Annotated in this window: 743 protein-coding genes, 11 pseudogenes and 1 riboswitch (1 of these 755 running past the window's edge); of the genes and pseudogenes, 398 read left to right on the top strand and 356 right to left on the bottom strand. The window is 53.6% G+C overall.

All coding sequences use genetic code 11. The features are described from left to right. Positions 1-481: 481 nt before the first annotated feature. The 4 genes from VIJ98_RS24470 to VIJ98_RS24455 all read left to right on the top strand — a co-directional run bounded on the left by VIJ98_RS24470 (position 482) and on the right by VIJ98_RS24455 (position 5322). The gene (locus VIJ98_RS24470; protein WP_154156639.1) at positions 482-1858 is read left to right on the top strand and encodes an aldehyde dehydrogenase family protein; all 1377 of its coding nucleotides are present in this window, start codon (positions 482-484) and stop codon (positions 1856-1858) included. A gap of 182 nt (positions 1859-2040) precedes the next feature. Beyond that, positions 2041-3315, top strand: coding sequence for a nucleoside permease (locus VIJ98_RS24465; protein ID WP_154156638.1), 1275 nt, complete (start codon positions 2041-2043; stop codon positions 3313-3315). A gap of 17 nt (positions 3316-3332) precedes the next feature. Continuing rightward, complete coding sequence (locus tag VIJ98_RS24460; protein ID WP_323271816.1) at positions 3333-4355, top strand: ADP-ribosylglycohydrolase family protein; 1023 nt, start codon at positions 3333-3335, stop codon at positions 4353-4355. Beyond that, positions 4342-5322 (top strand): PfkB family carbohydrate kinase, encoded by a 981-nt coding sequence (locus VIJ98_RS24455; protein ID WP_154156636.1) that lies wholly within the window; start codon positions 4342-4344, stop codon positions 5320-5322. The genes VIJ98_RS24460 and VIJ98_RS24455 overlap by 14 nt, the downstream gene beginning before the upstream one ends. Here VIJ98_RS24455 and VIJ98_RS24450 read toward each other — a convergent pair. Beyond that, positions 5309-6049 carry a GntR family transcriptional regulator gene (locus VIJ98_RS24450; protein ID WP_323271791.1) on the bottom strand — a complete coding sequence of 247 codons (741 nt, stop codon included), beginning with the start codon at positions 6047-6049 and terminating at the stop codon, positions 5309-5311. The genes VIJ98_RS24455 and VIJ98_RS24450 overlap by 14 nt on opposite strands. A gap of 141 nt (positions 6050-6190) precedes the next feature. On the opposite strand from VIJ98_RS24450, the gene VIJ98_RS24445 reads away from it, so the two are divergent. Continuing rightward, positions 6191-7297: a glycosyltransferase family 9 protein gene (locus VIJ98_RS24445; protein ID WP_154156634.1), complete on the top strand. Its 1107-nt coding sequence runs from the start codon at positions 6191-6193 to the stop codon at positions 7295-7297. Between the two features lie 108 nt (positions 7298-7405). On the opposite strand, the gene VIJ98_RS24440 is transcribed toward VIJ98_RS24445, so the two are convergent. Then, positions 7406-7591 (bottom strand): tautomerase family protein, encoded by a 186-nt coding sequence (locus VIJ98_RS24440; protein WP_008109189.1) that lies wholly within the window; start codon positions 7589-7591, stop codon positions 7406-7408. 167 nt (positions 7592-7758) lie between these two features. Here VIJ98_RS24440 and VIJ98_RS24435 point away from each other — a divergent pair, with 167 nt between their 5' ends. The 4 genes from VIJ98_RS24435 to VIJ98_RS24420 are packed head-to-tail and all read left to right on the top strand — an operon-like array spanning position 7759 to position 12402. After that, positions 7759-9285: an ABC transporter substrate-binding protein gene (locus VIJ98_RS24435; protein WP_154156633.1), complete on the top strand. Its 1527-nt coding sequence runs from the start codon at positions 7759-7761 to the stop codon at positions 9283-9285. Then, the gene (locus tag VIJ98_RS24430; RefSeq protein ID WP_154156632.1) at positions 9285-10220 is read left to right on the top strand and encodes an ABC transporter permease; all 936 of its coding nucleotides are present in this window, start codon (positions 9285-9287) and stop codon (positions 10218-10220) included. Before VIJ98_RS24435 ends, VIJ98_RS24430 begins: the two co-directional genes overlap by 1 nt. Next, positions 10217-11002, top strand: coding sequence for an ABC transporter permease (locus tag VIJ98_RS24425; protein ID WP_154156631.1), 786 nt, complete (start codon positions 10217-10219; stop codon positions 11000-11002). The genes VIJ98_RS24430 and VIJ98_RS24425 overlap by 4 nt, the downstream gene beginning before the upstream one ends. Next, positions 10999-12402 carry an ATP-binding cassette domain-containing protein gene (locus VIJ98_RS24420; RefSeq protein ID WP_323271789.1) on the top strand — a complete coding sequence of 468 codons (1404 nt, stop codon included), beginning with the start codon at positions 10999-11001 and terminating at the stop codon, positions 12400-12402. The genes VIJ98_RS24425 and VIJ98_RS24420 overlap by 4 nt, the downstream gene beginning before the upstream one ends. On the opposite strand, the gene VIJ98_RS24415 is transcribed toward VIJ98_RS24420, so the two are convergent. Together VIJ98_RS24415 and VIJ98_RS24410 are read right to left on the bottom strand one after the other, a co-directional pair. Continuing rightward, on the bottom strand, positions 12399-12920 hold the full coding sequence (locus tag VIJ98_RS24415; RefSeq protein ID WP_323271788.1) for a GNAT family N-acetyltransferase: 522 nt from the start codon (positions 12918-12920) through the stop codon (positions 12399-12401). The two genes, VIJ98_RS24420 and VIJ98_RS24415, sit on opposite strands and share 4 nt — an antisense overlap. Positions 12921-13061: 141 nt before the next feature. Beyond that, positions 13062-13610 (bottom strand): XRE family transcriptional regulator, encoded by a 549-nt coding sequence (locus VIJ98_RS24410; RefSeq protein ID WP_323271787.1) that lies wholly within the window; start codon positions 13608-13610, stop codon positions 13062-13064. A 102-nt stretch (positions 13611-13712) separates the two neighbouring features. Here VIJ98_RS24410 and VIJ98_RS24405 point away from each other — a divergent pair, with 102 nt between their 5' ends. Together VIJ98_RS24405 and VIJ98_RS24400 are read left to right on the top strand one after the other, a co-directional pair. Further along, positions 13713-14387 (top strand): AzlC family ABC transporter permease, encoded by a 675-nt coding sequence (locus tag VIJ98_RS24405; RefSeq protein ID WP_008109202.1) that lies wholly within the window; start codon positions 13713-13715, stop codon positions 14385-14387. Then, positions 14377-14697, top strand: coding sequence for an AzlD domain-containing protein (locus tag VIJ98_RS24400; RefSeq protein ID WP_008109204.1), 321 nt, complete (start codon positions 14377-14379; stop codon positions 14695-14697). The genes VIJ98_RS24405 and VIJ98_RS24400 overlap by 11 nt, the downstream gene beginning before the upstream one ends. On the opposite strand, the gene VIJ98_RS24395 is transcribed toward VIJ98_RS24400, so the two are convergent. Further along, entirely contained in the window at positions 14679-15221 is a 543-nt protein-coding gene (locus VIJ98_RS24395; protein ID WP_323271786.1) for a GNAT family N-acetyltransferase, read from the bottom strand. The two genes, VIJ98_RS24400 and VIJ98_RS24395, sit on opposite strands and share 19 nt — an antisense overlap. A gap of 93 nt (positions 15222-15314) precedes the next feature. Between VIJ98_RS24395 and VIJ98_RS24390 the strand changes: the two genes are divergently transcribed. Genes VIJ98_RS24390 through VIJ98_RS24380 form a run of 3 tightly spaced genes read left to right on the top strand, consistent with a single transcriptional unit; the run spans position 15315 to position 17535 of the window. After that, positions 15315-15785: a GNAT family N-acetyltransferase gene (locus VIJ98_RS24390; RefSeq protein ID WP_008109208.1), complete on the top strand. Its 471-nt coding sequence runs from the start codon at positions 15315-15317 to the stop codon at positions 15783-15785. Positions 15786-15828: 43 nt separating this feature from the next. Continuing rightward, a complete protein-coding gene (corA, locus tag VIJ98_RS24385) occupies positions 15829-16797 on the top strand; it encodes a magnesium/cobalt transporter CorA (protein ID WP_081113251.1) in 969 nt (322 codons plus the stop codon). Positions 16798-16848: 51 nt separating this feature from the next. Then, positions 16849-17535, top strand: a complete 687-nt coding sequence (locus VIJ98_RS24380; RefSeq protein ID WP_323271785.1) for a DJ-1/PfpI family protein — start codon at positions 16849-16851, stop codon at positions 17533-17535. 44 nt (positions 17536-17579) lie between these two features. Here VIJ98_RS24380 and VIJ98_RS24375 read toward each other — a convergent pair whose 3' ends face one another. After that, entirely contained in the window at positions 17580-18311 is a 732-nt protein-coding gene (locus VIJ98_RS24375) for an SDR family oxidoreductase (protein ID WP_323271784.1), read from the bottom strand. A gap of 158 nt (positions 18312-18469) precedes the next feature. Here VIJ98_RS24375 and VIJ98_RS24370 point away from each other — a divergent pair, with 158 nt between their 5' ends. Beyond that, entirely contained in the window at positions 18470-19402 is a 933-nt protein-coding gene (locus VIJ98_RS24370; protein ID WP_323271783.1) for an AraC family transcriptional regulator, read from the top strand. A 340-nt stretch (positions 19403-19742) separates the two neighbouring features. Here VIJ98_RS24370 and VIJ98_RS24365 read toward each other — a convergent pair whose 3' ends face one another. After that, entirely contained in the window at positions 19743-20447 is a 705-nt protein-coding gene (locus tag VIJ98_RS24365; RefSeq protein ID WP_323271782.1) for an SDR family oxidoreductase, read from the bottom strand. Positions 20448-20552: 105 nt separating this feature from the next. On the opposite strand from VIJ98_RS24365, the gene VIJ98_RS24360 reads away from it, so the two are divergent. The 9 genes from VIJ98_RS24360 to VIJ98_RS24320 all read left to right on the top strand — a co-directional run bounded on the left by VIJ98_RS24360 (position 20553) and on the right by VIJ98_RS24320 (position 28728). Next, positions 20553-21443 carry a LysR substrate-binding domain-containing protein gene (locus VIJ98_RS24360; protein ID WP_323271781.1) on the top strand — a complete coding sequence of 297 codons (891 nt, stop codon included), beginning with the start codon at positions 20553-20555 and terminating at the stop codon, positions 21441-21443. 250 nt (positions 21444-21693) lie between these two features. Next, on the top strand, positions 21694-22881 hold the full coding sequence (locus VIJ98_RS24355) for a M20 family metallopeptidase (RefSeq protein WP_323271780.1): 1188 nt from the start codon (positions 21694-21696) through the stop codon (positions 22879-22881). A gap of 21 nt (positions 22882-22902) precedes the next feature. After that, on the top strand, positions 22903-23751 hold the full coding sequence (locus VIJ98_RS24350) for a transporter substrate-binding domain-containing protein (protein ID WP_175501730.1): 849 nt from the start codon (positions 22903-22905) through the stop codon (positions 23749-23751). 12 nt (positions 23752-23763) lie between these two features. Then, a complete protein-coding gene (locus tag VIJ98_RS24345) occupies positions 23764-24483 on the top strand; it encodes an ABC transporter permease (RefSeq protein ID WP_008109228.1) in 720 nt (239 codons plus the stop codon). Positions 24484-24492: 9 nt separating this feature from the next. Next, complete coding sequence (locus VIJ98_RS24340; protein ID WP_008109229.1) at positions 24493-25179, top strand: ABC transporter permease; 687 nt, start codon at positions 24493-24495, stop codon at positions 25177-25179. Next, complete coding sequence (locus VIJ98_RS24335; RefSeq protein ID WP_061719023.1) at positions 25176-25952, top strand: ABC transporter ATP-binding protein; 777 nt, start codon at positions 25176-25178, stop codon at positions 25950-25952. The genes VIJ98_RS24340 and VIJ98_RS24335 overlap by 4 nt, the downstream gene beginning before the upstream one ends. 295 nt (positions 25953-26247) lie before the next feature. Continuing rightward, positions 26248-27555, top strand: a complete 1308-nt coding sequence (locus tag VIJ98_RS24330; protein WP_323271779.1) for an ATP-binding protein — start codon at positions 26248-26250, stop codon at positions 27553-27555. Positions 27556-27559: 4 nt separating this feature from the next. Next, the gene (locus tag VIJ98_RS24325) at positions 27560-28171 is read left to right on the top strand and encodes a response regulator transcription factor (RefSeq protein WP_258145514.1); all 612 of its coding nucleotides are present in this window, start codon (positions 27560-27562) and stop codon (positions 28169-28171) included. Positions 28172-28257: 86 nt separating this feature from the next. Then, a complete protein-coding gene (locus VIJ98_RS24320; RefSeq protein ID WP_323271778.1) occupies positions 28258-28728 on the top strand; it encodes a heme-binding protein in 471 nt (156 codons plus the stop codon). Between the two features lie 33 nt (positions 28729-28761). Here VIJ98_RS24320 and VIJ98_RS24315 read toward each other — a convergent pair whose 3' ends face one another. The 3 genes from VIJ98_RS24315 to VIJ98_RS24305 all read right to left on the bottom strand — a co-directional run bounded on the left by VIJ98_RS24315 (position 28762) and on the right by VIJ98_RS24305 (position 31116). Then, the gene (locus tag VIJ98_RS24315) at positions 28762-29517 is read right to left on the bottom strand and encodes an ABC transporter permease (RefSeq protein WP_323271777.1); all 756 of its coding nucleotides are present in this window, start codon (positions 29515-29517) and stop codon (positions 28762-28764) included. After that, on the bottom strand, positions 29517-30440 hold the full coding sequence (locus VIJ98_RS24310; RefSeq protein ID WP_323271776.1) for an extracellular solute-binding protein: 924 nt from the start codon (positions 30438-30440) through the stop codon (positions 29517-29519). Before VIJ98_RS24310 ends, VIJ98_RS24315 begins: the two co-directional genes overlap by 1 nt. A gap of 115 nt (positions 30441-30555) precedes the next feature. Then, complete coding sequence (locus VIJ98_RS24305) at positions 30556-31116, bottom strand: thioredoxin (protein ID WP_323271775.1); 561 nt, start codon at positions 31114-31116, stop codon at positions 30556-30558. 280 nt (positions 31117-31396) lie between these two features. On the opposite strand from VIJ98_RS24305, the gene VIJ98_RS24300 reads away from it, so the two are divergent. The 3 genes from VIJ98_RS24300 to VIJ98_RS24290 all read left to right on the top strand — a co-directional run bounded on the left by VIJ98_RS24300 (position 31397) and on the right by VIJ98_RS24290 (position 33973). After that, entirely contained in the window at positions 31397-31666 is a 270-nt protein-coding gene (locus VIJ98_RS24300; RefSeq protein WP_008107999.1) for a hypothetical protein, read from the top strand. Between the two features lie 122 nt (positions 31667-31788). Continuing rightward, a complete protein-coding gene (locus tag VIJ98_RS24295; protein ID WP_323271774.1) occupies positions 31789-32805 on the top strand; it encodes an NAD(P)-dependent alcohol dehydrogenase in 1017 nt (338 codons plus the stop codon). 151 nt (positions 32806-32956) lie between these two features. Then, a complete protein-coding gene (locus tag VIJ98_RS24290; RefSeq protein ID WP_154190823.1) occupies positions 32957-33973 on the top strand; it encodes an NAD(P)-dependent alcohol dehydrogenase in 1017 nt (338 codons plus the stop codon). A gap of 48 nt (positions 33974-34021) precedes the next feature. On the opposite strand, the gene VIJ98_RS24285 is transcribed toward VIJ98_RS24290, so the two are convergent. From VIJ98_RS24285 to glsB, 3 genes are all read right to left on the bottom strand, one after another. Next, entirely contained in the window at positions 34022-35752 is a 1731-nt protein-coding gene (locus VIJ98_RS24285; protein WP_323271773.1) for a DUF2534 family protein, read from the bottom strand. A gap of 72 nt (positions 35753-35824) precedes the next feature. Next, entirely contained in the window at positions 35825-36241 is a 417-nt protein-coding gene (locus tag VIJ98_RS24280) for a DUF2946 domain-containing protein (protein ID WP_323271772.1), read from the bottom strand. Positions 36242-36587: 346 nt separating this feature from the next. After that, a complete protein-coding gene (gene glsB / locus VIJ98_RS24275; protein WP_323271771.1) occupies positions 36588-37511 on the bottom strand; it encodes a glutaminase B in 924 nt (307 codons plus the stop codon). Positions 37512-37656: 145 nt separating this feature from the next. Between glsB and VIJ98_RS24270 the strand changes: the two genes are divergently transcribed. Further along, the gene (locus VIJ98_RS24270) at positions 37657-38007 is read left to right on the top strand and encodes a cupin domain-containing protein (protein ID WP_323271770.1); all 351 of its coding nucleotides are present in this window, start codon (positions 37657-37659) and stop codon (positions 38005-38007) included. A gap of 82 nt (positions 38008-38089) precedes the next feature. Continuing rightward, entirely contained in the window at positions 38090-38554 is a 465-nt protein-coding gene (locus tag VIJ98_RS24265; RefSeq protein ID WP_323271769.1) for a heme-degrading domain-containing protein, read from the top strand. A gap of 56 nt (positions 38555-38610) precedes the next feature. On the opposite strand, the gene VIJ98_RS24260 is transcribed toward VIJ98_RS24265, so the two are convergent. The 7 genes from VIJ98_RS24260 to VIJ98_RS24230 form a co-directional block, all read right to left on the bottom strand. After that, positions 38611-38889 carry a helix-turn-helix transcriptional regulator gene (locus VIJ98_RS24260; RefSeq protein WP_154156607.1) on the bottom strand — a complete coding sequence of 93 codons (279 nt, stop codon included), beginning with the start codon at positions 38887-38889 and terminating at the stop codon, positions 38611-38613. Continuing rightward, the gene (locus tag VIJ98_RS24255) at positions 38879-39199 is read right to left on the bottom strand and encodes a type II toxin-antitoxin system RelE/ParE family toxin (protein WP_323271768.1); all 321 of its coding nucleotides are present in this window, start codon (positions 39197-39199) and stop codon (positions 38879-38881) included. Before VIJ98_RS24255 ends, VIJ98_RS24260 begins: the two co-directional genes overlap by 11 nt. Positions 39200-39370: 171 nt before the next feature. After that, positions 39371-40684, bottom strand: a complete 1314-nt coding sequence (locus tag VIJ98_RS24250) for a cytochrome c (RefSeq protein ID WP_323271767.1) — start codon at positions 40682-40684, stop codon at positions 39371-39373. Between the two features lie 2 nt (positions 40685-40686). Then, positions 40687-42456, bottom strand: a complete 1770-nt coding sequence (locus VIJ98_RS24245; protein ID WP_323271766.1) for a GMC family oxidoreductase — start codon at positions 42454-42456, stop codon at positions 40687-40689. An 18-nt stretch (positions 42457-42474) separates the two neighbouring features. Further along, positions 42475-43203, bottom strand: coding sequence for a gluconate 2-dehydrogenase subunit 3 family protein (locus VIJ98_RS24240; protein ID WP_323271765.1), 729 nt, complete (start codon positions 43201-43203; stop codon positions 42475-42477). Between the two features lie 244 nt (positions 43204-43447). Next, positions 43448-44272: a sugar phosphate isomerase/epimerase family protein gene (locus tag VIJ98_RS24235; protein ID WP_323271764.1), complete on the bottom strand. Its 825-nt coding sequence runs from the start codon at positions 44270-44272 to the stop codon at positions 43448-43450. Between the two features lie 17 nt (positions 44273-44289). Then, positions 44290-45303, bottom strand: coding sequence for a LacI family DNA-binding transcriptional regulator (locus tag VIJ98_RS24230; RefSeq protein WP_323271763.1), 1014 nt, complete (start codon positions 45301-45303; stop codon positions 44290-44292). 405 nt (positions 45304-45708) lie between these two features. Between VIJ98_RS24230 and VIJ98_RS24225 the strand changes: the two genes are divergently transcribed. The 3 genes from VIJ98_RS24225 to VIJ98_RS24215 all read left to right on the top strand — a co-directional run bounded on the left by VIJ98_RS24225 (position 45709) and on the right by VIJ98_RS24215 (position 48279). Then, positions 45709-46887, top strand: a complete 1179-nt coding sequence (locus VIJ98_RS24225) for a Gfo/Idh/MocA family oxidoreductase (RefSeq protein ID WP_323271762.1) — start codon at positions 45709-45711, stop codon at positions 46885-46887. Positions 46888-46895: 8 nt separating this feature from the next. Next, positions 46896-47837 carry a sugar phosphate isomerase/epimerase gene (locus VIJ98_RS24220; protein ID WP_323271761.1) on the top strand — a complete coding sequence of 314 codons (942 nt, stop codon included), beginning with the start codon at positions 46896-46898 and terminating at the stop codon, positions 47835-47837. A 97-nt stretch (positions 47838-47934) separates the two neighbouring features. Further along, entirely contained in the window at positions 47935-48279 is a 345-nt protein-coding gene (locus tag VIJ98_RS24215; RefSeq protein WP_110867017.1) for a helix-turn-helix transcriptional regulator, read from the top strand. Here VIJ98_RS24215 and VIJ98_RS24210 read toward each other — a convergent pair. Together VIJ98_RS24210 and VIJ98_RS24205 are read right to left on the bottom strand one after the other, a co-directional pair. Continuing rightward, a complete protein-coding gene (locus VIJ98_RS24210; RefSeq protein ID WP_323271760.1) occupies positions 48272-49462 on the bottom strand; it encodes an MFS transporter in 1191 nt (396 codons plus the stop codon). The two genes, VIJ98_RS24215 and VIJ98_RS24210, sit on opposite strands and share 8 nt — an antisense overlap. A gap of 133 nt (positions 49463-49595) precedes the next feature. Then, entirely contained in the window at positions 49596-49799 is a 204-nt protein-coding gene (locus tag VIJ98_RS24205) for a hypothetical protein (RefSeq protein WP_323271759.1), read from the bottom strand. A 159-nt stretch (positions 49800-49958) separates the two neighbouring features. On the opposite strand from VIJ98_RS24205, the gene VIJ98_RS24200 reads away from it, so the two are divergent. Further along, entirely contained in the window at positions 49959-50198 is a 240-nt protein-coding gene (locus VIJ98_RS24200; protein ID WP_036649391.1) for a type II toxin-antitoxin system RelB/DinJ family antitoxin, read from the top strand. A gap of 74 nt (positions 50199-50272) precedes the next feature. After that, a complete protein-coding gene (locus VIJ98_RS24195) occupies positions 50273-50806 on the top strand; it encodes a sterol desaturase family protein (RefSeq protein ID WP_154156598.1) in 534 nt (177 codons plus the stop codon). Here the strand turns inward: VIJ98_RS24195 and crtB are convergent. The 5 genes from crtB to VIJ98_RS24170 are packed head-to-tail and all read right to left on the bottom strand — an operon-like array spanning position 50745 to position 56512. Continuing rightward, positions 50745-51674: a 15-cis-phytoene synthase CrtB gene (gene crtB / locus VIJ98_RS24190; RefSeq protein WP_154156597.1), complete on the bottom strand. Its 930-nt coding sequence runs from the start codon at positions 51672-51674 to the stop codon at positions 50745-50747. The genes VIJ98_RS24195 and crtB overlap by 62 nt on opposite strands. Then, entirely contained in the window at positions 51671-53152 is a 1482-nt protein-coding gene (locus VIJ98_RS24185) for a phytoene desaturase (protein ID WP_323271758.1), read from the bottom strand. Before VIJ98_RS24185 ends, crtB begins: the two co-directional genes overlap by 4 nt. Next, complete coding sequence (gene crtY, locus VIJ98_RS24180) at positions 53149-54315, bottom strand: lycopene beta-cyclase CrtY (RefSeq protein WP_323271757.1); 1167 nt, start codon at positions 54313-54315, stop codon at positions 53149-53151. Before crtY ends, VIJ98_RS24185 begins: the two co-directional genes overlap by 4 nt. Then, complete coding sequence (locus VIJ98_RS24175; protein ID WP_323271756.1) at positions 54315-55592, bottom strand: glycosyltransferase; 1278 nt, start codon at positions 55590-55592, stop codon at positions 54315-54317. The genes crtY and VIJ98_RS24175 overlap by 1 nt, the downstream gene beginning before the upstream one ends. A 14-nt stretch (positions 55593-55606) precedes the next feature. Beyond that, on the bottom strand, positions 55607-56512 hold the full coding sequence (locus VIJ98_RS24170) for a polyprenyl synthetase family protein (protein ID WP_323271755.1): 906 nt from the start codon (positions 56510-56512) through the stop codon (positions 55607-55609). Between the two features lie 189 nt (positions 56513-56701). Here VIJ98_RS24170 and VIJ98_RS24165 point away from each other — a divergent pair, with 189 nt between their 5' ends. The 4 genes from VIJ98_RS24165 (at position 56702) to VIJ98_RS24150 (ending at position 60116) form a co-directional block, all read left to right on the top strand. Then, positions 56702-57163: a helix-turn-helix domain-containing protein gene (locus tag VIJ98_RS24165; RefSeq protein ID WP_061719050.1), complete on the top strand. Its 462-nt coding sequence runs from the start codon at positions 56702-56704 to the stop codon at positions 57161-57163. Next, complete coding sequence (locus VIJ98_RS24160) at positions 57163-57738, top strand: PIN domain-containing protein (RefSeq protein WP_312665431.1); 576 nt, start codon at positions 57163-57165, stop codon at positions 57736-57738. Before VIJ98_RS24165 ends, VIJ98_RS24160 begins: the two co-directional genes overlap by 1 nt. A gap of 136 nt (positions 57739-57874) precedes the next feature. Continuing rightward, entirely contained in the window at positions 57875-58816 is a 942-nt protein-coding gene (locus tag VIJ98_RS24155; RefSeq protein ID WP_323271754.1) for a 2-hydroxyacid dehydrogenase, read from the top strand. Positions 58817-58934: 118 nt separating this feature from the next. Next, the gene (locus tag VIJ98_RS24150; protein ID WP_323271753.1) at positions 58935-60116 is read left to right on the top strand and encodes an FAD-binding oxidoreductase; all 1182 of its coding nucleotides are present in this window, start codon (positions 58935-58937) and stop codon (positions 60114-60116) included. 45 nt (positions 60117-60161) lie between these two features. Here the strand turns inward: VIJ98_RS24150 and VIJ98_RS24145 are convergent, their stop codons facing one another. Beyond that, entirely contained in the window at positions 60162-61589 is a 1428-nt protein-coding gene (locus VIJ98_RS24145; protein WP_323271752.1) for a trehalose-6-phosphate synthase, read from the bottom strand. 280 nt (positions 61590-61869) lie between these two features. Between VIJ98_RS24145 and VIJ98_RS24140 the strand changes: the two genes are divergently transcribed. After that, positions 61870-62895 (top strand): Gfo/Idh/MocA family oxidoreductase, encoded by a 1026-nt coding sequence (locus VIJ98_RS24140; protein ID WP_323271751.1) that lies wholly within the window; start codon positions 61870-61872, stop codon positions 62893-62895. 460 nt (positions 62896-63355) lie between these two features. Next, the gene (locus tag VIJ98_RS24135; protein ID WP_323271750.1) at positions 63356-63847 is read left to right on the top strand and encodes a GNAT family N-acetyltransferase; all 492 of its coding nucleotides are present in this window, start codon (positions 63356-63358) and stop codon (positions 63845-63847) included. Positions 63848-64033: 186 nt separating this feature from the next. Here the strand turns inward: VIJ98_RS24135 and VIJ98_RS24130 are convergent, their stop codons facing one another. After that, positions 64034-64741, bottom strand: a complete 708-nt coding sequence (locus VIJ98_RS24130; protein ID WP_323271815.1) for a phage antirepressor KilAC domain-containing protein — start codon at positions 64739-64741, stop codon at positions 64034-64036. Between the two features lie 337 nt (positions 64742-65078). Between VIJ98_RS24130 and VIJ98_RS24125 the strand changes: the two genes are divergently transcribed. Then, positions 65079-66062 carry a capsular polysaccharide synthesis protein gene (locus VIJ98_RS24125; RefSeq protein ID WP_323271749.1) on the top strand — a complete coding sequence of 328 codons (984 nt, stop codon included), beginning with the start codon at positions 65079-65081 and terminating at the stop codon, positions 66060-66062. Positions 66063-66066: 4 nt separating this feature from the next. Here VIJ98_RS24125 and VIJ98_RS24120 read toward each other — a convergent pair whose 3' ends face one another. After that, a complete protein-coding gene (locus VIJ98_RS24120) occupies positions 66067-66921 on the bottom strand; it encodes a helix-turn-helix transcriptional regulator (RefSeq protein ID WP_323271748.1) in 855 nt (284 codons plus the stop codon). A 115-nt stretch (positions 66922-67036) separates the two neighbouring features. Between VIJ98_RS24120 and VIJ98_RS24115 the strand changes: the two genes are divergently transcribed. Both VIJ98_RS24115 and bamA read left to right on the top strand, forming a co-directional pair. Further along, on the top strand, positions 67037-68446 hold the full coding sequence (locus VIJ98_RS24115; protein WP_008108065.1) for an MFS transporter: 1410 nt from the start codon (positions 67037-67039) through the stop codon (positions 68444-68446). A 195-nt stretch (positions 68447-68641) separates the two neighbouring features. Beyond that, positions 68642-71074 carry an outer membrane protein assembly factor BamA gene (bamA, locus tag VIJ98_RS24110; RefSeq protein ID WP_323271747.1) on the top strand — a complete coding sequence of 811 codons (2433 nt, stop codon included), beginning with the start codon at positions 68642-68644 and terminating at the stop codon, positions 71072-71074. A gap of 269 nt (positions 71075-71343) precedes the next feature. Here bamA and VIJ98_RS24105 read toward each other — a convergent pair whose 3' ends face one another. The 7 genes from VIJ98_RS24105 to VIJ98_RS24075 all read right to left on the bottom strand — a co-directional run bounded on the left by VIJ98_RS24105 (position 71344) and on the right by VIJ98_RS24075 (position 78360). Then, positions 71344-72426: a sn-glycerol-3-phosphate ABC transporter ATP-binding protein UgpC gene (locus VIJ98_RS24105; RefSeq protein ID WP_323271746.1), complete on the bottom strand. Its 1083-nt coding sequence runs from the start codon at positions 72424-72426 to the stop codon at positions 71344-71346. 3 nt (positions 72427-72429) lie between these two features. Further along, positions 72430-73374, bottom strand: coding sequence for a carbohydrate kinase family protein (locus VIJ98_RS24100; protein ID WP_323271814.1), 945 nt, complete (start codon positions 73372-73374; stop codon positions 72430-72432). Continuing rightward, on the bottom strand, positions 73374-74213 hold the full coding sequence (locus VIJ98_RS24095; RefSeq protein WP_323271745.1) for a carbohydrate ABC transporter permease: 840 nt from the start codon (positions 74211-74213) through the stop codon (positions 73374-73376). Before VIJ98_RS24095 ends, VIJ98_RS24100 begins: the two co-directional genes overlap by 1 nt. Continuing rightward, on the bottom strand, positions 74203-75111 hold the full coding sequence (locus tag VIJ98_RS24090; protein ID WP_323271744.1) for a sugar ABC transporter permease: 909 nt from the start codon (positions 75109-75111) through the stop codon (positions 74203-74205). The genes VIJ98_RS24095 and VIJ98_RS24090 overlap by 11 nt, the downstream gene beginning before the upstream one ends. 9 nt (positions 75112-75120) lie before the next feature. Next, entirely contained in the window at positions 75121-76368 is a 1248-nt protein-coding gene (locus VIJ98_RS24085; protein ID WP_323271743.1) for an extracellular solute-binding protein, read from the bottom strand. Between the two features lie 583 nt (positions 76369-76951). Next, positions 76952-77569 (bottom strand): LysE/ArgO family amino acid transporter, encoded by a 618-nt coding sequence (locus tag VIJ98_RS24080; protein WP_323271742.1) that lies wholly within the window; start codon positions 77567-77569, stop codon positions 76952-76954. 101 nt (positions 77570-77670) lie between these two features. Continuing rightward, positions 77671-78360, bottom strand: a complete 690-nt coding sequence (locus VIJ98_RS24075; RefSeq protein ID WP_008108838.1) for a B3/4 domain-containing protein — start codon at positions 78358-78360, stop codon at positions 77671-77673. A 43-nt stretch (positions 78361-78403) separates the two neighbouring features. On the opposite strand from VIJ98_RS24075, the gene VIJ98_RS24070 reads away from it, so the two are divergent. Next, the gene (locus VIJ98_RS24070; protein WP_323271741.1) at positions 78404-79006 is read left to right on the top strand and encodes an XRE family transcriptional regulator; all 603 of its coding nucleotides are present in this window, start codon (positions 78404-78406) and stop codon (positions 79004-79006) included. Positions 79007-79044: 38 nt separating this feature from the next. On the opposite strand, the gene VIJ98_RS24065 is transcribed toward VIJ98_RS24070, so the two are convergent. From VIJ98_RS24065 to VIJ98_RS24055, 3 genes are all read right to left on the bottom strand, one after another. After that, positions 79045-79359 (bottom strand): multidrug efflux SMR transporter, encoded by a 315-nt coding sequence (locus VIJ98_RS24065; RefSeq protein ID WP_008108836.1) that lies wholly within the window; start codon positions 79357-79359, stop codon positions 79045-79047. Between the two features lie 95 nt (positions 79360-79454). Then, positions 79455-80093 carry a leucine efflux protein LeuE gene (leuE, locus tag VIJ98_RS24060; RefSeq protein WP_008108835.1) on the bottom strand — a complete coding sequence of 213 codons (639 nt, stop codon included), beginning with the start codon at positions 80091-80093 and terminating at the stop codon, positions 79455-79457. Between the two features lie 52 nt (positions 80094-80145). Then, positions 80146-81453, bottom strand: coding sequence for an aminotransferase class I/II-fold pyridoxal phosphate-dependent enzyme (locus VIJ98_RS24055; RefSeq protein WP_323271740.1), 1308 nt, complete (start codon positions 81451-81453; stop codon positions 80146-80148). A gap of 217 nt (positions 81454-81670) precedes the next feature. Here VIJ98_RS24055 and VIJ98_RS24050 point away from each other — a divergent pair, with 217 nt between their 5' ends. The 4 genes from VIJ98_RS24050 (at position 81671) to VIJ98_RS24035 (ending at position 85624) form a co-directional block, all read left to right on the top strand. Continuing rightward, positions 81671-82564 (top strand): dihydrodipicolinate synthase family protein, encoded by an 894-nt coding sequence (locus VIJ98_RS24050; protein WP_323271739.1) that lies wholly within the window; start codon positions 81671-81673, stop codon positions 82562-82564. 5 nt (positions 82565-82569) lie between these two features. Then, positions 82570-83820 (top strand): MFS transporter, encoded by a 1251-nt coding sequence (locus VIJ98_RS24045; protein WP_323271738.1) that lies wholly within the window; start codon positions 82570-82572, stop codon positions 83818-83820. Positions 83821-83997: 177 nt separating this feature from the next. Further along, complete coding sequence (locus tag VIJ98_RS24040) at positions 83998-84264, top strand: hypothetical protein (RefSeq protein ID WP_323271737.1); 267 nt, start codon at positions 83998-84000, stop codon at positions 84262-84264. A 190-nt stretch (positions 84265-84454) separates the two neighbouring features. Continuing rightward, positions 84455-85624, top strand: a complete 1170-nt coding sequence (locus VIJ98_RS24035; RefSeq protein ID WP_323271736.1) for an ROK family transcriptional regulator — start codon at positions 84455-84457, stop codon at positions 85622-85624. 8 nt (positions 85625-85632) lie between these two features. Here VIJ98_RS24035 and VIJ98_RS24030 read toward each other — a convergent pair whose 3' ends face one another. Continuing rightward, entirely contained in the window at positions 85633-87060 is a 1428-nt protein-coding gene (locus tag VIJ98_RS24030; RefSeq protein ID WP_258145482.1) for an amino acid permease, read from the bottom strand. Positions 87061-87553: 493 nt separating this feature from the next. On the opposite strand from VIJ98_RS24030, the gene VIJ98_RS24025 reads away from it, so the two are divergent. Continuing rightward, positions 87554-88828, top strand: a complete 1275-nt coding sequence (locus VIJ98_RS24025; protein WP_008108085.1) for a Glu/Leu/Phe/Val dehydrogenase — start codon at positions 87554-87556, stop codon at positions 88826-88828. A 75-nt stretch (positions 88829-88903) separates the two neighbouring features. Here the strand turns inward: VIJ98_RS24025 and VIJ98_RS24020 are convergent, their stop codons facing one another. Together VIJ98_RS24020 and VIJ98_RS24015 are read right to left on the bottom strand one after the other, a co-directional pair. Then, positions 88904-89194: a hypothetical protein gene (locus VIJ98_RS24020; RefSeq protein ID WP_008108088.1), complete on the bottom strand. Its 291-nt coding sequence runs from the start codon at positions 89192-89194 to the stop codon at positions 88904-88906. A gap of 689 nt (positions 89195-89883) precedes the next feature. After that, on the bottom strand, positions 89884-90783 hold the full coding sequence (locus tag VIJ98_RS24015; protein WP_323271735.1) for a LysR substrate-binding domain-containing protein: 900 nt from the start codon (positions 90781-90783) through the stop codon (positions 89884-89886). A 99-nt stretch (positions 90784-90882) separates the two neighbouring features. On the opposite strand from VIJ98_RS24015, the gene VIJ98_RS24010 reads away from it, so the two are divergent. Continuing rightward, positions 90883-91191, top strand: a complete 309-nt coding sequence (locus tag VIJ98_RS24010) for a carboxymuconolactone decarboxylase family protein (RefSeq protein WP_061719399.1) — start codon at positions 90883-90885, stop codon at positions 91189-91191. Next, a complete protein-coding gene (locus VIJ98_RS24005; protein WP_154156579.1) occupies positions 91191-91571 on the top strand; it encodes a tautomerase family protein in 381 nt (126 codons plus the stop codon). The genes VIJ98_RS24010 and VIJ98_RS24005 overlap by 1 nt, the downstream gene beginning before the upstream one ends. A 48-nt stretch (positions 91572-91619) precedes the next feature. On the opposite strand, the gene VIJ98_RS24000 is transcribed toward VIJ98_RS24005, so the two are convergent. From VIJ98_RS24000 to VIJ98_RS23990, 3 genes are read right to left on the bottom strand one after another with little or no spacing between them, the layout of a single operon-like run. After that, positions 91620-93425 (bottom strand): ABC transporter ATP-binding protein, encoded by a 1806-nt coding sequence (locus VIJ98_RS24000; RefSeq protein ID WP_323271734.1) that lies wholly within the window; start codon positions 93423-93425, stop codon positions 91620-91622. Beyond that, entirely contained in the window at positions 93422-94864 is a 1443-nt protein-coding gene (locus VIJ98_RS23995; RefSeq protein WP_154156577.1) for a M81 family metallopeptidase, read from the bottom strand. The genes VIJ98_RS24000 and VIJ98_RS23995 overlap by 4 nt, the downstream gene beginning before the upstream one ends. Positions 94865-94875: 11 nt before the next feature. Then, the gene (locus VIJ98_RS23990; protein ID WP_323271733.1) at positions 94876-96009 is read right to left on the bottom strand and encodes an ROK family transcriptional regulator; all 1134 of its coding nucleotides are present in this window, start codon (positions 96007-96009) and stop codon (positions 94876-94878) included. A 272-nt stretch (positions 96010-96281) separates the two neighbouring features. Between VIJ98_RS23990 and VIJ98_RS23985 the strand changes: the two genes are divergently transcribed. The 5 genes from VIJ98_RS23985 to VIJ98_RS23965 all read left to right on the top strand — a co-directional run bounded on the left by VIJ98_RS23985 (position 96282) and on the right by VIJ98_RS23965 (position 101975). Continuing rightward, positions 96282-97817 (top strand): ABC transporter substrate-binding protein, encoded by a 1536-nt coding sequence (locus VIJ98_RS23985; protein WP_323271732.1) that lies wholly within the window; start codon positions 96282-96284, stop codon positions 97815-97817. Between the two features lie 18 nt (positions 97818-97835). After that, positions 97836-98756 carry an ABC transporter permease gene (locus tag VIJ98_RS23980; protein ID WP_008108101.1) on the top strand — a complete coding sequence of 307 codons (921 nt, stop codon included), beginning with the start codon at positions 97836-97838 and terminating at the stop codon, positions 98754-98756. Next, positions 98756-99622: an ABC transporter permease gene (locus VIJ98_RS23975; RefSeq protein ID WP_323271731.1), complete on the top strand. Its 867-nt coding sequence runs from the start codon at positions 98756-98758 to the stop codon at positions 99620-99622. Before VIJ98_RS23980 ends, VIJ98_RS23975 begins: the two co-directional genes overlap by 1 nt. Next, positions 99619-100563: an ROK family protein gene (locus VIJ98_RS23970; protein WP_323271730.1), complete on the top strand. Its 945-nt coding sequence runs from the start codon at positions 99619-99621 to the stop codon at positions 100561-100563. The genes VIJ98_RS23975 and VIJ98_RS23970 overlap by 4 nt, the downstream gene beginning before the upstream one ends. A 179-nt stretch (positions 100564-100742) precedes the next feature. Further along, a complete protein-coding gene (locus tag VIJ98_RS23965; RefSeq protein WP_008110705.1) occupies positions 100743-101975 on the top strand; it encodes an MFS transporter in 1233 nt (410 codons plus the stop codon). Here the strand turns inward: VIJ98_RS23965 and VIJ98_RS23960 are convergent. After that, the gene (locus tag VIJ98_RS23960; RefSeq protein WP_323271729.1) at positions 101972-102094 is read right to left on the bottom strand and encodes a hypothetical protein; all 123 of its coding nucleotides are present in this window, start codon (positions 102092-102094) and stop codon (positions 101972-101974) included. The genes VIJ98_RS23965 and VIJ98_RS23960 overlap by 4 nt on opposite strands. Before the next feature lie 257 nt (positions 102095-102351). Beyond that, a complete protein-coding gene (locus tag VIJ98_RS23955) occupies positions 102352-103227 on the bottom strand; it encodes a LysR substrate-binding domain-containing protein (protein ID WP_323271728.1) in 876 nt (291 codons plus the stop codon). A 123-nt stretch (positions 103228-103350) separates the two neighbouring features. Between VIJ98_RS23955 and VIJ98_RS23950 the strand changes: the two genes are divergently transcribed. Further along, a complete protein-coding gene (locus VIJ98_RS23950; RefSeq protein WP_008110708.1) occupies positions 103351-104076 on the top strand; it encodes a pirin family protein in 726 nt (241 codons plus the stop codon). Between the two features lie 187 nt (positions 104077-104263). Beyond that, on the top strand, positions 104264-105577 hold the full coding sequence (locus VIJ98_RS23945; RefSeq protein WP_323271727.1) for an MFS transporter: 1314 nt from the start codon (positions 104264-104266) through the stop codon (positions 105575-105577). Between the two features lie 94 nt (positions 105578-105671). Here the strand turns inward: VIJ98_RS23945 and VIJ98_RS23940 are convergent, their stop codons facing one another. Next, positions 105672-106109 carry a 6,7-dimethyl-8-ribityllumazine synthase gene (locus VIJ98_RS23940; RefSeq protein ID WP_061719087.1) on the bottom strand — a complete coding sequence of 146 codons (438 nt, stop codon included), beginning with the start codon at positions 106107-106109 and terminating at the stop codon, positions 105672-105674. 175 nt (positions 106110-106284) lie between these two features. Beyond that, positions 106285-106404: riboswitch (TPP riboswitch) on the top strand. A gap of 129 nt (positions 106405-106533) precedes the next feature. On the opposite strand from VIJ98_RS23940, the gene VIJ98_RS23935 reads away from it, so the two are divergent. From VIJ98_RS23935 to fepB, 8 genes are all read left to right on the top strand, one after another. Then, positions 106534-107478, top strand: a complete 945-nt coding sequence (locus VIJ98_RS23935; protein WP_323271726.1) for an FAD-dependent oxidoreductase — start codon at positions 106534-106536, stop codon at positions 107476-107478. Next, positions 107462-107659, top strand: coding sequence for a sulfur carrier protein ThiS (gene thiS, locus VIJ98_RS23930; protein ID WP_154190911.1), 198 nt, complete (start codon positions 107462-107464; stop codon positions 107657-107659). Before VIJ98_RS23935 ends, thiS begins: the two co-directional genes overlap by 17 nt. A gap of 3 nt (positions 107660-107662) precedes the next feature. Further along, positions 107663-108421 carry a thiazole synthase gene (locus VIJ98_RS23925; protein WP_061719090.1) on the top strand — a complete coding sequence of 253 codons (759 nt, stop codon included), beginning with the start codon at positions 107663-107665 and terminating at the stop codon, positions 108419-108421. Positions 108422-108432: 11 nt separating this feature from the next. Next, positions 108433-109398, top strand: a complete 966-nt coding sequence (locus VIJ98_RS23920; RefSeq protein WP_154156569.1) for a ThiF family adenylyltransferase — start codon at positions 108433-108435, stop codon at positions 109396-109398. Then, positions 109395-110111, top strand: a complete 717-nt coding sequence (locus VIJ98_RS23915) for an ABC transporter ATP-binding protein (RefSeq protein WP_323271725.1) — start codon at positions 109395-109397, stop codon at positions 110109-110111. The genes VIJ98_RS23920 and VIJ98_RS23915 overlap by 4 nt, the downstream gene beginning before the upstream one ends. Beyond that, the gene (locus VIJ98_RS23910; RefSeq protein WP_061719093.1) at positions 110095-110829 is read left to right on the top strand and encodes an ABC transporter permease; all 735 of its coding nucleotides are present in this window, start codon (positions 110095-110097) and stop codon (positions 110827-110829) included. The genes VIJ98_RS23915 and VIJ98_RS23910 overlap by 17 nt, the downstream gene beginning before the upstream one ends. Before the next feature lie 9 nt (positions 110830-110838). Then, positions 110839-111771: an ABC transporter substrate-binding protein gene (locus VIJ98_RS23905; RefSeq protein WP_323271724.1), complete on the top strand. Its 933-nt coding sequence runs from the start codon at positions 110839-110841 to the stop codon at positions 111769-111771. Between the two features lie 94 nt (positions 111772-111865). After that, positions 111866-112855: a Fe2+-enterobactin ABC transporter substrate-binding protein gene (gene fepB, locus VIJ98_RS23900; protein ID WP_407330350.1), complete on the top strand. Its 990-nt coding sequence runs from the start codon at positions 111866-111868 to the stop codon at positions 112853-112855. Here fepB and entS read toward each other — a convergent pair. The 4 genes from entS to fes form a co-directional block, all read right to left on the bottom strand. After that, the gene (gene entS, locus VIJ98_RS23895; RefSeq protein WP_154156566.1) at positions 112852-114114 is read right to left on the bottom strand and encodes an enterobactin transporter EntS; all 1263 of its coding nucleotides are present in this window, start codon (positions 114112-114114) and stop codon (positions 112852-112854) included. The two genes, fepB and entS, sit on opposite strands and share 4 nt — an antisense overlap. Before the next feature lie 104 nt (positions 114115-114218). After that, positions 114219-122609 (bottom strand): non-ribosomal peptide synthetase, encoded by an 8391-nt coding sequence (locus tag VIJ98_RS23890; protein WP_323271723.1) that lies wholly within the window; start codon positions 122607-122609, stop codon positions 114219-114221. A gap of 51 nt (positions 122610-122660) precedes the next feature. Further along, the gene (locus VIJ98_RS23885) at positions 122661-122882 is read right to left on the bottom strand and encodes an MbtH family protein (protein ID WP_323271722.1); all 222 of its coding nucleotides are present in this window, start codon (positions 122880-122882) and stop codon (positions 122661-122663) included. Next, entirely contained in the window at positions 122875-124233 is a 1359-nt protein-coding gene (fes, locus tag VIJ98_RS23880) for an enterochelin esterase (protein ID WP_323271721.1), read from the bottom strand. The genes VIJ98_RS23885 and fes overlap by 8 nt, the downstream gene beginning before the upstream one ends. Before the next feature lie 278 nt (positions 124234-124511). Between fes and VIJ98_RS23875 the strand changes: the two genes are divergently transcribed. Both VIJ98_RS23875 and VIJ98_RS23870 read left to right on the top strand, forming a co-directional pair. Next, the gene (locus VIJ98_RS23875) at positions 124512-126698 is read left to right on the top strand and encodes a TonB-dependent siderophore receptor (protein WP_323271720.1); all 2187 of its coding nucleotides are present in this window, start codon (positions 124512-124514) and stop codon (positions 126696-126698) included. A 173-nt stretch (positions 126699-126871) separates the two neighbouring features. Continuing rightward, entirely contained in the window at positions 126872-127357 is a 486-nt protein-coding gene (locus VIJ98_RS23870) for a hypothetical protein (protein ID WP_154156561.1), read from the top strand. Between the two features lie 616 nt (positions 127358-127973). On the opposite strand, the gene VIJ98_RS23865 is transcribed toward VIJ98_RS23870, so the two are convergent. The 4 genes from VIJ98_RS23865 to VIJ98_RS23850 form a co-directional block, all read right to left on the bottom strand. Next, the gene (locus tag VIJ98_RS23865) at positions 127974-128603 is read right to left on the bottom strand and encodes a LysE family translocator (RefSeq protein WP_008110142.1); all 630 of its coding nucleotides are present in this window, start codon (positions 128601-128603) and stop codon (positions 127974-127976) included. A gap of 25 nt (positions 128604-128628) precedes the next feature. Then, complete coding sequence (locus tag VIJ98_RS23860) at positions 128629-129165, bottom strand: GNAT family N-acetyltransferase (protein ID WP_323271719.1); 537 nt, start codon at positions 129163-129165, stop codon at positions 128629-128631. Next, entirely contained in the window at positions 129146-129457 is a 312-nt protein-coding gene (locus VIJ98_RS23855; RefSeq protein ID WP_008110139.1) for a DUF1778 domain-containing protein, read from the bottom strand. The genes VIJ98_RS23860 and VIJ98_RS23855 overlap by 20 nt, the downstream gene beginning before the upstream one ends. A 198-nt stretch (positions 129458-129655) precedes the next feature. Next, positions 129656-129967: a PTS lactose/cellobiose transporter subunit IIA gene (locus tag VIJ98_RS23850; RefSeq protein WP_154156559.1), complete on the bottom strand. Its 312-nt coding sequence runs from the start codon at positions 129965-129967 to the stop codon at positions 129656-129658. 168 nt (positions 129968-130135) lie between these two features. Here VIJ98_RS23850 and VIJ98_RS23845 point away from each other — a divergent pair, with 168 nt between their 5' ends. From VIJ98_RS23845 to VIJ98_RS23795, 11 genes are all read left to right on the top strand, one after another. Next, positions 130136-131470: a PTS sugar transporter subunit IIC gene (locus VIJ98_RS23845; protein ID WP_061719102.1), complete on the top strand. Its 1335-nt coding sequence runs from the start codon at positions 130136-130138 to the stop codon at positions 131468-131470. 9 nt (positions 131471-131479) lie between these two features. After that, positions 131480-132907: a glycoside hydrolase family 1 protein gene (locus VIJ98_RS23840; RefSeq protein WP_323271718.1), complete on the top strand. Its 1428-nt coding sequence runs from the start codon at positions 131480-131482 to the stop codon at positions 132905-132907. A 9-nt stretch (positions 132908-132916) separates the two neighbouring features. Then, positions 132917-133234 (top strand): PTS sugar transporter subunit IIB, encoded by a 318-nt coding sequence (locus VIJ98_RS23835; protein WP_008110135.1) that lies wholly within the window; start codon positions 132917-132919, stop codon positions 133232-133234. A gap of 78 nt (positions 133235-133312) precedes the next feature. Further along, complete coding sequence (locus VIJ98_RS23830) at positions 133313-134086, top strand: FCD domain-containing protein (protein WP_036650080.1); 774 nt, start codon at positions 133313-133315, stop codon at positions 134084-134086. Positions 134087-134592: 506 nt separating this feature from the next. Continuing rightward, complete coding sequence (locus tag VIJ98_RS23825) at positions 134593-135225, top strand: RraA family protein (RefSeq protein WP_323271717.1); 633 nt, start codon at positions 134593-134595, stop codon at positions 135223-135225. A gap of 55 nt (positions 135226-135280) precedes the next feature. Further along, positions 135281-136621, top strand: a complete 1341-nt coding sequence (locus VIJ98_RS23820; protein WP_323271716.1) for an MFS transporter — start codon at positions 135281-135283, stop codon at positions 136619-136621. A 42-nt stretch (positions 136622-136663) separates the two neighbouring features. Further along, complete coding sequence (locus VIJ98_RS23815) at positions 136664-138751, top strand: hydantoinase/oxoprolinase family protein (protein WP_323271715.1); 2088 nt, start codon at positions 136664-136666, stop codon at positions 138749-138751. Beyond that, positions 138751-140433, top strand: a complete 1683-nt coding sequence (locus VIJ98_RS23810) for a hydantoinase B/oxoprolinase family protein (RefSeq protein WP_323271714.1) — start codon at positions 138751-138753, stop codon at positions 140431-140433. Before VIJ98_RS23815 ends, VIJ98_RS23810 begins: the two co-directional genes overlap by 1 nt. A 3-nt stretch (positions 140434-140436) precedes the next feature. After that, positions 140437-141246, top strand: a complete 810-nt coding sequence (locus VIJ98_RS23805; RefSeq protein ID WP_323271713.1) for an SDR family oxidoreductase — start codon at positions 140437-140439, stop codon at positions 141244-141246. A gap of 8 nt (positions 141247-141254) precedes the next feature. After that, on the top strand, positions 141255-142406 hold the full coding sequence (locus VIJ98_RS23800) for an aminotransferase class I/II-fold pyridoxal phosphate-dependent enzyme (protein WP_323271712.1): 1152 nt from the start codon (positions 141255-141257) through the stop codon (positions 142404-142406). A 30-nt stretch (positions 142407-142436) separates the two neighbouring features. Continuing rightward, on the top strand, positions 142437-143057 hold the full coding sequence (locus VIJ98_RS23795) for a TetR/AcrR family transcriptional regulator (protein WP_008110124.1): 621 nt from the start codon (positions 142437-142439) through the stop codon (positions 143055-143057). Between the two features lie 451 nt (positions 143058-143508). Here VIJ98_RS23795 and VIJ98_RS23790 read toward each other — a convergent pair whose 3' ends face one another. Both VIJ98_RS23790 and VIJ98_RS23785 read right to left on the bottom strand, forming a co-directional pair. Next, positions 143509-143808, bottom strand: coding sequence for a helix-turn-helix domain-containing protein (locus VIJ98_RS23790; RefSeq protein ID WP_154156548.1), 300 nt, complete (start codon positions 143806-143808; stop codon positions 143509-143511). 236 nt (positions 143809-144044) lie between these two features. Next, complete coding sequence (locus VIJ98_RS23785) at positions 144045-144965, bottom strand: LysR substrate-binding domain-containing protein (RefSeq protein WP_323271711.1); 921 nt, start codon at positions 144963-144965, stop codon at positions 144045-144047. A gap of 142 nt (positions 144966-145107) precedes the next feature. Between VIJ98_RS23785 and VIJ98_RS23780 the strand changes: the two genes are divergently transcribed. Further along, positions 145108-146109, top strand: a complete 1002-nt coding sequence (locus VIJ98_RS23780; protein WP_323271710.1) for a zinc-binding alcohol dehydrogenase family protein — start codon at positions 145108-145110, stop codon at positions 146107-146109. 112 nt (positions 146110-146221) lie between these two features. Continuing rightward, a complete protein-coding gene (gene nfsB / locus VIJ98_RS23775) occupies positions 146222-146875 on the top strand; it encodes an oxygen-insensitive NAD(P)H nitroreductase (RefSeq protein ID WP_323271709.1) in 654 nt (217 codons plus the stop codon). Between the two features lie 46 nt (positions 146876-146921). Here the strand turns inward: nfsB and VIJ98_RS23770 are convergent, their stop codons facing one another. From VIJ98_RS23770 to VIJ98_RS23760, 3 genes are read right to left on the bottom strand one after another with little or no spacing between them, the layout of a single operon-like run. After that, positions 146922-148301 (bottom strand): heavy metal sensor histidine kinase, encoded by a 1380-nt coding sequence (locus VIJ98_RS23770; protein ID WP_323271708.1) that lies wholly within the window; start codon positions 148299-148301, stop codon positions 146922-146924. Continuing rightward, entirely contained in the window at positions 148298-148972 is a 675-nt protein-coding gene (locus VIJ98_RS23765; protein ID WP_323271707.1) for a heavy metal response regulator transcription factor, read from the bottom strand. Before VIJ98_RS23765 ends, VIJ98_RS23770 begins: the two co-directional genes overlap by 4 nt. Positions 148973-148995: 23 nt before the next feature. Beyond that, complete coding sequence (locus VIJ98_RS23760) at positions 148996-149757, bottom strand: alpha/beta hydrolase (RefSeq protein WP_154190957.1); 762 nt, start codon at positions 149755-149757, stop codon at positions 148996-148998. Positions 149758-150016: 259 nt separating this feature from the next. On the opposite strand from VIJ98_RS23760, the gene VIJ98_RS23755 reads away from it, so the two are divergent. Both VIJ98_RS23755 and VIJ98_RS23750 read left to right on the top strand, forming a co-directional pair. Further along, positions 150017-150787, top strand: a complete 771-nt coding sequence (locus VIJ98_RS23755; RefSeq protein WP_323271706.1) for a transporter substrate-binding domain-containing protein — start codon at positions 150017-150019, stop codon at positions 150785-150787. Positions 150788-150861: 74 nt separating this feature from the next. After that, positions 150862-151935 (top strand): DUF2817 domain-containing protein, encoded by a 1074-nt coding sequence (locus tag VIJ98_RS23750; protein ID WP_323271705.1) that lies wholly within the window; start codon positions 150862-150864, stop codon positions 151933-151935. On the opposite strand, the gene VIJ98_RS23745 is transcribed toward VIJ98_RS23750, so the two are convergent. Continuing rightward, positions 151930-152700, bottom strand: coding sequence for a 2OG-Fe(II) oxygenase (locus VIJ98_RS23745; protein ID WP_008110103.1), 771 nt, complete (start codon positions 152698-152700; stop codon positions 151930-151932). The genes VIJ98_RS23750 and VIJ98_RS23745 overlap by 6 nt on opposite strands. A 99-nt stretch (positions 152701-152799) precedes the next feature. On the opposite strand from VIJ98_RS23745, the gene VIJ98_RS23740 reads away from it, so the two are divergent. From VIJ98_RS23740 to VIJ98_RS23725, 4 genes are all read left to right on the top strand, one after another. Beyond that, positions 152800-153702 (top strand): LysR substrate-binding domain-containing protein, encoded by a 903-nt coding sequence (locus tag VIJ98_RS23740; protein WP_323271704.1) that lies wholly within the window; start codon positions 152800-152802, stop codon positions 153700-153702. A 416-nt stretch (positions 153703-154118) separates the two neighbouring features. Beyond that, a complete protein-coding gene (locus VIJ98_RS23735; protein WP_323271703.1) occupies positions 154119-155417 on the top strand; it encodes an SLC13 family permease in 1299 nt (432 codons plus the stop codon). Positions 155418-155438: 21 nt separating this feature from the next. Next, on the top strand, positions 155439-156296 hold the full coding sequence (locus VIJ98_RS23730) for an AraC family transcriptional regulator (protein WP_323271702.1): 858 nt from the start codon (positions 155439-155441) through the stop codon (positions 156294-156296). A gap of 34 nt (positions 156297-156330) precedes the next feature. After that, positions 156331-156738, top strand: a complete 408-nt coding sequence (locus VIJ98_RS23725) for a DUF2000 family protein (RefSeq protein WP_061719118.1) — start codon at positions 156331-156333, stop codon at positions 156736-156738. 13 nt (positions 156739-156751) lie between these two features. On the opposite strand, the gene VIJ98_RS23720 is transcribed toward VIJ98_RS23725, so the two are convergent. Both VIJ98_RS23720 and VIJ98_RS23715 read right to left on the bottom strand, forming a co-directional pair. After that, positions 156752-158080: an amidase gene (locus VIJ98_RS23720; RefSeq protein ID WP_323271701.1), complete on the bottom strand. Its 1329-nt coding sequence runs from the start codon at positions 158078-158080 to the stop codon at positions 156752-156754. A 4-nt stretch (positions 158081-158084) separates the two neighbouring features. Next, the gene (locus VIJ98_RS23715) at positions 158085-158906 is read right to left on the bottom strand and encodes an MBL fold metallo-hydrolase (RefSeq protein WP_323271700.1); all 822 of its coding nucleotides are present in this window, start codon (positions 158904-158906) and stop codon (positions 158085-158087) included. A gap of 81 nt (positions 158907-158987) precedes the next feature. On the opposite strand from VIJ98_RS23715, the gene VIJ98_RS23710 reads away from it, so the two are divergent. Continuing rightward, positions 158988-159911, top strand: coding sequence for a LysR family transcriptional regulator (locus tag VIJ98_RS23710; RefSeq protein WP_323271699.1), 924 nt, complete (start codon positions 158988-158990; stop codon positions 159909-159911). Between the two features lie 76 nt (positions 159912-159987). On the opposite strand, the gene VIJ98_RS23705 is transcribed toward VIJ98_RS23710, so the two are convergent. After that, positions 159988-160668, bottom strand: coding sequence for an SDR family NAD(P)-dependent oxidoreductase (locus VIJ98_RS23705; RefSeq protein WP_323271698.1), 681 nt, complete (start codon positions 160666-160668; stop codon positions 159988-159990). A 132-nt stretch (positions 160669-160800) separates the two neighbouring features. Here VIJ98_RS23705 and VIJ98_RS23700 point away from each other — a divergent pair, with 132 nt between their 5' ends. Then, positions 160801-161736 (top strand): LysR family transcriptional regulator, encoded by a 936-nt coding sequence (locus tag VIJ98_RS23700; RefSeq protein WP_323271697.1) that lies wholly within the window; start codon positions 160801-160803, stop codon positions 161734-161736. Here VIJ98_RS23700 and VIJ98_RS23695 read toward each other — a convergent pair. Continuing rightward, a complete protein-coding gene (locus VIJ98_RS23695; RefSeq protein ID WP_008109401.1) occupies positions 161694-162728 on the bottom strand; it encodes a LacI family DNA-binding transcriptional regulator in 1035 nt (344 codons plus the stop codon). The genes VIJ98_RS23700 and VIJ98_RS23695 overlap by 43 nt on opposite strands. A 217-nt stretch (positions 162729-162945) precedes the next feature. On the opposite strand from VIJ98_RS23695, the gene VIJ98_RS23690 reads away from it, so the two are divergent. From VIJ98_RS23690 to VIJ98_RS23675, 4 genes are all read left to right on the top strand, one after another. Beyond that, complete coding sequence (locus tag VIJ98_RS23690; protein ID WP_323271696.1) at positions 162946-163974, top strand: ABC transporter substrate-binding protein; 1029 nt, start codon at positions 162946-162948, stop codon at positions 163972-163974. A 127-nt stretch (positions 163975-164101) separates the two neighbouring features. Beyond that, positions 164102-166324 (top strand): iron ABC transporter permease, encoded by a 2223-nt coding sequence (locus VIJ98_RS23685; RefSeq protein ID WP_154157529.1) that lies wholly within the window; start codon positions 164102-164104, stop codon positions 166322-166324. Next, on the top strand, positions 166321-167382 hold the full coding sequence (locus VIJ98_RS23680) for an ABC transporter ATP-binding protein (protein ID WP_008109395.1): 1062 nt from the start codon (positions 166321-166323) through the stop codon (positions 167380-167382). Before VIJ98_RS23685 ends, VIJ98_RS23680 begins: the two co-directional genes overlap by 4 nt. Positions 167383-167396: 14 nt before the next feature. Continuing rightward, positions 167397-168197, top strand: coding sequence for an inositol monophosphatase family protein (locus tag VIJ98_RS23675; RefSeq protein WP_154157528.1), 801 nt, complete (start codon positions 167397-167399; stop codon positions 168195-168197). Positions 168198-168232: 35 nt separating this feature from the next. Here the strand turns inward: VIJ98_RS23675 and VIJ98_RS23670 are convergent, their stop codons facing one another. Then, positions 168233-168871 (bottom strand): LysE family transporter, encoded by a 639-nt coding sequence (locus VIJ98_RS23670; RefSeq protein ID WP_323271695.1) that lies wholly within the window; start codon positions 168869-168871, stop codon positions 168233-168235. Between the two features lie 389 nt (positions 168872-169260). Here VIJ98_RS23670 and VIJ98_RS23665 point away from each other — a divergent pair, with 389 nt between their 5' ends. The 7 genes from VIJ98_RS23665 to VIJ98_RS23635 all read left to right on the top strand — a co-directional run bounded on the left by VIJ98_RS23665 (position 169261) and on the right by VIJ98_RS23635 (position 175996). Then, on the top strand, positions 169261-170373 hold the full coding sequence (locus VIJ98_RS23665; protein ID WP_323271694.1) for a lactonase family protein: 1113 nt from the start codon (positions 169261-169263) through the stop codon (positions 170371-170373). A gap of 312 nt (positions 170374-170685) precedes the next feature. Further along, entirely contained in the window at positions 170686-171927 is a 1242-nt protein-coding gene (locus tag VIJ98_RS23660) for an ABC transporter substrate-binding protein (RefSeq protein ID WP_008109387.1), read from the top strand. Between the two features lie 11 nt (positions 171928-171938). Then, a complete protein-coding gene (locus VIJ98_RS23655; protein ID WP_061719130.1) occupies positions 171939-172808 on the top strand; it encodes a branched-chain amino acid ABC transporter permease in 870 nt (289 codons plus the stop codon). After that, a complete protein-coding gene (locus tag VIJ98_RS23650; RefSeq protein WP_154157525.1) occupies positions 172808-173839 on the top strand; it encodes a branched-chain amino acid ABC transporter permease in 1032 nt (343 codons plus the stop codon). The genes VIJ98_RS23655 and VIJ98_RS23650 overlap by 1 nt, the downstream gene beginning before the upstream one ends. After that, positions 173836-174567: an ATP-binding cassette domain-containing protein gene (locus VIJ98_RS23645; protein ID WP_154190994.1), complete on the top strand. Its 732-nt coding sequence runs from the start codon at positions 173836-173838 to the stop codon at positions 174565-174567. The genes VIJ98_RS23650 and VIJ98_RS23645 overlap by 4 nt, the downstream gene beginning before the upstream one ends. Next, entirely contained in the window at positions 174560-175264 is a 705-nt protein-coding gene (locus tag VIJ98_RS23640; protein ID WP_323271693.1) for an ABC transporter ATP-binding protein, read from the top strand. The genes VIJ98_RS23645 and VIJ98_RS23640 overlap by 8 nt, the downstream gene beginning before the upstream one ends. A gap of 153 nt (positions 175265-175417) precedes the next feature. Beyond that, positions 175418-175996: an ANTAR domain-containing response regulator gene (locus VIJ98_RS23635; RefSeq protein ID WP_154190995.1), complete on the top strand. Its 579-nt coding sequence runs from the start codon at positions 175418-175420 to the stop codon at positions 175994-175996. Here the strand turns inward: VIJ98_RS23635 and VIJ98_RS23630 are convergent. Beyond that, positions 175985-176932, bottom strand: coding sequence for a helix-turn-helix domain-containing protein (locus VIJ98_RS23630; protein WP_323271692.1), 948 nt, complete (start codon positions 176930-176932; stop codon positions 175985-175987). The genes VIJ98_RS23635 and VIJ98_RS23630 overlap by 12 nt on opposite strands. A 118-nt stretch (positions 176933-177050) precedes the next feature. Beyond that, positions 177051-178445: an amidase gene (locus VIJ98_RS23625; RefSeq protein ID WP_323271691.1), complete on the bottom strand. Its 1395-nt coding sequence runs from the start codon at positions 178443-178445 to the stop codon at positions 177051-177053. 224 nt (positions 178446-178669) lie between these two features. Between VIJ98_RS23625 and VIJ98_RS23620 the strand changes: the two genes are divergently transcribed. The 7 genes from VIJ98_RS23620 (at position 178670) to VIJ98_RS23590 (ending at position 186845) form a co-directional block, all read left to right on the top strand. Then, positions 178670-180094: a hypothetical protein gene (locus VIJ98_RS23620; RefSeq protein WP_323271690.1), complete on the top strand. Its 1425-nt coding sequence runs from the start codon at positions 178670-178672 to the stop codon at positions 180092-180094. A 411-nt stretch (positions 180095-180505) separates the two neighbouring features. Continuing rightward, positions 180506-181711: an SfnB family sulfur acquisition oxidoreductase gene (locus tag VIJ98_RS23615; protein ID WP_323271689.1), complete on the top strand. Its 1206-nt coding sequence runs from the start codon at positions 180506-180508 to the stop codon at positions 181709-181711. 9 nt (positions 181712-181720) lie between these two features. Beyond that, complete coding sequence (locus VIJ98_RS23610) at positions 181721-182923, top strand: SfnB family sulfur acquisition oxidoreductase (RefSeq protein WP_323271688.1); 1203 nt, start codon at positions 181721-181723, stop codon at positions 182921-182923. Then, positions 182920-184281 (top strand): LLM class flavin-dependent oxidoreductase, encoded by a 1362-nt coding sequence (locus VIJ98_RS23605; protein WP_323271687.1) that lies wholly within the window; start codon positions 182920-182922, stop codon positions 184279-184281. The genes VIJ98_RS23610 and VIJ98_RS23605 overlap by 4 nt, the downstream gene beginning before the upstream one ends. 20 nt (positions 184282-184301) lie before the next feature. Then, positions 184302-185108 (top strand): MetQ/NlpA family ABC transporter substrate-binding protein, encoded by an 807-nt coding sequence (locus VIJ98_RS23600; RefSeq protein WP_323271686.1) that lies wholly within the window; start codon positions 184302-184304, stop codon positions 185106-185108. 2 nt (positions 185109-185110) lie between these two features. Further along, the gene (locus VIJ98_RS23595; RefSeq protein ID WP_323271685.1) at positions 185111-186211 is read left to right on the top strand and encodes an ATP-binding cassette domain-containing protein; all 1101 of its coding nucleotides are present in this window, start codon (positions 185111-185113) and stop codon (positions 186209-186211) included. Further along, entirely contained in the window at positions 186195-186845 is a 651-nt protein-coding gene (locus tag VIJ98_RS23590; RefSeq protein WP_323271684.1) for a methionine ABC transporter permease, read from the top strand. The genes VIJ98_RS23595 and VIJ98_RS23590 overlap by 17 nt, the downstream gene beginning before the upstream one ends. A gap of 117 nt (positions 186846-186962) precedes the next feature. Here the strand turns inward: VIJ98_RS23590 and VIJ98_RS23585 are convergent, their stop codons facing one another. Next, positions 186963-187865, bottom strand: a complete 903-nt coding sequence (locus VIJ98_RS23585; protein WP_154157513.1) for a LysR family transcriptional regulator — start codon at positions 187863-187865, stop codon at positions 186963-186965. A 100-nt stretch (positions 187866-187965) separates the two neighbouring features. On the opposite strand from VIJ98_RS23585, the gene VIJ98_RS23580 reads away from it, so the two are divergent. The 3 genes from VIJ98_RS23580 (at position 187966) to VIJ98_RS23570 (ending at position 190943) form a co-directional block, all read left to right on the top strand. Next, the gene (locus VIJ98_RS23580; protein ID WP_323271683.1) at positions 187966-189033 is read left to right on the top strand and encodes an SDR family oxidoreductase; all 1068 of its coding nucleotides are present in this window, start codon (positions 187966-187968) and stop codon (positions 189031-189033) included. A 455-nt stretch (positions 189034-189488) separates the two neighbouring features. Next, positions 189489-189803, top strand: a complete 315-nt coding sequence (locus VIJ98_RS23575; protein WP_323271682.1) for a DUF3302 domain-containing protein — start codon at positions 189489-189491, stop codon at positions 189801-189803. 3 nt (positions 189804-189806) lie between these two features. Continuing rightward, entirely contained in the window at positions 189807-190943 is a 1137-nt protein-coding gene (locus VIJ98_RS23570; RefSeq protein ID WP_323271681.1) for an HlyD family secretion protein, read from the top strand. A 135-nt stretch (positions 190944-191078) separates the two neighbouring features. Here the strand turns inward: VIJ98_RS23570 and yahO are convergent, their stop codons facing one another. After that, on the bottom strand, positions 191079-191348 hold the full coding sequence (gene yahO / locus VIJ98_RS23565) for a DUF1471 family periplasmic protein YahO (RefSeq protein ID WP_061719146.1): 270 nt from the start codon (positions 191346-191348) through the stop codon (positions 191079-191081). A gap of 291 nt (positions 191349-191639) precedes the next feature. Here yahO and VIJ98_RS23560 point away from each other — a divergent pair, with 291 nt between their 5' ends. Further along, positions 191640-193205 (top strand): MFS transporter, encoded by a 1566-nt coding sequence (locus VIJ98_RS23560; protein ID WP_312665162.1) that lies wholly within the window; start codon positions 191640-191642, stop codon positions 193203-193205. Beyond that, entirely contained in the window at positions 193186-194205 is a 1020-nt protein-coding gene (gene yiaK, locus VIJ98_RS23555; protein ID WP_323271680.1) for a 3-dehydro-L-gulonate 2-dehydrogenase, read from the top strand. The genes VIJ98_RS23560 and yiaK overlap by 20 nt, the downstream gene beginning before the upstream one ends. A 146-nt stretch (positions 194206-194351) precedes the next feature. On the opposite strand, the gene VIJ98_RS23550 is transcribed toward yiaK, so the two are convergent. From VIJ98_RS23550 to VIJ98_RS23530, 5 genes are all read right to left on the bottom strand, one after another. Next, the gene (locus VIJ98_RS23550; protein WP_323271679.1) at positions 194352-194981 is read right to left on the bottom strand and encodes an NrsF family protein; all 630 of its coding nucleotides are present in this window, start codon (positions 194979-194981) and stop codon (positions 194352-194354) included. Then, positions 194968-195525 (bottom strand): sigma-70 family RNA polymerase sigma factor, encoded by a 558-nt coding sequence (locus tag VIJ98_RS23545; protein WP_323271678.1) that lies wholly within the window; start codon positions 195523-195525, stop codon positions 194968-194970. The genes VIJ98_RS23550 and VIJ98_RS23545 overlap by 14 nt, the downstream gene beginning before the upstream one ends. A 17-nt stretch (positions 195526-195542) precedes the next feature. Continuing rightward, on the bottom strand, positions 195543-196772 hold the full coding sequence (locus VIJ98_RS23540; RefSeq protein WP_323271677.1) for a thioredoxin family protein: 1230 nt from the start codon (positions 196770-196772) through the stop codon (positions 195543-195545). 15 nt (positions 196773-196787) lie between these two features. Next, positions 196788-197354, bottom strand: a complete 567-nt coding sequence (locus VIJ98_RS23535; protein ID WP_323271676.1) for a peroxiredoxin — start codon at positions 197352-197354, stop codon at positions 196788-196790. Between the two features lie 327 nt (positions 197355-197681). After that, positions 197682-198347 (bottom strand): TetR/AcrR family transcriptional regulator, encoded by a 666-nt coding sequence (locus tag VIJ98_RS23530; RefSeq protein ID WP_323271675.1) that lies wholly within the window; start codon positions 198345-198347, stop codon positions 197682-197684. Positions 198348-198426: 79 nt separating this feature from the next. On the opposite strand from VIJ98_RS23530, the gene VIJ98_RS23525 reads away from it, so the two are divergent. Further along, positions 198427-199947 (top strand): MDR family MFS transporter, encoded by a 1521-nt coding sequence (locus VIJ98_RS23525; RefSeq protein ID WP_323271674.1) that lies wholly within the window; start codon positions 198427-198429, stop codon positions 199945-199947. Positions 199948-199952: 5 nt separating this feature from the next. On the opposite strand, the gene VIJ98_RS23520 is transcribed toward VIJ98_RS23525, so the two are convergent. Together VIJ98_RS23520 and VIJ98_RS23515 are read right to left on the bottom strand one after the other, a co-directional pair. Beyond that, positions 199953-201368: an amidohydrolase family protein gene (locus tag VIJ98_RS23520; protein WP_323271673.1), complete on the bottom strand. Its 1416-nt coding sequence runs from the start codon at positions 201366-201368 to the stop codon at positions 199953-199955. A 7-nt stretch (positions 201369-201375) separates the two neighbouring features. Further along, on the bottom strand, positions 201376-202344 hold the full coding sequence (locus VIJ98_RS23515) for an ABC transporter substrate-binding protein (protein WP_323271672.1): 969 nt from the start codon (positions 202342-202344) through the stop codon (positions 201376-201378). A gap of 507 nt (positions 202345-202851) precedes the next feature. On the opposite strand from VIJ98_RS23515, the gene VIJ98_RS23510 reads away from it, so the two are divergent. Both VIJ98_RS23510 and VIJ98_RS23505 read left to right on the top strand, forming a co-directional pair. Next, on the top strand, positions 202852-203829 hold the full coding sequence (locus VIJ98_RS23510; RefSeq protein ID WP_312182167.1) for a 2OG-Fe(II) oxygenase family protein: 978 nt from the start codon (positions 202852-202854) through the stop codon (positions 203827-203829). A 239-nt stretch (positions 203830-204068) separates the two neighbouring features. Next, complete coding sequence (locus tag VIJ98_RS23505; RefSeq protein WP_008101910.1) at positions 204069-204620, top strand: C40 family peptidase; 552 nt, start codon at positions 204069-204071, stop codon at positions 204618-204620. A 62-nt stretch (positions 204621-204682) separates the two neighbouring features. Here the strand turns inward: VIJ98_RS23505 and fhuE (VIJ98_RS23500) are convergent, their stop codons facing one another. Next, on the bottom strand, positions 204683-206836 hold the full coding sequence (gene fhuE / locus VIJ98_RS23500; RefSeq protein ID WP_323271671.1) for a ferric-rhodotorulic acid/ferric-coprogen receptor FhuE: 2154 nt from the start codon (positions 206834-206836) through the stop codon (positions 204683-204685). Positions 206837-207288: 452 nt separating this feature from the next. Between fhuE (VIJ98_RS23500) and VIJ98_RS23495 the strand changes: the two genes are divergently transcribed. The 5 genes from VIJ98_RS23495 (at position 207289) to VIJ98_RS23475 (ending at position 210592) form a co-directional block, all read left to right on the top strand. After that, complete coding sequence (locus VIJ98_RS23495) at positions 207289-208377, top strand: YncE family protein (RefSeq protein ID WP_008101906.1); 1089 nt, start codon at positions 207289-207291, stop codon at positions 208375-208377. A 118-nt stretch (positions 208378-208495) separates the two neighbouring features. Further along, positions 208496-209389 carry a dihydrodipicolinate synthase family protein gene (locus VIJ98_RS23490; RefSeq protein WP_323271670.1) on the top strand — a complete coding sequence of 298 codons (894 nt, stop codon included), beginning with the start codon at positions 208496-208498 and terminating at the stop codon, positions 209387-209389. Positions 209390-209510: 121 nt separating this feature from the next. After that, the gene (locus VIJ98_RS23485; protein WP_007890154.1) at positions 209511-209726 is read left to right on the top strand and encodes a YdgH/BhsA/McbA-like domain containing protein; all 216 of its coding nucleotides are present in this window, start codon (positions 209511-209513) and stop codon (positions 209724-209726) included. 196 nt (positions 209727-209922) lie between these two features. After that, positions 209923-210138, top strand: coding sequence for a YdgH/BhsA/McbA-like domain containing protein (locus tag VIJ98_RS23480; protein WP_154157496.1), 216 nt, complete (start codon positions 209923-209925; stop codon positions 210136-210138). Between the two features lie 142 nt (positions 210139-210280). Then, on the top strand, positions 210281-210592 hold the full coding sequence (locus VIJ98_RS23475) for a cupin domain-containing protein (protein ID WP_323271669.1): 312 nt from the start codon (positions 210281-210283) through the stop codon (positions 210590-210592). On the opposite strand, the gene VIJ98_RS23470 is transcribed toward VIJ98_RS23475, so the two are convergent. Next, positions 210589-211338, bottom strand: a complete 750-nt coding sequence (locus VIJ98_RS23470) for an IclR family transcriptional regulator (protein ID WP_323271668.1) — start codon at positions 211336-211338, stop codon at positions 210589-210591. The two genes, VIJ98_RS23475 and VIJ98_RS23470, sit on opposite strands and share 4 nt — an antisense overlap. Before the next feature lie 137 nt (positions 211339-211475). Here VIJ98_RS23470 and VIJ98_RS23465 point away from each other — a divergent pair, with 137 nt between their 5' ends. Next, positions 211476-212609 (top strand): MFS transporter, encoded by a 1134-nt coding sequence (locus VIJ98_RS23465; RefSeq protein ID WP_323271667.1) that lies wholly within the window; start codon positions 211476-211478, stop codon positions 212607-212609. Positions 212610-212805: 196 nt separating this feature from the next. On the opposite strand, the gene betA (VIJ98_RS23460) is transcribed toward VIJ98_RS23465, so the two are convergent. From betA (VIJ98_RS23460) to betI (VIJ98_RS23450), 3 genes are read right to left on the bottom strand one after another with little or no spacing between them, the layout of a single operon-like run. Then, positions 212806-214485, bottom strand: coding sequence for a choline dehydrogenase (gene betA / locus VIJ98_RS23460; protein WP_258145368.1), 1680 nt, complete (start codon positions 214483-214485; stop codon positions 212806-212808). A 15-nt stretch (positions 214486-214500) separates the two neighbouring features. Next, positions 214501-215973, bottom strand: coding sequence for a betaine-aldehyde dehydrogenase (betB, locus tag VIJ98_RS23455; RefSeq protein WP_323271666.1), 1473 nt, complete (start codon positions 215971-215973; stop codon positions 214501-214503). Between the two features lie 33 nt (positions 215974-216006). Continuing rightward, positions 216007-216600, bottom strand: a complete 594-nt coding sequence (gene betI, locus VIJ98_RS23450; RefSeq protein ID WP_258145366.1) for a transcriptional regulator BetI — start codon at positions 216598-216600, stop codon at positions 216007-216009. 158 nt (positions 216601-216758) lie between these two features. On the opposite strand from betI (VIJ98_RS23450), the gene VIJ98_RS23445 reads away from it, so the two are divergent. Continuing rightward, entirely contained in the window at positions 216759-218339 is a 1581-nt protein-coding gene (locus tag VIJ98_RS23445; RefSeq protein WP_154183690.1) for a BCCT family transporter, read from the top strand. A gap of 38 nt (positions 218340-218377) precedes the next feature. Here VIJ98_RS23445 and VIJ98_RS23440 read toward each other — a convergent pair whose 3' ends face one another. Next, entirely contained in the window at positions 218378-219067 is a 690-nt protein-coding gene (locus VIJ98_RS23440; RefSeq protein ID WP_323271665.1) for an N-acetylmannosamine-6-phosphate 2-epimerase, read from the bottom strand. Then, positions 219064-220623: a PTS transporter subunit EIIC gene (locus tag VIJ98_RS23435; RefSeq protein WP_323271664.1), complete on the bottom strand. Its 1560-nt coding sequence runs from the start codon at positions 220621-220623 to the stop codon at positions 219064-219066. The genes VIJ98_RS23440 and VIJ98_RS23435 overlap by 4 nt, the downstream gene beginning before the upstream one ends. Before the next feature lie 154 nt (positions 220624-220777). Here VIJ98_RS23435 and VIJ98_RS23430 point away from each other — a divergent pair, with 154 nt between their 5' ends. Then, positions 220778-221605 carry a MurR/RpiR family transcriptional regulator gene (locus VIJ98_RS23430; protein ID WP_323271663.1) on the top strand — a complete coding sequence of 276 codons (828 nt, stop codon included), beginning with the start codon at positions 220778-220780 and terminating at the stop codon, positions 221603-221605. Between the two features lie 52 nt (positions 221606-221657). Here VIJ98_RS23430 and VIJ98_RS23425 read toward each other — a convergent pair whose 3' ends face one another. Together VIJ98_RS23425 and VIJ98_RS23420 are read right to left on the bottom strand one after the other, a co-directional pair. Beyond that, positions 221658-223595 (bottom strand): MacB family efflux pump subunit, encoded by a 1938-nt coding sequence (locus tag VIJ98_RS23425; protein WP_323271662.1) that lies wholly within the window; start codon positions 223593-223595, stop codon positions 221658-221660. Continuing rightward, a complete protein-coding gene (locus VIJ98_RS23420) occupies positions 223592-224767 on the bottom strand; it encodes an efflux RND transporter periplasmic adaptor subunit (RefSeq protein ID WP_323271661.1) in 1176 nt (391 codons plus the stop codon). Before VIJ98_RS23420 ends, VIJ98_RS23425 begins: the two co-directional genes overlap by 4 nt. Positions 224768-224951: 184 nt before the next feature. Here VIJ98_RS23420 and VIJ98_RS23415 point away from each other — a divergent pair, with 184 nt between their 5' ends. The 3 genes from VIJ98_RS23415 to VIJ98_RS23405 are packed head-to-tail and all read left to right on the top strand — an operon-like array spanning position 224952 to position 226819. Beyond that, positions 224952-225488, top strand: coding sequence for a tetratricopeptide repeat protein (locus tag VIJ98_RS23415; RefSeq protein ID WP_323271660.1), 537 nt, complete (start codon positions 224952-224954; stop codon positions 225486-225488). A gap of 27 nt (positions 225489-225515) precedes the next feature. Then, entirely contained in the window at positions 225516-226031 is a 516-nt protein-coding gene (locus VIJ98_RS23410; protein WP_323271812.1) for a sigma-70 family RNA polymerase sigma factor, read from the top strand. Then, positions 226028-226819, top strand: a complete 792-nt coding sequence (locus VIJ98_RS23405) for a hypothetical protein (protein WP_323271659.1) — start codon at positions 226028-226030, stop codon at positions 226817-226819. The genes VIJ98_RS23410 and VIJ98_RS23405 overlap by 4 nt, the downstream gene beginning before the upstream one ends. Positions 226820-226845: 26 nt before the next feature. Here VIJ98_RS23405 and VIJ98_RS23400 read toward each other — a convergent pair whose 3' ends face one another. Continuing rightward, positions 226846-228546, bottom strand: coding sequence for an ATP-binding cassette domain-containing protein (locus VIJ98_RS23400; protein ID WP_323271658.1), 1701 nt, complete (start codon positions 228544-228546; stop codon positions 226846-226848). A 555-nt stretch (positions 228547-229101) separates the two neighbouring features. Between VIJ98_RS23400 and VIJ98_RS23395 the strand changes: the two genes are divergently transcribed. Beyond that, positions 229102-229356, top strand: a complete 255-nt coding sequence (locus VIJ98_RS23395; protein ID WP_277976452.1) for a MafI family immunity protein — start codon at positions 229102-229104, stop codon at positions 229354-229356. Between the two features lie 262 nt (positions 229357-229618). Here the strand turns inward: VIJ98_RS23395 and VIJ98_RS23390 are convergent, their stop codons facing one another. Next, on the bottom strand, positions 229619-229909 hold the full coding sequence (locus tag VIJ98_RS23390) for a Bor family protein (RefSeq protein ID WP_176973647.1): 291 nt from the start codon (positions 229907-229909) through the stop codon (positions 229619-229621). 202 nt (positions 229910-230111) lie between these two features. Continuing rightward, positions 230112-230246 (bottom strand): annotated as a pseudogene (locus VIJ98_RS23385) (molecular chaperone DnaJ); the annotation flags it as partial. A gap of 219 nt (positions 230247-230465) precedes the next feature. Here VIJ98_RS23385 and VIJ98_RS23380 point away from each other — a divergent pair. From VIJ98_RS23380 to VIJ98_RS23360, 5 genes are all read left to right on the top strand, one after another. Further along, positions 230466-230900, top strand: a complete 435-nt coding sequence (locus tag VIJ98_RS23380) for a MarR family winged helix-turn-helix transcriptional regulator (RefSeq protein WP_265135657.1) — start codon at positions 230466-230468, stop codon at positions 230898-230900. 30 nt (positions 230901-230930) lie between these two features. Then, a complete protein-coding gene (locus VIJ98_RS23375; RefSeq protein ID WP_407330319.1) occupies positions 230931-231665 on the top strand; it encodes an NADPH-dependent F420 reductase in 735 nt (244 codons plus the stop codon). A 17-nt stretch (positions 231666-231682) separates the two neighbouring features. Next, positions 231683-232447: an NAD(P)-binding domain-containing protein gene (locus tag VIJ98_RS23370; protein WP_323271657.1), complete on the top strand. Its 765-nt coding sequence runs from the start codon at positions 231683-231685 to the stop codon at positions 232445-232447. A gap of 643 nt (positions 232448-233090) precedes the next feature. Beyond that, positions 233091-234635: a methyl-accepting chemotaxis protein gene (locus VIJ98_RS23365; protein ID WP_323271656.1), complete on the top strand. Its 1545-nt coding sequence runs from the start codon at positions 233091-233093 to the stop codon at positions 234633-234635. A 243-nt stretch (positions 234636-234878) separates the two neighbouring features. Next, on the top strand, positions 234879-235199 hold the full coding sequence (locus tag VIJ98_RS23360; protein WP_323271655.1) for a hypothetical protein: 321 nt from the start codon (positions 234879-234881) through the stop codon (positions 235197-235199). Positions 235200-235474: 275 nt separating this feature from the next. Here the strand turns inward: VIJ98_RS23360 and VIJ98_RS23355 are convergent, their stop codons facing one another. The 22 genes and pseudogenes from VIJ98_RS23355 to VIJ98_RS23250 all read right to left on the bottom strand — a co-directional run bounded on the left by VIJ98_RS23355 (position 235475) and on the right by VIJ98_RS23250 (position 249942). Next, on the bottom strand, positions 235475-235873 hold the full coding sequence (locus VIJ98_RS23355) for a hypothetical protein (protein ID WP_323271654.1): 399 nt from the start codon (positions 235871-235873) through the stop codon (positions 235475-235477). A 268-nt stretch (positions 235874-236141) separates the two neighbouring features. Beyond that, positions 236142-237263 (bottom strand): annotated as a pseudogene (locus VIJ98_RS23350) (phage integrase Arm DNA-binding domain-containing protein). Further along, complete coding sequence (locus VIJ98_RS23345) at positions 237247-237489, bottom strand: excisionase (RefSeq protein ID WP_323271653.1); 243 nt, start codon at positions 237487-237489, stop codon at positions 237247-237249. Before VIJ98_RS23345 ends, VIJ98_RS23350 begins: the two are co-directional and overlap by 17 nt. Positions 237490-237652: 163 nt before the next feature. Continuing rightward, on the bottom strand, positions 237653-237931 hold the full coding sequence (locus tag VIJ98_RS23340; RefSeq protein WP_323271652.1) for a hypothetical protein: 279 nt from the start codon (positions 237929-237931) through the stop codon (positions 237653-237655). Continuing rightward, complete coding sequence (locus VIJ98_RS23335; RefSeq protein WP_323271651.1) at positions 237921-238139, bottom strand: hypothetical protein; 219 nt, start codon at positions 238137-238139, stop codon at positions 237921-237923. The genes VIJ98_RS23340 and VIJ98_RS23335 overlap by 11 nt, the downstream gene beginning before the upstream one ends. A gap of 32 nt (positions 238140-238171) precedes the next feature. Beyond that, positions 238172-238480, bottom strand: coding sequence for a hypothetical protein (locus VIJ98_RS23330; RefSeq protein ID WP_323271650.1), 309 nt, complete (start codon positions 238478-238480; stop codon positions 238172-238174). A gap of 74 nt (positions 238481-238554) precedes the next feature. Next, on the bottom strand, positions 238555-238779 hold the full coding sequence (locus tag VIJ98_RS23325; protein ID WP_323271649.1) for a hypothetical protein: 225 nt from the start codon (positions 238777-238779) through the stop codon (positions 238555-238557). Beyond that, positions 238776-239033: a DNA polymerase III subunit theta gene (locus VIJ98_RS23320; protein ID WP_323271811.1), complete on the bottom strand. Its 258-nt coding sequence runs from the start codon at positions 239031-239033 to the stop codon at positions 238776-238778. Before VIJ98_RS23320 ends, VIJ98_RS23325 begins: the two co-directional genes overlap by 4 nt. Positions 239034-239892: 859 nt before the next feature. Then, positions 239893-240387, bottom strand: a complete 495-nt coding sequence (locus tag VIJ98_RS23315) for a hypothetical protein (RefSeq protein WP_277976442.1) — start codon at positions 240385-240387, stop codon at positions 239893-239895. 83 nt (positions 240388-240470) lie between these two features. Continuing rightward, positions 240471-240851 (bottom strand): AfaD family invasin, encoded by a 381-nt coding sequence (gene afaD, locus VIJ98_RS23310; RefSeq protein ID WP_277976441.1) that lies wholly within the window; start codon positions 240849-240851, stop codon positions 240471-240473. Between the two features lie 100 nt (positions 240852-240951). Next, a complete protein-coding gene (locus tag VIJ98_RS23305) occupies positions 240952-243438 on the bottom strand; it encodes a fimbria/pilus outer membrane usher protein (protein WP_323271648.1) in 2487 nt (828 codons plus the stop codon). A 42-nt stretch (positions 243439-243480) separates the two neighbouring features. Further along, entirely contained in the window at positions 243481-244275 is a 795-nt protein-coding gene (locus tag VIJ98_RS23300; protein ID WP_323271647.1) for a fimbria/pilus periplasmic chaperone, read from the bottom strand. A 63-nt stretch (positions 244276-244338) separates the two neighbouring features. Then, positions 244339-244647 carry a hypothetical protein gene (locus tag VIJ98_RS23295; protein ID WP_323271646.1) on the bottom strand — a complete coding sequence of 103 codons (309 nt, stop codon included), beginning with the start codon at positions 244645-244647 and terminating at the stop codon, positions 244339-244341. A 199-nt stretch (positions 244648-244846) separates the two neighbouring features. Continuing rightward, positions 244847-245050: an ANR family transcriptional regulator gene (locus VIJ98_RS23290; protein ID WP_323271645.1), complete on the bottom strand. Its 204-nt coding sequence runs from the start codon at positions 245048-245050 to the stop codon at positions 244847-244849. Positions 245051-245086: 36 nt separating this feature from the next. After that, positions 245087-246190, bottom strand: coding sequence for a RecT family recombinase (locus tag VIJ98_RS23285; protein WP_323271644.1), 1104 nt, complete (start codon positions 246188-246190; stop codon positions 245087-245089). Then, positions 246190-247014 (bottom strand): PD-(D/E)XK nuclease-like domain-containing protein, encoded by an 825-nt coding sequence (locus VIJ98_RS23280; protein WP_323271643.1) that lies wholly within the window; start codon positions 247012-247014, stop codon positions 246190-246192. Before VIJ98_RS23280 ends, VIJ98_RS23285 begins: the two co-directional genes overlap by 1 nt. After that, entirely contained in the window at positions 247005-247298 is a 294-nt protein-coding gene (gene gamL / locus VIJ98_RS23275) for a host nuclease inhibitor GamL (protein ID WP_323271642.1), read from the bottom strand. The genes VIJ98_RS23280 and gamL overlap by 10 nt, the downstream gene beginning before the upstream one ends. Further along, positions 247295-247480 carry a hypothetical protein gene (locus VIJ98_RS23270; protein ID WP_277976433.1) on the bottom strand — a complete coding sequence of 62 codons (186 nt, stop codon included), beginning with the start codon at positions 247478-247480 and terminating at the stop codon, positions 247295-247297. Before VIJ98_RS23270 ends, gamL begins: the two co-directional genes overlap by 4 nt. A gap of 87 nt (positions 247481-247567) precedes the next feature. After that, entirely contained in the window at positions 247568-247990 is a 423-nt protein-coding gene (locus tag VIJ98_RS23265) for a pentapeptide repeat-containing protein (RefSeq protein WP_323271641.1), read from the bottom strand. Positions 247991-248208: 218 nt separating this feature from the next. After that, complete coding sequence (locus tag VIJ98_RS23260; protein WP_323271640.1) at positions 248209-248433, bottom strand: hypothetical protein; 225 nt, start codon at positions 248431-248433, stop codon at positions 248209-248211. 42 nt (positions 248434-248475) lie between these two features. Further along, entirely contained in the window at positions 248476-249072 is a 597-nt protein-coding gene (locus VIJ98_RS23255; protein WP_277976430.1) for a pentapeptide repeat-containing protein, read from the bottom strand. Positions 249073-249684: 612 nt separating this feature from the next. Further along, a complete protein-coding gene (locus tag VIJ98_RS23250) occupies positions 249685-249942 on the bottom strand; it encodes a hypothetical protein (protein ID WP_323271639.1) in 258 nt (85 codons plus the stop codon). A 208-nt stretch (positions 249943-250150) separates the two neighbouring features. On the opposite strand from VIJ98_RS23250, the gene iraP reads away from it, so the two are divergent. Continuing rightward, positions 250151-250516, top strand: a complete 366-nt coding sequence (iraP, locus tag VIJ98_RS23245) for an anti-adapter protein IraP (RefSeq protein WP_154183910.1) — start codon at positions 250151-250153, stop codon at positions 250514-250516. Between the two features lie 1183 nt (positions 250517-251699). Here the strand turns inward: iraP and VIJ98_RS23240 are convergent. Next, a complete protein-coding gene (locus tag VIJ98_RS23240; RefSeq protein ID WP_101761650.1) occupies positions 251700-252341 on the bottom strand; it encodes a LexA family transcriptional regulator in 642 nt (213 codons plus the stop codon). Between the two features lie 112 nt (positions 252342-252453). Between VIJ98_RS23240 and VIJ98_RS23235 the strand changes: the two genes are divergently transcribed. The 5 genes from VIJ98_RS23235 (at position 252454) to arsH (ending at position 256129) form a co-directional block, all read left to right on the top strand. Then, entirely contained in the window at positions 252454-252654 is a 201-nt protein-coding gene (locus tag VIJ98_RS23235) for a helix-turn-helix transcriptional regulator (RefSeq protein ID WP_091003926.1), read from the top strand. Between the two features lie 36 nt (positions 252655-252690). Next, a complete protein-coding gene (locus VIJ98_RS23230) occupies positions 252691-253107 on the top strand; it encodes a hypothetical protein (protein WP_323271638.1) in 417 nt (138 codons plus the stop codon). Positions 253108-253195: 88 nt separating this feature from the next. Continuing rightward, positions 253196-254908, top strand: coding sequence for a DnaT-like ssDNA-binding domain-containing protein (locus VIJ98_RS23225; RefSeq protein ID WP_323271637.1), 1713 nt, complete (start codon positions 253196-253198; stop codon positions 254906-254908). A gap of 166 nt (positions 254909-255074) precedes the next feature. Next, entirely contained in the window at positions 255075-255410 is a 336-nt protein-coding gene (locus VIJ98_RS23220) for a helix-turn-helix transcriptional regulator (protein WP_008109300.1), read from the top strand. Next, on the top strand, positions 255407-256129 hold the full coding sequence (gene arsH / locus VIJ98_RS23215; RefSeq protein WP_008109299.1) for an arsenical resistance protein ArsH: 723 nt from the start codon (positions 255407-255409) through the stop codon (positions 256127-256129). Before VIJ98_RS23220 ends, arsH begins: the two co-directional genes overlap by 4 nt. Before the next feature lie 42 nt (positions 256130-256171). Here arsH and arsC read toward each other — a convergent pair whose 3' ends face one another. The 6 genes and pseudogenes from arsC to VIJ98_RS23185 all read right to left on the bottom strand — a co-directional run bounded on the left by arsC (position 256172) and on the right by VIJ98_RS23185 (position 260382). Beyond that, complete coding sequence (gene arsC, locus VIJ98_RS23210; protein WP_323271636.1) at positions 256172-256600, bottom strand: arsenate reductase (glutaredoxin); 429 nt, start codon at positions 256598-256600, stop codon at positions 256172-256174. Positions 256601-256647: 47 nt separating this feature from the next. Further along, entirely contained in the window at positions 256648-257931 is a 1284-nt protein-coding gene (locus tag VIJ98_RS23205; protein WP_008109295.1) for an arsenic transporter, read from the bottom strand. A gap of 70 nt (positions 257932-258001) precedes the next feature. Next, positions 258002-258355 carry a metalloregulator ArsR/SmtB family transcription factor gene (locus VIJ98_RS23200; protein WP_008109293.1) on the bottom strand — a complete coding sequence of 118 codons (354 nt, stop codon included), beginning with the start codon at positions 258353-258355 and terminating at the stop codon, positions 258002-258004. 172 nt (positions 258356-258527) lie between these two features. Beyond that, positions 258528-258787: pseudogene (locus VIJ98_RS23195) on the bottom strand (DUF6434 domain-containing protein). A 626-nt stretch (positions 258788-259413) separates the two neighbouring features. Continuing rightward, a complete protein-coding gene (locus VIJ98_RS23190; protein ID WP_323271635.1) occupies positions 259414-259935 on the bottom strand; it encodes a type 1 glutamine amidotransferase domain-containing protein in 522 nt (173 codons plus the stop codon). 207 nt (positions 259936-260142) lie between these two features. After that, the gene (locus tag VIJ98_RS23185; RefSeq protein ID WP_323271634.1) at positions 260143-260382 is read right to left on the bottom strand and encodes a hypothetical protein; all 240 of its coding nucleotides are present in this window, start codon (positions 260380-260382) and stop codon (positions 260143-260145) included. Between the two features lie 716 nt (positions 260383-261098). On the opposite strand from VIJ98_RS23185, the gene VIJ98_RS23180 reads away from it, so the two are divergent. From VIJ98_RS23180 to VIJ98_RS23160, 5 genes are all read left to right on the top strand, one after another. Further along, positions 261099-261269, top strand: a complete 171-nt coding sequence (locus VIJ98_RS23180) for a general stress protein (RefSeq protein WP_091003902.1) — start codon at positions 261099-261101, stop codon at positions 261267-261269. A 428-nt stretch (positions 261270-261697) separates the two neighbouring features. Next, positions 261698-261931, top strand: coding sequence for a putative cation transport regulator ChaB (chaB, locus tag VIJ98_RS23175; protein ID WP_323271633.1), 234 nt, complete (start codon positions 261698-261700; stop codon positions 261929-261931). Between the two features lie 1513 nt (positions 261932-263444). After that, positions 263445-263789 (top strand): hypothetical protein, encoded by a 345-nt coding sequence (locus tag VIJ98_RS23170; protein WP_323271632.1) that lies wholly within the window; start codon positions 263445-263447, stop codon positions 263787-263789. 244 nt (positions 263790-264033) lie between these two features. Next, complete coding sequence (gene nhaA, locus VIJ98_RS23165; protein WP_323271631.1) at positions 264034-265182, top strand: Na+/H+ antiporter NhaA; 1149 nt, start codon at positions 264034-264036, stop codon at positions 265180-265182. A 130-nt stretch (positions 265183-265312) separates the two neighbouring features. Continuing rightward, entirely contained in the window at positions 265313-266719 is a 1407-nt protein-coding gene (locus VIJ98_RS23160; protein WP_323271810.1) for a TrkH family potassium uptake protein, read from the top strand. A gap of 80 nt (positions 266720-266799) precedes the next feature. On the opposite strand, the gene VIJ98_RS23155 is transcribed toward VIJ98_RS23160, so the two are convergent. From VIJ98_RS23155 to VIJ98_RS23145, 3 genes are all read right to left on the bottom strand, one after another. Next, complete coding sequence (locus VIJ98_RS23155; protein ID WP_323271630.1) at positions 266800-268794, bottom strand: choline BCCT transporter BetT; 1995 nt, start codon at positions 268792-268794, stop codon at positions 266800-266802. 142 nt (positions 268795-268936) lie between these two features. Continuing rightward, on the bottom strand, positions 268937-270202 hold the full coding sequence (locus VIJ98_RS23150) for a DUF2254 domain-containing protein (RefSeq protein WP_323271629.1): 1266 nt from the start codon (positions 270200-270202) through the stop codon (positions 268937-268939). Positions 270203-270612: 410 nt separating this feature from the next. Then, a complete protein-coding gene (locus VIJ98_RS23145; protein ID WP_323271628.1) occupies positions 270613-271011 on the bottom strand; it encodes an H-NS family nucleoid-associated regulatory protein in 399 nt (132 codons plus the stop codon). Positions 271012-271878: 867 nt separating this feature from the next. Here VIJ98_RS23145 and proX point away from each other — a divergent pair. Further along, positions 271879-272889: a glycine betaine/L-proline ABC transporter substrate-binding protein ProX gene (gene proX / locus VIJ98_RS23140; protein ID WP_091003889.1), complete on the top strand. Its 1011-nt coding sequence runs from the start codon at positions 271879-271881 to the stop codon at positions 272887-272889. A 706-nt stretch (positions 272890-273595) separates the two neighbouring features. Here proX and VIJ98_RS23135 read toward each other — a convergent pair. Then, a complete protein-coding gene (locus VIJ98_RS23135) occupies positions 273596-274522 on the bottom strand; it encodes a hypothetical protein (protein WP_323271627.1) in 927 nt (308 codons plus the stop codon). Positions 274523-274766: 244 nt separating this feature from the next. On the opposite strand from VIJ98_RS23135, the gene VIJ98_RS23130 reads away from it, so the two are divergent. The 3 genes from VIJ98_RS23130 (at position 274767) to umuC (ending at position 276750) form a co-directional block, all read left to right on the top strand. Beyond that, complete coding sequence (locus VIJ98_RS23130; protein ID WP_008101736.1) at positions 274767-275000, top strand: hypothetical protein; 234 nt, start codon at positions 274767-274769, stop codon at positions 274998-275000. Positions 275001-275065: 65 nt separating this feature from the next. Further along, a complete protein-coding gene (gene umuD / locus VIJ98_RS23125) occupies positions 275066-275488 on the top strand; it encodes a translesion error-prone DNA polymerase V autoproteolytic subunit (protein ID WP_323271626.1) in 423 nt (140 codons plus the stop codon). Then, positions 275488-276750 (top strand): translesion error-prone DNA polymerase V subunit UmuC, encoded by a 1263-nt coding sequence (gene umuC, locus VIJ98_RS23120; RefSeq protein ID WP_101761633.1) that lies wholly within the window; start codon positions 275488-275490, stop codon positions 276748-276750. The genes umuD and umuC overlap by 1 nt, the downstream gene beginning before the upstream one ends. Before the next feature lie 119 nt (positions 276751-276869). On the opposite strand, the gene VIJ98_RS23115 is transcribed toward umuC, so the two are convergent. Both VIJ98_RS23115 and VIJ98_RS23110 read right to left on the bottom strand, forming a co-directional pair. After that, complete coding sequence (locus VIJ98_RS23115; protein WP_323271625.1) at positions 276870-278228, bottom strand: MFS transporter; 1359 nt, start codon at positions 278226-278228, stop codon at positions 276870-276872. 1101 nt (positions 278229-279329) lie between these two features. Then, positions 279330-279608, bottom strand: a complete 279-nt coding sequence (locus tag VIJ98_RS23110) for a hypothetical protein (protein WP_323271624.1) — start codon at positions 279606-279608, stop codon at positions 279330-279332. A 322-nt stretch (positions 279609-279930) separates the two neighbouring features. On the opposite strand from VIJ98_RS23110, the gene VIJ98_RS23105 reads away from it, so the two are divergent. The 6 genes from VIJ98_RS23105 (at position 279931) to VIJ98_RS23080 (ending at position 283181) form a co-directional block, all read left to right on the top strand. Beyond that, the gene (locus tag VIJ98_RS23105) at positions 279931-280527 is read left to right on the top strand and encodes a hypothetical protein (protein WP_277976409.1); all 597 of its coding nucleotides are present in this window, start codon (positions 279931-279933) and stop codon (positions 280525-280527) included. 74 nt (positions 280528-280601) lie between these two features. Continuing rightward, positions 280602-280886 (top strand): hypothetical protein, encoded by a 285-nt coding sequence (locus tag VIJ98_RS23100; RefSeq protein WP_277976408.1) that lies wholly within the window; start codon positions 280602-280604, stop codon positions 280884-280886. A 66-nt stretch (positions 280887-280952) separates the two neighbouring features. Then, positions 280953-281654, top strand: a complete 702-nt coding sequence (locus VIJ98_RS23095) for an antitermination protein (RefSeq protein WP_323271623.1) — start codon at positions 280953-280955, stop codon at positions 281652-281654. A gap of 323 nt (positions 281655-281977) precedes the next feature. After that, complete coding sequence (locus VIJ98_RS23090) at positions 281978-282220, top strand: phage holin (protein WP_323271622.1); 243 nt, start codon at positions 281978-281980, stop codon at positions 282218-282220. 3 nt (positions 282221-282223) lie between these two features. Next, on the top strand, positions 282224-282727 hold the full coding sequence (locus tag VIJ98_RS23085; RefSeq protein ID WP_323271621.1) for a lysozyme: 504 nt from the start codon (positions 282224-282226) through the stop codon (positions 282725-282727). Continuing rightward, a complete protein-coding gene (locus VIJ98_RS23080) occupies positions 282717-283181 on the top strand; it encodes a lysis protein (RefSeq protein ID WP_277976405.1) in 465 nt (154 codons plus the stop codon). The genes VIJ98_RS23085 and VIJ98_RS23080 overlap by 11 nt, the downstream gene beginning before the upstream one ends. On the opposite strand, the gene VIJ98_RS23075 is transcribed toward VIJ98_RS23080, so the two are convergent. Continuing rightward, positions 283174-283764 (bottom strand): hypothetical protein, encoded by a 591-nt coding sequence (locus VIJ98_RS23075; RefSeq protein ID WP_323271620.1) that lies wholly within the window; start codon positions 283762-283764, stop codon positions 283174-283176. The genes VIJ98_RS23080 and VIJ98_RS23075 overlap by 8 nt on opposite strands. Positions 283765-283789: 25 nt before the next feature. Between VIJ98_RS23075 and VIJ98_RS23070 the strand changes: the two genes are divergently transcribed. The 14 genes from VIJ98_RS23070 to VIJ98_RS23005 all read left to right on the top strand — a co-directional run bounded on the left by VIJ98_RS23070 (position 283790) and on the right by VIJ98_RS23005 (position 295268). After that, on the top strand, positions 283790-284359 hold the full coding sequence (locus VIJ98_RS23070; RefSeq protein WP_277976403.1) for a terminase small subunit: 570 nt from the start codon (positions 283790-283792) through the stop codon (positions 284357-284359). Then, complete coding sequence (locus VIJ98_RS23065; protein WP_323271619.1) at positions 284346-285818, top strand: DNA-packaging protein; 1473 nt, start codon at positions 284346-284348, stop codon at positions 285816-285818. The genes VIJ98_RS23070 and VIJ98_RS23065 overlap by 14 nt, the downstream gene beginning before the upstream one ends. A gap of 72 nt (positions 285819-285890) precedes the next feature. After that, positions 285891-287231, top strand: coding sequence for a DUF4055 domain-containing protein (locus tag VIJ98_RS23060; RefSeq protein WP_323271618.1), 1341 nt, complete (start codon positions 285891-285893; stop codon positions 287229-287231). A gap of 104 nt (positions 287232-287335) precedes the next feature. After that, positions 287336-288088: a DUF6651 domain-containing protein gene (locus VIJ98_RS23055; protein WP_277976400.1), complete on the top strand. Its 753-nt coding sequence runs from the start codon at positions 287336-287338 to the stop codon at positions 288086-288088. Between the two features lie 13 nt (positions 288089-288101). Beyond that, positions 288102-289241, top strand: a complete 1140-nt coding sequence (locus VIJ98_RS23050; RefSeq protein ID WP_277976399.1) for a P22 phage major capsid protein family protein — start codon at positions 288102-288104, stop codon at positions 289239-289241. 46 nt (positions 289242-289287) lie between these two features. Continuing rightward, a complete protein-coding gene (locus VIJ98_RS23045; RefSeq protein ID WP_277976398.1) occupies positions 289288-289680 on the top strand; it encodes a hypothetical protein in 393 nt (130 codons plus the stop codon). A gap of 1 nt (position 289681) precedes the next feature. Further along, positions 289682-290341, top strand: coding sequence for a hypothetical protein (locus tag VIJ98_RS23040; RefSeq protein WP_323271617.1), 660 nt, complete (start codon positions 289682-289684; stop codon positions 290339-290341). After that, positions 290328-290903: a hypothetical protein gene (locus VIJ98_RS23035; RefSeq protein WP_323271616.1), complete on the top strand. Its 576-nt coding sequence runs from the start codon at positions 290328-290330 to the stop codon at positions 290901-290903. Before VIJ98_RS23040 ends, VIJ98_RS23035 begins: the two co-directional genes overlap by 14 nt. Before the next feature lie 67 nt (positions 290904-290970). Continuing rightward, the gene (locus VIJ98_RS23030) at positions 290971-292524 is read left to right on the top strand and encodes a phage tail protein (protein ID WP_277976395.1); all 1554 of its coding nucleotides are present in this window, start codon (positions 290971-290973) and stop codon (positions 292522-292524) included. 31 nt (positions 292525-292555) lie between these two features. After that, positions 292556-292987 (top strand): hypothetical protein, encoded by a 432-nt coding sequence (locus VIJ98_RS23025; RefSeq protein ID WP_091003855.1) that lies wholly within the window; start codon positions 292556-292558, stop codon positions 292985-292987. Positions 292988-292996: 9 nt separating this feature from the next. Next, positions 292997-293374: a hypothetical protein gene (locus VIJ98_RS23020; protein WP_091003852.1), complete on the top strand. Its 378-nt coding sequence runs from the start codon at positions 292997-292999 to the stop codon at positions 293372-293374. 169 nt (positions 293375-293543) lie between these two features. Then, positions 293544-294032, top strand: a complete 489-nt coding sequence (locus VIJ98_RS23015; RefSeq protein ID WP_139221419.1) for a hypothetical protein — start codon at positions 293544-293546, stop codon at positions 294030-294032. 114 nt (positions 294033-294146) lie between these two features. Then, positions 294147-294806 (top strand): thioredoxin domain-containing protein, encoded by a 660-nt coding sequence (locus tag VIJ98_RS23010; RefSeq protein WP_323271615.1) that lies wholly within the window; start codon positions 294147-294149, stop codon positions 294804-294806. Positions 294807-294896: 90 nt separating this feature from the next. Then, positions 294897-295268, top strand: coding sequence for a hypothetical protein (locus tag VIJ98_RS23005; protein ID WP_323271614.1), 372 nt, complete (start codon positions 294897-294899; stop codon positions 295266-295268). A 294-nt stretch (positions 295269-295562) separates the two neighbouring features. Here the strand turns inward: VIJ98_RS23005 and VIJ98_RS23000 are convergent, their stop codons facing one another. Then, positions 295563-295754 carry a hypothetical protein gene (locus VIJ98_RS23000; RefSeq protein WP_323271613.1) on the bottom strand — a complete coding sequence of 64 codons (192 nt, stop codon included), beginning with the start codon at positions 295752-295754 and terminating at the stop codon, positions 295563-295565. 612 nt (positions 295755-296366) lie between these two features. Here VIJ98_RS23000 and VIJ98_RS22995 point away from each other — a divergent pair. Continuing rightward, complete coding sequence (locus VIJ98_RS22995; RefSeq protein ID WP_254773270.1) at positions 296367-296636, top strand: hypothetical protein; 270 nt, start codon at positions 296367-296369, stop codon at positions 296634-296636. 47 nt (positions 296637-296683) lie between these two features. After that, positions 296684-298834, top strand: a complete 2151-nt coding sequence (locus VIJ98_RS22990) for a hypothetical protein (RefSeq protein ID WP_323271612.1) — start codon at positions 296684-296686, stop codon at positions 298832-298834. Positions 298835-299090: 256 nt separating this feature from the next. Here the strand turns inward: VIJ98_RS22990 and VIJ98_RS22985 are convergent, their stop codons facing one another. After that, positions 299091-299276: a general stress protein gene (locus VIJ98_RS22985; RefSeq protein WP_071531635.1), complete on the bottom strand. Its 186-nt coding sequence runs from the start codon at positions 299274-299276 to the stop codon at positions 299091-299093. 725 nt (positions 299277-300001) lie between these two features. Between VIJ98_RS22985 and VIJ98_RS22980 the strand changes: the two genes are divergently transcribed. After that, entirely contained in the window at positions 300002-300217 is a 216-nt protein-coding gene (locus VIJ98_RS22980; RefSeq protein WP_277976387.1) for a DUF2767 family protein, read from the top strand. A 160-nt stretch (positions 300218-300377) separates the two neighbouring features. Here the strand turns inward: VIJ98_RS22980 and VIJ98_RS22975 are convergent, their stop codons facing one another. Next, positions 300378-300920 carry an ATP-dependent Clp protease proteolytic subunit gene (locus VIJ98_RS22975; RefSeq protein WP_323271610.1) on the bottom strand — a complete coding sequence of 181 codons (543 nt, stop codon included), beginning with the start codon at positions 300918-300920 and terminating at the stop codon, positions 300378-300380. 66 nt (positions 300921-300986) lie between these two features. Here VIJ98_RS22975 and VIJ98_RS22970 point away from each other — a divergent pair, with 66 nt between their 5' ends. Genes VIJ98_RS22970 through VIJ98_RS22935 form a run of 8 tightly spaced genes read left to right on the top strand, consistent with a single transcriptional unit; the run spans position 300987 to position 307800 of the window. Then, entirely contained in the window at positions 300987-301994 is a 1008-nt protein-coding gene (locus VIJ98_RS22970; protein WP_323271608.1) for a hypothetical protein, read from the top strand. A 2-nt stretch (positions 301995-301996) separates the two neighbouring features. Further along, positions 301997-303112: a type IV secretion protein Rhs gene (locus tag VIJ98_RS22965; protein WP_323271606.1), complete on the top strand. Its 1116-nt coding sequence runs from the start codon at positions 301997-301999 to the stop codon at positions 303110-303112. Beyond that, complete coding sequence (locus VIJ98_RS22960; RefSeq protein ID WP_323271604.1) at positions 303109-303720, top strand: phage baseplate assembly protein V; 612 nt, start codon at positions 303109-303111, stop codon at positions 303718-303720. The genes VIJ98_RS22965 and VIJ98_RS22960 overlap by 4 nt, the downstream gene beginning before the upstream one ends. A gap of 3 nt (positions 303721-303723) precedes the next feature. Then, complete coding sequence (locus VIJ98_RS22955) at positions 303724-304089, top strand: phage tail protein (protein WP_323271603.1); 366 nt, start codon at positions 303724-303726, stop codon at positions 304087-304089. A 2-nt stretch (positions 304090-304091) separates the two neighbouring features. Then, a complete protein-coding gene (locus VIJ98_RS22950) occupies positions 304092-305219 on the top strand; it encodes a baseplate J/gp47 family protein (RefSeq protein ID WP_323271601.1) in 1128 nt (375 codons plus the stop codon). Beyond that, positions 305220-305882 carry a hypothetical protein gene (locus VIJ98_RS22945; protein WP_323271600.1) on the top strand — a complete coding sequence of 221 codons (663 nt, stop codon included), beginning with the start codon at positions 305220-305222 and terminating at the stop codon, positions 305880-305882. It begins immediately after the preceding gene. Beyond that, complete coding sequence (locus tag VIJ98_RS22940) at positions 305864-307360, top strand: hypothetical protein (RefSeq protein WP_323271599.1); 1497 nt, start codon at positions 305864-305866, stop codon at positions 307358-307360. Before VIJ98_RS22945 ends, VIJ98_RS22940 begins: the two co-directional genes overlap by 19 nt. A gap of 17 nt (positions 307361-307377) precedes the next feature. Beyond that, positions 307378-307800 (top strand): tail fiber assembly protein, encoded by a 423-nt coding sequence (locus VIJ98_RS22935; RefSeq protein ID WP_323271598.1) that lies wholly within the window; start codon positions 307378-307380, stop codon positions 307798-307800. Positions 307801-307874: 74 nt separating this feature from the next. Here VIJ98_RS22935 and VIJ98_RS22930 read toward each other — a convergent pair whose 3' ends face one another. After that, a complete protein-coding gene (locus VIJ98_RS22930; RefSeq protein ID WP_277976377.1) occupies positions 307875-308483 on the bottom strand; it encodes an Ail/Lom family outer membrane beta-barrel protein in 609 nt (202 codons plus the stop codon). Between the two features lie 74 nt (positions 308484-308557). Further along, positions 308558-309157, bottom strand: coding sequence for an Ail/Lom family outer membrane beta-barrel protein (locus tag VIJ98_RS22925; RefSeq protein WP_277976376.1), 600 nt, complete (start codon positions 309155-309157; stop codon positions 308558-308560). 380 nt (positions 309158-309537) lie between these two features. Here VIJ98_RS22925 and VIJ98_RS22920 point away from each other — a divergent pair, with 380 nt between their 5' ends. Then, positions 309538-311058, top strand: coding sequence for a recombinase family protein (locus VIJ98_RS22920; protein WP_323271597.1), 1521 nt, complete (start codon positions 309538-309540; stop codon positions 311056-311058). A 699-nt stretch (positions 311059-311757) separates the two neighbouring features. Continuing rightward, positions 311758-312009: a hypothetical protein gene (locus VIJ98_RS22915; RefSeq protein ID WP_154157484.1), complete on the top strand. Its 252-nt coding sequence runs from the start codon at positions 311758-311760 to the stop codon at positions 312007-312009. Positions 312010-312246: 237 nt separating this feature from the next. Here VIJ98_RS22915 and VIJ98_RS22910 read toward each other — a convergent pair whose 3' ends face one another. Next, the gene (locus VIJ98_RS22910) at positions 312247-312645 is read right to left on the bottom strand and encodes a hypothetical protein (protein ID WP_154157483.1); all 399 of its coding nucleotides are present in this window, start codon (positions 312643-312645) and stop codon (positions 312247-312249) included. Between the two features lie 268 nt (positions 312646-312913). Further along, positions 312914-313024 (bottom strand): annotated as a pseudogene (locus VIJ98_RS22905) (hypothetical protein); the annotation flags it as partial. A gap of 72 nt (positions 313025-313096) precedes the next feature. Here VIJ98_RS22905 and VIJ98_RS22900 point away from each other — a divergent pair. Further along, positions 313097-314265, top strand: a pseudogene (locus tag VIJ98_RS22900) (IS3 family transposase). Between the two features lie 191 nt (positions 314266-314456). Beyond that, positions 314457-314855 carry a hypothetical protein gene (locus VIJ98_RS22895; protein ID WP_323271596.1) on the top strand — a complete coding sequence of 133 codons (399 nt, stop codon included), beginning with the start codon at positions 314457-314459 and terminating at the stop codon, positions 314853-314855. A gap of 367 nt (positions 314856-315222) precedes the next feature. On the opposite strand, the gene VIJ98_RS22890 is transcribed toward VIJ98_RS22895, so the two are convergent. The 3 genes from VIJ98_RS22890 to VIJ98_RS22880 all read right to left on the bottom strand — a co-directional run bounded on the left by VIJ98_RS22890 (position 315223) and on the right by VIJ98_RS22880 (position 318097). After that, entirely contained in the window at positions 315223-316152 is a 930-nt protein-coding gene (locus VIJ98_RS22890) for an MFS transporter (protein ID WP_407330317.1), read from the bottom strand. Between the two features lie 335 nt (positions 316153-316487). Continuing rightward, positions 316488-317381 (bottom strand): dihydrodipicolinate synthase family protein, encoded by an 894-nt coding sequence (locus VIJ98_RS22885; RefSeq protein ID WP_323271594.1) that lies wholly within the window; start codon positions 317379-317381, stop codon positions 316488-316490. 20 nt (positions 317382-317401) lie between these two features. Continuing rightward, a complete protein-coding gene (locus tag VIJ98_RS22880; RefSeq protein ID WP_323271592.1) occupies positions 317402-318097 on the bottom strand; it encodes a B3/4 domain-containing protein in 696 nt (231 codons plus the stop codon). Positions 318098-318140: 43 nt separating this feature from the next. On the opposite strand from VIJ98_RS22880, the gene VIJ98_RS22875 reads away from it, so the two are divergent. The 3 genes and pseudogenes from VIJ98_RS22875 to VIJ98_RS22865 all read left to right on the top strand — a co-directional run bounded on the left by VIJ98_RS22875 (position 318141) and on the right by VIJ98_RS22865 (position 319869). Beyond that, entirely contained in the window at positions 318141-318743 is a 603-nt protein-coding gene (locus VIJ98_RS22875) for a cupin domain-containing protein (RefSeq protein ID WP_323271591.1), read from the top strand. 517 nt (positions 318744-319260) lie between these two features. Next, a pseudogene (locus VIJ98_RS22870) lies at positions 319261-319442 on the top strand (IS110 family transposase); the annotation flags it as partial. 49 nt (positions 319443-319491) lie between these two features. Then, positions 319492-319869 (top strand): hypothetical protein, encoded by a 378-nt coding sequence (locus tag VIJ98_RS22865; RefSeq protein ID WP_323271590.1) that lies wholly within the window; start codon positions 319492-319494, stop codon positions 319867-319869. A gap of 153 nt (positions 319870-320022) precedes the next feature. Here VIJ98_RS22865 and VIJ98_RS22860 read toward each other — a convergent pair whose 3' ends face one another. Further along, positions 320023-320415 (bottom strand): VOC family protein, encoded by a 393-nt coding sequence (locus tag VIJ98_RS22860; RefSeq protein ID WP_154157596.1) that lies wholly within the window; start codon positions 320413-320415, stop codon positions 320023-320025. A gap of 230 nt (positions 320416-320645) precedes the next feature. Then, a pseudogene (locus tag VIJ98_RS22855) lies at positions 320646-320735 on the bottom strand (DUF6434 domain-containing protein); the annotation flags it as partial. A gap of 618 nt (positions 320736-321353) precedes the next feature. Between VIJ98_RS22855 and VIJ98_RS22850 the strand changes: the two are divergent. Next, positions 321354-322427 (top strand): membrane-associated sensor domain-containing protein, encoded by a 1074-nt coding sequence (locus VIJ98_RS22850; RefSeq protein ID WP_323271809.1) that lies wholly within the window; start codon positions 321354-321356, stop codon positions 322425-322427. Here VIJ98_RS22850 and VIJ98_RS22845 read toward each other — a convergent pair. The 13 genes from VIJ98_RS22845 to VIJ98_RS22785 all read right to left on the bottom strand — a co-directional run bounded on the left by VIJ98_RS22845 (position 322424) and on the right by VIJ98_RS22785 (position 336359). After that, positions 322424-324037: a mechanosensitive ion channel domain-containing protein gene (locus VIJ98_RS22845; protein WP_154157598.1), complete on the bottom strand. Its 1614-nt coding sequence runs from the start codon at positions 324035-324037 to the stop codon at positions 322424-322426. The genes VIJ98_RS22850 and VIJ98_RS22845 overlap by 4 nt on opposite strands. A 66-nt stretch (positions 324038-324103) precedes the next feature. Continuing rightward, positions 324104-324907 (bottom strand): hypothetical protein, encoded by an 804-nt coding sequence (locus VIJ98_RS22840; protein ID WP_323271589.1) that lies wholly within the window; start codon positions 324905-324907, stop codon positions 324104-324106. 39 nt (positions 324908-324946) lie between these two features. Next, positions 324947-325321: a YicS family protein gene (locus VIJ98_RS22835; protein WP_154157601.1), complete on the bottom strand. Its 375-nt coding sequence runs from the start codon at positions 325319-325321 to the stop codon at positions 324947-324949. Next, positions 325281-326294 carry an HAD family hydrolase gene (locus VIJ98_RS22830; protein WP_323271588.1) on the bottom strand — a complete coding sequence of 338 codons (1014 nt, stop codon included), beginning with the start codon at positions 326292-326294 and terminating at the stop codon, positions 325281-325283. Before VIJ98_RS22830 ends, VIJ98_RS22835 begins: the two co-directional genes overlap by 41 nt. Then, positions 326294-327310, bottom strand: a complete 1017-nt coding sequence (locus VIJ98_RS22825) for an oxygen tolerance domain protein (RefSeq protein ID WP_323271587.1) — start codon at positions 327308-327310, stop codon at positions 326294-326296. Before VIJ98_RS22825 ends, VIJ98_RS22830 begins: the two co-directional genes overlap by 1 nt. Further along, positions 327307-328833, bottom strand: a complete 1527-nt coding sequence (locus VIJ98_RS22820; protein ID WP_323271586.1) for a VWA domain-containing protein — start codon at positions 328831-328833, stop codon at positions 327307-327309. The genes VIJ98_RS22825 and VIJ98_RS22820 overlap by 4 nt, the downstream gene beginning before the upstream one ends. After that, positions 328830-329807 carry a VWA domain-containing protein gene (locus VIJ98_RS22815; RefSeq protein ID WP_154157609.1) on the bottom strand — a complete coding sequence of 326 codons (978 nt, stop codon included), beginning with the start codon at positions 329805-329807 and terminating at the stop codon, positions 328830-328832. Before VIJ98_RS22815 ends, VIJ98_RS22820 begins: the two co-directional genes overlap by 4 nt. Beyond that, on the bottom strand, positions 329800-330237 hold the full coding sequence (locus VIJ98_RS22810; protein ID WP_154157611.1) for a DUF4381 family protein: 438 nt from the start codon (positions 330235-330237) through the stop codon (positions 329800-329802). The genes VIJ98_RS22815 and VIJ98_RS22810 overlap by 8 nt, the downstream gene beginning before the upstream one ends. Continuing rightward, positions 330218-331144: a DUF58 domain-containing protein gene (locus tag VIJ98_RS22805; protein WP_323271808.1), complete on the bottom strand. Its 927-nt coding sequence runs from the start codon at positions 331142-331144 to the stop codon at positions 330218-330220. Before VIJ98_RS22805 ends, VIJ98_RS22810 begins: the two co-directional genes overlap by 20 nt. After that, on the bottom strand, positions 331144-332139 hold the full coding sequence (locus VIJ98_RS22800) for a MoxR family ATPase (RefSeq protein WP_154157613.1): 996 nt from the start codon (positions 332137-332139) through the stop codon (positions 331144-331146). Before VIJ98_RS22800 ends, VIJ98_RS22805 begins: the two co-directional genes overlap by 1 nt. Next, a complete protein-coding gene (locus VIJ98_RS22795; RefSeq protein WP_154157615.1) occupies positions 332139-333431 on the bottom strand; it encodes an anaerobic sulfatase maturase in 1293 nt (430 codons plus the stop codon). The genes VIJ98_RS22800 and VIJ98_RS22795 overlap by 1 nt, the downstream gene beginning before the upstream one ends. Positions 333432-333486: 55 nt before the next feature. Further along, positions 333487-335070: an arylsulfatase gene (locus tag VIJ98_RS22790; RefSeq protein WP_154157617.1), complete on the bottom strand. Its 1584-nt coding sequence runs from the start codon at positions 335068-335070 to the stop codon at positions 333487-333489. A 107-nt stretch (positions 335071-335177) separates the two neighbouring features. Then, complete coding sequence (locus VIJ98_RS22785) at positions 335178-336359, bottom strand: OmpP1/FadL family transporter (protein ID WP_154157618.1); 1182 nt, start codon at positions 336357-336359, stop codon at positions 335178-335180. A 1020-nt stretch (positions 336360-337379) separates the two neighbouring features. Between VIJ98_RS22785 and VIJ98_RS22780 the strand changes: the two genes are divergently transcribed. After that, positions 337380-338201, top strand: coding sequence for a DUF481 domain-containing protein (locus VIJ98_RS22780; protein ID WP_323271585.1), 822 nt, complete (start codon positions 337380-337382; stop codon positions 338199-338201). A gap of 63 nt (positions 338202-338264) precedes the next feature. Here the strand turns inward: VIJ98_RS22780 and VIJ98_RS22775 are convergent, their stop codons facing one another. Continuing rightward, a complete protein-coding gene (locus VIJ98_RS22775) occupies positions 338265-338531 on the bottom strand; it encodes a YdgH/BhsA/McbA-like domain containing protein (protein ID WP_407330316.1) in 267 nt (88 codons plus the stop codon). A 476-nt stretch (positions 338532-339007) separates the two neighbouring features. Between VIJ98_RS22775 and VIJ98_RS22770 the strand changes: the two genes are divergently transcribed. After that, the gene (locus tag VIJ98_RS22770) at positions 339008-348583 is read left to right on the top strand and encodes an autotransporter-associated beta strand repeat-containing protein (RefSeq protein ID WP_154157648.1); all 9576 of its coding nucleotides are present in this window, start codon (positions 339008-339010) and stop codon (positions 348581-348583) included. A 51-nt stretch (positions 348584-348634) separates the two neighbouring features. Next, on the top strand, positions 348635-349504 hold the full coding sequence (locus VIJ98_RS22765; protein WP_323271584.1) for a hypothetical protein: 870 nt from the start codon (positions 348635-348637) through the stop codon (positions 349502-349504). Between the two features lie 1070 nt (positions 349505-350574). On the opposite strand, the gene VIJ98_RS22760 is transcribed toward VIJ98_RS22765, so the two are convergent. The 3 genes from VIJ98_RS22760 to VIJ98_RS22750 form a co-directional block, all read right to left on the bottom strand. After that, positions 350575-351933, bottom strand: a complete 1359-nt coding sequence (locus VIJ98_RS22760; RefSeq protein WP_323271583.1) for an MFS transporter — start codon at positions 351931-351933, stop codon at positions 350575-350577. 192 nt (positions 351934-352125) lie between these two features. Beyond that, positions 352126-352305, bottom strand: coding sequence for a hypothetical protein (locus VIJ98_RS22755; RefSeq protein ID WP_154157626.1), 180 nt, complete (start codon positions 352303-352305; stop codon positions 352126-352128). A gap of 621 nt (positions 352306-352926) precedes the next feature. After that, complete coding sequence (locus VIJ98_RS22750; RefSeq protein ID WP_154157628.1) at positions 352927-353205, bottom strand: hypothetical protein; 279 nt, start codon at positions 353203-353205, stop codon at positions 352927-352929. Between the two features lie 321 nt (positions 353206-353526). On the opposite strand from VIJ98_RS22750, the gene VIJ98_RS22745 reads away from it, so the two are divergent. From VIJ98_RS22745 to VIJ98_RS22730, 4 genes are all read left to right on the top strand, one after another. Next, positions 353527-354135: a LuxR C-terminal-related transcriptional regulator gene (locus tag VIJ98_RS22745; protein WP_323271582.1), complete on the top strand. Its 609-nt coding sequence runs from the start codon at positions 353527-353529 to the stop codon at positions 354133-354135. Positions 354136-354197: 62 nt separating this feature from the next. After that, the gene (gene istA / locus VIJ98_RS22740; protein ID WP_323271581.1) at positions 354198-355220 is read left to right on the top strand and encodes an IS21 family transposase; all 1023 of its coding nucleotides are present in this window, start codon (positions 354198-354200) and stop codon (positions 355218-355220) included. Beyond that, positions 355217-355999: an IS21-like element helper ATPase IstB gene (istB, locus tag VIJ98_RS22735; RefSeq protein ID WP_323271807.1), complete on the top strand. Its 783-nt coding sequence runs from the start codon at positions 355217-355219 to the stop codon at positions 355997-355999. The genes istA and istB overlap by 4 nt, the downstream gene beginning before the upstream one ends. Before the next feature lie 390 nt (positions 356000-356389). Then, positions 356390-356764, top strand: a complete 375-nt coding sequence (locus VIJ98_RS22730) for a VOC family protein (protein ID WP_323271580.1) — start codon at positions 356390-356392, stop codon at positions 356762-356764. Between the two features lie 133 nt (positions 356765-356897). Here VIJ98_RS22730 and VIJ98_RS22725 read toward each other — a convergent pair whose 3' ends face one another. After that, positions 356898-357338 (bottom strand): GNAT family N-acetyltransferase, encoded by a 441-nt coding sequence (locus tag VIJ98_RS22725; protein ID WP_323271579.1) that lies wholly within the window; start codon positions 357336-357338, stop codon positions 356898-356900. Between the two features lie 242 nt (positions 357339-357580). Further along, positions 357581-358603 carry an AraC family transcriptional regulator gene (locus VIJ98_RS22720; RefSeq protein ID WP_323271578.1) on the bottom strand — a complete coding sequence of 341 codons (1023 nt, stop codon included), beginning with the start codon at positions 358601-358603 and terminating at the stop codon, positions 357581-357583. Positions 358604-358667: 64 nt separating this feature from the next. Here VIJ98_RS22720 and VIJ98_RS22715 point away from each other — a divergent pair, with 64 nt between their 5' ends. Further along, on the top strand, positions 358668-359870 hold the full coding sequence (locus VIJ98_RS22715) for an MFS transporter (RefSeq protein WP_323271576.1): 1203 nt from the start codon (positions 358668-358670) through the stop codon (positions 359868-359870). A 45-nt stretch (positions 359871-359915) separates the two neighbouring features. On the opposite strand, the gene VIJ98_RS22710 is transcribed toward VIJ98_RS22715, so the two are convergent. Continuing rightward, a complete protein-coding gene (locus tag VIJ98_RS22710; RefSeq protein ID WP_323271575.1) occupies positions 359916-360821 on the bottom strand; it encodes an alpha/beta hydrolase in 906 nt (301 codons plus the stop codon). A gap of 209 nt (positions 360822-361030) precedes the next feature. Beyond that, positions 361031-362206, bottom strand: a complete 1176-nt coding sequence (locus tag VIJ98_RS22705) for a glycosyltransferase (RefSeq protein ID WP_154156987.1) — start codon at positions 362204-362206, stop codon at positions 361031-361033. Between the two features lie 300 nt (positions 362207-362506). On the opposite strand from VIJ98_RS22705, the pseudogene VIJ98_RS22700 reads away from it, so the two are divergent. Next, positions 362507-362608, top strand: a pseudogene (locus tag VIJ98_RS22700) (ATP-binding protein); the annotation flags it as partial. Between the two features lie 90 nt (positions 362609-362698). Here VIJ98_RS22700 and VIJ98_RS22695 read toward each other — a convergent pair. Then, a pseudogene (locus VIJ98_RS22695) lies at positions 362699-363223 on the bottom strand (LysR substrate-binding domain-containing protein); the annotation flags it as partial. Between VIJ98_RS22695 and VIJ98_RS22690 the strand changes: the two are divergent. Further along, positions 363221-363418, top strand: a pseudogene (locus VIJ98_RS22690) (MFS transporter); the annotation flags it as partial. The pseudogenes VIJ98_RS22695 and VIJ98_RS22690 overlap by 3 nt on opposite strands. Before the next feature lie 86 nt (positions 363419-363504). On the opposite strand, the gene VIJ98_RS22685 reads toward VIJ98_RS22690, so the two are convergent. Then, positions 363505-364440: a LysR substrate-binding domain-containing protein gene (locus VIJ98_RS22685; protein ID WP_323271574.1), complete on the bottom strand. Its 936-nt coding sequence runs from the start codon at positions 364438-364440 to the stop codon at positions 363505-363507. Positions 364441-364539: 99 nt separating this feature from the next. Between VIJ98_RS22685 and VIJ98_RS22680 the strand changes: the two genes are divergently transcribed. Further along, the gene (locus VIJ98_RS22680) at positions 364540-364974 is read left to right on the top strand and encodes a DMT family transporter (RefSeq protein WP_154156990.1); all 435 of its coding nucleotides are present in this window, start codon (positions 364540-364542) and stop codon (positions 364972-364974) included. A gap of 9 nt (positions 364975-364983) precedes the next feature. Then, complete coding sequence (locus tag VIJ98_RS22675) at positions 364984-365475, top strand: DMT family transporter (protein ID WP_323271573.1); 492 nt, start codon at positions 364984-364986, stop codon at positions 365473-365475. A gap of 159 nt (positions 365476-365634) precedes the next feature. Here the strand turns inward: VIJ98_RS22675 and VIJ98_RS22670 are convergent, their stop codons facing one another. Then, the gene (locus VIJ98_RS22670) at positions 365635-366777 is read right to left on the bottom strand and encodes a phytanoyl-CoA dioxygenase family protein (protein ID WP_154156992.1); all 1143 of its coding nucleotides are present in this window, start codon (positions 366775-366777) and stop codon (positions 365635-365637) included. 9 nt (positions 366778-366786) lie between these two features. Beyond that, on the bottom strand, positions 366787-367617 hold the full coding sequence (locus VIJ98_RS22665) for an SDR family oxidoreductase (RefSeq protein WP_154156993.1): 831 nt from the start codon (positions 367615-367617) through the stop codon (positions 366787-366789). Positions 367618-367731: 114 nt separating this feature from the next. Between VIJ98_RS22665 and VIJ98_RS22660 the strand changes: the two genes are divergently transcribed. From VIJ98_RS22660 to VIJ98_RS22640, 5 genes are all read left to right on the top strand, one after another. Then, on the top strand, positions 367732-368745 hold the full coding sequence (locus VIJ98_RS22660; RefSeq protein WP_323271571.1) for a LacI family DNA-binding transcriptional regulator: 1014 nt from the start codon (positions 367732-367734) through the stop codon (positions 368743-368745). 63 nt (positions 368746-368808) lie between these two features. Then, entirely contained in the window at positions 368809-369291 is a 483-nt protein-coding gene (locus VIJ98_RS22655; protein ID WP_323271570.1) for a glutathione peroxidase, read from the top strand. Between the two features lie 158 nt (positions 369292-369449). Beyond that, a complete protein-coding gene (locus VIJ98_RS22650; RefSeq protein WP_323271569.1) occupies positions 369450-370208 on the top strand; it encodes a MurR/RpiR family transcriptional regulator in 759 nt (252 codons plus the stop codon). Between the two features lie 117 nt (positions 370209-370325). Then, positions 370326-371834 (top strand): PTS transporter subunit EIIC, encoded by a 1509-nt coding sequence (locus VIJ98_RS22645; protein ID WP_154156996.1) that lies wholly within the window; start codon positions 370326-370328, stop codon positions 371832-371834. A gap of 16 nt (positions 371835-371850) precedes the next feature. Continuing rightward, complete coding sequence (locus VIJ98_RS22640; protein ID WP_407330315.1) at positions 371851-373284, top strand: 6-phospho-beta-glucosidase; 1434 nt, start codon at positions 371851-371853, stop codon at positions 373282-373284. A 40-nt stretch (positions 373285-373324) separates the two neighbouring features. Here VIJ98_RS22640 and VIJ98_RS22635 read toward each other — a convergent pair whose 3' ends face one another. After that, positions 373325-374011, bottom strand: a complete 687-nt coding sequence (locus VIJ98_RS22635; RefSeq protein WP_323271805.1) for a hypothetical protein — start codon at positions 374009-374011, stop codon at positions 373325-373327. 178 nt (positions 374012-374189) lie between these two features. Here VIJ98_RS22635 and VIJ98_RS22630 point away from each other — a divergent pair, with 178 nt between their 5' ends. From VIJ98_RS22630 to VIJ98_RS22620, 3 genes are all read left to right on the top strand, one after another. Continuing rightward, on the top strand, positions 374190-374543 hold the full coding sequence (locus VIJ98_RS22630) for a DUF1428 domain-containing protein (RefSeq protein WP_008102079.1): 354 nt from the start codon (positions 374190-374192) through the stop codon (positions 374541-374543). A gap of 205 nt (positions 374544-374748) precedes the next feature. After that, entirely contained in the window at positions 374749-375612 is an 864-nt protein-coding gene (locus tag VIJ98_RS22625; protein ID WP_323271567.1) for a substrate-binding domain-containing protein, read from the top strand. Positions 375613-375642: 30 nt separating this feature from the next. Next, positions 375643-375993 carry a DUF3147 family protein gene (locus VIJ98_RS22620; protein WP_008102074.1) on the top strand — a complete coding sequence of 117 codons (351 nt, stop codon included), beginning with the start codon at positions 375643-375645 and terminating at the stop codon, positions 375991-375993. A gap of 44 nt (positions 375994-376037) precedes the next feature. Here the strand turns inward: VIJ98_RS22620 and VIJ98_RS22615 are convergent, their stop codons facing one another. The 4 genes from VIJ98_RS22615 to VIJ98_RS22600 all read right to left on the bottom strand — a co-directional run bounded on the left by VIJ98_RS22615 (position 376038) and on the right by VIJ98_RS22600 (position 378642). Next, positions 376038-376574, bottom strand: a complete 537-nt coding sequence (locus VIJ98_RS22615) for a cysteine hydrolase family protein (protein ID WP_323271566.1) — start codon at positions 376572-376574, stop codon at positions 376038-376040. 288 nt (positions 376575-376862) lie between these two features. After that, entirely contained in the window at positions 376863-377153 is a 291-nt protein-coding gene (locus VIJ98_RS22610) for a hypothetical protein (RefSeq protein WP_008102070.1), read from the bottom strand. 116 nt (positions 377154-377269) lie between these two features. Next, entirely contained in the window at positions 377270-377521 is a 252-nt protein-coding gene (gene ycgZ, locus VIJ98_RS22605) for a regulatory protein YcgZ (protein WP_154157001.1), read from the bottom strand. Between the two features lie 287 nt (positions 377522-377808). After that, positions 377809-378642, bottom strand: coding sequence for an oxidoreductase (locus VIJ98_RS22600; RefSeq protein ID WP_323271565.1), 834 nt, complete (start codon positions 378640-378642; stop codon positions 377809-377811). A gap of 111 nt (positions 378643-378753) precedes the next feature. Between VIJ98_RS22600 and VIJ98_RS22595 the strand changes: the two genes are divergently transcribed. After that, the gene (locus VIJ98_RS22595; protein ID WP_323271564.1) at positions 378754-379689 is read left to right on the top strand and encodes an AraC family transcriptional regulator; all 936 of its coding nucleotides are present in this window, start codon (positions 378754-378756) and stop codon (positions 379687-379689) included. Positions 379690-379743: 54 nt separating this feature from the next. Beyond that, on the top strand, positions 379744-380946 hold the full coding sequence (locus VIJ98_RS22590; RefSeq protein ID WP_323271563.1) for an FAD-dependent oxidoreductase: 1203 nt from the start codon (positions 379744-379746) through the stop codon (positions 380944-380946). 158 nt (positions 380947-381104) lie between these two features. Here VIJ98_RS22590 and yddG read toward each other — a convergent pair whose 3' ends face one another. After that, a complete protein-coding gene (gene yddG, locus VIJ98_RS22585) occupies positions 381105-381992 on the bottom strand; it encodes an aromatic amino acid DMT transporter YddG (RefSeq protein WP_323271562.1) in 888 nt (295 codons plus the stop codon). A gap of 178 nt (positions 381993-382170) precedes the next feature. Then, positions 382171-383022: a Vmh family MBL fold metallo-hydrolase gene (locus VIJ98_RS22580; protein WP_323271561.1), complete on the bottom strand. Its 852-nt coding sequence runs from the start codon at positions 383020-383022 to the stop codon at positions 382171-382173. Positions 383023-383143: 121 nt separating this feature from the next. On the opposite strand from VIJ98_RS22580, the gene VIJ98_RS22575 reads away from it, so the two are divergent. Beyond that, entirely contained in the window at positions 383144-384022 is an 879-nt protein-coding gene (locus VIJ98_RS22575; protein ID WP_323271560.1) for a LysR family transcriptional regulator, read from the top strand. A gap of 121 nt (positions 384023-384143) precedes the next feature. On the opposite strand, the gene VIJ98_RS22570 is transcribed toward VIJ98_RS22575, so the two are convergent. Beyond that, positions 384144-384908 (bottom strand): helix-turn-helix transcriptional regulator, encoded by a 765-nt coding sequence (locus VIJ98_RS22570; protein ID WP_323271559.1) that lies wholly within the window; start codon positions 384906-384908, stop codon positions 384144-384146. 117 nt (positions 384909-385025) lie between these two features. On the opposite strand from VIJ98_RS22570, the gene VIJ98_RS22565 reads away from it, so the two are divergent. Next, the gene (locus tag VIJ98_RS22565; RefSeq protein ID WP_323271557.1) at positions 385026-385814 is read left to right on the top strand and encodes a sulfite exporter TauE/SafE family protein; all 789 of its coding nucleotides are present in this window, start codon (positions 385026-385028) and stop codon (positions 385812-385814) included. A gap of 168 nt (positions 385815-385982) precedes the next feature. After that, positions 385983-387308 carry a hypothetical protein gene (locus tag VIJ98_RS22560; RefSeq protein ID WP_323271556.1) on the top strand — a complete coding sequence of 442 codons (1326 nt, stop codon included), beginning with the start codon at positions 385983-385985 and terminating at the stop codon, positions 387306-387308. Here VIJ98_RS22560 and VIJ98_RS22555 read toward each other — a convergent pair. From VIJ98_RS22555 to VIJ98_RS22545, 3 genes are all read right to left on the bottom strand, one after another. Further along, on the bottom strand, positions 387295-388023 hold the full coding sequence (locus VIJ98_RS22555) for a substrate-binding domain-containing protein (protein ID WP_323271555.1): 729 nt from the start codon (positions 388021-388023) through the stop codon (positions 387295-387297). The two genes, VIJ98_RS22560 and VIJ98_RS22555, sit on opposite strands and share 14 nt — an antisense overlap. Continuing rightward, complete coding sequence (locus tag VIJ98_RS22550) at positions 387992-389062, bottom strand: ABC transporter substrate-binding protein (protein ID WP_323271554.1); 1071 nt, start codon at positions 389060-389062, stop codon at positions 387992-387994. Before VIJ98_RS22550 ends, VIJ98_RS22555 begins: the two co-directional genes overlap by 32 nt. Positions 389063-389149: 87 nt before the next feature. Further along, positions 389150-389758, bottom strand: a complete 609-nt coding sequence (locus VIJ98_RS22545) for a TetR/AcrR family transcriptional regulator (protein WP_323271553.1) — start codon at positions 389756-389758, stop codon at positions 389150-389152. Between the two features lie 133 nt (positions 389759-389891). On the opposite strand from VIJ98_RS22545, the gene VIJ98_RS22540 reads away from it, so the two are divergent. From VIJ98_RS22540 to VIJ98_RS22530, 3 genes are all read left to right on the top strand, one after another. Next, a complete protein-coding gene (locus VIJ98_RS22540; RefSeq protein ID WP_154157014.1) occupies positions 389892-390149 on the top strand; it encodes a YdgH/BhsA/McbA-like domain containing protein in 258 nt (85 codons plus the stop codon). Between the two features lie 76 nt (positions 390150-390225). Then, complete coding sequence (locus tag VIJ98_RS22535; protein WP_008106910.1) at positions 390226-390669, top strand: DUF417 family protein; 444 nt, start codon at positions 390226-390228, stop codon at positions 390667-390669. 48 nt (positions 390670-390717) lie between these two features. Then, entirely contained in the window at positions 390718-391053 is a 336-nt protein-coding gene (locus tag VIJ98_RS22530) for a multidrug efflux SMR transporter (protein ID WP_008106908.1), read from the top strand. A gap of 38 nt (positions 391054-391091) precedes the next feature. Here VIJ98_RS22530 and VIJ98_RS22525 read toward each other — a convergent pair whose 3' ends face one another. Further along, complete coding sequence (locus tag VIJ98_RS22525; protein WP_323271552.1) at positions 391092-392144, bottom strand: SDR family oxidoreductase; 1053 nt, start codon at positions 392142-392144, stop codon at positions 391092-391094. Positions 392145-392241: 97 nt separating this feature from the next. Between VIJ98_RS22525 and VIJ98_RS22520 the strand changes: the two genes are divergently transcribed. The 4 genes from VIJ98_RS22520 (at position 392242) to VIJ98_RS22505 (ending at position 396792) form a co-directional block, all read left to right on the top strand. Further along, on the top strand, positions 392242-393141 hold the full coding sequence (locus VIJ98_RS22520; RefSeq protein ID WP_323271551.1) for a LysR family transcriptional regulator: 900 nt from the start codon (positions 392242-392244) through the stop codon (positions 393139-393141). A 199-nt stretch (positions 393142-393340) separates the two neighbouring features. Continuing rightward, the gene (locus VIJ98_RS22515) at positions 393341-394789 is read left to right on the top strand and encodes an amidase family protein (protein ID WP_323271550.1); all 1449 of its coding nucleotides are present in this window, start codon (positions 393341-393343) and stop codon (positions 394787-394789) included. Then, entirely contained in the window at positions 394782-396092 is a 1311-nt protein-coding gene (locus VIJ98_RS22510; RefSeq protein WP_323271549.1) for a cytosine permease, read from the top strand. Before VIJ98_RS22515 ends, VIJ98_RS22510 begins: the two co-directional genes overlap by 8 nt. Continuing rightward, positions 396085-396792 carry a cysteine hydrolase family protein gene (locus VIJ98_RS22505; protein ID WP_008106898.1) on the top strand — a complete coding sequence of 236 codons (708 nt, stop codon included), beginning with the start codon at positions 396085-396087 and terminating at the stop codon, positions 396790-396792. Before VIJ98_RS22510 ends, VIJ98_RS22505 begins: the two co-directional genes overlap by 8 nt. Here the strand turns inward: VIJ98_RS22505 and VIJ98_RS22500 are convergent. The 4 genes from VIJ98_RS22500 to betI (VIJ98_RS22485) all read right to left on the bottom strand — a co-directional run bounded on the left by VIJ98_RS22500 (position 396789) and on the right by betI (VIJ98_RS22485) (position 401733). Next, on the bottom strand, positions 396789-397691 hold the full coding sequence (locus VIJ98_RS22500) for an alpha/beta hydrolase (RefSeq protein WP_323271548.1): 903 nt from the start codon (positions 397689-397691) through the stop codon (positions 396789-396791). The genes VIJ98_RS22505 and VIJ98_RS22500 overlap by 4 nt on opposite strands. A 254-nt stretch (positions 397692-397945) precedes the next feature. Beyond that, positions 397946-399625 (bottom strand): choline dehydrogenase, encoded by a 1680-nt coding sequence (betA, locus tag VIJ98_RS22495; protein ID WP_323271547.1) that lies wholly within the window; start codon positions 399623-399625, stop codon positions 397946-397948. A gap of 28 nt (positions 399626-399653) precedes the next feature. Further along, complete coding sequence (gene betB, locus VIJ98_RS22490; RefSeq protein ID WP_323271546.1) at positions 399654-401126, bottom strand: betaine-aldehyde dehydrogenase; 1473 nt, start codon at positions 401124-401126, stop codon at positions 399654-399656. A gap of 13 nt (positions 401127-401139) precedes the next feature. Beyond that, a complete protein-coding gene (betI, locus tag VIJ98_RS22485; RefSeq protein ID WP_323271545.1) occupies positions 401140-401733 on the bottom strand; it encodes a transcriptional regulator BetI in 594 nt (197 codons plus the stop codon). Between the two features lie 256 nt (positions 401734-401989). On the opposite strand from betI (VIJ98_RS22485), the gene VIJ98_RS22480 reads away from it, so the two are divergent. After that, positions 401990-404020, top strand: coding sequence for a choline transporter (locus VIJ98_RS22480; protein ID WP_008106887.1), 2031 nt, complete (start codon positions 401990-401992; stop codon positions 404018-404020). Between the two features lie 127 nt (positions 404021-404147). On the opposite strand, the gene VIJ98_RS22475 is transcribed toward VIJ98_RS22480, so the two are convergent. Continuing rightward, the gene (locus VIJ98_RS22475; RefSeq protein WP_323271415.1) at positions 404148-405335 is read right to left on the bottom strand and encodes an IS4 family transposase; all 1188 of its coding nucleotides are present in this window, start codon (positions 405333-405335) and stop codon (positions 404148-404150) included. Positions 405336-405541: 206 nt separating this feature from the next. Here VIJ98_RS22475 and uvsE point away from each other — a divergent pair, with 206 nt between their 5' ends. Beyond that, positions 405542-406516, top strand: coding sequence for a UV DNA damage repair endonuclease UvsE (uvsE, locus tag VIJ98_RS22470; RefSeq protein ID WP_323271544.1), 975 nt, complete (start codon positions 405542-405544; stop codon positions 406514-406516). Here uvsE and VIJ98_RS22465 read toward each other — a convergent pair. From VIJ98_RS22465 to VIJ98_RS22455, 3 genes are read right to left on the bottom strand one after another with little or no spacing between them, the layout of a single operon-like run. Then, positions 406503-406976 (bottom strand): OmpA family protein, encoded by a 474-nt coding sequence (locus VIJ98_RS22465; RefSeq protein ID WP_154182826.1) that lies wholly within the window; start codon positions 406974-406976, stop codon positions 406503-406505. The two genes, uvsE and VIJ98_RS22465, sit on opposite strands and share 14 nt — an antisense overlap. Beyond that, on the bottom strand, positions 406973-408187 hold the full coding sequence (locus VIJ98_RS22460) for a diguanylate cyclase domain-containing protein (RefSeq protein WP_061719219.1): 1215 nt from the start codon (positions 408185-408187) through the stop codon (positions 406973-406975). Before VIJ98_RS22460 ends, VIJ98_RS22465 begins: the two co-directional genes overlap by 4 nt. A gap of 1 nt (position 408188) precedes the next feature. Next, on the bottom strand, positions 408189-408749 hold the full coding sequence (locus VIJ98_RS22455) for a YfiR family protein (protein ID WP_154191141.1): 561 nt from the start codon (positions 408747-408749) through the stop codon (positions 408189-408191). 472 nt (positions 408750-409221) lie between these two features. Between VIJ98_RS22455 and VIJ98_RS22450 the strand changes: the two genes are divergently transcribed. Beyond that, positions 409222-411282: an FUSC family protein gene (locus tag VIJ98_RS22450; RefSeq protein WP_323271543.1), complete on the top strand. Its 2061-nt coding sequence runs from the start codon at positions 409222-409224 to the stop codon at positions 411280-411282. 29 nt (positions 411283-411311) lie between these two features. Here VIJ98_RS22450 and VIJ98_RS22445 read toward each other — a convergent pair whose 3' ends face one another. After that, positions 411312-412748 (bottom strand): 6-phospho-beta-glucosidase, encoded by a 1437-nt coding sequence (locus VIJ98_RS22445; RefSeq protein ID WP_323271542.1) that lies wholly within the window; start codon positions 412746-412748, stop codon positions 411312-411314. A gap of 11 nt (positions 412749-412759) precedes the next feature. Continuing rightward, positions 412760-414211 carry a PTS cellobiose/arbutin/salicin transporter subunit IIBC gene (ascF, locus tag VIJ98_RS22440; protein ID WP_323271541.1) on the bottom strand — a complete coding sequence of 484 codons (1452 nt, stop codon included), beginning with the start codon at positions 414209-414211 and terminating at the stop codon, positions 412760-412762. A 250-nt stretch (positions 414212-414461) separates the two neighbouring features. Between ascF and VIJ98_RS22435 the strand changes: the two genes are divergently transcribed. From VIJ98_RS22435 to VIJ98_RS22425, 3 genes are all read left to right on the top strand, one after another. After that, positions 414462-415481: a LacI family DNA-binding transcriptional regulator gene (locus VIJ98_RS22435; RefSeq protein WP_323271540.1), complete on the top strand. Its 1020-nt coding sequence runs from the start codon at positions 414462-414464 to the stop codon at positions 415479-415481. A 203-nt stretch (positions 415482-415684) separates the two neighbouring features. Further along, positions 415685-416755 carry an acyltransferase gene (locus VIJ98_RS22430; protein ID WP_323271539.1) on the top strand — a complete coding sequence of 357 codons (1071 nt, stop codon included), beginning with the start codon at positions 415685-415687 and terminating at the stop codon, positions 416753-416755. Positions 416756-417269: 514 nt separating this feature from the next. Then, on the top strand, positions 417270-418631 hold the full coding sequence (locus tag VIJ98_RS22425) for a GntP family transporter (RefSeq protein WP_323271538.1): 1362 nt from the start codon (positions 417270-417272) through the stop codon (positions 418629-418631). 114 nt (positions 418632-418745) lie between these two features. Here the strand turns inward: VIJ98_RS22425 and VIJ98_RS22420 are convergent, their stop codons facing one another. Together VIJ98_RS22420 and VIJ98_RS22415 are read right to left on the bottom strand one after the other, a co-directional pair. Then, entirely contained in the window at positions 418746-419027 is a 282-nt protein-coding gene (locus VIJ98_RS22420) for a double zinc ribbon domain-containing protein (RefSeq protein ID WP_407330314.1), read from the bottom strand. A 12-nt stretch (positions 419028-419039) separates the two neighbouring features. Beyond that, entirely contained in the window at positions 419040-419357 is a 318-nt protein-coding gene (locus tag VIJ98_RS22415) for a DUF1471 domain-containing protein (protein WP_154157034.1), read from the bottom strand. 297 nt (positions 419358-419654) lie between these two features. Here VIJ98_RS22415 and VIJ98_RS22410 point away from each other — a divergent pair, with 297 nt between their 5' ends. Genes VIJ98_RS22410 through VIJ98_RS22400 form a run of 3 tightly spaced genes read left to right on the top strand, consistent with a single transcriptional unit; the run spans position 419655 to position 423681 of the window. Further along, the gene (locus tag VIJ98_RS22410; protein WP_323271537.1) at positions 419655-421562 is read left to right on the top strand and encodes a heavy metal translocating P-type ATPase; all 1908 of its coding nucleotides are present in this window, start codon (positions 419655-419657) and stop codon (positions 421560-421562) included. Further along, positions 421562-422197 carry a carbonic anhydrase gene (locus VIJ98_RS22405; RefSeq protein ID WP_154157036.1) on the top strand — a complete coding sequence of 212 codons (636 nt, stop codon included), beginning with the start codon at positions 421562-421564 and terminating at the stop codon, positions 422195-422197. The genes VIJ98_RS22410 and VIJ98_RS22405 overlap by 1 nt, the downstream gene beginning before the upstream one ends. Then, a complete protein-coding gene (locus tag VIJ98_RS22400; RefSeq protein ID WP_258145308.1) occupies positions 422194-423681 on the top strand; it encodes a SulP family inorganic anion transporter in 1488 nt (495 codons plus the stop codon). The genes VIJ98_RS22405 and VIJ98_RS22400 overlap by 4 nt, the downstream gene beginning before the upstream one ends. Positions 423682-423720: 39 nt before the next feature. Here the strand turns inward: VIJ98_RS22400 and VIJ98_RS22395 are convergent, their stop codons facing one another. Together VIJ98_RS22395 and VIJ98_RS22390 are read right to left on the bottom strand one after the other, a co-directional pair. Beyond that, the gene (locus VIJ98_RS22395; RefSeq protein WP_008106853.1) at positions 423721-424440 is read right to left on the bottom strand and encodes a dienelactone hydrolase family protein; all 720 of its coding nucleotides are present in this window, start codon (positions 424438-424440) and stop codon (positions 423721-423723) included. Between the two features lie 155 nt (positions 424441-424595). Next, the gene (locus VIJ98_RS22390) at positions 424596-424985 is read right to left on the bottom strand and encodes a thioesterase family protein (RefSeq protein WP_154191163.1); all 390 of its coding nucleotides are present in this window, start codon (positions 424983-424985) and stop codon (positions 424596-424598) included. 230 nt (positions 424986-425215) lie between these two features. On the opposite strand from VIJ98_RS22390, the gene VIJ98_RS22385 reads away from it, so the two are divergent. The 8 genes from VIJ98_RS22385 to VIJ98_RS22350 all read left to right on the top strand — a co-directional run bounded on the left by VIJ98_RS22385 (position 425216) and on the right by VIJ98_RS22350 (position 431830). Beyond that, positions 425216-425641, top strand: coding sequence for a RidA family protein (locus VIJ98_RS22385; protein WP_323271536.1), 426 nt, complete (start codon positions 425216-425218; stop codon positions 425639-425641). A 13-nt stretch (positions 425642-425654) separates the two neighbouring features. Then, positions 425655-426329 carry a DUF1028 domain-containing protein gene (locus VIJ98_RS22380; protein ID WP_323271535.1) on the top strand — a complete coding sequence of 225 codons (675 nt, stop codon included), beginning with the start codon at positions 425655-425657 and terminating at the stop codon, positions 426327-426329. Between the two features lie 8 nt (positions 426330-426337). Next, entirely contained in the window at positions 426338-427483 is a 1146-nt protein-coding gene (gene argE, locus VIJ98_RS22375) for an acetylornithine deacetylase (RefSeq protein ID WP_323271534.1), read from the top strand. Positions 427484-427523: 40 nt separating this feature from the next. After that, a complete protein-coding gene (locus VIJ98_RS22370) occupies positions 427524-428672 on the top strand; it encodes an ABC transporter ATP-binding protein (RefSeq protein WP_323271533.1) in 1149 nt (382 codons plus the stop codon). 6 nt (positions 428673-428678) lie between these two features. Beyond that, positions 428679-429689, top strand: coding sequence for an NAD(P)H-quinone oxidoreductase (locus VIJ98_RS22365; RefSeq protein WP_323271532.1), 1011 nt, complete (start codon positions 428679-428681; stop codon positions 429687-429689). Next, a complete protein-coding gene (locus tag VIJ98_RS22360) occupies positions 429686-430297 on the top strand; it encodes a glutathione S-transferase N-terminal domain-containing protein (RefSeq protein WP_323271531.1) in 612 nt (203 codons plus the stop codon). Before VIJ98_RS22365 ends, VIJ98_RS22360 begins: the two co-directional genes overlap by 4 nt. Positions 430298-430454: 157 nt before the next feature. Then, positions 430455-430904, top strand: a complete 450-nt coding sequence (locus VIJ98_RS22355) for a type II 3-dehydroquinate dehydratase (protein ID WP_154157044.1) — start codon at positions 430455-430457, stop codon at positions 430902-430904. Continuing rightward, a complete protein-coding gene (locus VIJ98_RS22350; protein ID WP_323271530.1) occupies positions 430901-431830 on the top strand; it encodes a glyoxylate/hydroxypyruvate reductase A in 930 nt (309 codons plus the stop codon). The genes VIJ98_RS22355 and VIJ98_RS22350 overlap by 4 nt, the downstream gene beginning before the upstream one ends. Positions 431831-431861: 31 nt before the next feature. Here the strand turns inward: VIJ98_RS22350 and VIJ98_RS22345 are convergent, their stop codons facing one another. Beyond that, positions 431862-432824, bottom strand: a complete 963-nt coding sequence (locus VIJ98_RS22345; RefSeq protein WP_008106834.1) for a LysR family transcriptional regulator — start codon at positions 432822-432824, stop codon at positions 431862-431864. A gap of 79 nt (positions 432825-432903) precedes the next feature. Between VIJ98_RS22345 and VIJ98_RS22340 the strand changes: the two genes are divergently transcribed. The 6 genes from VIJ98_RS22340 (at position 432904) to VIJ98_RS22315 (ending at position 437623) form a co-directional block, all read left to right on the top strand. Then, positions 432904-433203 carry a hypothetical protein gene (locus VIJ98_RS22340; protein ID WP_258145296.1) on the top strand — a complete coding sequence of 100 codons (300 nt, stop codon included), beginning with the start codon at positions 432904-432906 and terminating at the stop codon, positions 433201-433203. Then, entirely contained in the window at positions 433193-434224 is a 1032-nt protein-coding gene (locus VIJ98_RS22335) for a polyamine ABC transporter substrate-binding protein (RefSeq protein WP_323271529.1), read from the top strand. The genes VIJ98_RS22340 and VIJ98_RS22335 overlap by 11 nt, the downstream gene beginning before the upstream one ends. 63 nt (positions 434225-434287) lie before the next feature. Continuing rightward, positions 434288-435142 (top strand): ABC transporter permease, encoded by an 855-nt coding sequence (locus tag VIJ98_RS22330; RefSeq protein WP_061719243.1) that lies wholly within the window; start codon positions 434288-434290, stop codon positions 435140-435142. Between the two features lies 1 nt (position 435143). Further along, positions 435144-435962, top strand: a complete 819-nt coding sequence (locus VIJ98_RS22325) for an ABC transporter permease (protein WP_154157049.1) — start codon at positions 435144-435146, stop codon at positions 435960-435962. A 125-nt stretch (positions 435963-436087) separates the two neighbouring features. Further along, a complete protein-coding gene (locus VIJ98_RS22320) occupies positions 436088-437338 on the top strand; it encodes an NAD(P)/FAD-dependent oxidoreductase (RefSeq protein WP_323271528.1) in 1251 nt (416 codons plus the stop codon). A gap of 60 nt (positions 437339-437398) precedes the next feature. Beyond that, entirely contained in the window at positions 437399-437623 is a 225-nt protein-coding gene (locus VIJ98_RS22315) for a hypothetical protein (RefSeq protein WP_323271527.1), read from the top strand. A 117-nt stretch (positions 437624-437740) separates the two neighbouring features. On the opposite strand, the gene mqo is transcribed toward VIJ98_RS22315, so the two are convergent. Beyond that, positions 437741-439387 carry a malate dehydrogenase (quinone) gene (mqo, locus tag VIJ98_RS22310; RefSeq protein WP_323271526.1) on the bottom strand — a complete coding sequence of 549 codons (1647 nt, stop codon included), beginning with the start codon at positions 439385-439387 and terminating at the stop codon, positions 437741-437743. A gap of 361 nt (positions 439388-439748) precedes the next feature. Between mqo and leuC the strand changes: the two genes are divergently transcribed. Genes leuC through VIJ98_RS22290 form a run of 4 tightly spaced genes read left to right on the top strand, consistent with a single transcriptional unit; the run spans position 439749 to position 443712 of the window. Further along, positions 439749-441170, top strand: a complete 1422-nt coding sequence (gene leuC / locus VIJ98_RS22305; RefSeq protein ID WP_154157052.1) for a 3-isopropylmalate dehydratase large subunit — start codon at positions 439749-439751, stop codon at positions 441168-441170. Between the two features lies 1 nt (position 441171). Continuing rightward, on the top strand, positions 441172-441807 hold the full coding sequence (leuD, locus tag VIJ98_RS22300; protein WP_154157053.1) for a 3-isopropylmalate dehydratase small subunit: 636 nt from the start codon (positions 441172-441174) through the stop codon (positions 441805-441807). After that, positions 441804-442718, top strand: a complete 915-nt coding sequence (locus VIJ98_RS22295) for an alpha/beta hydrolase (RefSeq protein WP_323271524.1) — start codon at positions 441804-441806, stop codon at positions 442716-442718. Before leuD ends, VIJ98_RS22295 begins: the two co-directional genes overlap by 4 nt. Positions 442719-442749: 31 nt before the next feature. Further along, a complete protein-coding gene (locus tag VIJ98_RS22290) occupies positions 442750-443712 on the top strand; it encodes a LysR substrate-binding domain-containing protein (RefSeq protein WP_323271523.1) in 963 nt (320 codons plus the stop codon). An 18-nt stretch (positions 443713-443730) separates the two neighbouring features. Here VIJ98_RS22290 and VIJ98_RS22285 read toward each other — a convergent pair whose 3' ends face one another. The 5 genes from VIJ98_RS22285 to VIJ98_RS22265 form a co-directional block, all read right to left on the bottom strand. Continuing rightward, a complete protein-coding gene (locus VIJ98_RS22285; RefSeq protein ID WP_008106813.1) occupies positions 443731-444036 on the bottom strand; it encodes a DUF1471 domain-containing protein in 306 nt (101 codons plus the stop codon). 316 nt (positions 444037-444352) lie between these two features. Continuing rightward, the gene (gene kup, locus VIJ98_RS22280) at positions 444353-446221 is read right to left on the bottom strand and encodes a low affinity potassium transporter Kup (protein ID WP_256699420.1); all 1869 of its coding nucleotides are present in this window, start codon (positions 446219-446221) and stop codon (positions 444353-444355) included. A 303-nt stretch (positions 446222-446524) separates the two neighbouring features. After that, positions 446525-447325 (bottom strand): MetQ/NlpA family ABC transporter substrate-binding protein, encoded by an 801-nt coding sequence (locus VIJ98_RS22275; RefSeq protein WP_154157058.1) that lies wholly within the window; start codon positions 447323-447325, stop codon positions 446525-446527. A 91-nt stretch (positions 447326-447416) separates the two neighbouring features. Next, on the bottom strand, positions 447417-448211 hold the full coding sequence (locus VIJ98_RS22270) for an MBL fold metallo-hydrolase (protein WP_323271522.1): 795 nt from the start codon (positions 448209-448211) through the stop codon (positions 447417-447419). Between the two features lie 190 nt (positions 448212-448401). Continuing rightward, positions 448402-448731 (bottom strand): gamma-glutamylcyclotransferase family protein, encoded by a 330-nt coding sequence (locus VIJ98_RS22265; RefSeq protein WP_154157060.1) that lies wholly within the window; start codon positions 448729-448731, stop codon positions 448402-448404. Positions 448732-448973: 242 nt separating this feature from the next. Between VIJ98_RS22265 and VIJ98_RS22260 the strand changes: the two genes are divergently transcribed. Next, positions 448974-449885: an MBL fold metallo-hydrolase gene (locus VIJ98_RS22260; protein WP_323271520.1), complete on the top strand. Its 912-nt coding sequence runs from the start codon at positions 448974-448976 to the stop codon at positions 449883-449885. 28 nt (positions 449886-449913) lie between these two features. Here the strand turns inward: VIJ98_RS22260 and VIJ98_RS22255 are convergent, their stop codons facing one another. From VIJ98_RS22255 to VIJ98_RS22185, 15 genes are all read right to left on the bottom strand, one after another. Further along, positions 449914-450459, bottom strand: a complete 546-nt coding sequence (locus tag VIJ98_RS22255; protein WP_323271519.1) for an RNA polymerase sigma factor — start codon at positions 450457-450459, stop codon at positions 449914-449916. Between the two features lie 5 nt (positions 450460-450464). Further along, positions 450465-450908, bottom strand: a complete 444-nt coding sequence (locus tag VIJ98_RS22250) for a hypothetical protein (protein WP_256698684.1) — start codon at positions 450906-450908, stop codon at positions 450465-450467. 140 nt (positions 450909-451048) lie between these two features. Then, positions 451049-451759, bottom strand: a complete 711-nt coding sequence (locus VIJ98_RS22245; protein WP_323271518.1) for an SDR family oxidoreductase — start codon at positions 451757-451759, stop codon at positions 451049-451051. An 89-nt stretch (positions 451760-451848) separates the two neighbouring features. Continuing rightward, on the bottom strand, positions 451849-452463 hold the full coding sequence (locus tag VIJ98_RS22240) for an RES family NAD+ phosphorylase (RefSeq protein WP_323271516.1): 615 nt from the start codon (positions 452461-452463) through the stop codon (positions 451849-451851). Next, on the bottom strand, positions 452456-453151 hold the full coding sequence (locus VIJ98_RS22235; RefSeq protein ID WP_154191213.1) for an antitoxin Xre/MbcA/ParS toxin-binding domain-containing protein: 696 nt from the start codon (positions 453149-453151) through the stop codon (positions 452456-452458). The genes VIJ98_RS22240 and VIJ98_RS22235 overlap by 8 nt, the downstream gene beginning before the upstream one ends. Positions 453152-453269: 118 nt before the next feature. Continuing rightward, positions 453270-454556 (bottom strand): MmgE/PrpD family protein, encoded by a 1287-nt coding sequence (locus tag VIJ98_RS22230; protein ID WP_154157067.1) that lies wholly within the window; start codon positions 454554-454556, stop codon positions 453270-453272. A 16-nt stretch (positions 454557-454572) separates the two neighbouring features. Continuing rightward, positions 454573-455337: an ABC transporter ATP-binding protein gene (locus VIJ98_RS22225; RefSeq protein WP_008106788.1), complete on the bottom strand. Its 765-nt coding sequence runs from the start codon at positions 455335-455337 to the stop codon at positions 454573-454575. Beyond that, a complete protein-coding gene (locus VIJ98_RS22220; RefSeq protein ID WP_154157068.1) occupies positions 455334-456200 on the bottom strand; it encodes an ABC transporter ATP-binding protein in 867 nt (288 codons plus the stop codon). Before VIJ98_RS22220 ends, VIJ98_RS22225 begins: the two co-directional genes overlap by 4 nt. Next, positions 456193-457128, bottom strand: coding sequence for an ABC transporter permease (locus tag VIJ98_RS22215; RefSeq protein ID WP_323271514.1), 936 nt, complete (start codon positions 457126-457128; stop codon positions 456193-456195). Before VIJ98_RS22215 ends, VIJ98_RS22220 begins: the two co-directional genes overlap by 8 nt. After that, the gene (locus tag VIJ98_RS22210; RefSeq protein ID WP_323271513.1) at positions 457125-458195 is read right to left on the bottom strand and encodes an ABC transporter permease; all 1071 of its coding nucleotides are present in this window, start codon (positions 458193-458195) and stop codon (positions 457125-457127) included. The genes VIJ98_RS22215 and VIJ98_RS22210 overlap by 4 nt, the downstream gene beginning before the upstream one ends. Before the next feature lie 12 nt (positions 458196-458207). Beyond that, a complete protein-coding gene (locus tag VIJ98_RS22205; RefSeq protein WP_323271512.1) occupies positions 458208-459800 on the bottom strand; it encodes an ABC transporter substrate-binding protein in 1593 nt (530 codons plus the stop codon). A 17-nt stretch (positions 459801-459817) separates the two neighbouring features. After that, on the bottom strand, positions 459818-461245 hold the full coding sequence (locus VIJ98_RS22200; protein ID WP_323271804.1) for a M20 family metallopeptidase: 1428 nt from the start codon (positions 461243-461245) through the stop codon (positions 459818-459820). A 133-nt stretch (positions 461246-461378) separates the two neighbouring features. Beyond that, positions 461379-462293, bottom strand: a complete 915-nt coding sequence (locus VIJ98_RS22195) for a LysR family transcriptional regulator (protein WP_258145275.1) — start codon at positions 462291-462293, stop codon at positions 461379-461381. Positions 462294-462498: 205 nt separating this feature from the next. After that, positions 462499-463869, bottom strand: coding sequence for an amidohydrolase (locus VIJ98_RS22190; RefSeq protein ID WP_323271510.1), 1371 nt, complete (start codon positions 463867-463869; stop codon positions 462499-462501). A gap of 106 nt (positions 463870-463975) precedes the next feature. Further along, entirely contained in the window at positions 463976-472573 is an 8598-nt protein-coding gene (locus tag VIJ98_RS22185) for a GH36-type glycosyl hydrolase domain-containing protein (protein ID WP_323271509.1), read from the bottom strand. 270 nt (positions 472574-472843) lie between these two features. Between VIJ98_RS22185 and VIJ98_RS22180 the strand changes: the two genes are divergently transcribed. Both VIJ98_RS22180 and VIJ98_RS22175 read left to right on the top strand, forming a co-directional pair. After that, on the top strand, positions 472844-473005 hold the full coding sequence (locus VIJ98_RS22180) for a YnfU family zinc-binding protein (RefSeq protein WP_008102026.1): 162 nt from the start codon (positions 472844-472846) through the stop codon (positions 473003-473005). A 4-nt stretch (positions 473006-473009) separates the two neighbouring features. Next, positions 473010-473255: a hypothetical protein gene (locus VIJ98_RS22175; RefSeq protein WP_008102024.1), complete on the top strand. Its 246-nt coding sequence runs from the start codon at positions 473010-473012 to the stop codon at positions 473253-473255. Between the two features lie 16 nt (positions 473256-473271). Here the strand turns inward: VIJ98_RS22175 and VIJ98_RS22170 are convergent, their stop codons facing one another. Continuing rightward, the gene (locus VIJ98_RS22170) at positions 473272-473544 is read right to left on the bottom strand and encodes a hypothetical protein (protein ID WP_323271508.1); all 273 of its coding nucleotides are present in this window, start codon (positions 473542-473544) and stop codon (positions 473272-473274) included. A 195-nt stretch (positions 473545-473739) separates the two neighbouring features. Here VIJ98_RS22170 and VIJ98_RS22165 point away from each other — a divergent pair, with 195 nt between their 5' ends. Further along, on the top strand, positions 473740-474216 hold the full coding sequence (locus VIJ98_RS22165) for a ferritin-like domain-containing protein (protein WP_061719259.1): 477 nt from the start codon (positions 473740-473742) through the stop codon (positions 474214-474216). 152 nt (positions 474217-474368) lie between these two features. After that, entirely contained in the window at positions 474369-475754 is a 1386-nt protein-coding gene (clcA, locus tag VIJ98_RS22160; protein ID WP_323271507.1) for a H(+)/Cl(-) exchange transporter ClcA, read from the top strand. 30 nt (positions 475755-475784) lie between these two features. Here clcA and ampR read toward each other — a convergent pair whose 3' ends face one another. Continuing rightward, the gene (gene ampR / locus VIJ98_RS22155; RefSeq protein WP_323271506.1) at positions 475785-476663 is read right to left on the bottom strand and encodes a LysR family transcriptional regulator AmpR; all 879 of its coding nucleotides are present in this window, start codon (positions 476661-476663) and stop codon (positions 475785-475787) included. Positions 476664-476779: 116 nt separating this feature from the next. On the opposite strand from ampR, the gene blaPSZ reads away from it, so the two are divergent. Together blaPSZ and VIJ98_RS22145 are read left to right on the top strand one after the other, a co-directional pair. After that, complete coding sequence (gene blaPSZ / locus VIJ98_RS22150; RefSeq protein ID WP_323271803.1) at positions 476780-477913, top strand: PSZ family class C beta-lactamase; 1134 nt, start codon at positions 476780-476782, stop codon at positions 477911-477913. 71 nt (positions 477914-477984) lie between these two features. Further along, positions 477985-478125 (top strand): hypothetical protein, encoded by a 141-nt coding sequence (locus VIJ98_RS22145; RefSeq protein WP_008106109.1) that lies wholly within the window; start codon positions 477985-477987, stop codon positions 478123-478125. On the opposite strand, the gene VIJ98_RS22140 is transcribed toward VIJ98_RS22145, so the two are convergent. Further along, on the bottom strand, positions 478112-479224 hold the full coding sequence (locus VIJ98_RS22140) for an MFS transporter (RefSeq protein ID WP_323271505.1): 1113 nt from the start codon (positions 479222-479224) through the stop codon (positions 478112-478114). The genes VIJ98_RS22145 and VIJ98_RS22140 overlap by 14 nt on opposite strands. Beyond that, positions 479221-479763 (bottom strand): TetR/AcrR family transcriptional regulator, encoded by a 543-nt coding sequence (locus VIJ98_RS22135; RefSeq protein WP_323271504.1) that lies wholly within the window; start codon positions 479761-479763, stop codon positions 479221-479223. The genes VIJ98_RS22140 and VIJ98_RS22135 overlap by 4 nt, the downstream gene beginning before the upstream one ends. Positions 479764-479938: 175 nt before the next feature. Here VIJ98_RS22135 and VIJ98_RS22130 point away from each other — a divergent pair, with 175 nt between their 5' ends. The 6 genes from VIJ98_RS22130 (at position 479939) to VIJ98_RS22105 (ending at position 485546) form a co-directional block, all read left to right on the top strand. Next, positions 479939-480565, top strand: a complete 627-nt coding sequence (locus VIJ98_RS22130) for a response regulator (RefSeq protein ID WP_110866872.1) — start codon at positions 479939-479941, stop codon at positions 480563-480565. A gap of 29 nt (positions 480566-480594) precedes the next feature. Then, a complete protein-coding gene (locus tag VIJ98_RS22125; protein WP_323271503.1) occupies positions 480595-480975 on the top strand; it encodes an Hpt domain-containing protein in 381 nt (126 codons plus the stop codon). A 247-nt stretch (positions 480976-481222) separates the two neighbouring features. After that, on the top strand, positions 481223-481780 hold the full coding sequence (locus tag VIJ98_RS22120; RefSeq protein ID WP_407330313.1) for a fimbrial protein: 558 nt from the start codon (positions 481223-481225) through the stop codon (positions 481778-481780). Between the two features lie 48 nt (positions 481781-481828). Further along, the gene (locus tag VIJ98_RS22115) at positions 481829-482533 is read left to right on the top strand and encodes a fimbria/pilus periplasmic chaperone (RefSeq protein WP_323271502.1); all 705 of its coding nucleotides are present in this window, start codon (positions 481829-481831) and stop codon (positions 482531-482533) included. Between the two features lie 62 nt (positions 482534-482595). Beyond that, positions 482596-485139, top strand: coding sequence for a fimbria/pilus outer membrane usher protein (locus VIJ98_RS22110; RefSeq protein WP_323271501.1), 2544 nt, complete (start codon positions 482596-482598; stop codon positions 485137-485139). A 113-nt stretch (positions 485140-485252) separates the two neighbouring features. Further along, positions 485253-485546 (top strand): hypothetical protein, encoded by a 294-nt coding sequence (locus VIJ98_RS22105; RefSeq protein WP_323271500.1) that lies wholly within the window; start codon positions 485253-485255, stop codon positions 485544-485546. A gap of 164 nt (positions 485547-485710) precedes the next feature. On the opposite strand, the gene VIJ98_RS22100 is transcribed toward VIJ98_RS22105, so the two are convergent. Continuing rightward, positions 485711-486844 carry a fimbrial protein gene (locus tag VIJ98_RS22100; protein ID WP_323271499.1) on the bottom strand — a complete coding sequence of 378 codons (1134 nt, stop codon included), beginning with the start codon at positions 486842-486844 and terminating at the stop codon, positions 485711-485713. 502 nt (positions 486845-487346) lie between these two features. On the opposite strand from VIJ98_RS22100, the gene VIJ98_RS22095 reads away from it, so the two are divergent. Together VIJ98_RS22095 and VIJ98_RS22090 are read left to right on the top strand one after the other, a co-directional pair. Beyond that, a complete protein-coding gene (locus VIJ98_RS22095; RefSeq protein ID WP_323271498.1) occupies positions 487347-487976 on the top strand; it encodes a response regulator transcription factor in 630 nt (209 codons plus the stop codon). Positions 487977-487984: 8 nt separating this feature from the next. Next, positions 487985-491602, top strand: coding sequence for a transporter substrate-binding domain-containing protein (locus VIJ98_RS22090; protein WP_323271497.1), 3618 nt, complete (start codon positions 487985-487987; stop codon positions 491600-491602). 4 nt (positions 491603-491606) lie between these two features. On the opposite strand, the gene VIJ98_RS22085 is transcribed toward VIJ98_RS22090, so the two are convergent. Together VIJ98_RS22085 and VIJ98_RS22080 are read right to left on the bottom strand one after the other, a co-directional pair. Beyond that, positions 491607-492221 carry a response regulator transcription factor gene (locus VIJ98_RS22085; protein ID WP_323271496.1) on the bottom strand — a complete coding sequence of 205 codons (615 nt, stop codon included), beginning with the start codon at positions 492219-492221 and terminating at the stop codon, positions 491607-491609. Continuing rightward, on the bottom strand, positions 492215-495034 hold the full coding sequence (locus VIJ98_RS22080) for a response regulator (protein WP_323271495.1): 2820 nt from the start codon (positions 495032-495034) through the stop codon (positions 492215-492217). Before VIJ98_RS22080 ends, VIJ98_RS22085 begins: the two co-directional genes overlap by 7 nt. A gap of 321 nt (positions 495035-495355) precedes the next feature. On the opposite strand from VIJ98_RS22080, the gene VIJ98_RS22075 reads away from it, so the two are divergent. Continuing rightward, on the top strand, positions 495356-496051 hold the full coding sequence (locus VIJ98_RS22075) for a response regulator transcription factor (protein ID WP_323271494.1): 696 nt from the start codon (positions 495356-495358) through the stop codon (positions 496049-496051). A gap of 8 nt (positions 496052-496059) precedes the next feature. Here the strand turns inward: VIJ98_RS22075 and VIJ98_RS22070 are convergent, their stop codons facing one another. Then, positions 496060-496998 carry a MurR/RpiR family transcriptional regulator gene (locus tag VIJ98_RS22070; RefSeq protein WP_323271493.1) on the bottom strand — a complete coding sequence of 313 codons (939 nt, stop codon included), beginning with the start codon at positions 496996-496998 and terminating at the stop codon, positions 496060-496062. Between the two features lie 289 nt (positions 496999-497287). Here VIJ98_RS22070 and VIJ98_RS22065 point away from each other — a divergent pair, with 289 nt between their 5' ends. The 9 genes from VIJ98_RS22065 to VIJ98_RS22025 all read left to right on the top strand — a co-directional run bounded on the left by VIJ98_RS22065 (position 497288) and on the right by VIJ98_RS22025 (position 505271). Beyond that, positions 497288-497596, top strand: coding sequence for a PTS sugar transporter subunit IIB (locus VIJ98_RS22065; RefSeq protein ID WP_179453067.1), 309 nt, complete (start codon positions 497288-497290; stop codon positions 497594-497596). A 59-nt stretch (positions 497597-497655) separates the two neighbouring features. Then, positions 497656-497997 (top strand): PTS lactose/cellobiose transporter subunit IIA, encoded by a 342-nt coding sequence (locus tag VIJ98_RS22060; protein ID WP_008106141.1) that lies wholly within the window; start codon positions 497656-497658, stop codon positions 497995-497997. Next, entirely contained in the window at positions 497990-499303 is a 1314-nt protein-coding gene (locus VIJ98_RS22055) for a 6-phospho-beta-glucosidase (protein WP_323271492.1), read from the top strand. Before VIJ98_RS22060 ends, VIJ98_RS22055 begins: the two co-directional genes overlap by 8 nt. A gap of 31 nt (positions 499304-499334) precedes the next feature. Beyond that, positions 499335-500687 (top strand): PTS cellobiose transporter subunit IIC, encoded by a 1353-nt coding sequence (gene celB / locus VIJ98_RS22050; protein ID WP_008106145.1) that lies wholly within the window; start codon positions 499335-499337, stop codon positions 500685-500687. Between the two features lie 444 nt (positions 500688-501131). After that, positions 501132-501392, top strand: coding sequence for a biofilm/acid-resistance regulator YmgB/AriR (locus tag VIJ98_RS22045; RefSeq protein WP_323271491.1), 261 nt, complete (start codon positions 501132-501134; stop codon positions 501390-501392). Between the two features lie 160 nt (positions 501393-501552). After that, complete coding sequence (locus VIJ98_RS22040; RefSeq protein ID WP_323271490.1) at positions 501553-501885, top strand: hypothetical protein; 333 nt, start codon at positions 501553-501555, stop codon at positions 501883-501885. Positions 501886-502011: 126 nt separating this feature from the next. After that, the gene (locus VIJ98_RS22035) at positions 502012-503439 is read left to right on the top strand and encodes an L-fucose/L-arabinose isomerase family protein (protein ID WP_323271489.1); all 1428 of its coding nucleotides are present in this window, start codon (positions 502012-502014) and stop codon (positions 503437-503439) included. A gap of 242 nt (positions 503440-503681) precedes the next feature. Continuing rightward, positions 503682-504146, top strand: coding sequence for a nucleoside deaminase (locus VIJ98_RS22030; protein WP_323271488.1), 465 nt, complete (start codon positions 503682-503684; stop codon positions 504144-504146). A gap of 144 nt (positions 504147-504290) precedes the next feature. Then, positions 504291-505271: an aldo/keto reductase gene (locus VIJ98_RS22025; RefSeq protein ID WP_323271487.1), complete on the top strand. Its 981-nt coding sequence runs from the start codon at positions 504291-504293 to the stop codon at positions 505269-505271. A gap of 60 nt (positions 505272-505331) precedes the next feature. Here the strand turns inward: VIJ98_RS22025 and VIJ98_RS22020 are convergent, their stop codons facing one another. After that, a complete protein-coding gene (locus VIJ98_RS22020; RefSeq protein WP_008106155.1) occupies positions 505332-505553 on the bottom strand; it encodes a hypothetical protein in 222 nt (73 codons plus the stop codon). A gap of 112 nt (positions 505554-505665) precedes the next feature. Between VIJ98_RS22020 and VIJ98_RS22015 the strand changes: the two genes are divergently transcribed. Continuing rightward, positions 505666-506241 carry a nucleotidyltransferase family protein gene (locus tag VIJ98_RS22015; protein WP_323271486.1) on the top strand — a complete coding sequence of 192 codons (576 nt, stop codon included), beginning with the start codon at positions 505666-505668 and terminating at the stop codon, positions 506239-506241. On the opposite strand, the gene VIJ98_RS22010 is transcribed toward VIJ98_RS22015, so the two are convergent. The 7 genes from VIJ98_RS22010 to VIJ98_RS21980 form a co-directional block, all read right to left on the bottom strand. Next, entirely contained in the window at positions 506228-507151 is a 924-nt protein-coding gene (locus tag VIJ98_RS22010; RefSeq protein WP_323271485.1) for an XdhC family protein, read from the bottom strand. The two genes, VIJ98_RS22015 and VIJ98_RS22010, sit on opposite strands and share 14 nt — an antisense overlap. Positions 507152-507168: 17 nt before the next feature. Then, positions 507169-509367: an aldehyde oxidoreductase molybdenum-binding subunit PaoC gene (gene paoC, locus VIJ98_RS22005; protein ID WP_323271484.1), complete on the bottom strand. Its 2199-nt coding sequence runs from the start codon at positions 509365-509367 to the stop codon at positions 507169-507171. 3 nt (positions 509368-509370) lie between these two features. Next, a complete protein-coding gene (locus VIJ98_RS22000) occupies positions 509371-510321 on the bottom strand; it encodes a xanthine dehydrogenase family protein subunit M (protein ID WP_323271483.1) in 951 nt (316 codons plus the stop codon). Continuing rightward, positions 510318-510866 carry an aldehyde dehydrogenase iron-sulfur subunit PaoA gene (gene paoA, locus VIJ98_RS21995; RefSeq protein ID WP_154157101.1) on the bottom strand — a complete coding sequence of 183 codons (549 nt, stop codon included), beginning with the start codon at positions 510864-510866 and terminating at the stop codon, positions 510318-510320. Before paoA ends, VIJ98_RS22000 begins: the two co-directional genes overlap by 4 nt. A 184-nt stretch (positions 510867-511050) precedes the next feature. Continuing rightward, on the bottom strand, positions 511051-512316 hold the full coding sequence (locus VIJ98_RS21990) for a type II toxin-antitoxin system HipA family toxin (RefSeq protein WP_323271482.1): 1266 nt from the start codon (positions 512314-512316) through the stop codon (positions 511051-511053). Beyond that, entirely contained in the window at positions 512306-512623 is a 318-nt protein-coding gene (locus VIJ98_RS21985) for a helix-turn-helix domain-containing protein (RefSeq protein WP_061719413.1), read from the bottom strand. Before VIJ98_RS21985 ends, VIJ98_RS21990 begins: the two co-directional genes overlap by 11 nt. A gap of 60 nt (positions 512624-512683) precedes the next feature. Next, positions 512684-513592 (bottom strand): LysR family transcriptional regulator, encoded by a 909-nt coding sequence (locus VIJ98_RS21980; protein ID WP_323271481.1) that lies wholly within the window; start codon positions 513590-513592, stop codon positions 512684-512686. Positions 513593-513720: 128 nt separating this feature from the next. Between VIJ98_RS21980 and VIJ98_RS21975 the strand changes: the two genes are divergently transcribed. Further along, on the top strand, positions 513721-513984 hold the full coding sequence (locus VIJ98_RS21975; RefSeq protein ID WP_154191306.1) for a DUF2798 domain-containing protein: 264 nt from the start codon (positions 513721-513723) through the stop codon (positions 513982-513984). Positions 513985-514012: 28 nt separating this feature from the next. Here VIJ98_RS21975 and VIJ98_RS21970 read toward each other — a convergent pair whose 3' ends face one another. Beyond that, positions 514013-514918, bottom strand: a complete 906-nt coding sequence (locus VIJ98_RS21970; protein ID WP_323271480.1) for a LysR family transcriptional regulator — start codon at positions 514916-514918, stop codon at positions 514013-514015. A 125-nt stretch (positions 514919-515043) separates the two neighbouring features. Here VIJ98_RS21970 and VIJ98_RS21965 point away from each other — a divergent pair, with 125 nt between their 5' ends. The 4 genes from VIJ98_RS21965 to VIJ98_RS21950 all read left to right on the top strand — a co-directional run bounded on the left by VIJ98_RS21965 (position 515044) and on the right by VIJ98_RS21950 (position 517881). Then, positions 515044-516423, top strand: a complete 1380-nt coding sequence (locus tag VIJ98_RS21965; protein WP_323271479.1) for an MFS transporter — start codon at positions 515044-515046, stop codon at positions 516421-516423. Then, positions 516420-516836, top strand: coding sequence for a DUF4440 domain-containing protein (locus VIJ98_RS21960; RefSeq protein ID WP_323271478.1), 417 nt, complete (start codon positions 516420-516422; stop codon positions 516834-516836). The genes VIJ98_RS21965 and VIJ98_RS21960 overlap by 4 nt, the downstream gene beginning before the upstream one ends. 165 nt (positions 516837-517001) lie before the next feature. Further along, positions 517002-517406, top strand: a complete 405-nt coding sequence (locus VIJ98_RS21955) for a VOC family protein (RefSeq protein ID WP_323271477.1) — start codon at positions 517002-517004, stop codon at positions 517404-517406. Positions 517407-517437: 31 nt separating this feature from the next. After that, positions 517438-517881 (top strand): NUDIX domain-containing protein, encoded by a 444-nt coding sequence (locus VIJ98_RS21950; RefSeq protein WP_323271476.1) that lies wholly within the window; start codon positions 517438-517440, stop codon positions 517879-517881. A 182-nt stretch (positions 517882-518063) separates the two neighbouring features. On the opposite strand, the gene VIJ98_RS21945 is transcribed toward VIJ98_RS21950, so the two are convergent. From VIJ98_RS21945 to VIJ98_RS21865, 17 genes and pseudogenes are all read right to left on the bottom strand, one after another. Then, entirely contained in the window at positions 518064-518606 is a 543-nt protein-coding gene (locus VIJ98_RS21945) for a GNAT family N-acetyltransferase (RefSeq protein ID WP_323271474.1), read from the bottom strand. Positions 518607-518656: 50 nt separating this feature from the next. Next, a pseudogene (locus VIJ98_RS21940) lies at positions 518657-519616 on the bottom strand (ISNCY family transposase); the annotation flags it as partial. A 388-nt stretch (positions 519617-520004) separates the two neighbouring features. Then, positions 520005-520361 carry a type II toxin-antitoxin system HigA family antitoxin gene (locus VIJ98_RS21935; protein ID WP_061719434.1) on the bottom strand — a complete coding sequence of 119 codons (357 nt, stop codon included), beginning with the start codon at positions 520359-520361 and terminating at the stop codon, positions 520005-520007. Between the two features lies 1 nt (position 520362). Continuing rightward, positions 520363-520668 carry a type II toxin-antitoxin system HigB family toxin gene (locus VIJ98_RS21930; RefSeq protein ID WP_323271473.1) on the bottom strand — a complete coding sequence of 102 codons (306 nt, stop codon included), beginning with the start codon at positions 520666-520668 and terminating at the stop codon, positions 520363-520365. Positions 520669-520755: 87 nt separating this feature from the next. After that, positions 520756-521199: a VOC family protein gene (locus VIJ98_RS21925; protein ID WP_323271472.1), complete on the bottom strand. Its 444-nt coding sequence runs from the start codon at positions 521197-521199 to the stop codon at positions 520756-520758. A 70-nt stretch (positions 521200-521269) separates the two neighbouring features. Further along, positions 521270-521773, bottom strand: coding sequence for a GNAT family N-acetyltransferase (locus VIJ98_RS21920; protein WP_323271471.1), 504 nt, complete (start codon positions 521771-521773; stop codon positions 521270-521272). Continuing rightward, on the bottom strand, positions 521773-522471 hold the full coding sequence (locus VIJ98_RS21915; RefSeq protein ID WP_323271802.1) for a GntR family transcriptional regulator: 699 nt from the start codon (positions 522469-522471) through the stop codon (positions 521773-521775). The genes VIJ98_RS21920 and VIJ98_RS21915 overlap by 1 nt, the downstream gene beginning before the upstream one ends. Before the next feature lie 46 nt (positions 522472-522517). Further along, positions 522518-523741, bottom strand: a complete 1224-nt coding sequence (locus VIJ98_RS21910; RefSeq protein WP_323271470.1) for an amidohydrolase — start codon at positions 523739-523741, stop codon at positions 522518-522520. Next, positions 523734-525224 carry a chlorohydrolase family protein gene (locus tag VIJ98_RS21905; RefSeq protein WP_323271469.1) on the bottom strand — a complete coding sequence of 497 codons (1491 nt, stop codon included), beginning with the start codon at positions 525222-525224 and terminating at the stop codon, positions 523734-523736. Before VIJ98_RS21905 ends, VIJ98_RS21910 begins: the two co-directional genes overlap by 8 nt. Continuing rightward, complete coding sequence (locus VIJ98_RS21900; RefSeq protein ID WP_323271468.1) at positions 525224-526414, bottom strand: amidohydrolase family protein; 1191 nt, start codon at positions 526412-526414, stop codon at positions 525224-525226. Before VIJ98_RS21900 ends, VIJ98_RS21905 begins: the two co-directional genes overlap by 1 nt. 20 nt (positions 526415-526434) lie before the next feature. After that, positions 526435-527439 carry an ABC transporter ATP-binding protein gene (locus VIJ98_RS21895; protein ID WP_154191319.1) on the bottom strand — a complete coding sequence of 335 codons (1005 nt, stop codon included), beginning with the start codon at positions 527437-527439 and terminating at the stop codon, positions 526435-526437. After that, the gene (locus VIJ98_RS21890) at positions 527436-528419 is read right to left on the bottom strand and encodes an ABC transporter ATP-binding protein (protein ID WP_179452604.1); all 984 of its coding nucleotides are present in this window, start codon (positions 528417-528419) and stop codon (positions 527436-527438) included. The genes VIJ98_RS21895 and VIJ98_RS21890 overlap by 4 nt, the downstream gene beginning before the upstream one ends. A gap of 10 nt (positions 528420-528429) precedes the next feature. Continuing rightward, complete coding sequence (locus tag VIJ98_RS21885) at positions 528430-529383, bottom strand: ABC transporter permease (RefSeq protein WP_154191324.1); 954 nt, start codon at positions 529381-529383, stop codon at positions 528430-528432. A gap of 9 nt (positions 529384-529392) precedes the next feature. Then, entirely contained in the window at positions 529393-530355 is a 963-nt protein-coding gene (locus VIJ98_RS21880; protein WP_008106202.1) for an ABC transporter permease, read from the bottom strand. A 71-nt stretch (positions 530356-530426) separates the two neighbouring features. After that, positions 530427-532013 carry an ABC transporter substrate-binding protein gene (locus tag VIJ98_RS21875; RefSeq protein WP_323271801.1) on the bottom strand — a complete coding sequence of 529 codons (1587 nt, stop codon included), beginning with the start codon at positions 532011-532013 and terminating at the stop codon, positions 530427-530429. A 76-nt stretch (positions 532014-532089) separates the two neighbouring features. Further along, complete coding sequence (locus VIJ98_RS21870) at positions 532090-532497, bottom strand: nuclear transport factor 2 family protein (protein WP_154183526.1); 408 nt, start codon at positions 532495-532497, stop codon at positions 532090-532092. Between the two features lie 17 nt (positions 532498-532514). Further along, on the bottom strand, positions 532515-533423 hold the full coding sequence (locus VIJ98_RS21865) for a polysaccharide deacetylase (RefSeq protein WP_323271467.1): 909 nt from the start codon (positions 533421-533423) through the stop codon (positions 532515-532517). 317 nt (positions 533424-533740) lie between these two features. On the opposite strand from VIJ98_RS21865, the gene VIJ98_RS21860 reads away from it, so the two are divergent. Next, positions 533741-534343, top strand: a complete 603-nt coding sequence (locus VIJ98_RS21860; RefSeq protein ID WP_258145233.1) for a response regulator transcription factor — start codon at positions 533741-533743, stop codon at positions 534341-534343. Positions 534344-534360: 17 nt separating this feature from the next. Here VIJ98_RS21860 and VIJ98_RS21855 read toward each other — a convergent pair whose 3' ends face one another. The 3 genes from VIJ98_RS21855 to VIJ98_RS21845 form a co-directional block, all read right to left on the bottom strand. After that, complete coding sequence (locus VIJ98_RS21855; protein ID WP_323271466.1) at positions 534361-537966, bottom strand: transporter substrate-binding domain-containing protein; 3606 nt, start codon at positions 537964-537966, stop codon at positions 534361-534363. Positions 537967-537975: 9 nt separating this feature from the next. Beyond that, complete coding sequence (locus VIJ98_RS21850) at positions 537976-538626, bottom strand: response regulator (protein WP_407330477.1); 651 nt, start codon at positions 538624-538626, stop codon at positions 537976-537978. 154 nt (positions 538627-538780) lie between these two features. Then, complete coding sequence (locus VIJ98_RS21845) at positions 538781-541969, bottom strand: autotransporter outer membrane beta-barrel domain-containing protein (protein ID WP_323271464.1); 3189 nt, start codon at positions 541967-541969, stop codon at positions 538781-538783. A 177-nt stretch (positions 541970-542146) separates the two neighbouring features. On the opposite strand from VIJ98_RS21845, the gene VIJ98_RS21840 reads away from it, so the two are divergent. Both VIJ98_RS21840 and VIJ98_RS21835 read left to right on the top strand, forming a co-directional pair. Then, the gene (locus tag VIJ98_RS21840) at positions 542147-542647 is read left to right on the top strand and encodes a GNAT family N-acetyltransferase (RefSeq protein WP_323271463.1); all 501 of its coding nucleotides are present in this window, start codon (positions 542147-542149) and stop codon (positions 542645-542647) included. Positions 542648-542862: 215 nt separating this feature from the next. Next, on the top strand, positions 542863-543855 hold the full coding sequence (locus VIJ98_RS21835) for a sugar phosphate isomerase/epimerase family protein (protein ID WP_323271462.1): 993 nt from the start codon (positions 542863-542865) through the stop codon (positions 543853-543855). Between the two features lie 45 nt (positions 543856-543900). Here VIJ98_RS21835 and VIJ98_RS21830 read toward each other — a convergent pair whose 3' ends face one another. Together VIJ98_RS21830 and VIJ98_RS21825 are read right to left on the bottom strand one after the other, a co-directional pair. After that, the gene (locus VIJ98_RS21830) at positions 543901-544284 is read right to left on the bottom strand and encodes a VOC family protein (protein WP_008106220.1); all 384 of its coding nucleotides are present in this window, start codon (positions 544282-544284) and stop codon (positions 543901-543903) included. After that, positions 544281-545444: an MFS transporter gene (locus VIJ98_RS21825; protein WP_323271461.1), complete on the bottom strand. Its 1164-nt coding sequence runs from the start codon at positions 545442-545444 to the stop codon at positions 544281-544283. The genes VIJ98_RS21830 and VIJ98_RS21825 overlap by 4 nt, the downstream gene beginning before the upstream one ends. Before the next feature lie 124 nt (positions 545445-545568). Here VIJ98_RS21825 and VIJ98_RS21820 point away from each other — a divergent pair, with 124 nt between their 5' ends. Next, positions 545569-546339, top strand: coding sequence for a DeoR/GlpR family DNA-binding transcription regulator (locus VIJ98_RS21820; protein WP_323271460.1), 771 nt, complete (start codon positions 545569-545571; stop codon positions 546337-546339). A gap of 9 nt (positions 546340-546348) precedes the next feature. Here VIJ98_RS21820 and VIJ98_RS21815 read toward each other — a convergent pair whose 3' ends face one another. After that, positions 546349-547350 carry a LacI family DNA-binding transcriptional regulator gene (locus tag VIJ98_RS21815; protein WP_258145845.1) on the bottom strand — a complete coding sequence of 334 codons (1002 nt, stop codon included), beginning with the start codon at positions 547348-547350 and terminating at the stop codon, positions 546349-546351. A gap of 310 nt (positions 547351-547660) precedes the next feature. On the opposite strand from VIJ98_RS21815, the gene VIJ98_RS21810 reads away from it, so the two are divergent. Then, complete coding sequence (locus VIJ98_RS21810; protein WP_258145844.1) at positions 547661-548584, top strand: substrate-binding domain-containing protein; 924 nt, start codon at positions 547661-547663, stop codon at positions 548582-548584. A 132-nt stretch (positions 548585-548716) separates the two neighbouring features. Continuing rightward, positions 548717-549532, top strand: a complete 816-nt coding sequence (locus VIJ98_RS21805; protein ID WP_323271459.1) for a creatininase family protein — start codon at positions 548717-548719, stop codon at positions 549530-549532. Positions 549533-549704: 172 nt separating this feature from the next. Here the strand turns inward: VIJ98_RS21805 and VIJ98_RS21800 are convergent, their stop codons facing one another. Then, entirely contained in the window at positions 549705-550604 is a 900-nt protein-coding gene (locus VIJ98_RS21800; RefSeq protein ID WP_008106231.1) for a LysR family transcriptional regulator, read from the bottom strand. 105 nt (positions 550605-550709) lie between these two features. On the opposite strand from VIJ98_RS21800, the gene VIJ98_RS21795 reads away from it, so the two are divergent. The 10 genes from VIJ98_RS21795 to VIJ98_RS21750 all read left to right on the top strand — a co-directional run bounded on the left by VIJ98_RS21795 (position 550710) and on the right by VIJ98_RS21750 (position 560990). Further along, on the top strand, positions 550710-551720 hold the full coding sequence (locus tag VIJ98_RS21795; protein ID WP_154157127.1) for a BMP family protein: 1011 nt from the start codon (positions 550710-550712) through the stop codon (positions 551718-551720). Between the two features lie 5 nt (positions 551721-551725). Further along, positions 551726-553279 carry an ABC transporter ATP-binding protein gene (locus VIJ98_RS21790; RefSeq protein WP_323271458.1) on the top strand — a complete coding sequence of 518 codons (1554 nt, stop codon included), beginning with the start codon at positions 551726-551728 and terminating at the stop codon, positions 553277-553279. Further along, entirely contained in the window at positions 553263-554378 is a 1116-nt protein-coding gene (locus tag VIJ98_RS21785) for an ABC transporter permease (protein WP_323271457.1), read from the top strand. Before VIJ98_RS21790 ends, VIJ98_RS21785 begins: the two co-directional genes overlap by 17 nt. Next, positions 554375-555313 carry an ABC transporter permease gene (locus VIJ98_RS21780; RefSeq protein ID WP_323271456.1) on the top strand — a complete coding sequence of 313 codons (939 nt, stop codon included), beginning with the start codon at positions 554375-554377 and terminating at the stop codon, positions 555311-555313. The genes VIJ98_RS21785 and VIJ98_RS21780 overlap by 4 nt, the downstream gene beginning before the upstream one ends. 3 nt (positions 555314-555316) lie before the next feature. Continuing rightward, positions 555317-555739, top strand: a complete 423-nt coding sequence (locus VIJ98_RS21775; RefSeq protein ID WP_154157131.1) for a cupin domain-containing protein — start codon at positions 555317-555319, stop codon at positions 555737-555739. A 1-nt stretch (position 555740) separates the two neighbouring features. Further along, positions 555741-556514, top strand: a complete 774-nt coding sequence (locus tag VIJ98_RS21770; RefSeq protein ID WP_154157132.1) for a cysteine hydrolase family protein — start codon at positions 555741-555743, stop codon at positions 556512-556514. Beyond that, positions 556511-557896: an amidohydrolase gene (locus VIJ98_RS21765; protein ID WP_323271455.1), complete on the top strand. Its 1386-nt coding sequence runs from the start codon at positions 556511-556513 to the stop codon at positions 557894-557896. The genes VIJ98_RS21770 and VIJ98_RS21765 overlap by 4 nt, the downstream gene beginning before the upstream one ends. 153 nt (positions 557897-558049) lie before the next feature. Then, the gene (locus tag VIJ98_RS21760; RefSeq protein WP_036648844.1) at positions 558050-558499 is read left to right on the top strand and encodes a helix-turn-helix domain-containing protein; all 450 of its coding nucleotides are present in this window, start codon (positions 558050-558052) and stop codon (positions 558497-558499) included. 9 nt (positions 558500-558508) lie between these two features. Continuing rightward, positions 558509-559789, top strand: a complete 1281-nt coding sequence (locus VIJ98_RS21755) for a HipA domain-containing protein (RefSeq protein ID WP_323271454.1) — start codon at positions 558509-558511, stop codon at positions 559787-559789. 97 nt (positions 559790-559886) lie between these two features. After that, positions 559887-560990 carry an NADH:flavin oxidoreductase/NADH oxidase gene (locus VIJ98_RS21750; protein WP_323271453.1) on the top strand — a complete coding sequence of 368 codons (1104 nt, stop codon included), beginning with the start codon at positions 559887-559889 and terminating at the stop codon, positions 560988-560990. 68 nt (positions 560991-561058) lie between these two features. On the opposite strand, the gene VIJ98_RS21745 is transcribed toward VIJ98_RS21750, so the two are convergent. Next, entirely contained in the window at positions 561059-562276 is a 1218-nt protein-coding gene (locus VIJ98_RS21745; protein WP_323271452.1) for an aromatic amino acid transporter, read from the bottom strand. 232 nt (positions 562277-562508) lie between these two features. Between VIJ98_RS21745 and VIJ98_RS21740 the strand changes: the two genes are divergently transcribed. After that, a complete protein-coding gene (locus VIJ98_RS21740; RefSeq protein WP_323271451.1) occupies positions 562509-567794 on the top strand; it encodes an Ig-like domain-containing protein in 5286 nt (1761 codons plus the stop codon). A 115-nt stretch (positions 567795-567909) separates the two neighbouring features. Here the strand turns inward: VIJ98_RS21740 and VIJ98_RS21735 are convergent, their stop codons facing one another. The 3 genes from VIJ98_RS21735 to VIJ98_RS21725 form a co-directional block, all read right to left on the bottom strand. Further along, the gene (locus tag VIJ98_RS21735; protein ID WP_323271450.1) at positions 567910-568920 is read right to left on the bottom strand and encodes a Gfo/Idh/MocA family oxidoreductase; all 1011 of its coding nucleotides are present in this window, start codon (positions 568918-568920) and stop codon (positions 567910-567912) included. A gap of 10 nt (positions 568921-568930) precedes the next feature. Further along, entirely contained in the window at positions 568931-569752 is an 822-nt protein-coding gene (locus VIJ98_RS21730) for a TIM barrel protein (RefSeq protein WP_323271449.1), read from the bottom strand. Positions 569753-569883: 131 nt separating this feature from the next. Beyond that, positions 569884-571320, bottom strand: coding sequence for a sugar porter family MFS transporter (locus VIJ98_RS21725; protein WP_323271448.1), 1437 nt, complete (start codon positions 571318-571320; stop codon positions 569884-569886). A 341-nt stretch (positions 571321-571661) separates the two neighbouring features. On the opposite strand from VIJ98_RS21725, the gene VIJ98_RS21720 reads away from it, so the two are divergent. Next, the gene (locus tag VIJ98_RS21720) at positions 571662-572870 is read left to right on the top strand and encodes an alpha-hydroxy acid oxidase (RefSeq protein ID WP_323271447.1); all 1209 of its coding nucleotides are present in this window, start codon (positions 571662-571664) and stop codon (positions 572868-572870) included. 31 nt (positions 572871-572901) lie between these two features. On the opposite strand, the gene arnF is transcribed toward VIJ98_RS21720, so the two are convergent. The 7 genes from arnF to arnB are packed head-to-tail and all read right to left on the bottom strand — an operon-like array spanning position 572902 to position 580242. After that, positions 572902-573267 carry a 4-amino-4-deoxy-L-arabinose-phosphoundecaprenol flippase subunit ArnF gene (arnF, locus tag VIJ98_RS21715; RefSeq protein WP_154191366.1) on the bottom strand — a complete coding sequence of 122 codons (366 nt, stop codon included), beginning with the start codon at positions 573265-573267 and terminating at the stop codon, positions 572902-572904. Next, positions 573264-573584 (bottom strand): 4-amino-4-deoxy-L-arabinose-phosphoundecaprenol flippase subunit ArnE, encoded by a 321-nt coding sequence (gene arnE, locus VIJ98_RS21710; protein WP_154191368.1) that lies wholly within the window; start codon positions 573582-573584, stop codon positions 573264-573266. Before arnE ends, arnF begins: the two co-directional genes overlap by 4 nt. After that, positions 573581-575242 (bottom strand): lipid IV(A) 4-amino-4-deoxy-L-arabinosyltransferase, encoded by a 1662-nt coding sequence (gene arnT / locus VIJ98_RS21705; RefSeq protein ID WP_323271446.1) that lies wholly within the window; start codon positions 575240-575242, stop codon positions 573581-573583. Before arnT ends, arnE begins: the two co-directional genes overlap by 4 nt. Positions 575243-575260: 18 nt before the next feature. Continuing rightward, positions 575261-576145 carry a 4-deoxy-4-formamido-L-arabinose-phosphoundecaprenol deformylase gene (gene arnD / locus VIJ98_RS21700; protein WP_323271445.1) on the bottom strand — a complete coding sequence of 295 codons (885 nt, stop codon included), beginning with the start codon at positions 576143-576145 and terminating at the stop codon, positions 575261-575263. After that, positions 576142-578121, bottom strand: coding sequence for a bifunctional UDP-4-amino-4-deoxy-L-arabinose formyltransferase/UDP-glucuronic acid oxidase ArnA (gene arnA / locus VIJ98_RS21695; protein WP_323271444.1), 1980 nt, complete (start codon positions 578119-578121; stop codon positions 576142-576144). The genes arnD and arnA overlap by 4 nt, the downstream gene beginning before the upstream one ends. Then, complete coding sequence (gene arnC / locus VIJ98_RS21690; protein WP_008107434.1) at positions 578118-579104, bottom strand: undecaprenyl-phosphate 4-deoxy-4-formamido-L-arabinose transferase; 987 nt, start codon at positions 579102-579104, stop codon at positions 578118-578120. Before arnC ends, arnA begins: the two co-directional genes overlap by 4 nt. A 1-nt stretch (position 579105) precedes the next feature. Further along, the gene (gene arnB, locus VIJ98_RS21685; RefSeq protein WP_323271443.1) at positions 579106-580242 is read right to left on the bottom strand and encodes a UDP-4-amino-4-deoxy-L-arabinose aminotransferase; all 1137 of its coding nucleotides are present in this window, start codon (positions 580240-580242) and stop codon (positions 579106-579108) included. 402 nt (positions 580243-580644) lie between these two features. Here arnB and VIJ98_RS21680 point away from each other — a divergent pair, with 402 nt between their 5' ends. The 4 genes from VIJ98_RS21680 to VIJ98_RS21665 all read left to right on the top strand — a co-directional run bounded on the left by VIJ98_RS21680 (position 580645) and on the right by VIJ98_RS21665 (position 584831). Further along, a complete protein-coding gene (locus VIJ98_RS21680; protein ID WP_008107438.1) occupies positions 580645-580854 on the top strand; it encodes a hypothetical protein in 210 nt (69 codons plus the stop codon). Between the two features lie 138 nt (positions 580855-580992). Continuing rightward, the gene (locus VIJ98_RS21675; RefSeq protein ID WP_154157147.1) at positions 580993-581760 is read left to right on the top strand and encodes an A24 family peptidase; all 768 of its coding nucleotides are present in this window, start codon (positions 580993-580995) and stop codon (positions 581758-581760) included. 206 nt (positions 581761-581966) lie between these two features. Further along, positions 581967-583352 carry a diaminobutyrate--2-oxoglutarate transaminase gene (locus tag VIJ98_RS21670; RefSeq protein WP_036649212.1) on the top strand — a complete coding sequence of 462 codons (1386 nt, stop codon included), beginning with the start codon at positions 581967-581969 and terminating at the stop codon, positions 583350-583352. A 12-nt stretch (positions 583353-583364) separates the two neighbouring features. Beyond that, positions 583365-584831: an aspartate aminotransferase family protein gene (locus VIJ98_RS21665; protein WP_323271442.1), complete on the top strand. Its 1467-nt coding sequence runs from the start codon at positions 583365-583367 to the stop codon at positions 584829-584831. A gap of 67 nt (positions 584832-584898) precedes the next feature. On the opposite strand, the gene VIJ98_RS21660 is transcribed toward VIJ98_RS21665, so the two are convergent. From VIJ98_RS21660 to VIJ98_RS21640, 5 genes are all read right to left on the bottom strand, one after another. Then, a complete protein-coding gene (locus VIJ98_RS21660; RefSeq protein WP_323271800.1) occupies positions 584899-585909 on the bottom strand; it encodes an HAD family hydrolase in 1011 nt (336 codons plus the stop codon). After that, positions 585909-587201 carry an anaerobic sulfatase maturase gene (locus tag VIJ98_RS21655; RefSeq protein WP_323271441.1) on the bottom strand — a complete coding sequence of 431 codons (1293 nt, stop codon included), beginning with the start codon at positions 587199-587201 and terminating at the stop codon, positions 585909-585911. Before VIJ98_RS21655 ends, VIJ98_RS21660 begins: the two co-directional genes overlap by 1 nt. A 54-nt stretch (positions 587202-587255) precedes the next feature. Beyond that, positions 587256-588842, bottom strand: a complete 1587-nt coding sequence (locus tag VIJ98_RS21650) for an arylsulfatase (RefSeq protein WP_323271440.1) — start codon at positions 588840-588842, stop codon at positions 587256-587258. A 104-nt stretch (positions 588843-588946) separates the two neighbouring features. Beyond that, a complete protein-coding gene (locus tag VIJ98_RS21645; protein WP_008107472.1) occupies positions 588947-590140 on the bottom strand; it encodes an OmpP1/FadL family transporter in 1194 nt (397 codons plus the stop codon). 14 nt (positions 590141-590154) lie between these two features. Beyond that, positions 590155-590451: a YicS family protein gene (locus VIJ98_RS21640; RefSeq protein ID WP_008107474.1), complete on the bottom strand. Its 297-nt coding sequence runs from the start codon at positions 590449-590451 to the stop codon at positions 590155-590157. A 511-nt stretch (positions 590452-590962) separates the two neighbouring features. Between VIJ98_RS21640 and VIJ98_RS21635 the strand changes: the two genes are divergently transcribed. The 5 genes from VIJ98_RS21635 (at position 590963) to VIJ98_RS21615 (ending at position 597379) form a co-directional block, all read left to right on the top strand. Beyond that, complete coding sequence (locus VIJ98_RS21635; RefSeq protein ID WP_008107477.1) at positions 590963-592066, top strand: GGDEF domain-containing protein; 1104 nt, start codon at positions 590963-590965, stop codon at positions 592064-592066. 256 nt (positions 592067-592322) lie between these two features. Then, positions 592323-593816, top strand: a complete 1494-nt coding sequence (locus tag VIJ98_RS21630; RefSeq protein WP_323271439.1) for a cytosine permease — start codon at positions 592323-592325, stop codon at positions 593814-593816. Continuing rightward, the gene (locus tag VIJ98_RS21625) at positions 593816-595519 is read left to right on the top strand and encodes a nitrilase-related carbon-nitrogen hydrolase (RefSeq protein ID WP_323271438.1); all 1704 of its coding nucleotides are present in this window, start codon (positions 593816-593818) and stop codon (positions 595517-595519) included. The genes VIJ98_RS21630 and VIJ98_RS21625 overlap by 1 nt, the downstream gene beginning before the upstream one ends. 88 nt (positions 595520-595607) lie before the next feature. Continuing rightward, entirely contained in the window at positions 595608-596759 is a 1152-nt protein-coding gene (locus VIJ98_RS21620; protein WP_323271437.1) for a transporter substrate-binding domain-containing protein, read from the top strand. Continuing rightward, complete coding sequence (locus tag VIJ98_RS21615) at positions 596756-597379, top strand: ANTAR domain-containing protein (RefSeq protein WP_323271436.1); 624 nt, start codon at positions 596756-596758, stop codon at positions 597377-597379. Before VIJ98_RS21620 ends, VIJ98_RS21615 begins: the two co-directional genes overlap by 4 nt. Positions 597380-597403: 24 nt before the next feature. On the opposite strand, the gene VIJ98_RS21610 is transcribed toward VIJ98_RS21615, so the two are convergent. Beyond that, on the bottom strand, positions 597404-598318 hold the full coding sequence (locus tag VIJ98_RS21610) for a LysR family transcriptional regulator (RefSeq protein ID WP_061719494.1): 915 nt from the start codon (positions 598316-598318) through the stop codon (positions 597404-597406). A gap of 97 nt (positions 598319-598415) precedes the next feature. On the opposite strand from VIJ98_RS21610, the gene VIJ98_RS21605 reads away from it, so the two are divergent. Then, positions 598416-599279 (top strand): aldo/keto reductase family oxidoreductase, encoded by an 864-nt coding sequence (locus VIJ98_RS21605; protein ID WP_323271435.1) that lies wholly within the window; start codon positions 598416-598418, stop codon positions 599277-599279. A gap of 79 nt (positions 599280-599358) precedes the next feature. Here the strand turns inward: VIJ98_RS21605 and VIJ98_RS21600 are convergent, their stop codons facing one another. Continuing rightward, entirely contained in the window at positions 599359-600843 is a 1485-nt protein-coding gene (locus VIJ98_RS21600) for a PLP-dependent aminotransferase family protein (RefSeq protein ID WP_323271434.1), read from the bottom strand. A 109-nt stretch (positions 600844-600952) separates the two neighbouring features. Here VIJ98_RS21600 and gabT point away from each other — a divergent pair, with 109 nt between their 5' ends. Then, a complete protein-coding gene (gabT, locus tag VIJ98_RS21595; protein ID WP_323271433.1) occupies positions 600953-602215 on the top strand; it encodes a 4-aminobutyrate--2-oxoglutarate transaminase in 1263 nt (420 codons plus the stop codon). A gap of 94 nt (positions 602216-602309) precedes the next feature. Then, entirely contained in the window at positions 602310-603704 is a 1395-nt protein-coding gene (gene gabP / locus VIJ98_RS21590; RefSeq protein WP_154157158.1) for a GABA permease, read from the top strand. Positions 603705-603736: 32 nt separating this feature from the next. Here gabP and VIJ98_RS21585 read toward each other — a convergent pair whose 3' ends face one another. After that, positions 603737-604063, bottom strand: a complete 327-nt coding sequence (locus VIJ98_RS21585) for a hypothetical protein (RefSeq protein WP_323271432.1) — start codon at positions 604061-604063, stop codon at positions 603737-603739. A gap of 165 nt (positions 604064-604228) precedes the next feature. Between VIJ98_RS21585 and VIJ98_RS21580 the strand changes: the two genes are divergently transcribed. After that, entirely contained in the window at positions 604229-605563 is a 1335-nt protein-coding gene (locus VIJ98_RS21580) for a glycoside hydrolase family 10 protein (protein ID WP_323271799.1), read from the top strand. Positions 605564-606227: 664 nt separating this feature from the next. Here VIJ98_RS21580 and VIJ98_RS21575 read toward each other — a convergent pair. Further along, entirely contained in the window at positions 606228-607148 is a 921-nt protein-coding gene (locus tag VIJ98_RS21575) for a LysR family transcriptional regulator (protein WP_008109635.1), read from the bottom strand. A gap of 143 nt (positions 607149-607291) precedes the next feature. Here VIJ98_RS21575 and VIJ98_RS21570 point away from each other — a divergent pair, with 143 nt between their 5' ends. The 8 genes from VIJ98_RS21570 to VIJ98_RS21535 all read left to right on the top strand — a co-directional run bounded on the left by VIJ98_RS21570 (position 607292) and on the right by VIJ98_RS21535 (position 614860). Next, positions 607292-608239 (top strand): PDR/VanB family oxidoreductase, encoded by a 948-nt coding sequence (locus VIJ98_RS21570; RefSeq protein WP_323271431.1) that lies wholly within the window; start codon positions 607292-607294, stop codon positions 608237-608239. Continuing rightward, complete coding sequence (locus tag VIJ98_RS21565; protein WP_323271430.1) at positions 608236-609435, top strand: amidohydrolase family protein; 1200 nt, start codon at positions 608236-608238, stop codon at positions 609433-609435. Before VIJ98_RS21570 ends, VIJ98_RS21565 begins: the two co-directional genes overlap by 4 nt. Continuing rightward, complete coding sequence (locus tag VIJ98_RS21560; RefSeq protein WP_061719502.1) at positions 609425-609880, top strand: RidA family protein; 456 nt, start codon at positions 609425-609427, stop codon at positions 609878-609880. The genes VIJ98_RS21565 and VIJ98_RS21560 overlap by 11 nt, the downstream gene beginning before the upstream one ends. Positions 609881-609894: 14 nt before the next feature. Then, positions 609895-610773 (top strand): creatininase family protein, encoded by an 879-nt coding sequence (locus tag VIJ98_RS21555; RefSeq protein ID WP_323271429.1) that lies wholly within the window; start codon positions 609895-609897, stop codon positions 610771-610773. A gap of 9 nt (positions 610774-610782) precedes the next feature. After that, positions 610783-611754, top strand: coding sequence for an ABC transporter substrate-binding protein (locus VIJ98_RS21550; protein ID WP_323271428.1), 972 nt, complete (start codon positions 610783-610785; stop codon positions 611752-611754). Continuing rightward, entirely contained in the window at positions 611751-612584 is an 834-nt protein-coding gene (locus VIJ98_RS21545) for an ABC transporter ATP-binding protein (RefSeq protein ID WP_179452658.1), read from the top strand. Before VIJ98_RS21550 ends, VIJ98_RS21545 begins: the two co-directional genes overlap by 4 nt. Beyond that, positions 612581-613381, top strand: coding sequence for an ABC transporter permease (locus VIJ98_RS21540; RefSeq protein WP_008110749.1), 801 nt, complete (start codon positions 612581-612583; stop codon positions 613379-613381). The genes VIJ98_RS21545 and VIJ98_RS21540 overlap by 4 nt, the downstream gene beginning before the upstream one ends. A gap of 90 nt (positions 613382-613471) precedes the next feature. After that, positions 613472-614860 carry an FAD-binding oxidoreductase gene (locus VIJ98_RS21535; RefSeq protein ID WP_323271427.1) on the top strand — a complete coding sequence of 463 codons (1389 nt, stop codon included), beginning with the start codon at positions 613472-613474 and terminating at the stop codon, positions 614858-614860. A 40-nt stretch (positions 614861-614900) separates the two neighbouring features. Here the strand turns inward: VIJ98_RS21535 and VIJ98_RS21530 are convergent, their stop codons facing one another. Together VIJ98_RS21530 and VIJ98_RS21525 are read right to left on the bottom strand one after the other, a co-directional pair. Further along, entirely contained in the window at positions 614901-616760 is a 1860-nt protein-coding gene (locus VIJ98_RS21530; RefSeq protein WP_323271426.1) for a hypothetical protein, read from the bottom strand. Between the two features lie 320 nt (positions 616761-617080). Then, entirely contained in the window at positions 617081-619060 is a 1980-nt protein-coding gene (locus VIJ98_RS21525) for an autotransporter domain-containing protein (protein ID WP_323271425.1), read from the bottom strand. A 450-nt stretch (positions 619061-619510) separates the two neighbouring features. Here VIJ98_RS21525 and VIJ98_RS21520 point away from each other — a divergent pair, with 450 nt between their 5' ends. After that, positions 619511-620797, top strand: coding sequence for a PAS domain-containing methyl-accepting chemotaxis protein (locus VIJ98_RS21520; protein WP_323271424.1), 1287 nt, complete (start codon positions 619511-619513; stop codon positions 620795-620797). 172 nt (positions 620798-620969) lie between these two features. Here the strand turns inward: VIJ98_RS21520 and VIJ98_RS21515 are convergent, their stop codons facing one another. The 3 genes from VIJ98_RS21515 to VIJ98_RS21505 form a co-directional block, all read right to left on the bottom strand. After that, complete coding sequence (locus VIJ98_RS21515; RefSeq protein WP_323271423.1) at positions 620970-622298, bottom strand: FAD-binding oxidoreductase; 1329 nt, start codon at positions 622296-622298, stop codon at positions 620970-620972. Between the two features lie 35 nt (positions 622299-622333). Beyond that, positions 622334-622939: a cupin domain-containing protein gene (locus tag VIJ98_RS21510; RefSeq protein WP_179452665.1), complete on the bottom strand. Its 606-nt coding sequence runs from the start codon at positions 622937-622939 to the stop codon at positions 622334-622336. A gap of 128 nt (positions 622940-623067) precedes the next feature. After that, complete coding sequence (locus VIJ98_RS21505) at positions 623068-623817, bottom strand: transporter substrate-binding domain-containing protein (RefSeq protein ID WP_323271422.1); 750 nt, start codon at positions 623815-623817, stop codon at positions 623068-623070. Positions 623818-624081: 264 nt separating this feature from the next. Here VIJ98_RS21505 and VIJ98_RS21500 point away from each other — a divergent pair, with 264 nt between their 5' ends. The 9 genes from VIJ98_RS21500 to VIJ98_RS21460 all read left to right on the top strand — a co-directional run bounded on the left by VIJ98_RS21500 (position 624082) and on the right by VIJ98_RS21460 (position 631392). After that, the gene (locus tag VIJ98_RS21500) at positions 624082-624732 is read left to right on the top strand and encodes an amino acid ABC transporter permease (protein ID WP_008108724.1); all 651 of its coding nucleotides are present in this window, start codon (positions 624082-624084) and stop codon (positions 624730-624732) included. A gap of 1 nt (position 624733) precedes the next feature. Continuing rightward, positions 624734-625537, top strand: a complete 804-nt coding sequence (locus tag VIJ98_RS21495; RefSeq protein ID WP_323271421.1) for an amino acid ABC transporter ATP-binding protein — start codon at positions 624734-624736, stop codon at positions 625535-625537. A gap of 14 nt (positions 625538-625551) precedes the next feature. Beyond that, entirely contained in the window at positions 625552-625908 is a 357-nt protein-coding gene (locus tag VIJ98_RS21490) for a cupin domain-containing protein (protein ID WP_323271420.1), read from the top strand. A 193-nt stretch (positions 625909-626101) separates the two neighbouring features. Further along, positions 626102-627004: a metal ABC transporter substrate-binding protein gene (locus VIJ98_RS21485; protein WP_323271419.1), complete on the top strand. Its 903-nt coding sequence runs from the start codon at positions 626102-626104 to the stop codon at positions 627002-627004. Then, complete coding sequence (locus tag VIJ98_RS21480; protein ID WP_323271418.1) at positions 627001-627807, top strand: manganese/iron ABC transporter ATP-binding protein; 807 nt, start codon at positions 627001-627003, stop codon at positions 627805-627807. The genes VIJ98_RS21485 and VIJ98_RS21480 overlap by 4 nt, the downstream gene beginning before the upstream one ends. Beyond that, the gene (gene sitC / locus VIJ98_RS21475; protein WP_323271417.1) at positions 627791-628654 is read left to right on the top strand and encodes an iron/manganese ABC transporter permease subunit SitC; all 864 of its coding nucleotides are present in this window, start codon (positions 627791-627793) and stop codon (positions 628652-628654) included. The genes VIJ98_RS21480 and sitC overlap by 17 nt, the downstream gene beginning before the upstream one ends. Beyond that, positions 628647-629483, top strand: a complete 837-nt coding sequence (locus tag VIJ98_RS21470) for a metal ABC transporter permease (protein WP_323271416.1) — start codon at positions 628647-628649, stop codon at positions 629481-629483. The genes sitC and VIJ98_RS21470 overlap by 8 nt, the downstream gene beginning before the upstream one ends. Positions 629484-629599: 116 nt before the next feature. After that, a complete protein-coding gene (locus VIJ98_RS21465) occupies positions 629600-630787 on the top strand; it encodes an IS4 family transposase (protein WP_323271415.1) in 1188 nt (395 codons plus the stop codon). Between the two features lie 215 nt (positions 630788-631002). Next, complete coding sequence (locus VIJ98_RS21460; protein ID WP_258145756.1) at positions 631003-631392, top strand: RidA family protein; 390 nt, start codon at positions 631003-631005, stop codon at positions 631390-631392. 23 nt (positions 631393-631415) lie between these two features. On the opposite strand, the gene VIJ98_RS21455 is transcribed toward VIJ98_RS21460, so the two are convergent. From VIJ98_RS21455 to VIJ98_RS21390, 14 genes are all read right to left on the bottom strand, one after another. Continuing rightward, positions 631416-631910 (bottom strand): flavin reductase family protein, encoded by a 495-nt coding sequence (locus VIJ98_RS21455; protein WP_323271414.1) that lies wholly within the window; start codon positions 631908-631910, stop codon positions 631416-631418. Further along, positions 631907-632923, bottom strand: coding sequence for an aldo/keto reductase (locus VIJ98_RS21450; protein WP_323271413.1), 1017 nt, complete (start codon positions 632921-632923; stop codon positions 631907-631909). Before VIJ98_RS21450 ends, VIJ98_RS21455 begins: the two co-directional genes overlap by 4 nt. Positions 632924-633048: 125 nt before the next feature. After that, entirely contained in the window at positions 633049-633450 is a 402-nt protein-coding gene (locus VIJ98_RS21445) for a Rid family hydrolase (protein WP_008108743.1), read from the bottom strand. 25 nt (positions 633451-633475) lie between these two features. Then, positions 633476-634417 (bottom strand): ABC transporter permease, encoded by a 942-nt coding sequence (locus tag VIJ98_RS21440; protein WP_323271412.1) that lies wholly within the window; start codon positions 634415-634417, stop codon positions 633476-633478. Further along, positions 634399-635496 carry an ABC transporter permease gene (locus VIJ98_RS21435; protein WP_323271411.1) on the bottom strand — a complete coding sequence of 366 codons (1098 nt, stop codon included), beginning with the start codon at positions 635494-635496 and terminating at the stop codon, positions 634399-634401. The genes VIJ98_RS21440 and VIJ98_RS21435 overlap by 19 nt, the downstream gene beginning before the upstream one ends. Beyond that, positions 635489-636991 carry an ATP-binding cassette domain-containing protein gene (locus tag VIJ98_RS21430; RefSeq protein WP_323271410.1) on the bottom strand — a complete coding sequence of 501 codons (1503 nt, stop codon included), beginning with the start codon at positions 636989-636991 and terminating at the stop codon, positions 635489-635491. The genes VIJ98_RS21435 and VIJ98_RS21430 overlap by 8 nt, the downstream gene beginning before the upstream one ends. Positions 636992-636995: 4 nt before the next feature. Continuing rightward, positions 636996-637961 carry a BMP family protein gene (locus tag VIJ98_RS21425; protein ID WP_008108750.1) on the bottom strand — a complete coding sequence of 322 codons (966 nt, stop codon included), beginning with the start codon at positions 637959-637961 and terminating at the stop codon, positions 636996-636998. A 112-nt stretch (positions 637962-638073) separates the two neighbouring features. Further along, entirely contained in the window at positions 638074-639180 is a 1107-nt protein-coding gene (locus VIJ98_RS21420) for an LLM class flavin-dependent oxidoreductase (RefSeq protein ID WP_323271409.1), read from the bottom strand. Between the two features lie 15 nt (positions 639181-639195). Further along, positions 639196-640002, bottom strand: a complete 807-nt coding sequence (locus VIJ98_RS21415) for an alpha/beta fold hydrolase (protein ID WP_323271408.1) — start codon at positions 640000-640002, stop codon at positions 639196-639198. 318 nt (positions 640003-640320) lie between these two features. Beyond that, positions 640321-641208, bottom strand: a complete 888-nt coding sequence (locus VIJ98_RS21410; RefSeq protein WP_323271407.1) for a LysR family transcriptional regulator — start codon at positions 641206-641208, stop codon at positions 640321-640323. A 75-nt stretch (positions 641209-641283) separates the two neighbouring features. After that, positions 641284-642486: an XRE family transcriptional regulator gene (locus VIJ98_RS21405; protein WP_323271406.1), complete on the bottom strand. Its 1203-nt coding sequence runs from the start codon at positions 642484-642486 to the stop codon at positions 641284-641286. Positions 642487-642498: 12 nt separating this feature from the next. Then, the gene (locus tag VIJ98_RS21400; RefSeq protein ID WP_323271405.1) at positions 642499-643170 is read right to left on the bottom strand and encodes a hypothetical protein; all 672 of its coding nucleotides are present in this window, start codon (positions 643168-643170) and stop codon (positions 642499-642501) included. 119 nt (positions 643171-643289) lie between these two features. After that, positions 643290-649268 (bottom strand): autotransporter outer membrane beta-barrel domain-containing protein, encoded by a 5979-nt coding sequence (locus VIJ98_RS21395; protein ID WP_323271404.1) that lies wholly within the window; start codon positions 649266-649268, stop codon positions 643290-643292. 324 nt (positions 649269-649592) lie between these two features. Beyond that, on the bottom strand, positions 649593-650057 hold the full coding sequence (locus VIJ98_RS21390; protein WP_061719524.1) for an Lrp/AsnC family transcriptional regulator: 465 nt from the start codon (positions 650055-650057) through the stop codon (positions 649593-649595). Positions 650058-650291: 234 nt separating this feature from the next. Here VIJ98_RS21390 and VIJ98_RS21385 point away from each other — a divergent pair, with 234 nt between their 5' ends. After that, on the top strand, positions 650292-650714 hold the full coding sequence (locus VIJ98_RS21385) for a DUF2000 domain-containing protein (protein WP_323271403.1): 423 nt from the start codon (positions 650292-650294) through the stop codon (positions 650712-650714). On the opposite strand, the gene VIJ98_RS21380 is transcribed toward VIJ98_RS21385, so the two are convergent. Further along, complete coding sequence (locus VIJ98_RS21380; RefSeq protein WP_323271402.1) at positions 650711-651613, bottom strand: AraC family transcriptional regulator; 903 nt, start codon at positions 651611-651613, stop codon at positions 650711-650713. The two genes, VIJ98_RS21385 and VIJ98_RS21380, sit on opposite strands and share 4 nt — an antisense overlap. 99 nt (positions 651614-651712) lie before the next feature. On the opposite strand from VIJ98_RS21380, the gene VIJ98_RS21375 reads away from it, so the two are divergent. The 3 genes from VIJ98_RS21375 (at position 651713) to VIJ98_RS21365 (ending at position 653394) form a co-directional block, all read left to right on the top strand. Then, positions 651713-652459 (top strand): SDR family oxidoreductase, encoded by a 747-nt coding sequence (locus VIJ98_RS21375; protein ID WP_323271401.1) that lies wholly within the window; start codon positions 651713-651715, stop codon positions 652457-652459. An 85-nt stretch (positions 652460-652544) separates the two neighbouring features. Continuing rightward, on the top strand, positions 652545-653012 hold the full coding sequence (locus VIJ98_RS21370; protein ID WP_323271400.1) for a GNAT family N-acetyltransferase: 468 nt from the start codon (positions 652545-652547) through the stop codon (positions 653010-653012). Between the two features lie 10 nt (positions 653013-653022). Further along, entirely contained in the window at positions 653023-653394 is a 372-nt protein-coding gene (locus VIJ98_RS21365; RefSeq protein WP_154157547.1) for a RidA family protein, read from the top strand. Here the strand turns inward: VIJ98_RS21365 and VIJ98_RS21360 are convergent. From VIJ98_RS21360 to VIJ98_RS21350, 3 genes are all read right to left on the bottom strand, one after another. Then, complete coding sequence (locus tag VIJ98_RS21360; protein WP_323271399.1) at positions 653381-653803, bottom strand: NUDIX hydrolase; 423 nt, start codon at positions 653801-653803, stop codon at positions 653381-653383. The genes VIJ98_RS21365 and VIJ98_RS21360 overlap by 14 nt on opposite strands. Before the next feature lie 40 nt (positions 653804-653843). After that, the gene (locus VIJ98_RS21355) at positions 653844-654347 is read right to left on the bottom strand and encodes a DUF1543 domain-containing protein (RefSeq protein ID WP_323271398.1); all 504 of its coding nucleotides are present in this window, start codon (positions 654345-654347) and stop codon (positions 653844-653846) included. 96 nt (positions 654348-654443) lie between these two features. Beyond that, positions 654444-655592 (bottom strand): MFS transporter, encoded by a 1149-nt coding sequence (locus VIJ98_RS21350; RefSeq protein ID WP_323271397.1) that lies wholly within the window; start codon positions 655590-655592, stop codon positions 654444-654446. A gap of 264 nt (positions 655593-655856) precedes the next feature. Here VIJ98_RS21350 and VIJ98_RS21345 point away from each other — a divergent pair, with 264 nt between their 5' ends. Both VIJ98_RS21345 and cybB read left to right on the top strand, forming a co-directional pair. Continuing rightward, entirely contained in the window at positions 655857-656351 is a 495-nt protein-coding gene (locus VIJ98_RS21345; RefSeq protein WP_323271395.1) for a MarR family transcriptional regulator, read from the top strand. A 91-nt stretch (positions 656352-656442) separates the two neighbouring features. Beyond that, positions 656443-656982: a cytochrome b561 gene (gene cybB / locus VIJ98_RS21340; protein ID WP_258145730.1), complete on the top strand. Its 540-nt coding sequence runs from the start codon at positions 656443-656445 to the stop codon at positions 656980-656982. On the opposite strand, the gene VIJ98_RS21335 is transcribed toward cybB, so the two are convergent. Further along, positions 656979-657857, bottom strand: coding sequence for an AraC family transcriptional regulator (locus tag VIJ98_RS21335; protein ID WP_323271394.1), 879 nt, complete (start codon positions 657855-657857; stop codon positions 656979-656981). The genes cybB and VIJ98_RS21335 overlap by 4 nt on opposite strands. A gap of 111 nt (positions 657858-657968) precedes the next feature. Between VIJ98_RS21335 and VIJ98_RS21330 the strand changes: the two genes are divergently transcribed. Further along, positions 657969-658967 (top strand): class I SAM-dependent methyltransferase, encoded by a 999-nt coding sequence (locus VIJ98_RS21330; RefSeq protein ID WP_323271393.1) that lies wholly within the window; start codon positions 657969-657971, stop codon positions 658965-658967. Here the strand turns inward: VIJ98_RS21330 and VIJ98_RS21325 are convergent. Next, positions 658951-659304 carry an MmcQ/YjbR family DNA-binding protein gene (locus VIJ98_RS21325; RefSeq protein WP_154191524.1) on the bottom strand — a complete coding sequence of 118 codons (354 nt, stop codon included), beginning with the start codon at positions 659302-659304 and terminating at the stop codon, positions 658951-658953. The two genes, VIJ98_RS21330 and VIJ98_RS21325, sit on opposite strands and share 17 nt — an antisense overlap. A 125-nt stretch (positions 659305-659429) precedes the next feature. Between VIJ98_RS21325 and VIJ98_RS21320 the strand changes: the two genes are divergently transcribed. Continuing rightward, positions 659430-660545: a metallophosphoesterase gene (locus VIJ98_RS21320; RefSeq protein WP_323271392.1), complete on the top strand. Its 1116-nt coding sequence runs from the start codon at positions 659430-659432 to the stop codon at positions 660543-660545. An 8-nt stretch (positions 660546-660553) separates the two neighbouring features. Here the strand turns inward: VIJ98_RS21320 and VIJ98_RS21315 are convergent, their stop codons facing one another. Beyond that, the gene (locus VIJ98_RS21315) at positions 660554-661177 is read right to left on the bottom strand and encodes a TetR/AcrR family transcriptional regulator (protein ID WP_323271391.1); all 624 of its coding nucleotides are present in this window, start codon (positions 661175-661177) and stop codon (positions 660554-660556) included. Between the two features lie 137 nt (positions 661178-661314). On the opposite strand from VIJ98_RS21315, the gene VIJ98_RS21310 reads away from it, so the two are divergent. Further along, on the top strand, positions 661315-662538 hold the full coding sequence (locus tag VIJ98_RS21310) for an MFS transporter (RefSeq protein WP_323271390.1): 1224 nt from the start codon (positions 661315-661317) through the stop codon (positions 662536-662538). Here VIJ98_RS21310 and VIJ98_RS21305 read toward each other — a convergent pair. Next, the gene (locus tag VIJ98_RS21305) at positions 662510-663151 is read right to left on the bottom strand and encodes an HD domain-containing protein (protein WP_323271389.1); all 642 of its coding nucleotides are present in this window, start codon (positions 663149-663151) and stop codon (positions 662510-662512) included. The two genes, VIJ98_RS21310 and VIJ98_RS21305, sit on opposite strands and share 29 nt — an antisense overlap. A gap of 113 nt (positions 663152-663264) precedes the next feature. Here VIJ98_RS21305 and VIJ98_RS21300 point away from each other — a divergent pair, with 113 nt between their 5' ends. Continuing rightward, entirely contained in the window at positions 663265-664227 is a 963-nt protein-coding gene (locus VIJ98_RS21300) for a helix-turn-helix domain-containing protein (RefSeq protein ID WP_323271388.1), read from the top strand. 30 nt (positions 664228-664257) lie between these two features. Here VIJ98_RS21300 and VIJ98_RS21295 read toward each other — a convergent pair whose 3' ends face one another. Next, positions 664258-665094, bottom strand: coding sequence for an alpha/beta hydrolase (locus VIJ98_RS21295; protein ID WP_323271387.1), 837 nt, complete (start codon positions 665092-665094; stop codon positions 664258-664260). Positions 665095-665205: 111 nt separating this feature from the next. Here VIJ98_RS21295 and VIJ98_RS21290 point away from each other — a divergent pair, with 111 nt between their 5' ends. Beyond that, a complete protein-coding gene (locus VIJ98_RS21290; protein WP_323271386.1) occupies positions 665206-666201 on the top strand; it encodes a GlxA family transcriptional regulator in 996 nt (331 codons plus the stop codon). A gap of 71 nt (positions 666202-666272) precedes the next feature. Beyond that, entirely contained in the window at positions 666273-667478 is a 1206-nt protein-coding gene (locus VIJ98_RS21285; RefSeq protein ID WP_323271385.1) for an MFS transporter, read from the top strand. On the opposite strand, the gene VIJ98_RS21280 is transcribed toward VIJ98_RS21285, so the two are convergent. Continuing rightward, on the bottom strand, positions 667475-669415 hold the full coding sequence (locus tag VIJ98_RS21280) for a methyl-accepting chemotaxis protein (RefSeq protein WP_323271384.1): 1941 nt from the start codon (positions 669413-669415) through the stop codon (positions 667475-667477). The genes VIJ98_RS21285 and VIJ98_RS21280 overlap by 4 nt on opposite strands. A 337-nt stretch (positions 669416-669752) precedes the next feature. On the opposite strand from VIJ98_RS21280, the gene VIJ98_RS21275 reads away from it, so the two are divergent. Further along, the gene (locus VIJ98_RS21275; RefSeq protein WP_407330492.1) at positions 669753-670859 is read left to right on the top strand and encodes a Fic family protein; all 1107 of its coding nucleotides are present in this window, start codon (positions 669753-669755) and stop codon (positions 670857-670859) included. 42 nt (positions 670860-670901) lie between these two features. Here VIJ98_RS21275 and VIJ98_RS21270 read toward each other — a convergent pair whose 3' ends face one another. From VIJ98_RS21270 to VIJ98_RS21260, 3 genes are all read right to left on the bottom strand, one after another. After that, on the bottom strand, positions 670902-671249 hold the full coding sequence (locus VIJ98_RS21270; RefSeq protein ID WP_323271382.1) for a YebG family protein: 348 nt from the start codon (positions 671247-671249) through the stop codon (positions 670902-670904). Between the two features lie 73 nt (positions 671250-671322). After that, entirely contained in the window at positions 671323-672117 is a 795-nt protein-coding gene (locus VIJ98_RS21265) for an SIR2 family protein (RefSeq protein WP_008108794.1), read from the bottom strand. Then, positions 672114-672674, bottom strand: coding sequence for a non-canonical purine NTP pyrophosphatase (locus VIJ98_RS21260; protein ID WP_008108796.1), 561 nt, complete (start codon positions 672672-672674; stop codon positions 672114-672116). Before VIJ98_RS21260 ends, VIJ98_RS21265 begins: the two co-directional genes overlap by 4 nt. Positions 672675-672871: 197 nt before the next feature. Here VIJ98_RS21260 and VIJ98_RS21255 point away from each other — a divergent pair, with 197 nt between their 5' ends. Then, the gene (locus tag VIJ98_RS21255) at positions 672872-674233 is read left to right on the top strand and encodes an EAL domain-containing protein (RefSeq protein WP_323271381.1); all 1362 of its coding nucleotides are present in this window, start codon (positions 672872-672874) and stop codon (positions 674231-674233) included. 190 nt (positions 674234-674423) lie between these two features. Here VIJ98_RS21255 and VIJ98_RS21250 read toward each other — a convergent pair whose 3' ends face one another. The 9 genes from VIJ98_RS21250 to VIJ98_RS21210 all read right to left on the bottom strand — a co-directional run bounded on the left by VIJ98_RS21250 (position 674424) and on the right by VIJ98_RS21210 (position 682781). Next, positions 674424-674789 (bottom strand): hypothetical protein, encoded by a 366-nt coding sequence (locus VIJ98_RS21250; protein WP_323271380.1) that lies wholly within the window; start codon positions 674787-674789, stop codon positions 674424-674426. Positions 674790-675117: 328 nt separating this feature from the next. After that, positions 675118-676023, bottom strand: coding sequence for an ABC transporter substrate-binding protein (locus VIJ98_RS21245; RefSeq protein ID WP_154157568.1), 906 nt, complete (start codon positions 676021-676023; stop codon positions 675118-675120). Further along, positions 676023-676817, bottom strand: a complete 795-nt coding sequence (locus VIJ98_RS21240) for an amino acid ABC transporter ATP-binding protein (protein WP_008108807.1) — start codon at positions 676815-676817, stop codon at positions 676023-676025. The genes VIJ98_RS21245 and VIJ98_RS21240 overlap by 1 nt, the downstream gene beginning before the upstream one ends. Continuing rightward, positions 676801-677727, bottom strand: a complete 927-nt coding sequence (locus VIJ98_RS21235; protein WP_008108808.1) for an amino acid ABC transporter permease — start codon at positions 677725-677727, stop codon at positions 676801-676803. The genes VIJ98_RS21240 and VIJ98_RS21235 overlap by 17 nt, the downstream gene beginning before the upstream one ends. A 9-nt stretch (positions 677728-677736) precedes the next feature. Next, entirely contained in the window at positions 677737-678249 is a 513-nt protein-coding gene (locus VIJ98_RS21230; protein ID WP_064740132.1) for a GNAT family N-acetyltransferase, read from the bottom strand. A 9-nt stretch (positions 678250-678258) separates the two neighbouring features. Beyond that, a complete protein-coding gene (locus VIJ98_RS21225) occupies positions 678259-679191 on the bottom strand; it encodes an ABC transporter substrate-binding protein (RefSeq protein WP_008108813.1) in 933 nt (310 codons plus the stop codon). An 18-nt stretch (positions 679192-679209) separates the two neighbouring features. Then, positions 679210-680523, bottom strand: a complete 1314-nt coding sequence (locus VIJ98_RS21220) for an LLM class flavin-dependent oxidoreductase (protein WP_323271379.1) — start codon at positions 680521-680523, stop codon at positions 679210-679212. Positions 680524-680605: 82 nt separating this feature from the next. Next, positions 680606-681763: an amidohydrolase gene (locus VIJ98_RS21215; protein ID WP_323271378.1), complete on the bottom strand. Its 1158-nt coding sequence runs from the start codon at positions 681761-681763 to the stop codon at positions 680606-680608. 22 nt (positions 681764-681785) lie between these two features. Then, on the bottom strand, positions 681786-682781 hold the full coding sequence (locus VIJ98_RS21210; RefSeq protein ID WP_008108818.1) for an MsnO8 family LLM class oxidoreductase: 996 nt from the start codon (positions 682779-682781) through the stop codon (positions 681786-681788). 370 nt (positions 682782-683151) lie between these two features. Here VIJ98_RS21210 and VIJ98_RS21205 point away from each other — a divergent pair, with 370 nt between their 5' ends. The 15 genes from VIJ98_RS21205 (at position 683152) to VIJ98_RS21135 (ending at position 700457) form a co-directional block, all read left to right on the top strand. Beyond that, entirely contained in the window at positions 683152-684129 is a 978-nt protein-coding gene (locus tag VIJ98_RS21205) for a TRAP transporter substrate-binding protein (protein WP_154191580.1), read from the top strand. Positions 684130-684177: 48 nt separating this feature from the next. After that, positions 684178-684684, top strand: a complete 507-nt coding sequence (locus tag VIJ98_RS21200; protein WP_323271377.1) for a TRAP transporter small permease — start codon at positions 684178-684180, stop codon at positions 684682-684684. A 12-nt stretch (positions 684685-684696) separates the two neighbouring features. Then, complete coding sequence (locus VIJ98_RS21195; RefSeq protein ID WP_008108821.1) at positions 684697-685983, top strand: TRAP transporter large permease; 1287 nt, start codon at positions 684697-684699, stop codon at positions 685981-685983. A gap of 224 nt (positions 685984-686207) precedes the next feature. Next, on the top strand, positions 686208-687830 hold the full coding sequence (locus VIJ98_RS21190; protein WP_323271376.1) for a TIGR04028 family ABC transporter substrate-binding protein: 1623 nt from the start codon (positions 686208-686210) through the stop codon (positions 687828-687830). A gap of 12 nt (positions 687831-687842) precedes the next feature. Then, entirely contained in the window at positions 687843-688787 is a 945-nt protein-coding gene (locus VIJ98_RS21185) for an ABC transporter permease (protein WP_323271798.1), read from the top strand. Further along, complete coding sequence (locus VIJ98_RS21180) at positions 688784-689632, top strand: ABC transporter permease (RefSeq protein ID WP_323271375.1); 849 nt, start codon at positions 688784-688786, stop codon at positions 689630-689632. The genes VIJ98_RS21185 and VIJ98_RS21180 overlap by 4 nt, the downstream gene beginning before the upstream one ends. Further along, positions 689629-691239 carry an ABC transporter ATP-binding protein gene (locus VIJ98_RS21175; protein WP_323271374.1) on the top strand — a complete coding sequence of 537 codons (1611 nt, stop codon included), beginning with the start codon at positions 689629-689631 and terminating at the stop codon, positions 691237-691239. The genes VIJ98_RS21180 and VIJ98_RS21175 overlap by 4 nt, the downstream gene beginning before the upstream one ends. After that, on the top strand, positions 691236-692225 hold the full coding sequence (locus VIJ98_RS21170; RefSeq protein ID WP_323271373.1) for a putative FMN-dependent luciferase-like monooxygenase: 990 nt from the start codon (positions 691236-691238) through the stop codon (positions 692223-692225). Before VIJ98_RS21175 ends, VIJ98_RS21170 begins: the two co-directional genes overlap by 4 nt. Before the next feature lie 91 nt (positions 692226-692316). Next, positions 692317-693414: an alkylhydroperoxidase domain protein gene (locus tag VIJ98_RS21165; RefSeq protein ID WP_323271372.1), complete on the top strand. Its 1098-nt coding sequence runs from the start codon at positions 692317-692319 to the stop codon at positions 693412-693414. A gap of 2 nt (positions 693415-693416) precedes the next feature. Then, positions 693417-694568, top strand: coding sequence for an amidohydrolase (locus VIJ98_RS21160; RefSeq protein WP_323271371.1), 1152 nt, complete (start codon positions 693417-693419; stop codon positions 694566-694568). 23 nt (positions 694569-694591) lie between these two features. Then, entirely contained in the window at positions 694592-695440 is an 849-nt protein-coding gene (locus tag VIJ98_RS21155; protein ID WP_323271370.1) for a VOC family protein, read from the top strand. A 73-nt stretch (positions 695441-695513) separates the two neighbouring features. Further along, complete coding sequence (locus VIJ98_RS21150; RefSeq protein ID WP_323271368.1) at positions 695514-696053, top strand: GNAT family protein; 540 nt, start codon at positions 695514-695516, stop codon at positions 696051-696053. 388 nt (positions 696054-696441) lie between these two features. Then, positions 696442-696768 carry a hypothetical protein gene (locus VIJ98_RS21145; RefSeq protein WP_323271367.1) on the top strand — a complete coding sequence of 109 codons (327 nt, stop codon included), beginning with the start codon at positions 696442-696444 and terminating at the stop codon, positions 696766-696768. Between the two features lie 303 nt (positions 696769-697071). Further along, entirely contained in the window at positions 697072-698349 is a 1278-nt protein-coding gene (locus tag VIJ98_RS21140; protein WP_323271366.1) for an HlyD family efflux transporter periplasmic adaptor subunit, read from the top strand. Beyond that, positions 698346-700457: a peptidase domain-containing ABC transporter gene (locus VIJ98_RS21135; RefSeq protein ID WP_323271365.1), complete on the top strand. Its 2112-nt coding sequence runs from the start codon at positions 698346-698348 to the stop codon at positions 700455-700457. Before VIJ98_RS21140 ends, VIJ98_RS21135 begins: the two co-directional genes overlap by 4 nt. A gap of 709 nt (positions 700458-701166) precedes the next feature. Here the strand turns inward: VIJ98_RS21135 and VIJ98_RS21130 are convergent. The 4 genes from VIJ98_RS21130 to VIJ98_RS21115 form a co-directional block, all read right to left on the bottom strand. After that, positions 701167-702003: a hypothetical protein gene (locus VIJ98_RS21130; protein WP_323271364.1), complete on the bottom strand. Its 837-nt coding sequence runs from the start codon at positions 702001-702003 to the stop codon at positions 701167-701169. Between the two features lie 4 nt (positions 702004-702007). Beyond that, positions 702008-703582 carry a hypothetical protein gene (locus VIJ98_RS21125; protein WP_323271363.1) on the bottom strand — a complete coding sequence of 525 codons (1575 nt, stop codon included), beginning with the start codon at positions 703580-703582 and terminating at the stop codon, positions 702008-702010. Positions 703583-703597: 15 nt separating this feature from the next. After that, positions 703598-704998 (bottom strand): OmpA family protein, encoded by a 1401-nt coding sequence (locus tag VIJ98_RS21120; protein WP_323271362.1) that lies wholly within the window; start codon positions 704996-704998, stop codon positions 703598-703600. Between the two features lie 316 nt (positions 704999-705314). Then, the gene (locus tag VIJ98_RS21115) at positions 705315-706223 is read right to left on the bottom strand and encodes an AraC family transcriptional regulator (RefSeq protein WP_323271361.1); all 909 of its coding nucleotides are present in this window, start codon (positions 706221-706223) and stop codon (positions 705315-705317) included. 180 nt (positions 706224-706403) lie between these two features. Here VIJ98_RS21115 and VIJ98_RS21110 point away from each other — a divergent pair, with 180 nt between their 5' ends. The 3 genes from VIJ98_RS21110 to VIJ98_RS21100 all read left to right on the top strand — a co-directional run bounded on the left by VIJ98_RS21110 (position 706404) and on the right by VIJ98_RS21100 (position 709133). Beyond that, positions 706404-707498, top strand: coding sequence for an NADH:flavin oxidoreductase/NADH oxidase (locus tag VIJ98_RS21110; RefSeq protein ID WP_323271360.1), 1095 nt, complete (start codon positions 706404-706406; stop codon positions 707496-707498). 269 nt (positions 707499-707767) lie between these two features. Next, positions 707768-708751: an aldo/keto reductase gene (locus tag VIJ98_RS21105; RefSeq protein ID WP_323271797.1), complete on the top strand. Its 984-nt coding sequence runs from the start codon at positions 707768-707770 to the stop codon at positions 708749-708751. 106 nt (positions 708752-708857) lie between these two features. After that, on the top strand, positions 708858-709133 hold the full coding sequence (locus VIJ98_RS21100) for a hypothetical protein (RefSeq protein WP_323271359.1): 276 nt from the start codon (positions 708858-708860) through the stop codon (positions 709131-709133). A gap of 88 nt (positions 709134-709221) precedes the next feature. On the opposite strand, the gene VIJ98_RS21095 is transcribed toward VIJ98_RS21100, so the two are convergent. Next, positions 709222-710325: an NADH:flavin oxidoreductase/NADH oxidase gene (locus VIJ98_RS21095; RefSeq protein ID WP_323271358.1), complete on the bottom strand. Its 1104-nt coding sequence runs from the start codon at positions 710323-710325 to the stop codon at positions 709222-709224. A gap of 230 nt (positions 710326-710555) precedes the next feature. Next, positions 710556-711062: an SRPBCC domain-containing protein gene (locus tag VIJ98_RS21090; protein WP_323271796.1), complete on the bottom strand. Its 507-nt coding sequence runs from the start codon at positions 711060-711062 to the stop codon at positions 710556-710558. A gap of 164 nt (positions 711063-711226) precedes the next feature. Between VIJ98_RS21090 and VIJ98_RS21085 the strand changes: the two genes are divergently transcribed. Beyond that, on the top strand, positions 711227-712126 hold the full coding sequence (locus VIJ98_RS21085; RefSeq protein ID WP_323271357.1) for a LysR family transcriptional regulator: 900 nt from the start codon (positions 711227-711229) through the stop codon (positions 712124-712126). Between the two features lies 1 nt (position 712127). Here the strand turns inward: VIJ98_RS21085 and fetB are convergent, their stop codons facing one another. Together fetB and fetA are read right to left on the bottom strand one after the other, a co-directional pair. Then, positions 712128-712889, bottom strand: a complete 762-nt coding sequence (gene fetB, locus VIJ98_RS21080) for an iron efflux ABC transporter permease subunit FetB (protein ID WP_323271356.1) — start codon at positions 712887-712889, stop codon at positions 712128-712130. Further along, on the bottom strand, positions 712876-713544 hold the full coding sequence (fetA, locus tag VIJ98_RS21075) for an iron efflux ABC transporter ATP-binding subunit FetA (protein WP_323271355.1): 669 nt from the start codon (positions 713542-713544) through the stop codon (positions 712876-712878). Before fetA ends, fetB begins: the two co-directional genes overlap by 14 nt. A gap of 328 nt (positions 713545-713872) precedes the next feature. Between fetA and eptA the strand changes: the two genes are divergently transcribed. The 3 genes from eptA (at position 713873) to VIJ98_RS21060 (ending at position 716326) form a co-directional block, all read left to right on the top strand. Then, positions 713873-715513 (top strand): phosphoethanolamine transferase EptA, encoded by a 1641-nt coding sequence (eptA, locus tag VIJ98_RS21070; RefSeq protein WP_323271354.1) that lies wholly within the window; start codon positions 713873-713875, stop codon positions 715511-715513. Next, positions 715513-715998 carry a winged helix-turn-helix domain-containing protein gene (locus tag VIJ98_RS21065; protein WP_323271353.1) on the top strand — a complete coding sequence of 162 codons (486 nt, stop codon included), beginning with the start codon at positions 715513-715515 and terminating at the stop codon, positions 715996-715998. Before eptA ends, VIJ98_RS21065 begins: the two co-directional genes overlap by 1 nt. 172 nt (positions 715999-716170) lie before the next feature. Further along, positions 716171-716326 carry a hypothetical protein gene (locus VIJ98_RS21060; RefSeq protein WP_154156799.1) on the top strand — a complete coding sequence of 52 codons (156 nt, stop codon included), beginning with the start codon at positions 716171-716173 and terminating at the stop codon, positions 716324-716326. Positions 716327-716339: 13 nt separating this feature from the next. Here VIJ98_RS21060 and VIJ98_RS21055 read toward each other — a convergent pair whose 3' ends face one another. Then, positions 716340-717116 (bottom strand): ABC transporter ATP-binding protein, encoded by a 777-nt coding sequence (locus VIJ98_RS21055; RefSeq protein WP_323271352.1) that lies wholly within the window; start codon positions 717114-717116, stop codon positions 716340-716342. A 194-nt stretch (positions 717117-717310) separates the two neighbouring features. Here VIJ98_RS21055 and VIJ98_RS21050 point away from each other — a divergent pair, with 194 nt between their 5' ends. The 3 genes from VIJ98_RS21050 to VIJ98_RS21040 are packed head-to-tail and all read left to right on the top strand — an operon-like array spanning position 717311 to position 720501. Next, complete coding sequence (locus VIJ98_RS21050; protein ID WP_323271351.1) at positions 717311-718384, top strand: ABC transporter substrate-binding protein; 1074 nt, start codon at positions 717311-717313, stop codon at positions 718382-718384. 10 nt (positions 718385-718394) lie between these two features. After that, positions 718395-719402, top strand: coding sequence for an ABC transporter permease subunit (locus tag VIJ98_RS21045; RefSeq protein WP_323271350.1), 1008 nt, complete (start codon positions 718395-718397; stop codon positions 719400-719402). A 49-nt stretch (positions 719403-719451) separates the two neighbouring features. Continuing rightward, a complete protein-coding gene (locus VIJ98_RS21040) occupies positions 719452-720501 on the top strand; it encodes a PLP-dependent cysteine synthase family protein (RefSeq protein ID WP_179452737.1) in 1050 nt (349 codons plus the stop codon). A gap of 114 nt (positions 720502-720615) precedes the next feature. On the opposite strand, the gene VIJ98_RS21035 is transcribed toward VIJ98_RS21040, so the two are convergent. Then, the gene (locus tag VIJ98_RS21035; RefSeq protein WP_323271349.1) at positions 720616-721674 is read right to left on the bottom strand and encodes an ABC transporter substrate-binding protein; all 1059 of its coding nucleotides are present in this window, start codon (positions 721672-721674) and stop codon (positions 720616-720618) included. A gap of 200 nt (positions 721675-721874) precedes the next feature. On the opposite strand from VIJ98_RS21035, the gene VIJ98_RS21030 reads away from it, so the two are divergent. Then, a complete protein-coding gene (locus tag VIJ98_RS21030) occupies positions 721875-723023 on the top strand; it encodes an acyl-CoA dehydrogenase family protein (protein ID WP_323271348.1) in 1149 nt (382 codons plus the stop codon). Positions 723024-723156: 133 nt separating this feature from the next. Here the strand turns inward: VIJ98_RS21030 and fhuE (VIJ98_RS21025) are convergent, their stop codons facing one another. Beyond that, positions 723157-725352 (bottom strand): ferric-rhodotorulic acid/ferric-coprogen receptor FhuE, encoded by a 2196-nt coding sequence (gene fhuE / locus VIJ98_RS21025; protein WP_323271347.1) that lies wholly within the window; start codon positions 725350-725352, stop codon positions 723157-723159. Positions 725353-725890: 538 nt separating this feature from the next. Here fhuE (VIJ98_RS21025) and VIJ98_RS21020 point away from each other — a divergent pair. Next, the gene (locus VIJ98_RS21020) at positions 725891-726292 is read left to right on the top strand and encodes an H-NS family nucleoid-associated regulatory protein (protein WP_258145673.1); all 402 of its coding nucleotides are present in this window, start codon (positions 725891-725893) and stop codon (positions 726290-726292) included. Positions 726293-726356: 64 nt separating this feature from the next. Here VIJ98_RS21020 and VIJ98_RS21015 read toward each other — a convergent pair whose 3' ends face one another. From VIJ98_RS21015 to VIJ98_RS21000, 4 genes are all read right to left on the bottom strand, one after another. Then, positions 726357-727217: a 5'-methylthioadenosine/S-adenosylhomocysteine nucleosidase gene (locus tag VIJ98_RS21015; RefSeq protein ID WP_323271346.1), complete on the bottom strand. Its 861-nt coding sequence runs from the start codon at positions 727215-727217 to the stop codon at positions 726357-726359. Positions 727218-727355: 138 nt separating this feature from the next. Next, the gene (locus tag VIJ98_RS21010) at positions 727356-728555 is read right to left on the bottom strand and encodes an aminotransferase class I/II-fold pyridoxal phosphate-dependent enzyme (RefSeq protein ID WP_323271345.1); all 1200 of its coding nucleotides are present in this window, start codon (positions 728553-728555) and stop codon (positions 727356-727358) included. An 18-nt stretch (positions 728556-728573) separates the two neighbouring features. Beyond that, positions 728574-729875, bottom strand: a complete 1302-nt coding sequence (locus VIJ98_RS21005; protein ID WP_008109483.1) for an LLM class flavin-dependent oxidoreductase — start codon at positions 729873-729875, stop codon at positions 728574-728576. A 33-nt stretch (positions 729876-729908) separates the two neighbouring features. Beyond that, positions 729909-730979, bottom strand: coding sequence for an iron-containing alcohol dehydrogenase family protein (locus VIJ98_RS21000; protein ID WP_323271344.1), 1071 nt, complete (start codon positions 730977-730979; stop codon positions 729909-729911). Positions 730980-731265: 286 nt separating this feature from the next. Here VIJ98_RS21000 and VIJ98_RS20995 point away from each other — a divergent pair, with 286 nt between their 5' ends. The 3 genes from VIJ98_RS20995 to VIJ98_RS20985 are packed head-to-tail and all read left to right on the top strand — an operon-like array spanning position 731266 to position 734263. After that, positions 731266-731811, top strand: coding sequence for a GNAT family N-acetyltransferase (locus tag VIJ98_RS20995; RefSeq protein ID WP_323271343.1), 546 nt, complete (start codon positions 731266-731268; stop codon positions 731809-731811). Then, a complete protein-coding gene (locus tag VIJ98_RS20990; RefSeq protein WP_323271342.1) occupies positions 731808-732950 on the top strand; it encodes an amidohydrolase in 1143 nt (380 codons plus the stop codon). Before VIJ98_RS20995 ends, VIJ98_RS20990 begins: the two co-directional genes overlap by 4 nt. Further along, positions 732950-734263, top strand: coding sequence for an MmgE/PrpD family protein (locus VIJ98_RS20985; protein ID WP_323271341.1), 1314 nt, complete (start codon positions 732950-732952; stop codon positions 734261-734263). Before VIJ98_RS20990 ends, VIJ98_RS20985 begins: the two co-directional genes overlap by 1 nt. On the opposite strand, the gene VIJ98_RS20980 is transcribed toward VIJ98_RS20985, so the two are convergent. Then, on the bottom strand, positions 734260-734484 hold the full coding sequence (locus tag VIJ98_RS20980) for a hypothetical protein (protein ID WP_008103158.1): 225 nt from the start codon (positions 734482-734484) through the stop codon (positions 734260-734262). The two genes, VIJ98_RS20985 and VIJ98_RS20980, sit on opposite strands and share 4 nt — an antisense overlap. Before the next feature lie 114 nt (positions 734485-734598). After that, positions 734599-734724: a hypothetical protein gene (locus VIJ98_RS20975; protein ID WP_008103156.1), complete on the bottom strand. Its 126-nt coding sequence runs from the start codon at positions 734722-734724 to the stop codon at positions 734599-734601. 377 nt (positions 734725-735101) lie between these two features. Here VIJ98_RS20975 and VIJ98_RS20970 point away from each other — a divergent pair, with 377 nt between their 5' ends. Continuing rightward, complete coding sequence (locus VIJ98_RS20970) at positions 735102-738812, top strand: FAD-dependent oxidoreductase (protein ID WP_323271340.1); 3711 nt, start codon at positions 735102-735104, stop codon at positions 738810-738812. 80 nt (positions 738813-738892) lie between these two features. Here the strand turns inward: VIJ98_RS20970 and VIJ98_RS20965 are convergent, their stop codons facing one another. From VIJ98_RS20965 to VIJ98_RS20950, 4 genes are all read right to left on the bottom strand, one after another. Continuing rightward, on the bottom strand, positions 738893-741181 hold the full coding sequence (locus VIJ98_RS20965; RefSeq protein WP_323271339.1) for a molybdopterin-dependent oxidoreductase: 2289 nt from the start codon (positions 741179-741181) through the stop codon (positions 738893-738895). Between the two features lie 124 nt (positions 741182-741305). Next, positions 741306-742067, bottom strand: a complete 762-nt coding sequence (locus VIJ98_RS20960) for an amino acid ABC transporter ATP-binding protein (RefSeq protein ID WP_061719602.1) — start codon at positions 742065-742067, stop codon at positions 741306-741308. Next, entirely contained in the window at positions 742060-742983 is a 924-nt protein-coding gene (locus VIJ98_RS20955; protein ID WP_008110207.1) for an amino acid ABC transporter permease, read from the bottom strand. Before VIJ98_RS20955 ends, VIJ98_RS20960 begins: the two co-directional genes overlap by 8 nt. Further along, positions 742980-743876, bottom strand: coding sequence for an ABC transporter substrate-binding protein (locus tag VIJ98_RS20950; protein ID WP_008110205.1), 897 nt, complete (start codon positions 743874-743876; stop codon positions 742980-742982). The genes VIJ98_RS20955 and VIJ98_RS20950 overlap by 4 nt, the downstream gene beginning before the upstream one ends. A gap of 534 nt (positions 743877-744410) precedes the next feature. On the opposite strand from VIJ98_RS20950, the gene VIJ98_RS20945 reads away from it, so the two are divergent. Beyond that, the gene (locus VIJ98_RS20945) at positions 744411-746582 is read left to right on the top strand and encodes a TonB-dependent siderophore receptor (protein ID WP_323271795.1); all 2172 of its coding nucleotides are present in this window, start codon (positions 744411-744413) and stop codon (positions 746580-746582) included. Positions 746583-746726: 144 nt separating this feature from the next. On the opposite strand, the gene VIJ98_RS20940 is transcribed toward VIJ98_RS20945, so the two are convergent. After that, positions 746727-747641 carry an alpha/beta hydrolase gene (locus VIJ98_RS20940; RefSeq protein WP_323271338.1) on the bottom strand — a complete coding sequence of 305 codons (915 nt, stop codon included), beginning with the start codon at positions 747639-747641 and terminating at the stop codon, positions 746727-746729. Positions 747642-747810: 169 nt separating this feature from the next. On the opposite strand from VIJ98_RS20940, the gene VIJ98_RS20935 reads away from it, so the two are divergent. Further along, positions 747811-748728: a DMT family transporter gene (locus VIJ98_RS20935; protein WP_323271337.1), complete on the top strand. Its 918-nt coding sequence runs from the start codon at positions 747811-747813 to the stop codon at positions 748726-748728. 2 nt (positions 748729-748730) lie between these two features. Here the strand turns inward: VIJ98_RS20935 and VIJ98_RS20930 are convergent, their stop codons facing one another. Then, the gene (locus VIJ98_RS20930; RefSeq protein WP_154156767.1) at positions 748731-749618 is read right to left on the bottom strand and encodes a MurR/RpiR family transcriptional regulator; all 888 of its coding nucleotides are present in this window, start codon (positions 749616-749618) and stop codon (positions 748731-748733) included. Positions 749619-749815: 197 nt separating this feature from the next. Between VIJ98_RS20930 and VIJ98_RS20925 the strand changes: the two genes are divergently transcribed. The 4 genes from VIJ98_RS20925 (at position 749816) to VIJ98_RS20910 (ending at position 754512) form a co-directional block, all read left to right on the top strand. After that, positions 749816-751945, top strand: a complete 2130-nt coding sequence (locus tag VIJ98_RS20925; protein ID WP_154156766.1) for a TonB-dependent siderophore receptor — start codon at positions 749816-749818, stop codon at positions 751943-751945. Then, positions 751935-753095: an ABC transporter substrate-binding protein gene (locus tag VIJ98_RS20920; protein ID WP_407330429.1), complete on the top strand. Its 1161-nt coding sequence runs from the start codon at positions 751935-751937 to the stop codon at positions 753093-753095. Before VIJ98_RS20925 ends, VIJ98_RS20920 begins: the two co-directional genes overlap by 11 nt. Positions 753096-753212: 117 nt before the next feature. Next, a complete protein-coding gene (locus VIJ98_RS20915; RefSeq protein WP_008110189.1) occupies positions 753213-753365 on the top strand; it encodes a KGG domain-containing protein in 153 nt (50 codons plus the stop codon). Positions 753366-753615: 250 nt separating this feature from the next. Then, a complete protein-coding gene (locus VIJ98_RS20910; protein ID WP_061719609.1) occupies positions 753616-754512 on the top strand; it encodes an SDR family oxidoreductase in 897 nt (298 codons plus the stop codon). Positions 754513-754542: 30 nt separating this feature from the next. On the opposite strand, the gene VIJ98_RS20905 is transcribed toward VIJ98_RS20910, so the two are convergent. Then, a complete protein-coding gene (locus VIJ98_RS20905; RefSeq protein ID WP_154156764.1) occupies positions 754543-755454 on the bottom strand; it encodes a LysR family transcriptional regulator in 912 nt (303 codons plus the stop codon). A gap of 147 nt (positions 755455-755601) precedes the next feature. On the opposite strand from VIJ98_RS20905, the gene VIJ98_RS20900 reads away from it, so the two are divergent. Next, the gene (locus VIJ98_RS20900) at positions 755602-756348 is read left to right on the top strand and encodes an SDR family NAD(P)-dependent oxidoreductase (protein ID WP_008110186.1); all 747 of its coding nucleotides are present in this window, start codon (positions 755602-755604) and stop codon (positions 756346-756348) included. Between the two features lie 83 nt (positions 756349-756431). On the opposite strand, the gene VIJ98_RS20895 is transcribed toward VIJ98_RS20900, so the two are convergent. After that, positions 756432-756791 (bottom strand): hypothetical protein, encoded by a 360-nt coding sequence (locus tag VIJ98_RS20895; protein ID WP_008110185.1) that lies wholly within the window; start codon positions 756789-756791, stop codon positions 756432-756434. A 128-nt stretch (positions 756792-756919) separates the two neighbouring features. On the opposite strand from VIJ98_RS20895, the gene VIJ98_RS20890 reads away from it, so the two are divergent. Together VIJ98_RS20890 and VIJ98_RS20885 are read left to right on the top strand one after the other, a co-directional pair. Continuing rightward, positions 756920-757669, top strand: a complete 750-nt coding sequence (locus VIJ98_RS20890; protein ID WP_154156763.1) for a DeoR/GlpR family DNA-binding transcription regulator — start codon at positions 756920-756922, stop codon at positions 757667-757669. Positions 757670-757729: 60 nt separating this feature from the next. Then, positions 757730-758620, top strand: coding sequence for an oxidoreductase (locus VIJ98_RS20885; protein ID WP_154156762.1), 891 nt, complete (start codon positions 757730-757732; stop codon positions 758618-758620). 1 nt (position 758621) lies between these two features. Here VIJ98_RS20885 and VIJ98_RS20880 read toward each other — a convergent pair whose 3' ends face one another. From VIJ98_RS20880 to VIJ98_RS20870, 3 genes are all read right to left on the bottom strand, one after another. Beyond that, on the bottom strand, positions 758622-759401 hold the full coding sequence (locus VIJ98_RS20880; RefSeq protein WP_154156761.1) for a MipA/OmpV family protein: 780 nt from the start codon (positions 759399-759401) through the stop codon (positions 758622-758624). 80 nt (positions 759402-759481) lie between these two features. Further along, the gene (locus tag VIJ98_RS20875; protein WP_323271336.1) at positions 759482-760750 is read right to left on the bottom strand and encodes a HAMP domain-containing sensor histidine kinase; all 1269 of its coding nucleotides are present in this window, start codon (positions 760748-760750) and stop codon (positions 759482-759484) included. Beyond that, a complete protein-coding gene (locus tag VIJ98_RS20870; protein WP_323271335.1) occupies positions 760747-761448 on the bottom strand; it encodes a response regulator transcription factor in 702 nt (233 codons plus the stop codon). The genes VIJ98_RS20875 and VIJ98_RS20870 overlap by 4 nt, the downstream gene beginning before the upstream one ends. 306 nt (positions 761449-761754) lie before the next feature. On the opposite strand from VIJ98_RS20870, the gene proP reads away from it, so the two are divergent. The 4 genes from proP (at position 761755) to glgX (ending at position 769905) form a co-directional block, all read left to right on the top strand. Then, positions 761755-763194 carry a glycine betaine/L-proline transporter ProP gene (proP, locus tag VIJ98_RS20865; protein ID WP_008106356.1) on the top strand — a complete coding sequence of 480 codons (1440 nt, stop codon included), beginning with the start codon at positions 761755-761757 and terminating at the stop codon, positions 763192-763194. A gap of 335 nt (positions 763195-763529) precedes the next feature. After that, positions 763530-765314 carry a malto-oligosyltrehalose trehalohydrolase gene (treZ, locus tag VIJ98_RS20860; RefSeq protein WP_323271334.1) on the top strand — a complete coding sequence of 595 codons (1785 nt, stop codon included), beginning with the start codon at positions 763530-763532 and terminating at the stop codon, positions 765312-765314. Beyond that, complete coding sequence (treY, locus tag VIJ98_RS20855; RefSeq protein ID WP_154156757.1) at positions 765311-767797, top strand: malto-oligosyltrehalose synthase; 2487 nt, start codon at positions 765311-765313, stop codon at positions 767795-767797. The genes treZ and treY overlap by 4 nt, the downstream gene beginning before the upstream one ends. 35 nt (positions 767798-767832) lie before the next feature. Next, on the top strand, positions 767833-769905 hold the full coding sequence (gene glgX, locus VIJ98_RS20850) for a glycogen debranching protein GlgX (RefSeq protein ID WP_323271333.1): 2073 nt from the start codon (positions 767833-767835) through the stop codon (positions 769903-769905). Positions 769906-769983: 78 nt separating this feature from the next. On the opposite strand, the gene VIJ98_RS20845 is transcribed toward glgX, so the two are convergent. Next, positions 769984-773427 carry an autotransporter outer membrane beta-barrel domain-containing protein gene (locus tag VIJ98_RS20845; RefSeq protein ID WP_323271332.1) on the bottom strand — a complete coding sequence of 1148 codons (3444 nt, stop codon included), beginning with the start codon at positions 773425-773427 and terminating at the stop codon, positions 769984-769986. 289 nt (positions 773428-773716) lie between these two features. Between VIJ98_RS20845 and VIJ98_RS20840 the strand changes: the two genes are divergently transcribed. The 4 genes from VIJ98_RS20840 to VIJ98_RS20825 all read left to right on the top strand — a co-directional run bounded on the left by VIJ98_RS20840 (position 773717) and on the right by VIJ98_RS20825 (position 776824). Further along, entirely contained in the window at positions 773717-775360 is a 1644-nt protein-coding gene (locus VIJ98_RS20840; RefSeq protein WP_323271331.1) for a methyl-accepting chemotaxis protein, read from the top strand. 194 nt (positions 775361-775554) lie between these two features. Continuing rightward, a complete protein-coding gene (locus VIJ98_RS20835) occupies positions 775555-776004 on the top strand; it encodes an STM2901 family protein (RefSeq protein WP_154194353.1) in 450 nt (149 codons plus the stop codon). Next, on the top strand, positions 775998-776324 hold the full coding sequence (locus tag VIJ98_RS20830; protein ID WP_323271330.1) for a DUF1493 family protein: 327 nt from the start codon (positions 775998-776000) through the stop codon (positions 776322-776324). Before VIJ98_RS20835 ends, VIJ98_RS20830 begins: the two co-directional genes overlap by 7 nt. A 14-nt stretch (positions 776325-776338) precedes the next feature. After that, positions 776339-776824 (top strand): type VI secretion system tube protein TssD, encoded by a 486-nt coding sequence (locus tag VIJ98_RS20825; RefSeq protein WP_154194349.1) that lies wholly within the window; start codon positions 776339-776341, stop codon positions 776822-776824. 102 nt (positions 776825-776926) lie between these two features. Here VIJ98_RS20825 and VIJ98_RS20820 read toward each other — a convergent pair whose 3' ends face one another. Continuing rightward, positions 776927-777409, bottom strand: a complete 483-nt coding sequence (locus VIJ98_RS20820) for a cold-shock protein (RefSeq protein WP_154156754.1) — start codon at positions 777407-777409, stop codon at positions 776927-776929. 189 nt (positions 777410-777598) lie between these two features. On the opposite strand from VIJ98_RS20820, the gene VIJ98_RS20815 reads away from it, so the two are divergent. Further along, complete coding sequence (locus tag VIJ98_RS20815) at positions 777599-778282, top strand: RluA family pseudouridine synthase (protein WP_323271329.1); 684 nt, start codon at positions 777599-777601, stop codon at positions 778280-778282. A gap of 20 nt (positions 778283-778302) precedes the next feature. Here VIJ98_RS20815 and VIJ98_RS20810 read toward each other — a convergent pair whose 3' ends face one another. Continuing rightward, positions 778303-778842, bottom strand: coding sequence for a DUF2058 domain-containing protein (locus tag VIJ98_RS20810; RefSeq protein WP_154156752.1), 540 nt, complete (start codon positions 778840-778842; stop codon positions 778303-778305). Between the two features lie 306 nt (positions 778843-779148). Between VIJ98_RS20810 and VIJ98_RS20805 the strand changes: the two genes are divergently transcribed. Both VIJ98_RS20805 and VIJ98_RS20800 read left to right on the top strand, forming a co-directional pair. Beyond that, complete coding sequence (locus VIJ98_RS20805) at positions 779149-780132, top strand: DUF1852 domain-containing protein (RefSeq protein ID WP_008106329.1); 984 nt, start codon at positions 779149-779151, stop codon at positions 780130-780132. A gap of 29 nt (positions 780133-780161) precedes the next feature. Continuing rightward, positions 780162-781193 (top strand): methionine synthase, encoded by a 1032-nt coding sequence (locus tag VIJ98_RS20800; protein WP_154156751.1) that lies wholly within the window; start codon positions 780162-780164, stop codon positions 781191-781193. A gap of 74 nt (positions 781194-781267) precedes the next feature. Here the strand turns inward: VIJ98_RS20800 and VIJ98_RS20795 are convergent, their stop codons facing one another. Next, complete coding sequence (locus VIJ98_RS20795) at positions 781268-782734, bottom strand: glucosyltransferase domain-containing protein (RefSeq protein ID WP_323271328.1); 1467 nt, start codon at positions 782732-782734, stop codon at positions 781268-781270. Positions 782735-782943: 209 nt separating this feature from the next. Here VIJ98_RS20795 and yajD point away from each other — a divergent pair, with 209 nt between their 5' ends. After that, positions 782944-783291, top strand: a complete 348-nt coding sequence (yajD, locus tag VIJ98_RS20790; RefSeq protein ID WP_034460453.1) for an HNH nuclease YajD — start codon at positions 782944-782946, stop codon at positions 783289-783291. 108 nt (positions 783292-783399) lie between these two features. Here the strand turns inward: yajD and fliD are convergent, their stop codons facing one another. Further along, entirely contained in the window at positions 783400-784812 is a 1413-nt protein-coding gene (gene fliD, locus VIJ98_RS20785) for a flagellar filament capping protein FliD (RefSeq protein ID WP_323271327.1), read from the bottom strand. A gap of 303 nt (positions 784813-785115) precedes the next feature. On the opposite strand from fliD, the gene licT reads away from it, so the two are divergent. Continuing rightward, positions 785116-785979, top strand: coding sequence for a BglG family transcription antiterminator LicT (gene licT / locus VIJ98_RS20780; protein ID WP_323271326.1), 864 nt, complete (start codon positions 785116-785118; stop codon positions 785977-785979). An 82-nt stretch (positions 785980-786061) separates the two neighbouring features. Here the strand turns inward: licT and VIJ98_RS20775 are convergent, their stop codons facing one another. The 4 genes from VIJ98_RS20775 to VIJ98_RS20760 form a co-directional block, all read right to left on the bottom strand. Further along, entirely contained in the window at positions 786062-787456 is a 1395-nt protein-coding gene (locus tag VIJ98_RS20775) for a 6-phospho-beta-glucosidase (RefSeq protein WP_323271325.1), read from the bottom strand. A gap of 14 nt (positions 787457-787470) precedes the next feature. After that, a complete protein-coding gene (gene bglF, locus VIJ98_RS20770) occupies positions 787471-789339 on the bottom strand; it encodes a PTS beta-glucoside transporter subunit IIABC (protein WP_323271324.1) in 1869 nt (622 codons plus the stop codon). A gap of 276 nt (positions 789340-789615) precedes the next feature. Continuing rightward, on the bottom strand, positions 789616-790320 hold the full coding sequence (locus VIJ98_RS20765; RefSeq protein WP_154156746.1) for a YoaK family protein: 705 nt from the start codon (positions 790318-790320) through the stop codon (positions 789616-789618). A gap of 64 nt (positions 790321-790384) precedes the next feature. Beyond that, positions 790385-791833, bottom strand: a complete 1449-nt coding sequence (locus tag VIJ98_RS20760; RefSeq protein ID WP_008106310.1) for a sugar porter family MFS transporter — start codon at positions 791831-791833, stop codon at positions 790385-790387. 247 nt (positions 791834-792080) lie between these two features. Between VIJ98_RS20760 and VIJ98_RS20755 the strand changes: the two genes are divergently transcribed. The 3 genes from VIJ98_RS20755 (at position 792081) to map (ending at position 793841) form a co-directional block, all read left to right on the top strand. Continuing rightward, positions 792081-792266: a general stress protein gene (locus VIJ98_RS20755; protein WP_008106309.1), complete on the top strand. Its 186-nt coding sequence runs from the start codon at positions 792081-792083 to the stop codon at positions 792264-792266. A gap of 550 nt (positions 792267-792816) precedes the next feature. Then, a complete protein-coding gene (locus VIJ98_RS20750; protein WP_008106304.1) occupies positions 792817-793059 on the top strand; it encodes a ParD-like family protein in 243 nt (80 codons plus the stop codon). Continuing rightward, positions 793059-793841 carry a type I methionyl aminopeptidase gene (map, locus tag VIJ98_RS20745; RefSeq protein ID WP_323271323.1) on the top strand — a complete coding sequence of 261 codons (783 nt, stop codon included), beginning with the start codon at positions 793059-793061 and terminating at the stop codon, positions 793839-793841. The genes VIJ98_RS20750 and map overlap by 1 nt, the downstream gene beginning before the upstream one ends. A 44-nt stretch (positions 793842-793885) precedes the next feature. Here map and VIJ98_RS20740 read toward each other — a convergent pair whose 3' ends face one another. Next, positions 793886-795451 (bottom strand): methyl-accepting chemotaxis protein, encoded by a 1566-nt coding sequence (locus VIJ98_RS20740; protein WP_154156744.1) that lies wholly within the window; start codon positions 795449-795451, stop codon positions 793886-793888. Between the two features lie 911 nt (positions 795452-796362). On the opposite strand from VIJ98_RS20740, the gene VIJ98_RS20735 reads away from it, so the two are divergent. Next, the gene (locus VIJ98_RS20735; RefSeq protein WP_008106297.1) at positions 796363-796566 is read left to right on the top strand and encodes a general stress protein; all 204 of its coding nucleotides are present in this window, start codon (positions 796363-796365) and stop codon (positions 796564-796566) included. A 374-nt stretch (positions 796567-796940) separates the two neighbouring features. Here the strand turns inward: VIJ98_RS20735 and VIJ98_RS20730 are convergent, their stop codons facing one another. Genes VIJ98_RS20730 through VIJ98_RS20720 form a run of 3 tightly spaced genes read right to left on the bottom strand, consistent with a single transcriptional unit; the run spans position 796941 to position 800773 of the window. Further along, on the bottom strand, positions 796941-798251 hold the full coding sequence (locus VIJ98_RS20730) for a cytochrome c (RefSeq protein ID WP_323271322.1): 1311 nt from the start codon (positions 798249-798251) through the stop codon (positions 796941-796943). A 1-nt stretch (position 798252) separates the two neighbouring features. Beyond that, a complete protein-coding gene (locus VIJ98_RS20725) occupies positions 798253-800025 on the bottom strand; it encodes a GMC family oxidoreductase (protein ID WP_258145631.1) in 1773 nt (590 codons plus the stop codon). A 28-nt stretch (positions 800026-800053) separates the two neighbouring features. Then, positions 800054-800773, bottom strand: a complete 720-nt coding sequence (locus VIJ98_RS20720; RefSeq protein WP_323271321.1) for a gluconate 2-dehydrogenase subunit 3 family protein — start codon at positions 800771-800773, stop codon at positions 800054-800056. A 389-nt stretch (positions 800774-801162) separates the two neighbouring features. Between VIJ98_RS20720 and VIJ98_RS20715 the strand changes: the two genes are divergently transcribed. After that, positions 801163-802179, top strand: coding sequence for a LacI family DNA-binding transcriptional regulator (locus VIJ98_RS20715; protein ID WP_154156740.1), 1017 nt, complete (start codon positions 801163-801165; stop codon positions 802177-802179). Positions 802180-802328: 149 nt separating this feature from the next. After that, positions 802329-802751: a hydroxyisourate hydrolase gene (gene uraH, locus VIJ98_RS20710; RefSeq protein WP_323271320.1), complete on the top strand. Its 423-nt coding sequence runs from the start codon at positions 802329-802331 to the stop codon at positions 802749-802751. 117 nt (positions 802752-802868) lie between these two features. Here uraH and ftrA read toward each other — a convergent pair whose 3' ends face one another. Next, a protein-coding gene (gene ftrA / locus VIJ98_RS20705) for a transcriptional regulator FtrA (protein ID WP_323271319.1) crosses the window boundary here: on the bottom strand, positions 802869-803292 show its end. 581 nt of this gene lie beyond the right edge of the window; the window shows 424 of its 1005 coding nt (coding positions 582-1005); the start codon falls outside the window, past its right edge; its stop codon occupies positions 802869-802871.

Here is an 803292-nt window from a genome sequence, read left to right as displayed (position 1 = left end):
AGCCTGAGATCTTCATTCTGTGGATGAAAAGGGTCGTTTTCTGATTACAGTGAACATTAACACTGTTTATAGTGAACATTCTACTCTCTATAGTGAATAAACTACTGACTCCAGTGAACACTTTACTCATTATAGTGAACGCGATCACCTTCTGAGCCCTTGTGGGGTGCGGCCTGCGACGATCGGGGATCTCTTAGGATCTCTTTAAGATCTCTATATGATCTTTCTTTAAGATCTATTCACTGTATAACTTAATAACGCCAGGACTGAAGCGGCTTTGGACACGCAAAACGTTTAAAACAACCGCATCGCGATGACATCCTATTCGATCCCACCAAATCATCAGTTCTGTGCGACCAAAATCCTTCCAATTCTCCATAAATGAACAACTTCCTCATTATTATTCATTTTTAAGAAACCTCTACCCGGCGTAAGGTGAGCACCATTGAACATCACATCACTTATGACGAGGACATCTTGCATGACTGACAACGTTATTTCCCGCAACCCTACTACTGGCGAAATTCTCGCGACCTATCCGCTGCAGAGCGCAGCCGAGCTGGAAGCCGCATTGCAGCAAAGTGCTGATGCCTTCGCAGAGTGGCGCTATACGGCAATGCCGCAACGAGTCAAAGTGCTGCGTCAATTGGCTGAACAGATTCGCCAACGTCAGGATGAGCTGGCAACTATGGCTACGCTGGAAATGGGCAAGCCTATCGCTCAGGCACGTGCTGAAGTACTGAAATGCGCCAATCTCTGCGACTGGTATGCAGAACACGGCCCAGCGATCCTTGCCGACAAACCCACGCTGGTGGAAAACCAGCAAGCGTGGCAATCGTTTCGCCCGCTCGGCGTGATCCTTGCAGTGATGCCATGGAACTTCCCTTACTGGCAGGTTCTGCGCGGCGCAGTCAGCATGTTGCTGGCGGGTAATACCTATGTACTGAAACATGCACCAAGCGTAATGGGATCCGCCAACCTGATGTCGTCACTGTTTGACGCCACCGATCTGCCTAAAGGCGGCTTTACCGTGATCAACGTCGATAACGATGGCGTTTCGACAGCAATCAAAGATCCGCGTATTGCGGCTGTAGCGGTAACCGGCAGCGTGCGTGCAGGCGGAGCTATTGCAGCGCAAGCCGGTGCAGTATTGAAAAAAACCGTGCTGGAACTGGGCGGCGCGGATCCTTTCATTGTGCTGGCGGATGCAGACCTTGATGCTGCAGTGGCATCAGCGGTCACAGGACGCTACCAGAACACCGGACAGGTCTGCATGGCAGCCAAGCGCTTCATCATTGAAGAAAGCGTCGCAGAAGCGTTTGAGGCGCGTTTCAGCGCAGCGGTGCAGGCATTGAAGATCGGCGATCCTTTGGCAGAAGAAACCTACATCGGCCCAATGGCGCGTTACGATCTGCGTGATGAGCTGGATAATCAGGTGCAGCAGACCATCAAGGAAGGCGCCCGTCTGGTATTAGGCGGCCATAAGATCGACGGCCCAGGCAACTATTACGCCCCAACGATCCTCGCTGATGTCACACCAGCCATGACCGCTTTCCAGCAGGAAATCTTTGGTCCAGTTGCTGCAATCACCGTCGCTCGTGATGCACAACACGCCCTTGAGCTGGCTAACGACAGCGAATTCGGCCTCAGTGCAACAGTGTGGAGCGGCAATGAAGCACTGGCCAACGAACTGGCGGAAAAACTTGAAACCGGCGCGGTGTTTATCAACGGCAATGGCGCGTCCGATCCGCGTGTCGCGATTGGTGGCGTGAAGAAGAGCGGCTATGGTCGTGAACTGTCGAGCTTTGGTGTCCACGAATTCTGCAACATTCAGACGGTATGGAAAAATCGCCGCTAACTATTACCGGGCGCGTTATTCGCGCCCTCATCCACATCTCCCGCATCTAGTTACCTCCCGCCTCAAACCGTTGCACATCGGTTAAAATGTTGTGGACGAGTTCAAAAAATCCACCAATGGTATTATAAAGGTATTATTACTGGTGTTAGATTGGCCCCACCTACACCGGGGAGTCCTTTTAAATGAAAACAACAATCCCAAAACTGTCGTTCATGATGTTTCTTGAGTGGTTTATCTGGGGCGCATGGTTTGTACCGCTCTGGGCATTTCTCAGCAAAAACGGCTTCTCGCCGGTTGAGATCGCCTGGTGCTACGCCTGTACTTCAATAGCCGCCATCCTGTCGCCGATCCTTGTCGGATCGCTGGCCGATCGCTTCTTCCAGGCGCAAAAAGTGTTGTCGCTACTCACCATCGTCGGATCCATTCTGATGTTCTTCGCAGCCCAGCAAACCCACTTCGGCGGCTTCTTCCCGCTGTTGTTGCTGTATGCGCTCACTTACATGCCAACCATCGCCTTAACCAATAGCATCGCGTTTTCACACGTCGCGGATGTGGAGCGTGATTACCCGCGCATTCGCGTCATGGGCACACTTGGCTGGATCGCGTCCGGCATCGTTTGTGGTTTCCTGCCGCCGCTGCTGGGCTATGGCGATATTTCTGCCAGCAACGTACCGTTATTGATCACAGCGGCAAGCTCGCTGTTGCTCGGCATTTTTGCCCTGACGTTACCCGCGACCGAGCCGAAAAGCACCGGCAAATTCAGCCTGCGCGTAGCGCTTGGCCTGGATGCGCTGCATCTGCTAAAGGATCGCAGCTTCCTCGTATTCTTCGTCTGCTCCTTCCTGTTCAGCATGCCGCTGGCGTTTTATTACATCTTTGCCGAAGGCTACCTGACGGAAGTCGGCTTGCCGCATGCCACCGGCTGGATGACACTTGGCCAGGTTTCGGAAATCTTCTTCCTGCTGGCGCTGCCGTTCTTCATTAAACGCTTTGGCATCGGCAAAGTGCTGCTGCTGGGATTAACCACTGCCGCGTTGCGCTACGTGTTCTTCGTGTTCGGCGGCGATCAAAACATGCTGACGTATGGCTTGCTGTTCATGGGCATTCTGCTGCATGGCGTCAGCTACGATTTCTACTTCATCACCGCTTACATCTACGTTGATAAGAAAGCGCCAGTGGCGATGCGTAATGCCGCGCAAGGGCTGATCACGCTGGCCTGTCAGGGCATCGGCAGCCTGCTCGGTTACCGCCTTGGTGGCTACCTGATGCAGGAAATGTTTGCCTACGACCAACCCCGCAACGGGCAGACTTTCAACTGGGCCGGCATGTGGATGTTTGGCTGCGTGATGATCGTAATGATCACCATCGCCTTTATCGTCCTGTTCCGTGACGGCAAAAAACGTAGCGATGAACTTACCGCTTTCGATAATTCAGCAACTGCTGACAGCCATAAATAAGGGATTTCACCATGACGATGACAACGCAAGAAAAACGGATTTTAGGCGCGTTTTACGGCCAGGCGCTGGGCGATGCGATGGGCATGCCATCGGAATTGTGGCCACGCTCACGCGTGAAGCAGCACTTCGGCTGGATTGATCGCTTCCTGCCCGGTCCGGCCGAAAACAACGCCGCATGCTACTTTGGCCGGGCGGCGTTTACCGATGACACGTCCATGGCGCTGGCATTGGCTGATGCGATCGTCTCTCATGATGGCGAGATCAACGCGGAAACCATTGGCGCGAATATCTTGCACTGGGCTGAGTCGTTTGATGCCTTCAACAAGAATGTGCTCGGACCGACTTCAAAAATCGCGCTCAACGCGATGAAAGCCGGCACGCCGGTGTCGCAGCTGGAAAATAACGGCATGACCAACGGCGCCGCGATGCGGGTGTCACCACTCGGCTGTTTGCTGCCAGCACGCGATTTATCCGCTTTCATTGATGCCGTCGCGCTGGCGTCGAGCCCAACGCATAAATCGGATGTCGCGGTTTCCGGCGCAACAGTGATTGCGTGGGCGGTTTCGCGCGCTATTGATGGAGCCAGCTGGGCAACGATCCGCGATGAACTGCCTGCGATTGCACGCGCGGCGCAGGAAAAGCGTGTCACCACCTTTAGTGCATCAATGGCAGCACGCCTCGAACTGGCGTTGAGCGTTGTCGCGCAGGGCAGGGGCGTGGAATCCACCATGCAGCAGATTTACGATTTGGTCGGCACCGGCACCAGCACCATTGAATCGGTACCGGCGGCGATTGCGATGGTGGAATTAGCAGAGACCGATCCGAATTGCTGCGCGATCCTTTGCGCTAACCTCGGCGGCGATACCGATACCATCGGCGCGATGGCGGTGGCGATTTGCGGCGCGCTGCATGGCATCGACAGCATCGATGTTGCCTTGAAAGCTGAGCTGGATGCCGCTAACGCGCTGGATTTCACCCGCTACAGCGCCGCATTCACGCGCTTCCGCCAGCAGCGCGAGGCCGCCTATGTTGACGCCTGATGATCTGCAGAGACTCGAAGGCTGTCTGCCGGTGTGTGTGATTGGCGCGGCGGTTGTGGATGTGATTGCCGATGCTTACTCGCTGCCACATCGTGGCAGCGATATTGAGCTCCACCAGCAAGGTGTCAATGTCGGCGGCTGCGCGCTGAATGTGGCGATAGCGCTGCACCGGCTTGGCATCCCGTCCATCAATGCGTTGCCGCTCGGCAACGGCACATGGGCGAGCATTGTGCGGCAAAAGCTGACGGAATATGGCATTCATAGCGTACTGGAAACGGCGAAAGGCGATAACGGCTGGTGTTTAGCCTTAGTGGAACCCGATGGCGAGCGCACATTTTTGTCAGTAAGCGGCGTGGAAAATCAGTGGGATGCGGCGCTGCTCGACACGCTGCCGCAACTGGCTAATCGCTGGATTTACCTTTCCGGCTATCAGCTCACCAGTAAAAGCGGTGATGTGCTGATCGACTGGCTGGAACAGCAAAGCCAGCCGTATCAGTTGCTGGTGGATTTCGGTCCGCGTCTGGCGGATATCGGCGACGTGCAGTTCGAACGCATTATGGCGTGCCATCCACTGATTACAGTGAACAGACAGGAAGCCGAACTGTTGTGGCATGAGCGTTTGAATCAAAAAGAACCCTTTAATGCGCAACTGTTAATGACGCGCTGGCAGCAGCGTTTTGGTGGCGCGATGGTGGTGCGACTCGATAGCGAAGGTGCCGGTTTCGTTAACGCAGAGACACAAAGCTGGATACCGGCGCTGCCGACAACAGTGGTCGATACCATCGGCGCAGGCGACAGCCACGCGGGTGGATTATTGGCGGGATTGGCATCGGGTTGGTCGCTGGCAGAAAGCGTCGCGCTGGGCAATGCGGTGGCGTCTTATGTGGTGTCACAACGGGGCGGCGATTGCGCGCCCGATCGCGTCACGTTAACGGCTTATTGGCAGCAGCGCCTTACTCCGCAATAAACACATACATATCGCTACGACAGTAGCTAATGCTGTACTCCAGCGGATTGCCCTGCGCATCTAACGCCAGCTGCTTGATCACCAAAACAGGCACGTTGTCGGGTAGGGCGATCTGCTGCTGGAGCGCCTCATCAGGCATGCGAGCACTCACTCTGCTTTGTGACGTCACCGGCAGAATTTGCTGCTGGTGGAAATAGTCGTACAGTGAAATCCCAATCTCATCCGCATCGGCGATATAGCGCGCCGGCACCCAGGATTCTTCCACCGACACCGCTTGCTGATCGACATAGCGAATACGCTTCAGCAAATACACCTCGCTGCCTGTAATCAATCCCAGCTTTTCGGCGATTTCTGCGTCGCAATGGATTTTACTTTTGTTAATCCACACGGTGTCGGGCTTTTTGCCGCGTAATACCGCTTGTTGCGACAAGCCTTTCGGCTCTTTAAGCGAATACTCGAACTGGCTGCAGATCTGCGTGCCGTAGCCACGAGAACGCAACACCACACCCTCTTTTTCCAGCGCATCCATGGCTTTACGCACGGTGATGCGCGAAATGCTCAGCGACTGGCTGAAGTCACGCTCACTTGGCAGGATCTCTTCATGCACTAACACGCCATCGCGCACCGCATCTTTAATTGCAGTAGCAAAGCGTTTGTACAGCGGCGTGCGGCTGTCATCGGCAAGGGTAGAAGTCAGCCGCGAAAAAAGTACAGTTTGATCGGTCATAATGGTCGGGTTCACCTAATCCGGTAAGCGGATGAAAGCGTTATGATACTGACTTTTTAGCGGTAGCGAACCATTTTTGGGCTCTTTATCTTAAAGTTAACAAATAGTACAATACTTAAAATTCCCGGACCAATTATTGACATGAAATTTATAAAAAAAATTAGAGAATTAAATAGAAAAAGAAATCATTTAAAGAAAAAGCTGAAGTATAAAATCGCTTTATATAAAGCGACAAAAAAATGGCGTCGAATGCCAACAGAAAAGATCGCACCATCTAAAGTTCGCACAGCGCTGATGATCAGGAACGAAGGTAAGATTGGTGATGCTATAGTATCAACATGCATATTACGCGCGATGCATGAAGCAGGCATAAACATTGATGTTTTAGCGATAAAAGCAAATGAAATGATCTTCTCAGGTAATCCTTTTATCAGAAACCTTTATCTAACTGATGAAATGGATCCTCGGGATATGTATAACCATGCGATTCCCGATGATCTAATAATCACATTGAAAAATAATAATTATGATTTGATGATTGATACGGGTATCTGGGATACAGGCTTATACATGCCGAAGATGATACAAGCTATCTCACCTAAAATTTCATTAGGTTTCAATAAACAAAAGTGGCTATCGCATTACGACGTCAACATTGCATTTAATCACTATCAATCTCATGTTAAAGAGATTTATGCTGCGATTATGAATTACCTTGGCTTCCCTGATGCTTCGAATCAAAGGTATGAGGTATATTATAAGCAATCCATTTCAGACGAAGTTAAAGCAATCGATTTTTTTATAGGAGATAATAAAAAAGTCATCATCAATATGTATGCAAGTCACGATGATAGAAATTTAACACCACAACAAACTAAAGAAATAATTAGTGGTATTCTATTAAAGAATAAAAATGTAGACATTGTCGTTCTGGATTATAAAAAATCTTTCGTGAAAGACTTCTTCATTGGAGCAAAGGTATATCATGTACCATCGCTATATCATGCTATGGCAGCGATAAACTTATCCGACCTGGTTATATCACCTGATACGGCTGTCGTCCATGTTGCAGCTTTGTATGACAAACCGCTAATTGGTATTTATCGTGATATCCCTGATAACAATAAATTATGGTCGCCAGGTTACAAAAATGGTCATCAAATTTTCACGTCGACTTTTGTTGTTGGGGAAGATGCATCACTGGTCGATAACGTATTAAACGCTATTGATAAGTTCAATCTAAATTAGAGGGATCAGGCATAGAGTGAACATTATAAATTAGCAAATTTATTTAGTAATGTTTTCCGCTCTATGCCTGTTATTCCTTTTCAACGTAACGCCTAACTTAGCGTTATTCTAACGCTCATCAAACGGCACGCCGCCTTTTGACTTGTGATGTTTTGGCGTTTCGATGATGGAAACCGTTACTGAATTAGCGTCGATCTCAAACGAATCGGCCACCGCTGCGGTTACGGCTCTCAACAACTTCTTCTTCTGCTCAATCGTGCGACCTTCCGCCGCATACACAACAATCTCTGGCATCTCTGCTGCTCCTTAAAGTAAACGTTCGTTTTCAGCATACCGCAGCCAAAGCTCTGCGTGCAGCGTCAATCACCCATCTTCACCGGCAATCTGTGTTGAAATGTGTATTGTTATGTTATAACGTAATTAACTCTTTTAATATGTAGCGGTTTCAGTCGGAAATCATAATGAAATCAATGAAAAATTTGCTTATCGCTTCGGCGTTAGGCCTGGCTTCTTACGCCTCAATGGCGGCAGAACATCAGGATAAACCAGTGCGCATTGCGGCGCCGTTTGAAATCAAAGGTACCGACCCGGCGCTCTCCGGCGACATTCTGTTGCGTATGGATGTAGTGGAAACGCTGGTAGAAGTGAACGAACGCGCCGAGCCCATTCCGGCGCTGGCGCAGAGCTGGCAGGTTTCTAATGATGGTTTGCAATGGCAATTGCAGCTACGTCCCAACGTGCGTTTCCATGATGGATCGCCACTGGATGCGGCCGCAGTGGTGAAATCACTTAATACCGCGCGTAGCAAAGCGGGTTTGCTGGATAAAACGCCAATCACCGCTATCAGTGGGGAAGGGCAGCGCGTCACTATCACCATGCGCGAACCTTTTACGCCGCTGCTTTCGGTGTTAGCAGAGAGCCGTTCCCAGATTCTGGCATTAGCCAGTTGGGATGCGCAGGGCAACATTACCCGCATCATCGGTAGCGGGCCATTTATGCTGACGTCGTTCCAGCCGCCGCAATCTTTGGCGGTAAAACGGTTTGACGATTACTGGGGCGAAAAGCCGGCAATTGCGGCCGCCAGCTATCTCTCTTCCGGACGCGCCGAAACCCGCGCCTTGCTGGCGGAAAGCGGCGACGCGGATTACGTATTCAATCTGGATGCCGCCAGCCGTCAGCGTTTAGCGCGCAAGCCGTCGCTGCAACTGCCCGCTATTCCGGTGCCGCGCACGCTAATGTTAAAACTCAATGCGGGCGATCCGCTGTTAGCTGAACAGCCGGTGCGTGCTGCCATCAGCATGGCGATTGATCGTAACGCGCTGGCGATGGCGGTGCTACGTTATCCGGGTGCGGCCAGCCAGTTATTCCCGCCTAATATGGGTGAATGGCACAACAGCGCACTGCAACCGCTACAGTTCAATCCGCAACTGGCGGCAAAACAGCTGCAAGCGGCGGGCTGGAAATCAGGCGCGGACGGCGTGTTAACGCGCAACGGCCAGCGATTCAGTGTGACGCTGCTGACGTTCCCCGATCGTCCCGAACTGCCGCTGATGGCGATGGTTATCCAGCAGCAGCTGCGTAAAGTCGGTATTGAAGTGAAGATCAACTCAACCAACGCCAGCGAAATTCCAGCGCAGCATCACAGCAATCGACTGCAACTGGCGCTGTTTTCTCGTAATTTTGCGCTCACGCCTGACCCAACCGGCACGTTACTGCAGGATTATGCGGAAAAGGGCGGCGACTGGGGCGCGATGAACTGGCATCCAGCCGGTTTCAGCGCAGCGTTGCACACCTTAACGCAATCCAACGATGCGGCCGAACGTGCGCAGGCGCGTAACCTGATAACCGCCTCCTTACAGCAGGATTTACCGGTGATCCCGATTGCCTGGTATCAGCAATCTGCTGCGATCAACAGCAAGTTGAAAAACGTCACGCTCGATCCGTTCGAGCGTCACTTTGGTCTGCGCCAGATGCAGTGGGAGCAATGATGATCAAGCTTTTAGGCTGGCGCTTAGCGCAGGCGGCTTTCGTGGTGCTGGCGGTCGGTTTACTCACCTGGTTTCTGGTGCAGGCCTTGCCCGGCGACATGGCGTGGCGCATAGCCAGCGGGCGTTATGGCTACGATCGTGTGGATGCCAACGCGGTGGCACTGGTGCAGCAGGAACTGAGCGGCTCGCTGCAGCAGGGCAGCGCGTTGCTGCACTGGCTATTCGATCTGCTGCAGTTCAACTTTGGTCGTTCGCTGGTGTCCGGCGAACCGGTGATGGATGAACTTCGCTGGCAGCTGAGTCAAACGCTGGCGCTGGCAGGAACATCACTGTTACTGACGATTCTCTTCACCTTGCCGCTTGGCATTTGGGCGGGATGTCACGCCAATGGCAAGCTCGATCGCGCGTTGTTCTGGCTGAGCGCGCTGCTGAAATCGGTGCCGCATTTTGCGCTTGGCATGCTGCTGATTGTCCTGCTGGCGCTGCAACTCGATTGGCTGCCCAGCGCCGGGCACGGCGAGCTGCGTCATTTTCTGTTGCCATCGTTGACGCTGGCATTGTCCTTGGCCGCAGTGGGCGTGCGCGTGGTGCGTGAAGCGACTTATCAAGTTGTCACGTCAGGCTATTACCGCTGGGGCGCGCAGAAGGGGTTAGCATCCGCAACGCTAATGCGTCGTCACGGCTTACGAAATCTGGCATCGCCGGTGTTGACCTGGTTTGGCATGCAGTTTGTCTGGCTGGTGGAAGGTGTGGTGGTGGTGGAAACGCTGTTTGCCTGGCCCGGCATTGGTCACGCGCTGGTGCATGCCATCTTTGCCCGCGATGTGCCGGTGATCCAGGCCAGCGCCATGACGCTCGGACTGCTGTTCGTGCTGCTAAATATACTGGTGGATGCGGGTTGTCATCTACTTGATCCCCGAGGAGCACGCGCATGACAATTTCATTCTCGCGTCTGATCGGCCTGCTGTTGTTGTGCTTGCTGCTTGGCTTCGCCTTCCTTCTGCCTCTGATTCATCACGGCGATCCGCTGGAACAGGATCTGCTGCAGATGCTGCACGCGCCGAGCGGCGGCAATCTTCTCGGTTTTGATCATCTGGGCCGCGACATGCTGCCGCGCCTCAGTGCAGCGTTAAGCCTTTCGCTTGGCCTTGCTGCGCTGTGCGTGATGAGCGCGCTGCTTGCGGGCGTGCTGGCTGGCGTATTCAGCGCGCTGTATGGAGGCTGGTTGGATCGCCTGCTCAGCATGCTCGGCGACATGTGTCTGGCGCTGCCGGGATTGCTGCTGGTGCTGCTGCTAGCGGCGATTGCGCCGGATTCTCCCGGCATGTTGTGGCTGGGGATTTCGCTGGTGCTGTGGGTGGAATTCTTTCGCGTCACGCGTGCAACGCTGCGCCCGATTGTACATGCGCCCGGCATGCAGGCCTCAAAGCTACTCGGTTTCTCGGCGTTCTACCGTTTCCGCCGTCACCTGTGGCCCGCGTTAGCGCCGGTATTAACCACGTTGACACTGTTCTCGTTCAGCAGCGCCATCATGGCGGTATCGGCTCTCGGGTTTATCAGCGTCGGCGTTCGTCCGCCCACACCAGAACTGGGGTTGATGATGACCGAACTGTTGCCGTTCGCCTGGGAAGCGCCATGGTTGTTAATGCAGCCGGTAATCGCACTGTTTCTGCTGTTGATCAGCCTGAATCTGTTGATGAAAAAGGAGAGTAAATGAAAGGATTACAGGTTATCGGCATTAGCGTCACAACAGCCAGCGACACGCTGGTGGAACCGGTTGATTTCACCTTGCAGCCTGGCCAACCGCTGACTTTGCTGGGTGAAACCGGTTCAGGTAAAAGCCTGCTGGCGCAAGCGATCATGGGTATTTTGCCCGGCGATTTGCAGGCCAGCGGTACGCTGATCACCAACGAACAACGTTATATCCTGCCGCAGGATGCAGGATTGTTGCGCGAATTATGGGGCCGTACGTTAGCGTCGCTGCCGCAGGAACCGTGGCTGTCGCTGGATCCCACCATGTCAGTGCAGCAGCAGGTTGCAGAAGGCTACCGTTATGTTCGCGGACAGGCGAAAGCCGCCAGCACAATCGCCGCGCGTCGCGATTTACAGCAGCTTGGTTTACAGGACGCGGCGCCGCGTTTTCCGTGGCAACTCTCCGGCGGGATGGCGCAACGTGCCGCGTTTGCCGCCGCACGTGCAGGCGGCGCGGAGATACTGATTGCCGATGAGCCAACCAAAGGGCTGGATGTGGCACGTCGCGATGAGGTTGCGGCTTTGCTGCGCCGCGAAGTGGCCGACGGCGGCACACTGCTCACCATCACCCACGACATCGCGCTGGCCCGTCAGTTGGGCGGTGAGGTTATCGTGATGCATAAAGGCAAGGTGATCGAGCAGGGCAGGGCGCAACAGGTACTATATGCGCCGCAGCAGCGTTACACGCGTGAATTACTTGCCGCCGATCCCGCCGCATGGGCTGCACGGCAACAAACCATTGTTGGCAGCAAAGCGGTGGTGAGTGCTGAGGGCATCCGCTTGCAGCGCGGCGGTAAACCGCTCGGCGTTCCGCAAAACTTCACGCTGCACGCCGGCGAAATCGTTGGATTACACGGTGCCAGCGGCAGCGGCAAAAGTAGCTTTGGAGATGTGTTGCTCGGTCTGTTAACGCCGCAGCAAGGCAAGGTTACGCGCCATGCGGCGGTCGATGCGCTGAAATACCAGAAGATTTATCAGGATCCGTCAGCGCTGTTTCCGCCGACCCGCACACTGGCGCAAAGCCTCGACGATGTGTTGCGCCGACATCGCATTGCCTCCACGCGGCGGGATGCGCTGATGGAGCAATTGGCGCTGGCGCCGGAACTGCTGACGCGTCGGCCCGATTCGCTGTCGGGCGGCGAGCTGCAGCGCTTCTCGCTGTTACGCGTGATGCTGCTGGATCCGGTATTTCTGTTTGCCGATGAACCCACATCGCGTCTTGATCCGCTGGTGCAGCAGCAAACCATCCAGCTCATCACCTCGCTGGCGCGCGAGCAAAAGTGCGCGGTGTTGCTGGTGAGCCACGATCGCGATCTGCTGGAAAAGGGCACGCATCGGGTGATCGCAATGGAAGACGTCGCTTAACGCTCTGGCGGCTGGCTATCGCCGTGACCAAGTGAACGCTGCATCACCACGGTGTCCAGCCAGCGGCCATGTTTGAATCCCACCGATTTCATGACGCCGGTGTGCTCAAAACCGAGCGCCCGGTGTAATCCCAGCGATCCTGCATTCTCGCTATCGCCAATAATCGCGATGATTTGGCGAAATCCTGCCGCTTCCGCTAGCGCAATGGCTTTTTGCAACAGCGCGCGACCAATGCCTCTGCCGGTTTGCTGCTGATCGAGGTAAATCGAATCCTCCAGCGTAAAGCGATAGGCATAACGCGGACGATATGGCGCCAGATAGCAATAACCCAGCACCTGATCATCTTCCTGCGCCACCAGCCAAAAACCGCCGCGCTGCTGCACATCCTGCACGCGATTCTGCATTTCGCTGGTAGAAGGCGGTTCGGTTTCAAAAGTCGCGGTGCCGTGCAGCACATGCCAGGCGTAGATTTTCTGAATGGAAGCGGCGTGATGAGGTCGGGCGGGAATAATGTCCATATGTTCCTGATTCTGAGCGAAGAAAACCACAGCATGCCACCGCACCGCACGCGAATCATCGGATTTAACAATAGGAAATTCTGATGGCTAACCTTCTGTGCCGTAGGGTCGCCATTCATGGCGACCTGGCCTAACTCACGCTCAATTCTGCTCCGATAATTGCACCGCCATAGTATCCGCCTCTAAAGCCTCGAAAACATGCGGTTCGTCGGCGGGATAGCAAATATAGTCGCCTGGATGCAGCTCGACCGGCGCATCGCGCGGTCCCACCAGCGCACGTCCACAGGCGATGATCACATGTTCGACCGAGCCCGGCGGATGCGGTTTTGAGTCGCGCGGTGCGCCAGGTTGGCTGGTGACCAGATAGAGATCGCGGCGTCCGCCGGGCGGGCAACTTGCTAGCAAGGCCGCCTGATAATCCGCCATCTCCGCTGAGACGATCATGCCTTCTCCACGACGAATTACCTGCAAACGCTTCACTTCCGGCTCCATCAAACGCGCGAAAGGAATATTCAACGCCACACACAGCGCCCACAACGTTTCAAGACTGGGATTACCGTTACCCGCTTCGAGCTGCGACAGCGTGGATTTGGCGATCCCGGCGCGACGCGCCACTTCTGTCAGTGAAAGCCCCGCGCGCTGGCGTTCGCGCAGTAATCCGATAGCAATAATATCAATTGGCGTGGTCAAACCCTCTCCTGTTCTTTATATCGAACGATTTGTTCGTCTTGTAAAACGATTCTGGCGCGTTCATTATAACGGCTTTCCTGTTCGATATGAGATCAAATTGTGATGCGTCTGGGTGCAGTGCCGCTTGATCGCGGAGTAATAAAAGCCATATTCCTGGTTTGTCTGGCCGACGGTATTGTCGGGCTTTCTTACGGTTCGCTGGCGGCGGCCGAAGGGTTTCCGCTGTGGGTGCCAATTGCGCTCTCAACGCTAGTGCTGGCAGGCGCGTCGGAATTCCTGTTTATCGGCATTGTGGCGGGCGGCGGTAGTCCGCTGACCGCAGCTGCGGCCGGTTTGCTGGTCAACGCGCGTCATCTGCCGTTTGGCATTGCGGTGAAAGATCTGGTGGGCAAAGGTAGCCGCAGCCTGTTGGGATGCCACATCATGAATGATGAAAGCGTGGTGTTTGGCATTTCCCAGCCGAAGCTGGCGCAGCGTCGTGCCGCGTACTGGATTTGCGGTTTGGGTATTTTTACCATCTGGCCGTTATCGGTGATTGGCGGGGCGGTGATCGGACGCTTTATTCCCGATGTCTCGGCTATCGGGCTTGATGCAGTATTCCCGGCGATACTGATTGCGCTGATATTCCCGGCGCTGCGTCAGCGTCGCACGCTGATCCCCGCTACGCTCGGCACCGCACTGTCTGTGCTGGCGACGCCGTTTGTGCCAGCGGGCATGCCGGTTCTGTTTTCATTGCTGGGATTACTGAGCTGGCGGGAGCGTAAAAATGCAAAATAACCTGATCATTGGCGGTATCGCGCTGCTGGCGGTGGGCACATATGCGATCCGTTTCGCCGGTTATCGTCTGGGCAGCCGTATGCAGATGTCGGATCGCGCACGCAACATGCTGTCTGATGCCGCCACGGTTTTGCTGCTGGCGGTAGCCGTAACCACCGCGCTGTTTGAAGGCACACATTTTGCCGGAGTCGCGCGCATCGCCGGTGTACTGTTTGCGGTGTTTTTGGCCTGGCGGCGCACACCGTTGATTCTGGTAATCATCGGTGCCGCGCTAATGACCGCGTTGCTACGCTACTTCGGCGTGCCCTGATCGCGCCAGGTTTGCGCGCGTAATTCATATAATAAACTGGCGGGTGCGCCTGGAACATCGTGAAACTGGTCGTAACAGCGCAGTCCCGCTTTCTCTAACACCCGCTGTGACGCGAAATGATCCGGGCGCACCGCAGCATCAATCACCGGAAGCTGGCATTCATCGAAGCCATAAGCGATCACCGTGCGGGCGAACTCGGTGGCGTAACCTTTTCCCCATGCCTCTTCCGCCAGACGATAGCCAAGATTATTGACTGGCTTGCCAGCAAACTCGCGTACCGTTAAGCCGCCAAATCCCAAAACCTGATCCGGTTGCTCGCGCAGGAAAATTGCCCAGTTACCAAAGGGGAAGGATTGCCAGTGCGCCAGCCAGCGAGTTAATACCTCTTCTGCAAAGGCTAAATCGGGAAACGGGCCTGCCGGATTGAACATATTGGTATCCGGATCGCCATAGATGGCAAACAGGCGCTGAACATCGGTGGGGTCCACCGGACGAAGAAACAAACGTGATGAAGTGAGCTGCATTGTCGTAACCTTTTGTAGCCGGAATCGGCGTTATCTTCCTGATGAGTTTTGTTACTGTGATACTCCACGGATTACTAGCATAGAGGAAAACGTATGAAACCGCGTTTAGCCCGCTGTGATGAAACGGCCACGTTGTGGCGTATTCGCAACCTTGCGATTCGCCACGGTTGCCAGGCTGTTTATCCAGCAGATGTTATTAGCGCATGGACGCCCGATGCGTTACCGCACGGCTATTTTGAGGCGGTCAAAAGCAACCCGTTTTATGTGGTCGACGATGCTGAATATGGCGTCGCCGCGACCGGGTTTCTCGATCTGCACAGCGGCAGTGTAGAAGCAATTTTTACGCTGCCCGTTTGCAATGGCAAAGGTTATGCCAGCGCGATAATGCAGGCAATTATCGATGAAGCGCGTCAGCGTGGTTTTACTCAACTGACGCTTGCCGCCACGCCTAACGCCAGTGGCTTCTATCAGCGCCACGGTTTTCGTGTGGTGCGTGAAGCGCTTTATCCCTCGGCGCTGGCGCAAGCCGACCTTCCCTGCGTCGAAATGATCCGCGAGCTCTAAGGCTAAAATGACAAACAGTGCAAACAACATGGACCGCGCGAATATGGTAATTAACTGCGTAGCGTATCGCCACGGCAAGCGCGAAGAGCATGTCGATATCGCCGATATCAGTGAAGTATTAAAAGAAGAGAAATCCTTCGTCTGGATGGGTTTGTACCAACCTGAACCGGCTTTTATGCAGACGCTGCAGCAGGAGTTCAGTCTGCACGAACTGGCGATTGAAGATGCGCTGGTGGCGCATCAGCGACCGAAGATCGAGCAGTATGGCGATTCGGTGTTTATCGTGGTGAAAACCGCCCACATGGATGAGCAACAGCGCATCACTTTCGGCGAAACCCACTTCTTTCTCGGCAAAAACTTCCTGATCACCGTGCGTCACGGTTCTTCGGAAGGCTATGCAGACATCCGCACCAAAGCCGAAAAGAATCACGCGCTACTGTGTGAAGGGCCGGGTTACGCGCTCTACTGCATCCTCGATTTTATCGTTGATAACTACAGCAAAATCACCGAATCCCTTAACGATCGCATTAGCGGTTTGGAACAGGGCATGTTCACCACACGTTTCGACAGCGATGCGCTGCAGAACGTTTATCATCTGCGTCGTGAACTGCTGGCGCTGCGTAATGCGGCGCTGCCGGTGACCGAAATCTGTCAGCAGCTGGTGCGCTTCCACGAGGATATCATTCCGAAAAATCTGCGCGCCTATCTGCGTGACGTGCAGGATCACGCGCATCACGTGATGATCGATGCGGAAGATATGCGTGAAATGCTCACCAGCGCGATGCAGGTCAATCTGGCGCTGGTGTCAGTTCAGCAAAGCGAAGTGAATAAAAAGCTCGCTGGTTGGGGTGCGATCCTGATTGTGCCGACCATCATTTTCAGCATGTACGGCATGAACTTCCCCGATATGCCGGAGCTGCATACCCACTTTGGTTATCCCGCAGTGGTGGGCGTAACCGTCGTTATCTGCTGCGTAATGTGGTGGCGGCTGAAAAAGGCCGGTTGGCTATAAACGTTAAATGCCTGCATTTTTTGCACAACTTCCTGCAACCCGGAGTGAAATATGTCCTTTAATATTGGTCTTCTGCTGTTCCCCAACCTCACGCAACTCGATCTCACCGGTCCGTGGGAAGTGTTTGCCCGCATGCCCAACGTTAACAACTATCTGATTTGGAAAGATCGTCAGCCGGTGATGTCAGATCGCGGCCTGGCAATCGTGCCAACCGTGACCTTTAACGATTGTCCTCAACTCGATCTGATCTGCATTCCCGGCGGTCCCGGACAAATTGCGTTGATGGAGGATGACGAAACGCTGGATTTCGTGCGCCGCATGGCGGAAAACGCCAAGTGGGTGACTTCGGTATGTACCGGTTCGCTGGTATTAGGTGCAGCGGGTTTATTGCAGGGATATCGCGCTACGTCACATTGGGGTTCGCTTGATCAACTCAGCTTGCTCGGTGCCACGCCGGTAGCGGAACGTGTGGTGCGCGATCGCAACCGCATCACTGGCGCGGGCGTCACCTCGGGCATTGATTTCGCTTTAACCGTGGCGGAAGAGCTGCTTGGACGTGAAACAGCGGAAAATATCCAGTTGCAGATGGAGTACGATCCGGCGCCGCCATTCCATTCCGGTTCACCACGCAGCGCATCGCCGGAACGGTTGGCCGAGGCAAAAATCCAGATGCAGGATTTTATTGCTCGTCGACGTGCAGCGACCGAAAGTGCTGCGGCGCGGCTCAAGCGTGACTGAGAAAACTGGCGATTTCAGCCTGAAATCGCCACAGGTTTTACCGCTTAATGTGCGCTGGCAGTAGGGCGCACGGTGATTTCACTGGTATCCACCTCGCCAGGCTGATCGATGGCCCAACTCACCGCTTTGGCAATCGCTTCCGGCTTGAGGGCAATCTGGCGATAGCTCTTCATCGCCTCACGCGCGGTGCTATCGCTGATGATATCCGCAAGTTCAGATTCCACCACGCCAGGATTGATCACCGTAACCCGCAGATGCTGCGATTCCTGGCGCAGGCCATCGGAAATCGCGCGGACGGCGAACTTGGTGGCGCAATACACGGCGGCGGTTGGCGAAACGGTCAGTGCGCCAATGGAGGCGATATTAATAATGTGACCAAACTGCTGCGCTTGCATAGTCGGCAGCACCGCAGCAATGCCATACAGCACACCGCGAATATTGACGTCGAGCATCAAGTTCCATTCATCGACTTTCATTGAGCTCATCGGTGACAGTGGCATCACGCCCGCATTGTTGATCATCACATCAATACGGCCATATTTCTCCAGCGCAAAATCGGCCAGCTGCTGTGTATCGGCGCGCTGGGTGACGTCGGTGGCGAGATAATCCACGCTTGTGCCGCCAAAACGCAATTCATCACATAATGCCTGCAGACGATCGGTACGGCGCGCGCCGAGCACCAACTGATGACCTTGTTGCGCCAAATGACGTGCAATGCCTTCGCCAATGCCACTGCTGGCACCCGTCAAAATAATCACTTTCTTCACTGTGTTCATGATGCACTCCTCGTTGAGTTGACGAGGCTATTGTTGATAAATCATGCAGTGCGCAAAAGACCGGATTGTGGCGCATCATTGCCTGATTCTCTCGTGTGCATTATGCAACCACGATTTACACAGCTATGCTTTGCCTGAATCTCTCTGAGGAAATTTTCATGCCGCACACCGTGCAACAGCGCACCTGCGCTTTACTCAGTCAGTTGGCGCGCCAGGAAGGCTATACCGAATCGCTGCTCGATAGTGTGCGCTTTATGCGCGCCGATCGGCAGTGGACGCGCACGCCGGTATTGTATGAGCCGAGCATCATTATTATTTGTCAGGGATCGAAACGCGCTTTCCTCGCCGACAAAATGTATCGCTACGACGCACAACATTATCTGGTGTTGTCGGTGCCACTGCCGTTTTCTGCTGAGACGGAAGCCACATCAGAAGAGCCGTTGTTAGGCATCGCAATTCGTCTGGATGTTGCCATGGTGGCGCGGCTGGTGGCGCAACTGGCCAACAGTGAAACGGCGGTAACCGCTACGCCGGCGGGCATCATCTCAACACCGATCAATGAAACGCTGGCGGAGAGCACGCTGCGTTTGCTGGAAGCGTTGAGCGATCCGCTTGAAGCCAAAGTGTTGGGACCGGCGCGCGTCGAAGAGATCTGTTTTCGCGTATTGATGGGCGAGCAGGGCGGCGCAGTGCGTGCGGCGTTAACCTATCAAGGCCATTTTGGTCGTATCGCGCGTGCTTTGCAGCGCATCCATGCCGACTGGCGTCAGCCGCTGGATGTGCCACATCTGGCGAATGAAGCCGGGATGAGCGTGCCGCGTTTCCATCTGCATTTTAAAACGGTGACGCAAACCTCGCCGATTCAATATCTAAAATCGCTGCGGTTGCATCAGGCGCGTTTAATGATGATCCGCGACAATCTCACCGCCGCGGGCGCAGCAGCGCGCGTCGGCTATGAAAGTGATTCGCAGTTTAATCGTGAGTTCAAACGGATGTTTGGTCGCAGTCCGGCAGAAGAGGCGCGAGAAATGAAGCGGGCGTTTGAGTTGTTACCGCCGGAGCAGCTGTCCGGCCGATTACAGGCGCATTAACTTAGCGAATGCTCATGATGGCAACCACTAATAAAATCCAGAAGGCAGCACAGCCGGTAAACATCAGTTGCCAAACCTGATGGCGTTGTGCGGTGAAAAGAGTAGACATACGAGCACGTAAAATCGATTGCATAGCGACCTCAAATCAAAATGTTCATAAAAGTAAGTAAGCGAGCTGAAGCAGGAAAATTCTGTCAGCGAATAAGAACATTCTGACTTTTTTTGAGGGGTAAAATCGACAAGACCAGTCTTGTTTTTTGCTTGATAAATAAACGGTAGTAAAACAGAAGGCCGTGAAAGTCAGGAGGCTATTCACGGCTACATTGAGAGATTTTTCTTACTACACGCTACGCGTTACGCCGCCATCAACACGAATATTCTGAGCGGTAATATATGCCGCGCCGGGCGACGCCAGGAAGGCGATAGTTGCTGCCACTTCTGCAGAAGTGCCGTAGCGCTGTAATGGCACGCTGTCGCGACGTTCATTGGTTTTCGGCAAGCTATCGATCCAGCCAGGCAGCACATTGTTGATGCGAATGTTATCGGCCGCGTAAGTATCGGCGAAGATTTTGGTGAAGGATGCCAGCCCGGCCCGGAACACCGCTGAGGTCGGGAACATATCGGTTGGCTCAAACGTCCATGCCGAGGAGATATTGATAATGCTGCCGCCGCCCTGTTTCTGCATAACTGGCGTGACCAGACGCGTGGCGCGCACCACATTCAAAAAGTAGGTTTCCATGCCGAGCTGCCACTGCTCGTCGGTTAATTCCAGAATCGGCGCGCGCGGACCATGACCGGCGCTGTTCACCAGCACATCAATGCGTCCCCAGCGCGCCAGCGTTTGATCCACCAGCTTCTGCAGATCTTCAACGGATTGATTGGAACCCGTTACGCCCAAGCCACCCAGCCGCTCCGCCAGCGCTTCACCTTTGCCGGATGAAGAGAGGATCGCCACTTTAAAGCCGTCGCTCGCCAGTTTCTCCGCTGCTGCTGCACCCATGCCGCTGCCACCGGCGACGATTAATGCCACTTTTTCTACAGTCATTATTGATCTTCCTATTAATTAAAAATCGATTAAATCCAGTATAAAAGGTAATTTCGGCAGCAGAGAGTCAGTCTGTTTGCCAATTGACGATAGGAAAACTACAGGATGAGCCAGGGATTCAGCGAGCTGCCGCCGCTTAATGCGTTGAAAGTGTTTGAAGCGGTGACGCGCCATTTGAATTTTCGTCTGGCGGCGGAAGAGTTAGGCGTGACGCAGGGAGCGGTGGCGCAACAAATTCGCGGTCTGGAATCCAGCCTTGGGCTGAAATTGTTTGATCGATTGCCGCGCACGCTGGCGCTGACCGGCGCGGGTGCAGGTTATGCGGTCAGCATCCGTCAGGCGTTTGAATTGATCGATGAAGCCACGCGCACGCTGCGTCCGGAACCGAATCGCTTAACGTTGAGCGTAACGCCCACTTTTGCTAGCCGCTGGATGCTGCCGCGCTTACCGGGTTTTACCGCCGCGTGGCCGGATATCGATCTGCGCGTATTAGCTTCTGAGCGGCTGGTGCAGTTTCATCATGAAGGCGTCGATTTAGCGGTGCGCTACGGCAGGCCGCCGTTTGGCGCGGGTCTGGATGCCACTTCACTGTTTAGCCAAACGGTATTAGCTGTGGTGAGTCCGGCGCTGCTTGAAGAGCTGGGCGATCCGGCCGAAAGCGATAACTGCCTGCGCTACGCGTTGCTGCACGATGGTCATCATCTTTGGCCCGCATTTCTGGCGTTTATCTTCCCGCATGTATCGCTGCATCATCATCATAATCTACGTTTCAATCAAACCGCGCTGGCATTGGAAGCGGCGATCAGCGGGCAGGGCATTGCGCTCACCAGTCCGCATTTCGTGCAGAACGATCTGGCCAGCGGACGTTTGGTGCCGGCGTTTACGCAGCAAATGATGATGGATGCCGGTTGGTATCTGGTGTGGCCGCGCCGCCCGCGCGAGCAGGCGCCGGTGATAGCGGTGCGCGATTGGCTTTTAGCGCAGGTTAGCGGCTGATTATTGTTCAATAACGAAATCAATAAAACTGATGATCCGCATGGGATCATGAATGTTATAACTGCTTAATGATGCAGATGCGGGGTTTTATCCTGCAAAGGCAGTGGATTAGCAAAATATCGCGAAAATTCAGCAAGTAAAGCAACGGATTGCGCGTTGCATTCTGTCGGATGCTGTGAATAAATACGGAGTCAATTTTAATAAAAATGCCATAAAGGCCAGGCTCGCGCCTGAAAAAAGATCTTTGCATATGACCGATCATAAAGATGTTTTAGCCAGGGACATCAGCGCCAAAAGCGAAAGCATGCAGGCGCATCTCATCGCCATTCGCCGTGACATTCACGCGCATCCGGAGCTGGGTTTCGACACCGTCCGCACTGCGCACATCGTTGAGCAGGAACTGCTGCGCCTGGGTCTGACGCCGAAAACCGGCGTCGGCAGAACCGGCGTGATGGTGGATATTGTCGGCGCGCATCCTGGTAAAACCGTGCTGTTACGCGCGGATATGGATGCATTGCCAATCCATGAACAAACCGGTTTACCTTTCAGCAGCCAATATCCCGGCAAAATGCACGCCTGCGGCCACGATATTCACACCGCGACGATGCTCGGCGTGGCGGCGATTGTGCCGCACTATCGCGCGCAGTTGCATGGCACTTTGCGATTGATTTTCCAGCCAGCAGAAGAGACGCCCGATAGCGGTGCCGAAGCGATGATCGCCGATGGCGCGGCAGATGGTGTCGATCTTGCCATCACGCTACACAACAAACCCGAACTGGCCGCCGGTGAAATCGGTTTAACGCGCGGTGCTAGCACCGCCTCCAGCGACGAGTTTGATGTAGTGGTGCACGGTAAATCAACGCACGCCGCCCGCCCGCACATGGGAACCGATCCGATCATTGCCGCCGTGAATCTGGTGAGCCAGCTGCAAACCATTATTTCGCGCGAGCTCGATCCCGCCAACTCGGCGGTGCTGACCATCGGCCACATTCATGGCGGCAGCACGCACAATATCATTTCCGATAGCTGCCTGATTCAGGGCACGGTACGCGCCAAATCACCGGCGGCGCGTGCGCATATCGAAGAGGCGTTCAAACGTATTTGCGCGGGCGTCGCGCTGTCGCTGAATGTGCGCGTTGAGGTCAATTATCAGCGCGGCGTACCGCCGTTAATGAACGACGATGCGCTGATTGATGCGCTGGAACCGATTTTGTCGCATCAGTTTGGTAAAGCGATTGTCGCCAAACCGAGCGCCAGCTTTGGTGCTGAAGATTTCTCGCTGTTTACCGAGCGCGCGCCAGGCTGCCAGATCCACATTGGATCCGGCGCGCCGGGACGCGACGACCATCTGCACAATTCGGATTACCAACCCGACGAAAGCAGTATCCATGCCGGCACGCAGGCATTAGCCCGTTTAGCCATTGATTTACTCTCTTAAAATAACGAACTTCGAGGTTTTCTGATGATGCGTAAAGGACTGTTTACCGCTTCTGTGGGCATGCTGCTGCTTGCCTCTTCCGCTCTGGTGCAGGCAAAAGATTTTGGCACGCTGAAATTCGCCACTGAAGCTGCTTATCCTCCGTTTAACCAATCCACGCCGAACGGCAAAATCGTTGGTTATGAGCCGGATATGGTGGCTGAAATCGCTAAACGTGCCGGTTTCAAATACGAAATCGTGGCGCAGAAATGGTCCGGCATGATTCCGGGTTTAGTTGATGGCAAATATGATGCGGTGATCGATGCCGTGACCGTCACGCCGAAGCGTGAAGAAGTGGTGGATTTCTCACGCCAGTACACCGTGAGTGTTTCAGGTTTCGTCACTCTGAAGGGCAGCGCGGTTGATACCTTGCCAGGCAATGGCGAAGTGGTGCTTGCGGATGACGAAGCTGGCATGACCAAATCTATCGATGCTTTGAAAGCCAAATTCAAAGGCAAAACCATCGCGGTGCAGGTTGCCACCATTCAGGCTGACTTCCTCAACAAATATCTGGCGGATGTGGCAACGATTCGTACTTATCAGGCCGGACCGGAAACCTTCGCCGATCTGCTAAATGGCCGTGTTGATGCGGTAATGGCATCACGTACTAACCTGAATGCCTACGTGAAAAAGCATGCGGATACCGTGAACAGCACCGGTTACGGTTTCTCGGGCGGCGTGTTGGGCCAGGGTTCAGCCATCGCGATTCAGAAAAACAATCCTGAGCTGAAGGCGGCGCTGGATAACGCGTTAAATTCAATGATCAAAGATGGCACGCTGAAGCAGCTGTCTGAAAAATGGTTCGGCGAAAACGTCGCACCTAAAGAGTAATTCCAGGCGCTTATGGCTATTGATTGGCAAATCTTAGGTTTTGGTGACGAAGGTTGGGGCGGCGTGTTGCTTAACGCCGCCACGGTGACCGTCACCGTTTCATTATGTGCATGGCTGCTGGGCGCAATTCTCGGTAGCCTGTTGTGCTGGATGCAGATTGGTGGCGGGCGCTGGCAGCAGCGCCTCGCCAACGGTTACATCACGCTGTTTCGTGGTGTGCCGGAGCTGCTGGTGATCTACCTGTTCTATTTTGGTGGACGTCAGGTGGTGTCGTTTGTCGGGGAAAGTCTTGGCCTGCAAGGACCGTTTGATGTGAACGGCTTTGTAGCGGGTGCGATTGCCATCGGCCTGATCTCCGGCGCCTATCAAAGTAGTGTGTTCCGCGGCGCGTTCTACGCGATCCCGAAAGGCACGCTGGAAGCCGCAACGGTCACCGGCATGGGCCGTTTGATGCTGTTCCGCCGCATGATTGTGCCGCAGGCGCTGAAAACCGCGCTGCCGGGCATGGGAAATCAGTGGCAATCGGTAATCAAAGAGTCGGCGCTGGTTTCGGTCACCGGCTTAGTGGAAACCATGAACCAGATCTCCACCGCCTCGAACTCGACGCAAATGCCGTTCTTCTTCTACAGCGTTGGCGCGGTGATCTACCTGATCATCACCACCTGTTCCGATTTTGTTTTCCGCTATGTGGAAAAAGTGGCCATGCGCGGGCAACAACGCGCGCGGTTGTAAGGAGCCACGATGGATGTCACTTTCCTGCAGCACACCTTAGCTGCGTTGCTGCGCGGCCTGCCGCTCACGCTCAATCTGGCGCTGTTATCGTTGTTGGGTGGCGGCGTGCTGGCACTGCTGCTCAATCTGCTGCGGCAGAATCGCTTCGGAAGCTACGTTACCCGTTTCTACGTCTGGGTGTTTCGCGGCACGCCACTACTGATTCAGATCTTCATGATCTATTACGGCCTCGGCAGCTTGCCAGCGGTGCGCGAAAGCGTGCTGTGGCCGCTGCTGCGCGATCCTTACTGGTGCGGTTTGATTGCGCTGGTGCTTAATGATGCGGCGTACACCTCGGAGATTCTGCGCGGTGGGCTTAACGCGGTGAGCGTGCAGTCGCTGGAAGCGGCCAAAGTAAGCGGCATGTCGCGCTTCACCACGCTACGTCGCATCACGCTGCCGCTGGCGGTGCGTCAGGCTTTGCCGGCATACAGCAATGAAATTATCTCGATGATTAAATCGACCTCGCTGGTCAGCACCATCAGCTTGATGGAGATGACCGGCATCGCTGATTCAATTGTCTCTGAGACTTTCCGCGCGCTGGAGGTGTTTATCAGCGCGGCGATTATCTATCTGCTACTGACCGTGCTGGTGAGTAAAGCGGTGGCGCTGCTGGAGCGCCGTTTGTCCCCTTATCACGTTGGAGCACGTCCATGAGTAAACCCACTATCGCCCTGAGTCATCTCAGAAAAAGTTATAGCGGACACGAAGTGCTGCACGATATCAGCCTGACGGCGCAGGATGGCGACGTAATTTCGCTAATCGGTGCCAGCGGCTCAGGCAAAAGTACCTTGTTGCGCTGCATTCCGTTCTTAGAAGTGCCGCAGGGCGGGGAGATTGCGGTGGGTGATGAAGTAGTCACTATCGATAATCCCGACGAGAAGCTCAGCCGCGAGCAGCAGCGCCGCATCAAGCTGATGCGCATGCAACTCGGTTTTGTCTTCCAGAGCTTCAATCTGTGGCCGCATAAAACTGTACTGCAGAACATCATCGAAGCGCCGATTCATGTGCAGAAGCGCAGCAGTAAAGAGGCGATTGAAGAGGCGGAAGCGCTGCTGCAAAAAGTGGGACTGTACGAGAAGCGTAACGCGTGGCCATCGCAGCTTTCGGGTGGTCAGCAACAGCGCGTGGCGATTGCCCGTGCGCTGGCGCAGCAGCCGAAGGCGATTCTGTTTGATGAGCCGACTTCAGCGCTTGATCCCGAGCTGGTGGGCGAAGTGCTGCGCGTGATTCGCAGCCTGGCAGAAGAGGGGCGCACCATGATCATCGTCACGCATGAAATGGGCTTCGCGCGTGATGTCTCGAACAAGGCGGTGTTTCTGCATCAGGGCAAAATCGAAGAAGCCGGTTCGCCACAGCAAGTGTTCAGCGATCCCATCTCCGCGCGCTGTCGCGCATTTGTGAGTAGTCACTTACAGCGCAATAGTTAACAACAATTCCCTTTCCCTGGGCACCAGTTATGTGAGTGAGCTGGTGCATTTCTCCTGCGCCTTATGTTTTCCCTTTATTTCCTCGTAATCAAAACCATTGCTGTTGCAGCGGGTGGTCCGAATAGCAGCGACCGCGCGCCAGGCAGACTTCTGAAAACACGCGCCGACCGGGAAAAGTCGTTGAATCCCAATACGGCGCGGGTTACAACGTTTGACTTTAGTCAGGCCTCCTTTGCTGGAGTACTTCTTTACTGCATAACCACGGAATTCTATGCCGCACACTTACCGACCATGGATGAAAAGGTATTGGCTGGTCTGGCTACTGTTAACGCTGATCACCTTGATAGCGTTATTTGCCGATCAAATTTTGCAGCAGCAGCGTGTTGGCGAGGCGCAATTTAATCAGCAATTTAACCGCCTCGCTACCTTTCAGACGCAGAATGAAACGCTATTGCCGCTGCTGAATGGCGATGAGGACCTCGCTGCTTTGCAGAGCAAATTCCCGCAGCTTGTCCTGCTGGAACACACCGTAAATCGTCCGTTAACCGCGCCACGTTTTGAAGAAGTGAGCGGTGGACGCTATTGGCTCTACAACCCTTACCGCCAGATTCGCATGCTGATCGATTTGCACTTTGCCCTGCAAACCTCGGATGTGGCGCTGGCGCTGGCTTTTCATATCCACGCGCCGGCCGCCATTCAAACGGTGAACTATTCGGACTCGGCACGTTGGCAATGGCAGCGACCGTTCATCAATCACTATCAGCCGTTCTTGCTGAAAGGCAGCGCCAATCCCGACTGGCGAGCGCTGCATATGCTGCCATTTACGCTGGCGCTGCTGTTGTGGCTGGTGATTGGCGGCTTGGGCTGGTGGCTGCTGCGTCACTGGCGTCAGCATGTGGAGATGCGCCTGCGCGCGGACTATTTCCAGCGTACGCGGCGTGAAGCGCTTGGCGAGTTCACCGCCGGCATCATTCATGAAATCAATCAGCCGCTGACCGCCATTAACACTTGGTTGCATAGCAGTCAGTTACTGTTGAAGCAGGGTAAACACGAAAATCTGCCACAGGCGCTTAATGCGATGAGCTTGCAAACCGAGCGCCTTGCCGCGTTGCTGCAACGTTTTCGCGACATTGTGAGCGAACGTCCGGTGGCGATGACCGCCGTGAATCCGGAAGCCGTCTGGCGGCGCGTGACGGTTCTGCTGCAACAGGAACTGGATGATGGTGAGGTCGCGCTGCGTCAGCAGTTCCAGCACGGTCAGGCAAAAGTGCTGAGCGATCCACAGTGGCTGGAACAGGTGTTCCATAACCTGTTGCAAAACGCCATTCACATGCAGCAAGGACGCCCTGATGCGTGGGTGAAGATTGCATCGGAGCATATTCCACACGGCATCAAAATCATCATCAGCGATAACGGTCCCGGTTTCTCTGCGGAAGGATTAGCGCAGGCTTGCATGCCGTTTTACAGCTCGCGCGCCAACAGCATGGGGTTAGGCATGACGCTGGTCGAGAGCTTGATGTTACGCATGAACGGCCAGCTGCGGCTGGCAAATCGCGCTGAAGGCGGCGCGGAGATTACCTTAATTTTCCAACTGGCGGAGTAACGGAATGGTCGCAAAGGTTTGGTTAGTGGATGATGATTTATCCGTGCGTGAATCGCTCGGTTTTCTGCTTAAAACGCTGGAATATGACGTGGCCGATTTTGCCGATTTGGCCGCATTTGAAGCGGCCACGCAAGCACAGGAACCGCTGCGCGGCTGTTTGCTACTGGATGTGCGCATGCCAGGTATTAGCGGCCTAAGCTGGCTGGCGGAGCAGGGCGATCGCCATCCGCTGCTGCCGGTGATCATCATGACTGGTCACGGCACTATTGATGCCTGTCGTCGCGCATTTCGTCAGGGCGCGTTTGAGTTCTATACCAAGCCGCTGGATATAGAACCGCTGCTGGAAACCATTCATCTGGCATTCAATGAAAGTGAACAACGTGCCGAGCGCTGGCAGTCGCAGCAGGGTTTGCAGGCACGGTTTGCACTGTTATCGGCGCGTGAAACTGAAGTGATGCAGCTGATGATTGCCGGGCAAACCAGCAAAGAGATAGCGCGTGATTTATCGCTGTCACCACGCACCGTAGAAGCGCATCGTGCGGCAGTGTTTGCCAAACTGGAACTCAATAATCTCGCACAATTGATTCACGCCTGGCAGCAATTGAACCAGGTATAACTACCTGGATGAACGGGTAATCGCCCGAATATTTCTTTTCTCTGCCGCGCTTTAAAGTGTCACTCACTATTAAACAGGAGTGACACATGAACATCCGCCTTTCTCTGATTGCCGCTGCGGCGGCCTTTGTTTCCTTCGGCAGCCACGCGGCATTAACCGAATCCAACCTTTCACTGGCTGACGCACAGAAGCTGGCAAGCGCCGCGATTCAGTCGTGCGCGGCGAAAAACTACAACGTGGCGGTAACCGTGGTTGATCGTGCCGGTGTGGTAAAAGCGGTGCAGCGCATGGATAACGCCGGTCCGCACACCGTGGAAGCCAGCCAGATGAAAGCGTACACCGCGCTCAGCACCAAAAACCCAAGCGGTAAAGTGATGGAAGCGGCGCAGAATAATGCTGGTGCGCAGAATATGCGTGATATTCCTGGCTTCCTACTGTTGGCGGGTGGTATGCCGGTGAAAAGCGGCGATCAGGTAATTGGCGCAATCGGCATCGGCGGCGCGCCAGGCGGCAATCTGGATGAAGCCTGCGCGATGGATGCGCTGAAAGCGTTATAACAAAGTGTAGGGTCGCCATTCATGGCGACCTGGTTACATGCGGCGCGACAGCGCAAAACAGATCAGCGGCATCGGCAAGGTAAACAGCAGCAGCAACCACAGCAGCACATACACCGCGTCGATGCCGTTATTTTGCAGGTTGTTATACAGCTGAACCGGCATGCCCTGCGGGAAATAGGCGAAGATCATCACGATGCCAAATTCCCCCATAGCACGCGCCCACGCCAGTGCGCTGGCGGTTGCCAGTCCAGGCGCAGCTAGCGGGATCGATAAACGCCAGAAACGTTGCCACGGTGACGCACCCAACGTACGGCCCGCTTCCAGAATCGTCTTTGGCACACCGGCAAACGCCGAACGTGCGGTGGTGACGAAGTAGGGCATCGCGCCGTACCATTGCGCCAGAATAAACGCGGCCGGATTATTCACCAGCGTCCAGCCAAACTTCCCCAACAGTTCGCCCGGCAAGCTATACGGCCCGTAAGCGCTCACCAACAAAATCCCCATCGCCAGCGGCGGCGTCAGCAGCGGAATCATCACCAGCAGTTCGACGATTAACCGCATCCGACCGCGCGCCTGCGACAGCCACCATGCCAGCGGCAATCCACTGACAAAAATCAGCAACAGCGCGATCACACCCAAACCGAGCGACGTAGCGATAGCATTGCCATCGCCCCACGCCAGTTGCAGATGCTGCCAGTTGGTGACGCCAATCAGCGTGAGAAAAGGCACCGCCAGCAACAGCAGTGCTGGCAGTGACAGCCACAGCGCGGTGGCGTGACGGGTTTTCATTATGGGTAGATCGAACCGCCTTTCGGCGCGGCATAGCCATTCTGTTTAAACAGCGCCTGACCCGGCTGACTCAGCATGAAATCGACAAAGGCTTTGCCGGCTGCAGCGCCGTGCGGCGCATTTTTCAACACGGCGGCGTAGTAAACCAGCGGCTGCGTGTGCAGCACTTTGTCTTTGCCCGCGCTGTCTTTCACACTGAAACTCACCTTGTCGTACCACTGCTTCGCCATCGCCGGATTGCTCAGATTAATCTCGTCGGGCAGTGCCACATACGGCAGATGCGCGGAGATCACTTCGCTCTCGTAACCGGCGGCGGCATCAACCTGGCCGCTTTCCAGCCGCGTCAGCAGGCCGCCTTCCAGATGGGTTTGTGCCGGATTTTGATAGCCGCCCATAATTTTATCGGCGATGCCCGGCTGCTGGTAATACTTCTCGGCCAGCAGCAGGGTAAAGATGATGTTCTGACCTTTTGGATCGTTGATCGGATCGGTACGACCAAACTTAATGCCCGGCGTTGCCAGCACCTTCAGCCAGCTGGCGTCGCTGCCTTTGGCCTGCGCGAACTGCTGCGCGTATTTTCCTTTCGGGCTATACGCCACCACCATGCTGGTGCTCGCCACCGGGATCGCATCATCAATCAATCCAGCATCTTTCAGGATCTGCATCGGCCCCGGCGTGATGGAAACAAACACATCGGCGGTGATTTTTTTGCTCGCCAGCAAACGTGCCATGCCATAGGCGCCCTGGCCCTGACCTTCGTACTTGCCGTTATTTTGCTTAGCAAAGGCTGGACCTAATGATTGGTCCATCACTTTGCCCATGGAACCGGCGTAGGTCACGCGGATATCGGTATCAGCTTGTGCATGCAGAGTAAAGCCCGCGCCGGCAGTGAGCAGCAGCGCGGTGAGGTGAGTAAATCGCATTCCCTTTCTCGCTATATAATTAGGTAGATAGCGATTATCGGATTTGAGGCAAGCAGTGCAAGCGAAAATCTATTGCGAAATCATACCAAAGGCCCGCCACAACGGGCCGACGCGCTTAGGCAAGAATGCGTTTGGCCCAGGATTCAATCTCGTCGCCGCTGCCGATATCCAGCTGCACCAAACCGTTGGTAATAAAGGTTGGTGAAACGTGGATGCCATTTTGCCGTGAATATTTGCTGTGCCATTTAATCTCATTCTGCAGTTCGGCACGCAGGAACGGTTCGCGCGCGTTAACGCCGCTGTACTGCTCCAGTCGATCGAGAATCTGATTCGGCGTGGCATCCATATTCGGGCCGTGGCTGTGATCGGTAAACTCAAACTCTTCACGATGATCGGCCACCGCTTGCAGCACCTTTTTAGCTGCTGTTTTGCCTTCAGGCAAGGTAGAGGCGGCAAGGATGTAGCGCACAATCACGCCGGAATACATATGCCATGGCTGTGATTGCAAACGGATTTTTAACGTCATCTTCTCTTCACCCACTAATTGCAGCAGCGCGTCGAGCTTGTTGAATGCGCGAACGGAGAACGGGCAGGTCGGTTCCAGAAATACTTCAAACACTTTCGGGCCGTGGCCCCAAACCAGCGGATCGGCGTGTAATGCGGTGGATTGGCTCATGGTAATTCCCTGTTGCAGCGATAAAAGTTGCCTTACTTTGGCAAAGCGCTGCGTGGACAGCCAGTGCGGGCTTGTGCTTTTTTGTTACAAAGCCATTCGATTGCTGCAAATGTGGCGAAAGAAAAATCGTTTTATAGATCCGCGAGCTACAAGAAACTCGGCTCGCAGCAGCTTTGCACAGAAAATAAGCGGCTATAGTTAATCCTGTTTCAATCTTCTTACTTGTAGCATTTTTAGTTCATTTGCCTGGAGCCAAACGTTAAGAGCATCGAGGTTCAATGTGTTTGCCAATCTCTCCTGGAAAATCATTCATCAGGTTCTCAACGAAACCATTGCTGAGTTAATGGACGAACATCAAACGCTGGACGTTCCCACTCTGCGCGAGCGGCTGTTGGAGATGGCGGAGAGCGAATCCGATGAATTAATGGTGTTGTGTTACTGGCAAGCGAGCAGAGTGCTAACGCGCTTGCCGCCGACGGTAACTGCCAGCCAACTGATTGAAGAGGCGCGCGTCGCCTATCGCACGCCGATTAATCACGATCCGCTTTAACCCTTGATGCTTTTCAGCGGTTTAAACGCGTTAAAGCGGCTAAGTGACGGATTTATGGTCAAGAGCGGGAAACACGCTCTGCTAGACTTGCCCTGTCAAAAACCTGGATACAGAGGACAGTAATGAAAATCAAAAGTTATGCCGCCTTGAACGCGGGTGAAGCGCTGGTGCCTCACGAGTACGAAGCTGGTGAACTGGCTGCTGAAGAGGTGCAGGTTGAGGTCGATTACTGCGGTGTTTGTCACTCAGATTTGTCGATGATTGATAACGAGTGGGGCATCTCCTCGTTCCCGGTGATTGCCGGCCACGAAGTGATTGGTCGCATCAGCGCCTTAGGCGACGCGGCGCAAAATAAAGGCTTGAAAGTGGGCCAGCGCGTGGGCATCGGCTGGACAGCGAAAAGCTGCCAGCACTGTAACGCCTGTATCAATGGCGAGCACGTCAACTGTGAAAACGGTTCAGTGCCAACCATCATGAACAAAGGCGGTTTTGCCAGCCATCTGCGCGCCGACTGGCAATGGGTGATCCCGCTGCCGGAAGCGATGGATTACACTTCGGCGGGTCCGCTGCTGTGTGGCGGCATCACCGTGTTTAAACCGCTGTTGATGCATCATGTCACCGCAACCAGCCGCGTTGGCGTGATCGGCATTGGCGGCCTGGGCCACATGGCGATTAAATTGCTGCGAGCGATGGGTGCGGAAGTGACGGCATTCAGCTCCAACGCCAGCAAAACCGAGTCGATCAAAGCGATGGGCGCGGACCGCGTGGTTAACAGCCGCGACCCGCAGGCGCTGAACGCGCTGGCTGGGCAGTTTGATTTGATCATCAGCACGGTGGCGGTGGATCTCGACTGGGCACCGTACTTCCAGGCGCTTGCGCCGCACGGTAAATTCCACACCGTCGGCGCAGTGATGAAGCCGTTTGAAGTGCCAGCATTCAGCCTGATTATGGGCGATCGCGCGGTGACCGGTTCCTCTACCGGTTCGCCAAGCCAGCTGCGTTCACTGATGAAACTGGCATCGCGTGCGGATATCGCGCCGCAGGTGGAAGAGTTCCCAATGTCCAAAATCAACGAAGCGCTGGACCATGTGCGCGCCGGTAAAGCCAATTACCGCGTGGTATTGAAAGCAGATTTTTAATACGTTGTTCGGTGCGCAATAATGCGCACCGATTTACCTATCGCACCTCCCTCCCAAACAGCATTCACTATCTTAATCCCCTGATTGTTCGGCATATAATGACGCATCGCTTTGATAAACTGCTGTCAGCCAATCCAAATCGAGGACAGCAATGAAAATTTCCAGCTATGCCGCTCTGCAAGCGGGTGAGGCGCTGGTGCCTTACGAATATGATGCCGGTCCGCTGGCCGCCGAAGATGTGCAGGTCGCGGTGGATTATTGCGGCGTCTGCCATTCCGATTTGTCGATGATCGATAACGAATGGGGCGGCTCGCGCTATCCGCTGATTGCGGGTCACGAAGTGATTGGCCGCGTGGTGGCTTTGGGTGATGCGGCGCAAAACAAAGGGCTGCACATCGGCCAGCGCGTGGGCATTGGCTGGACGGCGAAAAGCTGCCAGCACTGCGATGCCTGTATCGAAGGCGATCAGGTGAATTGTGAAAACGGTAAAACTTCCACCATCAATAATCACGGCGGCTTTGCCAGCCACCTGCGCGCTAACTGGCAATGGGTGATTCCACTGCCGGACGCGCTGGATATCGCCACCGCCGGGCCGTTGCTGTGCGGCGGCATTACCGTGTTCAAACCGCTGCTGATGCACAACATCTCCGCCACCAGCCGCGTCGGCGTGATCGGCATTGGTGGTTTAGGCCATATGGCGATCAAACTGCTGCGGGCGATGGGCGCGCACGTTACGGCGTTCAGTTCTTCAGCCGCGAAAACCGATTCGATTAAAGCGATGGGTGCCGATCGGGTGGTAAACAGCCGCGATCCGCAGGCGCTGAGCGCGCTGGCCGGGCAGTTTGATTTGATCATCAGCACCGTGGCGGTGGATCTGGACTGGAAGCCTTACTATCAGGCGCTGGCGCGCCGTGGCGCGTTCCACACGGTTGGCGCGGTGATGAAGCCGTTTGAAGTGCCGGCGTTTAGTTTGATTGTTGGTGACCGCGCGTTAACCGGATCGTCAACCGGTTCACCGGGCCAATTGCGGGCGTTGCTGAAGCTGGCGTCGCGTACTGATATTGCGCCGCAAGTGGAAGCGTTCCCGATGTCGCAGGTGAATGAAGCGTTGGAACATCTGCGCGCCGGGAAAGCGAACTATCGCGTGGTGTTGAAGGCGGATTTTTAACAGGGTGCGGTTGGTAATAAGGTCGCCATGAATGGCGACCCTACGAAATCAGCCTCGGTCATCCTTTTCGCCGAGGAAGAAATACCACAGCGGAATTGACGTCAACGCGGTAAACACCGTGGTGTACAACGCAATCATAAAGCCTTGCGTGATGTACATGGTCAGCGACCAGTGGCTGAACGGAATGCCATATTGATCGATGACGCCGCCGATAATTGCATTGCTCATCACCGTGCCGACAATCAGCGCCAGAATAAACAAACCGCGCAGGAAGTAGCGCATCTCTTTACGCTTCACGGCAAATCGCGCGCGAATGATGCCCAGCGGAGATTGCTGTGAGGCCAGCAGCGCGGCTTCATCGAGCGGGGCGCGTTGCTGTTTACGCCAGCGCAGGATGTCCAGCAGCAGGAACGCCAGCAAACTCGCGCCCATCACCGGCAGCGCATAACCCAGCGCCAGCGCCAACATTAACCAGGCGCCTTTGGCGTAATGCGGCAACGCCATCCAGGTTTCGGTCAGGGTTTGCGCCGGATTCGCTTCCACATCTTTTGGCCGGCGAATCCACCACATGCGATAACCGAGCACAATCATGCTGCACAAACCGAGGCCAAAGAACGCCAGCAGCAGTTGATTGGGCAACCCAAACAGCACGCCCATATGCGCATCCACACCCCAGCGCGTCAGCTTCGCTACCAGCGGGAAACTGGCGAAATAGACATGATCGACCACGCTAAAGTCCTGCGGATTTACCGACACCGCATCCACGTGCGTTGGCCAGCTGCGATCGATTTCCGTCACCGCCCACGCTTTTTCGGCGCTTTTTGGCTGACGCAATTCGAGCTTCGCCGCGCTCAGTCCATCTTGACGCGCCGCATGTAGCACGCGATCCCAGTCGGCATCGGCGGCGTTATTACGCACCGGTTTGGCGGGTGCCGCCGCTGGTTTGGTCATGGATGACATCGGCATACTCATGCCCGACATATCCGCCCTATGCTCGGCGTGTGGATCGGCCGGTGCAGCAGGTGCATCGCTGTTGAGCGAGGTATTCACCTGTGGCGTCAGCCAGTTCAGTTCAGTGCGCATGCGATCGATATTGCCGCCCGCCCACTGCGACCACGTCAGGCCGGTCACCGAGAAGAACACCAAACCGATTGCCAGCGTCAGTCCCAGCGTGACGTGCCAGTGGCGGCTGAAGGCGAAGCCACTGCGCGGCTGTTTCAGCTTACGTTTCGGACGGGTTCCCAGCCACAGCACCACGCCGCCCAGCGCCGCCACCCACAGCCAGGACGCCGCCAGTTCGCTGTAGTTGCGACCGAAATCGCCGAGCAGCAGGCTGCTGTGCAGCAAGTCGATGGTGGTGCGTAACGGCAGCACGCCGCTGGTGCCGTAGACCGGCATATCGCCTTTCACTTTCAGGCTATAAGGATCGATAAATACCGCGCGCGAAAGCGATGCACCGAGCGTGGAATCGCTGAACTGCACGCGCGTGGTATCCGTTGCGCCCGGCGCAGGGCGCACCGCGTAGATGTGCTGATTCTCTCCCGCATAGGCGCGGGCCGCGCTGATTTGTGCGGACAGCGGCTGCGCGTTGCCGAGTGGTTCAGCAGTTAGCGCATCGGCATAAATCAGGTTTTCCAGCTGGGGCGTTAACACATAAAGGGTGCCGCTGAGTGCCGCAACGAAGATGAACGGGGCGACAAACAGACCAATATAAAAATGTAAGCGACGTAGCAAATTAAGCACCGCGCCGCGCGGTGCTGCAGAGTGAGCAGCAGACAAAGCCGTCTTCCTTCCAAAAAGAAATTGTCTTAGCACATCGCTCAAGCTGAGCGTGCGCTGCAATAAATGAGGTCAGCAGGAAAGCGGTGCAGGCGGGGCGCGCGGACGATGAATGCTGCTAAAGCGACGCACAATCGGCGCAACCACGCGGGGCAGCGGCGGGGCGCGCGAGATCACCATGATCAACCAGATGAACGGAATAAACACCCACATCAAAAGCGGGACATGCACCAGCAGATCACAATAGCCGCAGGCAAACTCGCCGTCGTCCATCATGTGATGGCTCATGCCGGGCATCGGCATATCCGCCATCATCATTTCATGATGGCTCATTGAGCTATCCATCATGCTGTGCTGCGGCATCGCCCGCAGCTGGCTTTGACGCTCCATCAACGTTTTCGACACAATCGGCGCGACGAACAGCAGCAGCACCGCCACAATGGCGACGCAGGCAGTCAAACGCTGGCGGAAGTGATGTGTAAACGTCATGGTTGCTAGTGGATGATTCCGTAAATGAGGCGGAAGTGTAACGCGAATGCCGATGGTGGGTTAAAAAAACTAAGATTATTTAAGGAAAAATTCGCACCTTTTGAAAATAATCACTTAAAGAGATGCGGCTGTTAACGTTAATGCAACCTGTTAAAAACAGAGTCGAAACATTGGGGCCAGATGTGGGAGTGAATGGGCGCGCTTATTATGTGATGCACGTTAACGTGGGTCGGTCGCCATGAATGGCAACCCTACAAAAAACCGTAGGGTGCGCATTCATGCGCACCTGGATACTAAGTGCGCGTTCAATCCCGCCGCTACGGCTTGTGCGGTAATTGAAGACGCCTCAAAAAATCGATCTTCCCAGCCGCTCCGTCAGTTTCTCCAGCAGCGCGGTACCTGCTAAGGAGTTACCTGAATGATCCAGCGCGGGCGACCAGACTGCGATACTCATGTCGCCGGGGATTACCGCGACAATGCCACCGCCGACGCCCGACTTCGCTGGCATACCCACGCGCCAGGCGAATTCTCCGGCACCATCGTACATGCCGCTGGTCATCATTAACGCGTTCACCTGACGTGCCTGGCGCGGCGAGATCACCGCTGATTCATCATCCTGTGTGTGGCCCTGATTGGCGAGATAGAGGAAGGTGCGCGCCAGTTCTTCACAGCTCATCGCTAACGAGCAGTAGTGAAAATAGGTTTCCATCACTTTGCTGACATCGTTATGAAAGTTGCCAAAGGATTTCATCAGCCAGGCAATGGCGGCATTGCGTGCCGAATGTTCGTATTCAGAGCGCGCGACGACGCGGTCGTAGTTGATGTCATTTTGCTGCGCCAGACGACGCACAATTTCCAGCATGCGCTGACGCGGTGCTGTCAGGCGGCTTTCCAGCAGATCGCACATCACCAGCGCACCGGCATTGATAAACGGATTGCGCGGTTTTCCTTGTTCCAGCTCCAACTGCACCAGCGAATTAAACGCCTGGCCGGACGGCTCTTTGCCGACGCGTTGCCAGATTTCGCCATCCTCATACAAGGTCAGCGCCACGCTGAGCGACAGCACTTTGGAGATCGACTGAATAGAGAAGCGTGTCGCGGCATCGCCCGCCTGAAAACAGCGTCCGTCAGGCGTGCAAATGGCGATGCCGAGCTGGTCGGCATCCACGTCGGCCAGCGCCGGAATATAATCCGCCACTTTTCCCTGTTGGGTGAGCGGGCGAACTTCGCTGACAATCTCTTCTAGCAATGCATTACTGAGTTCCGACACCTTCACGCTCCATGTAGCCATTCGTGGCCAGGATGATGGTGATTTGCGTGCAGCGCGTCAATCGGCGGCGCGAAATTCTGTGAGCCTTCTGGGTGAAGCCTGCGTTACAGTGCGCTCTGATTTCATCAAATGTCGAGCCCGCGCGATGATAACCAACCTGTTTCGCGATTTTCCCGCAGCCGCACAGAACGGCAGCGCAGAGACGTTCGAAGCGCTGCTAACGCAGCCCAATCTGCTTATCGAACGCATCGTTTCCACCGGGCAAGCCAGTACGCCGGATTTCTGGTACTGCCAGACGCAAGGTGAATGGGTGATGGTTTTACAAGGATCCGCAGGATTGCAGCTGGAAGGGGAAGCGCAGGAGCGTCACTTGCAGGTTGGCGATTTTGTGAACATTCCCGCAGGCTGCCGCCATCGCGTCAACTGGACGGACAGCAGCGGCCCAACGGTGTGGCTCGCGGTGCATTATGGCGCGATTCCGGTTAGCGAAATCTGAACTGAGAAGCTCATCACATGCGAAAAATATCTTCCATGTTATAAAATATGGAAAATTTATTTCAAATTGAGAGGATTCTATCATGTCATCGCTGCCGTCCCTTGAAATCCTGTTGCAGCAGGAAGCTGAGCATCGTTTACCGCAGTTTGATTTCGATTTAGCGTGGCAAATTGGCCAAAGCATTCAGCAGCGTGCCCGTGAAGACAATGCGCCTGTGGCTATCGAAGTCTATGCGTTTGGACAGGTGCTGTTTCTGGCTGCGTTGCCAGGATCCGCCCCAGAAAACCTGGAATGGATGCGTCGCAAGCGCAATACCGTACTGTTGACCGGTCATTCATCTATGTATGTGGGACTTTTTAACGAGCAGAAGGGCGAGCGGATGGCGCAGCAGGGTTACACTCGCCAGGAAGATTACACCGATCACGGTGGCTCCTTCCCGCTGCTTACTGCTCAGGGCGCGATTATCGGCGCAGTCACCATCAGCGGTTTACCTTCCGAAGACGATCATGCGTTAGCGCTGTGGGGGATTGCCCAACTGCTGCGCTAAGTTTGGTCGAATAAAGAACGCCGGAAATTGAAAAATGGCTTCCGGCGTATTAACTCTCAAAATAACAGCGTTGCTGAGCCAATGCCGCACGCTCTGGCGTACCGCGCGATGGTATCCAGACTGGCAGAGGTAATGTTTTTTTCCATGCGCGAAACGGTTGGCGGTTTTACTCCCATTCGCTCAGCTACCTGAGCGCTGGTTAAACCCGCATTTTGACGCCACTCTTTGAGTAGCGATTGCATCCGCGATTTACGCTCCTCAGCTTCCCATGCTGCACGATATTCGGGATCTTGCAGCATCTCTTCATGAATTTGATTGTGAGTTTTATATTTCATTCTGCATCTCCTCCAGCCTTCGCAGGGCTTTTTCTATTTCAGATGGTGGCATTTTTTGACTCTTCTTAATGAAAATACGCAGCATGTAAATTTTCTGTCCTCGCTGATACACCCAAAGTCCGCGTGAGATATCGCTACCAGACGTTCTAATCTCATACAGCCCATTTCCCAATGGTTTTGTATGAGGTTCACGGAGACTACAAGGATCGGTTTGCAGTCGATTGACGAGTTTTACAAACTTCACGCGAATGATTGGCGGTAATGACCTAAGTTCATCCTCAGCTGCTTCATGGTAGATAACCTCGAACACTGGCAGGGCCTCCGTGCGATAATTCTAACGATGATTCGTTATTAGCTCAACAGCTAACATTAGCCTTTGAGCTAATGGTTCATGCTTAATCGAACGGAAGTTTAAAAGTATTCAAAAAACAAAAACGCCCGATGCGATCAACACATCAGGCGTTTTAATGCACAACAAACGCTATTTCATTGCCGGGACTTTAAGCTTATCGCCTGCGCCGGTGGCTTTACGCAGATCGGCGACCTGGCTGGCCTTAACTTCTGCAGCCTGATTTCCCCACGAATTCCTCACGTAGTTCAGCACATCCGCCATCTCCTGATCGTTAAGCTTCCAGGAGAATGCCGGCATGCCTGCGGATGTGGGGCGACCTTCGGTGTGCGGTGCGCGGGCACCGTCCAGCAGTGCGTGAATCATGTTGGTGGGATCGTTCTGCATTGCGCCATTGCTGGCAAAGGCGGGTACCATGCCGGTGATACCTTCACCCGACAACCCGTGACACGCCGAACAATCCACCTCATAGCGCAGTGCCGCCTGATCGTGACGCGTTTTATCCATCACAAACCCGGCGGATTTCGGCGTGGAAGAGGCCGGTAAGCTGCGCAGATAAGTGGCGATAGAGTGCAAATCGCCATCGTTGAAGTACTGCGTGGAGTGCTCAACCGCCTCCGCCATTGGGCCCGCCGCCACGCTTTCGCCGTTAGAGCCGGTTTTCAGGTAGTTAGCGATTTGTGCATCGCTCCACTTGCCAATGCCAGCGTGAGGATTTGGCGTGATATCCGGCGCGTACCAGCTGCCCAGATTGCCGCCTTGCAGGTACTGGCTGCTGATTTCGCCGCCCAATGCGTTGCGCGCGGTGTGACAAACGCTACAGTGCGCCGGACCATCAACGATGTATTTGCCGCGATTCCACTCGTCATTCTGCGCAGTTTGTGGCTTGAACGCGTTGTTATCGAAGAACAACAGGTTCCAGCCCGCCATCGCCAGACGAATGTTATACGGGAAATTCATGCCCGCATTCTCATCGATGGCATTGTGCACCGGTTTTTGCGCCGAGAAGTAGGCCCAAAGATCGTGCATATCGTCATCGCTCATTTGGGTGTAAGCGGTGTACGGCATCGCTGGATAAAGGAAGCCGTGTTCACCGCGTCCCTGACGCACCGCGTTGAAGAAATCGCGCTCGGTCATATTACCGATCCCAGTTTCACGATCCGGTGAAATGTTCGAGGTCTGCAGCGCGCCAAAGGGCGTATCGATTTTGTAGCCGCCGGAGAAGTCCGCATTGTGGCAGGCGGCGCAGTCGGCAAGGCGCATCACGTACTCACCGCGTTTGATGGCGGCATCGTCGTTGCTGTGGAAATCGGCCAGCTGCACCTTGTTGTCGGCAACGTTGGAGCGCGCGCTGTCTAACACCACCCACAAACGGCCCGATGCCGCGATGCCCGCAATTACCGCCAGCGCGGCGAGCGTGTAAGTAATTTTCTTTGCTTTCGCCATGATTACGCCCCCACCAGCGGTGCCGGATTATTGATGTACTTCTGGTGGATCGCCTGCGCGGCGCGCACCGCCAGTGCACCAATGGTGATGGTGGGGTTATAACCGCCGTTGTTCGGGAAGGCGGATGCGCCGACCACAAACAGGTTGTGCGCATCCCAGCTTTGCAGGTACGGATTAAGCGCCGAAGTGCTGGGATCGGCACCCATCACCGCGCCACCAATGGTGTGCGAGCTATGCTGCTGGTAGGGATTCCAGCTCTTCTCCGCCTGGTTATCCACCACGATATGCTGGCCGCCGGTCTCTTTCATGATGTTGATGGCGCGATCGGTGACGTACTTCGCCATGCGCACATCGTTCTGGTTCCAGTCGAACGTGGTGCGGATCAGCGGCTGGCCGTGACGGTCTTTGTAGTTGGGATCGAGATCGAGATAGGCTTCGCGCATCGGCATCGACGTGCCCTGGCAAAAGATGGTGCCGGCGGTTTGGTAATCGCGCTTGTAGCCCGCTTTCCACTCGCTGCCCCAGCGTTTGGTGCCCGGACGCAGGCCGTTCATGTTCTGAATCGGACGGCCGTTGGTGGAGAAGCCCATAATGCCCGCGCCGCCGATGAAATCGAGATCGCTGTGGTCGAAGTTATCGCCGTTGAAGTCATCAATCTGCACCGCCAATGCGCCGCCGCCGATGAACGGGTTCATGTATTCGTTATCGAAAAAGCCGGTGACGCTGGAGCAGGTTTGGTAGTTGTAGTTACGGCCAATGGTGCCGCGACCGGTCAGCGGATTGTATTGCTCGCCCACGCCGGAGAGCAGCATCAGGCGCACGTTATCCATCTGATAAGCGGTGATGCAGACGATATCCGCCGGTTGGAAGCCTTCCACGCCATCCTGGGTGATGAATTTCACGCCTTTCACCGTTTTACCATCGTCATGCTTCACGGCGTGCAGCACTTCGGTTTCGGTCAGCAGCGTGAAGTTTGGACGGCGCATCAGCACCGGCAGAATGCAGGCTTGCGGCGATGATTTGGAGAAGTTGCCGCAGCCGTGGAAGTCGCAGAAGCCGCAATACGTACACGGACCCATGCTGACGCCGAGTGGATTCACATAGGCTTGCGACAGGTTACCGGCAGGCACCGTGAACGGGTGATAACCCATATTCTCGGTGGTTTTGCGGTACTTGCTCATCCAATGCGTATCTTTCAGCGGCGGAGTAGGATAGTCGCGCGAACGCGGGCCTTCAAAGATATTGCCGCCTGCTTGCGGCTGGCCGTTGAGATTGCCCGCGATGCCGGAAGTGCCCGCAATACGCTCGAAGCGATCGTAGAACGGTGCCATTTCGTCGTAGGTCACGCCCCAATCCTGCAGTTGCAAACCCTGCATCTTCTTCGCGCCGTAGCGTTCACGGGTTTGCTTCGCCACCTCAAAATCCCACGGCGTAAAGCGCCATGACATGCCCGCCCAGTGCGTGCCGGCACCGCCCACGTTCCAGCCAAACTGAAACGCCGACCAGTTACGCACCGGTGCCGCCAGCTGATCGCTGTGGTTGCGAAAAGTGGTGGTTTCCACGCTCATCGGTTGCAGGATTTTGCGACGTGTATGGAAACGCAGTTCATCGGCATCAATGGCGACCGGAAAATCGGTCGAGGTATCGCGCCAGGCACCGCGTTCGATGGCGACCACGTTAAGTCCCGCGCGGGTTAACTCTTCCGCCATCACCGAACCGGCCCAACCTAAGCCGACGATGACCACGTCAGCTTTATTTCTAACTAATGACATTGACTCAGCTCCGGCTATTTAATCGTTAGGAATCAGACTGACGGGAATAAGCGCCAGATTTTCGTTGCGGCGTTCGATATAAGGGCGATAGTCATAACGTGCGCCAGGAAAACCGATCATTTTCCAGCCCACCATATTTTTATTTCCGCCATAAATCGGATCCGCTAAATAGCTTTCGCGCGCGTTTTGTAGCATTAATTCAAACAGCGCCTGGCTATTCACGTCTTTTCCTAAATCGATCTTGCCGTCTTCCATTGCCGTCAGGAATATATCGATCTGTTCAGCTGATAAGGTATGCAATGAAGCCTGATGCTGTTGCTGCGCCCACTTTTCCAGCGCGCTTAAGCCGGTTAAATAGCGCGCTTTCGGTGGCGTGAGAAATTGCGGGCTGCCCATCAACGCCGCTTCATTTTCCGGATGCAGCGGCGCCTGCAAATAGAGCGCCGCGCCGGAGCCATAATCTCCGGCTAACTGGTTATCGAGGAACTCGATTGCGCCTGCTTCACTGGCGGATGGGCCAAGATCATCGGCGGGAATTAGACGATCAAAAATGGCGGCCAGATTCTGGCGATCCAGCGGATTAGTGAGCACCTGATAACCGTCTTGCCATGCCGGTTGCGGCAGGTGATCGGGGCTGAGTTTAGTTTCCAGCGGGACATTGTGCAGCTCTTTCGCCCGCAGTTGCGGCGCGACGGCGAGGGATGCCACAATTCCACTGATCGAAAAGAGCGCTTCTCTTCGGTTCATACTTCTTATCCCTTAATCTTCAAGAAATGAATATTGACAGAGCACGACGTTTTAAATTTCAGACGCAATGACATCGCGCTAAATAGCGCGCAGGCGCTAGCGACGAATCTGCGTTCGTTATTATTTTTTCAGAGGTAGGTTATTATACGGTCGCCATAAATGGCGACCCTACGGAATATGTTGTAGGGTCGCCATTTATGGTGACCGTATTCGCGGGAAACCCGTTTATCGGGCGCCCTTTATGTTAATAAATATATTTATTCATATCTTCATAGCAGTGACGGGAAATATCCCACAGATCGTCTTCCCAGTTTTGCGGACTTAACAGCTCCGGCGACCAAACGCCGTCGTAGCCGGTGGCTTTCACCGCAGCCACCCAGGCGGCAATATCGACATCGCCTTCGCCCGGCGCATAGTCGCGTTGTACCCACTCATCCCAGGCTTCGCCCGGTTTAGCTGCGCGACCATCGCAGAAATGCACGCCGTAAATCAGATCTTTATCCATGCGCGCCACTTCGGCAGGCGTGGTGCCGCCGCCAGCATGCAGGTGCCAGAAATCCACCACCACGCCGAGGTTGTCTTTGCCGCTCTGTTTAATCAGGTCAAGCGCGTGTTGCAGCGAATTGAACGCGGTGAAGGCGACGACTTCAATCTGGAATTTGATGCCGTGCGGTGCGCCGATATCGGCGATGGCGGAGATATTCTCCAGCAGGATGGCATCACGCTCGGCAGCGGAAAGGTGATCGAGTTCGGTCAGCGCCATGATTTGCACTACCGGGCAACGCAATTCTACCGCGGCCTGGCAGATTTTTTCCGCTTCGCGCAGCAGTTCAGCTCGCGCTTGCGGTTCATGGCGACCAATGCGTTTCAGCGCATTGATGCAGGTAATATCGACGCTGTATTTCGCCATCAGATCGCGGTAGGCAGCATAGCTGCCACCGTTTTCCAGATAGCGATACAGATGTTCTGGCAGGATTTCCAGCCCACTAAAGCCTGTCTCATGGGCGATGCGTAACTGAGTGACGGCATTGCTGTACCAAACAGACACGCCATGCAACGACAACTTCATCTCTCCTCCTTGTTACCTCACGGCTTCAGGTGAGAGCGTCGAATACGCAATTCTCCCTGAGACCAAACGCCACCCGGAGTGGCACGTTCATCAATCAGCCGGTTCAGGGCTTCAGTGACGATCAAATCAATACGCTGGCTGAAGGTGGTGAGCTGCCAGCCGGGCAAGCTGGCTTCGTCGATGTCATCGAAACCCACCACCGCCATAAATTTGTTGCCTGCACCTTCGCGTAGTGCCGCCAGCGCGCCGAGCGCCAGCACATCGTTTTCGCAAAACAGCGCTTCAACCCGCTGATCGGGCGCTTGTGCGTTGAGATAATCGGTCAACACGTCGTAACTGCGTTCGCGGGCGTATTCACCGGCGGTGAGCAGGACTTCAAGCGCTAAGCCAGCTTCGTTGAGCGCAAGTTGCAAACCCTCTAAACGCAGCGTGTGATGGCTGCTGGTGGCCGGTCCCATCATGTAACCGATGCGCGTATATCCTTGCGCCAGCAGCAGTTCACCCAGCTGTTTACCCGCCTGCAATCCGTCGACATTGACCACTTCAATGCCGGGTTCGTCGTTGTTACGACAAACCTGCACCAGCGGAATGTGGTGCATTTCACGCGCCACGGCGATCAGTTCATCACTCAGCACCGTACCGAGAAACAGCATGCCATCGACCTGCAGCTGATCGGCCAGCGACAGCACCGCACGGTAGTTTTCACCGCTACCAATATTCAGCAGCAGCGCCATGTAGCCGCGCTGCTGCAGCTGGCGGGTGACAGTGTCGAGCATCAGCATCGAGTGCGGATTTTTTAGCTCGTCGATCACCACGCCAATAATCTGAGTCTTTTTCTGCGACAGGCTGCGCGCCAGCAGATTAGGGCGATAACATAACTCGGTGGCAATGGCGATGACGCGTTCGCGCGCTTTCTCGGAAATGGACGCGCCGGGCGTAAAGGCACGCGACACCGTCCATTTCGAGACGCCAGCCAGTCTTGCCACATCGCTGGCGGTGGCCTTGTGGGATTTTGCGGTTGGTTTACTCATAGCACCTGCATAGGGGAAAAAGCGGAGACCCCCAGCATTGAACGTGAAACCCAACGGAAAATAAACACCTAAGCGCACGCATTTGGCGTAAAGCGCGACAATTAACCCTGTTTTTATGATGTTGCGATTATGTTTGATCTTTGCACCCGATTGCAACGTTTTTTGCAATCGGGTGCATTTCATTAACTTTTTGTGATCGCTTTCGCTGATTTGCACTTTGCCAGATTGACTAAAAAGTCGTCTTCGCCGACATTTTGCTCACCACAAAGCAAGAAACATCATTAAAGGCTCACCTGGGTGGCTCATTTTGCACCCGGTAGCAAAGAGTAAAATATCAGAAAAACAATACCCAACATCTTACCTCAACCCATTTTGCACTCGGGTGCAAAATAAACAGGAGTTGTTATGCTCATCGGTGAAAAGAGTATTCCACGCCCACTGCGCTGGGCGATGATCGGCGGCGGTCGCCTCAGCCAGGTTGGTTATAAACATCGTTGCGGTGCGCTGCGTGATAACACGGCGTATCAGATGGTTGCCAGCGCCTTTGATATCGATGCCGAACGCGGCCGCGATTTTGGCGTCAACTTAGGACTCGATGCGGATCGCTGCTACGCCACTTATCAGCAGCTGCTGGCCGAAGAGGCGAAGCGTGAGGATGGCGTTGAAGTGGTATCTATCGCCACACCAAACGGCACCCATTTCGAGATCACTAAAGCGGCGCTGAATGCCGGTATTCACGTGATTTGTGAAAAGCCGCTGTTCTTCACCACCGCCGAAGCGCTGGAAATCAAAGACCTCGCGGCGGCAAAAGGGCTGATTGTCGGGGTAACTTACGGTTTCTCTGGCCATCCGCTGCTGATGCAGATGCGGGCGATGATCGCCAATGGCGAAATTGGTGATGTGCGCATGGTGGAGCTGCAATACACCCACGGCTTCAGCGCCAATGACAGCGCCGACAAATTCAGCGAAGCGCAAAAATGGCGCGTCGATCCTAAGATTGCCGGTCCGTCGTTTGTACTCGGCGATATCTCTACGCACACCTTCTACATCTCACAGCTGGTGCTGCCAGAGCTGAAAGTGAAATCACTGCTGTGCGATCGCCAGAGCTTTATTCCGTCGCGTGCGCCTCTGGAAGATAACGCCATGGTGCTGATGCATTACGACAACGGCGCGGTAGGGCGCATGTGGGCCTCATCGATCAATGCCGGTTCGATGGACAGCCAAAGCATTCGCGTGATTGGTTCACGCGCTAGTCTGGAGTGGAGCGACTACAACCCTGGCGAGCTGAAATATGAAGTGCAGGGACAGCCGAATCAGATCATGCATCACGGCATGCCGTACCTGCATGAAAGCGCTCTGGCGGATGAACGTTTGGGCGCGCTGCATACTGAAGGTCTGGCGGAATCCTGGGCCAACATCTATCTGAAATTTGCCATTGCCATTCACGCCACTCAACAGGGCGACCAAAAAACCCTCGATAACCTGATTTATCCCGATATTAACGCTGGGATTGAAGGTGTGCGCTGGATCGAAAACTGCGTGCGTTCTGCGGACAACGGCGCGAGCTGGGTTAATTACGAATAAGGAATGCCATGAAACTTTCGTTTTGTACTGATAGCCTGGGTCATCTGCCGTTTGAACAGATGCTGGATAAATTGCTGGAACTGGGTGTTTACGGCGTTGAGATGACGACCGGTGGCTGGTCACCGGCACCGCATCTGCGTACCGAAGAGTTGCTGGCGAGTGCCACACAGCGTCAACAGCTGCTGCAGGCGCTGGAGAGTCGCGGCATGTCGATTGCGGCGCTGAACGTGTCGGGTAATCCGCTCGATCCGGGCGAATTGGGCAGCAAGCACAAGCGTGATACCGAAAACGCGCTAGCGCTGGCCGGTGAATTGGGCGTGAAGAAAATCGTGATGATGAGCGGCCTGCCGCCCGCCAGCCCGCACGACACCATTCCAAACTGGATCACTTATACCGTGAGCTGGCCGCCGACGCTGAAAAACTGCCTCGATTATCAGTGGAATGAGGTAGCGATTCCTTACTGGCAGGGGCTGGTGCAGCGCGCCAAAAACAGCGGCGTGGAGAAGTTTGCGCTGGAGAATTTCAGTTCGATGCTGGTGTGGAATCCGGAAACCTTGTTCCGTCTGCGCGACGCGGTCGGTGATATGGTCGGCCTGAACCTCGATCCCAGCCACCTGCTGTGGATGGGCGCGGACCCGATTGCCGCAGCGCGCGCGCTTGGCCCGGCAATTCATCACTGCCACGGCAAAGATGTGCGTCTGGAGCGCGGGCTGGTGGACATCAACGGTCTGCTGGAAACCAAGCCGGTGGAAGATGTCGCCAATCGCGCGTGGAACTATGTTGCCGTTGGTTGCGGCCAGGATCTGCAGTGGTGGAAAGAGTTCTTCTCGGTGGTACGCATGATGGGCTACAACGATTGGGTATCGCTGGAGATGGAAGATCTCACCATGTCGGTGGAAGCGGGCGTGACCTCCTCGATTGCGGCGCTCAAGCAAACCATTAGCCAGTAATGTCAAACCCACGGCGGGCAACCGCTCGCCGTGTTCTGTACATCAAGCCTTGCCTGCCTGATAATTCGTGGTTCTATCCACTATTCAGAGGCACGCCATGCTGGAAAACCACCCACAGCGCGACGAAATCAGGCTAGAGAATGTGCTGGCGGCGTTGGGCAATCCGATGCGCATGACGGTGATCAGCATTCTGGCGGACGGCGGTGAACACACCTGCGGCTCGTTGCTGAAAGGCGTCTCCAAATCCACCTTAACTCATCACTGGCGCGTGCTGCGTGAGGGCGGCATTATCTGGCAGAAACCCTCAGGACGTGAAAACCTGCTGTCGCTGCGACGCGACGATCTCGATGCCCGTTTTCCGGGTTTGCTCGATTCGCTTTTAAGCGCCACCCAGCAGGATCCCTTGACCCGCACCACGCTGGATGATTTCCAGGTTAAATAACCCGCGCACGCCCAGCCAGCGTAGCCACAATCATCTGCAACCCCGCAATCACTAACAGCAGCATCAGCGGCCACTGCCAGTTGCCGCTGACATCATGCAGCAGGCCAAAACAGAGCGGGCCCAGCGCCGCTAATCCGTAACCGACGCACTGCGCCATGCCTGACAATCTCGACGCCTGCAAATGATCATGGGTGCGCAAATTAAACAGCGACAGGCAAATCACCATTGATGCGCCAGCGCCTAATCCCGCCAGAATCAGCCACAGCAGCGCATAATTCGGTGCCAATAACAGTCCGGCGACAGCGACAAAAATCGACAGTGAGGCGAGAAAACCAATCGCCCGCTGATCGCGCATTTTCTTCAGTGCACTCATGCAGGCCAGATTCGAAACGATGGCCACAATTTGATAGACGAACAGCATGCCGCCCGCTTCCAGCTGGCTAATGTCGCTGTCTTGCGCAAAAGGCGTAAACCAGCCAATCAGGGTGTAAAACACCAGCGACTGGCAGGCCATAAACAGCGAAACCTGCCAGCCTAAGGCCGCGCGCCACGGTGAGCGCGTTGACGTGCTGTTGGCGCTGTTTTTTGCCTGAGAGGCGGGTTTTTTCAGGTACGGCAGCCAGGCTAACAGCGCGACAATCGCCGGAACCAGCCACACTGCTAATGAGAGTCGCCAGCCCGCGCTGCTCAGCTCTGCCAGCGGCACCACCACGCCCGACGCAATGCTGGCGGTGATTGCCATGGTCATCGCGTACAAGCCAACATATCGCGCGGTGTGTTCGGTGAAATCACGCTTAATCAGCGGCGGCAGGAGCACGTTGGCCGCCGCAATCCCCGAGCTCAGGATGATGGTTCCCGCCCACAATGCAGATTCACTGCCGCTGATACGCAGAATCGATCCCAACGTGATGAGCAGCAATGCGCCCCATAAACTGCGCTCGAGACCAAAACGGTTGCCGAACCACGCGGCGGGTGGCGCTAAGGTAGCGAACATCAACAGCGGCAAGAAGTTGATCACGCCCGCCGCGCTGGCGCTCAAGCCAAACGTCAGCCGGATGTTTTCCAGCACCGGGCCGACCGCGGTAATTGGCGTGCGCAAGTTGGCCGCTGTGAGCAGCAGTAAGAACAGGAAAAAACCAGAACGACGCAGAGCAGGATTCGCAGATAACGCGGTATGGGTCATATTTTCGCACCATAGCAATGAGGCAGACCGAGTCTGCTTATGGTGCGTTGGTTGACGTTAACGCTTACGCAGCGGCGATTGACCGCTGAAAGGAGGGCAATACTAACGAGTGAGTGGGGAGATGTAAAGTCGGCTAGAAGGTCCTGTACTCATCTGACAAAAGCCCACACAGATCTGAAATTCGGTTAAGTTCCTGCAAGCCGCTGAGTTCTTCTGCGGACAATCTTCCAGTTTTAATCACATCACCAGAATCAGGCAGGTTTTTATCTTGTGGACGTTGTAAAACATTATCCTGAACAGGTTGTTCATCAATGGATTTAGAGACGATTTTTAACATTTAAGCGCTTTTCCTCTTCAATTTACTGATCAGGTGAAAGAAGCAGATTGGGACTTTTTGAAAATCACGTCCATGATCATCAACAGGAATTGCGGCTTGCATAAGGATGAATTAAAGATGAAAATTGTGCGCACAAACGTGATTACAGCGAGTGAGTTTATGGCCAATATTAATCTCAGAATCGATGATGATTTAAAAGCGCGTGCTTTCGCCGCGCTTGAAAAAATGGGCATTACTCCCTCAGAGGCATTGCGCCAGACCCTGGAATACATTGCTGATAATGAAAGACTGCCTTTTAAGAAAACCTTATTAAGTGATGAAGACGCCGAATTAGTGGAGATAGTGCGTGAGCGCTTACGAAATCCGCAGCCTGTAAACGTAACGCTGGATGATCTGTAATTATTTTCTCAGCTTGCGCCATCGCTCATCCGCGTCCACCTTTAGTATTTCCCTTTTCCACAAATGGACGAACAATGCTCTGGTTATGGAACGTGCTTATCTTGTTGGCAACCGTGGTGGTGATGGAAATCGTCGCGGCGCTGTCGCATAAATACATCATGCACGGTTGGGGATGGGGCTGGCATTTGTCGCACCATGAACCGCACAGCGGTAAGTTTGAGCTCAACGATCTTTATGCGGTGGTGTTTGCGGTACTGGCGATTGTGCTGATTTATGTCGGTGTGCAAGGCATGTGGCCGCTGCAGTGGATTGGTGCCGGAATGACGACTTACGGTGCGCTCTACTTCATGGTGCACGATGGCCTGGTGCATCAACGCTGGCCGTTCCGCTACATCCCGCGCAAAGGCTATCTTAAGCGCTTATACATGGCGCACCGCATGCATCATGCGGTGCGCGGGCGTGAAGGCTGCGTGTCATTTGGTTTCCTCTACGCGCCACCGCTGAATAAGCTGCAAGCCACGCTGCGCCAGCGTCACGGACGTAAAATCAACGAGGACGCTGCCACAGACCAGCCGGACGCGGTTCAGGACGAGACACGCGCGAAGTGATCGCCAAACCTGCCCCTTTCACCAGCAGCGCCAGTTTTTCACCTTTACTGGTGCGCTGACGTGAATCCCAGGCGTGCACACCGGCATGCTGAACTTTCACCCCAATTTCGCGATAAACGCCGCGAGCCGTAGCGATGGCCCACGCCGAGCGCAGCGGCAAGCCCGGTAAGCCGGATCGCGCCGAGTGATAATAGGGTTCCGCTTCCGTCACTAAACGCGCTGCCAGCGTGGCCAGCGCCGCGCGATGTTGCGGCGCTGTCAGCGTATCGGCGCGTAATCCCGCCTGATCGAGCCAGGTTTGTGGCAGATAGCAGCGGCCATTTTCGGCATCTTCAACGATATCGCGCGCAATGTTAGTGAGCTGGAACGCCAGTCCTAAATCGCAGGCGTGATCGAGCACCGCTTCGTCGCGCACGCCCATCACGCGCGCCATCATCAAACCGACCACGCCCGCGACGTGATAGCAGTAGCGCAGCGTATCGTCGAAGCTGGCATAGTGTTCGTCGCGTGCATCCATGGCGAAGCCTTCCAGATGATCAAACGCCAGTTGCTGAGGCAGCTGGTGAATGATCGCCACTTCCTGAAACGCCCTAAACGCCGGTTCATCCATGTGCGCACCGCTGTAGGCGCGACGCGTTTCAATCTGCAGATGCTGCATACGTGCCTGCGCGTCTTCGACAGCATGCTGCGTGCCGCCTTCACCCAGCGTTTGCCCATCAATCACATCGTCGCAGTGACGACACCAGGCGTAGAGCATCAGCGTGCTACGGCGCGTCGGTGCATCAAATAGCTTGGCGGCGGTGGCGAAACTCTTCGAGCCGACCGCCATGGTTTGTGTCACTTGCTCAAGTAAAGGCTGTCGATTCATTCGGCGCGATCCTCTAGCATCAGCCTGGCGGTGGCCTTGGCCGAACCGATTACACCGGGCACGCCCGCGCCCGGATGCGTACCGGCACCCACCAGATAAAGATTGCTGATATCGGCATCGCGGTTATGCGGGCGGAACCAGGCGCTTTGCGTCAAAATCGGCTCCAGCGAGAACGCCGAGCCGTGATGGGCATGCAGCGTGTCGCGAAAATCAAACGGGGTAAACATTCTGTGTGTCACTAATTGCTGACGTAATCCCGGCATGTAGTGCTGCTCCAGATAAGCAAAAATTCGATCGCGCAAGCGCGGTCCTTCCTGTTGCCAGTCGATGTCAGCGGTGCCGAGATGCGGCACCGGCGCTAACACATAAAAGCTGCCGCAGCCGGGCGGTGCCAGCGACGGATCGCTGCTGCAGGGCGCGTGCAGGTAAAGTGAAAAATCTTCTGCCAGCTGGCTGCTGTTAAAAATCTCATCGATCAACTCACGATAGCGCGGACCGAAACAGACGGTGTGATGCGCGAGCTGTTCATGCGGCTGATTAAGGCCAAAATAGAGCACAAACAGCGAGTTGCTCATGCGCTTACGCTTCAGCGATGTCGCACGTTTGATTGCCAGCGGATGATGGCGCAGCAGTTTGTCGTAGGTATGCACCACGTCGGCATTGGAGGCCACAGCAGCGGCATCGAAGCGTCGTCCGTCCTCTAACTGAACGCCGCTAATGCGGTTGCCGCTGGTTTCCAGCTGGCTCACTTCGGCATTCAGTAACAGCTCGCCGCCCAGGTCCTCAAACAGTTGCGCCATGCCCTGCACCAGCGCGCCGGTACCGCCACGCGGAAACCACACGCCCCATTCACGCTCCAGCGCATGAATTAAGGTATAGATCGATGACGTTGCAAAAGGATTACCGCCCACCAGCAATGAGTGAAAGGAAAATGCCTGACGCAGATGATCGTCCTGAATAAATTTCGCCACCATGCTGTAGACGCTGCGCCAGGCTTGCAAACGCCCCAGCTGCGGCGCGACGCGCAGCATGTCACGCACCTGCAGAAACGGCACCGTACCGAGTTTCAGATAACCCTCTTTAAACACTTCGCGCGAATAGGCGAGAAACTGACGATAGCCTGCAACATCTTGCGGATTGAACGTGGCGATCTGCTGCTCCAGCAGCGGCTGATTGTTGTCATAATCGAGCTGTTTGCCATCTTCCCAGCACAGGCGATAGAAAGGCGTTACCGGCATCAGCTCGACGTAATCACTTAGCGATTTTCCCGCCAGCGTGAACAACTCTTCAATCGCGCTGGGATCGGTGATCACCGTTGGTCCGGCATCGAAGGTAAAGCCGCTATCCTCAAACACATAGGCGCGTCCGCCCGGTTTGTCACGCTGCTCGAGTAAGGTGGTTGGTATGCCCGCCGCTTGCAGGCGAATCGCCAGCGCCAGGCCGCCAAAGCCTGCGCCAATCACATAAGTGCGTTTCATTTTTTCTTCCCTGGTTCGACAGAATTCAACAGCGCACGCAGCGCTTCACCGATGGGCACCGGCGGCTTGCCGCACAGAATTCGCGTTTTATCGCGCAGGCGCAGTTGCCCGGCGTAAAAGCGGCTAATTAACCCGGCATCAAGCCGGTAAAAGCGTTGCATCACGCGCCAGCGCTGCTGCGGCTTGCCGGCCAAAAACAGCATGCGGTTCAGCAGGCGGAAAAATCGCTGCTCGCGCCACTGCTGACGGGCAAAGCGTTCGATGTATTGGCTGAGCGTACTGGCATCGGTGGGCAACAGCGCTGCTACTAACTCCGCCAGCGCCACGGCGGACGGCAAGGAGTAACCGGTGGTGGCATGAAACAGCCCGGCGCGCAGGCCGCTGCACGGTTGGCCGCGCTGCTGTTGCCAGAATCGATCGATATCGCCGCTCAGGGTAATCGGCAAAATGCCATGCTCTTCACGCAGCAGCGTGCTAAGCCGCCAGCCTTGCTGTTTGGCATAGTCGGCGATGTGCTGACGAGCGGTGTGCTCTGCCAGCGCGGGCTGGTTAACGTAATGGGTATCTTCAATCAATAGCCGATCGGCGCTGAGCGGCAGCGTGTAAACAAACCGATAGCCCGCTTGCTGATCGACGGTGGCATCCATCAGGATCGGCTGTTGCAAGCCGTGCGGCTGCGCCAGCTGCCACTCTTGTCCAAGAAACACCTGATAACCCAGCTGCAGATGCGGCGTCGGCTGCAGGCCGCGACCATCAATTACCACTTGCGCATCAAGCTCACGACCATCCGCCAGCGTCACCTGCGTGGGTTTTACCTGTTGTACGGCTGTGTTTGTCCACAGATCGTCACCCATCGCCGCGTAAAGATGCCGGGCAAAATCGCCTGACGCGATGGAGCAATAATCCCCATCCAGATTGCGGCGCAGCGCAGAAAAACGCACTTGATAACCGGGCCAACGCGCCGTAATCAGCGGTTGCAGCCAACGCAGTTGTTCGGCACTGAGATCGCTGTGATGAAACGACCAGGTATGATTACCGGCCGGATGCGCGTCGCTCTCCAGCAGCAGGCATTTCAGCTGCGGCTGCAACTGACGCAGGCGCAGCGCAATCAAGCCATTCGCCAGTCCAGCGCCGACCAAAATCACATCGTATTGCGCGCGCATCAGGTCGCCTCCGCCAGCACAACTTGCTGCTGGCACAGCGCCTGCTCGACGATGTCAGCCGCACGCTGGCAACCGCCTGCGCGCTGCAGTTGTGCCTGTATCGCTGGCATCCGTAGCGCGTAACGATCGTCGGTTAGCAGCTGTTGCAAATGTTGCTCCAGTTGATGAACGCGGCTGAAGCGCGATGCGCGGCGACCGACGCCATGCCACTCAATGCGCGCCGCCACGCCGGGCTGATCAAAAGCAATCGGCAGCGCCAGCATCGGCGTGCCGCATTCCAGTGCTTCCAGCGCGCTGTTTAAACCGGCATGAGTGATAAACAGCTGTGAGTGCTGCAGGGCGGCACGTTGATCGACAAAATCCGTCACCCACGCCGCGCCAGCGAGCTCCAGCTGATGCGTCTGTTCGGCGTTTAATCCCCCGCAATGGGCGATCACCAGCGACAGCCGCAGCTGGCGGCACGCCTGCGCCAGATGCAGAAACAGCCGGAATCGATGGCCTTGCAGCGTACCCAGCGAGGCATAAACCACCGGCTGGCGCAGCGCCGGCCAAGGCGCATGAATCGGCGCAGGAGAAACCGGGACGCGCAGTGGTCCCACGGCGTGATAGCAGGCGGGCAATTGCTGACGTGGAAAATCAAAGGCCGGCACCATCTGGCTGATTTGTGCCAGCGGCGATAGGCACTGATGTAATCCGCGCCGCTCCGTCAAATTAAACGCCCGCGCGTGTTTGAGGATCACCTCGCCGTGATGACGCATGATGCGATCATAGATATCGCTGCTGGCCTGAAAACGTTTCAGCGCTTTCTCATCCTGTGCAAAACGGAAGGGCATCACCGCCAGCGGAATCCCGGCTTCACGATTGACCGGCAAGGCGCAGGCCACCGAAACAAAGGGCAGATGCAGCGCTTCAGCAACCAATCCACCTGCCGCTTCCATTTCGTCGGCGATCACGCCATCGATGTTCAACGCTTTCAGTACCGCAGGCAGTTCGCGGCACAGCATATCGGTGCAGGACGCCAGATCGTTGATCACACGAAACAGCGACAGGCCGCCCGGCGAAGCCAGCCGATGCAACACGGGCGCCAGCGAGCCGGCAGGATGCGTCTGTTGGCCGACGGCAACAAAATCGATGCGTTCGTCGCTAAGCAAAGTGCGGGCATCAGCTTGCTGGATGAATGTGATGCGATGGCCGCGCGGCAGCAGCGTTTGTGCTAACGCCTGCAACGCGTGAAAGTGGCTGTAAAGCGGCGGCGCGATCACCGCAAAGTGGCCCACCGGCGGAGCCGCGCTCAGTTGAACATCGCTAGCTGTTGATTAAACAGCGCGTGCATATATTGGCGAGTGGCGATGCCGCGATGGCAGGCGCAGGCAAGGTGTGCATCGGCGCTACGCAGGTGATCGCGTAAGCGACGTTCCGCGCCGTCAGCACCGAGCATCTGTACCAGCGTGGATTTGCCCTGATCCTGATGCACATCTTTACCCGTGTGTTTGCAACCGTCGGCGAGGTCGTCGAGCAGCTGAAACGCCTGGCCGAGATCCTGGGCGAAGAAGCTAAGACGTTGCCGCACCTGCGGTGAAGCGTCAGCGGCAATCGCCGCCATTTGCAGCGTAGCGCGAAACAGCACGCTGGTTTTCAGTTCGTTGGTCAGGGCGATCGCTTCCGGGCTGCGGCTCTGCGCACCGTCGTGCAGATCCTGGAACTGACCTTGCACCAGACCTTGCAGGCCGACGGCAGCAGAGAGTTCGGCAATCGCTTCAGACTTATGCATGGCAGGCAAACCGGGTGCAATGGCAATCACTTCAAATGCGCGACTCAGCAGCGCGATGGCGGCGAGGATTGCCACGTTTTCACCAAACTCGCGGTGTACGGTAGGGCGACCACGACGCATCTGCGCGTTATCCATCGAGGGAATGTCATCCAGAATCAGCGATGCCGCATGTACCATTTCCACTGCACAGGCGAGATCGAGAACGCCATTTTGCGTCAGCTCGCAACCCATATCGCGCGCTGCCAGCAGCAGTAATAAAGGACGGATGCGCTTACCCTGCGCCAGCGTACCGGCACGCATCGCGGCACGCACGCGATCGCTTTGCTGTCCCGCAGGCAATAAATGTTCAAGATGCGCCTGTAAAATTTGCTGCAGCTGAAGGAGTTCGCTTGTCTGATGTGCTGTGGTGTCGACATGGGTGGTCATAATGGCTATCCATGGTTGGTGAATTTTTTATGCTTTTTGATTAACCGTAGACTGCGTAAGGTGAGTTCGCCAGCGAGGGCCGTGTGGTTAATCTACGTTTCGTTTATTTCGAATGTTGCTTGTTTCGTTTATTGCGATTATTATTCTGTGACTGCAATTAGCAACCACAAACAATTAATTGGAAAACGCATGAAAAACTCAATTCTGGATAGCTTGAGCCTTCCGGCTCCGAAGGAGATTGAGGCCGCTTTGCGCGGACAGAGGGAGCTCGCAACGTATCTATCCACCAAGCAGGAAACACAAAAAATAACTATTCAGGATGCAGACAACGAAACGCATCAGATTGAACTGCCAACGTCAGCTCTGACACTACTGATGGCTGTTTTAGGTGAGTTGGCGGTGGGAAATGCGGTTCAGGTTGTTCCTGTACACGCAGAATTAACTACGCAGGAAGCGGCGAATATTTTAAACGTTTCACGCCCACATCTGGTGAAACTGTTAGAGCAAGGTCAGCTTCCCTACCATAAAACAGGTCGCCATCGTCGAGTGCTTTTTGCTGATCTTATGCAATTCAAAGATAAACGTGCGCAAGAGAGTAATGAGGCAATGCAGGAATTGGCCGACCAGGGACAGGATCTCAATTTCTACTGATGAACCATTCACCTTATGCGGTTGTACTGGATGCGTGTGTGTTGTATCCATCGATACTGCGCGATGTTTTGCTTCGTCTCGGTCTGACGGGGTTATACCAGCCAAAATGGACGGCCACCATTCAGGATGAATGGCAGCGTAATTTACGTATCAACAGACCAGAGATCACTGACGATCAGTTGCTACGAACTCAGGCATTGATGAATAAAGCGCTTCCTGACGCAATGGTGTCGGGATTTGAATCGCTTATTGCAGGCATTACATTGCCAGATCCTGATGACCGCCATGTTGTCGCGGCTGCTATACGCTGCAAGGCTGAAGTCATTGTCACCATGAACCTGAAGGATTTCCCAGGAAAGCTGATGGCTGAATTCGATATTGAAGCCCTTCACCCTGACGAATTCATCATGGATTTGTTCGACTTGAATCAGGCGCTGGTTTTGAAAGCAGTGAGTGCGCAACGAGCCAGTTTCAGACATCCAGTAATGGGCGTCACGGTTTATCTGGACTCGCTATTACGACAAGGTTTACCGATGACAGTAAGCGCATTAGACAAGTTTCGTTTTCTAATTTAGCAACGATTGAATCGCTATGCTGCTGCATGGCATTTATTTCAGCGTGATCTTATTAGCGAAATAAGTAACAGCAACGCCGTAACATAAATAACTCCGTTAGGCTGGTGGTAAATAAATACCGCTAATGGACAATAAAATGACGAATACCAAACCTGCCGTGCTGATTATTCAGCCGCTGATGCCGCAGTTAGATAGTAAACTCACGCAACATTTCCACTGCCATCGCTTATATGAGCAGCAAGACGCAGCGCAATTTATTCAGCAGCATGGTAAAGCAATCAAAGCCATCGTCACGCGTGGCGATGTCGGGGTTGAAACTGCACTGCTGGAGCAATTGCCAGCGTGTAAAGCGATTGCCGTATTCGGCGTCGGCACCGATCGTATCGACCTGAAATACACGGCCGCACACGATATTCAGGTCAGCATCACACGTGACATTTTGACAGACGATGTCGCCGATTTGGCGCTGACGTTAACGCTGGCGTTCTCGCGTAATTTGGTGGCTTACCATCAGTTTGCCAAATCCGGTGCATGGGAAAATAACGGCGTTGAGCTCTCCAGCCGCGCCAGCGGAAAAAGAATCGGTATCGCCGGATTGGGCGCGATTGGCTTAGCGATTGCGCGCCGTGCCGAAGCGTTTGGCATGGAGGTGGCGTATACCGCGCGTTCGGCGAAAGACGTCAGCTTTAAGCGCTGCGACAACATCGAGCAACTTGCTGACTTTAGCGATTTTCTGGTGCTGGCCCTGCCGGGCAGCAAAGAGAATTTTCAGCTGGTAAATGCCAAAGTGCTGACGGCGCTCGGCAAACAGGGCGTAGTGATCAACATTGCGCGTGGCACGGTAATCCATGAACCCGACCTGATCGCTGCATTGCAACAGGGAACCATTAAAGGTGCCGCGCTGGATGTTTATCCGGATGAACCGAAAATTAATCCCGCGCTACGTGAACTGGAAAATGTGCTTTTAACGCCGCATATTGCCAGTGCAACTCATGAAACGCGTGCGCAAATGACCAATAATGTGCTGGAGAATTTGTTGGCCTATTTTGCTGATGGGAAGATTCTGACATCGGTATAATTTAAGTATCCGGATAAAGATGAAATTCTTATATCCAGATAAATTATCCCTATTTAGTAATAGCAATTTACGCTCAGCCAGGCTGTTATGATAGCGGCACTCAATTCAGGAGCCCATTATGACAGCACAGAAAATTGCCATTATTGGCGGCGGCGTTATCGGATTAGCGGTGGCGCGCGCCTTAGCGTTGCAGGGCGTTGAAGTCACCGTTTTCGAACAACAACACATTGGTGCGGGCACCAGCAGCACCACGTTTGCCTGGGTGAACTCCAACGGTAAACAGCCGCAAAGTTATCACCTGCTTAATGCGCTCTCGATGGAAGAGCATCTCAAATTGCAGCACGCGCAGCCGAACGGGTTGCGCTGGCTGGAAACCGGCGGTACATGGGAATGGGCCGCCGAGGGCGATGCGCAGCAACGTCTGCTGCAGCGTGCGACGTCGCTGCAATCAGCGGGATATGTGGCGCGTGAAGCGTCGCCCGCAGATGTGCTGCGCGATATCCCGGAGCTGCAGGCGCAGGCCATTAGCGGCAGCGTATGGCACTTCCCGACAGAATCGGTGCTGCATCCGGCGCTCTATCTGGCGCGCTTATGGTCCGAAGCGAAAGCGCGCGGCGCGCTGCTGTATCAGCATCAGCGTATCAACAGCATCAGTGAAAGTGCCGATCGCGTTACGCTGGATCTGGAAAACGGCGAGCAGTGGCAGGGCGATCGTATCGTGTTAGCCACCGGACGCTGGGCCAATCAGCTGCTGAATTCACTCGGACTCAACCTGGCGTTGCTGGATACCAGCAAACCGAACGCCGTGGCCTGCAGTTTTCTGGTGCGCACCGCGCCGCAGCCGCTGTCGCTCAGTGCCAATCTCATCTCTCCGCAACTCAACGTACGCCCGGACGGCGGCGGACGTTTGCTGCTGCAAGCGTTAGAGCTGGATCACCTGGCCGATTCTGCTGCACCACCATCAATCACCAGCGATATCGCCGCGCAGTTCCGCGCGCGTTATCACGCGCTGTTTGCGGATGCGGGCGAGTTGCAAATTGAACAAATCGTCGTAGGCCAACGTGCCCGACCTGCCGATGGTTTACCGGCAATCGGTTATGTCACAGCACATCAGCGCGTCTATGTGGCGGTAACGCACAGCGGCATCACGCTTTCACCATTGATTGGCAAGCTGGTGGCTGAAGAGCTCGTCAGCGATGTAGCAAGTGACCTGCTCAGCGATTACCGCCCGCAACGTCTGCTGGGGAAAAGCGTGGAAGAGTTTGCGCCGATAAAGCGTAATTTTCCGGCGGCGCAATAACGTCCGGGATGATGGCCGCCCGCAGGCGGCCTCATCCATTTTGAATCAATAACGCAATCGTCCGCTAAAACCATTGGAAATCATCGCACTCGACTTTAGCGTTAAATCGAATTCCTGTTCTCGTGGCTCCAGAGCGTAAATGAAGCTTTCAGCCCATTTGTGGCAATCATGCAGATGCAGATTTTTTAGCAGGCTGGCGTGACGTTCGCGACGCACTGAAAGCGGCATGATGAGCGCGGTATGAATGGCATCGGCGATGGCGTCGGGATCGTAAGGATTCACCAACAGCGCGCCCTGCATTTGCTCGGCGGCGCCGGCAAACTGCGACAAAATCAGCACGCCGGGATTAGCATGATCCTGCACGGCGACATAGGTTTTCGCCATCAAACTCATTCCGGCTATCAGTGGTGTAACCAGCGCCACGCGCGCCGCACGGTAAAATCCGTACAGCTCTTCACGTGAATAGTGATTGCTCAAATAACTCACCGGATACCAGTTCAGCTCGCCGTGCACGCCGTTCATTTCGCCGCAGCGGGTTTCTAAATCGCGCGACAACGCCTTGATGCGATGGCTGTAGCCTGACGCCGCTGAAGCCAGCTGCACCAACGAAAACTTGTGGTGATACTCCTCGTGTTGACGCAGTAAAACTTCTATCGCGCTAATACGGTAGGGCGTGCCAGTGCTGTCGTCAAAATGCCCGCCGCTGAGGATGAGATTCTCCGGTAGGGTGTCGCGACACTGCTGCTCCATATACTGGCAGCTATTACTTTCAGCCAGCGCGCTGGTTTCGGTGGTATCAATGCCCACCGGGAATACGCCGACGCGAATCTGGCGGCCATGAATACGCAGCGTGTAAGGTGTTTGGCGTTCGCAACGGAATCGGGATTCAATCCAGGCGGTGAAATTGTTCATGTCGTGGGTGGTCTGGAAACCAATCAGATCGGCGCATAATAGGGAATCGGCCAGATAGCGCCAGTTCGGCACCGATTCAAATGATTGTCCCGCCGGGAAAGGTTGATGGAAAAAGAAACCAATGCGATTTATCAGGCCGACATCGCGCAGCATTTTAATGCTGGGAATCAGGTGATAATCCTGTAACCAAATATCATCATCGGGCATGGCATATTCACTAATGGCGCGTGTATAAGTTTCATTCAGTTTCATATAACCGATTTGGCTGCTGGTAGAAAAGCGCGCCATATCGGGACGCTGATGAAATACCGGCCATAATCCCTGATGGATATATTGGTGATAACCTTCTTCATATTCTGATTTGGTTAAGCGGAAAGTCAGCGTGTCGAAGTGTTTACCGCTAGTAAAATTCAGCTCACGATGAGGTTCAGTGGTAAAAGATTCAAACTCGCCACTCCATTTCACCCACATGCCCCCACGCCGCGTCAATATACTTTCATAAATACATGAAAGCGTTGAGTGGTTGTTTTGATTGTGTGATACCAATATTAAGCCTGACATATTTTTTACCCGTTGCTTAATCTGCCCGTTATTAATATCTGGCAGGGGATTTGAAAGAGGGTGGCGTAATAATAATTGAATGATGCCGCTCATTATTTTCTTTGATACACATCCTTCACGCTGTCGATGAAAATAAGTTATCCGACCTGCCCGTAAAAAAGCCGTAAAAAAAACGTTCAGAACTATAAAAATTTAATACATGTGATTTATTAAATTCTACCCGCTCAGGCTACAGCAACTATCATTAGCCTCGACACTAACGATCTTTCACGGAGACAGCATGAAAATTGGCATTGTGGGTTACGGTACCGGCGGCAAACATTTCCACGCACCTTTCATTGAAGCAGCAAACGGATTAGAGCTGGCGGGCATTGTTGCACGCGCGCCTGCGACCATCGCAAAAGCAAATGCGGACTATCCCGATGTGCCGATCTTCGCCAGCCTGACTGAAATGCTGGCGGCGGGCGTGGATATCGTCACCATCACTACGCCACCGCAAACCCGCCGTGAACTGGTTCTGGAAGCGATTGACGCCGGTGTGGCGGTGATCGCGGATAAACCCTTCGCACCCGATGCCAAAACCGGGCGGGAACTGGCTGCTGCGGCCGCTGCTAAAGGCGTGGTGTTGAGCGTCTATCACAACCGCCGTTATGACGCTGATATTCTGACGCTGAAGAAAGTCATTGAACAACAGCAAGTTGGCAAAGTTTGGCGCTTGCATAACCGCATGGATTTTGATGACGCGTTGACGCTGGAAGGCGGTGAAACTGGCGGGCTTTTGCGCGATCTCGGTAGCCACATCGTGGACCAGGCTATCTGGCTGATGGGTCCGGTGAAATCGGTGTATGCGCAGTTGGATATTGTCGAATTACTGGAAGGTCCTACCGATGCCAGTTTTGTGCTGACGCTAACGCATCACAACGGCACGCACTCCTATGTTTCTGCCACCAAACTCAATCGCATGGTTTGCCGCGAACTGCGCTTGTACGGCGAAAAGGGCAGCTATCTGTCGCAAGGCACTGATGTGCAGGCGCAGGCGATTTTTGCCGGTAAACGTCCGGTGGATGATTTAGCGGGTTGGGGCTACGAGCAGCGCGATCGTTGGGGCATTTTGCATCATGCTGAAGGCGACGAAGCGGTGCCATCGGAGCAGGGCGCTTATCATGCCTATTATGAAGCGTTTGCCGACGCGGTGCGCAACGGCACCGAACCGCCGGTGACTACTGAGCAGGCGATTGAAGTGTTAGCGGTGCTGGATGCGGCTTTTGTCAGTGCGCGGGAAAACCGAGTTGTGACGCTGGAGTAACAATTTTTGGTCGCCATGAATGGCGTAAGGCCGCTCAGTTTAGCACAGAGCAACTTTCGTTCGCCATTTGCTGAGGCAGTTGCAATACCTACGTGCGGCGACCGAGCAGAGAGCGCCTGGCCGCGCCCTCTGCACTCCCGGGCCTTGCGCCAGCCCAACCCGCCGCTTCGCGGTACCTTCACTCATTCACGATTCCTGACGGACCGGTGTCGATTCGCTCCTGCTCAGCGCCACCTCTCGCCGCATCCATGCGGCTCGCCCTGGAATCCCTCATTCGCTCAACGGTTTGGGATGTCGCCTCAACACCCGCGCTGCAGCAGCAGTGCGTATTCTTAACTCACAATCGTTGCAAATCCCGTAGGGTTGCCATTAATGGCAACCTTGTACGCATTTATGCGCACCGGGACATTCGGCCTGTTAGAATGACCGCTGTTCAGGAGTGACTCGAAGAGGTTTAGTTGTGTCGACGTTAGTATTTAGAGAAGCCAGCCTGGCCGATGTGGATCGTTGTTACGCGATTGAGATTGAGGCTTATGAAGGTGATGAAGCCGCCACGCGTGAAAAGATTGCTACCCGCATCACGCAGTATCCGCAGGGATTTTTATGTCTGGAAACCGAGGGCAAGGTGATTGGTTTCATCAACGCCGGTTGCGCGTGGGATGTGGTGATGTCGGATGAAGCATTCAAAGAGTTAATCGGCCACGATCCCGCAGCACCGAACGCCGTAATTATGTCGGTGGTGCTTGATCTTGCTTATCAGGGCAAAGGTTATGCGTCGCTGCTGATGCGCGAGTTTATCGACCTGATGAAGAAAATGGATAAGCGAACCATTCATCTGATGTGCAAAACCCAGCACGTCGAGCTGTATAAAAAATGGGGCTATCAGTACGTCAAACCGTCCGAGTCAGACCACGGCGGCATGGCGTGGCATGAGATGCTGATGACACTGTAATTCGTCGGGTCGCCATGAATGGCATAATGCCGCTCAGTTGAACATTGATTTGCATATGTATGCAGGTGCGCATGAATGCGCACCCTACGAAAAACGCGCCAAACCTTTGTAGGGTCGCCATTTATGGTGACCGAAAGGCGCTTAACTGACGAGCATTACGCCATTCATGGCGGCCCGAATCTCCCCTCAAGCAGCCACACTTTTCGGCTGAGCCGACAGATGTCCCGCCCATAAACTGGCCACCCATTTCACGCCTTTGGCGGTAAAACGCGCTTGTGAGAAAGCATGTTGATTCTCGCCACGCCCAGATCGTAAGGTGAAATAACCCGCTTGCAAATGATGCTGCTGCGGTGCCAGCGTGCCTTTTTCGCGATACATGATGTTGCGTTCTAACAGGAACTCACGAAACTCGGTTTCCTTGACCTTCAACATCTTGCACAGCTGACGAAAGCCGAGCGAATCTTCGATCTCAACAAAGCGATCAAAAAATTCAGCCTTGGGTGCAGACAACGCGAGTTGCTGCTCAGCCGCCCGGCGCTGCTCAAACTGTTCCGCCCAGGCGCGGGCCGCTTCCGCCGGATTAGTGAAATCAGGCAGATGGGTAAATTGTTCGCGCTGCTGCCAGAGATCGAGTAATTCCGCAGTGAAGCCAGGCGAAAGCCGGGCAACGGCAAGTAATGAATCGCGTTTGTTGAGATGAAACTCCTGACGCACTTCACCCTGATGCTCATACAGATTCACCGTCAAAGGTTGGGAAAGACGCTGTGCGGTTTCCAGGCTTTTAACCAGGCGCTTCACTTCGCCGTGCGTGATGCCCGTGACATGGGCAATTTCGCGGCTGCTCATCATCATCGATGCATTCAAAGCAGACAGACTTTCCGTTGAGATCATCATCATTATCACCTCTTGCAGACTTACTCAGCCTTGTAGCTGTTGAATAAGTATACGCATCACTGTTTATATATCCAGTATTATTTTTAACCGTTCACCTAAGTTGTTCGGCTTTGCGTAACGTTTCACAAAGCCAGCGCAGTCCCACGAAATACCTGCGTATTCTCTTAAAGTGAGGTTTTCGGGGTTTATTAAATTGTCGCGATGAGGGCTGTTTGATAGTTTTGAGCCAATTTTCCGGGCTTTTATCGGCTTTCTGCAGCATTACGTGCAGGGCTGATGTGTGCCTTTTTTTAACAGCAATAAGTAGTTAACTGGCGGCTATGCTGCTGGAGAAACGATGAAAAAGAATAAATTTAAAACCCATCTGGTCTCATTAGGTTTACTGGCGGAAAAAAAGCTGACCAAACGCCAAACGCTGCCCGATTACAATCCCGCCGCAGAGCAGGATATTAATTTGGTTGCGCGCCAGACCGCACCTGCGGCCATTCCGCGTCAGATTTGGATGTATTGGGAAAGCGAAACGCTGCCGCGAGAAGTGCAGATTTTTGTCGACAAGATCGTGCGTGAAAATTCCGGTTATCTGGTAACGGTCATTAATAACCTGAACATCCAGCACTATCTGCCCGATCTGCACTTCGTGCATCAGGATATGCGTCCTTCCCATAAAAGTGATGTGATCCGGCTGGAGTTGCTGCATCGCTATGGCGGAATCTGGATGGATGCCACCATCATTCTCAACCGCACAATGGACGAATTGCTGGCGGTGAATGTGGACGATCGTTATGACCTGATCGCCTTCTACCGCGACAGTTCCACACTGGATAAAGCCTATCCGGTGATCGAATCCTGGTTCCTGGCCGCGCCGAAAAATAACGCCTTTATTGCGCGCTGGCTGCATTTTTTCCGGCCGATTGTGGAAGTAGGCGCCGATGAATTTTTCCGTCGTCTGCTCGCGCTGCCTGATTACGAAACCATTGTTCAGGGCATTACGCCACCGGATTATCTGGTGGTGTATATCGCGCAGCAGCAGGCGTTGCGTGAGAACAATCAGTACAACTTCTACCTGCGTAAATGCGAGGCCAGCGCGTTGCTGTATCAAAGTCTGGTGGAGTGGCGCCCGGTGAAGCTGAGCCGCATGCTGATGGTGGATCGTCTGCCAGCAGTGTTGCCGCCGCTGACCAAACTGACGGGATTTGATCGCAAATATCTCGATACCAACCTGAAATATGGCGTGGTGAACAAAGACAGCTTATTGGGTCAGATTCTGTTAACTAGTGCCCGCCCGCAGACACCGATTCCGGCGCTGACCAGCAAGGCATAGCGCATCAGGGATTGATCAACTGCTGTAGTGCCGCGGCGCTGGTTTCATCGTCCGGCACATACACCAGCAGGCGATCGCCGTTGCGCGACGCTGACCACCAGTTATTTTGCCGCAGCGTCAGTTCACCCACTTCGTCGCGGTAAAAGCGTTTGACGCGATTCTCCACCTGGCCCAATTCATAGCGCTGCCAGGTGTGCGCAAACTCATCTGAACTGTTTAACAGGCGGGCAAGAAAGCTTTCCCAGTGCGGATCGCCAAGGTGCTCGCCCATCTGCCCGCGAAACATCGCCACCATCTGCGGCATCACTTCATCCCAGTCACTGATGGCTTTGCGCCATGCGGGATGATTGAATGCCAGCCAGATGCAGTTGCGATCTTCCAGCGCGATCTCGCCCAAATCCACGCCCATCAAGGCACACCACGCGGCGTTATAGCCGAGGATATCAAAGCGCGGTGTCTCAATAATTGCCGGTAACTGGATAGCGTCGAGCATCTGCTGATTGTGCGCAGCAATTTTGCAGCAGGCTGCCACCACGCGCACCGATGGCAACGCATGTCCCGCAAGCGAAAACAGGTGCTGCGTTTCCACATCGTTGCACTGCAACGCGCTGGCAATCGCCGTCAGGGTTTTCGGCGAGGCTTTAATATCACGTCCCTGTTCCAGCCACGTATACCAGGTCACGCCAACATCCGCTAACTGCGCGACTTCCTCACGGCGTAAACCCGGCGTGCGGCGATGGCGCATGCGCGGCAAACCAAGCCGATTAGGATCGAGGTTTTCGCGGCGCGTGCGCAGAAAAGTGCCAAGTAATTTGCGGTTGTTTTGTTCGGTGGTAACAGGCGCAGATGCCAGGCTCATAAGCAGATCCTTCGACAAGACGGGTAGTATTTATACCATGATAAACAAGAACTGGTACCCGTTTAATGGTTAGGTGATGCTATGCCGTACTGACAGCAAAAACAAGGTAAAACCGATGCAGACATCGCAACTTCAACGCACAGGATTGATGGTCCTGCTTGCCGGGCAGCTGCTGCCCATGATTGATTTTTCTATCGTTAACGTAGCGTTAGACGCGATGGCCCACACGCTGCAGGCCACGGCGATCGAGCTGGCGCTGATCGTCGCGGTCTACGGCATCGCCTTTGCCATCTGTTTGGCGATGGGTGGGCGACTCGGTGACAATTACGGTCGCCGCCGCGTGTTCCTCGCCGGAGTATGGATCTTTGGTATTGCATCTTTATTATGCGGCATCGCTAACAGCGTTGGCCTGTTGATGTTTGCTCGGGCGCTACAAGGCGTGGGCGCGGCCTTTATCGTGCCGCAAATTCTCGCCACGCTGCACATTACGTTGAAGGGCAGAGCGCATGCGCGCGCCATTGGTTTGTACGGCGGCATTGGCGGGCTGGCGTTTATCATCGGTCAGGTGCTGGGCGGATTTCTCATCAAAGCGGATATCGGCGGCTACGGCTGGCGCAGCGTGTTCCTGATCAATCTGCCGATTTGCCTGTTTGTGCTGATCACCGCGCGCCGCTTTGTGCCGGAAACACAGAACACCCAACGCGTGCCGGTGGATGTCAGTGGCACCTTGCTGCTGGCGGGCGCGATTGGCTGCCTGATGCTGGCACTGGCGCTCGGTCCGCTGCTGCATTGGTCGTGGCCGTGCATCTTGCTGCTGGTGCTGTTCCCACTGTTTCTGCATCGTTTGCGCCAGAGTTCGCTGCGTCTGGAAGCGGCCAACGGCGCGCCGCTGCTGCCGCCTTCACTGCTGCGTCTGCCGAGCGTGCGATTTGGTCTGACGCTAGCGGTGCTGTTCTTCTCCTGCTGGAGCGGCTTTATGTTCTCGGTCGCGCTAACGCTGCAGGCCGGTTTGGGACTGACGGCGTTTCAGTCCGGGAATGCGTTTATCGCGCTGGGCGTGGCCTATTTTATCGGGGCGATGCAATCGACGCGTATCGTTGAGCGTTTAGGTAAGCGCGGTGCCTTGCTGATGGGCTGCGGTATTCAGATGGTTGGTTTGCTGGCACTGATCGCCACGCTTCAACTCGCCTGGCCGCAGGTCGGTATCTTCACACTGATCCCCGCGACAGTACTGATTGGCTTTGGTCAGTCGTTTATCGTCAGCACCTTCTATCGCATTGGCATGAGCGGCGTGCCGCATCATCAGGCGGGCGCGGGCAGCGCGGTGCTGTCAACGGTACAGCAGTCGGCGCTGGGTTTAGGCCCGATGCTGCTGGGCGGTGTGTTCACGCAGATCTACACGCATGGCAATCATCTGGCGGCAATCACCGGTACGCTCGGCGTTGAGCTGGTGATGATGGCACTGCTGGTGATTTTCACCAGCCTTAATCGCCGCACCTTTCAGCCGGTAACGGCAGAAGGGTAATTCTTGTGAGCAGATTTCAGCAGGAGCTTTCCACCTTATTGTAAAACAACCGAAAATCCGTGGGTCGCGCTGAATTTACCTTTGGCTCAGCGGTCTTTTTTCCGGAACATATCGCCGCAGTTAACGGGCTGAACCGCGTGTTCAGCCCGTTTATTATGTGGTTCAGGCACAGGAAAAACGGCAGGCTCACAACAGATGAAGAAGATGTTAACCGGGTTACTTTTCATGGTAACCACCACCGCCTTTGGTGCAGATGATTTCACCCTAAAGGATATTCACTTTGCTGGGCTCCAGCGCGTTGCACCCGGCGCGGCGCTGCTGCCTATGCCGCTGCGTATTGGCGACCGCGTCAATGATGATGATATTCGCAACACCATCCGTGCGCTGTTCGCCACCGGCAATTTTGAAGATGTGCAGGTGCTGCGAGATGGCGATGCATTGCTGATTAAAGTTAAAGAGCGCCCGGCGATTGCCAGCATCTCGTTCTCTGGCAACAAAGCGATTAAAGAGGATCAGCTCAAGCAGAACCTTGATGCCTCGGGCGTGCGCGTGGGTGAAGCGCTGGATCGCACCACGCTGGCGGATATGGAAAAAGGGCTGGAGGATTTTTATTACAGCGCCGGGAAATACACCGCCAGCGTCAAAGCGGTGGTCACGCCATTGCCGCGCAATCGCGTCGATCTGAAGTTCATTTTCACCGAAGGTGTGTCAGCAAAAATTCAGCAAATTAACATTGTGGGCAACCGAGCTTTTTCATCGGATGAACTGATTTCGCATTTCCAACTGCGCGATGATGTGCCGTGGTGGAATTTCATCGCCGACCAGAAATATCAGAAGCAGAAACTCTCGGGCGATTTAGAGACGCTGCGCAGTTATTATCTTGATCGCGGCTACGCACGATTTAATCTCGATTCCACACAGGTCAGTTTAACGCCGGATAAAAAACATCTTTACGTTACGATAAATATTCATGAAGGCGATGTTTACCATGTTAGCGGCGTAACGCTGACGGGAAATATGGCTAGCTATTCCGCCGAAATTGAAAAACTGGCGCAGTTGCCAGCGGGCACCTTATACAGCGGGGCAAAAATCACTGAAAACGAAGAGGCGATTAAAAGCCTGCTCGGTCGATACGGCTATGCGTTCCCGCAGGTGAATACCCAATCGGAAATTAACGACAGCGATAAAACCGTGCAGTTACACGTTAATGTCGATGCCGGGCGACGCTTCTCGGTGCGACAGGTGCGTTTTTCAGGCAACGACACTTCGAAAGATGCGGTGCTTCGTCGTGAAATGCGTCAGATGGAAGGCGCGTGGCTGGCGAGCAATCAGGTGGAGCAGGGCAAGGCAAGGCTTAATCGTACCGGCTATTTTGAGAGCGTAAATGTCGATACACAGCGCGTGCCGGGCAGCCCGGATCAGGTTGACGTGGTGTACAAAGTGAAAGAGCGCAATACCGGCACTTTCAATGTTGGATTGGGCTACGGCACCGACAGCGGCATCAGCTATCAGCTTGGCGTCAGCCAGGATAACTGGATGGGCACCGGCAACACCGTAAGTTTTAGCGGCACGAAAAACAGCTATCAAACTTATGTCGAAATCGCCGCCACCGATCCCTATTTCACTGTGGATGGCGTCAGTCTGGGCGGCAAGCTGTTCTATAACGATTACAGTGCCGAAGATAACGATCTTTCCGAATACACGCTGAAAAGCTTCGGCGCGGGCAGCACCTTAAGCTTCCCGATCGGGGAAAACAGCAGCGTGAACAGCGGGCTGGATTACGTCTACAACCGCGTCAGCAATATGGCGCCGCAGGTGGCAATGTGGCGTTATCTGGGTTCGCAGGGCATTCATCCAAAAGTCATCACCAGCGATGACGACGATGACGATGCCACCGTTGCAGACAAATTTACCGCCAACGATTTCTTCTGGAATATTGGCTGGAGCTACAACTCACTGGATCGCGGCTTCTTCCCTACCTCGGGCGTGAGCGCCGGTTTCAACACCAAAGTGACGATTCCAGGTTCCACCAACAGTTATTACAAAAGTACGCTGACCGCCAATGGCTACTTGCCGCTGAGCAGCGATCATCGCTGGGTGCTGATGGGTCGCAGTAAAGCCGGTTACGCCGACGGCTTAGGCGGCAAAGAAGTGCCGTTCTACGACAACTTCTATGCCGGCGGCTCCAGTTCGGTACGCGGATTCTCCTCCAACACCATCGGGCCAAAAGCCGCCTATTACCGCTGCAGCGGCAGCGAAAGTAGCTACGGGGCTTGTCCGGTAGAGAAATCAGATGATGCGGTGGGCGGCAATGCGATGGCGGTGGTAAGCGCAGAACTGATTGTGCCAACGCCGTTGGTCAGCGAGCGCTATGCCGATTCGTTGCGTACCTCATTCTTCGTCGATGCAGGTACAGTTTGGGATACCGGCTGGCAAAACACTGCGGCCACCAAAGCGGCGGGGATTCCTGATTATGGTGATCCGAGCCATATTCGCGTGTCGAGCGGCGTGGCTTTGCAATGGCAGTCACCGCTGGGTCCGCTGGTGTTTTCTTATGCGTTGCCGATTAAGAAATATGAGGGCGATAAGTCGGAGCAGTTCCAGTTTAATATCGGTAAAACCTGGTAGCTGTAGTTAAAGCGTTAAATGGTGAGATGAGTTTTACATTATCTTTAAACGGTGAAGACAGAATAAATTAGCCAGCAGGGTAAAATAGCTGTCGTGAAATGCTTAAGGAATGAGTGTTCGCGAATATCGTTGTTATGCATCTGATTAATTGTATTTCGCCACCCAGAGTTGGGTGGCTTTTTTATTTGTTAGAGTGGTCGCCATAAATGGCGACCCTACAAACCGGCCTTCGTAAGGTCGCCATTTATGGCGACCTTATAAACAGACGATCACGATTCGATTAAACGCATTCCCGTCTCTGCATCAAACAGATGAATCTTCTCGGCGTTAAAGCCCAGCATAATGCTGTCGCCGCTCACCGCCGCGTGGCGGCCAGCGATCTGCATATGCAACGGCTGACCGTGCCATTCGAGATGCAATAAAGTGGATTCGCCGGTGATCTCCACCACTTTCACCAACGCCGCTGCATCACTGTTGGCTTCCAGCAGATCGTGCGGACGCACACCAAGCGTCACGGCTGCGCCTGCACGCTCGCGCGCCGCCGCTTGCCAGCGCGCGGGCAGCGGCTGCCACAGATCCTGACACTGCACGCCGGACACGCCATCGCGGTCGATCAGCTGTGCCGGTAACAGGTTCATCGGCGGTGAGCCGATAAAGCGCGCGACAAAGGTATCCGCCGGACGATCGTAAATTGCCAGCGGCGCGCCTTGCTGCACGATGCGGCCATCTTTCATCACCACGATTTGATCGGCCAGCGTCATCGCCTCAACCTGATCGTGCGTCACATAAACCATGGTGGTTTTGAAACGCTGATGCAGCGATTTGATCTCGGCGCGCAACTCCATACGCAGCTGCGCATCAAGGTTCGACAGCGGCTCATCGAACAGGAATACTTTGGGATTTCGCACCATCGCGCGGCCCATCGCTACACGCTGACGCTGTCCGCCCGACAACGCGCGCGGATAGCGTTGCAGCAGCTTATCAATGCCGAGAATTCCGGCGATGCGCGCGATTTTGCTCTGCTGCTCCTCGCGCTTCACCTTCTTCACCTGCATGTGAAACGCCAGATTCTCCGCCACGGTTAAGTGCGGATAGAGCGCATAGCTCTGAAACACCATGGCGATATCGCGGTCGGCCGGATCGCGGTCGTTGATCTGCACTTTATCCATCAGGATTGCGCCATCCGATAAGCTCTCCAGCCCGGCCAGCAAACGCAGCAACGTCGACTTCCCACAACCGGATGGGCCCACCAGTACGGTAAAACTGCCATCAGGAATGGTGAGGTCGAGCGGGTGCAGCACCGACTGTTTTGCGTAGCGTTTGGCCACTTTTACGAGTTCAACACTGGCCATAATTTAAAACTCCTGGGAAAGTTGCAGTTGATGCCAGTCGGGATAACGACGCGGCAAGGTGCTGATAGCCAGTGACGCCACCGAAATACCCCATTGCAAAGCCGTATTGAGATCTTGCTGATGCAGCAGGGCGGTAAGAAATCCAGCGTTAAAACTGTCGCCCGCGCCGATGGTATCCACCACCGTGACCGGACGCGCAGGCTGACTCACTGCATGTTCGGCCTGCCAGCAGCGCGCGCCCTGCGGGCCGCATTTCACCACGCAGCCGCCGCGTCCGCTCAGCTGTTGCGCCAGCATGTGCGCGCTGGCAGGCAAGTCGTCTTTCGCCGCCAATCCCAGCGTTTCCACTTCATTGAGCAGCAGCCAGTCACACAGCGGCAGCCATTGCGTGACCTGCTGACGCACCTCGTCCGTCCAACCCTGCGGCGGCCAGCCGGTATCAACGGCGGTGATAAAACCGCGCTGCTGTAGCTCTGAAAGCAGCGCCGGATATTCGTCATACAGATGCAGGCACAAGAAGGTGCCGCACAGCAGCACGATATCGCCGTCAGCCGCTTTAGCAGGCAGTTGATCCAGCACATCCTGCGCGGTGAGTTGCACGATATGGCCGAGATTACTCAGGAAGGATCGCTCGTGATCCGAATGCGTCACGCCAACGGTTAGCGAGGTTTCGCAGCTGTAGCGCGTCCAGTGCGCGGCGCTGTGCGGAAAATGACTCGCCAGCCAGGCGCTCAGGCCATCATCGCCCTGATTAGCCACCGCGCGATGGCGCACCTGCATCGCTTCCAGCGCCAGCGCGCAGTTGCCCGCCGATCCGCCGGGACGCAGTTCGCTGTGATTCAGCATCACTTCGGTGCCGCGCTGCGGCCAGTTATCCAGCGTGCCCATGATCAAATCGACATTAATATTGCCCACCACATACAACGTGGCGGTGAGTTTATGTTCCATCATCCTTTACTCCCGCCACTGGCAAGGCCGCTAACCAGCGTCTTTTGCAGCCAGATGGCAATAAACAGCGGTGGCACCGACGCCAGAATGCCGACGGCAGCGATCAAGCCATCATCGGTGGCGCGCCCGGCGGTGAATCCGGCAATGGTGACCGGCAAGGTTTGTGCGGCGATATTGCTGGTAAACAGCAGCGCATAGAAAAATTCGTCCCACGCCAGCAGCCAACCAAACAGCGCGGCGGCACCCAACACCGGCTTCGCCAGCGGCAGCGTAATGCGCAGCAACACTTGCCAGACGCGCAGGCCATCAAGGCGCGCCGCCTGTTCAATATCCTGCGGCAGCGTATCGAACTGGTTTTTCAGCATCCAGGTGAGGAACGGCAAAATCAGCGAGCAGTAGACGATGATCAATCCGGGCCGCGTGTTGAGCAGATCGAACTGCTGTAACAGGAAGTAGAGCGGTAGCACGAACGCCACCGGCGGCACCATATAGATGGCGAGTGAGGCGAACAGCCAGCCGTCGCGCCCGCGATAACGTGAGAAGCTGAACGCCGCCGGAATCGCCAGCAGCAAGCAGATGATTGTCGCGCCCGTGGCGACTAACAAACTGTTGCCTAGCGCATGCAGGAACAGCACGCCGGGCTGGCCTGGCTCCAGCGACAACAGCTTGCCGTAGCGGGTGAAATCCCACTGGCGCGGCAGCCACTCGAGCGGCACGCGGGTGAGATCGCTGGCGGCGCTGACGCTCATCAAAAACAGCCAGCCCATCGGTGCTAACACCGTAAACGCCACCAACAGCGCGGCGGCGTATTTGCCAACATGGCGCATTTTAACCTTCATGAGCGCTTCCTTTGCGGCGCTGCCGCCACAGTAACAACATGTAAAGCGTGATCAGCACCGCGCACAGCATGGTCATCAACATGGCGTAAGCCGCGCCGCTGCCGGCCCGCAAGTAGCTAAACGACTCCTGATAAACGTAGAAACTCAGGGTTTTGGTGCTATCGACCGGCCCGCCACGCGTCATCACGTAGATGATGTCGAAGATTTTGAAGGCGTCGATGGTGCGCAGAACCAGCGCCACGCTGAGCGGGCCAACAATCGCTGGGAAGGTGATGGCACGAAAACGTCGCCACGCCGATGCGCCATCCAGCCGTGCGGCTTCAAACAGATCGTCGGGAATTGATTGCAGTGCCGCCAGCACCAGCAAGGTCACCAGCGGATAGTTTTTCCAGATATCGGCGAACATCACCGCGTTGAGCGCCGAATCCGGCGAACCCAGCCAGCTGCGATAGCCATCAATAATGCCCAACTGCGTCAGCAGCGCGTTGATGCTGCCGTAATCCGGATTGAAGTTCAGACGCCACATCATGGCGTTAACGATGGTCGGCAGCGCCCAGGGTAGAATCACCAGCACGCGCAGCAGGTTGCGACCGGCGAATTTCTGGTTCAGTAATAACGCCACCAGCACGCCGATCGCACCCTCAATCGCCACCGAGACAACGGTGAAATAGAGCGTGCGCCACAGCGAGCTGCGGAAATCCGCATCGGTGATCGCAAACAGGTAATTTTCCAAGCCAATCCAGCCCGGCGCTTCACCGCTGCCAATCAGGGCGGCATCGGTGAAACTTAGCCAGATAGTGCGTAACAGCGGCCATGCGGTGAGCAACAGCATCACCAACAGCATGGGTGCCATCAGCACCCATGCCTGCCGTTGTTCGCGTTGACGCAAACTCAGCATTGTTGCCCCTTAGCGCAGACGCGCCGCACTCTTATCTACCGCTTGCAGCGCGGCATCTGGCGTTGCGCTGCCAACCAGCACCTGCTGCAACTGCTGCTGCAGCGTGTTGGAGAGACGCGAATAGTCGGCGGTTTCCGGACGCGACAGCATCACGTTGAGCGACTTATCCGCCGCCGCGATCAGGCTTTCCTGGTTTTTCAGCACCGCCGGATCCTGATACGAGCTTTTCCAGATCGGCAGACTCAGCGTGGCGTATTTGTTCTGCACCGGCTGCGAAGTCATGTAGCTGATGTATTGCCATGCCTGATCCGCGTGGGTGCTGCCTTTGGTGATGCCAAGGCCCATCGAACCGTTTACGGCACCGAATTTGCCCGGCGCATCGCCTGGCGCAGGAACAATGCCCACCTGACCGGCGACCTTACTTTGCTTCGGATCGTTGGCCATGTTGTACATGTATGTCCAGTTGAGCGCGAACGCCGCATCGCCATTAGAGAAGGCTTTACGCACATCTTCTTCCAGATATTCGCGTGAAGCCGGATTGCTCAAGCCTTCATCCAGCGAGCTTTTCATCAGCTTCACCGCTTGCAGCGAGGCCGATGAGGAGAAATCGAGTTTGTCGTTGTTATAGAATTTTCCGCCAAAACCCGATACCAGCGTGGTGTAATCGCACACCAGCGCTTCGGCCTGCGACCAGCTCCATACCAGCGGATATTTCACGATGTTCTTTTGCTTGATGATGCGCGCGTCATCCATTACCTGCTGCCAGGTTTGCGGCGGCGTAGTGATACCGGCTTTTTCCAGCATCGCTTTGTTGTAATAGAGATATTTGGTATCGAGGATCCAAGGCATACCGAGGGTTTTGCCTTTGAACTCCACGGTGTTCATCGCGCCAGGGAAAATCTGCCCCTTTTCGTCAGCGCTGATGCGGCTGCTGACGTCCTGCAACAGATCGAACTTGGTGAATTCTGCTGGCCAGATGGCATCGAACAGCACCACATCGTAGCCGTTACCGCCCGCGCCACGCGCCGCGACAATTTTGTCGTGCAGCGCTTCGTACGGCACAAACTCAAGATTAACCTGCACGTCCGGGTGCGCTTTCTGAAACTCCTGCGTCATGGCGCGGATATCATTTTCGCTATACGCCGCCTGCGTCATAAACAGCGCATTTAACGTGGTTGCCGCTGCCGCGCTGCCCACGCTGGCTAACAGAACCGCTGCAAAACATCCTTTTATGACTGGGTTGAATCGGATTTTCATGGTGTTTTCCGCCTTGATGCAAAAAGAGGGTGTTTTATTAAATCAATTTGATGGATTTAATAACGCGCACAGGTTGTCAGGTTGCTGCGGCTGACATCGGTTAGCTAAAGCAATTGACGTGCCAGGGCATAAATCTCGTTTGCCACTGGACACTACTTTGCACAGAATTTTGCTGCTGTCAGGTAAACAGGTTGTAAAATGTGTGGGTGATCATAGATATTCGTGTGGGTTTGAAAGCGGGCAGTTGTAATAGTTGGCGATAACCTTTTTTACAGGATGCATTGTTTAAGTGCAGATGCTTCGTGATTTGCTACATGAACGCGCATTCCACAGCGGAAAATTAGCGTTATCAGTAGCGGGTTAGGATGAGGTTTTCGGCTGTTAGCTTAGATTTCATATATTCATGCCGCGCCTTGGGCGAGTATTTATTAGGCTGGATGAACAACGTTACTCTGTGCGACTCACCTAAAAATAACGTTTAGTCCGCTATGAGCGAACAGCAGACGTTTACATAGCAAACATTTCTAAATGAGTATTTTGTCAAAAGTGTCCTGTTAGCAGCAGGCCGAGTCTGCTGCTATTTTCATTGAATGGGGTTCGCAATAAGCATAACGCTCAGAGACAGCATAAACAGAGCTATCGCAGCATCAAGCACGCGCCATGCTATTGGAGTGCGAAAGACCGGCTGAAGAAACCGCGCACCAAACGTCAGAGTGGTGAACCACACCACGCTGGCAATACAGGCTCCCAGGCCAAACATCCATTTCCCTGCACCGGGATAGCGAGTGGAAAGGCTGCCAACAAGCACCATGGTGTCCAGGTAAACGTGTGGGTTCAAAAAGGTGAAGGCCATACAGGTCAGGAGCACTTTTTTACGACTTCCAGCACTTTCATCTGCGGGTTTAAGAGACTCCGTACCCTTTACGGCACGCCACGCGGCCATCAGCCCGTACACAGCCAGAAATGCTGCGCCAGCTAACCGCAGAACCTGAAGCAGGCCCGGCCATGCCTGTACGAGCCTACCAATGCCTGCCACACCCGACAGGATGAGCGTAATGTCACCCAGAGAACAGATAACCACAACCAGCCAGACAAAGTTACGCTGGAGCCCCTGACGCAGGGCAAACGCGTTCTGTGCACCGATAGCCATAATAAGGCCGGCACCGGTAGCAAAGCCGGCAGGGATTGCAGATAAATACATAGGTCACTCAGAAATAATGTCAGAAATGAGGACGCGGACGACGGTTGCGCCCGCGCGAAAAAAGCATCACATACAGACCTGCTCGGGAGCAGAGGCAGGTATCAGGCTGTTTCAATAAGCGACAGGTTGTACTGCAGGCCTGGCATCATTGCCTCCAGACCGTCTGTCAGCATTTTCCCGGCTTCGTGCAGTGTTTCCAGCGGCATCTCAGGCAGGCTTTCCAGAATGAACCACATGTGTTTATCAGCGGCGCTCAGTCGCGTTCGCACACCCTGCCGCCAGTTCCAGCGACGGCAGGTGACACCCGTGTCATCACACCACACCACTTCCCCTTCATCCGGATATTCAGTGGCGGCTTGCCCTTCCTTCATCGTATCAAACGGTTCGCTACCACTGGCGATGATAAGACGTGGGTTGCCGCTGTAAGCATCCAGGTTTTCGCCGCCGACAGGCACGGCGTAGCGCAGGCTGACCGCATTATACAGGTCTACCACCGGATCCAGCCCCGACATGGAGCCATCGCGCAGCACGCGTTTGCGCAGGGCCTCCGCCGAGCAGGGCGTACGTTTAGGCTTTGCTCCAAAAGCACGAAAAACGTCAGACCAGGCATTCAGATGGGCGTCCGCCCAGGCTGGCTGACCGGCGAGCACGTCTTCACAGGCTCTGCGCAGCGCGGTTTCTCCGACGCTGCCGTTTACTACCGGAGCGGCAGTTACGCTGATGCTCAGCGCACGGAAGCCTGGTGCCATATGCGCAACGTCAGGGCTGATTGACGGATGTGCTGTTAACATAAGATAATCCTGTAATGACCGTTTTAACCCATGATAATGACCAGTGAACAAAAAAGTCAATATAACGACCGATTCGGGCGCTGACGCTTCCGTTATCAATGAAGCCCTCTCTGCTGCCGTCAGGCAGTACCGTAGCCAGAAGAAAATGTCGCTGGACGAGCTGTCACGTCTGGCGGGAGTGAGCAAAGGGATGCTTGTGGAAATCGAGGCCTGCAGGGCCAATCCCAGCATTGCGCTTCTCTGCAGACTGGCAGCGGCCATGGGCGTTTCCGTAGCCGACATCGTTAACGTTGCCAGCAGTCCCTGCGTGCGCATTATCACTGCAGAGGATATTCCCTGCCTGTGGCGTGGTGAGCTCGGAGGCAGCGCGCGCCTGCTCGCCGGCACTAGCGGCCCCGATATGGTTGAACTCTGGGAATGGAAAATGCATCCCGGTGAGACTTTTGAAACCGGATCACACGCTACCGGTACACATGAGCTTCTGCACGTTGTGCAGGGCTCCCTGCACCTGACCGTGGGGGAAGAAAGCTTCACTATCGGCAAGGGGGCGGCGGCAGTGGCACGGACTGATAAACCCCACAGCTATACCTGTGAAGGTGATGATCCGCTAATTTTTACCATGACAGTCAGCGAACGGGCGCGCTGAAAAAAGGGATGGCCGGAACCATCCCGGACGTCAGCCCGTCAGGACGCTAGTTTCATCATGATAAGGCCGGCAAGGATGATAGCCGCTGCCAGAATACGCATTGGGGAGGCAGGCTCGCCCAGGAAATACAGCCCGGTGATAAACGAGCCCACCGCACCGATTCCGGTCCAGATGGTATAGGCCGTCCCCAGTGGAAGGGAACGCATTGCTGTTGCCAGCAGCGCAAAGCTGGCTATCAAGCCGGCCACGGTCGCGAGCGTATAAAGGGGGCGCGTGAAGCCTTCCGACAGCTTCATTGAATACGCCCACACCACCTCAAGCACGCCTGCAGCGACCAGTAATATCCACGCCATAGTGACGTCTCCTTTACATTACCGGGTCGTCCCGTCAGAGGCCATCATTGTGCGCGGGTCGTCCCGACACGGCCGAATTAATAAAGCGGTTTCTTTTATCCCTGTGCAGCGGCAAGGCGCGCCGCAAAGCCTATAAACAGCAGCCCGGTGAGAGAGTTACCCATCCTGACCAGGCGTCTTCGTGAGCCCAGCCAGCGGGCAACTGCCGCGCCGGCTATCAGTAAAAATGTCATCCATGACAGGCTGATAAGCTGCAGCACGGCCCCCAGGAGACTGAACGCGGCCGCACTGTGCTCCGACGCCGGGTCGATAAACTGAATAAAAAACGAGACGTAGAACAGAATCGACTTCGGATTCGTTATGCTCAGCATAAACGCCTTCAGAAAGTAGTTTTCTTTCCTGACAGCCGGAACGCTAGAGTCCTTAAGGGGCTGATGCAGGGCAGACCAGATAATTTTTATTCCCAGCCAGCTCAGAAATAGCGCGCCCAGATATTTCACGGCGGTAAAAATGTGCGGGCTCGTCTGGATAAGGGTGGCTATGCCGGCCCAGGCCAGAAAAATAAGAAACACGTCTCCGAGCACCACGCCGGCAACCCCACGGTACGCGGCGCGCATTCCCCGGCTGATACCCGTGCGCAGTACATAAAGGCTGTTGGGACCCGGGATCATAACGATAACCACCGCACCGGCGAGGAACGTCCAGAAATTCACTACGCCATAGTCATGAAACATTGCTTACCTCATTAGCTGCGTTTGCAAAAAAACACCGAATCCGGGACGCCAGTCAGATCGGGACGATTGAATTGCCTGACTCACGCAGTGCGTCTGTCAGATCCTGCGCCAGGGCGTCGCACTGCTCATCACTCAGCACGCCGGGCGTCAGGCGGATAGCGTGCCCCGGATCCGTGAGATAAAAGCCAGCGCCTGCGCGTATAAGCCAGCCGCGCGCTTCCATCAGCCTGATGAGCCCGGAAGGTTCATGACAAAGAGGAAGCCAGACGTTAAGTCCGTCATATTCCTGCAGAGCCATAACGTTGCGCGTGCGAAGCGCGGCAAGCAGGGCATTGCGTCTGTCCCGGTACAATGTTGCTGCCTCATTGACTTTTCGTACAACATCCGCTGATGCCAGAGCTTCTTCTGTCATGTCCTGCAAAATATGACTCACCCAGTGTGTGCCTGAGGCCATACGCCGGCTCAGCCTCTCAGACGTATCGGGGTTGCAGGCAACCAGCGCCAGTCTGAGATCTGGGCCAAAGAATTTTGAAACCGAACGGACGATGGCCCAGTTTCGCGTTTCAGCGGCAATCACATTCTGGTATTCGCTCCCTGAAAGCAGCGAAAAATGATCGTCAACGATAACCATGACGTGCGGGAACCGGGCCAGCACGGCCCTGATTTCCGACGCACGTTGCGGGTTCAGGCTGCACCCGGTGGGGTTGTGGGCTCTGGGAGTCACAATCACCACCTGCGCTCCGGCTTCCAGAGTCTCCTGCAGCGGGCCGGGGAGCAGGCCGTCCCGGTCTACAGGCACGCCGGCAGGTACATAACCCAGGCTGCGGATGGCATTAATGCTGCTCAGAAAGCAGGGCTCCTCAACCGCAATTTTCTCGCCAGCCGTCAGGTAGCCAGTAATCAGGCGCTCAATAGCGTCTACTGCTCCGTGCGTCAGTCCGAGGCCAAACATGCCGGGCGCGTCCGGACAGAACCACTCGCGGCCTGCTTTCTCAAGGCCCGGATTAATGACACTCCCGCCATAACTGCGGGGTGTCAGGCTGACGGCCTGCAGCAGCGATGCCACATCCGGCAGTGCGGAAGGTTCCGGATTGCCGCCGGATACGTCAATCAGGTGAGTCTGACGGGCGGGGCCTTCCTGTTCCGGCACGTCTTCAGCCTGTGATATGGTCGTGCCGTAGCGCCCGTTAGTGACCGCAATGCCTGCGGCCGCCAGCTTTTTATAGGCTGAAGCAACGGTATTGCGGTGCACGCTAAGCTGTGCGGCCATCTCCCTGACGGGCGGCAGAGCATCACCAGGATGAAGTTGCCCCGTACGAACTTTCTGTCTGACGGATTCAAATATTTCCGATGCTGTCATTTTCTCTGTTCCGGCCTCAACCGGCCTTCGTATTTGCGGATTAACCAGTGCGGGTCTTCTGCCTCTGACTGACGCCAGTTGCTGAAAACATAAACCGGAGATAATGATAATGCCTCGCGGCATTATACTTTTTTGACTCAACATTGTCATGTGACAATGTTTTTTTCTACTGCTATGCTCGCCAGTACTCATCCCAATGACTCTGCAGGAGCACATTATGTTTACCGGTCTGAGCGCCTTTCCGCTTACTCCCGTTACACCCGCCGGCTTTGACGAGCACGGTTTTATCCGCATTCTTGAGCGCATCACGTCAGCCGGTGTCGATTCCATCGGCGTTCTCGGATCAACGGGCAGCTATGCCTACCTGACACGTTCGCAGCGCAGCCACATATCGGATATCGCAAAATCGCATGCGGGTAATATCCCTGTGATGATCTGCGTAGGGGCGGTCAGCACCGATGAAGTGCTGCGGCTGGCCGATGACGCACAGGCGGCCGGCGCGGATGCGCTGCTGCTGCCGCCTGTGTCGTACCAGACGCTCAGGGACGATGAAGTTTTTGGCGTGTTTGAGACGCTCACACAATACGTTTCAGTGCCGGTCTGTATCTACGACAACCCCGGCACAACACATTTTGAATTTTCAGACGAGCTACACGGGCGCATTGCCACATTGCCCGGTATCAAATCCGTAAAAATTCCCGGCGTTCCACCTTCGCCGGAGGATGCTCTGGCACGCGTAAAGCGCCTGAAAGCAAAACTGCCTGAAGGGGTGACCGTTGGTATCAGTGGAGACGCCAGCGCCGCCAACGGTCTTAATGCCGGCTGTGAAGTCTGGTACTCCGTTTGCGGCGGCCTGTTCCCGCATGTCGCCAAAGAAATGACCGACGCGGCGGCACGGGGAGATCGCGAACGCGTAGTACAGCTCAGCGAGCGTCTGCAGCCGCTCTGGGACCTGTTCCGCAAACACGGCGGCAGCATCCGCGTGATGGCAGCAGCTGCGGGCGTGCTCGGGTTGACGGAGGCTGATTGCCTGCCGCGTCCTCTGCGTCCCCTGTCCGCTGATGATTTTGCAGACGTTGCTGCCGTTATCAGCCGCCTCGGTCTGAGGTAAATAGCATGAAGGAGGAAACGCTGCCAGGTTACTCACATAATGAAAGTTTGGACCGGGCCGGTCTGGCGCGGTACGTTCTGGCAGCCACGCTTGCGCGTCTGGCAGACGGAGGGGGCGTCCTGGCGGTGATCCTTCTGTGTGTTGCCGACAGTCACTCCGCTGGCTGGGCCGGCACGCTTGCCGCCTGCATCACGCTGCCTCACCTGGCCGGTCCCTTCATTGCCCGTCGTCTTGACACGGCACATGACAGCCGCCGGGTCATTGCTGCAGCCTGTCTGATCCACACCGGGCTCATCGTCGCGGCAACACTGACCTTTTCCCGAGTGCCGCTATCCATGACCGGTGGCCTGCTGGCTGGCGCCGGTCTCTGTGGTCCGTTGCTCACGGGGGGGATCAGCACCCATTTGCCGGCTATTGCCGGTCGTTCCCGTGATGATCAGCGTCGGGTACATGGCTGGGATGTGGCAACCTACGGGCTGGGTGGAACGGTGGGGCCTGCGCTCGTTGCGGCACTTGCCGCCTGGTTTTCTCCTTCTGCAGCACTTTATACGCTGGCTGGCGCAACGGCGATGGCCGCTTATTTTATCCTCCGCATCCCGGTCCCTTCCGCCGCCAGTGCTGATGAAAAGCGGCATGTACCAGGCACGGTTGCAACGATGCTGCTGTTAGTAAGGAATCCGCGCCTGAGAAGAACGCTATACCTGACGGTTGCAGTGGCCTTTTGCGTGGCGGTGCTTCCGATCACGGCTGTCAGTCTGGCTACTGCGCTCGGCGTGGCGGCCACTACGGCAGCGTGTCTGACTGTTGCCTATGGCAGCGGTAACCTCGTTGGCTCAGTGTGCCTGATGATTCGCCCGCTTGTCGGGGAACCGGATACCCTGATGACTCGCTTTGCCTGTTTTATTACTGCAGGCGTATTTCTTATCATGCTGAACATGCATTTTGTCGTTCTGCTGATGCTGTTTTTTGTGACCGGCATGCTTAACGCTGGATTCTTCGGCGCCACTCTCGCCGCCAGGAGCGAATATTCCCCCTCTGCCTGCCGGGGACAGGTATTCGTCTGGGTCGGAGCGATGAAAATTACGGCAGGGTCGCTGGGTACGGCTGCAGCCGGCAGGCTGATGTTGACGGACAGCGTCTGGCCACTGGCGATGGGTATTATTGTGCTCGCTATTTTTATCGGCGTAGCTTTGACAGAACAGACGCTGTATTCCCTTCATGCTTTAAATGATGATGAACGAGAAAGGCCAACCTGAATAAAAGACAATCTTTTCTAAATACATTCGGGCTATAAGGTAAAGAGACGTTTGGATAACAGGTTCAGCGATGTTGCCCAGCTAATGTCCGCTCCTGGCACAAAGCGGACATACATACGCATTCATACCTCTTTAGATATATTATTTCAAACATCAACTTTTTCCTCGGAGGATCTAATGGCAGAGTACTGTTTTTTTAAAAAGGGTAACCACATTACCGCGCTGGAAAGATCTGATATAGCGGGCGATTCCGATCTCACTGCTAAAGGCTATGAGAAGCAGTTTGAAGAATTAAACGCCCCGGATGTAAAGCGTGCGCTGGCCAGATTTATTGACATCCGTAAGGAAGAGCAAACTACAACTCATTCATTCGTAACAGGCGCGGTATTCGCATCATTGTTAGTAAGCGTGGTGGCCGTAGCTAGTTGGTTCTTCATCAAATAACAGTCGGGATGGTCACCCAACGTTAAAATTATCGAAATCCACGCCCCAACCCTCAACACAACCTTGCCAGTTCATGACCGGAAAGGCGTTAATCCCATTCACCTTCCCGAAAGGGTTGTAAAATGTGTGGCCGATCATAGATATTGATGCGGCTATTCGCAGCGCAGGTGACGAAAGGGAAGGGAGCAAGGTGAAAACGTCGGGAACCAATCTGGAACATGCACGGGCGCACAATCGCCGCGTGATCATTGAAGCCATTCGCCTGCACGGTGAACTGACCCGCGCCGAACTGGCTCGTCTTACCGCGCTGACGCCGCAAACCGTGTCGAATATCGTGGCGGAGCTGGAGCAGGCCGAACTGCTTACCAGCCGCGCGCCGCGCAAACAGGGACGTGGACAACCGGCAATTCCGGTGACGCTTAATCCCGCCAGCGCCTTCTCCATCGGCATCCATCTTGATCACCAAACGCTGCTGATTGTGCTGGTGGATCTCACCGGCGAAATTCACTTCCGCCGCCTTATTCTGTTACAAAAGCCGCAGCCGGATGCCACATTAGCGCGCATTGCAGAGGTGCTAAGCGAGATCAAAACGCAGCTGGGCGATCGCTGGCAGAAAGTGCTGGGTATTGGGGTGGTGATGCCCGGTCCGTTTGGCGTTGAGGGCATCTCTTCGATGGGGCCAACCACGCTGCACGGCTGGGAACAGGTGGATATCGAAACAAAACTCGCCGCGATGAGCGGCGTGCCGGTGACGCTGGAAAACGATGCCACCGTGGCGGCAATTGGTGAACGCTTTCATGGCGTGGCGCGTCAGCTCAATTCGTTTGTCTATCTCTACATCGGCACCGGTTTAGGCGCGGGTATCATCATGGATGGCCACGTGTATAGCGGCCATGCGCATAACGCCGGTGAAGTCGGGCATGTGGTGGTGGAGCCGGGCGGACGCGAATGTTACTGCGGCAATCAGGGCTGTTTAGAACGCTATGTTTCATTGCAGGCAGCGTATGAGTTTTGCGGGCTCGATCCGATGACCGCTTTGCCGGAAGATTTGCTGGAAGTCGATCCGGCGCTGTTCGACAAATGGATCGATACCGTGTTAACGCCGCTACGTCAGGCGATTAACCTGCTGGAGTGCATCTTCGATGCCGAAAGCGTGATTATTGGCGGCATGATGCCTGCGGTGCTGCTGGATAAAATCATTCGTCGCCTGCCGCCGCTCTATCAATCGGTGCGCGGTCGCTACCTCACCGGAACTCGCGTCAAAGTTGGTATGACCGGCAGCGATACCGCGGCGTTAGGTGCCGCCGCGCTGCCGATATTCGACGAATTCAATCCGCAGTTTCAGGTGCTGATGAAGTAACGGCCCGATCAGGCCGCTACCTTCACTGCCGTTTTCCGCTTCTCCTTCATCTTCCAACACAGCCACAGCGCAATAAACCACGCCGGCGAAGCGGCTAACGCGGCGAGCGTGTCGGGATCAAATATCATGATCACCACCGAGAACAGGAAGAACATCAGCGTTCCCCAGGCCGTCACTCTGCCGCCGGGCATCTTAAATTTGGATTTTTGATGCAGATCCGGACGCTGCCGACGGTACACCAGATACGAGACCAGAATCATGCCCCAACAATAGATCACCAGAATCGCGGCCAGCGTTGAAACGATGGTGAACAGCGTTGTCACGTTCGGCACCAGGAACAGCAGCAAGGTGCCACTCAGCATGCAGAAGCAGGAAAAAAGCAGGCTGCGCAGCGGAATACGCGTGGTGCGCGACAAAATACGGAACTGCCAGTGCGCATGCTTCTCGACGGACAAGCCATATAACATGCGGGTGCTTGAGTAGACGCCACTGTTGGCGGAAGACATTGCCGAAGTGAGCGCCACGAAGTTAATAATCGCCGCTGCAGCGGGCAATCCGGCTTTGGCAAACAGCGTCACGAATGGGCTGGTATCCGGCGACACGCCTTGCCATGACGTCACCGCGATGATCACCATCATCGAGAGCATGTAGAAAATCACAATCCGCAGCGGCAGAGAGTTAATTGCACGCGGCAAAATTTTCTCGGGATCGCGGGTTTCTGCCGTCATGGTGCCGAGCAACTCAATCCCGGTATACGAGAAAATCGCGATTTGGAAACCAGCAAGAAAACCGGTGATGCCATGCGGCATAAACACGGCGGGATCGGTGAGGTTATGTACCGAAGCTTTGACGCCATCCGGCGAGGTCCAGCCGGTAAATACCATCCATCCGCCGGTGATAATCAGCGCGATGATGGTGATCACTTTGATCAGCGCAAACCAGAATTCAGCTTCACCAAAAGCCTTCACCGACAACATGTTAAAAAGACACAGAATGCCGAGGGTGAACAACGCGGGTATCCACGCCGACATTTCCGGGAACCAATACTGCATATACGCGCCGCACACCACCACATCCGCAATGCAAGTCACTACCCAACTTAGCCAATAAGACCAACCGAGAAAGAAACTGGCTTTGGGGCCGAGGTAATCACCGACGAAATCAGCAAAAGAGCGATAGTCGAGCCGGCTAAGCAGCACTTCGCCCATCGCCCGCATCACCATATAGCTGAAGAACCCGACCAGAATATAGATGATTAATATCGAGGTTCCGGCCACCGCAATATTGCGTCCTGCGCCCATAAACAGCCCGGTACCGATCGATCCACCCAGCGCGATCATCTGAATATGACGTTCGCTCAGCCCTCGCTGCAGTTTTTGCGGGGCGTCGTGAGCCCGAGCAGGCTGAATCTGCCCTTGTGTAGGTTTGTTAGACACAATGATTCCTTCAGTCTGGCAAAAAAACGCATGACGATGCCTGCCCACAAGCATCAATGGCAAATAAGGAGTTGAACCTTAAAGAGGCACGCTTAAATAGATGAAAGAAAAACGAAATTAATAAAACGCTAATTCATGATGGCGGTTTCCGGCTAGGTTTTACTCATCGTGGTGGCGTGAGTTAACAAAGTCAATGCGGAAAAATAACAGTTTATTCACTTTTTGATGACCATCAAAGAACTGAAAAATAGGGATAAAATCAAATTTTATGCAATTTATTGAATATTATTCGCATAAATATGCGTCATATGTGGGGCTTTTTTAATGCTTAGTTATTCACTTACTCACGAATTTTTGTAGCGCCAAAGTTAAACCATCCTTATTTAACCTGATCTGCATGTCTTAAAAGGTGTTAAATTACTTTCCGTCTAGTGCAATGCATCACCTTTCCACGTCTTTTCAATATAAATAACTCTGAACCTACAGGCTTCTCATGGAAAAGTTATCTTACGCTTCTGAAAGCAGTACATCTCCCTGGACTACCTACCTGAGCCAAATTGACCGCGTTGCGCCTCATCTTGGTGAATTGTCTCGCTGGATAGAAACTCTGCGTCATCCGAAAAGAGCACTGATTGTCGACATCCCGGTGCAGATGGATGACGGCTCGATTCGCCACTTTGAAGGTTATCGCGTACAGCACAATCTTTCGCGCGGCCCGGGCAAAGGGGGCGTACGTTACCATCCTGCAGTCGACCTGAATGAAGTGATGGCGCTGTCAGCCTGGATGACCATCAAATGTGCGGCGGTCAACCTGCCTTATGGCGGCGCGAAAGGCGGTATTCGCGTCGATCCGCACTCGCTGTCTGAAGGTGAACTGGAGCGCTTAACCCGCCGCTACACCAGCGAAATCGGGTTGATTATCGGTCCGCAGAAAGATATTCCCGCGCCCGACGTCGGCACCAATGGCAAAGTCATGGCGTGGATGATGGATACCTACTCGATGAATCACGGCACCACTATTACCGGCGTTGTCACCGGTAAACCGATTCATCTTGGCGGCTCGTTAGGCCGCGAGAAAGCTACGGGCCGTGGCGTATTTATTACCGGTCGTGAAGTGGCAAAACGCTCCAACATCACCATTGAAGGCGCACGCGTGGCGTTGCAGGGCTTTGGTAATGTGGGTAGCGAAGCGGCGCGTCTATTCGCCGAAGCCGGTGCTCGCGTGGTGGTCATTCAGGATCACACCGCAACCTTACTCAACGAAGGCGGCATCGACTTAGCGGCGCTGACTGCGTGGCAGATCGAACATAAACAGATTGCCGGTTTCCCTGGTGCGCGTGAGATCGACAGAGAACAGTTCTGGACCACCGCCATGGATATCCTGATCCCGGCTGCGCTGGAAGGGCAAATTACCCGCGAGCGCGCTGAAATCATCAGTGCCAAATTAGTGCTGGAAGGTGCTAACGGCCCAACGTATCCGGATGCGGATGATATGCTGGCGAGTCGCGGTGTGCAGGTGGTGCCAGACGTAATCTGTAACGCAGGCGGGGTAACGGTGAGTTACTTCGAATGGGTACAGGATATGGCGAGCTTCTTCTGGAGTGAAGATGAGATTAACCAGCGTATGGATCGCATCATGACCGAAGCGATGGTACACGTTTGGGATAAGGCCGCTGAAAAGCGCTGCTCATTGCGTACTGCTGCGTATATCGTTGCCTGCGAACGTATTCTGCTGGCACGTAAAGATCGCGGTATTTATCCAGGCTAATTAATTAAATTTTAAGTTTATTTAAATCAACAGATAAACGCCGTCTTTGCCATCAGAGGGCGTTTATCTTATCTTTCATGCGAGGTTTACGCCGCGCAGCCCTGACCAGCACCTCGCGGCTGATTGAGTAATCATCACCGAAGGATCTTCGCTAAATTCACTCACCAAAGTGACAATTCTGTCAGTTAAACTCCTTATATTCTCGCTGCCTACATAGACGTATTCATTGGTGGGTAACACATACGCATAGCCTTTCTCACAGACTAAACTGCGCGCAAAACCATTCTCAAGCATCGCATAGAGCAGTTCTATTTGCGTGCCAGCGGTGGGTTCTTTCAATTCGACACGGATAGTGTAACTGAACATAGTATTATCTCCGGCGTTTAAATTTAAGTTTACTTAAGTTTAAATGATCAAAAATGGAGATCTTTTTTTTAAGATAAATCTTAGTGAATATTTATAAATAATCACCGCCATCAACAGTAAATGTTGGCCCTATTAAGCGTAACGACAAAGGGGGAATTAAAATATAATTATTTAAATTTCAATTTTATTGCGCTCTGCTTAAGTAATCTCTTTTTCTTTTATCAAAGACAGCAGGTTTCTCGCAGGCTATAATTAATTTCAGCTCACTGTGAGCTGGTTGCTAAAAAGTTCGAAAATAGTATCCGCAACGGGCGATTTTAAAGATTTTTATTCATTAGTATTTATCTCTGCCCACGAGGTGTCGCGGATGAAATTAACTACAACGGATTTTTACGTCTTTGCTCAGGAAGATAGCGAGGGTTGCTGCGACTTGCACCGTGAAAGCTGTCGTATGGCGCCGGCCTACGATAATCGTGTTTTTATGGGATCTTTTTATTCACCGGAACACGCCTGGCAATATTTCCACACTCATCATCCTAATAGCCGAGCGGTATTTTGTCTGTTGTGTATGAGAGAATAATGCGGGAAACATTCTGCCTGCAAAATAGCAGCGGAAGGTTTGATTTAACTGAAGCGTGCAGGGCGGAAACTAGCAGGAATGGGCCGCACCTCTCCGCTTTATCCCAGTTTCACTTTAATGTCGGTTTGATAAGCGGAAGATATCCCGCCACCGCATGTCGCGTAAGCTGCGCCAGCATCTGCTGAGCGGCATCGTTAGCATTGTGTTGCCACAGTGCGATACCCATACATCCCACGGCGGGCAGTTGAGCGTTCAGGGCATGCAATCCTGCAGGTAAACCGATCTGGCTGCGCAAGGTGATACCCAATCCAGCCCGCACCGCCGCCCACACGCCACTCAAACTGTGGCTGGTAAACACCACGCGCCAGTCGAGTCCAGCCTTTTCCAGCACGCTCAGCGCACGTGTCCGCATGAGACACGGTGCTTCAAACATCACCAGCGGTATAGCTTCACCACGCGCGAGCAAGCAGCGAATATCGAACTCTTGCGCGCCAATCCACGCCAGCGGCGTATGGCCTAGCAACTCACTTTGCGCGGGTAAATTATCACCTTGCCAAAGTAGCGCCATATCGAGACTTTGCTCGGCCATCGCCTGCAATAACGGCTGATTGCGATCGACGCGCGCGCTGATACGCACACTCGGATGCTGGCGGCTAAACGGACCAAGAATGCCGGGCATTAGCGACTCACCGAAATCTTCCTGCATGCCGATACGCACATCACCCTGCAACAACTCGCCGCGCACCGCGCGCCAGGCTTCATCATTCAGGCTGAGCAGACGACGCGCATAGCTCAGCAAGATTTCGCCGCCGGGCGTGAGCGCCAGATGACGACCGCGTTTGGTCACCAGCGCCATACCGCATTGCTGTTCCAGCTTTTTTAACTGGGCGCTGACCGCCGACGTCGAGCGGCACAGTTGCTGCGCCGCCAGCGCGAAGCTGCCGCACTCGATTCCCAACACAAAGCTGCGCAGCGCATCGCTATCAAGCGAGACCGGAATCTTCCCCATAACCATCCTTTAAAACGGGACTATGAGTCCTGAATAATATGATTTTCAGGATTGTAACAGCGCGCCACAATCTCTGCCTATTCAATGCCGGAGAAAATCATGAGTAAGCCACTGGATCGCGATTCGTTACAGCAGGTCGCACCGAAGTTAGCCGAGTTAACCCAGCAGGTGTTGTTTGGCGATATCTGGCAGCGGTCGGTGCTGTCACCGCGTGAGCGCAGTTTGATCACGCTCGCCACGCTTAGCGCCCTGGGCCGCGAGCAGCAACTGCCGTGGCATCTTGAATTTGCGCAGCATAACGGACTTAGTCATGAAGAGCTGGTGGAGTTGTTTACCCATCAGGCGTTTTACGCCGGTTGGCCCGCTGCGGTCACCGCGCTGGCTTTGCTGCAACAGGAGAACAACTGATGCCATTTACCCGAATCACCGTGCGTGACGTTTGGAGCGATGCCGATCTGCAAACTTTATCGGACACGTTGCATGAGGTGCTGGTGGCAGAGTTCAACGTACCGCCCGACGATCGTTTCCAGGTGATTGAATCGCTGGCGGCACAGCGCTTTATTTATGATCGCCACTATCTTAGCGGCGGTCGTAGCGATCGCTATGTGTTGCTGAACATCGTGGCAGGCAAACCGCGCAGTGTGGAACAGAAGTGTGCAACCTATCAGGTGTTGAGTGAACGCCTGCAGCAGCGCCTCAATCTTGATCCCAATGATTTAATGATCATTATTCAGCAAACCCAGCCCGAAGACTGGAGTTTTAGCGGCGGGAAAATGTTTGAGTTGTAACTGCGTAGGGTCGCCATTCATGGCGACCTCCTTCCGGGCATTGCCAGATCACTCCATCACCCAATGCCCGTCACTCACCTCGCGATAACGCCGCGTTTCGGGCACAAAACCCAACGCACGCACCGGGCTTTTCAGCTCGCTGATGTCAATCTGGCGCTTCACATGACGGCGCGCCGGATCGGGCACCGGCACCGACGACAGCAGTTTGCGAGTGTAATCGTGCTGTGGATTTTCAAAAATCGCCGCGCGCGGGCCGATCTCGACGATTTCACCGAGCAGCATCACCGCCACACGATGGCTGATGCGCTCGACCACCGCCATATCGTGCGAGATAAACAGATACGACAAGCCGAGGCTTTGTTGCAGGTCGAGCAGCAGATTGATGATTTGCGCTTTTACCGTGACATCCAGCGCCGACACCGATTCATCGGCGATGATCATTTTCGGATCGAGCATCAACGCACGGGCGATGCAGATACGCTGGCGCTGGCCGCCGGAAAATTCGTGCGGATAGCGTTTCATCATGCTGGCAGACAACCCGACGCGCTCCATTAGTGAGGCGGCTTTCGCGCGCGCCTCAGCTTTGCTGCCTAAACGGTGTTGCAGGAAAGGTTCGGTGAGCGCTTCCAGCACCGACATGCGCGGATTGAGGCTGGCAAACGGGTCCTGAAAAATCATCTGCATGGCGCGGCGCAAGGTGCGTAGTTCGTGAGCAGAGAGATTCAGCACGTCGTAACCATCAAACGCCACTTCGCCCGCGTCGGGCGTTACCAGGCGCGTCAGCGAACGTCCGGTGGTGGATTTTCCGCAACCGGATTCGCCGACCAGCGACAAGGTTTCACCCGGCATCAAATCAAATGAGATGTTTTCCACCGCATGTACCGCGCCGGTTTTACGGCTGAACACGCCTTCGTGAATGCTGAAGCGGGTGCTGAGATTCTTTACCGACAGCAGCGGCTGCTGCTGCGATGTCGCTACGCGGCTGGCATCAGGTGCGTCGTGCTCATCAAAGGAAAACTTACGCGGTCCAGCACTGCCGCGCATTGCGCCAAGCTGCGGCACGGTCGCAATCAACGTGCGGGTGTAATCGGCGGCGGGTGCGGAAAAAATCGCGGCGGTGGTGCCGGTTTCCATCACATCACCTTGATACATCACCAACGTGCGATCCGACACTTCTGCCACCACGCCCATATCGTGGGTAATAAACAGCACCGCCGTGCCTTCCTCTTCCTGCAAGGTCTTGATCAGGTCAAGAATTTGCCCCTGAATAGTCACGTCCAGCGCGGTGGTCGGTTCATCGGCAATCAGCAGTTTGGGTCGCAGCGCCAGCGCCATGGCAATCATCACACGCTGGCGCATGCCGCCGGAAAAATGGTGCGGATAATCATTAAAGCGTTTCGCCGCATTGGGAATGCGCACTTTCTCCAGCAGCCGAATGGTCTCTTCACGCGCGGCGCGTTTGCTGATTTTGCGGTGATTGATCAGCGCCTCAGCAATTTGATTGCCGATGGTAAACGACGGATTCAGGCTGGTCATCGGTTCCTGAAATATCATTGCCACCGCATTGCCGCGAATATCACGCATGGCGGATTCGCTCAGCGTCAGCAGATCAACGCCGTTAAGCAGCACTTTGCCGCTGACGCGCGCATGACGCATGTTGAGTAAACGCATAATCGCCATCGAGGTGACGCTTTTCCCCGAGCCGGATTCGCCCACAATCGCCAGCGTTTCACCGGCATTAACGGTGAGCGACAGGTTCTTCACCACTTCGCGCCATTGATCGTCAACGCGAAAGGCAACGGTCAGGTTTTCGATGCGCAGCACCGGTTCGACTGCTGAGGCTGGTATATTCATTTTGCTTTCACAAAGCGTGCAGACAAGCTGCTTACCGGCAGGAAGCTGAAATCCGTATCAAAAGGATAGGCGGGCTGCAATTTGCGGTTGCGGGTTAAGCGTTCCACATACTGATCGACCACGCCTTCTGACAGCGCCATCAGGTTTGGATTGGCCAGCGGTGCCAACTCCGGCGACAGATAACCCGACTTCACCACCACAATTTTAGCAGCAGCAGGATCGAGGCCGAGCAGGGAGAAATCCGCCAGATTGTGATAAGGACGGCGACGATCGGCGACCACCAGCGTAATGCCGCCGGTTTGCAGCAGCGCCTGTTTCGCCAGCGAATGCGGATCGTCGCTAAGATGCTTCACCACAAATTCAGCCTGCACTTTGCCACCCGCCGGATCGAGCGACGCGCCAACGGTCAGCGTTAAGGTTGCGCCTTCACCGGCAGCAAATGCTGCATCGGTGGCGGGTTTATCGGTAATACCGGCGACGATAACGTCTTGTGCGCACTGGCGAATCAGCTCCGCCAACACATCCGCGCGATCGCCAACGCCGCCGCCGGTCGGATTATCACCGGAATCGGCCAGAATCACCGGCGCGGTTTCGCTGGCGATAGCCATGCTGACGCACTCTTCAATGCTGCCGGTGATGCAGCCAAAGCTGAATTCATCGCGCGCCTGCCAGTAAGCCAGCGCCAGTTTTGCCGCCTGTTCCGCCAGCACATCGGCATCGGTGCCGGTCATGATCGCGGCAGCGGTGGCGCGTGGTTCATCGGCCCAGACGTAACCGACCATCAGCGAGGCGTCCCAGATATGCTCCAGCTGGTTTATCGCGGGCAAACGGGCGTACAAACTTTTAGCCGGTTCATCTTCAGTGCTGGTGCGCTCGCCGGGTAACACCACCGGAATCGGTGCCCACACCACGCCAGGTTTGACGCCGGTTTGCAGGCTTTTCACCAGCATCGATACCGAACGGCGCATGGTTTCTTCGACATCAATGTGTGGCGCGGTGCGGTAAGTCGAGAACATATCGATGGCATCGATGATGCGCTGTGTGACATTGCCGTGCAGATCGTAGCTGACGGTGATCGGGCAATCCGCGCCAACCAACTCGCGCGTGGCGCTGATCCAGTCGCCTTCAGCATCTTCCATGCCTTCAACATAGACCGCGCCGTGCATGGCGAGATAGACGCCATCCACCGGCAAATGTGCCGCGAGGCGCGTCAGGAAATCCTGCTTAAAATCATCGTAGGTGATGCGCGCAACCGGACCACCGGCGATGGCGCGCGCGTGGAAGGTCGGCAGAAATTCGGCATCATAATCCTGCAGAAAGGCGAAATAAGGATTGGTGGTGAGTTCATCCCCGCGCACGATGCGGAAGTCGTCGGCATAATTCAGCACCGGATTGTAAGTACTGCACTCAGTATGAATTCCACCAAAAGCAATGCGCATAGCAGCCTCCGCTAGTCGGGTAAGTGAATGATAAAACGATACGCCGCCACACTGGCTGCGGCTCTGGCCCAGCTCTCTTCGTTGATCACCATGCTTGAAATCGGCGTTTTGCCGATGATCGACGGCAGGACGTGGCTGTCGACCGCCTGCATCACCACGGTTTTCAGCAAGCCATCAAACGAATCGGGCTGATGTGCAATCACAATTAATTCGGGGTCATTCATCTGGATGATATTGGCGATCGACAAGCCCAGCGCGTGACCAGCCTGATGCAAAATAGCAATCGCCGCGCTGTTGCCTTTCACCGCCAGCGCTTCCAGTTCGGCAATCGATTCGCTTTCCAGCGCTTTGTCACGCACGCTTTCGCGGATGGCGGTTAACGAGGCCAGCGTATCAAGGCAGCCGCGTTTGCCGCAGCGGCAGGGACGTCCGCCGGGTTCGATGGTGCAGTGGGCGATTTCACCGGCAGCGCCGTGTGCGCCACGGTGCAGCTGGCCCTGAAAGAAGTGTGCCGATCCAATGCCGTCACCGTGGGAAATCAGGGTGAAGTTGCGCGCCTTTTTCGCCACGCCGAAAATCTTCTCGCTCACCGCCAGCGCTTTGGCATCGTTCTCTAACGACACTTCCAGCCCGGTTTGCTGTTTAAGCAGTTCCGCCAGCGGCACATTTTTCCAGCCCAGCAGCGCCGACTGCACGCAAATTGCCTGATGTTCATCGACAAATCCGGACAATGTCACGCCAAGCCCGATCAGCTGATCCTGCGTAATCGATTTCTGCGCAATCAGATCGGGAATCGCCGCCGCAATCATTTTTGTCAGCTGCGGCGGATCGAGATTTAACGGCATTTGCGTGGCGGCTAGCGTGCGGCCGTGCATATCAATCAGCACTAACACCACACGTTCACCAAGCAGCGAAGCTCCAAGAAAATAGGCGCTGTCTGCACGCATTTTTAATAACACCGATGGACGACCCTGACCGCTGGATTCCGGAACGCTCTCTTCCAATAATCCAGCCTGCAGCATCTCTTTCACCATCGGGCTAATTGCGGCTTTGCTTAATTTCATTTTTTCCGCAAGAGCGGTGCGGCTCATGCCATGCGACGCAATAAGTAAGCGCAGAATTTGTTGCTGGTGGGCATTGAGCATTGAGGTTCTCACGGCGTTAGCACTATGCGCTGACAATAATAAGGACAGAAAACAAATACAACGATATTTAGTTAAATTTCTGAATGCAGATCTGATTATAAGTAAATTATATGAACCAACCTATTGGCTTTTGTTTAGTGAGTGTGGCTTATATAACGCATTGCTCGAAGTTGTAGGGTCGCCATTCATGGCGACCTTACGAAATGCATCACTACATACCCAAAAATAAATGTTCATTCACCGATCGTTTCAATGATTCATTGAGGGCCTTAATGGAAAGCAAACACAAGCATTTCAAGGTACTGACGCTGGCCGGTTGTTTACTGGCGTCGATGGCGAGCGCCACTGTTTTTGCCAGCCAGCTGGTGATCATGCAGAACGAACCGCCGCGCAGCATGGACCCCGGCAACCAAACCGCGACCTTTACCGGCACGGTGCTGGACCCGATGTACGAAGGCCTGACGCGTCTCGGTGATGACGGTAAAATCATTCCGGCGCTGGCATTATCCTGGACATCCGATGACAGCGGACTTAACTGGACCTTCACCCTGCGACCCAATGTGAAATTCCACGACGGCACGCCATTTACTGCCGATGCGGTGGTAGAAAACTTCCAGCGTCATTTAAATACGCAGCGCGGATTGGCCGGCAGTGGGAAAATTCGTACCTTTATTCAGGACGTGAAGAAAAAAGACGATCTCACCGTCACGTTTCAGCTGAAAAAAATTAATCCGGCCTTTTTAACTGTTTTAGCCTCCGGTCCGGGATTAATGGTGAGTCCAACGGCGGATAAAGCGGGCAGTATTAACAATAAAGCCGACGGCACCGGACCTTATAAACTGGTGCAGTACAAATCCGGCGAATATGTGCTTGAACAAAAGAATCCCGACTATTGGGGGAAATCTTCCGGTCCGGATGAAATTAAATGGACCTGGAGCAGCGAGCCTTCAGTGATGAATATGGCGCTGCAATCGGGGCAGGTCGATATTATTAACCCGGTGCCGCCGCAGTTTGCTGGCATGTTGAAAAACAACGCTAACGTTAATCTCAAACAGTCGCCGGGTGCGGCGGTGTTCTGGGTCGATCTCAACACCCAAAGCAAAGCGCTGAGCGATGTGCGCGTGCGTCAGGCGCTAAATCTCGCCACCGACCAGCAGGCGCTGGTGAAAGCCATCATGTTTGGTTATGCGCAACCGGCGAACTCCGCGCTGGCACCGGTCGATCCTAACTACGACAAAGCGCTGCATGACTATCCGAATGACCTGCAAAAAGCCAAAGATTTGCTGAAAGCGGCGGGTTACGCCGACGGTTTCCCGATGTCAATTGCGGTGCAAGCACCTGACGCGCGTACCGCACAAGTGTTGCAGGGCATGTGGAGCAAAATCGGCGTCAAGCTTAACGTGCGCCAGATGGAGAGCGGCGTGTGGACCAAAGCGGCGTTTGCCGATGGCAAAGAGAAAGCCGCGCAGGGCACCGATGCGGTGCTGGCGTCCTGGTCTTCTGGTTTGTATGGTTCGGATCTGCAGTTGCGCCCGCTCTATCACACCAGCAGCTTTGCGCCGGGCGGGGCTAATCTGGGTTTCTTCAGCGACAAGCAAACCGATGATCTGATCGATACCGCTGCATCGACGCTCGACGATGCCAAACGCAAAGATCTCTACTTCCAGGCACAAAAACAGATCAGCGGATTAGCGCCGCAGGTGCTGCTGTTCTATCAGGACGATCTCTATGCCGCACGTAAAAATATCAGCGGCGTGGTGATGCAGCCGGGCGGACAAATCGTCGTACGCGACGCGGTGAAGCAATAACCCAATGGTTGATGTGATATGAAAGCGTACGTCGCAAAAAAGGTGCTTTCGCTGCCGTTAATCATTTTCGGCGTGTCGATCATCGTGTTTATCGCCATCCGCGCGCTGCCGGGCGATCCGGCACGGCTGATGGCGGGACCGGAAGCGCCGCAGGAAGCGGTAGACAGTATGCGCGTGCGGCTGGGGCTCGATCAGCCGCTGCCGCTGCAATATGTCAAATTCGCGGCGGAAGCGCTGCACGGCAACCTTGGCTTGTCGTTGCAGTCGCAGCGTCCGGTGATGACCGAGATCAGCGAGCGGTTGCCGTACACCTTATCGCTGGCGGCGTTGGCGTATCTGCTGGCGATTGCGATTGGTGTTCCGGCGGGCATGACCGGCGCCATCTATCGCCAGCGCATTCCGGATCAAATCGTGATGGTGCTGACCATTGCCGGTGCGTCGATTGCCAACTTCTGGCTGGCGCTGCTGGCGATGAACTACTTCGCCGTTGAGCTGGGCTGGTTACCGTTGCTGGGTGCCGATTCGTGGAAAAACTACATCATGCCCACCGTCACGCTGGCGATCTTGCCAATGGCGATGATTGCGCGCATGACGCGTTCCAGCATGCTGGATGTGCTGAGTCAGGATTACATCCGCACCGCCAAAGCTAAGGGATTATCCTCCGCCAGCATTAACTGGAAGCACGCGCTGCGTAATGCGCTGATCCCGATTGTCACCATCGTGGCGCTCAACTTCGGCAGCCTGATTGGCGGCGCGGTGGTGACCGAATCGGTGTTCAACTGGCCGGGCATTGGCCGCCTGCTGGTGGATTCGGTGCGCTACCGCGATTATCCAGTGATTCAGGGCGTGACGTTGGTGGCCGTTACCGGCGTGGTGCTGATGAATCTGGTCGGTGAAATCCTGATTGGCCTGCTCAATCCAAAAATAAGGTTCGACTGATGAACAGCATTGAAACTTCCGTGCTGCCACCGCGCTCGCGCAGCCGACACCTGATCAGCATCCTGATGGCGAATCCTTCGATTGCCATTGGCGGCGCTTTAGTGCTGCTGGTGGTGCTCGCCGCCGCGCTGGCTCCGCTGATTACGCATTGGGATCCGGTGGAGCAGGATCTGCTTAATACTTTGCAAGCGCCGTCGGCCGCGCACTGGTTTGGCACCGACGATTATGGCCGCGACATTTTCTCGCGCGTAATTTACGGCGCGCGCATCACGCTGTTTGAAGTGAGCCTCAGCGTCGCAATCTCAATGGTGATCGGCATTCCGCTCGGCATCATTTCCGGCTTAGCCGGACGTAAAATTGATGCGCTGATCATGTGGGTGATGGATATCATTTTCGCTTTTCCTGGCATCGTGCTGGCGATTTTGATTGTTAGCGTACTTGGTGAAGGGCTGACCAATATGCTGATCGCCATCTCGCTGTTCTCGATTCCGGTCTATGCGCGTCTGAGCCGCAACCTGACGCTGGGCCTGAAGAACATGGAGTACATCGAAGCGGCGCATATGCTCGGCGTGCGCTATCCGCGCATCATCACGCATTATATTCTGCGCAATTCGATTGGTCCGCTGATTGTGCAATCGACGCTGACGGCAGGCGCGGTGGTGCTGTCTGCAGCCAGCCTGTCATTCCTCGGTTTAGGCGTGCAGCCACCGATGCCGGAGTGGGGCACCATGATGAGCGATGGGCGCAACTTCCTCGGCCTGAATATCTACGTGTCACTCTTTCCCGGATTGGCGATTTTGATTACCGTGCTGGGCTTCAATGTGCTGGGCGACGGTTTGCGTGATGTGATGGATAAACGTTTATGAGTAGACAATCTGCGGTGATTTGCCTCGATCTGGGCGGCTCTTTTATTAAGTTAGGCGTGATGAATGCGCAGGATGAATTAACGATTCTCGATCAGCAAAAAATCCCGGCGGCAAGCTGGGACGAGTTCACCGCGCTGGTGAGCCGTATGATTGCCCAACATCACCTGCATTTTACTACCAGCAGTCCGGTGGCGATCTCTACCGCCGGCATTGTGGCACCCGATTCCGGCGAGATGTTTGCCAGCAATATTCCCGCGTTTCATCAGCGCAGTTTGGCAAAAGAGCTTGGCGCGATCCTGCAACGCGAGGTGATTGTGCATAACGATGCCGACTGTTTCACGCTGGCGGAAGCGCTGGCGGGCGCGGGCAAAGGGCACAAAGTGGTGTTTGGCGCGATTCTCGGTTCGGGCGTTGGCGGCGGATTGGTGGCGGATGGCCGCATCATCACCGGGCAGAACGGTTTGACCGGCGAATGGGGACATGGGCCGATCACGCTAACCGAAGTGGAGGTCGATGGCGTCATGCGGCGACTGCCGCGCAAGGCGTGTCCGTGCGGCCAAAAAGGCTGTCTCGACAGCTACGGCGGCGCGCGCGGGCTGGAAAATCTGCATCAGACGCTGCATGACCGCACGGCAACCAGCGTGGAAATTATTGAACGCTGGCAGCAGCAGGATGCGCAGGCGCAGCAAACCATTCAGGCATGGCTGCAAATTGTCGGGCAGCCGCTGGCGTACAGCATCAACATCACCGGCGCGTCACGCGTGGCGGTTGGCGGCGGATTGGCATCAGTGGCTCCATTGATCGCGTCGTTAGATGAGGTGGTGCAGAGCTACGTGCTGCGTCGCACCACGCATCAGTTGGTGGTGCCAGGCGAGTTCGCGCATCACGGCGGCATGATGGGCGCCGCCCTGTTGGCACGTGATTTAACCAGGTGCGCATAAATGCGCACCAAACCTTTGTAGGGTCGCCATTCATGGCGACCTCAGCCGCACCGTAACGCCAACCCTTCACACATTTTTGCGCTATCATACGCCGCTCATACTTCTCGGTCTCGACGATGGCTGTCGCGTTAAGCGCCCACGATCCTGGCTGAGTTCTTCACTTGCGGTTCGGAAAACTCATGTCATCAGTACAACCCCAACTTACTCAGCTGCCGGATGAGGCATCGCTGCCGCGTCAGAGCGTGCTAAAAGCCTTGTTCGCGCTCGGCACCGGCGGCTTTGCCATTGGTACCGGCGAATTCGTCATCATGGGTCTGCTGCCCGATGCAGCCAAAGGTCTCAACGTATCGATCCCCTCAGCCGGGCATCTCATCAGTATCTATGCGCTTGGCGTGGTCATCGGTGCGCCGCTGCTGGCGGTACTGGGCGCACGCGCCTCACGCCGTAATTTCCTGATGACGCTGATGGGCCTGTTTGCCGCCGGTAATCTGCTGAGCGCCATTGCGCCGGGTTATTACTCAATGCTGCTGGCGCGTTTCCTCGCCGGTTTCCCACACGGCACCTTCTTCGGCGTAGCGGCGTTGGTCGCGGCCGGTTTGGTGGAACGGCGTAAACGCGCCCAAGCGGTATCGATGGTGCTGTTTGGCCTGACCATCGCCAACTTACTCGGCGTACCCGCCGTGACGGCGATCGGCCAATGGTTTGGCTGGCGTGATGCCTTCGCCATTGTCGGCGGTCTGGCTGTAGTGACCTTACTGCTGATTTGGTTGTGGGTGCCAAACGTGGCGGGCGACAAAAATGCCAGCCCGCTGCGCGAATTATCCGCGCTAACGCGCAAGCAGGTATTGCTGACGCTGGCGATTGGCGCGGTGGGCAGCGGTGGTTTGTTCTCGGTGTTTAGCTACGTGAAACCAACCATGACCGAACTGGCGCAGATGCCGGTGAGCTGGATCCCGGCGGTGCTGGCGCTGTTTGGTTTAGGCATGATTATCGGCAACATCGCCGGTGGTCGTCTGGCCGATCGCGGCATTGAAAAGACCATCCGCATTTTACTGATCTGGTCGTTTCTGGTGCTCAGCGCCTTCGTGTTTGCCGCGCATTATGCGCTGGCAGGCGCCATCAACGTGATGCTGGTGGGCACCATGGTGGCGCTGGCAGCGGTGCTGCAGATCCGTTTGATGGATGTCGCCGGTGACGCGCAAACCATGGCGGCGGCGATGAACCATTCTGCGTTTAACCTCGCCAACGCGCTTGGCGCATGGCTGGGCGGCGTGACCATTTCAGCGGGTTTAGGATGGCAATCTACCGGTTGGGTGGGCGCGATTCTGGCGGTGTTGGGTCTGTTGATTCATGCCGTAGCGATGCGCGATGCACGCCGTAAATCGATTACCTTTGCGCACGAAAGTCATTAAAAGGTTGCGGTCGCCATTAATGGCGTAATGCCGATCAGCGCAGAGCGACTTTCGTTCGCCATGTACTGAGGCAGTTGCAGTAGCTCCATGCGGCGACCGAGCAGAGGGCGTCTGGCCACGCCCTCTGCACTCCCGGGCCTTGCGCCAGCCCAACCCGCCGCTACGCGGTACCTTCACTCGTTCACGATTCCTGACGGACCGGTGTCGATTCGCTCCTGCTCAACGCCACCTCTCGCCGCATCCATGCGGCTCGCCCTGGAATCCTTCATTCGCTCAGCGGGTTAGGATGTCGCCTCAACACCCACGCTGCAGCAACAATGCATCATCCTGACTCTCAATCGCTATAAATCCCGTAGGGTTGCCATTTATGGCGACCTCAAGCCAACTTCTGCTGCAAAAACGTCATAAAAACTCGATTGATCTCACTGCGTTGGCGATGCTGCGGATAGAGCGCATTGAGATGCAGCGAGGTCGGTTGCCACTCTTCTAACACCGTCACCAGCTCACCGCTTGCCAGCGCCGGTGCCACGATAAACTCCGGCAGCAGAATCAGCCCGAGCCCGGCCACTGCTGCATCACGCAGCATTTCCCCGTTGTTGCTCACCATCGGCCCATGCACGCTGATCACTTTACGCTGGTCGCCGTTAAACAGCTCCCAGCCGGTTTGGCTTTCACGTCCGTAGCGTAAACACGAATGCTCGCTCAATTCTTCTGGCGTACGCGGCGCGCCTGCGCCCTGCAGATAGGATGGGCTGGCGCAGATTACGCGGCGGAACTCGCCCAGCCGCTTAGCGATCAAACTCGAATCAGGCAACGTACCGATGCGAATCGCCATATCAAATCCTTCGCCGACCATATCGACATGCCGATCTGCCAGCTCAACCTGAAACTGCAAACCCGGATGCAGGCTAAGAAACTCGGCAATAAACGGCGACAGATGGCTGATGCCAAACGACATCGGCACGCTCAGGCGGAAGCTACCTTGCAGCACTTGCCGACGCCCCGATACCGCCAGTTCGGCTTCCTGCACATCATCCAGAATGCGCTGCGCATGCTGGGCAAACAGCTGGCCGTTATCGGTCACCGAAAGCTTACGCGTGTTGCGATTCAGCAGCCGCGCGCCGAGCGACTCCTCCAGCGCGGCGATGCGGCGACTGACGTACTGCTTTGACAGCATCAGCTGTTCAGCGGCGGCGGTGAAGTTACCGGCTTTAATCACGGCTACATAAATGCGGAGATCTTCAATCTGCATATTGTCCACTTATCGGTGACAGTCATTGTCATTATGACGCATTGTTAGGCAAATCAGTTTACGTATACTTATCTGCAACGGGAAGGGCAATCGCCCCCCAACAGCAAATTTGAGGAGCAGACCATGATTGAACAACGCCTGTCAGAACAACGCGGAGTAGGTGACCACGGTTGGTTGAATTCGCATCATACGTTCTCTTTCGCCAGTTACTGGGATCCAAAACAAACCGGCTTCTCAGACTTGCTGGTGATCAATGATGACCGCGTTGCACCGGGTCGCGGCTTTGGCGCGCATCCGCACAACAACATGGAGATCATCTCCTACGTGCTGGAAGGCGCGCTGGAGCATAAAGACTCCATGGGCACCGGTTCGGTGATTGTGCCGGGTGATGTGCAGCTGATGAGCGCCGGTAGCGGCGTCACGCACAGCGAGTTCAACCACTCGAAAACCGACAACGTGCACTTCCTGCAGATCTGGATCGTGCCTGGCGAACGTAATTCACCTCCGGGTTATCAGCAGGTTTCGGTCTCGGAAAGTGACAAACGCGGTCAGCTGCGCCTGATTATTTCGCCGGAAGGGGAAAACGGATCGCTCAGCGTGCGTCAGGATATCCGCATTTATGCCGGACTTTTTGACGGTGTCGAGCAGCAAACTCTCGCGCTGGATGCCGATCGTTACGCCTACATTCACGTAGCACGCGGCAGCATCGAAGTGAACGGCGTGAAGTTTAAAGAAGGCGACGGTGCACGTGTGCGTAACGAAAGCGCGCTGCAGTTTGCTAACGGCGATGATGCGGAAGTGCTGGTGTTTGATCTGCGTCCGCTGGAAGTGAATCATCCGCAGCGTTAATGATTAAAAAGAGAACAAAGAGCAGTGCGAGCCATCGCGCTGCTTTTTTTTATGTGCGATCACAGCGGTTGTAACACTTTTTCTTAACATTAATTGCAGTGATTAAGATCGCAATAATTATTTCCATACTCTCTTTAATAGTTAGCCAATGAACCTAAGCATCACGGCTTAACATGGAGAGGGCAGCATGCAAGAAAAAATCCCCGGAACGCGCTGGTATCGCGTCATCGCCCCGATTCTCATCACCTGCATTGTCTCATTCATGGATCGCGTCAATATCAGCTTTGCGCTGCCTGGCGGCATGGATCAGGATTTAGCGATCACCAGCCAAATGGCCGGCGTGGTGAGCGGCATCTTCTTTATCGGATATCTGTTTTTACAAGTGCCAGGCGGGCGTATCGCGGTGAATGGCAGCGGCAAACGCTTTATTGCCTGGTCACTGACCGCGTGGATGGTGGTGTCGATCGCCACCGGTTTTGTCACCAATCACTATCAACTGCTGGCGCTGCGTTTTGTGTTGGGGATTTCCGAAGGCGGCATGCTGCCGGTGGTGTTAACCATGGTCAGCAACTGGTTCCCGGAAAAGGAGCTGGGACGTGCCAACGCCTTTGTCATGATGTTCGCGCCGTTAGGCGGCATGTTCACCGCGCCGATATCGGGTTACATCATCAATGTGCTGGACTGGCGCTGGCTGTTCATTATCGAAGGCCTGCTTTCAGCGGTGGTGCTGCTGGTGTGGTGGCTGGTGATCGCCGATCGTCCTGAAGAGGCGCGCTGGTTACCGGCACGTGAAAAGGAGTATTTGTTGCGCGAACTGGCGCGCGAAAAGGCCCAACATCTGCAAAAGGAACCGGTCAGCAAAGCGCCGTTGAAAGCGGTGTTTCGCAATTCGGGCCTGATGAAATTGGTGGCGCTCAACTTTTTCTATCAAACCGGCGATTACGGTTACACGCTGTGGCTGCCGAGTATCCTGAAAAATCTCACCGGCACCAACATGGCGGGCGTTGGCCTGCTGGCGGCGATTCCTTTTGTGGCGACGGTGCTCGGCATCTACGCCATTTCATGGTTAAGCGATCGCACCGGCAAGCGCCGTTTGTGGGTGATGGTGTCGCTTTTCTGCTTTGCCGCCGCCTTGCTGGCGTCGGTGGTGCTGCATGACAACGTCGCCGCCGCCTATATCGCGCTGGTGGTGTGCGGGTTCTTCCTCAAAGCAGCAACCAGCCCGTTCTGGTCAATTCCCGGGCGTATCGCCTCGCCGGAAGTGGCGGGCAGCGCGCGTGGCGTAATCAATGGGTTGGGTAATCTGGGCGGATTCTGCGGACCGTACTTAGTCGGGATCATGACGTTGCTGTATAGCCAAAATGTGGCGATTTGCTGGCTAGCGGGTTCACTGGTAATTGCGGGAATCTTTACGCTGTTACTGCCGAAAGAGTGCGATATCAATCCATCTGAAACGCGCCGAGATATGAAAGAAAATCATTTGATGAGTGTGAAACATTGAGTGAAGCGAGGCTGGCACTATTCTGAATATTAACCGTAGATATTAAGAATAAATAAAAAGGGAGCGCCTGATGAGGTGCTCCCTTTTTAATGCATCAATCAATCGACAGATTGTGAATAGCCAGCGCAGCGCGCGCCGCTTCTTTGCCTTTCTTGATGAAATGCTCGGTATAGAAGTTTTCAATAACATCAACCGGCTGGAAATTATGCGGCGTTAATGACACGGAGAACACCGGCACGTTGGTGGTCAACTGCACATTCATCAGTCCATCAACCACTGCAGCGGCAACGAAATCATGACGATAGATACCGCCGTCAACCACCAGCGCAGCGCAGACAATCGCATCGTATTTGCCGGTTTCGGCCAAACGCTTAGCAAGAAGCGGCATTTCAAATGCGCCAGGCACTTCCAGCACTTTTAATTCTGCTTCAACGGATTGATCGGCTAATTCTTTTTCAAAACCCACCAGGGCATTATGAACAATTTCTTTGTGCCAGCCGGCTTTAATAAATGCAATTTTAATGTTCTTCATGGATATTCCGACATCACCTGTAATTGGTTCTTGCGCATAAAATAATGTGTTTGTATACCATATGTTACGTTTGTGATCCACAAAGCCGAGGTAGCGATAAATGCCTTGCTGCTTATTTCCCTGTAAACCATCTGGTTATTCCGCGCTTGACGGCGACCATCGCCTGCAATACAAATAGACGCGTCGGGGGAGTCTCGCCAAAGAGACTGAGAGGCTAATAGCGCACTGCGCGGCTTAGCGACCCTTTGAACCTGACCCAGTTGATACTGGCGTAGGAAGACTGACAGTCTTGTTCTTTGGGCTGTCTGGCGCTCAGGCAAGCTCGATGGTTGCGCCATTTCCCTTCTCCTGTATCTGCGGGTCTCAGCTAACACTGAGAGGCCGATGTGAATTCCCCCTTTTTGAACATCCCGGAACCGGCGCTGTGAGCCGCTGGAGCGTGCTCGGCTGCGGCGTGGCGGGCTTATGCGTGGCTACTTTGCTGGCGGAACGCGGCGAAGACGTCCAGGTGATTGGCGATGACGCGCGCCGCCCGGCATCATGGTTTGCAGGCGGCATGCTGGCGCCCTGGTGTGAAGCCGAAAGCGCGCCGCGCGACGTCATCACCCTTGGACAACACGCCGCCGCATGGTGGCAACAGCGCGTCAGCAGCGTCGAGCATCAGGGCACGTTGGTGGTTGCGCCGCCGCGCGATAGCCAGGAACTCAACCGTTTCGCGCGTATGACCGAGCAGCACCAATGGGGCGATCCCGCCGATATCGAACCGGCGCTGGAAGGGCGCTTTGCGCGCGGTCTGTTTTTCGCCGGGGAAGCGCATCTCGATCCGCGTCTGGCGCTGCAGGAGATGCGAGACAAGCTGATCGCGCGCGGCGTGCCATTCAACAATCACGCGCCGAGCGGGCAGATTATCGATTGTCGCGGCATCCACGCCGCGCCGGAACTGCCGCGCCTGCGTGCGGTGCGCGGCGAAATGCTGATTCTGCACAGCGATGAAGTGCAGTTTTCCCGGCCGATTCGTCTGCTGCATCCGCGTTTTCCCTGCTATCTGGTGCCGCGTCGCGGTGGCCACTTTATGCTCGGCGCCACCATGATCGAGAGCGACGATGCCAGCGCCATCAGCGCGCGCGCCATGATGGAGTTGCTCAGCGCCGCCTACGCCATCCATCCGGCCTTAGCCGAAGCGCGCGTCATTGAGAGCGGCAGCGGGCTGCGTCCGGCTTATCCAGCGAATCTGCCGGAAATCCACTATCACAATCACACCTTTTATCTCAACGGCATGTATCGCCACGGTTTTCTGCTGGCACCGATGCTGGCAGAGCAACTGATGCAGCGTCTTTCTGGGGAACTTAAAAATGAACATTCAGCTTAACGGCCGCCTCATCAGCACGCAGGCAAACAGCCTGAGCGAATTGCTGATCGAGCAGCAAATTGACGCGGCCTGTGTCGCTACCGCCTACAACGGTGCGTTTGTGCCAAAAAGCCAGTACCACACGCAGTTGCTGGATGAAGGTTGCCAGCTTGAAGTGCTGTCACCGATGCAGGGAGGTTAAGCGATGTTTTACGATTTTGAGCCGCAATCACGCTTCCTGCTCGGCACCGCCGGTTATCCTTCGCCCGCCATTTTGCAGCAGGCGATTGCCGCCTCCGGCACCGACATCATCACCGTCAGTTTGCGGCGCGAAGGCGCGGCAGGCGCGGCTTTCCGTGAACTGCTGACCGGCCTCAATATTCGCGTGTTACCGAATACCGCCGGTTGTCACACGGTAAAAGAAGCCGTCACCACCGCGCACATGGCGCGCGAACTGTTCAATACCGCGTGGATCAAGCTGGAAGTAATCGGCCATGCCGACACGCTGCAGCCCGATCCTTTCGCGCTGGTGGAAGCCGCGCGCATCCTTAGCGAAGAGGGTTTTCAGGTGTTTCCGTACACCACCGAAGATCTGATTGTCGGCGAAAAGCTGCTGGCGGCGGGCTGCGAACTGTTGATGCCGTGGGGCGCGCCGATTGGTTCCGGTCAGGGTTTGCGTAACATCGACGGCCTGCGCGCCATGCGTGCATGGTTCAGTGACATTCCGCTGATCATTGATGCTGGCATTGGCGCGCCTTCGCAGGCGGCGCAGGCGATGGAGATGGGCTTTGATGGCATTCTGCTCAACACCGCCGTCGCCAAAGCGGGCGATCCGATCGGCATGGCCAACGCCTTCCGGCTGGCGATTGAAGCCGGGCAAGCCGCACGCGCTGCTGGCCTGATGGAGAAGCGCGACATGGCCGCTGCGTCCACGCCGATCTTTGGCCTGGCAAATCTGAGTTGAGGCAGGAAAACATGCAACGTTATCAACGCCAGATGATGCTGCCGGAAATCGGCGAAGCAGGGCAGCAGAAGCTGCTTAAGGCGCGTGTGCTGGTGGCGGGCGCGGGCGGATTGGGTGCCACGTTATTGCCGCAGCTGGTGGGCGCGGGCGTTGGGCATATTCGGCTGTATGACGACGACGTGGTGGCGCTGCATAACCTGCATCGGCAAACGCTGTTTACTGAGCAGGATATCGACCAGTCCAAAGTGCTGCGCGCGCAGCAGGCGTTACATCAGCGCAATCCGCAAGTGCAGATCGAGGCGCTGCAGCAGTCGCTGAGCGCCAGCAATGTGCAGCAGGCGCTAGCGGGATGCGATCTGGTGATCGATGCCGCCGATAACTTTGCCGTCACCTACCAACTTTCGGATGCTTGCATGACGGCGGGTATTCCGCTGATCAGCGCCTCGGTGCTGGGTCGGCAAGGTTACGTCGGCGGATTCTGTGGTGGATCGCCGAGCTATCGCGCGGTATTCCCGCGCTTGCCGTCATCGGCGGCGAACTGCAACACCGCCGGTGTGATGGGCCCGGCGGTGGCAACGCTCGGCGCGATGCAGGCGCAGATGGCGCTCAGCGTGCTGCTGGAGTTACAGCCTTCACCGCTCGGTTGTCTGGTGAATTGCGACTTCGTGAACTGGCATTTCCGCCAGTTCCGCTTTGATGACGCTGAAGAGCCGGAACATGCAGTGCCGTTTATCGACCCGTCAATGCTTGCCGCTGATGACTGCATTGTTGAACTGCGCAGCTGTGAAGAAGCACCGGTCAGCGTGGCGCATCACGTTGAGCGCATTTTGCCGCAGGCGATCGCGGCGTGGCAGCCGCCCGCCCAGCAGCGCATCGTGCTGGTGTGCGCCAGCGGCATCCGCGCCGCGCAGGCCGCCAGCGCGCTGGCGCAGCGTGGATTTCATCAGCTGGCGATTCTGGCGGCCAATCGCCCATGAATCAGGACATTCTCTTCAACGATGTGAGTTTTAGCTGGGGCGATAAACCGCTTTGTCAGAGGCTGAATTTGCAGCTGCGCGGCGGCAAAACCACGGTAATGCTGGGACGTAGCGGCATCGGCAAAAGTACGCTACTGCGGCTGGTGGCTGGATTACTCCAGCCGCAGCAGGGCGCGGTGCAGGGCTTAAGCGGCAATGTAGCGTGGATGGGCCAGCAGGATCTGCTTTATCCATGGTTGAACGTGCTCGACAACGTGATGCTGTCGGCGCGGCTCAGCGGCGAAAAGCCGGATCGTCCGCGCGCGCTGGCGCTGCTGGAGCAGGTGAAACTCAGCGACGTGGCGCATGCGCCGCCGCAGCAACTTTCGGGCGGCATGCGGCAACGCGTGGCGCTGGCACGCACGCTTTATGCGCAGCGCGACGTGGTGCTGATGGATGAACCCTTCGCCACGCTGGATGTGATGACCAAACTCAGCCTGCAAACGCTGACCGCCGAATTACTGCAAGGCAAAACCGTGCTGCTGGTGACGCACGATCCGCTGGAAGCGTGCCGCATGGCCGATGACATTCTGCTGCTGCAAGGCCAGCCGCTGGCCATCGAAAGCTGGCCGGCTCCCGGCGGTGACGCGCCGCGTGCGTTTGACCATCCCGACGTGCTGCAGGCGCAGGCTCAACTCTTCTCCCGACTGAATACCCATGAAAACATTGTTTAGCGCGATCTACCTGATCGTGGTGCTGTTGTGCGGCTGGCTGCTGGCGCGTCACAGCGGTGTGCCAACCTTCCTGCTGCCCGCGCCGCAGGCAGTGCTTGAAGCGCTTTGGCTGCATCGTCAACTGCTGTGGCATCACGCGCTCTATACGCTGGCGGAAATTGTGTTGGCGCTGCTGCTGGGCGTTGGCGCGGGTGTGACGCTGGCGGTGCTGATGGCGGCCAGTCCGCTGCTGCGTCGCGTGCTGTTTCCGCTGGTCACCGCCAGCCAGGCGATTCCGGTGTTTGCCCTTGCGCCGCTGCTGGTGCTGTGGCTCGGTTTTGGTATCGCCTCGAAAGTGGTGGTGGCGGCCTTGATTCTGTTCTTCCCGCTGTGCTTATCGCTGTTCGATGGATTGTGCCGCACGCCGGGCGGCTGGCTGGAACTGGCGCAAACCAGCACGTCATCGCGCTTCCGCATCTTCTGGCGCGTGCGCTGGCCCGCCGCGTTACCGCAATTTTTCTCCGGCCTGCAGATGGCGGTGGTTTTGGCACCGATTGGCGTGGTGATTGGCGAATGGGTCGGCGCCAGCGAAGGGCTCGGCTATCTGATGATGCAATCCAACGCGCGCCTGGAAACCGCCACCAGCTTCGCGGCACTGCTGCTGTTACTGATTCTGGCGCTGCTGCTTTCGGGCAGCGTGGCGCTGATGCGTAAGAAAATCCTCTGGCAATCTACATAAGGAAGTACCGTGAATACCCTACGAATCGCATTGACCGCGTTGCTGCTGCTGGCGACCGCTAACGTCCAGGCGGCGGAAAAAGTTCGCCTGCTGCTCGACTGGTTTATCAACCCCAACCACGCGGCGATTTTTGCTGCCCAGCACAGCGGTGCGTTTAAGAAAGAGGGGCTGGATGTGGAGATGATCGCGCCCGCCGATTCCGCTTCGGTGCCATTGCTGCTGGCGGCGGGCAAAGTCGATCTCGCCATCAGCTACCAGCCGCAGCTCTACACGCTGGTGGATAAAGAGGTGCCGGTGATCCGCGTCGGCACGTTGATTAATCAGCCGCTGAATACGTTGACCACGGTGTCAGGCGATATCCACTCCCTCAAGGATTTCGCTGGCAAAACCATCGGCTACGCGGTGCCGGGCACCGAAGATGTGGCGATCCACAATATGCTGAAATCGCAGGGCGTTGATGCTAACTCAGTCAAACTCATCAATCTGAATATGGATGGCACTTCTGCGCTGCTGACACACAAGATTGATGGCGCGATGACCATCTTCCGCAACTACGAGCTGCTGGATCTGAAAGACAAAGGCGCGAAGCCAACGGTGTTCAAGCCGGAAGATTACGGCGTGCCTGCGTATGACGAGCTGATTATTGTGGCAAACCAGAAAACTGCTGCGCAGGACAAACGTATTCCGGCGTTTTTACGTGGTTTGGATGAAGGTGTGGCGTGGCTGCGCGCGCATCCGCAGGAAGCGTGGCAGGCGTTTATTAAACAATATCCCGAGCTGAATACGCCGCTCAATCACGAAGCGTGGCAGGCAACGCTGCCGTATTTCGCGGAGCATAGCGCGGAGTTTGATCAGGCACGCTATCAGGCGTTTGGTGAATATATGAAAGCCAATGGCGTGATTAAGGCTGTGGCGCCGATGGGGCGTTATTCGCTGCAGTAATCTCAACCAGGTGCGCATGAATTTGTAGGGTCGCCATTCATGGCGACCGCTCTCACATAAAGAATTTCCCTTGCACCAACATTGGTTTTTGATAATGATATTTATTCTCAACTATCAAGTGATGGACAACCTGATGCGTTTCCCCGCTCTTTCTCTGCTGCTTAGCCTGCTTTTCATCTGCACCGATGTACAAGCCAGCGCCGCATGGCCGCGCACTGTCGCCACACCGAAAGGTCCGTTCACGCTGCAACAACCGCCGCAGCGTATTGTTTCTACCAGCGTCACGCTGAGTGGCACCTTGCTGGCGATTAACGCGCCGTTGGTCGGTTCCGGTGCCACCAGCCGCAGCAGCAGCGTGTCAGATGCGCAGGGCTTTTTCACGCAATGGAGCGCGGTGGCCAAAGCGCGTCAGGTTAAGCCGCTTTACATTTCGCAGCCGAACGCCGAAGCGATTGCCGCCGAAGCGCCAGATTTGATCGTGATAGCTGCCACCGGCGGCGATTCGGCGCTGCGCCTTTACGATCAGCTGCAAACCATCGCCCCGGTGTTAGTGATCGATTACGGCGATAAGAGCTGGCAGGCATTGACCTTGCAGCTGGGCGAGATTACCGGCCATGAAGCCGATGCCAAAAAGGTGATTGCAGAATTCGATCAGCGTGTAGACGCGGTGCGTCACAAGATCACGCTGCCGCCGCAGCCGACTTCTGCGCTGGTCTATTACGAAGATGGACGCGGAATGAACTTGTGGACGCCAGCATCGGCGCAGGGCGCGCTGTTGCAGGATTTGGGCTTCACGCTGGCCGCGCCGCCTGCCAGTTTTCAGGGCAGCACCAGCATGGGTAAGCGCAATGACATTATTCAGCTGAACGGGGAAAACATGGCCGATGGCATCACCGGCAACACGCTGTTGTTGTTTGCCGCCGATGAGAAAACCGTGCCGCAGGTGGCGAAGAATCCGTTCCTCGCCCATCTTCCTGCGGTGCAGCAGCACAACATCTTTGCCGTAGGTAATGACACTTTCCGCCTCGATTACTACAGCGCCAGCAATATGCTCAGCAGCATCGAGCGGCAGTTTACCCGTTAAGCATCGGCGGTGGCGGGTTGCGGCGCGTCCGGTTGTTCACCGAGGCGTGCCGAGCGCAGGCCGCGCGCCGCCAGCGACAACAGCACCAGCAATCCCGCCGCCAGTCCGCCAAACCATAGCACGCTGCTCAGCGGTGCCAGCGCCCGAGCCAGCGCACCCAAGCCCAATGCCCCAACGGAATCGCCGGTCACATCCTGCGCGGTGCCGAGGCTGTTGACGCGTCCCAGCAGCGCATCCGGCGTGTGATGCTGCGTCAGCATAAACTGCAACAGCGAGGCGATGGCGTTGCTGTAGCCGTAACACACCAGCGCCAGCAGCGCGGGCAGCAGATGGCTATAAAGGCCGAGCGAGGCGATGCAGGCAAACGCCAGCAGCGCACAGCCAATCAGCACTAATCCGGGACGCGCCAACTGCCGCACCCAGCCGCTGGTAAAGGCACCGATCATTGCACCCAGCGGCACCGCCGAGTACATCAATCCTAATGCGGACGCATCGGCGTGATAAGTCAGCGCCAGCGCCGGGAACAGAATACGCACCGCGCCAACCATACTGAGCAGCAAGCCAACCAGCACTACCGCGCCAACTACTTTATGCTGGCAGACAAACTGCATGCCGCTTGCCAGCGCGCGCAGCGGATGTTCGGGTTCCTGCTGTTCGGGCTTCATCGACGGTAAACGCACCAGCGGAATCAGCGTCGCCAGCGTGCCCATCGCGGCGACCGCAAAGGCCCAACCGACTCCCGCCGCGACGATGATCATACCGCCGAGCGCGGGCGACAAAATCGCGCCGAGGCGCACCGTCAGCATGCTAAGCGCACCGGCTTCTGCCAAATGTTCACGTCCAACAATTAATGGGATCACCGCCATCAGCGCAGTCATGCCGAGCGCACCAAAGAAGCCATCCCAGAAGGCGAGGAAGTAGAGCGCCAGCAACGACGGCGCTGGGCTGAAGGCGTTGAGGCTGAGCAGCACAAAGCCGATGCCGCAGGTGCCGCGCGCGAACAGGATTAACTTGCGGCGATCGTAGCGATCGGCGAGCACGCCGCCGAGCAGCAGGCCGATGAACATGCCAATGCCGTCGAGCATTACCGCCACGCCGACCTGCAGCGTGGAGCCGGTCATCGCCTGAATCTGCACCGGCACGCCAACCGCCAGCATGCCAAGGGCGAATACCGAGAGCATGCGCGCGCAGAATATCGCGCGGAACGATGCGTTGTTTTTGAGCAAACTGAAATCTAAGAATATCGAGGGCTTAGCCATGATTCTCCAGTGTATGTGAACGAGGTCGCCATGAATGGCGACCCTACGGTGCGCGGTTGTTGCCGGTCGCCATAAATGGCGACCCTACAAAAACGTATCTAACCTCAACCTGCCAACAAACGATTAATTAACGGTCCCAGCACCTTCAACGAATCCGCCGAAAGAATATCGGCGTGTTCGCAATCCAACGGGAAGATGGTTAACTCATCAACAAACGGTGCCCAACTGGCGCGCACATCCATATCCGGCGGCAGCGTTTTCTCGGCCATAAACAGCGTGGCGTTGCCGGCGTAACGCGGGGTGAGCGCTTCGGCGAGGCGCGCGACCGAGTCTTTGTAGTTGGCGACGATAGTGCTAAACATTGCCGCCTTCTCCTCACGCAGCAGCGGATCGCGCTCATCTTCGGTCGCAGCCATAAACTCGGCCTGCTCGCGCGCCACTTCCTGTTCCGCTTCGTCGGCATCTGGCGTGCGCCAGTCCTGACCTTCTGCCGGATAGGTATCCAACAGGCCGAGGAATGCCACCGTTTCACCCTGCGCCTGCAAACGTGCCGCAATGCCTTGCGCCAGCGTGCCGCCGAGTGAATAGCCGAGCAGGAAATAAGGTCCGCTTGGCTGCTGCTGGCGAATCGCCTGCAGATGGTGATCGCACATCGCTTCCACGCTGTGACACGCGGCAATCACACCATGTGGACGCGGTGATTGCAGTCCGACAATCGGGAAGTCGCCGTCGAGATAGTGCAGCAGGGCGCTGTACTGCCAGGCGAAACCGGATGCCGGATGGATGCAGAACAGCGTCGGGCCATGCCCAGCGCGCAGCGGCAGCAGTTCGCCGTTGCCACCGCTTTCACTGTTGGCACCGCCGTCGAGCAGCGCCGCCAGTTTCTCCACGCTGCGCGCGGCGATGATCTGCCCGACGCTGAGCGGCGGCACCTCGCGACGACGCAGTTCCGCCGCCAGACGCATCGCCAGCAGCGAATGGCCACCGAGCGCGAAGAAGTCGTCATCGGCAAATACGCTGTCGCAACCGAGCAGCTGCTGGAACAGATCCGCCAGCAGACGTTCGTTAGCGCTGTGCGGCAGGCGACCGCTGCGCGCGCTGAGCTGCGGCATCGGTAGCGCTTTACGATCCAATTTGCCGTTGGCGCTGAGTGGCAGATGGTCGAGCAGCAGATAGCTGACCGGCTGCATATGCGCCGGCAGACGTTCGCCCAGCTGCTGCTTCACCGCGTCGATGTCCAGTGCGAAGCCCGTTTCGGCCACCAGCCAGCCGAGCAGCTGACGGTTATCGACGCCCGGCGTCGAGTGCTGCGTCAGCGCGCGCGCCGCGACCACTGCCTGCGCCACGCCCGGCAGCGCCACTAACGCCTGTTCGATTTCACCTGGCTCGATACGCTGTCCGCGCATCTTCAGCTGGTCGTCGCTGCGACCGAGATACTCAACCGCACCGTCGGCGCGCCAGCTGGCTATATCGCCGGTGCGATACATGCGCTCGCCTTCGGCAAACGGCGCGGCGACAAAGCGCTGCGCAGTAAGATCGGCGCGATGCAAATAGCCATCGGCCAACTGCACGCCACTGAGATAGAGATCGCCCGGCACGCCAACCGGCACCGGTCGCAGCAGGCTATCGAGAATATGCAGCTGCGTGTTCCACACCGGACGACCAATCGGCACGCCCGGCCCATTGAGGCCATCCAGCGCGCTGCCGCTGGCCGGTTGCCAGGTAACATCGACGGCGGCTTCGGTTGGGCCATACAGATTGTGCAGCGGCGCGGCGATCACCGCCTGATAGCTGCGCGCCAAATCGCACGCCAGCGCTTCACCGCTGCAGAACACGCGGCGCAGCGTCGGGCAAGCCCGTTCGGTTTGCGCGGCGAGATGGCCGACAAAGGCCGCCAGCATCGAGGGAACGAAGTGCAGGGTGGTCACGCGATAATCGTCGATCAGCTGCCACAGCGCCTGCGGATCGCGGTGCGCTTCCGGCGGTGCCATCATCAGCTGCGCACCGGTCATCAGCGGCCAGAAGAACTCCCACACCGAAACATCAAAGCTGCACGGCGTCTTTTGCAACACCACGTCGTCAGCGCGCAGCGGATAGCTGGCCTGCATCCAGCGCAGGCGGTTGACGATGGCGCGTTGATTCACCACCACGCCTTTCGGTTTACCGGTTGAGCCCGAGGTATAAAGCACGTAAGCCGGGCGATTAGCATCCGCCTGCGGCAAAGGGTGGCGCGGCTGATTGTGTTCACTGGCTAAGTCATCAAACATCATCAGCGTGCCAAACGTGGCGAAGCGGGTTTCCAGCGCGGATTCGGTGATCAGCACCCACGGCCGCGCATCTTCTACCATATAAGCCAGACGTTCATCGGGGTAACCGATATCCAGCGGTAAATAGGCCGCGCCCGTCTGTAGGATGGCGGTGAGCGCGATGCTGAGACGCACCGAACGTGGCAGCGCCACGGCAACGATATCGCCCGGCATCACGCCCGCTTCAATCAAGCGATCCGCCAGCAGCATGGCCTGACGCTGCATTTCGCCGTAGCTCAGACGATGCTCCATATCCATCAGCGCCAGCGCGTCCGGCGTGCGCGCCGCCTGCTGGGCAATCGCCTGTTGCAGGGTTTCATTTTCCAGCTGCACGCCGGTGTTGTTCACCCAGGCGAGCAGCGATTGCTCGGCCAGCGTTTGCAGCTTCCATTGCGTCAGCGGCAGATCCGGCGTGCTGACCAGCTGTTGCAGCAGCAGTAACAGCCGCTCGGCCAGACGTTCCGGCTCGCTGACGCAGTCGCGATACTCCATCAGCAACGTCAGCTGTTCACCCGGCAGCACCAGCAGCGTCAGCGGATAGTGCGTGTAACCACGGTTGTGAATCGCTTCACAGCGCACGGCGGCGTTGGCATCCAGCAGCGTTTGGTTGTCCGGATAGTTCTCCACCACCAGCAAGGTATCGAACAGCGTTCCGGCACCGACCAGCTGTTGGATCTCGGCGAGACCGAGGCAATCCTGCTCAATCAGCTGGATTTGCTGCGCCTGATGATCGGCGAGCTGCGCCAGCAATGGACGCTGATGATCGAAGCGCATGCGCACCGGCAGCGTGTTGCTGAACAGGCCAACGTGCTGATCGATGCCGTCAATCTGGCCAAAACGGCCAGAAACCGGCGCGCCAAACACCACGTCTTGCTGGCCGCTGGCGACCGACAGCATTAAGCCCCACAATCCCTGCATCACGGTGTTCAGGGTTAAGCCGCGCGCCCGGCACAGCGCATAGAGTTCCCGCTCAAGCGTGGCATCCAGCGTAATGCGCTTTTCGTTGACCGCGCTGTCGGCAGCCTGCGGATAGAGCAGCGTTGGACGCACCTCTTGCAGGCATTCCTGCCACTGCTGACGTGCTTCGTGGCTGTCGCGCTGGCTGAGCTGACGCACAATGTCGGCGTAGCTGCTGCTATGCGTGGGCAAGGTGTGCTGGCGCAGCGCGCTGAGCAGATCGTTGAGGATCACCGGCGTTGACCAGCCATCCACCACCAGATGATGCGCGTTGAGCAGCAGCGTCCAGCGCATGCCATCGCGATGGGCGATCAATGTGGCGTGCAGCATGATCGGCTGGCTAAACAGATCATGCACCAGCATCTGATGTTCCAGCGCCACAATGTCATCTTCGTCGGCTAGCTGATGCAGCGTCAGCGGCCAGCGCAATTCCGTTTCAGGTATCAGCTGCAGCGGTTGCAGGCTGAGTTCAGCGTCGAAGCGCGCCGCCAGCTGAGGATGGCGCTGTAACACCGTGTCGAGCGCAGTTTGTACCGCTGCGGGGCTGATATCGCCGCTGAGCGTCAGGCGGGTTAACGAGTTATAGCTGCCTTGTTGCGCGGTGGTTTGTGCGTGGAACAGCAGACCTTTTTGCAGCGGCAGCAGCGGCAGCGCATGGCTGAACGCGCCGTGACGCGCATGCAGCTGTTGCAGCAACGCATCATCGACGCCATCCAGCGCCACCTCGGCGGCCACCAGCGTATTGGCGGCTTGCTGCGGCTGCTGGTGTGCCAGCGTCATCAGTGCCTGCGCGGCAGCGGCCATTGCCTGATGTAATTCGGCAATCGCCTGAGCGTTGAGCACGCCATCCGCCCAGCTCCAGTTCAGCGCCAGTTGAGCCGCGTTCGGCTGCTCCTCAACGAACACGTTGAGTTCCAGCGCATGCTGCAGCGGCAGCGCCTCATCCTGCAGCACCGCGAAGGTGTCGCGGAACTGCTGCGCGGTGCGCTGTGGCGACCAGTCACCACTGCGTTGCGTGAAGCGTCCAAGGTAGTTAAACAGCACCTGCGGCGCGTGTTGTGCCGCCAGTTTTTCCAGCGTCACACCGCGATGTGCATCGAGCCAGCGCAGCTGCCCGTAGCCAATACCGCGATCCGGCACCGCACGCAGTACCGCTTTCACTGCGCGTACGCACTCATTGAGCGGCGCGTGTGGATTTTCTGGTAACGGCAGTAGCAGCGGGAATTCCGCCGTCAGCCAGCCGACGGTGCGCGCCAGATCCTGCTGAGCATGCAGTTCAGCACGGCCATGCGACTCCAGCGTGACGCGCTGCTGTGCGCTGCCGTTGAGTTGGCGCAATGCCATCGTCAGCAATGTCAGCAACAGCTCTTCGCTGGTGGCGCGATAGTGTTGCGGCAGCGTGTTGAGCAGCGCGTGCGTGGTCGCGGCATCGAGCAGCGTTCGTTGATGCTGTTGACGATCGCTGGGCTGAATCGCTCGATCACCGACAAGTGGCAGCGGTTCGGCCAGCATCTGTTGCCAGAACGGTAACTCGCTGGCGCGCGCCGAAAGGTTCGCCAGCAGCGCGGCCGACCAGTCATGTAGCGAGGTTTCCTCGGCGGGGATCACCAGCGGCGTGTTATTGATCAGCGCGTCACCGGCCTGTAGCAGCTCATCCAGCAATACGCGCCAGGAAACGCCATCAACAATCAGGTGATGCAGCGTCAGCACCAAACCACAGCTGATGCCATCTTGTTGCAACAGCGTGGCGCGAAGCAGCGCGCCGTTCGCCGGATCGAGCGCCTCAGCATCTTCGCTAAACGCCTGTTCCGCTGCGCGGTCGCGATCCTGCACTTCAAGCGCACGCACGCGGGCAGGGCGCGACGCCAGCGCTTCGCCGACAATCAGCTGATCACCACGCGTAAAGGCATTGAGCGCCGGATGCGCCTGCGCCAGCTGATCAATCAGCTGTTCCAGCTGTGCGAGCTGCAACTGCGGCGGCACCGACAGCAGCACACCGTGCGCAAAGCGCGCATTGATACCGGCTTGCGCATTGAACCAGTGCAAAATCGGCAAGCCGCCAATCGCGCCCTGTTGCGCCACGCGCGCGCCGCTGTGGTGCTGCGCCAGCGGCTGCAAACCCCGCGCCATGCGTGCGGCGGTGCGTTCGGCGAAGATTTCGCGTGGACGCAGCAGATAACCGGCACGACGTGCGGCGGTGCTGAGCCCCATCGCGGAGATGCTGTCGCCGCCGAGTGCGAAGAAATCGTCTTCCGCGCCAATGCTCTCCAGCCCCAGCAGGCTGGCAATCGCGTGGCAAATCAGCTGCTCCTGCGGCGTGCTGGCGGCGCGACTCTGGCTCTGCTGCGCCTGTTGCGGCTTCGGCAGCGCCTGGCGATCAATCTTGCCATTAACGTTGAGCGGCAACTCATCCATCACCATCAACACCGCAGGCACCATGTAATCCGGCAGCTGCGTGGCCAGTTGCGCCAGCAAATGGGCATTGAGATCGGCATCGGCGCGCAGCGCGTTATCCTGCACCGAGCAGTAACCAATCAGGCGATGCGTGGCGCCCATTACTTCGGCGATCACCACGGCGGTGCTGACTTCCGGCAGCGCCACCAGCGCGTTTTCCACTTCACCAAGTTCAACGCGGAAGCCGCGCACTTTAATCTGGTGATCGGTACGCCCAATAAACGCCAGCTGACCATCCTGACGCCAGCGCATCAGGTCGCCGCTGCGGTACATCACATCGCCATAGCGGAAGGGATTGGCGACAAAGCGTCCGCTGGTGAGATCGGGACGGCGCAGATATCCGCGCGCGATGCCGGTTCCGGCGATATACAGCTCGCCAGCAGAGCCAATCGGCACCTGACGCAGCTGGTTATCCAGCAGATAGACTTCGCTGTTGCCCACCGGACGACCAATCACCGGCTGCGGTGATGCCATGACGCTGGCACCCAGCGTATCGATAGTGTATTCCGACGGGCCGTAATAGTTGTGGATCTCCATCTGCTGCTGTTGCTGCATTAGCTTCCACAGCGTTGGCGTGGCCGCTTCACCGCCAATCATCACAAAAGAGGGACGATGGTTATCGGCTTCCAGCAGGCCGCTGTCGATCATCTGCGAGAAGAACGACGGTGTAATATCCAGCAAGTCAACCGGCACCGCGTTCATCTGCTGAATCAGGCCCCACGCATCGCGGCGCAGCTCTTCGTCAAAGATATTCAGCTCGCAGCCCATCAGCATGCAGAACAGTGGTTCCCACGAAGAATCGAACGAGAAGGAAGCGGTGTGACCGGCGCGCATGCGGCGCGGGCTGCTGGCAGTGAAGCGCGCAATCGCCGGGCCGAACAGATGTTCGCGGTGCGACAGGAACAGGTTGAGCAAACCTTGATGGGTGCTCATCACGCCTTTCGGGCGGCCGGTTGAACCCGAGGTGTAGATCATGTAGGCCAGATCGTCACCGCACAGTTGGGTATCAGGTCGAGCGTTGGAATGATCGCTCAATTCAAGCTGGTCAATCAGCAGATGCGGCAGTTCCGGCATCTGCGCTAGCGTGCTGGAGTGCGTCAGCAGCAGCTTAGGCTGCGCGTCATCGCACATCAGCGCCAGGCGTTCGCGCGGATAGTCGAGATCGAGCGGCATATAGGCCGCGCCGCTCGCCAGCACGCCGAACATCGCTACCAGTGAATCTACTGAACGCGGAATACCAATCGCTACCACGTCGTCAGCCTGCAGGCCGCGCGCGCTCAGCAGATGCGCCAGTTGCATCGCGCGATCGGCGAGCTGGCGATAGCTCAGGCTGCGCTCGCCGCACACCACCGCGCTTTGCTCGCCGTATTGCTCAGCGGCTTGTAGCAGGATATCGACGATGGTGTGGGTATCGGCAGGCGGCACGATGGTGGGTCCGATCGACCAGCGTTGCAAATCTGCGCTTTCTTGCGGCGCCAGCAATGACAGCGCACCCAGGCTCATGTCGGCATCCGTCGCGAACTGTGTGAGCAGATGGCTGATGCGATCGGCATGACGTTGTAGTGTTTGTGCATCGTAGCGGCGCGGGTTTGCTACCAGCGCGAGCTGCAGCGCGCCATCGCGGAAGCCGACTTCAAACTCCAGATCGTCAACCGGGCCCATCGCCAGCGTGTGCGTTGGGGCGGGCTGGCCGTCGAATTGCAGATCGTCGTGGTAAACCTTGACGTTAATCACCGGGCCATACAGCGCCTGGCTACTGCCGACCAGGCCGAGATCGCGGCGCAGCTGCTCCGCTTCATAGCGCTGATGGCGGCGCGCTTTGCGGATTTCGCCCTGCACCTGCTGCACCAGCATCGGCAACGTCATCTCATCGCTGACGCTGAAAATCAGCGGCAACACGTTGACCACCGGGCCGAGCGTGGAGATCGCGGCCGAACCCATACGGCGCATAAACGGGAAGCCAATCGACAAACGCTGGCTGTTGCTGAAGCGGGCCAGATAGGCCACCAACAGCGCGCTGACGATATCGCCTTCACTGCTGTCGGCCAGTTGCTGCTGCTGACGCAGCGTGGCCAGTTGCGGCAGCGTCACCTGACAGCTGATCGGGCGATCGCCGGGATCGCTCAGGTTTTCGCTGGACAGCGTCAGCGTCTCTGGCAGATCCGCCGCGTAGCTTTGCCAGTGGCTGGCGGAGCGCGCAAAAGCAGGCGAATCCTGCCACTGCTGAATCTCTTCAATCACCGTGGTGAACGGGGTAAACGGCGAGGGCGCGGGCGTTGCTCCGGCGCAAAGGGCGGCGTAGATTGCCGCGACGCGTTGGGTCAGCGCTTCAAAACTGAAACCATCCACCAGCAAATGGTGATAGCGCTGATACCACAGCCAGCTGCCGTCGCCGATGCGCATCAGCGCGTGGCGATAGAGCGGTTTGTCGCCGTCGGCGGGCAGCTCGGCGGCGAGATCCGCCTGCATCAGTTTATGTGCCTGGCTGGTGGCATCGGCGCGCTGGCTGAAATCGTGCCATTCCGGTGCGACCGGCGCTTGCGCTCCGAACCACTGCGCCGGATTGCCACGCTCATCCAGGCCGAAGCGCGCCTGCACGGTATCGGCTTCCGCCATCGCCTGCTGTATGGCGCTGTCCAGCGCCGCGCGATTGATGTCGCCGTGCAGCACGCTGTAGTGCGCCACGGTAAATTGATTGCGCTGCTGCGCAATGCTGTCAGCGATCCAGATGCCGGGCTGCGCCGCGACTAAAGGATAAGGTTGGTTGAACGTTGCCAAGAGACAATTCCTGTCGAGAAAAACAATTTAAAAAAGAGAAAGTTAAAAAAATTAATGCGCGGTAGACGACGTCTGTTGCGTCGATGGCCGCATGTCGTGCCAGTTTGCTTCGATAAACTCAATGGCGGCGCTGCGCGTCAGCGGTCCCGCCACGTTGCGCCAACCTGCTGGAACCGGGGCAAAAGCGGGCCACAGGCTGTATTGCTGACGCGCGTTGAGCAGCACCAGAAAATCGAGCGCGTCGTTATCAAACGGATTCTGTTGTTCAGACATGGTTATTACCTTCAGAAGGTGAGGTTGTGGGGAGAAAATCGGCCAGCAGCCAGCGGCAGCCGTCGATCAGACCGCCACGCCAGCACAACGCATCGTGCCCTCCGGCGAAGCGGCGAAAATGTAATTCATGGCCTGCGGCTTGCAGCGCCGGGACGATCTGCTGGTTGACGTACACCATGTCTTCCTCGCGATCGCCCACTTCCTGAAAAATCTTCAGTTTGCCCGGCGGTAACTCGCCCTGATTAAGCCGCTCTAACAGCAAACCCGGCGCGTGCTGCTCGCGGTTGGCGTAGTCGCGGATGTATTGCAGATGCGGCCACCAGAAGGAGCCGGATTGCGTGAGAATGCGGCCAAAACGCTGCGGCCAGTGCAAACCGGCATACAGCGCGGCGAGTCCGCCATAGCTTTGTCCGGCCACCAGCGTGCGGTCGGCGTCGCCGCTGAACGCCGCGTGCTGGCGCGCCAGCGGTAACAGTTCCTGCTGCACCGCCAGCCAGAAGGTTTCGTTGCACGGTAATTCGGCTTCACGGTGCTGGCTGTCGATGACATCGATAAACAGCCAGCAGGCGGGCGGCAGTTCGCCATCGGCGGTGACCTGATCCAGCGCGCTGAAAATCGGTTGGCCGTACACCCAGTTTTGGCCGTCAAGCAGGATCGCCAGCGGACGCTGTTCGGGCTGAGTGGTTGTGCCGGTGCTGTACAGCCAGACGTTACGCGTGACGTTGAGCAACGTGCTGTGCCATTGCAGGGTTTGCAGCGTATCCGGCCAGGTTTCCGCCATGCCGGCATCCAGGGCGCGCCAGGCGGATTGATCCGGCGCATCCGGCATGTGCGCGTTGCTCAGAGCAAAACGGCGGCTGCTGAGAAACGGCGGCGTGGGATTGAATTTGTCGGGGATTGCCAGCGGCATCAGCGAAATCCACCACTTGCGCTGTAGCGCGCGACAGGCGGCATCATCGCCACAAAACAGCGGCGGTAACTGCTGCGCGGTGGCGGGGATCAGGCTGTAACTGCCGCGCCAGTCGGATTCAATGGCGGTCGACCAATGCCAGACGTTGCTGTCGCCCACGCGCACCAGACTTTCAGGCGCTTCGCTGTGGTGATCGGTGACGCCGTTTATATCGACGTAAACCCGTTCAGTGGAAGAAAGTGCGGAATGTCCTTCGGGATCGCGCCAGAAGAAGTGCATGGTCGTTTGACCGCGTTCGTCACGCTCCACCAGCGGCGTACCGACCGCATAAAGCCGCTGCCACCAGCCTTCGCTACCCAAATCGGCCTGCTGCAACCATTGCGCAACAGTCCCGGCGGGCAACCACGTCTGCGTCGTTTTTTTTGCGCTTGTTAGAAACATCCTGCAACCCATCTCCACATTTTGTTCACTATCTTTACTTAACCAAAGCTAATGCAAATGCTATTGATAACGATTTACATTTGCAATATGATTTTTCGCGCCTAATAAACCTTCGGATTTTCAGTGGATTATTTTGTGAAGGACGTCACGCAGGGAGATTAGGACCGTAAATAACGCAAGAGAGTAATATTTCAATCCGTTACAGCCAATGTCGTTGGGCGAGGGCGACTGAACGGATTATTTCATCTACAAGGCAGTTTGAAATAGAGATGGCAACTATGTCCGTTAAAGCAAGAAATTCAGCAATACCTGCTGTGGCACGTCAGTTTAGACTTAATCCTCTGTACCTTTCTCTGGCCTCAATTCTGTTGGTAGCACCGGCTGCCTTCAGCGTGGCCGCCGAAGAGACCATTACCGTAAACGCCGACACGCGTGAAAGCGTGACCTCGCCGCTGCAGGGTTATGTGGCGAAAGAGAGTGCGGCGGGCACCAAAACGTCCACGCCGCTGCGCAAAACCCCGCAATCTATTTCGGTGATTACCCGCGAGCAGATGGACGATCAGGCTGCATCCTCCGTTGCAGATGCGCTGAGCTATAGCAGCGGCGTGCTGACCAACTATCGCGGTAACTCCAACCGTAACGATGAGATCATCGCGCGCGGTTTCCGCTATGCGCCGAAATTCCTCGATGGCCTTAGCTACGGTTTATCCGGCCAGGCGGGCGCAGCGGGGCAGGTTGATCCCTGGTTGCTGGAGCGCGTAGAGATGATCCACGGCCCAGCTTCTGTGCTGTACGGTCAGGTGAATCCAGGCGGCATCGTGGCGATGACCAGCAAGCGTCCTACCGCGCAGAGCATTCATAAAGTGCAGCTCAGCACCGGCAACCAGCATTTGGGTGAAGCGGCGTTTGATTTCGGCGGTAAGCTGAACGATGACAACACGCTGTTCTACCGCCTGAACGGTATCGCCAGCACCAAACATGAGTTCGTGAAGGACAATAAACAGCAGCGCATGGCGATTGCGCCAGCGATTACCTGGCTGCCGAACGCGGATACCAGCTTTACGCTGCTGACCATGTACCAGAACGAGCCGAAAGCGGGTTACCGTAACTTCCTGCCGGCCAGCGGTACTTTGAAAGAGAGCAGCGCGGGTTACATTCCTTACGATTTCAACGTCAGCGATCCGAGCTTCAACGAAGCCAAACGCGAACAGACCTCGATCGGCTATATCTTCGAGCACAATCTCAACGACAACCTGAGCTTCACGCAGAATATGCGCTACAGCAACATGGACGAATCGTACAAATATCTGGTGTATACCTTTGATGCGGATAACGATCATTCGATCAACCGTCGTCCGCAGCATGACAAGATCAAGTCGAAAGAGTTGGGCCTGGATAACCAACTGAAAGCCACCTTTGAAACCGGCAACATCGCGCACACCGTGCTCGGCGGGCTGGATTACAAGTGGAGCGATGTGGATAACAAACTGTGGCGCGACAGCGGCGATCAATACATCCTCGACTGGGCCAATCCAACGCGTATCAGCATCAACGAGAGCGATTTGACGTTGACTACCAGCACGCGCAAGAAGCTCGATCAGGTGGGCGTTTACTTGCAGGATCAGCTGGAGTGGAATCAGTGGAACCTGCTGCTGTCTGGACGTCACGACTGGAGCGAAGTGCGCACTCAGGATCGCACCGACAACAGCCAAACCCAGCAGAATGACGACAAATTCACCGGCCGTGCGGGTCTGCTGTATGCGTTCGATAACGGCATTTCACCGTATATCAGCTACAGCACCTCGTTCGAGCCCAACCTCAACAGCGGCGCGCCTGGCACCGATCCGTTCAAACCGACCACCGGCGAACAGACCGAAGTGGGCGTGAAGTATCAGCCGGTTGGTTGGGATGCGGTGTTCACCGTGTCAGCGTTTGATATCACGCAGAAAAACATCACGGCATATAACAGCGTGACCGGCTACAACGAGCAGATTGGTAAAGTGCGTTCGAAAGGTATCGAAACCGAAGCGCACGCGCAGATTACGCCAGAGATCAAACTGTTAGCGGCCTATACCTATACGGATGCGGTGACCAAAGAGAGCAGCATTACTCAGCGTATCGGTCATTCTCCGTCGAGCATTCCGCGTCATGCGGCGTCGGCGTGGGGTAGCTACACCTTCCTTGATGGCGTGCTGAGCGGCTTTACGCTGGGCAGCGGCGTGCGTTACACCGGCACCGCGCCAGCGGACGAAATTGGCGTCGACAAAGTCCCGCACTACACCTTGTATGATGCGATGGCCAAGTATGAGCTGGGCGAAGCGGCGAATTCGCTGCGCGGCACCACGCTGCAACTGAACGTCAACAATATCGCGGATAAGCACTACGTGGCGTCATGCAGTAACGAAAGCGCCTGCTTCTACGGCAGCGGTCGCACCATTGTGGCTTCCGTCAGCTACAGCTGGTAATGCCCACTGGCGGCCTCTCTGGCCGCCGTTTCGTTTCGCATTCCGTGCGGCTCGCTTGCCACTAAGACACTTCTTAGCCGGTTTTCGGAAAATACTGTATTTGTGTGACTGTCATCACTCTGCAAGGCGCGTTAAAATGAACGCTTCTCATTTAGCAGGGGTTTTTCGTCACGATGTTATCGCGCTTCACTTTAGCCACTTTGATGGCAACAATCATGCTTACCGGCTGCGCCCGCCTTGCCGCCGTAACAGGTACATCACATGACAGCACTGCGACTGCGGACGCGTCCGCCGCTCAGCCTGCAACCGGCGCGCCAATCGACAGTAACGATTCGCCTTCTCCGTTCGAGACCGGCCCAACGGTAATTAACATTTCGCATGTGGTCACGCGTACCGATGACGGTTCTTCTATTTATGTGACGGTAGATGGTCAGGATGCGGGTCTGCTGAAGAAGGGTGAGAAGAGAGAGATTCGCGTTTCGCCTGGTAAACACCAGATTGGTGGTTACGTGCAGACGCTGTTTGGTTTTGGCAAAGTGACCATCGCTTCTGTGGATGTCACCACCGATCCGAACAGCCCGAAAAACGTGGTCTATTCTGTAACGCGCCAGAAGCCCGCGTTCAGCGAAACAGACGCCACGCCGCCGAATAATTCGTGATGTATGGGTGCGCATAAATGCGCACTGGCCTGGTTTTGCAGGGTCGCCATAAATGGCGTAATGCCGATCAGTTAAGCACAGAGCGACTTTCGTTCGCCATGTGCTGAGGCAGTTGCAGCATCTCCGTGCTGCGACCGAGCAAAGGGCGCCTGGCCGCGCCCTCTGCACTCCCGGGCCTTGCGCCAGCCCAACCCGCCGCTTCGCGGTGCCTTCACTCATTCACGATTCCTGACGGACCGGCGGCAATTCGCTCCTGCTCAGCGCCACCTCTCGCCGCATCCATGCGGCTCGCCCTGGAATCCCTCAATCGTTCAGCGGATTAGGATGTCGCCTCAACACCCGCGCTGCAGCAGCAATGCATTTTCCTGACTCGCCATCGCTACAAATTCCGTAGGGTTGCCATTTATGGCGACCTGATGCGCATGAATACGTGCGGACACTGTCATCACAGGCGGCGCAGGCGCGGATTGCTAAGGTCCGCGCCTTCGGACCTTAGCGCCCGGCCGCCTGCTTCACACATTCTGAAACTACCAGATGCTTAGCGGGCGGAATCCCTGCGATGACAGTGCGCTGCTTATCTGACATGCATTACGCCATTCATGGCGACCTCTCCACATCAACTCCGGCTAAACACCAGCTTCAACCCAGCAACCGTAAAGCAACAAGCCAGCAGCGCATCCAGCCCACGACGGATGCGGCGATAAAATGCCGCCATCACCGCAGTGGAAAACAACACCGCATAACCGCCAAACACCAGCACACAAATCGCCGCGCAGCCTGCAATTATCATTGGCAAGGTTGATGCCGCCGCACCTGGTTTTAACGCCACCGACATAATCGCCACCCACGTCAAAATCGCTTTAGGATTGCCGACGTGCATCAAAATGCCCTGACGAAACATTTTGCCGAAGTGCGCTTTCTCGCTGCCCGGCGCGAATTCGCTGGCATCTGGCTTACGCAATGCCGATTTTCCTGCCTTAAATGCCAGCCACAGCAGATACAATCCGCCACCAATCTTCAGCACAATCAGCAGTTGCGCGAAAGTGGCAAGCACGGTGAGCACGCCGCAGGCTGCCAGCAGCGCCCACATCATCGAACCGCCAATTACGCCACTGGCTAATGCCAGCGCCGCGCCGCGTCCCTGTTTCATCGCCGTACCCATAATCGCCATATTGCTCGGGCCAGGACTGGCGGTGGCGACGAAATAGGTGGTGTAGATCAGAATCAGTTCATGTGACAGCGCCATAGGTTCCTCTGTTAATCATGATGGATTACGCCGCGAGAATGTGCTGAATTGCCAGAAACATTGGGATTGCGCCAAATACATTGGGCGGCTCATGCAGTACCACAAATCCCAGGCGGGTGTAAAAATTCACGGCTTGCGGTTCAGCGTCAAGATAAACGCCTTTTACCGGTAATGCGGCATGGATTATTTTGACGTGATCGAAAAATGCGCCAAGCAGATCCTGACCATAACCTTTCTTTTGTTCCCTGACAGCGATCCCCAACATAACCAGGCGCACCACGCCGACTTCGGCTGGCATGGAACCGGGCACCACGCCTGTGAGCTTTTGTTTCAACAGGGAATAGGCGCTGAAGGTACAAATTCCCAACAGTTCGCCGGTGTTAGCGTCAATCAACGCCTTCGCTGCACAGTTTCCCTCTTTTACGCTTTTTTTTAGCGAGTTGCGTACAAAGGCGTTAATAATTGCGTTGCCGCAATCGAAGTGTTTATTACCGGGATAGGTGATGTCTGCCTGATAGGCGCACACCATAACGTCAGCGCTGTTATTCCTTGAATTTTCCATCTGCTCTTTTCCTTCGCATCAACGCTTGTAACGCCAGCGTCGGAGCTGCAGGTTCAGACATGAGCTGATTCACTTGCTGCCAACTCTCTTCAGAAAGCTGGCGACGTCGCTGATTATCCAAAACGGTTTCTGCACGCTCAAGCGCCGCATTTAAGATAAAGGCACTCAAATCTAATCCTGCAGCGGTTGCTGCTTCCTTTAAAACTTCTTTAAGATTTGAACTGGTTTTTAACTCTACGCGCGCATCTTTAACGGCGCGCGTATCGGTGGATAGTGCGGGTACTTTTGGCATAGCGAGAGCCTCGTAGAGTAAAAACGCCTCCTGTTGACGTCAGTCCTTAAACTTATGCAGCGTTGCATTGTGAGTGAAGTCTTTCATTTCAGTTAGCTTGGTACGGCTAATAACCGTATGCGAACAATGTAAACCTTATCGCTTCGATGAGTCAACGCGTACGGTTGATAGCCGTATAAATTATTTTGCCGTTGCGCCTTATTGACCGTGCAACTCCTTCCGTAACAGCACCAATTCACCCGCCAGATCGCGGCACAGCATCGCCGTCATCAGATGATCCTGCGCATGCACCAAAATCAGCGTGACCGGCACTTTGCCGCAGCCTTCATCGGCGCCAATCAATGCGGTTTGGATTTTATGCGCCGCTTTTGCGGCCTCATCTGACGCTGCTAACGCCTCATCGGCACCTTGCCAGTCAGCTTTACGCGCCTGCTGGATTGCCATCATGGCTTGCGATCGCGCCTCACCGGCATTAATCAGCAACTCCATCATCGTTTGTTCAAAATCCATATCCGCCTCACTTATTGGTATGCCAAATTGGTGGTAACGATGCTACCGGAATACCAAAAAGGAGTTCCGCGAGCATGATCACAGAAATTAAGCGCGAATATCGCCATTTTGGTATGCCACGAACCATCAAGCTGATGCATAACACCTAAAACCGCTGAGGGTTGACCAATGTCTCTACAGGAACGTCTTATCGATTCGCTGGGTAGCTTTGCCACGCGATTCAATAGCTACCGCTACATCATGGCGATCAAAGCCTCGTTCATCACGCTGATGCCGGTGATCATCGTCGGCGCGTTTTCGGTGCTGATTTCTAACATGGTGCTGGACCCGAAAAATGGCCTCGCCAGTTTCTCTGCGCTGTCGTTTCTCGCCGATTTAAAACCGATCACCAGCAGCATTAACTACGCCACGCTGAGCTTTCTGAATATTGGCGCGGTGTTTCTGATTGGTATCGAACTGGGTCGCATTAACGGCATCAAAACGTTGTTTCCCGGCCTGCTGGCGATCATCTGCTTCATCTCGGTGACGCCTACCACGCTGCAAATGCTGGTAGATGGCCAGATGCATGTGGTCACTGATGTGCTGGCGAAACAGTTCTCCGATACCAAAAGTCTGTTCCTCGGCATGTTTATCGCCATTCTGTCGGTAGAGATTTACTGCCGGCTGGAGCAGGTTGAACGGCTAAAAATCAAAATGCCGGATACCGTGCCGCCGAACGTAGCCGCATCATTTTCCGCACTGATTCCATCCATTATCACCGTCACGCTGGTCGCTACCTTTGGCTTTATCTTCCATCAGATCACCGGCATGTACCTGTACGACGCGGTGTACAAAGTGGTGCAGCAGCCGCTGGAATCGGTGGTGCAGAGCTTGTGGGGCATTCTGTTGCTGATGTTTGTTGCCCAACTGTTTTGGGTGATTGGCATTCACGGTAACCAGATGGTGAAACCGATTCGCGAGCCGCTGCTGCTGGGAGCGATTCTGGTCAACATGAACGCCTTCGAGCAGGGCAAAGAAGCGCCAAACATCATCACCATGCCGTTCTGGGATGTGTATATGAGCATCGGCGGTTCCGGCCTGACGATTGGCCTGTTAACTGCGGTGATGATTGCCACCAAACGCAAAGAGATGCGGGAAATCGCCAAGCTGTCGTTTGGACCTGGCTTATTCAACATCAATGAGCCGGTAATTTTTGGTATGCCGATCATGCTGAATCCCATTCTCGCCATTCCTTTCATCATCACGCCGCTGGTCACCGGTTCGATTGGCTATTTCGCCACGGTGATGGGCTTCGCCGGTAAAGCGGTGGTCATGGTTCCGTGGACTACGCCGCCGATTATCAATGCATGGCTTTCTACCGCCGGTTCGATGGGCGCGGTGGTGACGCAAATCATCTGCATCGTGGTTTCGGTATTGATTTATCTGCCGTTTGTCAAAGTGGCTGCACGTCGCGCCGAAGCGGCGGAAGCGAAAAATCTGCAGGCCGAGCTGGCACAAAATTAAGGAGATTCGATGAGTAAGCACACCATTGCGCTGCCAGAGGGCTTTATCCTCGGCGCGGCGGCATCGGCCTGGCAAACCGAAGGCTGGAGCGGCAAAAAGGCCGGGCAGGATTCGTATCTGGATGCCTGGTACCAGCAGGATCGCCATGTCTGGCACAACGGTTATGGACCAGCGGTGGCGACCGATTTTATCAACCGTTTTCGCGAAGACGTGGCGCTGATGAAAGCGGCGGGGCTGACGCATTATCGCACCTCCATCAACTGGTCGCGTTTTCTCACCGACTATGAAAATGCGGTGGTTGATGAGGAGTACGCGGCCTATTACGACCAACTGATTGATGAGATGCAGCGTCAGGGCATTGAACTGATGTTGTGCCTCGAACATTACGAACTGCCACTGCAGTTGCTGGAGCAGTACGGCGGCTGGCAATCAAAACATGTGGTGGAGTTGTTTATCCGCTATGTCGAAAAGGTGTTTGCCCGCTACGCCGGAAAAGTGACGCGCTGGTTTGTATTTAATGAGCCGATTGTGGTGCAGACGCGCGTCTATCTTGATGCGCTGCGCTGGCCGTATGAGCAGAACACCCATAAGTGGATGCAGTGGAATCACCATAAAAATCTCGCCACGGCGAAGGTGGTCAAACTGTTCCGCCAGCAAGGTTATGCCGGCACGGTGGGCACCATTCTCAATCCGGAAGTGACCTATCCGCGCTCGTCGGCGGCGCACGATGTTAAAGCCGCGCAAATCTACGATCTGTTCTACAACCGGGTATTTCTCGACCCGGCGATCAAAGGCGTTTATCCAGCTGAATTATTGCAGCTGCTGGATAAACATGAAGTGCAGTGGGACGTCACCGAGGACGAGCTGGCGATTATTGCCGCCAACACCGTCGATGAAGTGGGGCTGAATCTTTACTATCCGCATCGCGTAAAAGCGCCGTCACGCGCGTGGCATCCTGAGACGCCGTTCCATCCGGCCTATTACTACGAACATTTTGAGCTGCCGGGCCGCCGCATGAACAGCTCGCGCGGCTGGGAAATTCAGCCGCGCATTATCTTCGACATGGCGCAACGTATGAAAGAGGAGTACGGCAATCTGCCGTGGTTTGTGGCCGAGAGCGGCATGGGCATCGAAAACGAAGCGCAATTTAAGGATGCGCAGGGGGAAATTCAGGACGACTATCGCATCAGCTTTATTGCTGAGCATCTTTACCAGGCCGTGCGTGCGCGTGAAGCGGGCAGCAACTGTCAGGGCTATATGTTGTGGGCGTTCACCGACAACGTTTCGCCGATGAACGCCTTCAAAAATCGCTACGGACTGATCGAGATCGACCTCGATAACCAGCGGCAGCGACGCATGAAGAAATCCGCGCACTGGTTCCGTCAGTTGCGTGACACCCAGCAATTGACTCTCAACATTGACGATGAAGCCAAATAAGGACGACCGATGAAACGCATTATTCTGGCCTGTGCAGCAGGCATGTCGACTTCGATGTTAGTCACCCGCATTGAGAAAGAGGCGGTTGCACGCGGTCTTGAGTACCAGATCTACGCCATTCCGGAACAGAACCTGCGTGAAGAGCTACAAAATTACGGTCAGGACGTGGTGGTGGTGCTGCTGGGACCGCAGGTGCGCTTTAAGCTGGAGGAGAATAAAAAGCTGACCGACAGCTATCAGCTGCCGATTGCGGTGATCGATACCGTGGCTTACGGCACGTTGAATGGTGCAAAGGTACTCGATCAGGCGCTGGCTTTGGTACACTAGCGCCCAGATAGCAGTCAGGTTCCGGCTCGCACAGGACGCGGCCGGGCCGAATGCACCATGATGCAAAAGGGTGAGAGCGTGGAAAAAGCCGAAGCGCCACAAGAGAAAAAGCAGTATCAGGAAATTGGTCAGCATCTGCGTCAGCAAATCCTCGATGGCCATTACCCGGTTGGCTCACGACTGCCGCCAGAGCGACAGTTGGCGGAAACCTGGGGCGTGAGCCGCACCATTGTGCGTGAAGCGTTGCTGATGCTGGAGCTGGAAGGCACGGTGGATATTCGTCAAAGTTCCGGCGTTTACGTGATGCGCATTCCTTCGGAAAGTGAGGATGCGGAAGAGGCATTTTTCCGCAGCGATGTTGGCCCGTTCGAGATGTTGCAGGCGCGTCAGTTGCTGGAGAGCAATATCGCCGCCTTCGCCGCTAAAATGGCCACCAAAGCTGATATCGAAAACCTGCGCCGCACGCTGGAGCAGGAGCAGCGCGCCATCGCGCTCAACGACAGCAGCCAGGATAACGACAAGTTATTTCATCTGTTGCTGGCGGGCGCGACGCAAAATCAGATGTTGCTCGATACGGTTACCAGCGTCTGGCGTCATCACGAAGCCAGCCCGCTGTGGCAGCAGCTGCGACCGCAGTATGAAACCCGCGCCTATCGGCTTAAGTGGCTGGGCGATCATCAAACCATTCTGGCCGCGCTGCGACGTCGTGATGTGATGGGTTCGTGGCAGGCGATGTGGCAGCACCTGGAAAACGTTAAGAATACGCTACTGGAGTTATCCGATGCCGATGCACCTGACTTTGATGGCTATCTGTTCGAATCGGTACCGATTTTTCAGGGTAAGTTGATGTGATGCGGTCGCCATAAATGGCGCCCCTACAAACCCGCTGTCGTAGGGTCGCCATTCATGGCGACCAGGTGCGCATTTATGCGCACCGCCACAGTGCAATGTAACATCGCCCCCAATTATTTAACCGCTGAAAACTGAAGCCTTTATTTATTTACTTATGGCTCCGCGTTAATTACCGCACCAAATTGTGACACGTATCGCCTGATTCAATAAATAATGCACTTAATTTGTGCTTCTCCTCATAAAATCAACATAAGAAAATACTATAGCAGCGCATAATCCGATTTATTTCGGTAGCAGACCGCTAAGCGGATTAAAAGCGACTGAATGAATATTGTTTATAATCAATAAATTAATAACACCCCCTCCGATTGAATCCTGCACAATTCCGTTAATTTAAAACCTCGCACCTGTCATATTCATGTAAAAAAGACGTTGCACACCTAATTTTTAAAATGATAAAAGTTTCTCACTTGATAATGATTTTTCATTTTAAAAGGTGACCGATAATGGCTATTGAAACGGCTGAAGTCCGTATTTCGACATCATGGCAGCGCCCGGAAAATAAATGGCTGGCAGCATTTGCCGAATTTCCGGTTGCCAACATTGGCGATGCGATGGAAAGACTGAATATGTGTGATGGCGGCATTGTTCCGGTCTCCTCCAACACGGCGTTTGTCGGCTTTGCCTTTCCGGTTCAGGTCACGGCAGGCGACAACGCGGCGGTGATCCGCGCGCTGGATTACATCCAACCGGGCGACGTCATGATGATTAACGGCCAGGGCCACATTGATCGGGCGCTGGTGGGCGAGCAGCTGACGCAGCGCTTCCAGCATGCCGGTGCGGTGGCGCAGGTTATCGACGGCGCAGTTCGCGATCGCAGCGTGATTGAATCCACCGGTTTACCCACTTTCTGTCGCGGCACCACGCCGGCGGGTCCGTTCAAAAACGGTCCGGGCGTGATCGGTGAGCCGGTGGCGATTGGCGGCGTGGTGTGCTGCGCGGGTGACATCGTGGTTGGCGACGATGACGGCGTGATCATCATTCCCTTCTGGCGCGCCGAAGCGGTATTAACGGCGGTACAGGAAGTGGCGCGCCGTGAAGCAGAAATGACGGCAGAAGTGACGCGTCAGTATAAATAAGCCGCAGGCTTAGCGCATTCCGGGGATGTTTTCACCACACTTTCAGGGCAAACCAATGACGAAATCACATGCGGTAACAATGGATTACGCTTTGCCGAAGGACGGAACAACCAAGAATAACGTCGTCCGCCGCGCCTCGCTGGCGGGCGGCGTCGGATCCTTTGTCGAGTGGTATGACTACGGCATTTACGGCTTATTGGTCAGTTCACTGGTGCTGGTGTTTTCCGCCAGTGACATGAGCACCACCGATTCCGGCCTGATGTTGACCTACCTCGGCTTCACCGTGAGCTTCTTTGTGCGCCCGTTCGGCGGCGTCATTTGCGGCTATCTTGGCGACAAAATGGGCCGTCAGAAGCTGCTGGCGATTCTTCTGCTGATGATCTCGCTGGCGACGGCAGCGATTGGCCTGCTGCCAAGTTACGCCAGCATTGGCTGGGCGGCACCGGCGCTGCTGATTTTGCTGCGCATCGTGCAGGGTTTCTCTGCCGGTGGCGAAGTTTCGGGCGCCGGTTCGTTCGTGGCGGAATATGCCGAAGATCATCGCCGCGCGGTGGTGATGTCGCCGCTGGTGATGGGATCGTTTATCGCGTTACTGTTCGGCAGCCTGCTGATCAGCGGATTGATCAACGTATTCGGCACGGAGGCGATGACCGCCTGGGTGTGGCGCGTGCCGTTCCTGCTGGCGATTCCGATGGCCTTGATTGGCGTCTACATCCGTACGCGCATTGAGGACACGCCCCATTTTCAGATGGTAAAAGCCAACAAGCGCGTGGTGCGCAATCCATTGCGTGAAGTGCTTTCCTCAAAGCGCCATCTGAAAGCGATTGGACTGGCGATCACGCTGCCAGCGGTCAACGGTCCGGGCTATTACATCCTGTTTGTCTACATGCCGACCTACCTGAATAAAGTGATGCACTTCCAGCAGATTCAAAGCCTGATGGTCACCGCCTGCGGCTTGATCACCATTATCGCCACCATTCCGATGATGGCGTGGCTGTCGGATCGTCTTGGACGCAAGCCGCTGCTGGTGGCGTCGGCGATTGCGATGGCGCTGCTGGCGTGGCCCTGTTTCTGGTTATTGACGCTCGGCATGTTCCCGCTGGCTTGCATGGCGGCCGTTCTGCTGGCCTTTGCCTTCGCCGGACATGCCGGTGTGATTCAGGCAACGCTGGCCGAAATGTTCCCCACCAACGTGCGTTACAGCGCCTACAGCATCGGCTTCAACCTCTCAACGGTGATCTTTGGCGGTTCCGCGCCATTACTGATGACATGGCTGATTGGGATTACCGGCATCGCCAGCATTCCCAGCTATATGGTGATTTTCACCGCCGCGCTGACGCTCATCAGCACGCTGTATCTGAAAGAAACCGCCGGTAAGCCACTCGCTGCCGAGTGAACGCCGTAGCAATCTGCCCACATTCTGGATTTCGAGGTCATTATGAAAAACGCGTCACCCTGGCGGATAGGGTTTGATATTGGCGGCACTTTTACCGATCTGGTGCTGTTGAATGACATCTCTGGCGAGGCGATTCGGCATAAAACCCTGACCACGCCGGAGGATCCTTCGGAAGGGGCGTACACCGGTTTAACCCAACTGGTGGAGTTGGCCGGGCTCAAAGCCAGCGACATTCACACCATCACGCACGGCACGACGCTGGCCATCAACGCGCTGCTGGAGCGGCGTGGCGCGAAAACCGCCTTCGTGGTGACGCGCGGCTTCCGTGACGTTTTGGTGCTGGGGCGTGAATACCGTTATGACATCTACGATCTGAATGGTGCACCGGCGCAGCCGCTGCTGCCGCGTTCTCAGTCGTATGAAATCAGTGAACGCGTGACAGCACGCGGCGAAGTGATTACGCCGCTCGACGAAGACGAAGTGGTTCGGCTGGCCGCTGAGCTGCGCGACCAATGCTATGAAGCCGTTGCCGTACTGTGCATGCATGCTTATGCGTGGCCGGAACATGAGAATCGCATCGAAGCGATTTTCAGCCGCGAACTGCCGGGCGTGTCGATCTCGGTGTCGCACAAAGTGTCGCGGGAAATCCGCGAATACGATCGCGGCGTGTTAACCGCCATGAACGCCTTTGTGCAGCCGAAAGCGCGTCGCTATATGGCGCGGCTGGAGACCAAATTGCGCGAGGGCGGCTTCACCTGCGACTGGCTGGTGATGGGATCGAACGGCGGCCTGATGGCACCGCAGGTGGCGGCGGATTATCCCACGCGCATCATTGAATCCGGCCCGGCAGGCGGTATCGTTGCTACCGCCGCATTCGCGCGTAAAAACGCCGAACGTCAGGTGCTGGCGTTTGATATGGGCGGCACCACTGCCAAGGCATGCGTGGTGCGCGATGGCGAACCTTCCATCACCATCGATTACGAAGTGGGGCGCGCAGATCGCCTGCTGAAAGGCAGCGGTTTGCCGGTGAAGTTGCCGGTGGTGGACATGATTGAGATTGGTGCGGGCGGCGGCAGTATCGCGCGCGTCGATTCCCTTGGTCTGCTGGAAATTGGCCCGGAAAGTGCCAGCGCCTGGCCAGGTCCGGCCTGCTACGCGCGCGGCGGCGAGCAGCCGACCGTCACCGACGCCAATCTGGTGCTGGGTTTGCTCGATCCCGACGCCTTCCTTGGTGGCCGCATGCCGCTCGACGTTGAAGCCGCGCGTCAGGCGATTCGCCGCGTCGCTGAGCCGTTGGGGCTAAGCATTGAAGACGCCGCATGGGGCATTCATGAAGTGGCCAACAGCAAAATGTCTGAAGCGCTGCGCACCCATTCGGTGGAGAAAAACGTCAGCCCATCACAAATGACTATGCTGGCGTTTGGTGGCGCAGGCCCGAGCCACGCCTGGTCGCTGGCGAAACAGCTCAGCGTTAAGCGCGTTTACTTCCCGAACGGAGCGGGCGTTTACTCGGCCTTCGGCTTGTTAACCGCACCGCCCAGCGCCGACTTTGTGCGCAGCGATCGCTGCCGGTTGCAGCCCGGCATTGATGTGAAACGCATTGCGGCGCTGTTCGCCGAAGGCTTTGACGAGGCGATCACCACGCTGGCGGCGGCCAACGCCGATCCGAATACCGCGATTCAGCAGAAACTTGCGGGCGTGCGCTATGTCGGCCAGGGATCGGAGCTCACCGTCACGCTGCCGGAAAGCTTCCTTGCGCAGGGCGATATTCAGGCTCTAATCGACAGTTTTGAAGCCGCCCATCTGGCGCGCTTTGGTCGCACCTTGCCGGGACAAGGCGTGGAAGTGGTTAACTGGCGCGGTCGCGTGCAGACCACGCCACCCGTGCTGAATACCACCGATCAACTCAGCCATCCTGAACCCGACGCGCGCGAGAAGAGCTTGCAGGTCTATCTGGGCCGCGAGCAGGGCTTCAGCGCCTGCCGCGTCATCCCGCGCAGCTTACTGATCACCGGCGAAGCCATTCACGGCCCGGCACTGCTGCAGGAAAAAGAGTGCGCGATTTATGTTGGTCCCGGCGCATCCGCGCAGCTGGACCCGCAAGGCAATATTTTGATGGAGCTGAACTGATGAGTGCGACAACCCACGATCATCTGCGTTTTCTCGACGATCCGATTAGCCTGCGCATTACCTGGGATCGGCTGGTCAGCATCTCGGAAGAGGCGGCGGCCACGTTGGTTAACATGGCGTTCTCCAGCATCATCCGCGAAGTGGGCGATTACTCGTGCCTGCTGATGGATGCCAGCGGCAGCTCGCTGGCACAACCGAAAACCAGCGTGCCGGTGTTTATCGGCACGTTGCCCGCTACGGTGCGTCATCTGCTGGCGAAATTTCCGGCGGAGACGCTGAAACCCGGCGATGCGCTGATCACTAACGATCCCTGGCTCGGCACCGGCCATCTCAATGACGTGACGGTGGTAACGCCAGTGTTCCGCGCCGGCAAGCTGGTGGCGTTTACCGGCGCGGCGGCGCACATGTCCGATATTGGCGGCTCGCTGAATATGGGCTCATCGCGCGACATGTTTGAAGAGGGATTCCTCATCCCGCCGAGCAAACTGATGATTGCCGGTCAGGTGAATCAGCAATTGCTGGATCTGTTCCTGGCCAACGTGCGCTCGCCGGATCAGGTGGAAGGCGATCTGCACGCCATGCTGGCGGCCAACCAAATTGGCGCTAACGGCTTGCTCGGCTTGATGGAGGATTTGCAGCTGGAATCGGTGACGCCGCTGGCGGAGAAGATTCACTCGCTGACTGAAATCGCCATGCGCAAAGCGGTTGAGGCAGTGCCGGATGGTCGCTATGAAGCGGCGGTGGATATTGGCGACTACGAAGGCGATATCCATCTCAACGTGGCGGTGATTGTCGAGGGCAGCAACATCACCATCGATTATGCCGGTTCGTCGGCGGAGTCGCTGTTTGGCAGCAACTGCCCAATGTCATTTACCTATGCCTACAGCGTCTATCCGCTGAAATGTCTGCTTGAGCCGCATCTGCCGAATAACGAAGGCTGCTTCAAATCCATCACCGTCACCGCGCCGGAAGGTTCGATTGCCAATGCGCGCCCGCCTTGTGCGGTGGAGATGCGTAACCGCGTCGGACACATGGCGCACGCCGCCATTTTCACTGCGCTGGCCGATATCATGCCGGATCGCGTGATGGGCCACTCAGGCAGCGCGCCGGTCACCTGCGACGTGTTCGCCGGACAGTTCGATGACGGACGCCGTTTTGTCGAAAGCCTGTGCGTCAACGGCGGCACCGGCGCGCGTCCTACCGCAGACGGCATTGTCACCGGCTTCCCCGGCAACATGTCCTCCACGCCGGTTGAGCTGATTGAATCCGCCACGCCGCTGCTGTTCCTGCAGAAATCCATCGTGCCCGATTCGGGCGGTGCCGGACGTTATCGCGGCGGCGTGGCGCAGCGCATGGTGATTCGCAACACCAGCAAATATCCGCTCTCACACAGCATGTTCTATTCGCGGCAAAAACACGCGGCAGAGGGCGTGTTAGGCGCGGCGGCGGGTGCGCCGAACGTTGTGGCGATTAACGGCGCATCGCTGGCGAAACCGGTGGGGCGCCATGATGTGTTACCCGGCGACGAAGTCACCATTCAAATGCCGGGCGGCGGCGGCAAGATGCCGGTGGCTGAGCGCGATCTCAACGCCATCCTGTGGGATGTGCGGGAAGGTTACATCACTGAAGCGGGCGCGTTGCGTGATTACGGCGTGAACCTGCATGACCTTACAAGAGGCTAAAACATGGACAGATTAACGGGAAAAGTGGTGCTGATTACCGGCGCGGGTAGCGGAATTGGTAAAGCGGCGGCAGCCGGTTTTGCCGCGCGCGGGGCGCATGTGATTTTGGTGGGACGACGTCAGGCGGTGCTGGATGAGGTGGCGGCAAGCCTGATCGCGCAGGGCGGTAAAGTATCGGCGTATGCCGCAGACATCGCGCAAAAAACCGAGGTTGAGGCGCTGGTGACGTGGGCGATAGCCGAACGGGGCCAGGTGGATATTCTGGTCAACAACGCCGGCAGCGCCAGCAAGACGCTGAATGCGCGCTGGATTGCCGAAGAGGAGTGGGATCAGGTGCAGGACGTCAACATGAAAGCGGTATTTCTGCTGACGCAGGCGCTGCTGCCGGACATGCTGGCGCGCAAGAACGGCACCATCATCACCGTTTCCTCACTGGCGGCGCTGCGGCCAAACCTGCTGGGTGGCGCGGCCTACGGCGCAGCGAAAGCGGCGGTGCGCAACTTTATGACGTATCTGCACAACACTTTCCGCAATGACGGCATCCGCTCAACCTGCATTTTACCGGGTGAAGTGAACACGCCGATCATGGATAACCGCGCCAATCCGCCGGATCAGGTGATTCGGGATGGCATGGTGCAGCCGGAAGATGTGGCCGAAGCCATTCTGCTGTGCGCCAGCTTACCGGCACGCACCGTGGTGGAAGAACTGATTGTCGCGCCGACGGTGCTGCGCGATCTCTCCGGCGATCTCGAGATCAGCCGCTGGAAAAATGCCCCGGCAGCGTGCCAGGCCGAACGTGAAAAATCGGAATAGGAATCTTTATGTCGAGCCAAAATTTTAAAGCCGCTGAGGCGGTATTACGTGTAGAGCGCACCTCGCTGCGTGTGCAGCAACCTGCGTCGAGCGGCGATATGGTTTCTCTGGCGATGGGTGAACCGGATTTCGATACGCCGCCGCGCATCGTGCAAGCGGCGGTTGAAGCACTGCAAGCCGGTTACACCCATTACGCGCCGCTGCTCGGAGAAAAAGCTTTGTGCAGCGCGCTGGCGGACGAGGTATCCGCGCAGAGCGGCAACGCGGTGAAAGCCGGTGAAATTCTGGTCACGCACGGCGGCACCGCCGGTCTTGCGGCGGCGATTCTCTCTATCGTCAATCCAGGCGATCGCGTGGTGATCCCCGATCCAACCTATTCGCTGTATGCGGATTTGGTCAATATGGCCGGCGGCATCTGCGTGCCGATGCCGTGCCGCGCGGATTTGCACTGGGATCTGGAACGTCTGGATCGTGCGCTCGACGGCGCCAAACTGTTTGTGTTCTGCAATCCCGGCAATCCCACTGGCATTGTGCACAGCCGCGCAGAAATTGAAGCGCTCGGCCAACTGGTGAATCAGCACGATACGCTGGTGATCGCCGATGAAGCCTATAGCGATTTGGTGTTTACCGATCGTCCCTTTACCTCGGTGCTGCACATTCCCGCTTTTGCCGGACGCACGCTGTTCTGTCAGACTTTCTCCAAAAGTTACGCTATGACCGGCTGGCGCGTGGGTTATCTGGCGGGACCAGCGGAGATGATCGCCGCCGCCGCGCGCGTGCACAATACGGTGAACGGATCGGTGAACAGCGCGGTGCAGCGTGCGGCGCTGGTGGCGCTCACGCAGTGTAAAGATGACGTAAAACGTATGTATGATGTCTACCGCCAGCGTCGCGTGCTGATGATGGAAGGATTGTCGGCAATTCCAGAGTTGAAACTCAATGAACCCGAAGGCGCGTTTTACTGCTTCCCGGCCTATTCGTTGCCGATTCCGGCGATTGATATGGTCTCGTTGCTGCGCGAACAGGGCATCGCGGTGCGGCCTGGCAGTGAATTTGGCGCGGCGGGCGAAGGGCATTTGCGCCTCTCTTACGCTGCCAGCAGTGAAGCCATTACTGAAGGTGTGCGCCGTTTAAAGCGCGGCCTGGCCAGTTTCAAGTAACATCAGCACGTTTAAGGAAGCACACCCACAATGACGGGAAAACCGATGCGCAGTGATACCGAAAGAAACCGCAAGAACCTGATTCAGGCAGCTGCCCGCTTGTTCGAGCGCTCCGAAACCCCGATAAGCATGACGGAAATCGCCGCAGAAGCGGGCGTCTCCGTGGCCACCGCCTATCGTCAGTTTACGTCGGTAGAAGAGGTGCTGAATGCGTATCGTCAGGACGTGGGGCAACTTCTGCTGGATTACAGTCTCGAGCAAAGCTGCAGCGGCTTACTGAAGCTGGAAAAAGTCAGCCGTTACTGGATCAAACTGGTGCGCGAGCGCGGTGCGGCGATGGTGCCGATGCGTAACCGTCGCGGCTATCTGGAACGTTTATGGGAAGGCGCGGAATACCTGTTAGTGCAGGCTGACGCGCTACGCCCGGCGTTGCGTGAAGCGATGGAGGAGATGGAGCTGCCGGATATTGGCGATAAGGCGGTGTTCCTGTGGAATATCCTGTTCGATCCGCGCGAAATCTTTGATTTGCTCGACACGGTAGGGCTGACGGAAAAACAGGTCGGCACCCAGCTGATGTCGGTTCTGGTCGGCGGTTTACGCGGCTTCGCCACCGCGAATGAATTCACCGCCGAAGCCAGCCGCAGTAAATAGTTTGTTTGCCAGGTCGCCATAAATGGCGTAATGCCGCTCAATTAAGCGCAGAGCGACTTTCGTTCGCCTCTTGCTGAGGCAGTTGCAGCACCGTGGTGCGGCGACCGAGCAGAGGACGCATGGCCGCGCCCTCTGCACTCCCGGGCCCTGCGCCAGCCCAACCCGCCGCTTCGCGGTGCCTTCACTCATTCACGATTCCTGACGGACTGGTGGCGATTCGCTCCTGCTCAGCGCCACCTCTCGCCGCATCCATGCGGCTCGCCCTGGAATCCCTCTTTCGTTCAGCGGATTGGGATGTCGCCTCAACACCCGCGCTGCAGCAGCAGTGCGTATTCTTAACTCACAATCGCTATAAATCCCGTAGGGTTGCCATTCATGGCAACCTGGTGAGCATGAATGCGCACCTGCATACCTATGCATTTTATTGCTTAAGTGGCTGTAAAGGCTGGGATCAAACAATCAAATCAACGTGCTCGCCTCCCGGCATTTTTACACCCAGCGTCAGTTCGCCGCCCAGCGCTTCAACGTAGCGTTTCAGCGTAGAGATTTTCAGTTCGGCACCGCGCGACTCCATCGCTGCCACAGAAGATTGTGCAATATTCATGGCTTCCGCTTGCTGGCGTTGGGTACGCTGTAACTGTTCACGTAACTTATACAGCTGGCTCTCCAGCCGCATCTGCGTAACACGCTCATCAATCTGTTGCTGCTGTTCCGGCGTCAGCGTCGCCAGCATCTCATTTAACGTTTTCATGGTGACTCTTCTCGTAGGGTGCGCATTTATGCGCACCTGGGATTTATAGCGACTTAAAAAGAAGCGGTAATGCATCGAGTCGCTGCAGAAATAACTTACAGAAGTATCTTGATAGACTGCAATCTATTTTATAGATTGCAGTCTATCAAAGATGCATGCGAGATAATTGCGTAGTACACAGATTATTGCGATTCCTGAATCCAGCTCGCAAAGCTTTATGACTACGCATCGCGACGCTACTCATGCTGGGTGAGCTTCGCCGTTAACCGGCGCAGCGGCGTGCGCAACACCTCATGCAGCGCGCGGATCGCCGGGGAGAACTGTTTGCGATGCGGGCAGATAAGGTGCAGTGGCGTGCTTTCTCCCGGCATCTCCGGCAGCACGCGCTCCAGCCTGCCGGCCAGCACATCGTCACACACATCAATCCACGATTTATAGGCGATGCCCATACCGGCGATTGCCCAGCGCCGCGCCACTTCGGCGTCATCACATAGCATGCGGCTTTTCACCGTGATCTGGCGGCGCATGCCATCCTGCGGAAATGTCCATTTGTCGTAAACGTGGCCGCCCATAATAAACAGCAGGCCATGATGGTGCTGGGCGATCTCCTCCAGCATTTGCGGGCGACCGTGACGATCAAGGTAATCTGGTGACGCCACCATCACGCGGCGATTGTCCTCCGCTAGCGGTAGCGCCACGTAGCTGCTGTCTTCCAGCTTGCCGTAGCGAATGGCGATATCTACCGGATCGCGGAACACATCGCTGATCTGGTCGGAAAACGAGAGACGCACCGCCAGCGCCGGATGCTCGCGGCAAAAATCGGTGATCAGCGGCAGCAGAATGTTACGGCCAATATCCGACGGCAGTGCGATTTTCAGCTCGCCGCTCAGCGCGTCTTCATCGCTCTGCAAGCTATCTGCACCGGCATGCATCAGCGCCAGCATCTCTTGCGCATAGGGCAGATACTTTTCCCCTTCGGCGGTTAAGCGCAGGCTGCGGGTTGATCGGGCAAACAAGCGCCGATCCAGTTCCCGCTCCAGCCGCTGAATTGCCGCGCTGACCTGTCCGGGCAGCAAATTCACCTCGCGCGCGGCGCGTGAAAAGCTGCCGAGTGCGGCGGAACGCACAAACAGAGTGACATCTTCCAGTCGGATCATCTTCTTATTCATCGTGGTAGTGAGCGGGGATTTTCACTCTAAAAGTGAAAGTGTTCACCTGCAACTGGCATTTTTCATTGCGCGGCGGCCCGCTATGCTGAATTCACTTCACCAAACCTGCTGATGAATAAGGATCTGCCTGATGAAAGCCATTGTTTATAGCCAAAACGGTTTACCGATTTCCGATGAAAATGCGCTGTATGAGCTCGAGGTTGATAAGCCAACGCCGGGCGCGCGCGATCTGCTGGTAAAAATTCACGCCATTGCGGTGAATCCGGTCGACACCAAAGTGCGTGCCGGTGCGCCAACCGATAAGCCGCGCATTCTGGGGTGGGATGCGGTAGGCGTGGTGGAAGCGGTGGGCGCAGACGTCACGCTGTTCCAGCCGGGCGACGAAGTGTTTTACGCCGGTGATATTACCCGAGCGGGCAGCTATGCCGAATATGGGCTGGTGGATGAACGCATCGCCGGGCACAAACCGCGTTCACTGAATGACGCCGATGCCGCCGCGCTGCCGCTAACCTCGCTCACCGCGTGGGAACTGCTGTTTGATCGTCTGGAGGTGCAGGCCGATGACAACGCCGCGCTGCTGATTATTGGCGCAGGCGGCGGCGTTGGTTCCATGCTGACGCAGCTTGCCAGCAAGCTAACCAAATTGACGGTGATCGGCACCGCATCCCGCCCGGAAACGGCGGATTGGGTGCGCTCGCTGGGCGCGCATCACGTGATTGATCATTCTCAACCGCTGGGCGAACAGCTGGCGGCAATTGGGCATAAAGAAGTGCGCTATGCCGCCTCGCTAACGCACACCGACAGCTATTACGATCAGCTGATTGATGCCCTCGCACCGCAGGGCAAGCTGGCGTTGATCGACGATCCCGAAACGCTGGATGCGGTACCGCTGAAGCGCAAAGCGATTTCGCTGCACTGGGAATTGATGTTTACCCGCTCGCTGTTCCATACCGCCGATATGGAACGCCAGCATGAAATTCTTCAGCGCGTGAGCCAGTTGATAGATGACCAAACTCTGCAAACCACCGCTGGCGAACATCACGGCGTTATTAATGCCGCCAATTTGCGCAAGGCGCATGCGCTGATCGAGAGCGGTCGCGCACGCGGTAAGATTGTGTTGAGCGGGTTTTGAGTTTGCGGTCGCCATGAATGGCGACCCTACAAAACAGCACCGAACATCCGTAGGGTCGCCATTTATGGCGACCGTAAAACATTCTCAATTTGAACAATATAAGGAATAGACCATGACACTCAATGATGCAGTCGCTCGTCGTCACACCGTCAAAGCGTTTGAGGGCGGCAAAAGCCTGCCGCAGGATGAAATCGAAACCCTGCTGAACGTGCTGCGCAACAGCCCGTCATCGGTGAACTCGCAACCGTGGCATTTTGTGGTGGCGTCTACCGCCGCCGGTCGCGAGCAGATGGCCAAATCCACCGAGGGCGCATTTGTCTACAACAGCCCGAAAGTGCTGAACGCCTCGCACGTTATCGCGTTGTGCATGCGTACCGATCTGGATGAAGCGCATTTACAGAATGTACTGGCGCAGGAAGAGGAAGATGGTCGTTTCGCCAAGCCAGAAGGCAAAGCGGGGCAGGATAAGAGCCGTCGCAGCTACGTGGATATGCATCGTTACGAGCAGCGCGATGTGCCGCAGTGGATGGAAAAACAGGTTTATCTGGCGCTGGGTGGATTGCTGCTGGGTACGGCGATGTTGGGGATTGATGCCACGCCGATGGAAGGTTTTGACGAGCGCGCGCTGGATCAGGCGCTGGGCCTGCGCGAGAAGGGCTTTACCAGCGTAGTGCTGGTGTCGCTGGGCTATCGCAGCGAGGCGGATTTCAACGCTGCATTGCCGAAATCACGCTTGCCGCGTGATGAGATTTTTACCTTTATTTGAAGTTTGCGGTCGCGATTTTGTAGGGTGCGCATTTATGCGCACCGTCTCAATGGCCGCACCCAACCGATGGAAACCGCAACGTAAAACGGTTGGTGCCATCTTCGCTGTGCACCTCACAACTTCCCTGATGCAGCCGCATAATGCTGTGCACAATCGACAATCCCAAACCGCTGCTGCCCTGATGACGTGATGCATCGGCGCGCCAGAAGCGATCAAAGATGCGCGCCTGCTGTTCGGCATTCAGCGCCGGACCCTGATTTTCCACTATCAAACTGCTGTCCTGATTGAAAACTCGCACGGTGGAATTTCGATCGCCATAGCGCAAGGCGTTCGCCATCAGATTCGCCAGCGCGCGTTGCAGCAGTTGCGGATCGGCGCGAAGTTCGCCGTGCAGCGCCATCTCCAGCCGCATCGACTGCTCTTCCGCCATGCCGTCAAAGTAGTCCTGTAACTTCTCACCGAGCAGCGCCAGATCGATGTTCTGCAAATCCATTACCTGGCTGGCATCTTCCGCTTTGGCAAGAAACAGCATGTTGTCGATCATCTTCGCCAGCCGTTCCAGCTCCTCGTAATTGGAGCCGAGCAGCGCCTGATAATCGCCGACGCTGCGCGTTTGACTCAGCGCCACTTCGGTTTGGCCGATCAGCGTGCTAATCGGCGTGCGCAGATCGTGCGCCATATCAGCAGAAACCTGACTTAACTGTTGATAACCCCGTTCAAGGCGACTCAGCATCTGATTAAAAGCCGCCACCAGCGGCTGCAATTCCGCTGCCGCCTGTTCAGGCATGCGCTGCGACAAATGGCGAACGTCAATGGCATCCGCCTGCGCCGCCAACCGACGCAGCGGTGTTAAGCCGCGCCGCACCAGCCAGATGCTGATTGCCGCCACCAGCAACGCCGCCAGTGCGGTGGCGAGGATGATTTGATCGCGATAACTGTTGAGCGTTTGCGTGCGGTCGCTCATCAGGCGGCCGGTAATGATCTCAATCTGGCCGTTGCCATCACGCGTTGGCGCCAGCGCGGCCGCCGAGATAAACGGCGTACCCTCTGCGGCGGCGAGATGATGCACCGAAGACAGCGCCAGCGGTTGATCGGCAGGAACCGGCGTGATCGCAGGAATCGGACGCTGGCCGGGATTGACCACAATCAGCGGCGGCTGGCCGGGAAAGCGCAGCACCAATAACGATTCGGTATTGCCGAGCATGTTGGCGAACAAACGTGGCTTTTGCTGAATGAGCGTAATCGCATCTTCATCGCGCAGCAGCGTGCGGATCTGATCGATGCGCGTCAGCAGTGCCGCGTCATCGCGCACACCAATCTGTGTCGCTAGCGAGTGATAAAGTGCGATGCCGCTGAGGGAGAAGATGACGATCACTGTGGCGCTGAGCAGCAGCGACAGGCGCGCGGCAAGCGAACGGGTTTTCATGATTCGGCTTCGCAGCGATAGCCCACGCCGTGCACGGTGTGAATCAGCGGCTGGGCAAACGGGCCATCTATTTTCTGTCGCAGGCGTTTTACTGCCACATCGACCACGTTGGTGTCGCTATCAAAATTCATGTCCCACACGCGCGAGGCAATTACGGTGCGCGTCAGGACTTCGCCGGGATGCAGCAGGAACAAGTGCAGCAGGTTGAACTCTTTATTGGTGAGATCGATGCGCTGACCGCCGCGCTCAACGCGACGCTTCAGGATATCGAGTTGCAGATCGGCCAGTTGCAGCACATCCGGCAACTTTTGCTGCCCGCCGCGCCGCAGTTGGGTGCGCACGCGCGCCAGCAATTCGGCGAACGAGAAGGGTTTCACCAGATAATCATCGGCGCCGAGTTCCAGCCCTTTGATACGATCCTCCAGCGTGCCTTTGGCGGTGAGGAAAATTATCGGCGTGTGGATCTGCTTATCCAGCGCCGCCATTACTTGCCAGCCGTCCATGCCGGGCATCATTACGTCGAGCAGAATCAAATCGTAATGATGCTCCTGCGCATAGAACAAACCATCCTGGCCGTTTTCTGCCACATCGACGATAAATCCCGCTTCGGTCAATCCTTTGCGCATGTAATCGCGCGCTTTGGCTTCATCTTCAATCACCAAAATTTTCATGCGCTTCTCCGCGGGATAGGGTTTCAGGGCTGGGCGTGTAACGCGGCTTGCTCGATCAACTTCGCGACGTCATCAGGATGCGATTGGTACACCGAATGGCTGGCGCCGGCAATCTCCACCGTGTGGCTGTGCGCGCGTTTGGCGTACATGCGCTCCAGATCGGGACTGATGATTTTGTCAGCTTTCGCCACCATGTACCAGCTAGGCTTGGTCTTCCACGCCGGGTCAGGAATATTGGCGGTGAACACGGCTGAGTTGGTTGGCATCTGCGCGTGCGCTTCAAAATCGGCCTGCGCCGCCGGTAAGTCAGCAGCAAAATCACTGTGGTAATTTTCCGGCGCGATGGTTAGATAACCGTCGCTGGATTTAGCAAACGGGTGTGCGCTATTAGGGAATTTTTTGCCGTTGCTGGCTTCGGTTTCGCCGTTATCCAGCGCATGCGCTGCGATATAAACCAGCCCAGCCACTTTCGCGTCGTTACCGGCTTCAGTGATAATCGCGCCGCCGTAGCTGTGGCCGACCAAAATCACCGGGCCATTTTGCTGATCGATAATGCGGCGCGTCGCCGTCACATCTTCCGGGAAGCCGGTCAGCGGTTCTTGTACCAGCGTCACTTTGTAACCGTCATGCGTTAAACGGTCATACACCGGACGCCAGCCCGCACCGCCGACGAACGCGCCATGCACCAGCACAATATTCTTAATCGGCTGCGCCTGAACCTGCGCCGCGCCGCTTGCGATAGCCAGCAGCATGCCCGCTGCAAAGGTAAGTTTATTCAATTTCATCGTAATGCTCCTGATGGGAAGGTAGGCCATCAGGATATGCAATCGGCTCTGACATCAGCGTGAGCGAGTTATGACAAAAGAATGACATGCACCTGGCGAGCATTAAGTAAAACTTAATGGGGCGTCAATAAAAGCTAACCTACTAACAATTATAAGTATTTACTCTGCATTAAATCCGTAATTTCTGTAGTGAGATCATGTCCACCATGTTATTAACTCTGTATGACGTTGTGAATTTAGCTACCTGCCGGAGATAACAATGAAGAAAAGTTTGTCCTTTGCCTTACTGCTTTCACTGAGCGCGTTTAGCCACGCTTCTTTTGCTCAGCAAACCTTGCGTTTCGGCGTTGATCCTACTTTCCCGCCGTTTGAATCCAAAGCCAGCGACGGTTCGCTGCAGGGCTTTGATATCGATCTCGGTAACGCGATTTGTGCCCAGGCCAAAGTGAAGTGCCAATGGGTGCAGATTGGTTTTGATGGCAGCATTCCGGCGCTGCAGGCAAGAAAGTTTGATGCCATTCTTTCGGCGATGTCGATGACCGAGAAACGCCGCGAGCAGGTAGCCTTCAGCGATATGCTCTATGTCACGCCGAGCGCGTTACTTACACCGGCCAACGCTCCGCTAACCGGAGACATTAACGCGCTGCGTGGCAAAAGAATTGGCGTCGCGCAGGGCACTATTCAGGAAACCTACGCCAAAGCGCAATGGGCAACCAAAGGCGTGAGTGTGGTTTCTTACCCTAATCAGATGGAGATTTACCCGGATTTGGTGGCGGGACGTCTCGACGCCAGCCTGGCGAATGCGGTTTCGGCAGAACAAGGTTTTCTTAGCACGCCAGCAGGTAAAGACTACGTCATCAGCGCCACGCTGGTGGATAAAGAAGTGTTGGGCAATGGTGTAGGCATTGGATTGCGCAAAGATGATGCGGCCAATCTGAAGTTGATCAACACCGCGCTGGCGGAACTGCACAGCAACGGCACTTACGATCAACTGGCGAAGAAGTACTTCAAGTTTAAGGTCTATCCGTAAACGTCATATGCACGTAGGGTCGCCATTTATGGCGACCTCGCCCACCAATCGCACCCACACTCATTCAAAAAATCATGCAAAACTTACCTCACTACCCAACCCAACGCGCCCGTTTTCTCGCCGCCGTCCAACGGCAAAACGGCGCATTAACGTCATACGCGCATCCGTTACCCGGTCCGCAAGGAGAGGAACTTTTCACCGATGTGGCGATAATCGGCGATGCTAACGCATCCCGGTTGATGCTGGTGATCTCCGGCACGCACGGCGTGGAAGGCTATTACGGCTCCGATTGCCAAATTGCCTGGCTGGATACCTTCAACCTCACGGCGCTGCCCTCTGACACCGCCATCGTGATGCTGCATCTGCTCAATCCGTGGGGCGCGGCGCATTTACGCCGCGTCAATGAAGACAACATCGACCTCAATCGCAACTTCATCGATTTTTCACAGCCCGCACCTGCCAATCCGGATTACGCCGCGTGGCATGGCATTTATCATGGCGATCGCGCCAGCGCCGATAAACTGTTAGCGGAAACGCTGAACAGCGCCGGTTGGCAGGCGGTAAAACGCGTGGTGGAAGCGGGGCAATATGGCGCGGCGGACGGTTTCTTTTACGGCGGCCAACAGCCTAGCTGGTCGTATCGCACGCTGGAAACCATCATCGCCAATCACCTTTCGCAGGCCAAAACCATCATCAGCTTCGATCTGCACACCGGCGCGGGCGCATGGGGACATCCGATGCTGCTGTCGATTGCCGAACAGCGCTTCGCCGCACATGACTGGGGCAACGCGATTTACGGCGAATGGTTAACGCTGCTGTTCACCGGCGCGGGACGCGACAGCGAAACCGGCGTCACCGCGACGGCCACCGGCTATGTGTCGCAATTCCTGCTGACCTCGCTTTCGAGCACGCAGATTTTGCCGCTGGTGGTGGAGTGCGGCACCTATCCCGGCGAGGAGATGCATCGCCGCGTGCGCGACGATCACTGGCTGCATCTGCAAGGCGATCCAGCCAGTGAAAGCGGGCAGGCGATTAAGCAGGAACTGGTGGAAGGATTCTGGCCCGCCGACGCTGACTGGCGGGCGCTGGTGGCCTTTCGTACTCAGCAAATCTTCGTGCGCGGCTGGCGGGCATTAATCGATTTATAAGCGTCCGTAAAAGGTCATGCGGGCGGTTTCCGACAGCGCAATGCCCGGCTCGGTGTTATACGCCAGCACCGCCAGCATGCGGGTGATATCGCCTTCAGTTGGCGTGACGCGATGCAGCGAATTGCGGCCACGGAACAGCACCAAATCCCCGGCATCAATCGCCAGCGCGTCTACCGGCTGGCGCTGATCCAGCACCGCTGCCACGCCGTCGAAATTCATCTCGCCGGCATCGGCGTCACGCAGATCCTTCACGTACTGGAACACCGCGCCGGCGCGCGGCTTCTGCACCAGCAGCGTGATGGCGAACGACGAGTTATCAAAGTGCCAGCCCAGTTCCTGCCCGTCGGGCGCGTAGTGCAGATTGATCGACGAAAGCGGATCGGCATACGGATAGAGCGCCTCTTCTCCCAACACATCGCACAGGAAGCTTTTAAACAGTTCATCGTTATAGAGCTGACGCAGCGGTGAATCGGCGGCAATCACATCATCGGTGATGCAGCCTTTGGTACTGATGACATCGCGATTACGCGGATGATCGGCGCTGAAAGCCTCATCTTTCTTCATCAGATAAACGTTGTGTTTGCTGGCGGTGTGATACGCCAGATGGCGTTGCGCATCACCTTCGGCAATGATGGCTTGCAGCGCGGCGGGCTGCAGGAACTGACGCAAAACTAAAGCGCCGTGCTGATTAAGTTGCTCACGGCAGGCGCGACGCCAGTCGGCATCGGCCAGCGGATGCAGATCGAAACGAATCAAGGCAGACATAGTTTCACTTCTCATGTGTTACAGGTGTGTAAAGACTGTAACTCGCTGATATGTTAATACGTAACGATAAAAATTTAACACCTTGCTAAGGAAACCTTAATGCCCGCGCCATCACCGCGTTTGCCCAAAATCAGCGTCATTCAATCGTTCAAAGTGGCGGCGGAGCTGGGCAGCCTGGCGAAAGCGGCTGCGCAACTGGCGTTAACGCCCGCTGCGGTGAGCCAGCAAATCCGCCAGCTGGAAGAGCAATTAGGCAGCGCGCTGTTTGTGCGCACGCAAAGCGGCGTGATGCTGACGGAGATGGGCAAAGAGTATCTGCGTTATGTCACCGAAGCGTTTGACATTCTGCATCTCGGTCAGCAAAACCTGCGTCATGCGGCATCAACACCGCGTTTAACGCTCTACTCGTTGCCAGCGCTGGCCTCAAAATGGCTGCTGCCGAATATTGCTCAGTGGCGCGAGCAGTGTCCTGAGATCGATTTAGCGCTGCACGGCACGCATACGCAGGTGGATTTCAACGCCACGCCCGCCGATTTTGTTATCTGTTTCGGCGAAGATCGCTATCCGCAGCTGGATAAGCAGTTGCTGTTCCTTGATGAGGTGCTGCCGGTGGCGAGCCCGGCGCTACTGCAACGTTTTGCCGATCAGGATGTGTTGCAGCACGCGCCGCTGATCCACCTTGACTGGGGCAACGAAGGGCGCTTTTTACCCGACTGGCGCAGCTGGTTTCAGGCGAAGGGCATTGACGATCCGCCAACGCAGCCATCGTTCAGTTTCAATCTCACTTCGCTGGCGATTGATGCCGCCGTGGCAGGCGCGGGCTTGCTGCTCGGTCAGCGGCGTTTGATTGCTGACGAACTGGCGCGCGGCGATTTGGTGATCGTCGATCCACTTAGCCTGCCGCTTAGCAAACCCTATTTTCTTGCCTGGCCGCAGCGTTCTCTCAGCCAGCCAGGCAGCGACGCGCTGATCCGTTGGCTCACGCAGCTAGCCCACTCGTAGGGTCGCCATTTATGGCGACCAGCAACCCGCACGAACTTGTAGGATCGCCATTTATGGCGTAAGACTCGTCAGTTAAGCGTCTTTCGGTCACCATAAATGGCGACCCTACAAATGATTGGCGCTTTTTTCGGATGGTCACCATAAATGGCGACCCAACAAATGATCGGCGCTTTTTTCGGATGGTCACCATAAATGGCGACCCTACAAATGATTGGCGCTTTTTTCGGATGGTCACCATAAATGGCGATCCTACAAATGATCGGCGCTTTTTTCGGATGGTCACCATAAATGGCGACCCTACAAATGATTGGCGCTTTTTTCGGATGGTCACCATAAATGGCGACCCTACAAATGATCGGCACATTTTTCGTAGGGTCGCCATTTATGGCGACCTGAAATAGAAAGGGAGTTCACCAATGACCGCAGATCTCAACTTCTGGCTCACCGCGCTGGTGGTCGGCATTACCATTTTGCTGTGGGCCAGCGCGCGTTTGCCAGAATACGTCACCGCACTGCTGTTTTTCGCGGCGGCGATGTTGCTACAGCTAGCCCCCGCCAGCAGCGTATTCAGCGGCTTTGCCTCGTCGGCGTTTTGGCTGGTGCTGAGCGGTTTTGTGCTGGGCGCGGCGATCCGCAAAGTCGGCCTGGCGCAGCGCTGGGCCAACTGGCTGGTGGTGCCGCTCAGCCAGAGCTGGCCGCGCATGATTGCAGGCACCGTGCTGCTGACTTATCTGCTGGCGTTTGTCATGCCCTCAAATATGGGACGCATTGCGCTGCTGATGCCGGTGGTGCTGGCGATGGGCGAACGCGCGGGAATCAAAGCGGGCAGCCGTGGCAGTATTGGCCTGGCGCTGGCGGTGGGATTTGGCACTTTCCAGCTATCGGCCAGCATTTTGCCCGCCAATGTGCCGAACCTGGTGCTGAGCGGCGCGGCGGAAAGCGCGTATCAGCTACATCTGCAATGGTTGCCGTGGTGGTTGCTGCACATGCCGGTGGTGGGTATCGCTAAGGGATTGTTATTGATAGGTTGCCTGCTATTTCTGTTTCGAGCTCAGCCCAAAGCGGTGCTACAGCGCGATACCTTAAGCGCGCTCAGCAGCAGCGAATGGCGCTTGATCGGCCTGCTGGCGATCACCTTGCTGCTGTGGATGACCGACAGCGTGCACGGCTTACCGGCTGCATGGGTAGGATTGGCGGCAGCCTGCATCTGTTTGCTGCCGCGCATGGGTTTTATCTCCAGCGATGACTTCGCCAGCGGGGTGAATTTCCGCACCTGCATCTACATTGCCGGGATTCTTGGCGTCGCCACGCTGGTGGTGGATTCCGGTCTGGGACGGATGATCTCCAACGCACTGCTGAACGTATTGCCTCTGCACGCAAACCCATCCTTCAGCAATTTCGCGGTACTCAATGCGCTGGTGTCGTTGCTGAATTTTGTGCTCACCGCCAACGGCGTACCGGCGATGGTGACGCCGATGGCGCAAGAGCTGGCGAACGCGTCCGGCTTTCCGCTGCTCACCGTAATCATGTTGCAAGTGTTTGCCTACGCCACGCCGCTGCTGCCGTATCAGGCATCGCCGGTGGTGGTGGCGATGGGACTCGGCAATGTTCCGGCGAAGGCCGGTTTGCAGCTGTGCGCACTGATTTTTCTGCTTAGCGTGCTGTTGCTGTTACCGCTGGATTATCTGTGGTTTCGGCTGCTAGGCTATGCCTGATATCTCTGCCTGAGAATGCTTATGCCAGCCAAAAACGATTGGGTTGATTTTCGTCGTGACGATGAAACCGGGATTGAAAGCGTCAACGCGCATTTTCGCGGACACGCATACGATCCGCACGATCACGACGAACTGCTGGTGGGCGTGACGCAGCAAGGTTTACAACGCTTCAACTGCCACCGTTCGCTACACACCAGCACGCCGGGTCGGGCGATTTTGATTGAGCCGGGCGCGGTACACGATGGACACGCGCCGGACGCTGAGGGATTCACCTACGTGATGCTCTATTTGCCGCAGAGTTGGGTGGCGGAAATGATGCAGCGGCGCGGATTGGGCGATGTGTCGAATATCGAAGGCGCTTTCCGCCACACGCTGACCGACGATGCGCTGTTAGCCAGCGCCATTCAGCAAGCCTGGTTTGCGGTGCATCAGGGCGAAGGGCGGCTGGCGCGCGATCAAAGTCTCGATCACTTGCTTACCATGCTGTCGCGCCATCTGGATACCAAACCCAGCGTGCAGCACAGCGAAGCGATGCGTCAGATGCAGCTGCTGCGCGACTATCTGCACGATTTTATGGTGCAGGATATTGGACTGGATGAGCTTTCGCGCCTTTCCGGCATCGATCGTTTCCGCCTGACGCGCCAGTTCAAACAGGCGTTTGGCCAATCGCCGCATGCCTATCTGGTACGGTTACGCTTACGCAGCGCGCGCATCTTGCTGGCACAGGGCATTGAGCCGGTAAACGTTGCAGCGCAGGTGGGATTTGCCGATCAAAGCCATCTAGGCCGCTGGTTCCAGCGCGCCTATCGCATGACGCCCGCCGCTTATCAACGTCAGTGCACAAACGTTCTATACGCTTCCCCGTCCGCTCTTAGATGATGAGGTTTTCGTTGTCATTGGAGAGTTGTTGCAGATGTTTGATACCAAAATCGCCCTGATCGTACGTGATGATTTAGCTACCTGGCAGCGCCTGAATGTGGTGGCGTTTCTTGCCACCGGCGTGGCGTCCGCCGCACCCGAGATGATGGGCGAGCCCTATGTTGATGCCAAAGCGCGTCACTACGGCAACATGGCGGGCCAGCCGATGCTGGTGTTTGCCGGTGATTTAGCCGGTTTACAGCGCGCGCATCGTCAGGGATTAGAGCGTGAGTTAACCATTATTCCTTACGTCGAAGCGATGTTCTCCACCGGCCACGACGCGGCGAACCGCGAAGTGTTTATGGCGGAGGATGCCGATAATTTGAATCTGGTCGGCATTGCGTTGCGCGGCCCGAAGAAGGCAGTAGATAAGGCGATTAAGGGATTGGCGTTGCACGGGTAAGAAGGGTGCGCATTTATGCGCACCTGAATTTATCCGCCACACTCAGCAACAAATCTTCCCGCCCACGCAGCGCCAGCAGCTCGAGACCAATCGGCAAACCTTCGGCGCTGAATCCCGCCGGAATGCTGATCGCCGGCGCGCCGGTCACCGCTGAAATTAGCGCGTTGCTGCCTTCCTGCATCTCGCCGTGCTTAACCGGCGCACGGCGCACCACTGGATAAGCCAGCAGATTGATCTGCTGCGCGGCGAAAAACTCTGCCAGCTGCAGATACAGATCTCGCTGACGCTGTTGCACTTGCTGATAACCTTCACTCTCCACGCCCGGATGCTGCGCCCGCGTGGTAAACACCGTTTCCAGCTGTGGATGGTAGCGCTTTGACGCCACCACTTCCGCCAGCGTGCGGCTCTGCGCCTGCGGTTTATCCGCCAGATACGCCGCAAGCGCACCGGCAAATTCGTAGCCGATGATATTGGCGTCAGCCGCCAATGTCTCCAGCTGCGGATAACTCACCTCACGCGGCGCGAAATCCGCCAGCGCCGCGCGTACCGTCTGATTAATCTCGTCTTCATCGGCAGCAAAACCTTCCAGCCAGATGCCGATACGCAGTGGCTCATCGCTCTCGGCAAACTGTTGCCCGCTCAAAATCTCAGAGGCTAAACGCAGATCCGCCGCCGAACGCGCCAGCGGGCCGGGAATATCCTGGGTTGGCGACAGCGGCACGATGCCGTCGGTGCTGATGGCGCCGCGCGTCATGCGCAGTCCGAACAATGCGTTAAAGGCCGCCGGAATGCGCACCGATCCGGCGGTATCGCTGCCGATCGCCAGCGGCACATAACCGGCCGCGACCGCTACGGCGGAACCGCTGCTCGATCCGCCGGGCGAGCGGCCTTCAACCCACGCATTGTGGGTAAAACCGCTCAACGATGACGCGCCGGTAATGCCTGCCGCCAGCTCATGCATGGCGGTTTTGCCGATCAGAATCGCGCCTGCCTTTCTCAGCCGGCTAACCAGCGGCGCATCATCGCTGGCGATAACCTCACGCAGCAGCACCGAACCGGCGCTGGTCGGCCAGCCTTGCACTTCAATATTGTCTTTGATCAGCACCGGAATCCCTTCCAGACGTCCCGCCACTTCTCCGCGCTGACGACGCGCATCGCTGGCGTCCGCCGCCGCTAACGCCTGATCGGCAAACAGCCAGGTTATGGCGTTGTAGCGCGGTTGATCCACCTCGGCAATGCGTTGCAGCGCGAACGTCGTTAACTGGCGAGCGCTCACCGTGCGCTGGGTAAGCGCCTGCTGTAAATCGTTAATCGAAGCGGTGAGATAATCAGCGTATTGCATCAGGTTAATCCTCCAGCGGAATCCATTGCCCGTCGCGCGTGACGCGTCCGCACGAGTTGCCATTAAAGTGGGTGCTGAACCAGATTGCCTGATGTTGTGCGCACCAGTCCACCACGCGTTGCCTTGAAGTAGCCGCCAGCGCTTTATCCTCGCAAAACAGTGAGTTCCAGTGTGGATACTGAAACTGAATGGCATTGTGCATCACGTCACCGGCAAAGATGGCCGATTCACCGGCGCTTTCTAACACGATCGATGCATGATCGCCGCAGTGACCCGGCGTGGAGAGATAGCGCAGCACGCCAGCAAACAGCGGGGAATCCTGCACGTTGATAGTCTCCAGCTGTCCGCTCGCGATCAGCGGCAGAATGCTATCGCGATAGAGTTCCTGCGCCGCTGGATTCTGCTGGCAATGCGCCAGTTCCCGCGCCGAGCAGATATAGCGCGCATTCGGGAACATCGGTTGCCATTCACCGTCTTGTTGATGGGTGTTCCAGCCAACGTGATCGGTATGAATATGTGTCATCAGCACCAGCGTCACGGCCGCCGGGTCAACGCCCGCGCGCGCCAGGTTTTCGGCATACGGCGTATTCAGCTGATGAAACAGCGGTTTGTTATCGCGGTTGCGGCCGTTGCCGGTGGCGGTATCGATGATGATGGTATGTTGGCCGGTGCGCACCACCCAGCTGTGAATCGACATTTCAGCAGGTTGATTGGCTATTTCATCACTCATTTCCGCGCGATGCGGCGTAAACAGCACGCCCAGCGGGAAGGCAGCGGTTTGTTCGCTCACTTTGGTAATCCGGCAATCGCCGACGCGAATCGTCATGGGGTGCTCCTTATTGCCTGGTTGCAGCGAAGAAGCCTCACTATACTGGCGGTAAGCTCATTATTTAAATCGATTAAAATCATGCAATGCATCAACGAAAATGATTTTGCACGCATCGACCTGAATTTGCTGGTGGTGTTGCTGGTGATGTACGAGGTGCGCAGCGTCACGCTGGCGGCAAATCGGCTTTATCTTGGGCAACCGGCGGTGAGCGCGGCGTTGAAGCGTCTGCGTGAGATGTTTGACGATCCGCTGTTTGTCCGTGCCTCGAATGGGATGACGCCAACGCCGCGCGCCGAACAGTTGGTGCAGCAGTTCGCGCCGCTGATGCAGGATCTGCATCGCGTGATCTTCACGCAGCAGCCCTTTACCGCGGCAGAAGATAGCTACAGTTTTCGCATTGGCATGAGCGATTGGCTGGAAAATTGGCTGATGCCGGATTTGCTGGCAGAACTGGCGCGCGTGGCGCCGAAGGTTGATGTGAAAGTCATTGCCACCGATCCGTGGCAGGCGATTCCGCTGATGGAGCAGCAGCAGGCCGATGTGGTGATGACGGTCGGCAACGAAACCAGCCGCGATCTTACGCGTGAGAAGATCCTGCGTGCGGGTTTCAGCACGGTTTGGCACCGTGAGCAGATTCAACTCGATGCGCCTCTGACGCTGCAGCAGTTTGTTAGTTACGATCACGCGCTGGTGTCGTATCGCGGCGTAAGTGAAAGCGCGCTGGATCGGCAGTTGCAACAGCATGGAATGGCGCGGCGCGTGCGTTATGTGACGCCGAATTTCTCCGCGCTGCCGATGCTGCTGAAGCGTCTTCCGCTGTTCGCTACGGTGCCGCAGGGTTTGGTGTCATCCTGGTGCGCGTTATATGACCTGAGCGCCGCGCCCGTGCCGGTCAGCATGCCGGATTATGAAGTGTCGCTGCTGTGGCATAACGCGCGCAGCGAAGATGCCGCCAACCGCTGGCTGCGGGATGTGTTGCGTGGGTTGATAAGGTCGCCATGAATGGCGACCCTACGACAGGACGGCGGGAATTCCGTAGGGTCGCCATTTATGGCGACCGTTATGCCGACCTGCTCGTTTACCACGGCACCACGCGCCCTAAATAATCCAGATAATGAATCCCGCGCCGTCCGGCGTAACTTTCCATGGTATTCAGCAGATTCGGGATGCTCTCCTCAATGGTCAGGCGCGCTTCCGGCCCGCCCATATCGGTGCGCACCCAGCCGGGCGCCATCAGCAATAATGTGCGCTCGCCGCCACTGCGCGCGGCAAAACTGCGCATAAACATATTCAGCGCCGCTTTGCTGCCGCGATACACCTCGTAATTACCGTTGGTGTTGTTGGTCAAACTGCCCTGGCCGGATGACATCACGGCGATGGTGCCGCTTGGCGTCACACAATCTTTGAAGGTCTCAATCACCCGCAGCGGGCTCAGCGCGTTGGTCACCATCACGCGAGTAAACTCACTGGTTGAGACATCGGCGATGGTTTCGCGGTCGTCATTTTTCACTCCCGCGTTAACGAACAGCATATCGAACTGGCGATCCGCCAGCCGCGTATGCAGCGCCTTGACCTGTTCGGGTTCATTGATATCCACGCTTTCTACCCTGAGCTGTGCGGGGAAGCGATCGGCCAGTTGCTGTAAATTTCCTGTCGAGTTTTCACGCCCGGTGGCGACCACCTGATAACCGCGCTGCAGCATGGTTTCCGCCAGCGCTAAACCCAGTCCACGCGATGCGCCAATCAGTAAAATGTTCATATTGTTCTCCTCGGTGTTTGCTATGGATAGAGTGTAGCGCCGGTTGATGGCAGGCGGAACGCGCAGCATTGACAGTATTAACCTGCACCAAACGCCTTGTCTCGATGCGTCGAATCGGCGAGGATAACCCGCATGAATGATGCCGATCTCAACCTGTTAATTGCTTTGGATGCGCTGCTGATTGAAGGCAGCGTGATTGGCGCTGCGCGTCGCTTAGGCTTAAGCGAATCGGCGATGAGCCGCACACTTGGACGCTTACGCGCCACCACCGGCGATGCGCTGTTAGTGCGCGCCGGACGCAACATGGTGCTGACACCTTATGCCGAAGCGATCCGCGAGCGCACGCATCACACGGTGCGCGAGGCGCGCGCGGTGTTAAGCCCAACGGCGCAGTCGCTGGATTTGCGTCAGTTGGATCGCTGCTTCACCCTGCGCACCAATGAGGGATTCGTCGAAGCCTTTGGCAGCGCGCTGATCGCTGCCGTGGCTGAACAAGCGCCGCACGCGTGGCTCAGTTTTGTGCCCAAGCCAGAGAAAAGCGCGCGCGATTTGCGTGAAGGCAATATCGATCTGGAGATTGGCGTGTTGGGCAATATGGGCCCGGAAATTCGGTTGCAGGCGCTGTTTCGCGATGGCTTTGTTGGCGTGGTGCGCGCCGGACATCCGCTCACGCAGCAGCTGGATATCGCCCAGTTCGCCGCCTATGGTCATATTGTGGCGTCACGTCGCGGTGAGCTGGGTGGGCCGATTCATGATGCGCTGCAGCAGGCCGGATTGACACGCAAGGTCGCGGCGCTGGTGCCGGCATTTTCCAGCGCGGTGGCGCTGGCGCAGGAATCGGATCTGGTCGCCTTAGTGCCGCGTTCGCTGTTTATGCATCATCCGCTGATCAAAAACAGCAACACCTTAGCGATGTTTGAACTGCCGTTCGCCACGCCGGAAATGACCGTGTCACAGCTATGGCATCCGCGACTGGAAAACGATGCCGCGCATCGTTGGCTGCGCGGCGTGGTAAAGCACGTTTGTCAGCCGCCGCGTACCGAACCGCGCCACACCACATCGGCCTGATACAGCAGGCTATCGTGCTGCTGTTCACCTTGCGGCGTGAAGCCGGTTTCATCCTGCTCGGTTTGTATCAGCCACTTCACCGCATCCTGCGCGAACTGCTCAACCGGCTGGGAAAAGGTTGTGAGATTGTAGGAGGACCAGCCGGCCTGCGCGATGTTGTCGTAACCGATCAAACAAAGATCTTCCGGAACGCGCAGGGCAAAGCGGTGGCGCGCTTCATCCATAAACCCGCAGGCCACCAAATCGGTGACGCAAAACACGCCGTCCGGCCGCTGATGACGCGTTAGCAAGCGGTGCGCCAGAATTTGGCCACTTTCATACGATGTGGTGCCAAAGCGTTCCACCGTCACGCTTAATCCCGCACGTTCCGCAGTCGCGACAAAGGTGTCTTCACGTTTTTTCAGGCTCGGCGTGCCCGCCAGCGAATTGGCAAATGCCAGATGCTGGCAACCGGCGCGCTGAAACGCCATCACCGCGGTTTGCGCGGCGCTCTCCGCATCGAGATTAATACTGAGCGAACCTGGCAGCGCTTCATCGCGGTTGATCAAAATGATGCGCTGGCCGTGCTTATAACACTGGCGCGTGATGGTGCGATCCGGCATGCCGGAGAGAATGATCGAGGCATCGGCGCGGAAATTAATCGCCTGCTGCAGCGCCGCTGAAACGCTGTTGTCCGAGCGATCGGTGTTGATCAGCATCGCCACTTTGCCTGCTTCCTGCAGAAACTGCGTCAGCCAGCGCACCAAACTGGCGCGATAGGGCGTGGCAATTTCCGAGACGATCAGGCAGACAATACTGCTGCGATTGCTTACCAGACCACGCGCCAGATGATTGACGTGATAACCCAACTCTTCCGCCGCCTTCATCACCCGTTCACGCGTTGCCGGTGACACGCTGGCGCCCGGCGTAAACGCGCGCGACACCGCCGAGCGCGAAACGCCCGCGCGTTCAGCGACATCCTGCGCACTGACCACCGCTTTCTCATGCTGCATGCTCAACACCTCTTCACAATCTGGCTGCCACTGAGTCTGCCTCAGATTGCAAAGCTGTGCAAACCGCTTTAGATCTCATTTGTTGCATTTTTGTGACATCGACTAACAATTGCGCAGCGTGGTGTTTGACAGGACATTTCTTGTTCATTACTACTTTGCACACACGTGCAAGAAAAGGTGCCAATGAAGCACTAACCCTACAATCCAGGAGAACACTATGCGAGTCACCTCAATGGCCATCGCGCTATCCCTCTGTTGCACTGCACTGCCGTTTGCCGCCTCGGCGGCGGGAAATTTGAATATGGTTTGCTCCGCCGATGTGGTGGTGTGCGAGTACATGACCAACATCTTCAGCAAGGCGCATCCGGATATCAAAGTCAGCATGGTGCGCCTCTCGGCGGGCGAAGCCTATGCACGGCTGCGCAGCGAAGCACGTAATCCGCGCACCGATATCTGGTGGGCGGGCACCGGCGATCCACATATGCAGGCGGCGGAAGAGGGACTGACGCAGCCGTACAAATCGCCACTGCTCGATCAGCAACAGGATTGGGCGCAGAAGCAGGCGGAAAACTCTAATTACCGCACGGTGGGCATTTACGCCGGCGCGCTCGGTTGGGGTTACAACACCAAACTGCTGGAGTCGAAAAAGCTGAAAGAGCCGAAATGCTGGGCCGATCTGCTGGACCCAAGCTTCAAAGGCGAAATTCAGATCGCCAACCCGAACTCGTCGGGTACCGCCTACAACACGCTGGCAACGCTGGTGCAGATCATGGGTGAAGATAAAGCTTTTGATTACCTGAAAAAACTCAACGCCAATATTTCGCAGTACACCAAATCGGGATCCGCGCCGGTGAAATCCGCAGCGCGCGGCGAAACCACCGTCGGCATCGTGTTTATGCACGATGCGGTGGCGATGGAAGTGGACGGTTTCCCGATCAAGACCGTCGCGCCGTGTGAAGGCACCGGCTATGAGATTGGCTCGATGTCGATTGTCAAAGGGGCGCGCAACCTCGCCAACGCTAAAGTCTGGTACGACTGGGCGCTGAGCGCCGAAGCGCAATCGCATATGAAAGAGGCCAAATCCTTCCAGCTGCCGTCGAACCGTAACGCGGAAATTTCGCAGTACGCGCCGCGTTTCGAGAACATCAAATTGATCGATTACGACTTCAAAACTTACGGCGATTCGGCCAAACGTAATGCGTTGCTGGGACGTTGGGATAAAGAGATCGGTGCCAGCGCGCAGTGAGATTGGTGCGGTTTGTGGGACGGTCGTCATAAATGACGACCCTACAAAACCTGGTAAAACCCCGTAGGGCCGCCATTCATGGCGACCTGGTTAAGCACCGCACAAAAACCCGAATTCGAGGTATGTGATGAATGCAAATAATCGCCGTCTGACAGGCGCGCTGATCATCGGCGCAGTAGCGTTACTGCTGCTACCGTGGTTCAGCCTGGAAGCCGGTTTCTTCAGCAGCGGCTGGTTAACCAGCCTGTGGAGCGACAGCGCCAACGCGCCCGCGCTGTGGCAAGTGGGCGACCATCCGTGGCTGCTTATCGCCATCGCACTGTTCGTGCTGTGCGCCGGTTGCGGCATCCTACCTGCGCAGGCGCGCAGCCGTTTGCTGCTGCTGTTCAGCGCGCTTGGCGTGCTGTTTCTGGTGATTGAAGGTCACGCCATTGGCTACAGCGGCTGGAGCTGGCTGTGGCTGGAAAATCGCTTCGGCGCGCTCGCATCGGGCCAACCGGCGATGGGCGCGGGTGCGCTGCTGTTGCTGACCACTTTCCTGCTGCTGTTTTCCTTCGCACTAGCCGAACGCGGCGTGATGAAAGGCGACGCCTTTGTGGTGGCGTCGTTGGTGCTGCTTACGGCGCTGGTCAGCATCTTCGTACTCTATCCGGTCCTCAGCATGTTTGTGGTGTCGGTGCAGGACGTGGACGGCAGCTTCAAGCCGGATGGCTTAATCAGCAACATTCAGGACCCGTCGATCTGGAGCCTGTCCTGTTTGTCGGGCGGCACCTGCGGCACCGCGTGGCGCACATTGTGGCTGGCGCTGATGACCGCCGCCGGCTCAACGCTGCTCGGCTTGGCGTTTGCATTAGCCGCCACGCGCACGCCGCTGCCGTTCAAGAAAGCGCTGCGCATGCTGACCATTCTGCCGATCATCACGCCACCGTTTGTGATTGGTCTGGCGCTGATCCTGCTGTTTGGCCGCTCCGGCGTGGTCACCGAACATCTGGCGGCGCTGTTTGGCATCGAACCGGGCCGCTGGCTGTATGGCTTAACCGGCATCTGGATCGCGCAGGTTTTATCGTTCACGCCGATTGCGTTTCTGGTGCTGATTGGCGTGGTGGAAGGCGTCAGTCCGTCGCTGGAAGAGGCGTCACAAACGCTGCGCGCCAATCGCTGGCGCACCTTCACGCGCGTCTCGCTGCCGCTGATGGCGCCGGGTTTAGCCAACGCTTTTCTGATTAGTTTTATCGAAAGCATGGCCGATTTCGGTAACCCGATGGTGCTGGGCGGCAGCCACGGCGTGCTCTCCACTGAGATCTTCTTCTCGGTTGTTGGCGCGCAGAACGATCCGAGCCGCGCAGCGGTGCTGGCGATGATTCTGCTGTGCTTCACGCTGACGGCCTTTGTGCTGCAGCGCTGGTGGCTCGGCGGTAAAAACTTCGCCACCGTCACCGGTAAAGGCGACGGCGGCAAACATGTGCAGCTGCCGCGCGCGCTGCGCTTTGGTGTGTACGGCATGGTGATTCCGTGGGGCCTGTTCACGCTGGTGATCTACGGCATGATTGTGGTCGGCGGCTTTGTACAGTCGTGGGGATTGAATGATGCGCTGACCATCGAGCATTACGTGCGCGCCTTTGGCGTCAGCTTCAGCGATGGGCATCTGCTGTGGAGCGGCGTGGCGTGGAACTCGTTCTGGACTACGCTGGAGATCGCGCTAATTGCCGCACCGCTGACGGCGATTGTCGGCCTGCTCACCGCATGGCTGATTGTGCGTCAGAAGTTCGCCGGTCGTCAGACCTTCGAGTTTTTGCTGATGCTGAGCTTCGCCATTCCCGGCACGGTGATCGGCGTGAGTTATGTGATGGCGTATAACCTGCCGCCGCTGGAGATCACCGGTACCGCGATGATCCTCGTCGCCTGCTTTGTGTTCCGCAACATGCCGGTTGGCGTGCGCGGCGGCATCGCGGCGATGAGTCAGCTGGATAAAAGTCTTGATGAAGCTTCATTAACACTCGGCGCTAACAGCTTCCGCACGCTGCGCAAAGTGGTGCTGCCGCTGCTGAAACCGGCGATCAGCGCCGCGCTGGTCTACGCCTTCGTACGCGCCATCACCTCGATCAGTGCGGTGATCTTCCTCGTGAGCGCGCAATACAACATGGCAACCTCTTACATCGTCGGGCTGGTGGAAAACGGCGAATACGGTGTGGCGATTGCTTACTCAACCGTCTTGATTGTGGTGATGCTAGCGATCATCGGCATGTTCCAGTGGCTGGTGGGCGAACGGCGCCTGCGCCGCGTGGCTCGTCCGGTCGATATGGCAATTCCGCCAGCTTCAACGTCCTTAACGCAGGAGAGAGCCGTATGACACGCGTAACCGCTGGATCTGTGGTGTTTGAACACGTTTCGAAACGCTTTGCCGGTTTTGATGCGATTCCCGATCTCTCGCTGACGGTGGAGCCCGGCACGCTGGTGACGCTGCTGGGTCCATCCGGCTGCGGCAAAACCACCACGCTGCGGCTGCTGGCCGGGCTGGAGCATCCCACCGCTGGCCGTATTTTGATTGGCGGCAAAGATGTCACCAACTTGCCCGCTAACGAGCGCGACGTGGCGATGGTGTTTCAGTCTTACGCGCTGTTCCCGCACATGAGCGCGCTCGACAACATCATGTATGGCTTGCAGTCGTCGGGCATGAATAAACGTGAAGCGCAGGACCGCGCGCGTGAAGGATTGAAGCTGGTGGGCCTCGAACATCAGGGCCAGCGATTGCCATCCGAGCTCTCCGGCGGGCAGCAACAGCGCATTGCCGTGGCGCGCGCGCTGGTGCTGGAACCGCAGGTGCTGCTGCTGGATGAGCCGCTCTCCAATCTTGATGAGCGTTTGCGTCGCCGAGTGCGTACCGATATCCGCGACTTACAACAGCGGCTCGGCTTCACGGCAGTGTACGTCACGCACGATCAGGAAGAGGCGCTAGCGGTCTCCGATAAGATTATTGTCATGAAAGAGGGTGATATTGCCCAGCAGGGCGCGCCGGAAAGTCTCTATCACGCGCCGAACTCGGTGTTTATCGCCGATTTTATGGGTGAGGCCAATATTCTGCCGTGCGAAGTGGAGCAGCTTGATGGCAGCGAAGCGCTGGTGCGACTCGGCAGCCAGCGCTACCGCGTGCGCGGCAACGGCCTGAAAACCGGCGCAGCACAGCTGTCTGTGCGACCGCAGTTTATTACGCTGCGCGGTGAAGGCGCGGGCGCACTGCGCGGCGAAGTGACTCACAGCACGTGGCTCGGCGACCATATCGAATATGAAGTCGCAACTGAATTGGGTTCGCTGTTTATTGTCGATGCCGAAATGGAGCAGCAGCTGCCGCTGGCATCGAACGTCGCGATTGATTTTAAACCTCAGGGTTTGGCCCTGATTGCCGGTTAATTTAAGGATGGATGATGAGTGAATTAGACAATGACCCGCTGTTATCGCGCCTGATTTTAGCGGAGAAGGTGGCACGCGCCGGCGGCGCGAAGGCGCTGGAGTATTTCCATCAGCGCGACACCTTAGTGGTGGAGACCAAATACGATTTGCAGGATGTGGTGTCTCGTGCTGACCGCGAAGTGGAACAGATGATCGACCAGCAGATTCGCGCGCAGTTTGCCGACGACGGTTTCCTCGGCGAAGAGTACGGATTGCAGGACGGTTCATCGGGTTATACGTGGGTGGTTGATCCGATCGATGGCACCAGCCCGTTCCTTAACGGCATGCCGAACTGGTGCGTGTCCGTTGCGGTGTTGCACGACGGTGTGCCGGTGATTGGCGTGATTTTCGCGCCCACTTATCAGGAGTGTTACGTCGCTGCTCTTGGTCAGGGCGCGACGCTCAACGGCAAGCGCTTGCAGTTGGATGCCAGTCGCACGCTGCAAAATCATGTCACCGGATTTGGTGCCAACAGCCACGTTAGCCCGGATGAAGTGGGGAAAATCCTTGCGTCGCTGCTGGCGGCGGGCGGGAATTTTATTCGCATTGGATCGGGTGCATTGATGCTGGCGTGGGTCGCAGCCGGGCGCGTGGTGGGTTATTACGAGCCGTACATGCATGCGTGGGATTGTCTGGCCGGTTATTGCCTGGTGAAAGAGGCGGGCGGCTGGTATCACCCGTTCAACACCGAAGGTGAACGTTTGTTGAAAGGCGCGCAGGTGCTGGCGGTTGCGCCGGGTGCAGAAGCGGATTTGAAGCGGATTGCCGGGTTGTGATGCTGGTTGCGGTCGCCATTTATGGCGACCTCCCATCAAACCAGAATAAACTCCCGATAACCCGACCAAATCACATAGACCGCGAAATAAACAAAAATCAACGCGGAAGCGAGATAGGAATACTTCAGCAAACGCTGCCCCAGCAGCTTACCGCCCATGCTGCCGACCAGGCACAGCACGCAGGTCCACACCACGCCCGCAATAAAGAAGCCGCCGAGGAAGGATGAAGTTGCTGCCGCGCTGCCGTGTCCCATGCGAGAAATCAACGCACCGCCGACGCTGGCAAACCACAAAATCGCGGTCGGTGATGACATCGCCAGCATCACGCCACGACTAAATTCACGCAGCAGCGATCGATACGGCTGTTGTTCGGTTTCCGGCAGTGCAGCCTGCTTCTGCAACGCCGCATACAGCATTTTTCCGGCAAACCACAGCAACAGCACGCCGCCACCAATCCACAGCACCCAACGTACGGCGGTGAACTGCAACACAATCGCCATGCCCGCCAGCGCCAGCAGCGCATAGATTAAGTCACCGATGCAGGTGCCAATCCCCAACCAAAAACCGTGAAAATAGCCGCGTTGCATCGCCAGCGTGATCATGGCGATATTTGCGAGACCGATATCAAGGCACAACGACAAACTCAGCAGAAAACCATTTGAAAACTGCAGCATAGCAACGTCAGCATCCCTGGCATGTTAAGAGGGCTTCATTAAAGCATGCCGGGAAAACGCAGTAATAATAAGAATTACGCATTTGAGGTCTTTCGGCTGACAGGTTTGGAGGTAATCGTGCTCTAACGGCGGATAAATCCCCGATAATGTGAACACGATCACGTCCGTTCGGCGCGAATCAAAGCAATCCCACTATAGTCGTAAAGCGGACTGCATCATCGACCGCAAGCACAATAAAAAATCCAACGCGACTAACGCTTTCTATAAAGAACATTCCGATTATGGTGGGTACCACAATGAAAAATCACAATAAATCCTTGTCTGGCGGTTTGGCGTCACGTCTAAGCGTGGCATTATCGCTAGCTGTTTTCACATTAGCGGGAAGTGCAATGGCAACTGCAGCGGAACATCACAACCAAACGGCCTTAGTGGGCACATGGACCAGCATCCCGGATGCGCCGTTAGTGCAAAATCCGGGTCATCCCAGCGAAGGTTTATACCGTTTGAAGGTCAATAGCGACGGCACGCTGACGCCGCTCGATTTCATCAAAATGAAAAGCCCATCGTGGATTGTGAAATCGCATGATGGCCGTTTTGCCTACACCACCAATGAAGAGAATGCCGGTGCGGTTACTGCGCTGGCGATTGATCACAGCGGCAAGGTTCGCGTGATTAACGCGGTGGATAGCCACGGGCAGCAGCCGACGCATGCCACCATCAGCCCGGACGGTAAATTCCTGTTTGTCGCCAACTATTCAGTGGCCAAAGGCGGTGCCAGCGTGGCGGTATTCCCGATTCATCATGACGGTTCGCTCGGCGAGCAGGCGCAGAATTTCCCGTTTGCCAGCGGAAGCGGTGCGGTGAAAGATCGTCAGGATAGCGGCCACGCGCACTCCACCACCTTTACGCATGATGGCAAATACCTTTACGCCGCAGATCTCGGCGGCGACAAACTGCACGCTTATGCCTATCACGCGGGCAAAACTCAGCCGCTGGTCGCCGATACCTCGCGCGATGTCACCTTCCCAGCCGGTTCTGGCCCGCGTCACATGGTATTTTCCCCGGATGGCAAACACGCTTATGTCACCACCGAAATGGCCGGTGAAGTGGTGGTGTTTGCGGTGAAGGACGATCGTTTGGAGCAGCAGGCTAAGGTCAAACTGAACACGGAAAACAGCAGCGCCGAGTATCGCAGCGGCGGCGGCATTATCCTTAGCCCGAACGGCAAGTTTGTGATTGCGGCTAATCGCGGCTCGGATAACAGCTTAGTGGTGTTTAAAATTGAGCAGGATGGTTCACTGGGAACGCCGGTGCGCTACAAAGCGGATGGCATTGAACCGCGTGCTTTCGCCTTTGATGCCAGCGGCAAATACCTTTATGTGGCGAACGTGTTCACCAATAACATTACGCTGTTCCATTTCGATGCTGAGACCGGTGCGTTAAAAGCCGCAGGTGAAGTGGCGAAGATCGCCACGCCAACGGATATTAAGTTTTTTAATTGAGTTTTATTGAGGTCGCCATAAATGGCGACCTTACCGGTTTTGTAGGGTCGCCATTTATGGCGACCGCGCACCTAATTGGTGCCAATTGCCATTTAACGGTGCGCACATTTCTGTAAAAACGCAATTAATCGTCAAATAACCCCAATCTACGGCCTCTATTATATTTGGCCCACTTCTTGCTTTATACAAAATAACGCCCCAACGATGTGGCAACCTCTTGTTAACGCAGACAGCGCCGTCTGCCGATCGCTTTTATTCTCTCCGGCCTCCCGGAAACACTCCAATTTGACCCTTCCCTTTCAAGAGGTTGCTATGGCTATTAGTCGTCGTTCATTTATCCAGGGTTCAGCAGTTTCGGCATTAGGCTTGGCAGCGGGCGTTGCGCCTAAATTCTCTTTCGCCGCCGACAGCAAAGACGCGATTAAAATCGCCAGTATTCTCGACTTATCCGGCGGGCTCGATATCTACGGCAAGCCAATGTCGAACGCGATTAATTTGGCGGCGGAAGAGATTAATGCGGCAGGGGGATTATTAGGTCGCCCGTTGCAGGTGATTAATTACGATGCGCAATCCAACATGCAGCTTTATGCGCAATATGCGCAGCAGGCGGCGCTGAAAGATAAAGTGGCGGTGGTGCACGGCGGCATTACCTCGGCTTCGCGCGAAGTTATTCGTCCGGTGCTGGATCGTTTTCGTTCGCTCTATTTTTACCCGGCGCAATATGAAGGCGGCGTGTGCGATCGCAACTATTTCTCTTCCGGTTCTACGCCAGCGCAAACCGTGGAAAAACTGGTGCCTTATGCGGTGAAGAAGTGGGGCAAAAAAGTCTACGTGCTGGCGGCGGATTATAACTACGGGCAGATCGTCTCGGCGTGGGTGAAAAAATCGGTGCACGATAACGGCGGTGAAGTGATGGCGGTTGAATTCTTCCCGCTGGATGTCACCGATTTTGGCGCGGCAATCTCCAAAATTCAGAGCGCTAAACCCGACATGGTGTGGTCAGCGCTGGTCGGTGGCGCGCACATCTCGTTCTATCGCCAGTGGCATGCGGCCGGTATGAGCGGCAAGATCCCGATTGCCTCCACGGTGTTTGGCGGCGGCAACGAACACATCATTCTGTCACCGGAAGAGAGCAACGGCATTCTGGTGGCCGCCAACTATATGCAGGAAATCCCCTCGCCGGAAAACAAAGCGTTCGTCGAGCGATTCCATGCGCGCTACGGCGCCAACACGCCGTACATCAGCGACCTCGCGATGGGCGCTTACCAGGGCATGCTGATCTGGGCGGAAGGGGTGCGTAAAGCGGGCGATATCGATCGCATGAAGGTGATTGAGGCGCTGGAGTCCGGCGTCACGCTGACCTCGCCGAGCGGCAAGCTGAGCGTCGATCCGGCCACGCATCACTGTTCGCTGGATGTGCATATCGCCGAAGTGGAAAACCATCAAATGAAAATTCTGGAAACCTTCACCGATCAAGCGCCGGTGGATACCGCGATGGTGTGCGATCTGAAGAAAAATCCGCGCGATACCAAACAGTATCAAATTGAGCTGTAACAGGAGCCGCTATGGATCTGTTCATTATCTACGCCATTGAAGTGCTCAATGCCATCGCCGTGCTGGTGATCATGAGCGTTGGGTTGGCGGTGGTGTTCGGCATGATGAAAATCGTCAATATGGCGCACGGCGAATTCATGATGCTGGGCGGCTACAGCGCCATTCTGGCCACCAATCAGTGGGGCGTGCCGATCTGGATCTCAATGCTGGTGATCGCGCCGCTTACCGTGGGCGTGTTTGGCGCGGTGATAGAGCGCGTGATTATTCGTCATCTGTACGGACGGATGATCGACACCATGCTGGCGACATGGGGGCTGAGTCTGGCGTTGATCGGTGCCGCCACCATGCTGTTCGGCAACACCACGCTGGGCATCAGTTCGCCGCTGCCCAGCGTCAGCATTGGCAATTACAGCACCAGCGGTTATTCGCTGTTCATGATTGTGTTTGCGGTCGGCTTGCTCGGCGCGCTGTGGCTGCTGCTGCGCTTTACCACCTTAGGTCTGTGCGCGCGTGCCACCATGCAGAATGCGCGCATGGCGGCGGCGCTCGGCAGCAATCCGGGCAAAATCTACAGCCTGACGTTTGGCCTCGGCGCGGCGCTATCGGGTTTGGGCGGCGCACTGTTAGCGCCGATTACCGGCGTGATCCCAACCATTGGCGTTAGCTTTATCGCCAAAGCCTTTATCACGGTGATTGGCGGTGGCAGCGCCATCATCGCCGGTACGCTCTCCGCCTCGACGCTGTTCGGCACCATTTCGCAGCTGGTGACCTACTTCTCCACGCCGGTGTTTGGTGCGGTTGCGCTGTTGCTGAGCGCCATTGTGCTGCTGCGCTTGCTGCCGCAGGGCATCACCGGGCGCTTCTTCAGGAGATCGCTGTAATGAAACTGTTCTCGGAAAAGATCCAGATTGTCGTCACTTCTCTGGCGATGGTGCTGGTGGCGCTGTGGCTGTCAGGTGCGATTGAGCTCTACACCTTGCTGTCACTGACGGTGTTTCTGGTGATGGGCTTGTTGTCGCTCAGCCTGGCATTTATCTGGGGTTACGGCGGCATCCTGTGCTTTGGCCAGGCGGCGTTTTTCGGTTTAGGCGCTTATACCTATGCGATTTGCGCCATCAACTGGGGCGATTCGACCTGGGCAGTGGTGATGGCGGTGCTGCTGCCAACGCTGTTCTCGCTGCTGCTTGGCTATGTGATTTTTTATGGCGGCGTCAGCGATGTCTATCTCGGCGCCATCACTCTCGCGGTGAGTCTGGTGCTGTTTAACTGGGTTAACTCCACCTCCGGCAGCGAATATCACATCGGCGAAGCGCTGTTGGGTGGCTTTAACGGCATTCCCTCGGTGCCGACGCTCAACCTGCCGTTCCAGCCGGATGCCATTTTATCGCCCGAGGCGATCTTTATGGTCACCGCCGGATGTCTGGCACTTTGCTACGCCTTGCTGAAGTTCGTGCTGCTGAGCCGCTTTGGCAAAACCGTGGTGGCGATTCGTGAGAACGAGCAGCGCGCCGGATTGCTCGGCTACAACGTGCCGGCGCACAAGCTGGCGACCTTTGCCATCGGCGCGGCAATTGCCGGACTGGCGGGTTGTTTGTACGTCAACTGGGGCGCGTTTGTCAGTCCTGGCGTGTTCAGCATCAGCCAGTCGGCGCAGATCATCATCTGGGTGATTGTCGGTGGACGCGGCACGCTACTTGGGCCGGTGATCAGCTGCGTGCTGTTGCAGTGGATGGTGACGCGGCTGGGCGCGCAGCAAACCGTGGATGTCAATTTAGTGCTCGGCGTAATCCTGGCGGTGTTTGTGTTGCTGATTCCGGGCGGTATTTTGCCGACGCTGCAGCGCCTGTGGCGGCGCAAGCGTCATGCCGCCGCGCCCGCCAGCCGCGCGCAGGTCAGTGAGGTGAAACAATGACGACCAACGTGTTACTGGAAACCCGCAAAATGGGCGTCAGTTTTGGCGGTGTACATGCGGTGAAAGAGGTGGATTTCACCTTACGTGAAGGTGAATTGCGCTGCCTGATTGGCCCCAACGGCGCAGGCAAAAGCACCTTCTTCAAGATGCTGAGCGGCCAGGTGACGCCGACGCGCGGCGAGTGTCGCTATCGCGAACAGGTGATCTCCGGCAAACGACCATGGGAAATTGCGCGTTTGGGGATTGGCATCAAAACCCAGGTACCGAGCGTGTTCGAAGGTTTAAGCGTGCGGGAAAACTTGTGGCAGGCGGCGGCAAATAAGCTGACGAAAGCGGCGCTGCCAGCGGCGATTGAACAAGTGCTGGAGGATATCGGCCTGGTTGATCTGCAACATGCGGTGCTCTCGGAACTGGCACATGGTCAGCGGCAGTGGGTGGAACTGGGGATGATCCTGATCTCCAAACCGCAGCTGGTGCTGCTGGATGAACCGGCGGCGGGCATGACGCATCAGGAAGTGCGCAAAACCGCGCAGCTGATCAAGGCGATCAATCAGCAGAGCACGGTGGTGGTGGTGGAACACGACATGGAGTTCATCAGCATGATTGCGCAACAGGTGACGGTGTTTAACCAGGGCGCGGTGCTGGCGGAAGGCAGCTTCCGCGAGGTGACACAAAATCCGCTGGTGAAAGAGGCGTATCTCGGCAATCTGGAGATTAAACATGCTTGAAATAAAAGAGATGGTTTCGGGCTACAACAAGATTCCGGTGCTGAACTTATCCGAGCTGTTTGTCGGCGCAAAGTCGTTCACCGGCGTGCTGGGCCGCAACGGCATGGGCAAAACCACGCTGCTGCGCACCATTATGGGCGAACTGCCAGCCTGGCAAGGCCGCATTGCGCTGAACGGCATAGATATTACCGGTTATCAGGCGCATCAGCGTGCGGTGGCGGGCATCGGTTTTGTACCGCAAGGGCGACAGATTTTCCCGCAGCTGACGGTGGAGGAGAATCTGCGCATGGGCTGCGTGAAACACTTCTCCCGCGCCGGGGAAATTATCGAGCAGATGCTGGAATATTTTCCGCGCCTGAAACGCCTGCTGGCACAGCCGGGCGGTGCGCTATCTGGCGGCGAGCAGCAGTTGCTGGCATTGGCGCGTTGCCTGTGCGGCCAGCCACAGCTGGTGCTGCTGGATGAGCCAACGGAAGGGATTCAACCGAATATCTGCGAGGAGATCATCGATACGTTGCGGCGCCTGCGCCACGAGATGGATATTTCGATCATTCTGGTGGAGCAAGATATCGAGTTTCTCTATGCGCTCTCTGACCAGATTCATGTGATTGAAAAGGGGCAGATTGTGCAAAGGATCGATCCGAAAACCCAGTCGAGCGCCAGCGTGGCAGAGCAGTTTTTGGGGTTTCATGTTTGAGCATCATTCAAGGTGCGCATGAATGCGCACCCTACAAAACCGCTCCGCATCCTTGTCCGCCCTGACACAGCACCCGGCAGCATCAGCAAAGCACGGATTCACTCGCTCGCTTACCGTAAGGCTTCCTCATTCGGGATGCGCATAGGGTGAACCATGACTGAACAATCATTACTGGCAACGCTTTCTGGTGTCCGGCTGCATATTTTCCATCCTGATTCACAGAGCGTGCGCGCGTTTTGCGCCTCGCTGACGCAGTTGGGATGTCACGCGCAACACAGCTGGCCGCCTGCTGCATCAATTCCTGCGGATACGCAGCTGCTGCTGGTGGCGATCGATGTGCATCAGCAGCAGCCTTTATCCACTCTGTTTAGCAGCGCGCGCGAACGGGATATCCCCATCATCGCGCTGGCGGATAGCCACAACGCGCGGCTGTTTCCGCTGCTACTGCAACTCCAGCCGAACGCCATCGCCGAGCGTGAACTGAATCCGTTTGCCTTGATTGTGCAGATGATCGGCACGCTACAAACCGTGCGTCATCACCAACGGTTGCGTGCGGTGCAGCAGGCGCGTAAAGCGCGCGGGGAAAGGTTGGCGCAGGCCAAAGGCGTGCTGATGCAAACCTTCGGGCTGGATGAATCGGGGGCGTATCGCTTGATGCGCAGCGAAGCGATGAACACGCGCAGTAGCATGGAATACACCGCCGAGCGCGTGATCACCACGCTACAAAAGTAGCGGCGCGTCCGGCTGCCGTAACAGGCTGCTGGGCGTGTAACCAAAGGCTTTGCGAAATGCCAGGCTGAAGTGCGACATATCGCTGAAGCCGTGATCCAACGCCACCTGGGTGATATTGCGCGCTTTGCCTTCGGCCAGAACGCGATGACACGCCTGTAAACGCTCCTGCCAGAGGAAGTTCATCGGCGTGGTGCCGTGTGCGGCAAACACCCGGCTGATAGTGCGCGGTGAGACGTGATGCGCATTGGCGATTTGCGCCACCGATAGCTCCGGCTCCTGCAGATTGTGGCGCAGAAAACTCACCACGCGCGAATACAGATCCGGTTTCAGCGCCTCTTCGCTGTGCTGCAAATTGACGCTGACCGAAATCATATTCAGCAGCGTATTGGCGAACTGTTCGGCCAGAAACGGGTTCTCGCGTTCGGGATTAAACACGAACGCTTCCTGTAAAAGTAGCTTGAGCGATGCCATGCCAGGGCGCGTAAGATCCAGCGTTTTGCCCGCCAGTTTGGCGGTGGCAGGCGCTTCCTTCTCCATGATGTGACGTGGCAGATGCACGATATTGATCGCCACATTCTCCATGGCAAAATCAAACGGCGTCGCAGCATCGTAAATCACCACGTCGCCCGCGCTGACGCGTGATTGGTTGCCATTCTGCCGCAGCGTGCCGCTGCCCGCGCAAACGTAGCCCAGATAGAAATCGTGATTAGGATGGCGGCGGATGCATTCTGGCGTGCGTTGCCACATCAGCGCTGTATGTGACACGTGATTGGCAATATCCATGTGACCGAGCATCGAATAGGCAAAGCTGCCGGAAAAAGTGCCGGAGTGCATCTGGCGCGCTTCGGCTTTGATCAGACGCGAACACACCGCATCACGCCAGGCATCAAAGCGATGACGGTTATCGAGATCGTCGGTGGTGAAAAGCTCTTTCATATCAGCATCCCCTAAACATGGCGAAAAAGGGCGGAAGTCAGGGAGTTAAAGCAAGTTTCAGGCCATGAGCGGGTGAAATGACCGCCCCGATGCTGTCGGGGCGGTTATAAAAGCGGATTTACAACGCAGGATGCTGTTTGTGCCAGTCGGTAACCTGCTGGTAGGCCCACGCGCCCTGGATCATGGTGGTTTCGGCGAAATGTGCCGCCACCAGCTGGAAGCCAATCGGCGCGCCGCTGGCGGTTTTACCGCACGGCAAGGTGATGGTGGGATGTCCGCTGGCGTCGAATGCACTGGTATAGCGCAGCACGCCGTTAAACAGTGCCTGATCGGTACCAAAACGGGTCATGGTGTCCCAGGTCAATCCGGCATAAGCGGTGGCCGGTGCCAGAATCAGATCAACCTGAATAAAGAGCGCGGAGATATCGCCGCGCAGCGCTGCACGGCTGAGCAGCAAGCGCTGATACTCCAGCGCGGTGACGCTGTGACCAAGATCCAACAGGCCAGCGAGGCCGGGACCGTATTGATCTTTCTGCGCTGGATAAGTGTCTTCATGCGCCAGCGCGGTCTCCACGGCGCAGAGTGCGCTCCACTCGGCGGCGGCTTTTTCGGTATCGGGCAAGGTGATATCCACCAGCGTCGCGCCAAGCGAACTCAAGGTGGCGATCGCCGATTGCAGCGCGGCGCGCGTCTCCTCGTCAACTTTCTCCAGCGCCCAGCTTTTATCTACGCCGATGCGCATCTTGCTGATGCCGCGCGTCATCAATGCCAGATAATCCGGTACCGGTTCGCTGCTGGAGGTGGGATCTTTGTCATCGCGACCGGCAATCGCCTGCAACATGGCGGCGGCATCGGCGGCGTTACGCGCCATCGGGCCGATATGATCCAGTGATGCCGCCAGTTCACAGGCACCGTGACGCGTGACGCGGCCCCACGTCGGTTTAATGCCGGTCAGGCCGTTGGCGTTGGAGGGAAAACGAATCGATCCGCCGGTATCGGTGCCAATTGAGCCGAAGCATAAACCTGCGGCGGTGGCGACGCCGGATCCGCTGGAGGAGACGCCGGTCCACAGCGCGCTGCCCCACGGATTATTGGGGCGGGCGATATCGGGATGGTGATCGGCGAAGGCGCTTTCGGTTTGCGTCAGCTTGCCGAGAATCACCGCACCTGCCGCGCGGAAGCGTTCCACCACGGTGGAGTCTTCAGTTGGGTAACGATCTTTGTGGATGATCATGCCGTGGCTGGTGGGCGCATCTTTGGTCCAGATCAGATCTTTGAGCGCAATCGGCACGCCATGTAGCGGACCGCGCATTTTGCCCTGCGCAATTTCGGCGTCGGCTTCAGCCGCCTGTTGCAGCGCACTGTCGCGCATCACGTAGAAGTAGCTGTGTAAGTCGCGATCGAGCGTATCGATGCGCGTCAGCAGGGTTTGTGTGACCTCCACCGAAGAGATTTCGCCCGACTGAATCAAGCGGCCAATTTCCAGCAAGCTTTTGTAATGCAGGTTATTCATCGTGACCTTACCTCGTGAGTGAGAGATGTGTTGATGAATAACGTAAGTCACTGCGTGAAGTGCGGCTGTGTTTAGGCGGACAGATGATATGTCTGGAATGACAGGTTGGGAGGTTGTTGTTAGGAGGTCGCCATAAATGGCGCCCGAATAATGTAAACGTGACTAAAGCTGCTCATTATTACGCCGATAACACTCAGGAATAGTACACAACGAGGATTATTTTCATGCTAAATGGGATTGGCAGCAGCGTACTGAGAAATTTAATCGCATCGAATGCGGTGGTGACGCCAGCGGTGAACAACAAATCCGCGCAAAACGCCCTGACGGCGCAAGCGTCCACCAAAGTCACCTTCAGCGAGGCAAGTGACGCCATCGCTGCTATCTACAAAATCGAGCCCGCCCAGGTCAAAAGTTCCGTCGATGTCACCAGCAGCATGCAAGCGCAGCTCAACGGTGCCGCACATGCCAGCGGCGTCGGCATGAACGGTCTCGGCAGCACCTTACTGAATAATCTGGTCAGCAATCGCGGCGACGTGACCTTGAGCGTGCCAGCGACCGAAGCGGTGAGCGGCGCAAAGAGCAGCAGCCAAAGCGCGCTGGCACTGACCATCACTACGCAATCTGGCGTGCAGGTGAGTTTGCAGATGACGCGCCAACAGGGCGGCTTGGTGGTGGAGCTGAAAACCAGCGGCGGCCAGCTGAGCAACGATGAAGCGGCGGCGATGGGGCAACTGTCAGCGGGCTTGCAGAAAGCGCTGGATGGCCTGGATGGCAGCACCACCAAGCTCGATATCAGCGATCTGATGAAGTTTGATAGTTCAGTGCTGAAAAGCGTCGATTTGAAGACCGATCTGCGTAATGGCAATAACGTCACGCAGTCGCTGAATTTGCATGCCGACGATCAGGAGCGCTGGCTTGGCTTCCATAACGGCGATGTCAGCATCAAACTTGATACTGATATGTCGAAACTGACGCAAGCGGGAAGCGCGGCGCAGCAGGCGGCGGCGTTGGACCAGTGGAGCAGCAAATTCGATCAGGCAGCTTCGCGCGGCCATGGCGATAGTGACATGCTGGCGCTGTTTAAAGACAGCTTCCGCGCACTCAATACCACCGAAGGTAAAGCAGCGGAAAGCATCAATACGCAGCGCGTGAAGTCAATTGATGCTAATGCGGCGAAGAACGGCGCGATCAGCGGGCTGGCGGACTTCTCGGCTACGTATCAGCAGACGCCGGTTTCCGGTAATCCGTATAAGCCGGAAGAGGAAGACACCTTCTCACTTAACGTGGCGCAAAAAACCGCTTCGCAGACGCATGGCGATACCCAGGATTTGACCCAGCAAACGCTGTTTAAACTGAAGGCCAGCTTCCACACTGCGCTGGATTCTGCCTCGGCGGTGAAATTGACCGAACAGAAGTCGTCGCAAAACTATAAGTACCATTTGATTGATGACGAAGAGCGTAGCCAGACATCGGTGACGCAGAATAAGAAAGGCGATTTAACCGCGAATTATTCCCAGCAGCTGACGCAAAATGAAACGGTGCAAACCTATCAGCTGGCGAAGTTGATCGATAGCGTGCAGATTCCGCACAGCGCGAAAAACGAATTCACCCGCAGTTTCGCCGCCGCGCAATTTGATGCGCAAATATAAAATCGTAGGGTCGCCATTAATGGCGACCTTATAAAATCCGGCACAATTCCGTAGGGTCGCCATTTATGGTGACCTTATAAAATCCCGCACAATTCCACAAGGTCGCCATTAATGGCGACCTTACGTTATATGCATTATTTAAATTTTGATTGCGTTATTTGATCATAAGAATTACACGCCGCTTTTTTATACTCGCTAATTGCCCGCAGCGCCGCCGCTAGCCTGTTGTTGTGCTTAATTAAATCCATAGCTTAATAATGGCAACGCATTGCCGGATATAGCATAACCGCGCTATTTACTTGCTTTAACCCCGCTGATTATCATCGCTTTCAATCCGTTATTCATTCCACGGCCTGCTGATTTTTTCAGTGCAGGCTTACACTTCGCTGTGCAGTAAAAGTGAAATCAGCTATGACGCAAAACAGTGACGAGATTATTAACCGCGCGGCGGTATTAAATAGCGATGAACAAGCCATCGCTGCCGCACGCCATCTGGCCGAGCAGGCAAAAGGCGGCGCAGTTGAACGCGATCAGCAACGCATCTATCCCATCGCGCTGCTCAACCAGTTCACCGCGTTGGGACTTGGCAGCATCAGCGTGCCACGTGAATTTGGCGGCGCAGGTTTGTCGTATCAAACCATGGCCGAGGTGTTTCGGCTGATCTCCGCCAGCGATCCCTCGCTGGGGCAAATCCCGCAAAACCACTTTGGTCTGATTCAGTTCATCCTCGGCGAAGGTTCGGCGGCGCAACAGCAGCAACTGCTGAGCGCGGTGGTGCAGGGCAAGCGTCTTGGCAACGGCGGGCCGGAGAAAAACACCAAACACACGCGTGATGTGCAGGCACAGCTGGTGACAACGTCACAGAGCCTACAGCTTACTGGCGAGAAGTTCTACTCCACTGGCGCGTTGTTCGCCGACATTCTGGTCACCACCGCAATGCACGATCAGCAGCCGAAGATGGCCTTTATTCCGCTGCCAGCATCGGGCGTGGAGATTGTTGATGACTGGTCGGGTATCGGCCAGCGCACCACCGCCAGCGGCACGGTGAAACTGCAGCAGGTTGCGGTAGATCCGGCGTTATTGATGTCGCTGCCCGCAGCCGAAAAACCGACGCTGCGCGGTGCGGTTTCCCAGCTGATTCAGGCGGCGATAGATGCTGGCATTGCGCAAGGCGCGCTGGATGAGGCGCTGGAGTTTGTGCGCAGCAGCTCGCGACCTTGGGTGGATGCCAATGTCAGCCGCAATGCCGACGATCCTTACATCCTCGCCGATGTGGGCCGCATCAGCACTGAACTGAGCGCCGCCAACGCACTGCTGACGCGTGCCGCCCGCGTGCTCGACAGCATCGATCAACAGGCGCTGACCGCTGAAAACTGCGCGTTCGCATCCATTGCGGTAGCGGAAGCTAAAGTGCTCACCACGGAAGTGGCGCTGCGGGCCAGCGAGAAACTGCTGGAATGGGGCGGTAGTCGCGGCACTTTGCTGCGCCACGGGCTTGATCGTCACTGGCGCAATGCACGCACCCACACGCTGCACGATCCGGTGCGCTGGAAAACTCATGCCATCGGCAACTATTACCTCAATGATGCGCTGCCTGCGCGTCATGCGTGGATTTAAGGAGCAACCATGACGCAGGTATCGCCCAAACAGCGCGCGACGCGCATCACTCATGCCCAGCAGGCGTTGCAGGTCGCGCAGGAGCTGGCGGAACGTTTTCGTGCTGGTTCTGCCCAGCGCGACCGCGAACGTGAACTGCCGCACATCGAGTTACAGCAGCTGTTTCAATCCGGACTCGGCGCCATCACCGTTCCGCGTGACTTTGGCGGCATTGAGATTTCTACCGCCGAACTGGCTGGGATTTTCGTGCTTTTGAGCGCCGCCGACGGTTCGATTGGTCAGGTGCCGCAGAACCATTTTTACGCGCTGGAAGTGCTGCGCATCAACGGCAGCGAGGCGCAGAAAAAGCGGCTCTACGCAGAAGTGCTGGCAGGTGTGCATCACGGTAATGCGCTGGCGGAATTCAGTTCGCCCGCCGCGCATCAACGTTCTACGGCGGTTTCGCAGCAGGCAGAAGGATTGCGCCTCAATGGCAACAAGTTTTACTGCACCGGCGCGCTGTATGCCGACCGCATTCCGACGCTGGCGATTGCCGATGACGGCAAAGAGCAGCTGGTGTTTGTGCCGCGCCATCAGCACGGCGTCAACGTGATTGATGACTGGAGCGGCTTTGGTCAGCGCACCACCGGCAGCGGCAGCGTGCAGTTCCGCGACGTAGCGATTGCGCCGGAAGATGTGGTGCCATTCCAGACGGCGTTTGAGCGTCCGAGCACCGTTGGGCCATTTGCGCAGATTATGCATGCCGCTATCGATCAGGGCATTGCGCGGGCGGCGTTTGACGACATGCTCGATTTCCTGCGTCAGCGCGCGCGGCCGTGGACGGACAGCGGCGTCGAACGCGCCAGCGACGATCCGCTGACGCTCGATCGCACCGGTCGTCTGGCCGCACGTCTGAGCGCCGGCGATGCACTGCTGGCGATTGCCGGTGATGCGGTTGACGTCGCGCAGCGCGATCCCAGTGCTGAAAACGTGGCGCTGGCGTCGGTGGAAGTGGCGAAGGCGCGCGCCTGGACCACGGAAGTGTCGCTGGAGGCCAGCAATCTGCTGTTTGAACTCGGCGGATCGCGTTCCAGCCTGCGCGAGCACAACTTCGACCGCCACTGGCGCAATGCGCGTACCCACACCTTGCACGATCCGGTGCGCTGGAAATATCCGGCAATCGGCAACTACCTGCTGAATGGCGTGTTTCCGCCGCGTCGGGGGACGATATGAGTCAAAAACAGATTCTGCTTAATGCCTTCAATATGAACTGCGTTGGGCATATTCATCACGGTATGTGGACGCATCCGCAGGATCGTTCGGTGGATTTCAACTCGCTGGATTACTGGCTGGATCTGGCGCGGTTGCTGGAGCGCGGGCTGTTTGATGGGCTGTTTATCGCCGACATTCTCGGCGTGTATGACGTCTATCAGCAAGGCATTGGCCTGACCGCTAAAGAGTCGATTCAGCTGCCGGTCAACGATCCGCTGATGTTGATTTCCGGCATGGCCAGTGTCACGCAGCATCTGGGTTTTGGCGTTACCGCCAACCTGAGTTATGAAGCGCCGTATCCGTTCGCGCGCCGCCTCTCCACGCTCGATCACCTGACCAAAGGGCGCATCGGCTGGAATATCGTCACCGGTTATCTCGATAGCGCCGCACGTGCCATGGGGCAGCAACAGCTGCTGGCGCACGACCGCCGCTACGATCAGGCCGATGAGTTTCTCGATGTCACTTACAAGCTGTGGGAAGGCAGTTGGCAGGACGACGCGCTGGTGCAGGATAAAGCCCATCGGCGCTACGCCGATGCCAGCAAAATCCATCAAATCAATCATCAGGGCGAGTTTTATCAGGTGCAGGGTTATCACCTGAGCAGCCCGTCGCCGCAGCGCACGCCACTGCTGTTCCAGGCCGGTTCCTCGGCGCGCGGCGTGCAGTTCGCCGGACGTCACGCCGAGTGCAGCTTTGTCAATGCCGCGTCACCTGCCGCAATGCGCGAGCAATCCACGCGCCTGCGCCAGGCGGCGGTGGCTGCCGGACGCCATCCTGACGATCTGCGCATCTTTATGGGCGTCAGCGTGATTGTCGCGCCAACCGAACGCGAAGCGCAGGAGAAGCATAAAAGCTACCTCGAATACGCCAGCCCGGAAGCGGGTATCGCGCACTTCTCTAGCTCGATTGGCCTGGATCTGGCGGCGTTCGAACTCGATGAGCCGATTCAGACCGGCGACACGCGCGCCATTGAATCAGTGAGCAAAGCTTTCAGCGGCTGGACGCGCCGTCGTTTGCTGGAGCAGCACGCGATGGGCAGCCGTTATCCGCTGATCGTCGGCAATCCGAGCCAGGTCGCGGATGCGCTGATTACGTGGATCGATGAAGGTGATATCGACGGCTTTAACCTGACGCGCATCCTCAATCCGCAGAGCTACCGCGATTTCATCGATCTGGTGGTGCCGGAATTACAGCAGCGCGGCCGCTTCAAGACCGCGTATCAGCCCGGTTCGCTTCGCCACAAAATTTTTCAACAGCAGGACCGCTTGCCCGATCGCCATCCGGCGGCGCGCTGGCGCGACGGCGTTAACCTTCGTTAATTTAACCTCAGGGATCTGATATGAACATTGCACGTCATTTTGCGCTGGCTGCCAGCGCTGCTCTGCTGGCGTTTAGCGCCGTCGCCGCCGAAAACTACAGCGGACCGCTGAAAGTCGGCACTACCGCCGCCTTTGCACCGCCGCTGGAAACCGCCGTTGCCGAGGCGAAGAAACAAGGGTTAAACGTTGAGCTGGTGGAATTCACCGACTGGACCGCGCCGAACGTCAGCGTGGAAAACGGTGATATCGATGTGAACCTGTTCCAGCACAAACCGTTCCTTGAGAACGCCAATCAGCAGGGCGGATTCCATCTGGTGCCGTTCGCGCCAGCGATCATCAATAACATTGGCCTCTATTCAAAGAAACATACCGCAATTGACCAGATTCCTGATGGCGGCACGGTGGCGATTGCCAACGATCCGATTAATGGCGCGCGCGGCCTGCTGCTGCTGCAAAAAGCCAGGCTGATTACTTTAAAACCAGGCGCGGGCCTCAAATCTACCGTGGATGACATCGTCAGCAATCCGAAGCATCTGAAGATTATTGAAGTGGAGGCGGTGCAGCTGTCGCGTTCGCTGGATGAAGTCGATTTAGCGCAGGGTTATCCACACTATCTGCGTCTGTCGAAGACCATCGATCCGAACAGTGCGCTGCTGTTTGATGGCCTTGAGCATCCGGAATACGTGATTCAGTTCGTGATCCGTGACGGTCATCAGAACGATCCGCGCCTGGCGAAGTTCGTTGATATCTATCAACATTCGCCGGTGGTGCGCGCCAAACTTGATGACTTCTACGGCAAGCTGTATCAGCCGGGCTGGAGCCAGTAAATATGGTGAGCCTGACGCTACCCGGCGAGCGCGATGCGTTGCTATCACCGACGGCCGAGACGGCAGGGAAAATCCACGTGCAGATTCGTGGTCTGAGTAAACGCTATCCCGGACAAACTCAGGACGCGCTGAGGGAGGTGGATCTGCAGGTTAAGCGCGGTGAGATTTTCGGCATCATTGGGCGCAGCGGCGCGGGTAAATCCACGCTGATCCGCTGCCTCAATCGGCTGGAAAATCCCACTCGCGGTCAGGTGGTGATTGACGGGATTGATCTCGGCACGCTGAACGATCGTCAACTGGTGGATTGGCGACGCGGTACCGGCATGATTTTCCAGCACTTCAATTTGCTGTCGGCGAAAACGGTGCGGGAAAACATCGAGCTGCCGATGAAAGTGGCGGGCGTGCCTGCGGCCGAGCGACGGCGCAAAGTGGATGAACTGCTGGCGCTGGTGGGCCTTGAGCAGCGCCAGCACGCCTGGCCTGCACAATTGTCCGGCGGGCAGAAGCAGCGCGTCGGCATTGCGCGCGCGCTGGTGCACGATCCGGAACTGCTGCTGTGTGATGAAGCCACGTCGGCGCTCGATCCGGAAACCACGCGTTCGATTCTGGCGCTGCTGAAAAAGATCAATCAACAGCGGCACATCACCATCGTGCTGATTACCCATGAAATGGATGTGGTACACGATCTCTGTCATCAGGTGGCGGTGATCGATCAGGGCGAAATCATTGAGCGCGGGCCGGTGTGGCAGGTGTATAGCGATCCGCAGCAAGAAACTACGCGACAGCTGCTTAACCCGCAGTTCAGCGCGCTGCCGGAAGCGATTCAACCGCTGCTGACGCCGACGCGTCAGCATGGCGATTCACGCTTGCTGGTGCGCTTGCGCTACACCGGGCAAGGCGCGCAGCCGGATTTAGCGACGCTGAGTGCGCGGGTTGGCGGGGAGCTGACGCTTATTTATAGCGCGGTGGAGTGGGTGGATAGCAAACCGACCGGGCAAATATTGCTGCTGCTCGATGCACAGCATGACGCGGACGCCGCGCAGACGCTGTTAATCCCGATTGCGGACCAACTGGAGATACCGGGCTATGTCACTGGCTATTGATCGTTTATGGATTGGGCTGCTGGATACGCTGCTGATGGTCGGCGTGTCGTCGCTGCTGGCGCTGGCGCTCGGATTACCGATGGCGGTGATTCTGGTGGTAACCGGACGCGGCGATCTGTTCCCGAGCCCGCTGCTGAATCGCGTGCTGGGCTGGGTGGTGAACCTGTTCCGCTCGATTCCGTTTTTAATTCTGATGGTGGCGCTGATTCCATTTACCCGCTGGATCGTCGGCACCACCTACGGCGTGTGGGCGGCGGTGGTGCCGCTGACATTGGCGGCGACGCCGTTCTTCGCGCGCATCGCCGAGGTAAGCCTGCGCGAAGTGGATAAAGGGCTGACCGAAGCGGCGCAGGCGATGGGGTTTCATCGCTGGCATATTATCTGGCATGTGCTGCTGCCCGAAGCGCGGCCCGGCGTTGTCAGCGGGTTTACCATTACGCTGGTGACGATGATTAACGCCTCGGCAATGGCCGGCGCGATTGGCGCGGGTGGGTTGGGGGATCTGGCGTATCGCTACGGTTATCAGCGTTTTGATATGCAGGTGATGCTGACTGTGATTGTGGTGCTGGTGGCGTTGGTGACAGTGCTGCAGTTTTTTGGTGACAGGTTGTCGCGCAGGTTGAATCATCGTTAGGTGCGGTGTTTGGCGAGGTCGCCATAAATGGCGACCCTACGGCGCGTTATCTGCATGACGGTGATGTGGGGTTTTCGTAGGGTGCGCATTTATGCGCACCGTTTAAATGGCCGCGATTTACCTAATCTGTAATCCCTCCAACGCCGCCAACAACGCATCCACTTTCGGTAGCAGCTGCTTGCGGCGCGGCCAGATCAGCGTTAAGGCCAAACCGTCCGGCTGTTGCTCGGGCAGAATAATCTCCAGCTCGCCGCGCGCCAGCGGTTCACGCACCAGCCACGATGGCATCTGCGCCACGCCCAATCCGGCACACAGCGCCTGCATCTGCGCATCCACATCACCCAGCGCCATGCGGTGCGGCAGGTTACGCCAGTGCGGATAGCCATCTTCCGTAGTAAACAGCCACGGCTTGGTGCTGCCATCGACGCGTTCATACATGATCGCCTGATGCTGCAACAATTCGGCTTCGCTGTTGGGCCGACCCACGCGCGCCAGATAATCCGGTGACGCGCAAAACACCATGCGTTCGCGGCCCATCTGACGACAGCCCAGCGAGGCGGGCAGGTCCGGCGAGCCACCAATGCGCACCGCAACATCAATCCCTTCATCAAACAGATCGATAAAGCGGTCCGAAAACGCCAGGTTGAGCTCTACATCCGGATGCTGACGACAAAACGGAATCAGCAGCGGCATCACGCCAAGGCGACCATAGGTGTTTGGCACCGCCAAGCGTAAACGTCCGGAAGGAATGGTGCGCTGCGCCGCCAGCACCGCTTCGGCTTCTGCCAGCTCCTCCATAATGCGTAAACAGGTTTGGTAATAGGCGTTACCGGCATCGGTGAGTTTCAGGCTGCGGGTGGTGCGCTCCAGCAGCCGCGAGCCGAGACGGGTTTCCAGCCGTGTTACGCTTTTACTCACTGCGGAACCGGTAAGATGCAAGCGTTCAGCGGCGGCGGCAAAGCTGCCGCTCTCGACGCTGGCAACAAAGGGAACGATATCTTTCAGGCGCTGATCGTGCATGGATTCGTGAACTCAGGTTGTGAATGCCGTGAATTAATGCCAGAGATGGGAATTAAATTCTCTATTAAACTCATCATTACTGAAACTGAGGAGAATTGAAATGCAAAAGCAGGCATTGATTGTTGGCATCAGCGGTGTGATTGGACGTGCACTGGCAGAAAAATTACAGCGCGAAGGTTGGCAGGTGAGCGGTTTATCACGCGGACGTGGCGCTGTGCCGGAAGGTTGCCGCAGCCTGACCGCCGATCTGACGGATGCCGACGCGGTGCGGGCTGCGCTGGCGCAAGAGAAGCCGGATGCATTGTTCTTTAGCGTCTGGTCGCGCCAGGAAAATGAGAAAGAGAATATCCGCGTGAATGGCGCGATGGTGCGTAACGTGATTGAAGCGCTGGGTGAGCGTCTGAATGGATCGCATGTGGCGCTGGTGACCGGCCTGAAGCATTATCTCGGCCCATTCGAAGCCTATGGCAAAGGCGCAGTGCCGGTAACGCCATTCCGCGAAGAGCAGGGACGTCAGCCGGTCGATAACTTCTACTACGCGCAGGAAGATGAAGTATTTGCCGGTGCGGAGAAATATGGCTATCGCTGGAGCGTGCACCGCCCGCACTCCATCGTCGGTTTTGCACTGGGTAACGCGATGAATATGGGCCAGACGCTGGCGGTGTACGCCACGCTGTGCCGCGAGCAAGGTTTGCCGTTTATTTTCCCAGGTTCGCCCGAGCAGTGGAATGGTGTGTCCGATGTCACCGACGCCGGTTTACTGGCAGAACAGCTGCTTTGGGCCGCAACGGCGGCAGAAGCGGCCAATCAGGACTTCAATGCGGTGAACGGCGATGTGTTCCGCTGGAACTGGTTGTGGCCACGTCTGGCGGACTATTTTGGCGTAGAAGCGGCAGCGTATCCGGCGCAGATGATGCCGCTGGAAGGTCGCATGCAGGATGCCGCTGAAGCGTGGCGCGAAGTGGCGGCGCGTTATCAGTTGCGTGAGGCCGATATCACTAAACTGGCATCATGGTGGCACACCGACGCAGATTTGGGCCGTCCGATGGAAGCTTTCACTGACATGAGTAAGAGCCGAAAAGCGGGCTTCACCGGTTATCGTTCAACGCTGGATTCGTTTACTCAGCTGTTTGATCGTTTGAAAGCGGAGAAGGTTATTCCGCAGTAACGTCCTGTTGATTGAAAAGGGCGGCTTGCCGGGGGCTAATGCACGTCAGTTAAGCGTAAAATGGTCGCCATGAATGGCGACCCTACAAAGGATTGGCGCGTTTTTTGTAGGGTACGCATTCATGCGCACCTATTTACATTAAAACCTGCACTAAACGCGTTGAGGTGAAAAAATATAAATAACCTAAGTCACATTCTGCCTAAGTTAGTTTTATATTCCTATTAGTAATTAATGATTTTTTATTCATTAACATGCTCATTCAACTGATTTTATTTCTATCGTCACGATCCTCACTTTTGCAGTTTAAGTTGTACAATATAAATCATCTTGTACATGTTAAATTCATAGCCTGCTATTTATTATGGGCGCTGAATAAATTATTTTGCCAATTAAATGTTCAGGAAAAATAATGCGAACTATATTGATCCTACGCATCTCTTAAATTCGAGGCTGGTATGTTTCTTAACTACTTTGCGCTTGGGGTTTTAGTGTTTGTTTTTCTTGTCATCTTTTACGGGATAATTGTGCTGCACGATATCCCTTATCTCATTGCAAAATCCCGTAATCATCCGCACGCGGATGCAATACACGTCGCGGGCTGGGTAAGTCTGTTTACACTCCACGTCTTATGGCCATTCTTATGGATTTGGGCCACGCTTTACCGGCCAGATCGAGGCTGGGGAATGGAAGGTAGGAACGCGTCATTGGAACAACGTATATCGGCGTTGGAGCAAAAGGTGACGGCAGACCGGAATTCTCCGAAGGGGTGACATATGGACTTACTGATTATATTGACCTATGTCGCTCTGGCATGGGCCGTTTTCAAAATATTCAGAATACCGGTAAATAAATGGACAGTCCCAACAGCAGCATTAGGCGGTATTGTGCTGGTCAGCGGCCTGATATTGTTAATGAATTATAATCATCCCTATACTTCGCTGGCACAAAAAGCCGTTATCGCCATCCCTGTTACACCGCAGGTGACCGGTATTGTCACTGAAGTCACTGACAAACAAAACATGCGGATTAAGAAAGGGGATATGCTTTTCCGCCTTGATCAAACCTTGTTTAAGGCGCGCGTCGACAGGTTGAATGCGGACCTCGTCACTGCCATCCATAATATTCAGGTATTACGTGGACAATTAGAGGAATCCCTGGCGAATACCTCAAATGTGAGTGCTGAAAGAGACCGGTTATATAAAAATTACCAACGTTATCTTTCCGGTAGTAAAGCCCGCGTAAATCCGTTTTCTGAACAGGATATTGATGACGCAAGGCAAAACTATCTCGCGCAGGATGCTTTGGTAAAAGGCTCGGTTGCTGAACAACGGCAGATAAAAAGCCAGTTGGATAGCATGGTCGGCGGCGAGCAATCACAGATTGTCAGCCTCAGAGCCCAATTAGCAGAGGCGCAATATAACCTTGATCAAACGATTATTCGTGCGCCGAGTGATGGATACGTAACGCAGGTGTTAATTCGTCCCGGTTCTTTCGCCTCATCATTGCCATTGCGCCCAGTGATGATTTTTATACCTGAACAGAAGCGTCAGGTTATTGCCCAGTTTCGACAAAATTCATTGTTGCGTCTAACGCCCGGTGATGAAGCGGAAGTGGTATTTAATGCGCTACCGGGGCAAGTATTCAGCGCGAAACTGCTGAGAATTATTCCGGTGGTTTCGGGCGGTACTTATCAGGCTCAGGGAACCTTGCAATCTTTAACCATTGATCCCGGTTCTGATGGCGTGCTGGCAGTGGTTGAATTGGATCCTGATGCGTCAGTCGATGCATTGCCGGATGGTATTTTTGCGCAGGTTGCTGTTTATTCCGATCACTTTTCGCATGTTTCAGTGATGCGCAAGGTATTGCTGCGCATGACCAGTTGGGTTCATTATCTCTATCTTGACCATTAATAAAACAGATATTATTTAATGCTTGTTAGTCAAGCTTGCATCGGTCGCCATGAATGGCGACCCTACGTTAAGGTTATTGCATTTGAAAAGGACTGCCTCAGCATAAGTCATATTCATGCTGAGGCAGTTTTTAAATTACTTTTTCTTGTAGACGATTGCAGTACCATAAATTTTGTTATTGGTATTCGCGGACGTCACGATATAAATATCGCCGCCTTTCTCATCTGCCATTTTAGACAGCTCTTCTTTTGCACTGGCAGCATCCATTTCTCCTGAGGTGGAAATGTTGCCAACCTCGACATACTGATCTTTTACTTTTTCAAACTCGACCTTGGTCATCAGTTGTGCGGCAAATGAGCTGAATGATAAAGCGCTTACGACTAAGCCTAAAATTAACTTTTTCATACTGATCCTTGGGTTAGAGAAAAAAGATGAGTTGCTATTATTGTATAGTTTAGAAGCGAAACATTTACAACCTGAAGCAACTCATTACGTTTTTTATTGGCCCATAATTCGTATCCATTCCAACGTCACCCTGCATATTCATTAGAATTTTCGAAACGTCTCTGCGGTCACAATTTAGCCGTATTCATCAGCTGAATTTTTGTTAGTCATCACAAAATACCAGAAACATTCTTGTATGGCAGTTGATCAAAGGTCAATCCTTAAGACATAACTCCTGACAAGGTGCTGCTGATGATTAACCGTTCGGAAGAGAAACCTATCAAATTAAGAAACATGCTGGCCTATGGCGGCGGCGATGTTTTTGGTGGCGGAAGTTTTACGATTCTTGGCCTGTGGCTGATGTATTTCTACACCACCTATGGCGGATTAAGCCCAGCAGAAGCAGGTGCAGTTATTGCTTTTGCGCGCTTGCTAGATGCATTTTTTGATCCGCTGATGGGCTACGTAACCGACAACTTCTGGCGCAACCGGCTTGGGCAGCGTTTCGGTCGTCGCGGCTTTTTCTTCCTGATTGGCGCACCTTTGGTGTTTTTCAGTTACATCATCATGTGGGTCAGCGACATGGGATTCGCCTATTATCTCGCTACTTACATCCTTTTCTATGCCTGCTACACGCTGGTCATCGTACCTTACGAAACCCTTGCGGCGGAAATGGCTCACGATTTCCACGTGCGCTCACGTCTGACTGGCGTGCGCATGTTCTTCTCAATGGGAGCCGGCATTCTTGCCGCCTGGCTGCCGGGCGCAATTATTGCAGTGCTGGGTGATAACGCCTCCTCATCGTTCCTGTATATGGCAGTCATCTTTGCCACGCTGTTCGCCATCGTAATTTTTGGGCTTTACTTCTTCACCTGGGAACGCGCCATCGAGATCACCGAGAAGCCCGCGCCGGTTGAGTTCAAACGTGACATGAAAGCGCTGTTCCGCTCACTGATCTCAACCTTCCAGGTGCGCACCTTCCGTCAACACGTTGGCATGTATCTCGGGGCTTATGTGGCGCTTGATGTGCTTGGCGCAGTGTTGGCGTATTACATCATTTTTGTGCTGGGTCACAGCGCCATTGATGCCGCCAACAGCATGACCTTTATGTCGGTGGTGCAATTCTTCTGCATCGCTGCCTGGATCCCTTTCTGTATTCACATTGGTAATGGCGCGGCCTACAAGCTTGCGCAGTATTTGATGCTCATCAGCGTGGCGCTGTTCATCAGCTTCTATGCGTTTGGCATTAGCGCGGAGATGTGGATGGTTTGGGGCGCAGCGATTGTTATGGGAATGGGGCGATCAGGTACCCAGTACGTGTGCTGGAATATCTACAGCTTTATTCCGGACGTCGATGAAATGCTAACCGGCCAGCGTCGTGAGGGCATCTTTGCTGGCGTGATGACCTTCGTACGCAAAGCTGTGCAGGCGGTAGCGCTATTTATTGTCGGGCTGGTACTGCAATCCTATGGTTTTGCGGGTAAAGGCGCAGTAAGTCAGCCTCCCGAAGCCATTCACGGCATCGCGCTGGTATTTGGCATTGGTGCGCTAATTTTCCTGACTGTCGGACTGTTTAGCGCCCGTGGTTTTAGTTTGAACCGCCACAATCACGCCCTGCTGATTGCTGAGATTCAGCGCCGCCATGCGGGCGGAAATCCCGCCGAAGCCTCCGCCGAAACGCGCGCGGTCGCAGAAAGACTAACCGGCTGGCCGTGGGCCAGTTTATGGGGCAAGAACGACATTATGAAGCGCATCGATCCACGCGCAGAAAATCTTACTGCTAAAGGAAACCAGCAACATGACACGCATCACCTTTGAAACTATGCAGTCTACGATTGAGCAGGCGTTATTAAACGCTGGACTAGGGGCGAAACAAGCGGCGTTATGCGCGCGAATTCATACCGAAACCAGCTGCGACGGCATTCCATCGCATGGCCTGAATCGGGTCGCACGCTTCGTTGATTATTTGAAGAAAGGTTGGGTTGATGCGAACGCCGTGCCGGAACGCGTCAAGAGTTTGGCCGTGATGGAAGTGTGGGACGGGCAGCGCGGGCCGGGCATTACCAATGCCATTCTGGCCGTTGACCGCGCGACTGAGTTAGCGCGTGAACATGGCATGGGGCTGGTAGCGATGCGTAACACGACGCATTGGATGCGGGGTGGCACCTATGGATGGCGTGCGGCAGAACAGGGAATGGCCGCAATTTGCTGGACCAACACCGAATCTTGCATGCCTGCGTGGGGCGGTAAAAATACCCGACTCGGCAATAATCCGTTTGTGATGGCAGTACCCGGGAAGCAAGGGCCGTTGGTGCTGGATATGGCGATGTCGCAGTATTCATATGGCAAGCTGCAGGTGACGCGTTTGAACGGGGAACAACTGCCGTATCCCGGCGGATTTGATCAGCAGGGAAACTTGACCAGCGATCCTGCGCCTATCGAGCAATCAATGCGTATTCTGCCAACGGGCTACTGGAAAGGATCCGGTCTGGCAATTTTGCTGGATGCGATGGCCGCTCTACTTTCAGGCGGAAGTTGTACCGCCGAAATTGACACTATCCAGCAAGGCAGTTGCACCGGAGCCAGCCAGATCTTTATGGTCTTCGACCCGGCGCAACTCAGCGGCAGAGATTTCAGCGATCAATTGGCTGAGACTATTCAGCAGTATGTGAATGGATCTGAGGTTGCGGAGGGATTCAATCACGTCACCTGGCCCGGTCAGCGCCAACGTGCGACACGTGAGCGTAATAGGGTTGAAGGGATTCCGGTTGATGATGGGGTTTGGCAGGACGTCCAGCAACTGGCGGCGCTCAGTTAAGCATTAATTCGATATGTATGCAGGTGCGCATGAATGCGCACCCTACGAAAAACGCGCCAATCCATTGCAGGGTCGCCATTCATGGCGACCGATTCACGCTTAACTAACGAGCATTAGGATTTTACATTTCCCGTTTTAATCCGTATTTAACGCAACGTCACCCAACGTTTCCCCACCAGCACCGTCATCGCCACTATCGTGACTATCGCCGCCAGATGCATGACAAAATCCAGCGGATGCAGATGCACCGGATGGCAAAACGCCAGCAGCGTCACTGCCATACAGGAAACACCCAAGCCCGCCATCGCCAGGCTGCGCACTGGATGCAGTGCGCGAGTGCGGCGCAGGCTGGCGATCATCAGCACCATCATCGGTGTGCTCACCACCAACAGAAAGGTAAAGCAGCGAGCGCTGTCGTTGTCATGTTCGATCGGCACCTCACCAGGAATCTGGCTGATGCTCATGCCAAGCCACAACAAGCCAATCGGCAGCAGCGCTTTCCAGCTGATACTGCGGCGTCCGGCGATGCTCATGTTGAAAGCGCTACGGATCGCCAGCGTGCCGAGGATAAACGCCAGCACCAGCTGCAGGATCGCTTGCAACGCGCCGGGCTGCGCCCAGTCGGTGAAACTGCGCTGTACCAAAAAGCTGGCGGCGATGCCACAAGGTAACGCCAGTAGCAGCCAGGTGATGACGCGCCAGCTGGTGGATCGCAGCGGTTTAACGGGCCGCATCTCGCGCCCGAGTTTTTCAATTAACAGGTCATGATCGGTCATGATTGGCTCCAAAACGGCGCAGATTGGTCAGCGCGCGGTGCAACAGCGATTTCACCGCTGCAACACTCAGATTGTTATGCGCGGCTGCTTCCGTCAGGCTCATTTCGCGCAGATGAACATGTTCGACAATGTCGCGCTGACGCGAGGGCAGCTGGCGCAGGTAGCCGGCCAGCTCTTCCTGCGTCTCCTGCTGTGGTGCATCGGGCGGACTGGCCACTTCCGGCATCGCGTCGTCGTTAATTTCCCACTGCTGATGGCGGCCACGTCGCCGCAGCGCATCAATGGCGCGCGCCGAGATAATCGCCATCAGCCAGGGTAAGAAAGGGTAGGCAGGATCATAGGTGTGACGCACCCGATGCACCGTCAGTAGCACATCCTGAATCACATCTTCTACCAGTGCATTATCGGCGATCTGTTTGCGTGTTTGCGCGCGAATCACCGGCACCAGCGCTTTCAGCAGTCGGGTGTAGGCGAGCTGATCGCCCGCCTGCGCCTGTTCCATTAGCGCGGGCCAACTTTCGCGCGCGCTATCGCTTGTTTGCATAATCCGCCTTGTTGTTCTTACGCCTTCTTGCTCGCCTCGTTCAGCGCGTTCACCACAATACTCGGTGTCAGCACCTGCGGCAGCACTTTCGGCGGTCCGCCATCGGCAGGGTAAACCAGATACATCGGTAATCCGCCCTGACCGAACTCGCTCATGGTGTCATCCACGTCCGGATTAAATTTAGTGGAATCTGCCACCATGTACAGCGTGCCGGTTTTGGCGATGGCATCTTTCACGGCTTGGGTTGAAAGCGAGGTTTTCTCATTCACCTGACAGGTGATGCACCAGGACGCAGTGAAATCGACAAAGATCGCTTTACCGTGACCGCGCTGCGCTTCAACCGCCTGCGGCGTCCATTTGGCTTTGGTCACTTCTGCCGTCAGATGATCGCCTGCCAGACCTGCGCCGGGTTTGATAAGGCCAGGAAGCGGTGCGATTACGGCGATGATCAGCACCGCCGTAACGGCATACAGCACCTTGTGACTTTTCCCGGCAAAGTGGCGATGTTGCGCCATGCCATATAGCCAGCCGGCGAAGGCCACTATCACCGAGGCGGCCAGTAAGGTTGCCAGCGCCGCGCTTCCCGCTTGCTGCGCCAGCACCCAAACCAGCCAGGTGTAAGCACCAAACATCGGGAACGCCAGGCCGCGTTTTAACACATCCATCCATGCGCCGGGACGCGGCAGGAATTTAGCCAGCGCCGGGAATAGTGATACCAGCGTAAACGGCGCGGCGAAGCCGATGGCCAGCGCAAAGAAGATCACTAAGGCGACCGCGGGCGGCTGAACCAGCGCATAACCGATGGCGCTCGCCATAAAAGGTGCGGCGCACGGCGTGGCGACGATAATCGCCAGCGCACCGGTCAACGCTGAGCGCGTAAAGGCACCGCGGCCGACGTCAACCGATCCAACGCGTTGTACCGATAAGCCCACTTCAAACACACCGAGCAGATTAAGCGCGGCTGCGAGGATCACCAGCGACAGCAAGGCAATCACCAGCGGCGATTGCAGCTGGAAACCCCAGCCAACCGCGGCGCCACCGGCGCGTGCCGCCAGCAGGATGCCCGCCAGCGCCATCATGGTCACCACAACGCCAAGTAAAAAGCCCATTCCTTCACGACGCGCGCTGGCGGCGTTATCGGTATGGCGCAACAGGCCGAGCGCTTTCAGCGAGATCACCGGAAACACGCAGGGCATTAAGTTCAGAATGATGCCGCCGATGAAGGCGGCCAGCATGGCGGTTAACATCGCTGGCCTCTTTGCTTAGTTAGCTTGCGGGTGAGAAGCGTCGTATTGCTTAACGGCGGCCATCGCTTTTTCAATGTGCGTGTCCGGGTTTCTGTCAGTGTAACTCAGCAGAATGTTGCCATCGGGCGCGATCACATACGAAGTACGGTCGGACAAGGTTTTGCCTTTCATCTGCATGGTGGTTTGATACTGTGCCGCCACTTTCGCGCCGGGATCGGCGGCGACGGTGAATTTATCGCGGCACTCCAGTTTGGAGAAATCACTGACCTGATCGGTATTACCGGCGGTTACACCCACCACAGTCGCGCCCATTTTGGCGAAGCTATCGGTGGCTTCAGCGAAATCGTGCGCTTCAATAGTGCAGCCTGCGCTAAACGCTGCCGGGAAGAAATAGAGTACCACCGGGCCTTTCTTTAAGGCGTTTTGCAGTGAAAAGGTCAACGGCTTACCAGCTAACGCGCCCTGCAGTTCAAAGTTCGGTGCTTTCGCGCCCACCGGCAATGCGGCACCGGCGTTAAAGGCGGACAGACCCAATGCGGCGGTCATGGTCAGGGTACATACGAGGGATTTGATGCGTTTCATTTTCTGCTCCTGCGATGAATGGGAGTTCCGATTTGGATGTCTCATAAGTTCAGTTCGCTGGAGCAGGGAGGAAAGTTTCGGTGGGGTGAAAAATTATTTTTGCAGGCGAGCTATAAAGGCAGACTTATCCTTTGCAGAGGATAAATTTGCTTAACTCCAGTTCGCCATTCATGGCGTAATGCCGCTCAGTTAAGCATTAGTTTGCATATGTATGCAGGTGCGCATGAATGCGCACCCTACGAAAAACGCGCCAATCCTTTGTAGGGTCGCCATTTATGGTGACCGAAAGACGCTTAAGTGACGAGCATACCGCCATGAATGGCGACCCTACGGAGTGGGCTGAATGCCCTTGCAAAACAAACTCAACGTATGCTGCACAATAATTTCGCGGTGGTAAGCGGGATCGTTGGCAAAGCGGGTGAAGGGCACCAGCACCAGGCTGAGAATCGAGGTCATCAGCAGCTGTGGCTCCAGATCGGGGTTGAGTAATCCTTGCTGCTGCCAGCCTTCAATCAGTTTTTTTACCTGATCACGTTCGCCGTGACCAAAGCGTTTTTTGATGTGCTGCCCTAAACCGCCTTCACCTTGCATCACTTCCTGCATCCACAGCGGCGCGAACCAGTTGTGCGTGGTGACGATATCCGCCACTTCACGGATAAAAGCGCTGAATGTAGTGACAGGGTCACGCGGGTCATCCATAAAGTGCGCCACTAATCGCTGGCGTAAGGGCAAAAAACGCTCCTCAACCACAATATCCAGCAGCGATTCGCGCGACTGGAAATAGTAATTGAGCATCGCCGGACTAACGCCCGCTTTGCGCGCAATCGCGTTGAGCGAGGTTTCGCTGATGCCGTTTTCGGCATACAGCGCTAAGGTGATGTCGAGCAGCAGTTCGCGCTGCTGCACGTTGATTGCGCCACCGCGTGGGCGGCCAGGACGGCGAGGTTTAGCAGCGTTGGCCATTTCGTCAGCAGGGACTTTTCGTGCGGTCATCTTTACTCGCTCACTTGATTCGTGTCAGACTGTGATCAATATTAATTGTGTATTTAATTAATTTCAATTGGTGTCTGTTATGAAACCCCAAACACTCGCACCGCAGTCAGGCAGCGGGCAGGAGAATCCTCCTTCCGTTCGCCTGCTGATGAGCGCTTTATTACTGGTGATGCTGCTGGCGGCGCTGGATCAAACCATCGTCTCCACTGCATTACCGACTATCGTCGGCGAACTCGGCGGGCTCGATCGCCTGTCGTGGATTGTCACCGCTTATATGCTGGCTTCTACCATTGTCGTGCCGCTGTACGGCAAGTTTGGCGATCTGTTTGGTCGTAAAACCGTGTTGCAAATCTCGGTGATTCTATTCCTGATCGGCTCGGCGCTGTGCGGCCTGGCGCAGAATATGGAGCAGCTGATTTTCACCCGCGCGCTGCAAGGCTTAGGCGGCGGTGGTTTGATGGTGGTGAGCATGGCGGCGGTCGCCGATGTGATTCCACCGCAAGATCGCGGTAAATATCAAGGCCTGTTCGGCGGCGTATTTGGTTTAGCCACCGTGATTGGTCCGCTGCTGGGCGGTTTTATCGTGCAGCATACGTCGTGGCGCTGGATTTTCTACATCAATCTGCCGCTTGGTTTGTTTGCGCTGGTGATCATTAATGCGGTGTTCAGGACCGATAACAAACGTAAGCCGCATGAAATCGACTATCCGGGCGCGGTGTTTCTTAGCCTGGCGCTGGTGGGCATTACGCTGTTCACCAGCGAAGGCGGCACGTTGCGTGAATGGTCCGATCCGCTGCTGTGGTGCATTCTGGCATTTGGTGTAATTGGCGTGATCGGCTTTATTTATGAGGAGCGCCGCGCCTGGGAACCGATTATTCCGCTGTCGCTGTTCCGCAATCGCAGCTTCTCGCTCGCCAGTTTAATGGCGTTTATTGTCGGCATGTCGCTGTTTGGCAGCGTGACGTTTTTACCGCTCTATCTGCAAGTGGTAAAAGGCTCAACGCCCACTGAAGCCGGATTGCAACTGCTGCCGCTGATGGGAGGATTGCTGATCACCTCCATCGTCAGCGGACGCATTATTAGCCGCACCGGTAAATATCGGCTATTCCCGATTTTTGGTACCTTGCTGGCGACCATCGGTATGGCGCTGCTCACCACGCTGACCATCGATGCGCCGCTGTGGCATATCTACCTGTTTGCCTGCGTGTTAGGGATGGGAATGGGCATGGTGATGCAGGTGCTGGTGCTGGCGGTGCAGAACACCGTGACGCCCGATCGCATCGGTGTCGCGACGTCGTCGGTTACGCTGTTCCGCTCGGTGGGTGGTTCGATTGGCGTGGCGCTGTTTGGCGCGGTGTTCAGTCAGGTGCTGAAATCGGGTTTAACCACGCTGGTGGAGCAGGGCAAAGAGCTGCCACGTGCGCTCGATCCGCAAGCGGTGCATCGTTTGCCGCATGATGTACAACAAGCCTATTTGCAGGTGTTTGGCGATGCGGTGCACTCAGCCTTTCAAATGGCGGCGGGCGTGATGTTGCTGGCCTTTGTGCTATCGCTGTTTCTGCCGGAATCACCGCTGCGCAAGAAAGACGCAGCGGCTTAACGCTGTTACACCGCCGCGCGCTGCTGCAAGGTTTTTACCGCTTGCGCAGCGTCGCGGCCCAGTTCCGCTAAATCCACTCCGGTAATCACATCATCCTGCATCAGCACTTTTCCTGCGCAGATCAGCGCTTTTAAACTGGCGCGTCCGCCGCTGGCCACCGGGCCAATGGCGAGATCGTGCAGGCCAAAATAGCGAGGATCGTCAAGGCGATAGACGGCAATATCGGCGGCCATGCCGGGTGCGAGGCGGCCGGTGTTCAAACCCAAGACCTGCGCGCCGCCGGATGTGCCCCAGCGCACCACATCTTCGATGCTGGCGGCATCGCCACCGCCTTCAAAAGTGCCACCGGCATAGCGCGGCTGCGCCAGCATGCCTTTGCGTGCGCGCTGTAGCTGCCAGGCGGCGTGGGTTTCACTTTGCATATCCGCCGCCTCATTCGAGGCCGCGCCATCAACGCCAATCGAGATCTTTACGCCCGCCTGCTCCATCGCCACCAAATCGGCAATGCCGCTACCGAGACGCGCGTTACTTTGCGGGCAGTGCGCGATACCGCTGCCCGCCGCGCCCAGCATGGCGATCTCTTCCGGCAGCAGTTTCACCAGATGCGCAAACCATACGTCATCGCCAATCCAGTCGTGTTCGGCGCAAAACTGCAGCGGCGTCATACCAAACTTTGCGCGAGCGGCATCGAGGTAATCAACGGTTTCCGATAGATGACTATGCAGACGAATGCCGAGCTGGCGCGCCAGGCGCGCGCTTTCGCGCAGTTCATGCGGCGTGGTGGAGTGCAGCGTGGTGGTCGGCGCCATCACAATGCGGCGCATCGCGCTATCCTGCGGTTGGTGATAGCGCGCCACCAGCCGATCGACATCGCTCATCATGCTATCAAAGCTTTCCGGGCGCAGCGCGGTGGGCAAGTCGCTCTCTAAGCCACGGCTTTGCGTTGCACCGCCGCGACACAGCACGAAGCGCACGCCCAGCTTGTCGGCTTCATCGAACAGGATTGCTGCGCCATCAAACGGCATATCTGGCCAGTAGAGATAGTGATGGTCGGCGATGGTGGTGCAGCCAGAACGCACCAGCTCGACCAAACCGACGCGCGCGGCGATACGAAACGTCTGTTCATCGAAAGCGCCACGAAAGCGATACGGCGTCGCAGCCAGCCAGCCGCCCAGGCTGAGATTGAGCCCTTGCGGCTCGCCTTTGAGCAGCGATTGAAACAGATGATGATGCGTGTTGACCCAGCCGGGATAGACCACGCAATCGCGGGCGTCGATCACGATTTCATCGGTGATAGTGTCGAGCTCGCCCATCTCCGCAATCAGGCCATCGCGGATGCGAATATCGCGCGCGCTGCTGCGCGGTTGCAGTTTGTCGCCGGTTAGAATCGCGGCGCAGTGTTTGATTAACAGTTGGCTCATGAGTAACTCACTCCGCTTTGGCCGCGACAAACTGCGTGCTAAACGCGCTCTGCCAGTCGGTTGAAGCTTTGAGCAGACCGGCGTTGACCATAAAGTCACGCGTTGCCTGCCAGCGCTTATCCGTCATCACGCCTAGACCTTGTTTCGCCGCATCACCGCCGTCAATCAGATGCAGTGCTTTCATTTGCGACACGCCGAAGGCAAGTATCGCGTCGGTCATCTGCGGGTTCTCTTTTTTGATCAGTGCATTACCGGCAGCCGGATTGGCGAGGTAGGATTGCCAGCCTTCCATCGATGCCGCAACAAAACGCTTCATGACGTCCGGCTCTTTTTGCAGTAAATCGTCGCGCGTCACCAGAATGCCGCCGTACGCCGGGTAGCCATAATCGGCAAACAGATAGAATTTGCTGTCTGGCTGCACCTGCTTGATTTGCTGCACTTCGGAGGTGGCGTACGCCTGCTGCGCGGTATTTTTGTCGGCGAGGAAGGGTTGCATGTTGAAGGTGTAAGGGCGCGCCTGACCATCCTGCAGCTGATATTTGCCTTTCAACCACGGCCACCAGCTGGCTTGTCCGCTGGCTGATACCAGTACGATTTTCCCTTTCAGCTGATCCAGCGACTTCACATCGCCGTGGGTGACAATGCCTTGCGGATCAAATTGAAACGGCGCGGCGATGGCCTTCAGCGGGAAGTTGCGCTCAACGCCCTGCAGCACTTGCAGATCGTAGCTGACGATGACATCAGCACGATTCGCCAGCAGCAGCGTCATGTTATTCAGCTGCGGCCCGCCGGAGCGCACCTCGACATCCAGCCCGTATTTTTTATAGATGCCGGTGGCGACCGCCTGGTAATAACCGCCTTGTTCAGCCTGCGCGACCCAGGTGGTTTGTAATACCAGTTTGTCGGCGGCGTGCGACAGGGCAGAAGTGCTCAGCAGAGCAGCGAATAAGGAGAAACGGAAACGCGACATTGTCATAAAACCCCCAATAAACGTTGAGTTTGTTGTCGTCATCAGGGGCGTTGCGGCGCATGGCGTGCTCACGATGCGTGATTCGCATCGTCCCCTGACGAGGTACAGCTAAAGCTGTAGAGCAATGTCCTGCGTGAATCTGCTGTCACGCTGACCGCTTATACTCAATGGGGATTTAGCAAAGCGCATGCCATTTATGTAACACGATGAAACTATTGAGTTTAATCTGAAATGTGATGAGATTTTGCGTCATCCGCTGATCGTTGATGATGCAAGGCGCCCATTTTTGCACCGCCGTTGTGCAGGCATGATGCGCAAAATGGCTTAACTTGTTGATTTAACGGAGCACCGTGAGCTGGCACAGCCTTTGCTTGGTTGAAACTGAGTAGAAGCTGTCAACCGTGGTTTCACCCGGTGGGTCATTGCTCGATCGCCTGCACGTTAAGCAGGCGCGGGGATGACTGCCACTCAGCGGGTGGGTCATCCGTTATCGCTCAATAACGAGGTGCACCAATGGAAAAGACCACTTATGACATGCATGAACTGGCAAAAGAATCGCGGATGGGCGCGCGCGGCGTGGAAGCGGCGCGTGATGTGCGCATCATTGATCTCTCAGATTTCGATCAACGTAAAGCCGAAATAGCCGATCAGTTGTGGCAAGCCGCCACTGAAATTGGCTTCTTCCAGGTTTCCGGCCACGGTATTCCCCTCGACGACATCAATGCGGCTTTTGCTAACGCCGAGCGCTTTTTTGCGCTGCCACAAAGTGACAAAGCGCGTCATCCACTCAGCCGCAATGCCGGCTGGGAATACCGCGCGCAGATTCGTCCCTCCACCGGTAAACCGGACCAAAAAGAGTCGTATCAGGTGACGCGTCCGCGTATGGAAGGCTTATGGCCGGATGATGCCACTTTGCCCGGCTTCCAACATGATGTACTGAAGTTTGAGCGTCAGTGCTGGGAAGTGGGCATGCGCTTGCTCTCCTGTTTTGCCCTGAAGCTGGGATTCCCCGACGATTTCTTTGCCAAAGCGCATGAGCCATCACGCGAAACCTACCAAAGCACGCTGCGGATGCTGCACTACTTTGCTATTAGCGGTGAGCCAGATGGTCCTTGGCGCGCTGGAGCACATACCGATTTCGATTGCCTGACCTTGCTGTTCCAGCGTGATGGGCAGGGCGGTTTGCAAGTGTGTCCGGGCAAAGAGATGGAGGAGCAAATCTGGACGCCGATCGCGCCGCTGGAAGGCTTAATTACCTGTAATATCGGCGATATGTTGATGCGCTGGAGTGACGACAAGCTACCGTCGAATTTCCATCGCGTTAGCAATCCGCTGCCGGGTGAATCGGTGCCGGCACGCTACAGCCTGGCGTTTTTCTGCCAGGCGAACGAAGACGTGATTATTGAAGGACCGGAGAAAAAATATCCGCCTATTTCCGCGAAGGATTATCTGGCGCAGCGTATTAGCGCCAATTTCTCCGGCAAGTATTAAACGTACAGCTGTAAGTCGAAATTGATGTCATTCTGTGCAGGAGCGCAAATATTCTCCTGCACAGAAAAAGCGCAGCGCTGGAAATAGATTTTTAACCCAAATACAAGATGTTACCGTTGCGTAAACTTAGGTAAAAACAACCGGCAAATAAAAGATTTCACCGCACGCCTATTTATTTCTGCAACTTTTTTACGGTATAAATCTCTAAACACTGTCTCCCTCAGCGAAAACACCAACACATGATCAATTCTGCCGCCAGCAAAGTTATCGCCTGCCTGTTTCTTTTTACTTTGGCCGGTTGTTCTTCTAAGTCTTCGCATGCGCCTGCAGAGGACAGCGTGGATACCTCGGCAGACGGTGGCAAACAGCCCGATTTAATTCCGGTGATTGCCGCGCTGCACGATCAAATGCATTCGTGGGAAGGGACCAAATATCAGTGGGGCGGTACGCAATTAACCGGCGTCGATTGCTCAGGATTTGTCTGGCGCACGCTGAAAGATCGCTTCAATATTCCGATGGATCGCGTCACCACCAAAGAGTTAATTGCCATGGGCAAACCGGTGGATCAGGCGCATCTGCAACCCGGTGATTTAGTGTTCTTCCGCATTAAGCGCGAGCTGCACGTCGGCTTTTATGACACCGATCATCAATTCCTGCACGCGTCGGTGAGCCAGGGCGTGATGCGCTCTTCGCTAAATAATCCGTACTGGAAATCGGTTTATTTAGAGGCGCGCCGTTTGCCGAAAGAACAGAATTCGCAGATCAGTTTCAATTATAAAAACAAGGTTTGATGGGTCCGCATAAATGTGCGAAGGGTTGAATGGGTCGCCATGAATGGCGACCCTACGGTTAATTAAAACTGGTATGAAAGGCTCATCGAAACACTGCGCGGCGCGCCATAAACATAGCTGTTCATGTAGCTGTAATATTCACGATCAAACAGGTTATCGACGTTCGCCTGCACCGCCACCTGCTTAGTCACCTGATAACGCGCAAACAGCGATGCCAGCGGGAAGCTGCCCTGATAAACGCGCACGGTATCGCCGCTGGCATTGGTGGCATCTTCAAACACGCGGTTCTGCCAGTTGATGCCGCCGCCAACCGTCAGATCCAGCAACATTGGTAGCTGATAACGGGTGAACAGTTTGAAGGAAGTTTGCGGCTGATAGCTGTTGAAACGTCCATCTTTATCCCGCGCCACGTAGCGTGTGGCACCGAAAGTCAGCTGCAGATTATCTGTTAGCGCGCCGTTCAGCTCAAACTCCGCACCTTTACTCACTGCACCTTTGGCGGGCGCATAAGCCTGTTCGTTGCCGCTCAGATAGACGCCATTAATCGCCTGACCAACGTTGTCCTGCTCAATACGGAATACCGCCACGGTCGCGGTTAATCGACCATCATACCAGGCGGACTTCAGGCCGGTTTCATAGCTTTTACCGGTAACCGGCGACAGGTATTTGCCGCTGGTATCGCGGTAGGTTTGCGGCAGGAAGATCGAGGTATAGCTGCCATATGCCGACCATGTATCGTTGATGTCATACACCAAACCAGCGTACGGCGTGGTGTTATTTTTGGTCATATCGCCGCTGCTGCCGTTGGTGCTCCACTGCGTATAGCGTGCACCAATAATCAGCGACAGCGGATCGGCCAGCGAGAAGCGCGCGGCGGTATAAGCTGATTTCTGACGAATGGTATCGTCGGCATTCTGATACCAACCTTGCCACTGCGGCTCGGCGATGTTGCCGTTCCAGCTGTTGTTGAAAATGCCCATATCGCCTGAGGCGATATCATAGTTTTCCAGGTCGGTAACGCCATCCTGGCTGTAAGTGGCGTTGTGCTGGCGGCTGTAGCTTACGCCCGCCATCAACTGATGCTGACGCCCTAACAGCTCAAACGGGCCGCTGGCGTAGCCGTCGAAGGAATCCATCTGGCGTTTGCCGCGATCCATACTGCCGTAGCCGGTGGTGCCTTCGCCGCTGTCCTGATCAGGGCTGCCCATGACATACAGCAACTTATCGTTGAAGGTATTCTCCGCGTGCGTGCCATTGACGTGGATGTTCCAGCCGTTATCGAAGTTATGATCGATGTCGGCGAACACTTTGCGCGAATTGGTGTTGTAGCGTGCCCAGTTGGCGGCGGAGTTGAGGCTGCGATCGTAATGCGTGGTGGCATTGTTGCTATAGAACATCGGCAAGCCGCCCCACGTTGGATTGCCGGTGTTGGCATCTTCGTAGTCGTAGCCCAGCGACAGCGTGGTGTGCTCGGTGAGGTCGGCATCAATCACGCCGTAGAGGAATTTTTTGGTTTTGTGGTAGCGATCGAGCCAGCTGTCTTCATCGCTGTAACCGGTCACCACGCGGCCGCGCAGGCTGCCATCCTGATTCAGCGGCGCAGAGAGATCGGCAACATAACGCTGTTTGTTCCAACTGCCGTAGCTGGCGCTGACCGTGCCGGTGAAGGTTTTGCTGTCGGCGTGTTTGCGTACCATGTTGATCGATGCTGACGGGCTTCCCGCGCCGGTCATCAATCCGGTGGCACCGCGTACGATCTCAATACGATCGTAAATGGCGGTATCCGAGGCGGCATCGCCGTAGTTCCAGTTGTCATTAACCGACGTGGGAATGCCATCGAAGGAGAAGTTGGTGACTTTAAAGCCGCGCGAATAGTATTCCGAGCGCTCGCTGTCGATCAGGTTAGTTGAGATGCCGGTGGCGTTGGTCAATACATCGTTCACCGATTGCAGGTTCTGATCCTGCATGCGCTGCTGAGTCACCACGCTCATCGACTGCGGCACATCGCGTGGCGTTAGCAACAATTTGGTGCCCGCTCGCGTGGTTTTTACCGCGTAATCCTGCTTTTCGTTGTTATCGCTGTCGCCGGTTGCGGATGCATCGACCACCAAATCCTGCTGCGTGTCGCTTGCCGCCTGCGCCATGTTTGGCGCAAGCAGTGCATGAATAGTCACCGCCAGCAGTGAGACGTTAAAGGTTTTCCTGATGCCAGACATAAAATTTCCTGTAGAAACCTGTGTTATAGGAAGCTGTTTTGCTTCGTTTTTTATTGTTTGCGCCGTTACTTATCAGCCGGAAAGGGCGGAAGAGAGAACGTGCAACCCGCCACTGCGCATTTATTGAGAAAGCCAATGATAATCATTTGCTTTAAAGAATCCGCCGAAGGTTTCAACTGCAATTGTAATAATGTGTAAGTGGGCTTGGAATCAGTGGCTTACGGATAAAAATAACCTGTTAATTGCTAACGTTTTCATGTTTTTAAAGCGATATCAGGACGTTTTATGGCTAAGAAAGGTGTGCGACTAGCAAGCGAGTATTCACGGCAAAGTACGGAAGATCGTCGAGAAAGTTGCTAAGTTTATGCTAATGCGTATGATTCTCATTCTTCTTGTATTTTCCGTGCGCGCCCGCGCGCCACGGAGCCGTTCATCCATTGATGGAGTTGAGCATGAAATCGTTATTTAGCCCGCGCAAAGCCGCCTTAGCTGCAGCGATTGTCGCTGCTTTCAGCCTGACCGCTTGCCAGGCTCCGGCTAAAAAAGCCGAAGCGCCAGCCGCTGCTGCCAAGCCTGTTGATACTTCTCTGACCCAGCGCACCTTGGGCGATGGCCTGTATGAAATGGCGTACTCGCCTGCTGCGAAAGCGTTATACGTTGCCAGCGCGCAGAGCTTTAAAGACGTGAACGGCGGTGTGATTTATCGTCTCGACCCAACCACGCTGGAAACCAAAGGCGTGACGCATACCGATCTTAAAAACTTCGGTACGGCGATCGACGAAGCGGGTAGCGTGTTCTACACCACCAACTCGCTGGATGGCGCCATCTCGAAAGTGGATGCGCAAAGCGGCAAAGTGCTGGAACGTTTAGTCTTCCCAGGCAAGAAAGATAAAGAAGGTTATCCGGCGGGTGCGCGTGAAGTGCTGTGGCACGGCAACGAGTTGTATGTCGGTCGCGTGGCCGATCCGGGTTATATCTCAGTGGTTGACGTGAAAACCTTCAAGCTGAAAGCTACCATCAAAAATGCAGGCAAATGGGTAACCGGCATCATCTATTCTCCGCTGACTGAGCGCATTTATGCGACCAACGGCGCGGGCGAGATTCTGGTAATCAATCCACGCACGCACAAAATTGAGAAGCGCTGGACGGCGGGCGACGGTAAAGAGTACTTGTTCCTGAATATGGCTGAAGATCCGGCAACAGGTCGCCTGTTCGTCACCGACGATTCGAAAGGCAAAGCCACGCTGGTGTTTGATGAGCGCACTGGCAAAGTGATCAAACGTATTGAAGGCGATGCGCTGGCTATCAAATTCAATGCCAAACGTAATGAGATCTACATCAGCCAGCGCGAATCGAAGAAAGTGCTGCAGTTGGATGCCACCACGTACGCGGTAAAAAACAGCTGGTCGTTTGATAACAATCCAAACAGCCTGCTGATTGGCCCAGACAACAACACGCTATATGTAACGTTGAAAGCGGAGTTTAATAAAGACTCCTCAACCAAAGGCCAGGATCAGATTGCGCGCATCGCACTGAAATAATCCCCTCAAGCTGTAGCGATAATTCATGCCCTCGTAAGAGGGCATTTTTGTTTCTGATGGCTTATAACTGTGCAGGTTAAGCTGTTTTCCCCTGTTAATGACGAATAAGGCGCTGGCTATGTTTAAAGGATTGAGTGCGTTTCCCCTGACTCCGCTGAATGCTTCTGGAATTGATGAGATAGCTTTTCTTAATATCCTTGCGCGGCTCACGGCAGCAAAAGTCGATTCGCTTGGCGTGCTGGGATCCACCGGCAGCTACGCCTATTTCACGCGCGAACAGCGCAAGCGCATTGCGACGCTGGCGGTGCAGCATGCGGACGCTATTCCGGTGATGGTCAGCATTGGCGCGGTGAGCACCGACGAAGTGCTGCGACTTGCCGAAGATGCGCAACAGGCCGGCGCCAGCGCGTTGCTGCTGCCCGCCGTTTCCTATCAGAAACTCACTGATGACGAAGTGTTTGGCCTGTATCAGGATGTCACGCGCCACGTTTCGTTGCCGGTGTGCATTTATGATAATCCCGGCACCAGCCACTTTGTCTTCTCCGATGCGCTGCATGCGCGTATCGCCACGCTGCCGCATATCGCTTCCATCAAAATTCCCGGCGTGCCCGCCGATATCGCAGCGGCTACGCAACGGGTAAAGGCTTTGCGTGATCAATTACCGCAAGACGTCACCATTGGGATCAGCGGCGATGCCTTTGCCGCAGCAGGCCTGATCGCCGGTTGTGAAGTGTGGTATTCAGTGTGCGGCGGACTGTTCCCGCGCACCGCTAAAGCAATGACAGATGCGGCGATGGCGGGCGATTTTGCGGCGGTAGCCGAACAGGGACAGCGGCTCGCACCGCTTTGGGCGCTATTTACCCAACACGGCGGCAGTATTCGCGTCATCGCTGCGGCGGCCAGCGTGCTGGGTCTTGCTGAGTATGATTGCCTGCCGCGCCCACTGCGTTCGCTTTCGGCGATGGATGTGGCGGAAGTGAAAAGGGTGATCACAGAGCTCGAGCTGGCATAGTGATAATGAGTTGATTAACTGTGATCGCACTAATAGTTAATCTGATAATAGTTTCAGTGGTTATTATTGTTTCCATCGAAGGCGCACAGCCTTCAAATCAAACAACCAAAGGAATACGACCATGAAAACTATCAAAACTCTGACTATCGCTGCTGCCGCCGCTCTTTCACTGATGTCTGCTGCCAGCTTCGCACAGACCGTTTCAGCTACTTCTCTGACGCTGGATGGTGCTGAAGCCAAAATCGCTGCACAGGCAAAACAGAATGGTGAGCAATACAAAATTCTGGAAGCAAGCAACGGTAACGTCGTACATATGACTGCAGAACTTTACAAATAACGGATGGTTGCATACGGATGTGCCAGAACAGGTCGCCTACGGGCGGCCTTTTTTGTCGACAAAGCGCCGGAAACTGTATAGTTACGTAAGTTATCGTGATCGCACTAATGGTTAATATTGAAACGATAACATCAGTTATTATTATTCTCATCGAAGGCACACAGTCTTCTAATAAAAACCACTAAGGATTATGACCATGAAAACTATCAAAACACTGTCTATCGCCGCCGTTGCTGCTCTTTCAATGATGTCTGCTGCTAGCTTTGCACAGAGCATTTCAGTTCAGTCTTCAACTCTGGATGGCGCAGAAGCGAAAATCGCAGCTCAGGCTCAAGAGCAGGGCGCACAGTACAAAATCACTAGTGCCAACACTAACAACCGCGTACACATGACTGCAGAGCTGTATAAATAAGTTAGTCGCACAAGCCGTCGTGTTAAGGCCGCCTCCGGGCGGCTTTGTTGTATCTGCATGTCCGTAAATGGCTTGTGCATGTCCCGCCGCCCGCCTGCGCTCTGTGTATCATCAACCCAGTTCTCCTCTACACGGATATCGCATGAAAACCTACGTCAGCAAAAACTTCTCACCTGCCAAAGCCTGGGATGCATTAGACATCGCCAACTTCGGCGGCACCAGCGTGCGTCTGCACTGGACCAACCAACCTTACAAGTGGCACATCAATGATGGCGAAGAAGTGTTTGCGGTGCTGGACGGCGCGGTAGAGATGCATTACCGCGAAGCGGGCGAGGTGCAGAAAGTGCTGCTCAATACCGGCGACATTTTTTACGCCAGCATCGGTACCGAGCATGTTGCGCACCCGCAAGGCGAAGCGCGCGTATTAGTGATCGAAAAAGAAGGTTCGGTTTAACGCGCCACTAGCGCTTCAATCTCGGCTTTTGCCTGCAGCAGCGACGCCAGCAAATGCGCGAACTGCTCATCAAAACGCATTGCCGGTGCGGCTATCGCTAAAGCATAGCGTTCACCCGCGCTGGTTTGCAGCGCCACGCTGATGCCGCAAACCCCGCGCGCATGCTCTTCACGATCAATGGCATAACCTTGCTTTCGCGTAACGGCGATCTCTTTCAGCAGCACCTTACTATCTTGCAACGTCTTCTCGGTGCGCATCTCTTTCAGCTGTGGCAGCAAGCTTGCCAGCGCCTCTTCAGATTGCTCCGCCAGTAACGCTTTGCCGTGTGCCGCGCAGTGCGAGGGAAACGCGGTGCTTACCGGCGATGCCACGCGCAACTCCTGATCGGAAACAAATTGACTCACCAACACGGTATGGCTGCCGCGCCAGACGCAGAGATCGACGGTTTCACGCGTACGACGGCCGAGTGTCGCCATTGCCGGTTGTGCCAGCGCGATGATATCGGTATGCGCCGATGCCGCGAGACGAGCCAGCGCCGGACCCAATTTGATGCCATCGCTATCCTGCAACAACAGCTGCTGAGCGATCAGCGAAGTCACCAGCCGATGCACGGTGGTGCGCGGTAATGCAGTGATTTTCGCCAACGCCGACATAGTTAATCCCGCCGGACGATCTTCCAGCGCGCGCAAAATCGTGGCGGCCCGCGCGATCACCTGTGATCCGTTAGTTTCTGTTTCCACACTCATTTTTAAGGATTCCGTGCGTTTGAGCTGGCAACACTATAGCACGATGGCGCTCGGCGATTGACAGCGCCGCCGATTCCTCTAACACTGTCGTCCACTATTCGGTGTTTATGTCCATTATGTGGATATCAGGAGTTGATGTGTCATCCCTTAAACCTACCGGCGCATTTACCTTATTAGCGGTTAGTTGCCTGACGATTATGGTGGGCTGTGTGATTGTTCCCGGACTCAGCGAAATCGCTGCGCAACTTGGCGTCGCGCATTTGGCAAGCTGGCTGGTCACGCTGCCGTCGCTTGGCGTGGTACTGGCGGGTCCGTTAGCGGGACGTGCCATCGATCGCTGGGGCGCTTATCCACTTCTGCTCATCGGACTGTTTTGCTACGGCCTTTTCGGCGTCGCAGGCGCGTGGTTGCCTGGCGCGCTACCGCAGATCATCGATCGTCTTTTACTCGGCTGTGCCACCGCAATCGTGATGGCGGCGGGTACCAGCTTGATCGCCCGCTTCTACAGCGGTGAAGCGCGTCTGAAAATGATGGCGCGGCAAGGGATGTCGATCGAACTGGGTGGCGTACTGTTTCTGTTTATTGGCGGTATTCTGGCGTCCATCAGCTGGCGCTGGCCGTATGGGCTTTACCTGTTTGCCTGGCTGATGTTGCTGATGGTGTTGATCACCGTGCCACGCCCGCCGCAGTTGGCGGCATCGGAATCTGTAGATGAGAAGGCGGGAAACAGCGATCGCGCGCTGCGTCCGGTTTTACTCGCCGCGCTCTGCTCGATGATGTGCTTTTTCACCGCCGTGATCATGTTGCCGCAACGTTTTGCCGTGATGGGCATTGATGCCGCGCACATTGGCTATTTTCTCTCTTTCGTCTCGCTGGTGGCGGTGCTGGCCGCCGCCATCATGCCCGACGTGTCGCAGCGCTTTGGCAGTTATCCAGCCTTAGTGATGGCGTTTGTCTGTTATCTGCTGGCGCATCTGGAGTTTGCCGCTGCGCCAAACATGGTGCTGTTTATTCCGGGCGGCATTTTGCTGGGCATGGGATTTGGTCTGTCGATTCCGCTGGTTAATCATCTGACGGTGGAGATTAGCCAGCCGCAGGAACGCGGCCGCCAGCTGGCGCGTTTATCGATGGCGATTTTTTCCGGCCAGTTTCTCGCGGTCTTTATGGCGTATCTGCCCGGCGGTTTCGTCAGCGCCTTTGCTGCCGCCGCGCTGTTAGCGGCAGTCAACGTTTTTGCCATGGGGAAAGTGGGGCGCTCGGTCACTGCATGATTTGATAATCGTGCGAAAAGTAACCGCACGCGCGCATCGGGCGCTGTGTGGCGCGAGGCGAGTTTTATCCACAGGATAACGCCGACTCTACGCACGGGGATTGTGGATAACCTTGAACGGTTTGGTTTTTTTCGTGGAAGATGGGCAGCTCAGCAGAAAAAAGGGTTCACGCCGAACGTGAACCCTTAATGATTAATTACTGAGGCTGGCGACGCACCGGTGCGCCGTTGGCGACATAGTAAGGCACGTTTTCACGCGGTAACGGCGGGCGACCGCGAATCATGTCGGCAATTTTCTCGGCGATCATAATGGTTGGCGCGTTTAAGTTGCCGGTGGTGATTTGCGGCATGATCGACGCATCCACCACGCGCAAGCCCTCAACGCCGTGCACTTTCCCGTCATTCCCGACTACCGCCATATCGTGATAACCCATCGCATTCGAGCATGACGGGTGATAAGCGGTTTCAGCATGTTCACGCACGAATTTATCCAGCTCGTCATCACTTTGCACCGTTAAACCGGGTGAGATTTCTCGGCCACGGAACGGATCGAGTGCGCGCTGCGCGATGATGTCACGGGTGATGCGAATCGCCGCACGGAATTCACGCCAATCCTGATCGTCCGACATGTAGTTAAACAGGATGCTCGGATGTGCGTTCGGGTCCTTAGAAGTGACCTGCACGCGTCCCCGGCTTGGCGAGCGCATGGAGCCGACGTGCGCCTGGAAGCTGTGCGTTTTAATCGGATTCGAGCCGTTGTAGTTAATCGCCACCGGCAGGAAGTGATACTGAATATTCGGCCACTCAAACTCTTCGTCAGAGCGAATAAAACCACCCGCTTCAAACTGGTTGCTGGCACCGATGCCGCTGCCGTTGAATAACCATTCGGCACCAATCGCCGGTTGGTTGTGTAGCTTGAGCGCTGGCGCCAGCGAAACCGGCTGCTTGCACTCGTATTGCAGATACATTTCCAGATGATCCTGCAGGTTCGCGCCCACACCCGGCAGATCGTGCACCAACGGGATATCCAGACTTTTCAGCAACTCAGCCGGACCAACACCCGAACGCTGTAACACCTGCGGCGAGGCAATCGCGCCAGCGCACAGCAGCACTTCACGCCGCGCGCGTGCTTCGTGCGGGTGATCTTTTTGCAGCCATTTAACGCCGCAGGCGCGTTTGTTATCAAACAGAATGCGGTCGGTCAGCGCGTGCACCTCAATCGTCAGATTCGGACGTGAACGCGCCTGATCGAGATAACCGCGTGCGGTGCTGGCGCGACGGCCTTTTGGCGTCACGGTTCTGTCCATCGGACCGAAACCTTCCTGCTGATAACCGTTCAGATCATCGGTACGCGGATAACCGGCCTGCACGCCTGCTTCCACCATGGCGTGGAACAGCACGTTGTTGCTGGATTTTGGCGTGGTGACGCTCACCGGGCCGCAATCGCCGTGATAGTCATTACCGCCGATATCGCGGCGCTCGGCGGCTTTGAAGTAAGGCAGGCAATCGAGATAGCTCCAGTTTTCCAGTCCCGGCTGCTTCGCCCAGTTATCGTAATCCAGCGCATTACCCCGGATGTAGCACATGCCGTTGATCAGCGACGATCCGCCCAGACCTTTGCCACGTCCGCACTCCATGCGACGGTTATTCATATGCGGCTCAGGATCGGTCTGGTAAGCCCAGTTATAGCGGCGGCCCTGCAGCGGGAAAGCCAGCGCGGCAGGCATCTGCGTGCGGAAATCCTGGCGATAATCCGGACCGCCCGCTTCCAGTAGCAGCACGCTGACGTTGGCGTCTTCGGTCAGGCGCGTGGCCAGCACGTTGCCGGCTGAACCCGCACCAATAATGATGTAGTCGTACTCCCTGGTGATGCTCATCTTGCGTTCCTTCGATTAAAACACGGAGGTGAACGGGTTCAGTTCAACCTGAATGGATTTGATGCGGGTGTAATGGGCGAGGGTAGAAATGCCGTTCTCGCGACCCACGCCAGACTGTTTATAACCGCCAACCGGCATTTGCGCCGGCGATTCACCCCAGCTATTGATCCAGCAGATGCCGGCTTCAAGGCGGTGAATCACGCGGTGTGCGCTGGCCAGGTCTTTTGTGACCACGCCAGCCGCCAGGCCGAAGTGGGTATCGTTGGCGCGGCGGATTACTTCTTCTTCGTCGTCGTAGGTGAGGATGCTCATCACCGGGCCAAAGATCTCCTCTTTGACGATAGTGTGATGATCTTCGCAATCGGTGAAAATGGTCGGCTGCACCCACGCGCCTTGCGCATAAGCACCACGGGTTTCGCGCGCGCCGCCAATCAGCACTTTCGCGCCTTGCTGTTTGCCGAGTTCAATATAGCGCAGCACATTTTCCATGTGCGCGAAGCTCACCAGCGGGCCGAAGTTGGTGTCGGCGTCCATTGGCTGACCAAGGCGAATACGCTGCGCGCGCAGCAGCAGCGCCTGTTCCAGCGCCGCTTTTTGCGAATGATGCACAAACACGCGCGTGCCGTTGGTGCACACCTGGCCGGAGCTGTAGAAGTTCGCCATCATGGCGATATCGGCTGCTTGCTCAATATCCGCGTCCGGTAAAATCAACAGCGGCGATTTGCCGCCCAGCTCCATGGTCACTTCTTTCAGCGTCGAACCTGCCGCGCTCGCCATCACTTTTTTGCCGGTTTCAATGCCGCCGGTGAAGGAGATTTTGGCAATGCGCGGATGTTCGGTCAGCCATTGGCCCACTTCTCGGCCAGCGCCTTGCACTACGTTAAACACGCCGTCGGGCACGCCCGCTTCGGTGTAGATCTCCGCCAGTTTCAGCACGCTGAGCGGCGTGACTTCACTGGGCTTGAAGATCATGGCGTTACCTGCGGCCAGCGCGGGTGCGGATTTCCACAGCGCAATCTGAATCGGATAGTTCCACGCGCCAATGCCGACGGTGACGCCCAGCGGCTCGCGGCGCGTGTAGAAGAAACTGGTGTCGCGCAGCGGATACTGTTCGCCTTCGATGATGGTCGCCAGGCCAGCGTAATACTCCAGCACGTCGGCGCCGGTAACGATATCCACCGCCGAGGTTTCAGAGAGGGGCTTACCGGTATCGAGGGTTTCCAGCGCGGCCAGTTCGTCATTGCGCTCACGCAGGATGGCGACGGCACGCAGCAAAATGCGTGAGCGCTCAGTGGCGGTCATCGCCGCCCAGATGCGCTGACCACGCTCGGCGCTTTCGACCGCGCGCTCCACGTCAGCCTGGGTGGCACGTTGCACCTGCGCCAGTACTTCACCGTTGGCGGGATTAATGGTATCGAAGGTCTCTTGTCCACTGGCATCGGTCAACTGACCGTCAATGTAGAGTTTTTGTGTTGGGTACTTTGCCATTCTCTTCTGTTCCTTAGCTATTGGCTCTTTTTGTTACGCAGCTGGCAGCGATGCCAGTTTTTCATCGACATAATCGCGGGCGATCAAGCAGGCCTGCTCTACATCAAAATCCTTTCCGGTCAGGCTGCCGCGCAGCCACAAACCATCAATCAACGCCGCCAGTCCGCGTGCGGATTTACGCGCCATTTCTTGCGACATCGCCTGACGAAACAGGCAGCAAATATTCGAGTAAAGACGACGATCGTTGAGGCGCTGCAGACGGCGCAATTCGCTGTTGTGCATGCTCGCGGCCCAGAAATCGAGCCAGGCACGCATTGAGTTCGCGCTGGTCTGGCTCGGATGGAAGTTGCCATCGATCACCGCATAAAGCTGGGCACGCAGATCCTGCTCTGGCACGTTTGCCCGACACTCGGCAATGCCATCGCGCAGATCGCGTAGGATCTTGCGCATCGTCGCGTTTAACAATCCCTCTTTATCACCAAAGTAGTGGCTCACGATCCCGGTCGACATGCCCGCCTCTTTAGCGACCTGCGACATGGTGATCCCCGCCAGCCCAACGTCGCCAATGGTTTCGAATGCGGCGTTAATCAGCTGCTCTTTGCGTTTCTCGGGGATTTCTTTGCGCACCGTCACGACTCCGATTTAATTTTTATTGAGGGGATTATTGATTGATTGAACGTTCAATCAATGTACTTTATGCTGCAAGAATGTCAAATAAATGTGGCCGAATGTTAACTGAGTGTTTCCATCCGGAGCCGCTGTTACCTGCACCAAGGAAATGAACCATGACAGTGAATAGTCAAAACTCCCTCAAACCAGAAGAAGAACCAATCCGCGTGAATTTCGCGGTATTCCTCAGCTCCGCCAGCGTGATCCTGGTACTGGCCTTCATGATTGTGTTGTATCCCTCCGCCAGCCAGAAATGGCTTAACCATGCCCAGCTCTGGGTTGCGGATATGTTTGGCTGGTATTACATGCTGCTGATGGTGGTGTGTATGGTGTTTGTGTTCTGGCTGGCACTGTCGCGTTTCGGCCAACTCAAACTCGGCCATGAGGATGAAAAACCGCAGTTTGGTTACGCCTCTTGGGTAGCGATGTTGTTCTCAGCCGGTATTGGTATTGCGCTGGTGTATTACGGCGCCTATGAACCGCTCGATCACTTCCTGCAGCCACCGGAAGGACAGGGCGGCACTGTCGAAGCGGCGCGCCAGGCGATGGCGATCACCTTCTTACATTGGGGCCTGCATGGCTGGGCGCTGTATGCGTTGATCGCCACCGCGCTGGCGTGGTTTGCCTATCGCCGCGATTTACCATTGGCGCTTCGTTCCGCGCTCTATCCGCTGTTCGGTAAACGCATTCATGGCTGGATTGGTCACTTGGTGGATAGCTTTGGCATTCTGGTGACGGTGATTTCGATGGTGACCAACCTCGGCATCGGCGCGTTGCTGGTCAACTCCGGCCTTAACTATCTGTTCCACATTCCGCAAAACATCCACGTGCTAATGATTCTGATCGTGGTGATGATGATTGTGGCCACGCTGGCGGCGGTGACGGGCGTGGAGAAAGGCATCGCGATGCTGTCCAACATCAACGTCGGTTTCCTGTGTTTGCTGCTGCTGTTCGTGTTTGTTGCCGGACCGACGATGACGCTGGTTAACGGCATGATGCAGAACGTCGGGGATTATCTCACCTCGATTGTCGGTAAAAGCTTCGACCTTTACTTATACGGTAAGGCGCGTCAGTGGCAGGGCGCATGGACGCTGTTCTACTGGGCGTGGTGGGTTGCCTGGGCGCCATTTGTGGGCCTGTTTATCGCGCGCATCTCCAAAGGTCGTACTATCCGCGAATTGATCTTCGGCGTGTTGTTAATTCCGCTGGGCTTCACGCTGGCGTGGCTGTCGCTGTTCGGCAATACCGCCATCAGTCTGGTGCTGGAAGGTGGACATGCCATTCTCGGCGAAATCGCGCTGAGCGATCCGCCGATGGCGGTGTTTAAGATGTTTGAATATTTGCCGTTTACCCAGGTTGTCGCCGGATTCACCATCCTGATCAGCTTTGTGCTGTTCCTGACGCCAGTCGATTCCGGCACGCTGATGATTGCCAATCTGTCGAGCAAAGGCGGCAGCGTGAGCGATGATGCGCCCGCCTGGCTACGTATCTTCTGGGCATGCGTCACCACGCTGGTATGCGCCGGTTTGCTGTATGCAGGAAGCTTCAGCGCGATGCAAACGGCGGTGGTGCTTTGCGGATTGCCATTCTCGATCGTAATCGTGCTGTATATGGCGAGTTTGTATAAAGACCTGCATCAGATGGCGCCAGCTGAACTTGCCGCCGCAATGAATCAGAAAAACAGTTCAACGCAGTAAATTTCGTAGGGTCGCCATTCATGGCGACCGTTTTACGCTTAACTAATGGCATTCACAAAGCGGCGCGTTATCTGCTGTGGACGCGTTATCGCGCCGCCCACCACCACCGCATGTGCGCCCAGCGCCAGACAATGCGCCGCCATTTCCGGGGTTTCGACATTCCCTTCGGCGATCACCGGCACCGCTACCGCAGCTAAAACCTCACGCAGGAAGCGGCAGTCATCGGCCGCCAGATAACAGCCTTGCGTTTCTGCGGTGTAACCGTGCAGCGTGGTGCCGACACAATCGAAACCTAATTCCGCTGCCTTGCGCGCTTCTTCCACCGTGGCGATATCAGCCATCAGCAGCAGTTGCGGATAGCGCTGGCGAATCGCTGTCACTAATGCCGGCAGTTGCAAATCACCAGGTCGCGTGTGCAGCGTGGCATCCAGCGCAATCATCGCCGGATTCGCCACCATCAACTCATCCACTTCCCGCAGCGTCGCGGTGATATACACATCGCTGCCGGGATAGTCGCGTTTAATAATGGCGATAATCGGCAAATCCACAGTTTGCATAATCTGCTGCACGTCGATCAGGCTGTTGGCGCGAATCGCTGCTGCGCCGCCTTCCATTGCCGCCAACGCCATGCGCGACATAATAAACGGGCTGTGTAACGGCTCATCTTCCAGAGCCTGACACGAGACCACCAGTTTTCCCTGAATCTGGGCCAGCATGGATGCTTTCATAGCGCGAGTAACTCCTCTACTTCATTTTTGATAATGGTGACGTGCGGGCCATAAATTACCTGCACGCCTTTGCCACGTTGGATCACGGCGCGTGCGCCGGTGGCTTTCAATGCGTTTTCATCGAGCTTGCTGCTGTCGATTAGCGTGATGCGCAGACGCGTGGCGCAGCAATCCAGTTCGGCGATGTTCTGTTTGCCACCTAAAGCCGCGATGACCTGCAGTGGACGTTCACCGGCGACCATCGGCGCTGTTTCAATGCAGGCATCTTCACGGCCCGGCGTTTTGAAATTGAAGCGGGTGATCAGCAGGCGGAAAGTAAAGTAATAGAGCAGGAACCACGGCACGCCAACCAGGGGGACATACCACCAATGGGTTTTCGCTTCGCCCTGTAATACGCCGAACAGAATGAAATCGATCAAGCCGCCGGAGAAGGTTTGGCCAATGGTGATGTGCAGGATGTGGGCGATCATAAATGCCAGCCCATCAAACAGTGCGTGGATGACATACAGCACCGGCGCAATAAACAGGAACGAGAACTCAATCGGTTCGGTGATGCCGGTCAGGAAAGAGGTCAGCGCCGCCGACAGCAGCAATCCCGCCACGCGTTGGCGGTTTTCCGGTTTGGCGGTGTGATACATCGCCAGACACGCGCCGATCAGGCCAAACATCATGGTTATGAAGCGTCCGGACATAAAGCGCGCGGTCCCAAGGTAGAATTGCTGGGTATTGGGATCGGCAAGCTGGGCGAAGAAGATGCGCTGCGTGCCTTCCACCAGATGTCCGTTGACCACTTCGCTGCCGCCGAGCGCGGTGGTCCAGAATGGCAGATAGAAGATGTGATGCAGGCCGAACGGGCCGAGCATGCGCAGCACGAAGCCGTAGATAAAGGTGCCGAAATAGCCGGTGGCATCCACCAAGCCGCCGAGGCCAAAAATCAGCTTCTGGAAATGCGGCCAGACAATGGTCATCGCCGCGCCCACCAGAATGGCCACCAGGGAACTGATAATTGGCACGAAGCGCGAGCCACCAAAGAAACCAAGGAACTGCGGCAAGGCGATTTTGTTGTAGCGATTATGCAGCATGGCCGTCACCAGCCCGATCACCACGCCACCAAATACGCCGGTTTCCAGGGTTTGAATGCCAAGCGCCATACCTTGTCCTACCGCGCTAAGGTTGCCCTGCGCCAGCACGCCGGTTAACGTCAGCAGCGCATTAATGGTGGCGTTCATCACCAGATAAGCCAGCAGCGAGGCCAATCCGGCGGTGCCTTTGTCACTTTTGGCCAATCCTACCGCTACGCCAACCGCAAACAATACCGCGAGGTTGGCAAACACCACCGAACCGGCGCTCGCCATAATGGTGAACACACCTTGTAGCCAGGCGACATCGAGGAACGGATAGGCTTTGATGGTATTGGGATTGGAGAGTGCGCCGCCAATGCCCAGCAGTAACCCGGCTGCCGGTAGCACGGCGATCGGTAACATGAATGACTTGCCAAAACGCTGGGCTTTTTCGAACCAACCTCCTGAGGAGGCACCGCTGAAGATGGATGACATAAATTTTTATCCCTGAAGTGATGTTATGGTAAAAATTATTACCACAATCTAATTCATCAGGTGAAAATTTCCATCATTATTGTGATAGCTTTCACTTATGCCCTAATCTGCTGCACACTGTGCGCCATTAATGCCGTGAACCAGAGAGACCGCCATGACGGACAATGAAAACATCTTGCTGCACTTGCGCCAGGGCTTGCCGGGCTACAGTCCGACGCTGCAAAAGCTGGGCGATTTCATCATCACCGACCCGCAAAAAGTGCTGTATCTCACCATCACCGAACTGGCGCGCGAGACCGACACCAGCGAAGCGAGCGTGACGCGGCTGTGTCGTCATCTCGGCTGCAAGGGCTATACCGAATTCAAAATGGCGCTGGCGCTGGATGTGCAACACAATCAGCCCGCCGCGATTGCCAGCGGTGACAGCATCGACATGCTGGTGGAGGAAACGGTGCAGGCGCTGCGGGATACCGGGAAATTCATCAACCGCGAGGTGTTACAGCTTGCAGTGGAGGCGCTGCATCAGGCCAACACCATCCAGATCTACGGCGTGGCGGCCAGCGCGATTACCGGTGAGTATTTGCACTATCGCCTGTTGCGCTTAGGTAAATCGGCACAGCTGTTTGGTGATATGCATCGCGCGGCGATGAATGCCTCGACGTTAAAAGAGGGCGATTTGGTGATCGCCATCTCCGCTTCCGGTTCAACCAAAGATGTGATGCATGTGGTCAAAGTGGCGAAAAAGCAAAACGCGCGTGTGCTGATGCTGAGTAATACGCTTCGCAGCCCGATGGGCAGCTTAGCCGATATGCTGCTGGTGGCCGCACGGCCGGAAGGCCCGTTCAACGCCGGTGCGTTGAGCGGCAAAGTGGGCGCGATGCTGCTGGTGGAAGTGCTGATTAACGAGTTGATGACGCACGATGCACGCTATCTGGCGGCGAGCCAGCAAACGGCGACTGCGACGTTGCCGATGTTGATGTGAGTGGGATAGGGGGAGGTCGCCATGAATGGCGACCCAACGGCGTGAGATTTGATTATTCGCTGGCTAACGCCGCCACCGGATCCATGCGTGCGGCTTTGCGCGCGGGCAGATAACCAAAAATCATGCCGATGATGGTGGAGCAGGCAAAGGCCGCGCCTGCCGATTGCCACGAGAAGATCGCCGTAATCATGCCGCCCGCCAGCAGGCTGATAATCGGTCCAATCACCAGCGCTAACGCGACACCGAGCGATCCGCCCACCAGACAGACCAGAACCGCTTCGATCATAAACTGCTGCATGATGTCGCCGCGTCGCGCGCCTACCGCCATGCGCACGCCGATTTCATGGGTACGCTCCGTTACCGACACCAGCATGATGTTCATCACGCCGATGCTGCCAATCATCAGCGCAATCGAGGCGACCAGCAGAATCAGCAACGTTAACGTTGCGGCGGCGTCTTCAATCGCTTTACGGTATTTGTCGCGGTTGAACACCAGGAAATCTTTGGTGCCGTGACGCGCGGTCAATAGTTGCGTCAGCGATTCCACCGCCGGGCCGCTCACCACATCGTCCTTGAGTTTAATGCTGATGCTGGTCAACGCGGTTTGCCCGCTGATGCGATACATCACGGTGCTCCACGGCAGCCAAACGCTGAGGCGATTGGGCGACATGCCATCGTTATTATCCGCCACGCCAATCACCCGCACCGGCACCGAACCCAGCACGATCATCTTGCCAATCGGGCTTTCACCCTGTTCGCCGAACAGTTTGTTGCGCGTGTTGGTATCAATAATGATCTCCTGACGCGCGTGACGTTCATCGCTGAAGTTGCTGCCTTCCAGCAGTTTGATGCCCTGAATCTGGAAATACTCTTTGCCGACGCCATACACCGAGGTTTTTGATGAGTTGGAGAGATAGCGAATCGGCTGATTGGCTATCATCTCCGGACTGACCGCCGCAACAAACTGCTGACGCCCAATCACATCCGCATCCGACATGACCAGCGTCAGCACCGGATGCGCTTCATCCTCGACGAAATCACCGCCGGCATAAATCGACACCACGTTAGTGCCGAGCCCGGAAATACTCTCCAGCGTTTTTTGCCGTGCGCCCTGGCCGAGCGCCACTACGGTAACCACCGCCGCGATGCCAAAAATAATCCCGGTCATGGTCAGCGCGGTGCGCAGCCGATGCGCGTTCATGGCATTCAGCGCCATGCGCAATGATTCACGTAAGCGGTCGAGAAAGCCGCGCAGCTTGCTCTGACTTTTGCGCGCGGCGGGTGCATATTGCGCGCGGTTGGCATCCGGTTTGCGGCCGCTGTCGGCAAAAATCTCGCCGTCCTGAATCTCAATAATACGGTCGGCGTGCTGCGCCACTTTCATGTCATGCGTCACGATGATCACCGTGTGACCTTCGCGATTGAGATCGTGCAGGATGCGCAGAACCTCTTCTCCGGAGTGCGAATCCAGCGCGCCGGTCGGTTCATCGGCAAGAATGATTTCGGCACCGTTAATCAGTGCGCGCGCAATACTGACGCGCTGCTGCTGGCCGCCGGACAACTCGCCCGGTTTGTGATGCTCGCGGCCCTGCAAACCTAATCGCGCCAGCAGATCCGCCGCGCGCTGCAGCCGCGCCTTGCCCTGCAGATTGGCGTAGATCGACGGGATTTCAACGTTGCTCAGGGCGCTGAGATCCGGCATCAGATGGTAGCGCTGGAAGATAAAGCCGATGTGTTCGCGGCGTACTTTCGCCAATGCATCCGGCGACAGCGTGGCGGTGTTCTGACCACCAATCAAATAGTCGCCGCTATCCGGCGCATCAAGGCAGCCGAGAATGTTCAGCAGCGTCGATTTACCCGAACCGGACGGCCCAATAATCGCTACCAGTTCGCCGCTGGCGATACTCAGGTTAATGTCTTTCAGCACATGCAGAGATTGCGAACCGTTAACATAGCTGCGCTGAATGTTTTTCAGTTCGATGATATTCACATCACCACCTTGTCAGCGCCCGCCGTCTGCGTGGCAAGGATCACTTTCTCGCCGGCTTTTAAGCCGCTCAGCACCTGAATATCAACGCTGTCAGTGATGCCGGTGGTGATGATGCGTTTCACCGGTTGGTTATCCTGATCCGGGATTTCCACATAGGTTTTGCCGTCGGCATCTTTCTTCGTCGCCTGCACCGGTACCAGCAACGTATCTTTCACCGCATCACGGATGAGATTCACCTGCGCGGTCATGGAGATACGTAACGCGTTGTCCGGGTTTGGCACATCAAGCAGGGCGTTGTAGTAAACGGCCGCATTGGTGCTGCTGCTCGAGGAGCTCTCGCTATTGCCCATCAGTGCGTCATCTTTCATCACCGATTCCGGTGCCAGTTCGAGGCTGCGCAGCGTGGCGTTGTAGCGCTTGTCCGGATTGGAGAAAGTGGTGAACCATGCTTGCTGGCCGGGCTGCACATTGTTGATGTCGGCTTCGGAGATCTGCACTTTAATCGTCATAGTGCCAAGCTGCGCCAGCTTGGCGATGGTTGGCGCAGTTTGTACCGCGTTCACCGTTTGGCCTTGCTTGGTAACAATGGCGATAACCGTGCCGTCCATGGGCGCCATGATGCGGGTATAGCCGAGATCGAGTTGCTTCTTGTCTACCTCGATCTGCGCCTGAATCACGCGCGCTTTTTGCGCCGTCAGTTCTGCGCGCGCACTGCGCCAGTCTTCTTCGGCGGTATCAAAATCCTGACGCGAGATCGCATTGGTTTTAATCATCTGCTGCAAGCGTTGATATTGCGCTTGCTGTCGCACCAGCGCAGCTTCGCGGGTTTCCAGATCGGCCTGCGCCACGCTCAATGCCGCTTGCGCATTGCGCAAATCGCTGCGCTGTGGCTGGTCGTCAATCTCGGCGATCAGCTGGCCTTTGCTGACGCTATCGCCCGCTTTGATATAGAGCTTTTTTACCTGCCCGGAAACCTGCGCACCGACGTTGACGCGTTCAATCGCATCCATTTTACCGGTGGCGGCAATCACGTTTTCGATATTGCCCTGGCGCACTTCTGCGGTGACTACCGCGTTGGGATTGTTGCGTGAACCGGCGTAGTGCCAGATCAACAGCAGGAGAATGACGGCAGCGAGCGTGGCGAACAGCCACTTTTTCGAGATATTGAGCATAAGCGTCCCTTTTATGAAGTGAGAATCATAATCACTTCAGGGAACAAACTGGAGAAAATTCTCATGTTAAAAAAAACTTTAAATTTTTCCGAATAGAAAGGGCGGCTGAGTTGTTTACAGCGTATCTGAGTCAATGTTTGCCTCAGCACTGAGTTCCATCCATGACACGCCATGAGGATTAACCATGAATACGATGATGAAGTTACGCTGGTTAGCGCTGCCCGTATTACTAATGACGCTGCATGCGCCTGCTTCACTGGCAATGGGCGATGATGACAGTGACAAAAAGACGCCGGATTGTCCGAAAGGCCAGGTTTACGACAGTAAATCTAAGTCCTGCGTGCCGGAGAAAACCAGCATGCTGAGCGACAGCGACAAAACCAATTACGCTTATCACCTGGCTAAAAAAGGCGAGTATCAAGCGGCGATCAACTTGCTGGATACGCTGCATAATCAGAACACCAAAGAAGCCTGGAACTATCGCGGTTATGCCACGCGTAAGCTGGGTAAAACCGACGAAGGCATGGCTTATTATCAGAAATCGATCGCGCTCGATCCGAAATATGCCAAAGTGCGCGAATATCTGGGTGAAGCCTGGATGATCAAAGGGCGGCCGGATCTGGCGAAAGAGCAGCTCACCATCATTAAATCGCTGTGTGGCGTGGATTGCGAAGAGTACCGCGATCTCAACGCCGCGATTCAGGGCCATCCGGAAGCTTGATGAACGCCGCACTTAGAGGACGAAAACATCACTAGCACTGAAGTCCGCCAGCATTTAGCGGCGCATCTGGCCCGCCTGTGGCGTTACGCCATGGTGCTGTCACGCAATCGCGATGTCGCCGAAGAACTGGTGCAATCCACCTGCGTCCGGGCGCTGGAACGCAGCGCGCAGTACACGCCCGGCACGCGTATCGATCGCTGGCTATTTAGCGTGCTGCATTCAGTGTGGAGCAATGAACTGCGCGCGCAGCGGGTGCGCCTCGGGCAAGGCTTTGTCGACAGCGACGAACTCGTCGCGGCGGATCAGCAACAGCATGACGAGCAACGTCGGCAATACGCCAAAGTGATGCAGCGGGTGAGTCAGTTGCCCGAAGCGCAGCGCAACGCGGTGTTCCTGGTTTACGTCGAAGGATTCACCTATCAGGAAGCCGCCGATACGTTGGCGGTGCCGATTGGCACCATCATGAGTCGCCTTGCGGCGGCGCGCACTACCTTAGCCAGCGCAGCCACTTTGCGCCCGGCTGGACAGGAGAAACGTTTGTGAAGGCTGCACGTTTTAGTTCGCCTTATGCGGACGAGGCCATCGTCGCCTGGCTGGATGGCGAGATGCGCGCGGATGAAGCGCTGACGTTTGAGAATGAACTCAAGCGCAGCGAAGCGCTGTCGGCACGCACTGCCGAGTTGATGAAGAGCAATCAACCTTTTGCTGAGGCCTTTGCGCCAATGCTGGATGACGCACCGCTTGAGCGTATGGCACCGCGCTTAGCGCATCTGCTGGCAACGACGCCGTCCGCGCCGCAGGTCAGCCGCCGCGCGCTGATCGCCGCTTCGGTGAGTTTTTTGCTGGTGGGCAGCAGTATCGGTTTTCTGGCGCGACCGGCAATCAAAGCTGAGCAGGGTGAAAGCGAAAAGATCCGTGAGCTGGAAGCACAATACATGTCGCTGTACAGCGCGGAAACGCTGGCCGACGTCGACAGTTCACCGCCGGTGTTGCAGCAATCGCTGGCGCGTACCGCGCGCGATCTCGATCTGCATTTCACGCCAGCGCAGTTAACGCTGCCGGAAGCGACGCTGAAGAGTGTGCGCATGCTGCGTTATGACGATGCGCTGATTACGCAGATTGCCTGGAATCACAGCAGCTACGGCCCGATGGCGCTGTGTATTTCGCGTGAAGATCATCAGCAAACTACCGATTTGGCGCAGGAGAAACGGCAGGGGATGAATGTGGTGTGGTGGCACAAAGCGGGATATCAATATGTACTGATTGGCCGAAATCCTGCGCAGCAGTTGAAAAAGACCGCGCAGGCGTTAATGCAGGCGATACTGACGTAGGGTCGCCATTTATGGCGACCCTTTCATTACAGCTCCAGCTGGGATTTCAGCAACGCAATCTCCTCACGCCACTGCGCCTGCAACGCGGGTTTCTGATGCTTCGGCTTGCGCGCCAGATCCTCATCCAGCTTGTTTTCTACCTCCAGCAGCGCCAGCAGCAACGCATCTTCATCCCACGCTGTTGCCGTTGCAGCAGGTGCAACAGAATCAGACGTTACTATCGTCTGCTCAGCACGAATGCGTTCGGTTACCGCGTCAAAATCATACCATTCGCTGAGTTGCTGATCCTCAATCAGCCAGAAACGATTGCAGCTGTTGGCGATTAATTGACGATCGTGCGACACCAGCAACACCGCACCCTCAAAGTGGTTTAGCGCTTCTGCCAGCTCCTCTTTGCCTACCATATCCAGATGGTTGGTCGGTTCATCGAGCAGCAGCAGCGAATAACGCGCCAGCGTCAGCCCAACAAACAGCAAGCGCGAACGCTCGCCGCCGCTGAGTGAGCCAATCAACTGCTGATGCCGCAGATAGGGAAAACCTGCGCCAATCAGCGCCATCTTGCGCTGCTCATCGCTGAGCGGAGCAAAATGCGCCAGCGCGTCACTCAGCGTTTCCTCATCATGCAGCTGATGTAGACTTTGATCGTAATAGCCGAGGCGCGCGCGAGGATGAAACAGCGGGCTATCTGCGTGTTGATATTCACCCCACAAATGCCGTAGCAGCGACGATTTACCACAACCGTTGCGGCCAACAATCGCTACGCGATCGCCACTTTTCACCTGCAACATCGGCAGTGAAAACAGAGCAGGTGCGTCATCGGCTGGATGAATCGACATCTCCGGCAACGCTAAAACGCGATCGGCATCCAGCGCTTCACCTTGCAGTTGCAGCCGCCACAGCGATCCCTCGCTCAGCGTGGTTTGAGCCTCCTTCAACCAACCGGCGCGCTTCTCCATCTGCTGCGCCTTGCGCGACAAACCTTCGTTATCGTAAGTGCGGCCCCAAATCGCCATACGTTTGGCGCTTTTCTCGACGCGCTCAATCTCCCTTTGCTCAGCCCGATGACGCTGCGCATCCGCTTCATCCTGCTCATCCAGCGCCTGACGCGCCGCGCTGCAGGGCAGACGGAAGAATTGCAGACCGCGATCGCGCAGAATCCAGCTGCAGTTGGTCACCCGATCAAGCAGGGTGCTGTCATGGGAAACCAGTACGAAGCTGCCGCTCCAGCCGTTAAGGAAATTCTCCAGCCACAACAGCGTTGGCAGATCGAGGTGGTTGCTGGGTTCATCGAGCAGCAGCAGATCCGGTTGCAGGATCAGCGCGCGCGCCAGCAGCAGGCGCATATGCTGACCACCGCTTAAGGTCGCGGCGGTTTGCGTTTGTTGCTCAGCCGTGAAACCCAGGCTGCCTAAAAGCGCTTCGGCGCGCCAGCGATCGGCTTGTTCCGGCAGGCGCGCCATCACGCCATCCAGCAGCGAATCATTATGCAGTTCTGCAGGCAGATGCTGCTCGATGCGCGCCAGTAAACAGTGATTAGCTGGCGTAACGCTGCCGTGGCTGGGTTCCAGATCGCCACTGAGGATTTTCAATAAGGTACTTTTACCGGTGCCGTTATCACCCAGCAAACCAATGCGATCGCCTTTTTTCAGGCTGAAATGGATATCGAGAAACAGCGTGCCGAAGGCGTTATCGAAGCCGACAGCGTGGGCGGATAATAATGTGCTCATGTGCTTACTCATAAGTTGCAGGCGCAAAAAGGCCCGACGTCAGAAATCGCTGACGACAACCCGGTAAGCCGGAGGGAAGGGATTAGATTTTCAGTAAACTTCGCTCAGGACGGATTATCGCAGCACGAGTGCGGAAATGCCTGAACGCGGCCAATTACTATAAAAGTGTGAGTAAAGAAACAATTCACACAGCAGCATAGTAATCCTCCTTAGTTATCAGTGGGTGAATAAGTAAGCTGATAATAGTGGCGAAAAGCGGCACTTTCCAGTGAAAAATGCCATAGATGTGGCGGCGATCGCTATGACGTGCCGGGCAGGGCTCTGGCAACGATAATGAGCCTGGTCGGTGAAAATCGCCTTCAAAGGTCTTCTGCAAAACTCCAGCAAAACTCTTCTGCAAAACTGGTTAAAAAATGAGCTAACTTTGGGCCTGGGTGTTCTCATTAGTTGGCAGATCAAAATAAAGTGGGGAAGGCCGCTTAGTGTCAACAGCAGACATTGATCACATTGATATATGTTAATTTATGGAGAGCAGATCAATTGAGGAATAAAAAAATGTTTGCTAATCGAATAAGGAAGTTTGGAAAGGCATTTGAAGGCAGATTAGAGCCTTTTTTACTTGAAGGCGCTTTGGACTATATAAACTTTAACGAAGAACCATTAGCCTTTGAAATCTTATGTGAACACATTTGTGAGTATGATGTACAGCTCAGCCAAACTGAATATGATGAAGCCATAGCATTGGCTAAAAATATGGGATTAGATGTATTTGATGGACCTTACAAGCACTTAGCTGGCTTGATTGCATAATGATTCGATTTGACCTGATTCCCGTTGATTCACACGGAATGCTGTTAGCAATGTCCGCTGTTCGCTCAAAGCCGACTGACATGTCTCAACGCCTTATCACTGCTTTTACCTGGCTGGATGACATTGCCTGAACTCGTTTTGGGTAACGTCGTCAGGAGGCAAGCCGCGCAGTGGTGCGACAGCAGAATTTAATAGTTATAATATACTAATGCGATTTAATAACAGGCGCAGCATTAGGCCGGCGAACCGGCCTGAGGCATTATCAGATGGCGCAATAAACGCGCGCTTCACGTGGCGTGTAGATACCAAACGTCACTACGCTCAGTAAGCCATTAACAAACGTCTGCTGCACTTCAACCCTGTTAACTTTTTCTTGGCCGCCGCACACCTGCGCCGCATCAATTGTCTTACGCTGACCGATACCTGAAACAAAGAACGGCTGGCTGGTGGTTTTCGTTGCCGCGCCAACTTGGTTCTGTTTCATTACGAAAGTCTGCTGCGCACAGCCGGTTAAACTCAGAGCCAACAACGCCGCAACACAAAGCTTGTTCATAAATATCCTTATCGCCTGAAATGAAAAAAATAAATGCTGAGTGAAATCATCACTTAGCCAGCAATCAGGTTATCGACAACGAAAGCAGAAACATGAGAAAAATTTTCAAGTACGTCTGACGGATACGTTTTGCAGAATAGTACAGCAATAAAAAAAGCCCCTGCACAGCAGGGCCTTTTGATGTTTACCGCAGCGTTTCCGCTCATCGAGTCAAATCGTCGAAGAACTTTATGACTTAATGAAGAAAGCTTTTTTAATGGGGACTGTTCTTATTGGCCGCCGAACCACCAAAGCTCTGTTCCAGCTCGCGCAGCAGCGTCTTATGCTTCTCGCTCATAGCGGACTTTAAATCCAGTTAGTCCGCTTTGTGCCAGAGGCGGACCTCCTACTATCGCCCGAATCCTGTATTCTTCCGTCGGCAAACGTTTCGGTGTGATTTGTTGTTATTGTCATACCGCACGAATTACTTATTCATCACTCTTTAGCCAACGAAAAGTTTACTATATGCTTTTATCTAGTGAACTAGATAATCAATAGCTAGATAATGAGTTGGCATATGAACAAGCAGTCACGGCAAGAAATAGGGACACAACTTTCTTTTGCGTTATATGGTGCGGCGAGCAGAATGAACCGGTTACATAAGCCGTTCCTGGACCCGCTGGGACTTACCTTCCCACAGTATCTGGTCATGCTGGAGTTGTTTAATGGCACCCCGCGCACCGTGGGGGATATCGGGAATAAGCTTGGCATGGATACCGGCACCATTACGCCCGTTCTCAAACGCCTTGAGGCTGCCGGACGCATAATCCGCACACGTGACCGCGCAGACGAAAGACGAGTTCTCATTACCCTTACAGATGAGGGGCTCGCTTTGCAAAGTGAGCTGTGGCTCGTAACCGAAAGAATCAAATCAGCCTGTCAGCTATCGGATGAAAAGCTCGAGGAGTTACGGGATACCCTGAATGGCTTTGCCCATCCCGCTGATAACTGATCATCCTCCACTCATACAAAAGGTACTGCTATGAAAATAGGCATTATTGGCGCCGGAAATATTGGTGCGACGCTGGCAAACAAGCTCTCTGTGCAGGGCCATGACGTCAAACTGGCGAACTCGAGAGGACCGGAAAGCATTGCAGACCTGGCGCGAAAAGTGGGTGCACTGGCGGTTGATCGCCAGGAGGCCGTACGAGAAGTGGACGTCATCATTCTGTCTATACCCTTTGATAAGCACACCGAACTTGCTGATTTGATGCGCGACGTCCCTGAAAGCGTGATCGTCATTGATACGTCTAATTATTATCCTTTCCGTGACGGGGACATTATTGAGATCCGTGAAGGTAAGCCTGAAAGCGTGTACGCCAGTGAAACAGTTCAGCGCCATCTCATCAAAGCCTGGAATGCTGTTCTGGCCGAGACGCTTAAAGTGAAAGGTCAGGATGCAGGTTCTCCGTCCCGTATTGCTATTCCTGTTGCGGGCGACGACTCCGCAGCAAAGTCTGTTGTGATGGAGCTGGTCTGTCAGAGTGGTTTCGATGCATTTGACGCCGGTATGCTTAGCGAATCATGGCGGCAACAGCCCGGTACTCCAGCCTACTGCACTGAGCTTAACGCCGCAGAACTTAGAGCGGCCCTTCAGGCGGCGGATAAAGATCGCGCACCACTGAACAGAGATGCGTTGATCAGAGAATTCATGTCTGCAGGCGATCATTTAACACATGATGTGATAGTCAAACGTAACCGTGCAGTAACAGCCTGAGTTAAAGAGAAGAGCTTATGACACATAGAGAAAAGTACCGGATTGCAGTCCTGGGAACCGGTCATATCGGTAAAACACTTGCCCGCAGTCTTGCAGCTGCCGGTCATTTCGTAAAAGTCGCAAATTCACGCGGGCCAGAAACGATAGACCCCGACGTGCTTGAAACGGGCGCTGAAGCATCTGATACAGCCAGTGCCGTGCAGGACGCGCAGGTAGTCATCCTGTCCATACCTATGGCGAAGCTTGCGGGTATCGCGCCTCTGATACGCAATCTGCCTCAGGATGTTATCGTTGCTGATACCTCCAACTACTATCCACATCGTGATGGCTTCATTGACACTTTCTCAGATGGTGAGGTTGAAAGTCAGTGGGTGGCGCATCTCCTGAAGCGTCCCCTTATCAAGGCATGGAATGCCATAGGTTCAGATTCTCTCGCCAGAAAAGGTTCAACAGCGGGATCTCCAGTGCGTATTGCAATTCCGGTGGCAGGGAATATCGAAGAGCACAAGATGGTGATCATGGATTTTGTCATTAATACGGGATTCGATGCCTTTGATGCGGGTAACCTTGATGAGTCCTGGCGGCAACAGCCAGGTGCTCCGTGTTACTGTACGGACCTCACATATGGACAAATGAAATCCGCGCTGGCTGCAGCTGAAAAGGTACGATTACCCGTGCGCCGGGATATTGCAGTTCAGGCAATACAGGAGCGTGTGGGTGATAAACGCACAAACCCTGATGCCGATTATATTGTTCGTTTACACAGGGCGCTTTTCATGTAATTCGAAAGTCGTGTTACTCCCTCCTCAAATGACTGCTCTGTTATATCGATATTTTCGCTCAAATCATTTCCATTTGCTGATGTATGAGCGAAAAGCAACATCCGCTTTTCGCTGTGAGTTCAACGGGACGTTGCCACGCGCTCATGCGGGCACTGTGCCATGAGCGGACGTTGCTAACATAGCGTCATGGAGGACGCAACAATGAATAAGCATGGCAGGGTCAGATTGATTTATTACAGCGGTTACCCTCATGCCTGGCCAGAGCCTGCCGATAACTGTAATGCGCCTCATCAGGGGTGAAATAAACCGATATTGCGATTGAATGTGCTGAGCTATTGCTCCTCCTGCCCTGGAGGAGCTTTTTTTTTGCCGGAGATGACCCAAGTGCAGAATAATAAGTTTCTGTGCGTAACTCCCCGAAGTGAGAGCGAAGGCAGGGCCTAATACTTACTGGCAGCGGGAGCGCTAAGCTTGAGCCTTTCTGCCGCAAAGGTGAGGTTACTAATAGCAGGTTCCTCCAGCGTAGGTTATGTGCGACTGCCGGTGGAAGGGAGTTATCAGGCAGGGGGGCTGAATATTAAACGTCATTTGCCGATAACAAAAATGACACACATCATATGACCCCCTGATAACGAGAACCGACATGAAAATTTCTACACGCCTTGCTACAGGCTTTGGCCTGCTTATTCTCCTGTTTGTTATCTGTACCGTGATTTCGCTCATGGCGCTCGGCAGAGCCAGCGATGGTATGGACGATGCCGTTAACGTCAAAATGAAAAAATATCAGCTTGTGCTGGATATGCGCGGTGGCATCAGGGATATGGGCATTGCGGTACGCAACATAGCCCTACTCACTGACCCTCAGGCGATGAAGCCAGAATGGGAGCGATTACAGAAACAGGCGTCTCTGTATGAAGTCAATCGTCGGGCATTGGTTGATGTTATGAAAAGTGACTCAACCCCGGAAGGCCGTGAGGTCATTCGCCGCATTACTGATGCAGAAGGGCCAGCAATATCTGCGCTGAAGCAGGCCGGCCAGCTCGGACTGGATAATCGTGCTCAGGAGGCGACGGCTTATCTGATGAATGTCACGCGCCCGGCTCAGACTATGTTGCTGAACGCCTTAAACGACATGACGCAGATCCAGCTGAAAAATACGCAGTCCGCCGTTGAGCAGAACAGTGCCGCGGCTGATCGTGCATCACTGACACTCGTTCTGCTCGCTGCTGTGTCCGTAGTGATTGCGCTCGTAACCTGCACTTTAACCATTCGCATGCTTATGCGCCAGCTTGGAGGGGAGCCTGCGCAGGCTCAGTCACTGGCGGCTACCATTGCCTCTGGCAACCTGACAACATCTGTGACGCTGCGTCGCAACGACACGAGCAGCCTGATGGCGTCACTGGATGGCATGCAGGCAAACCTGCGGGGGCTGGTATCGCAGATAAAAGACTCGGCTGCTTCTGTGGCTATGGCGGCGGATGAGATATCGCAGGGCAATACGGAGCTCTCCTCCCGTACGGAGCAGCAGGCCGCTGCTCTTCAGGAAACGGCCGCCAGTATGGAGCAGCTGACCGCTACGGTGAAAAGCAACTCAGTTGGCGCACAGCAGACAGCTGAGTCTGCGCGCGAAACTGCATCTTTTGCCCGTACGGGGGAAACCGATATGCAGCGTATGTCTGAAACCATGAACGACATTTCACTCAGTGCGGCTAAGGTACGGGATATCACATCCGTCATTGAGAGTATCGCCTTCCAGACCAATATCCTGGCGCTCAACGCAGCGGTGGAGGCCGCCCGGGCAGGGGAAGATGGGCGTGGTTTTGCCGTTGTGGCAGGAGAGGTCCGAACCCTTGCCCAGCGCAGCGCCACCGCCGCACGGGACATCAAGCAGCTGATTGAACAGGCCGTAGAACAGGTGGAAAGCGGTGTTGAAGTGGCTGCTGGCACCGGACAAAGTATTCTGAGAATTGTTGGAATGGTGGGCGAGTTGGCAGAGGCTATGGATAACATCTCGCTCGCGTCTTCAGAGCAGATGCAGGGGATTTCTCAGGTCAGCATTGCTGTCAGCCAGATGGATGGCGTCACGCAGAATAACGCCGCGCTGGTAGAGGAGTCCTCTTCTGCTTCGCAGTCACTTTCTGAGCAGGCGCACGCCCTGCGTGGAATGGTTGATGCCTTCCGGGTATGAACAGCAATGAGATACCAGCTAATTAAGCCCGCTCCGCGGGCTTTTTTCACCTCAAGCGGGTAATGGGCTTGTATGTTAAAAGCGTTACGTCTGTCAGGCATTAAGAAAAAGATTCCGGCTGCGCTTATGTGCCCGCAAATAAGGCTGATAACGGTAGTGTGCCTCACCAGGGGTATACACTGATACTGCTGCTGTATATGCTGAAGGCTCACGCTGCGGGGAGCCTTTTTTTCGCCGGAGGTAATGTCATTGCAGAATCTTGAGATCGTGCCACGTCTGCTGCCGGACGTTCGCGCAGGCAGGAAACTTCATACCATCCGCTGGCGGGAGCGCGAAATAGTGCCGGGCCCGATGCTTTACGTAAACATGCGGGATGCCTCCGACACGGTCATGGTGTGGGTCACGCACGTTGAAAAAATGCCGCTTTATGACATCGCGTCCAGGCTTGGGAAAAGCACGGATTGGCCGGATACCATACTGCTTGAAGGGATGCGTGAGCACTACCCGCGCATAGAGATGGATTCCGAAGTCGTGGTCATCCACCATTTATCGCCTGAGGCGTAAGTTGGTTGCAGGGTTGTTATGTTTATTGTGGCAGAACCTCCCGGCCGCCATCATTTGTTGTCCGCCTGTCGCTCATTGCGGACCTGACCCACGCATCAACTTCGTGCCAAAAGCGGACACTGAGATATCCAAATTTATGTATCGAGTGTCATCAGAGAAAGACATATCCTCCACCACCGCACCTCAAAACAAAAGAATATAAAATGCTAATCAATATTATAAACGCAATCTTTCAAGGATTTTATTTTAGAATGACTCCACTCACACTTGAATTATCAATCAAATAATTTTGACATTAACTTTCGCCACAAGGTTGTTTTTTTATTGTCGGTTAATGTATTAGCCCAGGATGGATTCTTTAAATCACTTGGTAATAAATATTTTCGATCATCATCATCTACAACGACTGCACCTAATCTTTTTGCTATCTGTAACATCTTACAATAAAGGGCTTCTTCAGGTTGCTTGCTATAAATTCGACCATCATCCCAATCAAGCCAGGATTCATCATGTGCCTGATGGTTACTCCATCTAGTAAAATAATCACCATTCCTTTTATCTATTGATAATTCTTCATCATTATCAATAAGCTGAACCCATTCTTCACTTGTAATTGGATTACTTGCGCTATCAAACCAATTTTCTGTTCTTACGATATGAAGTTCCCAGCCCATAAACATCTCCTTTTGTTGATGAACAATCCATAAGAAATGTTCAAACGAAAGTCTGAAGTTTAGCTCCTAAACAACCCGAAATCATGCAACTTTAATGAGCTGGTATATTTACAGGCTAAAAAGTTGCCCAGACAGAACGAAAGCGTCCTTCTTCCCACTGATAAACTCATTGTGATTTTAGTCATTCTGCACCAGTGTTGTGAACTGCTGCTGACTTTCGCCCTCGCTTATGGCGGACTTTCGCTGAATTATGCGCAACTGCATTGAATCAAAAGATCAGCTTCTTCCATTCACTGCTTCGCTCATCGTTATATTTGTCTGTCATTGCCTGATTTGAGTGTCCCAGAAGTGTCTGAGTATCAATGCCCTGAGCTCTGTAAAGCCGTTCAGACAGAGAGCGCTGTTCATGGAAAGAGGGGGCCTGGCCTTCCTCCCATAGTAATCCTGATGCTTCTCTTGCCAGACGAAAATTATCTCGCAAAGAGTGCGGTTTAACCTGTTCCCCTCTTTTAGAGGGGCCTTTGTCGTCGCGATGATGAAGCAGGTAGGGGCTCAAAATTCTGTCACGACATTGCCCGATGATTTCGCGCAAGCTGATACCCAGCGCATTGCAGTGTAGTGAAAGGGGCAGTGCTATGCGTGCGCCTGTTTTCTGCTGAACGATGTGCAGATGATCATCCCACACATCGGAAAATCGCATTTTCGAAATATCACTGATGCGCTGCCCTGAAACTACAGCAAGCAACATGGCGCGTTGCATATACCGGGGTTTTTCGGCATGGGCATAAATCTTTTTCCACGTAGGCAAATCAAGTCTGGCTCTCATGACTTTTGCCCTGGGTGTACGGGTCGATAACGCTGGGTTAAAGCCCGGGCTGACTTCACCCGCGCGTTGCGCCTCCTTAAAGAAATCAATACAAATCGTCCTTACAAGAAGCGCCATACTGTTTTTATTTCGTTCGAGGTAAGGCTCCATCAAGGCGTTGATGTCTTTCACTGTGACTTCATCCAGAGGCTTCATACCGATTTCTGGCACCAGAATGTCGAGTACTAGTTTCTTCTGCTGAATCGTCTTCGTTTTTAACTCGCCTGACTTAACGCGTCGTGTCTGCAACTGAAGATATTTTTCTGATCAGCCTGAAGTCGTTATTGATGTGTTCAGGCTTTCCGCCAGTTTGTTTCTCGCTTTGATGAGATGACGCATCTGGTTCTCAGATAATCTGGAGTTAGCTTCAATTGCGATGGCTTTTGCTTCCGCTTCATCGGTGCCTAAACCATGAAATTTACCTGTGACCGGATGCTTATATCGCCAGTAAACGCGTTTTGTTCTGGCATCAGTAAAACAGGACAGATTAGGGATGATGACATTATATTTACGTGGTCTGGCCATCCTCTAATATCCTTTTCAATCTCACGTTATCACTTTGCCTGATTTCAGGACTGGACTGTGCACCGATGAATCGCGCAGAGCGTTCAACGCGCCAGATATTCCCAACTTTTACCGGAGGCGGAAATATCATTCCATTCCTGGCATATTTGCTGAGTGTAGCGGAGACCGGAATCGGATTGCCGAATTCCTCTTCCGCCCAGGTAGATAACTTAATCATGCGAGACATTATATTCTCCGGTTAAAAGTTGAATCGGTTACCACGATGTGGAAGAGTCATTTCTTTAAAGTATCTATCAGGAAAAATATTCTGAGAAATGATGTCTGTTTTTAAGCGTTCATAAATGAAAATTCGCACGCAAGGCGCGATAATAATTATCGATGTTAATTGACTACCCGGATTTCATTACTTCTTTCTCGGCTTTAGTGGCGAGGCGGGAGTAACCCATACGACTGCGAATCAGTACCGGCTCCTTTTTCTTCCATTTTGCTACATCACGCTCCCGATATTTTCGGGGTGCATTCCCATTAACCGAGGCGATAACGTGTTCCTCATGTACCTCTTTCACGCTGACCCGCCAAACAGAGAGCGTGCTGATGGTTGTATTACCCATCTTATGTCGATACAGCTGCCAGGCCGTATCACCAGGTTTCAGGGAACTAATTTTCATTTGCTCTCCTGTGCTTAATTGCGCGAAGTTCCTTCTCATGATCGCTGCGGCATTCGGGGGCACAATAATGGCCCTTGTCGATTGGCTCATCACACCAGAGGCATTTATCAGTGAACGGTGCGGTGACACGCGGCCGGTAAGCTAGCGCTAATTCAATCATCTGAAGTTCAAGCTCTGATGCTGCATCTATCGGATCTGGATGTGTCATTTCGATTTCCTGTAGGCAATAAAAAAACCGCCTCATTGGGCGGTTTTACTGGCTTCATACTTTCTTCGTATTTCAATCATCCTGATGTAAAAGTCGTACAACTCTTTGCGCATGTTGTATTTCATGTCATTAGGTAGCGGCGCTTGCAATTTCATCCATTCATCAAGTTCAGGTTTGCACCGTACGTAGGCATCATCCACAACTTTCTTGGCGGGTATGGATGAATTAATGAAGGGAATTGTATGGTCATTCAAACAACGAGTTTCTGGCGTTCCGAATGCTTTGTCGTCCGCTGCCGCAGACATCGAGAGAAATGCTCCCGTAAATAAAATCCATTTCACAGCTTATTTTTCATCCTTCATATTTACCGGGTCCGATCCCCGTGGGAATTTCATCGACTCCTGTCGGTAAAACTTTAGCCTTCACTCATGAAAGCTAACCATTCTGCCCAGCAGTTTTCTGGGTCGATATCCCTGTAGCCACGACTCTCTGACATACTCAAAGCCGCTTCAGCGTCCACGGAAATGGCGGTGGCGTTATCTCTGATATCTAATACCTCCAATTCAGTTAGAGGCGAGCCTTTCTCATCCGCTTTAGATAGCAGCAAGGCAATAAGCGAAGGCACAAAGACGATCGTCATTTATCCGCATCCTTCTGATAAACCGGGTCACTGCCACGCGGAAACTGTAGCGCGACATTCCTGTAATGCTGCAGGCGCTCTTTGAAGTACTCACGCAAATCTGCAGGTTGCTGCATTTCTGCTTCATGTGGAACGACGGGCATGTTCATGCGCTCTTTATATGCAACGCCAGACGCGGCTAAATCAACGTTCACACAATCGCGTTCTTCTCTGCTGCGGGCTGCTAAGTTGTGAGAATTGACGCCACCCTCCAGCAGTGATTTTGTCCTTCAGGCTTAGAGGAGGGATTCACCATAGCGTGATAGAACCCCGGTACTGAAGTTATTTTCGTCTTCGCCTTATAACGTTACCTTCGAGGCGTAGCTCTGGTGTTGGTTCTACCGGAACAAGTTGCCACTTACCGTCAGGTGTAAACCCGTTTTCATCTAATTATATTTTCATGTTTTCTCCAGCAACGATTATAACGCCTATTCTTTAAAACAGGAGGTGCATATGTGTGGAGGATTCATTCGCTTAAGTAGAATAGGTAAATATTTTTAATCCTTAGAGCCCAGAGCTGAGAACAGAATGTATGCCACCGATTCCGCTGGGATTGCCATAATACCAGCTTACCCTTAAGATACTTTGCCTTGCATCAAATTCAAACTAACGTGTGCAAGATCTATTTTAAGGAGGCTATCCTTAAGATGAAATTGAAACTGGTTGACCAAAAGTATTTGGATGGGAATTTGAGAATCAGCCAAAGGGACTGCTGCTGATTACATTATAATCGACCCGTCCTATCTCGTGTTTGATGTGCTAAGCAACTTACGCGTTAATATTTGATGTTTGGAAAGCAGCACTTTCTTGTCTTCTGCTCACTCCATGACCAATGGAACTTGGCTAATAGTTACTGGCCGGCTACAGCTTTTAGTGTAATCCTTCTTTACTCTAGTTAAATTCACCCATGTACTTAGGGCATGCTGTCAGTTATTAACTAACCTTTCTTAGCTCGGATTTTCATAGATCCTTCCTGAAAGTGCACACACTACCCCGTTATTTTCAATCAGGGAGTGTGTGCAAAGATGATTTAGCCTTTTTTACTTGTGTTAATTTTTGAGGGCTGAAGAAGAATTAAGAAACAAATGCCGAAGCATCCATGCTAAGTGTATAAATATCAGACTCGATATTTTGATCACCATGAGTTTTTATAACTCCACTTAATGTGTTAGTTTTATCTTTAGTCAAAAACCAGTCACCGTCGGCAAGAGGTGTTATACCCATAAATGGGGGCAAGTAAACATAAATATGATGTTTCGGGTCATTCGTACCTGTTAATAGGTACTGACCAGTATTTTGTTTTTGAGCCCTATTAGGTGTCCAGCGTATTCCCAAACGGTTTGGTGGCGTTGCACTAATGTTGAATGTGGCAAGTTTTGTATTACCAGGAACTTTTCCTGCATTCAAATATTTCTCAGCCACCAGTTGAAAATCAACTTTCACTGGGTTTTTAAACACCAAATCTACAGATCGGTTAACAGTTTCTCCTGTCCTCTTAGGAGTGTCTGCCATTGTAGAGCCACATGCAACAGCGGCAATAACCAGAAGGAGTATGCGTATACTTTTCATGTAAGTCCTTACTCTTTTTTTTTGTGAGAGATATAATTTGGTATTATTCATAAATTATTGTTGGTCGGGTTTTGTGTTTTTCTTTAATATTCCTCCTTATGGTCAAGATGGTCCATAATGCACTTCGCACTTAGCTGCACAGTCAAGGAACTGGAAGCTATAAATTGTTCGCCACGACTAAGTAATTTAATTTCAGAAAATCTTGTCGAATTTCTTATGAAAATCCCTTTTCCACTAACAGTGTTCGGTTGCCAGTTTTCACCATGTAGTTTTACGCTAAGATTTATTTCCCCGTTTTCTGCATTCGAAAGTGTGTATTGTCCGGGAGTAGTTTCATTACTTGTTGTTTCATCCCACACGTTTAGGACACAACCTGAGTTTATGCCAGAAATGCGTATTCGGGCCAATAGCGTACTATCTGGTATCTTTCCTGCATGTAGATCAGATTGAGCGATAATTGTCATGTTTAATTTTTCTGCTCGTAAGTGAGATGATAGTAAGCAAAATATGAGTGAAGAGATAAATAAAAATAAATTCCTACGGGATAACATAGTGTCTTTCCTGTTAATGACTTTTAACTGTGATAAAATACAGACCAGCAGCAGATTCGCTTTTTTCTAAGTGATAATTAAATATGAGCGTTTTACCTTTTAATTTAACAGTTAATCTACCGTTACGTGCTAATCCGGATAAAAAGACTTTTCCATTGTTGTCGACTATTCCCACTGTACCGTCCGCTGACAAAGCATTCACTACTGAACCAAAGGGTACTTTTGAACCATCATGTTGCAATAGCGTGACTATTGCCTTTGCACCTATATTAGTTTTAAAAGTTACAGGAATGACGGCACCTTCTGTTGGCACAACTGTCTTATCGGTTATGTTTATCTCAACGTCAGGTGGAAGCGTTGTCGGATCCAAAGAAATAGAATTCTCGTGATAAGGGTTCAAAAAAGGTTGGGCTGTATATCCCCGATAATCGGAAGCAATACCAGGAGAGCCTAATACTTTGACTCCTTTAGCCCCTCTGGCCTCAATCAGTGCGTTGGTTTCACCAAGCGACTGCGTGAACGTAAGACCATGGGGATGAGCGATCAAACCGCCGTCTATGGCAATGTAGCGCTGCCGGTAATTATGGTCATAGCTGTAACCTGAAGAGATATGTCCATAAGATCCACTCCATCCGATATTGATATCGCCATTGTTGCGGCTTTCTGCGTTGTCGGGGGTGTAACGCTGGTCTACGCTCCAGCTAATTCGCTGATCAAATGCCTCACCACTTAAGCCCACCGAATGACTGGCATGACCGGGCGATGAATGTGTTAACCGGTATGAAGCTCGAGTGTTAACTCCCATCCATTTTTTCAGCGGTACGCTCAGCCAGAGAGTGGTGATATTGTTTCTGCGATGGCGATAAGCGCTCTGATATGTTGACCAGTTAAACGAAAGGGTCATCCCGTTTAATGGAATAGCATACCCCGCGTTGAAACTTAACTCGTGGTTACCGCTGTTCCAGTAAGTATCACGGTAAGCGCCGGCGTTAAGATAACCCCATTTCCCTAAGCCCTGGCTGACAGATATTCCCGTACGGCTTTTCTTTTTATTTCTTTGTTGCCGGCGTATTACGACCTTATCCTTTCGCCAGCTGTCCAGCGTTTCTCCTAACGTAAGATAATTAGCCTGACTGAACTGAAAATTGACTAACGTAAGCGAGGTGTTTGTCACGACAATCTGCTTACTGTACCGCATGCGCCAGGACTGGCCACGATGAGTGCCCTCACTGGAAGGTTGTCCCCGGCTATATACCATGTCTGTTGATATAGCCCCCCAGTCCCCCATGCTTACGCCCACCCCCAGTGACGAAGACTGATAGTGCCGGGCTGCCTGGATACCGCCATATAGCGTGAATCCACGCGGAAGACCATACATCGCGGTGGATTCCACGACGGGTGCCTGAATAACCCTTTTATCAGATGATCGATACTGCCCTGCCATCACGCTGTATCGCAGATAACCTTCCTTTATTGCCACTGCCGGAGTCTGAAAAGGCACAGTAAAGACCTGAGGGACACCATCGGCTTCCCATACGGTGACCTGAAAGTCGCCTCCCGAACCGGTGGGATTAAAATCCGTTAGCGCGAAAGGGCCTGGTGCGATGATCTGGTTATAGATGGTATAGCCGTTTTGCCTGACCTCTACGCGCGCCTGCGTCCTGGCCACACCGTGTATCACTGGGGCAAACATGTATTGACTCGAAGGAACCATCCTGTCGTCCGAAGCAAGCATCACGCCACGGAATGGGACGCTATCGAATATTTCCGAAGGGGTGTAGCGCTCTCCCAGGGTCAAACGACTGTTTATGTCGTTAATACTGCGTTCCAGATAGGTATTGATGACTTGCCAGCGGCCTGGTCGTCCCTTTGACTGATGCCAGCTGGTGACATTCCGTAGCCGCCATGGGCCAAGATTTGCCCCAGGACTTATTTGCAGCCACGAATATTGATCAGTGCGATATGATGCTCCGCGCATTACACTTTGACTGGTACCCGCATGGTAATTCAAGATTAGAGCGGGAATGCCGTCATCCCATAACGTTTTTGGCGCGATGCCTCTCAGTCTGGGTTTGAGATATACCTGAGGGATACTCAGAACCAGTGTCTGCTCGTTAAAACGGAAATCGGCCCGAGTGCCAGGTATCTGGGACAGGTCAAACTGCCCAGTGCGCACCTCCTCGTCTGAAACCTTAATTCGCTCCATGCGGATACCATAATCGGAAAGTACTTCACGTGTAATACAGGGAACAAGTTTCTGGTGACTGTATTTGTTCGGCATCAATGTGAACACGACAGACCTGGAATCAACATGTGTGTCATTAATGAATATGTCTACCGGGTAAGCGCCGGGCAACTGACTGCCCTGATTGAACAGGGAAAGGTCAGCTTCAGTACCGCTCCCCGCTATCAGCGAAGGGTTGAAAGTATAAGCCTTCACTTGCGACTGAATTACGGCCAGCACAATGCCTGCCGCAAAGATGGGTCTTGATGCGAACATGATTCAGATCCTGAAGGGCATGAATGTAGCGAATTAACGGGGCTATTTCAGTACGGACGTAAATTCCTGACTCTCCCCGCCATAATCCGTAATCATTCGCCAGTGAACCGGGCCGCGTGCGCCTGCGGGGATGCTCAGTTCTCGTTTCCCCATGGGCGGCACATACTCAAGGTTGTTCACACTCACTTTGCCAAGCATAACGCTGCTGAGATTAATGAAGAACGGCGTGGGGTTTTTTATGATAAGGGTCTTACCGGTTTTGACCCAGGTCAGGCTTGACGCGAAATCGTCTGGTGTTCCCCTCAGAGAGGAAGGGCGAACGATCAGTTTCAGACAACTTTTGATGCGTAACTGAGTGAGAAGGGTGGCACTGTTTCCGGCGACTCTCCTCTTATATGCTTCATCCGTCCAGTCGGAGTCCGGCTCAGGTGGGATCCCCTTAAGGCACAGCCAGAAAAGTGATTCCTTCAGGTCATCGGCGTGATTGCTTGTCGCGATAACTTTTATACGACTTTGTTGATGCCCATCCAGTCGGAAAAGTGGCGGTGTAACAATAAAGGGGGCTTTTGACTTACGGTCATTCCCAATCACTTCTGACTGAACCAGCATGGGATACGACTGGGGATTCATCACCGTCAGGGAGGCCCCATTTGAACCTGCAGGATAAATAAGACGTGTCGCGCCAGTTTTAATGGAAAATGCCTGGAGTTCATTTTTAATTGGTACGCCTTCACCCTTAGCAAGCGTCACGGTACCAACCATGGCTGCAATGAGAATCATGATGTTAACATTTGCTGTCATTTTTAATTTTTCCGTAGTCCAGCTTTTAATTTTCAATCGTTCATTGTTCGATGATATATAATTTCAACGCTCAGGCTCACTAGTTTAATGAGCGTGTTATTACTTCTCTTTATTGGGAATGTTTGCTGCAATCGCGTAATTATTGCCTGATGTCACCACTTCCACGTTCACCGCTGCATACAGGGGCATAATATAATTAACTGGCTGCTCCATTAATTCCATGTAGCTGAACGCATCTGCATGGCTCAGGAACAGCTTGTCCTGCACTTCGCCCGGTAACTTTACGATCCATGCAACGGGTGGGGAAATCAGTGAAAGTTTAGCAATGAAATATACCAGTCGTTCCATGTGTTCTGAATTGGCAGTATTCAAATGACAATCTATGTAGTTAAGTAGTAAATTTTTCATGAATACCTCTTAGTTTGATAATGGCGGTGTCTATGCGTTATTTTTTATTTAACAGCGCACCATAAATCAATATTTTTCGATTTAACTCATTTTGTTGAGTGAGAGGAATGTATCACTCAGACATAATTAGATGAAGTCAGAAAAGTGAACAAATTCAGAAGTTGAATTTTCCCTGGTATTAGCTAAGACAAATATAAGATTATTTTTGAGACCATCCATTACGTAAAACACTCTGGCAATACTGGCTTCGATGTTCTGACCATTCAGCGTTAACCTGTCTCATGGCCAGTTTCATTGCCTTTAACCAGAGCTTCCCTGCTTTTTCATAGTGTCCAAAGTTTTCCGCAATCGCTGCTGCTTCAGCAGTGTTATAATAACGGAGGTTACGTAAATTACCTTTCATGGGCTTACCTTGTCTCCTGGCCACACTTTTAACAAATCATGATTTCTGACTTGTTCCGGCTTCATCCATTTCAGCTTTCCTCACCAGAAAGACATCGGTCGCTTTCTCAAGTAGTGCTGGTGTAGAAGCCAGCACTCTGGAGGCATAGGCGTAACATTTGGCCAACGCGCTGACGGTTTTGGCGTTCATCGCAGCCTCACAGAAATCCGCCAGCAGCTTATCGGGCGTCCGTTGCTGAACATCCTGATCGTTGACGAAAACTTTCGCTTTCCCGGCGGAACGCTGTGCTGATTTTTGCTCAGGCGCTGTCACTACGGAATGCTGTGTATCTGGGATAGGCGGTGGCGCTGTTGCTGGCGTATCCGATGCGCTTTGGTCAACATCTGATGCTTCATCTTCAGTATCACTGTGTTCAATTAACGCCTCGGCTTGCTGCCTGGACTGATTGATCAGTGCGTTCAAGTCGGTCAAAGTGGATTTAGCGGGAGTAATATCTCGCTCAACGGTTGGAGCAGTGTCAATTTCATCGGGTGTATAAACGCCCAGGATGACATCGGGGCAATGCAGTCGCGCCCAACGTTTGACGGCGAGATAAGCCAGTTGTTGTTTGGGGTCACTTGCCCACAGTGTGGAGTTGCGCACCTGCGCCTGCGTTAAAAGGATTTCCAGCTCGCGTGGCTGTTCCTCATTCTTCATCGTTGCCCAGACACGAACGCCACAACCGGATTCATCGTCCAGTGTCCATCCGGGAGCCGTGTACTTATTTCCCTTTGATGACGTTTTTTCAGTGAATTTGCCGATGACCTTTTCCCACGGACCAAACCAGGCATACTGAATCCGATCGCGTGTAGGGGCCATTGTCGAGATGACGGCGTTAACCAGCTGAGCTTCATAACCCAGTACGCCGTTAACCATGAAGGTTTTCTGGGCCACAGCAAACGGGTTCATGCGCCACTGCACCGCCTGCATTGTGACGGCGAGGCAGTCTGAGGCTTTTCCGGCGAGGTGCGCTGGTACAGTCACCCGGCTGCCGGCCATAATCTCGGCGAAACGCACAAGCTTATCCAGTGCATCCGGGCTGAAAATGGTGGCGGCCGTGCTGGTGTTATCTGACGTGGGGTCCACTGGTTTATTCTGCATCACTGATTCTCCTGTCTGCGTGCCCACAACGGGCGCTGGATTGTCTCAATGCCGCCCCAGTAATCATTGAGGCGGCAGTGGTGGAAGGTGTCGAGATTCTGGCGAAAGAGTTTCAAACCTGTCTGAAAGTCATCTTCATGCAGTTCGAACACCCGAATGGGGTAGCGGCCACAATCGATGGTTTCGCCCACGGCAATAAAGACAAACTGTGGATTTTCCCGTAAGCAATTGTAGAAACCCTCGCAGTACATCGCGGCCTGAACGTGATACCGGAACTCTTCTATATGCCGTGAAAAACGGGACATGTCGGCAACTTTCTTGACATCAATGATGACAGGGCGGTCGGCCAGAAATTTGTCCGGGCGGATTCGGCATAGCTCATCGGTTTCACTGTCTCGCCAGTAGATTGAAGATTCGCAATACCCTTCGTCTTTCAAAAAGTAACTGGCTGCGGGGTGAGCCATTGCACTGTCTCGCATCAGCAAAAGCTTTCGTCCCTGCTCAGCATCCAGCACGGTCATGTTCATCCTGCTGGCATCGTCCAGGAATGTCTGCTCTTCCGCCTTGCCCTGATTTGTGCGGCGGTTGAAAGCGGGGGCCACGATATAGCGCTTATCAAATTCACCGGGTTCCAGCAGCATGCAATGCAGGGCGCTACCCATATCCAGTGCGGCTGTTTTTTCAGGATCGACAGGCGCATCCTTACGCCATTTGTAGATGGCAGGGTTCAGCGCCACATCATCAAGCTGCGACTTACTGACCCCCGGGCCTGCGTGGTAGTCCTCATTACTGATGTTGTGATACACGCCGGGTTTTACTGGCATGGCTCCTCCCATTTCAGTAATACCTGCAGGTCATAGTTTTCATTTGCCTGGAGGTAAGCAAGGTTAAGAATGAAGTCCCAATACTCTTCATTCGCTTTACCGCCGAAACAGCATTTGCTGGCGAATGGATGAAGCAGGGAAGCCCTGAATTCATCAAGCGTGTCAGGAAAGAAGGTAAGAAGGCGTGCGGCTTCGTCGTCGATCCACTGCTCTTTTCGAATGGCATCCTGTTCTTCCGCATCGAGCTGTTCTTTTCTGCGCTCGAGCTCAATGAATGGCATCATGGCTTGCCCTCCTGAAGAATGATTTCGGTCAGTCTGTCAGTCAGAACCTGCAGTAGCGGTTTAGGAGGTCGACGGCTAAAGCTGGCACTGCTCAGAATGTTCTTTCGGCTGAACTCGACAGAATGGATGGAGTGAAAAGGACGTGCGCAGGCGGCATCGCCCCTGATGTTTTTGTTCATCATGGTGAAGTTCCTGTGAATAGGTCTGTTAAAAGGTATTGCTGTGGAAAAGGCTGAGTGAGGCTAGAAGAGGTCAGTTCTGGATTTCACTCAGCGCCTGATAACAAGTAGTTCGATCACGACCATTTTCTTACTGGTTTTCGTGCTACTGGCCGGTAACCGGGCTCCCCCGATCAATGCACCCTGCAAATCAGCACCTTCCAGCTTGGCTGTACGCATGTCCGCATCCCGTAGATTGGCAGCCATCAACTTTGCATGGCTGAAGTCTGTGTTTAATAAAGTGGTGCCTGACAGATCAGCGAACGGCATAAAAGCCCGGCAAAGCAGGGTGTTATTCAGACTCGCTCCCTGTAAATTTGCACCAATCATAAGGGCCTGGGTCAGATCAGCGTTATCGAGAGGTGCACCTCTCAGGTCCATAAAACTCATATCGGCACGCTTTCCTTTCTGACCCTCTGAGCGGACCCAGATTTTGTGAGCACGCAGTATGATTTCAAGTTGTGAAAGGTTCATGGTGTTACTCCATTGATTAACGGGTAAAAGGTGATGGCCTGACCTGTTTCTCCTGAGTTGGAGGAGAACGGGCGAATGAGAATTTTTTTAACGGCGTTGCGTTCAGTTGTGTGTGTAGCGGAACTGACCAGCGCGCCTGAACGGAGTATGTCCATGTAATGAAGACTCAGCAGGTTCGTCGGGTTGTTCAGGGTAAGTAAGACATAGATGCAAAACATTCATTTACACTCCTCCCGCCTTGCTGCCGCGCGGGCTTCATAAATGGAGGGCGTTTTGCCCGAAATGATTGTTTTCAGACAAAACACACCAGACGTCGATACGTTTGCTTCTGGAGCCGCGCTCAGGGCTGCATTTGCTACCCGCGCGTGTTTAAGCAAGCAGAAGATGCAGGACTTAATGATGAGCATGGATTGTTCGCCATTTGTGATGTATGTGATTTTCACAGGATCAACTCCGTGTAAATATTCAGAAAGAAGCAGGTATAATTAAAGCCAGTCTGGCCTCTCACCTTTACCGGTATAAAAGTCAAGAATATCCAGGAGCCTTGGATAAAATTGAATTGCGCGTTCGCCATCCATCGCCTCAATATCTTCCAGTCTGAAGCGTCGCCAGTCTTCGAATTTGTGAGTCTGACAGCCGGCGCTTAATGTGACGCCATGCGTTATTTGAATACTGTATTCCTCACCCAGAATAAGCCATGTATTGGCAGGTAAGCGGGTTCCAAATAAATGGGCTCCTTTCAGCTTTGTTCCCGTTACATCAGCGAGGCGAAGATTAGCGTCATAGAAATTCGTATAAAATAAATTGGAATGACGTAGTGACGCATAATCAAACTTTACGTGAGTAAAATCAGCTCTCTCCAGATTACATCCATCTAATGCAGCATGGCGTAGTTTTGCACGACTGAAGTTACAGGCGCTGAGGTTACAATTAGTTAAGATGCATTTCTCAAGATTGATGTTATAAAAATTGTGTTTAGACAAATCCCGGTAATTAAGTACTAATCTTTTCCCCTCTTCACCTGCTGACCGAAGCCAGGCGTAATGATCCTTCAGTAATGCCGATAATTCTTCTTCAGTCATTTCATTTCCATAAGACTTTAAGGAACAATTTAACATTGACAGGTCATGCATATTTGTTATTCCCGTTCAGAGTTCTTTGTCATAATCGGCGTGACTGAGTAAAAGCCATTTTCTCCCTCCGTTTTTGGAGAGAAGACGCCAGGAAGGTGTCACGCAGATGGAAAGATAGCCATGTCGTATTGTGCGTCGTGGCTTTATTTGTCCCTGACGCCATTGCCTTAGAAGACAGCGTGCCCGGATGTTAACGCGTTCTGGTACCTTATGTTTATTCACGGCTGGCCACCCATTCATCTGCGCATGACGCAGCAAGCTTTTGGGTAAATACCCAGTCTAAGCCATCACAGAAATGGACAAATCTCCGCGAACGGTTTAAAGAACAGGCTGTGAATATGTGCCAACCCCATCTGAATCTGTAAATCATGTGATCTCCTAGTTTCAGGTAAAAATAGTCCCGTCTATGACGGGACAGCAGTGTATAATCCATTTTTAACCAGCATGATAATACTGAACGATGTTTGTTTTACTTTCTGATCGTGAGATTTCAGGCGAAATAGATCGCACGTTATTTATGACGTGTAGTAGAAATCATTAACCTAAGTAAACGCAATGCTCTTATTCAGGATTATGCGACTTTTCACACGCACAACACTTAGGGCGTAAGTCCGGGTGTAATTTATAGACGGGCTCCAGAATTTCACTGATTATATTATCAATTGAAATCTGTACTTTCTCCATATACTCTTCTGATTCCTCGCTGGTCACTTTACCTTCTGCTTCATACTCGTAAATATTACCCACTGATATACTCAGTTCTCGTACAACCATTAAAACGGATTGTTTAATGCTTACTGCTGCTTCACGATTGTGCATAGATGCTCCAGATAAATTTTTAATAGCGTTGATTAATTAAATAATATGGTGAGTGTAAGGCCCTGATTTATTAAGCACCCTCATAAGGTTTCAACGTAGAGGGTATATAAGTCAATTCCGTCTTCTCATGATGGCATTTAGGATTATTTCATATTGAGGAAATGCACAGTCCGGGTAATATGTTCGACCTCTACAGAGAGAGGTCACTATGAAAAATGTCGTACTGAGCATGCTTGCCAAAATTTCGAAAATTGACGCGGCGACGAAGCAGCTGACTGCCCGCGTCGAAGCACAGTCACTTCTCATCAGCGCGTTGGTTTTAGCCGTCAGCAAGCAGGGTGGTGTCACTGAGATGATTGAGAGCGCGAATAAAGCGATTAATACAGTTATTGAGTCGGCAGAGTCCGATGATATGCTCAAGTCAGATGCTGCAATTTTGCTGAGTGAATTGCAGGATTTGCTCACTATTTCCCGGGCCGTAGACGGGGCTGATACTGAAATCAACCATGAAGGTCTGGCAGAGATTTCAGGAATGTCCTCTGGAAATGACAATTCAATTCAGGACAAGAGCTGACAATTTTTAGTGGCGTATCGAAAGCCATTCGCTAATAAAAAAACCCGGCATTAAGCCGGGTGGTATAAACTGCACCTTTAAACGGAACCAGCAATGTTCCTTGCTTAAGCATAATGCCTAAGATTAAATCCGATACTAAGGAACATTTGTCGTTACGATAAGGTTATTTTTCAGTAAGCGAGTTACATGCATAACCACCTGAACCATAATGTTTATTCCAGCAGTGTGCTTTGGTTTTGGTGAGTCTGGTTGGCTTTTGTAATTATAAAAATCTTTCTTAGCGCTTAGCTCAAACCTGCTATCGAAATTAATGTGTGATGGCGGTCTGATTTTTTCCGGGCATTATGCGACTCTCACTTTATTCGCTCAGAGACGTTAAAAAAAATCCCGCACAAGGCGGGAAAGGGTCAAAGGAATGCAGGTATGCGGTCTGATAAATTACGCCCGGCAAGCCGGGCTAAGTCGCAGCCGCGAATTGACTAGACGAGGAGTCGGAATTACTTCCTGACGAAGAATTTATAATCTAATCGTTATTCGTTTTACTGAAAAAATTCATCCATTCGTTTATTTCATCTCACCTCTGTAATGATTTTTTTGATTAGCAATAATCAAGGCTTGCCAGTTTTCATCACGTAAATTGAAAGGCAGGGTGATTTTTGCTTGAGAGGTTTGCTTTGCCCGAAACAGCTGCGTCGAACATCACGAATCCTGGCCAGATCAAAATCACTGGCATTCCGGTGATAAGTCTTGATGTGGGTTAATGGAGTTCGAGGGTCGAAGCGTCTGTTGCAAAGCGGGCATACAACGTTAGTGCGTTTCATGCTTCCTTCTCCAACAAATGACATGGCACTGGTTAGCGCCATCTCGTTTGTTGCGAGTAGGTTGGGTTTTGCCACTTCGGGATATCGCACTCCTGTGCTCCTCCCGCCCGACTTTATTGTGCCGTCCAAACTAACTCGTAGAGCATTAGTTCGAGGGTTTCCGTTCCACTAATTCAAAGATCACACGATGTGGCATCAGGTGTCAACACGTATTGTGTGATATTTTTTGAAGGTCACGTTTTGTTATTGAATTTAATGTGATCTTTTATGCTCATAAACCCGCAGTTTGGGCTTTATGAGCATGAGGGGAAGAACTTCGAAGGAGGTGAGTTTAAGATGGAAGATAAGATTATTGGCAAGGCTTAAAAAAATTCATCATCCCATTGTGCTTTTACAACCTTACCGAGAATGCGACAATTTTCATCAATTTCGATGCTTTGATATCTCGCTGTAGTATTCATAGGCTCGAGCCACTGCTTACCATCCTCTGTAACAAACTTTTTGAAAGTAACTTCCGTTTTGTCATACACGATACTTACGCAGTAGTGGCCGGACTCGATAGGTGCTTCAGGATCAACTAAAACAAGGATGCCCTCTGGAAAACTGGGTTTAACTCCATAGGGGGAAGTCATTGAATGCCCTGGAACCTGAAACCAAAAGGATTTTTTACTTGCCCGTGTTGTGGAGGAGTAAAACTTAGTATTACTGTCAAAAGCGATTGGATATCCGCGCTCCTGACTTATTAGTTGGTCTTTAGTGAGTAGTGGATATTCGTGTTGCTTGTAAACTGTACTTGAATCATCGCCGAACAGAATAAATGCTGGAGTCACCCCTAAAGCCAAAGCCAGTAGTGCCGCGTCATCAGCATTCACTTTTCGTGAACCAATCTCGTAATTGCCTAATCTTGATGCTGTAACCCAGCCGCACTGTTTCGCTAACTGAGCCTGGCTCAGCCTTTTTGACTCTCTGAGCGCCCTTATTCTTTCCCCAATATCGTTAGACATTTCATATCTCAATTTACGGAATTACACATGCCGTGAGTATAGCAGCCTCACACCGTGGTTGAAATTAGATCACAAATTGTGATAGTTAATATGTGATTGCACTGGAGGCTTTATGAACAATTTAGCTTTGATTCGAAAAAAAATAGGCATTTCTCAGGCAGTGCTGGCGAAGTCAATTGGCTGGGGGCCATCTCGTATTGCCAATTACGAAAGCAACATCCGAACCCCAAGCCTGGCCAGCTGCCGTCTGATCCTCAAGGGGCTGGAAACGCTCGGTCACACACTTACTATAGATGAGGTATTCCCTCCATAAAAAATTATTTTAAACAAAGCCTTACTCGAAGATAAATTGTCACTAATCATCAGCAGCGTCTCCGAAGTTCTTTGCCCGGAAACGCTGTTTCGACCATTTTTAGGAAATTATCCAATGGAAAGAGCAAATGCACGCAAATCAGATGGACTGAGTGTGAATGGCCGTCATCTTCTCTCTTTAGCCCATAAAGCGTTATTGCATACACGGCAAACTGAAGTTGCTAAACGACTTAACGTAGCCGATTCAACAGTGCTGAGACGAACAGAGAAATACCCTGAAATCATGGAAACGCTGGCAGCAAGTGGGGTGGAGGATTTCGTGTTGAGGGGAGAGATGAAAGTGCCACTGGAACAGTATCGATGGCTTCTCACCGTGGCCATACAATTTGCCGAGTACGAACTGGAGCGCACAAAAGAGAAAACCCCGGACTGCTGTAACAGTACCGGGGTTTAGTGCAGAACAGTTTCGTCAGAAACCATCCCAATTATGTCAGCAGCAGCCGTGCAAGTAAACGGCTGCGATTTGAGTTAAGGGTCAGGAAATGTTCGCCAAACAAATGAAGTCGCCAGAAGTTCTCTCATCCCATCCCAAAGTGCATTTGATGGCACAGCATCTCCTGATTCCCCCTCGCTCAGTAGGTGAGGGCAGTCACCGTGCAAAGCAGGAGGGCAGTATTCGTGATAAGCGCGATATCATTGTGACTGGTCTGCTTAAGTTCTGGTCTGTTGCGAAACATCATGCCCGCAAGGGTGTGATTCCTGATGCTGATCTCTCATACATCGATGCTGTCGTGAACCATCCCGGTTTCGGTCAGGCAATGCAGAAAGTAGGTTGGGTTAAGTATGACAAGCGGAGAAACTGCCTGGCGCTTCCGGAAATGAAAGGGGAGCAACAAAAGATTGAAGGCAAAAAATCTCAGGCTGCATTGAGGCAGCAGCGCTACCGTATGAGGCTTAAGGTCAGGAACTGGATAGTTGAGGGAAGGCGGGCTGCTGCTGAACTTGCTAATAGCTCACGTTTTAAAAATCAGACTGTCGTCATAAAGCATGATGAGGTTTATGACGAGGAGGGAAGACTGCTGAAGTTAGGGTCAATCACTGTCGATGGCAAAACAACGCACGTTGGTTACTGCTACCCCCAACATAAAACAACTGATAAGCATGGCAGGCGATCCTGGGCATCAGACATATCGATCAGTGATTCATGTGACAAGCCCGGCGTAACGCAGAGCGTCACCAGTAGCGTAACGCCCGATGATTCTGGCGTAACGCAGAGCGTCACCAGTAGCGTAACGCCCGCTGAATCCGGCGTTTCGCAGAGCGTAACCGGCAGCATATCGCCCGGTGATTCTGGCGTAACGCAAAGCGTCACCAGTAGCGTAACGCCCGATGATTCTGGCGTAACGCAGAGCGTCACCGGCAGCATATCGCCCGGTGATTCTGGCGTAACGCAAAGCGTCACCGGCAGCGTAACGCCCGATGATTCTGGCGTAACGCAGAGCGTAACCGGTAACGTAACGCCCGGTGATTCTGGCGTAACGCAAAGCGTCACCGACAGCATAACGCCCGGTGATTCTGGCGTAACGCGAAACGTTCCTGGCGGGCTCACGCGTGTTATACCTTCGCGCGCGCGCACCCGTTTTAGTTTTTTAAGATCTAAAACCTTAAAATCAAAATCTAAAACAACACACATCGCGCGCGAGAAAATTTCATGGCCTGTGGATAACTTCGACCCCAACAGCAAAATCGCGTTGACCCCTGATTGGCTGACTGACTTTCCAGCCCCCTGGGTGAGCAAGTCCTCCCCACATAAAACCCGGCCCAGCGGTTGTGCCTTCGACGCCATGCGCAACGTGACCCAGAGCGTGACAATCCTGAGAACCGGAAACTCCGCCACCTGTGTCACTCGCAAGCGTGCCGCATGTGGCTCAACGGGTGGAGGCAATGCACAATCAACTGAGCAGGCTAAATTCAGGCTTGACCCACACTGGACAACCTCAAGCCAGTTTCTCAAACATGCCCGGCATATTGGCATCGACCTTGATTCTGACGCATCGAACTATGAGCTGAGCGAGTTTGTAAATTACTGGATGGAAGAGGGCGCAGAACACACTCAGAAGCAGTGGGAGACGAAGCTGGCACGGTTTATAGGCAAGGGGCGTAAGCGGGCGGCTAAGCGCGCTTCAGGCCATCAGGACTTTACAATTCCAACCAGCATGGATTACGCCATCCCGCATGGGTTTCATGGGGGATGAACAGACAGCCATGTTACAACAGATCCTTTAGTGAACATGGGAGCCTGGATAGCTGCTAAGAGCGAACAGCGGACATTTTCCTTATTGAGGACATGACAACACAATCACACTCGTTGACTTGAATTATATTTCCATTATTCTGGAAATATAGATTTAAGGAGGCATCATGGACATGAATACCGCAGCCAGCGCATTAAAAGAACTCGGCCATCCCACGCGATTGGCCGTCTATAAAGCGCTGGTTAAAGCCGGACACGGCGGGCTGCCGGTCGGCGATTTACAGAAGCTGCTGGATATTCCTGCATCCACGCTGAGCCATCATCTTTCCGCGCTGATGTCTGTCGGGCTTATCCGGCAAGATCGACAGGGGCGAACGCTTTTTTGTCTCCCACAGTATGAGCGGCTTGAGCAACTGCTGGCCTTTCTCGTCGAAGAGTGCTGTAGCGGAGAAGGTGGATGTGGCTTCAACCTGCCAACACAGTTAACTGAGAAAACAGAATGAACCTGACGGATATGACGCTACCCAATATCGATGCTGACCTGTTTGATGCACCGGTGACGACCGAAAAGCTGCTGGCAACAGAGCCCACTCATGCGCCGCGTATACTGATGCTGTACGGTTCTGTACGTGAACGCTCGTTTAGTCGGTTCGCCACTGAAGAAGCGGCTCGACTGCTGACGGCGATGGGCGCTGAAGTCAGGATTTTTAATCCATCCGGCTTACCACTTCCCGATGATGCCCCCGAAACGCATCCTAAGGTTGCCGAGCTACGCGAGCTGGTGCTGTGGTCAGAAGGCATGGTGTGGTGTTCACCAGAGCGTCACGGCGCGATGACCGGCGTGATGAAAGCGCAGATTGACTGGATACCGCTGTCAACAGGCGCGGTGCGCCCGTCGCAGGGGAAAACGCTGGCGGTGATGCAGGTCAGCGGCGGCTCTCAGTCTTTTAACGCGGTCAACCAGATGCGCATTCTGGGACGCTGGATGCGCATGATTACCATCCCTAATCAGTCTTCCGTGGCAAAAGCCTGGACAGAATTCGATGAAGCGGGCCGGATGAAGCCGTCGGCCTATTACGAGCGTATCGTGGACGTGATGGAAGAACTGATGAAGTTCACCGTGTTGACGCGTGGGCGCAGCGACTATCTTACCGATCGCTACAGCGAGAGAAAGGAGAGCGCGGAGCAGCTCTCAGCCAGGGTTAACCAGCGCAGCATCTGATAAAACCGGCGTTTCGCCGGTTTTTCTTTTCATCCTTTCTAATTACTGGCTGACGCGTTTACCGTCCGCACCAATCACCACTTCGCCATCTTCTTTAGTAAACGGACCTTTCTGCGGATCAGGCAGAATGTCCAGCACGACTTCTGAAGGGCGGCAAAGCTTTGTTCCAAGCGGCGTTACCACTATCGGGCGATTAATCAGGATCGGGTGAGCCAGCATGGCGTCCAGCAGCTCTTCATCTGAGAAGCTGTCGCTGGCGAGGCCCAGTTGTTCATACGGGTCACTATTTTTACGCAGCAGCGCCCGTACGCCGGTACCCATCGCTTCAATCAGCGCTTCAAGCGTTTCACGCGTCGGCGGGGTTTCAAGGTAATGGATTACGTTGGGTTCTGCGCCGCTGTTGCGGATCAGCGCCAGCGTATTACGCGAAGTGCCGCAGGCGGGATTGTGATAAATGGTGATGTCAGACATGGTAAAACCTCGTGTAAGGGGGCCGCATGCGCCGCCCCGGATTATCGTCAGATCGACAGACGCAGCGCGAGCGCGGCAAGCGTAACGGTCAGCACCGGCAGCGTCATAACGATGCCGACCCGGAAGTAGTAACCCCAGCTGATGCGGATGTTTTTCTGTGACAGCACGTGCAGCCACAGGAGTGTTGCCAGGCTGCCAATTGGCGTGATTTTGGGCCCAAGATCGCAGCCGATAATGTTGGCGTAAATCATGGCCTCACGCACGATACCCTGTGCCGAACTGGCATCAATGGAAAGCGCGCCTATCAGCACCGTGGGCATGTTGTTCATGACGGATGAGAAGAGGGCGGTGAGATACCCGGTTCCCATCGCCGCCCCCCAGACACCCGAATCGGAGAAATCGTTGAGCAGCGTGGTCAGATACTCCGTCAGACCTGCATTACGTAATCCATAGACCACTAGGTACATGCCCAGTGAAAACACCACTATCTGCCAGGGCGCATTGCGCAGCACCTTGCGGGTATCAATCACGTGGCCGCGCCGCGCGACCAGCCAGAGGATCAGTGCGCCGACAGCCGCAACCAGGCTGACTGGAACGCCGAGCGGTTCCAGCGCAAAGAAGCCAGCCAATAGCAAAAGGAGCACCACCCATCCGGTGCGAAACGTGCTGATATCACGTATGGCCTCACGTGGCGCTTTGAGCTTCGCCTCGTCATACTTTGCCGGGATTTCCTTTCGGAAAAACAGGTGCAGCATAACGAGTGTCGCCAGCACCGAAGCAATGTTGACCGGCACCATAACCGACGCGTAATCACTGAATCCCAGATGGAAAAAGTCCGCCGAAACGATATTGACCAGGTTGGACACGATAAGTGGCAGGCTCGACGTATCCGCGATAAAACCCGCAGCCATGACGAACGCCAGCGTCGCACTACGGCTGAACCCGAGCGCCAGCAGCATGGCAATCACGATCGGCGTCAGTATCAGCGCCGCACCATCATTTGCAAACAGCGCTGCTACTGCTGCGCCCAGCAGCACGATATACGTGAAAAGCAGCTTTCCGCTGCCGCCACCCCAGCGTGCTACGTGCAGCGCTGCCCACTCAAAAAATCCTGACTCATCCAGTAGCAGGCTGATGATGATCACCGCAATGAACGTGGCCGTGGCGTTCCAGACGATCTGCCAGACCACGGGAATATCACCGATATGTACCACGCCCGTAATCAGCGCCAGTGCGGCCCCGGCCACCGCACTCCATCCAATACTGAGCCCGCGGGGTTGCCAGATAACGAAGATCAGGGTGAGAACAAAGATTGCGCCTGCCAGCAGCATGCTGCCTCCGTGTTTAATGATTAAATGGGGATACACATATGAATAAACAGATATGTTAAAATAAATTTTTTTAAAGGCAGACAGCTCTGCCGTTAGTGGTCGCATGGTCAAGCAGCGCATTATCCGCCAAGTCACGAATTTCGTCACGCTGACTCAGCCAGGCTTGTTCAATGACAGAAGCCGCCCAAGCTGGCATGTGTGGCGACAGGCGATAGTGGATCCACTTACCGTCGCGACGATCGCTGAGTAATCCACTGGAACGCAACATTGCAAGGTGACGGGAAATTTTGGGTTGTGGAAGTTTTAATGCCACTGATAGTTCACACACGCAGAGCTCACCCTTTTCCTTCAGCAGTAGCACCACCGTCAGGCGCGTTTCATCTGAAAGGTTTTTGAACAGTTGTAGTGGTGTCAGAGATAACATGTTGATTGCAGATCCAGGATAGTGCAAAGGGTATAAGGATTAGGATAGAACAGGAACACATTCGATAAAAGAAATATGTTTAGACCCACGGATATTACATGACGAATGACGAATTTGGCCTACACCGAGATACTGAATGCACAGTAATGTTAACAACGTCCGCTCCTGGCACTCAGCGGACGAGGTAACGATCCGCTATAAGCGAAGACCCTACGTTCCTAACCTTAAGTGGTTGTCTACGCTTCCACTCAGCAATCACATCACCCAGAATTTTTGGTACGTCATTTCGTATCCAGGCCATGACTCGCGATCAAACCGGAAATCTGGACCGCACTCATCCATCATAAAACGGCGAACGTTTTGTGTGTTTTTGTAGTCTTTATCCACCATTGTAAAACGTGTTAATGAAGAACTATGCCAATCGATTTTCACTTGTTGACTCCTGATTTAAACAAACGATAGCGGGGTTCAAATTTGACATGCTGACTTTGAAATGCCCGCTTCAAGCACTTAGCTGAAGTTTCGAATTCTGTTATGGCCAGCGCGTCAATATTAGCTTGTTGTAGCAAGCAAGAGGGCGCGCAGCACACCCTGAAGCCATGGGAGAGCCATCTTGGCTGCTTTATCTCGAAGGGGCGTAGGCTTCCGGCTAAGAACCGAACTACTCTAGGGATATCACTGACATGCCGAGTGCCGATGCCGATAATGCGTTACCGGAAGGATTCCGGGGGTGATGGAGAAATAAATCCATACCAACTATTGTTGCCTTATTTTACTGTTCAGATGAATCCTTGTGTCACGCTTCGAATAAAGACATAACACTCCTATCAATTCGAGAGGACACTCAGCTTTTTGCAAGTCGATATTCGATAAACTAAGAATGAATAAACCTGTAGATGACAATAACTGAATGAATTTATGAGATTAAGATTACTCACCGGCAGGGGGGGCATGGTCACCAAATCCTGCCGGCACATATCTGTATGTATTAAGCCGAAACGTTGATAATTGTGCTGGCTGGTGAACGGGATACTTATGTACAAAGGTAAGGTTTATATTCACGTAGCACTCAGAATTCGCAATGCTTCTCGGTTGAACGCAGGCAAATCTTCAGGCGTTCGGCTGGTGACCAGCTTATCGTCATCTACCACAACTTCTTTGTCATAAAAATCTGCGCCCGCATTACGCAGGTCAATGGCGATAGCTTTAACACAGGTCATCTTTCGTCCGCGAACACCATTAGCGCTTATCAATAGCTGAGGTCCATGACAAATCGCAAACACAGGTTTTCCACTTGCGACAAACTCTTTGGTAAAATTAACAAACCTGTCATCGCCACGCAATGTGTCAGGGGAATGCCCGCCGGGGAGCAGTAATGCATCAAATTCTGCCGGGTAAACATGATCAATATCTTTTTCGATTTTGACTTCCGCTTTACCTTGTTTTCCTTTGACAATCTTTCCCGCCTGCATTTCAATGGTGACGACTTCATGTCCAGCCTTTGTATAGGCTTCTGCAGGCGAGGTAAATTCAGAATCTTCGAATTCATCCGTTATCAGGACTGCTATCTTCTTACCCATTTTGATCTCCTCGCTGTAAAAATTCAGTGCACAAGTTTCTGGCACCCCAACAATTCTGGTAGCCATAGCTTGAAATGCAAGCCAGACGGTTGCAGGATAAATGGTCCACTCTCCGGCGAATTCTGTAATGAGCCAGGCCTTGATGTGGCCATTACTCCCTCAGAATAAAATAAATTCAGATAATAAGGCTTATTCGGTGCCTTCGAACTAGTTTGGGCTGCTTCCGTCACTCTTTCTTAACAACTTAGCCGCTTCTAATACAAAAATTTTCGTTTGAAGTTCATTTGATGAAGCAGCTACCCTCTCCAGTTCGTACAAAATATTTTCCTTATTGACCGGTATACCTTTAGATGTCAGTTCAGTTACAGCAGAGCCTATGGCCCTATTAATCAATCCTGTTCTGATAGCTCTCATTTTTTTCTGGATGATGAAAGAAGTAATTTCCATTTAGCATTAAAATAGTTATAAATTATGATATTTCAACTATTTTTTATAAACTCTTAATTATGCTCGGAAAATTAATGAGTGAATCAGTCTTAATCATGATATCACTTCAAGATGAATTGTTTAGGAGGGGGATTGTTAATAAGGCGGATTAACTCGTTTTGGATGTTTATATGCCATGTATGAAAAGGCAAATGGAGTCACGGTGCAAAATGCCTAAGGTAGAGTAAGTTAGCGGTGTATTTTAGCAGAGGTTGTTTTTTCGGTTAGTTAAAACATCACGATGGCATTAGCCGACACTTGTCATAACTGCTGTTTAAGAATGATTATGGATATATAACCGTATGAAAATCAGAATGCTATGGGTTATTATTCATCTGAAGATAAAGGTTTTTATAACATACTCTGCAGGGAGAATCTTAAGCTCTATCTTACAAAAATATCCCGCCGAAGCGGGCGTCATATCGATGACAACACCAGGGGAAAACGTACCAGGCTTTAGTTACTTTCCGGCCTAAGCATTCGCTAGCCTGGTGATAATCATGCGTCCGGTAAATAAGTAAGTTAACAATCTCGCGAGTTGCAATATAAAGACCCATTATTAGGAATAATCTTAAATGCCTTAAGCGAGGCGCAAATAGAACTTATCAGTTTTTGCATCATTTTACCGGCGCGCTATTCTTCCTAGCAGGTAACTTATATCTCAACAGGAGGAAGTTATGGAGACGTACAGGGGCGGCGCTGGTAATTTTGCTTCAGATCGTGAGCGTGCTGCCGAAGCCGGTCGAAAAGGCGGCAAGGTGAGTGGCGGCAATTTTAGAAACGATCCTGAACGAGCAAGAGAAGCAGGTCGTAAAGGCGGCAAGATAAGTCGACGGAATAAAGTATAAACAGGCCGCAATGCTAACGCCTTGTTATTCATGCACCTGCTTAAGGTGGTTTTTATGTAACCACTTACAATGTCAGTTTGTATTTATAAGTATCAGTTCTTGATAAGGCGTCCGGTGATATATTTTTGTTTTTGAACATTAATCATACTTTCTTCGCATCCGGCAGCATACATACTGCTTCTTGATACAAAGGGGGGACTCCAAGGCGATTTTTTAACTTCATGAAAATATTGAATCATTTTTTGTCATTTAAAATCTCGTAGACAAATATTTTCAAGTTTAACTCCTTAGTGCTTATTTAGAGTTATTAGCGCACTTTTGAGGATTAACAATGTGCTTGTTTTAGCGTATGCATTTCTCACTGGTGTATGTCCCTTTAAAAACTTTGACACTGTATGATACTGTCGGACTTACTTTCGGAGGTCACCATGCCCTATAATTCACGAAGTTCACTACCTGATAATGTTAAAAATGTTCTCCCTGCGCATGCACAGGACATATACTTAGCAGCATTCAATAATGCCTGGGATGAGTATAAAGATAAAAAAGACAGGAATGATAACAGCACGCGCGAAGAGGTATCACACAAGGTTGCATGGGCCGCAGTAAAGCATCAATATGAGAAAGGTGAAGACGATAAATGGCATAAGAAATCTAATTAAAATTAACACTATTTCAACGTCAAAAACATTAACGGACTGTGTTAGTAAGATATCCTGAAAGCTATCATGTGTTGTTAAGTTGTGAGTTAAGAACATTGAGTCGAGATATTTTTTTACCACTACGAATAGTTTAAGGTTCGACACATGGGACTATTTTCAGCAAACTTACAGACAGGCCTGGCATATCTACATCAAGTAAGATTCTGACGCATCGAATTATGAGCTAGCCAAGTTTCTGATGAACGAGGGCGCAAAGTATTCGCAGAAACAGTGGAAATCAAGCTTTCCCATTTTATAGCGAAAGTTCGCAAGATTACTGGTAAGGATGGAGTTCGCTGAGATGTTACTTTTGTACTCAGAGCTGATTTTGTAATACCGGAAGCGTTGAGGTGAAAGCGAAGTTATTTTTTAATGTTCACTTGACCTTTATCTTTCATGAGAAGACAGAGGACATAGCTCGGTGACTAGGGTTTTGCAAGTAATATTAATTTTATTGAGCGCTGACATTTTTCCCCTATGACAATATTCAAATCGAACTGAGGGTACTCAGTTAAATGCAGTCGTTACTCATGAGTTGATGCATTAGTTTATGATAATAATCCTGAGCCATGGAGAATGTTTTTAGTAATGTAACTCACGAGTACTAGTTGTGATGAAAGTTCTAAATTCTGGCTCAAGGTTAAATAAACTTCACATTTCAATTCTATCTTCCTTCCGTTTTTTTGGTGTTATCCCCACCTTGAGAAATTTTCAAGACATACTACCTGGGTTGCCTAAATAAGATCACAGCAATATGTACTTTATCGCTATAATCTGCACATTTTTGCTGTGCAAATTTTCTGATGAAACCACTTGAAGATGTTCTATTTATTTGATTTGGCACTTTTCTGAAAATGACTAAACATAAGTTTAATCGTATGATTGACTGCTTAACTTTAAATTGTACCCTCACAAAACCGACGATTTGACAAGATGATGATAAATAATAAAATCATTTGTTTTCAGTCCATTATGCACAGAAGCCTACTAATATTTAAATCAAAAAAATATTTTCTCTCAAATTGTTATCAATGTAAAAAAAGTGGCAGCATGTAGTAAAAATGTTGTAATGTGTAATGGATGTCTTGCAGACAATGTAGATCATCTCTCGATGGTAGTTTGTAAAGTATTCCAACAGTCTTTATCGTAAAAGGTTATTTGATGGTCGATTTTTATTTTTCAATTCAGATGATTACTACGCGCAGCATTCTTATTTATAACAGATAAAATGGCGGAAATAATGCTGTTTAATATTTTGTATTCTTGAATAATTACGGCCTGAATGAGTATAAGTTTTAGTGAGTGCCGAATTTGTCTCAAATTACGAAATTTTCAATTTTGAATGACCTATTTTCGTGCTGGTAGCGAGCATAGAATTCAATTTTCAAGAGTATTAGAAATAAGATCAAGTAATTACTACTATCTTACCGAGTCCAGGTTGCGACTCACACAGCAAACTATAATGGAAACTATCATGTACAATTATAAGGCAATTAAGTACTACGTCAGTGATCATATTAATAATGGATTGTTGTTACATACTGAACGTTGTGAACACCTCCCTCCAGTTGAATCAAGAGCGTTTATCGGGAGTTGTTATACACCTAAACAAGCAATTGCTGTGGCATTGGTGCAGTACGCGAGTGTTACTTATTGCCCGCTGTGCTTAAGTTTGGATCAAGACCAGCAAACACAAGTAAAACCATTAAAACTGGCACAGGTTCATGTTAGCCGCGAAGCCAGGAAACCTCAGCGAAAGCTTAAAACGAAAGTGCTTAAAGCTGTTCGACATTCACCTCACCAGCGGCTTTTCCCCTGATGCCGTTGAAAACATATCGATAAACGTGAACTCCGGTGTGGCGGCATCAGAGGGGGAAGCAACGTCCCATGGATATTCATCTATCTGACTGAAAATATGATGATAGCCAGTGGGATATGGACGCGACAAAACGTTTCTTTTTGCTGGCGAGTAGCAGAGTGGAATTTTCCGCGCCCGGCAGTGATGGAAGGGCTTAGGGAGAGATGGTAAGGTGCGCTTTTTATCATCCGGACTCTGTCTCTTTATGAAGAAACTGCTCCATTCTCCTCTGGCTACCGGTCTGTTGCTTATTATGCTCTCAGTTACCGCAATCATCATGGAAAACACCGCCGCCGACGGCCTCTACCATCAACTGGTGCATGCCTCACTGGGGGGGTGGCCGGTTGAAAAGGTTGTCAATGATGTGCTGATGAGCATTTTCTTTCTGCTGGTTGGACTGGAAATAAAGCGTGAACTGCTGTCGGGTAAACTTGCACAGTGGGATCAACGTATCCTACCAGGTGCAGCTGCGCTGGGCGGAATGTTGGTGCCCGCAGCCTGTTTCGTTTTTTTTAATCATGATAATCCTCAGGCGCTCAATGGCTGGGCCATCCCGTCAGCCACAGATATTGCATTTTCTCTGGGTGTTCTTGCCATGATGGGAGATAAAGTGCCTCCTTCACTCAGGGTATTTCTTGCAGCGCTGGCAATTATTGATGATCTGGGTGCGGTAATCATTATCGCGGCATTTTACACGCACAGTCTCAGCTTGATTATGCTGGGAGGCGCTGCTGCTGTGACACTGTGCCTGATAATCATGAACAAATCCGGGGTGAAGTCGCTGTCCGCTTATCTGCTAACAGGCATGTTACTGTGGTATTTTGTTTACCATTCCGGCGTTCACGCCACTGTGGCAGGTGTCATTCTTGCGCTTTCTATTCCGCACACCGCACGTACGCATGCGCAATTTTCTCCACTTAGCCGGCTTGAGGTTAAGCTTTCTCCTTGGGTTGCTTTCCTCATCGTTCCTGTTTTTGGCTTTGTAAATGCCGGGGTGAATTTGAAGGGCATTTCTGCTGAACAGCTGCTGTCTCCCATTCCTGTCGGGATCGCACTGGGACTATTTGTGGGTAAACAACTGGGCGTAGCGACAGTCTCATGGTTACTGATCAGGCTCCGAATGGCCCGTATGCCTGAAGGCGCGACAGCCGTCCAGTTTTATGGTGTGGCTATTCTCTGTGGGATTGGTTTTACCATGAGCCTGTTTATTGGTGGTCTGGCTTTCCCGGGCGATGATGTAATGCAAAGTGAACTTAAAGTGGGTGTACTGGCAGGATCAGCATTGTCAGCGCTTGCCGGTCTGATTTTCTTAAAACTGGCGACAGTAAGTCGACATAATGAGCAGGTAGCATAATTTCATGGGACTTATAACTTGCCAGTGATGTGCCTGCCGACATGCGTTTCGGGAGACCCCCGTGCATAACCTTTTTTTAAAGGCCCCCTCCAGGCTCAGGGTAATTTTCCACCTATGCGGCTTTCTGGTGATGCTTTACAGCCTCACGATGTTGCTACCGGCACTCATGGCACTTTTTAACCGCGATCGCAGTTATCTTGATTTCCTGTCAACGTTTGCACTATTTTTCAGCGGGGGCACAGGCCTGTGGGCCATCACCCGCTCCCCAGGGCTGCAGTTGCGCACTCAGGATGGCTTTATCATTATTGTGCTTTTCTGGCTGCTGTTTTCGATAATCAGTGCCATGCCTTTCTGGCTGAATGACTCACTGGGCTTCAGTTTTGCCGATGCGATGTTTGAAGGCGTTTCAGGTATTACGACGACGGGTGCCACTGTCGTTGAGAGTGTCAGCGAACTTCCTAAAGCCTATCTTCTGTATCGCGCACAACTGAATTTCATCGGCGGTCTGGGTGTCATTGTTCTGGCTGTCGCGGTACTTCCCTTACTGGGCATTGGTGGAATGAAACTCTATCAGTCCGAAATGCCGGGGCCGTTCAGGGAAGAACGCCTCACTCCCCGCCTTGCCGACACAGCTAAAAGCCTGTGGCTTGTCTACACGGCCCTGGGCGTAAGCTGTTCTCTGGCCTACTGGATGGCCGGACTACCGATTTTTGATGCGATATGTCATGGGTTATCAACGGTTTCACTGGGGGGATTCTCCACGCACAGCGAAAGTCTGGGGTTCTATCAGAATCATGCGGCTGAACTTGTTGGTGGGGCGTTTTCACTGCTGTCCGGGCTCAATTTCACGCTCTGGTATATGGCGCTGATAAAGCGCACGCTAAAGCCGTTCAAAAATAACGCGGAACTTCGCTTTTTTCTGGCGGTTGTCACGGTCGCAGTGCTGATCACGGCCTGGCAAATCTGGCATGCCGGCATGTATGACGCAACGGATAGCCTTATTCATGCCTTCTTTCTCACCAGCTCCATGATCACGGATAATGGCCTCGCAACGGCCGACTATGCCAGCTGGCCCTCACACACCATCATCTTTTTGTTGATCGCCAGTTTTTTTGGGGGCTGTGTGGGTTCCACTTGCGGAGGCATTAAAGCTCTTCGCTTTCTGGTGCTGTTCCGGCAGAGCCGCCACGAAGTACACCAGCTGGCACATCCACGCGCCATCCTGAGTGTTCGGGTGGGCAACAGCGTAGTCAGTGACAGAGTGCTTCGGTCAGTCTGGAGTTTTTTCTTTCTGTACGTTTCAATGACGGTCGTACTGGTCTGGCTGCTCAATATGATGGGTTATGATCTGCTGACCTCGTTTGCCACCGTCGCAGCCTGCATCAACAATATGGGGCTTGGCTTCGGTGAAACGGCATCAACGTTTGGCACGCTGAACGACACTGCCAAATATCTGATGTGTGCGGCAATGCTGATGGGGCGGCTGGAAATCTATCCGCTGCTAATCTTGTGCTCACGCTTTTTCTGGCGGTCCTGAGATGTCTCGTCAGGTTTCTGATATGAATATTTGCTAAAAAAAGAGGCGTATTCAGCGCCTCTTTTGAGTTATATGCGCTTTTAGCGTACTACGTGCAGGAAATGCAGATGCTTCTCATACTGATCGAGAATGTCATGAATAATTTGTTCCTGTGTCCATCCCATGACGTCATAGTCTTGTCCACCCTCTTTGAGATAGACTTCGGCGCGGAAGTACCTGTGCTCCTCATCCCGATCCGTGTCGGACATGCCGGCCAGCGCGAAAGCCGGCTGCATGTACGAGCGTAGCCTGACCTGATACACAAAGTTCAGCTCGTTGCCGAGGTCAACTTCAAAGTGCAGGCCATCATCAGCATCGGTAAGGGTATGCGAAACGGTATTCTGTTTCGCCAGCTCCTGTTCAACCATTTCCATTGCGGGCTGGATCACCTCGGTCATAAAACGCTTTACCTGTGAACGCTTAGGAAAGTAGGCGATATTGCGCAGTCGGCGTTGCCAGGAAATAGGGTTACGTGCTGCCGTGGGCGCAATGGTCGCGATTTGCTTGCTGTCACGCTTCCACGCATCAACCCGCAGCGCCTTCATGAGGCCATAAATTGACATCAGCAGAATAACGGCAAAGGGCAGGGCGCTGGCGATAGTCACCGTCTGCAGCGCCTTCATACCCCCGGCAAGCAACAGCGTTACAGCAACAACACCCATGAGCCCGGCCCAGAATATACGCTGCCATACCGGAGTCTTATCCGTTCCTCCGGAGGCTAGCGTATCCACTACCATCGCGCCGGAATCAGCAGACGTGACGAAAAACACCACAACCATGGCCATGGCGATAAACGACAGGACCGAACTGAACGGGAAGTGCTCGAGAAAATTGAACAGCGCCAGCGTCTGATCTGACTGTACCGTCTCGGCCAGATCCCTTGCTCCTTTCTGCATGATAAGCCAGATGGCGCTGTTGCCAAAAAAGGTCATCCACAGCAGGGTAAAGCCCGCCGGCACAAACAGCACGCCGGTCACAAATTCGCGGATTGTACGGCCCCGGGAGACTCGGGCGATAAACATCCCGACGAACGGCGACCAGGCCAGCCACCAGCCCCAGTAAAAGAGTGTCCATCCTCCCAGCCATTTGCTGGACTTCGGCTCGTAGGCATACAGGTTGAATGTCTTCGTCACCAGTTCAGAAAGATATCCACCAGTATTTTCAACAAATGATTTCAATAACAGTACTGTCGGCCCCAGCGCGCCGACCAGGATAAGCAGTAGCACCGCAAGGCTGAGGTTAATCTCGGAGAGGATGCGAATACCTTTATCCAGACCGGAGACCACTGAAAGCGTAGCCAGTGCCGTGATGACAACGATCAGAATAACCTGCATGGTTTCATTTACCGGCACGCCAAATAAGTGATTGAGTCCCGCATTTACCTGCAACACGCCGTATCCCAGTGACGTCGCAACGCCGAGTACGGTTCCGATCACAGCGAAGATATCGACGGCATGTCCCATCCATCCATAAATTCTGTCGCCGATAAGAGGGTAGAGGGCCGAACGCAGAGTAAGTGGCAAGCCATGACGGTAACTGAAAAAAGCCAGTATCAGCGCCACGATGGCGTAAATGGCCCAGGCATGAAGCCCCCAGTGAAAAAATGTGATGCGAAGCGCTTCTTTGGCCGCCTGTACGGTTTCAGGCGAGCCGGATGGCGGTGACATATAGTGCATAACGGGCTCAGCCACGCCGAAAAACATCAGGCCGATACCCATTCCGGCTGAGAAGAGCATGGCAAACCAGGAGTGATAGCTGAAATCGGGTTCGGCGTGATCGGGGCCGAGTTTTATGTCACCGTAACGAGACAGGCCCAGATAAGCCACTGTCAGCAGAATAAGCGCAACGGCTAAAATGTAAAACCAGCTGGCGTTGGCAAAGAGGGCATTTTGCAGCGCACCGAGTTGCACGTCCGCCTGCTCTGGAAAAAGTGCGGCAAATGCAACCAGCACAACTATAAGCGCGGCAGATGTAAAGAACACCGGTGGATTAATGTGGATGCGTTTAGCGATTTCGCCAGGTTCAGAAGAAGTCATAACGTTCCTGTACAGATTGAATGAATTCCAAATGTAACAATCAGTATGGAACAGTAAAACCCATGCGCCAGCGAATGCGCAATTATTCAGCAGCGGGTTGCCATAAATCGGAAGTTATGAGTTAAATTCATCTTCAAGCCTTTTACTCAGGCCTGTTACTCAAGCCAGTAGCTGTAAATTCGCCTGCAAGAACTTCCAGAATGTGAAAATCCCCCTTATAAGTGAGTGCCTGCCTTGCGCGCTCAAGCGCTTGTTCTGAATGACGCCTGGCTTCACTTTCATATCTTTCGGGTCGAAAGCGCGCTAGCGCAATCAGGGCCTTCTGTAACCGGATGTGCACCTCGACCAGAGCCGCACCATCACGCGCAATGGGCGTAAAAATATCATCAAACATATCACTGAGTTCGGCTGGTCGGATGAAAAGCCGGTAGTAAGACGTATCTACAACGTCTGCAACGTCAGGCTGGCTGAAGAGCCTGACGGCTCTGCCAATGATGTCGATTGCCGTTCCAGGATCGTTTACAGCTGGGGAAAGTGCGCGTGAGGCTATTTCGGACAAAACGCTCAGCCCAAACCGTGGGTCCTGGTCAAATGATCGCTGAGCTCCAATCGTGAATGCCTCCCTCAACTCGCCGGACTGCTCCGGAGATAAGGCTTTCTGGCTCCACAACAAGGGGCAGGTTAAGTGAATAAATGCACCGGGTCGAGTGTTGAGATAGAGCCAGACGCTGTGCTTTTCAGCAAAATCAGAAAGTCGCCTGAGATCCACGTGCTGTAAATAGCCGACGCTGCAGGGCATAAGCGGGAAATCTGTGGTGGGCTCAACATCCCCATGCCAGGGAGAGCATCCCATGCAGGGATCCCTGAGACGTTCAGCGAGCGGCAGCGCAGTGGCCTCTTCAACGCGCTGGGATGTTTCAGCCATGCGTCCGAACTGCGAAAGATGCTGGATCCAGCGAAGCAGCGTAATGACGATCATCACGATGACCATCAGCGTGACAAAGAAAAGTACGACGCGCCCCTGCCTGCCGTAAGCCCCCATACCCAGTGCCACAATGCCTACAAGGCTGTACAGAAACGAGCCAATAAAAGTGGCGAGCACGTTCTGTGTCGTTCTGTCCTCCAGCAGCAGTCGAGTAGCGCGCGGCGTTACGCTGCTACTGGCTGTGTTATAGGCAGACACCATGATGTTGAGTGAGAAAGTGGTAACCGCCAACATGCTGGATGCAAGAATACCAAGAATTTTATCAACCGCATCGGTGCCGATAATGCCGGATACCGTTGGGGGGATAAACGATTTTATCGCAATGGCTACAAGAGCGGTTATAACGGCCAGCACCGCAAAGAGGGAGCTTCTGAACCACAACTGCCGGGTTAGCTGACTAAGTATCCATTGAGTTTTCGACATCCCTGTATCCTGAATGTTGAGGTCATAAAAAATTCAAGAAGACAGAAGGCTATCTTCTATACGGGTTTCGGCATCGTGTCGGAATGCGCAGTAGTCAAACCTCAGCCACAGCGCACGTAGCGCAATGTTTTCACGGCGACCTGTGAAATAGCTTAGCCCGGCAAAACTCCTGTTGACGGCTTCATGCGCTCAAGTGCCTGAAGGATGTCTTATTTGTTGACGGAGATCCCCTTTTTAGTCAGCGCACTGACGGCAGTTCCGATAACCGATACAATCAGTAAAGTTCAGCCATGTTTTCTATGTTTTCTGGCGTGATGAGAGATTAATTATTCAGTCATCTGTTAAGTTAAAAATTTTATCTCTGAAGTGGCTATATTGCCCACTTCAGAGATTCGACTGTAATGCAGAGGTCAGATAAGGAAGTCATCCAGAGACTTACCACCATCAATAGCCACCTTAATAACAGCCGGTGTTCTGCCCTGGCCAGTCCAAAACTTCTCCTGACCGTTTTCAATATACTTATATTTAGCGGGGCGGGGGGGACGTTTAGTGGCAATCTTACCAGCAGAGGCAAAAGATCCCAGCAGTTCATTTGGATCGATACCGTCCTTAAGCATCAGCTCACGATATTTAGCCAGCTTTTCTTCTTTCTCACGGACGGCATCTTCTGAAGCCTGGATTTCTTCAAGGCGTTCAGAAACGATAACCTTAAATTTTTCCAGCATTTCTTCCAAATCTTCAAGCTGGAATTCGCGGGCCTGGGCGCGCAGAGAACGAATATTATTTAATGACTTAAGTGCATCACTCATGTACTTCTCCTGGAAGTGGCGTTGCAGAGAAATTGAAAAAGTTATAATCGTTACGGTTAAAAATCAGTGATATTATAATATACACTGAGATAAGCACATCATACCCCTTTTCAACAACGAGTCTCAGACTGTGTAATATTTTTATATTACTTCTGATTTTTTTAAAAAAAATCAGAAGTAAAGTGCAAAGGTGCTGATCGAAAACTGCGTGAATATTCCTTGATACGGCTAAATTCCCTGCACTTTCCCTGTGCTCCAAATGCAACCTTGTCCTTAAACTTAACCAGCGATAAATCGGCAAAAACAACAGTTATTCCTCATGAGTGTCTTGTCAACATTCACGACAGTGTTTTTTATAACGAGTTCTGAATTGAACTCAGAATTCGCACTATAACGTTGATATGAAAGAACCCATGCGCAAGAAGTGTTTGACGAGCAATCCTGATTCCTTCTCCAGGCTGCCTGAGGGCTTACATTAATTATGTCACAGCAACAAAGAACGGCTGAAGTGAGAATTCAAAGGACGTGTAAATTATCCCCCGGCGCATCCACGCTCCGATAATTCTCCAGCTTATCATAGATTCAGGGTTGCACGAAGATTATGATGTGGTAGGGTATGAAATCGTTTAATTGTTATGGAGTAATTGTTGCTGGTCACAAAAATGATATCAAGCCAGCTTCTTAAATGAAATATGACTAATGTTAACCTGAACTCAGTTTTCCTCGCTAATTATTATCATCTACTCCGCTACTCACATCACCACCTAAGCAAATAGCAATTTTGCAATATTCCAGTCCCTTTCTTTTTTCCGTCTTCACCTGTTGGTGAGGAAAGAATTTGCGTGCACGACAACCAGGAAATATTCAATGATTTTGACTAAAAAACTACTCGTATTATCACTTGCAGTGACTGCAGTTTCTCACGTTGCTGTGGCTGAAACACTACCAGGCAGTGGCATTAGTGTTTTTCCGGTACAAAGTACACTTCCAGAAGAGTCATTTCAGACTGAGCTGATAAACAAAGCTCTCGAAAAGCTCGGTTACAACGTAAAGGCAACCGAGGAAGTCGATTACAATGTAGCATATACCGCTATTGCTTCCGGTGACGCAACCTTCATGGCCGTCAACTGGGAACCACTGCAACACGATATGTATAATGCCGCCGGTGGAGACAGTAAATTTTACCGTGCGGGCACCTATATCAGTGGTGCAGCTCAAGGTTACCTGATTGATAAAAAAACAGCAGATAAATATCAGATCACCGATATTTCACAATTGTCAGACCCTAAAATTGCGAAACTCTTCGATGCCAATGATGATGGTAAAGCTGATCTTGCAGGATGCAATCCTGGCTGGGTATGTGGACAAGTTATCAATGCTCAGTTAAAAGCATATGGACTTAGTAAAACTGTTCAACAAAACCAGGGAAATTACTCCGCTATAATAGCGGACACTATGACGCGCTATAAATCCGGCAAGCCTGTGCTTTATTTCACCTGGACACCTTACTGGGTCAGTGATGAATTAAAACCCGGCAGGGATGTGATCTGGCTTACTGTTCCATTTTCGGCAACTCCCGGATCGCAAAAAAATGAGGATACTGCACTACCTAACGGCAAAAATTATGGATTCAAGGCCAACAATGAGCATGTTGTCGCTAACAGGGAATGGGCAGAGAAAAATCCTGCAGCAGCAAAACTTTTTTCTATCGTTAAGCTTCCACTTGCCGATGTTAACGCACAAAACCAGCGCATGCACACAGGCGAATCTTCATCAGCTGATATTGAGCGACATGTGAATGGCTGGATCCATGCGCATCAGTCTCTCTTTGACGGCTGGATTAAAGAAGCCACTGCAGCCGCAAATCCACGGCACTGATTTCCAACTCGTTCGTCATATGTGAAAATCATACACTTATGGCACTCACGTGTACCAGAATCGAGTGCACTTAGCCCATAGCCAAATCTGCGCTACAGTTTGAGTACAGAAGGAATCTATGGGCATACCACCTTCTACCCAGAGTTTGTAGTAGAAGCAGCCTGCCAGAACACCCTACGATGCTATTCTTTCTCCAACGTTTCTGAACGCTGACCACGACTCAAAAACCGGCCCATTCAGGAACAGAATTCTGACATGATAATCCCTCCCCCGAGTTGAGATTGTGCCAATTTAAAAGTCCCGATGAGCAGTTAGTATTTTGGGTGAAGCTTTCTGGCTGGGTACCTTCCGTGCCGACGGTCTACCGAAAGCCCGATATCTCCGACGTCATGTCCTACACCTGGCGCGAAAATTATGGAGGAATTTCCCTCCAGAAGAACTAAAAGACATGCGGCAGGCCTATCGAGGAGACTTCACAACAGTAGGATGCTGACTGTGCATGTAGTACGCAGCGTTATGGGGCTGGCGGTTATAAACATGCTTGACGAAGGTATACCGATTACGAACGATTCACTGGTCGGTTATATGGCCGCAATGTTTGAGGATGAGGCCAGGAGTTGTGTGGCAGAGCTGGCAATGTATCTTTTTGGTGTCAGCAAGCACTGAGCCAAAAGAAAACCCGGCACGGCGGCCGGGTAGTAATGATTTAATGCATCGGTGGTTTTGGTAGCTCTGGCCTCTTGACAGCCTCTACTATCTTTAGCGCTTCTGCAGGTGAAAGAGCACCATCTAATGCCTTCTTGGCAAGGTAATCACCGAGCCTGTTAGGGATGTAATCACTTTGCATCCACCGCCGGAACACACCTAAAGCATCATCTGGATAAATCCATGCCTCGATTGGACCCGCTCTGTGCTGAGGAAACCAGTCAGGGTAAACGTGAGGTGATTTTGTCCTAGCGCCATACTTTTCGTCAAAACCATTTGCAACCCAATACTTAGACCACATTGTTCCAACGCTAATATCAGGAATTGCTGATGGCCCAAAATCAAAGTTACCCTTGACCATTTTTAGTGATAGATCAGCCATCTCTCTGAAAACTGAAAAGTAACCAAATGGCACTTGATCGTTCATTAGTAATCGCTCATGAAAGCATTCAAGAGCTCCCCTTTGAGGATTGTCTGGATCGATTCCAACGCTGAGATAGATAAATCGGCGAAGCTGTGAGCCCGCTAATCGTCTAAAGTTCTCCAAGGCAACCTCACGGCTACCCTGGGATGCCTCAAAAGCATAATATTCAAGAATGGCCATGCACACGCTATCAGGGAAAGCGTTTGTTTCGGTACCTTGAATTAGTGTTTTATGAAACAAACGATTGAGATTAAGCCCCTGAGCTTTAAGCCTTTGGTCAATAAACAAGCCTCTTGGCTTAGTTCTTTCTTCTTCCCAATTAGCGGTCATTCTCAATAGAGCTGTATGGTCAACGCCGCACAGTCTGGCAAGCCCTCTAAGCGTTAAGAATGGTGAACCATCATTCATTACTCCCATCTGGATGCCATCAATGTCAGCTTCTTTAATGGGGTAAAGCTGCATTTCCAGCTGGTGACCAGATAGCATTAAAGGTAGGTTATCCATATGATTTATATAGCCTTATAGGTGGTGCCCAAAGGGCTTTATTTCCCTGAACGTTAATTCGACAAGGTCTTCGCCTTATTCGCGCTGTGTGAAATACCATCATACCCTGGTGCGCAAGAGTGAAAATAAAAAATGTCTATGCTCACCAATCCCTTCGCAAAAACCTCCCTCGATCGACTTGATCTAACCTGGTGATCGATATTACTGTATTTATATACAGTATCTATCAGGGAGGGTGATGACCATGCCCCGCGACTACGAAATCAAAGACGCCTTTAGGTTCGCAATCAAACGCGATGCCGCTGGCCGATACACCGTCAGTACACTCGATTTTGTCACTGAGCTTAAGCGGCTCAACTGGCATTACACACCGCGCGAAGCCAACAACTGGATAGAAGCGCACAAGTCAGTTTTCCGGGATATTTCCACAGCGGAAGGTGATGAGCGCGTGTTTCAGGTGTTCAATCCAAATGGTTGAGAATAAATAAAATATTAAATTTTCTTTTAATTTTGTTCTGAAATTCATCAATTGAGACTACAGCCATGAAGTTCTACAAGCCTGCAAAAATCCGCGCCATATTAGCGCTGCCATTATTTATTGAGCGCGTCCCATGTGGGTTTCCTTCTCCTGCACAGGACTATGTTGAACAGCGAATCGATCTTAACAGTCTGCTTGTCAGCCATCCCAGCTCAACTTATTTCATCAGGGTAAGCGGTGACTCAATGATTGACGGTGGCATCAGTGATGGCGATATGCTGGTGGTGGACAGCTCAGTGAAAGCTGATCATGGCGACATTATTGTTGCGGCCATCGAGGGAGAGTTCACGGTGAAACAGCTCATGACCAAACCTTGCCTGCACCTGAAGCCAATGAATCCAGCGCACGCTATCATTCCGGTCAACGATCCTGACCGGTTTGAAATTTTTGGAGTGGTCAAATACTCGATTAAATCGATGGCCCAGTAATGTTCGCGCTGGTGGACGTTAATAATTTTTATTGCGCCTGCGAGAAGGTTTTCCGACCTGACCTGTGGGGAAAGCCAGTGCTGGTTTTAAGTAATAATGACGGCTGTGTCATTGCCCGCAGCGCGGAAGTCAAAGCGCTGAATATCCCCATGGGCGCACCTTACTTTAAGCTTAAAGATGAAATACGCAGACACAAGATTCACGTGTTTAGCTCCAACTACGCGCTGTATGCAGATTTTAGCAATCGCGTAATGACAACATTGGAAGCTATGGCGCCATCCGTCGAGGTGTACTCAATCGATGAGGCCTTCCTGGACCTGACAGGTCTGAGAAATTGCCGGGTTCTTGAAGATTTTGGGCGAGAAGTTCGTGAACGCGTCAGACGCAACACGCATCTGACAGTGGGCGTCGGTATCGCCCAAACTAAAACGTTAGCAAAATTAGCAAATTACGCTGCCAAAAAGTGGACGCAGACCGGCGGCGTTGTTGACCTGTCAAACATTGAGCGCCAGCGGAAGCTGATGGCGCTGGTTCCGGTCGAAGAAGTATGGGGTGTTGGCCGGCGCATCAGTAAGAAGCTAAATGCTATGGGCATCATCACCGCGAAAGACCTGTCGGAGCAAAGCACATATATCATCCGTAAGCACTTCAACGTTGTGCTGGAGCGAACGGTGCGCGAGCTGCGGGGCGAGCCTTGCCTCGCGCTGGAAGAATTTGCGCCAACCAAGCAGCAAATTGTCTGCTCCCGATCCTTCGGCTCCCGCATAACCGAGTATATGGATATGCGTCAGGCGGTTTGCTCGTATGCAGAGCGCGCGGCTGAGAAGCTGAGAAGGGAGCGCCAGTATTGTAGTCAGGTAGCGGTGTTTGTCCGGACCAGCCCACACGCTGAAGGTGAAGTGTTCTATGGAAACCAAGCGATGGGTAAGCTGCTAACGCCCTCCAACGATACGCGCGACATCATCAGAGTTGCTATGCAGGGTCTCGACCATATATGGCGGGACGGGTGCCGCTATATGAAAGCAGGGGTGATGCTAGGAGATTTTTACAGCCAGGGCGTTTCTCAACTCAATCTCTTTGATGAATTTAAGCCGCAGGCCAACAGTGAGGCGCTGATGCGTGTTGTTGATGGCCTAAACCAGAGCGGGAAGGGGAAGTTATGGTTTGCAGGTCAGGGGATCCAGAAATCCTGGGAGATGAAGCGTGAGATGCTGTCACCGGCATACACGACGCGGTATGAGGATCTGCCCGTGGCGAAGTGAAGTTTACTACTGTCCGCTGCAGTAGTCTGAAACGATAACCGAAACCCGGAACCACGTAGAAATGTCTTAATGATTGAAGTCACCCGGCGACAAATCTCATCTTCCCAGGTTTTATGGCTTTAATGGGGCTTTGCCGATAGGTATCGCCAGTAGCTGACTGCAAGAGAAAAGAAGGAAAAGCACGCTCCTGTAATGAGGCTGCAGTTGATTGGATCATTCACATTGATGTTAAAAAACAGTGCAACCAGTGCCGAACCCACAATCTGACCCAGCAGCCTCGAGCTTCCTAACAGACCGCTGCCGACGCTGGTATTTTCATCGTTTACTGAAGTCATGATGAGATAGTTATTCGGTGACTGAAAAAGTCCGAAGCCCGCACCACATAGCGCGACTCGCCAGATAATATCAATATTTCCGGGTACCACCGGCAGGGCAGCGGTCAGCAGCATGCCGGCAAACAACAACCCAAGACCTGCGGCTCCAATGATATTACAGTCATATTTTTTCAGCAGATTGCCTGCCAGAACCGAAGTAAACATTGTTGCCAGTGGCCAGGCAGTCAGAAGTAACCCTGTTGACACGATATCGCGATGAAGCACATTGTGAAGGTAGAAGGGCAGCGATACATAGGCCAGCAGTTGTGTTGCATAGGAGAGCGCTGACATCAGAAGTGAGAGGCTTAACGTCTTACTGTGAAAGACGGTTAGAGGTATCAGCGCCTTTTCGACCTTGTGCTTCTGGTTCAGGTAAAAAGTTTCCAGTAACAATACAAAAACAGTCAGGCTCCCCATCGCAAAAAACATCTTCTGCCGCGTCAGGCCGAAAACAGTGCATGAGAAAAGGAGACCAAGCATAAATACGATGATGGCTCCTGTTCGATCAAACGATCCCTTTTCAGCCGGGCTCGTATTCAGAAAGACCACGCTAATCAGTACCGATACTGCCGCAACAGGTACATTGATAGTGAATAGCCAGTTCCAGCTCGCCACAGCAAGGATGGCAGAGGCTATAGATGGCCCGGCCGCTGCGGCAACGGAGACCAGCATGACGTTCACGCCCAAACCTCTTCCCAGCAGGCCTGCGGGATAGATAGCTTTGATCAGTGCAGCATTCACGCTCAAAATCGCCGCTGCACTGAAACCCTGTACCACGCGAAATACCGTCAGCATTTCCAGACTTTCAGATAACGCGCAGCCCAGTGATGACAGCGCGAATAAGAGTACGCCTGTATTAAATACGCGCGTGATACCCACGGATTTTCCCAGTGCCGCCAGTGGAAGCAGTGATGCGACCACGGCGAACTGATAAGCATTGACGATCAGAATGGAGTTGGACTCACTGATTGAAAACTCTCGCGCAATCACAGGGAGCGCGACATTGGCGATCGTACTGTCTAGCATCGCAATGACCGTGCTTAACGATACTGCAATGATGGCCATCAGGTTCAGTGTGTTACCCGTGCTAACATCCTTATTCATGGGTTTTCCTTCGTCATAACGGCTTTGTAAGAGAAATGGTTAAACCAGAATATATCCCTTCCGGACAAAGGTAGCCGGTTATGGCACTGGCAAAGGATGTCGGGACAATGCACATATTTGCGCACATGAGATGCGTAATCCTGAATTTATTCGCGATGAAAGATCGTGAGGGCTAAGGATGTTTAAGCCGGATTAAATGACTAATTTTAGCTCACAGGCATTTTTCGGTCTGTTGTAACAGGATGATGAATGACATCATTAGTTATCACAGCTTCCATTCTGAACAACAGCATTATCAATTCACGAGGCTGTTACCTATTCTCGTCCACGAGTCGGGTATGATAGAAGCATAAGGTTGATGACAATATTGATACTTACGCCAATAATACAGATCGCGAGTTGTTGATCAGGATATATCTGGCACAGCTTTTTGCTGACATCGAGGCAGGTATAAATCGTTGCTGCAATAATCCAGCCCTTGATAAGGTAATTCATGTGTAATTCTCCTTCAGAGTACTGAATACGTCCGCATTATGATAATGTTAGCCTCTGCTTTAATAATTTTCAGGGTTGTAATTATAAAAGCTGACATAAAATATTCCCTTAGTGATGTCGAGTTATCAGATGTTATCGTTCCAGTAAGAAAAGACAAGCATAATTTTTTCTGATTAAATTATATCATTTTTATTTGAGATTAAATAATGAGTGCTGGCTGGCAGTATTGATATCTATGTTTTGATGTTGTTTTTATTTTTTACGGAATTAAATAACCTGTGTGTGTTACTCTTGGCTGGGGCGCGTTATACCCGACCTGTAAATTTGCATAATTTGACGCCGCTAAGATATACCCAAGCGTAATTATTAGTGTGCCCGGTTTGACGCCGGTGAATTGGTCAAAGGACTATGACGGTAAAGTTCATATGATGCCAGCTATCTGGCTACAGATGTTTCTACTGGGGGCATAGGGCATAACGGCATCAGAGCTCTTGCCGGGCAAGATAAATTGTTCACGCTAAGCAGCTCTACATATTTCATTTCAATAAAAAATTCTCGAATGTACTTTCTTCACACCCGCGCTTTGTCATGAAGCGCAAAGCGCAGTTATCCTCTGTTAATATTGCTTTTTTTATTTTGTCCTTTTTTTAAATCTTTGAGTTTTTGGTGCTTTCTGTAGGGATCCAGTCGATGGGATTTTGCCTCATCTCCAGAGATGTTTTTATCAGGTACTGCAAAGATGAAATTTTCATACCCTCCGATATAACCGGTGTGGGCCGTATGAACAGCGTCAGGGTATACGCGCACATGATTATCACACCTGACATTGCATTTCGGGATTGAATATATAGCAAGAAAGAATGTGTACATAAATGTCTTTAACATGATAGTTCGCTTGGTTACTATTAATGATCGAAGGGATTTTACGCCTGAGAAATACAATTCGTCAATTCATCTTTCTGTATACATTATCTCAGAGATACTCCTGAATAATTCTCTTAAAAAATACATGATTAAAAATTGGTGTGTTTTTGCAAGAGCATGAATTTAAAGTTGTTAAATTATTTTATGAGTGTTGCGTCAGGATGTAACAATCGGTCAGGCAGTCTCATGAAGTATTGATTGAATGGTATTATCATGTTCTCATCATAATTCCAAGACAGTATAAATAAGCTCTTCGATTCGACAGGTTAGGGAAGATATTATAATGCTCAGTAAAAACGGTTACCTTCTTGTGCTCGGTGAGCGAAATATTGAAACATTTGGTTTATTCAGTCTTATTGATGACCTGAGCTATCTGTACTCGACGCATGCTGTTTATGTCCGGGATGAACGTGATTTCTACAGAAGGCAGGCCTGTTTTCGCGAAGATGTCAGTTTTAGCGCTATCGTGTGCATTTCAGCGAACATATTCTTTCCGGAATGGTTTAATACATTTCTCTTTCTGCAAAGAAAAACGCATGGGCGGATTTTGATTTATATCAATGATGAGAGTTATGTGTGTGACGGAAAAAAACGGCTTATCAGCAGGGTAGCTCACGCTGATTGCATCCTGTATTCATCTATGCAGGTAAACAGCCTCAGAGTTGCACTCGTGGATGCATTGAATGGCCGAATAAGAAACGATCACGCATGCTGCCTGTCGTTGCGCGAACTCTCAATTATCGATGGTTACATCAAGGGTGTTAAAGCTCCTGCCCAGTCTGTCCTGTTAAACGTAAATGTCAAAACCATATACCAGCACAGAAAAAACTGCGCTAACAAACTCGGCCTGAAAAGCCTAAAGGACCTGACCAGGATGTAAGACAACGTGACCAATACATCCACGATTTCCGGTTAATGTTTTCATCAGAAATTATGCGTGTTCAGGAGAGCATCGTGCCTTTAGTCAACATTTATAAAACAGACTGGTTCAAAGTGCTTTGCGACATCAGCAGGGCCGGGTTCTCGCTTCAGACCATTGCTTACGAACTGGATGTCGCTACCTCAACACTCATCGGTTGGAAGCAGGGCGCAAGCCCTCGCCATCATACGGGTGAAGCACTGATAGATATCTGGATGAACGTGACTGGCAGGGACCGAAAAGAGTTACCCAGGGTTGTCTGCAAGCGGGCGTTTATCCACAAACCGCTTTGCATCGTTTCACCGAATTCAGAAAAGTGAACGTCTCCATCGCTACAGTCCGTTGCCTGTATCACTTCATTCCTGATGCAGTGCAACGGAGTCAACATGAATCTCGAATACCTGATCAAATTTCACAACTCAAAATCTGTAACGTATGGAAATGTGCCGTTGAAAGGCTCATGCTCATCGCTAACCACCAGTGATGTGATGGCTGCAGCAGGCATGCTGCAGCACCGTGCGGCGCTGGGCTATGCAGCCTTTGCAGGAAAAATGAATCTGAGCAAAACTGAATCGCAGCGTGCGGTGAGCCTTCTGAGTATTTATGCGCAGGAGCAGGCGCAACACATCCCTGCGCTCAAAAAGCTGATGCCGGCAGTCAGAACATCAGTTATCATCCACATGTCTGTGTGTGCATTTATAGAGTTTGCACGCAGTGCTGCCACTGAGAATCAATGTCCTGTCTGTCGTGGAAAAGGCATTCTTGATAATGGCCTGTGCCCGTGCTGCAAAGGTAAACGGAAAGTTCGCGCTGCCTGTCCATCCTGTAAGGGCCGTGGCGAAGCCGTCAACCGCCGCGAGTCAAAGCTCAGAGGTGTACCCGTTTACCAGCCCTGCAAGCGTTGTAGTGGGCGAGGGTTTAGCCGGATCCCTTCAACCCATATTTTTGGCATTATTAGTCGCATCACTACCGAAATATCGCTGGATACATGGCACAAAAGCGTCAAATCATTCTATGAAAGTCTCGTAACCAAACTACTGACGGAAGAATCATGGGCGGAGAAGCAATTAAAACAAATCACTAAGTAGTAAGCGATATGTTTTCTGGCGATTATATAGCTCACTATTTACATTTCCATTTTATGTGGTATCTTGGGCCCAACCGTGGGGTATTGCCCTTCAGAAAACTACGCAGGATACGGTAGTGTGCCTGACAATCTTTTAATCACGCCTTCGTTTTCATCATAATACTCTGCACAACTACTCTCGATGCCAATTTCCTCATGGCATTCACGAACAGAGCCTCGCTTGAAAGCGGGGCTTTTTGCTTTCTGCATCCAGTAAATGATATGGCCTGAGGCGATATTCATTTTCCTGGTGTATCTGCGCCTCACCTTAACGAGTTAGGGCTCATGACTTTCACAATGGACAGGCTTACCTCTGGCGCTGCTTACAGTACTTCGGCAGGGCTGGTATCCAATGGCATTCTGAGCTGGCTCAGCCCGGATGAATGGAGTGCCTTTGGCGTGCTGACCGGGATCGCACTTGCACTCCTCACACTAATGATTAACTGGTTTTATAAGCGAAAAGTTGCCCTCGCACAGATTGAGGCCTTACATCATAAATCTTGCGATAAAGATCGGCGCGAGGAATAAACCTTGGCCATACCACAAGCACTGCGTCGAAAACTGATTGCTGCTGCTGGCGGCGGGGCGCTGATGATTGCCACCGTATTGCTCAGTGGCAGAACAGGTATTGAGGGGCGGGTTTACGAGCCTTATCTTGATGTAACTGGCGTCCTTACGGTTTGCGACGGGCATACAGGTGCCGATATTATCAGAGGTAAAAGGTACACCGATCGCGAATGCGAACGCCTGACGTGGAATGACATGCAGCCAGTCAGGCGAACGGTTGATGACCTGGTAAGCGTGCCGCTAAACGAGTACCAACGGGCAGCACTGTACAGTTTCACCTATAACGTTGGTACTGAAGCCTTCTCAAAATCCACCCTTCTGAAAAAGCTCAATGCAGGCGATCACAGTGGAGCGTGCGATGAATTACGCCGCTGGGTATACGCCGGAGGCATGAAGTGGAAAGGCCTGATGAACCGACGCGATATGGAGCGTTCTCTCTGCCTGGCGGGTGGTGCAGATGACTTTTAATTCCGGTGTATTTATCACATCGATTGCCTTAAGCAGTGTACTGGCGGCAGGCTCAATAGCCATTTATTACCGCAGCAATGCCATCATCTACCAGGGCGAGCGCGATAAAGCGACAGATGCACTTCAGTCAGCAAATGCAAAGATAGATGACATGCAGGTTCGCCAGCGCGATGTAGCAGCGCTTGACACTAAATACACGAAGGAACTAGCTGATGCTCAGGCGACTATTGACCAGCTGCACGATGATGTTGCTATTGGCAAGCGCCGGTTGCAGCTCAACGTCAAACGTTACAGGGCAAAAGCCACCGGCACCTCCTGCGTGGATGATGCAGCCAGCCCCCGATCTGATGACGCCCTTGAACGCAATTATTTCACTCTCAGACGTCGAATCGAAGTTGCCGGAAAGCAAATAGCCGGCTTGCAGCAGTACATCAGGGAACAATGCCTTAAGTAGATTTCATTGTGAACTGATGATAGGCGTGAAGCTGATAGAAACCTAAAGTTTCCCCGGTTGTACGGCGTATCAGGGACGATATCATAATCATTAGTTTGACGCGGTTTGGAGTTTCAGAATCTTTTAAATGATAGGTGGCTCTTTTACTGCCATCCTCATTGAAGAACTCAGCGGCTTCTTCAGCTAAGTAAACCTTGTCTTCTCCGCCTATTGATTTGACATGCGAAGACAAAGATTCAATGACGCTATTTTCTATGAAATCATTTTGGATTTTATGTGCAAGGTTGTTCCTTAATAGGTTTAGCTTGTCCAATGCCTTAAAGGTAGGCAAGGGAAGACCAAGCTTGGCTGCCAACTCTAACTTTTTAAAATAATTTAATTTGAATGCCCTGCCTTCCTTCGGTTCGGTGTCGAATAAATCTTCTCTTCGGATTGCTGAACAAATAAAAGCTTCAAGAAAACTTTCGGTAACGAGATGAAGCCTCAGCACAACACCCAAATCGTCAGTGCTGTCAGTAGACGCAATGAAGGCATTCCTTACAGCGTCTGTATCAAACAGCTTGCGAAATATAAAAAGATTCATAGCGAAATAATCCCAAAGGTTAAATATGGCACTCACTGACAAACAAGAAATGTTCTGTCGCGAGTACCTTATCGATTTGAACGCCACGCAAGCGGCCATTCGGGCAGGTTACAGTCAGAAAACAGCAAGCCGTATGGGCTCTGAAAACCTCTCTAAACCTGATATTGCGAAGCGCATCATAGAACTTAAATCAGCGCGAAATGAAAGGGTAGAGATTAATGCAGATTACGTACTGCAGCGGTTGGTTCAGATCGATGAAATGGACGTACTCGACATCCTGAAAGACGACGGTGGCCTTAAACTTGTTCATGAGTGGCCAAAAGTCTGGCGCACGACACTGAGTGGCCTGGATGTGCTGACGACCGTCACTAACTTCGACGAAACCACTACTGAAAACATACTCAAAAAAATCAAGTGGCCGGATAAAGTGAAGAACCTGGAATTGCTGGGTAAGCACATTGCAGTGCAGGCCTTCAGAGAGCAGGCCACGCATGCGCTGACGGGCAAGGATGGTGGTCCAGTTGAAGTTAAGCTGCTCTCCCGCGAGGAATACCGGCAGGCACGCCGGGAAATGTTAGAGGATGACGACTGCTGACTATAAGACCGCTGCACGCCGTATAGAGTGTGAAGAGGACGGGATGTACTTCGCCCGCTACTTCTTCAGGCAGCGCACCGGCAGCAGAATGATTGTGGCACCACATCATCAGGTCTTACAGCAGACGCTGGACCGCGTGATTGATGGTGACATCCAGCGACTAATCATCAACGTTCCGCCGGGCTACACTAAGACCGAACTGGCCACCATCAACATGATGGGCCGGGGGCTGGCGCTGAACCGGCGTGCCCGCTTTATGCACCTATCGTATTCCCACAATCTGGCGTTACTGAACTCTTCGACCACGCGCAGCATTGTTAAATCGTCTGCCTATCAGGCCATGTGGCCTATGGCACTTCGTGATGATGCGGACAGTAAAGCCATGTGGTGGACCGAATATGGCGGCGGGGTGTATGCCTCGTCAGCTGCGGGTCAGGTTACCGGCTTTCGTGCCGGGCACATGGAGCCAGGCTGGCAGGGCGCGCTCATTATTGATGACGCAGTAAAGCCTGACGATGCCTACAGCGAAATCATCCGCGACGGGGTGAATACCCGCTTCAACGAAACCATCCGCTCTCGTCTGGCCATTGAGACCACGCCTATCGTGGTCATCATGCAGCGTATCCACTATCACGACCTGAGCGGTTATCTGCTGCGGGGTGGCAGCGGTGAAGAGTGGCATCACCTGAATCTGCCGGTGATTATCGATAACAGTCAGTCTTACAGCGCGCTTTACCCTGAGAACACCCACGCGATACCGATTGACCACGGGCTCCCTGACGGATGGCTATGGCCATACAAGCATAACGAGTCGCACCGGGTTTCCCTGTTTTCACACCGCCGCACTGTCGAAGCGCAGTACATGCAGCGTCCGCGCCGGTTTAATGCTGAAGGCGCACTGTGGACAGAAACCATGGTGTCGGGTGCCCGAGCGCTGGAGATTGCGCTTCAGCCGTCCCGTACCGTTGTGGCTATCGACCCACAGGCCACCAACAGTGAAGAGAGTGACGAAACGGGCATTGTCGTGGCGAGCAGCTACGGGCGCGTTAATGACCGGCTGTTCTCCGCTGATGCTGATTATTCGGGCAAATACTCACCTAACGGCTGGGCGAAGCGTGCCTTCCGGGCTTATGAGGAGCACCGGGCTGAAGCCATCGTTATCGAAACCAATCAGGGCGGTGACATGGCGGAAGATACGCTGCGTAATGCGGGCTATCGCGGGCGCATCATTCGCGTCCATGCCAGCAAAGGCAAATTTGCCCGCGCTGAACCTATCTCGGCGCTATATGAACAGGGGCGGGTGGCGCACCGTGGCAATCTCTATCAGCTGGAGAATCAGTTGCTGGAGTACGTACCTTCCACCGCTAAAAAATCACCGGATCGTCTTGATGCGCTGGTCTGGGCCATTACTGAGCTGTTCCAGCCAAAAGGCACAACAGTCCGTCCATTCACTGCATAACTGAATATCATCATGAACAACGACGTCCGGAAGCGATCGCCCAGAATTGAGTCGATGGCCGGATGCTGGCCCATGATCAGCGCACTGCTGGGTGGCACGGCGGCAATGCGTAAGGCAGGAAAAACGTATCTGCCACGGTGGCCCAACGAAGAAGATGCGTTCTATCAGAACCGCCTGAGTACGGCCACGCTGTTTCCGGCGTTCAGCCGAACCGTTGAAGTGCTCAGCGGCAAACCCTTCTCCCGCCCGGTGACCTGGGATGAGAAGGTTGTGCCTGCCCGCATACGCAAAATGTTCGCCGATATCGACCTGCAGGGCACTAATCTGCACTCGTTTCTGGCTGACATCTGTGAAGAGGCGATGGCGTATGGTCTGTGTGGCATTCTGGTTGAGCACCCGCCCTCAAATAAGCGCATTTCTCTGGCTGAGGAGCGTCACCGGGGGCTGCGTCCTTATTTCGTGAAGGTGACCGCCAACAGCCTGCTGGACTTCGACTCCGAACGAGTCAATGGTCAGGAGACGTTCACCATGCTGCGCTTTGTCGAGACAGTGAGCGAGCGCGATCCGGACAATGAATTTGTTGTTAAAAACATTGAACAGGTCAGGGTGCTGAATCCCGGCCGCTGGCGTGTTTACCGTGAAAAACCCAATACCATAACCGGTACTCTGGAGTGGCAGCTGCACGAAGAGGGTAAAACCAGCCTGCAAAAAATCACCTTTGTCCCGGTGTATGGCGATAAGCGAGGTTTCATGCACGGCAGGCCGCCGCTGACTGAGCTTGCATGGCTCAATGTCGAGCACTGGCAGTCCCGCAGTGACCAGCAGACCATTCTGCACGTGGCGCGGGTGCCGGTCCTTTTCGGTAAAAAACTCGGCGATGGGCCGATATCTGTTGGGGCGGCGTCTGCCATCATGGCTGAAGAAGACGATGCAGACCTGCGCTATGTCGAGCACAGCGGTAAAGCCATCGAAGCCGGACGCACGGACATCCTTGACCTTGAGGAGAAGATGCGTCAGATAGGGGCGGAACTGCTGGTGATAAAACCCGGCCACAGAACCGTGGTGCAGACGCTGGCAGATAACGAGGCGGGTACCAGTGCTCTGCAGCGTATGGTCTGTGACCTGACCGATGCCGCTCGTCTGGCCCTGCAGTACCTGGCTGAATGGATCGGGGAAAACGACGGCGGTCACGTCACGATATTCTGCGACTTTGGGGCCACCACTCTCGCTGAAGCTTCCGCAGACTTCCTGGTGGGCATGCATAAAGCCAGGGCTTTGTCAGATGAAACGCTGTTCAACGAAATTCAGCGCCGTGGTTTGATAAACAGCGAACTCCGCTGGACGGATGAACTACTACGTATCCGCGCCATGGCGCCACCCAATAAAGATAAGCCGGTACCAGACCCGGTTTAACCCTCTCAGGCCTGTGCAATCGCATGGGCTTTTTTATTGCCGACCGCTGCGGATGCAGCTCGGCGCCACGAGCCGGATGGCTCTTACCCGGTTGGATGACCTGTATGAAACTTAAACTCGATGAGAACGGCAATGTTGTCGTGAACGATGGTAAACCTGTGTACATGCAGGATGACGGCAAAGAGATCGTATTCGATGCGCCGGGCACTCTGCAGACCATCTCGCGCCTGAATGGCGAGGCGAAGTCGCACCGCGAACGTGCGGAGACGGCGGAGACCGCGCTTAAGACGTTCGACGGTATCACTGATCCGGCCGCTGCTCTGGCGGCGCTGGAGACCGTAAAAAACCTGGAAGACAAAACGCTGGTGGATGCTGGTGAAGTCGAAAAGGTGCGTACAGAAGCGGTTCGTGCAGTAGAAGAGAAATACGCCCCGATCGTCAAAGAGCGCGATGACCTGAGCGAAAAGCTCACTGCGGAAAAAATCGGTGGGAGTTTTGCCCGTTCTAAATTCATCGCCGAGAAGATGAGTATCCCGGCTGACCTCGTGGAAGCCCGCTTTGGCAGTAACTTCCAGTTAGACGGTGACGCTGTCACGGCATTTGATCGTGAAGGCAACAAAATCTTCAGTGCAATCAAGCCTGGCGAAGCAGCCGGCTTCGATGAAGCGCTGGGCATTCTCGTCGAGCACTATCCCTACAAAGACCAGATCCTCAAAGGTACCGGCGCATCAGGCGGCGGCTCCAGTGGAGGCAATGGGAACACCAACCCGAATACGCTTACCCGTGAACAGTTCGAAACACTCAGCCCTCAGGAGCAGAGCGAAAGAGCGTGCGCGGGTGTGCAGATTACTGATTAACAGGGCACTCTGAATGTCTAATACCCTCACGCAACTTATTCCCGACCTGTATCAGTCGCTCGATATTGTATCGCGCGAACTGGCAGGGTTTATCCCCTCCGTCACGCTTGATGCATCGGCAGAACGTGCGGCACTCAACCAGCCGATCCGTATTCCGCTGACGCCTGCATCCAAAGCGGATGATGTGACGCCCGGCCAGTTACCACCCGATAACGGCGATCAAATTATTGATAACGTACCGCTGACCATCACCAAATCCCGCATGGTGCCGTTCCGCTGGGAAGGCGAGCAACAGAAAGGCATCAAATCGGGACCAGGCTACCACGGCATTCGTCGCGACCAGGTGACGCAGGCTATGCGTACGCTGGTCAATGAAATCGAAGTCGACCTAGGACAGCTCTTCCGCCGTGCATCCCGTGCTGCTGGTGTAGCCGGTAAAACACCGTTTGAGGACACCCTGACCGACACGGCACAGGTGCGTAAAATTCTCACCGATAACGGTGCACCGCTCAGTGACCTGCAATGTGTTATCGACACGACTGCAGGTGCAGCACTGCGCACCATGGCGCAGCTGACCAAAGCCAACGAAGCGGGCACCACATCGCTGCGTGCGCAGGGCACACTGCTCGAATTGCATGGTTTCACGTTGCGCGAGTCTGCAGGTGTGGCGCAGAACACAGGCGTAAAATCAGGGACGTTGACTGTCGGTAACGACCTTGTTGCCGGGCAGACACTTATCAAACTCGCTAAGGTTGAGGGGAAGACGCCAAATCTTGATGCTGTTAAGTCGGGTTCTCTCATACCTCTTGGGAAGCATAAATATGTGGTGGCGGAGGTTTCAACTGATGGCATCCATATTCATGCCCCCGGACTGCGAGAAAATGTGAAGGCTGGAGCGAAATTTGACGTTGTGAGTGAGTTCATTGCCAATTTTGCCTTCAGCCGTTCTGCGATCATCCTGGCCACTCGTGCCCCGGCGCTGCCTGAAGAGGGAGATATGGCTGACGACCGCATCATGATTACTGACCCGCGCACCAACATGTCATTCGAAGTCTCCATGTACAAACAGTACCGCCGTGTTCGTTATGAAATCGCCGCGGCATGGGGCTGTCAGAACATCAAACCAGAACACACCGCACTGCTCTTAAGCTAGTTCTTCACTGCTATATTCGATAGCTATTCACTTAATGAGGTATCTCATGCTGACTCCACAACAGCAGGCTGATGCGCGCCGGTACATGGGTTATCCAATGCTGGGTGATACCTCTCCGGACGATCGCTCAGATGTGGCGTATGCGCAGGTGACGTCCGGGCGCTTTCAGACTCTGGCGCATCGACTGAACACTCTCCGGGATGAGGAGGAAAAAATTGTGGCGAACTACCTCATTACGCTGGCGGGGCTGGAGAGCGGTATTGCCCGCGCGGCCGACAATCTGGATACGGATAAGGCTGCCGTCTGGCAGCGCAACCGCTCAGAGGTGTCAGACCGCACGCGTTTATACAACCAGTGGCGACGTCAGCTGTGCGGATTGCTGGGTATCACTCCGGGCCCGTCTCTGGGTGATGGCACTACACGACTGGTCAGGAGCTGATATGGATGCGTTACAGCTTTCAGTCAGGGTAAGCATGGGCAATGGCAAGGCAGCAAAACGCCTTGGCAGCATCGCACGTCATTACCGGGCAGTGAACCCGTTCAGCCCGCTCAAAACGGAACCATTGCAGGTGCTTGCGGCGTCCTTCACGACTGATTACGGCTACATGCGCGCTGCGCGTTTTGGTCAGGCCGCCCGCATTGGTATTTTTGATGCAACCGGATTTAAAACGGGTGATATCCTGGCCTCAGATGAAGAGGCTACATTTTATGTGGCTGCCATGCCTCTGTTGCAGCCCATCCTGTGTGTGAAAGCAGAACGGCTGATTACCTTACGACGAACCGCTGCGGCAAGGGCGAGTGGAGGGTTACAGGATTACGGAGGGACGTCTGCAGCGGATGAAAAAATTATCATGACTGACTGGCCTGCGAGTATTCTGCACAATCGAAATGGTGAGCACAGCCCGTTAAAATTGCCCGGTGAAACACGCTGTGCGTGGTACAACATTTTGATGCCGGCCTTCGCTGATCTGCATATTCATCCTGGGGATTTTGTGACAGATGATACTGGCCTTCGCTATGTCATTAGCGGTACCGAACTGACAGAGATGGGCTGGCGCCTGACGGCAATGCGGTTGACTGCTAAAGATGGCCAGTATTGATGAGGTCTCAAATTACCTCGCAAAACGGATAGCTGAGGTGCTGTATCCCGCAGGTGTCAATGCATCAAGCATCGTGACAGCCCCCATCAAAATATACCCCGGCTGGCCTGTGCCTGGTGCATTGCAGCCTGATATGGACGCGGGCGTTGTGCATGTTTCCGTCTGGCCATTACCCACTGAACGGAAAGTGACTACGCCGCTGGGCAGGCCATTCCGACGGATGGCGTTATCTGGAGACGTTGCCGGACAAGCGGTCAGGGAGCTGAAACGTCAGATCAAAGACTTTCAGATTACAGTCTGGGCACCGACGCCTCCGCTAAGAAACACCGTCGGTACAGTCATCGATACTGCGCTGACAGAACAGTGCCACATTGACCTTAGAGACGGTGCACCGGCGCAGATGTTTTATGCCCGACAGTTTGATTCGGATGCTGCTGAGAACTGGCACGTTTACCGTCGAGACCTGATTTTTAGTGTTAATTACGCCACAACTCAGGCCATCAGTGCGCCGGAGGTGACTGAGATTGCTGTCACCGTAAATAGCCACAACCTCAGGCATTGATGCCTGCCTTTCTCGCATCAGCTTCAACCCGCTACCCGCATTACTGATTTATTACGGAGTAATTCTCATGCCGATTTATCCTTCCGGTAGCCTTAACACGTCTGCACTGACGGCACCCGATCTGTACGTGCAGGTCGTGCCGCCCCGCACACGGTATATAAATGGCGTACCCACAGATGGACTGGGGCTGGTGGGCGTGGCCAGCTGGGGACCGGTAAACAGCGCATTCCGCATCAGTTCCGATACTGACATGGCTTTTTTTCTGGGATCACCCAGGAATCGCCAGTACGATTTATCCACCGCTGCGGCGATCTCACTGCAGCTCGGCGCCTCGAATCTGAACTGTGTCCGCGTTACCAACGGACGGGATACGTCTGCCAGCGCCATGCTCTTTAATAACGGGAGCAAGGCTTCACTGTTGCTTACGGCACTGTACAGCGGCACGCGCGGCAATCAGATCAGCGCAGGCATCAGTAACGGGACCGCCGTCGGTTCACGAAAGCTCACCATCAGCCTGCCGGGTGTCAGTGCTGAGGTCTTCGATAACCTGAAAGGTGAAGGGGATGCGATGTGGAAAGCCATGGCAGAGGCGGTGAACCACGGGCAGATGAATATTCGCGGTCCCAGCCAGCTAGTCAGGGCAAAAGTCACCGAGTCAGAGGCGACGACGCCGTCACCGGCTACTGAGGTCACCCTGAGTGGCGGTACCGATGGCGTAACAGGAATTAATGACACAATTCTCCTTGGTCAGGACGGTATTGATACCCCTCGTAAAGGCATGTTTGCCTTGCGAGGTACGAACTCGCAGGTCATCAACCTGATTGATGTGACGGATAAAAATTGCTGGCCTTCGATGGCTGCGTTTGCGGAGTCAGAAGGGGCATATATCATCACCCAGGGCGGTGTTTCCACCGACTACAAAACCCTGTCTGAAGCGCTTAACGGTTCTGGTGTGGATGACTGGCACCTGAAACTTATTGTTGGTGACTGGCCGTTCTGGAAGGATAGCGCCAACGGTATAAACCGCATGATTGCGCCAGCCACCTTCGAAGCGGCGAATATTGCATCCCGATCACCGCATATCTCCACCCTGAACAAACGTATCCCTGGCATTATTGCCACGGAGCGCCAGCAGGCGGGGCGTCCCTATTCAGTACCGGAAATCGGCGCGATTAACTCAGCGCGTCTTGATGTCATCACCAATCCCTGTCCGGGCGGCCATTACTTTGGCATGCGCTCGGGGCGGAATACCTCATCCAACCCGACCCAGAATGATGACACTTACACCCGCATGACCAACTTCCTGTCGCTGACGATTGCGGCAAGCTTTGGTGGCGTGGTGGGTGACAACCAGACGGTGGATTTGCGCCGGGAAACGAAAAGCACGCTGGAGTCATTCCTGTCAAACCTGGAAGGGCTGAAGATGATCGGCGATCCGAACGGCGGGCCGGCTTTCTCAGTGCGCCTCGATGCGACCAACAACCCGGATTCCCGCGTTGCGCTGGGCTATATGACGGCCGATGTGCAGGTCAAATATCTGAATGTGGTGCGCTATTTCCTGGTGAATATGGAAGGGGGCGGCAGCGTGTCCATCTCCGTCTCAAACGACTCACACCGCTAATGCCGCTGCGCTATTAATCCGGAGATAAACCATGCCAACCCTTGGCTATACCGTGGGCCGCGATATCGCTGTTGATATCAATACGCACACGGGCAAGCTGCGCATTCCCAAAATAATGAGCTTTGACTCAAAGCCGCAGGTTTCGACACAGAAGATTACCCCGCTCAACGGCATTACTGATGAATTACAAATCCCTGTTGGCTGGCATGGGACCATTACGGCTGAACGTATGGATGCCACGCTGGATGACTTCTGGGCAAAGTGGGAAGAGAACTACTACAACGGTATTGATCAGCCGCGCGGCACCATTACTGAAACCATCACTGAAGCGAATGGCACGGTCAGCGTGTTCCGCTATGAAGGGGTGTCATTTCACCTCACCGATGCCGGCAACAAGCAGGGTGAGAAAACCGTCAACCAGACGCTGACGTTCACAGCCAGCCGTCGTAAAAAAGTTAACTGAGGTTACTGAGTGAAAGTCACAGTCCATGAAAAACCGAGATCTGATGAACCCTCCGTTGCTGTACTAAATCAGGTAACTGACACTCGCGGTCGCGTTATCCGCTATCGCGAGCTTGACCCGTTACAGGAATCACGTCTGATTCTGGCAATTGGCGCGCAGGCCGCAATGAACCCGGTTTATGTGAATGTGTATGCCATTCCTGCAGCGCGGGTCTCAGACATTGATGGGGATGAGTACCCCATTCCTCAGACGCAGGCTCAGGTAGATGCCATGATCAGCATTCTGGGGCGCGAGGGCATGGACGCGCTGGCCACCCAATTTTTCCCGACCGGAGACTGCAATCAAGGTGATGACATTCACAGGACCGCCACAAAAAACTCGCCCTGAACCCTGATTTTCGCAGTCGTTGCTGGCTGCTGAAGAACGGGGTTCCATTCTCAATGGTATTTGATGTGACAGAGATGGTGACGCACGAACGGCACGCGATGGCGATCGTCTTTTCAGAGCTGGAAGGGGCGCAGTTCAACTGGCAGACATGGGCCTGGGAGAAACAGACGTGAAAGAGTTAGATGGATTCCTCGCTGCGGCACTGCAATTTGCGGCGCTGGAAGTCACGCTGCACAAGCGACTGGCTGACGGACTCGAAAACGTCGCAGAATCTATCGCACAGACCGCGAAAGATGAAATCGGTTTTTATCAGCCGGCGGTGGGTCCTTTTCAGGACTGGGCTCCGCTGGCTGAGAGTACCGAAGAGGACAAGGCGAGAAAAGGCTTTCCACTGGAAGCTCCGCTTCTGCGTACCGGTGAGTTCCGCGATACGTGGGAGCATGAGATCAGTGGTTTCGAGGCGGTGGTAGGTTCAAAAGATAAAAGAGCTCCCTGGTTTGAATTCGGTACCGTCAATATGCCTCCTCGTCCGGTGCTTGGCCCGGCAGTCATCCACAATGAGCGCACCATCCGCCGGATACTGGGGCGTGCTGCAGTTACGGGTATCACTGAAGGCACCGCCATCCACAGTGTTATGGGATATGACCGCCAGATATAAATCCCGCCACGAAACTTCATCGCCAAACTTAAGTCAAATTAGCGCCTCAATGTCATTACGGCCAATAGTTGACCTTCTCACGGGGCCGGCCGATGAACTGTTTCGGGAGTAATTATGCTGAAAGCCCTGATTGTCCCAATGATTTTACTGCCTGCTTTACCTGCACCTGCGCAGATTGTTTCCATCGCACCAGGTCACATCCATCGCGTGCCTGCTTCGGAGCTGGTGGCATATACCCCCGAAAGGGTTCCGGAGACGGAGGCATTAATTCGCAGCAACCTGCTTGATGATCCGCATTCACCGCGAGTCGGGGCGCTGCAACCGGCGCTGACGCTGGTATGTTTTACCGATTACAGTTGCAAAGCCTGTAAAGGCCTGGATGAAAAACTGCATCGGCTGCTGGCGCTGCATCCTCAGTTGGCTGTTACTTACAAATTCAGCCCATCCATGTTTCAGCCGCTTAACCCTTCGCGTATGGCTCTCACCTTATGGGAACAACAGCCCTCAACATTTGAGGCCTTTCATCGCTATCTTATGCGTTATAAGGGCTCACTGGATGATTACAGTATCCGGAATGCAGTCCGCTCTGCAGGCTCAACCATTTATCAGCTCAGCCCGGATGTCACGCATACCCTGGCGCTGAACAAAGCATTGATGAAAAAACTTAATATCACCCACACGCCCGCGACCCTCATCGGCGACACCGTTTTGACGGGCGATGTGGCTTTCAGTGAACTTGAAGAGGCGGTGAAGCGCGCGCAGACGGAAACATGATGAGTGAATACGAACGGAAAGCATTTTTGCGGAAAACTTAATGCTGTCAGTGTCAGCTTATAGTCTCGGCATTTTTCGGGGCGAAAGAGTATGAACTCATTATCAGTATTATCTTTACTGGCGCTGACGATGGTTAGCGCTGGCATGGATGCGAATGACAGTGAAACCTACTACGGAGACAGCTGGGACAACACCATGGCTAAAATTCATGGAACATGCACACGTGTAACATGCCCGCCAGGTACACGCGTCAAAGTGGATGTGGTGCCAGGCGATACTGGTATCGCAGAAACCTGGGACAGAAAGGTTGTCGAACTGCTTAACCTGGTCGGAGTGACGTTCGTGGTGATGGGTACAGATGGACACTCTTCGTCTTCGTGGGTACTGGCGCCCGGCGGTGTGGCCTACAGCATTCAGTGGATGTTCCTGAAAAAAGTGGCCGATAAGAAAACACAAGGCTGAAAACAAAAAGCCCGGGAGTGGTGGCAACCGGGCTGGGCACAATCCTGTGCCAAAGAATTCCAATAAGAGCATGGCCTCATCACAGGGAAGTAAGAGACGAATTGAACTGAGTCGGTAAACTGGACATGGCATGCTAAGCGGCAGCGGTTAGAACAGACTTAGTTCGAGACATTGGATTGATTCTCAGTCCTCTGAATGTGCTGCGTGGCTGACTGTATGTTCGCGAAGACATAAATGTAAAATACGAGATAATCTCGTGAAATTCACATGCTAATACTGACAAATGATTACTGCTTATCGATACGGGGCAGTGGGCCACTTCTTATAAGCAAAGACGTAAAGCATGATGAAATGAATGCCCGGACATGACAGCAGGAGCGCCATCTTCCATCCGAAGCCAGCTTTTTGTGCCATGCGGAAACAGGGGATGAACATCAGAAACCAGATGACTAAGGACAAGGTTGCAAGAGGGTTAGGCTGTTCCATTGATAGAGCTCCATGAGTAATTAGCCTTTGGTTATCGGCGCCCAACGGAGATCATTTAGCCAAAATAACCTCTGAGCAACTATTCCACATTAAACCGTCTGAAAGTTATAGCCCACCTTCGTGGGCCATCAGTTTAGTTGCCGCCCGGGCGAGCGTCCGCAGAGCGGTTACCGCAACGTGAACCGTCTGCAGCAGTATCGTTGTTATGCTGACAGTTACCCGCAAATGCGCTTACCGAAGCACCCATTGACAGAATGAGGCAAAAAATAGCCATTACCTTTTTCATCATGTTTCTCGCTGTGTGATTGTGTTGCCAAATGGCGAAATCACATTACGGCTGAGGCACAAAATTATCAATAAAATTTATAAGAATATTCCTAGTCGACGCCGGGTTTCTCAAGTCCTCGTCAAAATTCATAAAGAGGTGGCTGAGTGAAAAAGTCACTTCCGACTTAGTGGCAGAAGAGTTGGCTGATTTTTGCCTTTAGTCATTGATTAAAATTAAGCAATATATTGGTTCTTTATCACACGATTGCTGTGTGTCAGGTTGTTCTAATTTGTCCCTCTAATCATAAGGAGGGATTCATGAAAACACGCAGTATCGCTTTTTCAATGGCCATGGCAATTAGTTTACTTTTTGTAGGCGCTGCAGAAGCGAAATCATCAAAACAAACCGACGATCAGATACGACAGCTCATCATCGAAGATTCAATCGCATCTTACCCTGGCGTCTGTGCTTGTCCGTTCAACTCCGCCCGTAATGGCAGTAGCTGTGGCAGAAGAAGTGCGTGGAGCAAGCAGGGCGGGTATGCCCCTATTTGCTACAAAAAAGAAGTTTCACGAGAGATGGTCGATGAATGGCGTAAAAGCCATGCAGCCTGACTAAACCCGCGAAAGCGGGTTTTTTATTGCCTGTTAACGGAGTGTCGATGGATTTAGAGGCCTATAAAGTCGCAGTCAGGCTTAGTCTGACTGAAAACATCTCCGCTGGTTTACTGGCTGTCTCACGCAGGTTTGCAGACACCCACCAGCAGGCTGCATTGTTTCAGGCGCAGATGAAACAGATCGGGAGGATGACGATCGCCGGTGGAGGTCTGACAGCTGTTGGCCTGGGTATTACAAAGGGACTGGATGCAACCCTTAAGGCTGCACGAGACCTGGTGCGCGCTCAGACTGATTTCCGCACGCTTAATCTTTCAGCTCAGGACAATGCCGCTGTAACGGGGCAGGCGCAGTTGCTGGCACACCAGACGCTGGGTACCACGATTGCAGGTAATATTCGCCTGATTCAGGACCTGCATACAGCCTTTGGTGATCTGCACCATGCCGTTGAGACCGCGCCAGAATTTGCCCGCTATGAAGCGACAGTACGTATGGCGCTTGGTAAAGACGCAACTGACGGACTGGTCAATGCCGCAGCGAAGGCTTTAGAGCACCGTGGCGGTGCGGTGATTAATGATCCCGCCCGATTCCTGAATGAGCTGTCAATGATGTCTCAGGTACAGCTTGCATCACGCGGGCGTGTCAGCCCGAAAGACTTTCTTGCCGCCTCGCAGACGGGCAAAGCCGCTTATATGATGCTCGATCCGCAATATCTGTATGGTCAGTTTGCAGGCCTGATGAGCATGGACAAAGGGGGAAATAAATCCGGTACCGCGCTTATGACAGCATTCAGTTCGCTGATTGGTGGGCACATGGACCGGAAGGCAAAGGGTTTGCTCGCTGAAATAGGCATGCTGGAAGAGGGTGTCAGTCCTGTACGACTGAAGATGATGCGCGAAGCTATGCGCAACATGTCGGCTGAAGAGAGGGATTTATACCGGCAGAGTCTTGGCAGTGAGTCCGTTACCAGTGGCGGTCTGAAGCCGGAGTATGCGAGGTTGTTTTCCCGCCCCGATAAACTTGCTGCCGTGATGGCGGATAAAATCCGACAGCGTTACGGCAGCGGGCTTACCGATGATGAAGTCGGAAACATGCTCGGTGAATACCTGAACCGTAACGCCGGACAGTTTTATGGCCAGCACATAAAGAATGCCGCCAAGCTGAGCAAAGACGCCACGGTATTCCACCGTGCGCAGAGTTACAGCGCGGCTTACGACACTTATCTGAATTCACCTGACGGGGCCGCTGTTGGGCTCACGGCTGCCTGGACCAACCTGAAAGCCATCCTGGGCATCCAGCTGCTGCCCACGGTAACCAGCCTGACGCTGGGACTCACACGATTTATCGACAAGCTCAGCCAGTTCGCCGAAGACAATCCATGGGCCACCCGGATTGCGGCTTACTCTGCAACGGCGCTCGCGGGTTTGTCATTGCTCTCCGGTGGCATTCTGTTGTTAAGTGCCACCATTGCCGGAGCAAGGCTGGTGGGCAGTCTCGGCGTTATAACTTCTGTTGCCGCCATGCTGGGTGGTCCGGTGACGCTGGCCATCGCAGCAGTTGCAGGTGCCAGCGTACTGATTTACAGCAACTGGGCACGCGTCCGTCCCGCGCTTACGGGAATGTGGAGAGAGTTCAGCGAAGTGGGCAGTACCACCTGGTCCGCAATAAAGGGAATGGGGCAGCATTTCATTGGCTGGTGGGAAGGCATTGAGAGCAGGGCGGATAATTTCGGCGAGCGCGTGCAGTCAGGCTTTAACCGGTTGTTTGACTACATCATAGGCCTGCTCAACAACCTGCCTGGCGTCAACATTCCGACAACGGCTCAACGCCAGCTGAAAAAGAGCGCTTCCACACTGTTCGGTGATATTGAGGCCATAACCCGTAGTGCACGCGTCTCCGGAACTCATTCAGCAATGGCGATCGCAATGGCAACGCAGGGAAGAAATAAGGTTGGGGTAGATTATGCTAAAGGTATGCAGAGCCTGTATCGCGGTGATGACATACCGCCAATGCCACACAGATTTCAGCAGATGGTACAGGTTCACAGCAGGGTGTATCTGGATAAAAAGGCAGTGGGCGAAGCCGTAACACAACATCAGGTGCGTGAGGCGACCCGTGCACCCACAGGGAGCAGTCGCTTCGACCCATCTATGCTATTGACCCATCCAGGGCAGGTCAGTAATGTATTTATGCCTTGACTGTAGTTAATTAAACTATCCTGGCACCGTACGGAACATAAGGAGAATGGCCGTATGATACTTATTTAATGCCGAATCGTATTCAACATTAAAAGGTAATAAAAGAAGTTCATTGCCAAAATTGGTGATGAAATTATCAACAATAAAGAAGATCTCTAATTCCTTGATTGTATATGACTGTAGAAATAAAAGGCCCTAATAATAGGGAGTAGGACAGGTATTTATGCCAATCCATGGCACATATCTTATTAATGCGTCATGTAGATGGGTTTGGAGGGCGACGGCTTATACGTCCTCCTTTACGTCCAGCTTCGATTGCTCGTTCCGGGTTGTTTCTAAAGTTACCACCGCTGACACGTCCTCCTCGCTTACCGGCCTCACTCGCTCTATTGGGATCGTTAGCAAAATTACCTGCACCGCCTCTGAGTTTTACTTCTGCCATAGTCAGTCCTCAATTAATCTTGGATAAAGGTTAGTTTTAAGCCACTCATAAAAAACATTAGGCAGCTTGTGTGTTTTTTTCCACCCCCATGCAGCGGAATAGAATGATGCAGATCAAATAAGCAACCAAAATTTGACTTAAGGGGCGGGGTCAGGCTGAGTTTTGTATGCATTTTTAAATCCATCGTCATCATTATGCCCAGCCATACTATTCCTAATCATTTTTATGCATCAATTGTAGCGATCGACGACTCATGCGGCCGACAAGCTAAAGCGGCAGTTAAGTGAATTAAAACTTCAGTTAACTGATAGCCGTCAATTGCTAATAATCTTGTGAGAAGTAAAGCATCAGATTAAAGACAATGAGGGATGATAAGGGGTGATAAAAATAAAAGCCCGGTAGTGGTGGCAACCGGGCTGGGCACAATCCTGTGCCAAATTTCCAACAAGAGCGGGTCTCATCACAGGGGGTGATAAGGACAATTATGATTGTAGATTATGTTGAGAGAAGTACATGTAAAGCGGCAAATTTTTATCTTTTATCAGACCTGGGGCCGTGATCATCTCAGGGTGGATGAACCATGAGACGAGGTGTGAATCCTTCTACATGGGATTCGAAAGGGCAGCGCACTGAAACTCCACAACATTTCCTTTTTTCTTATTGGAATTAATATCATATTCATCCACTCTTAGTTAAGACTAACAACCAGAAATTAAGAGCCAATTGTGTCTAAATTAAGTAAACAACTCGAACAGAATTTTGATGATGCGTGTCAGATTATAGGGCAGGTAGCTATACAAAAAGCTGCCCGGGGAGAAGAGACCACCCGTTTGTTGTTAGTTGAAGAGATTAAAAAGCTTGCAGCACGTTACAAAATTCTTACCGGAGAGGAGCATCAGGCTATGCGGATGGCAATTGAATCTCTGGAGGGCAACTTATGATCACAAACTTATTCAGACATTGATTAAGGAACAGTAGAATGCGTACGCACTACATTACTCACCTCACAATGTTCTCTGTGGACATTTGTGTTAAGTACATTGGGGGCCTGACTCACTGAACCTTCATGCATCGTGCACAGTATTGCATTCTCAATAATTTTCAGCAGTTAACCCACCAGTTAGTTATCGAACCTTCAAGCGTCGCCCGGGACTCAGAATCAGCAAGGCCATAATTTACGGCGCTCTCAGCATCAATAAATGAAGCGCTTTCCATTTTCGCATACCAGTCCCTACCAGAATTTTTCGTCTCTGCAGTCAGGATATCAATGAAACGATTCATATCATTATCGAGACTTCTCACCCACTCTGCTATTCGGGCGTGATCCGCAGCATGATTAGTGAAGCCCCACTGAAGAGGGTGGATCAAGAATCGCGAGCCTGGGTTGACCCGGCGGTCGCTACCAGCCAGATAAATCACCGTTGCAATGGACTCTACGTTACTGAGATTGTGGGTATGGAGCGGCACAGGCAGGGATTTTAAAAAGTGATAAGCCGTAAAACCGGCCAACAGCTCACCGCCCGGACTGGAGATATGCAGGTTAATTTGCGTTGCACCATTCCCCAAAGCTTTCAGACATGCGTCCTGAAGGCCTGACACCGTGGACATGTTAACCGGACACAAAAAATGGACAGTGTGACGCATGTAATCCCCTCAGCCTTCATTAGGCGTAAATCCCTGAACAACGATTTTTAGGGCCATTTACTGGAAATGTCCAATCTTCATCGTATGAACATTCAATATAAAAATTTATCTTTCACCGGTGGTGGAGATCCGACCGCCGCACGTCTGATGTTAGGCGAATTCGAATTTATGGAATTCGAAGTGCCGGAACGTGTGGTTATTCCCGGTCGGCAGAAGACAGTCCTGCACCAACTAATCGGTGGGAGGCGCATCATTGATGTGCTGGGTACCGAATACGAGCCGTTGACCTGGTCTGGCGTCATCACCGGCTTGCAGGCCAGCGAACGCGTTAGTGCCCTTGAACGGATGCGGGATGAAGGGCGTCCGACAGTGCTCACGCTTGACGATTACCGTTTTACGGTAATTATTACCCGCTTCACGTCAGTGTATGAGTTTATCTGGCGCCGACCTTATTCAATTGAAGTGGCCGTTGTCAGCAATGACGGTGCGCCGACAAAAGTTGATGCGCTTACTGGAGCGTTGCAAGGACTGATTAACAGTGACCTTGGACGTGTACTGGGTCTGGCAAAGATAATTAATATCGACGCAGTGACAAAGACTGTGAAAGAAGTGCATCAGGCGGTACAACAAATTACTGACTTTGCCCACGCCACGGTGGCGCAGATTCAGTCGGTAATCAGACCCCTCATTGCCGCTCGTAATATTATTCAGCATGAATTGGCCTTACTGGAAGCCGCTGCCGAAGATATCACTTCACTTGGTGGCATGGTTCCCGGAAATCCCATATCAAAAGCCGTAAATAATCTCCTTATGCAATTAGACTGCAGCACCCGCATTCCAGCGTTCTATCAGTTACAGGATGTGCTGGGAAGACTGAACAAAAACGTCAGAACAGGCCAGACTGCACAGGGAGTTAAAGCTATCACCCTTGCAGGAGGAGATCTCTATCGGGTGGCTTCAGAGCAGTACGGCGATGCATCACTGTGGACCAGCCTAGCCGATGCTAATGACCTGGCCGATCCACAGTTAAGCGGGGTCAATACAATCAGAATACCCACCAGCCCGATGAGTTAACAATGAACCTGAACAATACTCCTGTTGAATCCAATGGCCGCTATGTCAGCGGGCGTTGTCTTTTAAATGGAACGGACGTGCCTTTCATATCGTTTAGTGTCGAGGCTCATGCCTTTCGCGGCGCCGGGACGTTTGACTTGACGCTGGCCATCACAGCTCTACCAGCCGCCATGCAGATGCTGAACTGGTGGGCAGTGCAGACGACTATTCGGGTTGAACTGTTCATCTCGGTAAGCACACGAGCAGGCATTGATGAGAAGAAGCACATCACCGGCAACATTGATACCTGGCACTTCGAACCCGCGCGCTTTGTGATATCGGCTGAAGGACGTGACTTTGCCGCGAAGCTTATTGATGCGAAGACTACAGGAGAAAGCTTCAAAAATCAGACCAGCTCTCAAATAGCCTCCACGCTTGCACTACGTCACGGTCTTAGGCCAGTGGTTACCGCTACGAGGCAGCGAGTAGGTGAATATTATCAGATTGATACGGCTCACCTTACGGGAGAGCAGACCGAGTGGGACCTCATCACAACGCTTGCGGCAATTGAGAATTTCTCGGTTTACCTGGATGACGACAGCCTGCATTTTGAACCGAAGCACGATCCGGCTGATGCTGACAGCTATGTTATTCAATGGCAGCCACCCGGCGTGCAGGCATATCCACAGAGCAACATCTCTGACGACCTGTCGTTTTCACGCTCGCTGACGGTTGCCAAAGGCGTGACGGTTGAAGTCCTTAGCTGGAATGCGAAGCGCAAGATTAAGCAGTTTACGGCTTCCTATCCGAAGCCGACCAGAAAAATGACGCCTGGAGAATCCAAGGCTGAAACGCAGGTTTATCGGGTCATTCGTAACGGATTAACCCCAGAGGCGGCTCATGCACTGGCGCAATCCATCTATCTTCAGGTCGTTCAGCACGAGATGACTTTCAAAGGGTCAACAGCGGGCGACAACATTCTCACGCCACGAACACTGGTTCATATTAAAGGGACGCAAAGTCCGTTCGACCAGTTTTACTGGTGCGATCGTGTGCGACGCACGCTCAACTGGGAAACAGGTTACACCATGCATATCTCAGGAAAGAACCACACTCCGGCGCTGGAAGTACGGCAATGAGAGCACTACTTAATGTCATGGCGGCGTCGGCAAGACAGGCAACAATGGGCGAAATCGGTACCCGACAAGGCATCATTACCGCATACGATCCGGATGCTTATGTGGTGAAAGTACAGTTGCAGCCATCGGGTGAAGAAACGGGCTGGATCCCGTTGAGTTCACCCTGGGTCGGCAAGGACTGGGGCATGGCAGCAGGACCCATGATCGGCGCAGTGGTGGAAGTCGAGTTTGATTCCGGACTTCCTGGCGCAGGTATGGCGACGGGGCAATTCTACAACGATCAAGATCGCTGTCCAGGACCGCCCTCCGGCGAGTTCTGGTTAGTGCATCAAAGCGGATCGCTGCTCAAATTCCTAAACAATGGCGAAGTACTGCTTAGTGCTAAAGTCAAACTCACTTATGACGCACCTGCACATCATTTTAGGAGAGGAAATGTCCGGATAGACGAAAATCTGACCGTGGTGAAAGACATCCGCGACAGGAACGGCCAATACGGCACGGTAAACCGGATTCGCACTTTCCACGGCGGCCACACTCACCTTGAATGTGGCCAGGGACAATACACTCAGCCTCCTAAACAACAATTAACATCCTTTAAGTCGCGGTAATCCATGTTTGATCTTTACCACATTACGGGTGGTGACCTCGATATCTCTCCCGCCGGCGACCTACGTCCTGTCGATCAGCAGGAACGTGGAAGACAGCGCATTTTGCGTCGTCTCCTCACCAATCCAGGTGACTATCTGTTTCATCCTGGGTATGGCGCCGGGTTGGGAAAAAAAGTAGGCGAGAATATTCATCCCGGGGAGTGGAGGGCGCTAATCGCCGGGCAGATGTTGCTTGAAGAATCTGTGTCTTCCAGTCCGCCACCGCATGTCCGTTTGTCCCTGATAGAAAGTGGCGTCAGTGTCTCCGTGTCATACACGGATGCGCTGACTGGTACTCCTGAAACACTCAGTTTTGACATAACGAGGTAAGCATGACCGCATTCAACATCAAATCTTTCACTGAACTGGTAAGCGGCCAGGTTACTGCTGTGCAGTCGCGAGCGCAGAAGCTGGTGGACTTCTCTATCGGCAGCATTCTCCGATCGCTGGCCGAGTCGAATGCCGGTGTGGCCATGTGGATACAGCAATTAATCGTGAAACTGCTGGTGACAACGCGCGCGGCAACCTGCTCAGGCGAAGATCTCGACAGTTGGATGGCGGATTTTGGATTAAGGCGGCTTTCTGCCGTACAGGCAACCGGACAGGTTGTATTTAGCCGGTTTACGGCAGCACATGAGGCATTAATCCCTTTGGGAACACTGGTATCCACGATTGACGGAAGCCAGAGTTATACCGTGATTGCTCCAATGGATAATAAAGCCTGGGATGCAGAGCTTTCGGGATATATTTTTGAGGCAGGGGCCAGCAGCCTGACTGTGCCTGTCCGGGCTTCAGCTGCAGGTGCATCGGGCAATGTGCAAAAAGGTATGGTTAGTATCATTACAGGCTCTATACCGTACGTTGATACGGTGACCAACAACACCATATTTGTGAATGGTAAAGATGCAGAGTCTGATGACGAATTCCGTAAGCGATTTATTACGTGGATAGCGTCTTTGTCTAAAGCCACAAAAGGGGCTTTGGAGTATGCAATCAGCAGTTACTCCGAAGTGACCAGTTTTACTCTGACAGAAAACCTTGCCTGGGATGGTACGCCTAAACCGGGTTATTTTTACGCTGTAGTGGAGAATTCGAGCGGTCAAAATGATAAAGAATTCCGTGAACAGGTATTCAGGTCTATTGATGCAGTTCGTGGTTTCACAATTAATTTCGGGGTCTTCTGTCCAATGGTAATTACAGTTGATGTTGTTATTTCTGTTGCAACTAAAAATCGGGAGCATGACGTAAAAGTCATTGAACAGATTAAAAAGAGAATTACCGAATACATCGCAAATCTTCATATTGGTCAGCTTCTCTCATACACCCAAATTATCAGGGTGGCATATGCCGCCAGCCCACTGGTCACTAACGTCACTTCATTAAGTCTGAATGCAGATACAGCAGACCTGGCCGCTTCCCCAAAAGAGGTAATTCGTCCTGGCAAAATTGTGGTGAGTTAAATGACTTCAGGGGATCAGAACGATATCTATGTGAGACTTCATGCTCTGCTGCCTGCGGGCTGGTTTGCCAATACCAGCCCGCTGCTCACCGGTGTGCTGGTGGCAGCAGCCCATACACTTGCATGGTGCCATGAATTGTATCGCTATGCCCAAAAGCAAACACGAATCTCAACCGCCACTGATGGCTGGCTCGATATGACTGCGTATGACTTTTTTGGCGATACTCTTCAACGTCCTTTAGAGATGCCCGATGACGCTTTTAGTAAACGGATACGGAGTGAACTCTTGCGCGAACGCGGAACGCGGCAGGCAATTATAAGCGTCCTGAATGAGCTGACAGGCAACACACCCACGGTCTTTGAACCTCAAAGACCAGAAGATACCGGTTCATATGGCGGGCCAGCATTAGGTTACAGAATGGCCGGCGGATACGGTTCATTACTGACGCCTTATCAGGCATTCGTCGTTGCACGCAGGGGCAAAATCTCGGGTTTGCCCTACATTACAGGTTATGGCAGTAACTCATCCGGATACAGTACGCCTTCGTACGGGCAATACGTTTCACTGGACAAGTTACGGGGTGAGCTGAGCGATGCACAAATATACGCTGCGGTGGCTGCAGTGAAAGTCGAAGGCACCACCGTGTGGGTCAGGCTGCATTAATCTCTCATTTACTAAACTTTTTGCTGGCCACCTTCACGGTGGCCTTTATTTTGGGAATTATTATGGATCGTCAGATTGTTTATCCAGGGCAAATTCCGCTCGAAACGGACCTGTTAAATACTAACAAATTTGCAATGGTAGGCCTGGCCAAACTAGCCGCTGCCATCATGGGTCAAAATACCTGCCTCTGCGGACTTGAATGCACGCCTGGTGTTCCAGAATCAATGATGATCAACGTGGGGCAAGGGCAGATATATGCTCTTCAGAGCATCGATGATTCGGCCTATTCCTCGCTGGCGCCAGACACGACGAGAAGCATCCTAAAGCAGGGGCTGTTCATGACCCCAACGTCATTCACGCTCAAGGCTCCGGTTACGGAGGGGCAGAGTATCAACTACCTGATTCAGGTTACGTATAGCGAAGTGGATACGGGCCCAACAGTGTTGCCCTACTATAACGCAGCCAATCCGGCCATCGCGTATAGTGGGCCTGACAATACAGGAGCTGCGCAAAGTACGACCCGTTCGGGTGTCTGTCACGTTGCGTTAAAAGCTGGCATTGCAGCAGCCACAGGTAAACAGATGACACCGTCCCCTGATGCCGGCTATATATCTGCATGGGTTGTAACGTTGCACTTTGGAGATCATGTAGTAACTGCAGGTCATATCCGTCCTGCTGATGGCGCACCATTCCTGCCACATGACGGCTTCATCAGTGCGATTCAGCAGGGCAGTTTGACTTACGGAGAAGACACCGGAACCGCCAATCAATACCAGCTTTTGATTCATCCCGCCGTGAGGCAGCTCAGTGACAGTATGCGTTTGCGTTTCCGGGCTAGTAATACCAATACGGGACCCTCATCATTGGCGGTGGGGCAACTGCCGGCAACCAGCATATTGACTAATGAGCATCAACAATTGCAGCCTGGGGACGTTACTGAAGGACAGATTGTGGAAGTGGAGTGGAACAGCGCGTTGAATGTATGGATTCATTGTTCCGCTATTAGCAGTTACAGCAAAGTGGAGTCAGATAAAAAATTCTATTCCTGTGCTGGAGGCAATATTGGCGGCGATGTTGTCGTGGAAGGGATTTTGAAGGTCGACAAAAATTTGCTCGTAGGAGAGGCTGAGCTGACTGATGAAGGTGACTTGAAAGGTAAACAGTGGGATGGGAGTCTTAAAAAGTGGATTAAAGGACTGTTGCCTAAAACCACTGGAAATTCGGGGGCCTGGTATTACAAATCAACCAACAAGAGACTCATTATTCAGGGGGGAAGAATAGAGCGTTCCGGCCAGACAACCCGCGTCGCATTTCACATCGTTTTTCCTTCTCAATGCCTCAATGTCCAGTTTTCCTTAAACAAAAAGCACAAAAAAAGTGTCGAGAATCCTTATGTCAACGTGATAGACAACTCACACTTTGAGCTGGTCGCGGGTTCAGGTGAAACCGAATTCTATTGGGTTGCATTTGGCCACTAAAAGTAGGGGGGAATGATATGAATATTGGATTCAGTGCAAAAACGAAAGCTTTCTACGACCTTGATGAGAAGGCGGTATATATTCAAAATGGTTCATGGAGTGAAGATGTTAAAAGCATATCAGAAGTGCTCTGGCTGAATCACTGTGGCCAGCCTCCAAAGGGAAAAATTCGTGGTGCTGATGAACACGGTATGCCTTGCTGGATTGATGCTCCAGAACCTACCGAACAGGAGCGTATAGCGGAAGCCGTAAATATAAGAAATGCGATGTTAATGACGGCTGACACCGAAATTCGCCAGTTAAAGATTATTGAAGAAATTTGTGCATTAACGAGTGAAGAAACTCAGAGACTTATGTCATGGAAAAAGTATCTTGCAGATGTATACCGCATCGAACCGGGAAATGTTAGTTCCATTCGCTGGCCAGATGTTCCAGTGTAAAAGATGATTAAGCTGCGGCAATTCTAGCTGAGAGAGCTGATTTTATCAGCTCAATGCTTTGAGGCAGGAATTGTTTAAAAATGATAACCCACACTCAGTGATGCAGCGTTCAGGCTATTGTAATCCTGATTTTTCTCTGCTGGCGCCCCTTCATATCCTGCTGCAAGTGTGAGCGTATCAGTAACATTCAGGATAACGCCGGCACCAAATGCAACATTATTGAAAGAGTGGGAACCATTTCTTACCGCTTTATTCGTGACCTTATCATGTAGAAGGGGCTTATCCATTCTCAAATGATATAATCCAAAAGCGCCATAAACAGTCAAAAGATCGTTTATGCGTAAGGATGGGCCAAACATGGCAGAATAATACTCCGTGTCTTGTGTGGCTTTTTTATCAGTCTTGACCCTGATACGTCTGCCATTGATGTCCTTCTCATTGTGAAACTCATCTGTGTCATCCCAAAAATTCTTTAAGGCCGTCAAAGATCCAACAATACCGAACATGCTCTCGGGCTCGTAGATCATTTTAAAGTTTGGTCCATGAAGGCTGCCGTAACCCTCAATGGATCCGTGCTCATAACCAAATAACATTGTGGCACGGTCTGGTATATACAAGGCTTTTGCATTCATGCAAAAAATACAGGATAGTGCGGTGATTATTTTGATTAATTTATTTTTCATTTATAGTTCCGCAGTAATTCAATCAGATATGAATAACAAAAGCCCCCTTACGTATATTGAGGGGGCGTATTTGATCAGAAACGATAGCCAACACTCAGCATAACAGCATTGATGGGATGTAATTTTTCATCAAACCTGACTCTTGAACCTTCATACCCCATATTGAGACTTAAATTGTCGGTAATATTAGCAGTCATGCCAAAGCCGTAAGCGAATCGGTTAGTGTTAAAGCTGGCGGAGGAAGTTTTATTACTACTTAAGTTAGCGGCTGAGGTTTTATCGATTTTGCTATGCGATATACCAGCCAGTGCATAAATGCTAATGGATTCATTTAAACGCAGAGTTGGACCAAACATCGCAGAGTAATATTCAGCACTGTTGCCTGGTTTTGTTGATGATGATCCTTTATGTTTTCTAATACCGTTAGTTATTACGTCCAGGTCTGACCGCAGAGCTGTCACTGAACCCATGATTCCTACGGGTAAATCGGGTTCATACTGAACCGTTAGGTTCCCCCCATAGAGAGAACCGAAGTCACGAAGTTCCCCTTGTGAATAGCCCATGGAGATGGTCGTTCTGTTTGCATTAACATTGTAATCAACAGGTGAAGCAATGGCTGCCCCACTTGTAATTGAGGCCAAGATTAAAAAAGCGCATTTTATTTTACTGTGCATCTCAATTGCCCTGTGTTAGTTTTCTGATTAAGGAGATCGCCTTAATCAGCAGAGAGGTTACAGATATTTTTAGTCATAAAAATGAATATTTATGTTTTGCGAGAGTTCAAACACAACCTATATAGTAAAATGTTGTCAGCAGATTAATGTATTTGCATGGCTTATTTTGTACTTTTGTATTAGTTGCTCGGGATGTCGTGTTTTATATGGGGGTTTTAAACATCTCTCATGTTGGTTGACGCGGATTTAATGGCCTATTTCATCGTCACAATAACGGTCATTTTATTGAGATATAATCCCGATATTGTTCAGTCAATCGCCAAACATAATATTCTGAAGTGCCACATGTAATCTAAAGCTGAGAGGATATGGAGATAAATATGAAAAGAGCTATAGCTTATCTACGTTTTTCATCTTTACAGCAGGTCCAGGGAGATTCAGTCAGAAGACAGAAGAAATTAATTGATGAATGGATTAAACATAACGCTGACTACTACCTTGATCCGGTAACATTCGAGGACCTTGGGCTGAGCGCATACAGGGGACAGCATGCTATTTCAGGCGCATTTTCTGAATTTATGGAAGCGGTGCAACGGGAGTTAATTGAAGCGGGCAGTGTACTCCTTGTAGAAAGTCTTGATCGTCTATCAAGAGAAAAAATAGGTGATGCGTCCGACAGACTCCGTACAATCCTCAAAGCGGGGATCGATGTGGTTACACTCACTGATGGCACGCATTATACCCGCGATTCACTTGACGACCCTTACTCGATCATCAAAGCAATTCTGATAGCCCAGCGAGCTAACGAAGAAAGCGAGATCAAGTCTAAACGCCAGCGAGCAGTCTGGGCCGAAAAGCGTAAACAGGCCGCTGAAAAGGGGGAAATAATGACCCGCCATTGCCCCTCCTGGTTGAAAGTAAACGCTGCTTGTAATGGTTTTGAGGTAATAGAAGACAAAGCAGACATTATCAGAACTATTTTCGAAATGAGACTCGACGGCCGCTCTTTTGAGAAAATCAGTCAGGCACTGAATGTCCAGGGTAAGAAAAATCTTCGTGGAAAAGTTTCTCAGTGGAATTCAGCTTCAATTGAAAGACTGGTTAAATCTAAAGCTGTGATTGGCGTTCTTTCTCCGTCATATCGCATAACAGTGCCCGATGTTGAGGACATTCCTCATTATTATCCTGCAATCATCAGTATTGAAGATTTTGAGCGTGTTAGGCGTATTAGTTACGAACCTGAAAGCAGAAGGAACACCAATTTTAATCCGCATCTAATAAATATTTTTAAAGGGCTGATGCACTGTAAAGAGTGTGGGCATGCCATTATACTGACGGGGATCAGCACAAAAGGCTATGGCTACTATGTTTGCTCAATGCGCCGTCAGCACAGATGCAAATCTGAAGCGGTCAGAAGAGATCTAACGGACCGCTACCTGATTACTGGAGTCATAAAAGGTGCATCAGGAATGGACCCGCACTTATCAAATGAAACTGCTTTAACTTCAATGACAGTCAGGCAATTGGAATTAACCGGTAAGCTTCAGAACGTGATTAAGGCGATAGAGCTTGCACCGGATGTCAGAGAGCTGACAGTCCGAGCAGCTGAAATTGCTGCTGAAATAAATCAGTTAAAGAGTGACATGGCTGAAATACAGGATGAGCGCGATATGAAGGCTGCTTCTGCACTAAATGTGCTCAACGTAGCCGACCGCAAGGAATTTCAATTAATAGCTCGAAGAATAATTCAGGATATTAAAATTGACGGTAAGTCAAAAACCTGTGATATCTATCTGCATAACGGGATGAAAGTTCTGAATTATCCCCTCACAAAGTCTACCGGCTGGTCCTCTATACTTGATGCAATGGCTTATTTAGAACAAACTGAAATAATTCTCTGATAAATCGAACCATTAAAGTTCAATCATGAATTAATATCATAAGAAAACTTAAGTATCTTGATAAAAATAAAGGGATACTTTTTCTTAATCAGCGAGTCATTAAATATTTCAAGTCAGGTTGAAGGTCGAGTCACCATAAGAGTGGGGAAGGTTGCATAGTCACTCTTTTGGTTTCTGCAAAATGATAAGTAACGTATTGATATCTTAGCAATAAAAATTCAACAAAAAGCACTCAGAACTAAAGTTTCAAATTGCTTTTTATCCTTTGAATACAGCAAGTTATATGAATACTTAAATCCTTTAAAAGTGTGAGTAAAGAAACAATTCACACAGCAGCATAGTAATCCTCCTTAGTTATCAGTGGGTGAATAAGTGAGCTGATCATAGTGGCGAAAAGCGGCACTTTCCAGTGAAAAATGCCAGAAGTGTGGCGGCACTCGCTATGACGTACCGGGCAGGGCGCTGGCATCGCTAATGAGCCTGTTCGGTGAAAATCGCCTTCAGAGGTCTTCTGCAAAACTCCAGCAAAACTCTTCTGCAAAACTGGTTAAAAAATGAGCTGCCTTTGAGCCTGGGGGTTCTTGTTTGATGGCATATCAAATAAAGTATGGGAGGCCGCTTAGTGCCAGAAGCGGACGTTGCTAACTTCATGTTAAGTTGATGCGCAGGAATCTAGTCAAAAGCTAAGAAGAGGCTCATATGTCATCACAATCTATACAATTAGTGAAAGTCATAGCTGATATAGCTATCGCACTCGAATTTACCGAGGAAACTTTAATTAATCCTGATGTGGCCCTTGAGATGCAAGAGAGTATTGCAGGAACTCTTCAGTCCCTTGATGAAGTTAGCCGAAAAGATATAGCGGATGTCTTTGAAAGTATCTCGGCTCTTTATAATGGAGAAGTTGCAGACTACGTCAGGTCTATACCTGCTAATTATGGCATCAAATAAGGAGACCATTAATTATTGCAAGGTCCGCAGATCGCTCATAGCGGACCTGACGCGCGCATCAACTTCGTGCCAAAAGCGGACCTGAGATATCCAAATTTATTAATCTAGTGTCATCAGAGAAAGACACGTACTCCACCACCGCACCTCAAAACAAAACAATATAAAATGCTAAGTAATATTATAAAAGCGATCTATCCAGGCTTTCATCTTAGAATATCTCCACTGATACTTGAATTATCATTCAAATAATCTTGACATTAACTTTCGCCACAAGGGTGTTTTTTTATTGTCGGTTAGTGTATTAGCCCAAGATGGATTCTTTAAATCACTTGGTAATAAATATTTTCGATCATCATCATCTACAACGACTGCACCTAAATTTTTTGCTATCTGTAACATCTTCCAATAAAGGGCTTCTTCGGGTTGCTTGCTATAAATTCGACCATCATCCCAATCAAGCCAGGATTCATCATGTGCCTGATGGTTACTCCATCTAGTAAAATAATCCCCATTCCTTTTATCTATTGATAATTCTTCATCATTATCAATAAGCTGAACCCATTCTTCACTTGTGATTGGATTACTTGCGCTATCAAACCAATTTTCTGTTCTTACGATATGAAGTTCCCAGCCCATAAACATCTCCTTTTGTTGATGAACAATCCATAAAAAATGTTCAAACGAAAGTCTGAAGTTTAGCTCCTAAACAACCCGAAATCATGCAACTTTAATGAGCTGGTATATTTACAGGCTAAAAAGTTGCCCATAAAAAGCGACAGTGTACTTCTTCCCACTGATAAACTCATTGTGATTTTAGTCATTCTGCACCAGTGATGAGAACTGCTGCTGACTTTCTCCCTCGCTTATGGCGGGCTTTCGCTGAATTATGCGCAACTGCATTGAATCAAAAGATCAGCTTCTTCCATTCACTGCTTCGCTCATCGTTATATTTGTCTGTCATTGCCTGATTTGAGTGCCCCAGAAGTGTTTGCGTATCGATGCCCTGAGCTCTGTATGTAGTGGTTTACTGAATTTGGCCACCTGAACAGAGGTGATATGCTCACCTCAGAACAACACAGGTGTCCGAATGAAAAAAAGAAATTTCAGTGCAGAGTTCAAACGTGAATCCGCGCAGCTTGTTCTCGATTAGAACTACACCGTGGCTGAAGCCGCTAAAGCCATGGATATTGGCCTTTCCACGATGACGCGCTGGGTAAAACAGCTTCGTGATGAACGCCAGGGTAAAACACCCAAAGCCTCCCCCATAACACCTGAACAAATCGAAATACGTGAATTAAAGAAAAAGCTTCAACGCATTGAAATGGAGAACGATATTTTAAAAAAGGCTACCGCGCTCTTGATGTCAGACTCCCTGAACAATTCTCGCTAATCAGCGAACTCAGGGCGCGTTATCCTGTGGCGCTGCTATGCCATGTGTTTGGAGTCCACCGAAGCAGTTTTAAATACTGGCGATGTCGTCCTGCTGAACCCGATGCTGAGCGGGTACAGCTGCGCAGTCTGGTCCGGGAGCTACACAGTGCCAGCCACGGCTCGGCGGGCACCAGAAGCATTGCGGCAATGGCAACGCTCAGCGGTCGCAGGATGGGACGCTGGCTTGTCCGGCGGCTGATGAAGGAAGCAGGCTTAGTCAGTTGCCAGCAACCAAAGCACAGATATAAGCGAGGAGGCCAGGAACATGTTGCCATCCCAAACGCGCTTGATCGCCAGTTTGCTGTAGCGGAACCCAACAAAATCTGGTGTGGCGATGTCACTTATATCTGGAGCGGCAAACGCTGGGCTTATCTTGCCGTTGTCCTCGACTTGTTTTCCCGAAAACCAATCGGCTGGGCAATGTCATTCTCGCCCGACAGCAAACTGACCATGAAAGCGCTGGAAATGGCATGGGAAACGCGAGGAAGGCCATCTGGTGTGATGTTCCATAGTGATCAAGGCAGTCATTATACCAGCACGGAGTTCCGTCAGTTGCTGTGGAAATGCCGGATAAAACAGAGTATGAGCCGTCGTGGAAACTGCTGGGATAACAGCCCAATGGAACGGTTTTTCAGAAGCCTAAAAAACGAGTGGGTGCCGGTGACTGGTTATATTAACTTCAGCGAAGCAGCTCGTGCGATCACAGACTATATCGTCGGGTATTACAGCTCACTCAGGCCGCATGAATATAACGGTGGATTACCACCGAACGAATCGGAATACCGATACTGGAAAAACTCTAAAGCGGTGGCCAGTTTTAGTTGACCACTACAGACTAAAATCACAATGAGTTTATCAGTGGGAAGAAGGACACTGTCGCTCTGTCTGGGCAACTTTTTAGCCTGTAAATATACCAGCTCATTAAAGTTGCATGATTTCGGGTTGTTTAGGGGTTAAACTTCAGACTTTCGTATGAACATTTCTTATGGATTGTTCATCAACAAAAGGAAATGTTCATGGGCTGGGAACTTCATATCGTAAGAACAGAAAATTGGTTTGATAGCGCAAGTAATCCAATCACAAGTGAAGAATGGCTTCAGCTTATTGATAATGATCAAGAATTATTAATAGATAAAAGGAATGGTGATTATTTTACTAGATGGAGTAACCATCAGGCACATGATGACTCCTGGCTTGATTGGGATGATGGTCGAATTTATAGCAAGCAACCCGAAGAAGCCCTTTATTGTAAGATGTTACAGATAGCAAAAAAATTAGGTGCAGTCGTTATAGATGATGATGATCGGAAATATTTATTACCAAGTGATCTAAAGAATCCATCTTGGGCTAATACATTAACCGACACTAAAAAAACACCCTTTTGGCGAAAGTTAATGTCAAAATTATTTGAATGATAATTCAAGTATGAGTGGAGGCATTCTAAAAATAAAAGCCTTGAAAGATTGCTTTTATAATATTAATTGGCATTTTATAATCTTTTGTTTTGAGGTGCGGTGGTGAAGGATATGTCTTTCTCTGATGACACTCGATTCATAAATTTGGATATCTTAGTATCCGCTTTTGGCACGAAGTTGATGCGCGCGTCAGGTCCGCTATGAGCGAGGAGCGGACGTTGCCGTTGCTTCGAAGCTAATGACAGCATGACTCAAATCTTGGCGTATTAAGTAACAGGGAGCAGGTCATCCGCTCCTGGCACGAAGCGGATCGCCTAACAAGCCGTAAGATGGATTACAAGCAGGTGTGGAACACCTGCTTAAACAGTCAGCGATGATATTTAATCGACGACCAGAGGCGGGCCAAAAGAGAAATAACGAGTATTGTCGACAGTGTACACAGGCTTAACATCACTGGTGCATAAGACCCCTGTGCCATCAATTGACCTGCTGCTGCTGTGCCAAGTGAACCTGCAGTAATCTTCATTGCACCCACCCAGACGAAGACCTGCCCCCGGCAGGATGGTGGGGAAAACTCACTGCGCGCGGCAAGCGTAGCGGCGAAAAAAGCAGCATTAAGCATTCCGGTTATGAAGAAGCAGAGAAACACTGGCATAAAACTGTTGACTACCAACATGGAAAGCAGGCCTGCGACAATCAGCCCTCCAATATTCAGCATCAGCCTGTCGGGTTCACCTCTCAGTGGAATAACCATCAGGCATACCGATCCCGCCAGATTACCCGCTCCGTAGGCAACAGTAAGAAAAGCGGCTGTGGCTGCAGGAACACCAAGATTATCAGCCATACTCACCGCAACAATAGGCAGGACTGAGACAGCAAACGCGACGGCCATCGTCAGATACAGTGTCCTGCGCAGTGGCGTGTGTCGGATCATCATACCCACCGTTGCGATGGCGCCGGCAACCTCTGCAGGCTTGCCGCTGTGTGTAACCGGTAAAACTGGTAGCCGCATAATAAAGAAAGCGGCGAAAACAGTGCCAACGGCCAGGAGGTAAAACGCCGAAGAAGGAGAAGTCCAGGTGGAGATGGCGGCAACAGCAGAGGGCCCCAGCGTGCCACCGAAACCGTAAGTTGCCACATCAAGACCCTGAGCCCGACGCTGGTTTCGCTGGTCTGGCCCTGCAATGGCAGGCAGAAAAGTGCTAATCCCACCTGTCAGGAGTGGGCCACAGAGTCCTGCGGCGATAAGAAGGAACGCCGTCAAAAGTAAAGGGATGTGGCCGAAAGTCGCTGTCATTATCCCTGTGAATACGCCAGGCAGGCCGTCGCAATGACTCTGCGCCCGTCGCTGGCGGTATCGATATGGCGGGCAATAAACGGCCCTAGCATATGTGGGAAAGTAATGCAGGCAGCCATCCACCCCGTCACTGCGTAATACTGTTCAGATGACTGGCAAAGCAAGATCACGGCCAGCACCCCGCCGCCATCTGCAATGCGTGCCAGCATCGCAGCACAGGCATAGCGGGCAAGGCCTGCCTTAACAGGCGCGTTTGTACACCGAAGGATTGTCATGACGATTAATGCCTGGCCAAGTTTCAGGAGGACCGACAGAGTGCCGGTCCAGTGGGTGGGTTACTTCAGCTCCAGCGCGGTGATCACACAGGCAATATCCGCGATCTCGCTCGCTGACAGCGGCTGCAGAGGGCGAGGCAGGCAATAGGTATCGGTCAGTCCAAGCACGCCAGCGGCAGCGGCAATCACACGAATACTCCCGCCGTGTTTACGGAATAGCGCCCATAGCGGTTCCAGTCGGTTTGTCAGTGCCATGACGCGTGCATGATCCCCTGCTGCTGCTGCCTCGGTGATCTGTTTTGCGGTTTGCGGGAACAGACCCCCACACACGGAGTACCAGACCTCGCAGCCTGCATTTAATCCCAGTCCGGCATACGCATCGCCACTGATACCAATTGTCACTCCCGGGCGAAGATGTTGGCGTAGCGCATTCACCCGCTCAGCGGCTGCTGCCGGGTTGTCAGGAACACCCGGGATCTTAACCGAACGCACCCCCACCAGTGATGAGAGACGACCGTGCAGTTCATCCGTAAAGGTAAAATGTGTGGTGCCCGGATTATCGTAGACACAGACGGGAACAGACGCGTGCCGGGTCACCGTCTCAAAAAGCGCGAAGACCTCTTCGTCACGGAGTGACTGGTAGCTGACAGCCGGAAGCAACAGGGCATTCGCGCCTGCGGCCTGCGCATCATCAACCAGATGCAGGATGGCATCGGTGCTGACCGCACCCACACACACAATCACAGGGATATCTTCGGCAAGCTGTTTAGCCAGAGTTGCGATGCGATTGCGCTGCTCCCGTGTCAGATACGCGTAGCTTCCGGTTGATCCCAGAATGCCCAGAGAATCAACACGGGCCGCCGTCAGGCGGGCCAGAATCTTACTGTACCCCTGTTCGTCGACGCCGCTGGCGGTGATAGGGGTTAACGGGAAAGCAGACAAGCCGGTGAACATTGTGTTTCTCCTGAATGATATTACTGGTATTGCTCTTCGATAAGAGCCACCTCTAACCACAGACCAGGCATCATTTTTTCAAGGCCATTGGTCAGCATCTTCCCGGCTTCGTGAAGCATCTCCAGTGGCATCTGCGGCAGACTCTCCAGAATGAACCACATTTGCTGAGCTTCCACGTCAAGGCGGGTTCTGATCCCCTGCCGCCAGTTCCAGCGACGACAGGTCACGCCAGCATCATCACACCAGATAACCTCACCTTGCGAAGGGTATTCAATGGCGGTCTCACCGTCTTTGACGGTATCAAAAGGCTCTGTTCCTTTTGCCACAACCAGACGCGGTGAACCCTGATAGGCAGCGATATTCTCTCCCCCCACCGGAACGGCATAGCGGAGGCTAACGGCGTTATACAGATCAACGATGGGATCGAGCGCAGGCATGGCACCATCGCGCATCACGCGCTTACGCAGCGCATCAGCAGAACAGGGAGTACGTTTTGGTTTTGCACCAAATTTTTGAAATACATCAGCCCATGCGGCCAGATGCGGTTCAGCCCAATCGGGAGTTTCTGAAAGTACCGCTTCACAGGCGGCTTTCAGTGCCGTTTCGCCAACGTGCGGGTTCACTAGTGGCGCTGCCTGCACCGAGATGCTGAGTGCCCTAAAACCGGGCGCTATTTCATAGACTTCAGGAGAAATTGACGCAGAGACTGTTAACACGGGATAATCCTGTAATGACCATTTTATTGCATAATATCGACCAATGACCAAAAAAGTCAATTTAGTGACCGAGTTCGGTGCAGATATCAGCACAGTGAATGAAGCTGTGTCCCTGCGGATTAAACAGTTCCGTAAAAATAGAAAAATGTCTCTCGATGCCTTGTCCCAACGCGCAAACGTCAGTAAGGGCATGTTGGTAGAGATCGAAGGGTGTAAGGCTAATCCCAGCATTGCATTGTTATGCAGGCTTGCGGCTGCAATGGGTGTGTCAGTAGCCGATTTTGTCGATGTGAGCACCAAACCTGATGTGCATATCATTGCTGATAATGAGATCCCTGAACTCTGGAAAGGCGACAACGGTGGGAGCGCCAGGCTTCTTGCTGGCTCAGGTGGGCCAGATATGATTGAGCTTTGGCTATGGGAAATGCTACCGGGTGAGAAGTTTGAATCTGCGGGGCATACATCTGGCACGCTAGAGTTATTGCATATACAGTCCGGAACGCTGACGCTGGGCGTGAAAGAGAGTGTGTTTCAGGTAAAAGCAGGATTTTCCGTTACAGCCAAAACTGATGTTCCGCATTTCTACGAAAATCAGGGTAAACACACTCTGAACTTTATTATGGCGGTTAATGAAAAAGCTTCATAAGGGTCTTTAGTTTTGCGACCGAAACATCCTGATATGCACGTCAATATTCTCATATCGCGCATTTGCAATGTCCGCTGTTGGCACACTGCGGACGTAATGTTTCATCATAATTCCGATTCAAAGCAATTACGGCGGCCGAGCAGTGCGCAGCCGGCCTTCTGAATGACGCCCTAGCGTCATGGAGGGATATATAACTCCGATGGTAAACGGCGCCGTACGCCCGGCGTAGCCGGTTTATGACCCATAAAGCCTGCCAGTCCATCCCCCTCCCTTGTATCTAACATTATGTGGTGATTAGCTACCATCACACGAAGCTGAGTGAGCCGGGCCCCTCCCTGAGGACAATCTGAATTACTGATCCTGCCTGACAGCTTGCGGCCCTCCGTTTCACCTTACACGCCAGCACATTTTGTTGAACGGTTACCGTGAGCATGACTCCGAATGTACAAGGCGAACAGGCGTGACGGTCAATGTGAGAAAAGAAGGAAAATGTTTCCTGTAGGTATATGACCTTTGCATCCTCTATGATGGCATAAAGGGTCGTATACGGACCAAAAAGAAAAAAATGACAGTAGTGCTGCAGCTAATATCATCCGCTGGCTTCGAATGCAGCACTGTGGCTTGGAGGACGTTCACCTTATTATGGAAGCAACCGGCGTTTATCACGAACGGTTAGCTCTTTCGCTGCATGAAGCTGGCGCATAATTTAAAAATATCGCTCAACGGTATAAACCTAAAGGGTCGCGTTATGCTGAGAACAAACAATAAAAAGATATTAACCCTTATATTCCCCTTACTCTTCGCTCAATTACTGAGCGGGTGCTCACTGACTCGAGTTTCTGAAAAATCGCATGCCAGAGAAGTCGAGAGCCTAAATGTTATCGGAATGAGCTTGGTTTCGGCGAAAGAAAAGTTAAGTAAAGAAGGATTTGATTGCAGCGATTATCCTGAGACCAATAGGGTGCAAACCCAATCTGGCGCACGCACTTTAATACAGCTTGATTGTAGCAAACGAAGCTTAGAACTGATTTGTCCGCAGATACGCTATGCGGTACTCAATGCCGACCCCCAAAGCTTCAAAGTGGTATTGGTGGGAAAACGCATAACTCAACAAGCATGTTTTTGATGATTAATGTTCCTACGTTAAGCCTGTTTCTAAAAGAGACATGACAGGCAACTTTGAGCGAACAGCGGACATTAATATCTCAGGCCTGTTTGTAAACTATCAGTATGTTTAGTTGAAACTATGTTGAAAAGTCAGAGACTGATAGACGTATGGTCAAGTTAAGCTATTTAGTAACTGCTTTGCCTGAATGTAATCGTAAGACGTTACTTCGATCTTGTTATTACTAAGATCGCTAAAGTATACGGACATCGATACATCGTGGTCACATACAGTGAAAGGAATTTTGTTCTTATTGAGGGCCGGTATTAACTCGATGAAACTAGGAACTCCAACTGCGAAAGCGATCGTATGTCCGGGATACTGGTGTTTTCTCAGGAAAAGTGAAAGTGCTGCCCTATTATTCTTTATGACCAGCGGCCCACCCTGTTCAAACCAGAAGTTCAGCGATGTATCGCGTGAAAATCCAATTACCTGATTATACCAGTGCTCGGCCTGCTCAATATTTTCAACGTATACATGTATATGATCTATTAAATCTATTTTCATCGTGTAGCTCTCTAATCTTTTTATCAGAAATACTCGCTGAATAGTTTCTGATAAACAACTAGCAAAGCATCTTCCACCACTACATTTACCATAATTATTTGGGGTACCTACAGAGGTTCTTAACGTCTGCTTCTGGCACAAAGTTGACTGATGCAAGGAGCGAATGCCCGCTATGAGCTGTGAGTTCAACGGGTCGATGCAACGCTATCCTTGATCAAGGTGGACGTTGCCATGAAACGGCGAACGTTTTGTGTGTTTTTGTAGTCTTTATCCACCATTGTCAAACGTGTTAATGAAGAACTATGCCAATCGATTTTCACTTGTTGACTCCTGTTTTAAACAAACGATAGCGGTTTTCAAATTTAACACGCTGACTTTGAAATGCCCGCTTCAAGCACTTAGCTGGGTCGCGAATTCTGTTATAGGCAGCGCGTCAATATTAGCTTGTTGTAGCAAGCAAGAAGGCGCGCAGCACACTCAGAAGCAATGGTAGACAAAGCTTGCCCGCTTTATCTCGAAGGGGCGTAGGCTTTCGGTTAAGACCCGAACTTCACGTCGGGATATCACTATCGTGTCCAGTGCCGATTATGCGATACCTGAAGGGTTCAGGGGATGATGAACATTAATTCATATAGACTTTTAAACTGAAGAGTGAAGTGCCGGATGTCTCTTGGTACCAGATATGATCCTGACCATACAGCCTGTTCCGTTTATCATTGAATAGCTGTGGCAACGTCAAACTACAAAAAATTTGGGCCTTGCATTTATCTCCTTGAATTTAACTCTGATTTATCAGACTGGCATTTCAACCTGAATTTTTTCGCTGTATTACAATGAATAGTATTTACTCATCTGTGAGGCATTCAGGGATGGATCAGCGTTCTGGCGGTCAACGACGTGCTTTTGATACGGCGATAGAATGGCAGGACCGTAATGATATGGTCAGGCAAGCGTTACACGTCAGTATTCCCTGGTTCACGTTTGTGAACGTCAGCTTTGCTTTGATAATTTTGTTTCGCAATGTCCTCATTAGCGGTTTTGACCGTTCAATCAGCAATCAGGCAGAAATACTTCCTCTAATTAATGGCATTGCAGTCAGCATCATTGCTTTATCCTGCTTACTGGCCTTGTTGATCTACCGTCTTCCCGCCAGATTTACTACCGTAAGCCTTGGTTTGCTGCTGATTCTCAGTTTGATGTGGAGCTACTGTAGCTATCATTTTCTCGTCTGGTGGCACTTGCCCTTTGCGTGGCCCCTTAGTGTGATTCTTATGCTCACCGCCCTGGCCGCGCTCTATTATCACCCAATAGCTCTTTTGCTATTCCTCACCCCGTTATGGTTAACCGCTCTGCTGGCAAGCATGCAACTTAATCAGGGTATCAGCGTGCGATTCTTGCTGGTCTGGCTCATCCTCACCGCCATTCTCATATATGGCCGCTATATCCTGCAGCGCTGGTTTGATGAAGCATGGCGGCGTTATCAGGAGAACAGGATGCTCATCGCGCGACTTGATGTCATGGCGCATCAGGATGCACTCACCGGAACAGCAAACCGGCGATCTTTGGAAAACTATCTCAAGGACGCTATCCACCAGACTTTGCCGTTTGCACTGATCATGCTCGATGTAGACTATTTCAAACGCTACAACGACCATTACGGCCATCAGGCCGGGGATGATTGTCTGGCAAAAGTCGCCGAGGTTTTGAAATTGTCGGTTCGCACGCCCGCCGATCTGGTAGCACGCTACGGAGGGGAGGAGTTTGTGGTGGTGCTGCCAGCGGCCTCACTCGACGAAGCCGCTTTGGTTGCAGAACGTATCCAGGCAAGCCTGCATGAAACAGCGCTGGCGCATCTCGCATCCGAGGTCAGCAAAACGGTAACTGTGAGCATGGGCATCGCGGTTTCCGGCAGTAGTGATAGCGCGGCCGGCATTATTGCCCGCGCTGATGAAGCACTCTACCGGTCAAAACAGCAGGGACGAAATCGGTGGGTAAAGCAAAACCAGGCTTAACCTTCATCGCGGACATCCTTGTTCGCAGGAGGCGAAAACCAGTTTGACTTTGTCACAATCACTGGCTGATCCGGCTGACTGATGAAGTTAGGCGACATGATCTGCACGCCGAATTCATTGAACACATCCTGTATATGTCCGTGAAGAATACTTCTTACCCCGGCCAGCGATTCTCCCGCCTGAAGCCGGACCTGAAGTTCATAAGCCACATACCAGTCCTGCAGCGCCAGCTGGCGGACCACTGGGGTAATGCTGCGGTTAACTCCTTGTGTGCGACTGGCGGCCAGCTCCAGCATCGCTTCAACCTGACGCCAGGGCGTGTCATAACCAATGGTGACGCTGGTCGTCATATTGACGCCGTCGCCTTTCAATGTGGCGCTCAGGTTTACGATTCTGCCGCTGACGACCACCGCGTTGGGAACCGTCACCTCGTAATTCTCGCGGGTCAGAATTTTCGTTGCCAGCATGCCCACCTCGCTGACGACGCCTTCATGCTCGGCAATCCTGATCACTTCGCCTTTTCGCAGCGCGCGGGAATAGGTCAGCACCAGGCCGCTCATGGCATGGTTCATTACGCCTGCCGAGCCCAGCGTCAGCATCAGTCCGAAGAAAACGCTAATCCCTTTGAATGCGAGCGAATTAGCGCCGGGTAAAAATGGATACGCCGCCGATAAGGCGAATAACCAGATGACAACGCTGATGAGTTTCCGGGTGACGCCAACGGTATCCGGATGCAGGCCCGGCAGGTGTAACTGCCCGGTCTCAACGCGTTTTAGTACCAGCCGGAGCAATCGCGTCACCAGCCCCGTAATCAGGAAGATGACGACAACAATCAGCATACCCGGCAGCGCCGAAAAGATTGCCAGCCCGAGATGTTGCAGCAGCCCTACCGCATAACGCCCCAGCTCCATGCCCCAAATCCGCGTCCAGGGAAAGAGCCGCAACACCCAACTGACCCAGATGTAAAATGCCACGAGGAAGGCCACGGTAAGCACAATGGCATACAGCCGTACCTCAATGGGACCAAGAAAAGTGCGCAGTGCACCCGGGAAACTTTTCCGCTGAGCACGTCTTGCGTCATATATCCGCTTCAGCCAGGCATAAGAGCGCAGGGCAAACAGGATAAACGCGATCAGCAGTAGCGCACCCACAAGGCTTTTACCCACTGAGAGCAACAGATATCGCGATGAGTACTGCTCAGACAATGATTGCCTCAGCGTGTCCAGCCGGAACCGGAGGCGCTCTGCGGCCTGTTCCAGCGTCAGATCATCCCCTTCATCCAGATCGCCCTGCGCCAGTAACATAAAAGGTTTGCCGTTGACGGAAAAAAGCACAGCTGACTGTTGGTAGCGCGTCAACGTGTGCATCTTTACCGGTTGAGCAAGGTCATTATCATCAAGCGTACGCAATATCGACACGATGCGCTGGACGCGCTCCTCTGGCGTGGTCAGGCCAAATTTCGCCTGCAGCATCACTACTGGCTGATTAAGCAGATACAACGTCCGCGCTTTTTCCTGTGCCGAAGGCGCCTGACGCGGCTCCGCGCCCAGTGCGTTTTGGAAAGTGAGGAGCAGCAGGAAACCGCACAGACACATCACCGCTTTAATCATTTTTGCCTCCAGAAGTCGTACATTGCCTGGCGGTAAATCCATCCGTAAGGCAGCCATCAATACGCATTATTGAAATTGCCAGGTATACGAAATCAGAAAGCGTTTGTCGGGATCGTCCAGATAGGTGTTGTTGTCCATAATGAACGTCAGAAGGTTAACTGAACTGTGTTTATCAAATTTGTAACTAGCGCCGATCCCGCCAAAATAGCCCCGGTAATGTTCACCTTCCTCATTTTTTGACCCATAAGAGCCTGCTGCAAAGCCGATCATCGTCAGTTCAGAACTCAAAGGGCGGAGGGTAAAGGCACCCAGATAGCCGCTGCTACCGGAAGTGGTGATGGTGCTGAACCCATATTCGGAGGGAATACCATCAGCGAACTGAGGCGCTTTACAATCTGCTGGATTTCCGGTGCTGCAGCCGGTTATCTCACCGGTGTTGTAGGTATATCCAGCCATGGGGAATATCTGGAAACCGGCTGGCGCGAAGCCAAAATAGCTGAGAGGGACAAAGGTTCCGACGGAATAGTTAGTCTGGGAGGCGCCATTGGTATATTGGTTTTTACCAAAATTAAAGTTAACGATGCCTACCGGAAACAGCCATGACCCGCCCACACGCCACTCGCTGGCATCGCTGTTGACACGTGCATTCAGTTTTTTTGCCTGATCCAGCGCGACAGATCCTGAGAAAGAGAGATTACTGTCGTCCATGTCATAAGTATTCGACCACGAGATGCCCACTTTGGTCGTTACCTTTGTTGGATCATCATCAAGCTTGTCGCGATTATCATTAACTTCAGCACTAACAGCCATCTGGCTTGAAATCAGCAGCCAGAAAGACCAGCTCCATACAATCCCATTATTTCGTGTCATTGCTACTCTCCAGCCAGCCCGCATTTACTCACGTGATAGTCAGTCCGGGCATTTGACCTGGCTCAGAAAGGTCTGATACCGCTGTTGATTGTTTTCGGTCAGCGCTTTTACGGCTGACAGCACGGCAGAGTTATCATGAGTACTGTCCAGAAAGTGAGTGCGTAATTGTTCATCGGAAACCGACGTCGGTATGTCACACTTGTGGCGCAGGTCATCGGTAATCTTTTGCTGCCTTAGTGCAAAGGCCAGATTTTCATAAGCAGAGTTCGCAAGCGCAGGCGTTTGTGACAACAGCATCATTACGATCGCTATCAGATATTTCATTCTTAACTCCCGGCCCGTTTCGGCCATATTTAAAATCAGCTTAAGTAATTCACTTACTGCTTTGATCAGCGGCACATTGCGCAGGGTCAAACACCGTTTTCCACTCTTTCTTCATATCGACGATGACCCAACCCTTTTGCGGTGCGAGTTTGAGCCCGCTAATAAGTTTGCCACTGGCGGGCGGATGCGCGTCGTAGGCATATTCACGCGCAGCATCGGTGTGATGAACCAGTAGACCAAAGGATTTGTACGTCGGATTGGCGGAGGTGTATTGCAGCATCGGCACATCGCCGTCGCTGTTACCGAAGGCACCGACCGGACGCCGCCCCATGAACAGATGGATGGCGACCGGTTTCATCGCTTCGTCATCGTAAAACGCGCCGTTCATGGTTTTACGTAATTGCGTACCGTTGTCAGTCAGAGAGAACTCACTCAGCGAAAAGGAGCCGACCACCTGTTCGGGCGGGATGCCGTACATTTTTTCGGTCAGTACGCGCATAAAATCGATGCCGCCGCCGGACACAATCCAGGTTTTGAAACCGTTAGCGCGCAGGTAATCGAGCAGCTGGCGCATCGGCTGATAGCCCAGCTGATCATAACGACAGCCAAAACGTGCATGCCGGTGGCTATCGACCCAGTTACTGACGCGCTGGCTAAATTCTTCCGTCGTCATGCCGCTGTGCGTCAATGCCATCAGCTGCATCAGCCCCTTTTTACCCGCCTGCATCACAGATTTCATATCGTCGTTAATCACTGCCTGCACCAACGCATCACTTTTCCATTCCGGATGCTGTGGGGCGAGGCGTTTAATTTCATCAATAACGAATTGCAGCTGAAACGTCAGCGGCGCTTCCGGCCACAATGTGCCGTCATTATCAAACACCACATAACGCTGACTGACAGGAATGAAGTCTTTGCTATTCGCTGTGGTGGTTTCTTGCACCCACGTCTCAATAGCCTGTTTGGCGTGACCCTCATTCCAGCTACTGAGCGGATCGTCTGCCGCAAAAGCCGAACCAAGATGAGCAGTAATCAGCAATGCCAGCAGGGGTTTTAATTTCATCATCTTTTCCTTTTGGTCGGAATGAGGTCAGGCAGCGGGACGATCCGCCAGTATTCGCGCGTGCGATGAAGCAGCCGTTGCAGGCTATAGCTAAGAGTGCGTCGGAAAAAGAAGCCCAGAAGAAGCAGCGCCAGCACCATCGCCGATCCCGCCAACAACGGCTTCCAGTGCGTCGGGGCGCGAGCTTTCAGCGTCTTTTCACTGCCAGCTGGACGCGCTGCCGCAATGGTGTAATGCGCACCGGGTAATTCGGCCAGTTGCCACTGATGCTGGCGTGTATCCCACCAACGTAAACGCAAAGGCGGGATCACCAGTTCGCCGGACTGAGAAGGCAGATATCGCAGCCGTTCTTCACGCTGGGCGCCGACAATCTCATCCCGCCCTTGCGTCAGGTTGCTATTGATTGGCGGCAAACGTTGCGCACCGGAACCGGGAATGGCATACAGCAGCTGCGGGATTTGCACCGTTATCACATCAGTGGCGCGCAATGTCACCACACGCTCAATCACGTCACCAACATGTAACTGCTTATCTTCAGTTGCGCGGTAAAGTTGCCATTGCTGCGAGAGTTCCAGAGTGCTGGCGGGTAAAAAACGGTCCGGCTGACGTACATCGGCAGGCCAGTTAACCGATTTTTGCAGGGTCGGCAGCGACACCGTTTTTGGCGGCTGATTCGCCGAACGCATCACCACATCAGCGGCAGGAAAGCGAAGCGTGCCCTGATCCCACGCCATTACCTGACGTTCCATGCGGATGCCGCTCCAGCTGATACCGTCGCTAATGCGCGTAACCAGTTGGTTGGGCAGCGGCGTGTTAAGCAGGTTTCCGTTTTCAATCACCATTTCTGGCCATTGCGGCGGTGGATTAAACCAGCTGTCCGTCCAGAAGGTCACAGCAATGGTGATCGGCTGTCCCGGCACCAGTTGTTCCGGGGCAATCAACTCACGCGTCATGGTCATTTCGGCGCGCACCGGCAGGCTAAGTAGCAACAGCAGACAAAGAAGAAGTCGCTTCATGGTGCCTCCGCCGGCGCTGAGCGGTAGAGATTTTCCAGTAAACCGCCGGGCGAAAGGGTGAGATTGCTGTACCACTGTTCAGCTGAAGGCGCGGCGGCGGCGATAGGCTTCATATCCAGCTGGTTCACGCCCTGATCGGGTTTGAGATCGTGCTTGATGGCGTCAGGGTCTTCATCTTTTTGCTCATGCTGATCGGCCTGCCGGTCGCGTTCTTTCTGCCGCAACTGCATGATGATACGGGCAATCTTCGCCCGGTTCTCCTGAGCCATTGCCCATTCAGGCCGTAAACTCAGTGCCTGGTCGTAGCTGTTCAGCGCCTGCTGCCAGGATTTTTGCTGAGCGTAACAGTTGCCAATCCACAACAGACTTTCAGCCGTGGCGGGAACCTGACGAAAAGCCCCCAGCGCCTGGACGTAATCCTGCGCGTAATAGAAGGCGATGCCGCGTCGCAACGGATCCTGAAAACGCTGGGCGGCGGCATCATAGTTACCGTGATTGAAGGCGAATTGTCCCTGCACATCGGGGCGGACCCAGGCGTCCAGCAGTGCGGCTGAACTGCCGGGAGACCAGATAAATAACGGCAGCATCACGACAGCCAGACAGAGCAGCTGTTGCCGCCACAGCAGTAACAGCAGCAATATAGGAATGACCAGCAGATAGCCGCTGTTCTTCCACTGCAAATCCTGTCGGCTGTTCTGCTGCGCCGTCACGCTCTGCTGAATGTTACCGTTGATCGCGCGCAGATCATCATCTTCGGCAGAGACCAGCGTCACCGGAATGCCGCCATCGCGAATTTGCTCGAAGCGCGCGACGTTAAGTCGCGTATCAATACCCTGAGATGCCTGCGCTTCCGGCAATCTGCCGCCGTTGGCCGTGCCCGCCACCCAGATCTGCAGCGGCAGATTTTGCTGCCGCAGCCAGTCTGCGTCCTGCTGTGGGACACTATCAGCAACCAGTATTAGCGCACGTGGAGCGTCAGGCGTTGAAGGCAGATTTTTAAGCGCAAGGGCGACCGCCTGCCGCAGTCCTGACCCCTCGCCCTGTGGTACCAGCGTGGGCTGCTGTGCCGTCAGGAAGAGGTTATAAAAATCCGCATCATTGGTCAGTGGTGTGGTGAGCCAGGCATTTGCACTGTAAACCACTAAACCAAAGTGGCTGCCGGGCAGCTGCGCCATCAGCGCGGCAATTTTCTGCTGCATACGCTGATGACGGTCAGGCGGCACATCCTGCGCCATCATGCTGAGATCCTGCTGCATGATCACCATCACATTGTTTTCTGGCGTGAAGGCGGCAGGCAAGTCACGTTGCCAGCTCGGACCGGCTAACGCCAGAACACCTAAGGCAAACAGCCACGGCAGTACTTGTCGCGCCCGCACGCGCTGACCTTTGATCAACGCATCCGCAAACGGCTTTTCCATCACACGATGCCAGGCACTGCCTGAGCGCTGGGCCAAAAAATAGAGCAGCGGACAAAGCAGCAAACCCAGTAATCGCCAGGGATAAATGAAGTGGAAATCGCTCATGGGCGTCGCCTCATCATGGTGCTGCTAATGGCAAACAGCAGTAACACAAGTAACGCGAGGGCTAACGGCCAGATAAACAGCGGACGATGCCAGGATAAACCCAGCGTTTTCACCTGTTCCGGCGTCTGCGCATCAATTTGCTGCCAGACCTGCGCCAGCGCATCGCGGTTGGTTGCGGCGCGCCACGCGTTACCGCCGGTGATATGAGCAATGTTTTCCAGCAGCGCCGTATCGACTTTATCCTCACCGCTGCTGTTGACATCACCAAAGGCGATGGTGTGCACCATAACGTGATGCGAGGCGGCGAGCTGGGCGGCGAGCGTGGGTTGCAGTTGAGAGGCGGTGTCGTTGCCATCTGTCAGCAGAATCGCCATTTTCGAGGCATCGGCTTCAAGGCTGTGGTCCAGCAGTTTCACCGCCACACCCAGCGCATCGCCTATTGCCGTTTGCTGACCAATCATGCCCGGTGCGAGCTGGCTGATGCGCGACTGCAGCGCCTGCTTATCTTCGCTGATCGGCGCGAAAGGCCATGCCTGACTGGAAAAAATAACCAGACCGATACGATCATTTTTGCGCTGGCTGATAAAAGTGCGCACCGTTTGCTGAACCGCCTGTAAGCGCGACTGACCATTCTGACCGTCGTTTTTTTCCATTGAGCCGGAAACATCCAGAATCAGCACAATATTGCGCATAGGTTTTATCAGCGTTTTTGGCGGCATCAGGTATTCCGGCCGGGCAAGTGCAGCAATCATTAATATCCATACCGCCCAGAACAGCAGCCGATATTGCCAGCTGGCTTGCGGTGCGGGCGCAGAGAGTTGAAGGGCTTCAGCCAGTTCCGGTAAAAAAGGGACCCGAACCTGTTCAGTAACCGGCTGCTTTGCAGGAAGCAGATAATGAGTCAACAACGGTAAAAAAAGCAGCACGCCCGCCCACGGCCAGGCAAAATCGATGCGCGAAATAAACTCAGACATGAGGCAGCGTCTCCAGCCAGTGGCGTAACTGTTGGGAAATACGCTGATTGATACTGCTTTCCAGCTGATTGTCCGGCTGACAATAGCGACGACACATTAGCGTGCGCAATTCTTCGTCCAGCGATGTTTGCGCCAGAAGCTGTTCCGGTGATTGCCACTGACTGACCTGGGCGCGCGGGTGTTGCACCAGAAGCACCCGCTTAACCAGTGCAATCCAGCCATCTACCTGCTGTTGCCCGAGCTGCTTTCTCGCTTCGCGGCGCCAGCGATTGCGACGAAAGCGAGCGAGCCCTATTAGCATGGCAATCAACATCGCCAGCAACAGCATCACGCCGAGCACCATCCAGCCTGCCGGTAACGGGAACCATGAGGCGGCGCCAGGCAAAGCGGGATGAGCCAGTTCCGGCGTGCTAAATCCTTTTGCCAGCATGCACGTCCTCCTGTTGTAGCTGCGGCAGAACCGCCTCACCGGTAACCACGGTTTTAACCGTGACACCCAGGCGCTGTAACCGGCGCTGCTGCAGCGACAGACGCTCAGTAACGCTTTGCTGAACCCGATCTCTGAGCTGTGAGGTGAGATTGAGTGTGGTGCTGACATCCTGGTAATAAGCCGCCAGCTGGCCGCGTGGCGGCAGGCGGCGATGAAGATCATCCAGCGTGACGTAGGCGGTAATTTCGCAGCGGCGGCGCAGATGAGCTAACACCGCATCACAGCGCGCATCAAGGTCGTGAAAATCACTGATAATCCCCAACCAGCTGCCGGAAGGCAGCAGGCGGACGATACGTTGCAGCGCGTCTGACAGGGAGACGGTTTGGCGAGGGTGTTGCGCATAATGCGCGGGAAGCTGAGCATTGATGCGCTGAATGTCAGTGAGGATCGGCATCAGGTTGCGTTTTGGCGCGCGACAGGGATGCAGGGCCAGTTCATCATCGCCCAATATCGCGCAGCCTAATCGATCACCATCATGCCAGCTTCGCCATGCCAGCAATCCTGCAATGTTTGCGGCGGCCACCGATTTCATCTGCCGCCGGGTACCGAAGTACATCTCCAGTCGCTGATCCACGAGGAGAAATACCGGGCGTTCCCGTTCCTCATTGTAGAGACGGATCCACGGTGTACGCAGGCGGGCGGTAGCTTTCCAGTCAATCAACCTGACGTCATCGCCCGGCTGATAGCGACGTAGGCTGTCGAAATTCAGCCCACGTCCCTGCTGGCGGGATACGCGTTCACCGGTTAACGCGCCGGGTGGGATTTGGCCCGGCGGATTATCGAGTCGCTGAGCGTCACCTGCCAGCGCCATCAGATCGGCCATTTCCAGCGTCAGCGGCTGCGGCATCATGCCACCACTGCATTAAGAAGCATGGCGATTGCCTGATCGGGTGTGCAGTTGTCGGCGTTGGCCTGATAGCTCAGCAGCAGGCGATGGCGCAGCACGGCCGGTGCGATGCGTTGAATATCTTCGGGCAACACAGCATCACGACCATCCAGCCACGCGCAGGCGCGACCGCAACGGTCCAGAGCCAGCGTGCCGCGCGGGCTGATGCCCAGGCTGATATAACTCGCAAAGGCATCGCTGACCTGATCGGGATGACGCGTCATCTCCACCAGATTAACGATGTACTGTTCTACCGTTGGCGCCACATATACTGTGGCAATTTCACGCCAGCAATCGGCGATGTTTAGTTGGCTGATCAGCAAGTCAGTTTCTGGTGTAGGAGCTTCATGCTGCGCTGCCTGGTATTTTGCCTGCTGCTCAGCACGCACCAGCTGCATCACCAACTGCTCATTCTCTTTCGATGGGTAATCAACAATCACCTTCATCAGAAAACGGTCGAGCTGGGCTTCGGGTAACGGCCAGGTGCCTTCCTGATCGACCGGGTTTTGTGTCGCCAGCACCATAAATATCCCCGGCAGCGGCCAGGTTTTGCCCGCAACGGTCACGTGACGCTCTTCCATCGCCTCCAGCAGCGCCGACTGCACGCGGGCTGAGGCGCGGTTGATTTCATCGGCGAGGATAATGTTGCCGAATACCGGCCCGGGACGAAAACGAAACTGATCCTCTTCGCGTGTGGCATTTTGCTGATAGATTTCGCTGCCGGTAATGTCGGAAGGCAGCAGGTCAGGCGTGAACTGAATGCGGCGGAATTCGCCTTCGATGTGACGCGCTAGTTCCCGCACCGCACGGGTTTTCGCCAGACCCGGTAAGCCTTCCAGCAGCACATGTCCGTCACACAACAAGGCGACGATCAGCATCCGCACCAGCTCCTGCTGACCAATCACCTGCTGATTCATACTGGCTTCCAGCGCCAGCAGCTTTTCACGATTATTCATTAGGCTGGTTCCACCGTCTGACGCTCCAGCAGCGTGGCGATGCCTACCAGCATCGGCTGCGCATAATTAAAGAACGCTTTAATGCCGGGGCAGAGATAATTCATGCCCAGCTCGCCTTCTTCGCTCCTGACGATGCGGTTTTTCGGGCATTCGCCATAACAGAGTTTCAGGTAAGGACAGCGTTTGCAGGCAGCGGGCAGCGTATCGCGCTTACCTAAACCAAAGGCTTTTTGCCGCTCGGAAAAGGCCATGTGAGCCAGTTTGGTGCTCTGCACATTGCCTAACTTATATTCGGGATAGACATAGTGATCGCAGGAGAAGATGTCGCCGTTTTTCTCAATTGCCAGGCCTTTGCCGCAGAACTCGGAGGTGATGCATATCTGCGCCGGCATACCCATGGTCTGCGCCACCGCCGTTTCAAACAGGTTAACCTGCACGCGGCCTAAATCGTTGTTCACCCACTCTTCGAACACCGCAATTAAGAAGCGTCCCCAATCATCCGGATCGACAGACCAGTCGGTGACGATGGAGTCGAGGTCGCCGGGGCGCGCGCGGCGGGAACCGGTTACCGGAATGGTGTCGTCGTGCCAGAACTGCGGTGCCGTTTGCTTGAAATCAACCGGCTCAACGCAGGGGTTGAACTGGATATAAGTGGCACCCAATTCACGCGTCAGAAAACGATAAACCTCAAGCGGGAAGCGCGCGTTGGTGCGGTTGACGGTAACCAGAGCGTTAAAGGGAACATGATGACGCTTCAACGCGGCAACGCCCGCCATCACTTTTTCAAACGTGGGTTTACCGCTGCGCGTCACGCGGTAGCGATCGTGCAATTCCGCCGGGCCATCAATCGAAATGCCGACCAGGAAATTGTGCTGACGCAAAAAGCGCGCCCAGTTGTCATTCAGCAGAATGCCGTTGGTCTGCAGATCGTTTTCAATGCGCTGACCCGGTTTCTGATATTTCTTCTGCAGTACCACGATTTTTTCGAAGTACTCCAGCCCCATCAGCGTCGGTTCGCCGCCTTGCCAGGAGAAAACCACCTGCTCACCATCCTGGCTGTCTATATATTGTCGGATGAAGGTCTCCAGCACCTCATCGCTCATACCGCTGTGTCTGTCCTGTTCCAGAAGTTGTTCTTTATGCAGGTAAAAGCAGTAGTTGCAGTCGATATTGCAACGCGACCCGGTCGGCTTTGCCATGACGTGAAATCGGCGGGTGTAAGCCGGCCCCTTGCCGCTGAATTTTTCCGCCGTAGGCAGCGGTTTAACCGGCAACGTTGTGCTGTATTTCATGAACGCCTCCTGAGTACCGGGTGATTGTAGTTCACCCGGTGTTGTGGTCAGAGCATCAGTTGGTGGCCGGACTGCCTTGCTCGATAAGTTTCGACACATCAGAGACGGTAAATGACCCCGGTTTCTGACGCGGCGGGAACTCTTTGAAGCTTTGCAACATTTCAGTGGCATATTTCTGCGCACCGCCGAGCAGGAACAGGCGATCATAGAACCAGTGGTTGTAATCCATGCCATCAGTGCCTTTTTCCAGCGGATCGATTTTCAGATCGAAAATCAGAGGGACGCGCAGCTTAACGAACGGATATTTCCACACATCCATGCCTGAATGTTCCTGGATCATGAAGTGGGCTTTCCAGCGCCCGTACCGCATCGCCAGCAGATCACCGTCATCACTCCAGTAGAAGAATTCTTTGCGAGGATCCTCCTGCGTTTTACCGGTGATGAAATCAAGCTGGTTATAACCATCCAGATGCACTTTGTAGGTCATAGCACTGGTTTTATAACCCTTGAGTAACTGCTGTTTGATGTCGGGTACGCCCGCTGCAGCAACCAGTGTTGGGAACCAGTCATTACTGCCGAAGATGTCGTTGATTAAGGTGCCAGGTTTAATATGCCCCGGCCATTTGACCATTGCCGGCACGCGGAATCCGCCCTCCCAGCCGGTGTTTTTCTCACCACGGAACGGCGTGATACCGGCATCAGGCCAGGTGGCCGTCATCGGGCCGTTATCAGTGGTGTAAACAACAATGGTATTATCTTCAATGCCGAGGTCTTTGATTTTCTTCAGCACTTCACCGACGATTTTGTCGTGCTCTACCATGCCGTCAGCATAGTCACCCAGTCCGGTTACGCCTTTATCAGCCGGTTTTAAATGGGTTTTGTTATGCATACGCGTGGTGTTGTACCAGGTGAAGAACGGCTTGTTGGCTTTGACCTGTCGCTCCATAAAGTCGTTATTTGCCGCCAGGGTCTCTTCATCAACGGTTTCCATACGCTTGATATTTAACGGGCCGGTATCCTCAATTTTCCCGTCCGCGCTGGACTTAATGACGCCACGCGGGCCGAACTGTTTTTTGTATTCAGGATCTTGCGGGTAATCCGGGTTCTCCGGTTCCTCTTCGGCATTCAGGTGATAGAGGTTGCCTATAAATTCGTCGAAGCCATGCGCGGTAGGCAGAAACTCATTGCGGTCGCCAAGATGGTTTTTACCAAACTGGCCGGTGGCATAACCGAGTTGCTTGAGGATATTGGCAATGGTGGGATCTTCTTTCTGCAGTCCCTGCGGTGCGCCGGGCATGCCAACTTTACTCATCCCGGTACGGAACGGCATCTGCCCGGTAATGAAGGATGAGCGACCGGCGGTAGAGCTTTGTTCCGCATAGTAAGAAGTGAACTTGGCACCTTCGGCCGCAATGCTGTCAATATTGGGCGTTTGATAGCCCAGCATTCCCTGATTGTAGGTACTGACGTTCCAGTACCCGATGTCATCACCGAATATCACTACAATGTTGGGCTTCTGATTGTTCTGCTCCGGCGCCGTCGTAGTATTGCTGGCCGGGGCTGCATAAGCGCTGGTCGCACAGCAGGCAACAGACAACATTGAGGCAAGCAGCGATTTGCAAAATGGCACTTTTGACATTTCTGTGCTCCAGATAAGTGGACTCTCGTAGGAAGGGCATATATATCGCCCGCCCGGTAAAATCGTTCGACAGTAAGTTATGTGATGCGCCTCCTTAGTTGGTCGGGTCAGAAAGTCCGGCTGTAGTTGATGCCAAAGAAATAGAGAGCAGGATTGTCATAGCGTCCTTTGACCAGCGGCGATGCGACCTGTGACGAGTCAATGTGCGCGTATTCGAAGGCGGCGCCGATGCTGCTGTCAGGATCGAGTTGGTAACGCGCACCGACGCCCCAGCGCCAGGTATCGCCAGACGGCATCGTCAGAGAGGTATCCTGCTGGTTGCGGTAGAAGCTGCTGTCAAAGGCAACGCCGGTGTTTAACGTCCAGTCAGCAGAGAGTTTGAACTGGGTGCCGAGTGCGAGGTGCCAGGTATCACGCAGACGCCCGTTGTCACCCACCTGATTGCCCGCCACGGTAATTTCGCTGTTGCTGTAATCGCTCCAGTCCTGCCATCCCGCATCCCCCATAACAGCCCAGCGATCGTTCAACTGATGGAAAACGCTAAGCATGATTTGTTGGGGTGTATTGACGGTGGCTGCGATAGGCAACGTCCAGGAAGGAGAATTATTCAGCTGGTCAAGACGGATCGTGTTGTTAACGTTGAAGTGATAATTGGTCCGGCTGGCATAGGTTAATCCGGCACGCGTTTGTGGGGTAAACTGCCATAACGCACCTATTTTTCCGTTGAGCGCCCAGTCATGATCGGATAGCTCATCGCCTCGGGCGCGCTTGATTTTCAGCAGGCCATAGTTGATCCCGACACCCGCACCCAGCGACAAGGCATCATTGATTTGCCACGCCAGCGCGGGCATCAGCGTTACGGCCAGCAGCGTACTGTCTTTAATCAGGTTGTCACCAGCCCAGTCGCCGAAATGTAGGCCGAGTCCGTAGTTGCCATAAAATCCTACTCCGGCACTGACGGTTGGGCTGATCCGTTGCGAGTAGAAAGCGCTGCCACCGGGAAACCAGCCAATGACATTCCCAGGGCTGTTACCACTCAGTTGTGCATCGTCGTCCAGTCGGTATGGCGCGTCGCCATATAAAGCCTGCGCACCCACAGTGAGTATTTTATCTGGCAACAGGGTCATGCCAGCAGGATTGGTAAAGAGCGTTGAGGCATCCTGCGCACGCGCCGCCTGACCTGCACCGGCCAGACCTACATCATCCGTACCAATTTCATAAAGATAAAGTCCACTTGCGCATGCTGATGAGATGTTAAATAGAATAGCCAGAGGTATTATTTTGCGCATGAAACTTTCTCTTCAAAGTTATTGAGAACAGTCAGTTAAATGAGACAGTATGTCGATGAAAGTCATCGTGAAACGCAAGGAATAACTCCGTGGTTTCATTAGCTTGAATCAAATATTCACTGGCAGCAAAATAAATAAGTGGCAATAAAGCAGTTCAGGGGTTTATAGATTTCAACGTAACCCGAGGATAAAAATAGTTTTATTTACATTTTGATACTTAAGTTAGCCTGTTTTTGTTTTTCAGCAACATAAAAGTGAGAATTTAGTGCATCGCCCCTCCATTTTTTGAACTAAGTCAGACTTTTCATTACAGGAACGGACTTGAGTGATAAGTTAATGTAAATCAATAGTTTAAATGATTTGTTGTGGATTGATGTGGAGAGGGGGAAATTGTTAAAATTCTTATGATTCAAAGTAATAAAACATTATTGGTTTATGCTGATCTTTTCGGATTATCGCCATTAATAAATATTTAGTTTTATCAGGTGGAATGTGGTTAATGTAATGAAATTCTTTATGAATAAATTGACTCTGTATCTATGTATGATGAGTTGGCCTGGCTAGTGCATTAATCCCATCATTAACACCAACAATGTGAGCAGGAAAAAAACTTTAACGGTTTGCATTATTCTTAATACCTGCTAACGATATGTAATTGCCCTGTTTTAAGTTGATCATGATTGGCTTTTGTTGCAACAAAGATCTCCAGAGAAAAGGCAAAGCACTAAAATTAAAAATCACTGCTAAAGAATGCTCTGTACCTGCTGATGTTATGAACGATGTATCACAGAAAACTGACGAATAGGGTGGGGAATTCTTATCATTACTTTAGAAATAAAACTCCCAGTCTGCTTGTGTGTTATCACATTCACCTTCCCTTGTGTAGTTCAGGCCGATACAGTCTGGCTTATCAACGGAGATCGACTCAGTGGAACAGTTCAATCACTACATGATGGGGTACTTGAGTTAAAAACTAATTACGCCGGTCTTATGAAGATTAACTGGACATCAGTGAGTACCATGGAAAGTGAATCCCAGATATCCATTGGTAACAATAAAACCAAAGAAAAGTATCCTGCTTCTTTTTCTCCTTACAATGCTGGATATGTTGTGATTAAACACGGAGATAAAAAGGAAATAGTGTCTATCAGGCGCTTAGATGAGTTTATGAAAGCAGAGGTAAGAACTGATGAGTGGGACTGGTCTGGGAACATTGATGCTGACGTAAACCTTAAAAATGCTTCTAGCAGAACAGATGACTATACCTTTTCGATGAATACCAAATTTAAAAAAGAAAAGTGGAGACACGATGTCTCTGCAACTTACAATCGGGAGGTCGAAGATGAGAGTGTTAACACGGATAATTACAGTTTTCGCTATGCCTTCGACTACATGTTTGAAGAGAAATATTTCTGGCAGTCACGGTTGAGTTATAAACGTGACTGGGTAGAAGACTTGTCCAGGCAATTTCTGATTGGTACCGGCCCCGGATATCAGTTGTGGGATGATGATACAGGTGCTTTTTCTGTTTCATTTCTGGCTGGAGCTTTCAGCTATGGCTACAGTGACGACGAGCAGGATAGTCATTTGGGAGCAACCCTGCATTGGGACTACCAGCGGTTCTTAATCGATAAAACTATTACTCTGTACAGCAATGGTGAACTTGGACATTCTCTGGATAATGAAGGAGTAATATCAGTGGATGCAGAACTTGGTGTGAGGTATGCGCTGACTACTTGGTCAACTTTCCATGTTGGTTATCACAGGAATATTGTCAGGGGGACACGAGATACACTGGATGAGCGTGTATTTTCAACGGGTTTAGGTATGACCTGGAAATGAACATGGTGTATAAATCCCTGCGTACATATGCACTGCCAGCCATAACGACTGGCAGTGACCAAATTATTTATAGACGGTAGCTGTCCCCTGAACTTTTCCTTCAACCCTTGCAGAGGTAATCACGTAATATTTACCACCTTTCTCATCTGCCAGCTTTGATAATTCGTCTTTAGCATCTTTTGGATCGGTGAACGTGCCCGAAGTTGAAACTGTTGCAACCTCGGTGTAGTTTTTGGCTTCTTCTTTACTAATTTCCTGAGCCGCAAACACGCTGGTCGTTACGAAAGTTGCACCAGCCAGAATAATTGCCTTCATCATCACATTTTTCATATTACGCTCCGAATTGTTAAATTTAACAATGTTGCAACATAATCATAGTGTAAATACACCATGATTATTATGAGAGAACACCTTAATTGCCTGATAAGTATTTATTAACTTAAAAAAATATCAATAAAACTTTTTCTTAATTGCAGCAATCATCTGAAATTATTCAAAAAAATAAAATTATTGTGAGCTGATTGGCGCTAGGTTTCATTTTTTTTGACTTAAGCTTGAATGTGTTCTAGCAGGGTGTTCAGGTCCATTCATTATTAACAGACTTAGCTAAAATCATGAAGAATTTTCCTGAGTTCATCCTGGGAGTGGAACCTTTACCTGCGGATGAATTCAATAATTTATTTATTCAATTTTCATTCTTTGTACTAATGTTGATTGTAAGTTTTTTATTATGAATTGGTACAATCTGTAACGGCGGTATATGTTCTAAAAAACAAAAGGTTAAAACATATAGGGCGGCGGCGTATATGAACTTTGTTTACAGGCTTATCTGGAGTGCATCACGACGTATTTTTGTTCCCGTGTCCGAAATCACAAAAAGTCATCATGGCTCGGGCCTAAAAGAACGCCGCTCACGAGGGCTGCCGGGACTGTTAATTCTGATTATTTCATTAGGATCCGCGCAGGCGGAAGACATCCAATGGATTGACGCCTACCCGAGTTATAGTTTTCCAGATAATCAGGGCATTAATTATGACTCCCTATTAAGCACTGGCTCGGCTTTCACCATCGACAGTGCGCCACTAACCAATCATTTTGCTCCGGGTACAACACTCAATATTCTGGGTCCTCTTCCAAACTTTGCTGCGGGTAGCAATGGGACTTCAACCACTGTCAGTGTTTTCGACGCCCTGGCGGGTGGAGGGGGAACGAATGCAGGCAGGATCACGTCTATTACGGCGACCGATTCCCAGGGCAACATCACGCCAATTACAGCCGAAAATATCAATCAGTTCACGTATTCTCCTTCGCCTGCTAATCCCCAGCAAAATCAGGAACTGAATGTCGAAATACCAGGCCTTGAGGGCAGCTATCAGGTCATTAATATCTATGATTCAACCACCTTTGTATCTGCAGGTGACACGCCGGTAAGCGAGCTGATGCTGTCGGTTTATAATCCCGACTCGTTCCGCATTTATAACAATTTTGGCATTGTTTCAGTTGCTTCTTCCGGAGGTACAGCAAATATCAATGTCGGGGATGATACGACGGGTATGACACCTGTTTCGGCGCCGACAAACACACTCGACTTGCTGGCTAAAAACAGCGTTCTCGCCAAGGCGGATGGAACGGGCACCGCACAGAGCCAGGTGAACTGGTTATCGGATAATCTTATCTATTTCCGCCCGGCAGCTGTCATTTCAAACGACAGCCAGAGTATCTCAGCACAGAGTGCGCAATATGATTACACGCTGACAATTCCAAATTATGTGCAGGTCGGGCAACGCGTGCTTCAGGCGGGTTCAAGAACGTTTAATATTACGTCTTCAGCTGATATCGCTGAGGTCAATGATTATCTGACCGGACAAAACGCCTATGCAGGAAAGCCACAAGTCCAGTACTGGCTAACCGCCGGGGCAACGGTGAATGGCGAAGTCATTGACTCCGCTCCTGAAGCTCAGTCGGTCTACAACGCCATCATCACGGGTCTGCTGGATCAGCAGCAGCAAACCTCAATCAACCTGACTTATCACGTCTGGGATGATCAGGCTTCTCACACGAATAATGCTACGTTGCCTGTGGGTGATTTGAATGTCATTTACGCGACTGGAAACAATGCTGCTGGCTCAGTACACAGTAGCGGCATACTAGCTGTAGATGGTGCAAGTGCAGTGATGCGCGGCGATGCGGGCGCGCTACTCACCAATGATGGAACAATTAATCACTGGCGAAGTGACAGTGCCAGCCCTACATCCATCGGGATGCAGGTGACCAACGCAACAGCGATTAACAATGGCACCCTCAATGCCGGATTGTTTTTAGAAAAAAATGGTACCAACCAGGATGTCAGCAACGCCGGCAGTATCGCGATGCAGGGCCTGGAGCAAAGCGCGCTTACCAACAACGGCCATATCAATATTGCGATTACCGATAGCACAACCGCTAACGCCCGCGGCATGTCGGTATCAGGTACCAGCAGTGCTACCAACACCAGCGATGGGACTATAGTCCTCACAGGTAACAGCCGAAACAGCGCAGGGCGTGCTGCAGGCTATGGCATCTATGCCGAGCAAGGTGCCAGTGTGCTCAATCTAGGGGCAATCTATCTGGGTTATGTGCCGGCCACTGACGCCACCGTGCCTGCGTCTGTCCCTTTAACTGGCGGCAGTGCGCTGACCGCCGGTATCTATTCCACCAGCAGTGGCAACATTCTTAACGATGGAAATATTTTCATCGGGGATAGCACGCGTAATGCCGTTGGGATTTTCACCAACTCCGCTACGGGATCGCTGATAAATAATGGTTCCATCAACGTACTGGGCAGGCTGGTTAATGGATCGGCGGCAAGTAACTATGGCCTGTATGTGGTCGATAACCAGGGAAGCGTCACTAACAACGGTAATATTTTCGTTGATGGCGACAACAACGTGGCCATTTACCTGCAGGCGCAAAATGCAGCGGCGAATGTCACCTCGTCGGCAAGCAGTAGCATCACCGTGGGGAGCGCCGGCGACACCGGGGGTAGCGACGGAAATGTGTATACCTACCGAAACTATGCCGTCTATGCCGAAGGACTCAACAATCAGCCTGCTCAGGTCGATCTTCAGGCTACGATTCGTTTGTTGTCAGCCGGTGCAATTGGGGTGCACGCACGCGGCGATGCGCAAATTAATATCGGTAATGCGGCATCGCTGACATTCGAAAACGACCATCAAATCGGATATTACGCCTGGGGTGATCTGGCAAAAATTAACATCAGCAACGCCAATATCAATGACAACGGGCAGGCTAATTCCGTGCTGTTTGCTGTTGACAACGGTGCCGTGTTCAATGGCGATAATGGCAGCGGTAGCGGGTATCAGCTCACCATTAGTGGCGACAGCTCTATCGGTGTAATTGCTAATGGCGTAGATGATGGCGGTACAGCGGATGAGTCTGACGATATTGCCAGTTCTCTCATCACCGGGCCCGCCACCATTCATGTAAACGGTGACAATGCGGTTGGTGTGCTGGTTTCGGGCGGCGCCGAGGGCACTATAAGCGATGGCGGTATCGTGCTTGACCACGATAATACGACCGCTGTCCGTATTGATGGCAGAAATTACAATATCGATGGCACGCTGGACAGCGATCAACGATTTACTAACGTCACCTCCACCGCCTCAACCACCAGCTCGTCCAGTCAAAGTGGTATTACGGGCTACGACATCTCCCATGCGGGTAATCTGGTTTTGAATGGTGTGAGCGGAATCAATTTAAATGGCAGTAGCGGGAAAGGCGTGTGGCTGCACGATGGCGGCAGTGCCACGGTTAATGCTCCTGTCAGCGTTCTGGGAAATGACAACATCGGCGTTGACATTCAGAACAGTGGCACACTGACCAACAACAGTGCCATTAGCGTGGGTGGTGCTGCGAACAGTGGGAATGTCGGAATTCGGGTACAGGGCGCAGGCGCTGTTGTGGATCGGTTAGGCAGCGTAAGCGCCAATGGTGGACTGGCGGCCGTACAACTCACTGGCAGTGGGGCCGCTTTGACCGTGAACGGCAATGCGAATCAGATTACCGCATCTGGCGGCGCAGATGGCGTCCGCATGGACAACGGTGCCAGTAGCTTCACGGCCAGTAATACCACGATTGATATCGCTGACAGCGGTGCGGGCATTAATAACAACGCGAATACCGCCAACATTAACCTCAACAATGTGACGATTAATGCTTCTAATGGACCGGCAATCCGTACCGCCGTGACCTTTAATGCCCAGGGCAACGGTAATGTTCTAAACGTCATTGGCAATGGTCAGGGATTTGCTTTCGAGGACAGTAATGGTAATGCCACCACGGGTAATCTCACGATTAGCAATGGTTACACCATTAATGGTAGTGGTGCAGACAGTATCGGCATTCTGGGGAATACTGATGGTAGCGTGAGCTCAGGGGCTAACATCACCATGGGTAGTAGTGCTGGTGCGGCGATTGCCGCGACGAACGCCAGCAGCGTCAGTAACAGCGGGCGGATCGAAACCAGCAGTAATACAGGCAGCACTGTGCTGGCGGAAAATGCCAGTGAGTTCAGCAACAGTGGCACTATAAACAGCACGGGCAGCGCGAATACCAACCCAATCATTCTCATCAATGGCAGCTCCGCGAACCGCACGGTTACCAACACGGGCAGCATCAGCTCAGCCAGCAGTAACGCAACGGTCATTGATGCCTCAGGCAGCGGCAACACCACGCTCATCAACAGCGGAATACTTCTCGCTGCGAGCAGCAATGGTCAGGCGATCCTTACCGGTAGCGGTGCAGATAATGTCACGCTCAATGGCGGAAATACACAGGGTGAAATCACCCTTGGCAGCGGCAGCGATCAGTTTAACTGGAACAGCGGAACGTTTGCAGGGGCGATTAATTTTAGCGGAGGTGACGGCGGCGACAGCGCCACCCTTGGTAACGTCTCTCTTGCAACGACCCGCCACATTCTTAGCGAGGGTGGCAACGACAGTGCGTTGTCATTTAACGGCACCTCTGCTGCAACTGTCGGCTCATTTACAGCCGATGACCTTGGTAAAGGAACCAATATTGGCAGTGGCTGGAATAGCCTGGCACTCAACGCGGCAGATGTCCGGATACTCGACGATCTCGTATTATCAGGCACACCTGAAATTAACGTTAATAATGGCTCCATTCTGCGAAGTGGCAACAACCTCAACACATCAGGCACATCTTCTTTACGCAACTTCGATGTGGCGACATCAGGAAGCGGCAGTCAGCTGATTTTTGACGGCAGCGAAGATCAGCAATACAGCGGCATTATCAGCGGCGACGGTGGTATGACCCGCACGGGTGGAGGTAGCACGGTGTTGCTGGGCAATAACAGTTACACCGGCACAACGCTGATTGACGGTAGCGAGGTGTCTCTGGGGGACGGTGGCATCGTGGGTGGGCTGTCAACCAGCACCAACATTATTGATAACGGATTGCTGACGATTAACCGCAGCGATGCGGTGACGCTTAATGGTCTGATTTCGGGGAGTGGTGATTTTCAACAGCTCGGTTCGGGACTTACGCGACTCGGCGGCAATAACAGCTGGGCTGGAACCACGACAGTCAATTTTGGCACGTTACTGATTAACGGCGATCAGACTGCTGCGACCGGCGTGACCAATGTTGCTGCTTTCTCTGCGTTAGGGGGAAACGGAACGATCGGCGGGGATGTCATCTTTGCTAATGATACCGTCCTGACCCCCGGCGATAACGGCACGGGTACATTGACTATCAATGGCAATCTCGATCTGAACGCCACGACAAATAGCCAGTTCTCATTGGGGGAAGCGTATACACCAGGCGGCAGCCTGAACGACTTCGTTAATGTGAAAGGCAATTTAGTGCTGGATGGCTTGCTGGATGTGGCGCTCACGCCTGGCGGAAGCTTCCTGCCTGGTGTCTATCGTCTGTTTAACTACGCTGGCTCGTTGGTCAATAACACACTGGAAATTAATAGCCTCCCCCCTAACGACGGCGGCACGTATGCGATTCAGACCAATATCGCAAACCAGGTTAACCTCGTACTGAATTTTGTTGACCCAGCCAGTGAACTGCAGTTCTGGGATGGCGAAGATGCAGCAAATCATGGTGATGGGACAACCGGCGATGGCCAGGTAGAAGGAGGGGACGGCGTCTGGAAAGCCAATATCGCCGGCGACACCAACAACTGGACGCAGCCCAACGGCGTGGGCAATGCACCCTGGTCCCAAACCGCCTTCGCGATTTTTCAGGGCACAGGCGGTCAGGTTCAAATCAGCAATATTAATGGTCGCGTAGTCAATTCAGGCATGCAGTTCACCGCCGATAATTACGTACTCAACCAGCTTAATCCCGCGTCAGCTCTCAACTATATCAGCACCGTAACCGAGTCTTTTCCCGACAGCTTACCCGTTCCGGCTAACAGCTATGAGGCGCAGGGCGAATCTGTCGCCGACACTTACTATGTGATTCGAGTGGGCGATGGCACGAGCGGTGGGAACATTACCACCACCATTGATGCCAGTTTGCGTCAGGATGCGCTGGACACCAATCGCATACGTTTGCTGAAAACCGATGCGGGCAGATTGATCCTTAACGGCATCAATGATTTCTCGGCCGGGATTGAGGTATGGGGGGGAGCATTACAGGTTTCAAATAATGCCAGTCTGGGTGCACCCGCGACCACATTAACGTTGAAAAATGCAGGAGTACTGCAAGCCGGCGCTGACTTTTCGCTGAACCGGAATGTCTTCCTTGATACCACCGGTGGCGGCACATTAGATACTTACGGGCATACGCTGACGGTGGAATCTGTTGTTGGTGGAGACGGAGATTTAGCCGTTGTTGACACTTCCGCCGGGTCGACAACCGGCAATCTGGCATTGAATCAGGCCAATACGTATCAAGGCAACACCGTTATCCGTGGCAAAGCAGGTATCGGACAGTTGCTGGTTGATGCCAATGTGACTGGCGCGTTAGGCAGAGAGAACAGCACCATCAATGTCGCCGATCAGGCACAGCTCAATTTCAACAACGCATCGCTGGCCGAGTCACATCTTTTCAACCTCACCAGTGGCGGTCGTATGCAACTGGCTGATAGCAGCAGCGGCGGCAAAGCCACCATCAACACGGATGCCACCTCATTCCTGCTGCTGAGCAACAGTGCCAATGCGGGTAATGCCCTAATCAACAACAGTGGCCAGACAGCCATTGCCGATGCCGCTCAGGCACAGAATGCTACCATCACTAACGCCAGTGGTGGCGTGGTCGATATCAGCGCAGTCAATGGACAAACCAGCGTTGGTTCTCTATCTGGTGCCGGTAATGTTGCATTGGGCTCGGCCACATTGCTTGAAGGTAATCTGGGGCGCAACGACACCATCAGTGGCGTCATTAGTGGCAATGGCGGCAGTCTGGTCAAGACCGGTGCCGGTGCTCTGACGCTGACAGGCAACAACACTTACACCGGCACAACGCAGGTATCGCAAGGCGCGCTGCTTATCAATGGCGTTCAATCGCCAGCCACCGGGCAAACCACGGTAAATAACGGCGCAACCCTTGGTGGCAATGGCATTATCGGCGGCAGCGTAACCGTAGAAAACGGTGGCAGGCTGGCGGCAGGGGCTGGAATTGGCAACGTCGGGACCTTAACCATGGGGGCGTTGACCCTCAATGAAGGGACTCAACTGGATTACCAGTTTGGTGAGGCCTACACCACTGGCGGAACCTACAACGATTTAATCAATGTTAATGGCAATCTCGATCTTAATGGCCAGCTCAATATCACCCAAAGTAGTGGTGGTACTTTTGATGTCGGTGTGTACCGTGTTCTGAATTACAGCGGGACGCTAACCAACAACCAGCTGGTGATCGGAACTGCACCACAGTCTGCTGATGATCTGTATGTGCAGACATCTATCGCGGGTCAGGTCAACCTGGTCAACCACACCGGGGCAGAACTTCGTTTCTGGGATGGTACCGGCGGCAGTGCGGGCGAGATGAAAGACAACGGCATGATTGAAGGCGGCGATGGCGTCTGGCAAAACGGCAGCGGAAACGACAACTGGACCACTGACACAACGTCGCCCGCAGGCCGTTACAACTCACCTTACAGTAATGCTTCTTTCGCAGTGTTTGGCGGTGAAGCCGGGAACGTCACTATCGACAACTCTCTGGGTGCTGTGGGCATAACAGGCGCACAGTTTACGACAGACGGTTACAACCTGGACGGGGAGCCCTTAACTCTTGCGGCAAGCGACACACAGATTAGGGTCGGTGACGGCACATCGTCTGGCGTGGACTATCTCGCCACGATAAATGCCTCGCTGGTCGGCAACGGTGCGCTGCACAAAACCGATCTCGGCACGTTACAGCTTAACGGCAATAACAGTTACAGCGGTGGCACCGTGATCAGCGCCGGAACCATACAGGTTTCTGCGAACACCAATTTAGGCGCCAGTGAAGGTGGCATCACTCTGGCTGATGGCACACTGCGTTACACCCAGGGCTTCAGCAGCGACCGGCGCGTTACTCTTATTGATGGTGGTGGCACGATTGATACCCAGGCATTCAATGCCAGCCTGACCAATATCATCGCGGGTGAGGGTGAGTTAACCAAGCGCGGAAGCGGCGCGCTGATCTTGTCGGGTGATAACGTTTTCCTGGGAACCACCCATATCCGTGAAGGGATTTTGCAACTGGGTAATGGCGGCGGCAGCGGCAATCTGGCGGGCAATATCGATAACCAGGGCACGTTGGTGCTGAATCGCAGTGATACCTTCACGCTGTCAGGTGACATTTCTGGTACAGGTCAGGTGTGGCAGCAGGGATCGGGCGTGGCCCGACTAGCGGGCACTAACAACTGGAGCGGCCTGACAGTTGTTGAGCAGGGAACGCTGCAGGGCGCGGCTGAAAATACCTTCAGCGCCGTATCGACCCATATGGTGAGCCAGAGTGCCACCCTGGATACGGGCGGATACAACCAACGTGTCGCCAGCCTGCTTAATCAGGGCACTGTTAATTTGCGGGGTGGAGATGTGGGATCAACGCTCACCGTCACCGGCAATTACGTGGGCAGTGACGGCACGCTTAAAATCGCGGCACAGCAACACAGCCCGGGAATCGCAGACAGGCTTGTCATTGATGGCGGGACGGCAAGCGGACGCACACTGTTAGATATCGATGTCAGCCAGTTAGGCGAACCTACAGAAGGTGACGGCATCATGGTGGTGGAGGCCCTGAATGGTGGTACCACCACCGCCCAGACTACCAAAGATGCCTTTAGTATTGGTGCTGATGTTCTGTTGTCAGGTGCTTACCAATACCAGCTGTTTGCGGGTAATGCTGAGGGTGCAGGAGAGGACTGGTTCCTGCGTGCGGGTTATCGGCCAGACGTCCCCGGCTTCGATACGCTGGGGGCCATCATCCGACAGGCTGATTTAGCGGTACTAGGCACGCTGCATCAGCGCGTGGGAGATGAGCAACCCTGGCGTGCAGATGTTGCTGAGGATCAGCAGAGTCGATTCTGGATGCGATATCTGGTTAAGTCCGTTGAACAGCAAATCAACGATCCATTGCAAAGCCGCACTTCATCCAATTACAACGGTATGCAGGTCGGAGGAGACCTGTATCAGGATGCACAATGGCGAGCCGGTATATATGGCACGTTCCTCGATAACGACACGTCAATTTCTGGCAGAAATGGCGACATAGACAACCTGGCTTATAATTCGACCTTCTCAACCTATATCGGTGGATACGCCACCTGGACCGATGAAAGCGGTCTCTATGTTGATAACGTGCTGCAGTATGGCTACCACGCTGTAGATCTCAAAAACGGACGTAATCGGGAGACGGTGCATCCGGACGGTAGCTCTTTCGCGGCGTCAGTGGAAATCGGCAGACCGTGGCAACTGGGTAACAGCAGCTGGAAGATAGAACCGCAAGCCCAGCTGATTTACCAGTATAGTGATTTTGATAGTGTCACTCTTGATGGTGCATCTCAAACACGCGTGGATGTTAATCCGGATGGATCACTGATAAGTCGAATCGGCGCACGACTAACGTCTGACTATGATACCGAATATGGTCAGGTTAAACCCTATGCGCGCATTAATTACTGGACGATGCTCAGCAATGGAGACGATAAGGTTAAATTTGCCAACACAGCAAATAATGCGGGGACTACTACCATTACTGCTAATCAACAGTACAGCATGACGGAAGCCGCTTTGGGTGCGACCTGGGCTGTAAGTCAAAAAGTTCAGGCGTATTCTGAAATAGGCAGAGCCTGGAACAGCGGCGGCGACACGCATGTTGAGGCAAATATTTCAGCAACTGTTGGGGTGAAAATGCGCTTTTAATCTTCAACATTTAATCAGTGAATGTCTAACAACCCCTGTCGAGGTATTGCTATGTTTGCTGACATCATCAAAAAAACAAAAATAAAGGCCTGGTCAAAATATCTCCCAGAACTCACTAATGAAAATAAAAAAACAGTTGATCCGTATGATTACTACTCTGTTTTTTTCAGAGATATTAATGACAATCGATACCGTCTTGATGGGGTCATTAAAAATGCTGAAGATGTGGAATATTATGTATTGCTTCTGGACAGAAAAACTAACAAAACGCTAAAAGTAAATTTGATTACGTTAACTGAAATGAAGAGTGAAATCATACACTATCGAAAAAATAGCGCATCAACTTATACCAGTATTTCCCAGTTCTGTTTAGACTATCACACCAAAGTCTTATATATCAAATTACTACTCAGTGAATCAAAAGGATCATTACTGTCACTGTTCATATCTGATACAACGAATTTTAGCCACGACAGGTATGCTATTTTAAAGCTCTTATTAGAAGAACATATAAGACTCAAACCCAGTCGGGATAGTAGAGGATTTACTGAAGATGATATCTTATCCGTTATCTATGGAAGATTGTGGCACAAGAATATACTTAAGGAAGAATATAGGGTCAAGCTTAGATTGTTGCTTGAGTCTTTGATCATAACAAATGATTTATGTCTTTCCGAAGGTTTTTATTACATCCAAAGTAAGTCAGTTAATACAGTAGTGGGTTATGAGACGGCATCATCATTACAAGAAAGACAATTAAAAATCCAAAAAAATTTATACAGATTTATTATTGTTCTCACTGCACTTCTGGTGATTGTTGTATTGGTTCTGCTTGCATTGGCTGGAATTGTTAACCTCCAGGTCCTCTGGACTAAAATATTAGAAGTTAAACCTATCCGTTTTTTACTGAAGTTCATCTAATCCATAAAAGACGAGAGGTTAATCATTGATAAAAAACCTCAAGAGAAAACTGTAAAAAAACGAATTTATTATCTGAAGAATCAACTGATGAATAATGTGCAATCTAATTAAAAAATAATTCAATGACTATCACCAAATGCAGTATAGACCTTTTAAAATGACAATCATAATTACAGCATCGATAAAATATTCAATATGTCCCTTAGAGCTCATGTAGGCTTGTATATTAATTATTTATTTTATGACCCTAAGATTGCGATTTTCCAAGATAAATTCATGATATTGATTTAAATTTCCGGAAGATGCCTGACCGGAATCGGTTCACGCTTCGATGCTGCAACATTATACAATCTCCTTTTCAAAATGCATTTAGGGCACGGTGAAACTTTCTTAAAGTTATTTCTTGCAATACTTAATGCAACAACGAACTGCTCATGCCTACCTAATAATATCATGTCATCTTTATTGGAAAGATAAAACGGACATGTGCCATTGTGAATTAAATGATGTGTATTTTCAATTTTGGATATGCTGATGTAGTAAGTGTATTTCATTATGATTTTTCTCATGGGAGTTAGCACTGGTAGGATGACTCACATAAGCAGATTTGTTAAGTGATTTTTTTCAATACAGCTCATTTGTGTGTTAATGATTTCGTTGTCTTTTATAGGGCTATGATTTTATTTGTTTTTTTTTGTGTTATTACAGGCCTAAACTCTGTAGATATTAAAAACTTATACTTGAGTCAGTACTGCGTTGGATTATTAATAATATGGCAAAAAAGACTTCACTAAGTGAGTTAGTCTAAAGTTTGTACTCAAGAAAGATCATTTATACTATGTTATAAAGAATTTTTGAGCGTGAACTGTTCTCGAATTTCGGCTGAATACTAAAAATAAACATCTAAAGTGTGTACCCACGCGGTATGAGGAACAGCCCGAGGCTAAGTTAAGTTTGCTATTGTCCGCTGCAGTAGTCTCAAGCGATAACAGAAACCCGGAACCACGTAGTAATGTCTTAAGGATTGAGTTCACCCGGCGACAAATTTCTGGTGCCCAGGTTTTATTGCTCTAATGGCCCTTTGCCGATATGTATCGCCAGTAGCTGACTGCAAGAGAAAAGAAGGAAAAGCACGCTCCTGTTATGAGGCTGCAGTTGATTGGATCATTCACATTGATGTTAAAAAACAGTGCAACCAGTGCCGAACCCACAATCTGACCCAGCAGCCTCGAGCTTCCTAACAGACCGCTGGCGACGCTGGTATTTTCATCGTTCACTGAAGTCATGATGAGATAGTTATTCGGTGACTGAAAAAGTCCGAAGCCCGCACCACATAGCGCGACTCGCCAGATAATATCAATATTTCCGGGTTCCGCCGGCAGGGCAGCGGTCAGCAGCATGCCGGCAAACAACAACCCAAGACCTGCGGCTCCAATGATATTACAGTGATATTTTTTCAGCAGATTGCCTGCCAGAACCGAAGTAAACATTGTTGCCAGTGGCCAGGCAGTCAGAAGTAACCCTGTTGACACGATATCGCGATGGAGCACATCGTGAAGGTAGAAGGGCAGCGATACATAGGCCAGCAGTTGTGTTGCATAGGAGAGCGCTGACATCAGAAGTGAGAGGCTTAACGTTTTACTGTGGAAGACGGCTACAGGTATCAGCGCCTTTTCGACCTTGTGCTTCTGGTTCAGGTAAAAAGTTTCCAGTAACAATACAAAAACAGTCAGGCTCCCCATCGCAAAAAACATCTTCTGCCGCGTCAGGCCGAAAACAGTGCATGAGAAAAGAAGACCAAGCATAAATACGATGATGGCTCCTGTGCGATCAAACGTTCTCTTTTCAGCCGGGCTCTTATTCAGAAAGACCACGCTAATCAGTAACGATACTGCCGCAACAGGTACATTGATGGTGAAAAGCCAGTTCCAGCTCGCCACAGCAAGGATGGCAGAGGCAATAGATGGCCCGGCCGCTGCGGCAACGGATACCAGCATAACGTTCACGCCCAAACCTCTGCCCAGCAGGCTTGCGGGATAGATAGCTTTGATCAGTGCCGCATTCACGCTCAAAATCGCCGCTGCACTGAAACCCTGTACCACGCGAAATACCGTCAGCATTTCCAGACTTTCAGATAGCGCGCAGCCCAGTGATGACAGCGCGAATAAGAGTACGCCTGTATTAAATACGCGCGTGATACCCACGGATTTTCCCAGTGCCGCCAGTGGAAGCAGTGATGCGACCACGGCGAACTGATAAGCATTGACGATCAGAATGGAGTTGGACTCACTGATTGAAAACTCTCGCGCAATCACTGGGAGCGCGACATTGGCGATTGTACTGTCGAGCATCGCAATGACCGTGCTTAACGATACTGCGTTGATGGCCATCAGGTTCAGTGTGTTACCCGTGCTCACATCCTTATTCATGGGTTTTCCTTGGTCTTAACGGCTTAGTGAGAGACATATTAAAACCAGAATACATCCCTTCCGGACACAGGTAGCCGGTTCTGGCACTGGCAAATGATGTCGGGACAATGCACATATTTGCGCACACGAGATTCGTAATCCTGAATTTATCCGCTTCTGCTTGAAGAAATAGTTAACTCGTGGAGCTGCTGGTTATTCTCGCCCGCGATTAGGGTATGAGAGCAGCATGACGTTGATGGCAACATTGAGGCATATGCCAATAATACAAATCGTGAGTTGTTTATCAGGAAACATCTGGCATAGCTTTTCACTTACATTGAGGCAGGTATAGATTGTCGCTGCGATAGTCCAGCCTTTGATAAAGTAATCCATGTATGATTCTCCTGCAGAGTGCCAGAAATTCTGCTTTCTGATTTTGAAAAAAACCTCCACCTGTTAAGCAAGGGCAGTGAAATTTCTCAGGGTTGTGTTAATTAACGCTGTTATGGGCTTCCTCGTTTTTTGATGCTAATTTTTTCGGGTTTTATCGTTTTCGTCTGAAAAGGCTAGTGTGAGTTATTTCTGGTTAAGTTATCTGAGTTTACTTTAAGGGTAAGTATTGAGTGCTCGTGGCAGTACTGATGTTTTGTTATTGATTTTTGTTTATGCAGAATTAAATAAGCGGGTGTGTTACTGTTGTCTGGGGGATATTATGCCAGACCTGTAAAGCCTCATGATTTGAAGTCTTTATAGATAAACTTAAACGCATTTATTAGTGTACCCGGCTTGATGCCGGGGGGATTGGACAGCGGACTATGACGGCACAGGTCAGATGATGTCTGTTATCTGGCTGCAGATGTTTCTATGGGTGCGTACAGGGCATAACGGCATCAGGGCTCTTGCCTTGCAAGATATATTGTTCATCCTCGGCAGCGCTACATGCTTAATCTAAAAAAATATTCCCCGAATGCACTTTCTTCACACCCGCCCTTTGTCATGAAGCGAAAAGCGCAGTTATCCTCTGTAACTACTGCTTTTTTGATTTTGTCCCTTTTTTAAATCTTTAAGTTTTTGGTGCTTTCGGTTGGGATCCAGTCGATGGGGTTTTGCCTCATCACCAGAGATGTTTTTATCAGGTACTGCAAAGATAAAATTTTCATACCCTTCTATGTAACCGGAATGGATCGAATGAACAGTATCAGGGTTTAGCCATAAATTATTATCAGGCTCGGCACTGCATTTTGTCAGTGAATATAATGAGAGAACGAACGTACATACCATTTTTTTAAACATGATAATTCATCTGGTTACTATTAATGGGTGAAGGGATTTTATGTCAGAGTTATGCTGCTGGTCAATTCATCATCCGATGTGAATTATCTAAGAGTTACACCTGTAAGTTACTCTTAAAAAACTCATAAATAAAGTTTGATGTTTTCTGCAATAGCATGAATTCAATGTCCTTAATTTCTTTTATAAAGGATGCGTCAGGATGTAACAATTGGTCAGGCAACCTCAAGATGTATTGATTGAGTGGAATTATCATGTTCTCATCATTATTCCGGGGCAGTATAAATAAGCTCTTCAACTCGACAGGTTAGGGAAGATATTATAGTGCTCAGCAAAAATGGTTACCTTCTTGTGCTCGGTGAACGAAATATTGAAACATTGGGTTTTTTCAGTCTTATCGATGACCTGAGTTATCTGCATTCAACGCATGCCGTTTATGTCCGGGATGAGCGTGATTTTTTCAGAAGGCAGCCTTGTTTTCGCGAAGATGTTAGCTTCAGCGCGATCGTGTGCATTTCAGCGAACATATTCTTTCCGGGATGGTTTAATACTTTCCTCTTCCTTCAAAGAAAAACGCGTGGGCGGATTTTGATTTATATCAATGATGAACGTTATCTGTGTGACAAGAAAAAACGGCTTATCAGTAGAATAGCTAACACTGAATGTACGCTTTATTCATCTATGCCGGTAAACAGCCTCAGAGTTGCACTCGTGGATGCATTGAATGGCCGAATAAGAAACGATCACGCATGCCACCTGTCGTTGCGCGAACTCTCGATTATCGATGGTTACATCAAGGGGATGAAAGCCCCTGCGCAGTCCCTCCAGTTAAACGTAAATGTCAAAACCATATATCAGCACAGAAAAAACTGCGCTAACAAACTCGGCCTGAAAAGCCTTAAGGACCTGATGTCACCAACGGTGCAAAAGTGATCCACCCTAACGGTTGAAAATTGATCCAGGGGTTAATCTGCTCTCCTGTACAAGGAGAGCCTATGATCACTTTTGAGAGTCGCATGGAAATAAAGATTCTGCATAAACGTGGTATGAGCTGCCGGGCAATTGCCAGAGAGCTTGGGTTATCACGCAATACTGTTCGTCGCCATCTGATGGCTAAATCGGAACCACCGCGCTATACATCTCGTCCAGCCGCGGGATCCGTTCTCGATGAATTTCGAACGTATATACAGCAGCGTGTTCGCGAAGCGCATCCCTATAAAATCCCGGCTACCGTCATTGGCCGTGAAATTCGTGAACTGGGCTACAAAGGTGGGATGACAATTCTCAGACAATATGTTCGCTCGTTGGCAGCACCTGAGATGCCGGAACCTGTTGTTCGCTTTGAAACTGAGCCGGGAAAGCAGATCCAGGTTGACTGGGGGACCATGCGAAATGGGAAAAGCCCTTTGCATGTCTTCGTTGCCGTTCTCGGCTTCAGCCGGATGCTCTATATCGAGTTCACCAACAATATGGCTTATGACACGCTGGAAAAATGCCATCGCAATGCCTTTCACTTCTTTGGTGGCGTCCCGCAGGAGATCCTTTACGACAACATGAAGACAGTCGTGCTGGAGCGTGATGCTTACCAGCCGGGAGGCCACCGCTTTAACCCTTCTCTCTGGCAGTTCGGTAAGGAAATGGGCTTCATCCCCCGGTTGTGCAGGCCATATCGGGCACAGACAAAAGGAAAAGTTGAACGCATGGTGCAATATACCCGCAACAGCTTCTACATCCCGCTGATGACGCGCCTGAAACCTATGGACATCGTTGTTGATGTTGAGACGGCTAATCGCCATGGGCTGCGCTGGTTATATGATGTTGCGAATCAGCGAGTTCATGAAACGATAAAAACACGTCCCTGCGATCGCTGGACTGAAGAGCAGCAGGCTATGCTGGCGCTACCGCCAGATAAGAAAATCTTTGACGTTCAGGTCAGAGAAAATCTGACAACCTTCGATATGCATCCTCTGCACCATCCTCTGTCGATCTACGACTCTTTCAGTCAGGGAGTTGCCTGATGGTTGAACTTCAGCACCAGCGGTTAATGTCACTGGCCGATCAGCTCCAGCTGGAAAGTCTTATTAGTGCAGCACCGGCGCTATCACAACAGGCTGTGGCCCAGGAATGGAGTTACATAGACTTCCTTGAGCATCTGCTTCATGAGGAAAAGCTTGCGAGACATCAGCGCAAACAGGCGATGTATACGCGTATGGCAGCCTTCCCTGCAGTGAAAACCTTTGAAGAATATGACTTTACGTTCGCGACTGGAGCACCTCAAAAGCAACTTCAGTCGTTGCGCTCGCTGAGCTTTATAGAGCGCAACGAGAACGTTGTTCTGCTGGGACCATCAGGTGTGGGAAAAACACATCTGGCCATTGCAATAGGCTATGAGGCCGTCCGCGCAGGAATAAAAGTTCGTTTTACAACAGCTGCGGATCTCCTGCTTCAACTGTCGACGGCACAGCGTCAGGGACGGTACAAAAACACGTTACATCGTGGAGTAATGGCGCCGAAGTTGCTCATCATAGATGAAATAGGCTATCTACCATTCAGCCAGGAGGAAGCTAAATTATTTTTCCAGGTCATAGCAAAGCGCTACGAGAAGAGTGCAATGATCCTGACATCTAACCTGCCGTTCGGGCAGTGGGATCAAACGTTCGCTGGAGATGCTGCTCTGACATCAGCAATGCTGGACCGCATTTTACATCACTCACATGTTGTCCAGATAAAGGGGGAAAGTTATCGACTAAAGCAGAAAAGAAAAGCTGGCGTCATCGCCGAAGCTAATCTTGAGTAAAACGGTGGATCAATATTAGACCGTTAGTGGTGATGAAAAATGGATCATTTTTAACCCGTTATTGACACTATATCTTAAGAAGGTTATACCGAGAGATTATTTAGATTCACAATAGGTTATCCTTTTTGTTAATTCCTTTAAGTCCCGAACTGCATCATTCAACCTATCTGGCCGTCATGAATGAAATGGTATAGCAGTGTCCAGGCAGGACCGTAACGTCCGTTCTTCGCTCATTGCAGACCGTGCAGCGCACAGGTCAGCTTAGCGTCAATAGCGGACATTTTGTAAGCTCTCCTGGATAAATTGAAAATATGATCATGTGTAAACTTGAGCTTAATTTTAACTCTCAAGAAAAAAACTTCAGCGGAGAACATCTAATTGTTTACTCATATGCGTATTGCCAAACCCGTCTCCAATCTTGAACGATCTTTTCTGATGTACAGTCAGGGACTGGATTTACACAAAATAGCTGAATTCAATGATCATGACGGTTTCAATGGACTGATGTTAGGACGGAAGGGCTTAGACTGGCACATTGAATTCACCTTTTGCCTTAGTCATCCCATTCAACCTCTGCAAACTGAGGAAGATTTACTCGTTCTTTATTATTCAGATGAAAATGCGTGGGTAGATGCCTGTGCAAGGATGATAGAAGCCGGATTCAACATGACGAATTCATTTAACCCTTACTGGGATATCAACGGAAGGACATTTGTTGACCCAGATGGATACAGAGTGGTTATCCAAAATAAGGCATGGGTATAATTTCAATTATTATTGCCGGTCCACTGGCCGTCTTGCTGCAAACCTGACGGTCTGCTCCTCGCTCAAAGCGGACGGTTATCAAATTAGTTGTCCGCTTAGTGCCATGAGCGGAAATCGATGAAAATTCTGTGAATTAAACGTCACGAGATTTCTCTAATTTGATGTCAGTGCCATTGAGATCTGTTTCATTACCCCAACCGAGCTGCATATAAAATTTCGCCGCGCGACTATTCTTATCGGTTTCCAACCAGGCAATTTCATGATGTTGGAATAACTCCTGCTCGGCGAGCATAACAAGCCTGCGACCTATTCCTTTGCCTTCATACTCAGGCAGAACAAAGGCCGCAAACAAACAGCCTTCATCCGGAAATATCATGGAGAAGCCAATGATTTTATTATTTTCAGTCGCAACCCATGCGCAAAGACTTTTTTCAATCATATCGCCTACGACGCTTTCGGTAATACCCATCTGCCGCATCTCTTCACGGCTCAGGTGATTCTCGATTACCGATGTTCTGACGTCGAACATACCCTCGATATCAGAAAGTCGAGCTGTTCTTATGTGGAAACTCATTAGTCTTACTCCATGTATGACGAAATAATTTCGATAATAATGTCAAAAAAATCAACGGAATATATACTCTAAGGCGGCAAATTATGTCAGCTTTTCGCTCACAGCAGACGTCGTTTTCCTCGGGCTTGGCCGCTTTGTGATGTGAGTTCAACCGATGGATGCAACACACTTATTGAACCGCTCAGTTTTTAATGTAGAGAACGGCCTCCTAAAGTTAACCCAGCATATGATAAAAATAACATTCACTCATTTACAGTATTAACGCCTCTCTCTGGTCGCTGACGCATAGCGCCCGGCGGATAGCCATTGATGCGCTTAAAAGCTCTGCTAAACGCTGCCTGTGAGGCATAACCGAGGCGTAGAGCAACGGTATCGATTGAGATCTTATCGTGAATAATCCAGTGACCTGCGATGCGCATTCGTACTTCCCTTACATAGCGCAGAGGAGGTATGCCGATGATTGATTTGAAGCGTTCAGCAAAAACAGAACGCGACACATGCGACTGGGCCGCAAGCTCAGCAACAGACCACTCGCGACTCGTATCGCGATGAATGGACAGAATAGCCTGGGCAAGTCGTGGATCACGTAACGCAGCGATCAAGCCAGCGGCGTTCTCGCTGCCGTTTTCGATCCATCCACGCACAATCATGGCAGCCGCCACTTCTGCGAGGCGTGCCAGGATGCCCGCGAAGCCTGCGCGTCCAGAACAGATTTCAGCTTTCATCGCGCCCAAAACAGGAACCAGCCCCGGATAAATCTGTTCATTTGCCTCAACCACTATCGCTTGCGGCATCAGTTTACCAAGGCTCTGCATTCCACCAAGATCGAACTCCATACAACCATAAAACAGGACCGTGCTGGGTGTCGGGTGCGAACTCGGGCAGGTATCAATTCCGCTGACGGCCTCGCCTAAAGGAGCAGAGCCGAAAGTGTCGATATGTTGAAATGAGCAGCTGACATCCGATAAAAGCTGATGTTCCTCACCCTGCGGCATGAACACCATGCTGCCAGCTTTCAGTTCGTGCAACGTACCATCGCTTGTACGAAGCAGCGCAGTACCCACGGCGATGTAATGAAAATAGGCGTGTCCCGGCCTGTTGCTAAAACCGACGCCAAACTCAGAACCCGTCTGCAAACGTCGATACTGCACACCACGCAGGCGCATTTCCAGTAGCAACTCACTGATGAGCTCTGATGAAAGGGCAAAATGTTTATTTACATGCATATTCGGAGTTTCGGTTAAAAAATCAGGGTCAGGCATCATAGATCGTCCAGTTGCTCGACTCTAGACTTGGAGCTGTGATTTTTAACTCCAGAAAGAGTGTGTTATGAGAAACGAAGCAACTGAAGCTGTATCCGCGAGTTTAACGTGTTCTGAACCCAAAGAATCCGCATGGATGGCTGTGATATCACTGACTATGGGCGTATTTGGCTTACTGACAGCAGAATATCTTCCTGCCAGCCTGCTGACACCCATGGCCGCCGATCTCGGTGTGACGGAAGCGCTCGCTGGTCAGGCTGTGACAGTAACGGCTGTGGTGGCCCTGTTTGCGGGTCTGATGGTTCCCCGCCTGACGCGTAATTATGATCGCCGAACTGTTTTGCTGGGTTTTACCGTGCTGATGATTGCCTCTAACCTGCTTGTCGCACTTTCCTCTAGTCTGGCTGTTCTGTTAATCATGCGTATATTGCTGGGCATCGCGCTGGGAGGCTTCTGGAGCATGGCAGCTGCTGTAGCTATGCGGCTGGTTCCAGCTCAAAGCGTCCCGCGTGCTCTCTCCATTATTTTTAGCGGTATCGCTGTCGGAACCGTAGTTTCGATCCCACTGGGAAGCTATTTAGGTGGGCTTTATGGCTGGCGTAGCGCTTTTATCGCTGCAACCGCAGTAGGTGTGCTGACAATGCTCTTTCAGCTGTTTACCCTTCCCGGAATGGCTCCGCGTAAAATGATGGTAACGGCATCTGTCATGGATTTACTCCGCCGCCCAGGCATTGCGATGGGAATGACGGGGTGTGTAATTGCCCATACGGGTCAGTATGGGCTGTTTACCTATATTCGGCCGGCTCTTGAAAATATTGTTCAACTTGATGTGGATCGTTTGTCTTTGATACTGCTTGGATTTGGCGTCGCTAATTTTATCGGCACGCTGCTGGCCGGGTGGCTGATGGAGAAAAGCCTGCGTCTTACCCTGATACTGATGCCAGCGCTTGTTGGTGTGGCGGCATTAAGTATGATTTTGCTGCCGCTGGAGGAAACAGGATTGATGTTGTTCGTCGCGTTGTGGGGGATGGCATTTGGTGGCGTACCCGTTGCGTGGTCAAACTGGGTAGCGCGTTCCGTTCCCGATCAGGCTGAAACCGCTGGCGGCATGGTAGTCGCAGCCGTTCAGTCCTCGATTGCTGCGGGTGCAGCGTTGGGAGGTTTACTTTTTGGTATCAGCGGCGTAACAGGTGTTTTCATCACCGCGGGTTGCATAATGTTTTTTGCAACGCTAGTTATAGGACTAAAGGTGAGGGACACGCTGACCTGAACATTTCCCTACAACAACGCGTCAAATGAAGGCCAGCTGCATCCTTTATTGATTTAAGAATGACGTTACCGCGCGGGAAAACCGTTCTGGTTGATCAAGCATGACAAAGTGAAAGCTGTCATCGATGCGCGTGAAATGGATATCGGATGCAGATGCATAGGCTTGACGGTACATGGCATCCACGCTGGCTGCAGAAACGCCGAATAAAGCGTCATACGCGTACACGATCTCCATCGGCGCTTTGATGCGGGCGAGTTCGGGGCGCAGATCGGTAATCATCAGTTCATACACGGCATCCGCAACTGTTTTGCGATCAGAATTGAGTCCCGCAGTCACCAAAGCTGGTCTCACCGCCTCAGTCTTCGCTAAGCGAATGATGGATGTTTTCTGAAACTCCTTGAATTGCTCCGGCGACTGTCCCAGCAGCCAATCCCGCGTCGCTGTGGCATGCCGTGCAGCAGTCTCGGTGGTCGCCGCAGGATCAATCATCAACGTATAGAATGGCAAGGCATCGACGATCATCAAACGACTGACCTGGTCGGGATGACGGGCCCCGATCATCAGGGCAATCTCACCCCCAAGCGAATGGCCAATGATTACCGGTGCTGTGATGTGCTGCGTTTGAATGTAATCTGCGATGGAATCAACTGCCGGAGCGATGACCTTGCCATCTGGATTGGAAAGGGCAGGTGTGCTTGCAAAACCGGCAAGTTCAATAAGATGAACTCGGTGGCTTTTACGTAAAGTTGCTGCTAAATCAGCCCAAACTTCGCGAGACGACGCCAGCCCCGGAATCAATATGACATCCGGTCCTGAGCCTTGCGTCTCTACAGAGATGCGTTGCGAGTTTGAATGCACTGCAGGTATCGGCTGAGTTTCTGACGCTGAAACTAAGACGGACATCAATAGAAGCGCCCCTCCGAACGTGGCACGTATATTTGCGCTAGGCATGAATTTAGTCCTTTTTATTTTATCCTTGCTAAACCGGGTTTGGCTGACATAAGAGTATGTCATAAAAGGTAAAATTATTAAGGGATGGATAAAAAGGTTTTTAATGTGCCGGTTATAGTTTCGTGTCAAAAATGTGGGTAACTGGCAGTATTCTGAGTTGAATAACAGGGAGTAATCTACCTGCCATAAGTAATTTGGACTGTATCCGTTTAAATAAACGTTTTATTTTTGTCAGTCTCAAAACCCATATATATCGCATTGAGTCGCTTCCTGAACAACACGGGATCGTGCTCCAGGCAAATTCGCGCGAGTGAATTTTTAGCGCGATCTGATACGATTATTCTGTCGCTGATGATTTGCAATATGTATGTTTTCAGCTGAGATACGATGGCACTTCTCAGAACGGTTTTGTCCCTCAATGAGGCTACCGTTAGCTCTAACATCGGATTCAGGGGGCAGCGGATCAACCAGCCGGCATTTTCTGGATTGATTTCTGGCAGTGCCCGGACATTCGTTGTTATAACCGGGCAGCCGCATGCCTGCATCTCCAGAACGGAAAAGCCGTACGTCTCCTGCCAGGTTGGAAGCAGCCCGACATCAGAAGTCTTAATTAACGCCAGCACCGCGTCGTTGGTCAACGACGTATGGTGACGGAATATCGGGCAATCACGCAGCTTATCTTCCACGCATTTTCTAAAAACGTCGTCGTCCTGGAATGCCTGGTGAGCCACGTTATGCGTTCTACCAAGATCACCAACCAGATTAACGCGCACGTCGTTCACACTTATCAGGTTTTCCCTCAATAGCTGGGTAAAGGCCAGCACAACTTCTGCACCTCCCTTGCGATAGAACTCATTACCCACGAAGGTGAAAGTCACCGGTCCTTCCTGAACCATCACGCTTTTTTTATGCAGGATCGGTTGCGGAGGATGGAGTACGTGCAGTTTGGGCCCGATAATGGCCTGCTCTGTGGGAAAATGATCCAGCAGCCGCAGCTGGATCTGCCGTGTGGCTTCTGAGATAGCGATGATGCCCTTACAGCGCGGAGAGCAGACGTACCTGAGTTCCCGCGCCAGTTCGGGGTTGGCAAATTTTTGTACTCCGCCAACGGGCAGAACACGGGGCAGTTCGGTTTCAAAGGTCGCCACCCAGTCACCTGACCCCGCAGAGACTTCATTAAAAAGGTGGATAATGTCCGCATCAACGGAAGAGATCAGGGGCAATGGACGGAAAATAAAGAGCTTATTTTTATGTAATAAGCGCTGCCTTATGACGTTAATCCAGGTCCAGATGTTTCTTGGACGGTAATCAATATAGCGATGTGAAGGGTCTGTAATGATGTTTCTCTTTTCCGGGTAGCCATTACCACCCACGATAATCTTCATGCTTCCCCCTGCTGGCGAGTGAAAAAAATTAACAGGATTAATTGAAATATTTTTGCAATTAAAAATGGTAAATAGGTATTTGGGTTCTATATGTAGTTATGGTGTTTAAGAAAAAGCCTGAATGCGTCATGGTTGCACAGGTTGTTGATACCAAAGAAAAATCCGCCCGACACTGCTGCTTCCCGACACGCTTAATTATGCACGAACATGCAGGCAAAAGACGTGTATTTGCAGATGTTTAATGGCTTTCCAGAATACTTCGGGAGAGAGAGTACCAATGCTAATTAAAAAGTTATGTGGCTGATAATCGATGAAACAGGATATCTGCCTTGCGTTAAGCAAGAATTCAATCTGTTTTATCAGGTAATAGAAAATTATTATGAGAAGAGTGCAATAAGCCTGAAAGCTGGGAAAGCCTCTAATTAAATATTGTCCCGATCCTTTTGATCTACCCAAAAAAAAGAGCCTGCGGATGCTTAGGGCTCTTATCCCCTAAATTCTCAGCGTATCAATCACCGCGCGCAAAGCGGGCGACACATTGCGATGTGGATAATAGAGAAATGAACCTTCCAGACGTTGGCTGTAACGTTGCAGTACTCTGATCAGTTTCCCTTGTTCCAGATCCTCAGATACCAACTCTTCCGGGACGTAAGCCAGCCCCAGACCCAGAGTGGCGGCTTTTGCTTCCATATAGCTGTCAGCAAAAACCCATTGGCCTTGCGGCCGATGGGTGATTTTTTTTCCATCCAGATTGAGTTCCCATGCGTACAGGCTGCCATCACCAAACTGGTAAGCGATGCAGGGATGAACGGCTAAATCAGTAGGGACTTGCGGAAAGCCGTAGCGGCGAAAATGTTCTGGCGTACCAACAACGACCATCTCCATGTCGGGCGAAATGCGTACAGCAATCATACCATTGCCCACTTCTGGACCCAGACGTACACCCGCATCGAATCTCTCTGCAATAATATCGAAAAACCGGCTTTCGCTGATGATTTCCAGCCTGATATCCGGGTACCCGAAGATGCAGAGGCCGGTGGTGGCCTGATGGTTGCTGTCATCCAGCTCTCCATTGCGCTGGGTTCAACAGCAGGAGGTCTGATATTCGACAGCCTAGGATGGCAAAGTGCTTTCGGCTTGAGTGGTTTATTACTGCTTGGTGCGGTGGCAATGACGTTTGAGATATTCCGTCAAGATTGCAACACGCGCTAGCGCAATTAAATTCTTTCAGGCGTGCTGTTTGCCATAGCATTCGGAGTAAAGCCGAATATACGATTTTCGTTCATAAAAGACATTTGTCAGTCGAAAAGCCAGTAAGGCCTGGAGCCATAAACCTCCAGAAAGTAATCAATAACCGCTCTGACATTCAGCGGTGGATGACGGGCATTCGGATAAATAGCGGCAATATGTTGCGGCTCTGTTTTTATGGCAGCTTCAAGATTGGGCATAATTCTGACTAGCTCCCCTTTATGAATGCTGTCTCCAATCAGCCAGTCCGGGAAGAGCACCATCCCCATTCCATCTAACGCGGCGGTAAGAAGCGTCTCTGCATTGTTAGAAATCAGCAATGCAGATACCGGGTAGTGAACCCAGCTGTCATTCTGTTCTCTGAATAACCATCGGTTAGGGCCGGATGAGCCCGCATAAACCAGACATTTATGCTGCGCTAAATCTGAAGGGATAACGGGCTTTCCCCACTTTTGAACGTATTTAGGAGACGCAACAAGATGGTAGCGCTGGGTGCAGAATACGCGAGCGTGAAATGATGAGTCGGTAAGTGTCCCAATGCGAAAAATAATGTCGGAAGCATCGCGGTGGGGATCGATGTAGTCATCTGTCTGAGCCAACTCGATCAACAGCTTAGGGTAGCGCTCGCATAGGCCTGTCAGCCAGGGCGCAATGTGCCGCTGTCCAAAAAAAACTGGCGCATTAATTCTTATTAACCCTGAAGGCTCAAGCGATCTGTCCTGCAGTTCTTTTCTTGCCTCGCTGAGCTGCTCACACATTATTCGGGCATATTCTACGAACAATCGTCCAGCTTCTGTTGGAATGACAGCGCGGGTATTACGATAGAACAGCTGCTGTCCGAGAGTATCTTCCAGCTGCAGAATCACTCGCGACACCATCGACGCTGATACTCCTTCTCTCCTGGCAACCACTGAAAAGCTTTGCGAGTCAAAAACACCAATAAAAAACAATAGACTACGAAAGTTTATTGAACTGGCATCATACATTATCTCGATTCCTGCAAAGGTGTTTCACGAATTATACTGTTTTTCATTACTTTGAGCGTCACTATCATCAGCCTCCTAAACCAAGTTGGAGACTGTTTTATGCAGCTTTTATTCATATTACTCGTCGTTGCAGGCGGGATGGGATTATCCGTTGAAGCCGGATTATTAGGACCACTGGGGAGTGAAGTTGGAGATTTGTGGGCCACATTCAGTATTTTTGGTGTCGGTGCAGCGCTCACATTCATGCTGATGCTTTTCTTCAGTCCGCGTAATAGCCCCTCTTTTTTCTCGCAACCTACGTGGACGTTAGTAGGCGGCATTCTTGGACCGGTATATGTGGTGATTCTCACCATTGCTGTTCCCAGTATTGGTATTGCGATGACCATGATCGGCATTTTAGCCGGGCAAGTGTTTAAAAGTCTGGTGATTGACCACTACGGACTTTTTGGTACCGCTCACCGCAAAATTGACCAGAAACGAATCATTGCACTTATTTTTATTGTTGCTGCGCTGGCTCTTGTGGCAAAAGGCTGAGGTGAAATTATGAATATTTTGATGATCATTCTTGCAGTGGTTGGTGGAGCATTTCTGAGTATGCAGGCCGCAATCGGTGGAAAGTTGGGCTGCAATGTTGGCGTGTTCCGAAGTGCATTCCTGACGTTTTCTACCGGGGCATTGGTAACCGCTCTGTTAATCTTTTTCTTTGAACCAAAGCATGCCCTTACGCTGCTTGATGTACCAAAATGGCAGTTACTAGGCGCGCTCTGTGGTGTGCCTTATATCGTTATTATGGTTATTGCAGTCCAGCGGATCGGCTCAGCTGTAGCAACCGTTGCGGTTATCTTTGGGCAGTTGGCAATGAGCATGCTGATCGATAACTTCGGTTGGTTAGGAAATGAAGCAATTCACTTTTCCTCAACACGACTGGGAGCAGTAATGTGCTTGGGGATTGCGCTGTTCTTTATCTACTCGAGCAGTAAAGCCAAAACAGCTCCGGTGGATAAGTCGATGAATAAAGCCACCGTAGGCGACTGAGAAAACAGCAGCGAGTCAGGCACTATTGCACAACGCTTATTACCGGATTAGCGGCTCAGGATCTATTGCTAATCCGGTTCATCAGACCAGATATATACTCATCGATATGGCGTAACACCCAACGTCAGGGCATTACGCCATACCCGTTGCAAAACACGCCTACGCTTTTCTCTTACTCTCGTGATTGTCTAATTGCCGGCTGAACTCTTCCGCTGAACAACGTTGCTGTAATGCTTCCAGTAACAACTGCTGTTGTGTTTTGGGGACCAGGCCTCCCAGTGGTGGATCGGTATCCAGATTGGTCGGGAAGGAGTAGCCTTCACCGCTCGCCGCCACAATTGCCTGTAACTGTTCATCGCTCAGATCTTTACTCAGCAGGGTTGGATAAATCGCTTCCATCACGTTAACGTGATTCACTTTCTCCATGGTTTTGCCAAAAGCGGATGAGACCTGCAGTAAATTGGCCGTACGCACGTGATCCTGCGTGACATTATTGCCGGCGGCATGGAACAGAGCCGGATTGAAGAACAGCCCATCACCTTTTTTCAGCGGCAGCTGAATGGCATGCTGCTGGAAGAATTCAATAAAGCGCGGATCGCGCCACGCCAGATATCCCTCAGCATACTGCTGCGACCAGGGCAAAAGTTGCGTCGGACCTGATTCAATCGGCATATCACTGTGAGCCACTGCGCCCTGTAGCGTCAGGTATTGCGACAGGATCTGCAACGGCAGCGGGAAGCGAGCAACCACGTCATTTACCTGGAAACCGAGATGGTAATCCCGATGCGGCTGCTGCGCTTTGCCGCCCGGACGCACCTGATTGACCTGCGCCGTAATTTCATATCCAGGCCCAACCCAGGCTTCACAAATCAGCGCCAGCAACGGATTGCTATAGTAATCGATGAAGGCATCAGCATCCCGCTCCGCCACTTTTTGCAGCGCATTCCAGATACGCCCGTTGCTGCCCGCTTTGGCAAAGTGATCGCCACCGCCGCCGTTTGCCGCTTCACTGGCGAGGATATCCTCAAAGACTTTACTGCTGCGATCAACGGCTGATACATCGCCATATAACCCCTGAACTACCAGGACGCCGGGGCCGCTGGACAAGGCACGATGCAGTTCAGCCAGCATAGTTTGACGGTCTGCTGTTGCAGCCGCCAGCAGGTCGTCACGATGATAGATCAGCACATTTTTATCAGCCGAACGTGCCAGCGGGAAATCGTCTTTACGCAGGGTTTGCGCGCAAATCGTGGCGAAATCATCGAGAGAAATGTGGCTGTCGTTAATGTAGATATTCTTCATTTTTTTGCCTCACAGAGTCAGAGCATGTGATGGCTGGAAGCCACCGTTATCACCGCAACCAACCACACTTTGATCGAAATCGATCACCGCACCCGTCATCATTCCTGACTCCTCAGAAAGGAGAAATGCGACGCCACGCGCGACTTCGGCTGGTTTCAGCAGGCGACCAAAAGGCTGCGCCTGCTCAGCGTTGCGAAGCCAGTTTTCATCAGCGTCATGATATTGCCGCTGGATGTCGTGCTCGTGCGGCGTATCCATCCAGCCAATATTCAGACCGTTTACCCGGATGCGATTGCGCATGGCGCTGAAGGCCACATTTTTGGTCAGCGTGACCAGCGCACCTTTGGATGCGGCGTATGCCGTTAAGAAGCTCTGGCCGCCGTGGGAAGTCATGGTGATGATATTGACGATGCTGCCTTCAATGCCTTTGGCAATCATCAGTTTGATCGCCGCCTGCATCAGGAAAAAAGGCGCGCGAACGTTGACGGCCATAATCGCATCAAATAATTCCGGGGAAGTGTTGAGGATGGTGCCGCGATCGGACATGCCTGCGCAGTTCACCAGCCCGTGCAGGGTTCCAAACGCGTTTTCTGCGGTCGCCACCACGTTTTCGCAGGCTTCTGGCGAGCTGATATCCGCTTCAACAAATATCACTTCACAACCGGTTTGGCTGAGGATATCCACCTGTTCGTGTCCGGCTTTAACGTTACGACCGCAAATCACAATGCCACGGGCTCCGCGAATTGCCAGAAGACTGGCAACGGCTGCGCCTAATCCCTGTGTTCCGCCGGTCACGACGAACACTTTGTTTTTAAATCTGCTGCTTTCACTCAGGCTCATTCGTTGTCCTTTGTTATTTTGGGTGAGGTAAGGTCTGTCTGCTTGCTCACAATGACCTTAGCAATTACATTCGATTAACAATACGGCCACACAACCTCAAAAAGACCTCAAATTATGGCAAGGTCATTCTCCATTAAACAAATCGCGGCGCAGTCTGGCGTCAGCAAAGCCACGGTAGACAGAGCATTGCATCAGCGCGGCAGTGTCAGTCCACGCACTGCCCGACGCATTGCTCAGGCGATCCGCGACCTGGAATTACAGCAGCGCGCCAGCCTGGCAAGCGGTCGCACGCTACCGATCGATCTGGTCATGCATGCACCAGAACGATTCAGTTCGTTAGTGCTGGCGGCGCTGCTTAGTCAAATCAACAGCTTCGCACCTTTCCGACTGACGTTGCGTTGCCACATTTTTGAAGAAATCTCGCCTGAAGAGCTGCAGCGTGAGCTGCGCCGCTGTGGCAATGACAGTTATGGCGTGCTGCTCAAAGCAAGCGATCACCCTTTGCTGCAGAGTACGATTGCGGAGCTGGCGGCGCTCAATGTTCCGGTGGTAACGCTCGTTACTGATTTACCGTCCAGCGAGCGCATCAGCTATGTCGGCATGGATAATGAAGGTGCCGGTCGAACGGCGGCCTGGCTGATGTCGCGGTGGCTGCCTGCTGCCGTGCAAACGGTCGCCGTTGTGATTAGCAGCACGGGTTTTCGTGGAGAAGAGCAGCGAATGGAGGGCTTCATTCAGGCGTTAAGTCAGCGAGCGCCGTATTTGCAGATTAAAGCTGTCAGTGAAGGTTACGGTATCGATTCACTCACTTTTACGCAGATGTGCACAGCGCTGGAACAGGATCCCTCAATCCAATCTATTTACAGCGTGGGGGGCGGAAATAGTGCCATTTTGCAGGCTTTTTCAGCGATGCACCGCGAGGTAAACGTTTTCATTGGCCATGATCTGGATGAAGAAAATCGCCGGCTACTGGCTGCTGAAGAGATGGATGCGGTGATTGACCATGATCTTCATGAAGATGCGCGATCGGCGTTTAAAGCAATCCTGCGTTTTCACGGTTTTTTGCCCGAAGCCGAATATGAAACGGCATCATCACGCGTTATAGTCGTCACGCCGTTCAATATTTGAGGCACTAGCGATTGCTAAGTGGCAATATCGACGCCAAACCGCTATTGCTCTGAGGATTCTGACATGACCACCTTTCATCAACTCAATGCCATCAGCCTGCGTGGCCAGCCCATCGCTATGGCCGATTTCGCCGGCAAGCTGGTTCTGGTGGTTAACACCGCAAGCCATTGTGGATTCACGCCACAATACGCCGGCCTTGAAGCGCTCTACAGAAAGTACGCCGCTCAGGGGCTGGTGATACTGGGTTTCCCCTGCAATCAGTTCGGTAAGCAGGAACCTGGCAGCGCCGATGATATCGCGCAGACCTGCCAAATTAACTACGGCGTGAGCTTCCCGATGTTTGAGAAAGTGGAGGTTAACGGCGCCGCAACGCATCCGCTATTTCGCTATCTAAAAGAAGAATTGCCCGGCGTGCTGGGCGGGCGGATCAAATGGAACTTTACTAAGTTTCTCATCGGACGTGATGGCAAACCGCTCAAGCGTTTTGCGCCGATCACCACTCCGGAGAAAATGGAAGCCGCAATCCTTGTTGCACTAGAAAGTTAATAGTGATTCCGTCTCTCGCCGTCCGAAATGTGCGAGCTATCACAATTAACAACATTTCTTTTTAAGCACTTAGCCTGTTTTCACCTTAAACATCACCTGCATGTCACGGTTTGTGACATGATAAACGTCATAAATCGCCTGATTGGATGTTTAAATATATGTTTGACGCCAGAAAGCTATCTACTTTAAATGCCCTCGAAAGCAGCGTGCACAATTATATTATCAAAAATATTAACGCGGTCATTTATATGACGATAAGAGAGCTTGCCGATAATTCAGGTGTGTCTACCGCAACTGTTCTGAGATTCTGTAAAAAAATGGGTTTCAAGGGTTACTCCGAACTCAAAGCCAGTATGAAGTTGCACCTGAACAGAAATAGCACATTACTTATTCCTCATGGCGCTGAGGAAATATTGACCTTTTTTAAAAGCATCAGAAACGATGAGTTTGATGAGATGATTAGTCAGGCGGCAGAATACATTCGTTGTGCAGAACGGGTGTTCTTTGCCGGCGCAGGCAGCTCTGGCACGCTCGGCAGGTATGGTGCCCGTTTCTTCTCTAACATGGGCAAGTTCAGTAATCACATTGACGATCCCTATTATCCTGTGAGCTCGGATATGGTGCAGAGTTCAGTGGCCATCGTGCTTTCTGTCTCTGGCGAAACACCCGAGATAGTGAAACTTGCCAGACAATTTGTCATTCACCATTGCAAAGTGATTGCGATAACCTGTAACCCGGATTCAACCCTGGCAAAACTCGCTGACTTTATTGTTCCCTATCATGTATCCCGTATTTTGATTGATGACGAATATGACATTACCACTCAGGTTCCGGTTATTTTTATTCTTGAATCGATAGGCCGGAAGCTGGTGGTGAATAATGTCAGTGAGATGTCACGCGGTGTGACATTTTTGTAATTATCGACCGGTTATAACATATTGTGACTTCGTGACATTGCCGAAGCGATTTTCTAACATTGCCGCGATTAGTTCGCCTCTGACGGACTGAATTCCCTCTGGCAATGGAAGAAAACCATGGCAATAAATTATGCGGATTCTGCAAAAGAGATTGTAAAGCTGATAGGTAGCGATAATAACGTGATAAGTGTCACGCATTGCGCTACACGTCTGAGGTTTGTGCTTAAAGATTATGCTCTGGTCGATGTTGAATCACTCAAGCGGGTTAAAGGGGTGATTACCGCGATGCAGGCCAGCGGCCAGATGCAGGTGGTTATTGGTAACCACGTTGGTGATGCTTACCGCGAAGTGCAGAATCTACTCAATATCGACGAAAGTGTTGCGGTAACACCGCCTAATGTCGGTATCGTAAGCCGCGTTATGGATATCATCTCCAGCATATTTGCGCCTTTCCTCTATCCGCTGGCAGCCTGCGGTGTGCTGCAGGGCATCATTTCGCTGCTGACCGCCATCGGTTGGATGGATCCGGCAAGCGGCACCTATCGCATTCTTAATTTTGTTTCGTGGACCGGCTTTACCTTCCTGCCCGTCATGGTGGCTTTTACCGCCGCAAAAAAATTCAACGTAAATCCGTTTACAGCGGTAATCGCCGCCTGTGCGTTGGTGTCGCCGGATTACCTGAATATGCTGACGGCCAACAAAATACTCACCGCCAACTCAGCCGATCCGGCTGTGCATGCTTTGATGCAGAGCGCAGTTGAAAACCCGGCTATTTCAAAGGTGTTGGTGGAGATTGCCGGCATTCCGCTAGATGCCGCGCCGCTGACCTTTATGGGCTTGCCGGTTCAGTATCTGAGTTACACCTCGTCGGTGATTCCGATTATTTTGATGGTCTGGGGCATGTCGTATGTTCAGCGCTTCTTTGAGCGCCTGCTACCGATGGTGATACGCAACCTGTTCACGCCAATGTTCTGCCTCGCCATTATGGTTCCACTCACGCTGCTGGCATTTGGCCCGGTCGGTAACATGATTGGTGGCGCCATCGGTGGCGTCTACAACACGCTCTATCACCTCAGTCCTTCTGTTGCCGGATTTGTGGTCGGTGCCTTGTGGATGCCGCTGGTTACGTTAGGCGTGCATTGGGGCATTACGCCCGTAACCGTCGGCAACTATGCAACCTTGGGCTACGACACCTTTACCGGCTTACAAGCCTCTGCCGTATTTGGCATGGCGGGCGCGGTGCTTGGCGTCTACCTGAAGGCGAAAGATGCTGAGCTCAAGCGTATGGCGCTCTCTGCAGGTGTGACGGCGTTGTTCGGCATCACTGAACCCGCCATTTACGGCGTGGCATTACGCCTCAAACGGCCAATGATCTGTGGCTGCCTCGCGGGGGCTGCTGGCGGCATGATTGCCGGTGCATTCAACGCGGTTTCCTGGAGTTACTGCATTCCAGGCATTGCCGTCCTGCCGGTGTTCTTTAAAGAAGGGCACATGACACAGTTCCTCGGCTTCCTGATATCCATTTTCGTTGCATTCGTTTTGGGCATGGTCTTCTCTTGGGTAGCGGGATTCAAAGAAGACAGCCAGCCTGACGTTCGCCCTGTGCCGCAGCCTGGCACCATCTGATCAAGAGATACTTATTATGAATAATCAATTCCCAGAAAATTTCATGTGGGGCGGCGCGGTTGCGGCTCACCAGGTCGAAGGTGCGTGGGATAAAGGCGGAAAAGGCCCGAGCATTGTCGATGTGCTGACCAGCGGGGCGCACGGCGTTGATCGCGTTATTACCTCGGACATTCAGGATGACTGCTTTTATGCCAATCACGAAGCATCTGACTTTTACCATCGTTATCCTGAAGACATCGCGCTGCTGGCCGAAATGGGCTTCCGCTGCTTCCGTACATCGATAGCCTGGTCGCGTATTTTTCCGCGCGGCGATGAAGTCGAGCCGAACCAAGAGGGGCTGCGTTTTTACGATGCGCTATTTGATGAGCTGTTGAAATACGGGATTGAACCGGTTATTACGCTGTCCCATTTTGAAATGCCCAATTTCCTGGTCACCGAATATGGCGGCTGGAAAAGTAGAAAAGTTTTGGACTTCTTTGTCCGCTTCAGCACGGTGGTGATTGAACGCTTCCAGCACAAAGTAAAATACTGGATGACCTTCAATGAAATTAATAATCAGCGCAACTGGAAAACCCCACTTTTCGGTTATTGCTGTTCCGGCGTTATTTTCACCCACGAGCCTAATCCTGAAGAGTGCATGTATCAGGTTCTGCATCATCAATTTGTTGCCAGTGCTCAAGTGGTGAAGTTAGGACACGACATTAATCCTGAGCTGAAAATTGGCTGCATGATCGCCATGGTGCCGCTGTATCCGTTTTCCTGTCACCCAGATGACGTGATGTATGCCCAGGAAGCGATGAGGGAACGATTCCTTTTTAGTGATGTTCACATGCGCGGTCATTATCCGACTTATATCCTCAATGAATGGCAGCGCAAGGGATACCACATTGCGATGGAGCCCGGTGATGCGCAGATCCTGCGAGAAGGATGTGCCGATTATATCGGGCTGAGCTATTACATGAGTAATGCGGTCAGTAAAGAAAATGCCGGCAGCGGGACGGCGCTTTCAGGGTTCGAAGGAAGCGTGCCGAATCCACACGTTAAAGCCTCCGATTGGGGCTGGCAGATCGATCCGGTCGGCCTGCGTTATGTGCTGAATATTCTCTATGAGCGTTATGAAAAGCCGCTTTTCGTGGTTGAAAACGGTTTTGGTGCCATCGACAAATTGGATGAAAAGGGCGAGGTCAATGATGACTACCGCATCGATTATCTGCGCGCGCATATTGAACAGATGAAGAAAGCCGTGACTGAAGATGGCGTCGATCTTATGGGATATACCCCTTGGGGATGTATTGACTGTGTATCCTTTACCACCGGCCAATACAGCAAGCGTTATGGCTTTATCTACGTAAATAAAAATGATGATGGTAGCGGAGATTTTTCCCGCTCGAAGAAAAAGAGTTTTGACTGGTATCGCCGGGTCATCGCCAGCAACGGCGAAGAACTCTAACAAAATTAGGTGCGACAAGGATGTCGCACCTACAAAATTTTTAAGGCTTCTCTTTCTCGTCTTCAGCCGGAATCAGCGGTTCATCAATGGCGATGGATGAATTAGATTTCAGCAGCTGAATATCCAGAATCACGTAGGTCATGGTGGTGATGAATAACGAAATCACGCTGCCAATCACGCCGCTGGTGGTGAAGGTGAAATAGTTATACATCACCACCCAAGTCACACAAATAAACAGCGCCAGCGCAACGTTAATTGCCGACTGCGAATAATCGGTGGTGCGTGAACCCATTTCATTAATTTGCCGACTGAAATTCGCGCCGCTGTATTTCTCTAGCACAAAAATTCCCTGTTCCCAATTACGCAAACGACGTGCGCCACTGCGGGTGAGAAATACGTAGAGCAGCGAGACAAATAAACCCGAGAAGGCGATCAGTACCGGCACCGCTTCCAGCGCATAAGCGAGGCTTTTATGGCTGGATGCTTGCGGCGTGAGATCCAATGTTAATGACGCACCCAGCGCGGCATATAAAAACACAAACAGCAGCAGAAACAGCGCGTTGCGCCGCCAGTCGAGATCGGCTTCGTGATCCTTCTGCTGACGTGCGCTGTGCAGCGCCTGCTGTAATAACGTGGCATTGGTGGATGCGGTGTCAATACTCTCAATCTCTTCACCTAATAAGCGGTGAATAAACGGCTGATCGGCCGGTTCAACGGTGATGCGCATAGATTTCTCGGTAACGTAACGATCAAAGGCGTCAGTGTAACGTAAATCGTCTGGCACGCGCAGAATCTGCGAGTAAGCGCGCAATTTTCCAACTATGTTTCGGCTTGTATTGCACATTATTTGTACAATTAATGGGCGGTTATTACTGACCGCGCAAATCACGACGGAGTAACGAGCTATGTCGTATGTTGATGGTTTTGTCGTAGCGGTGCCGGAAGCCAATAAGGAGGATTATCGTGCCATGGCGGCCAAAGCCGCGCCGCTGTTTAAAGAGTTTGGCGCCACCCGTATTGTCGAGTGCTGGGCAGACGATGTGCCTGAAGGCACGCAGACCGATTTCTATCGCGCAGTAAAAGCCGAAGAGGGCGAAACGGTGGTATTCAGCTGGATCGAATATCCCTCGCGAGAAGCGCGTGACGCCGCCAATGCCAAAATGATGTCCGATCCGCGCATGAAAGAGATGGGCGAGAATATGCCGTTCGATGGCAAACGCATGATCTATGGCGGATTCGCGATCTTGCTGGATGAGTAGCTGAGAGCTAATGCGTTATGATGGTCGCCATGAATGGCGACCCTACGACTTGGTGCTGTATCACCTTCCGATATCATTTATGATCTTCAAAATCTGAACTGACCTCTAAGCGATTGGCGCTCGTGGATTATTCGGGTAACGTGGAATGCTTAACTTTGTTACCTACAAATAATTACCGCACGCTAAGTTGCAGGAGAGTCAGTCCATGGCCGTTAATTCCAACATCGTCGGCATTGTCAGCGATGAGTTCACCAATCCCAATACCGTAAAGCTACTCAATGAAGTTACGCGTCAGTTGAATGAACGCGGCTTGATTACGCTGCTGCTCAATGCCAATTCCCGTGAAAGTTATCAAAGCGCGCTTCGTAACGCCGCGCAACTTCCTGTCAGCGGTTTAGTGTTTCTTACCTCGCTGTTTAGTGATGAGCTGAGTGTGGCAGCCGATATTCTGCCGCAGGCGACATCCGTCCATCTCAGCCACAGCGCCAGCGCGGATGCCAACGTCGTGATTGCCGATGGTTTTGACGCAGGCGCAGAGATGGGATTATTGCTGCTGTCGCAAGGTCATCAACGTTTCGGCTTTATGCACAGCCAGGAAAACAGCGCACCTGCGCGTCAACTGGACGGTTTTGTCGCCAGCCTGCAAGCAGAACAGAAAGAACTGAAAATCGAACTCTGTGCCGGTGGCAACGATCGCGAACTGGCTTATCAGGCGATGATGGCGTATTTGAAGAAAACTCGTGCTGCCGAGCGCATCAATGCGCTGTTCTGCGAAAGCGATGTGTTGGCGTTTGGCGCGTTACAAGCGGTGCGTGACTTCGCGCAAGGCGCTCATATTGCGGTGGTGGGTTTTGATGATGTCGATGAAGCGCGCGCGTCGACCTGGCATCTGACCAGCTGGGCGCAGCGTCGTGATTTGCTGGTGGCCGAAGCGTTGAATCGTTTATTGGAGAACCGCGCTGATACCAGTAACGCCTGGCAGCAGGGCGAGTTACAGGTGCGCCATTCGCATCACGGCAAGCATGTGCCGGGCGAAATGTCGCAGTGCGGATGTGCGATTCGGCATTGATAGCCGAAACAGGAACGGAAGGAGATGTTAATGCTGTGGCTTATCGCCAAATATGCCATCACTGCCGGCATGGTGGTGCTGATCTCTGAAGTGGCTAAGCGTAGCGATCGCCTCGGTGGACTGATTGCCGCGCTCCCTTTGGTAACCGTGCTGGTGCTGATCTGGATGAAACTTGAAGGACAAAGCCAGGCCAAAATTGCCAGCCACGCGTGGTACACCTTCTGGTATGTGGTGCCGACTTTACCGATGTTTGTCGCCTTTCCGTTTCTCTATCAACGCCTCGGATTCTGGCCGACGCTGATTGCGAGCTGCGTGCTCACCATCTTGTTATTTCTGCTGTGGGCCACGCTGCTCAAGCGCTTTGGCATTGAGCTGATGTAATTTAGCTAAGTGAAAAGAGGGCGTTTGCCCTCATTTCCAGTCACTCAGAAAGCATATGCGGCGCTTGAAACTAGCTGAACAAAGGGCCCAGCAAGGGTTTGATTATGGTGCGCAATAATCTGCTCAGCGCTCAGCACGCCGTTATCCACCGAAGTATGTCCATCCTCAATCAGTACCACGCGAAAACCTAAATCTGCGGCAGCACGACAAGTGGTATCCACGCAGTATTCGCTCTTCATTCCAACAATCACTAACTCTTGAATATCGGCACTTTTCAGCGCTGCCAGTAATTCAGTGTCGCGAAAACAGTTGGGAAAGCGCTTCACAAATACCCGATCGCGCGATGCATTCATCTGCAGTTCAGGAATCAACTGAGTCAGCGGGCTGCTTGCGGCGAAGGGCGATCCATCCGGTCCGATGTGGCGCGCGAAGAAAATGGGCGCATGCGCTTGACGGGCTAACGCGATTAGCTGATTGATATTCGCTAAAACAGGTTCCGCAGCAAAGGGCGCTGGCGAAGCGTGAAATAACCCATTCTGCATATCAATGACTAACAAGGCTTTGTGTTGCGATGGCTGCATGGTGTGTCTCCTTTCTGCATGCTATGAACGGAGACCATTCCCCGTCCAGTGATTGACGGGGCTGAGGATGCTGGAGCTTATCTCTTCGCTACAGATGCACACACGCCGCCGCCATATGCGGTGGTGGTTGTGGTCTCTGTGGTTAATGCGTTGAAGATAGACATAAAAGCTCGCCAGAAAGTGGTGTGAGTTTTGAATCTAACAGAGTGCCGCGAGAAAACAAGCGTGAAGTGTTAACAGCTGTGAAACAAAAAGGCGAGCGCGGATTAACATGCGTTCGCCTGGTGTTTAATGCTTGGTTCCATTACCTGAACCGTCACGATTGCGGAAAATATGCGTCACGTTGTCAGTATTCTTGATCGCCACTCCGCTCGACTGCGGTGTTTCAATATGATTCATCACTTCCGACATCGCGCGGCTTAGTGCTTGCTGGCGCGGAGGATCGCGCTCAATCGAGGCCATCCCACGCAATTTATCCAGCAGCGCGCGCGGTGAAAGCGGGCCGGATTTTTTCAGCAACTGTAAAATTGCATCGCCCATGATGATGTCGGTGAGCCGTTCTTCATCACTTCTGTACATAGATTCTCTCTGGTTACCGCGTCAGACCTGCGGCAAATAACAAAGTGGATTCAGTCTTACCAGTGTGCGAATGAGGCGGAAACCACTTGGTTAATTCTCAGGCCAGCTACGCCTGGTTAGGATTCTCGTTCTACGGAAAACATCAGTCCAATTAATTGCTGATAGTGAATTTCTGCTTCAGTACCGCGCGCTTGTTCCATGCGGCACAGCAACTTGGTACACAGTGTTTTACGGCTTAGCGTCCGTCCGGAACGCAAGATTTCAACCACAATCTGCCCCAGCGTTTCCTGCTGCGAAGGCAAAGAGGCTTCTTTGAAGTAGCGCGCAATAGTTTCTGACGCGGTGGAAAAGTTACGATCCTGACGCATGGTTCCATCCTTAAGGTTGACGTATAACTTTAGCCAACAAACTTATACAAGTTTAATTAATATGTACAGGAATATGGCGAATCAGTTTCGCAGTGATTTGGCCAAAAGTGCTAATTTATTGTTAACAATAACTTAAGGAATGGATAGGGCAATGCTGAGTGTATTCCGCGCAACACTCGTCACTTTATCGTCTTTCGGTCGCCATGAATGGCGACCCTACAAAGGCTTGGAGCGTTTTTTGTAGGGTGCGCATTCATGCGCACCTGCATATTACCGTTTATAGTTCATCAGCCATCCGTCGATCGCGTCAGCGTTTCCCAGCGATCAATCTCTGCGCTAAATGATTCAATCTTCTGCCGTACCAGCCCCAAAGCATCGCTTCCTAACAACAGATGCGCCGGGGGATTGCTGCTTTCGATCACCTCCAGGATTGCGCTGGCGGCTTTGAGCGGATCGCCCAACTGCTTGCCGCTTTTCTCCTCTCGCGCCTGCCGAATCGGGTCAAACTGCGCATCGTAGTCGGCGATGCTGCGTGCGCTACGCACCATCGAACGACCGGCCCAATCGGTGCGAAACGATCCCGGAGCAACGGCGGTCACGTGAATGTTGAAAGGTGCCAGCTCTTTGCTCAGGGTTTCCGAAATCCCTTCCAGCGCAAACTTGCTGCCGCAGTAATAGCTGATCCCGGGCATGGTGATGAACCCGCCCATTGAGGTGATGTTGATGATGTGGCCGTGACGGCGCTGGCGCATAAAGGGCAGCAAGGCTTTAATCATCGCCACTGCGCCATACACGTTGACGTCAAACTGGCGGCGCATCTCATCCAGCGATGACTCTTCCATCACGCCTTCATGACCGTAACCGGCGTTATTCACCAACACATCTATTGGGCCAACGTGGGATTCAACATTGGCAATCACCGCGTCAATGGCGGCGAAATGGGTGACATCCAACTCATAGGCGAAAGCATTTTCCGCATGCAAACTTTCAAACTCAGCCTTTGCGGCAGCATTGCGCACGGTACCGACCACGCGATAGCCACGACTTAATGCAACTTGTGCCAATGCGCGACCAAATCCGCTGCTGACGCCGGTAATGAATAATGTTTTAGTCCTGGACATTTGCGGTTTCTCCTCAAAAAGTAGAGGATGCATAATAATCTGACGATTAAACGGTAATAAGACCTTATCTTGTATATTCCTTGCCTAATCTTATGAAGGTGATGTTGCTCGATGAAAGAAACGCTCCAGCAGCAAACGGTAGAGCTGCTTAAAACGCTAGCGCCGCAGGAAGGTTACAACCTGACCGCGCTGCCGGACGTGCGCATCCTGCGTTCCGATCGGCCGCTGGCGCGCACGCCGGTGCTGTACGATCCGGGCATCGTGATTGTGTGTCAGGGATCGAAGCGCGGTTTCTTTGGCGAACAGATCTATCTGTACGATGAGCAACATTATCTGGCGGTTTCGGTGCCGGTGCCTTTTACCATGGAAACGGCGGCGTCAGCGGAACATCCGCTGCTGGCGATTTACCTGCATCTCGACTTCAATGTGGCGACTGAATTGCTGTTGCAGCTGGAGCAGCAGGATGTAGCGTTTGAGAGCCAGGCGGCGCAGAGCATGATGTCGAGTCCGATGGATCAGACGCTGCGCGAGACGGTATTGCGCTTTCTCACCACGCTAAATCATCCGCTGGATGCGAAGATGCTCGGCCCCGCGTTGGTGCGTGAACTCTATTATCGCGTGCTGACCGGTGCGCAAGGCAGCGCGCTGCGAGCAGCGCTCACCTTGCAGGGTCAATTTGGCAAAGTGGGCAAAGCGCTGAGCCACATTCACGCACACTATGCGCAGCCGCTAACGCTCGGACAACTGGCGGCGTTGGCGGGCATGAGTGTGCCCACTTTCCACACCCATTTCAAAAGCATCACCAATCAGCCGCCGATGCAGTATGTGAAGTCGGTACGATTGCATCAGGCGCGCATGCTGATGGTGCGTCAGGAGATGACGGCGGCGGCGGCCAGCCATGCGGTGGGCTATGAAAGCGCTTCGCAGTTTAATCGCGAGTTCAAACGTCTGTTTGGTTTGCCGCCAGCAGAAGAGATAAAACGCATGCAGCGTAACTTTGCCGTGCCGCCAGCGCACCAGGCTTCGCTGTTCGTTTCCTCACATTAACGCCAGTCTATGCTATAAATGATAACCATTATCATTTTTGGCGTGAGGCACAGGATGCAGTCAGCACAGGAAAATGCGTTAAGCGCGGATTGTTGTATCGTTGGCGGCGGTCCGGCGGGATTGATGCTGGGCTATTTACTGGCGCGCGCGGGCTTGCGTGCCGTGGTAATCGAGAAACATCCTGACTTTCTGCGCGATTTTCGCGGCGACACCATTCATCCCTCAACGCTGGAGATCATGCGCCAGCTTGGCTTGCTGGATGAGCTGCTAACCTTGCCACACCAACGCGCGGAGAAGCTGCAAGCGGAAGTGGCTGGCGAAGAGATCACCATGGCCGATTTCTCGCGTTTACCGGTTCAGTGCCGCTTTATCGCCTTTATGCCGCAGTGGGATTTCCTCAACTTTCTCGCCAAAAAAGCCGCTGAATTTCCGGGGTTTACTCTGCTGCAATCCACTGCATTTGACGACTTCGTTTATGAGGATGGCGCAATCAGCGGCGTGCAAACGTTACAGGGTAACGAGCGTCACATCATTCGCACTTCGTTAGTGATAGGTGCAGATGGTCGCAATTCGCAGGTCAAAGCCAAAGCCGGACTCACAGGAAAAAGCTTCGGTGCGCCACGCGATGTGTTGTGGTTCCGGCTGGAGAAACATCCCGATGATCCGCAGCTGGGCATGGGCCATAAAGGGCCGAAGCAGAACTTCATCGTCATCGATCGTGGTGATTATTGGCAGTGCGGCTACACCATTCAGAAAAACCAGTTCGACGAGTTAAAACTGGCGGGGTTGGATGCACTGAAAAGCACCATGGCGCAGGTGGCACCGTTCAGCGCAGAGCGCATGGCGGAAGTCGATGAGTGGGACAAACTCAAGCTATTGTCGATTCGCATCGATCGCCTCGATCACTGGATGAAACCCGGCGTGCTCTGTATCGGCGATGCTGCGCATGCGATGTCGCCGATTGGCGGCGTTGGGGTTAACCTGGCGATTCAGGATGCGGTAGCAGCAGCCAATATGCTGACCAAACCGCTGCAGCAGGGCAAGGTTGCTTTGCACGATCTGCAAAAAGTGCAGCAGCGCCGCCAGTTTCCAACGGTCGCTACCCAGTTCCTGCAAATCAAGATGAGCAGCAACAAACGCAAACGTTCTACACCGAGCAAAGTGCCACAGATGATCAGCCGCTTTCCGTTCCTGCGCCATCTGTTTGGCCGCTTAATTGGCCTGGGATTCCGCACTGAAAAGCCGCGTTATTTATAATCGGCAAAAAAAAGCCCGCTAAGCGCGGGCCAGGTAAACGTTACCAATCTGAAATTCTCGTAGCAACGCATTGCTGTGTGTTGCGTCGCTATAGTAGCAACAGATCGCTATCTGTGCAGGAAATGATCAATGAGTAAATTTTGTGCTAAGGATTAGCATTACGCTTTCCGCACGCGCGTTGACCACCAGCACATCAGCGATCCCAGGCTAACCATAGCGGTGCCTTGCCAGAAGGCGACGGTCAGATGCGAGCGCAAAATAAAGGCGGCGAGAAGCGAGGAGATGATCGGAATGAAGTAAGACGCGGCGGCCAAAATGGTGACGTTGCCATGCAAAATACCGACATTCCATGCAGCATAGCCAAAGCCCATTGCCATCGCCGCCAGCGCCAAACTGACGCAAACCCCAACGGATAATACAAACGGCGGCTGTGGCGAGAGCAAGAACTTAAGCCAAAGCGTCAGCGCGGTTAGGATAAAGAACAGCGTTATGCCATTGCTGCCGTTAGCAATTTTTTTGGTTACCACACAATATACCGCCCAGATCACCGCGCCGCTTAATGCTAGTCCGTAACTCAACGGATTATCCATCACGTTATGGGCGATCTCGCTGAATGAAAAACCCTGATTGCCGCCCAAAACGCGACAAATGCCCGCAACCGCCAGCAAAACGCCCGGAATAATCAGCGGATGAGTTTTTTGCCGATTCACTATCACCGCTAAAACGATGGTCAAACTTGGCCACAGATAATTGACCATGCCGACTTCAATCGCCTGGCGTCCGCTGTGGGTAAAGCCTAGTGAAAGCGACAGGCAGAGTTCATAACTGACGAACAGTACGCTGCCGATAATCAAATAGCGACGCGGAAAAGAGCGCAGTTTTGGCAAGCCTACGGTGAAAATCAGCAAAACCGCGCTGGCGCTGTATATCAGTGCCGCACCGCCAACCGGTCCGAATCCTTCGCTGACAGTTTTAATCAGTCCTACAATCGCGCTCCACAGCAGAATGGCCAGCAAACCAATCAGCGTCGCTCTCTTTTGGGGCATAACCCGCAACCTTATTTCGCAAATTCGGGCCAAAATCCTATCAAATCAAACGCGCTTTGTATTTGCTGGATTATCTGCGGTCTTTCGAGAGGTCGCCATGAATGGCGACCCTACATGGGATTTGAGCAGTTTTTCGTAGGGTCGCCATTTATGGCGACCTCACTCACCGAAACATCCATTACCACTTCATCTCGCCGGTATTCACTTTGGCGCTCAGGTCCAGAGAACTCTCCTCCGGCAGATTCGGATAAGCGGCTTTCATGGTCTCGATCACCTGGGCCGAACCTTTATGCTGCTGTAACGCTTTCTCAAAGGTTTGCAGGTAGTTCAAGGTAAAGGTAATCGCCGCATCACCCGCCGGGCGCTCGCCAAGATAATGGCCCGGAATTACTTGTTTAGGTTGCAGTTTTTGCATCTCGCTCAGCACATTACACCACTGCTGACGAATAGCTGGCGTTTGTGTATCGGCGGTCCAGACGTGAATGCCGGAAGCCACGCCGGTGCCACCGAGAATCGCTTTGTTGGCCGGGATCCATACGTAGGCGGCGTAATCATTGGCGTGACGCAGTTCCAGCGTTTCACCATCGACTTTAAAGCTGGTGGCATGCGTAACCTGCGGAACATACAACTGCTTTGGTGCGCCGTCCTTCATCTGCGGGCCCCAATACGCCAGTTTGGCGGCTTTGGTCGCTTCGATGTGTTTCACCACGTCCGACGTCGCCACAATCTTCACCTGCGGGAACGCTTTTACAATCGGTTCCAGACCAAAATAGAAGTCAGGATCGCCGGAGGTGATGACAATCTGCGCCAGCTTTTTGCCGCTGGCTTTAATCATCTGCACCAGTTTTTCACCGTCTTTAGTGCTGAACTGCGCATCAAACAATATTGCTTCATGCGGTCCGGAAACCAGCGTCGAAGAGACCGGGAAAATGCCGTTCTCCTGCGGGTTATACACCTCTAAATGGAGCGGCGCAGCGAAGGCAGGCAGGGCGGCAATGGCCAATGCCAGTGTCAGCGTTTTCATTTTCATCGAATTTTCCTTTATCCGGCACTTCGCCGTATTTGTGGCTCTATTGTAGGGAAATCGCTGGCTGGTAGAATTCCCGAAACTGGATATGATCAGTTTCATAAAACGATCAGATGGAGCCAACATGGACAGAGTCACGGCGGCAACAGTGTTTAACCGCATTTGCGAACTGGGCAGCTTAAGTGCTGCAGCGCGTGCACTGGATATTTCGCGGCCGATGGTCAGCCGCTATCTGGATGAAATGGAGAAGTGGGCTGGCGCGCGTTTACTGCACCGGTCATCACGCAAGCTAACCATCACGCCCGCTGGGGAGAAGATCCTCGAAAAATCGCGCGCGCTAGCCAGATTGGCTGAAGAGATTGCCGATCAGGGCGCGGATAGCGAGCCGCACGGCACGTTGCGCGTCGCCTGTGCGCACTCCACCGCCACGCATATTTTGGGGCCGATGATCCCGGCATTCCTGGCGCGTTTCCCGGCGATGCGCATCGAGCTGGAGATCAACAATCAGCCGGTGAGTTTGATCGGTGAGCGCATTGATGTGGCAGTGCGCATCACTGACGATCCCGAACCTGGCGCCATTGCCCGACGTTTAGGCGAGTGTGTTTCGGTGGTGTGCGCGTCACCGGGCTATCTGCAGGCGCATGGTTCGCCGCACACGCCAGCCGATCTCGCGCAGCATAACTGCCTGCATTACAGCCGTTTCGCTGGGCAGAGCTGGCAATTTTCAGATGCGCAGGGCGAAACGATCTCTGCAGCGGTGCAGGGCAATTTCAGCGCCGGCATCTCGTCGGTGTTGTGTGATGCGGCAATTGCCGGTTGTGGAGTGGCGATGGTGCCGGAGATGGAAGCGCGCAACGCCATCGACAACGGACAATTGCAAACCGTACTGCCGGCTTATCAGCCAAAAACGCTGGCGATCTATGGTCTTTACATGTCGCGTGAACGGCAGCCAGCGGCGCTGCGGGCGTTTTTAGATGCGGTGCAGCAGCAGTTAAGCGCCTGAAAGTTCGACATGCATTTGGGCTTGAAGGAATGACCAAATAATCAGTGTGTTAGGCAAATAATTCTGGCTAAGAAAAGCCGGTTTTCAGCCTGAAATCGCCAAAGTGGTGGCGAAAACTTGCTCAATTGTGGCCGATATAAAATGATGGCACCTGACCGGTGACGCGACGAAACATCGTGGAGAAAGCGGAGCTGCTGTCATAGCCGAGCGAGAGCGCCACCTCGTTTACCGATTTGCCCGCCACCAGCCACGCCAGCGCCGTCACCACGCAGGCGCGCTGTCGCCAGGCAGAGAAGGACAAACCGGTTTGCTGCAGGAAATGGCGCCGGAAGGTGCTGGGGCTCATAAACAGTGCGCTGGCCCAGCGATCGGCGGCATCATGAATGGTTGGCGCCAGTAAGAATTCCTGGCATTGCGCCAACAGCGCCGGATGCTGCGGCAGCGGAATATCGAATTCCCGTGCAGGCATCGCCGCAAGCTCCAATAGCAGCAACTGCACCAGCGATCGATCGCGATCGGATGCATATAACAGCGGTAACTCAACGGCTTCAATCAACAGCTGTCGCAGTAGCGGCGAGACGCTGATGACGCTACAGCGATCGCGCAATGCTGCCGCGCAAATCGGCTCGATATACAGGCTGCGCGTCGAGACGCCGACAAACTTCACGCTGTGCACAGTGTTCGGCGGAATCCACACCGCATGCTGCGGCGGCACCACCCATTCGCCCGCCTGCGTTGCGACGTGCATTAAACCCGTCGCGCCATACAGCAGCTGCGCGCGGCGATGGCGATGCTCTGGCAGCACAAATCCCTGCGCGTAGTCATTGCCCAGCGCCACCACGTCACGATCAATTTGGTCGTATTCATCAATGTGACTATTTCGCATCCCCGACATCCACCGCAAATTGACTGATTTGCAAGGGTAAATGAGCGCTGCGCAAATGGGAAGCGGGCAGCTTGCTGCGTAAGCTGCATCACTCTTTTCATGATGCAGAGAAAGGCGATGAACGAGCTGTTAATTATTGGGTTGGCGGGTTTTGCCACCGGCATCACCACGGTGCTGTTTGGCTTTGGCGGCGGTTTTGTGGTGGTGCCGTTTGTCTATCAATTGCTGTTGCAGCAGCCGCTACTGGCGGCGCAGGCGATGCATATCGCGGTGGCAACCTCGACCGCCGTGATGATTTTCAACGCCGGTTGGGCCAGCTATAAAAACTGGCGGGCGGGCAAATTGCATGATGTCCCTTTGTTGCCGCTAATCTGGTTTATCGCGCTCGGTGCGGTGATCGGATCCTGGCTGGCGGGCGTGATGAGCGACATTTGGGTGCGCAGGCTGTTTATGCTTTACATGGTGGTGACTATCGCTGATTGCCTGCTGCGGAAAGGCTTCTTTAGCCGCACTGCACCGCGAATGTTGTCGCGGCTGACCAGCAGCGCAGGCGGCACAGTGATTGGTGTGATCGCCGCCATGCTCGGCGTTGGCGGCAGCGTAATGACCGTGCCGCTGCTGCGTCGTCATGGTTATGCCATGCGCGATTGCGTCAGCGCGGCTAATCCGCTGTCGCTGCCGGTCGCCATTTTTGGCGCGATAACTTACGCCATCAGCGGCTGGCAGCAGATTCCTGCCAGCGGTTATCTCGGCTTTATCAGCCTGAAAATTTTACTGCTGCTGGTGGTCGCCGGTTTTATCGGGATGGTGTTTGCCCGCCGCTGTATTCCGGCGGTGCCCGATGTCTGGCATGCGCGTACCTATGTTCTGCTGCTATGCATAGTGTTAGTGGCTATCGCCGTGTAAACCGGTTAATCGTTAAGCCAATTTTAAGCTTCGCCACGTACAGTGCCCTCATTGTTACAACCATCAGTAAACGAAGTCAGAATTAGAGGGCGATCGCCGAACTCCTGCAGATTGCCCGCGTCTACAGAGCGTACTGAGCTTTGAGTTAAGCGCTGGAGTGTTCATTTGTTGCGATTACTGTTTCTGCTGATGGGTGGGCCGGCACTCAGATCCGGCTGGCCTTATCTCGCCGCGTTAGGTGTGATTTGTATGGGAGCCAGTGCCGGGATCGTCATGGATCTGCTGCAACATGGAACGGTCTCCTTTCCCTTGCAGCTTTTAGGCATGTTTTTGGCATTAGAGGGCGGAGCGGAAGCGTTAAATGCGTTTTACGCACCTGCCGGTATCGCCTGGCCGTCATTGGTGAAATCGACGGTATTGCTGATCTTTGGCGCGCTGGTGTTTCTCGCTCCCCACGACAGCGGCGTTTGCCTTTCCCTGGCATTCGCTACGGTGTTTTTACTCGATGGCGGTTTTCGCGTCATCTCATGTTGCCTGATGCGCTGTCGGCGCTGGACGCGCAAATTAACGCTCGGCTGTAGCGAACTGGCGTTCAGCGTGCTGATTGCCACCAACTGGCCGCTATCACCGCATGTGATTGTGCCGCTGTGTTTTGCGCTGTTGCTGTTGGGTTGGGGCATCAATCTGTTGGTGATGACGGCACAAATCCACGCCTTGCCCGCCAACACCAGCGTCACCGCATTGCCAATGTTTACGCGTGCCGGTCTGCGTGCGCCGCACGGATTAGGCTATGTGCATCCGCCGATGAGTCAGCATGCGGTGAGCACGCCACTTAACGTCTACATCTGGACGCCGGTGGGTTCCGGCGATGTGGCAGGTCGTCGTCCGTGGTTTGATCGTTGGGTGGCAGCGATTGACCATCGCGGCGAAGTCTCTACCGGCCATACCTCGCTGGAGATGGGCGAAGAGATTTACATCAGCCTCTATCCTGCGGATGACGTTTCCCGCGATTTTCGTGGCTTTCTGAAAACGTTACGGGCGAAAGAGGAGTTTGATGTAGAAGGTTGTTTCCTGCCTTCACTGGAGAAAGAGATCAAAGCGTGGTGTCGGCCCGACAGACGCCTGACGCTGCCTCACTACAATCAGCAGGCGCTGCGTAATTTCTGGCTCAGCAACGCCAGCGACACGCGCTATAACCTGACCTCACGTAACTGTTCCACCAGCGTGATTCAGGCGCTGGATGTCGCCACCGAAGGTTTGCTCGGCGAGCGCGGTTTGCAGGGTTTATGGGTGCTGTTTAATCCTGACTTCTGGCTGTTAAGCCTGGTGCGCAGTCGCGCCGAAGGCATGACCTGGACGCCGGGATTGGTGATGGATTATTGCCTGCTGCTGCGCCAGGTTTTGGCACCCGCACAGCGCTTGAGTCGCTATAAAAGGGCGGCGAGTTGGCTGCAACAGCAGCTTGGAAATAAGCGTTCGGCTACCGATCCGTAAACGGTATAAAACCGTGCTGCTGCAGAATCGTTTGAGCCATTTCTGATGATAGAAATACCGCGAAAGGCTGCGCGGCAGCAGAGCAGCACGACCAGCCGTATTCGGCCTGAACGTTGAAGGGCGCGGGGATGCTTATCACCTGTAGCTGCGGGCAGCGCCGCAAGCGCGGCGCATAGCTGGCGTAACCGATAAACATGTCAGCGTGTTGCTGCTCAATCAACCATTGTGCCGCCAGTTCACCAGCGGGCACCACCAAACTGTCTGGACCGCCGACCAAAGCACGCGCTTTGGTTTTCAGCATGATTCCTAATCCGGGATGCCGTTGCTCAATGTTATCAAACAGTTGCCAGGCGTAATCATCAGAAGGATCGCTGAGCGGCGTTGAGGTCGCTAAGCGCAAATTATCCCGGCACAGCAGTGATAACCAATCATCATTTTTCGTGACAATGTCACGCCGTACCGTCAGGCACAGCGTGTTGGCGGCAAATAATCCCACTTTTGATGCGTGTCCCGACTGCAACAGCGCTTCAGGATGCCGTCGATTGGCGGAAGCAAAAAAGTCGCAGGGTTCACCTGCTTCGATGCGCTGGCGCAGCAGGCCCGCCGGAGCGAAATCGGTGGTGACTTTGAGGCCGGAAAGTGCGCTAAATGCCGCCACCAAATCCGGCCACACGGCGCGTAAACTACCGGCGGCCAGAATCTTCAGCGTGGTCATGATAATGCGTCCGGTAGAAGCGCTGATACCAGCGGTCGGCTTGTTGTTGCATATCGATGTCGCGGAATTTCTCCGGATAGAGTTTTTTCGCCATCCACAGTTCGCCGAGCCCAATCGCTTCAGGCATTGGATAGCCCCACGCTTTGGCGTATTCCGGCATTAGCCACACCCGATGATTTTTCACAGCGTCAATGGTTTGCCAGCGCGCATCCTGCTGGATCTCCGGCACCACGTTGGGATAGCGATCCTGCACGAAAATCACCTGCGGATTCCACGCCACAACCTGTTCCATGCTGACCTGTTTGAAACCTTGCACGGTCGCGGCCGCCACGTTGAATGCGCCCGCATGCGCCATCATCAAGCCAGTGTATTTGCCCGAGCCGTACGTGGTGAGGTCGGGATTCGCCATATAGGCGCGTACGCGCTGTTGTTCGGGCAGATTCTTCAAACGATCGCTGACGATTTTGCGTCCGGCAAAGGCGGCATCAATCAGTTCCTGCGCCTGTTTTGGCTTGTTAACCACATTGCCAATCAGCGTGATACCTTCCTTAATACCGAGATCGTAAGCCTGATCTTCATTCTGCATGCTGGGATTAATTTTGCCTTGCTGACCGGCGTCATCGTGACGCAGTGAAATCGCCAGCACTGGAATGCCCAAGGCAGAAATCTGGTCGATCATCTCTTTCGGCGCATAGTTGGTGACAAACACCACCTGCGGATGCAGCGCCACCAGCTTTTCCAAATCGACATGAGTCAAATCGCCCAGCATCGCTTTTTGCGTTAGTTCCGGCACCAATTGCGCATAACCCTCACCTAATTGCTGCTTCCAGTTCGCCAAAATCCCGACGATTTTATCGGTGGCGTTGAGCTGCACCAGCAGATTCAGGGTTTGATGTTGCAGTACCACTACGCGATCAATCTTGTCCGGAATCTCCACCTGACGGCCAATTTGATCGGTGACGACGCGGCTGGCATAGCTGTGCAACGAGGCGAAAGTGAGTAATCCCGCGAGAATAATCCGCTTAAAAGATATGTGCATAAAGGCTCCTGAATTCGATATGCACCGGAGTATATAGCGATTAACCAGGCGGAGATATGGCTGTTTTTAACATCACAATACCTGGCCTCACTCGCACATCACTGCGTCGATCATCTTATCGATCATACTGTTAATCACCTTCTGGTTGGGATTATCCAGCGCCATCAGGGCTAAACCGCTTTCGAAAGTCAGAATAAATTCAGCGGTTTCTTCAGGAGATAATTTGCCTGAAAGGGTGTTGTTCTGCTGTGCACGCTGCGCTTCCTCGATTATCCACGCTTTAAATGCATGACGTTCGTTGAATAACTCAGCGCCTAACGATGAGGCTTCAGGGCGAAATGAGAGCGCGGAAAACACCAGCAAGCAGCCTGGCGGTTTGCCTTCGCAGGAAAAAAGGTTAAATGCCGAAAACAGGAACTGCTTAATCTTATTGCTAAAACTCAATTCATCAGAGGAAAGAATCCCCTCTAAATCTGCCAGCCACGTCGCTTTGTAGTGTTCAAGCGCAGCAATAAACATCCCTTCTTTATTGCCAAAGGCCTGGTACAAGGTGGCGGGTTTGGTACCCGTTGCCTGGGTAAGATCGTTGAGTGACGTGGCTTCATAACCTTTGTTCGCAAAGATCGAGAACATGATCGCCGCCAGCTCTTCTTTGGGTAACAGACGCGGTCTGCCTGATTTTTTGTTGACATTCATTGACATAAATCCCTCTCGACCTGAACTTTCTGATAAAGTCATCACATATTTTAGTGTTCACTAATAAAATGTAGTGCGTTTTCTCTTCAGCTGCGTTATATATTTTAGCGAACACTAACAAAAGGAAGATATTATGAAAAGCGCAATCATCGCAGTTTTGGTTTTGATCCCATTTTTCTCTAACGCAGCTCAGGAACTCACGCGTAACAGCAGTGAAAATGTGATGCGTACCGGCAGTATCAGTGTGCAGGGCGGTACGCACAGTGAACTGGTGACAAAACTGGCGGCGAAAGCCGAGATGAAAGGGAGTGATTTTTATCGCGTGACCTATATCAACACGCGTAATCAGGGTTATGCCACCGCCACCTTATATGACAGCGTTGAGATGTAATCGACATCATGAACCATGACTTTATGCCAGCTCATTTTTTATTGAGCTGGCTGCATAAATCACTGGAGAGTTTATTATGACAACAGCTAAACAAGTCTGTACTTCACGAGTGGTCCATTTCCTCGCGAGCAAAGAACCGATGGTATTGAGATTATCGGTGATTATTATTTTCCTGGTTTTTGGTATGGCAAAGTGGTTTGAATTTGAAGTTCAGGCGCTGGAGCCCATATTTACCAAAACATGGCTGAGTATTTTTCCCTACTTCCTTGGCCTTCACGGCAGCAGCTATTTTCTTGGTGTAGTTGAACTCACCACGGTTATTCTGCTTATTGCGGGTTTTAAACGTCCGGATTTAGGCATGATAGGCGCTGGATTGTTGATTCTTACCGGATTAGTCACGCTAAGCCTGTTACCGCAGTTAGGCGGACTCGATTCGTTTATTTTCAAAGATATTATGGTGGTGGCGATTGGTCTGACGTTACTGAAGCGCGACTTAATCCGTTGGAAAAACAACCTCTAACAGCTACTCTATAATGCGTGTTTACTCTCGGGCATTTAAGAGGGCTTTATGAATAATGTTTACGTGATACTGGCGATATCCATCGTCGCTGAGACGATTGCCACAACCATGATGAAGGCTTCGCAAGGATTCTCACGCCTTATTCCCAGCGTGGTTGTGGTAATCGGTTATGCCATTTCATTTTATGGATTATCTCAAGTGGTTAAGCAGATGAATGTCGGCATTGCTTATTCTATCTGGGCCGGAATGGGCATATTTTTGGTGTCGGTCATGTCTTATTTTTTCTACAACCAGAAACTGGATTTTGCTGCAATGGCGGGCTTAATGTTAATCGGGCTGGGCATTGTAGTGATTCAGGTTTTCTCTAAAACTATTTTGCATTAATCGATTAATAACAGGGAAGCGCAGGCTTCCCTGTTGGCTTAAGGGATAATGCGTGCTGCGCGTAACTGCGCAAATAGCGTAAAGAACATCTCATCCGTTGCCTGATATCCGCTAAAACCCGCGCGCCGTAATTTGCTGCCGTCACCAAACATGTCGTAATCCCAGCCAAAGACAAAATCGGCAAATTGCCCATCATTCAGTTGCAAGATATCCGGCTCGATCAGCTGATATTGTTCAGCGATGTTTTGCCATTGGTCGCGGTAATCCTGGAAAAGCTGATGAAACGACAGATTTACCACCGGCGCGCATTCCAGTTCAAACCAGCGGGCGATCGCCGGCCATAACTCGCTCCAGCGCCACAAATCGCCGTTGTTGACGTTGAATGCCTGATTGTGGGCGCCAGGCGCATTGGCCGCCCACAGCGTGGCTTGCGCCAGCAAGCCGCCATCGGTGTGATCGACCATGCTGTGCCAGGTGAGTGAAGAACCGGGAAAACGCAGCGGCAAACCCTGAGATTTACACAGCGATGCATACAGCGCGATGCTTAGCGCCAGGTTCATGGCATTGCCGGGCACCGCGCTGCCGACCACGCCGGGGCGCAAGGCGTGCCAATGCCAGCTTTTTCCGCGTTGAAAGTCACTGAGCCAGCGCAGCTGTTCCGCATTGAATTCGGCTCCCGCCACGCCGGGATCGCTTTCTCGCGCGGGCGTTTTAAACGGGCCCAAATGCGCGCCATACACTTTGTATCCCTGCATCAAACTGACGCTGCGCAGCGGCGCGACCTTATCGATGTTGACCACCAGATTGCGCAGCATCGTCACGTTAGGCTCGACCATCTCGCGCCAGCTGGCGGCATTCAGCCACGCGCTGTAGAAGATATGCGTGACCTGATTGAGAGGGGCCAGCGCCTGCGCGCTCTGTTGCGCATCCAGCAGATCAACGTGGATGAAAGGGATATCGTGCGTTGAGGTTGCGGACTGGCGCGTCAGGCCGATCACCTGCCAATCCTGCTGACGCAGTGCGGTGACCAGCTGACTGCCCACAATCCCGGTTGCGCCCGCCACCAATGCGACGTTATGTGTTTGCGACATGATGATTCTCCTGATAACAAGACAGGCACAGTGTTATCTATTATTTTTATTGCTGATATCCCACAATTCAGATGTCACTTATCAGAAAATTCATTAAATGAATAACAAACTCAACGCCATCAACACCTTCATTCGCGTGGCGCAAGCCGGATCGTTTTCGGCGGCGGCGCGCCTGTGCGGCATGAAACAATCTGCTGTAAGTCAGCAAATCGCCGCGCTGGAGGATGAACTCGGCATCGTGTTGCTGCACCGCACCACGCGCGCCATGAAATTAACCGAGCAGGGCGAGCGTTATTTACAGCAGATGCAGCCGCTGCTTGCCGCCATGCAGGAAGTGGAGAGCCAGTTGCGACCGGCGCAGCAAGCGCTGCAAGGTAGGGTGCATATCCAGTTACCCAGCGGATTAGGCCAGCGGTTTCTGCCGCATTTGCTGGCGCTGCAACGCGCGAACCCTGAACTGCATCTGACCATCGCGCTCGACGATCGTGTGGCTGAACTGGTGAGTGAAGGCGTGGATATCGCGTTGCGCTTGAGTGAAACGCCGCCTGAAATGTTTCCGGCGCGATTACTGGCGCGTATTGAAACGCCGCTGTTCGCTGCGCCTGAGCGGATACGTGCGACGCCGATCACCACGCTGGCAGAGTTGGCGGCGCATCCGCATGTCCGCTTCAGCGGCATCGATAAAGAGGCGCCGCTGCGCCTGATATCCCATCAGGAAAGCGTGGCGCTGGCGGTAAATACCGTGTTTCGTGCCAACAGCAGCGAAGGATTATTACAGGCGCTGCAGGCGAATATTGGTGTCGGCGGCATGCAATTACCGCTGGTGCACGAAGCGTTGCAATCAGGAACGCTGGTGCGCATCTTGCCGCAATATCGTCTGCCAGATCGTTTTCTCTACGCGGTGTTTCCCGACGCGCGCTTTATCCCGCTGCGCGTCAGACGCGTGGTTGAAGTGATCGAACAGGTTCTGGTGGATTTAATCCCTGCGGCTGATTAAGCCGATCTCCATTGTGGCGCATGGCTGCGCCATTTTCGTGCTTCTTTTCTCCACATCTGCATTGTAAAGAAACATAAGTATTCGATCTTGTATCCAAGAGCGTATCCCATCTGGCCTGGCGGCAAGCATCTTAATTTTTGGCGTTTTTTGGCACGCAAACTGCAACGTTTCCGATAAGTCATAAATCGGGAGTATTCGCATGTTTGATGCACTGTTAGATGAAGACGCCACCACGCTGGCGGCGTTAATTCGCAGCGGCGACGTTTCGGCGCAGGAAGTGACGCAAGCCGCAATCGATCGCATGGAGCAGCGCGAGCCGCAGATTCAGGCTTTTTGTACCGCTACACCGCAGCTGGCACTGCAACAGGCGGCCGCCGTTGATGCGAAACGCGCGCGCGGCGAAACGCTGGGTGCACTGGCGGGCGTGCCGCTGGCGGTAAAAGACCTGATTTGCACCGCAGGCGTGAAAACTACTTCGGGATCGCATGCCTACGCCGATTTTGTCCCGGATGAGGATGACATCACGGTTGAACGCCTGCTGGCCGCCGATGCGGTGCTGCTGGGGAAAACCACCGCGCCGGAATTTGGTTACAGCGGCGTCGGGCATAATCCGCTGTTTCCATCACCGCGCAATCCGTGGGATCTCAGCAAAACGCCGGGCGGATCCAGCGCCGGTTCCGGTGCGGCATTAGCAGCGCGTTTGTGTCCGATTGCCTTAGGCAGCGACGGCGGCGGTTCGGTGCGCATTCCTGCTGCGCACTGCGGCGTGTTTGGCCTGAAAGCGTCAATGGGGCGCGTACCTTTGTGGCCGGGCTGTCGCGACGAGCGTTATCCCGGCGTTTCCAGCTGGGAATCACTGGAGCATATCGGTCCAATGACACGTTCGGTGCGCGACAGCGCATTGATGATGTCGGTGATGGCGGGGCCGGATATGCGCGATCGCCACTCGATTCCCTGCAATGACGTCGATTGGCTCACGGCGCTGAATAAGCCGCTGAGCGGTCTGCGCATCGCCTTCAGCTCGGATTTCGGCTACATCGCCGTCGATCCTGAAGTACGTGACATTGTCACTCAGGCCGCACGCCGTTTTGCCCGTGAACTCGGCGCCGAGCTGGATGAAGTCGATCCCGGCATTGCCGATGAAGGTGCCACTTTTGCCGCGCTGGTGGCCTTTGAGAGCGATCTTTCCGGCATGCGTAACATGCAGGCTGAACTCGGTTCACGTATGTCACCGCATCTCAGCGCCATGCTGCAACGCGACTGGCGCGCTGAAAACTTTACCGACGCCAACACCACGCGCAAAAAGCTGTGCAACCAGATGTGGCGCTTTATGCAGCACTACGATCTGCTGCTGTCGCCGACGCTGGCGGTGCCGCCGTTCCCGCTCAACATGCAGGGACCCGAGATCATCGATGGCCGCATGGTGCGTAGCGATCACTGGCTCTCATTCTGCTTCCCATTCAATTTTACCGGCCAACCAGCGGCGTCTGTTCCTGCGGGCTTTACCGCCAGCGGATTGCCGATTGGCATGCAAATCGTGGGTCGTCATCTGGACGATGGCCTGGTGCTGGCGGCAAGTGCCGCATTCGAGCGCATACAACCCTGGAATCACATCACACCTGTTTCAATCGGAGTTGCCCATGACTAACAAAAATTCACCGGCTTTAGAGCAGGAGTTCGAGCACGAACCGGTTCCGCTCAGCCATCGTCACTCGACCGGTTCGGTTTCGGCAGTGTGGTTTGGTTTCCCGATGATCCTCACCAATGCGCTGTTTGGCGGCATCATTACCTGGCATCTCGGCTTCTGGCCGGCGCTGATCGCCATCCTGCTGGGCAATCTGGTGCTGTTTGCCTATGTCGGCGCGCTGAGCTGGTTCGCCGGTAATACCGGCATGAACTTCGCGCTGCAGGCGAAACGCACCTTTGGTACCAAAGGCTACATTTTGGTTTCGGGCTTCCTTTCTACTGTGGTGATTGGCTGGTACGCCTTCCAGACCGGATTAACCGGCACGGTGATCAATCAAACCTTTGGCTGGAACGCGCTGGCGGTGACGGCGTTTGCCATGGTGCTGTATACCGCCATCACTTTCCTCGGCGTGCGCGCCTTGTCAGTGCTCGGCATGATCGCGGCACCGCTGTTTGTGGTGTTGGGATTGGTGGCGCTGTGGCTGATTGGGAAGGATCACGATTTCAGCACCATCACGCAGTTTACCGGCAGCAGCAGCGCGGTGGGCGCGATGAGCATGGGCACCGCCGTGACAATGGTGGTGGCCGGATTCGCCGATTCCGGCACCATGACGGCAGATTTCACCCGCTGGTCGAAAGACGGTAAATCGGCGGTGATTGCCGCGTTCTCCGCGTTCCCGGTGGCGAACATCATCTCTTATCTGTTTGGCGTGGTGATTGTGGCGGTGGGCGCGGCGGTTGATCCGGCGAGCAACGGTGGCAACTTCCTGCCAATGCTAATGGGTCACGGCATGCTGCTCTCGGTAATTGCCTTCCTGTTTGTGTTTATCAATCTCGGATCGGTGTGTACGCACTGCCTGTATAACGGCGCGGTCGGTTTCAGCCATCTGTTTAGCAGCAAAATGCGTTTGTGGACGCTGATCCTCGGTGTAATCGGCGGTGCGCTGGCGCTGGCTGGCGTGTGGTCCTATTTCCTCGAATGGCTGAGCTTGCTCGGCATCGTGGTGCCGCCGTTTGGCGCGGTGATGATTGTCGATTTGATCTTCATGGCGAAAATCAGCGAGCAGCGCAAATTGCGCCGCATGCGCGGCAGCGCCTTTGCCGCCTGGGCGATCGGCAGCTTGTGTGCAGTGATTGCGCATATTGCCTTCCCGCAGTTTGGTGAAGCGGTGATTGGCCTGGTCACTGCGGCTGCCAGCTATACGCTGATTGTGAAACTGAAACGTGAAAGTACGGTAAATGTGATGGAGGAAAAAAATGCCTGATTACGCCATTGATTCAACCCCTTACTCGTGGCCATATGACGGCCGCTGCAGCCCGCAGGATACCGCGCTGATCGTGATCGATATGCAAACCGATTTCTGCGGCAAGGGCGGTTACGTTGATAGCATGGGCTACGACATTGCTTTAACGCGCGCGCCGATTAAGCCGCTACAGCAGGTGCTGGCAACGATGCGCGAATTGGGCTTCCCGATCATCCATACACGCGAAGGGCATCGGCCGGATTTAAGTGATTTGCCTGCGAATAAGCGCTGGCGTTCGAAGCGCATGCAGGCAGAAATCGGCGCGCCCGGTCCGTGCGGTCGCATTCTGGTGCGCGGTGAACCGGGCTGGGAGATTATCCCGGAACTGGCGCCGCTGCCGGGTGAAGTCATCATCGATAAACCGGGCAAAGGTTCGTTTTATGCCACCGATCTCGAACTGATCCTGCGCAGCCGTGGCATTCGCAATCTGATCATCAGCGGCATCACCACCGATGTCTGCGTTCATACCACACTGCGCGAAGCCAACGATCGCGGTTTTGAGTGTTTAGTGTTATCAGATTGCTGCGCGGCGACCGAGTTGAAACACCACGAGGCGGCGCTCAGCATGATCCATATGCAAGGCGGGATTTTTGGTGCAGTAGCCAGTTCGCAGACCTTGCTGGCGGGGTTGGCCAGCAAGCAAACGGCTGAAGTCGGTTAACTCTTTAGCCACCTTTCATAGTGCTCCGGCCACGCCATTGTGGGCGTGCCGGGCCTGCCCATACCAAATCCATGTCCGCCACTGCTGTAGCGATGCATCTCCACGGGCACGTGCTGGCGCTTACAGGCGTCTGCCATAATCAATGTGTTATGCGGATCGGAAATCGGATCATCCTCTGCCTGCACCAGAAAGAAGGGCGGCGATTGCGGATTAACAAACTCCTGCACCGACCATGCGGCGTCCTCGCTGGCAGGCGCATTTTTACCAACCAGAATTTTGTGGGTTGAGGTGTGCGTGTAAGGCGGCTCCAGCGTGATGATGGGGTAGATCAGCGCAGCGCTATCGGCGGTGGCGGGCAGGTTATCCAGTGTATCGGTGGCCATATACGAGTGGAAATCCGCGCGCGTAATCGCCATTCCAAGCAGATGCCCACCGGCGGAAAATCCCAGCACGCTGACATGCGGTTCACGCTGCCGCACTACGCGCAGCGCGCGCTGTGCATCCTGCAGTGAAACCATCGCGCCATCTTTCCAGCCTTCATGCGGCAAACGATAGCTCAGCACATAAGCGGTATATCCGCGCGCCGTCAACCAGGCTGCGGCGGGCCAGGCTTCTTTGCCCATTTCAATGCGCGTGTAACCGCCACCCGCGGCGATCAATACCGCGCGGCCATTGGGCGAGGGCGGCGTTAATACCATAAGCGTCGGCCGCACGATATTGCGTTGCGCACCTTTGGCTGAAATCACCAGCTCGCCAGCAGGTCCGCCGCCGCCCGGCGGTAAATCAGGCCACAGCGGCAGGACTTGGGTGGTTACGCGCGCTGGAGCAGCACAGGTTAGCCCGCTGCGAAAGGCCAGCGCGGAAAGTGTCAGATACGATAAAAAGTGGCGGCGGTTCATGGCGGATCCTCATGAAATTAGAGGCTTATTGAAGCAGATAAATCAGCAGAGAAGATGAAGAGGGCGTTGCTTTGTATTACCAAATGCGACGGGGCGATAATTAAGGCTTATAGTTACAACATACTTTTAGTTGATTATTAATAGTAACATGTAACCATTGTGCGGAGTTCAGTTTGTCCAATGATTAAGACGCGAGTTGCAGCTTGAATTTGCGACAAAAGAAAAAGGCGACGAACGTCGCCCCTAAATCAATCTCACCCACGCATCGGTTCAGCGCGCACCGGTTTATCACCGGCAACAAAGTAATCCGCTTCGCTGCGCGGCAGCGGCTGGCGGCCACGAATGTTGTCTGCGATTTTCTCGCCGATCATGATGGTAGTGGCATTGAGGTTACCGGTGATGATCAACGGCATAATCGAGGCATCCACCACGCGCAGCGCTTCGACGCCATGCACTCGGCCTTCGCCATCAACCACCGACATCTCGTCAGTACCCATTTTACAGGTGCCACACGGGTGATAAGCCGTTTCGCCATGATTACGCACAAACTCATCAAGTTGCTCATCGGTCTGGCAATCCAGGCCTGGGCTGATTTCTTTGCCGCGATATTTATCCAGCGCCGGCTGGTTAATGATTTGGCGCGTGATACGAATCGCATCGCGGAACTCTTGCCAATCCTGCTCGTGTGACATGTAGTTGAACAGAATCGCCGGATGGCGGCGCGGATCGCGTGATTTCAGACGCACATGGCCGCGGCTCGGTGAGCGCATCGAACCAACGTGACACTGGAAACCGTGCGCTTCCACCGCGTTCGAGCCGTTATAGTTAATCGCTACCGGCAGGAAGTGATACTGAATATTCGGCCAGCTGAACTCTTCACGGCTGCGAATAAAACCACCGCCTTCAAAGTGGTTGCTGGCACCGACGCCGGTGCCGTTGAACAGCCACTCCGCACCAATTTTCGGCTGGTTCCACCACTTCAATGCCGGATAGAGCGATACCGGCTCTTTGCACTCATATTGCAGGTACATTTCGAGGTGATCCTGCAAGTTCTCGCCCACGCCCGGCAAATCATGCACCAGCGGGATATCAAACTGTTTCAGCAGTTCAGCGGAACCGACACCGGAGCGCTGCAGAATCTGCGGCGAGGCGATGGCACCGGCGCACAGCAGCACTTCACGGCGCGCATGCGCCTGATGCGACGTATTGCTGGAACCCAGCAGATATTGCACGCCTACCGCGCGTTTGCCTTCAAACAGAATGCGGTCTGTGGTCGCATGAGTGACGATTTTCAGGTTCGGGCGCGTTTTCGCGGTATCGAGATAACCACGCGCGGTGCTGGAGCGGCGACCTTCCGGCGTCACAAAGCGATCCATTGGCCCGAAGCCTTCCTGCTGATAACCGTTGAGATCGTCAGTGCGCGGATAACCCGCCTGCACGCCGGCTTCAATCATTGCGGCGAACAGCGGATTGTTACCATGTTTACAGGTGGTGATGCTGACTGGACCTTCGCCGCCGTGATAATCGTTGGCACCGATATCGCGCGTTTCAGATTTGCGATAGTAGGGCAGGCAGTTCAGGTAGCTCCAGTTTTCCAGACCAGGTTCATTGGCCCAGTTATCGAGATCCATCGCGTTACCACGGATGTAGCACATGCCGTTGATCAGCGACGATCCGCCCAAACCTTTACCGCGTCCGCACTCCATGCGGCGATTGTTCATGTACGGCTCAGGTTCGGTTTCGTACGCCCAGTTGTAGCGTTTTCCCTGCAGTGGGAAAGCCAGCGCCGCAGGCATCTGCGTGCGGAAGTCGAAGCGGTAATCTGGGCCGCCCGCTTCTAAAAGCAGCACATTGACGCTGCTATCTTCGGTCAGTCTTGTTGCCAAAACGTTCCCTGCGGATCCGGCTCCGATAATGATGTAATCAAATTCCATTAGTCGTTCCTCAGGTTAAAAGCCAAAATTAAAATACGGACTGAAAACGGGTCATTTCGAGCTGCACAGATTTCACCTGCGTATAGTTTTGCAGCGTCATCAGGCCATTTTCGCGGCCTACACCCGAATGCTTGTAACCGCCGACAGGCATCGCGGCGTCAGATTCGCCCCAGGTATTGATCCAGCAGATACCCGCTTCAATCTGGTGAATCACGCGGTGCGCGCGGTTGAGATCCTGGGTTACTACACCGGCAGCCAGGCCAAATTCGGTGGCGTTGGCGCGGCGAACCACTTCTTCTTCGCTTTCGTAGCTCATAATCGACATCACCGGCCCGAAGATCTCTTCGCGCACAATGGTCATCTCATCGCGGCAGTCGGTGAACACGGTTGGTTCTACCCATGCGCCGTTATCGAAAGCTGCGCCACTCAGGCGTTTACCGCCGCACAGCAGACGCGCCCCTTCGCTGATGCCGGATTCAATGAAGCGCATCACGTTGTCGCGATGTGCGAAGCTGACCAGCGGACCGAAGTTGGTATCAGGATGGTTGAGATCGCCCGCCTTAATACGCGCCACGCGCTCGGCGATTTTCGCTTCAAACGCCGCTTGCAACGTAGCCGGGATAAACACGCGCGTGCCGTTGGTGCAAACCTGTCCCGAGCTATAGAAGTTCGCCATCATGGCGATATCAGCGGCGAGGTCGAGGTCGGCGTCATCGAAGATGATCAGCGGTGATTTACCGCCCAGCTCCATGGTGACGTCTTTCAGCGTTGAACCAGCCGCATTCGCCATCACTTTCTTACCGCTGGCGACGCCGCCGGTGAAGGAGACTTTATCGATGCCCGGATGATCGGTGAGCAGTTGGCCAGTAACCGCGCCGCGACCGTTCAGCACGTTGAACACGCCGTTTGGTACGCCCGCTTCGGTGTAGATTTCTGCCAGCTTCAGCGCGGTGAGCGGCGTGACTTCGCTTGGTTTGAAGATCATCGCGTTACCGGCGGCCAGCGCAGGTGCTGATTTCCACAAGGCGATCTGAATCGGATAGTTCCACGCGCCGATACCGGCCACCACGCCCAGAGGTTCGCGGCGGGTGTACACGAAAGACGTGTCGCGTAGCGGGATTTGCTGGCCTTCCAACGAAGGAATCAAGCCCGCGTAGTACTCCAGCACGTCGGCACCGGTCACGATATCTACGTTTTGGGTTTCGCTCAGTGGTTTACCGGTGTCGAGGGTTTCCAGCGCGGCCAGTTCGTCATTGCGCTCACGCAGAATATCGACCGCACGACGCAGAATGCGTGAACGTTCCATGGCGGTCATCGCCGCCCAGACTTTCTGGCCTTTTTTCGCTGCGGCAACGGCGCGATCAACGTCTGCGCGATCGGCCTCATGCACGTCGGCCAACACTTCGCCGTTTGCCGGATTGATGGTCTGGAATGTGTTACCTGCCGCAGCGGGAACCAATGCGCCATCAATATAAAGGTGTTGCTCGGTGAATCGGGACATGATTTCTCCTTCCTCAGTGATTCTGGTCAGCCAATTGCTGACGAATGAATTGGGTGGTGAGCTGTCTGGCGATAGCCAAATCGAACGGTTTACCGCTGAGCGCTGCGCGCAGCCACAGGCCATCAATCAGCGAGGCGAGGCCATGTGCCGCCAGGCGCGCATTTTCGCGTGGAATAACGCGACGAAACTCGGCTGCCAGCGTGGAAAACAGACGACGGCTGCTTACGCGTTCTAAGCGGCCCAACTGTGGCTGATGCATGCTGCTGGCCCAGAAATCCAGCCAGGCTTTCATCGCGGCGCTGTGCACCTGCGAATCATCAAAGTTGCCTTCCACAATCGCCAGCAGGCGCGCTTCGGTGCTGGCGTCGGCCAGCGGTTTTAACCTTGCTGCTACCGCATCACGCAGCTGACGTGTTACGTCACGCATCGTGGCTTCCAGCAGACCGTTCTTGTCTTTGAAGTAGTGGCTGATGATGCCTGTCGATACACCAGCACGTCGCGCAATCTGCGCAATGGTGGCGTCGTTGATCCCGACTTCGTTAATGGTGCTCAGGGTCGCATCAATCAGTTGCCGACGACGTATCGGCTGCATTCCCACCTTTGGCATAACACTCCAGCTCCACCGCAATGTAAGGACACTATTAAAACTTTTTTTGATTGCACGTTCAATATAAAAAAGAAATTTGTTAGGATGCTGTGCTTGGATTGTTACAAAAACGAAGCGGTGAGTTGAAAGGATCTCAGCAGGTGCGTACTGACGCGCACCCCATGAAAACCGCACTTTCCCTCGTAAGGTCGCTATTAATGGCGACCTGATTGAGCTTTTTTGGCACGTACTACAGGAAATTAACCAGAGGTAATCGATGATTAATCCACCTGCCAGTGAAAAAGACAGAATCAATCCTGTGGTGTTTTACACCTCAGCCGGACTGATTCTGACATTTTCACTTGTTACGATTTTTTACAGCGAACTCGCTGCCAGCTGGCTTCTGACCGCCGTCAATTGGGTCACGTCCACGTTTGGCTGGTACTACATGCTCGCTGCCACGCTGTACATCGTGTTCGTCATCTATATGGCGTGTTCGCGCTACGGCGCGATCAAACTCGGGCCGGAGCAATCTAAACCCGAGTTCAGTTTGCTGAGCTGGTCGGCGATGCTGTTTGCCGCCGGTATCGGTATTGACCTGATGTTCTTCTCGGTTGCCGAACCGGTAACGCAATATATGCAGCCGCCAGAAGGTGCAGGGCAGACCATGGAAGCCGCGCGTCAGGCGATGGTGTGGACGCTGTTCCACTATGGCGTCACCGGCTGGTCGATGTACGCATTGATGGGCATCGCGCTCGGCTACTTCAGCTATCGCTATAACCTGCCGCTCACTATCCGTTCAGCGCTTTATCCAATTTTCGGCAAACGCATTAATGGCCCGATTGGTCACACGGTGGATATCGCTGCCGTGATCGGCACCATCTTTGGTATCGCCACCACCTTAGGGATTGGTGTGGTGCAGCTGAACTACGGCCTCAACGTGCTGTTCGATGTGCCGGAAGGTTTCACGGCGCAGGCGGCGCTGATTGTGCTGTCGGTGATCATCGCCACCATTTCAGTGACCTCCGGCGTGGATAAAGGCATCCGTATTCTCTCTGAATTGAATGTCGCGCTGGCGCTGGGCTTGATTCTGTTCGTGCTGTTTATGGGTAAAACCGATTTCCTGCTCAACGCGCTGGTGCTGAACGTCGGTGACTACGTCAATCGCTTTATGGGCATGACGCTGAATACCTTTGCCTTCGACCAGCCGCGCGAGTGGATGAATAGCTGGACGCTGTTTTTCTGGGCGTGGTGGGTTGCCTGGTCACCGTTTGTCGGCTTGTTCCTCGCACGTATTTCGCGTGGTCGTACCATTCGTGAGTTCGTGTTGGGTACGCTGATTATCCCGTTCACCTTTACGCTGCTGTGGTTATCAGTGTTTGGTAACGCGGCGCTGTATGAAATCATTCATGGCGATGCCGGTTTTGCCCAGGAAGTGATGGCGCATGCCGAACGCGGCTTCTACAGCCTGCTGGCGCAATATCCGGCGTTTAAGTTCAGTGCTTCGGTGGCCACCATCACCGGCATGCTGTTCTACGTGACCTCGGCGGATTCCGGTTCGCTGGTGCTGGGTAACTTCACCTCGAAGCTGAAAGACATCAACAGCGATGCACCGAATTGGCTGCGTATCTTCTGGTCAATTGCGATTGGTGTGCTGACGATGGGTATGCTGATGACCAACGGTATTTCTGCGCTGCAGAACGCCACGGTGATCATGGGCTTACCGTTTAGCTTTGTGATCTTCTTTGTGATGGCCGGGCTGTATAAATCGCTGAAGGTGGAAGATCATCGCCGTGCCAGCGCCAGCCGCGACACTGCGCCGTACATTCCGGCCAGTAACGATCGCCTGAGCTGGAAAAAACGTCTGTCGCGCCTGATGAACTATCCTGGCACGCGCTACACGCAGAAGATGATGGAAGAGGTGCTGTTCCCGGCGATGCAGGATGTGGCGAAAGAGCTGGAACTGCGCGGTGGACGTATCTCGCTGGAGCGAGCCGAGCCAGAAGAGGGGCAGCCGCTGGGCCACCTTGATCTGCGTGTATTGCTGGGCGAAGAGCAGGATTTTGTTTATCAAATTTGGCCGCAGCAGTATTCGGTACCGGGCTTTACCTATCGCGCACGCAGTGGTAAGTCGACTTATTACCGTCTGGAAACCTTCCTGCTGGAAGGCAGCCAGGGCAACGATTTGATGGACTACAACAAAGAGCAGGTAATTATCGATATTCTCGATCAGTACGAACGTCACCTGAACTTTATCCATCTGCATCGTGAAGCACCGGGCAGCAATATGACCTTCCCGGACGTTTGATTTATCCAGGTCGCCATAAATGGCGACCCTACAAAATACTGCTCATGTCACCTTGCGGTCGCCATAAATGGCGACCCTACAAAACCTCTTGTCTCACCGTAGGGCTGAGGGATCCCCAGGAATATCGTTAATACACATATACGATATTCCTGTAACTCGCTGATAGTTCGGCTCGCACCGTTTCTATATCCAGCTGACTGATCCCTGCCGGGTTGTGCCTTATCGCATTTCTTGCCAGCGTAAGGTATGACAGTACTCGCCGGTGTTGCACCGTGTTCGCCTGATAAAACCGGTGCTCGCCTTTTCTTTCAAGCGCGTAGCCCATCAGCCACAGTACGATGCTGCACAGCGTCGACAGCAGGTTCAGCACTGACATCCTTTCCACACTCCGGCTGAAGCTGCTTCTCAGCCCCATACCGTAACGTTCACTCTTTTCATCCCGGAAGTTCTGCTCTATCTGCATTCTCCGGCTGTAAAGCTTCATTATCGTCCGTGACTTCAGCTCCGCATCGCTGGTAAACAGCACCCACGGCTCACGGGCCAGGCGACTCTGGTTTGCCTCTTCGCGCGTGTAAAAAAAACGATCCCGGCTTTTCTTTCCGTGACGATTTTTGGGTGCTCTCTTATGAACGTGCACGAAGCCGTAAGCCGGTGATTTTTTATATCGCGTCAGCCGGGCCGCACCAGCACAGCGCGGCGTTGTGCCGGCTTTTAGCTGACCCGGCGTTACCCACTCTTCCGTTCCGGCCAGCTTCAGAACGCCGTTGCCCCTGAGCCGGCCGATGAAGTGCCATCCGTGCGACTGAACGCGGTTAAACCACTCGCGGCGGAACCCGGCATCGGTGACGATGGTCACTTTCCTGTCTCCCAGGCACCCGGCCAGGTCGTCCAGAAAACGGTTCTGAAGGTCGGGATTTCCCAGCTTATCGCCTTCTGCGATGAGGCTCAGCAGCGGGATGGCGCGTCCATCCGCCAGCAGGCTGGCACGCAAAAGGCTGAAGGACTGAGTCGGCCAGGCGCTCCAGTCCACGGCAATGACGCACTCCTTCATGTCCCGGATAAGCCAGCAGATAATGTCGCGTGACAGCGCGGGCACCTCCCGGTGGAGGGCGGCATTCCCCATAAGGCGGTCAACGCGTTTGATTTTGTGCTTAACGCGGGCATCGCCCGCAAGAGAGCGACCAATGCTGGTCAGATTGAGGGAAGCACCGCGGGTCAGGGAAATCGTCATATCAGTGAGGGCGTTACGACGATACTGATGGGTGCTGGCTAAAGATTCCCGTAAAAATTTATGGCAAAATGCGGAAGCAGGCATAGTGGCGATCTTATTTTTTGTTGGCGCAATAATTAGATCATTTTTCCACTGTGCCTGCTTCGTTTTTGTGGGGATTCATCAGACCGTAGGGTCGCCATTCATGGCGACCTTCTCATATCGCTCGTAAATGCTTCATTCATGGCTTTGACCCCGTGCACATTCTCCAATCATAGCTACACTATCAGGCTGATTAAACGGGGGATGAAATGAAATTAGGCTTTGCTTGTAAGTATCTGGATCAACAGGCTAAACAGCCGTATCCCTTCAAAAGCACCACCCGCACGCGCTTTCTTAGCCTTGACGATGATTCACGTATCACACTGCTGAACCAGCTGGCGCAAAACAATCTGCACAATCTCCTTCTCACGCTCGAACAGCTTGCCACTCAGCCGGACGCGCTGCGCATGATGCGCATCGGCAGCGATCTATTGCCGCTGTATACCGTGCCGGAAGCAACGCAGCTATATGGTGAATTATTGTCCGATCTCACACCGTTATTTCGTCGTTGTGGCGAGCTGGCGCGTGCCAATAATCTCCGCCTGTCATTCCATCCCGGCCAATATACGGTGCTGGCCTCCGATAACGATGGCGTGGTCGATCGCGCGATTGAGGATGTGGAATATCACGCCACCTGCGCGGTATTAATGGGTTATGGCCGCCAGTTTCAGGATTTCAAAATCAACATCCATATGAACGGCAAAAAGGGCTATGAGGGATTTCGCGCCGCGTTTCTGCGGCTGAGTCCTGAAGCGCGCAATATGCTAACGGTGGAGAATGATGAAATATCCTGTTCGCTGGACGATGTGTTGCAGGCGCGTGAGCTGTGTCCGGTGGTGCTGGATATTCACCATCATTGGGTGAAAGAGAATCACTATATTCAGGCAGACGATACGCGCATCGCGCTAATCAAAGAATCATGGCGCGGAGTAAGGCCAGTTTTGCACTATTCAATTGCGCAGGAAGGTCTAATTCCCGATCACGGTTTCCCGGATCAGCAGTATTTGGCGGTGTCGAAAAGCAAACTTCGCGCCCATGCCGATTATTACTTTAATCAAAGCTTAAATGATTGGGCGCTGTCGTTTAACGCCTTCGATATTATGTGCGAAGTGAAGATGAAGAATTTAGCGCGCGACCGCCTTTATGATTATGCGATTACGCGCCAGATTATCACGGCGCCGTAATCACAATCGCCACGCGGCGATTTTGTGCGCGGTCCTGCGCGTTGTTATTGCTGGCAATCGGTGCGCTCATGCCTAATCCGCGCGTAATAATATTTTCGCGCGGAATCGCTGCACCTGCTGCCCATTGTGTTGCGACGGCGTTGGCTCTTTTCAATGAGAGTTGCTGGTTGTAATCCGCTTTGCCGTAATTATCGGTATGACCATCAATACGCACATGGTTAATGCCGGTCGACGCCAGATTTTTCGCCATCGACTGAATATTCTCTTTGCTGGCGGGAGTGAGTTGCGCTTCGTTGACGCCGAACAGGATTTTGTCCGACAAGCCTAATCCCCAGCCTTCGGTATTTTGGCTGAATCCAGCATTGCGCATTGCTGCAATCTGCTCGTCACTGAAACGTCCCTTTGTCTGGCAACCGACCAGCGCTAACACGCACACCATCAGGAAAATTTTCATCTTCATATCCGCACCTTACTCATTCCCTTGTTTTTGTACATGTTCATATCTGCGCGTTCCAGAATCGACTCAACGGTATCACCGTGCTGCGACCAGGCGTAACCAATGGTCACCGAGGTAGAAATCGGTGTGCCTTCCGCAATAATGATTTTCTGGCTAATCGATTCGCTAATATCCTGCATCAACAACTGCAGTTGCGCGTCGCTGGCGCGGCTGCTTACCAGCATGGCAAACTCATCCCCGCCTAAACGGGCGACTAAATCCTGCTTATACGCCAATGTCGAAAGTCGTGAACCAATGGCTTTCAGCACCTCATCACCGGCCGCATGGCCCCAATTATCGTTGATGCTTTTAAAGCGATCGCCATCGAGAAACAGCAAAACGAAGCGCTCTTTCGCCAATTGCTGATCGAGCAACTGTGTTAAGCGCGCCACAAAGGCGGCGCGGTTGGCGAGGCCGGTTAAAGGATCTTCCAGCGCTTTAGCCGCCAGCGTGCGGTTATCGCGCATCAGAGAAGCCTGCAGTGTCTGCATCTCGGTCAGCAGCGAGTTGAGGTCATTTGAAAACAGCTGAAACTCGCGCGTCGGACTCTCCGGAATACGTAAGGAAAAATCACCGGAATGGATCACATAGTGAATCGAGCTGGTGATGTTGCGCAGCGAGGCGAGAATGCCGCGATGGAGAAACTCACTCAGCAGGAATGAAATGATTAATACACATAGCATGCCGCTGGTCAGAATCATCAGCGAATAACGAATGAAATCAGCCGCGCCGGTCACCGTACCTTCCAGCGTCAGCGTACCGACATTGGTTTCAGAGTGGATAATATTAACGCTAAACGGTTTGAGATAAATCCACTCACGTAATAAACGCGGATACCAGCCGGTTTGTTCCTGTTGATCATGCCAGTCAACTAAAACGGTTTGATCGTCAGTCACTAATTTCGCCGAATCAAACATACCTTCATTGCCGAGACGCGCGATTTTATTATGCGCGTCGTAGCTGTCTTCAAAAACCGTGGCGGCGGTCAGCGTGGTGCTGAGCGTGGCGGCAATTAATTCGAGGTTTCTTTTCTCGTAGCTTTTAATAAACAGCAGGGAAGTCGATGAGAGCAACAGCCAGCACAGCAGTAAAATAACCGCCGAGTTTATGGTGCTGATCTTGCGCAACTTGTTGCGAATCGATGATTTGTCGTTGATTGAATTTTCTAATTTCATCTTATTTGCTTCCATTGCGGGACAGCAACAGCACGTCCGGACTCACCTTGACGCCGCTCCTGGCAAGCGAATCAAGGTTGACTGAGAACAGCGTGTGATCTGATTTAAAAATCAGGCAGAAAGCCGCCCCGACGGTACATTCCGCATTGTTCTCTGCAAGGGTTAATACCGCTTTACCCTTGAAGCGATTTAATAGTTCTAACTGTTGTTCTGGTGTCTGATCGCCAAAATAGACCGCATCGCACTGTTGCGTCGTTAGTTCGCTCTCGCTGGCAAGATAAACCACGCTGAACGGTACCGCTGAGGGCACTTTATTTTGTGGCAGCGAAAGATGCTGTGCAGAAGAAAATACGCAAAGCTGAGGCGCGCGGGTTAATCCCGGCCAATGGGTAAAACTAATAATGCCGCTGACAATGCGATTAGCTTTATCGTCTTTTATTTCAGCGATTGCTGAGCGAGAAATAAACAGCAGCAGAAAAAGGGCCGTAATGACGATTTTGCAAATGTGGAGCAGGGAAAGCAGCACGTCGGCTTCCCGAAGAATTTGATGTTTACGTAACATACTGCGTTCCCGAAAGTTCTTCGCATTATTCAGCGCGCAAATATTACCATCGCTGCGGTTAAAAAAGTACACATGTCCCCCGTAGGGTCGCCATTCATGGCGACCTTGCATGCATAAATGCACACCCTGAGAAAATCCCAGCGATATTACTACCTGTCGATGCGCGAAATTATTTTATGGATAAACGGCCAAAAAGGGCGCATTTCGCCAAAATGTGATCCAGCACACATTTATCGACCTGATAACAAATGTGCGTGAAAGCGGCTCAAAACGCTGATGATGAGTAAATTAGCGACAAATCTGCATCTACTGGCAGTTTTTTCATTAGCATAGCTTACACATTCGCGCCGCAAACAAACCGCGCGATGAACATGGTTTTCGATTGCGAAACAATTCGACATATTTATCGAGGTGAGGCTTTTTCACATTCTGGCAGGATACGCAACATTCAGTACATCCTGGTCACCGTGTCATGCAGTGGTTTTCAAAAAACGCCGTTTTTTTTGCTGTAAAAACCTGTCTGGCCGCCTTTCTGGCACTCTATTTCGCACTCGAATTGAACCTGGATAAACCGGCCTGGGCGGTGACCACGGTTTTGCTCGCGTCACAGCTCTATTCCGCCTCAACCATTTCCAAATCGGTGTTCCGCTTGCTGGGCACCTTATTAGGTGGCGTGTTCGTTTTCTTTATTTTTCCGCCAACCGTGCAGCATCCGCTGCTGTTCTGTTTCTGCATTTCGCTGTGGGTCAGCGTTTGCCTTTATCTGTCGCTGCACGACCGCACGCCGAAAAGTTACGTGTTTATGCTGGCCGGTTACAGCGCGGCGATCATGGGTTTTCCGGAGGTCACCACGCCGTTGTCGATCACCAGCACGGTGATTTCACGTATCGAAGAGATTACGCTCGGCATCGTCTGCAGCAGCCTGGTGCACGCGCTGCTGTTTCCAGTGTCGATGCGCAGCCTGCTGGAGCAGAGCGTCAGCCACTGGTATCTCAACGCGCGCAAACTGTGCAGCGATCTGCTTTCTGGTATTCCCAGCGACAGTTCGCCCGAGCGTGATGATATTCTGATCCGCATGGCGACCCATCCGCAGCAGGTGGAAGTGCTGATCACCCATTGCGTCTATGAAGGTGATGCCGCGCGGCGACTGATTCGCCTGGTGAGCGTGCAGTATCAACATCTCTCCTATTTGATCCCAACATTAACGGCTATTGAAATGCGCCTGCAGCGGCTTTCTACGCTGCAAATCGCTTTTCCGGAAAACGTGGCACAGACCTTTCAGCTGTTTCTGCAGTGGCTCAACGACGGTGAAGCGGTAGGGGAAACCAGCGGCATTCAACAGACGTTGAGTGATTGCCAGGCTGAAATTAATCTTGCCTGGCAAAAAGGCGAATTGCCCACCGAAAACTGGCTGCTGTTTACCGGATTAATGGAACGGCTGGCGGATTTCGTGCGCATTGCGGGTGCCTATCAAAGCGTCGGCGGATTGGTGAGCGATCTCTCGGGCGACACCACACTGGCGCGCGGCAAACGCACGCACCGCTTTTTCGATAAAGGATTAATCCGGCTGTCGGCATTAACCGCGTTTTGTGCCACCTTTGGTTCCTGCTTGTTGTGGATGGGAACAGGCTGGCGTGATGGCGCATCGGCGCCGGTGATGGCGGCAATCCTCTGCTCATTGCTTGCCAGTCAGGATACGCCGCTGACGTCGATGAAGCTGTTTGTGCGTGGCGTCATTGTGGCGATCATTATCAGCGTGATTTACGTGGCGCTTTTGATCCCGCAAGCCACTTCATTCGAAGCCCTGATGATTTGCCTCGCGCCCGGCCTGATGTTGCTGGCGCTGATGATTGCGCGTCCCTCCACCAACATGATCGGCCTGAGCGTGGCGATTCAGATCCCCGGCTTTATTGGCCTTGGCCACCATTTAAAACCCGATCTGGTGCTGCTGATCAACAACGCGATTGCCACCATGGCGGGCGTAATGTTTGCAGTGATCATCACCGCCATCATGCGCAATAAGCGACCTTCATGGACCGCGCGCCGCGCCGTGCGGCAAGGTCTGCGCGAGCTGCTGCGCTTTATTAAAGAGACGGAACGAAACGGTTCGTCACTGCTGGGACGTCAACGTTTTATCAGCCTGATGCTGGATAAAGTGAACGTGGTGTTGCCGCGTTTACGCCTCGATCCGCATCCCGATATGCGTTCGGCTGGCATGTTGCTTAAGGAAGTGTGGCTGGGCGTTAACAGCTTTGACTATTACGCGCGCCATAAGGAGTTGCTGCAGCAATATCAGCTGGATAGCGGTCAGATGTTTCATGAGCTGGCGCTGTTTCTCAAGCGCCGCCTAAAGTCTCTGCAAACGCCACCGCATGCGGATTTGCAGGAGGAGCTGGATTTGCTGCTGCTGAAGCTGGAACAACTGGCGAAACGCGACGAAAGGGTGCTAACGCCGCTGTTCCATCTGTTCAGTATTCGGCTCTATCTGTTCCCGCAACAAGCGTGGCCAACCGCAACGCCGCGCCGCACTTAGTAGGGTCGCCATTCATGGCGACCACCTATTTAAATCGCGTCCAGTTTCCGCCCGTTGCTTGCGATTACTTGCTTGTACCACCAGAACGATTTTTTGCGGATGCGTTCAAGGCTGCCGTTCCCTTTATCATCACGATCGACATAAACAAATCCGTAGCGCTTACTCATCTCGCCGGTCGATGCCGCCACCAAATCGATGCAGCCCCACGTGGTATAGCCGATCAGCGGAATGCCATCGGCAATCGCTTCGCCCATCGCCTGAATGTGTTCCTTCAGGTAGCTGATGCGGTAATCATCGTGAATCTCGCCGTCGGCGTTGATTTCATCGTGCGCGCCGAGCCCGTTTTCCACCAGAAACAGCGGCTTCTGGTAGCGGTCATACATCATGTTCATGGTGATGCGCAGGCCGAGCGGATCGATGCCCCAGCCCCAATCGCTGCGTTTGACATGCGGATTGGTCAGCGATTTCACCACGTTGGCGGCGCTGCTGTTTTGCTCATTCATCTCTGCCGAGGCGCAGCGTGAGGCGTAATAGCTGAAGGAGACGAAATCGACGGTGTGACGCAGCGTGGCGGCATCTTCCGCTTCCATCGCAATCTCCACGCCTTTCTCGCGGAACACCCGCGCGGCATAGGAAGGATAAGCGCCGCGCGCCTGCACATCGATAAAGAACAGGTTTTCGCGATCCTTCTCCAGCGCCGCCCACACGTCTTCCGGCTTGCACGACCACGGATAGAAGTTGCCGCCCGCCAGCATGCAGCCAACCTGATTTTCCGGGTTAATTTCATGGGCGATTTTAGTCACCAGCGCGCTGGCTACCAGCTCATGATGCGCCGCCTGATACTTCACCTGCTCCGGGTTTTCGCCCGGTTCGAACACCAAACCGGCGCCAGAAAACGGGCTGTGCAGCAGGATATTGATCTCGTTAAAGGTCAGCCAATACTTCACTAAACCGTTAAATTCTTCAAAGCAGGTACGCGCGTAGCGGCTGAAAAATTCGATCATTTTGCGATTGCGCCACGAACCGTATTCGGTCACCAGATTCATTGGTACATCGAAGTGGCACAGCGTCACCAGCGGCGTGATGCCATATTTCTGACACTCTTCAAACAGGCTGCGGTAGAACGCAATGCCTTCCGCGTTGGGCGTCAATTCATCGCCTTGCGGATAAATACGGCTCCAGGCAATCGAGGTGCGGAACACGGTGAAACCCATTTCCGCCATCAGCGCGATATCGTCTTTGTAGCGACGGTAGAAATCGATGGCATCATGGCTTGGATAATATTCATCGCTGCGCAGTGCGAAGCGCTTCTCCTGACCCAGCTTTACCGGCATGCGATGCGCACCGTGCGGGATCATATCCACCGTGGTCAAGCCTTTACCGCCTGCCAGATAGCTCCCCTCTGACTGATTGGCGGCTAACGCGCCGCCCCACAAGAATCCCTCTGGAAATGTCACTTCAGACATAAAAACCTCTTTTACACCTTGGATAAATTAACGTTACCGGGTTTGGCATCATCCGATACCGGCTTTGACTGCGCGGGCTCGGTGACCGGAATATCTTCAAAGCCGAGAATCAACGTAAGAATGAAGGAGAGCACTACCGACAGCAGCATCACGCCGCCGACCCACACGATGCTCATCGGATTGGTGGGATCGAAAAACTGCACGCTGGTGAACAGGCCGGGCGAGGCCATCGAATGGCTGGCGAGTCCGCCAATCCCGGCTACCGCGCCGCAAATAAAGCCACTGATCAGGCTGGCGATCAGCGGGCGTTTCAACCTGACCGCTACGCCGTACAGCGCCGGTTCAGAAATGCCCGCGACAATCGCCGATGCCGCCGCCGCAAACGCGGTTTGACGCAATTCGGGGTTTTTGGTTTTGAATGCGACCGCCAGCGAAGAACCGCCCAGCGACAGATTGGCACCGATTTCCGATGGCATCACCATGCCTTCTTTGCCGGTTTCGGCGATGGTTTGAATGATGGTTGGGGTAAACACGCGATGCATGCCGGTCATCACCAGTAGCGGCCACAGCGCGCCCATAATCGCCACCGATAACCAGCCAAGATAGCCGTGAATGGTGTAAACCAGCGCCGAAATGCCGCTACCAATCCAGATACCGAGCGGTCCGATCAGCACAATAGCGATTGGCGCAGCCACCAGCACAATCAGCATCGGCTTAAGGAAGTTCTTGGTAACCGCCGGCGTGATGCGATCGATCCAGAATTCGATGTGCGACAGAATCCACGTCATCACCAACGCCGGAATCACCGTGTAGGTGTATTTCACCGCCGTCACCGGGATGTAGGCAAATTCCACCGCCTGGCCTTGCGCGGCTTTCGCCATCAAATCAACAAAGTTGGGATGTACCAGCACGCCCGCGATAGCAATCGCCAGCGACATGTTGGTTTTGAATTTCAGCGCGGCTGAGGCGGCTACCATAATCGGCAGGAAGAAGAACGCGCCGTCACCAATCACATTGAGGATGATCAGCGTCGAGGAGCCTTTCTCTAGTACGCCGCTCATCTCCAGCACCATCGCCAGCAGTTTCACCATCGAGCCACCAATGATCGCCGGGATCAGCGGAGACATGGTGCCCACCAGCGCATCCAGAATCCCGGCACCAATGCTGCGCAGGGTGATTTTGCGTTTCACTGGCGCTGAGCCATCGCTGTTCGGTGTGCCGAGCTTCAACACTTCCTGATAGGCGAGGTTCACGTTGTTGCCAATGATCACCTGACACTGCGTATCGGTATGCACCACGCCCATTACACCGGGAATGGCTTTCAGCACGGCGTTATCAATGTGCGCGCTGTCTTTCACCACGAAACGCAGGCGCGTCATGCAATGCGTCACCGATTCGATATTGTTCAGGCCGCCGAGCGCAGCCACGATGGCGCGCGAGACGTCCGCATAATTTTTAGCCATGGATTTTTGATCTCTGATTATTTGGTAGAGGTACAGCGGTTTTCTGCGTGATTTTTAATCATGAGAAACCGGTTTCACAAAATCATGAAGATGTGATGTAAACCAGGCAAGAGATTTAAAATTCAATGATTGAAAGTGTGAAGTTGATCGCTGAGGGTGAAAGGGCACTTATGGCGTGATGGCAGAAAAATTGCCGTACATTTCGTCGCTTAGGTACACTGATGCGATGAGCATGGAAAAAGAGTGAAACATGGCGACCATAATTGAGGTGGCAAAAGTAGCAGGCGTATCAAAAGCAACCGTTTCGCGCGTGTTGTCTGGCAATGGTTATGTCAGTCAGGAAAAACGCGAAAAGGTGTATCAGGCGATTGCTGCCACCGATTTCCGCCCTAACTTGCTGGCGCGCAACCTGGCGACCAAATCCAGCCAGACGATTGGGCTGGTGATCACCAACACCTTGTATACCGGCAGCTACTTCACCGAGTTGATGCAGCACTCCGCGCGCCTGATGGAACAGCAGGGACGTCAGCTGTTGCTGGTGGATGGCAAACACAGCGCCGAAGAGGAGCGCGCGGCCATTCAATTCCTGCTCGATTTGCGTTGCGATGGCGTGATTATCTATCCGCGTTTCCTCACCACCGATGAAATGGACAGCATCATCGCGCAGCACAAACATCCGATTTTGGTAATTAACCGCCGTCTGCGTCAGCACGACAGTTATTGCATTTACTCTGATCAACAACGTAGCAGCAGCGCTGCAGTGGAACAGCTGATTGCGCTGGGCCATCGCGATATCGCCTTTATCACTGGTTCGCTGGATTCGCCGACCGGGCGCGAACGTTTGGCGGGCTACCAGGCAGCGCTGACCAAACATGGCATTCCAATGAATGATGCGCTGGTGGTCGAAGGAAAATGGCAGGCGCAAAACGGCATGACAGCAGTGGAACAGTTGCTAAAGCAGGGCAGAACGTTCACTGCGCTGGTGGCCAGCAACGATGATATGGCGGTAGGTGCGTTAAAAGCGCTGGCGGCAGCGCAGATTGCAGTGCCTGCTCAAGTGGCGGTGATCGGGTTCGACGATATCCCGTTGGCACCGTTCACTATTCCAGCATTATCCAGCGTGAAAATGCCGGTCACCGAGATGATTCAGGAAACCATTGAACGCCTGATTTCCATGCTGGATGGCGGCGAAATGCGCAATGACAAAACCTTTGCCGGTGAATTAATTGTGCGTGAATCTGTCGGGCCGGGACCGCATCACAATCTGTAATGGAAAATTTGAGTTTCTGATTCCATTAATTTAGTCACTGATATTTGATGGGAATCTATTTATTTCTCCATTAATGAGTGGCTTTGTTTTTTTAAAGAGACTCTTATTTTATTCTGCTTTAATCAGAATTAGCCTGATTGATTGTAAAACTGTGTCAGTGTTAATTTGACTTTACTCTTCCAGTCATCTTTCCTGAGGGAATTATGCACGCACGTATAACGCACCTTGATGGTATGCGCGGCCTGGCGATCCTGTTAGTTATCGGTTACCACGCTTACGCGCGATGGCCGGAATTAATGCCTTATGTCGCACAAACACAACATATCCCACTTTTTAGCTTTGGATGGCTCGGCGTAGAACTGTTTTTCATGATCTCGGGATTTGTCATTTTTATGACGCTGGATAAATCCAACAGCTATATCAGTTTCCTGGAAAAGCGCTGGTTGCGCCTGTTTCCCGCGATGTTTATTGCCAGCATGCTGCTGTTTGCGGTAGGCGGTTTCTTTCCTGAATGGTCAGCGATGACGCCTTACTTCAGGAATCTGCTGCCCGGCTTGATATTTACCAACCCGGAAACCCTGACGCAATTAACCGGCATTGAATTTAAATCGATGGCGGGATCGTTCTGGTCGCTGTATGTCGAAGCGGTTTTCTATCTGATTATTGGCGCCGTCTACTTTACCCTGGGCCGGAAATATTGTTTGCCTGCTTTGCTGGTGCCAATGCTGCTGTTATCTGCTTCGTCGATATTAAAATCGCTCGGCCATCCGCTTCTTATCGATATTATTTCTAAGTTTGGTTTTATTCACTATTCCTGGTTTATGGTGGGTTGCCTGGTTTATGAACGTATGCACGGCCGCGATAAACTGTTCCATTATGCGATTGTCGCTGTGGCGATGCTGATTAACTTCAGCTATTTCGTCAAAAATGCCGGCGCGATAACTGTGATTCCATTGCTGATGGTGATGTTGTTCTTTGTCGCCAGTTTCTACTCGAAGCAGATGGAGCGCTGGCTGTCGATACGCTTCCTGACGGCTGTTGGATTTGCCAGTTACGCATTTTATCTGATTCACGAAAACCTGATGATTGCCACGCTGATTAAACTTAACGTCTATATCAAAAGTGAAGTTGTCATGCTGCTGATGCCTATCGTGGTGGCCAGCGTGCTGTACTATATCGCTTTCCTGATCACCAAATATGCCGAACCGGCACTGAGAAATATGCTGAAGGGCAAACGCATCCCCGCGGCACCGCAATCTGGCGCGGGCGCTTAGTACACAACATATCCTTCTCCCCCATCCCTGGCGTGATTATCGCCGGGGATTTTTCTATCACTTCTCACGCTCCACTATCAACACTCTTCATAACCCACCTGCGCTTTAACATATTTTCACACGCTTATGAACCTTCACCATCGCCATCGTGCAAATACAAACTCACCCCTTCGGCTTAGGCGTTGCCCGTGCGGCTAAGCCGGTTTGTAGAGATATGAAAGGTAATGTGAAGAATTGTTATTTCAAGCGCTTTGCGGTGGGTTTTGTGAAGCCTGACACGTTTATTTAACAACAAAGCTGTCAGGATTCACACTAGCAAACAAATATTAACGTAATTTAACAAGGAGGGTTGCGAGTGCTACACATCAATACGGTGGTAAGCGGTTTGGGTCATTGATTTTTAAAAAGTAACCCACCGTACGGTTCATATCCCGTTGGGATGAGTCGTTTTTTAGCTTCACATTGCGCCAACACCATTTTTACCTGCTGAAAAAAATAATTAGAGGTCTTACTGATGTCCACAACGTTGTTGTTAACCATCGCGCTGGCAAGCGTGATTTTGCTGTTACTTCTGGTGATAAAAGCAAAAGTTCATCCCTTTATTGCTCTGCTGGTTTCCAGCTTATTTGTGGCGATAACCACCGAAATTCCTACCGGCGAGATCATGAAGGTGATTCTCGGCGGCATGGGCGGTTTGCTCGGTAACATCGCGCTGATTATTGTTCTGGGCGCGATACTCGGAGCGATTATTGAAGCATCAGGCGGTGCGGATGCGCTGGCCAATCACTTCGCGAAGCTGTGCGGACCACAGCGCATGGTGGCGGCATTGACCACGGTGGCCTTTATCCTTGGCCTACCGGTGTTCTTTGATGTTGGCTTTATCATTGTGGTACCGCTGATTTACGGTTTCACCAAGGTGCTGCGGGTATCAACGCTGAAGTTCGGTTTACCGATGGCCGGCATGATGTTGATGGTCCATGTCACCGTGCCAACCCATCCAGGCCCAGCGGCCGCCGCTGCGCTACTGAATGCGGATTTGGGTTGGTTGATGCTGCTGGGCATTGCGCTTTCAATTCCCGTCGGTGTGGTTGGCTACTTCGCGGCCAAAGCGATTAATCGCAAAAATTACGCGTTGTCAGTTCAGGTGCTGGAGCAGCTGCAATTAACTGAAAGCAGCGAGAAGACGTCATCCAGCGAGGAAAAACAAAATGTGCCGGGCGCGTGGGTGATCTCCGGCTTGATCGTTCTGCCTATTTTCCTGATTACCTTGGGCACGCTGCTCCCGCCATACTTAACCCCAGACAGTTTATTACTGAACATCTTAACCTTGCTCGGCTCGCCAGGTATTGCTTTGCTGGTGACTGTGGCGTTAGCCGCATGGTTGCTGGGTATTCGCCGTGGCTGGACGAAAGACAAACTGGAAAGCTTATCGAATAACGCCATTTCCACTGCGGCTGGCGTCATTTTGGTATCCGGCGCGGGTGGTGCATTTGGCCGCGTGCTGGTTGAATCTGGCGTCGGTAAAGCGCTGGCGGGTTCGCTGCAAACCATTAATCTGCCGCTCATCCCAGCCGCATTTATCCTTTCATTAGCGCTGCGCGCCTCACAAGGTTCCGCCACCGTTGCCATCGTCACCACCTGCGGCTTGTTAAGCACCGCTGCCGCCGGGCTGGGTGACATGCAGCTGGTATTGGTCGCGCTGGCAGCATGCTTCGGTGCGCTGGGCTTGTCGCATGTCAATGATTCCGGCTTTTGGGTGGTCACGCGCTATCTCGGCTTGTCGGTTGCAGATGGCTTGAAAACCTGGACGGTACTGACCACGATCATGGGATTAAGTGGTTTTGCGCTGACCTGGCTGATTTGGACGTTTATTTGATAGTAATGGGCAGGATGGCTCATCCTGCCCATTACGCTTATCTCACCCTTAATAAATAAAAAGACCAGACTCTTGCTCGCTGGTCTTTTTATCTTATAGCTCAATGAATATCAGTTAACCTTTGCGCTTCTGCAATCCGCACCTATTGCAGAATGTCGCCACCGGTGAAATCACATTATTGCAGTTGGGGCAGATGGCATTGGTCTCGCCACCACACTGTCCACAAAAACGATCGTCTTTATTGCAGAGGTATTGGCAATGTAGGCAAGGTATCGTCAGAGATTCATTAGCAGAGGGTGAATATCTGCTGGAATCACTACCCTTGTGATGATGATGTCCATGTCCGCCATGGTACCCACTTGCAATGCCCGCAAAGAGTGATTTGAATAATCCCATTACACATCTTCCCTAATTATTTTTCGCCATATTATTTCTCGGCGAATAAATGGCTGCATTCGCACTCCAGAAACCATTGTTCATCATTTGAAGGCGAGTTACATGATACCCAACGGCGCCACGTTTTTGCGCTTCAATTCTGATTGACTCAAGCACTTCTTCAGATGTTCTTCTTTGGTTGGTAAAGGAGATGTCACCAATATGCTCCCAGTTTCCCCCCTTTGTTTCCTTGTAAGAAATTTCAACCGGAAAATTATCCTGCGCTTGAGAAATTACAGGTAAAATCAATGTGGTAGAAAACATCGCGACAGCAAGCATCATTTTTTTCATATTACACTCTCCATTTACGCCTGGTATTCAGGCTTCCGCTTTTAGTTTTGCATTAAATATACCCAGTCGGGCAACATGCAAACGTAGTTATTTACATGAATTTAGTAATTGCATTTATTTTATCGCGTAAAACAATTTATATTTCGTTTAGTGATGGGGTCTTTGTTTATTTAATTCATGTCGTTATCTTTGTTGTAATAAAACCTTCATGTAATTATTTGTAATTCACATTGAGCGATTGGAATGATCTGTTGTTTATCTTCACTCTCGACATGTGTCGCTAATTTGGAGCTGAAGGTGAAAAAGAACATGATATTTAGATCTGGTTTAAATGATTTATTTAAACCTATTGCTGGCTTTTCAATTCTGCTGATGATTTCCTGGTCGATGCAGATTCTCTCAATCAGATTTTCACAACTGCTCTTTATATTTTTCGTACTCTTTGCGCTGTGGCCAGTTGCCCGCAAAGCATGGAGGAAATCTCTTGAAGGCAATATTTTCAGCATGGAAACCTTAATGAGTTTCGCATCGCTGGGGGCATTGATGATCAATGCCGTATACGAAGCGGCGGTGGTGCTTTGGCTGTTTCATATCGGTGAAAGTCTTGAGCATTACGCTACGCAGCGAGCTCGAGCGGGGGTTTCTTCTCTGATGGCCATAATGCCGGAAACCGTCATGCTTTTGGATGATGGAATCTTGAGGGCGGTACCCGTTAGTCAATTGAAGCCAGGTGATGAAATTGAAATTGCGCCCGGCGGTAGGTTACCGGCTGATGCCATTTTGCAGGACAGCATGGCCGCATTCGATGAGAGTGCATTGACGGGAGAATCTCTTCCGGTGGAATACGCAAAAGGACAACAGATTTATGCCGGTAGCGTGATCGTTGATCGTGTTTGTCGGTTCATCGTCGCCTCTGAACAAGGCTGTAACGCCATTGATCGCATTCTGAAATTGATTGATGAAGCCGATGCGCATAAATCACCGACAGAACGATTCATTGATGTGTTCAGCCGCACCTACACGCCGATCATTGCTCTGCTTTCCATGATGGTGATGATTATTCCTCCCTTTTTCTACGACCAACCCTGGGATATGTGGCTCTACCGGGGATTGGCGGTGATGTTAATCGGCTGTCCCTGTGCGCTGGTGATCTCAGTGCCTGCCGCAATTACCTCCGGTTTGGCTGCGGCAGCCCGTCGCGGGATTCTGATTAAAGGGGGAGCCGCATTAGAGAAGTTGGCCGAGATAAAAGTTATCGCCATGGACAAAACAGGCACGTTGACAGAAGGGCGTCCAACAGTGGTTTGCATTATCACTGATAAACCCGATGATGAAGATCGGGTGTTAAGCCTCGCCGCGGGTGTAGAGGAAGGATCATCCCATCCGCTGGCGCAAGCCATTATCCGTCAAGCCAGAAAGCGCTTTAATGATTATCCGATTGCTGGCAATCGCCAGGCGTTATCTGGTCAGGGGGTAAAAGGCGATATTGATGGTCGGGACGTCAACGTCATGGCACCTCCGTTTGCGCCGCCATTCGCACCAGATAGCATCTTGCAGGGTGAAATTGAGCGTTTGCAGGACGCCGGATTAACGGTGGTGGTGGTCGCATTAGAGAATGTGCCGCTGGGCATTATTGCACTGCAGGATACGTTGCGTGTAGATGCCAAAAAAACCATTCAGGCTTTAACCGCTATGAATGTTGAGAGCCTGATGCTGACAGGTGATAACCCACGAGCGGCTGCGGCTATCGCCGGACCACTTGGGATGAAATATCAGGCTGGTTTATTACCCAGGCACAAAGTGGAAGCGGTCTATCTGCAACAAATCGTAGCGCCAACGGCCATGGTTGGTGACGGTATCAACGATGCGCCTGCATTGCGGGCGGCAGATATTGGCATTGCGATGAGTGGCGGAACCGACGTCGCCCTCGAAACCGCCGACGTCGCGCTAACGCATGATCGCCTTGCTGGATTACCTGAGCTTCTGCATTTAGCCCGCCGCACCCGAACCATCATTGGTCAGAATGTGACGCTCTCAATTGGCTTAAAAATCATTTTTCTCCTGACCAGCATGCTCGGTGTGACCGGGCTTTGGGTGGCTATTCTGGCCGATTCGGGCGCCACGGTGGTGGTAACGTTTAATGCGCTCAGATTATTACGCACTGAGAAAACGCCGCCACAAATGATCCTAAAGGAGAATAGCTAATGCCTAACGCCACATTAGAACTCCTGCTGGCGCGTAACCGCATCCACGCGGCGCGCGTCAGTCGTCACGACGCCGAATACTTTTCCCGTCATGAGGCGGGGCAAGCGCCACGTTGCCTGTGGATTGGCTGTGCTGATAGCCGGGTACCAGTAGATACTTTGGTTCAGGCATCGCCGGGTGAATTATTTGTGATGCGTAATGTCGCGAATCAGGTGCTGGCAGAGGACGACAGCATTATGAGCGGCATTGAATATGCTCTGAATACGTTGCGAGTCGATACCGTGATCATTTGCGGCCATACCCACTGTGGCGGTGTTGATTTTGCCGGTTTGATGGCAGTGGTACCGGGCGAAGAAAAAAAGGATACGCCACTCACCCGACAGATGTTCCCTCTCAGCCAGGCCTTGCGCCAGCAGATCAAACAGCATCCGGAGTGGAGGCAGTTATCCAAAGATCACCTCAAACGATTCTTTGTAGAAGCTAACGTGCGTCAGCAGATTGTACATTTGCAGCAAACTTCACTGTTTCAATCGGCAAAACGGCAGCGCCCGCTGGAGATTTTTGGCTGCATTTATGATTTAAAAACAGGGATTCTGGACGTTTTATCGGATGAGAACGGTGAGGTCACGTTATGAAGACGCCTCTTTTTTCTCATTTAGCGACGGTGAAACAGGATGTATTTGCTGGCGTGGTGGTGTTTTTGGTTGCGTTACCATTATGTTTGGGTGTGGCTCAGGCAAGTGGCATGCCACCTTTGGCAGGGCTGCTCAGTGGAATTATTGGCGGTTTATTGATTACAGCCATCAGTCCTTCTCCGCTCTCCGTCAGTGGGCCAGCAGCAGGAATGATAGCGCTAGTGGTGACGAGCATTGCAACACTCGGCAGCATATCAGCCATGTTAGTTGCGCTGATTCTGGCGGGAGCATTGCAGATTGCGGCGGGGCTATTTCGTTTAGGCCGGTTGGCCGGCTTAATCCCCGGAACCGTGATTCGTGGTTTGCTGGCGGGCATTGGCATTTTACTTATCGTTCAGCAGATACCTGTCGCGTTTGGTTATGTACCAGACAGACCAGCAGGCAGTGAGATTTCGCTGCATTTTTTCCATGACATCACCGGCGGATCGGTGCTGATTATGGCGGTGAGTTTGGTGTTGCTTGTCCTGATGGAGATGCCACGATTTAAGCAAAGCCGATGGTCTGCGCTGCCAGCACCACTGGTCGTTGTATTGTGGGGAATAGTGGCGCAATTTTTATTATCCACTTCAGAAGGTTGGCAGTTACCATTATCGCAGCGGGTGCAGCTGCCTGACTGGTCATGGGATGAAGCATGGCCACTCTCAGCGCCCGATTGGTCGGCATTATCACAGCCTTCGCTCTATCAGATTGCTTTCAGTCTTGCTCTGCTGGCAAGTCTGGAAACCCTACTTAGCCTTGAGGCGACGTCACGTATTGATCCCCTCAAGCGCGCACCGCACTCCGATCGTGAACTGGTTGCGCAGGGCGCAGGTAATATGGTGAGCGGCTTATTGGGAGGTCTGCCGCTAACGGCGGTTATTGTGCGTAGTTCTGCGAATGTGTATGCCGGCGCTCGCACGCGTTTTTCGGCGATCTTTCACGGTCTGCTCCTGGCATTGAGCGCGCTGTTACTGGGCCCGATATTGAATACGATCCCCTTTGCCAGCCTTTCAGCCATTCTAATTTTCACCGGTTTTAAACTCGCCTCTCCGTCATTGTTCATCAGAGAATGGCGGCAAGGTAAGACGCTGTTCATTCCCTTTATGGTTACGGTGACTGGAATTGTCGGAATAGGCCTGCTGCAAGGTATTGGTCTTGGCGTATTGTGCCAGCTATTAATTAGCGTCATGAAAGCCGAGAAAAATACTTTAACGCTCACACAGCACGGCAGCATTCATTTACTGCGTATTCACCAGAACATTACCTTCATCAGTAAACCCGAACTCTGCCGCTTATTAGACAGTATCCCCAATGAAAGTACCGTTTATATTGAGGTGGCTGATGGCATTACGCTGGCACCCGATCTCCGCGAGGCGATACAAGCATTTGCATCGCAGGCAAAGCAACGCAAGCTCACGCTGTTTTTGCCAACTATGATGCAGTGATTCTATTTACGGGTCGCCATCAAAGGCGACCCATACTGTTTAAAACACTTCGTCCAGCAACTGATACATGCGCTTGAATGCACGCTGCGTCACTTCAGGATGATATTGCGCGACGCCTTCATTATTTGCTTTCGGATCAGTGAAGGAGTGCACCGCACCGGCAAAACTCGCCAACTGCCAATCCACACCCTTGCTGTTCATCTCATTGGCGAATGCCGCCAACTGCTCGCGCGGCACCAGCGGATCCGCAGCGCCATCCAGCACCAGCAGCGATGCACTAATGGTGTTGCCCGCGTAACTGCCGGTGGTATCCAGCGTGCCATGGAAAGAGACGGCGGCTTTAATATCCGCACCGCTGCGCGCTAACTCAAGTGCGCAATGTCCACCGAAGCAGAAACCGATCGCCGCGACTTTTGTGGCATCAACTGCTGCCAGAGTTTGCGTGCGCAATGCCGCCAGCGCTGCCTGCATACGTTCCACTTCGGCCGGCTTATCTTTCACCGCCATCATCATCGCGCCAGCTTCATCGCCAGATGTTGGGCGTTGGCCCTGGCCGTACAAGTCAGCTACCAGCACCACATAACCGTTGGCGGCGATGGTCTTGGCCTGCGCAACTGCATCCTCAGTGGCACCCATCCAGTTTGGCGCCACTAAAATGCCCGGCTGCGGTGCCTGATGATCTGCAGCGAAAACTAAATATCCTTCGAACGTGTCGTTGCCAACCTGGTAAGAAAGGGAAGAAGCCGTGATGTTGCTCATTTATTCAACTCGTTGGTTATCAATTGAGGAAATTGAAGAAGTTACAGAGAATGGATAATTATGCAACTGGCTGTCCAGGCGACCGCATAAAATGTTTGTTTCGCGCATTGGTCTTCGTAGGGTCGCCATTCATGGCGACCAAGAGCAAAACCGCATCACGCATCCGCTAACGCATTCATCACCGCATCAGGCATGGAAGGGCGTCCATTCTGCAGGCAGGTGGCAACAAAAGTCGCATCGGCATACACCACGCCGTTGACCAGAATCTGCTGCACAAAATTGACGCGATTGCGTTTCTCATTCTTCGCCAGCACGCAGGTCACTTCAACCTTGTCACCTTTCACCAGGCTCTTACGAAAGCGCAGGGAATACTCCAGCACCATGTAAATTTTGCCCTGCTTAAACTCTTCTTCCATATCGATACCCAGGGCTTCACGCATGTAAGCATGGCGCGTCCACTCCATATAAAACGGATAATAGAGGCCATCGACCACGCCCTGAAAATCGATATGTTTTTCATCAACCTCATACTGCTTTGTAAACATTTGTTATCCTTATCTGAGAGTTAGGTGAAGAAGGAGGGTGGTATACCTCAGAACGCGCGTCTGGTAAACGTCGGTTAGGCGACTGGTGATGATGGTCACAATTTAATGCTAAAAATCATCTCCGTGAGCTCCTTCGGATTTTCTAAAGCAACACCTCGGTTAATGCTGTTTTCGCTGCCATGCATTGGAAGGTATACCTTGCGCAAATCCTTTTCGCATAGCAGGCAAGCATGACCACACATACTCGCATCCGTAAATTCAACACCAAAGAAACCTATCCCAATCAAGCGCTGGATAACGATCTCTGTCAGGCGGTGCGCGCGGGCAACACCGTGTATGTCCGTGGGCAGATTGGCACCGACTTTGCGGGCAATCTGGTGGGTTTAGGCGATCCCGCCGCGCAAGCTGAGCAGGCGATGAAGAACGTTAAACAGCTACTGGAAGAGGCGGGCAGCGACTTGTCGCACATCGTCAAAACCACTACTTACATCATTGACCCACGTTATCGCGAGCCGGTGTATCAGGTGGTCGGCAAATGGTTGAAAGGCGTGTTTCCCATCTCCACCGGCTTGGTGATTTCCGCTTTAGGTCAGCCGCAATGGTTGATGGAAATCGATGTGATCGCGGTTATTCCAGACGATTGGCAAGCGGAATAAGAGGCAGGCGACGATGACGTTATCCATTGTGGGACGCTGCGAAGAAACCGGTCAAATCGGCATTGCCATTAGCTCATCCAGCATTGCGGTGGGCGCACGTTGCCCATGGCTACGCTCAGCGGTGGGTGCAGTATCAACCCAAAACATCACTTTACCGGCGTTAGGTCCGCGCATTCTTGATCGCCTGCAACAAGGCGACAGCGCAGAAGCCGCGCTCAAAGCCGGTTTAGCCAGCGATGATTATCACCATTATCGCCAGGTTACGGTGTTAGCTGCGAATGGCCAAACGGCCTGCTTTAGCGGTGATAAAACCTTGGGAATCAATAACGCGCAAACCGGTCATCATTGTGTTGCGGCGGGCAATCTGCTGGCTAACCCTGCGGTGATTCCGGCGATGGTTAGCGCCTTCGAGCAGCATTCCGGGCATTTAGCCGAGCGCTTAATTGCGGCGATGCAAGCGGGCATGCAGGCCGGCGGCGAAGCGGGGCCGGTGCACTCCTCAGCATTGTCGATCGTTGATGATCAGGTATGGCCGATTGTTGATCTGCGTGTTGACTGGACGGACGGCGATCCGATTAGCGAACTCGACCAGCTGTGGCTGGCCTATCAGCCACAAATGAACGATTACGTGACGCGCGCCATCGATCCAACGCAGGCACCCAGTTACGGCGTGCCGGGCGACGAGTAGGAGTTCCTATGTTTACCAGCCGACAACTGCTTGAAAAGCTGGTGGCGTTTGACACCACCAGCCGTGAATCTAACCTGGCATTGATCGATTTCGTCTGGCGTTACCTGAGCGATTTGGGTGTGAGAAGTGAGCTAATCCACAACGCGGAACGCAGTAAAGCCAATTTGTATGCGCGTCTTGGACCCGCTGGCGATGGCGGTGTGATGCTCTCCGGCCATAGCGATGTGGTGCCAGTGGATGGACAAAACTGGAGCGTGCCGCCGTTTGCTCTCACCGAACGTGACGGCAAGTTATACGGGCGCGGCACCGCCGATATGAAAGGCTACATCGCCTGCATGCTGGCGGCAGTGCCCCACTTTCTGGCGCAACCGCTGACACAGCCGTTGCATTTGGCGATCTCCTACGACGAAGAAGTCGGCTGCCTTGGCGTGCGCACCTTGCTGGATGCGCTGGCGCAGCGTGCGGAAAAACCGGCTATCTGCCTGATTGGTGAACCTACCGAACTGCAACCAGTGCTGGGTCATAAGGGCAAATTGGGCATGCGCTGTGAAGTAAAGGGTGCGGCTTGCCATTCGGCCTATGCGCCGCAGGGCGTTAATGCCATCGAATATGCCGCGAGATTGATTCAGCAATTAACGGCGATTGGCGAGCGGATGGCACAACATCGGGATTCTCGTTTTGATCCGCCGTTTACCACCGTACAAACCGGCATCATCAGCGGCGGCCGCGCATTGAACATTGTGCCCGGCGAATGCGCCTTTGATTTTGAAGTGCGTACCTTGCCACAGGATGATGCGCAAGCCATCGCCGCTGAGCTGGATGCGTTCGCACAAGCAGAACTGTTGCCGCGCATGCAAGCCATCGCAGCGGACAGCGCGATCCGTTTTTATCCGATTAGCGGCTATCCAGGATTATTGACCGATGCCCAAAGTGAGGCCGCGCGACTGATCGCCTATTTAACCCAATCCAGCGACTTCAGCACCGTGGCATTTGGCACCGAAGGCGGATTGTTCCATCAAGCCGGTATTCCCAGCGTAATTTGCGGGCCAGGCAGCATGGCGCAAGGTCATAAACCGGACGAATTCATCAGCATCGCGCAGTTGGAAGCCTGTGACGCCATGTTGCAACGCTTAGCCGCATGGATGAGTCAATAATTTCTGTGACATTGTCACGCAAAACAGTTTTGGAGAGTTCATGGTCAGTGCAGAAGTTACCCGATTCCCGCAGCCCGACATGCCGCATCTGGCAGTGAAAGCCAGTAACGTCGCCGTGCAGTTAGATGGCGTGCTGAAAAAATTTGGCGACGCTATCGCGCTGCACAAAATTTCCCTGACCATTGAAGAAGGGGAATTTATTACGCTGCTCGGTCCGTCGGGCTGCGGCAAAACCACGCTGCTAAACCTGATGGCCGGTTTTGCGGAAGCTGATGGGGGCGAGATTTTTATTGATGGCGAGCTGGTGACCGAGATTCCACCTTATCAGCGTGAAATCGGCATCGTATTCCAAAACTACGCGCTGTTCCCGCATATGACGGTGGAGAAAAACGTCGGTTACGGCCTGCGTATGCGCGGCGTGCCAAAGGCCGAAATCGCCGAGCGCGTTGAGCAAGCATTAGCCTTGGTCAAATTGGCGGGTTACGGCCATCGCAAACCACGTGAACTCTCCGGCGGACAACAGCAGCGTGTGGCGCTGGCGCGTGCGCTGGTGATCCGGCCCAAAGTGTTGCTGCTGGATGAGCCGTTTTCCGCACTGGATAAAAATCTGCGTTTATCGATGCAGGTCGAACTGAAAGCGATCCAGCGCAAATTGGGCGTCACCACGGTGTTTGTCACTCACGATCAGGGCGAAGCGCTGAGCATGAGCGATCGTGTGGTGGTGATGTCGGCGGGACATGTGCGCCAAATCGGTACGCCGGATGAGATCTATCGCCAGCCGCGCGATCCCTTTGTGGCGGGCTTTGTCGGCGACGTCAATATTCTTCCGGGACGTTATGCCGGTCGCGATCACGCGGCGGTGCTTGAGCTGGGGGGCAACGCGCTGCGTCTGCCAGCAGAACGTGTGCAGGCGAATGTTGGCGAGCGTCTGGATGTGTATGTGCGTCCGGAAAACATTCAGTTGGGGCCGCTGTCGCCACATTCCTTCCTGAGCGCCACGGTGATCACCCATGTGTTTCAGGGCGATCACGTGGATGTGCATCTTGATGTGCCGTCGCTCGGCAGCGCATCGCTGTTTGCGCGCCAGTCCGGTCTCGATTCCCTGACGCGCTGGCCGGTTGGTAGCGTGGTGGGCATCACCTTTGATGATGAAGGCGTTTGCGCCTTTACCACCGCTAAGCAGGGATAAGATCTGATGTTGCCTGAAATGATGAAAGCGGTAATAGCCAGCCAACCGGGCGGCGCAGAGGTTTTAACGGTTGTGGAACGTGCCGTGCCGCAGCCCGCTGCGGGTGAAGTGCTGATTCGCGTCGCCAGCGCGGGCGTTAATCGTCCGGATATTATGCAGCGCAACGGCATGCCCATCCCGCCGGGCTGCTCAGATGTGTTAGGTCTGGAAGTGGCAGGTGAAGTGGTGGCGTTGGGTGCCGACGTTATTGGCTTCGCCATCGGTGGCGCGGTGATGGCGCTGCTTAACGGTGGCGGTTATGCCGAATATTGCGTGGCGCGCGCTGAGTTGTGTTTGCCGCTGCCCGGTAATCTGCCGTTGGTGCATGCAGCAGGCGTGCCCGAAGCGGCGTTTACCGTGTGGCACAACCTGTTTGAGCTGGGGCGCTTAGCACCCGGCGAAACCGTGCTGATTCACGGTGCCGCCAGCGGCGTTGGCACTTTTGCCATCCAATGCGCACAAGCCTGTGGTGCGCGGGTGATTGCCACCGCAGGCGGTGGCGACAAGATTGCGGCACTGCAACAGCTTGGCGTCTGGCGCGCCATTGATCGTCATAGAGAGGATTTTGTCGCGGTGATTGCAGCGGAAACCGCAGGTCGTGGCGTGGATGTGGTGCTGGATAACGTCGGCGGTGATTACGTAGCGCGTAATCTAAGCGTGTTAGCGCAGGGTGGACGTCATGTAAGTTTGTCATTTATGCAGGGCGCGAAGATCGAACTCGATCTGCAGTTGGTGATGCGTAAAGGGTTGAGTTTGACCTCTTCCACGCTGCGTCCCAAAAGCGCTGCTGAAAAGGCGCGCCTGGCTGAGTGCATCCGCAAACATCTGCTGCCGCTCATCGCTGCAGGAAAAATCGTCCCCACGCTGCATCAAGTTTTGCCGCTGGCGCAGGCGGCGGACGCGCATCGCATCCTCGAAGCCAATGCCAACATTGGCAAAGTGCTGCTCAGCGTGGATCAGCCGGGAGCGCTGGCATGATGCAACTGTTTTACGCCACTACGTCCGCCTATGTGCGCAAAGTGATGGTCATCGCACATTGTCTTGGGCTGACGAATGAGATTGAGCTGTTAGATTCAGCGGCGCATCCGATTGAACGTGATGAGCGCATTGCCATCGTTAATCCGTTAGCCAAAGTGCCGGCGCTGCGCACCGAAGAAGGGTTATGTCTGTACGACAGCCGCGTGATTTGCGAATACCTGATTGCTCGCGCGCAGGGCGATTTGTTGCCATCGCACGGCGACGCGCGTTGGTTGAGTTTGTCGCGCCAGGCGTTGGGCGATGGATTGATCGATGCCGCCTTGCTGGCGCGTTATGAATTCAGTGCGCGGCCGGTGGAAAAGCAGTGGCAAGGCTGGGCAGACGGACAACTGACGAAAGTCAGCGCCGCGTTGCGGGAAATCGAACGTCAGGTCGCCAGTTTTAGCTCGCAGCCGAATGACCTGGGTTTGATCGCCATTGGGTGCGCGCTGGGTTATCTCGATTTCCGCTTCGAAGTCCTTAACTGGCGTGCAGATCATCCGCAAACCGCTGCCTGGTTTGCCGTGTTCGATGCCCATCCAGCGATGGCCGGCACGCGCCCGCATTGATTGCCCTTAATCGTAATTCGGTCACCATAAATGGCGACCCTACGGTAACAGTGCGAGTTATTCGTAGGGTCGCCATTTATGGTGACCAGAAAATCGCACAGAACATTTGTAGGGTCGCCATTTATGGTGACCACCGCATAGCGACTCAGGAACTCACATGAATCAGCAAATCTATTTCCTTAACGGCCCAAACGCCAACCTGTACGGCATGGACAAAAGCGGCACCTACGGCACTGAAAGCTTTGCCAGCATCGGTGAACGCTGCCAGCGCCGGGCGGCATCGCACAACATCACGCTGCAATTTCGCCAGAGCAATCACGAAGGCGTGTTGGTTGATTGGATTCAGGAAGCGCGTCAGCAGGCCGCCGGATTGATCATCAACGCCGCCGGTTTAACTTACAGTTCGGTGCCGATTCTCGATGCGTTGCTGATGTTTGATGGCCCGATCATCGAAGCGCACATGAGCAACATCTGGAAGCGCGAGCCGTTTCGCCATCATTCAATGGTATCGAAAGCTGCCACCGGCGTGATCGCCGGCTTGGGCGTGATCGGTTACGAACTGGCGATTGATGCGGTGGTCGAGTTGATCAAGGCGCATGCGGCATGAGTACTTTGGTGTTTTACAGCGAGTTCGACAGCTTTGAACAGTGGTCAGCGTTGCTCGCGCCGCATCTCCCGGGCGTGAATATCTGTCGCGCGGAAGAGGTGCAAAACGTCGACGAGGTGCATTTCGCGTTGGTGTGGAAACCGCCGCACGGCTTTTTCGCTGCGTACCGCAACCTGAAGCTGCTGGTGAATCTGGGGGCGGGCGTTGATTCGCTGGTCGGACGCGATGATTTGCCGGATATCCCGATTGTTCGTTTGTCTGACCCGCACATGGCGCGCATGATGGCCGGCTTCGTGCTGTTTGCCGTGCTGCGTTATGTGCGCGACATTCCGGCGTTTGAGCGGGCACAACGTGAACGGCGCTGGCATTACCTGCATCCTCGTTCGCCGGAAACCGTGCGTGTTGGCGTGCTGGGATTGGGTGAACTGGGCGCGCACGCCGCGCAGGAGCTGGCGCGTCAGGGCTTGGATGTGCGTGGCTGGTCGCGATCGCAGAAAACCATTGAAGGCATAACCTGTAGCAGCGGAATAGACGTGCTGGATGATTTCCTCGCAAACAGCGACATTTTGGTGGTGATGCTGCCACTCACGCAGCAAACCCAGGGATTGCTGAGTGCTGAACGTCTGGCCCGCTTACCGCACGGCAGCGCGTTTATCAATGTGTCGCGTGGGGCGATTGTCGATCAGGTGGCGTTAACACAGGCATTGCAGCGTGGGGATATTGGTCAAGCCACCCTGGATGTATTCGACCGCGAACCGTTGCCGCCGGAAGATGCATTGTGGGCGATGGATAATGTATTGATTACGCCGCATCTGGCGTCGGTCGCCATTCCCGCCAGCGCCGCACCACAGGTCGCCGATAATATCCAGCGCGCCGCGCGCGGCGAACCTGTTTTAAATCAGGTATTCCCGCAGCAGGGTTATTAACGACTGGTCGCCATTATGGCGACCACCCGCATCACGCCACCCGCACCACTTGTGGATCGAAATAACTCGGTGCCGCCATGCCGGGAATATATTGGTCGGAAATAAACATGCGGCAACGCTCGGCAAACGCGCTCACCACCATGGATTGTTGTACGTGCGCCATGGTGGCATAACCCAACTGCATCGCCTTGTTAACGCCCGCCAGCCGCACGCGAATCAGGCGTTTACCATCCTGCGACAAGTGCGCTTTGGGTCGCACGTTAGCGATACCAAAACCGACACCGTTCGCCACCATCGCGCGTACCGTTTCCATACTGCTGGATCGCATCACCACATTCGGTGTGACACCGGCTTCGCTGAACAGCCCAAGAAAATATTCCCGGCTCCACGGCATATCCAGCAGCACCATCGGCACTTCAGCCAGATCCTGAATCGATACCGCTGATTGTGTGGCGAACGGATGATGCTCGCCCACCATCACGTAAGGCGGCAGTTGCGCCAGCGACTGGAAAGTGACGTCGCTGGCGGGCACTAAATCATAGGTGAGGGCGATATCGATATCGGCTGAGCGCAGCTGTTTTAATAGCAACTCATGATTGCCTTCCACCAGCGAGATGCGCACGCCGGGAAAGGCGCGGCCAAAGCCAAACACCAGTTCCGGCGTCAACATCGGCGCCAGCGTATCGAGGCAACCGACGCGCAGCGGGCCGCGTACGTTGTTCATCGATTCCGATGCGATGGTGTAGAGATTCGACATCTGTTCGAGGATCAGTTTGGCCTCTTTTAATACCTGATGGCCGATGGCGGTGAGTGAAACGCCCTGGGCGTGGTGGCGCACAAACAGCTGCACGCCAAGCTCAGACTCAATATGGGTGATGGCTGCGGAAATCGACGGTGAGGAGACGTGAATACGCTCCGAGGCGCCAATAATGCTGCCCGCTTCACCGGAAGCGACAAAATATTCCAGCTGACGCTGGGTGATGCGACTGAGCATGCAGGTTCTCCTGAGATCGCTGACACGCTCATGTCGCGTCAGTCATTCTAATAGTGTCGATTTAGCTCAAGCATTTCTCATGCCAAATTCCGACTCACAGCATAATCACCTGTCCATGCGCCAGCGCCCATTCGCTTCTGCCTCACCACTGCTTAAGAAAATCCTTGCTAAGCAGGCCGCTTTTTTAGCCTCAGAAATCCTGATGCAACAGCGAGGGAAATGCTGTTTTACCCAATCTCACCGCAACGGCATTATCGCTTCAACACCCGAGAGCCGCCTTCGCACTGTTTTAGTGCATTGCGACGCGATGGACCAGACGGTGGTGCAAAGCAGCTACAACAGCCATTTCATTCATTGGGGACAAGAATATGTTGCGTAAGATTGGTGCCTTAACGTTGTTGACCACGTGTGTATTGAGCGCAGGGAATGCGATGGCCGCAGATAAGCTGATTGTCAGCACCTGGGGCGGCAGCTTTAAAGATCTGATTGATCAAACCATCGCCAAAGAGTTCACCAAAGAAACCGGTGTAGAAGTGCAGTTCGTCACCGGCGGCACCATCGATCGCTTAAACAAAGCCAACCTGGCGGGCGGCTCGCCGGAAACCGACGTCACCTTTACTACCGCGCATGTCGGTTATCTGTATGCCAATAGCGGCCTGTTTGAAAAGCTCGACATGAGCAAAATCCCTAACGCGGTGAATCTGGTGCAGCAGGCCAAAGTCAGCCCGTATCACCTTGGCGTGTGGGGCTACGTTTACACCATCGGCTATCGTCCAGATTTAGTGCCGAAGGGCGAAGAATTCACCAGCTGGAACGATCTGTGGCGTCCAGAACTGAAAAGCTCGATTGCACTGCCAGACTGGGATCCGAGCCATATCATCGCGGTCTCCGCCAAACTCTCTGGCACTGATGCAGCGCACTGGGAACAAGGTCAGGCCAAGCTGAAAACGTTGATCCCGAACATCAAATCCTTCTATACCGATGATGCCAACAGCCAACAGCTGATCTCCACGGGTGAAACGCCGGTGCAGGTGATGCTGTCGATGAACGCCTACAGCATGATTGCAGAAGGCGTCAACATTAAGCTGGCCATTCCCAAAGAGGGCGCGATTTTGGGCGTCGATACCGTCGGTATCAACAAAGGCACCAAACACGCTGAACTGGCCTACAAGTTCATGAATATCGCGCTGAAACCGGAAATCCAACAGGAAGTGGCGAAGATCTATCGCGGCAGCCCAACGGTGACCAATGCGCATATCGATCCGGAACTGGCGAAGCTGCCTGGCATGTTGACTACGCCAGAACAGTGGAATGCCACCATCAACACCGATCCACTACTGCGCGCGGAAAAAACCGCCGAGTGGCGTCAGTGGTTCTCTGAAAACATCATGTCACATTAATAAATAGGGGCGGCCTTATCGCCGCCCGGTTCGTCGCACCATTTTATTCAGGCAGCAACGTCTATGACGAGAAAACCGACATTCTTACCCTGGTTCATTATCCCCGCTACATTCACGGCGCTTGGGCTGGTGGTAGCCATGTTTGCCGTGATGCAGTTTAGCGTGCGGGCCTATATTCCCGGATCGCTCGATGTGGGTGGATTCACGCTGGCGAACTTTAACGGCCTGTTCAAGAAAATCTATGCCGATGCTTTTATCAACACGGTGATGCTCAGCGCGAAAACCGCGATTTTTGGCCTGCTGATGAGTTATCCGCTGGCGTATGCGCTGGTGAGAACGCGCACCACCTGGATCAAATCCACCATTCTGATTATCGCCATTACGCCGCTGTTTCTTGGTGAAGTGGTACGCACTTATTCGTGGATTATCGTGCTGGGCAATAGCGGCTTCCTCAATAGCTTGCTGCTGGCAATGGGTCTGATTAACAAGCCGATCCAGTTTATGTTTACCCAAACCGGCGTGGTGGTCGCGCTGGTGCATGTGACCATGCCAATCATGGTGATGATGCTGGCGACTGCGCTGTCGCACATCAATCCCGATTATGAAAAAGCCGCCACCAGCCTGGGCGCGGGGCCGATTCGGACCTTGTTGACGGTGACGATTCCGCTGTCGATTCCTGGTATCGTTTCCAGCCTCACCACGGCGTTTGCCTGGACGTTCAGCGCCTTCGCAACGCCGCAGCTGATTGGCGGTGGACGCGTCAGCACCGTGGCAACCATGGTGTATCAGCTGGGCTTCTCTTCGATGAATTTTCCGTTTGCCGCCGCGCTCAGCATTGCCGGTTTGATTCTGACCATTTTGCTGCTGATGGCGCTGAAACGTATGAGCCGCTTTATCCATGCGATGGGAGAGCACTGATATGACCCGATCCCTCAACGATAAATTGATCACACTGGCGGGACGCGCGCTGGTTATCGCGATTTTGTTGTTCGTATTACTGCCAACCATTGTGGTGTTCATCTCTTCATTCAGCAGCACCTCAGTGTTGTTCTTCCCACCGAAAGGCTGGTCGCTGCGCTGGTTTGAACGTGCGGTGAATTACGATGACTTCCGCCACGGCTTCTATTCCGGATTGATTGTGACAGCGTGGGCGTCAACGCTGGCGGTGATTATCGGCGCCACGCTGGCGATCGCCATTGAGCGTTACAGTTTCCCGTGCAAACAGGTACTGGAAGGCGTGCTGCTGTCGCCGCTGTTTATTCCGCATTTCACCATTGGTCTCGGCTTACTGATGCTGGTCTCTCAACTGGGCATTGGACGCGGTTATCCGCTGGTGATCTTCTGCCACATCGTGCTGGTGCTGCCGTTTGTGCTGCGCAGCGTGTATGTGTCGCTGAAAAACCTCGAACAGCGTATTGAATTGGCTGCCGCAAGCCTCGGTGCTTCGCCGCTGCGCGTGGTGTGGACCATTACCGTACCGCTGATTTTGCCGGGCTTGTTTGGCGGTTGGTTATTTGCTGCCATTCTTTCCTTCAACGAATTTACCGCTTCGCTGTTTATTACCACGCAAGCGACTCAGACCTTGCCGGTGGCGATGTACAACTATGTGCGGGAGTTTGCCGACCCAACGCTGGCTGCACTGTCGGTTATTTATATTGCGGTGACGGCGACGATGTTAATTATCGCGAATAAGTTTTTAGGTTTAGGGAAAATATTGAACGTCGAAGCAGGGCATTAATGTATTAACACGAATGCTGTGCTTATTTAATGGCGCAGCATTTATTAACCTGAATATCATTCATACGGCACCTGATTACTCTTTTCCATGAAAAGATCGGGGTCGATCATCTTTAGGGATCTCACATGTCAGTAGAAAAAATTAATACCGTGGTGGTCGGAGCGGGTCAGGCAGGTATTGCGATGAGTGAACATCTGTCATTAATGGGCGTGCCACATGTGGTATTCGAGCGTAGCCGTATTGCTGAGCGTTGGCGTTCAGAGCGTTGGGATTCATTGGTTGCTAATGGCCCAGCCTGGCACGATCGTTTTCCTTCAATGAAATTCGATAATATTTCCCAGGAAGCGTTTCCTCCGAAAGAGCGCATGGCGCAATATTTTGAAGACTACGTGAAAATGCTCGATGCGCCGGTGCGAACCGGCGTGGAAGTGTATTCGGTTGAGCGCCTGCCGGAACGTAGCGGTTTTAAAGTGCTGACATCGGTCGGTGAATTTGAAGCTGACAATGTGGTGGCGGCAACCGGTCCCTTCCAGAAACCCGCTTTCCCGCAGATCGTGCCGGAAAGCGCTGCACTGCATCAAATTCACTCATCGGCGTATAAAAATCCGCAGCAGCTGCCGCAGGGCGGCGTGTTGGTGGTGGGCGCAGGCGCGTCAGGTTCACAAATTGCGGAAGAGCTGCGTAATTCTGGCCGTGAAGTGACACTCTCCATCGGCGAACATTACCGTCCACCACGTTCGTATCGCGACCGTGATTATTGCTGGTGGTTGGGCGCGCTGGGCTTGTGGGATGAAGTCAAAATCAAGCCGAAGAAACAGCACGTTGCTTTTGCTGTGAGTGGTTATGAAGGGGGCAAAACGGTCGATTTTCGTCGTCTGGCGCATATGGGCATTACGCTGGTTGGTATCACCAAAAGCTGGGATAACGGCGTATTAAGCTTTGCCGATGGTTTAGTGGAGAATATTGCCGAGGGCGATAAAGCCTATTTCGACGTGCTGCGTGATGCTGACTCCTATATTGAACGTAATGGCCTGGATTTACCGCCCGAACCGCAAGCATGGGAATTACTGCCAGATCCAGAATGTTTAATTAATCCATTATCAGAATTGGATCTGCAGGCTGCAGGCATCACCAGCATTATCTGGGCCACCGGTTTTAAATTTGATTTCAGCTGGCTGAAAGTGAATGCCTTTGATGACAATGGTGTACCGTTCCATAAGCGCGGTATTTCAGCCGAACGTGGTATTTACTTCCTTGGCTTGCCTAATCTGGTGAATCGCGCATCATCGTTTATTTACGGCGTATGGCACGATGCCAAATATATTGCCGATCATGTGGCATTACAAAACGCCTACACCGATTATAAAAAGTCGTAAAAATATTTGTAGGGTCGCCATTCATGGCGACCTCTTCCAAATATTATTGGAATATCCTCTATGACCATCACCTGCATCGAAGAATTACGCCATTTAGCCCGTAAACGCGTGCCGAAAATGTTTTATGACTATGTCGATGCAGGTTCATGGACGGAAAGCAGCTATCGCGCCAAAGCCGCCAACTGCAGCGCTTTGGTGGCAAAACGAATGTGGGGTCGATTGACGCAGATATTCTTCGTTTGTGAGTCGGTCGCCATGAATGGCGACCCTACAAAAATGCGCTAATCCTTTGTAGGGTCGCCATTTATGGTGACCGAAAGACGCTTTACTGACGATTATTGCCCCTACAAAAGACAATAAAAAAGCCGGACATTGTCCGGCTTGGTTCACTTCTGGCGAGGATTACAGCGCCATATCCTGTTTGCCTGATTCCGCACGCGGCTTAGCCTGCGTCGGTGCAACAGCTTGATCATCCATGTTGATAACCGGCGGCTTGGTCAACAGCAGCGTCGCTGCAGTGTTGTCCCAAACTTGCTGGGTCAGCGCGGTGTTGCCGTTCAGCTTCTGGCCGAAGCTTGGCACGATTGCGCGGATCTTCTGCTGCCACTCTGGCGATGCGAACTGCTCTGGGAAAAGCTTCTTCATCACGTCGAGTGTGATTGGCGCAGCAGTAGATGCACCCGGAGATGCGCCCAGCAGGGCAGCCAGGGTTTTCTGCTGATCGGTCACGATTTCGGTACCCAGTTTCAGCAAGCCACCTTTTTCGGCATCTTTCTTGATGATCTGTACGCGTTGACCAGCCTGAATCAGTTTCCAGTCTTCTTTACGCGCGTTCGGATAGTACTCTTTCAGCGCAGCAAAGCGGTCGTCGTCATTCAGCATCACCTGACCAATCAGGTATTTGACCAGATCGAAGTTGTCGATGCCCACATGCGTCATCGGCATGATGTTGCTGGTGGTGGTCGCGCTCAGCAGGTCAAACAGCGAACCATTTTTCAGGTACTTGGTAGAGAAGGTCGCGAACGGCCCAAACAGCACCACTTTCTTACCATCAAGGGTACGTGAATCGATGTGTGGAACCGACATCGGTGGTGCACCCACAGAAGCCTGACCGTACACTTTTTCCAGGTGACGGTTAGCGATCTCTGGGTTCTCGGTCATCAGGAACGAGCCACCAACCGGGAAGCCGCCGTAGTTGTCTGCTTCCGGAATGCCGGTTTTCTGCAGCAGCTTAATCGCGCCGCCGCCAGCACCGATGAACACGTATTTCGCATCAACCGAACGCTTATCGCCGCTCTTCACATCTTTGATGGTGACGTGCCAGGAATTGTCGCCGTTACGCTTGAAATCAGTGACTTCAGATGAGGTTTCCAGCTTGAAGTTCTGATCTTTTTTCAGGCTACCGATCAACTGACGGGTAATTTCACCGTAGTTAACATCGGTGCCGACCGGTGTCCAGGTTGCCGCGACCTTCTGGTTCGGGTCACGACCTTCCATCACCAGCGGTGCCCATTGCTGGATCTGCTGATGATCGGTGGAGAACTTCATGCCCTGGAACAGGGTGGTTTTCTGCAGCGCATCGTAACGCTTGGTCAGGTACTCGACGTTTTTGTCGCCCCAAACGAAGCTCATGTGCGGCGTAGAGTTAATGAAGGAGTGCGGATCGTGCAACACACCGCGCTGCACTTGCGACGTCCAGAACTGACGAGAAATCATGAAGGATTCGTTGATTTCCAGCGCTTTGCTAACGTCGATTGAACCGTCTGCACGCTCAGGCGTGTAGTTCAGCTCCATGTTAGCAGAGTGACCGGTACCGGCGTTGTTCCAGCCGTTGGACGATTCCAGCGCGACGCCGTCCAGCTTCTCAACCATCAGCTGTTTCCAGCCCGGTTGCAGCTCTTGCAGCCAGGTGCCGAGCGAGGCACTCATGATGCCGCCGCCAATCAGCAGCACGTCAGTTTTTTCTGGTGCGTCATCAGCGCGTACCGCTGAAGAGACAAGCAGCGCTGCCAGCGATAGGGCAGACACGATCTTTTTGGTGTGAGTCATTCCAGTCCTACTTATTATGCAATGCAGGTGAACGTTAAAAATTCGGTTTGCACATTAAGAGATTGTTACGAAATGATTAACTTGTTTTTAGTTAATAAAGTATTGGTGTTAATTAATTAACTTACAAAAAAGAAAATAGCGTGAAATATAAGCAGAAGGGGGAATTAATCGGGGATAAACCGCTTAAGCAGCGCGGTTATTCTTTATATCGGGAGACGCGACTTAGGTCAAATGAAACTCACGTATCCTTCGCTGCACATTCCATAAAACATCACTTCACGAAGCGTGTTCATTGCCCGGATACAAACTGTATTACCCTAACGTCTCTAATGACTTGTTTTACTTTCGCGTGGGCAACGGCATGACTAACAAAACACTGTATGAAAAATTGATCGATCAGCATGTGGTTCGTAAGTTAGACGATGAAGGGCATGTGCTGCTCTACATCGATCGTTCGATTCTGAATGAATACACCAGCCCGCAGGCATTCAGCGGCCTGCGCGATCACCAGCGTCCGGTGCGCAATCCGGGCACCATTCTGCTGAATGTCGATCACGTCAACCCGACGCGACCCGAGCGCGATGAGGCGATGACCGACGCGGGCGGGCAGTTACAAGTCGATTACTTCCGCCAGAACGCCGCGCATTTTGGTATCGAACTGTTTGATGTACTGGACCCGCGCCAGGGCATTGAACACGTGGTGGCGCACGAGCAAGGTTTGGTAATGCCCGGCATGGTAATTGCGGCAGGCGACAGTCATACCACCACTTACGGCGCGTTTGGCGCGCTCGGGTTCGGTATCGGCACCTCGGAAATCGAGCATCTGCTGGCGACGCAAACCCTGATTTATCGCACGCTGAAAACCATGCTGGTGACGGTAAGCGGCGAGCTGCCGTTTGGGTGTTCGGCGAAGGACATCATCATGGCGCTGATCGAACAGATTGGCGCATCGGGCGCGACCGGATTTGCCATTGAATTTGCGGGTGTTGCCATCGAAGCGCTGAGCATGGAAGGGCGCATGACGCTGTGCAACATGGCGGTGGAAGCCGGTGCGCGCGGTGCGATTATCGCGCCGGATGAAAAAGTGTTTGCCTACATCGCCGGTAAACCGCAAATGCCGACCGGCGAGCTGTGGCAGCAGGCCGTTGCGGAGTGGCGCGATTTGCGTAGCGATGCTGACGCGCGCTTTGACAGCCGCATCGCCATCGATTGCAGCGATCTCGAACCGAAAGTGACCTGGGGCATCAGCCCGGATCAGGCCAGCGCTATCACTGGCCGCGTGCCCGATCCGGCGCAGGAAAAAGATGCGGTAAAACAGCAGACGCTGCGCAGTGCACTGAAATATATGGGACTTGAGCCCGGCACGCCGTTAGCGGAAATCGCCATCACGCATGCCTTTATTGGTTCCTGCACCAACGGCCGCATTGAGGATCTGCGCGCCGCCGCCGCGATTATCGACGGACACAAAATCGCGCCGCACGTACGCGGCATTATCGTGCCGGGATCGACGCAGGTGCGTCAGCAGGCAGAAGCGGAAGGTTTAGCTGCGATTTTTGTTAACGCCGGTTTCGAATGGCGTCAATCGGGCTGCTCGATGTGCCTGGCGATGAACGAAGATGTGTTAGCGCCCGGCGATCGCTGTGCGTCTGGCACCAACCGCAACTTCCCTGGCCGCCAGGGCGCAGGTGCGCGCACGCACTTAATGAGCCCGGCGATGGTCGCCGCCGCCGCGATTGCCGGTCATCTGGTTGATGTCCGTAAATTCATGACTGCAGAGGTTTAATATGGAAGCATTTAACAACATTACTGGCACGCTCGCGCCATTACCGGCTGCCAATATTGATACTGATGTGATCATGCCCAAGCAGTTTCTCAAAGGCATCGATCGCCAGGATTTGGATCGCGGCGTGTTCTTCGACCTGCGCTTTCTGCCTGACGGCAGCCCGAATCCCGATTTCATTCTGAATCAGCCCGGCTGGGAAAACGCTGCCTTCTTACTGGTCGGTGCCAATTTCGGCTGTGGTTCCAGCCGCGAACATGCGGTTTGGGGACTCAATCAGCTCGGCATCCGCGCCATTATCGGCACCAGCTTTGCCGGCATCTTTGACGATAACTGCCAGCGTAATGGTGTTTTGACGCTGACGTTAAGCGAAGAGGATTATCAGCGCCTGTGTGAAGTGGCGAACGATGCCGCAAACAACCGCATTACCGTGTCGCTGGAACAACAGGCGATCCTCTTCAATAATCAACGCATTGCCTTTTCGGTCAGTGCCTTGAAGCGTGAGATGTTATTGGGCGGCGGCAGCGCGGTGGACTGGACGTTGCAGTACGAATCCGATATCACTCAGTTTGAAGCGCAGCATTTTGCCCAGCGTCCGTGGCTGAAACGCGGCCCAATAGTACAGGATGCCCAAGCATGAGTGATATTACGCCACGCGGTGATTCCCCCTTTATCGACGGCTTTACGCTGAGTGATGTGCGATTGGCGAATGGCGTGACGCTGCGCGTCGCCATCGGTGGCGAAGGCCCGCCTTTACTGATGCTGCACGGACATCCGCAAAATCATCTGGCGTGGCGCAAAATTGCGCCGCAGCTGGCGCAGAAATATCGCGTGATCCTGCCGGATCTGCGCGGTTACGGCGACAGCGACAAGCCGGTAAGTGATGAGACGCATCGTGCTTACTCGAAACGCGTGATGGCAGACGATATTAGCCTGCTGATCGACGCATTAGGCCTGGAGCGCGTAGCGTTTGTTGGTCACGATCGCGGTGCGCGCGTAGGTCATCGGCTGGCGCTCGATCATCCGGAAAAACTTTCCTGCTGCGTGTTTGTCGATATTGCGCCAACCGCCACCATGTATGCGTTAACCAATAAAGCATTTGCCACGCGCTATTTTTGGTGGTTCTTTTTGATTCAACCTTATCCATTACCGGAAACTATGATCGGCCACGATCCAGCGTTATTCCTGCGCAAACACATTGATGGGCAATTAAAAACGCCGGGCGCCACCGAAGAGGTAATATTCAACGATTACCTGCGCTGTTATCAAAAGAAAGAGATGATTCACGCGGTGTGCGAGGATTATCGTGCCGCGGCGACAATTGATTTAGACGATGATGCGCAGGACAGCGATAAACGCATTGAAGCGCCGCTGCTGCTGTTATGGGGAGAAAAGGGCACGGTCGGCCAGTTATATAACGTGGTGGAAACCTGGCAGGATAAAGCGCGCCATATTCTAGGCCACGCATTACCTTGCGGTCATTCACCGCATGAGGAAGTGCCCGACCTGTTTTTAAGCCAGCTTCAGCCCTTCCTGGATTCTGTGTTATAACCGGCTAAATTTCTCTAACGCTGTGATGGTTATGAAGATACTGCTTGCCGGGAAAAGTTATCAGAAGCCGCTTGAGGGCTGGCCGTCGGTTGAAGATCTGTATGTATTTATCAGCGTGGCGCGCTACGAAGGTTTTGGCCGCGCCGCCATTGAGCTCGGCCAGTCGCCATCCTATATCAGCAAGCGTATTGCCATCCTTGAAAAGCAGCTGGAAACCCGGCTGTTTTTCCGCACCAACCGCGTGATGCGCCTGACGCCAGAAGGTGAAAAGGCGCTGGAAGGCGCGCTGCAGGTGGTGCACGAGATGGATTCCTTCCTCAATAATTTCCAGCAGTGGCGCGGCGAACTGACCGGCGATCTTACCGTGGCCTGTTCATTTGGTTTTGGTCAGGATTATTTGTCCGATGCGATTGCAGAATTTATGACGCGCCATCCTTCACTGAATATCAAACTGATGCTCAGCGATCGTGATATTGATTTATTGCAATCAGGAACCGATGTGGATATTCGCGTTGGCGATGATGTTAATCATTCCTACATTGCGCGAAAATTAGCCGCCAATCGGCGTATTCTTTGCGCTTCAGCAGATTATTTAGCCCGATCGCGTCCGCTGGAGACGCTGGATGATTTAATCGATCACAGCTGTCTTATTATTAATGAAAATAACAACACTTTTGGGCATTGGACGTTAACCGATGGCGAGAATAAAATCGTCTGTCGCCTGAATAGCCATTATTCATCGAATAGTGGGAAAGTGATTTTAAACTGGGCTTTAAAGTCGCACGGCATTGCGTTGCGATCTGCCTGGGATGTCGCACCTTATTTAAGTGAAAACCAATTGGTGCACGTTTTACCGCAGTGGTATCAGGAAGCGAATGTTTGGGCGGTTTACACGCAACGCGCTTCTGAATCGCCGCGCATTAAAGTGTTTATTGATTTTCTCGCTGAATATTTTGCAGAAAAAAGCCTGCCGATGATGAAGGGCAGGCTGTAAATTCCAATAAATTAAACATTAGCCATAAGCCACTTTGCTATTGATATGATAAAGAGTGGCTGTGGCGGCCATGATATGTTGACCATCGTGCGCCGGTTCGTGTGATTCCACTTCGGTGATGTGATAACCCACCGCGCCGGCAGCAACGGCTTTCTTCACAAAGGCGTCATTCAGCTCTTCCATTGAGGTCGCCCAGCTTACGGAAGTAAATCCTACTGGGTGAATTGATGAAAGTTCGCGATGGGTTAAATCAGCGCGAATTAAAACCGGTTTAACAGATTGCGGTGTGAAAATAGATATTACGTCATTAATTAATTGTTTCATGGCGATACTCCTCGCAAATAGTAGCTGAACCATTGGCCGCAGCTACGAATCTTTCAATTGTTGATAATGCGCTTAAACCCTAAATGTTCACGACAGGTGCTCATTGCCGGTGAAGTTAATAAACACCTTTTCAGGTTAAGCGTTTTAGCTTTAATTGCTAATTAGATGTTAAGAAAGATTCAGCCACAACTCATTCAAACTTACGCGACTATTTTTGCATCTGGTTACATTTGGCGGAAAAAAATAAAGCCGCCATGAATGGCGACCCTACGGTTATTTCGCGGGATTTTGTAGGGTCGCCATTCATGGCGACCGATCAAAACTCGCGCTGCCCGCCCAGCTCGATGACCCGATTTGGCGGGATATTAAATTGCTCATGCGCGCGCTGTGCGTTGCGCTGGCAGAAATGGAAAATACCGCCTTTAACCCGCATCAAACCTTTTCTCTTCTTCATCACCAACGTGTCGTGCGAGGTGAAGAACGAGGCTTCATTGACGGTACAACCAAGTCCTTCCAGCCCGCACAGATGCAGGATCTCCGCCATTGATGGCGTCTCGCGCCAGCCGTAAGCGGCGGTTACTTGCCAGAACGACGGCGACAACTGGGTGATGCTCAGGCGCTTCTGGTTGTAGACGCGCGGGATATCGGTGGTGCGGATATGCAGCAGCACCACACGTTTATGCAGCACGCGGTTGTGTTTGAGGTTATGCAGCAGCGCCTGCGGAATCTCATGCTCTTTACGTGAGAGGAAGATTGCGGTGCCAGGCACACGGCTTGGCGGATTGGTTTCCAGCGATCGCACCAGCGCCTGCAGGCTTTCGGGATCGTTATTCAATTTGCGGATCAGGCGATTACGCTCGCTGCTCCAAATCAGCATCAATCCCATCATGCTCAGCGCCAGTAACACCGGCACCCAACCGCCGGAGAGCAGCTTCATCAAGTTGGCGCTGAACAGCGGCACATCAATGCTTAACATACACAGCAGGAAAACCAGCGCCACCGGCAGCGGCCACTTCCAGTTACGCAGTGCCACCACACCCGCCAGACAAGCGGTAATCACCATGGTGCCGGTCACCACAATGCCGTACGCGGAAGAGAGTGCAGAAGATTGACGGAACGCCAGCACAATCACCGTTACTGCGACAAACAGCAGCCAGTTCACCACCGGAATATAGATCTGGCCGGATTCGGTATGCGAAGTGAAAATGACGCGCATCGGCGGCAGGAATCCCTGACGAATCGCCTGATGCGTCAGCGTATACACGCCGCTAATCACCGATTGCGCCGCAATCACCGTCGCCAGCGTTGACAGCACAATCAGCGGAATCTGTCCCCAGCCCGGCGCGAGATTAAAGAACGGGTTATTGATGGCCTGCGCATCGGCAATCACCAGCGCGCCCTGACCAAAGTAGTTGAGCACTAATGCGGGCATGGCGATCACCAGCCACGCCATGCGAATTGGCGCTTTGCCCAGATGTCCCATATCGGCGTACAGCGCTTCCGCACCGGTCACCGCCAGCACCACCATGCCGAGCGCGGCAAACGACAACGCTTTGTGGCTGAGTAAGAACGTCAGCGCATACGAAGGGTTGAGTGCATACAGCACCTCAGGATTGAGCAAGATGCCGCGAATACCTAGCAGGGCAATCGACACAAACCAGACAAACATCACCGGGCCGAACACTTTACTGACCTTTTCGGTGCCGTGTTTTTGAATGATGAACAGCAGCGTGAGGATCGCTACCGCCAGCGGCACTACATATTTATCCAGCTCTGGCGATACCACTTCGATACCTTCAATTGCCGACAGCACCGAAATCGCCGGAGTGATCACGCCATCGCCATAGAAAAACGCGCCACCAATTAAGCCTGCTAACACAATGATATGCGACGCTTTGGGTCCGACATGCTGGCGCGCCAGCGACATCAGCGTTAACACGCCGCCTTCGCCATCATGATCGGCGCGCATTACGAAGCAGACATATTTCAGCGTCACAATCAGCGTCAGCGCCCAGAAAATCAGCGATAAAAATCCCATCACTGCGGTGGTGGAGATCGCGCCGTTAGGCAAAATGGAGAGACACTCTTTGAGGGTATACAGCGGGCTGGTACCGATATCCCCAAACACGATCCCTGCGGCCGCCAGCATGCCAGCAGGCAAGGACTGTTTTTCACTCTGACTCATAGATTTCCTGTGGTTTATCAGGGTTGAGGCTAATGAGGGCGAACATACCTGTTTGCGACCGATGCGAACAGTGGCAGGCGAATTTACGTACAGCATTTTTACGCCAATGACCGATATTTTTACACCATTTTTATACGGCGCTTATTTTATGAACTGAGCTTAGCTGATTAACGCGGGAAGTCGCGGAAGGATGGATGTTGTCAGTTAAGCGGAAAATCGGTCGCCATGAATGGCGACCCTACGGTGGTTTGGCGGGTGCGCATTTAAGCGCACCGGCATACATAGGCTTAATTAAACCGTAAATTACCAGCCTTTAATAATATCGCCTTTGTAGATCTCATTAGCCTTATCCAGCACTTCCTGCGACTGGAAAGCCTGTTTCAGCTTCTGCACGTTAGGGCTGTCTTTATTATCTTCACGCGCCACAATCGCATTCACGTAAGGCGAGGCTTTGCCTTCCATAAACATGCCGTCACGCGAAGCGGAGAGATTAACCAGCGCGGCGAAGTTGTTGTTGATGATCGAAATATACACCTGCGGATCGTCCAGCGTACGCGCCAGCTGCGGCGTATCCACCTCAACAATTTTCAGCTTCTTCGGATTATCGGTGATATCCAGCGTGGTTGGCAGCAGGCCCGCTTCCGGTTTCACTTTGATTAAGCCTTGCGCCTGCAACAGCAGCAGGCTGCGGCCGAGCGTGGTGGCTTCGTTGGAGATGGTCACGGTCGCGCCATCCGGCAGCTCTTTCAACGATTTAATCTTGCGCGAGTAACCCGCAATCGGGAACACAAAGGTGTTGGTGACCACGGCAAAGTGGTAGCCGCGCTCTTTGGATTGCATCTCCAGATAAGGCAGGCTCTGGAAGGCGTTGGCATCGACATCTTTGTTGAACAGCGCTTCATTCGGCTGTACGTAATCATTGAAGGCCACCACATCGACATCCAGCTGATATTTGTCATGCGCAACTTGCTTCACGGTTTCCCACAATGCCTGATCCGGTCCGGTATTAATGGCCACTTTGATTTGATTTTCATCGTCTTTGTTGCAGCCACTCAGCAGCGCCACGGAAGCAGCCAACAGAGTCGTAAGTAAAATTTTCTTCATTGCGCAGATCCCCTCTTAACGTAGGGAACGGACTATAATGGATGTTTAGACGTCTGTACATCCATCTGCGGCGCGTTTGCTTACTATTCGTTCAGGCGTTTAAGCAGGCAATATATTTCTCGCCCGACTGCATCACGATCTGCTGCGCATCAGCGAGAATTTCCCGCTGTTCAAATGCGCCATAAAGCCGCGCAAATTTCAGCGCCGCCAGACGACGAGTAATATCGCTCACCGCAGTAACTGATAACGGCAGCATATTCGGATAGCTCCACATAAATGACACCGCATTAGCGCCCGGCGTAACTTGCACAATATCGCCGCTCAGCAACACGCCACCATCCTGCGCCCAATGCAATACACATCCGCCGGCAAAATGTCCGCCGAGACGAATCAACTTCACATTCGGCACAATTTCCAGCTCGTCGTGTTGCCAGAGCGAGATATGCGGGCTATCACGCACAATCCATTCACTATCGTCAGCGTGCAGATAAATTGGTGCATCGAACGCCGCCGCCCAAACCTGCATGGTGCTGTAGTAGTGCGGATGCGAAATAGCGATGGCGTGAACACCGCCGAGCGCGGTGACAATCGCCTTAGTGGCATCATCGAAATTAGCGATGCAATCCCACAGAATATTGCCGTGCGGCGTTTGCAGCAGAAATGCGCGTTGATTAATGGCGAAGTTGGGTACGGTTTGCAGGCTAAATAAGTTGGCAGCATGCTGCTGCCATTTATTGCAGTGCGTGGATTGCAGGCTATTCAGTGAAATCCATTTTTGTCCGCTGGCAGGCACAAATTGCCGCTCGTCTTCACAGATTTTGCAGTGTTCGATCCTACTTTGCTGTTCATCGTACGATGTGCCGCATGCCGTGCAGATTTTGATCATGATGAATTCCTCTCGTCTATTTGAGATTCATTCTAGAAGCCGAAATCAGTACGTGCGCAGATCACCATCGATTGTATTAAGGGCGTTGCACCGCATTTGGGGTGTAAGAGGAAAGTGGGAATTTCGTAGGGTCGCCATTTATGGTGACCAGGTGCGCATGAATGCGCACCTACGAAATCGGGCTGTGAAGCTAAAGTTGCGGCTGCAACTGATAAATCCACGCCGTGACCAGCTCGCCATTGCTGGTAGTGACATCAACTTCCACCCGATCGTAGCCATCTTCAAACTCATCGAGCATCGGCCAATGGGGTTCAAGCATGTCAGACATAAACAGATAACCCGGTACGCGCGGGCCGTTGTCCTGCAACACAATGCCGGGGAAATCTGCTGCTGCGCCCCAGCCGCGTTCATAGAAGGTGCCGCAAACCGATCCCGCCAGCCATTCTCCGCCGATGTTTTCCAGAATATGCGCATTCGAGTGGCCTGGCTGCAGCGTGCCGTAGACAAATAAACGTTTCATTTTCCCTCATAAAATCAAGCAAAAGGGTGACTTTACCTATCGGCGATGACGATGTCATTAATCGCCCAATATGCGATGTGCGATGCCTTAAAAGTGGCTATTCTGAAGGACCCGCGATGAGAGGTAAAAGATCAATGTTGAATAGTTCGAGCATTTCTCGCTGCAATATAAAAAGCTACCCGCAATCCGCTCAGTTTGATGGCAAAAGGTTTAACAATAAGATCCCACGCCAGCAGTTAGGATTGACTGAATTCGCCAAACTATTCAGGGATTTTGCCTTTAATAAACCGAAAAACACCGCTCCTGAAGCTGCGCTGCCGTTAATACAACTTGACGCGCAGCAGCTTGCAGCGGCGGCGGATAACAGCGTATTTCGCCTTGGTCACTCGTCATTGCTGTTTAAAATGCAGGGGAAATATTGGCTGACCGATCCGGTATTTACCCAGCGCGCGTCGCCGTTTAAGTGGTTTGGTCCCAAACGCTTTCAGCCCGCGCCGATAGCGCTAGAAGATCTGCCGCCTATCGAAGGGATCATTCTTTCGCATGATCATTACGATCATCTGGATTATCACACCATTTTGCAGCTCAAAGATCGTGTGCGTTATTTCCTGACGCCGCTTGGTGTGGGCGATTTGCTGATGTCGTGGGGCGTTGCGCAGGAAAAAATTACTCAGCTGGATTGGTGGGAATCAGAGAATATTGGCGGTATTCATTTTGTTGCGACGCCATCGCAGCACTTTTCTGGCCGTGGAATCTTCGACAGCAATAAACGTTTGTGGTGCTCATGGAGCATTATCAGCGATGATTTCCGTCTGTTCTTTGGCGGGGATTCTGGTTATTTCGATGGTTTCAAACAGATCGGCAATAAATTTGGCCCATTCGACATGGCCTTTTTGGAAAACGGCGCGTATGACCGGCGCTGGGCCGATATTCATATGTTGCCGCAAGACACCATCAAAGCCTTTATCGATCTCAACGCGAAATGGCTGTTCCCGATTCACAATGCCGCTTTCGATTTAGCGTTTCATCAATGGAACGATCCGCTTAATCAAATCGTGGCGCTGGCGCAGGAACAGCAAATTAATGTGTCGGTGCCGCAAATCGGGCAGGGCGTGCAATTTTTACAGCCGCAGCAAGAGAAACCGTGGTGGTAAAAAGAGGCCCGATTGCCAGGCAATCGGGTTATCCGGTTATTTCGTCATACAGGTTGCGCAGTCGCGTGCGAAGAAATAAAACCGCTTTGTGCTTGCGCGATAATAACGTCTGCACGCTGCTGTCGCTCTCTTCAGCCAACTCGTTATAGCTGTAGCCGAGTAGTTCGGTTTTCTCGAACACCTCACGCTGCGCGTCCGGTAATTCGGCTAACGCTGCATCCAGTTCTTCCCACAGCAGCGTTTTGAGATATTCATCCTCCGGCGTTTGTGGCACGCCAAATAAGGTTTCAGCCAGCTCATCTTCCGGGAAATCATTCTCTTCATTGCCGCCAAAAAAATCGGCCAGCGGCAGCTCACGCTTTTTTCGTGCCCGATCGGTCATTTCATTGCGTGCCGCCCGGAACAGCCAGGCGGCGACATTCTCCACCGGCTGCTCCACTTGCATCAGCTTATAAGTGACTTCCTGCAAGATATCGTCGGCATCTTCACGCACTGCGGTTCGTCCGCGAATAAATGCATTTAGCTTGGTGCGACAGGCGGTGATTGCCGACATCAGCAGTGAATTCTGCGGCATCGCGCTTACTCGGCGTCGCTGGATTTAGGCGGGTTATTCTCCGGTTGTGGACGCGCTTCGCCTCGCTCATCACGCCGACCATGCCAGTCGCAACGATCGCGGTGGCCACGATGACCAAAGCGATTGCGTCGATGCTGCATAAACTCTTCGCGCTGTTCCGGCGTCATCTGCATCCAACGTTCATGCATGCGGCGACGCGCCATACCAAACATCCCCGGACGGAATCCCAAACCGCCAAACAAGATGCGGCACAACGCCAGCAAACCCAGCGCCTGCCAGAAGCCGATGCTTTTCACACCGATGATGCCGGGCAGCAACGCATTCCACAGCGACATCACCAACAAGCCCAGTGCGGCGATAATTACCGCGCCCATCAGCAGCGGCTTCGCCAGGCGATGGCCGCCAAAATGATCACGATGACCGTGTCTGTGCATATCAAAATCTCTCATTGTTTTATTCCTCATTAGATTAACGGATAACTGCTGGTGATGAGGTAGACGAATGAGCGGTGAGAATATTGCTAAAAAATTTAAAAAAAGAAAAAGGCTGCCGGATGGCAGCCTCGAATTGCAGACTATTTGTCGAAGAATCAGCGTTTTGCTTTATCCCTCCGTGGTCTAATTACAATATCTGCAATTTGCGTATCTTCCGGACTATCCACGATAAAGCGTACGGCGCGTGCCACTGAAGCTGCATCGAGATATTCCAGCGGATTGATCGGCGCATGGTTGCCCGCGCGGGCACGCGAGGCTTGGTTCATCGGCGTATCGGTTGGGCCTGGCGCGACTGTCGCGACCCGCACGCCATGTTCGCTCTCTTCGCTACGCAGCGCATGCGCCAGCGCGGTGAGAGCAAATTTCGAGGCGGAGTAAATAACGTGTCCTGCTAACGCTAGCGTCCCCGAACCGGAGTTGATAAACACCACTTTGCCCTGCGAGGCGCGCAGGGCTGGCAAGGTTAAACGCGTGAGTTCAGCAGGCGCGATGACGTTAATATTCAGGTGCTGTTGCCACAGTTCTGGCGTGGCGGAGAAGGTGGTGCTGAGTATTGAGATCGCTGCCGAATGCACCAGCACGTCAACCCGATCCAGCATGGCAGTGAACGCGGCCAAAGCGGCAAAATCCGTGATATCCAGCGCAACGGGAATCACGTTGGTGACCTGTTCTAAAGCCTGCAAAGTTTGCTGATTACGCCCAATGGCGTAAACCTGATGATCCGCTGCCAATAACTTCACGGTTTCCAGTCCAATACCGCTGTTGCCGCCGGTGACAATCGCCACCGGTAATGCTGATGCTGTCATAAGTTCCTCTCCTGTTGATGATTTCAAGCTAAGGAAAAGGACAGCCGCAGGCAAATGCCTAAAGTGACTATGAATTGCTGGCTAAGAACTTAGTCAATTAACACCAGCGCCATTTCATCTGCCAAATCTTCCAGCGCCGTTAGCAAAGGTTGTGACTGCAATGCTGGCAGGGATAATGTCGCAGGCACCAGGGAATGAAGGTTTATGCGGTCACCAAACAGCATCAATGCTTTACCGCCGTGCTGACGTGAAGCCCAACTCAATCCTTGGGCATCAGGATTGGCTTCATAAAGCCGGGCCGCCCAGCGTTGCGTTGTTGAATATTGGTCGGCCATTGAGCTGAGTAAAAGCGTTGTTGTAATCCCCAGCCGTTTTAAGCTGCGTGGATTGAGATCAAGCAGTAACAGCGGCTCTCGCGGAAGCAAACGGCTATGCATTACTGATTCAAGCTTACGCAACTCGATAGGATGGCCGGTGCATTTCAAGGGTAAATCCCTTAGCAACGTTTCCATCAATGCTACCGCGACATTCTCGCCCGCATACAGAGTGGGCACACTGCGACCATTTCGCAGGATCAGCGGGCTGAAACGAGCCTGACCAAAACCGGGATTAAATTCAGCCGCACCAAATTGCTTCGCATGTAGGCGATCAAAATGACAACCCGCAGGCCAAATTGTTGGCCTCAGTAAGGCCTCATCAGCCATTGATAGGTCCTTCCGCTTCAGCCTGGGCAGCTTTCACTACATCCGTTGGGCGTCGAGCCAAAAGATCCATTGGGCGCGCGCCGCCGAGCCAGCTATTAGGAGCATGGAACCAAAAGGCGATTGCCCAGGGTGATTTACTCTCCCCGAAGAGCGCGAGAATCGATTTCATCACCGGCAAAGGCTGTCCGCCTTCATCTAAAGCCCATGAAGGGAACCAGTCCCGGCCCGCTTCGGTGACAGCAAAGATTTTTCCCGCCTTTTTCCAGCGATTGGCTTGTGCCGCAGGATTACTTTTTGCCGCCGCATCACCACGCAACGCGCTGAGTTCTTTGGCCGTTAGCCATTGACCTTCATTAAATACTTTGCGGCGCAGCGCTTCCAGGCGACGATAGTTACGATCGGCGAAAGTTTCTTTCTCTCGCTCACTCGCGACGCTGACCGCAGGTTCTTCACTGACTGTTGCTCGTGCTTTGATACCCGCTAAAGTGGCGACAGCGCTTTCAACTGCAATGATCAACTCGGGCAACACGCTATTACGTGGTAAACGTACCAGCAGATATTCACTGGCTTCATCATGTGGAATGTCTTCCAGCGCGACCGCTTCAGCAGGCGCGGTGTTCATCACGTCATCTACGGAGAAGAGTGTGAATCGGCGATAATCCTGTACTGCGGTTGTGCGAGTTTTCATGGCGCCCTCCGGAAGTGATAATGATGATATTCGAGATGAAAAAGAATTATGTCGCGTAAATATAACACATATCACGAATATCACCATTATCACTTTCAAATCCGTAAAGCGCTGCCATTCAGACCATCAAATCACACAAAAACCCCAAATCCGGTTGTTGTTCGAGCTGCATCAGTTGCTGATAGATATTCCCAGCGTTAGGCAAATCCGCACAGCAGTCATGAAATTTCGCCTCGCGCTCCGCTGCGCTAAAAGGTTCATCGTGCGCACCGCGCGCATGTCGACGTGAATGCACTACTTCGCGGCCATCTTTAAAGCGCAATGTGAGAATGTGCGGTAAATCGCGGCTTTCCGCTTCCTGTTCTGCCGTCCACGGCGACATGCTGATACTTGCCATCAGCGCGTTATCCGTCTGCGCCCGCACGCTTTGCGCGGTAAAGTCAGTGACGCTCAGCGCCCCTTTTTCCAGCATCATCGCCACACAATATTGCATCGAGAAGCGCGCCTGCATTTCGTCCTGCGGCTGCGTGTAGGCGAGGTTGCGCCAGTTGGCGATGCCCACCTGACAATGCACGCTTTCGATATCGTCCAGTGATAGCGTCTGGCGCTGCTGCAAATCGGCAATGGCGTCGAGAATACGATGCGTTGAACCGCAGCACGGATGCTTTTTCGGCATCACGCCGATGCGCTCGATAACGTGTTCATTTTCACCAGGCAACGCGGAAACACTGAGTTTCCCAGCGTACAACTCAGCAAAACCCTGCGCGCATTCAATGATATCAGCGCGGCCTTGCATGCCAGTTTGCGCCAGCAGCGCGGCATCGACGGCGTTACGTGCGGCCATTCCGGCATGAAAGGGTTTGAGCGGCGTGCCGAACTGTCCTTTCACACCGCTGGCGAGACTCACCGCGATGCTGAGTGCGCGCGCAATGCCCGCCGCATCCATGCCCAGCAACGCCGCAACGCCAGTCGCGCTGCCGATGCAGCCGACGGTGGATGTGCCGTGCCAGCCGGCGGTGTAGTGCTGATAGCCAATCGACTCGCCCACAAAGGCCTGTGCCTGCAGGCCAATCAGGTAAGCGCGGATAAGCTGCGCACCGTCGCATTGTTGCGCCACCGCTAGCAGTGCGGGCACCAGCACCGCCGAGGCGTGACTCATGCCGGGCGCAAAGTTGTCGTCATAATCGATGGCGTGCGCGGCGGTGGCGTTAAACAGCGCATCCAGTGAGCGGGTGCGTGGCTGTTCGGGCCAGGCTTGCAGCACCGCGCGGGTTGAGAAATCACTGCGTCCCGCGACCATGCAGCCAAGCGTATCGGCAATAGCATCGCAGGCTAGCTGGCGTGCACGAGTCGAGAAGGCGGGCGGCGTGGCGCACCACTGCGCCAGCGTTTCAATAAGTGTCATGAACGAATCCTCAAAGTCAGGCCTCGCTGGCCGCGAGAAACTCACGCGTGTAGTTTTCCTGCGTCAACCCTTGCCGCACGTTGTCGGCGCTCAGCTCTTCCAGCAGTTTGCCGTGATGCATGATGCCAATACGGCTGCACAGATGCGTAACTACGGCTAAATCGTGCGTCACCATCAGATAGGTCAGCCCACGCTGGCGGCGCATGTTGCTGAGTAAGTTGAGGATCTCCGCTTGCACCGACACATCCAGCGCCGACGTCGGTTCATCCAGCAGCAGCACCGAGGGCTCAAGAATCAACGCGCGCGCAATCGCCACGCGTTGCCGCTGTCCGCCAGAGAGCTGATGCGGATAGCGATAACGGAAGGCATCGGAAAGTCCCACCGCGTGCAATACCTCGCTGATGCGCGCTTCATGGCGATCCAATCCGTGCAGCTTGAGCGGTTCACGCAGGCTGGCCCACACCATTTTGCGCGGATGCAGTGAGGCATACGGATCCTGAAACACCATCTGCACCTGGCGATAAAAAGCTTTATCGCGCTGGGGCTGCTGCTCGCGGTTATTGAACAGAATATGGCCGTGATAATCGTGATTGAGGCCAGCCAGCGCGCGCAAAATTGTCGATTTGCCGCAGCCGGATTCACCAATCAGGCCGTAACTTTCGCCGTGCGCCAGCGTAAAACTCACGCCATCCACCACCTGACGACGACGCGTTCCGCTGCCGAAAGCGATGGTGAGATCGACCAGTTCAATGCTGCGTTCTGCCGTTGGGATCATATTCATAGCGCCACTCCATCGCGGTAGCAGGGACCGTTAAGCCAGCTGGCTTCACGTAGCGGCACGCGCAGCATCTCAACCGGCTGATGCAAACGCGGCTGGCTGGCTAACAGCGCTTGCGTATAGGGATGTTGCGCCTGTTCAAGGCGGTCGGCGCGGATCTCTTCGACGATGCGCCCGGCGTACATCACCAACACGCGGTCACAGAAGCGCGACACAAGATTGAGGTCGTGGCTGATAAACAGCAGCCCGGTTTGGCGGCGCGCCAGTTGCTCGTTGAGAATGCTCAACACCTGTTGGCGCACCGTTACATCCAGCGCCGACGTCGGTTCATCGGCAATGATCAAATCCGGCTCCGGGATCAGCATCATGGCAATCATCACGCGCTGCCCCATGCCGCCGGAGATTTCATGCGGATAGCGCTGCGCGACGCTCTCGACATCGCGAATATGCACCGATTCCAGCATCGCCAGCGCCCGCAGTCGTGCTTCGCCTTTGCTGACGCGACGATGCAGCCGCCAGGCTTCCGCCACCTGATCGCCGATGCGCATCAGCGGGTTCAGTGAGAAGCGAGGATCCTGCAGGATCATTGAGATGCGATCGCCGCGAATAGCGCGCATCTGTTTTTCGCTGCAGCTGAGCAGGTCGATATCGCCAAACTGCATCTGATCGGCGCTGACGTGGCCGATTTTCGGCGTCAGCTTGAGCAACGCGCGGCAGGTTTGTGACTTGCCTGAGCCCGATTCGCCGACGATCGCCACTTTTTCACGACCGACCTGAAAGCTGACGTCGCGCACCGCATGCTGTTCGCCGTGCGCGCTGCGGAATACGATATTCAGGTTCTTGACCTGAAGCAGGGAATTAGTCATGGCGAATATCCATTACGTCGCGCAGGCCATCACCCAGCAGGTTGAAGGCGAGGCTGGTGAACAGGATGGCTAAACCGGGAATGGCGGCAACCCAGCCGTTGTTAAGCATGAATTCACGCCCGGAAGCCAGCATCGCGCCCCATTCCGGGCTCGGCGCTTGTGCGCCGAGGCCAAGAAAACCAAGTCCGGCGGCGGTGAGGATAATCGCCGCCATATTGAGCGTGACGCGCACCACCACGGAAGGCAGACACATCGGCACGATATGGCGCACGATGATGTGCCACGACGATGCGCCTTGTAAGCGCACGGCAGCGATGTAATCCATTTTGCGGATGGCCAGTGTTTCGGCGCGCGCCAGACGCGCAATCGGCGGCCACGACGAGAGCGAAATCGCGATGATGGCATTCTCGATGCCGGGTCCAAGCGCGGCGACGAACGCCAGCGCCAGAATCAGGCTGGGAAAGGCGAGAAAAATATCCACCAGCCGCATCAGAACGGTATCGACCCAACCGCCGAGATAACCGGCGGTGGTGCCGACCAGCAGCCCGAGCGGCGTAATAATCAAGGCGGTCAGCCCGGCGATATACAGCGTGATGCGCGCGCCATACAGCAGGCGGCTGTAGATATCGCGGCCCAGCTCATCCGTGCCGAGCCAATGCTCAGCGTTGGCGGGTTGCAGGCGCAGCGCCAGATTTTGTGCGTAGATATCGTGGCTGGCAATCCATGGTGCCAGCAGCGCGGCAGCGATAATCACCAGCAACACCAGCAGACCAAATAGCGCGGAGTGATTGGCGCAAAAGCGGCGCCATTGAATCCACATCAGCTGCACTTGCGCCTGCAACGGCGATTGCGGTGCCGGATCGCGCAGCCAGGCGCGTAAGTTCCGCGAGGCGGGCAGCGCCGGGGATTTATTCACGGAATCGGTCATGGTTCCTCCTGACGCGTGCGGGGATCAAACAGGCGATAGAGCAGATCGCACAGCAGGTTGAGGGCAACGAAGATGGCACCAATCAGCAAGGTGCAGCCAACCACCGCATTCATGTCGCCGGCCAGCAGCGCATTGGTGAGGTAGCGGCCAAATCCGGGCCAGGCGAACACCGTTTCAGTGAGCACCGCGCCTTCCAGCAGCCAGGCCCACGACAGTGCAACCACGGTCAAGGTCGGCACCGCGATGTTGCGCAGCGCATGTATCCACACGCAACGCGCCCACGACAAACCTTTCACCCGCGCGGTGATGATGTACTCCTGCGAAAGCTGCTCCAGCATGAAGCTGCGCACCATGCGGCTGATATAGGCGAGAGCGCTGAGACCCAGAATCGAGGCGGGCAGAATGATGTGACCCAACACGTTGCGGAACACCTCCCATTTGCCGCTTAGCGCACTATCAATCAGCCAAAAGCCGGTCACCGGATGCAGATCAAACTCGTAGATGAAATCGATGCGTCCGGGACCGCCAATCCAGCCCAGCGTGGCGTAAAACAGCAGCAATCCCATCAGTCCCAGCCAGAAGTGCGGCGTGGAGTAGCTGAGCAAACCGACAAAGCGCATCAGATGATCGAACCAGGTGTTGCGATACATGGCGGAGAGCACGCCCGCCGGTACGCCCAGTCCCACGCCGATAATCGCCGCCACCGTCGCCAGCTCCAGCGTGGCGGGAAACACGCGGGCGATATCCTGTGCCACCGGATGGCTGGTGGTGAGTGCGATACCAAAATCAAGATGCAGCAGTTGCCAGACGTAAGCGACAAACTGCTGCCACAGCGGCTGATCGAGGCCGAGCTGCTGGAACATCTTGTCGTACGCTTCCTGGCTGGCGTTATCCCCGATGATCGCCACCACCGGATCGATCGGCAGCAAACGGCCAATATAGAAGGTGAGTGCGGCCAGCCCCAACAGCGTGCAACCGATCGAAATAACTCCCTTAGAAAGGCGTCGCAACAGACGCCAGCCAGCGGAAGGTGTGTTCTGTGCGAGCGGTGAGATCACCTGAGACATCAGCCACCTCCATTATTTACTTGCGTCACCGTACCAAACGCGGAAACCGTTCCACGTCCAGTTCTTCACCACGGCGTTAATGCCCGCGCTGTTGTACATCTGGAACATGATCGCCATCGGGCCTTTCTGCATCTGCTCTTTCTGCAAATCGGCATACAGCGCGCTGCGTTTGCTGTCGTCCGGCTCCAGCAGCGCGGTCTCCACTTTCTGGTTCATCTGCGGATCGAAATAGGCGGCTCGCCAGCTCGGATACTGCGTGGCGCGCGCCTCTTTGCTGTTATCCGGGTTATAAACCAGACGCGAAGCGTTGCCGTAGGCATCCGGCACCGAGGTTTGCCACGCCATCATCGCGCTCTGGAACTCGCGGCCGCGCACGCGGCTAAACAGCTGCGCATTTGCCATACGTTCAAGGTTGAGCTTCACGCCAATTTTGGCGGCGTTTTGCTGGATGCTTTGGGCGATCGGCGCCGAGTGCGGCAGCGTGCCAAACAGCACCGAGGCGCTAAAACCGTTGGGATAGCCCGCTTCGGTCAGCAGTTGTTTAGCTTTGTCTAAATCGAGATGGAAAGGTTGTCCTTGTTTGGCATCCAGCGCGCCAAAGGCACCTTGCTGCACAAAGCTGGCGCGCGGCACGCCGAGATAAGGCATCACGCTGTTGCCGAGGCCGTCGTAATCGATCAGATAACGCATCGCCAGACGCACTTTTTCATTTTTGAAAATCGGGTCTTCATTGTTATAGGTCCAGAAGAACAGCTGCGGTTTCAGCACTTTCTCCACTTTGACCTTGCCGCCTTCATCCAGCGTTTTCAGGTCATCGGCTGACAGATCGCGCGCGATATCCACATCACCTTGCGTCACCAGCAAACGCTGTGTGCCGGTTTCGGCGACGTGACGGATCAGAATGCGTTTCAGCAGCGGCGCTTTGCCCCAGTAATTGGGCGAGGCTTGCAGCACCACGCCTTCACCGGCGTTCCAGCGCACCAATTGATACGGACCTACGCACGCGGTGTGGGTGGAGAGATATTTGTGGCCGAGATCGCCGTCCACCGCTTGCTTCTCTAGCAGTTTGCGATCCAGCAGCGATGAGACGTTATTGGCGGCGATTGCCTGCAGCACCAGATTGGTGGGATAGGCTTTGTCGAAACTCATCACCAGCGTTTTGTCATCCGGCGCGGTGATGCGGCTATCGACATTCTCTTTACTGAAGCCGTACTCCTTGATGGCGGCGGCGTTGCCGTATCCGAGTTTCACCACGCGCTGCATTGACCAGGCTAAATCGCCTGCTGTCGCTGGCGAGCCGTCGGCAAACTTCAGGTTATCCTGCAGATGAAAGGTGATGGTTTTACGATCGGCAGAAACGTCCCAGCTTTTCGCCATGCCGGGATCGAGCTGAGTTTCGTCGCTCACGCGAAAATCCACCAGCGTGTCACAGGTATTGGAGTAGATCTCGCTGGTCACTACTTCACCAATTTGTGCCGGATCCCAGGTGCTGATGGCGTCAATGTTCCATGCCATCACCAGCGAGTCGGGCGGTGTAGCGGCCTGCGAAGCGGCGCAGCAACCTGCTGCCAGCGCGATGGCGGCAGTGAGTGTTTTCATCGTCATGCTTCTCTCCTGAGCGGTTACAGATGGTCCGGGCGTGGCTGAATCGGCGGCTTAACCTCCGCAGGGATCGGGCAGTGATACGGTTTCTCGCTCACCTGTTCGAAGTGCGCTTTTTTCACCTGCGCCAGTAGCATTTTATCGGTCAGCACATCCACCGCCGTCGCTGCCATCACTTTGGCGACATGCGCCAGCGCTTTGTGCGCCGCTGGCATTTTGCCCTGCGCGGTAAGCTGCCATGAGTGGCCGGGCGTACCAATTGCCATGGTCGGCACGTGTGCCTGCACGGTGGGGATCACCCAACTGACATCGCCGACATCGGTGGAGCCGATCATCACTTCGCCGTGAGTATCCAACGGGATGATGTAGTCGCTGAGTGGTTTAGGATTGGCGGGTTTTACACCGGTTTTGCGGTAGCAGTTGTCGATCTCTTCGGGCGTTAAGGTGGCCTGAATTTCGGCGGCAAAGGCGAGGTCGGCCTGGTCAAACGGCACCGGGCCCAGCGCTTCGAGATTGAGCTGCATCGCCTGTTCCAGCGGGCGGTTGCCGAGCAGATTGGAGACGGCGCTCATGATGCTGATATCGACCTGAGTATCGGTCATCATTGCCGCACCAGCGGCCACGCGCTTAACGCGCTCATTGAGATCAAACATGGCGTGCACATCGCGCGAACGAATCGCGTAGCGCACGGTGGATTTGGCCTGCACCACATTGGGCGCGACGCCGCCGGCATCAAGAAAAGCGTAGTGAATGCGCGAATCCTGCGGCACGTGTTCACGTAAAAACTGCACGCCGACGTTCATCAGTTCAGCGGCATCCAGCGCGCTGCGGCCGAGATGCGGTGAGGCGGCGGCGTGTGACGATCGGCCGCTGAAGGCAAAATCCATACGCGTGTTGGCTAATGACAGCGGTTTGGCGACTTCATGGTGCGCGCTCGGATGCCAGGTAATAGCGACATCGACGCCATCAAAGGCACCGGCGCGTGCCATAAAGGATTTTGCTGCACCGCCTTCTTCTGCCGGACAGCCGTAATAGCGTACGCGACCCGGCACGCCAGTTTCTTCCAGCCAGGCTTTCAACGCCGTTGCCGCCAGCATAGCGGCTGAACCCAGTAGGTTATGCCCGCAACCGTGGCCATGACCGTTGCCCGGCAGCGGCGAATAGTGCGCAACACCAGCCGCCTGGCTCAAACCCGGCAGCGCATCGTATTCACCAAGAAACGCGATGATCGGCCCACCTTCACCGGCTTCGCCCATCACGGCGGTGGGAATCTCAGCCACGTTCTCCGTGACGCGAAAGCCTTGCTGTTTCAGCATCGCGGTATGCTCCGCCACCGAGCGATATTCGGTATAACAGATTTCCGGCATGCCCCAAACGCGATCGCTCAGATCACAAAAGTCCGCTTGATGTGTCTCCACCCATTTCCACACTAACGCTTTGTTTTCCATCATGGTCCTCAGCTTGGTTGGTCAGGTATCGCCAGAGGCGGCAGCCTCTCTGAACTCGCAGCATGGAGGAAAACAACAGCGTTAGGCCAATGAGCAATTCACACTCCCCATTCCAAAATTGCATAGTTTGCCGTCAGGCGGCGTCTGCCGTATCGCTGGCGCAAGCGCGCAACCACAGCTGTTCTGCCTGCGGGTTTTGCAGCACCGGCTGACGATAAAGCCGAATTGCCAGCGAGATATCCCAACTGCTTTCATCGGCACGCACCAGATTGCCGCTGGCCAGCTCTTCGTGGATCAAACTCAGCGGCAGCCAGGCCACACCCGCGCCGGCCAACACCATCGCTTTGAGATTCACTGACATGCCGTTTTCATACACCGCTTCCAGCGGCAGCGGCCGTTTACTTAGCATCTGCGCCAGCGCGTGGGCGAAAAAGGTGTGCTGGCCGTAACTCAGCCACGGAATTGGGCCGCCGTCTGCGCGTACTGGATAGAGCGGTTTGCCGCTGCTGTCGGGACGACACACGGCGATAGCGCGCTCGCGGCCCAGTTGGATCATCGGGTAAGCCGCCAGCTGGTGGATTAAGGAAACCGCATCGTTGGCGTAGGTCAGCAGGAAATCGGTTTCACCGCTGTGCAGAGTGGAAATGTGTTCGACGAAGCTCGGCTTCTGATTGCATAAGCGGATATAGCTGAGGTGCGGCTGCAAATTTAGCCGCTGGATCCAGTCGGGAAAGAAGGTCAGCGAAAGGGTATTCAGCATCGCAAAGCGCAGCACGGCGGTGCGTGAGCTGTAGCGCTGATGCAGATCGTTACGCAGATGCGTCATGGAGAATACCGTTTCGCTGGCGGTGGCGAGAAAGGTTTGGCCTTCCGGCGTTAAGGTGACGGGATAGGTTTTGCGGTCAAACAGCGGCACGCCCAGCCACTCTTCTAGCTGGCGGATGCGCCGACTGAGCGCCGATTGCGTGATATGCCGCTCATTGGCGGCGCGGGTGAAACTGTAACAGCGGGCGACACTGAGAAAATCTTCAAACCATTTCAATTCCATAGCGCAGACCTCTTTGGACGAAAGGGAACGATAAGTCACAATTTGTTACACGCAAGAAACGCGCCAGTCTGCGGATGGCTTGATAGCTCGCATGTTAGCTTGATGAGATGAATAAAATGCCGCTGCTGGAGCAGCAACTGCACCCCGCAGGTGCAAGTGCGGATTTTCCCCGTAGGGTGCGCATTAATGCGCACCTGGTTGAAATTCACACCTTGGTTAAGCTGCCAAACGTCTGCTTACCGTTATAGAACGTCGCCATTACCGGCGCGATGTGCGCAACGGCTTCCGCCGAACAGCTGGCGTTAACCAGCATCATGGTGGCGTGATCCTGCGCTTTCGGCCATTGCTGCTCGCCGTGGCTATTCAGCGGCAGCACTTCGTTAGTAGCGATACCTAACGCGCGGCTGAGCGAAAACTCATCCGGCCCACGATAAAGCTGCGAATAGACGTTGGCTTTTTCCAGCATGCTGCCGCTACCAAACGGCTGCCAGTGATCGGCGATGGTGTCAGTGCCCGACCACACCGGCACGCCAGCGGCGCGTAGCTGCGGCAGCGGCATAATTACCCGGCCAATCGGCACAGTGGTGGCGATGCTGAACTGCTGCTCTTTCAGTTCCTCAATCATCGCCGCCAACTCGTTACCCTGTAACGTACCCAACGCGAAGGCGTGACTAATGGTCACTTTGCCTTTCAGTTGCGGATTATCGCGCACCGTTTTCAGCATGTAGCGAATCGCCGCCACGCCGTGCGGCTCGGTTTCGTGCAGATGAATATCGATGGGGGCGGCGAAATCGAGCGCGATGCTAAACATGGTATCCAGCGACTTCTCCATCGCGCCGTCGACATTAGTCGGGTCCAGCCCGCCGACATAGTTCGCGCCCATCTTCATCGCTTCGCGCATCATGCCTTCGACGTTTGATCGTAGTAATCCGTGCTGCGGGAAGGCGACAATTTCGGCATGAAAATCGTCGCGATGGTTAGCAATCGCCTGCTGCAGATGCTCCAGACCTTGTAACTTGCTGACCGGATCGATGTTGCAATGGCTGCGTGCGGAGCTGCTGCCTTTCGATTGCAGCAGGCCAATCAGTTTCTCGGCGCGGATTTCAGAAGTCGGCACCAGTTCAGGCAGAATCTGCTCTTCCTGATGGATCATATCGATCACGCTATGACGCGGCAGCGGGGCACGCCAGCCTTCGCCGTAGAAGGTTTTATCGAGATGGATGTGCATATCGCGCGTGGCGGGCAGCAGCAGATAACCGGCGGCATCCCATGCGGGCAAATTAAGCTTGACGCCTGCGGGATGAACGGCGGCAATATTGCCGGCATTCACCTCGACATCATACAAACCGGTGCGCGTGGCGGTAATCACGTCCTGTTTGCGGATAAAAGCTTCTTCCAGTCGTACATTGCGCAGCAGATAGTGCGTGGCATCCACGCGGCTGACACTGGCGGGTTGGCAGGTTGCCGCCGCCTCAACGCTGCGGCTCATGCCCGCGCTGAGTAAGGTGCCCGCGGCGGTGAGTTTCATGCCAGCGGAAAGAAAATCCCGGCGATTACCGGGTGATAAGAGGCTCATTAGTCATTCTCCTTGTAGGGGAGAATTACCCTAAAATAGCCGCTGGCAGGGCGCTGCGATATTTTCCACTGCTGGCTATGGTGAAAACTAATGACCGCAGTGATTGCTACTCAGCGAGATGAATTCGTACCTGATGAATCGCAGCTTCACCGCTGAGCGTAATGGCATCATCCGCACTTAGCTCATCATCCAGCCACAGCTGATAAGCGCCTGGCGTACGCAGCATCTCAATCTCATAGCGCGCGTCACCTTCATGATAAATCACCTTCGCGCCCGGCCACGCCTTAGGCAGACGTGGACGCAGTTGCAATTTATCGCCGTGGCGCGTGATGCCGAGCAGCGTTTCGATAATCAGCTGATAGGTCCAGCCCGCCGATCCGGTGTACCACGTCCAGCCGCCGCGACCTTGGTGGTTGTCGGCGCTGTAGACATCCGCCGCCATCACGTAAGGTTCGACTTTGTAGGTTGCAACAGCATGCGCATCAAGGCTGTGATTGATCGGATTGATCAGCGCCAGCAATTCCCAGGCGCGATCGACCAGGCCCATTTCCGCGAACGCCATAATCGCCCACAGCGCGCCGTGCGTGTATTGCCCGCCGTTTTCGCGGATGCCTGGCAGATAACCACGAATGTATCCCGGATTGGGACCGACGCCATTAAACGGCGGCGTCAGCAGCTTGATCAGGCCGTTATCGCTATCAACTAACTGCTGATCGAGCGCCTGCATCGCCGAGGTGCATTTATCATGATCGCCTGCAGCGGAAAGCACCGACCAGCTCTGCGCGATGGCATCAATGCGGCATTCGGCGTTGCGCTGTGAACCTAGGGTTTCGCCGTTATCGAAGTAGCCGCGCAGGAACCATTCACCATCCCAGGCGCGCTGATTCAGTGCCGTTTTCAGCTTTGCAGCCTGCTGTTCGCACAACGTAGCGGCTTCCGTTTGCCCGATACGTGTGGAGAGCGCGGCAAAGCGTGTGAGCACGCTGTAGAGGAAAAAGCCCAGCCAGACGCTCTCGCCTTTGCCAGCAATCCCGACTTCGCTCATACCGTCGTTCCAGTCGCCAGAACCCATCAGCGGCAAACCATGCTCGCCAAATCTCAGACCATGCTGGATGGCGCGCAAGCCATGCTGCCACAGGTTTTCCTGCAGCTGACTGACGTTCGGCAAGCTATAAACCGACTCTTCTTCGGCCGCCAGCAGCGGCGCTTCAAGATAGGCAATTGGCTGTTCTAACAGCTTAAGATCCTCAGTGGCGGTGATGTAGTGGCAAAGTGCAAAGGGCAGCCAGAGATAATCATCCGAGCAGCGGGTACGCACGCCGCGTCCGGCCGGTGGATGCCACCAATGCTGCACATCGCCTTCGAGGAACTGACGGGACGCGCACAGCACCAGCTGATCGCGCAACAAGTGTGGCGCGGCGTGGGTCAGCGATAGCGTGTCCTGCAACTGATCGCGGAAGCCAAACGCGCCGCCCGACTGATAATAACCGCTGCGTGCCAGCAAACGGCTGGCCAGCGTTTGGTACAGCAGCCAGTTGTTCGCCAGCAGGTTCACCGCTGCATCCGGTGTTTGCACCTCGACTTTGTTTAACAGACCGCGCCATTGCTGCTGCACTTTTGCCAGCTCGGCTTCAGCCTGTTCGCTGGGAAGAAATTGCTGGATCAGCGTCAGCGCCGATGTTGTATCTTCCGCCGCGCCTAACACAAACACCAAGGTGCGCGTGTCGCCATCAATTAAGCTGGTCAGCGTTTGCAAGGTGGCGCAGGGATCGAGCCCCGCACCAGTGTTGCCCGATAAGCCACGCGCTTGCATCATCGCGGGCTTACGCGTTGAACCATTGCGGCCCAGACACTCAAGGCGATTACCGCTGAAAGCAATCTGATTGCCTGATGCGGCGAAGAATGCGGTGCGCGCCGATCCGGCGCTGGTGTACGGATTCATCGCCAGAATGGCGCTGCCATCGGCCACTATCGCCGATGAGGTTTGCACGTGGCGGGCAGATTGGCTCAACAGCTCACCCAGCACCCATTCGACGTAACCGGTAATCGACAGATGTCGCGTTTTACCCGACAGATTGCTCAGCTGGATCAGTGTGATTTTCGCCGCCTGTTCGCCCGCGACGAAGGTGATGAGCGTGCTGCGGATGCCTTGCTCCTGATGCACAAAGCGGCTGTAACCCATGCCGTGCTGCGTTAAATAATCACCATTGCCACGCATCGGCAGCGGCATTGGCGACCAGACATCGCCGCTCTCCTCATCGCGCAGATAAAAGGCTTCGCCCGACGTATCGCTGACCGGATCGTTGTGCCACGGCGTCAGGCGGTATTCGTGCGCATTTTCAAACCAGGTGTAGGCCTGACCACTTTCCGAGATCACGCTGCCAAACTGTTTATTCGCCAGCACGTTGCACCAGGGCGCGGGCGTCTGAAGATGTGGGGACAGCAGAATGTGATATTCACTGCCATCGACGCTGTAGCCGCCGGTGCCATTGAAAAGTTGCAAGGTTTCCGCTGCGGCGAGGCGAGCGGGCGCAGGAAAGGCCTGTTTATGTGGCAGGAAGCGGGAAGGCGGCGCAACCGGCTGCGGTTTCAACAGCACCGTCAGCTGATCGGCCAAACTGCCATTGCGGCCTTCCAGCACCACGGCTGCCACGCTGAGTAACAGCGTGACGTCCTCGGCGGCAAAGTGATCGCTTTGCCGCAGGAAGATGCCGCCCGGCTTGTCGGCCAGCAACTGCACCTCGCCGGATGAAATCATCTTGATCAGCTGATTCTGCAACAGCTGCTGATAGCCGCCTTGCTCGCCGTTAAGGATCACCAAATCTGCGGTTAATCCTTTCTGACGCCAGTATTGATGCGCCTTGATCAGATTGCTCACCAGGCTAAGCTGGGTCCCGTTTTCGATGCGCACCAGCACGATAGGCAGATCGCCTGAAATGGAGTAGCGCCATAGCGAGGTTTGCCCCAGACGATTCTGCTGCATACGCTGGCTGTCGCCGCGCATTTCAGGGCTGGCAAAGATCACCGCGCTGGCGAGCTGGTTATACAAACTGGCATCTTCGGCGAGGATATTCAGCTGTCGCAGCGCCACCTGACTGTGCGAAGCCGCCATTTCAAATACCCGATTGGCATAGACATTGTTGCGATACTTTTCAATCAACCCAAGGCAGGCGTCACGCTGCGTAGTGACGCCGTACACCAGATCGAGAGTGATGGATTTACCCGGTTTGAGCGCGATTTTCTGGCGAATCGACATCAGTGGATCGAGTACCGCACCGGCGCTACCGCTGAGTACGCCTTCCGCTGAAATAGCCTGCGGATTGGCGGTGGTTCTGCCACGACCAATAAACTGCGCGCGGTCGGTTTCATAATGCGTATCGCGCTCGCTGGTGCCGTGAATCAGCAGGGCGTGGAACATCCATACCGGCTCGGTTTTCTCATCACGTGGGCGGCGATGCGCCAGAATGGCTTCCAGCTCGGTAACAATTTCTGTCTGCACAAATAGGTTGCTGAACGCCGGATGTGCCATATCGCTGGCGGCGGAGTCGAGCACCACTTCGGCATAGCTGGTGATATCAATCTCACGCAGCTGGCGTGAATGGTTGGTGAGGACGATGCGGCGAATCTCCACATCATCTTCTGGCGACACCACCACCTGCGTGTGGGTGCTGAGGGTTTCAGCGCGCGACTCAAACTCCGCGCCAGCATCGGTGAAGCGCGCAATGTGTTGCGGTCGCGCATCGCCGCTCGGCTGGAACGTCGGGCTGATTAACTCGCCGGATTGGCGATCGCGGATATAGCAGAAGATGCCGTGTTGATTGCTGGTGCCATCGGCGCGCCAGCGGGTTAACGCCAATCCTTTCCACTGGCTGTAACCGGTGCCGGATTGCGTCACCATCACATGATAATTGGCATTCGACAGCAGCTGCAGCTGCGGCAAGTGCGCAGCCGAACCGCTGAACTCACGCAGTTCAGGCGTGTCCGAACGCGGCTTGATCTCGCTGGTGTCAACAAACTGACGACGCGGCGTATACAGCTCAATGTCATCCGGTACGCGCTCCTGCAGCAGTAAATAAGAAGACTGGAAGCGTGCGCTGGACATAAACCGCGCGACCATTGGTGCTTCATGCAGCAGATGCGAGATCGCCAGAAAACCCATTCCCTGGTGATGCGCCATGTAGGTTTTTACCGCGACAAATTGCTGACCGCGCGCCAGCCGATGTGCGGTGAAATCAAGCGCTTCGTAGAAACCGTATTTGCCGCAGGCACCCATTTTTTTTAGCCGCATCAGGTTGTCGCTGGCCTGATGCGGCAGCACCATCAGCGCTAGCAGCGAGGCATACGGCGCCACCACATGGTCATTATTGAGGCCACGTTTTAGTCCCAACTCGGGGGTACCAAAGGCTTTGTATTGATAGTTCTGGTTGTCATCAAAAGCGGCATAGGCCGATTCGGAAACGCCCCACGGAATCTGCGCGGCGTCGCCAGAGGCGATCTGCTGCTTCACCGCCGAGAGCGCCATTTTCTCCAGCAGCGTATCCGGGTAAACCGGCATCACCAGATGCGGCATCAGATACTCAAACATTGAGCCGCTCCACGACATCACCGCAGGTTTGTTATCGAGCTGGGTAAACAGGCGTCCCAGTACGAACCAACTTTTTACCGGCAGCTGATTGGCGGAAATGGCGTAATAGTGCGTCAGGCGCACTTCGGAGGGGAAGAGATCGTAATGTCCTTTGTCGAGCAGCCCGCTATCGAGATTGTAACCGACGCTGAGCAGCGCGTTTTTTTCGACATAGAGAAAACGGAAGTCCATTTTAGCGTGATCTTCCAGACGTCCTTCCAGCTCCAGCAAGGTCGCCATGCGTTCTCGCGCGGCCCACATCACGGAAGCGGCGAGCTGTGCATTAAGGCCAGGGCGATGAAGCTTTAATTCACTCAGCCACAGCAACGAGGGCAAAGCGTTAGACAGCACATCATCCGGCCCGATCCAACTGAAATAGCGCATCCACTCTTGCTGGAAATCACTGAGCTGATGGATGAAGCGTTCAAACCATTTCACCTGCGACGGCGGCAGCTTGAGCTGTGCCAGCAGAATCTCACTTAGCGCGATCAAGGATGAAAGATGATTGGCAATCGCGGCGGGTGCGACTTGTTGCAGCGCAACAAACTGCTCGGCTAGCTCATCCCAACGATCGTGACGCTCTGTGCCCATTTGCGCTTTGGCCAGCATCAAGGTGTCATTCAGACCAGCCATGATCACCGGTAAAGCGATTACTGGCAGATGCTTCCACTGCGCAAGGCCCGCTTGCAAAGTGGCGAGGTGCGCAGCGAGGTTGCCGCTATCGACGGTAGAAACGTAGCGTGGATTTAACGGTTTCAGGGTGTAAGTGTCGTACCAGTTATAGAGATGACCACGAAAATGCTCCATGCGATCGAGGCTATCCAGCGTGGCGAGCGAACGGCTAATTACCTGCTTCTGCGTGATGTAGCCGAAATCCCACGCGGTTAAATTAGCCAGCAGCGACAGGCCGATATTGGTCGGCGAAGTACGGTGCGCCACCACCGGCTGCAACACTTCCTGGAAGTTATCCGGCGGCAAGTGGTTATGCTCGGCGATGACGAAATCTTCAAACCATGCCCAGGTATGGCGCGCGGTTTGGCGCAAAAACTGCTGCTGCTCGGCGGAGAGTTTTTTCTGCCGCGATTGCGCCGGTTTACTCAACTGCCATAACAGCCACGGCGTGATCAGCCATAGCAAGGAAAGCGGCAGCGCTAACGCGATCAGTTGTGGATTGATCAGCGCGGTTAAAAGTGACAGTGCAACGCCTGCCGCCGGATTAAACCACATCGCCTGATAAAAATGGCGCAGTGACGGCGTGGGCGATGAACTGCCCGCCGACGCGCTTTTCCATTCATGGAGAAACTGCCCGCTGACGTTCAATCGCCACAGCGTGACGATGATCGCTTTCAGCGACCAGTAGCTTTCATGTGGCAACGCTGCCAGCGTTAGCCCCGCACGGCTCAGGCGCATCAAGGCATCCGAGGACAAGATAGTGAGATGATGTTGCCAGGCGCGCTTTTTGCTTTTGCGCATGCCTTCCATGCTCAGCGCAAAAGCGCTTGGCAGCAGCAGGAACAACGCAATACAGCCGAGCCAAAACGGCGGATTCGCTACCCAAGTGAAGGCCAGAAACATCAGCAGTAGCAAGGCAGGAGCCACCAGGCTACGACGCAGGTTATCGAATAATTTCCAGCGCGAAAGTGCGCTCAGCGGATTGGCCTGATAGCCGCCATCCTCGAGACGTACACGCAGTTTTAACCAGTTCAGCAGCTGCCAGTCACCGCGCACCCAGCGGAAACGCCGCGCGACATCGCTGAGATAGTTGTCGGGATAGTGTTCATACAGCACCACATTGCTGACCACGCCGGAACGCGCGTAACAGCCTTCCAGCAGATCGTGACTCAGCACCAGATTTTCCGGGCAGGTATTGCGCGTCGCGCGAGTGAAGGCCGCCACATCGTAAATGCCTTTGCCGACAAACGAACCTTCGCCAAACAGATCCTGATAGATATCGGAAGACATCGATGAATAGGCGTCGTTGCCCGGTACGCTGCTGGAGAGCCGCGCGTAGCGACCTTGCCCAAAGGGCGGGATCTCTTCGGCCAGACGCGGCTGCAGAATGGCGTAGCCTTCCACCACGCGGTTCAGGCGATCGTCAAATACCGGCGCATTAAGTGGATGCGCCATGATGCCAATCAGCTTGTGTGCGGTTTCGCGCGGCAGAATGGTGTCGGCATCAAGCGTGATGACGTATTTCACCGTGCGCATCTGCGCCTGGCTGGCACCGACGATAACGTTAAACATCTCCGCTTCACCTTGCAGCCAGCGATTGAGCGCGTGCAGTTTGCCGCGCTTGCGTTCATAACCCATCCAAACGCCCTGCGAAGGGTTATGAACACGATTACGATGCAGCAGCGAAAACAGCACGTCGTGGTGCGATTTGCTGCTGTAACGGCGGTTAAGCGCCTGAATTTTTAGCACCGCATATCCGATGATTTCATCATCATCAACCTGATGTTCGTCCACGCTGTCGGTGAAGTCGGCCAGCAGCGCAAAGGTGATGTTGTCGAGCGCATTGCCGAGATAGCTGGTTTCCAGCGAGCGCAGCAGCGTATCGGTGCCATGTTTGCTGCTGATCAAGCAAGGGATCACCACCAAGGTGCGATCGCTATCCGGCACCGCCAGCTCGTAATCAAGTCGGGGAAGGGGAACCGGATGGCGAGTGCGGGTTGTCACTTCGCTGAGCAGTTGTAAGGCGAGCTGGCTGCTGATAATGATCACCGCCGGTACCAGTAACAGCCACAACACCACCGACATACCGGCCTGATGGGTGAAAAACAGCGCTTCGGCGCTGAAGGCGGTGGTCAATAGGGTGAGGCTGCCAAGCCAGGAGAGCAGCGGTGTTTGGCTGAGATGATGACGCGCCTGATTGAGCCAGGAACGGCGCGGCTTTAACTGTTGCTCAAGCTGCGCGCGTCCTTTATCCAGCAGAAAGTAGCCGATATGCTGCTGGCGCGGCGGTAATTCGGGCTGATGACTCAGCGCCAGCACCTGATTAGCCACGCTAAGTTCATCAAACGCGCTCTGACGCGCCAGCTCTTCCACCACGTGTCGGTACTGATCGCGGCTGTCAAAATGCATCTGCGGATAAATGCCTACGGGATCCTTTAGCAGTAGTTGCTCCACCAAACTGAGTGATTCGACTAAATCCTGCCAGTTGATTTCGCCGAGCTGGCGCAATCCGGCAATGCTGTTACTTACTGAGAGCTGGCTCAGTGCCAACTGACGGTTAAATTGTTCAATCACATCCGCGGTATTGCGCCCGGTATTCAGCAGATGATGCTCCACCCACGTCAGCGCCAGCGAGTGATTTTGCCCATTCAGTTTGCGCGCCAGTTCGGCGACGAACGCGCCTGAAAGCTGGCTGTTTTTGTGCGCCATATCGGCAATGACCTGAATCACCCGCGTGGCGTCTTTAGCGGAGTGATGAACGATCTCATTAATCCACGCTTCGGCCTGGCTTCGCTCCTGATGGATCTCGGCAACGCCTTGCGCAATGCGCGCGAGGTTATCGAGCAGCGCAAAACGCAGCATGGCGGGAAGCGCCCACAGTTCTCCCATCAACAATGGCGTAATCCGCTGATAAGCATGAATAAAAGTCGCCAGCACCGTCGATTCTAAGCGGCCGTCGCTGTGACTGATCATCTCATCAGCAATCGCCTGAATACGTAAAGCGTGGGCGGGCTCTTCAAGCGCGGGTAAACCCTGACCAAATTTGGTGGGCAAAAGATGGCGTACCATACGAATTTGTTCTTCGATGATATAAAAATTATCTAAAAGCCACTCGCCAGCCGGCGTCAGATTACGCTTATCACCGGTACTTAATATTTCTGCGCTTTTTATCAGCGCCTGTTCGTTTTCAGTCAGCCGCTGCAATAATTTATAACTTTTTTTGGCGTCAGAAAGATGATGCGTCTTTGCCAGTCGCTCGCCATATATTGCCATTTGCTGTTCGGAAAAAACGTCTGGCCGGTTCGCCTGATAGATGCCGCTGTCAGGCAATAATTCAAGACTAGCGCGTGCCGTTGCTGGAAGCGCACTACTGCCGATGATTGATCCGGTGGGAATTTTATTTTTCATAATGGCGTCGCAAAAAATCCAATGGATTATAAAAGTCAGCACTATCAACAGGAAGATTGACGGTATAAGAAAGGGCGAGGGAAATATCTATCTTTTCTGAGTATAGCCTTAAAGTGATTTAACGTTTGGCTTTATAAGATAAAAGTTAATTTAAAATATTTAACTGAGCGTAATGATGGGGTTGAAGATCATTAACAATGTTGTCAAGTGTTAGTTGCAGTGAAAAAAATAGGGTGTGTTAGAATGAGTTAACTGAAAAAGGAAAAAATCATGAGCTGGTTAAATCAATTTTTAGAAGGTTTATCGCGCCGGGAAATAAAAACGCAGTGTCCAGTGTGTAAAAAATTCTGCCCGCAATCGTCCTTAAAACAAGCGCGCGGGCAGGCTATGTTGTGCCCGCACTGTAAATCACTGTTTATCGCTGAGGTATAGCCGCATGCGCCATATTCTTGAATGGATTGATTTAAATGAACAAGCGCCGGGCTACAAGCAGGAGTGCATTGTGCAATTTGATAATGGCGAGGTGCAGGGCGGCTGGCTTTACGGCGGGCAGTCGCGTAGCGGTGAGCATATTTTTCTTGAGTCACACGCAGAATATGAGACCAGCATGGGGGTTAATTTCTGGATGTCATTGCCACCCGCGCAACCGAACCAGCTTGCCACTGTTCACTCTATAATATGAAAACAGCAATATAATATTATCGCTCATATTCGATAAATGACCGCTGCGCTTCAGCCCGATCGACAAACTGAAATCCCAGTGGATATATTAATTTTTCATCACAATACCAGCGATCATTTATTCGTTTAAAAATGTCACCCTGATGAAATGGTTGATCTTTGTCCAGGCGCATAACGGCATATTTGCCGTTATTGAAGATGACTTCGTAAAGAGAAATTAAACCTAGCGGGAGTAAAGTACGTTCGTGAATAATTTCACCGCTGAGTTCGGGTTGCCTTGGCTTTTTCATGATTATGTCTCCGCTTGACCTCCTTTAATTCTGGCAATGAATTAAACAATGCGTGGTGTTTATTTTTAAGGCTTCGCTTGTTAATTTTGTAATGTCCGCCAGAATTAAGTCAGTCTTATGTGTCGGCGCAATCTATTATTCCTTCTCGCCCACGTTTTACCTACCTGACATCCTACTTTATCAAAAGGCAATATTATGACGATTAAAACACTGCACGATCTGTTTGTGCATGATCTCTCGGATATTTACAGCGCAGAAAAACAGATCACCAAAGCGTTACCAAAAATGATTCGTGCAGCCACCGATCCTAATCTGGTTGCGGCCTTTAAACAGCATCTGGAAGAGACGCGCGGACAAATTGAACGTATCGATCAACTGGTTGAGCTCACTGAAGGTGTGCAGATCAAAAGGATGAAATGTCATGCGCTGGAAGGTTTGGCTGAAGAAGCGCAGGAGATCATCGATGAAGTGGAGAAAGGGCCGGTTTGCGATGCCGGACTGATCGGTGCTGCGCAGAAGGTTGAACATTATGAGATCGCCACCTACGGCACTTTGCGCGCGTTAGCCCTGAAACTGGATTATCAGGACGCTGCGAAGTTATTGGGTGAAACGCTGGAAGAAGAAAAAGCCACCGACGAAAAACTGACGCTAATTGCTGAAGAGCAGGATTAATTCCCTGTGGAGGAGGCTAATGCAGCTAGCCTCTTCCAAACTGAAAAATCCGCTTGCGAATTCCTGGGTTAAAAATCACTTCATTCTCAGTATGCTAATGCCTCTTTTCTCAAACTCACGTTTGAACACTGTGATGAAAACAGAGGATTTGCATGCCTGCCAACGGTCACTCCGCAGAGCCCAACACGACATTACGTGCTGGGCGCTTCTTATTGATGCAGAAACTATTACGCCGCGACAAAACGCCCGTCGCGCTGTTGCTGCTGGCCGCGTTGGTCGGTGTGTTAACCGGCCTGGTTGGCGTGGCCTTTGATAAAGCCGTCAATTTTGTGGTGCATACGCGCTTAAGCTGGCTCGATGATGCGGGTGACAATCTGCTGGTGAAGATCGCAGGCGCGTTTCTGCTCTCGGCGCTATTAGGCGCTATCGGCTACTTGCTGGTGCGACGTTTCGCGCCGGAAGCGGGAGGATCGGGCATTCCCGAAATTGAAGGCGCGCTGGAGGAACTCCGTCCGGTGCGCTGGTGGCGCGTGCTGCCGGTGAAATTTATCGGCGGCATGGGCGCGTTAGGATCGGGCATGGTGCTGGGTCGCGAAGGACCAACCGTGCAGTTGGGCGGCAATATCGGCGGCATGTGTGTTGATCTGTTCCGCGTAAAATCCTCTGAGTCTCGCCACACGTTGCTGGCAACCGGCGCTGCAGCTGGTTTGTCGGCCGCTTTCAACGCGCCGCTGGCCGGCATCCTGTTTATTATCGAAGAGATGCGTCCGCAGTTTCGCTACAGCCTGATTTCCATCAAAGCGGTGTTTGTTGGCGTTATCGTTTCCAGCATTGTTTTCCGCGTGTGTAATGGCAATGAAGCGATCATTAATATTGGACAGCTACAGGATGCGCCAACCAATACGCTGTGGCTTTATTTAGTGTTGGGCGTGTTATTTGGTGGCTGCGGCGTGGCGTTTAACCGCTTCATTTTCCTCGCGCAGGATCAGTTTCAGCGCTTACATAAAGGCCGCGTGGCATCGTGGGTGCTGTGGGGAAGTTTGCTGGCGGGGATGTGTGGCGTGATTGGCCTGTTTCTGCCACAAGCCATTAACGGCGGGATTGCGCTGATTCCTGATTTCTCCAGCGGAGCTTACAGTGCGCTGGCGCTCTTTGCCATTTTCGCACTGCGCACGTTGATAACTATTTGCTGTTTTTCCTCCGGCGCGCCGGGCGGTATTTTTGCCCCGATGCTGACGTTGGGCACGCTGTTAGGTACTTGTTTCGGGCAACTCTGCATGCAGTGGTTGCCGGGTTTACATCTGGAGCCAGCAACCTTTGCTGTGGCTGGTATGGGCGCGCTGTTTGCGGCCTCAGTGCGTGCGCCGCTGACCGGCATTGTGCTGGTGCTGGAGATGACCAACAATTATCAGCTGATTTTGCCGATGATCATTACCTGTCTCGGCGCGACGCTGGCCGCGCAATTCTTCGGCGGCAAACCGCTGTACTCCTCAATTCTTGCGCGCACGCTGGCGAAAGCGAAACAGATAAATGTGTAGTAGGTGAATCGGTCGCCATGAATGGCGACCCTACGGCGTCTGGTGCGCATTTATCAACCAACCAGAAAACGCCGTCATCGCGGCGCTTTCTGGCCGCGACTGCAAACGCGTTAACCAGTAGCCGCCGAGATCGATTTCTGCGGCGAAAGGGCGCACCAGCTTCTCGCTTTGCAGCAGGTGATTGAAAATCCTCACCGGTGCCAGCGCAATCCCCGCACCTAACAATGCTGCTTCAACCATCGTCAGGGATGAGTCAAAAATCATCACCGGATGCGCAGGCGATGGTGCATGTTCATTAATGTTGTGCAGCCATTGGCTCCACTCATCACGGCGGAACGATCGCAACAGGGTGAATTTGTGCACGTCTGCAGGCTGCTGCAACTGCCGGGCAATGGCCGGATTACACAGCGGCGATAGCGGGGCCGAACAAATATACTGCGCCTCGGTGCCGTGCCAGGCGCCACTGCCAAAGCGAATGGTGTAATCGTGGCCCTCGGCGGCTGGATCGACGCGATTGTTGTGGGTGGAGAGTTGCAGTTCTATGTGCGGAAAGCGGCGGTTAAAATCCTCTAAACGCGGCAACAGCAAACCGGTGGCAAAGCTTCCCACCACGCCGACCTTTAATTTCTCGCGCATTTGTCCCGATGAGAAGCGGTCCAGCGTATCGGCAATACGATCGAATGAATCGTTTAATACCGGCAATAGGCTTTCGCCTTCGGTGGTTAACATCAATCCGCGCGATACCCGTACAAACAGCTGGCAGCCAAGCTGTTGCTCCAGTGATTTCACCTGCTGGCTCACGGCTGCATGGGTTACATGCAGCTCAATAGCAGCGTTAGTAAAACTTAGATGACGTGCGGCGGCTTCAAAGGCTCTGAGCGCGTTAAGTGGGATATAAGGGCGAGTCATGCGGCGACCTGTAAGAATTTCTATTGTCTGACGCTAAAATTAACAGTTTGTTGCTGCCTGTCAAATTGGGCAAACTGCCCGCGGAACAACAACCCGGAAGGTTAATAACAGTGAAATTGATTTCTCAAACTTTGATAGCAACAGCACTGACATCGGTGTGCTCAATGACGTTCGCCGCGACGCCAGATGTGGACGCCATCGTTGATCAGGCCATCAAACCGCTGATGCAGCAGCAAGCGATTCCCGGTATGGCCGTGGCGGTGGTGGTTAAAGGCCAGCCGCACTATTTTACGTGGGGTATGGCGGATGAAAAACAGCAGCGTCCGGTCACGCAAGATACGCTGTTTGAACTCGGTTCGGTCAGTAAAACCTTCACCGGCGTGTTGAGTGGCGTCGCGGTGAACAAAGGCGAGATCGCACTGAGCGATCGCGCCAGCAAATACTGGCCGGCGCTGAATACGCCGCAGTGGCGTGACATCACGCTGCTGCAGCTGGCGACGTACACCGCCGGCGGCTTGCCGTTGCAGGTTCCTGATGCCGTGACTGATGAAAAGGCGCTGGCGAACTTCTATCAACAGTGGCAACCGCAGTGGGCGCCGGGCAACACGCGTCAGTATGCTAACAGCAGCATCGGCTTGTTTGGCTGGCTGGCGATGAAACCTAGCGGGCTGACATTTGAGCAGGCGATGCAGCAACGCGTATTTACGCCGTTGCAGCTTAAGCACACCTTTATCACCGTGCCCGACAGCGAGAAGGATGCTTACGCTTGGGGTTACCGCGAAGGCAAGCCGGTGCGCGTGTCGCCGGGCATGTTGGATGCCGAAGCCTATGGCGTGAAGTCGTCAATTAAAGATATGGCGCGCTGGATGCAGGCCAATATGGATCCGCAGCAGGTTAAAGACAAAACGCTGCAGCAGGCGCTGAATTTCGCGCAAACGCGTTTCTATCGTACCGATGCGTTATATCAGGGTTTGGGTTGGGAGATGCTCGATTGGCCCGCTCAGGCAGAGATGGCGGTGAAGGGCGCGGATAACAAGGTGGCGCTCGGCCCGCAGCCGGTACGGGATGCGAAAGCTCATCCGCGTGTAACAGCGTCGTGGGTGCATAAAACCGGCGCAACGGGCGGATTCGGTGCTTACGTCGCCTTCATCCCAGAGAAGCAGGTCGGCATTGTGATCCTGGCGAACAAAAATTATCCCAATACCGAGCGGGTTAAAGCGGCGATGCAAATCCTGAAAGCGTTGCAGTAAGCGTGTGGGGCGAACTTATCGCCCCATCCAGATCAACTACACTTTATGGGTGATTAACCAAGGAGCTGCAGATGAGCCATCACCCAAAAGATAAACGTGACGTGAATGACGAAAAACATCCCGCGAAGGACAATCCCAGTGAACACGGTGAGATCCCGAGAACGCGAGATGACAGTGAAGATGACAAAAAAGATCCGTTTAACGACGAATAACCAACATCATCAGCAAGGGTAGCGCGGCAAACAGCATTAATGCGGTCGACGCGCTAGCCTGCGCATAGAGTTGTCCGAACAGCAGCGATCCAATGACCTGGCCCGTAGCCAACATGAAGAACAGAATGCCTACGCCGATGGCGGGGGCATTTTTCGTTGCTGCTGCTCCCCACACCAGCAACACGCCCGAGAGCGTAACGTATGCTGCGCCACCCAGTGCCACGGCGGGAAATAGCCAGATTGAATAGTGATGGCTGATCGCCAGAAGCAGTAAGGGAACGGCGAGGCAGCACTGCGACAGCCAATAAACCCACTTCATCCCTATCCATTTCGCCATCGGGCCAGTGAAGGCACCGATAATGCCTGCTGCGCCACCAATGAGCCACAGCAGACTCACTATGCGATCGCTGACCTCAATGTGATGCAGCAAATCCGGACCGAAGCTCCACCAGGCTGCACTGGCGATGCCGCTGATCAACGCAATGATGATGAGTTTCTGCAGAGAACGCTGTCGCAGATGGCTTAACCAGGATTCATGTCCGCTGCTTTCACTTTGATGGGGCAGCTGGCGCCAAATCGGCATCAGACAGATCAACGCCAGCGCGGCGAAAACGCCACAGGCGACGCGCCAGCCGCCGGGCAGCCAGTACAAAATTGGCACAGACAGCATAATCCCCATGCTGGTCCCGGCATTAATCACGGTATTCATCTGCGGCTGCTGTTCAGCCTCAATGCGCTGGCTGACGGCGCTCGCTAACGCAGGCGAGGCGAGACCGGCGCTCATGCCGGCGATAAACAATCCCACGCCCAGCATCCACGCTGAAACCGCGATCGAGATAATCAGCAAACCCAATGCGGCACACAGCGCGGCAACGGCAGCAGGTAAACGCGGGCCCGCGCGGGCGGTCATCATCGGCGCGATCAGCACCGCCACGCAGTAAGCGGCAAAGCTGCAGGCTGAAAGTACGCCGGAGACGCGCGGCGTGAACGGGATGTCGTGCATCACCTCGGGCATCATCAGGCCCCATGCGAAACGCGCCATACCGTAGGTTACAGCGATAAGAGAGAATCCGGTGAGGCAGAGCGTCGTGCCCTTCATGCCTTTTCACTGAGTGCGATAAGCTGCAGCGCGGCGTGCTTACCGGCTTCACACGCCTGCGACGCACCAATGATCAGCGCTGAAGTGAGAACACCTTCGAACAGCAGCCACACCGCATCCGCTAACGCAAGATGCTGCTTGCCGATCACCTGCTTAATGGCGCGCGCAATGTAATCCCGCATCTTGTGACGATAAGCCAGCGCCTGTTCGGCTAAAGCGGCATCTTCTCCAGCATATTCGCCCCACGCTTTAAGAAATAAGCATCCGTTATTGCCGTATTGCTGCATCCAGTCGGCCATCGCATCAAAAATCTGGCTGACCGCTTGCGTATGTTCCGGCGGCGGTAATGCGGCAAAGAAACGATCCTGACGCGTCTCCAGCACTGCAGCCGTTAGCGCTTCACGCGAGGGAAAATAGCGATAAAGCGTGCGAGTTGAGACGTTCGCCTCGCTGCAAATGCGATCGGTGCTGATGGCATGAAAGCCGTTGAGATAGAACAGCCGCTCAGCGGCATTAATGATATCCAGTTTCTTTTTCATACTTAAAAAGTAAACCGATCGTTTTACTTTTACAAGTTTGACCTGTCATCCATTTCGTCAGATTTGTAGGACATTTCCTCAGAGTCTGGAATATCGCACCGCTTATCTGATTGTTTTATTGGTAAGTTATTTTAAACTACATGGGACAATGACTGTCGTCTTAGGAGAGGTGAAGATGGCGAGTATTTTGATAATTGATGATCATCCAGTCGCACGTCTTGCCGTTCGTTTCTTGCTGGAAAAAGATGGGCATACGGTGGTTGCCGAAGCGGAAGAAGGCCACCAGGCGTTGAAAATGATCAACGAACACCATCCTGATCTCATCGTACTTGACCTCGATATTCCTGGACTGAGCGGCATTGAGCTGATCGTGAAGTTACGCGCAGCGGAATATCGCGGTGGCATTCTGGTATTAACCGCTCGCGATGATGATCACTATTTGAGCCGCTGTATGAGCACCGGCGCCGATGGTTTTGTTGGTAAGCGTAATAATCTGGAAGAGTTGGGTGATGCGGTGCGCGCCGTGATGCGCGGTTACGGCTACTTTCCGCTGAAGCGTCGCGATAATAAAGGCACCAATAAAATGCCCGAAGCGGAAGTGGATGCGATTAAAAATCTCTCAAGCCGCGAATTTCAGGTTCTGCAGCATCTGGCGCGCGGTATGAAAGTGATCGATATCTCTGAGATCATGCATATCAGCAATAAAACCGTCAGTACTTACAAAACCCGCATCCTGACCAAACTGGCGCTGAGTTCTACACTCGAATTAATTGATTTTGCGCGTCGTCATCATCTCGATTAGTGTGCTGTGTTGCACAGAAAGAGGCTCTCTTGGCTAAATCTGCAAAATCCTTAGATTCACTACTCAGCCTGGAGCGCCTGCGCACGTTAACCGGCCACGATGAATCCATGCTGTGCGCCATGCTTGCCATGACACTAAAAAGTAATTCCACGGATTTAAACGAAGCTGCAGCGCTTTATTCCCGCGCGGATTGGGGTGAATTAGCCAAAAGCGTGCACCGTATTTCCGGTGCCGCGCAGATCACTGGCGCTCATCGCGCCGAAAATGCCTGTCGCCAGTTAGAAACTGCCTGCCTGAAATCTCCCCCCGAAGTATCCCAATTAGTAAACCTGTGGTCGGAAACCCTTAACGCAGTTGAAGAGATCAATGCCAGCATTGCTGCTTATCTTGAGCAGCATTCTGCTGAATAAATCCTTACGCCCGCATTCATGCTTACATTGGACTACAGCGACCTACAAAATGGACTACAAAAATTACAGCGTATCTTGACAAATGTAGGCCTGCGCTCCGATATCTGACATTCCCTGCAAACCGTAATCTTTACTCCATCAGACGGACACCTTCCCTTAAGCAACACCAGGTCTTCTTAAGGAGCATCAGTCTGAGGGCCGGAGCGATTAGCCTCCACGTAAAAACGATATTCAGGGAATCTTTCTAGTGAGCAAAACTACTCAATCTATTTTCGCTGCTTCTGCTTTGGCTCTGCTGGTAATGAGCGCATCGTCTCAGGCATCAGACGGTACCATCACCTTCAATGGTGAGCTGACTGCCAGTACCTGTAACGTTATCGTTGCCGGCCAGGGGGCAGATGCCACGGTCGTGCTGCCAACGGTATCAACAGTCAAGCTGGCTAACGCGTCTGATGTTGCGGGTCGTACTGGCTTCAACATGGCGCTGAATAACTGTAGTGGCACGTTGAAAACGGCATCAGCCTTCTTCGAAGCGGGTGCAACGGTTGACACCGTAACCGGTCGTCTGAAAAACATGGTCACGGCCCCTAACGGTGGTGCAACCAACGTTAGCCTGCAATTACTGGATGGGGACAACTCAAACGTGATTCAGGCGGGTAACCAGAATCAAATCACAAAAAACACCTTCGCCGACGTGGCCTCAGGCAGCGGAACGCTGTCCTATGCGGTGGAGTATTTCGCCGAAAAAGGCACCACCCCGGGTTTAGTATCAAGCAACGTCGTTTACTCAATTATGTATAAGTAGTCATCGTCAGGTGGGAGAAATCCCACCTTTCTTTCTCAGGATTTCAACATGAACATCTCCCGTAATAAAACCCTGCCTTTTTTTGCTTTGCTTTGCGCAATCTTGATGAGTGGCCAGGCATTAGCCAGCATCGTCATTACCGGTACGCGCGTTATCTATCATCAGGATGACAGAGAGGTCTCAGTACAACTTAAGAATGTGGGGACCTCACCAGTCTTGGTCCAAAGCTGGGTTGACAACGGAGATGTGGATGCCACGCCTGAGAACATTCAAACGCCTTACATCATCACGCCGCCTGTCAATCGGATTGATGCTGGTAAGGGCCAAACACTGCGTCTCTCAATGACTAATCCAGCCGTATTTGCTCGGGATCGAGAATCAGTGTCATGGCTAAATGTGCTGGAGATTCCGGCGAAAACCAAAGCTAAAACAGAACTGAATACGTTACAGATGGCATTTCGCACGCGTATCAAACTGTTTTACCGTCCGGCAGGTTTGAAAGGTAATCCGAATGATGCAGTGAAATCGTTAAGTTGGACGGTCAGTAATGGCCAGCTGAAAGCCAGCAATCCAACGCCTTACAATGTCTCGCTAGTGACGGTTAAGGTGAATGGACGCACGATTGACGGTGAAATGGTGCCGCCACTCTCCTCGTTGACTTTCAAAATCAGCGCCAGCGCAGGTGCCAACGTCAGCGGCGACTACGTTAACGATTTCGGTGCCGTTCAGCCTTTTACCGCTGCCATTAAATAACTTCTCTCTTGAATCTCAATCTCCTATAGCCGGCATGCCAAGACGTGCCGGAAGGCACGCTTATGACTTTTACCAGAGAATCTTCAATGCCACTGCGTTACACCTTAATAGCCAGCGCGGTGTTTGCCGCGTTGTTGAGTGGCGCAGATCAAGCCTTTGCCGCTGAAGAGGCGGAGTTTGACGCCAGTTTTTTACAGGTCAGCAAAGGGGGGGCCATCGATCTGGCGCGCTTTAACCAGGGCGCATCGGCAACGCCGGGGACCTATCGCACGCTGGTGTATGTTAATGAACACTTAATAGCGAATAAGGATATCAACTTCCGCGAGATGGCGGATAAGCAGGTGCGCGCCTGCATACCTTCGTCATTGCTGAAACAGATCCCGTTTAACGCCTCGGCGCTGCCAGCGTCGGCTGCGGATCTGCTCACGAGTGAAAAGGATTGCAGCGATTTAACGTCTGTATTGCCGGACGCCAGCGTAAGCTACGACAGCAACCAGTTGCGTCTTGACATCTCCATTCCGCAAATCTACCTGAACAAGCTGCCTCAGGATTACGTTGATCCCGCGTTATGGGATGAAGGGATCCCGGCCTTCATGTTGGGATACTCATCCAATGCCTACACTAGCCGCTCGGCGGGACAGGTGTATAAATCCTTCTTTGGCGGGATTAATGCGGGTTTGAACATCGGCGGTTGGTACCTGCGTCACAACGGCAACTACAACTGGCAACAGCAAGGCGGCAGCGGTTATCAATCGCTTAATACCTATGTGCAGCATGATGTCGTGCCATTGCGTGGACGCGTTGTCGTCGGGCAATCAAACACCAGCGGAATTATTTTCGATACGTTGCCGTTTAGTGGCGTTCAACTGGCCAGTGACGAGCGCATGTTGCCGGAATCTCAGCGCGGCTATGCGCCGGAAATTCGCGGTATCGCGCGTACCAACGCACGCGTGACGGTCAGCCAGCAAGGTCAGGTGATTTATGAAACCACCGTGTCACCGGGCGAGTTCCTGATTAACGATCTTTATCCGACCGGTTACGGCGGCGATCTTGACGTGACGGTAAATGAAGCCGATGGCAGCAAAAGCAGTTTCCGCGTGCCTTACGCAGCGGTGGCGCAATTGCTACGTCCGGGCACATCCCGCTATGACGTGACGGCGGGTAAATTGCGTGCCGACTACATCCGTGATGACGTCGCGCTCTATCAGGGCACCTGGCAATATGGCTTAACCAATGATGTCACCGGATACGCGGGTTTGCAGGCGAGCCAGGATTATTACGCGCTGCAAGGCGGAACGGCATTGGGTACACCGCTGGGTGCTTTTGCTTTTGATATTACTCAGGCGCGTACGCATCTGCGCAGTGCCGATAAGCAGCAAGATGCCAGCATGACCGGGCAAAGTTACCGCGTTAGCTACAGCAAAGCGGTGCCAGAAAGCGGCAGTAATCTGTCAATCGCTGCGTATCGCTTCTCAACGTCCGGCTTTATGGATTTTATGACAGCGATGCAAAGCCGTGATGCGCTGCAGCGTGGCGCCAACCTGGATTCCGTTTATCGCGCCAAAAATCGTTTCTCGGTCACCGCCGGACAAACGCTGCCAGATGTTTGGGGTAACTTCTACCTCAGTGGCTCGTTGCAGAATTATTGGAATCGTGAAGGCAACGAAAAACAGTTCCAGCTTGGCTATAACAATCGCACCGGCTCCGTCTCATGGGGCATTTCCGTTAACCGTAGCTACAGCAGCTACGGCAGTCCGCAAAACAGTTACTTGCTGAGCTTCAGCATGCCGCTGGGTAGTGATAATCAGCGCCATACGCCGCTATTACGTACTGAACTCTCACATGACGATGACGGTCGTTGGGGGCAACTCGCATCGATCGCCGGAACGACGGGTGAAAATAACCAGTTCAGCTATGGCGCAACGGCGCGTCACGCTGCGCCAGGTGAAGGCAGCAGTGGATCACTCAACGGGCAATATCGCGCCAGTGCAACCAACCTCAGCGGTTCTTTGAGTGCGGGTAAAGGCTACCAGAGCGGTTCTGTGGGGCTTAACGGTACCATCGTGGCACACAGCGGAGGCGTGACACTAAGCCCTTATACAGGTGATACCTACGCACTGGTAGAAGCCAAAGGCGCGCAGGGTGCGAGGGTGTCGTCCTATCCGGGCGTGTATGTCGATAACAGCGGATATGCGCTGGTACCTTATCTCAATCCTTATCAGATGAATGAGATCGTAGTGGATCCAAAAGGCACATCCGCAGGCGTGGAGCTTGAGAACACCTCTTCACGCGTAGCACCTTATTCGGGTGCGGTGGTGAAAGTGAAATACAAGGCGCATCGCGGTCTGCCGATACTGATTTCCGCGAGCTGGCAAGGCAAACCTTTACCGTTTGGTGCCGATGTGCTGGACAGCAAAGGCAAGCAAGTGGGTTCTGTGGGTCAGGCCGGACAGGCATACGCCTTGGTGGAACAAGAGCAGGGCACATTGACGGTGCGCTGGGGTAACGATGCAAATCAATCGTGTCAGTTACCCTACAAACGTATGCCTGAAGCAAAAAACAGCAAACCTGCACTGCAATCCTTTAATGCGGTTTGTGGTCGCTAAACGATAAGTGCCTGGTGGAGTAACTCCGTTAGGCACTCAAAAATCGCTAAAAATTTTAGTTTTGCCCAATCTGGCCGATTATTAAGGTGTCATTCTTAATAAGAGGCCACATCATGACTCTCCGCAACGCCATCCTGTTTGCCTTTCTCGCCAGCTTGTTTTCAGCCAATGTGTCTGCTTCGGGCAGCACGCTTCATTTTCAGGGTTATCTAAAAGAAGATACGTGCCAAATAACCTTGCAGAACAAACACGTTAATGCTGATTGTCCCAGAACGACTCAGCCGCGTATTTCCTTAATTCGTTCCGATGATCGACTCAAGGCTTTGCCTAATCATCAAGGCAGTATGAAACTGGTGTGGATTGATAATGCAAAGCAGAAAGGGATTATTACGACGGATTATCGTTGATCGCTGCATTAGAATAGGTCGCCATTAATGGCGACCCTAAGGTTTACTGGATTTTCGTCGGGTGCGCATTCATGCGCACCCGGCATTAAGATGATGGCATATTCAGATATAAAAAACGGGAATAAGGTGTTTAACCTTATTCCCGTTCGTCTAGCAATGAGCGATTAGTAATAGTTTATATTGAAGATCACTTTAGCATTTGCAACGCCAGGTGAAACGGTACTGCCAGTTTTGATATAGCGCGCAGAGAAGGGCAATAAAACCGTACCTACCGCATTACTGGCCATATTCTTGTCGACCGTTTGATTAAGATTTATCGGTGCAGGTGAAACATTGCCATCGGCAATTTGAATGCCTATACCTTGTGCGGAATTAGCACTGTTGTCCAAGCTCATAATGCCCTGAGCGGCGTCAATGACACCATTACTTGGTGTGAATCTAATCTTAATGCTGTTCGTCACCCAAGCTCCTGCGACAAATCCACTGCCAGTATTATACGTGGGCGGTGCGCCTGGATTGGAATAATTACCCTGAAATGCTGGGCAGTTGGTCAATCTAATGTCGAATGGAACCCAGGAAGTGGCATTAGCTTTACCTGTACCAAACCAGTTATTGATTTCCCATTTCCCCATATTGACGTTGACATCGGGTGTGGTGCAACTGGCGGCAATCACATTCAGGCTGCCGGAAAAATTGAGGCGATAGGGCGTATCAGGAATATTTGTTACAGGTGTAACAGAACCGGTGGTTAATAACACGGTAGGCAGCTGTGCACCATTGATGGTTCCCGCACTCATTGGGCCCGTCTTAATAAAATGGAGGGTAAAAGAGTTACCATAATAGAAATGATAAGACGAATTACCAACTGGCGTCGTCCATTTTTTTACCGCCGAAGTAGTAATAGCTTGGTTGGCGGTAGTGCCGTCATTATTGACAATAGCAACACCGAGTCCAGGAACACCTGTCTGAAATACTGCACCTGCATAATTTCCCGTCCAGCCCGGAACTAAAGCTGGTGTATTAATAAGGCTAAGATACTGGTCAATATTGAACCCCGTAGATGCTCCTTCAGGACGACAAACTAACCAGGGCTGTTTACCTGCACTGCCAACCACCTTTAGTGTGTGGACTGTCGTGCCAACCGGGACATCCGCGCCGACCGAAATATTCGCAACAGAAAGCGGAACAGTTAAATTGACCGGGCCTGAACCAGGATCATAATCACAACGATCGGCCCAAGCCAATTGGCTTGTTGTATTAATCAGTAAAAAGAACATGGCGACGATAATTTTCTTCATGGCAAACTCGAATTCACGCCCTTAGTACAGTGTGCTAAAGGCAAAGTTAGGGAATGAACGTAAGTTTAATTTTAATAATTGTTCTGCCAGCACTCCATCAGAGTGGAATAGCAATTCTGTAAGGCATTTCATACAAGCAGCATTCGCGAAATTTTATGCTGGTTGAAAAATACTGTTCAGCGCACTCGCAGGTCACGCCCTCTTCCTTACACATCGTTCTTCAACGAGCGCATCAGAAAAAACCCACGCCATGACTCACATTCATCTTCCTGTTTAGACTAAATTTCTAAAGTCCTTAATTTGGGTAAAATGTGCTGTTAAGTTATATTGTTACAGTAGTTATAACAGGATCGGAGTGACGCAAAACCGCTTGTCAGCCGGTGGTCAGGAATAAGCAGCATAAGTAATTTCCTACAGACCATTCTGTTAAAACGGGATAGTGTAAGCCGCCCTGGGAACACATTGATAACCTGCTCAGCGTAGTTATCAGGATCTCATTTCTATGAAAAAAGTAATCATTGTTGATGACCATCCGGTTATCCGATTTGCAGTAAAAATGTTGCTGGAACGCAATGAGATGGAAGTGGTGGCCGAAACCAATAATGGTGTTGATGCCATTCAAAAAACACGGGAATGTTTGCCTGATTTGGTGCTGCTGGATATTGGTCTGCCAAAGATTGATGGTTTCCAGGTGCTGGAGCGGCTGCGCACCCTGAATCTGCCGCTAAAAATTTTAGTGCTGACATCGCAGTCGAGCAGTCACTTCGCCCAGCGCTGTAAACAAGCTGGCGCAGATGGCTTCGTCACCAAATCCGATGATATGAGCGAGCTGTTAGATGCCATCAAAATGGTGATGCGCGGTTACAGCTTTTTTCCGCAATCAACCCATCAAACGCATGAACAAGCTTTCAGCGATCACGATGACGCCGGCTTGTTGGAGCAGCTTTCCGATCGTGAATTGAGCGTGTTAATTAGCATTGGCAAGGGCATGGGCAATAAACAGATTGGCGAACAACTGCTGCTGAGTGAAAAAACCATCAGCACTTATAAACATCGCCTGAAACAGAAGCTCAATGCGCAGTCGCTGATCGATTTAATCGATTTTGCCCGTCGTAACAACCTGATCAAATAACCGGTGCTATGCGTAAGCTTTGCTGCTTTCTTCTGATTTGGCTCTGTGCCGCGCTTATTCCTGCGCAGGCGAAAGAGTTCCATTTGCTGACTCGCGCCTCATTTGAGGGGCTCAAACCGCTGGTGCTTTCGGCGGCGGAGCGTCATTTACTCCATGACAAGAAGCAGCTAGTGATGGGCATTTTCCCGAGCGAGTCGCCGCCTTATGGCATGACTAACGTGCGGGACGAATATGAAGGATTAAGCGCCGATTATGCGGGACTGGTAGCAAAACAGCTCGGTTTAACGCTGCGCATCGAGCAATTTGAATCGCTGGAGCAAGCACTCAACGCGCTGGAAAGTGGCAAGATCGATTTGGTGCCTTCGCTCACCGCGCGGCAGGATGAAAGTCCGCTGCTTTTTTCTGATCCTTATGCCAGCGAACAACCGGTTCTCGGCATGCGCGCCAACGATAATGTTCCTTTGCCCGGCGATCTCAGCAACATTGATGTTGCCGTGGTGAATACCTATCTGCCGTTAAGTCTGTTACGCCATGCTTATCCGCACGCCAACTTCCGCATGTACAACAATTATCAGGATGCGCTGAGCGCCGTCTCCTTTGGTGCCGCGCGCGTCTATCTGGGCAACAGTTTCTCCCTCAGCCGCAATTTTCTGAATAATTTGCGCATGGTGCGCTTCAGCCAGCTGCCGCAGAAGATGATCAGTTTTGCGCTTCCCGCGCAGGCGACACAACTTCAGGCGCTGGTGAATCGCGCAATCAGCAACGTGCCGCAGGAAGAGAAGAACGAGCTGTTACGTATTTGGCAGCCCGACATGGTGGGGATGAATCAATCGCTGAATACGCCACCTTTTACCGACGCGGAACGCAAATGGATGGTGGCGCATCCGGTGATAAAAATGGTGATGTTCAGCCAGGATAAAGCCGCACCGATGACCATCATCGATCAGAGTGGCGCATTGCGCGGCATGGTCAGCGACCTCATCACGCTGGTGACATTAAAAACCGGTTTGCGCTTCAGTTTCGAAACCGTTGATACCTCGCAAGAGCTGGTTAACCGCGTTAATAGCGCCGATTTTGATATGTTCGCCTCGCTCACGCCGAGCGCTCAACGCGAGCAGCAGATCCTGTTTACCCGACCTTATCTGCGCAGCACCTTTGCGCTGACCACGCGCGTGGGCAACAACGATATTCACTCGCTGCCCGATCTGCGCGGTAAGCGCCTCGCGATGGTCGCTAACACCAGCGTCGAAAATATGGTGCATGCGCGTTATCCGGAAATCGAGATTGTGCCGGTGCAGAACATCACAGAAATGATGGCGAAGGTGGAAAAGGGCCAGGCGGATGCGGGCGTCGATATTCTGGTGATGGTGGATTATCAGATCAAAACCCACTTCCAGAATAAGCTGAAGATGGTCAGCGCCATTGGCAGTTCACCCGCGTGGGTCTCGTTTGGCGTCGGACGCGCCGATCCCGAACTGCGCAGCATTCTCGATAAAGTGCTGCTGAGTATTCCGCCGGTAGAAATTGAGGAGCTGGCTAACCGCTGGCGGCCCAGCGATCTGATTGTTTACGACAGTTTCTGGCAGCGCTATCAGGCGGTGCTGATCGCCAGCATCATCTTCTTCGTGCTGATCATGCTGATGGTGATTGGCTGGGCGCTGTATCAGCGCCAAATCATCCGCCGTAAAGCCGAATTGCGCCGCGAACTGAATGTGCAATTGGCGCAACTTCAGGCGTTGGTCACCAGCATGCCGTTCCCGGTTTCGCTGCGCGATAAAGATGGTCGTTTGACCTACTGCAACCAGCGCTATTTAGTGGAAACCGGCGTGATTTATGAAGAAGCGCTGGGCAAAACAATGCGCGAACATCCCGGATTACGCACGCCTGAACAGGCGGCGTTTTATCACAATCAACTGATTGATGTGGTGAAAACCGGCATTCCGATCGTCGAAGATCGCCGCTATGACTTGTGGGACAACCCGGACTCTTCGATTGGCGTAACCGTTTATCAGTGGATTCAGCCGTTCAATGACAGCGATGGCAACGTGGTCGGTGTTATCGCCGGGTGGATGGACATCTCCGAACGTGAAGCGCTGTTTGCCGAACTGCGCGAGGCCAAAGAGCGGGCAGAAGATTCCAGCCGCGCCAAATCGGTATTTCTTTCGACCATGAGCCATGAAATCCGCACGCCAATGAACGCCATTATTGGCATGCTGGATATGGCGCTGAAAAAAGGGCGCGGCGGCGAGCAGGATTTGCAGGCGTTGGAAGTGGCGTACGATTCAGCGGAGAGTCTGGTGGGCCTGATTGGCGATATCCTCGACATCTCGCGCATTGAGGGCGGCCAGCTGGAATATCATCCGGAAGCGGTGCATCCCGGCAAGCTGATCGATAACCTGATGAAGGTGTTTCAGGGGCTGGCGATCGACAAAAATATCACCCTGACCAGGCACATTCCCGAAGAAGGATTGGAGCAGGTGCTTGCGGATCCGCTGCGCATCAAGCAGGTGCTGTCCAATCTGTTAAGCAACGCAATCAAATTCACCGATCAGGGCGGCGTATCGCTAACGTTATCCCAACAGAAGGATGTCGCTGCGGGCCGCGTGTATCTGGTCATTGAAGTGCAGGACAGCGGCATTGGTATTGATGAAAAACAGCAGGCCGCGCTGTTTAAACCTTTTAGCCAGGCCGATAACCGCCGCGCGGGGACTGGATTGGGTCTTTATATCAGCCGTACCATCTGTGAAAAGATGGGCGGAACCTTAACGCTGAGCAGTGAAAAAGGCGTGGGAACCTGCGCGCGCGCCACCTTGATGCTGCCGATGGCGGAAAGTCAGGGCCTTGAGCTAGAAGACCAAGCGGAAGAGGGTGAAAAACTGCCGCTCCGTTCGGTGCTGGTGGTGGACGATAACGCCGCGAACCGTATGCTGCTGGCGAAACAGTTGAGTTGGTTGGGCCAGCATGCGGATTTGGCTGCCGATGGTCACGAAGCGCTGCAGATGTGGAAGCGTGGCAATTACGATGTGGTGATCACCGACTGCAACATGCCGGGGTTAAATGGTTATCAACTAACAGAGATTATTCGTGAATCGGAGGAAGATTTAGGGCGTGAGCCGATTTGGATTATGGGCTTTACCGCAAATGCGATGCATGTGGTAATCAAACGATGCCTGGAAGCTGGCATGAACAACTGTCTGTTTAAACCCTGCTCGATCAGCAGCCTGGCGGCGGCATTGCGCGCAATCGGCACGGTTCACTCTCCAGCGGACGTGACCATTCCTGAAATGCCGGAAAGTAGCGAGGTTGATCGTCAGATGGAAGCGGCTATGCGTGATTTGATGGTAGCCACACTGGCGGAGGATTTGGCGCAGTTAGACACGCTCAGCCTCGAACAGCATCGTGCTGAAATTGCCGATGTTGTGCATCGTATTGCGGGCAGCGTGCGTATCGCCCATCAGCATCTGCTGGCCGATGCCTGCTTGCAGCTGGAAATCGCCTGCCGCGATCCACAGCTGCAGAGCGAAGCATTGCAGCCACGATTTAGCGAGCTGGTCACGCGGTTGGAGGCTTATCAGGTTAAGCTAGAGAGTGCGGCGGTATTGAGTGATATTGCCGAAGAGGAGTAAAGGGTCAAAAGCCAGCGCGCTGGGCGAAATCCACCACATCACTCACTTTCACGGTGTGCATTTTCTGCATGATGCTGCGCTTATAGGTGCTCACCGTTTTGCTGCTGAGGTGCAGTTCACTGGCAATGACCTTATTGCTTTTTCCTGCGCCTAATTCACGCAATATCTGCATTTCACGGTTCGTCAACGAGCCAATTAGCGCCTGATCCTGCGGATGGTGCGGCGTAATATCGGCACTGCGCATCATCACTGTTTCACCTTTCTCAATTTCACTCAGCACGTAGTTGAGCATCTCAACCCCGAAGCCTTTGCTGAGATAGCCCTGCACCTGCCACTTCAGCCTTTTAATCTCATGCCAGCAACTGTCAGTGCTGGCATAAATCAGCAGCTGCAAAGGGCCGCAACATTGGCGCGCAGCGTGCAATTTTTTCAGATGATGTTCGCTGAGCCCGGCCATATCCATGATCAGCAAGGTCGGTTCATCCAGCAGCAATGCGTGGATCAACTGCGCCGCATCGGAAGTGGCGCAGGCAATCACATAGCCGCGTGCGCTCATCAGTTGAGAAATGCCCTCAACCATAATCGGATGGCGATCAAAAATAATGACGCGCTTTAACATGCGGTTTCCTCGGTGCGTAGACAGTTCGCCAGAATTTCACGTAGCTCTGCTGGCGCAATCGGCTTGGTCAGGCAGCCATCAATGCCTGCCTTGCGGCAATCTTCAGCGGCATCAAAACTGCTCATCGCCGTTAAGGCGTAGATCGGTGTCGCGGCCAGTTGCTGGTTTTTCTCTCGTTGCCGAATCGCGCGGCTCATAGCAAATCCGTCCATCTGCGGCATGGTGCAGTCGGTAATCACTAAACCAATCTCATGCTGATGTTGCTGCCAAAGCGTCAGCCCTTGCTGACCATCTATCGCACTCAGCACCGCGCAGCCTGCTTTTTGCAGCTGTTGGCTCAGCAACAGGCGAGCAGGCGGATAATCGTCAACAATCAGCACTTTAAGGCTGGATTGTTCCGCAGCGCGTGGCGCAATAGATGTTGCTTTCACCGGTGCTGCGCAGAAGTGCAAGCTCACGCAATTGCTCTCTCCGGACACACTTTCGACTAAGAGCTGCGCGCCAGCATCCTGCGCCATGCGTTGGCAGGCCGCCAGACTAAAACCGGTTTCCGCCCAGGCACGCGAATCATCAGCGCCTTGTAACGCTTCCCACTGCTGTGCGAGCAGGCCGTCACTCTGATTGGTCACGGCGATCGCCAGCGGTAAAGAGCCATTGGCGTTCTGCGCTTCACAGCACAACGTCACCGTGATATCGCCATGCTGGGTGTGCTGAATGGCATTGCGTAACAGGCTGGAGGTAATGCGGATAATCAGCAGCGGATCAAACTCCACGCGCGGCGCATCGGGATCCAGTGTGACATGCAGGCGCAAGCCTTTCTCCTCAGCTTGCTGCTGGAACAGCGCCACCGTGCTGCGCAGTAACGAAGGCAGATTCACCACGCGAATGCGGCTCTGTTCATCACGCGCTTCAGCGCGGAAAATATCAAACACATCGCCGGTTATGGAGAGCAGCGAACAGGCGGATTCATACACCGTTTGCAAATTTTCATTGTGCTGATGCTGGCTGTGTAACCGCTCCAGCTCCAGTTCCAGCAGGCCGGTAATGGCGTTGAGCGGGGTGCGAATTTCATGGCCCATGCTCTTCATAAAGGCATTACGCGCCTCGAGCACCCGATCATTCTCTGCTTTGGCTTCCTGCAGTTGACGAATCAATGTCTGATTACTGTTGAGGCGTTCGCGCAGGGCTTTGAGCGACTGACACAACCGACCAATCCACCAGCCCACCAACAGGAACAGCAGCAGCGCCAGCAACATGGTGATCGCGACTAAGGTGGGGGAAAATTCGCGTGCTGATTTCTGATCCGGTGCCAGCAGCGTGTCACGCCAGGAGCTGGCCATGCTCATCAGTCTGTCGGGCGGCGTTTGCTGTAGCGCTTTGTTGAGAATGCTAAGCGCGGGTGAATCTGCTCGCTGGGCGGCAAAGCCCACGCTATACGGTTTTACCGGCAGTGAAAGTGACTGATGCAGACGATGGAACGGATTGCGCTTCAGCTGATACTGCACGGAGAATTGCGATCCAATTGCGCCATGCGCCTCGCCGTTATTAACCAGCACCAGCGCCTGCTGCAGCGTGTCGGTGATGACCAATTGCAGCGTTGGATACCAGGTTTTCAGCCACGGAATCAGCGGGTTATTTTGCTGAATAGCGATTTTCTCGCCCGCCAACTCGTGCAGCGAGGCGGGTTGCATGGTGTTGCGTTGCATCACCAGCACCGCTGGCGTTACCAACCAGGGTTCGCTTTGAGTCATCGACGGATCGGCGGCTTCCGGTTCACCTGGCACCGTCAAACTGCTGGCCATAATTGCCTGCGGATATTTCACCCACAGCGCGGTTAGCTGCGCATCGTCTTCCGCCATTTGATAGTTGAACTGAAAGCCGAAGCGCTCGCTGATGTGGCGCAGCACATCGATCGCCAGGCCGGAGGGTTCACCTTGCTGGCTGACAAAACTGATGGGTTCGCGCCGACCATCCAGCAACACGGTGATGGCGGGATTTTGCTGGCTCCATGCCAACTCTTGCGACGTGAGTGATAATGTGGGATGACCGAGCACCGCTTCACGATCCATGCCCCAGCCTTGCGCAATGCGCAAACGGCTGACCAGCGGCAAATGAGTGAGCACATTATTGATGGCGCTCAGCAATTGCGGTTCGTCAGCCGGCACGCCAAAAGTGAGCCGGAATTCACCGAGTGAAGGATGCGGCAGCAGCCACAGATTATCGAGTTGATTATTGCGCTGCAGGTAGCTGGCGGTAGCGTGACTAAAACCAGCGGCAGCGGATTGACCAAAGGCGATGGAATTAATCGCCTGATAGTAATCTTCAAATGCTTCAGGCGAAGGACTGACCTCCGGCAGCGTTTGGCTGTCCATCACCAGCAACGGTAGCTTACCGACAGGCGCCTGCTGTCCGGCGCGCGTGACGACCACCGCACGATCGTTCAGCCACGGCAGCGAAGCGTGCACCGATGTGTGCGGCGCGAGATCGGGGGTCCAGATCGCCAGCATGCCGACTTCATTGTGGTTCAGCGCGCGAATCGCCTCGTCACGGCTGCGATAGTGAACCAGCCTAAAATGTACCTGCAGCGTTGATTCAAGCAGCGCCAGATAATCCGCATCTATGCCCGCCAACTGCCCACGCTCCATGCCCAAACTGACCGGCGGCTGAGACGCGCCCCACACGCCGACGCGCACCACGGGATGTGTTTGCAGCCACGCGCGTACATTCGCGGCAAAGGTTACCGGCGGCGGATTGACTTCAATGCGCGGGGCCAGCGTTAGCGCTTGTCCTTGCGCATGCGGCAGCCCTGGCATGAAAACCAAGGTCAGTAGGGCGAGCAAGAGGTAAAGGAGCAGTCCGTTTTTCATCGTCAAATAATCGGTAAATTTTCTACCCTGCATTTTGACGTAATGCTGCATGGAAATAGCCAGGCCAGGTCTTAGATATGACAGTAAGTGCATGAAAAATAATATAAGTATTTTCCTACGCGCGCCTAAGCATTCGGCGCTTCAGAAAAGTCCCGGTAATGCCTATGCTGAGTCAAACCGTATCTACACAGCCTGAAGACACGCCAATTATTGCTGGCCTGATACGAACAGATTTTCATCATGAGTTTCAGGTTACCGAGGTGGCAGATGGCAGTGTTTCACGCAAACAAAATTACGGTGGTGATGCTGGATGACCATCCCATGATGCGCTTCTCATTCGAAGTCGCTGCCACGCGTGAGCCAGATATCACCATGCTGGCGACGTTTGGCACCAGCAAAGCGCTGATGGCCTGGCTGGGGCAGAACAGCGCCGATGTGTTGGTGCTGGATTACATTCTGGGTAATGACCAGTTGGATGGCTTATCGCTGATCAAGCACATTCGTACACATCATCCGCAGCTGAAAATTTTGCTCTCATCGTCGATGGAAAGTGTTGCGGTGATCCGTGCGGCGCTGCATCTGGGCATTAAGGGCTACATTACCAAACGTGAAGAGACGCCGGCTTACTTTGTGGCAATTCGTAACATCGCTGCTGGCAAGCGCTCGCTGCCGGATGACATCGCCAGCCAGTTAAGCCAATTGCCTGGCCGTAAGCGCGATCGTCCTATTCAGCAGGAAGATTCGAATGAGGTTTCACGGGTGACGCAGCTGAGTAAACTGCTCACGGCGCGTGAAGCGGAAGTGATCCGCTGTTTTATTGATGGCATGCAAGTGATCGAAATCGCTGCAAAGCTCAATCGCAGCCGCAAAACCATCAGCGCTCACAAGCAGACCGGCATGAAAAAGCTCGGCATCGCCTCGGATTTAGAGCTGTTTAAATATCGTGGGGATCTGTTTAAGTAACCCAACGCTTAAAGCGCCGCTTCCAGCCGATCCAGCGCAAACAAAATGCCATAACGCCGTGCGTTTTTTGCCTCCGGCAGCGGCAGCCAGATATCGGCCTGATTCGCCAGGTCTAAGGTCTGCGCACAAAGCGCAATCACCGGCGTTTTTTGAATATGAGCATGATGCACTGCGCTGAGCACGTGGCTGTTAACTTTGTCCGGCGCGAGAATCAGCAACAGATCATCCGGCTGTAAACGGCTCAGCGTCATGCTCAGCAGGTTGTCATCCTGAATCCATGCAATGGGCAATCCGGCGCTTTGCAGACGCTGATGGACTTCCGCTACCAGCGCGGTCTGAAGCCCCGACGCGCCAATCAGCAGCACGCTTCTGGCTTTACGCAACATCTCTGCGGCCCGTTGCCAGGTTGCCGTTTCTGCTTGAGCGTATTGCTGGGTTAATGCCTGAGTAATCGTCTCAATGGGTGCAATCGCGTTACTGGTTCGCTGCTGTGGCGCGCGTGCCAGCCGCATGCGTAAATCGCGGATATCTTCGCAACCCAGCGAACGGGCAAAGCGGGTGATGGTGGCGGCGCTAACTTCGGCACGTCCCGCAAGTTGTTCGATGGTGGCGGAGGCAGCAAAAGCGGTGTCGCTGAGAATAGCTTCGGCAACGCGTTTCTCCTGCTGGCTTAGTGAAGCTTGCCGCTGGCGAATGACATCAATAAATTCTACGTCCCGCTGTTGACCGGCTTTACGCACCTGATGAAGAAAATCATCGAGATCCTGACAGCCAGCCGACGTGGCAAAGCGTCGCAGCACATCCGGACTCACGCCCGCCTGCGTGGCGAGACTTTCCATGGTGGCCTGCTCAGTCGCACCTAATTTAGCCAGAAAAAACCGCGCCAGCCTCGATTCCTGCGCATCCGCGCGCTCCGATTGCTGCCGTAATTGCCAGACAATATCCATCAGCTCATCACATCCTCAGTAGCGAGTGTCCATCATGCATGAAATTATTTTTCATGTTGAGCTTTTTTTTCATCTGATTATCGAGTTTTATCGGCTTCTGTTGGGATTGTGACTGTTAAATTACGGTTAAGATCACACTCGTGAAAAATATTTTCATGATGTGTTTTGTTATATCTCCATGATTTATATTGGTAAATTATCAAACCATCAGAAAATCCTCTGCCCGCAGCCACTTTACAGCTTCTCTGAGACAGGTCTTAAATGGCCGGGACAAATCACAGGAGAAGAAATTATGCGCATCGTACTTTGCTGTGCTGCAGGCATGTCAACCAGCATGCTGGTGAGCAAAATGCAGCACGCCGCTTTAGGTCGCGGTCTGGAAATCGACATCAAAGCCGTGCCGGTGGCGGAATTCGAACGTATTCTGCCGGATGCCGATGTCGTTCTGCTTGGCCCGCAGGTGCAGTTCGAAGCTGCCCGTCTTACCGCGATCGCCGCGCCACAGGGCAAATCTGTTGCCGTCATCGACATGATGGACTACGGCATGATGCGTGGCGAGCAGGTGCTCGATAAAGCGCTGGCGTTACACACCTCCTAACCGTCCGTTTTAACCCATCCGACTGACATTACACGGCTTTGTGCTGTGGGGGATTTTGCATGTCTGAAATCGTGGCTATCGAGTTTGAAGAGGAAATTATGCTGCTGCTGGTGCAAGCCGGCGCAGCCCGTAGCGCGGCAATTAGCGCGCTGCGGCTGGCACGAGAAGGGCGCTTCAGCGAGGCGCAGCAGCAGTTAGCGGCGGCGAGCGAAAGCATTAGCGCGGCGCACCAGCAGCAAACCGCGCTGATTGGTCTGGACGAAGGCAGCGGCAAGTTGCCGGTCACGCTGATTTTGGTCCATGCACAGGACCATCTGATGAACGCCATGCTGATTCAGGATCTGGCAGGCGAAATCATTGAACTTTACCGCCGCACTGCGGCAGGAGGCACGAATGCTTAAGATGGCGATTATTGGTGGTGGCAGCAGCTACTCACCGGAGTTGGTAGAAGGGATCATCAATCGCTATGCGCAGCTGCCGGTGACGGAACTGGCGCTGGTGGATGTCGAGCAGGGACGTGAAAAGGTGCATGTCATCGCCGATCTCACTCGCCGCATGCTGCAACAAAACGGGCTGGAGCAGGTGAAGGTCAGCGTGCATTTTGAACTCGATGAAGCGATTCGCGGGGCCCGATTTGTGCTGACGCAGCTGCGTGTGGGTCAGCTCGCCGCGCGTGCCGCAGATGAGCGCCTCGGACTGAAATATGGACGGCTCGGCCAGGAAACCACCGGTGTGGGCGGTTTTGCCAAAGCGCTGCGCACCATTCCGGTGATGCTTAACGTGGCGCGCAAAGTGGAAGAGTTGGCGCCAGATGCCTTTATCATCAACTTCACCAATCCGGCGGGGATTGTGACGGAAGCGGTGTCGCGCTACAGCAAGGCGAAAATTATCGGCCTGTGTAATGTGCCGGTAAATATGCACCACATGATTGCCGGTATGCTCGACGCGCCCTGGGATGAGGTGCAACTTCGCTTCGCCGGGCTCAATCATCTGGTGTGGGTGCATCAAGTGACCTGTCGCGGCGAGGATGTCACTTCGCAGGTGATTGAACAACTGTGCGACGGTCAATCGCTCACCATGAATAACATCAAAGATATGCCGTGGTCGCCGCAGTTCCTGCGCGCGCTCAAGGCGATTCCATGCCCGTATCATCGCTATTACTGGCAAACGCCGCAGATGCTGGCTGAAGAGCAGGAGAAAGCGCAAAACGGTAACAAAGGCACGCGCGCCGAGCAGGTAATGAAAGTGGAAGCCGAGCTATTCGAGCTGTATGCCGATCCACATCTGGCGCACAAACCTGAGCAACTGAGCTTCCGTGGCGGCGCGTATTACTCCGAAGTGGCGGTTGAACTGATCAGCGCGATTCACAATAACAGCGGCAAAAATCTGGTGGTGAACTGTCGCAACAACGGCGCGATTCATGGCCTGCCGGATGATGCGGTGGTGGAAGTGAACTGCCTGGTTGATGCGCAAGGCGCGCATCCGCTGGTATTTGGCGAGTTGCCGCCGCTGATGAATGGCCTGACGCAGCAGATCAAAGCGTTTGAACGCCTAACCATCGAAGCCGCCGTGCATGGTGATCGTGAGCAAGCGCTGCTGGCGCTGCTCGGCAATCCATTAGTCGGTGATGTCGCAACCGCCGAAGCGTTGCTGGAAGAAGTGCTGACCCTAAATAAGCCGTGGCTGCCGCAGTTCGCCACGCCATAATCCGTTGCGCCACCGAGCCAGAGGAACACTTATGTCTAATCGTACTTTTATAGACCGTTATGTCTTGCCCGTCGCACTGAAAATCGCCGGTCAGAAGCATGTGCTCTCCGTGCGTGACGGCATCATTCTCAACATGCCGTTTATGCTGATTGGCAGCTTCTTCCTGATCTTTGCCTATCTGCCGATTCCGGCGTGGGGCCATTTGATGGCGGATCTGTTTGGCGACACGTGGCGCAACAAACTGCTTTATCCGGTGCGCGCCACCTACGACATCATGGCGCTGATCTCCAGCTTCGGCATCGCCTACCGTTTGGCGGAGAAGTATCGCACGCTCGATCCGCTCACCAGCGGTGCGATGGCGTTAGTGGCATTTGTGATGACCATTCCACAACAGACGCTGTTTGCCCCGGTGGAAGGCGCGCCGACGCAGTTGGTCACTGGCGTGTTGCCGATTTCGCTGATTGGCAGCCAGGGCTTGTTCGTGGCTATCGTAATTGCACTGCTTTCCACTGAGATTTATCGCTTTGTACACAACCGTAATCTGGTGATCAAGATGCCAGAAGGCGTGCCGCCAGCGGTGGCGAAATCCTTCCTCGCGCTGGTACCCGGTTTCTGCGTGCTGGCGGTGGTGTTGATGCTTCGTCTGGCAGTAGAAGCTTCACCGTTCGGCGATATCAATAACCTGATTGCTACTGTGATTGGATTGCCAATGCATCACGTCGGCGGCACGCTGCCCGGCATGATTTTCTCAGTGCTGCTGATTGGCATTCTCTGGACGCTTGGGCTGCACGGCGATGCGATTGTGCTGGTGTTTATTCAGCCGGTTTGGCTGTCGAACATGAGTGAAAACCTCGAGGCATTCCAGCACAACCAACCAATTCCGCACATCTTTACTCAGCAGTTTTACGATTTGTGGATTGCGCCGGGCGGCACTGGCGCGCTGCTGGGATTGGTGATCTTTATGCTGATCCGTTCACGCAGTCGTCAGATGAAACAGCTCGGTAAAATTGCCGCTCCGGCGGCGCTATTCAACATCAGCGAGCCATTGGTGTTCGGCATACCGCTGGTGATGAACCCGTATCTGTTCCTGCCTTTCATCCTGACGCCGGTGGTGTTGGTGATTGTGTCGTGGGCGGCGATGAGTACCGGATTAGTTGCGCCTCCGGCAGGCATTGCGCTGCCATTTACCACACCCATTTTCGTTAGCGGGTATCTGGCAACCGGCGGGCACATTTCTGGCACCGTATTGCAGGTGGTAAATCTGACGATTTCTTTGGTGATTTACTATCCGTTCTTCCGCGTCTGGGATCGACTGAAATTCCGTGAAGAAGAGGCCAGCCTGCAGCAAGCAAAAGTGGTGAGCGGGGAAGCGGTAACACCTTGATGACATAGGCAGAAGCGCATAAATTTGCGCTTCTGCATCTTGAAACCCCGTATCCATAATTGCACATTAGTCACCGGGCAGGACTAATTTACAATTTTCTTTGAGCTCTAACTATCACTCAACTGACTGTTATCGCTAATGTTATTTCAACTCTTTAAATTAAAAGCGTTTTTATCACAAGAAAATTCTGTACACGGATTACGGCTTTGTATACTTTTGTCGCCAAGCGGAGATGAGACAACTGTCCCCACTTAAAACCGCGCTTTCAAACATTAATCTCAGCAGGCTCTCTTGATAGATATATTCTCAAAAATTAACACTATTCCCCGTTCATCAAACTTAATCAATTTAGTTAGATCTTTAGTGGTCTCTCTTTTTAGACCATTCCATTAAAACATTAATCACTAAATAAAATATTGGCACTACCGTTGCCAGGGGAAATGCATGCAAAAAATCAATATTAGCACCAACTTTATAGCCTATTTTAATTGTGGTTCTGTGCAGCAAAAATCTGAGGCTGAAATATTGGGCTCAATCATCACCGCAATCATCGCGGACAAAAAAACCGTTACCAATAAAAGCATTATCGCCTATCTTCTGGCAGAGCTAGAGACTACCAATGATGCTGCATTCCAGGATTGCCTGCGTAATACGCTGCAAATTGTTCTGGGAAAAACGCCGGATGATGACGGTATTTTAGGTTAAGAATAGCGCCCATAAATAGGATTATCGGTTTTTAAATGGTTTTCAATTTCAAAAGTTCAGGATTTATCCGACAGTCTACTGCCATGCCAAATGCGTTATAATGACTGGACCGACCAGAATAATCTGGCACACAGATAAATCCATTAATAAGTGATATTTTATGAATTACAGCAATTTTTCAGCAAAAGTGAGTTTCTGGCCAAATATGCATTTCACCGCTATTGAAATTCAACAGTGCGGCGATCTCTATGAGATATATGCTACGGATATTTCCCGTCTCGCTAAAAGTAAGCTTTTCGTGGGGCGCACCCATGATCAACATCTGGCGGATTCCTACGCTAAACAGTTCGAAGAGTGGCTGCCAAAAGTAAACCGTGAAATGAAGCTGCGTGAAATCGCGCCTTTAGCCAGACACACAGCTTCTACGCGGTTAAATCACCAAACAGAACTTGAAATTCTGCCGGGCTATTTGCACAACCAACGTGGGATGTAAAAATCTGCGAGCCATTGCAGGCTGATTATTGGTCTCCTGCCATGAATGGCTTTTGCTTGTCAGAATGACACAGGTTTCCCAACGATAAATTCGCACAATGGAAAGCTTCTCTTTTCAGTGCGAGGAATGGTTGTGGACAACATTAAAGTCGGACTTTTTGGTATCGGGCTTGAAACCTACTGGCCACAGTTTGCCGGTCTTAAGGAGCAACTTGAGCGCTATCTTGCTGTGGTATCCGGGCGGTTGCAACGTTACGACACTGAGGTCGTGGATGCCGGCCTGATTGATAACAGTGAGAAAACCGAGCAGGCGACGCAATTGTTCTCTAAGGAGAATGTTGACGTTGTGGTGTTATACATCACCACCTATGCCCTCAGTTCTACCGTGCTTCCGCTGGTGCAAAGCCTTAACAAGCCAGTTCTGATATTGGCTTTGCAGCCGGAAATGTCGGTGCCTTGTCAGCAAATCAATCTACTTACCAAGCGCGAAGACCGCACCGGCCAATGGCTGGCGCACTGTCAGGCCTGTACGGCGCCAGAATTAGTTAATGTATTCCAGCGAACCGGCATTCAGCATCAGCTGGTTGTGGGCTATCTGGATGACGATGTGGCCTGGCGGCAGATCGCAAACTGGCTCAGCGCTGCATCAGTGGTGCGTTCGCTCAAGCGCACGCAAATTGGCATCGCCGGTCACTATTACAACGGCATGTACGATGTCTATGCGGATATCACCAATCTCTCGGGGCGCTTTGGCGTGCGTTTCAAAATCGTTGAGTTCTGTGAGTTAGTCACGCTTGCCAGCCAACTGCAAAAAAGCGAAGCCAGCGCTAAAAGGGATGAGCTTTTCAGCGTGCTCGATGTCGATCCAGCCTGCGAAGAGGTAGAAATTCAACGCGCATTAAGTACAGCGGTGGCGCTCGATAAGTTGGTGGATAAACATCAGCTTGGCGCGCTGGCTTATTACTATGAAGGCGCTCCCGGTTCAGCGCATGAAAATATTGTCACGTCGGTGATTGCCGGTAACACCTTGCTGACCAACCGAGGCGTTCCTGTTGCCGGTGAGTGTGAAGTCAAAAACGTGATTGCGATGAAGATCCTTAGCCTTCTCAAAGCAGGCGGATCCTTTTCCGAGCCTTATGGCATCAATTTCCGCGATGACAGCGTGCAGTGGGGCCATGATGGGCCTGCGCATCCAGCCATGTCGTCGGCGAAAGTCCGGCTGGTCCCTTTGCCGGTCTATCACGGCAAGCCTGGGAAGGGGGTTTCGATTCAGATGAACGTGGCCCACGGACCGGTAACCTTTTTATCGGTGGTGGAACATCGCGATGGCAACGTCACGCTGCAATATGCGGAAGGCGAAGCTGTGGCGGGTGAAACGCTCGATATCGGCAACACCAACAGTAACTACCGCTTTGCGCTCAGTGCACGGGACTTCACCCGATTATGGTGTGAAGGTGGCGCCGCACATCACTGCGCAATTGGCCGCGGACATCTCGGCGAGGTGCTTGAAAATATCGCGACGCTATTAAATATTCAGGCAGCCCGAATCACGTAGGGTCGCCATTAATGGCGACCTGACAATTCCCAGGGTGCGCATTTATGCGCACCTGGTCACCATAAATGGCGACCCTACGGGATATTTTGCAACGTCGCCTTCTGAAATAAAATCTTACTCACTCAACGGTTAAATCGTATACGTTCAACCTGAGCATCGCTTTCGCATTCTACAAAAATGAACCAGGCTAAAAAATCCATCGTTATTGATGGACCGGTTTATTGGAAATAAGCGAGGAAGGAATGGATTTTGTACAACGCACTATCGATTTAGCCATGAAGAATGTTGAAGAGGGCGGTCGCCCGTTTGCGACGGTCATTGTCCGTGATGGCAAGGTGATCGCTGAAAGCGCAAACCGCGTGGCTCAGACCAATGATCCCACTGCCCATGCTGAAATTCTGGCCATTCGCGAAGCCTGCCGCGAAACAGGCAGCGAAAACCTCACCGACTGCGACATTTATATTCTCGCCAGCCCTTGTCCAATGTGCCTGGGCGCGCTCTATTATTGCAGTCCAAAGCAGGTGATATATATCACCAAACGCGAAGAGTATTCGACCTATTACCGTGACGACCGTAAATATTTTGAACTGGACAACTTTTACGACGAATACAGTAAACCGATTGAACAACGCCGCTTGCCGATGAAATATGATCCCCGGCCGCAGGCATTAGATGTGTATAAACGTTGGCAGATATTAAATAAGTAATAAAGGATATTCACGCGTAGCCGGCGCTGCGCGTTGCCTCATTGATGAATTAAGCTCATAAGGGCAATGGTTAAAACCTCTCTACCGGCATACCCATGCGCTTTCTATACTCGTCGCTACTGGTTTAAGCGCTTAGGAGTGCAAATGCAGAAACGTAAATTAGGAAATGGCGGTCTGGAAGTCTCTGCCCTGGGATTTGGTTGCATGGGAATGACCTTTGGTTATGGCCCGGCAATGGATGAAGCTGATGCGGTGGCGTTAATTCGCCATGCTTATGCTCAAGGCGTGACCTTCTTCGACTCCGCAGAAGCCTACGGCGAAGCCAATGAAATGTTAGTTGGCAAGGCGTTAGCACCCATGCGCAACGACGTAGTGATTGCCACGAAATTTGGCTTTAAAGACGGTACGCCAGCGGCAGGATTAGATAGCAGTCCCGCGCGCATTCGCCATGTGGCAGAGCAATCGCTAAAACGCATGAATATCGACTGCATCGACCTCTTCTACCAACACCGCGTCGATCCTAACGTTCCGATTGAAGATGTCGCGGGTGCGGTAAGCGATTTAATTAAAGAAGGGAAGGTAAAGCATTTCGGCATGTCTGAAGCCGGTGTTCAAATGATTCGTCGCGCCAATGCGGTATTACCTGTTACCGCTCTGCAAAGTGAATATTCTCTATTTACTCGTGAGCCTGAAGAGCAAATTCTGCCAGTGCTGGAAGAATTAGGCATCGGCTTCGTGCCCTTTAGTCCGCTGGGTAAAGGCTGGCTGACGGGGAAAATCGATAGCAATACCCAATTCGTTGAGGGGGATGTGCGTAACGTATTGCCGCGTTTTATTGGTGACGCGCGTGAAGCTAACTTGCGTCTGGTCTCGCTGATTGGTGAAATTGCGGCCCGTAAGCAGGTTACGTCGGGTCAGATTGCACTCGCCTGGTTGCTATCGCAGAAGCCGTGGATTGTCCCTATTCCCGGTACCACCAAAACACATCGCTTAGATGAAAATATTGGCGGCGCGGCTGTCACGCTTAGTGCGGCGGATATTACAGAGATTGAAACATTACTGGCAAAAATGCCGGTGACCGGCGACCGTTACACGGCGCAGATGCAGGCAACCATCAATCGCTGATCGCTAAAGCGGTTGAAATCTGTGAGTTGAGCTGCCTGCTAGCGCAGGCAGCTCAGGCTATTACTTAGATTGCTGCTGTTTGCTGTCTTCTTCTTTCTGCTTTTTATTCGCCATATGATGACCAACGGCACAACCGGCCGCCGCACCAGCCACGCCGTGATGCGCCATGTGGCCCGCAACACCGCCCACTACCGCACCTTTAATACAGCCCTTGGCTTCAACCTGAGAAGTGACCGACAGCAACACGCCCGCAGTCAATACAATCAGAGAAAATTTACGCATTGGTTTACTTCCTTATTTATTATCGACAGGCTGATTGTAGTTATCCTCGGTGAACTTAACGTATTAAACTGTAAGCAAAAATATCTTTATGCCACAAAGGTTCTAACAAAAAATGATCACATCATCAGCAGGCGTTCTCATCCTCGCGGCAGGTAAAGGTTCGCGCTATATCGCCAGCGGCGGCAGCGGTAATAAATTGCTTGCCAGCATGGGCGATGATGCGTCAACGGTGATTGAAACCGTCATCGAACAGGCGAAGCTGAGCGAGTTGCCGGTAGCGCTGGTGACGCGTCCCGACTATCTGGCGGTGCGAGAACATGCTGAACGCGCGGGCGTGCAGCTTGTGCTGTGTGAAAGTGGCGGCAGCGGTGAATCCATTGCGGCGGGCGTGGCGATGACCGATCGCTGGAATGGATGGATCATTACGCTGGGAGATATGCCGTGGCTAACGGCGGCGCATTATCGGCGAGTTAATGAGGCGCTGGAGCAGGGTGCGGCGCAGGTACGTCTTACTCATCAAGGAAAACCCGGCCATCCGGTCGGGTTTGATCGGCGCTACGCTGAGGCGTTACGCAATTTGAACGGCGATGAAGGCGCCAGAGCGCTGCTGGATCCGCGCTTACTGATCACCCTTGAAGCGGATGCCGATGTACACCGCGATATTGATGTGGTTGCTAAACCACGTTGAGCCGGGCCGCAGCGACATCGGCAACAATTGATAATGCCAGCGTACGAGCATCGCGCGCCTGCGCAAAGATGCCAATCGGCGCTTTGATGCGCGCAATCTCATCTTCACTAAATCCCAGCGACAGCAGTTTCTCAACGCGCATTGCATGCGTGCGTTGGCTGCCTAATGCGCCGATATAGAAGGGCGTAGAACGCAGCGCCGCCAGCAGCACCGGCAGTTCACGATCCAGATCGTGATACAGCAAAATCACCGCCGTGAAGGGATCGATAGCCTGCGCCTGCACATCCTCACCGGATAGCACTTCGTAACCGGCGGCCTGCGCAATCGATGCGGTCGCTAGCGCTTCGACCGAACGTCCATATACCGCGACACGCGTTTTTGGCAGATAGCCGATAACAAAGGCATCATCCTGCCAGCCTGTTGTTTCAGCACAATCCACGCTAGCCAGCCGCTGAAACTTCGGCAAATAGCGCAACGCAGCGGGTTGTCGATTTGCCAGCAGATCCAGCACGTTTTTCAACGGCTGCGCATCACGTAACCGATGGAAAGCCAGCGCAATCCCGCCGCCACAGGGCAGCACAATGTCCAGATAAGGCGATCCTTCGCCATAGCGCACAACGCGATCTTTTCCGCTGGCGATAACCTGCAACGCTTCGTAAGCCGCCGCTGCTTCCACACAGCCGCCGGAGACATAGCCGCAATAGCGGCCATCTTCCCGCACCACCATTTGCGCACCTAATGCGCGCGCCGCGCCGCCGCGGATTTCTACCAGCGTGATCAACACGGCAGCGAAATCCTTCTCCATTGCTTCTAATGCGAAGCGCAAAATAGTTTCGCTGTCATCAGTCTGCAAAGCCTGCTGCGGCTTGATCTGCGGTTGCAGATCTTCATCAATCAGTAGCTGCTGCACTGCGCTTCTCCTCAGCGTTAGACAAGGGCGGGCAAGCCTTTGAGTAACTTATCCAGCGTCACCGGATAGTCACGCACGCGCACGCCGGTAGCGTTATAAATGGCATTGACGATCGCCGCGCTGACGCCGCACAAGCCCAGCTCACCGACGCCTTTTGCTTTCATCGGTGAAGAGATGGGATCGGTGTCATCGAGGAAAATCACTTCTTGCTGCGGGATATCAGCGTGAACCGGCACTTCGTAGCCCGCCATATCGTGGTTAACGAAATACCCGAGGCGTTCATCGACGAACAGTTCCTCCATCAACGCGCCGCCAAGGCCCATCGTCATGGCGCCAATCACCTGACTGCGCGCTGTTTTGGGATTGAGAATGCGTCCGGCGGCACACACCGCCAGCATGCGCCGCACGCGCACTTCACCAGTAGCAACGTCCACGCCGACTTCAATGAAGTGCCCGGCGAAGGTGGATTGCTGATATTGCTCATCAAGGTCGCCAAACTCGATGGTGTCTTCCACGGTGATGGTGGCTTCGGCGGCGGCCTGGGCGAGCGGTGCGCTCTGGCTTCCGTCATGCACCTGACCCTCGCTGAAGGTTGCGCGCTGCGCGTCAAAGCCCAGTTTGCTGGCGACCGCTTCACGCAATTTCACGCAGGCGGCGTAAACGCCGGAGGTTGAAGTGTTCGCGCCCCATTGGCCGCCGGAACCGGCAGAAACGGGGAAGTCTGAATCGCCTAAGCGAACCACCACACGCTCAATCGGCACGCCCATCATCTCTGCAGCGGTTTGCGCGAGGATGGTGTAGCTGCCGGTGCCGATGTCGGTCATATCGGTTTCAACGGTGATGATGCCTTTGCTGTCCAGATGCACGCGTGCGCCGGAAGGCGTCACCATGTTGTTACGGAAGCCCGCCGCAACGCCCATACCGACCAACCATCGCCCATCCTTAACCATCCCCGGTTTGGCGTTGCGTCGTGACCAGCCAAAACGTTCGGCACCGGTATTCAGACACTCAACCAACTGACGACGGGAGAAAGGGCGCTCGGGTTTGGCCGGATCGACCTGCGTATCATTGAGGATGCGGAAGGCGATTGGATCGATACCCACTTTTTCCGCGACTTCATCGATGGCAATCTCCAGCGCCATCAATCCCGGCGCTTCGCCCGGTGCGCGCATGGCATTACCTTCAGGCAGATCCAGCGTGGCCAGTCGTAATCCGGTAAAACGGTTGGCACCGGCGTAAAGCAGTTCCGTCTGTTGCACGGCGGTTTCCGGTGTGCCATCCGGCAAATTACCCGACCAGCTTTCATGCGCGATAGCCTGGATCTTGCCGGTTTTATCTGTGCCGATGCGGATGTGCTGAATGGTGGCCGGTCGATGCGTGGTGTTATTGGCGATGAGTGGTCGAGGCAGCATCACTTTGACCGGACGCTGAACGGCGCGCGCGCCCAACGCGGCTAACACCGCATCGCTGCGCAGGAACAACTTGCCGCCGAATCCGCCGCCGATATAGGGCGAAATGATGCGGATCTTCTCCATCGGCATCTTGAGGGTGGCGGCCAGATCGGTGCGGCACCAGTCAATCATCTGATTCGAGGTCCAGACGGTGAGTTTGTCACCTTGCCATGTCGCCATCGAGGCGTGCGGTTCCATCGCGGTATGACTTTGGTCCGGCGTGGTGTAGTGCGCATCCAGCTTGACCTCAGACGCAGCAAACGCAGCGGCGAAATCACCTACGGCTTTATCGGGCGTATCTTCGGGAGCGGAAGTGACGCCCGGCTTTTGCTGCGCGAGATCATACGCACCGCGCTCGCGCTGATAATCCACCTTGACTAAACTCGCCGCTGCACGCGCCTGCTCAAACGTCTCGGCGATGACCAATGCGACGGCCTGGTGATAGTGTTCAATGGTGTCGCCAGCCAACAGATTGGCAGTATTTTTATCGCCTTTGCCCAGTTTCCCCGCGTTTTTGGCCGTCACCACCGCTAATACGCCCGGCGCATTTTGCGCGGGCTGCACATCAATGGCGGTGATTTTCCCTTTGGCGATTGGCGCGCCGACCACATAGCCGTACGCTGCATCGGGCGCTTCGCGATGCCATTCGTAAGCGTAAGGCGCCAGTCCGGAGGTTTTCAACGGTCCATCGATACGATTAAGTGGCTGACCGATCACTTTGAGCTGATCAATCGGGTTATTGCCTGCGGGTGTTTCGAATTTCATCTGTTATCCCCTCGCTTCTGCCAATACGGAAGCGAGCGTTCGCTGCGCCAGAATGATTTTGAACTCGTTTTCAGCGGTGGGTTGCGCCGTGGCAAACAGCCGATCGCTCACCGCCTTAGCGCCCTGAATTACCGCGTTATCCGCTTCTTCCAGCCGCCACGGCTGATGCGCCACGCCACCGAGTGCCACGCGACCGGAGTTATCCGGCTGAATGATGGCGGCGACAGAGACCAGCGCAAAGGCGTAGGACGCGCGGTCGCGCACCTTGCGGTAAATGTGCGTGCCGCCCAGCGGGGCCGGCAGTGAAACCGCAACAATCAGCTCGCCGGGATTGAGCACGGTTTCCAGATGCGGCGTGTTGCCGGGCGCGCGATAGAATTCAGCAATCGGGATGTTGCGCTGACTGCCATCCGGGCTTACCGTTTCTACCACCGCATCCAGCAAACGCATTGCCACTGCCATATCGCTCGGATGGGTGGCGATACAGTCTTGACTAGTGCCGACCACCGCATGCTGACGACTAAAGCCATCCAGCGCTGCGCAGCCGCTGCCGGGTAGACGTTTGTTGCACGGTTGGTTGGTGTCGTAGAAGTAGGGACAACGCGTACGCTGTAGCAAATTTCCTGCGGTGGTCGCCTGATTACGCAGCTGTCCGGAAGCGCCAGCCACTAACGCGCGCGACAGCACGCCATAATCACGGCGAACGCGCGCATCGGCCGCCAGGTCGGTGTTACGCACCAACGCGCCGATGCGTAATCCACCATCCGCCGTGGCCTCGATTTTATCCAGCTCAAGACCATTCACATCAATAAGATGCGTGGGTGTTTCAATCTCCAGCTTCATCAGGTCGAGCAGATTGGTGCCGCCAGCGATGAATTTGGCATTGGCATGTTGCTGGGCGCTGGCAGCGGCTTCGGCCGGAGTTTTTACCCGCTGGTAAGTAAAGGCTTTCATGATTCCAGGCCCTCCGCATACTCTTCAATCGCCGCAAGAATGTTGGAATAGGCCCCGCAACGACAGATATTGCCACTCATACGCTCACGGATTTCATCCGCGGTGAGTTGCGGTGCTGAGACTAAATCGTGTGTGACGTGGCTGGGAATGCCCGCTTTGATCTCTTCCAGCACCGCCATCGAGGAACAGATCTGCCCTGGCGTGCAGTAGCCGCACTGGTAACCATCATGCTTAATGAATGCCGCCTGCAAGGGATGCAGCTGGTCAGGATTTCCTAAGCCTTCAATGGTGGTGATTTCCGCATCCTGCTGCATCACGGCGAGCGTCAGGCACGAATTGATGCGACGACCGTTGACCATTACCGTACAGGCGCCACATTGGCCGTGATCGCAGCCTTTTTTAGTGCCGGTTAGATGCAGATGCTCACGCAATGCATCCAGCAGCGTGGTGCGGGTATCAACGTCTAATTGCTGCTGTATGCCGTTGACTTTGAAGCTGATTGGCATCATTGCAGGCGCGGGTGTTGTTAAGTGTTGGCTGCTCATGCCAAACCTCCAGTAAAAGGGTGAAATGATGAGGTACAACTTATTTTTGTATGGTTTTAGAAGGGTAAGCATAGTCGGCATCTGCAAAAGCATTATCCGCAATCACTGAATGGGTTTATGAGCGAGAGTAATAAAAGTAGGTTAGGGCGGTGATTGGCCCCTTTTCTGGGGCCACAATTAATAACTAATTCGTCAGGTTTTTGATGTTTTCATCAATGCGCGCCTGAAGAAAGCGCAGTGTTTCCGCAGTTATTTGCTCCGGGAATATATCGGCCGCTTTGCTGGCAAAGCCAGACGCAACAGAACAATAGTGATCGATGATATCGCCTGCCTGTGAGGGCGTGAGATTGGTTTCCTGTTGTCCCAGAGCTAAAAGATGTGTGCGTTTAATATCCAGCGCTTCACCCATCACATCCATTTGATGATAGCCACCCGGACCTTCGCAATAGGTGACGTCATAGGCCGGTGCTAACTGCCATTGCTCGCTGGCTGACATGATCCAGGCAAAGTTTTTAGGGTGATCGTCTCGATTATTGAAAACAACGTTGAACACCACTCTTTCAAATGCGCGCGCTTTTTCCCTGACATCATTGGTGCAGAGCTGGGTGGCGCGCAGAAAGTTGGTGCAATCTAGTGCGCCGGGTGACTGGTAGTTTGCGCCGGTAAACGCCGCCAGACTCTGCATGGGAACGCGCATCCCGTCTTTTCGATCAAAACGCCGTGAAGCGAAAGCCGCCTGACCATTGGGCAAGGCAAAATAAGCGGTATCTGGCGTGCTGATGTTGCATTCACGCAGACACTGCGCATAAGCAGCCTCAATGGCACACACTTCAGGATGTTCCTGCCGCGCCGGAAACTTTATCAGCCAGGCTTCTAACTCTGCTGAGGCTGCTGTAGTAAAACCACCGCTAACGGGATCGCGATAAAGCAGGGCTTTAGGTCTTGCACCTTGTGGTGAGCCGCCCATCTGCAGCAGTCTTTGCAGAAATTCTCCACCTTCGCCGTCCAACACCTGCTGCACTTCAGCCGAGAGTTGGTCCAGCGCAATGTCATCAGCTCGTTCATTAGTTTCAGGTTGCGACGGTTCAAACGACATCGCACCCATCGCGTTGTTACCTACATAAGTTAACCGCTCTAACGGGCCGATGCGTGCGGCGTTAAGCCCGCGCTGGCGGAAGAGGCGATCCATCAGCAACATACCCCAACCATCGGGTAATGCATCATAGACCGGGCCGGGCAGGCCCAACTGATGAGCAGGAAACTCTCTGCGCAACCGAGGACCTTTCAGAGGCAAAGTAAAGGAAGCGAGTTCCAGACCGCGACGAGCGGCCGCTTCACTGTATTCAAACATAATCACCGGACGACCGGTAAGGGCGGTCGAAGAGACCAGCGTTCCCCAGTGAAAGCGTTCGCCCCAGCCGTCGTACCAGACATCGACTTTACTCACCATCAGCGTTGCTCCTTTTCACCCGCTTGCGGCTGGCGTTCTTTTCGTAGCGAAGCAGGTCATCGAGACTATCGATCTGCGGGGCAAACAGCGCTTCCAGCTCGTTAACGCGACCGAGCACCATCGCCACTTTCACCAGGTTTTCAAAGCCGACGTTACGACCCGCTTCCAGATTGGAGACCGTATTCACGCCAATTCCCGCTCTGGCCGCGACATCCGCTTGGGTCATCCGTTGTGCGAGACGATCTTTACGTAATCGTCCACATAACAGCTTGACGATTTCTTCGGGTTTAGTGAGGGTTAAATCCAGCATATTGTGGCTTATCGTCCAAAAATGACTTTAACACCCAATATTATAGAGTTAATAACCTCAATGGGCGAGCTGTTGTTCCAAAAAAGCGATGAACGCTCTTACCTTTGAATTCAGCGCCGAACGCTCGTTGACGCAGGCATAAATGTTCATCGGTAAAGCCGCAACGTCGCTTTTCTCTCCTTGATCTGAGTGGAACAAAGGTATGAGTTGGCCACGCTCAATCAACGGTTGAGCGATAAAACTGGCCAGCCGGGCGATGCCTCCACCGTTTTCGGCGATTTTCGCTATGATATCAATATCGTCACTGATGAACTCTGGATTGAGCTTTGCGTTCACCGGCTGGCCGTTGACCATAAACGTCCACGGAAGAAAGCGTCCATATGTCGGATAGCGGAAAACCAAACAAGCGTGCTGGCTCAGCTCTTCAGGCATTTTAGGAATGCCCGCGCGCGCCAGATAAGCGGGTGCAGCGCAGAAAATAAAGGGTAATGAGGCAATTTTACGGGCGATAAGTTGATCGTTTAGTTGCGCCTCAATACGAATACTGACGTCGACGCCTTCTAAACGGTGATCAACATTGCGGTCGGTACTGATCAGTTCGATATCAATATCGGGGTAAGTTTGTTTAAAAGCGGGCATCAGCGGGGCAAGAACGTGTCTGCCAAAAGCGGCCGTGGTGGCGATGCAAAGTGAGCCCTGCGGTTTGGTTTCAATCGCCGCAGCCTGCGAGGCAAGGTCAATGTCCTGGGGAATATGTCGGACTTTTTCAAAGTAGCGTTTACCGCTCTCGGTTAACGTCATACTGCGGGTGGTGCGTGATAACAACCGCACGCCTAAATGTGTCTCCAGACGTGAAACGCTCTGGCTGACCGCCGCTGGACTCATTCCTTTCGCCCGCGCGGCGGCGGCAATGCTTCCGTTCTCCACTACGCGGATAAAAGTGTTAATCAGTCCCAATAAGTCCATACATCCCTCAATGCGTGATTCGTAATCTTTATTTAATAATGATTAAAGCAACAGTGTTCTACCCGCATCATGATTCGCTTGATAGGTTAGCGGCTGTTTTGCTTAAACTTACTGAATAGGATAGCGCTATGACAGCAGAAACCGAGAAAAACGCCGCACGTATACGCCTGCCAAAGCACGTTTCACCTTATATCTTTGCGCTTTACATGGCGACCATCATGGCGTTTTTAATGAGCTTAGTCATCACCTTCGCAGAATTTGGTATCGGCCCGCATTATATGGAAAATGTGATGAATGCATATCAAGTTGCAATGCCAGCAGCTTTTGTTTGCATACTCGTAGTACGCCCGATTGTGGTCCGGTTAGTTGGGTTGACGGTGCATGGTCATTGAGGGGGTTGTAGCTCGCTCGCGTCACTCCTCATTGAGCGCATACAACTCTGTTTTGCAAAAAGTCGATGAACGCTCGTACTTTTTCCGGCACATGGCGAGTGTTGGGGTAGATCGCATAAATCCCCTGGCGGGGAAAATGATGATCTGGCAGTAATTGGATTAAATCCCCCTGGCGCAACTCTTCCTTAACAAGCCAGTCAGGTAAGAGGGCAACTCCAGCCCCTCCAAGAGCAAAAGCCAGGAGTGAGGCAGCATTGTCGGCCATGATTGTGGCAGGACTATGCACGTTGAAAATCACGCTTTTACCTGATGGTGTTGTAACTTGCCAGCTCAACGGTGCTGACAGACGGCTATGTGCAATCCATTTCGCATCAGCAAGTTGCTCCAGAGTGGTAATGGGATGTTCTTCCTTCGTGTTGAGATAGTCTGGGGAAGCCACGGGATAAATATCGAAGCGATCGATGAGCCGTGCATGGTGACTTGAATCGGCAAGTTGGCCAAGCCGGATTGCCACATCAAAACGTCCAGAAATAAGGTCGTCATTCTTTGATGACGAGACGTGTTGAATACGCAGTTGTGGATGTCTGGATGAAAATTCTGCCAGTGCGGGCACAACCACTCGCGGTCCATACTCGGGTGTGGTGGTGATGCGTAGTAGACCAATTAATCCGGAATGATCGCTGCGGACTTCATCAAGGACGTGCTCAGCATCCTGCAGGAGTTGCCGGCAACGCTGATAAAATCGTTCTCCGCTATCCGTAACAGACACTCGTCGCGTGCTACGAGTCAGCAATGAGACACCCAGCTCTCCTTCAAGCTGTTTTATATTGAAGCTGACCACCGCTTTAGTCAGCCCCAGCGTATCTGCTGCTCTGGTGAAACTACCGGCTTCTGCCACTGCAACAAACATCTCAAGACGCTGCAGATTAATCATCAATTACTCCCATTAGAGAATCTGACTGTCAAAATATTTTTGACAGTGTAACAACGGAATGCGCATTTATCCTGATAATAAATGTTCCTATAATTCGCGCATTATGCTGTTTTGATGAGAAAAAAATGACTTATCGTGTGCGTGTGGGCTGTGTGTATTTGCTAGGGTTTTTTATCGACCTGGTAAACATGTTTATCGCCAATGTTGCTTATCCTGAAATTGGTCGTGAGTTTGACTCGCCGGTGAATCAACTGGCGTGGATAAGTAACAGTTATATTCTGGCGCTTACGCTGGTAATACCGCTCAGTAGTTGGCTGTCTAGACGTTTTGGCACTAAGCGCCTGTTTATGGTTTCCCTGATGATTTTCATTATTGGGAGTTGTGGTGTGGGGTCGTCTTCATCGCTAGTACAGTTGATTGTTTGGCGAGGGATACAGGGAATGGGCGGTGGAATGTTGATTCCTCTGGGGCAGACAATGACCTATGCGTTGTTTAAAAGTCATGAACGCGCACGATTATCTTCTGCTGTGATGTTAGTAGCGTTACTTGCGCCAGCACTTTCGCCAGCTATCGGAGGGATATTGGTTGAAAGCATCAGCTGGCGCTGGGTATTTTTTGCAAGTGTACCGCTGTCAGTGATCGCACTTGCATTAGCCGCATGCTGGCTTAAATCAGAACAACGTAGCGAAAATCATGAGAGCCTGGATGTAGGAGGTTTGATCGGCGGTTGTACAGGATTGACCTTGATACTACTTGGACTGACGTATCTTGGTGAATCTCAGCATTTCCAGCAAGGTGGTCTACTGCTACTGATGGGCACATTCATCATGGCCGGATACGTATGGAATGCCATGCATAAAACCCATCCTCTCCTAAACCTGCGCCTGGTAAAAGATCCTCTCTTACAGACAGCCATGCTGATTTACCAGTTCATACCGGGTTTATTCATGGGAGTGAGTATGATCGCCATGCTCTACCTGCAAAACCAGCTTGGCATGCATGCCTCATTAGTCGGAGCCATGATGCTACCATGGTCACTGGCATCGTTTGCGGCGATCTCGTTGACCGGCAAAAAATTCAATACATTGGGGCCACGCCCGCTATTTATTACGGGTTGTCTGGTTCAGGCTACAGGCATCGGGCTGCTGGCCATGTCAGGGTATGATGCAGATGTCGTGATATGTATATCGGCCTTCACCCTGATGGGATTCGGTGGGAGTTTATGCAGTAGCACGGCTCAAAGTTCTGCTTTCATTCAAATAGCAGAGAATGAACTTCCTGATGCAAGTGCCATTTGGAATATCAATCGTCAGCTCAGCTTCTGTCTGGGGGTTACCCTCATTAGTCTGTTATTTAACGTTATAGCCGACACCGGGGTACCAATATACCAAGCCTATCATCTGTGTTTTGTCATAGCAGCATGCAGTGTAGTTGTACCCATAGTATGTTGTTTTCGCATAGCTAACCAGGACGTTATATTTACTTTAAAACAGGAGCATAAATGAATCGTTATTTTAAGGAAGTAATGGATGCGCATGAACTGATCCAAAATTGGCTGGGGAATTCAGCAGCGGATGATAAGGTTTGCGAGAAGTTACTCGCTCGATTTAGTCCAGCGTATTCAATGATGACGACGGGTGGGGCATTACTCAATATCAAGCAATTGAATAGTTTCTTTCGCACTCAGCGTGGCGCACGACCGGGCCTTAATATTGAAATCACTGATTTGCAGATTGTTGCTGAGAGTGAAGGTGGGGCAATCGTAACCTATAAAGAACGGCAGAAAATTTGCGAGCAGGCGGCCACACTTCGTTTTTCGACAGTAATATTTGAACTAAATCAGGATGGCTCGGTGATCTGGCGGCATCTACATGAAACATCGATGTATCTGGATTCATTATTATTTTCATTAGGTTAGAGTTGTAATTTTAGATGATTGTTCGCGAGTTGATAATGGGCTTTTTTCTTAAAGAAATTTGCTGGATATTTATGTTAAATGATGTGCTAATCAGTGCTGAGTTATTTGCAAGATAAAAGGGCATGTCCGATTCTTAATGCCTGCAATGATGTAAACGAGGTAATCGTGTCCATATTAAGAATCGATCATGTGCATATCTATGTGAAAAATATCGCGGAAGCAGAAGCCTGGTATAAGGATGTACTGGGATTCATACGCGGCGAGTCATTGCATTTCTGGTTTACTCAGGGCGGTCCGTTAGTACTCAAAAATAACGAAGCAGCGCTTTCACTTTTTGAGAAAAAGTATCGTTCACCTGGCCACACCGTGGCCTTCAGCATAAAACCGAGCTATTTTTCTGAGCTGATGAAATTACTTTCATTACGTTTGATCCCTTTCACCGTTAGCGATCATCAGATTTCAATGTCTGTTTATTTTAAAGATATCGACGGAAATAAAATTGAAATGACCTCCTATGAATATCTTGAAGCTAAAGAGAATATACAGTCTTATTCTGCTACCTTATGCTGACTTACCGTGAAAATGAAAAAGGAGTTATCCAGTGCGTACCCGTGATTCGGCTCGTTTGCTTATTATCAATTCTCTCAATCAGGTTTTATTGTTCAGGTTCAGGCATGAAAATGATGCGCTGGCCGGTAAAGCATACTGGGCCACCCCCGGTGGAGGCGTGAAATCAGGAGAGACTTTTGAGCAGGCAGCCATCAGGGAGCTTAGTGAAGAATCAGGTATCTATGTTGATGATGTGGGGCAGTCGTTAACGGAGAGAACTTTTGAAATGACTCTACCCAGCGGTGAGCTGGTTCTGGCAAATGAGCGATTTTATTTAATTAAAGTCGCTGATGAAGCAATCAGTACCAGCGGATGGACTGAAAATGAAAAAACAGTCATTGATGATTATCACTGGTGGGATCTAAATGAACTGCGAAATACTGATGATGTGGTTTACCCCTCAAATATTCCTGATATCTGTTCAATGTCGGATTAACTATCTATCAGGTGATATTATAAAATAGCACTCACATATTCTGTCAAAGCCAAGTAGAAGTGACCGGGTTCAGGCAAACCTGAGATGTCCGATTGTTGTCAAAGTAGGTTTTTAATAAAAGAACTAACCCTCTGCTTTGAGGGCTAATTAGAATTAAAATTCAGCTTTAATAAAGGGGTTGATTATTCCGGAAGGATCAGCGAGTTAAGGATGTGGTCCTGCCAAGTCCCATTTATTTTCAGATAAGATTGTGCATAACCTTCTTTTACGAAGCCCAGACTGCCCAGAGTCTTTTTGCTGCGTAAGTTATCAGAAAGATGATTAGCCATTATCCTATGGATGTCATACTTATCATGCACATAGGAGATGGATTCTTTCAGCGCCTCATGCATCAAGCCATTACCCTGATAATTCTGGTCGATTGAAAATCCTAGATAGCATGCCTGAAAAACACCGAATATAAAGTTGGTGAAATTTATACTGCCTATAATTTTGTCATCATCTTTTAAGGTGAAAACCATAAGGATGCACTTTCTTTCTTCATAATCGAGTAGCGCATTACTGATCCTTTCAGCTACGCTGTTGATTGTGAAATATTCGTCGTTTCGCAGTGGTTCAAAGGGTGCGAAATTGTCTCTGTTATTAAGCAAAAAACGCTGAAAGCTCGTTGAATGGTCTAAGGTCAGCAGATATACATCGGTCCGTTCAGTAGAAAATAGCTTCATCTCTCATCCTTGTGAATGTCGGTATCGCTCTGATTATATTGATAAATACTTCAACTTCCAAATATCTCCTGACTTCGTGCCTGTAAATCAATCATCGCCTCCAGTAAATCATCCTCATTGACCGCACGTTGCCGTTTTTTTGTTGGATCTTTCTTCGCACTCCTGCGACTTGGCCCAGTTCCAGCGGGAAGCGCCTGCGAGCGCGTATTATCACGCTTGTCCTGCATCAACTTAGCCACGGCAAGCGCGTGGCCGAGCCGCTTGTTGTCAACGATCGCACCCTGGTCAACTTCAGACAGCCGGTCGTAGGCAGAGTAGGGAAGAACCGTACCGTGACTCCTGAGTTCAACGCGGCCGTCCGGGTACTGCCAGGCATCCAGATACTTGCCCATCGCCCGGCGGCTGTCATCGTTATCTTCAAGCAGCAACAGCATTTTATCGTAGCGGACCGTCAGCGATTTTGAGACCTTGCGCAGCTCGCGCCAAGTGAATATCTGGTTCAGGTTGTCATCAATATCGAGTGGACGATGCACGTCAAAGTCGTGCCTCGGTGCCTTCGCGAAACGACGGTTGTAGTCCGCCATAAACTCAGCGGCAAAGGCGTTGGCAGCATCAGGCGTACTGATGCCACGCAGCCTGAGCTCCTTGACCAGCCGGTCCTGCAACGTGAGATGCGCACGTTCCACGCGTCCCTTAGCAGAACTGGTGTTGGCGCAGATGCCGGTGATGTTCAGCTCGTTCAGCGCGCGCCCGAACTGCGTCTGGCCGTCGCCTCCGGCCGCATTTTTATTGTTGATGCGGAACACGCTGGCCTTGTCGCTGTAAAACGCCAGCGGCTTGCCGTACAGCTCGAGATAACCGCGCGTGGCTTGAAAATAGGTGAAAGTAGACTCGGAGCGGACGAAATGAAGCTGCATCAGGCGGCTGGTTGCGTCATCCACGTAAACCAGCAGCGTGCAGGCCGGACCACGTTCCTCAAACCAGCGATGGTTCCTCAGCAGGTCACCCGAAGCGGCCATGTCAGCTTAGCTCAAAGCGGACATTACTACTTTGCCTCCTCATATTCGGTGCGCATAATCATGATTATGTTAAATGAACCATCTGAACGCGCACTCAAATCACCCTCAGCTCATCACCTGCCTTCAAACACCTCCTTCACCAACAATCTGTGATGGCGTCGCTACGTGAATTCTGAGCAAGTTGCAGCACATTGGTCCGCAAACTTTCGTATAGCGTGATGGGTAAATAAAAGCCCGTCAGCTTGTGTACTGCTGGAGTGCCTGTATCATGCGCATCATTCATGCCGCGCCGCTGTAATTTTATTCTGGCAGGCACTGATAAAATGACAGGCATAAAAAACCGGCTGCGTTAGCCGGTTTTATTTCATTGCATGCTGATTCAGCCAACAAGGCTCTCTAACGGAATATGGAACTGTTTATGCAGATTACGAATCATAGGCAGCGTTAGCTCGCGTTTACGGTTTAACACTTCATAGACGCGATTCTGACGACCAATTGCCGGAGCCAAATCTTTTGCTGTCAGCCCCATCTGATCCATACGGAATTTAATAGCTTCAATTGGGTCAGGTGGCGCAATTGGGTAATGCTTTGACTCATAGTTTTCAATAAGCAGACACATTACCTCAAAGAGATCGCTTTCAGGTGAGCCCAGCACGGGCTCATTATCAAACATAGGCTCTACGATGCGGAGCGCCTCTTGATAATCCTGCTCGGTTTTAATCGGTTTAATATTCATGTCAGGGCTCCAGTGTTACTGTATTGGCGTCTATCCTGTCGTATTCTTTATGCGTACCGATAAACTTAACGAACAACCTTTTATGAGCATAAGCAACGGCAACAATTAAACGGTAGTCGTTACCTTTTATGTTAAATACAACTCGACTGTTTTTTAATATACTCGCTGTTCCGTACTGCGCCTTTATATCTGCCGGGGTACGCCAGTCGGCCTTTTTAACTTCATCTACCCAAGCGCGTAACGGTTGTTCTGAATCAGGATGAACCGTCCAAAAATCCTTTAATGGTGCGAGTGCAATGATGTTCATGCAAACATGGTAGTCCCAGTGCGGGATATTTGCAACAAAAAAATCCCGCGCTGGGACTATCATCACCCTTCCGAGTGACGCTTCTGCTCAAACATCCGCATCAAGGCGGCTGGTAATAATCTCAAGGCCAATCTGCTGGCCGTATGAAAGCTCAAGCGTGTTGCCATCAGGATCGGCGAAGAATGCCCAATAACCAACTGGCGCGGATGATTGCTGCGCGGGTCGGCGTAATACGCCTTCGCGTTCTGCCAAAACAACTTTGGCATCAATCTCTTCTTTGCTGTCACACGCAATGCCAATGTGACCAAACGGCCCCAAAGGCGTATCCACCGTGGTTTGAGATTGCACCAGCACCAGCGCAAACGGACGTGTTAAATCAGAAAGCCATGCGACTTTTTGCGCTTCTGCAATACCTGGTTCACGCTCATGGATCACCTGCATCCCTGCGTAACGTTGATAGAAATCGATGCTGCGTTCTAAATCTCTGACTTGCAGCGCTATGTGGCTAAAACCAATATCGTGCTGTTTCATATTCCATTCCTGTGAAATAACCAGAACTGGAATATGTCATAAATCGTTGATGGCACTTGTTCACGAATGCCTAAATACGCAGCTCATACACCACGCAAGGCACATCGTAGTGTTGCTCAATCGCTTTGTAGGTCATGCCCAGCCGCTGCATCACTTTTTGCGAAGCGGCATTTTCAGGATCGGCCACCGCGACCAGATATTTAACGCCGACATGTTCAACCGCAAACTTAACCACCGCCTGCGCTGCTTCTGTGGCAAAACCTTTACCGTGATAATTAGCATTAAGACGCCAGCCAATTTCCAAAGGCGCACCATCCTGATTGGCTAAATGCTGCAGGCAGCACGCACCAACGATTTCGCCAGACTCTTTTTCCCGTATCGCCCACCAGGAAAAACCATATTGCTGCCAGCGCGATTGAACGCGTTCAATACTCGCGAGGGTTTCTTCTGGCGTTTTAACCACGCCATTACTGATATAACGCATAATTTCCGGGTCGTTTTCCATCGCCCGTAATCCGTCAAAATGCGCGAGTTCAAAGGGTTCCAGCCGCAGTCGGGTTGTTTCTAATTCCATTATTCCTCCGCTTTATGAAGAGCTTGCACCAGCGTCATGGCATACGGTGACGCTTCAGAAATATCCAGCTGCTGCTCCAGTTCAATAAGATGATCGCGCATCAGTTGCTGCGCCTTAGCGGTATTTCCGGCAATCAGTTCATCGATGATGTGCTGATGCTCGTCACACTGACAAACCGGCATCTCGTTGCGCTGATACAGCATCACAATCAACGAACTTAACACCATCAAATTATTGAGAATATCTTCCAGCACTTTGTTATCGGCGATTTTGCCCAGCAGCAGATGAAAGGCGCCAAGCTGATACACAACGCGTTGCCGTTCCTGGCTGTGAATCGCTTCATGTTCTTCTTTTTGTTGCTGCTGCAATTGCACGGCAAACGCCGCCATTTTTTGCGGTGTAATGCAGGCAACTATGGCCGATTCAATGGCATGGCGGGCGGTGAAGATCTCACGCGCGGTGGTGGCTGACGGCTGCGCAACGATCGCGCCGACATTGGGTTCGATGGTGACGATGTGCTGCAACGCCATGCGCTGCAGTGCCGCCTGCACATGGTTGCGATTGGCTTTCAGCGCATCGACAATCTGCGCCTCAATTAAGCGCGTGCCGGGGCGCAGCTTGTGCTGGGCAATCGCCATGGTAAGCGACTCATAAATGCGAGCGATCTCTTTTTGTCTGGGGGTTTGCTTCGCGCCCATACTCAATCCTGTATCGGTCATAATAGTCCCCCGAAATATACATCATTTATGCGTGGTAAACCTGCTGGCCACGGAAGTAACTGGCTGAAATTGCTGGCTGACGCGCCACAACTTCGGCGGAACAACTGGCGTCAATCAGCATAAAATCAGCCGCGTCGCCAGCCAGCGGCCAGATACGCGCGCCCTGCTCATCCAGCGGCAAAATATCGCCGGTGACAATCGCCAACGCTCGATTGAGTGAAAATTCGCTGCCGCGTCCATACAGCTGCGCCCACAAATTGGCTTTCTCCAGCATGCTGCCGGTGCCGAAGGGTGACCAGTGATCAATGACGCTGTCGGTGCCGGTCATCAGCTTGACGCCGCACTGTTTCAGTAGCGGAAGCGGCATCACATTTTTGCCCAGCGGCAAACCAGACGCCAGAGTCACGCCCAGCGCGCCCATGCGTTCACCCAGCGCCTGCACCTCAACATCACTGATTTGCGCTAAACAATAAGCGTGGCTGAGTGTCACTCGCCCTTGCAGTTCAGGCGCATGTTTCAGCGTGTGCAACAGATAATCAATACATGCAATGCCAGTACTGGCGGCTTCATGCAGATGAATATCCACGCCGGTGCCGCTCTCATGCGCCAGACTTAGCATGGTGTCGAGTGAACGTGCCATATCGCCATCAACCTTCGAAGGATCGAGTCCGCCGGTCCACTGGCAGCCGAGCGCCAGCGCCTCGCGCATCAGTGAAGTCACGCCAGAACGCAGTAAACCGTGCTGCGGAAACGCCACGATTTCGCACGCTATCTGCCCGTCAAACGCGTCTAAGGCCTGCAACAGATGTTCCAGGCTACGCAGCCCACTGACCGGATCGATATTGCAATGGCTGCGAATCACCGTTGTGCCTTTACTTAGCAGCAAGGCGATCAACTGCTGCGCATGTTCGACCGAATCGGCAAGCAGCGTCGGCAACAGCTGCTGCTCCAGCGCGATCATCTGGAAAATATCCTGCTCGTTATTCGGTTTCGCCGCTCGCCATGCGCGGCCGTAAAAGGTTTTATCGAGATGTATATGCATATCGCGCAAAGTTGGCAGCATCAGCATGCCGCCAGCATCACGCTGTGGCAGCGCGCTTTGCACCTCTCTCTGCCCGTGAATCGCCACTATCCGCCCGTCTTTGATTTCTATGGTGAAGAGATCGCATTGGGTGCCCTGAATATGGCCGTTAATTTCGATAAACCCGGTTTCAAGCCTGACGTTGGTGAGCAAATAGTGATCAGTCATGGTTTACGCCTCTGTTCACACGAGGAAATGAGGAGGACACGATCTCCTCAACCGGCGGATGCCTAACGGTTCGTTCGGGATAAGTTGAGATAATGTGCGAAAATACCTGCTGCGATGCGGCGTGCAAAGCTGCCGCACTCTGCCCGCTGTTGACCAGTTCGCGTTCCCACACCACTTTGCGCCCAGCCACAATCACGCCGGTGACATCGCGACCATTGCCATTCAAAACCAGCGTGGTAATTGGATCGAACACTTGTCCCAGCGCGGGTTGGTCAAGATTGACCATCATCATATCGGCCTGACATCCAGCCGCCAGTCGGCCAAGATCATCGCGTCCCAACGCTTGTGCGCCACCCAAGGTTGCCATGCGGTAATAATCGGCGGCGCTGGCCGCTGAGATATCGCCGGTGACCACGCGCGTCAGCACCACGCCCATCTGCATATTGGTGAACATATCGGCGGGAAACGTATCGGTGCCAAGCGCCAGATTAACGCCCGCAGATTTAAGTGCTGGATAATGTTCGAGATATTTGCCGTGGCGACCGGATACCAGCGGACAAGCCACGATTGAAGCACCTGACTGCGCCAGCCGCGCGATGTCCTCTGCTACACGCGCTGCGTCGGCGTTCAATCCACCGAGAAACTGGCCGTGTGGCAACAACATGTGGCGATTGAGCAAACCGTTGTCGGCCAGCACTTGCAGCGAACTGCGCCCTTGATAGCGACGGGCGATTTCCCGCACTTCCAGCTCGCTCTGACAACAATGCAGCCGCGTTGGACACGCGAGTGACGTGACAATGTCACCTAAATCTTTCAGCCAAACGGCATCACCTCCCTCGATCCTGTCGGGAGCCAGCATGCCGCTTAAGGTTGAAACGCCGCGCTGCTGTAGACGCTGATAGAACTTCACCGCATCGTCCAGCCCCTTTTTCGCGCGATCGCGGTTGCCTATCCACGAAAATTGTCCCTGCTCATCGCTGGCGTAGTAACCCGCCATAAAAGCCGGCCCGAGCCACGCTCGCGCGCCTAATGATTCGGCCACATCTGCAGCGTAAAGATATTCATCAACGTCCTCGGCCCATTCACGGTAGAGAATCGAGGTGATGGGCGCAAAGCTGGTGATGCCGTTAAGCAGCAAATGGCTGTAGGCATAATGCTTGGCGAAGTTGAGCTGCTCGCGGCTGTAGAGATCGCGGCGCTGCCAGTCAGCGGCGACAATGCGCCCTTTTTTCCAGCCAGGCTGGTTGTCGAAGGCCAGCACGGTGGTATCGAGATCGCCGAGTGCATCAAGGTCAATAAATCCCGGTCCCACCAGACAATTCCCGGCATTGATCTCTTCATCCACCTCGCCGGGATAATCAAAACCCACAAACAGAATGCGTTCGCCCTGCCACACCACTTCGCCATCCGCCAGCAGGCAATGATCGCCATCGCGATAGCCCACCACCCACGCGGCGCGCAGTCGGGTTACTTTTTCGCTCATCAGAACAGGCACTCCCCGTCAGCGGCGATCAGTTTGCCGCCTTTGATCACCTTACGGTCACGCGGCAACTCCACCAGCGCTTCCACCATGCTGCGGCCGGGAATCAACACTAAATCGGCGCGATTGCCGGGCTGCAAACCATAATTGTCCAGCGCCATCACGCGAGCCCCGCCAAAGGTAATGGTGTGCGCGGCGCGCATAATCTCCCGATCCTGACGCCAGCGATAGCGCAGTCCCATGGTGACGGCACGTTGCAGCATATCGCCGCTGCCGTATGGGCTCCAGGTATCGCGCACGCCGTCATTACCAGCGCAAAACGCCACGCCAGCATCGGTGAGCAATTCATAAGGCGGAACCGCGATATCCGCCGGTGCGGTTGTTGCAACCGACATTCCCAGCTCCGCCATCTCTTCGGCAAACTGCTGTTGGCGCGCCGGTTCGACCATGCCGAGACAGAAGCCGTGGCTGAGCGTGACGCGATTATGCATCTGATAGCGGCGGGTAAAACCAATCAGCAGCTCAAGGCTAAACGCACCCAGTTCACCGCGTTCGTGCAGATGAATATCCACTTTTTTGGCGTGACGAACCGCCAGCTCGAAGATGATCTGCAAATGGCGCACCGGATCTTTATCGTATGAACAGGGATCTAAACCGCCCACCAGCTCGGCGCCCATGTCTAGCGCGCGATCCAACAGCGCTTCGGTGCCGGGACTTTGCAGAATGCCGCTTTGCGGAAACGCCACTATCTCAATATCCACCTGATCGGCCAGCCGACGCCGTGTTTCCAGCACGCCTTCCAGATTCGCCAGACCGATTTCGTTATCAATATCGACATGGGTGCGAATAAATGAGGTACCTGCCGCGATGGCGCGACGCGTGATGCGTTCTGACTGCAACTGCGGATCGGGCTGCTGCTCGCGGCGATAGTCACGCTCGTTGGAAATGATCGCCGCCAGATTGCGCGGCACCTCGTTGCGATACCAGTCACGTCCCAGCAAGGTTTTATCGAGATGAGCGTGGCCATCTACTAAGCCAGGAAATACCTGCATACCGCTGGCATCGATGACTTTAGCGTCTGCTGGCTCAGGCAAATAGTGGCCACGCGCCGCGATAACGCCATTTTCGAGCAACAGGTCAACGGGCTGATTTTCATCAAACGGCATGACATTTTGAATTAACACACTTTCCATCGGCGATCTCCTTGTGATGATTAAGCTGCGGCGACGGCCGCAGGGAAATGACACTCAATCTGATGCTCATCAGAAAGATCATGCACCGGCGGCATCGCTTGCTGACACAGCGGCTGGGCGTGGCTGCAGCGGGCGGCAAAGGCACAACCGAGCGGCGGCGACATCGGATTAGGTGCTTCGCCAACGATCGGTTCACGTTCAGTCGAGGGATTATCGAACTGTGGAATCGCGGCAATCAGCAGACGCGTGTACGGGTGCGCGGGTCGAGAAAAAATCTCCTCCACCGTGCCTTGCTCCACGATACGGCCAAGGTACATCACGCCAACCCGATCGGAGATGTGGGAAATTACCGCCATGTTATGGCTGATGAAAAAGTAGGTCAGCCCGTGCTGTTGCTGCAAACGACGCATCAGATTTAACACCTGCGCCTGCACCGAGACGTCGAGCGCCGACGTCGGTTCGTCACAAATCAGGAAGCCTGGCTGCGTGGCCAGCGCGCGAGCAATCGAGATGCGCTGGCGCTGACCGCCGGAGAATTCATGGGGAAACTTATCCAGATCGTTAGCAGAAAGCCCAACCTGCTCCAGCAGTTGTCCGCAATAGCTTCTTGCCTGCCGCGTGCTGCCGACCTTTTTACTCAGCACTAACGGCTCGGCCAGCGAACGTCCGATGCGCCAGCGCGGATTGAGGCTGGCATAGGGATCCTGGAAGATCATCTGGGTGCCATTTTGCGCGCTGTGGCTGTCGCTCACCTCGCCTTGCCAGGCAAATTTTATCGAGCCTTCTGATGGCGTATAAAGCCCGGCCAGCGCCCGCGCAATGGTGGATTTTCCGCAGCCGGATTCACCGACAATGCTAAAGGTTTCGCCCTGGCGGATAGAGATATTGATGCCGCGCACCGCATGCAGTTCACGCTTCGCTCCGCGCCGAAACAGCGAAGTCCGCTTTTCGCGTCCGAGCTGAAAACGAATGTGCAGATCGCGCACGCTTAATACTTCCGGCGGCAGCGCTTTTTCACTTTTCATGGCGTCTCTCCATACGGATAAAAGCAGGCGATTTGTGACAAATGGCTGAACTGCATCTCCGGTTGTTGTCGTTGGCAGCGCTCAGTGACATGTGGACAGCGAGGATGAAAGGCACAGCCGCCCGGCAGCGTATTAAGGCGCGGCATCGCACCGTCGATCTGTGCCAGAAACTCATGCCGTTCGCGCATCGAGGGAATCGAGTTAATCAGGCCGCGCGTATACGGATGTTTGGGCGAACGAATTACCTCTTCCACTGGCCCCATTTCGACGATGCGACCGGCGTAGAGCACCGCCACTCGCGAGCACACTTCCGCTACCACGCCCATATCATGGGTGATTAACATTACTGCGGTGCCGTGCTGCTGACAGAGACGCTTGAGCACGCGTAATACCTGCGCCTGAACTGACACATCCAGCGCGGTGGTGGGCTCATCGGCGATCACCAACTGCGGATCCACGCACAGTGCCAGCGCAATCACCACACGTTGCCGCATGCCGCCGGAAAGCTGATGCGGATATTGATGCATACGCTGCGCCGGGCTGCTCATCCCCACTTCGGTCAGCAGGTTGATGGCGCGTTCGCTGGCTTGCGCCGCCGAGAGCGGTAAATGGGTGCGGATGGTTTCAGTCAGTTGCTGGCCAATGGTCAGCACCGGATTGAGGCTGGTGAGCGGATCCTGAAAAATACAGCTAATGGCTTTGCCGCGCAGTTGGCGACGCGCGTCATCATCCAGGTTATCAATACGCTGGCCCTGAAACCAAATCTCACCGTTCTTAACGCGGCCGGGCTCCTGCAACAGGCCGCTGATGGCCGCGCCGGTCAGCGATTTCCCCGCGCCGGATTCGCCGACCATGCCGAGCACTTCTCCCGGCTGCATGCTGAGCGACAGATGGTGTATCGCCTGCAAATTACCCTTGCGATGGAGAAACTCAATGCTGAGATCTCTGACGTCCAGTAACGTCTCGTTGGCTGGCTGCATCCTGAGGCTCCTAACGTAATTTCGGGTTAAGGGCGTCCAGCAACCAATCGCCCAGCATGTTGAATGACAGAGACAGGATTACCAGCAGCGCGGCAGGGAAAGCCACAATCCACCACTGTCCGGAGAACAGATACTGATTGCCTTCATTGATTAAGGTGCCTAGCGAAGGTTGATCCGGCGGCATGCCGACGCCAAGAAACGAGAGCGTCGCTTCGGTCAGAATCGCCACGCCCAGATGCAGCGTTGCCATCACCAGCACCGGACGCAGCACGTTCGGCACGATGTGGCGCAGCATAATGTGCAGATGATTGGCGCCGCTGATGCGCGAAGCCATCACGTATTCGCGCCCTTTCTCCAGCATGGTCAAGCCGCGCACCGTGCGGGCGTATTGCATCCATCCGGTTAACGCAATCGCGCCGGTGAGAATAGCCGGTGCAAAGTGCCCCATCAGCTCTTTTGGGATCACCACGCGCGCCACACCGCTGACCAGCAGCGTGAACATAATGGTGGGAATGCTCAGCATCGCATCGGCAAAACGCATGATCAGCGTGTCCACCAAGCCACCGAAATAGCCGCTTAACACGCCCAGCGCCACGCCGAGCAGCACCGATAACAGCACGCTGATCCCGCCAATAATCAGCGAGATATTCAGGCCGTAGAGCATCAGCGACAAAATATCGCGCCCCTGCACATCAGTTCCCAGCCAGAAACGCGCGTCGCCTCCGCTCATCCACGATGGCGGCAATTCCGAATCCATCAGGTCAAACGTAGTGGTATCGAACACGTTGTGTGGCGCAATCCAGTGGCTGGTCAGCGAGCAGAGCAAAATCAGCAGGCAGCAAGTGAAGGCCACCACCGTGCTTTTGCTGCGCCAGAACAGCCACAGCAGATCGCTATCGGTAAAGGCGCGCCACTGCTGAGCCAGGCGAGTACGACGGCGTAACGGGACATTATCGTTAATCATGGCAACTCCTTACTGAGCCCGCATGCGCGGGTCGATCAGGTAATACAACAGATCAACCAGCGTGTTGATCACGATAAAAATCAGGGCGGTAAACAGCAGATAGCCGGAAAGAACCGGTACATCGACGAAATTGATCGACTGAATCAGCAGCAAGCCCATGCCCGGCCACTGGAAGACGGTTTCAATCACAATGGCGAAGGCAATCAAACCGCCAATCTGTAAACCAATTACCGTTACCACCGGCAGCAGCGCGTTCTTCAGCGCATGACGAAACCAGATGCGATAGTTTTCGATGCCGCGCGCGCGGGCAAATTTGACGTAATCGGACTTCATCACTTCCAGCATCTCGGTGCGAATCAGACGCATGATGATGGTCACCATCGACAAACCGAGCGAAAGCGCCGGCAGCACAATCGAGTGCCAACCGGATGCGGTGAGAAAGCCGGTGCTCCAGAAGCCGATTTTCACCACTTCACCGCGACCGCTGGAGGGAAACCAGCCGAGCCACACCGAAAACACGATAATCAGGATGATGCCGGTGAGGAACCACGGCAGCGAAACGCCAATCAGCGACAGGATTTGCACGCCCTCTTTCAGCAGTTTGTTGCGGCTGATGGCTGACCAAACCCCGAGCGGGAAGCCGATGGCCATCGCCATCACCACCGACACAAACACCAGTTCCAGCGTGGCCGGCAGGCGTTCCATGATCAGCTGGAACACCGAAACCTGGTTGTAATAGGAGATGCCAAAGTTGCCGTGCAGCAGGCGCGTGATGTAGTGCCAGAACTGCACAATCACCGGATCGTTGAGGCCAAGACTGGTGCGCAACGCGGCACGCTCCACCTCTGTGGCGCTTTCCGGCAGCATGCTGGCCACCGGATCGCCAAGATACTGAAACAGAATAAAAGAGAGCAGCGCCACACCCGCCAGCAACATAAATGCCTGCAGTAACTTGCGCACAAAAAACACCATAACGGCCTCCCGAAGGGTCGCCATTTATGGCGACCGATTTACGCTTAACTGAGGTGGATGACCTGGCAGATTTAGTTGCTGACCTTGCCGTACCACAGGCGCTGCACATTATCTGGCGTCTGTTTCAGCGTCAGTTTTTTGCTCATCGCCCAAACGGTGGGTTCAAAGTGCATCGGCAGATAAGGCAGATCTTTATTCGCCAGCGCGACGGCCTGGCTCAGCATGGCAATGCGCTTGGTGTTATCCAGCTCGCCGACCGAGTCGTCGATCAGCTTGTCTGCCGCCGGATTGCTGTAGCGCGGGATGTTAAAGGTGCCGAGGCTTTTTCCGTTACTGGTGTGCAGCAGCTGCACCGCCACGCTGTAGGGATCCATGATCGGCAGGTTGGCCCAGCCGAGCACGCCGACATCGGTGCGGCCATTGACCAGAATCGGGTCATAGACGCTGGCCGGATGCACATTCAGCGCGGCTTTCACGCCAATCTTCGACCAGTAACTCTGCACCGCCTGGCACCATTGCGGAGCATTGATGTAGGTGCCTTCCGGGCAATCAAAGTTAAGGTTGAAGCCTTGCGGATAACCGGCTTCCGCCAGCAGTGCTTTGGCCCTCGCTGGATCGTATGGATAATCCACGCCCGCCTTAGCGTCATAACCCGGAATATCCGGCGCCAGATAGTTATTGGTTGGTTTGGTCAGACCGCGCATCACTTTTTGCGTGATCGCTTCGCGATTAATCGCCATGTACAGCGCCTGACGCACACGAATATCTTTCAGCGGGTTCTCCGCTTTGGCGTTTTTGGCATTCAGGGTGTCGCGCATATTGAGCGCCAGATAATCAACGCGTAACGACGGGCTCACCTGCAGCTGCACGGCAGGATTGTTTTGCAGACGCTGAATATCCTGCAACGGCACCGAGGTCACCAAATCGTATTCACCCGCCAGCAGGCCAGAGAGGCGCGTGGCATCGGATGAGATTGGTTTAAAAATGATTTTGTCGATATTGGTGGTGCCGGCAGCGGCATTCCACCAGTCAGGATTGCGTACCAGCACCATCTGCGTATCACGCTGGCGGCTCTGCAAAATAAACGGCCCGGTACCATTGGTATTGTTGGTGGCGTAACCTTCCGTGCCCTGGCTGATATCGGTAGGCTTCAGTGCGTTATGCTCGCTGAGCCACTTCTTATCCATGATCATCACGCCGGTCAGCTCGTTGATGGCGATGCCGGTTTTCTTCACCAGATGAATATCCACGGTGTATTTGTCTACCGCCACCGCGTCTTTAATGGTTGAGGCGTTCGCGCGAATACCCGAAGCCGGATCTGTGACCCTCGCCACCGATGCCACCACATCTTCTGACGTCAGCTCGTCGCCATTATGAAATTTCACCCCTTCGCGCAGTTTGAAGCGCAGCGTGGTGTCATCGATCTGCTGCCAGCTCAGCGCCAGCCACGGCTGGATTTTCAGATCGTTATCTCGCTGCACCAGCGATTCATAAATGTGATTCTGAAAGGTCAGTGCTTTGGTAGATGCGTAGGCATCCGGATCCAGCGTCGGGATATCGGCATCGGTTGCCCAGCGCACCACGTTCTCCGCCAGCGCCGCGTGACTGACCACACCTAACGATCCTGCTACTAACAACGACAGAAAAAGTTGCTTCATCATTGATCTCTCATTAGTTTGCTAAGGTTATTGCTAGCAATGCATGCAAAGCCAATGCCAGTTGATTTGTTTGTTATTAACGTGGTGACTGATTCAGCTCTGGCGTCAGAATCCACTCGGCGCTGTCGTTCCACACATCCATTTTTGTAATGCGCCCTGCAATCACTTCATAACGATCGAGATAGCGATTACCGGCGAATTCACGTCCATCCGGCCAAACGCCATAAAGAAAGCCGGTGCAGTACACCACCACATGACCGGGACTTTTCTCCATCCAGTCAAACTCGCCCAACTGCTTTTTCACCCATTGATAGCGCCCGGCGTTAAACGCGGTGACGCCATGTACGGTGGGCATCACGCGCTTGCCGGTAAAGGTGATGACCACGTCCGCGGCCATCAGCGCGGCGGCTCGGTCTGGGTCCGGCGCCATCGACGCCGCCAGAAACTCTTTCACGATCTCTACTGCTGTTAATGCTGCGGTCATGCTGTTCTCCAGTGATATCAGGCGACGTTGTTGGTTACGTTCAGTGAATGCGCGGCGATCTCGCCAGGCGTGGTTATCCATACGTCTTCACACTGCGCGATAATGTTCTTTAATGTCTGCCGCAAGTGATGAAGCCGGAACGGCTGACCGACGATGTAAGGATGCAACGCGATGCCCATCACCTGCGGGCGCTGTTCGGCGCGCAGTTTCATCTCGGCGAACTGGCTTTCGATCATGCTGCAGAAGGTTTCAATCGAGGTGCCATTAGGAATGATGGTGGGAATATCGTTGATCTCCTGCGGATACGGCACCGACAGCAGATCGCCGTGCGACGTTTGCAGCGCAACCGGACGATCGTCATGCGCCCAGTTCAGGGTGTAGCTGAAGCCGTTTTGGCGTAGTAAGTCGGGCGTGTCATGGCTTTCGGAGATCCACGGCGACAGCCAACCCGCCACCGGACGTTGCTGATATTCGGTGAGTCGCTGCTGGCAGCGGGCGATCAGCGCAAACTCATTTTCACGGCTCAGTTCGCCCTGGCGCTGCGAGTTGGTATGACCGTGGCCAATCAGTTCACTGCCGGGCAGACTTATCCAGCGATCCAGCAACTGTGGGCAATAATCGATGATCGCTGTGTTGGCGATCACCGCTGGCGGAATAGCCAGTTCGGCAAACAGATCGGCCAGATACCAACCGCCCACCCGATTTCCGTAGTCGCGCCACGCATAGTTCAGTACGTCGAGGCGATTCGCCCCTTGCGACAGCTTGGCGCCTTCCGGCAAGCCAAACGCGAAATGCTCCAGATTCATGGCGATATACAGCGCCAGTCCTTTACCTTTTGGCCAGACGGGCAATACCTGATGTTCGATTGAGCTGTAGGCGTAACGCTGATGGCTGGCGATATCCCACATAACCTGCGGCGATGACATAACGGCCTCCTGATTGAACACATCTTGCGATGTCAGGAGTAAAGCAAGGGATATGCCACTCTAGCTTTATTGCTAGCAATATTTCTTAACGCGAGGAATTTGCGGGTTTTTCATCGGAATTTTCTTTCTTTGGGTTGAGACTTGCGGGGTCAAGTACGTAGGAAAAAGAGTAAAAGTTAAGCTGTTGGTGCAGCATCTGCCCTAAAAATGCGCAAAAACGAATTTAGGAAATTTCATACAAACCTCCCTTCCCCTGTCCGATATTTATCGCGCCGCCATCGCGCTTTAATAGCAGCATAATAAGGATGGGGATAACTATGTTGTCATTAACGCTGATAGACAATAACAGATGGATTACCGAAGGGATTTCGCGTTATTTTGCCGGGAAATTCATTCAGATTAAAAATATTGATAGTGACGATGTGGACGTAGCGTTAAGCAAAGTAGCAGGAACCGATGTGCTTATCAGCGAATTAACCGCTTATGGCCGCGATGTGCAGTACTTCACCGAGCTGCTGCTTAAAGTGCAGCGCTCATCTCCGGCAACGCGAATTATTGTGCTGACCGATCTGCATGAGAAAGCGGTAACCAGCTATGTGGTTGGCGTGCTGGCGGGCGTTACCTTTCTGTCGAAAACATGCAGCCTGAAACAGCTTTCAGATGCTGTATTAGGTTTGCCGTCATCTGCGGAGTTTGCTGTTGGTGTTCGCCGCACCAAACAAACTCTTTCACCGCGTGAATTTGGCTTATTGCGCATGCTGGGGCAAACCAGCAATCTCACCGATATCGGGCATAAACTGCATCTCAGTTGTAAAACCATTAGCCATCATCGGCAAAGTATTATTCGCAAGCTCAACTGCGCCAATAATAAAGAGTTATTTAGCCGGTTAAGTCGTATGGGTTATCAAGCAAAGATGTAATCAACGTAGGGTCGCCATTAATGGCGACCACCGTTCTTCGCGATCTCCAGCCGAATCTCCGCCAGCAGCTCACGCCCTGATGCGGACAAAATCGCACGAGAAATCGATTCATCCTCGCAGTTCTCTTCCAGCGCAACACATTTCGCTACCAGCGCGTTCGCCCCGGTAATGCCAGCGCTGCCTTTAATCTTATGCGCCAGTTCACCTAGCTGCTCGCGATCGTCGCTGCTCAGCGCGACCGTCAATGCCACGATATCCTGCTGATAGCTTTCGATTAATTCCGCCCGTAATTGCGCGCTCCACTGTTCATCGCCCGCCGCCAGCTGTAATACTCCTTCATCTGCGTTTTGCAGCACGCCCTTACCGAGCCAGTTTTGCAGATCCTGCAAGGTGCTGGGTTTAAACAGGCAGCCATCCATGCCGGCTTCACGGCAGCGATCGCGCTCTTCCGGCAAGGCGTTGGCGGTAAAACCTAAAACCAAACAGCGTGGCCGATCCCGCTGCTGCTCTTCACGACGAATCGCCTGTGCGAGTCGATAACCATCCATCACCGGCATGCGGCAATCGGTGATCACCACGTCAAATCTTTGCTGATGCCATGCTGCCAGCGCCTGCGCGCCCTCTTCCGCCTCAATTACCTGATGACTGAGGAAATGCAGCTGACGAGTTAACAGCAAGCGGTTAACGCTGGAATCATCAACAATAAGGATGCGTAGCGGAACGCTGCTATGCTCGGCGGGCAGCTCAGCAATTGTAGTGGCCTCAGCGATGTCATCCGGTAGCGCATCCGCCATCACGCGCACCACAATTTCGCTGCCTTTACCCAGTTCGCTGTGCAGCTGAATATCGCCATCCATCTTTTCACAGAGTGTTTTACAGATGGTCAAACCCAAACCGGTGCCACGTTTTACCTGCTCGCCGTTTTGTCCCACCTGACTAAACGGCGTAAACAGTTTTTGCTGATCGGCCAGAGAAATGCCTTTACCGGTGTCGCGCACGGTGGCGGTAATCTGCCAACGTTCATGATGTGTCAGCCTGACATCCACACTCACGCTGCCGCTGGCGGTGAACTTGATCGCGTTGCCAATCAGATTGGAGAGGATCTGTTTAAAGCGCAGAGGATCGAGCCACAGCGCGGGCCCGGTTTGCGGATCAACGGACAGATGCAGATCGAGGTTTTTCTGCGCCGCCATACCGGAAAACACGCGCACCACCGACTGACAAAGTGCCTGCACGTTGCAGCGCTCTGGCTGCAGCGTCAATTTGCCGGCTTCAATGCGCGCGATGTCGAGAATATCGCCGAGCAGCTCCACCAACTCATTCGCCGAGCTAAAAGCGACGTCTAACGCCTGATGATCAACCCGATTTTTATCTGCTGATTTCCGCGCCATTTCCAGCATGCCGATTACCGCATTGAGCGGTGTGCGAATCTCATGACTCATGGTTGAGAGGAACTGCGTTTTGGCGCGGTTAGCGTCCTCGGCTTGCTCTTTGGCCTCATTTAGCGCTTCAAGTAATACGCGCCGCTCACTGACATCCAGCCAGCCGCCAATAACGCCCTTCACATTGCCGCTGGCATCGCGGTAAGGCAGCAGCCAGTGAAAAATCGTTTTCTCCGCACCGGAAGCATGCACAAAGGTACGATCTTTAAATATTGGCGTGCCGCTGCTCAGCACCTGATAAAAGTCCTGAATATATTGGCTGTTCTGCTGCTTATCGTGAAAGACATCGCGTTTAAACAGCGACTGATTAATCACCTGTTCGCGCGTGGCATTGAGAAATTGCAGATAACTTTCATTACATTGGGTTAATGTGCCGCTGGCATCGCGGATATAGGTCGCATTCGGCGTGCCGTTAATCATGTCGTTCATGAATTCCAGCTGATCGTTCAACTCGCGCTGCACGCGTATTTTGATCCGAATCTGCCGGCGCAGCCAAATAGCCCAAAGCAATGACACTAAGATCAGCGCCGTGGCGAATGCTGCAGCGCTGTATATAAAGATGCGGTTCTCGCGCCAGAAATTATCGGACGACACCATGTTATTTGGACGCCACAGATTGCCGATGACATCCATTTCATCTGGCGGAATGCTGAGCATTACTTTATCGATAATGCTCAGCAGTTCTGGTGATTGCGGCGGCACGGCAAACGAGAGAAACGCCGGCGATTCATTCAGCGTGGCGCTGATGCGCATGCGATTACGATAATAACGCGCGATTTGATATTCGGAGTTGGCGAGCGTATTGGCTGCGGCATCCACATCGCCACGATTCAACATCGCCAGCGCATCACTGGCGCTGGCGGCATCGACCAGTTTCACCAACGGATAGCGACTACGAATATAGGTCGCCATGCCGGTGCCATTGATTACTGCCAGCTTTTTACCATTGAGCTCATTCAGGTTGCGCGCGGCATTGGGCTGCTGACGCACCACCATCACGAAAGCGCTGGTAAAATAGGCGCGACTGAACATTAGGTCATTCTTACGAGTTGTGCTTGGCGTTAATGCACCAATCATATCGGCCTGATTATTTTTCAACATGGTCTGCATTTCGCTGACATCACGCGCGCTCACCATTTCGAAATCGAGTCCGGTGCGCAGACGAATTTGCGCCAGCATATCGACGGTGATGCCGCGATAATTACCCTCGTCATCGGTGAAGGTTAGCGGCGCAAAACCATCAATGGCGACGACACGCACTTTGTTGTGTTGTTTTATCCACTGTTTTTCTGCATCACTCAGTTGGAATATCTGCTGATTTAATACACTGGCGCTGCGGCCTACATGCCAGCGCTGCAGGATATTTAATCGCTCTTCATTGTTAATCTCCTGCAGCGCAATATTAACGATTTGCTGCAAAAGCGGATGAGTCGATCGCACGCCAAACGCGAGATCTTTAGCCGGGAAATCGGCGAAGTTAACCACGCGAATATTATTAATAAAATTTCGGCTGATCGGATAAAGATCGCCAAGGAATACGTCGGCATCACCAAACGCCACCGCGCCAATGGCTTGCTGATAGCTAGGATAGGTTTGAATACTGGCCAGCGGATATTGTCGCTGAACCCATTCCAAAGGCAGATAACCGCTGGCCATCGCGATATGTTCGCCTGCCAAATCGCTGCTTAGCGTGCGGCTGTTATTGCTGCGCATCGCCAGAATCGCTTGCTCACTTGCGTAGGGTTCAGTGCGCACGACCTTGTTGCCATCATTATCAAATTGGGTGACGGAACCCAGCAAATCCACCGTGCCAGCGTTCAGGGCTTCTTCCGCCGCTTTTTGACTGGAAAACAGACGGATTTTTACCGTTTTATTGATGATGGCCGCTAGAAGTCCCACATAGTCTGCCGTGATCCCTTCCAGCTCCGCATGATTGTTGATGATGGTAAAAGGTGGATATGAAGGCCTGGCAATGCCAACGGTGAGTTGCGGTTTGGTCGCCAGCCATTGCTGCTGTTCTGTATTAAAACCTTGTGACGGAAGATGATTAAGCTGGGGCGAACGGCTCAGCAGTTTGAGGTTTAATACCTGCTCGGCGGCGGAGACCATCGCTTCATTCAGCACATAGCATGAAGTAAACAGCAGCAGAGCAAGACCGATTTTTTTCAGGGAGTTAGCCATAACGCGTGATCAGCCCACCAGATTATTGCGGTTGGCGATAACAATCAGATCTACCAGTGTTTTGACGCCGAGTTTCGTCAGCAATCGGGTTTTGTAGGTACTGATGGTTTTATTGCTCAACGTTAGTTCATTGGCGATTTCGATGTTGCTATAACCTTTGGCGAGGTAGATCAGCACCATCATTTCGCGATCGGTAAGCGTGGCGAGTTTTTCACTCTCCGTATGCGATGAAGCTTGCAACGTCTCGATTTGCAGGAAATCTTCAGCCGGGAAAAAGGTGTAGCCCGCTCGCACAGCGCGAATGGCATCCAGTAAGTCTTCTAAGGTTTCCGTTTTTTCCACAAAACCTGAAGCGCCAGCTCGGCGACAGCGGCCAGCAAACGAAGCGGCACTCTGAGAAGTAAACACCAGGATTTTAACTGCCATACTGGCGGCACGAGCACGGGTAATCACCTCAAGTCCATTGATGGTAGGAATAGCAATATCCAGAATCACCAGATCCGGCCGTAAATTTCGCATCATCTGCAGTGCTTCCGCGCCATCTGCAACTTTGCCAATCACCTCAATGTTCTCTCGCGTGAGTAACATTTCCACCGCTGTTCGTACCACCGGATGATCGTCGACAATGAGCGCCGTCACTATTTTGCTGGTTCCCGACATGCCCAGCCTATCCTGTACGGCCATCATTAGCCCCTTTGCAATCAAACATTAACCGTATCTAATACCGTTAAGATTAACCTGGTTTTCACAACTATTACTGTCAGCGAGAAAACCGGGTGAAATTCACCCGGTACGTTACTGAGCAGTATTGCGATTAGAAGCTCAATTTCACACCAATCGCTGCGCTGGTATCACGATAGTGATTATTACCTGCCTGCTGACCAACGCTGCCCCACAAATTGAGGTTGGAACGCAGTTGGCTATCAACACCGACACGCAGCTCAGCAATATTCTTCTCGCCCTGCGCGCTTACTTTCACGCCGTCCAGCGAGGTGGCAAAAGTCTTGCTGTTATTGATCCAGTTGGCTTCCAGATAAGGTTTGAACACCGTCTGACCGTTTTCGCCCGCTGTTTTCATTGAGGCGCGGACGCCTAAACGCGACTGCACGTTGCCATCGCCCTGACTAGTTACGCGCGTACCATTGGCTTCAGTCACATCATCAGTTTTCACGCCCATCCAGATAAACTGCGCGTTAGGCTCGATAAAGTAGCTGTTGTTATAGCTGTCCTGACCCAGTTTCCAGCTATAACCGCTTTCCAGCGAGGCGGTGAAACCACGTGACTGATAGCGCTCGGCGCTTAAATGATCGCCATTGACGCTGTTATTAAACCAGCTGTACTGCAACCAGCTATCCACATAGGCACCGGTTTGCTGTTCAGGCTGCTGATACCAGGTGCCGTAAACGCCGAGGTTATAACCGGTGGTATGGCCCTGAGAACGATAACCGGTCACGTTCGAATCGGTGTTGCTGCGCGCGTTGCCATATCCCGCCATAGCGCCAATGTGCAGATTGTCCGTGGTTAACAGATCGCCGCCCATTTGCAGGACATAACGATTGGTTTCGGTTTTCAGCTGCCCGGAGCTGTCACGCACCTGCTGATGACCGCCCAGATTACGCATCCACAGACTGGTGACTTTTTTCTCGCCGCTCAGGGCATCAACATACTGTGTTTCACCGCCGCGATCGTGCAGGCGCAGGTTAAACAGCGTATTGGAGGCTGCGATGTTAGCAATATAGTTGCCGGCCTCAGGACGTAGCGTCATTTTCCCTGCTGGCGGAGGCGTAATTACTGGGCCGCCAAAGTCGCCATCGCCGCCTACCGGATCGGGATCGGGTGCAGTAACTGGCGTTTCGCCGCTCACCAGATACCAGTTCTTACTGTTGCTGTCGATTCCACGTTGCAGATGGTAATCATAGGCACCTGCGACGATACGCCCTTGCTGGGTAAATTCGCCATTTGATTCACCGGCGACGGAAATCAGTTCGATACCTTGCAAGGTCTGCGCACCGTTACCGCCCGCTTTGTTAATCACAACCTGCGTGTTGCCAGATGTATTGCCATTCACCACCAACTGGTCGTGCGGCGAGTCATCGCCAGCCAGCACGTTGTTCATTACCAGCGTACCGTTGTCACTATTAAAATCACCGTCTACGGTTAGCTCCCTGAAACCGCTATCGTTGTGCATAAAGACGATTTGGCTGTTCTTCAGATTGATGCTGCCGACATCAGAATCCTCAGTCATTGCCCATTGGCTGCCGTTATCCAGCGTCAGTTGATGCAAGCCTTTTGCCGCACCTTGCCATGCTGAGGCATTGTCCAACGCAATCAGGCTATCGCGGGTGTAAAGCTTGTCGATTGCCGCATCGCCCAACAGTTGTGAACCATTGGTGGCATTCAGACGAATAAAACCAACAACAGCATTGGTGCTGTTGGCTGTGCCGCCTTGAATCAGCGTTTTGCCCGTAAGTGTCGACGCATCGGCGTTGATGAGCAGTGCGGAGCTCGCATCGGCTTTGGCTGCCACGTTATCCGAGGCAATCAAGGTGTTGGTGAGATTCACCGTTTGCACCGCGCCAACTTCAGAGCGAATACCAGCCGCATTACTTCCGTTTACGACTACTTTAGAGTTGCTAACATTTGCAGTGGTCTGGCTTGCGCCACGACTGAGATAAAGGCCTGTTGCAAAGCCACCATTGGCATTATTGATGGCGATATCAAGATTGTTGGCATGCAGGGTTCCGTTGTAACGGGTTACAATAGCGGTGCCGCCGTTGTTGCCGGTGATGGTGACGCCATCAAGGTTTGCCGTGCCAGCATCAACATAGATACCCTGCGAATTTGATAGACCTTCGCCTAGCGTCAAAACACTGTTAGTTAGATTCAGTTGTGAACCTGAAAAGCCCCAGACCATCGGACCATAAGCATCCGAAGTTTGCGTTATATGCAGATTATTCGCATTAATCTGGGCTTTTCTAATCCAGATCGCACTGCCTGCGCTGGTTAAGTTGAGTGAATCGGCATTTACTCTTGCATCAGTGTCAGCAAAAATTGCCGCCGCGCCGTTACTCCCCGCCTGACGCAGTGCGGTGGTGGTAATATCCATATTGCTTACATCTACAGACGCGCCTGCGGTTGCCTGAATCCCATGGCCATTAGCACCTTGCGTGTTGATGGAACCACCGTTTAGCATGACGTGAGTTGCAGCACCTGAAGCAAGAACGCCACGTGCGCTGGCATTGGTCGTCGTAATATCAATATTGTTGGCACTAATATCGCTAGCATTGGCATAAATGCCATGCCCGCCAACACCCTCAGTCAACAACGTCGCCGTATCAAGATCGATGTTGCTGCCGTTGGTGGCCGTGATTGCAGTGTTTGTACCGCCGCCAGTACCGGTTGCACGAATATTCAAACCGGTGATCTTCACACTGGCATCGTCAACTAACATGCCATCTTTACTACTGATGAGGCGCACGTTATTGCCGGTCACCAGACTCTTTTCACCGACAATCAAAGCCGCAGAACCTGAAATGGTGGATAGCTCGCTATTGGCTATTTTCGCAGTTGAGCCACTCAGAACGGTCATCACAGGTGTCTGGAACGTTTGCATGGTGCTGTTACGAACATCAAAAGTCGCGCCATCCTGCACTTGCACAGCGTTCGCCGTAGGCGCAGATGCGCTGATAAATCCATTATCAAAAATAGCGTTAGCGGCTGAGCCCTTAACGATCATCGCCGACTCGGCACGCGCCGTCATGACGGTTTCACCTTCGAAAGTTGCCGTTGTGTTATCAACAACCTGTGGATTGGATGCATAGCCTGCGGTGCTGACTGCCAATAATCCGCCAGCCGTTATCAGCTGCAGCATTTTTGGGCATCGAACGACTGCGGGAATAATACCGGCAGTATTGTTGCTTTTGCCGCGACTATTCGCGAGTTCAGAAACCACCACCATGCAACGCTGTGAACTATTCCAGATAACGCGATAAACTTTATTCATTCCAGTTTCTCTTCTCTATTTTCTAGCGCCTCGCAACGGTATGAGGCATGCAGGATTTTGTTGAAGAGGACTATAAGGAAGTCGCACTGGAAGGATTAGTCTGACGCGTCCTATAGATTTGTAGGACATTTCCGATCAGACAATTCTCAAAAAAATGAACGCCATTAAAGGATTGATATGAACACTAATGCAATTGAAATAAGTGTCGGGACAAGCCGAGATATCCAGGGAATTTCGTACTTACAGGAACAGAATCTCGCTGCCAATAACGGCACGCTCTCCGCTGCTCTTCCAGAATCGGTAATTGCTGAGATGATGGCTGAAATGCCGGTGATCGTTGCACGTTCTGGCGATAAGGTGCTGGGATTTTTAATGACCTCGACATTAACCAAAAACGCTGACATGCCGATTATTAAAGCTATGCTCGAAAGTTATTCCGGCAGCGATAACGCATTTTTATATGGCCCTATTTGCGTCAGTAGTGAGGCACGAAATCAGGGATTAGCTAAACAGATGTTCGCTGCACTACGTCCACGTGTGGCAGGAAAAGAAGGTGTGTTGTTTATTCGCAATGATAATGTCGCCTCACTTAAAGCGCATGTGAATATGGGCATGAGCGTGGTTGCTGAGTTTGAATTCTCGGGAAAAAGTTATTCGGTATTTTCGTTTATTGGTTAGTCCTTTCTTTTTTGATTTCCCCTTTGCTTTCAAATTGCGCACAAATCCAGGTCGCCATTCATGGCGACCCTACGGTTGCGAGCACATTTTGTGTGATTGTGGTTGCATTTTCTCCATTGATTGCTGGTTAAGTGCGCACATCGAGGCGCAGAATGGAATATATAATCCAATGTGAATATATATTCACGAATGCAATCATCTGAGGAGAAGGTCGAATGAGTTCCTACACGTATCCGAAATTCGGTGCCGGCTTGTGGCACTTTGCCAACTATATCGATCGTTACGCCGTAGATGGTTACGGACCGGCACTCAGCACCCTTGATCAGATCAAACTCGCTGGCAGCGTCGAGGACCTTTCCTACGTTGATGTGCCCTATCCGTTCACCGAAGGCGTAACGGTCGGGCAGGTGAAACAAGCGCTGGCCGATGCCGGACTGAAAGCGATTGGCGTGACCCCGGAAATCTATCTGCGCCGCTTCTCACGCGGTGCCTTCACCAATCCAGATGCCGCCATTCGTAAACAGGCTTTTGATTTGATGCATGAAGCGGCCACCGTGGTGCGTGAGTTGGACGCTAACTACGTAAAAGTCTGGCCAGGTCAGGACGGTTGGGATTATCCGTTCCAGGTCGATCATAAAAACTTGTGGAAGATGGCGGTGGATGGCATGCGCGAACTGGCGAGCGCCAATCCGGACGTCAAATTTGCTATTGAGTACAAGCCGCGTGAACCGCGCGTGAAAATGACCTGGGATTCAGCCGCGCGTACTCTGCTCGGCATCGAGGACATTGGCCTGGATAACGTCGGCGTATTGCTCGATTTCGGTCATGCGCTGTTTGCTGGGGAGTCGCCAGCGGATTCCGCCCAGCTGATTATCGATCGCGGCCGCCTGTTTGGTATGGACGTCAACGACAACCTGCGCGGCTGGGATGACGATCTGGTCGTCGGCACCGTACACATGACCGAGATTTTTGAGTTCTTCTATGTATTGAAGATCAACAACTGGGACGGCGTGTGGCAGCTCGATCAATTCCCGTTCCGCGAAGATCATGTAGAAGCTGCCAATCTCTCGATTCGTTTCCTCAAGCATATCTATCGCGCGCTGGATAAGCTGGATATCGCCGCATTACAGGAAGCACAGCGCGAGCAAAACCCACTGAAAGCGCAAAGAATTATTCAGAATGCGCTGCTGACCAGCATAGAACAGTAAGCATCTAAACGCGCAGCCTGATAGGTTCTGGCTGCGCGTTTAGATTCAACCGACAATCTCGATCAGATTACCATCCGGATCGCGAATGATGGCTTCGTAAAAGCCATCGCCGGTGGTACGGGCCGGGCTGACTAAAATCCCCTGCTCGCTTGCTTTGGCAACCATCGAATCCACCTCTTGCCTGGAACCAACATGAATCGCGATATGCGCCCATCCAGTCAGCTCTTTCCCATGAGGTCCTGCTGCTAAATCGTCAAGACTCATCAATTCTAAGGTTGGACCTTCGAGCAAACTGATGAAATGAGAGCGAAAACCTGGACGGTTTTTGCTGATGTAAAGTTCATTGGATGTCCCGGCAAAAAAATCCTGCCAGAAGGATTTTTGGGCACTTAAGTTGCGCGTCCACAATGCCACATGTGCGATTTTCATGCGTTCTCCCTCGCGGTTGTTTTCTCGCCCAGATTTAGCGTGAGTGACAATGCCGCAACCACCAGCATCAGCGCCATAATCAGTGAAAATGCAAAAGTCAGAGAACTAAAGTGCGCAACATAGCCAATCACTGCGGGTCCACTGAGTACGCCGAGATAACCTAAGGTGGTCATTGCTGGCACCGCGACAGCCTGCGGCATGACTTTTTGCTGCCCAACGGCAGAAAACATCACCGGCACAATGTTGGCGCAGCCTGCGCCAATCAAAACGTAGCCCACCAAAGAGAGCGGCCACGATGGCACATAAGTGACCAATGCCAAGCCAATTGCTGCAGTGATGGCACCCGTCAACACTACAGGTAAACGCCCAAACGTGGAGATAATGCGATCGCCGGTCAACCTGGCCGCAGTCATCGCAATGGCAAAGCAGGTGTAACCCAGTCCACCTAACGTCTCAGGCATATTTCGAGCCTGGGTCAAATAGACGGCGCTCCAGTCCAGTACCGTTCCTTCGGTCAGGAATACCGCGAAGCAAATGAGTCCCAGCAGCAATACGCTTCCGCGCGGCACGGCGAAGGCTGGTCCTTCTTTAGGATTGGCATAGGTCAGAAGTCCCGGATAGCTGAGCACGGCGAGGATAATCACCGCAAAAGTCACCAGCAGCGTTCCGGCTAAAACGGTCATTCCCAGCGACAGCAGCAATGTCATTACGCCGGCACCGGCAATACCGCCGAAGCTATACATGCCGTGAAAACCAGACATCAGTGGAATTGAGGATTGTTTCTCCACCAGAATAGCCTGAATGTTCATCGCGCAATCTGTCACGCCAACACCAACGCCAAAAATCAGCAAAGCCAGGCCAAGCAGTAAAGGATTCGCAATCACGGCGAGCAGTGGCGTGCTAAGGATGATTAACCCCATTGCAACGATGATCACCCTGCGGCAACCAAAGCGGCTGGTGAGTAATCCAGTAACGGGCATGGCGATTAGCGCACCAAATCCCAGACATAATAGCAATGTGCCAAGCATCGCCTCGTTAACGCCGGTGTTATTGCGCGCGAAAGGCACAATCACCGCCCAGGTCGCAGTCACAAATCCGGCGATAAAGAACGTCAGTCGTGTGGCGTGACTTGGGGTGATGCTTTGGGGTTTATAAATCATTTCACTCCTCGTTTGAGCGGTTAATAAGCAGAATTTCTGCAGAGGTACATTGCGATTGACATTGTGTTTGCCATTGCGCGATTATGCTCGTTATAGATTGATTGTGTTTTTTTAAGGAACTTACATGCTCGATTATGCAGCTTTCCCAGAACAGCGACAAGAGCTGATACGACAAATTTTGCGCGACCAGGGCCGTGTTGTTTGCGTCGATCTGGCCGCCCAGATGCAGGTTTCAGAGCACACCATTCGGCGCGATCTGCATGAGTTGAGTAAAGAAGGCGTGTGCAAAAAAGTGTATGGCGGTGCGGTATTACAGATACCTGAAGCGGGTTCTTTCCAAAGCCGAAAAGAGCACAATCACGCAGCAAAAGACATGATCGCGCAGCAGTGTGCCAGCCTGGTAAAAAACGACACCTGCATTTTCATTGATGCGGGCACCACTAATCTGGCAATGGCGCTGGCGCTACCGGAAAAACTCTCTTTAACCGTCGCAACCAATGCTCCCGATATCGCTGCAGCGCTGTTAAAACACCCGAAAATAGACGTCATCATGCTCGGCGGCCACATTCAGAAAAAGAGTGGCGGCAGCGTGGGTCATACGGCGATTGAGCAACTGCGAAATATCATTTTCGATCAGGCTTTTATTGGTGGCTGTGCGATGAGCCCTGAATCCGGGCTGACGGGTTTTGATTTTGCCGACTGCGAATTCAAAAAAGCCGCCATCAAGCAAAGCAATCAAACCATCGTTGGGCTGACGGAGGATAAAATTCCCGGCGTGGCCCGGTTCTCGGTAGCCGGTTGCGAAGACATCGATATTCTTGTGGTAGAAGAGAAACTTAACAAAGAGTTTTACAACGCGTTTCGCGCTGAGGATATCACGCTGATTAGCGTATAGAATGCGGACTCAGTTACGCAAATGCGAACGTCGCACACGCATTTCACCCTGCCGCCAACGCTCATTCGCACTCTCGCGGCCATCAATCAAGCGGTTCAACGCTTCGGCAATCAGCAAATCAATACGCTGACTAAAGGTGGTGAGTTGGCAGCCTGGCGCGCTGGCTTCTTCGATATCATCAAATCCCACCACCGCAATCTTGGGCATATTCGGTGCGGCGCGCATTGCTTCCAACGCGCCTAACGCCAGCACATCGTTTTCACAAAACAGCGCATCAATCGCAGGCGCTTCCGGCCGTTGCAGATAATCGCTCATCGCTTGCCAGCTGCGCGCGCGATCGTAACTGCCCGCTTTGAGCAGTACATCAATCTGGAATCCCGCTTGTTGAAGCGTCGCTTCAAATCCCTCTTTGCGCAGCAGATGAGAAGTCGGTGTATCCGGGCCTTGCATAAAGCCAAAACGCTGCGCGCCCTGCGCCAGCAAAAGTTCGGCGATCTGTTTACCGGCGGCATAACCATCAATCGCCACCACATCAATACCCTGCGCATGCGTATTGCGACACAGCTGCACCAGCGGAATGTTGTACATATCCTCAACCAGATTAATCAGCTGCGCCGATAGCACCGTGCCGAGAAACAGAACGCCATCGATCTGCAATTGATCCGCCTGCGTCATCACCGATCGATACGGTTCGCCATCGGTGATGTTGAGGATCAGCGCCATGTAACCACGGCGTTGCAGTTGCTGCGTGGCTTCATTGAGAATCATTAGCGTGTGTGGATTCTTCAGTTCATCGATCACCACGCCAATGATATGCGTCTTCTTCTTCACCAGGCTGCGCGCCAGCAAATTGGGGCGATATCCCAGCTCTTTAGCGATGCGCATCACCTTCTCGCGCGCCTTTTCGGAGATTGAAGCACCAGGCATAAACGCACGCGATACCGTCCATTTCGATACGCCCGCGAGAATGGCCACATCGCTGGCCGTGGCCTTTTTCACTGTTCTGGTCATCGGCTTCCTTCCGTAATTTACCTGGCAAAAAGTGAGCATAGAGCGATTCCCCACGTTAGCAAGAGGCGACTTTCGCAAACTTTGCACCCGGTTGCATTTTTGTTATGCACTCGGGTGCAAATCGTGATGATTTTGTGATCGTGGTGATGAAATCGATTTTTGCTGCGTTGACTATTTTTCAAGCGTACCAGAGAGTGAAGACAGCACATCGCGTTGTCCGTCTGAACATGATGTCAATCAGCGGCAGCAATCCCGTTGATTTTGCACCCGGATGCAAAATAATAGAAACCTCCCCTACAGAGATAAAAAAATGAAATTATTCAAGGTAGTAATGCTTATCTGCGGTTTGCTTAGTGTGTTCACTGCCCAGGCGAAAACCTATATGGTTGGCGTCGCTCTGGCTAATCTCGATCTCAATTTCGTTTCCATCCTGCGTAGTCAGATGGAAAAGCAGCTCAAAGACAAAGGGCTTAATAGCCAGTTTGCCGATGCCAAAGGTGATGTGTCCCTGCAAATTCAGCAGGTGGATGATTTCATCAATCAGGGGGCGGATGCCATCATCATCAACCCAGTGGATACGCAAGGCGTGATGCCAGTAATCGCTGCTGCGCAGAAAGCCAATATCCCGCTGATCTTCGTGAACCGTAAACCCGAAGTAAAACTAACGGGCAAAATGGCCTACGTCGGTTCCGACTCGGCGTTAAGCGGCAAGATGGAGATCGAAGCGTTAGCCAAGCGGATGGATAACAAAGGCAATATCGCGATTTTGATGGGCGCCCTTTCCACTGAAGAAGCGCGTCAGCGCACCAAAGCGGTTGAGGACTATGTGAAGGATCATCCCGGCTTGAAAGTGATCCAGAAACAGAGCGCCAACTGGCAGCGCAATGAAGCGGTCGATAAAACCTTGTCATGGTTACAGGATGGTAATGACATCAATGCCATCATCGCCAATAACGATGAAATGGCGATCGGGGCAATTATGGCGCTCGATCAGCTAAAGAAAAGCAATGTGTTAGTCGCCGGTATTGATGGCACGCCGGATGGTTTGCAGTTTATAAAGAACGGCAAAATGGCGGTGACTATTTTCCAGGATGCGAAAGGTCAGGCAACCGGTGCAGTCGATGTGGCTTACGACATGCTGAGCGGTAAAAAGACCGAAGCCTATAACTGGGTGCCATATCAAACGGTGACCAAAGAGAATTACCAGGAATTCACCAGTAAGAATCAGAAGTAACACCGCTTCGTAGGGTCGCCATTCATGGCGACCTTCTTCTGACCAATGCCTTTAAAGCAACGCAAAGCGCGAATTTTGTTGCTTCCATTGCACTGCCAACCCGCTATGTTGGAGTAAAAAATGGAGGTAAACATGCTCAAGCCGTCTTCGCCCTGGTGGTGGGATCTCTCAACCCGGGAATTCAGTGAATTGGATATGGCGAACATCGTCGCCGTGCTACCGATTGGCGCAGTAGAACAACATGGCCCACATCTGCCGGTGCGTGTGGATGCCGCCATCAACGCCGGGATTATTCTACGAGCGGTGGAATTATTGCCCGACGATCTCCCGCTGCTGGTAATGCCCGCGCTGCCGATTGGTAAATCGGATGAACATCTCGCCTATCCCGGCACCCTTTCACTGCCGTATGACGTGTTAGGCAAAGTGTGGTTCGAGGTGGCGAAAAGCGCCTGGCGCGCCGGAATTCGCAAACTGATTCTCTGGAACTCGCACGGCGGACAGCCGCAGCTGATGGAAATCGTTTGTCGTCAACTGCGCATCGAACTGGGCATGTTTGCCGTCAGCGCCAGCTGGTTCCGCACCATTGATGCGTCAGACCTTTACAGCGCGCATGAACTCAATCACGGAATTCACGGTGGTGAATCGGAAACCAGCATGATGCTGCATTTGCATCCTGAATTGGTCCAGATGCAGCACGCCGCTGATTTCGTTTCCACTTCGGTGGCACTCGAAGCAACCGGCGGGATTTTGACGCCGGAAGGCGGCATTGGTTTTGGCTGGATGGCGCAGGATCTGCACCTTTCGGGCACCACCGGCAATGCCGCAGCAGCTGATGCTGAACGCGGTGCAATTGCCACCCAACGTGCCGCTCAGGCGCTACTGAAGCTGGCGCGTGAAGTGCATAACTTCGACATTAATTTCCTCACAGAACGCACCGCATTTTCGTAGGGTCGCCATTTATGGCGACCAGGTGCGCATTTATGGCGACCAGGTGCGCATTAATGCGCACCCTACAAAAAACGCGCTAGTCCTTAGTAGGGTCGCCATTTATGGTGACCAGGAGCGCGTTAATGCGCTCCCTACAAAACCCACAACGTTGCCATTTATGGCGACCAGGCAATTAACGCAATTCCGACATCATCCCTTTAATGGTTTCGGCGAACACGCTACCAATCGCGCTGGTGCCGCGATCGTGGCCGATCAACATCAGCGTTTGCGTGTGCTGCGCCAGTTCGCGCACCGGAATATAGATTAACCGCCCGCTGCGCTGGTCGGACTCAATATCAATCGGCGTGAGAAACGTCAGGGTTTGATCCATCATCGCCGACTGGCGCATCACCTCGATCGAGTTGGTTTCAATCACCGGCTGCAGATTGATCGAGGCACGTGCGAACACTTCATTCAGGTAAGGCCGAATCACCATCGATTTGTCGGCAATCACCACCGGATACGGCAAGCAATCACTCAAGCGTAAGCTGGATTTCTCTGCCAGCGGATGCCCCGCTCCCACCACGGCACCCAATCGCACCGGCACGCTGGCAATGTTGCGATGCACTGGCTGCAGCTCGAAATCAAAACCAATCCCCAAATCGGCGTCGCCGCTTGCCACCGCGTTTGTGATGTTCTCGCCGGTGGTGAGCTGTTGCAGCAGTAATTTCACGCGCGGATTGGCGCGGCGAAACTCCGAGGCCACGCGCGGAATCAGGTTCGCCGCTAATCCACTCATCATCGCCACCGTCACTTCACCGCGCCGCAGCCCTTTCAGCTCCTCGATTTTCATCTGCGCAATTTCAATCTCTTTAAAGCTCTGTCGCACATGATGAATCAGCGCTTCACCAGCGGCGGTAAGAATCATTTTGCGCGGCAAACGCTGAAACAGCGGCGTGCCCAGCTCTTCCTCCAGCGCAATCAGTTGGCGGTTAATCGCCGAAGCCGAGATGTGCAGCCGTTCCGCCGCTTTGCGAATCGAACCGCTGCGCGCCACCTGATCGATATACACAAACAAACGATGTTGCAGCATATTCCCCCTGCGTTGCCTTTAAAGCATCGGTAAGTGCTAAAAATGATGCTTTTAAGATAATGCTCTTCCGGTGATTAATACATCAAAACCACACCAGGAGAACACATGATGGCAGACGTATCCCGCAGAAAGTTTGCGAAGTTAGTGGCTGGCGCGCTGTTGTTACCCGCGCTGGCCCCGATGTTGTCGCGCAAAGCGATGGCGGCGAATAACACCATAAAAATCGCCCTGCTGTTGCCCGGCTCGGTTGCCGATGGCGGCTGGAGTTCACTGGCGTATGCCGGATTGCAGAGCCTGCAAAAAGCCGGTTTCACCGTGGCGCACAGCGAAAGCGTTTCGCAGGCGCAGATGGACCAAACCATTCGCGGCTACGCCGATGATGGTTACACGCTGATCATCGGCCACAGCTTTGAATACGGTTCGGCGTTTGCCGAAATCGCGCCGGAATATCCTGATACTTACTTCTTCGCCTCCACCTTCAAGCCAGGCGAGAAATCACCGGGCAACGTGGAATACGTCAACCTCGCCTATCTGCAAGGCGCGTATGCCGCCGGTGCGCTGGCGGCGCTGATCTCGGAAAAAGGCAAAGCGGTTGGCTTTGTCGGCGGCGGCGATAACCCCACACAGCAGGCGATGATGCGCGCCTTTATTCAGGCCGCTGAGAAAACGCGTCCGGGCATTAAAGGCATGGGTGTAGTCACCGGCGATTACGACAATGCCGCTAAAGGCCGTGAAGCCGCCACCACCATGATCGGTAACGGCGCGGATGTGATTTGGCATGCAGCTGACGTCACCGGTCTCGGCGCGATGCAAGGTGCGGCAGCGGCGAAAGTCAAAGCCATCGGCTGTTATGTCGATCAACGTGATGTGGCACCCGATTACGTCGCCTGCAGCTTCCGCCAGAACCTCGACTGGATGGTGGAACAGGTTGGTGAATCGGTAGCGAATAAAACCTTCAAAGGCGGCGACGAATGGCATCCCACCGTCGGCAAAGCCTGGTCGGTGGTCAATGGAAGCGAGCACTACAATGCCAAACTGGTCAGCGCCAGCGCGTGGGCGAGCTTCCAGCAGATCTGGCAGCAGCTTGACAGCGGCGCGCTGAAGCCAACGGTTTAATTATCATGACAGCAACGGCAAGCATCCGCGTCGCGCTAAACAATATCACCAAACGCTTTGCGCGCGTGGTGGCGAATGACGACGTCTCGCTCAACATCAAAGCCGGTGAAATCCACGCGCTGCTGGGTGAAAACGGCGCAGGCAAAAGCACGCTGATGCAAATCCTTTACGGCCTGTATCAGGCCGATGAAGGCAGCATTGTGGTGGATGGCAAAGCGCAGCGTTTTCGCGATCCCAGCGATGCCATCGCCTGCGGCATTGGCATGGTGCATCAGGAATTTATGCTGGTGCAGCCAATGAGCGTGGTGGAAAACGTGGTGCTGGGCCTGAAAGAGAGCGCCAGCGGCGTGCTCAATTTGCCCGCAGCGGCGGCGCGTTTGCAGGCGCTGTCGGATAAACATGGGTTAGCGATCGATCCCTGGGCGAAAGTGCAGCATCTGCCGATTGGCGTGCAGCAGCGCGTGGAGATCCTCAAGCTGCTTTATCGTGATGCGCAGGTGCTGATTCTCGACGAACCGACGGCGGTGCTGACGCCGCAGGAGAAAGCTGGCTTGTTCGCTACTTTGAAATCGCTGTGCGCGGAAGGCCGTTCGGTGGTGATCGTTACTCACAAACTGTATGAAATCATGGCGATTGCCCATCACGTTTCGGTGATGCGCGGCGGCAAAATGGTGGATTCGGTGGACATTAAAGACACCTCGGAACGCGATTTGGCGCGCCGTATGGTGGGGCGCGATGTGGTGCTGCGGGTGGAGAAAACGCCGTGTCAGCCGGGAAAAACCGTGTTGCAGGTGGATAGCATTGCGGTGCGTGATGCCAGCGGACAGCAAAAAATCTGGCGCGTTTCGCTCAACGTTGCCGCCGGAGAAATCCTTGGCATTGCCGGTGTCGAAGGTAACGGCCAATCGGAGCTGGCGGAAGCGTTGCTCAACCTGCGCGAACTTGAAGCCGGTCGCATTCTGCTGAATGGCGAAGATATCAGCGACGATTCCCCCGCTACGCGCCGCCATAAAGGCATCAGTTTTATCCCGGCAGATCGGCGTGGCGTCGGTTCGGTGACCGATTTATCGATTACCGATAACGCCATGCTCGGCCGCCAGCGCACCTTTACCCGCGCGGGCGGCTGGCTGCTGGATCGTCAGCGCATCAGCCAGCATGCGCGCGACATCATCGCCCGCTTTGCGGTACGCACGCCGGATGCTGATTTTGAAGCCGGAAAACTCTCCGGCGGTAATCTGCAGAAGCTGATTCTGGGCCGCGAAGTCGCCAGCAATCCCTGCTTACTGGTGGTTGAACAACCAACGCGCGGGCTGGATGTCGGCGCGATTGAGAGCGTGTGGCAAGGTTTGATGGCGGCACGCGATCGCGGCTGCGCCATTCTGATGATCTCCGCCGAGCTGGAGGAAATTATCAATCTCTCCGATCGCATCGCGGTGATGTACAGCGGCCAGATCGCCGGTGAATTGGATGCTGGCGACGCCACGCCAGAACGCCTCGGCGAACTGATGGCAGGTGCGCACCTGAAAAAAACCGGAGGCAATCATGAAGAAGCTGCTTGAGCGACGTCTGGCGCCAGCCGAATCAACTGGCGCGCTGATGCTGACCAGTTTCTGCGGCATTCTGGCCGCTTTCATCATTGCCGGTTTGTTGTTTATCCCGTTTGGCGGCAATCCGCTCTCCGCTTATGGCTTCCTGTTTGACGCTGCGTTTGGCTCGCTACGCAGCTTCGGTCTCAGTCTGGTGCAAGCCACGCCGCTGATGCTGATTGCGCTGGCAACCATCGTGGTGTGGCGCGCCGGGCTAGGTTATATCGGCTTTGAAGGTTGTTTTTTGCTCGGAGCAGCGGCAGCCAGCTGGATCGCCCTTTCCGGCACGCCGCAGGGTTTTCCGTGGACGATTCCCGCGCTGCTCTATTGGCCGATGGTGCTGATTACCGCCTTCCTGGCGGGCGCGATTTGGGCCGGTTGGGTTGGCGCGTTACGGGTGAAGTTTGGCGGCAACGACGTATTGATATCGCTGATGGCCAACTATGTTGCGCTGTTCATGGTGCAATATCTGGTCTCCGGTCCGATGCGTGCGCCGGGCGATCTGCCGCAGACGCCACGTTTGCCGGTGGATAGTTGGTTGCCGTTCGTGATGAACGGCATGCGCGCACATTGGGGCATCGCCATCGCGCTGGTTGCCACGCTGTTCGTCTTCTGGCTGATGCGCGCCACGCCCGCTGGTTTCGAAATCAAAATCGCCGGACTGAATCCGCGTGCGGCGCGCTACAGCGGCGTGGATGTCAATCGCCGTCAAATGGGTGCGGTTTTACTCGGCGGTGGATTGGCGGCGCTGGCAGGATTGTGCGCGGTATTGGGTGTGCAACATCGCCTGATGGAGGGGATTTCCGGCGGCGTCGGCTTTATCGGCGTGGTGGTGGCCTTACTGGCGCGCCTCAATCCGCTGCTGGTGATCCCGACCGCCATTCTCTACGGCGGGCTGGAAGTCGGCGGCAGCGCGATGCAGCGCCAAACCGGCTTGCCCACTTCAGTTGTGCTGATTCTGCAAAGTCTGGTGGTGTTACTGATTCTGGCGGGCGATCTGCTGCGCTACTACCGCATCAACCTGCCCGGCGGGCGTAAATCGCGCAGCCAACTGGCGGAGGAACAATCATGAATCTGTGGATGAATCTCGATACCGCCTTTTTCGTCAGCTGGCTGGTCGCCGCCGTGCGCCTTGCCGGTCCGGTATTACTGGCGGCGCTGGGCGAAATCTATGCCGAGCGTTCTGGCGTGCTGAATATCGGCATTGAAGGCACCATTCTGCTCGGCGCGCTCTCCAGCTACATGATGGCGGTGGAGAGCGGATCAACCGCGCTGGGCTTTATTGCCGGAGGCGTTGGCGGGTTGCTGGTTGGCTGCGTGCTGGCGGCGCTCTACCTTCGCGCCCATGCCAGCCAGATTGTGGTGGGCATCGTCTTCAATATTTTGGCTGCCGGATTAGCCACCTGGATATACGCGCTGGTAATGGGCAACGATTCCTCGCCCACCATCCCCATGCTCGAACCCTGGCATGTGCCGCTGCTCTCTTCGCTGCCGTTTATTGGCCCGATTCTGTTCCAGCAGCCGCTGCCGCTCTATCTCACTTTGTTGCTGGCGGTGCTGGCGCACTTTGGTCTGTTTCACACCCGCTTTGGCCTGTCGCTGCGCGCGGTGGGCGAAAACCCGCGCGCGGCGCATGCCGCCGGGCTCAACGTGTTAAAGATCCGTACGTGGGGCGTGCTGTTCTCCTGCGTCGGTGCCGGTTTGGCGGGTAGCTATCTGGTCACCGCGCAGATCGGCCTGTTCCGCGACAACATCGTCAGTGGACAAGGTTTTATCGCGCTGGCGATTGTCATCTTTGGTCGCTGGAGCCCGCTCAAAGCGCTAGTCGCTGCATTTATCTTTGGTGCCGCAGACGCCCTGCAACTGTCGCTGCAGCTGTTTGAAAACACGCTGCCGCCGCAGGTGCTGCTAGCGCTGCCTTACTTGCTCACCATTCTGGCGATGTCCGGCGTGGTGGGACGCACATTGCAACCTGGCGCGTTAACGCAGCCTTATCGAAAGGAATAACGTATGAAATCGTTTCGTTTCAACAATCTTGCGGATGTGAAGGCGTTCCGTATCAGTCCGGATAGCAGCAACTATTTCGCCATCTTGTTCGACAAGCCGTTAGACGGCATTGAGAACATTTTCGTGGTGGAGATCTTCAACGTCGGCGGCGCTACGCCACCGAATGAGCACGCCACCGCACACGAGTTCTTCTATGTATTGCACGGCGAAGGCGTGGCTCGCTGCAACGACGAAGAACTGGCGATTGGCAAAGGCGATTCGTTGCTGCTGCATCCAGGTAACGATCACGCGATTCGTAACACCGGCAACAGCAAACTCTACACGCTAACGGTGATGACGCCGAATGAAGGCTTCTCGGAACTGATTCGCAGCGGTGACCCTGTCACGCTGGATGAAGAAGATATCCGCGTATTAACGGGAGCCTGATATGCCGGAGAATGTTTTAGGTAGCAGTCGACATAATCAGTGGCGCGTTTCACCGAACGTAATTGATACACGACGTCCGGCACAGGCGTCGCGCACCGTGCAGCTCACCACGCGCGACCGCTCAGTGATTTTTGATCTGCAGCGTACGGCTATCGTGGTGATTGATATGCAAAACGACTTCTGTCATCCCGAAGGCTGGCTCGGACATATCGGCGTTGATGTCACACCCGCGCGTGCACCGATTGCGCCGTTACAAGCGTTGCTGCCGACATTACGCGCCGCTGAAGTGCCGGTGATTTGGCTCAACTGGGGCAACCGCGCCGATAAGCTCAATCTCAGTCCCGCCTTGTTGCACGTCTATAACCCTAACGGCGATGGCGTGGGATTAGGCGATCCGCTGCCGGTTTCCGGCGCGCCGGTATTGCAGGCCGGCAGCTGGGCGGCGGAGGTGGTGGACGAACTGACGCCTGATGCCGAAGACATTCGCGTCAACAAATACCGTATGTCCGGTTTTCAGGACAGCGAGCTCGATAGCATCCTGCGAAATCTCAACGTCACCACCCTGCTGTTTGCTGGCGTTAACGTCGATCAATGCGTGCTGTGTACGCTGCAAGACGCTAACTTCCGTGGTTACGACTGCCTGCTGCTGGAAGATTGCAGCGCCACCACCTCGCCCGATTATTGCCGCGATGCCACGCTGTATAACGTGCAGCAATGCTTTGGTTTTGTGGTCAATGCCGCCGAATTACAGCAGCAACTGGAGTGCCAATCATGAGTTACCTGCTGGCCGACGGCTGGATTATCACCATGAATCCGCAGCGCGAGATTCTGGAACAGGCCAGTTTGCTAATTGAAGATAAGATCATTCGCGCCATTGGCACCCGCGATGCGTTGCAGCAGCGCTATCCGGAAGCGGAAATCATTGACTGCCGCGAACGCATCATCATGCCGGGCATGGTGAACACCCATACGCATCTGTTCCAGACGCTGCTGAAAGGCCTTGGCGATGACATGGTGCTGAAAAAGTGGTTCACCTGCATGACCGGACCCAGCGCCGTGGCGTTGACCGAAGAAGATGTCTACGCCGCCGCGCTGCACGGCTGTATGGAATCATTGCGTTCGGGCGTCACCTCGCTGGTCGATTTTATGTATGCGCATCCACGACCAGGATTAACTGCCAAAGTGATCGAAGCCTTTGAAGTCAGCGGCATTCGCGGTCATGTATGTCGCGGCTTCCTCACCAGCGGCGCTGAGCACGGCATTCCTGCTGAACTGATTGAAACGCCGGAACAGGCGCTGGCCGATGCGCGTGAAGTGATTAATCGTTATCACAGAGTCGATGGCCGGGTAAAAGTCGGTCTGGCACCGAGCATGATTTGGGCGCTGGATGAGAAAGTGCTGCGCGGCACACGCCATCTGGCGAATGAAACCGGCGTGTTGATCACCACGCACGTGGCGGAAACCGATTTTGAGATTGAGCAGGCGCAGCTGCGTTTTCAGGCCAGCGATACCGAATTCCTCAGCGATATAGGCTTCCTCGGCCCGGATGTGCTGGCGGTACATTGCGTGCAGTGCAACTCGCGGGACATCCGCGCGCTCAAACATCACGACACACGCGTGTCGCACAATCCCTGCAGCAATCTCTATCTCGCCTCCGGCGTGCCGCCGATTCCGGAGATGCTGGCCGCCGGCTTAACCGTGGGTTTAGGCTCAGATGGCCCAGCCAGCAGCAACAATCACAATCTTTTCCAGGCGATGAAAGTGGCGGCGCTGCTGCAAAAAGGCGTGCACCGCGATCCCACTATTATGACGGCGGAAAAAGTGCTGGAGATGGCCACCATCGACGGTGCGCGCGCCATTGGCCTCGACCATCTGGTGGGTTCGCTGGAAGTCGGCAAACGCGCCGATGTGGTAATTGTTGATACTTCGCATCCGGCGATGACGCCGATCCATCATCCGGTTTCATCGCTGGTCTACTCGGCGCTCGGCCATGAAGTCAGCGATGTGTTTGTCGATGGCGTTTATCTGCTGCGCGCCGGCGAGTTTACCCAGCTCAATCAAAAAGAGGTGATGGCACGTTCGCAACGTGCAGCGCATTCGCTGGCGGTACGCACCGGCAATGATAAAACGCGCGGCTGGCGATCGGCGGTGTTTTGAGTTGAAGTGCTAATATTTTATCCTTTATGATACATAAATGATGATTTATTAGCATTTTCTCGCTTTTATTTTAATAACTAAAAATGGAATGCAGATCCATAAAGTGCTAATATTTTATCCATTAAGCCCCTAAAGAGATAAAATAGTGACACAATGGCACAGCGAACTTCTCTACTTCTTCCTCAAACAGGCGAAATCCTGGCCGCTTTTGGCGAGCGATTAAAACTCGCGCGTAAAAGAAGAAAACTTACGGCTAAACAGGTAGCTGAACGCGCAGGAATGACACCCATGACGTTGCGCTCGCTCGAAGCGGGAAGCGCTGGAGTCACAATCGGAGCCTATCTGGCTGTGATGCAGGTGTTAGGACTCGAACAGGATCTTAATCTGCTGGCAGCTGAGGATACGTTGGGTCGCCAACTGCAGGATGCACGTCTCACCTCGACGACTAAATTGTTAGCGGCTAAATCAGCGTATAAGGTTCATGAGGATGAGAACAGCCCACAAGTTGCAGAGGCTAATGAGCGCGGAATTGAGCAAAAAAATGCTCAGACTGTCACCTCTGCGGGTCTCGCCTCACTGTTGATTTCAGGGAAGAAAAAATAGGACACGACAATGACCATGATTAGCGTCTACGCCGACTGGAACGGACTCAAACAACCAAAACGTCTTGGGTTTCTGCATGTTCGCCGCAGCCGGGCGCGTGAAGCTTTTGAATTTCAGTATGATCCGCAAGCGCTAACCGATCCTGATTTGCTGTTGATCCAGTTGGATCCCGGCATCCACCTATTCGAAGGGCCACAATATCCCACCAACAATCGTGCTGGATTTGGTGTGTTTGGCGATTCCAGCCCTGACCGATGGGGACGCTTGTTGATGGAACGACGTCTGGAACGCGATATCCGTGGAGGATTATTGCCTGCCGGTACGCGCATGTTTGAATCCGATTTTTTGCTGGGCGTTCATGACCTGTACCGCGTTGGTGCTTTGCGTTACCGACTGGAGGATCAGGGGGAATTTCTCGATAACAGACTGGAAACAGCGGCTCCGCCATTTACCGAAATCGCCGCACTCGAACGTGCGAGCCGCGCCCTGGAAAGCGATCCGGATAATCGTGCGGTTCAGGGACATGAATGGCTGAGGATGTTGATCGCGCCTGGCGGTTCTCTGGGTGGCGCTCGACCCAAAGCAAGTGTGGTTGATGAGCAGGGTCAGCTATTTATAGCCAAATTTCCCAGCATCCGCGATGAATATGATGTGGGTGGATGGGAAATGGTGGTTAATGCTCTCGCCACGGCTTGTGAACTCAACGTAGCTGCTGCGATGGCGAAAAAATTTGCCAGCGATTATCACTGTTTCATGGTGCGCCGCTTCGATCGCACGCCCGAAGGCAAGCGTCTGCACTTTGCCTCGGCGATGACCATGACAGGCCACATTGATGGCGAAGATGCGTCCACCGGTGTGAGTTATCTCGAACTGGCAGAAGTATTGATTCGTCATGGTTCCCAAACCAATGCCGATTTACGTGAGCTGTGGTCGCGCATTGTTTTTAATATGCTGGTTTCTAACACCGATGATCATCTGCGCAATCATGGATTTATTCTGGTTCCTGGCAAAGGCTGGCGTTTATCTGCAGCCTACGATCTCAATCCAGTCCCCTACGCTGATGGTCTGAAGTTAAATGTCACAACAGCTGACAACGCACTTGATCTCGATTTGGCACGTGAAGTTGCGCCCTACTTCCGGCTGAATGTATCTGAAGCCGAAACCATTATTGCAAACTTCAGCAGTATCGTAGCGCAGTGGCGCGTTGTCGCCAGACATTTAGGTTTATCACTGCGTGAGCAGGAAAAAATGTCTGATGCATTTCGACTAGCGGCGGCACATTCCGCTTAACTTACTTTTTGCTACAACATTCAAACTCATAGCCCTCTGCAAAATGCGCTTTTGGCCCTAAGCTTAAAGCCATTCAGCCACTGATGATGAGGTTTCAATGAGTTTACTGTTTAGTGCGACGCAACTGGGTAAGTTAACGCTCGATAATCGCATCGTGATCGCGCCGATGTGCCAATACTCCGCTGAGAGTGGCAAAGCCAGCGCCTGGCACCGCATTCATCTCGGGCAACTGGCACTTTCCGGCGCCGGTTTGCTGATCATCGAGGCGACGGCCGTTGAAGCGGACGGACGTATTTCTCCCGGTGATTTAGGCTTGTGGGACGATGCAACGGAAGCGGCGCTGGCCAGCGTTCTGCACGATATCCGTCAATATTCTGACATTCCATTTGGTATTCAACTCGGTCACGCCGGACGTAAAGCGTCCTGCGCCGCACCGTGGCTCGGTGGTAATCAGCTGTCACTGGAACAAGGCGGCTGGCAAACCGTTGCGCCTTCCACGCAAGCCTTTAATTCTGAAGATCGCGCGCCGGTGGCGCTGACGAAACAGGACCTTGAGCGCCTGAAAAAAGCCTTTGTTGACAGCGCGCAGCGTGCCGCCAAACTCGGTATTCAGTTAATTGAACTACATGCCGCACACGGCTATTTGCTGCACCAGTTCCTGTCGCCGCTGAGTAACCAGCGTGAGGATGAATACGGCGGTTCGCTGGAGAATCGTCTGCGTTTACCGCTGGAAGTGTTCCATGCGGTGCGCCGCGCCCTGCCGGATTCGGTGGCGGTTGGCGTGCGCCTCTCGGCAACGGATTGGGTTGAAGGTGGCTGGGATGTTGAGCAGTCGATTGTCTTCAGCCAACAGCTCGAAGCGGCGGGCAGCGATTACGTGCACGTTTCCAGCGGCGGCCTGTCACCGCAGCAGAAAATTACCGTTGGTCCCGGCTATCAGCTGCCTTTTGCCCGCGACATCCGCAAACAGGTGAAGATTCCGGTGATTGGCGTTGGCTTGATTACGGAGCCGAAGCAGGCAGAACAAGCCTTGCAGGAAGGTGATGCTGATTTGATCGCGCTGGCGCGCGCGGTGCTTTACGACCCACGCTGGCCGTGGCATGCCGCCGCTGAATTGGGTGCGCAGGCCAAAGCACCACCGCAGTATCTGCGTTCCGAGCCTCACGGCCTGAAAGGCACACTGATTTCCAATAAAGAGTAATGGTTTTGACCCGGTGCGCATCAATGCGCACCGGTTGAACGTAGGGTCGCCATTTATGGCGACCAACATCACCCACCAAATTCCGGCAACACCCCAAACCAACTCAGCAGCCAGGCCAGTATATTCATCGCGCCAAACACAAACAGTAAACCCACCGCCACTGAACAGCGTTGCTGAGATTTACACGCCAGCATGGCCGGGATGATCACCGCCCATAAAGTCGCGAACAGTCCAGCAAAACCAATCGCCGCGACAAAACCATTCGGCCAGCAAATCGAGGCGAGTAACGGCGGCAGGAAAGTCAGGCTGGCGGTTTTCAGACGCGCGCCCGGTGAATTCCCTAATCCCAGACGATCGGCGATGAAATCAAACAGACCAGCGGTAACGCCGAGGAACGAAGCGATCACCGCGAAATGCGAGAAGATCGACATCATCAGCGCCAGCGCATTTACGTGCAGATGATCACGCAGCGCCGACATCAGTGCCGCGATATCACCGCCCTGCTTCACAATCTCGGGAAACGCGTCGCGCGGAAGATTGCCCATGGTGCTGGTCAACCAAAACAGATACAGCGCCAGCGACAGCAAGGTACCCAATACCAAAGCGCGCGTAATGTTCTGCTTATTACCTTCGTAATAACTCACCAGACCGGTGATGTTGCCGTGATAACCAAACGACGCGAGACAAAACGGCAGCACGCCGAGTGCATAAGGCCAGTACTGTTCGCCTGCAGCGGGCGCGCTCAGTAACGACGGCACGTTTACCTGCGTTAGTAAGCCGCCAAACAGCACGAACAGTAGCAGGATTTTCGCCAGCACGCAGAAGGTCATCAAACGGCTGACGCCAGTAGTGCCGAGCCACACCACCAAAGCAACGCACAGCGTCAGCAATATTTTGGCTTCTGCGGTAGAGATCGGTAATCCCAACTGACTGATGGAGTGCTGATACACCGGGCCGCTGGCCGAAATGTAGGCGTAAGTGAGAATGCCGAGGACAAATAAGATGCTAAGACCATTGAGCGCCGCCCAGCCCCTTCCGAGCAAATCTTTGGTTAAGGTGTCGTAACCCGCGCCAGGCGGATACTTGAGGCTGACGCGCATAAACAACAAGCCGGACAACAACATGCCGCCCCAGCTGATCAGCAGTAACACCATCGCCCAGCCAAACCACGCGCCTGCCATCACCACCGGCAGCGTAAACATCCCTGCGCCCACCACGGTGCCGCAAATAATCATCGCGCCCCACCATATGGAAGGCTGGCGGCGGGACAATGTCATCTCCGTCATCACTTATTCCCTACAAAACATCTTAAAGGCGGCGATGATACACGGGAAAACGCTGAGATGAGAGTTTAAGCTGGCAGAGACGTCTACAAAGACATTCATCAATTTTAACTTCGCGAAAACTTTTTTGCCTCCGCAATGCAAGACCTAGCCTGACGTTTTTCTTTCCGCCCTTCCTTACCCTTCGACGTAAGAATTTCCTGTCATTTTCTCTAACTTCTTACGGACTCTTCTGATGAAAAAAATAATACATACTCAACCCGCCTGGGCGCGCAGAGTCGTTTATCTGCAAGTCGCCGTACAGGCCGCGATGGCCCTTACACCTTTTTATGCCGTCACCGTTGGCGCAGCCACGGCATCAACCTCCGACGAACGCTTGCTTAACGGGTCTGCACAGCACGCCAGCGCGTTCGGGCAGGCCGTGCAGTCCGGCAGCCTGAGCGCTTATGCCTCGCAGCACGCCTCTGGCATGGCGTCGCAGGCCATGCAGCAATGGCTGAGCAATGTCGGCACCGCCCGCGTAGAACTCGGTGCTGATAACCGTTTTACGCCCCGCTCAGGCGCTGTCGATCTCCTGCTGCCACTGTATAAAAACCATGATCGCCTGCTGTTCACCCAGAGCGGCCTGCGTAACGTCGACGGCCAATTCACCGGCAACATTGGTTTCGGCCAGCGTCACTTCACCAGCGACTGGATGCTGGGCTATAACGCCTTCTATGACCAGAACATCAGCCGCGGCCACAAGCGTATCGGCAGCGGTATTGAGGCCTGGCGTGACTATCTCAAGCTCTCCGGCAACGGTTATTATCGCCTGAGCAATTGGCGCGACTCGCGCGACGTTGAGGATTACGATGCGCGTCCGGCAAATGGCTTTGACTTGCGCGCCGAAGCCTGGCTGCCTGCTTATGCCGCCATCGGCGGTCGCCTGATGTATGAAAAATATTACGGTAACGAGGTGGCGCTGTTCGGCACTGACAAGCGCCAGAAGAACCCTGGCGCCGTCACCGCCGGCCTAAGCTACACGCCGGTCCCGCTGATTTCCTTCACCGCCGATCACAAACGTGGCGGCAGCCAGAACGACACCCGCTTTGGCCTGCAAATGACCTATCAGCTGGGGCAGTCGCTGGCGAGCCACTTAGACGCCTCCGCCGTCAACCTGAAGCGTACCCTCGCGGGCAGCGGCATGGACCTGGTCGAGCGTAACAATAATATCGTGCTCGACTATCAAAAACGGCAGCTGATTGACCTCTCTCTGCCGAAGGAAATTATTGGCATAAGCGGCAAAACCGTGCCGGTCAACTACCAGCTAACCAGCAAGTACGGCCTGGCGAAAATCGTCTGGAACGATGCGGCAATCAGCGCAGCGGGCGGTAAGATGCAGGATCTTGGCGGCGGAAAATACCAGTTGGTACTGCCGGCTTACACCGCCGGTGCGATTAACAGTTGGCCGCTAAGCGGCGTGGCGTACGACGGTCGCAACAACCCCTCTAAAGTGGCTACCACCACCGTAACGGTCACCCGCCCTGCGGTCAGCGCTGAGAACAGCACCGTTACGGCCTCCCCCGAAATTCTCATCGCCGACGGCGCGGCCACCTCGGTTATCAGCATTACGCTCAACGATGAAACCGGCGCACCGGTTACCGGGCTCGCTGCGGACATCAGCGCGGCGCTGAAGGAAGAGCTGGCAAACGCGCCGGTTTCGAAAGTTAAAACCAAAACTGCCATAGCAAAACCTGCCTCGCTCGGCGAAGTTCAGGAGCAGGATAATGGGGTTTACACCTTAACGCTGACTGCCGGTACTCGTCCGATGCTGGCGGTAATATCACCAGCGCTGGGCGCGCTGGCGCTGTCAGCGGTGACCGTTAATCAAATCAGCGACGTTGCCTCGGCGATCATCAGGGACGGCGACCTGAAGCTGGTTGCCGACGGCGCAATGGCGAATGCCAGCGCAAGCAACAGCGTGCAGGCGCGCGTCACCGATGCGACCGGTAATCCCGTCGCGGGCGTGGCGGTCACCTTCACCCTGAGTGGTGCCGCGCAGGTGGCTGCGGGCAGTAGCCTGACTTCCGTGAGCGACGCTAACGGCAACGCCAGCGTGAATTTCATCAATATGGTGGCGGAAACCGTGACGATTACCGCCACCACCGCCACCGGCGGCAGCGCGAAAGTGAACGCAACCTTTATTGCTGACAGGAGCACGGCCGCACTGGCTGAGAGTGACCTGACGGTGGACCGCAGCAGCGCGGTAGCAAACGGCAGAGATAAAATCACTTACAGCGCGATGGTTAAGGACGCTAACGGCAACCCGTTACCCGACGTGCGCGTCAATTGGTCCGCAGATGGCGGAAGCCTGAACGGCGCATCCAGCGTGACTGGCTCAGACGGCAAAGCCACCATTACGCTGTCAAACACCGTGGCAGAGAACGTGCAGACCGCAGCGGCGCTGGAAGGCGGCACATCTGTTAACGCGCCACTGGTAGGGTTCACCGCCGATGCAGCGAGCGGCGGTATTGGTCAGAACGATCTGACGGTTAGCAAAAACAGCGCCGTCGCCGACGGCAGCGACGGCATCACCTACACCGTTCTCGTGAAGGACGCTAACGGTAATCCTCTGAAGGATCAGACGGTGAACTGGCAGACCACACTGGGCAACCTGAGCGCTGCCTCAAGCGTCACCGATGCGAGCGGCCAGGCCACTATCCATCTGACCTCATTGCAGGCGGCGCAGGCACAGGTCAGCGTCGGACTCACCGGCCAACCGGCGCTTAACGCCCCGCTAGTTAGCTTCACCGCCGACGCAGCGAGCGGCAGTATCAGCCAACATGAACTTACTGTTAATAAAATCAGCGCCACCGCTAACGGCAGCGACGGTATCACCTACAAAGCTATCGTGAAGGACGCCAACGGCAACCCGTTGACGGGCCAGACGGTGAACTGGCAGACCACCCTGGGCAACCTGAGCGCGGCCGCAAGCGTTACCGACGCTAACGGCCAGGCCACTATCATCCTCACCTCGCTGCAGGCAGCGCAGGCGCAGGTCAGCGCCAGCCTTACAGGCAAACCACCGGTTAACGCACCACTGGTTAGCTTTACCGCCGACGCAGCAAGTGGCGGCATCGGTCAGAATGATCTCACAGTCAACAAAAACAGCGCCATCGCTGACGGCAGCGACGGCATCACCTACAAAGCTATCGTGAAAGACGCCAACGGCAACCCGCTGACGGGCCAGACGGTGAACTGGCAGACCACCCTGGGCAACCTTAGCGCGGCCGCAAGCGTTACCGACGCTAACGGCCAGGCCACCATCATCCTCACCTCGCTGCAGGCTTCGCAGGCGCAGGTCAGCGCCAGACTTACCGGCAAACCGGCAGTTAACGCGCCGCAGGTCAGCTTCATCGCCGACGCGACAAGCGGCGCTATCGCGCAGAATGATCTGACAGTCAACAAAAACAGCGCCATCGCTGACGGCAGCGACGGCATCACCTACAAAGCTAACGTGAAAGACGCCAACGGCAACCCGCTGGCGGGACAGACGGTGAACTGGCAGACCACCCTGGGCGATCTGAGTGCGACCTCGAGCATTACCGACGCTAACGGCCAGGCCACCATCAACCTCACCTCGCTGCAGGCGGCACAGGCGCAGGTCAGCGCCAGCCTTACCGGCAAACCGGCAGTTAATGCGCCGCTGGTCAGCTTCATCGCCGACGCGACAAGCGGCGCTATCGGGCAGAGTGATTTGACGGCCAACAAAAACAGCGCTGTCGCTGACGGCAGCGACGGCATTACCTACACCGCTATCGTGAAAGACGCCAACGGCAACCCGCTGGCGGGCCAGACGGTGAACTGGCAGACCACCCTGGGCGACCTGAGTGCGGCTTCAAGCGTCACAGACGTTAACGGCCGAGCCATTGTCATTCTTACCTCGTTACAGGCTGAGCAGGCGCAGGTCAGCGCCGGCCTCACCGGCCAACCGGCGGTTAATGCCCCGCTCGTTAGCTTCATCGCAGATGCAGCAAGTGCACAGATTGGCAGTGGTGATTTGACGGTGGATAAAACAGTAATTGTCGGAAACAACGTAGACGCAGCAACCTTTACTGCCGTCGTAAAAGATGCAAAAGGAAACCCGGTAGCGAATCATTCCGTTAGCTGGGGCAGCGATCGCGGCAACCTCAACGCAGCCAGCACTAGCACCAACAATAAGGGGGAAACGACTGTTCGCCTAACCGGTACCCTGGCGGGCATCGCGCAGGTTACGGCATCGGTCAACGGCAACGCTGCGGTTAACGCGCCGCAGGTAACGGTTACCGCTGATAGCAGCAGTGCGCAGATCGGAAGCGGCGACCTGATCGCCGACAAAACCTCCGCGCTGGCCAATGGTACAGAAGCTGTGACTTATACAGCGACGGTTAAAGACGCCAGCGGCAACCTGGTATCCGGCCTGGCGATAAGTTGGGGTACAGATTTAGGTAACCTGGGAGCGCCAACCAGCACCACCGGCACGGACGGAAAAGCAACCATCACGTTAACGTCAACGCAGGCAGGTAACGCCATCGTTAACGCCAAGCCGGGCAGCGGCAGCGCAGCCTCAGCCTCGCCCGTCACCTTCATCGCCGACGGCAGCACAGCTAACATTGGCAGCGGTGATCTCAACGTCGACAAAACCACGGTTGTGGCCAACAACACCGATAAGGCGACCTATACCGCACTGGTGAAGGATGCAAACGGCAACCCGTTGGCAAATCACAGCGTAAGCTGGAGTACCTCAAAGGGCACGTTAAGCGGCGCAATGTCTGTGACAAATAGAGATGGTTACGCTGTAATTGAGCTGCGTAATACCAAAGCGGAGCTGGCGACGGTAACAGCCATGGTTCGCACCGTAACGAGAGATGCAGATGCGGTTACGTTTATTGCAGATGTGACAACGGCGAAAGTGGACGTCGTGGTTTCAGACAGAACAAAGATTACCGGCACGGGTACTGAAACAGCCACTCTGACCGCCACTGTCTCTGATGCCAATGATAATCTTCTGATTAATTACCCAGTGACGTGGACAACAACCAGAGGAAGCATAACGCCTTCATCAATGACCGGTGTAAATGGCCAGGCGATATCCGAGCAATCTGGCGTCTCTCTCACAGGCACGTCTAATGAAACCTTAACAATCACTGCCAGCACCGCTATAGCGGGTAACCAAAAAACAGTTGGGGTGGGCATACGTGCACTTTTGTCTACCAATGGAAAACTCTACTGGACCATGAAAAGTGATTATCCAACCAAAGATGAAGCTACGGCTGCTAAGTACTGCAATTTGCATGGTGGTGGACGCCTGCTTACAAGAGCAGATGTAGCTGATTTTGGTCCAACTGGCGGAGACTTTGCTTCAATGGCTGTCGCAGGTGAATTTGCCAACATAACTTATGGATTGGCTGGTGAATGGGACTACTCTGCCGATATTAGTTCCATCAATGGCTTCCATGGAATTTTTCTCGCCAAGCCAGAAACTTATGCATGTGTTAAATGAACTTAACTAGTGTCATTTCAAAATAATGAGTAATAAAAGGAGCCAATAAGGGCTCCTTTTTTTTGATCTCTATGTTTGCCTTAAATGATGGTTACGTTAACCCATCCCGTGTAACTCAGTTATAGAACGCCGGTCTCATTGGCATGGTGATCGGCACGATGTCACCGGAGTTTTGCGCCGCAACGCAGGCATCAGCCGCGACCTGCGCCGCGTAACCATCCCAAGCGGATGGGCCGGTCATCTCACCTGATAACACGCTGTTGATGAAATCCTGCAGCTCCACGTCATAGGCATCGATGAAACGCTTTTTCCAGTCGGTAAGGATACTGGTGGAAAGTTTGGCCGCGCTGCGCGTCTGCACCGACATCGGCTCAGGCAAACGTGCGATACCGCTTTCGCCCACCACTTCGCACTGGATATCGTAGCCGTAAGCGCAGTTTACGAAGATTTCCACGTCGATGCGCACGCCTTTGGCAGTTTCCAGCAGCACGATTTGCGGATCTTTCAGATGCGAGGCTGCTTTGCTCGTTGAACGCGGATAGATCACCTGCGCGCTGACGTAATCATCTTTCAGCAACCAGCGCAGCACATCGAGCTCATGAACCAGCGTGTCGGTGATAGCCATATTGGTGGTGTAAGAATCGCCGACTTCGGGATTGCGATGCGCGCAGTGCAGCATCAACGGTTCGCCGATCTCACCGTTCTCAATTACCGCTTTCAGCGCACGGTAACCGGCGTCGTAAGGACGCATAAAACCAACCTGCACCAGCTTCTTACCGGCGGCGATTTCCGCCTCAACGATGTTCATGCAACCCTGCGCGGTGACCGCCAGCGGTTTTTCACAGAACACCGCTTTGCCCGCTTTGATTGCCGCCAGCACGAATTCTTCATGAGTTGGGCCCCACGAGGTGACCAGAATCGCCTGTACTTCTGGCGCGTTGATCAGGTCATGCGCGTTGTCATAAATCTCCGCCTGAATCCCCAGATCTTTAACGATCTGTTCGCAGTTGCTGCGGTTAATGTCATTCAGCGCCACTACGCGCGAATGTTGCAGCACCTTGCTACAACGACGGATGTGTTCGCGACCGATCGCGCCCGTGCCGATTACACCAATATTGAGCGTCATAGCGTGTTCCTTAATTATTCAGATAAGCAATGCTGGATTGGATTTCCTGGGCAATCTGTTCTTCGCTCCAGCCATCCATTACGGAAGAAAACGGTTCAAAGGCGTAGATGCCGCGATAGCCCATCTCTTCCAGACGCTGCACTTGTTGTTTCGATTTCAGCAGATCGTCGGCGCTCAGCATGATGCGCTCTTCATCGGTTAAATGATGGGTTGGGCGCGCATCGGTGACGCCAGAAAGATGCACCAGCCCGATGTTATTGACGTCGACGCCGCCAGCAAAGTCTTGCTCAGCGCCTTCGTACAAGTGGTGGTGAAAAGTATCCAGTACGATTTTAAACGGCGCGCCCGCCTGCTTGATCAGCTGTTGTGCCAGAGCGGCAGAACGCAGCGAACTTTGCGGGAACCCAAGCGGCTCAACCAGACCAGTGATGCCATACTCGGCGAACAGCGGTGCCAGTGTTTTTAACGCATCGACGGTTTGCTGCTGAGAAATAACCGTGCCGTCATTCAGTGGGCAAAGCACTAACGCTTTAGCGCCGGTTTCACGCGCAGCATTTAATAAAGCGTGCGTCTTTTCCAGCACCTCATCGGTTAATTGGTTAAACGGATAAACCGCATTAATGGTTTCGATTGTGAACGCATGTTGCTTAGCCAGCTCACGCACTTTTTCACCGGATAAATTATCAGTCACGCTGCCACTTTTCATATCATTGCGGATTTCGACTTTATTTAACCCTAACTTTTCAACCAGAGAGAAAAAACGCTCGAGGCTAAGGTTGGGCGCAATTTTACGATTAATGCAGAGTCGGTCATGGCTTATTTTGTAGGTCATGGTGTGTTCTATCCTGAAAGAGTAATATTATTTACTTTCTGTTTTGTTGTGACGCGTCGATATCTTGCGATAGTAAGCGATGTCGTTTTGCTGCTCTGCCAGAACTTTGATTGATTTACATCAACGCAACATCATTTATACAACTCATGGAAGTAGTGCTCGACCTGCTCCAGGCTGCGCCCTTTGGTTTCCGGGATGGTGCGCAACACGAACATCGATCCACCAATACCAATCACCGCAAAGGTTAAGAAGGCTCCGGCCAGGCCAAACGCCGCCAGCAGTAGCGGGAACGCCATCGAAATGGCGAAGTTCGCCATCCACAGCGCAAAAACCGCGCCACCCATACAAATGCCGCGCATACGCGCCGGGAAGATCTCAGAAAGCAACAGCCAGGTAACCGGCGACAGCGCGCCTTGCTGGAAGCACAGGAACATCAACATGCCCGCCAGCACCAGATAGGCGCGCAGCAGATTGACGTCGCCTGCCGAATGATATTCCGGCATAAAGAAGCACACCGCCGCGATAAAGAACAGGCACGCGGTGCAACCCATCTGTCCAACCAACACCAGCGGACGACGGCCAATTTTGCCGATCATCCAGATCCCGACCAGCGTCATCAGCACCGAAATCACGCCGTTAGCGATGGTGGCGAACAGCGCGGCATCGTTGCTCAAGCCGGTTGCTGTCAGCATGGTCGGCGCGTAATACATGATGGTGTTGACGCCGGTCAGCTGCTGAATCGCCGCAATACCGATGCCGAGCAGGAACACTTTGCGCAGCCACGGCGTACGCAGATCGCGCAGGCGGCCTTTGCCCTGTTGCCGGTTCTCTTCGATGGTTTCTTCAATCTCTTCTAGCTCCCAATCGACGTCATCCGCCGCGCGGGTTTTCTCGAGCACTTTGCGCGCTTCGTTGTTGTTACCGCGCATCACGTGCCAGCGCGGGCTTTCTGGCATGAAAATCATGCCGAACCAAAGCAAAACGGCGGGTACAGTCGAGATGGCGATCATCCAGCGCCAGGTGTGCTCCCCACCCCAGATTTCGTTGAAAGTGGCGTTGGACACGTACGCCAGCAGTTGGCCCGAAACAATCATCAGCTCCTGCAAAGTCACCAACTGGCCGCGGTTATTGGCTGGTGCGATTTCCGCGATATACACCGGCACCGTGGCCGCCGCGCCACCGACGGCGATGCCCAGGAACAGACGTGAAGCGATCATTGAGATGACATCCGGCGCGAAAGCCGAACCAATAGCGCCAAGGGCAAAAATAAAGGCGAGGGAAATGATGATTTTGCGGCGTCCCAGCGCGTCCGCAAAATGACCGGCAAGCAGCGCGCCAAAAGCGGCGCCAAACAGCAGTGAACTGGTGACTAATCCGGTGGTGAATGGCGTGAGTTGCAAATCGTCACGCATAAATAGCAAAGCGCCCGATACCACGCCAGTATCATAGCCAAACAGTAATCCACCCAGCGTGGCGACCAGCGCGATTATTTTAACAAAGGGCTCGGTGCGTGTGGTGCTATTCGGACCGGAAGCCGTGTTGGTGGATATATAAAGTTCTCTTTCCATAATACCTCCTGGTAAAAAATACATAAGGAAATACGGCAGAACAAAACAGAGCGTTCACGCTAACGGCATTTTTATTTCATGTTAATTTTTATTTGGAATTTGTTTTCCGAAATGTGAGTTCAAGCATTTTGGTGTTTTTATTTTGATGGAATTTCATCAGGGGGAGGTTTTATTTAGGCAGGATTCATCACGGTAATTAAAAAGGTCGCCATGAATGGCGACCTTACGTGTGCGGTGATATTAACTCCGTAGGGTCGCCATTTATGGCGACCGTCTATATGCATTTCGCGCATTAACATTGCCGAATTATAGATTTGTAAAATCCCCCTCGTGCAATAGCATTGATTTCTTTGCTTTTCCCCTACCGTCTCGCCAACTGGATCATCACCTTCATGCGCAATATGCAGTCGCGTTGCCTATCCCTGAACGACTTCGAGAAGTACGCCAAACGTCATCTACCGCATCCGCTGTTCGCCTATGTTTCTGGCGGCGTCGAGGACAATATCGCGCTGCGCAACACGCTGGCATCTTATGCGCGCTACAGCCTGATCCCGGAAAACATGGTGGATGTGTCGCAGCGCAACATCGGGGTTGAGCTGTTTGGGCAAAGCTACGCGGCACCGGTTGGCATCGCGCCGATGGGCATCTCGGCGTTAACCGGTTTTGATGGCGATTGCACGCTGGCACGCGCGGCGAAAGAGAAGAAAGTGCCGTTTATCATGAGCGGCTCCTCGCTGACGCGGCTGGAAGATGTGGCGCAAGTGAATCCCGATATGTGGTTTCAGGCCTATCTGCCGAAAACGCTGGAGGAGATCGATGCGCTGATCGATCGCGTTAAGCGTGCCGCGATTCCGGTGCTAGTGATCACCGTGGACACGCCAGTTAAAGCTAATCGGGAAAATAACGTGCGCGCCGGATTCGCCACGCCGTTCCGTCCTAACCTGAAGTTGGCGTGGCAAGGCATCACGCATCCGCGCTGGTTGACCGGAACACTGCTAAAGACGCTGTTGAAAAGCGGTATGCCCTATTTTGAGAACAATCATGCGCAGCGTGGCGCGCCGCTGTTCTCGAAAAATGCGGTGCGAGATTTCAGCGGACGCAGCCACTTAACCTGGCAGCATATCGAACATATCCGCGCACGCTGGCCGGGCGCGATGGTGATCAAAGGCATTCTCAGCCGTAACGATGCGCTGCGCTGTAAAGCCATCGGCATCGACGGGATTGTGGTGTCCAATCATGGTGGACGACAGCTGGATACGGTGATTCCGCCGCTTTATGTGCTGCCGGAAATCGTTGCAGCAGCGGGTGAAATGACGGTGATGTTTGATAGCGGAATTCGACGCGGCACCGACGCCATCAAAGCTATCGCGCTGGGCGCAAAAGCCTGCTTTGTCGGGCGGCCATTTAATTATGCTTGCGCGGTCGGCGGTTTAGCGGGCGTAAATTTGGCCATCGATTTGATTACCAGCGAGGTTAGCCGCGATTTAGGCATGTTAGGCGCGGCTTCACTGGCGGATTTAGGGGAGAAGCATTTGCGGTTGGTTGGTTGATGGTCGCCATGAATGGCGACCCTACGGACAATCATTGCTTGCGCGGCAGCGAAACCAGCAGCAAGCCAAACACAATCAGCACCACGCCGGCAAAGCTGCTCCAGCGGAAGGTTTCCCCTAATATTGGCAAGGAAATCGCCGCCAGCCACACCAGTACATAACTCAAACTGAGCAGCGGATAGAGCCGATTAAGCGGCAGATGGCGCAGCGCCAACATCCAGCACAACATCGACAGCGCGTAAGCGCCAAGGCCCATCGCCAACAGAAGCAGCGGTTTGATGTGCTGCAAACTGAGCAATGCGCTCAACGGCGGGAAATCCAGCATCGCCATTCGCAGCACCAGCTGCGCCAGCGATACCAGCAACACGCTGCACAGCGCCAGCATCACGCCTTTCATAGATGACTTCCCATTAACGCCACACCGGCAACAATCGCCAGCGTGCCAATCCACTGCTGTAGGCTGTAGGTTTCGCGCCAGATCAGCCGTGCGGCGATAGCTACCAACACAAAGTTAAGACTCAGCATCGGATATGCCACGCTCACCGGTACCACGCGCAATACCGCCAGCCACAGCAACATGCCGATACCCAGCAGCATGATGCTCAGCGCCAGCCAAAGCATCCCCTTTTTGATACCGAGATGAGCCGCCTGCTTCTGACACAGCTGGGCGGCACAGCTCAGCACGCTAACCAGTAAAATCAGCAACAGATTCATGGTTTAGCATCGTAGCCGTAATAAACCAGGCGGCCCTGACGATAGACGTCATCCGGTTCCGGCAGGTTTTTATCCGGCGTTTTGTCGCTGGAATTCATCATCAACACCAATGAAACCTTGCCCTGACGGCGATGCACGCGCAGCCAGTCGGCAAAGTTATCCGCATCAATATAGTGTGACTGCGCATCCGGATAGCTCAGGCCGTATTGCAACTCACCTTTGGCATCATAGAAATTGATGTCGCTGCGCTGCAGTTCCCAGGCCACCGCCGATGCCACGCCAGGATTGTTGGCCAGCAGATAACGACTATCCGCCAGCTGATCGTGCACCGCGCTGACAAAACTCTGCGGCTGCTTGGAGTCGCGCACCTTTTGCGGAATAGCAAAGCCGACCAACAACGCCAGCGCCAGCGGACAAAGCGCGGCTAACTGCCAGCGACCGTTCTCCGGCTTGCGGCTCAGCCAGCCCATCACGCCCCATCCGATAAAGGAGAGCGCCGCACAGATTACGCCAACAATCTCTTCGCTGCTATAAACCGGACGATGCGAAATGCCCCACGGAGCTAGCACCACCAGTAACACGATTGCGGCAATCGCACCGAACAGCAGGTTGATCCAGCCATTCACTTTCAGCGCTTTGATCACCTGCGCCGAACCGCTGTGTGCGTAATGCGCCATCAGCAGCGCCAGCGGCGCGAAGCACGGCAAAATGTAGGTCGGCAATTTGCCTTTAGCGATACTGAAAAACAGCAGCGGCAGCAGCACCCAGCTCAGCAAATAGATCGGTCCGGCTTGCTGACTGCGCTGACGCCACGCGCCAACCAGCGATCCCGGCAGCAGCGCCAGCCAAGGCAAACAGCCCGCCAGCAGCACCGGAATGTAATACCAGAATGGCGCTTTGTGTTGTGCATCCGACTCGGCGAAACGCTGAATATGCTCGACCCAGAAGAAGTAGTGCCAGAAATCCCCTTCCTGCTGATTAATCGCCAGCGCCCATGGCGTGCTGAGCAGCACAGCAACCACAATTGTCAGCGGTCCCCAACGCAGCAGTTCACCGAAGCGACGTTGCCAAATGGCCCACGGCAGAATCGCCAATACCGGCACCGCCAGCGCGAGAAACCCTTTGGTCATGAAGCCCATCGCGCAGGCCGCGCCCAGCAAAATATAGCCACATAAGCGTTGCCGCGTGGTGCTGGCCTGCGATGCCAGCCAGTAACTGCACATCGCGGCGACCAGCCACAGCATCAGGATCGGATCGAGCACCGCGTAAGTGCCCACGCCGTACACCAGTAGCGAAGTCAGGAAAATAACGCTGCCGGTCAACGCGACTTTGCGGCTGGCGAACATCTGCCTGCCGAGCCAGTAGACCAATACCGCGCTCAAGGTGGTGCTTAAAATCGATCCGGCGCGCACGCCAAAATTAGTGTGACCAAACAGCCATTGGCCGATGTTATTGACCCAATATCCGGCTATCGGTTTTTCGAAGTAGCGGAGGTCAAAGAAATGCGGCACCACCCAATTGCCGCTGAACAGCATTTCACGACTGATTTCAGCGTAGCGGGTTTCGTCCGGCTGCCATAAGGCGCGAAACTCAATCGGGATCAGGTAAAAAAGCGCGAAGAGCGCGATGAGTAATGCGGTTTTAGTGCCTGTACGCATCCGTGGTTCCTGTAGATATTAACGCTGGCAGCCTAGCCAGCCTTCGCGTCCGGGAATATGCCCGCGCACGATGTTGCCCTGTGGCAGCGTAGAGAGATCGTCGGGTAACAAGGCGCTGAGTGGACAAAACTCAATGTCCTGCTCTTCTGCACGTCTAAGCAGATCTGCGAACGCCTTAAGTCCGACAATCCCTTCTACTTCGGCATGAATGGTATAGACCGGCGAACCCGTTGCAGCATGAATCTGCTCGAGAATGAAGTCGTTGAAACCTTCCGCGCTTACCGATTGTCCCACCACTTCATCCCAGGTGGGCAAGGTCACCGGAATTTGTACCGTGCCGATACTGCCATCGCTAAGAATGGGCAGAAATGGGCCCGTTCCACGGCAGTCGCTGTTGTAGCTAAAGCCAAACTGCTGCTTGGCAGCCACTACGCGACCGTCTGCCCGCCAACCCGCCACGGCTGAACAAGTGACATTGTCACCAATGATCTCTTCTAACGCTTGTTTCCCACGTGCTATCTGCTCAACCAGTTTCTCTTGCGGCCACACGCCCGCCCAGGTTTGCCAGGCAAAGTGATCCCAGGCATGCAAACCGACTTCGTGATGATCGGCGGTGGCGCTGATGATCTCCTCCAAACCGCGACCAATTTCCCGTCCCGGCCACGCAGTGCCGGCCAGCAAGATATCCCAGCCGTAAAGAGATGCTGCGCGCGAACGCAGCATTTTCCACAGGAAGCGCGGTTTTAACAGGCGCCACAAGTGGCGCCCCATATTGTCCGGTCCAACACTGAAGAAAAAACTGGCCTGCAGCTGATGCAGACTGAATTGCTCCAGTAGCGCCGGCACCCCGAATTGGGTGCCGCGCCAGGTATCTACATCGACGCGCAAACCTACTTTTTTCATGGCTTATCCTGCAGCTCAACGGTGCGCAGGAAGAAATCCAGCGTGTTATCGATGGTGGTATCCATCTCGACGGTTGGCGTCCAGTCCAGCAGACGACGCGCATTTTTGATCGACGGCTTGCGGTGTTCCACGTCCTGATAACCTTTACCGTAATAGCTGCTGCTTTCTACCTCACGGAATCCAGAAAATGGCGGGAAGTTGCTGCGCAGCGGATGACGTTCAAAACTCGCCAGCAGACGCTCGGCCAACTCTTTGATGCTGGCTTCGTTATCCGGATTACCGATGTTAACGATCTGACCATCGCAGTTATTCTGCTTGTTCTCAATGATGCGGAACAGCGCTTCAATGCCGTCACGAATATCGGTGAAGCAACGCTTCTGTGCGCCGCCATCGATCAGCTTAATCGGTGAACCTTCTACCAGATTGAGTATCAGCTGTGTGATAGCACGCGAACTGCCGATACGTGCGGCGTTCAGGTTATCGAGGCGCGGTCCCATCCAGTTAAACGGACGGAACAGGGTAAAGCGCAGCCCTTCTTTCTCACCGTAAGCCCAAATCACACGGTCCAGCAGCTGCTTAGAAACGGAGTAGATCCAGCGCTGTTTATTGATCGGCCCAACAACCAGATTCGAGTGATCCTCATCGAAATGTTTGTCAGTACACATGCCGTACACTTCGGAGGTCGATGGGAAAATGATGCGCTTTTTGTATTTCACGCAGTCACGAATGATTTTGAGGTTCTCTTCAAAATCGAGTTCGAACACGCGCAGCGGATTGCGGGTGTACTCAATCGGCGTGGCAATCGCCACCAATGGCAGCACCACATCGCACTTCTTAATGTGATACTCGATCCATTCTGAGTGAATGCTGATGTCGCCTTCGACAAAGTGGAAGCGCGGCTGATCGAGGAAACGGCTGATGGCATCAGAACCGATGTCTAAACCGTATACTTCAAAGTTATCATCCTGCAGCAGACGCTCAGTGAGGTGGTTACCGATAAAGCCGTTCACGCCGAGGATCAGCACGCGCGTACGACGTTTTACCGCTGCCACCGGCTGAGAATAGAGCAATGCGCCCTTCACCATGCCGAGGTTTTGCGCCAGCTGGCTGCCGTTCATGAAGACGCCGTTATCGCTTTGACCGGTCATCACTTCCAGCGCACCTTCACCGCAGGCGATGAGGAACGGCTCAACAGACAATACGGTGCCCGGTTTGGCGTGGTGATCAACGTTATGCACGCGGCTTTTCCACACCACGAATTTCACCGTGCCAGCGAAGGCAAACGCGCCCGGCCACGGATAAGTTACGGCACGCACCAGGTTGTTGACCGTCTGCGCCGGGGCTTCCCATTTGATGCGACCATCTTCCGGTGTGCGACGACCAACAACCGTAGCTTCACTTTCGTTTTGTGGCGTGGTGACGATATCGCCACGTTTCACTCCCGGCAACGCGTTGTTCAGGACTTCGGTGGCGCAGGCCACCAGTTTGCGATGCAGTGTTAATGCGTTGTCCTGCTCGTCAATCGCGACGCGCTGTTGCGCCACGATGTCACCGGCATCGGCGCGTTTCACCATGCGGTGCAAGGTTACGCCGGTTTCGGTTTCGCCATTGACCAGCACCCAATTCAGCGGTGCGCGGCCACGGTATTTAGGCAGCAGCGAACCGTGCAGGTTAAAAGCACCCAGTTTTGCGCAGCTGAGAATGCTGTCGTTCAGCAAAGCACGATAATAGAAGGAGAAGATGTAATCCGGCGCCATGGTTTTAATGCGGTCGACCCACAACGGATGATTCACATCTTCCGGCGCATAGACCGGAATGCCCTGCTCAGCGGCTAAACGCGCAACGGAGTCAAAAAAGTGGCTCTCAGTTCCTGTGTCTGAGTGGGTAAAAATAGCGCTGATTTCATAGCCAGCGTTCAGAAGTGCAGAAATACCCGCACAGCCCATTTCGGCGTAGGCGAAGACGACAGTTTTCATTGCTCAATTTCCTGTACAGATGAGGCTTTTTGCTGTGGGTGTATCACACGTTGGATGAAGTAGCGCGGACGGGCGCGTACGTCGTTGTAAATGCGGCCGATGTATTCGCCGAGTAACCCCATGCCGATAAACTGCGCACCGACAAAAATAAACAGCACGGCGAATAGCAGGAACACGCCATCGCCGGCCCAGGCGGCGCCGAGGAACAGACGCAGCACAATCAGAATCAGCGAGAAGGCAAAACCGGCCAGCGCAATCAGGCTGCCGACGATACTCAGCAGACGCAGCGGCGTGGTGGTGAGGCAAGTCACCAGGTCATACATCAGGTTAATCAGCCGCATAAAGCTGTATTTTGAATCGCCAAACTCGCGCTCGGCATGCGCCACCGGCAGCTCAATGGTGCGGCGCGCAAAGGTGTTAGCGAGGATGGGAATAAAGGTGCTGCGTTCGTGGCAGTTCAGCATCGCATCAACAATATGACGGCGATAAGCGCGCAACATGCAGCCGTAATCGCCCATCGCTTTGCCAGTCACGCGCTGAATCAGGTGATTGATGGTGCGTGAGGCGCGACGACGGAACCAGCTGTCCTGGCGGTTCTGACGCACGGTGCCCACCACGTCATAACCCTGCTGCGCCGCTTTCACCAGGTTCGGGATCTCTTCCGGCGGGTTTTGCAGATCGGCGTCCAGCGTGATGATCAAATCGCCGCTCACGTGGCTAAAGCCCGCCATGATCGCCGAGTGCTGGCCGTAATTACGATTGAGTAACACGCCAACCACATGGCTGCCCGGCATATCCGCAGCGTCGGCAATCATCTCGCCCGAGCGATCGCTGCTGCCGTCATCAACCAGCAGAATCTCGTACTCCAGACCTAATTCCGCGCAGGCCGCATCGGTACGACGTACTAATTCCGGCAGGCTCTCCTCTTCGTTGTACACCGGGATCACCACGGAGACTTTACGAATGGCTTTTTCTTCCAACATGTCAAACTCCAGCGATCTGACGCAATGCGCTAATGACGCGCGTGACATCTTCGTCGCGCATATCAGGGAACAACGGGATTGAGCAAATGCGATCGCTATTCCATTCGGTGTGCGGCAGTGAGAGCTGCGGATAGCGTTCGCGGTAATATTTGTGAGTGTGTGCAGCACGGAAATGCAGGCCGGTGCCGATATCCTGCGCTTTAAGTGTTTCCATTAATGCATCACGGGTAATGCCGCATTGCGCTTGATCGACACGAATAATGAACAGATGCCACGCGTGCTGATGCGACCATTCTGGCTGCGTCAGCGGCAGAAACGGCGTATCCGCCAGTTCGGTGAGATAACGTTGTGCAATCGCCGCGCGGCGTTCATTGATGGCGGGCAGTTTTTTCAGTTGCACCAATGCAATGGCGGCGCTGATATCCGGCAAGTTGTATTTGAAGCCCGGCATGATCACTTCCGCCTGCGGCTTGCGGCCATGCGTGTGGCGATCGTACGCATCGACGCCGAGGCCGTGGAATTTCAGGCTGCGCATGCGGTCTGCCAATGCTGCATCATCGGTCACAATCAAGCCACCTTCGGCGCAGGTCATGTTTTTGATGGCGTGGAAGGAGAAGATCGCCGTGCCTTCATGACCAACGTGCTTGCCTTTGTAGTAGCAGCCCGCAGCGTGGGCGGCGTCTTCAATCACCGGAATGCCATGACGCTCACCGATGGCGCGGATGGCATCCAAATCGGCTGGGGCGCCCGCGTAATGCACCGGAATGATGGCGCGCGTGTGCGGCGTGATCGCTGCTTCAATCTGCTCCGGCGTCACCATTAAGGTGTCGCGATCGATATCGATCATCACCGGCGTCGCACCGAGCAGCGTAATGATGTTAATGGTGGAAACCCAGGTCAGAGACGGCGTGATCACTTCATCGCCGGGCTGAATATTCAGTGCCAGCAGCGTGACATGCATCCCTGCCGTGGCGGAACTGACGGCAATCGCATGCTGATTACCGGTGAGCAGGCAAAAAGCCTCTTCCAGTTCAGCATTCTTTGGACCCGTCGTAATCCAGCCTGATTCAAATACTGCTTTTACCGCAGCCAACTCTTCCTCGCCCAACGATGGGCGCGAAAATGGAAGGAAAGTCATAAGATTACCTTAACGTTTAACGCCTTGAGTTTCCTGCATCAGGACCATGTAAAAATTTGCAATCGATTAATACCACAACAACATTAAGTAACTTGCTGTTTAAACGTAGGTTAAACCGTACAAATTTGACAGCACAAACTGTTAACTTCTTTGAGCTCTTTAAAAAAACATAAGTAGGGCTTTTTTATCGCCTGAGGAAACAAGATACGCAGGAAAACTTAACCCAACATTAAATGGCTGAAACACAAGCTGGCTTTTTTCTTAAATGTTGAAGTTTGGTAGAAGAAAGTAGGCATGAAAAAGCTGTGGATAATTAACTATACTCTTCTTAAGGTTATGTTAAGGTTCAGACCCGAGACTATGTCCGGTTTTGGCTAATAAACGCTAAGTGGAGGAGTGGCAATGAGAACTGATAATGACCGACTGTCACAGGCTGCTTTGCGCCGTCATCACATTGGGATTAAAACCAAAGGGCTGCGCTATCGCGGCGATCTCTATGTGTTTCGATTTAATGCCGGGCAATATGATGTCTACCTGAATAACGACCACGTTATGTCTCTGGCGACCAGCAATGTGCAGGAAGCGATTCAGATGTTTAAGCAGCAGTCTTAATTCCCACTCTCCTTAATTATGGAGCCCGCTCTGCACTTTTGATGTAACCCGATGTAATGACCTCTTTCCTCTCGCACTGATATCCGCTTCGGCATATTGTCTCGCCATGACAATCCAGGAAGGTGCGAGGTATTGGCAATGGCATGCATATATTGGTTAAGTGGTGGATTAATCGGCTTGATGATGGGCAGCTTTATCAATGTGGTGATCTATCGATTGCCGCTGCAATTAATACATCCTGAATCATCCCAAAATCTGTTCTATCCCTCTTCTCACTGTCCACGATGTAAAAAAAGAGTGCGCTGGGGCGACAATATTCCCGTCCTAAGTTGGCTGTTGCTACGCGGTAAATGTCGATATTGCCAATGCGCCATCAGCAGGCGTTATCCACAGGTGGAGATAATTTCTGCACTTTTCACCTTGCTGCTGATGTGGCTTATACCGGTAAATCTTCATTTGTTGGGTGCGCTTATTCTGTTCTGGGCATTAACGGCATTAGTTTTTATCGACCTCGACCATTTCCTTTTACCCGACGCGATCACATTGCCATTACTTTGGACTGGGCTGTTTTTCAAAGCGATGGAGTGGCTACCTGGTTCATTGCATGAAGCGGTATTCGGTGCAATCGCAGGATACAGCTTATTGTGGGCACTATCTTTTTTATATCAGTGGATTAAAGGAGTTGAGGCGCTGGGAATGGGGGATGCAAAACTGCTGGCGGCGATGGGCGCCTGGTTGGGCTGGCCTCTTATACCGTCAGTGCTTTTGCTGGCATCGGGCGGTGCTATTTTATGTGTTTTGATTTCCAGAATTGGCTGGCAGCGAGATATCAATCAAGCCATTGCCTTTGGTCCGTGGATCGCCTTAGCGGCTATAAGTCTCTTTATTCATTCGATTATTTTTTAACCACCCCGACAGCGGTGCGAAATTAAGTGGCCAATTTCTGGCCAACGCCCTGATTCATATATGGAAAGAGTAAACAAATCTAAACAAAATTAATCATTGTGATGTAGGTCAAAAGGCTCTATATTGGCCGCGTTTTTTCACAGCTGTTACTTTTTTGTTCAATTAGTCAATTGGCGAGCCTCACGTGCCCCGGTTGAAGGAGAGATATGATGACGGATAAAGTCCGTATTGATAGTTTTGGTGCCAATGCATTCAACGGAAACAACGACGCATTCTTAGCCCGTCAGGCCGAGTTTGAATCTAACGTCAGGAGTTACCCGCGCAAACTGCCTTTAGCCATCGCTAAAGCCCATGGCGTGTGGATTACAGATGTTGAGAATAAACAATATCTTGACTGTCTGGCTGGCGCAGGGACGCTGGCACTGGGTCACAACCATCCTGATGTTCTCCAGAGCATACAAAATGTCATTACCAGCGGCTTGCCGTTACATACTCTTGATCTGACAACACCACTGAAAGATCAATTCTCTGAGTCTTTGCTCTCGCTGCTGCCAGGCCAGGGTAAAGATTATTGCCTGCAGTTCACCGGTCCTTCGGGTGCTGATGCAGTAGAAGCCGCACTGAAACTGGCGAAGAAAGCCACTGGCCGTAGCGGCGTGATCAGCTTCTCTGGCGGTTACCACGGTATGACGCACGGCGCACTGTCCGTTACCGGCAACCTGGCACCGAAAGAAGCGGTTGATGGCATGATGCCAGAAGTGCAGTTCATGCCTTATCCGCATCAATACCGTTGCCCGCTGGGTATCGGTGGTGAAGCTGGAGTGAAAGCGCTGACCTACTACTTCGACAACCTGATCAACGACGTGGAAAGCGGCGTGCGCAAGCCAGCTGCAGTCATCCTCGAAGCTGTTCAGGGCGAAGGCGGTGTAAACCCAGCTCCGGCTGAGTGGCTGCAGCGCATCCGTAAAGTGACCCAGGAACACGGCATTCTGCTGATCCTCGACGAAGTTCAGGCTGGCTTTGCCCGTACCGGCAAATTCTTCGCCTTTGAACACGCAGGCATCGAGCCAGACATCATCGTTATGTCTAAAGCAGTGGGCGGCGGTCTGCCACTGGCTGTGCTGGGCATCAAAAAGCAGTTCGACGTTTGGTCACCGGGTCATCACACCGGCACCTTCCGTGGCAACCAGCTGGCGATGGCGACCGGCCTGACCACGCTGAAAATCCTCAAAGAGCAGGATATCGCGGGCAAAGTTGCCGCGCAGGGTGAATGGCTGAAACAGCAGCTGGCTGCGATGCAGAAACGCTTCCCGGTAATTGGTCATATTCGTGGTCTCGGCATGATGATCGGTATTGAGATCGTTAAACCGAATGAAGCGGCCGATCACATGGGCAGCTTCCCGGCTGACGGCGAGCTCTCTGCGCTGCTGCAGAAGAAGTGCTTCGAAGCAGGTCTGATTCTGGAGCGCGGTGGCCGTCATGGCGCAGTGTTGCGTCTGCTGCCTTCACTGCTGATCACCAACGATGAGCTGGCGATTTTCCTGGATAAATTTGAGCAGGCGCTGATTGGCGCTGGCGTCAAACCTGTTTGATTGGAAGAGTAAATGTCTGAAGTAAACCCGATTCTGGCCGCCTCTGCACAGAGCATTGAGGCGTACCAGCAGGCGATTGCCCAGAGCAGCGCCGCGGTTGTGCAGTGGCTGCAACAGCCTGAGATGTATCAAGGCAAAACCGTTGCCGAACTGCGCGAGCGTATCACGCTCGACTTCAATCCAAACGGCCTGGGTAACCAGGCCGCGATTGAACGCGCGATTGAATATTTCCTGAAAGACAGTCTTTCAGTGCATCACCCACAATGTGTGGCGCATCTGCACTGCCCTAGCCTGGTGGTAAGCCAGGCGGCAGAAGTGCTGATCAATGCCACTAACCAGAGTATGGATTCGTGGGATCAGAGCCCTTCTGCCACCATCATTGAGATCAAACTGATCGAATGGCTGCGTGCGCAAGTGGGTTATCCGGCTGGCGACGCAGGTGTGTTCACCAGCGGCGGCACCCAGAGCAACCTGATGGGCCTGATGCTGGCGCGCGATGCCTTCTATCAGCGCCAGGGCCACTCGGTGCAGCAGCACGGTATCACTGGCGATCTGCGTAAGATCAAAGTGCTGTGCTCTGAAAACGCGCACTTCTCTGTACAGAAGAACATGGCGCTGCTTGGCCACGGCTATCAGTCTGTGGTGCAGGTGAAGTCTGATGAATTCGCCCGTATGGATGTGTCAGACCTGAAAGGCAAACTGGCACAGGCCGAAGCTAACGGCGAACAGATTCTGGCGATCGTTGCGACCGCCGGTACCACCGATGCAGGTGCTATCGATCCGCTGCGTGAAATTACCGGTATCGCTGCCGAGCACAACATCTGGGTACACGTTGATGCAGCATGGGGCGGCGCGCTGTTGCTGTCCGAGAAGTATCGCGACTACCTTGACGGCCTGGATCTGGTGGATTCCGTCACTTTGGACTTCCACAAACAATACTTCCAGACCATCAGCTGTGGTGCATTCCTACTGAAAGACGAGCGTCATTATGAGCTGATGCGCTATCAGGCGGCTTATCTGAACTCAGAGTTTGACGAAGAAGCCGGCGTACCGAATCTGGTATCCAAATCACTGCAGACCACGCGTCGTTTCGATGCACTGAAGCTGTGGATGGGCCTGGAAGCGCTGGGTCAGAAACAGTACGCGGCGATCATCGATCACGGCGTAACGCTGGCGCAGGAAGTGGCGAAATATGTCACCTCTGAACCGCGTCTGGAGCTGGTGATGCAGCCTCAGCTGGCTAGCGTGCTGTTCCGCTATCGTCCAGAGCAACTGACCGATACCGCGCAGATTGCCCTGTTCAACCAGCGTATCGGCGATGCGTTGCTGGATTCTGGCCGCGCCAACGTTGGCGTAACCGAGAATCAGGGCGTGACTTGCCTGAAGCTGACCTTGCTGAACCCAACCGTGACGCTCGAGGATGTTAAAGTCCTACTGGCGCTGGTTGAGAAAACGGCGAATCAGCTGCTGAGCGCGTAATCTCGTTCAGCAACAAATGCAGTGATCGAATAAGGGTGCTTGTCAAAGCACCCTTTTTTATTCCGCTCTATTCCCTGCTTTGCCCAACTGCGCATTGCGCAGGGTCAAATACCGTTTTCCAGTCCTGCTTCATATCGACAACCGTCCAGCCATTTTTGGCGGCCAGCTTGAGCCCGTTAACCAGTTTTCCGCTGGCGGAAGGATGCGCATCGTAAGCGTATTCACGCGCCCCATCGGTGTGATGAACCAGCAAACCAAAGGTTTTGTAGGCGGGATTCGCGGAGGTGTATTGCAGCATCGGCACATCGCCATCACTGTTACCGAAAGCGCCAACCGGACGTCGTCCCATAAACAGATGGATAGCAACCGGCTTCATCGCTTCGTCATCATAAAAAGCACCGTTCAGCGTTTTGCGCAGTTGCGTACCGTTGTCCGTGAGCGAAAACTCACTGAGTGAAAATGAACCGACCACTTGTTCCGGCGGAATGCCATACATCTTCTCCGCCAGCACGCGCATAAAATCAATGCCGCCGCCGGAGATAATCCAGGTTTTAAAGCCGTTGGCGCGCAGATAATCCAGCAGTTGGCGCATCGGCTGATAACCCAACTGATCGTAACGACAGCCGAAACGTGCATGACGATGGGTTTCAACCCAATGGCTGACGCGCTGGGCAAAATCATCGGTAGTCATGCCGCTGTGGGTTAGCGTCATCAGCTGGATCAGCCCTTTCTTGCCCGCCTGCATCACGGTTTTCATGTCGTTGTTGATCACCGCTTGCACTAACGCATCGTTTTTCCATTCAGGATGCTCAGGCGCCAGGCGCTTTATCTCATCTAACACAAACTGTAATTGAAAGGTCAGCGGCGCTTCGGGCCACAGCGTGCCGTCGTTATCAAACACCACGTAACGTTGATCAACGGGAATGAAAGCCTTGTCACCCGCTTGCGTGGCGCCCTTTACCCAGCTTTCAATCGCCTGCTTTGATTGACCGTCATTCCAGCTGCTCAGCGGATCCTCAGCAGCTATAGCCGACCCGCAATGAATTGCAATTAACAGGGCAAATAAGGTGCGTTTCATCATGCAGGTTCCACCGTCTTAGGTTGCAACAGCGTGGCGATGCCCACCAGAATCGGCTGCGCATAATCAAAGAATGCCTTGATGCCGGGACAGAGGTAATTCATGCCCAGTTCCCCTTCCTCGCTTCTGACAATGCGGTTTTTCGGGCATTCGCCATAGCAGAGTTTCAGATAGGGACAGCGTTTGCAGGCCGCTGGTAAAGTATCGCGCTTGCCTAAACCAAAGGCTTTTTGTCGTTCGGAAAAGGCCATGTGCGCCAGTTTGGTGCTCTGCACATTGCCTAATTTGTATTCAGGGTAGACGTAGTGATCGCAGGAGAAGATGTCGCCATTTTTCTCAATCGCCAGACCTTTGCCGCAAAACTCTGAGGTGATGCAAATCTGCGCTGGCATGCCCATTGTTTGCGCCACGGCGGTTTCAAACAGGTTGACCTGAACCCGACCCAAATCGTTGTTCACCCACTCTTCAAACACCGCAATCAGGAAGCGGCCCCAATCATCCGGATCGACAGACCAATCGGTAACAATCGAATCGAGGTCGCCGGGACGCGCGCGGCGAGAACCGGTAACCGGAATGGTGTCGTCTTGCCAGAACTGCGGTGCGGTTTGTTTGAAATCCACCGGCTCAACGCAGGGATTGAACTGGATATAAGTGGCACCCAATTCGCGCGTCAGAAAACGGTAAACCTCAAGCGGGAAGCGGGCGTTGGTGCGGTTAACGGTGACTAAGGCATTGAATGGCACGCTATGGCGTTTCAGCGCCGCAACGCCCGCCATCACTTTCTCAAAAGTGGGCTTACCGCTGCGCGTCACGCGGTAGCGATCGTGCAGTTCCGCCGGGCCATCGATTGAAATGCCGACTAAAAAGTTGTGCTGACGCAGAAAGCGCGCCCAGTTGTCATTCAGCAGAATGCCGTTGGTCTGCAGATCGTTTTCAATCCGCTGACCTGGCTTCTGGTATTTCTTCTGCAGCACGACGATTTTTTCGAAATACTCCAACCCCATTAGCGTGGGCTCGCCTCCTTGCCATGAGAACACCACCTGTTCGCCATCCTGGCTGTCGATGTATTGCTTAATGAAGGTTTCGAGCACCTCATCGCTCATGCCGCTGTGACGATCCTGCTCCAGCAGCTGTTCTTTATGCAGGTAAAAACAGTAGTTGCAGTCGATATTGCAACGCGATCCGGTGGGTTTCGCCATCACGTGAAAACGGCGCGTGTAAGCCGGCCCTTTGCCACTGAATTTTTCCGCCGTAGGAAGAGGTTTAACCGGCAACGTTGTGCTGTATTTCATGAACGCCTCCTGAGTACCGGGTGAAGTATTTCACCCGGCATTGTGGTCAGAGCATCAATTGGTAGCCGGACTGCCTTCCTCAATGAGTTTCGACACATCAGAAACGGTGAATGAGCCCGGTTTCTGCCGTGGCGGAAACTCTTTAAAGCTTTGCAGCATTTCAGCGGCATATTTCTGCGCACCGCCGAGCAGGAACAGGCGATCATAGAACCAGTGGTTGTAATCCATGCCATCGGTGCCTTTTTCCAGTGGATCGATTTTCAGGTCGAAAATCAGAGGCACACGTAGTTTGACGAACGGATATTTCCACACATCCATCCCGGTATGTTCCTGGATCATGAAGTGAGCTTTCCAGCGCCCGTAACGCATCGCCAGCAGATCGCCGTCATCACTCCAGTAGAAGAACTCTTTACGCGGATCCTCCTGCGTTTTACCGGTGATGTAATCGAGCTGGTTATAACCATCAAGATGCACTTTGTAGTTCATGGCGCTGGTTTTATAGCCTTTCAGCAACTGCTGTTTGATATCCGGTACGCCCGCTGCTGCCACCAGCGTTGGGAACCAGTCATTACTGCCGACAATGTCGTTGACTAAGGTGCCAGGTTTGATATGTCCCGGCCATTTAATTATCGCCGGTACGCGGAAACCACCTTCCCAGCCGGTGTTTTTCTCACCGCGGAACGGCGTGATACCGGCATCCGGCCAGGTCGCCGTCATTGGCCCGTTATCGGTGGTGTAAACCACAATGGTGTTGTCTTCGATGCCGAGATCTTTAATTTTCTTCAGCACTTCCCCGATAATTTTGTCATGTTCCACCATGCCATCGGCGTAGTCCCCCAATCCGGTCACGCCTTTATCGGCCGGTTTAATATGGGTTTTGTTGTGCATGCGCGTGGTGTTGTACCAGGTGAAGAATGGCTTGTTGGCTTTGACCTGCCGCTCCATGAAGTCGTTGTTAGCTGCCAACGTCTCTTCATCCACGGTTTCCATGCGTTTGATGTTGAGTGGACCGGTATCCTCAATTTTCCCGTCAGCAGTGGATTTGATTACGCCGCGCGGGCCGAACTGTTTCTTGTACTCCGGATCTTGTGGGTAATCCGGGTTCTCCGGTTCCTCTTCGGCATTCAGGTGATAAAGGTTGCCCATGAATTCGTCAAAGCCATGTGCGGTAGGCAGAAACTCATTGCGGTCGCCCAGATGGTTTTTACCAAACTGGCCGGTGGCATAACCGAGTTGCTTGAGGATATTGGCAATAGTGGGATCTTCTTTCTGCAATCCCTGCGGTGCGCCCGGCATGCCCACCTTACTCATCCCGGTACGGAACGGCATCTGCCCGGTTATGAAGGAGGAACGACCGGCAGTAGAACTCTGCTCCGCGTAATAGGAGGTGAACTTCGCGCCTTCGGCAGCGATGCTGTCGATATTCGGCGTTTGATAACCCAACATGCCCTGATTGTACGTACTGAGATTCCAGTAACCGATATCATCGCCGAAGATGACCACAATATTGGGCTTGCCCTTGTTTTGCTCGGGCGCGGTAGAGGGTTGATTGCTGTCCGGCGCGGCTTGTGCACTGAATGAGCAGCAGGCGACAGAGAGCATTGAGGCTAACATCGTTTTGCAAAAAGGCATTCGAGACATTTTGCACTCCACTAAATGGTAGGCCCTTGAACGGCAAGACGAATGTTGTCCGCCAGTAAATGATGCTTACATGCTCATGATCGGATCACCTCCTCGGTTACGGGTTAGAAGTTGCGGTTATAGTTCAGGGCGAAAAAATAGAGTGAAGGATGCTGGTACTCGCCTTGCAATAAAGGTGAGGCAACGCGCGAGCTTTCGATGTAGGCATACTCAAACGCCGCACCGATGCTGCTTTCAGCATCAAGTTGATAACGCGCGCCTACGCCCCAACGCCAGGTATTACCGGAAGGCATGGTCAGCGAGGTATCGTTCTGATTGCGATAAAAGCTGCTGTCAAATGCCACACCGGTATTGAATGTCCAGTCGTCGGTGGGACGGAACTGCGTGCCCAGCGCCACATGCCAGGTGTCGCGCAGACGTTCATTGTCGCCCACGCGATTTTCACCCACCACAATCTGACTATTGCTGTAGGCACTCCAGTCTTGCCAGCCGAGGTCGCCCATTAACGCCCATTGACGGTTCAGATCGTGGTAAAGGCTGAACATCACCTGTTGGGGTGTATTAACGGTGGCTGCGATGGGTAAAGTGTAAGAAGGACTATTAGTGAGTTGGTCTAACTGCACGCTACCATTGATATCAAAGTGATATTTGGTTTCGCTGGTGTAGGTCAAGCCCGCGCGCGTCTCGGGGGTAAATTGATAGATGATGCCGAATTTACTGTTCAACGCCCAATCGTGGTCGGATTGCTCGTTTTCTCCGGTCGCCGTCTGACGTTTCAATTTCAGAAAGCCATAATTAATGCCCAGTCCGAAACCCATTGAAAGCGCATCATTGTATTTCCACGCGACGGATGGCATCAGCGTCATCGCGACTAACGTGCTGTCTTTAATAAGATTATCGCCTGCCCAATCGCCAAAGTGCAGGCCTAATCCATAATTGCCATAAAGACCAATGCCTGCACTTAATTGATCGGTAATCGGCTGGCTGTAGAAAGCGCTAGCTCCAGGAAACCAGCCAATCACATTGCCGGGGCTGTTACCGTTCAGCAGCGCATCATCATTCAAGCCATATTTTGCTCTGCCATAGAGCATCTGGCCGCCAAGGCTCATGGTTTTGCCGGGTAGCAGCGTCATTCCCGCCGGATTGGTGAACAGGGTGGAGGCATCTTGCGCCCGCGCCGCCTGGCCCGCGCCGGCTAAACCTACATCATCAGTGGCTATTTCATACAAATACAAACCACTTGCTTGCGTAGACGCGGTTAAGCACAACAGCAACGCCAGGGAATGGATTCGTTTCATATCCTTTCAGCGCCCTATTTGATTTCTGGACAACGCACGCTAGCAATCGCATGCGAATAACCGGGTTTATCCTTTTTATCAAAGGCTTTTGCCGCCAATAAAATCGGTGAGTGGTTATTTTTTTCGCTGAGAAATAGGTTGCGAATCTTTTCGTCGGGTATGTGGTTATCGATATGACAATGTGCGCGCAAGCTTTGAATAATCTGCTGTTGTTTCAACGCAAAGGCAAGATCGTCATAGGGTGAAGCTGCATTCGTTGCGTTGCAAATAAGTAATAGCGCACCACAAGCGATGGCCCATTTTTGGCACATATCATCCCCTCCAGAGGTTGGTCAGATTTCATTCGCCCTGTGTCTATAAACCGACAAAATGTGTCGGAAGCAAAAAAAATACAGCGAACTTTATGGCCAGCATGGTGAAATGGCATGAGTTGAATAAACATTTCGCTTTAAACAGTAGTTAACGCCTTAAACTTCACAAGCTTAAAGATATGGACGAACGTGCAATTTATTAATTTTTTGATTGGCTTCAAACTTTAGCTTTTCCTGCTACCAGATCAAATGAACCCATCTATCCTTATGATTAATAGTGAAATAACTATTATTTTCCACACACAAAACCTATCCAAAATGAAACTTTATATGAAATAATAAAATTACGTTGGAACTGAAAAATCTTTGTCTTTAGGATTATCCTTACCAGACGTTTGATAAAATCCCGATTGAAAAGAAAACTCTATCCGACAACTGGATTTGCGTTTTTCTTTAACCATGCTAAGCGCGTCGTAACTATCTGAAACATCTTCTCTTTTGAGGTTTTCACATGCTGATTATGGATGCAGGAAAAGTGAACAAAGATGTCATTCTCACCCGGACAGGCTGTATTTGGTTTCTTTGGCTCAATATCGCTTATTCACTTTACTTGTGTTTGCGCTATTTTTTCTATGATGATTTGGTGCCATCTCTGCCACCTATTTTTATTTTAAGTTTGTTGCTAATGCTGTTTTCTTGCTGGAATCTGCTACTCACCAGTCAATTGATTAAACAGCAACTTTATCTGACTCGTGCCGTATTGATGTTGTGTGCAGTTATTTATGGCGTGATTTGGGCGTTAATTTTGCATCAATTATATCGCGCCACACATGACATCGAGTGGGTGATGGTGATCTCCTTATTGGTGCTGTTTCCAGCTGTCATTGCCTTTCATCTTTCACTTAACGTGATTGCAGCCTTTGTACTGCCGATAATATTGACACTGTTTATCAACATTGCCGTGTTAAATCCTCTACATGTTCTCTTCCACCTGGTTGCTTATACGCTAGCCCTTGGTGTGGTGCTTTCCTGTCGAAACGTGATGATGGAATGGGTTCGTAAAGCCGAAGCCAGTGAACAGCAAAACGCACGGTTAATTCAAAAACTGACCCGCCTTGCCGATCACGATCCGCTTACCGGCTTAGCAAATAAACGCTATTTGCGCGAATACTTTCACGCGCGGACTGCGCAAATTGCCGCAGAATCGCAGGTTTATCTCATCATGATCGATGTTGACCATTTCAAACGCTATAACGATGTGTATGGCCATCTCAAAGGTGATGAATGTCTGGTAAAAGTGGCCCGCTGCATCAGCGATTCGGTAAGAAATGAAAGCGATCTTGCCGTGCGTTTCGGCGGTGAAGAGTTTGCCGTCTTGCTGCTCAATGCCACGCCAGAGATCGCATCACAAGTGTGCGAACGAATTAAAACCACGCTGGAAAAGCGCGCTATTCCTCATGAGAGTTCTGATACCGCTGAATGGGTAACGCTCAGTCAGGGCGCAGCTCGCTGGCAGCCAGGGATGTCACTCGATAGCCTGATTACCGCAGCCGATCAGCAGCTGTATTGGTCGAAGAATCACGGTAGAAACCAATTCTCGTTTTATTCCTCTTGAAAGCCTCATGGCGGTGCACGCTGCACCGCGCTAATGCAACGCCATCCTTGTAGACGGCAAAAAGCCTGCTTTTGCCGCGGTTTGTAACCTGGCACGCAGCTTGCTTGCTACTGATTACCGCATCCTGCACAGCAGGAACAGGCGCTGTAGTCTGGTAAGCGGTTTGTGGCTGCATGTCACTCCAATACATCGAATTCAGGCGAAGAAGCCCCACCGGCAATGCTGTCGGCGGGGCTTTTTTATTTGGAGTAAAACTATGAGCAAGTTGAAAACGTGGTTTCAGGGACCGCAGGACATTACCGAAGCGGAAGCGGTAGAAGATTACGCCGTGGGTCGTGTGCCCACCCATTATCGCTGGCCGATCCCCGCCATCATTCTGGTGCTGCTGGGCAACTCGACGGCGATGTTCTGGTTCAGCCTGGGCGCGGATATGAGTTATCAGGTCGGCTGGCCGCTGCTGCTGTTGCCTATTGGCTATATGGTGGTTTTCGCCACGCTGATTGGCTCCTGCATCATGAAGATGGCGAGTAAAGAAGGCTTGTCGCTTAACCTGATGACGCGCGGGCTGGGCTTTGGCTACATGGGATCTGCGTTCACCTCGCTGATCTACGCCATCAACTTTATCTTTTACTTCCTGTTTGAAGGCACCATCGTGTCGCACGCCATCGCTAACTATGCGGGCGTGCCGGTCAACTCGGTGGCGGGCATCGCGATATTTGCCCTGATGGGATTGGCGGCAATCTGGTTTGTCTGGAAAGGCATGTCGTCGATGCAGTTCCTGCAAACCTGGGGCGTGCCGATCTTCATTCTGCTGTTTGGTTTTTGTATTTATCAGCTGACGCATCATTATCCGTCAGTCGGCTTTAGCGGCTGGCAGCCAAAAGGTGAAGTGGATAGCAACGCGCTGTGGCTGGTGATGAACATGGCGAACGGGCAGATTGTATTTCAGGGCTTGATGGCGACCGATTATGGCCGCTTCGCGCGCCCCAATATCAGTCACAAAGGCACCGCTACCATTATGCTCGGCATGCTGTTGCCGATTGTGGTGGTGATGCTGTTCGGTGCCTTTATGGCCTACACGCTGATGCCGCACATTGCGGGCGCGGACGTCTGGTCGCTGGCGCTCGATCCTGGTTTTGTCTTCCCATTGATCATCGGCCTTACCGGCGTATTGTTCGCGGTGATCACGCAAATTCGCATCAACGTCCTGAACCTCTATTCCGGCTCGATTGCGCTGTCTAACACCATGGATATGGCGTTCAACTATCGTCCAGGCCGCCAATGGTGGATGCTGCTGGTATGGCTGCTCGGCGTGGTGTTCTACGTCTGCAATATTCTGCAGTACACCGGCACTTTCTTATCGATTACCGGCATTCTCACCAATACCTGGGTCTTCATCATCCTTGCCGACTACTTCGTGTGCCGCAAAGTGCTGCATCTCGCGCCGTCGGATTTCGTCGAGTTCCGCAAAGAGTATCTGCGGATGTGGAACCCTTCTGGCGTGATTGCGCTGTGCGTGGCGGTCGCCCTTGGTGCGGCGGGCGTGTTGGGTGCGTATCCGATGGTCTACGCCTCGTTTATCGCCATGCTGGTGGGTCCGGTACTGCACGTTGCAATTAGCGCCGCGACGCGAGGCCGCTACTACTTCAAAACCTTTCCGCAAGATATGCAGACCAGCTGGAAACCGTCAGACGCCTATCAAGGCCCGAAACCGGCTTTTAACCCGCAGCTGAGCAAGGAGGCTGAATAATGAGCATCAAAGTCGCTACCATCCAGTTTGAACCGACGCTGTTTCGCAAAGAAGAGAACGTCGCCCGCCTGCTGACACTTGCCACCGAAGCCGCACGCGACGGCGCGCGCCTGATTGTGATGCCGGAGATGGCCACCACCGGCTATTGCTGGCAGGATCGCGCCGAAGTCGCGCCCTTTGTGGAAACCGCCGATGGCCCAACCAGCCAGGCCTTTGCCGCGCTGGCGCGCGAGTTCAACTGTTATTTGGTGTTTGGCATGCCGGAACGTGACGCGGTCACCGATATCTACTACAACAGCGCACTGTTAGTCGGCCCGCAAGGGCTGCTTGGCGTGCATCGCAAAACGCATCCTTATATCTCGGAGCCTAAATGGGCGGCCAATGGCGATGTTGGTCATCAGGTGTTTAACACTGAGATCGGCAATATCGCCCTGCTGATTTGTATGGATATTCACTTTATAGAAACCGCGCGATTGGCTGCGATGGGCGGCGCGCAGATTATCTGCCACATCAGCAACTGGCTGGCTGAACGCACGCCCGCGCCTTATTGGCTGACGCGCGGCTGGGAAAATGGCTGCGCGTTAATCGAAAGTAATCGTTGGGGTTGGGAGCGCGGCGTGCAGTTCAGCGGCGGCAGTTGTATCGCCGATAGCCAGGGCCAGCTGCTGGCAAGCTGTGACAGCGGCGATCAGGTACTGAGCGCGGAACTGACGTTGCCGCTGGACAATCCTGCGCTGAAAAAGCGCCGCCCCGAGCTGTATCAACGCCTGATGACCAACACCTTTATGTGGAATCCGCAGGACTTCTTTGGCTTGTATGGCGCCGACCCGCTGCCGCCCGCCAAAGATTCAAACATCGCCGTGGCGCAGTTCCGTCCAGAGAACGATGTGAATGCCAATCTGCAGCAAATTCGCGATTGGGCCGGGCAGGCTAAGGCGCTTAGCGTGGAATTGCTGGTGCTGCCAGAACGCGCGTTGACCGGTTATGCCGGTAAAATGAACGCGTTGACGCTGGATGATGCACCGATTCAGGCGGTGATCAGGCTGGCGATGGAACTGGATATCGCGCTGTTAGTGGGTTTTGCCGAGCGCGACGGCTCGCATTTCTATAACAGTTGTTTGCTGGCGAGCAGCGCCGGAATGAGTGCGCATTATCGCCAGATTCACCTCAGCGAAGCTGACCAGCAATGGGCCAGCGCCGGGGATAAATGGGTGACGTGCGATCTGCCCTGCGGGCGCATCGGTTTGCTGCTGGGAGAGGATCTGCTGGTGCCGGAAGCGGCGCGCATTCTGGCGCTAGAAGGATGCGATATCATCGCCTGCCCGTCAGCGCTGCATACGCCTGCGCCGCTGGCGCATCAAGGCACCGCCATCCAACATGTCTGGCCGATTCCACGCGGTGCCGATCCGTTTCACTGGCTACTGCCGCGCGTGCGTGCCGGAGAAAATAATGTCTGGCTGGCGTTTGCCAACTGGCCTGAAGCGTCCGGTGAAAGTTTTGGCATCAGCGGCGTGTTTGGCCCGGATACATTTGCCTTTCCACGTCAGGAGAGCAAAGTGCTGAGCAACAACGGGTTGGCGCAACTGGCCATCACCACCGGCTCGCCAGATACAACTTATCCGAATCATGTAGTAAGACGTAAAGATCTGGTGCTGATGCGTCAGCCACATTTTTATGTCCCGTTAGTGGCGCGCTCTAATTAAACCAGGTGCGCATAAATGCGCACCCTACGAAAACCTGTAGGGTCGCCATTCATGGCGACCGTTTCACCAATTTCCCACGGAGTCATTTATGCCCACATCACCCAGCAAGAACGTCATCCCGGTTGGCATTCTCTATTCGGTTTCCGGCGATTACGCGGTGATTGGCCGTGAAATGCTCAACGGCATTCTGTTGGCGATTGAGGAGATCAACGCCAACCCAAACTATGACTTTACCCTGGCGCCAGTGGTGCGCGATCCCGGCGGTTCGCTGGACAAATACCACGAATATTGCCACGACCTGCTGCATCGCCACGGCGTGCGCCATCTGATCGGCTGTTACACCTCGGCGGCGCGCAAAACTATCCTGCCGTTGGTGGAAGCGGCCAACGCCCTGTTGTGGCATCCGGCGCGCTATGAGGGTTTCGAGAGCAGCAACAGCGTGATTTATCTCGGTGCCACGCCCAACCAGCATGTGATTCCTCTGCTGCGCTGGCTGCTGCAGGAGCACGATGCCGAGATTTACCACGTTGGTTCCAATTACGTGTGGTCGTGGGAGATGGATCGCATCACGCGTGAAGCGGTGACGGCAGCCGGCGGCAGCGTGGTGGAAAGCAAACTGCTGCCGCTCGGTGAAGAAGATGTCAGTGAGCTGATCGGCGATATCATCGCGCGGCGACCAAAAGTGATACTCAATACCATGGTCGGCAAAAGTGCCTACAGCTTTTACCGCGCATGGTATCAGGCCAGCCAACATCAGCCGTGGCTCAATCAGCCACTGAAACTGAGCTTGACGCTGTGCGAACCCGAAGTGCAGTTAATTGGCGCTGCGGTGCTGGAAGGTTATCTGGTTTCTGCCAGCTGGTTCCAGTCCATCGACAACGTCGCCAACCGCGATTTTTTGCGCTGCTATCGTCAGCGTTTTGGCGATCAGGTTTCGCCGTCCGTCGATAGCCAAAGCGCGTGGTTGGCGGGCCATTTGCTGGCGCGTGCGATTGCGCGGCATGGCAACGCCGAAGTCGACGGCGTGCGCCAGGCGGTGTTACTGGATGAGATGGATTCGCCCGCCGGACCAATTCGCATCGATGCCGACAACAATCACAGCTGGCTGACGCCGCATCTGGCGCGCTGCCATGCGGGCAAGCTGGAAAGTTTCTGGCAGGCCGACGCGCCGGTGAAGCCCGATCCCTGGCTGGCATGGACAGACCTCGACCATCTCGGCAAAGGTGGAGAAAACGCATGAGTCGAAAAAACGTGCAGATGCGCGGACTGAAGGTGTGCGTGATTGGCTGCTCAGAGCGCGATAATCAGCACCTGGCGCAGCAGTTTACGCGCATGGGCATTCTGGGTGAATTTTGTGCTGAGTTTCCCAACAAAAGCACCTTGGCGCAGCAGCAGTTGCTGGTGTTTGATGGCGACAATCCGGCGCTGTTTCATCCGACGCATAAATTGCCGTGGCCCGCGCTGCCGAAGGTGGTGCTCACCGCAATGGAAACGCCATCGCGCATGCAGTGGATCACCGAGCAAAAGATTGACAGCTACATGCGCAAGCCGGTGCGCTTTGATGGCGTGATGACCGCTTTTACCCTCGCGCTCGACAGCGCGGCGCGTATCAATCAGCTTGAAGCCCAATTGAAGCGTCAGGAAGAGCGCCTGCGCGCGCGCAAGTTTCTGTTTTCCGCTCAGCTACGCGTGATGCGCGAATTGCAGCTGGAGGAAGATGATGCCTACAACCTGCTGCGCCGCGCCGCGATGGCGCAGCATATGACGATTGAAAATCTGAGCTGTGAGCTGTTGAGCGATAGCCAGCCGTGGCTGAATCTGTTGAAAGCCGTTGCAGCTATCCCGCCAGCGTCAAATTGAATCCGGTCACCATAAATGGCGACCCTACATGACAGCGTGCGCATTCAACTCACGCACATAATCCAGAAACGCCTGCAGCGGTGCCGGAATCAACCGGCGATCGTTGTAATAGAGCCACAGGCCGGAGAAGCTTTGCCACCAATCCGGCAGAATCGGTTGCAGACTGCCATCACTCAGCGGCGTTTTGATCCAATCCTCGAAAAGATAAACCACGCCGCAGCCAGCGATCGCCGCTTCTACCGTGAGATCCATCGCCGCGCCGATACTGCAAATCAGTGGCCCCTTCGGCTGCAAGCGCACGGTTTCCTCGCCACAGGTGAATTCCCATTCGGCAATCACGCCCGTCGCATAGCGTCCGTGTAAACAGCGATGCTGTACCAGGTCACGCGGATGCTGCGGCGTACCGAACTGCGCCAGATACGCGGGAGACGCCGCCAACGCAAAGCGCTGGGTGCGCGGACCAATCGGCAGCGCCACCATATCCTGCTCCAGATGATCATCGTAACGAATGCCGGCATCACAGCTATCGCGGAACACATCCTGCACATTACTTTCCGCTACCACTTCCAGCTGGATATCGGGATAGCGCTGTAGAAATCCCGGCACAATCGCCGGTAACACGATGCGCGCGGCACTCACCGGCACGTTTAAGCGCAAGGTGCCGCCCGGCGTATCGCGGAACGTATTCAGCGCATCCAGCGCCGCATCCACTTCATTCATCGCCGGAAGCAGGCGCGACATCAGCGCCCTGCCGGCTTCGGTTAACGCCACGGTGCGCGTGGTGCGATTAAACAGCCGCACGCCGAGCTGCTCTTCGGCGCGCCGCACCGCATCACTCAGGCGCGACGGATTACTGCCGGTGATGCGCGCCGCCTCACGAAAACCACCCGCTTTTGCCACCGCCACCACCGCGTGCAGCAACGCGATATCCAATGCCATTGTTCGCCACCTCGTACAGTGTGTCGCGATTTGTACGGATAGTTGCACAGCACATTGACGATTACAATCTAACCACACACTGACGAAGGAGCTTTCCATGTCTCATCCAGCATTGACTTACACCCTTGGCGATCGCCAGGTTGCACGACTCGGTTACGGTGCCATGCAGTTAGCCGGTCCCGGCGTGTTTGGTCCGCCAAAAGACGAAGCGCGCGCTTTGCAGGTGCTGCGGGATGCCGTCGCCGCAGGCGTAAATCACATTGATACCAGCGATTTCTATGGTCCGCACATCACTAATCAGCTGATCAAGAAAGCGTTACACCCTTACGCCGACGATCTGGTGATCGTCACCAAACTGGGCGCGCGCCGCGACGAGAAAGGCGGTTGGTTACCGGCGTTTACGCCGGAAGCGCTGACGCAAGCGGTGGAGGATAATCTGCGCAATCTTGGGCTTGATGTGATGGAAGTGGTGAATCTGCGGTCGATGTTGGACGTGCATGGACCGAAAGAAGGTTCGCTGGAGCCGCAGGTTGAAGCGATGATTAAGCTGAAAGAGCGCGGGCTAATTCGTCATATTGGTCTGAGCAACGTTACCGCCAAACAGGTGGCCGATGCCCAGGCGATGACGCCGATCGCCTGCGTGCAGAACCTCTACAATCTGGCCAATCGCCAGGATGAGGCGCTGCTCGACCAGTTGGCAGCACAAGGCATTCCTTACGTGCCGTTCTTCCCGCTCGGCGGCTTTTCACCGCTACAATCGGATCAGCTGAGCGAGGTGGCAAATGAACTGAGCGCTACACCGTTGCAGGTGGCGCTGGCCTGGCTGCTGCAGCGTTCGCCTAATATTTTGCTGATTCCGGGCACCTCATCGCCGGAGCACCTGAAGCAGAACCTGGCGAGTGCTGAGGTGAGACTTACGCCTGAAATTGTGCAGCGTTTGAATGGTATTGGTCAGCCATAAGTTGACCAGGTCGCCATAAATGGCGCCCCTACGAAGACGATGTGGCCGTTGTAGGGTCGCCATTTATGGCGACCTCCTTTCAAATAATCCCCATCTCCGCCAAACACCCTTTCAACGTGCCAAACGCATCCTGACACTGCCGCTCATCGACGCAGGCAAAACCCAGCAGCAAGCCGCGCCGCTCCTGCGGATGCATATAATATTGCGACAACGGCCGCACCTTCACGCCGCGCCGCAGCGCCAGCGCGGCGACTGCCACATCATCGCAGCCGGTTGGCAAATTCATCACCAGATGCAATCCCGCCTCGTGATTCACCACCGGCAAAAAAGCAGCCCCCAAATAACGCTCAATCAGGCTAACCATAAAGCGTCGCCGCTGGCTGTAGAGCTTGCGCATGCGGCGAATATGCGACATGTAATGCCCTTTCTGAATGAACTCCGCCAGCGCGCGCTGCACCAGCAGATGACCGCCGCGATACAGTTCCGCCGCCGCCACGCGCAGCGGCTGCGCCAGCGCTTTTGGTACCACCAAATAACCGAGGCGCAGTGCTGGATAGAGCGTCTTGCTAAAAGTGCCCATGTAGATCACTGGCGCATCCGGCTCAAAGCCTTGCAGAGACGGAAACGGCTGACCGGAGAAGCGAAACTCGCTGTCGTAATCATCTTCCACCAGCCAGGTTTTGTGTTTGCGCGCCAGATCGAGCAGTTGCTTGCGGCGTTCCAGGCTAAGATGCACGCCCAGCGGATATTGGTGTGACGGTGTCACGAAAATCATTTTCGGTGCGCGACTGCGCGGCGGCAAATCGGGAATTAATCCCTGCTCATCCACCGCAATGGCATTGATTTTCAGACCGTTAATGCGCAGCAGATTACGCGTCCCCCAATAACCTGGCTCTTCGATCCACACCTGATCGCCAGGATCGCATAGCACGCGTGAAACCAAATCCACCGCCTGATGAATACCTTCGGTGATGATGATTTGATCGGCATCGGCGCGCACCGAACGCGCCACGCTGAGGTACTCCGCCAGCGCGGCGCGCAGCTGCGGGCAGCCACCGTTGCTGCTGTAGATCAGCCGTTCGATATCCGGTTCACGGTTCAAACGCGCCTGAATCTGGCTGAAGAGTTTATGCGGAAACTGTGTGACATCCGGCGCGCCAGGCACAAAAGCGCCCCACTGATACGGCGACGCATTGGCATGGCCGAGCAGCGACGCACCGCGTTTAGAAATCGCCGCCGGTTTCGCAGTTAACGGTTCGACAGTTGCCACATTGCGTGGCGTGTTCAGCGATCCTTCCGGTAAGTTTTCTGCAATCCAGGTGCCGCTGCCGGTGCGCGCCGTGACGTAGCCTTGCGCCATCAAATTCTCATACACGTTCAATACCGTATTACGTGACACCGACAGCTCGCGCGCCAAATCACGCGTAGCGGGCAAGCGCGTGGCACGAGGAAAAATACCTTCTGCGATAGCGGCTTGCATACAGCTCAGCAAACGCTGCTGCAATGTTCCTTCCGGCATAAACTGCATGCGCTCTAATACATGATCGGCGTACAAACTTCGCAATTGGCTCCCCTCTTTTCACTGAAAGTGGCTCTGGCAAGATAGCTCAGCGCAGGCATAAATAAGCGTGTTTGTCGTGATTTGTAAAGACGCTTATCGCTAAGGAAAGGTTATGGAAGGTAAAAACAGCCAGTTACAGCAACGTAAAGATGATGCCCTGCCACGCGGCACCGGCAATCTTTGTCAGTGGTATGTAGAGCACGCGGAGAACGCCACGCTACGCGATGGTGAAGGCAACAGCTGGATCGATTTCGCCGGCGGCATCGCGGTGTTAAACACCGGTCACCGCCATCCGCGCATCGTGCAGGCGATTGCCGATCAGTTAGAAAAATTTACCCATACCGCATTCCAGGTGACGCCGTATGAGAGCTACGTGGCGCTGGCTGAACGCCTCAATCGCGTGGTACCGATTACCGGTAAAGCCAAAACCGCCTTCTTCTCTACCGGCGCCGAAGCGGTCGAAAACGCAGTGAAAGTGGCGCGGGCGGCAACGCGCCGTCACGGCATCATCACCTTCGGCAACTCTTTCCACGGTCGAACTTTTATGACCATGGCGATGACCGGCAAAGTGGCACCTTACAAACGCGACTTCGGCCCGATGCCCGCGTCGGTGTGGCACGCGCGCTATCCCAACAGCGTGACCGGCATCAGCGTTGATGATGCGCTGGCCAGCTTGCAGGACATCTTCACTCAGGACATCGCGCCACAGGATGTTGCCGCTATCGTGCTGGAGCCAATTCAGGGCGAAGGTGGATTCCACGTCGCGCCGCCTGAATTCTTTAACCGTCTGCGTGCGCTGGCCGATGAGCACGGCATTCTGCTGATTGCCGATGAAGTGCAAACCGGCTTTGCCCGCACCGGCAAGCTGTTTGCGATGGATCACTATGCAGTGAAACCGGATCTCATCACCATGGCGAAAAGCCTCGCAGGCGGCATGCCGTTATCGGCGGTCAGCGGCCGCGCCGAGATTATGGATGCGCCAGGTCCGGGTGGATTGGGCGGCACTTACGCCGGTAATCCGCTGGCGATTGCCTCTGCGCATGCGGTGCTGGACGTGATCGCCGACGAGAAGCTGTGTGAACGCTCTGCACAACTCGGCGCGCAGTTAACTGACTTCCTGCACAGCGCGCGCAGCCAGTGCTCCTCCATTACCGATATTCGCGGCCTTGGCTCGATGATCGCGGTGGAATTTGCCAGCGCGCAAACCGCGCAAACTATCCAGCAACAGGCGATGGCGCGTGGGTTGTTGCTGCTCACCTGCGGCCCGCTGGGCAACGTCATCCGCTTCCTCTATCCGCTCACCATTCCTGATGCGCAGTTCAGTCAGGCGCTCGACATTCTCAGCAGCGTGCTGAGTCAACACGCCGATTCGTAACACGCTACCCAGCTCGCGCAGCGGGCTGGGCTTCTCACCTGTTGTAACCCGGTTGCGCGTGGCGCGGCCTGAGAGACGCTTTGGAGAAATATTGATGAGTTCACAGAATGCCGATGTACTGGCGCAAGGCCTGAAGCCGCGTCATGTGCGGATGTTATCGATTGGTGGCGTGATTGGTGCCGGATTGTTTGTTGGTTCAGGTCATGCGATCGCCGAAGCCGGTCCGGCGGTATTGCTGGCCTACATCGCTGCGGGCGCGTTGGTGGTGCTGATTATGCGCATGCTGGCTGAAATGGCGGTGGCGTCACCCGATTCCGGCTCCTTCTCCACTTATGCCGACAAATCGCTCGGTCGCTGGGCCGGCTTCACCATCGGCTGGCTGTATTGGTGGTTCTGGGTGTTAGTGATCCCGCTGGAAGCCAACGCCGCTGGCACCATTCTGCATTCGTGGTTTCCGCAGGTTCCAGTGTGGGAATACACGCTGGCGATCACTTCATTTCTGACTATCAGCAACCTGTTCAGCGTGAAGAATTATGGCGAGTTTGAATTCTGGTTCGCCCTGCTGAAAGTGGTGGCGATTGTCGCGTTCCTCTGCGCGGGTAGTTTGGCGGTGTTCGGTTTGATGCCGGGCAGCAGCACGCAAGGAATTTCACATCTCTATGACACAAAAGGCTTTATGCCGAACGGCATCGGCGCAGTGCTGGCGGCGATCCTCACCACCATGTTCTCGTTTATGGGCACCGAGATCGTCACCATTGCCGCCGCCGAATCGCGCGAGCCGAAGAAGCAAATCACTCAGGCGACCAATTCGGTGATCTGGCGCATCGCACTGTTCTATCTGCTGTCGATTTTCATTGTGGTGGCGCTGGTGCCGTGGAATACGCCGTCGCTGATGAAAGCGGGTTCTTACCAGACGGCGATGCAGATGATGAACGTGCCGTACGCTAAGCAGATTGTTGATGTGGTGGTGTTGATTGCGGTGTGTAGCTGCCTCAACTCTGCGCTGTATACCGCATCACGCATGATCTATTCACTGTCACGCCGTGAAGATGCGCCAGCCATCGCGTCGCGCACCACCCGCAGCGGCACGCCGTGGGTAGCGGTGCTGCTTTCTACGGCGGCCGCCTTCCTCGCGGTGATCGCCAACTATCTGGCGCCAAGCGCAGTATTTGAGTTCCTGCTCGCCAGTTCCGGTGCCATTGCGTTGCTGGTGTATCTGGTGATCGCCGCGTCTCATCTGGTGCTGCGCAAAAAGCGCGAAGCGCGCGGCGAAGTCCTCAGCTATCGCATGTGGCTGTTCCCTGGCCTGACATGGGCGACGATGGTGTTCATAGTCGGCGTGTTGATTGCCATGCTGTTTAACCAACAACACCGTCCAGAGATAATCGCCACCGGTCTGTTAACGCTGGGTGTGGTTGCCGCCAGCCGCATTGTGCAGCGCAAACGCGTGGCGCGTAAAAACGAGGAGATGGTGGCGTTACGCTCGTAACGCATTGATTCCGGGCAAGGAAGCCACGGAACTCAGTCGTACTGCACGTCGATGCTGATGGCTTCTTCCAGCACCTTGAGGTTAATCGCGCATTTGCGCCACACCGGCATACCGTTGGTCATGTTGTTATCCACGAAGTACTGCTGAAAATCCTTCAGCGCCTCCGAGAGATCGCCAATCGCGCGCGCATCGGGTTCAAACCAATCCGGTTCACCGTTTTCATCGATGTAATCGAACTGAAACTGCCCGCCGTCATCGTCCGCAAACAGCTCAGCCTGAACGATCAATTCCCGCGCACCTTCGGGGCCACAGCTAAAGATGATCTGGCCGATACGGCGATAAAGGTCTTCGTATTGCATAGGTTTTGGGTTCCTCAATGGTGTTTGGTGGCGGACGCCTGTCGTAGGGTCGCCATTCATGGCGACCTGGAAATGCTCAGCGAACGCGCGATTATATTGACTTTAGTTCGCATGATAAGAGAATGAGGCTCTTCGAACAGAAAGTTGCAAAAAAGGGAGTTTACCATAGCCTGTTCACATCGTTTTCCCTGGGTTAACACCTACAAAAAATCCGCTGCGCTGATTGCCGTTGCTGTCGCCCTCTCTCTTGCCAGTTGCTCCTCGCCGCCACCGAAATCGCTGGTCACGCCGTTGCCGACGGTCACCAAACCGCCGATGCCCACCAAACCTGCGCTGAGCAAAGAGCCGGTGCGCGGCGTGTGGCTGACCACCGTTTCACGCCTCGACTGGCCGCCGATCAATTCAGTCAACGCCAGCCCAGCCAACCGCATCCACCAGCAGCAGCAGGCGTTGACCGATAAGCTGGATAAACTGAAAAGCCTCGGCATCAATACTGTGTTTTTCCAGGTGAAACCGGATGGCACTGCGCTGTGGCGCTCCAGCATCCTGCCGTGGTCAGATATGCTCACCGGCAAAATTGGCGAAGATCCTGGATACGATCCGCTGAAGTTCATGCTGGATGAGGCGCACAAACGCGGCATGAAGGTGCACGCGTGGTTCAACCCTTATCGCGTCTCGACCAACGTCAAACCGTCCACGGTTAACGCACTGAATAATACGCTTGCGCTGCAACCGGCCAGCGTGTTTGTGCTGCATCGCGACTGGATTCGTACCGCCAGCGACCGTTTCGTACTCGATCCCGGCATTCCCGCAGCGCGTGACTGGATCACCAGCATCGTCGCGGAAGTGGTGTCGCACTATCCAATCGACGGCGTGCAATTTGATGACTATTTCTATACCGAAACGCCCGGCTCAACTCTCAACGACAACGCCACGTTCCGCCAGTATGGTCAGGGTTTTGCCTCAAAAGCTGACTGGCGACGCAACAATACGCTGCTGTTGATCGAGCAGGTGTCGCGCACCATCAAGCAGCTGAACCCGAATGTAGAATTTGGCGTCAGCCCAGCGGGCGTGTGGCGCAATCTTTCGCATGATGCGGCAGGTTCTGACACGCGCGGCGCGGCCGCCTATGACGAAGCCTACGCCGATACACGTCGCTGGGTGCAAATGGGTCTGTTGGATTACATCGCGCCGCAGCTTTACTGGCCGTTTGCGCGCCAGGCCGCACGCTACGACGTGTTAGCCAACTGGTGGGCGGACGTAGTGAAGCCGACACATACGCGCCTCTATATCGGTGTCGCGCTGTATAAAATCGGTGAAGCCTCGAAAAGCGAACCGGACTGGACGGTAAATGGCGGCGTGCCCGAGCTGAAAAAGCAGCTCGATCTCAACGAGTCAGTACCGCAAATTAACGGCACCATTTTGTTCCGCGAGAATTACCTTAATCAGCCACAAACTCAGGATGCGGTGAATTATTTGCGCAGCCGTTGGGGCGATTAACATTATCGTAGGGTCGCCATTCATGGCGTAATGCATGTCAGATAAGCAGTGCGCTGACATCGCAGGGATTCCGCCCGCTAAGCATCTGGCAGTTTCAGAATACATGAAGCAGGCGGCCGGGTTAAGGTCCGAAGGCGCGGACCTTAGCAATCCGCGCTTTCGCCGACGTCCTGTCGGCTCATCCTGGCCGTCACTCTGCGCTCGGCGCTGCGGATGGCGCTCAACACCGCCGCCTGTGATAACCGTGCCCGAATTGGTTTTTTCGTAGGGTGCGCATTCATGTGCACCAGGTCGCCATAAATGGCAACCCTACGGAATTTGTAGCGATGGCGAGCCAGGGAAATGCACTACTGCAGCAGCGCGGGTGTTGAGGTGACATCCGAACCCGCTGAACGATTGAGGGATTCCAGGGCGAGCCGCATGGATGCGGCGAGAGGTGGCGCTGAGCAGGAGCGAATCGCCGCCGGTCCGTCAGGAATCGTGAATGAGTGAAGGCACCGCGAAGCGGCGGGTTGGGCTGGCGCAGGGCCCGGGAGTGCAGAGGGCGCGGCCAGGCGCTCTCTGCTCGGTCGCCGCACCAGGGTGCTGCAACTGCCTCAGCACATGGCGAACGAAAGTCGCTCTGTGCTTAACTGATCGGCATTACGCCATTCATGGCGACCATTTACGCCAGCAGCTCCTCACTCTGCATCAGCGCAAAAAACGACTCCAGCTCGCGCAGCATCATGGAAGCCGCGATCGAAAGCTGGCGCTGCGGCGCAACACACAGCGACAGGGTAAATGGCTTCAGCACCGTATCGATCAGCGGGATAAACTTCAGTTCGCCGCGCCGATATTCATCGACGATATCCAGCCAGCACATCAGGCTGATCCCCACGTCATCGCGCACCAGCGAACGCAGCATATGAATGTTATTGGTGCGCGCCACTTCGCTGATCTTAATGCCCGAACTGTTGATCAGCGCTTCCAGCGGATCGGCCAACATCAGCGGCGCGGCGGGCACGATAAACGGCCAGGATTCGCAATGGCTGAAACGGATCGACTCCAGATGGGCCAGCGGATGCTGGCTGCTTACCACAATACCGAGGCGTAAATCGGCAAATGACTTCACCAGCAGCTCGCGCGAACTCTGCGGATTGAGCATGATGCCGAAATCCGCATCGCCCGACGTCAACGCATTGGCGATATGGATATTGCTCATGGTGGTCAGCGTGAAAGAGATGCCGGGATAGTCGCTGCGAATACGCTGCAAGATCGATGAAAAGAAACCGCGATTAATCGCATCGATGGTGGCGATATGCACATGGCCGTGGCGCAGCCCGCGCAGATCATCCAGCTGCGTACAGACGCGGCCAAAATCCCGCTGCCAGTTTTTTGCCGCATTTAGCAGGATCTCACCCGCAGCGGTCATACGTAATCCTGATGGATGGCGCTCGAACAGCGGCATATCCAGCTGTTCCTCAACGCGCAGGATCTGCCGATCGATCGACGACGCCGAGACATGCAGCACCTCAGAAGCCTTGCGCAGCGAACCCTGGCGGGCCACTTCAGTGAAATAGAGCAGAAATCGGGAGAAGGCGAACATAAGGGGTGCTCTCTTTTTTGCAACGCATCATGCGAATTAAACAGATGGACGCTTACACAAGGGCAAAATAATAATCGCTGCCATGATAAAAACAAGGGTTTGCGCGGCCTCGCAGCCGATGACATCCCTGCTTAGGCAGAAAGATGATGAAATCCAACTCTCTCGCCGTCACCGTCATCGCAAAGCAGTTCAACGGTGCAGGCAATGTATTAATGACGCTGGCGAGTGGCAGCGGACAGCCGCTGCCCGCCTTCACGCCCGGCGCGCATATTGATGTGATTATTCCCGACGGCGGTAAACGCCAGTATTCGCTTTGCTCTGCGGCAGCCGATCACTATGAAATCTGCGTGCGTCTGGATCAGCGTTCAACCGGCGGATCGCACTGGCTGCATCAGCAATTAAATGTCGGCGATGATTTAGAGATTTCCGCCCCACGCAACCACTTCCCGCTGCCGCAAGCGTCGCGCACGCTGCTGTTTGCTGCTGGTATCGGTTTGACGCCGCTGTTGGTGATGGCCGAAACGCTGGCGGCTCGTCAGGCCGATTTTACCCTGCACCTTTACCTGAAACGCGCCGACGAGTTGGCTTTCAGCGCACGCCTGAGCAATCTCGGCGCTCGTGTCGTCATTCATTACAGCAGCGAAGGCGACAGCCTGCGCCAGCAGGTGCCCGACGATCTCACTAAGCCAGACAATTCGGCGCTGGTGTTCTGCGGCCCGGTGGGGTTTATGGATCATCTGCAGCAGCTCGCTTTAAAACACGGGTGGACCGCAGCACAGCTGCACAGCGAACGCTTCCAACCCACAACGACGGTGACGGCTGGCGGTGCGTTCGAGGTGGAGATCGCCTCCTCCGGCGCACGCTTTGCCGTGGGTGAGCAACAAACTATCGCTGAAGTGCTTGAGAATGCAGGTCTCGAATTACCGCTTTCCTGCGAGCAAGGCATGTGTGGTTCGTGTATCACCGGCGTATTGGCAGGCGAACCAGATCACCGTGATGACGTGTTAAGTCTGCAAGAGCGCACGGCCAATGATTGCATCGTGTTGTGCTGCTCGCGTGCGCGCTCACCTTTACTGGTGCTGGATCTATGAGCGGCTATCCGGGAGCGACCGGCGCACGTTTACCCCGCTGGCTGCTGCCAGAGAACTGGCCTGAAACAAATAATCAACCGCAGCTGGCGACCTTACATTTCCACGCTGCGGGCCTGCAATTCGAACCCGACAGCGCAGCAGCACCCGCTGATTATCTGCCGCTGAATGGTGCGCTGGTGCTGCCCGCGTTTATCGAGCCGCACGCGCATCTGGATAAAACCTTCACCATCCAGCGCAGCCCGGCGCAACAGCCCGGTTTGCTTGCAGCAATTGCCGCCATGCATCAGGACCGCGCGCAATGGAGTATGGAAGATTTGCAGCAGCGCGCCAGCCAGGCGCTGCGCTGGGCGGTGGAAGCCGGTGTTGGTTTGCTGCGCACCCACATCGACTGGTTCTCCGTCGATGCACCATTAGCGTGGCAAGTGATTGGCGATCTGCACCATCCGCTGTGCAGCATTGAACGTGTCGCCCTCGCGCCACTGACCTTTTTCGCCGATGCCAGCGATGCGCAGCATATCGCCGCGCAGGTCGCGACCAGCGGTCCCGGCGCGCTGTTAGGCGGTTTTATTCACAGCAGCAACTGGGATGCGCAGGCGTTTCAGCATCTGATGCAGGCCGCCGAACTGTGGCAGCTGGATATCGATCTGCATATTGATGAAGAACTTAACGTTGAGGCGCAGGGATTACGCTGGCTGGCGCACTATTTGCAGCAGCATCCGTTTAGCGGCGCGATTACCTGCAGCCACAGCTGCGCGCTGTCGCAGCAGGATGATGCGCAACAGATTCTTGCCGTGCTGGCGCAACACCATGTGACGTTGATTGCGCTGCCGCTCACCAACCTGCTGCTGCAGGATGCAGTGCCTGGCCGCACGCCGCGTCTGCGCGGTTTAACGCTGGTGAAAGAGGCGCAGGCGCTGGGCATTCCGCTGCTGCTTGGCGCTGACAATGTGCAGGACGCGTTCTGCCCGTTTGGCAGTTACGACCCGCTCGATACGCTGTTTAGCGGCTTGCTGAGCCTGCAACTGGGCGCGGCATTTGATGAGGCATCGGCGCTGATCTGCCAACGCCGCGCGCTGCTGGAGAATGATTTTGTGATCTTTCCGCATGCCGATGTGGCGAGCTGGCCGTTGTGTCAACGTCAGCGCTATCGGCTGAAAATGGGTGTGCGTTATGGAGAAACAACAGATGGCGCTTGATGCAGGAGCGGGACAACCGCTGGCGAAATATGCCGCGTGGCGACGCGCGGGCGACTTCATTTTTCTCTCCGGCATTATTCCGGTGAACCCGCAAACCGCCACCATTGTGCGCGGCTACGACGACATTCCCGCAGCGGCGCAACAGCTGCTTGGCCGCACCGGCGAGTTCTCCACCGATATCAAAGAGGGACCGATTCTGGCGCAGAGCTGGTACGTGCTGGAGAGCATCCGCACCACCATCGAAAGCGCCGGCGGCCAGATGAGCGATGTTTTCAAACTGGTGCAGTACTTCCGCAACCTCGACCATTTCCCCCATTACAGCCGGGTGCGTAAGCAATTTTTCCCCGATGCGCCGCCGGTTTCCACCGTGGTGCAGGTCAGCGAAATGCTGCCGAGTCCGGACGTCTTGATTGAAGTTGAAGCCACAGCGTGGTTGCCGCAATAACACGAGGAGTTGAAATGCTGCATGGTTATATTCCGGCAAACCGCTTTTTGCCGTACCTGAGCTGGACCGACATCGCCACGCTGGAAAATAAAGCCAACACCGTGATCGTGTTGCCGACCGGCGCAATTGAGCAGCACGGCCCGCATCTGCCGTGCGCGGTAGATAGCGTGATCGCTTCCGGCGTGGTCGGCCATGCGCTGGCGCGCTTACCCGCGGCGATCCCCGCTTACGCCATTCCGCCGATTACCTACGGCAAATCAGATGAGCACCTGCATTTTCCCGGCACGCTGACGCTGACCGGCGAAACCCTGCTGCACACCATTCTGGAGATTGGCGAATCACTTTATCGCGCCGGTTTCCGCAAATTCGTGATGGTTAACGGCCACGGCGGCCAGCCGCAGCCGTTGCAGATGGCGGCGCGCGAGCTGCGTCTGCGTCACGGCGACATGATCATCATCATGCAAGACACCTTCAAAGTGCCGAATTGCGCTGAAAGCTTTATGGATGACAAAGAGCGGCAGATGGCGATGCACGCGGGACATGCGGAAACCGCGCTGATGCTGGCGCTGGCACCCGATACCGTGCAAATGGACAAAGCCGTCGCCAACTATCCGCCGGAGTTCCCCTGCCCGACGCTGTCGATCAACAAACCGATGGCGGCGTGGGCGTCCTACGATTTCGGCCCAAGCGGTGTGATTGGCGATCCTTTGCCGTCCACGCCCGAGCAAGGCGCGGCGATCCTCGATTCGCTGGCAGAAAGCTGGGCGCAGGTGATCACCGAAGTGCATCAAATGACGTGGGTAACGCGCGCCGAACCGGCGTGGGGCACCGGCCAATGGCAAGGTAAAGTATTAGACCACAACGACGCCGCCGCCTTTTTAACACCTCGCTAGGGAATAACGATGAACAAAACATTGAGCACTGTTGCCGCGCTTGCGCTGGCACTCTCGGCCCCGAGCATGGCGGCGGAGAAATTCACCTTTATGACCAACTGGTATGCGCAGGCCGAACACGGCGGTTTCTACCAGGCGCAGGCGCAGAATCTCTATCGCGATGCCGGTCTCGACGTCACCATCAAGATGGGCGGTCCGCAGGTGCATACCATGCAGCTGATGGCGGCTGGCCAAGCCGACTGCATCATCAGCGATAATATGCAGGCGCTGGAAATCTGGCAGCAAGGCGTTGAAGCGATGCCGGTTGCCACCACCTTCCAGCACTCGGCGATTGCCTTTCTCACTCATCCGGATGTGAAAAATCAGGCCGATTTGCAGGGCAAAACCTTCCTGCTGGCGGCGGAAGCCTACACCTCATATTGGCCGTGGGCGCAGAGTGCGCTAAACCTTAAAAACGCTCGCGTGCGGCCTTACACCTTCAGCATTCAGCCGTTCCTCGCCGATAAAAATCTGGTGCAGCAAGGCTATATCACCTCCGAACCTTTTGCGGTGCAGAAAGCCAATGCGCAGGCCAATGTCTATCCGATCAGCGATTGGGGCTATCCGCCGTACGGCAACAGCATCGTCTGCATGAAATCGACCATCGAGAAACGCCCGGCAGCGGTGGCAGCGTTTGTGAAGGCATCAATGCAGGGCTGGAAAAACTATCTGCAGGATCCAAATGCGGGCAACGTGCTGATCAAGAAAGAAAACCCGCAGATGAGCGATGAACAGATTGCTTTCGGCATCGCGCAGATGAAGAAATATCAGATGCTGACCGGCGGCGATGCGCAAACCGGCGGCATCGGCATCATGACCGAAGCGCGCCTCAAGCAAACCTGGCAGCTGCTGGTCGATACCAAGCTGATCGATCCCGCTAAAGTGCCGTTTGACGGCAGCTACACGCTTAAATTCATTCAAGACGTCAAGGTTCTGCCATGAATACAGCCAGCCATCTGACGCTGCTGCATCCCGATGCGCAAGCGGTGCCGCGTTCTGCGGCACCACCGGCGATTGAGGTGCTGTCAGCGGAGAAAATCTATCCCAATGGCACGCGCGCGCTGCTGCCGGTCGATCTCACTATTCGTCAGGGCGAATTTGTCTCGCTGCTCGGCCCGTCCGGCTGCGGCAAAAGCACCTTGCTGAAAATGATCGCCGGGCTGATTGAGCCCACCGATGGCAAGTTAATGCTGTTTCGCCGCGATCGGCGGGAGAATCAACGCGATCTGCCGCTGTCGTTTGTGTTTCAGGAAGCGACGCTGATGCCGTGGAGCAACGTGCACAAAAACGTGCGTCTGCCGCTCGATTTGGCGGGCGTGCCGCGTGCCGAAGCGGACACCCGCGTGCGCGAGATCCTTGAGTTGGTCGGCCTCGGCCAGTTTGGTCACGTATTGCCGCGCGAACTTTCTGGCGGTATGCAGATGCGCGTGTCAATCGCGCGCGGCCTGGTCACGCGCCCGAAAGTGCTGCTGATGGATGAGCCGTTTGGCGCGCTGGATGAAATCACCCGCAACAAGCTGGACAGCGATCTGCTGGATTTGTGGCAGGAGCAGAAACTGACGGTGGTGTTTGTTACCCACTCGATTCAGGAAGCGGTGTTCCTGTCACAGCGGGTGATCATGATGGCGGCGCGGCCCGGACGCGTGGTGGATGACATTCGCATTGAAACCACCTTGCCACGCGACGATGAGTTTCGCGTCAGCCAGGATTTCACGCACTATGCGCAACAGCTGCAACGCGGCCTGCTGGCGGCGAGTAAGGAGAGTCAATGATGAAACCGTTAGCGAGCCATCGGCAATTTCAGCAGTGGCTGTTTCCTGCCATCGTCGCGGTCGCCATGCTGCTGTTGTGGCAGTTTCTGGTCACCACCTTCAAGGTGCCAGTGTTTCTGGTGCCGTCGCCATTAGTGGTGGCGCAAAGCCTGGTACAGAATTTCCCAACGCTGTTTATGTCCTTGCTCTACACCCTGAAAATCACCGTAATCTCCTTCGCGGTGGCGATTGTCATTGGCTCGATTGTGGCGTTTCTGCTGGTGCAAAATCGCTTTATCGAAACCGCCCTTTTTCCCTACATCGTGTTCCTGCAGGTGACGCCAATTGTCGCCATCGCGCCGCTAATCATCATCTGGGTGAAAGACACCACGCTGTCGCTGGTGGTGTGTGCCACCTTGATGGCGGTGTTTCCAATAATTTCCAATACCACGCAAGGTCTGCGCAGCGTGTCGCCGGGATTGCTGAGCTACTTCCGCCTCAATCACGCGTCGCGCATGCAGATTCTGCTGCGCCTGCGTATTCCCTCGGCGCTGCCGTACTTCTTCGGCGCGCTGCGCATCTCCAGTGGCTTGTCACTGATTGGCGCAGTGGTGGCCGAGTTTGTCGCCGGTACCGGCGGCACCGATACCGGGCTGGCGTACCAGATTTTGCAGGCCGGTTATCAGCTCAATATTCCGCTGATGTTTGCCGCGCTGCTGCTGATTTCACTGGCGGGCTTCCTGCTGTTCGCGCTGATGTCGTGGCTGACGCGCCGCGTACTGGCGGCGTGGCATGAGAGTGAATTGAGCCCCAACTAACATCGTAGGGTCGCCATTCATGGCGACCTGGTGAGAAGGTCGCCATGAATGGCGACCCTACGGCCCCCTCTTTTACCACAGGAAATAAACATGTCTGATTCCGATCGCCAGTCTGCACTGGCGGCGCTGGTCGCGGCGTTGCCTGAACTCGACTGGATCAAAGAAGCGCCGAAGGTCAAACGTCTGTCGCGCGATTTCCACTGGTTCAGTCCGGTACTGAAACCGCAGCTGGAAGAGAAGTTTGCTGAGCTGGCGGTGCGTCCGCGTGATGAGCAGGAGCTGGCTCTGATCGTCGCGGCCTGCACCAAACAGCGCGTGCCGCTCAATCTGCGCGGCGGCGGCACCGGCAATTACGGGCAGCTGATTCCGCTGCACGGTGGATTGATGGTCGATATGACGCGCCTCAACGCGGTGACCGCCGTCGGCCACGGCACGGTGCGCGCGCAGGCGGGCATTCGGCTCGGCGATCTGGAAGCACATACGCGTCCACTTGGCTGGGAGCTGCGCTGCATGCCCTCCACCTGGAAACTGGCGACGCTTGGCGGCCTGTTTGGCGGCGGATTTGGCGGCGTGGGCTCCATCAATTACGGTCCGCTGGCCGCGCCGGGCAATGTGCTGTCGGTGCGTCTAATGACCATGGAAGAGACGCCGCGCATTATCACCCTACAAGCGCCGGATGCGCTGCTGCTGCATCACGCGTACGGCAGCAACGGTATTGTGCTGGAGATCGAACTGGCGCTGGCGCCGCGTTACGACTGGATCGAACGTCTGGATATCTTTAATGATTTCGCGGCGGCAATGGCCTTTGCCGATGCGATTGCGCGATCGCCAGGCATGGTGAAACGACAAATCGCGGTGTTCGCTGCGCCAGTGCTCGATTACTTCAGCGATCTGGCCGATGCCGATGTGGCGGGTAAGCATGGCGTAATTTCTGTGGTTGGCAGCGAAAGCGATGGATTGTTACCTACACTTCTCAGCAAACATGCGGGCCGCAACGCGCTGCATTTTGCCGAAGGGGAAAACAGCGGCCATTCGCTGATAGAATATTGCTGGAACCATACCACGTTGCAGGCGCTGAAAATCGACAAGACGCTGACATACCTGCAAACCGCCTACGCAGCGGATAACTACCAGCATCAAGCGTTAGCGCTGGAAGCAGAATTATCCGATGAAGTGATGTCGCACATTGAATTCCTGCGCGATATGAATGGCACCATTACCTGTAGCGGTTTGCCGCTGGTACGTTATCAGGACGAAGATCGCCTTAACGCAATTATGGATATTTACCGCGCGAACGGCGTGAAAATTAATAACCCACATGTGATCCATATTGAAGACGGTAAACAAGGCATGGTACGTGCCGATGTGGTGGCGATGAAACGCGCCTGCGATCCGCATAACTTATTAAATCCGGGCAAATTACGCGGCTGGGAAGTGCGGGATACGTTGGCGGAGGTGCATATTCCGGGCGTGAATTGAGATTAAATTCAGCCAGCAACGGAGGTTGCTGGCTGAATAACTAAATATAAGGCTTATTGGCATCGTTTAATGGAATACTCCACTCTTCACCATTAACCCGCACTTTTAAATAACGACGAGTACGCCAGTCTCCGGGGCCAGGTCCATACTGTTCAGGTTCACCTAAAACTAAAGTACCTTGAAGAAGTAATTCCTTGTTATTGTTGTAGCCAAAGCCCACATCTTTATTGCCAATCCAGTGTTGTTCAAAAGCCACAATCGGTGCCGCATCCAGCGTTGCACTCTCCTCAGCGCTGCAAGCGGTGAAGCTTTTGCGGAAGATAAAACATAATCCGGCTTGATAGCGGTCTTTACCGTTGGTGGTCACCAATGCGGTGGAGAAGCCGGTATAAGCGGCGATTTTTACATAAAGTTTGGTTCTCGCTCCATTGCCGGAAATATGCACTTTCACCACCGGGCTTGAACCTTCGCCGTACCAGCTGCCAATGGTGTTAGCACCATCACGCGCCTGCAAATAGATGTTCGTCGCGCCTTCCGGCGTACGATTGCTGTAGGTTTTTTGCGTTTCGCTTTGGGAGTTATATTGCGCACTGCCCACCACACGGACGTGAATCTGCGAGGTCGCATCGGAGAAGTTAAATTCGCCAACATAAAACCATTTATTATTTTCGGTACGATTATCCATGTGGTGTTGCGAGGAAATATAATCGTAACTCAATGAGCCCTGCGCAATGATCCCCCAATCGGAAAATTCCAGCACACCACGATCGCCCTCGCCAATTAACGTCCAGGGTTCAATACCTGCAGTGCTATAATCGAAACCGGCGCTTTGGTTATGAATACTTTTTTGAATAATGGTAGCGCGACAATAACCCAGCTTTAGCGGATTGGTAGTGGATTCAATCGCCAGTCCTTCAATCACCCATTGGCCATTGGTGAGATCACCGGCAAATTCAGCGTGTTCAATCCAGCCGTTACGGATAAAGGATTGCGTACAGCGCGGCAAATCTAGCACCGGCTTTTTGGTGTTGCCTTGCAAGTTGAAGTTCGAAAGTTCAATTGCCGTAGAGTGATCCCATGCGCCTTGCTCGCGATCGGACCAGCGTGCGTAGACAATGCTGTCTTGGCAGCCACGGGAATAAAACTGGTCGATTTTACAATCCAGCGTATCGATGAGGTCGAGCGCACGTCCGCCGAGATAACGGAACTCCATACTGCTCACACGCAAGAACTGACCACCGATAATGGTGTTGGCGTAAAAGCCGACGGTGTTAAACGCGGTACCGCCATCTTCGCCGCTGTTAGAACTCATCCCTTTTACAACAATCCCAGAGATCTCCGCGTAACGCGCCTGCACTTTAAAGAAGAGCTGACCACGTGGTTTGGTTTCCCAGTTGAAAACCAATGTTGTGGTTGGAAAATAGCCGAAGTTAACCGCCGCACCTGCGACTTTGAAACGATTAATTTCTTTATCAGAGATGTCGAATGTCGACATGCTAAACACGCCCGCCGTAAAGCGAATCCCGGCCGATGGCAGTACGCGTTGCGACCAGGTAAACATGCGTTTGACGGCTTCGATGCAGTCAGTCTTGCCATCAGGCACTGCGCCAAAATCCAAAACAGTTACTGAGTTGTAATCTAACACCACGCGCTTCCAGCGCTTTTTCCCCGCAGTTACAAAAATCAGCCCGCCATCATCCACAGATGTCGTATCAGTGGCATCGTAAACAAAAACACCTCCGCCACTTTTTGTGCCACGGGTGTACTCAAGCACGGTGCCGATCGTGCCTCCGACGGTGGGTTCTGTTGCTTTTAATTCTGCAACATCCCGAAATTGATAAACGGTAGCCGCCGCTGCTACTGCATTTTGTGGATTGGTATTACTGGACGCATTCGCCATGGTGTACCCCTTAATTATTAAGAGAAAGTAACTGCACCATCGAGTATAAGTAATTGAAAATTAATGTGTTGATGCGTACCAGTCATACTGGTGGTATTTAGTTATGCGTTTTTGGAAATACCAGGCAACAATATGATTAATGGAAAAAAGCGTAGCGGCAACGTGGCAATTTACAGATTAATCGCAGGCAATTTCTTTATTTACATGGCACGAAATGTGAGGAGAAATGCGGAAATAGAGGGTTGAACGCTATGTAAATTAATCATTGGTGGATGTTATTCATTAACAGGCCAGCAACGAGCAATTGCTGGCCTGAACGCTTAAAACGTGGCGTTTACACCCACGTTCCACGTCACCTGATGGTAATCGCTATTGCCGCCAACCGTTGAAACACCGGCAAAAGCATTAACCGTTTCAGCCAGCGGTACGTTGGCACCTAACGACAGATCGAGCCAGTTCTTATCACGCGCCTCAATGCTGCGTTCAAACGACGTTCGGGTCGATTTCAGTCCGGCGCGTACCGTTGAATCGGTATCGCCAAACTGATGGTTGTAACTCACCTGCGCCCACGGATTCACCACCCACTGTTTGCTGTCGATGCGCCAGCCCACCGAGCCAATCTGTGAATGGGTAGTTTGATCGGAGTAGCGCATCGCGGTGCTGCTGTCGCTGTTTTCGCTATAGCCACCGACGCGTCCATAATCCAGCGCGTAACTGGCGACCGGTCCGGTGCTGAGATTTTCGGTTAGCGGCAGCGTCCAGCCGGTTTGCACGCGCATGCCGAGCAGTTTACCGCTGGTGCTGCCCTGCTCGGTACGTTTGGCTGGGCCGATGTGGATATCACGCTCAATGCTATCGAAATCGAGATCGGCATAATGCAGATCGGCGTTGATCCAGCCCTGATCAAGCACCGTCAGCTGGCTATACAGCGCCACCAGATTGCCGCGCAGTTTGTAATCGTAGTTGGAAGAAGGTTCCTGGCGCTGATTGGTGTTGGAGAACAGCACGCCGGTTTGCCAGTTGTCGGTAAGCTGATAGCCGATGCCGAGCGTTAAGTTCGCCGTGTTGGCACTGCCGTTGCTCCAACTGTCGCCCTGATAATCGACGTGTTGCCCGGCGTAACCGCCAAACACCGTGAACTGTCCGGCGCTGGCAGGCTGTTGACGCTGTTGCTGCAAATGCCCATCGAGCGTGTTTTGTGTGTCGCGCGCCATCATCAGTGGCGATTGTGACAGCGCCGCCACTTGCGCCGGCGCATCCAGAATCGACTGAATGTAATCCGCGATCATCGCATGCACCGCTGGACTTGGATGCAGGCGATCGGCGAACAGATAATCCTGCGCGCTGGAGAAGCCTGGCGTGCTGGATTTACACTCATCCGCTGATGTCCCAATCGGACACGCGATGCCGATGGTGTTGGTTAAGCCATATTGCGTCGGATTGGCAATCACTTCATCAAACAGCCCAGCGATATCAACGCGCACGATATTGCCATTCAATGTCGCCAGCCCCACTTCTTCCTGCTGGTTATAGCCGTCGGAGAGCGCAGTAACCTGCTCGCTGAGTTCCTGCCATGCGCTGTAAAGCTGCTGCGCCAGCGCGTCGCGCACCGCCGGAACAGAAGAGACTTCGCCCGCGGCTTGCGTAAACGCATCCTGCACCGCCTGTTGCCGCGCGGCTTTATCTGGCGTGGTGACGCTATCCAGCGACTGAAACGCCGCCACCATCGCTGGCGTGGCTGCGGTGCCCAACACGCGCAGCACCGTTTGGATCATATAAGGCGTTGAACCGAGTTGCGGTACCGTTGGCACAATCACCGCTCCTGCACCGGCATCCAGCAGCGTTTTGATCTGTGCGACCGATTGATTGGCGCTGTTGCTGATGGTTTCACTGGCGGTTAAGGGATTGGTGACGGCAGCGGCAATATCATTGGCTCCAACCCAATGTATGTACAAACCGTTGCTGTCAGCGCGGCCGCCGGTTGAGGCGAGATAACCCGCCAGTTGATCCTGGGTGTTTAAATCCGGGTCGAGCTTCGGCACTGACACCGCGCCACCCTGCGCATAATTACTGCCACCCAACGTAGAACGCTGTAAGTCCTCACCTAAATGCGCGGCAAGAATCTCGTCATATAAAGGATGTTGTGCACCGTCGAAGGTAAAGCGGCCTATGTTGCCGCTATCACTCAGGCTATCGCCAAACACGGTCAGGCTATCCCATGCCAGCGCGGGAGCAGGCGTCAGCAACGCGCTAAGTGTGGCGATGGCGACAGCAGAAAGCGCAGATTTGTGGTTGTTCATCATCAACTCCGTGATGGGCCAGAGTTACGTCGTCTGACCGGCAAAAGGTTAGGTCCGCGCATCAAGCGAACCCGCAACATCGCATCAGGAATGCGTAAGGAAAATATCAAGGACGTTTAACTGTTTAGTCATGAAGGAGGCGTTATGCCAGTTTGCAGCGGCAAATTAACCAAAGTTTATGAACAGCTCTTTTACATGCATTTAAATTAAACCTTTAAATAAGGCCGCCGATAACTAACGATGCAGAGTTCGACTACGCTCTGATCGGTACTTTTGAAAACATCAGGTCGGTTAATTAAATACCCCCATGCGGCGCTGCGGCGCACAGAGACACTTTGAAGTGTACGGCGAAGGGGATCTGCGGGCAGCCTAAGCGACACGTCCTGAACGTGAGCAGATTGGTGCTGCACGCCTTACGTTCAACAGCACAATAATCGCCTGAGGCTTCCCATGTTTGGTGTGAAAAAGTCGAGTCTTACCTTGCCGTTTTATAAAAGTGGCGATGTGGTTAAAGATATCAATGCGATCAAACAGCATGTGGCATGGATTGAATTTACGCCCAACGGCGAGATTCTTACTGCCAATCACCTCTTCCTTGCCACCACCGGCTACCAGCTTAATGAGATTCAGGGGAAACATCACCGCATCTTCTGCAGCCCGCAACACAGCCAATCTTCCAACTACCTCGCCTTCTGGCAAACGCTGGCGTCCGGCGAATCGGTAACTGGCATTTTTGAGCGCTTCAATAAGCAAGGCCAGCGCTTCTATCTCAGCGCCACCTATTTCCCGGTGAGCGATGACAAAGGCCATGTTTACAAAGTGATCAAGGTGGCTTCGGATATTACAGAACGTCATCAGGAGTTGGAGCACAAAGAAGCGGTGATCACCGCGCTGGACCTTTCGATGGCGGTAATCGAATTTACGCCGGATGGTCAAATCCTCACGGCCAACAATAACTTCCTCAAGCACATGGGATATGAGCTGGCTGCGGTTGTTGGGCAACATCATCGTATTTTCTGCTTCGATAACTTCTACCGCGAAAATCCGGACTTCTGGCGCAAGATGGCCAAAGGTGAACACTTTGTTGGCCGCTTCGAACGCAAAACCGCCAGCGGGGAGCGTATCTGGCTTGAAGCCAGCTATAACCCGGTTTATGACGCGGATGGCAAGGTCTACAAGGTGATCAAAATCGCCTCGGATATCACCGCGCGCGTGGAAGCTGCTAAGCGCGTAGCCGACATCGCACTGACGACCTCTGAAGAGACCTCACAAATCACTGATAACGCCAATGAAGTGCTGGATGAAACCATCCGTAACTCTGGATTGGTGGCGGTGCAGGTGAATGCGGCGACGGCAATTGGTGCCGAACTCAATGCCTCGGCGAAGAGCATTAGCGAGGTGGTCGAGACTATCAACCTGATTGCCTCGCAAACCAATATTCTGGCGTTAAATGCGGCGATTGAGTCGGCACGCGCCGGTGAAGCGGGACGCGGATTCAGCGTGGTGGCTGGTGAAGTGAGACGTTTGGCGGCATCCACCTCCAGCGCCACCAAACAGATCACGCAGGTGGTGGAACACAACGCCAGTTTGATTGCGCAGATGGAGCAGCAGCTCAATGAGGTGAAGCAGTTTGTGGTGACCGAGCAGGATAAAATCAGCGTGTTGTCACGCAGCCTGCGGGAAATTAACAGCGGCGTACATGAGTTTGTGAACGTGATTCATCGTTTGGATGTGTGATTTGTAGGGTCGCCATTTATGGCGACCTGGAAAAAGTATTGTGCGGTTATCGGAAAGGTCGTCATGAATGACGACCCTACGGTCGGAATACGCATCAGAATGATCACACGGTTTTGTAGGGTCGCCATTAATGGCGACCAGGAAAAATATCGGTGCGATCGTAGGGTTGTAATTACATCATCTGCGGTTCACGGATCGCCTGACCTTTGGCGAAACGCGCCAGACTGTACGGCTTCATATCGGTGAACAACGGTTTGTTATTCACCATCTGCGCGCACAGCAAGCCTGCGCCCGGCCCGATACCAAAACCGTGGCCGCTAAAGCCGGAGGCGATAAACAAGCCCGGCATGCTACTCATCTCATCAATCACCGGCACCAGATCAGGCGTGGTATCAATCCAGCCGCCCCACGCGTGATCCACTTTGATGCCGTTCAACTCCGGATAAAGCTGCACCAGCGCCTGCATCGCTTCCTGCACAATGCCGTTATCCGGTGCCGGATCAAGGGTGCGGATCTTCTCAAACGGCGACACGCCTTGATTAGACCACGAACCGGCGGCTTCCGGGCCGTTGAAGAACGAGCCATTAATGCGCATCTTCAGCTTTTTGGCGATCTTGCTGCGAAACATTGGATAAAACTTGGTGGCGTAACGGATGTTTTGCGGTGCGAGGTCAATCTGCCCGCGTCCGGAGAGCGCCACGGTGTAGCTGCCATCCTGACGACGACGAATACACAACCCGCCAGTGCTGAGACAACCTTTGATCACTTCAGGCGCCGCCGTGGTTTTGAAAGCGGTGCCCAGAATATTGGCGCTCGGCAGTTCGATGCCGTATTGCTTGCAGAAGCGGGAACTCCACGCGCCGCCGCAGCAGATCACGCGGTTGGCTTTCACAAGTCCGCGCTCGGTCCAGACGCCGGTCACGCGTCCGCCGGAAACATCCAGTCCGCGTACCGCGCAGTTTTGCTGGATCGATGCGCCAAGGTTTTTCGCGCCGGTAGCAATCGCCGGTGCCGCCAGTGACGGCTCCGCGCGTCCATCGCTGGGCGACCACACGCCACCAATCCACGGCGCATTGTTGCCGATGCGTTCACGCGTCTCTTGCGCGGTCATCAGATGACTAACGAAGCCAATTTGCTGCGCCTGTTTGCCCCACGCTTCCCAGCGCGCCAAATCGGTTTCGCTCTGCGTGCCGTAAGTAATGCCCTGACGCGAGAAGCCGAGATCGAGGCCGATTTCGCTGCTCAACTCATCCCAACGCTGCAAACTGCGCATCGCCATCGGCAGCTCATACAGGTCGCGGTTTTGCTGGCGCACCCAGCCCCAGTTACGACCGGATTGCTCGCCGCCGATCACGCCCTTTTCAAACAGCGCCACGGAAACGCCCTGTTTTGCCAGTTCGTAACTCACCGATGTGCCAATAATGCCGCCGCCAATCACAATCACATCAACGGATTCGGGAAAGCGTTCACTGTCTGCTACTGCATTGATTTTTATGCGCATCGTCTCAAGTCCTGCACGCCACTTCGGTGACGAAATCACAAATGATGTTCAGAGGGAATGTGCATGATCCACAACACTCTGGCTTCACTCGCGCTATGGTTAAAAATGTTGTGCGGTAAATGGCTCTGGAACTGGAAGCTGTCGCCCGCAGTTAAGATGGCGCTGTCGCCATCGATCTCCAGCGTTAGCTCACCTTCCATCACCAAACCGGCCTTCTCGCCCTTGCCCATCAACATCTCATCGGAACGCACGCCCGGCGGCACATTGATAAACATAAACTGCAAATCGTGATCGCCTGACGGCGACAGCATCTCCTTGGAGATCCCGCGCTTGCCGACATTAAAATGCGGCCGCTCAATGGCGCGACGCACATAATGTTCCGCGCCGCGCAGATTGGTTTGATTCTCTTCCAGGAAGGCTGAAAGCGGCACTTTCAACACCAACCGCAGCTGCTCTAATACGCGCACGGTGGGATTGGTCAGGTTGCGCTCGATCTGGCTGATGGCGCCAGCGGACACATTCGCCAGCTGCGCCAAATCAGTGATGGTCATATTGCGCGCCTTACGAATCCGTTTCAGGCGCGATCCAATATCCGCGTCCTGCGCATCCGTTGCTTCGTCACTGATACTCACTCTCTTCATCGGTTTTTACCCTTCCAGCGGATAACTTTATCCAATTTCGCACAGCGCAGTCGCCGCGTTTATTTCCCTGATACTGTGTTTATCGCTGAAATTACCGGTACGAGACAGCAAAATATGCCGCAGCGACGTTATGGCATGCCCCATTTGGTTTTAATGGTTTGCAAAGTGCCGTCTTCTTTCATCGCAGTCAGCGCGCTATTAATCTGCGCCATTAATTGATCGTTGCCCTTTTTCACGCCAAACGCCATCGGCGAAACATGTTCGGGTTTATAACCGTCGATAACGTGCATGCCTTTCAGGCCGCCGGCTTTTTCCTGCGCTTTCAGGATCGGATAATCATTCATGCCTGCCGCAATACGTCCGAGCGATAAATCGCGCGTCATATCCGCCGGACTGTCATACACCTTCACCTCTTTGGCGATGCCGCTGGCCATCAGGCTTTGAGTGTAATCGGTGCCCGCCATGGTACCGACGATGTCACCTTTCACATCCTGCCACGAGTTATAGGTCTTTTCGTTGTCGTCACGCACCACCAAACCCGCGCCAAACGCGGTCACCGGCTGAGAAAACGTAATGCGTTTCGCACGTTCTTCGGTGGGCGTCATACCGGCCACAATCATGTCGATTTTGCCGGCAATCACCGATTGAATCAGCGTGGAGAATGGGATGGCGGTGTAATTAATATCGAGGTGCTGGCGTTTCGCCACTTCGGCTGCCACATCCGGCATGAAGCCTTCAATTTTGCCGCTTTGGGTATCGAGAAAAGTGGTTGGCGCACTGGAAGGCGGTGAACCGGCGGTCAGCGCCGCCGCTTGAGCATTGAGGCTAAATGCAGCCGCCAGACACGTGAATAATAACCGGGAACGATTAGCAGACATAACTCACTCCTGAATCAAATGAAAAGGGCGAACGTCATTTTCACTATAATGAAATTAGTCAGGTGTCTGTCAATGTTTTATTTAATCACACTGCGTGAATTCACAATTACGGATTAACCCCTTTGATAACAAGCTCTATTTAACCTATAGCCTATTCGTATGACGATAATAAGTAAAAGCTATCTCTGTTAGGCGGGTAAAGATTGACAGTGATTCGTCATCGGGGATATTCATTATAATGAAATTTATCTGCAGGGGATTATCATGGATTGGAGTAGTATTCACGTTTATCTGCCCTTCCTGTTGAAAGGGGCCGAAATGACGATTTACATCACCATTTTGTCCCTGATAATCAGCACGCCATTGGGACTGATTTTTGCTGCGGCGAAGATGTGTCCGTGGAAAATAATTTCCTGGCCGATTGCGACCGTTATTAATATTACGCGCGGCCTGCCGATGATTGTGGTGCTGTTTTATATCTATTTTGTCTTCCCCGATATTGGCATCACGCTGTCGTCATTTCAGGCCAGCGTGATCGGTATCGCCTTCTGCTTTTCGACCTATATCGCTGAGATTTTCCGCGCCGGCATTGAATCGGTGGATCGCGGCCAGCTCGAAGCCGCGCGCTCAATGGGCATGAGTTTCCCGAAAGCGATGCGCCGCGTGGTGCTGCCGCAGGCGTTTCACGTCGCCCTGCCGCCTTATAGCAATACGCTGGTGATGATGCTGAAAGATTCCGCGCTGGCTTCCACCATCGCCGTCACCGAAATGACGCGTCAGGGCCAGTTGATTGCCGCGTCCACTTTCGATAACACCACGGTGTATACGCTGGTGGCGCTGCTCTATCTGGTGCTGTGCCTGCCGTTGCTGGCGCTGACCAAGCAGCTGGAAAAACGCCAGATTAAAGGAGCCTGAGATGATTGAAATTCGTGATGTGCACAAAAAATTCGGCCATGTCGAAGTGCTGAAAGGCGTGAGTTTCAACGTCAGCGAAGGTGAAGTGGTGTGTTTGATCGGCCCGTCGGGTTCCGGGAAATCAACCATTTTGCGCTGCATCAATGGCCTGGAAACTTACGAAGGCGGCGACATCAACGTGCTGGGCCAGCGCGTGAATAACAAACACAAAAGCATCAACGATCTGCGTCGGCAGATTGGCATGGTGTTTCAGCGCTTCAACCTCTTCCCGCATCGCAGCGTGTTAGAGAACGTGATGGAAGGTCCGATTCACGTCAATGGCAAACCGCGTCATGTGGCGGAAAAGCGCGCCAAAGATCTGCTGGCGATGGTTGGGCTGGCGGAGAAGATCAACGCGTGGCCGACGCAGCTTTCCGGCGGTCAACAGCAGCGCGTGGCGATTGCCCGCACACTGGCGCTGCAACCGAAAGCGATATTGTTTGATGAGCCAACCTCGGCACTCGATCCGGAACTGGTGGGCGAAGTGCTGCAGGTGATGCGCAATCTGGCGCGTGAAGGCATGACGATGATTGTGGTGACGCATGAAATGCAGTTCGCGCGTGAAGTCGCCGATCGCGTCTGTTTCCTGCACAGCGGGCAGATTGTCGAACAAGGCCCTGCCGACCAAATTCTGCTTACACCGCAGGAGCCCCGCACCCAGGATTTCCTGCGCCGCGTGCTGGGCAACGTGGTTTCCACCACCTGCGCCTGCTGCCGTAGTGTCGCCATTCATGGCGACCTGGAATCTCAACCGCACACCACTTAATTCAGAGGAAAATAATGAAAGTCCAAAAAATCACCCAACCCGCCACCATTGCATCGATGGAAGATTGGGGCAGCGTAGAAGGTTTGCCTGGCACCGGCAGCATTGGGTTATCCGGTCTTCAGAAGGTGATTCCCGGTAAAGAAGATATCGATACGGGAATCTTCGAATGCGGCGTCGGCTCCTATCGCCGCTCGGTGAAACAGGCCGAAATCATGCACTTCCTCAATGGCAACGGCTCTTTCACGCCGGATGGCGAAGAGACGATACATTTCAAACCCGGCGATTCGTTGTTCTTTGAAGCCAATACCGAAGGCACCTGGGTAATTGAGAACACCATGCGCAAGTTGTATGTGATTTTTGACGCCAGCTGATTAATGCGCTGACTTTCTAAACGTGAATTGCTGCCAGGTGCGCATGAATGCGCACCCTACAAAATCCTGCCTTTATTTACCTTTCCCCTTTCGTAAATTTTCGTCTAGATACTGGCGTTGTGAACAAAAATGACTCATATAGATAGCATCAGCTATATTTTATAGCATTGGCTATATTTCTCTGGAGATGATGATGTTCACTCAACGCCTTTTGCCTGCGATTGCGATCCTGCTGTCACTCAGCGCGTTTACTGCGTCAGCGGCTGAAAAACTCAAAGTGGTGACCACTTTTACGGTGATCGCTGATATGGCGAAAAACGTCGCGGGCGATGCAGCGGACGTGACGTCAATTACCAAAACCGGCGCAGAAATACACGAATACCAACCCACGCCAGGCGATATTCGTCGCGCGCAGGGTGCCAATCTGATTTTGGTAAATGGCTTTAACCTGGAATTGTGGTTCAGCCGCTTTTACCAGCGTCTCAAGGATGTGCCGCAAGTCACCGTGACAGAAGGCATTGAGCCGATGGGCATCACCGAAGGCCCATACAACGGCAAACCCAACCCGCATGCGTGGATGTCGCCGGATAACGCGCTGATCTACGTCAATAACATTCGCAACGCGCTGCAGAAATACGATCCCGCCAATGCCGCGATTTATCAGGCCAACGCCGAGCGTTACAAAGCGCAGATTCAGCAGACCATCGCGCCGATGCGTGCCGCTATCGACAAGCTGCCCGCCGATAAACGCTGGTTGGTGACCAGTGAAGGTGCGTTCTCTTATCTGGCGCGCGATTTCGCTTTGAAAGAGCTCTACTTATGGCCGATCAATGCCGATCAGCAAGGCACGCCGCAGCAGGTGCGTAAAGTGATCGATGCGGTGCGCGATCATCAAATTCCTGCCATCTTTAGTGAAAGCACCATCTCTGCCAAACCCGCTCAGCAAGTGGCGCGTGAAGCCGGCATTCATTACGGCGGCGTGTTGTACGTCGATTCGCTGAGCAACAGCGATGGCCCGGTGCCGACCTATCTGGATCTCTTGCGCGTCACCACCGAAACCGTGGTGAAAGGCATCACAGAAGGAAGCCAGAAATGAACCCAGCCGCAGGTTTACTCGTCGAGAATGTCGGTGTCACCTATCGCAACGGCCACACGGCGCTGCGAAAAGCCTCTTTTAGCGTGCCAGCGGGCAGCATCACCGCGCTGATTGGTGTTAACGGTTCCGGCAAATCCACGCTGTTCAAAGCGATCATGGGATTTGTGCCGCTCTCATCGGGTGCGGTAACGCTGGCTGGTTTGCCGGCCAATAAGGCGCTGAAACACAACATCGTTTCCTATGTTCCGCAAGCGGAGGAAGTGGACTGGAGCTTCCCGGTATTGGTGGAAGATGTGGTGATGATGGGCCGTTACGGCTATATGGGCATGCTGCGTATTCCGCGTGCCGCCGATAAACACAGCGTTGATCAGGCGCTGGAACGCGTAGGAATGAGCGCCTATCGCCATCGTCAGATTGGCGAATTGTCGGGTGGGCAAAAGAAACGCGTGTTTCTGGCGCGCGCGCTGGCGCAGAGTGGGCAAATTATCCTGCTGGATGAGCCATTTACCGGCGTGGACGTCAAAACCGAAGCCGCGATTATTGCTCTGCTAAAAGAGCTGCGCGACGAAGGCCGCACCATGCTGGTTTCCACCCACGATCTCAACGCCATCCCCGATTTCTGCGATCGCTGCGTGCTGGTGAAAAACACCGTGCTGGCGAGCGGCCTGCTGCATGACACTTTCACCGCCGATAATCTGGCGCAGACCTTTGATGGCGCGATGCATGAGCGTAACGCGGTATTAATGCAGCTGATGAAAAACAAAAATCCAGACCGGGGAGCGAACCATGTCGTGGATTATTGAGCCGTTTAGCTATCAATACATGCTGAATGCGATGTGGATCGCGGCGCTGGTCGGCGCAATTTGCGCGTTTCTCTCCTGCTTTCTGATGCTGAAAGGCTGGTCACTGATTGGCGATGCGCTGTCGCACTCGATTGTGCCCGGCGTGGCGGGCGCGTATATGCTTGGACTGCCCTTTTCACTCGGCGCGTTTCTCTCCGGCGGGCTGGCGGCGGGCAGCATGCTGTTCCTCAATCAGCGCACGCGCTTAAAAGAAGATGCCATCATCGGCCTGATCTTCTCGTCGTTTTTCGGCATCGGCCTGTTTCTGGTGTCGCTCAATCCCACGTCGGTAAATATTCAAACCATCGTGCTGGGCAATATTTTGTCGGTCGCGCCCGCCGATATCTGGCAGCTCGGCGCGATTGGCTTTATCACCCTGACCATTCTGCTACTGAAGTGGAAAGATCTGATGGTGACCTTCTTCGACGAGAGCCACGCACGTTCACTCGGTTTGAATACACTGCGGCTGAAGATCCTGTTCTTTACCCTTCTATCGGCGTCCACCGTCGCCGCGCTGCAAACCGTCGGCGCCTTTATGGTGATTTGTCTGGTGGTGACGCCCGGCGCGACCGCCTATCTGCTGACCGATCGTTTCCCGCGTCTGTTAATGATCGCCGTCGCTATAGGCAGCATCACCAGTTTCCTCGGTGCATGGAGCAGCTACTTCCTTGATGGCGCGACCGGCGGCGTGATTGTGGTGGCACAAACGCTGGTATTTTTAGTGGCCTTTGTCTTCGCGCCAAAACATGGCGTGCTGGCGGCGCGCCGCCGTGCGCGTCAGACCCTGGAGGATGGCGTAAATGGCTGAATTATTGTTGAGTCCTTTCCAGTTCGAATTCATGAACATGGCGCTAATCACCACTTTGGTGCTGTCGCTGCCGTGCGCGATGCTGTCGGCGTTTCTGGTGCTGAAAGGTTGGTCATTGCTCGGTGATGCGATGAGCCACGCGGTGTTTCCCGGCGTGGTGATCGCCTGGCTAATTGGCTTGCCGTACGCCATCGGCGCGTTTGTCGCCGGGATGCTGTGCGCCGTCGCGACTGGCTACATCAGCGAGAACAGCCGCATCAAACCCGACACGGTGATGGGCATCGTCTTCTCCGGCATGTTTGGCGCCGGTTTAGTGCTCTATCTGAAATTGCAGCCTGAAGTGCATCTCGACCACATTTTGTTCGGCGATATGTTGGGCATCAGCCTGGCGGATATCATCCAGACCGCGGCCATCGCGGTGATTGTCAGCGTGCTGATTGGCGTCAAGTGGCGCGATTTATTGTTGCACGCGTTCGATCCCAATCAGGCGCGCGCCTGCGGCATCAACGGTAAACTGATGCATTACGGTTTGCTGTGTTTGATCTCGCTGACCATCGTCGCCGCGCTGAAATCGGTGGGCGTTATTCTGTCGATTTCCATGCTGATCGCGCCCGGCGCTATCGCCTTGCTGCTGGCGCGCCGTTTTGTGCAGGTGATGTTGCTGGCGATTGGCATTGCGATGGTGACGGGTTTCAGCGGCGTGTACGCCTCGTTCTTCCTCGATAGCGCACCGGGCCCAACCATTGTGGTGATCTACGCGGCGCTGTTCATGCTGGCGTTTTTGTATGTCACGGTGAGGGATCGGCGCACGCAGCAAGCGCATGGCTGATGATTTAGGTCGCCATGAATGGCGACCCTACGTTCTGATGAATCCCCACAAAAACGAAGCAGGCACAGTGGAAAAATGATCTAATTATTGCGCCAACAAAAAATAAGATCGCCACTATGCCTGCTTCCGCATTTTGCCATAAATTTTTACGGGAATCTTTAGCCAGCACCCATCAGTATCGTCGTAACGCCCTCACTGATATGACGATTTCCCTGACCCGCGGTGCTTCCCTCAATCTGACCAGCATTGGTCGCTCTCTTGCGGGTGATGCCCGCGTTAAGCACAAAATCAAACGCGTTGACCGCCTTATGGGGAATGCCGCCCTCCACCGGGAGGTGCCCGCGCTGTCACGCGACATTATCTGCTGGCTTATCCGGGACATGAAGGAGTGCGTCATTGCCGTGGACTGGAGCGCCTGGCCGACTCAGTCCTTCAGCCTTTTGCGTGCCAGCCTGCTGGCGGATGGACGCGCCATCCCGCTGCTGAGCCTCATCGCAGAAGGCGATAAGCTGGGAAATCCCGACCTTCAGAACCGTTTTCTGGACGACCTGGCCGGGTGCCTGGGAGACAGGAAAGTGACCATCGTCACCGATGCCGGGTTCCGCCGCGAGTGGTTTAACCGCGTTCAGTCGCACGGATGGCACTTCATCGGCCGGCTCAGGGGCAACGGCGTTCTGAAGCTGGCCGGAACGGAAGAGTGGGTAACGCCGGGTCAGCTAAAAGCCGGCACAACGCCGCGCTGTGCTGGTGCGGCCCGGCTGACGCGATATAAAAAATCACCGGCTTACGGCTTCGTGCACGTTCATAAGAGAGCACCCAAAAATCGTCACGGAAAGAAAAGCCGGGATCGTTTTTTTTACACGCGCGAAGAGGCAAACCAGAGTCGCCTGGCCCGTGAGCCGTGGGTGCTGTTTACCAGCGATGCGGAGCTGAAGTCACGGACGATAATGAAGCTTTACAGCCGGAGAATGCAGATAGAGCAGAACTTCCGGGATGAAAAGAGTGAACGTTACGGTATGGGGCTGAGAAGCAGCTTCAGCCGGAGTGTGGAAAGGATGTCAGTGCTGAACCTGCTGTCGACGCTGTGCAGCATCGTACTGTGGCTGATGGGCTACGCGCTTGAAAGAAAAGGCGAGCACCGGTTTTATCAGGCGAACACGGTGCAACACCGGCGAGTACTGTCATACCTTACGCTGGCAAGAAATGCGATAAGGCACAACCCGGCAGGGATCAGTCAGCTGGATATAGAAACGGTGCGAGCCGAACTATCAGCGAGTTACAGGAATATCGTATATGTGTATTAACGATATTCCTGGGGATCCCTCAGCCCTACGTTGGGAAAATGCAGCCTGGTGCGCGCTGTAATATTTAACGCGTAATGCACCTGCAAATTTAAGCCTACTGCAAACCGCGTTGCTTATCGCGCAACACCGTGTCGCCGAAATACGATTACACGCTGGCTCTGGTCAATGTTAGCCTTAATCTCTTGTTGGCCCGAAATGACCCACAATTAAGGAGCATGATGAGCATCATTAATCCCGCTGGCTTGAAGGCGCGCAGCTATTACAATCACGTAAAAATTCGTCCGGGCACGCCGGTGTTTCCTACTGGCCAGGTGGCGTGGGATGAAAACGGTGACGTGGTGGGTGTTGGCGATATGAAGCAACAGGTCGAGCAGGTTTATGCCAATATCGACCGCTTGCTGGAAGGATTGGGCGCGCAGCGCGACTGGATTGTACGCACCACCACCTATGTGACGGATTTAGCACTGGTGGCGGAAATTCACCCGGTGCGCCAGCAGTTTTTTGCCGGTCTGGAATTGCCCGCCAGCACGCTATTCCAAATCGCCGCATTGGCTGAGCCGGAGCTGCTGCTGGAGATTGATGTAGTAATTATGTTGCCGTTGTAGGGTCGCCATTTATGGCGACCACGCTACACCAACTGATGAAATTCCCGATCGTGATACACCATTGGTGCCGCATCACTCCGTGGATGCAGCACCGCAGTCACTTCGCCGAGAAAAATCGCGTGTGTATGCCAGTCCACAGTTTTCGCCAGACTGCACTCAAACGACACCAGTGATTCCGCACACAGCGGCGTGCCGTTGGCCGCCATCAGCCATTCACCGTGTTGAAATCGCTCATCGCGGCGGGCGGAATTGCTGAACACATCCACTAACGCCTGCGCATCAGCGGATAACAGGTTAACGCAAAAGCGTCCGCTCTCGGCAATCATGGCAAACAGGGATGCGCTGCGATTCACGCACACCAGCAAAGTCGGCGGTTCAGCGCTGACTGAAGTTACCGCCGTGGCGATCATGCCGCCAGGTTGTCCCTGATAGCTGGCAGTAATCAGGCACACGCCCGCCGCCAGTTGGCGCATGCCGCCACGATAGGCATCGGCCAGGATAATAGGATTTTCAGTCATAACACACGCTCGCGCACGATTCGGCCCTCAACAGGATGATGCGGATCGACCGGACCAAGGCTGGAGCCCTTACCCGGCGAAACCAGTCGATCGCAGAACGCTTCATCTTCCGCTGACCACGGACAATCCAGCGCGGCAATGCCATCCCGCCACTGCTCAAAAGTGCGCGGCCCCACCAGCGTGCTGGTCACCAACTGATTGCGCATCACCCACATCTGCGCCACATGCGCGGGCTGACGTCCGCTGCGTTCTGCGTAAGCCGCCAGTTCACTTGCTACTTTAAGTGATTCCGGACGCCATTCCGCTTCCATCATGCGCGGATCGGCACGCCCGGCGCGGCTGTCGCTGTCGGGTGCGGCACCCACGCGATATTTTCCCGTCAGGATGCCGCGTGCCAGCGGGCTGTAACACACCGCGCCTGCACCGAAATAGGCTGCCGATGGCAGAATTTCCACCTCGGCTTCACGGTTAGCGAGGTTATACAGCGGCTGCGTGGCAACCGGTCCGGCAATGCCTGCTTCGCGCGCCAGGCGTACGGTTTCCGCCAGACGCCACGCTTTAAAGTTGGAGACCGCGAAGTAACCGATTTTGCCTTCGTGAATCAGATCGGCAAAAGCCAGCACCATCTCTTCCAGAGGCGCATTGAAATCCGCTTTGTGCATGTAAAGCACGTCAATATAATCGGCGCCGAGACGCTTCAGCGATCCGTGCACCGCTTCGCGAATCCACTTGCGCGACATACCGCGCTGATTCGGGCCATCGCCCATCGGATTGCCGACTTTGGTTGCCAGTACCCAGTTATCTCGATCTGTGGCAATCGCTCGACCCACCACTCGCTCGGATTCGCCTTTGTTGTACATATCAGCGGTGTCGATGAAGTTGACGCCGCTGTCACGCGCATCGGCAATAATGCGGCGCGAGGTTTCTTCGTCGGTGGCACCGCCAAACATCGTGGTGCCAAGGCAGATTTCGGACACTTTTAGCCCGCTGCGTCCGAGATATCGGTATTGCATGTGAATTTCCTCATTATTACTTTGCAGCGGTCGCCATGAATGGCGCCCCTACAACTGTCCTGCGCCGGTTTTGTAGGGTGCGCATTTATGCGCACCTGGTCGCCATGAATGGCGACCCTACGGAGTTACGCTGGAATCACTGCCGTGGTGGCGATTTCCACCAGAAACTCGGGGCGCACCATCTCCAGCTTCACGCAGAAACGGGCGGGCAGCAGCGCGGGGAAATAGGTGACGTAGATTTCGTTGAATTTGTGGTAATCATCGAGGTCGCGCAGAAAGATCTGATTCATTACTGCGTGATCCATGCTGCTGCCCGCCGCTTCCAGCACCACTTTGATGCTGTCGAGCACGCGGCGCGTCTGCACTTCGATATCGCCGATACCCACGATGCTGCCATCCACCGGGTCGGTCGATAACATTCCTGCGACATAAACATGATTGCCCGCTTTTACGCCCCAGTTGAGGTGATTGAGGCCGGTCGCGGTTTTACCGATGATCCAACCTTCGGGATTGATTGCCTGATTCATCTGTTTCTCCTGAAAAATTAAAAGATTAACGCCCTGAATTACGTAAGAAAGGTCGGCCTAAATCTCCCGGTGCCGCACCGGCTTTGCCCATCATGATCCAGGCAATCAGCGCCACCACAAATGGCATCGCCATTAGCAGCGACGGCGCGATATCCACGCCAAGATATTGTCCCTGAAACTGTAAGGCTTCGAGCAAACCCAACACGATGGCGACGATTAGCACACGCAGCGGCATCCAGCGGGCAAAAATGGTGATGGCGATGGCCAGATAGCCGCGCCCGGCGGTCATGTTGTCGACGAAGGTGCCGCCAGAAGCCACGATGCACAGATAGGCGCCGCCCAAGCCCGCCATTAGTCCGGTGAACAGCGTGGCGCTGAAGCGAATGCGCAGCACCGAATGCCCGGCGGCATCGGCCGCTAAGGCGTTTTCACCCACCGCACGCAGTAGCAATCCGGCGCGGGTAAAACGCAGCAGACACCACAGCGCAATGGCGATCACCACCGCCAGATAGAACACCGGGCTCTGGGAAAACAGCGCGCGCCCCACCACCGGCAAATCGGATAAGCCCGGCAGCTTGAGCATCGAAACCGAGCGCATCGATCCGGCAGCAGGCGCACCGCTCAGCCACAGCTGGCGAATCAGCGAGGTTGCGCCAATCGCGAACAGATTGAAGCCGATGCCCATCACGATCTGGTTGGCGCGTGCCAGCACCGTGCCTAATGCCAGCATCAGCGCAGCCAGCAATCCGCCCAACATGCCCGCACCCAGCGCCAGCACCGGCGAACCGGTCAACGCCAGTCCCAGTGCCGAAGCCGATGCGCCAAACAGCATCAAGCCTTCCAGCCCAATAGTGAACACGCCCGCGCGTTCAGAAACGGTTTCACCCAGCGCCGCCAATAACACCGGCACACACAGCCGCAATCCACCTGCCAGGAACAGCGCCAGGGTTACAGTGTTGAATTCCATACCGGCCTCCCTTTCACCAGCATCACGCCGCTCAGCACCGCCAGAATCAGAATCGGCATGCCGCCGAGCACATCAGCGAGCGCCGCAGGAATCGAAAAAGTGGTTTGCAGCGCCAGCGCAGCGCTGTTGATGGCACCGAAGTAGAGCGAGACGATCACTGCGCCAAACGGCTGCAATCCGGCCAGAAACGACACCGCTAAGCCTTCAAAGCCAAGGCCCGATGAGAAGCCATCAATTAGCCGATATTGCACACCGAGCACTTCAAAGGTGCCGGCGAGGCCGCTCACTGCGCCGGAGATCGCCATGCTGGAGAGCACGGTTTTGGCGGCGGATTGTCCCTGTAAGCGCACAAAGCGCGGACTCTGCCCACTGGCGCGCAGTTTCAGGCCAAAAGCGCTGCGATTAAGCATCACCCACACCGCCAGCGCGATCAGCAGCGCGAGGAACACGCCAGCATGCAAACGCGTGCCTTCAATCACCTGCTGAAATACGCCATCGGCGGGCAGCTGCGCCGACATATTGAAGTTCGAGTTGGCCGGTCGCATTGGACCTTGCACCAGATATTTCAGCAGGTAGATGGCGATAAAATTCATCATCAGCGTGACGATGATTTCATCGATGCCACGCCATACTTTCAGCAACGCCGGAATCGCTCCCCAGCACGCACCGCACAGCGCCCCGCAGAGGATCGACAGCGGCAGCAGCGCCGCGCCGACATCACCAAAGGCGAGAAACGGCAGCATCGCGCCAATCGCGCCCATCTGCAGTTGCCCTTCGCCGCCGAGATTAAACATGCCGCCACGAATGGCGATCAGCGCGCCCAGCGCCACCAGCAGGCGCGGCGTCATAAACACCAGCGTGTCGGACAGCGCGCGCAACGTGCCAAACGCGCCGTCAAACGCGGTGGACATTGCCGCCCGCATCGGCACGCCCATGGCCGCAATCAGCGCTAAGCCGATGATCAGCGAACCGACAAAAGCGCTGAGCGTGATCCACAACGATCGTGATGCGCTGAGCTGCGCGAGTATGCGGCGCAACGAGGCGCTGGTTTGCGCCAGCGTAGTAACGGAATCAGACATGCAAACCTCCTGCGAGCTGCGCAGCGCGCCCCGACGTCATCAGGGTGCCAATTCGTTCAATATTCATCTCATCTCCCGCTACTGCGCCGGTAATCCTGCCGCCGTTCATCACCACGATGCGATCCGAAACGCGGATCAACTCTTCAATATTCGAAGAGATGATAATCACGGTGGTGCCGGCATCTGCCGCCTCGGCAAGGCGCATCAGCACCGCTTCTGCCGCTGCCATATCCAGGCCGCGCGTTGGCTGATACACCACGATAATCGACGCGTCCTGCGCCAGCGCACGCGCCACCACGATCTTTTGCTGATTGCCGCCAGACAGCGAACGCGCCGGGCTGGCGTGCGAATGGGTGCGAATATCCGACTGCGCGATCATCTCCTCGGCGCGCGCGGCAATCGCTTTGTGATCGAGTAATCCAGCGCGGCGATATGCGCCTCGCATAATTTCGGGATAGAGCAAGTTGTGTGACACCGGCAGATCCAGCGATAAACCTTCGTGATGGCGATCCTGCGGCACTAGCGCTAACGTGACATTGTCACTGGATCGCACCACTTCGCCGCCTTCCGGTTGCAGCTCACCTGCCAGAATAGCGAACAGTTCGCTTTGTCCATTGCCTTCCACGCCCGCTACGCCTACCACTTCGCGCGCCGCCAGCGTGAGGTTGATGTCTTGCAAACCTGGTGAACCGCTGCCAGGCCGCAGCTGAATGTTGCTGAGGCGCATCTGCTCTGCGCCGCCGCTGCGGTGCTGGCCGAGCCGTGTGCCGCTGCTGACGGCGCGTCCGACAATGCGCTCCACCAGCTCATCCAGCGAGCAGCTGTGCGTTAATCCGCTGCCGTTGGTTTTGCCACGGCGCAGAATGGTGTAACGATCGGCATTCGCCAGCACTTCATCGACGTTATGCGTCACCACCGCAACCGCCGTTCCGCTGGCACAGATGCGGCGCAGCGTGGCGTAAAGTGCGGTGATTTCAGCGGGCGTCAGAATGGTGGACGGCTCATCCAGCAGCAGCACGCGCGTGTCATTAACCAGCGCTTTGAGGATCTCCACTCGTTGCTGCAGCGCCAGCGGCAAGTGGCCGACAATCGCCGCCGGATCCAGATCAACGCCGTAACGCTGCATAAAGGCGCGAATATCGGCGTGGCGACGAAAGGCTTTGCGCCGCTCGCCGCGTGCCACCAGCGCGAGGTTCTCCGCCACGCTAAATGGCGCCACCAGTTTGAAATGCTGATGCACCATGCCAATGCCGTTAGCGATGGCATCGGCTGGTCGACGGTGAATGACCTGACGACCGCCCATCAGCACGCCGCCTTCGCTCGGCTCATGTACGCCGTACAGAATGTTCATTAATGTAGATTTGCCCGCTCCGTTCTCACCCAGCAGCGCGTGAATCTCTCCGGGGAACAGCGACAGACACACCTTTTCCAGCGCCAGGAAGCCATTGGGATAGCGCTTCGAGACGTGATCGAGTTCGATGAGCGGGCTGGACATGGCGTTAGTCCTCAATCCTGACCTTGCCGGACTTGATGTCATCCATCACCTTAAACACTTTGTCTTGCACGGCTTTATCGACGTGAGCAAACGGCGTTGATAGCGTCCAGCCATTGGTTTTCAGGTTTTCGGTGATGATGCGATTGCCTAACTGGTGATCGGCGTAATGTTTGCCGATATCGGCGTAGGATTTATCAAAGTTCATCACCGTTGAGGTCATGATCGAATTGGGGAAGGATTTGGCTTGGTCGGTGTAGGAACCGATGGTTAACACGCCCTCTTCATCGGCGGCCTGCTGAATGCCGGCGTCAGCGGTGTCGGCTGATGGAATGACGAAATCCGCACCGCGCGCAATCGCACCGGTCGCAATCTCTTTGGCGCGCGCTACGTCGGTGAACGAGCCGACATAGGCAGAATCCACCACCACTTTCGGATTAACGTAGGCAGCCCCTTTTTTGATGAACTGCACGGTGCGCTCCGCCGAGGGAATCGGTTCGCCACTGATCACCGCTATATGGCCGGTTTTACTCGCGGATGCCGCCAATGCGCCGAGCACAAAGCCGTACTCATCCCAATCCACCGACCACGCCGAATAGTTCGGCAGATTGTTAGTGGAACCTTCGTAGGAGTAGAGCACGAACTGGGTGTTAGGGAATGAAGGCGCTACTTCTTTGATCGCCGCCGAGTAACCGGATGAGTGCGCGATGATCAGCTTCACGCCGTCCGACGCCAGCTGGCGCAATACCGAAGGCGCGGCTTCGTAAGTAGTGTGCTCGAGATAGCTCGGCGTGAAACCTTCTTTACTGGCCATCGATTTGAAGGCGGCATATCCCGCCATATCCCAGGAACCTTGGGTGACGGTTTGGGTGAACAGCGCCGCGACACGCGGTTTGCTGTCATCTGCTTGTGCCACCGCGCTGCAACCGATCGCAGCCGCTACCGCAACAGCCAACATCATCTTCATTTTCATCGCTCGACTCCTGGCAATCCGCATCGCGGAAAAGGTGGATTTGTTGTTGTGTGAATTCGTAGGGTGCGCATTTATGCGCACCTGGTTTATATGGTCGCCATAAATGGCGACCCTACGTGTTTTGGTAGGCTCGCGCGTTGGTGTTGACGCCGTGCTGCTCCAGCACTTCGAGCACCTCGGTGCCGACGATACGCAGATCGTCAATAAAGTCCGGCACAATCACCGTTACGCCATCCAGCTGCGCGCCTTTGATGATGGCGGCCAGCTTGGTGCCGATGGTTTCTGGCGATCCCACCAGTGCGGCGCGCGTCATCGAATTGCGCTGCTCGCCCTGCGAAACAAAGCGCTGCGCCATGGTGTTCTGCTTAAAGCTCTTATCGCCGGAGTATTCGCGCGTCTGGTTATCCAGCGCGATGGTGTCAACGCCCGCGTCATACAGCGCCACGCGCTCATGCGCTTCGGCATCGGTCGCGCCCGGTACGATGGTGAACAAGCCGTAGGTTTTGAAATCGGGTTTGCCCTGCTGCGCGGCCAGCTCTTTGGCACGCAGCCCGGTTTTGATGAAGTCATCATGGTCCGAACCGAGCATAAAGCTGCCGGTACAGTGATCCATGGTGAACAGGAAGCCACGATCCGACGCGCCCGCGCAGATAATTGGCGGCGGCGCGGCCGGTTTCGGGTTTGACATACAGTCGACCAGCTCGTAGTGCTTGCCTTTGTGGTCAACGCGATCTTCGGTCCACAAACGCTTCAGCACCGTCAGCCACTCGGCGGCCAGTTCGTAACGCTCGGCGTGATCGAGATCCATCCACAAGCCCATTTGCCCCTGATCGCTGGGATTGGAGCCAGACACGATATTCAGGCCAAAACGGCCTTTAGAGATTTGGTCCAGCACCGCACTCATTTTTGCCACTACCGCTGGATGAAACACCATAGTGTGAACCGTGCCCCACACGCCAATGCGGCTGGTGGCTTCGGCGATGCCGGCCATGGTGGTCAGGCTTTCCAGCGTCACGTCCCAATGCTGCGATGGGCCGCCGTAGCCGCGCCACTTCGCCATCGACAGCGCGAAGTCAAAACCGAGTTGCTCCGCGAGGATCGCCACCTGTTTGTTGTAATCGTAGGTCGCGGGCAGCTGCGGGCTGGTAGTCGAGGTGATCCAGCCGCCGTTGCCGACCGGCAGAAATACGCCGAACTCAACATTCTTCTTATCAGTCATGTCAGATTCCTCGATTCAGTTCGCTGGCGAGTGAAGGCTCGCCATAAAGTCGCGGGTAATTTGGTTAAACAGCGGCGTTTCGGTTTCCGAAAAACTGTGGCCGCCCTGCGGCACGATTTTCAGCTGCGCGCCGGGGATGTTTTCGGCCAGCAGCCGCGATTGATACGGCGGCGTGAGGATGTCATCTTGCGCGCACATCACCAGCGTTGGCGTCTGGATTTTTGGCAGTGCCGCGCTGGCATCGTGCGCCATAATCGCGTCGATGCGGCTCAGCACCACATCGCGCGCCGGAAAACGCGTGGCGGAGGCGAGCAGCGCGGGCGATAAAGTCTCGGCGTTGGCTTTAATATGTTCTGGCGGATAGAGAAACAGCGCGCTGCCGTGTACATACTCTTCGAGCGTGCTGCCAATCAGCAGCGCACGGCGCATGCGGAAGCACCAGTTGAAATGCATGTCGGATTTGGCCCAGCTGGCGTACTGCACCATACCTGCCAGCAGTTGCGGATGGCGTGCCGCCAGAATCTGGCCGATGGCACCGCCGGTGGAGTGCCCCACTAAAATCGGGCGATCCAACTCCAGCCCGGCAATCAGTGCCTGCAGATCATCCACCAGTGTTTCGATGCTGTACGGGCCAGCAGGATGATCGGATTGCCCCGCGCCGCGTTGATCGTAGGTCACCACGGTAAACTCGTCCGCGAAGGCATTGACCTGCGGCTGCCAGTACGCGGCGGTGCCGCCGAGACCAGATACGAAAATGATGGCCGGACCACGTCCCGCGATGTCGTAATGGGTGCGAATTCCGTTAGTCATGATGCTCGGCATCGTTTTCCCCTTAATGGATTTTTGCCTGTATGCAGCGATGACTAATAAGTACCACGCGCGTTTCCGCTAGCTGTAATATCGAATGCAGCACACGGCGTTGCCGATTTTAGAACGCGGTAAAGGGTGGCGTATTAATCAGGTCGCCATGAATGGCGTAATGCTCGTCAGTTAAGCGTCTTTCGGTCACCATAAATGGCGACCCTACAAAGGACTGGCGCGTTTTTCGTAGGGTGCGCATTCATGCGCACCTGCATACATATGCAAATTAATGCTTAACTGAGCGGCATTACGCCATGAATGGCGACCCTACGAAGCGCATCAATTAAATTCCCGGCACACATGTTTGAGAAACTGGTGGGCGGCAAAGGAGAGTGTGCGGTCGCGATGCACACAGATCTCGATATTGGCCGATTCCATCGCCTCGTTATCAATTGGAATGGCAATCAACATGTGCTGCTCTATTTCACGTGCAGCGATTTGTTTCGGCCCAATGGTTAAGGTGCGCCCGGCTATCGCCATTGCTTTGGTGAGTTCCAGATTATTGGTGTTCACAATCGATTGCGGGTTGAGATGCAGGCTGCGCGTGACTTTGTCGAAGGTTTGCCGCATGCCGAAACTGGACACCGGCAGCGCCACCGGATAGCCGCAGATATCTTCAAGACTGAGGGATTGATGTTGAGCCAGCGGATGCTGCGGTGAAACCAGGCACTGAATTGGTGCAGGACAGCGCTTTATGACTTCTATTCCGGGGCGGTCGCCCATGTTAAACACGATGCCAATATCGATTTCGTCGCGGATGATCGCTTCAATGGTGCGGTCGGACGATTCGCTGTTAATTGAGAATTGAATGGCCGGATAATTTTCATTAAAGCTGGTCATGATGCGCGGCAAAATCGCCTGCACCACCGCTTCAATCACCCATATTTTCACCTCACCTTCGCGCAGCCCTTTTAGGTTTTTAATCGACTCATGAATACGGTCGAGATCGCGGCACATCTTGCGCGTGAAGCGCTCCAGCATCATACCTGCGGGGGTTAAACGGATGCCGGTGTTGGTGCGTTCCAGCAACATTACGCCGAGCGTATGTTCCAGTAATGCGATCTGTCGGCTGATAGCCGAAGGCGCAACGTGCAGTCGATCTGCCGCCCGTCTGATCGATCCCGTGGCGGCGACTTCGTTGAAGTATTTATAGGTGTTGAGGTTCACTCACATCGCCCTGTGCATAGGATTTATCGCACAGGGTGATGCAAGAGTTATTCCAAAATCAGGGGATTACTGTTTTCAACGAGGTTTATTGTCGAACATATTAACTACGTTATCTTCATCTGAGTCGTTGATAGTTGCATTTCTTTTTGATTTCAATTTAGGTGTTAATTGCAAAACATTATTTTCTGAAAGGTAGCCTTGAGGCAAAGACATTAGATTTTCAACGTCAGTTGATGACATATCCAGATATTTAATAAAACTTTGCTTAGAGAATATCCCTTCATCCAAAAGAAGCTGTAAACTTCTTGGCAATAATCTTACTACCTCTGGTTCGTTCTGATCATCAAAAGGTTCCCCTTTACGCCAGCCCCGAGCGGAAACCTGTTTATACAGCCTTAAGTGCTCAACATCACTAATTAACAACAACTCTTTTGCGCGAGTAATCATTGATTGTGCAGACATCCCCCAACGCTGCTTTAAAGTGATAAAGTTTTCTAATGTTGGTCCAGGCGGCAATTCTACTGAAAAGGCTTCCTCGGGCAACATAAAGCAGGCTGCAAATTTATGTGCTTGTGCTTCAATTGGTTTAAAATTAACAATATCAAGGCGTTTAATAAATCGATGTAATACTAGATGGCCTAGTTCATGTGCTGCATCAAATCGACTTCTGAAATAATTATTTTTATCTGAAGCTAAAATTATATATGGTCGCGACTCACGTTCATTCCATTGTGAGTAGCCATCCATGACTGTGCTACCCTGCGCAAACCGTGAACATATAACACCAGCATTTTCAATAACTAAAAGCAAGTCAGCGAGCGGAGCTAAACCTAAACCCCATAATTTTCGACACTTGCTTGCCATAATTTCAATCATTTCATCATCAATTTGGCGATAGTCAGAAACATCAAGGTAAGGAATATTCACCTCTGGAAAATCAAGTTCTTCCTGAAGATGAGCAGAGATTTCTTGCAACCACTCCATGTAGTGTTCAGATGCTGCACACAAATCTTTCGCGGTATTAGCTAAAGTGCGGAAAAATACTGGATTGTTTTCATATAACGTTACTGGCTTAGTAAACCAGGAAGTTGGGCATTGTAAAATAATAGAAAGTGCAGTCAGCGCATCTGCATCTGGGGAATGATAACCACTTTCCCATTTTGTTATGGTCGACGGAGAACGCTCAACTAATCGTCCGAGATTGATTTTTGACAATCCTCTTGCCTCTCGAACTTGAGTTAAACGTTTCGGCTCAAAACCAGAAATACCCACTCTCATTTCTTCACCACACTAACCTTCTTGCTGCTTTAACCGCTTTTTTAACTGAGGAATAGCTAAATCCGGCAATTCAGGCACAGATTCAGGCTCGTTATATAATGCCAAAATATCGCTTATCGACTGATTATAATGATAATTATTGAGATTTGTGAACGGAACTGTAACCCGTAAATCCATCATAGTGCTTTGAGGTAAAACATAAGGCGGGTTCACGTTGACGATTAAAACGCCCAATGTGCCTTCTGGATGTGCCGGTATTGTAATCTCCTGAAATAAATCGGGCGTAAACCCCTCCAACTCACTATTCAGTTGTGCGATTAATGTTCTATGATGCGCTCGCTTAATTAGATGTTCATCGTGCTTAAGACCAATGCGGCTGACCTTTATTCCTCCAGACTGCACGATGCAGTAGTTTTCCCCTTTGGGTTCAGTCATGGCATCCGTACATACCAAGCCACTTGCAATGGCCGCTCTCCTGAACGCCGCGTTTAGAAAATAATGCCGCATTTGTGGTAACAATCTCACCTTCTCTGGGCGGTCAATTCGAGCCTGAGCACTTTCTACAATGGCATTTGCGTTTGCATAACTTGCTGCAAGTTCATCCTGCAAGTTCAACCAAAATTCACGTTCAAAAGAAGAAGTAAGCAATTTACTTATACTGCTGAAGATCTGCGTGCTTTCCATTTGGTCACCATAGTTTCGCTAAGCGGATTTTATCCTATTTTATTTTCGTTTTGCCTGCAAGATAGGATTCAGCGCTTTAGGAAGTAAACTGCTGATTATGGTTTTATGAAGTTACCTATTTAAAACGACCACCTCACGCCCGCGTTATAGCGCCAGCCTTTGGCGCCGTTGCCGTCGATCTCTTTGCGGTAATCGGCTTCGGCATACAGCGCGACGTCCTTAATCAGCGTGGCGCTGCCGCCTAAGCCAACATCCCACATCTGGCCAAACTTCCCGCTCTCGAAGGTTTGGCTGCCTTCCGCATCCGCCGAACCGATTTTGGTCTTTGCGGTGCCGCCCCAGCCTTTGTAGTAGTTGGCGCGAAGGTACGGCGTGTAGGCATTCTGGCTGGCGTCCAGCCAGGTGCGATCGAGTCGGGCGCCGAGTCGGCCGATGGTTTGATCGTAATCGTTGTACGACACGCGCGTGCGGTCGCGATCGGTGAAGCTGTCCATTTTCATCTGCAGCCAGGTGATTTGCGCCTGCGGTTCAAGCCGCACGCCGTTGGCGAAGGTAAACGGATAGCCCGATTCCACCGACGCCGTCCAGCCGCTGCCTTTAGGTGATGCCACCTCTTTCTGCCGTGCAATGTCGGTTTCACCGCGATACCAACCCCAACTTAGCGATCCATCGAGGTAGAATCCGCTGTCGCGCAGCCAGGTGCCGTACAGCGAGATGCTGTCGCTGTCGAAGCTGGTGGAGCTGTAACCGTCGGCTGCGTGAGGGCGAATGCGCGTATTACCGCGCGTATAAGCCACGCCGCCGCGCAGGCTGTCTTGCGGGCCGTCGGCGCGCAGCACGTTGCCGCCCAGTTGCACCGCGCTGTAATCCAAATCGAAGTCGTAGCCGTAATCGGCCAAACCGCGATTGCTTTGATATTTCAGATTGGAACCGAGATAACGGATAAACATCTCGCCGCCCACCGCATCGGGCGCGGTTTGCTGCTGACGCAATTCGCCAAGACGTTTATGCAGATCGTCGGTCACCGCCAGCGAGTAATAGGCCAAACCAACCGGCGCGGAGATGTAAGACGGCACCTGCGGCGTCACGGCCAGCCGCGCGGCACGCTTATTGCTACCCGCTTGCGGCTGGCACAGCGAACCGTCTTCACAGACAAAAGTATTTGCGAGTCGATAATCCCATATGCCCGCAGTGGAACTGCCCGGCGCGAAGCTGGCCAAGCCGTATTGCCACGGACCGGACGCCACATAGCCGCCCTTCAGCGCAAAGCTGGCGGCATTGGCGCTGCCGGTGACCTGCGCCAGCGACACACCTTCACTGGCGGCAATCACGCCATCGCTATTGCTATCTAACAGCGGGCCACCGACCAGCGTATCCTCAATTAAGGTGGTGCCAGATACATTGCCGTTCACGCGCAAGGTGTCGCTCTGCGTGGCGGTAGAGTTAAGTTTCAGGTTGCCGCCCGCCGATGCCAGTTCGCCATCAATGGTTAAAACATTCGCCGCCGCGTTGCCGCCGTTGGTGAGATCCAGCGTACCGGCGTTATTCACCACCAGCGAATCATCGGTCGCGCCTTGCAGCAGCGGATTGACGTTATCGCCAGCAAACAGCGTACTGCCAGCATCGATATTGATGGTGCTGTGCGCGAGTTTGATGTTGTCGGTTAGCGTCCATTTGGTGGCGAAGAAGTTGAGCGTGCTCCAGCCCGCGCCGAGGTTGGTGCCTTTGCTGGCATCATCGCTGGCAAATGAGCCGCCGCGCGCGGTTAGCTCGCTGAGGTTGAGCGTGCTGCCTGCGCCGTTTTCGGTGGTGATGTGGCGGGTGTCGGCCAGGCTAACTTTATGCACCGTCGCCTGATTCGTCGCGCCATTGCCCATTGTCAGGCTGCCGTTCAATGTGCCGCCGGTAACGATCAGTTCATCGCTGCCGTCGCCGGTATTCACATCGCCGATCACCGCGCCATCGAGCAACGCGATAACATTACTGCCTGCGCCGCCCGCCACCACCACTTGATCCGGGAATGGTGCGTTGATGGTTCCCTGATTGATGAACAGCGTTTGCCCGCCGCGCAGATCAATCAGCGGCGACACGCGACTTTGTGAACTGATGGTTCCCTGATTGATCACCTGGCTGGCATTACGGGTGACAATCGCCGAGCCGCCATCCGCATCGAGAATGTCGATCACGCCGCGCGAAATCACTCTTCCGTCGGTGTTAGCGCGAATGCCAGTACCTTCACCCGACACCACAATCGAGTAATCTTTACCCAGCACCAGACTGTTGGTGGTGCTGACTCCATCGACATTTTCGAAAAGGTAGCCTGTGCCGTTGCCAGCCACATTGATGCGCACTTTACCGTTGGGATCCAACGACGTCACTGAACGCACACCGTTGCCGCCGTAAACATCCAACACCACGTTTTTCAGGGAGATATTGGTGCTTTCGGCAATATTGTTGATCGCGCTGCCGCTGCTGTAGCTGAGAATAGTGATGTCGTTGGCTTCAAAGCCGCGAGCGCCTGGCTCCAGCCGCACGCCATCCGCACCGCCTCGCGCCTGAATGGTGCTTGCGTCCTGTCCATCGCCAACAATATTTAGCCAGCCAGCGTTACCGACGCGCACCGCTGCGATCCCATCATCGACCTGCAACCGGCCTTCTATCGGCACGTATTGGTTATAGCCGCTGCCGACATCGACACCGATGCCGGAAGCAACGTAGATGCTGCCACGGTTGGTCAAATGGCCGCCGTTGTAGATGCGCGCGCCGGTGCTATTGTAACCGGTGAAATTCACCGAGCCTTGCTGCTGATTGACGAGGTGCGCGCCTGAACTGACGTCAAACGCGGTAAGATTGTCGGCGCTGCCGGTGATGGGTGCGGCGACGGACACTTGCGTTCCGCCGCCGCTGGCGATTGCCGCCGTGCTGAATTCACCGTGCATCGCAATGTTACTGGTGATGAAAGCTTTTGCAGTGTCGCTGGCACGCAGCACGGTGACATTTTTGCCCGTGGTGAAGTAACTATCGGTGCTGGACACCAACGCGCCCGGACCGCTGACATCGATGCCGGTGATGCGGTTTCCATATAGCGCGACGCTGCCCGGCGTTGCGGCATCCAGCCTCGCACCATTAACGATCTCGTACAACAGCGCATTGTCGGCTCCGACTTGAGTAACGCCGCCGTGGGTGATCAAGCGCGTTCCGGGATCGGCGGCACGAAAACCGAATTGGTTGGGATCGTGAAACTCCACGCTATTGCCATCTCCCAACTCCAACAAGCCGCCAGCAAATACCGATCCTGCCATCGCGTTAGGGCCGTAAAGGTTAATAGTGCCGCTTTGGTAAATCCGCGCCAGCTCATTAAAGGCCACCACGCCTTTGCTGGTGAACAAGTTCATGCCATCGACGCTATACACGTTCAACAAACCGTTGTTAAAAATCTGCGTCAAGGTTTGCCCATCACCGTATTGCGGATCGCCATTGGCATACAGGCCGGTACTGTTGCCTGTCACGGTAATTACGCCACGGTTAAAGGCGAACGCGCCAGATTCCGCCCGAATCCCGGTGGTGTTTCTCCCACCTAAAGTGATGTCGCCGGTATTGATCAGTTGCGCCTGATTTTTGACGATCAGCGCTTCCTGATCGTTAGCAACACCACTCAGTGGCGCATGGTTGATCAACAACGTATCGGGATTGAACTGGGTTGCCGGATTGATAGCTTCGCCTTGTAAGGTGTATTTGTTGCCGTCGGCGATGGCGGCCGTCGCGCCGATGCCAAGCAACTTGATACGTGCGTTGGCATCAATGGTGGCTTGCGCACCATCGGTAATTTCAATGCCACGCGCATACATGCCAGAAATATTGAACCTGCCGCCATTCGTATTCACGTCGGTGTACTGACCGCTGCCGTACACGCCGGTCGCGAAGCTATTGGTCATCGACAGCGTGCGGCCTGTGCCATCGAAGTCTGCGCCATCCTCAACGCGGAAAATCGTGCCGCCGTAAACCGATGAGAGATAACTGCCGGTGGCGGGTAAATTGATTCTGGCGTTAGGACCAATGGCGTAAAAACTGATTTGTCGCCCGGTGAACAGACTTGAGCTGGGAACGGAAACGGGAATTGAATTGGCGCAGACATCAATGGCGGCACTGCCTTCCGCGCGAATACCAATGCCGTTGGTGCCGCCGAGGCGAATCGGCCCAGTAAGATTGGCGTACGCGGTGCCGCCGGGATCGCCCTTCACCCAAACCGCCGTGTTGTAGGACGTTCCGTAGCGATCGCCATCGCCGAGAACGTTAATCGCACCGCTGGAATATGCCTCTGAATCATTGCCATCACGTGCGATGACTTTAAGACCGGTGCTGTTGAAGCCATTCACATTGATGGATTCAGCATTGATCACTTTGTTGCTAAGACTGCCGGAATCGAGCACCAGCATGCCAACGTTTTCTGCCGGATTGGGTTGTGCCTGGCCGTTGATATCAATCACGCCGTTGTTGATGGTGACCGTGTGCGGAGCCAGTTCCACGCGCATGCCTGTGGCATTTTGCACTTTGGATCCGATAACAATATGGCCGTTATTGATGGCGCTGGAATCAAGCAGTTGCGAGATGCCGTTAACGCCGCCGCTCATGTTGACCGCGACATCTTGTGTGGCATCATTTTTGCGATTTTGCAGTGAACGTCCGATGTAAATCGTGCCGTCTTTGGCGTTCACAAAGCTACCTTGCCCATCACTACTCGGCATCACGCCAGACGCTGAGCCACCGTTGGAAACGTCGCTGACGCCGACATTGATATTACCGTGATTGACTACCTTGCTGTTGTAGGTGGTGATGCCCGCGCTGTATCCCGCACCAGGTTGCAGATTGATCACGCCACGATTGATAAATTTGCTGCCATACGCGGCGCTCACTGCGATTCCGCCGTTGCCGATAGTGTTGAGATCCACGCCTTTGCCATCAGCGTTATTAAGGAAGCCGCTGTTGATTACGCCGTTATTAAATCCACGCGCGCCCTGTAGTAATTCCAAACCCGAACCGGTGCTGGAAAGCTTGCCGTTGATAATCGCTTTCGCGCCGTTGCTGGCACGCATCACCGCGCTATCGCTGTTCATCACTTCGAGCGTTTTGCCACGATTGATTTTGACTGTCGCTTTTGGCCCATCAGCGCTGAGTACCACTTGATCGAATATCGGCAACGCCACTTCATCATCGTAATTGTTGGTGCTCATGCGATACACCACGCGGCCATCGCGCAGTTTAAAAGCTTTATTAAATTCGGTGTTGTAGTTATCGGTAATGATGTTGCCGTTGGAGAGTTGACCAATCAGCCAGTCATTGTATTTACGCAATTCGTAGAGATTAGTGACGTTGAATTGTGTGGTGCCACCATCGTAAGTGCCCACGCTAAATTCACCAGCATATTCCACTACGTTGCCGACATCGTAAGCTAAACGATCGCCACCATACGGCGTGGTGCCCGCGGTAAAGGTGATGCGGTTGTTAGAATTCCAGTTCAAATTCCCTTTCTTACTGGCGGTAAATAACTGGCTTTGCTTCGCTGCCATTGACCAGCTATTACTGGAGGAATTGATTGCGGCATCGTGCTTGCCGATATCGACGTTCAAGGTTCCGTTGCTGACTGACGCAACACGCGCATCGATATATTGTTTGTCATTAACATCAAAATAATCTGGCACGACGGTTTCGAGATTAACCGAAGGTAAATCAACCAGTTCTGCGCTATTAAACACCTGATAATTGACATAGGTATGATAATTAGGATCGAGAATGCCAATGGTGTGATTTTGCTGCCCAATTTGTAATCGTTCCGCACCAATCACATTGTCATTGATAATACGGCCAATCGATCGCAACTCGCCAATCGTAACGTTGCCCACGCCACTTTCACCGGGCGTGAAGCGCGGCAATCCGCTTAGGGTTTGCGTGCTGCCATTGCAAAGACAATAAGCGCCTACTTTATTGTCATTCATTTCAGGCGTGTAAGGTCTTAATATCGCAGCCGTTGTCGGCAACACAGGGAACATCATCCCTTGCGCCGCCATAAGGCTTAGTAACACCGGATTTAATTTAAACACGTTGTTTTCCTCATGCAGAGAAAAGACAAAACGCGTACGGCAGAATGCCAATACGCTTCAGAGGTATTTAAGTAATTGAATTATTTTGTTTCAGGTTTTTAATGTTTGAAATCGGATGAAATGAGTATCTACGCTAACGCAGGAAAACGTCTAATTTGAGTTAAGGAATTGTGAGATGGGAGAGATGATTTAGGAATTAAACCAGAACGTATTTATTATTAATCGGTTCTAATATTGCTTGCAGAGGATAATATTGATGCATCAGGTAACTGTGCGGAATTCAATAAAAACCCTCATCAATTCATAATGATTTATTCGATGCTTTTATTTCTCCAAAGGCCACGCCGCCAATCCCTTTATCTCCTTCAACACAAACATACTCTGCATCTCCTTTATCCCAGGCAATCTGCGAATAACTGACATGGCGAATTCCGCATACGCATCCATATCCGCGGCCACCACCTGTAATAAGAAATCCGCATCGCCGCCGATGCTGTAGCAAGAAACCACATTATCCAGCGCCATGACTTCTTGTTCGAATTTGCGCGCTTCGGCTTCGCTGTGGCTATCAATAGTGACGCGTACAAATACCATCACATTAAGGCCAATCTTTTTTCGATTAAGTACCGCGCGATAGCCCTGAATCACTTCGTCCTCTTCCAGCTTGCGCACTTTGCGCCAGGTTGGGGATGCGGAGAGGCCAATTTCGTCGGCGAGATGTTGGTTAGTGATGCGCGCATCCTGCTGCAACTGCTGGAGGATTTTGATATCTGTCTTGCTTAAGCTCATAAGTGGATAATCCTTTCCATATATTGGTGATTAAGGGATTTTTTATCCTCAATCAGTTCCTTTTGCAACGTATTCAGAAAGCACTTTCCTTTGGGGTTGCAGCATACTTTTTGTCTGGTGATTACCGACAGAGTCATTGCGCGGATGTGGCTAGGTCGCCATGAATGGCGACCCTACGGCGCACGCATTTTGCGCAGCGCGTACCTTTAACCCACTCAAAGTGAAGCCTGAATCATGGATTTCGACGCAAACACCCATCGCTGCACCATCGTGATCGATCAGCAACTGCCCGCCGGATTGGCGATGAACGCTTCAAGCGTTATCGGCATTAGTTTTGGAAAATTGGTAGGAAATTTGGTGGGGCCGGATCAGCAAAGCCAGGATGGCGTGAATTATCCCGGCGTCATCTACGCGCCGCTGCCGGTGTTATTGGCTGACGGCAATTACCTGCGCGAGTTGCAGCAAATCAGCGGCGCGGATAGCGAGATCTTTGCGATGCCGTTCAGCGCGCTGGCGCAATCCTGCAAAACTTACGAGGAATATAGCGAGCGTATTACTGACGCGCACAGCGATCAGATTGAGTTGGTGGCAATCGGTTTGATCGGCCCAAAGAAAAAAATTACCCGCTTAACCGGCAATCTGAAACTTTATCGCTAAACATCCTCTTCGGCGGCGAACCACGCAGGTGGCTGGCCGACGTAGCGACTGAATGCCACGCTGAAAGCGCTGGCAGATCGATAGCCGACGCGCTCGGCCACTTCTGCCACCGCCATGCTTTTGCCGCGCAGCAGATTTTTCGCCAGCGCCATGCGCCACGTCAGCAGGTAGACCATCGGCGCCACGCCAACGGCTTCACGGAAACGCACAAAGAATGATGAGCGTGACAGCGCAGCGGCTTTAGCCAGTTCGGCCACCGTCCAGCTGTGCGCAGGATTGGCATGGATAGCGCGGATTGCTGCCGCCAGTCGTTCGTCGGCTAAGCCGCTCATCACGCCCGGACACGCGTTGCAGATTGGCATCGATCGCAGCGCTTCTATTAATAGCAGCTCCAGTAAACGTTCCAGCACCACGTGACGCGCCGGACGCTGCGCGCGGCATTCATCCATCACTAATTCCACCAGCGTGGTCAGGCGCGATTCGCCGCGCACGTGAATAAACTGCGGCAGCAGCGAGACAATCAATCCGGCATCGGGCGCGCCGAACTGGCAATAGCCAATCAGTGTTTGTACGTCGGCGGGCTGCTGCTGATCGCCAATCCAGAATTCGCCGGGCGCGAGCATCTGTGGCGTGGTTTCAGGTGCATCGTCGGCGGGTGGTTCGGCGCTGGTCATGCAAAATTCCCATGCCGCCGGGATCAACACAAAATCACCCTGCTCCAGCGTGATGGGCTCATGCCCTTTCATCTTCAACTGGCTGCGACCTTCCAGCACCACACAATAGAACGGCTGACCGGTTTCACTGCGCTGTACGCGCCAGCGGCCATTAGCACGCGCGCGTTTGGAAAACGCCGCTTGCGGCTGCAGCAGCGACACCATTTCCGCTAAGGGATCGATCATTTGGACTCCTGCGAATGAAAGCTGGACGTTGCGTTGTAGTGAGTCCAGCAGGTTGACTCTATAGTGATCGTCTACCCCAATGCAACGCAGGAGTGAAAGATGAAAACGATTCTAATCACCGGCTGTTCGTCCGGCTTTGGTCACGCCACCGCGCTCTATTTTCTGGAACGTGGCTGGAAAGTTATCGCCACCATGCGCACTCCGCGCGCCGAGTTATTCCCGGCGTCGGAAAATCTGCGTCTGCTGCCATTGGACGTCAGCGATGCCGCCAGCATCGAAAATGCCGTCGCTGCGGCGGGCGATATCGATGTGCTGGTGAATAACGCCGGGATTGGCGTGCTGTCATCTCTGGAAGGCACGCCGATGTCGACGGTACGTGAGGTGTTTGAGACTAACACGCTCGGTACCATCGCACTGACGCAGGCTGTGCTGCCACAATTTCGCGCGAAGCAAAGCGGCACGGTGATCAACTTAACCTCGACGGTGACGCTGAAATCGCTGCCGCTGCTGGCGGTTTACACCGGAAGCAAAGCGGCGGTGAACGCCTTTACCGAATCGCTGGCTTTGGAGTTGCAGCCTTTCAATATCAAGGTGCGTCTGGTGCTGCCGGGTTTGGCGCCCACCACCGATTTTGGCAAGAACGCCATGCCGCGCATGGAGAACACCCAGCTTGAGCCGTATCAGCCGCTGTTAGATGGCGTGTTCAGCGCGATGCAGCAGCCGCAACCAACCACCAAAGCGCTGGATGTGGCCGAAGCGGTGTGGCGCGCAGCGACCGATCCGCATGCTCCGATGCGCATTCCCGCCGGTGAAGATGCGGTGGCGTTGGCGAACGAAGTGGGCTGATGCGCGATGCCAGGCAGCGCAGTTTGCCTGGCAACGTTAACATCGCTATGTTGTCACTCTCGCCTGTTACCTTTTAGGACCTTGAATGCACAACATTAGCCTGTTAGCGCAACAGCCACAGTTATTGGATGCAGTGACGCAAATGCTGCATCGCGAATGGTCGGATTTCCCCAACTGGCGTGATGCGGCGGTGATTCAGCAGCGTTTGCAGGCGCGCAATCAAGCGGAGGCAAAAACGCTGACGCTGGTTGCCACCACTTCCGATGGCGAATTGATGGCGACCGCCAGCATTATTCATTACGAACTGGACGATATTGCTGAGCGCGAATTTTGGCTCGGCGAAGTGATTACTGCAGCTGTACATCGCGGTAAAGGGCTGGCGAGTGCTTTGGTGACGCGCTTGATTACTGAAGCGCGTCTGCGTGGGATTGCCGCGTTGTGGCTGTATACGCCGGATCAACAAGCGCTGTATCGCCGCTTCGGCTGGCAGGATGTGGAGCAGCGCGTGATGGCTGATGAAGAAGTTACGGTGATGGTTCTTAAAATCGTTTAAGGAGAAACAGATGCTGATGCGTAAAAACTATCCGCAATTGGGTGAAGTCAAAGCGCCTTACGTGCATGCGGTTAAGCACAATGAAACCTTGTATGTTTCTGGCCTGACCGCCTTCGGTACGCCAGCGCAGCAATCCGATATCGCTGCGCAAGCAGAAGCCATTTTCCAGCAGTTGCATACCATCGCGGCTGAGGAAAAGAGTTCGCTGGAGAAGCTGATCAAGGTGACGATTTTCATCACCTCATTTGATGAGATCAATGCCTTACGTGCCGTGCTGTTTAAGCATTATGGCGACCATCTGCCCGCCAGTTCGCTGGTACAAATCAGTCAACTTTTCTCGCCAGATTTGAAAATTGAGATCGAGGCGATTATCGCGCTGTAGCCAATGCTTTTAGCGCCGCCATTCCATCGCATGCGATCCAGGTGCGCAGCGGCGCAAACAGCGGTTGCGGTAGATCTTCCGGGGCAAACCATTGCCAGCCGTGGCACTTTTCTGGCTCCATCAACTGCGGTTCGCCGATAGCATCCTGCGCTACCATCAGCAGCGTGATGTAGTGCTTGTTGACCTCGGGAAACACATCGCTAACGAACGCGCCATTATGCAGTTCACCAAGTTGTAAGCCGGTTTCTTCCAGCACTTCTCGACGCGCGCAAGATTCCGGCGATTCGCCAAACTCCAGATGCCCGCCCGGCGCAGACCAGTCCCCCGCACCGTGACTGCCTTTGCGTTGTCCCAATAACAGTTTCCCGTCGCGGAAAATTAAAACGCCGATTCCCACTTGTGGTGACATTGTTGCTCCTTGTTTTGCCAGGTCGTCATGAATGACGACCCTACGATCCAATGGGTTGATAACCTTGCCATTCTGGGCGGAACGGTTCGCCATTGGCGTCTGGCGTAAGATGGATGTAGAGATCGCCCACCTTCTCCAGCAGCAAACAATCATCCACATCTTTGAGATTGTCTTTGTGTTGATGATCTGCGCCGGGCAGCAAGTTCGCTAAGCCTTTGGCTTTGGCCTCTTTGACGTTCTCCGCCACAAACAGATCGAACGCATGCAGTTCCGCCAGCGTCGAAGGATGGTAAGCACCGGCATTGACAAAGAAAAGCTTTTTACTGCCCGTTGCCGGTTCTGGTGAGAGTGAAACGCGATAACCATCGGCCCAGGTAATGCGGGCATAACCATCGACGTGGATTTTGTCGGCATCACCAAACCAGGCTTCACGCAATGCGGGCCAAGCGTCTTGCGGTTTTTCAGCGGCAACGAATTGGATGTCATGCACTTCGATGTTGGATTTTCCGGCATTACCGCCAACGTAAAAGATGAACAGGTTCACGTAGTCATTTCCTTTTGTTAAACAAAGAAGAGTGTGCGGAGCGTTATAAAACAACATACATAACGAGACAACCTTTTCATGCCGCAACAATGCCGTTTATCTCTGCGGTTTAAACCGCAGCGCCATCACCATCAGCAGCACAATGCCCACGCTCATGATTACCCACGCGCTATCCAGTGAAGCGGCGCGGTCACGCACGATGCCGGCGATCAGCGGCATTAACGCCGCCAGCAAGTAGCCGCCGCCCTGCACGAAGGAGAGCAATGCGCCCGCTTCTTCCGGCGTAGTTGCGTGGTCGAGCGTGACGATCAGCGAGAGGGGAAACAGCGCGCCAATGCCCAATCCCAGCAGCAAAGTTGGCAGCCACGCCTGCGCGCCGCCCAGCGTTAGCAAACTGATCAAACCCAGCAGAATCAGGGTTAACACCACCAGCAACGGACGGCGACGATCGCGGAAGCGATGTATCAGCGCCGACAGCACAAAGCCCGCAGCCACTTCCGTCAGCGTCAGCGCGCCCAACACGTAGCCGCTCTGCTCCGGTTGCCAGCCGTGCTGCATGTAAAACGGCGGTAGCCACGCCAGCACTAAAGTGTACGCGCCGGTGCCGATACCAAAGAAGATCATCAACAGCCAGGCACGCGTCGAGCGAGCGGCGCGTGGAGGTGGATTGCTTTGTGTCGGTGCGATGCCGCGTGAAATCGTCAGCCACAACAACAGCGCGATGATTGCGGGCACGACCGGAATCGCCAGCGTTAACGCTAAACCTTGTGTATTCGCCAACGGTGCGGCGCTGGCGGCGGCAATCGCTGCACCCGCCATAATCCCGGTGGTGAACAGCGCCATTAGCGTGCCTGCTTTTGCACCGAAGTGACGTTTGATCTGCGCGGGCATCATTGCCTGAATTAAACCTATTCCGCTGCCCGCCACCAGCGCGCTGATAATTAACATAGTGGCGGATTGGTCGCATCCACGCGCAATGCTCGCCGGCGCCAGCAATACCAATCCGGCAGCGATACCGCGCACTTCGCCGAGCCGACGCAACAGCAGCGGACCGGCCAGCGCCGCCAATCCCATCATGATCACCGGCAATGTGGTAAGCAAGCTAAGCTGCGTGGCGTTGAGCTGCGCGTCGCGCTGCAGTAGCGGAAACAGCGGCCCCATCGCCGCCATAATCGGCCGTAAATTCAGTGCGATAATAAAAACCAGTAAGGCAAACATCCCAACCGCAGGTAAAGTACGATTCACTTTGCATCTCCTTGCACATTAAAAGTATCTTAACGTTAAGATACTTTTCGTGGCAGCAATAGCCCATGCGCACAAAGCAACAAATGGGGATGAGATGTGGTCGCCATAAATGGCGCTTTTTTCGGTCACCATAAATGGCGACCCTACAAAGAATTAGCGCGTTTTTCGGTCGCCATAAATGGTGACCCTACAAAAGATTGGCGCGTTTTTCGTAGGGTGCGCATTCATGCGCACCTTCTCACATGAAACTCAGGAGTTAGCCGTTTGACCGATCATGTCGATTTTGTAGTGGAACAGTGGGCCAGCGCGATGCCGGAGCTGGATGCGTCGTCGATGGCAGTTTTTGGTCGCATGCTGCGCATCATGAAACATCTGGCGAAAACCCGCGCTGAAGCGATGGCACCGTTTGGCTTTCGCGATGGCGAATTTGATGTGCTGGCGACGCTGCGGCGCGCAGGCGCGCCCTATCGCTTATCGCCGACGCAGCTGTATAAATCGTTGCTGGTGACATCGGGCGCGATGACCAATCGGCTCAATCGGCTGGAAGACGTGGGTTCGATTGTGCGCGTTGCCGATCCCGAGGATAAGCGCAGCATGCTGGTGGCGCTCACCGATGGAGGCTTAGCAAAGATCGAGCAGGCGCTCTTGGTGCACACGCAAACGCAGAACAGCCTGCTGGCAACGCTGGATGTCTCGCAGCAAGCGCAGCTGAAAACCTTGCTAAGTCAGTTATTGGTGGCAACTGAAGCGGAAAAGTAAAAACGTTGTTGCTGATGCGTCAAAATATGAATTAATTCAGCACATTTTCCCTTAAAGTAATCGTCCCGCCAGGCATTTTTACGGATTAGAGATGAGCAATAAATACGCCCCATCGCAGATTTTTCTTCATTGGTTGACCTTTCTGTTGGTCGTCACTGCGTATTGCACCATGGAATTTCGTGGATTGGCGACGCGCGGTTCGTGGCAAGGCTTTGCGATGATCATTGGTCACTTCAGCGCAGGAAGTTGTGTGCTGGTGATTATGCTGTCGCGCATCCTGCTGCGTTTTCGCCATCGCAGCCCGGCGATTGTGCCCAAGCCGCCGCATTGGCAAACCGGCCTGGCGCATCTGATGCATCTGGCTATCTACGTGTTTTTCATCGTCTTACCGACGCTGGGGATTCTGTCGCGTTTCTATATGGGACGAACCTGGTGGATTTTCGGTATTCCGATGCCGGTAAGTGGCGATCCAGATCCGGATTTCGCCGATACGATTGCGGGCTGGCATGAAACCCTCGCGCCTTATGGCTATTGGCTGATCGGCATTCACGCCGTTGCCGCGCTGGCACATCATTATCTGTTCAAAGACAACACATTAGTACGCATGATGCCATCGCGTCGCCAACGTTAATTCCTCTTTTTCCGCCCGGTAATCGCACTTGCCGGGCGGCCAAAATAGCGCTGGAACGCCACGCTGAAATTACGTGGATGTTGATAGCCAACCTGCCACGCCGCCTGCGCAACCTGAAATCCCTGCTCCAGCAAGGTGTGCGCGTGCTCCATGCGCATTTGCAACAGCATCGCTCCTGGCGTGCAGCGAAAATGCTGCTGGAAGCCCTTCTTCAACTGGTAATCACTTAATCCCACGGCTGTGGCTAATGTTGATAAAGAAAAGGGTTGCGACAGATGTTCGCACATCCATTCATGCGCCTGCTCCAGACGCTGCACGGTATGCGGATGCAACCTTGTCACATCGCTGCATTGCAGCTGTAGTTGATGCCGATGCAGCGCCAACAGGCTTAGCGCCTGAATCTCCAGCATCAACGGATCGTCATTAATCTGCGCAAGTTGTGCCACCGTGGCGTGACCAAAACGGCTGAAAAGATGGCGTTTAAGCTGCGGCTGGAATAGTCGTTCAGCCTGCTCATCGCCAAAATAGTGGCTAGCGCTGGCGACGTTAAGAATCAAACGCAACTGTTGCACGCGTTCGCCTGCGCGATATAGCCGCTCGCCCGCACTGTGCTGAAAGCTGGTGACGGTAAGGTGTCCGGCGCTAAAGGCAACTTCGTGACCACTGCTAGCGCGGAAACGCGATTCTCCGCTCAGACCAAAGGTCAGCACCAACTGCGGCTGGAGATGTACGGCTTGCGACGATTCGGTCAGCGCCGCCAACGGACGATAATCTGATTGCACCAGCCGCATACCACGCGCCAAATCCAGCTGGCGCACGCGCAAATCGCCCAGTTGCGGCGTATGTTGCCGCCAGTGCAGCATTCTGTTTTGCATTCCATCATCCTCGCGCAGAGTTAATCCGCCGTATCGCAGACAAATGAGAATAAATTGCATTTGAGTGAAAGGCTAGTCTGTTGTTCTGACTCAATGACCCAGGATTCTGCCATGTCTTCACCGTTACCCATTCTCGATGATTTACTGGCGCAGCAGGCGCTGAACGGCGCGATTGCGCTGGCATTCGACAACCAACTATTTGATTTCCTCAACCTTCCCGCCAATGCCGCGCAGGTAGCTGAGCATTGCGGCTGGCGATCCGCGCCGGTTGAACATCTGCTCAGGCTGTTGTGGAGCAGTGAACTGCTTTCACGTGAAGGAGAAAACTATTTTGTCGCATCTGATGCACGTCAATACTTGTGCCGCGCAGGCGAGCGCTATATCGGCGCTGCGTGGCGCTATCGTCATCAAACATTGCAGCAGTTTGTTACGCGTCTGCCGCAGTTATTGCAGCAAGCCGCGCCCGGCTGGCATGATCCACTGCAAATCGATACTGCCTGGGCCGATGCCGCGCTGCACCAAATTGCGCAGGAGCAACGCGCGCTCAGCGCTGATACCGCCTGCGCGATTGCGGATAAATTGGCCGATTTTCAGCGTCCGGCGCTGTTGCTGGATATGGGCGGCGGGCCGGGATTGATCGCCATCGCACTGGCGCAGCGTTTTCCCCATCTTTCAGCGGTGGTGCTCGATTTGCCGCAAACCGCCACTGTGGCACAGCGCAATATCGAAAGAGCCGGATTAACCGATCGCTGTTGCGCGCTGGCGCAGTTCGCGGAAAATCGACAGGTTGATATTATCTGGAGTTCTTCGTTTCTCTATTTCATCGAGGATAGAGAAGCGATGCTCAGGAAATGGTTTGAACAGCTCAGGCCGGGCGGATTATTGATCAGCGCGCATGCTGAAGTGCCCTGCAACCCAGCCGACGCGCGCCGCATCTTGCCGTTCTTCACGCCATTGATGATGCGTGGTTACAGTGTCACGCAAGAGGGCGAATTGGCACTTCAGTTACAACAAGTGGGATTTGTGCTTGAACAGGAACAGCGACTGCAACCGTTCCCAATGTCACCGCTTTATGTGCTGCTGGCGCGCAAGCCTAAAACGTCAGACTAAAGCTGTCATCCAGTAGCGCCAGAATCTCGCTGTCCGGCAAGCCGTTCTCCAGCGTGATACTCAGCCAATGCTCTTTGTTCATGTGGTAAGCCGGATAAACGCCGGGCAGTTGGCGCAGCGATCCAACGAGTTCGGGACGCGCTTTGATGTTCATCACGTCAATCACCGGCCCATCCGGCAAACCGAGTTTGTGACTCTCCAGCGGGAACACCAGCGCAAACCATTTGCGGTGCCGGGGATGACGCAGCACCGCATATTCGCTGTGCTTTTTCCACGGATAATCGGGTTCTACCTGATAGTGCTGATTAATGTAGTCGAACAGCTGCTGGCGTTGCATGCATCCTCCGTGGTGAATCGCGCCTAAATAAAGCACGTGCGAAGCCACAATAGTAATCAGTTAAGGCTACACTGCGTATTGATTTTTTGCGCTAAATCAGCGCCCTTAAACCAGGGAAGTGAGTGATGTTTCATCTGATTTTCAGCATACCGAGCTGGTATGTGATCGCCCGATTTTTGTTCCCGCTAGCCATGCCATTGCTGTTAAAAATCATTCTGTCTTTACTGGTGTTGCTGGCTTCGCAGTATCTGTTGGTGAGCCGTTTTACCTCTGGCAGCATGTTCTCACCAGAAATGCCGCGCGCGATTGTCATCCTGTTCAACTGGGGTTTCAGCGCCGTACTGTTTCTCGCGCTGACGCAGTTTGTGATTGATATGGTGGCGCTGGTTTCGCTGTTGTTCCGTCATCCGTTTGAAATCGTGCCGGCAGTGCGTTATGTGGCGGCAGCGTTTGCCTTGATTCTTGCCACTGTCGGCGTTTATCAGGCTATTCGCGTGCCGCCGATCAAAGATGTGACCATTGAAATCGACAACCTTCCGCGCGAATTCGAAGGCTATCAACTGTTGCAGTTGACCGATATGCACATCACCAAACTCTTCAACGAGAAATGGACGCGCGCGCTGGTGCAAAAAGCCATGACGCTGGATGTCGATCTGATTCTGGTCACCGGCGATGTGATTGATGGCACGCTGCAGAATCGTCGTGCGGACGTCGAGCCGTTGCGCGGATTGCATGCCCGCGATGGCGTGTTTGCGATCACCGGCAATCACGAATATTTCTTTGAGCAGGAGCGCTGGACCGCGCATCTGGCATCGCTGGGCCTGGAACCGTTACTCAATCGCCATATGGTAATTAAGCGCGATAACGCCGAGTTGGTGATCGCCGGCATGCCGGATACCTCAGCTTCACGACGTGGTGCAGTTGGCCCCGATCTGGATAAGACGCTGGCCGGTGCGCCAGAGAATGCGCCGGTAATCCTGCTCGATCACCAACCGCGCAACGCGCGGCAAAACGCACTCAAAAACATCGATCTGCAACTCTCAGGACACACACACGGCGGCCTGATCATTGGCTTTGACCGCCTGTTTGCCAAACCCAATGCAGGCTTCGTCTCCGGGCTGTATCAGGTCGATGGAATGCAACTTTACGTCAACAACGGCACCGCGCTTTGGCCTGGCATGGCGGTACGTTTGGGCCGACCATCAGAGTTGACCCGCATTACGTTGCAGCGCAAACCGTAACGCGCTGTTTAAGGTTGTGGGCTTGCCCGCGAGGCATCCCATAACCTCATCATCTGAGCGATTCCCCGCTCAATTTCGGCGAGAGGAACGTCATCCCGCGCCAGCGTCGAGATTCCCAGCATAAAGCTGTTGAAGCTGACCGCCAGGGAAAGCGTTTCTTCATCATCCCGCAACTCACCGCAGCTGATCCCCTTTTCAACGCAATGCTTGATCCCTTCACGAGTACGCATCCGCGATGCTTCAAGCGGTTTTAACACGTGGCGGTTTTCATCGGAGCTGCAAGACATCACGCTTAGCGCAACCATACATCCGCGCGGATGCGAAGGATCGTACTGCATTCTGGCGGAGTTGAGCAGCGCAGTTTCCAGCGCCTGGCGGGCGGGCACGCTGGTATCCCATAAGGCTTCCGTAACCTGTGCATGGGTTTGCAAATAACAGTTCACGGCTTCAGCAAAGAGCGCCTCTTTCGATCCAAACGCGGCATAGAAGCTTGGCGCGGTTATGCCGTTGCCTATCGAGGCTTTGAGCTGCGCCAGCGAGGTTGATTCATAGCCGTTTTCCCAGAAAAGGTGCATTGCTTTAATTACCGCTTCATCGCGGTCAAATTGTCTTGGTCTGCCTGTTCTCATCATCACATCCTCCGCTATTTATACTAATCGATACAGAATTCATTGACAACGCACAGCTTGCCTACGCAATATAAATACCGATCGATACATATATCCATGGTGCTTTACGAAGCTATTGCAAACCACAAACAGGTTAAATAATGAATTCACAATTAAATAATGAAGAAGCCCAACGGCTGCCGGTACTGGCGCTTTTGGCGCTGGCAATGGCCGGTTTTATCTGCATTTTGACCGAAACCATACCCGCCGGTTTGCTGCCACAAATCAGTCAGGGACTCAATATTTCCCCGTCGCTGGCCGGACAATGGGTTACTGCCTATGCAGCCGGTTCTCTGCTGGCCGCGATTCCCCTCACATTGCTGACCCGAAGCTGGGCGCGCCGGGCTGTGCTGCTGAGCACCGTGTGCGGATTTCTGCTGTTTAACACTCTCACCGCCGTCTCTTCTGATGTCGTCATCATCTTTATCGCACGATTTTTTGCTGGCGCTTCAGCCGGTTTAGCGTGGAGTCTGATTGCAGGCTATGCGCGGAGAATGGTGGTTCCATCACTGCAGGGACGCGCGTTGGCGCTCGCCATGGTGGGCACACCAATCGCCCTTTCGCTCGGTGTCCCGGCAGGAACCTGGATGGGATCATTGCTGGGATGGCGTCTGACTTTTGCTGCTATGTCCGGACTTTCTATCATTCTTATTGGCTGGATTTTGCTGGCTGTGCCGAACTATCCCGGCCAATCTGCCACGCAAAAAATGCCGCTCGGCGCAGTATTACGACTTCCCGGCGTGTGTGCCGTGCTCGGCGTGGTGCTTACCTGGATGCTGGCGCATAACATTCTCTATACCTACATCGCGCCGTTCATTACTTCAGCCGGTCTGGCGCATCGCGTGGATGTGGTGCTGCTGATCTTTGGCATTGCGGCATTGGGCGGAATATTCATTACCGGCAAGATCATTGATACCCATATGCGCAAGGCCGTGCTGCTGTCACTCTCCATCTTTGCTGCGGTGTCGGTGATTTTTGGTCTGAGTACGCCAACACCCACTGTGATCTATGTGGGTATTGCCGTGTGGGGACTCACCTTCGGCGGAGCCGCGACGCTGCTGCAAACGGCTCTGGCAGATGCCGCCGGTGAATATGCCGATGTGGCGCTCTCCATGAATGTCGTCACCTGGAACAGCGCTATCGCCCTCGGCGGTTTGACGGGCGGAATGTTGCTTGAACATTTCGGCCCCCAATCTTTTCCGTGGGCGATTCTGCTATTGATGTTGGTCGCGTTAGGGATTGCGTTGAGTGCTAAACAGGGTTTCCCGGCTGAGAACAGCCGGGCGAAAACCACACTCAGCCCGGCCAGCGAGACTGACGGATAACGCTACAGAAGTTGATCGGTGAGATATCTGGCTGTTTATCCTTAATCACATCGGCTTTCACATTGCCAAAAGTGGTGTCCGGTTTATGCCGGATGCCATCATAAAACGCCTGAATAATCTCCTCCTTGAACGCCGCCGGGCGCGGATAGTTTGCCGTCACGCCACCAATCTCCTCTTCAGTAAACTTCTCATAGCCGATGCCCAGCACGTCCATCTCCACGCCAGCGGTTACCAGCGCGATTTCTGGCGCCATAAACTCTGGGATTCCCGGCGTGGTATGCAGCGCAATCGCGGTCCACACCTTGTCGATATCGCTGGGCGCGATGCCGTAGCCTTGCAGAAATTCCCGCGCGGCATTGGCACCGTCCACTTCGAAACGCTTATCGCAGCTGCAGTGTTCGTGTGTCAGACCAATGTCATGGAACATGCAGCCGATATACAGCAGCTCGCGATCTACGTTAAGTCCACGCTGCTGTCCCGCCAGCGCGCCCCAGTAATAGACGCGGCTGGAGTGGTTAAACAGCAACTCTGATTCGGTATCGCGCACAAACTCCGTCGCTTCGCGCGCCATTTTGCTATCGGGGATGTGGATGCCAGTGATGTTCAAACTCATTTTCTCTCTCCGGTTGGTTGTCTTTTTCCACCATAAAGCGCAGGCTAAAAGTCTTAAAGTGATCATTACAGACGATTAAAGACATTGTGATGTTTTGCGACATGAGGAATTGAATGCGTCATGAAATAGCGATTCTGGCGGTGCCAGGCGTGCAGTTACTTGACGTTTGCGGCCCGCTGGATGTGTTTGCCGAAGCCAACCGTCTGCTGCAACGGCAGATTTATACGCCACGCATTATTGCGGTTGAGGGCAATGAAATTCACGCATCATCCGGCGTGCGGCTTAGCGCAGATTTGCAGCTGGCTGAAGCGCAGAACTATGCGCCGCACACCTTTCTGATCGCGGGCGCGCCAGGCATAGAAGATTTTGCTGCCGATGAAAACCTGCTGCATGCGCTGAGCGGTTTATGCCAGCGCAGCCAGCGTTTTGGCTCGGTGTGCAGCGGCGCGCTGCTGCTGGCGCGTACCGGATTGCTGGCCGGCAAACGCGTGACCACGCATTGGGAAAGCGCAGCTTTGCTGGCTTCGCGCTTTCCAGATGTAACCGTGGATGCCGATGCGTTATGTGTTGTCGATGGGCGCGTGCGTACCGCTGCGGGCGTTACGTCCGGGCTGGATTTAGCGCTGCGTCTGGTGGAAGAGGATCTTGGACGTGAAGTCGCTATTGAGATCGCTGCGCATCTGGTGATGTTTTTCCGTCGTCCAGTCAATCAGACGCATTTTATGCGCAGCAATAGCGCGTCGTTGAGCGGCCGTTCGGCGTTGCAGGAGTTACAGCGTTGGGTGATTGCGCATCTGGCGGAGGTAAAAACCGTGGCGATGTTGGCAGAACATATGGCGATCAGTGAAAGGCATCTGACGCGTCTGTTCCGCAATGAGTTGGGAATGACGCCGGGACAATGGCTGGAGCGTGAGCGCGTGGCCAAAGCGAAACAGCTGCTTGAGCAGAAATCGTTGCCAGCAAAAACGCTGGCATTAGAGTGCGGATTTTCCGGCGCTGACGTGATGCGGCGGGTGTTCAGCCGGGTAACCGGCATTACACCCGCCGCATACCGAAAAATAACGCGGTTATCGTAGGGTCGCCATTCATGGCGACCATCGCGTATCCTACGCTTTCGCAAAAGCCAATAAATCAGGATTAATCTGCTCAGGATGCGTCGCAAACATGCCGTGCGACAAACCTGGATAGGTTTTCAGCGTGCCATGCTTGAGCAATTTAATCGCCTTATGCGCCGAATCATCAATCGGCACCACCTGATCGTCTTCCCCGTGCAGCACCAACACCGGCACCGTGATCGCCTTCAAATCCTCGGTAAAATCGGTTTCAGAGAAGGCCGTAATACAGTCGTATTGCGCCTTCGCGCCGCCCGCCATGCCCTGACGCCACCAGTTATCGATCAAGCCCTGACTGACTTTCGCACCCGGACGATTGAAGCCATAAAACGGACCCGCTGGCACATCGATAAAGAACTGCGCGCGGTTAGCTGCCAGCGCCGAGCGAAAACCGTCAAACACCGATTTTGGCAAACCTTCCGGATTGGCGGCGGTTTGCAGCATGATTGGCGGCACTGCGCCCATTAACACCGCCTTCGCCACGCGGCCTGGTTCGGCGTGCGCCACATAACGTGCCACCTCACCGCCACCGGTTGAGTGACCGATATGGATAGCGTTGCGCAGGTCCAGCGCTTTAGCCAGTTCTGCCACGTCGGCGGCGTAAGTGTTCATATCATTGCCGCTATCGGTCTGATCGGAACGGCCATGACCGCGACGGTCGTGGGCGATAACGCGATAACCTTGCGCTAAGAAGAACAACATTTGGTTGTCCCAGTCATCGGCGCTTAACGGCCAGCCGTGGTGAAACACCACCGGTTGGGCATTTTTCGGGCCCCAATCTTTGTAGAAAATCCGGGTGCCGTCTTGAGTAGTAATGATGCCGTTGCTCATGAGAATGTCCTCTATATGTGATTGTTTACGTTTGATGGGCTTATTGTCAGGGAAAGCAGCAGCGGCTAATATTGTCAAATATGACACATTAAGGGCTGTAAGTGACAAATCATGAAAATTGCTGAAGACAACGTTGTGGCGGAGATTGGCCTGGTGATCTATCCCGATTGCCAGCTTGCGGCGATTTATGGCTTAACCGATATGTTCAGGATTGCTGCGGAATGGGCGGAGGCTATTTCCGGTGAGGCGAGCAAGCGGACGATCCGGGTGTCACATTGGCAGATCGATGCGCAGAGCGACAAAATGGCCTGTGTCTGGGATAGCCATCCCGATACGCCACATCGTTTGAGCCACGTGATTGCGCCGCCAAGCCTGGTGCAACCGGCAAAAATGGTGCCAATGAAGGTTCCAGCTAACTGGATGAGTGAGCTTTATGATCAAGGCGTAACGCTCTGTTCGGTGTGCGCCGGTGCTTTTGTGCTGGCCGAAACCGGGCTGATCGATCATCGTCGCGCCACCACGCACTGGGCCTTTGCGCAGACGTTGTCGGAGCGTTTTCCTCAAATTGAGGTGGCGGTGGAAAATATGGTGATCGACGACGGTGATATTATTACCGCTGGCGGCATTCTGGCGTGGACCGATTTGGGTTTAACGCTGATCGAAAAAGTGCTCGGCACTGGCACCATGCTAGCGACTTCGCGCTTTTTGCTAATCGATCCGCCGCGTCGTGAACAAAGCACCTACTCGGCGTTTATCCCCAATTTCGATCACGGCGACAGCCATATTCTGCGCGCACAGCATCATCTGCACGCCCATTTTGCTGAACAGCACAGCATTGAGAGCATGTCAGCGCTGGCGAGCATGACGCCACGTACCTTTCTGCGCCATTTTCAGAAAGCGACAGGCATGCGGCCAACGGATTATGTGCAGCAGGTACGTATCATGAAAGCGCGTGATGCGCTGGAACTCAGCAATCGTTCGGTTGATCAGATCGCCTGGGAAATCGGCTACGGCGATCCTTCCGCTTTCCGTAAAATATTCCGTAAAATCACTGGCGTCACGCCCGGCCAGTATCGGCAGCGGTTTGGTACCGCCCAGAGCGATTAACCGCAGGCAAAGTGCTGTTTTCCTGCCATGATTATGATCGTTTCCTTCCCATTGAATCGATGAGAATTCATATGCCACTGCGCTCGCTTCAGGCTTTGTGTCTGGTTAACTTTTTTATGGCTGACGTTCGGGACGGTCTCGGCCCCTTCCTCGGCATCTTTCTCACCGAACGCCACTGGAATGCAGGCGATATCGGCTGGGTGATGACCGCCGGTGGCCTCGCCGGGCTTGTCGCTACGCTTCCGGCCGGGCTGGCAACTGACGCTACGCGCCATAAACGATCGCTGCTGCTTGCCGGTTCAATGCTGATCACTTGCGCCACTTTGCTGCTCTGGTATTTCGATCAAGCCTGGATAACCGTTTTGTCGCAGATTGTCACTGGCCTCTCAGCGGCGCTCATTGCGCCTGTACTGACCGGCATTACTCTGGGTTTAACCGGCCCGGACGGTTTTGGTCAGCAAATGGGGAAAAATGAAGCCTTCAATCATGGCGGAAACATGACCGCTGCCATCATTGCGGGCGCTGCAGTGTGGTACTGGGGAACCGGCGCGGTGTTTGTGCTGATGACAACCATGGCGCTGTGTGCTGCGCTGGCTGTGCTGTTCATTCGCAGTGAAGAGATTGATGACGTTGCCGCGCGCGGTATGACAAGCGCTTCATCCGGCGATACCCTTCCGCGCCTCAGCCATGTTGTTCGCCATCCAGCGTTGATCATTACCGCGTTAACCCTGCTGCTGTTTCATCTGGGCAACGCAGCGCTGTTGCCGATGTTAAGTTTGCGCGTTGCCTCAGCGCACAGTGCTGAAATCAGCCCCGGACTTTACGCGGCCGCAACGGTAGTGATTTCTCAGTGCGTCATGATCCCGATGGCGCTCTATGCCGCTCGCCATGCCTCGCGTTTCGGGTATACAAAGTTAATCACTTTGGCACTGTTGGTGTTACCTGTGCGTGCGCTGATTGCCTCCCTGTTTGACAGCACGTTTTCGATGGTTCCGGTGCAGATACTGGATGGGATGGCGGCAGGTCTGCTTGGCGTGGCGATCCCCGGCTACATTGTCAAAATCTTGCAAGGGAGCGGACACACTAATGCGGGACAGGGTTTCATCATGCTGATGCAGGGGATCGGCGCGGCAATGAGCCCGGCGCTGGCTGGGAATATTGCGGCTGCCTACTCCTATCATGTGACCTTTGCCGTGTTAGGCGTAATCGCCTGCGCAGCACTGATGACATGGTGGATGGGCAGCCGACTATCGAATAAATCAGCCGTTCATACTTAGCTCAGTTGGAACCGGCCAACGGTGTTCGCCAACTGCGAGGCCTGATCTTCCAGCGAACTGGCGGCGGCAGACATCTGCTGCACCAGCGCGGCGTTCTGCTGCGTGGTGCTGTCCATCTCGTTCACCGCGATTGTCACCTGGCTGATGCCGCGCGCCTGCTCATCGGACGCAATCACAATTTCACCAATGATGGTGCGCACTGAATTCACCGCCTGCGTCATCTCCTGCATGGTTCTGCCAGCATCCTGCACCAACTGCACACCGCTGCCGACGCGCTGCGTGGATTCCTCAATCAGCGCACCGATATCTTTCACCGCATTGGCGCTGCGCTGGGCCAGATTACGCACTTCCGACGCCACTACAGCAAAGCCGCGCCCTTGTTCCCCGGCGCGTGCCGCTTCTACTGCGGCGTTAAGCGCCAGAATATTAGTCTGGAAGGCGATGCTGTTGATGATGGCGGTGATGTCGCCAATCTTCTTCGCGCTATCGTCGATCTGCGCCATGGTTTGCACCACTTCGCCCACCAGCGTTTCACCGCGGCTAGCGATATGCGTGGCATTGTCGGTCAATGTGGTTGCCTGATGCGCGTTGGTGGCGTTGTGTTTCACCGTGGCGGTGATCTGCTCCATGCTGGCGGCCGTTTGCTCCAGCGCGGCAGCTTGCTGCTCAGTGCGCGAGGCCAGATTGAGGTTGCCGCTGGCGATTTCACCCGCGCCCTGACGCACCGATGAACTGGCATCCTGAATCTGTCCCACGATATCGCGCAGCTGATTTTGCATGGTATGCAGCGCATAGAACAAGCTGCTGTTATCGCGCCCTTTCAGCGTGATGACGTTATCGAGTTTGCCATCGGCGACGGCCAGCGCAATGGTCGCGGCTTCCAGCGGTTCGCCACCAATCGGCTTCAGCACTTTGCGGCTGAACAGCATACCCAGTAGCGTACACACCACCAGAATGCTGATGATCATCAGGATCACCGCGTTGATCAGTTGTCGATGCGCCGCAGCCATCACCTGGCTAACCGGCGCAACCACGCCGAGATACCATTTCTGATCGCTGTTACCAATCACCACCGGCTGCCACGTCACCAACACATCTTCACCCAGTAACGCATCATGATGCTCCATCACGCTGCTGCTGAAATTGTTGGTATCGCCTTTCCACGGCTTGCTGGTCTGGTTTTTATCCGGATAAGAGACCACATTGCCCGCGCTGGAGAGCAACATCGCATAGCCGCTGCCTTCCCACGGTTTGATTTTGTTGACCTTCTCCTGCAGCGACGCCAGCGAAATATCGGACGTCACTACGCCCCACAACTTGCCCTGGCTGACAATCGGTGCTGCCACCGAGGTCAGCAGCGTCGGCACGCCGTTGTAAGCGTAGCTGTACGGTTCGATCAGCATGTCTTTCTGGCTTTTTTGCGGCAGCAGATAGTAATCGCCCTGACCCGGCGTGAAGATAGAAGTCAGCGGATGCATGTTGAATTTGCCGCTTTGATCGCGGTCGACAAAGAACGCGTAGCGACCTTTCGGTGCCGCATTGGGTTGGGTGGCAAACTCCGCGTCACGTCCGTCGAAGGCGTTCTCTTCGAAGATCACCGAGATCGACAGATAATCGGGATTATCGCGTAGCGCGGATTCCATCAGCTTATCGGCGACTTTACGGTCCTGAATCCCTGCCGCTGGCAACGCGATTAGGCTGTGACCAAGGTTGTGCGCCACATCGCGCGCATAGCTGAGTTGATGCTGAATTTGCAGCGCCTGGCTTTGCGCAATCTGCTGCAGGTAATTTTCGGCCAGCGACTTTTGTTCATTGCTGGATTGCCAGCTAAGCACGCCGATGGTCACGGCAAAGCCGAGCGTGATGGTTAAGGCGCCCGTCAGCAGCATCTGCGTGCGGGTGCTCATTTTTTTCTTAGGTGATGCGTGTTTGGCCATTATGGCGCTCCTGGAGTTGACACTTTTCGGTAATCAGAACCACTCCCTGTGCGCGTACATCCCTTTGAACACTCTATCGGCGCGCGGCGGGGGAACTTGATGGCAAAGGAGGTCGGATCAGAACGCTGTTGAATCGCCACGCGTGGCGTTATCCGCACCCTACGAAAACGCGCCAATCCTTGTAGGGTCGCCATTAATGGCGACCGACATCAGATTCTCGCCCAATGCCCGCCCGCTCCCTTCTGGTCATTGAGCCGATTACAGGCTATTATTCAGCTCACTTTATGAGCCGAATATCAACCCTATTCAGCTCATGCAATTCAGGAGTGAGCTTATGATGTGGATTTGGCAGCAGCCCGATTGGCCGCAGTTTCGCTGGCAAGATGAGAAGTTACTGCCGCGCCTGCGCCAGCTGCAGCAGCAACGGGGCGTGTTGCTGGGCCGTGCCAGCGTGCAAGATAACAGCGAGCAACAAACGCTGGATACGCTGCTCAGCAATATCCTCTCTTCCTCAGCGATTGAAGATGAGCGCGTCAACGCGCAATCGGTGAGATCTTCGCTTGCCCGTCGTTTAGGCGTTTCGCTCGATCAGCCTTACCCGGTTTCCGAACGTTCAGAAGGTTTGGCAACCATGATGATGGATGCCATTACGCAACGCGATCAGGAATTGACGTTGGCGCGTTTATGTCAGTGGCATTGCTGGCTGTTTCCCGAAAGTGAATGGACCATCAAGCGGCTAAATGTGGGCAAGCTGCGCGGCGATGAGCCAATGCAGGTGGTTTCAGGTCGTATCGATCGACCCACGGTACATTTCGAAGCGCCGCCACGCGCCGGGCTGGAAGCAAAGCTGGCGGAATTTATCGCCTGGTTTAATCACAGTCGCGAGGATCCGCTGCTCGATCCGCTGTTGCGCGCCGCGTTGTGCCACTTGTGGTTTGTTACGCTGCACCCGTTTGATGACGGTAATGGACGTATCACTCGCGCCCTCACAGATTTGGCGCTGGCGCAGGCTGATAGCCAGAGCATCCGTTTGTATGCCATGTCCGCATCGATTCTGGCACGTCGTGCCGATTATTACCGCATCCTGCAGGAGACGCAGCGCGGCGCAATGGACATTACCGATTGGTTGCTGTGGTTTTGTGATGTGCTGAATGACAGTCTTGAACAGGCACTGGAAACCGTCACGCGCACGCAAAATAAAGCGCGCTTCTGGTTGATGCACAATGCAGCTGAATTGAGTGCGGAGCAAACCCGCGTGCTGAATCGCTTACTGGATGGCGGAGAACAGGGATTCAGTGAAGGCATCAGCGCGGGTCAGTATCAAAAAGTGGCGAAAGTGAGTAAAGCCACGGCGACGCGACATCTGACTGAATTGCTGGCGAAAGGTTGTCTGGATAAATTACCCGGCGGCGGGCGTAGTACGCGGTATCAAATTAAACTTTGATGTGTAACCAGGTGCGCATAAATGCGCACCTGACAAAACCAATTACGCCGCTTTAACCGCGCGAACTTTCTTTTCCGGCGCTGCCGCTTCCACTTCGGTCTCGGTTTCCGCAGAAGCTTCAGGCGCTGCCTCAACCTCTTCTTCCTTTACGATATCCGGCAGCTTGCTGGTGCGCAGGATATGCTGCACTGCATCTTTCTGTTCAGCCAACAGCAGACCCAATGCTTCGGCCTGCGCTTCACCCAGTTCTGGCTGATGTTGCTGTAGCCAATCGGTGAAGGCGTCGGCCATATCAAGCATTTTGTCCCAGGCATCCGCGTCTTTTTTATTGGCAAACGTCATTTTTTCTTCACCCTTTCTGACTACAACATATTTGGTTTCGACTGCCATGATGCACCTCGGTTAACTGTATTTATATACAGTATATTCTGATCAAACTTTTCCAGGCAATGACTTTCTGCCTTTAAGCCAGTAATTCTTCCAGAAACAGCGCCAACGCTTTGCGCGGATCGTCCTCTTCCGAGACGATCATCTCAATGCCCCATTGCCCCAACACCTCTTTCGCCACCGGATTATTGCGGTTGGTGAACAGGTACGATTTGGGACGCGCGGTGGCCAATCCGGTTCGGCCCCACATTTTTGTCAGGCGGTAGAATAACAGACGGATGTTGAAATCACTGATGCTGTAGCCAACAAACAATACCGAGTTACCCATCACGTCGTGCGTGAGTTTGATATCAAGCGGCGAATCAAAATAGAGCCGTTCAAAGTAGCTGCTCTCATCCAGCACGATGGAAGTATCGTCGTCGAAATCACCATGTAGCTTGATGATATGGCGCTTATCTTCGGTCAACGATACCAAATCTGCTGCGTTCGCCACTTTGCTATAAGGCACGTTGTGCGCCTCATGCGCCATCTCCAGCCAGCGATCGTAGTTGGTGGTATAGATACGTGAGAAGTTGCCTTGCGTGATCATGGTGTGGATTTCAGAACTGCGCACGTCAATATCCGGGCGATGCCATTCGCGATCCATCCAGCTGCGCAGCGGTCCCAGCGAGCCTTTACGCTGTTTGTAATACTCCGCCAGCGACAAATGCGTGCCGTAGGTGTTAAAGATTTTCGGGTCGTAGCCCAGTTCTTTAGCCAGATGCGCAATCAGCTCATGCCATTCCGGCAGACCAAGATTGCGTGAAATGCCCGCACCGGCAAACAGGATCAGTTTACCGGCATCGTAGGCGCGTTTTAGCTCGGGTTTCATGCCAATCCCCGCGATGTTTTCAAAAAGGTAGCGAAGCGGTCCAGCGCCAGGCGACGCATCGAAATCTCATTTTTTAGCTCGCCCATTTCGGCGAAGGTTTGCGTGTGCCCTTCCGGGATAAACACGCAGTCCCATTGAAATTCACGTGGACCAGCAGGCTCGGTGGCGATGGTGCCACGCAGTTCGCCTTCGAACTGATACATTTTTTGCCCGTCACAATAGCCGAGCACGGTTTTCGCCGTGACGCACGGACTATCCAGCCCGTTCACCAGTTTAGTGAAGCGCTCGGCATTCAGGCGGCTCCAGAAGATGCGCGTCAGTCCGGCCGGCAAGCCGTTCAGACCATCCAGATACAACCCGGTATGCTCGACAAACAGCGGACGACCAATAATCGAGAACGCTTTGGTGAGCTTGTCGCGCACCAGTTCGACCTCATTTTCAGTCTGAATCTCTTCAATACGGCGTGCGATGGGTAGCACTTCGACACCGACCGGCTCAAGGATGGTACGCACCTCGGCCAGCTTAAGCTCGTTGGCAGACAGGAATCGTATTTTCATTGCAATCAGTACGTTGAAAGTGGGTTTAAGCTCGGTAAAAGCCTCTCCGTTGGTAGTTGATTCTAACGTGCATACTAGGAACTGGGTAGGAACAATCAATTATTTAAGTAAACAAAACTATGACTTTCACCAGGCATGAATCTAAAATAATTATGCGCCGCTAGTTGAAAAATATGACAAAAAAATGAGAACCTCAGATGATCTCTTATTTTAATTCCAGATATTCCATGCTAAGAGATTTGCCCTTCATTTTGCAGGGTGATAATCCAGAGAAAAAATTACGCTTAACGCTACTCATTGCTGGATTTTCCAGCATCCTGGCGGGTTTTTATATGGTGGCGACTAATTTCATTAGGGGAGAAATTGGTGTCACAGCCTTATATTGCCTGAGCACCGCGATAGGGTTTTATATTGTGGTAGCGGCTTTTAGTAACCGGCTGAACAAACATCTCTACATCATCGTCCATGCTTTGTTACTGATCATAATGCTGCTTTTCCTGCTGGATAATGGTCATGCGGTAGAGAAACACTCCGAGTACAATTATTTGGTGGCGTTAACCGTGGGTTCAGCATTGGTATTACGCCAGCAAACCACTTACTTAAGTAAAATATTCCCGTTAATCTGCCTGGCGGTTTATCTCTTTTTTATTTCTACCGGATTAACATGGCAACATAGCGCCTTTCAGCTCAATATTCCGCATGAGTCCGGCTTTTATATCGTTAACTGCGCTGTGCCGATGATCGCACTATTGTTGACGGCATTTACACTGCGTGGCAACTACTCCGAAACCGATTTAATCAAACGTGAACTATCACAAGCTATCGAAAAGAACCAGCTGGAACTCTATTACCAGCCACAGGTGGATAACAATAAAAAACTGATCGGATTTGAAGCCTTGCTACGCTGGAAGCATCCTTCTAAAGGCTTTATCTCGCCAGAAGTGTTTATTCCTGTTGCCGAGAAAAGCGGTTTGATAATAGAGATTGGCAAATGGGTGATGGAACGCGCCTTGCAGCAAATCGCCGAATGGGATCGCGGTCAGTATCTCGGTGATTTGGCCTTTTCGATTAACATCAGTCCGCTGCAGTTGATACACCGCGATTTTACTCAGGATACCTTGCTGACGCTGTCACATTATAAAATCCGTCCAGAGCGCCTCAAGTTTGAAATTACCGAAACCACCTTTGTTTACGATCAAAAGCGCATCGGCGAGGTGATCAGCCATTTTAGCCAATTGGGTGTTAAATGGGCGATTGATGACTTTGGCGTCGGCTATTCATCGCTTAAGTCGATCAGTGATTTTGCTATTAATGATATTAAGATCGATAAATCATTAATCATGCAGATTTTTAAAAATGAATCATCGGCGATTGTGGTGCAGAAAACCATCGAGTTATCACGGGAAATGGGACTGAATGTGCTGGCCGAAGGTATTGAGAGTGAGGAGTATTTCACCTACCTGCGTGATAAAGGTTGTCATCTGTTTCAGGGCTACCATTTCGCCCGTCCGCTGCCGGTTGCTGATGCGCTGGTATGGATCAAAAAAGCGAAAATATAACCCTCAGTTTTATCGAAACGCCATTTATGGTGACCAGGTGCGCATAAATGCGCACCCTACAAAACCGCGCCTTATATTCGTACGATCGGCATTTATGGCGACCAGGTGCGCATGAATGCGTACCCTACAAAAAACCGCGTTATATATTCGTAGGGTCGCCATTTATGGCGACCGTTCCAGCACATACAATTCAAAACAGCAGTTTCGCAAGAGAAAGTCCCGCGCCTAAGGTTACAAACTGGGTAGTCACCATCCATTTGGTTTGTGTGATCATCGCTTTATACAAATCGACCTTTATCGCCGCAACATCCTCCTTAGTGGCGTAATTGGATTTGATCACCGCCACATCCGCTTTTACCGCAGCCACATCCTCCTTAGTCGCATAATTTGACTTGATTACCGCCACATCAGAGACCAACGTAGTAACCTGATCTTCCAGCCTTTTAACACGCTCTTGCATTCCTTTACCTCCGCTCGGTGGTTGTCCGCCCTGCTTGCGTTTACGTTGACGGCACGCATAATTGATAACACTCTTATTTAACGGTTCAGCTAACATTATTTCACCCCAATCGTTTCCATCTTTGATTGGGTAATGCAGGTTGACGGTAGCCCATACAATCAAATTCCCTTTTGCAATGGTAAACGTTAAACACCGCACTCGCCCAAGACCGTGAACATCTTAGCACTGGTTTTTTTCACAAACATTAGTGATTTGAATAAGAAATTTAAAATAATTGTCAAAAAACAAAGAATACAATTAATTAACAGAGCCAGTAATAATCCACCTACAAATAAATGTGGGCCAACCTAAAACCCAATGAAATAAAAAAAGCTCACAACTTTTACATCGTGAGCTTTCTCGCAAAATTTAGCGTATTAGAAAATCACTGATAAACAATCCCCGGCGGATTTACCTGCGAGGTTTCAACTGCCTCTTCCTGTTCGCCCCAGCGTGCCAACACTTGTTTATATTCGCCGCTGGCAATCGCACCGTTAATTGCCTGCTGCAGCGCCACATCCAATCCATTGCCTTTTTTAGTGGTCACCGCTACCCACGCACGGAAAGGGCCGTGGCCGACGATTTTGGTTTGCCCGCGCGAGGCGACTTTCCATGCTGCCATTGCCTGCGGACCAAACGATGCATCGGCACGTCCAGAGAGCAGCGCCAGCGTGGCTGCCGCATCATCGTTGAGGTAGATCGGCTGCACCGGCGCTAAACCCTGCGCGCGGTTCTTCTCATCCCAGCTGAGTAAAATCCGTTCCTGATTGGTGCCCGAACCGACGATGATGCGCTTACCGGCCACGTCTTCGCGGCCTTTGATCGCGGTGATCGCGCTGTTGGTTTTCACCGCAAATGCATGGTTATCCGCGCGATAGGTGGCGAAATCGAACTTCTTTTTGCGCTCTTCGGTAACGGCAATATTGAACATCGCCACGTCATAACGTCCGGCGGTGATGCCCAGCGGCCAATCTTCCCAGGCAGCTGGCACCAGTTTCAGTTTTAAGCCCAAACTGTCCGCCAGCAAACGTGCAATATCCGGATCGCTGCCAATCAGCGTTTTATTATCCGACGCCCACAACCCGATGGGCGGCGAATTCATCGACGTGGTGGCGACGGTCAAATAGCCGGGATTCACGAAATGAAAACCCGCCGGAATTTTCGCGATAGCCTGTGGATTCGCCGCAATATTGATCGGCGTTTCGTTGTTTTTGGCATCCAGCGTTTCTGCTGCGATGGCTGGCGCGCCTAACATCACTGTCAGTAACGCCGTAATAATCACTCGTTCCATTAAAGTACCCGAGCCAGAAAACGTTTGGTGCGCTCGTGGCGCGGCTGATTCAATACCTGATTGCTGCTGCCCTGCTCAACAATGCGGCCATCGACCATAAACACCACGTTATCTGCCACTTCACGTGCAAAACCGACTTCGTGCGTCACAATCACCAGCGTGGTGCCGGAACGCGCCAGCTTTTTGATCACATCCAGCACTTCGCCCACCAGTTCGGGATCGAGCGCCGACGTTGGTTCATCAAACAGCATCACACGTGGGTTGAGCATCAAGGCACGCGCAATCGCGATGCGCTGCTGCTGACCGCCCGACAAATGGCGCGGCCAGGCATCGGCTTTGTGGCGTAAACCCACCACATCCAGCAGCTCACCGGCGCGATCGATCGCTTCACGGCGCGACAGCTGACGATGCGCAATCGGCGCTTCAATCAGGTTATCCAGCACCGTCAGATGCGGGAACAGATTGAAGTTCTGAAACACGTAGCCAACGTTGATGCGCTGACGCAGAATCGCCTTCTCTTTCAGCTCATACAGTTTGTCGCCGCGCCGCTGATAACCGATGTAATCGCCATCGATCTGGATATAACCTTCATCGACGCGCTCCAGATGGTTGATGGTGCGCAGCAGCGTCGATTTACCCGAACCGGATGGCCCGAGAATCACCGTCACCGACCCCGGTTCCAGCTCCAGCGACACATCATCCAGCGCTTTCAGTTTGCCGAAGGACTTGCTCACGCCGGTGATGCTGATGGCGCCAGCGCTATGCAGATTGCGGTAATCAATGGCTTCGGACATGGGAAAGCTCCTCGGTTGCAGGTTTGGCGCTGCGGTTACGCCATTGACGCCAGCGCGACGGCTGCGGTTCACGGGTGACGCTGCGCGCCAGCCAGCGTTCAACGCTGTGCTGCAGCAGTGACAATACGGTGGTGATGATCAGATACCAGGCCGCACCGACCATCAGCAGCGGAATCACCTGCTGCGTGCGGTTGTAGATCATCTGAATGGTGTAAAACAGTTCCGGCATCGCCAGCACGTATACCATCGAGGTGCCTTTGGCGAGGCTGATGATTTCATTAAAAGTGGTGGGAATAATCGCGCGCAGCGCCTGCGGCAGAATAATGCGGAAGGTGCGACGCGTGGAGGATAATCCCAACGCCGATGCTGCTTCAAACTGGCCGTGATCGACACCCAAAAAGCCGCCGCGAATGATTTCGGCGCTATAGGCGCTCTGCACCAGCGTCAAACCAATCACCGCCGCCGGGAACTGGCCGAGCACGTTAATGGTCTGGAAGTGGCCCCACGACAGCGCGGTAAACGGAATGCCGAGCGACAGCGTGTCGTACAGATAAGAGAAGTTGTAGAGGATGATCAGCACCACAATCAGCGGCAGCGAGCGGAACAGCCAGATGTAGCCGAACGCCAGCGTACTCAGCAGCCAGGATGACGAAAGGCGCGCCAGCGCCAGCAAACCGCCAAAAATCAGGCTGAGGATGGTGCCAAACAGCGTCAGCAGCAGCGTTTGCCCTAAACCGCTAAGGATCACCGGATCAAAAAACCATTTAGCGAACACGCCCCATTCCCAGCGCGGATTAAAGGCAACAGAATCAATCACGCTGGCCAGAATAAACAGCGCGACAATCGCGCCGACGGTACGTGCCGGATAACGCGCCGGCACCACGGTTAAACGTTGTGGTTCATTACTCATAACAACTCCTTAGCTGGCCTGCGCCACGCTATGCACATCAATCACTTTCAGGAAGCGCAAGCGTCCATCGTGTGGCGGCTGGCTGTAGACTTCCATATCCTCCAGCAGCTCAAACTGCGGCTGATAACCGTGGCCGATATACAACTTCACCGCTTCCGGCTGGCGGAAACCGGTGGTGAGAAACACGCGCTGGTAGCCTGCACGCAACGCGCGACGCTCCAGTTCCTGCAGAATCAGCAGCGCCAATCCCTGACGTCGTAGATCGCTGCGCGTCCAGATGCGTTTAAACTCGGCGGTCACCGCGTCATAAGGTTTGTACGCGCCCATCGCGATGATCTCGCCGTCCCGCTCCAGCACGATAAACAGCCCGCGCGGCGGCAAATACCATTCGGTCAGCTCAACCTCTTTTTGGCTGGTGAAGAACGCGCCGTAGCGCGCGGTATATTCACCAAACAGTCCGGTCAAAATCGGCTGCAGCTCAGGCGCTTCCGGTGACACTTCGCGGAACAGTTGCTCGCTCATGCGGCCTCCTTAATCGCCCAATCCGGCCGGATTGATCTCTGAACTGTCGATACGCTCAACGCCTTCACCCCAGCGCTTCAGCACCTTGTCGTAATCGCCATTTTTGATTACGCCATTCAGCGCGGTGTTGATCGGCTGCACCAGTCCGCCATCTTTCTTCACCGTCACCGCGATATGCGCCGCTTTCGGCCAGCCGCCATCAACGCTGCCAACCAAACGCGTTTGCTTAGTCAGCGCCGCTTTCCATGCGCCAATCACGTTCGGACCAAAAAAGGCATCGGCGCGACCGGACTGCAGCGCCAGCGTTTGTGCCGCATCGTCTTTGGTATACACCGGCGTAAACGGCTTCAAACCTTTGGCCTGATTCTCTTTATCCCACGCCAGCAGGATCGATTCCTGATTGGTGCCAGAGCCGACGATAATGCGCAGTCCGGCAATATCTTCCGCCTTGGTGATCGCCTTAATCGGGCTGCTGGATTTGACGTAAAAGCCGAGTGAATCTTTGCGATAGGTGGCGAAATCGAAGCGCTCTTTGCGCTCTTTGGTAACGGTCACGTTACTGATCGCCGCATCGTATTTGCCGGAAGCCACGCCCAGCGGCCAGTCTTCCCATGAGGTTGGCACCACGTTGAGTTTCAAACCCAGGCTGTCGGCGACTAAGCGGGCGATATCCACTTCGCTGCCGAGCAGGGTTTTGTTGTCATCACTGAATACGGTTAATGGCGGCGAGTTCAACGCGGCCACCGCCACGGTGAATGAGCCCGGCACAGCGAAGCGATGTCCGGCTGGGATCTGCGCCACTGCGGCAGCATTCTTCGCGGTATTGATCGGCGTTTTGTTGGCTTCAACACTGACGTTCTGACCGTTCACCGCCACATCTTCGGCGAACACGGCGCTGCTCATGCCCAGCAACAGCAGCGCGATAAGGGATTTTTTCTGCATAGCGTTTGTTCTCGTATTTTATTTTTGTGTGTATTGATTAACCGGATCTTTCAAACCAAAGCTGGCGCGCAGCGTGGTGCCGGGATATTCGCTGCGGGTTAACCCGCGCGCTTGCAGAATCGGTACCACGCGATCGACAAAGCGTTCGAAGGTATCTGGCGTGCCGCCCTGAATGATGAAGCCATCGGTCGCTTCGCTCTCAAACCACAGCTGCAAACCGTCGGCCACCTGCTCTGGCGTGCCGTGAAACAGCGGACGCGGCGTCGCGGCTTCCAGCGCCGCCTGACGCAGCGTATGGCCATGCTCGCGCGCCTTGCGCTTGATTTCGTCGGTGGTGCTGCGGAAGCTGTTTTGCCCGATATCGCCGAGTGCCGGGAACGGCTCATCGAGCGGATATTGTGAGAAGTCGTGATGATCGAAGAAGCGACCGAGATAGTTGAGCGCATCTTTGATGGAAACCAGCGCGGCGGTGGTTTGATACTGCAGCTCCACGTCTTCCGCACTGTCGCCCACAATCACGCCAACGCCCTGGAAAATGTGCAGATCGCCCGGCTCGCGGCCATTCGCCACCAGCTGTTTTTTCACATCGCGGTAGAATTCCTGCGCTTCTTCGCGCGTCGGCTGATGGGTAAAGATGGCGTCAGCATGTTTAGCGGCCAGCTTGCGGCCATCTTCCGATGCGCCCGCCTGGAACACCACCGGACGTCCTTGTGGCGTGCGTTCGATATTCAGCGGTCCTTGCACCTGGAAAAAATCGCCGTGGTGATTCAGCGTGTGCAGCTTCTCGGGATCAAAGAACTGGCCGCTCTGTTTATTCCGCACAAAAGCATCGCCTTCCCACGAATCCCACAGCCCTTTCACCACTTGCAGATACTCATCGGCGATGCGATAGCGCAGCGCGTGTTCCGGATGCTGCTGGCGCGAGAAGTTCTTCGCCGATCCCTCCAGCGGCGAGGTCACGACATTCCAGCCCGCGCGACCGCCGCTCAGATGATCGAGGCTGGCAAACTGACGTGCCACGGTAAACGGTTCGCTATACGAGGTGGAAACCGTGCCAACCAAACCGAGATGCTCGGTAACGCCCGCCAGCGCCGACAGCAAGGTCAGCGGCTCGAAGCGATTGAGAAAATGGGGAATCGATTTTTCGTTAATGAACAGGCCATCGGCAACAAACAGGAAATCCAGCTTGCCCACTTCCGCCTTGCGCGCAATATGTTTGGCGTAATCAAAATTGATGCTGGCATCCGCCAGCGCCGCCGGATGACGCCACGCGGACATGTTGCCGGATGCGCCATGCAGAATGGTGCCCAATCGCAGTTGTCTTGCAGTCATAATGTTCTCTCTTTTGCCAAAGCGCAGCCTGACGGCGACATCGTGTCGCCGTGCAGAATCAGAATGAAATCAGTGAATCGAGCTAGTTCAGAATGGCGTCACGACATCGCGCGTTGAGGTGCTGCAACGCTTGCTGAGCCAGTTGCGTAAAGTAGTGTGCAGCGGGGGCAATCAGCGCTTCATCGGGGTTGAAGCCGCCATGATGCAGACCAAATTCACTTGCGCTGCCAATGCTGACAAACGCGCCGGGGATCTGCTGTAAGTAGTAAGCGAAATCTTCGCCGCCGAGGTGCAGCTCAGCGGTCTGCACGCGGTAACCCACCTGCTGCGCCACGTTGCTGGCAAACTGCGCCCAACGCGCATCGTTCTCCAGCACCGGCGGACCGGGATGCCAGCTAAAAGAGGCGCTGGCACCGTTGGCGGCGGCGATGTTCTCGACCAGCGTGCGGGCGCGCTGTTCCAGCTCTGCGCGCACCTGTTTGTCATGGGTGCGCACCGTGCCGCCAAATTCGGCCTCGCCGGGCAGCACGTTCCAGGTTTTTCCGGCGTCGATGCGCGTAACGCTGAGCACCAAGCTGTCCAGCGTATTGAAGCTGCGGCTGGTGAGCGATTGCAGCGCCTGAATGATCTGGCTGGCGACCACAATGCTGTCCACGCCCTCTTCCGGATGCGCGGCGTGCGCGCCTTTGCCGGAAACGCGCACAATAAATTTATCCGCATTGGCGTAAAACGCGCCGCCGCGTGTGGCGAAGGTGCCGGTCGGCAAACCGGGTTCATTGTGCATGCCAAAAATCGCCTGCACACCGTCCAGTACGCCCGCATTGATCAACTGACGTGCGCCGGTGGCGTTCTCTTCCGCCGGTTGGAACAGAATACGAATGCGGCCTGGCAATTGATCTTCAACTGCTTTCAGCTGCAAGGCTGCGCCCAACATCACGGCGCTGTGAACGTCATGACCGCAGGCGTGCATCACGCCGCTATTGCGCGAACGGAAAGCCAGTCCGGTGGCTTCATGAATCGGTAGCGCATCGATATCCGCGCGCAGTGCAATCAGCGTGTCGCCGCGCCCCACTTCCACGATCACGCCGGTTTCCAGCGGATAATCCAGCAGACGCAAACCGGCGTCCTGTAACCAGCGACGCAGGCGCGCGGTGGTTTCGACTTCGCGACCGGATAACTCCGGCCAGCTATGCAGCTCACGTCGCCAGTCAATCAGCTGATGTTCGCTAAATTGCGTCATACCTGCCTCCGTAAGCAGCAAATCAAGCCGTGACTAAACGATGAGTGGCCAGCAGTTCGAGTGATTTAACGCGCGCCTGCTCTTCAGCCACCGGCGTATCAATCACAAACTCTTCAATGCCGAAGTGCTGATGCAGCGCATCCAGCTTGGCATGCACCTGCGCGGCGGTGCCTTTCAGCAGCGACGGCGTGCGTGGTTCAATCACGTAATCGCTGTAACCGCCCTGACGCACGTAGCGTTCGGCCTGCTCGACGCTGCCGACATTCACGCTTGGGCCATCTTTCACGCTGACGTGATACACGCGCAGGTTATCCACCAGCAGATCGGCTTCCGCCGGAGAATCTGCCACCACCACTTGCACCGCCACCAGCGCGCGCTGGCCGTTGCTGTGTTGGCGATAACTGTTAAGGACTTTTTCCATTAATTGCGGATCGCCGTTGTGGTGCGCAGCGAATACCAGCTGCCAGCCGAGTTCCGCCGCCAGTTTGGCGCTCTCTTCACTGGCACCCAGCAGGAAGCGATTAGCCGGACGCGGCGGCTGCGGCGTGGCGCGCAGGATCTCTTCGTCGCCCACTGGCGGCACTTGCAGCCAGCTATCCAGCAGCGTCAACTGCTCGGCGAAGCTGCCTTTCTCCTGCAGATGCACGCCAAGCTGCAGCGCACGCGTTGAGAGCGGCAAGCCGCCCGGCGCTTTGCCGACACCGACGTCAATGCGTCCCGGCGCTAATGACGCCAGCAGGTTGAAGTTTTCCGCCACTTTGTACGGGCTGTAGTGTTGCAGCATCACGCCGCCGGAGCCGACGCGAATATGCTGCGTCTGGCCGATGATCCAGGCGATCAGCAGTTCCGGCGACGGGCTCGCCAGACGATCGGTATTATGGTGTTCCGCCAACCAGAAGCGGTGATAACCCCAGCTTTCCGCCTGCTGCGCCAGCTGTAATGTGCGGTGAAGCGCGTGGCTGGCTGTCTCTCCATCAGCAATCGGCGATTTATCCAGCAAACTCAGTCGGTATGACATGCGCCTTATCCTTTTCGTCATGAATATGGCGAGTAGTGTGTGGCGCAGAAGGCGGGTTCGTAAAACATGATATTGTCGTATCTATATTTACTTTATGCATATCAGGGAGATAGATTGGACCGTTTGGTTTAAACTCCTTTGAAAACACACAATTATCCCTGCTAGATATGGATTGTTGCGGCGATGTTTTGAAAATGTGATATTCAATATAAAATTATTAAAACATCGTTTCAAAATGTGACGCAATTCATCCAATCGCAATTCCCTTATTTTTCCAGCCACTATTTTCTCTATGCTGGCACCACGCGGCACCTCTCGACAAAATCAATGCGCCGCACCTTCCTGCCTCCCCCTTAGCTGGAGAAAAAGCATGACGTTTAAAAAATTACTTCTGGTAGTTTCGTTATCCTCTGCGGCAGCGTTTTGCCCTGCTGTGGCGTCCGCTAAAGTCATCAAAGTAGCCGAAGTACAACCAGCGGGTTATCCCACAGTGGTGGCACTTGAACACATGGGCGAGAAGCTGAAAAAAGCCACTGACGGGCGGTTAGAAATGAAGGTTTACGCCGGTGGCGTGTTGGGTGATGAAGACCAAACGCTGCAGCAGGTGCAACTGGGCGCGATTGATATGATTCGTGTCTCGCTGGCACCGGTCACCAGCATTGCGCCGGAAACCAGCGTATTAACCTTGCCGTATGTTTTTCGCGATGAAGATCATATGCACAAGGTGCTGGATGGTGATATCGGGAAAAATATCGTCGAGAAATTCGATAACGATCCCAACGCCCGCATGATTTTCCTCGGCTGGACCGACGCCGGTGTGCGCAACATGATCACCAAAAAACCGATCGCCAAACCCGAAGATCTTAAGGGCATGAAAATCCGCGTGCAAAACAGTGCGATCTCACTGGCTACCTTAAAAGCGATGGGAGCGAATCCGGTCGCCATGGGCGTGAGCGAAGTGTTTAGCGCCATGCAAACCGGCGTGGTGGATGGCACTGAAAACAACCCGCCAACTTTTGTCGCCCACAACTATATGCCCGTTGCGAAGTACTACACGCTCACTGGCCACTTCATTCAGCCTGAAATGATTCTCTACTCCAAACCGTTATGGAATCGTCTCTCTGCGGAGGATCAGGCGTTGCTGAAGAAATTAGGCAAAGAGGCGCAGGAGGAAGAACGCCAGCTTTGGGCAACCTACACCCAGCAATCCATCGAGAAGATGAAAGCCGGTGGCGTGACCTTCCAGGAAACCGATCGTGAAACCTTCATGAAAGCCACGCAGCCGGTGCGCGATCAGTTTGGCGGCAAATATCAGGATTTGATGAAACAAATTGCTGATGTGAAGTAATCCTCCCCACGCCACGTGCCTTCGTGGCGTTTTAACCAGGTAAACATTATGACTGCATATTCTCGTCTGATGGATGGGCTTTATTTGCTGTGCATGGCGATTGCCGCCGTTGCCTTGCTGATCATGGTAACGGTGATTCCCATCGGGATTTTCTCACGCTATGTGCTGAACGACGCGTTATCCTGGCCAGAACCGGTCGCCATCATTTGCATGATCATTTTTACCTTTATTGGTGCGCCAGTCGGGTTCCGTGCCGGCACGCATATTTGTGTGTCGATGATGATTGACCGGCTCTCGCCGGCGAATCAGCGCTGGCTGCTGAAGTTGTCTGACGCGCTGATGATCATCACCTGTCTGGTGATTTTCCGCGCCAGTTACAACCTGTGCGAAGCGATGTGGGTGCAAACGCTGGCTTCATTGCCGGTGGTGACCTACGGCGAAATGTATTTACCGATCCCGGTCGGCGCGATCTTTACGCTGTTGTTTGTGATTGAGCGATTGGTTAATGGCGATCAAAGCCAACGCGCCATCGTGACTCTTGGCGGCACCCACTAAGCGGAGAAGAAAATGGACGCACTGATTTTGATAGGCAGTTTGGTGGTGTTGCTGCTGGTGGGTTTCCCGGTGGCATTCGCCGTTGGATTGAGCGCGTTTATCGGCGCATGGTGGATCGACTTACCGCTGGAAGCGGTGGTGATTCAGATTACCAACGGCATTAATAAGTTTTCGCTGCTGACTATTCCCTTCTTTATTTTGGCTGGCGCGATTATGGCGGAAGGCGGCATTGCCCGGCGGCTGGTTAACTTCGCCTATATTTTCGTTGGCTTTATTCGCGGCGGTTTGTCGCTGGTAAATATTGTCGCCTCAACCTTCTTCGGTGCGATTTCGGGATCTTCGGTAGCGGATACCGCCTCGATTGGATCGGTGATGATTCCGCAGATGGAGGAGAAAGGCTATCCGCGTGATTTCGCTGCGGCGGTGACGGCCAGTGGTTCGGTACAAGCAGTTTTAACCCCGCCCAGCCACAACTCGGTAATTTATTCGCTCGCCACCGGCGGCGTTGTCACCATCTCTTCCCTGTTTGTCGCCGGGATCATTCCCGGCCTGCTGCTGGGTTTCTGTTTGATGGTCATGTGCCTGGGATTTGCGCGTAAACGTGGTTACCCCAAAGGCGAGCGCATTCCTTATAAGCAGGCGTTGAAAATCTTCTTCGATGCGTTTTGGGGGCTGTTCACCATTTTCATTATTCTTGGCGGGATTCTTTCGGGCGTGTTCACTGCCTCAGAATCGGCGGCCATCGCCTGCATCTGGGCATTCTTTGTCACCATGTTTATTTACCGTGATTTCAAATGGACGCAATTGCATATTCTGGTATTCCGCACCATCAAAACGGTAACCATTGTGATGGTGTTGATCGCCTTCGCAGCCGGTTTCGGTGCGGTGATGACCTTTATGCAATTGCCCACCATCATTACCGAAGCCTTTACCCAATTCTCCAGCAACAAGTATGTGATTTTGATGTGTATCAACCTGCTGTTGCTGGTGGTGGGAACGCTAATGGACATGGCACCGCTGATCCTGATTTTGACCCCGGTACTGTTACCGGTAGCCACCGCGTTAGGCGTCGATCCGGTTCATTTCGGTATGATTATGCTGACCAACTTGGGCATCGGTTTAATTACGCCACCGGTCGGCACGGTATTATTTGTCGCCAGCGCAGTGAGCAAACAAAAGATTGAGCAAGTGGTATCCGCCATGCTGCCCTTCTATGGCATGTTGTTTATTGTGCTGATGCTGATTACCTATATTCCGGCGATATCGCTGTGGTTACCGCGTTTAATGGGCGTGATGTAAAAAGGTGCGCATGAATGCGCACCCTACGAAAAAATCACCGTAGGGTCGCCATTTATGGCGACCTCAATATATGTTCCGCAATAATTAGATCGCCATAAATGGCGGTCCAAACTTCTATTTATTTTTTTCGGCAAAGCTTAGTGCAATTCCTTGGTTCAACTCCCGTGTGCGGCATTCAATGATGAAAACCGCCCGTCGGGCTATTGATAAAAAAGGGAAACACCATGACTAAGCATTTTCACTTGCAGGCGTTGAGTTTGGCCCTGCTATCAGGGATTTTTAGCGCCCACGCGGCAGACACGCCAGTCAAAGGCGGCACGCTGGTTTATCTCGAACAACAGGCGCATACCAACCTTTATCCACCCGCCGGTGGCTTTTATCCCAATGGCGGAATTCTGAATCAAATCACCGATAAACTGACGTGGCAGAATCCAAAAACATTACAAGTTGAACCCTGGATTGCCGAAAGCTGGAGCAGCAACGCCGATAAAACTGAATATACCTTTAAAATTCGTCCCGGCGTCACCTTCTCCGATGGCACGCCCTTAGATGCCAATGCGGTAGCCAAAAACTTTGATACCTACGGTCTGGGAAATAAAGCCCAGCGCCTGCCAATTTCCGAAGTGATTAATAATTACGACCGCAGTGAGGTAATTGATCCTCAGACGGTGAAATTCTATTTCAAAAAACCGTCACCGGGTTTTTTACAGGGCACCGCAACGATTGGATCGGGATTAGTTTCTCTCAGCACGCTGCAACGTAGCTTCGACCAACTCGGCGATGCGCGTCATATTATCGGTTCCGGTCCGTTTGTGGTCAGCGATGAAAAACTCGGGCGCGAAGTCGATTTAACCGCGCGCAAAGATTACCAATGGGGCCCGAAAAATCTCGCCCAGCAAGGTCCAGCCAATCTCGACGGCATTAAATTCATCGTCACGCCGGAAGACAGCGTGCGCATTGGCGCGCTGCTGGCCGGTCAGGCCGACTTTATTCGTCAGGTGCAAGCCTATGACGAAAAGCAGGCGCAGCAGCAAAACTTCCCGATTTACGCTGCGCCCACGCGTGGCGTCAACGACAGCATCAGCTTCCGCCCGGATAACCCGCTGGTCAGCGATGTGAAAGTACGTCAGGCGCTGCTGCACGCCACCAACGCGCAGCAAGTGGTGCAAACCCTGTTCTCACCGAACTATCCGCAGGCCACATCGGTGATCGCCACTTCGGCGGCCGGGTACGTTAACCTGGCCGACAAGCTTAAATTCGATCCGGCGTTATCAAAAAAACTGCTGGATGAAGCGGGCTGGAAACCGGGCAGCGACGGCATCCGCGAGAAGGATGGCAAGAAACTGGCGCTGACCATTTATGAATCGCTGCCGCAGCCGCAAAACAAAGAGGTGCTGCAGCTGGTGGCACAACAGTGGCGTCAGGTGGGCGTCGCGCTGGCGGTGAAAGCCGGTGATGCTGGCAGCCGCGTGCTGGATAACCTCGATCCGCTGAAAACCCCGCTTACCGTTTCCGAAGTGGGCCGCGCCGATCCTGACGTGGTGAAAAGCCAGTTCTACCCGACTAACCGCGATGCGTTGCTGCAGAAAGGCGGCTCCAGCGACAAGGTACAGAACTTCCGCGACGACAAGCTCAACACGCTGTTGCTGGGGATCTCTTCGGAAGTCGACCCGGCGAAACGCCTGGCGGTGACCGGCGATGCGCAGCGTTATCTGCTCGATCAAGCGTATGTGATTCCGATCTTTGAAGAACCGCAGGTGTTTGCCGGTGCGCCGTGGCTGAAAGGCGTGAATTTTGAAGCCGTAGGTCGTCCGTCGTTCTACGGCGCGTGGCTGGAAAAACACTAAGGCAGGTTAATGATGCAACGTTCACTGCTGCGAAGAGTGGGTCAAAGCGTATTGGTGCTGTGGGCCGCGTTTACCCTGTCGTTCTTTCTGCTGCAGGTGCTGCCCGGCGATGCGGTGCTGATCAAGTTTCAGAACCCGGATCTGGGCCTCAGCCCGGATCAGATCGCCGAAATGCGACTGGCTTACGGCGCGGATAATCCGCTCTGGCAGCAGTACGTGCACACGCTGCTGGCGATGCTGCGCGGCGATTTTGGTTACTCGGTGCAGGCGGGCGTGCCGGTCAGCGAACAGCTGATCAGCAACCTGCCCGCCACGCTGCAACTTGCGCTGCTCGGCTTTGCGCTGGCAACGATTATTGCGTTCGCGCTGGCGGCGTTATCGCGCTTGCCAGCGCTGCGCTTCCTCCGTTCCGTGCTGCAATCGGTACCGGCGCTGTTTATCTCGCTACCAACCTTCTGGCTCGGCATCGCACTGATTCAGCTGTTCTCCTTCCAGCTGCGCTGGATTCCGGTGATCAATCCGTCGGCGCTGCAAGGTTTGATTCTGCCGGTGATTACCGTGGCGATCCCGATCTCCGCGCCGCTGGCGCAGATTCTGCTGCGCAGCATCGATCAGGTTTCTACCCAGCCGTTCGTGGCGGTGGCGCGCGCCAAAGGCGCCAGCGAAAGCCATGTGCTTTGGCATCACGTGATGCGCAATGCGCTGCTGCCGGTGCTGAACGTTGCGGGTTTGCTGCTCGGTGAACTGATCGCCGGGGCGCTGATTACCGAAACGGTGTTTGGCCTAAGCGGCGTCGGCCAGCTGACGCAGCAGGCGGTGAATAATCAGGACGTCGCAGTGTTACAGGCGGTGGTGATGATCTCGGCGCTGGCGTTTGTGCTGATTAACCTGCTGGTCGATGCGCTGATGCCGTTGTTAGATCCACGTCTGCAATCCATTGCCGGAGGCCACCGATGAGCCTGGTCGATTACTCAACTGCACGGCAAAAAATCAGCACCCCGCGCGTGTTCAACATCCAGCCCGGATTGTGGCTGGCGTGGGGCGTGATGCTGCTGGCGCTGCTGGCGGCGTTTGCGCCTGCCCTGTTTACCCACTTCAGCCCGACCGAAGGCGTGCCCGGCGCGCAGCGTCTGCCGCCGCAGGCCGCGTACTGGCTCGGCACCGATCAGCTGGGCCGCGATCTCTACACGCGCATTATCTATGGCTCGTCACAGTCGCTGTCGGCGGCGGTCGCAGCCGTGGCGATGGGGCTGATTGGCGGCACCACGCTCGGCGTGCTGGCGGGTGCGATTGGCGGTCGCACCGAAAACTGGCTGATGCGCCTGGTTGATGTGCTGCTGTCGATTCCCTCGCTGCTGCTGTCGCTCAGCATTCTGATTTTGCTGGGTTTCGGCACCGTTCACGCCGCACTGGCGGTGGGCATCGCCTCGATTGCCAGCTTTGCTCGCCTGGCGCGCGGCGAAGTGGTGCGCGTGCGCCGCAGTGAATTCGTCGAAGCGGCTTACGGCAGCGGCGGCAGTTTCTGGCGCGTATTGTGGCGTCACATTCTACCCAACTCGCTGACGGCGGTGATCGCCTTCGCCGCTTTGCAGTTTGGTCAGGCGATTCTGGCGCTGTCGACGCTGAGCTTTCTCGGCTACGGCACGCCGCCGCCAACGCCAGAATGGGGATTATTGATCGCCGAAGGACGTAACTATCTGGCGACCGCGTGGTGGCTCACCACCTTCCCTGGCATTGTGGTGGTCGCCGTGGTGCTGGCCGCTAACCGCATTAGCCGTCAACTGGCCGGAGGTGACGCATGAGCGCGTTATTAGCCATTGAAAATTTAACCCTCAGCTATCGCCAGCGCGGCGAGTGGCGCGCGGTGGTTCACAACGTCAGCTTTGAATTGCAGCCCGGCGAAATGGTGGCGCTGGTCGGTGAATCCGGCTCCGGCAAGACCACTACCGCGCAGGCGATTATTGGTTTGATGGCGGAAAACGCCCGCCGTGATAGCGGCAGGATTGTGCTGAACGGCACCGATATCGCTGGCTGGTCATCCAAACGTCTTGATAGCCTGCGCGGCGTCAGCATCAGCTTAGTACCGCAGGATCCGGGCAACTCGCTCAATCCGGTGAAAACCATCGGCGATCAGGTCGGTGAAATGCTGCAGCTGCACCTGAAAATCAGCAAAGCCGAACGCCAGCAGCGCGTGCTGGAGCTGTTGCAAAAAGTGGGGCTGAGCCATCCGGAACAGCGCCTCAATCAGTATCCGCATCAGCTTTCCGGCGGCATGAAACAGCGCGTATTAATTGCCATCGCCCTCGCCCTGCGTCCGCAGATCATCATTGCCGATGAGCCCACCAGCGCGCTGGATGTCACGGTGCAAAAACGCATTCTCGATCTGCTGGATGTGCTGCGCCGCGAATCTGGCACCGCAGTGCTGTTTGTCACGCACGATTTGGCGCTGGCGGCAGAACGTGCCGATCGCCTGCTGGTATTTCGTCATGGCGAAGTACAGGAACAAGGCCCGGCGGCGCAGGTGATCAACGCGCCAACACATGCCTATACGCGGCAGCTGTTAAAGGATGCCGATCCGGGCGACAGTGCGCTGTCCGTGCCGACACAAGCCAACTTCTCGTCGCCAGCGATTCAGCTCTCCGGCATCAATAAACAGTTTTCCCTTGGTCGCCAGCAGCAGCTACAGGTGGCGAAAGAGGTGTGCGTCACGGTGGCGCGCGGCACCACGCACGCGCTGGTTGGCGAATCCGGCTCGGGGAAAACCACGCTGGCGCGCATTCTTTTAGGCTTTGAGCAGGCCGACAGCGGTCGCGTGGTGATCGATGGGATCGACGCCACCGCGCTGCGCGGTGAAGCACAACGCCAATTGCGCCGCAAGATTCAGTTTGTCTATCAGAACCCGTTTGCCTCACTCGATCCGCGCCAGACGCTGTTCGCCATCATTGAGGAACCGCTGCGTAACTTTGAGAAACTTAGCAGCGCGCAGCGCCGGGAACGCGTCGCCGCCGTGGCGCAGCGCGTGGCGTTACCGCTGGAGTTGCTGACGCGCAAACCGCGTGAGTTATCCGGCGGCCAGCGTCAGCGTGTAGCCATCGCCCGCGCCCTGATTCTGCAACCGGCGATTCTGGTGCTGGATGAAGCGACTTCGGCGCTGGATGTCACGGTGCAGGCGCAGATTCTGCAACTGCTGCAACAGCTGCAACGCGAACTCGGCCTCACTTATCTTTTTATCACCCACGACCTCGCCACCGTGCGCCGCATTGCGCACAGCGTCACCGTGCTGCGCGCGGGTGAAGTGGTGGAGCAAGGTGACACCGTCACGCTATTTAACGCGCCTCAGCATCCGTATACCCGATCGCTGATTGACGCGATTCCCGCTTTCCGTCCGCTGATTAAGGAGTCTGCATGACGCGTAAACGTATTGGATTTTTCACCCGCCTGCTGGATGACACCAGCGCACAGCAGCGCTATCGCCTGGCAACCGAGCAGATTCAGCACGCTGAGCGCAACGGTTTTGATAGCGCGTGGATTGCGCAGCACCACTTTCACGAGAAAGAAGGCGGCTTGCCGTCGCCGCTACTGTTTCTGGCCCACGTTGCCGCGCACACCCGCACCATTCGCCTTGGCACTGGCATCATCACGCTAGCGATGGAGAACGCGCTGCGCGTCGCCGAAGATGCGGCGGTGCTGGATCTGTTGAGCAACGGTCGCCTCGAAGTCGGTTTAGGATCGGGCGGCACCGCAACTTCATTTCTGCCGTTCGGCATCACCATCGACCAGCGCGCCAGCGTGTTTGCCGATCATCTGCATCAGCTGCTGAGCGCCTGGCGCGGCGATACGCTGGGACATCCGGATAACCATCTTTATCCCGCTGCGCCGACGCTGGCGCAGCGCGTGTGGATCGCAACCTTCTCGGTGGAAGGTGCCGCGCGCGCAGGACAAGCCGGGCACGGTTTGATGCTGTCGCGCACCCAACCGCGTCCGGCGGGCCAGCCGGATTTGCCGCTGGATCAGATTCAGAACCCGATGATCGATGCCTATCTGGCGGCTTTACCGGCGGGCATTGCGCCGCGCATTCTGGCATCGCGCACCGCCTTTGTCGCCGATTCCCGTGACTACGCGCGCCGCCTTGCCGAACCGGGCTTGCAGCGCCAGGCGCAGCATTTCCGTGAATCAGGACACGTTATTGGCCACACGCTGGACGAACAGGCGCGCCAGCTGGATGCACACTTCGGCGATGCCGACCAGGTGCGGCAGTCGCTGCTCGCCGATACGTCGCTGCAACGCGTCACCGATATCAGCTTCCAGGTGCACTCCATCGATCCGCCACACGCCGACATTATGCGTTCCATCGAATTGATTGCCGAACACATTGCGCCCGCGCTGCGCGGCTAGGTCATTTGCGGTCGCCATAAATGGCGACCCTACGCAGGGTTTGTAGGGTCACCATTCATGGTGACCTTCTAACGCTTAACTGGAGAATTTCATGTCTCAACCGACAGATTTACTGGCCGCGCTGGCGGATATCGATCCCGCGTCTGAACTGGCGCAGGCCCGCGCCGAGCGTCATGCCGCCACGCAGCATACGCAAGGCAGCTACGATGTGTTGTTTTCGCAAGATGATGAAGATTTGCCGTTATCAGAACGCTTCGCCCTCGCCGCGCAGGTCGCGGCCTGGCATGGCGCATCGCGTCTCGAAGCGCATTACCGCCAGCACGATCAGCCGCACAACGCACGCTTCAATGCGGGCCTGGCGTTTGCGGAACTGCTGAGCCTGCGTCCGGTTGATGCCGCGCCGCAGCACATCGAAAAACTGCAAAGTGCTGGCTGGTCGCCGCGCGGTATCGTCACGCTGGCTCAACTGATTGCCTTTGTCAGCTTCCAGAGCCGCTTACTCGCGGGTTTGCGTTTGCTCAACGGCGAAGAGACGGCGTCGCAGCCGCATGCGGTTGCCGGAAAGTGGCACGATGCGTCGCTCACCGTTAGCGGCAAAACCGCCCTCACCGCCTTTACCCAACAGGAACTGGGTTGGGAACCGTGGCTGGCGGCGAAACCGCTGCAGGAATTTAGCGCTGAAGAGCAGGCAACGCTGGCGAAATTCGGCCATAGCGATTCCGATTACTTCCGCCTGCTGGGACGCAATCAACCGCTACTCGAACAGCGCACGCTGACCGATAAAGGCATCTTCTACACCGCTGGCGGACTCTCGCGTGCCGAGCGCGAGCTCGCCGCCACGGTAGTGAGCAAGGTCAACGGCTGCATCTACTGCGCTTCAGTGCATGCACGCAAAGCCAGCCAGCTGTCGAAAGATGAACCGGCGGTGCAGAAGCTGCTCAATGTCGCGCCTGGCGCTGAGCTGTCGCACGGACAATCGGCCCGTTGGGCGGCGCAGATCGATCTGGTCGCCACCTTATCGATCACGCCTCCCGCCACCAGCCTGAAACAGCTGCAGGCGCTGCGCGATCAGGGATTCAGCACGCTGGAGCTGCTGGACCTGATTCAATCCGCCGCCTTCTTCGCCTGGGCGAACCGCCTGATGCTGACGCTTGGCGAACCTTTCTTACCTGAACACACACAAGGATGACCATGACGGATCTTTCCCATCAACAGCTGGTGCGCTGGCGACGCGAGCTGCATCAGTATCCCGAGCTTTCGGATCAGGAATTTGCCACCACGGAACGCCTTACCCGCTGGCTGCAGGAACTGAACGTCAAGCTGCTGCCGCTGGAGCTGAAAACCGGTGTCGTGGCAGAGATCGGTCACGGCGAACCGCTGATTGCGCTGCGTGCCGACATTGATGCCCTTCCCATTGACGAGCAGAGCGATCACGCGTGGCGATCTCAGCAGCCGGGCGTGATGCACGCTTGCGGCCACGATCTGCACAGCAGCATAATGCTGGGCGTCGCGCAGCAGCTGAAACGCATCGAATCCCAGTTGCCTGGTCGCGTGCGCATTCTGTTTCAGCCTGCCGAGGAGATTTTTACCGGTGCGAAACAGCTGCTGGCGGCGGGTGTGCTAAAAGATGTGCAGGCGATATTCGGGCTGCATAACGCGCCGGATCTGCCAACCGGCACGCTGCGCACGCGCGGCGGTGCCTATTATGCCAACGTTGATCGCTTCCAGATCAACATCACCGGCAAAGGCGCGCACGCCGCGCGTCCGCATGAAGGTATTGATAGCATCGTGATTGGCAGCCACATCGTCACCGCACTGCAATCGCTGCCGAGCCGCGTGTTCAGTTCGCTGGAATCGGTGGTGGTTAGCGTGACGCGCTTTACCGCAGGCAACAGCTGGAACGTGCTGCCACAAACGGTGGAACTGGAAGGCACTGTACGCACCCACAACACGACGATTCGCGCGCAGATCCCACAAAAAATTGCAGCGCTGGTTAATGGGATCGCCGCCGGATTTGGCGCTCAGGCGGAGCTGGTTTGGCAGGAAGGCCCGCCTTCGCTGGTCAACACACCGCAATGGGCCGATTTCGCGCTGGAACTGGCAGCAGAGCAAGGCTATCAAACCCAAGTCGGCACTCCACAAATGGGCGGCGAAGACTTCGCCTTCTACCTGCAGCAGTTGCCGGGCGCGTTCGTCAGCATCGGCAGCGCCAGTGAATTTGGCCTGCATCACGCCGGATTCGATCCGGATGAAGCGATGCTGGAGCCGGCGGTGCATTACTTCACCGAACTGGCCCAGCGCGCGCTGCTGACGCTGCGCCAGCAACAGGCGCTGGCATCGTGACCATGAGAGCAAGGAGAAAACCGATGGCGATTTCTGTACCTGTTCCACGTCTCGACCATGTGGTGATCAACGTTGCCAGCCAACTGGATGACGCCAGCGCGCTGTTTCGTCGGCTGGGATTTCAGCTGACCGAGCGCGGCCATCACTCGCTCGGCTCCAGTAATCATCTGGCAATTTTTGGTGATAACTATCTGGAGCTGTTGGGGTTTGAAGCTGGGCGCGGCAACCTGCGCCAGGATTTGTGGCAGTCGCCGATTGGCCTTAGCGGTTTGGTGTGGAAAACCGAAGATGCCGACGCGGTGTGGCGCTATCTGGAGAGTCAGGACATCGACGGCGATCTGCCCGCGAGCTTTTTCCGCCCCGTGACGTTGCCGGACGGCACCGAGCAGGAAGCGCGTTTCCGCACCGTGCGGCTGCGCCCGTCGCTGGTTTCGAACGGTCGCAGCTTCTTTTGCCAACACGACACGCCGGATTCGGTGTGGCAGGACGCGTGGCGCGTCCATCCTAATGGTGTGAGCGATATCGTCGAGTTCGTGGTGGTGGCGCAGGATCCCGCCGCTGCCGCACAACCTTACAGCCGCTTGTTTGGTGCCGATAAACTCACCGCCTGTCAGGAAGGCGCGTTTGTGCTCAAAGCGGGCGTGGCGACGGTGCGCTTTGCCTCTGCGGAATACGTCACGCAACGCTTCGCTGGATTACCGATTGATTACGACGGCAGCGCGCGCATGGCAGGATTGAGCTTGCGCACCTCGGATCTGCGCAAGGTGAAAGCCAGCCTGCTGCTCGGCGACGTGCCGTTCCGCGAGGAAGCGTCAGCGATTATTGTCGCTGCCGAGCAGGCATTTGGCGTGGCGTTGCGGTTCCAGTTGTGATTTGTAGGGTCGCCATTTATGGCGACCTGGTTTACCTTAATTCACTTTCGCATCTGATAAACGAAGGTGAAATGTGACCGCTAAACTGCATCTCGAAACCCTCAGACTCACCTGCTCGCAGATCACCGAAGACGACTGGGATTTCTTCCGTCAACTCCAGCTCTCGCCACAGGTCATGCATTACATTGCCGATGCAAAATCTGAAGAAAAAATTCACGCCGATTTCACAGCAAGATTGCCACTCTGGTCACCACGCAGCGCGCATTGGTTGTGTCTGGTAGTGCGGGAAAAACAGTCCGGCAATCGCATTGGCGTCAGCGGCTATATTCATCGCGAAAATGACTGCGCCGAAGTCGGCTTTCTGTTCGCGCCGGAAGCGCAAGGCAAAGGCTATGCACACGAATCGCTTCGCGCGATTTGTGACTATGCGTTTAGCGACGGTGGCATTCGACGTTTGAGTGCCACTGTCACCGCAGGCAATATGCCCTCTCGTCGGCTGCTGGAAAAAGTCGGTTTTGTATTAGAAGGTGAACTGCGGGAAAGTTACTGGTTGAGAAATGCGTGGCATAACGATTGGGTGTTTGGGTTGTTGAGCGGGGAATATGGGTTGTAATATTGGAAATACCAGTGAAGCCTTCCAATAATGGAACTTGACAATTTAAACTCCTTCGAGTTCCAATCTTATTCGATATTGATGTCAATTGTGTAATGGATTTTATTGTGACATTCATTGCAAAAATTGAATGATGCTGCAGGCCGTCATTTGAGTGCTTTATGAAGGAACTGCTTTAATCACAACCCTCATACACTATACACGTTGTGTTTATTTGATCCTTAATAAAGAATCATCTTATAAAAACACACAAATGAGAACTGTCTTGTTTTTTAACTTTCCGGATTCACACCCCCAATAAATAATCATTCTTAACTTATTCCCACAATGTTTTTTTCTTGCTAGATTCTTAATGCCCTATGTACGGGGCATATAAAAAGGAGCTTTTATGAAAATGCTGAACTTGCAAGAAATGGAAATGGTATCTGGTGCAGGAAACTTCTCTGATAAGTCGACAGGGGGAAGAGTAAACAGTGATTCTAATGGCGGTCGCGCCGGTGGCGCACCCAGCACATGCGCTAACCAGGTAGGTATGGGAGCCATCATTGGCACTGTTGGTGCAATCGCCTTAGGTCCGGCAGGCATGGGAGCCGTAGCCGTTGGAGCTGCAACCGGTGCGCTCAGTGGGGGCCTTTCCTGTAATAACAGCCCTTATGGAGGTAGTGGCGGTAACAATAGTACCTCAAATAACATTGGCGGTCAGTGTACCTGGTAATAGAGAATGAATCATGAAACGATTTGCTCCAGGAACAAATTCGCGTGGCTTGCTGATTAATACAGCTTGGGTTTTAACTATATTCCCACTATCCAATGAAGCTGGCCCTTGTAGCCCGATGAATACGCATGGATTTATGGGAGTAGCATCCTGGATATTTATGCTCATTGGTACTTACGCTTTTTATTCCGGGCTATTTAAATTCTACGATTGGTTTAACAGCAACTAATCTTAAAGCTCCTCAAGTAAACTGAGGGGCTTTTTCTCAAAGACCTACCTTTTTCAGGAAGAATCATAATTTTAATGAATAATTTATTCAGGCAGGAAGCCATCGGTACAAAACATTCTCCTTTTGGAGCCGTACTTAATGTTCAGGGGGTTAATCGTCGTACCGTCTTTATTTTAACGTTAACTATCTTAAGCTTGACGGCAGTTTTACTTTCCAAGGGTTCTTACACTCGGAGAAATACTGTCGCAGGGGAAGTTACAACAACTGTAAGGCCCGTAAACATTTTTTCCCAATATCAAGGATATGTCTCTGAGGTTTATGTTCAGACAGGAGACACCATATCACCAGGGCAAAGGATTTTACGCATAAGCACTGGTAGAAAATCCAATAATGGCGATGTGGGTGAACGTAACGTAGAAGCCATTCTTAGGCAGGAAGAGAAAGTCCGTGAGATTGTTGAGGGGCTAAATAAAAGCCAGTCGAGCGTTCTGGCAAGTCTCGCTGAACAACGCGATCGCTACTCCGTGTTATATGAAAAATCGAGACTTTTACTAAAGAAAACGGAACAAGGGCTCAGGACTTTTGAAGCGACTCTTACAAACTATGCTGAGTACCAAAAAAGAGGTCTGATAACACGCGATCAGTACATTTTTCAACTTAACAACTTTTATCAGCAACAAAGCCTGCTGAATGGTATCAATTCCCAGAATGCTCAGGAGAAAATGCAGGTTATCAGCATTGAAGCTGACATTGATGCTCGCCGTATTGAGTATCAGAATCAGATACTTGAGAATGAACTCCGGCTGCGAGACCTTGAACGACAACGCTCATCGACTGAAGCTGAAGCTGATGTATATGTTGTTGCCCCTTTAAGCGGTCGTCTGGATACCGTTAATACAAGTGTTGGCCAGTATGTGACGTTTAACGATAGCCTGGCTCAGTTAATGCCTGATGATTCTAAAGGGTTTCGTTTAATCCTCTGGGTGCCGGACCGCAGTTTGCCCTACATTAGAACCGGCGACCCGATCAGCATCCGTTATGATGCATTTGCCTGGCAGAAGTTCGGTCAATTTGCTGGTCGCATTACTGAAATATCCTTAATTCCGTCTTCATCGCAGGAAATGTCTTCCTGGAGAAGTGGTCCCCGTGAGGAACTGACGCGTTCCGGAGGAAATTACTTCCGTATAATCTGCTCGCTGGACGATGAAAGCTTCAGCTATGACGGCAAGCAAATTCATCTCTCAAACGGTCTGACTGCCACCGTAACTCTCTATCTTGAGCGTCGCCCACTTTGGCAATGGCTTATATCACCTCTCTACGAGGTCCGGAAAAGTGTGGAAGGACCCGCATGAGAAAAAAACATTCCAGCGGGCTAAACCTTTTCTGGCGAAAATCTACTCCCGTCATCTTGCAGTCTGAATCAGCTGAATGCGGGCTTGCTTCGCTGCTGATGGTGATCAATCACTATGGTGCAGGGCAAGATCTAACTGCATTTCGTAGTAGACATTCTTTATCAGCAAGGGGGTTGACTCTGGCCACTCTTAATGAGGTTGCATGCCGCGAAGGGTTTGAAACCCAGGCCGTATCTGTCGAATTACATGAGATGCCATTATTACGATTACCCTGCATTCTTCACTGGGACATGGACCACTTCGTCGTGCTTGTCGGTTTCAGGGGTAGAAACTGTATTATTCACGATCCAGCTATCGGACGCCGGGTTATACCTTTACAAGAGGTTTCACGTCACTTCACCGGTGTGGCATTGCAGCTTTGGCCTGGAGCGCAGGTTGCTTCGGCAGCCCCCGTTACGCCCAAACTTCGCATTAGTGAAATGTTCAGGTACATACAGGGCCTGAAAACAGCTCTTGTTAAACTTTTTTGTCTTTCACTGTTGGTCGAAATGTTTTCGCTCATCATGCCCCTCGGAAATCAGTTCATTATGGACCACGTCCTGCCCGCGCAAGATATCGGGTTGCTTACACTGATTTGCATGGCGATGTTCCTAATGGTAATAACACAAACAGTGATTGCAGTGCTGCGCGCCTGGCTTACGATGACTACAGGCATGCAGATTCAGCTCCAGTGGAGGAGAGGGATGTTCAGGCACTTATTGAACCTTCCTATTTTGTGGTTTGAAAAGCGAAAATTGGGGGACATTGCTTCTCGCTTTAGTTCCCTGGACACGTTGAGAGAAACGTTCACGACAAACATAGTGCAGATGATCCTTGATGGCATTATGCTAATTGGCACATCAGCAATGATGCTTTTATATGCACCCGCCCTCTTTGCAATCGTCGTGATGTTTACTCTGCTTTATACTTTTATGCGGCTAAGTACCTACCGCTACATGCGTCAGATTACTGAAGAGCAGATCGTTTGTTCCGCGCGTCAACACTCCCATTTTATGGAGTCTCTTTATAGCGTTAGCACAATAAGAAGTATGAACATGCACGAACAACGCGCCAGAAGCTGGTACCAGCTCAATGTTAATGAGTTAAACGCTAATATTAAAAACGCTAAATTCGGTATTTTTTACGCTACTACAGAAACTTTTATCAGTGCTGTCGATAATATTGTGGTGCTCTGGCTGGGCACCCAGGCAGTAATTAACGGTGGATTATCACTAGGCATGCTGCTAGCGTTCACTTCTTATCGTTCACTGTTTTCAGCGCGAGCTGGCAGCATAATCACTTCTGCATTACAGATAAGGATGATGAGCCTACACCAGGAAAGAATTTCTGACATTCTCCTTTCTCCTGCTGAAAATTTCGGGTCGAACGAACATAATCATGCGGGGAAAACTGAAAAAAGAGTGACTCTTAGCTGTGAGCAAATCGGATTCCGCTACGACGATTTCAGTCAACCGGTATTTAGCAATATTTCATTAAGCATTCCCGCAGGAAGCAGCGTGGCAATTACCGGGACTTCCGGGTGTGGAAAAACTACTTTGCTAAAGATACTTGCAGGTTTAATTCCTGCGCAGCAAGGTGTAATTAAGCTGAATGGATGCGAGCTTATGAGTTACGGCCTTGCAAAATACCGGGACAGTATTGCTTGCGTATTACAGGACGATCGTCTTCTTGCAGGAACCATAGCTGAAAATATAAGCGGTTTTTCAACCCAACCGGATGAGCAGCTTATACATGATTGCGCACGTACTGCCTGTATCCATGATGATATCGAATCTTTGCCAATGGGGTATGGTACCCACCTCAGCGAACTCAGCGGTTCATTATCGGGAGGTCAGAAACAGAGGCTGATGATCGCCCGGGCCCTTTACCGCCGTCCGACCATTATTTTCATGGATGAATCAACAAGCAGTCTTGATGAAAACAATGAAGCCCGAATTAACATGAGTATTGCGAATCTCAAAATCACACGTGTAATTGTGGCGCACAGAAAAAGCACAATTGATTCTGCTGATAGAATTTTTAAACTGGATAATGTTGGCATCAATTAAATGGATTTTTTAAAAATGGGAAAATACTAAAGGGGCTGGAGGAATAAAGCTGAAGGTTAGAGCGTTTCTCATTGATATTATCCATGTGGGTCAAGATGTTTGGCTATTCCTGATGACCGCTACGTTCAGATAATTGCGTCGCCCATTGAACTTGCAACTCAAAGCGCACGAATTTACTCCCGGTTGGCTTGAGGTTTACGGTAGCCAAATTAACAAAGGAAAATGCACATCGTTCAGACGTCGTAATAAGCCTGTCAGCACCCTTAAAACCCAAGATTATTCCTAAGCCGCTTCTTATCCTCTAAAGTTTAAATATACGAGGACGAAAATCCTTTTAGACGTTCTGGAGGATAGCCTATGTGTAAAGTCCTGGTTTTATTGTCAGGCCTGATGCTGCTGCAAACGGCGATGGCGGAGTGGCACGATCTACTTTAGCGGTGCGATTGTTGAACCGGCCTGTACGACGACCACTCAACAGCAGGGAACTTCCGTTACCTGTACGCGCCAAGGTGTTGATAAAGTGCGTACGATTGCACTCAATCAGTCACATCAAGCGCTTCCTTAACAACTTGGCTCCGTGCGCGTTAAATCGGTTAATAATCATAAAATCATTTAAGTGACCTATAAATAATTAAGACCTAATTTCGCCGCTTATTATTAAATGCCTCAGTTTTATCACTGAGGCATTTAACACATCGTCCTCAACAACTTACTGCAAATCCACATTCAATGCCGGTGCACCAAAACTCACCAACTCAGCATTCGACGCAGTAAAATAGTCGTGCCAGAATATCTCAAGCTGCTGAATGATTTTCCCTGAGCGGTAATTGTTTTTCGCATCGGTATCAATCAATCCTGCACCTGCGACAAACACCTTTGCGCCAGCAAAATCCGCTAACAAGTTCTGCTGTTTAACCTGCTGCAACTCTTTCTCTGGCGAAAGCAAACGCAGCGCGTTATTGCGGTAGAAGCTATCGAAAGCACTGTTTTCCAGCATATCGGAGATGAGGAACAAGGTGCGTGATGCGCTTTCATCCTGCTGAAGATCGTGGCTGATGCGCTTAAGGCTATCGAGGATCTCGCTTTTAGCGATGTTATCGCCCTTCTCAGCGAAACTTTTTGCCATCAGCCCACCCAACGCGCTCGCGAAATATTGCTTCTGCTCACTCAGGCATTTGTCGAGGTTCTTCAAACTCTCCATGCCTTGATTGTCGCGGATTTTCTTGTCCGTGAGTAACGGCTCCAGACGCCCATCAAATAAGCGCTGCATGAAATTGTTCTGCAACAACGCCGAGAACTGATAAAGCACCACATGATCGCCGGGCTGACTAAAACGCATGATCTGCTGCCAGCTGGCATTTTTGATCTGTAGCGGCACTTTAACCGTTTGATCAATAATCACCACCAGTTCACGACCGCTGTTGGCCGGGCGATATTGACTAAGTTTGGCATAGTCATAGCAGCTCGGAATATCGTTGCGATCCGCAGCCTGCGCCAGGGCACTCACCCCGGCTAACAGCAGCAAACACCATTTGCTGATTTTCACCGGATTAACCTCGAGCCTTATTGAGCACGCGCTGCACTTTGCGACGGCTGAGTAGCGCCTCAATTGGCAAACCTAAATCCTCAGCCACCAGACGCAGTTCTTCATCATCTAACGCCGTCAGATCGCCTAACTCCGCAATACGCGCTTTTTCATCGGCGTTAGCAGCAGGTGCCGTTTCCAGTGCCACCGGTACAGGCGTTGGCGTTGTGGGTTCAAATACCAAAGCCGGTTCTGGCTGATGTACCGGGCGCTCTGGAGCAACGGTTGCGCGCGTGGCGTTAAATTGCTGATGCTGATCGTCAGCCAACGCTTTATCGCGCTGCTTACCGCGCACGTAGTCATCAAAGGTCCGTACATCGGTTTGCGCGATGCTGGCGCTGCTGGCACGCTGCATCGCCATACGATTCTGCAAACTCGCCAGTTTATCTTGCGCATCACGCTCCACGCGTTCACGGCGCATGGCGTACCACGCGGCAAACTCTTCAGAGCTGCTGAAATTACCGATATATTTCGCCGCCAGGCGCGATTCGATACCGACCAGAGAACGGTAATAACCAATCAAAATTCCGATGATCTGTACGCCGATGAAAATCACCGACAGGATAATGAAGGTTAATTTGGAAGCGAACACGCGGCTATCACTGACCTCTTTCGCCGCTTGCTTATCAGCCTGCTGATTATCTTCCACCGCCTGTTGTGGCAACTCAAATGGTGAAGCGTTGCTCGCCGCGCTGGTCTGGCTAAACGGCGTGCCATTGACAGCCTGGGTTTCGGCGGCATTGATGGTTGCCGCACGAATGAAATAGGCGCCTACCGCGAAGGTGACGATCAACAGCAGCGTCACCACCGTTTGGACATATTGCGGCTTTGCGCCAATACCGTGGTTCACACGGTTGAGCATTTGCAAATAGCTGGGTGCATCATCATCAATGCGGCTATTTTCCAGCGAGACACGGTTATCTTTCACCAACGCCTGCGCATGGCCTTCCAGACGCGCTTCTTTATGCCAGTAGCGGATTTTGCTCAGCAGCGTATTTTTGTGTAACTGCGTGCCCATTAAATGGGTTGCGGGCACCAAAATCACACCAATCAGCACCGAAACTACAATCGCCGACAATTCTGCCTGGTTGGCAGAGATGTTGTTGGCAATGAATGGTGAAAGCACCAGCGCAAAGATAAAGGCTTCCAGAATGACGAGAGCGATACTGCATAACCACAACACCACGCTGGTCGGTTTGCGGCCTCGCTCATCCACTTTGTTCAGATAGTTAACGCAGCGCAGGTAAAAATCGGCATCGCGGTTAGAAATGCTATGAAACTGATAGAACTTGCCACACAACGCTTCTTCTGCCGGATGCCAGATGCGTCCACCGGTGCCTGCACGGCGAGATTCATGGCTGCGCGACAAACGGGTGATGTGGCCAAACAGCGGTAGGGAACAAAACAGGTTGAGGAAGAAGTAACGAACTTGATCCCACCATTTGATCACGCCAAGTGTTAGCGCCAACAACCCGAAAAGCGGCCAGAAGATGTAGCGATAGGTGGCGATCGCCTGCATTAAGGTATCTAAAATTTCCATAAGAGAGTTATCCGTTTATCCACGCTGAGGTGCGTAATTGGCCAGCCATGGCTGACGATGGTTGCTGTAGAAAAGTTGTCCTTGTTGCGCAGGCTTGCCCGACTTTGGCAGCAACAGGTCGACGCACGAGATCGGTTGTTGCTGGGCATCGGCAATGTAGACGCGGTAAAGAATGCTGTCTTCCCCTTCCCAACTGTTGGCGACGCTCGCCATGCCCTGCAGCGCTTTGCGGTTACCCTGCGCATAGTTCGGCGTGATGAGCACCTGTGGGTTTTGCGTCACCACCGCACCGTCTTTGAGAACAAATACCGGCGTCAATGTCACCAGGTTGCCATTCACCAATCCCGCCCAGGCGCGCCCGTTCATATTGGGCAGATATTCCCGCGTATCATGCTGGTCGATGGCTCTACCGCTGGCTAAATTCTTTGCCAGTCCGCTGACGCGAGGAAGATCGGTGAGACAGCTACCGCTGACGCTGCTGGCTTGCGCCTGGCTAATCAGGCTGAAACCCTGTGACAGCGGTTTTAAGTTGCTGGCGAGCCCCGTAACCTGTGTGCTGGTGGGCTTGCCACCAAAATCAACAAAGTTAGCGGGATTGCTCTCAGCAATGGCTTGTGTCGGTTGGGTCACCACTTCTTTTTCTTTTACTTCTGCGTTTTGTGTCGCAGCCTTCTTGCTCGTTTTACGTGGCGCCGTCTTGGTGGTTGAAGTGCGCGCCAGCGTGCTTTCAGCCGCAGTGCTGTGACGTAAATAGAGTGGGTTGTTGCTCTCTAGCGTCAGACGTTGGCGCAGCAGCGTTTCATTCGCTAACGCAACGATTTCAACCCGGCGGTTTTGTGACCGACCCGAAATGGAATCGTTATCCGCCAGTGGACGTGAGGAACCCACGCCCTGGAAATAGAGCTGGCTGGCTTTGATGCCACTTTGCTCCAGCACCAGCCCAACGTTGCGGGCACGCGCTTCAGAAAGTTGCTGATTGTGTTCGGCGTTGCCAGTGGCGTCCGTATGTCCCACCACCAGCAAAACATCGCTGGAAGATTGCTGGCCGCCTTTCATCGCCGCAGCAATTTTTTGCACCTGACGCATGCCGCTGCTGGTCAGTTCGGCACTGTCGATGGCGAACATGGTGCCGTCCTCAACTTGTGCAACAATCCCCACCGGCTCCTGCTTGCTGTTCTCCTGCGCCTTAAGTGCCTGAGTGCTGATGCGAATTTTTTCTTCCTGGGCGACTTTAGCCAGCGCCTGTTCACGATTCTGCCAAACGTTCCCTACCACGCATCCCGCTACGCCACCCGCCAGTCCACCCACCAGCGCTTTCTTTGCATCATGAGTGACGAGGTAAGTAATACCGCCGCCCAATGCGGCACCGCCGATACAACCTGCAGCGGTACCGTAATCACGGGCAAAATCATTCATTGAGGCACAACTTGAACTCAGAGAAGCGGCGATCAACACGGATGCAGCTTTTTTAGAAAAGGGTAAATTCACATCAAATCCTTGATTGAAAAATCCTCTGTCGTGCGGAGGAAACAATGATTAATGGTTGAGGCTGATTGATAATAAAAATTCACAGGTTTGTATCGGCAGTAATGCCGATGACTTTAGGTGTCTGAAGCTAATTTTTTTTATTCAAGGAGATAGGAGACGAATACGGGATGCTGTGGGAGGTTATAAAGAAATTACGATTAGCGATATTATCCAATCACCGCAGGCAATAGGCAGCGAATACCCTTTATCCTTCTTCAGATAAACGCATGCGTTTGATATCTCTTTGCGGAGATTCGCCAAACTCGCGTCTGTATTCGCGACTGAACTGCGATGCACTCTCATAACCAACCACCAACGCTGCGCTGCTAGCATCGAGATTTTTACTTAACATTTGCTGCCTGGCCTCCTGGAGTCTTAGCTTTTTCTGGTATTGCAAAGGGCTGACACCGGTCATAGCGCGAAAATGCTGACGAAACGTCGATGGACTCATAAAAGCATTCGCTGCCAGTTCTTCCATGCTGACAGGCCGCGTGAAGTTTTGCTTCAGCCAGCCAACGATCCTGGAAATATTTTGACTGGGCGAACCGGCGGTAGCGATATGTCTCAACTGCGGACCATGGTTGCTGGCTAATAAACGCATCACAATTTCTTGCTGGATAAGCGGTTCAAGATGAGTGATCAAATCCGGCTCATCAAGTAGCTTAATTAAGCGGCTTAACGCATCAATCAACCCTTCATCCAGAGGTTCGACAGAGAGTGGATTAGGCGGTATTTCCTTCATGGACTTGGCGGGCGGCATCAGCGCGGCAATCTGCACCACCATGCGAGGATCAAAGGTTAACATCAAGCCTAGAAAAGGCTCGCGCTGGCTAGCCCGAGTCACATGCGATACCACCGGCAAATCGATGGTCGTGAGCAGAGATTCGCCCGCGCTGTAATGCGTCGGTTTCCCCGCCAGCATGATCTCTTTTGCGCCCTGCACCACCACACCTAAACCCATCTGATAAATACAGTGCACGGGCAACGTTGCCATATTGCGGCGATGAAGCGAGAGTGAAGCTATAGCGGTTGAGTGATCCCCCTCGTTTTGGGCAATCCGGCTAATCAGCGCAGCCAAATCTCCAACGCCAGAATTCAAATTACTATCGACCATTTAAGCCTGCCAACCGCCCCAAAATTGAATCAGGCGATTTTATCATCAGTAGAATTCAATATGTACTCTTCGAGGCATATGCATCGTTTTAGGCAATTCTCTCGGCAGATCTGACAAGCCTGGCGAGCCAAAGCCGTCCCATAATGGCTCAACACTTAATCTGAAGAGCCGAGACTAAAAATGCCTGGTTTATTTGATTCCTACACGCTTAAAGATATTACCCTTCGCAACAGAATCGTTGCTTCACCGATGTGCCAATATCAGGCTGACGGTGGACTCATTAACGACTGGCACAAGTCACATTATTCAATGCTGGCAAACGGAGGCGTGGGTTTACTCATCGTTGAGGCGACCGCCGTTTTGCCTGAAGGACGTATTACACCAGGTGACCTTGGCCTGTGGAGCGATGCTCATACTGAAGGATTTGCATCCGTTGCCTCAGCCATCAAACAAGCCGGTGCGGTAGCGGGGATTCAGCTTGGGCATGCGGGTAGAAAAGCGGGATGCACACCACCGTGGCAAGGTGGCACGCCTTTGGATCAGCAGGATCCAAACGCATGGATTCCGGTTGCTGCCAGCGCAGTGCCCTATGTGCAAGACAGTGATTACGTTCCTCATGAGATGTCTTTAGAGGAAATCCAGTACACCATTCATGCTTTCAGAGAGGCCGCTCGGCGTGCGGCGGAAGCTGGATTTGAATGGCTTGAGCTGCATTTTGCCCACGGCTTTCTGGCTCAAACATTCCTTTCATCAAAAACCAACCTTCGTGAAGATCACTATGGCGGCTCTTTAGCTAACCGCGCCCGTTTTATGCTTGATGTTGCTGAGGCCGTAAAGTCCGTCTGGCCTGCATACCTGCCACTCACCGCTCGGCTCGGCGTCATCGAATTTGATGCCTGTCCTGAACACAGCTTTGCTGAATCTCTGGAAGTCATTCGATGGCTGAAAAAAGCCGGTATCGACTTTATTGATGTCGGGTTGGCGCTCTCAACGCCCGACGAGCAGGTACCTTGGGGGCCAAATTTCATGGTTCCGTACGCTGAACGAGTGCGCAGAGAAAGCGGCATTCCAGTAGCAACCAGTTGGATGATCACCAGAGCCAGCGATGCTAACGACTTTATCCAGGATGCAAAACTTGATCTGGTGTTTTTTGCCCGCACGCTTTTGGCCAATCCGCACTGGGTCTTCCATGCAGCACGCGAACTTAATATCAGCTCACCAGAGTCAGTGCTGCCTGTGCCTTATGCGTACTGGCTGAAGAATTGGGCGCAATAATTCCCCAACGTTTTTGCTGACAGGCAGCCTTCACAGCGCTGCCGCTAAACGTCATTCATCCTCTGGAGATCACCATGAAACTAGACAAGTTCGACGCTTCGGCTGAGGCATTCTCAACGTCGCCTGAAACAATCAGTCGACGCAGTTTTATATCCCGGACAGCGTTAATAAGCGCGGGTATGGCGTTCAGCTCGTTATCGTGGGGCGCCTCCACATCTGTCGCTTCCGGGGCACAGAACAATAACGATTCATCGCAAGCAGGAGAGATTATGTCAACGCGCAAACTCGGTAACCTTACCGTTTCAGCACTGGGTGCAGGCTGCATGAGCATCAGTGCCAACTACGGTCCGGCGGCCGACCGTCATCAGGGTATCCGCACGCTGCGGGAAGCTCATGATAAGGGCGTTACGTTCTTCGATACCGCGGAAGTGTATGGTCCCTATACCAATGAAGAGTTAGTTGGAGAGGCATTAGCGCCGATTCGTGATCAGGTCATCATAGCCAGTAAATTTGGCTTTGATATCAAAAACGGTGGACTAAACAGCCAGCCTCAGCATATTCGTCAGGTTGTTGAGGAATCGCTTCGCCGACTGAAAACCGATCGTATCGATCTCTATTATCAGCATCGGGTTGATCCGAATGTGCCGATAGAAGACGTCGCCGGCACCATCAAAGATCTGATTAGCGAAGGAAAAATCCTCCATTTTGGTCTTTCCGAAGCCAGCCCTGAAACCATTCGCCGCGCCCATGCTGTTCAGGCCGTAACGGCCGTCCAGACGGAGTATTCGGTAATGAACCGCGATCCAGAACACAATGGCGTTCTGCAGACCTGTGAAGCATTGGGTATTGGCTTTGTTCCCTGGGGACCGGTTGGAATGGGGTATTTAACCGGAACACTGAACGCGCAATCCCATTTTGATGCGAGCAAAGATCTGCGGGCTGGGTTTGATCGCTTCTCACCTGAAAATTTGGCAGCCAATCAGCCGTTTTTGCATCTGCTAAGAAAAATCGCTGCGGAAAAAAATGCCACGTCCTCGCAGATTGCCCTGGCATGGCTGCTGGCGCAGAAACCCTGGATTGTGCCGATTCCGGGTACCAGAAACATCAATCATCTCCATGAAAATCTGAGCGCGGTGAATATCCAATTTACGCCAGCAGAATTAAGCGAAATGAATACAGCTCTGTCTGAGCTGAAAGTCTACGGTGGGCGGATGAACAAACAACAAATGCAGATCGTTCAGCCGCTGTCATAAGCTTTCCTGCATCCTAGAACCCAAGATTTTTCCTAAGCCGCTTCTCATCCTCTAAGTTTAAACATACGAGGACGAAAATCCTTTTAGACGTTCTGGAGGATAGCCTATGTGTAAAGTCTTGGTTTTATTGTCAGGCCTGATGCTGCTGCAAACGGCGATGGCGGAGAGTGGCACGATTTACTTCAGTGGTGCGATTGTTGAACCGGCCTGTACTACGACCACTCAACAGCAAGGGACTTCAGTGACCTGCACTCGCCAAGGTGTTGATAAAGTGCGTACGATTGCACTCAATCAACAACAACAAACGCTGCCGTATCAACTGGGAACCGTGAGCGTTAAATCGGTTAACCACCTTAAAATCATTGAGGTAACGTACAAGTAAGCTCAGTCCTGAGGAGCGGTCGCCATGAATGGCGACCCTACGAGGTTTTGTAGGGTGCGCATTCATGCGCACCTGGTTACATGGGGTTTTAGGCCTCACTCACCCGATAACGCTCCAGCCAGTGCGCATAAGGCGCTGGCAGCACCCAGGAAGGTTCGCTCTTATCCAGTGCCAGCGCGGCCTGATATGCCCAGTTCGGGTTTTTCAGATGCGCGCGCCCCACCATCACTAAATCCAGCTGGCCTTTTTCGATGGTTTGATTGGCAATCGCCGGTGCATCGATGCCCCACGCCGAAGCCACAGGAATCTGCGCTTCACGGCGCACGCGTTCGGCGATAGATGCCAGGAACGCGGGTCCCCACGGAATATTGGCATCCGGCGTGGAGAAGCCAACGCTGACGCTCAGTAGATCCAGACCCTTTTCACGCCACTGTTTGGTGAGCGTGATCGATTCCTGCAACGTCTCGTCATCGCGGCCATCAAACTCCAGCACGCCAAAACGCGCAGTCAGTGGCAGATTTTCTGGCCATACCGCGCGCACCGCACCGAAGGTTTCATGCAGGAAACGACTGCGGCCAGCCAAATCACCGCCGTATTCATCCGTGCGCTGATTGGCGTGCACCGAGAAGAAACTCTGCGCCAGATAGCCGTGCGCGAAGTGCAGCTCGAGCCACTCGAAACCCGCATCACGCGCGCGTTGAGCGGCACGCACAAAGTCTTCGCGCACGCGCTGAATATCCGCATGCGTCATGGCTTGCGGCACGCGCGGCAGGTTTTGACCAAACGCCACGGCGGATGGCGCAATGGTTTCCCAACCGGCAGCGTCATCGGCGGCGATATGGTCGTCACCTTCCCACGGCTTATTGGCGCTGGCTTTGCGCCCGGCATGACCAATTTGAATGCCCGGCACCGCACCTGACGCTTTGATTTCACACGCAATCTGCGCCAGCTTTTCCGCCTGCTCATCATTCCAGATGCCGAGGCAAGCGGGAGTAATGCGCCCTTCAGGCGATACTGCGGTGGCTTCAACAATCACCAATCCTGCGCCGCCGCGCGCCAGGCTGTTGTAATGCACGCGATGCCACTCGTTACTCATGCCATCCACGGCGCTGTATTGGCACATCGGTGGCACGGCAATGCGATTACGCAGCGTGACATCTTTCAAGGTAAAGGGCGTAAATAGGCCTGACATAACCACCTCTGAATCTGATTAAAGCAAAATGATCTGCTTGCCGCTGAAGTTTCGATGTTGCAACGCCCGCAGCTGCGCAGGTAATTGATCGCCAGCAGTTATCCGCCAGACGCGCGGCCTGTTCCGCGTCGATGTGTCGCTTCGGCATTGTGCATTAAATCACTCAGGCAGCGCTTCGCACCCTGTGCGTGCGGCAGTAACATGTGAGGCGGTCACCATAAATGGCGACCCTACGATTTGGCGGCAGCAATCAGGCCATTCAGCCAATCCTGATGGCCGTTAATCATTGGGTTAGGCTGCGCTTTTGCCAGCTCAACCGCCGGTTTACCGTTTTGCGTTTCCTGCGTCAGGATGCGCACGCGATTATCAGGAAGATCTTCAATCAGCCACGCATGCAACACATCCAGACGATCGTCGCTGCCCGGCTCGCCCGCCCAGCCGTGCCATGAAACGCACGCCGGTTCGCCTGCTACAGGTGCCACATATTCAGTGACCTGCGCTTCAACCGGGAAGCCAAAGGTTTCAAAGTAGAACCGTGCGCCCTGCTCCAGCTCGGGGCCCTTGTTGTCATAAAAACGCGCGTTGGCGGAGTTCTGGTAGTAGCTCGGCCACAATGCTGGCGAGTTGAGCAGCGGCCAGATATCGGCAGTTGTCAGGCCAGCGACGATCACTTCATTCGAGCAATAGTTATCCGTAAAGCCCGGCACAAAGCCTTCAGGCCAGTTAATCGCGTTCATTTTCATCGAGTCAATCTCAGGGTTAAAAGTGGGTTGCTAAAGGACAGACGCAGTATCCGGCTGGCAGAGACATAAGGCCAATCGCCATTTTTTATTTGTGATATCACTTAATGTGATATCTGCATCACGCTATGCTTGCTGCATCCCCGCTGAAGATGAAAACCATGAAAACCGATCTCCGCACCTTAGATCTCAACTTACTGAAAGCCCTCGATGCGCTACTCGATGAGCGCAGCGTGACGCGAGCGGCGGAGCGTTTATCGCTGACGCAGCCGGCGGTCAGCGGCATGTTGACGCGGTTACGTGAATGCTTTGACGATCCGCTATTCACCCGCACCCAACGCGGTATTGTGCCGACCATGCGCGCGCTGGAACTGGCGCTGCCGGTAAAAAGTATTCTGACGGAAGTGAGTGCGCTACTGCAGCCGAAGCAATTTGATCCGGCCACCGCTGAGATGACCATCAATATCGCCGCTACCGATTACGCGCTAAGGGCGGTGATCGTGCCGTTTATGGCGGCGTTGCGTCAGCAGGCGCCGGGAATTCGCGTGGCAGTGTTGCCAGTGAACAATGAACAGCTGGCGTTACAGTTCGAACGCGGATCGGTGGATATCGCCTTAATCACGCCCGATACCGCGCCGCCCGAACTGCATGCCCGCGCGTTGTACGCGGAAGAGTATGTTTGTCTGATGCGCGACGGTCATCCGCTCGCCCACCATGAAAATCTAACGTTAGACGACTTTTGCGCGCAGGATCACGCGCTGGTGTCTTATCTTGGCGGGAATTTTCATGGCGTCACCGATGCGGCGTTGAACGCGATAGGACGCTCGCGCCGCGTCACGCTTTCGGTGTGCAGCTTTTTAGTGCTGCCGGAGATTTTGCGTGTTAGCGATTTGATCAGCGTGGTGCCGCGTCGTCTGGCGCTGCACCACGTAGGATTGAAAGTCTTCGCGCCGCCGCTGGAGATTCAGGGCTTCACTAAAACCGTGGCGTGGCACGAAAGAACGCACCGCGATGCTGGACATCGTTGGTTGCGCGACTTGCTATTCGCCACGGCAATTTAGGTCAGAACTTCAACTGCGCCCGCGCGGTATACAGACGCCGATAGGCTAAATAGGCGGCGATAATGGTGGATAAACTCGCCGTGCCAATCAGCATAAAAGTCACCATAATCTGATACTTAATCGCTTTGACCGGATCGATACCGGCAAAAATCAGCCCTGACATCATACCCGGCAAGCTCACCAATCCCACGGTTTTGGCGCCATCAACGGTGGGAATCATCGCCGCACGGATGCTGTCGCGAATAAAGCGCGCCGACGCCATTTTTACCGGTGCGCCCAAACTCAGCATCTCCTGAATTTTTTGCCGGTTATCGCTGAAGCGTTGGTTGAGATTGCTGAAACAGAGGCCCACCGCCACCATCGCGTTGCCGGCGATCATCCCGGAGATCGGAATCACCTGCATCGGGATAAACTCGATGGCACCGCTAAGCAGCAGAATCGTCAAGGTCAGCGTGGTACCAGTGGTAATCGCCACAAACGAGATGACAAAACCGTTGCTGATATTGAGACTGCGCTTGCGCGCATTGAGCGCCGCATTGACGCAGATAAACAGCACCATCAGCACTGTGAGCCAGTCATTATTCAGGTCAAAAATTGACTTTAGCACATAGCCAACGATCACCAGCTGGATAATGGCGCGACACACGCTCAAGATGATGTCTTTGCTCATACCGAGCTTATCTTTCTGGCTGATCAGCAGCGCAATCACCACCAGTAGCAGCGAAAGTAATAACGAGCTGTCGGTAATATTATGCTGGCTCATCGACGCTTCCCTGCTGTGGTGCCTCAAGTTTCAGCACCTGTTGTGCCTCGCGGATCTCTTGCCCATCGTGGCTGATGCCGATCACAGCGAGATGCTTCTCGCGCACCAGCGAATCAATCAATGCGTTGATAATCACTTTATTCTCTTCATCTAATGCGCTGGTGACTTCATCCAGCAGCAGCACCTGCGGCAGAAATTGCAGGTTGCGCAGCAAGCCTACGCGCTGCTTCTCGCCGCCCGACAGCTGCTCGATTTTTTTATCGAGCATGTCAGCAGCCAAATGCACATCGGCAAGTGATTCAACCAGCTTGTCGCGCGGCGGTTTCTGCTGGCGGATGTGCCACGGCAGCGCCAGGTTGTCGTATACCGTGTCGCCGAACAGTTGCGGCGTCTGGAAACAATAGGAAACCTGCTGCCGATAATGTTCGGTTTTCAAGCTGCCAATATTCTGGTTCTCAAACAGGATCTTCCCGCCGCTCGGTTCAAGAAGCGAGGCGAGAATCTTCAGCAAGGTGCTTTTACCGCTGCCCGAAGGACCGGTCAGCAACAGCCTTTCTCCCGCGTTAATTTGCAGCGAAACGGGCGCCAGCAACGTGCGCCCCTGCAGCGAAAAGGTTACGCCCTGCACATCCAGCAAGGGAAAATCGGTGGTCATAATGTGTGCCCCTGAAAAATACCGGCCAAAGTATAAGGCCGCAGAAATCATTCCGGAAAGGTAAATGAGGTTGCAGCAAAAATAAGGCGCGGGTTGTCATTAATTCTTCTCGCGCTAAGGTTCGCTTAATCTTCAGCAATGAAAATGTCCTCAACTAAAGAGGAGATTTTTAATGCAATCGATGCCATCCCGACCATTTAGTGAATATCTGGCTGTTGCTGTCAGCGTGTTCGCCGTAGTCAGTTTTCTTGCCGTCTGGTTCTAAACTAAGGTTGACTTAACCTTCATTGCTTAAGCTGGCGCCATCTTCACTATGACGGATGGACCAATGACGTTTTCGCTGCGCAAAAGACCGACCTTGAGTCGGCTCTCTTTTATTTCGCTTGTTTCTATTTATATCGCGGTCTTTTTGAACATTGCGTTTTATCGACAAGTGCTTGCTGCCATGCCGCTCGATAGCGTGCGCACCATTTTGGTATTCGCTTCAATGCCGTTAGTGGCATTTAGCGTAATCAATATCATTGCCACCTTCGCCTCCTTTTTGTGGCTTGACCGCGTTATTCTTGCGCTCTTCATTTTAGTTTCCGCCGCTGCGCAATATTTTATCTGGACCTTTGGTATTGTTATTGATCGCTCGATGATCGTGAATATTATCGATACCACACCGTCTGAATCCTTTGCTCTATTATCACCCAAGTTGATTATTACGCTGGGTTGTAGCGGGCTGCTGGCTGCCCTGTTAGTTTTCTGGATTCGCGTTAAAAACAGCAAACCTATCTGGAAAAGCATCGCCAAACGCGCGGCGTCAATTGTCGCGTCGGTAATCTGCATCGCCTTAGTCGCGACGTTTTTCTATAAAGATTACGCCTCGCTGTTCCGTAATCAAAAAGAGCTGATTAAATCGCTCAGCCCTTCAAACTCGATCGTGGCAACGCTTTCCTGGTATAACCACAGCCGCACCGCCAATTTACCGCTGGTGCAAATTGGTTTAGATGCTAAACAGAAGCCGGAGATGCTGGCGGGTCCAAAGCGCAACCTGACCATTTTGGTGGTGGGTGAAACCACGCGTGCGGTGAATTTCCAGTTAAATGGTTATGGACGCGAAAATACGCCGTTGCTGGCGAAAGATGATGTCACCTATTTCCCGAATACGCAGTCTTGCGGCACAGCTACGGCGGTCTCATTACCTTGTATGTTCTCAAATATGCCGCGCACGCATTATGACGATCAGCTTGCCAGCCATCAGGAAGGGATGCTTGATATTATCCAGCGTGCCGGTGTGCAGGTTCTCTGGAATGACAATGATGGCGGCTGTAAAGGTGCCTGCGATCGCGTCCCGCATCAGGATATGAGCAGTCTGAATCTGCCAAATATGTGCCATGACGGAGAGTGTTATGACGACGTATTATTCCACGGTATTGAGGACTACATTAAAAACCTGAAAGGCAATGGTGTTATCGTGTTGCACACCATTGGTAGCCACGGCCCAACCTATTACAACCGTTATCCTGCGCAGTTTAAAAAATTCACCCCAACGTGCGATACCAGCCAAATTCAGGATTGTTCGCAAGAACAGCTGGTCAATACTTACGACAACACCATTCTGTATATCGATTACATTGTGGATAAAGCGATTAATGTGCTGAAAGCGCATCAGGATGAATACACCACCAGCCTGGTTTATTTATCGGATCACGGTGAGTCGTTAGGCGAAAATGGTGCTTATCTACACGGTATGCCGTATGCGATTGCGCCGGATGTGCAGAAGCATGTGCCAATGCTGATTTGGTTATCACCGGATTATCAACAGCGCTATGGCGTAAGTAAAAGCTGTCTTGATAAACAAGCGGCGCATCAGGGTTATTCGCAGGACAATCTGTTCTCCACCATGCTCGGTTTAACGGGTATTCAGACCACTGAATATCAACCTGCGGACGATATTCTCAGCGCCTGCCGGGCCGCACATTGATGAAATGGATGATCGTTGCAGCCGATGAGCGGCTGATGCAAGAGCTGCAAGTCGTGCTGCAACGCAATGGCTGTGACGGTGATTCCACCGTCCAGCATCTCGAAGCCGGTTCATTAGAGGAAATGTTAGCGCGGGTTCACGCGCTATTTAATGCGCAACAGAAGGTTGAAACAGACTGCGTGGAGATGGGCGAATTTACCCTGCAACTCTCCAGAAAAATAGTCTGGCACGCCGGTAAACCGCTGGACCTAACGCCTAAAGAATTCGTTATTTTATCGCGTTTAATACTGGCGAAAGGCGATGCGGTTCCGCGTGACACCTTGCTAAAAGATATTTATCAATGGGCAACAGAACCGGCCACCAATACGTTAGAAGTACATATTCATAATCTGCGCGAGAAAATAGGCAAGGCGTATATTAAAACGCTGCGTGGCGTGGTTATCGGTTCATTGTGCCGGGAAAGTAAAACCGTGCGGTCGCCATAAATGGCGACCCTACAAGGGATTGGAGCGTTTTTCGTAGGGTGCGCATTCATGCGCACCTGCATACATACGCAAATCAATGCTGAACTGAGCGGTATAACTCTTAAGGTTTGTTAATTAGAAAAACTTAAGTAATACTGACATTCCATCCAGATCGTATTCCAGGGAGGAATAGATGTCTTCATTGCCTTACTACATCGCCATCTTATTGATTATCTGCGTAACCTTTATCTCATTCAGCTTGATGTTAGATCTCTTCGAAATGCGCGAATGGATGCATCACACCACGCATTTTCTCGAAACAACCCTTAAAGATTCTGATACGCCTTAAGAAGGTGACCGCATCACGCCGCCACACGATCCGCGCCCAATAAATCCAGTATCCGGCTGCGCAGCGCCACTAGCTTTGGGTCATCGCGGCGGCGCGGCCACGGCAGATCAACCTCGATCACATCCACCACTTTTGCTGGTCTTGGGCTGAACACCACCACGCGATTCGCCATCACCAGCGCTTCTTCCACGTCGTGCGTCACCATCAGCGTAGTGAACTGCTGCTCTTGCCACAGATCGACAATCTCCTGCTGCATACGCAACCGCGTCAGTGAATCGAGCTTGCCGAGCGGCTCATCGAGAATCAGCAAACGCGGCACGTTAACCAACGCGCGGGCCAGCGCCGCACGCTGCGCCATACCGCCCGAAAGCTGATGCGGCCAGGCCCGGGCAAACTGCCTGAGGCCGACACGATCCAGCATCGCGTTAATACGCTGTTCGCGCAGCGGGCGGCTCTCTCCGCGAATCTGCAAACCGAGGCCAACGTTGTCATAGACAGTGCGCCATGGATAGAGCGTGGGATCCTGAAACACTACCACGCGAGACGGATCGGGCGCAGTAATCGCTTTGCCCTCTTCCGCCAGTAACCCGCTGGCGGGCGGTTCGAGTCCGGCCAGCAGGCGCAGCAGCGTCGATTTACCGCAGCCGGACGGACCAAGCAGCGCGACAAATTCACCGGCCTCTACCTGCAAATCAATATTCTCCAGCACCGGTAAATCTTCGCCTTCTAAGGTGAAATGATGATTAACCTTCTCAATCGCAATATTAACGCCCGCCGAGGTTGAGGCCATATTTTCGCTCCTGCTTGATATGCTAAGAAATAAAGCATAAGCCGCGTCTTTCTCACGGAGAAATAGCCATTCCGGCAAACCTATCCGCAAATTTTCATAATGAAAAACTGCATGATGTCATGCGGGATTGTTATTTTGTCGCGCTAATTGCCTTTGCCATAGTGCCTGTGAACTTTATCTACAAGGAAGACAGGATGGCATTTCAACAATTCTCTCTGAGCCGCCGCGCGTTATTACGTGGGCTGGGTCTCTTTAGTGCCGGCGTGGCGGTGAATCCGTTGCTGAGCAGCAAGGTATTTGCCGACGATAAATCCCTCAAAACCATCAAGCTGGCCTGGGGACAAACCGCAGTATGTCAGTCACCGATTTCGGTGGCGCTGAAGCAAGGTTTCTTTAAAAAGTACGGCTTGAATGTTGAGCCAGTGAACTTTAGCGGCCCAACCGATGCGCTGTTACAGGCGATTGCCACCGGCCAGGCTGATGGCGGCATTGGCATGGCGCTGCGCTGGCTGAAGCCGCTGGAGCAGGGTTTTGATGTTGATCTCACCGTCGGCACGCACGGCGGCTGTATGCGTTTACTCGCCCCGCAGAACAGCGGCATCCGCGATGTGAAAGATCTGGTGGGAAAATCGGTGGCGGTGAGCGATCAGGCCAGTCCGATTCGCAACTTCTTCGCTATTCAGCTGGCGAAACAGGGCATCGATCCTGATAAGCAGGTCAACTGGCTGCAATATCCGCCCGACCTGTTTGGCGAAGCGCTGCGCAAAGGTGAAGTGCAGGCGCTGGCCACCGACGATCCGCAGGGCTGGCTGCTAAAGAAGCAGCACGATCTGGTGGAAGTGGATAACAACCTGAAAGGCGAATACGCCAGCCTCACCTGCTGCGTGCTGGGCCTGCGCGGCTCGCTGGTGCGTGACGATCCCGCCACCGCGCGCGCCATCAGCCAGGCGATTGTCGATGCGCAGCAGTGGACCGCCGAACATCCGGACGAGACGGCGAAAATCTTCCAGCCCTTTGTGCCGGGCTCCGTCGCGGTGGAAGACATTGCCGCGATGCTGAAAGAGCACACTCACAGCCATCACTCCACCGGCGTGCAGCTGCGCAAAGAGGTGGCGGTGTATATCGATGAGCTGAAGAAAATCAACGTGATCCGCCCGGATACCGATGCGCAACGCTTTGCCGAGCACTATGTGCCGGAGCTGCTGCCGGCAGAATCGGCCCATCAGCACGCCAGCAACATGGCGCACATGAGCAACATGTCGAGCTAAGGAGACGCGAATGGCCAGTGAAACCCTGACGATTGCCCGCAACCGTGACGTGCCGCGTCGCATCCAACCGGCGGTTTGGGGTGCGCTCCTGCTGTGGTGGGCGCTGGTAGCGCTGATGGTGGCGGTGCCGGATAAGCCGCAGGGTTTTGCCGCCCCGCGCTTTGTGAATGAAACGCATGAGTTGTTCGCCGTCATCGCGCTCATTCTCACCGGGTTGGCGATTGCCTCAGGCCTGTTCCCGCGATTAACGCTGCTCGCGCCTCTCAAGCGCAGCGGTCCGTGGCTGATTGTGCTGGCGCTGCTGATAGGCCTGTGGGAAACCGTCACCGGCAAACTGGCGCTGCTGCCCGCGCCCTTTTTCGCCCCGCCGCGCGCGTTGGTGGAAGCCTACGCGACCGACTGGCCGCGACTGCTGGATAGCGTGCTCAATTCGCTGCGTCTGCTGGCTTTCGGCTTTATCTACGGCAGCGTAGTCGGCTTTATTACCGGCGTGGCGATTGGCTGGTCGCGCGGCTTGGGTTACTGGGTGCATCCGATTCTGCGTTTCCTCGGCCCGGTACCTTCGACTGCGCTGCTGCCGCTGTCGCTCTACTTCTTCCCGTCGAGCTTCTCGGCAGCGGTATTCCTCATCGCGCTGGCGACCTGGTTCCCGGTGACGGTGCTGACCTGGTCGGGCGTTTCCAGCGTTGATACGCGTTATTACGATGTGGCGCGCACGCTGGGTGCAAATTCGCTGTTCCTCGTGTTGCGCGTAGCGGTGCCTGCCGCGCTGCCGCACCTGTTTGTCGGCCTGTTTATGGGTTTGGGCGCGTCGTTCTCGGTGCTGGTGGCGGCAGAGATGATGGGCGTGAAGTCCGGGCTCGGCTGGTATTTGCAGTGGGCGCAAGGCTGGGCGGCTTACGCCAATATGTACGCCGCACTGATTGTGATGGCGCTGCTGTTCTCTTCACTGATCTCCTTGCTGTTCCTGGTGCGCGATCGCCTGCTTTCATGGCAGCGCAGCGCGGTGAAATGGTAATTCGTTGGGTCGCCATTTATGGCGACCGCCCCCACACATGAGGTCGATTATGGCTGCAAAAATCTCTGCTTCTATCACCGAACTGATTGGCAACACGCCGTTGCTGCGCCTGTCACGCTATGCGCAGCAGCAGGAGATTCAGGCGGATTTAGTCGCCAAACTCGAACTGTTTAACCCCAATCACAGCGTCAAAGATCGCATCGCCCTCAGCATGATTGAAGCCGCTGAACGCAACGGCATTATCCAGCCTGGCGATACATTGGTTGAAACCACCAGCGGCAACACCGGCATTGGTTTAGCGGCAATTGCGGCGGCCAAAGGCTACAAGTTCCGCGTTTACATCAATGATTTCGTCAGTATTGAACGCAGCCAGATTATTCAGGCGTACGGCGCCGAAGTGGTGCCGTTTAGCACCATTGAAGGCTTTAAGGAATTCTACGATGCCAGCAACGGCGATTTTGTCGCCGCCACCAAATGGCTGGCCGAGCAGGTCACCGCAGCGGAACCGGAAGTGCATTTTCTACTTCAGCTGGATAATCCGGCCAATCCGGCGGTGCATGAGCGCACCACCGGGCCAGAAATCTGGCGCGACAGCGGCGGCGAGCTGGATATCTTTATCGCCGCCGTCGGCACCGGCGGCACGCTCTCCGGCACCGGACGCTATCTCAAGCAGCAGCATCCGGGTTTGCAGGTGATCGCCGTCGAGCCGGGCGTGGGTTCACAGCCAAGCGAACTGCGTCCCGATCCGTTGGAGATCACCGGCGTACATGCGTTCAGCAACCAGACGCCGGAGCGCATTCCTGCCAATCTCGATCACCGCGTTTACGATGAGGTGATTGCGGTGGAAACCTGGCAGGCGTATACGGCGGCGCGGCAACTTGCGCTGAGCGAAGGTGTGCTGGTAGGCGATTCGTCCGGTGCAGTGTTGTGGGCGGCACAACAAGTTGCAGCGCGACCGGAGAATCGCGGCAAGCGCATTGTGGTGTTGCTGGCCGATGGCGGCAGCAGCTATTTGACCACCCAGCTGTTCGCGCATCAGGTGCCAGCGGAGTCGCTAAAGCTGGCGAGCGCCGTGCAAACTTCCAGGAAAATCGCCTGAAAATAATACGCAATACATTGCCTATGTATGAAGGTGCGCATGAATGCGCACCCTACGAAAAACCTTGCCAAACAGCTGTAGGGTCGCCATTCATGGCGACCTCAAAATCCCGCACTAAACCAACACGTTGCTGGTAATCCCTTTGGCAAACAGCAGCGGATCGGTTTCCGGTCGTAACACGTTGATCGCCTTTAAATCGCGCGCATACACGTCAATCTCATTCACAAACGCATTACCCACCGAATAGTGTCCGTGCGTATGGGTTTTCAACACGCTGGCGATCTCCTGCGGCGTGGTGTTGAGCGCCTGGCCGTTAAACTCGCTGCCAATCGCTTCCGGGTGTTTGGCCGCATAGGCATGTGCCTGCAAAATCGCGTGGGTGATCGCCGCCGCCACTTCCGGCTGCTCGCGAATCAAGCTGCCGCGCGTGCCCACCACACAGCAACTCAGTTTGGCGTACTCGTCCATTAAGTTGGTGCCAATCTCGCGGTAGCCCGGCTTCTGGGTTAAGCGCCACATCACCGGATCGGAACCGCTGGCGGCCTGAATCTCGCCCTTCTCCAGCACCATCGGCAGCAAATCCTGCGGGAACACGCGCCAGTCGACATCGGTATTGGGATCGACGCCGTGCTTTTTCAGCATCAGCGAGAAGAAGTTTTTATCCGCGCCCGCCATGTCAGTAACGCCGATGGTTTTGCCTTTCAGCTGTTCCAGCGTGGTTGGCCCGCCATCGCGCGCCAGCAGGCGCATACAGCCGCCGTGCGTGCCCGCAGTAAGTTTCACATCAAAGCCTTGTTCCAGCGCTTTCAGCCAGCGTAGCGCCATGCCGATGGCGACTTCGGCTTTGCCAGTGGCGATGGATTCCAGCAGCAATTCGGTTGAGTTGCCGAAGTTAACAAACTCCACTTCCAGGTTGTGCGCTTTGAAGAAGTTATGCTGATCGGCTACCACAACCGGTGCAAGACAGATGGCATTGAGATTCACCGCTAGACGCACATGCGTCGGCTTCGCCAGCGCCCATTTTCCAGGGCCCTCTTGCAGTAAATCGCCAGGCATCTGCATACCCGCCATATGATCTTCGGCAAACACGCCGCCCGGTAACGTTGCCGCCATCGCCGCGGCGGCTGAATATCCCAGAAAATGCCGACGGGAAACTAAATAATTATTTGGCATTAAATGACTCCCAAAAATAAATGCAGGTGAAGTTGCTAACCCTATTTAATGGGTTGCGCAGAAACAGCCATTGCAAATTAACACTTCAACCGGCGGCAGAATTATGCCGATTCCGCATGTATTAAGCCGGTTTATTGCTTTTACAGCGGTGGTGGAAAAGGAAACAATTAAGCCTGATTTGATCAGGGGATTAATAACGTATGGCAAATAACGCGCCCTTTCTGGCTGAAATATTGCCGGTGATTATTCAGGCTTTAGAAAAAGATGCTGAAGAGGTTGATCGCAGCGGAGAATTTCCCAAAACGGCTTTTAGCGTGTTGCAGCAGCATGGCTTGCTGCACTTCGTATTGCCGACGGCGTCAGGCGGCAGCGGCGGCGATCTGCTGGCAAGCCAGGCGATTATTCAGGCCGTGGCGCGTGGCGAACCTTCTGCCGCGCTGATCCTCATCATGCAATATCTCAACACGCGCCGCCTCGACGACAGTTCAAACTGGCCAGATGCGGTGCGACGTAAGGTGGCGGAGAGCGTGATTCGCGATGGTGCGCTGATTAACGCGCTGCGCGTCGAACCGGAATTAGGCACGCCCGCGCGCGGCGGATTGCCCGCTACACGCGCACGCCGCACTTCTGAAGGCTGGCGCATCAGTGGCGAGAAGATTTACTCCACCGGCAGCTATGGGCTGAGCTGGTTTTTGGTCTGGGCCAGCAGCGACGATGCCGATCCGCTGGTCGGCGGTTATCTGGTGCCAGCCAACGCGCCCGGTATTCGCATCGTTGATGAGTGGGATCATCTTGGCATGCGCGGCACCTGCAGCCATCGCGTGGTGCTGGACGACGTGCTGATCCCGCTCGATCACGCGGTAAACGTTGCGCCGTGGAGCACGCCGCGACCCGGCCTCAACGAAGAGGAATCAGTGTGGATGGCGGTGCTGCTCGGTTCGCTGTATGACGCCATTGCGCATAGCGCGCGCGACTGGTTTATCGGCTTTTTGCAGCAGCGCATACCGGCCAATCTTGGCGTACCGCTGGCATCATTGCCGCGCTTTCAGGAACTGGTTGGCCGCATCGATACGCTGCTGTTTACCAGTCAAATCCTGCTGAGCAGCGCTGCCAACGGCCACGTTGCCGGCGGACATGCCGCACAAATCAAACAGGTGGTGACCGAAAACGCCATTCACAGCGTGCAGCTGATGGTAGAGAGCATCGGCAATCACGCGCTGACGCGCCACCATCCGTTACAACGTCACCTGCGTAACGTGCTGTGCGGCCGCATTCATACGCCGCAGGACGACGCCATTTTCACTTCCGTGGGTAAATTGGCTCTTTCTGTAGAGATCAATTCATCATGACGCTGGAATTCATGAATCTGGTTGGGGAGGTCGCCATAAATGGCGACCCTACGGGGAAAATGTTTTGTAGGGTCGCCATTTATGGTGACCGCTGAGAATGCTGGATGCGTATTACGCGCACCCAGCATTTGCATCAGAAACGATAGGTCGCCGAGACAGAGAAGTTACGTGGATCGCCGTACACGATGCCGCCGTTACTGACGTTGGTATCATACTCTTTGTCGAACAGGTTGTTGATGTTGGCCTGTAACGAGACGTTTTTTGTGACATCGTAACGTGCGAACAGATCCACCACTGAGTAGCTGCCCTGACGTGCGCGCCAGGTGCCTTCACCGTCTGGACCGCCAATGTCGCCGTAGGTTTTCGACTGCCAGGTCACGCCGCCACCCAGGGTCAACTGATCCAGCATCGGCAAGCGATAGCTGGTGAAGAGATTGAATGAGGTGCGTGGCAGGTTCGAGTTATAGCGATCACCGTTGGCATCTTCCGCTACGTAGCTGGTACCGCCGAAGGTCATCTGCCAGTTATCGGTTACCGCGCCGTTGACTTCAAACTCTACGCCACGGCTAACCACACCTTTCTTACCAACATAGATAGCATTGCCCGTCTCCGGGTTAGTTTCTCCGGTCGCTTCGCCAACGTTGTCCAGCTCGGTGCGGAACACAGAAACGGAGGTAGTCAGGCGACTGTTAAACCAGTCTGATTTCACACCCGCTTCGTAGTTCTTGCCAATCACCGGCGCCAGGAAGGCTCCAGACGCATCCTGATAATCCTGCGGCTGGAACACCGAAGTGTAACTGGCGTACGCGGACCAGTTGTCATAGAAGTCCCAAATCACACCACCGTACGGCGTGATATTGTTCTTCTCCATTTCTTCGCTCAGCGTCTGACGATTCCAGTTGGTGTAGCGGGCACCCAGAATCACATGTAGCGGATCGGCCAGCGAGATGCGGGTTGCCAGATAGGCAGATTTTTGACGAACCAACTGCGTATCTGACGCCGGTTCGCGCGGATCCCAGTTGGATTCAGGGAAGTCGCCATTGTAGTTATTAAAGTTACCCAGCTCTTCTGAGGAGATATTCTCCCACGAGCTGAAGTACTTGTTGTCCTGACGGCTGTAGTTAACGCCGATCATCAGCTCATGCTGACGTCCCAATAATTCATACGGGCCGCTGGCGAAGGCATCCACTGCATCCACTTTACGTTTGCCAGTGTTGTAGCCAGTGCCGCCGATAACCGGATAGCCGGCGTAAGAAGAAGAGCCCGCGCCGGTGGTTTTATCGAAGAAGCCATCGATATACAGCTGTTTGCTGTCGAGGAACATTTCGTTGTGCGTGCCGTTAAGCGTGATGTTCCAGCCGTTATCGAAGTTTTGCTGCAGATTAACAAAGACTTTTTTGTTTTCTTTGTTGTTGTAAGCCCAGTCTGGCGCGGTGTTGTAACCACGACGCAACTTCGTTTGTGAGCCATCGGTATACCAGCGCGGGGAGCCGCCCCACATTGGCGAATCGGTGTTAACCTGGCTGAATTCGTAACCGACCGACAATTTGGTGGAATCGGTCAAATCAGCATCAACCACGCCATAGACGAATTTTTTATCTGCGCCGTAGCGTTCGATGAAGCTGTTTCTATCTTCATAACCCGCCACCAGGCGACCACGCACGTTACCTTCGGCGGACAGCGGCGCAGAGAGATCGGCAACATAACGCTGTTTGTTCCAGCTGCCATAGCTGGCTGAAACGCTGCCGGTGAACTCTTTGCTATCGGCGTGCTTACGCACCATGTTGATCGAAGCAGATGGGTTGCCTGGGCCAGTCAGCAAGCCGGTGGCGCCGCGCACCACTTCTACCCGCTCATACAGCGCCATATCACTCTGCGCATCGCCGAGGTTCCAGCGTGAGGCGAAGGCGGTGGGAATACCATCGGTCATATAGTTGTCGATCAGGAAACCGCGCGAATAGTAGTTAGTACGATCCATATCGCCCGAGACGCCGTGAATGCCGGTGGTGTTGGCCAGCACATCGTTCAGCGATTGCAGCTGCTGGTCTTCCATACGCTGCTTGCTGACGATCGAAACCGATTGCGGAATATCGCGCGCGGTGAGCGCCATTTTGGTACCGGCTCGCGTCACCGGTACGCTGTAATCCTGTGCCGCCTGCTGTTGCTGATCCGCGTTAGCGCTGGCATCAACATTCAGCGTCTGTTCGGTGTTGGTGGTCTCTGCTGCCTGCGCGATACCCGACGCAACCATCATAGCCAGTAAAGAAAGACGCAACGCGCGCTGAGGCGCATTGCCGGGTTTCCTGACGCGCAAATCTTCGAAAGACATACAATTCCTCAATCAACTTTTCGTTATTTTTTTGCGGCACCGCTGCTGACGTCTGAAAGAGGAACGACAGTAAGGAAGCCGTTAAGAAAGCAAATGAGAAATATACGCATTAAGGTTTACAATGCAAGAAATTGTTACCGGTTTACTGACACTTTTACACTTTGTGAAACGCCTTATTCTTCAACGAGTAATAGTTGATAAGCGTTATTTTCAGGAAGGTTCATGCAGGGATTTTCGTCAACTATGTGAAATTGAACAGATTCCAGCACACATACTATTTGTAGGTCGCCATTCATGGCGACCTTCACATACAACGCATTAAAACGCTGAATAATGCAGCAACTATTATTCTCATTACTCAAAAACATAACGTGAATAAGCCAAACAGCTTGAAAACACGCCAGCCAATATAAAGAAACGTCTGATCGTCCGGATATTTTCCGGACAATTCTGTCTACGACAGATGATTTTAATTTGGCAAAAAATCTCGTAGAATGCTCTCCTTTACACTAGTCCAATAAGTAATAAGGATTTATTCATGAGCGATGCACTTAACGCATTGAACAATCTTCGTACGCTGCGTGCCGAAGCGCGTAATATTGATGTCGCAGCATTAGAAGAGATGCTGGAAAAATTCGCCGTGGTAGTCGCAGAACGCCGTGAAGAAGCGGAAGCAGAAACTGCAGCCCAGCGCGAAAAAGAAGAAAAACTGGCGCTGTATAAAGAGATGTTGTTGAAAGACGGTATCGATATTAGTGACCTGGCGCAATTAAATACTCAGGAAAGCAAACCCAAGTCGAAACGCGCGCCGCGTCCTGCGAAGTATAAGTTCATCGACGAACAGGGTAATGAGAAATTGTGGACCGGCCAGGGCCGCACGCCATCACCGATTAAAGCCGCACTGGAAGCTGGCGGTTCGATGGATGATTTCCTGATTTAATCGGCCGCATGCAGTACCGAGCGTGAACAAATAAACGCAGCACAAGTGCTGCGTTTTTTACTTATTACTTCCGAGCGTTAATCTGTTTGATATACGCTTTTAAAACGTCGTAGACATAATCCTGGCAAGCGATACCTGTTTGCGCATCATACTTACCGTCATTGGTGATGTTGTTAGATAACACACGAATACCGATAAACGGGATATTAAACAGCGATGAGATCTGCGCAGCCGACGCGGTTTCCATCTCCTCAACGGAGGTGTTGAAATTCTCATGGAAGAAGCGAATACGGTCCAATTCGCTGTTCCACACATCAGCCGATCCAATCACGCCTTCCACCACTTTGCCTTTGGTGTAAGCCGGCATCGCCTGCTCGGCGGCTTTCATCAGCTGTGGATCGGCGGCAAACTGACGAATGCTGTGGGCATTTTTATCTTCACCCGCGCTGCCTTTTGAGGCCATCAAATCCATCGGTTTCCACTCAACGGAATTACTGCCCGCGCCTTGCAACTTGTGCGGCGTTTTAAACGCGCCGAGGTTGACCGAATATTTGCCCACGACGATGTCATAGACGTGTAGTGCCGGATCGTGACCGCCTGCAGTGCCCTGATTAATGATGGCTTTAGGTTTGAATTCAACTGCAGCAATCGAGGTTGCCGCCGCGACATTTGACATGCCTTTCAGCGTTTCAGAAACAATCACCGGATAACCATCAACCGTGCCCTGCCAGAAACGCCATTCGCCAATCTGACGCTCTTTAGCGTTTTCCAGTTTGGCGGCGAAATGCTCGGCTTCAACCGGCATCGCGCCCTGAATAATGATCGGTGCCTGAGAAGTTTCTGTATTTGCCATGGCTTGCAGCGGCGCGAAAATAGCCAGGCCGCTAATCAAAGCGGTATTGAGATTCAAAGATAATTTAGACATGAAATAATAACCGGAAATAATGAAAAAACGCATTATGCGTGATGAAGGGCGTGTTGGAAAGTTGTTAATTTACTCTTGAAGTTATTGCGATAAGACGCCAGATAAAACCTAAGAATTATCTGGCGAATCTAGCAGGAATTAGCTTAATGCCGCACAGGCCTGCGCAATTCTACGACCCGCTTCACGCACTGTTGCAATATCAGTGGCAATTGATAAGCGGAAATAAGGCGATAAGCCGTACGCACTGCCCGCCACGCCCGATACACCGCTTTCCAGCAGATAATTCATCACATCTTGCTCGCTTTCGATCTTCTGACCATCGGGACGCGTTTTGCCCAATAAACCAGCGCAGCGGCAGAAAATAAAGAACGCGCCATCTGGGTTTAGCACGTCAATTTCCTGCACCGGCTTTAAGAACGTCATAATCGCATCGCGGCGATCCTGATAAGCCGTGCGTTGCGGCGGCAGGAAGTCGAGTCCACCGTTATACGCCGCCACCGCCGCAGCCTGACTAATGGCGCTGGCACCGGAACTGTTTTGCGACTGCACCACCACCATCGCGTCGATCAAGGCTTTTGGCCCGGCACCGAAGCCGATGCGCCAGCCGGTCATGGCGTAGGTTTTCGACACGCCGCCCACCAGCAGAATGCGCTCGGCTAAATCCGGCGCGACGTGCAGCAGGCTGACGTGTTCACGGCCATCAAACAGAATATGTTCGTAGAGTTCATCCAACATGATCAGCACATCAGGATGATCGCGTAGCACTGTCGCTAGCGCGGTCAGCTCATCAGCGCTGTACACCATGCCGGAAGGATTACCGGGATTGTTCAGCACCAGCCAGCGGGTTTTACTGGTGATTGCCTGCGCCAGCTGCTGCGGCTGCAACTTGTATTCCTGCTCAAGCGGACACTCAAGCAGCACCGCTTCGCCGCCGTTGAAACGCACGCTATCCGGGAAGGTCGGCCAGTACGGTACCGGCACAATCACCTCATCGCCCTCATTCAGCGTGGCAGCAAAGGCGTTGAAGATGATCTGCTTGGCACCGTTAGCGATGCAGATTTGCCCCAGCTCGTAATCCAGCTGGTTTTCATTCTTCAGCTTGGCTATCACCGCTTTGCGCAGCGGCGTGGTGCCGTTGGTTGGCGTGTAACGCGTTTCACCGGCTTCCATCGCCGCCACCGCCGCCTGACGAATGTGCTGTGGCGTATCAAAATCTGGCTCACCGGTGGTGAGATCGAGAATATCGACGCCCTGCTCTTTTAGCTGGCGCGTCAGTTGACGCGCCGCAGCATTGGCAGAGAGCGACACGGACTGCACACGCCTGGATAAGGTGACCATGTTGAGCTCCTGAATGGGTTATGCCACCGGCAAGCCGAGGTTTTCACGCAGCGTGGCGAACTCGTAATCATCACGGAACAGGCCGCGACGGCGCAGTTCCGGAATCACCAGCTCAACAAACAGATCCAGCTGCTCGGACATAATCGCCGGCATGATGTTGAAGCCATCCGCGCCGCCCTCGTTCAGCCACAGCTCGAAATCATCGGCGATATCTTCAGCGGTGCCGACAATCACGCGATGTCCACGTGAACCGGCAGCCACCGCCGCCAGCTCGCGCAGCGTCAGATTTTCACGCTTCGCCATGTCGGTCATCAGTTTTACTCGGCTCTGGTTACCTTCGCCCAGCGGCACTTCTGGCACCGGACCATCAAGCGGGAACTGGCTGAGATCCATGCTGAAACGCAGCGACAGCTGACGCAGACCGTTTTCGATATCCACCAGCGTGTTGAGCTCTTTCCACAGCGCTTTGGCTTCTTCACGCGTGCGGCCAACAATCGGCATCACGCCCGGCATGATCACCACATGATCCGGATTACGTCCGGCGGCAATCACCTGATCTTTCTGTGAACGATAGAAGGTTTGTGCCTCTTCGAGGCTAGCCGCAGCGGTGAAGATCACTTCTGCGGTTTCCGCCGCCAGTTTCTGGCCATCGGCGGACGAACCGGCTTCGATGATCACCGGACGACCTTGCGGTGAGCGGGTGATGTTCAGTGGACCTTGCACCTGGAAGTGCTCGCCTTGGTGGTTAATCGGCTGGATTTTGTCATCAACAAAGTACGCGCCGGTCTCTTTATTCGGCTGCACCGCGCCCTCTTCCCAGCCGGCCCACAGTTTTTCCGCTACTTCGAGGAATTCACGCGCACGCGCATAACGCTCGGCGTGGTTCGGCATATCGTTGCGGCTAAAGTTGCGTGCCACATCGGCGGAGAACGAGGTCACCACGTTCCACGCGGCGCGACCACGGCTGATATGGTCCAGCGAGGAGAAGCTGCGCGCCATGGTGAACGGATCGCTGAAGGTGGTGGACGCGGTTGCCGCCAGACCGATGCGTTTAGTGTTGACCGCCAGCGCCGACAACATGGTCAGCGGCTCAAGGCGCGCCATGGTCGATGGCAGGCGATACATGCTGGTGGCCAGTGCATCGCCAACGAAGAACAGATCGAATTTACCGGCTTCGGCTTTTTTGGCGATGGTGATCAGCCAGTCAATATCGGTCGGATCGCCAAGCTTTTCTGTCAGGCGCCAGCCGCTGACATGTTGTCCTACCGGCTGCACGAAAAGGCCTAAACGGATGCGGCGTTGTTGTTGTGAGTTAGCCATTAATTTGTCCTGGTCAATTAAAAGTGGTGCGATTTAAAACGTGTTCTCGGTCGCCAGCAGCGCCTGTTCCAGCGCATCAGCAGAGATGCGGAATGGCAGACGTTCGGCGCTGGCCGCCGGGAATTTAATTTGTTCCGCGATGGTACGGATCGTCGCCCTGCGGTCGCCGGTTAGCGGCGCTAAGGTCAGCGGCATATCGTACTCACGCAGCAGCGCCAGCAGATCGGCATCCGGCACGCCGTTATGCTCAATCAGCGATTGCACCAGCAGGCTGTAACCCACTTTTTCGCCGTGCAGCCATTCGTGCAGTTCCGGCTGATGCGTCAGACGATTGTGGATGGCGTGGGCAAAACCAGGCGTTGGCAGCACATCGCGCACGCTGTTGGCTAATCCGGCCAACACGATATTGGCATCGATGATTTTCACCAGCTCTGGCGTGACAATCTGCTGTTCGTTAGCGGCAACCGCCGCTGCACCCAGCTCGCGATAGAGGTCCAGCGCGCGTTTGGCAGTCATTACTTTGAGATCCAGCGCCAGATCGTTGGGATTGTTACGCTGATAAGGGTAGAACTCGTAATATTTTGCCAGCGCATCAACGATGCCGGCCTTCAGATAGCGCACATCGCTGCGCGCGATAATCTCGCTATCCACCAGCACCAAATCCGGCATTTTGCCTAGCGGCTGGCTGCGCACATGGCCGCCGTGCTCATTGTAAACAATCGCTACTGGCGACCAGGCCGCGCAGGTCGCCGCAACCGTGGCGAAGTTGATTACTTTGAGATCGGGCAGCTGGCTACCAACTGCTTTCGCCGCATCCAGCACGCGTCCGCCGCCGACCGCAAACAGCAGTTCAGCGCCCTGCTGCTCGACATTTTGCTTCAGGGTTTCAATCGCGGCATCGGTGCATTCACCGGTCAGATACTCTATTTCCCAGCGAATAGCATTGGCTTCAAGGCTCTGAGTTAATTCCGGATTAACCGCCTGCCAGGCGCGAGGAGAAGTAAAGATGCGAATATGGGAAGCGTAAGGTTTGATAAATTCACCGGCGCGCGCACGCAAACCGGATTCATGTGCATATGCACGCGGAGATTTGATCGCTAACACGGCGTCACCCTGATTAAGAATAAGGCTATAACGGATTAAATTAAGATAATTCAGAGGGTTAATACAGAATAGTTATAGCGCTATGTATTTTCTGCATACTACGGTAAATAACGATTTAAGCAATGCAAAAGGGGCGATTTCATTTTCACAAATTCACATTAGCTTAGTTATTTTTCACATATAGCGGGGAATGGCTTTGCTGGTAATCTGATCTCTTTGTATGGACGCCTGTTAGGTCGCCATTAATGGCGACCCTACAAAAGCGCATATTTTTCCGGGGATGTCTATGTCACTTGAATTTCGTCAGGTAAGAGAAGACGAGGTGGAAACCTATCAGGCGCTGATGCATGCCGCGTATGCGCCTACGCTGGCGCTGGGCATCAAGTTTGATGCCGCCACCGCCGACCTTGCCAAAACGTTGCGTCATCTGCAAAGCCACGGTGTTTATGCCCTGTATGCCGATGAGGTGATGGTCTCATCCGTTACCGTACGTTATCCGTGGGGACCGCTGCCCGGCCCGTTTGGCCTGCCGCACATCGGCTGGTTTGGCGCGCATCCCGATTATCCCGGCAATCAATACGGTCGTCAGGTGCAGGATCGCCTCGAGCAGGAGATTCTGCTGGGCCAATTACGTGCACCTGCAGTGTCGCTCGGCACCGCCACCAGCCATCCGTGGCTGATCGAGATGTACAAAAAGCGCGGTTTCCAGCTGATGCACACTACCGATCTCGGCAAAGGCCACATCACGCAATATATGAAGAAAGTACTGGATGAAGCCGCCCACGATGCGTGGTTAACACGCCAGGCGGCGCAACAAGGAGTAACAGCATGAGCCAATCACTCGACACCTTAGGCGAACAGCTGATCGCTTTCCGTCATGAACTACACCGTTTTCCCGAGCTCTCCAATCAAGAGTTTGAAACCACCGCACGTATTCGTCAGCAATTAGAGAAACACCAGATTCGCGTGCTGGATCTGCCACTCAAAACCGGTTTAGTCGCTGAAATAGGCCGTGAAAACGGTCCGCTGATGGTGCTACGTTCTGATATCGATGCGTTGCCGATTGAAGAGCAGTCAGATGTGAGCTTCCGATCTGAGCGTCCCGGCGTAATGCACGCCTGCGGCCACGACTTCCATAGTTCGGCGGCGCTGGGTGCAGCGATTTTGCTTAAACAGCAAGAAGATACGCTGCCAGGTCGCGTGCGCATTCTGTTCCAGGCTGCGGAAGAGACCGGCCAGGGCGCGCCCGATGTGATTGCTACCGGCGCGCTGGATGATGCGGTGGCTATTTTCGGCATCCACAACGATCCGTCGCTGCCGCCAGGCGTGATTGGCAGTAAAGCCGGTCCGTTAACCGCAGCGGTTGATCGCTTTGATATCAGCATCACCGGCATTGGTAGCCACGCTGCCAAACCGCATCAGGGCAACGATCCGATTGTGATTGCCGCGCAAATCGTCTCGGCTGCGCAAACGCTGATCAGCCGCAATGCGCCATCCGGCGATAACGCGGTGGTCTCAATCACCCAGATTCACAGCGGCAGCACCTGGAACGTGATTCCGGATAGCGCCTGGCTGGAAGGCACGGTGCGCTCCTTCTCGCAGCAAACGCGCGAACGTCTTGAGCAGCGCTTCCGTGAGATCGTGCAAGGTATCGGCGCAGCCTTTGCCGCCGAGGTGAAATTCAACTGGCACGCAGGTCCGCCTTCGGTGGTGAATGACGCGCACTGGGCCGATTTTGCCTTGCAGCAGGCCAGCGCCAGCGGCTTTGAGGCGCGCGTGGTGGAAGCCAGCCCGATCGGCGAAGACTTCGCGTTCTATCAGCAACAGCTGCCAGGCGCGTTCATGATGATTGGCACCGGCGAGCCTTATGCGCTGCACCATCCGGCGTTCCGCATCAATGATGATGTGCTGCTGCCGACGTCGCGCTATCTCGCCAATCTGGCGGTCGCGGCCCTGAAGAGCGTGAGCTGATGAACCTGACTGCCGCGCTGGCTGAGCGCATTGTTAACAGCCAATCGGACACCGTCGCACGCGATGCCGCGCGCCAAGGCGTGCGTGATTTCCTCGCCGTCAGCTGGCCGGTATTGCAAGGCCAAGTGCCGGATAGCGGTTTACCGGCGCTGCGCGGCGTGTATGGTGACGGCAGTGCGCGATCTCACGCGCTGCTGCTCGGCTATGCCAGCCACGCGCTGGATTATGATGATTTTCACGCGGATTTTCGCGGACATCCCAGCGTGGTGATTCTGCCCGCGCTGTTTGCCTGGCAGCAGCTGCAGCCTTCTGAGCTGGATCAGTTCCTTGATGCCTACGCGATTGGCGTTGAAGTCGCCGGACGTTTAGGTCTCGCCGTCAGCCAGCAGCATTACGCCTTAGGTAATCACAATACCGCGACGCTCGGCACGGTTGCCGCCGCCGCCGCGCTGGCGCGGTTGCTGGCTTTAGATGTCTCTGCCACCGCAACGCTGCTCGGCATCGCCACCACGCAGGCCAGTGGTTTACGCGCACAGTTTGGTTCGGCGGTGAAGCCGCTGCACGCCGGGTTTGCAGCTGAACGCGCGGTGACCGCCGCACAACTGACGCTGGCGGGTTTTGATGGCAAGCAGGATGGCGTGATTGAAGCCTTTATCTCTGCCACCAGCAACGGCCAGGCGCAGCCGGAAAAGCTGATTGAGAACTGGGCGCAGCCGTGGCGTATCGTTACGCCTGGACTGGAGTTCAAACCCTTCCCCACCTGCGCCGGTACGCACAGCGCCGCCGAAGCCACGCGCATTTTGCGCAATGAATGGCTGGCGAGTGGTAAATCACTGGAAAGTTTGCTGGAAAGCATTAGCGAGATCAGCGTGGCGTTTCCGCCGGGCGGCGATATTGCCGCATCGGTGCGCGTTCCGACCAACGGCATTGAAGCGCGTTTCAGTCTGGAATACGTGATTGCCGCGATGCTGATTTATGGCGATTTGCGCTTGCAGGATTTTGCCGAAGGCGAGTTGAATCAGGAAGTGATGCCGCTGGCGGCCAAAGTACTTCGTACGCCAGATGAAAATGCGCCGCCGGATGCGATTAACCCGGCGCTGCGTTTTCATCTGGTGACGATTACGCTTCGCGATGGCTCGCAGTTGCAGCATCACCGCACACGTCAGCAATCGCTGGCCGATGCGGTGGATGTGGCAGGTAAGCTGCGTGCGGCACTGCAGCAGGAATCTGCGCAACGCCAGCAACAACTGCTTAGTAGCAGCGAGCTGGCTAACAGCGCGCATCTGGCGCAATTAACCCAGTTGCTGAGTTAGAGCGTTTCGACCGGCTCCAGCGCATCCTGAATGGCATCGGCCAGATTTGCGATCTCATTGGCAACCGCCTGCAAATCCCACGATGCCTTTGATCCGCTGGCAGAGGTTGAGGCGCTAACTGACTCTTTTGCCACCGCTAATGCCGCCGCAACCGCAACGGTGCGCTTATGTTGCTCAACCGTTACGCCTATCGCTGGCTGTGTGAAATAGTCGTTGACCATCGTATCTCTCCCTTAAGTGTTAAAAAAATAAATGAATCCTGGAGAGGTATTATGGGGGAATTACAGCAGAGTGCACTCTAAATAGTGAGCCGCCAGCGGCGGCTCGACCCATTTTCAGATTTTAGGTTGCTGATCTTCAGGGAATTCAGTATCGCGGGGTAAATCATCATCTTCGTCGGGTAATGTTTCATCATCACCTGGCAGTGGAATTACATCATCATCATCTGGACGTTCTGACATAGGACCCTCCGTAAACCCGAAGTGGGTTAATTAAAGTGTAGTGACGAAATTAATTAAGAATCGTCCTTCTTTTCATTATGTGAGTTAAGCGTAAGAAATAGTGAAGTAATTAATTATTCAACTTCTCATGCCGCTTCACTTATATAAGTAAAACCAACGCTTGGCTTATATTCTTTTCATCTCAGTGATTTGCGTTAAGCTAAAGCGTGGTTATAATTTTAATTAGGCTCAATAGCAACTTTTAGGTCGCCATTAATGGCGACCCTACGAGATTCGTGCTATTTCCGTAAGGCGCGCATTCATGCGCGCCCCATAAAAAAAGCAGTTAACTTCTTTTATTTATTTCACTTTCCTGAATTTTATTCCGGGGGAACACCATGCCGCCATTTTCCAGCTTTTGGCAAGCCGGTTATGAGGGAGCGGATCATATCAATCCCTTCGGCGAACGGCTTTCAATGAATGCGCTGACCGACCATTTATCGCAATACCATAACGATTACGCCGCGCTGCAGCAGTTTGGCATTACCTCCGCCCGCGAAAGTATTGGCTGGCGACTGGCGGAAATGGAACCGCAAGCCACGCTCGAAAGTTTAAAAAAACGCATGAATTCAGCGCGCTCATTTGGCATGCAAATTAACTGGACCTTTTGTCATTACGGCTGGCCGGACGACTTAACCTTATTTTCCAGCCAATTTGTACCGCGCTTCGCCGCTTTTTGTCAGCGCATGGCGCTTTTTCTCGCTGAATATTATGAAGAGGCACCGATTTATTCACCGATGAATGAAATCTCGTTTATGGCATGGGGAATTTCTGTCGGCTTGTTTGGCAATAATGCACACAGCGATCCCGATGAGATTAAACGTCAATTAATTCGCGCCACGCTGGCGGGTTGCGCTGCCATTCGCCGCGCCGATCCGCGTGCGCGTTTCCTGCACTGCGACCCGATTATTCATGTGGTGCCGGATGAAGACAGCGATGCGTGTCGACAGCGCACCCGCGATATCAACGCTTCGCAATATCAGGCGTGGGACATGATCGCCGGTTTGCGTGAACCGGAACTCGGCGGCAAGCCGCACTATCTCGATGTGGTTGGCGCCAATTATTACCACGGCAATCAGTGGCTCACCGGGTCCGGCTGTCGACTGGAATGGCATCTGGGCGATGCGCGCCGCGTGCCGCTGCATCCGCTGCTGGCGCAGTTAACCGAGCGTTATCAACGGCCCATTTTGCTGGCGGAAACCAGCCACGTCGGCAGCGGACGCGCCGCCTGGCTTGCACAAGTGACCGCTGATGTCGCGCAAGCCCAGCTCAACGGCTGTGATATTCGCGGCATCTGCCTCTACCCGATTATCGATCGCCCGCTTTGGGAAGATCTCGAAGACTGGCCACGCAGCGGATTGTGGGATGTCGATCCTCACAAAAAGCGTCTGCTGAACCCGGTTTATGCCGCGTCATTACAGCAATCACAACGAGTATTAGCCCGTTTTCAGAGACTTATCATTCCAAACAGCAGGCCAGAGGAAAGCGTCATGAAACAATCCGTATTAGTGGTATTCAGTCATTTACGTTGGGGATTTGTTTTTCAACGTCCACAGCATCTGTTGTCGCGCCTCGCCCAGTTCCACCGCATTGTGTTTATCGAAGAGCCGATTTATCAGCCCGGTGAAGCCGCGTTACGTCACTATCAGCCAGCACCCAATGTGACGGTGATCGAGCCGCATACCGATGTGGCCGCGCCAGGTTTCCATGACAGCCAAATCGCTGTGCTGCAACCGCTACTGGCCGAACTGCTGGATGACGATGAAACGCCGCTAGTGTGGTTTTACACGCCGATGGCGCTGCCGCTGCTGGCCTGCTTTACCCCGAGCGCGATTATCTATGACTGCATGGATGAACTTTCCGCTTTCAACCAGGCACCGCGCCAGCTGCAGCAGCGTGAATCGGCGCTGTTAAGCCGCGCCGATCTGGTGTTCACCGGCGGCACCAGCCTGTATGAAGCGAAGAAACATCGCCATGCGAATGTTTACTGCTGCCCAAGCAGCGTCGATGCAGGACATTTTGAACAGGCGCTGGACCGCACTAACAGCCATCCGCTGCAGGAAAATCTGCCAAAGCCGCGCCTCGGCTATTACGGCGTGATTGATGAACGTCTCGATTTGACGTTGATTGCCGCGCTGGCAGATGCGCATCCCGACTGGCAGATTGTGATGGTCGGCCCAGTGGTGAAAATTGATGCCGCCAGCCTGCCCCAGCGCAGCAATCTGCATTGGTTCGGTCAGCAACCGTATGCCGCCTTGCCGCACTTTCTCGCCGGCTGGGATCTGTGCCTGATGCCGTTCGCACTGAATCAATCGACGCGTTTTATCAGCCCGACCAAAGTGCTGGAGTACATGGCGGCGCAGTTGCCGATCGTGAGTACCGCGATTGCCGATGTGGCGCGCCATTACGCCGAGGTGGTAAACATCGCCGATTCACATCAGAGCTTTATTCAGGCCTGCGATGCCGCGCTCAACATGCCGCTGGAAACCCGCTACCAGCTGGCGAAAAACATGGCGATGCGCGTAGCGGAAACCTCGTGGGATCGCACCGTCGAGGAGATGCAGGCGCATATCGTTGCACTGTCGAAACGCCCGATTTCCCATCCCGACGTGACTGCCGCCCGTCCACCCGCGCTGGCGCATAATACAGTTGAGTGCTTGATTCTGGGTGCCGGGCCAACCGGATTGAGCGCCGGTTATCACTATGGCGCGGGCGCGGTGGTGCTGGAGAAAAATGCCAGCGTGGGCGGCTGGTGCCGTTCGGTCGAGGATCAGGGATTCACCTTCGATCACGCCGGCCACATCATGTTCTCCAACGATCCTTACGTGTTGCGCCTGTACGACATCTTGCTGGGCGACAATCAGCACTGGCAAACGCGTGAAGCCTGGGTTTACAGCCATGATGTTTACACCCGTTATCCGTTCCAGTCGGCGCTGCACGGTTTGCCCGCCGAGGTGATTGGCGAATGCGTGTTGGGCGCGATTGAAGCGCGTTATGCGTCGCCTCCCGCTTTGCAGGCGGTCGCCACCGAAGCGCGTCGTGATTGCTGCGCCGATGGCGCCATCCCGGATGGTGAAAGCCAGGCCTGTCAGCCAGAGAGCGAAGATTTTGAGAGCTTTATTTTCCGTACCTGGGGCAAAGGCATCGCCCGGCATTTCGCCCTGCCGTATAACCAGAAACTGTGGAAAACTCCGCTGGTGAATATGGAAACCTCTTGGCTCGGCGGACGCGTGCCGCTACCGGATTTGGAGCAGATCATCTCCGGCGCGCTGGCGCCGCTGGATAAACCGGTCGGTCCCAACGCGCGCTTTGGCTATCCGCTGCGCGGCGGTTTTCAGGCGCTGATGGAAGGATTTCTGCCCCATCTTAATTGCGCGCTGGAGAGGGAAGCGGACGTCAGCGAGATCCAGCCGCTGCAACGACGCGTGCTGTTGAGTGATGGTCGACAGTTCCATTATGACCAGATGATCAGCACCTTGCCGCTGCCGGAACTGGTGCGATTGATCGGCAGCTTTGCTCCGGAAGCGGTGCAGAAAGCGGCGCAGCAGCTGCGCCATATCTCGGTGCGCTGCGTTAATCTGGGCATTGGACGGGCTAATATCAACGATAAGCACTGGATTTATTACCCCGGCAACACGCTGTTCCACCGCATTTTTTTACAAGGTAATGCCAGCCCGCACTGTAATCCGCAAGGCGGTTTTGGCCTGACTTGTGAAATGACCTATCGCGCCGATCAGCCGCTGCCTTGCGAAGGTGACGCCTTGATTGAACGCTGCATCGCGGATTGTATTCGGGTTGGCATCATCAATGCCGATGATGAAATCGTGACCGCCAGTGAAGTGGATATGCCGTACGCCTATGTGGTGTACGACCATCAACGCACCGCCAACGTCACGCTGATTCGCAGCTGGCTGGCGACACAAGGCATCCATCTTTCCGGGCGCTACAGCGAGTGGGAATATTACAACTCGGACCACGCGTTCCTCGCCGGAAAACGTGCAGCGGAAACGGTAAAAGATTTGACGCAAAACCGGAAAACCACAGCGTAATTAACGGTGCGCAAAATTCCCACTTAAATCGTAGGGTCGCCATTCATGGCGACCTCTTCACATTTCCCCGCCGAAAATTATTATGAACCTGGCGGATTAAACGCCTGTACCGGCGTCACTTCGCCGCGATATTTACGCACCTGCACTACGGTGATTTGCCCGCTGCAGCCTTGTGCCAATGACGAGGTGCCGATATCCAGCGTCAGCACATTAGGATTACCGTGACGGCAAAGTGGACGCAGTGCGGTGGGATCGACCGGATCGTACCAGGCGCCAGTCGGCAACTGCACTACGCCGCGCATGATGGTTTTGGTCAGACGCGCACTGGCGAGTACGTGGCCGCGCGCGTTGTAGAGCTCGATAATATCGCCATCGTTAATACCTGACGCCGTCGCATCAGCGGGATGCAAACTGCACACTTCGCGGCCATCGCGTTTGCCGCTCAGGCTGTAATCACCAAAATCGAGCTGGCTGTGCAAGCGCGTCGCCGGCTGATTGGCGATCAGCCAGAACGGATGATCGGCATTCGGTTGCTGCTGCGGCTCGCGCCATACCGGATGACCGGGACAGTTTTCATAATTAAAGCTGGCGATGGTGGCGGAGAATATTTCGATTTTACCGCTCGGCGTAGGCAGCGGCGACGCTTCTGGATCGGCACGAAACGCGTTGATCATGCGGCCGCCATCTTTCAGCTGCGGTAACTCCAGCACGCCTTGTTGCCAGAACTTCTCGAAGTCGGGGATCTCAACCTGATGCGCCGCCAGCTTCTGTTGCAGCTGAGCGTAATGATGCTGCAGCCAGCCGCGCGTATCGCGTCCTTCGGTAAAGGCTTCTTCCCGGCCTAAACGGCGCGCCAGCTCGGTGAAAATCGCGTAATCATCTTTGGCTTCGCCGAACGGTTGCGCCACCGGCTGCATGGCAAACAAGTGGCGATCGGTGGGTGCGCCGCCGATGTCTTCGCGTTCCAGCGTCATGGTGGCGGGCAACACAATATCGGCATGGCGCGCGCTGGCGGTCCAGGCGATTTCATGCACGATTAGCGTATCCAGCTGGCAGAAAGCCTGACGCAGGCGCGCGAGATCCTGATGATGGTGGAACGGATTGCCGCCCGCCCAATACGCCAGACGGATGTGCGGATAGGTTAAGCGGCGACCATTGTAGTCAAATTGCTTGCCGGGATTGAGCAACATATCCGAGATACGTGCCACTGGAATCAGGCGATCGATGCCATTTTTGCCCTGCGGCAGCGCTGGGAAACTTACCAGATTATGATGCTTACCGTAATGGCCCAGCGCGCCAAGCGCATAAGTGTAGCCACCGCCCGGCAAGCCCGGCTGACCGAGCGCGGCCGCCAGCACCAATCCCAGCCACACCGGCTGTTCGCCGTTTTCGGCGCGCTGCAAGGCATGCGCCACCGTCACCAGCACGCGTTTGCCGTGCAGCTGGCGGGCGAAATCACTGATGAACTCAGCGCTGACGCCACAAATTTCTGCTGCCCACGCCGCATCGCGCGTCGTGCCATCTTCTTCGCCACGAATATAGGCCGCCATTTCTGGCCAGCCCACGGTGTAACGCGCGAGGAAAGCCTCATCGGTCAGCTGTTCGGCGATCAACACCGATAACACGCCGAGAATAAAGGCCGCATCGGTGCCCGGTCGCAATGCCAGCCATTCGCCCTGCGCTTCTTTAGGCAGATCGCTTTTCAGCGGGCTTACCGAGATAAAGCGGGTGCCGCGCTGCGCCGCCTGAAGCATAAAACCGCGTTCGGTGTGTTCGCTCAAGCCGCCGCTGGCAACCTGCGAGTTTTTCAATGCCAAACCGCCAAAAGCCAGCACGATTTCGCTGTGCTGGGCGATCTCTTCCCAACTGACGCCGCGGCGCGCAATTTCAGTCATATCGCCGACGATGTGCGGCAGCAATACCGATGCTGAGCCGGAGCTGTAACTGTTGACCGAACGCACATAGCCGCCGAGAGTGGTGTTGAGGAAGCGATGCACCTGACTTTGCGCGTGGTGGAAGCGGCCCGCGCTTGACCATCCGTAAGAGCCGCCGAAGATGCCTTCCGGGCCATAAGTGTTGCCGACGCGTTGCAGTTCGCGCGTCACCAGCGCGTAAGCGTCATCCCAGCTCACCGCGACGTACTCATCGTTGCCGCGACGATCGTCCGGGCCCGGTCCGTTCTCCAGCCAGCCACGACGCACCATCGGACGGGATACGCGCGCCGGATGGTTTAACGCGCTGCGGAAATTTTGCAGCAGCGGGCTAGGATCGGGATCGCCCTTAAACGGTTCGATGGTGAGCTGTTCGCCCTGTTGCTGGGCATGAAAAGCGCCCCAATGGGCGCTGTGCATTACCGGTTTTTGCGTCATTGTTTTTTCCTTCATGCTTGTCAGCTCAACGCATCCAGGTCGCCATAAATGGCGGCCCTACAACAGACCTGCGCGCATTGCTGAGGCACTACATCTTCCGGGTGTTAAAAAAGAAAAACGGTGCTTAAAGCACCGTTGCAATAAAGTTTCTTACGCGCCCGTTTTCCGGGTCGTCGAGCACTTGCTGGGTTGGCCCCGCCGCCACGATTTTGCCACTTTCCATAAACACAATGTTGTCGGCTACCTCGCGCGCAAAACCAATCTCGTGCGTTACCACCACCATGGTGATGCCGGAGTGCGCCAGCTGTTTAATTACCTGCAGCACTTCGCCAACCAATTCGGGATCGAGTGCCGACGTCGGTTCATCAAACAGCATCACGCCGGGATCCATCGCCAGCGCGCGGGCAATCGCCACACGCTGCTGCTGTCCGCCGGAGAGATTCTGCGGCCACTCTTCTTCGCGGCCTGACAAACCCACCTGCTTCAGCAGCGACAGCGCTTTGCTGGTCGCTTGCTGACGGCTCTGCTTCTTCACGCGCATCGGCGCATCCACAATGTTTTGCAACACGGTGCGGTGCGGGAACAGGTTGAACTGCTGGAACACCATGCCGATTTCGGCACGCTGACGCGCAACTTCACCGCTGCTTAACTCGTGCAGCGCCTGGCCTTTCTGCTTATAGCCGATGATCTCGCCGCCGATGCGAATGGTGCCGCCATCCAGTTTTTCCAGATGGTTGATGCAGCGCAGCAGCGTGGATTTCCCGGAACCTGATGGCCCAAGGATCACCGTGACTGAACCGGCAGGAATATCCAGATTCACTTCATCCAGAATGGTGACGCCAGAGAAGCGTTTGGTGACTTTACGTAATGCGATCGCTTCACCCATTGCTGACGCTCCTTTCTGCTTTCGCCGCTGAGAAACCTGGCAGCGATTTCAGCAAACTGCGTTTTTCCCGGCGCGTGACGCCACGTCCAAAATAGCGTTCCACATAGAACTGACCAACTGACAGCACCGAGGTCATCAGCAGATACCACAAGGTTGCCACCAGCAGCAGCGGAATCACTTCATAGGTGCGCTGGTAAATAATCTGCGCCGAGAACAGCACGTCCTGCAGCGAGATCACTGACACCACCGCCGTGGTTTTCAGCTGACCAATGATTTCGTTGCCGGCTGGCGGCATGATGGCGCGCATCGCCTGCGGCAGCACGGTGTGACGGAAAATCTGTGAAGGACGATAGCCAAGCGCACGCGCGGCTTCCAGTTGGCCGTTACCGACACTCTGGATACCGGCACGCACAATTTCAGCGGCATAAGCGGATTGGTGCATCACCAGCGCGATCACCGCCGCACTGAATGGGCTGACTAACGCGTTAGATTGCGTGCTCCAGAGTTCGCCGAGGCCCGGAATCGACAAGGCGATGGTGGGATAAAGCGCCGCGATGTTGTACCACAGGAACAGTTGCACCAGCATCGGCACACCACGGAAGAACCAGGTATAAAACCAGCTCACGCCCACCAGCACCGGATTGGAGGAGAGGCGCATCAGCGCCAGCACCGTACCAAAAGCAAAACCCAGCACCACAGAGATCGCGGTGAGCTGCAGCGTCATTAATACGCCTTGCAGGATCGATTCGCCGGTAAAGTTCTCCGCAATCACGCTCCATTCGAAGCGTGGATTGTTAATCATCGAGTTCGCCATCGCCACCACGCACAACAGCACCACCAGCGCACTCAGCCAGCGTCCGTAGTAACGTTTGCCGACGATTTTCAAATCGCCGGTGTGGTCGTGAAAATCACTCATTGAAAGATTTCCTGATTGCGTTTGGCTTGTTTAACAGCACCAAAGCCGATGCCCCAGTTGTCGAGGATCTTGTTGTAGCTGCCATCTTTGATCAGCGAGTTCAGCGCGGCCTGTACGGCGGGCTCAAGCGCAGAATCTTTCGGGAAAGCAACGGAAACTGGCGCATCGTGTACAGTGATTTCGCCGCTCATGGTCAGCGGTTTGATCACTTTCACCTGCCACAGCAAGCCTTCATACGGGCCGAGGAACATTGGCACGCGACCGCTTACCACCGCCTGCACGCCAGCTGGACGATCCGGGAATACCGAAACTTTGATTGGTTTTTTACCCGCCGCTTCACAGGCTTTGCTGGCGTCTTCAAGGCGCGTGACCTGCGTGGTACCGGAACCGGCACCCACTTCTTTACCGCATACATCCGCCAGTTCTTTGAATGGCGCGATGTTGGCATCTTTACGCGAGATAATGCCGAGGCGGCTGGCATCGTAGTAACCGACGAAGTCGATGATCTTGGCACGCGCTGGCGTGGCGTTGATGTTAGAAAGCGCAACATCGTAGCGTCCGGTTTTCAGGCCTGGAATGATGTTGTCGAAACCGCCGGTGTCGCGCCACTGAACCTGGATTCCCAGACGCTCGCCCACGGCATTCATAATATCGATTTCACGGCCAGCCAGGGTTTTGTTGTCTTCTTTATAGAAGGTGGTTGGCGGCGTGTTGGGGTTGGTTCCGGCAACAATGTAGCCACGTTTCACCACATCCGCAGGCAGCAAACTTTTCAGCGCGGGATCGGCCTGCACGTGGATTGAGCTGTCAGTTGGGACGGATTCATCGGCGGCGAACGCGGTGTGTGCACTCAGCGCGAGCGCAAGAATAGTCATGCCTTTGGCGAATTTCACTGGAACCTTTCTCCTGATTTATAAAAAGTTTCCCCACAGGGAAAAGGCGTTGAGGTAGCGATGGTTTTGTCTCCTGACTAACCTCGCGCGAACGGCGTGCGGTGGAAGGAATTGTCATCCTCATTACGTCCCGGAGACATTGTGTTTGAAGATATACGGCGATCACAAATGCGAAAAAAACATATCTATTGCCGAAATATGGCAATAGCCGCAAGCACGGTTGCAAGGCGGGATTTCCGCCCCAGATTTGGCACGTAAGACTCAGCAGAATTCAGAATTTGCTAGTGAATCAATAGCCTGCTTATCCAATATTCATCGATACATTTCTTCTTACTCATAACGGATTCATCTAAGCACCTGAGGAGTTACCTTCCCCCCACAACTCGTACCCGCAACGGAAAATCCTTTGTAAAGGTTTGTATTGTCAGACTTGTTGCCGTCTCGCTGAATAGACAATGAGAAACGTTATCATTATCATGCGCATTTACTTACAATTGTTAACGTAACAGGGAGAAAACTTAAGTGAATGTAACTATGCGTGGCAAAAAGCGTCCGATTGCGCTTTTTTTAGCGGGAATGCTAACGTCACCTGCTTTTGCAGCTGAAACTTCAGAAAAGCTGGCTGACGATGAATCAATGATCGTCACCGCCGAGCAGGAGCTCAAACAGCAACCGGGCGTGTCCACCATTACGGCTGAAGACATCAAGAAAAATCCCCCTGTTAACGATCTCTCCGACATCATCCGCAAAATGCCCGGCGTGAACCTCACCGGTAACGGCGCCAGCGGCAGCCGCGGCAATAACCGTCAAATTGATATCCGTGGCATGGGCCCGGAAAACACCTTGATAATGATCGATGGCGTGCCGGTTTCTTCGCGTAACTCAGTGCGTTACAGCTGGCGCGGCGAGCGTGATTCACGCGGCGATACCAACTGGGTGCCAGCGGAAATGGTGGAGCGCATTGAAGTGATTCGTGGCCCGGCCGCCGCACGTTACGGTTCTGGCGCGGCGGGCGGCGTGGTGAACATCATCACCAAGCGTCCAACCAATGACTGGCACGGCTCGCTGTCGCTCTACACCAGCCAGCCAGAAAACGACAAAGAAGGTGATACCCGACGCGCTAACTTCAATCTCAGCGGCCCGCTGGCCGGTGATGCCTTGACCATGCGTCTGTACGGCAACATCAACCGAACCGATGCCGATGCGTTCGATATCAACACCGCCGAAAACGGTTCATACGCTGCGGGCCGTGAAGGCGTGCGCAATAAAGACATCAATACCGTGCTGTCGTGGAAAATCACGCCGCTACAAATTGTCGACTTCTCCTACGGTTACAGCCGTCAGGGCAACATTTACGCCGGTGATACGCAAAACAGCAACAGCAACGCCAGCACCGACGGTTTAGTGGAATCGCTGTACGGCGATGAAACTAACCGCATGTATCGTCAGAGCTACGGCATCGCGCACAACGGTATCTGGGATTGGGGAACCTCGAAGCTCAACTTTAACTACGAGAAAACCAATAATACGCGCCTGCAGGAAGGCACTGCTGGTCGTACCGAAGGGATGATCAACAGCGATACGTATGCCACCAGTCGTTTGGAAAGCTATCGCGCGGGCGGAGAGATCAACTTCCCGCTGCAGCTGCTGGTTGATCAAACCGTGACGCTGGGCGCGGAATGGAACCGCGACGAGTTGAACGATCCGGCATCAATGCTGGCGTCCAACGCCAGCGGCGTCAATCTGCCAGGCAGCTCTGGCGATCCGTCGCAGCGCAGCAGCAAAAACAGTGCCACCATCAGTTCTCTGTTCTTCGAAGACAACATTGCTGCCACTGATACCACCGAAGTAATTCCGGGCCTGCGTTTTGATTATCACGATCAGTTTGGCGCGAACTGGAGCCCAAGCCTGAACGTTTCACAAGGATTAGGCGACTACTTCACCTTGAAAGCCGGTATTGCGCGGGTGTTTAAAGCGCCTAACCTGTATCAGTCAACGCCGGGTTATCTGCTCTCGACGCGTGGCAACGGCTGCCCGATTGGCCTCAGCCAATGTTATCTGCTGGGTAATGACGATCTCGATGCAGAAACCAGCGTCAACAAAGAGATTGGTCTGGAATTCAGCAACGAAGGCTATGTCGCGGGCATCACCTGGTTCCGCAATGACTACAAGAACAAGATTGTGTCGGGCACCGAGCCGGTTTATTCCAACACCCGCCCGGTTTATAACGTGCTGCGCTGGGAAAACGGCGGCAAAGCGATTGTCGAAGGACTGGAAGGTAATCTGACCATTCCTTTAATTGCCGATACGCTGGAATGGCGCTCCAACGCTACCTACATGTTCCGCTCCGAGAGTAAGGAAACTGGCAATCCGCTGTCCGTGATCCCGGAATTTACCATCAACTCGCAGCTAGAGTGGCAGGCGACGCAGGATCTCAGCGCCAACATCAACTGGACGCAGTATGGCCGCCAGAAACCGCGTCAGAATGCCGAGACCAATATCGATACCTCGAACATGACAACGCAGGAAATCAGCCCGTATTCGGTGTTTGGTCTGAACGTCAATTACGATATCACCAAAAACTTGCGTGCTAATGCCGGTATCAACAACCTGTTTGATAAACGCATCTACCGCGAGAATTCGGGTGCGTCGACCTATAACGAACCGGGCCGCGCGTATTACGCTGGCGTGACGATGTCGTTTTGATTGAGCTGGGTTTTGGTCGCCATAAATGGCGACCCTACACAGGACTGGCGCGTTTTTCGTAGGGTGCGCATTCATGCGCACCTGCATAAATATGCAAACTAATGCCTAACTGAGCGGCATTACGCCATAAATGGCGACCGTACGTTAATTAAAAAACTCACGCAGCGCATCAGCCAGCGCCTGCGGTTGCTCATCGGGGATGAAGTGACCGCAGTGCGCTATTTTAATTCCCGTCACATCCGCCGCGAACTCGCGCAACGGCAACGCCATATCCGGAATTGAACCCTGATCGGCGCTGATCGCCAGTAACGGCAAGGCTAATTTACCGCGTTCACGAAGCAACCTTCGGTTTTGCGCCGCCGAAACAGTCACTTCACGATAAGTGGCCATTCCGGCGCGTATTGCGCCCTTCTGCTGTAATAAACGGGTATATTCCGCCATGTCTTCATCGCCAAACACCATCGGGCTGGCCGCTTTGCGTTTCAGGAACCACTCGAGGTAGATTGCTTCGCGCCCTTCTATTAATGCTTCCGGCAAATCCGGTAATAAATGAAACGCGAAATGCCAGGTTTTCCACGCTTTATCCGGCGTGGCGGGCAGCGATTCTGGCAAAGTGACACCAGGAATGCCGGCATCAAGCAGCGCCAGTTTTTTTACCTGACAGCTAAACAACGTGGCATACGGCCAGGCAACCCACGCGCCGACATCATGCGCAGCGAGGTAATAGCTCGTGTGACCTAACTGCTGCATCAAGCCCTGCACTTTCTGCGCCAGCGATGTGGTGTCGTAGCCGCTGAGCGGTTTATCTGAATTGCCCTGGCCAGGTAAATCTGGCGCGATAATGAAATAGCGATCGCTCAGCAGCGACATCACCTGCCGCCAGGCAAACCAACTTTGTGGAAATCCCGCCAGTAAAAGTAATGTTTCCCCGTTTGCTTTGCCGCCGCTGACGTAGTGCAATCGCACGCCGTCAACGGTGGCGTAATGATGGGAAAACCCGTCTAACTCGTTGAATGGCTGCGTCCAGCCGGGCGCGTGCTTGATAACAGATGCTGACATTTTCGCTCTCCGCATATTTAGGAAATGATCAATTCCTAAATACTACATGATGATTGCGGCAGCAGGGAATATTTCTGCAAAGCGAGAAGCGGTCGCCATTAATGGCGACCCTACGGAGTGGGTTGTTTGCTATTCTGTGCGCGACTCTTTCTTAACAATTGTGAAACCTATGCGAACATCGGATTTGTTGCGGCTGCTTTTTTTAGCGGCGATTTGGGGTGCCAGTTTTCTGTTTATGCGCATTGCGGTACCGGCGCTGGGCGCGGTGAATACCGCTTTTTTACGCGTATTCTGCGGCATGTTGGGTTTACTGATTATCATGGCGGTGATGCGCATTCCGCGCCGCTTCGACGGTAAATTGGGCTGGGCGATGTTGCTGGGCGTCATAAACTCGGCGATTCCATTCCTGATGTACTGCCTCGCGGCACGCGTGTTGCCGGCGGGTTATTCGGCGATTCTCAACGCCACCACACCATTAATGGGCGTGATTATTGGTGCAGCCTTCTTCGACGAAAAGCTAACAATTAATAAAGTTCTCGGCATGATCGCCGGATTTAGTGGAATTATTGTCATTAGCACTACCGGAGAAGCGCATCTTAGCAGCACTTTAATTGGCGGGATCTTAGCCTGTTTGATCGCCACCGCCTGTTATGGTTTTGCCGGTTTCCTGACCAAGCGCTGGATCGGTGCATGCGGCGGTCTCGATGCCACCAAAGTCGCCTTTGGTAGCCAACTCGGCGCGTCGGTATTTCTGCTGCCGATCTTTGCCTTTAGCGCGCCGCAAACGCCAGCGGCGAGTTGGCAAATTCCAGAAGTCTGGGCTAGCATTCTGGCGATTGGGTTTATCTGCACCGCGCTGGCTTACATCATCTACTTCCGCCTGCTCGCCGATATTGGTCCGCTGCGCACGCTGACCGTTACCTTTATGATCCCGCCGTTTGGCATTTTATGGGGCTGGTTAGTGCTGGGCGAAGAGATCAATCAGGGTTTTATCGGCGGTTCGCTGCTGATTGTCTGCGCAGTATGGCTGGTAACCAGCAACGGTTTCAGCAAACGCGCTGCCATAAACAGCAGCGTCAGCAAATAGCGTTACTTTTTGCCGGATGGCTTCAGCGATCGATTGAGGTCCTGAATGCGCTTCATGGTTTTCACCGTACGCGATGAGGTCGCGGAAGCCACCGACAAAATCAGCATCTCCAGACACACCAGCACCGTTCCGTGCAGCGGCATACGACCATTCTCGCCGCCGCGCGGCACGTTGATAATCACATCCGCCTGTTTAGCGAAAGCCGAATCCAGTGCATTAGTCAGCAAAATCACCGGCATGCCGAGACGTTTCGCCTCTTTCAGTGCGGTGATGCCTTCACGATGCGCCGACTTCTGCGCCATCATAATCAGCACATCGCCACGCTGCAGCCCAATCAACTGTTCCGCCAGCGCAATGCCGGAGCGATTGAGCGTCACCGCCGGAATCCCAATGCGCGTAAACAAACGCGCGCTGTAATCCGCCAAAATCCCCGAAGCATTGATGCCAAACAGCGCCACCTGACGCGCATCGATAAGATGTGTTACCGCTTTTGCGACCGCTTCCCGATTGTGCGGTTCGGATAACGCGTCGCAGGCGCGTTTATGGCCGCTCAACACAAAATCGATGCCCGAATTGATATCGCACGACAGTTCGCTAACGGTGGCGCTCATCTTCTCTTCGGAATTCATTGCCGGGCCAAACCAGGCGGTCAGCGTGGTTTTCAAATCGCGCAAACCGGCAAAACCTAATGCCTGCACCGCGCGAACTACGGTGGCATCCGAGGTGTTGGTGGCGTCGGCAATTTCCATCGCCGTGGCATCCAAAACCACTTCGCGATGGTCATGGATGTAGCGCGCCACCGCTTGCAGGCTGGATGATAATGTCGGCGCACGCGACCGATAGCGTTCACCCAGAACATCCACACGACTTTTAATGCTATTACGACTCATCTGCTGGTTGCTCTCTAAAGAGTGAGATTATTACTGAAGGTTTGTAGTGAATTACGTAATTACTACCAAGCATAAAATATGTAAGTAAATGAATTTATATTAATAATAGTGTAACAGCTTCGAGATTATTTCCATTTACTACTACATTACATCATGGTTGAATGATTCTCAATTGCATTGCACCAGGTTAATGATGAATGAATAACAACAAGCCCTTCACTTTTAAATCTCAACGCCATCCAGCCATCCTTGCTGCGATTTACGGCGTTAGCCTCTGGAGTTCCGCCAGCAGTTTTGCCGCTGATGATAGCCACACGCTCACCGTTTCAGCGCAGGAAGATAACGCACAAGGTGACAACGTCACTAATAGTTCAGTTGGCAGTAAAACGTCTACGCCGCGTATTAACCAGGCGCAGTCAGTCAGCGTGGTGACGCAGCAGCAATTAGAGGACTTTCAGGCGTCGAGTCTTACCGATGCGATGCGCTTTGTCAGCGGCGTAACGGAAGGCAACACGCTGGGCGGCACCGAAGATGGCTTTGTACGTCGCGGCTTTGGCAGCAATTCGGATGGTTCGATCTATCGCGATGGCGTGCGCAGCAGCCAGGGTTTGAACTTTGATGCCACCACCGAGCGCGTTGAAGTGCTGAAAGGCTCGGCATCTTTGCTGTACGGCATCCAGAATCCGGGTGGCGTAATCAATGTGATAAGCAAGAAGCCGCAGTATGAATGGCACACCAAAGTCAGCGGCAGAACCTCAAGTGAAGGCGGCGGCGCGGGCACCGTGGATGTCACCGGACCGCTCGGCAACGGCTTCGCCTTCCGCCTGATCGCGGAAAAACAGAATCAGGATTACTGGCGCAATTTTGGCAGTGAAAAGCACACGCTGATCGCGCCCTCGCTGCAGTGGTTTGGTGAGCAAGCCAGCTTCCTGATTAGCTATTCAGATTATCAATACGACATTCCTTACGATCGCGGCACCGCATTTATCAACGGCAAACCGATTGATATTGGCTACAAAGATCGCCTGGATGACAAAGCCAACCATGCGTGGGGCCACAACAAAACCCTCAACGCCCATTATGACTGGCAGTTTAATGATGACTGGAGCACGCGCGTAACGCTCGGCTGGAACCAGCGCCAATACGATAACAATGAAGTGCGCGTTACGGCGGTCAATCCCACCACCGGCGTGGTGACGCGTCGCGCCGATGCCAATCGCGGCTTCAACCATAAAACCAAATACGTTTCCTGGGACTTGATTGGCTCACAACAAGTATTGGGCATGACGCACGATCTGGTGCTGGGCACCGATTACGAGATGATCCAAACCTATCGCGCGCATCAGTATCAGGGCAAAGCCAACACCGGTTTTAACTTCAACAATCCGCAGTACGATATTCTGTCGCCGATCACCAACAGCAGCACCGAAAACACCGCCAACGCTAATAACCTCAACCGCACGCACAGCCGTTCAATCTATGCCAAAGACAGCATCAGTTTAACGGAAAATTGGATTGCGGTACTCGGCGGGCGCTATCAGCATTACGAGCAGCGCGCCTCGAAAGGCTTCGATCCGGTGGTGCAAACGCTGGACAGCGAAGGCAACAAATTCCTGCCGCAGGCTGGTTTGATCTACAAATTGACGCCGGACGTTTCGCTCTACACCAGCGTGAGTAAATCCTTCACACCATCGACTGATGTTGATGATGACAACAACGTCGGAAAACCGGAACAGGGCACCACATGGGAAGTGGGCAGCAAATGGCAGATTTCACCGAAGCTGTTTGCCAGCGTGGCGCTGTATCGCATTGACGAGCGCGATATGTCGCTGAGCATTAACGGCACCACGCGCGCCATCAATAAAGCCCGATCCAGCGGCGCGGAATTTGAGTTAAATGGCGAAGTGCTGCCGGGATGGGATCTCAGCGCCAACTACAGCTATGACAAAGCTGAGATTGTTGATGATGGTGTTAACGCGGCTAACAACGGTAACCGTTTGCAAAACGCGCCCCGCCATTCTGGCGCGCTCTATCTGAGTCATAATCTGGCGATCTCCGGCGTTCCGGGCGATTTCCGCGTTGGCGGCGGCGCGCGCTATGTGGGAACGCGTGCTGGCGATCCGGAAAACAGTTTTAACATGCCCGATTATGTGGTGGCGGACAGCTTTATCGCCTGGAACAACCGTTTGTTTGGCGAGAAAACCCAGCTGAAACTCAATCTGAACAACCTGTTTAATAAGCACTATTACACCTCCAGCGGCGGCAATCTGCGCGTGCGTGAAGGAGAAACCCGCAACCTGATGCTCGAGGCCAGCGTTGAATTCTGATTCGATATTGACCATCGGCGCACGACGTGCGCCTTCCCTGCTTGCCACGATTTTGGCCGGTTTCCTGATGCTGGTCAGCAGCTGCGCATGGGCGAAAACCATCACCGATATTGACGGCAATCGCGTTGAGATCCCCGATCATCCGCAGCGTATCGTGTTGGGCGAAAGCCGCATGCTGTATACGCTGGCGTTACTCGAGCCGGGCGATCCGTTTCAGCATATTGTGGCGTGGCCGCAGGATCTGAAGAAGTACGACAGTCAAACCTGGAATAGTTTTGCGCGTCAGTTTCCTCAGATGCTGAAAATCCCTTCGTTGGGTTCCGGCGGGCCGAACGCCATTAATCCCGAGCAGATTCTGGCACTGAAGCCGGACGTGGTGATTTTGCCGAGCCTGGCGCGCTACGATGATGCCGACCTGCGTTTAGTCACCATGCTGAAGGCGGCACATATCCCGGTGGTGAAGATCGATTTGCGTGTGCATCTGCTGAAAAACACCCGCCGCAGCGTGGAGATTTTTGGTGAAGTGCTGAATCAGCAAGCGCGCGCACAGGCGTTTAATCATTTCTACGATCAGCATATGCAGGTGATTCGTGAACGTTTAGCCACGTATCGGGGCGCAAAGCCTTCTGTGCTGCTGCAACTGCATCTCGGACGCCGTAACGAGTGCTGCGTGACGGCGATCAATGGCAGCCTCGGCGAATTACTCAACGCGGCGGGCGGCGACAATATCGCTAATAAAACGCAGCACGGCGTGTTTGGTCGCTTGAGTGAAGAGAGCGTGATCGCCGCGCAGCCGCAGTACTACTTTGCTACCGGTTTTGGCGATAATGCCTCGCAGGGCTTGCTGAAATTAGGGCCAGAAGTGGCGCCAGAAACCGTGCTCAGCAGTTTTAAACAGCTGACGGCGCAGCAAAAGGGTTTACGTGAATTATCTGCACTGAAAAATGGTCACTCGGCGGTGATCTGGATGAACTTCTACCTCAGCCCGTGGCACATCGCGGCGACGGAATTTATGGCTAAGACACTCTATCCGCAGCTATTTGCGGACGTAGAACCCGAGAAAACATTACAGCAGATTTTTCATGATTTCTTACCAATTCCCTACAGCGGCACTTATTTTATCAACATACCGCCAGCGAGCGATAAATAATCACTTCCGCTCCGCTTGTGATTAATCTGAAGCTCGCTAATCTTAAATTTGCAGCACGGGCATGGCGTTGAAGCAGTTATTTCCGCCATGCAACAACAACTCACGAGAGGATGTTTTATGGCTGAGCATAGAGGCGGTTCCGGTAATTTCGCTGACGATAAAAAGAAAGCGTCAGATGCCGGTAAAAAAGGCGGAGAAAAAAGCGGCGGTAGTTTCAAAGACGATCCCGCTAAAGCGTCAGAAGCAGGTAAGAAAGGCGGTAAGAAGTAGTCATCAACGCTGTAAATAGCACACAGCACCTTGGAATCCCGCCAGGGCACGGACGCCCTCAGAATTATCCCATTCAGTTTTATCCATCTGAAATAAATACCGTTAATAACCTTACGTTACTGCATTCCATTTTTATCCCCCTTAACTTGCCGTTTCGTCTTAATAAATCTGATTGTTCACTTTCTAACGTGACAAATATCACATTTATGCCAGGCTTAATTTATTCACCTCATGCGACAAGGAGATATATATGACAACGCAAGCCACCAATAAAACCTTAATTACTGAAGCGTATCCGGTTCCGCCTTTTAAAAAGCAGACGCAACCGATGCCAGGTTTGGCGAGCAAAATGGATCCCCGTCCCGATCATGGTGAAACCAGCTATCGTGGTACCGGCAGATTGACCGGCCGTAAAGCGCTTATCACCGGCGGCGATTCCGGTATTGGTCGCGCCGTAGCCATCGCTTATGCCCGTGAAGGTGCCGATGTGGCTATCAACTTCCTGCCGGAAGAAGAAGCCGATGCAGCAGAAGTGGTGAAACTGATTGAAGCCGAAGGCCGCAAAGCGGTGGCGATCCCGGGTGACATTCGTTCCGAAGCGTTCTGCCAGAAGCTGGTCGACCAAGCCGCTGAACAGTTGGGCGGATTGGATATTCTGGTGAATAACGCCGGACGTCAGCAATTCAACGAATCGATTCGCACGCTTTCCACTGAAGACTTTGACGCCACCTTCAAAACCAACGTCTATGCGATGTTCTGGATCACCAAAGCGGCGCTGAAATATCTGCCAGCGGGCTCCTCCATCATTAACACCTCTTCAGTGCAGGCCTATGATCCTAGCGCGATATTGCTGGATTATGCGCAGACCAAAGCCTCGATTGTCGCCTTCACTAAAGCGCTGGCAAAACAACTGGGTAAAGAGCAGATCCGCGTCAATGCTGTTGCGCCTGGCCCATACTGGACCGCGCTGCAGGTAAGCGGCGGACAGCCGCAAGAGAAAGTGGAGAAGTTTGGTGCATCCGCACCGCTGGGCCGTCCGGGACAACCGGCTGAAATCGCCCCGCTCTACGTCACCTTTGCGGATGTGAAAAACAGCTTCACCTCCGGCCAGGTTTGGTGCTCAGACGGCGGCACCGGCACGCTGTAATTATTCGTGAGGTCGCCATGCATGGCGACCCTACATTGTCCCGTTCAATCGCCCTGGAAAAACTTCCCGCAGCCATTCAATAAACACCCGCAACCGCTGCGTCAGATGGCGATTCTGTGGATACACCACATGAAACGGATAATTCGCCGGACGCCACGCCGCAAGAATCTCGACCAATTTTCCCGCCTGTAAATCTGCCGCCGCTGCGTAGCGGAAAGTCTGAATGATCCCTAATCCCGCAACCGCTGTCGCCAGATGCGCGTTACTTTCATTGACGCCAATCCGATGATCGCTCTTAATTTCCAGCTGCTCTTCACCCTGTGTAAAACGAAACGGAAACGCCCTGCCGCTCTGCGGCGACAAATAGCTCACCATACGATGACCATTTTTCAGCTCTTGCGGATAAGCTGGCACGCCGTAGGTTTTCAGATAACCCGGCGCGGCGCAGGTAATCATCTCCGCATCCCCCAAATGTCGCGCCACCAGCGACGAATCGCTGAGCGGACCACCGCGAATCACGCAATCAACGTTACCGCTGATCAAATCCACCGCGCGATCCGCAACGCCAAGATCGATACGGATGTCCGGATAACGAGCGATGAAATCGGGCAGCGCCGGTATCAACACATCGCGCGCGGTTGATCCGCCAATATCAATACGCAGATAGCCGCCGGGTTTAGCGCTTTCAGCGTTGAACGAGTGATCGATATCTTCCAAATCACGCACAATGCGCAGCGCTTTTTCGTAGTAATCATGCCCTTCCGGCGTCACCGTGACGCGCCGCGTGGTGCGCTGTAGCAAGCGAATGCCAAGATGCGCTTCCAGTTCCTGCACCAGTTTGCTCAGCGTGGCGTTCGGCATGTCGAGTGAATCCGCCGCACGCGTAAAGTTGCCCGCTTCGACTACGCGCGCAAACGCCTTTATCGCCATTAACTGATCCATGCTGTTTTCCGTTGCATTCGATTATCCACAAACAGGAATAGTCATTTCGATTTTACACCATTTATCAGTAAACGCCGTGGCGTTAGATTGCTTCTCATGCACTGCATCGCAGTCATCAAAACCTCAGCACACATTGGAGAAGCAAACATGAACGCACTCAACGGTAAAATTGCATTGGTAACCGGCGGCACAACCGGCATTGGTCTGGCATCCGCGCAGGAATTGGCAGCACAAGGCGCACGCGTGTTTATCACCGGTCGTCGTCAGGCGGAACTTGATGCGGCAGTTGCCAGCATCGGTTCTAGCGCCAGCGGTATTCGCGCCGACGCTTCGGTGCTGAGCGACCTCGACAACGTTTATGCGGAAATCGCGAAACAAGCCGGCCGCCTCGATATCCTGTTCGCCAACGCCGGTGGCGGCGACATGCTGCCGCTCGGCGCCATCACCGAAGAGCATTTCGACCGTATCTTTGGTACCAACGTGCGCGGCGTGCTGTTCACCGTGCAGAAAGCGCTGCCGCTGCTGAGCGACAACGCCTCGGTGATCCTTACTTCTTCAACCACATCGGTTCAGGGCACCGCCGGATTCAGCGTATATAGCGCCAGTAAAGCCGCAGTGCGCAACTTTGCCCGCTCGTGGGCGCTGGATGTGAAAGATCGCGGTATTCGCGTCAACGTGGTCAGCCCCGGCCCGGTGCGCACGCCAGGTTTAGGTGGTTTGGTGCCTGAAGATCAACAGCAAGGATTGTTTGATGCGCTGGCGGCGCAGGTGCCGTTGGGTCGTCTTGGCGAACCCGGCGAGATTGGTAAAGTGGTGGCGTTTTTAGCGTCCGATGCGTCCAGCTTTATCAACGCCGCAGAGTTGTTTGTTGATGGCGGTATGGCGCAGGTGTAACGCTTACCAGGTCGCCATAAATGGCGACCCTACGAATATTTGCGTTTTTTGTAGGGTCGCCATTCATGGCGACCACGCCTTTTCTACGCCTCAACCACCGGAATCTCATCCAACTGGGTAAAAATCGAAATCCCCCGCTCCTTGCCAATCCGCACATCGTTATCCGCACCCTGAGAAGCGCCCGGAATGCGCAGGATGGCATCGCAACAGTGAATCAAGCGATGCGCTACCGGATAGAGAAAAGATTCACTGATTTCATCGCCAATCTTCTGCGAACCGGCCGCGCTTGCCAGCGGCAACGCCAGCCATTCACCAATCACCGGCGTATGTCCACGCTGGTAGACCTGCAGGGCAATCTGGTCTAATTTCTTAATATTTTCATGAATTAACACTTCATTGCCGTTGGTGCCGCTGCGTACCGGTCCTGCGATAAGAATTAACATTGGGCTTCTCCAGAGGTTCGATATTTAGGGCAAGCGTTTTTTTGCACGTTTGCCCGATTCTTGGTGACAAAATCTACGCTAACATGCATAATCGTGCAGATACAAGCAAAAACATGAATGAGAAATTGATGCTCTCCAGTCAACGTAAACAGCAAATCCTCGCTATTCTGTCCGAGGAAAAACAGGTGATGTCGAGCGAGCTAAGCCAGCGTTTCGCGGTGTCGGAAGACTCGATTCGCCGCGATCTGCGTGAGTTAGCAGCCGAAGGATTACTGCAACGGGTGCACGGCGGTGCGCTGCCGGTTTCTGCGGCTATCGCACCGTTTGAAACACGCAAAAGCGTGCAGATCAGCTCCAAGCGCCTTATCGCGCAGAAAGCGGTACAGCTTATTCAGCCCGGACAAGTGGTGATTATCGATGGCGGCACCACCACCGCCGAGATGGTAAAGCTGCTACCACCTGATTTGGCCTTTACCGTGGTGACGCACAGTCCAAGCATCGCCGTGGCGCTGGTGGATTATCCGCAGGTTGAAGTGATCATGATTGGCGGCTTGCTGTATCGCCATTCGGTGGTTGCGGTGGGTGCGGCGGTGCTGGAAGCGATTGCGCGGATTAATGCCGATCTGTTCTTCATGGGCGTGACCGGCGTACACAAAACCGCAGGATTAACCACCGGCAATTACGAAGAAGCCAGTGTGAAACGCGCGCTTTCCGCACGCGCGGCGGAAACGGTGGTGATGGTATCGAATGAAAAGCTGAATTCCGCCTCGGCGTTTGCCATCGGCGAGCTGTCTCTGGCGAGTACGTTGATCGTTGATACTCAGCCCGATGACGAAATGTGCCAACTGCTGCGGAAAAAGCACATAACCGTGCTGTAAACGGCTATTCTTCGCTGCTGAACAAACGATCTGCCACTTGATAATCAGGAGCTTAATAAGATGTCTGAGAATCCCACCATCGCCCTTATTGGACCGGGCGCGATTGGCACCACTATCGCGGCGGCACTGCATGAAGTTGGACGCACGCCAACGATTTGCGGGCGTACTGCGCATCAGCAGCTCGAACTGCGTCACGACAGCGGCAAAATTATCGTTCCCGGCCCGGTGCTCACCAATCCCGCCGAGATCGCGCAGCCGTTCGATCTGGTGTTTGTGGCGGTAAAAACCACTCAGGTTGAGGACACCGCGCCGTGGCTCGCAGCGCTGTGCAATGAAAAAACCGTGGTGTGCGCGCTGCAGAATGGCGTTGAGCAGAAAAGCCAACTCGCACCCTACGTCAATGGCGCGACCGTGCTGCCGTCGGTGGTGTGGTTCCCAGCCCAGCGCGAGCCGGATGCTTCGGTTTGGCTGCGCGAAAAGCCGCGCCTGACGCTGCCAGAAACCCCGCAGGCTGAACGTGTGGTTGCGGCTCTAAAAGATACGCGCTGCGCAGTCGATCTCTCTGCTGATTTCCTCACCATTGCCTGGCGCAAGCTACTGCAAAACGCAGTTGCCGGTTTGATGGTGCTGTCGAATCGTCGTGCGGGCATGTTCCAGCGCGAAGACATAACCGCGCTGGCGCTGGCCTATTTACAGGAGTGCCTGACAGTGGCACGCGCCGAAGGTGCCGCGTTGAAAGATGAAGTGCCGCAGGAGATTGTCGAACGCTTCCACCGCGCACCGAGTGATTTAGGCACTTCGATCCTTGCCGATCGCCAGGCCGATCGTCCGCTGGAGTGGGATATCCGCAATGGCGTGGTGCAGCGATATGGCCGGGCGCGCGGCATTCCGACGCCAATCAGCGATGTGATTGTGCCGCTGCTGGCGGCCGGTAGCGAAGGTCCGGGCTAAATTAAAAGCGCCACGCCGCATACAACACGCCGCTCGCCTGACCTTTTTCCTCGGTAATTGGGCTGTCGGCGGCGTGGTTCTCCAGATGCTGCGCATTTACCCGCGCGCCAATCAGCCACGCTGGCGTCAGCGCATACTCCACTCCCGCTTCCCAACCCACTTTTTCTATGCCGGCTCCGGCATCGTAGCGCGCCAAACCGCTGCGCGCCGACTGCGCTGCCGTGACGCCATATTGCGTCTGCATGTAATCGCTGTCGGCCCAACTGAGATTCGGCCCGGTGAACAGCCGCAGGCTTTGCGTTGGGCGCCATTGCAGATGCGCATAGGAGGCGAGTTTAAAGCCCTGCTGATTACCGCCCACATCCTGCGTCAAAATCACGCCGCCTTTAAAATAATCGTTCTCGTAAATCGCTGAGGTGAAGGCGCGTGGTGTGACATCAATGTCGCCCAATCCTTTTAAATGCGGATCATCAGATTCCTGGCGCGGTGAAATGTTAGTGCCAACGCCCAGCGCAAAAGTCCAGCGATCGGTTTTAACGACGTTCCAGCCGAGAGCGATCAGATCGTCCACGCCGCCGACAAACAGCGGGCCGTAATTGAGTTTGATCGCCGGCACAAAGTCGGTTTTGTTCTCTTTCGCGCCGGAGTATTTCGGTTTCACCCCGACGCCGCCGCCAATAAAACCAGAAAACTCATTCTGAGAGGAATCGGCAAGAACCGGGAAACTTGCCGCCGACAGCAGACAAAACAGCGCGAGAGGTTGAGCCAGGGTGGAATGCATCGACATCTTCCTTTATGAGCACAGAGTTATGAGCCCATTGCACCAGCCTTGTGTAACGCCGGTTTTTACCTCCGGTAAAGTTATGTAACAGCCAGCGGTAAACGCACGCAGAAACAGGCTCCGCCGCCAGCACGATTACTCACGCTGATGCTGCCGCCGTGATATTCGCTAATCGACCGCACCAGTGCCAGGCCCAAACCTGTGCCGTTGCCGCGATGAGTGAGGCGGTAAAACGGCTGGAAAATACGCTCCAGTTCTTCATGCGGAATGCCGGGACCGCGATCCTGCACCTCGAGCGTAAAGTGCCGATCCGCCGCGTGCCGGAGCGCGACGCAAATTTCCGGCCCGGCGTAGCGCAGCGCGTTCTCAAGCAGGTTGCGCAGCAAGCGGCGAATCAGCCGCGCATCGACCTGCGCCACCACATGTTCGGCCTGCAACTCAATTTGCACGGCGGCGCACTCTTCCGCTGCGATCGCCGTGATATCAGCGGGCTGGAAATCGCCGCTGATGGCGTTGCTCGCCATTTCCAGACGACTCAGCGTGAGAATCTCTTCCACCAGCGCATCCAGTTCACCGACGCTGCGCTGCAACTCGTGGCGCGTTGGCGAATCGTCTGATGCCAGTAGTGCCGCCGCCATCTGAATGCGCATCAGCGGTGAACGTAATTCGTGCGAAGCATTCGCCAGCATGGTTTTTTGCGACTGCACCAACTGCTCGATCTGCGTCGCAGAACGGTTAAAGCTGGTGGCGAGTTGCGCCACTTCATCGCGTCCAGCCACCGTGACGCGCGCGCTGAGATTGCCGCGCCCCAGCGATTCGACGCTCTGCTGCAGCGACTCCAGCCGCGCGGTTAAGCGGCGTATTACCGGGAAGGAGATCAGCGCCACGCTGCCCGCCAATCCCAGCATCAGCAGAATAAACAGCCACGGACGTTTCTGCTGATCGCTCCTGAACTGCGTGACCAACACGCGTTTGTCCTTAAGCTGCCAGACGAAGCGCATGCCGTACCAGTCATCCTCGATCTGCCCAAAGGCGTCGCGCGGCGGGAATGCCAGCGGCGGATCAAGCGGGCGACTGAGCTGTTCACCATTGGCGGTAAACAGGGCAAAACGCGTGTGGGCGCGCTGCATCCAGCGATCCATCGCCGCCATTTGCACATCGCGCGGCGCATCAGCTGGCGGCAGGTTCTGCTCCACCAGTTCTGAAAAGGTGGCAAAAGCCTGCAGATTCGGATTGTCATCTTTGTTCCACAGCCAGAGCGCAATGGTGCAGATCACCACCATAAACAGCGCGCAGCTGAAGGCGAAGAAGATCTGCAGATGCAGCGGAAAATCGGCGAGACGCTTCATGCACTGGGCAACGCCGAGAACACATAGCCGACGCCGCGCACGGTGATGATGCGTTTCGGCGCACGCGGATCGTCTTCGATAAGCTGGCGGATGCGGCCAATATGCACATCAATCGCCCGATCAAAGCTGTCGTAAGTTTCACCGCGCACCGACTGCCAGATTTGTTCACGATTCAGCACGCGTCCGGCCTGGCGCGCCAGCGAGACCAGCAGATCGAACTGTAACGAAGTGAGGGAACAGGCTTGCTGATTCAGCAGCACGGTACGCGCGGCGGTATCGATCTCCAGCGGGCCGGAACGAATAATGTGGTCGCTGTTTGCCCGACTGCCTGGCCTGATGCGGCGCAGCACCGCACGCATCCGTGCCAGCAGTTCGCGCGGCTCAAATGGCTTTGGCAAATAATCATCCGCACCCACCTCCAGCCCGATAATGCGATCAGCGGGATCGCCGCGCCCTGTCACCATAATGATCGCCGGTTCATGGTGACACTGGCTGCGAATCTCGCGGCACAGCGCTAAACCATCGGCATCGCCCAGCATCAAATCCAGCAATACCACATCAAATTCGCGCTGTTTCATTTTGAACTGCGCATCCTGCGCGCTGGCGCTGTGCACCACCTTAAATTCGTACTGCGTGAGGTAAGGCGCGATCATCTGGGCCAGCCGGTGATCGTCCTCAATTAACAGAACGGAGGTCATTTAATTTTCCAGGCAGAAGGTTACGCAGATGAGTTAAAGACAGCGTGTGGAGGCAATTAGTTTCGCTTCTGCTTCGGCCAGGTGCGCATGAATGCGCACCCTACAAAATCCCGCATGAGCGACTTTAATTTATTTCAACCGCTCGCAGCAGCCGCATCTGCCAGTGTTTTATCCCGCCAACTTGCGGGATATAGAAATCTTTACTAGGGTTTGCGCTTCTTCTGCCTCTTATAGCTTTCTTTTCCATTGAAGAAATTACGGCTGCGAAAGCTATGAGATCGCGCCATTTTCTAACCTGGGGAATATATGAGCACAGGAACGGATACAAATAATTCAACCACATCCAGTGGCTTAACTGTTGATGACATCACCGTCATCGACAACAAATTACTTAAACGCGCGGTCAGTGCCGCAGCCTTGGGTAACGCGATGGAGTGGTTTGATTTCGGCGTCTACAGCTATCTCGCCGTTATCATTGGCCAGGTGTTCTTTGCCGATGCCAGCGCTGCCGCGCAGTTAATCGCTTCGTTCGGTACCTTTGCTGCGGCGTTTTTAGTGCGTCCGATTGGCGGCATGGTGTTTGGTCCGCTCGGCGACCGCATTGGTCGTCAGAAGGTGTTGGCGTTAACCATGATCATGATGTCGATCGGTACCTTCTGTATTGGTCTGATCCCGAGCTACGCCAGCATCGGTATCGCCGCGCCGATTCTGCTGCTGCTCGCGCGCTTACTGCAGGGCTTCTCCACCGGCGGTGAATATGGCGGTGCCGCTACTTTTATCGCGGAATACTCCACCGATAAGCGTCGCGGTTTTATGGGCAGTTTCCTTGAGTTCGGTACGCTGGGCGGCTATCTGCTGGGGGCCAGCCTGGTTACCGCGATGATCGCCTTCCTACCGCATCAAACCATGATGGATTGGGGATGGCGTGTGCCGTTCTTCCTCGCTGCGCCGTTGGGTCTGTTCGGCCTCTACATCCGCTTGAAACTGGAAGAGACGCCTGCGTTTAAAGATCACATGGATAAACGTGAAGAGATGGAGCACAACAAACCGCGCCTGAGCGTGTGGCAGATGCTGCGCGATCAACGTAAACCGCTGCTGAAATGTATCGGTCTGGTGCTGCTGTTCAACGTCTCCAACTATATGTTGACCGCCTACATGCCGAGCTATTTAACCGGTGTGCTCGGGATGAGTGAACTATCCGGCCTGATGTTGGTGATGGTGATTATGTTTATCATGATGCCGCTGACGTTGATGTGGGGACATTTAACCGACCGCATTGGCCGCCGCCCGGTGATTGGTTTAGGCGCGCTGGGCTTAATTGTGCTGGCGATCCCGAGCTACATGTTGATTGGTTCCGGCAACATGCTGCTGGTGTTTGCCGGATTGGCGATTCTCGGCTTGTTGCATACCTGCTTCAGCGGCACCATGCCGGCAACATTACCGGCGCTGTTTGTTACCGATATTCGTTACAGTGCGCTGGCGATTGGTTTTAACTTATCGGTTTCATTGTTTGGTGGTACTACACCGCTGATCACCGCATGGCTGGTGGATACCACGCACAATAATCTGATGCCGGCGTATTACATGATCGGTGCCGGGATTATTGGTTTGCTGACGGTATTAACCTTGAGTGAAACGGCGCGTAAACCGCTGAAAGGTTCATCTCCTGCGGTGGCGACAGAAGCAGAAGCGCATCGTTTGATCGATAAGCTGCGTAAACGCAAGGTGAAGCATAAACCGGCGTAAATCGCAGGCCGCATCCACAGAGGTCGCCATGAATGGCGACCCTACGGGTGATTTTGTAGGGTCGCCATTTATGGCGACCTTGTGAGAGTCCGGCGCAGTTTGTAGGGTCGCCATTAATGGAGACCCCATCTAACCGAAGCGTAAAAATCCCCCGCTTATTCGATAATTTCCGAAACCCACCTGAAATCCACCTTCTCGCGCCAGAAAAGGCGAAAATATCGACTATGATCTGTAGTCCGACCCAACGTTAGTCCCCATTTTTATATCGTTTTCAGCCAGTAGCGAATCGCTTGATGTCGTCCATTGCCCCTGCGTGGGCTAAACGAGGCAATTGAATGGAATTCAGATCATTTGAAAAATCCTGGGGCGCTGAAATTCTTGCTGATGACAGCGTCCGTTTTCGTGTTTGGGCACCCGGACAGCAGCACATCACCTTAAGAGTTGCCGACCATGATTCGGCCATGATTGACGCGGGCGACGGTTGGTTTGAACTGCAGGTCAGCGGCGTGACGCCCGGCGCAGAGTATAACTTTGTGCTGGACGATGGCACGGTGGTGCCCGATCCCGCCGCGCGCGCGCAAAAGGCTGACGTCAACGGTCCTTCGCTGGTTATCGATCCGCAAAGCTATCGCTGGCAGCACACCGAGTGGCAAGGTCGTCCGTGGCGTGAAACGGTGGTGTATGAGCTGCACATCGGCACCTTTACGCCAGAAGGCACTTTCCAGGCGGCGATAGCCAGGCTGCCGTGGCTGGCCGAGTTGGGCATCACGCAGCTGGAAGTGCTGCCGGTTTCACAGTTTGGCGGCAATCGCGGTTGGGGCTACGACGGCGTGTTGCTCTACGCTCCGCATGCGGCTTACGGATCGCCGGATGATTTCAAAGCCTTTATCGATGCCGCGCACGCGCACGGTTTGTCGGTGGTGCTGGATATTGTGCTCAACCACTTTGGCCCGGAAGGCAACTATCTGCCGCTGCTGGCGCCGGAATTTTTCCATCAGGAACGCATGACGCCGTGGGGCGCGGGCATTGCTTATGATGTCGATGCAGTGCGGCGCTACATCGTCGAAGCGCCGCTCTACTGGCTGCAGGAGTTTAATCTGGATGGGCTGCGTTTTGATGCCATCGATCAGATCGAAGACAGCTCTAGCAAGCATGCCTTGATTGAGATTGCCGAATGCATCCGTCAAGCGATTCCCGAGCACCCTATCCATCTCACCACTGAAGATTGCCGCAACGTCATCTTCCTGCATCCGCGTGATAAACAGGGCAACGCGCCGCTGTTTACTGGCGAGTGGAACGATGATTTCCACAACGCGGTGCACGTATTCGCCACCGGTGAAACCCACGCCTATTACGAAGATTTCGCCGACGTGCCAGAGAAACTCGTGGCGCGCGTGCTGACCGAAGGCTTTGCTTATCAGGGCGAGCTGTCGCCGCAGAGTGGGCAACGGCGCGGCGTGCCGAGCGCCAGCCAGCCGCCGGTGGCGTTCGTTGATTTCATCCAGAACCACGATCAGGTCGGTAACCGCGCGCAGGGCGATCGCTTGATCAGCCTGGCGGGCAGCGATCGCACCAAAGTGCTGCTGGCGACGCTGCTGCTGTCGCCGCACATTCCGCTGATGTTTATGGGCGAAGAGTATGGCGAAACCAATCCCTTCCTGTTCTTCACCGATTTCCACGGCGATTTGGCTAAAGCGGTGCGTGAAGGTCGCGCGAAGGAGTTCACCGGTCACGCCGGGCATGACGAAGAAGTGCCGGATCCTAACGCGGAGCAGACCTTCATCCGCTCGAAACTTGACTGGAATAAGCTGCAAACGCCTGCGGGCCAGAGCTGGCTGGCGTTAACGCGCGAGTTGCTGGCGCTGCGTCAGCAACACATCGTGCCGCTGCTGGCGGATGCGGGCGGCAACAGCGGCAAGGTGCTCGCCACCGCTGAAGGCTTTGTTGCCGTCAGCTGGCGTTTCCCGCAGGGCGTGCTGTCGCTGGCGCTGAATATCGGCAAGCTGACGCAACCTTTACCCACCATGCCAGGCCGCACGATTTTCGCCTGGCCGCAAGAAACTGAAGCATTACCCCAACACACCATTGTGGTGCGTTTGGATCAGGGAGCAACAAAATGAGCATTCCAACCGCGACGTACCGCATTCAGTTTCGCAACGGCATGACGTTTGATCGCGCTGCGGCGCTGGTGCCCTATCTGCAACGTCTTGGCATCAGCCATCTTTACGCGTCGCCGATTTTCAGCGCCACCGCCGAATCCACTCACGGTTACGATGTGACCGATGCCAATGAAATCGAACCGGCAATTGGTGGGCGTGACGGCTTCAATCGTCTGGTTGAAGCGTTGCAGGACGCGGAAATCGGCTTGATTCTCGACATCGTGCCAAACCATATGGCGGCTTCGCTGGAGAACGCATGGTGGCGCGATGTGATTGAGTATGGCGAGAGCAGCCGCTATGCCAATCACTTTGACATTGACTGGACGCGCCGCCTGACGCTGCCGTTTCTCGGCGACAGCTTCGAGAACGTTCTGGAAAACGGTGAGCTGAGCATCAAAGCGCATCCGGAAACCGGCCATCCAGCGCTGGCCTATTACGAAAGCTTTTACCCGCTGACACCCGCCAGCTGGCAGGATCGCGCCGACGAGGTGCTGGCGATCACCGATGCCAAAGCGATTGCCGAACTGCATGATCAGCAGCCGTGGCGCTTGATCAGCTGGCGCGATGCACGCAGCGAGCTCTCTTATCGCCGCTTCTTTGAGATCACCGGTTTAGTCGGCGTGCGCGTTGAGGATGAAGCGGTGTTTGCCGATTCCCACCAGCTGATTCTTGAGCTGGTGCGCTCGGGCGCGGTCAGCGGATTACGCGTCGATCACGTTGATGGCCTTGCCGATCCGCAAGGTTACTTGCGCCAGCTGCGTCAGGCCACCGGCCCGGATTGCTACATCACGGTGGAAAAGATCCTCGCTGAAGGGGAACAGATCCCTGACGACTGGCCGATTTCCGGCACCACCGGCTACGAATTTATTGCCGCGCTGTCGCACGCGCTGGTCGATGATTCGCAGATCGATACGCTGCATCTGGCCTATGAAGCCATCACCGGACAACGTAACGATGTTGAGGGCGGACTGCGCGTGGCGCGTGAATTAATGGTCGATCGCAATTTCGCCGGTGAGTTTGCACGTTTACTCAAGCTGGCGACGCAGATTGCCGCTTCCGAACATCGCAACCTCGGTGAAGCGGAGCTGCACGTCGCGCTGCGGGAAATCCTCATTGCCTTCCCGGTGTATCGCACTTACGGCCAGCAGGACGGTATGCCGCTGGAAGGTGAAGAGCTGCTGCAACAGGTGCTGGAAATCGTGAAAAACAGCGCGTCGCCGACGGCGCTAAGTTTGCTGCAGGCAATGCTGCTGGGCGCGGTTTCCGAAGAGAGCGATAAAGATGCACATGAATTCCGCGTGCGCTTCCAGCAACTGACCGGACCGCTAATGGCGAAGTCGGTGGAAGACACGCTGTTCTTCCGCAATCACGTAGCGTTAGCCATCAATGAAGTTGGCGCAGAGCCGCTACCGCATGCTTTCTCGCTGGCGCATTTCCACAGCGAGATGCAAACGCGGCTGCAACAACAACCCGATGGCATCTCTTCCACTTCAACCCACGACACCAAGCGTGGCGAAGATGCGCGTGCGCGGCTGTACACGCTGAGTGAAGCGCCTGCGCTGTGGGCGGAACACGTGACGCGCTGGCGGCAGATTAATCAGGCGAAGGTGGTTGAGCTGGAAGATGGCGCCGCACCGGAACCGGCGGTGGAATGGATGCTGTATCAGGCGTTAGCCGGCGTGTGGCCGACCACCTTGCAGCCGCAGGATGCCAGCCAACTCGAAGAACGCTTTATCCCCTTTGTCGAAAAAGCATTACGCGAAGCCAAGCTGCGTACCGATTGGGCAGAAAGTAATGAAGCCTACGAAAAGGCGGTGCTGGATTACGCACGCCATCTGCTTTCACCGGCTAATCAGCTGTTCCTCAGCGACTTCAGCCACGCGTTGCAGCCATTTATCCAGGCCGGACTGATCAACAGCCTGACGCAAACGGTGATCAAACTCACCGCGCCGGGCGTGCCGGATATCTATCAGGGCAGCGAAGCGCTGGATTTCAGCTTGGTCGATCCCGACAACCGCCGCACACCGGACTTTGCATTGCTGGAACAGCAGCTTGAAGAGTCTGAATCTCCCGATTTCAACGACGCGCAAAACTGGCTGAGCGGCAAGCTAAAACAACAGGTGATTGCCCGCCTTCTGCATCTGCGCCGCGATTATCCGCAGTTGTTCCGCGTAGGTGATTATCAGCCGCTACAGGTTAGCGGTGAACATCAGGAGAAAGTTATCGCCTTTGCGCGTCAGGATAGCGACCACGCACTGCTGGTGATCCTGCCGCGCCTGAGTTTCGACAACGCACAATGGACGCAAACCGAAGTAGAACTGACCGAATCACTCGCCCATCGCCACTATCGCAACTTATGGACAGGCGCAAGCTTGGCGATCGGCGATTACATCGCGCTGGATGAGGCGGCCTCGAGTGCGCCGTTGGTGCTGCTAAGCAGCTGATGCATTACCCGATTAATCTGTGTGGAGAATAATGGATGACAAGTAAGCCTCTAGAAATTACAGCAGGTTCGGGACAAGTGCTTGGCGCTAACTATGATGGCCAGGGCGTGAACTTTGCACTGTTTTCGGCCTGCGCTGAGCGCGTAGAGCTGTGTTTGTACGATGAGAGTGGCGAAAACGAAATCGCCCGCTTCGATTTGCCGGAATATACCCATGAAGTGTGGCACGGCTATATTCCCGGCTTGCAGCCTGGCGCGCTCTATGGTTATCGCGTGCACGGCCCGTACGAGCCGGAAAATGGTCATCGCTTTAATCCCAACAAACTGTTGCTCGACCCTTACGCGCGCGAACTGGCGGGCGAACTGCAGTGGGATGAGTCGCACTTCGCGTATGACCTGCACGATGACGAGAAGGATTTGAGTTTCGATACCCGCGACAGCGCGCCGTTTACGCCGAAATGCGTCGTCATCGATCCCAATGAATTCGACTGGCAGGATGCCAATCGCCCGAATATTCCGTGGTCGAAAACGGTGATTTATGAAGCGCACGTGAAAGGCTTCAGCCAGCTCAATCCGGCGGTGCCCGAAGAGATGCGCGGCACTTACGATGGTTTAAGCAATCAGGCTTCGATCGATTACATCAAAAGCCTCGGCGTAACCACCGTGGAGCTACTGCCGGTGCACGGTTTCCCGGACGATCAGCATCTGCTGGATCGCGGTCTGAAAAATTTCTGGGGCTACAACACGCTGGCGTTCTTCGCCCCGGCCACGCGCTACTTTGGTCCGCGCGGCATTCAGGGCTTCCGCGATATGGTGCGCGCCTTCCACGATGCCGGTATCGAAGTGATTCTTGATGTGGTCTATAACCACACCGCCGAGGGTAATGAACTCGGTCCAACTTTGTCGTTTAAAGGCATCGATAACTACTCCTATTACCGCACGCTGCCGGATCAGCATCGCTACTACATCAACGATACCGGCACCGGCAACACCGTGAATACCTCGCATCCGCGCGTGCTGCAGATGATCCTGGATTCGCTGCGTTATTGGGCAGAATCGATGCACGTTGATGGCTTCCGCTTCGATCTCGGCACCGTGCTGGGACGCGAGCCGGAAGGCTTTGACCAGCGCGGTGGCTTCTTCGATGCCATCATGCAGGATCCGGTGCTGTCCAGGTTGAAGCTGATTGGTGAGCCGTGGGATATCGGGCCGGGCGGCTATCAGGTTGGCGGCTTCCCGCCAGGCTGGGCGGAGTGGAACGATAAATATCGCGATACGGTGCGTGAGTACTGGAAAGGTGACATGGTCACGAATGATTTCGCCGCGCGCCTGCTTGGTTCCGGCGATCTCTACGATCAGCGCGGCCGCCGTCCGTGGGCCAGCATCAACTTCCTTACCGCGCATGATGGCTTCACGCTGAACGATTTGGTGTCGTACAACGAGAAACACAACGAAGCCAACGGCGAAGACAATAACGATGGCCATAATGAGAACCGTTCATACAACTACGGCGCGGAAGGCCCGACGGACGATGAAGGCATCAATGCGGTGCGCGAACGGCAGAAACGCAACTTCCTCGCCACGCTGCTGTTCTCGCACGGCACGCCGATGCTGTTGGCGGGCGATGAGTTTGGTCGTAGCCAGCTTGGCAACAACAACGGCTACTGTCAGGACAGCGAAATTTCATGGCTGCATTGGGAAAACCTTCCACCTTCCGCTGATGCGCTGCGCGACTTTACCCGGCATGTTCTGGCGTTAAGAGCCAAACAGCCGTTGCTGCGACGTGAGAGCTGGCGCGATGGTATGGAAATCAAATGGTTTAACGCCGGTGGCGGCTTCCAGCAGGCCGATCAATGGGATGATGGCACCACGCTCGGGGTGTATCTCGGTCGCCCGGATTTAGAGACGGAGGAAGGTATCTGGCATGATGTGTTGATGCTGTTTAATCCGTACGAAGGCAACGTGCCGTTCCGTATTCCGCAGTTTGGTGAAGGCGGCTGGGTGCTGGAGCTTTCGACTTCAGAAGGCGTTGAGAAGGGATTGGTGATTACTAAAGAGAAGGATTTCGAGCTGGAAGGCCGCAGTCTGGCGTTATTCCGCAGGCCATAATGATCAGGTGCGCATAAATGCGCACCTGGTAATTGTTCTCGTAGGGTCGCCATTCATGGCGACCTGCTACCCAACCAATCAGAAATTAACCTTCACGCCCACCATCGCGCTGGTATCGCTGTAACCTTTATCCCCCATCTGCTGACCAATATTGCCCCACAGATTGACGGTTTGATTCAGCTTGGCATCGACACCCACTTTCACTTCGCCGAGGTTACGCGCGCCGGCTTGCTGAACGCTGACGCCATTCATGCTGCTGCCGTAGCTTTCGGTGTTATGAACCCAGTTGGCTTCGATAAACGGTTCGAAGGTGCGGTTTTTGCCATCATCAATGGCGTTGTGGCCTTTGATATAGGCGCGCACACCCAGACGCGTTTGCACGTTGTTATCACCTTCACCGACCACGCGCGTGCCGTTGTGCTCTTTATGGTCATCCGCTTTCACGCCCATCCAGGTTGCCTGCGCTTTCGGTTGCAGATAGAAGCTGGAACGCTCGCTCATCTCCGCAACTTTGAAGGCGTAGCCAGCTTCAACAGAGGCGGTAATGCCTTTGGATTTGTAGCTCTCTTCCGCGATGCCATCACCCTTCACGCTGTTATCGAACCAGTTGTAGAGCATCCAGCTGTCAACATACGCACCAGTCTTGTCAGCATTATCCTGCAACCAGGTCGCGTAAACGCCGGTGCTGTAACCGTGCACCTGACCTTTCGACGTGTAACCCGTTACGTTGGAGTGCGTGTTACTTTGCGCATTTGCGTAGCCGCCCATGACGCCAAGGTGGAAGCGGTCCGCACCGTTGCTGCTCCACTGGGCAATATCGCCGCCTAACTGCATCACATAACGGTTGCCGGTGGTTTTCAGCTGGCCGGAACTATCGCTGAAGCGCGTGTGTCCACCTGCGTTACGCAGCCACAGGCTGGTAGCGTGTTTCTTACCATCTGCGCCGATGTAGTGCGTCTCGCCTAAGCGATCATCCAGCGAAGTGGTGAACAGCGTGTTCGCTGCCGCAAGGTTGGCTGCGTAGCTGCCGGTTTCCGGACGCGTAATCGGTTTGCCTTTAACCGGTACTGCTCCAGAACCACTTCCGATTGGTGCGCCTGAACCGTCACCCACCACCGGAGCGCCAGTGTCGCCACCTACGCCGCCGACCACATCATCACGCAGCACCCATTTGTTGCCATCTTGCACTAAATGATAATCGTAAGCGCCCGCCACAATACGCCCCTGCTGAGCAAAGGTACCGTTGACGTTGCCATCGACACGAATCAGTTCGATGCCGTTAATGGTTGGCGCGCCTGTGCCGCCCGCATTCTGCACCACAACTTTGCTGTTACCGGTGTAATCGCCGCTAATAATGAGATCGTCCGTGACTGACGCGTCATCACCTAAATGGGTTTTGAAATCGAGCGTGCCGTTATTACTGGTCAGATTGCCAACCGTGACTTCGCTGTAACCGGTACCCGGCGCCGTCATGTTCAGGGTGCCGTTATCCAGCGTCAGATTATCGACGGCGGAGCTTTTGCTGACATTCCAGGCGCTGCCGTTTGAGACATTCAGCGTTTCCAGTGAACTCGTCGCCCCGTTCCACACGGAATTGTTGTCGAGGTTGATGATGTTTTTCGCGGTGTTGGCGCGATCAATCACCACATCACCGTTGAATACCGAGCCGTTATCGCCGGTCAGTTCGACATTGCTCAGCACACCGGCAGTATTGCCAGCACCTGCGGATAACAGCGTTGCGCCGGTTAACAAGGTGCCTGATGTCGTTACCTGAGTGTTCGCCGTTCCCGTTACCAACATCGCGGTGCCTTCAGGCGAAGTGACAGCACTGTCGGTCAGAGACAGAGTGTTATTGCTGATAGCGTCTGACTTGAACATTAAAGCTGTGCTGTTCGCACCCTGCATAGCGATCTGAGAATTACTCATCTCTACGTTATTATCACCTGCAGCCGAGCCCATGGTAAGGCCAGTCGACATATCCAGTGCGTCCTGGCTTTCAATATTCACGCGCAAATTCTTTGCGACAATATTACTTCCCCCGTATGCCTGAAGACCGCCACCTCTGACTGCACTGTTTATTTCCACATTATCCAGCGTTGAATGAACCCCGACTAACTGAATGCCGTTAACATTGGTTCCTGTGGTATTTACCTGGACATTTTTCGCGTTGAATGTTGTACCTGCTCCATTTGCATAAATCCCCGCCGCAACTTTAGCTTGTGACCCATCATTATTAATTATCACGTTGTCGATATTACTTGCGCCATTGGAATAGCCGTAAACAGTTGTCGCTCCACCACTGAGAGTGGCGTTATTGATATTTAATGCCCCCCCATTAATTGCCTGAACCGTTGAAGTTCCTCCCGTCGTCGTTACGCTGCCACCATCATAATTAACCACGGCATTACCGCCATTGGCACGAAGACCATAAGAGTTGACGCGATCGGTGAAGATATTGGTGTTGGTCAGATTAACCGTGCCGCCACCGTAAGCTAACACCGCTTCAGCTGAAGCCCCTGACGTAGTGATGTTGCTGTTATTAACGTTCAGAACGCTGCCTGCACCTGACGCTTTAGCGCCATTTGAAAAGTGACCTTCAGCGGTAATCTCGCTGTTATTCACCGTCATCTGAGCGCCGCCTGAAGCAAAGAGCGCATGTGCGGTATCACCTGCCGTATGGATGAGGCTGTCACTGATGGTGGTATTGCCAGCGGCTCCCGTACTAACCACACCAATAGCACCTTCTCCTGCTGTGTTGACTGAGCTGTTAGTCAGCGTCACGTAGCTATTGACGTTTTGTAATCCATAAGCGGTATTGCCGTTAGTGGTGATGTGCACACCGTCGCCCGATACAGTAGCACCATCTTTGACATAGATACCTTGCGCACCATTTGCTGCAGTCTTAATGGTGCTATCCGTGAGAGTCACATTTCCTGTTGTACCCGCAGCGACAATGCCGGTGGCATTCGCACCTGTGGTTGCCACGGAGCTATTCGCCAGGCTCACAGAACCATTACTGGTTTGAATACCATAGGCGGTTGTACCGCTGGTGGTGATATGCACACCATCGCCGGTTACGCTACCCGCGCCTTTGGCATAGATACCTTGTGCGTTAGTGCCCGCAGTATTGATCGTGGTGTTGTCCAGTTTGATAGTGGCATTGGTATCGACGAAGGCACCAAAGCCAGCGGCAGCAGTGGTGGTGACGCTACCGTTGCTGAAATTAATTACACCATTGTTAGTGGCACTCAATCCGCGCGCGAACTCACCTGAACCTGTCGCGGTAATGTTCTGACCGTCATAAGTCAGGGTTGCACCATTTGCGATAATTGATACGGCAAATACAGACGGAGAGGCTAAGGCCAGTGCCAGAGCAACACCAGAAACAGCGAACGCTTTATTGTTTGAGCTTCCTGCCGTAACAGCTGAGGAGCTTGATTTAACTTTTCCTTTAGCCAGTTCCGAAGCGACAACAAAACGCTGCATCGCGGCATTCCAGATCACACGAAATACTTTATTCATAGGATTTACTCTCTCTATACCCAGCAATTTTTAACCATTGCTGAAATGATAAAGAGCAGGTCTGTAGGAAAATATCGGAGAGCAAGCCGAGTCTTGTAGTCCATTACTTATCACGCATCTGAATCAGTCATCAGTGTGGGATGATGTTAATAATTGGTGTGATAAATAACCGAAGGCATAAATCATCGATAAAAAAATTAACTAATTTCCTCAAACTGCCGATGGTTATTAATCTGCCCTCTACCCTGTGCTGCCAAAGCCGGGATGCCTTAAGATTAAGGATAATAAAATGAACATCTCCCAACGTCTGTTTGCCACCTTTTCCATACTGTTTGCTGCCATCATCCTACAAGCTGTACTCGCCATTTCTCTGCTTTCAGGTTTTCAGGATCGTTTTGAATACGTACAGGCCAATGCGATTCCCTCGATCAAAGATCTGGGAAAACTGATTGATGGCAGTAACCAGCTGGCGTTAACGCTGTACAAACACAAAAGCCAGACCGACGACAGTAAAATGCCGGCGATTGAGAATGAGATCCAAAAACAGCTGGCGGACTTGAAATCACAAACCGATTACTACATGGCTAACGATATCTCCAATGATGAAGATAAGCGCTTAACGGAAGTTGCTTACACCAATATTGAGCATGTCATTGCCGCGCTTCCGCCTTTCTTAGCGGCATCACGCGCCCATCAGAATGACATCAGTCTGGATCTGATCAACGGACAAACCGGCATCGGTGCCGCAATTCGACAGCTGATTAGTGATTATCAAAAACAGCTGCAGCTGAATATCACCATCGGCGATGAACTGCGCGCCACCAACCGCAGCACCTTCCATTCGGTGCTGTGGACCACCATTGCTGGCGTTATCGCGACCGTGCTGATTTTTGGTGTGCTGTCGCTGTTCACCGTACTGCGCATTCGTCGCAGTTTGTCTGCGGCGGGCAAGGTGATGATGGCGGCCAGCGAGAACCTCGATTTAACCTTGAAGGCGGATGAAAGTCGTCGTGATGAAGTGGGCAACATGGCGCACTCGTTTAACATCCTAATGGATCGCGTATCAGGCGCCCTCTCGTCCGTGCGTCAGGCGTCACAATCGGTTAGCAGCGCATCGGTGCAGATCACCGCAGGCAATGAAGATCTTTCATCACGTACAGAACAGCAGGCGGCATCATTGGAACAAACCGCCGCTAGCATGACTGAGCTGAGCGAAACGGTACGTCAAACCGCCGATAACACGCGCCAGGCGAGTCAGCTTGCTGCTAACGCCAGCGGATTATCGGAGAAAAGCAGCACATCACTGACCACCATGCTTTCAACCATGGATAACATTCGTGGTAGCTCGCGCAAAGTGACCGAAATTGTCTCGATCATTGAAGGCATTGCTTTCCAGACCAATATCCTGGCGCTCAATGCTGCTGTTGAAGCCGCGCGTGCCGGGGAACATGGCAAAGGATTCGCCGTGGTCGCTGGTGAAGTGCGTAACTTATCGCAGCGTTCCACCACCGCCGCGCGTGAAATCAAGACGCTGATTGAAGAGTCCCATCGTTTGACCGAAGCCGGTGCCGCGCAGGCCAGCGACGTGGGCCGCAATATGAGCGTAATGAATGATGCCATTCATCAGGTGAGCCAGCTGGTGGAAGAGATTGCCGCCGCCGCCGTTGAGCAGAGCCAGGGCATTGTGCAGGTGCAGCAAGCGGTGAATCAGATGGACGATGTCACGCAGCAGAACGCCGCGCTGGTGGAAGAAGCTTCTGCCGCTTCGCAGTCGCTGCAGGAGCAGGCCGGGAATCTGAATCAGCTGGTGGGTAAATTCCATGTTGCGGGTGCAGGCGAGGTTAATCAGACGCAGGCTGTGGTACATAAGGCTTCATACGTTAAGCCATCGCGCGTTGCGGTGGTGAATGACGCAGATTGGCAGAGTTTTTAAGGTGTTTTAGCCGGTGCGCATGAATGCGCACCCTACGGCAATGTAGGGTCGCCATTCATGGCGACCTATCTTCATTTGCCTGGCAAACTTTTCAATATCTACTCCGCTATTAGTCGTTCCACTCCTCTCTTTTGAACAAAAATTAGCGTTTATCCCGCTGTAATCTGGCTACCTGTCATTCAGGGAGGATGATTATGGATACGGTTGAGCAGCTTAATGGGACGTACTTCTACAAAGGAGTCAGCAATGTTTCGGCTGGCGAGTTATTTTTTTGGATATTGTTGGAAAAAATTGATGAGCATGTTGGCGGCATAAATAACATTGTTGCGGTGAGCAGCATTATTCTTGGTCTTCCTCTTCTTAGTACACGAGGTAAGCCCGGCAATGCTACGCCTGGCACTTCAATTGCTTCTAAATATTCACGTCAATTGTTGAACGTGAAATTACCCCGCCCCTTGCCAACATTTACTAACACTAGCATTAAGTTACTCAAGCCTATGTGGACCAACAATCTTGGTGCTTTTGTTGGTCGTACTGTTCCTGTTGTAGGATGGGCATTACTGACAAATGATGTCGCTCAAATAGTTTATAAAACAGTATCAACCTATAACATGATCGTCAGAGAAGAAGATCGAGTATGGTAGATGAACAACATGTATTAGACTTTTTCCGAGAAGAGCTTTCTCTTATGACCACATGGAGATTAAAACCCATTCCGATTGAATTTGATACTCCTCTTCAGGGCTATGCCGGATGGGATGAGTTACCTTATGCGATTGAGGATTTTGGAAAAAAATATAATGTCGATACAACAGTAATAAATTTTGATGCTTATTATCCCTGGAAAACAGAAACAGTTTTCCGAAAATACTTTTCGAAGGAATCCATACAACAAACCGTGAAGCCACTAACTGTCCGTATGTTCGCGGAATCGGCAAAGGCTGGGCGTTGGTTGTACGACTAACTAAGGAGATTCAAATGGCTATACCTGTTCACATGTTTATCAAAGATGATGGCGGAGCGGTCATCAGAGGCGGTTCAGATGTCATGCATCGTGAGGGCAGCATTGAATTACGTGGTGTGCAGCATCTTCTCTCTATTCCAACCGACAACAACACTGGGAAGCTAACAGGGACGCGGCAACATGCTCCGTTTATGTTCGAAAAAGAAATTGATTCCGCATCCCCTTATTTATATAAAGCGGTGGCAACGGGTCAGACGTTAAAGGAGGCTGAAATTAAGTGGTATCGAATCAGTGACGCTGGTCAAGAAGAAGAGTACTTCAATATATTAATGGAAGATGTAAAGGTCATATCCATATCGCCGATCATGCATGATACGCGTAATTGTCCTGGAACCGGACATATGGAAAGCGTTGCGCTTCGTTATGCGAAGATCACGTGGAAATATGTTGATGGCAACATTCAATACACCGATGCATGGAATGAGAGGCCAACAGCCTAAAGCCGGAAGTGAAATTATTGAAAAGAGATTTATCGCAACCTAATTGATGCCGTAATCCTGCATATATAAAGCGCAGGATTTCGGCACAAAATCCAAATATTCTCAGACCTTCAGCATTTTCACAGTGGCATCAATATCGATTTCATCTGCCGTGAAAATTAAGGTTGTTCCCTGAAAAGTGGTAATCGCCAGTTTTTTCAGTGAGCGGACTTCATCCGGCTTAGCATCTGTTTTCGGCTTGATGCTATTCATCAAAATACCAACAGACAGCACGGTATTCTCTTTATCAATACGCGTCTCAACCGGCACTTCTTCGCTGTAAACCACGTAAGACTTGATCGACGTAAGCTTAAGACGCTCACCTGCAATATAGATATATTTGCTTTCGGGTGAGACTTTCACTGCATAGGCTGACAAACCCTTGTTATTGGTTGTCGGCTCGAATGTCACCGCAGCATCTTTCTTGATCAGCTCAGGGTTAGCGACCTTAATCACATGGAAATAGCGGTTATCGCCATTTTCATCTTTGATAAATCCAAAACCTTTATCCTGAAACCAGGTTGTGATCGTTCCGTTCATCGCCATTGCCGCCTACCTAATCGTTATCTACTCAGTTTTTTCAGCGCGCAGTGTAAAGCACATTGCCTGCGCAGACCACGTCTTTGCTGTAAGTCTGGACGATAATTTTTGGCTATGCGAGTGCTTATCCGCCAGATTCGCCAGCTAGTTGAAAATTCGCTATTATCCGCCTCCCTTCCTCAGCCGGGCGTTTTGATGTCTACCATTATCGATCACTTTATTGCCCCGCCATGCGATGACGAAATTGAGATTCTCTATCAGGATGAACATCTGCTGCTAATCAATAAGCCTGCTGGCTTGCTCAGCCTGTCGGGGAAAAATCCGCTCAATCTCGATTCAGTGCATCATCGGTTAGTAAAGCTGTTCCCCGGCTGTACGCTGGTGCATCGGCTGGATTTCGGTACTTCGGGGTTAATGGTGATTGCCCGCAACAAGTCGATTAACGCCGCATTGTGCCAGCAGTTCAGCCAGCGCAGCGTGACCAAGATTTATCGCGCGCTGTTGTGTGGGCATCTGGCTGATGATGAAGGTGTGATCGACGCGCCAATTGCTAAAGATCCGGTGCTGTTTCCGCTGATGACGATTTGCGCAGTCAATGGCAAGCCTGCTCGCTCACGTTATCGAGTGATTGAGCGCACGCATGAAGGGATGCTGCCATTAACGCGGGTAGAACTCACGCCAGAAACGGGACGCACCCATCAACTGCGCATTCACTGCCAGCAGTTGGGCCATCCGATTTTGGGTTGCGATCTGTATGGCGGGCGCTTGCTGCCAGGAAGCGAACAAACGCCGCGATTGATGTTACACGCCAGCGAGTTGAATTTTATTCATCCGGTAAGCGGTGAGTCTGTAAACGTCAGCAATGCCTGCCCATTCTGACAGCGCAACCGGCGTTTTGATTACCACATCAAATCATCTGGCACTTTGAAATCAGCGTACGGATCGTCTTCATCCTGCTCTTCCTGACTCAGCGCACTGTTCAATACGATACTGCTCGCATCTCGCTGTGCAATTTTATCCGCAACGCTGGCAGGAATAATCGCGTATTGACTCTCGCCATTGCTATCCACGCTCAGTCGTGCGATGGCAAGGCGGCCATTAATCAGCTGCGTCTGGGTCAGCTTATCCACGTCGATTTTTTTGATCAGATTATTGTCGGTGAAATTAAAACCAATATTGCCTTTTGAAATATCGATTTTATTCATTTCGATCAGCTGCTTCACCTGCGCTTTATACTCTTTAGCTAAAGTCGCCTGTTTTTGCTGTTCACTCAGCTGCTTATCACGCTCAAGCTGCGCCTTTTTGTTCTCTTCCACCGCTTCTCTGGCCTCACGAGCCTGAACGCGTGATTTTTTAGCGGTTCGTTGGACCTTGTCCATTTTTTTGCTGCTGACTAAGCCTGCTTTCAGCATTTGCTCTTGTAAGGTGAGTTTTGCCATTTTCGTGTCTGACCCGTTAAAAAATTTGGGAAGAGTATACCTGCAATGATGAAGTCTGTGCCAGACCGCACGGGCTAACCGCTAAGCGCACGATCTTCATCCTCACTCTCATCATGAAATTCCTTCATGTTCGATGAAATTAAATCACTTTTTTTCAACCAGTGACTCAGGCATAAAAGTACCATCGTTAATAACTTAAAATAATATGAAGCTTGCTGATTGAGAGTACCCGATAAGAACATGGGGAAAGCCTAAAAATCCAGCTACAGCAAGGCCTTATATTTATAACCAGGACAGCAGACTAAAATGAATAACGCCTTTACTTTTACGGTTAAGAGCCTTCGTTTCGACGAAAATTACAATCCTTCTGGCAATACACGCATCACCACCAACTTTGCGAATCTGGCACGAGGTGAGAAGCGTCAGGAAAATCTGCGCAACGCGTTGGTGATGATTGATAACCGCTTCAATTCTCTGGCGCATTGGGACAACCCGAAAAGCGATCGTTATGCGGTTGAACTGGAGATTATTACCGCTGAACTGAATCTCGGTGCTGAAGGCAATGGCAATACCTTCCCAGTCATTGAAATATTGAAAACCAATATCGTTGATAAAAAAACCAATGAGCGCATCGAAGGGATTGTAGGCAATAACTTCTCTTCTTACGTGCGTGATTATGATTTCAGCGTTGTATTGTCAGAGCATAATAAGAGTCACACTGAATTCCGTACGCCAGATAACTTTGGCGATCTGCATGGGAATATCTTCAAAAACTTCGTTAACTCAGACGCATACAAAGCTAACTTCAATAAAGCACCGGTTATCTGCCTGAGCGTATCAAGTAAAAACACCTATTATCGTACCGGTAATGTACATCCGGTACTGGGCATCGAATATCAGCAGGATGAACTCTCACTGACTGATGAATATTTCGGAAAAATGGGCCTGCGGGCGCGTTATTTCATGCCGGCAAACAGTGCAGCGCCATTGGCTTTCTATTTCCATGGCGATTTACTCAGTGATTACACCAATCTTGAGCTTATCGGTACCATCAGCACCATGGAGACGTTCCAAAAGATTTACCGTCCTGAGATTTACAACGCTAACTCGGCCGCCGGTAATCAGTATCAGCCAAGCTTAAATCATCAGGATTATTCTTTAACGCGAATTGTTTATGATCGAGAAGAACGTAGCCATTTGGCAGTTGAACAAGGGAAGTTCACGGAGGAGCGCTTTATTAAGCCTTACCAAACTATTCTTGAGCAATGGTTTGCTACTCCCGTTCTTTGATCACCCATAAAAATATAAGGTCACCTGCTATGAAAAAATTATTACCGACTTCCACTGCTGGTAGTTTGCCAAAACCATCGTGGCTGGCTCAGCCTGAAACATTGTGGTCGCCGTGGAAATTGCAAGATCAGGAATTAATCGACGGTAAACAAGATGCGCTGCGTTTGTGCCTGGAAGATCAACAACAGGCAGGTATTGATATCGTCAGTGATGGCGAACAAACGCGTCAGCACTTTGTTACCACCTTTATTGAACATCTCAACGGCGTGGATTTTGAGAAGCGCGAGATCGTTAAAATCCGCGATCGTTATGATGCTAGTGTTCCAACCGTTGTGGGTCCGGTAAGCCGTCAAAAGTCGGTATTCGTTGAAGATGCTAAGTTTTTGCGCCAGCAAACTGATCGTCCAATTAAATGGGCGCTGCCGGGTCCAATGACCATGATCGACACGCTTTATGACAACCATTATAAAAGCCGTGAAAAACTGGCATGGGAATTCGCTAAAATTCTCAATGAAGAAGCCAAAGAGTTAGAAGCGGTGGGCGTCGATATTATTCAGTTTGATGAGCCGGCATTTAATGTGTTCTTCGACGAAGTGAATGATTGGGGTATCGCTACCCTGGAAAGAGCCATCGAAGGGCTGAAATGCGAAACCGCTGTGCATATTTGCTACGGTTATGGCATCAAAGCGAATACCGACTGGAAAAAGACGTTGGGCACCGAGTGGCGTCAATATGAAGAGATCTTCCCTAAACTGCAGAAGTCGAATATCGATATCATCTCACTGGAATGCCAAAACTCGCATGTGCCGATGGAATTGATGGAACTGATTCGCGGCAAAAAAGTGATGGTTGGTGCCATTGACGTGGCAAGCAATACCATTGAAACGCCTGAAGAAGTTGCCGCGACGCTGCGCAAAGCGCTGCAGTTTGTCGACGCCGACAAACTCTATCCTTGCACCAACTGCGGCATGATTCCTTTGCCGCGCGGCGTGGCAAGAGGCAAGCTGGATGCATTAAGCGCCGGTGCGGAGATTGTGCGTAAAGAGCTGCTGAATAAATAACGCGGCCAAATAGCACCATATACAAAACTCGGTCCGGGATATGACAGTCATTCCCGTACCGAGCAGCTGAATCATTATTTGTTAACCTGCCCACCCGACTTTCTGAAATCAATCACCATCATTTGACCATCCTGAAAGGCGTCAAAATCCGGTCCCTGCGAAAGATATTCACGCGGTTTAATGACTCTCATCTCTTCGGTTGCGTTCACCGCTTTCAACCTCAAACCAGCGTTTTTAATCAAAGCCAGCCAAATCCACGGTTCAGACTCACCCAGCATTTTCATTCGTATATGATCGATGATGGGGAAATTACGAATATTAGTTTGTACTTCAGGGGCATCATTCAGCTGACCAACAAACGCCAGAGAATCAATCGATTGTGCGCCAGGCGCCGACAGCGTGATTTTAATCTGATTCATCACATCCATTTGGTAACGCTGGTCATTCACCACCGTGTTGAAACTGATTAACATCACCACCAGATGATAAAAAAGCAAAATTACACTGAATCCCGCCAGCCAATTTCTTATTGCAGGTAAAGTGTGCACGGATACGTAGAAACAGAACAGGAAAGTAATGCTGCAGGCGCCCAACATGCGTGGCGCAAATAAGGGAGTGGCTAATGACAAAGAAAGACCGGGAATCGCCATAATGACGATTAATCCTGCACTAAACATCAATATGGCCGCGCTTACCGTTAATTTCCGCTGCTGTTTTAAGTTGTATGCCATCACAATAATGCCTGAAAAAAGCATCAGCAAAGGCAACAATAAAAATATCATCAGGCCGCGCGGATAGGCGCTGAGAAAAAGGCGACTAAACGTTTTAATCGTCTCATTGATGACTGGCAAAGACTCTGAAGTGGGCAGTAACAGTTTGCTGTGTTTCTTGCTGTACCAGTCGATCTCAACCGGCAATAAATAATTCATCGCCAGTTTATAGACCAGAATGGCAATGCCCAGCGCCACTATTTTCCCGGCCAGCCACGTCCATGAAGATTGATCATTATTCAACCGTGAAATAGCCAGCAACGCTACGCAAGCAATATAGACATTAAGTCCTGGCTGATAGAGCGTCTGAATCAGCAGTAATATTAGCGCCGTGTAAATAACCTCCTGAAACGGCTTCGATCGGTTCACCATGCTTGCCAGCATCGCGCCCGCGAATGACAAAAGAATGGTGAGGCTGTCAAAGGAATACAGCATTCCCTGCGCCAGAAAGGGATTGAGCACCACAAAAAGCGGCGGCACAAATGACCAGTAGCCAATCAGGGGAATTTTAAGTTTTTCAGTAAAGAACACAGCCGCAACACTAAGCGCCAGCAATCCGAGCAGTAAATTAAGCGGAGAAACGTCGCTGACCGTATTACCAAAAGAGACCAAAGCCTCTAATAACCAGGTGCCCGGTCTTCCGTTGCTAAGCCATGTCGACCGATCCCCATCCAGTATCCGGTAAAGGTCATCCCGATAATAAATTTTGTTGGTCCACACAGGTAGCGTTGCCAGCATTCCCATTATCATGGTCAAAGCGATACGCTGCATCCGGCTTGCTGACGGAGGATCATTTACGGGCATCATTTTATTAGCGAATTTCCATCGATCGGGGGCGGGCGGACTTTTATTTCCGCGTAGATACAACCTAGTGTAGGAGGTTTTTTAGAAGGGATGCTCTGGGATGATAAACATCATTGGCAGGTGCGAGCTGTGCGGATAACATATCACTTTATCTCCTTCTAACAGGCAACATCGGCATGGCTCTGATCCCTAAAAACTACACGCGGCTGGAAAGCGGCTATCGTGAAAAAGCATTAAAAATCTATCCGTGGGTATGCGGCCGCTGCTCGCGCGAATTTGTCTATTCCAATCTGCGCGAATTAACCGTCCATCACATCGATCACGACCACACCAATAATCCGGAAGATGGCAGTAACTGGGAGTTGTTGTGTCTTTATTGTCACGACCATGAACATTCGAAGTACACCGAAGCGGATCAATACGGCACAACGGTTGTGGCTGGGGAAGATGCACAAAAAGATGTCGGTGAAGCCACCTATAATCCTTTTGCCGATTTGAAGTCGATGTTGAATAAGAAAAAGTAAGGTTTTTGTTTGAAATAGAGGTCGCCATGAATGGCGACCCTACGAAGGCCCGTTCCGCGTACCCGCCAAATTACCGTAGGGTCGCCATTTATGGCGACCGATTTACGCTTACTTATTAGTCTTCGTACTATTACTGAACTGCTCGGTAAGATAGTTGCTGGTGTTATTCAGCACGCTAACCATCTTATCCAGATTGGTGAACTGCTTTTTATAACGCGCGATAGTGTCATCGATACGTTTGCTGGCGGTATTGTACTGATCGGTCAGCGTATTCAGTTTTTTACTGATGGTATCCGTCGCGCCCTGCAGCACACCTTTGCTGCTAAGGAACGCGGTGAAGGTGGTGTTCAGCACGGTCGAGACGCCGGTTTTTTTTCCATCGCCAACAAACATGTCTCGAATCGCTTCCGGTTTTACTTGCAGGCTACTGGTCAGTTTGGTGGCATCCAACTTAAGTTGGCCATTAGTGGGATCTGTAGTAATGCCCGCCTGCGATAACGTTTTGTAAACACTGGAACCGGAAGTGTTGGCCAGAATGCTTTTCATCTGCACCTGAATGTTACGCAATGTGCCATCGCCAAGCAGCGCACCATTTTTGCCATCCGGGTCTTTACCCGCGTCCACCGCCGTATATTTGGTCAAACTCGCCATCGTATCCTGCAGCGAGTTATAGGCATTTACCCAATCGGTAATAGCGGTTTTCGCCTTGTTGGTATCGCTGCTTACCGTCAGCGTTTGGTTGCCACTGGTTTCATCGTTGAGTTTTAGCGTGATGCCTTCCACTGCGTCGGTGATCACGTTGCTGCTGCTCTCAATCGCAACATTATTCACGGTCAGCTTGGCGTTCTGCGCCTCGACGCTTTGCGTCATGCCGCTGCTGCCAGCATCTGTCGCATCAAAGCCGATAAAGTCGTGCAAGGTATCATCGCCGGTCACGCTCAGCGATTTCACCGCATTGCCGGTGCCAGATGCAGATGAAGTCAGTGACAAACGGTATTCAGTGGCCGAAACCTTAATCAGGCTGGCGGTAACACCAACGTCGGACTTGTTGATGGTGTCACGAATGGCCGAAAGCGAGGTCTGATCTTTGGTCAGCGTAATGCTCTTCTCTTTACCTTCTGCAGTGACAAATTTCATGGTTCTGGACGCTGCATCGCTGCCAATCGCCGCTTTAATATCGGTTTTACTGTCGCTGGTTAGCGTTTGCGATTGCGCCAGTTTCTGCACGCTGATGGTGTATTTGCCCGCCAACGCATTGCCGTTGGAATCGGCGCTAAACGCTGTTGAGCTGGATGCTGTGGTCGTCGAGGTATACAGGGCGGCATCGTTTAATTTGTTGTTTGCCGTCTGGAAAGTCTGAATCGCGGTTTTGAGCGTGCCATAGGCAGACAACTTGGCGGTCGCCGCCGATTGTTGCTTAGAAATCGGTGCCAGCGATTGCTTCTCTGCCGCAGTCAGTTTGTCGAGGATGGTGCTTAAACCTAGTCCTGAACCGACGCCTAATGTTGAAATCCCAGTCATGAACGCAACTCCTGTTAATTTAACGTTACGGTACTATCGGCAGCCTTAACGCAAACTTTATAAAAATCTGATCATTTCCTTACGCTATCCTTACAAACATAAAATGCCGCGTCGTTAGCGTCTGATCGCCAATGATTAATCGCGCTGGAAACATGATGCATTTCACATTTAACTGTCGCTGTGCTTGTCGGGAAAGCTCAGCCGATTATGATCTTGCGAGATTGTTACTGCGTTCAGCGCAGGCAAAACCTGACACGCCGTCCTCCCGGTGGGTCAGGTTTTTTATTTTCAGGGCAGATAAAAATGAAAATCGCGAAAATCCTCAACAACAATGTCGCGGTAGTGCTGGGCGACAACGGCAAAGAACAGGTTGTGATGGGACGCGGTTTGGCGTTTCAAAAGCGCGTCGGCGACGAACTGGATGCGCAGCAGATCGAAAAAGTGTTTGCGCTGCAAAGTGATACGTTGACGGGCCGTCTCAGCGAACTGCTGTCGGATATCCCGCTTGAGGTGATCACCACCAGCGAACTGATCATAGCCAATGCGCGTCAACAGCTGGGCCAACCGCTGCATGAAAGTCTCTCTATTGCGCTGTGCGATCACTGCCATTTTGCAATCGAACGCCATCAGCAAGGCATCCCGATTCGCAACGTCTTGAAGTGGGAAATTAAAACGCTCTATCCAAAAGAGTTTTCATTGGGCATCGAAGCGCTGGCGCTGATTCACAAACGGCTGGGCGTGGAGTTACCTGAAGATGAGGCCGGATTTATCGCGCTGCATCTGGTGAATGCGCAGCTCGGCAGTGATTTCGCCGATGTTTCGCACATCACGCAATTTATGCAGGAGATCCTGCATATCGTGAAGTATCGCCTGCAGCTGGATTACCGCACCGAGAGCTTGAGTTACAACCGCTTCGTCAACCACTTGAAGTTCTTTGCACAGCGCATGTTAGGCAAACGCGGCGTGTGGAGCGAGGATGAATCTCTGCATGATGTGGTACGTGACAAATATCCGCTCGCCTATCAATGTGCGGTGAAGATCGACCAGCATATTCAGCAGAAATATCTGTATGAACTCTCCAGCGAGGAACGCATGTTCCTCACCATTCATATTGAGCGGGTACGCAAAGAGACGCTGGCGCTGCAGGATGATGCGGACGAGGCGTAAACCAGGTGCGCATCAATGCGCACTCTACAAAAAACGCGTCAATCCTTTGTAGGGTCGCCATTAATGGCGACCACCAACCCACTTACTTCAACGCTTCACCATGGCTGCGAATCACGTCCTGATACCAGAAGAAACTCTTCTTACGCGAACGCGCCAGCGTACCGTTGCCCGCATCATCGCGATCCACGTAGATAAAGCCATAACGTTTGGAGAACTCGGCTTTTGAGGCGCTGACCAGATCGATCGGTCCCCAACAGGTATAACCCATCACCTCCACGCCATCTTCAATCGCTTCACGCACCTGCACCAGATGATCGTTAAGATATTCAATACGGTAATCGTCATTAATTTGCCCGTCAGCTTCCACCACATCTTTAGCGCCAAGCCCGTTTTCCACGATAAACAGCGGCTTCTGATAGCGGTCATACAGGATGTTAAGCAGAATGCGCAGCCCTTCTGGATCGATCTGCCAACCCCAATCGGAGCTCGGCAAGTGCGGGTTCGGCACCATCGAGAGAATGTTACCGCGCGCTTTCTGGTTCTCCTCTTCATTGGTGGTGACGCAGCCGGTCATGTAATAGCTGAAAGAGATGTAATCGACGGTATTTTGCAGGTCGCGCTTATCTTCATCGGTGATCTCGATGCTGATGCCGCGATCGGCAAAGAAGCGTTTCATATAGGCCGGATACGCGCCGCGCACCTGTACATCGCCAAAGAATAGCCATTCGCGGTTCTGCTGCAAGGTTTCCAGCACGTCTGCCGGGCGGCAGCTCAGCGGATAGAGCAGCGCACCCAGCAGCATGTTGCCGATTTTGCCGTCCTTAACGATTTCATGGCAGGCTTTCACCGCGCGACCGCTCGCCACCAGCTGATGGTGAATCGCCTGATAAATTGCCTGCTGATCGCTCTCTTCCGCCAACCCCACGCCGGTAAATGGCGCGTGCAGCGACATGTTGATTTCGTTAAAGGTCAGCCAGAGTTTCACCTTGTGCTGGAAGCGGGTAAACACCGCGCGCGCATAGCGTTCAAAGCAATCGATGGTGATGCGATTGCCCCAGCCGCCGTACTTTTTGATCAAGCCATACGGCATTTCATAATGCGACAGCGTCACCAGCGGCGTAATGTTGTATTTGGCCATCTCATCGAACAGGCGATCGTAATAGGCCAGGCCCGCTTCGTTAGGTTCCGCTTCATCGCCCTGCGGGAAGATGCGCGTCCAGGCAATCGAGGTACGCAGCACGGTAAAGCCCATTTCGGCGAACAGTTTGATGTCTTCCGGGAAGCGATTATAGAAATCGATGGCAGTATCTTTGATGCCAAAATCGTCACCGCTGCGCTCGACGCGCGCACCGAAAATGCCTTTGGGTTGCAGGTCGGACGTCGATAAACCTTTGCCACCTTCCTGATACGCGCCTTCAACCTGGTTGGCGGCCACGGCGCCGCCCCATAAAAATCCGTCCGGGAAACGTTTAGTCATCTGCTTGCTCCTCATTATTTCAGCACGGCCAACAACGGAGCGCCTTCGCTCACGGCCGTGCGGCTCAGGGTTAACACATCCACAAAATCATCGCTATTACTCACCAGCACCGGCGTGGTGAGGTCAAATCCTGCGGCTTTAATCGCATCGAGATCGAACTCCAGCAGCAGATCGCCCACTTTGACCGGCTGATCGTTGGCGACTTTTGGAGAAAAATATTGTCCATCGAGCTTCACGGTATCGAGGCCGACGTGGATCAGCACTTCCGCGCCCTGCGCCGATGTCAGGCCAATCGCATGGCCGGTACGGAACATTGACGACACCACGCCATCGATCGGCGAAACCACGCGGCCACTCTGCGGGATAATCGCCGCGCCTTTGCCGAGCAAACCGCTGGCAAAGGTTTCGTCTTTAACTTGCTCCAGCGGAATGACATCGCCCGCCATCGGGCTGACCACGCTTTCGCGGCGCGTAAGATTGGTGGGCGGAGAAACCGGCGCAGGCGGCGCAACCACTGCAGCTGCTGGCTCGGTCAAACCGAACAGATAGGTGCTCACGCAAGCGAACACTAAAGCCACCGCCGCACCGGCAAACGCCGCAAGCACGCTGGCATCAATGCCGCTGCTCGGCACCACCTGAATAAAGGTGAACACGCTCGGGAAACCAAAGGAGTAAATGGTGGTGTGCCAGAAGCCGAGAATCGCCGCGCCCAATGCGCCACCGATGCAGCCGAAGATAAACGGACGACGACGCGGCAGCGTCACGCCATACACCGCCGGTTCGGTGATGCCGAAGATGCTGGCGGTAAAGGCCGATCCCGCCATCGCTTTGAGTTTCGCTTCGCGAGTTCGCAGGAAGATGCCCAGCGTCGCGCCCGCCTGGCCCAGCACCGCTGGCATCAGCAATGGCAGCAGCGTGTCATGACCAAAGTTAGCGAGGTTATTGAGCATAATCGGCACCAATCCCCAGTGCAGACCGAAGATCACGCACACTTGCCAAATCGCGCCCATTACCGCACCCGCAATCATTGGGCTCAGGCTGTAAATCCACAGATAGCCTTCGGCCAGCATGCGGCTTAGCCAGGTTGCCGCCGGACCAATCGCCAGGAACGTCAGTGGCACGGTGATCAACAGGCAGCACAACGGCGTAGTGAAATTGCGCACCGCGCTGGGTGAACGCGGATGCACCCAGAGCTCAATCAAACTGGAAACCCAGGCCGCGAAGATAATCGGAATCACTGAGGAGCTGTAGTTCAGCACTTCGAGCGGGATGCCGATGAACGTCAGCGCATTGCCCTGCTGCTGCTGTTGCAGCACCTCGAGAATCATCGGATGCACCAGCGCAGCGGCAATCGCCATGCTGACAAACGGATTGCCGCCGAATTTTTTACCGGCGCTGTAGCCGAGCAAAATCGGCAGGAAGTAGAACAAACCATCGCTGGCAACAAACAGCACTTTGTAGCTGCCGCTGTCGGCGCTCATCAAGCCGAGCACCAGCGCCAACGCCAGCAACCCTTTGATGATGCCGGTGGCGATCATCACGCCGATAAACGGGGTAAAAATGCCGGAAACCAAATCGATAAAGCGTGCAAACAGGCCTTGCGGTGCAGCGTTATCTGCGGCCTCGTTCTGATTATCCAGCGCATGGCGCGCGGTGAGTTCGCGATACACTTCCGCGACTTGATTGCCAATTACCACCTGATATTGGCCGCCGCTCTCCACCACCATGATCACGCCGGGATTGTCCTTTAACGCGGCGGTCTGCGCTTTTTGACTGTTTTTCAGCTTGAAGCGCAAACGCGTGGCGCAGTGCATCACGCTGATAATGTTCTCTTTGCCGCCAACACCGCTAACGATGTCATCCGCCAGTTCCTGATATTGCATCACTCTTTCTCCTGAACAATGCCCTAAACTCATGCCCTAATGCTCGCCAGTTAAGCGTCTTTCGGTCACCATAAATGGCGACCCTACAAAGGATTGGCGCGTTTTTCGCGCAAAAAAAAACCTGAGACGCGCCCTCTTCAACTGAAAAAGGGCGCGTCTCAGGTTTTGCCTGCCGAACAGTAACAATCCTTAACGGGCGCTATCATGCTTACAGCACGGAAAAAGTGGCAAGCAGTATTAGCGAACAGCGTAGAGAAGTGTGAAGCGGGTCACCGATCAGATGCGTTTGAGTGCCGCTAACGCCAGCACGCTAAGCAGCGCACCAATCACCATCAGTAGTAAATAACTCATCCACTGCAGCAGCCAAATCCCCAACACGCCGCCGCCCAAAAACGCCAACACGGTGTAAAAATGCAGCTTTAGCCGCTCAATATAGAGCGGCGCATCCTTGGGTGATTCTTTGCGGCGCAGCACATCAAACAGCATCGCCAGCTCAATACCGATATCGGTCGCGGTGCCGGAAACGTGCGTGGTACGCACGCGCGCGTTGGAGATGCGCGTCACGACGGCGTTTTGCAATCCCATCAAAAAACTCAGGCTAAGCACCAGCAACACGCCGGAGCCGCTAAAGCGGAACCAGCTTTCAATCACACCCAGCACCAGCAACGCGATGCCTTCAATCAGGATATTAATGGCGTAGATACCGCGTATCTGGCGCCGTCTGCCTGAGTTGATGATCAGAGTTGAGACCGACGATCCAGCGATAAACAGCAACACGATGAGCAGAAAAAACAGGCCAACGTGCAGATTGGCTTTGGCTAGATGGTCGGAAAGTGAGGAGACATTGCCGGTCATGTTTGCCGAGAAGAAGCCGACGGTTTCAAACGCTGCGGTGTTGAGTGCGCCGGCAACTGCGGCCAGCGTGCAGGCCAGGCGAATGTCGGTATTGAAGGTGCGCGTGTTCTCGGCGGTGATCAGCATGGGAAATCCTGGCCCGGTGAAAGATGCGTATCTTCCTCCCGTGACCAGGAATTCTCAAGCACCGTTAGGCGGTCTGTTGATCCTGTTCCTGCTCACTAAACCGCTCGCGCATTTCGTTTTCGATCTGCTCGAGTGATTTGCCTTTAGTCTCAGGCAGCATGGTGATCACGAAGATCAGCGAGCCGACATTGATGGCCGCAAAGATAAAGAATGCGCCATTGCCGGTGGCAGACAGCAGCGGCGGGAAAGCAAACGCCACCGCCGCGTTACAGATCCACTGGAATGAAACCGCAGCGCCGGTTAGCACGCCACGCACTTTCATCGGGAACAGCTCGGACATCAGCAGCCAATACACCGGCGAAATGCACATCTGCATAAAGAACAGGAACACCAGAATTGCCGCCAGCGCGAAGATACTTTGCGTCATGTCTTGTGGCATCAGCAGCAGTACGCAGCCGAGCACCAGCTGCATGGCGATTACCACTGTCAAACCGGTCATCAGCATGGTGCGACGTCCAAAACGTCCCACCGCTTTGATGCCCACCATGGTCGCCAGCACCGAGACAATGCCGTTACCGATGGTTGCCGCAATCGACGCGTTGGTGCCCATGCCGGTGGTTTTCAGAATCACTGGCGTGTAGTACATAAAGGCGTTCACGCCGGTGAACTGGATAACAATGCCCAGTCCCGCGCCCACCAGCAACAAGCGAAGAATCCATTTCTCTTGCAGCAGTTCACGCGCGGAAGGCCCCTGACGCGCCGCCTTGGCGTGCTGGCGCATCTCCGTCATCTCCTTTTTCACCTCGCGCGGTGTTTCACGCAGTTTGTGCAGGATACGGCTCGCTTCTTTGATGCGCCCTTCCGCCACCATCCAGTGCGGCGAAGCCGGCACAAAGAAGGTGCCGATGAACAGCAACGCGCCCGGAATCATCGCCATCGCCAGCATATAACGCCACAGATGCGGATCGTTAAGCGTGAAACTCATCACCGCGCTAACCACATACGCCAGCAACTGACCGGAAACAATCATCAGCTCGTTGCGGCTCACCAACGGCGCACGACGTTTTGGTCCGGCGATTTCGGCAATAAACACCGGCACGGTTGAGGAACCACCGCCCACCGCAATCCCTAGCAGAAAACGCATCGCCACCATTACGTGCAGGTTTGGCGCTAACGCGGTACCAATTGCGCCTAGTACAAAAATCAGCGCCAGAGAGCGCAGCGTGATACGGCGACCGAAGCGGTCGGAGAAGTAACCACTGAGAAAAGCACCCAGCGCGGCACCAAAGATCAGTGATGAAGTGACTAAACCTTCGGTGAATGGAGTGAGATTGAGACCGCCCTGATCAAGCGGCAAGGTCATAAACGGCAAGGCACCGGAGATGATCCCTGTGTCATAACCAAAGGCCAGCGCGCCCATGGTCGCCACCAGTACAACGAAGAAAATGCGCTGTTTGACGGTGAGATTACTTAGCGCTGAATCGTCGTCACTGTTTTGCTGCGATGTGTCCATTCCTGTTCCCTGCATATTGAACGCGCTCTGGAGCGCAAAGGTTGAAACCCAAAAGGCAGAAGTATAGTCAGGAATTGTAAAATGTGATTGAGGTCACTGTTAAATCGATAAACATCCCAAAATTTTTTTTCATGATCCGTTTCAACGATCGTCATCTGCGCCCTGGCTTTACCTCAACGGCATACTAAAATTTCAGCGTGACTAGCTAGTCCTCAAATCTCACGGAACATTGATAAGAGGTCTTCCTATGAAACAACAGAGCTACAGAGGCGGCGCAGGGAATTTTGCCAACGATCCAGAACGTGCGAAAGAAGCTGGAAGAGCGGGAGGCAAAGCCAGTGGAGGTAATTTCAGAAACGATCCTGAAAGAGCCGTTGAAGCGGGACGGAAAGGAGGCAAGATTAGCCGTCGTCCTCCAACGAAGTCTGAGTAAGGCGCCTTAGGATTTTTTATGCCATGGATTGGCTTCACTGCTTGATCGTTTGTTTCTTACACCCTTCAATAGGACGTGTTTATATGAAGCGATTTTTAGGTGGGCTTATTATCTTTTCCGCCCTGATAACGTTATCAGGCTGCTATCACTCTGACCGCCCTATTGGCCCCGATGGTCGCCCTAATGTGCAAACCGAACAACCGATTCCCGGCGGCCCCATGAGCAAAGGACCGGTTGGGCAGCCGCAAGCTTAATCAGGCACCCATCATTAAATTTTATGCCGGTGCGCATGAATGCGCACCCTACGAAAAACGCGCCAGCCCTTTGTAGGGTCGCCATTTATGGTGACCCTCATCGCACGCTATTACCGAAGCGAACATGCGGGCGGAAACGCCAATGCCTCGGCGACATTTTCGCTAACCTATCAATGAACCGCGTTGTCAGAGGGAAAAGCCGCCGCTTTCCCTCTAAAAAATTTCCCCTTTGCAAATCCGCTAATTCCTGAGTAGCCTATATACATATCGCATACATTTCATATATAGGTTTCATCATGGGCATCGTAAAAATTTCCGACCTGATGCATGAGAATCTGCGCATCGCCAGCACGGCGATGAGCCGCTCCATCAATGCGCAGGCAGAACACTGGATGAAGATCGGCATGCTGGCCGAGATTTATCCGTCACTCAATCATCAGGAATTAACGCGCTTGCTGATGCGCGTTGAACGCGACAGCGGCGCGGATTTAGCGCAACTGCTCGACCATCCTTTATTCACCTCGCAGGGAATCGCGTAATGAGCATCAAACTGCACACCGCTGAAGAGATCGAACTTGCGCGTGCCGCCGGACACGCCGCCGCTAAAGTGCTGGAGATCATCTCGCCGTACGTCAAACCAGGCGTCACCACCGATGAACTGGACGCGATTTGTCATGACTACGTGGTAAACGTGTTGAAAGTGGTGCCTGCGAATATTGGCTACCACGGTTACAGCAAAACCACCTGTACCTCAGTAAATCACGTGGTGTGCCACGGCATTCCGGGCGAGAAAAAGCTTAAGGATGGCGACATCGTTAATATTGATGTCGGCATCATCAAAGATGGCTGGTACGGCGACACCAGCCGCATGTATTACGTCGGTCAGCCTTCGGTGCGCGCCAAACGTTTGGTGGATATCACTTACGAATCAATGGTTGCAGGTATCAAAGTAGTAAAACCGGGCGCGACCTTAGGGGATATCGGTTCGGCAATTCAGCAGGTGGCGGAAAAAGCCGGTTTTTCCGTAGTGCGCGAGTATTGCGGTCACGGTGTTGGCGAGGTGTATCACGGCGATCCGCAGATTCTGCACTACGGCACGCCGGGCGCGGGATTGGAATTGCAAGCGGGCATGATTTTCACCATCGAACCGATGATCAACGCGGGCAAAGCTGGCACCAGCGTGCTGTCCGATGGCTGGACGGTGGTCACCAAAGACCGCTCGCTGTCGGCACAGTGGGAACACACCATCGCAGTGACCGAAACCGGCTTTGATTTGCTGACGCCGTGGCCAGAAGGCACCGGCGAATATCAGGCTATCTAACGAAAAGATCCAGAACGCGTAGACCGTTCTGGATCCACATCGCCTTAAGCGGTTTGACGCAGCGTAAACACACTCACGCTATTCACCATATTTGTCGCCTGCTCACTCAGCATCGCCGACGCCGCCAGCGATTGTTCCACCAGCGAGGCATTCTGCTGCGTGGTGATATCAATCTGGCTGATCGCAGTGTTGATCTGGCTGATGCCGTCGGCCTGCTCGGTGCTGGCCTGATTGATCTGCACCAGCAGCTCTTTCATCTCGGCCACATTCGACATCATGCCGTTCATCAACTTATTGGCGTCGGTGACCATATCGCGCCCATCGGCAATGCGCGTGGAAGACTCCTCGATCAAATTGCGGATTTCATGCGACGAGGTGGCCGTTTTCTGTGCCAGCGCGCGCACTTCCTGCGCCACCACGGCAAAACCACGGCCATGTTCACCGGCGCGTGCGGCTTCTACCGCAGCATTCAGCGCCAGAATATTGGTCTGGAACGCAATCGAATCGATCAGGTTGATGATGTCCGCCATGCGGCTGGCAGAATCATTGATCTCGGCCATTTTGGTAGCGACGTTGTCCATCATGCTGGCATTACGTCCCACCGTGCTTTCCGCTTTGGCGGAGAGATCGGCGGCAACGTGGGTGTTATTTCGCGTGTTGCTGATGGTGGCGCTGAACTCCTCCACCGAGGCCGCCGTTTGTTCCACCGAGCTGGCCTGCTCTTCCGTGCGGGCGGCGAGATCGTTGGTGCCCGACATTATTTCGCTCGCGCCGCCGGATATCTGTTCAGCGCTAATGCGAATATGGCTGACAATATCCGACATTTTTTCCTGCATCTGCTGAATGGCATTAATTAACTGACCCATTTCATCTTTACGCTGCTCATAAAAATCAGAGCTGAGGTCGCCATCCGCCACGCGGCCAAGGAATGCGATCACATGTTTTAATGGCACAGTAATCGAGCGGATAATGATCCAGCCAATTAATGCGGATACTAAAATAGCCACCACAAAAATAATCAGCATGGAGATTTTAGTTTTACTATATGACGCCATGAAATTATCGTAAGAGCCATTCATTTGCTGCTCTTGCAGATTAATGAAACTCTCAACCTCATTGATGTAATTTCTTTGCGCTGAGGCAAGGGTAGAAAAATAGAAATCCACCGCTTTTGTCACATCACTATTCACTAACTCGAAGAAAGCGTTTCGCTCCTTTAGAAAGTCAGCACGCTTCAATTCAACGCGTTTGAGAAAGGCAATGGATTCCTCATCCGTTGCCAGCGCGCCTAATTGCTTATAGGTTTCGCTGATATTTTTCGATGCTTCCTGAAGATTGCTTTGAATGGTCACTCTGCGCTGCGCATCAATGGGGCTCAGCAGCAGCGCCTGCTGCTGCACCGTTACGTTGATTTCATCAATCAACTGGTTGCCCAAGGCGATGGTCGGGTAATCATCCTTCATCATGCCATTGACGCCGGTTTCCGCTAAGAAAAGCGAATTTAATCCGAGCAACGCCACTAACAGTAGCATCGCGATATTCAACACAGAGGATATTGTAAGTTTGGTTCGCAACTTTACATTACGCGAAAATCTTTGAACTACGTCCATTTAGAAACCTCAATGATTTTGATTGAAAAGGTGTGAAGACAACGGTGTTATTTTAAAAATGGAAGAGGCTCCGGAAGTTAATCGGCAGCATCCCTGCTGTTATCGTCAGCTATTTAATTAACATTAGAGATGCAGTCACATTAAAACACCCTGTGAAAACTGCTATTTAGTTGAAATCGATTTCATTGATCAGTTTCATTTATTGATAGCGAGTAATATAAAAGCAGCAAGCTGGTTTTTTTGCTTAATTTAAAATAAATGATTACGTTGACCTTACGAATAGCGAAAGAATGATCTTTTTTTTGCCATTTAACGCAATTTGACTCAAAGGAAATAGTTTATCTAATCGCATACTTTAAAAATCAGCGTCAAATGCTGCGACCAGCAGATGCATGACCGCCGCTTTAGCACACGACGAACTGCCTTCGATCGCCGCGCCCGGCAGTTGATGAAGTCGCCAGGCCAGAGACACAAATTCTTGCACTGTTCGTGAGAAGAACCGCGAAGAGGCGGTTTCAGTGTCAGCGGGCAGGTGGGTTAAACATCAACTTATCCGGAGTAATAAATCATAATAAGCGAAGCGTTAATTAATACGACATAAGCAGATTAATTAAACATAGCAGGCAAGCATGAAGGCAAGGTAATACTAACGGAAATTGCGATTAAGTTTACAAGCAAACACGCTTGCCGCTTCGCTTATTATCCGGCCTGCACCACTTTCTTCTTAACGTTAAAAAACCCCAAGACATAACTCATGCTAGTTACATTTAGAGACAATCGAAAATTTAACTGGAAGTAATACAAGCAAGCCTCTTAGAATTAAGACTTAAGATTAGTCCAGGCTTGAAACTGGTAAAAATGGCACTACATTTATTTTGCATCAAGTTGGTATTTAAGAGAGAGGAGAACCAATGACGGACGCTAAGAAGCAACCCGATGAGGAAGAAAAAAAGACGCAACGTCGTGGTGGTGCAGGCAACTTCGCAGAGAATAAGGAACGTGCAGCTGAGGCTGGGCGCAAGGGTGGTCAGGCGAGCGGCGGCAACTTCAAGAACGACCCGGAGCGCGCCATTGAAGCAGGACGAAAAGGAGGAAAGATTAGTCGACGCAAATAACATTCTTCGCACAAGAATAACCATCTAACGGCGTTTTACTTCTGCACAAAACTCTCCTGACTCCGTGTTTACGCTTCGCTTAAATACAGATTCAACGATGTCAGGAGAGTTATTTCTAGCGAAAAATCCGAATCACTGATCATTTCTTGATCAATCTCACCCTATTTACCGCTTCGCTTATCCTGGTTTTACCCTTCGCTTATTAATCAGAAAACTATATTTGCAGGCTAATAATAAATTGCGGACTTAACGTTCTATTTGTACATACCCTTTTAGGTTGTACATCTTTTGCGGGATAATTCTTACTGGGCGGTAAGAATAATCGGGAATAGATTAGCGAAGCGATAAAAAGGGAGCCGAAGCTCCCTGATAACTTAATGAGTCGCCATTTGCGCGGGCAGTTTCAACTGCGCACGCGCTTTAGCCACTTCGTCGGCGCTCACCGCCCCCGCAGCGTTGCCCCAGCTATTGCGTAAGTAGGTTGCTGCAGCAGCCACCTGCTCATCCGACAATTTCCACGCGAATGACGGCATCGCGCCACTGGTTGGATTACCCGCCGTGACCGCACCGCGCCCACCTTGCAACACAGTGGTGATGATGGAGGACGTATCATCGGCCATCAATCCCGGATTGCCTGCCAGGCTCGCGGCAAGGTTAGGAATCCCTTTACCGTCGCTGTTGTGACACGCCGAGCAGTTAGCCGAATAGACGTTCTCGCCCACTTTCATTTGTGCCGTATCTGCGGCGATAGGTTGCGGTTTGGTATTCTTCGAGGGCGGAACCTGTTTCAGATACACCGCAATCGCTTTGAGATCGCTGTCGGTTAAATGCTGCGTCGAGTTTGTTACCGCTTCCGCCATTGGACCCGACGCCACCGCCACATGGTTGCTGCCCAGCTTCAGATAATCCACCACTTGTTGCTCAGACCAACTGCCAATGCCGGTATGCGGATTAGGCGTGATATCGGGCGCGTGCCATTCGCCGAGATTGCTGCCCTGCAAATAGTCGCTACTATCGCCACCAATGATGTTCTTGGCGGTGTGACAAGCGGCGCAGTGTTCCGGGCCTTCCACCAGATAGGCACCACGATTCCATTCGGCAGACTTATTGGCATCAGCCTGGAAACCGCTATTTTTGAAGAACAGCAGGTTCCAGCCCATCATCGCCAGACGAATGTTATACGGGAAGCCGAGTTGGGTTTCCGGCACCTTATTACGGATTGGCCGCACCGAACGCATATACATCCACAGGTCGTGCATATCCTGATCGGTCAGCTTAACGTAGGCGTTGTAGGGCATCGCCGGATAGAGATGCTCGCCCTCTTTGCCTTTACCGTGCCGCACCGCGCGGAAGAAATCGCGTTCAGTCCAGCTACCGATGCCGGTTGCACTATCCGGCGTGATGTTACTGGCATAAATGCCGCCAAATGGCGTGCTGATTGAATAGCCTCCCGCCAGCGGCAGTTTGCTCTCTGGCATTGTGTGACAAGCCGTACAGTCGCTGGCGATTGCGACATAATGTCCGCGCGCCACCGCAGCGGCATCTGCCGCAGTCGGCGGTTGGCTGGTCAATATATCGTTGCTTGCTACGTTATCTGCGGAAGTATCACCGTTCATCCACAGCATGCCCGCCGCGACGGCGGCCGCGATCACCGCAACGCCGGCGATAAGTTTGCTCTTTTTCATCTCACACCTTCACCAACGGACCTGGATTCTTCAGGTACTGTTCGATAATGGCTTTCGCCGTCCACAAACTCAGCGCACCAATCGTGCCTGTCGGGTTGTACCCGGCATTGTTGGGGAAGGAAGACGCTCCCAACACAAACACGTTGTGGGTGTCCCAGCACTGCTGATAACGGTTTAGCACCGAGGTTTTGGGATCGGTTCCCATTACCGCCCCACCAATGGTGTGGTCACTGGCGAAGTTGTACGGTGAATAGGCACCAGAGGCTGAATTGGTGCCAATGACCAACTCCGCGCCCATCGCATTGCCAATCTCAACGCTTTTCTCTTCGATAAATTTCGCCGAACGGCGATCGTTATCGTTGTAGTCAAATGTCACGCGCAGCAGCGGATTGCCGTTGTCATCTTTGTATTCAGGATCGAGATCGAGGTAGTAATCTTCGTGCGAATAGCTTGTGCCCTGACCGAAGATGAACGTGGCGTTCTGGAAAGCATGCGTATAGGCCTTTTTCCACTCCTTACCCCAGCGTGGCGTGCCCGGCGGCAGCGCATCTGCATTTCCGATAGGCCGCGCGCCGCGCGCCACCACCAAAATGCCCGCGCCGCCGATAAAGCCGAGCCCGGTATGGTCGAAGTTATCGCCGTTCCAGTCATCCACCTGCGATGAAAGCGCGCCCGCACCAATAAACTGGTTGAGGTTCTCATCTTTGAAGTACAACGCTGCGCCAGAGACGGTCTGGAAGCTGTACGCGCGCCCGACCACGCCGGTTTTGGTCACCGGATTGTAAGGAATGCCGATTTTCGACAGCAGCAGCAAGCGGACGTTTTGCATCTGGAACGCGGAAAGAATCACGATATCCGCCGGTTGCTCCCACTCTTTCTTGTTCTTATCGAGGTAGGTGACGCCAGTAGCGGTTTTGCCATCTTCCGCCTTGTTGACGCGCACCACGGCAGAATCAGTCAGCACGGTAAAGTTCTCGCGCTGCATCAGCGCCGGGATCACGCAGGCATTCGGACTGGATTTGGAGAAGTTGCCGCAGCCGTAATAGAGGCAGTAGCCGCAATAGGTACACGGCCCCATGCGCACTCCAAGCGGGTTAACGTAAGCGCGTGACGCCTGGCCGGCCGGCACCATAAACGGATTGAGGCCAATCTTCTTCGCGCCTTCGGCGAAAATATCGGTCAGACGCATGCTCTCCAGCGCAGGCAGCGGATACTCGCTGCTGCGATTGCCTTCAAACGGATTGCCATCCGGTATGATTTTCCCGTTCAGCTTGCCCGCTTTACCGGACACGCCCGCGATTTTCTCAAAGCGATCGTAGAACGGTTCCAGCTCGTCGTAGGTGACGCCCCAATCCTGCAGGATTACTCCTTTGGCGATCTGCGATTTGCCGTAGCGCTTAACGGTTTGGCTATAGGGCTCGAAATCGAATGGCGTAAAGCGCCAGGCCATACCTGCCCAGTGTGTACCTGAACCTCCCACGTTGTAGCCGAGTTCGTTGAGGTTCCATTCGCGCGAAGGCAGCGCAGTTTGCGTGATGTTATTACGAAAAGTGGTGGTTTCAACCGCAGGCGGCAGCAGCATACTGCGACGCGTATCCCAACGCAGTTCATCGGTATCAACCGAGGGCGGAAAATCAGTGGCGGTTTCGAACCACGGGCCACGTTCAATGGCAACGACATTCAAGCCGGCGCGGGTCAGCTCTTCGGCGATCAAAGAACCGCACCAACCCAGACCGACGATGGCGACATCAGCTTTTGGACGGACGTTATTCATGTTGTTATTGCTCAGCTAAGGCTAAAAATTAAAGGGTGTTGTCGATCAGGCTGGTCGGGATGATGTTGAGCTTCTGCCCTTTCTTCGGCAGCAGATCGCGGAAGTCATATCGCGCGCCTGGGAAGCCAATCATCTTCCAACTGGTCATGTCCTTGTTGCCGCCGTAAATCGGATCGGCGAGGAAACCTTCGCGCACGTTTTGCAGTAGCAACTCGAAGAACACCTTGGTTTCCACCTCTTCACCTAAATCAAGGCTGTTTTTCTCCATCGCGGTCAGCACCTGATCCTGCTGTTCACCACTCAATGAGACGAAATCCTGGCCATATTGCTGCTTGGTTGCTTTATCCAGCGCGGCAATGCCCAGCCGATAGCGCTGCGCGGGCGTTAGCGGTGATTGCGGACCTTGCTCCGGCGTGCCTTTAACGAACTTGCCAAGACGGTAAATTGCCACGGCATTGCCGTAATCACCGGCTAACTGGCGATCAATGAAGATGGCGCAACCGGCTTCTTTACCGCTCAGGCTGGTTTCATCGGCCGGGATAAAGCGCTCAGCGATGGCGCCGACGGTAGCGAATTCATGTTGGGTGAGATATTGCAGGCCGCCTTTGCGCGGTGGTGCGGGAGGGGTTTGAACTTTGCCGGGTTCCCAGGGCTGTCCGCCATTAACGACTTCAGCCTGGGTTAGCGTGGGGATGGTGGAAGCGACTCCCAACGCGGTGATGGAAGTGAGAAATTCTCTGCGTTTCATAGGTTCCCTGCCAATAAATGTTCACATTGCAAACCAGGACAAATTACGGACGTATTTGTGCCTGGCGATTAATTAGCCATATAAAAGGTTTCATAGATCAAATTCGTGCGTGCCCGTTAGGCAATTTTTATTATCTGATAAACAACGAGGTAAGCATCTTTACAGGTAAATCATAGAGTTAATAAAATGTTAACTACGTCACAAAGAATAATTTCTTACCCTGAGGTTTAAAAGGTTTTTCTTGATGGTTTCCCATCATTGATTATTTACCGTTTGATAAGCGACAATGCGTATAATGAAGTTTCGTCTCGCAACAGTTAAGTATCTGTCTGTCACGAAATCTAATTGAATAAATTAACTGTATTGCATGCTGAGGCCGTTAAGTATAAATGAAGAAGCTCACCTTAATTAAAGTGGCCGAGTTAGCGGGAGTGGGTATCGCAACGGTTGATCGCGTATTGAATGAACGCGGCGGCGTGCGTCCTGAAACGGTACGCAAGGTGCTACGTGCCGCACGTCAGGCGGGATTGCAGCGCCTGCTGCCGGACGATACTCAGCATCCGTGGCAAATTGAAGTGTTTTTAAGCAGCAACGGAACCTGGTTTTTTCAGCAACTGGCCGATGAGTTTGCGCAAATAGCCGATCGTTTGGGCTACCGTAAAATTAAATTATTCCGCACTCTGGTCAATGAAAACCCACCGGAAAAACTGGCAGAAAAGATAAAAAAAAGTAGTGAGTTGCGCGACGGTATAATTGTTTACGGTCACGATTATCCGGTTATTCACCAGGCTTTATTGCATTGCCATGAAAAAGGCATTCCGGTGATTACGCTGGTTTCCGACTTACCTGGCGCGCAGCGTTTTTGTCATGTCGGCATCAATCAATATCAGGCCGGAAGAACCGCAGGTTTACTGATGAGCAAAAGCATGAAAACGCCGGGTGATGTCATTATGGTGAGCGGTCGTTTTGATTTCAGCGCTCATATTCAACGTATTGCAGGCTTTCGCGACGCACTGACACAACGTGCTCCCTGGCTGCGCTTACGTGAGGTGCTGGCCGGAGAAGATGAGCGTCACAAAATTCGTGCCCTGCTTAAGCAAACACTGCTGCAAGCGGACAACGTGGTTGGCTTATATAATTCTGGTGATAATAACAGCGATATAAGTGCGTTATTACAGCAACAGCAACTCACTGATTGCTGTTATATCACCCACGAACTCTATGATGTCACGCGCTTGCTGCTACAACAGGGGACGCTGTCCTACACGCTTGATCAAAATGCACGTCAGCATGCGGTGATCTCCACTGATTTATTAATTCGCCATCTTGAGACCGGTTTTCAGCCAGATATTTATCAGGATGGACGCGTTGAATTGCGCATTGTGACGGCGGAAAACATGGCGTAATAATCATCAGCGCTGTTCACGTTTTCAGCATATTTCGTTAGCCAACTATTTTAGTCTGGGAAATTTCACATTTAGTCTCATCGATTACGCTTTTGATATTTAAGACTCTACCATTGCAGCACATTCAATTGCTAAAAATGGATATTTTAATGAAAACTTTCTTTACCTCAGCCAGCGCTATCCTGATTGCTACCAGCCTGTCAGCGGGAGCGGCACAACCGACAGCAACAAAAAATCCACTGAGCGTGCATGTACTTAACTTGCAGACAGGTTCACCAACAGCGGGAATTGAAGTAGAACTCGATCAGAAACAAAATAATAACTGGGTGAAATTAGCCAGCGGCAAAACCGACAGCAACGGCAGAATCAGCGCGTTATTCCCGGAAGATAAAACCGCCAGCGCAGGCAGCTACCGCGTGGTATTTAAAACCGGTGACTATTACAAAATGAACAACCAGAAAACCTTCTTCCCGGAAATTCCGGTGGAGTTCAATATGGAAAGCAACGGCGAGCACTACCATATTCCGCTGCTGTTGAGTCCGTTTGGTTATTCGACTTATCGCGGGAATTAAATTTAAAACGGTCGCCATGAATGGCGTGATGCACGTCATTTAACCGTAAAACGGTCGCCATGAATGGCGACCCTACGGGCTTTTCGTAGGGTGCGCATTTATGCGCACCTGGCTGAATTAAAGCACCATCCCTCTTTCGTTAAATGCCTTGCGCCAATGCGTCGGCGTGGTATTCAACCGCTGTCTGAAATGATGGCGCAAGGTTTCCGGCGATCCAAATCCCGCCTGCTCCGCAACCTGGTCAATGCTCAGCTTGCCGCTCTCCAGCAGTGCGCAGGCTTTTTCCAGCCGCACGCTCAACATCCATTCTCCCGGCGTGGTGCCGGTCGCTTCATGAAAGCGGCGCAAAAAAGTGCGACGGCTCATACCGGCTTGCCTGGCGAGCTGATCAATCACCAAAGGCGTATTGAGGTGATTGCGTAAATCATCGAGCAGCGGCGAAAGATTCTTTGCCGCCCGTTGCGGCACCGGCTGCTGAATCAGCTGCGCCTGGTTCCCCTCACGCAGCGGCGGCGTCACCATACGGCGCGCGGTGCGGTTT

This window comes from Pantoea sp. S18, assembly GCF_045689705.1.
In the GTDB taxonomy this organism is placed as follows: Bacteria; Pseudomonadota; Gammaproteobacteria; order Enterobacterales; family Enterobacteriaceae; genus Pantoea; species Pantoea symbiotica.
Note: the sequence above shows the minus strand (reverse complement) of the source record. Positions and strands in the feature narration are given on the sequence as shown.

Bases quoted from the DNA above. Each gene is read 5' to 3' on its own strand.
- VIJ98_RS24470 (WP_154156639.1), top strand. From the start codon at position 482: ATGACTGACAACGTTATTTCCCGCAACCCTACTACTGGCGAAATTCTC.
- VIJ98_RS24465 (WP_154156638.1), top strand. From the start codon at position 2,041: ATGAAAACAACAATCCCAAAACTGTCGTTCATGATGTTTCTTGAGTGG.
- VIJ98_RS24460 (WP_323271816.1), top strand. From the start codon at position 3,333: ATGACAACGCAAGAAAAACGGATTTTAGGCGCGTTTTACGGCCAGGCG.
- VIJ98_RS24455 (WP_154156636.1), top strand. From the start codon at position 4,342: ATGTTGACGCCTGATGATCTGCAGAGACTCGAAGGCTGTCTGCCGGTG.
- VIJ98_RS24450 (WP_323271791.1), bottom strand. From the start codon at position 6,049: ATGACCGATCAAACTGTACTTTTTTCGCGGCTGACTTCTACCCTTGCC.
- VIJ98_RS24445 (WP_154156634.1), top strand. From the start codon at position 6,191: ATGAAATTTATAAAAAAAATTAGAGAATTAAATAGAAAAAGAAATCAT.
- VIJ98_RS24440 (WP_008109189.1), bottom strand. From the start codon at position 7,591: ATGCCAGAGATTGTTGTGTATGCGGCGGAAGGTCGCACGATTGAGCAG.
- VIJ98_RS24435 (WP_154156633.1), top strand. From the start codon at position 7,759: ATGAAATCAATGAAAAATTTGCTTATCGCTTCGGCGTTAGGCCTGGCT.
- VIJ98_RS24430 (WP_154156632.1), top strand. From the start codon at position 9,285: ATGATCAAGCTTTTAGGCTGGCGCTTAGCGCAGGCGGCTTTCGTGGTG.
- VIJ98_RS24425 (WP_154156631.1), top strand. From the start codon at position 10,217: ATGACAATTTCATTCTCGCGTCTGATCGGCCTGCTGTTGTTGTGCTTG.
- VIJ98_RS24420 (WP_323271789.1), top strand. From the start codon at position 10,999: ATGAAAGGATTACAGGTTATCGGCATTAGCGTCACAACAGCCAGCGAC.
- VIJ98_RS24415 (WP_323271788.1), bottom strand. From the start codon at position 12,920: ATGGACATTATTCCCGCCCGACCTCATCACGCCGCTTCCATTCAGAAA.
- VIJ98_RS24405 (WP_008109202.1), top strand. From the start codon at position 13,713: ATGCGTCTGGGTGCAGTGCCGCTTGATCGCGGAGTAATAAAAGCCATA.
- VIJ98_RS24400 (WP_008109204.1), top strand. From the start codon at position 14,377: ATGCAAAATAACCTGATCATTGGCGGTATCGCGCTGCTGGCGGTGGGC.
- VIJ98_RS24395 (WP_323271786.1), bottom strand. From the start codon at position 15,221: ATGCAGCTCACTTCATCACGTTTGTTTCTTCGTCCGGTGGACCCCACC.
- VIJ98_RS24390 (WP_008109208.1), top strand. From the start codon at position 15,315: ATGAAACCGCGTTTAGCCCGCTGTGATGAAACGGCCACGTTGTGGCGT.
- corA (WP_081113251.1), top strand. From the start codon at position 15,829: ATGGTAATTAACTGCGTAGCGTATCGCCACGGCAAGCGCGAAGAGCAT.
- VIJ98_RS24380 (WP_323271785.1), top strand. From the start codon at position 16,849: ATGTCCTTTAATATTGGTCTTCTGCTGTTCCCCAACCTCACGCAACTC.
- VIJ98_RS24375 (WP_323271784.1), bottom strand. From the start codon at position 18,311: ATGAACACAGTGAAGAAAGTGATTATTTTGACGGGTGCCAGCAGTGGC.
- VIJ98_RS24370 (WP_323271783.1), top strand. From the start codon at position 18,470: ATGCCGCACACCGTGCAACAGCGCACCTGCGCTTTACTCAGTCAGTTG.
- VIJ98_RS24365 (WP_323271782.1), bottom strand. From the start codon at position 20,447: ATGACTGTAGAAAAAGTGGCATTAATCGTCGCCGGTGGCAGCGGCATG.
- VIJ98_RS24360 (WP_323271781.1), top strand. From the start codon at position 20,553: ATGAGCCAGGGATTCAGCGAGCTGCCGCCGCTTAATGCGTTGAAAGTG.
- VIJ98_RS24355 (WP_323271780.1), top strand. From the start codon at position 21,694: ATGACCGATCATAAAGATGTTTTAGCCAGGGACATCAGCGCCAAAAGC.
- VIJ98_RS24345 (WP_008109228.1), top strand. From the start codon at position 23,764: ATGGCTATTGATTGGCAAATCTTAGGTTTTGGTGACGAAGGTTGGGGC.
- VIJ98_RS24340 (WP_008109229.1), top strand. From the start codon at position 24,493: ATGGATGTCACTTTCCTGCAGCACACCTTAGCTGCGTTGCTGCGCGGC.
- VIJ98_RS24335 (WP_061719023.1), top strand. From the start codon at position 25,176: ATGAGTAAACCCACTATCGCCCTGAGTCATCTCAGAAAAAGTTATAGC.
- VIJ98_RS24330 (WP_323271779.1), top strand. From the start codon at position 26,248: ATGAAAAGGTATTGGCTGGTCTGGCTACTGTTAACGCTGATCACCTTG.
- VIJ98_RS24325 (WP_258145514.1), top strand. From the start codon at position 27,560: ATGGTCGCAAAGGTTTGGTTAGTGGATGATGATTTATCCGTGCGTGAA.
- VIJ98_RS24320 (WP_323271778.1), top strand. From the start codon at position 28,258: ATGAACATCCGCCTTTCTCTGATTGCCGCTGCGGCGGCCTTTGTTTCC.
- VIJ98_RS24315 (WP_323271777.1), bottom strand. From the start codon at position 29,517: ATGAAAACCCGTCACGCCACCGCGCTGTGGCTGTCACTGCCAGCACTG.
- VIJ98_RS24310 (WP_323271776.1), bottom strand. From the start codon at position 30,440: ATGCGATTTACTCACCTCACCGCGCTGCTGCTCACTGCCGGCGCGGGC.
- VIJ98_RS24305 (WP_323271775.1), bottom strand. From the start codon at position 31,116: ATGAGCCAATCCACCGCATTACACGCCGATCCGCTGGTTTGGGGCCAC.
- VIJ98_RS24295 (WP_323271774.1), top strand. From the start codon at position 31,789: ATGAAAATCAAAAGTTATGCCGCCTTGAACGCGGGTGAAGCGCTGGTG.
- VIJ98_RS24290 (WP_154190823.1), top strand. From the start codon at position 32,957: ATGAAAATTTCCAGCTATGCCGCTCTGCAAGCGGGTGAGGCGCTGGTG.
- VIJ98_RS24280 (WP_323271772.1), bottom strand. From the start codon at position 36,241: ATGACGTTTACACATCACTTCCGCCAGCGTTTGACTGCCTGCGTCGCC.
- VIJ98_RS24270 (WP_323271770.1), top strand. From the start codon at position 37,657: ATGATAACCAACCTGTTTCGCGATTTTCCCGCAGCCGCACAGAACGGC.
- VIJ98_RS24265 (WP_323271769.1), top strand. From the start codon at position 38,090: ATGTCATCGCTGCCGTCCCTTGAAATCCTGTTGCAGCAGGAAGCTGAG.
- VIJ98_RS24260 (WP_154156607.1), bottom strand. From the start codon at position 38,889: ATGAAATATAAAACTCACAATCAAATTCATGAAGAGATGCTGCAAGAT.
- VIJ98_RS24250 (WP_323271767.1), bottom strand. From the start codon at position 40,684: ATGGCGAAAGCAAAGAAAATTACTTACACGCTCGCCGCGCTGGCGGTA.
- VIJ98_RS24245 (WP_323271766.1), bottom strand. From the start codon at position 42,456: ATGTCATTAGTTAGAAATAAAGCTGACGTGGTCATCGTCGGCTTAGGT.
- VIJ98_RS24240 (WP_323271765.1), bottom strand. From the start codon at position 43,203: ATGAACCGAAGAGAAGCGCTCTTTTCGATCAGTGGAATTGTGGCATCC.
- VIJ98_RS24235 (WP_323271764.1), bottom strand. From the start codon at position 44,272: ATGAAGTTGTCGTTGCATGGCGTGTCTGTTTGGTACAGCAATGCCGTC.
- VIJ98_RS24230 (WP_323271763.1), bottom strand. From the start codon at position 45,303: ATGAGTAAACCAACCGCAAAATCCCACAAGGCCACCGCCAGCGATGTG.
- VIJ98_RS24225 (WP_323271762.1), top strand. From the start codon at position 45,709: ATGCTCATCGGTGAAAAGAGTATTCCACGCCCACTGCGCTGGGCGATG.
- VIJ98_RS24220 (WP_323271761.1), top strand. From the start codon at position 46,896: ATGAAACTTTCGTTTTGTACTGATAGCCTGGGTCATCTGCCGTTTGAA.
- VIJ98_RS24215 (WP_110867017.1), top strand. From the start codon at position 47,935: ATGCTGGAAAACCACCCACAGCGCGACGAAATCAGGCTAGAGAATGTG.
- VIJ98_RS24210 (WP_323271760.1), bottom strand. From the start codon at position 49,462: ATGACCCATACCGCGTTATCTGCGAATCCTGCTCTGCGTCGTTCTGGT.
- VIJ98_RS24205 (WP_323271759.1), bottom strand. From the start codon at position 49,799: ATGTTAAAAATCGTCTCTAAATCCATTGATGAACAACCTGTTCAGGAT.
- VIJ98_RS24200 (WP_036649391.1), top strand. From the start codon at position 49,959: ATGGCCAATATTAATCTCAGAATCGATGATGATTTAAAAGCGCGTGCT.
- VIJ98_RS24195 (WP_154156598.1), top strand. From the start codon at position 50,273: ATGCTCTGGTTATGGAACGTGCTTATCTTGTTGGCAACCGTGGTGGTG.
- crtB (WP_154156597.1), bottom strand. From the start codon at position 51,674: ATGAATCGACAGCCTTTACTTGAGCAAGTGACACAAACCATGGCGGTC.
- VIJ98_RS24185 (WP_323271758.1), bottom strand. From the start codon at position 53,152: ATGAAACGCACTTATGTGATTGGCGCAGGCTTTGGCGGCCTGGCGCTG.
- crtY (WP_323271757.1), bottom strand. From the start codon at position 54,315: ATGCGCGCGCAATACGATGTGATTTTGGTCGGCGCTGGACTGGCGAAT.
- VIJ98_RS24170 (WP_323271755.1), bottom strand. From the start codon at position 56,512: ATGACCACCCATGTCGACACCACAGCACATCAGACAAGCGAACTCCTT.
- VIJ98_RS24165 (WP_061719050.1), top strand. From the start codon at position 56,702: ATGAAAAACTCAATTCTGGATAGCTTGAGCCTTCCGGCTCCGAAGGAG.
- VIJ98_RS24160 (WP_312665431.1), top strand. From the start codon at position 57,163: ATGAACCATTCACCTTATGCGGTTGTACTGGATGCGTGTGTGTTGTAT.
- VIJ98_RS24155 (WP_323271754.1), top strand. From the start codon at position 57,875: ATGACGAATACCAAACCTGCCGTGCTGATTATTCAGCCGCTGATGCCG.
- VIJ98_RS24150 (WP_323271753.1), top strand. From the start codon at position 58,935: ATGACAGCACAGAAAATTGCCATTATTGGCGGCGGCGTTATCGGATTA.
- VIJ98_RS24145 (WP_323271752.1), bottom strand. From the start codon at position 61,589: ATGTCAGGCTTAATATTGGTATCACACAATCAAAACAACCACTCAACG.
- VIJ98_RS24140 (WP_323271751.1), top strand. From the start codon at position 61,870: ATGAAAATTGGCATTGTGGGTTACGGTACCGGCGGCAAACATTTCCAC.
- VIJ98_RS24130 (WP_323271815.1), bottom strand. From the start codon at position 64,741: ATGATGATCTCAACGGAAAGTCTGTCTGCTTTGAATGCATCGATGATG.
- VIJ98_RS24125 (WP_323271749.1), top strand. From the start codon at position 65,079: ATGAAAAAGAATAAATTTAAAACCCATCTGGTCTCATTAGGTTTACTG.
- VIJ98_RS24120 (WP_323271748.1), bottom strand. From the start codon at position 66,921: ATGAGCCTGGCATCTGCGCCTGTTACCACCGAACAAAACAACCGCAAA.
- VIJ98_RS24115 (WP_008108065.1), top strand. From the start codon at position 67,037: ATGCAGACATCGCAACTTCAACGCACAGGATTGATGGTCCTGCTTGCC.
- bamA (WP_323271747.1), top strand. From the start codon at position 68,642: ATGAAGAAGATGTTAACCGGGTTACTTTTCATGGTAACCACCACCGCC.
- VIJ98_RS24105 (WP_323271746.1), bottom strand. From the start codon at position 72,426: ATGGCCAGTGTTGAACTCGTAAAAGTGGCCAAACGCTACGCAAAACAG.
- VIJ98_RS24100 (WP_323271814.1), bottom strand. From the start codon at position 73,374: ATGGAACATAAACTCACCGCCACGTTGTATGTGGTGGGCAATATTAAT.
- VIJ98_RS24095 (WP_323271745.1), bottom strand. From the start codon at position 74,213: ATGAAGGTTAAAATGCGCCATGTTGGCAAATACGCCGCCGCGCTGTTG.
- VIJ98_RS24090 (WP_323271744.1), bottom strand. From the start codon at position 75,111: ATGCTGAGTTTGCGTCAACGCGAACAACGGCAGGCATGGGTGCTGATG.
- VIJ98_RS24085 (WP_323271743.1), bottom strand. From the start codon at position 76,368: ATGAAAATCCGATTCAACCCAGTCATAAAAGGATGTTTTGCAGCGGTT.
- VIJ98_RS24080 (WP_323271742.1), bottom strand. From the start codon at position 77,569: ATGTATTTATCTGCAATCCCTGCCGGCTTTGCTACCGGTGCCGGCCTT.
- VIJ98_RS24075 (WP_008108838.1), bottom strand. From the start codon at position 78,360: ATGTTAACAGCACATCCGTCAATCAGCCCTGACGTTGCGCATATGGCA.
- VIJ98_RS24065 (WP_008108836.1), bottom strand. From the start codon at position 79,359: ATGGCGTGGATATTACTGGTCGCTGCAGGCGTGCTTGAGGTGGTGTGG.
- leuE (WP_008108835.1), bottom strand. From the start codon at position 80,093: ATGTTTCATGACTATGGCGTAGTGAATTTCTGGACGTTCCTCGCCGGT.
- VIJ98_RS24055 (WP_323271740.1), bottom strand. From the start codon at position 81,453: ATGACAGCATCGGAAATATTTGAATCCGTCAGACAGAAAGTTCGTACG.
- VIJ98_RS24050 (WP_323271739.1), top strand. From the start codon at position 81,671: ATGTTTACCGGTCTGAGCGCCTTTCCGCTTACTCCCGTTACACCCGCC.
- VIJ98_RS24045 (WP_323271738.1), top strand. From the start codon at position 82,570: ATGAAGGAGGAAACGCTGCCAGGTTACTCACATAATGAAAGTTTGGAC.
- VIJ98_RS24040 (WP_323271737.1), top strand. From the start codon at position 83,998: ATGGCAGAGTACTGTTTTTTTAAAAAGGGTAACCACATTACCGCGCTG.
- VIJ98_RS24025 (WP_008108085.1), top strand. From the start codon at position 87,554: ATGGAAAAGTTATCTTACGCTTCTGAAAGCAGTACATCTCCCTGGACT.
- VIJ98_RS24020 (WP_008108088.1), bottom strand. From the start codon at position 89,194: ATGTTCAGTTACACTATCCGTGTCGAATTGAAAGAACCCACCGCTGGC.
- VIJ98_RS24015 (WP_323271735.1), bottom strand. From the start codon at position 90,783: ATGGGGAAGATTCCGGTCTCGCTTGATAGCGATGCGCTGCGCAGCTTT.
- VIJ98_RS24010 (WP_061719399.1), top strand. From the start codon at position 90,883: ATGAGTAAGCCACTGGATCGCGATTCGTTACAGCAGGTCGCACCGAAG.
- VIJ98_RS24005 (WP_154156579.1), top strand. From the start codon at position 91,191: ATGCCATTTACCCGAATCACCGTGCGTGACGTTTGGAGCGATGCCGAT.
- VIJ98_RS24000 (WP_323271734.1), bottom strand. From the start codon at position 93,425: ATGAATATACCAGCCTCAGCAGTCGAACCGGTGCTGCGCATCGAAAAC.
- VIJ98_RS23995 (WP_154156577.1), bottom strand. From the start codon at position 94,864: ATGCGCATTGCTTTTGGTGGAATTCATACTGAGTGCAGTACTTACAAT.
- VIJ98_RS23990 (WP_323271733.1), bottom strand. From the start codon at position 96,009: ATGCTCAATGCCCACCAGCAACAAATTCTGCGCTTACTTATTGCGTCG.
- VIJ98_RS23985 (WP_323271732.1), top strand. From the start codon at position 96,282: ATGGAAAGCAAACACAAGCATTTCAAGGTACTGACGCTGGCCGGTTGT.
- VIJ98_RS23980 (WP_008108101.1), top strand. From the start codon at position 97,836: ATGAAAGCGTACGTCGCAAAAAAGGTGCTTTCGCTGCCGTTAATCATT.
- VIJ98_RS23975 (WP_323271731.1), top strand. From the start codon at position 98,756: ATGAACAGCATTGAAACTTCCGTGCTGCCACCGCGCTCGCGCAGCCGA.
- VIJ98_RS23970 (WP_323271730.1), top strand. From the start codon at position 99,619: ATGAGTAGACAATCTGCGGTGATTTGCCTCGATCTGGGCGGCTCTTTT.
- VIJ98_RS23965 (WP_008110705.1), top strand. From the start codon at position 100,743: ATGTCATCAGTACAACCCCAACTTACTCAGCTGCCGGATGAGGCATCG.
- VIJ98_RS23955 (WP_323271728.1), bottom strand. From the start codon at position 103,227: ATGCAGATTGAAGATCTCCGCATTTATGTAGCCGTGATTAAAGCCGGT.
- VIJ98_RS23950 (WP_008110708.1), top strand. From the start codon at position 103,351: ATGATTGAACAACGCCTGTCAGAACAACGCGGAGTAGGTGACCACGGT.
- VIJ98_RS23945 (WP_323271727.1), top strand. From the start codon at position 104,264: ATGCAAGAAAAAATCCCCGGAACGCGCTGGTATCGCGTCATCGCCCCG.
- VIJ98_RS23940 (WP_061719087.1), bottom strand. From the start codon at position 106,109: ATGAAGAACATTAAAATTGCATTTATTAAAGCCGGCTGGCACAAAGAA.
- thiS (WP_154190911.1), top strand. From the start codon at position 107,462: ATGAACATTCAGCTTAACGGCCGCCTCATCAGCACGCAGGCAAACAGC.
- VIJ98_RS23925 (WP_061719090.1), top strand. From the start codon at position 107,663: ATGTTTTACGATTTTGAGCCGCAATCACGCTTCCTGCTCGGCACCGCC.
- VIJ98_RS23920 (WP_154156569.1), top strand. From the start codon at position 108,433: ATGCAACGTTATCAACGCCAGATGATGCTGCCGGAAATCGGCGAAGCA.
- VIJ98_RS23915 (WP_323271725.1), top strand. From the start codon at position 109,395: ATGAATCAGGACATTCTCTTCAACGATGTGAGTTTTAGCTGGGGCGAT.
- VIJ98_RS23910 (WP_061719093.1), top strand. From the start codon at position 110,095: ATGAAAACATTGTTTAGCGCGATCTACCTGATCGTGGTGCTGTTGTGC.
- fepB (WP_407330350.1), top strand. From the start codon at position 111,866: ATGATATTTATTCTCAACTATCAAGTGATGGACAACCTGATGCGTTTC.
- entS (WP_154156566.1), bottom strand. From the start codon at position 114,114: ATGGCTAAGCCCTCGATATTCTTAGATTTCAGTTTGCTCAAAAACAAC.
- VIJ98_RS23885 (WP_323271722.1), bottom strand. From the start codon at position 122,882: ATGTCTGAACAACAGAATCCGTTTGATAACGACGCGCTCGATTTTCTG.
- fes (WP_323271721.1), bottom strand. From the start codon at position 124,233: ATGTTTCTAACAAGCGCAAAAAAAACGACGCAGACGTGGTTGCCCGCC.
- VIJ98_RS23875 (WP_323271720.1), top strand. From the start codon at position 124,512: ATGTCCGTTAAAGCAAGAAATTCAGCAATACCTGCTGTGGCACGTCAG.
- VIJ98_RS23870 (WP_154156561.1), top strand. From the start codon at position 126,872: ATGTTATCGCGCTTCACTTTAGCCACTTTGATGGCAACAATCATGCTT.
- VIJ98_RS23865 (WP_008110142.1), bottom strand. From the start codon at position 128,603: ATGGCGCTGTCACATGAACTGATTCTGATCTACACCACCTATTTCGTC.
- VIJ98_RS23860 (WP_323271719.1), bottom strand. From the start codon at position 129,165: ATGGAAAATTCAAGGAATAACAGCGCTGACGTTATGGTGTGCGCCTAT.
- VIJ98_RS23855 (WP_008110139.1), bottom strand. From the start codon at position 129,457: ATGCCAAAAGTACCCGCACTATCCACCGATACGCGCGCCGTTAAAGAT.
- VIJ98_RS23850 (WP_154156559.1), bottom strand. From the start codon at position 129,967: ATGGATTTTGAACAAACGATGATGGAGTTGCTGATTAATGCCGGTGAG.
- VIJ98_RS23845 (WP_061719102.1), top strand. From the start codon at position 130,136: ATGTCTCTACAGGAACGTCTTATCGATTCGCTGGGTAGCTTTGCCACG.
- VIJ98_RS23840 (WP_323271718.1), top strand. From the start codon at position 131,480: ATGAGTAAGCACACCATTGCGCTGCCAGAGGGCTTTATCCTCGGCGCG.
- VIJ98_RS23835 (WP_008110135.1), top strand. From the start codon at position 132,917: ATGAAACGCATTATTCTGGCCTGTGCAGCAGGCATGTCGACTTCGATG.
- VIJ98_RS23825 (WP_323271717.1), top strand. From the start codon at position 134,593: ATGGCTATTGAAACGGCTGAAGTCCGTATTTCGACATCATGGCAGCGC.
- VIJ98_RS23820 (WP_323271716.1), top strand. From the start codon at position 135,281: ATGACGAAATCACATGCGGTAACAATGGATTACGCTTTGCCGAAGGAC.
- VIJ98_RS23815 (WP_323271715.1), top strand. From the start codon at position 136,664: ATGAAAAACGCGTCACCCTGGCGGATAGGGTTTGATATTGGCGGCACT.
- VIJ98_RS23810 (WP_323271714.1), top strand. From the start codon at position 138,751: ATGAGTGCGACAACCCACGATCATCTGCGTTTTCTCGACGATCCGATT.
- VIJ98_RS23805 (WP_323271713.1), top strand. From the start codon at position 140,437: ATGGACAGATTAACGGGAAAAGTGGTGCTGATTACCGGCGCGGGTAGC.
- VIJ98_RS23800 (WP_323271712.1), top strand. From the start codon at position 141,255: ATGTCGAGCCAAAATTTTAAAGCCGCTGAGGCGGTATTACGTGTAGAG.
- VIJ98_RS23795 (WP_008110124.1), top strand. From the start codon at position 142,437: ATGACGGGAAAACCGATGCGCAGTGATACCGAAAGAAACCGCAAGAAC.
- VIJ98_RS23790 (WP_154156548.1), bottom strand. From the start codon at position 143,808: ATGAAAACGTTAAATGAGATGCTGGCGACGCTGACGCCGGAACAGCAG.
- VIJ98_RS23785 (WP_323271711.1), bottom strand. From the start codon at position 144,965: ATGATCCGACTGGAAGATGTCACTCTGTTTGTGCGTTCCGCCGCACTC.
- VIJ98_RS23780 (WP_323271710.1), top strand. From the start codon at position 145,108: ATGAAAGCCATTGTTTATAGCCAAAACGGTTTACCGATTTCCGATGAA.
- nfsB (WP_323271709.1), top strand. From the start codon at position 146,222: ATGACACTCAATGATGCAGTCGCTCGTCGTCACACCGTCAAAGCGTTT.
- VIJ98_RS23770 (WP_323271708.1), bottom strand. From the start codon at position 148,301: ATGAAAACCCGTTCGCTTGCCGCGCGCCTGTCGCTGCTGCTCAGCGCC.
- VIJ98_RS23765 (WP_323271707.1), bottom strand. From the start codon at position 148,972: ATGAAAATTTTGGTGATTGAAGATGAAGCCAAAGCGCGCGATTACATG.
- VIJ98_RS23760 (WP_154190957.1), bottom strand. From the start codon at position 149,757: ATGAAATTGAATAAACTTACCTTTGCAGCGGGCATGCTGCTGGCTATC.
- VIJ98_RS23755 (WP_323271706.1), top strand. From the start codon at position 150,017: ATGAAGAAAAGTTTGTCCTTTGCCTTACTGCTTTCACTGAGCGCGTTT.
- VIJ98_RS23750 (WP_323271705.1), top strand. From the start codon at position 150,862: ATGCAAAACTTACCTCACTACCCAACCCAACGCGCCCGTTTTCTCGCC.
- VIJ98_RS23745 (WP_008110103.1), bottom strand. From the start codon at position 152,700: ATGTCTGCCTTGATTCGTTTCGATCTGCATCCGCTGGCCGATGCCGAC.
- VIJ98_RS23740 (WP_323271704.1), top strand. From the start codon at position 152,800: ATGCCCGCGCCATCACCGCGTTTGCCCAAAATCAGCGTCATTCAATCG.
- VIJ98_RS23735 (WP_323271703.1), top strand. From the start codon at position 154,119: ATGACCGCAGATCTCAACTTCTGGCTCACCGCGCTGGTGGTCGGCATT.
- VIJ98_RS23730 (WP_323271702.1), top strand. From the start codon at position 155,439: ATGCCAGCCAAAAACGATTGGGTTGATTTTCGTCGTGACGATGAAACC.
- VIJ98_RS23725 (WP_061719118.1), top strand. From the start codon at position 156,331: ATGTTTGATACCAAAATCGCCCTGATCGTACGTGATGATTTAGCTACC.
- VIJ98_RS23720 (WP_323271701.1), bottom strand. From the start codon at position 158,080: ATGCAATACGCTGATTATCTCACCGCTTCGATTAACGATTTACAGCAG.
- VIJ98_RS23715 (WP_323271700.1), bottom strand. From the start codon at position 158,906: ATGACGATTCGCGTCGGCGATTGCCGGATTACCAAAGTGAGCGAACAA.
- VIJ98_RS23710 (WP_323271699.1), top strand. From the start codon at position 158,988: ATGCAATGCATCAACGAAAATGATTTTGCACGCATCGACCTGAATTTG.
- VIJ98_RS23705 (WP_323271698.1), bottom strand. From the start codon at position 160,668: ATGAACATTTTACTGATTGGCGCATCGCGTGGACTGGGTTTAGCGCTG.
- VIJ98_RS23700 (WP_323271697.1), top strand. From the start codon at position 160,801: ATGAATGATGCCGATCTCAACCTGTTAATTGCTTTGGATGCGCTGCTG.
- VIJ98_RS23695 (WP_008109401.1), bottom strand. From the start codon at position 162,728: ATGCAGCATGAGAAAGCGGTGGTCAGTGCGCAGGATGTCGCTGAACGC.
- VIJ98_RS23690 (WP_323271696.1), top strand. From the start codon at position 162,946: ATGCGAGTCACCTCAATGGCCATCGCGCTATCCCTCTGTTGCACTGCA.
- VIJ98_RS23685 (WP_154157529.1), top strand. From the start codon at position 164,102: ATGAATGCAAATAATCGCCGTCTGACAGGCGCGCTGATCATCGGCGCA.
- VIJ98_RS23680 (WP_008109395.1), top strand. From the start codon at position 166,321: ATGACACGCGTAACCGCTGGATCTGTGGTGTTTGAACACGTTTCGAAA.
- VIJ98_RS23675 (WP_154157528.1), top strand. From the start codon at position 167,397: ATGAGTGAATTAGACAATGACCCGCTGTTATCGCGCCTGATTTTAGCG.
- VIJ98_RS23670 (WP_323271695.1), bottom strand. From the start codon at position 168,871: ATGCTGCAGTTTTCAAATGGTTTTCTGCTGAGTTTGTCGTTGTGCCTT.
- VIJ98_RS23665 (WP_323271694.1), top strand. From the start codon at position 169,261: ATGGCAACTGCAGCGGAACATCACAACCAAACGGCCTTAGTGGGCACA.
- VIJ98_RS23660 (WP_008109387.1), top strand. From the start codon at position 170,686: ATGGCTATTAGTCGTCGTTCATTTATCCAGGGTTCAGCAGTTTCGGCA.
- VIJ98_RS23655 (WP_061719130.1), top strand. From the start codon at position 171,939: ATGGATCTGTTCATTATCTACGCCATTGAAGTGCTCAATGCCATCGCC.
- VIJ98_RS23650 (WP_154157525.1), top strand. From the start codon at position 172,808: ATGAAACTGTTCTCGGAAAAGATCCAGATTGTCGTCACTTCTCTGGCG.
- VIJ98_RS23645 (WP_154190994.1), top strand. From the start codon at position 173,836: ATGACGACCAACGTGTTACTGGAAACCCGCAAAATGGGCGTCAGTTTT.
- VIJ98_RS23640 (WP_323271693.1), top strand. From the start codon at position 174,560: ATGCTTGAAATAAAAGAGATGGTTTCGGGCTACAACAAGATTCCGGTG.
- VIJ98_RS23635 (WP_154190995.1), top strand. From the start codon at position 175,418: ATGACTGAACAATCATTACTGGCAACGCTTTCTGGTGTCCGGCTGCAT.
- VIJ98_RS23630 (WP_323271692.1), bottom strand. From the start codon at position 176,932: ATGAAAGAGCTTTTCACCACCGACGATCTCGATAACCGTCATCGCTTT.
- VIJ98_RS23625 (WP_323271691.1), bottom strand. From the start codon at position 178,445: ATGAATAACCTGCATTACAAAAGCTTGCTGGAAATTGGCCGCTTGATT.
- VIJ98_RS23620 (WP_323271690.1), top strand. From the start codon at position 178,670: ATGCTAAATGGGATTGGCAGCAGCGTACTGAGAAATTTAATCGCATCG.
- VIJ98_RS23615 (WP_323271689.1), top strand. From the start codon at position 180,506: ATGACGCAAAACAGTGACGAGATTATTAACCGCGCGGCGGTATTAAAT.
- VIJ98_RS23610 (WP_323271688.1), top strand. From the start codon at position 181,721: ATGACGCAGGTATCGCCCAAACAGCGCGCGACGCGCATCACTCATGCC.
- VIJ98_RS23605 (WP_323271687.1), top strand. From the start codon at position 182,920: ATGAGTCAAAAACAGATTCTGCTTAATGCCTTCAATATGAACTGCGTT.
- VIJ98_RS23600 (WP_323271686.1), top strand. From the start codon at position 184,302: ATGAACATTGCACGTCATTTTGCGCTGGCTGCCAGCGCTGCTCTGCTG.
- VIJ98_RS23595 (WP_323271685.1), top strand. From the start codon at position 185,111: ATGGTGAGCCTGACGCTACCCGGCGAGCGCGATGCGTTGCTATCACCG.
- VIJ98_RS23590 (WP_323271684.1), top strand. From the start codon at position 186,195: ATGTCACTGGCTATTGATCGTTTATGGATTGGGCTGCTGGATACGCTG.
- VIJ98_RS23585 (WP_154157513.1), bottom strand. From the start codon at position 187,865: ATGCACGATCAGCGCCTGAAAGATATCGTTCCCTTTGTTGCCAGCGTC.
- VIJ98_RS23580 (WP_323271683.1), top strand. From the start codon at position 187,966: ATGCAAAAGCAGGCATTGATTGTTGGCATCAGCGGTGTGATTGGACGT.
- VIJ98_RS23575 (WP_323271682.1), top strand. From the start codon at position 189,489: ATGTTTCTTAACTACTTTGCGCTTGGGGTTTTAGTGTTTGTTTTTCTT.
- VIJ98_RS23570 (WP_323271681.1), top strand. From the start codon at position 189,807: ATGGACTTACTGATTATATTGACCTATGTCGCTCTGGCATGGGCCGTT.
- yahO (WP_061719146.1), bottom strand. From the start codon at position 191,348: ATGAAAAAGTTAATTTTAGGCTTAGTCGTAAGCGCTTTATCATTCAGC.
- VIJ98_RS23560 (WP_312665162.1), top strand. From the start codon at position 191,640: ATGATTAACCGTTCGGAAGAGAAACCTATCAAATTAAGAAACATGCTG.
- yiaK (WP_323271680.1), top strand. From the start codon at position 193,186: ATGACACGCATCACCTTTGAAACTATGCAGTCTACGATTGAGCAGGCG.
- VIJ98_RS23550 (WP_323271679.1), bottom strand. From the start codon at position 194,981: ATGACCGATCATGACCTGTTAATTGAAAAACTCGGGCGCGAGATGCGG.
- VIJ98_RS23545 (WP_323271678.1), bottom strand. From the start codon at position 195,525: ATGCAAACAAGCGATAGCGCGCGCGAAAGTTGGCCCGCGCTAATGGAA.
- VIJ98_RS23540 (WP_323271677.1), bottom strand. From the start codon at position 196,772: ATGTTAACCGCCATGCTGGCCGCCTTCATCGGCGGCATCATTCTGAAC.
- VIJ98_RS23535 (WP_323271676.1), bottom strand. From the start codon at position 197,354: ATGAAACGCATCAAATCCCTCGTATGTACCCTGACCATGACCGCCGCA.
- VIJ98_RS23530 (WP_323271675.1), bottom strand. From the start codon at position 198,347: ATGACCGCACGAAAAGTCCCTGCTGACGAAATGGCCAACGCTGCTAAA.
- VIJ98_RS23525 (WP_323271674.1), top strand. From the start codon at position 198,427: ATGAAACCCCAAACACTCGCACCGCAGTCAGGCAGCGGGCAGGAGAAT.
- VIJ98_RS23520 (WP_323271673.1), bottom strand. From the start codon at position 201,368: ATGAGCCAACTGTTAATCAAACACTGCGCCGCGATTCTAACCGGCGAC.
- VIJ98_RS23515 (WP_323271672.1), bottom strand. From the start codon at position 202,344: ATGACAATGTCGCGTTTCCGTTTCTCCTTATTCGCTGCTCTGCTGAGC.
- VIJ98_RS23510 (WP_312182167.1), top strand. From the start codon at position 202,852: ATGGAAAAGACCACTTATGACATGCATGAACTGGCAAAAGAATCGCGG.
- VIJ98_RS23505 (WP_008101910.1), top strand. From the start codon at position 204,069: ATGATCAATTCTGCCGCCAGCAAAGTTATCGCCTGCCTGTTTCTTTTT.
- fhuE (WP_323271671.1), bottom strand. From the start codon at position 206,836: ATGTCTGGCATCAGGAAAACCTTTAACGTCTCACTGCTGGCGGTGACT.
- VIJ98_RS23495 (WP_008101906.1), top strand. From the start codon at position 207,289: ATGAAATCGTTATTTAGCCCGCGCAAAGCCGCCTTAGCTGCAGCGATT.
- VIJ98_RS23490 (WP_323271670.1), top strand. From the start codon at position 208,496: ATGTTTAAAGGATTGAGTGCGTTTCCCCTGACTCCGCTGAATGCTTCT.
- VIJ98_RS23485 (WP_007890154.1), top strand. From the start codon at position 209,511: ATGAAAACTATCAAAACTCTGACTATCGCTGCTGCCGCCGCTCTTTCA.
- VIJ98_RS23480 (WP_154157496.1), top strand. From the start codon at position 209,923: ATGAAAACTATCAAAACACTGTCTATCGCCGCCGTTGCTGCTCTTTCA.
- VIJ98_RS23475 (WP_323271669.1), top strand. From the start codon at position 210,281: ATGAAAACCTACGTCAGCAAAAACTTCTCACCTGCCAAAGCCTGGGAT.
- VIJ98_RS23470 (WP_323271668.1), bottom strand. From the start codon at position 211,338: ATGAGTGTGGAAACAGAAACTAACGGATCACAGGTGATCGCGCGGGCC.
- betA (WP_258145368.1), bottom strand. From the start codon at position 214,485: ATGAGCATCACCAGGGAGTACGACTACATCATTATTGGTGCGGGTTCA.
- betB (WP_323271666.1), bottom strand. From the start codon at position 215,973: ATGGCAAAGTACCCAACACAAAAACTCTACATTGACGGTCAGTTGACC.
- VIJ98_RS23445 (WP_154183690.1), top strand. From the start codon at position 216,759: ATGACAGTGAATAGTCAAAACTCCCTCAAACCAGAAGAAGAACCAATC.
- VIJ98_RS23440 (WP_323271665.1), bottom strand. From the start codon at position 219,067: ATGAAAGCATCCATGCTGGCCCAGATTCAGGGAAAACTGGTGGTCTCG.
- VIJ98_RS23435 (WP_323271664.1), bottom strand. From the start codon at position 220,623: ATGTCATCCATCTTCAGCGGTGCCTCCTCAGGAGGTTGGTTCGAAAAA.
- VIJ98_RS23430 (WP_323271663.1), top strand. From the start codon at position 220,778: ATGACGGACAATGAAAACATCTTGCTGCACTTGCGCCAGGGCTTGCCG.
- VIJ98_RS23420 (WP_323271661.1), bottom strand. From the start codon at position 224,767: ATGCTCAATATCTCGAAAAAGTGGCTGTTCGCCACGCTCGCTGCCGTC.
- VIJ98_RS23415 (WP_323271660.1), top strand. From the start codon at position 224,952: ATGAATACGATGATGAAGTTACGCTGGTTAGCGCTGCCCGTATTACTA.
- VIJ98_RS23400 (WP_323271658.1), bottom strand. From the start codon at position 228,546: ATGAGCACATTATTATCCGCCCACGCTGTCGGCTTCGATAACGCCTTC.
- VIJ98_RS23395 (WP_277976452.1), top strand. From the start codon at position 229,102: ATGTTTGCTAATCGAATAAGGAAGTTTGGAAAGGCATTTGAAGGCAGA.
- VIJ98_RS23390 (WP_176973647.1), bottom strand. From the start codon at position 229,909: ATGAACAAGCTTTGTGTTGCGGCGTTGTTGGCTCTGAGTTTAACCGGC.
- VIJ98_RS23380 (WP_265135657.1), top strand. From the start codon at position 230,466: ATGAACAAGCAGTCACGGCAAGAAATAGGGACACAACTTTCTTTTGCG.
- VIJ98_RS23375 (WP_407330319.1), top strand. From the start codon at position 230,931: ATGAAAATAGGCATTATTGGCGCCGGAAATATTGGTGCGACGCTGGCA.
- VIJ98_RS23370 (WP_323271657.1), top strand. From the start codon at position 231,683: ATGACACATAGAGAAAAGTACCGGATTGCAGTCCTGGGAACCGGTCAT.
- VIJ98_RS23365 (WP_323271656.1), top strand. From the start codon at position 233,091: ATGAAAATTTCTACACGCCTTGCTACAGGCTTTGGCCTGCTTATTCTC.
- VIJ98_RS23360 (WP_323271655.1), top strand. From the start codon at position 234,879: ATGTCATTGCAGAATCTTGAGATCGTGCCACGTCTGCTGCCGGACGTT.
- VIJ98_RS23355 (WP_323271654.1), bottom strand. From the start codon at position 235,873: ATGGGCTGGGAACTTCATATCGTAAGAACAGAAAATTGGTTTGATAGC.
- VIJ98_RS23345 (WP_323271653.1), bottom strand. From the start codon at position 237,489: ATGTCTCGCATGATTAAGTTATCTACCTGGGCGGAAGAGGAATTCGGC.
- VIJ98_RS23340 (WP_323271652.1), bottom strand. From the start codon at position 237,931: ATGAAAATTAGTTCCCTGAAACCTGGTGATACGGCCTGGCAGCTGTAT.
- VIJ98_RS23335 (WP_323271651.1), bottom strand. From the start codon at position 238,139: ATGACACATCCAGATCCGATAGATGCAGCATCAGAGCTTGAACTTCAG.
- VIJ98_RS23325 (WP_323271649.1), bottom strand. From the start codon at position 238,779: ATGACGATCGTCTTTGTGCCTTCGCTTATTGCCTTGCTGCTATCTAAA.
- VIJ98_RS23315 (WP_277976442.1), bottom strand. From the start codon at position 240,387: ATGAAAAGTATACGCATACTCCTTCTGGTTATTGCCGCTGTTGCATGT.
- afaD (WP_277976441.1), bottom strand. From the start codon at position 240,851: ATGACAATTATCGCTCAATCTGATCTACATGCAGGAAAGATACCAGAT.
- VIJ98_RS23305 (WP_323271648.1), bottom strand. From the start codon at position 243,438: ATGTTCGCATCAAGACCCATCTTTGCGGCAGGCATTGTGCTGGCCGTA.
- VIJ98_RS23295 (WP_323271646.1), bottom strand. From the start codon at position 244,647: ATGAAAAATTTACTACTTAACTACATAGATTGTCATTTGAATACTGCC.
- VIJ98_RS23290 (WP_323271645.1), bottom strand. From the start codon at position 245,050: ATGAAAGGTAATTTACGTAACCTCCGTTATTATAACACTGCTGAAGCA.
- VIJ98_RS23285 (WP_323271644.1), bottom strand. From the start codon at position 246,190: ATGCAGAATAAACCAGTGGACCCCACGTCAGATAACACCAGCACGGCC.
- VIJ98_RS23280 (WP_323271643.1), bottom strand. From the start codon at position 247,014: ATGCCAGTAAAACCCGGCGTGTATCACAACATCAGTAATGAGGACTAC.
- gamL (WP_323271642.1), bottom strand. From the start codon at position 247,298: ATGATGCCATTCATTGAGCTCGAGCGCAGAAAAGAACAGCTCGATGCG.
- VIJ98_RS23270 (WP_277976433.1), bottom strand. From the start codon at position 247,480: ATGATGAACAAAAACATCAGGGGCGATGCCGCCTGCGCACGTCCTTTT.
- VIJ98_RS23265 (WP_323271641.1), bottom strand. From the start codon at position 247,990: ATGAACCTTTCACAACTTGAAATCATACTGCGTGCTCACAAAATCTGG.
- VIJ98_RS23255 (WP_277976430.1), bottom strand. From the start codon at position 249,072: ATGACTGAAGAAGAATTATCGGCATTACTGAAGGATCATTACGCCTGG.
- VIJ98_RS23250 (WP_323271639.1), bottom strand. From the start codon at position 249,942: ATGCACAATCGTGAAGCAGCAGTAAGCATTAAACAATCCGTTTTAATG.
- iraP (WP_154183910.1), top strand. From the start codon at position 250,151: ATGAAAAATGTCGTACTGAGCATGCTTGCCAAAATTTCGAAAATTGAC.
- VIJ98_RS23240 (WP_101761650.1), bottom strand. From the start codon at position 252,341: ATGTCTAACGATATTGGGGAAAGAATAAGGGCGCTCAGAGAGTCAAAA.
- VIJ98_RS23235 (WP_091003926.1), top strand. From the start codon at position 252,454: ATGAACAATTTAGCTTTGATTCGAAAAAAAATAGGCATTTCTCAGGCA.
- VIJ98_RS23225 (WP_323271637.1), top strand. From the start codon at position 253,196: ATGTTCGCCAAACAAATGAAGTCGCCAGAAGTTCTCTCATCCCATCCC.
- VIJ98_RS23220 (WP_008109300.1), top strand. From the start codon at position 255,075: ATGGACATGAATACCGCAGCCAGCGCATTAAAAGAACTCGGCCATCCC.
- arsH (WP_008109299.1), top strand. From the start codon at position 255,407: ATGAACCTGACGGATATGACGCTACCCAATATCGATGCTGACCTGTTT.
- arsC (WP_323271636.1), bottom strand. From the start codon at position 256,600: ATGTCTGACATCACCATTTATCACAATCCCGCCTGCGGCACTTCGCGT.
- VIJ98_RS23205 (WP_008109295.1), bottom strand. From the start codon at position 257,931: ATGCTGCTGGCAGGCGCAATCTTTGTTCTCACCCTGATCTTCGTTATC.
- VIJ98_RS23200 (WP_008109293.1), bottom strand. From the start codon at position 258,355: ATGTTATCTCTGACACCACTACAACTGTTCAAAAACCTTTCAGATGAA.
- VIJ98_RS23190 (WP_323271635.1), bottom strand. From the start codon at position 259,935: ATGGGTAAGAAGATAGCAGTCCTGATAACGGATGAATTCGAAGATTCT.
- VIJ98_RS23185 (WP_323271634.1), bottom strand. From the start codon at position 260,382: ATGGAAATTACTTCTTTCATCATCCAGAAAAAAATGAGAGCTATCAGA.
- VIJ98_RS23180 (WP_091003902.1), top strand. From the start codon at position 261,099: ATGGAGACGTACAGGGGCGGCGCTGGTAATTTTGCTTCAGATCGTGAG.
- chaB (WP_323271633.1), top strand. From the start codon at position 261,698: ATGCCCTATAATTCACGAAGTTCACTACCTGATAATGTTAAAAATGTT.
- VIJ98_RS23170 (WP_323271632.1), top strand. From the start codon at position 263,445: ATGTACAATTATAAGGCAATTAAGTACTACGTCAGTGATCATATTAAT.
- nhaA (WP_323271631.1), top strand. From the start codon at position 264,034: ATGAAGAAACTGCTCCATTCTCCTCTGGCTACCGGTCTGTTGCTTATT.
- VIJ98_RS23160 (WP_323271810.1), top strand. From the start codon at position 265,313: ATGCTTTACAGCCTCACGATGTTGCTACCGGCACTCATGGCACTTTTT.
- VIJ98_RS23155 (WP_323271630.1), bottom strand. From the start codon at position 268,794: ATGACTTCTTCTGAACCTGGCGAAATCGCTAAACGCATCCACATTAAT.
- VIJ98_RS23150 (WP_323271629.1), bottom strand. From the start codon at position 270,202: ATGTCGAAAACTCAATGGATACTTAGTCAGCTAACCCGGCAGTTGTGG.
- VIJ98_RS23145 (WP_323271628.1), bottom strand. From the start codon at position 271,011: ATGAGTGATGCACTTAAGTCATTAAATAATATTCGTTCTCTGCGCGCC.
- proX (WP_091003889.1), top strand. From the start codon at position 271,879: ATGATTTTGACTAAAAAACTACTCGTATTATCACTTGCAGTGACTGCA.
- VIJ98_RS23135 (WP_323271627.1), bottom strand. From the start codon at position 274,522: ATGGATAACCTACCTTTAATGCTATCTGGTCACCAGCTGGAAATGCAG.
- VIJ98_RS23130 (WP_008101736.1), top strand. From the start codon at position 274,767: ATGCCCCGCGACTACGAAATCAAAGACGCCTTTAGGTTCGCAATCAAA.
- umuD (WP_323271626.1), top strand. From the start codon at position 275,066: ATGAAGTTCTACAAGCCTGCAAAAATCCGCGCCATATTAGCGCTGCCA.
- umuC (WP_101761633.1), top strand. From the start codon at position 275,488: ATGTTCGCGCTGGTGGACGTTAATAATTTTTATTGCGCCTGCGAGAAG.
- VIJ98_RS23115 (WP_323271625.1), bottom strand. From the start codon at position 278,228: ATGAATAAGGATGTTAGCACGGGTAACACACTGAACCTGATGGCCATC.
- VIJ98_RS23110 (WP_323271624.1), bottom strand. From the start codon at position 279,608: ATGTTAAAGACATTTATGTACACATTCTTTCTTGCTATATATTCAATC.
- VIJ98_RS23105 (WP_277976409.1), top strand. From the start codon at position 279,931: ATGCTCAGTAAAAACGGTTACCTTCTTGTGCTCGGTGAGCGAAATATT.
- VIJ98_RS23095 (WP_323271623.1), top strand. From the start codon at position 280,953: ATGAATCTCGAATACCTGATCAAATTTCACAACTCAAAATCTGTAACG.
- VIJ98_RS23090 (WP_323271622.1), top strand. From the start codon at position 281,978: ATGACTTTCACAATGGACAGGCTTACCTCTGGCGCTGCTTACAGTACT.
- VIJ98_RS23080 (WP_277976405.1), top strand. From the start codon at position 282,717: ATGACTTTTAATTCCGGTGTATTTATCACATCGATTGCCTTAAGCAGT.
- VIJ98_RS23075 (WP_323271620.1), bottom strand. From the start codon at position 283,764: ATGAATCTTTTTATATTTCGCAAGCTGTTTGATACAGACGCTGTAAGG.
- VIJ98_RS23070 (WP_277976403.1), top strand. From the start codon at position 283,790: ATGGCACTCACTGACAAACAAGAAATGTTCTGTCGCGAGTACCTTATC.
- VIJ98_RS23065 (WP_323271619.1), top strand. From the start codon at position 284,346: ATGACGACTGCTGACTATAAGACCGCTGCACGCCGTATAGAGTGTGAA.
- VIJ98_RS23060 (WP_323271618.1), top strand. From the start codon at position 285,891: ATGATCAGCGCACTGCTGGGTGGCACGGCGGCAATGCGTAAGGCAGGA.
- VIJ98_RS23055 (WP_277976400.1), top strand. From the start codon at position 287,336: ATGAAACTTAAACTCGATGAGAACGGCAATGTTGTCGTGAACGATGGT.
- VIJ98_RS23050 (WP_277976399.1), top strand. From the start codon at position 288,102: ATGTCTAATACCCTCACGCAACTTATTCCCGACCTGTATCAGTCGCTC.
- VIJ98_RS23045 (WP_277976398.1), top strand. From the start codon at position 289,288: ATGCTGACTCCACAACAGCAGGCTGATGCGCGCCGGTACATGGGTTAT.
- VIJ98_RS23040 (WP_323271617.1), top strand. From the start codon at position 289,682: ATGGATGCGTTACAGCTTTCAGTCAGGGTAAGCATGGGCAATGGCAAG.
- VIJ98_RS23035 (WP_323271616.1), top strand. From the start codon at position 290,328: ATGGCCAGTATTGATGAGGTCTCAAATTACCTCGCAAAACGGATAGCT.
- VIJ98_RS23030 (WP_277976395.1), top strand. From the start codon at position 290,971: ATGCCGATTTATCCTTCCGGTAGCCTTAACACGTCTGCACTGACGGCA.
- VIJ98_RS23025 (WP_091003855.1), top strand. From the start codon at position 292,556: ATGCCAACCCTTGGCTATACCGTGGGCCGCGATATCGCTGTTGATATC.
- VIJ98_RS23010 (WP_323271615.1), top strand. From the start codon at position 294,147: ATGCTGAAAGCCCTGATTGTCCCAATGATTTTACTGCCTGCTTTACCT.
- VIJ98_RS23005 (WP_323271614.1), top strand. From the start codon at position 294,897: ATGAACTCATTATCAGTATTATCTTTACTGGCGCTGACGATGGTTAGC.
- VIJ98_RS23000 (WP_323271613.1), bottom strand. From the start codon at position 295,754: ATGGAACAGCCTAACCCTCTTGCAACCTTGTCCTTAGTCATCTGGTTT.
- VIJ98_RS22995 (WP_254773270.1), top strand. From the start codon at position 296,367: ATGGCCATGGCAATTAGTTTACTTTTTGTAGGCGCTGCAGAAGCGAAA.
- VIJ98_RS22990 (WP_323271612.1), top strand. From the start codon at position 296,684: ATGGATTTAGAGGCCTATAAAGTCGCAGTCAGGCTTAGTCTGACTGAA.
- VIJ98_RS22985 (WP_071531635.1), bottom strand. From the start codon at position 299,276: ATGGCAGAAGTAAAACTCAGAGGCGGTGCAGGTAATTTTGCTAACGAT.
- VIJ98_RS22975 (WP_323271610.1), bottom strand. From the start codon at position 300,920: ATGCGTCACACTGTCCATTTTTTGTGTCCGGTTAACATGTCCACGGTG.
- VIJ98_RS22970 (WP_323271608.1), top strand. From the start codon at position 300,987: ATGTCCAATCTTCATCGTATGAACATTCAATATAAAAATTTATCTTTC.
- VIJ98_RS22965 (WP_323271606.1), top strand. From the start codon at position 301,997: ATGAACCTGAACAATACTCCTGTTGAATCCAATGGCCGCTATGTCAGC.
- VIJ98_RS22960 (WP_323271604.1), top strand. From the start codon at position 303,109: ATGAGAGCACTACTTAATGTCATGGCGGCGTCGGCAAGACAGGCAACA.
- VIJ98_RS22955 (WP_323271603.1), top strand. From the start codon at position 303,724: ATGTTTGATCTTTACCACATTACGGGTGGTGACCTCGATATCTCTCCC.
- VIJ98_RS22950 (WP_323271601.1), top strand. From the start codon at position 304,092: ATGACCGCATTCAACATCAAATCTTTCACTGAACTGGTAAGCGGCCAG.
- VIJ98_RS22945 (WP_323271600.1), top strand. From the start codon at position 305,220: ATGACTTCAGGGGATCAGAACGATATCTATGTGAGACTTCATGCTCTG.
- VIJ98_RS22935 (WP_323271598.1), top strand. From the start codon at position 307,378: ATGAATATTGGATTCAGTGCAAAAACGAAAGCTTTCTACGACCTTGAT.
- VIJ98_RS22930 (WP_277976377.1), bottom strand. From the start codon at position 308,483: ATGAAAAATAAATTAATCAAAATAATCACCGCACTATCCTGTATTTTT.
- VIJ98_RS22925 (WP_277976376.1), bottom strand. From the start codon at position 309,157: ATGCACAGTAAAATAAAATGCGCTTTTTTAATCTTGGCCTCAATTACA.
- VIJ98_RS22920 (WP_323271597.1), top strand. From the start codon at position 309,538: ATGAAAAGAGCTATAGCTTATCTACGTTTTTCATCTTTACAGCAGGTC.
- VIJ98_RS22915 (WP_154157484.1), top strand. From the start codon at position 311,758: ATGTCATCACAATCTATACAATTAGTGAAAGTCATAGCTGATATAGCT.
- VIJ98_RS22910 (WP_154157483.1), bottom strand. From the start codon at position 312,645: ATGGGCTGGGAACTTCATATCGTAAGAACAGAAAATTGGTTTGATAGC.
- VIJ98_RS22895 (WP_323271596.1), top strand. From the start codon at position 314,457: ATGGGCTGGGAACTTCATATCGTAAGAACAGAAAATTGGTTTGATAGC.
- VIJ98_RS22890 (WP_407330317.1), bottom strand. From the start codon at position 316,152: ATGACAGCGACTTTCGGCCACATCCCTTTACTTTTGACGGCGTTCCTT.
- VIJ98_RS22885 (WP_323271594.1), bottom strand. From the start codon at position 317,381: ATGTTCACCGGCTTGTCTGCTTTCCCGTTAACCCCTATCACCGCCAGC.
- VIJ98_RS22875 (WP_323271591.1), top strand. From the start codon at position 318,141: ATGACCAAAAAAGTCAATTTAGTGACCGAGTTCGGTGCAGATATCAGC.
- VIJ98_RS22865 (WP_323271590.1), top strand. From the start codon at position 319,492: ATGCTGAGAACAAACAATAAAAAGATATTAACCCTTATATTCCCCTTA.
- VIJ98_RS22860 (WP_154157596.1), bottom strand. From the start codon at position 320,415: ATGAAAATAGATTTAATAGATCATATACATGTATACGTTGAAAATATT.
- VIJ98_RS22850 (WP_323271809.1), top strand. From the start codon at position 321,354: ATGGTCAGGCAAGCGTTACACGTCAGTATTCCCTGGTTCACGTTTGTG.
- VIJ98_RS22845 (WP_154157598.1), bottom strand. From the start codon at position 324,037: ATGATTAAAGCGGTGATGTGTCTGTGCGGTTTCCTGCTGCTCCTCACT.
- VIJ98_RS22840 (WP_323271589.1), bottom strand. From the start codon at position 324,907: ATGACACGAAATAATGGGATTGTATGGAGCTGGTCTTTCTGGCTGCTG.
- VIJ98_RS22830 (WP_323271588.1), bottom strand. From the start codon at position 326,294: ATGAAATTAAAACCCCTGCTGGCATTGCTGATTACTGCTCATCTTGGT.
- VIJ98_RS22825 (WP_323271587.1), bottom strand. From the start codon at position 327,310: ATGAAGCGACTTCTTCTTTGTCTGCTGTTGCTACTTAGCCTGCCGGTG.
- VIJ98_RS22820 (WP_323271586.1), bottom strand. From the start codon at position 328,833: ATGAGCGATTTCCACTTCATTTATCCCTGGCGATTACTGGGTTTGCTG.
- VIJ98_RS22815 (WP_154157609.1), bottom strand. From the start codon at position 329,807: ATGTCTGAGTTTATTTCGCGCATCGATTTTGCCTGGCCGTGGGCGGGC.
- VIJ98_RS22810 (WP_154157611.1), bottom strand. From the start codon at position 330,237: ATGCTGGCAAAAGGATTTAGCACGCCGGAACTGGCTCATCCCGCTTTG.
- VIJ98_RS22805 (WP_323271808.1), bottom strand. From the start codon at position 331,144: ATGCCGCAGCCGCTGACGCTGGAAATGGCCGATCTGATGGCGCTGGCA.
- VIJ98_RS22800 (WP_154157613.1), bottom strand. From the start codon at position 332,139: ATGAATAATCGTGAAAAGCTGCTGGCGCTGGAAGCCAGTATGAATCAG.
- VIJ98_RS22795 (WP_154157615.1), bottom strand. From the start codon at position 333,431: ATGAAATACAGCACAACGTTGCCGGTTAAACCGCTGCCTACGGCGGAA.
- VIJ98_RS22790 (WP_154157617.1), bottom strand. From the start codon at position 335,070: ATGTCAAAAGTGCCATTTTGCAAATCGCTGCTTGCCTCAATGTTGTCT.
- VIJ98_RS22785 (WP_154157618.1), bottom strand. From the start codon at position 336,359: ATGCGCAAAATAATACCTCTGGCTATTCTATTTAACATCTCATCAGCA.
- VIJ98_RS22780 (WP_323271585.1), top strand. From the start codon at position 337,380: ATGGAAAGTGAATCCCAGATATCCATTGGTAACAATAAAACCAAAGAA.
- VIJ98_RS22775 (WP_407330316.1), bottom strand. From the start codon at position 338,531: ATGAAAAATGTGATGATGAAGGCAATTATTCTGGCTGGTGCAACTTTC.
- VIJ98_RS22770 (WP_154157648.1), top strand. From the start codon at position 339,008: ATGAACTTTGTTTACAGGCTTATCTGGAGTGCATCACGACGTATTTTT.
- VIJ98_RS22765 (WP_323271584.1), top strand. From the start codon at position 348,635: ATGTTTGCTGACATCATCAAAAAAACAAAAATAAAGGCCTGGTCAAAA.
- VIJ98_RS22760 (WP_323271583.1), bottom strand. From the start codon at position 351,933: ATGAATAAGGATGTGAGCACGGGTAACACACTGAACCTGATGGCCATC.
- VIJ98_RS22755 (WP_154157626.1), bottom strand. From the start codon at position 352,305: ATGGATTACTTTATCAAAGGCTGGACTATCGCAGCGACAATCTATACC.
- VIJ98_RS22750 (WP_154157628.1), bottom strand. From the start codon at position 353,205: ATGTTTAAAAAAATGGTATGTACGTTCGTTCTCTCATTATATTCACTG.
- istA (WP_323271581.1), top strand. From the start codon at position 354,198: ATGATCACTTTTGAGAGTCGCATGGAAATAAAGATTCTGCATAAACGT.
- VIJ98_RS22730 (WP_323271580.1), top strand. From the start codon at position 356,390: ATGCGTATTGCCAAACCCGTCTCCAATCTTGAACGATCTTTTCTGATG.
- VIJ98_RS22725 (WP_323271579.1), bottom strand. From the start codon at position 357,338: ATGAGTTTCCACATAAGAACAGCTCGACTTTCTGATATCGAGGGTATG.
- VIJ98_RS22720 (WP_323271578.1), bottom strand. From the start codon at position 358,603: ATGATGCCTGACCCTGATTTTTTAACCGAAACTCCGAATATGCATGTA.
- VIJ98_RS22715 (WP_323271576.1), top strand. From the start codon at position 358,668: ATGAGAAACGAAGCAACTGAAGCTGTATCCGCGAGTTTAACGTGTTCT.
- VIJ98_RS22710 (WP_323271575.1), bottom strand. From the start codon at position 360,821: ATGCCTAGCGCAAATATACGTGCCACGTTCGGAGGGGCGCTTCTATTG.
- VIJ98_RS22705 (WP_154156987.1), bottom strand. From the start codon at position 362,206: ATGAAGATTATCGTGGGTGGTAATGGCTACCCGGAAAAGAGAAACATC.
- VIJ98_RS22685 (WP_323271574.1), bottom strand. From the start codon at position 364,440: ATGTATGATGCCAGTTCAATAAACTTTCGTAGTCTATTGTTTTTTATT.
- VIJ98_RS22680 (WP_154156990.1), top strand. From the start codon at position 364,540: ATGCAGCTTTTATTCATATTACTCGTCGTTGCAGGCGGGATGGGATTA.
- VIJ98_RS22675 (WP_323271573.1), top strand. From the start codon at position 364,984: ATGAATATTTTGATGATCATTCTTGCAGTGGTTGGTGGAGCATTTCTG.
- VIJ98_RS22670 (WP_154156992.1), bottom strand. From the start codon at position 366,777: ATGAAGAATATCTACATTAACGACAGCCACATTTCTCTCGATGATTTC.
- VIJ98_RS22665 (WP_154156993.1), bottom strand. From the start codon at position 367,617: ATGAGCCTGAGTGAAAGCAGCAGATTTAAAAACAAAGTGTTCGTCGTG.
- VIJ98_RS22660 (WP_323271571.1), top strand. From the start codon at position 367,732: ATGGCAAGGTCATTCTCCATTAAACAAATCGCGGCGCAGTCTGGCGTC.
- VIJ98_RS22655 (WP_323271570.1), top strand. From the start codon at position 368,809: ATGACCACCTTTCATCAACTCAATGCCATCAGCCTGCGTGGCCAGCCC.
- VIJ98_RS22650 (WP_323271569.1), top strand. From the start codon at position 369,450: ATGTTTGACGCCAGAAAGCTATCTACTTTAAATGCCCTCGAAAGCAGC.
- VIJ98_RS22645 (WP_154156996.1), top strand. From the start codon at position 370,326: ATGGCAATAAATTATGCGGATTCTGCAAAAGAGATTGTAAAGCTGATA.
- VIJ98_RS22640 (WP_407330315.1), top strand. From the start codon at position 371,851: ATGAATAATCAATTCCCAGAAAATTTCATGTGGGGCGGCGCGGTTGCG.
- VIJ98_RS22635 (WP_323271805.1), bottom strand. From the start codon at position 374,011: ATGCGCATCACCGTTGAACCGGCCGATCAGCCGTTTATTCACCGCTTA.
- VIJ98_RS22630 (WP_008102079.1), top strand. From the start codon at position 374,190: ATGTCGTATGTTGATGGTTTTGTCGTAGCGGTGCCGGAAGCCAATAAG.
- VIJ98_RS22625 (WP_323271567.1), top strand. From the start codon at position 374,749: ATGGCCGTTAATTCCAACATCGTCGGCATTGTCAGCGATGAGTTCACC.
- VIJ98_RS22620 (WP_008102074.1), top strand. From the start codon at position 375,643: ATGCTGTGGCTTATCGCCAAATATGCCATCACTGCCGGCATGGTGGTG.
- VIJ98_RS22615 (WP_323271566.1), bottom strand. From the start codon at position 376,574: ATGCAGCCATCGCAACACAAAGCCTTGTTAGTCATTGATATGCAGAAT.
- VIJ98_RS22610 (WP_008102070.1), bottom strand. From the start codon at position 377,153: ATGTACAGAAGTGATGAAGAACGGCTCACCGACATCATCATGGGCGAT.
- ycgZ (WP_154157001.1), bottom strand. From the start codon at position 377,521: ATGCGTCAGGATCGTAACTTTTCCACCGCGTCAGAAACTATTGCGCGC.
- VIJ98_RS22600 (WP_323271565.1), bottom strand. From the start codon at position 378,642: ATGTCCAGGACTAAAACATTATTCATTACCGGCGTCAGCAGCGGATTT.
- VIJ98_RS22595 (WP_323271564.1), top strand. From the start codon at position 378,754: ATGAAAGAAACGCTCCAGCAGCAAACGGTAGAGCTGCTTAAAACGCTA.
- VIJ98_RS22590 (WP_323271563.1), top strand. From the start codon at position 379,744: ATGCAGTCAGCACAGGAAAATGCGTTAAGCGCGGATTGTTGTATCGTT.
- yddG (WP_323271562.1), bottom strand. From the start codon at position 381,992: ATGCCCCAAAAGAGAGCGACGCTGATTGGTTTGCTGGCCATTCTGCTG.
- VIJ98_RS22580 (WP_323271561.1), bottom strand. From the start codon at position 383,022: ATGAAAATGAAAACGCTGACACTGGCATTGGCCATTGCCGCCCTGCCT.
- VIJ98_RS22575 (WP_323271560.1), top strand. From the start codon at position 383,144: ATGGACAGAGTCACGGCGGCAACAGTGTTTAACCGCATTTGCGAACTG.
- VIJ98_RS22570 (WP_323271559.1), bottom strand. From the start codon at position 384,908: ATGCGAAATAGTCACATTGATGAATACGACCAAATTGATCGTGACGTG.
- VIJ98_RS22565 (WP_323271557.1), top strand. From the start codon at position 385,026: ATGAACGAGCTGTTAATTATTGGGTTGGCGGGTTTTGCCACCGGCATC.
- VIJ98_RS22555 (WP_323271555.1), bottom strand. From the start codon at position 388,023: ATGACCACGCTGAAGATTCTGGCCGCCGGTAGTTTACGCGCCGTGTGG.
- VIJ98_RS22550 (WP_323271554.1), bottom strand. From the start codon at position 389,062: ATGCACATATCTTTTAAGCGGATTATTCTCGCGGGATTACTCACTTTC.
- VIJ98_RS22545 (WP_323271553.1), bottom strand. From the start codon at position 389,758: ATGAATGTCAACAAAAAATCAGGCAGACCGCGTCTGTTACCCAAAGAA.
- VIJ98_RS22540 (WP_154157014.1), top strand. From the start codon at position 389,892: ATGAAAAGCGCAATCATCGCAGTTTTGGTTTTGATCCCATTTTTCTCT.
- VIJ98_RS22535 (WP_008106910.1), top strand. From the start codon at position 390,226: ATGACAACAGCTAAACAAGTCTGTACTTCACGAGTGGTCCATTTCCTC.
- VIJ98_RS22530 (WP_008106908.1), top strand. From the start codon at position 390,718: ATGAATAATGTTTACGTGATACTGGCGATATCCATCGTCGCTGAGACG.
- VIJ98_RS22525 (WP_323271552.1), bottom strand. From the start codon at position 392,144: ATGTCGCAAACACATAACGTCGCATTGGTGGCGGGCGCAACCGGGATT.
- VIJ98_RS22520 (WP_323271551.1), top strand. From the start codon at position 392,242: ATGAATAACAAACTCAACGCCATCAACACCTTCATTCGCGTGGCGCAA.
- VIJ98_RS22515 (WP_323271550.1), top strand. From the start codon at position 393,341: ATGTTTGATGCACTGTTAGATGAAGACGCCACCACGCTGGCGGCGTTA.
- VIJ98_RS22510 (WP_323271549.1), top strand. From the start codon at position 394,782: ATGACTAACAAAAATTCACCGGCTTTAGAGCAGGAGTTCGAGCACGAA.
- VIJ98_RS22505 (WP_008106898.1), top strand. From the start codon at position 396,085: ATGCCTGATTACGCCATTGATTCAACCCCTTACTCGTGGCCATATGAC.
- VIJ98_RS22500 (WP_323271548.1), bottom strand. From the start codon at position 397,691: ATGAACCGCCGCCACTTTTTATCGTATCTGACACTTTCCGCGCTGGCC.
- betA (WP_323271547.1), bottom strand. From the start codon at position 399,625: ATGGAATTTGATTACATCATTATCGGAGCCGGATCCGCAGGGAACGTT.
- betB (WP_323271546.1), bottom strand. From the start codon at position 401,126: ATGTCCCGATTCACCGAGCAACACCTTTATATTGATGGCGCATTGGTT.
- betI (WP_323271545.1), bottom strand. From the start codon at position 401,733: ATGCCAAAGGTGGGAATGCAGCCGATACGTCGTCGGCAACTGATTGAT.
- VIJ98_RS22480 (WP_008106887.1), top strand. From the start codon at position 401,990: ATGATTAATCCACCTGCCAGTGAAAAAGACAGAATCAATCCTGTGGTG.
- VIJ98_RS22475 (WP_323271415.1), bottom strand. From the start codon at position 405,335: ATGCCTGCTTCCGCATTTTGCCATAAATTTTTACGGGAATCTTTAGCC.
- uvsE (WP_323271544.1), top strand. From the start codon at position 405,542: ATGAAATTAGGCTTTGCTTGTAAGTATCTGGATCAACAGGCTAAACAG.
- VIJ98_RS22465 (WP_154182826.1), bottom strand. From the start codon at position 406,976: ATGAAGATGAAAATTTTCCTGATGGTGTGCGTGTTAGCGCTGGTCGGT.
- VIJ98_RS22460 (WP_061719219.1), bottom strand. From the start codon at position 408,187: ATGAAATTAGAAAATTCAATCAACGACAAATCATCGATTCGCAACAAG.
- VIJ98_RS22455 (WP_154191141.1), bottom strand. From the start codon at position 408,749: ATGTTACGTAAACATCAAATTCTTCGGGAAGCCGACGTGCTGCTTTCC.
- VIJ98_RS22450 (WP_323271543.1), top strand. From the start codon at position 409,222: ATGCAGTGGTTTTCAAAAAACGCCGTTTTTTTTGCTGTAAAAACCTGT.
- VIJ98_RS22445 (WP_323271542.1), bottom strand. From the start codon at position 412,748: ATGTCTGAAGTGACATTTCCAGAGGGATTCTTGTGGGGCGGCGCGTTA.
- ascF (WP_323271541.1), bottom strand. From the start codon at position 414,211: ATGGCTAAAAATTATGCGGACGTCTCGCGCGCCATCGTGGCTGCGCTC.
- VIJ98_RS22435 (WP_323271540.1), top strand. From the start codon at position 414,462: ATGGCGACCATAATTGAGGTGGCAAAAGTAGCAGGCGTATCAAAAGCA.
- VIJ98_RS22430 (WP_323271539.1), top strand. From the start codon at position 415,685: ATGCACGCACGTATAACGCACCTTGATGGTATGCGCGGCCTGGCGATC.
- VIJ98_RS22425 (WP_323271538.1), top strand. From the start codon at position 417,270: ATGTCCACAACGTTGTTGTTAACCATCGCGCTGGCAAGCGTGATTTTG.
- VIJ98_RS22420 (WP_407330314.1), bottom strand. From the start codon at position 419,027: ATGGGATTATTCAAATCACTCTTTGCGGGCATTGCAAGTGGGTACCAT.
- VIJ98_RS22415 (WP_154157034.1), bottom strand. From the start codon at position 419,357: ATGAAAAAAATGATGCTTGCTGTCGCGATGTTTTCTACCACATTGATT.
- VIJ98_RS22405 (WP_154157036.1), top strand. From the start codon at position 421,562: ATGCCTAACGCCACATTAGAACTCCTGCTGGCGCGTAACCGCATCCAC.
- VIJ98_RS22400 (WP_258145308.1), top strand. From the start codon at position 422,194: ATGAAGACGCCTCTTTTTTCTCATTTAGCGACGGTGAAACAGGATGTA.
- VIJ98_RS22395 (WP_008106853.1), bottom strand. From the start codon at position 424,440: ATGAGCAACATCACGGCTTCTTCCCTTTCTTACCAGGTTGGCAACGAC.
- VIJ98_RS22390 (WP_154191163.1), bottom strand. From the start codon at position 424,985: ATGTTTACAAAGCAGTATGAGGTTGATGAAAAACATATCGATTTTCAG.
- VIJ98_RS22385 (WP_323271536.1), top strand. From the start codon at position 425,216: ATGACCACACATACTCGCATCCGTAAATTCAACACCAAAGAAACCTAT.
- VIJ98_RS22380 (WP_323271535.1), top strand. From the start codon at position 425,655: ATGACGTTATCCATTGTGGGACGCTGCGAAGAAACCGGTCAAATCGGC.
- argE (WP_323271534.1), top strand. From the start codon at position 426,338: ATGTTTACCAGCCGACAACTGCTTGAAAAGCTGGTGGCGTTTGACACC.
- VIJ98_RS22370 (WP_323271533.1), top strand. From the start codon at position 427,524: ATGGTCAGTGCAGAAGTTACCCGATTCCCGCAGCCCGACATGCCGCAT.
- VIJ98_RS22365 (WP_323271532.1), top strand. From the start codon at position 428,679: ATGTTGCCTGAAATGATGAAAGCGGTAATAGCCAGCCAACCGGGCGGC.
- VIJ98_RS22360 (WP_323271531.1), top strand. From the start codon at position 429,686: ATGATGCAACTGTTTTACGCCACTACGTCCGCCTATGTGCGCAAAGTG.
- VIJ98_RS22355 (WP_154157044.1), top strand. From the start codon at position 430,455: ATGAATCAGCAAATCTATTTCCTTAACGGCCCAAACGCCAACCTGTAC.
- VIJ98_RS22350 (WP_323271530.1), top strand. From the start codon at position 430,901: ATGAGTACTTTGGTGTTTTACAGCGAGTTCGACAGCTTTGAACAGTGG.
- VIJ98_RS22345 (WP_008106834.1), bottom strand. From the start codon at position 432,824: ATGCTCAGTCGCATCACCCAGCGTCAGCTGGAATATTTTGTCGCTTCC.
- VIJ98_RS22340 (WP_258145296.1), top strand. From the start codon at position 432,904: ATGCCAAATTCCGACTCACAGCATAATCACCTGTCCATGCGCCAGCGC.
- VIJ98_RS22335 (WP_323271529.1), top strand. From the start codon at position 433,193: ATGTTGCGTAAGATTGGTGCCTTAACGTTGTTGACCACGTGTGTATTG.
- VIJ98_RS22330 (WP_061719243.1), top strand. From the start codon at position 434,288: ATGACGAGAAAACCGACATTCTTACCCTGGTTCATTATCCCCGCTACA.
- VIJ98_RS22325 (WP_154157049.1), top strand. From the start codon at position 435,144: ATGACCCGATCCCTCAACGATAAATTGATCACACTGGCGGGACGCGCG.
- VIJ98_RS22320 (WP_323271528.1), top strand. From the start codon at position 436,088: ATGTCAGTAGAAAAAATTAATACCGTGGTGGTCGGAGCGGGTCAGGCA.
- VIJ98_RS22315 (WP_323271527.1), top strand. From the start codon at position 437,399: ATGACCATCACCTGCATCGAAGAATTACGCCATTTAGCCCGTAAACGC.
- mqo (WP_323271526.1), bottom strand. From the start codon at position 439,387: ATGACTCACACCAAAAAGATCGTGTCTGCCCTATCGCTGGCAGCGCTG.
- leuC (WP_154157052.1), top strand. From the start codon at position 439,749: ATGACTAACAAAACACTGTATGAAAAATTGATCGATCAGCATGTGGTT.
- leuD (WP_154157053.1), top strand. From the start codon at position 441,172: ATGGAAGCATTTAACAACATTACTGGCACGCTCGCGCCATTACCGGCT.
- VIJ98_RS22295 (WP_323271524.1), top strand. From the start codon at position 441,804: ATGAGTGATATTACGCCACGCGGTGATTCCCCCTTTATCGACGGCTTT.
- VIJ98_RS22290 (WP_323271523.1), top strand. From the start codon at position 442,750: ATGAAGATACTGCTTGCCGGGAAAAGTTATCAGAAGCCGCTTGAGGGC.
- VIJ98_RS22285 (WP_008106813.1), bottom strand. From the start codon at position 444,036: ATGAAACAATTAATTAATGACGTAATATCTATTTTCACACCGCAATCT.
- kup (WP_256699420.1), bottom strand. From the start codon at position 446,221: ATGAGTCAGAGTGAAAAACAGTCCTTGCCTGCTGGCATGCTGGCGGCC.
- VIJ98_RS22275 (WP_154157058.1), bottom strand. From the start codon at position 447,325: ATGAAGAAAATTTTACTTACGACTCTGTTGGCTGCTTCCGTGGCGCTG.
- VIJ98_RS22270 (WP_323271522.1), bottom strand. From the start codon at position 448,211: ATGATCAAAATCTGCACGGCATGCGGCACATCGTACGATGAACAGCAA.
- VIJ98_RS22265 (WP_154157060.1), bottom strand. From the start codon at position 448,731: ATGAAACGTTTATTTGTCTACGGCACGCTGCAGCCAGGCCACTCGAAT.
- VIJ98_RS22255 (WP_323271519.1), bottom strand. From the start codon at position 450,459: ATGCCGCAGAATTCACTGCTGATGTCGGCAATCACCGCCTGTCGCACC.
- VIJ98_RS22250 (WP_256698684.1), bottom strand. From the start codon at position 450,908: ATGAGAGATTTTGATATGCACAGACACGGTCATCGTGATCATTTTGGC.
- VIJ98_RS22245 (WP_323271518.1), bottom strand. From the start codon at position 451,759: ATGACAGCATCAGCATTACCGGTGGCGATTGTCACCGGCGGCAACAGC.
- VIJ98_RS22240 (WP_323271516.1), bottom strand. From the start codon at position 452,463: ATGGCTGATGAGGCCTTACTGAGGCCAACAATTTGGCCTGCGGGTTGT.
- VIJ98_RS22235 (WP_154191213.1), bottom strand. From the start codon at position 453,151: ATGAAAACTCGCACAACCGCAGTACAGGATTATCGCCGATTCACACTC.
- VIJ98_RS22230 (WP_154157067.1), bottom strand. From the start codon at position 454,556: ATGACACTTATTGAAACGCTGGCGCAGTGGTGCGCCACGCCGCCCGCC.
- VIJ98_RS22225 (WP_008106788.1), bottom strand. From the start codon at position 455,337: ATGAATATGATCCCAACGGCAGAACGCAGCATTGAACTGGTCGATCTC.
- VIJ98_RS22220 (WP_154157068.1), bottom strand. From the start codon at position 456,200: ATGACTAATTCCCTGCTTCAGGTCAAGAACCTGAATATCGTATTCCGC.
- VIJ98_RS22215 (WP_323271514.1), bottom strand. From the start codon at position 457,128: ATGACCGATTCCGTGAATAAATCCCCGGCGCTGCCCGCCTCGCGGAAC.
- VIJ98_RS22210 (WP_323271513.1), bottom strand. From the start codon at position 458,195: ATGTCTCAGGTGATCTCACCGCTCGCACAGAACACACCTTCCGCTGGC.
- VIJ98_RS22205 (WP_323271512.1), bottom strand. From the start codon at position 459,800: ATGACGATGAAAACACTCACTGCCGCCATCGCGCTGGCAGCAGGTTGC.
- VIJ98_RS22200 (WP_323271804.1), bottom strand. From the start codon at position 461,245: ATGGAAAACAAAGCGTTAGTGTGGAAATGGGTGGAGACACATCAAGCG.
- VIJ98_RS22195 (WP_258145275.1), bottom strand. From the start codon at position 462,293: ATGGAATTGAAATGGTTTGAAGATTTTCTCAGTGTCGCCCGCTGTTAC.
- VIJ98_RS22190 (WP_323271510.1), bottom strand. From the start codon at position 463,869: ATGAGCCTCTTATCACCCGGTAATCGCCGGGATTTTCTTTCCGCTGGC.
- VIJ98_RS22185 (WP_323271509.1), bottom strand. From the start codon at position 472,573: ATGAAAAATAAAATTCCCACCGGATCAATCATCGGCAGTAGTGCGCTT.
- VIJ98_RS22180 (WP_008102026.1), top strand. From the start codon at position 472,844: ATGAGCTGGTTAAATCAATTTTTAGAAGGTTTATCGCGCCGGGAAATA.
- VIJ98_RS22175 (WP_008102024.1), top strand. From the start codon at position 473,010: ATGCGCCATATTCTTGAATGGATTGATTTAAATGAACAAGCGCCGGGC.
- VIJ98_RS22170 (WP_323271508.1), bottom strand. From the start codon at position 473,544: ATGAAAAAGCCAAGGCAACCCGAACTCAGCGGTGAAATTATTCACGAA.
- VIJ98_RS22165 (WP_061719259.1), top strand. From the start codon at position 473,740: ATGACGATTAAAACACTGCACGATCTGTTTGTGCATGATCTCTCGGAT.
- clcA (WP_323271507.1), top strand. From the start codon at position 474,369: ATGCCTGCCAACGGTCACTCCGCAGAGCCCAACACGACATTACGTGCT.
- ampR (WP_323271506.1), bottom strand. From the start codon at position 476,663: ATGACTCGCCCTTATATCCCACTTAACGCGCTCAGAGCCTTTGAAGCC.
- VIJ98_RS22145 (WP_008106109.1), top strand. From the start codon at position 477,985: ATGAGCCATCACCCAAAAGATAAACGTGACGTGAATGACGAAAAACAT.
- VIJ98_RS22140 (WP_323271505.1), bottom strand. From the start codon at position 479,224: ATGAAGGGCACGACGCTCTGCCTCACCGGATTCTCTCTTATCGCTGTA.
- VIJ98_RS22135 (WP_323271504.1), bottom strand. From the start codon at position 479,763: ATGAAAAAGAAACTGGATATCATTAATGCCGCTGAGCGGCTGTTCTAT.
- VIJ98_RS22130 (WP_110866872.1), top strand. From the start codon at position 479,939: ATGGCGAGTATTTTGATAATTGATGATCATCCAGTCGCACGTCTTGCC.
- VIJ98_RS22115 (WP_323271502.1), top strand. From the start codon at position 481,829: ATGAACATCTCCCGTAATAAAACCCTGCCTTTTTTTGCTTTGCTTTGC.
- VIJ98_RS22110 (WP_323271501.1), top strand. From the start codon at position 482,596: ATGACTTTTACCAGAGAATCTTCAATGCCACTGCGTTACACCTTAATA.
- VIJ98_RS22105 (WP_323271500.1), top strand. From the start codon at position 485,253: ATGACTCTCCGCAACGCCATCCTGTTTGCCTTTCTCGCCAGCTTGTTT.
- VIJ98_RS22100 (WP_323271499.1), bottom strand. From the start codon at position 486,844: ATGAAGAAAATTATCGTCGCCATGTTCTTTTTACTGATTAATACAACA.
- VIJ98_RS22095 (WP_323271498.1), top strand. From the start codon at position 487,347: ATGAAAAAAGTAATCATTGTTGATGACCATCCGGTTATCCGATTTGCA.
- VIJ98_RS22090 (WP_323271497.1), top strand. From the start codon at position 487,985: ATGCGTAAGCTTTGCTGCTTTCTTCTGATTTGGCTCTGTGCCGCGCTT.
- VIJ98_RS22085 (WP_323271496.1), bottom strand. From the start codon at position 492,221: ATGTTAAAGCGCGTCATTATTTTTGATCGCCATCCGATTATGGTTGAG.
- VIJ98_RS22080 (WP_323271495.1), bottom strand. From the start codon at position 495,034: ATGCCAGGGCTGCCGCATGCGCAAGGACAAGCGCTAACGCTGGCCCCG.
- VIJ98_RS22075 (WP_323271494.1), top strand. From the start codon at position 495,356: ATGGCAGTGTTTCACGCAAACAAAATTACGGTGGTGATGCTGGATGAC.
- VIJ98_RS22070 (WP_323271493.1), bottom strand. From the start codon at position 496,998: ATGGATATTGTCTGGCAATTACGGCAGCAATCGGAGCGCGCGGATGCG.
- VIJ98_RS22060 (WP_008106141.1), top strand. From the start codon at position 497,656: ATGTCTGAAATCGTGGCTATCGAGTTTGAAGAGGAAATTATGCTGCTG.
- VIJ98_RS22055 (WP_323271492.1), top strand. From the start codon at position 497,990: ATGCTTAAGATGGCGATTATTGGTGGTGGCAGCAGCTACTCACCGGAG.
- celB (WP_008106145.1), top strand. From the start codon at position 499,335: ATGTCTAATCGTACTTTTATAGACCGTTATGTCTTGCCCGTCGCACTG.
- VIJ98_RS22045 (WP_323271491.1), top strand. From the start codon at position 501,132: ATGCAAAAAATCAATATTAGCACCAACTTTATAGCCTATTTTAATTGT.
- VIJ98_RS22040 (WP_323271490.1), top strand. From the start codon at position 501,553: ATGAATTACAGCAATTTTTCAGCAAAAGTGAGTTTCTGGCCAAATATG.
- VIJ98_RS22035 (WP_323271489.1), top strand. From the start codon at position 502,012: ATGGTTGTGGACAACATTAAAGTCGGACTTTTTGGTATCGGGCTTGAA.
- VIJ98_RS22030 (WP_323271488.1), top strand. From the start codon at position 503,682: ATGGATTTTGTACAACGCACTATCGATTTAGCCATGAAGAATGTTGAA.
- VIJ98_RS22025 (WP_323271487.1), top strand. From the start codon at position 504,291: ATGCAGAAACGTAAATTAGGAAATGGCGGTCTGGAAGTCTCTGCCCTG.
- VIJ98_RS22020 (WP_008106155.1), bottom strand. From the start codon at position 505,553: ATGCGTAAATTTTCTCTGATTGTATTGACTGCGGGCGTGTTGCTGTCG.
- VIJ98_RS22015 (WP_323271486.1), top strand. From the start codon at position 505,666: ATGATCACATCATCAGCAGGCGTTCTCATCCTCGCGGCAGGTAAAGGT.
- paoC (WP_323271484.1), bottom strand. From the start codon at position 509,367: ATGAAATTCGAAACACCCGCAGGCAATAACCCGATTGATCAGCTCAAA.
- VIJ98_RS22000 (WP_323271483.1), bottom strand. From the start codon at position 510,321: ATGAAAGCCTTTACTTACCAGCGGGTAAAAACTCCGGCCGAAGCCGCT.
- paoA (WP_154157101.1), bottom strand. From the start codon at position 510,866: ATGAGCAGCCAACACTTAACAACACCCGCGCCTGCAATGATGCCAATC.
- VIJ98_RS21990 (WP_323271482.1), bottom strand. From the start codon at position 512,316: ATGGTGAGTAAAGTCGATGTCTGGTACGACGGCTGGGGCGAACGCTTT.
- VIJ98_RS21980 (WP_323271481.1), bottom strand. From the start codon at position 513,592: ATGGACTTATTGGGACTGATTAACACTTTTATCCGCGTAGTGGAGAAC.
- VIJ98_RS21975 (WP_154191306.1), top strand. From the start codon at position 513,721: ATGACAGCAGAAACCGAGAAAAACGCCGCACGTATACGCCTGCCAAAG.
- VIJ98_RS21970 (WP_323271480.1), bottom strand. From the start codon at position 514,918: ATGATTAATCTGCAGCGTCTTGAGATGTTTGTTGCAGTGGCAGAAGCC.
- VIJ98_RS21965 (WP_323271479.1), top strand. From the start codon at position 515,044: ATGACTTATCGTGTGCGTGTGGGCTGTGTGTATTTGCTAGGGTTTTTT.
- VIJ98_RS21960 (WP_323271478.1), top strand. From the start codon at position 516,420: ATGAATCGTTATTTTAAGGAAGTAATGGATGCGCATGAACTGATCCAA.
- VIJ98_RS21945 (WP_323271474.1), bottom strand. From the start codon at position 518,606: ATGAAGCTATTTTCTACTGAACGGACCGATGTATATCTGCTGACCTTA.
- VIJ98_RS21935 (WP_061719434.1), bottom strand. From the start codon at position 520,361: ATGAATATTAAACCGATTAAAACCGAGCAGGATTATCAAGAGGCGCTC.
- VIJ98_RS21930 (WP_323271473.1), bottom strand. From the start codon at position 520,668: ATGAACATCATTGCACTCGCACCATTAAAGGATTTTTGGACGGTTCAT.
- VIJ98_RS21925 (WP_323271472.1), bottom strand. From the start codon at position 521,199: ATGAAACAGCACGATATTGGTTTTAGCCACATAGCGCTGCAAGTCAGA.
- VIJ98_RS21920 (WP_323271471.1), bottom strand. From the start codon at position 521,773: ATGGAATTAGAAACAACCCGACTGCGGCTGGAACCCTTTGAACTCGCG.
- VIJ98_RS21915 (WP_323271802.1), bottom strand. From the start codon at position 522,471: ATGGGCGCGAAGCAAACCCCCAGACAAAAAGAGATCGCTCGCATTTAT.
- VIJ98_RS21910 (WP_323271470.1), bottom strand. From the start codon at position 523,741: ATGACTGATCACTATTTGCTCACCAACGTCAGGCTTGAAACCGGGTTT.
- VIJ98_RS21905 (WP_323271469.1), bottom strand. From the start codon at position 525,224: ATGAGCGAAAAAGTAACCCGACTGCGCGCCGCGTGGGTGGTGGGCTAT.
- VIJ98_RS21900 (WP_323271468.1), bottom strand. From the start codon at position 526,414: ATGGAAAGTGTGTTAATTCAAAATGTCATGCCGTTTGATGAAAATCAG.
- VIJ98_RS21895 (WP_154191319.1), bottom strand. From the start codon at position 527,439: ATGAAAAGTGAAAAAGCGCTGCCGCCGGAAGTATTAAGCGTGCGCGAT.
- VIJ98_RS21890 (WP_179452604.1), bottom strand. From the start codon at position 528,419: ATGCAGCCAGCCAACGAGACGTTACTGGACGTCAGAGATCTCAGCATT.
- VIJ98_RS21885 (WP_154191324.1), bottom strand. From the start codon at position 529,383: ATGATTAACGATAATGTCCCGTTACGCCGTCGTACTCGCCTGGCTCAG.
- VIJ98_RS21880 (WP_008106202.1), bottom strand. From the start codon at position 530,355: ATGGTGTTTTTTGTGCGCAAGTTACTGCAGGCATTTATGTTGCTGGCG.
- VIJ98_RS21875 (WP_323271801.1), bottom strand. From the start codon at position 532,013: ATGAAGCAACTTTTTCTGTCGTTGTTAGTAGCAGGATCGTTAGGTGTG.
- VIJ98_RS21870 (WP_154183526.1), bottom strand. From the start codon at position 532,497: ATGACCGCAGCATTAACAGCAGTAGAGATCGTGAAAGAGTTTCTGGCG.
- VIJ98_RS21865 (WP_323271467.1), bottom strand. From the start codon at position 533,423: ATGTCATCGCCGCAGGTTATGTGGGATATCGCCAGCCATCAGCGTTAC.
- VIJ98_RS21860 (WP_258145233.1), top strand. From the start codon at position 533,741: ATGTTGTCATTAACGCTGATAGACAATAACAGATGGATTACCGAAGGG.
- VIJ98_RS21855 (WP_323271466.1), bottom strand. From the start codon at position 537,966: ATGGCTAACTCCCTGAAAAAAATCGGTCTTGCTCTGCTGCTGTTTACT.
- VIJ98_RS21850 (WP_407330477.1), bottom strand. From the start codon at position 538,626: ATGTCGGGAACCAGCAAAATAGTGACGGCGCTCATTGTCGACGATCAT.
- VIJ98_RS21845 (WP_323271464.1), bottom strand. From the start codon at position 541,969: ATGAATAAAGTTTATCGCGTTATCTGGAATAGTTCACAGCGTTGCATG.
- VIJ98_RS21840 (WP_323271463.1), top strand. From the start codon at position 542,147: ATGAACACTAATGCAATTGAAATAAGTGTCGGGACAAGCCGAGATATC.
- VIJ98_RS21835 (WP_323271462.1), top strand. From the start codon at position 542,863: ATGAGTTCCTACACGTATCCGAAATTCGGTGCCGGCTTGTGGCACTTT.
- VIJ98_RS21830 (WP_008106220.1), bottom strand. From the start codon at position 544,284: ATGAAAATCGCACATGTGGCATTGTGGACGCGCAACTTAAGTGCCCAA.
- VIJ98_RS21825 (WP_323271461.1), bottom strand. From the start codon at position 545,444: ATGATTTATAAACCCCAAAGCATCACCCCAAGTCACGCCACACGACTG.
- VIJ98_RS21820 (WP_323271460.1), top strand. From the start codon at position 545,569: ATGCTCGATTATGCAGCTTTCCCAGAACAGCGACAAGAGCTGATACGA.
- VIJ98_RS21815 (WP_258145845.1), bottom strand. From the start codon at position 547,350: ATGACCAGAACAGTGAAAAAGGCCACGGCCAGCGATGTGGCCATTCTC.
- VIJ98_RS21810 (WP_258145844.1), top strand. From the start codon at position 547,661: ATGAAATTATTCAAGGTAGTAATGCTTATCTGCGGTTTGCTTAGTGTG.
- VIJ98_RS21805 (WP_323271459.1), top strand. From the start codon at position 548,717: ATGCTCAAGCCGTCTTCGCCCTGGTGGTGGGATCTCTCAACCCGGGAA.
- VIJ98_RS21800 (WP_008106231.1), bottom strand. From the start codon at position 550,604: ATGCTGCAACATCGTTTGTTTGTGTATATCGATCAGGTGGCGCGCAGC.
- VIJ98_RS21795 (WP_154157127.1), top strand. From the start codon at position 550,710: ATGATGGCAGACGTATCCCGCAGAAAGTTTGCGAAGTTAGTGGCTGGC.
- VIJ98_RS21790 (WP_323271458.1), top strand. From the start codon at position 551,726: ATGACAGCAACGGCAAGCATCCGCGTCGCGCTAAACAATATCACCAAA.
- VIJ98_RS21785 (WP_323271457.1), top strand. From the start codon at position 553,263: ATGAAGAAGCTGCTTGAGCGACGTCTGGCGCCAGCCGAATCAACTGGC.
- VIJ98_RS21780 (WP_323271456.1), top strand. From the start codon at position 554,375: ATGAATCTGTGGATGAATCTCGATACCGCCTTTTTCGTCAGCTGGCTG.
- VIJ98_RS21775 (WP_154157131.1), top strand. From the start codon at position 555,317: ATGAAATCGTTTCGTTTCAACAATCTTGCGGATGTGAAGGCGTTCCGT.
- VIJ98_RS21770 (WP_154157132.1), top strand. From the start codon at position 555,741: ATGCCGGAGAATGTTTTAGGTAGCAGTCGACATAATCAGTGGCGCGTT.
- VIJ98_RS21765 (WP_323271455.1), top strand. From the start codon at position 556,511: ATGAGTTACCTGCTGGCCGACGGCTGGATTATCACCATGAATCCGCAG.
- VIJ98_RS21760 (WP_036648844.1), top strand. From the start codon at position 558,050: ATGGCACAGCGAACTTCTCTACTTCTTCCTCAAACAGGCGAAATCCTG.
- VIJ98_RS21755 (WP_323271454.1), top strand. From the start codon at position 558,509: ATGACCATGATTAGCGTCTACGCCGACTGGAACGGACTCAAACAACCA.
- VIJ98_RS21750 (WP_323271453.1), top strand. From the start codon at position 559,887: ATGAGTTTACTGTTTAGTGCGACGCAACTGGGTAAGTTAACGCTCGAT.
- VIJ98_RS21745 (WP_323271452.1), bottom strand. From the start codon at position 562,276: ATGACGGAGATGACATTGTCCCGCCGCCAGCCTTCCATATGGTGGGGC.
- VIJ98_RS21740 (WP_323271451.1), top strand. From the start codon at position 562,509: ATGAAAAAAATAATACATACTCAACCCGCCTGGGCGCGCAGAGTCGTT.
- VIJ98_RS21735 (WP_323271450.1), bottom strand. From the start codon at position 568,920: ATGACGCTCAATATTGGTGTAATCGGCACGGGCGCGATCGGTCGCGAA.
- VIJ98_RS21730 (WP_323271449.1), bottom strand. From the start codon at position 569,752: ATGACCTACAAAATAAGCCATGACCGACTCTGCATTAATCGTAAAATT.
- VIJ98_RS21725 (WP_323271448.1), bottom strand. From the start codon at position 571,320: ATGGAAAGAGAACTTTATATATCCACCAACACGGCTTCCGGTCCGAAT.
- arnF (WP_154191366.1), bottom strand. From the start codon at position 573,267: ATGAAAGGCGTGATGCTGGCGCTGTGCAGCGTGTTGCTGGTATCGCTG.
- arnE (WP_154191368.1), bottom strand. From the start codon at position 573,584: ATGAATCTGTTGCTGATTTTACTGGTTAGCGTGCTGAGCTGTGCCGCC.
- arnT (WP_323271446.1), bottom strand. From the start codon at position 575,242: ATGCGTACAGGCACTAAAACCGCATTACTCATCGCGCTCTTCGCGCTT.
- arnD (WP_323271445.1), bottom strand. From the start codon at position 576,145: ATGAAAAAAGTAGGTTTGCGCGTCGATGTAGATACCTGGCGCGGCACC.
- arnA (WP_323271444.1), bottom strand. From the start codon at position 578,121: ATGAAAACTGTCGTCTTCGCCTACGCCGAAATGGGCTGTGCGGGTATT.
- arnC (WP_008107434.1), bottom strand. From the start codon at position 579,104: ATGTTGGAAGAAAAAGCCATTCGTAAAGTCTCCGTGGTGATCCCGGTG.
- arnB (WP_323271443.1), bottom strand. From the start codon at position 580,242: ATGACTTTCCTTCCATTTTCGCGCCCATCGTTGGGCGAGGAAGAGTTG.
- VIJ98_RS21680 (WP_008107438.1), top strand. From the start codon at position 580,645: ATGAGAACTGATAATGACCGACTGTCACAGGCTGCTTTGCGCCGTCAT.
- VIJ98_RS21675 (WP_154157147.1), top strand. From the start codon at position 580,993: ATGGCATGCATATATTGGTTAAGTGGTGGATTAATCGGCTTGATGATG.
- VIJ98_RS21670 (WP_036649212.1), top strand. From the start codon at position 581,967: ATGATGACGGATAAAGTCCGTATTGATAGTTTTGGTGCCAATGCATTC.
- VIJ98_RS21665 (WP_323271442.1), top strand. From the start codon at position 583,365: ATGTCTGAAGTAAACCCGATTCTGGCCGCCTCTGCACAGAGCATTGAG.
- VIJ98_RS21660 (WP_323271800.1), bottom strand. From the start codon at position 585,909: ATGAAACGCACCTTATTTGCCCTGTTAATTGCAATTCATTGCGGGTCG.
- VIJ98_RS21655 (WP_323271441.1), bottom strand. From the start codon at position 587,201: ATGAAATACAGCACAACGTTGCCGGTTAAACCTCTTCCTACGGCGGAA.
- VIJ98_RS21650 (WP_323271440.1), bottom strand. From the start codon at position 588,842: ATGTCTCGAATGCCTTTTTGCAAAACGATGTTAGCCTCAATGCTCTCT.
- VIJ98_RS21645 (WP_008107472.1), bottom strand. From the start codon at position 590,140: ATGAAACGAATCCATTCCCTGGCGTTGCTGTTGTGCTTAACCGCGTCT.
- VIJ98_RS21640 (WP_008107474.1), bottom strand. From the start codon at position 590,451: ATGTGCCAAAAATGGGCCATCGCTTGTGGTGCGCTATTACTTATTTGC.
- VIJ98_RS21635 (WP_008107477.1), top strand. From the start codon at position 590,963: ATGCTGATTATGGATGCAGGAAAAGTGAACAAAGATGTCATTCTCACC.
- VIJ98_RS21630 (WP_323271439.1), top strand. From the start codon at position 592,323: ATGAGCAAGTTGAAAACGTGGTTTCAGGGACCGCAGGACATTACCGAA.
- VIJ98_RS21625 (WP_323271438.1), top strand. From the start codon at position 593,816: ATGAGCATCAAAGTCGCTACCATCCAGTTTGAACCGACGCTGTTTCGC.
- VIJ98_RS21620 (WP_323271437.1), top strand. From the start codon at position 595,608: ATGCCCACATCACCCAGCAAGAACGTCATCCCGGTTGGCATTCTCTAT.
- VIJ98_RS21615 (WP_323271436.1), top strand. From the start codon at position 596,756: ATGAGTCGAAAAAACGTGCAGATGCGCGGACTGAAGGTGTGCGTGATT.
- VIJ98_RS21610 (WP_061719494.1), bottom strand. From the start codon at position 598,318: ATGGCATTGGATATCGCGTTGCTGCACGCGGTGGTGGCGGTGGCAAAA.
- VIJ98_RS21605 (WP_323271435.1), top strand. From the start codon at position 598,416: ATGTCTCATCCAGCATTGACTTACACCCTTGGCGATCGCCAGGTTGCA.
- gabT (WP_323271433.1), top strand. From the start codon at position 600,953: ATGGAAGGTAAAAACAGCCAGTTACAGCAACGTAAAGATGATGCCCTG.
- gabP (WP_154157158.1), top strand. From the start codon at position 602,310: ATGAGTTCACAGAATGCCGATGTACTGGCGCAAGGCCTGAAGCCGCGT.
- VIJ98_RS21585 (WP_323271432.1), bottom strand. From the start codon at position 604,063: ATGCAATACGAAGACCTTTATCGCCGTATCGGCCAGATCATCTTTAGC.
- VIJ98_RS21575 (WP_008109635.1), bottom strand. From the start codon at position 607,148: ATGTTCGCCTTCTCCCGATTTCTGCTCTATTTCACTGAAGTGGCCCGC.
- VIJ98_RS21570 (WP_323271431.1), top strand. From the start codon at position 607,292: ATGATGAAATCCAACTCTCTCGCCGTCACCGTCATCGCAAAGCAGTTC.
- VIJ98_RS21565 (WP_323271430.1), top strand. From the start codon at position 608,236: ATGAGCGGCTATCCGGGAGCGACCGGCGCACGTTTACCCCGCTGGCTG.
- VIJ98_RS21560 (WP_061719502.1), top strand. From the start codon at position 609,425: ATGGCGCTTGATGCAGGAGCGGGACAACCGCTGGCGAAATATGCCGCG.
- VIJ98_RS21555 (WP_323271429.1), top strand. From the start codon at position 609,895: ATGCTGCATGGTTATATTCCGGCAAACCGCTTTTTGCCGTACCTGAGC.
- VIJ98_RS21550 (WP_323271428.1), top strand. From the start codon at position 610,783: ATGAACAAAACATTGAGCACTGTTGCCGCGCTTGCGCTGGCACTCTCG.
- VIJ98_RS21545 (WP_179452658.1), top strand. From the start codon at position 611,751: ATGAATACAGCCAGCCATCTGACGCTGCTGCATCCCGATGCGCAAGCG.
- VIJ98_RS21540 (WP_008110749.1), top strand. From the start codon at position 612,581: ATGATGAAACCGTTAGCGAGCCATCGGCAATTTCAGCAGTGGCTGTTT.
- VIJ98_RS21535 (WP_323271427.1), top strand. From the start codon at position 613,472: ATGTCTGATTCCGATCGCCAGTCTGCACTGGCGGCGCTGGTCGCGGCG.
- VIJ98_RS21530 (WP_323271426.1), bottom strand. From the start codon at position 616,760: ATGGCGAATGCGTCCAGTAATACCAATCCACAAAATGCAGTAGCAGCG.
- VIJ98_RS21525 (WP_323271425.1), bottom strand. From the start codon at position 619,060: ATGAACAACCACAAATCTGCGCTTTCTGCTGTCGCCATCGCCACACTT.
- VIJ98_RS21520 (WP_323271424.1), top strand. From the start codon at position 619,511: ATGTTTGGTGTGAAAAAGTCGAGTCTTACCTTGCCGTTTTATAAAAGT.
- VIJ98_RS21515 (WP_323271423.1), bottom strand. From the start codon at position 622,298: ATGCGCATAAAAATCAATGCAGTAGCAGACAGTGAACGCTTTCCCGAA.
- VIJ98_RS21510 (WP_179452665.1), bottom strand. From the start codon at position 622,939: ATGAAGAGAGTGAGTATCAGTGACGAAGCAACGGATGCGCAGGACGCG.
- VIJ98_RS21505 (WP_323271422.1), bottom strand. From the start codon at position 623,817: ATGTCTGCTAATCGTTCCCGGTTATTATTCACGTGTCTGGCGGCTGCA.
- VIJ98_RS21500 (WP_008108724.1), top strand. From the start codon at position 624,082: ATGGATTGGAGTAGTATTCACGTTTATCTGCCCTTCCTGTTGAAAGGG.
- VIJ98_RS21495 (WP_323271421.1), top strand. From the start codon at position 624,734: ATGATTGAAATTCGTGATGTGCACAAAAAATTCGGCCATGTCGAAGTG.
- VIJ98_RS21490 (WP_323271420.1), top strand. From the start codon at position 625,552: ATGAAAGTCCAAAAAATCACCCAACCCGCCACCATTGCATCGATGGAA.
- VIJ98_RS21485 (WP_323271419.1), top strand. From the start codon at position 626,102: ATGTTCACTCAACGCCTTTTGCCTGCGATTGCGATCCTGCTGTCACTC.
- VIJ98_RS21480 (WP_323271418.1), top strand. From the start codon at position 627,001: ATGAACCCAGCCGCAGGTTTACTCGTCGAGAATGTCGGTGTCACCTAT.
- sitC (WP_323271417.1), top strand. From the start codon at position 627,791: ATGTCGTGGATTATTGAGCCGTTTAGCTATCAATACATGCTGAATGCG.
- VIJ98_RS21470 (WP_323271416.1), top strand. From the start codon at position 628,647: ATGGCTGAATTATTGTTGAGTCCTTTCCAGTTCGAATTCATGAACATG.
- VIJ98_RS21465 (WP_323271415.1), top strand. From the start codon at position 629,600: ATGCCTGCTTCCGCATTTTGCCATAAATTTTTACGGGAATCTTTAGCC.
- VIJ98_RS21460 (WP_258145756.1), top strand. From the start codon at position 631,003: ATGATGAGCATCATTAATCCCGCTGGCTTGAAGGCGCGCAGCTATTAC.
- VIJ98_RS21455 (WP_323271414.1), bottom strand. From the start codon at position 631,910: ATGACTGAAAATCCTATTATCCTGGCCGATGCCTATCGTGGCGGCATG.
- VIJ98_RS21450 (WP_323271413.1), bottom strand. From the start codon at position 632,923: ATGCAATACCGATATCTCGGACGCAGCGGGCTAAAAGTGTCCGAAATC.
- VIJ98_RS21445 (WP_008108743.1), bottom strand. From the start codon at position 633,450: ATGAATCAGGCAATCAATCCCGAAGGTTGGATCATCGGTAAAACCGCG.
- VIJ98_RS21440 (WP_323271412.1), bottom strand. From the start codon at position 634,417: ATGGAATTCAACACTGTAACCCTGGCGCTGTTCCTGGCAGGTGGATTG.
- VIJ98_RS21435 (WP_323271411.1), bottom strand. From the start codon at position 635,496: ATGTCTGATTCCGTTACTACGCTGGCGCAAACCAGCGCCTCGTTGCGC.
- VIJ98_RS21430 (WP_323271410.1), bottom strand. From the start codon at position 636,991: ATGTCCAGCCCGCTCATCGAACTCGATCACGTCTCGAAGCGCTATCCC.
- VIJ98_RS21425 (WP_008108750.1), bottom strand. From the start codon at position 637,961: ATGAAAATGAAGATGATGTTGGCTGTTGCGGTAGCGGCTGCGATCGGT.
- VIJ98_RS21420 (WP_323271409.1), bottom strand. From the start codon at position 639,180: ATGACTGATAAGAAGAATGTTGAGTTCGGCGTATTTCTGCCGGTCGGC.
- VIJ98_RS21415 (WP_323271408.1), bottom strand. From the start codon at position 640,002: ATGCCGAGCATCATGACTAACGGAATTCGCACCCATTACGACATCGCG.
- VIJ98_RS21405 (WP_323271406.1), bottom strand. From the start codon at position 642,486: ATGAGAGTGGGTATTTCTGGTTTTGAGCCGAAACGTTTAACTCAAGTT.
- VIJ98_RS21400 (WP_323271405.1), bottom strand. From the start codon at position 643,170: ATGGAAAGCACGCAGATCTTCAGCAGTATAAGTAAATTGCTTACTTCT.
- VIJ98_RS21390 (WP_061719524.1), bottom strand. From the start codon at position 650,057: ATGAGCTTAAGCAAGACAGATATCAAAATCCTCCAGCAGTTGCAGCAG.
- VIJ98_RS21385 (WP_323271403.1), top strand. From the start codon at position 650,292: ATGGATTTCGACGCAAACACCCATCGCTGCACCATCGTGATCGATCAG.
- VIJ98_RS21380 (WP_323271402.1), bottom strand. From the start codon at position 651,613: ATGATCGATCCCTTAGCGGAAATGGTGTCGCTGCTGCAGCCGCAAGCG.
- VIJ98_RS21375 (WP_323271401.1), top strand. From the start codon at position 651,713: ATGAAAACGATTCTAATCACCGGCTGTTCGTCCGGCTTTGGTCACGCC.
- VIJ98_RS21370 (WP_323271400.1), top strand. From the start codon at position 652,545: ATGCACAACATTAGCCTGTTAGCGCAACAGCCACAGTTATTGGATGCA.
- VIJ98_RS21365 (WP_154157547.1), top strand. From the start codon at position 653,023: ATGCTGATGCGTAAAAACTATCCGCAATTGGGTGAAGTCAAAGCGCCT.
- VIJ98_RS21360 (WP_323271399.1), bottom strand. From the start codon at position 653,803: ATGTCACCACAAGTGGGAATCGGCGTTTTAATTTTCCGCGACGGGAAA.
- cybB (WP_258145730.1), top strand. From the start codon at position 656,443: ATGAGCAATAAATACGCCCCATCGCAGATTTTTCTTCATTGGTTGACC.
- VIJ98_RS21335 (WP_323271394.1), bottom strand. From the start codon at position 657,857: ATGCAAAACAGAATGCTGCACTGGCGGCAACATACGCCGCAACTGGGC.
- VIJ98_RS21330 (WP_323271393.1), top strand. From the start codon at position 657,969: ATGTCTTCACCGTTACCCATTCTCGATGATTTACTGGCGCAGCAGGCG.
- VIJ98_RS21325 (WP_154191524.1), bottom strand. From the start codon at position 659,304: ATGCAACGCCAGCAGCTGTTCGACTACATTAATCAGCACTATCAGGTA.
- VIJ98_RS21320 (WP_323271392.1), top strand. From the start codon at position 659,430: ATGTTTCATCTGATTTTCAGCATACCGAGCTGGTATGTGATCGCCCGA.
- VIJ98_RS21315 (WP_323271391.1), bottom strand. From the start codon at position 661,177: ATGATGAGAACAGGCAGACCAAGACAATTTGACCGCGATGAAGCGGTA.
- VIJ98_RS21310 (WP_323271390.1), top strand. From the start codon at position 661,315: ATGAATTCACAATTAAATAATGAAGAAGCCCAACGGCTGCCGGTACTG.
- VIJ98_RS21305 (WP_323271389.1), bottom strand. From the start codon at position 663,151: ATGAGTTTGAACATCACTGGCATCCACATCCCCGATAGCAAAATGGCG.
- VIJ98_RS21300 (WP_323271388.1), top strand. From the start codon at position 663,265: ATGCGTCATGAAATAGCGATTCTGGCGGTGCCAGGCGTGCAGTTACTT.
- VIJ98_RS21295 (WP_323271387.1), bottom strand. From the start codon at position 665,094: ATGAGCAACGGCATCATTACTACTCAAGACGGCACCCGGATTTTCTAC.
- VIJ98_RS21290 (WP_323271386.1), top strand. From the start codon at position 665,206: ATGAAAATTGCTGAAGACAACGTTGTGGCGGAGATTGGCCTGGTGATC.
- VIJ98_RS21285 (WP_323271385.1), top strand. From the start codon at position 666,273: ATGCCACTGCGCTCGCTTCAGGCTTTGTGTCTGGTTAACTTTTTTATG.
- VIJ98_RS21280 (WP_323271384.1), bottom strand. From the start codon at position 669,415: ATGGCCAAACACGCATCACCTAAGAAAAAAATGAGCACCCGCACGCAG.
- VIJ98_RS21275 (WP_407330492.1), top strand. From the start codon at position 669,753: ATGTGGATTTGGCAGCAGCCCGATTGGCCGCAGTTTCGCTGGCAAGAT.
- VIJ98_RS21270 (WP_323271382.1), bottom strand. From the start codon at position 671,249: ATGGCAGTCGAAACCAAATATGTTGTAGTCAGAAAGGGTGAAGAAAAA.
- VIJ98_RS21265 (WP_008108794.1), bottom strand. From the start codon at position 672,117: ATGAAACCCGAGCTAAAACGCGCCTACGATGCCGGTAAACTGATCCTG.
- VIJ98_RS21260 (WP_008108796.1), bottom strand. From the start codon at position 672,674: ATGAAAATACGATTCCTGTCTGCCAACGAGCTTAAGCTGGCCGAGGTG.
- VIJ98_RS21255 (WP_323271381.1), top strand. From the start codon at position 672,872: ATGATCTCTTATTTTAATTCCAGATATTCCATGCTAAGAGATTTGCCC.
- VIJ98_RS21250 (WP_323271380.1), bottom strand. From the start codon at position 674,789: ATGTTAGCTGAACCGTTAAATAAGAGTGTTATCAATTATGCGTGCCGT.
- VIJ98_RS21245 (WP_154157568.1), bottom strand. From the start codon at position 676,023: ATGGAACGAGTGATTATTACGGCGTTACTGACAGTGATGTTAGGCGCG.
- VIJ98_RS21240 (WP_008108807.1), bottom strand. From the start codon at position 676,817: ATGTCCGAAGCCATTGATTACCGCAATCTGCATAGCGCTGGCGCCATC.
- VIJ98_RS21235 (WP_008108808.1), bottom strand. From the start codon at position 677,727: ATGAGTAATGAACCACAACGTTTAACCGTGGTGCCGGCGCGTTATCCG.
- VIJ98_RS21230 (WP_064740132.1), bottom strand. From the start codon at position 678,249: ATGAGCGAGCAACTGTTCCGCGAAGTGTCACCGGAAGCGCCTGAGCTG.
- VIJ98_RS21225 (WP_008108813.1), bottom strand. From the start codon at position 679,191: ATGCAGAAAAAATCCCTTATCGCGCTGCTGTTGCTGGGCATGAGCAGC.
- VIJ98_RS21220 (WP_323271379.1), bottom strand. From the start codon at position 680,523: ATGACTGCAAGACAACTGCGATTGGGCACCATTCTGCATGGCGCATCC.
- VIJ98_RS21215 (WP_323271378.1), bottom strand. From the start codon at position 681,763: ATGACGCAATTTAGCGAACATCAGCTGATTGACTGGCGACGTGAGCTG.
- VIJ98_RS21210 (WP_008108818.1), bottom strand. From the start codon at position 682,781: ATGTCATACCGACTGAGTTTGCTGGATAAATCGCCGATTGCTGATGGA.
- VIJ98_RS21205 (WP_154191580.1), top strand. From the start codon at position 683,152: ATGACGTTTAAAAAATTACTTCTGGTAGTTTCGTTATCCTCTGCGGCA.
- VIJ98_RS21200 (WP_323271377.1), top strand. From the start codon at position 684,178: ATGACTGCATATTCTCGTCTGATGGATGGGCTTTATTTGCTGTGCATG.
- VIJ98_RS21195 (WP_008108821.1), top strand. From the start codon at position 684,697: ATGGACGCACTGATTTTGATAGGCAGTTTGGTGGTGTTGCTGCTGGTG.
- VIJ98_RS21190 (WP_323271376.1), top strand. From the start codon at position 686,208: ATGACTAAGCATTTTCACTTGCAGGCGTTGAGTTTGGCCCTGCTATCA.
- VIJ98_RS21185 (WP_323271798.1), top strand. From the start codon at position 687,843: ATGCAACGTTCACTGCTGCGAAGAGTGGGTCAAAGCGTATTGGTGCTG.
- VIJ98_RS21180 (WP_323271375.1), top strand. From the start codon at position 688,784: ATGAGCCTGGTCGATTACTCAACTGCACGGCAAAAAATCAGCACCCCG.
- VIJ98_RS21175 (WP_323271374.1), top strand. From the start codon at position 689,629: ATGAGCGCGTTATTAGCCATTGAAAATTTAACCCTCAGCTATCGCCAG.
- VIJ98_RS21170 (WP_323271373.1), top strand. From the start codon at position 691,236: ATGACGCGTAAACGTATTGGATTTTTCACCCGCCTGCTGGATGACACC.
- VIJ98_RS21165 (WP_323271372.1), top strand. From the start codon at position 692,317: ATGTCTCAACCGACAGATTTACTGGCCGCGCTGGCGGATATCGATCCC.
- VIJ98_RS21160 (WP_323271371.1), top strand. From the start codon at position 693,417: ATGACGGATCTTTCCCATCAACAGCTGGTGCGCTGGCGACGCGAGCTG.
- VIJ98_RS21155 (WP_323271370.1), top strand. From the start codon at position 694,592: ATGGCGATTTCTGTACCTGTTCCACGTCTCGACCATGTGGTGATCAAC.
- VIJ98_RS21145 (WP_323271367.1), top strand. From the start codon at position 696,442: ATGAAAATGCTGAACTTGCAAGAAATGGAAATGGTATCTGGTGCAGGA.
- VIJ98_RS21140 (WP_323271366.1), top strand. From the start codon at position 697,072: ATGAATAATTTATTCAGGCAGGAAGCCATCGGTACAAAACATTCTCCT.
- VIJ98_RS21135 (WP_323271365.1), top strand. From the start codon at position 698,346: ATGAGAAAAAAACATTCCAGCGGGCTAAACCTTTTCTGGCGAAAATCT.
- VIJ98_RS21125 (WP_323271363.1), bottom strand. From the start codon at position 703,582: ATGGAAATTTTAGATACCTTAATGCAGGCGATCGCCACCTATCGCTAC.
- VIJ98_RS21120 (WP_323271362.1), bottom strand. From the start codon at position 704,998: ATGAATGATTTTGCCCGTGATTACGGTACCGCTGCAGGTTGTATCGGC.
- VIJ98_RS21115 (WP_323271361.1), bottom strand. From the start codon at position 706,223: ATGGTCGATAGTAATTTGAATTCTGGCGTTGGAGATTTGGCTGCGCTG.
- VIJ98_RS21110 (WP_323271360.1), top strand. From the start codon at position 706,404: ATGCCTGGTTTATTTGATTCCTACACGCTTAAAGATATTACCCTTCGC.
- VIJ98_RS21105 (WP_323271797.1), top strand. From the start codon at position 707,768: ATGTCAACGCGCAAACTCGGTAACCTTACCGTTTCAGCACTGGGTGCA.
- VIJ98_RS21100 (WP_323271359.1), top strand. From the start codon at position 708,858: ATGTGTAAAGTCTTGGTTTTATTGTCAGGCCTGATGCTGCTGCAAACG.
- VIJ98_RS21095 (WP_323271358.1), bottom strand. From the start codon at position 710,325: ATGTCAGGCCTATTTACGCCCTTTACCTTGAAAGATGTCACGCTGCGT.
- VIJ98_RS21090 (WP_323271796.1), bottom strand. From the start codon at position 711,062: ATGAACGCGATTAACTGGCCTGAAGGCTTTGTGCCGGGCTTTACGGAT.
- VIJ98_RS21085 (WP_323271357.1), top strand. From the start codon at position 711,227: ATGAAAACCGATCTCCGCACCTTAGATCTCAACTTACTGAAAGCCCTC.
- fetB (WP_323271356.1), bottom strand. From the start codon at position 712,889: ATGAGCCAGCATAATATTACCGACAGCTCGTTATTACTTTCGCTGCTA.
- fetA (WP_323271355.1), bottom strand. From the start codon at position 713,544: ATGACCACCGATTTTCCCTTGCTGGATGTGCAGGGCGTAACCTTTTCG.
- eptA (WP_323271354.1), top strand. From the start codon at position 713,873: ATGACGTTTTCGCTGCGCAAAAGACCGACCTTGAGTCGGCTCTCTTTT.
- VIJ98_RS21065 (WP_323271353.1), top strand. From the start codon at position 715,513: ATGAAATGGATGATCGTTGCAGCCGATGAGCGGCTGATGCAAGAGCTG.
- VIJ98_RS21060 (WP_154156799.1), top strand. From the start codon at position 716,171: ATGTCTTCATTGCCTTACTACATCGCCATCTTATTGATTATCTGCGTA.
- VIJ98_RS21055 (WP_323271352.1), bottom strand. From the start codon at position 717,116: ATGGCCTCAACCTCGGCGGGCGTTAATATTGCGATTGAGAAGGTTAAT.
- VIJ98_RS21050 (WP_323271351.1), top strand. From the start codon at position 717,311: ATGGCATTTCAACAATTCTCTCTGAGCCGCCGCGCGTTATTACGTGGG.
- VIJ98_RS21045 (WP_323271350.1), top strand. From the start codon at position 718,395: ATGGCCAGTGAAACCCTGACGATTGCCCGCAACCGTGACGTGCCGCGT.
- VIJ98_RS21040 (WP_179452737.1), top strand. From the start codon at position 719,452: ATGGCTGCAAAAATCTCTGCTTCTATCACCGAACTGATTGGCAACACG.
- VIJ98_RS21035 (WP_323271349.1), bottom strand. From the start codon at position 721,674: ATGCCAAATAATTATTTAGTTTCCCGTCGGCATTTTCTGGGATATTCA.
- VIJ98_RS21030 (WP_323271348.1), top strand. From the start codon at position 721,875: ATGGCAAATAACGCGCCCTTTCTGGCTGAAATATTGCCGGTGATTATT.
- fhuE (WP_323271347.1), bottom strand. From the start codon at position 725,352: ATGTCTTTCGAAGATTTGCGCGTCAGGAAACCCGGCAATGCGCCTCAG.
- VIJ98_RS21020 (WP_258145673.1), top strand. From the start codon at position 725,891: ATGAGCGATGCACTTAACGCATTGAACAATCTTCGTACGCTGCGTGCC.
- VIJ98_RS21015 (WP_323271346.1), bottom strand. From the start codon at position 727,217: ATGTCTAAATTATCTTTGAATCTCAATACCGCTTTGATTAGCGGCCTG.
- VIJ98_RS21010 (WP_323271345.1), bottom strand. From the start codon at position 728,555: ATGGTCACCTTATCCAGGCGTGTGCAGTCCGTGTCGCTCTCTGCCAAT.
- VIJ98_RS21005 (WP_008109483.1), bottom strand. From the start codon at position 729,875: ATGGCTAACTCACAACAACAACGCCGCATCCGTTTAGGCCTTTTCGTG.
- VIJ98_RS20995 (WP_323271343.1), top strand. From the start codon at position 731,266: ATGTCACTTGAATTTCGTCAGGTAAGAGAAGACGAGGTGGAAACCTAT.
- VIJ98_RS20990 (WP_323271342.1), top strand. From the start codon at position 731,808: ATGAGCCAATCACTCGACACCTTAGGCGAACAGCTGATCGCTTTCCGT.
- VIJ98_RS20985 (WP_323271341.1), top strand. From the start codon at position 732,950: ATGAACCTGACTGCCGCGCTGGCTGAGCGCATTGTTAACAGCCAATCG.
- VIJ98_RS20980 (WP_008103158.1), bottom strand. From the start codon at position 734,484: ATGGTCAACGACTATTTCACACAGCCAGCGATAGGCGTAACGGTTGAG.
- VIJ98_RS20975 (WP_008103156.1), bottom strand. From the start codon at position 734,724: ATGTCAGAACGTCCAGATGATGATGATGTAATTCCACTGCCAGGTGAT.
- VIJ98_RS20970 (WP_323271340.1), top strand. From the start codon at position 735,102: ATGCCGCCATTTTCCAGCTTTTGGCAAGCCGGTTATGAGGGAGCGGAT.
- VIJ98_RS20965 (WP_323271339.1), bottom strand. From the start codon at position 741,181: ATGACGCAAAAACCGGTAATGCACAGCGCCCATTGGGGCGCTTTTCAT.
- VIJ98_RS20960 (WP_061719602.1), bottom strand. From the start codon at position 742,067: ATGGGTGAAGCGATCGCATTACGTAAAGTCACCAAACGCTTCTCTGGC.
- VIJ98_RS20955 (WP_008110207.1), bottom strand. From the start codon at position 742,983: ATGAGTGATTTTCACGACCACACCGGCGATTTGAAAATCGTCGGCAAA.
- VIJ98_RS20945 (WP_323271795.1), top strand. From the start codon at position 744,411: ATGCGTGGCAAAAAGCGTCCGATTGCGCTTTTTTTAGCGGGAATGCTA.
- VIJ98_RS20940 (WP_323271338.1), bottom strand. From the start codon at position 747,641: ATGTCAGCATCTGTTATCAAGCACGCGCCCGGCTGGACGCAGCCATTC.
- VIJ98_RS20935 (WP_323271337.1), top strand. From the start codon at position 747,811: ATGCGAACATCGGATTTGTTGCGGCTGCTTTTTTTAGCGGCGATTTGG.
- VIJ98_RS20930 (WP_154156767.1), bottom strand. From the start codon at position 749,618: ATGAGTCGTAATAGCATTAAAAGTCGTGTGGATGTTCTGGGTGAACGC.
- VIJ98_RS20925 (WP_154156766.1), top strand. From the start codon at position 749,816: ATGAATAACAACAAGCCCTTCACTTTTAAATCTCAACGCCATCCAGCC.
- VIJ98_RS20915 (WP_008110189.1), top strand. From the start codon at position 753,213: ATGGCTGAGCATAGAGGCGGTTCCGGTAATTTCGCTGACGATAAAAAG.
- VIJ98_RS20910 (WP_061719609.1), top strand. From the start codon at position 753,616: ATGACAACGCAAGCCACCAATAAAACCTTAATTACTGAAGCGTATCCG.
- VIJ98_RS20905 (WP_154156764.1), bottom strand. From the start codon at position 755,454: ATGGATCAGTTAATGGCGATAAAGGCGTTTGCGCGCGTAGTCGAAGCG.
- VIJ98_RS20900 (WP_008110186.1), top strand. From the start codon at position 755,602: ATGAACGCACTCAACGGTAAAATTGCATTGGTAACCGGCGGCACAACC.
- VIJ98_RS20895 (WP_008110185.1), bottom strand. From the start codon at position 756,791: ATGTTAATTCTTATCGCAGGACCGGTACGCAGCGGCACCAACGGCAAT.
- VIJ98_RS20890 (WP_154156763.1), top strand. From the start codon at position 756,920: ATGCTCTCCAGTCAACGTAAACAGCAAATCCTCGCTATTCTGTCCGAG.
- VIJ98_RS20885 (WP_154156762.1), top strand. From the start codon at position 757,730: ATGTCTGAGAATCCCACCATCGCCCTTATTGGACCGGGCGCGATTGGC.
- VIJ98_RS20880 (WP_154156761.1), bottom strand. From the start codon at position 759,401: ATGCATTCCACCCTGGCTCAACCTCTCGCGCTGTTTTGTCTGCTGTCG.
- VIJ98_RS20875 (WP_323271336.1), bottom strand. From the start codon at position 760,750: ATGAAGCGTCTCGCCGATTTTCCGCTGCATCTGCAGATCTTCTTCGCC.
- VIJ98_RS20870 (WP_323271335.1), bottom strand. From the start codon at position 761,448: ATGACCTCCGTTCTGTTAATTGAGGACGATCACCGGCTGGCCCAGATG.
- proP (WP_008106356.1), top strand. From the start codon at position 761,755: ATGAGCACAGGAACGGATACAAATAATTCAACCACATCCAGTGGCTTA.
- treZ (WP_323271334.1), top strand. From the start codon at position 763,530: ATGGAATTCAGATCATTTGAAAAATCCTGGGGCGCTGAAATTCTTGCT.
- treY (WP_154156757.1), top strand. From the start codon at position 765,311: ATGAGCATTCCAACCGCGACGTACCGCATTCAGTTTCGCAACGGCATG.
- glgX (WP_323271333.1), top strand. From the start codon at position 767,833: ATGACAAGTAAGCCTCTAGAAATTACAGCAGGTTCGGGACAAGTGCTT.
- VIJ98_RS20845 (WP_323271332.1), bottom strand. From the start codon at position 773,427: ATGAATAAAGTATTTCGTGTGATCTGGAATGCCGCGATGCAGCGTTTT.
- VIJ98_RS20840 (WP_323271331.1), top strand. From the start codon at position 773,717: ATGAACATCTCCCAACGTCTGTTTGCCACCTTTTCCATACTGTTTGCT.
- VIJ98_RS20835 (WP_154194353.1), top strand. From the start codon at position 775,555: ATGGATACGGTTGAGCAGCTTAATGGGACGTACTTCTACAAAGGAGTC.
- VIJ98_RS20830 (WP_323271330.1), top strand. From the start codon at position 775,998: ATGGTAGATGAACAACATGTATTAGACTTTTTCCGAGAAGAGCTTTCT.
- VIJ98_RS20825 (WP_154194349.1), top strand. From the start codon at position 776,339: ATGGCTATACCTGTTCACATGTTTATCAAAGATGATGGCGGAGCGGTC.
- VIJ98_RS20820 (WP_154156754.1), bottom strand. From the start codon at position 777,409: ATGGCGATGAACGGAACGATCACAACCTGGTTTCAGGATAAAGGTTTT.
- VIJ98_RS20815 (WP_323271329.1), top strand. From the start codon at position 777,599: ATGTCTACCATTATCGATCACTTTATTGCCCCGCCATGCGATGACGAA.
- VIJ98_RS20810 (WP_154156752.1), bottom strand. From the start codon at position 778,842: ATGGCAAAACTCACCTTACAAGAGCAAATGCTGAAAGCAGGCTTAGTC.
- VIJ98_RS20805 (WP_008106329.1), top strand. From the start codon at position 779,149: ATGAATAACGCCTTTACTTTTACGGTTAAGAGCCTTCGTTTCGACGAA.
- VIJ98_RS20800 (WP_154156751.1), top strand. From the start codon at position 780,162: ATGAAAAAATTATTACCGACTTCCACTGCTGGTAGTTTGCCAAAACCA.
- VIJ98_RS20795 (WP_323271328.1), bottom strand. From the start codon at position 782,734: ATGCAGCGTATCGCTTTGACCATGATAATGGGAATGCTGGCAACGCTA.
- yajD (WP_034460453.1), top strand. From the start codon at position 782,944: ATGGCTCTGATCCCTAAAAACTACACGCGGCTGGAAAGCGGCTATCGT.
- fliD (WP_323271327.1), bottom strand. From the start codon at position 784,812: ATGACTGGGATTTCAACATTAGGCGTCGGTTCAGGACTAGGTTTAAGC.
- licT (WP_323271326.1), top strand. From the start codon at position 785,116: ATGAAAATCGCGAAAATCCTCAACAACAATGTCGCGGTAGTGCTGGGC.
- VIJ98_RS20775 (WP_323271325.1), bottom strand. From the start codon at position 787,456: ATGACTAAACGTTTCCCGGACGGATTTTTATGGGGCGGCGCCGTGGCC.
- bglF (WP_323271324.1), bottom strand. From the start codon at position 789,339: ATGCAATATCAGGAACTGGCGGATGACATCGTTAGCGGTGTTGGCGGC.
- VIJ98_RS20765 (WP_154156746.1), bottom strand. From the start codon at position 790,320: ATGCTGATCACCGCCGAGAACACGCGCACCTTCAATACCGACATTCGC.
- VIJ98_RS20760 (WP_008106310.1), bottom strand. From the start codon at position 791,833: ATGGACACATCGCAGCAAAACAGTGACGACGATTCAGCGCTAAGTAAT.
- VIJ98_RS20755 (WP_008106309.1), top strand. From the start codon at position 792,081: ATGAAACAACAGAGCTACAGAGGCGGCGCAGGGAATTTTGCCAACGAT.
- VIJ98_RS20750 (WP_008106304.1), top strand. From the start codon at position 792,817: ATGGGCATCGTAAAAATTTCCGACCTGATGCATGAGAATCTGCGCATC.
- map (WP_323271323.1), top strand. From the start codon at position 793,059: ATGAGCATCAAACTGCACACCGCTGAAGAGATCGAACTTGCGCGTGCC.
- VIJ98_RS20740 (WP_154156744.1), bottom strand. From the start codon at position 795,451: ATGGACGTAGTTCAAAGATTTTCGCGTAATGTAAAGTTGCGAACCAAA.
- VIJ98_RS20735 (WP_008106297.1), top strand. From the start codon at position 796,363: ATGACGGACGCTAAGAAGCAACCCGATGAGGAAGAAAAAAAGACGCAA.
- VIJ98_RS20730 (WP_323271322.1), bottom strand. From the start codon at position 798,251: ATGAAAAAGAGCAAACTTATCGCCGGCGTTGCGGTGATCGCGGCCGCC.
- VIJ98_RS20725 (WP_258145631.1), bottom strand. From the start codon at position 800,025: ATGAATAACGTCCGTCCAAAAGCTGATGTCGCCATCGTCGGTCTGGGT.
- VIJ98_RS20720 (WP_323271321.1), bottom strand. From the start codon at position 800,773: ATGAAACGCAGAGAATTTCTCACTTCCATCACCGCGTTGGGAGTCGCT.
- VIJ98_RS20715 (WP_154156740.1), top strand. From the start codon at position 801,163: ATGAAGAAGCTCACCTTAATTAAAGTGGCCGAGTTAGCGGGAGTGGGT.
- uraH (WP_323271320.1), top strand. From the start codon at position 802,329: ATGAAAACTTTCTTTACCTCAGCCAGCGCTATCCTGATTGCTACCAGC.